This is a genomic window from Microbacterium sp. JZ101 (assembly GCF_053903175.1).
Window position 1 is genome coordinate 1,081,565 of the sequence record NZ_CP096400.1, and the last position, 899,798, is coordinate 1,981,362.

Genomic DNA, 899,798 nt, shown 5'->3' on the forward strand with positions numbered 1-899,798 from the left:
GAGGACGTCCTCGCGGTGCACCCCGACGCCGTCGAGGTCGACTCGCCGATCGAGGGCATCTCGTTCCTGCGGATCGACGACGACGACGCGTCGGACGGATCCGTGTTCTTCCAGTACGCGGACGGACAGGACGGGGCGACCCGGGTGGCGGTCACGACGCTCGAGACCCCTGCGTACGAGGCCTGCGCCTGACCCGTCCGCGGGGCACTCGGCAGACGCAATACGCTGGAGGGATGGCGTCACGCGTTCCCCAGGCCGGAGGCATCCTGCTCGTCGACAAACCGGGAGGCCTGACGAGCCATGACGTGGTCGCGCGCTCACGGCGCGCCTTCGGAACCCGGAGGATCGGCCACGCCGGAACGCTCGACCCGATGGCGACGGGGCTCCTCGTCCTCGGGATCGAGGGGTCGACGCGCCTGCTGACGTATCTCGTGGGCCTCGACAAGACCTATACCGCGACCATCCGGCTCGGGCAGTCCACGACGACGGACGACGCCGAGGGCGACGTCACCGCATCCGTCTCGCCGGAGACCCTCGCTGCCGTCGCGGACGCGGACATCGCACGCGGCGTCGCCGCGCTGACCGGCCCGATCTCGCAGGTGCCGAGCGCGGTGTCCGCGATCAAGGTCGACGGACGCCGGGCGTACGACCGGGTGCGGGCGGGCGAGGAGGTCGAGCTCGCGGCGCGCGAGGTCACGATCTCGCGCTTCGAGATCGACGCCGTGCGCCGATCCGAGGGGGCGATCGATCTCGACGTCGCCGTGGACTGCTCGTCGGGAACGTACATCCGCGCCCTCGCGCGCGACCTCGGCGTCGCGCTCGGAGTTGGCGGGCACCTCACCGCGCTGCGTCGCACGCACGTCGGGCCGTTCGACGTCGCGGACGCGGCCGCGGTCGACGACCGGCTCGCCGACGCGCCCCTCCTTCCGCCCGCCGACGTGGCCGCCAGCGTCCTCGGCCGCTTCGACGCGACCGTCGACGAGGCGCGAGACCTGCGCCACGGCAAGCGGCTCGCCGGCGCGGCCGCACGCGTCCCCGGCGCTCTCGCTGCCGCCATCGGTCCGGATGGCGCGCTCATCGGGATCGTCGAGAAGCGCGGATCCGCCCTCAAGAGCGCCATGAACATGCCGGAGCCTCAGGGAGGCGCCGCATGATCGCGTGGTTCACGATCGCGCAGGTCGCCGTCGCGAGCCTCGCGGGCGCGCTGTGCGTCATCCTCGGACTCGCCGGACGGCGCCCGAGCGACCTCTCCGTGGGCGCCATGGCTCTCGTGCAGGTGCTCCTCGTCGTGCAGATCGTCATCGCGATCATCGCGCCGCTCGCAGGCAACCCGCCCACGGGCGACCTGCTCGAGTTCTGGACCTACCTCGTGTCGGCCGCGCTCCTTCCCGTCGCGGGCGTCGTGTGGGCCTTCATCGACCGCAGTCGTTGGAGCGTCGTCGTCATGGGGGTGCTCGGGCTCGCCGTCGCCGTGATGGTGTACCGCATGCACGTGATCTGGACGATCCAGGTGGCCTGACCGCGCTCTCGCGCGGCCCGCGCGCAGGTGCGCCGCCTAAAATGGAGCCGTTATGACAGAGCCAGCGCGCACCCGCCGGATGACCGGCGTGGGCATCGTCCTCGTGTTCGTGTACGGCGTGATGGCGCTGGCCGCCACCGGGCGGTCGTTCGTGCAGATCGTGCGCGCGTTCGACGAGGCGCCCGTGGCCTACACCCTGTCGGCGGCGTCGGCCGTCGTGTACATCCTCGCGACTCTCGCGCTGATGTTCTCGAAGAGCGACGCGTGGTACCGCGTCGCGTGGGTGTCGGTGATCTTCGAGCTCGCGGGCGTCATCATCGTGGGCTCCCTGAGCATCGCGCTCCCCGCCCTGTTCCAGCACCCGACCGTGTGGTCGCTCTACGGAAGCGGATACGTCTGGATCCCGCTCGTGCTGCCGTTCTTCGGCATCTGGTGGCTCGCGACGCACCGCCCCGCCCGCTCGCGGCAGGCCGCGGAGGTCGCCCGATGATGCTCTTCCGCGACGCCGGCGAGGTGCCGGAGGGGTTCGGGCCCTCCGTCGTCGCGATCGGCAAGTTCGACGGCGTGCACGCGGGGCACCGCGCGCTCATCGAGCGGATGCTCGTCGATGCCGCGGGCACGGACGCCCGCACGGTGGCTGTCACGTTCGATCGGAACCCGCTCGCGCTCATCGCGCCTGCCCGCTGCCCGCAGCCGCTCGTGAGCGTGCAGCAGAAGGTCGACCTCCTCGAGCGCACGGGCGTCGACGCGACGCTGCTGCTCGCGTTCGACGAGCAGCTCGCGGCGGAGCCCGCGGAGAGCTTCGTCGAGCGCGTGCTCGTCGGCGCGCTGCGCGCGCAGCGGGTCCTCGTGGGGAGCGACTTCCGCTTCGGGCGCGGGGGAGCGGGCGACGCCGCGCTGCTCGAGCGGATGGGCGCCGAGCACGGGTTCTCGGTCGAGATCATGCCCGACATCGCCAGCTCGGGCGACGGGCGCCGCGTGTCGTCGTCGTGGATCCGCGAGCTCCTCGACGCGGGCGACGTCGAGCGCGCCGCGAAGCTGCTCGGTCGCCGGCACGCCGTGCGCGGCGAGATCGTGCACGGGCTGAAGCGCGGGCGCGAGCTGGGCTTCCCGACGGCGAACCTCGCGCAGGACGCCGAGGGGTTCATTCCCGCCGACGGCGTGTACGCGGGATGGCTCGTCGTCCCGCGCGGAGAGCTCGGCTCGGTCGTGCGGTACCCCGCGGCGATCTCGGTCGGCACGAACCCGACCTTCGACGACGTCGCGCAGCGCCAGGTCGAGGCGTACGTGCTCGACGAGGACGACCTCGACCTCTACGGGCTGAGGGTCGAGGTGCAGTTCGCGGCGCGCATCCGAGGGATGGTCGCGTTCGAGGGCATCGAGAAGCTCATCATCCAGATGACCGACGACGTCGCGCGCGTGCGCGAGGTCCTCGCGGGCGGCTGACGCTCAGTACGAGGTGGAGTCCTCGGCGCCCGTGGCGACGCCTCCCGCGGCGCGCGCCCGCAGCTCGCCGAGGATCGTCGCGCTCGCGCTCGTCCCGAGGCGGGTCGCGCCGGCCTCGAGCATCGCGATCGCGGCGTCCAGCCCGCGGACGCCGCCCGACGCCTTCACCTGGACGGCGGAGGAGACGCTGCGGCGCATGAGCTCGACGTGCGGCACCGTGGCGCCGCCGCCGGCGAAGCCCGTCGAGGTCTTGACGAACGTCGCGCCGCCGGCCTCCGTGAGCCGGCTGCCGCGCGCGATCTGCTCCTCGTCGAGGAGGCTCGTCTCGAGAATGACCTTCGTGACGAGGCCGTCTGCGGCGTCGACGACGGCGCGGATGTCCGCCTCGACCCGGTCGTCCTCGCCGCCGCGCAGGGCGCCGATGTGCACGACCATGTCGAACTCGGTGGCCCCGTCCTCGCGCGCCTGACGCAGCTCGGCGACCTTGGCGGCGGTCGACGTCGTGCCGTGCGGGAAGCCGATCACGGTGCCGACGGCGACGCCAGAGCCCTCGAGCCGGCGCACGGCGTACGCGACGTCGGACGGGCGCACGCACACACTGAACACCTTCCACTCGGCCGCGATGTCGAGTTCGCGATCGACGTCGGCGCGCGTGAAGTCGGGCTTGAGGATCGCGTGGTCGATGGCGGCGGCGACAGCCGCCTCGGTGAGCTCGATGGCCATGCGCCCAGCCTACCTTCGCCTGCCGGGCCGCCGCCCGAGGCCTGTGCGGCGCGATTGCATCACGATCGGCGTGCGTCGTCGCCCGCGCGCCATCCGCTCGGATAGCGTCGAGAGCATGATGCGCCGTGCACTCGCCCCCCTCCTCGCAGCGGGCGTCCTCCTCTCTCTCGCAGGATGCGCGAGCAGCGTCGGCACGGGCCAGGGTGCGGAGCCCGATCCCACGCCCTCCGCGACCTCCACTCCGACGACCGCGCCGACGACATCCGTGCCCACGACCGCGCCCGGCGTGTTCACGATGCCCGCCTCGTGCGAGCAGGCCTGGTCGACCGAGGCGCTCTCGATCCTCAGCGAGGAGGCCGGTGCCCTGAACGACCCGGGTCTCACGATGCTCTCGACCGAGGTGGTCCCCGCCCTCGAGGTGCTCGACGCCGTCGAGTCGCTGCGCTGCACGTGGGGGCTCGCGAGCGAGGTCGGCATCGCGACGACCCTCGCCGCCGTCGACGAGGCCCAGACCGAGACCATCCGCACCGCGCTGCTCGCCGAGGGCTTCACCTGCGAGGAGCGCGAGGTCGTCACTCGCTGCGAGCTCGAGACGGAGCTGACCGGGGAGGTGCCCGGTGCGACCGGCGAGGTGCACGTGCTCGGCGGAGGCGGGTGGGCCGCGACGCACTGGCTGAACGCCGACTTCGAGCCCCAGTACACCGACGACCTCATCGCGACGCTCTGGATGTGACCGCGCCTGGTGGGATCCGGCGCGCGATGGCGTAGAATGCCCGTGAGGCTTCCGCTCATCCGTTCGACGCGACAGCGCCGGAGGAGCGGGCCGCGTCACCGGACGCCGGAGTGCGCGCGCTGTTCGGTCGCCGTCCGTCGATCCAGGCGGCCGGCGCCGCCGCAGTCCGGCAGGGCGTGACGCACGCACGACTTCGACCGGCCAGGCACCAGCGGCCGCCGGCAGCGACGCTCAGGAGGAGCATGCCGACCACGGCACCCGCGCGACAGCGCAAGAAGTCCTCGTCCGCACGACGCGACGACGAGGCCCCGATCATCCCGATCCTCGCGCGCAAGGTGCGCGAGATCGAGGCCAAGGCGCAGCGCAACAAGCTCGGCCCGACCAACCGGGTCAAGTTCCAGGTCATCGCGTTCCTCGTGCGCGAGGAGCGCGCCCGCGTCAAGGCCGACGACGCGCTCTCCGACGCCGCGCGCGCCGAGCTGCTCAAGCGGCTCGACGGCGTCGCGACCATCCTCGCGAAGACCGCGGCACGCGACACCTCCCTCATCCAGCTCCTCGAGGCCGACCACGCGACGTCGCCCGTCGCGCGCCGGATGCGCCGCGACTGGCTGCTCGAGTCGGGTGCGGAGCTGCCGCCCGAGGAGCTCGTCATCACCGACGAGAAGCCCGCGCTGCCCGCGACCGTCGTCGCGCCCGTCGTCTCCGAGCGCGCCGTGACGCCGCCGCAGATCGAGGCGCGCCGCGAGGCGAACCCCTTCCTCGCACCCGACCTCTCGCGCGTGCCCGCCGGCCCGACGCCGCGTCGACGGCTCGACGGCTGGGAGCTCATGGGGCCGCTCTACAAGGCGTTCGAGCTGGGCGCCGGCGGCGGGGCCGCCACGATGCCCCTCCCGCCCGTGCCCGAGTTCGACCGGCTCTCGCCCAAGGGGCTCGAGATCATGCCGCATCAGTCCCGGTTCCTCGAGGCGGTGCGCGCGGGTCACCGCGAGTTCCTCCTCGCCGACGAGCCCGGTCTCGGGAAGACGGCCGAGTCGGTGCTCGCGGCGTCGGTCGCCGAGGCGTACCCGCTCGTGGTGGTCGTGCCCAACGTCGTCAAGATGAACTGGGCGCGCGAGGTGGAGCGCTGGACGCCGCAGCGCCGCGCGACGGTCATCAACGGCGACGGGCAGGACGTCGACGCCTTCGCCGACGTCTTCATCGTGAACTACGAGATCCTCGACCGGCACATCGGATGGCTCGCGACGCTCGGGCTGCGGGGGATGGTCGTCGACGAGGCCCACTTCATCAAGAACCTGTCGTCGCAGCGCTCGCAGAACGTGCTCGCGCTGTCGCAGAGCATCCGCGAGTCGACGCCCGGCGGCAAGCCGCTCCTCCTCGCCCTCACCGGCACGCCGCTCATCAACGACGTCGAGGACTTCGACGCGATCTGGCGCTTCCTCGGGTGGACGAACGGCGAGAAGCCCGGTCCGGAGCTCATGGAGAAGCTCGACGCGACGGGGCTCACTCCGGCCGACAAGGCGTTCTACCCCGAGGCGCGCGAGGCCGTCATCTCGATGGGCATCGTGCGACGTCGCAAGAAGGATGTCGCGGCCGACCTGCCCGACAAGCTCATCGCCGATCTGCCGGTGCAGCTCGACGACGAGTTCGGGCGCAGCATCCGCGCCGCCGAGCGCGAGCTCGGGGAGCGCCTCGCCGCTCGCTACCGCCGGATCATCGAGGCGCGCGGCGAGCGCGGGCTCGAGGCGGGCGAGATCGACGACGACATCGTGCGCCTCGTCGCGCAGGGCGAGCTCGACGAGTCGAAGGCCGCGGGCACAAGCGGCGACAACGTGTTCGCGATGGTGCGGCGGATCGGCCAGGCGAAGGCCCTGCTCGCGGCGGACTATGCCGCGCAGCTGCAGCGCTCGGTCGGCAAGGTCGTCTTCTTCGCCAAGCACATCGACGTCATGGACCAGGCGGAGGCGCACTTCGCCGCGGCAGGCATCAAGGCGGTCTCGGTGCGCGGAGAGCAGACCGGCGCCGTGCGCCAGGCGGCGATCGACGCGTTCAACAACGATCCCGAGGTCGGCATCGCGGTCTGCTCGCTGACGGCTGCGGGCGTGGGCGTGAACATGCAGGTCTCGTCGAACGTCGTGCTCGCGGAGCTGAGCTGGACGGCCGCCGAGCAGACGCAGGCGATCGACCGCGTCCACCGCATCGGGCAGGACGAGCCGGTCACCGCGTGGCGGATCATCGCCGCGCACACGATCGACACGAAGATCGCCGAGCTCATCGACCGCAAGCAGGGTCTGGCGGGCCGCGCGCTCGACGGCGAGGCCTTCGACGAGACGTCGAGCGACTCGGTCCAGCTGGCCGCGCTCATGCACCTGCTCCGCCAGGCTCTGGGCGACGACTAGGCTCCCACCGCATGCGGCGCCCGGGAGGGGAAAGGACACCCTCCCGGATGCCCTAGCGTTGTTGTCATGAAGATCGGCGTTCTGACGAGTGGTGGCGACTGCCCCGGCCTCAATGCAGTCATCCGTGGTGCGGTGCTCAAGGGCACCGAGGCGTACGACATGGAGTTCGTCGGCATCCGCGACGGCTGGAAGGGGCTCGTGGAGGCGGACTTCTTCCCCCTCACGCGGCGCGACGTCAAGGGCCTCTCGAAGGTCGGCGGGACGATCCTCGGGACGAGCCGCACGAACCCCTACGAGGGCGACCGCGGCGGTGCCGAGAACATCGCGAAGACGCTCTACGGGCACAAGCTCGACGGCATCATCGCGATCGGCGGCGAGGGCACTCTCGCGGCCGCGCAGCGCCTCAACAACGACGGGATCCCCGTCCTCGGCGTCCCCAAGACCATCGACAACGACCTGCGCGCGACCGACTACTCGTTCGGCTTCGACACGGCCGTGAACATCGCGACGGACGCGATGGACCGCCTCCGCACGACGGGCGACTCGCACCAGCGCTGCATGGTGGCCGAGGTCATGGGCCGTCACGTGGGCTGGATCGCCCTGCACTCGGGCATGGCCGCCGGCGCGCACATCATCTGCATCCCCGAGGTGCCGCTGTCGCTCGAGGAGATCACCGAGCACGTGCTCGCCGCCGCGGAGCGCGGTCGCGCCCCGCTGGTCGTGGTCGCCGAGGGCTTCAAGCTGAAGGGCCAGGACGAGGCCTACAGCGACAAGGGCCTCGACGCGTTCAACCGCCCCCGCCTCGGCGGCATCAGCGAGGTGCTGGCACCGCTCATCGAGCAGGCGACCGGGATCGAGACCCGCTCGACCGTGCTCGGCCACATCCAGCGCGGCGGCGCCCCCTCGGGCTTCGACCGCGTGCTCGCGACGCGCCTCGGGCTGCACGCCGCCGACGCGGTCGTGGATGGCGCGTGGGGCCAGATGGTCGCGATGCAGGGCACCGACATCGTGCGCGTTCCGTTCACGGAGGCGCTCGGCGAGCTGCACACCGTGCCGCTCGCCCGCTACGAGGAGGCCGCAGCCCTCTTCGGCTGATCCTCCCTCCTCCCGTGTCTCACTCTCGGCGGGAATCGCTGCCGCGTTCCCGCCGAGAATGAGACACGCGTCACGCGGGGGCACCGGGGCGCCATCCGCGTTCCCGCAGCGCGGCCGCGACGAGCCCGGCCGCAGCCGGGCTCGGTCCGGCGAGGTGATGCCGCAGGATCCGCACCATGAGCCATCCGCGTCTGCGCACGGCCTCCCAGCGGTCCGCGTCGCGCTCGAACTGCCGTGCGTCCTGCGCGTGCACGCGTCCGTCGTACTCGACGCACACCCGTCGCCGCAGGTAGGCCATGTCGAACCGCGCGACGTGCGTGCCGTCGGCGTCGTGGAGATCCCAGTTCAGCTCCGGCTCGGGCAGGCCGCCCCGCCAGATCGCGAGCCTCGTCCGCGTCTCGCCGGGCGACTCCGCTCCCGGCCGGGTGAGGGCGAGCGCCTTCGCCAGGCGGCGGCCGCGCACGTCGCCCATGATCTCGACCTCGGCCGCGAGATCCGCGAGGGTGAGCACCCCGTGGCGGCGACCGGCGAGGTGATCGGCCGCGACGACGAGCTCGTCCAGCGTCCAGAGCCCGCCGACCTGGCGCCAGGCGCGGGCGGGCGACTCCAGCGGGAGCTCGGCATCTGGGTACAGGAGAGCCTCGCGTCGCTGCAGTCGATGGCCGCGGATCCCCGCGATGCGGGGCGGATGGGATGGCCGGTGCACCGACACGTGCAGCTGCGCGTTCGCCCGAGCCGGCACCGGCACTCCGATGAGGCCGAGCGCGGTGTCGTGGCTGTAGAACTCGCCGGGCTTCAGCCGCGGCGCATACTCGAGGCATCTCTCGCGGAGGCTCTCGGGGGCGAGGGCGCGCGGCGTCCGCACCCCGGGATAGGGGCGGTCGAGGTCGAGGGCTCGGAGCCGTGCGGTCGAGATGCCGCGATCGAGCGCGTCACGCACGTGGAACGGCGCAGTGGCCAGGTCGAGGGGGAGAGGCTCAGGACGACGCGACATAGCGGCAGGATGGCCCGGCGGAGCCGACCGGAGCGGCGCCTGCGCGCGCGGATCGGCGCCGATCCGGCGCGCCCCCGCCCTGTGCACGCGGTGTCGCCGTCGTTGCGCGGGTGTCCAGGGTCGTCCGGCGCTCGCCCGGGGCCGTCCGGCGTGCCATCCCATGTCTCATCTCCTGCGGCTTTCGCCGTGCGATTCCCGCGCGAAGTGAGACACGGGTGCGGGACCGGGCCGTGCATGTCTCGATTGCTGCGGTCATGGGAGGCGAATTCCCGCGCGAAGTGAGACACGGGTGCGGGACCGGGCCGTGCATGTCTCGATTGCTGCGGTCATGGGAGGCGAATTCCCGCGCGAAGTGAGACATGCGGCCCTCGCGTCAGGCGATGGGGTCCTCGCGTCAGGAGACGGGCTCGTTGCGCCGCCGTCCGGGGCGGCCCCTAGGCTGGCGGCATGGAGCAGTTCGGCAGGCATGCGCCCGCGCGGCGCACGATCGTCCACCTGAGCGACACCCACCTGCTCGCGGGCGGGCGCCTGCTCAACGGCGCGATCGACACCGACGCCAACCTCGTGCAGACCCTGGAGCGCGTCGAGCGCCTCGCGGGCGGCGTCGACGCGCTCGTCTTCACCGGCGACCTCGCCGACCTCGGCGAGCCCGAGGCCTACACCCGCCTGCGCGCCCTCGTCGACCCCGTGGCCGAGCGTCTGGGCGCTCCCGTCGTCTGGGTCGCGGGCAACCACGACGAGCGCCCGGAGCTGCGTCGCGACCTGCTCGGCCTGCCCGCGACGCAGGAGGCGGTGACCGGCGCGTGGGATGTCGGCGGGCTGCGCCTCATCGCGCTCGACTCATCGGTCCCCGGATGGCACCACGGCGATCTCGACGACGGCCAGCTCGAGTGGCTCGCGGAGCAGCTCGCGACACCCGCGCCGCTCGGCACCGTCCTCGCGCTCCACCATCCGCCGCTGCCCAGCCACATCCCGCTGTTCGACATCCTCGAGCTGCGCCGCCAGGATGAGCTCGCGCGCGTCCTGCGCGGGTCGGACGTCCGCGCCATCCTCGCGGGGCATCTGCACTACTCGACGAGCGGCACCTTCGCGGGCGTCCCCGTGAGCGTCGCATCGGCGTCCTGCTACACGATGGACATCGCGCTCCCGGCGCAGAGCGTGAACGGGATGGACGCGGGCCAGGCGTTCCACCTCGTGCACGTCTACGACGACACGATCACCCACTCGGTCGTGCCGGTCGCGTCAGCCGACCCGGGCGACTACTTCACGCCCGCGTGGTACGCCGAGATGGCCGCGCTCACCCCGCAGGAGCGGCTCGAGCGCTTCTCACGCAAGCCGGTCTGAGGCCTCGTCGGCGATCCCCAGGACGTCGAACATCCACGCGAGCTGGAACGCGCGCTCGCGCCACGCGTTGTAGCGGCCGCTCACGCCGCCGTGCCCTGCGGTCATCTCGCACCGCAGGAGCGCGTCCGCGTCGACCTCGCGCAGGCGCGCGACCCACTTCGCCGGCTCGACGTACAGCACGCGCGTGTCGTTGAGCGACGTCATCGCGAGGATGCGCGGGTAGCGCACGCCCTCGCGGACGTTCTCGTACGGCGTGTACGACTTCATGTACGCGTAGACCTCGGGGTCGTGCAGCGGGTCGCCCCACTCCTCCCACTCGATCACGGTGAGCGGGAGGGACGGATCGAGGATGGTCGTGAGCGCGTCCACGAAGGGGACATCGGCGAGGATGCCCGCGAACAGCTCGGGAGCGAGATTCGCGACCGCGCCCATGAGCAGACCGCCGGCGGACCCGCCCTCGGCGACCATCCGGTCCGGCGAGGTGTACCCGCCGTCCACGAGGAAGCGCGCGACGTCGACGAAGTCGGTGAACGAGTTGCGCTTGTTCGCGAGCTTGCCGTCCTCGTACCACGCGCGGCCCATCTCGCCGCCGCCGCGCACGTGGGCCACCGCGAAGACGACGCCCCGGTCGAGCTCCGACAGGCGCGCGTACGAGAAGCCGGGGTCGATCGAGTGCTCGTACGAGCCGTAGCCGTACAGGTGCAGCGGGCGGGGTGCGGCGCCCGGGTCGCCGAAGGAGCGCTTCCACACGACGGAGACGGGGATGAGCGTGCCGTCGGCCGCCGGCGCCCACAGTCGCTCCTGGCCGTAGTCGGCGGGGTCGTAGCCGCCGAGCACCTCGACGTGCTTGAGCTCGCGCAGCTCGCCGGTCTCGACCACGTAGTCGAACACCGTGCCAGGCGTCGTGAACGAGCCGTAGCTCAGTCGGACGACGGGCTGCGCCCACTCGGGGTTGCCTCCGGACCCCGCGTTGTACAGCGGCTCGTCGAACGCGATCTCGCGCACGGCGTGGGTCCCGTAGTCGAGGATGCCGACCCGCGGGATGCCGCCGGACCGGTACTCCACGATCGCGAAGTCGCGCAGGCAGTCGACGCTCTCGAGGCGCGTGCCGGGGGAGTGGGGGATGACGACCTCGGGCTCAGCGTCGGGGGCGTCGGCGGGCACGCGCACGAGCTCGAAGTCGAGCGCGCCGCGGTTGTGGAGCACGTAGAGCCAGTCCGCACCGTCGACGACGGCGTGGTCGACGGAGTACTCGATGCGCTCCGAGCGGCTCCAGATGGTCGTGCGGGGGACGGCTGCCGGATCCTCGGCGAGGCGGGGCAGGTCGGCGACGGGCAGCACCTGGATCTCGCTCGTCGTGTTCGACGCCGACTCGATCACGAGGTACTGCCGGCTGCGGGTGAAGCCCGCTCCGATCCAGAACGCGTCGTCGTCCTCGTGCGCGATCTCGACGTCGTGCTCGCGGGTCGGCTCGCCCACGCGGTGGAGCCAGACGCCGTCGGGGCGCCATGCATCGTCCACGGTCGAGTAGAGGATGAAGCGCCCGTCCGGGGTGAAGCGCGCCCCGCCGCCGAGTCCCTCGAGCACGTCGGGCAGGAGCTCGCCGGTCGCGATGTCCTTCACGCGGACGGTGTATCGCTCGTCGCCCTGCGTGTCGACGCCCCACAGCATGCGCGAGCCGTCGGTCGTCACACTGAACGCCCCGAGTGCGAAGTACTCGTGTCCCTCCGCCTCGACGTTGCCGTCGAGCAGCACCTGCTCGCCCGGCACCTCGACGTCGACGTCGAGCTTCGGGGGAGTCCAGTCGTCCTCGCTCGCGAGCGGCGCGCGGCACTGGAGGCCGTACTGCCGACCCTCGAGCGAGCGGCCGTAGTACCACCATCCGCCCTGGCGCACGGGGACCGTCAGGTCCGTCTCGCGCACGCGGTCCTTGATCTCCTGGAAGATCGTCTCGCGCAGCGGCTCGAGGTGGGCGAGACGGGCGTCGGTGTACGCGTTCTCCGCCTCGAGGTGCGCCCTCACCTCGGCGTCGTCCTTCGCGCGCAGCCACTCGTAGCCGTCCTCGACCACGTCGCCGTGATGCGTGCGGACGACAGGGCGTCGCGGGGCGGTCGGGGCGATGGGGGGCGCGGTCTGCGCATCGGGGGTCACGGGTCCACGCTAATGCGGACGAGCGCTCTCGCGGGGGGAGGACATGGCACTTGTACGCTCTGTACATCGGACGCGAATGCCCTGTACGCGATGTCGAGAACCGAGAGCACCTGCCCTGAGTAGGATCGTGCACATCCCGCTCACATCGACGTGAAGACCCACGAGGAAGACGCACATGGTTCAGGACGCAACCCCCACCCGCACCGAGACCGACTCCCTGGGGTCCATGGAGATCCCCCGCGAGGCGTACTGGGGCATCCACACCGCGCGGGCGATGGAGAACTTCGACATCACGAAGCGCCCGATCTCGGTCTACCCCGAGCTCGTCGTCGCGCTGGCCATGGTGAAGCAGGCGGCTGCCCGCGCGAACGCCGAGATCGGCGTGCTCGACGCGCACCGGGCCGACCTCATCGATCGCGCCGCGCAGCTGGTGATCGACGGGCAGTTCCACGACGAGTTCCGCGTCGGCGTCATCCAGGGCGGCGCGGGGACCTCGACGAACATGAACGCGAACGAGGTCATCACCAACATCGCCCTCGAGCTCGCGGGACGCGAGCGCGGCGACTACGCGTACCTCTCGCCGATCGACCACACCAACCGCAGCCAGTCGACGAACGACGTGTACCCGACGTCGATCAAGATCGGGCTCTCGCTGTCGCTGCGCTCCCTCCTCGAGGAGCTCGACCTCCTGCGGCGGTCGTTCCTCGGCAAGGCCGTCGAGTTCCACGATGTGCTCAAGGTCGGACGCACGCAGCTGCAGGACGCCGTCCCCATGACGCTCGGGCAGGAGTTCCACGGCTTCGCGACGACGCTCGAGGCCGACTACCAGCGGCTCAACGAGAACGCCGTGCTCCTGCACGAGATCAACATGGGCGCGACGGCGATCGGCACCGGCATCACGACGCACCCCGGGTACGCGAAGGCCGTCGAGCGGCATCTCCGCGACATCACGGGGCTCGACCTCGAGACGGCGAGCGACCTCGTCGAGTCCACGAGCGACACCGGCTCGTTCATGTCGTTCTCCGCGTCGCTCAAGCGCAACGCGATCAAGCTGTCGAAGATCTGCAACGACCTGCGCCTGCTCTCCTCGGGTCCGCAGGCCGGGTTCGGCGAGATCAACCTTCCGGCGCGCCAGGCGGGATCCAGCATCATGCCCGGCAAGGTGAACCCCGTGATCCCCGAGGTCGTGAACCAGGTCGCGTTCGCGGTCGCGGGAGCGGATGTCACGGTCACGATGGCGGTCGAGGCCGGTCAGCTGCAGCTCAACGCGTTCGAGCCGGTGATCGCGCACTCGATCTTCCAGTCGATCATCTGGATGCGCCAGGCGATGCGCACGCTGCGCGTCAACTGCGTCGACGGGATCACGGCGAACCGCGCCCGACTGGGTGCGATGGTGGGCTCGAGCGTGGGCGTCATCACGGCGCTCACGCCGTTCATCGGCTACTCGGCCGCTGCGGCCCTCGCGAAGACCGCGCTGCTGACGAACCGCAACGTCGCCGACCTCGTCGTCGAGGCCGGTCTCATGGACCGCGATGAGGTCGAGAAGCAGCTCAGCCCGTCGCGCCTGTCCGGCCTCGAGCCGGTGACGTCGGTCATGCCCGTGATCGCGCCGGAGGACGTGCCGACCCAGGCGTAGCGCGCCGCATGCGAAGGCCCCCGCTCCGGAACCGGAGCGGGGGCCTTCGCATCAAGCGATCAGTCCGTCATGCGGCAGTGCGTCGTGAGCTCGCCGATGCCGTCGATCCCCACGGTCACGGTCGAGCGGTCGCGCAGGAGCACCTGCGGCGTCCGCGAGAACCCCGAGCCGCCGGGGCTGCCGGTCGAGATGAGCGTGCCCGGCAGGAGCGTGATCCCCTGCGACAGGTGCGAGATGAGCTTGGCGACGGTGCGCACCATCTGCCCGGTCGAGGCGTCCTGCATCATGTGCCCGTCCACGCGCGTCCAGATGTGCAGGTCCTGCGGGTCGGCGATCTCGTCGGCCGTGACGATGTACGGCCCGACGGGGGTGAAGCCGTCGAGCGACTTGCAGCGGCACCACTGCGCCTCGGAGTACTGGATGTTCCGCGCCGAGATGTCGTTGACGACCGTGTACCCGAACACGTAGTCGAGGGCGTCCTCCTCGGAGACGTCCTTCGCCGGGCGGCCGATCACGACGCCGAGCTCGGCCTCGTAGTCCACGGCCTCGCTCATGCGACGCGACCACGTGGTGGTCTGCCCGTGGCCCTGGAGCGAGTTGGGCCAGAACGTGAACACCGTCGGGGTGTCGTCGGTCTTGAGGTTGAGCTCGCCCGAGTGCGCGGCGTAGTTGAGTCCGACGGCGAGCATGGTCGGCGGGGTGAGCAGGGCCGGTGCGAAGTCGAGCTCCGACACCGGGGTACGCTGCCCCGCGCCCGCCGCGGCCCTGACCCGCTCCAGAAGCTCCGGTCCGCCCGCGATGAGCTGCTCGATCGTGTCGGGCCCGCCCTCGACGAGCTCGGCGACCGCGACGGCGCCGTCGTCGTCGACGAGCGCGAGGGAAGGGGCGACGCCCCCGGGGAAGGTCACGTGGGCGAAGCGCATGGAATCCAGGCTATCCGCCGCCCGTGCACGATCCTGGGACGGATCTGCACAAAAGCGGAGCCATAGGCTGTGTGACATGACCTACGGCACCGGGCTCACGCCGCCGTCGCAGCAGCCGTTCTCGACGCCCTTCGACCAGCCGGAGCGCGCGCCGGGCGCGGCCATCCCGGTCGGCGGCCACACGCAGCCGCACCTTCCCCGCCTCCCCGTGCCCACGCGCCGAGGGCGCGGTGCGTGGATCTGGCTGTGGGCCGTCCTCGCGGTGCTGCTGTTCGGCCTCGCGTCGTACTTCACGAGCGCGCTCGGGACGGCCGCGTCGATCGTGGGCCTCGTGCTCGCCCTCGTGCCGTTCGCGCTCGTCGTGTCGGCGATGCTGTGGGTCGACCGCTGGGAGCCCGAGCCGCGGAGCCTCGTCGTGTTCGCGCTCGCGTGGGGAGCGATCGCGTCCGTGGGCTTCGCTCTGCTCTTCGACCTGGGGGTGCAGATGACGCTCCCGCGATCGCCCGCGCTCGACCTCCTCGGCACGGTCGTGCAGGCGCCGATCGTCGAGGAGCTCGCGAAGGGGGCGGGGCTGCTCCTCATCCTCGTCATGGGGCGCCGCGCGTTCGACGGCCCTGTGGACGGCGTGGTGTACGGCGCGCTCGTGGGGGCGGGGTTCGCATTCACCGAGAACATCCAGTACTTCGCGGTGTCGGTGATCGAGGGCGGCGCGGCGTCGCTCACCTGGACGTTCGTGCTGCGCGGGCTCCTCTCGCCCTTCGCGCACGCGATGTTCACCGCGGTCACCGGCTACGCGCTCGGGCGCGCGGTGCGCCGCGGTGCGTCGTTCGGGGCCGCGCTCGGCCCGTGGCTCGGCGGACTGCTCGGCGCGATGGCCCTGCACGCGCTCTGGAACGGCTCGGCCACGTTCACCGACCTCGAGGGCTTCCTCCACCTCTACGTCGTCCTGCAGGTGCCGCTGTTCGTCATCTTCACGCTTGTGCTGGTGCGGCTCCGACGCGAGGAGGAGCGCCTCACGAAGCAGCGGCTGGGCGAGTACGCGGCGGCCGGATGGTTCACGCCGCAGGAGGTCGAGATGCTCGCGACCCCGGCCGGCCGGCGCGCGGGGATGGCGTGGGCGCGGACCCTGCGCGGTGACCGATCCGATCTCATGCGCGCGTTCATCCGGGACGCGACCGCGCTCGCCGCGACCCGCCAGCGCGCGGTGTCGGGGCGCGACCCGCACGCGGCGTCGGATGAGCGGGCGCTCCTCGCGCGGGCCGCGCACGCCCGCAGGGAGCTGCTGTCGTACTGATCGGGAATCGGCTCTTGACACGGCCGGAGCGCCCGGAGCATCCTTGAGTCAGATCCACTCAGCGCTCGGAAGTCTCGCAGGCATCGCCGCGGCCCGGGCGCTGAGTTCTGCTCCGGGGCCTCACAGCAGCCCCCGCCGCCCCGCCTCCTCGAGCGCCGACGTGCGGTCGGTCGCCCCGAGCCGCCGGTACGCGGCCTGGAGGTGCGTCTTGACGGTGTTCGGGCTGAGGCCGAGGGCGGAGGCCGCCTGGGCCACCTGCTCGTGGTCGACGAGAGCGCGGACGACCGCCAGCTGCTGGGGCGAGAGCCGCTCGTAGCGGTAGGACGGCGACGGCGTGAGGACGTCGCGTGCGGCGACGAGCTCTGCCGCAGGCGGCAGCCCGGCCGCCGCTCCCAGAGCGCCGAGGTCGGCCGCGGGCACGACGGAGAGCGATGCCCGCAGCCCGTGCTCCTCGCTCAGCTCGCACGCGAGGCGGAACGACGTGACAGCCGACGCGTGGTTCCCGAGGCGCAGCAGGGCCGCCGCGCGGACGACGAGAGCCTCCGTGCGGGCGCGCGGGGCGACGCTCGACGTCTCGCGCGACGCCTCGCGCACGGCCGCGTCGAGCTCGCCGAGGCCGAGGAGCGCGACGGCCCGCCGGGTGCGCAGCACCCCCGTCGCCGGGCGGGGGAGTGCGGGGCAGGCGTCCAGTGCGAGGATCGCCGCTTCGTGGAGGCCCTGGTACGACAGCAGCGTCGCGCGGCCGATCGCGACGAATGCGGCGTTGAAGCCGCTCGCCGTCCGGGGCGCGGGGCTGTTCTCGACCTCGACCTCGAGTCTGCTCAGCATGTCGACCGGGTCGGCGGACCGCGCCCTCGCCCCGAGGATGCTGCGCAGCGACGCCGCGATGATCCCCAGCTCCTCGAACGACTCCTCATGGCCATCCAGCAGCGCGATCGCGCGCTCGACGTCGAGCGCGTCGCTCGCGCGGTAGGCCTTCGCGAGCGCGAGTCCTCCCCGGATGCGCTGCACGTCCGGGTGTCGGCGCCGCAGCGCGTCCGCGCGGGCGATGCACCGGTCGGCATGCGCCCCCTCCCCGGCGGCCGCGTTGATCCACGCGAGCTCGCCCAGCGCCTCCATCTCGGCGCGGAGCGAGCCGGTGCGCTCCGCGAGGGACGCGGCCCCGAGGAGCACATCGATCGCAGCGGGCAGCTCGCCCGCCGCCGCGAAGGTCGCTCCCCACTGGGTCATGAGCGTCGGCAGGAACGGCTCGAGCTCGGTGCGGTCCGCATCGTCGAGACGCTGCAGCGCGTCGCGCGCATCCTCCGCGGCAGCGGCGGCGTCCGCGAACATCCCGCGCGTGCGCAGCGCGGCTGCACGGCCGGTGAGCAGCCCGACGCGGTCGCCCGCCTCGAGATGATCGAGTGCGCGCGGGTCGGCCTCGGGGAACACGGGCGGCTTCGAGGGCGACGTGAGCAGATGGTGGACGTACTGACGCAGGCCGATCCAGCGCGGACGACGGTGCAGCTCCGCCTCCGGGAGCGCATCCGCGACCGTCCGGATGATCGCCGGCTCGAACGCGAGCAGTGCGCCGAACCCGCGCTCGACGAGCAGCATCGCGTCGCGCCACCGCTCGTCGGCGAGCGCCTCGAACACGGCCGAGCGGAGCCCGTGCCTCTCCTCGTCCTCTTCCATGCGTCCCTCCCCAGGGTGTCGGTCAGAGCAGGCCGTGCTCCTGCGCCGCGAGCAGCATCTGCCGGCGATCCGAGACGCCGAGCTTCGCGTAGATCCGCCGCGCGAGCGTCTTGACCGTGTTCGGGCTCACCCCGAGCACGGCGGCCGCCTGCGCGATGCTCCGGTCGCCGGCGAGGAGGCGGAGCACCGCAAGCTCCTGCTCGGTCGCGCGCACGCCGCTCAGCGGGGGCACGCTCGGACGCCGGACGGGCGCGCGCTCGAGGACGCTCATGCTCGGGCTCCCCGATGGCGCGAACGGCGCGAGCGCGGCGAAGTCGCCCGCCGGCAGGTTGGCGAGCGCGAGCGGCAGGCGATGCGTGTCGGCGAGCGTGACGGCGCGCCGGAAGGCGGCCGCCGTCTCGCCGTCGCGGCGGCGCAGGTGCACGGCCGCGATCACCGCCGCAGCCTCGACGACCCCGCGCGGCCGACCCAGCTCATGCAGCGACGCGTGCGCGTCGCGGAGGGCGCGATCGAGGTCTCCCTGCACGAGATGCGCGGATGCGCGCAGGGCGCGGATGGAGGGCAGGACGGGCACGGCCACCTCCTCGAGCAGGCGTCGGGCCTGCTCGCCGTGCCCCGTGTGCAGAAGCGCGCACGCTCTCGCCGCGTCGAGGCGGCCCCGCCGGTCGTCGATGAGGTGCGCGAGCGATGCGGACTCGAGACGGGCCACATGCGCGAACGGATCCGCTGCCGGGTCCTTCGCGTCGACGAACGCCTGGAGCGTCGAGATCTCCACCGCGCGCTCGCCGCGGTCGTCCCACGCCGCCTCGAGCAGGCGGTGCGCGGCGGGGAGGTCGTTCGCGTCGTATGCCGCGATCGCGTGCGCGAGCAGGAGCGCGACGGGCGCGTGCGGCTGCATCTCGCCCGCCGGGAGGAGCAGGCGCGCCGCCGCCATCCAGTCGTCGCGCGCATCCGACCGGCCCTCCATCGCGTGCTGCCACGCGAGCTCGGATGCCGCGGCCAGCGCGATGCGCGGCGCACCGGTGGATCGGGCGGTCGAGTAGGCGCGGACGAGATGGTCGACCGCGGCGCCGCCGTCGCCGCCGAGGGCCTCGGTGAGCCCCCACGTGAGGAGGAGCTGCGGCAGGTCGTCCGCGAGTGCCCCCCTGCGGTGCGCAGAGGCGGACTCGTACGCGTCGCGGGCCGCGCGGACCAGGCGCAGGGCCTCGGCGTGGTCCTCGGCGGTCCGGGCGCCGCGTGCGGCCGACGTGAGCCGCAGCACCTCGTCGACGCGCTCGCCACCGAGGCCCACACGCGGGGGAGCGCTCTTCGTCGGGATGGTCAGGAGATAGGCCCGTGCACGAGGCCACCGCGGGTCGGCTTCGAGCCGCTCGACCGGCACGGTCTCGACGACCGCGCGGATCGCCGACACGTCCTCGGCGATGAGCCGCGTCCAGTTCTCCTCGACCAGGCGCAGCGCTGTATCCCAGGACCTGGTGCCGAGAGCTCGATAGATGCGCGCTGAAACGCTCGGTGCTCGCGGAGCCTCCCCGGGTACGGAAGCATCCGAACTACCCCTCACGAGCCACATTGTGCTCCTCTCGGGCCCTCCGCGGGGGTCGTGTTCTCGACGACGCTCCTGCGGACGGGTGACGAGCCGGGTGAACCCGCGGAATTCCGCGCTCCCCGTCGCCTCGTGCGGGGCGGGTGACGGGCCGGGTGAATTGCGACGGTGACAGCTCTCGGCAACCTCCCAGGTCGCGAAGTTGTCCTCAGCGGTCTCGCGACCGCTGCACCCGCGCAGCCGTGACTCGGCGGCTCTTTCCCGTGCGTGGGCGCAGGTACGGGGGCAGAAGTGCCCGGACAGGAGTGAACCATGTCCAGGATCCGGATGGTCGGACGCCCGGCTTCGAGGGGCACCGTGCGTCACCGCGTGAGGGCGCTCCTCGCGGGCGCGACCGCTGTGGTGCTCGCGTCGTTCGGCGCCTTCGTCGCCGTCCCCGCGCAGGCCGCGACCGTGGGCATCGTGAACACCTCGTTCGCGATCGACGGGGACAAGGCGGGGCCGACGGACTGGGGAGCCTTCTACGGCCCCGGCCTCACGCCGGATGGGCGCCCGACGACGGGCATCCTGGACAGCTACGACCTCGCCGAGGCCTGCGAGGGCGACGGCACGAGCGCGAGCGACCCGACGGTCAGCGGCACGAACAGCCAGAACATCAACGACGACCCCTGGGCGATGAGCCCCGGCCCGTTCCCGAACAAGAAGAGCGACCTGTGCAAGGCCGGCGCCGCGTACGAGATCGTCGACATCGACGGACAGCAGCACGTCATCCTGTACCAGTACTGGTCGCGCGCGCCCGAGGGCACGGGCGACCTGTCGATCAACTACTCCTTCCAGGGGGGACCGGCCGGGCGCGACGGAGACGTGCTCGTGCAGTTCAATGTGAACCCCAACGGATCCACCGACGCGCTCGGGATGGCATGGGACGGCGACTCCTGGGCGCCGACCGGCTCGATCGTGTTCCAGGCCGCCCTCGGCCCGAACCCCGACTTCGGCGGAGCCATCGGCGACACGTTCGGCGAGTTCGCCATCGACCTCACGGCGGCCGGCATCCTCCCGGCCGACGGGTGCGTCACGTTCACCACCGGCGACATCGTCACCAAGACCGGCAACGCGGGGACGCAGGGCCAGCTCCAGGACTTCATGGTCGCGAGCGACCCCCTCACGATCGGCACGTGCGGCGACCTCATCGTCGAGAAGGTCGTCGACGGCGCGGTGCCCGACGGGCTCCTGTTCGACTACGTGATCGACCAGGCCGACGGCATGCCGTCGCACGGGGCGGGGGGAGCCACGGGCCCGGTCGCCGATCAGGACGGCTCGACCGCGTCGGTGACGGCAGAGATCGCCGCGAACACCTCGCACACCTGGAGCGGACTCATCGCGCAGCCCGACTACCGCGTCGGGGAGCTCGTCGACGGGCTTCCCGCCGGCGTCACCGGCCTGTCCGTCGTCTGCACCTACCAGGATCCCTTCCAGGTCGGCTCGCCCACCGTGGAGACCACGGTGTGGCAGGGCGGGGCGTACACGGGGCAGGACTTCGTGCTGTCGGCGGCGACGCTCGGGCTCATGACCCCGCACTGCGTCATCACGAACGAGGTGACCTCGCTGACCCTCGACAAGGTGGTCGTCAACGACGACGGCGGCACCGCGGCCGCCGCCGACTTCCCGCTCACGGCGGTGAACGGCGACACCGTGATCACCGGCGCCGACACGGTCGACGGCGAGGGCAGCGACTTCACGTCGCTCGTCACCCCCGGCGCCTACACCCTTTCGGAGGAGGAGCTGCCCGGCTACACCGCGAGCGCCTGGTCGTGCGCGGGGGCGGCCCTCGTCGGCGATGTCGTGACGATCGCGCCGGGCGAATCGGCTGTGTGCACGATCGTCAACGACGACCAGCCGGCGCATCTCACGCTCGTGAAGGACGTCGTGAACGACGACGGCGGCACCGCGCTCGAGACCGACTTCACGCTCACAGCGGACGGCCCCGCGTCGATCTCGGGCATGGAGGGCTCGCCCGAGGTGACGGACGCCGAGGTGCCGGCCGGCGCGTACACGATCGGCGAGCAGCCTCTCGCCGGCTATGAGCTCACGGGGGTGTCCTGCTGGACCGACGACACGCGCCAGACGGAGATCGCGCTCGAGCAGGGTCAGCTCACACTGGCCAACGGCGGCACGGCGCTCTGCGAGCTGACGAACGACGATCTGCCGGGGACGCTCCAGCTCGTGAAGAGCGTCGACAACGGCGACGGCGGCACGGCGGAGCCGACGAACTGGACGCTCTCGGCCGACGGGCCCACCCCGATCTCGGGCCCGGGAGGCACGGATGTCGAGGAGGTCTCGGCGGGCGAGTACACGCTCTCGGAGACCGGCGGCCCCGCGGGGTACACGCCCGGCGCATGGACCTGCTCGGGCGCGGAGGCGAACGGCGACACGGTCGTCGTCCCGAACGGCGGCAACGTCGTCTGCACGATCGTGAACGACGACGTGGCACCGCGGCTCACGCTGCGGAAGCAGGTCGTCAACGACGACGGCGGCACGGCCGCGGCGACGGAGTGGACGCTCACGGCGTCCGGCCCCGTCGAGATCTCCGGCGCCACGGAGTCGGGAGCGGTCACGGATGTCGCGGTGCCGGCGGGGTCCTACGATCTGTCCGAGGCCGGCCCCGGCGGATACGCCGCGAGCGACTGGACCTGCACGGGCGGCGGATCGCTGCAGGGGTCGACGGTCACGCTCGACCTGGCCGAGAACGTCACGTGCACGATCGTGAACGACGACATCGCGCCGACCCTGACCCTCGTGAAGGACGTCGTGAACGACGACGGCGGCACGGCGGTCGCCACGGACTGGACGCTGAGCGCCGAGGGCCCGACCCCGATCTCGGGAGCGGGCGGCGTCGGGCCGGAGACCGTCTCGGCCGGCGACTACACGCTCGCCGAGGTCGGACCCTCCGGATACACGGCCGGCGCCTGGAGCTGCACGGAGGGCGTCCTCGAGGGCGACCAGCTCACGCTGCCCCTCGACGTCGACGCCGTCTGCACCATCGTGAACGACGACGCCCCCGCGCAGCTGACGCTCGTGAAGAGCGTGGTGAACGACGACGGCGGGACGGCGGTGGACACGGACTTCACGCTCACGGCGGATGGCCCCACTCCGATCTCGGGGACCGAGGGCTCGCCCGAGGTCACGGATGCCGAGGTGTCTGCCGGCTCGTACGCGATCGGCGAGGAGGCGCTCGCGGGCTATGAGCTGACCGGGGTGTCCTGCTGGACTGACGAGTCGCGGGAGACGCCGATCGATCTCGAGGACGGGCAGCTGGTTCTCGCGAACGGGGCGACGGCTCTGTGCGAGGTGACGAACGACGACCTGCCCGCGCACCTCACGCTCGTGAAGAGCGTGGTGAACGACGACGGCGGGACGGCGGTGGACACGGACTTCACGCTCACGGCGGATGGCCCCACTCCGATCTCGGGGACCGAGGGCTCGCCCGAGGTCACGGATGCCGAGGTGTCTGCCGGCTCGTACGCGATCGGCGAGGAGGCGCTCGCGGGCTATGAGCTGACCGGGGTGTCCTGCTGGACTGACGAGTCGCGGGAGACGCCGATCGATCTCGAGGACGGGCAGCTGGTTCTCGCGAACGGGGCGACGGCTCTGTGCGAGGTGACGAACGACGACCTGCCCGCGCACCTCACGCTCGTGAAGAGCGTGGTGAACGACGACGGCGGGACGGCGGTGGACACGGACTTCACGCTCACGGCGGATGGCCCCACTCCGATCTCGGGGACCGAGGGCTCGCCCGAGGTCACGGACGCCGAGGTGTCTGCCGGCTCGTACGCGATCGGCGAGGAGGCGCTCGCGGGCTACGAGCTGACCGGGGTGTCCTGCTGGACCGACGAGACGCGGGAGACCGAGGTCGACCTCGCGCAGGGCCAGGTGACCGTCGCGAACGGCGGCAGCGCCTACTGCGAGCTGACGAACGACGACATCGCGCCGCTGCTCACCCTCATCAAGGAGGTCGTGAACGACGACGGCGGCACGGCCGTCGACATCGACTGGACCCTCATGGCCGACGGGCCGACGCCCATCTCGGGCGTCACCGACGACCCGGCCGTCACCGAGGCGCCCGTCTCGGCGGGAGAGTACGCGCTGTCGGAGTCGGGCCCGGGCGGCTACGCAGCCGGCGCGTGGAGCTGCGACGGCGGATCCCTGACGGGTGCGGACCTCGTCCTCCACGTGGGCGACGTCGCGGTCTGCACGATCGTGAACGACGACCAGCCCGGCGAGCTCACGCTCATCAAGGACGTCCGCAACGATGACGGCGGGACGCTCGACCCCGCCGAGTGGACGCTGACCGCCGAGGGGCCGGTCACCATCTCGGGTGTGACGGGAGATCCTGCCGTCACCGACGCCGTGGTCCCCGGCGGCGACTACGTCCTCAGCGAGGACGGGCCGGACGGCTACGAGCCGGGCGTCTGGGTCTGCGACGGGGGTGCGGTCACGCCCGACGGCGTGGTCACCGTCCCGAACGGCGGGGATGTCACGTGCACCATCGTCAACGACGACATCGCACCGCATCTGACCCTCGTCAAGGAGGTCGTGAACGACGACGGCGGCACCGCGCTGCCGACGGACTGGACCCTCAGCGCCGATGGCCCCGCCGACATCTCGGGGGCGACCGGCGACCCGTCGGTCACGACGGCGACGGTTCTCGCCGGCGAGTACTCCCTCGCCGAGACCGGACCCGGCGGTTACGCCGCTGGGGAGTGGAGCTGCGAGGGCGGAGCGCTCGACGGCTCGACGCTGACGCTCGACGTCGGCGAGGATGCGGTCTGCACGATCGTGAACGACGACATCGCGCCGCGCCTCACCCTCGTGAAGGAGGTCGTGAACGACGACGGCGGCGACCTCGGCGTCGAGGACTTCCCGCTGATGGCCGAGGGGCCGGACGCTCTCTCGGGAGTCTCGGGCGACGATGCCGTGACCGACGCGCCCGTCACCGCCGGCGTGTACGAGCTGTCGGAGCAGACGCAGCCCGGCTACACGGCCTCGGCATGGTCGTGTGAGGGCGGAGCCCTCGACGGATCGGCGCTCGCCCTCGGCGTCGGCGACGTCGCGGTGTGCACGATCGTGAACGACGACGATCCCGTCGACCTCGCCCTCACGAAGGACGACGGGGGAGCCACCGGGGCCAACGGCGACAGCTTCGACTACACGATCACGGTGGTGAACGAGGGTGCGCGCGATGCCGACCTGGACGAGCCCGTGACGGTCGTGGACGAGCTGCCCGAGGGCATGCGCTTCGTGTCCGGCCCTGCCGAGTGCTCGGCCGACGGCCGCGTCGTGACCTGCGAGATCGATCCCGCCCTGCTCGGCGCGGGCGAGTCGGTGCAGCTCGTGCTCACGGTCGCGTTCGAGGCCGACGCGCCCGCCGGCGAGTACGAGAACGTCGCGTGGGTGACGACCGAGGACGACCCGGCTCCTGAGGAGCCGGAGTGCCCCAGCCCGTCGAACAACGTCGACTGCGAGCCGACGCCGCTGCAGCACCCCACCCTCACCCTCGTCAAGGTCGTCCACAACGACGACGGCGGCGACGCCGAGGTGTCGGACTTCGTCCTCCGGGCCGAGGGACCCGTGGCGATCGAGGGCACGACCGGCGAGGAGGCCGTGACGAGGGCGGACGTCCCCGCGGGCGCCTACTCCCTGTCGGAGAGCGGGCCCGGCGGCTACGAGGCGGGCATGTGGACGTGCGTGGGCGGCGCGCTCGAGGACGACGTCGTGACCATCGTCGGGATCGTCGACGTCGTGTGCACGATCGTCAACGCCGATCACCCCGTCGACCTCCTCCTGACGAAGGACGACGGCGGCGTCACGGCGGAGGCCGGGCAGGAGTTCGACTACACCATCACGGTGGCGAACATCGGCTCGCGCGACGCCGACGCCGACGAGCCGGTCACGGTGACCGATCGCCTCCCCGATGGGATGGTCTTCGTCTCCGGGCCCGACGGGTGCTCCGCCGACGGCCAGACCGTGACCTGCGCGGTCGACCCCGCCCTGCTCGGGGCAGGGGAGAGCGTCGAGCTCGTGCTCACGGTGCGGTTCGCGGATGACGCACCCGCAGGCGAGTACGAGAACATCGCCTGGGTCACGACCGAGGACGATCCCGCGCCCGAGCAGCCGGTCTGCCCCGAGCCCGTCGGGGCCGTGGCCGCGATGCCCGGCAACAACGTCGACTGCGAGCCGACACCGCTCGTGGCGGGCGCGCTCGAGGCCGAGAAGTCGGTCTGGGAGCAGGACGGCGGCGACTGGGTCGAGTCGGACGGCCGGGTCGAGTTCGGCGACACCGTGCAGTACCGCATCACGCTGACGGCATCGGGCGATGCCCCGAGCCGCGACGTGGTCGTCGTCGACGCGCTGCAGGACGGGCTCGAGAGCGCCGCGGAGGCGACGTGCTCGGTCCCCTGCGACGCGGCATACGATGCGGAGTCCGCCACGCACCGCGTCGAGATCGCGGCGATCGACCCCGGTGCCGTCGTCACGGTGACGTTCGAGGCCGCCATCCCGTCGGCGCCCCCGCTGGCGCCGGGCGAGCGGGTCGAGACGTCCTTCGACAACGTCGCGACCTTCGCCACGCGCAACCAGCCGGAGGCGCCGACCAACGAGGTCACCGTGACCGCCCGCGACGAGGAGGCACCGGCCGCCCCGCCGAAGCCCGAGAAGCCGAAGCCCGAGCCGAAGCCCAAGCCCCGCCCGCTCGCCCCGACCGGCGGAGAGCTCGGATGGGCCGGTCTGGCCGTCGGCGGCGGCCTCCTCCTCGCCGGCTGGGCTCTCGTGTCCCGCGCCCGCAGGGAGAGCGTGCGCTGACACGGGCCGCGGGCCGATGCAGCCGAGTCCCCCTCCGCGCTGCATCGGCCCTTCGCGGCGTCCCCGGGGCGATGATCGCGCACGCCGGGAGCGGATCTCGGCCAGAGCGGGCAAGATGGAGGCATGAGCGCAGAACGCACCAAGCCCGAATTCGACGCGCCCGAGGGCCCCGCTCCCTCCGAGCTCGCCATCCGCGACATCATCGTCGGCGACGGCGCAGAGGCGAAGGCGGGCGACACCGTCACCGTCCACTACGCCGGTGTCGAGTACGAGACCGGCGACGAGTTCGACTCGTCGTGGAACCGCGGCGAGAGCATCCAGTTCCCGCTGCGCGGTCTCATCCAGGGGTGGCAGGAAGGCATCCCCGGCATGAAGGTCGGCGGACGCCGCGAGCTCGTGATCCCCCCGCACCTCGCCTACGGTCCCGCGGGCTCGGGGCACTTCCTGAGCGGCAAGACCCTCATCTTCATCATCGACCTCATCGACGTCGCCTGACGCGATCCGATCCGGGAGCGCCCTGCGGAGGAATCCGCAGGGCGCTCCGCGCGTTCAGGCGACGCTCACGCGATGTTCAGCGCCTCGGGTGGAATATATTCAGGTGAATGCGTATTGTTCCTCTGTGACGCCGCTCGGAGCGGCCCGACCATCTGAGGAGCATCCATGACCATCGACATCCCCGGCTACCGTCCCGGCACCTACAACCTCGACCCCGCGCACAGCGAGGTCGGCTTCGAGGTGCGCCACATGATGATCTCGAAGGTGCGCGGCGCCTTCACGGTCAAGTCGGCCACGATCGTCCTCCCTGAGAACGTGCTCGAGGCGTCCGTCACCGCGAGCGCCGACGCCGCGTCGCTCGACACGAACGACGAGGGCCGCGATCAGCACCTCCGCTCGGCGGACTTCTTCGACGTCGAGAACCACCCGGCGCTCACGTTCGCGAGCACGGGCGTGCGTCACGAGAACGGCGAGTTCTACGTCGACGGCGACCTCACGATCAAGGGCGTCACCCGCCCGGTCACCTTCGAGCTCGAGCTCGGCGGGTTCGGCACGGACCCGTGGGGCAACTACAAGGCCGGCGCGACGGCCAAGGCCACGATCAACCGCGAGGACTTCGGTCTCACCTGGAACGCCGCGCTCGAGACCGGCGGCGTCCTCGTCGGCAAGGACGTCAAGATCACCCTCGACCTCCAGGGCGCGCTCGCGGCCTGACGTCGTACGCAGCAGGAGGGCCGGCCCCGCGGGGTCGGCCCTCCTGCTGTGTCAGAGCTCGGGAGCCTCGGCGTCGTAGGCCCGGAATCGGGGGTGCGCGCGGACGATCGCGGTCGTGATCGCGACGACGAGCAGCCCGCCGAGCAGCGGCGGGAGCCACGCGCTCCCTGCCTCGCCGAGCCACCCCGAGGCGGCGGTCGCGAGACCGCCCGCGTAGAGTGCGCCGATGCGCGGGCCGCCCGTCACCACGACGATGAACACGCCCTGCAGGCGACCGCGGATGGCATCGGGCACGGCGGACTGCAGCATCGTCTGTCGGTAGATCGAGCTGACGTTGTCGGCGGCGCCGGTGCACGCGAGACAGAGCATCGCGATCACGATGAGCGGCACGTTCGGGCTGCTCGGCCCGACGTCGCCGGGGCCGAGCCATCCGGCCGCGGCCGCCGCGAGCACGAGGCCGAACACCGCGGTCACGACGCCGAACACCTGGATCGCGCGCGTGATCCCCAGGCCGTGGAAGCGGTACGCCGAGATGCGCCCGGAGAAGAGGCTCGACGCGAACGCGCCGACTGCGTTCGCCGCGACGAGCAGGCCCGTCGTGATCTCTCCGCCGCCGAGGACGATCGCGCCGATCGCGGGGAACAGCGCGAGTGGGTTCCCGAAGGTCATCGCGACGATGTCGAGGAGGAACTGGATCCGGATGTTCGGGGCGCGACGTAGGAAGCGCCATCCGTCTGCGAGGGAGGCGAGCCCCGGGCGCGCCGTCGCGCCCTCGGGGCGCAGACGGGGGAGCGTCCACAGACCGAGGAACAGCGACAGCATGAGGACGACGTCGAGCGTGTAGGTCAGGGGGTAGCCGAAGAGCGCGACGAGGACGCCGCCGAGCGCCGGCCCCACCATGACCATGATCCCCACGGTGATGCCGTTGAGCGCGGCAGCGGCGGGGATCAGCTCAGCGCCGACGAGGCGCGGCGTGATCGCCATCTTCGTCGCCGACACGATCGAGTTCGCGGCCGAGTTCACGATCGAGAGCGCGTAGAGCCATCCCGCGTCGATGTGCCCTGTCCACGCGAGCACCGCGAGAAGGGCCGTCGTGAGCCACGTGGCCGTGGCCGCCGCGAGGGCGACCGTCCGCCGGTCGAACCAGTCGGCGAGCATGCCTCCGTAGAGGCCCGCCACGATCATCGGCGCGAGGCCTGCGACCGCGATCATCGACACGGCGAACGTCGACCCGGTCAGCTCGTACATGTGCAGCATGACCGCGGTGATCGTGAGCTGCCCGCCGAGCCCGCCCAGCGTGGATCCGACCCACAGGCGCGCGAACGCGGGGCTCTGCGTCAGGGGACGCAGGTCGAGGAGCACGCGCGAGGACATCGGGGAGAGGCTATCCGCTCTTCCGTGCCCCGCGGATGGGGTAGACTCTGGTGGTTGCCGTTCGATCGGCCGCGGATGAAGAGAGCTCGCGCATCAGGCGACGGGCGCCGCGCAACGAGGAGAGAGGGGATCGAATCTATGGCTCTGGAAGCAGACGTCAAGAAGGCGATCATCGAAGAGTACGCGACGCACCCCGGTGACACCGGATCCCCCGAGGTGCAGGTCGCGCTGCTGACGCAGCGCATCAAGGACCTCACCGAGCACCTTAAGGAGCACAAGCACGACCACCACTCGCGTCGTGGCCTGTTCCTGCTCGTCGGTCAGCGCCGCCGCCTGCTCGGCTACCTCCAGGACATCGACATCGCACGCTACCGTGCGCTGATCGAGCGTCTCGGTCTGCGCCGATAAGGCAGAGCGCGACCAGCGTTCAATCGTCTTCTCGAAGGCCCGTCCCCGGTGGGACGGGCCTTCGCTGTACCCGGGGTCGTGCGCGGCGGATCAGGGCTTCGGCCGGCGTGAGCCGGTCGGGTCGTTCCGTCGGCCGGGGAGCAGGGCAGGGTCCTGGAAGAGCCAGCGGGGGCGCGGCTCGACGAGCGGCCCCGTCAGCCAGCGCACCGGCCGGGTCGAGAGGAGCACCGTGACCGCGACCGAGAGGATGGCGACCGTCGGCAGCCAGATCCAGGTCGGCTCGAGATCGCGCAGCACGCCGGACTCGCGGAACGGGTACAGCACGAACGAGTGGAGCAGGTAGACGTACATCGTGTACTGCCCGAGGCGCGTCCAGGGGGTCTGCCGACGGGGGATGAGCACAAAGAACGCCGCCGAGAGGACGAGCCCGATCGCGAGCGTCGCGAGGCGCATGGCGCCCGCCCACCAGACGCTGTGCGAGAGCAGATCGACGTACGCGTCGTCGTAGAAGAACCAGTAGCGCAGCTCCATCTCGCGCCATGTCTCGATTCCGGTCCAGGCGAGCCATCCGTCGATCGCGAACAGGGCGAGCGCGCCCGCGTACGCCCACCAGGGGCGGTGGCGCAGGAGGCCGAGCCGCTCGACGATGTCGTGCTCGCGCAGCCACCATCCGAGCACGAAGAAGGGCAGGAAGCCGAGGGTGCGCGACAGCGAGAAGGTGCTGTCGACGTTCGGCAGGTATCCGACGCCCACCGAGATGAGCACCGACCACAGGAGCGGCCAGCGCAGCAGGGCGAGGTAGGGCAGCACGAGCCGGAAGATGCCGAGCGCGAGCAGGAACCACAGGGTCCACGACGGCTTGGTGAGGTTGGGGTCGACCTGGCCCTCGACGAGCCATTTCGTGAACCACCACAGGGCCTCGAAGACGAGGTAGGGCAGGAGCACGTCGGTGATGAGGCGCACCATCTGCCGACGGGACGGCGGGTCGGACTTCGAGAAGTAGCCCGAGATGATCGCGAACGCCGGCATGTGGAAGGCGTAGAACGCGAGGTAGAACGCGTAGGCGACGTCCGAGTCGTAGATGAGGCGCTGGATCGCGTGGCCGAGCACGACGAGCACGATGCACGCGAAGCGCGCGTTGTCCCAGAACGGCACGCGTCGCTTCTGCCGGATGGTCCCCGTCGACGCCGTGACCGGCGGCACTGCCTCGCTCGTCATCGCGCTCTACGCTACCGATGCGCGAGGCCCCCTCGAGGATCCGCGCCGCGGGGAATAGATTCGCTCGGGGGCCGTTGAACCAGGTATATTCACTTGCATGCAATCGGCGGGCGGGAATCCGCGCGCGGAATCGGAGGATCTGGTGAGCGACACGACCTCGTGGAGCGGGATGCAGTTCGGGCTCATGTCCGTGAGCGACATCACGCGCGACCCCACGACCGGATACACGCCGAGCGAGGCCGAGCGCATCCGCGACGTCATCGCGATCGCGAAGCACGCCGAGGAGGCGGGGCTCGACGTGTTCGCACTGGGCGAGCACCACAACCCGCCGTTCTTCTCGTCGTCGCCGACGACCACGCTCGCGTACATCGCGGCGCAGACCGAGCGGCTCATCGTCTCGACCTCGACGACGCTGATCACGACGAACGACCCGGTGCGCATCGCCGAGGACTACGCGATGCTCCAGCACGTGTCGGGCGGTCGAATGGACCTCATGATGGGGCGCGGCAACACGGGCCCCGTCTACCCGTGGTTCGGCAAGGACATCCGCCAGGGGCTCCAGCTCGCGATCGAGAACTACAACCTCCTGCACCGCCTCTGGACCGAGGACGTCGTCGACTGGGAGGGCGCGTTCCGCACGCCGCTGCGGGGCTTCACGTCCACACCGCGTCCGCTCGACGACGTCAAGCCGTTCGTGTGGCACGGCTCGATCCGCACGCCCGAGATCGCCGAGCAGGCGGCCTACTACGGCGACGGCTTCTTCGCGAACAACATCTTCTGGCCCAAGGAGCACTACCAGCGCCTCATCTCGCTGTACCGCCAGCGCTATGCGCACTACGGTCACGGCGCGCCCGAGCAGGCGATCGTGGGGCTCGGCGGCCAGGTGTTCATCGCGAGGAACTCGCAGGACGCCGTCCGGCAGTTCCGGCCGTACTTCGACTCGGCGCCGGTGTACGGCAACGGGCCGTCGATGGAGGACTTCACCGAGATGACGCCGCTCACGGTCGGCTCTCCGCAGCAGGTCATCGACCGCTACGCGGCGATGCGCGACACGTTCGGCGACTACCAGCGCCAGCTGTTCCTGACCGACCACGCCGGGCTCCCGCTCAAGACCGTGCTCGAGCAGATCGACTTCCTCGGCGAGGACGTCGTGCCCGTGCTCCGGAAGGAGCTCGCGCAGAACCGCCCGGCGAACGTGCCCGACGCCCCGACGCACGCCGCGCGGGTGAAGGCCCGATACGGCGACGCCGAGCCGCGCCAGCCGCGCCCCAACCCGAACCGCGGCGACAACGTCACGGGCGGTTCGCCGTATCAGGACACCGACACGGCGTCGAAGCCCGGAGCGGCCTTCGGCGCGGCAGCCCGGAAGGGAGCGTGACCGCCATGAGCACCACCCGCATCGTCGTCCTCTCGGCCGGCATCTCGGAACCGTCCTCCACGCGTCTCCTCGCGGACCGGCTCACGCGTGCTGTGATCGACGATCTCGCCTCGCGCGGCGTGGAGACCGACGTCTCCGTCGTCGAGCTGCGCGACCATGCGCACGACATCATGAACGCGATGCTCACCGGCTTCCCGCCGAAGGGCCTCGCGGAGGTGATGGAGCGGGTCGCGGCGGCCGACGCCCTCATCGCGGTGACGCCGATCTTCTCGACCTCGTACTCGGGCCTCTTCAAGTCGTTCATCGACGTGCTCGACCGCGAGGCGATCGAGGGCACCCCGGTCCTGCTGGGCGCGACGGCCGGCACGCCGCGGCACTCGCTCGCGATCGACTACGCCATCCGACCGCTGTTCACGTATCTGCACGCCGAGCCGGTCTCGACCGGGGTGTTCGCCGCGGCCGACGACTGGGGCCAGGGCGCCGACAGCGTGGCGCCGCTCCAGAAGCGCGTCGACCGCGCCGCGCGCGAGCTCGCCGATGCGGTCGCCGGCCGCACCGCGGTCGAGAGGGTCGATCCCTTCTCGCCCGAGAGCTACCTCGGCGAGGGCGGATCGTTCGAGAGCCTTCTCGAGGGCCTCGGGCGCTGACGAGGGGGCCGGCCGCGCGCCGGCCCCTTTCAGCGCCCGGTCGCGCCGCGGGGCGCGAAGCGGGCGATGAGCGCGTCGGTGATCCAGCCGAGGACGAGCGCGACCGCGATCGACACGAGCACGGCGACGACGGGCCCACCGGGCACGATCGCGCCGACGGCGGCCCCGACGAGGGCCTGGTAGGCCGCCCATGCGGTCGCGGCGCCCGCCGCCACCGGCAGGTAGCGCACGGCGGGGATGCGCGTCGCTCCTGCGGTGAGGTTCACCGCGAGCCGCGCGAACGGGATGAACCGGACCGTGAAGATCGCGGCCGCAACGTGCGAGCGCAGACGCGTCTGGGCCCACGCGAAGACGCGCTGGAAGCGCGGATGCCGCATGACGCGCCAGCGCTGGGGGTGGAACGCGCGCCCGAGCGCGTAGCAGGCGGCGTCGCCCGCGAACGCGGCCGCCGCCGCGACGAGGATCACGCCCCACAGCGGCGGCCCCGACGGCGTGAACGACACCGAGGCGAGAACCGTCACGGCGATCTCGCCCGGGACGACCACGAGGAACGCGTCGGCGAGCACGAGCCCGAACAGCGCCGCGAGCGCCCACGGGTTCGCGGCGAGGGCGGAGACGAACTCGTCGATCATCCCGGCAGTCTGCTCCGTCGGAGTGAACGCCGCGCGAACATCAGGGAAGCGGCGGACTCGACAGCTCGCTGCCATCGCCGGTCTGGGCGCGGCGCCCCGCGAGCTCGACGAGTGCGTCGTGCTTCGCGACGAGGCCGTCGCCCGCTGTCCGCCCGCGCATGCGGCGCCAGACCCAGGGGAGCGCGTGGCGGCGCAGCCATCCGCTCGCGGGCGGCGCGTCGGCGTGCAGCGCGTCGTCGAGGTCGCCGAGTGCTCCCGCGTCGGGGATGCCGAGCACCTCGGCCGCACGGTACGCGAGGAGCCGGTGGCCTCGCGACCCGAGGTGCACGCGGTCCTCGGCGTACATCGACAGGTCTCCGAGCTCCGGAAGGGCCTCCACGTCGAGCAGGATGGCCCCGGTCTCGGCTGCGATCCGCCGGATCTCGTGCGCGAAGGCCGCGAAGCGGCGCGCGAAGATCATCGCGGCGCGGCGACGGGGGAGGAACGGGGTGACGAGGAGCACGTCGGCTCCCGTCGCGCGGATGTCGCGGACCACCCGCTCGAGATCGCGCGCGAGGGCGACGGGGTCGGCCCCGTGCCCGACGAGGTCGTTCGCGCCCATGAGGATGGACACGAGGTCGGGGCGCATCGCGATCGCGCGGGGGCCCTGCTCGCTCACCAGGTCGCGCACCCGCCGACTGCGCACGGCGAGGTTCGCGTAGCGGAACGGCGTGTCCGCGCCGCTGCGCTGGGCGAGCAGGGAGGCGAGTCGGTCGGCCCATCCCCGGTACTCGCCCTCGCGCATGCGCGATGTGTCGCACAGGCCCTCGGTGAGCGAGTCGCCCAGGGCGACGAAGCTCGACCAGCGCCGCGTCGCGGGCGCCGACGTCGGCGGCAGCGGCCGGGTGGCACCGCGGGCGAGGAGCGCGTCGTCGAAGCGCCGCAGCCGCGCGGCCTCGGCGTAGTGGCTCACGAGCTGCTCCGTGAGCGCGCTCCAGGTGCGCGCGCGGACGCTCTCGAGCGCCGCCTGGCCGAACGACCGTCGCTTGGCGTCGTCGCCGAGGAGGTCCGCGACGCGGGCCCGCAGGTCGTCCAGGTCGCCGGGCCGGTAGAGCCAGCCGTCGACGCTGCTGCGGACGAGGTCGAGCGGCCCGCCGCGCCCCGTTGCGACGACGGGCACGCCGCTCGCGAGGGCCTCCTGCACCGTCTGGCAGAAGGTCTCGCTCTCGCCGGGGTGCACGAAGACGTCGAAGCTCGCGAGCGCCTCCGCGAGCTCGTCTCCGCCGAGGAAGCCCGTGAACACCGCCTCCGGCAGCCGCGCTTCGAGCCGTGCGCGCTCGGGGCCGTCGCCCACGATCACGAGCCGCGCTCCGGGCAGGTTCGAGAGCACGTGCAGGTCCTCGACCTGCTTCTCGGCCGCGAGACGGCCCACGTAGCCGATGATGCGCTCGCCCGGGGCGATCCGTGCCCGCCAGGACTCGGAGCGTCGGGCCGGGGAGAACCGGTCGGCGTCGACGCCGCGGCCCCATCGCCAGATCCGGTCCACGCCGAGCTGCTCGAGCTGCGCCTGAGCGGCCGACGACGGCGCGAGCGTGAGCGTCGAGCGCCGGTGCAGCCGGGCGACGTGATTGGCGGCGGCGGCGGCCGCGCCGGCGACCCCGTAGCGCTCGGTGTAGGAGACGACGTCGGTCTGGTAGATCGCGACGACCGGGATCCGCAGGGCGTCCGCGGCGACGAGCGCCTGCCATCCGAGCACGAACGGGGACGCGAGGTGCACGACGTCGGGCCGGAACTCCTCGAGGAGGCGGCGGATCCGCCAGGTCGGCGCGAGGGCGACCCGCACGTCGGGGTACGAGGGGAGGGGCATCGACGCGACGAGCGCGGTGCGCGAGCCCAGCGAGTCGGCCTTCTGCCCCGCCGCGCGCGGAGCGATGACGAGGGTCTCGTGGCCCTGCTCCTCGAGATGGCGCACGACCTGCAGAACGGAGTTCGTGACCCCGTTCATGTGGGGGAGGAAGGATTCCGCGAAGAGTGCGACTCTCACGTGTCCAGGGTCCCGGGCGCGGGACGCGCGCGGGGCCGACTTCTCCCGACCTTCGCCGGCTGTTCACCTGAGCCGGGCGGCCGTTCAGCGCGGCGTCACCGATGCCTCCGACTCCGGTGCGTCGACGAGGATCAGGGCGAGGTAGGCCCGGAGGCCGGCCGTCACGTCGACGTCGGGGTCGAGCAGCCACTGCGTCTGCAGCCCGTCCCAGATCGCGATGAGCCCGGTCGCCGCGATCGACGGCTCGATCCCCGGGCGGAGTCGGCCCTCCTCGGCGAGCGCACGCAGCTCGTCGGCGTACTGGTCTCGCAGCGACGCGAACCGGCGGGCGAAGTGCTCGCGCGCGGGGTGCCCCTCGGTCACGGACTCGCCGCACAGCACGGTGTAGAGCTCGGGGAGCCCGTGGTGCCGCGCGTTGAGATCCGCCTGCGCGAGGACGTCGTCGGGGAAGGACAGCCCGGCCGGCGGCTTGTCCACCGCGTCCCGCTGGTCGAGGACCGCGAGGAGGAGGTCGCGCTTCCGGGGGAAGTAGTGGAGGAGGCTCGTCTGCGACACGCCGATGCGGTCGGCGATGTCCTGGAGCGACCCGGCGAGATAGCCCTTGGCGGCGAAGACCTCGAGCGCGGCGTCGACGATCGCGCGCCGTCGCTCGGCCGATCGCGCATACGGGCCGCGCTTGCGCGGAACATCCTCGTCCATGTCGGAATGCTAAACCGGCGCCACGAATTTCGAGTACGTACTCGAATCCTGTGGTAGCTTCGTCGCCACGCGGGCGCACGGCTCGCACGGACCACGCCGACGTGGCCGCTTTCACAGAGACGTGGAGGTCAGATGGGCGCGATCACGCGCAGACAGCTGCTGGGCGCAGGGCTCGGCGCGGTGGCGGCGGGCATGCTCGCCGGCTGCTCGACACCGGGGACGACCTCGGTCAACGCCGAGCCGACCATCCCGCCGGCGACGGGCAAGAGGATCACGCTCACCTACTGGGCCTGGCTCAAGGACCTGCAGAAGGTCGCCGACGTCTGGAACGCGCAGAACCCGGATGTCCAGGTCGAGGCCGTCTGGATCCCCGGCGGCAACGCGGGCGGATACCAGAAGATCTACTCCGCCCTCGCGGCGGGTGGCGGGCCGGACATCGCCCAGGTCGAGATGCGCTCGATCCCCGAGTTCATGCTCGTGAACGGCCTCGTCGACCTGTCGCGCTACGGGGCCGCCGACCACGCGGCGAAGTTCGACCCGACCCTGTGGGGCCAGGTCAGCTTCGACGGCGGCGTGTACGCCATCCCGCAGGACTCCGGTCCCATGGCCTGGTACTACCAGCACCCCATCCTCGAGCAGATCGGATCGCCGCCGCCCACGACCTGGGCCGAGTGGCGCGAGCTGGCGGTCGAGGCGCGCGCTGCGGGCGCGTACCTCGACACCTTCCCGATCGGCGACGCATCCGTGTTCGCGATGTACGCCACGCAGGCGGGCGCGTCGTGGCTGCGGGTGGGCGAGGACGGCTGGGAGATCGACATGACCGACGACGCGACCCTCGAGGTCGCGGACTTCTGGGACCGCGTCGTCGATGACGAGCTCGTCACGACCGCCTACGGCAACTTCACGCCCGCGTGGTTCGCGGCCGCCGCCGACGGCGGGATCGCCGCGGTCACCGGCGCGAGCTGGGCCGACGCGCTCATCCAGGGCGTCGCCGGAGGCGAGGGCAGATGGCGCGTGGCGCCCATGCCGGTCTGGCCGGACATGGGGTACGGGTCGAGCTACCAGGGCGGATCGACGGCTGCCGTGCTCGCGAACAGCCGCCACCCCAAGGAGGCGATGGACTTCGCCGTCTGGATGACGACGTCGCCCGAGGGCATCGACGCGATGATCGAGCACAGCGGGATCGGATGGTCGCCGGCAGCCGACTACATCGGATCGCAGCGGCAGCGGCCATCCGACTTCTTCAGCGGCCAGAACTACAACGAGGAGGTGTTCGTGCCCGCCTCGAAGGCGCAGAACCCGGACTGGGTCTGGTGGCCGATCACGCAGCAGTCCTTCAACATCCTCTCCGACGGCTTCCGGCGGAAGGCGTCCGGCCAGAGCCTCGTCGAATCGGTCCGGCAGGCGGAGGAGCAGATCACGCGGGTCTTCCGGAACAAGGGCCTGCGCATCCGGAAGGCGACATCATGAGCGAGACGCGCACGATCGTCACGGGCGACGCCCGGGTGCGCCGGCGCCCCGGCGTGCGTCAGGCCGCCGTCAGCCGGGCGCCGTGGATCCTCCTCGCGCCGTTCCTGGCGCTCTTCGTCCTCACCTTCATCCTCCCGATCCTCGTCGCGATCGGGTCGAGCTTCACGCGCGTCCAGCGCGGCGGGCTGTTCGGCGAGGAGGGCGTGACGAGCTCGTTCGCGTGGTTCGAGAACTACGCGCTCGCGCTCGCCGACGGCAACTTCATCGCCTCCATCGGGCGGATGCTCCTGTTCGGCGTGGTCCAGGTGCCCGTCATGATCGTCGCGGCCACCCTCCTCGCGCTCCTGCTCGAGTCGGCCTCGGCGATGTGGCCGGGCTTCTTCCGCGCGGTGTACTTCATGCCCTACGGCATCCCGGGCGTCATCGCGACCATCCTCTGGTCGTTCCTCTACGTGCCCGGGCTGAGCCCGGTCGTGGACGTGGCGTCCTGGATGGGCATCGAGATCGACTTCCTCGGAGCGGGATCCGTGCTGTGGTCGATCGCGAACATCGTGACGTGGACGTACGTCGGCTACAACATGCTCATCATCGTCGCCCAGCTCAAGGCCATCCCGGGGGAGCTGTACGAGGCGGCGCGCATCGACGGCGCCTCCGCGTTCCGCATCGCGACGAGCATCCAGCTGCCCCTCATCGCGCCGGCCCTCGTCCTGACGACCGTGTTCAGCATCATCGGGACGCTGCAGCTGTTCGCCGAGGCGGAGGTCCTGAAGACCGTCGCGCCGGCGATCGACACGCAGTACACGCCCAACCTGTCGGCGTACACGACGGCCTTCGCCTACAACGACTACAACGTCGCCGCGGCGCAGGCCGTGCTCATCGCCCTCGCGGCGTTCGTGCTGTCCTTCCTCTTCCTCCGCGTCACGAACAGGAGCGGCCGATGACCCTCACCCAGCCGCGCACGGATCCCGTGCGCACGCAGACGCTCGCCGCGGTCAACCCGACGGGGTCGTCGGCCGCCCATCGCCGGTCGCGGGCGTCGAAGATCATCGTGACGGGCATCCTCGTCGTCGCCGCCCTGTACTTCCTCATCCCCGTCTACTGGGTGGTCGTCGCGGCCACGAAGTCCACGGAGGACCTCTTCTCCACCTTCGGCTTCTGGTTCGGGTCGGACGTCCACCTCCTCGAGAACCTCGGCCAGGTCCTCGCGTACGACGGCGGCATCTTCGTGCGGTGGTTCCTCAACTCGATCCTCTACGCGGGAGTCGGCGCCGTCCTGGCGACCTACTTCGCCGCGGCGGGCGGCTACGCGCTGGCGAAGTACCGCTTCCGCGGGCGCGACCTCGTCTTCGGGACCATCCTCGGGGGCGTCCTCGTGCCGGCCACCGCCACGGCGCTGCCGCTCTTCCTCCTGTTCAGCCAGCTGGGGCTCGCGAACACCTACTGGAGCGTGCTGATCCCGTCGCTCGTGTCGCCGTTCGGGCTGTTCCTCTGCCGCATCTACGCCGATGCGACCGTCGACGACTCGCTCATGGAGGCCGCGCGGCTCGACGGCGCGGGGGAGCTGCGGATCTTCCACACGGTCGGGCTGCGGATCCTGACGCCCGCGCTCGTCACGGTCTTCCTCTTCCAGCTCGTGGGCATCTGGAACAACTACTTCCTGCCCCTCGTGATGCTCGCCGACCAGAGCCTGTATCCGATCACCCTCGGCCTCAACAACTGGCGCGCGCAGGTGGATCGCCTGCCCGAGTTCTACGAGCTGACGACCGGGGGAGTGCTGCTCTCGGTCATCCCGCTCGCGATCGCGATGATCGTGCTGCAGCGCTTCTGGCGCGGCGGCCTCACCGAGGGCGCGGTGAAGTAGGAGTCGCAGGGGTGCGTCCACGGCCCGCGCTGGTAGGGTGGCCGTGGACGCGCCCGTGCGCGTCCGCACAACTGAACACGACATGGAGCAGGCTGGCAGGAAGCTGGTCCCCTGAAGTGGTCTCCCGGGTGCCGCGCATCCGGTGGATTTCTCCTGGTGGCCAGCGCAGGCGAGCGTGAAGCTTCGGTTCTGGCCGTGCGGCCTATATCTGCCTGTTCCTGCTCCTTCGCATGACTCGTCCGTCACATGGACCGGCGAGGTTAAACAAAGAAGGAGAGACCTCTTGGAAGGTCCTGAAATCACCGCCGCCGAGGCCGTTCTCGACAACGGCCGCTTCGGCACCCGCACCATCCGGTTCGAGACCGGCCGTCTCGCGCAGCAGGCGCAGGGCGCCGTGGCCGCGTACCTCGACGAGGAGACGATGCTCCTCTCGGCCACGAGCGCGTCGAAGAGCCCTCGCGAGGGCTTCGACTTCTTCCCGCTGACGGTCGACGTCGAGGAGCGCTCGTACGCCGCGGGCAAGATCCCCGGCTCGTTCTTCCGCCGCGAGGGCCGCCCCTCGACCGAGGCCATCCTCGTCTGCCGCCTCATCGACCGTCCGCTGCGCCCGTCGTTCGTCGACGGCCTGCGCAACGAGATCCAGATCGTCGTCACGGTGCTCTCCATCGCGCCGGGCGAGTTCTACGACGCGCTCGCGATCAACGCGGCGTCGGCGTCGACCCAGATCTCCGGCCTGCCGTTCTCGGGCCCGATCGCCGGCGTGCGCCTCGCGCTCATCCCCGGCCAGGCGGGCAACGACGACCAGTGGGTGGCGTTCCCGAACGCCGAGCTCCTCGAGTCCGCCGTGTTCGACCTCGTCGTCGCCGGTCGCGTCGTCACGGGAGCCGACGGCTCCGAGGATGTCGCGATCATGATGGTCGAGGCCGAGGCGACCGAGGCGAGCTGGAACCTCATCAAGGCCGGCGCCACGAAGCCCAGCGAGGAGATCGTCGCGCAGGGTCTCGAGGCCGCCAAGCCCTTCATCAAGCAGCTCGTCGCGGCGCAGGCCGAGATGGCCGCGAAGTCGTCGAAGGAGCCGCTCGAGTTCCCCGTGTTCCCGGCCTACAGCCAGGAGACGTACGACTTCGTCGCCGCCGAGGCGCACGCGGACCTCGAGAAGGTCTACGTCATCGCCGACAAGCAGCAGCGACAGGCCGCGGATGACGAGGTCAAGGCCCGCGTCAAGGCCGCCCTCATCGAGAAGGTTGAGGCGGGCGAGCTGCCCGCGGCCGCTCCGCTCGAGTTCGGCGCCGCCTACAAGTCCGTCACGAAGAAGATCGTGCGCGGCCGCATCCTCACGGAGGGCGTCCGCATGGACGGCCGCGGCCTCGCCGACATCCGCCCGCTCGACGCCGAGGTGCAGGTCATCCCGCGCGTCCACGGCTCGGCCATCTTCCAGCGCGGCGAGACGCAGATCCTGGGTGTCACGACGCTCAACATGCTCAAGATGGAGCAGCAGATCGACTCGCTGTCGCCCACGACGAGCAAGCGCTACATGCACCACTACAACTTCCCGCCCTACTCGACCGGCGAGACCGGCCGTGTGGGCAGCCCGAAGCGGCGTGAGATCGGCCACGGCTTCCTGGCCGAGCGCGCGCTCGCTCCCGTGCTGCCCAGCCGCGAGGAGTTCCCGTACGCCATCCGCCAGGTGTCCGAGGCGCTCGGGTCGAACGGCTCGACCTCGATGGGCTCCGTGTGCGCCTCGACCCTGTCGCTGCTCAACGCGGGTGTGCCGCTGCGCGCCCCCGTCGCCGGCATCGCGATGGGCCTCGTCTCCGACGAGGTCGACGGCCAGACGCGGTACGCCGCGCTGACCGACATCCTCGGCGCGGAGGACGCCCTCGGCGACATGGACTTCAAGGTGGCCGGCACGAGCGAGTTCGTCACGGCGATCCAGCTCGACACGAAGCTCGACGGCATCCCCTCCGAGGTGCTCGCCGGCGCGCTCACGCAGGCGAAGGACGCGCGTCTGCGCATCCTCGAGGTCCTGAACGCGGCGATCGACGCTCCGGACGAGATGGCGCCGACCGCGCCGCGCGTCATCAGCGTGCAGATCCCGGTCGACAAGATCGGCGAGCTCATCGGCCCCAAGGGCAAGACGATCAACTCGATCCAGGACGACACCGGCGCCCAGATCTCGATCGAGGACGACGGCACCGTCTACATCGGCGCGACCGACGGCCCCTCGGCCGAGGCGGCGCGGGCCGCGGTCAACGCGATCGCGAACCCGACGAACCCCGAGATCGGCGACCAGTTCCTCGGCACGGCCGTGAACATCGCCAAGTTCGGCGTGTTCGTCTCGCTCCTGCCGGGCAAGGACGGCCTGCTGCACGTCACCGAGCTGCGCAAGCTCAACGGCGGCAAGCGCGTCGAGAACATCGAGGACGTCGTGAGCGTGGGTCAGAAGATCCTCGTCCGCATCTCGAAGATCGACGACCGCGGCAAGCTCTCGCTCGAGATCGTCGACGAGGCCGGCGAGAGCGCGTCCGACGCGTCGGAGGCCCCGGCCGAGGCTCCCGCCGAGGCCTGATCGGCTCGCGGAACGGCCCGGTCGCACACGGTGCGGCCGGGCCGTTCCGCGTCCGTGATGAAACAGTTACGACCCGCGGCGCGGCGCGCGCCGCGGGTTCCGGTTCAATGGAGGCACGGGAGGACCGCGGTTCGTCGCACCCTCCGTGAGGGAGCGACATGGATGCAGCGTCACCGCCGGAGCGGCGCGACGGCGCGGCCATCCGCACATCCGATGCGTCCGCGGACGTGCCGACTCAGCCCATCCGGCTCCCCGGTCATCCGTCGGCGCCCGTCCCCGAGCTCGGCCCGGGAATCGGCGCGGGCCTGCGCTCGCCGATCGGGACGTCGGGCGTCGAGGTGTTCCCGCTCATGCTCGGCGGGGCCGAGTTCGGGTGGAACCTCGACCGCGCCGCGGGATTCGCCGTGCTCGACCGCTACGCCGAGCTCGGCGGCAACGCGCTGCACACCTCCGACCGCTTCGGCGCGGGGCGCAGCGAGTTCATCCTCGGCCAGTGGGTCGCCTCGCGCGGCGTGCGCGACGACATCGTCCTCGCCGTGCGCGTCGGCGGCCATCCCGACAACCCGGGCCTCGGCTCGGTCAACCTCGTCCGCGCCGTGGAGTCGTCGCTCGAGCGCCTCGGAACCGATCGCATCGACATCCTCTACCTCGATGCGGCGAGCTACCCGCTGACGTCCCTCGAAGACGCGCTCGCGACGGCCGAGTGGCTCGTCGAGGCGGGCAAGGCGCGCGCGGTCGGGGCCTACGGGTTCACCGCGGACCAGCTCGTCGAGGCGCGGATCCTGTCGTCGGCCGGGTACCCGCGGATCGAGGCGCTCGACGTGCCGTACAACCTCATGCGCCGCGGGGAGTACGAGGGCGACCTGCGGCTCGTGTCCGACGCCCAGGGTCTCGCCGTGACGCCGTCGCACGCCCTCGAGCACGGGTTCCTCTCCGGACTGCATCGCTCGCGTCAGACGATCGGCCAGGGCACGAGGTCTGAGCAGCTGTCGAAGCTCCTCAACCGCCGAGGAGCGCGGGCGCTCAAGGCGCTCGACGCCGTCGCCGCGGAGCTGCAGCTCCCGCACGCGGCGGTCGCCGTCGCGTGGCTCCTCGCGCAGCGGAGCGTGGTCGCCCCGATCGTCAACGCCTTCACGCCGGCGCACGTCGACGAGCTCGTGCAGGGGGTGGGCGTGCAGCTCGGACGCGGGCATCGCGCCGACCTCGCGAAGGCCGCGGACTGACCATTATTCCGCCGATGGCGTAACCGCACGGCGCGTCCGCCGAGGCGTGACCTAGGCTGGAGGACGCCCGCCCTGCGGGCTCCAGGTGCGGACGATGAGGGGGTTCGGATGACGCACTACATCTACCTCGTCCGCCACGGAGAGCACCAGCACGCCGAGCACGGGCTCGAGGACGGGCCGCTCTCCGCGCGCGGAGAGCGCCAGGCGGCGCTGCTCGCCGACCGGCTCTCTGGCGTGCCGTTCGACAACGTGTGGCACTCGCCCCTCGCACGCGCCGCGGAGACCGCGCGCATCGTCGCCGAGCGGATGCCCGCGATCGATCCGCAGCCGCACGCGCTCCTGTTCGACTGCGTCCCGACGGGCATGACCGACGAGACGCCGAGCGTGTTCGAGCCCTTCTTCGGCGGGATCACCGAGGAGGAGGTCGAGGCAGGCAGGGCCCAGATGGCCGACGCGATGAACGAGTTCCTCGTGCGCAAGAACGGCGACGTCCACGAGCTGCTCATCACGCACAACTTCGTGATCGCGTGGTTCGTGCGCGAGGTGCTCGGCGCCCCCGACTGGCGCTGGATGACGCTGAACCAGGCGAACTGCGGGCTCACGATCATCTCGCAGAAGCAGGGCCGCCCGTGGACGCTCATCGCCCACAACGACCTCGCGCACCTGCCGTTCGAGCTGCGCACCGGACTGCCGGAGACCCCGCCGGTCTGAGCCCGCCGGACGGGCCGGGAGGTGCCGTGAGGTGCCGGGCCGGTTCGGATGCGCCGAGCCGTGCCGGGATTCGGATCGCCGGGGCGGATGTGCGCGTGTCGACCTCAGGGAGCGACACACGCCCCACGGATCCGATTCCGCGCACACGCACGGTGACAGACGGCCGTGCATGCGGGCCCCGGGGCGCCTGCGCTCACGCCGTCCGGCGGAGGGCGCCGACGATCGCGCGCTCCACGCGCGGCCAGTTGTGGATGACGAGCGCGTAGTCGAACCGGAGGGTTCGGTAGCCGAGCGCGGCAGCATTCGCGTCTCGGACGAGGTCGCGGTGCCGGTGGCTCTCCCCGTCGTGGTTCTCGCGCCCGTCCACTTCGAGGATGATCCGGTCGCCGACGACGAAGTCGACGCGTCCGACCGTGCGGATGCGCACCTGGCAGCGGAGCACGATGCCCATGCGGAGCAGCCGGATCCTGAGGAGCGACTCGAGCTCGCTCTCCGAGTCCGATCGCGCTGCGTCGACGAGTCGCCGCTGCCGCGCATCCAGACGTGCGCGCACCGCGAGACGGTCACGTCGAGACAGCAGCCCCCGGTGCCACGCGGATTCGAACGCGGCGAAGAACGCCTCATCGCCCTGGCAGCGCGCGAGCTGGACGAGAGCGCGGACGATGTCGACGCGCCCGAAGCCCGTCGCGCCTTCATCCCAGTGCGGGATGCACGCGCACCCCGCGTGCTCGCGCTGGCGCCCGTGCGGTCCCATCGCGACGTGAATCGCGTCGGCGTCGAGAACCCATACGCCGAGCTGGGCGAGCGCAGATGCGCAGCAGAGTGCGCCGCCGTGCCGCGCCGCCGTGACGATGTCCGCGCTCACGTCCGGAGTCGCATAGACCCCAGCGCGCACCTTCCAGATCGATCCGGTCACAAGCGCACGCCGGATGTCGCGCGCAGACGCGCCCGCCATCCGCAGCGTCGATGCGCGGGCCACTCCGTGACGGGCATCGATGCGAGCGGCGATCTCCGTCGGATACATCCCGCCAGCCTCGTCGGCCCGCGGGCCCGCCACCGGCACAGCGCGTCTGCTCGTGCCGGCGCGCGCGTGTCGTCCGCCTGTGCACGAGGCGTCGGCGCGAGACGCCCAGGGGGCGGGTCCGCTGCGGGGGGGGGTGAGCGAGGGCGGGGCGGCGTGCGGGGTGTCGGGATTCGGATGGCTGGGGCGGGTGTGCGCGTGTCGGTCTCAGGAGTCGACTTCAGCACCACGGGTCCGATTCGGGGGACGGATGAGCGAGGGCGGGGCGGCGTGCGGGGTGTCGGGATTCGGATGGCTGGGGCGGGTGTGCGCGTGTCGGCCCCAGGAGTCGACAGCAGCACCACGGGTCCGATTCGGGGGACGGGTGTCGCGACGGGTGTCGCACCGGGACCGCTGGCGTGCCGGACCGCCGGGCGCCGTGCCGCGGGCGGACCGGAGCACGCCGCACTCCGGCGGACGCCCCGGTCGGCCCGCCTAGGATGGTGGCATGACGACACGCGTGGCACTGGTCGGCGGCAGCGGCAAGCTCGGCAGCATCATCCGCGAGGTCGTCGACGGGATGGACGGGTTCGAGATCGTCGCGGTGCTCGGGTCGAGCAGCGACCTCGCCGAGCTCGACGGCGCGGATCTCGTCATCGACGCCTCCACTCCGGCCGTGAGCATCGACGTCGTGCGCGCGGCGATCGAGCGCGGCGCTCAGGTTCTCGTCGGCACGAGCGGATGGTCCGCGGAGCGCGTCGCGCTCGTGCGTCCGCTCGTCGAGGCGGCCGGGACCGGCGCCGTCTTCATCCCGAACTTCTCGCTCGGATCCGTGCTCGGCACGGCGCTCGCCGCGGCAGCCGCGCGGTTCTTCCCGTCGGTCGAGATCGTCGAGACCCATCGCGACACGAAGATCGACTCCCCGTCGGGCACGGCCGTCCGCACGGCCGAGCTCATCGCGGCGGCCCGTGAGACGCCCGTCGACGCGCCGTTCGTCGACCAGCGCGCCCGCGGGCAGCAGGTCGCGAGCGTGCCCGTGCACTCGCTGCGCCGCCCCGGGGTGGTCGCCCGGCAGGAGACGATCCTCTCCGGGCCCGGCGAGTCGCTCTCCCTCGTGCACGACACGATCGACCCGGCCGCCGCGTACGCGCCGGGCATCCGCATCGCCGTCGAGGCCGCGACCGGCGTGCGCGGCGTCGTCGTGGGCCTGGAGAACTTCATCGACATCGGCATCGGCACGCCGCGCCCCGCAGCGGCCGATCCCGTCGACGACGGTGCGACGGTCGCGGGCCAGGCCGCGCGGGCCACGGGCGCATGAGACTGCGCGTCGGCGTCGCCGTCATGACGGCGCTCCTGCTGCTCTACATCCTCGTCGTGGGGCAGAAGGCCGTGTCGGCCCTGTCGATCGGCATCTCGACCGGCGAGCCGATCCTCGCTGTCATGGGCGGCGCGATGATCGTGCTCCCGCTCATCGCGCTGTGGGGGCTCGGCCGCGAGCTCCTGTTCGGATGGCGCGCCGAGCGCCTCGCACGCCGTCTCGAGAGCGAGGGCGGGCTGCCGACCGAGGAGGTCAGCACGTCGCCGAGCGGGCGCCCGGCGCGGGCGGATGGCGAGGCGCTCTTCCCGACGTACCGCGCCGAGGTGGAGGCCGACGAGACCGACTGGCGCGCGTGGTACCGGCTGAGTCTCGCGTACGCCGCTGCGGGCGATACGAAGCGCGCGCGGTCCGCGGTGCGCGAGGCCATCCGCCGCGAACGGGCCGCGCAGAGCCCCGTCTAGCACGCGGCGCGGACGCCCGCTGCGGCCGTTCAGCGCTCGGGCACGACCGCGGCGATCGCGTCCTCGAGGGCCGGGTGGGCGAACGAGAAGCCGGTGGACTGCAGCGCTCGCGGCACGATGTCGGCGTCGACGAGGAGCATGTCGTCGGCGAAGTCGCGCCCGAGCGCGGCGCGGAGAGCCCATGCGGGCGCCGGCAGGGCGAAAGGGCGCCGCAGCCGACGTGCGAGCGCACGCCCGAAGTCGTTCGCGGTCGTCGCGACCGGGGCAGCCAGGTTGACCGGCCCGGTCAGCCGGTGCTCGAGGACGTGGCGGATGGCCGCGATCGCGTCCTCGAAGGAGATCCAGGCCCACACCTGGCGCCCCGAGCCGAGCGGGCCGGCGAGACCTGTTCGCGTCAGGGGGATGAGCGGGCGCAGGACGCCGTCGGGATGCACGACCGGCGCGGTGCGGAGGAGCGCGACGCGGGGCCCGGCGCCGTGCGCGGCCTGCTCCCACGCGCCGCAGAGGTCGGCGAGGAATCCGCTCCCACGAGGTGCGTCCTCGGTGACGGGGCCATCGGGTGAGGACCCGTACCAGCCCGCGGCGCTCGCCGAGACGAGGAGAGGCGGCTCGTCGAGCTGGGAGATCGCGCGGGCGAGGACGCGCGTTGGCGTGAGCCGCGAGGAGTGCAGGCGTCGCCGGTACGCGGGAGTCCAGGGGATGCGCCCCACGCTCGCGCCGCAGAGGTTCACGACGGCGTCGGCGCCTCGGAGGACAGCGGGATCGAGATGAGGAGCGTCGAGCCAGCGCGTCTCGTCCGCGGCGCTCGGGGCGCGGCGGACGAGACGCGTCACCTCCACGCCCGCCGCGCGGAGGTCGTCGACGACGCCCTGGCCGAGGAGGCCCGACGAGCCGGCGACGATGACGCGCGTGAGCGAGGAGGCGGTCATCCCGGGTTACGCGAGCGTCGCCTCGAGCGAGATCTCGATGCCGGCGAGCGCCTGCGAGACGGGGCAGCCCGCCTTGGCCTCCTCGGCGATCTGCTGGAAGCGCTCGGCGTCGATGCCGGGGACGACGGCGTTGACGTTGAGGTGGCTCCCGGTGATGCCGGTGCCGGGCTTGAAGGTGACCGACGCGGTCGTGTCGATCTTCTCCGGCGGGGTGCCGTTCTCGGCGAGCGCGTTCGAGAGCGCCATGCTGAAGCACGACGAGTGCGCTGCCGCGATGAGCTCCTCGGGGGTGGTCGTCGTGTCGGAGCCCTCGCTGCGGGCCTTCCAGTTCACGGGGAACGTCCCGACGCCGGTCGAGAACGAGACGGTGCCGGAGCCCTCGAAGAGGGATCCCTGCCACGAGGTGCTGGCTTCGCTGGTGACGGTCATTGTCGTTCCTCCTGATCGGGGGCGGATGGTCCGCGGCCAGCCTAACGGCGCGGCCCGACACGGGGAACGCCTTGCGACGGCGCCCCTCATGTCATATTCCGCCACCTCGGGTCCGTCGGCACGGCGACGGATCTACCGTGGTTCCGATGACCCCCGCCGCCGCTCTCGCCGCTCTCGTCGCGATCGTCCTCGTCGCGACGGCCCTCGGCGTGCTCCTGCGGCGACGCGAGGGCCGCGCTCGGGCGGTCCGGGCGGATGCCGTCGCCCCGACGGCGCTCGGGCTCGCCCCCGGCGCCTTCGGAGAGCGCGCGACGCTCGTGCAGTTCAGCACCGAGCTGTGCGCCCGGTGCCCCGCGGTGCGGCGGCTGCTCTCCGACGTGGCGGGGGAGAGGGATGGCGTCGCGCACGTCGACGTCGACGTCACGCACCGCGTCGAGATCGCTCGGCGCTTCCACGTGCTGCAGACGCCCACGACCCTCGTCCTCGACGCGCGCGGCGTCCCGCGCGCCCGCATCGCCGGAGCTCCGACCCGCGACACGGTGATGGCCGAGCTCGACGCCATCGAAGGGAAGACCCATGCCTGACGCCCCCGCAGGGATCGATCCGCGCGGCCCCCGCTTCGCCGCCGCCATCACGAGCGCGCTGCTGTTCGCCGCGACGTTCCTCGCCTTCACGGGGGTCTCGACGCGGACGGCGGCGTCGTTCGGCTGGTTCGCCCACCAGCCCGCGATCGGTGCGGTCTTCACGCCGGGGATCGGCGCCGCCTCCGTCTTCGAGCGCGCCGCGGATCCCGGCTTCCTCGCGGTGCTCGTCGTCGCGCTGCTCTTCCTCTGGAGCGTCGTCTCGCCGCGCACCGCGCCGTGGGGCGTGCTCTTCCGCCGCGTGGTCCGCCCTCGACTCGGGCCTCCTGCGGAGCTCGAGGACCCGCGCCCGCCGCGCTTCGCGCAGGGCGTCGGCCTGTTCGTCACGGGGCTCGGCCTCGTCCTGCATCTCGCGGCCGTGCCCTGGGCGGTGCCGATCGCGGCGGCCGCGGCGTTCGTCGCCGCATTCCTCAACGCGGCATTCGGCTTCTGCCTCGGCTGCCGGATCTACCTCCTCTTGCAGCGCGCGGGCATCGTCGGACGCGAGCGCGCCGCCTGAGCCGGCGCGCGCCATCCCGACTAGCCTTGACGTCATGAGCGGCGCCATCCCCACCCCGTACGAGGATCTCCTTCGCGACGTGCTCGCGAACGGCACGCACAAGGACGACCGCACGGGCACCGGGACGACGAGCGTGTTCGGGCGGCAGATCCGATACGACCTCAGCGCGGGCTTCCCGCTCATCACGACGAAGCGCGTGCACTTCAAGTCGGTCGCCTTCGAGCTGCTGTGGTTCCTGCGCGGCGACTCGAACGTGCGCTGGCTCCAGGAGCACGGCGTGTCGATCTGGGACGAGTGGGCTGATGAGGACGGCGAGCTCGGGCCGGTCTACGGCGTGCAGTGGCGCTCGTGGCCGACCCCGAGCGGCGAGAGCATCGACCAGATCGCGAAGGTCGTCGCGCAGCTGAAGGCGAACCCCGACAGCCGTCGGCACATCGTGACGGCGTGGAACCCGGCCGAGGTCGACGACATGGCGCTGCCGCCGTGCCACGCCCTCTTCCAGTTCTACGTCGCGGACGGCCGCCTCAGCTGCCAGCTCTACCAGCGCAGCGCCGACCTCTTCCTCGGCGTGCCCTTCAACATCGCGTCGTACGCGCTCCTCACGCTCATGGTCGCCCAGCAGACCGGTCTCGAGCCGGGCGACTTCGTGTGGACCGGCGGCGACTGCCACATCTACGACAACCATCGGGAGCAGGTCGTCGAGCAGCTCTCGCGCGAGCCTTACCCGTACCCCTGGCTGCGATTCGCCCGGAAGCCGGAGTCGCTGTTCGACTACGCGTACGACGACTTCGTCGTGGAGGAGTACCGCCACCATCCCGCGATCCGCGCGGCCGTGGCGGTCTGAGCCGTGACCATCCGCTCGATCTGGGCGCAGTCGCGCACGCGCGCGATCGGGTCCGACGGGGGCATGCTGTGGCAGCTGCCCGAGGACATGGCCTTCTTCAAGCGCGCCACGACGGGAACGCCGGTCGTGATGGGGCGGAAGACGTGGCTGTCGTTCCCCGAGCGCTTCCGCCCGCTTCCCGACCGTCCCAACATCGTCGTCACGCGCGACGAGGGCTTCGCGGCGGAGGGCGCGCAGGTCGTGCACTCGCTCGAGGACGCCCTCGAGGCCGCGGGGCGGATCGACGACGAGGTCTGGGTGATCGGCGGCGCGCAGATCTACGCGCAGGCCATGGACGTCGTCGACGAGCTGTGGGTCACCGAGGTCGACGTCGACGCGGATGGCGACGCCTACGCGCCCGAGATCGGCGACGAGTGGCGGGTCGTCCGGTCGGAGCCCGAGGGCCCCGCGGAGTGGCTCACGAGCCGGACGGGCACCCGCTACCGCTTCGTCGTGTACCGGCGCCGCTGAGCCCCCGCTGCGGGGGCCCAGCGGCTCGGCTCACGCGCCCAGCCGGAGGCTGACCGTGGCGTACGAGTGCGGCGGGAGCTCGACCTCGAGGCCGCGCGCGTGCGTGCGGACGCCGTCGAAGTCGACCGGCGCGACGTTCTCCGGCTGACCGGGCACGTTGTGCGCGGCCGTGCTGTCGGCCGTGAGCAGGCGGGCCGACCAGCCCTCGACCGACCTGCCGCGCAGGTCGAGGACGACCGTGCGCGGCTGGTCGGCGTCGAGGTTCGACAGGGACACGAGCGCCGCGCCGTCTTTGGTGGACGCCGACGCCGAGATCATCGGCAGGTCGCGCCCGTCGACCGCGCGGGTCTCGCCGTCGACGACATGCGCCTCGAGCGCCTGCGCGTCGTGGTGGCCGACGTTCATCGCGAACACGTGGAACGTGGGGGTCTTCACGAGCGCTCCGGTCTCGGGGTCGGTGAGGAGCATCGCCTGAAGCACGTTGACGGTCTGCGCGATGTTCGCCATGACCAGGCGGTCGGCGTGGCGGTGGAACGCGTCGAAGTGCACGCTCGCGACGAGCGCGTCGCGCAGGGTGTTCTGCTGGTAGAGGAACCCGGGGTTCGTGCCGGGCTCGACATCCCACCACGTGCCCCACTCGTCGAGGACGAGGCCCACGCGGCGGCGCGGATCGTGCCGGTCCATCACGGTGCTGTGCCGCGTGAGGAGCTGCTCGATGTGGAAGGCGCGGGAGAGCGCGAGGTACCACTCGTCCTCGTCGAACTCGGTCGCCGAGCCCTTGCTCTGCCACGAGCCCGACATCGTGTAGTAGTGCAGCGAGACCGCCTGATAGGGCGAGGATCCCTGGCCGTCGCAGCCGAGGCATCCGAGCGCCTTCATGAGGGTCTCGGTCCACTCGAGGTCGTCGGCGTTCGCGCCCGCCGCGATCCGGTACACCGTGTTGCCGCCGTGGTCGCGCACGTACGTCGCGTACTGGCGGGCGAGGTCCGCGTACGCCTCGGCGCGCATGTTGCCGCCGCAGCCCCAGGCCTCGTTGCCGATGCCGAAGAACGGCACCTTCCAGGGCTCGTCGCGGCCGTTCTCGCGGCGCAGCGCGGCCATGGGGGAGTCATCGGCCCGTGTGAGGTACTCGATCCACTCGCTCATCTCGCGCACGGTGCCCGAGCCGACGTTGCCGTTCACGTAGGCGTCGGCGCCGAGCATCTCGCAGAGCTGCATGAACTCGTGCGTTCCGAACGAGTTGTCCTCGACGACGTCGCCCCAGTGGGAGTTGACCATGCGCGGGCGGCTCTCGCGCGGGCCGATGCCGTCGCGCCAGTGGTAGTCGTCGGCGAAGCAGCCGCCCGGCCAGCGCAGGTTCGGGATCGCGAGCTCGCGGAGCGCCTCGACGACGTCGAGGCGGATGCCGCCCTCGTTCGGGATGTCGGAGTCCTCGCCGACGAAGAAGCCGCCGTAGATGCACCGCCCCAGGTGCTCGGCGAAGTGCCCGTAGAGGTGGCGGCTGATCGTGGGGCCGGGGAGGTCGAGGTCGATGACGACGCGGGTGGAGGACATGGGAGCCTTTCCGGGTGAGAGAAGTGATGTAACGATACATTCCGTCGGGCTCCGGGGGAAGAGCGGATTCGCATAGGGTCGATCCGAGCGGCGCGAGCGCGAAGGAGGCGGCCATGGCGACGATGAGCGACGTGGCGCGCGCGGCCGGGGTGTCGGTCATGACGGTGTCGAACGTGCTCAACGACCGCGGGCGGGTGAGCGCCGAGACGCGGCTGCGGGTGCTCGAGAAGGTGCGGGAGATCGGGTACGAGATCGACCTCACGGCGCGGCGCCTGCGCGCGGGACGCACCGACACGGTCGCGCTCATCGTGCCGCGCTTCGACCACGCGTACTTCGGCGACCTCGCGGCCGCGTTCGCAGAGGCGTTCGCCCTTCGGGGGCGCCACCTCGTCGTCGAGCAGAGCGGTGCGAGCGTCGAGGGCGAGCTGTCCGCGCTGTCGCTCGCGCGCCTGCGCATGTACGACGGCGTGATCCTGAGCCCTGTGGGTCTCGGCGCGCCCGACCTCGACCGCATCGCCATCCCCACGCCCATCGTCATGCTCGGCGAGCAGCAGGTGCCCGAGCGCTTCGACCACGTCACCATGGCGAACGCCGAGGGCGCGCGGATGGCGGTCGCCCACCTCATCGGGAGCGGCGCGCGGCGCGTCGCGATCGTCGGCGGCGCGCGCGCGTCGCGCGGCGTGACGATGTCGAGCCAGCGTACGGACGGATGGCGCGCGGCGCACGCCGACGCGGGGCTCGCCGCGGATCCCGAGCTCGTCTTGGAGGTGCGCGAGCCGGCCGTCGACGGCGCGCGTGACGCCATCGCGCGCGCGGTGCGGGACGGCCTCGGCGTCGACGCCGTCTTCGCGGTCACCGACCAGATCGCCTTCGGCGTGCTCGCGGGGCTCGCCGACGCGGGCGTCGCGGTGCCGGGGGACGTGCAGGTGATCGGGTTCGACGACGTCGGGATCAGCCGCCATGTCGCCGGCGGGCTGTCGACGGTCGATCCCGGCTCCCGCTGGATCGTCGAGCAGGCGGTCGAGACGCTCGAGGCGCGGATGGCGCGCGCGGACTTCGCGCCGCGGCACCTCGTGAGCCCCGCGCGCCTCGTGCTGAGGGCCACGACGAAGGCGGCGCCGTCGTCGAGGCGATAGCCTTGATGCCATGACGCACACGGGCAATCCCTTCGGACAGGTTCTCGTCGCGCTCGTCACGCCGATGACGGCGGACGGCGAAGTGGACTGGCCCGGCGTCGAGAAGCACATCGACGCGTGCATCGCCCAGGGCGCCGACGGGATCGTCGTCACGGGCACGACGGGGGAGACCTCGACCCTGACCGACGCCGAGAAGCTGCGCCTCGTCGAGGTCGGCAAGGACGTCTCGGCCGGGCGCGCGAAGATCATCACGGGCGGCGGCTCGAACGAGACCGCGCACGCGATCGACCTCTACCAGAAGAGCGAGAAGGCGGGCGCCGACGGCATCATGATCGTCACGCCGTACTACAACAAGCCGACGCAGGCGGGTGTCCTCACGCACTTCCGGCTCATCGCCGACTCGACCGACCTCCCGGTGATCCTCTACGACATCCCCGGGCGCACGGGCATCCCGATCCGCTACGAGACGATCCTGCGCCTCGCGAAGCACCCGAACATCCTCGCGGTCAAGGACGCCAAGGGCGACCTCAGCGAGGTGAGCCGCGTGCTCAACCAGACCGACCTCATGTACTTCTCGGGTGACGACGCCAACGTGCTCCCCGAGCTCGCGATCGGCGCCACGGGCCTCATCGGCGTGACCGCCAACGTGGCCTCGGGCCCGTACCGCACGATCGTCGACGCGGTCAACCGCGGCGACCTCGCCACGGCGACCGACCAGCACAAGCGCCTCGAGCCGCTCGTGCGCGCGCTCATGACGCACGTGCCCGGCACGGTCGCGACGAAGTACGTGCTGCACGGCCTCGGCCGGATCTCGAGCCCGCGCGTGCGCCTGCCGCTCGTCGGTCCCGAGGAATGGGAAGCCGCGCTCATCGAGGACGAGCTCGCGCTCGTCAAGGACGTCGACGGGGTCGACTTCTCGAACTTCCGCCCCGACCGCAACGCGGCCGCGGGCGGCGCGCTGCCGAAGGTGCCCGGCACCACCCGCTGATCTCCCGCGGCGGCACCGGTCGTCGCGACAACACCGAATACGACGAACCGGATGCCGCAGGGCATCCCGGAAGGCGGACGATGTCCACACAGGTTCTCGAGCCCGCAGATCTCACCCCGGGGACCCTTCGGGTGACGCCCCTGGGCGGTCTCGGCGAGGTCGGCCGCAACATGACCACGTACGAGATCGACGGCGAGATCCTCATCATCGACTGCGGCGTGCTCTTCCCCGAGGAGCACCAGCCGGGCGTCGACCTGATCCTGCCCGACATGGAGCCGCTGCGCGGACGTCTCGACGACGTCGTGGGCGTGGTGCTCACCCACGGGCACGAGGACCACATCGGCGCCGTCCCGTACCTCCTCAAGCAGCGCCCCGACATCCCGATCATCGGCTCCGCGCTCACGCTCGCGCTCACCGCCGCGAAGCTCAAGGAGCATCGGATCACCCCCGTCGCGCACGTCGTGAAGGAGGGCGAGACGTGGGAGGCCGGGCCGTTCGAGCTCGAGTTCGTCGCGGTGAACCACTCGATCCCGGACGCGCTCGCGGTCGCCGTGCGCACGGACGCCGGCCTCGTGCTCCACACGGGCGACTTCAAGATGGACCAGCTGCCGCTCGACGGCCGCATCACCGATCTGCGCGCCTTCGCGCGGCTCGGCGAGGAGGGCGTCGATCTCTTCCTGCCCGACTCGACCAATGCCGACGTGCCCGGCTTCACGCCGACCGAGCGGTCGATCGGGCCCGTGCTCGACCAGGTCATCTCGAAGACGCCGGGGCGCGTCATCGTCGCGAGCTTCTCGAGCCACGTGCACCGCGTGCAGCAGGTGCTCGACGCCGCGGCCGCGAACGGGCGGCGCGTCGCGCTGCTCGGCCGCAGCATGGTGCGCAACATGACGATCGCCGCCGACCTGGGATATCTCAACGTGCCCGACGGCGTGCTCATCGACTACAAGAAGGCACGCGATGTGCCCGACCACCAGATCGTCTACATGTCGACGGGGTCGCAGGGCGAGCCGATGGCCGTGCTGAGCCGCATGGCGAACCTCGACCACGAGATCGAGCCGGGGGAGGGCGACACGGTCATCCTCGCCTCGAGCCTCATCCCGGGCAACGAGAACGCCGTCTACCGCGTCATCGACGGGCTCACGAAGCTCGGCGCCAACGTCGTGCACAAGGCCAACGCGAAGGTGCACGTGTCGGGCCATGCCGCGGCCGGCGAGCTCATCTACTGCTACAACATCCTCAAGCCGCGCAACGTGCTGCCCGTCCACGGCGAGTACCGGCACCTGATGGCGAACGCCCGGCTCGCGCAGGACACGGGCATCGACGCCGAGCGCACCATCATCGGCTCGAACGGCACGGTCGTCGACCTCAAGGACGGCGAGGCGCGCGTCGTGGGCCAGCTCGACCTGGGCTTCGTCTACGTGGACGGCTCGAGCGTGGGCGCCATCACGGATGCCGACCTCAAGGACCGCCGGACGCTCGGCGAGGAGGGCTTCGTGTCGGTCATCGTCGTGGTCGACTCGCAGACCGGCAGGATCATCACGGGCCCCGAGATCCACGCGCGAGGCATCGCGGAGGAGGATCGGGTCTTCGACAAGGTCAAGCCGAAGATCGTCGCGGCCCTCGAGGAGGCCGCCCAGAAGGGCGTGCGCGACAACCACGCGCTCTCGCAGACGGTGCGTCGGACGATCGGCCGCTGGGTGAACCAGTCGCTGCGCCGCCGGCCGATGATCGTGCCGCTCGTCATCGAGGCCTGAGGGCGCGAGCGCCGTCGTGGACGCCGGATCGGCGCGGGATTCCGCGCCGATCCGCGTCGTTCCGGCCGGATGTCGGCCCGGCGACGTACCGTGGAGCAATGCCACGTACGTCCGCCGCGTCGAAGAGCCCGGGAACCAGAAGCACCCGCGGGGCCTCGAAGGATGAGGCCGTGGCCGCTCCGCGCCCGCGCAAGAAGGCCGATCCGGCTCCCAAGCGCTATGTCGACGAGGCCGAGCGGCAGCCCCTGCTCGTCCGGGGATGGAACGGCCTCGCTCGCGCGGTGGGCGGCCTCTTCCGCGCGTTCGGGCCCGAGGTCCTCGAGAAGGACCAGCGCCGCGACGGCTTCCCGCTCCTGCTCGTGCTGCTCGCGATCGCGGGAGCCGTCAACGAGTGGTTCTTCATCGGCAACGAGATCGCCGTTCAGATCAGCGCCTACTCGTTCGGCCTGCTGATCGGCCGCGCGGCCTTCATCTTCCCGATCCTCCTGCTCCTGCTGGCCGGCTGGTTCTTCCGCCATCCGTCCTCGGTGAACGACAACGGGCGCGTGGGGATCGGCTTCGGCATGCTCACCGTGACGATCGCGGGCTTCCTGCACGTGGCAGGCGGGCGCCCCAAGCCGGTCGAGGGCGTGCTCGCCCTGAGCGAGGCGGGCGGCGTCTTCGGGTGGCTCGTCGCCGAGGCCATGGCCTACCTCATCACGGACGTCGGCGCATACGTCGTGCTGTCCCTGCTCGCCGTGCTCAGCGTGCTCATCCTCACCAAGACGCCGCCGAACCGCATCGGCCAGCGGCTCGGCGACCTGTACCTGTGGATGTTCGACGCCGAGCGCACCGCGCCGGAGAGCCGCGAGAAGCCCGCCAAGGGCGCGACGGCCCCGACGAAGGTGCTCGAGGGCGACGAGGCCGACGAGGGCAAGGACGCGGGCGTGCCGTGGTGGCGGCGGAACAAGTCCGGCCGCGAGGAGGACCCCGAGGTCGTCTCGGAGCCGCAGGACCTCACCGAGCTGCTCACCGACCAGACCGATCGCGGCTACGACCAGGCGATCGTGACGTCGGCGCCGGCGGCCGACGACAGCCGCACGGACGACCCGGACGACGCGGTGACGGAGGTGCTCACCTCCTCGGTGCTCGCCGGGCTGCGCGGCGACGGCGCCGAGCGGCGCACGGGCCTCGTGGGCGACGGAGACGACCTCGACGACGAGACCGACGACCTGCCGGGATTCACCGGCTTCGGGACCGACGGCCCCGGCGGCCGCGGGCCGCAGCCGCCCTCCCAGCCGTACGTTCTGCCGTCGCCGACCGCACTCGCGTCGGGCCCTCCGGCCGTCGCGCGCTCCGAGGCCAACGACCGCGTGGTCGCCCAGATCACGAGCGTCTTCGAGCAGTTCAAGGTCGATGCGCAGGTCACCGGGTTCTCGCGTGGCCCGACCGTGACGCAGTACGAGATCGAGCTCGGGCCCGGCGTCAAGGTCGAGAAGATCACCCAGCTCTCGAACAACATCGCCTATGCCGTCGCGTCGAACGACGTGCGCATCCTCGCCCCGATCCCGGGCAAGAGCGCGATCGGCGTGGAGATCCCGAACGCCGACCGCGAGACGGTTGCGCTCGGCGACGTGCTCCGCTCCGCCGCGGCCCAGAAGTCGACGCATCCGCTCACGATCGGGGTCGGCAAGGACGTCGGCGGCGGCTTCGTCGTGGCGAACCTCGCGAAGATGCCCCACCTCCTGGTCGCGGGTTCGACGGGCTCCGGAAAATCGAGCTTCGTGAACTCGATGATCACGAGCCTCCTCATGCGCGCCAAGCCGAGCGAGGTGCGCATGGTGCTGATCGACCCGAAGCGGGTCGAGCTCACGAACTACGCGGGCGTGCCGCACCTCATCACCCCGATCATCACGAACGCGAAGAAGGCCGCAGAGGCTCTCCAGTGGGTCGTGAAGGAGATGGACATGCGGTACGACGACCTCGCGTCGTTCGGATTCCGCCACATCGACGACTTCAACCGCGCGGTCGTCGCGGGCGAGGTCGACGTGCCGGCCGGCAGCGAGCGCGTGCTGAAGCCGTACCCCTACCTCCTCGTCGTCGTCGACGAGCTCGCCGACCTGATGATGGTGGCTCCCCGCGACGTCGAGGACTCGATCGTCCGCATCACGCAGCTCGCACGCGCGTCCGGCATCCATCTCGTCCTCGCCACGCAGCGGCCGTCGGTCGACGTCGTCACCGGCCTCATCAAGGCCAATGTGCCCTCGCGCCTCGCGTTCGCCGTGACGAGCGTCACCGACAGCCGCGTCATCCTCGACCAGCCGGGCGCCGACAAGCTCATCGGGCAGGGCGACGCGCTGTTCTCGCCCATGGGGTCGTCGAAGGCGCTCCGTGTGCAGGGCGCGTGGGTGACCGAGGAGGAGATCGAGAAGGTCGTCGCGCACGTCACGGGGCAGGCGCGGCCCGAGTACCGCGCGGATGTCGCGGAGGCGCTCGAGCCGAAGAAGAAGGAGGTCGACGAGGACATCGGAGACGACCTCGAGCTGCTCCTCGCCGCGGCCGAGCTCATCGTCACGAGCCAGTTCGGCTCGACGTCGATGCTCCAGCGCAAGCTGCGCGTGGGCTTCGCGAAGGCCGGCCGCCTCATGGACCTGCTCGAGTCGCGAGAGATCGTCGGACCGTCCGAGGGCTCGAAGGCCCGCGACGTGCTCGTCACGCCCGAGCAGCTGCCCGGCGTGCTCGCGAAGCTGCGAGGCGAGGAGCCGCCCGCTGCCGCTCCGGCGGCTCCCTCGCCCGAGGCGCCCTCGGTGCCCGACGCCGACGACCGCTATGCCGACGACCCCATCGAGGCGCAGTTCGCCGGCCGCGAGGTCGTCGACGAGAGCGAGTCCGAGGACGCCTGGGGTCTGACCGGGCGCGACGAGCCGCGCTACTGACGCCCGCGCCTGACAGACTGAGGCCATGAGCATCCCCCGCCAGCTCCCCAACGCGATCACGGTCGTGCGCATCCCGCTCGCGATCGTGTTCTTCGTGCTCCTGCTCATCGGGGGGCATCTCGGCGAGGGAAGCCTTCCCCTGCGGTGGACCGCGGCCATTCTCTTCATCATCGCGATCTCGACCGACTGGGTCGACGGCTACCTCGCGCGCCGCTACGACATCGTGAGCGACTTCGGCAAGCTCTGGGATCCGATCGCCGACAAGCTGCTCACGGGCGCGGCCTTCGTCGGGCTCGCGATCCTCGGCGAGATGGCCTGGTGGATGGTCGTCGTCATCCTCGTCCGGGAGTGGGGGATCACGATCCACCGCTTCGTGGTCGTCCGGCAGCACGTCGTGGCCGCCGCCTGGATGGGCAAGGTCAAGACCGCGTTCCAGGGCGTGGCGCTCGGGTGGGCGCTCCTGCCGTTCTGGCTTCTCATCGGCGAGCCGGCGTTCGCGGTCATCACCCTCATCCTCATGTGGATCGTCGTCGTGCTCACCGTGGCGAGCGGCGTCGACTACGTGCTCGCGCAGATCCGCGGAGCGCGGGCGGACACCGGTGAGTGACGTGAAGCGCGAGACGTTCGCGGTCGCGAACGAGCTCCTGCGCCGGCTGTCGGCGCGCAACTGGAGCATCGCGACCGCGGAGTCGCTCACGGGCGGCCTGCTGTCGTCGGCGATCATCGAGGTGCCCGGTTCGTCGCAGCGGATGCGCGGCGGCGTGGTGGCCTACGACACCGCGATCAAGCACAGCGTGCTGGGCGTCGACGCGGCCCTCCTCGAGGAGCACGGCGCCGTGCACCCGGACGTCGCGCGCGAGATGGCGGCCGGAGCGCGGCGCACGCTCGCGCTGGCCGACGAGGACACCATGGTGGGGTTGTCGACGACGGGGATCGCCGGCCCGGCGTCGCCGGACGGGCAGCCGGTCGGGACCGTGCACGTCGCGGTCGCCACGCCCGAGCGCGTCGTCGTGGCCTCGCACCTGTTCGACGGCGACCGGGCGGAGATCCGGGCGAGCGCCGTGCTCGCGGCCCTCGATCTCGCGGTCGCAGAGATCTGAGGGCGGGCACTGGGCGGATTCTCGGCGTGAGCGGCGCCCCGCCCCGTGTCAAGCGGGATTAAATTGGTCTCATCGGTGTTGTACTCTGATGCATCCGTCGGATGGTGGAGTGAGGAGGGGATAGTCATGATCCTGGTTCGTCAAGAGATCGGCGACGTTCTGCGCGGCTTCCGCCAGCAGAAGGGCCAGACCCTCCGTCAGGTCGCGAGCAAGGCGAGCGTCGCGCTCGGATACCTGAGCGAGGTCGAGCGGGGCCAGAAGGAGGCCTCGAGCGAGATCCTCGCCTCGGTCGCCGAGGCGCTCGACGTGCCCATCTCCACGATCTACCGGACGGTGGGCGATCGCATCGCGGTGCTCGAGGGACTCGACGTGCAGGCGTTCCCCGACGTCGTGCCCGACGACCTCATCGCCGAGGTCGAGCCCGAGCTGTCCTTCCGCTGACCGCGCATGCGCCGCAGCGAGTTCCTGCGCGCCGTCGACGCCGAGTTCGGCGGTCGCGCGGCCTCGCTCGTGCACGACCTGGTGCTCACGGGCATCGGGCGCACCGCCCAGGAGGCGCTCGAGGCCGGCGTGCCTCCGCGCGACATCTGGGAGGCGCTGTGCATCGAGACGGACGTCCCTCCCGCACGCCGGCACGGAGCCGGCCGGCTCGAGCCGCGACGCTGAGCCCGCGCCCGCCGTTCGATTCTCGGATCGCGTTCATCGGCGTGTCATCGAAGGTGCGTTCGAAGAGAGCGTAGTCTCGTGCACAACGTGGTTCCGGGACGATATCCCTCCACAGATGCGGCGGTCCGGCGGCGATGTCGGTGGTCCTCCGTAGCGTGGGAGTCGGCATCAGCGCCACGCGCCTTGTCGCAGTCCTCGGCCATCCGGTCGGAGCGCGACAGCCTACAGGCGGCGGTTCACGAGTGGAGAAGGAACAGGAAATGCCCGCACCAGCAGACCGCGAGAAGGCCCTCGAGTCGGCCCTCGCACAGATCGACAAGCAGTTCGGCAAGGGCTCGGTCATGCGACTGGGCAGCGACGAGCGCGCGCCCGTCGAAGTCATCCCCACGGGGTCGATCGCGCTCGATGTCGCGCTCGGCGTGGGCGGGATCCCGCGTGGCCGCATCATCGAGATCTACGGCCCCGAGTCCTCGGGAAAGACGACGCTCACGCTCCACGCGATCGCCAACGTGCAGCGCGCGGGCGGCATCGCCGCGTTCATCGACGCCGAGCACGCGCTCGACCCCGAGTACGCGCAGAAGCTCGGCGTCGACATCGACCAGCTCCTCGTGTCGCAGCCCGACACCGGAGAGCAGGCGCTCGAGATCGCCGACATGCTCATCCGGTCGGGCGCGATCGACCTCGTCGTCATCGACTCGGTCGCCGCGCTCGTTCCGCGCGCCGAGATCGAGGGCGAGATGGGCGACTCGCACGTCGGCCTCCAGGCCCGCCTCATGTCGCAGGCGCTCCGCAAGCTCACGGGCGGCCTGAACCAGACGAAGACCACGGCGATCTTCATCAACCAGCTGCGCGAGAAGATCGGCGTGTTCTTCGGGTCTCCCGAGACCACCGCGGGTGGAAAGGCGCTCAAGTTCTACGCGTCCGTCCGCATGGACATCCGCCGCATCGAGACCCTCAAGGACGGCGCCGAGGCGGTCGGCAACCGCACGCGGGTCAAGGTCGTCAAGAACAAGATGGCTCCGCCGTTCAAGCAGGCCGAGTTCGACATCCTCTACGGTGTCGGCATCTCGCGCGAGGGCAGCCTCATCGACTTCGGCGTCGAGCACGGGATCGTGAAGAAGTCCGGCTCCTGGTACACCTACGACGGCGACCAGCTCGGGCAGGGCAAGGAGAACGCACGCAACTTCCTCATCCAGAACACCGACATCGCACTCGAGATCGAGAACAAGATCAAGGACAAGCTCGGCATCGGCCAGCGCGGCGTCGCGGCCTCGGCAGAGTCCGCGCCCGCGGCGGTCGAGCCGGTCCGCCGCACGGCGTGAGGCGCGCATGAGCGACGTGGCCGACGGGGGCGAGGGCGACCTCGCCCCCGTGATCCCGCTCTTCGGTGGGACGGGGCCGGTGGCACCCTCTCACCCCACGCGCCGCACGCGCCCATCCGATGACGCCGACCGCGGGGCGGCCGGCGTCGCGGATCCCGCGAGGTCGGCGCATCCGGCCGGGAGGGCGAGCCGGCACGCGGCGGACGGCGCCATCCCCGGCGATGCCATCCCGAGCGGCGTCGCGTCGACGAGCGGCGACGACGCGGATGACGCCCGAGCGTCCGACGAGGCGTCCGGCGAACGCTGGCACACGACCTGGCGGGATCTCGGGGCCGGCGAGCGGCGCATCGCTCCCGTCCCGGCCGTCACGACGACCGTGCGCGACGGCGTGCGGTTCGTGGAGCTCGCGCCTGCCGTCGACCCCGCTGGTTCCGAGGACGAGCGGGGGCCATCGGAGGTCGCCGACGCTGCGGAGGCTCGGCTGCTGAAGGCGCTGCGGTCGCGCTCGCTCTCCGTGAGCGAGGCGCGCATGCGGCTGCGGAAGGACGAGGTCGACGCGGGCCTGGTCGACGAGATCATCGACCGGCTGGAGCGGCTCGGCGCACTCGATGACGCCGCCCTCGCGGAGCAGCTCGTCCACGCCGGCACGACGCGCAAGAACCAGGGGCGCCGCGCGATCGCGCAGGCGCTGTCGTCCCGCGGCATCCCGCGCGACGTGATCGACGCCGCGCTCGACGACCTGCCCGACGACGACGAGGAGCGCGCGCTCGAGTTCGCGCGCGGGAAGGCGCGGAGCCTCGTGCGCTATGACGACGACACCGCCCTCCGGCGGCTCGTCGGCCAGCTCGCGCGGCGCGGGTTCGGCGGCTCGCTCGCGATGACCGCGGCGCGTCGCGCACTCGACGAGGCACGCGGCGGCGGTCACAGCGTGCGGTTCCGCTGAGCGATCCCTCGGCGCGCCCGCGGGGAGCGGAACGTAGAATGTCCTGGTCATGACTACGCCATCCAGCGCCCCCACGCTCATCGAGCCCTCGCCCGCAGCCTTCGACGCACAGGGACGCGCTCGCTCGTACGAGGTCCGCACCTTCGGGTGCCAGATGAACGTGCACGACTCCGAGCGCCTCTCCGGCTCGCTCGAGAGCGCCGGCTACGTCAAGGCGGCGCCCGGCGAGGAGGCCGATCTCGTCGTCATCAACACGTGCGCGGTCCGCGAGAACGCGTCGGGCAAGCTCTACGGCACGCTCGGTCATCTCAAGTCGCGCAAGGACGCCCACGCGGGCATGCAGATCGCCGTCGGCGGCTGCCTCGCCCAGATGGACAAGGAAGCCGTTCTCGAGCGCGCGCCATGGGTGGACGTCGTCTTCGGAACCCACAACATGGGCTCGCTGCCTGAGCTCCTCGAGCGGTCGCGCCACAACGGCGAGGCCGAGGTCGAGATCCTCGAGTCCCTCGAGGTGTTCCCGTCCACTCTCCCGACCAAGCGCGACTCGACCTACTCGGGATGGGTCTCGATCTCCGTCGGGTGCAACAACACCTGCACGTTCTGCATCGTGCCCAGCCTGCGCGGCAAGGAGAAGGACCGTCGGCCCGGCGACATCCTCAGCGAGATCCGCCTGCTCGTCGACGATGGCGCGATCGAGGTCACCCTGCTCGGCCAGAACGTGAACACCTACGGCGTCGAGTTCGGCGATCGCGAGGCATTCGGGAAGCTGCTCCGCGCCGCCGGCGAGATCGAGGGCCTCGAGCGCATCCGCTTCACGAGCCCGCACCCCGCGGCCTTCACCGACGACGTGATCGCGGCGATGGCCGAGACCCCCGCGGTCATGCCGCAGCTGCACATGCCGCTGCAGTCGGGCAGCGACAGCATCCTCAAGGCGATGCGCCGGTCCTACCGCAGCGCCAAGTTCCTCGGGATCCTCGATCGTGTCCGCGAGCGCATCCCGCACGCCGCGATCTCGACCGACATCATCGTCGGCTTCCCGGGTGAGACGGACGCCGACTTCGAGGACACGCTGCGCGTCGTCGAGCAGGCGCGGTTCGCGAACGCGTTCACGTTCCAGTACTCGATCCGCGAGGGCACGCCGGCGGCGACCATGCCGAACCAGGTTCCGAAGGAGGTCGTGCAGGAGCGCTACGACCGCCTCATCGCCCTTCAGGAGCGCATCTCGCTCGAGGAGAACCACAAGCAGCTCGGCCGTTCGGTCGAGGTGCTCGTGTCGACCGGCGAGGGGAAGAAGGACGCCGCGACCCACCGCCTCACGGGCCGCGCGGAGGACAACCGGCTCGTGCACTTCGAGCTGCCGGACGGTTCGGAGCGCCCGCGCCCCGGCGACGTCGTGACCGTCGAGATCACGCACGCCGCGCCCTTCCATCTCCTCGCGGACAGCCCCGACGGCGCGCCGCTGCGCATCCGGCGCACGCGCGCGGGCGACGCATGGGATCGCTCGCAGGCGGAGTCGTGCGCAGTGCCCGCGGCACCCGGCGCGAGCGCCTCGGGCGCCGTGCGGCTCGGCCTGCCCACCATCCGCGTCGGCGTGTGACGCTCGCGGATTCGCCGCGGCTCTGGGCCGTCGTCGGAGCGACGGGAACGGGCAAGAGCGACCTCTCGCTCGACATCGCCGAGGCGGTCGCCGCGGAGGGTCGGCACGCCGAGATCGTGAACGCCGACGCCATGCAGCTCTACCGCGGCATGGACATCGGCACGGCCAAGGTCCCCGTGGCCGAGCGCCGTGGCATCCCGCATCACCTCCTCGACGTCCTGGAGGTGACAGAGGAGGCCGCCGTCGCGCGCTACCAGGTCGACGCGCGCGCGGCGATCGACGCCGCGCTCGCCCGCGGGCACGATGCGATCCTCGTCGGCGGATCGGGGCTCTACGTCTCGAGCGTGCTCTTCGACTTCCGCTTCCCGCCGCGCGACGCGGCTCTGCGTGCGCGCCTCGAGGCCGAGCTCGAGACCTCGGGGCCCGGCGCGCTCTACGCGCGTCTGCAGCAGGAGGACCCGCAGACCGCCGCCCGCGTCGACCCGCGCAACGGCCGCCGCATCGTGCGCGCCCTCGAGGTCCTCGCGCAGGGCGCGTCCACGCACGGCGCCGCTCTCCCGGAGGCGCCCGAGCTGTGGCGTCCGGCGACGATCCTCGGTCTCCACCTCGAGCGGGCGGCCCTCGTCGAGCGTCTCGACCGGCGCGTCGAGCGGATGTGGGACGAGGGTCTCGTGGGGGAGGTCGAGCACCTCCGCACACAGGGGCTCGAGCAGGGGGCGACCGCGCCGCGGGCGATCGGCTACGCCCAGGCGCTCGCGCAGCTGGACGGCGCCCTCTCCGAGGAGGACGCGATCGCCGAGACGCAGGCGCTCACGCGCCGCTACGCACGACGGCAGGTCTCGTGGTTCCGGCGGTACCCCGAGGTGCGCTGGTTCGAAGCGGGCGCTGTCCCGCTCGTCGACGCCCTGCGCTGAGCCCGCCCGACGTCCCCGTGCCCCGGCCGCCGCCATCCCGCGGCCATAGACTGGGGGGATGACGGAGATCCAGTTCACCAAGGGACACGGCACGGGCAACGACTTCGTCATCGTCGCCGACCCGGAAGGCGAGCTGGACCTCACCGACGACCAGATCGCGGCGCTGTGCGACCGGCGCTTCGGCATCGGCGCGGACGGCCTGCTGCGCGTGGTGCGCTCGGCGGCGCTCCCGGAAGGCGCCGCGTCGCTCGCGGAGGAACCGGCCGCCGAGTGGTTCATGGACTACCGCAACGCCGACGGCTCGAAGGCCGAGATGTGCGGCAACGGCACGCGCGTGTTCGCGCGCTATCTGCTCGACGCCGGCCTCGCCGACCTGCTGGCGGGCGCGACGCTGCCGATCGGCACTCGCGCGGGCGTCAAGGACATCACACGCAGCGAGACGGGCTTCCAGGTCGACCTCGGGCGATGGCGCGCCGAGCCGGGGGACCCGCTCGTGCGCGCGCGGGGCCTCAGCGTCGCACGGCCGGGCCTCGGGATCGACGTCGGCAACCCCCACGTCGTGGTGGCGCTCGCCTCCGAGGAGGAGCTCGCCGGCCTGGATCTCACGGTGCAGCCGATCATCGACCCGGTGCCGCCCCACGGAGCGAACATCGAGTTCGTCGTCCCGCAGGGCGTGAAGGACGGCATCGGACGCATCCGCATGCGCGTGTTCGAGCGCGGCGTGGGGGAGACCCTCTCCTGCGGAACGGGGACGGCGGCCGCGGCCCTCGCGGTCCGCGACTGGGCGGGCGCCGACGCCCCTGACTTCTGGCGGGTCGACGTGCCCGGCGGAACGCTCGGGGTGCGGATGTTCCCGACCGAGGAGGGCGAGCACGTCGCGCTCTCGGGACCGGCGACCCTCGTGTTCTCGGGGACCGTCGCGCTCGCCTGATCAGGCGAAGGCGAGCGTCGTCGCGAGCGCCGCCATGATCACCGCGATCGCTCCGTCGAGGATGCGCCACGAGCGCGGAGAGCGCAGCCAGCGCGCCGCGACGCGCGCCATCGCCGTGAGGAAGGCGAACCAGACGGCGCTGCCCAGCACTGCGCCGAGGCCGAAGAGCCAACGGGCGTCGCCGTAGCTCGCGGAGATCGAGCCCAGCAGCAGCACGGTGTCGAGATACGTGTGCGGGTTGAGCCACGTGATCGCGAGGCACGCGAGGACGGCCGGCAGGAGCGCCGTGGTCGCCGTGCGCGGACGGGTGATCGTCGCCGTGCTCGTGCGCGGTCCCGCCGAGGACTCCGGCTCGCGGTCGACGCCCGGCTCCTCGGCGACCGCGAGCGTCTCGCCCGTCGGCCGGAGGGCGCGCCACCCCGCCGCGAGAGCGTATCCCGCGAGGAACACGACGCCCGCCCACTTGACGGCGTCGAAGAGCCAGGGCAGGTGCTCCACGACCACGCCGAATCCGGCGACGCCCGCCGCGACGAGCGCGACGTCGCTGAGGAAGCAGGTCACCGCGAGCGCGACCGCGTGCTGGCGGCGGATGCCCATCTTGAGGAGGAAGACGTTCTGCGCACCGGGTGCCACGATGAGCGAGAGGCAGAGGCCGAAGCCGGCGAGCAGGGCGCTGAACATGCTCTCGACGCTACGCGCCCGCCGTGAGAAGCGGAAAGCGGATCTAACGATTCTCACGCTCGTTAAGCTCTGCTTATGCACATATCGCCCGAACTCGCCGGCACCGTGTCCGCGATCGTCGATGAGGGGAGCCTCGAGGGCGCCGCTCGCGCGCTGCGGATCACTCCGTCGGCGGTCAGCCAGCGGCTGCGGTCGCTCGAGGCGCAGCTCGGGCGCGTGCTCATCGTCCGCTCCAAGCCCGCCCGCGCCACGGAGGCGGGCGCGGTCGTCGTGCGCCTCGCGCGGCAGTACGGGCTGCTTGCGCACGATGCGAGCGTCGCGCTCGGGCTCGAGGGGCCCGGACGGATGAGCGTGCCGATCGCGGTGAACGCCGACTCGCTCGCGACGTGGCTGCTGCCGGGGCTGGAGCCGGTGACGCGCACGCACGACGTCGCCTTCGAGCTGCGCCGCGAGGACGAGGACCGCACGGCCGCGCTGCTCGAGGCCGGAACCGTCATGGCCGCGGTCACGTCGCAGCGCGAGCCGATCGCGGGGTGCACGGTGACCGCCCTGGGCGACACGATCTACGACGCCGTCGCGACGCCGGGCTACGTCGCTCGGTGGCTCCCCGACGGCGTCACGGCGAGCGCACTCGCGGGCGCGCCGCTGATCGACTTCGACCGCGCCGACGACGTGCAGTCGGCCTGGCTGCGCGAGCGCGGCGTCGACCCGTCGCGGCCGCCCCGCCACTACGTCCCGGCATCCGAGGACTACGCCGCCGCCGTGCGGCTGGGCTTCGGATGGGGGATGCTCCCTCCGCTGCAGGCGAAGCCGGGCATCGAGACGGGACTGCTCGTGAAGCTGGGCGAGCCGCGGCTGCGCGTCCCGCTCTACTGGCAGCAGTGGAACCTGCGGTCGCCGCTGCTCACGGCCATCCGCGAGGCGGTCGTCACGGCCGCGCGCGCCGCGCTGCCGCCTGAGCGCGGCTAGGCGATCTCGACGGCTCCGGTCGCCGGGCTGCCGTGTCGGCGCACCTTGAGCACGCGGAAGCCCTTGGCCGTCGCGTGGCGGTGGACGCTGAAGCGGTCGTCGAGAGCGGCGTCGAGCCAGCGGTGCAGGGAGTCGGAGCCCAGGTTGCGCTGCACGACGAGGTAGGCATCGCTGCGCTCGGCGAGTCGGGGGAGCCACGTCTCCATGAGCTCGTGCAGCACGGCCTTGCCGACCCGGATGGGCGGGTTCGACCAGATCGTGCGGAACGAGATCCCGTCGGGAACATCCTCGGGCAGCACGGCGTTGACATTGTCGAGGCCGAGCTCATCGGCATTGCGACGGACGAGATCGAGCGCGCGCTCGTTGACGTCGACCGCCCAGATCCGAGCGCGCGGAGAGAGCATGGCCAGCGACAGGGAGATCGGGCCCCAGCCGGCGCCGAGGTCGAGGAAGTCGCCGCCGGCGGGAGGCTCAGGGGTGTTCGACAGCAGCACGCGGGTGCCGCTGTCGACGTGATCCGGGCTGAAGACCCCGCCCGCGGTCGTCACCTCGACGTCGCGGTCGGCGAGGGACACGCGGATGCGACGGAGCTGCTCGGGGGCGGAGGGATGCGCGCTGAAGTAGTGGTCCCCCATGATCCTCGAGATTACCGGAGGCATCCGGGTCGCACGCAACACCCTCGTTCCCGCAACCGCCTGTCCCGCGATCCCCGCGCGCGGTATCCTGTAGGGCTCATCGCACCCGGACGCACGCCGACCCGGGCCCGCGGAGCGCACACCACCACGAAAGGCACCCTTTGACCGACACCTTCCATCCCGACGTGCAGACCGATCCGACGACGGACCCGGTCGATCGCGTGCTCTCGCACGCGGAGGCGCGCTCGGGCGTCCGCATCTTCGGAGCAGCGCAGGCGCTGCAGGATGCGGGAACCGCGGCCGGGTCGACGACCGACGGCGACCAGTGGGACCTCGAGGCGCGCCACGCACTCCGACGCGTCGCCGGTCTGTCCACCGAGCTCGAGGACGTCACGGAGGTCGAGTACCGCCAGCTGCGTCTCGAGAACGTCGTCCTCGTGGGCGTGTACGCGCAGGGCTCGCTCGTCGACGCGGAGAACTCCCTGCGGGAGCTCGCCGCGCTCGCCGAGACGGCGGGCTCGACCGTGCTCGACGGCGTCCTGCAGCGCCGCCCGCATCCCGACCCCGCGACCTACATCGGGCGCGGCAAGGCGGAGGAGCTCAAGGACATCGTGATGTCCGCCGGCGCCGACACCGTGATCGCCGACGCCGAGCTCGCCCCGAGCCAGCGGCGTGCGCTCGAGGACGTCATCAAGGTCAAGGTGATCGACCGGACCGCCGTCATCCTCGACATCTTCGCCCAGCACGCGAAGACCCGAGAGGGCAAGGCCCAGGTCGAGCTCGCCCAGCTCGAGTACCTCCTGCCGCGTCTGCGCGGCTGGGGCGAGTCGATGAGCCGACAGGCGGGCGGACAGGTCGGCGCGGGCGGAGCGGGCATGGGCTCGCGCGGACCGGGTGAGACGAAGATCGAGCTCGATCGCCGCCGCATCCGCACCCGCATGGCGCAGCTGCGCAAGCAGATCAGGGATTTCGCGCCCGCGCGCGACGCCAAGCGCTCCGAGCGCAAGCGGCACACCGTCCCGTCGGTCGCGATCGCCGGGTACACGAACGCGGGCAAGTCGTCGCTTCTGAACCGCCTCACGAGCGCGGGGGTGCTCGTCGAGAACGCGCTCTTCGCGACGCTCGACGCGACCGTGCGGCGCACCGAGACATCCGACGGGCGCGTGTTCACGTTCGCCGACACGGTCGGGTTCGTGCGCAACCTGCCGCATCAGCTCGTCGAGGCGTTCCGCTCGACGCTCGAGGAGGTCGCCGACGCCGACGTCATCGTGCACGTCGTCGACGCGCACCACCCGGATCCGGCCGGCCAGATCGCGACCGTCCGCGATGTGATGGCGGATGTCGGCGCGCGCGACATCCGCGAGATCATCGTGTTCAACAAGGCCGATCTCATCGATGAGGACGCGCGCCTCGTGCTGCGCGGTCTCGAGCCCGACGCCGTGTTCGTCTCGTCCCGCACGGGCGAGGGCATCGAGGAGCTCCGCGCCGTCGTGGAGGCGGCGCTTCCCGTTCCCGCCGTGGAGGTGCGAGCCCTCGTTCCCTACGACCGCGGCGATCTCATCTCGGCCATCCACGAGACCGGCCTCTTCCTCGAGCAGGAGCACGAGTCCGGGGGCACGCGGGTCCATGCGCGCGTGTCGCCGCGTCTCGCCGCCGAGCTCGAGCGCTTCTCGAGCGCGGGGTGAGGGCGGGGTCCGTCTCGCTCAGCCGAGCGCGGCGGACCCCAGCCACACGAGGGCGGTGACCGCGAGCGCCTGCGCCCAGCTCACCATGCTTCCGACGAGGAAGTACTCCGCCTGCGTGCCGCGCTCGCGGTCGCGGGAGATCTCGGGGAAGCGCACGATGCCCTTGGCCGCGATGAGCGCGGCGACGACCGGGTAGGCGTGCGCGAGCAGGAGGCCGCCGACGACGATCCGCTCGAGCGGTCCGATGAGGCGTCCGCCGCGGAGCGTGTGCACGTCCTGAGGGTCGGGCGCCGCGGTGTCGCGCTCGCCCCGCTGGCCGAAGAGGCGCCGCCGCCGCGACGGGGCGACGTCGCCGTCCGCGGGGACGTCCTCCGTGCGCAGCGCCGTGCGGACGACCCGGTTCGCCGACTCGAGCAGGAACAGGGCGCCGCCGGCCCCGAGGAGGACGATCGACAGGGGAAGGCCCTCGCCCTGCCCCCACTCGACGCGGATGGCGACCGCGGGCGGCGGGACGACGATCGCCGTCAGGGCGATGCCGCCCAGGAGCACGACCGGGAGGAAGCCGAGCGGAGAGTCGTCGGCGCGCATGGTCGCGAGCCAGCCGAGCGCGGCGACGACCGGGCCCAGCGCCAGGACGAGCGACGCGAGCGGATCGGCGCCGAGCGCCCCGCCGGCGAGCGCGCAGACGACGAGCACGGCAGACACGCCCGCCGTGCGCAGTCGCGCGCCCTGCGCTGCCGCGCGGATGAGGTCGGCGCCGCCGATCGCGGCGAGCACGAGCGCTGTCAGTTCCATCGCGTCAGACCGTACCCCGCGGGTCGGACAGGCCCTCGATCTCGAGGGGCGGCACGCCGGGCGTCTCGAACCCGAGGACGGCGCCGAGGAACGCGACCTCGGCCTCGAACGAGCGGATGATCGCCTCGCGTCCGCGGAACCCGTGCGCCTCGCCCTCGAACAGCAGGTAGGCGTGCGGGACCCCGTTCGCCGCGAGCGCGTCGCGCAGCGCCTCGGCCTGCGAGGGCGGCACGACCGGGTCGTCCGCGCCCTGGAGGATGAGGAGGGGCGTGCGGAGCGCTTCGGGGCGAGACAGCGGCGATCGCCTCGCGTACAGCTCCTCCGCCTCGGGGAGCGGGCCGACGAGGCCGTCGATGTAGCGCGCCTCGAAATCGTGCGTCTCGGCGACGAGCATCCGCAGGTCGGCGACGCCGTAGCGGCTGATCCCGGCCGAGAACACGTCGGTGTCGGCGATCGCGCACAGCACGGTCCATCCGCCCGCGGATCCTCCGCGCACCGCGAGGCGCGCGGGGTCGGCGATGCCGGCTTCGGCGATGCCGCGCGCGGCGGCCGCGACGTCCTCGACGTCGACCACGCCCCATCCGCCCTTGAGGCGCTCGCGGTACGCGCGCCCGTAGCCGGTCGATCCGCCGTAGTTGACATCGAGCACGCCGATGCCCCGGCTCGTGAAGTACGCGACCGCGAGGGAGAGGTCGCCCGAGACGTGCGCGGTCGGGCCCCCGTGCACGAGCACGAGATACGGCGGCAGGTCGCCCTCGGGGCCCGTCGCGAGCGGGTTCGTCGGCGGAAATGCGAAGGCGTGCACATCGCCGCGCGGCCCGGGGAACGACAGCGGCAGAGCCTCGGGCATCCACGCCGGGTCGAGGTCGGTCTCCCCGCCGCGCACCGGCGCGAAGGTCCGCGCGTCGACGTCGAGGAGCCAGATGCCGCCCGGCGTCCGCGGGCCGGCGCCCGACAGCAGCAGGCGCGCGCCGTCGACGTCCTTGACGAGCATCTGCCCGAGCGGCGTCTCGAGCTCCGTCACCGCCCGCGTTCCGGGATCGACGAGCACGAGCCGGTCGCGTCCGTTCGTCTGCACCGCGGCGATCCGACCGTCCTCGAGCCGCGCGTACCAGCGGGTCCCGAGATTCCAGAGCGGCCCGCCCGTGTCGGCGTCGGAAGGCAGGAGCGGCTCCACGACGGCGCCTCCGGCCGCGTCGAGCCGGGCGCGGCGGAGGTTCCATCGGGCAGGGCCGCCGGGCGCGGCAGGAGGGTCCGCGACGAAGAGGAGCTCATCGTCCGCCGCCCATTCGGGTTGCAGCGCCGACACATCCTGCCCGTCCGCGACGCCGCGCCCGCCGGCGAGTGTTGTCCAGCGGCGCACGCGCCCATCCGATTCGATGCGCCCGACGCGCAGCTCCGCGGCATCCCACGGCATGTCCGGATGGTCCCACGCGATCCACGCGAGCCGGCCAGCGCGCGGTGCGGGGTAGGCGACGAAGTCGCTCCCTGCGACGACGCTCACGATCGCGGACGCGTCCTCCGCCGCGCTGCCGTCGAGCGGGATGACGACGATGTCGCGACGGGGAGCCCCCGTGGCGCCCTGCGTCTCGCGGACCGCCCACAGTCGGCCCTCCGCGAGGACGAGGTCGCCGAACGCCATGCCGGTGCCCGCGGGCGTGAGCGGGATGGGCTCCGCATCGGCCGTGCGCAGGTACACGCGCTGATCCGACTGCTCGACGAAGAGGAGTGCGCCGTCGTCGGCCGCGGTCCACGCGCCGCCGCCGTACTCGTGGACGCGAGACCGCGCGCTCCAGGGCGCGGGAAGGACGCTCGCGCCGTCGCTCGCCCGCAGCACCGCTGTGCGCCCCCGCTCGGCCGCGACGCCCTCGGCCCACCACACGTCGCCCCCGACGAACCGCGCGTCGCCGAGGCGCGGGGAGTTCCCCGCGATGTCGGACGCCGCGATGGGCGACGGCCACGAGCCGAACGGGAGCGTCTGCGTCATGTCCTCCACGGTAACCGGCGACGTTCCGACACGGAGCGTCACAGATGCTCCCGCGTCCGCGCGCGGGCGACTACGGTCGGGAGAGGAGAGGCCGGATGCGGCGGCAGGGGATCGCCGCGGCGACCGGAGAGCACGGAGGAGGGACATGGCGACGTCGGCCACGCCGTTCTCGTTCGAGCTGTACCCGCCGCGCACGCCCGCGCGCACCGCGGCTCTCGAGGAGACCATCCGCCGCCTGGCCGCAGCAGGCCCGGACTTCCTCTCCGTCACGTACGGCGCGGGCGGCTCCACGGGCGGTGCGTCGCTGCGCGTGCTGCGGTGGATCCGCGAGAACACGGACGTCGAGCCGCTCGCTCACCTCACGTGCGTCGGCAACGACTACGCGACGGCGAGCGCCCTCATCCGCGAGTTCCTCGACGCGGGCATCCTCAGCTTCCTCGCCATCCGCGGCGACCCGCCCGCCGGGAAGGACGAGGACGACGCGTTCCTGGGCGACCTGCGGACCTCGGCCGAGCTGGTCCAGCTCATCCACCGCGTGCAGGCCGAGCGCGCTCCCTACGGCGAGACGACGATCCCGGGCGTTCCCGAGGCGGTGCGGGTGGACCGCGCCCCGCGTGCGCGCACGCTCGTCGCGGCCTTCCCCAACGGGCATCCGCGCTCGCGCCATCCGCTCGAGCACCTCGATGCGCTCCTCGCGAAGCAGGCGGCCGGCGCCGAGGCCGCGATCACCCAGCTCTTCTTCCATGCCGACGACTACCTGCGCTTCGTCGATCGCGCCCGGGCCGCGGGCGTGACCATCCCGATCCTCCCCGGCATCATGCCCGTGACCTCTCCCGCCAAGCTCGCGCGCATGCTCGAGCTCACGGGCGAGCCCCTGCCGTCGGAGCTGTCGATCGCGCTCGAGGTCGAGCCGACCCCCGAGGGCCGCAGGGAGATCGGCATCGCCTACGCGGCGGACCTCGCGCGCGAGGTGCTCGCCGGCGGGGCCCCGGGCATCCACCTCTACGCCTTCAACGAGCACGAGACCGTGCTCGCGGTGCTGCGCGAAGCCGGGGTCGCGCTGCGCGAGACCGCGGCTTCCTGACCGCCGGTTCGCTCCCGGCACACGAGGAGGGCGGGAGCCGACCGGCTCCCGCCCTCCTCGTGTGCGCCGTCAGACCGCGCGCAGGATAGCGACGACCTTGCCGAGGACCACAGCGTCGTCGGCGAGGATCGGCTCGAACGCCGAGTTGCGCGGGAGGAGCCAGGTGTGGCCGTCGCGCTGACGGAACGTCTTGACGGTCGCCTCGCCGTCGACCATGGCCGCGACGATGTCGCCGTTCTCCGCCGTGCCCTGCGATCGGATGACGACCCAGTCGCCGTCGCAGATCGCCGCGTCGATCATCGACTCGCCGCTGACCTTGAGCATGAAGAGCTCGCCCTTGCCGACGAGCTGTCGGGGGAGGGGGAAGATCTCCTCGACCTGCTGCTCGGCCGTGATCGGGACGCCGGCGGCGATGCGGCCGACCAGCGGCACGAGAGCGGCGTCGCCGACCGCGGGGCCCGAGTCGGCCGGGTTCTCCGCCGCCGAGCCCGGGAGATCGATGAGCACCTCCATCGCGCGGGTCTTCCCGGGGTCGCGACGCAGGTAGCCGCTCAGCTCGAGCTGCCCGAGCTGATGCGTCACGCTCGAGAGCGACTTCAGTCCGACCGCGTCGCCGATCTCGCGCATGCTCGGCGGGTAGCCGTTGTGCTGGATGGAGCGCTGGATGACCTCGAGGATGGCCAGCTGCTTGTCGCTCAGGTTCTTGCGCCGCCGCGTGCGCGGCTTCTCCTCGCGCGTGCCCGCATCCGTCATGTCGTGCTCCTTCGCTGCCCCGCTCGAATGTCGGAGGTGCGTGATGTGGTGGTCCCGTCAGGACGACGCTAGCGGATCTCGACGGGATTCCGGGAGATTTGTTCGAGCGTGTCTCGCAGAAGTCGCGAAACCCGTTCGAAGAGAGTTCTTGACACCGCGACCACATCGAAGATAGGTTCGGAACATCACTTCGGGTCCGTCTCTCCCGGCCGAGCAGACGGACTCGAAGTGATCTACAGGAAGGAACCGCCATGCGCACGAACAGCTCCGCTCCGGCACGCTCGACCCGCCTCCGCCTCACGGTGCGCGGCCGCCGGGTCCTCGCCGCGCTCGCCGCGGCTCCGCTCGTCGCGGCGATCGGATTCGGGGTGCTCAGCGGCGGCGCGGCCCTCGCCTCGCGCGAGGACAGTGCGCCTGCCGGCACCTTCGACACCGTCACGGTCATGGCGGGCGACACCCTGTGGGACATCGCGCAGGCGGTCGCCCCCGAGGCGGACCCGCGCGACGTCGTCGACGAGATCCTGCACCTCAACCAGCTCCCGGGGAGCGACATCGCCGCGGGGCAGGAGATCGCCATCCCCGCCGCCTACTCGACGGGCGAGTGAGTCCGTCGCGCGCTCTAGCATGGACGGGTGACCGTCTCTCTCGATGACCTCCCCCTGCGCGACGACCTCCGCGGACAGCAGCCCTACGGCGCTCCGCAGGCGCCGCTGCCCGTCGCGCTGAACGTCAACGAGAACACGCACCCGATCCCCGACGAGGTCGCCGACGACATCGCGGACTCGGTCGCCCTCGCGCTGCGGGATGTGAACCGCTACCCGGATCGCGAGTTCACGGCGCTCCGCGAAGGGTTCGCGGAGTACCTCGGGCACGGGCTCGAGCCCGAGCAGATCTGGGCCGCGAACGGCTCGAACGAGGTGCTGCAGCACCTCCTCCAGGCGTTCGCCGGACCGGGGCGGACGGCGTTCGGCTTCGCCCCCACCTACTCGATGTACACGCTGCTGACGCGCGGCGTCGGCGCGACGTTCGTGTCGGGGGAGCGGGGGGCGAACTTCTCCCTCACGCCCGAGAGCGCGGCCGCGCAGGTCGCGGAGGCCCGGCCCGACGTCGTGTTCCTGTGCGCACCGAACAACCCGACGGGGACGCCGCTCGAGAACGACGTCGTGGAAGCCGTCTACGACGCGACCGACGGCATCGTCATCGTCGACGAGGCGTACCGCGAGTTCGCGCCGCGCGACGTGCCCTCGGCGCTCCAGCTGCTGCCCGGGCGGCCCCGGCTCGTCGTCTCGCGCACCATGAGCAAGGCGTTCGCGTTCGCGGGCGCGCGCGTCGGCTACCTCGCCGCGGACCCCGCGGTCGTCGACGCCCTCCGCCTCGTCCGCCTCCCGTACCACCTCAGCGCGCTCACGCAGGCGGCGGCTTCCGCGGCCCTGCGTCACGCCGACACGATGCTCGCGATGGTCGACGAGATCGTCGAGCAGCGCGACCGGATCTCGGCCACGCTCGAGGCGCTCGGCTACACCGTGTACCCGACGTGGTCGAACTTCGTCCTGTTCGGCGGCGTGGAGGATCCGCACGCGACCTGGCAGGCGCTCTACGACCGCGGCGTGCTCATCCGCGACATCGGCATCCCCGGACACCTCCGGGTGACCGCGGGGACCGAGGACGAGACGAGCGCCTTCCTCGACGCGCTCGCCGAGATCGGCCGCTGAGCGCGCGAGGAGCCCGGTCGGGTCGCGCCGGTAGAATCGGAGCATGACCCGTACCGCGCGCCGCACCCGTTCCACGAGCGAGTCGAGCATCGAGCTCGAGCTCGACCTCGACGGAACGGGCAGGAGCAGCATCGACACGAGCGTGCCGTTCTTCGACCACATGCTCACGGCGTTCGCGAAGCACTCGCTCACCGATCTCACCGTGAAGGCGACCGGCGACACCCACATCGACGCGCACCACACGGTCGAGGACACGGCGATCGTGCTCGGGCAGGCCATCCGCGAGGCGCTGGGCGACAAGGCCGGGATCTCGCGCTACGGCGACGCCCTCGTCCCGCTCGACGAGGCGCTGGCACAGGCCGTCGTCGACATCTCGGGGCGTCCCTACCTCGTGCACACGGGGGAGCCGGCGGGCTTCGAGCAGCACCTCATCGGCGGCCACTTCACGGGCTCGCTCGTGCGCCACACGTTCGAGGCCCTCGCGTTCAACGCGGGCCTGACCGTGCACGTCCGCGTGCTGAACGGCCGCGACCCGCACCACATCGCCGAAGCGGAGTACAAGGCCTTCGCGCGCGCGTTCCGTCAGGCCAAGGCCCTCGATCCGCTCGTCGAGGGCATTCCCTCGACCAAGGGCGCACTGTGAGCGACGAGCGACCGACCGTCGCGGTGCTCGACTACGGGTCGGGCAACGTGCACTCCGCCGTCAAGGCGCTCGAGGCCGCAGGCGCCGACGTCGAGCTGACGCGCGACCGCGAGGCGGTGCTCGCGGCCGACGGGCTGCTCGTGCCCGGCGTCGGCGCGTTCCAGGCGGTCATGGAGCAGCTGAACGCGATCCGTGGCGGCGAGCTCATCGAGCGCCGCCTCGCGGGAGGGCGCCCCGTCCTCGGGATCTGCGTCGGCATGCAGGTGCTCTTCGCCCGCGGCATCGAGCGCGGGGTCGAGACGGAGGGCCTCGCGGAGTGGCCGGGGACCGTGACCGAGCTCGACGCCCCGGTCGTGCCGCACATGGGCTGGAACACCCTCGAGGCGGGGGAGCGCTCGCGCCTCTTCCAGGGGCTCGAGTCCGAGCGGTTCTACTTCGTGCACTCCTACGCCGCGCAGCAGTGGGAGCTCGAGGTCGATCCGCCGTTCCCGCAGCCCGTCCTGACGTGGGCGACGCATGGCGGCCGGTTCCTCGCCGCGGTCGAGAACGGACCGCTCAGCGCGACGCAGTTCCACCCCGAGAAGTCGGGCGAGGCGGGCATCCGCCTGCTCCGCAACTGGGTCGACGGGCTGCGCCGCGCAGGCTGAGCCGCGTCGACTTGGAGTCGGGGGCGGCACGGGTCTAGTCTCTTGACTCGTGCGTCGGCAGGAGATGCCTGCGAGCACGAGGTGACATGAACGATTTCGCATCCACTCCCGCTCTCACCCTCCTCCCTGCCGTCGACGTCGCGGACGGCAAGGCCGTCCGCCTGACGCAGGGCGAGGCCGGTTCGGAGACGAGCTACGGCGACCCCATCGAGGCCGCGGAGAACTGGAAGAGCCAGGGGGCGGACTGGATCCACCTCGTCGACCTCGACGCCGCGTTCGGCCGGGGCAGCAACGCCGGCATCCTGCGCAAGGTGATCAAGCACATGCGCGGCGTCAACGTCGAGCTGTCCGGCGGCATCCGGGACGACGCCTCGCTCGAGGCGGCGCTCGAGAGCGGCGCCCAGCGCATCAACCTCGGCACGGCGGCCCTCGAGAACCCCGAGTGGACGGCCTCCGTGATCAGCCGCTACGGCGAGGCGATCGCGGTCGGCCTCGACGTGCGCGGGACGACGCTGGCCGCGCGCGGCTGGACCCAGGACGGCGGCGACCTCTGGGAGGTGCTCGACCGCCTCGAGGAGGCCGGCTGCAGCCGCTACGTCGTCACGGACGTCACCAAGGACGGCACGCTGCGCGGCCCCAACATCGAGCTGCTCCGCGAGATGGCGCAGCGCACGCCCAAGCCGATCGTCGCCTCGGGTGGCGTGTCGAGCCTCGACGACATCGTCGCGCTGCGTGAGCTCGTGCCGCTCGGCGTCGAAGGGGCGATCGTGGGCAAGGCGCTCTACGCCGGTGCGTTCACGCTCGCCGAGGCACTGGATGTCGCGGGGTACTGACAACTCCGCCGACTCCGCCGGCGTCCCCTGGGAGGGTCGCCGGTTCCAGCCGAACCCGGCGGCAGGCGACGACGGCTCAGCCGATCCCGCCCTGTGGGAGGCGCTGACGTCGTTCCGTGCCGGGTCCGGCTCTCAGCGCGCGGTCGTCGACGCCCTGCGGACGGCGCGCGTGCTCGTGCCGCTCGTCACGGAGAAGGGCGACGAGGGCGTCGGGCCGAACGGCCTCACGGTCGACAAGACCCAGGAGCTCTCGATCGTGACCGTGGCCGCGCCAGACGGGCGCAAGGTGCTTCCGCTCTTCTCCTGCGTCGACACCATGTCCGCGTGGGACCCGAAGGCGCGGCCGATCCCGGTTGCGGGCACGCGCGCTGCGCTCTCGGCGGCGGGCGAGGACACCGACCTCATCGTGCTCGACCCGACGAGCCCGACCGAGTTCGTCGTGCGCCGCCCTGCCGTGTGGGCGATCGCGCAGGATCAGGGGTGGGAGCCCGCCCCGGCCAATCCCGACGTCTTCCTCGGGCTGCAGGACAGCGTGGCGGGGGAGCTCGCCGTCGTCGACGTCGGCGTGGAGGCAGGGGATCCGGGCGCGCGGCTCGCCGGCCCGGAGCTCATCGTGCGCCTGAAGCTCATCGCGGGCCTCGACCGGTCCGAGCTCGACGCCGTCCTCCAGCGTCTCGCGCGCCGCTGGGCCGCCGACGACCGGATCGCCGTGCTCGTCGACTCGCTCCAGGTCAAACTCGACGCCGCCTGAGACGTGGGGCCGCCGCGTCGGGCGTCAGACGACCGGCCCCGTCCACTTCTCGCCCGGCCCCTTGCCGGGGGCGTCGGGGATCGTCGACAGCTCGCGGAAGCGCAGCTGAAGCGAGCGCAGGCCATCCCGGATCGGCCGCGCGTGCATGTCGCTGATCTCGGGCGCCGCGGCCGTGACGAGTCCCGCGAGGGCGTTGATGAGCTTGCGCGCCTCGTCGAGATCGACGAGGTCGTCGGCGTCCGGCGAGTCGGCGAGACCGAGCTTGACGGCGGCGGCGCTCATGAGGTGCACGCAGCCGGAGGCGATGACCTCGACGGCCGCGACGTCGGCGATGTCGCGGACGGCATCTGTCGCCGCCGACGCCTGCTCCTGCTCCTCCCATCGCGCGTGGCGCTCGGGGTCGAAGGGGGAGTTGTCCGCGGGAATGGCGCTCATGGTCCGCTCTCTGTTAGACTTCTGCGGGCTCCGGAGTGCTCTCCGGACGAAAGAGGATTCAGTTCCCACCCGCGCTTGCCGTTCCAGGCTACCGGGTCATGCACACTCCGCTCGCGTCTGCGCGAGTCGATCAGGGTGTCGAGCCGATGCGTGTCGTCGTGCTCGGGTGGATGCTGAAGACTCTCCCGCCCGCAGCCGCGACCCTCGCAGCTGCGGAGGCTCGAATCTCGCACCCAAGGAGTTCCGCATCAGCGATCCCCGCACCAACGAGCGCATCCGCGTGCCAGAGGTCCGACTCGTCGGCCCGGCAGGCGAGCAGATCGGCGTCGTCCGTATCGAGGTGGCTCTGCGCCTGGCGCAGGAGGCAGACCTCGACCTCGTCGAGGTGGCCCCCAACTCTCGTCCTCCCGTGGTCAAGATCATGGACTACGGGAAGTTCAAGTACGAGGCCGCCCAGAAGGCCAAGGAAGCACGCCGCAACCAGGCGAACACGGTCCTCAAGGAGGTCCGCTTCCGCCTGAAGATCGACCAGCACGACTACGACACCAAGCGCAAGCGTGCCGAGGGCTTCCTGCAGGCCGGCGACAAGGTCAAGGCGATGATCCTGTTCCGCGGACGCGAGCAGTCGCGTCCCGATCAGGGCGTGCGCCTGCTGCAGAAGTTCGCCGAGGACGTCTCGGAGTTCGGCTCCGTGGAGTCGCGCCCGACGATCGACGGCCGCAACATGGTGATGGTGATCGCTCCGCACAAGAACAAGTCGGAGGCGAAGGCCGAGCAGAACGCCGCCCGCGCAGCCAACAAGCAGGCGCAGCGCGAGGCCAAGGCCGCTCCCGCCGGGGAGTAGTCCCGAGAACTTCCCGCCGCGGCGGGTTGCACACAACGTCGCCCCGTGGGGCGCAGACGTAAGGAAAAGAAGAAGATGCCGAAGCAGAAGACCCACTCGGGCAGCAAGAAGCGCTTCAAGATCACCGGCAGCGGCAAGATCAAGAAGCAGCAGGCGAACATGCGTCACAACCTCGAGCACAAGTCGAGCCGCCGCACCCGCCGCCTGAACCAGGACCAGGTCATCTCTGGCAACGACCTCAAGGTCGTCAAGAAGCTCCTCGGTCGCTGACCGCGACGCACGTTCGTTAGGAAGTATGAAGAATGGCTAGAGTCAAGCGCGCAGTCAATGCGCAGAAGAAGCGTCGCGTCATCCTCGAGCGCGCCTCGGGCTACCGCGGACAGCGTTCGCGTCTGTACCGGAAGGCGAAGGAGCAGGTCACCCACTCGCTCGTCTACGCGTACCGTGACCGCCGCCAGCGCAAGGGCGACTTCCGTCGCCTGTGGATCCAGCGCATCAACGCTGCGAGCCGCGCCAACGGCCTCACCTACAACCGCCTCATCCAGGGCCTCGGCCTCGCGGGTGTCGAGGTGGACCGCCGCATGCTGGCCGAGCTCGCCGTGAACGAGCCCGCCACGTTCGCCGCGCTCGTCGACGTCGCCAAGAAGGCGCTGCCGGGCGACGTGAACGCGCCGAAGTCGGCTGCGTGATCTGACACGATCTCCGCAAGAGGGCGTCCCGTGAGGGGCGCCCTCTTGTCATGTCCCTAGACTTGACATGTGCTGGAGAATCCCCGGTCGCCGCGTGTGCGGGCCGTAGCGAAGCTGGCGAGGCGCGTCGCGCGCAAGGAGACGGGGCTGTTCCTCCTGGAGGGGCCGCAGGCCGTGCGCGAGGCGGTGACCTACCGCCCCGACGTGATCGTCGAGCTCTTCGCGACGCCGACGGCGCTCGAGAAGCACGCCGACCTCCGTGCTCAGCTGATCGACGAGGGCGTCGACATCGAGTTCGTCACCGAGCCCGTCCTCGAGTCGATGGCCGACACGGTCACGCCGCAGGGGTTCGTCGCGGTGGCGAAGCAGAACCCCACGGCGCTGAAGGACGTGTTCGCGGCAGAGCCGCGCCTCATCGCGATCTGCGAGGAGGTGCGCGATCCCGGCAACCTGGGCACGATCATCCGGGCGGCCGATGCCGCGGGCGCGGACGCCGTGATCCTCACGGGCCGCACGGTCGACCCGTACAACCCCAAGGTCGTCCGCTCGACCACCGGGTCGCTCTTCCACGTGCCGGTCGCGGTCGGCGCGGAGCTCGAGGACGTCATCACGCGCGCGAAGGGCGCGGGACTCGCTGTCCTCGCGGCCGACGTGAAGGGCGACGACCTCCTCGCGGCGCGGGAGAGCGGCGCGCTCGCTCGCCCGATGGGATGGCTGTTCGGGAACGAGGCGCGCGGGCTCGCCGACGAGGCGCTCGCCCTCGCCGACGGCGCGCTGCGCCTCCCCATCTACGGGAAGGCCGAGTCGCTCAACCTCGCGACCGCCGCGAGCGTGTGCCTCTACGAGACCGCGTTCGCGCAGCGCGCGGCCGGCTGAGCCGCCGTCGACCCGTTACAACTCGGTAAAGGCTCCCGCGTCGGTGTTCAGCCGATGCTCAGAGTGCGCCTAGGGTGGGCCCATGGCTGAGCCCCTCGTCGTCATCAAGGACGTGCAGAAGCACTACGGAGATTTCCACGCCCTGAAGGACATCGACCTCACCGTCGACAAGGGCGAGGTCGTCGTCGTCATCGGGCCGTCCGGCTCGGGCAAGTCGACGCTGTGCCGCACGATCAACCGCCTCGAGACGATCACGAGCGGCACGATCACGATCGACGGCAAGGAGCTGCCCAAGGAGGGCAAGGCGCTCGCGAATCTCCGCGCCGAGGTCGGCATGGTGTTCCAGTCGTTCAACCTCTTCTCGCACCTCACGATCCTCGAGAACGTGACCCTCGGCCCGATCCGGGTCCGCGGCATGAAGAAGGCCGACGCCGAGAAGGAGGCCAGGGCGCTGCTCGACCGCGTCGGCGTGGGCCAGCAGGCGTCGAAGCTCCCCGCCCAGCTCTCGGGCGGCCAGCAGCAGCGCGTCGCGATCGCACGCGCTCTCGCGATGCATCCGAAGGTCATGCTCTTCGACGAGCCGACGAGCGCGCTCGACCCCGAGATGATCAACGAGGTGCTCGACGTCATGGTCGGTCTCGCACGCGAGGGCATGACGATGATCGTCGTCACGCACGAGATGGGATTCGCGCGCAGGGCCGCGAATCGCGTCGTGTTCATGGCGGATGGGCAGATCGTCGAGCAGGCGACGCCCGAGGAGTTCTTCACGAATCCCCGGTCGGACCGTGCCAAGGACTTCCTGTCGAAGCTCATCACCCAGTGACGTACCGGGGTCGCGCGGCCACGCGCACGCGACTCGATCTGATCCACGAGAGAGGAAATCACATGCGAAAGTTCCGGAACATCGCGGGCGTCGGCATCGCGGCCGTCGCGCTGCTGGCCCTCGCCGGCTGCAACAGCGGGTCGCCCACGGGTGATGGCGGCACCGGCGGGGACGCGGGTGGCGACGGCGGCGACGAGGCGCTCTGGGAGGTCGCGAGCGACGTCCAGCTCGAGGGCAGCCCGACCTTCGATCGCATGACGGAGGCCGGCGAGGTCGTCATCGGCGTCAAGAACGACCAGCCGGGGCTCGGCTACGAGGACCCGGTGAGCGGCGAGCGCACGGGCTTCGACGTCGACATCGCACGCTGGATCGCCGCGTCGCTCGGATTCAGCGAGGACCAGATCGACTTCCAGACGATCCCCTCGGCGAACCGCGAGCAGGAGATCATCAACGGCAACATCGACTACTACGTCGGCACCTACTCGATGACCGACGCGCGCGACGAGCTCATCGACTTCGCCGGCCCGTACTTCATCACCGGCCAGGGCCTGCTTGTGGCAGCCGACGACGACTCGATCAACGGGCCCGACGACCTCGTCGACAAGGTCACCTGCTCGGTCACGGGCTCGACGCCGCTGCAGCGCATCCGCGAGGAGTACGGCGGCGAGGTCGTCGAGCGCGGCACCTACTCGGAGTGCGTCGAGAACCTGCTCCAGGGCCAGGTCGACGCGATCACGACCGACGAGGCGATCCTCGCGGGCTACGTCCAGGAGCGCCCCGACGAGCTGAAGCTCGCCGGCGAGCCCTTCAGCGAGGAGCGCTACGGCGTCGGCATCGCCGACGGCGACACGGCGCTCCAGGAGCACATCAACACCCTCTTCACCGAGGGCAACGACGTGTGGACCGCCCTGTACGAGCAGTACCTCGAGCCGGCCGGCGTCGTCGCCGAGCAGCCCGAGGTCGACTGATCCCGTGCGGGCCGGGGGCGGCGTCCCCGGCCCGCACCCTCGACCGCTGATCGTCTGGAAGGAGAACCGTGGGCGTCATCACCGACAACCTCGACCTGTGGGGCGAGGCGCTGCTCGGCACCCTCAAGCTCTTCTTCGGCGGCGGGCTGCTCGCGCTCGTCCTCGGCATCATCGTCGGGGCCATGCGCGTCTCGCCCGTGCCCATCGCCCGGGCCGTCGGCACGCTGTACGTGAACACGATCCGCAACACGCCGCTCACCCTCGTGTTCTTCGGGTTCTCGTTCGCGCTGCCGCCCCTGCTCGGGGTGCGGATGGACTACACGCTGCTCGGCATCTGCGCCCTCGGGATCTACACGGCGACCTACGTGGCCGAGACCATCCGCTCGGGCATCAACACGGTGCCCGTGGGGCAGGCCGAGGCGGCCCGTGCGATCGGCCTGAGCTTCGGGCAGGTCATGACGCTGGTCGTGATGCCGCAGGCGTTCCGCTCGGTGATCCCGCCCATGATGAGCGTGTTCATCGCGCTCCTCAAGAACACGACGGTGGCCGCCGGCTTCTCCGTGCTCAACCTCGGGTCGCTGCGCGACTGGATGAGCGAGCGCGGCGAGAACCAGCTCGTCGTGATCATCTGGGTGATGGTGGTGTTCGTCGCGCTCGTCATGCTGCTGTCGTGGCTGCAGCGGGCGCTCGAGAAGCGTTGGACGGTGTCGCGATGAGCGGAAGCGTTCTCTACGACGTCCCCGGGCCGCGCGCGATCGTCCGGAACCGGATCATCGGCGCCCTCACGATCGTGCTCGTCGCGGCCGTGATCGGATGGCTCGTGTGGCGGCTCGCGGCGACGGGCCAGTTCACGGCGTCCAAGTGGGAGGCGTTCACCTACACCGCGGTGTGGGCGCAGATCGCAGCGGCCACGGGACGGACGCTCGCCGCGTTCGGCCTCGCGGCGGTCGGCGCGCTCATCCTCGGCTTCCTCCTCGCGATCGGCCGCCTGTCGGACCACGCCTGGATCCGCTGGCCCATCGCGACCGTGACCGAGTTCCTGCGCGCGGTCCCCGTGCTCGTCATGATGTTCCTCCTCTACTACGGGCTGCCGGTCGTCGGCATCCGGATGGAGAACTACTGGGTCGTCGTCATCTCGCTCATCGCGTACAACGGCTCCGTGCTCGCGGAGGTCATCCGGGCCGGCGTCCTCGCCCTGCCGAAGGGGCAGAGCGAGGCGGGGTACGCGATCGGACTCGGCAAGTCGGGCGTGATGCGCCTCATCCTGCTGCCGCAGGCGATCCGCGCGATGATGCCGGTGATCATCGCCCAGCTCGTCGTCACCCTCAAGGACACGGCCCTCGGCTTCATCATCACGTACGAGGAGCTGCTGTTCTTCGCGCGCTTCATCGGCTCGCGAGCGCCGCTCGACTCGCCGATCGTCCCGGCGACGATCATCGTCGCGGCCATCTACATCGGCCTCTGCCTCATCCTCTCGGGCATCGCGAGGTACACCGAGAAGCGGATGAGCAGCTCGCCCAAGGTCCGCGGCGGCGCGCCCGATCCGCGTCAGCACGAGGACGCGACGGTCACGTCGGTCATCGCGCAGCAGGGCGCTGACCCCTTCGGCGAGGGCACGAGCGGCCGCTCGGCCTGAGCACGGCGCCCGTCGGCCGGCGTCGCGCCGGGCACGCGGCCCGCTTCTGGAATACTGGCCGCGTGCCTCTCCCCACATCGCGCTCCCACCGGAGCCCTCTGCGTCGCGTCGCGCTCGGAATCGCGGCCGCCCTCGCGATCGCCCTGCTTCCCGCCGCCGGCTCTGTCGCCGCTCCCGTCGCCGATCCGCGTTCCGCGGCGCTCTCGGCGGCCGCCGAGACGGATGTCGCCGACATCCCGACGCCCGAGGACGGCGACTACCTCGGATCGCCCACGGAGGACGAGGCCGACCCGGGAGAGTACTCCGAGCAGGACGACGCGGTCGACGCGGCGACGCTCGCCGGCTTCAACGCGGGCAACCTCATCAGCGACGCGAAGATGTACACGTCGGGCACGATGTCGGCCGCGCAGATCCAGTCTTTCCTCAACGGCAAGGTGCCGAACTGCCATCCGGACTACACGTGCCTCAAGGAGTTCGCGCAGCGGACGACGACGAAGCAGGCGAACGCGTACTGCGCCGGGACGTATCAGGGAGCATCGCGCGAGTCGGCGGCGACCATCATCTCCAAGGTCTCCCGCGCGTGCGGCGTGAGCGAGAAGGTGCTCCTCGTCATGCTCCAGAAGGAGCAGGGCCTCGTCACGCACACCTGGCCGAGCGACTGGCGCTACGACATCGCGATGGGCTACGCCTGCCCTGACGGCGCGGCGTGCGACGAGCGGTACTTCGGCTTCCAGAACCAGGTGTACATGGCGGCGTACCAGCTGCAGCGGTACGCCAAGGACCCGTACTTCAACTGGTACCCCGTCGGGAAGACCTCGCAGGTGCGCTGGCACCCGAATGCGAGCTGCGGATCCGGCCCGGTCCAGATCGCCAACAAGGCGACCGCCGCGCTGTACTACTACACGCCGTATCAGCCGAACGCGGCGTCGCTCGCGGCAGGCTATGGAGCCTCGTCCGACCCCTGCGCGTCGTACGGCAACCGGAACTTCTACAACTACTACACCGACTGGTTCGGGCCCACGGGCGGCGGGTCGGGCGGCAAGGCCGACCCCCGCGACAGCGTCGCGGTGTACCGCTTCTGGAGCCAGAAGTTCGACAACGCGCACTTCTACACCGTGAACCGGTCCGAGGCGCAGACGCTCCACCTGACCGATCGGAACTGGACGTACGAGGGCACCGACTTCCGCGTGTGGCCGGTGTCCAACGGAAGCTGCCGCGCCGGAACGGTCGCCGTCCACCGCTTCTGGTCGTCGTCGTTCGCATCGCACTTCTACACGACCAACGCCCAGGAGGCGCAGAAGGTCCGCACCACCGACCGGAACTGGACGTACGAGGGCATCGGGTTCTGCACCGCCGCCTCCGCCAACCGCGACACGGTGCCGGTGCACCGCTTCTGGAGCGCGAAGTTCCGCAAGCACTTCTACACCGCGAACGCCGCGGAGGCGCGGCAGCTGCGCGAGGGCGACCGGAACTGGACCTACGAGGGCGTGGCGATGTACGCGCCGTCGTGGGGCCCGCAGCCGCCCGCGCTCTGAGCGCGACGGAGCACGGCGACCGGATGCGCCGTGCTCCGCGGGGGTCAGTCCAGGATCGCCTCGGCCTCGACCTCGACGAGGACGTCCGGCTCGAACAGGTAGTCCACCCCGATGGCCGACAGCGGCGGCAGCGGCCGCGGGATCCCGAGCTCATCGGCGACCCGCTCGATGCCCTCCATGAATGCCGGATACGACTCCGGGGTCCACCGCGTCACGAAGAAGCGCAGGCGCACGACGTCACCGAAGGTGGCACCGGCGCCGGCGAGACCTCGCGCGGTGTTGCGGAGGGCATGGGCGAGCTGCCCGGCCAGGTCGCCCGGCGCCACGGCGCGGCCGGCCTCGTCACGCGCGATCTGGCCGGCGACATGGACGAGACGCGATCCGGTGCTCACCGAGACGTGGTGGTAGGGCACCGGCTGGAACATCCCCTCCGGGGTCAGCAGTTCTACAGTCACGACACGATTCCTTTCCGTTCAGGGATCTCCTGTGTACTCACCGCCGAGAAGGCACTTCAACGAGACGAGGTTTCATGCCGGATACCGACCCGCTCCGACTCGCCGAAGAGCACCGCGATCTCCTCGACCAGCTCCTCGACAAGTGGTCGCTGCGGATTCTCGACACGCTCTGCGAGCGACCGCGGCGCTTCAGCGAGCTGCGCCAGGCGATCCCCGCGATCACCCAGAAGTCGCTCACGACTGCTCTGCGCCGCATGGAGCGCAACGGCATGGTCGACCGTGTCGTGCTGAGCACGCGGCCGGTCGCGGTGGAGTACCGCATCAGCGCCCTGGGCCGAACGCTGCAGGACCTCATCGACGCGCTCTACCGCTGGACCACCGCGGCGCTGCCTGCGGTCGAGGCCGCTCGAGCGGCCTTCGACAGCGTGGAGGACGAGGAGCTCGCGGCGCGGATGCGCCGATCGCCGAGCACATGCCGCTCCCTCGCCCGCGCTCTGAGCGCGGCGGAGCACGGCGACCGGCCGACTAGACTCGACTCTCGTGTCTGATGCTCCCGAGATCACGCCCGAAGGGGTCGAAGCAGCCGTCGCGGCCGCGCTCGCCGCGATCGCCGCGGCCCCCGACACCGCGGCCCTGAAAGCCGCCCGCGCCGCGCATGCGGGGGAGGGGTCGCCCCTGGCCGCCTTCAACGCGCAGATGCGGAGCGTGCCGAAGGAGCAGAAGGCCGAGTTCGGCAAGCTCGTCGGGCAGGCACGCGGACGAGTGACGCAGGCCCTGGCCGCGCGCGAGGAGGAGCTCGCGCAGGCCGAGCTGGCCGCCCGGCTCGAGGCCGAGCGGGTCGACATCACGGCCGTCGCGAGCCGCACGCGCACCGGCGCGCGCCATCCGCTCTCGCTCCTGCAGGAGCAGATCGGCGACATCTTCGTCGGCATGGGATGGGAGATCGCGGAGGGACCCGAGCTCGAGCACGAGTGGTTCAACTTCGACGCCCTGAACTTCGACGAAGACCACCCCGCGCGCCAGATGCAGGACACGTTCTTCGTGGACCCGGTCGAGCGCCATCTCGTCATGCGCACGCACACGAGCCCCGTCCAGGTGCGCTCGATGCTCGAGCGGGACCTGCCGGTCTACGTCATCTGCCCCGGCCGCGTGTACCGCACCGACGAGTTCGACGCGACGCATCTGCCTGTCTTCACGCAGTTCGAGGGCCTGGTCGTCGACAAGGGCATCACGATGGCCCACCTCAAGGGCACCCTCGACCACGTCGCACGGCAGCTGTTCGGCGCGGAGGCGAAGACCCGCCTGCGCACCAACTACTTCCCGTTCACCGAGCCGTCGGCCGAGCTCGACCTCTGGCACCCGACCTTCAAGGGCGGCGCGCGCTGGATCGAGTGGGGCGGCTGCGGCATGATCAACCCCAACGTGCTCCGCGCGGCGGGGATCGATCCGGAGGTCTACAGCGGGTTCGCGTTCGGCATGGGCATCGAGCGCACGCTCATGTTCCGCAGCGACGTGAAGGACATGCGCGACATGGCAGAGGGCGATGTGCGCTTCAGCGAGCAGTTCGGGATGGTGGTGTGATGCGCGTCCCGCTTTCGTGGCTGCGTGAGTACGTCGATCTTCCGCAGGAGGCGACCCCCGAGGACGTCCTCGCTGCGCTCGTGCGCGTCGGGTTCGAGGAGGAGGATGTCGTCCGCTTCGACCTGACCGGCCCGATCATCGTGGGCCGGGTGCTCTCCTTCGAGGAGGAGCCGCAGAAGAACGGCAAGACGATCCGCTGGTGCCAGGTCGACGTCGGAGAGGCGGAGTCCCGCGGCATCGTCTGCGGCGCGAGCAACTTCTTCCCCGGCGACAAGATCGTCGCGACGCTCCCCGGCGCCGTCCTGCCCGGACCGTTCCCGATCGCGGCCCGCAAGACGTACGGTCACCTGTCGGATGGCATGATCGCCTCCGCGCGCGAGCTCGGCCTGGGCGACGAGCACAACGGCATCCTCCGTCTCGTCGAGCTCGGCCTCGACCCGGAGGTCGGCGCCGACGCGATCGCCCTCCTCGGCCTCGATGACGCGGCGGTCGACGTCAACGTCACGCCCGACCGCGGCTACGCGCTGTCGATCCGAGGCATCGCACGCGAGTACGCGCACGCCACCGGCGCGGCGTTCCGCGACCCCGCCGAGCTCGCCGACGTCGCGTCGGGCGAGGGCTTCCCGGTGTCGGTCGTCGACACGCGGCCCATCCGGGGGCGCGTGGGCGCGACGGAGTTCGTCACGCGGGTCGTCCGCGACGTCGACACATCGAAGCCGACGCCGCCGTGGATGATCGCGCGGCTCTCGCTCGCAGGTGTGCGCTCGCTCGGCATCCTCGTGGACATCACCAACTACGTCATGCTCGAGCTCGGCAACCCGATCCACGGCTACGACCTCGACAAGCTCTCGGGCGGCATCACGGTCCGCCGAGCGGAGCCGGGCGAGAAGCTCGAGACGCTCGACGGCCAGGTGCGCACGCTCGACCCGGAGGACCTCCTCATCGCCGATGAGTCGGGCCCGATCGGCCTCGCCGGCGTGATGGGCGGTGCGACGACCGAGATGGGCGACGACACCAGGAACGTCCTCATCGAGGCCGCGACGTTCGACGCGGTCTCGATCGCGCGCACGGCGCGCCGGCACAAGCTGTCGAGCGATGCGTCGCGTCGGTTCGAGCGCGGGGTCGACCCGGCCATCCCGTACGCGGCGGCGCAGCGCGCGGTCGACCTCATGGTCGAGCTCGCAGGCGGAACGGCGGACGAGCTGGGCAGCGCGCTGTACGCCGAGCAGGTGTCCGAGGGGATCGAGCTCCCCGCGGCCTTCGTGCCCGGCATCGTGGGCGTCGACTACACGGACGACGAGATCGTGGGCGCCCTCGAGATGATCGGCGCCCAGGTGGCCGCCGTCGATGGCGGATGGCAGGTCATCCCGCCGTCCTGGCGTCCGGACCTCACCGACAAGTGGACGCTCGCGGAGGAGGTCGCGCGCATCCACGGGCTCGACCGCATCCCGTCGATCCTCCCGACTCCGCCGTCGGGACGCGGCTACACGCCCCTGCAGCAGGGGCGCCGCCGCGTCGCGAACGCGCTCGCGGCCGCGGGCTTCGTGGAGACCCCCGCCTTCCCGTTCACGACGCAGGAGCAGAACGACCTGCACGGCTCGGCGTCGGGAGAGCGCCTGCCGAGCGTCCGGCTCGCGAACGCGCTCGACGGCCAGGCCCCGTACCTGCGCCGATCGCTCATCCCGGGCCTGCTGCAGACCGCGCACCGGAACCTCGCGCGCGGTCTGACCGATCTGGCGCTCTTCGAGGTCGGCACCGTCTTCCTCCCCGAGCCCGGCATGACCTACGGGACCGACACCATCCCGCCGCTCGCCGTGCGACCGGACGCGACCACGCTCGCCGCGATCGACGCCTCCATCCCGGAGCAGCCGCGCCGGATCGCGTTCCTGCTCGCGGGCAGCATCGCGCCGAAGCAGCCCGGTCGCGCGGCCGAGGCCGCCGGACTCGAGGTCGCCCTCGACGCGGTCCGGCTGATCGCCGCGGCCGCGGGCGTCGAGATCGACGTCGTCCAGGGCGAGCGCGCCGCGCTGCACCCGGGCCGCACCGGCCTGCTCTCCGTGCGCGGCGACGTCGTGGGGTACGTGGGCGAGCTGCTCCCGCAGGTCGCCGACGAGGCCGACCTCGTCGGGCGGGTCACCGTCGGCGAGATCGACCTCGACGCCGTGCTCGATCGCGCGGGCGATCGCGTCGTCGCCGAGTCGCTGTCGACGTTCCCCGCCGCGACGCAGGACGTCTCGCTCATCGTCCCGGCCGATCTGCCGGCGGCCTCGCTCCGCGCCGCGCTCGCCGAGGGGGCCGGCTCCCTGCTCGAGTCGCTGCGCCTCGTGGACGACTACCGCGGTCAGGGTGTGCCCGAGGGATCGAAGAGCCTCACGTTCGCGCTGCGCTTCCGCGCACCGGACCGCACGCTCACCGCCGCCGAGGCATCGGACGCGAAGCTCGCCGGAGTGGCCGTCGCGAGCGAGCGCTTCGGCGCGCAGCTGCGCGACTGAGACGGCGCGTGCACGGCGAGACCCCGCTCCTGGCGGGGTCTCGCCGCATCCGGGATGCCGCGGCGCGCCGATGCTGCGATCTGCACGCGGGCGCGGATGGCCCGGGTCGCGAGACGTGCGCGTGCGCGTGCGGGGTGCCGCACGATGCGGTCGGGCGGTTCGGCGTTCATCGCCAGACCAGCCGCGGAACGCGGCGAACGCCCGGCCGGTTGCCTCAGAACGAGGCGGATGTCGGACGAGGTTCCCGCAGAACGGGGCGAACTCTGCCTCGATCGCCGCGAAACGCGGCAAGGATCGCGTCGTTCGCGGCCGGGGACTGGCCGTTCGACCCCGCGTGGCGCGACTGGCGCCCCGATCCCTCATGGACGACGCCCACGCTCGCCGACCTGCCTGACTGACGAGCCGGCCATCCGCTCCGTGGTACTGTCGTCGGCATGACCTCGCCCGCGACCTCGCGCACGCTCGCTCCGAGCGCGCTCGTCGCGCCCCGACGTCGCAGCGGCCGCCGAATCTAGGCGACACCGCGAGACACTGCGCCTGCGCGCGGTCCGTCGGCCGGTGTCGCCGTCTCCGGCCCCCGCCCACGGACAATAAGGTAGAAGTCATGTCGTATTCGGTCGCCGTCTCCGGCGCTTCGGGCTACGCCGGCGGAGAGCTCCTCCGTCTGCTCGCCGAACATCCGGACGTCGAGATCCGCACGGTCACCGCGCACTCGAACGCCGGCCAGCCGCTCATCCAGCATCAGCCGCACCTCCGCTCGCTCGCGCACCTCACCCTCCAGGACACGACGCCGGAGATCCTCGCCGGTCACGATGTCGTCTTCCTCGCGCTCCCGCACGGCCAATCCGGCCAGTACACCGACGCGCTCGGCGACGCCGCGCTCGTCATCGACTGCGGTGCCGATCACCGTCTCGTCGACGAGGGGGACTGGGACGCGTTCTACGGCGGTGCCTTCCACGAGCCCTGGGCATACGGCGTCCCCGAGCTTCCGGTCGGCGGTGCGAAGCAGCGCGAGCGTCTCGTCGGGGCCACCCGGATCGCGGCGCCCGGGTGCAACGCGTCGACCGTGAGCCTCAGCCTCGCGCCTGGCGTCGCCGCGGGCGTCATCGACCCGTCCGACACCGTGAGCGTCCTGGCGGTCGGCCCCTCGGGCGCGGGCAAGAGCCTCAAGACGCATCTTCTCGGCGCTGAGCTCCTCGGAACGGCGAATCCGTACGCGGTGGGGGGAACGCACCGCCACATCCCCGAGATCCGGCAGGCGCTCCGTGCCGCGGGCGCGACCGGCGACATCCGGATCTCCTTCACCCCCGTGATCGTGCCGATGGCCCGCGGCATCCTCGCGACCTCGACGGCGCGCATCGCGGACGGCGTGACCGACGCGCAGATCCGCGACGCGTGGGAGCAGGCGTACGCGGGCGAGACCTTCGTACAGCTCCTGCCCGAGGGACAGGTGCCGCGCACGGCCGACGTCCTCGGCGCGAACACGGCCCTCATCGGCCTCGCGATCGACCGCGCGGCCGGCCGGGTCGTCGTCGTGACCGCCGTCGACAACCTCGCGAAGGGGACGGCGGGCGCGGCGATCCAGTCCATGAACATCGCGCTCGGCCTGCCGGAGGGCCGCGCTCTCACCGTGAACGGAGTGGCGCCGTGAGCGTGACCGCACCCGCAGGATTCGAGGCGGCCGGAGTCGCCGCAGGGCTCAAGTCGACGGGCAAGCCCGACGTCGCGGTCGTCGTCAACCGCGGGCCGCTCAAGGCCGGCGCCGCCGTGTTCACCTCGAACCGGGCGAAGGCGAACCCGATCCTGTGGTCGCAGGAGGCGATCAAGGGCGGCGTGATCGAGGCGGTCGTGCTGAACTCGGGCGGCGCCAACTGCTTCACGGGCGCGTTCGGCTTCCAGACGACGCACCAGACCGCGGAGCGCGCGGCGGAGCTCCTCGGCGTCGGAGCCGTCGGCATCCAGGTCTGCTCGACCGGCCTCATCGGCACGGGCGACGAGGTGTTCCGCGCGAAGGTGCTCGACGGCACCGCGAAGGCGATCGCCTCCCTCAGCGCCGACGGCGGAGACGACGCGGCACGCGCGATCATGACGACCGATACGGTTCCCAAGACCGCGGTGCATCGCGGCGGCGGATGGTCGATCGGGGGGATGGCGAAGGGCGCGGGGATGCTCGCTCCCGGGCTCGCGACGATGCTCGTCGTGCTCACGACCGACGCCGTGCTCGACGCGGCGGCCGCCGACGCGCACCTCCGCTCCGCGGCGAACGTCAGCTTCGACCGGCTCGACTCCGACGGATGCATGTCGACGAACGACCAGGTCACGCTCCTCGTGAGCGGGGCCTCGGGCGTGACCCCCGACCCGGACGAGTTCGCGAGCGCGCTCGCCGCGGTCTGCTCCGACCTCGCGCGGCAGCTGCAGGCTGACGCCGAGGGGGCCAGCCATGCGATCGCGATCGAGGTCGTCGGGGCCGCGAGCGAGCAGGACGCCGTCGAGGTGGGTCGCTCGGTCGCGCGCAACAACCTCTTCAAGGCCGCCATCTTCGGCAACGACCCGAACTGGGGCCGCGTGCTGGCGGCGATCGGCACGACCTCCGCGGAGTTCGACCCCTACCAGGTCGACGTCTCGATGAACGGCGTCCGCGTGTGCAGCGCGGGCGGCCCGGACCGCCCCCGCGAGGAGGTCGATCTCGCACCGCGCGACACGCACGTGCTCATCGACCTGCACGCGGGAGAGGCGACCGCGACCATCCTCACGAACGACCTCACGCACGACTACGTCCACGAGAACAGCGCGTACTCCTCATGACACCGATCGACCTGCAGGACACCAGCCCCGAGGAAGCCGAGTTCAAGGCGGCCACGCTCATCGAGTCGCTTCCGTGGCTCAAGGAGTACCGCGATCAGATCGTCGTCGTGAAGTACGGCGGCAACGCGATGATCTCGGAGGAGCTCCAGGACGCGTTCGCGGCCGACATCGCCTATCTCCGCTACGTGGGCATCAAGCCCGTCGTCGTGCACGGCGGAGGGCCGCAGATCTCGAGCATGCTCGACCGCCTCGCGATCCCGAGCGAGTTCAAGGGCGGCTACCGCGTCACGAGCACAGAGGCGATCTCGGTCGTCCGGATGGTGCTCACCGGCCAGATCAACCCCCAGCTCGTCGCCAAGATCAACTCGCACGGCCCGTTCGCAGTGGGCGTCTCAGGTGAGGACGCCGGGCTCTTCGGCGGCCGGCGCCGCGGCGTCGTCATCGACGGGGTCGAGGAGAGCCTCGGCCGGGTGGGCGACGTCGTCCGCGTCGACCCGACTCCCGTGATCGACCAGCTCGAGGCCGACCGCATCCCGGTCGTCGCGGGTGTCGCGCCCGACCTCGACCACCCCGGTCACACGCTCAACATCAACGCGGATGCCGCGGCATCCGCGCTCGCGGTGGCGCTCGGCGCGCGGAAGCTCGTGGTCCTCACCGATGTGCCCGGCTTGTACGCCGACTGGCCGAACCGCGACTCGCTCGTGTCGCACATCAAGGCCGACGAGCTGCGCGAGATGCTGCCGAAGCTCGAGTCGGGCATGATCCCGAAGATGCAGGCGTGCCTCGACGCGGTCGACGGCGGCGTGCCGACGGCCGCCATCATCGACGGGCGCGTGCCGCACTCGGTGCTCGTCGAGCTCTTCACCAGCAAGGGAATCGGAACGGAGGTGGTGGTCGGATGAGCACCTGGCAGGACGACGCATCGCGGGATCTCATGAGCCTGGGCGGGCGCCTCGCGCTCCTCACCCGGGGTGAGGGCTCGCATGTCTGGGACGCGGACGACCGCCGCTACCTCGACTTCCTGGGCGGGATCGCCGTCAACTGCCTCGGCCACGCGCACCCCGTGTTCGTGGAGGCCGTGTCGAAGCAGGCGGCGACGCTCGCGCACATCTCGAACTACTTCGCGAGCCCCGCGCAGCTCGAGCTCGCCGCCCGTCTGAAGCGTCTGGCCGGCACCGGCGACGACGGACGGGTGTTCCTCTCGAACTCGGGCACCGAGGCGAACGAGATGGCGATCAAGCTCGCCCGCCTGCACGGCGGGAAGACCGGCAAGTCGACCATCCTCGTGCTCAACGGCGCGTTCCACGGCCGCACCATGGGCGCGCTCTCGATCACCCCCAAGGCCGCGTACCGCGATCCGTTCGAGCCCGTCCTGCCGGGCGTGCGCTCGATCGACGCCACGCTCGAGGCGCTCGAGGCGGCTTTCGACGACTCGATCGCGGCGCTCTTCGTCGAGCCGATCCAGGGCGAGGCCGGCGTCGTCCCGATGCCGGACGGCTTCCTCGCGAGGGCTCGCGAGCTCGCGACCGAGCGCGGCGCGCTCCTCGTCCTCGACGAGGTGCAGACCGGCTCGGGCCGCACGGGGGAGTGGTTCGCCTTCCAGCGCGAGGGGATCGTCCCCGATGCCGTGACGCTCGCGAAGAGCATCGGCGCGGGATTCCCCCTCGGCGCCCTCATCACGTTCGGCGCAGCGAGCGACCTGTTCTATCCCGGCACCCACAACTCGACGTTCGGTGGCAACCCGCTCGCCAGCGCGGTCGCGAACGCCGTGCTCGGCTACATCGAGAGCGAAGGGCTGCTCGAGAACGTGACCGCGCGCGGCGCTCAGCTGCGCACGGCCGTCGCCGAGCTCCCGCTCGTCTCGGGCACGCGCGGTGAGGGCCTCCTCATCGGCATCACGCTGACCGCGCCGGTTGCGGCGGAGGTGCGCGCGGCCGCCCATGAGCGCGGCCTCATCGTCAACGCCCCCGATGCGGACGTCATCCGCATCGCTCCCGCCTACACGATCGGCGATGCGGAGATCGAGGAGTTCCTCACCCTGTTCGGCGAGGCTCTCTCGGCCGTCGCCGCGACCATCCCGACCCCGACGGAGACCCACGCATGACCCGCCACTTCCTGCGCGACGACGACATCACGCCGGCCGAGCAGGCCGAGATCCTCGAGCTCGCGGCCGAGCTCAAGAAGGACCGCTGGGCCGACAAGTCCCTGGCCGGCCCGAAGACCGTGGCGGTCATCTTCGACAAGTCGTCGACTCGCACGCGCGTCTCGTTCGCCGTCGGCATCGCCGACCTCGGCGGCACGCCGCTCATCATCTCGACCGCGAACAGCCAGCTCGGCGGCAAGGAGACGCCCGCCGACACGGCGCGCGTGCTGGAGCGCCAGGTCGCCGCGATCGTGTGGCGCACGTACGCGCAGCAGGGCCTCGAGGAGATGGCGAAGGGCACGCGGGTGCCCGTCGTCAACGCTCTCAGCGACGACTTCCATCCGTGCCAGCTGCTGGCCGACCTGCTCACCGTGCGCGAGCACAAGGGCGAGCTGCGCGGGCTCACGCTGTCGTTCTTCGGAGACGGCCGCAGCAACATGGCGCACTCGTATGCGCTCGCGGGCGTGATGGCCGGCATGCACGTGCGGATCGCATCGCCGATCGACTACGCGCCCCGCGAGGACATCGTGATGGACGCCGACCGCATCGGCATCGAGACCGGCGGCTCGCTCACCCTCTTCACCGATCCGCTCGAGGCGGCCGCCGGTGCCGACGTCGTCGTTACCGACACCTGGGTCTCGATGGGCAAGGAGGAGGAGAAGCTCGCCCGCCTGCGCGACCTCGGCGCGTACAAGGTGACGCCCGAGCTCATGGGGCTCGCCGACGACAAGGCGATCTTCATCCACTGCCTCCCCGCCGATCGCGGCTACGAGGTCGACGCCGAGGTCATCGACGGCCCGCAGAGCGTCATCTGGGACGAGGCGGAGAACCGCCTGCACGCGCAGAAGGCCCTCCTCGTTTGGCTGCTGCGCCAGGCGGACTGACCGGCTGGATCCGGACCCGTCTGGCTCGGCTGGACGGGTCCGGCCGCGCGCCCGGCATCGACCTCGCGCGCGGCCTCGCGGTGATCGGCATGTTCGCCGCCCACCTGCTCGACACGTCGCCCTTCGCCTGGGGTGACCCCGCGACCTGGATCGACGTCGTCAACGGCCGCTCGTCCATCCTCTTCGCGACGCTCGCCGGCGTCTCGCTCGCGCTCGTCACGGGCGGGTCGACCCCAGTCGACGGCGAGCGGATGGCGGTCGCGCGCGGCCGGATCGTCGTGCGGGCGATCGCGATCTGGGTGATCGGCCTGCTCCTGGTCGCACTCGACACGCCCGTGCTCGTGATCCTGCCGGCATACGGCATCCTGTTCCTCCTCGCGCTCCCGGTGCTGCGGATGCGCCCCGCGTTGCTGCTCGCGATCGCCGTCGCGGTCGCGCTGATCGCGCCGTTCGCGGTGTGGGCGATCGACGGATGGGCAGGGTGGGAATCGCTCTCCGGCGAGCTCATCGCGCAGCTGACCGGATGGCACTATCCGTTCGCGCTGTGGTTCGCCTTCGTCGCGGCGGGGCTCGCCATCGGACGCCTCCGCCTCGGTCGGCCGCGGACGGCGTTGGCGCTCGTCCTCGGCGGCGCGGCCGCGGCCGTCATCGGGTACGGGGTGCTGGGCCGCTGGAGGTCGCTCGCCGAACCCGAGAGCGTGTGGGCGCACGTGCTCGATGACGCGGCGCACTCGAGCGGAGTCGCCGAGGCGGTCGGCTCCGGCGGGTTCGCCGTCGCGGTCATCGGCGTATGCCTCCTCGCGTGCCGGACACCGCTCCGCTGGCTCGCGTGGCCCCTGCGGGCGATGGGCTCGATGCCGCTCACGGCATACGCGGCGCAGCTCGTCGCGTGGGCGCTGCTGCAGCCCGAGCCCACCGTGCTGCAGTTCGGGTCGGATCTCGTGGCGTTCCGCGCGACCGAGCCGTTCTGGCCCCTGACCGTCGCGACGATCGTCGGCTGCAGCCTGTGGTCGCTGCTCGTCGGGCGCGGCCCGCTCGAGGCCGGCATCGCCTGGCTCGCCCGCACGATCGTGCCCACGTCCCGTCGAGGCGTCTCACTACCGGCGGGATAGCGACGGGCTTCCCGCGGCGGGCGAGACATGGATGGTGGTCGGAGCGGGTCCTGGCGCTTCAGTACGCTGGACGGGTGAGCACAGGCGAGACGCGTGGGACGAACGAGGGAGCCCTCTGGGGCGGACGCTTCGCAGGGGGGCCGAGCCCCGAGCTGCAGGCGCTGAGCCGATCGACGCACTTCGACTGGCAGCTCGCGCTCTACGACATCCGCGGATCGCACGCGCACGCCGCGGCCCTCGAAGCCGCCGGCTACCTCACCGCCGACGAGGCGGCGCGCATGCACGCCGGGCTCGACGCGCTCGCCGAGGGCGTGCGAAGCGGTCGTCTGCGTCCGCGCGATGCGGATGAGGATGTGCACGGCGCCCTCGAGACGGCGCTCCTCGAGGAGGTGGGCGCCGAGCTCGGCGGCCGACTGCGCGCAGGCCGGAGCCGCAACGACCAGATCGCCACGCTCATCCGCCTGTTCCTCATCGACCACGCGGGTGTGATCGCGCGCGAGCTCGTCCAGCTCATCGACGCGCTCGTGGCGCAGGCCGACGCACACCCGTCGGCCATCCTGCCGGGCCGCACGCACCTCCAGCACGCCCAGCCCGTGCTCCTCGCGCATCACCTCCAGGCACACGGATGGCCGCTCGTGCGCGACCTTGAGCGGCTCCGCGACTGGCGCGCCCGCGCGGGCGTGTCGCCGTACGGGGGAGGGGCGCTCGCCGGGTCGACCCTCGGTCTCGATCCCGCGCTCGTCGCCCGCGAACTCGGCCTCGATCGGCCGGCCGAGAACTCCATGGACGGCACGGCCGCGCGCGACGTCGTCGCCGAGTTCGCCTACATCGCGGCGCAGATCGGCATCGACCTGTCGCGCATGGCCGAGGAGATCATCCTCTGGAACACCCGCGAGTTCGGCTTCGTGACGCTCGACGACGGGTACTCGACGGGCTCGAGCATCATGCCGCAGAAGAAGAACCCCGACATCGCCGAGCTCGCGCGCGGCAAGTCGGGACGCCTGATCGGCAACCTCTCCGGCCTGCTCGCGACGCTCAAGGCGCTGCCCCTCGCGTACAACCGCGATCTGCAGGAGGACAAGGAGCCGGTGTTCGACTCCGTCGCGACTCTCGAGGTGCTTCTTCCCGCCTTCACAGGGATGGTCGCCACACTGCGCTTCGACACCGAGCGGATGGCCTCGCTCGCGCCGCAGGGATTCTCGCTCGCGACGGATGTCGCGGAGTGGCTCGTCACGCAGCGGGTCCCGTTCCGCGACGCCCACGAGATCTCCGGTGCGCTCGTCCGCGCCTGCGAGGAGCGGGGGATCGGCCTGGAGGACGCGACGGACGAGCTCCTCGCCGAGGTGTCCGAGCACCTCACGCCCGCCGTGCGGGAGGTGCTGTCGATCGAGGGATCGGTTGCATCGCGCGCCGGTGTCGGCGGCACCGCTCCCGAGCGGGTGGTCGAGCAGCGCGCGGAGCTCGTCGCACGGACGCAGGCCGTCGCGCACGCGCTCGGCTTGTGAGGACGGGTCCCGGGAAGCCCTAGGCTGGAGCGCATGACTGTACCCGCAACCTCCGTTGCCGTGCAGGCGAACGATCCCTCTTTCGAGACCATCTGGGATGAGCTCGTCTGGCGCGGCCTCGTGCACGTGTCGACCGACCAGGACGCTCTTCGCGAGCTGCTCGCGGGCGAGTCGATCGTGTATTACTGCGGGTTCGACCCGACCGCGCCGAGCCTTCACCTCGGGCATCTCGTGCAGCTTCTCACGATGCGTCGCATGCAGCTCGCCGGCCACCGGCCGCTCGGTCTCGTGGGCGGGGCGACCGGCCTCATCGGGGACCCTCGCCCGACCGCCGAGCGCGTCATGCAGACGAAGGAGACGGTCGCCGAGTGGGTCGCGCAGCTGCGCGCCCAGATCGAGCGGTTCCTCAGCTTCGACGGCGACAACGCCGCTCGGATGGTGAACAACCTCGACTGGACGGCGCCGATGTCGGCGATCGACTTCCTCCGCGACATCGGCAAGCACTACCGCGTCGGCACGATGATCAAGAAGGACGCGGTGACCGCGCGCCTGAACTCCGAAGCCGGCATCAGCTACACGGAGTTCAGCTACCAGATCCTCCAGGGGATGGACTTCCTCGAGCTCTACCGCCGTTACGACTGCGTCCTGCAGACGGGCGGCAGCGACCAGTGGGGCAATCTCACGAGCGGCACGGACCTCATCCACCGCGTCGAGGGACGGTCGGTCCACGCCTTCGGCACCCCGCTGATCACGAACAGCGACGGCACGAAGTTCGGCAAGAGCGAGGGCAACGCGATCTGGCTCGATCCGGAGATGTGCAGTCCGTACGCGTTCTACCAGTTCTGGCTCAACACCCATGACGCCGACGTGGTCGAGCGCTTGAAGGTCTTCACGTTCCTCACGCGGGCCGAGATCGAGGAGTACGCGGCTCTCGTGGAGAGCGAGCCGTTCCGCCGTGCGGCGCAGAAGAGGCTCGCGCTCGAGGTGACGACCGCCGTGCACGGGGCAGAGGCGACCGCTGCGGCCATCGACGCGTCGGAGGCTCTGTTCGGAAAGGGAGATCTCGGTGCTCTCGACGCGGGCACCCTCGCCTCCGCGCTCCGTGAACTGCCCCACGCGACGCTCGCCGCGGGCACGCCCGTCACCCAGGCGCTCGTGGAGACGGGGCTCGTTTCGTCGGTATCGGAGGCGCGTCGCGCGATCTCACAGGGCGGCGTCTCCGTGGACGGCGCGAAGGTCGACTCCGATGAGGCGACGGTGAACGGAACGCTCCCGGGCGGCGTCTCGGTGCTGCGGCGCGGCAAGAAGGCGCTCGCCGGCGTCTTCATCGACGCCTGACATTCAGCGTTCCGCCGAAGGGCGCGTCTCCGTGAGGAGGCGCGCCCTTCGGCGCAACAGGGACCGGATGGCCCTGCTTCCGCGTTGCGACACGCCCGGGTGGTGGGTGGGTTTGCTGGGGGTGGGGGTTCGGCGTAATGTATTCCCTTGTCGCCGCCAAGCGGTGAGGTTGAGCCGGAAGGTTCCCCGCCCCAGGTCTGCGACGTACAACGCAATCCCTGGTTCTGGTGAGGCTGTGGTCTTGCTGGTGCTGGGGGTGGATGGTTGCCCCGGAGGGCCGCGGCGGGAGTCGTGGGGCTGGGTGCGTCTGATCCTTGAGAACTCAACAGCGTGCACTTGTCAAATGCCAAATTATCCTCGTCCAGCTTCGGCTGGTTGAGAATTCCTTTGGATCAAATTTTATGGTTGTCAGTTTTTGGCATCCTTTTTGGTCATGATTGAACTCGCAGGTGCCTGTCCGTTTTCCCGGGTGGGTGTCTGCTTCTGTTTTTTACGGAGAGTTTGATCCTGGCTCAGGATGAACGCTGGCGGCGTGCTTAACACATGCAAGTCGAACGATGAAGCCCAGCTTGCTGGGTGGATTAGTGGCGAACGGGTGAGTAACACGTGAGCAACCTGCCCCTGACTCTGGGATAACAGCCGGAAACGGTTGCTAATACCGGATATGCATCATGGCCGCATGGTCTGTGGTGGGAAAGATTTTTCGGTTGGGGATGGGCTCGCGGCCTATCAGCTTGTTGGTGAGGTAGTGGCTCACCAAGGCGTCGACGGGTAGCCGGCCTGAGAGGGTGACCGGCCACACTGGGACTGAGACACGGCCCAGACTCCTACGGGAGGCAGCAGTGGGGAATATTGCACAATGGGCGGAAGCCTGATGCAGCAACGCCGCGTGAGGGATGACGGCCTTCGGGTTGTAAACCTCTTTTAGCAGGGAAGAAGCGTAAGTGACGGTACCTGCAGAAAAAGCGCCGGCTAACTACGTGCCAGCAGCCGCGGTAATACGTAGGGCGCAAGCGTTATCCGGAATTATTGGGCGTAAAGAGCTCGTAGGCGGTTTGTCGCGTCTGCTGTGAAAACCCGAGGCTCAACCTCGGGCCTGCAGTGGGTACGGGCAGACTAGAGTGCGGTAGGGGAGATTGGAATTCCTGGTGTAGCGGTGGAATGCGCAGATATCAGGAGGAACACCGATGGCGAAGGCAGATCTCTGGGCCGTTACTGACGCTGAGGAGCGAAAGGGTGGGGAGCAAACAGGCTTAGATACCCTGGTAGTCCACCCCGTAAACGTTGGGAACTAGTTGTGGGGGCCTTTCCACGGTCTCCGTGACGCAGCTAACGCATTAAGTTCCCCGCCTGGGGAGTACGGCCGCAAGGCTAAAACTCAAAGGAATTGACGGGGACCCGCACAAGCGGCGGAGCATGCGGATTAATTCGATGCAACGCGAAGAACCTTACCAAGGCTTGACATACACCGGAAACGTCTGGAAACAGTCGCCCCTTTTTGGTCGGTGTACAGGTGGTGCATGGTTGTCGTCAGCTCGTGTCGTGAGATGTTGGGTTAAGTCCCGCAACGAGCGCAACCCTCGTTCTATGTTGCCAGCACGTTATGGTGGGAACTCATGGGATACTGCCGGGGTCAACTCGGAGGAAGGTGGGGATGACGTCAAATCATCATGCCCCTTATGTCTTGGGCTTCACGCATGCTACAATGGCCGGTACAAAGGGCTGCAATACCGTGAGGTGGAGCGAATCCCAAAAAGCCGGTCCCAGTTCGGATTGAGGTCTGCAACTCGACCTCATGAAGTCGGAGTCGCTAGTAATCGCAGATCAGCAACGCTGCGGTGAATACGTTCCCGGGTCTTGTACACACCGCCCGTCAAGTCATGAAAGTCGGTAACACCTGAAGCCGGTGGCCTAACCCCTTGTGGGAGGGAGCTGTCGAAGGTGGGATCGGTAATTAGGACTAAGTCGTAACAAGGTAGCCGTACCGGAAGGTGCGGCTGGATCACCTCCTTTCTAAGGAGCATCTCGAGCCCTTCGGGGTTCGCAGGGGCCCGTTTCGAGGCGAATGTCCTCGACGGGTTGCTCATGGGTGGAACATTTGACAAGGCGCCTCAGCTGCGCTGGTGCTCTCAGTACGTCATGTCCTTCGGGGTGTGGTGGGAACGGGGTGCTGGTTGCGGGTGGGGCGCGTGCACGTTGTTGGGTCCTGAGGGCTCAGGCACCTTTGGTGGCTGGTCTTCGTGGGCCTCGTCTGAGCCGGCTGTCTGGTCGGGGAGGGTGGGGTGCCGCCCGTACTTTGAGAACTACACAGTGGACGCGAGCATCTTAAAGAAGCGAACGCAGGATCCTTTCGGGGGTTCTGTGGCTCATGTGATTTCAAGTCTTTAAGAGCAAACGGTGGATGCCTTGGCATCTGGAGCCGAAGAAGGACGTAGCAATCTGCGATAAGCCTTGGGGAGCCGATAAGCGGGCTGTGATCCGAGGATTTCCGAATGGGGAAACCCCGCCAGGCGGCGTGCTGACCTGGTGACTCCCGTCTGAATATATAGGGCGGGTAGAGGGAACGTGGGGAAGTGAAACATCTCAGTACCCACAGGAAGAGAAAACAACAGTGATTCCGTGAGTAGTGGCGAGCGAAAGCGGATGAGGCTAAACCGGATCGTGTGTGATAGCCGGCAGGTGTTGCACGTTCGGGGTTGTGGGACCATTCTGAGACCGCTGCCGCAGGTCTCGGTGGTACAGGTGCGTATAGACGAACGGTTTTGAATGGCCGGCCAGAGCGGGTGGTAGCCCCGTAGTCGACATGCGTTTCCTGCCGCGAGTGGTATCCCAAGTAGCACGGGGCCCGTGAAATCCCGTGTGAATCTGCCAGGACCACCTGGTAAGCCTAAATACTCCCAGATGACCGATAGCGGACAAGTACCGTGAGGGAAAGGTGAAAAGTACCCCGGGAGGGGAGTGAAATAGTACCTGAAACCGTTTGCTTACAAACCGTCGGAGCCTCCTTGTTGGGGTGACGGCGTGCCTTTTGAAGAATGAGCCTGCGAGTTAGTGATACGTGGCGAGGTTAACCCGTGTGGGGCAGCCGTAGCGAAAGCGAGTCTGAATAGGGCGAGTTCAGTCGCGTGTCCTAGACCCGAAGCGAAGTGATCTATCCATGGCCAGGCTGAAGCGACGGTAAGACGTCGTGGAGGGCCGAACCCACTTAGGTTGAAAACTGAGGGGATGAGCTGTGGATAGGGGTGAAAGGCCAATCAAACTTCGTGATAGCTGGTTCTCTCCGAAATGCATTTAGGTGCAGCGTTGCGTGTTTCTTGCCGGAGGTAGAGCTACTGGATGGCCGATGGGCCCTACAAGGTTACTGACGTCAGCCAAACTCCGAATGCCGGTAAGTGAGAGCGCAGCAGTGAGACGGTGGGGGATAAGCTTCATCGTCGAGAGGGAAACAACCCAGACCACCATCTAAGGTCCCTAAGCGCGTGCTAAGTGGGAAAGGATGTGGAGTTGCTCAGACAACCAGGAGGTTGGCTTAGAAGCAGCCACCCTTGAAAGAGTGCGTAATAGCTCACTGGTCAAGTGATTCCGCGCCGACAATGTAACGGGGCTCAAGCACGCCACCGAAGTTGTGGCATTGACATTTTTGGTAGGCCTTCGTGGTCCAGCCGTGTTGATGGGTAGGAGAGCGTCGTGTGGGCGGTGAAGCGGCGGAGTGATCCAGCCGTGGAGGCCACACGAGTGAGAATGCAGGCATGAGTAGCGAAAGACGTGTGAGAAACACGTCCTCCGGAAGACCAAGGGTTCCAGGGTCAAGCTAATCTTCCCTGGGTAAGTCGGGACCTAAGGCGAGGCCGACAGGCGTAGTCGATGGACAACGGGTTGATATTCCCGTACCGGCGAAGAACCGCCCCAATCAATCCAGTGGTGCTAAGCGCCCAAAGCCAGACATCGCCGCCTTCGGGTGGCACCGTCTGGTGGAGCGCGCGACCCCATGCTGGTGCGGTTAGCGTATTAACAGGTGTGACGCAGGAAGGTAGCCCAAGCCAGGCGATGGTTGTCCTGGTCCAAGCATGTAGGCCGAGCCATAGGCAAATCCGTGGCTCATGTGGCTGAGATGTGATGGGGATGAAAAGTGGGTGATCCTATGCTGCCGAGAAAAGCATCGACGCGAGGTTCTAGCCGCCCGTACCCCAAACCGACTCAGGTGGTCAGGTAGAGAATACCGAGGAGATCGAGATAATCGTGGTTAAGGAACTCGGCAAAATGCCCCCGTAACTTCGGGAGAAGGGGGGCCCAGCGCGTATTAGAACTTGCTTCGAAAGCGTGTGTGGGCCGCAGAGACCAGTGGGTAGCGACTGTTTATTAAAAACACAGGTCCGTGCGAAGTCGCAAGACGATGTATACGGACTGACGCCTGCCCGGTGCCGGAAGGTTAAGAGGACCGGTCAGCCGCAAGGCGAAGCTGAGAATTTAAGCCCCGGTAAACGGCGGTGGTAACTATAACCATCCTAAGGTAGCGAAATTCCTTGTCGGGTAAGTTCCGACCTGCACGAATGGCGTAACGACTTCCCAACTGTCTCAACCACGAACTCGGCGAAATTGCATTACGAGTAAAGATGCTCGTTACGCGCAGCAGGACGGAAAGACCCCGTGACCTTTACTACAGCTTGGTATTGGTGTTCGGTGTGGCTTGTGTAGGATAGGTGGGAGACTGTGAAGCAGTGACGCCAGTCATTGTGGAGTCGTTGTTGAAATACCACTCTGGTCACTCTGGATATCTAACTTCGGACCGTGATCCGGTTCAGGGACAGTGCCTGGTGGGTAGTTTAACTGGGGCGGTTGCCTCCCAAAGAGTAACGGAGGCGCCCAAAGGTTCCCTCAACCTGGTTGGCAATCAGGTGGCGAGTGTAAGTGCACAAGGGAGCTTGACTGTGAGACTGACAGGTCGAGCAGGGACGAAAGTCGGGACTAGTGATCCGGCAGTGGCTTGTGGAAGCGCTGTCGCTCAACGGATAAAAGGTACCTCGGGGATAACAGGCTGATCTTGCCCAAGAGTCCATATCGACGGCATGGTTTGGCACCTCGATGTCGGCTCGTCGCATCCTGGGGCTGGAGTAGGTCCCAAGGGTTGGGCTGTTCGCCCATTAAAGCGGTACGCGAGCTGGGTTTAGAACGTCGTGAGACAGTTCGGTCCCTATCCGCTGCGCGCGTAGGAAGTTTGAGAGGATCTGACCCTAGTACGAGAGGACCGGGTTGGACGAACCTCTGGTGTGCCAGTTGTCCTGCCAAGGGCACCGCTGGTTGGCTACGTTCGGGATGGATAACCGCTGAAAGCATCTAAGCGGGAAGCCGGCCTCAAGATGAGACTTCCATCACCTTCGGGTGGAGAGGCTCCCAGCAGACTACTGGGTTGATAGGCCAGACGTGGAAGCCCAGCAATGGGTGCAGCTGACTGGTACTAATAAGCCGATGACTTGATAACACACCGTCTTCTGCGGTGCTCGCGTCCACTTTGTGGTTCCCGATGTACGGGCACCAGAAACTTTCATAGAGAAAGCTTGATGTCGAACACATCACCAGATGTTTCGGCGGTCATAGCGAGAGGGAAACGCCCGGCCACATTCCGAACCCGGAAGCTAAGCCTCTCAGCGCCGATGGTACTGCAAGGGGGACCTTGTGGGAGAGTAGGACACCGCCGGACTTCACGTAGACGAAAGGGTCATCCGACGACGGATGACCCTTTCGTGCGTTACACGGGCATCACCGAGGAGTAGACATGCCGAACGACGGAGACAACGATCGCCCCGAGGGCGGGTCACGACCGCGCGGCGGCGACGACAGGGCTCGTGGGCGTGACGGGGCGCGACCCCGATACTCCGACAGCGCCTCCCGCGACCGGCGTCCCCGTGATGGGCGTCCGCAGCGCGATGGCGATCGTCGCCCGTACCAGCGGGATGACCGGAACTCGGGTGAGCGTCGTCCGTACTCCCGTGATGACCGGAACTCGGGTGACCGTCGTCCGTACCAGCGGGATGACCTGAACTCGGGTGACCGTCGTCCGTACTCCCGTGATGACCGGAACTCGGGTGACCGTCGTCCGTACCAGCGGGATGACCTGAACTCGGGTGACCGTCGTCCGTACTCCCGTGATGACCGGAACTCGGGTGAGCGTCGTCCGTACCAGCGGGATGATCGGAACTCGGGTGAGCGTCGTCCGTACTCCCGTGATGACCGGAACTCGGGTGAGCGTCGTCCGTACCAGCGGGACGATCGGAACTCGGGTGAGCGTCGTCCGTACTCCCGTGATGACCGGAACTCGGGTGAGCGTCGTCCGTACCAGCGGGACGATCGGAACTCGGGTGAGCGTCGTCCGTACTCCCGTGATGACCGGAACTCGGGTGAGCGTCGTCCGTACCAGCGGGACGATCGGAACTCGGGTGAGCGTCGTCCGTACCAGCGGGACGACCGGAACTCGGGTGAGCGTCGCCCGTACTCCCGTGATGACCGCAACTCCGGTGAGCGTCGTCCGTACCAGCGGGACGACCGGAACTCGGGGGAGCGTCGTCCGTACCAGCGTGACGACCGCAGCTCCAGCGACCGCCGCCCATACCAGCGAGACGACCGCCCGCAGCGCCGTCCGCAGAGCCGCGACGGTCAGGCCGGACCGCGCCGTCCCTACGACCGCGACAGCCGACCCGCGCGTCCGCGTCACGACGATGGCGGCGCGTCGCGTCCGCCCGAGCACGCTCGCGTGCCCGATCCGTTCCTTCCCGAGGACATCACGGCGCGCGATCTCGCGCCGGCAGCCCGCAACGAGCTGAAGACCCTCAGCAAGGAGAACGCGGAGCGCGTCGCACGTCATCTCGCGATGGCGTCGCGCCTGATCGACGAGGACCCGCAGCTCGCCCACGAGCACGCCCTCGCCGCGGTGCGACACGCAGGCCGCATCGGCGTCGCCCGGGAGACGCTCGCGATCACGGCGTACGCGAACGGCGACTTCGCGCTCGCCCTGCGCGAGCTGCGCACGCAGCGGAGGATCACGGGGCGCAACGACAACGTCGCGCTCATCGTCGACAGCGAGCGCGGCGTCGGACGCCCCGAGAAGGCGCTCGAGGAGGGCCGCGCCGCCGACCGCGAGGCGCTTGACGTCGCGGCGCGCGTCGAGCTCGCGATCGCGATGTCGGGTGCGCGACTGGACCTCGGTCAGACCGAGCTGGCTCTGCACGAGCTCGACATCCCGGAGCTCGATCCCGATCGGGCGTTCGAGTGGAGCCCGGGTCTCTTCGCGGCACGCGCGAACGTGCTCGAGGACCTCGGCCGCACCGATGAGGCGGCGTCGTGGCGCCGCCGGGCGGAGGTCGCCGAGGAAGCGCTCCTCGCGCACCGCCGCGCAGACGAGGACGACTTCATCTTCGTCGACGACACCGACACCGAGGCGCTCCCGGCCGAGGAGGAGCACGCGGCCGACGACGTCGCCTCCGAGCAGGAGCCCGCAGCCGCTCCCGAGCCGACAGAGGATCCCGAGCCCGAGCCCGAGCCGGCAGAGGAGCCCGAGCCCGAGCAGGAGTTCACGATCGAGGACGAGGTGTCCGAGATCCTGATCGCCGCCGGGATCGAGGGCGCTGCCGACACGACGCCGGACGCTGCCGCTGCCGCCGAGCCCGACGCGACACCGGTCGACACCGAGGACGCCGAGTCCGAGGCGCGCGGAGAGCAGCAGCCTGCACCTGAGGAATCGACGACGGAGGATGACCGCCCCGATGGCGCTCTTTTCTAAGCGGACGGATGGCCCCGCACCGATCGAGGGGGTCGACGTCCTCCTCGCCGACCTCGACGGCGTCGTCTACGCCGGCCCCGGGCCGCTGCCGCACGCGGTCGAGAGCCTGAACCGTGCGACGAGCGAGGGCCGCCGGCTCGGGTTCATCACGAACAACGCCTCGCGGACGGACGCGTCCGTCGCCGCTCACCTGAGCGAGCTCGGCATCCCCACCGCGCCCGACGACGTCGTGACGAGCCCTCAGGCCGCCATGCGCCTGCTCGCGGAGCGCGTGCCGGCAGGCTCGACCATCCTCGTCGTGGGCGGGGAGGGCCTCGTCGTCGAGGCCGAGAAGGCCGGCTATGTCGTCACCCGCAGTGCCGAGGACGCGCCGGCGGCCGTGGTCCAGGGCTTCGCACCCGAGGTGGGCTGGACCCAGCTCGCGGAGGCCGCGTTCGCCCTCGCTCTTCCCGAGGAGGAGGGCGGCATCCCCTGGATCGCGACGAACACCGACTGGACGATCCCGCAGGCGCGGGGCGTCGCGCCGGGAAACGGCACGCTCGTGTCGGCCGTGCACACGGCCGTCGGGCGTCTCGCGACGGTCGCCGGCAAGCCCGAGGCCCCGATCTTCCACGCGGCCGTCGCGCGATTCTCGGCGCAGAACCCGCTGTTCCTGGGCGACCGGCTCGACACCGACATCATGGGCGCGCAGGCGGCCGGGATGGCGTCGGCGATCGTGCTGACGGGGATCGACCGGCCCAAGCACATCCTCGCCGCGCCGTCTCACTCGCGCCCGACCTACATCCTCAGCGACCTGCGCGAGCTCTTCGAGCCGTATCCCGTCGCCCGCGTGAAGGGCGACACGGTCTGGGTCCGCGACGCCGCCGTGCGCATCGACGGACCCGACGTGCACATCGTGAGCGAGGGAACGCGCGACATCGACCTGCTGCGTGCGGCGTCGAAGGCGATCTGGGACACCGGCCGCCAGATCTTCGGCTTCCGCGTGCCCGAGCGCCTCTACGAGGACCGCTTCCGCCGCGGCTAGTCTGAACGGGTGACGGATCAGGACCACGGCGCAGAGCTCGTCAGCCGGCTCAGGGTGATCGAGGATCAGCCTCTCGCCGAGCGGGCGAGCGCGTACGCGGCCCTGCACGACGAGCTGGCCGCGCGGCTCGAGTCCGCTCCTCGCGACGGCACCGCGCCCCGATGACGCAGCGACTCGACGCGGCGCTCGCCGAGCGCGGCCTCGCGCGCTCGCGCACGCACGCGGCGGGCCTCATCGCGGATGGCGCGGTGCGGGTCGAGGGCGAGATCGTCACGAAGGCGTCGGCGAGGGTCGACGACACGACGCGCATCGAGGTGGACGCCGCCGATCAGTGGGTCAGCCGCGGCGCCCACAAGCTCATTCACGCGCTCGACGCGTTCTCGATCGAGGTCGCCGGCCGGGCCGCGCTCGACATGGGAGCGTCGACCGGCGGCTTCACCCAGGTGCTCCGAGCCCGCGGGGCGTCGCCGGTCATCGCCGTCGACGTGGGCCACGGACAGCTCGCGCCAGCGGTCGCGAGCGATCCCGAGGTGCGTGCAGTCGAGGGCTTCAACGTGCGGTTCATGACCCCGGAGAGGCTTGCGGAGGCCAGCGGCATCGCGACACCGCCCTCCGTCGTCACGGGCGACCTGTCGTTCATCTCGCTCACGCTCGTCCTGCCATCCGTCGCGTCGGTGGCGGCAGACGGCGCCGACGTCGTCCTGCTCGTCAAGCCGCAGTTCGAGGTGGGGCGCACCGGCATCCGGGGCGGTGTCGTGATCGACCCCGCCCTCCGCATCGACGCCGTGCGCGGCGTCCTGCGCGCCGCGTGGGATCTCGGCCTCGGCACCCGCGCGGTGCGCCGTTCGCCGATCGAGGGCGCGCACGGCAATGTCGAGGTGCTTGTGCACATCTCGTCGGGCCGCGGAGCGGATCCGACAGAATGGGAGGACACGATCGTGACGGAGGCGGGAGGACGATGACGCAGCGCAGGATCCTGATCGTCGCCCACGCGTATCGCGAGGACACGGTGCGCGCCGCGGTGCGGGTCGTGAACGCCGTGCGTGCCGAGGGCGCCGTCCCGGTGCTCGCCCCCGACGACCGTGCCGAGCTGTCCGCGATCGTCGCCGAGCTCGCCGACGTCCCCGCTCTCGGCATCGACGTGGCCCTGACCGAGATCGACATCGCGATCGTGCTCGGGGGAGACGGCACCATCCTGCGCGCGGCCGAGCTGGTGCGCGGTGGCACGGCGCCTGTCCTCGGCGTCAACATGGGGCACGTCGGCTTCCTCGCCGAGATCGAGCGCGACGACATGGACGAGGCCGTCCACCGCGCGATCATCGGCGACTACGCGGTCGAGGAGCGCCTGGCCCTCGCCGTCATCGTGAAGGACGACGACGACCGTGTGGTCTACGAGACGTGGGCCCTCAACGAGGCAGCGATCGAGAAGGACCAGCGCGAGCGGATGATCGAGGTCATCATCGAGGTCGACCGTCGGCCGCTCACGGCGTACGGTGCGGATGGCGTCGTCGTCGCGACTCCGACGGGATCCACGGCGTACAACTTCTCCGCGGGCGGGCCCGTCATCTGGCCGACCGTGCAGGCGATCGCCGTCGTGCCGCTCTCGGCGCACACGCTGTTCTCGAAGCCCCTCGTCGTCGGGCCCGATCACGCCGTCGCGGTCGAGCTCAAGGACGACTCGGCGGGCACCGGCGTCCTCTGGTGCGACGGGCGCCGCTCGCACCCGCTCCCGCCCGGCGCGCGCGTCGTCGTGCGGCGCTCGCCGAAGCCCGTGCTGCTCGCCCGCCTGCACCCCGCCGCGTTCACCGACCGGCTCGTCCGCAAGTTCAAGCTGCCGACCGAGGGATGGCGCGGCCCGAGCGAGCACACGCCCACCGAGACCCTCACGCTGCCGAGCCTGGAGGCCCACGAGTGATCGAGGAGATGCGACTGCGCGACCTCGGCGTGATCGCCGAGGCGACCCTGCCCATGGGCGCCGGGTTCACGGCGATCACGGGCGAGACCGGTGCGGGCAAGACCATGGTGGTGACCGGCCTCGGGCTGCTGCTCGGCCAGCGCGCCGACTCGGGCGCCGTGCGCGCGGGGGCGGCGCAGGCTGTCGTCGAGGGCGTGTGGATCGTGCCGGAGACCGGCGCGGTCGCCGAGCGCGTGCGCGACGCCGGCGGCGACCTGGAGCCGATCGGCGACGGCAGCGCCGAGCTGTATCTCTCGCGCACGCTCGCCGCCGAGGGTCGCAGTCGTGCGAGCGTGGGCGGCCGCGCCGCCCCGGCCGGGGTGCTCGCCGACCTCGCTGATGCGCTCGTCGTCGTGCACGGCCAGACCGATCAGCTGCGTCTCCGCTCCGCGGCCGCGCAGCGCGACGCGCTCGACCGCTTCGCGGGAGCGCCCGTGCGCGAGGCCCTCGAGGCCTACCGGGGCGCATGGCATGCGCACCGCGAGCTCGAGCGCGAGCTGGAGACCCTCACGACCGAGCGCACCGCGCGCGCAGCCGAGGCGGAGTCCCTGCGCGCGACCCTCACGGAGATCGAGCAGATCGCCCCTGTCGAGGGCGAGGACGTGCAGCTCGCCGAGCGCGCCGAGCGGCTCGCGAACGCCGAGGAGCTGCGCTCTGCGGCGGCGCTCGCCCGCGAGGCCCTCTCGAGCGAGGAGGGAGCTCCGGATGTCTCGGGGCTCGTGAGCGAGGCGCGTCGCGCGCTCGAGCGCGCGGGCGACCCGGCGCTCACGACCCTGGCGGAGCAGATCGCCGACCTCGGATACCGGGCGGCGGACCTCGCCGTCGAGCTCTCGGGCTTCCTCGCCGATCTCGACGAGACCGGGCCGCAGGAGCTGGCGGCGGTCGAGGAGCGCCGGGCCGCGGTCGGCTCTCTCGTCCGCGCTCACGGGTCGCTCGACGCCGCGATCGCCCTCCTCGAGACGGGCTCCGCGCGGCTCGCCGAGCTCGACGACGACGGAGACCGGATCGAGCGGCTGTCCGCCCAGCGCGAGGAGTCGCGTGCCGCGCTCGACGCCGCGGCAGCGACGCTCACCGCCGCGCGCCGGGAGGCGGCGACGCGCCTCGGCGACGCTGTCACGGAGGAGCTGCACGCCCTCGCGATGCCCGACGCGCGCCTCGTCGTGGAGGTCTCGCCGGGCCAGGAATCGGCGACCGGGCGCGACGACGTCGCCTTCCTGCTCGCCCCGCACCCCGGGGCCGAGCCGCGCTCGGTCGCGCGCGGCGCGTCGGGCGGCGAGCTGAGCCGCGTGATGCTCGCGATCGAGGTCGTGATCGCCGAGACCGACCCCGTGCCGACGTTCGTGTTCGACGAGGTCGATGCGGGCATCGGCGGCGCCGCGGCGATCGAGGTCGGCAAGCGCCTCGCGCGCCTCGCGCAGTCGTCGCAGGTGATCGCGGTGACCCACCTCGCGCAGGTGGCGGCGTTCGCGAGCAACCACCTGAGCGTGGTCAAGGCCAACGACGGGTCGGTCACCCGCTCGAGCGTGCAGCGTCTGGAGGGCGCAGAGCGGGAGGCCGAGATGGCACGGCTGCTCTCGGGACTGGCCGACTCGGACGCTGCGCTGACCCACGCACGCGAGCTTCTCGCGCTCGCCCACACCGCCGTCTGACACCGCCCGCGAGGTCGCTCTCGCCCGCACGCCGGGAACGTGGCACGATAGCCCGAAGGATGCCGGGCGCGGCGCCTCCCGTCGGCCGCGACAAGCATCCGCCGCTGGGAGCACACTGCGAGCGGCACGCCCTCCTCCCACCCCGGACTGTTAGGATCGAAGCCCGTGATGCAGACTCCTGAGGCACGGCGCGACGACACCACCAAGCAGATCTTCGTGACGGGCGGTGTCGTCTCCTCGCTCGGCAAGGGGCTCACGGCCGCGAGTCTCGGGAACCTCCTCACCGCACGCGGGCTGCACGTGGTCATGCAGAAGCTCGACCCGTACCTCAACGTCGACCCCGGCACGATGAACCCGTTCCAACACGGCGAGGTCTTCGTCACGGACGACGGCGCCGAGACCGACCTCGACATCGGGCACTACGAGCGCTTCCTCGACATCAACCTGTCGCAGGCCGCGAACGTCACGACGGGCCAGATCTACTCGCAGGTCATCGCGCGCGAGCGCCGCGGCGAGTACCTGGGCGACACGGTGCAGGTCATCCCGCACATCACAGACGAGATCAAGCGGCGCATGCGCCTGCAGGCCGAGGACGAGCCGCGTCCCGACGTCATCATCACGGAGGTCGGCGGCACGGTCGGCGACATCGAGTCGCAGCCGTTCCTCGAGGCGGCCCGGCAGCTGCGCCACGAGCTCGGTCGCGACAACGTGTTCTTCGTGCACGTGTCGCTCGTGCCGTTCATGGGCGCATCCGGCGAGCAGAAGACGAAGCCCACGCAGCACTCGGTGGCCGCGCTGCGCCAGGTCGGCATCCAGCCCGACGCGCTCGTGCTCCGCAGCGATCGCCCTGTGAGCGAGAGCAACCGCAACAAGATCGCCCTCATGTGCGACGTCGACATCGAGGGCGTCGTGAACACGGTCGACCTCCCGAGCATCTACGACATCCCCTCGACGCTCAACGAGCAGGGTCTCGACGCCTACATCGCGCGCCGCCTCGGCCTCGCCGAGAAGGCCGGCGACGTCGACTGGACGCGCTGGGGCCGCGTCCTGCACGCGGTCCACAACCCGAAGCACGAGGTGACGATCGGCCTCGTCGGCAAGTACATCGACCTGCCCGACGCCTACCTCTCGGTGACCGAGGCGCTCAAGGCCGGCGGATTCGCGCAGGAGACCAAGGTCAACATCCGCTGGATCCCGTCGGACACCTGCGAGACGCCCGAGGGCGCCAAGGAGCAGCTGTCGTCGCTCGACGGCATCTGCGTGCCCGGCGGATTCGGCATCCGCGGCATCGAGGGCAAGCTCGGAGCGCTCCGCTTCGCCCGCGAGCAGGGCATCCCGACGCTCGGCCTGTGCCTCGGCCTGCAGTGCATGGTGATCGAGTACGCCCGCGACGTGGCCGGCATCGCCGACGCGTCGTCGACCGAGTTCGACCCCGAGACGACCGCTCCCGTCATCGCGACGATGGCCGAGCAGGTCGACATCCTCGACCGCGGCGACCTCGGCGGCACGATGCGCCTCGGTCTGTACCCCGCACGCCTCGCGGACGGCTCGCTCGCCGCCGACCTCTACGGCGCCGCCGAGGTCCAGGAGCGCCACCGCCACCGCTACGAGGTCAACAACGCCTACCGGGCGCAGCTCGCCGAGGCGGGGCTCGTGTTCTCCGGCCTGAACCCCGACCTCGACCTCGTCGAGTTCGTCGAGCTGCCGCGCGACGTGCACCCGTACTACATCGCGACCCAGGCGCACCCCGAGCTCCGCTCGCGCCCGACCGACCCGCACCCGCTGTTCCGCGGGCTCGTCGGCGCGGCCGTCGAGCGCAGCCGGGCGAGCGAGCTGTTCGACGTCGAGAACGCCTGATGACCGAGGAGCTCCGAGACGAGGCCCACGAGGTCGAGATCGTCGAGAGCGAGGTCGCGTTCCGCGGCATCGTGTGGGACATCGTCTCGGAGCGCTTCGTCTACGGCGACGACCAGCTGACGCGCCAGTACCTCGCCCATCCCGGGGCGGCGGCGGTCGTCGCACTCGACGCGGACGAGCGCGTCCTGCTCATCCAGCAGTACCGCCATCCGATCGGCGAGCGCGACTGGGAGCTCCCCGCCGGGCTTCTCGACGTCGCGGGCGAGAGCCCGCTCGAGGCCGCGCAGCGGGAGCTCGCCGAGGAGGCCGACCTCGAGGCCGCGGACTGGCAGGAGCTGAGCGCCGTGCATCTGTCGCCGGGCGGCACGTCGGAGCTCATCCACCTGTTCCTCGCACGCGACCTCACTCCGACGGAAGGCGCGTTCGAGCGCGAGGGCGAGGAGGCCGACATGCGCGTGGAGTGGCTCCCCCTCGAGGAGGCCGTGCGCGCGGTCGTCGAGGGGCGGTTCCGGAACGCGACCACGGGCATGGGACTGCTGCTGACCGCGGCGCGGCTGCGCGGCGCCTAGGACGCGACGTGCGTCTCGAGCGCGCCGTCGACGCGTATCTGCGGCACCTCACGATCGAGCGCGGCCTGTCGGAGCACACGATCGCGGCGTACCGCCGCGATCTGGAGGGCTATGCCGCGTGGCTGCGCGCGAACGGGGTCGACGATGCTGACGCCGTGACCCCCGCGATCGCCGCGGAGTTCGCGGCGGCGCGGGCCGGGGAGGACCCGCCGCCCGCTGCCTCCTCACTCGCTCGCCTCCAGTCATCCGTGCGCGGTCTGCACCGCTTCCTCGTGCGCGAGGGCCTCGCGGCCGACGATCCCGCCCAGCGGCTGCGTCCTCCGAAGCAGCCGCAGCGGCTCCCGAAGGCCCTGACGATCGAGCAGGTCGAGCGCCTGCTCGCCGCGCCCTCGCCCGACGAGCCCCTGGGCATCCGCGATCGCGCCCTGCTGGAGCTGCTCTACGCGACCGGCGCGCGCGTGTCGGAGGCGATCTCCCTCGATGTCGATGACCTCGCGAGCGGCGACGTGCTGCGTCTGCGCGGCAAGGGCTCGAAGGAGCGCATCGTGCCGGTGGGGTCGTTCGCGCGTGCCGCGGTGGATGCGTACCTCACGCGCGTGCGCCCCGAGCTCGCGGCGAAGGGGAGGGCCACCGCGAAGCTCTTCCTCGGCGCCCGCGGCGCCCCGCTCTCGCGGCAGAGCGCGTGGCTCGTGATCCAGGCGGCCGCGGAGCGCGCGCACCTCGAGGCGCACGTGTCCCCGCACACCCTCCGCCACTCGTTCGCGACGCACCTCCTGCAGGGCGGCGCCGACGTCCGCGTCGTGCAGGAGCTCCTCGGCCACTCGTCGGTCGCGACCACGCAGATCTACACCCACGTCACGGTCGACACGCTCCGCGATGTGTACGCGACGAGCCATCCCCGAGCGCTCTGACCGGAATATCACGGGTCGGTAACGAAGTCCTCCGCGATAAGAGGAATCGGCGCTGCGGCGACACATCCTCAGTGAGAGCGCCTCCGCGGATCATCCTCCAGACGGATGCCCCGCGGGTCGCGCGCTTGGAACGATGGCAGGACACAGCACCGCGCGCTCGCCGCGCCTCGACGCAGGGACCATGATGCGAACCACACGCCCTCTCACGCTCGTCGCCTCGGCGGCCATCCTCACCGCGACCCTCGCGGGATGCTCGCAGCAGGGCGGCGGTGAGCCCGAGCTCTCATGGGAGGACTCGCCCCTCAACGAGTACACGGCGGCCGTGTACGGCAGCGACCTCTCGCCCGAGGAGCAGCAGAAGCAGATGGACGAGCAGACGCGCGAGATCGAGGAGCGCACCGCGGAGTGCATGCAGGCCGAGGGCTTCGAGTACGTGCCCAACCTGCAGAACGGCGGCGTGGTCTTCGAGGACGACGGGGTCTGGGACCCCGAGTCGCGCGAGTGGGTCGCGCAGTACGGGTACGGCATGTTCAACGACCCGTGGCAGGACCAGCCGCAGCCCGAGCCGGAGGAGTACGTCGACCCGAACCAGGAGTACATCGAGTCGCTGTCGGAGTCGGAGCAGCTGGCCTACAACGAGACGCTCTGGGGCGAGCAGCCGTCCGAGGAGGAGATGAGCGACCCCGAGTTCGACTGGAACGCGTTCTACGAGACCGCCGATCGCGGCTGCAACGGGGAGGCGTCGGACGAGGTGTACGGCACGAACCTCTGGGACAAGCTGTACGAGGAGTTCGAGCCGCTCATGACGAAGATGGACGAGCTCTACACGACCGTCCAGGAGTCGCCCGAGATGGTCGAGCTCGACGCGGAGTGGGCGTCGTGCATGGCCGACGCGGGCCACGCGGGCTACACGAAGCAGGCGGACCCGATGAACGAGCTCTCGGAGAAGCAGAACGCCTTCTACGAGGAGCAGAACGCCGCCTACGAGGACTTCGACTTCGAGAACGCGAGCGAGGAGGAGCTCGCGGCTCTCGAGGAGCAGAGCGACCCCACGCAGACGCCCGAGTGGAAGGAGCTCGCCGAGAAGGAGATCGAGATCGCGCTCGTCGACCTCGACTGCCGCGAGAAGACCGACTACCGCGACGCGAGCCTGCGCATCCAGTTCGAGCTCGAGGAGCAGTTCATCGCCGACAACAAGGCCGAGCTCGAGGCGTACAAGGCCGCTGCCGAGCAGGCGAGCTGAGCGGTGCGCGCACGGGATCTTCGCATGGAGGGGCGCGAGAAGAGCGGCGGGGACGAGCAGGACCGAGAGACAGAGCTCGTCCCCGCAACATCCGACGCCGCCTCGACGGACGCGACGTTCGACGAGGTCGTCGAGCAGGCGGCCGTCGAGGAGGCGCCGGCCGAGAGCACGCAGGGACGCGCCGCCGGGTGGGGGCGCGTCATCCGCGGCAACAAGGGGCTGTGGATCACGGCGGCCGTCGCGGTCGTCGCGCTCGCCGGGGGCCTCGCCCTCGGGCGCTTCGTGATCTCGCCGCTCGATGCGGCGGCAGGGGCGGGGGCGCCGGACCCGGGCCTCGTCACGGTGCCCGTCGAGTTCGGCGCGCTGAGCAACGACGTCACGCTGCGCGGCGACGTCGGCTACACCGACGCGGTCGAGCTCAAGATCGACACGTCGTCGTTCACGGGGGCCGCCATCGTGACCGGGCAGGTGCCCGAGGCGGGCGCGGAACTCGACAGCCTCTCGATCGCGCTCGAGGTGACCGGGCGGCCGGTCATCGTGCTGCCGGGGGAGCTGCCGGCCTACCGCACGCTGCGCGTGGGGGTCTCCGGCCCCGACGTCATCCAGCTCAAGGAAGCCCTCACGGCCGTCGGGATCGGTGTCGGCGACGTCGCGTCCGATGTCTTCGACGAGGCGACGGCGCTCGCGGTGGGCGAGCTCTACAACCAGGCCGGGTACCCGGCTCCCGAGCCCGAGGAGGGCGTCGCGGAGGCGGTGATCGCGGCCGAGGAGGGCGTGCGGATGGCCGAGCAGTCGCTCGCGGACGCGCGCAAGGCCCTCGCGACGGCGGGCCAGGGCCCGTCGGACATCGAGATCCGCGAGGCGGACAACCAGATCGCGAGCCTGCACCGCCAGATCGCCGCGGCCGAGGGGGCGGGTGAGGATGCGAGCGACCTGCGCGATCAGCTCGCGGTCGCGGAGCTGCAGCGACAGGCCCTCGACGCTCCCCGCGACACGAGCGCCGAGCAGGCGATGGTCGACAGCGCGATCGCCGGTGTCGAGACGGCGAACGCCTCGCTCGCCGAGGCGCGCGAGTCGGCGCTGCCGTTCCTCCCGGCGAGCGAGGTGCTCTACCTGCAGGAGCTGCCGCGCCGCGTCGACGCCGTGAACGTCGAGCGCGGCGCCGCGCTCGAGGGTGCCGCCATGACGGTGTCCGGCGCGTCGGTCGAACTCACGGGCACCGCCGCTGCCGCCGACGTCGAGCTGCTCGAGGTCGGCGCCGAGGCGACCTTCGAGCTGCCGGACGGCGCCGAGCACCGCGCGGTCATCGCCGCGATCGAGCCCGCGGAGGACGGCGGGCGGACGAAGATCTCCTTCGAGCCCGACCCGCTCACTCCCGAGCAGATGGAGCAGGTGCAGGGCACGAACGTCCGCATCAACGTGCCGGTCGGCGCGACCGAAGGCGAGGTGCTCTCGGTGCCGTACGCGGCCCTCACGGCGGGCCCCGGCGGCGACTCGCGCGTCGAGGTCGTCACGGGCGACCCGCGTGACGGCGAGAGCGCCGAGACGCGTCTCGTGACGGTCGAGACCGGCCTCGCCGCGGGCGGCTACGTCGAGGTGACCCCGGTCGAGGGCGAGCTCGAGGAGGGCGACCTCGTGGTGGTCGGCTCGTGACCGACCCCATCGTCGAGCTGCGCGACGTGACCCGCTCGTTCCCCGGGCCGCCGGAGGTGCAGGCGCTCAAGGCCGCATCGCTCCGGCTCGAGCAGGGCGAGTACGCATCGATCGTCGGGCCGAGCGGCTCGGGCAAGTCGACCATGCTGAACATCCTCGGTCTCCTCGATCGTCCGACCGTGGGGGAGTACCGGCTCGCGGGCGCCCTCACCGGCGATCTGACCGAGGACGAGCGCGCCGCCGTGCGCGCGCAGTTCATCGGCTTCGTCTTCCAGGCGTTCCACCTCATGCCGCGCCGCACCGTGCTCGACAACGTGCTCATGCCCATGCTCTACAGCGGCGTGCCGCGCGCCGAGCGCGAGGCGCGCGCCGAGGCGGCCCTCGACCGCGTCGGGCTGGGGCACCGCAAGTCGTTCTTCCCCGGCACGCTGTCGGGCGGCGAGCGGCAGCGCGTCGCCGTCGCGCGCGCGGTCGTGAGCGGGCCCCGGCTGCTCCTCGCGGACGAGCCGACCGGCAGCCTCGACCAGAAGACCTCGCGCGAGGTCATGGAGCTGTTCGAGGAGCTCAACGCCGACGGTCTCACGCTCGTCGTGATCACGCATGACCAGGGCGTGGCCGAGCGCGCGCGCCGGAGCATCCGGATCTCCGACGGCCGGCTGAGCGAGGTCGCATGACCGCCGTCGAGACCGAGACGCCGGCCGAGGATTCGCCGTCCCGCCGCCGTCGGCTGACCTGGCGCCGGCGGCGGCCCTCTGCCGACGGCCCCGCACCCTCGCGCGCGGTCGACCTCGTGCGCCCCGTCGCGCGCGCCGACCGGTTCACGGCGAGCGATCTGTTCCTCGAGGCGACCACGGACATCGGGTCGCGCCCCGGTCGACTCATCATGACCATCCTCGGCACCGTGCTCGGGATCGGCTCCCTCGTCGCCACCTGGGGGTTCGCGCAGACGGCGGCCGCGCAGATCGCGAGCCAGTTCGACGCGGTCGCCGCGACGCAGGTCTCCATCGCTCCTGCCGAGGCGTCGAGCGGGCCCGACGGCCGGACGGGCGCGCTCGGCACGATCCCGTGGGATGCCCCGGACCGGCTCGAGCTGCTCGCCGGCGCCGAGGCGGCGGCTCTCATCTCGGAGGTGCCGCTCGAGGAGGCCGCCATCACGGCCGTGCCGCTCAACGACCCGTCGGCGCCGGCGACCGCGCCGCCGCCGCTCATGGCGACGTCGGCCGGGCTGCTCGACGTCGTCCGCGGCGAGATGCTCACGGGGCGCATGTTCGACGAGGGGCACGACGTCCGCGGCGACCGCGTGGCCGTGCTCGGCGCGCGTGCCGCAGAGCGTCTCAGCATCGCGCGCGTCGACCGACAGCCCTCGATCTTCATCGACGGCCTGGCGTACGCCGTGATCGGCATCGTGGGCGAGACGCAGACGCGCGGCGAGCTCCGGGATGCCGTGATCATCCCCGACGGCGCCGCGCGCGCCGACTTCTCGCTGCCCGCGCCCGCCGAGGCCGTCGTCCGGATCGCCGTGGGGGCGGGGCCCCAGATCGCCGATCAGGCGCCACTCGCCCTGGCACCCGACGCTCCCGACACGCTCGACGTGCGCGCCCCATCCGCCGGATCGGATCTGGGCGATGCGGTGCAGTCCGACGTCAACATCGTGTTCGTCATCGTCGGCGCGGTGTCGCTGCTCGCCGGCGGACTCGGCATCGCGAACGTCACGCTCCTGTCGGTCATGGAACGGGTCGGCGAGATCGGCCTGCGGCGCGCGCTCGGCGCCACCCGCCGGCAGATCGCCGCGCAGTTCACGGTCGAGTCCATCGTCATCGGCCTGCTCGGCGGGCTCATCGGGGCCGCGCTCGGGGTCCTGTCCGTCGTCGTCGTGGCCGCGACACAGCAGTGGACGGCCGTGGTCGACCCGCTCGTCGCCTGCGCGGGCGTCGTGCTCGGCGCAGTCGTCGGATGGCTGTCGGGCTGGTACCCGGCGCGTCGTGCCGCGCGGGTCGAGCCGGTCAACGCGCTCCGCGGCGCCTGACACGCGCCGCGGGAAGGGGCCCGGGCACCGGCGACCCCGACCCGCGGCGTCGGCTCACCGGGTCGGGAGAGAGGGCGATTAGACTCGGACAGGTCGTATCGAGACCAACCAGGACAGTGAGAGCAGGGGATTCGGTGGCGCGCAAGGCCCAGCAGGACGAGAGACCGATCGGCCCGACCGGTCGTCCGTACCAGGGGTTCCCGACGCCGCCGAAGCTCGACAGCCACGGCCCTGCCCGGATCATCGCGCTCTGCAACCAGAAGGGCGGCGTCGGCAAGACGACCACGACGATCAACCTCGCGGCCTCGCTCGCAGAGTACGGGCGCAAGGTGCTCGCCGTGGACTTCGATCCGCAGGGCGCCCTGTCGGCGGGCCTCGGCGTGCAGACGCACGACGTGACGACCATCTACGACCTGCTTCTCGAGCCCAAGCGCGACGCGCACGAGGCGATCGTGCACACCGCGGTCGAGGGGCTCGACATCATCCCCGCGAACATCGACCTGTCGGCGGCCGAGGTGCACCTCGTGAACGAGGTCGCCCGCGAGATGATCCTCGCTCGCGTGCTCCGCGGCATCGCGAACGAGTACGACGTCATCCTCGTCGACTGCCAGCCCTCGCTCGGCATCCTCACCGTGAACGCGCTCACGGCGGCGCACGGTGTGCTCATCCCGCTCGAGTGCGAGTTCTTCGCCCTGCGCGGCGTCGCGCTCCTCATCGAGACGATCGACAAGGTGCGCGACCGCCTGAACCCGGCGATCGAGCTCGACGGGCTTCTCGCGACCATGTACGACTCCCGCACGCTGCACTCGCGCGAGGTGCTCGACCGCATCGTCGAGGCGTTCGGCGACAAGGTGCTCGAGACGGTCATCGGCCGCACCGTGAAGTTCCCCGACGCGTCGGTGTCGGGCGTGCCCATCACGGAGTTCGCACCCGAGCACCCGGCGGCTCAGGCCTACCTCCGGCTGGCACGGGAGCTGGTGGCCCGTGGCGCCGTCGCCTGACGCGGCGCACGACGAGACTCCGCTCGCCCTGCGCGCGGAGGAGGCAGACCCGGCCGGGGCCGCGGAGCAGGACGGAGGCGGCGGCTTCCGCGTCTCGCTCGGGAACTTCGACGGGCCGTTCGACCTCCTGCTGACCCTCATCTCGAAGCACGAGCTCGACATCACCGAGATCGCGCTGAGCAGGGTCACCGATGAGTTCATCGCGTATCTGCGCGATCTCGGGCCCGAGGAGGACCTCGACCAGGCCAGCGAGTTCCTCGTCGTCGCCGCGACGCTGCTCGACATGAAGGTCGCGGGGCTCCTGCCGCAGGGCGAGCTCGTCGACGCCGAGTCGGTCGCGCTGCTCGAGGCGCGCGATCTGCTCTTCGCCCGTCTCCTGCAGTACCGCGCGTTCAAGGAGGCGTCCGGATGGTTCCGGGCGCGCCTGCAGGCCGAGGACGGACGCCACGCACGCGCCGTGCCGCTCGAGGAGAAGCATCGCGCGAAGACCCCGGAGCTCATCTGGACGCTCACGAAGGAGGAGTTCGCGGCGCTCGCGATGCTCGCGTTCGCCCCGAAGGCCCTTCCCCATGTCGGGCTGGACCACCTGCACGCGCCGCTCGTGTCCATCCGCGAGCAGGCCGCGATCGTCGTCACGCAGCTGCGCTCCCGCGAGAAGATGAGCTTCCGGGAGCTCGTCGCGGGGGTCGATCAGATCGGCGTCGTCGTGGCGCGGTTCCTCGCGGTCCTCGAGCTCTACCGGCATGCGGCCATCAGCTTCGAGCAGCTCGAGCCGCTCGGCGAGCTCACCCTCACCTGGACATCCGAGCAGTGGTCGGATGAGATGCTGGCGAGTCTGGGGGCCGACTATGACCGCTGAGCGCGGAGCAGGACGGAAGCGGATGGCCGAGGCAGGAGGGCGAGGATGAGCGACGAGCAGACGGAGACGGCGGAGCGCGTCGACGCGCCGGCGGGCGGCACCGTGACGCAGCGTCTCGAGGCCGTGCTGATGATCGCCGACGAGCCGCTCAGCGTCGTGAGCCTCGCGACGGCAGTGGGGGCGCCCGTGCCCGCCGTGCGCCAGGCGATCGAGACGCTCGTCGCGGACTACGACGGCGCAGCGGGCGGCCCTGTGCGCGGATTCGAGCTGCGCGAGGTCGGCGGCGGATGGCGGTTCTACGTGCGCGAGCAGTTCGACGACCTCGTCGCGGACTTCGTCGGAGGCCAGGCGCCGGCGCGGCTCTCCCAGGCCGCGCTCGAGACGCTCGCGGTGATCGCCTACAAGCAGCCTGTGACGCGCTCGCAGGTGGCGTCCATCCGTGCGGTGAACGTCGACTCCGTCGTGCGGACGCTGCTCGCGCGCGGGCTCATCACCGAGCTCTATGCCGACCCGGAGACGGGCGCGGTCAACTACGGCACGACCGACCTGCTGCTGCAGCAGCTCGGGATCAACTCGCTCGACGAGCTGCCGCCGATCTCGCCGCTGCTCGATGACGGCGCCGACGGGTTCGACGAGCTCACCGCATGAGGACGAACGGCCCGCCCCGTCGTCTGTCTCTTCTCCGGCCGGAGACGACACATGTCTCACTTCCCGCCGGAAACGCGGCATGATTCCAGCGGGAAGCGAGACACGGGGCGGCGCACGACGCACTGATGTCTCACGCGTCGCGGGAAAGGCCGGGGTATTTCCGCCGCGCGTGAGACATGCGAAGAGGAAGAAGAGGAACAGCGCATGACAGAGGCTGAGGGCATCCGCCTGCAGAAGGTGCTCGCGAACGCCGGTGTGGCATCCCGCCGTGTCTCGGAGCAGCTCATCGTCGAAGGGCGCGTGCGCGTCAACGGCACCGTCGTCACCGAGCTCGGCACGCGCATCGACCCCGAGAAGGACCTCGTCGACGTCGACGGGACGGCCGTTCAGCTCGACACGACGAAGCGGTACGTCATGCTCAACAAGCCCACGGGCGTCGTGAGCACCATGAAGGACGACCGCGGCCGCACCGACCTGCGCCGCTTCACGCGCGAGTGGGAGGAGCGCCTCTACAACGTCGGCCGGCTCGACGCCGACACGAGCGGCCTGCTCGTCCTGACCAACGACGGCGAGCTCGCCCACGTGCTCGCCCACCCGAGCTTCGGCGTCACGAAGGTCTACATCGCGAAGGTCGAGGGGCGGGTGACGCCGCAGACGATCGCGAAGCTCACGCGCGGCATCGAGCTCGAGGATGGCCCGATCGCCGCCGACAAGGCCCGCCTGCTCGACACCTCGGGCGACTCGAGCCTCGTCGAGCTCACCCTGCACTCGGGGCGCAACCGGATCGTGCGCCGCATGATGGCGGCGGTCGGCCATCCGGTTCTCGAGCTCGTGCGCCGCCAGTTCGGGCCCCTGCACCTGGGAACCCTCCCAGTGGGCCAGACCCGCGAGCTGACTAAAGTGGAGCGTGGCGCGCTGCTGACCCTGTCGCGCCGTGAGACGGATGCTCCGCCCGCCGATGGCGTCGAGACTCCGGCATCGGAGGAGCAGGAGACCTCGTGAGCGAGAGCGGCATGCCGAGCGGCGTCGTGTCCGACGCCGCTCCGACGACCGTGAGCGGCAGGGCCGCGCGCGTCACGGGCACCGTCCGCGTCGTCGGATCCGGCCTCCTCGGCGCGAGCATCGGGCACGCGCTCACCCAGCACGGCGTCGACGTCGCGCTCGCCGACACGTCGCCGTCGCAGCTGCGGCTCGCGGTGGACTACGGGGCGGGCCGCCCCGCTGCGGATGGCGACGACCCCGAGATCGTCGTCGTGTGCGTTCCGCCGGACGTCGTCGCCGACGTCGTCGCGTCGGAGCTCGCGCGCTTCCCGCGCGCGGTCGTCACGGATGTCGCATCGGTCAAGCTCGAGCCGCTGCGGGCCCTGCGCGCCCGCGGCGTCGACCTCACGCACTACATCGGCTCGCATCCCATGGCCGGTCGCGAGCGCGGCGGGGCGATCTCCGCGCGCGCCGACATCTTCACCGGGCGCCCGTGGGTGATCTGCCGCGACGGCGAGACGCCCGCGGCCGACCTCGCGCGCATCGAGGCCCTCGCGCTCGACCTCGGCGCCGTGCCGGTCGAGATGACGCCCGAGGAGCACGACCGCTCGGTGGCGCTCGTGTCACACGTGCCTCAGGTCGTCGCGTCCCTGCTCGCGGCGCGCTTCGCGGATGCCCCCGACCTCTCTCTGAGCCTCGCCGGGCAGGGAGTGCGCGACACCACGCGCATCGCGCACTCGGCGCCCGAGCTGTGGGTGCAGATCCTCAGCGCGAACGCCGAGCCCGTCGTCGAGGCGCTCGACGCGCTCGCCGCGGATCTCGCCGCGGCCGCGGAGGCCCTCCGCGCCCCTGACGCCCCGGGTGCCCGTCGTGCGATCGCCGAGACCATCCGCCGCGGAAATGTCGGCGTGGAGCGCCTGCCGGGCAAGCACGGCCAGCGCCGACGCTTCGAGTCGCTCGTCGTCATGGTCGACGACGTGGCGGGCCAGCTCGGCCGGCTGTTCGGCGACCTCGGCGAACTCGGCGTGAACGTCGAGGACTTCCGACTCGAGCACTCTCCGGGGGCCCCGCTCGGCCTCGCGGAGATCGCGGTCGACCCGGCCATCCTGAGCGCCGCCGTGGAGGGCCTCGAGTCCCGCGGCTGGCGGATTGCGAGCACCAGTGACTGAACCCTTCTTCATCGGCATCGACGGCCCCGCGGGCGCGGGCAAGTCGAGCGTCTCCAAGGAGAGCGCCCGGCGTCTCGGCTACGGCTACCTCGACACGGGGTCGGTGTACCGCGCCCTCGCATGGCACGTGCTCGCCGCCGGCGCCTCGACCGACGACGCCGACGCGGTCCTCGCGGCGTTCGAGACCTTCGAGCCCGTGGTCTCCCTCGATCCCGATGTGCGGACCATCCGTGTGGGCGAGACCGACGTGACCCAGGCCATCCGCACGCCCGAGACCTCCGCCGCCGTGAGCGGCGTCGCGCGCGTGCTGCCGGTGCGGGAGAAGGTCAACGCGCTCTTCCGCGCGCTCGTGGCGGAGTCGGGGCTCCCGGGCGTCGTCGTCGAGGGGCGCGACATCACGACCGTCGTCGCGCCTGACGCGCCCGTGCGCATCCTGCTCACGGCCCACCCCGACGTGCGCGCGGCACGGAGGTCGGCCGAGCTCGGCGACCCCGACACGGCTGCCGTGGCAGAGGCGATGCGCAAGCGCGACGCGTCAGACAGCAAGGTCGTCGACTTCCTCCACGCCGCGCCCGGGGTGGACGTCGTCGACACGACCGACTTGGATTTCGACCAGAGCGTCGCCGCCGTGCTCGCGGTGATCGACGAGAAGACGGGAGGCCGGGATGGCCGCTGAGAACGAGTACGAGGGCGAGCCGGACCGGCTCGCCGAGAAGCTCGCGGAGCTCGACGAGGAGCTCGTCGAGCGCCGCGCGGAGACCCTGCGCGCGAGCCTCGAGGACTACGAGCTCGACGACGAGGATGCGGCGCTGCTCGCCGGCCTGCACGACGAGGGCGACGGGATCGAGTACCTCCCGGCCCTGCCGGTCATCGCGATCGTCGGCCGCCCGAACGTCGGCAAGTCGGCGCTCGTCAACCGGATCCTCGGCCGCCGCGAGGCCGTCGTCGAGGACACGCCGGGCGTCACGCGCGACCGCGTGACCTACAAGGCCGAGTGGCTCGGCCGTCGGTTCTCGCTCGTCGACACGGGCGGATGGGAGCCCGACGCGAAGGGCATCGACCGGTCGGTCGCCCTGCAGTCGGAGGTCGCGATCGAGCTGGCCGACGTCATCCTCTTCGTCGTGGACGCGACGGTGGGCGCGACCTCGACCGACGAGCACGTCGTCCGCCTGCTGCGCAAGACGTCGAAGCCCGTCTTCCTCGTCGCGAACAAGGTCGACGACGCGCGCCACGAGCCCGAGGCCGCCGCCCTGTGGAACCTGGGCCTCGGCGAGCCGCACCCGGTCTCGGCCATCCACGGCCGCGGCGTCGCGGACCTGCTCGACGCCGTGCTCGCGAAGACGCCCGACGTGTCGGCCGTCGCCAAGCACGAGATCGGCGGGCCGCGTCGTGTGGCCATCCTCGGCCGCCCCAACGTCGGCAAGTCGTCCCTGCTCAACAAGGCGGCCGGCGAGGAGCGCGTGGTCGTCAACGACCTGGCAGGCACGACGCGCGACCCCGTGGACGAGGTCGTGGAGCTCGGCGGCAAGCTGTGGCGTCTCGTCGACACCGCGGGCATCCGCCGCCGGGTGCACATGCAGCAGGGCGCGGACTTCTACGCCTCGCTGCGCACCTCGGCCGCGCTCGAGAAGGCGGAGGTCGCGGTCGTCGTGCTCGACGTGACCCAGCCGATCAGCGAGCAGGACGTGCGCATCATCGACCTCGTGCTCGAGTCGGGGCGCGCGCTCGTGCTCGCGTTCAACAAGTGGGACCTGCTCGACAGCCCCGAGATGATCAACCAGGATCGCCGCCGCTACCTCGAGCGCGAGATCGAGCAGGATCTCGCCCACGTCGCGTGGGCGCCGCGCGTGAACATCTCTGCGAAGACGGGCCGTCGTCTGGACAAGCTCGTGCCCGCCCTCGAGCAGGCGCTCGAGTCGTGGGACCAGCGCATCCCGACCGGCAAGTTCAACGCGTTCATCACGGAGCTCGTCGCGGAGCACCCGCACCCGCTCCGAGGCGGCAAGCAGCCGCGCATCCTGTTCGGCACGCAGGCGGGCACGCGTCCGCCGACCTTCGTGCTCTTCACGACCGGCTTCCTCGACCCGGGCTACCGCCGCTTCGTGCAGCGACGCCTGCGCGAGCTGTACGGCTTCGAGGGCACGCCGATCGTCATCAACATGCGCGTGCGTGAGAAGCGCCAGCGCCGATAGGCCGCGACCGTCGCAAGGGCGCCCCTCTTCGGAGGGGCGCCCTTCGTGCGTCTGCGGGGCGGTCCGCCGGGGCGAGGTGGCCGGCCGGGGCGGGGCGCGCTGGGGCGGGGCGCTGGGGCGGGGCGCTGGGGCGGGGATGGCGGTGGCGGATGGTCGCGGCGCCGGTATGCGCGTGTGTGGATTCGGATCGGTGGGGCTGGTGTGCGCGTGTCGTGCTCAGGGGGCGACTTGTGTACCGGCGGTCCGATTCCAGGTACGGCGGATGGGCGTGGCGCTGGCAGCGTGCGTGGCCGGATTCGGATCGGTGGGGCTGGTGTGCGCGTGTCGTGCTCAGGGGGCGACTTGTGCACCGGCGGTCCGATTCCAGGAACGGCGGATGGCTGCGGCTCTGGATGGTGACGGCGGATGGCGGCGCCTGCGCGTGATCCGGCTCGCGCGGGCATATGCGAGGCTGGAAGGGTGACGATCGAACCTCCCGCGCCCGGTGAGCCGCGACGGCCTGACGGCCCGCGCGACCCGGGTGACGCGTGGGTGGTCGCAGAGGATGGCACGCGCTACTGGGGCCGCTTCGGCGCTGCCGGGCTCCTCGCCGTCGATCCCGCGCGCGGCGTGCTCTTGCAGCACCGCGTCGGGTGGAGCCACTTCGGCGGAACCTGGGCGCTCCCGGGCGGCGCGCTGCACCAGGGCGAGAGCCCGCTGCGAGGCGCGGTCCGCGAGGCTCAGGAGGAGGCGGGTGTGCCGGATGGTGCGATCGTCCCGCGCTTCACGCACGTGTTCGATGCCCGCATCTGGCGGTACACGACCGTCGTCGCCGATGTCGCCGATCCGTTCGAACCCGTGATCAGCGACCCTGAGAGCCTCGAGCTCGCGTGGGTGCCGCCCGCGATCGTCGACGCGCTGCCGCTTCATCCGGGGTTCGCTGCCGCGTGGCCTGATCTGCGTGCTCGTCTGGACATCCGTCCGGCTGTGCTCGTCGACGCGGCGAACGTCGTCGGCGCGGTGCCCGACGGATGGTGGCGCGACCGCCAGGGCGCCGCCACACGGCTGCGCGACCGCATCGCCCGCCTCGCCGAGCGCGGTATCGAGGCACCGACGCTGGGGCTCGAGGGCATGCGGTGGTTTCCGCTGTTCGCGATGGTGGTCGAGGGCGCTGCGCGCGGCGTCGAGGACGCGGATGGCGTGCGCGTGTTCTCCGCGGATGGCTCGGGCGATGACGAGATCGTCCGTCGTGCCCAGGCGATGGTCGCGTCGGGGCTGCGGCTCACTGTCGTCACGAGCGATCGGGAGCTGCGTCGGCGGCTGGACGAGGTCGGCGCGGCGGTCGAGGGGACGCGCTGGCTCCTCGAGCAGCTGGACTGATCTCGGTGCTCAGCCGCGCCCGAGCAGCTTGTCGATCTCTCGTCGCTCGCGCTTCGTCGGGCGGCCTGCGCCACGGTCACGTGTGACGATCGGCGCGACGAACTCACGAGGCGGTGGCGGGGGAGTGCGGTCCTCATACGCCTCTGCCGCGAGTGGCGCCGACACGCGCTTCTGGAGCATCCCGCGGACGCCGAGGATCCGATCGAAGCCGTTGATGCGCACGCGCACCTCGTCGCCGACCTTCACGGCGTAGGCCGCCTTCACGTGGTCGCCGTTGACTCGCACGTGTCCGCCGCGGATGGCCGTGGTCGCCGCGGACCGGGTCTTGTAGACGCGCACCGCCCACAGCCAGACGTCGATTCGAACGGACTCGCTCATGATCCGTCCATCGTACGGCGCGCTCGCCGCAGAGCGGTCAGAGGCGCAGAGCGACCACGGCTCGCGACGGGGTCGGGTGCGCGATGACCTCGAACCCCGCATTCGTGAACGTCGAGAGGGCCCCGACGTAGAGGTCGTTGGACCGCGTCTCGCGACCGGAGCCCGTGTCGATGGGGTACGCCTCGAGCACGCGCGCCCCGTTCCTTCGTGCATAGTCGACGGCCGCGTCGAGCAGCGCGCGCGTGATGCCCTGGCCGCGGTGCTCGCGGCGGATGGAGAAGCACGTGATGGCCCAGACGCCGTCGTCCTCCAGAGGCTCCTGTGTTCCCGACTTCACGATGCGCGACCGCAGAACGCGCCGCTGCGCCGGTCGCGGGCCCACGCGCACCCAGCCGGCGGCCCGGCCATCCGCGTAGGCGACGAGGCCCGGGGGTGGACCGGCGTCGATCTCGTCGCGCAGCATGCGCTCGCGCTCGTCAACGGACGTGGTCTGCCACTCCTTGTTCGGAAGCACGGGCCACATGCACTGGCAGCTGCGGCCGTCGCCGCCGCCCGTGAGGGCGCTCTGCACGTCGTACCACTGCGCTGTGGTGGCCGGCGCCGTCGTGATCTCAGCCATGCCCCGACGCTACCCCCGACCGCCGACACACGCGGCGGTCGTGTGGGTTCGCGGCACCTCGTTCGACCCGGTAGACTGTTCGAGTTGTCCGCGTCCGCGCGGGCTACGGGATGTGGCGCAGCTTGGTAGCGCACCTGACTGGGGGTCAGGGGGTCGCAGGTTCAAATCCTGTCATCCCGACCGAGAAGGGCCCGGAAACTCGCAAGAGTTTCCGGGCCTTCTGCATGTCGGGGATCGCCGAGGACACCTAAAGGGCACGCGTTGTTCACAGGCGTTCCGATCAGGCGTGTCGTGGGGCTGGCATCTCGAAAGCGCCGCTAACGTGCGATCACGGGCAATCTAGGATGGGATCAGACATGAGCGATGCCGACGCTGCCAGCGCCGACAACACGGGCGATAAGAAGACGCGCAAGGCTCGTCTATCGCAGGAGGACGTCCCTGGATTTCCGTTGGACCAAGCTCTCCGAGTGGCGCGTTCAATCGCAGAGAACTACGCCTTCAGCCCCACGAAACCGTTGAACGTTGCAGCGGGTATGGGGGTCACCCCAACCTCTGGATTCTTCCGTGGCGTGACAGGAGCAGCTGTCGCTTACGGTCTAACAACGGGAGGCTATAACGCGGCAGAGATCGGGTTGACACCGCTAGGACTCCGTATCGTTCGGCCGACGACCGAGGGCGACGATCTGGCCGCGAAGCGAGAAGCGCTCCTGAAGCCGAAGATCGTCGGTGACTTCTTGCGCAAGTACGACAATGCGGCGCTTCCTGCCGAGGCGATCGCGAAGAACGTTCTCCAAGAGCGGGGTGTCCCGGCGGCCCGTGTCGATGCCGTCTATGACCTAATCATCAGCGGTGCCAACGAACTGGGATTCCTTCGTGAGTTGAGTGGCAAGCGATACGTGGACCTGAGCGGTGTGGCAAGTCCAGGTGAGGGCAGCTCTACCGTCGACGCCGGGGTCGAACAGATCTCGCCCATTGCCCCTCTTGTCCCGGTGCTTCCGCCGGTGACACGTCCCGGGGGCGGCGCTCCAGCCGTAACAGTTTCGTCCGGGGTCAATATCAACATCGAAATTCACATCGCCGCCGATGCCAGCACGCAAACCATCGACGACATCTTCAAGAGCATGAGTCGATATGTCCTCAGGCCTGACGGTGACGGCGATGCGGGCAGTGCCTGAAGCCAGCCAGCCGTCGCCGGAGTATCTGCGCCGTATCCGGGAATTTCAGACCTTTGCACGCGAGGCTGGTCGTCCGGCGCGTCGGGCTGAGGTTTCCGTGCCGGCCCGGGCGCCTTTGTCTGGTCGGGACGCGGAGATCCTCGCTCGTCTTCGCTCCCTATCGCCAGCTCTGGCCGATTCATTGGATCAGGCGCTCCGTGATCTCAATGATGAGACTCGGCTGAGCTACATGGGGCCTGCGGGGGAGATTCGGGAGGTGATGCGAGCGGCGATTCAACTGCTCGCGCCCGACGCTGAAGTTCGTAAGCAAGCTTGGTTCAAAGGCGTCCAACAAGGTAACAAGATGAATCCGACCCAAGCAGAGCGGACGCGTTACGCGATTCAGCGCCAACGGGGGAGTGAAGACCACGCGCGTGAGCTCGATGGGTTGATCGATCAGTCCATCGCCAAGATCGCACGCGAAACGTACGCTGCGGGGAGTAGTGCCTTGCACGCCGGGGCGGCGCAGATGCAAGTTCGAAAGCTCACGGGGTGGGTCTTTGCCGTGCTGGATGAGGTGTTGCCTGAACGCTAGGCCCCGATGGCTCGTGCCGAAGCAACGCGGCGCTCGCAGCCGAGATGTGCACCGAGAAAGCGGCTCGGTGTCAAGTACCGACGTTGGTGGAGGCTTCGTGCTGGCCCGTGAGGAGGGCGTGGGCGGTCTCGTATTCGGTGGGTGGGACCATGCCGATCTCGACGTGAAGGCGCCGGTTGTTGTATCAGTCGATGTATTCGGCGACTGCGATCTCGAGGGCGTCGATGTTTCGCCAGGGCCCGCGGTTGCGGACGAGTGCGACTTTGAACAGGGAGTTGAAGGCCTCGGCCATGGCGTTGTCGTAGCTGTCGCCGACGCTGCCGACGGAGGCGACTGCCCCGGCTTCGGCGAGGCAGGTGGTGTAGCGGACTGCGACGTATTGGACGCGGCGCTCGCTGCGATGGACGAGCTCGGACAAGTCCGCTCCGTCGCGCTGGCGGGCCCAGATGCCCGTCTCGAGGGCATCGAGGGCGAGAACGGTGCAAGCTGGTGGAGACTGCCAGCCGACGATGCGACGGGAGAGCATGTCCAGCACGAACGCGGCGTAGGCCCAGCCGGCGAAGGGGTCCGGACGCAGGTCAGGTCCGCGACCCAGAGCCGGTTCGGCGCGGTCGCTGTGAAGTCGCGCTCGACGAGGTCGGGACGGGTGGTCGCCTAGGCTTCTTCTGTTCACGGCCCGCAGGAGCAGAGCATGACGGATTCCCGACCCGCAGTCGTTCTGATGCACGGCTGGCCGGTCACTCGTCTGCACTGGCGACGGCTCACGCCGGCGCTCGCGGACGCGGGGTTCGCGGTCGTCGAGTTCGACCTCCCAGGGCTCGGCGCGGCGGTGCCGCCGGAGCTGCCGGACCTCGCGAAGCAGTCGCTGGCCGAGTGGATGCACGACTCCCTGCGGCGGCGTGGGCTCGAGCGGTACGCGGTGATCGGCCACGACTGGGGTGGCACCGTGGCCACCCTTCTCGCGGCGACGGCTCCGGACACGGTGACCGCCCTCGTCATCGAGGAGGAGATCCTCCCGGGCGTGGATGTCGCCATCCCGGCCCCCGGCAGCGATCACTATCCGAGCTGGCACGGGCCGTTCAACCGGGCAGCCGGACTCGCCGAGAGCCTCGTGCCCGGTCGCGAGCGGGCTTACTACGGCGGGTTCCTCGCGCAGAGCGCGGGGCCGCACCCCCTCGATCCCCAGATACTCGACGAGTACCTCGCCGCGTACGTCGGCGAGGAGCGACTCGCCGCAAGCCTCTCCTATTACCGCACTGCGGAAGTGGACGCGCGTGCCGTTCGTCGAATCGCCGACGACCCGATCCGCACGCCGGTGCTCGCGCTCGGCGGGGAGTTCGGCATGGGCAGCGCCGTCGAGGAGGGGATGAGGGGTCTCGCGACCGACGTCACCGGCCGTGTCCTCCCTGGAGCGGGCCACTATCCGGCCGAGCAGAATCCCGCCGCCGTCATCGACGCGGTCATCCCGTTCCTGAGCGCCCACGCGGACTGATCTGCGGGGCACGCGCCCTGCGCTCACCAGGTCGGGCTTCGCGCAGTGCGTCGGCTCTCCTCACCGCCATCGGCGCCCGGCCCGGATAGGGTGACGACGTGCCAGCCCCCGTCTCGCCGACTCCCGCCGCGGCGCCGGTTCCCCGCCCCGGCGCCGTGTACTTCATCGGCCGCGTCATCCTTCGTCCCCTGTTCTGGCTGCTCTACCGCCCGCGCGTCACCGGGCGAGAGAATGTGCCGGCGAGCGGCCCCGTGCTCCTCGCGAGCAACCACCTCGCGTCGCTCGACACGGTCATCATCCCGACCTCCGCGACGCGGCCCGTGCAGTTCCTCATCAAGTCGGCGTACTTCACCGGCCCCGGGGCTCTCGGCCGCGCCAAGCGCTGGTTCTTCACCTCGATAGGCGGGGTTCCCGTCCAGCGCGCCACCGGACGCGACGCCCGTGCCGCGCTCGACGCGGGAAGCAGCATCCTCCGGGCAGGCAGCGTCTTCGCGGTCTTCCCCGAGGGCAGCCGCTCGCGTGACGGCAGGCTGCACGACGGCCACGGCGGCGCGGCATGGATGGCCCGCGACACCGGCGCCGCCGTCGTGCCCGTCGGCCTCATCGGAACCGGGACCGTCGCGCCGTTCAGCCATCTCCTCCCCGGGCGGCCGCGACTCGAGGTGCGCTTCGGCGAGCCGCTCGACCTCACCGACCTCGAAGGCATGCCTGACGGCAAGGCGCGCCGTGAGATCACCGAGCGCATGATGGCTGCCATCGCCGCACTCAGCGGACAAGAGCGCTCGGGAAGCGTCAACGCGTCGTCGCGGGACTGACGCGCGGCGCGAGGCGGCGCGCGCAGCGACCTCGTGGCCGCAGCGCGGCTCAGCTCACGAGCTCCCGCAGCGAAGAGATCGTGTAGTCGTACGCGTCCGACGCCGCGGGCGCGTCGGCATGCGGGCGTGGATAGTACGCGGTCTGGAACCCGAACCCCTTCGCAGCGTCGAGGTCCCACGGATGCGCGGCCACGAAGACGCACTCCTCGGGGATGAGGCCGAGGGCGTCGATCGCGAAGCGATACGCCTCGGGCTGCGGCTTGAACGCCCGGACGAGGTCGGCCGAGAGCAGAGCGTGCCACCGCAGCCCTGCCGCTGCCGAGAACGCGGATGCCGCCGGGAGCGTGCTGTTCGTCAGCCCGACGACGCGTGCGGACTCCGCGAGCGCGGTGAGTTCGTCGGCGGCGCCCGGGAAAGCGGCCAGGGAGCATCCGACCCGCCGCAGCGCCTTGAGCTGTGCGCGCCCCGGCCGATGCTGCCGCTCCTGCAGCACGCCCCTCAGGGCCTCCGACCGCAGCGACTCGTAGTCGGCCCAGTCGCGCTCGCCGCGGACGACGGCGTCGACCTCGGACCCGAGCCCCGCCTGCCATTCACGCGCGAAGGCGAGCGTCTCGGCGTCGGAGAGGCGGAGCACCTCCGCGACGACCCTCTGCACCGTGCCCACTTCGTCGGTCAGCGTCCCGACGATGTCGAACACGAAGGTTCGCGGCCGGGCGGATGGGCCGTCAAGGATCCTCTGCGCACGCTCCACACCGCCACGCTAACGGCGCACGCGACAGCACATCCGGCTCGCCGGGATTCGCGCAGGGTCTTCGGAGCTTCACGAGCCCGACGGGGGAACGACTGCTCGGGGATGCGCGTCTGCGTCGATGACCTCGCCGTTGGCGGGGAGCGTGCCGTTGAAGGTGATGCCGACGGCACCGGCTCGCACGATGTCGCGGCTGTCGAGCGCCTGCATATGGACGTGGGGCTCGGTGCTGTTTCCCGAGTTCCCGCATTCGCCGAGCACGTCACCGATCCGCAGCTCCTGCCTCGGGCGCACGGCGACACTGCCCTGACGCAGGTGGCACAGCGCGACGATGACGCCGCGCTTCTCGATCAGGACGTGGTTTCCGGCCAAGGCGATCCAGCCGGCCCTGGCGCGACGCCGCTGGGTCAGCGCGTAGCGGAGCGAGGGCAGCCCGCGATAGGCAGGGTGATCCGGCTCGCCGTCGTGCACCGCCAGGACGACACCATCGACAGGAGCCAGGACGGGGCGCCCGAATCCGGGGAACCTGTCGACGGGTTCCGGCTTCACGAGAGAGCCGAGGGTGATCGGGGCGGTGCGCCCGATCTCGTCGACGGGAACGAAGTCGATGGCGTAGTCCGTCGCGAACAGCCGCGTCCCGTGGCTGGGAACCCGGTTCGCCGGACTGTTCCGCACGAGCCAACGGCCTGCGAAGGGATATCTCAGATCGATCGAAGTGCTCATGTCGCTGTCACCTCACGTCCGCGATGACCCCGGGGAACCGTGGCGCGAGCTCTCCGGCGAGGAAGCCCACGCCATCCGTGCCGCGGGCGAGCTCGTCGCCCGCGGTCGCGTGCACGTACGTGGCCCACACGGCGGCGCGAGCGGGGGAGACCCCGCGGGCGGCGAACCCCGCGACGGCGCCCGCGAGGACGTCGCCGCTTCCCGAGGTGCCCAGGCCCGCTCCGCCCGCGCGGATGGCCCAGGCGCTGCCATCCGCATCGGCCACGAGCGACTGCGTCGCGACCGCCGCTCCGTATCGGCGGGCCGCCTCGCGGGCCGCTCGCCGGATCTCGCGCGCATCAGAGGCATCCACCTCGTCCTCGTCGAGCAGCACGCCGAGCTCGGTCGGGCTCGGCGTGAGGATGAGGCGCCCGCGAACGGCGGAGGCGAGGTCGGGATCGGCCGCGAGCGCACCGAGAGCGAACGCGTCGACGACGAACACAACCGACTCCGGCGCCTCGGCCGCGAGCGACGCGAGCAGGCGCCCCGCGACCTCGATGTCGTCGAGTCCCGACCCGATGAGCACGGCCTGCACGCGGTCGAGCTCCGGAACGAGAAGGGCGCTCGCCTCCGCACGGACGGAACCCTGGTCCGTCTCCGGCAGCGCGACGATGCCCGACTCGGCAACCGCTGCGCCCACGGACGGTGCGACGGAGCGCGCCACGGCGAGCGTGATCCGACCGGCGCCGACCCGGAGGGCGGCCGTTCCGGCCAGGATGGCGGCGCCTGGGCTGCGCAGGGCCCCGCCGACCACGAGCACGGTGCCGCGCGAGTACTTCGAGTCGCCAGGGTCGGGAAGCCCCCAGCCGCGCAGCAGCCGGGGCGTGACCCGCTCACTCCGCAGAGACACGCGATTCCGCCTCCGCGTCGTCGGGATGCCCGGGGTCGATCTCGCCCCCGCTGGGCAGTGCGTCCCGGCGCCCGGTGTGCAGCGTCGCCTCGACGCCCGCCTCGATCAGATGGCCGACGTCGCCGACGCGCGCAGCGCGCCAGCCTCCGTCCGCCCGCTCGAGCACCGTCGCCGATGCGTTCGGCACGGGCTCCTCGATCGCCGCGGCGAGGACGCGGCGCTCATCCCACCCCTCGAGCACGTACCGGATCAGGTGGACGACCGCCTCGTGCACGAACACGACGCCGGTCGCGGCTGCCGCCCCGGCTGCGTCGGAGAGGAACGAGCGCAGTCGCAGCGCGACGTCCGCCCACGACTCGCCGCCCGGCGGACGATAGAAGAACTTGCCCAGATGGTCGCGTCGCTCGGCCTCCGACGGATACCGCGCGACGACGCCGTGCGAGGTCAGGTGATCGAGCACGCCCAGCTCGCGGTCGCGGAGGCGCTCGTCGCCGACCGCGGGCGCGCCGAGCTCCGCGAGAGCGTGCTCGGCCGTCTGCGCCGCGCGTCGATACGGAGACGTCCAGGCGATCGCATCCCCCGCGCCGAGCGCGCGCAGCGCCGAGCGGAGCGCGGCCGCCTGCGCCTCGCCGGTCGGGGAGAGCGGTGTGTCCGCGTCGCGGTACGGAAGGTCGATGACCTCCTCGCCCGCACGCTCGGCGGCGCTCGCCGCCTCGTTGCCGACGCTCTCGCCGTGGCGGATGAGGATGAGCCGCTGGAGTGCCATCGTCCGAGGCTAGCGAGCGGCCCCCGCCGGTCGGCAACCCCTTGCGCGCCTACGCGCTGCGGGCGTGATCCTCGACGTCGGGCTCGGCCCGCAGCACGTCGGCGATCTCCTCCTCGGGTCGGGGCGCGACGGTCTCGTCGTCTTCCAGCTCGGGCACGCTCGGCTCGCCCGGCGCGGGGACGTGATGCTCTTCCTGTCGAGACATGGCGGCTCCTTCGCTCGCGTCGTGCACAGCGTAACGCGGTCGTCCGCGACACTGGGGGCATGGCACTTCTCGACCATCTCGGAATCACCGTGGAAGACCTCGCGCGGGCCAAGGAGCAGTACCACCCCATCCTCGAGGCGCTCGGCTACACGTGCGGATTCGACGACGGCGGCTCCGTCTCCTGGCAGCGCGGCGACGACACGGAGTTCATCATCTATCCGCCCCGCGAGCCCGACAGCGGGCCCCACCGTCACGGGCGGGTCGGATGGCAGCACCTCGCGTTCGCGGTCGACTCGCGCGAGGAGGTGGACCGGATGCACGCGATCGCGCTCGCCGCAGGGTGGACGCCCGTGCGCGACCCCAAGGAGTACCCGCGCTACACCGACCGGTACTACGCGTCGTTCGTCGAGGATGACAGCGGCATCCGTCTCGAGTTCATGCACAATCCGCCGGCCGACGCGTCCTGACGAGGGCACGGCCCCCGCGATCCAGTGGATCAGCGCCGCCGCTGCGCGCGGGCTGCGCACACGACGCACGTGCGTGAAGCGGGCCGGGCGAGCAGCCGTTCGCGGGCGATCGGCTGACCGCAGCTCTCGCAGACGCCGTACGCTCCTTCGTCGATGCGCGTGAGGGCGAGGTCGACGTCGGCGAGGTGAGCGCGCGTCGAGACGAGCAGGGCGCTCGTCTGCGAGCGCTCGAGCGCGATCGTCGATCCCTCGGGGTCGTGCTCGTCGTCGGTCGCCGTGTGGTCGGCGGCGCCCACGATGTCGTCGAACGCGCCCGTGAGGGACGCGATCTGCGCGCGGGCGCGTCGGCTCTCGTCGACGAGCAGCTCGCGGAGCTCCGCGAGGTCGCCCGGCGTGAGCGCGGCCGCCTCCTCGGGACCTGCCATGCCCTCTCCTCCCGTCGTTCCCGCCAGCCTTCCACGCAGCACCGACATCGACCATCCGCGGCCGCATGCCGACATCGGCGAGAACGCGCAACCCCGTGACATGCCGGGGGCCGACGCGCTATACCGAAGTGACCCGCAACGAGAAGGAGCGTGTCATGACCCATCGGATCGGCTACCTCGTCGGCAGCCTCTCGCAGGACTCCATCAACCGCGTGCTCGCGAAGGCGCTCATCCGCCTCGCGCCCGACAGCCTCGAGCTCACCGAGATCCCCATCCGAGACCTCCCCCTGTACAACCGCGACGACGAGATGGACCCGGTGCCCGCGGTGACCGAGTTCAAGGCCGCCATCGAGGGGTCGGATGGGCTGCTGTTCGTCTCGCCCGAGTACAACCGCTCGATCCCGGCGCCGCTGAAGAACGCGATCGACTGGGGATCGCGGCCGTGGGGTCAGAACTCCTTCGCCCGCAAGCCCACCGGCATCATCGGCGCATCGGTCGGAGCGATCGGCACCGCCGTCATGCAGTCGTCGATGCGCAGCGTGCTGAGCTTCCTCGATGCACCGCAGCTGAACGCGCCCGAGGCCTACATCACGTTCAAGCCCGAGGTCTACGGCGACGACGGCGAGGTCGCCGACGAGGGCACGGAGAAGTTCCTCCGCCACTACATGGACGAGTACGCGGCGTTCGTCGAGCGCGTGCTCTCGGTGACGCTGCCGGGCCACATGGGCGACTCCGACCCCGACACGATGCACTGACGCGCGCGAGACGAAGGAGGAAACGACATGCAGGCACCGAAGATCGTGAACGACCTCGTCGAGCGCATCGGGAAGGCGAAGGAGCTCGACGGCATCGTCGAGAAGGTGAGCGGATGGGTCGCGGCCGTCACGAAGGCCGCTCCCGTCAAGAACGCGCTATCGGGCTCGTGGCTCGGCCACCAGCTGCACCCTGTCCTGACCGACCTGCCGATCGGCGCATGGGGCGCGGCGACGGCCCTCGACCTCCTCGGGGGCGAGGACAGCGCGGAGGCCTCGCGCAAGCTCGTCGGACTCGGCCTGGTCGCCTCGGCGCCGACGGCGCTCGCGGGCGCGGCGGACTGGTCCGACACGTACGGACCCGACAAGCGGGTCGGCCTCGTGCACGCGGCGACGAACGGCACGGCCTCCGTGCTGCAGGCGGCATCGTGGGTGGCGCGCCGACGCGGCCACCGGGGCGTCGGCGTCGCGCTGAGTCTCGTCGCGGTGAGCGTCACGCTGGCGTCGGCCTACCTCGGCGGGCACCTGTCCTACGTCAAGGGCATCGGCGTCAACCACACCGCGTTCCAGAAGACGACCCGGAAGTGGAACGACGTCGCGGCCGACGACGAGATCCGCGAGGGCGAGCTCAACAGGGTGACGGTCGGCGACACGCCGCTTCTGCTCGTGCGCCAGCGCGGCGAGCTCCACGCGCTCTCGGCCACCTGCACGCACGCGGGCGGGCCGCTCGACGAGGGCGAGCTCGACCCGAGCGGCTGCGTCACGTGCCCCTGGCACGGAAGCCGCTTCCGCCTCGACGACGGCAGCGTCGATCGCGGCCCCGCGAGCGTGCCGCAGCCGCGCTGGGAGGTGCGGGTCGACGACGGCCGCGTGCTCGTGCGCGCGGCCTGATCGGACGGATGGCGATGGCCGACATCGATCGCCCCGGCGCCGGGGAGTGGGTTCCCGAGGGAGCGGATCTGGACGGCCTTCGGCAGGCTGCCGAGACGTGCCGCGGCTGCGAGCTGTGGGAGGACGCGACGCAGGTCGTGTTCTCGCGCGGCTCGCCCGCGGCGCGTCTCATGCTCGTGGGGGAGCAGCCGGGTGACCGCGAGGACCTCGAGGGGGAGCCCTTCGTCGGCCCGGCGGGCCGCGTCCTCGCGGACGCCCTCGACGCCGCGAGCGTGCCGGATGAGGATGTCTACCGCACGAACGCGGTCAAGCACTTCCGCTTCGAGCGACGCGGCAAGCGGCGCATCCACGAGAAGCCCGCCGTCGGCCATCTCACCGCCTGCCGACCGTGGCTCGAGGCCGAGATCGCCCTCGTTCGGCCATCCGCCATCGTGGCGCTCGGCGCGACCGCCGCGCGGTCGGTTCTCGGCGCCCCCGTGAAGATCGGCGAGGCACGCGGCACGGTGCTCGAGTCGGCGGACGCCTCGGCGACGCCGACGATCGTGACCGCGCACCCGTCGAGCCTGCTGCGCATCCGCGAGGCGACGGATCGGCAGACGGCCTTCGATCGCCTCGTCGACGATCTGCGGACCGCTGCCCGGATCGCTCACGGATGACCCTTCCCCGATCGCTCTCGACGACATATCGTTGAGTATCGTTCGAGATGAAGGAGACGATCATGAGCGGTTCGTTCCCGGCCGGCGGCTTCGGCGGCGGCAACCCCCTCGAGGGCATGTGGCAGATGATGGAGCAGCTGCGCTCGTCGTTCGACAAGCGCGGCGGCACGCGGATGGGGCGCGGCGACGTGCGCGCGGCCGTGCTCGTGCTCCTCGCCGAGCAGCCGATGCACGGCTACCAGATCATCCGCGAGATCGAGGAGCGCACGGGCGGCAGCTGGAAGCCCAGCGCCGGCTCGGTGTATCCCACCCTGCAGCTCCTCGCCGACGAGGGACTCGTGCGCGCCGAGGAGTCGGGCGGCCGCAAGACGTACGTGATGACCGACGCCGGCCGCGAGGAGGCCGCGCGCGCCTCCGTCCCGTGGGGGTCGCCGTCCGAGGGCGCTGAGCGCCCGGCGTTCACGGCGCTGCCGAAGGCCGGTCTCGAGCTCGCGCAGGCCGCGGCCCAGGTCGGCCGCACCGGCACGCCCGAGCAGGTGCAGCAGGCGGTGGATGTGCTCGACGAGGCACGGCGCCGGCTGTACGCGATCCTGGCGCAGGACTGAGCGGGGTGGCGGCCGCCGGCGCGTCGGGCGCGCCCGTCGACGACGTCTCCCGCGCGCGCTACCGTCGCATCCTCCGCTTCGCGGCGCGGAACCTCGCGATCGAGTGGTGGTACGAGCTCGTGCTGCCGCGCATCGGCCTCGCGGGCGTTGCCGAGCGCACGAGGACGCAGCGTCTGACGCGCTTCGCGCGGCGCTTCCACGCGCTCGCCGTCGAGCTCGGCGGGCTCATGATCAAGGTGGGGCAGTTCATGTCGTCGCGCCTCGATGTGCTCCCGCCCGAGATCACCTCCGAGCTCGAGGGCCTGCAGGACGAGGTGCCGCCCGTGGCCTTCGCCGACGTCCGCGCGCTCGCGGAAGCCGAGCTGGGCATCCCGCTCGACCGTGCGTTCGCGGCTGTCGACGAGACCCCGATCGCGGCCGCGTCGCTCGGACAGGCGCACCGCGCGCGCCCTGCCGCGGCCGACGCGGCCCAGACGGGCATCCACGGCGTCGTCCTCAAGGTGCAGCGCCCCGGCATCGATGCTGTCGTCGACACCGACCTGGCGGCGCTCCGGCGGGTCGCCGGATGGCTGCGCCGCGTCCGCGTCGTCCGCGAGCGGGTCGACATGCCCGCGCTCATCGAGGAGTTCGCCCAGACGTGCCGCGAGGAGATCGACTATCTCCACGAGGCCGCCGCCTCCGAGCGCTTCGCCGAGGACTTCGCGGGCGACGCCCGCGTGGCGGTGCCGGCCGTGCTCTGGGAGCGCACGACGCGCCGCGTCCTCGCCCTGGAGGACGTCACCGCGATCAAGATCACCGACGCCGACGGACTGCGCGCGGCGGGCATCGACCCGGCCGAGGTCGCGCCCGTGTTCGCCTCGGTCATGTTCGACCAGCTCTTCGTGCACGGGTACTTCCACGCCGATCCGCACCCCGGCAACATCTTCGTGACGCCGACGGGCGGCGGCTCGTGGCGGCTCACCTTCATCGACTTCGGGATGATGGGCGAGGTCCCGCCGAGCACCCGCGCGGGGCTGCGCAAGGCGCTCATCGCCGCGGCAGCTCGCGACGGCCGCGGTCTCGTCGACGCGATCCGGTCGGTCGGCGCCCTCCTGCCCTCCGCGGATGTCGCCGAGCTCGAGCGCGCGCTTGCTGCGCTCTTCGCCCGCTTCGGCGGGATGGGGTTCGCCGAGCTCCGCGAGGTGGATCCGCGTGAGTTCCGCGACTTCGCGGCGGAGTTCGGCGATCTCGCCCGTGCGATGCCTTTCCAGCTGCCCGAGAACTTCCTGCTCGTCGTGCGCGCCATGTCGCTGACCTCCGGGGTGTGCAGCGCGCTCGACCCGCGCTTCAACCTGTGGGACTCGGTCGAGCCGTACGCCGCGCAGCTGCTGCGCGACGAGGGCGGCAACGTCGTGCAGGATGTCGCCAAGGAGGCGCTCGACGCCGCAGGCCTCGCGCTGCGCCTGCCGAAGCGGCTCGACGGCCTCATCGGGAGGATCGAGGACGGCTCCGTCGAGGTGTCGACCCCGCGGCTGGATCGGCGCCTGTCGCGGCTCGAGAACCTCGCGCGGCGGCTGGGCTCCGCGATCGTGTTCAGCGCGCTTCTCATCGCCGGGGCGATCCTGCACGCGGGCGACGCGGCGCTCGGTGGCTGGCTCATGGCGGCCTCCGCGCTCCCGCTCCTGCACGCCGTGTTCGCGCGCGGGCGCTGAGTCGGCATCCAGACGGGTTCCTAGACTGGGTCCGTGCCGATCACCTCGACGATCCTCGATGTCGCGTCGCGGCATCCCGAGCGGACGGCGATCGCGGGGGAGGGCGAGCGGCTCTCGTACGCCGACCTCGTCGAGGACTCGCGGCGCGTGTTCGCGGTCGTCGACGCGCTCCACGGCGCCCAGGACCATCCGCCCGCCCCGGCGCGCGAGACGGAGGGCATCCCGATCACGGCTGTCAGCGTCACCTCGGCCTTCCACACGGCGCGCCTCGTCGCTGGGCTCGCGGGGCACCGATCCGTCTCCGCCGTCATCGACCCGCGCTGGCCGCTCGCGCATCGCGTGCGCGTCGTCGTCGCGACCGGGATCGGCGTCGTCGTGAGCGACGATCCCGCGCTCGCCGGCGCGCTCGCGGAGGCCGGCTGGAGAGGCGTGGTCCTCTCGCTCGACGACGTCCGGCGCCGAGAGGCCGAGACGCGGCCGGCCGCGCCGCCGGCCGTGCGCGACGCGGACGAGCCGTTCCTCATGCTCTTCTCCTCAGGCACGACGAGCGACCCGAAGGCGTTCCTCAAGACCCGCCGGCAGTATCGCGAGAACGTCGCCGTGTCGAGCGCCCATCTCGAGCCGCTGCCCGGTGTCGCGACGCTCGCGCCGGGCCCCGTCTCGTACAGCCTCACGCTCTACGCCGTGATCGAGTGCCTGGCGACGGGCGGCAGCGTGCACCTCGCCGACGCGTTCGACCCCCTCGACGCGACCCGGCGCATCCGCGACGAGCACATCACGCGCGTCGTCGCGGTCCCTGCGGTCGTCGAGGCGCTCACCGCCGCGGCTCGGCGGGATCCCGACCGGCTCGCGTCGCTCGACCTCGTCGTGACCGGGGGCGCGAACCTGCCGGCGCGCATCCGCGCGGGCCTCGCCTCGGCGCTCCCGCACGTGCGCCTGATCAGCTACTACGGCGCGGCGGAGATCGGCTTCATCGGCGACAGCCGCGGCGGCGACGGCACGCTCATCGACGTCTACGACGGGATCGCCGTGCGGGTCCGCGGCGCCGACGGCGTCGACCTGCCCGACGGCAAGCCCGGCACCCTGTGGGTGCGCGCCGCCGCGTGCTCCGACGGCTACGTCTCGGGCACGACCGACGCCGTGCTGCGCGATGCGTCGGGGTGGGCCACGGTCCACGATCAGGCGCGGATCATCGGCGGCCGTCTCGAGCTCATCGGGCGCGCCGGGGACATCGCGGTGACCGGGGGCCACAAGGTCGCGCTGCCCGACGTCGAGCGGGCGTTCGACGGGATGGCCGGGGTCGTGGCGACCTGTGCGGTCGCCCTGCCCGACGGGCGCCTCGGGACGGCCATCGCCCTCATCCTCGAGGGCGACGCACCCGACAAGGCGGCGCTCCTGGCGCACGCGCGCTCGCACCTCGCCCCCCAGTTCGTGCCGCGCCGCTGGTACCGGGTCGCTCGCCTGCCGCGGACCGTCGGCGGCAAGATCCGGCGTGCCGAGGCGACGGAACTCGTCGTGCGCGGAGAGGCGGAGCGCCTGTGAGCCGCCGCGTCGTGATCACGGGAGCCGGCGCCGTCACGCCGAGCGGCATCGGCGTCCCCGCGATGTGGCAGGCCGTCGCCGACGGCCGCAGCGCCATCCGCGAGCTCGACGGGCCGGAGTTCGCCGGGCTCCCCGTCCGCATCGGGGGCCAGGTGCGCGACTTCGATGCATCCGACCTCCTCGAGCCCGGCCTCGCGCGGCGCCTCAGCGCCGTGCTCCAGTGGGCTGTCGCCGCAGGAGACGAGGCGATCGACGACGCGGATGCTCGCGGCATTCTCGGCGGCCGCGTCGATGTCATCGCCGCGACCGGCTCGGGGCCGGTCGACGCCATGCAGCGCGCGACGAGAGCGCTGGATGCCCGCGGGCCGCGGGCGGTCCCGCTCGCTCTCGCGATGCACGGCGCGCCCGACGCGGCGGCCGCTCTGCTCAGCCAGAGGCATGGCCTCACGGGAGCCGCCTCGGCGGTCTCGGCCACCTGCGCGAGCGGCGCCGTCGCGATCGGCGAGGGCATGCGCCGCATCCGGCACGGGTACGCCGACGCCGTGCTCGTCGTGGGGATGGAGGACTGCCTCGGACCCGTGAACCTCGCCTCGAACGCCAACCTGCGCGCGCTCGCGACGGGATACGAGGACGACCCATCGGCGGCATCGCGGCCGTTCGACCGCGGGCGAACGGGCTTCGTCATGTCGCAGGGCGCCGCGGCCGTGCTGCTCGAGCCGGCCCACGGCGCGCGGGCTCGCGGTGCCCGTGCGATCGCCGAGGTCGCGGGATTCGGCGCATCGAGCGATGCGCACCATCCCACCGCTCCGCGCCCCGACGGCGCAGGCGCGGCGGCCGCGATCCGCGCCTGCCTCGATGACGCAGGCGTGACGGCCGAGCGGGTGCAGCACGTGAACGCGCACGGCACGGGCACGCCCGCGGGCGACGCGGCCGAGCTCGCGGCGCTCGAGGCCGCCCTCGGCGCCCGCGCCCGCGCCATCCCCATCAGCGCGACGAAGTCGTCGACCGGGCATCTGCTCGGCGCGGCGGGCGTCGTGGAGGCGATCATCGCGGCGCTGAGCATCCGCGACGGCATCCTGCCGCCCACGCTCAATCTCGACGACCCCGAGCCCGGATGGGACGTGGTCGCCGGCACGGCGCGGCGCGCTGACGTCGCCGCCGTGCTGTCGACGTCGTTCGGCTTCGGCGGGCACAACGGCGCGCTGCTCATCGCGCGCGGAGAGGAGACACATGGACCGGGAACGCAGGCATGCTGAGCTCGCCGAGCGGTACCTCCCCGACGATCTGCTCGAGCGGTTCCGGGAGCGCGCCGCCGTGTACGACCGGGAGAACCGCTTCTTCGACGAGGACCTCGAGGAGCTGCGCGCAGTCGGCTATCTGACGCTGTTCGTCCCCGAGGAGCTCGGCGGGGCAGGCCTCGGCCTCGGCGACGTCTCCCGGCTGCAGCAGCGTCTCGCCGGGGCGGCTCCGGCCACGGCGCTCGCGATCAACATGCACCTCATGTGCACGGGCGTCGTCCAGGCGATGCTCGCGCGCGGCGACCGGTCGCTGGCGTGGGTGCTCGAGGAGGCCATGGCGGGCGAGATCTTCGCGTTCGGCATCAGCGAGCCGTCGAACGACTGGGTGCTTCAGGGGTCGAACACCGTCGCGGAGCCCGACGGCGACGGCGGGTACCGCCTCACGGGCGTCAAGATCTTCACGTCGCTCTCGCCCGTGTGGACGCGCCTCATCGTGCACGGACGCGACGGCTCCGTTCCCGACGACCCCGTGCTCGTGTACGGCTTCGTCGACCGGGACGCGCCCGGCATCACGGTCTCCGACCAGTGGGACGTGCTCGGCATGCGCGCGTCGCAGAGCCGTGCGACCATCCTCGACGGCGTGCCGCTCCGCGCCGACCGGGTCGCTCGCCGGATCCCGGCGGGACGCCATCCCGACCTCCTCGTGTTCGCGATCACGAGCACGTTCCAGCTGCTCGTCGGGTCGGTCTACGCGGGCATCGCACGCCGCGCGCTCGAGCTGGGGGCCGAAGCGCTGAAGCGGCGGCGCTCGGCGAAGACCGGCACGACGTTCGCCGAGGTGCCCGAGGCGCGCGTGCGCCTCGCCGATGCGCACATGGCGTACCTCGCGGTGCCCGCGCAGCTCGAGGCCTACACGCGCGACTTCGACGAGCTCGTCGAGCACGGCGCCGGATGGCCGCTGCGGCTCGTGAGCGCGCGGCTCAACGCGTCGCACGCGGCGCGCAGGGCCGCGGAGACCGCCCTCCTGTGCGCGGGCGGCAGCGGCTTCGACAACGGCAGCGAGCTCAGCCGCCTGTACCGCGACGCGACGGCGGGCCTGTTCCATCCGCCGAGCGCGGATGCCGCGCGGCCCATGTACGCGGCCGCCCTCCTCGACGACGACTGAGCATCACGCGCGCCTATGATCGGCAGAGGAACGGCATCGAGCGCGGGGGAGACAGCCATGCGGCGGACGACGGTCGAGAGCGAGCCCCGTGGGCCGATCGAGGCGAGGCTCGTGGGCTGGCGCATCCGCCCGTTCACCTTCGGCCTCTTCGGGGCGCTCGGCGTGCTCGTCGCGCTGCTCATCGGGTCGCTCGTGGGCAAGCTCGCCACGGTCCTCGTGTACATCGGGATCGCGCTGTTCCTCGCGCTCGGTCTCGATCCGGTCGTCCGCGCGATCGAGCGGCGGCTCCCGCGCCCGGCCGCGGTCGCGATCGTCGTGGCCGGCGTGCTGCTCGCGTTCGCCGGCATCGTGCTCGCGATCGTCCCCGTGCTCGTGCAGCAGGTGACGAACCTCATCGACAACGGGCCGCAGATGGTGAGCGACGTCATGGCCAGCGACTGGTACCGGCAGCTGAGCGCGCAGTTCGGGTCGTCGTTCGAGGACGCGGCAGGGCAGGCGCTGAGCTTCCTCCAGGATCCGGCCAACCTCACCCAGATCGGCGGAGGCATCGTCGCGGTCGGAGCCGGCATCGCGGGCGGCGTCACGGGCATGACGATCGTGCTCATCCTCACGCTCTACTTCATGGCATCGCTGCGCGGCATGAAGCGCCTCGCGGCGCGCTTCGTTCCCGCCTACCAGCGGGCGCGCTTCACCGAGGTGCTCGAGGAGATCTCGAGTGCGGTCGGCCGCTACGTGATCGGCCAGGCGAGCCTCGCGCTCATCAACGGCGTGCTCAGCCTCATCGTGCTGAGCATCATCGGGGCGCCCATGCCGGCGCTCCTCGCGCTCATCGCGTTCATCGGCTCGCTCATCCCGCTCGTCGGAACGCTCAGCGCGTCGATCATCAACTCGCTCATCTGCCTGATCGCCTCGCCGGTGACGGCGCTCATCGCGTTCGGGTACTACCTCGTCTACATGCAGATCGAGGCGTACGTGCTGAGCCCGCGCATCATGAGCAAGGCTGTCGCCGTGCCGGGCGCGATCGTCGTCATCGCCGCCGTCGCGGGCGGTGCCCTCGGCGGCGTGCTGGGCGCGCTCGTCGCGATCCCGGTGGCGGCGAGCATCATCATCATCGTGCAGAAGGTGATCTTCCCGTCGCAGGACGCCAAGCGGCTCCCGCCGGCGAAGGTCTGACGAGGGCCGGTGATAACGCGCGCGCGGTCGCGGATCAAGCCCCTCGGCGCGGACCGCGCCGTCGCGCAGAGTGGACGGGTACCGACACCCGGCTCCGACAGGAGGACCCCATGGACGCGAACGACAGCCGCCTGACCGACGACCCCGACGCCATCCGCCCTGTCCGGGATGCGGAGGCGACCGCGTACGCGGACCCGTCCGCCGATCCTGCGCAGGCGGAGTGGGAGCAGACCGAGGCGCGCGATGCGGCGGAGGGGGCGAGCGAGGAGACGGCGACCGGCCGTGACCCCGACGAGATCCCGGCGGACGACGACGAGATCCCGGCGGCCGACCTCCCCGTGAGCGACGTGCAGCCCGAGACGCAGGACGAGGATCCGGTCGTCGCCGAGCTCGGCGAGGACGGGGAGGGCGACCTCGCCCCCGAAGACCTCGAATCGGCGCGCCGCCTCCGCTCCCGAGAATCGGGGGAATGGCGATCGGCGGGTGCAGAACTCCAGCGTCCCGTGCGCTGAACATGACACTCGTGCGGATATCGCCGGAGCTGCCCGAGATTCCTTCTCCTGAGGCCCGCAAGCGCTGGATTTCCGCGCTTGCGGGCCCCTCCTCTGCGTGCGTAGGATCCAGGCGATCCCGCACAGGAGGACCCGCCATGACCGAACCCATCGGACCCGTCGACGCATCCGTCGTCCCCCGCTTCGCGGGCATCGCGACCTTCGCGCGACTCCCGCGCATCGACGAGGTGGACCGAGCCGACATCGCCGTCGTGGGCGTTCCGTTCGACAGCGGTGTGAGCTACCGCCCCGGCGCCCGGTTCGGTCCCGCTCACGTCCGCGAGGCGTCCCGTCTGCTGCGGCCGTTCAATCCCGCGCAGGGCGTCTCGCCGTTCGCCGCTCAGCAGGTCGCCGACGCGGGCGACATCGCCGCGAACCCGTTCGACATCGACGACGCGGTCCGCGCGATCGACGAAGCAGCGACGGCGCTGCGCGCAGGAGGAACGCGCCTCGTGACGATCGGCGGCGACCACACGATCGCGCTTCCGCTTCTCCGCTCCGTCGCGCGCGACCACGGACCGGTCGCGGTGCTGCACTTCGACGCCCACCTCGACACGTGGGACACCTACTTCGGCGCGCCCGTCACGCACGGCACGCCCTTCCGTCGCGCGAGCGAGGAGGGGCTCATCGACCAGACCGCGAGCATGCACGTCGGAACGCGCGGCCCCCTGTACGGGCAGTCCGACCTCGTCGACGACGAGCGCCTCGGCTTCGCGATCGTGACGAGCGAGCAGATCGAGGAGGACGGCGTCGAGCGCGCGATCAAGCGGATCCGCACCCGGATCGGCGACGCGCCGCTCTACATCTCGATCGACATCGACGTGCTCGATCCCGCGCATGCCCCGGGCACGGGGACGCCCGAGGCCGGCGGCCTCACCTCGCGCGAGCTCCTGTGCATCCTGCGCGCCCTCGCCGACAAGCGCATCGTCGGAGCCGACGTCGTCGAGGTCGCGCCGGCCTACGACCACGCGCAGCTCACGGCCGTCGCGGCGTCGCACGTCGCGTACGAGCTCATCAGCGCGATGGCGCCCCGGGTCGAGCGATGAGCGTCCGCACGCCCGGCGAGGACGAGGTCGCGGCGGCGGCCGCCGCCATCGTCGACGCGTTCGCCGCGACCGACACCCGGCGCTACTTCGCGCGCTTCGCACCCGACGCCTCGTTCGTGTTCCACACCGAGGCCGCGCGGCTCGACGACCGGGCGTCGTACGAGATCTTGTGGAGGTCGTGGACCGAATCGGGATGGCGCGTGCTGTCGTGCACGTCGTCGGACGCGCTCGTGCAGACCTACCCCGGCGGTGCGGTCTTCAGCCACACGGTGGCGACCCGGGTCGCCACCGGCGTCGGCGAGGAGGCGTACCGCGAGCGCGAGAGCATCGTCTTCCGCGTCGACGGCGATCGCCTCGTCGCGATCCACGAGCACCTGTCACCCCTTCCCGCCGGCGACTGAGCCGCACCCCGAGGAGACGCCGATGTCATCCGAACGCCGTCGAGAGACCCCCGCCGACGCGACCGGCCCCGTCACGGGCACGCTCGCGGTCCGGCGTGTCGGGATGATCTGGCTCGCCGCCAACCTCGTCGTGACGACTCTTCTGACGGGCACGCTGTTCGTGCCCGGGATCGACTACGGCGGCGCGCTTCTCATGATCGTGATCGGCACGCTCGCGGGCGTGGCCGTGCTCGCGGCCGTCGGCAACATCGGCACACGCACCGGCCTGCCGACGATGGCGCTGACACGCGGCGCGTTCGGCACCCGCGGCAGCCTGCTGCCGCTCGCGGCGAACGTGTTCGTGCTCATGGGATGGAGCTGGGTGCAGGCCATGCTCGCGGGGGTGACGGTCGACGCGCTCGTCGCGCAGCTCACGGGCTTCTCGAACCCGGTCCTGTTCTCGGTGCTGTGCCAGGCGATCGTCGTCGTCCTCGCGATCTTCGGTCACGAGGGCATCGCCCGGGTCGAGCCGTGGCTCGCGGTGCTCATGCTCATCGTCATCGGGTGGATGTTCGCGCAGGCGTTCACGGCGTTCCCTCCGGCGGACTACTTCGCGCTCGAGCCGACCGGCGAGCTCACCCACGTGTTCGTGCTCGACATGGTCATCGCGACGGCGATCTCGTGGACCGTGCTGTCGGCCGATGTGAACCGGCTCGCGCGGACCTCGCGTGCGGGCGTCGTCGGCTCGGTCGCGGGCTACGCGACCTCGACGATCGTGTCGATGTCGCTCGGAGCGACCGCATTCGCGTACATCCTCCTGTCGGGTGGCGACGGGGCGCCGTTCGACCCGACCGCGCTCGTGACGGCGTTCGGGGCGCCGATCGCGGTGGTGATCTTCGTCTCGGTCATGGCGACGAACACGATGGTCGTGTACGGGATGACGACGTCGGTCATGAACTCCCTGCCCGGGTGGCAGCCGCGCTTCCTCCCCACCGCGCTCATCCTCGGCGCGATCTCGATCGCGGGCTCGACGTGGCTCGCGCTGCTCGACCGGTTCACGACGTTCCTCACGGTCATCGGCGCGTTCTTCGTGCCGGTGTTCGCGATCATGATCGTGGACTACTACGTCATCCGGCGCGGGTCGTACAACGCCGACATCCTCCGCAGCTCGGGGGGCCGCTACTGGTTCGCGAAGGGGGTGAACCCGATCGCGATCATCGCCTGGGTCGTCGGCGCGCTCGTGTCCTATCTCCTCACCTATGTCTGGCCGAGTCCGATCGGCGCGACCGCCGCCGCATTCGCCGTGACATTCGCGGTGTACCTCGTCCCGATGCTCCCCGTCCGGCGTCGCGCGCGCGCCGAGCGCAGCGTGCACCTCGCCGAGCAGCCGCTGGAGGGCTGAGGCCTCAGCGCGCGGCGGGCCGCAGCGTCCGCGCGTAGTCCTCCTTGAGCACCGCGAGGTGCAGCCACGACTCCATCCGCGCGACGCCAGGGAGCGTGCGGAGCCGTTCGAGGCTCGCGTACAGCGCGCCCGCCGTCGGCTCCACGAGCGTCGCGACCGCGTCGAAGCGGCCCAGCGTGCGAGCGGCGAAGTCGACGCCGCGCCACTCGCGCAGCGCGTCGATCACGGCGTCGTCCTCCCCGGAGAGGTTGAGCCCGACCCCCATCGACAGCTGCCGGTGCGCAAGGCCCCGCGCCTCGACGGCGCTGATCTTGATGACACCGCCCGCGATGAGGCGCTGCACGCGCGTCGTGACTGCGGAGGGGGAGAGGCGGACCGCCTCGCCGAGTGCGCGATAGCTCATGCGGCCGTCGCGCTGCAGCATCTCGATCAGCGACATGTCGATGTCGTCGATCACGAGGTCGCCCTGATAGTCCGAGACGAAGAAGCCCTTCACGACCGTCGAGTAGATCAGGGTGCTGATGTCCACGACGCCGCTGAGCCCGCGGATGCGCGCGAGCAGCTCGTGGAGGGTCGCCATGGAGCCGACCCGCACCTCGGTGACGAGATCGTGCGAGCCGCCCACGGCTGAGACGAGCACGGTCTCGGGGAGCCCGCGCAGATGCTCCGCGATGGGCTGCACGGAGCCATCGGCCCGCACCGAGACGTGCGCGAGCACGTGCTGACCGAGGAAGGCGGGATCGACCGCGGCGACGACGCGCACGGTGCCGTCGGCGAGCATCGCGCGGAGCCGTGTCGAGATGGCCGCGCGGGACTGCCCGAGCCTCAGCGCGAGGGAGTGGATGCTCGCACGCCCGTCCTCCTGCAGTGCCCGAACGAGGTCGGCTTCGAAGTCCATCCCGTCTCCGATCCGCGAGATTCCGTGGAACGCGCGTCGACGCGCGCAGAAGTGAAGTCTACTCGCGATTCAAGGAGACACCGCGAGCGGATGTGCGCGTACCTCGAATCGGAACATCGGCGACAGTGAGATTCTCCTGGAGTTCTGGCCTTGCTCCTCCTTCCGGCCGCTCGTAGCATCCGATGCAACCCGATACCCCGCAAAGGAGCGGCCACCATGACTTCCACGCACAGCAGAGCGCGGCGCGCCGGCTTCGCCGCGTTCGTCGGCACCACGATCGAGTGGTACGACTTCTACGTCTACGCGACCGCCGCCGCCCTCGTCTTCGGACCGCTGTTCTTCCCGAGCGACGACCCGCTCGCCGAGACAGCGGCCGCCTTCGCGACGTTCGCCGTCGCCTTCCTCGTCCGCCCGCTGGGCGGCATCGTCTTCGGCCACATCGGAGACAAGCTGGGCCGCCGTGTCTCCCTCGTGATCACCCTCCTCCTCATGGGCGTCGCGACCGTGCTCGTCGGCTGCCTGCCGACGTACGCCGACATCGGCATCGCCGCGCCGATCCTCCTCATCGCCCTGCGCGCGCTGCAGGGGCTGGCGGTCGGCGGCGAGTGGGGCGGCGCCGTCCTGATGAGCGTCGAGCACGCGCCCGAGAAGTCGAAGACCTTCTACGGCGGCTTCACGCAGCTCGGCAACCCCGCCGGTGCGCTGCTCGCGTCCGGCGTCTTCGCGATCATGTCGCGCGGCGGCGAGACCTTCATCATCGACGGCGGATGGCGCATCCCGTTCATCGCGTCGATCGTGCTCATCGGGGTGGGGCTGTGGGTCCGCTACCGCGTCGAGGAGTCGCCGGTCTTCGCCTCGAAGGTCGAGGGGCGCAAGCAGTCCATGCCGCTCGCGTTCGCGCTGCGTGCCAACTGGCTGCCGATCCTCCTCGGCATCGGCCTGCTGCCGATCTCGACCGGCGGCTACTACCTCGCGACGACGTTCGCCACGGCATACGCGACCGGCGAGACGGTCGCGCTCAGCGAGCAGCTCATCCTCGACGCGATGACCGTGGCGTCGTTCGTCGAGTTCCTCGTGACGCTCCCCATCGCGTGGCTGGGCGACCGCTGGGGGCGCAAGAACATCATGTACATCGGCCTGGTCACCTCCGTGCTCACGTTCGCGCCCTTCCTGCTCGTCATGCCGGGGCGGATCGAGCCGGCCGTCTTCCTCCTGGCCTCGCTCGTGCGCGTCGCCATGAGCGCGACGTACGCTCCGATCGCCGCGATCCTCGCGCAGATGTTCCGCCCTCAGGCGCGCTATACGTCGATCGCGCTCGCCTATGGCGTGGGCGCGGCGGTCTGGGCCGGGTTCTCGCCCTGGTTCGCGACGCAGCTCATCGCGTGGACCGGCAGCGTCTGGTCGGTGATCGCGATGTTCACCGGGATGGCCGTGCTCGCCGGCATCTGCACGCGGCTCGCTCCCCAGCACTCCGACGAGGCGCCGGTCACGGCGTCCTTCACGCCCCGCACCGACACGAGGACGAACCGATTCCCATGAGGAAGCTGACCCCCTTCGACCGACCCGCTCAGACCGCGCCGCGGATGATCGTCGCGCGTGCGATCCACACGGTCGACGGCCGCGACACGACCGCGACGGCGATGCTCATCGATCGCGGCCGGATCCTCGCCGTCGGCGACCGCGAGACCTGCGCGGCGGCCGCGCACGCGCTCGGCCTCGGCCCGGAGACCGTCGACCTCGGCGACGGCGTCGTCGTGCCGGGCTTCGTCGACGCGCACGCGCATCCGCTCATGTACGGGCAGATGATGACGTGGGTGGACTGCGGTCCCGAGAAGGCGGGCAGCATCCCCGAGATCGTCGCGCTGCTCCGCGCCGCGGCGGAGGGTCTCCCCGAGGGGCGTCCCGTCCGCGGCTACGGGTACGAGCACCGCAACCTCGCCGAGCGCCGTCACCCGACCCGCTTCGAGCTCGACGAGGTGTCGGCAGAGCGCGAGGTCTACCTCATGAACGCCTCGGGCCACGGCGGCGTCGTCAACAGCGTGACGCTCGAGCGCGCGGGCGTCGACCGCGGCACGCCCGACCCCGAGGGCGGCGTGTTCTTCCGCGACGCAGACGGCGAGCTCACGGGCGAGCTGTCCGACGCGGCCTGCAACATCCTCACCGGGGTGCACGGCGTGAAGATCGGCCATCACGGACCGAACTTCCACCTCGCCGACGAGCCGGAGGAGCACCTGCGCCAGCTCGATGTCGCGACCCGCCGGTTCCTCGAGGGCGGTGTGACCGCGATCGGCGACGCTCAGGTCTCGCGTCGCGAGTTCGACATGTACCTGCGCCTCGCCGAGGCCGGGCGGCTCGAGCTGCGCGTGTCGATGTACCTGCTCTCGCACCTCCTCGACGAGGCACTCGAGATGGGGCTCGTGGGCGCCTTCGGCAACGCGCACCTGAGCTTCGCCGGCATCAAGCTCTACGCCGACGGCACGCTCGGCGGATGGACGGCGTACTTCCCCGACGGGTACGTGGGCGACCCGTGCCGCACGGGCCAGCTCTACCACGAGCCCGCAGAGTACGCAGAGCTCATTCGCCGCGCACACGCCGCGGGCCTGCAGACCGCCACGCATGCGCAGTCGCCGACCGCGATCGAGATGGTCGTGTCGGCGATCGAGGCGGCGCTCGCCGAGCGCCCCGATCCCGACGCCCGCCATCGGATCGAGCACTGCGGCCTGCCGACGGCCGACCAGATCCGCCGGATGGCTGCAGCGGGCATCCGGCCGGTGAACCAGACGCAGCACTACTACAACTGGGGCGAGGGCGTCGAGGAGGCCATCGGAACCCCGGGGGAGCGGTTCAACCCGCTGGGCGAGTTCGAGGCCGCCGGTGTGCCGATCACGATCTCGTCGGATGCGCCGGTCGCCGAGCCCATCCCGCTCGAGGCGATCCAGACGGCCGTGACGCGGGTGACGCGGCGCGGGCGCCGTCTCGGCCCCGACGACCTGCGCGTGTCCGCGCGCGCGGCGCTGCGCGCCCACACCTACGAAGGCGCGGTGTCGCTCGGGCGGGAGGACGATCTCGGCTCGCTCGAGGTCGGGAAGTGCGCGGACTTCGCCGTGCTGAGCGACGACCCGCTCGCGGTCGAGCCCGAGCGCATCGCCGCCATCCGGGTCAGGGAGACATGGATCGGCGGCGAGCGCCGTCACCGCGCGGAGGTCGGCTCGTGACGGGGGCGCGCGACGCGGACACCGCGGGGCGTGCGGTGCTCGAGACGATCCGCGCCTACGGCGTCACGGCCGTCTTCGGCATCCCCGGCACGCACAACCTCGAGCTCTACCGCCCGCTGGCCGATCTCGGCATCCGCGTCGTCACGAATCGCCATGAGCAGGGCTCGGGCTACGGGGCGGACGGCTGGGCGCAGCTGACGGGGATGCCGGGCGTCGTCATCACGACCTCGGGGCCGGGTCTGCAGAACGCCATGAGCGCGATCGGCACGGCGTTCTGCGAGTCCCGCCCGCTGCTCGTGCTGTCGCCCGGGGTCGCGCGCGGAGACGAGTTCCGCGACGTCGGCACGCTCCACGAGACCAAGGATGCGAGCGCCATGGTCGGTGCGATCGCGGAGTGGTCGCGCCGCGTCGAGAGCGCGGCTGAGGCCGTGGACGCCGTGCACGACGCCTTCGCGCTCTTCCGCACGGGGCGGCCGCGCCCCGTGCACATCGAGATCCCGCTCGACGTGCTCGAGGCGCCGGCCGAGGTGCCGGTCGCCGCACGGGCGCCGCGCGAGCTCCGCCCGGCGGCAGGGCCGGACGCGACCGCCGTCGCCCGTGCTGTCGCGCTTCTCGAGGGCGCCCGGCGCCCCGTGATCGTCGCCGGCGGGGGCGCCACGCGCGCCGCGACGCAGGTGACGGCGCTCGCCGAGCGCCTCGGCGCTCCGGTGCTGACGACCCTCAACGGCAAGGGGACGGTCGACGAGCACCACCCCCTGTCGCTCGGCTCGAACCTGCGACTCGCGTCGGCGCGCGGGGTCGCGGAGGACGCAGACGTGCTCGTCGTGCTCGGCTCGAAGCTCGGCGAGGCCGAGCTGTGGGCTCCCGCACTCGCCGCACGCGGCCCGGTCATCCGCATCGACATCTCGGCCGCGCAGGTGCACAAGAACCTCGAGGCGACGGTCGGGATCGTGGGCGACTGCCGGGCCGTCCTCGACGCGCTGCTCGCCGAGCTCGCGATCCGGACGCGCCCCGCGCCGGACCTCGCCGACGCGCGCGCGGCCATCCTCGCGGAGACCCGTGAGGCCCTCCCGGAGACCGTCGCGCTCGCCGAGGCCATCGCGCGAGCCCTGCCCCACGACGCGGTCGTCGCAGGCGACTCGTCGCAGATCGTCTACATGGCGCTCGCGAACGTGCTCCGCCAGGCGCGCCCGCATTCGCTGCTCTACACGCCGACCTACGCGACGCTCGGATACGGACTACCCGCCGCGATCGGCGCCCGGGTCGCCCAGACCGAGCGGCCCGTCGTCGCCGTCCTGGGCGACGGCGCGCTCATGTTCTGCGTCAACGAGCTCATGACCGCGGTCGAGCAGCGGCTCGACCTCGTCGTCGTGTGCGTCGACAACGGCGGCTACGCGGAGATCCGGCAGAACGAGATCGACCGGGGCATCGCGCCGATCGGCGTCGATCTCGTCCAGCCGGACTGGGCTGCGCTCGCGGATGCCTTCGGCGCGCGGGGCGTGCGCGTCGAGCGACGGGGCGACATCGGCACCGCGATCGGCGAGGCGGTCGAGGCCGGAGGCGTCCGGCTCGTCCACATCCCGCAGGGCGCACTCGCGGACGGGTGAGTCCTCAGCGCGCTCGGTCGTAGACGAGCGCGAGCTCCCCGCGGTCGCCGGCCTCGTGCAGCACCAGGCGCCAGGACGACGACGGGAGCCCGTCCTCGAGCAGCCGCTCGCCGCCGCCGGAGATCTCGGGGCAGACGATGAGGTAGAGCCGGTCGATGAGGTCCGCGGCGAGGAGCGGGCGGATGAGGCTCGGGCTGGTGTTGACGAGGATGTCGCCCTCGCCGGACGCGCGCAGCTGCGTCACGACGTCGGCGACGGGGGCCGAGACGATGCGCGTGCGCTCCCAGGGCGCCTCCGAGAGGGAGGACGAGAGGACCACCTTCTCGACATCGCGGAGCCAGGCGGCGTAGCCGCGGTCGCGCGGGTCTGCGGAGGGGTCGTCGGCGACGGAAGGCCAGAAGCCGAGGAACCCCTGCGCGTTGCCGCGTCCGAGCACGGCCGTCGTCGCGTTCTCGTGCATGCGGTGCATCTGGTCGCGTGCGACATCGGTCACCGCATACGGGACGATCGCCGCGAGGTCGCCGGGCCCGCCGGGGCCGTTGAAGCGTCCGTCGAGGGTGAGGCTGAGGTTCGCCGTGACCCTGCGAGGTGCGTGAGCGTTCATGAGAGGGGTTCCTTCCGATCAGGCCGCGGGTCCGCGGCGACGCGTGCGACGAGGTTGTCGAGCACCTGGTTCCAGCCGGTCTCGATGCCGGCGATGAACGGAGCGGAGGCGACGGCGGTGGCGTCGAGGTGCAGCTCCGCCACGAGACGGGTTCCCCGGGGAGCCTCGTCGAGCGAGACCGCGTAGTGGGCCGTGAAGGCCACACCGCCCTCGCTGTCGCGCACCGACAGGTCGAACTCGAGGCGCTCCGGAGCCTCGGCGACCCGGACCCGCCCGTCCGACCGGTAGTGAGCGCCGTCCGGATCGCGGTAGGCGAGCACGACCGCTCCCTCCGGATGCGGTGCGATCATGCTCTCGATGACCTCGAAAGACGGCGGCGCCCACCACGTGGCGAGGAGCGCGGCGTCGGTCCAATGACGCCACACCGTCTCGCGCGGGGCGGCGAGGTGGCGCTCGAAGGCGAACGAGCGGCCATCCGCCCATCCAGGGGAGTCCGCGGCGGCACGCTCCGCGCTGACGGCGGCGCGATAGCGATCGAGCACCTCGCGCTCGTCGGCGTGCGCATCGGCCTGCTGCAGGAGGTTCGCGAGGCGGTTCGCCGCAGCCCGGAGGGGCGACGTCTCGAGCGCGTACACCCTCCGCTGGCCGAGGGGATGCACGCTGACGACGCCCGCGCGCGCGAGCGTCTGCAGGTGCTTGGTGGTCTGCGGCTGGCGCAGGCCGAGGAGCTCCGCCAGCTCGCCCACGGCGCGAGGGCGGAGGGCGAGCAGCTCGATCATCCGCCATCGGGCGGGATCGGCGAGAGCGGCGAGCAGCGGGTCCATGACTGAAGTATTCACTGCTACGAATATTCATGTCAAGGAAAATCTTCGGCGCGGTGTACCGTCGGCGCATGCGCGATCTCAGCCATCCCATCCGCACCGGCATGACCGTGTACCCCGGCGACCCCGCGGTGCGCATCGAGCCGGCTCTCGAGATCGCGCGCGACGGCGTCGAGGTCGCCGCCCTGCACCTCGGCTCGCACACGGGAACGCACCTCGACGCGCCGTCCCACGTCATCGCGGGCGGGCGCACGACCGGCGCGATCCCGCTCGACGAGCTCGTAGGCGAGGCAATCGTCCTGCACCTCGGCGACGTCGCCGCCGGCGCGGTCATCACGCTCGACGACCTGCGTCGGGCGTCGGCCGACCTCGAAGCCGATCTGCGGCCGATCGTCGTGCTGGACACCGGATGGGCGGAGCGCTTCGGGTCGGCGGACGCGACCGCGCATCCGCACCTCGCCCCGGTGGCGGCCGCCTGGCTCGTCGCGCACGGCATGCGCGTGCTCGCGGTCGACCTGCTGAGCCCCGACCCGACGGGCGGGGAGGGCTTCCCCGTGCACGAGATCGTGCTCGGCGCCGACGCGCTCATCGTCGAGAACCTGCGCGGCCTGGCGGGCCTCGAGCGGCATCCGCGGATCGGCGTCTTCCCGCTCGCGATCGATGCGGATGGAGCACCGGCGCGCGTCGTCGCCCTCTGATCTCCCCGCGGTTCCAGTGTACGGCCGGGGTGGGGGCTTGCCGCAAGGCCCCCGGTACGGGGCAGAATCGTCTCCTTCCCTCCGGCCGGCACCCGCGCGCAGCGGGTGTCCGCCGTGCCGTCGCGATCGTCGGAGCCGCCCGCATGACCACCGCCCTCAGCCCGTTCGCCCTTCCCGACAGCCGCGCCGCCAAGGCCGACGCCGCGCTCATCGCACGCGACGAGGCGCAGTTCGCCGCGATCGCCGCGAGCCTCGCTCGCCAGATCGCCGACGCATCCGACCGCCTCGAGGCGCAGCGCCGCGCGCCGGCCGGCCAGGGGCAGAAGGCCCTCGACCGCGACCTCGAGATCCACCGCCTGACGGCCCGCCTGCGCCTGCTGCGGCGCTTCGGCCTCGATCTCTGCCTCGGCCGCATGGTGCCCGCCGAGGGCGGCGACCCCGTCTACATCGGCCGCATCGGCCTCTCCGATGCCGATGGCGAGCCGCTCCTCGTCGACTGGAGGGCGCGGGCGGCCGAGCCCTTCTTCGGCGCGACGCACGCCGATCCGATGGGGCTGAGCAGCCGACGGCGCTACCGGTGGAGCGGCGGCCGCATCGTGGACTACTGGGACGAGGTGTTCACGGCCGACGCCCTTGAGAGCGGCGCGGCGCTCGACGACCAGTCCGCCTTCATCGCGAGTCTCGGCGCGAGCCGCTCTCCGCACATGCGCGATGTGCTCGCGACCATCCAGGCCGATCAGGACGCGATCATCCGCGCACCCTCGGCCGGCGCTCTCGTCGTCGACGGCGGCCCGGGAACGGGCAAGACGGTCGTCGCGCTCCACCGCGCGGCCTACCTGCTACACGCCGAGCCGCGGATGGCACGCGGTGGCGGCGGCGTGCTCGTCGTCGGGCCGTCGCGCGCGTATCTCGACTACGTGTCGGATGTGCTGCCGAGTCTCGGAGAGGAGGGCGTGCGCGTGTGCACGGTCGACGACCTCGTCGTCGAGGGCGCCATCGCCCGCGCGGAACCCGACCCTCGGGTCGCGTCTCTCAAGGCGGACGGGCGGATGGTGCAGGCGATCGAGCCGGCCGTGCGCCTCTACGAGGAGCCGCCCGTCGATGAGGTGCTCGTCGAGACGCCATGGACGGACGTCGTCGTGACGGCGGATGACTGGGCCGACGCGTTCGCGTCTCCCGAGCCGGGGACGCCGCACAACGAGGCGCGCGACCAGGTCTGGGAGACGCTGCTCGAGCTCATCGCCGACCGGCACGACGACGAGGAGGTGCCGGCGGACCTCCTGCGCCGCGCGCTCGCGCAGGACAGGGACCTCGCGACGGCCTTCACGCGCGCGTGGCCGCGGCTCGAGGCAGCGGATCTCGTGAGCGACCTGTGGACCGTGCCGGCGTACCTGCGGCGCTGCGCGCCGTGGCTCGCGGACGACGAGGTGCGGCTGCTGACGCGGGCGGATGGCGCGGCGTGGACGAGCGCGGATCTCCCGCTTCTCGATGCAGCCCGGATGCGACTGGGCGATCCCGGGACGGCGCGCCGCGCGCGGGAGCGCGAGGCGGCGCTGTCCGCGCAGCGGGCCTACCGGGAGGACATCGCCGACTATCTCATCGCGAACGACGACAGCGAGATGGGCGTCGCGATGATCCTGCGCGGGGACGACGCGCGGGAGAGCCTCGTCGACGAGGCGGGCGTTCCGGCGCCCGAGCCCGACGCGCTGATCGGGCCCTTCGCCCACATCGTCGTCGACGAGGCGCAGGAGCTCACCGACGCGCAGTGGCAGATGCTGCTGCGCCGCTGTCCCTCCCGCAGCCTGACGGTCGTCGGCGACCGAGCGCAGGCACGGCACGGCTTCCTCGGCTCGTGGGAGGAGCGGCTCGCGCGCGCGGGTCTGCGCGACGTGCGCGTCGCCTCGCTCACGGTCAACTACCGGACGCCGTCGGAGATCATGGCGGTCGCCGAGCCGGTCATCCGCGCCGCCCTGCCCGACGCGAACGTCCCGGTGTCCGTACGCAGCTCGGGCATCCCCGTGCGGAGGGCGCGGGCGGGTGAGCGCGACGCGATTCTCGAGCGGTGGCTCGCCGAGCACGTCGAGGGCACGGCATGCGTGATCGGTGACCCGGACTTCCGCCCGCACGGGCGCGTCCGCTCGGCGACGCCGGAGGACGCGAAGGGGCTCGAGTTCGACCTCGTGCTCCTCGCCGGCGCAGACGCGCCGGGCGGCGGGATCGAGGCCGCGGTCGACCGCTACGTCGCGATGACGCGTGCGACGCGCGAGCTCGTCCTCCTCGATGCGGAGCCGGGGGAGACGGATGTCCGACGACCTCGCTAGCGTGTGGGTCATGTCCGCTCTCGATGCGCTCCGCGGCCGCCTCTCCGGCTCCCTCCGCCTGCCCGACGACGCCGCCTTCGACGAGGCGCGCCGACCGTGGAATCTCTCCGTCGAGCAGCGGCCCGCGGCGGTCGCTGAGCCGGCCGGTGTCGACGACCTCGTCGCCCTCGTCGCCTTCGCGCGCGAGGAGGGCGTCGTGCTCGCTGTCCAGCCGTGCGGGCACGGCGCGGCCTCGGCTCTCGAGGGCGCCGTGCTCGTTCGACCCCGCGCCTTCGATGCGCTCGAGATCGACCAGGAGGCCCGCATCGCGCGCATCGGCGCCGGCGTCGCCTGGGGCGCGGTCATCGACGCCCTCGACGGCACGGGACTGGTCGCGCCCGCCGGCACGAGCCGCGTCGTGAGCGCGACGGGCTACACCCTCGGCGGGGGACACTCGTGGTTCAGCCGATCGGCGGGCCTCGGGTCCGACGCGCTGCGCGCGGCCTGGATCGTCCGACCCGACGGGACGCACGAGCGTGTGGATGACGCGAGCGACCCCGAGACCATGTGGGCGCTGCGCGGCGCGGGCGGCATCGCGGGGATCGTGACCGAGATCGAGATCGACCTCGTCGCGGCCCCCGTGCTCGTGGGCGGCAGCATCGTCTTCGACTCGGCGCACTCGGCCGACGCGCTGCGAGCCGTGCGCGACCTCGCCGCTGTCGCCCCGCCGTCGCTCAATCTCTTCGCGACGTCGATGCGCATGCCCGACGTCCCTCAGCTGCCCGAGGCGATCAGGGCGCGCAGCTTCCTCACGGTCGATGTCCTCGCGATCGACGAGGCCGCGGCGGAGTTCCTCGAGCCGATCCGCGCGGCGGCCCCCGTCGAGCGCGAGGACTTCGGTCACACGACACCGGCGCTCATGGCCTCCCGATCGGCGGAGCCCACCGATCCCACGCCCACACGCGGTGTGTCCTCGGCACTGCGGTCTCTCGACGACGCCCTGCTCGACGACCTCCTCACGTTCCGCGCGCTTCCCGAGCAGGCGCCCCTCGTCGGACTCGGGCTCCGCATGCTCGGCGGCGCACTCGACTCGCCACAGCGCGAGGGGTTCGCGTCGCTGTCCGACGCCGCGTGGCTCGTGCACGGGCTCGCCCCGGTCGCGCCCGGTGCGCCGCGCGAGCCGGGTGACGCGAGCCTCGCTGGCCTGCGCGAGATCCTCGGTCGCGCGGACGAGGCGCCGCTCGTGCCGACGTTCCTCGCGCCCGAGGAGACGCTCGAGCGCGCGGGGACCCGCGCCGATCTCGATCGACTCCGCGCCATCCGCCAGCGGGTCGATCCCGACGCCGTCCTGCACGAGGGGCGCCTGCCGCGATGACGGCGGCCGGGCGGACCAAGGAGCGCGCTGGATGACGACGCGCCTGGTTCTGCTCGCCGACACCCATGTGCCTGCGCGCGCCCGGCGGCTGCCGGATGACGTGTGGCGCGCGATCGACGCCGCCGACGTGGTCGTGCACGCGGGCGACTGGGTCGACGTCGAGACGCTCGACGCTCTCGAGGCGCGCTCCCGGCGCCTCATCGGCGTGCACGGCAACAACGACGGGCCTGCGCTGCGTGCGCGTCTGCCCGTGCTCGCACGGGTGCGCATCGAGGGCATCGACCTCGCCGTGATCCACGAGACAGGGGCGGCCCGAGGGCGGGAGGAGCGTGTCGACGGTCTGCTGGCCGAGGATCGGCCCGACGTGCTCGTCTTCGGGCACAGCCACATCCCGTGGGACTCGACGACCCCCGCGGGCACCCGGCTGCTGAACCCGGGCTCGCCCACCGACCGTCGACGCCAGCCCGCGTGCACGCTCATGACGTGTTCCATCGACGGCGACGTGCTCCGCGACGTCGCGCTCGTGCCGGTCGTCCGCAGCTGACGACGCCGAACGGCCCGGCCGCGCGAACGCAGCCGGGCCGTCGGGGACCTCGCGTCAGCTCGAGCGGTGCGCGCGGTAGTACGCGAGCAGCGCCTTCGTCGACGGGTCCTGGGCCTCGAGCGCGGCCTCGTCGCCCTCGATGGCGGGCGCGATCTGGAGGGCGAGCTGCTTGCCGAGCTCGACGCCCCACTGGTCGAAGGAGTTGATGCCCCACACGACGCCCTGCGTGAAGACGATGTGCTCGTACAGCGCGATCAGCTGGCCGAGCACCGCCGGCGTGAGCGCGGGAGCGAAGATCGACGTCGTCGGGCGGTTGCCCGCGAACGTGCGCGCCGCGACGAGCGGACCCGTCGTGCCCTCGGCCTCCACCTCATCCGCGGTCTTGCCGAACGCGAGCGCCTTCGTCTGCGCGAGGAAGTTCGCGAGGAACAGCCCGTGCACGTCCCGGCCGCCGTCCTGGAGGGGGTATGCGGGGTTCGCGAACGCGATGAAGTCGGCGGGGATGAGCCGCGTGCCCTGGTGGATCAGCTGGTAGAACGCATGCTGGCCGTTCGTGCCCGGCTCGCCCCAGAACACCTCGCCCGTGTCGGTCGTCACGGGCGTGCCGTCCCAGCGCACCGACTTGCCGTTGGACTCCATGGTGAGCTGCTGGAGGTAGGCCGCGAAGCGGTGCAGCTGCTGCGCGTAGGGGAGCACCGCGTGCGACTGGGCGCCGAGGAAGTTCGTGTACCAGACGTTGAGGAGCCCCATGAGCACGGGCACGTTGCGCGCGAGCGGCGTCGTGCGCACGTGCTCGTCCACCGCGTGGAATCCCTCGAGCAGCTCGCGGAAGACCGCCGGTCCGAGCACGATCGCGAGCGACGTGCCGATCGCCGAGTCCACCGAGTAGCGGCCGCCGACCCAGTCCCAGAACCCGAAGGCGTTCTCGGGGTCGATGCCGAAGTCGGCGACCTTGTCGAGAGCCGTCGACACGGCGACGAAGTGGTGCGCGACGGCGTCGGTGCGCGCCGCGTCGTCGTCAGCGATCGCGCCCTTGCCGGCGAGCTGCGACCACAGCCAGTCGCGTGCGAGGCGCGCGTTCGTGAGCGTCTCGAGCGTCGTGAACGTCTTCGACGCGACGATGAAAAGGGTCGTCTCGGCATCGAGGTCGGCGACCTTCTGCGCGAGGTCCGTGGGGTCGATGTTCGAGATGAAGCGCGCCTCGATGCCCGCGTCCGCGTAGGGCTTGAGCGCCTCGTACACCATCACCGGCCCGAGGTCGGATCCGCCGATGCCGATGTTCACGACGTGCGTCACGCGCTTGCCGGTGACGCCCCGCCAGTCGCCGCCGCGCACGCGCTCCGCGAAGGCGGAGACCTTGGCCAGCACGGCGTGCACGTCGGCGTCGACATCCTGCCCGTCGACCGTGAGCGCGGGCGTCGCGCCGGCCGGGCGACGCAGCGCCGTGTGCAGGACCGCGCGGTCCTCGGTCGTGTTGATGTGCGTGCCCTCGAGCATCGCCGCGAAGCGCTCGGCGACGCCGGTCTGCTCGGCGAGTCGCACGAGCGAGGCGAGGATGTCGTCGGTCACGAGGTTCTTCGAGAGGTCCACGTGGAGGTCGGCGAGCGGAAGGCTGAGACGCTCGGCCCGATCGGGGTCGGCGGCGAACCAGCCGCGCAGGTCGGGGGAGAAGCTCGCGCGGTGCGCCTCGAGCTCCGCCCAGGCCAAGGTGGACGTGGGGTCGACGGGAGCGGTCATGCTGCAACCGTACCGAGTGCCGCCCTCACGCGCCCACCGGGCGTCATGTGAGGGCAGGCTCCGCGTGTCAAGCCCGTGCCGCGGTCAGGGGCTGCGTCTAGCGTGAGCACCAGGCACCGAGAGCCGGAGGCGACCATGTCGATCAACGTCCGCGAGATCCGCTGCACCCCCGAGGAGATCTTCCGCGTCCTCGGCGACGGATGGCTCTACCCGGTCTGGGTCGTGGGGGCGTCGCGCATGCGCGAGGTCGACGACGACTGGCCGCGCCCCGGCGCCGAGCTCCACCACTCGGTGGGCAGCTGGCCGCTGCTCCTCGACGACACGACCGAGTGCGTCGAATGGGATCCGCCGCGCCGGATGGTGCTGCAGGCGCGCGGATGGCCGATCGGCGAGGCGCGCGTGACGATCGAGGTCAAGCCGCGCGGCGCCGGATCGCTCGTGAGGATCTCGGAGACGGCCGTCGAGGGTCCCGGGTCGCTCGTTCCCCGGTTCCTCGTCGATCCGCCGCTGCATGCGCGCAACGCCGAGACGCTGCGGCGTCTGGCGTTCCTCGCCGAGGGACACGCGGCCCGCGACCGCGCGGCGGGCTCCTGAGCGTCAGTCCGTCGGCTCGCCCGATGCGACGCGCTCTCGCGGCATCGCGATCGCGGCCACGAGCATGAGCGCCGCCGTGACGGCGACGCCGACGAAGACCCAGGTGGAGGCCGCGACGATCGTGTCGTAGTCGTGCTCGCCCTCGCCTGCGGCGATGATGCCGTTCGCGACGGCGCCGAAGATCGCGACGCCGACGGCGGATCCCACCGAGCGGGAGAAGGCGTTGAGTCCCGTGACGACGCCGCGCTCGCCCCACCCGACCGACGCCTGCGCGGCGATCAGGGTCGGCGCGGCCGTCCAGCCGAGGCCGAAGCCGACGACGAACGCGGTGAGGGCGACGAGGAACGGGTTGGGCCAGGGCGCGACGGCCACGAGCCCGGCAGCACCCGCGAGCGAGATCGCCGCGCCGATCACGGTCGTCGTGCGGAAGCCCCAGCGCAGGTACAGGCGCCCCGAGTTCGACGCCGCGAGCGGCCATCCGAGCGTGAGCGCGGCCACCGCGAGCCCCGAGAGGAGCGGCACGGTGCCGATCGAGTTCTCGAGGTAGGTGGGCGCGAAGCTCGTGATGCCCGTCAGCAGCGCGCCGACCGCCAGCGCCACGAGGGTGGTCGTGAGGATGAGCCGGCGCCCGAGCAGCGACAGGTCGATGATCGGCTCGGCTGCGCGCCGCTCGACGATGGCGAACGCGACGAGCGCGGCCCCGGCGATCGAGAAGGCCGCGATGCTCTGCGGAGCCGTCCATGCCCAGGCGCTGCCGCCCTCGAGCACCGCGAGGATGAGCGCCGACATCCCGATGGTGAGGAGCACGGCTCCCGCGTAGTCGATGCGGTGGCGGCGCCGCTCGACCTGCTCGTGATATGCGCGCACGAGCATCCAGCCCGCGGCGATGCAGAGCGGGATGTTGATGAGGAAGATCCCGCGCCACGACGCGAACTGCGAGAAGAGCCCGCCGAGCGCGGGGCCGAGGACCGATGAGACCGCCCAGACGCTCGCGATGTAGCCCTGCACCTTCGCGCGCTCCTCGACCGTGTAGATGTCGCCGACGATGGTCATCGCCATGGGCGTCGCCGCGCCCGCGCCGAGACCCTGGACGAGGCGGAAGAGGATGAGCGACGTCATGCTCCAGGCCACGCCGCACAGAAGGGAGCCGAGGAGGAACAGCCCGATGCCGATGAGGATGATCGGCTTGCGCCCGATCGTGTCCGAGAGCTTCGAGTAGATCGGGACGCTCACGGCCTGCGCGAGCAGGTAGACCGAGAACAGCCAGGGGAACTGATCGAACTGCCCGAGATCGGCCACGACGCTCGGGACGGCCGTCGCGAGGATGGTCGCGTCGATCGCGATGAGCCCGGTCGCCAGCATGAGAGCCCCGAGCACAGGCCCGCGCTCGGATCGAAGGCCGACGGTCCTGCTGCGACTGCTCGTGGTGCTCACCTCACAACCAAGTCGCGGGGCGCCCCGGGCATTCCCGTTCAGGCGAGACGACGGACGAGGGTCCAGACGTTCCCGTGGTCGACACGGTGATCGAGCACGTCGAGCGCGTCTCGGGCGAGCGCGAGACCGCGCCCCGATTCGGCTTCCGGGTCGGGCATCGACACGTCCGCCCACGCGATGTCGACCGGCCACGCGGTGTCGCGGATGATCGCCGTGAGCGCGGTCCGCCCCACCTCCAGGTCGGCCGTGACACGGACCTCCGTGTCGTCGGGGGAGTGCGTCACGACGTTGGTCGCGATCTCGGACACCGCGAGCCCGAAGAGCATCCGGTCCGCGTCGGCGACGACGGCCCGGGACCAGATGCTCTCCAGCGCGTCCAGCACGGCGTCGACGAAGGCGATCTCCGCGCGTCCCTCGACACGTGCACGCAGGACGGGCTCGTCACCGTCCATCGAACGCGGTCTCCGGCGACGCGTGCTCGCGCAGCACGCGATCGAGGTTCGTCAGGCGCATCACCGTCCGCACGGCATCCGGGACGGCGGCGATGCGCAGGTCCCCGCCAGCCACGCGCGCGGCCTTGAGGCCGCCGATGAGGGCGCCGAGGCCCGACGAGTCCACGAACTCGGTGCCGCCGAGGTCCACGACGATCCGCGTGCGGCCGGCCTCGACGAGATCCTTCACCGCGTCGCGCAGGCGCGGTGCGCCCGAGGCGGTCAGGCGTCCGTCGATCGTGATGACGGAGAACCCGTCGCGGTGAGTGCTCGTGAGGTTCATGCGGTTGCCTCTCCGTCGGCGGCCGCCGGCCCTCGATAGAGGGCGGCCTGGATGATCACGCTGAGGACGACGATGTCGTAGGCGACCCAGAGGGTGTTCACGAGGGTCCCCGTGCCGTCCGCCGTTCCGACCGCGACGCGGACGACGCCGATCGCGAGCGACGCGACGAGCACCGCCATCGCGGTGAGCTGCGGCCAGATCTCGCGCCAGGGCACTCCTCCGGGTGCTCGCCCGTCCTTCCTGGTCACCGCGAAGCCGAGGGGGCGGCCCAGCACCACATTGGCGAAGGCCGTCCAGCACGCCCGGATCCAGACCGGGAAGAGCGCGAGCGAGTACTGCTGCCCGCGCCACGTGCGCACGCCCTTGGCGACGACGAGGAAGAGCAGCTGGTTCACCGCGAAGGCGGGGAGGAAGCGCGCGAAGAAGTCCACGGACCACGCTGTGACCGGCATGACGCCGAAGACGAGGTAGAACACGGGAGCGGCGAGGTACACGGTCGCGGCGAAGCCCGACAGGTACGTCCACATCGTCGCGAAGTACATGAGCCGCTGGCCGGCGGAGAGCCCGCGCTTCACGAGCGGGTTGTCGCGCAGCATGACCTGCAGCGTGCCCTGCGCCCACCGCAGGCGCTGCGTGAGCATCGTGCGGAGATCCTCCGGGGCGAGTCCGCGGGCGAGGATCTCGTGGTGGTAGACGCTGCGCCACCCGAGGGCGTGCAGCTGCATCGCGGTGGCCATGTCCTCGGTGACCGAGATCGTCGCGAGCGGCAGGAGCGGCTGGGCCTCACCCGGCCGGTCCACGCGCAGCGCGTCGAGCAGCGATCGGACGGCCTCGATCGCGCCGAGCGGGGAGAGGTCGCGGGTCGCCAGCTCGTCGAGCGCGACCTCGTCGACGACCATGACGTCGAGCTGCGCGTCGTGCGCGATGGGCAGCTCGCCGATCTCCTCGAGGTCGGCGCGGATGGCGGCGAGGTCGTTCTCGACGAGACGCCGCCCTGCGTCGTCGACCAGCGCACGCACGCGGTACGTCGTCTCGGCCACCGGCTCGCCCGCGGCGATCTCGACGCGCGCGGCGGCGACCTCGGCGCGCAGGGCCATCAGCTCCTCGCGGAGCGCTCCGTCGGCGCGCTTCGCCTCGCGCGCGAGCAGCGACTCCGACGCGCGGAGCGCGCGCTGCGTCGATTCGGCGAGGTCGCGCACGTAGCCGACGATGCCGAGCTGCATGAGTGCCTCGCGGCGCAGCACCGCGTTCGACCCGCAGAAGAACGCGGCGTTCCAGCCGTCCTTGCCCTGCTGGATCGGGCCGTAGAACAGCGGCGCCTGGCTCCCGAGCGGGTCGGCCTCGTCGACGTTCGAGAACCACTGCGGCGTCTGGACGAGCGCGACCTGCGGGTCGTCGGCGAAGTAGCCGAGCGTGCGGTGGAGGATCAGGGGATCCGGCACCTGGTCGGCGTCGAGGATGAGCAGGAACTCGCCGTCGGTCTGGAACAGGGCGTTGTTGAGGTTCCCCGCCTTGGCGTGGCGCGGTTTGCCGTCCCAGTCGTCCGAGCGCCGGATGTAGCCGATCCCGGCCTCGGCGGCGGCGAGCTCGAGATCCGCGCGTGCACCGTCGTCGAGGATCCAGGTCGAGTGCGGATAGGCGATCCGCTTCGCGGCCAGTGCGGTGCCCATCACGAGGTCGAGCGGCTCGTCGTACGTCGTGATGAGCACGTCGACCGTGCCCTGCGGCTCCGAGCGCGGGCCGGGGCGGTCTCGTGCGCGCCACATCGTGAGGCAGAAGAGGATCGTGTCGATGAGGCTGTACGTCTCCGCGAGCACGAGCGGCACGGCGATCCACCACGCCGACCAGTTGACGGACTCGAGCCAGCGCCAGGCGACGTAGTTCACGCCGAGGATCACCGACAGGACGGCGAGGATGCGGATCGCTGCGAAGCGCGCGCTCATGTGCGGACCATCCCGTCGTCGCTCGTGCCCATCCGCGCCATCCTATGGCCGCGGTGGATCCGAGCGGTCGGCGTTGACATCCGCCCTGCCGGCCGGTACGCCGATCAGGCGCGTGGGCGCGACAGGACGGCGTTCGCGACCGCCGCGATGAGGACGAGGGCGGCCGCCGCGATCGGCAGCAGGAGCGCAGCCGACGTGCCGAACCTCTCGGACACGGACCCGGTGAGGGCCGAGGCCATCGCCTGCCCGACGACGACGGCCGAGCCGACCATCGTCATGACCGTGGCAGAGCGGCCCTCGGGGCTGCGGGCCGCGGCGAGGCTGTACTGCGTCACGAGGGTCGGCCCGATGCCGATGCCGATGACCGCGAGCGAGCACGCCATGGCCGCAGGGCTGGCGGCGAGCAGGAGCGAGAGGGAGCCCGCGAGGAGCACCGAGGCGAACGCGATCCATCGTGCGGCGAGCGAGAACCGGGCCGGAAGATATGCGATGCCGAGCGCGAACAGGGCCGAGCCGATGCCCATCACGCCGTACATGAGCCCCGCCTCGTCGGCGCGGCCCCGGTCGGCCATGAACGAGGTCAGGGAGGTGAGCATCGAGCCGAAGAAGAGGCCCACGCCGAGCGTGCCTCCCACGACCACGAGGACGCGCGGCCGGAAGAGATCGCGCACGTCGGAGGAGGGTGCCGCTCCGTCCTCGCGACCGGGCGCGACCAGGCGTCCCGTGGGATGCAGTGCGAAGGCGCCGACGAAGACCGCGGTCAGCACGGCGGCGCCGACGAGCGGCGCCCACGGCGCGATCGCCGCAGCGAGCAGGCCCACGATGAAGGGGCCGATCACGAAGACGGTCTCGTCGGCCGCGGACTCGTACGCCATCGTCGACGAGAGGGTGCGCGGTGCGCGCTCGGGGGCGACCCGGCGTCGGATGAGGGTCACGAGCCGGGCGCGCGAGAGCGGCGCGACCTGGGGAGCCGTCGCGCCGATCCCGAAGGCCGCCGCGAGCACGAGTCCGTCGGGGGTGTCGCCGTAGACGACCGCGGCGAACAGCGCGAGCGCCACCGCGTTCGCCGACGCGAGCACGAGGAGCACGCGGCGCTGCCCGAACGCATCGGCGGCGGCGCCGAGCAGCGCGCCGAAGCACGCCGTGCCGAGGCCGACGGCGGCGGACGTGAGCCCGCCGAGCGCGAGCGAGCCCCGGACGGACACGACCGCCGTGAGTACGCCGACCACCATCATGGCGAACGGCAGCCGCGCCACGAGCGCGATGAGGAAGTAGGGGAGTCCTGCGATGCGCAGCAGGCTGCGGCTCTCTCGGACGTCGCTGATCGTCATGGGCACCTCCGGTTCGCGGGGTTCGGGTGCCGCCGCTGTCCGCCGGAGTCTCCGGCGGCCGGTAGATGCACTGCTCTCGGACGACGAGCGTCCGACAGAGGAGACTCTACCGAGCCGACCTCGGCGTCAGCTGACCACGTCGTCGGAGGCGATCTCGCTCCACACCGTCATCATGTGCGACCGCGAGTGCCGTTCGGCGGCGTCCCGGTCGCCCTCGGCGATCGCGCGGGCGGTGAGCAGATGATCCTCGAGCGTGCCCTCGGCGGGGATGCCCGGAGTGAGGCCGAGCTTCGCGCGTCCGCTCAGGACCTCGTGGACGGGCGTCTCGAGCGCCGTGAGGAGCGGGTTCCCGGAGGCCGCGAGGAGCGTGCCGTGGAAGGCGAGGTCGGCTGCGAGGTACTCCTCCGAGTCGCCCTTGCCGGTCTGCCCGAGCGTGTTGAGCCGCTCGGCGAGCCGCAGGAGCTCGGCGCGCTGAGCCGAGGTCGCCCGGGCGGCGGCGAGGCGCGCGGCCATGGGCTCGACCGTGACGCGCAGCTCCATGAGGGCCTCGAGCTGCTGCTGGCGGAAGCGGCCGCGCAGGTTCCACTGGATGAGGTGCGGATCGAAGGCGTCCCACTGCTCGCGGGGGAGGACCGTGATGCCGACCTTGCGGCGGGACGCGACCATGCGGATGCTCTCGAGCACGCGCACCGCCTCGCGGACGACCGTGCGGGAGGCGCCGTAGTCGCGCTCCAGCTGGGCGAGCGTGAAGACGGCTCCCGGCTGGGGGTCGCCCGACGCGATCCGGCTCCCGAGATCGTCGAGCACATCGCCGTGGACTCCGATGGCCATGTCGCTCCCTTGCTCGCGGTTACGTAGTATCTTATCGGTTGTTTAAGTAGTACCTTTGATGCACGGCACGCGACAGTGCGCGCCCTCGATTTCAATGGAGAAACCATGGAAGACTGGACCCAGACGATGGGCACCGGGCCTCTGCTCGGCATCGCGGCCGTCGCCGTCGCGCTCATCCTCTTCCTCGTGATCAAGGTGAGGCTGCACGCCTTCCTCGTCCTCATCGTCGTCTCGCTGCTCACCGCGATCGCGACCGGCCTGCCGCTGAACGCGCTCGTCAACGAGGTGCTCGTGTCGAGCTTCGGCGGGACGCTCGGCTCCGTCGCCCTGCTCATCGGGCTCGGCGCGATCATCGGCCGCCTCATCGAGTCGTCGGGCGGAGCCCGCGTCATCGCGGAGAAGATGGTCGCCATCTTCGGCGAGAAGCGCGCCGCCTTCGCACTCGGCCTCACCTCGCTCATCCTCGGCTTCCCGATCTTCTTCGACGCGGGCCTCATCGTCATGCTGCCGATCATCTTCGCGGTCGCGCGCCGCATCGGCGGCCGGAACCTCCTGCTCTACGGCTTCAGCGGAGCCGCGGCCTTCTCGGTCATGCACGTCTTCCTGCCCCCGCACCCGGGGCCTGTCGCCGCATCGGACTTCTTCGGCGCGAACCTCGGCGTCGTCATGCTGCTCGGCCTCGTCATCGCGTTCCCGGCCTGGTACCTCTCGGGCTACCTGTGGGGCAAGTTCGTCAACTCGCGCTACCCGATGATCGTGCCCGATCTCTTCGGCGCGCAGGACGACGACCAGCCGGCCAACCCGCCGAAGGCGAGCACGGTCATCATGATCCTCCTGCTCCCGCTCGTGCTCATCTTCCTCAACACCGGCCTCAGCACCCTGTCGACCGCGGGCGTCGTCGACGGCGACGCCGTGTGGGTCCAGGCGCTCATCCTCATCGGCACGTCGCCGGTCGCCCTCCTCATCACGGCGCTCGTCGCCCTGCTCGTCCTCGGCAAGTTCCGCGGCGAGAACGGGTCGGCGCTCGAGAAGCTCGTCGAGGGCACGCTCGGCACTGTGGCTTCGGTGATCCTCATCACGGGCGCCGGCGGCATGTTCGGCGGCGTCCTGCGCGCATCCGGCATCGGCGACGCCCTCTCCGGCACCCTCGCCGACCTCGGCATGCCCGTGATCTTCGCCGCGTACGTCATCGCCGTCGCGCTGCGCGTCGCGCAGGGCTCGGCGACGGTCGCCCTCGTCACGACCGCGGGCCTTCTCGCGCCGGCCGTCACATCGGGCGGCTACAGCGTCATCGACACGGCCGCCATCACGCTCGCCGCGGCGGCGGGCTCGGTGTTCGCCAGCCACGTGAACGACTCGGGCTTCTGGCTGGTCGGCCGGCTCATGGGCATGGACGTCAAGACCACCCTCAAGACCTGGACCGTGCAGCAGGCGATCGAGTCGGTCGTCGGCTTCGCGATCGTGCTCATCGTCTTCGCGATCTTCTGAGCATGGCGGGGATCTTCGACATCACGGGCCGGCTCGCGCTCGTCACCGGCTCCTCTCGCGGTCTCGGCGCGTCTCTCGCCCTCGCGCTCGCGGAGGCGGGGGCCGAGGTCGTCCTGCACGGACGCGACGCCGCGGCGCTCGCGTCCGCGCAGGACGCGATCGCCGAGGCGACCGGCCGCCGACCGCACGCGGCGACGTTCGACGTCACCGACGCCGAGGCCGTCGAGCGCGGCGTGGCCGACATCGTCGCCGCGCACGGCGTTCCCGACATCCTCGTGAACAACGCGGGCGTGCAGCGGCGCGCTCCGTTCACCGAGTTCGCGGTCGCAGACTGGGATGCCGTCGTGAGCGCGAACCTCTCGAGCGTGTTCTACGTGTCGCGGTTCGTCACTCCGGGGATGGCCGAGCGCCGCTCCGGCAAGGTGATCAACATCGGATCGGTCCAGTCGCAGCTGGCACGGCAGACGATCGCGCCGTACTCGGCGTCGAAGGGCGGCGTCGCGATGCTCACGAAGGGGATGGCCGCCGACCTCGCACGCTACGACGTGCAGGTCAACGCGATCTCGCCCGGGTACTTCGCGACCGAGATGAACCGGGCCCTCGTCGAGGACGAGGCGTTCAACTCCTGGCTCGTGAACCGGACGCCCGCGCAGCGCTGGGGGGACTTCCGCGAGCTGTGGGGCACGCTGCTCTACCTCGCGTCCGATGCGTCGAGCTTCGTCTCGGGGCAGAACATCTTCGTCGACGGCGGCATGACCGCCGTCGTGTGAGCGAGAGGGAGAAGAGCATGCGCGCCGCATTCATCGACGGCAAGGAGCGGATCGAGGTCCGCGAGGCCCCGACGCCCGAGCCGGGGGAGGGCGAGGTGCGGATCCGCGTCGACAGCGTCGGCATCTGCGGCTCCGACCTGCACTACTACTTCGAGGGCGCGAACGGCGAGTACGTGGTGCGGGAGCCCCTCGTCCCGGGGCACGAGCTGTCGGGACGGGTCGATCTCGACCCGTCGGGCCGGCTCGCCCCCGGGACGCCGGTGACGGTCCATCCCGCGCGCTTCGGGACCCCGGAGCGCGGCATCGAGGACGACCCGCACCTGTGGCCGGGCGGGTCGTACCTCGGCAGCGCGTCGACGTGGCCGCACACCCAGGGCGGCATGAGCGAGCAGCTCGTCGTGCGGGCCGACATGATCCGCGTCCTGCCCGACGCGCTGCCCGTTCGTCGCGCCGTGCTCGCCGAGCCGCTGGGCGTCGCGCTGCATGCCGCCACCCGGGCCGGCGACCTCGCCGGCGCCCGGGTGCTCGTGTCGGGCGCCGGGCCGATCGGCCTGCTCGCGGTCGCCGCGGCCCGCGCACGGGGTGCCGCGCACATCACCGTCAGCGACGTGCTCGAGGCACCGCTCGCGCGGGCCGAGGAACTCGGGGCCGACGCGCTCGTTCGCGTGGGCACCGAGGAGCTCCCGCAGAGCGCGTTCGACGTCGTCTTCGAGTGCTCGGGGGCGCCCGTCGCGATCTCGTCGGCCGGCACGGCGGTGCGCCGCAAGGGCGTCGTCGTGCAGGTCGGGATGGTCCCGAACGAGCCGCGGCCGGTGAACCTCGCGCCGTACATCTCGAAGGAGGTGCACCTCGTGGGCACCTTCCGGTTCCATGACGAGATCGACGAGGCCGTCGCGCTGCTGGCGGCCGACCCCGGCATCGAGAGGGTCGTCACGCACGCGCTTCCGCTCGCCGAGGTCGCCGAGGCCTTCCGGATCGCGCGCGATGCGCAGGTTTCCGGCAAGGTGGTCGTGACGCTGCAGAGCGACGCTGGCTGACGAGGAGGTCGGAGCATGACGAACCCGCGCGACATCGTGATCGGCGTCGACATGGGGACGACCGCCACGAAGGCGGTCGCCTACACGGTCGACGGCGAGCTCGTCGCCTCGGCATCGCAGGGCTACCCGCTCGAGGAGCCGCATCCCGGTCACGCCGTGCAGGACCCCGAGCTCATCCTGGGCGCGGTCTACGCATCGGTGCGCGAAGTCGTCGCCGAGATCGGCGCGGAGCGCGTCGCGGGGCTGTCGTTCTCGTCGGCGATGCACTCGCTGCTGGCGCTCGACGCGCAGCTGCGGCCGATCACGCCCGTCGTCACGTGGGCCGACACGCGCGCGGCGGTGCAGGCGGAGCGGCTGCGCGCGTCCGCGAGCGGGCTCGCCCTCCATCGGCGCACGGGAACGCCCATCCACCCCATGTCGCCGCTCACCAAGCTCATCTGGTTCCGCGAGCAGGAGCCTCGGATCCGCCAGCAGGCGGCCATCTGGGCGGGGATCAAGGACTGGGTGCTGCTGCGGATGTGCGGTGCGCTCGTCATCGACCACTCGCTCGCGTCGTGCTCGGGGCTCATGGACATCCACCGCCTCGACTGGGACGAGGAGGCGCTCTCGCTCGCGGGCATCCGCGCCGAGCAGCTCCCCGAGCTCGTCCCGACGACCACGGTGCTCGACGCGCTCACGGAGGAGGGGGCGTCTGCCACGGGCCTCCCGCTCGCGACCCCCGTGGTCGTCGGCGCAGGAGACGGCCCCCTCGCCAATCTCGGCGTGGGAGCTGTGCGGCCCGGGGTCGCGGCCTGCTCGATCGGCACGAGCGGGGCGCTGCGCGTCGCCGTCCGCCGACCCGCGGTCGATCCGCGCGGTGGCGTCTTCTGCTACGCCCTCACGGAGGATCGCTGGGTCATCGGCGGGGCGATCAACAACGGCGGCGTGACCCTCGAGTGGGTGCGATCCGAGATCGCCGGCGGCCACGAGCTGTCCACGGCAGAGCTGCTCGACGCGGCGGCGACCGTGCCGGCCGGCTCGGGCGGCCTCATCATGCTGCCGTACCTCCTCAGCGAGCGCGCACCGCACTGGAGCAGCATCGCGCGCGGCGCCTACATCGGGCTCACCCGCGCACATCGCACGGAGCACCTCGTGCGCGCCGCGGTCGAGGGCGTCGCCCTGCAGCTCGCCCTCGTCCTGCAGTCGATGCGCGCGGCCGACCTCGAGGTCGAGGAGATCCGCGCGACGGGCGGCGTCATGAAGCACCCGCTGTGGCAGCAGACCCTCGCCGACGCGTTCGGCGTTCCGGTCGGCCTGCTCGAGGGGCAGGAGGGCTCCAGCTACGGCGCGGCCCTCCTCGGCATGCAGGCGCTCGGGCTCATCGAGTCGATCGACGTCGCGGCCGAGCGCCTGCCCGTGCACGAGACCATCCGCCCGCATCCCGGCGACGCCGCCGTCTACGGAGCGCTCCTGCCCGTCTTCGACGAGCTGTACGACGCCCTCCTGCCGACGTACACGCGGCTTCGGCGGCTCGCGCCCTCGCTTCCGATCGCGTTCTGAGGCGGATGGCCGGGGAGCGTCCCCGGGTGCTTCCGGCCGTTCACCTCGGCGTCGCCGCGCAGCCGCATGCGCGACACCGTCGTGCTCGCGCGGTTCGGTTCGCTGGCGGCATGAAGCGAATCCTCTCCCGGAGGCCCCAGCGCCTGGCCGCGGTCGCCGCGGCGGCCGCCGTGGCTGTCTCCCTCGTCCCCGCTCCGGCCCTGGCCGCGAACGAGAAGGGCGGCGCGCCCGTCGCAGAGCCCACGCTCGTCGCGCGCGCGACCCTCTCCGCCGACCACCTCGAGGAGGGGCCGCCGTCGGGCGCCCTCGCGACCCCCGCGAACGGCCGCACGGGCCCGTGGGAGGGCCAGGTCATCCCCGGGTTCTCCGCCATGATCGACAACGGCGACGGCACGTTCTGGGCTCAGCCCGACAACGGGTTCGGCTCCAAGGGGAACTCCGCCGACTTCCTCCTGCGCAGCTACCTCGTCCGTCCCGACTGGGAGACGGCGGAGGGCGGCTCCGGCGAGATCGCTGTCGAGCGGTTCATCTCGTACAACGACCGCGACAACCTCCTGGACTTCCCGATCGTGAACGAGGGCACGGAGGAGCGGCTGCTCACGGGCGCCGACTTCGACATCGAGTCGGTCGTGCGCGCGAAGGACGGCACGTTCTGGGTCGGCGAGGAGTTCGGGCCGTTCCTGCTCCACTTCGACGCGGAGGGCACGCTCCTCGAGAAGCCCTACGCGCTCGAGGGCGCGAAGTCGCCGCAGAACCCCTACCTCTCGGCCGGAGAGACGCCGCGCGTGCGCTCGAGCCGCGGCTTCGAGGCGCTCGCGATCTCGACGAACGGCCACTACCTGTACCCGGTGGTCGAGGGCGCGTACGCCGACGACGCCGACCAGCGTCGCCGGGAGATCCTGGAGTTCGACATCCGCGCCGGCGCGTACACCGGGCGCACCTGGAGCTACCAGGCCGACCAGGAGGCCAACGTCATCGGCGACGCCTTCGCCGTCCGCGGCGGCGATCTGCTGCTCGTCGAGCGCGACGACTTCGAGGGCGAGCAGGCCGTGACCAAGCGCGTGTACCGCGTCGCCCTGGACAGCGTGGACGACGACGGATACGTCGAGAAGACCCTCGCGCTCGACGCGCTGCGCATCGCGAACCCGAGCGGGATCGGCGCGGGCGACGGCTACGGGACGGGCGAGGTCTTCTCCCTCCCCGTCCAGTCGTTCGAGACGGTCGTGCAGCTGCGAGGCGGCGACCTTCTCATCGGGAACGACAACAACTACCCCGGCAACGACGCGCGCGTGCCGGGCACGCCGGACGACACCGAGTTCGCGGTCGTGTCGTTCGAGAAGACGCGGCCGCAGGTCTCGGCGGTCGACGTCATCGGCCACCGCGGCGCGAGCGGGTACCGTCCCGAGCACACGCTCGCGGCGTATGAGACGGCCATCCTGCAGTGCGCCGACTACATCGAGCCGGATGTCGTGTCGACGAAGGACGGCGTCCTCGTGGCCCGGCATGAGAACGAGATCGGCGGGACGACCGACGTCGCCGCCCATCCGGAGTTCGCCGATCGCCGGACGACGAAGGTCATCGACGGCGTGAGCGTGACGGGCTGGTTCACGGAGGACTTCACGCTCGCCGAGCTGCGCACGCTGCGCGCCAAGGAGCGCGTCCCGCACGTCCGCCCCGACAGCGCGGCCTACGACGGGCTGTACCTGATCCCCACCCTCGACGAGGTGATCGACCTCGCCCGCCACTCCACGACGTGCGACGGGGAGCCCGTCGGGATCGCGCCCGAGACGAAGCACCCCACCTACTTCGACGGGATCGGCCTCTCACTCGAGGAGCCGCTGGTCGCGGCGCTCGAGGCCGACGGGATGAATCGCGCGGACGCGCCCGTCGTCATCCAGAGCTTCGAGACCGGCAACCTGCGCGATCTCGACGCGATGACGGATGTCCGGATCGCTCAGCTCGCGAACTCGTCGGGCGCACCGTTCGACCTGCGCGCCGCGGGCGACCCGCGCACGTACGCCGACCTCGTCACGCCCGAGGGGCTCGCGGAGATCGCGACGTACGCCGACATCCTCGGCGCCGAGAAGTCGGTCGTGATCCCGCGCGCGGCCGACGGCACGCTCGCCGAGCCGACCGCGGTCGTCGCCGACGCGCACGCCGCCGGACTCGAGGTGCACGGGTGGACGTTCCGGCTCGAGAACCAGTTCCTGCCCGCCGAGTTCCGGTCGAGCGCCGACCCGAATGCGGCCGGCGATCTCGCCGGGGAGCTGCGCGCGTTCGTCGATGCCGGCCTCGACGGCGTCTTCAGCGACCATCCCGACGTCGCCGTCGCGGCCGTGGCCGACGCGCGCTGACCGGCTGGCGCCATCCGCTCGGCCGCCGCGTGACTCGCGGCGTCATCCGCCCGGCTCCCCTCTTCGCGCGGGGAGCCGGGCGGCTTACCATGTCGGGATGTCCTCCGGGAAGAAGAAGAGCAAGCGGGTCAAGCCGAAGAAGTCCTGCTGCAAGTCGAAGCCACGCTGCAAGCGGTGCCCCATCCGCCTGCTCGCCGAGGGCAGACTGGACCCAGCGGACGCGAAGAAGATCTTCGCGAAGGACCGCAACCGCAAGCAGGCGAAGAAGGCCAAGCTCGCACTCCCCGAGGGCTGAGGAGGCGAGTCGGGCCGCACGACACAGGGGGAAGCATGGCACTCGAGCGGATCGCGATCGTCTGGAACCCGTCGAAGACCGAGCGCGAGGTGCTCGAGACCGGGTTCGTCGCCGCGCTCGGCGATGACGAGCGGGAGATCTCGTGGTGGGAGACCACCGTCGAGGATCCCGGTCAGAAGGCGACGGAGGATGCGCTCGAGTGGGGTGCCGACGTGATCGTCGCGGCGGGCGGCGACGGCACGGTGCGCGCGGTCGCTGAGCGCCTCGCGGAGCCGGGCGCGGGCGCGGAGCTCGCGATCGTGCCCCTGGGGACCGGCAACCTGCTCGCGCGCAACCTCGACATCCCGCTCAACAACCCGCAGGCGGCGTTCGCTCGCGCGCTCGCCGACGAAGCGCGCGTGATCGACATCGGATGGATCGAGACGGCCGTCGACGGGGCGCCCACTCGACAGGCCTTCGCCGTCATGGCCGGCTTCGGCATCGACGCCCACATGATCGTGGAGACCGACGACGACCTCAAGAGCAAGGTCGGATGGCTCGCCTACGTGGAATCCCTCGGGCGCGCGGTCAACGCGAGCGAGGTCATCGAGCTGCGGATCGCGGTCGACGGGGGAGAGGCCGTGACGGCGGCGGGCCACACCCTGATGGTCGGCAACTGCGGCATGCTGCAGGGCGGCATCACGCTCCTGCCCGACGCGGATCCGTCGGACGGCGAGCTCGACCTGCTGCTGCTGAGCGCGGAGGGCATCGCCGGCTGGCTGGACACCCTGCGCTCGTTCGTGTGGGACAACGGCATCCGCCGTCTCATGGGTGCGACCGACCGCGCCGAGAGCGGCGACACGGCGGCCCACGCGCGGGCGACGTCGGTCGCGGTCGAGCTGCCGGAGCCGCGTGTGCTCGAGGTCGACGGCGACGACCTCGGCGAGGTGACGCAGTTCACGGTCGAGATCCAGCCCGGCGCGCTGCGCGTGCGCTGACGGCGGGCGGTGCGCGTCCTCTGCAGCTTCGTCGGCGGCGCGGGGCATCTTCTCCCGCAGCTGCCGCTCCTGCGCGCCTTCGCGGCCGCGGGTGGCGAACTCACCCTCGTCGGGCGGGTCTCCGCAACCCGCGCCGCTCCCGACGGCGTCTTCGAGAAGGTGGTCTCCACCCAGGACCGACGCGCGCGCAGGGCGACCGAGATCGCGCCGCTCGGCCGCGTCGACAGGGATGCGGAGATCGCTGTCGTCGCGGACCATTTCGCGGGCGCCGCGGCACGTCGATCGGCCGAACGCGTCGCACCGCTTCTGCCGGGCACCGATCTGCTCGTCTGCGACGAACTCGACTTCGGTGCGATGGCGGCGGCACAGGGCGCGGGGATCCCCGTGGTCGTCGTGGCCGTGCTGGCGTCCGGTGCGCTCGTGCGCGGCGACCGTATCCGGGCGCAGCTCGATGCGCTCGGCGGAGCGCTGGGACTGTCCGATGCCATCCGATGGCAGGGTGATGCCTTCGTCGTGCCGTTCGCTCCTTCGCTGCGCGACCCCGGGCATCCCGCCCCGCCGCACACGCTCTGGCTGAGCCCCGATGCCGGCGCATCGCCCGACCCCGACGGATCCGTGGTCGCGACGCTGGGGACCGAGTTCAACACCGAGTGCGGCGATCTGTTCGAGCGCATCCTGGCGGCGCTCGCCGATCTCGGCCGACCGAGCGTGCTTGCGATCGGCAGCGACCTCGATCCCGCGCGCTTCGGTCCGCAGCCCGGCCATGTGCAGGTGCGGCGGTATGTCGACCTTCCCGCGCTCGCTGCGCGCGCGAGCGCGGTGATCCATCACGGCGGCAGCGGCATGCTCGTCGCAAGCGTGCTGGGCGGCGCGCCGCAGGTGGTTCTCCCGATGGGCGCTGACCAGCCCTTCAACGCCGACCGGGTCTCCGCGCTGGGGCTCGGAACGGTGCTCGACGTGCACAGCGCGACTCCGTCCGCCATCCGTGACAGCGCGGCGGCGCTTCTCGCCGACAGCGATGCCCGGATGCGGGTCGGAGCCGTCCGCGAGGAGCTCCTCGGCCTGCCCTCGCCGGCCGACGTCGCCGAGGAGATCCTGCGCGGCCTGCTCTGAGCCTCCGAGCCGGGCCCGCCGCGTCGGCGGCTATGCCTGCGGCAGGCGGATGGTCCCGGTCGCGGAGTGCTCGGTCGGCATGCGATCGCGCTGGTAGGTGATCGAGTCGTAGCCGTGCGGGGCGGGGTTGCCGTCCTCGCCGAGGTTCACGAAGACGATCTTCTCGATCGTGAGGATCGTCCGCCGCGTGATCATGTTGCGCACGACAGCGCGCATCGTGAGCGACGTGCGGCCGAAGTGCGTCGCGATGAGGCCCATCTCGATGAGATCGCCCTGCACAGCCGACGCCTCGAAGTTGATCTCCGAGATGAACTTCGTCACGACGCGGTAGTTGCCGAGCTGGATGATCGCGTAGATCGCGGCTTCCTCGTCGATCCACTTGAGCAGGCTCCCGCCGAACAGGGTGCCGTTCGCGTTGAGGTCCTCGGGGCGGACCCACTTGCGCGTGTGGAAGTTCATGCGGCCGTCGTCTGCGGAAGTGCTCATCGCGGCCAGCCTACGCGCGGGGCCGCTCCGCGGCGACGGCTCCGCGCCGTGAAAGCATGGACCGGTGAACAGCGCCAACCTCAGCCGTGAAGCAGCGGCCGCGCGATCCGCGGCCATCACCGTCCACGCCATCCGCGTCGAGCTCGATCTCACGGGAGCACCCGATCCGCAGCGCAGCGGCTTCCCGACGACGAGCGTCCTCGAGTTCGACGCGACGGCCGAGGAGACGTGGATCGACTTCATCGGAGAGGCCGTCGAGTCCGTCGAGGTGAACGGCGTCGCGCACGATGTCGAGTGGGATGGCGCGCGCATCCGCGTCTCGGGCCTCGCCGACCGCAACACCGTGCGCATCGCGGCACGCGGCGCGTACAGCCGATCGGGCGAGGGCCTGCACCGGTTCGTCGACCCCGTCGACGGCGAGACCTATCTGTACACGCAGTACGAGCCCGCCGACTCCCGCCGGGTGATGGCCTGCTTCGAGCAGCCCGACATGAAGGCGCGGTACACGTTCCGCGTCTCCGCGCCGAGCGGATGGCACGTGCTCTCGAATCAGAGCGCGGTCGCGTCGGAGGAGGCGGATGGCGCGCAGCACATCGAGTTCGCGCCGACTCTGCCGATCTCGAGCTACATCACGTCGGTCGCCGCGGGCCCGTACCACCGCGTCGACGGCGTCTGGCGCCGCGACGAGCAGGAGGTCGCTCTCGGCGTCCTCTGCCGCGCGTCGCTCGCGGAGCACCTCGACGCGGACGAGGTGCTCGAGATCACGCGCCAGGGCCTCGACTTCTTCACGGACGCGTTCGCGTTCCCGTACCCGTGGGGCAAGTACGACCAGGTGTTCGTTCCCGAGTACAACCTCGGGGCGATGGAGAATCCCGGTCTCGTGACCTTCACGGAGGCCTACGTGTACCGCGGCGCGTCGACGACGGCGCAGCACGAGGCGCGCGCCAACACGATCCTCCACGAGATGGCGCACATGTGGTTCGGCGATCTCGTCACGATGCGCTGGTGGGACGACCTCTGGCTCAAGGAGTCCTTCGCCGACTACATGGGCTCGCACGCGGCCGCCGCGGCGACCCGGTTCACAGACGCCTGGGTGACGTTCGCGAATCGACGCAAGGCGTGGGCGTATCAGCAGGACCAGCTGCCGACGACTCATCCGATCGTCGCCGACATCCCCGATCTCGAGGCAGCCAAGCTCAACTTCGACGGGATCACCTACGCGAAGGGCGCATCGGTCCTCAAGCAGCTCGTCGCGTTCGTCGGCGAGGAGGCGTTCTTCGAGGGGTCCCGACGCTACTTCGCCGCGCACGCGTACGGGAACACGACCCTCGAGGATCTGCTCGCGCAGCTCGAGGCCGTGTCCGGCCGCGACGTCCGCGCGTGGTCGCGCGCGTGGCTCGAGACGACCGGCATGTCGACGATCTCGGTCGAGCGCGGGCAGGGCCTCACCGTCGTGCAGACCGATCCGCGTCCGCACCGGCTCTCGCTCGGCCTGTACGCGCTCGACGCGGGCCGCCTCGTCCGCCGCGCATCGCTCGACCTCGACATCCGCGCGGAGCGCACGACCGTGGATCTCCCGGTCGCCCCCGACGTCGATCTGATCCTCCCGAACGACGGCGACCGCACATACGCCAAGGTCCGCCTCGACGCGCGCTCGCTCGACGCCGTGCACGAGGCGCTCTCGACCATCGACGATGCGCTCGCGCGCGGGCTCGTGTGGTCGGCGCTCTGGAACGCGGCCCGCGACGGGGAGCTCCCCACGGGGCGGTACCTCGAGATCGTCCGGCGTCACGCACCGGCCGAGTCGAACGTCGCGCTGCTCGGCGGCGTGCTCGCGAACTCCGCCTACGCGGTCGGGCACTACACGCCGGAGTCGTCGCGCGCGACCGAGCGTGCGGCATGGCTCGAGACGACGTGGCAGGGGATGACCGCGGCGGCACCGGGGTCGGACGGCCAGCTCGCCTGGGCGCGTGCGGTCGCGTCGGCGGCGGCCTTCCACGACGGGCGCGCCGCCGACCTCCGTGCGATCCTCGCGGGCGAGCGGCCAGCGCCGGATGGTCTCGCTCTCGACCCCGACCTCCGCTGGGCGTGGCTCGCGGCGCTCGCCGCAACCGGGCATGCGACGACTGCCGACGCCGACGCCGAGCTCGCGCGCGACGACACCGCGAGCGGCCGGACGGAGCACCTCCGGGCGCTCGCGTCGCGCCCTGACGCCGTGGTCCGCCGGGACGCGTGGAACGCCGCGTGGGAGGACCGGACGCTCACGAACGACCACCTCTCGGCGACCATCTCGGGCTTCCGCGCCGGCGGCCGGCGCGACCTCGTGGCCGAGTTCGACGACGCCTACTTCGCGCGGATCCGCGCCGCGTGGGAGGAGCGCAGCATCGAGATCGCGGGGCGCCTCGTGCGAGGGCTGTTCCCCGAGGCCGATTCGCTCGATCGCGTCGACGCGTGGCTCGCCGCGAACGGCGACGCCCCGGCCGCACTGCGCCGGATCGTCATCGAGGAGCGCGACCACCTCGCGCGCGCCCTGCGGGTCCGCGCGGCTCAGCCGGCCTGATCGCCGTCGTCCGCCTCGCGGCCGAGCATGCGCGCGTGCAGGGCGCGGATCTCGGCCGCGAGCTCGGGCGCGGGGCCGGCGACGCGGACGCCGGGCGCGACCGCCGTGATCGGCAGCGCGGCGACGGGGCCAGGGGCGACGCCCCACGCGCGATGCCACGCGCCCAGCTGCTCGGTGCTCGACGCGTACACGATGCGCCCGAGCCCGACCCAGGCGTGCGCAGCGGCGCACATCGGGCAGTGCTCGCCCGAGGTGTACACGGTGCACGTCCGCCGCTCGGCGGGCGACAGGTGCGCGGCTGCCCAGCGTGCGATCTCGAACTCCGGGTGGCGGGTGGCGTCGCCGTCCTTCACGCGGTTGCGGTCCTCGAAGCGCACGAGGCCCTCGGCGTCGACGAGGACGGAGCCGAACGGCTCATCCCCGTCGTCGAGGGCCTCGCGCGCGAGGTCGACGCAGCGGCGCAGGTGCGCCAGATCGGTGTCGCTCAGGGTGGTGCTCATGCCGCGACGATAGCGCGGCCCTGGCCTCAGATCCGGACGAGCATCTTCCCGGTGTTCGCGCCGCGCATCATGTCGAGGAACGCGTCGACCGCGTGGTCGATGCCGTCGACGATCGTCTCGTCGTAGGCGATGCGTCCCTCCGCGAGCCAGCCGCCCATCCGCTCCTGGAACTCCGGCGCCGCCGACAGATGATTGCCGACCGTGAAGCCCTCGAGGCGCAGACCGCGCGTGACGAGGTTCGACAGGTTGTCGGGGCCCGGCACGGGGCCGTCGGCGTTGTACGTGGCGATCGCCCCGCACAGGGCCGCGCGGCCGCCGTCGTTGAAGGCGTCGAGGGCGGCCGCGAGGTGGTCGCCGCCCACGTTGTCGAAGTAGACGTCGATGCCCTCGGGCGCGACGTCCGCCAGCTGCTGACGGATGGGGGCGGCCTTGTAGTCCACCGCCGCGTCGTAGCCGTACTTCTCGGTGAGCAGGGCGACCTTCTCGGGCGAGCCCGCCGAGCCGATCACGCGCTTCGCGCCGAGGAGCCGCGCGATCTGGCCCGCGGCCGTGCCCACGGCTCCGGCCGCGCCCGAGATGAAGACCGTGTCGCCCTCGTTCATCTCCGCGATGCGGGTGAGCCCGACGTACGCCGTGAGCCCGGTCATCCCGAGGATGTGGAGCCGCAGCGAGAGGGGCACGCCGGGCAGGTCGGGGACGACCCGGAACGCCGACGCGTCAGCCTGCGCGATGTCGCGCCAGCCGAGCTGGTGCACGACGACGCTGCCCACCGGCACGTCGTCCGACGCCGACGCCACGACCCGTCCGACCGCTCCGCCCTCCATGGTCTCGCCGAGCGCGTACGGGGCGACGTAGCTGCGCGCGTCGTTCATGCGCCCGCGCATGTACGGGTCCACGGAGACGAACGCGTTCTCCACACGGACCTCCCCGGGAGCGAGGTCGCCGTAGGTCACCTGGACCGTGCGGAAGTCGTCGTGGGTCGGCCAGCCCTGAGGGCGGGACACGAGCTGGATCTGAGTGCTGACGGCGGATGGCATGGGCCGGGTTCTCTCCTTCGCTGCGGTTTCGCGGGGTGCGTCGATCACAGGGCGAGGCCGATCGCGAGCGCGATCACAGACAGGGCAGGGACCACGCCCTGCTTCAGCGCGGCGATGGCCTTGTCGGGGCTCGAGATCAGGAGCACGAGGCTCGCGGCCAGCATCGAGCCCACTCCGGTGAAGACGAGGGTCGCCCCGACGACGGCCGCGCCCGTCGCGAACAGCACGACGCCGAGTGCCGCGACGATCGCGAGGAACAGGTTGTAGAAGCCCTGGTTGAAGGCGAGCTCCCTCTGCGCCTCGGCCGCCTCGCGCGTCTGGCCGAACGTCCTGAGGGCGCGCGGGCTCGTCCAGGCGATCGACTCGAGGAAGAAGATGTAGACGTGGACGAGCGCCGCGACGGCGGCGAGCACGAGACCTGCGACGATCATGATCGACCTTTCTGTAATGACCGTTACAATATAGTCCGGGGAACGGGTGACGGGAGCGGACATGGGGCGGATTCCGAGCTTCGACCGCGCGGAGGTCGTGCGCGCGGCGCGCGGCGTGTTCTGGCACGAGGGCTATGAGGGCGCGTCGGTGCCGGCGCTCGAGGAGGCGACGGGGCTGCGGCGGTCGAGCCTCTATCACGCGTTCGGATCCAAGCGCGGTCTCTTCGACGCCGCCGTCGAGAGCTACCTCGACGAGGTCGTGCGCCCGCGCCTGCGGCCGCTGCAGGGCGCGGACGTGGCGGTGACCGCGGCACGCGACTACCTCGTGGGCCTGCGCGATGCGCTCGCGCGGGCGCGCACGCTCCCGGCCACGAGTGGGTGCCTCCTCATCAACGCCGCGTCGGCGCCGATCGGCGACGACCACGCGGTCGCCGAGACGGTCGCGGCCTACCGTGCCGAGCTGCGCGACGCGCTCGCCGCAGGCGTCGCGGCACGGCATCCGGAGCGGTCGGAGGGCGAGCGGCTGCGACTCGCGGAAGCGCTCACGGGGCTCGTCGTCGCGGCGCTCGCCACCGTGCGGGTCGACGCGCAGGCGGCGGCGCGCACGCTCGACACCGCGGTCGACCTGCTGGAGGGCTGAGCTCCGCGGGATCAGCGCGCGTCCGCGGCGTCGCGGTACGCGACGGCGTACCGGATGTGGGTCACGCCCGTGCCCTCGACGACCTGGAGCTGCGTGAGCTCGATGTCCCGGCGGGCGATCCCGTCGAGGTACCGCGTGCCGGCGTGCAGCAGCACGGGCGCGAGGTCGATGCGGATCTCCTCGAGGACGCCGCGGTCGAGGCACTGGCGCACGATGTCGGCGCCCGCGACGTTGATGTCGCCGTCGCCGGCGAGCTCGCGCGCGATCCGCAGTCCCTCGTCGAGGTCGCCGACGAAGGTGAAGGGCGCGTCCGGCACGGGCGGCCAGCCTTCCGGAGGCGGTCGATGCGTGACCACGACGGTCGGCGAGTCGCCGGGCGGCCTCCCGCCCCAGCCCCGCGCGTCGTCGAAGATCCCGCGTCCGGCCACGAACGCGCCCTCGGTGTCGTTCTGTCGCCAGTAGTCGGCGCTCGCCTGCGACATGTGGAACACCAGGCCGTAGCCGCGCAGCGGCACCTCGACGTCGCCGTTCTCGTACCAGTCGAAGAGCGCGCCGACCCGGCCGTGCTCGTCGGCGATGAATCCGTCGAGAGACGTCGTGAAGCTCGAGAACACCACTCCCATGCGCCTGCCTCCTCGGGGCCGCCTGCGACTGACGCTAGGCACCCGCGGCGGCGCCGTCAACGCCGGTCGTCGCGTCAGCGCCGGTTCATGTCGCGTTCACGACCGGGGAGAACGATCGAGCGTCACCGTTCCCCGAACCGAGGAGAGACCTTGCTGCCCCGACTGCTCACCGTCACCGCGATCGGCACGGCCGCCGTGCTCGTCGGCGCCTCCGCCGCGCAGGCGCGCCCTCACCACGACGAGCCCGATGAGCTCACTGCCGTGCTCGAGACCCCCGCGCTGTGGGACGAGGACGACGCCGACGCCGATGACCCCGCGATCTGGATCGACGAGGACGACCCAGAGGACAGCGTGGTCATCGCGACCGCGAAGGAGGCCGGCATCTACGTGTACGACCTCGACGGCGAGGAGCTCCAGCACATCGCCCCGAAGCCGGCTCCCGGCGACGACCACGCGCCCGGCCGCTACAACAACGTCGACATCGTCGAGGACTTCGAGCTCGACGGCGACGAGGTCGACCTCGCGGTCGCGTCCGACAAGGGCATGGACGACCTGGGCATCTTCGTCATCGACGACGGCGAGCTGACCGAGGTCACCGACCCCGACGCCGGCTGGATCTTCAGCGCCTCTCAGGAGGAGATCGACGGCGAGCACACCGCGTACGGCCTCACGACGTGGCAGGACGACGACGGCGCGTACGCGCTCGTCAGCCGCAACTCCGAGACGGAGGTGGCCCTCCTCGAGCTGCAGGCGCGCGAGGACGGCACCGTCGGCTGGGAGCGCATCCGCGAGCTCGCCCTGCCGGCCGCGTTCACGCTGCCCGACGGCTCCACCTGGACGACGTGCGACGACCCCGGCGAGTACGCGCAGGTCGAGGGGATGGTCGTGGATGAGCGGACAGGGACGGCCTACCTCGGCCAGGAGCTCGTGGGCATCTGGAAGGTCGACGCCGACCTCACCGGAGAGCCCGAGCTCGTCGACACCGCGGTCGAGTTCGGCCAGCCCGCCGTGTACGACCCGGAGACCGACGAGTGCGTCGCGGGGGAGAACCCCGGCTTCGGAGGCGATGCGCTGCGCACCGACATCGAGGGGCTCACGATCTACCGCACGAAGGGGAAGAAGGGCTACCTCCTCGCCTCGAGCCAGGGCGACGACACCTTCGCCGTCTACGAGCTGCAGGGCGGGAACGACTACGTCGGCTCGTTCGCGATCGGCGACGGCGCGGTCGACGGCACGCAGCACAGCGACGGCGCGGACGCGGTGAGCGCGAGCCTGCCCGGGTTCGACGGGGGACTGCTCGTCGTGCAGGATGGCGACAACACGCCGGAGGGCTCCGACGAGGCGAGCACGAACTTCAAGTTCCTCGCCTGGGAGGACGTCGCGGAGCGCAGCGGCCTCGACCTCGACGTCGCACGCCGGTGACGGGTCGGAGGGGGAGCCGCCGGCGGGGCGGCTCCCCTCCGCGACCGAGACGGGATACATCGCGAGGATGACCGGATGGGGCCGCCCGGCGGACGACGCCGCGGGAGGCCATCCGATGTCATGGAGGCATGCACACTCCAGACCCTCGACCCGATGCCTCCGCCCATGCCCCGTCCGCCCCGCTGCTCAGCGGACGCGGCCTGACGAAGGCCTACGGGCCGACCTACGCGCTCGCGGGCGTCGACATCGACGTGCGCCCGGGCGAGGCCGTCGCGATCATGGGCGCCTCGGGGTCGGGCAAGACCACCCTGCTGCACGTGCTCGCGGGCATCATCACCCCCGATGCCGGGACGGTGACCCTCCAGACGCGCACGGGCGCCAGGCTCGTGAACGACCTGCGCGAGTCTGAGCGCTCGAAGCTGCGTCGCGAGGAGCTCGGCTTCGTGTTCCAGCAGGGCCTCCTCCTGCCTGAGCTCACGGCCGTCGAGAACGTCGCGCTCCCGCTCATGCTCGCCGGCCATCCGCGGGAGGCGGCGCAGGCGCACGCCGGGCAGTGGCTCGCGGCGCTGGGCCTCGCCGGCATGGAGGACCGTCGCATCGGCCAGCTCTCCGGCGGTCAGGCGCAGCGCGTCGCGATCGCGCGCGCCCAGGCGACCGGAGCGCGCGTCGTGTTCGCCGACGAGCCGACCGGCGCGCTCGACTCGGCCACGTCGGCCGACGTGATGACCGCCCTGCTCGACGCGACCCTGCGTCAGGGGCACGCGCTCGTCGTGGTCACGCACGATCCGCAGGTCGCGGCGCGCTGCACGCGGACCATCCGCCTGAGCGACGGACGGATCGTCCAGGGCGAGCGGACGACGGCGGTGGCGCGATGACCGCGCTGGCGGCCGAGCGCACGGCGCCTCCCGCGCCGCTCGGGCAGGGGAGCGGCCGCGCCCCGGTGCTGCGCCTGACCTGGCACCTCTCGCGACCGAGCGCGCAGAGCGCGGCTGCGCTCGCGCTGCCCGCCGTCGCGTTCGCCGTGACGACCGCTCTCCTCCTCACCGTGCTCGGGGGCGTGCTCATGTTCTGGGCCTGGCCGGTCGACGACGCCGGCATCGTCCCGCTCTACCAGGTGCTGAGCATCGTGGCGCTCGCGATCCTCGCGGTGCCGCTCATGGCTCTCGGCGGCGCTGCGGCCCGGCTCTCGGCGCGCCGTCGCGACGACCGGCTCGCGACGCTCCGCCTCCTCGGGGCGACGCCCCGCCTCGTCACGATCATGACCGTGCTCGAGTCGACGGCGGTCGCCGTGGCCGGGGCGCTCGTCGGCATCGTGCTCTACCTCGGGCTCATGCCGTTCGTCGGCCTCATCCCGTTCCTCGGACGGCCGATCGGCGCGGCGTCGCTCTGGGTCGGACTCGGGCCGCTTCTCGGCGTCGTCGCCGCGGTCGGCGCGGTCGCCGCCCTCAGCGCGGGGCTCGGACTGCGCCGCGTCAACATCTCTCCGCTGGGTGTGCGGACGAGGCAGGAGGCGCCGCGGCTGCACTGGCTGCGGGCGGTCATCGCCGTCGCGGTCGTCGCGGGTGCGTACGCGGTGCTCAGCGCCCTGGGAGCTCTGCCGGGATACGCCGTCGTCATCGCGGTCGGCGGCTGCTTCGCCGCGGGCGTGGGCGTGCTCGGGCTCATCGGGCCGTGGGCGATCGGCGTGCACGCGCGGCTCCGCGTGAAGCGCGCGACGACCCCCGAGCGGCTCATCGCGGCGCGCGCCGTCCTCGAATCCCCCAAGGCCGCATGGCGGCAGGTCGGCGGGATGGCCATGACGACGTCCGTCGCGGTGGTCGGCGGCTCGGGCATGGCCTTCGCAGAAGCGGCCCCGGCCGGCGAGGGAGCGGAGGCCTACCTCATGGTCGACGTGCGCACGGGCATCCTCATCACGCTCGTCGTCTCGTTCCTCATGGTCGCGTGCTCGGTGGGCGTCAATCAGGCGGCGGCCATCCTCGACCGGCGCGGGCTCTACGTCGCGCTCGATCGCATCGGCATGCCGCGGGCGACGATGGAGGCCGCGCGCACGCGCGCGACGATGGGTCCGCTGCTCTTCACGGTCATCGTCTCGGCGCTCGCCGGGGGCGCGCTCGTCTTCCCGCTCCTCGGCATGTCGCTCATCCTCGCGCCCATCTCGATCCTCGTCATGGTCGCGTGCTTCGCGCTCGGCATCCTGCTCGTGTGGCTCGCCCTGCGCGCGACCCGCCCCGTGCTCACCCGCGTGCTGCGGGACCCCGAGCGGACCGAGTAGCCGTCAGTCGCGCGCCGCGATGAGCGCTGCCGCCTCGTCGACGTCGTCCACGAGGTGCACGTGCCCCGCCATGGACCGCCCCTCCGCGAGAGCGCGCAGGAGCGGCCAGGCGGGGTACGTCTCCGTCCAGTGCCGCCGGCCGACGAGCACCATCTCGCCCACCGTCTCCGGTGTTGCGTAGTAGTTCTCGCACGCGTCCTGGAAGATCTCCTGCACGGTTCCGCCGGCGCCGGGCAGGAAGACGATGCCGCGGTCGCAGAGCTGCAGGAGGATCGACTCGCGCAGCGCGTTCCGGAAGTACTTCGCGTTGGCCGTCGCGAAGAGGTTCGGCGGCTCGTGCCCGTAGTGCCAGGTCGGCACGCCGAGCGTGTCGACGGGCGACGCGAGGTCGGCGAGCACGGCGCGCGCCGATGAGGCCCATCTGTCGACCGACGGATGGAAGGACGGATGCACGGCGAGGGTCGCGAGCGCCGCATCGAGCGCGTCCTCGGGGAGATCGGCGAAGCGCGCGCCCAGATTCGCGGCCTCCATGGCGCCGGGACCCCCTCCGGTCGCGACGACGAGGCGCCCGTCGGGGCGCTGCGCAGCGAGGAGGCGCCCCAGCCGCGCGGCCTCGCGGTAGTCGGGCTCGCCGCGCCGGAGGGCGTGGCCGCCCATCACGCCGACGAGGTGCCGCCCCGCGACCCAGCGCTCGAGCGCCGCGTCGACCCCCGCGTCGTGCAGCACGCGGGCGAGGACGGCGTCGGGGTCGCGCGCTTCCTGCGACCAGGCGTACGCGCGTCCGTCGAGGGATGCGCCCCACGCCGGCGCGTCGTAGAGCTCGTCGGCCGTGTAGAGCGCGTCGCGATGAGGGTCGACGGGGGCGAAGGCGACGTCGGGGAGCACGAGCGCGCCCCGACCGGCGTGGAGCTCGGCGTCCCCCGGGGCGAGCGCGCATCCCGCGAAGGTCGCGCGCGACGTGTCGCAGTCCGCGAGCTGCCCGGACCGCTCGCGGAGGTCGAGGCCGAGCAGGCGCCATCCGCGCAGGCTCCGCGCGCCCTGCGCGAGCCGGGCGTCGAACTCGGCCAGGGACTCCACCACGACGATCCGCCCGCGCCTGTGCCTCATCCGTCCGAGGTTAGCGCGGTGCCGTGCTGCGTCAGGCCGGGCGGGGCCACCATGCGGGAAGGTGCTGGAAGATCGCGCGCGTGTACGACTCCTCGTCGGCGTCGTCGCTCGTCGCCCAGCGCAGGGCGGCGCCTACGAACCCGCCTGCGACATACGCGGCAGCGACCGCGTCGTCGAAGACCACATCGAAGCCGCGTTCGCGGAACCGCGACAGCGCCGTGGCGCAGCGCTCGTCGAAGAGGGCCTGCAGCCGTCGGCGGAAGTCGAGGGAGAACTCCGAAGCGAGGAGCGCGCGCAGGGCGGTGCGCTCCGCGGTGATGCCGCGCAGGACGGCCGTGGTCGCCTCCTCGTACCGCGCCGCGAGGTCGTCGAGCGAGTCTCCCGGCTGCACGGAGATCTCGGCGGCGGCGTCGAGCCAGCTCGCGTGCATGTCGGACGCGACGTCGCCCACGTTCGTGTAGTGCCCGTAGAACGTCGTCCGGTGCACACCGGCCGCACGACACAGCTCGGCGACGCCGATGTCGGTCAGCGCCTCGCGCGTGAGCAGGTCGTGCAGCGCCTCCTGCAGCCGCCTGCGGCTGCGCAGCGCTCGGGGGTCCTCCGCCATCCCTCCAGTGTGCCCGATCGCGGCATCCCGCACATCCCACCCTGCAAGCGCTTGCGCGGAAGGGGCCAAGTCGGCGGTGACGCTTCATGTTTCTGGCTGCAAGCGCTTGCAGAATCGCCGCCGAGGTTGCTACCTTCGGCGGGACGCCTGGCGTCATCACCCGAGCACCCCCGGAGAAGACGTGTCGAAGACGACCGCTGCGCGACGTCGCGCGCTTGCCCTCATGACCATCCCCGCCCTCGCGCTCTCGGGCGCGGTCGGCTCCGCCGTGTCCGCGAGCGCCGCCGATCGGTCGCCTGCGCTCGTGGGCAGCCTGCAGAGCGAGCTCGGCTGCGCCGACGACTGGCTGCCGGACTGCTCGGAGACCGAGCTCGCGCCGACCGACGTCGAGGGCGTGTACGCCGCCGAATTCGAGGTGCCGGCGGGCAGCTACCACTACAAGGTCGCGCTGAACGACACATGGGACGAGGCGTACGGGCTCGACGGGGGAGCCGACGACATCCCGCTCGCCGTCGCGGGGCCCGCGACGCTGCGGTTCGTCTTCGACGACAACCTCAAGCGCGTTGGCGTCGAGGTCGTGGATCTCACGGGCGGGTACACGGCGGAGGACGACGCGCTCGTCGCGGCGCCCGTGCGGCAGCCCGGCTCCGACGAGCGGTTCTACTTCGTGATGACCGACCGGTTCGCCAACGGCGACCCCGCGAACGACACGGGCGGCATCGAGGGCGACCGGCTCGCGCATGGCTTCGATCCGACCGACCGCGGGTTCTACCAGGGCGGCGACATCGCGGGCCTGCGCGACAGCCTCGACTACATCGAGGGTCTGGGCACGACGGCGATCTGGCTGACGCCGAGCTTCGCCAACAAGCCCGTGCAGGGCGAGGGCGCGAATGCGAGCGCCGGCTACCACGGGTACTGGGTCACCGACTTCACCCGCATCGATCCGCACCTCGGCACCAACGCCGAGCTCGAGGCGCTCATCGCGGACGCCCACGCGCGCGGCATCAAGGTGTACTTCGACATCATCACGAACCACACCGCCGACGTCATCGACTACGCCGAGGGCCAGTACGGGTACATCGACCAGGCGACGAGCCCGTATCGCGACGCGGACGGCAGCGCCTTCGATCCGGCGGACTACTCCGGAACAGGATCGTTCCCGGCTCTCGACGCGGAGTCCTCGTTCCCGTACACGCCGGTGACGAGCGACCCCGAGGCCAAGACTCCCGCGTGGCTCAACGACCCGACGCTGTACCACAACCGCGGCAACTCGACCTGGTCGGGGGAGTCCGTGACCTACGGCGACTTCGACGGTCTCGACGACCTCATGACCGAGCACCCGACCGTCGTGAACGGCTTCGTCGAGGTGTACCGCGATTGGGTCGACCTCGGCATCGACGGCTTCCGCATCGACACCGTCAAGCACGTCGACTTCCCGTTCTGGGAGACCTGGACGAAGGAGGTCCTCGACTACGCGCACGCGCAGGGCAAGGACGACTTCTTCATGTTCGGCGAGGTCTACGACGCCGACCCGGTCAAGCTCGCGCCGTACGTGCGCGACACCGACATGAACTCGGTCCTCGACTTCGCCTTCCAGTCCTCGGCGGCGGGCTTCGCGGCGGGCAACTCCGCGAAGGGGCTTCAGGGCCTCTTCGACGGCGACGACCGCTACACGACGCCCGACTCGTCGGCGACGGCGCTGCCGACGTTCCTCGGGAACCACGACATGGGGCGCATCGGCTACCTCCTCCAGAACACGGGCGAGGCCCTCGAGCGGGATGAGCTCGCACACGAGCTGCTGTTCCTCACGCGCGGGCAGCCGGTCGTCTACTACGGCGACGAGCAGGGCTTCGCGGGCACGGGCGGCGACAAGGGCGCACGCCAGACGCTCTTCGCCTCGCAGGTCGCGGAGTACGTCCAGCAGCCCCTCGTGACGGGGGAAACCGCGGGATCGGTCGACCGCTACGACACGTCGGCGCCGCTCTACACGCACATCGCCGACCTCGCCGCGCTGCGCGAGGCGCACCCCGCGCTGTCGACCGGCGCCCAGATCGAGCTCTACGCCGAGAACGGCGCGGGCGTGTACGCCTTCTCGCGCGTCGATCGCGATGAGAAGGTCGAGTACGTCGTCGCCCTCAACAACGCCGAGGAGGCGCGCACGGTCGAGCTCACCACGCTCACCTCGGATGCGTCCTACGCTCCCGTGTACGGCGCGGACGCGCCCATCGCGAGCGACGCGTCCGGCACCGCAGCGGTCACCGTCCCCGCACTCGGCGCGGTCGTCTACCGCGCCGACGCCACGGTGTCGGCGGGCGACGCCGCGCCCGCCGTGCAGATCGCGGCCCCGACACCCGGCGCAGGCCTCGAGGGCCTCGCGCCGGTCTCGGCGGAGGTCGAGGGCGACGGATGGATCGAGACGAGCTTCTCGTGGCGCACCGTCGGAGAGGATGCCTGGCACGCGCTCGGCACCGCCGAGGACACCGAGCCGCGCGTGTTCCACGACGTCTCGGAGCTGCCAGCGGGAACGCTCGTCGAGTACCGCGCCGTGGTGACCGATGCCGCGGGCAACCGCTCGGCGGCCTCGACCTACGCATCGGTCGGCAATGCGGTCGACCTCGTCGAGAGGGAGGAGCCGGAGACGCCGATCGAGCTCGTCACGGTGCCTGGAAGCCACAACTCCGAGCTCGGCTGCGCGGGGGACTGGGACCCGGCGTGCGAGGCGGCGAAGCTCGAGCTGCAGGCGGGCGGTGTCTACGCCGGCACGTTCGACCTGCCCGCGGGCGACTACGAGTACAAGGTGGCGCTGAACGGCAGCTGGACCGTGAACTACGGCCAGGGCGGCGTTCAGGACGGCGCGAACTTCTCGTTCTCGCACGACGGGGGCCCGATCATGTTCCTCTTCGACCCGCGCTCGAACGTGGTGCAGTCGACGGCGGAGGGCCCCATCGTGACGGTGCCAGGGAGCTTCCAGAGCGAGCTCGGGTGCGGGGGCGACTGGGCCCCCGACTGCCTCGGCTCACTGCTCTCCGACGGCGATCGCGACGGCGTGTACGAGCTCACGACCGACGCCATCCCCGACGGCGGCTACGAGGCCAAGGTCGCGCACGGGCGCAGCTGGGACGAGAACTACGGCGTCGACGGCGTGCGCGACGGAGCGAACTACTCCTTCAGCGTGGCCGACGGCACGCCCGTGACCTTCCGCTACTCGATCGCCGACCACCGGCTCGAGATCGCCGCCGCCGAGCCGCCGCTCGCCGGGACGGGGGAGCAGCGCGCGCACTGGATCGATGAGGAGACGCTCGTCTGGCCCGCCGACCTCGGGCAGCCCGACGGGGCGTCGTACGAGCTCTACGCCTCGCCGGACGCGAGCCTCGAGCTCGTCGACGGCGCCGTCGAAGGCGCCGACCCCATCGCCCTGACGGTCGTCGACGGTGGCCTCACCGAGGAGCAGCGCGAGCGCTTCCCGGCGCTCGCGGACGGGATCGCGCTGCGGGTCGAAGGGCAGGACGCCGCGGAGCTCGCTCGCGGCGAGCTGGCTGTCGCGCAGCGCGGCGGAGACGGCGTCATCACCGGCTACACCGGCGTCCAGATCCCCGGGCTGCTCGACGCGCTCTACGCTGACGCGCTCGAGCGGGTCGAGCTCGGCGTCACGTTCCAGGGGAGCAAGCCGACCTTCCGCCTGTGGGCCCCCACGGCGCAGTCGGCGACCCTGCTGACGTGGGACGAGGGCGCCGACGGCGATCCGCTCCGCCACGAGGCGCGCTACGACGAGGCCTCCGGAGTGTGGGAGGTCCGCGGGAAGAAGGATCTCAAGGGCGATGAGTTCGCCTGGGAGGTGACCGTCTTCGCGCCGACGACGGGCGCCATCGAGACGAACGTCGTCACGGACCCGTACTCCGTCGCGCTCACGCCGAACTCCGAGCGCTCGGTCGCGATCGATCTCGACGACAGGGCCTGGCAGCCGAAGCAGTGGACGAAGGCGAAGGCGCCCGAGGTCGAGCAGGACGTGGACCGTGCGATCTACGAGCTGCACATCCGCGACTTCTCGATCACGGATGAGTCCGTGCCCGCGGAGGAGCGGGGCACGTACCGCGCGTTCACGCGGGACAGCGACGGCACGCGGCAGCTGCGTCAGCTCGCCGACGCCGGCATCACGACCGTGCACCTCCTGCCGTCCTTCGACATCGCCACGATCGAGGAGGACCGGGCCGCGCAGCTCGAGCCCGACTGCGACCTCGCCTCCATGGGGCCGGCGTCGCCCGACCAGCAGGAGTGCGTGTCGGCGGTCGCCGCTCAGGACGGCTTCAACTGGGGGTACGACCCGTACCACTACTCGGTGCCCGAGGGCTCCTACGCGGTCGACGCCCACGGAGGGGCTCGCGTCGCGGAGTTCCGCTCGATGGTGGGAGCGCTGCACGGCATGGGGCTCGAGGTGGTGCTCGACGAGGTGTTCAACCACACCGCGGAGTCCGGTCAGGGGGAGCGCTCGGTGCTCGACCGCGTCGTGCCCGGCTACTACCACCGCCTCGACGCCGCGGGAGATGTGGAGACGTCGACGTGCTGCCAGAACGTCGCGACCGAGCACGCCGCGGCGCAGAAGCTCATGGTCGACTCGGTGGTGACCTGGGCGCGGGACTACCACGTCGACGGATTCCGCTTCGACCTCATGGGCCACCACTCCGTCGAGAACATGACCGCCATCCGCGCGGCGCTCGATGAGCTCACCCTGCGCCGCGACGGCGTCGACGGATCGTCCATCTACCTCTACGGCGAGGGCTGGGACTTCGGCGAGGTCGCGGGGAACCGGCTCTTCACCCAGGCGAAGCAGGGCCAGCTCGGCGGCACCGGGATCGGCACGTTCAACGACCGGCTCCGCGACGCCGTGCACGGCGGCAGCCCGGTCGACGGATCGTCGACGTTCCGCCAGGGCTTCGGCACGGGCCTCGGCACCGACCCGAACGGCGACCCGATCAACGGCACCGACGAGCAGGCGCTCGCAGACCTCGGCCACGAGACCGACCTCGTGAAGCTCGGCCTCGCGGGCAACCTCCGCGACTACGAGCTGCTCACGTCGGACGGCGAGATCCGCCGGGGCGACGAGATCGACTATCGCGGCGCGCCCGCCGGCTACGCCGACGAGCCATCCGAGGTCGTGAACTACGTCGATGCGCACGACAACGAGACACTCTACGACCTCTCGGTGTTCAAGCTCCCGGCCGACACCCCGATGGCCGAGCGCGTGCGCATGAACACGCTGTCCCTCGCGACCGCCACGCTGTCGCAGGCGGTGTCGTTCTGGCACGCGGGCACCGAACTGCTCCGCTCGAAGTCGCTCGACCGCAACAGCTACGACTCGGGCGACTGGTTCAACCGGATCGACTGGTCGGGGCAGGAGTCCACCTTCGGGTCGGGTCTGCCTCCCGAGGCCGACAACGGCGGCAAGTGGAGCATCATGGCGCCCCTCCTCGAGGACCCTGCGCTGAAGCCGACGGCCGACGACATCGCGACGGCCGAGGCCGCGGCGCTCGACCTGCTCGAGGTGCGCTCGGAGGTGGGCCTGCTCACGCTCGGCTCGTCGGAGCTCATCCACGAGAAGGTGTCATTCCCCGCGACCGACGCGCCGGGCACGATCGCGATGTGGATCGACGATCTGCGCGGCGCCGACGCCGACCCCGAGCTCGACGGCGCGCTCGTGTTCTTCAACGCCTCGGATGAGCCGGTCACGCAATCGCTCGCGGGGCTCGAGGGACGCGCCCTTGCGCTCACGCCCGCGCAGGCCGACGGCTCCGACCCGGTCGTCCAGGAGACCTCCTGGAGCGCGGACACGGCGACCATCGAGATCCCGGCGCGGACGGTCGCGGTGCTCGTCGACTGAGCTCGGACCACGCGGGAGAGGAGGGCGCGATGCGCCCCTCCTCTCCCGCGTTTCCTAGGATGGATCGAGTCCCTCGACCCCGAAGGCCTCATCTCCCATGCGCACCACCCCTCGGCGCCCGCTCGGCGTGCTCGCGGACGTCCCGCCCGCCGGCTGGGCAGTGGTCGCGCTCGGGGTCCTGAGAGCGGTCGCCCTCACGGGGGCCGCGCTCGCCGCGGGCGCGGGCGTCGACGCGCTCCTCCAGGGCGCGAGCGCCGCCCCCGCACTCGGCATCGCGCTCGCCGCCACGTCGGCCGCGGCGCTTCTCGCAGGAGCCGAGGCGCTCCTTCCTCCGCTCGCGCAGGCCGGTGAGGAGCGCGCCTGGCGTCGCGCCGTCGTCGCGGCGCAGCTGACGGCGCCGCTCGATGACGGCACGCCGTCGGGCGACCGCGTCGCGCGCGCGACCGACGACGTCGAGCGGGCCGCGCACTACCGCAGCGTCTTCCTCGGGCCGCTCATCGCCGCGTTCACCGTGCCCGTGGTCGTGATCGTCGCGATCGCGGTGCTCGTCTCGACCGGCATCGCGCTGCCGATCGCGGTCTGCGCGGCGGCGATCCCGCCCGTGATCGCCTGGTTCCTGTCGCGCTTCCGCGCGGGGTCCGGCCGCTTCCGGATGATCTCCGCGCGTCTGGCCGCGTCCTTCCTCGAGACGCTGCGCGCTCTCGGCACGATCCGCCTGCTGGGTGCCGAGGGGCAGCGCCGCGCGCAGCTCGCCGTCCAGGCCGAGAGGATGCGCGTGGAGGCCATGCGCCTTCTCCGGCGCAATCAGGTCGTGCTGCTCGTCACCGATGCGATCTTCGGGGTCGTGATGCTGTCGCTCGTCGGCGCGCTCGCGGTGTCCGGCGTCGCGGACGGCTCCGTCTCGCCGGGGGCCGCATTCGCCCTGCTCCTCCTGACCGTGCCTCTGCGCGAGCCGGTCGACCGCCTCGGCCGCTCGTTCTACGTCGGGCTCGCCGGACGCGCCGCGGCCGAGCGCGTGCGCGCCGCCATCGCGTCCGCTCCGTCGCCCGCATCCGCAGCGCCGGCCGTCGCGCCGGGCGGCCGCATCCGCGGAGACGGCATCCGCGTCGATCGAGGCGGCGTCCGTGTGGTCGACGAGGTCGATCTCGAGCTCGCCCCCGGGCTCACCGCGATCGTCGGACCCTCGGGATCCGGCAAGTCGTCGCTGGCGCTCGCGGTCGCCGGGCTCCTGCCCGCGACGGGGCTGCGCATCGACGGGCGCGAGGCGTCCGCCGAGGCCCTCCGCGCGGCGGTCGCCTACGTCCCGCAGCGCAGCGTGCTGCTGACCGGCACGGTGCGCGACAACCTCCTTCTGGCCGCGCCCGGCGCGTCCGACGACGACCTGGTCGCGGCGCTCCGCGCCGCAGGTCTCGCGGCACCGGAGGCCGAGCTGCCGGCCGGACTCGAGACGAGGGTCGGCGAGGGCGCGCGAGGCGTCTCGGGCGGTCAGGCGCAGCGCATCGCGATCGCGCGTGCCCTGCTCGGCGGCCGGGGTGCGCTCGTCGCCGACGAGCCGACGGCGAGCCTCGACCGCGACACGGCCGACCGGGTCCTCGCGACGCTCCGAGACCTCGCGCGCACACGCGCCGTCCTCCTCGTCACACACCGTCTGCCCGAGGCGCACGCCGCCGATCGCGTCGTGGTGATCGAGGGCGGAAGAGCCACCGCCGCGGGCGCTCCTGCCGAGCTCGCGCTGTCGAGCGGCTACCTCGCGGCCGCCACCTCGGCGGAGGAGGCATCGTGATCGCACGGCTCGCTCGCATCGCCGCACCGGCCTGGCCCTGGCTGCTCGCGTCCCTGCTCGCGCGGCTCGCGGGGCTCGCCGCGGGCGTCGCGCTGCTCGCCGTGCCGGCAGGGGCCATCGTGTCCGTCGCCGCAGGCGCCCCCGTCGACATCCTGCCGCTGGTCGTCCTGCTCGTGGCCCTCGCCGTCGCGAAGGGCGGGCTGCGGTATCTCGAGCAGTTCCTCGGCCATCGTGCCGCGTTCGATCTCATCGCCGACATGCGGCTGCGGTTCTACGACGCGGTCGTCCCGCTCGCGCCCGCCGAGATCGCGGAGGGGTCGGGCGAGCTCACCTCGATCGCCGCACGCGACATCGACCGCGTCGAGGTCTTCTTCGCGCACACCCTCGTTCCGGCGCTCGCGGCGGTCATCGTGCCCGGCGGTCTGGTCGCGGCGGGCTTCGCGGTCGGACCGGCCGAGGGAGCTGTCGTCCTCGCGGCCTTCATCATCGGAGGAGTGCTCGCGCCGCTCGTGGGCCGCGCGCGCGGAGCCTCCGCAGCGCGCGGGCTCCTCGTCGAACGCGCCGCGATCGCCCAGCACGTCGCGGAGGACGCGGCCGCCGCGGTCGAGATCCGGACCCTCGGCGCCGAGGAGCGGCGCCTCGCCGCTCTCGATGCGCTCGGGGCGCGAGTCGGGGCGCACCTGCGAGCGGAGGGGCGCGCGCTCGGCGCACGGACGGCGATCGGCGCCGCCTGGCCGTTCGCGGCCGTCATCGCCCTGCTCGCGCTCGCGGGCGGCGAGCCGGCGGCGCACGTCGTGCTCGCGGCCGCGGTCGTGGGCGCGGCGCCCGCCATCACCGCGGTCGAGGCGTTCGCGCGCAGCCTCCCGCTCGCGCTCGCGGCGGCCCGGCGCTACCTCGACGTGCTCGATCGCAGCCCGCGCGTCGCCGACCCCGAGCGACCCGTGAGGCTGCCGGACGGCCCGCTCGACGTCCGGGGCGAGAACGTGAGCGCGGCATATTCGGAGGCCGCTCTTCCGGTCCTCGATGCACTGTCGTTCGCAGTGCCGGCGGGCGGGAGCCTCGCCGTCGTGGGGCCGAGCGGAAGCGGCAAGTCCACGCTCGCGTCGCTCCTCGTCCGGGCACGGGATCCCCGATCGGGGCGCATCCTGCTGGGCGGCGTGGATCTCCGCGACATCGCGCTCTCCGAGCTGCGTGCCGCGGTCGCGCTCGTCGAGCAGCGGGTCGTGCTCGTGAGCGGCACGGTCCTCGAGAACCTGCGCCTCGGACATCCGCGGCTCTCGGAGGATGACGCGTGGCGAGCGCTCGAGCAGGCGGCACTCGCCGACGACGTGCGCGCGCACCGCGACGGTCTCGCGGCGCGCGTCGGCGAGGACGGTCTCGCGCTCTCGGGCGGCCAGCGCCAGCGGCTGAGCCTCGCGCGCGCCCTCGCGCGGCGCCCGCGCCTCCTCATCCTCGACGAGGCGACATCCCATCAGGACCCGATCACCCAGGAGGCCATCCGTCGCAGCGTCGCGGCGCGCCCCGAGCTCACGACGATCGTCATCGCGCACCGTGCGGACGCCGTGGCCGGCATCTCCGAGATCCTCGCCCTCGAGGCCTCCGACGCGGGAGCCCTTGACACGGAGCGAGCACGCACGGGAGGCTCACGAGGCCTCGAACGTCCGCAGGCAGAACGAGGAGGACTCTGATGGAGAGACAGCACACGAGGACCAGCGGCCGGGTGATCGGCATCGCGATCGCCGCGGCGCTCGGAGGATTCCTCTTCGGATTCGACACCGCCGTCATCAACGGTGCCGTCGACGCGCTCGCGGCGGACTTCGAGCTCGAGGCCGCGCTCAAGGGCTTCGCGGTGTCGTCCGCGCTGCTCGGCTGCGTGGCCGGCGCGTGGTTCGCCGGGTCAATCGCCAACCGCTGGGGGCGCGTCCCCGTCATGCTCGTCGCGGCCATCCTCTTCCTCGTCTCCGCGATCGGGTCGGGTCTCGCGTTCGGCGTGATCGACCTCATCGTGTGGCGCGTCGTGGGCGGTCTCGGCGTCGGCGCGGCCTCGGTCATCGCGCCCGCGTACATCGCGGAGGTGTCGCCCGCGCGGATCCGCGGCCGGCTCGGCTCGCTGCAGCAGCTCGCGATCGTGCTCGGCATCTTCGCGGCTCTGCTCTCGAACGCGCTGCTTGCCGGCATCGCGGGCGGCTCGAACGCCGTGCTCTGGTGGGGCATCGACGCGTGGCGGTGGATGTTCATGGCCGAGGCGATCCCGGCGATCGTGTACGGCGTCATGTCGCTGCGTCTGCCTGAGTCGCCGCGCTTCCTCGTCCGCAAGGGCGACTACGACCGCGCGTCGCAGGTGCTGCTCGACTTCACGGGCGAGCCCGACGTCAACCTCAAGATCCAGCAGATCCGGGACTCGCTCGACAGCGAGAAGCGCGAATCGCTCCGCGACCTCGCCGGGCCCGTGCTCGGTCTCAAGCCCATCGTGTGGGTGGGACTGCTCCTGTCGGTGTTCCAGCAGTTCGTCGGGATCAACGTCATCTTCTACTACTCGACGACGCTGTGGCGATCGGTCGGCTTCGACGAGTCGAGCGCCCTCACGACGTCGGTCATCACGTCGATCACGAACATCGCGGTCACGATCGTCGCGATCATCCTCGTCGACCGCGTCGGCCGCCGCGCGCTTCTCCTGTCCGGCTCGGTGCTGATGACCCTCTCGCTCGGGACGATGGCCCTCGCGTTCTCGTTCGCCGAGCTCGTCACGGCGGCCGACGGCACGACGAGCGCCGAGCTCGCGGCACCGTGGTCGATCATCGCCCTCATCGCCGCGAACCTGTTCGTCGTCGGCTTCGGCGCGACCTGGGGCCCCGTCGTGTGGGTGCTCCTCGGGGAGATGTTCCCCAACCGGATCCGCGCGAGCGCGCTCGCGGTCGCCGCGGCGGCTCAGTGGGTCGCGAACTTCTTCATCTCGACGACCTTCCCGGTGTTCAGCGACATCAGCCTGACCTTCGCGTACGGGTTCTACGCGTTCTTCTCGCTGCTGTCGTTCTTCTTCGTGCTCTGGAAGGTGCGCGAGACGAAGGGCCGAGAGCTCGAGGACATGGAGGGCTGACCTCCGCTCAGCCCTGCTGCGCGGGCTCCGCGTCGAGGAGCCCGCGCAGCACGGCCACGACGCCCTCCTCATCGCTCGCGGGCGCCGTGAAGCGGGCGCGCGCGAGGATGTCCGGGTGGGCGTTCGCCATCGCGTACGACTGCCCCGACGCGTCGAGCATCTCGAGGTCGTTGAGGTAGTCGCCGAAGGCGACCGTCTCGTCCCGCGTCACCCCGAGCTCGCGCTGCAGGCTCTCGACCGCAGCGCCCTTGTTCGCCGCGGGCGGCATGACGTCGATCCAGTGCCGTCCCGAGACGACGACCTGGTGCGTCTCGCGCAGCCGGTCGAGTTCGGCGCCCGTCCCGGTGGCGGCGTCGACGAAGTCGTACACCGCGATCTTCAGGACGTCGTCATCGGCGGCGAGGATGTCGTCCACCCGCTCGAGCGCGGCGTAGTACCGGCTCGCCTCGGCGACGAAGGGCGCGTCGACGCGCTCGATGTACGCCGAGCGCTTTCCGCAGAGGACGACGCCGATGTCGCGCCCGGCGGCCGCGAGGGAGCGCAGGAGCCGGACCGCCTCGACGACGAACGCCCGATCGAGGACGAGCGACGAGATCTCCACGCCGTCGCGCACGACATAGGCGCCGTTCTCGGCGATGAAGGGCATGGCCTCGGAGGCGCGCGCGAAGAGCCGGGCGAGCGTGGCGTACTGCCGCCCGCTCGCCGGCGCGAAGACGATGCCGCGCTCGCGCATGAGGCCGAGCAGCGGCCAGAACGCCTCGGGAACCTCGCCGGCCGCGTCGAGGAGCGTGCCGTCCATGTCGCTCACGACGAGTCGGGGAGCGGGCAGGTCCGTCGCCGCGGAGGCGGACGGCAGGGGAGAGGTGCGGGGCACGGCGAGGCCTTTCGTCGGAGAGCACCATGACACCACACGCGCCTCGGAGGGCACTCACCTCCGAACCGCCTGGCAACGCGTCGGGCGGGGGTGTCGCTCGGGGTACCCGGGGCGTCGCGACTTAGGCTCGGTACGCCATGATCCGGTTCGAACACGTCACCAAGCGCTTCAAGGGCACGGCGAAGCCGGCCCTCAGCGACATCGACTTCGAGGTGCAGCGCGGCGAGTTCGTCTTCCTCGTCGGAGCCTCCGGCTCGGGGAAGTCGTCCTGCCTCCGCCTCATCCTCCGCGAGGACCTTCCGTCCTCGGGCCGCGTCGTCGCGCTCGGTCGCGACACGAAGACCCTCACCTCACGGCGCACGCCGTACTTCCGCCGCAACATCGGGGCGGTGTTCCAGGACTTCCGCCTCCTGCAGTCGAAGACCGTCGCGCAGAACGTCGCGTTCACGCTCCAGGTGATCGGCCGGTCGCGCGCCTTCATCAAGGAGGCCGTGCCCGAGGCGCTCGAGCGCGTGGGCCTGGCCGACATGGGCCGCCGCATGCCGCACGAGCTGTCCGGCGGCGAGCAGCAGCGCGTCGCGATCGCCCGGGCGCTCGTCAACCGGCCGCAGCTGCTCCTCGCCGACGAGCCCACCGGCAACCTCGACCCGACGACGTCCGTCGACATCATGCGCATCCTCGCGCAGGTCAACGCGACAGGGACGACGGTCGTGATGGCGACCCACGAGGCGACCTTCGTCGACCAGATGCGGCGCCGCGTCATCGAGCTCCGCGAGGGCGAGCTCGTCCGCGACGACCGCCACGGCGGCTACGGAGACACCTCGGTCATCCGCACGCTGCAGCCGGAGACCGAGCGCGGTGCGGCCGCGATCGCGGCTCTGACCGCCGTCCTCGAGGTCCAGCGCGAGGTGTCCGAGACCCCGGGCGAGACGGCCGAGAGCGCCACGCAGCGCGCGGTCGACGCCGTCGAGGAGGTCGTGGAGACCACCGCCGAGCCGACGTCCGCGCCCGCCGCGCAGCCGTCCGAGCCCGCCGACGCGGCCATCCCGCCGGTCGAGCGCGCCGCCGAGACATCCGCCGCGCCCGGCGTCGATCCGGAGTCGGAGGACGCCGCGAACCGCACCTCGTCCATCCCGCGCGTCGACGTCGATGTGGACGCGCTCGGCATGGCCGACCGCCTGGGGCTCACCTCCCGCGACGACGAAGTGGGGCCGACCTCATGAGATTCGGACTCGTCCTCGGCGAGGCCCTGCAGGGCCTGCGCCGCAATGCCTCGATGGTCGTCTCGGTCATCCTCGTGACCTTCGTCTCGCTCACCTTCGTGGGCGCGGCCGTGCTCATGCAGGCCCAGATCGCCAAGACCAACGCGTACTTCCAGGACCGCGCGCTCGTCGACATCTACATGTGCTCGCCCCTGTCGACCGGCGACACGTGCGTCGACGGCGCCGCGTCGGAGGAGCAGATCGCCGCCGTGCAGGAGGAGCTCGAGGGCCCGACGCTGTCGCCGCTCATCCAGGACTACACCTACCTCAGCCCCGAGGAGGCGTTCGACTCGATCGTCGAGAACCTCGGCGAGGACTACGCGAGCCTCCTCACCGCCGAGCAGACGAGCGCGGAGTTCCACGTCAACCTCGTCGACCCGAGCCAGTCCGACGTCATCGTCGAGGCGTTCACGGGCATCCAGGGCGTCGAGGAGATCACCGACCAGCTCGAGTACCTCGATCCGCTCTTCGCGACCCTCACGATCGCGACGTACATCGCGATCGGCATCGCCGCCCTCATGCTCGTGTCGGCCGTGCTCCTCATCGCCACGACCATCCGCCTCTCGGCCTATGCCCGCCGCCGCGAGGTCGGCATCATGCGCCTCGTGGGCGCGTCCAACCGGTTCATCCAGACGCCGTTCGTCCTCGAGGGCGTGTTCGCGGCGTTCATCGGCGCGGCCCTCGCCGGCGCGGCCGTGCTCGCGGGCGTGCACTTCGGCGTCGAGCGGTACCTCGTGAACGAGATGTACGCCATCCCGTGGGTGGGGATGGCTGAGGCGTGGGCCGTCGTGCCGGTGCTCGTCGTGGTCGGCGTCGTGCTCGCGGCGCTGTCGGCGGGCTTCGCGATCCGGCGCTGGCTCCGGGCATAGCCCGACCCTTGCTAGGGTGGAAGGCTGCGCCGTGAGAGCGAGGAGGTGAGCGCATGCCCCGGGAACAGGGTGAGAAGGTGGTGGCGACGAATCGTCGCGCCCGCCACGAGTACACCATCGAGAAGACCTATGAGGCGGGCCTCGTGCTCACCGGAACCGAGGTGAAGTCGCTGCGCCAGGGGCGCGCGAACCTCAGCGACGGCTACGCGTACATCGATCGCGGCGAGGCCTGGCTCGACGCCGTGCACATCCCGGAGTACTCGCAGGGCACGTGGACGAACCACGCGTCCAAGCGCACCCGCAAGCTGCTCCTGCACCGCGACGAGATCGTGAAGCTCAGCCACCAGGTCTCGGCGGGCGGGTACACGCTCGTGCCGCTGCGCCTCTACTTCCTCGATGGCCGCGCGAAGGTCGAGATCGGCGTCGCGAAGGGCAAGCGCGAGTTCGACAAGCGCCAGACCCTCCGCGAGCGGCAGGACAAGCGCGAGGCCGAGCGCGCGATGCGCATGCGCAACCGCATGGGGGAGTGACTCTCCACAGGCATCCGCGCCACCCCCGCAGGCGTCCCTAGCCTGACGGGATGCCGCTGCCCGAGGTCCTCGCCGCCGTCGCGTACGGCGGCTTCCTCGTCGTCGGCGTGATCCTCATGCGCGTCGACATCCATGAGCACCGGCTCCCCGATCGGATCGTCCTGCCCTCGACGGCCGCTCTCCTCGCCGTCGTCGCCGCGCACGCCGCAGCGCTCGGAGACGCGGCGCCCCTGGCCCGTGCCGTCCTCGGCGGACTCGCTCTCGGCGCCTTCTACCTCGCTCTGCGGGTCGCGAACCCCGAGGGGATGGGCGGCGGCGACGTGAAGCTCGCGGCGCTCGTGGGCGTCTTCCTCGCGTGGCACGGATGGGCCGTGCTCGCGGTCGGAGCGGCCGCGGCCTTCGTCGGCGGGGCCGCCTGGGCGCTCGCGCTCCTGGCCGCGCGGCGCGCCGACCGCGACGCGCGCATCCCGTTCGGCCCGTGGATGATCCTCGGCGCCTGGGCGGGGCTGCTCGTCGCCTGAGCGCGGCGGGGCGCTCGCGCTGGGCGGCGCTCGGTAACGTGGCAGGCATGTCGTCGATCGAGAGATGGGTGCGCTCGGCCATCGCCCGGATGCTGCGCGTGCGCATCGTGCGCGCCGTGCTCCTCTTCACCGAGCACCAGGGCGGGCTGCTCGCAGCGGCCGTGACCTTCCGGGCGCTGTTCTCGGTGTTCGCGGCCGTCGCGCTCGGCTTCGCGGTCGCGGCGCTCTGGCTCAACGCGCGCAGCGACCTCTGGCAGGCCCTCATCGACGCCGTGAGCGCGGCCATCCCCGGTCTCGTGCGCAACGGCAGCGGCGACGGCATCATCGACGCCGACAGCCTCGGCGCCGCGCTCGGCGGCAGCGTCTGGCTGAGTGTCGTCTCGGCGCTCGCCCTCGTCTGGGCGGCGATCGGCGCGATCGGCAACATGCGCACGGCCATCCGGATGATCGCGGGCACCGCCCACGAGGAGGTCCTCGTCGTGTGGCTGCTGCTGCGCGACCTGCTCTTCGCGGTGTCGGTGGGCGTGCTGTTCCTCGCAGCGGCCGTGCTCACGTTCCTCGGCTCGACGTTCATCGAGACGGTGCTCGGATGGCTGGGGCTCTCCGGCGGCGGGTGGGCCGAGATCCTCACGCGCGTCGCGACGGTCGCCACGACGTTCGCGCTGGACGCGGTGATCATCGCCTGGCTCTTCCGCCTGCTGTCCGGCGTCCGCGCTCCGGCGCGTGCGCTGTGGACGGGCGCGCTCCTGGGCGGCGCGGGCCTCACCGTCCTGCAGCAGCTGTCCGGTCTGTTCGCCGGCGGGGCGGACCGCAATCCGTTCCTGGCGTCGTTCGGGTCTCTCATCGCCCTGCTGCTGTGGTTCAACCTCTCGGCGCAGGTGATCCTCATCGCGTGCACGTACATCGTCGTCCGCGTCGAGGAGCAGGAGGCGCGGGTGAGCGCCCGGTTCGGCGCCGAGACGTTCGCCCAGCGGCGCGTGCGGATGGCCGAGCGCGACGTCCGGCTCGCCGTAGACGCTCTCGAGCTCGCGCGCAAGGCCGAGCGCGAAGAGCGCGAGCACGTCGCGGCGCGGCTATCGTGAGGGCATGGCCATCGCACGACTGCACGGAGGACCCCTCGACGGACAGGTCCTGCCCCTGGACAGCCCCGATCTCGAGCAGCTGATCGTCCCGTATTCGGAGACGCAGGTCGTCTACCACCGCTCGGGCACGGCTCAGCACACGGGGGAGGGCGACGGCCCGACCGAGGTCGCGTTCCTCTTCGTCGAGGAGGAGGACAGCCTCGTCCAGGACGGCGAGGACGACGAGGACGAGGGCGGTTCGCGCTGACATGACCGAGCCCACGCGCTTCGTCGAGGTCGAGCGGAAGTTCGACGTCGACCCCGGAACGCCCCTGCCCGACTGGACGGCCGTCCCCGGCGTCGCGTCGGCCACGGAGGGCGAGGAGCGGCATCTCGACGCCCTCTACCTCGACACCGACGACCTCGCGCTCGCGCGCGCCGGCGTCGCGCTGCGGCGCCGCACCGGCGGCCCCGACGCGGGCTGGCACATCAAGGGCCCGCTCGTCGACGGCGCGCGCACGGAGCTCGGATGGCCGCTGGGCGACACCGAGGAGATCCCGGATGCGGTCGCCGCGGAGATCGCCGCCTGGACGACCGAGCCCCTGCGCCCGCTCGCGCGCATCGTCAACGACCGCACGGCGTACGAGCTGCTCGACGCCGACGGCGGCGTCGTCGCGGAGTTCGTGGACGACCACGTGCGCACGGCCGACCTCCGCGCGGGGGTCGACCGCGAATGGCACGAGTGGGAGATCGAGCTCGGACCGGCCGCCCCGGCCGACCGCGACGCGTTCTTCGACGCGGTGGCACGCGCGGCGACCGCCGCGGGCGCACGCTCGGCCTCGAGTGCGTCCAAGCTCGCTCGCGCCCTCGGGCACTGAGGGCGTCGCCACCCACCCCGGTCATTGAGGGCGGCGCCACCCACCCCGGTCATTGAGCGAGCGGAGCGAGTCGAAATGACGTGAGCCGGCCCCGGGATCTCCCGGGGCCGGCTCACGTCGTTTCGTCTCCGCGCTGGCCCTCGTCGCTCACGACCGGAGGCGGCGCGCTGCGCGCGCTCAGTCCTACATGTTGATGAAGTGACCGAGGAGGCCGTGGAAGCCCTCCTGCAGCGTCTCCGAGAGGGTCGGGTGCGTGTGCACGTTGCGGGCCGCCTCGAGCGCCGTGATGTCCCACTTCTGCGCGAGCGTGAGCTCGGGGAGGAGCTCCGAGACGTCGGGGCCGATGAGGTGGGCGCCGATGAGCTCGAGGTGCTCGGCGTCCGCGATGAGCTTGACGAAGCCGACGGGCTCGCCGAGGCCGTTCGCCTTGCCGTTCGCGCTGAACGGGAACTTCGCGACCTTGATCTCGCGGCCCTCGGCGCGCGCCTGCTCCTCCGTGAGGCCGAAGCTGGCGACCTGCGGCGAGCAGAAGGTGGCGCGCGGCATCATGCGGTAGTCGCCGAGCGGCATCGTCTCGGCCTTGCCGATCGTCTCGGCCGCGACGACGGCCTGAGCCTCGGCGACGTGCGCGAGCTGGAGCTTGGCGGTGACGTCGCCGATCGCGTAGATGCCCTCGACGTTCGTGCGCATGAACTCGTCGATCTCGATCGCGCCGCGGTCGGTGAGCTGGACGCCCGTGTTCTCGAGGCCGAAGCCCGAGACGTTCGGCGCGAAGCCGACCGACATGAGCACCTTGCCGGCCGTGATCTCGCCGGCCACGCCGTCACGCGACTCGTACGTGACGTGCACGGACGAGCCGTTGTCGGTGACGGTCTTGACGGCGGTCGAGGTGAGGATGTCGATGCCGTACTTCTTGTACTGCTTCTGGATCTCCTTCGAGACCTCCGCGTCCTCGTTCGGGAGCGCGCGGTCGAGGAACTCGATGATCGTGACCTTGACGCCGTAGTTCGACAGGACGTAGGCGAACTCCATGCCGATGGCGCCGGCGCCGACGATGACGATCGACTCGGGCAGCTCGCGCGTGAGGATCTGCTCCTCGTACGTCACGACGTTGTCGCTCAGCTGGACGCCGGGGAGGAGGCGCACGGTCGAGCCGGTGGCGATGATCACGTTGTCGAACGTGACCTCCTCGGTCGTGCCATCCGACTTGGCGACCGAGATCGCCTTGGGTCCCGTGAAGGTGCCGCGGCCCTCGTACTCGGTGACCTTGTTCTTCTTCATGAGGAAGTGGATGCCCTTGACGTGCGTCTCCGCGACCTTGCGGCTGCGGTCGAACGCCGCGCCGAAGTCGAAGTGCACGTCGCCCGAGATGCCGAACAGGTCGGCCTTGTGGGTGAAGGTGTGGGCGATCTCGGCGTTCTTCAGGAGCGCCTTCGAGGGGATGCAGCCGACGTTGAGGCAGACACCGCCCCAGTACTTCTCTTCGATGATGGCGGTCGTGAGACCGAGCTGGGCGCTGCGGACGGCGGCGACGTAGCCGCCGGGGCCCGCGCCGAGGATGACGACGTCGTAGTGAGCCATGGGATCAAGCCTATCTGTGCGGGAGGGGACCTGAGCGCGCGGGCGGGCGGATGCCCGGGGCGGCTCAGGAGGACCGGCGTGCGCGGCCGACGAGGACGGCGACGAGCGACAGGGCGACCACCGCGCCGATGCCCCCGAGGATCCAGGGGAGGGGAGACGCGGCATCCTCCGACGTCTCGGTCGGGGCGGCCGTGTCCTCCGCTGAGGGCGTCTCCGCCGGTTCGGCGCTCGGCGCCTCGGACGCCCCGCCCGGCGCGGCCTCGGTCGTCGTGAACCGGAAGATCTTGTCCTCGCTGTGCGAGTCGCCGTAGGTGACGCTCGCGATGACCGTGTACTCGCCGGCGGGCGCCCCGGCGACGTCGAGCTGCTGCGTGAGGAGCGGGCCGTCCGCCACGGCGTCGCCGGCCGCGTAGTCCCGGCACGACGCGCGGTCGATCGCGATGCTGCCCGGCTCGGCCTCGGCGATCCCGGGGCACGATGCGTCCGTGACGAACACCGCCTGCGGCGCGCCCTCGAGGAGAGCGCCGCTGAAGGTGAGGGTGATCGCGTCGGGGAGGGTCTGCACCGTCTCGCCGTCGGCGGGCGACGTGCTGACGAGCGCGTCGTGCGCCGACGCGGCGGATGGCATCAGCTGCGGCGCGAGGATCGCGGCCGCGACGAGCGCTGCGGCGGCTAGGCGGCGGGACGGACGGCGGGTGCGTGCGGAGGCGTGGAGAGCAGTCATGGCATCTCGACGCTATCGGCCGATTCTGAACGGATCTTCCGCTCGCGTCGTGCACAGGGCAGACTTTCGCGAGTGCCCTCACAGGCCCCTGGGAGGGGCCGATCCGATCGACGGCGATCGGATAGGGTGGAGCGAAAGGGAGGTCGAGCGTGACAGAAGCGCAGTACCGGCCGGCGGGCGGCCACGACGGAGCAGGTGACGTCACCCAGACGTTCGGGCATGACGCCGACCTGTCGTTCGTGCCGTTCGCGGGTGAGCTGTCGACCGCCGAGCTCGAGGCGGTGGGGGCGCTCCCGTCGGGAGCCGCGCTGCTCCTCGTGCGCTCCGGCCCGACCGCGGGCGCGCGCTACCTCCTCGACGCCGACGTGACGACCGCGGGTCGGCATCCCGAGGCCGACATCTTCCTCGACGACGTCACGGTCTCGCGCCGTCACGCCGAGATCACCCGCGACCGGACGGTGTTCGAGATCATCGACCAGCGCTCGCTCAACGGAACCTACGTCGACGGAGAGCGCGTCGATCGCGCGGTGCTCCGCAACGGCGCCGAGGTGCGCATCGGCAAGTTCCGCTTCAACTTCTTCGCCTCCCCCCGAGACATCGCGGGGGCGGGCGCCTGATGGCAGCCGCTGCCGCAGAGCGAAGCGCGTCAGCGGCGCTGCTGAGCATCGGACAGGTGCTCGCCAAGCTCACTCCCGAGTTCCCCAACCTCACCTCGAGCAAGCTCCGCTACCTCGAGGAGCAGGGGATCGTCTCGCCGCAGCGGACGCCGTCGGGGTACCGCAAGTTCTCCCCACAGGACGTCGAGCGGCTGCGTCTCGGCCTCGTGCTGCAGCGCGATCACTACCTCCCGCTCAGCGTGATCCGCGATCACCTCGACGAGGTCGATGCGAGCGGAGGCGAGAGGCTCGCGCTGCCGACCTCGATCCATCCGACGACCCGCACCTACACGCGCGCCGACCTGCTCGCCGAAGCGGGAGCGGCCCCGCAGCTGCTCAACGACGCGATCAGCATCGGGCTCATCCAGGCATCCGACGTCTACGACGAGCACGCGGTCGCGCTGCTGCGTGCGTTCGTCGCGCTCGACCGGCACGGCATCGAGCCGCGTCACCTCCGCGCCGTGAAGCAGAGCGCAGACAAGGACGCCGACCTCGTCGATCAGGCGCTCACCCCGCTCCTGCGGCGCACGGACGCGCGCTCGCGCGCGCGGGCCGGTGAGCTCGGCCCCGAGCTCGCGCGGCGTCTCGACGAGGTGCGCGGCATCTTCGTGCGGCAGGCGCTCGAGCGCGTCCTCCCGTGACCTGCGGCGTCGTTCTATAACGTTCATAACGCTTCGCTCGACACGCCGCCGCCTCGACGCGGATGTCGTTGCCGGGGCCCCATCCCTGCCATACGGTGGACAGGAATCGAACGTGAGGAGTAAGGATCACGATGGCTGAGGATCCCGCAGCGGACGGCTTCACCGCCGACCTTCTCTTCACCGACGGCCTGCCGCAGCTCGACCCCGAAGCCGGCTACCGCGGTGCGGTCGCGGCGCGCGCGGCGGGCATCACGTACCGGCAGCTCGACTACTGGGCGCGCACCGAGCTCGTCGTGCCGACGATCCGCAGCGCCTCGGGATCGGGCTCGCAGCGGCTGTACGGCTTCCGCGACATCCTCGTCCTCAAGCTCGTGAAGCGCCTGCTCGACACGGGCATCTCGCTTCAGCAGATCCGGGTCGCCGTCGACCAGCTGCGCGCGTCGGGCATTCGCGATCTCGCCGGGACCACGCTCATGAGCGATGGCGCCTCGGTCTACCTCTGCACCTCGAACGACGAGGTCATCGACCTCGTGAGCCGCGGCCAGGGCGTGTTCGGCATCGCCGTCGGGCGCGTGCTGCGCGAGGTCGAGTCGACGCTCGTCGACTTCGACCCGACCGCTCCGGACCCGGTCGACGAGCTGGCTGCACGCCGCTCGAAGCGCACCGCCTGACGCTCCTCCCCGGGTCGCGTCGACACATCCGTCGGCGGTGACGGGGCTTTCGCACGCCGTGTCTCGCTACGGGTGGGTATGGCGGGTGCTTTCCCGCGCCGCGTGAGACACGCGTCGGGGTGGGGCGGTGCATGTCTCGCTATGGGTGGGTATGGCGGGCGCTTTCCCGCGCCGGGTGAGACACGGGTCGGGGTGGGGCGATGCATGTCTCGCTACGGGTGGGTAGGGCGGGTGCTTTGCCGCGCCGGGTGAGACACGGGTCGAGTCAGCGCGGCGTACCTGCCTCACCAAGGTGAGTGCGTGTCTCACTGAAGGCGAGAATGGCGAGCGTCAACCCAACGCAGGTGAGACATGCGAATGGGGCCGGAAGGTCCGGGGCCGGCTGGCCCGGGGGCGGATGGCCCGGAGGCTCACTCCGCGGCGGTGGGGCCCGTCTCGGGGACGGGGATGCGGCCGGCGCGCACGATGCGGTCGAGCAGCTGGTCGAAGTCCTGCGCCAGCTCCTGCGCCGATTCGCCGGGCCACACATGCAGCGGCTTCGCGGCGCCCTGCGCCTGCTGGAGCGAGGTGCGCTCGGGCAGCTGCGGCGACAGCACGAGGGGGCCGAACATGTCGCGGAGCTCCTTGATGCGGAACTGGTGCTCGATCGACTGGGGGCGCACGCGGTTCACGACGATGCCGAGGGGCTGGAGACGCGGCGAGAGGCCACGGCGGATCTCCTCGATCGCACGCAGCGCGCGGTCGGCGGCCGCGACGGAGAACAGCCCCGGCTCGGTGATGACGGCGACGCGATCGCTCGCGGCCCACGCCGTGCGCGTGAGGGCGTTGAGCGACGGAGCGCAGTCGATGAGCACGAGGTCGTAGTCGGCCTCGACCGAGGCGAGCGCCTCCTCGAGCTTCCACACGTCGCGCACCGTCGGGTGCGGTCCGTCGTAGTTGATCGCCGACGGGCTCCCGATGAGCACGTCGATGACGCCGGGGTGCACCTTCGTCCATCCGCTCGCCGTGATGGCCTGGCGGACGACCTTCTCCTTCGGGTTCTCGAGAACATCGGCCACGTTCAGGTGGCCGGCGATCTGGATGTCGAGTCCCGTCGACACGTCGGACTGGGGGTCGAGGTCGACGACGAGCGTCCGGATGCCCCGCGAGAATGCCGCTGAGGCGAGCCCGAGGGTCACGGTCGTCTTGCCGACGCCTCCCTTGAGAGAGCTGACGCTGAGTACGTGCACGTGGTCTAACCTACCCTCCCCTAAGCTGGGGGCGAGCTCAGCGATGTCGGTGTGCCGGGCTCCGCCGTGCCAGCTGTCGCCGAGGAGGCGTATGTTCTCGAAGGTTCTCGTGGCCAACCGTGGCGAGATCGCCATCCGCGCGTTTCGCGCGGCGTACGAGCTGGGGGCGCGCACGGTCGCGGTCTTCCCGTACGAGGATCGCAACTCGCTCCATCGCCTGAAGGCGGATGAGGCGTACCAGATCGGCGTGGAGGGCCATCCGGTCCGCGCCTACCTCGACGTCGACGAGATCGTCCGCGTGGCGGTCGAGTCGGGCGCCGACGCGATCTACCCCGGCTACGGGTTCCTCTCCGAGAACCCCGACCTCGCGGCGAAGGCCGCCGCGCACGGCATCGCGTTCATCGGCCCGCCGGCCGAGGTGCTCGAGATGGCCGGCAACAAGGTCACCGCCAAGGAGCACGCGATCCGGGCGGGCGTTCCCGTGCTCCGGTCGACGCCCGCGTCCGACGACGTGGACGAGCTCGTCGCCCAGTCCGACGAGATCGGATTCCCCCTCTTCGCGAAGGCCGTCGCGGGCGGCGGCGGCCGCGGCATGCGCCGCGTGGAGTCGAAGGAGGAGCTCGCCCCCGCGCTCGCCGAGGCGATGCGCGAGGCCGACAGCGCCTTCGGCGATCCGCGCATGTTCCTCGAGCAGGCCGTGCTCCGGCCGCGTCACGTCGAGGTGCAGGTCCTCGCCGACGCATCGGGGGAGACCGTCCACCTGTTCGAGCGGGACTGCTCGGTGCAGCGCCGCCATCAGAAGGTGATCGAGATCGCGCCCGCGCCGAACCTCGACGACGCGGTGCGCGCCGACCTCCACCGCCACGCGGTCGCGTTCGCGCGGTCGATCGGCTACGTCAACGCCGGCACCGTCGAGTTCCTCCTCGAGACCGCGGGGCCGCGCGCGGGCGAGGTCGTCTTCATCGAGATGAACCCGCGCATCCAGGTCGAGCACACCGTGACCGAGGAGGTGACGGATGTCGACCTCGTCCAGGCGCAGATGCGCATCGCGTCGGGCGAGACGCTCGCCGACATCGGGCTCCTGCAGGACGACATCCGCCTGCACGGGGCGGCTCTCCAGTGCCGCATCACGACCGAGGACCCGGCACAGGGATTCCGGCCCGACACCGGCAAGATCACGACCTACCGGTCGCCGGGCGGCGCGGGCATCCGCCTCGACGGCGGCACGACGGCCGCCGGCGCCCAGGTGAGCCCGCACTTCGACTCGATGCTCGCGAAGCTCACGTGCCGCGGACGCGACTACACCGCGGCCGTCCGCCGCGCGCGCCGCGCGCTCGCGGAGTTCCGCATCCGCGGCGTCTCGACGAACATCCCGTTCCTTCAGGCCGTCCTCGATGACCCGTCGTTCATCGAGGGCGACCTCTCGACGTCGTTCATCGACGAGCGCCCCGAGCTCGTCCGGGGGCGGCCCTCGAAGGACCGCGGCTCGAAGATCCTCAACTGGCTGGTCGACGTCACCGTCAACAAGCCCCACGGGGAGAACCCGCTCTCGATCGATCCGCGCTCGAAGCTGCCGGCCGTCGACCTGTCGGCCGGACCGGCCGCGGGCTCGCGCCAGCGGCTCCTCGAGCTCGGCCCTGCGGGCTTCGCCCAGGCGCTGCGCGAGCAGAAGGCCCTGGCCGTGACGGAGACGACCTTCCGCGACGCGCACCAGTCGCTGCTCGCGACGCGCGTCCGCACGAAGGACCTCCTCAACGTGGCGCCGCACGTCGCACGTCTGACTCCGCAGCTGCTCTCCGTCGAGGCATGGGGCGGTGCGACCTACGATGTCGCGCTGCGCTTCCTCGCCGAGGACCCGTGGGAGCGTCTCGCACGGCTGCGCGAGGCGCTGCCGAACGTCGCCATCCAGATGCTGCTGCGCGGTCGCAACACGGTCGGGTACACGCCGTACCCGACCGAGGTGACCGATGCCTTCGTGCGCGAGGCCGCGGCGACCGGGATCGACATCTTCCGCATCTTCGACGCGCTCAACGACGTGTCCCAGATGCGCCCCGCGATCGACGCGGTGCTCGAGACCGGCACGACGGTCGCCGAGGTCGCCGTCTGCTACACGGGCGACCTGCTGAACCCTGCTGAGGATCTCTACACGCTCGACTACTACCTCCGCCTCGCCGAGCAGATCGCGGACGCGGGCGCACATGTGCTCGCGATCAAGGACATGGCGGGCCTCCTGCGACCCGCAGCCGCGGCGAAGCTCGTCTCGGCCTTCCGCGAGCGCTTCGACCTGCCCGTGCACGTGCACACGCACGACACCCCCGGCGGCCAGCTCGCGACGCTGCTCGCGGCGAGTGCCGCGGGCGCCGATGCGGTCGACGCCGCGGCGGCGACCATGGCCGGCACGACGAGCCAGCCGTCGCTGTCGTCGCTCGTCGCCGCCCTCGCGCACACCGATCGCGACACGGGGCTCGACCTGCAGGCCGTGTCCGACCTCGAGCCGTACTGGGAGGCCGTCCGCCACCTGTACAAGCCGTTCGAGTCGGGCCTCGCCGGGCCGACCGGGCGCGTCTACGCGCACGAGATCCCGGGCGGACAGCTGTCGAACCTGCGTCAGCAGGCGATCGCGCTCGGTCTCGCCGACGACTTCGAGCTCATCGAGGACATGTACGCCGCGGCGAACGAGATCCTCGGGCGCGTTCCCAAGGTGACCCCGTCGTCGAAGGTCGTGGGCGACCTCGCGCTCCACCTCGCGGCGGTCCGTGCCGATCCCGCCGACTTCGCCGAGAACCCCGGCAAGTACGACGTGCCCGACTCGGTCGTCGGGTTCATGGCCGGTGAGCTCGGCGACCTGCCGGGCGGATGGCCCGAGCCGTTCCGCACGAAGGTGCTCGCCGGGCGCGAGGTGAAGACCGGCGTCACGCCGATCAGCGCCGATGACCAGGCGGCTCTGGACGGCGACTCGGCCACGCGACGCGCGACGCTGAACCGCCTGCTCTTCCCGCAGCCGACGAAGGTCTTCCAGGAGATGCGCGAGACCTACGGCGACCTGTCGGTCCTCGACACGGCCGACTACCTCTACGGGCTGACCCCGGGTCGCGAGCACGTCATCACGCTCGAGAAGGGCGTGCAGCTCTACGCGGGGCTCGAGTCGATCGGCGCGGCCGACGACAAGGGCATCCGGTCGGTCATGACGACCCTGAACGGCCAGCTCCGCCCGGTCTCGGCGCGCGACCGCAGCATCCAGGTCGAGGCGCACGAGGCCGAGAAGGCCGACACGAGCAGGCCGGGGCAGGTGGCTGCGCCGTTCTCCGGCGTGGTCACGGTCAAGGTGGAGCCGGGTGACCGCGTGGCAGCCGGGCAGCCGGTCGCCTCGATCGAGGCGATGAAGATGGAGGCCGCCATCACGGCGCCCGTCGACGGCGTCGTCGAGCGGATCGCGATCGCGGCCACTCAGCAGGTGGAGGCGGGCGACCTTTTGGTCGTCGTCACGCCCGCCCAGTAACCTTGAGCGGGGCGCGACGTGTGTCGCGCCCCGCTTGGGGAGACATGACAGTGAGTTCGGATCGCAGCGGACGGCCAGAGGAAGAGCCCGAGGACCACGGAGTCCTCGAGGACACCGGCATCGACACGACGGCGATCGGCATCCTCGGCACGCACACGGCACAGGTGCGCGTCGTGCTGCCGCAGACCGTCGAAGACCCGGATGACGACGTCGTCGACGACGACATCCCGGGCGGCGACGTGCGCCGCGGCGGGATCGTCATCGAGCTCCCGGCCGACGAGCCCGAGGACGACCTCGAGGTCATCACGGGCGAGCTCGACGAGGAGACCGTCGCCGCCGCCCGTGAGTCCACGCCCGCAGAGACCGTCGAGGACGACGCCGAGGCGGATGGCGCGGAGCCGGACGGCGCGCACGCCGACGAGGCGGATGGCGCGGAGGAGCTCGACGCGGATGGCGCGGCTGCGCTCGACGCGGATGGTGCCGAAGCGGACGACGTCGAGGTGCTCGAGCCGGAGGCGGACGACGTCGAGGTGCTCGAGGCCGAGGTGCCTGAAGCCCAGGAGCCCGACGCCCAGGTGGAGGAGCTCGCGCCGGACGACGACCTCACCGCTCCCCCAGTCGCGGCAGAGGAAGCGGGCCTCGACGAGGAAGACGTCGAGCCTGACGACCAGCCCGCCACGGCGGACGACATCGAGCCCGACGACCAGCCCGACGACCAGGCCGACGAGCCGACCGAGGTCGAAGCCGACACCGCCATCGAGGCGGACGAGGCAGACAAGGCGGACGAAGCAGAGGCCGATATCGCCGCGGCGTCGGCCGACGCGCAGAGCGCCCCGGACACCGAGCCGCGCGAGCGCCGTCCCATCGTGCGCGAGGAGACGCTCCCGCCGGGCTACGACTCCTTCCTGCGCCCCGCGGTCGCTTCCGCCCGAGACGAGGAAGAGCCGGCCGAGCACGTCGGAGAGACCGCCCCCGATGGCGCCGTCGCCGATGCGAGAGAAGAGGACATGTCCGAATCCACCGAGAACGCGAAGCCCGCGCCGCCGATCACGCGTCCGTCGTTCATCGAGCAGGCGAAGGCCGCGCCCGAGTCGTCGCCCGCGCCCGCGCGCAAGCCGCGTGAGACGGCGTCCCGTCGAGCGGGGGAGGTGAGCGAGAACGCCGCGCGCGAGAGCGCGGACGTGCTCACGGCCGACCGCCTGCTCGATACGGGCGCCATCCACCGTCCCGAGCCCGAGGGGCCGTGGCGGCAGCTCGTCTACCGCCTGTCGGGACACCTCATCAACCTCGGCGACAGCCGGCGGACGCGCGAGCGCAAGGAGCTCTCGCGGCGCATCGCCGCTCCGCTGAGCGGCGCGGCGCGCTTCGTCCCCGTGCTCAGCCGCAAGGGCGGCGTCGGCAAGACGACCGTCACGGCGCTCCTCGGCATGGCACTCGCCGACGCCCGCGACGACCGCGTGATCGCCGTCGACGCGAACCCCGACCGCGGCACGCTCGCCGAGCGCATCGCGCGGGCGACCGGGAAGACCGTGCGCGATCTCGTCCGCAACCGCGACGCCGTGCACGGCTACGCCGACATGTCGAGTCACGTCGTCCGCGACGAGACCCGCCTCGACGTGCTCGCGTCGGACACCGATCCGCACGTGTCGGAGGCGTTCAGCGACCAGGACTACCGCGACGTCGCCGATGTCGCCGCGCACTACTACTCGATCGTGCTCACCGACACGGGCACGGGCATCGTGCACTCCGTCATGGGCGCGACGCTCGACCTCGCCGACCAGATCGTCGTGGTCGCGGGTCTCAGCGTCGACGAGGCGCGCCTCGCGAGCGAGACGCTCACGTGGCTCGAGTCGAACGGCTTCGCCGATCAGGTGCGCTCTGCGGTCGTCGTGCTGAACCAGTCGACTCCGGGTGCTCCGCTCGTGCGCCTCGACGAGCTCGACGCGCATTTCCGCAGCCGCGTGCGCGCCGTCGTCCGCATCCCGTACGACCCGCAGCTCGCGACGGGCAGCGCCATCGCGTACGGCGAGCTCGCCCCTGCCACGCGCGACGCCGCGCGCGAGCTCGCCGCGCGCGTCGTCGAGGGACTGCGGCAGCCGGCGCAGGAGGAGAAGTGACCGTCCGCGACATCCGGATCATCGGCGACCCCGTGCTCGCTCAGCGGTGCGCCGAGATCGAGCACATCGACGACGGCGTCCGCGCGCTCGTCGACGACCTCATCGAGACGGTGAAGCTCCCGGGCAGGGCCGGTGTCGCGGCGCCGCAGATCGGCGTCGGGCTCCGTGCGTTCAGCTACAACATCGACGGCGACATCGGGTACATCCTCAACCCGCGGATCGTCGAGGTGCGCGGCGAGCCCGTCCCGACAGGAGAGGGATGCCTGTCGGTGCCGGGCCTCTGGCACGACGCCCTGCGCCACCCGTACGCACGGGCGGAGGGCATCGACCTCGACGGCGCGCGCGTCGTGCTCGAGGGGGAGGGGCTCTTCGCGCAGATGCTGCAGCACGAGACCGATCACCTCGACGGCATGCTCTACCTCAAGCGCCTCTCGGCGGACGACCGCAAGGCCGCCATGCGCGAGGTGCGGGAGAAGATCTGGCTCACCTAGGCAGGGCATGAGTGAGGGGGACGGCCGGGGGCCGTCCCCCTCACTCATGCCCTGCTCACCCCATCGGGATGTTCGTCGTCTGGATGGGCGTCTCGTAGATCGCCTCGATGTCCTTCGCGAAGTCGCGCAGGATCTCCGCGCGCTTGATCGACATCTTGGGCGTCAGGTGGCCGGTCGCCTCCGTCCACTCCGTGCCGAGCACGGTGAACTTGCGGATGGACTCGGCGCGAGAGACGCGCGTGTTCGCCTCGTCGATCGCCCGCTGGATCTCGGCGCGCACCGTCGCATTCTGCGCCGCCTGCTCGAGCGTGAGGTCGGACGACTCGCCGTGCGTCGCGAGCCAGGCCGGCAGCATCTCGGGGTCGAGCGTGACGAGCGCCGCGATGAACGGCTTCTGGTCGCCCACCACGACGACCTGGCTGACGATCGGGTTCGCGCGGATCGGGTCCTCGAGCGCGGCCGGGGCGACGTTCTTGCCGCCCGCGGTCACGATGATCTCCTTCTTGCGCCCCGTGATCGTGAGGTAGCCGTCGTCGTCGAGCGCGCCGATGTCGCCGGTCCGGAACCACTCGCCGTCGAAGGCGGCCTCGGTCGCCTCGGGGTTCCGCCAGTACTCGCGGAAGACGTTGATCCCGCGCACCTGCACCTCGCCGTCGTCCGCGATGCGCACGCCGACGCCGGGGAGCGCAGGGCCGACCGAGCCGATCTTCGACTTGGACGGGAGGTTCACGGTCGCAGGCGCGGTCGTCTCGGTGAGGCCGTACCCCTCGAGGATGGTGATGCCGAGGCTGTGGAAGAAGTGCCCGAGTCGGGCGCCGAGGGGCGCCGAGCCGGAGATCGCGTAGCGGACGTTCCCGCCCATGAGCGCGCGGAGCTTCGCGTAGACGAGACGGTCGAAGAGCGCGAACTGCACGCGCAGCCCGAGTCCGATCTTCTCGCCGTCCTGCACGCGACGGGAGTGCTCGACGGCGACCTTCGCCGCGGCGCGGAAGATCCGGCCCTTGCCCTCGGACTCGGTCTTCTGCTCGGCCGAGTTGTAGACCTTCTCGAAGACGCGGGGCACCGCGAGGAGGAACGTCGGCTTGAAGGAGCCGAGCGCCGCGACGAGCTGCTTCGTGTCGGGCTGGTGGCCGGTCTTGACGCCCGAGTGGACGCACAGCAGCGAGATGAACCGGGCGAACACGTGCGCGGTCGTGATGAAGAGCACCGTCGAGGCGCCGGGCTGGTGCACGATCTCGGTCATCGCCTTCGCCGAGTTGCGGCAGAGCTCGACGAAGTTCGCGTGCGTGATCACGCATCCCTTGGGGCGCCCGGTCGACCCGGACGTGTAGATGAGGGTGGCGATGTCGTCGCCGTTCGCGAGCTGACGTCGCCGCTCGATCTCGGCATCCTCGACCGACGCGCCCGCCGCCGTGAGCGTCGCGATGGCGTCCTGATCCATCCGCCACAGCTCGCGCACGAGCGGGAGCTCGCCGCGGACCTCCTCGAAGCGCGCTGCGTGGTCGGCGCTCTCGACCATGAGGGCGGTCGCACCCGAGTCGGAGAGGATCCACTGGATCTGGGCGGGCGAGCTCGTCTCGTAGACCGGCACCATGACGGCGCCCGCGAAGAAGAGAGCGAAGTCGACGACCGACCACTCGTAGGTCGTGCGCGCGAGGAAGGCGACCTTGTCGCCGGGCTGCACGCCCGCGGCGACGAAGCCCTTCGCGAGGGCGACCACCTGCTCGTGGAACGTGCGGGCCGAGACGTCGCGCCATCCGCCTGAGCCGTCGGGGACCGCGAACAGCGCCCGATCGGGAGTCTCCGACACCCGCTCGACGAGGAGGTCGGCGACGTTCGCCGACGGATCGGCGGGGACGATTGCGGGCGTCGATGTCTCGATCACGGCATCTCCTTCGGTACCGGCTGCGGATGCTGCGAGTATATGCCGGGGCATGCGCCCGGCCCTCGCGCGTGCACGGTTCCTACAAGGCTAGACTTCCAGGCGACCGATTCCGACAGTGGGAGCTGACCTTGTTCTACTGGCTCATGAAGTACGTCTTCGTCGGTCCGATCGTGAAGGCCATCTACCGCCCGTGGGTCACCGGACGCGAGAACGTCCCGACGACGGGCGCGGCCATCCTCGCGAGCAACCACCTGTCGGTCATCGACTCGGTCTTCCTTCCGCTCATGCTCGACCGTCCCGTGTCCTTCCTCGCGAAGGCGGAGTACTTCACGGGGCGCGGTCTCAAGGGCTGGGCCACGAAGTGGTTCATGAAGGGCACAGGGCAGATCGCCCTCGACCGCTCGGGCGGGCCCGCCTCGGAAGCGGCGCTCAACACCGCGCTCCAGGTCATCGGGCGAGGCGACCTGCTGGGCATCTACCCCGAGGGCACGCGCAGCCCCGACGGCAAGCTCTACCGGGGCCGCACGGGCATCGCGCGGATGGCGCTCGAGGCGAAGGTGCCGGTCATCCCCGTCATCATGGTCGACACCGGCACGATGATGCCGATCGGCCAGACCCTGCCGCGCGTGATGCGCGTGGGCGTCGTGATCGGCGAACCGCTCGACTTCTCGCGCTACGCGGGCATGGAGGGCGACCGCTACGTGCTGCGCTCCGTGACCGACGAGATCATGGTCGCGCTTCAGCGGCTCGGCGGCCAGGAGTACAGCGACGAGTACGCGTCGACGGTCAAGAACCGACTCGCCGCCAGCTGACATCCGCCGGCCATCCGCCGTGAACGGAGGGGCCGCCGTCCCGCGATAACATCGGACAATGCCCCGAACGCTGGATGCACTCGACGCCTGGAAGTCCCTGCCGATCAAGCAGCAGCCGGTGTATCCCGACGCGGCGGCGGTCGCCGAGGTCGCCGCCGAGCTCAGCACGCTCCCGCCGCTCGTCTTCGCCGGCGAGGTCGACACCCTCAAGGCGCGTCTGGCCGACGCGGCCGCGGGACGAGCGTTCCTCCTCCAGGGCGGCGACTGCGCCGAGACGTTCGCGGGCGCCACGGCCGACAAGATCCGCAACCGCGTCAAGACCGTGCTGCAGATGGCCGTCGTCCTCACGTACGGCGCCTCGATGCCCGTCGTCAAGATGGGGCGGATGGCCGGCCAGTTCGCCAAGCCCCGCTCGAGCGACACCGAGACGCGCGGCGACATCACCCTCCCCGCGTTCCGCGGCGAGATCGTCAACGGCTACGACTTCACCGCGGCGTCGCGTGAGGCGGACCCGCAGCGCCTCCTGCAGGCGTACCACACGTCGGCTTCGACGCTGAACCTCATCCGCGCGTTCACGCAGGGCGGCTTCGCCGACCTCCGCGAGGTGCACTCGTGGAACAAGGGCTTCGCGGAGAACCCCGCCAACAAGCGATACGAGCGCCTCGCCGCCGAGATCGACCGCGCCATCCGCTTCATGGACGCGTGCGGCGCGGACTTCGACGAGCTGCGCCGCGTCGAGTTCTACACGGGGCACGAGGGCCTGCTCATGGACTACGAGCGCCCGCTCACGCGCATCGACTCGCGCACGGGGGAGATCTACAACACGTCGAGCCACTTCCAGTGGATCGGCGAGCGCACGCGCGAGCTCGACGGCGCGCACGTCGAGTACTTCTCGCACATCCGCAACCCCATCGGCGTCAAGCTCGGTCCGACGACCTCGACCGACACCGCGCTCGCGCTCATCGACAAGCTCGACCCCGAGCGGGAGCCGGGTCGCCTCACCTTCATCACCCGGATGGGCGCCGGCAAGATCCGCGACGCGCTGCCCCCGCTGCTCGAGGCCGTCAAGGCCTCCGGCGCGCAGCCGCTCTGGGTCACCGACCCGATGCACGGCAACGGCATCACGACCCCGACCGGCTACAAGACGCGTCGCTTCGACGACGTCGTCGACGAGGTCCGCGGCTTCTTCGAGGCGCACCGCGCGGCGGGCACGTTCCCGGGCGGCATCCACGTCGAGCTCACGGGCGACGACGTCACCGAGTGCCTCGGCGGATCCGAGCAGATCGACGAGGCGACCCTCGCGACCCGCTACGAGTCCCTGTGCGACCCGCGCCTCAACCACATGCAGTCGCTCGAGCTCGCCTTCCTCGTGGCCGAGGAGCTCGAGAAGCGCTGACCTGCGCGGCATCGGCCCCATTCGAGTGACGGCGGATGGTGCCGCACCGGTTCCGGGAATCGGATCGGTGGGGCGGGTGTGTGCGGGTGAGGTCGACACGCGCACACCAGGCCCGGGCATCCGATTCCGGTGACGGCGGATGGCGCAGCACGGCGGATGGCCGCGGGAGCGCGGATTCCGGTGACGGCGGATGGTGCCGCGGAACGAACGCGCGGGGCTAGAACGAGCCGGTGATCGTCAGCGTGATCGTCGTGCCGGCACGCTGCTGCGAGCCGCCCTCGGGGCTCATCGACACGACCTCGGTGAACTCGTCGACCACGGCATCCCACAGTCCGTTGTACGAGTAGGCGAAGCCTGCGGCCTCGAGCTCGGCCTTCGCCTCGTCGCGCGTCATGCCGACGACGTCGGGAACCTCGAACAGCTGCGGGCCGAGCGAGGTGACGAGACGCACCGTGTCGCCGGGGCGCCAGCTGCCCGGCTCGGACCGCTCGAGGAAGTAGATCACGTGCCCTTCGGGCACCGTGTCGTGGTACTCCTGTGACACGACCTCGGTCTTCACGCCGACGGCGTCGAGGGTCGCCGCGGCCTCCTCGGAGCTCATCCCGACGACGTTGGGCAGCTCTCCGAGGGAGACGGTCAGCTGCGCCGCGTCGCCCTGGTGCACCGAGCAGCCGGCGGCGCAGTCGACCGGGTCGCCCCCGGCCGCCGGAGTGATGCTCACCCCGAGGACCGTCCCCTCCGCCTCCTCGGCGAAGAGCGGCACGTCGTCCTCGGCTACCGAGATCCGACTGTCCTCGAGCAGTCCGCGCACCTCGTCGGCGCTCAGACCCGCGAGCTGGCCGAGCTCGGCGCTGGCGGGACCCGCCGACGTCACCACCGTGACGACCGTGTCTCTGTCGACGCGCGCGCCCTCCGAGGGGTCGGTGCGGATGACCTCGCCGGCGGGCACGTCGAGCGTGTTCTCCGTGCGCTCCTGCGCGTCGAGCTCGAGCCCCGCGAGCGTGCTCTCCGCCTCGGCGTAGGTGAGCCCGTCGAGATCCGGAACGGCGACGTACGATCCCGGACCCGAGCCCCACCACCATCCGGCGCCCGCCGCGCCTCCCGCGAGCAGGAGCGTCAGCACGATCAGCCACACGCCGCGCGCGCGTCGGCGCTTCGCCCGTCGGCGGAGGACCGCGGCGTTGTCGGCGTCCTCCTGCGGGCCCGCGCTCGTCAGCGACGGCGGGAGCACCGAGGTCGCCGCCTCGGGCATGACCTTCGTCTGGCCGCCCGTCTGCTCGCCCTCGTCAGGAAGCTCCTCGGGGAACCTGCTGGCCGCGGCCGTGCGCGTCGGCAGGGGAGTGACGCCGAGCTCGCGCTCGATCTCGCGCAGCCGTTCGAGCATCTGCTGCGCGTCCGACGGACGCTCGTCCGGCTCCTTCTCGGTCGCCCACAGCACGAGCTCGTCGAGCTGCTCGGGCACGCCGGGGTTCTTCACGCTCGGTCGCGGCACCGACTCCGTCGCGTGCTGGTACGCGATCTGCATGGGCTGCTCGCCCTTGTACGGCTGCTCGCCTGCGAGCATCTCGTACAGCATGATGCCGAGGGCGTAGATGTCGCTGCGGGTGTCGGCGGTCCCGCGCGTCACGAGCTCGGGTGCGAGATAGGCGATCGTGCCCAGAAGCTGCTGGCCGGTCGCGGTGTTCGCGGACGTCGCGCGCGCCAGGCCGAAGTCGCCGATCTTGATGCGGCCGTCCTCCGCGAGGAGCACGTTCTCGGGCTTGACGTCGCGGTGGATGAGCCCCGCGCGATGCGCGGCGGACAGCCCGGCGAGCACGGCGTCCATGATCGTGATCGTCTGCGTCACCGTGAGCCGGCGCTGCTCCTTGAGCAGCTCGCGCAGCGTGATCCCCGGCAGGTACTCCATCACGAGGTACGCGAGCTCGCCGTCCTGGCCCTGGTCGAAGACGTTGACCACGTGCGGGTCGGACAGGCGGGCCGCGGTGCGCGCCTCCTGGATGAAGCGGCTCTGGAAGACGCTGTCGTCGCTCAGATGACTGTGCATCACCTTGAGCGCGACACGGCGCTCAAGGCGGAGGTCCGTGGCCACGTAGACGGTGGCCATCCCACCGCGCGCGATGCGGGCGCGGACGCGGTATCTGTCGTCGACAAGCCGCCCGATGAGGGGATCGACCTGCTGACTCATGGACACCGTTGAATTCTACGAAAGGGCCCCTGAGACGCCTGTGACCGGCGCGCCCGGCGCCGGTCACAGGTCGATGACGATCCCGCGCGCCTCCGCGCGGATCAGCCGAGCTGGGCCAGCCAGCTGTAGGCCTGCTGCTCCCAGCGGCGGTACCGGTCGGGGAACGCCGAGATCTGGACGGTCTGGGCCGCCTCGCCGAACTCCATGCTCTCCCAGCCGGGGATGTCGCGCAGGCCGCGCGTCGTGTGCCCGTTCGGGTCGCCCGCGCCGCCGTAGAAGACCCGGATGGAGTAGTCGCGGTCGAGGATCTGCTCCTCGGTGCCCCAGCCCGTGCTCGGGCGCTGCTGGAACAGGCCCAGCGAGTCGCGGTCGCCCCAGCTGACGTTGCGCAGCGAGGACTCGACCATCGCGGTCGCCAGCGCGATCGCGATGCCCTTGTCCGGGATGCCGAGCTCGCGTCCGATGCGGATGATCATCTGCGCGTTCTCGGTCTGCGGCGCGTTGAGCGACGAGGTGAGCTGATCCTGCGGCGAGTCGTAGATCGACGGGGGAGCGGACTCCTCCTTCTTCTCCTCGCCCTGCGGCGCCGGCTTCGCGTCGGCGCGCGGGATGACGATCTTCTGCCCGGGGTAGATGATGCTCGACCCGTTGAGACCGTTCTCCGCGAGGAGCTCGCTCACGCTCACACCGTGCTCCTGCGCGATGCTCCAGAGGGTGTCGCCGGCCTGGACGATGTAGGTCTCGTCGGCGGGGGATTCGGGGACGGCGGGCGCCTGGGGTGCCTCGGGCGCCGACTCCTGCTGCTTCGCCTCGGCCTGGGGCGCGACGGCGTTGCTCGCGACGAGGAGCTTCTGCCCGGGGAAGATCATCGCGTCCGCGCCGAGCTTGTTGAGCGAGATGATGCGGTCGACCGACGTGCCGTGCTTCTGCGCGATCGACCAGACCGTGTCGCCCGCCGCGACCGTGTGGCTCTTCGTCGTGGCGGACGCCTCGATCGAGGGCTTCGCCTCGGTCTGCGCAGGCGCCGCGGCGCGCGCGGCCAGCGTGAGCTTCTGGCCCGGGTAGATCGTGCTCGACCAGCTGAGGCCGTTCCAGGTCAGCAGGTCGACGGTGCGCAGGCCGTGGCGGATGGCGATCCCGGTGATCGTGTCTCCCGACTCGACCGTGTAGCTCGTCGCGACAGCGGCGGCAGCGCGCACCGTGATCTGCGCGGCGGCGGCCATCGGCTGCTTCGGGGCCGTGCCGGCGGCGACCGCGAGGCTGCCCTGCACGTGGCCGAACGCCGACGGCAGATGGCGCATGCCGTCACGCGGCTTCGGCTCCGCGGCGACGGCAGCGGCAGGAGCTCCCAGGGTCACGGCGATGGCGCCGGTGACAGCCATGGGAACGGTGGTGAACAGGTCGCGCCTGCGGCGCGGAGTCGGTCGATGCACGTTGAACCCCCAACGATCGGACTCGAGAAACGTTGTCACGGAAGTGTTACGAAGTCAATTGGTGTCACCGGAAGTGACCGGTGATGCCCGGGGTGTCAACGGGACGGATGTGACTGATGTGATTTGTGTCGCGGTGTCGCCCGAGCGGCGTCCCCCGTCGAGGAGATGAGAAACTGATGACGTGACTGCGGAGACCTCCTCGACCGTTCCCACCGACTGGCTGACCATTCCCGAGCTCGTCGAGATCCTCGGCGAGCCGCAGGGGCGCATCCGCCGGCTGCTCGATGAGCGCGCGCTCATCGGCTCGCGGCGCGAGGGGCCGCTCAAGGTGCCCTCCGTCTTCATCGTGGACGGCCATCCGCTGTCCTCGCTCCGGGGCACCGTGATCGTCCTCGCGGACGCCGGCTTCACCGACGACGAGGCGATCGACTGGCTGCTCACGACGGATGACACGATCGGCGTCGCGCCGATCACGGCGCTGCTCGCGGGGCGGAAGAGCGAGGTGCGCCGGGTCGCTCAGACGCTCGCGTGACTCACGCGGTGCGCTGGGTGGCCGCGTCGAGCAGCTGACGCAGCTCGACGACCGCATCGGCGTCGATGGGCGCGGATGCCAGGGCCGCGACGGCCTCATCGGCGTACGCGGCGATGCGCTCCTCGACGCGCTCGAGCGCTCCGCTGCCGACGATCTGCTCGCGGAGGAAGGCGATCTCGGCGTCGCCGAGATCGGGGTCGCCGACGAGCGCGTCGATCCGCGCGCGGATGTCCGCGGTCGCGCGCTCGCGCGCGTACGCGATGAGCAGGGTGCGCTTCCCCTCGCGGAGGTCGTCGCCGGCGGGCTTGCCGGTCTCGTCCGCGTCGCCGAACACGCCGAGCACGTCATCGCGCAGCTGGAACGCGAGCCCGAGCGGATGGCCGAAGGCCGCGAGCGCCGCGAGCTGCGCGTCCGAGCCGCCCGCGAGGGCCGCGCCGATGACGAGGGGCTGCTGCACGCTGTATCGGGCCGACTTCAGGGAGGCGATGCGGAGGGCGCGATCGGCGTGCTGCGCGTCGGGTGTGCGCGGCCAGGCCGACTCCTCGGCGACATCGAGGAACTGCCCGATCATCACCTCGCGGCGCATCCGCGCGTACTCGGACCGCGCGCGGCCTGGGGCCGTGTCGAGCCCCTCCAGCGCGGCGTCGAAGAGGTCGGCGCTCCATGACAGGAGCAGGTCTCCCAGCAGGACCGAGCCGGATCGCCCGAACGCGGCCGCATCCCCGGCCCAGCCGGCGTCGCGGTGCCACGACTCGAGCGCGCGGTGGGCGGAGGGCCGCCCTCGGCGCGTGTCGGAGTTGTCGATGAGGTCGTCGTGCACGAGCGCGGCGGCCTGGAACACCTCGAGCGCCGCGCACGCGTCGACGACGCTGCTCGGGAGGGCGGCGTCCGCCCCGCGCACCGCGCGCCATCCCGTCGCGCAGAACCGCCCGCGGAGGCGCTTCCCGCCGACGAGCGCGGCCGTCGCGCTGGCGACGAATCCCTCGGCCTCGGGGCCGTGCTCGCGAGCGGCCTGGTGCTGCACTGTCGAGAAGCTCTCCAGTCGCTGGGAGATCGTCTCGATCAGGGGGAGAGGAGGCGCCACAGGCCTAGCCTAGTGAGGGCACGCGGCGATAGAATGATCGTCAGTTTCACCCGAGGGGGACACCATGCCACTCTCCGAACAGGAGCAGCGCCTGCTGGACGAGATGGAACGCCATCTCATGCAGAACGACGCCGACGTCGTGAGCGCTTCGGCGAGCCGTGCGCTCAGCTATCGCAATCTCATCTACGGGGCCATCCTCGTGCTCGTCGGCCTCGCCGCCGTGATCGCGGGCATCGCCCTGTGGAACAGCATCCTGGCTCTCGGCATAGGACTCGGGGTCGCGGGCTTCGCCGCGATGGTCGGCGGGGTCGTGCTCGCCACGACGCCGGCGAAGGGCGACGACGCGCAGGGTCTCCCGCGCACGGGCACCGTGCCCGGCAAGCCGATGCAGGGCGCGTCCTTCATGGACCGCATGAACGATCGATGGGACCGCCGCCAGCAGGGCCGCTGAGCCCCACCGTCCTCCACACGAGAAGCGCCGACCTTCGGGTCGGCGCTTTTTCTGTGCCCGGCGATCGCCATCCGCTCCACCGGCCCTCCACTTGGCCTCCACTCTCCTCCACCGCGTTCTCCCTTGAGATCACGCGGCACTCCGACGCGCCGCATTCCTGAGAATGCGCAGATCTCCCTGGACAGTGGAGGGAAGTGGAGTAAAGTGGGGCGCACCTGAGTTGGCCGGAACGAAGGGGGGTGTGATGGCCGATGCTGTTGGGCACGCATACCCCCAAGCTCGACGACAAGGGCCGCGTCATCCTCCCCGCGAAGTTCCGCGAGGAGCTCGCCGGCGGGATCGTCGTGACGCGCGGACAGGAGCGCTGCCTGTACGTGTTCAGCACGGCGGAGTTCGAGCGGGTGCACGAGCGGATCCGCGAGGCTCCGCTCACGAACAAGCAGGCGCGCGATTTCATGCGCATGTTCCTGTCCGGTGCGAGTGCCGAGACCCCCGACGGTCAGAACCGGATCACCATCCCGTCCCACCTGCGCACTTACGCGGGCCTGGAGAAGGAGCTCGTCGTCACGGGCGTCGGGTCGCACGCCGAGATCTGGGACGCGGGCGCGTGGAACGCGTACCTCGAGAGCAATGAAGAGAGCTACTCCGAACTGGAGGAGGAGGTGATCCCCGGACTGTTCTGACCCCGGTTGTGATCCCCACCCGCAGCCCTGAAGCCACTTCCCCGGCGGCAGGTCGAGCGGTTGGGAATCAGAGCCGGGGACGGATGAGGGAGACGACATGGGCATCCGCGACATCCACACCCCGGTGCTGCTGGAGCGCTGCGTCGAGCTGCTCGGCCCCGCGCTCGAGCGCGACGGCGCCGTGTACGTCGACGGCACCCTCGGCATGGGCGGCCACTCGGAGGCGTTCCTCGAGCGCTTCCCGGGGATCCGCCTCGTCGGCCTCGACCGCGACCCTGATGCGCTGCGCATCGCGGGGGAACGGCTCGCGCGCTTCGCCGACCGGACGACGCTCGTCCACACGGTGTACGACGGCATCCGGGCGGCGCTCGACTCCGCCGGCTTCCCCCGCGCCGACGGCATCCTCTACGACCTCGGCGTCTCGTCGCTCCAGCTCGACGAGGCCGAGCGCGGCTTCGCCTACGCCCAGGACGCTCCGCTCGACATGCGGATGGATCCCACGGGCGGCATGACGGCAGCCGATGTCATCGCGACGTACGGCGAGGGCGACCTGCGCCGCATCTTCGAGCGGTACGGCGAGGAGAAGCTCGCCGGGCGCTATGCCCGCGCGATCATCGCCGCGCGGGCCGAGGCCCCCATCGAGCGCTCGGGACGGCTGGTCGACATCCTCCAGGACGCGACGCCGTCGGCGCTCAAGAACGCCGGGCACCCCGCGAAGCGCGTCTTCCAGGCGCTGCGGATCGAGGTGAACGGCGAGCTCGCCGCGCTCGAGCGGGCGATCCCGGCCGCGCTCGCATCGCTCGCGGTGGGCGGACGGATGGTCGTGCTGTCGTACCAGTCGCTCGAGGACCGCTTCGTCAAGCGGCTGTTCGCGGAGGCCGTCAAGTCGAAGGCGCCGGCCGGCCTCCCGTTGGAGATGCCCGAGCACGCCGCCGAGTTCCGCCTCCTCGTCCGCGGCGCCGAGCTCGCGAGCGACGCCGAGGCGGAGTCGAACCCCCGTGCCAAGCCGGTGCGCCTGCGCGCCATCGAACGAGTGAGGGATGTGCCATGAGCCTTGCCACCCAGAGCTCCGTGCTCGCGCCGCCCGCCCGGCGGCCCGTCGAGAAGCGCCGCCCCGACCTGCGCCCGGTCGAGGCCCCTGCCCGCCGCAGACGTCCGAAGCTGGCCTACGCCGTCGTCGCGGTGGTCGGCGCCGTGCTCATCGCGGTCGCGCAGATGGCGCTGTCGGTCATGACGACGCAGAGCACCTTCGAGATCGCGGCGCTCGACGCGCAGCAGCGCGAGCTGACGCTCGAGACGCAGGCGCTCTACGACGAGGTCGCGGGCCTCAGCTCGCCGCAGCACCTGGCCGAGCAGGCCGCGTCGCTCGGCATGGTCATCGACGCGGCTCCCAGCTACCTGCGTCTCAGCGACGGAGCCGTGATCGGCGGCGGCGCCGCGGCGGGCTCCGCCTCGGCCGTCGATGCGGCGGGCCGCGGAGCGGTCGGCAACGCGTTCCTCGCCGACACGCAGTCGGGCTCCGCCGAGGAGTCGGCGGATGAGGCACCCTCGAGCCAGACGGAGAAGAGCGACGAGAGGGCTCAGGAGGAGCGGCCGCAGCTGCCGCCCGCCGTGACCGACGGCCTGCCGAGCCCCACGACCCACTGATCCGACCCGCCGAAGCACGCGACACCAGGAGGCGAGATGCACGCGAAGGCCCGTCGAAGCGCGAGGCGCCGCACCGCCGTCGCCGGAGCCCTCGTCGCGGTCGTCGTGGCCGGCTTCGCCGTGCGCCTGGTCGACATCCAGGTGGTCAACGCGCAGGAGCACCTCGACAACCGCGCGGCCTACAGCGGCATCGCCTCGACGCAGACGCTGTACGGGACACGCGGCTCGATCGTCGACGCGAACGGAGCCGTGCTCGCGAGCAGCACGATGCAGTACGCCGCGCAGTTCAACCCGCAGAACGTGAAGGACCTCACGCGCGAGGACGAGGACGGCGAGGAGCACGTCGTCACGTGGGAGGAGAGCGCCGCCGCGATCGGCGAGATCGTCGGGATGAGCGGCGAGGACATCGAGAAGATCGTCTCGGACGCCCTCGCGGCGAACCCGGACTCGGAGTACGCGCCGCTCGGCAAGAAGCTGTCGACCGAGCAGTACCGGAAGATCCTCGCGCTCGGCCTGCCGTACATCCACTTCGAGCCGGTGCAGTCGCGTGCCTACCCGTACGGCGCCGTGGCGGGGAACCTCCTCGGGTTCGTCGGCACCGACGGCGAGCCCCTCGCGGGCTACGAGTCCGCGCAGAACGCGTGTCTCCAGGCGGAGAACGGCTCGCTGAGCTACCAGCAGGGATCGGACGGGCTCATCATCCCCGGCACGGAGACGACGAAGGCGCCCGTCGACGGCGGCACCCTGCAGCTCACGATCGACGCCGACCTCCAGTGGTACATGCAGCAGATGATCGCGGAGGAGACCCAGAACCAGGGTGCGCAGTCGGGCGCGGTCATGGTCGTCGAGGTGGCGACCGGCGCGGTCCGCGCGGCCGCGGAGTACCCCACGGTCGACCCCAATGACTTCGGCGCGAGCAAGGAGGACGACCGCTACTCGCGCATCTTCTCCCGCACGTTCGAGCCGGGTTCGACGTTCAAGGCCATCACCGCGGCGACGCTGCTCGACCAGGGCGCCGTGACCCCCTCCAGCTCGGTGACCGCCTCGGGGTTCGAGACCTTCCCGAACGGCGCGCGCGTCGGCGACTCGTTCTCGCACGGCACGTTCAACTACACCCTCACCGGCGCCCTCATCGACTCGTCGAACGTCGCGCTGTCGAAGTTCGGCGAGCTCGTCCCCGACGAGACGCGCTACGAGTACCTGCAGAAGTTCGGCGTCGGCACCCCCACCGACATCGGCTTCCCCGGGGAGGAGTCCGGGCTGATCTACCCGCCCGACCAGTGGGGCCCGCAGGGCCACTACGCCACGACGTTCGGGCAGGCGTTCACGACGACGATGCCGCAGGTCGTCAACGCCTACCAGACCATCGCCAACGGCGGCGTGCGCGAGCCACTCCACATCGTGGAGTCGTGCACGACGGCCGACGGCGAGGTCGAGAAGCCCGAGCTGAGCGACCCCGAGCGCGTGGTCAGCGAGGACGCGGCCGACACGACCATCCGCCTGCTCGAGAACGTCGCGACGCAGGGCACCCTCGCCGACCAGGTGGCCGTCGACGGCTACCGCATCGGCATCAAGACGGGCACCGCGCAGAAGAGCGACGGCAAGGGCGGATACAAGGCCGGCGTCTACTTCACGAGCATCGTCGGGGTGGTCCCCGCCGACGACCCCGAGTACATCGTGATGGTCACGCTCGACGAGCCGACGCGGGTAACATCGTCTGCGGCCACGGCTCCCGCCCTGCAGAAGGCGATGACGCAGGTCGTGAAGAACTACCGTGTGATGCCGTCTGAGACGACAGAAGAGCCGCTTCCCAAGTTCGCCGAATGACGCGCACCGCGCGGAGGATCTCCATTCCATGATCGCTTTGTCCCTTGCCGAGATCGCTGCCGCCGTCGGCGGAGAGCTGCGCCTGCACGGCGCCGACACTCCCGAGACGACGGTCGACGGGGTCGTCGACACCGACTCGCGGAACATCCGCGAGGGCGGCGTCTTCGTCGCCAAGCCCGGCGAGGCGACCGACGGGCACCTCTTCGTCGGGAAGGCGCTCGAGCAGGGCGCGGCACTCGCCCTCGTCGAGCGCGTCGTCGACGAGCCGATCACGCAGATCGTCGTGCCCGATGTCGTGGTCGCGATCGGCGAGCTCGCTCGCGAGGTCGTCGCCCGCGTGCGCGCCGCCGGCCGCCTCCAGGTCGTCGGGATCACCGGCTCGAACGGCAAGACGACGACCAAGAACATGCTCGCGACGATCCTCCGCGCAGAGGGCGAGACGGTCGCGCCCGTCGGCTCGTTCAACAACGCGGTCGGAGCCCCGCTCACCATGCTCCGCGTCACGCATGACACGCGCTTCCTCGTGTGCGAGTTCGGCGCCGACGCATCGGGGCAGATCGCGCGCCTCGCGGGGCTCGTGACGCCCGACGTGGGCGTCGTGCTCATGGTCGGGATGGCCCACGCGGGCGGATTCGGCGGAATCGAGGCGACGGTGAAGGCCAAGTCGGAGCTCGTCTCGGCCATCCGCGACGGCGGCACGGCCGTCCTGAACATCGACGACGCGCGAGTGGCGAGCATGGCCGGCATCGCGCGCGAGCGGGGCCTCGGCCTCCTCTGGTTCGGGGAGGGCGAGGGCGCCGACGTCCGCGCCTCCGACCTCCGTGTCACGGCGTCGGGCACGGATGCCGTGATCTCGGCGGGGGAGACCGCGCTTCCGCTCCACCTCCAGGTGCTCGGCAGCCACCACGTCAAGAACGCCCTCGCCGCGGCGACCGCGGCGACCGCGCTCGGGGTCTCGCTCGACGACGCGATCGCGCGCCTCGAGACCGTCGAGCTCGCCGAGCGCTGGCGCATGCAGGTCATGGGATCGGAGCGCGTGCGCATCATCAACGACGCCTACAACGCGAGTCCCGACTCGATGCAGGCCGCGCTGCGCACGCTCGCGCAGATCACGGGACCGGACGAGCGGATGGTCGCGGTGCTCGGCGCGATGAGCGAGCTGGGCGATTACGCCGTCGAGGAGCACAGCAAGATCGGCCTCCTCGCCGTGCGCCTGCGCATCCCGCGCATCGTCGTCGTCGGCCAGGACGCCCGGCCGCTCTATCTCGCGGCCGTGGCCGAGGGGTCGTGGAACGACGAGGCGGTCTTCTTCGAGGACGCCGAGGCGGCGTTCGCGTACCTCCAGGGCGAGTTGCGCGACGGCGACCGGGTGCTCGTGAAGTCGTCCAACTCGGCGGGACTCAGGTTCCTCGGCGATCGTCTGGGAGAATCGTTCTCGTGAGATCACTTCTGACGGCCGCGGCGATCTCACTGGCGTTCACGCTCTTCCTCACGCCCCTCTTCCTCCGCGCGTTCCGCCGCTGGGGCTGGGGACAGGTCATCCGCACCGACGGCGAGAACTTCAACGCGCCCAAGCACGAGCTGAAGCGCGGCACGCCCACGATGGGCGGCGTCGTCTTCATCGTCGGAACGATCGTCGGCTATCTCATCGGCGCGTACACGGGCTACAACCCGCCCACCGTCTCCGGCTGGCTCGTGCTCTGGATGATGGTCGGCTTCGGCGCCGTCGGGTTCATCGACGACTTCCTCAAGGTGCGCATGCAGCACTACGCGGGGCTGTCGGGCTGGAAGAAGATCGTCGGCCAGGTGCTCGTCGTCATCCCGTTCGGCATCGTGTCGCTGAACTTCGCCGACACCTACAACCTCACGCCGGGCAGCGCCTACGTGTCGTTCTTCCGCGACATCTCGGTGCTCTCCTTCATGGCGCTCGGCCCCGTACTCGGATGGATGCTCTACCTCGCCTGGCTCGCGCTGCTCGGCGTGGGCTTCTCGAACAGCGTGAACCTGACCGACGGCCTCGACGGGCTCGCGGCGGGGGCGGGCATCTTCGTCGTCGGGTCGTACAGCCTCATCGCGTTCTGGCAGTTCAATCAGTCGTGCTCGACGACCCAGCTGGCCGACGAGTACCTGCAGGCCTGCTACCAGGCGCGCGATCCGCTCGACCTCGCCATCGTCTCGGCCGCCTTCGTGGGCTCGCTCGTCGGATTCCTCTGGTGGAATGCGCCCAAGGCGAAGGTCTTCATGGGCGACGTCGGGTCGATGGCGATCGGCGGCGTCGTCGCGGCGCTCGCCATCCTCACCCGCACGGAGCTGCTGGGCGTGCTCATCGCCGGCCTCTTCGTTCTGTCGTCGGGCTCGGTCATCCTGCAGCGCCTGTACTTCAAGGCCACCAAGGGCAAGCGCCTCTTCCTCATGAGCCCGCTCCACCACCACTTCGAGCTGCGCGGATGGCCCGAGGTGACGATCGTGGTGCGGTTCTGGATCATCGCCGGCATGCTCGCTGTGAGCGGCGTCGGCCTCTTCTACGTCGAATGGCTCTCGAAGGTATGACGAACGAGCAGGACGCTCCGACCACCCGACTCGACGCTCTGACGAGCTGGCACGCGGACTGGAAGGGGCTGCGCGTCGCGGTGCTCGGCCTCTCGGTCACCGGCTTCTCCGTGGCCGACACCCTGGCCGAGCTGGGCGCCGAGGTGCTCGTCGTCACGGAGAGCGCGGCGGAGGAGTACGCGCGCCTGCTGCCGGTGATCGGCGCGCGCCTGTGGGAGGGTCCGCTCGACGTCGTCCCCGATGAGCTCGTCTCGTTCGCTCCCGAGGTCGTCGTCGCCTCACCCGGCTTCCCGCCGTCGCACCCCGTCATCCGGTGGGCCGACGAGGCGGGCGTCCCGCTCTGGGGCGACATCGAGCTCGCATGGCGCGTGCGCGACAAGGTCGTGCGGCCCGACGGCAGCCCCGCGGCCTGGGTCCTCATCACGGGCACGAACGGCAAGACGACGACCACGCGACTCGCGGCCACGATGATGGTCGAGGGCGGGCTGCGCGCCGCGCCCTGCGGCAACATCGGGGTGCCGGTGCTCGACGCCGTGCGCGACCCCGCGGGATTCGACGTGCTCGTCGTCGAGCTCTCGAGCCACCAGCTCTGGTACCTCGGCCGGAGCGCGGAGGCGGGCGCTCCCGTCCCGCACGCGTCGGTGTGCCTGAACCTCGCCGACGATCACCTCGAGTGGCACGGGTCGTTCGAGGCGTACCGTGACGCGAAGGCGGTCGTGTACCGCAACACGCGCGTCGCGTGCGTCTACAACAAGTCGGACGCGGCGACGCAGCGGATGGTCGAGGACGCGGATGTCGTGGAGGGAGCGCGCGCGATCGGCTTCGATCTCGGCGTCCCTGGCCCGAGCGACTTCGGCGTCGTGGACGGCATCCTCGTCGACCGCGCGTTCCTCGACGACCGGCGGACGTCGGCGCTCGAGCTCACGACCGTGGCCGACCTCGCGGAGGCCGGGCTCGCCGCGCCGCACGTCGTGGCGAACATCCTCGCCGCGTCGGCTCTCGCGCGCTCCCTGGATGTGCCGCCTGCGGCCATCCGCTCGTCGCTCGCGTCGTTCCGCCTCGACCCCCACCGGATCGAGGTCGTCGGCGTCGCCGACGGCGTGACGTGGGTGGACGACTCGAAGGCGACCAACCCGCACGCCGCCGCCTCGTCGCTCGCGGCCTACCCGGGAGCCGTGTGGGTCGTCGGCGGGCTCCTCAAGGGCGTCGACATCTCCGACCTCGTCGCCCAGCACGGCGCCCGCGTGCGCGCCGCGATCGTCATCGGCGTCGACCGCTCGGCGGTGCGCGACGCGTTCGAGCGACACGCGCCGGCGGTGCCGCTCTTGGAGGTCGACGACGCGGACACTGAAGACGTCATGGCGCGGGTCGTGGAGCTCGCCGCAGGGGTCGCCGTCGCAGGCGACACGGTGCTCCTGGCACCGGCGGCGGCGTCGTTCGACCAGTTCCGCAGCTATGGCGACCGCGGGGAGCGCTTCGCCGCCGCGGTGAGGGAGCGTCTGGGGAAGGGGACCGAGGATGGCCCGCACGACGACGATCCCGAAGGCCGCTGAGTCCGAGTGCCGCGCGCTCTCGGCACGGGTCTCGCTCGGCGCGGCCTTCAAGCCGGTTCCGCTCGAGTTCCTCCTCATCGCCTCCGCGGCGCTGCTGCTGACGATCTTCGGCATCCTCATGGTGTTCTCGGCCACGACCGTGACGTCGATGCAGGCGCAGAACAACCCGTACAACGACGGGGCGAAGCACGCGGTCTTCGCGGCGGTCGGCGTCCCGCTCATGTTCATCGTGAGCCGGTTCTCCATGGCATGGCTCAAGCGGCTGGCCTGGCCCGCGCTCATCGGGGCGATCCTCCTGCAGCTGCTCGTGTTCACGCCGCTCGGCATGGAGAACGGCGGAAACCGCAACTGGCTCAACTTCGGCTTCATGTCGGTGCAGCCGTCGGAGTTCATCAAGCTCGGCCTCGCGATCTGGTGCGCCTTCATGCTCGACCGGAAGAAGGCGGTCCTCGGGAAGTGGAAGCACGTCCTCATCCCGCTCGGCCCGGTCGCGGTGCTCGCGATGGGAACGGTCATGGCGGGCAAGGACCTCGGCACGGTCATGGTCATCGCGCTCGTCGTGCTCGGCGCGCTGTTCTTCTCGGGTGTGAAGCTCCGCTTCTTCATCGCCCCCGTGCTCGCCGCCGTGGCCGCGGTGGCGGCGTTCGCGATCGCGAGCCCCAACCGCATGCTGCGCATCATGAGCGTGCTCGACCAGAGCTGCCTCGACCGCTACCTCAACGAGTGCTATCAGCCGCTGCACGGCATCTGGGGACTCGCGAGCGGCGGCTTCCTCGGGCTCGGCCTCGGCAACTCCAAGGAGAAGTACGACTGGCTCCCCGCGGCCGCGGACGACTACATCTTCGCGATCGTCGGCGAGGAGCTCGGACTCCTCGGCTGCATCGCCGTTCTCGCGCTGTTCCTGGTGTTCGCGCTGGGCGCGTTCCGCATCGTGAGTCGCGCCGATGACCTGTTCGTGCGCGTCGTGGCGGGCGCACTCGGCGTCTGGATCATCGGCCAGGCGCTCATCAACATCGGCGTCGTGCTGAGGGTCTTCCCCGCGCTGGGCGTCCCATTGCCGTTCCTGTCATCGGGAGGCTCCTCGCTCATCGCGGTGCTCCTCGCGTCGGGTGTGCTCCTCGCGTGCGCGCGCACCCTGCCCGACCGGCCGGCGCGCCGCGCCTGACCCGCGCCATCCGGCCGGCGCCGTGACATGCCCGTCCGTGCGGTCGTGCCCGGGCCCGCGCTGCGCACATGGGAGGATCGAGGGGTGACGACGTACCTCCTCGCCGGCGGCGGGACCGCCGGCCATGTGAACCCGCTTCTCGCTGTCGCCGACGGGCTCCGCGCCCGCAGCGCGTCCGACGAGGTCCTCGTCCTCGGCACGCGCGAGGGGCTCGAGTCGCGTCTCGTGCCGGAGCGCGGCTATGAGCTGCTCGTCGTCGACAAGGTGCCCTTCCCGCGTCGGCCGAACGGGTACGCGCTCCGCTTCCCGGCGAAGTGGCGGAAGGCCGTCGCGGACGTGCGCCGTCACATCCGCGAGCGCGGTGTCGACGTCGTCCTCGGCGTCGGGGGGTATGCGGCAGCGCCCGCGTACGTCGCCGCCCGGAAGGAGGGCGTGCCCTACGTCGTCCACGAGGCCAACGCCCGTCCGGGTCTCGCGAACGTCCTCGGAGCCCGCGGCGCCGCGCACGTCGGCGTCGCATTCGAGGGCACGCCGCTCAAGCGCGGCGAGGTCGTGGGCATGCCGCTGCGCCCCGAGATCGTCAACCTCGACCGGGCTGCCGCGCGCGAGGAGGCCGCAGCGCACTTCGGACTCGACCCCGACCGGCCCACCCTGCTCGTCTTCGGCGGGTCGCTCGGCGCGCGCCGCCTCAACGAGGCGATCGGCGCGTCGTGGCAGGAGATCCTCGACACCGGATGGCAGCTGCTGCACGTCACGGGGGAGAAGTCCGACCTGGTCGACCCCGGCGTCGCCGGATACGCGGTCCGCCGCTACGTGGACCGGATGGACCTCGCGTTCGCCCTCGCCGACCTCATCGTGTCGCGCTCCGGCGCCTCGACGGTGAGCGAGGTCAGCGCGCTCGGCATCCCCGCGATCTACGTGCCGTATGCCGTGGGCAACGGCGAGCAGCGCCTCAACGCGGCATCCGCGGTCGACGCGGGCGCCGCCATCCTCATCGACGACGCCGATTTCACTCCCGAGAAGGTGCGCACCGACATCCTGCCGCTCCTGCAGCGCTCGGACCTCCTCGAGCGGATGGCCGCGGCGGCAGATGGCGCCGGTACGCGTCGAGGGACCGAGAACGTCATCGCGCACCTCGACCGGGCCCTCGCGGAGCGGCCCCGGGCATGACAGCGCGCCGTGAGCCCGATGCCAGGCGCGCGGCTTAGACTCGACGGGCCATGATCAAGCCCGACCTCTCCGTCCCCATCCCCGAGCGCATCGGCGCCGTGCACTTCATCGGCATCGGCGGCTCGGGCATCTCGGGCCTCGCCCGCATGTTCCTCGCCGCCGGCATCCCCGTCTCGGGGTCCGACCGGTCGGAGAGCCAGAACACGCGCGATCTCGCCGAGCTCGGCGCCACGGTGCACATCGGCCACGACGCCGCGAACCTCGGCGACGTCGACACCGTGGTCTACACGGGCGCGATCTGGCCCGAGAACCCCGAGTTCCTCGCGGCGAAGGAGCGCGGCCTCGCCGTCATCCACCGCTCGCAGGCTCTCCACTACCTCATCGGCGGGCGTCGCCTCGTGTCCGTCGCGGGCGCGCACGGGAAGACGACCTCGACGGGCATGATCGTGACCGCCCTGCGCGCGCTCGACGCCGACCCGAGCTACGTCAACGGCGGCGTCATCCAGCAGGTCGGCGCGTCGAGCGGCGTCGGCTCCGATGACCTCTTCGTGATCGAGGCCGACGAGTCGGACGGGACGTTCCTCCTCTACGACACCTCGGTCGCGCTCATCACCAACGTCGACGCCGACCACCTCGACCACTACGGCTCGCACGAGGCCTTCGACGACGCGTTCGTGCGCTTCGCCGACGAGGCGCGCGAGGCCGTCGTCATCTCGTCCGACGACCCCGGCGCCCAGCGCGTCGCGGCGCGACTGCGCCACGAGAATGTCGTGACGTTCGGCGAGGCCGAGTCGGCCGGCGTGCGCGTCGTCGACATCGAGACCGACGGACCCGTCGGCTTCACGCTCGTCCACGGCGAGGAGCGCGTCTCGGGCCGCCTCGGCGTGCCCGGCCGCCACAACGCGATCAACGCGGCCGGAGCCGTCGCGGTCCTCCTCACGCTCGGATACGACCTCGAACCCGCGGTGCGCGCGGTCGAGACGTTCGGCGGCACCGTGCGCCGATTCGAGCTGCACGGCGTCGAGCGCGGGGTGAGCGTGTACGACGACTACGCGCATCACCCGACCGAGGTCGCCGCCGCGCTGTCGGCCGCGCGCACCGTGGTGGGCGAGGGGCGGATCATCGCGCTCCACCAGCCGCACACCTACTCGCGCACGAAGCTCATGGCGGGCGAGTTCGCCAGAGTCCTCGAGGAGCTCGCCGATCACACCGTCGTGCTCGACGTGTACGGCGCCCGCGAAGATCCGATCCCCGGCGTCACGGGCGAGCTCGTGAGCGGGGCGTTCGACGACCCGTCGCGCGTGCACTTCGTCGCGGACTGGCAGCAGGCGGCCGACTACACGGCGTCCGTGGCCCGCGAGGGCGACTACGTCATCACCCTCGGCTGCGGTGACGTGTACCGGATCATCCCGCAGGTGCTCGACTCCCTCGCGAGCTCGGACGCCCGCGCAGCAGGCTAGGCGCCATGCGGCGACCGGGACCCCTCCCACCCTCCTCCGGCACGGAGGAGGACGCGTCGGCTCACGACGAGGAGCGCCGGCTCGCCGAACGGCGTTCGGCGATGCAGCGGCTCGGCATCGGCGAGCCCGTCTCCGAGAACCGCGCGTCGAGCGCACCGGCCGGCGATCACGTCGACACGGCCCCGATCGTGCAGATCCGCTCCGGCGGTTCGGCCGAGCCGGGTGACGGCGGTCGTGCGGAGGAGCGGTCTCGGCCGGGCGCACGCGGCGCCGACGACGAGGCGAAGGGCCGGGTGTCGGGCCGCGCGGACGACGACCGGGTCGGATGGCGCGGCGTCTGGCGCGCCGCGCGCGCACGCCGGAAGGCCCTCCGCGCGGAGGTGCGCCGGTTCACGGTGCGCGCGCGGCGGCGCCGTCTCGCGTGGCTGATCGGGATCGGCTCGGTGCTGCTCCTCGTCGTCGGGAGCGTCGGAGCGGCGTACAGCCCGCTCTTCGCGGTCGAGGAGATCTCGATCGAGGGTGCCGAGCAGCTCGAAGCCGCGGCGGTCGAGTCCGCGCTGGCCGACCAGCTCGGCAAGCCGCTGCCCCTCGTCGACGCGAGCGCGGTCAAGGCCGCGCTCGTGGCGTTCCCGCTCATCGAGACCTACACCCTCGAGGCGCACCCGCCGCACGATCTCGTCATCCGCGTCGTCGAGCGCACGCCGGTCGGCGTGGTCGAGTCGGAGGCCGGCTTCACGACGGTCGACGCTGCGGGCGTCGTGCTCGCCACGGCGGGGGAGCGACCGGCCGGGCTGCCCCTCATCCAGGTGGAGGGCGGGACAGGCGCCGACGCGTTCCGCGCGGTCGGCCAGGTGCTCCGCTCCCTGCCGGAGGACCTCCGCGCGCGCGTCACGGGAGCGGGAGCGACGTCGCCCGAGGACGTGACCCTCACGCTCGGCGATGGCGGCCCGCAGGTCATCTGGGGGAGCGTCGACGACACGTCCGAGAAGGTCTCGACACTCCAGGGAGCGCTCAAGGGCGCCCTGGCCGAGGGGGCGACCGTCTACGACGTCTCCGCACCCGGCACCATCATCGTGCGCTGACAACCTCGGACCGTGTCTCACGACGGCACGTTATGGGCGTCGAAATCCGTGCCGAACTGAGACATGTGAGCAGGGGGCGGGGCAATCCGGGAATTTCTCCCGACACGCCCGCATCCATTGCGCGCGTGGCGCCCGCGCCGCACGTAGCGTCGAGCACGAAAGAAATACATACCGGGCAATACTTTAACCCTCTACTTGAACGTGAAGGTTGAGGCCCGGTGAAGCCTGGGGTCGATACGGAGGCCGGCATGAGCCAGAACCAGAACTACCTCGCCGTGATCAAGGTCGTCGGCGTCGGCGGCGGTGGCGTCAACGCGGTGAACCGCATGATCGAACTCGGGCTTCGCGGCGTCGAGTTCATCGCGGTCAACACGGATGCGCAGGCGCTGCTCATGAGCGACGCCGACGTCAAGCTCGACGTCGGCCGTGAGCTGACGCGAGGGCTCGGCGCGGGCGCCGACCCCGAAGTCGGGCGCCGCGCGGCGGAGGACCACGCGGAAGAGATCGAGCAGGCGCTCGCGGGCGCCGACATGGTGTTCGTCACGGCGGGCGAGGGCGGCGGCACCGGCACGGGCGGCGCGCCCGTCGTCGCGCGCATCGCGAAGTCGATCGGCGCGCTCACGATCGGCGTCGTCACGAAGCCCTTCTCCTTCGAGGGCCGCCGCCGCCAGAACCAGGCGGAGCTCGGCGTCGCGACCCTGAAGGAAGAGGTCGACACGCTCATCGTCGTGCCGAACGACCGTCTCCTCGAGATCAGCGACCGCGGCATCTCCATGGTCGAGGCGTTCGCGACGGCCGACCAGGTGCTCCTCGCGGGTGTTCAGGGCATCACCGACCTCATCACGACGCCGGGTCTCATCAACCTCGACTTCGCCGACGTCAAGTCGGTCATGCAGGGGGCGGGTTCCGCCCTCATGGGCATCGGCTCCGCGCGCGGAGCCGACCGGGCGATCAAGGCGGCGGAGCTCGCCGTCGAATCGCCCCTGCTCGAGGCGTCGATCGAGGGTGCGCACGGCGTGCTGCTGTCGATCCAGGGCGGGTCGAACCTCGGCATCTTCGAGATCAACGACGCCGCGCAGCTCGTCAAGGAGGCCGCGCACCCCGAGGCCAACATCATCTTCGGAACGGTCATCGACGACACCCTCGGCGACGAGGTGCGCGTCACGGTCATCGCGGCCGGGTTCGACAGCGGCGAGCCGCAGCCGCGCGTCGAGGTGCCCGCGTTCGGCGCGCGCGTCGAGCCGCAGAAGCCCGCGTCGCTCCCGACCGTCGTGAAGACCGAGGAGAAGCCCGCGGACGAGACGTCGCGTGCCGAGCGCGAGCCCGTCAGCGTCGGCGCGACGAACCCGGTCCTGCCCGACTCGAGCGGGTTCGACTCGGCGTTCGGCGACGACGACCTCGACATCCCCGACTTCCTGAAGTAGGCCGTGTCGGGCCTCGCCGAGCGTCTGGCGGCCGTCGACGCTCAGATCACTGATGCCGCACGCGCGGCGGGGCGCGACGCCGGGGAGATCACCCGGATCGTCGTGACGAAGTTCCACCCCGCCGCTCTCGTGCGCGACCTGCACGGGCTCGGGGTCGTCGACGTCGGCGAGAACCGCCAGCAGGAGCTCGTCGCGAAGGCGGAGGAGCTCGCGCCCCTCGGCCTGCGCTGGCACTTCATCGGCCAGCTGCAGACGAAGAAGGCGCGAGCGGTTCGCCGGGTCGCCTCGGCCGTGCACTCGGTCGACCGGGATCGGCTCGTCGACGCGCTCGAGGCTGCGGCCGAGCCGGGGGAGAGCCCGCTCGACGTCCTCGTGCAGATCAACCTCACCGACGACCCCGCCCGCGGGGGCGTCGCGCCGGATGGCATCGAGGCGCTCGCCGAGCGGATCGCCGCGGCGCCGTCGCTCGCCCTCAGGGGCGTCATGGCCGTCGCGCCGCTCGGAGAGGCCCCTGCTGCCGCGTTCGAGCGACTCGCAGGCTACGCCGCGCGCGTGCGCTCGGTGGAGCCGCACGCGACCTGGATCTCCGCCGGCATGTCGGCGGATCTCGTCGAGGCGATCGCCTGCGGCGCGACACACCTGCGGATCGGATCCGCAATCACGGGCCCGCGCGACGCGCGGGGTTAGCCTCGGACAAGACGCGAACACAACGGAGGACGCCATGGCGAACCCGCTCAAGAAGACGATGGTCTACCTCGGCCTCGCCGACGAGGAAGAGTACGAGGAAGAGGCCGCGGCGCAGCCCCGCACGCCGCGCGAAGAGCGCATCGTGCGCGAAGAGCGTCCGCACCGAGAGGAGAAGCTCATCGAAGAGGCAGCTCCCGCGCCCGTCACGCCGCTGCGTCGCCCCGCCGTGGTGCGCCAGCCCGCGTCCGGCGCGGTCAACGAGATCGTCACGGTCCACCCCAAGCAGTACCGCGACGCTCAGACGATCGCCGAGCACTTCCGCGACGGCATCCCCGTGATCATCAACCTCTCGCAGATGAGCGACGCCGACGCGCGCCGCCTCATCGACTTCGCGAGCGGTCTCTCGCTCGGCCTGTACGGCCGCATCGAGCGCGTCACGAGCAAGGTCTTCCTGCTGTCGCCGGAGAACATCGCCGTCTCGGGCGACGGGGCGATCGCGCACGCCGACATGGAGTCGGCGCCGTTCGCGCAGTCGTGACGGCCCCGCACAGCCGAATCGGGCAGAATCGTACGCTGTGAGCGCACTCGGACTCATCGCGTCGATCCTGAACTTCGCACTGCTGCTGTACATCTTCGTGCTCTTCGGGCGCCTCATCCTGGAGTACATCCCGATGTTCAACCGCGAGTGGCGTCCCAAGGGAGCGGTGCTCGTGCTCGCGGAGATCGCGTACACGCTCACCGACCCTCCGATCAAGATGTTCCGGCGAGTCATCCCCCCGCTTCGCGTCGGCGGGATCGCGATCGACTTCGCGTTCGCGCTCACGATGCTGCTCTGCTTCATCCTGCTGTCGGTGACGCGGACCCTCACCTATCTCTGACCCCTCCCCGGGTCGCGGCTCGGCAACGCCCATGAGCGGCGGTTATGCTGTCAGACACGGACACGTGCCAGGTTCGTTCCCGGCCGCCGACCGAGTACTCATCGAAAGAGGAGCCAAAACCATGGCATTGACCCCGGATGACGTCGTCACCAAGCAGTTCCAGCACGTCCGGTTCAAGGAGGGCTTCGACCCGGACGAGGTCGACGACTTCCTGGATGAGATCGTCGTCGAGTGGCGCAAGACCATCGAGGAGAACGAGCAGCTGAAGGCGAAGCTCGCTCAGTACGAGTCGGGCGAGGCCGCTCCGGCTCCTGCCGCCGCCGAGGCTCCCGCCGCCGAGGCCGCTCCGGCCCCTGCCGCCGAGGCGCCCGCCGCTCCGGCCCCCGCGCAGGAGGCTCCGGCCGCTGCTCCCGCCGTGTCCTCGACCGCCACGAGCGCCGCGAGCATCATCGAGCGCGCGCAGCGCCTGCACGACGAGCACGTCGCCGAGGGTCAGGCCACGGCCGAGCAGATCGTCAGCGAGGCGAACACCAAGGCGAGCCAGATCGTCTCGGAGGCCGAGGCCAAGCAGCGCGAGATCCACGCGAAGCTCGAGAGCGAGCGCAAGACGCTCGAGGGCCGCATCACGGAGCTCCGCCAGTTCGAGCGCGACTACCGTCAGCAGCTGCGCACGTACTTCGAGACCAAGCTCAAGGACCTCGACTCGTCGGCCACGCCCGCGAGCTCGACCCCGGTCTCGGCAATCGGTCTGTAAAGCCCGTCTTGTCGGGCCGACCCCCTCTGCGTGCGGCGGCGGCCGGTACGACGATCGCGATCCTCGCGATCGTCGTGCTGGCCGCCGACCAGTTCAGCAAGCAGCTCGCCATCCAGAGCCTCGACCCCGGGCGCACGGTTCCCGTCGTCGGCGACGCTCTGCAGTGGCACCTCGTCTACAACCCGGGTGCCGCGTTCTCCCTCGGTGAGGGCGTGACCTGGGTCTTCACCCTCGCCATGGCGCTCGTCGCGTCGGCGATCGTCTGGCTCGCGATCACGCGCATCCGCTCGCGGCTCTGGGCGGTCGTGCTCGGCCTGCTGCTCGGCGGCGTGCTCGGCAACCTCGTCGACCGGGTGTTCCGGGAGCCCGGGTTCGCCGTGGGCCACGTGGTCGACTTCATCCTGACGCCGTGGATGTGGTTCTGGACCACTCCCGCGATCTACAACGTCGCCGACATCTTCATCGTGTCGATGATGATCTCGGTCGCGCTGCTCACTCTCGTCGGCATCCGCTTCGACGGCTCGCGCGAGAAGGACCGCGCCGTCGCCGAGGGCGCGCATCCGGATGACGAGGGCGCCGACGCAGGACGGCACGCGTGAGCCAGTCCCGGCGGCTGCCGATCCCCGACGGGCTCGAGGGGACGCGCGTGGACGCGGCTCTCGCGAAGATGCTCGGCTTCTCGCGGACCTTCGCCGCCGAGGTCGCCGAGTCCGGCGGCGTGCAGGTCGACGGCGTCACGGTCGGCAAGTCCGACCGCGTCTCGGCCGGCTCCTGGCTCGACGTCGAGTGGCAGCCGAAGGAGGAGCCGCGGGTCGTGCCGGTCGAGGTGCCCGAGCTGGGCATCGTCCACCAGGACGACGACATCGTCGTCGTCGACAAGCCATCGGGAGTGGCGGCGCATCCCTCCCTCGGCTGGGAGGGGCCGACCGTGCTGGGCGCCCTTCTCGCCGCGGGCGTGCGCGTCGCGACGACGGGCGCCGCGGAGCGCCAGGGCATCGTGCATCGCCTCGATGTCGGCACGAGCGGGCTCATGGTCGTGGCGAAGACCGAGCGCGCCTACACGCTGCTCAAGCGCGCGTTCAAGGAGCGCACGGTCGACAAGATCTACCACGCGGTCGTGCAGGGCCACCCCGACCCGCTGACGGGGACGATCGACGCGCCGATCGGCCGCCATCCGAGCCATTCGTGGAAGTTCGCCGTCACTCCGGACGGCAAGGACTCCATCACGCACTACGAGACCATCGAGGCGTTCCCCGGCGCCTCGCTTCTCGAGATCCACCTCGAGACGGGCCGCACGCACCAGATCCGCGTGCACATGGCGGCGCACCGCCATCCCTGCGTCGGCGACCCCCTCTACGGCGCGGACCCGACGCTCTCGGCGCGGCTCGGTCTCACGCGCCAGTGGCTGCACGCGCATGAGCTCGCGTTCGCGCATCCCGGATCGGGGGAGTGGGTGCAGTTCACCTCGGAGTACCCCGCGGATCTCGCCCACGCGCTCGCGGTCCTCCGCGGCGAGTAGCGCCGTCCCCCGCCCTCGGGCGGCGCGGGCGGCGCGCGCCCGACACGCCCCCGGCTCCGTGTCGGACGCCGAACGTAGACTCGAGGCATGGCGTCTGATTCCTTCGTCCACCTCCACGTGCACAGCGAGTACTCGATGCTCGACGGGGCGGCGAAGCTCTCGGCGATGACGCAGGCGGCGGCCGACTACGGCATGCCGGCGATCGCGGTCACCGACCACGGCAACACGTTCGCCGCGTTCGAGTTCTACAAGGCCGCCAAGGCCTCGGGCGTGAAGCCGATCATCGGACTCGAGGCCTACGTCACGCCCGGAACGCACCGCAGCGACAAGTCGCGCGTGCAGTGGGGCTCGCCCGATCAGAAGAGCGACGACGTGTCGGGCTCCGGAGCGTACACGCACATGACGCTGTTCAGCGAGACGACGCAGGGCATGCACAACCTGTTCCGTCTCAGCTCGCTGTCGAGCATCGAGGGCTACTACTTCAAGCCCCGCATGGACCGCGAGCTGCTGCAGACGTACGGCAAGGGGCTCATCGCCACGACCGGATGTCCGTCGGGCGAGATCCAGACGCGCCTGCGCCTCGGGCAGTACGACGCCGCGCGCGCGGCAGCCGCCGAGTTCCAGGACATCTTCGGCAAGGAGAACTACTTCGCCGAGATCATGGATCACGGCCTCTCCATCGAGCGCCGGATCATGAGCGACCTCCTGCGTCTCGCGAAGGACCTCGGCATCCCGCTCGTCGCGACGAACGACTCGCACTACACGCACCAGCACGAGGCCGATGCGCACGCGGCGCTCCTCTGCGTGCAGTCCGGCTCGACTCTCGACGACCCCAACCGCTTCAAGTTCGACGGCGACGGCTACTACGTCAAGACCGCGCAGGAGATGCGCCAGCTCTTCCGCGACCATCCGGAGGCGTGCGACAACACGCTGCTCATCGCCGAGCGCTGCAACGTCGAGTTCAACACGTCGGCGAACTACATGCCGCGCTTCCCGGTGCCCGAGGGCGAGACCGAGGAGAGCTGGTTCGTGAAGGAGGTCGAGAAGGGCCTCCACTACCGGTACCCGAACGGCGTCCCGGAGGCGTCGCGCAAGCAGGCCGAATACGAGATCGGCATCATCACCCAGATGGGGTTCCCCGGCTACTTCCTCGTCGTCGCCGACTTCATCAACTGGGCGAAGGACAACGGCATCCGCGTCGGTCCGGGCCGCGGCTCGGGCGCCGGCTCGATGGCCGCCTACGCGATGCGCATCACCGACCTCGACCCGCTCGAGCACGGACTCATCTTCGAGCGCTTCCTCAACCCCGACCGCGTCTCGATGCCCGACTTCGACGTCGACTTCGACGACCGCCGCCGTGGCGAGGTGATCGACTACGTCACCGAGAAGTACGGCTCCGAGCGCGTCGCGCAGATCGTCACGTACGGCACGATCAAGTCCAAGCAGGCGCTGAAGGACGCCGGCCGCGTGCTCGGCTTCCCGTTCAGCATGGGCGAGAAGCTCACGAAGGCCATGCCTCCGGCCGTGATGGGCAAGGACATGCCGCTCGACGGGATGTTCAACCCCGAGCACCCGCGCTACAAGGAGGCGAGCGAGTTCCGGACGGTCATCGAGACCGATCCCGAGGCGCGCACGGTCTTCGACCGCGCGGTCGGCCTCGAGGGCCTGAAGCGCCAGTGGGGCGTGCATGCGGCCGGCGTCATCATGTCGAGCGAGCCGCTCATCGACATCATCCCGATCATGCGCCGCGAGCAGGACGGGCAGATCGTCACGCAGTTCGACTACCCCGCGTGCGAGTCGCTGGGCCTCATCAAGATGGACTTCCTGGGGCTCCGGAACCTCACGATCCTCTCGGACGCGCTCGACAACATCCGCACCAACCGCGGCGAGGAGGTCGACCTCGAGCACCTGCCGCTCGACGATCGCGGTGCCTACGACCTGCTCTCCCGCGGCGACACGCTCGGCGTCTTCCAGCTCGACGGGGGCCCCATGCGCTCCCTTCTGCGGCTCATGAAGCCCGACAACTTCGAGGACATCTCGGCCGTCATCGCCCTGTACCGACCGGGTCCGATGGGCGCGAACTCGCACACGAACTACGCGCTCCGCAAGAACGGGCAGCAGGAGATCACGCCGATCCACCCCGAGCTCGAGGAGCCGCTGCGCGAGATCCTCGACACGACCTACGGCCTCATCATCTACCAGGAGCAGGTGATGGCCATCGCCCAGAAGGTCGCGGGCTTCAGCCTCGGCCAGGCCGACATCCTCCGGCGCGCGATGGGCAAGAAGAAGAAGTCCGAGCTCGACAAGCAGTACGAGGGCTTCTCGAACGGCATGAAGGAGCGCGGGTTCGGCGAGGGCGCGATCAAGGCCCTCTGGGACATCCTGCTGCCCTTCTCGGACTACGCTTTCAACAAGGCGCACTCGGCCGCGTACGGCGTCGTCTCGTACTGGACCGCGTACCTCAAGGCGCACTATCCCGCCGAGTACATGGCGGCGGTCCTCACGAGCGTCGGCGACTCGCGCGACAAGCTCGCGATGTACCTGAACGAGTGCCGTCGGATGGGCATCCACGTGCTGCCGCCGGATGTCTCCGAGTCGATCGGCTTCTTCGCGGCCGTCGGCGACGACATCCGCTTCGGCCTCGGCGCGATCCGCAACGTCGGGTCGAACGTCGTGGACGGCATCATCGCCGCGCGCGAGGAGGGCCCCTACACCGACTTCCACGACTTCCTCCGCCGGGTGCCGATGCACGTCGCGAACAAGCGCACGGTCGAGTCGCTCATCAAGGCGGGCGCCTTCGACACGATGGGCTCGACGCGGCGCGCGCTGCTCGAGATCCACGAGCAGGCGGTCGAGTCCGCGGTCACCGACAAGCGCAATGCGGCGGGCGGCGCGATCGGATTCGACTTCGACAGCCTGTGGGATGAGCCCGAGGCCGTGCAGAAGGTGCCGGACCGCCCCGAGTGGACGAAGAAGGACAAGCTCGCCTTCGAGCGCGAGATGCTCGGGCTCTACGTGTCCGACCATCCGCTCGCGGGCCTCGAGGTGCCGCTCGCGAAGCACCGGTCGATCACGATCAGCGACCTGCTCGCCTCCGAGGACCTGCAGGATGGCGACCAGGTGACCGTCGCGGGGCTCGTCACGAGCGCGCAGCACCGCGTCGCGAAGTCGAGCGGAAACCCCTACGGCATGATCACCGTCGAGGACTTCGACGGCGAGGTCACGGTCATGTTCATGGGCAAGACGTACACCGAGTTCCAGCCGATCCTGCAGCAGGACTCGGTGCTGGCCGTGCGCGGCCGCGTGTCGCGACGCGACGACGGGCTGAACATCCACGCGCAGATGGCGTTCGTGCCCGACGTGGGCGCGCTCGAGGTGTCGGGGCCGCTCACGCTGCTCCTTCCCGAGCAGCGTGCGACCGAGCGCGTCGCGCAGGACCTCGCGGAGGTCCTGCGGCGCCACCGCGGCGAGACCGAGGTGCGCCTGAAGATGCACCGCGGGCGCACGGCGAAGGTCTTCGAGATCCCGATGCCCGTCTCGATCACGGCCGAGCTCTTCGGCGACCTCAAGGCGCTCCTCGGGCCGCAGTGCATCGCGTGAGCGACGGCCCGGCGGGCAGGGGAGTCGTGCCCGCGGCCGCTCTGAAGCGCGGCAAGTAGGATCGACCCGCACCTCGACGGAAGGACACAGGGTGAGCGACCAGTACCCCGGCTACACGCCCCAGCCCGAACCGGCGGCGCACGCGCCGCGGGAGACGAACAGCGGGCGCCCGCAGAAGGGCGTCGGGCCGTTCACGGCGCGTGAGCTCATCCTCGTCATCGTCGGCGGCCTCGCGCTGCTGTTCTCGTTCTTCTCCATCGTGCGGTTCTCGTTCGTGCCGATCTGGGCATCGGGCCTCGACTGGATCCTCGGCGCCCTCCTCCCCGCGGCCGGCGCGTTCCTCATCCTGCTCCGCCGTCTCGCGCCCACGGCCATCACCCGCGTCGGGTCGCTCGGCGTCGACCAGTTCGCCTCGGTCGCGTTCTCGGTGGGCGCGGTGCTGTGGGTGAGTCGCCTCGCGTGGGGTGCGCAGGGCGGCGAGTGGTTCCTCACGTGGGTGCCCTGGCTCGAGGCGCTCCTCATGCTCGCCGGGGTGTTCTTCACGGTGGTCGCCCCGTTCGTCCCGCCCTTCCGCGAGGACTTCGACGGCCGTGAGGAGAGCACCGCGCACCCCGCGGCGCGGAAGGCGCGTCCTGTCGCACGCGCGCCGCGTCCGCTGCCGGCCGCGCAGGGCGGATGGCCGCACGCGCCGGCCGGGCAGGGCGGATGGCCGCAGGCGCCGGGAGCGCAGCAGGGCCAGCACCCCTACGGTCAGCAGTACGCGCAGACGCCGTACGGCCAGCAGGCGTACGGTCAGCAGCCCTACGGGCAGCAGCCCTACGGTCAGCAGGGCTACGGCCAGCCCTACGGCCAGCAGTCCTACGGACAGGCCGGCTACAGTCAGCAGCCTTTCGGCCAGCAGCCCTACGGCCAGCAGGCCGGTCAGCCGGGTCAGGCCGCATACGGCCAGCAGCACGGTGCCGCGCAGGACGCCTGGATCGCTCCGGGCGCGAATCCCTACGTGACTCCGGCGGCAGCCGCTCCGGAGGACGCGTCGGCGCCCGAGTCCGCCGCGGCGCCCGAGTCCGCCGCGGCGCCCGAGTCCGCCGCGGCGGCCGAGGAGCAGTCGGCGCCCGAGCAGTCGGCGCCCGGGCAGGCGTCGGCCGCGCAGCCTGCCGATGAGGGTCTCTACGACACGATCCTCAGCGACGACGAGCCGCGCGGCGCCGAGCATGGTGTGCACGAGACCGAGGTCTTCTCCGACGTCCAGGTCACCGAGCCCGATGCCGAGCAGCCGGCGCCCGCGCCCCATGACGGCGCCGACGAGCTGTCGCGACTTGTCGAGGGCTCCGAGGGCTCCCCGGCGGCCGATGCTCAGACGACGCAGGCCGCCGAGCGTCCGACCTCCGCCCAGCCCTTCTGGGCCCTCGTCCCGGTCGAGCGCGACGTCGTGGACGAGAGCGGCGATCCGCTGTTCCGCATCGGGCCCACGGCCTGGGCCCTCGTCCTGGAGGACCGCGGCGACGTCTTCGTCGTGCGCGACGACGACGGCCGCATCGGCTACCTGCACGACGTGTCCGGCGTGACGCGCGGCTGATCGCCCTCGCCGACGGCCTCTCCTCGCTGCGAGGGGAGGCCGTCTGTCATGAGCACCTCGCCGCCGCGGGATAATCGATGCATGCGCACCATCGACCTCCGCGGCCGCTCGCTCACTCCCGCCGAGCTGCTGGCCGTCGTCCCCCGTGCCGCCGAGGCGCTGCAGACGGCGGCGTCGGTCGCCGTCGAGATCGTCGCCGACGTCCGCGCCCGTGGCGAGGCGTCCCTGCGGGAGCAGGCCGAGAGGTTCGACCGCGTCTCGGGGCACGAGATCCGCGTGCCGGCCGAGCACATCGCCGAGGCGGTGGCGGGGCTCGAGCCCGAGGTGCGCTCGGCGCTCGAGCGGGCCATCGACCGCGTGCGCGCGGCATCCGCCGCACAGGTGCCCGAGGGGCGTGAGACGCGCATCGGGCAGGGAGCCCGCATCATCCAGCGCTGGCAGCCCGTCGCCCGTGCCGGCGTCTACATCCCGGGCGGGAAGGCCGTCTACCCGTCGAGCGTCGTGATGAACGTCGTGCCCGCGCAGGTTGCGGGCGTCGAGAGCATCGCACTCGCGTCGCCTCCGCAGGCCGACCAGGGCGGCCGCGTGCACCCGACGATCCTCGCTGTGGCGGGCCTGCTCGGCGTCGACGAGGTCTACGCGATGGGCGGGGCCGGCGCGATCGGCGCGCTCGCGGCGGGCGTGCCCTCGCTCGGCCTCGATCCGGTCGACGTCGTGTCGGGGCCGGGGAACAACTTCGTCGCGGCGGCCAAGCGCGCCGTCGCGGGCTTCGTCGGCACGGACGCCGAGGCCGGCGCGACCGAGATCCTCGTCGTGGCCGATGGCGCCGCCGATCCGCGCCTCATCGCCTACGACCTGGTGAGCCAGGCCGAGCACGACGAGCAGGCCTCGGCCGTGCTCGTCACGACGTCGGCTGCGCTCGCCGACGCGGTCGCGGCCGAGCTCGCGCGCATCGCGCCGCTCACCCGCCACGCCGAGCGCGTCGCGACCGCCCTCGCGGGGGAGCAGTCGGCGATCGTCCTCGTCGACGATGAGGCGACCGCTGAGGCGTTCAGCAACGCCTATGCGCCCGAGCACCTCGAGCTGCACCTCGAGGACGCGTCTCGCGCGGCGGCGCGGTACACGAGTGCGGGCGCCGTCTTCGTCGGCGGCTTCGCTCCGGTGAGCCTCGGCGACTACCTCGCGGGGTCGAACCACGTGCTGCCGACGGGCGGGCAGGCGCGCTACGCCGCAGGACTCGGCGCGCACACGTTCCTGCGACCGCAGCAGGTCATCGAGTACGACCGGGATGGCCTCGCCGAGGTCGCCGACGCGATCGTCGCGCTCGCGAACGCGGAAGCGCTCCCGGCGCACGGCGAGGCGATCACGGCCCGATTCGCAGGAACCGCCGAGTAGGCTGACGCGCTATGCACTGCCCGTTCTGCCGCCACGGCGACTCCCGCGTCATCGACTCGCGCACGAGCGACGACGGCCTCTCGATCCGGCGTCGACGGCAGTGCCCGCAGTGCGGGGGCCGCTTCTCGACCATCGAGACCGCGAGCCTCAACGTCATCAAGCGGTCGGGCGCCGCTGAGCCGTTCAGCCGGGAGAAGGTCGTCGCCGGTGTGCGCAAGGCCTGCCAGGGGCGCCCGGTCACGGACGCCGACCTCGCGATCCTCGCGCAGCGCGTGGAGGAGTCGCTGCGGCAGACCGGGCTGAGCCAGATCGACGCGAACGACATCGGCCTGGCCATCCTCGGCCCGCTCCGCGAGCTCGACGAGGTCGCGTATCTGCGGTTCGCGAGCGTGTACCAGGCGTTCGACTCGCTCGAGGACTTCGAGGCGTCGATCGCCGACCTGCGCGCGGACCACGCGCGGCGCCGCAGCGCAGAGGCTCCGTCGGCGAACTGACGGCGGCACCCGATACCCTGGCGGGGATGTATCCCCTCCTCTTCACGCACGTCCTCTCGCGCTTCGACCCCGAGGTCGCGCACCACCTCGCCATGCCCGTGATCCGGGCCATGGGCATCCGCCCGCTCTCCTGGGTGGCGCGGGCTCTCACGCGCCCGGCCCCGGAGCTGCGCGTGAAGGCGCTCGGGCACGAGTTCCCGACGCCGTTCGGCGTCGCCGCGGGATTCGACAAGAACGCCGTGGCCGTGCGTGGTCTCGACGCCCTCGGGTTCGGCCATGTCGAGGTCGGCACCCTCACCGCGATCCCGCAGCCGGGCAACCCCCGTCCGCGCCTGTTCCGTCTCGTGGCCGACCGGGCGCTCATCAACCGGATGGGCTTCAACAACGCGGGCGCGGAGGCGGCCGCGCGGAGACTCGCCCGACTGCGCCGCGGAGGCGCCGTCGTGGGGGTGAACATCGGCAAGAGCCGGGTGGTCGCCGTCGAGGACGCCACGGCCGACTACGTCGCGAGCGCACGCATGCTCAGCCCGCTCGCCGACTACCTGGCCGTGAACGTGTCATCGCCCAACACGCCGGGCCTGCGCGGCCTGCAGGCCGTCGAGACGCTGCGCCCCCTGCTCACCGCGGTCAAGGACGCGGCGGGGGAGACGCCCCTGCTCGTCAAGATCGCGCCCGACCTGCCCGACGACGAGGTCGAGGGTGTGACGCGTCTTGCCCTCGAGCTCGGGCTCGCGGGCCTCATCGCCACGAACACGACGATCTCGCGCGAGGGCCTCACCGCCGACCCCGCGACGATCATCGCGGCGGGCGAGGGCGGCCTCTCCGGCGCTCCGCTCAAGGCACGCTCGCTCGAGGTGCTGCGGATCGTCCGGTCGGTCGCGACCGATCCCGGCTTCTGCGTCATCTCGGTCGGCGGCGTCGAGACGGCCGAAGAGGTGCAGGAGCGCCTCGACCTGGGCGCGACGCTCGTGCAGGGGTACAGCGCCTTCATCTACGAGGGCCCGCTCTGGGCCCGCAGGATCAACCGCGACCTGAACACGCTGCGAGCTCCGGGCGCTCTGCGCCCGGACGTTGAGCGAGCGTAGCGAGTCGAAACGCAGCGCGTCGAGAAAAGAGAAGCCCCGGAGCCGACGGCTCCGGGGCTTCTGCCATGCGTCTCAGACCGCGGGGTACTGGCCCCGCTTGACCTGCGCCTTGGGGAGGCGCATGAAGCGCATCTGCACCGAGCGCATCGCGGCGTACCAGCCGAGGCCCTTCTCGAGCTTGTCCTTGCCGCCGAACTTCTCTGCCGCCTTCGTCTTCACGCGCCGCGACAGGATGATCATGTCGCCCACGGCGAAGAGGATGAAGACCCAGAGCACGATGAACGACCAGTACTGGGTCGCCGGCGACGGGATGAACGTGGCGACGATGACGAGCACCATCATCGGCATGAGGAACTCGCCGAGGTGCCAGCCTGCGTCGGTCCAGTCACGGGCGAACCGCTTCTGCGGGCCCTTGTCGCGCAGGGGGAGGTACTTCTCCTCGCCGTTCGCCATGCCGATGCGCGCACGCTCCTGGCGCGCGCGCAGCTCGGCCTTCGCGGCCTGGCGGGCCTCCTTGGTGTCGGGCACGAGGGGTCGACGGCGAGCCGCCTCGCGCTCGGCGCGGGTCGGGGTGGGGCGCCCCTTCCCGACGGGGGGCGTCGCCTCGGACGCGTCGTTCTCGGCGGGTGGTGTCTTGGCCATGAGGGAACCTCGGAAGTCTCGTCGCGGGATGTACCTAAGATTACCGGCATGACCTCCCAGCTCCCTGCGGAACCCCAGCTCATCGACGCCGCGGAGGGCGGCATCCCCTCGGCGCTCGCCGATCTCGGGCGCCTCGTGCGCATTCCCGGAATCGCATGGCCGGCTTTCGACCAGGAGCAGCTGCGGCGCAGCGCGCAGGCGATCGCGCAGCTCGCGGAGGACACCGGCGTGTTCGACGAGGTCCGCGTCCGCACCGCGGCGATCCCGGAGACGGGGGAGCAGGGGCAGCCGGCCGTGCTCGCGACGCGCGCGGCGCGCAACGGCCGCCCGACGGTCATGCTCTACGCCCACCACGACGTGCAGCCCCCGGGCGATGAGGCGCTCTGGGAGACGCCGCCGTTCGAGCCGACGGTGCGCGACGGGCGCCTCTACGGGCGCGGTGCGGCGGACGACAAGGCCGGCGTCATGGCGCACATCGCCGCCCTGCGCGCCCTGCGCGAGACGTACGGCGATGATCTCGACCTCGGCATCGTCCTCTTCGTCGAGGGCGAGGAGGAGTACGGCTCGCGGTCGTTCACGTCGTTCCTCGCCGAGCACGCCGAGGAGATGCGCTCGGACGTCATCGTCGTCGCCGACTCGGGCAACTGGGACGCGGAGACCCCGGCCGTGACGGTATCCCTCCGCGGGAATGCGAAGTTCCACCTCACCGTCCGCACCCTCGACCACGCGTCGCACTCCGGGATGTTCGGAGGGGCCGTGCCCGACGCGATGATGGCGACCATCCGCCTCCTCTCCACGCTGTGGAACGACGACGGCTCCGTCGCCGTCGACGGGCTCGCCGCACGCGAGGCGGAGACGCCCGCCTACGACGAGGACGCCCTGCGCAGCGAGACCGGGCTCCTGCCGGGCGTCCAGCCCGTCGGGAACGGCAGCATCCTCTCGCGGATCTGGAACAAGCCGTCGATCACCGTGACCGGCATCGACTTCACAAGCGTCGCGGCCGCATCGAACACCCTGTCGCCCGAGGTCACGGTCGTCGTGAGCGCCCGTGTGGCACCGGGGCAGAGCGCGCAGGACGCGTACGACGCGATCGAGAGGCATCTCCGCGCCCACGCGCCCTTCGGCGCCGAGCTGGCCTTCAGCGAGATCGACCTCGGGAACGGCTTCCTCGTCGACACGAGCGGATGGGCCGTGGAGACCGCGCGCGGGGCGATGCGCGACGGCTACGGCAAGGATCCGGTCGACCTGGGGGTGGGCGGGTCCATCCCGTTCATCGCCGACCTCGTCGAGCGGTACCCCGGCGCGCAGATCCTCGTGACCGGCGTGGAAGACCCGCACTCGCGCGCGCACAGCCCGAACGAGTCGCTCCATCTCGACACGTTCCGCCACGCCGTGCTCGCCGAGACCCTCCTCCTCGCACGCGCGAACGCGCGCACCGTCTGATCGCGTCGCGCTGAGCCCGCACCCGGCGGGCGGCGGTACCATGGATCGACCCCGCCGCCTGCGCGGCCGTCCCCGAAGGAGCGTCATGACAGACACGACACTTGCGGCCGATGCCGCGACGCGCGCTCACGGCGTGAGCCTCACCGACGCCGCAGCCGCGAAGGTCAAGAGCCTGCTCGAGCAGGAGGGTCGCGACGACCTGCGCCTGCGCGTCGCCGTGCAGCCCGGCGGCTGCTCGGGCCTCATCTACCAGCTGTACTTCGACGAGCGCTACCTCGAGGGCGACGAGACCGTCGACTTCGACGGCGTCGAGGTCATCGTCGACAACATGAGCATCCCGTACCTCGACGGCGCTCAGATCGACTTCAAGGACACGATCTCGGAGCAGGGCTTCACGATCGACAACCCGAACGCATCGGGTTCCTGCGCCTGCGGCGACAGCTTCCACTGACCCCGCCCCGCGAAAAGCCCCGCGCCACGCCGGAGCGGGGCTTTCGTGTGCCCAGACGGGCCCTGCGAACCGGGGCACGCGCTGGAAGGTTGGCCAGAATCGCATGTGCGGTTGCCCTAGACTTGAAGACGCCCTATCCACGTTCGAAAGGTGAATTCGTGCCGTCGAAACGCCATCTCCGCTGGGCTGCGATCCCCGCGATCGCTGCGGCAGCCGTCGCTCTCGCAGGGTGCACGCCCACGGAACTGCACGGATACCTCCCCGGGTTCGATGAGTCCGGGACGCCCACCACCGACCAGGCGCCCATCATCGCGTCGCTCTGGGTGGGCTCGTGGGTCGCGGCGCTCGTCGTCGGCATCATCACCTGGGGCCTCATGCTCTGGGCGATGGTCGTGTACCGCCGCCGCAAGGGCCAGACGGGGCTGCCCGTGCAGCTCCGCTACAACATGCCCATCGAGATCTTCTTCACCTCGGTGCCGCTCATCCTCGTGCTCGGCCTCTTCGCCTTCACGGCGCGCGACCAGGCGATCATCGAGACGCCGCACGAGGACCCCGACGTGACGATCACGGCGATCGCCAAGCAGTGGGCCTGGGACTTCCAGTACAACGGCGAGGCCGAGGACGGCTCGGACACGGTCTGGACGATGGGCGTCCAGGCGCAGCCCGAGGCCAACGGCGACATCGACCAGGACGAGCTGCCCACGCTCGTGCTCCCGGTCGACAAGCGCGTCACGATCGACCTGCAGTCGCGCGACGTCATCCACTCGTTCTGGATCATCGACTTCCTCTACAAGAAGGACATGTACCAGGGACACGAGAACTCGTGGTCGTTCATCCCGACCCGCGAGGGCGAGTACCAGGGCAAGTGCGCCGAGCTCTGCGGCGAGTACCACTCGATGATGCTCTTCAACGTGAAGGTCGTCAGCGAGGCCGAGTACGAGGCGTACCTCGACGAGCTCGAGGCCAAGGGCCAGACGGGCGACATCACCGACGCCTACGACCGTCTCGCCAACAACCCCGGCACCGGGGCTGCCAGCACCACGGAAGAGGAGCACTGATCATGGCGACCGTCACGGAGCGCCCGACCACGCTGCCTCCCCGCCAGGCCGCTCTCCTGAGCGGCTCGCGCGTGGAGCAGAAGGGCAACATCGTGGTCAAGTGGATCACCTCCACCGACCACAAGACCATCGGGTACATGTACCTGATCGTGTCGCTGCTGTTCTTCGCGCTCGGCGGCGTCATGGCCCTCGTCATCCGCGCGGAGCTCTTCGCGCCGGGCATGCAGATCATCCCGACGAAGGAGCAGTACAACCAGCTCTTCACGATGCACGGCACCGTGATGCTGCTGATGTTCGCGACGCCGCTCTTCGCCGGCTTCGCGAACGCGCTCCTGCCGCTGCAGATCGGTGCGCCTGACGTCGCGTTCCCGCGTCTGAACGCCTTCGCCTTCTGGCTGTTCACGTTCGGATCGCTCATCGCGGTCGCGGGCTTCCTCACGCCGCAGGGTGCGGCCTCGTTCGGATGGTTCGCCTACCAGCCGCTCGCCAACGCGTCGTTCACGCCCGGCATCGGCGGCAACCTCTGGATGCTCGGTCTCGGCATCTCGGGCTTCGGCACGATCTTCGGCGGTGTGAACTTCATCACGACGATCATCACGATGCGCGCACCCGGCATGACGATGTGGCGCATGCCGATCTTCACGTGGAACACGCTCATCACGAGCCTGCTCATCCTGATCGCGTTCCCCGTGCTCGCGGCCGCCATGTTCGCCGCCGCCTCCGACCGCATCTTCGGCTCGCACATCTACGACCCGGCGAACGGCGGCGTGCTCCTCTGGCAGCACCTGTTCTGGTTCTTCGGCCACCCCGAGGTGTACATCATCGCGCTGCCGTTCTTCGGCATCGTGTCGGAGATCTTCCCGGTCTTCAGCCGCAAGCCGATCTTCGGCTACAAGACGCTCGTCTACGCGACGATCGCGATCGCCGCGCTGTCCGTCTCCGTGTGGGCGCACCACATGTACGTCACGGGCGCCGTCCTGCTGCCGTTCTTCGCCCTCATGACGATGCTCATCGCCGTCCCGACCGGCGTGAAGATCTTCAACTGGATCGGCACGCTCTGGCGCGGCTCGGTGACGTTCGAGACGCCCATGGTCTTCGCCCTCGGCTTCCTCGTGTCGTTCGTCTTCGGCGGCCTGACCGGCGTCATCCTCTCGTCGCCGCCGCTCGACTTCCACCTGAGCGACTCGTACTTCGTCGTGGCGCACTTCCACTACGTCGTGTTCGGCACGGTCGTGTTCGCGATGTTCGCTGGCTTCTACTTCTGGTGGCCGAAGTGGACGGGGCGGATGCTCAACGAGCGCCTCGGCTACGTGCACTTCTGGATGCTGTTCATCGGCTTCCACATGACGTTCCTCATCCAGCACTGGCTGGGCGTCGACGGCATGGTCCGCCGCTACGCGGACTACTCGGAGGCCGACGGATGGACCTGGGGCAACCAGCTCTCCACGGTGGGTGCGGTCATCCTCGGCGCCTCGATGCTGCCGTTCCTCCTCAACGTGTGGATCACGGCGCGCACCGCGCCGCGCATCACGGTCAACGACCCGTGGGGCTACGGCGCCTCGCTCGAGTGGGCCACCTCGTGCCCGCCGCCGCGCCACAACTTCACGTCGATCCCGCGGATCCGCAGCGAGCGGCCGGCGTTCGACCTCAACCACCCCGAGGCCGGCGTGCCCGTGGGTGTCGGACCGGCCAAGGACGCGCCTGACGCGCCCGCGGTGGACCTCGCCGATGGGAAGGTGAAGTAATGCGCTCGAACGTCGTGATCTGGTGGCTGCTCAGCGGGTTCTTCCTGCTCTGCGCAGTCATCTACGTCGGGTGGGGGCTCGCCTACTACGGCGGCCACATCGAGTGGGTGGGCGCCGTGGCGCTCCTCTTCACGGCCTTCATGGCCGCTCTGATCGCCTTCTACGTCCAGCTGGTCCACAAGGGCCAGCACGGTGTGGAGCTCCCCGAGGATCGTCTCGACGCCGACATCGACGATGGCGAGACCGAGCAGGGCGAGTTCAGCCCGTGGTCGTGGTGGCCCCTCGTGCTCGGCAGCGCCGTGGCGGTGGGCGCCGTCTCGCTCGCGACCGCGCACTTCCTGATCCCCGTCGCGGCCGGCCTGCTGATCGTCGCCCTCTTCGGGTGGGTCTACGAGTACTACCGCGGCAACTTCGCGCGCTGAGCAGCGCACGCGCCGCAGAGGCCCCGATCCGGTTCGTCCGGGTCGGGGCCTCTTCCCTTCATGCTGGTGTCACCCGAGGCCGATACCGGACGGCGACGGCTCCTGAACCGAACTCCCGTCGGGCCACGGGCTCGAGCTCGATGCGCGCGCGCAGACCGGAGAGCAGGGTCGGTCCGCTCCCGGCGAGCACTGGGTGGACGACGAACTCGTACTCGTCGATGAGCCCCCGATCGGCAAGGGCGAGGGGAAGCCGCACACCGCCGACCCACAGATCCTCGCCCGGCTCCTCCTTCAGGCGCTGGACCGCGGTGCCGACGTCGCCTTCGAGGAGCTCGGCGTTCCAGTCCACCTTGCCGAGTGTGGTGGACGCGACGTACTTCCGAGCGCCGTCGATGGCCTCGGCGAACGCGACCTCGGCGCCGCCCATCCATCCCGGCCATTCACCGGAGGCCGGTCGTCGCCAGGCGGACTCCATCATCTCGTACGTCACGCGGCCGAAGAAGAGGGCATCGGCCCGCTCCATCTCCTCCGTCCAGTACCGCATGGACTCGTCGTCGGGCGGGAGTCCTGCCTCGTGATGGCAGCACCCGTCGAGGGTGACGTTGATCGAATAGCGAAGCGTTCTCATCTCGGCGCTCTCTCCGCTGCATGGCACGCGCCGGGCCGGGGCGCCCGACGCCGCTCACTCTACTGGCGCCGCTAGGTTCGGAGCATGGGATCTCTTCGCCGACTGGCCGTGCTCGACGACTACCAGCGCGTGGCGGCGTCTTACGCCGACTGGGATGCGCTCCGCGCGCGAGGCGTCGACGTGGTCTTCTTCCACGAGCACCTCGGGGATGACGCGGCTCGCGCCCTGCAGGGCTTCGACGCGATCGCGGCGATGCGCGAGCGCACGGCCTTCGACCGGGCCGTTCTCGAGCGCCTGCCCGCTCTGCGCCTTCTCGTCACGACAGGGATGGCCAACGCGTCCATCGACCTCGCGGCGGCTGGCGAGCGAGGCATCGTCGTCGCCGGGACGCCCGGCTCCGCGGCCGGTGCTCCTGAGCTCACCTGGGCGCTCCTGCTGGCCGCCCTCCGGAACCTCCCCGTCGAGGACGGGAACGCGCGCAGCGGGGCCTGGCAGCAGACCGTCGGGCGCGAGGCGGAGGGGATGACGCTCGGCATCGTCGGGCTCGGACGCATCGGCTCGCGCATCGCGCGGTATGCGCACGCGTTCGGGATGTCGGTGGCCGCGTGGAGCCCGCATCTCACGGACGAGCGCGCCGCCGCCGCCGGCGCCGAGCGCGTGGCGACGCTGCGCGAGCTCGCCGAACGGGCGGACATCCTCTCGCTCCACCTGCGGCTGTCCGACAGCACGCGTCTCGTCGTGGGGGAGAGGGAGCTGCGCGCGCTCGGCCCGGACGGACTGCTCGTGAACACGGCGCGCGCGGGCCTGGTCGACACGGACGCTCTCGTCCGCGGGCTGACGGAGGGATGGCTCGGCGGTGCCGCGCTCGACGTGTTCGACACCGAGCCGCTTCCGCACGACCATCCGCTCGCGTCGGCGCCGCGGACCGTTCTCACGCCCCACCTCGGCTACGTGACGGGCGCGTCGTACGAGGTGTTCTATCCGGCGATCGTCGAGAACGTGCAGGCGTTCCTGGATGGCGCGCCCATCCGCGTGCTCAGCTGACAGAGCCGGGGACAGCAGAAGGGCCCCGGATCCTCGGATCCGGGGCCCTTCTGCTGAAGCCGTTGGCTCAGTGCTTGTCGTGGCCCGACTCGAGCTCGCCGTGGGCGTGCCCGTCGCCGTACTCGTGGAGCACGTGCTGCTGGTGCTCGAGCGCCGCGCGGTACTCCGTCTCGGTGACCGGAGCGAGGCGGTCCTCGAAGAACCAGCGCGACAGACCCGCGCGGAGCTTCTGGCCGGCCGTGATGCGGCCACGGTCGTCAGGACGGACGACGAGGGGCTCGTACGTCTCCTCCGCGACGAGCTTCCAGCGCTCGTACTCGTTCACGGGCTTGTGCACCTCGCGGTACTCGCCGCCGGGGAGGCGGACGATGCGGCCCGACTCGTAGCCGTGGAGGACGATCTCGCGGTCCTTCTTCTGCAGCGCGATGCAGACGCGCTTCGTGATGAAGTACACGACCACCGGGGCGAGGATCAGCGAGATCTGGAGGAAGAGGATGACCCCCTCCATCGTCAGGCGGAAGTGCGTCGCGATGATGTCCGACGAGGCAGCGGCCCACAGCGTCGCGTAGAAGACCACGCCGGCGGCGCCGATCGCGGTCCGCGTCGCGGCGTTGCGCGGGCGCTGGGCGATGTGGTGCTCGCGCTTGTCGCCCGTGATCCACGCCTCGATGAAGGGGTAGAACATGACGACCACGATGAAGAGGCCGAGGACGACGAGCGGGATGAGGATGCCGAACGACAGCGTGTAGTTGCCGATGACGACGTCGAGGTGCGACGGGGCGAGACGCAGCGCGCCGTCCGCGAAGCCGATGTACCAGTCGGGCTGGGTTCCGGCCGAGACGGGGGACGGGTCGTAGGGACCGTAGTTCCAGATCGGGTTGATCTGCACGAGCGATGCGATGAGCACGATCGCGCCGAACACGATGAAGAAGAAGCCGCCCATCTTGGACATGTAGACCGGCATCATCGGGTAGCCCACGACGTTCTCGTTCGTGCGGCCGGGGCCGGCGAACTGCGTGTGCTTGTTGACGATCATGAGCAGCAGGTGCACCGCGATCAGGCCGATGACGAGCAGCGGCAGGATCAGGATGTGCAGCGTGTACAGGCGGCCCACGATGTCGGTGCCGGGGAACTCGCCGCCGAAGAGGAGGTACGAGGTCCACGTGCCGATGAGCGGGATGCCCTTGATCATGCCGTCGATGATGCGGAGGCCGTTGCCCGAGAGGAGGTCGTCGGGGAGCGAGTAGCCCGTGAAGCCCTCGGCCATCGCGAGGATGAAGAGGACGAAGCCGATGACCCAGTTCAGCTCGCGCGGCTTGCGGAACGCGCCCGTGAAGAACACGCGGAGCATGTGGATGCCGATGCCCGCCACGAAGACGAGGGCCGCCCAGTGGTGGATCTGGCGGACGAGCAGGCCGCCGCGGATGTCGAAGCTGATGTGCAGCGTCGACTCCATGGCCGCGGACATCGGGATGCCGCGCATCGGCAGCCAGGCGCCGTCGTAGTGCGTCTCGACCATCGACGCCTGGAAGAAGAACGTGAGGTACGTGCCCGAGAGCAGGACCACGACGAACGACCACAGCGCGATCTCGCCGAGCATGAACGACCAGTGGTCGGGGAAGACCTTGCGTCCGAGGGCCTTGACGAAGCCGGACATGCTCGTCCGCTCGTCGATGTAGTTCGCCGTCGCGCCGACGAAGCGTCCGCCGAGGGGCTTCTCCTGCGGCTTGTCAGTGACGGTTGCGGTGCTCAATGACGCTCCCAGAAGCTCGGGCCGACGGGTTCGGTGAAGCCGCTCTTGGCGACGAGGTAGCCCTCGTCGTCGACGGTGATGGGCAGCTGCGGCAGCGGACGCGCGGCGGGGCCGAAGACGACCTTCGCGTGGTCGGACACGTCGAACTGCGACTGGTGGCAGGGGCACAGGAGGTGGTGCGTCTGCTGCTCGTACAGGGCGACGGGGCAGCCGACGTGCGTGCACACCTTCGAGTACGCGACGATGCCGTCGTACGACCAGTCCTTGCGCTCCTCGCTCTCCGTGAGCTGCTCGGGGAGCAGGCGGACGAGGAGGACGATGGCCTTCGCCTTCTCCTCGAGGTAGCCGTCGGAGTGCGACAGCGACGCGAGCGACTCGGGGATGATGTGGAACGCCGACCCGAGCGTGACATCCGACGCCTTGACGGGCGTGCCCTCGGGGTCGAGCACGAGGCGCTCGCCCTTCTCCCACATCGTCTCGTTGAGCAGCTGGACCGGGTCCTTGCCGTCGTTCGGAGCGAGGTTGCGGAAGAGCGTGATGCCCGGGATGATGCTGGCCGCGAGAGCCGCGAACAGCGAGTTCCGGATCATCTTGCGGCGTCCGAAGCCGGACTCCTCGTTCGCGTCGGCGAAGGCCTTGACGGCCGCCGCGCGCGTCGGCTCGGAGCCGCGGGTCGTGTGGCGCTCCTCGACGAACTCCTTGTCGCTCATGATCGCCTTGGACCAGTGGATGGCCCCGATGCCGATCGCGAGCAGCGCGAACGCGATGCCGAGTCCGATGAACAGGTTGTTGTTCCGGATGGCTGACATCGTGGCGTTGTCGCCCTCGATGGGGAACAGCATGTAGGCGGCGACCGCCCAGATGCTCGCCGCCACCGAGACGTAGAACAGCGTGTAGATCGTGCGGACCGCACGGCGGTTGGCCTGCGGGTCCTTGTCCGTGATGCGCGCCCGGTGCGGGGGGAGCCCCGGGTTCTTCACGGGGTCGTCGACCGCGACGGCGAGGCCGGGAGAAGGCCGGTAGGCCTTCTCGACCGCCTGCGTGTCGTGCTCGTGTGCCATGTCGCTCTTGTCCTCTTCGTTCGCCATGCTCAGTTCGACTTCGCCGTGATCCACACCGTGATGGCCACGAGGCCGCCGATGCCGAAGATCCACACGAAGAGACCCTCCGCGACGGGGCCGAGCGAGCCGATCGTGAAGCCGCCGGGCGCCTGCTGCTCCTGCTGGTAGAGGAGAGCGGAGATGATGTCGCGCTTGTCCTCGGGCGTGAGGTTCATGTTGTTGAAGACGGGCATGTTCTGCGGGCCGGTGACCATGGCCGCGTAGATGTGCAGGGCGCTCGTGTCCTGGATGTCCGGGGCCCACTTGCCCTGGGTGAGCGCGCCGCCGGCTGCGGCGACGTTGTGGCACATGGCGCAGTTGATGCGGAACAGCTCAGCGCCGCGTGCGAGGTCGCCCTGCCCGTCGAGCACGTGGTCCGACGGGAAGTCTGGGCCGGGGGCGACCGACTGCACGTACTCGGCCATCGCGAGGATCTGCTCCTCGGTGAACTGGACCGGCTTCTGGTCGGCCTGCGGACCCTGGGCGGCCATCGGCATGCGGCCGGTGGAGACCTGGAACTCGACCGCGAGCGCGCCGACGCCGTACAGCGAGGGGCCGTCGTCCGTGCCCTGCAGGTCGAGGCCGTGGCAGGTGGCGCAGTTCGCCTGGAACAGCTTCTCGCCGTCCTCGGCGGTCAGGCTCGTCTCGGCCGCGGTGGGCTGGCTCGTCGCGGCGACTGCCGCGGACGCGCCGGCGTAGATGCCGCCGGACAGGACGAGGCCGATGCCGATGAGGGCTGCTGCGGCGAGGGGGCTGCGACGGCCGTGGGAGCGGCGCTTCTTCTCTCGTGCCATGGGGATGTTGTTGCTCCGCTCTTACTTCAGGAAGTAGATGACCGCGAACAGGGCGATCCAGACGACGTCGACGAAGTGCCAGTAGTACGACACGACGATCGCCGTGGTGGCTTCCTTGTGCGTGAACTTCTTGACCGCGTACGCGCGGCCGATGGTGAACAGGAACGCGACGAGGCCGCCGGTCACGTGCATGGCGTGGAAGCCGGTCGTGAGGTAGAAGGCCGACGAGTACGAGTCGGCGCCATACGGCATGCCCTCGCTGACGAGCTGCGCGTACTCCCAGACCTGGCCGGAGACGAAGATCGCGCCCAGCGCGAAGGTCACCCAGAACCACGGGACCATGCCCCAGCTCTTCCAGCCGTTGCCCTTGACGGTGTAAGGCTGCATGCGCTCCGCGGCGAACACGCCCATCTGGCACGTGACACTCGAGAGCACGAGGATGATCGTGTTCACGAGCGCGAACGGCACGTTGAGGAGCTCGGTGCGGCTCTCCCAGAGCTCGGGGGAGGTGCTGCGGAGGGTGAAGTAGATCGCGAACAGACCCGCGAAGAACATGACCTCGCTGCCGAGCCAGACGATCGTGCCGACGGCGACGGGATCGGGGCGCTTCACGGTTCTCGGCGCAGGGGCATACGTAGCTGAGGTCGTCACCCGTCCATTATGGCCGATATCGGGGAGTGATTTTGGCACCGGAGGGTGTGCGTCGCACCCTCCTGCGACTTAGGTTCGCCTTACAACCTGCTGGGAGACCGCCCCGCATGCGCCCTAAGATCGAGGCATGATCGATGAGCTCAGCTGGCCGTCCGTTCTGACCACGGTGCTGTCCCGTCAGGACCTCAGCGTGTCGGAGGCGACCTGGGCCATGCGGCAGGTCATGCAGGGTCAGGCGACGCCCGCTCAGCTCGGCGGATTCCTGCTCGCCCTGCGCGCCAAGGGGGAGTCGGTCGAGGAGATCATCGGCTTCCGCGACGCGATCCTCGAGGCCGCCGTGCCTCTGCCTGTCGATCCGCGCGTGCTCGACATCGTCGGGACCGGTGGCGATCGCTTCGGCACCGTCAACATCTCCTCGACGGCATCGATCATCGTGGCGGCCACGGGCATCCCCGTCGTGAAGCACGGCAACAAGGCCGCGAGCTCCAAGTCGGGCGCATCGGATGTCCTGAGCGCGCTGGGCATCGATCTGCGCCTCCCGGCTGAGGCCGTCGCGCAGGTGCTCGACGCGGCCGGCATCACGTTCGCCTGGGCCGCCGCGTTCCATCCGGGCTTCAAGCACGCCGGCCCGACGCGCGCCGAGCTGGGCGTCCCGACGGTCTTCAACTACCTCGGGCCGCTCGTGAACCCGGCGCGCGCCGAGGCGAACGCGGTGGGCGTCGCGCAGATCGAGAGCGTTCCGCTCATCACCGGCGTGTTCCGCACGCGCGGTGCGACGGCCCTCGTGTTCCGCGGTGAGGACGGGCTCGACGAGCTCACGACGACGGGGTACAGCCGCATCTGGGAGATCTCGAACGGCGACATGCACGAGTTCGACATCCATCCGCGCGACATCGGCATCCCGACGGCGCAGATGGAGGACCTCCTCGGTGGCACCCCCGAGCACAACGCCGATGTTCTGCGTCGCACGCTCGCGGGCGAGGAGGGAGCTGTCCGGGACATCGTCCTTCTCAACGCCGCGGCGGGGATCGTGGCCTACCGGCTGTCGCAGGACCCGACGCAGGCCCAGCGCAACATGATCCAGCGGCTCACCGAGGCGCGCGACGAGGCGGCGGCCGCGGTGGACGACGGGCGGGCGACCGCGAAGCTCGAGGAGTGGATCGCGGCGACGCAGCGGTTCAGCGTCGCCTGATCGTCAGCGGTCGAGCGCGTCGATCGCGCGGGCCATCGACGTCCCGAGGTTCCATCGCTCGGCGAGCTCGAGGGCGGCGGTGCGGCGCGCTTCGTCGAGCGGGCGCAGCTCTCCGTCGACGTCGCCGAGCGCAAGGTCTCTGACGACCGCGACGACCCGAGGCGCCACGTCGAGGTACGGCGCGGCGGCGAGGACCTTCGCGGCCTGACCCTTCGTCATGCCCACGCCCTCGGCGGCAGCAGAGCGGATGGCCGCGAGATCGCCATGCGCAGCGAGGAGCGTCGCCGCCGTCTTCTCGCCGACGCCCGCGACGCCCGGCAGCCCGTCGGAGGCGTCGCCGCGGAGCGTCGCGAAATCGGCGTACTGGTCGGCGCGGATGCCGTATCGCTCGAGGATGACGCCCTCCGTCATCACCTCGAGCTTGCTCATGCCCTTCACAGTGGAGATGACGCGCACCTCGCGGGCGTCGTCGACGAGCTGGAAGAGGTCGCGATCGCCCGTGACGATGTCGACGGGCATGGCGGACTGCGTCGCGAGCGACCCGATGACGTCGTCGGCCTCGTGCTCCGCCGCCCCCACGATCGGGATGCCGAGCGCGCTGAGCTCCTCGCGGATGACCGGCACCTGCGCCTCGAGGGGATCGGGCACCTCCTCCACGTCGGGGCCGGCGGCGACGACCTCGACGACGCGGTGCGCCTTGTACGACGGGATGAGGTCGACGCGCCACCGCGGGCGCCAGTCGTCGTCCCAGCAGGCGACGAGGTGCGTCGGCTCGTAGGTCGTGACGAGCTTCGCGATCATGTCGAGGAGGCCGCGGGCCGCGTTGACGGGCGTGCCGTCGGCGGCGCGCACCGTGTCGGGGACGCCGTAGAACGCGCGGAAGTAGAGCGAGGCGGTGTCGAGCAGCATGAGGCGGGGCACGTGCCCATCCTGCCAGTGCCGCCGCGTCACCATCCGTTCATGTGCGCGTCGTCCGCGGCTCACCCGCGGACCGGGGCCCGTTCACGCCCTCGGCTCACCCTGGTCGTCAAGGTGGGACACCCGCGTCTCGCCGCGCGGGGCATCCCGCAGAGCCAGGAGGTCACGTGGAGCGCGAGCCGGTCGCATGGATCGAGTCGCCCCTGCAGCTGCTCGGGGCGGCCGAGTGGGCGCACGCTCACGGCACGGTGATCGATGTCGCGTGCCGCCTCACGACCCAGGTTCCCGAGACCGCGGCAGAGCTCTCGGCCCGGCGCGCGCCGCTCGGCGACATGCTCCCGTACTTCGGCATCCCGTGGCGGCTGCTTGCGCGCCACCGACACTGGATCGTCGGCGACGGGTTCTCGGGGCAGTTCCGTCTCGCCGCGAGCGTGTTGCGCCCCGACCGCGTGACGTTCCTCGACGACGGCGCGAACACGCTCGCCCTCGCCGACGCGCTCACGGGGCGGCGCCCCTACGCGCGACCGGGGCAGACCGAGCGCGGGCTCACGGCGCGATTCGGCCCCTCGGCGCTCGAGCACCTGCGCCGACGCGCACACGCCGGCGGCGTCGACCTCTTCACGGCGTTCGCACTGGGCGACGAGCGCACCGCGGCGCTGGGCACGCTGGGGGTCGGCGTCGGCGCCCACGGATTCGGATGGCTGCGCGACAGCGCGCACAGCGACCGGATGAGGCGGGCCGTGGGTGGAGATCGCCTTCTGCTCGGCAGCGCGCGCCCGGTGGACGGGCATATGCCGCTGCCGGACTACATCGCGTGGGTCGCCGACGAGGCGGCCGCCGAGCCGGTGACGTACCTGCCGCACCGCCGTGAGACCGACGAGCAGCTCGACCTCGTCTCGGCGCTGCCCGGTGTGACGGTCGCGCGCCTCGGGCTTCCGGTCGAGCTGGTGCTGGCGGGGGCCGGGCGGCCGCTCGAGGTCCTGTCGCTCGCGACGAGCGCGACGACGACGCTGTCGCTGCTGCTCGAGGGCACGGGAAGCGTGCTGCGCGAGAAGGACGGCATCGTGCGACGCACGGGCGAGCCGTTCGCGGACGAGCTGCCGAGGCGGACAGCCCCGGATGAGACTGCGGCGGTCGGCGCGAGGGAGCTGGGGGGCTCCGGGGGCGCGCCGACCGCTGCGATCGACGACGCGGCGACGGCGCCGGCCGACGTCGTCGCGGTGATCCCCGCTCGCGGCGGGTCGGTGGGGGTGCCGGGCAAGAACCTCCGCCGCATCTCGGGGGTCCCGCTTGTGGGCCGCGCGGTGCGCTCGGCGCTCGACGCGGGCATCGACCAGGTGTTCGTGTCGACCGACGATGCGGAGATCGCGGCGACCGCGACGGTCCACGGGGCGGCGGTGATCGAGCGTCCGGCGGAGATCGCCGGTTCGACCGCGAGCTCGGAGTCGGCGCTCCTGCACGCGCTCGACGCCCTCGCGGCCCAGGGCGTGCGCCCGCGCGTGCTCGTCTTCCTGCAGGCGACGTCGCCGTTCATCGACACCGAGGCGCTCCGGATGGCGGTGGCCGGGGTCCGAGAGGGGAATGCCGACTGCGCGTTCTCGGCGGTCGAGTCCTACGGCTTCCTGTGGCGGCGGGGCGAGCAGGGGGCCGAGGCGGTCAACCACGAGGTCGGGTACCGGCCGCGGCGGCAGGACCGCGAGCCGCACTTCCTCGAGACGGGCGCGTTCTACGTGTTGGATGTCGAGGGCTTCCTCCGCGCCCGCCATCGGTTCTTCGGCCGTGTCGAGATCGTCGAGGTTCCCGAGCGCACGGCCATCGAGATCGACTCCGAGGAGCAGCTCGAGATCGCCCGCGCGATGGCGCCGCTCATCGACCGGATGCGCGTTCGCGCGGGCGCGCGGCGTCGGTTCGCGCACGCGATCGACGCATGACCTCCGCCGCACTGCGGCGGGTCGTGGGGATCGCCGACACGGACTCGTACGTCAAGTGGGCGGCCGCCCTGCTGGGGACCCTTCCGGATGAGGCTGGCGAGCTCATCGTGCTGGACACGCCGCTCGTCGTGAGCGACGCCCAGCTCGAGACGGCGCTCGCGGGAAGCGGGCTCGACCGCAGCCGTGTGCGGCGCGCCGCCTTCGACGAGCTCGCAGAGCTTGTGGCGGATGCCGACGCGGTGCTCGTCGCCGCGCGCGGTCCGCTCGTGCGCGTCGTCGCGAGGGAGGTCGCACAGCTGGAGCCGCGGCCCGTCATCGTGACGGGGCTCCCGGGCATCTCCGTCCCCGCGACGTGGCTCGCGCTGCACTTCCGGCGTCAATGCGATCTCTTCGTGCTGCATGCGCATCGCGAGGTCCGGGAGTTCGCCCGGCTCGCGGAGGAGCGGGGGATCGCTCAGCGGTTCGGCCTGGCTCGCCTGCCGTTCGCGGCAGGAGGCACGCCGAGCGGGCAGCCTGTGCGCGGCGGCACGGACCTCGTGTTCGCGGCGCAGGCGATCGTGCCGCGCGCGCGTGAGGATCGTGAGATCGTCGCGCGCATCCTCGTCGACGCGGCGAAGCTCGACCCGAGTCGCCGTGTCGTCGTGAAGCTGCGCGGGCGCGCGGGGGAGCAGCAGACGCACGCCGAGCGGGACGCCTATCCGGATCTCATCGCCGAGCTCGGCGACGTGCCGCCGAATCTCGTCTTCTCGACGGAGCCGATGGGCGAGGCGCTCGACAGGGCCGAAGGGCTCGTGACCGTCAGCTCGACCGCGGCGATCGAGGCCATCGCGCGCGGCGTGCCCGTGATCGTGCTCGACACGTTCGGCGTCTCGCGCCGCCTCATCAACGTCGTGTTCGAGGAGAGCGGCCTGTTCGGCGGTGAGGACGACGTGATCGCGCGGAGCTTCCGCATGCCCCGCGCGGAATGGCTGCGCGACAGCTACTTCCACGACACGGCGGACGACGACTGGAGCGAGCAGCTCGCCGGGCTCGTGGCGCAGCGGCGGGCGGGAGCGCTCGCGCCGCGCCCGCCGTACCGGCGCTGGGGAGGCCGCGCTCGCGACGCGTGGGAGCGGCGGCTCGCACTGGGCGACGCCGACCGCACGGTCTCGGGAGCCGTCGCGTACGCGATCGGCGTGCCCATCCGCTCGGTGCTGCGCTTCACGAGGCGCATGAGACGACGCCTCGGCGCTGCCGTCTCAGCAGCCGGGGCCCGCGGGGTTCTCGACGCATGAGCCCTCGACGAGGGCGGTGTGCGCCTCGACCACCCGCACGGGTGATCCTGCTGACGTCGCGGTGACGAGCCCGTCGACGGGATAGACGCCCCACACGCCGAAGTCGACCACGGCGCTGTACGACACGGAGACGACGACGTCGTACGAGCCGCGGGCCGCATAGGCGTGACTCGTCTCGGTCGCCGAGAACTCCGGGAGCCCGAGGTCGTTCCACGTCGATCCGCCCGAGCCGACCGTCTGCACCGTGCCGTCGCCGAAGTCGAAGGCGAACGACGCGGGGGTGAAGGTCACGGTGACCGGCAGCCCGAACAGCGAACCGCCAGCGACGTGCTCCTGAGCGGGCGCGACGACGTTCATCGGCATGCCGACGATCGCGATCCCGGCGGGCTCGGTGGTCACGCTCGGCGGAGCCGGAGCGAACGTCAGCACGTCGCGCTCGGTCAGCGGCGGGATGACCGGCGCCTCGGGCTCGGGATCCTCCTCCGCCGGCGGCTTCTCGACACGGCACTGATCCCGTGCCGTCGGCCAGTTCTCGAGCCGGCACGGCACTCGCTCCTCCTGCTGCCCCGGCACCTGCGGCAGGCCGTTGTCGCCGTAGTCGATGTACTCGTACTCCTGCTGCGGGTTCTGCTGCTGCGGCGGAGGAGCCTGCGGAATGTGCCGCTCTCCCTCGAGCTCGACGTGGTCTTCCTTGTTGTCGGTGTCGCAGTTTGTCCAGAGTCCTATATCTGCACAAGCCGGGATTGCTTCCGCTACGAGGACGTTCATCGACGGGGGCGTGAGCAAGAGGATCAAGGTCGCTGTTACTGAGGCTATTCGCATATCGACTCCGAGGCGCTCCCGGAGACATCGCTTATGCGCGCGTCAGCTTTTTCAGGACGAAGCGTGAACGTGATCTCGAGCGCTTGTAGATCTCGCCGCTCGGGATCGACGACGGACTCTCCGGACGCATCGAATGCCTGGACCTCTGAAACGTCGAGGCAGCTGATCGCGACAACTTGGTGGGTTTTCGCGTCATAGCTGACTGGTTGGAACGATTTCGTCGCGGCGTCGCCGCTTGTTGTCCAGCCCTCGGCATGGTTTCGGCTGTATTCCTCACGAACATCGGCATTAAAGTCGCCCACGGTGAGTTCGTACAGCGGCTCAAACGTGTCGGCGTTCCTTAGGTCCACGTCATTGACGGCGGTGACGTACTCGTTCCACGTCTCCTCCGCCGCGGCGAATGCCTCCTCCTCGGACGCGAAGCCGGTCGGCGTCGGCGTCGGTGCGGGCTCGGGTACGCAGCCCGCGAGCGAGATCGCGCCGGCGATCGCGGCGACGAGGGCGAGGGGCCTGCGGGGCATCATGCTTGTCACGGTAGTGCGCTCGCGGCGCGGACGCGGCAGTTATCCACAGGCCATGATGCGGTCACTGGAAGTCGCGCGAGTTGTGCTTGACCCCGACGCGGAGGTCTTCGAACGCGTCGGCGAGGAGGTTGACGACGCCCTCGGGTGAGCGCTCGAGGATGCCGCGTGCGATGAGCGCAGGGCTGTCGCGCAGCACGCGTCGGTAGCGGTTCCAGACGCCCGTCGAGCAGATGACGTTCATGAGCCCGTGCTCGTCCTCGAGGTTGAGGAACGTCACTCCCGATGCGGTCGCCGGGCGCTGCCGGTGGGTCACGAGGCCCGCGATCTCGACGCGGCGACCGGACTCGTGCGTGCGCAGCGCGGTCGACGGCAGCACGCCCCGGCCGTTGAGCTGCACGCGGTAGTGCGCGAGCGGATGGTCGTTGACCGAGATGCCCGTGGCCCACAGGTCCGCGGCCAGGCGCTCGAAGCTCGAAGGGTCGGGGAAGAGCGGCGGCTGCACCGACGCGACCGTGCCCGGCAGGAACTCCGCGCGATCGAGCGCCGCCGAGCCGGCCATCCAGATCGCCTCGCGACGGGTCATCCCGAGGCCCTCGAAGGCCCCCGCCGTGGCGAGCGCCTCGACCTGCGCCTCGGTCACGCCCGTGCGCCGCACGAGCCCGTTGAGGTCGGTGAACGGGCCGTTCGCGGCGCGTTCGGCGACGATCCGCTTCGCGGTGGCGAGGCCGATGCCGGTGACCCCGGCCAGGCCGAGGCGAACGGCGTGCGCGCCATCGCGTCGGTGCGCCTCCGACTCGTCGGGCGCGCTCCGGTCGAAGTCGCCGACGGGAGGCTGGTCGTGCTCACGGCACGCTTCCCGTCCGGTCGGCGCCCTGCGCGACGCGCCGATGGTCTCGCGGCTGTGCACACGGTGCGCAGGCTCATCGGCGCGCTCGAGGGGCTCGAGCTCCTCGGTCGCACCCGACAGATTGATGTCGGGCCGGCGCACGCGCACGCCGTGTCGACGCGCATCTGCCGTGAGCGATGCGGGCGAGTAGAAGCCCATGGGCTGCGAGCGGAGGAGCCCTGCGAGGAATGCGGCGGGGTAGTGGAGCTTGATCCACGACGAGGCGTAGACGAGCAGCGCGAACGACAGCGAGTGCGACTCGGCGAAGCCGAAGTTCGCGAACGCCTGGATGCGCCCGTACAGGTCGTCGGCGAGCTCTCCCGTGATGCCGTTCTCGGCCATCCCCGCGTAGAGCTTCTTCTTGAGCGTCTCGATCTTCTCCTGCCCGCGCTTGGAGCCCATCGCCCGACGGAGCAGGTCGGCCTCGCCCGCGTCGCAGTTGCCGACGGCGACCGCCATCTGCATGAGCTGCTCCTGGAAGATCGGCACGCCCAGCGTGCGCTTGAGCACCGGCTCGAGCTTGGGGTGGGGGTACTCGACGACCGCCGCGACGCACGCGTCGTACGACAGATCCGGGTGCTTGCGGCGGTAGGCCTCGAGTGCGGCCTTCCGCTTCACGAACGGATGGACGGCCCCACCCTGGATCGGACCGGGGCGGATGAGGGCGATCTGCACGACGAGGTCGTAGAACGAGCGCGGCTGCAGCCGGGGGAGGAGGCCCATCTGCGCGCGCGACTCCACCTGGAAGACGCCGATCGAGTCGGCGCGGCACAGCATGTCGTAGACCGCGGCCTCCTCGCGCGGGAGCGTCTCGAGCCGCCACTCCTCGCCTGTGGCCTCGCGGATGATGTCGAAGCAGTGCTGCAGCGCCGCGAGCATCCCGAGACCCAGCAGATCGAACTTGACCAGACCCATCCACGCCGCGTCGTCCTTGTCCCACTGGATGACCGTGCGCTTCTCCATGCGGGCGTGCTCGATGGGCACGACCTCGCCCACGGGGCGCTCGGTGAGCACCATCCCGCCCGAGTGGATGCCGAGGTGCCGAGGCGCCTTGAGCAGCTCGGTCGCGTACGCGAGCACCTGCTCGGGGATGTCGTGGTCGGGACCGGTGTCGACCGAGGCGCCCCAGCGCTCGACCTGCTTCGACCAGGCGTCCTGCTGGCCGGGGGAGAAGCCGAGGGCCTTGGCCATGTCGCGGATGGCGTTCTTCGGCCGGTACTGGATGACGTTCGCGACCTGCGCCGCGCGCTCGCGGCCGTACTCGTCGTAGACCCACTGGATGATCTCCTCGCGCCGATCCGAGTCGAAGTCGACGTCGATGTCGGGCTCCTCGTCGCGCAGCGCGGAGAGGAAGCGCTCGAAGGGGAGGTCGTAGAAGATCGCGTCGACCGCGGTGATGTCGAGCAGGTAGCAGACGGCGCTGTTGGCGGCGGAGCCCCGACCCTGGCAGAGGATGCCGCGGCGGCGGGCCTCCTGCACGATGCCGTGGACGATGAGGAAGTAGCCGGGGAAGTCCTTCTCCTCGATGACGCGCAGCTCCTTCTCGATGCGCGTGCGCACCTCCTCGCGGCGACCGGGGTACTTCCGGTCGACGCCCTCCCAGACGAGATGGCGCAGATGCTCCATCGGCGTGCATCCGTCGTCGAGATCGAGCTTCGGCAGCGCGGGCTTCGCGAGCCGCAGCGGGAAGGCGAGCTCGTCGGCGAGCGGCACGGTGCGCTCGACCGCCCCGGGATGGCGCGCGAAGAGCCGCGTCATCTCGGCGCCCGAGCGCAGGTGCGCCGCAGTGTGCGCGGGGAGCCAGCCGTCCAGATCGTCCATGCTGCGGTTCGCGCGCACGGCCGCGATCGCCGTCGCGAGCTGGGCGTCGTGCGGCGAGGCGTAGTGCACGTTGTTGGTCGCCACGGTCGGCAGGTGCAGGCGGCCGGCGAGCGCCGCGAGCGCGTCGTTGCGGGGCGAGTCGAGCGGATCGCCGTGGTCCGTGAGCTCGACGTTCACGTTGTCGCGGCCGAAGAGCGAGACGAGGCGCTCGAGCTCGCGCCCCGTGCGCTCGAGATCTCCTCCTCCGCGCAGCGAGGCATCGAGCGCCCTCCGCACCGCGCCCTTGCGGCACCCGGTGAGGACGACCCACTCGCCGCCGGCCTGCGCGCCGAGCTCCTCGAGGTCGTAGAGGGGGCGCCCCTTCTCCCCTCCGCGCAGCTGCGCGTGCGTGATCGCGGCCGAGAGCCGGTGGTATCCCTCCTCGCCGCGGGCGAGCACGAGCAGATGATCGCCCTCGGGATCGGCATGACCCTTCTGCGGCTCGGAGAGCCCGAGCGAGAGCTCGGCGCCGAACACGGTCTTGACGCTCGTCGTCTCGGCCGCCTCGGCGAAGCGGGCGAGACCGTAGAAGCCGTCGTGGTCGGTGAGGGCGAGGGCATGCAGGCCGAGGCGCTCCGCCTCCTCGACGAGGGCCTCGGGTGACGAGGCTCCGTCGAGGAACGAGTACGACGAGTGCGCGTGCAGCTCGGCATAGGGGATGGCGTCGACCGGGCGCTCGATGGGAGGCGGCGTGTACGCGCCGCGCTTGCGGCTCCACGCGGGGCTGTCGCCGCCGTCCGCTCCGGCCGGGACGGGATCGGGGCGACGCCCGCTCAGCGCGCGCTCGAGCTCCGACCAGCGCACGGGCGGGTTGTGCCATCCCATCAGGCGTACCTCCCCTCGATCCACCAGGCGTCGTCCTCCAGAACGATGAGCCAGGCCGTCTGCTCCGCGTCGACCACCTGGAAGCGGTGCGCTCGCCGCATCCGCTCGCCGTCCCATCCGCGTTCGATCACGGGCCACGGCCCTGCCCATGCCGTGATGGGGCGCCCGTCGATGACCGCGGGCGCCGCCGTGAGCAGCCCGCGGTCGTCGACGGAGACCTCCGCGCCGCCCTGGCCGGAGATGCGCGTGCGCCTCGGATGGCGGAACACCTCGCTCGGCAGCGGCTGCGGCAGCGATCCCGGCCACGGCGCGTCGCGTCGCTGAGCCGGCCGCTCCCCGTCGCCCCACGGCACGCGCACCTCGCGCTCCTGCAGCCAGCGCCCGCCGCCGACGGCAGGGGTGACGACGCCGCGGTGCCCGAGCATCGCCTGCACGCGCGACATCGCGTGATGGAGTCGCTCGTCGGGGCCCTGGCCGATGAGCGTCGGCTGGTGATGCACGCTGTCGTCGACGGCCTCGGGCTCGATGCGGACGTGCGCGATGCCGCCGATGAGGTCGCCGCCGTCGTCGGCGGCAGCCTGCAGCTGCCAGCGCACGCGGTCGACGAGGGCCGCAGGGTCGAACCGCGTGGGATGCAGCCACACGCGCTCGCTGCGCGTGCCGCGGTCGTCGGTGAGGATGATCCGGGCCTCGGTGCAGACGAGCCCTGCTTCGCCGAGGGCGGTGCAGACGTCGTCGCACGTCTGGCGCACGGCGAAGGCGATCTGATCGGCGAGCTCGAGCGGCGGCTCGAGATCGAGCTCGCGCGCGAGCTCGGGCGGCGGCGTGCGCGGCTCGACGGGACGGGAGTCCGCGCCGCGTGCGAGATCGTGCAGCCGCACGCCGTGCTCGCCGAGTCGTGCGCGGACCTGCTCGCCGTCGAGCGCGGCGAAATCGCCGAGGGTCTGCACACCGAGCTTCGCGAGCAGCCCCACGAGGGCGTCGTCTTCGATGGCCGCGATGGAGAGGGGCGCGAGGAAGTCGGCGGATGCTCCAGGCGGCACGCAGCGGACGGGGGCGTCCGCGCGCGTCAGGCGGGCGGCGCGCTCGGCGGTGAAGACGCCGTCGGCGACGCCGGCGCGGGCTCCTGGGAGCCCCATCGCCGTGAGCGCCTCGATGAGGGCGAGGGCGGCGGGCTCCTCCCCGCCGTAGAAGCGGGCGGGGCCCCGAGCCCGCACTGCGGCGAGGCCCGGCCGCAAGGGCTGCACACCGGGGGTGAGCTCGTCGAGGCGCGTGAGCACGGGCAGGAACGCGCGCTCGTCGCGCCCCGGATCGGCCGGGGCGAGCTGCAGGGAGGGGCAGGCCGCCTGCGCGTCGCGGCGGCGCTGTCCGCGGCGCACCCCCTCGGCGCGCGCCGCCGCCGAGCAGGCGACCACGCGGTTGGCGTGCAGGATCGCGACCGGCGGAGCGGCGGCGACCGTCGCAGCGGCGGTCGCCGCCGCGGCGGTCGCGGGAGCGCTCGCCTGGCGGGCCCGCGGGTCGCGTGCGGCCCGGCGTGCCGCGTCGCGCGACACGGTCCGCAGGTGCGCGGTGACCGGCCAGTCCGGCAGCCACACGACGATGGCCCTGGTCATCCCACAGCCGCCAATCCGCGTCGCGCCGCGCGCGTCTTCTGCTCGGCGCGGGCGAGCACCGCGCGAGCGCGCTCGGCGCGTTCGGCCGCCGCCGCGTCGATCCGCTCCTCCGCTGCCGGGACGGGCACCACCGCGGGCACGAGAGCCGGACGGGGCACCGCGACAGGGGCGCCCTGCGGCCCGGGCAGCTGCACGCGCACGCGCTTCGGGACGGGGGAGCGCCGCCCCGACGACGACACCGTGACGGTGCGCGCCGTGAGCAGACCGTGGCCCTCGCCGAGGCCGGACCACACGGGATCTTCGAGGTGCAGCGTCGCCTCGGCCTGCGGCCATGGCCCCGTCACGAGCAGCACGCCGCCTCGGTCGCGCAGTCGCGCGGTCAGGCGCGCGACCTCGGCATCGCGCGGGCTCCCGGCGGGGCGCACCGCGACCACGGGGAAGACCTCGGCGATCGCGGACACCGCGGCGAGCCAGCGGTCGCCGGGCTCGGGGACGAGCGCGAAGCGCGACAGGTCGACGCCCGCGGCCTCGGCCGCCTCCGCCGAGAGCTCGGGCATCCCCACGACCGCGCACCAGGAGCCCGCTCGCGAGGGCTCGGCGAGCAGGGCCAGCAGCAGACTCGCCGCGGGATCGAGCGTGTAGACGGCGCCGGGGCGCAGGCCTCCCTCGGGGAACAGAGGCGCGAGCGCGTCGTGCACGGGCAGCGCCGTGACGCGGGCGCTCGCCCGCTGCATCCTGCTGATCTCGGTCTGCAGCCGCAGCACCTCGACCGGAAGCGCCATCCCCATCCCACCATTCTAGAAAGTATGTTCTAGCTCCGCCAGAGGAGTTGTTCGAACACTATTTCCAGCCTCCGACATCGCGGTCGAGAGGACGGTGAGAGGGGAGAAGGGGTGCTGGTCGCCTCGGAGATCCGCCTCAGCGGGCGCCGAGGAACGCGCCGTCCGCTGACCCGATGAACGCGTAGTCCGCGTAGCCGTCGCCGAAGGAGATCGAGATGCCGACCGGGGCGCCCTCCTCGTAGCCGCGCTCGACGAACATGTACGGCCCGTCGGCGAGCTCGTCGCGCGTCAGGCCGGCCTCGTCGAGCGCCTGTGCGAGCAGCTCGGGGAACGCCGCCCACGCGATGTCGTCGAAGCGGAAGCGCTCCGCATCGGGGTTCTCCGGCTGGATCGACGCCGGCCCCTGGTTCTCGACGGTGCCGCCCCGGTAGAAGAAGGTGTCGAACCGGTCGGAGCCCGGTGCGGTCGCCATGTCGGCGGACACGAACTCCTCGTACACGAGCACCTGCACCGTCTCATCCGTTCCCGCGGCCTCCTCGATCGCGGCGAGGGCGCGCTGCACGCGCCCCTCCGCGAACATCGACGCGTGGTCCTCGCCGGTGATGATCGTGAGCGTCTCGGCCCGGACGTCGTCGGCCACCGGCACGAGCACGGCTGCCGCACCGGCCAGGGCGAGCACGACGTAGGCGGCGATCCGCCATCCGCGGCCCTTCGGCCCCGTGCCGATGATCGGATCTCCCTTGCGCCTGCGCGGCGCGCGCTCTGCGCCCAGCGCGACCGGGCCATCCTGCCACTCGGCCACGTGCTCGCGTGCGGGCAGACGCGACAGCCGCGCGGCATCCGGCACCTCGTCCTCGATGATCGCGACCTCGGGCGCATCCGCCTCGAGGCGCGCGACGGTCACGGATGCCCCGGGCTGGTACTGCGGGATCCGCACGATGTCGACGAGCTGGCGGATGGTCGTGCGGTAGGCGGGTCGGTCGGCCGGCGCGACCGACACGTCGATCTCGCACACCGGCTGGTCGTTGATCGTCGTGCCGGTGCGGCGGAGCGCGTCGATGCGGGCGGGGGCGAAGCGCCCCGCGGCCCTGGCGGCTTCGATCTTCTTCGGATGGAGCCCCGCGAGGGAGCCCATCGACCGCGCGACGAGCACGAGGGGGAAGAAGATCGACAGGACGATGATCGCGGTGATCCAGATCCACGTGAAGCGGTCGCCGACGAAGATCGTGAAGAGGAGCGCGGCGACCCCGGCTCCGAAGACGAAGGACATGAGGAGCCTGATCACGCTTCCACGCTATCGACATCTGCCGACGGGCGGATGACCGGGGTCGCGCGGGAATGCGGGGGCTCGGGATGTGTTGTAGTCTGTAGTGCTCGGGGAAACCCGAGGTGACAACTCCACAGAGCGACAGCGGTCCCCTTCGCGAGAAGGATTCCCAGGGGCTGATCGGTTTCGACAGTGCTTGCGAATCTGCGAGAAGCGGGCCGAGGATGCAGGGTTATCTCGTAAACGCTCCCTGCGAACCAATAAGTGCCGAATCCAAGCGCACTGACTTCGCCCTCGCTGCCTAAGCGAGCCCGATAGTCCGTCAGACCGTGGTTGATCCCGACACGGACTCTGGCGTCATCTAGGGATCTTGCTGCACGGCGGTGTCGGGACGCCGTGCGGGACTCTTTCTCGACTGGGCTCGTCGACTTAGGTGTCTGTGACAAAGGTCGGAGCCGAGCAGAACGCTTTCACAGACTGCGCCCGGAGAAGCCCCAGAGACTCAGCGCTGGACGGGGGTTCGATTCCCCCCAGCTCCACCGATCGCTGTCGCACAGTGGGAAGGCCCCTTTCCTCGCGTCCGCGAGGAGAGGGGCCTTCGTCATGCTCGGGCTCCGTCCATCGCAGGTGCGCCCCGCCCCGTCAACCCCGCGCGCGGGCGCCGCGTCGCGGACAGGATGGTCGGATGGCGATCGACTCTGACACCGGAACGCGGCTGCGAAGGGGCATCACCACCCCGCTGCTGTTCGCCTTCATCCTCGGCGACGTCCTCGGCGCGGGCATCTACGCGCTCATGGGCGTGCTCGCCGAGGAGGTCGGCGGCATGCTCTGGGCGCCGCTTCTGCTCGCCCTGCTCATGGCGCTCCTGACGGCGGGCTCGTACGCCGAGCTCGTGACGAAGTACCCGCGCGCCGGCGGCGCCGCGGTGTTCGCCGAGCGGGCGTTCCGCAACCGCCTCGTGTCGTTCCTCGTCGGGTTCAGCATGCTGGCAGCCGGTGTCGTGAGCGCGGCCGGACTGGCCCTGGCGTTCGCGGGGGAGTACCTCGCCACCTTCGTCGAGCTGCCCGCGGTTCCCGTCGCGATCGCGTTTCTCGCCCTCGTCGCGGCGATCAACGCGCGCGGCATCCGCGAGTCCATGGGCGCGAACGTCGTGATGACCGTCATCGAGGTGAGCGGCCTTGTCATCGTCGTGGTCGTCGTGGGCGTGCTCCTCGGAGGAGGCGGCGGAGACCTCGGGCGCGTCACCCAGCTGCCGGATGGCGCGGGCGGGGCGGGCGCGATCCTCGCGGGAGCGATCATCGCCTACTACTCCTTCGTGGGGTTCGAGACGTCGGCGAACGTCATCGAGGAGGTGAAGGACCCCACCCGCTCGTACCCGCGCGCGCTCTTCGGCGCGCTCGCCGCGGCGGGCGCCGTCTACGTGCTCGTCGGGCTCGCGAGCGCGATCGCGCTTCCGCCGGAGGAGCTGTCCTCCTCCACGGGACCCCTCCTCGCGGTGGTCGAGTCGACTGGTGTGGCCGTCCCCTCGTGGCTCTTCAGCGCGATCGCCCTGGTCGCGGTCGCAAACGGAGCGCTCCTCACGATGATCATGGCCAGCCGACTCACCTACGGCATGGCGGAGCAGGGGATGCTGCCGGGCGCGTTCGCGCGGGTTCTCCCGAACCGGAAGACGCCGTGGGTCGCGATCGTCGCGACGTCGGTCGTCGCGATGGCGCTCACCCTGATCGGCGACCTCGCGACGCTCGCGGAGACCGTCGTCCTGCTCCTCCTCTTCGTGTTCCTCAGCGCGAACATCTCGGTGCTCGTCCTGCGTCGCGACCGTGTCGGCCATCCGCACTTCCGCGTGTGGACGTTCGTCCCCGTCCTCGGCATCGCGTCGTGCATCGTGCTGCTCACCCAGCAGCGCCCGATCGTGTGGGCCTTCGGGGCCGCTCTTCTCGCCCTCGGCGGCGTGCTGTACGCGGTCGCCCGCTGGACGAGCCGCGAGCGCGCGCGCTGAGTCCGCGGATTCAGGGACATCCCGGATGTCCGCGCTCCGCCTCGCGGGACACACTGGAGTGTGATCACCTCCTCTGTCCGTCGGCCTGCGGCCATCCGCATCGCGATCGTCGTCGCGGTGGTCGCGGTCGCCGCGGCGCTCATCGTCGGGCTCGTCACGTGGGCGTCGAAGGCCTCATCGTCGGCGGTCGTCGACGGCATCGACTGGCCGTCGCAGGGGCAGGCCGCCGTCGCGATCGCCGATGGAGACGTCGTCGCGAGCTCGGACGCGCCCGTGCCGATGGCGAGCATCTCGAAGGTCGTGACGGCGCTCATGGTGCTCGAGGAGCGTCCGCTCGAACCCGGTGAGCAGGGCGGCGACTACTGGTTCACCGAGGAGTGGGACATCGCGTACCGGGACTACATCGCGCGAGGCGAGTCCGCCCTGAAGATCCCGGTCGACGGGATGCTCACGCAGCGCCAGCTGCTCCAGGGGATGCTGATCGGCTCCGCCTGCAACTACGCCGACATCCTCGTGACGAGCATCTGGGGTGACGAGGCGGCATTCGCGACAGCCGCGGCCGCCTTCGTGTCCGAGAAGGGCCTTGACGGGATCACGATGGTCGAGCCGACCGGCATCGACACCCGCAACACGGCCACGCCGGAGGCGCTCATCGAGCTCGGGCGCCTTGCGCTCGAGAACCCGGTGATCGCGGAGATCGTCGCGACGCCGTCTGTGGACCTCCCGGGCGCAGGGCTGGTCGAGAACACGAACGACCTGCTCGCGGATCCGGGTGTCGTCGGCATCAAGACCGGCACTCTCGAGGGCAGCAGCCTGCTCTCGGCCAAGGATGTGCCGGGCGGAGACGGCGAGACGACCCGCGTCTACGCGGTCGTGCTGGGGCAGCCCGACGACGACGCGCGGTTCACGGCGTCGCGGGAGCTGTACGCGCAGGTCGAGGCGTCGCTCGCGGAGTGAACGACCGGCTCAGCGCGCGGCGAGACGGAGCCGTGCGAAGAGGTCCTCGATGATCAGGCGCTCGTCGAGATCGACGCACACCAGCTCTTGGGGGAGCGGTCCGGGAACGGTCCGCGTGCGCGCGTGCCGGAGCGCCGTGAACGCGAGCGGCGCGCTGTCGCCGAGCGGCCAGACCGGGTCGATCGCGACCCCCTCGGGGAGCGGCAGCTGCTCGTAGCGCTCCCACAGCCATCCGCCGAGTGCTCCGGAAGACGTCAGCCGCTCCTCGAGCTCGGCGACCGAGATCGCGAGCAGCCGGTACGTCTCGGCCGGGAAGCGGATGACCTCGAGCTCCGGCTGGGCGAAGACGAACGTCGCCGCGCCGGCATCGGTGTCGCGGTTGTACTCGAACCCGTCGCCCTCGAGCAGGCCGCCGACCCAGAGGAGGCGAGTCCGCTCGACGACGTCGGGCGCGAGGCGGATGGCGTCGGCGACGTTCGTCAGGGGGCCGCCGCACACGACGGTCAACTTCGCGTCGGGCGTCGCCTGGGCGGCCGCGTCGACGATGAGCCGCGCCGCGGCGGTCTCGCGCTGGCGGCCGTCGAACCCGGTGTCGGCTCCCGCTGCGAGCGGAAGAGGCGCGTGCGCCATCCGCGTGAGGAGCTCGGCGGCGAGCTCACGGCCGCCCTCCGCGGTGCCCTCGGATGGGCCGAACATCGGGTTGAGGAACGAGCTCGTGACCCCGACGACGTCGTCGGATGGCGAGAGGAGGTGGTGCGCGAGCGCCACGAGGCCATCCGGGTCGCCGCCCCAGTCGTTGTCGACGACCATCCGTCCTGCTGTCGCGATCGCATGCCTCATCCGCGCCTCCGCTCCGTTGCCGTGGATGAAAACATTACAGTATGTATGTTTTCATCCATGGCGGAGTCAGACCGCGAGTGCTTGCGTCGCCTTGAATTCCTCGGCCTCCGGATCGAGCTTGAAGTCGAGGAGCTCGACCGAGTGCTCCTTGAGTGCGTCGAGCACCTCGGTTGGGGTGGCGCGGAAGTACTCGCGCCGGAGGTTGATCTTGTTGATCCTCCGATCGGCGAAGTGCTGATGCAGCGTCGCCTCGATCGTGACGGCATCGTCCGCGAAGAAGAGCGCGTGGACATCGAAACGGAAAGGGACCGAAGCGTCGCCGAGCTCATTCACGCGATCCATCGGCTCGAGGCGCCGCGTCAAGCCGATCTTCACCACGTCCGGGCCGAAGGACCCGACATTGCTGATGACGTAGACGTATCCGGCTCGGATGTTCGCAGCCCGATAATCGACGTTCTCGATCGCATGGTCGACATCGGCGAGCCGTGCGCGCATGCGTTCGGCGCCTTCGAAGTCGCCATTCTGCTCGAGCGCGAGGATCGTGTTCTCGTAGTGGGATCGCTCTTTCTCGAGCCGGGCCTTCTCTGCGAGGAGCTCTTTCTCGGCCTTGCGCTGCTCCCTCAGCTCTTCGCGGTGAGCGCGCTCAGCTTCCTTCTCTGCCTGCACAGCGAGAAGGTGGCGGTTCGCGAGCTCGAGCTCTCGGAGACGCAGCTGGTGGTAGTAGCGCGTGATCTGAAGGTCGATCATCGTCCCGAGCCGCTCGATCTGTTCCATTGCCTTGGTCAGGCGGGCCTGTGCTGTTGGCAGGTTGCCCGCCTTGACTGCCTTCACGCAGTTCTCCGCTTCCGCGTTATAGGAGCGAAGCATCAGCTTCGACATGTCGCGGACGAACTTGGCGCCCTTCGCGGAGCTGCCGTTGAAAGTGAAGCCCGAAGTCGCCTGGGTGGCGCGACCGTCGCGAACCGCCGCCTTGATATCGACACGCAGCGCTGCCAGCTCGGTGGCGAGAGCAATCGAGTCCTCGGCGGGATGCTCGTAGTCGTACAGGCCGTTCTCCTGGATCTCGACCGCCGTGCGAAGGTCGAGCAAGGAGTGCGAGAGCTCTTCCGCTTGGTCCTGACGGGCACGCAGCTCCGCCTCCGCCGCACTGACCCGCTTGCGTGCGTCGTGAGCCTCATGTTCGATCCGCGTCTTCGTCGACTCCAGTTCGACGAGAGTCGGAAGACCATGCTGCTCGATGAGTCCCTGCAAGCGGATGACCTCGTCGCGGAGTCGCTCGGCGTGCTTGCGCGCACCGAATGCCGGGATCTTCATCGACGCGATACCGCCAGCGATCATGTCGGACTGCCTTGCAGGAGGAGTCGCGGGCGACAACGGCGACGCAACAGTGGACGGCTCCCGCGTGCCCGGGGCGACCGGTGCGCTCGTGGGATCGGTGGACTGCACTCCGCCGGTGCTGACGTGCTCCGACCAGTTCTCACCATTCCAGTAGCGGAGATCGTGGCGTTGGGTCGGATCTGGGTACCAGCCTGCGGCAGGAGATGCGTCGCTCATCACCTCAATCTAGCCTGCCCGGGTATACCGGGATGCAAAGAGGCGGCGATGCGCTCACGCCTCCGTCACCACCCACGGGAACGCCTTCGCCCGGCTGCGCGCGCCGGAGCGCGCTCGCGACCGGTCGGGCTCGCCGAGCGTCGTCGTGATCTCCTCACCGAGGCGGACGAGGGTGCCGAAGGCGTCGGGAGTGAGCCAGTCGGGGCGGAAGGCGAAGGCGAGGTCCTCCAGGGCGGTGTTGCCGGAGGCGCCCGGCGCGAACGGGCATCCGCCGAGGCCGCCGAGTGCTCCGTCGACGACGGTCGCGCCGCCATCCGCGGCCGCGGCGGCGTTCGCGACGCCGAGGCCCCACGTGTCGTGCCCGTGGAAGACGACGCCGAGACCGGGGCGCGCGGACGCGGCCAGCGCGACGCGCGTGCGCACCTCTGACGGATGGGCCTGCCCGAGCGTGTCGCAGACGACGACGTCGACAGCGCCGTCGGTGCGCGGGTCGTCGAGGATGCGCGCGAAGCGCTCGAGGGGGACCACGCCCTCGAAAGGGCACGTGAACGACGTCGCGATGCAGAGCTGCACGCTCCCGCCGACCTCCGCGGCGGCCGCGAGCGCATCGGGCATCGCCGCGAGCGAGGTCTCGGTGTCGCGGCCGATGTTCGCCTGATTGTGGCTGTCGGAGGCCGAGAAGCAGTACTGGAATCGCCGGACGCCCGCCGCGGCGGCGCGCTCGACGTGTCGCGGGGTCGCCACCCAGACCCAGACGCGGTCGCGCTCCTCGGGCGTCAGGGCGGCGACGACGTCGAGGGTGTCGGCGAGCGCGGGCACGAGGTCGGGGCGCGCCATCGAGCCCACCTCGATGTGCTCGACGCCGAGGGTGAAGAGCTCGCGGACGAGCTGCACCTTCCGCTCGGTCGGCAGCGGCCTGCCGACGAGCTGGAGGCCGTCGCGGAGCGTGACGTCGCGGTACTGCAGGGTCATCGGAGGTCCTCCTCGTAGGCGTCGATCCGCGCGTCGTCCCAGCCGAGCTCGCGCAGCACGTCGCGCGTGTGCTCGCCGAGATCGGGCCCGACGTGCGCGATGGGAAGCGATCGCCCGCCGAACACGGGCACGATGCCGGGGAATCCGACGCCCTCGCGGACGCCCTCCCCGTCGTCGACGTCGAAGCGCTGGATCATGTCGCGCGCCGCGTACTGCTCGTCGGCGCAGACATCCTCCGCCGTGTAGATCGGGCCGGATGGCACGCCCGCGGCATCGAGCACGGCGAGCGCCTCCTGGCTCGTGAGCGTGGCCGCCCACGCCCCGATCGCGTCGTCGAGGCGATCGCGCGCGGCCCACCGGCCCTCGTTCGACTGCAGATCGGGCGCGGATGCGAGGTCGGGTCGGCCGATCGCCGTCATGTACCGCTGGTAGATGGCATCTCCGTTGCCCGCGACGACGATGCTCTTGCCGTCTGCGCACAGGTACGCGTTCGACGGGGCGATGCCCTCCATCCGCCCTCCCGTGCGCTCGCGACGCACACCGTACGCCTCCCAGTCGGGGACGAGGGACTCGGTCACCGACAGCATCGCCTCGTTGAGCGCGACGTCGATCACGCGATCGCCGAACGGCGTCTCGCGCAGCCGACCCGCGTCTCGAAGACGCGCGAAGAGCGACATGGCGATGCCGAACGCCGCGTAGATGCCCGCGATCGTGTCGCCGATCGAGACGCCCGTGCGGCTCGGCGGTCGCCCGGGCTCTCCGACGAGCTCGCGGAAGCCGCCGTACGCCTCGGCGACGGCGGCGAAGCCGGGCCGGTGCGACAGGGGGCCGCTCTGGCCGAACGCGGAGATCCGCGCGACGATCAGGTCGGGGTTCGCCTCCTCGAGCGCGGCGGCGTCGAGGCCCCACCTCTCGAGGGTGCCGGGGCGGAAGTTCTCGAGGAGCACGTCGGACGTGCGGATGAGGTCGAGCACGATCGCGCGGCCCTCGTCGCTGCGCAGATCGACCACGACCGACCTCTTCCCGCGGTTGATCGTGCGGTAGAGCATCGAGGTCTCGCCGCGGTGCAGACGCCAGCGGCGCAGCTCGTCGCCCGTGCGCGGCCGTTCGACCTTGATCACGTCGGCGCCGAAGTCGGCGAGCAGGCGCCCCGCCGTCGGCGCCGCGATGTAGTTGCCGAGCTCGAGGACGCGGACGCCGTCGAGGGGTCGGAAGGGAGACATCAGAGGAACACCGCCAGGACGAGGGTCATCGCGAGCGCGATGACGGAGGCGAGGGAGACGCCCACGGTCACGGTCTTGAGCGCGCCGCGCACGGACTGCCCGAGGAACGACTGCAGCAGCCAGAACGTGTTCGAGGTGACGTGCACGCAGAAGAGCGCTCCGGCGCCGGCCGCGAGGGCGATGAGCAGCGGGTCGAGCCCGAGACTCGTCGCGACCGGCGCGATGACGCCCGCCGCGGTGATCGCCGACAGGGTGACGGAGCCGACCGCGATGTGGAGCACGGCGGCCATCACCCAGACGACGAGCAGGGGAGCGAACGTCGTCGCCTGGAAGTATCCCTGCAGGATGGCGCCGAGGTCGCCCTCGGAGATGACGGCGGCGAGCGACCCGCCGACGCCCGTGAGCACGAAGATCTGCCCGCCGTCCTGGAAGCCCTTCACGAGCGACTTCTCGATGCGCTGCGTGCCGACTGCGCGGCGCCCGATCATGCCGGTCGCGATGACGGCGAACAGCAGGGCGATAACCGGATTGCCGATGAACTGCATCGCCGGCACCTCGATCGCCAGGACCGTCAGCACCGCCTGCGCGGCGATGAGCAGGAGGGCCGTGAGCATCGGGGCGAACAGGAGCAGGAGCGGCTGCTCGCGCTCGGTGCGCTCGGCGACGGCCGTGTATCCGTGCGGCACGCCGCCGAGCGCGGTGCGCACCGTGCCCGTCCGCGTGCGATCGATCCGGGGCGACGAAGCGGATGGCGCGGTGTCGGCCGAGCCATCCGCCGCGTCCTCATCGGTCGGCTCCTCGACGATCGCCTTCTCGTCCTTCTCGGGGTTCCAGAAGCCGAGGCGGAAGGCGATCGTCATGAGCATGATCGTGAGGATCACGGTCGGCACGACCACGACGAGGCCCCCGATGAGCATGACGCCGAGCGGCACGCCGAGGAGGCCCGCGAGCGCGACCGCCGCGAAGCCCGGCACCATGAGCACGATGCCCGTCTCGAGGCTCACCGCGAAGACGACGCCCATGATGCCGGTGCCGTTGCGACCCAGGCGCGGGGCGATCCGGCGCGCGAGGGGTGCGGCGATGACGATCATGACGTCGACGAAGATCGTCTGCAGGTAGGTCGCGAACGACAGGCCCAGCGCGTAGGGCACGCCGCGCTTGCCGAACATCCGCAGGAGGCCGTCGACGAGCCGTGTGATCGCGCCCATCTCGTTGAGCATCGCTCCGATGAGCACGCCCCACGCGATGAGCAGGCCGGCTTCCATCATGACGTCGCCGAAGCCGCGGGTCATGGTCGTCACGGTGTCGACCGGCCCGAGGCCCGTGAGCAGGCCGATCGCGGCCGCACCGACCGCGAGCGCGATCACGGGGTTGATGCGGAACCGCACGATCGCGAAGACCACCCCGACGATGACGAGTCCGACGACTCCCAGCGTGTACCACTCGTTCACAAACGGCCTCTCCCTTGAAGCGTCATCCTGCTCCTGCTCTGATCCCACACTGTAGGAGCAGTCTCACGATGTGGGCAAACTGGCGTCCGGTCCCTAGGATCGCCTCATGGCCGAACAGCCGCTCCTCGTCCTCGCGAAGATCACCGCCATCCTCGACGCGTTCACGCTCAGCGAGCCGCTGCGGACGGCGAGCGAGATCCGCGCCTCGACAGGCCTGCCCGCGTCGACCGCGCACCGGCTGCTGGCGAACCTCGTCGACCACGGGTTCCTCGAGCGCGAGGGCGAGCGGTACCGGATCGGCGTGCGGATGGCGTACTGGGCCGGCCCCGCGACCCGCGCGCGCGACTTCACGGAGCTCCTGACGCCGCAGCTGCAGGCGCTGCGCGACGAGACGGGGGAGACGGCGTGCTTCTTCCGCGTCGAGCAGGGCGCGCGAGTGTGCGTGGGCGTTGCGGAGACGCGCCACGGTCTCAAGCGCGAGATGTACGTCGGGCGCATCCAGCCGCTGCACGTCGGCAGCTCGGGCCGCGTGCTCCTCGCGTGGACCGACGGTCTGCTCGACGAGGTCGCGTCGGGGGAGCTGCCCGCGCTGACCGAGGCGACCATCACCGACCCCGACGTGCTGCGCGCGGCGGTCGCGCAGACGCGCGCCGCGGGCTACGCGATCACCGTGGGCGAGCGCATGGAAGCGGCCTCGGGGCTCGCGGCTCCCGTCTTCGACCAGCACGCGGCGCTCGTCGGCGCGCTCACGGTGATGGGCCCCACCCTCCGGATGCCCGTCGAGGTCTGCGAGCAGCTCGTCGACGCGGTCGTCACCGCGGCCGACGCGCTCACGGCGGCGTTCGGCGGGCGCAAGCCCAGCGCGGCCTGAGCCCGCCCCCTGCCGGATCAGGCCCATCCGCCTCAGTCGAGCGAGGGGTCCCGGCCCGTTCGGAGGCCCGACTCGAGTGCCGCAATCGCCGCGAGATCATCCGCGTCGAGCTCGAATCCGAGGACGTCGATGTTCGCGCGGATCCGCGCAGGGGTGACGGACTTCGGGATGACGACGTTGCCGAGCTGCAGGTGCCACCGGATGACGACCTGCGCCGGGGCGACGCCATGCTTCTCGGCGATGCGGGCGAGGGCGGGGTCGTCGAGGAGGCGCCCGCGTGCGAGCGGCGACCACGCCTCGGTCACGATGCCGTGGGCGGCGTGATACCCACGCAGCTCGGCCTGCGGCAGGAGAGGGTGCAGCTCGACCTGGTTCACGACGGGGGCCACGTCGGTCTCCGCGCGGAGGCGATCGAGGTGCGCGATCGCGAAGTTGGAGACGCCGATCGAGCGGGCCCGCCCCTCCTCGCGGATCCGCTCGAGGGTGCGGTAGGTCTCGACGTAGCGGTCGCGCGAGGGGATCGGCCAGTGGATGAGGTACAGGTCGACGGTGTCGAGGCCGAGGCGATCGAGACTCGCGTCGAACGCGCGCAGGGTCTCGTCGAAGCCGTGGTCGTCGTTCCACACCTTCGTCGTGACGAAGACCTCGTCGCGGGGGATGCCGCTCGTGCGGATCCCCTCGCCGACGCCGCGCTCGTTCTCGTACAGGGCGGCGGTGTCGATGTGGCGGTACCCCGCCTCGATCGCGACCCGCACGCATTCGGCCGCATCGGCATCCGGGATCTTGTACACGCCGAGACCGAGCTGAGGGATCGAGCGTCCGTCGGAGAGGGGGATGAGCGCATGCGACGTCATGCCTCCACTCTGCCGCAGGCCGCGTGCAGGATGTCGGCGCGTCGCGTGCAAGATCCGCGGGCGCCGCGACAGAGACATGGTGTGATGAGCGTGCGCACCGCAGCGGAGGATCCGCCGGCCGAGGGAGGCACGATGCCCGACGACCTCGCCTGGTTCACGGCGGTCGTGCGCGCCCATGCGACCGCGCTGGTGAAGTACTTCGCCCGGCGCGGGCCCCGGCAGGATGCCGAGGACCTCGCGTCGGACGTCTTCGCGGTCGCATGGCGGCGACGTGCCGACGTGCCGCGAGGCGCGGAGCTCCCGTGGCTCTATCGCACCGCCGAGCTGACCCTCGCGAATGCGCGTCGGAAGCACGTCGACCTCCCCGTTGAGACCCTGCCCGAGTCGGGAGCGTCTCGCGTCGCTGACGATCCCGAGCTGCACGCGCTGTTCGACGCCGAGCTGCGCGGTGCGCTCGCCGCGGTGGGGGAGCGGGACCGGCGGATCCTCCTGCTGCACGCGTGGGAGGGGCTCGGCGGCGAGGAGCTCGCGGCGGTGCTCGGCATCTCGCGCTCGGGCGCGGACGCCGCGCTCTCGCGGGCCCGAGCGCGGCTGCGCGCCGCGTGGGGCGAGCGCCTCCGGTTCTGATCCCGCCGCAAGATCCGGCCTTCCCGCCACATAGGCAGGGAGAGCGAGCATTCCAGGAGGACGCCATGAACGCGCATGACCAGGACCCGGTCGACCGCCTCCGCGCCGCGGACCCGGCAGCGGACGTCGAGCCCAGGGAGGGCTTCGCCGACGCGGTGATCGCGGCGGCGACCGCGGAGGGCGCGGCACCGGTCGATCTGGACGCCGAGCGCGCTCGCCGCGGACCGCGGCGGATGGCCGTGCTCGCGATCGCGGCCTCCGTCGCGCTCGCGCTCGTCGTCGGAGGCGTCGCGGGCTACGGCCTCGCAGCGGGCCAGGCGACCGCTGGATCGGGCACCGGTTCTTCGGACGCCGGGGTCTCGGATGGCGACGGCGCGGCACCGCCGATCTCGCTGCCCGGAGAGGGCGGCCCCGCGCAGGGAGGCGCGCTCGCCGATCGGGGCGCGGCGGAGTCCGGTTCGCAGGACCTCTTCGCACAGTCGTCGGACACGAGCTACCCGTACGGGTACTCGTCGCGGAGCTCGTTCCGAACGTCGATGCTGCTCTCGTCGAGCGGCGGCCGGGCGGCTGCGTATGCCTACGACGCCGCCGCGTCGTCGACGGCGGAGAAGGTGGGCGCCTTCGCCGCGGCTCTCGGCGTCGAGGGCGCGCCTGAGATCCGCGACGGGATGTGGGTGGTCGGCCCGCAGGACGGCAGCGCTGCGTCGTTCAGCGCGAGTCTCGACGGCACTCTCGGCTTCTGGTTCTGGAGCGGCGGGGATCCGTGGGCGTGCGGCGAGGCCTGCGTCGCCCCGGAGGAGGGCCCCGCCATCGCCGCCGCGCGCGACCTGATGACGCGGCTCGGAGAGGACCCGGCCGCGTACGAGTACACGTCGGAGACCTGGGAGGGGTCCGCGACCCGCTCGGTCTCGATCTGGACCGTCATCGATGGCCAGCGCATCGATAGCGCCCTGCACCTCGACTACGCCGCGGAGGGGATCGTCAGCGGATACGGCGCCCTCGCCGACATCGTGCCGTTCGGGGAGTACGAGGTCGTGAGCGAGCAGGAGGCGTTCGAGCGCCTGTCCGATCCGCGCTTCGGTGCTCAGCTGACGGCCCTGCCCGAGGCTCTGCGCGAGGGCGTGCCGGGTGAGGAGTGGACGCCGCCGACCGCGGCGCCGTCCCTGCCGGAGCCGGGCGCGTCGGTCTCATGGAGCGTCAACGACGTCGAGATCGTGTCGGCACGCCTCGGGCTCGCGACCCACTGGCAGGCCGATGGGTCTGTGCTGCTCGTGCCGACGTACGAGTTCACCGACTCCGCAGGCGGAACGTGGAGCGTCATCGCCGTCGCCGAGTCTGCACTGGACTTCTCCGCGGCGGAGGGCAGCCATTACGGCTGGATCGAGTGACGCCTGCTCAGCCGCGCCACGTGATGACGGCGAGGCCGCTCTTCGTGTCCGCGAGCGCGACCCATCCGTCGCCGAACGCGTACGTCATGCCGTACCCCTGCTCATCCGCCCATTCCGCCGAGGGCGTGCTCTCGGTGAGGTAGACGACGCCGTCGGCCTCCTCGCGCTTCCAGCCCTGGTCGGCGAGGTACCCCTGCAGCTCGGCGGAGACATCCGCCTCGACGGGAGCCCATCCGTACATCTGGACGACGTCGGTCGCTCCGGCCTCGAAGTCGCCCCACGTGCAGCTGACGCCGCCGGGCACCTCGGTGGGGCCGACGTAGAACGGATCGGTGCGGGCCGTCCATCCGAGTTCGGCGAACTGGTCGACGAGCGCGGGCGCGATGATCGTCTCGCAGGTCGGCGCGCCGCCGCCCGCACTGGAGGCGCCGCCGTTCGCGGATGATCCGCCGTCGGACGGCGTCTTGGGCGTGAGCGGCGAGGCGCAGCCGACCAGCATCGCGGCGGCGACGAGGAGGGTCGCTCCCGCCGCGGCGAGGGAGCGCCGAGTGCGGGCCGCCCCGGTCGTCACGTCGTGGCCTGCGGCGGGGCGGCGAGGAGCTCGAGGAAAGCGTCGTGGAGGACGCCGTTGGTCGCGAGAGCCGAGCCCTGCGCGATCGTCGGCGCGCCATCGAACGAGGTCATGCGACCGCCGGCCTCGGTGACGATCGCGGCGGCCGCCGCGAGGTCGTACTCCTTGACGTCGAACTCCGCGACGAACTCGAGACGGCCTTCGGCGAGGAGCATGTACGACCAGATGTCGCCGTATGCGCGGTCGCGCCACACACGGCGGCTCAGGGTGATGAGCTCCTCGAGGTGGCCCGCGTCGTCCCACTGCGCGATGCTCTGGAAGCTCACGCTCGCATCGTCGAGATCGGCGACGTCGGACACGTGGATGGGCCGCGGCTCGCCGCCGTCGACGCTCGTCCAGGCGCCGAGGCCCTCGGCCGCCCACCAGCGGCGGCGCATCGCGGGGGAGCTCACGACGCCGAGGCGCGGATAGCCCTCGATGTCGAGCGCGATCATCGTGCCCCACGCGGGGACGCCGCGGAGGAAGTTCGCCGTGCCGTCGATCGGGTCGATGATCCAGCGGCGAGGCGCGTCGTCGTCGCGGCCGTACTCCTCGCCGAAGATCCCGTCGTCCGGGCGCTCGGTCGCGAGGATGTCGCGGATGGCGCGTTCGGCAGCCAGGTCGGCATCGGTCACGTGGCTGCGGTCGGCCTTGCGCGAGACCTCGAGGTCGGCGGAGTCGAAGCGCGGCAGCGTCTGGGCGTCGGCGGCGTCGGCGAGGCGGAGGGCGAGCGCGAGATCCTCGTCGAGGCCGGCGCGAGCGGGGGAGGCGGGAGTCGACGAGGGGGAGGTCACCCGCTCAGGATATCGGCGCCGTCGCGGCCGGCCCTGAGGTTCAGAGCACGCGTGAGGGGTGCACAGGAGACGCACAGGCACGCCCGGGCGCACCTCGATTCGCGCGGGCCTGGCGAGCCTGGTAACGTAGTCTCTCGGTTCGCAGGGAAGGAATTCCCGGAGAACGGAACGCACCTCTAGCTCAATCGGCAGAGCAACTGACTCTTAATCAGTGGGTTCAGGGTTCAAGTCCCTGGGGGTGCACGGATCAGCCTCGGTCACTCTCGCCAGTGACCGGGGCTTTTTCGCGTCTGCCGGCCGCCTTGACGTGGCGGGGCCGGCTGGTGCGGACTTTATGAGGCGCGGCGCCCGGGGGCGGCCGAAGAGGTCATGGCGTGTCCGTTCGTGTGGGCGCGGGTTCTCCCGCAGACGGGTCGACGACTCGCGCGCCATCCCGTTGTGCAGCCGCGCCGGAGGTCACGACGAGGATGATGCCGACGACCTGGAACGGTGTCGGATTCTGTCCGAGCAGGAGCAGTCCGATCAGGATGCCGAAGGCGGGCTCGATCGAGAGGAGTGTGCCGAACGCGGTGTGCGTCATCCTGCGCAGCGCGAGCATCTCCAAGCCGAAGGCGATCACCGGTGTGATCACAGCAATGCCCGCTGCGGTGGCGATCACACCCCAGGGCGGAGTGCCGGAGACCACCTGAGGCAACCCGAGGAGTGCGGTCGCGACAGCGGCGATCGGCAGGGTCATCGCGAGCCCGCTGATGCCGGCGAACCGGTCTCCGACTTTCTGTGTGAGCACGTTGTACAGGCCCCAGCAGGTTCCGGCAAGGAGAGCGAAACCGACTCCGACGAGGTCGATCTGCCCCGACCAGGGTTCGGTCATGAGCACGACGCCTGTGAGCGCCAGTGCAGGCCAGATGAGGGCCCGTCGGCGACGGCTGGTGATGCCTGCGACGACGAGGGGACCCAGGAACTCGATCGCTACCGCCGTGCCCAGGGGGATGAGCTCTGCCGCCGCAAGGAAGAAGGTCGTCATGAATCCCGTCACGACGCCGAGACCGATGAGGGCCGGTACGTCGCGTCGGCGCACCGACCGCAGCGACGGTCGCGCGATCATCCACACGAGTGCCGCGCCGAAGCACATCCGCAACCGCGCTGTCCCCGCGGACCCGACGTGCTCGATCACGCCCACGGACAGAGCGTTTGCCAGCTGCACCGCGAGCATTGCGGCAACCGCCATCGACCACGGCGGAACGGTCGTCCGGCGTGCGGTCACGAGCCTGTGCCCGCGAGTCGATCAGTCGCAGTGTTGGTTCCCATAAGATGCAGGATAGTGCACCGGCCCGGCACGTCCCGTTCGGGACGCACCGGGCCTCAGCGCGGATCAGCGCACGAGCGACGTCTCGCTCGTCTCCGCCTCGAGCTTCTGCCGCCGGCGCGCGACGACCCGCCCGCGGATCGAGAACGCGAGCACGACGGCGAGCAGCGCGTAGAGCGCGATCGGGATCGGCCCGCCGACGAGCACCGAGAAGTCGCCGTTGGCGCTCATCGCGGCGTCGCGGAGGCTCGTCTCGGCCAGCGGGCCGAGCACCATGCCGATGATGAGCGGCGCCAGCGGATAGTCGACCGCCCGCATGATGAAGCCGACGATGCCGATGCCGAGCAGCATGAGCAGGTCGAACGTCGAGCCGCCGGTCGCGTACGTCCCGAGCGCGCAGAACACCGTGATGCCGGCGAACAAGTACGGCCGGGGGATGAGCAGCAGCTTGGCCCACAGCGTCGCGAAGGGCAGGTTGAGGATCAGCAGGACGACCATCGCGATGAAGAAGCTCGCGAGCAGCGACCACACGAGATCCGGCGCACGCTCGAACAGCAGCGGGCCGGGCTGAAGCCCGTACTGGCGGAAGGCTGCGAGCATGATCGCGGCGGTCGCCGAGATCGGGAGGCCCAGGGCGAGCAGCGACCCCATCGCCATGCCGGTCGTCGAGTTGCCCGCGGCCTCCGGGGCGGCGAGGCCGCGGATGGCGCCGCTCCCGAAGCGGGGGACGTCCCGACGGGCGTCGAGCCGCTTCTCGAGTCCGTACGCGAGGAAGGTCGGGATCTCCGACCCGCCCGCGGGCACGATCCCGAAGGGCACGCCGATCGCCGTGCCGCGCAGCCACGCGGGCGCCGCCTCGCGGAACTCGGCGCGCGAGAGCCAGGGCCGACCGGCCGGCTTGACCATCGAGCCCTCGCCCGACTGCCGTGAGAGGCACGCGACGTAGATCACCTCTCCGAGCGCGAGAACTGCCACGGTCACGGTGACGAGCGAGATGCCGTCGAAGAGGTACGGCGACTCCAGGGTGAAGCGCGGAGCACCGGACACGCTGTCGACCCCGATCACGGCGATCCCCAGCCCGAGGAAGAGCGACGCCATGCCGTGCAGCGGCGTGTCCGTCACGACGGATGAGGTCGCAGCGAACGCGAAGACCGCGAGCGCGAAGAACTCTGCCGGGCCGAAGCTGCTCGAGAAGTCGGCGAGGAGCGGCGCGAGGAAGACGACGAGCACCGACGCGACGAATCCGCCGATGAAGGCGCCGATCGCCGCGGTCGCGAGCGCCTGCGCCGCCCGGCCGCTGAGCGCCATCCGGTGCCCCTCGAACGTCGAGGCGATGGCCGAGGCCTGACCCGGCGTGTTCATCAGGATGCCCATGGTCGAGTCTCCGAAGAGCCCGCCGAAGTAGACCCCGGCGAACATGATGAACGCGGCGGTCGGCTCGAGGGCGAAGGTGACCGGCAGCAGCAGCGCGACCGCCATCGACGAGCCGAGGCCAGGCAGCACGCCCACCGCGGTGCCGAGCAGGCATCCGACGAGGACCCAGATGAGGTTCTGCCAGGTCAGCGCCCCGGCGAATCCGTCGGCGAGAAGAGGAAGGACGTCCATCAGAGCCCCCCTCCGAGAATGCCCGACGGCAGCGAGAGGCCGAGCAGCATGTCGAATGCGATGTAGATGACCGAGCTCAGGGTGAGCCCCACGAGCGCATTGAACAGCCAGCGCGACGACGCGAAGCCGCGCACGACGCCGACGAACAGCAGCGTCGCCGCGATGATCCAGCCGAGGACCTCGAGCAGGAGCGCGAAGGCGAGGAACGACCCCACGATCCACAGCAGCGAGCGCCAGCGCGGACGGGAGAGGATGCCGCCTGCGCTGTCGGCTGCCGCGTCATCGGTCTGCGTCCGGCTGCTCTGCCACTGCCGGAAGCCCGAGAGCCCGAGCAGGATCGCCAGCAGGTAGAGGCCCGCCGAGATCAGTCCCGGGAAGAACTGCGGGCCGGGGAACGCCGCGCCCTCTGGGATCGACATCGTGAGGATGCCCACGAGCAGGTAGCTCGCGAAGGCCGCCAGGAGCACGGGCATCACGAGATGCGCCGCGAGGGTCGCGATCGACGGCGCCGTCGTGCGGGGCGCCCCCGGATCGCCCACGACCGCGGACAGGGCGGTGGGATTGTTCGAAGGCATCATTGCCCCATCTCCTCGTAGAGGTCGGCGATCCGAGCACGCTCGGATTCCAGGAAGTCGGTCAGCTCGTCACCCGTGATCACGCGCTCCGTCCAGTGGTAGCGCTCGATCGCGTCCTGCCACTCCGGAGTCTCGAGCGTCTCGAGGACGAGGTCGGTGAGCTCCGTGCGCTCTGTCTCAGACAGCGCGGAGGGCGCGGCCACCATGCGCCAGTTCGTCAGCGCCACGTCGTAGCCCTGCTCGACCGCCGTGGGGATCTCGATGCCCTCGACCGGCTGCTCGGCGATCAGCGCCAGCGCCCGCAGACGTCCGGACGCGATCTGGTCGATGTTGTCGGGGTAGCCGCCCGTGGCCGCCTGCGCGGTCCCGTTCAGGAGGGCCTGGATGGCCTCGCCACCGCCATCCGAGGAGATGTACGTCGTCTCCACCGGATCGATGCCCGCCGCGAGAGCGAGATCGGTCACGACGAGCTGGTCGAACGAGCCGCCGCCGGTCCAGGGCAGCGCCCGCGGATCCTCCCGCCATGCGGAGACGAGGTCGTCGAGGGTCTCGTACGGGGAGTCGGCGGGGACGACGACCACGTCGTATTCCTCCACCATCACGGCGATGGGCGTGACGTCGTCGAGCGTGGCGGCCGAATCGAACTGGATCGTCGCCGCGAGGAGGCCGGTTCCCCCGACGAGGAGGTTGTTCGGCTGCCCCGCGAGGACCGACACGTTCCCGAGCGCGATCGTGCCGCCGGCGCCCGGCATGTTCACGACCTGCACGTTGTTCACCAGGCCGTTCGCCCGCTGCGCCTGCTGCATCTCGCGCGCAACGCCATCCCATCCGCCGCCCGGAGCGGCGGGAGCGATGATCGTCATCGATGCATGGAGGTCCGTGCCGGCGGCTGCCGACGTCACGGATCCGTACACGGCGGTCGCGATCGCCGCCGTCGCGAGGGAGGCGCCGATCACGCGTGTGACGGTACGGGCGACCGGCGAGCGCCCACGGGGAGGGGTGACGGAATCGTCTGTGCTCATCTCTGCTCCTTCTGCGGACACCTTTGTCGCCGCAAGATGAGTAATAGGATGAGCCGCCGTGAGAGCGCGCGCCTCGTCCCGAGGCGTTGTGATCATTGATGCTCACCGAATCCTCGCGAGGACATGACAAGGACCGCCGACACCCGAACGCGCGCCGTGCGCCTCGTGATGCTCTTCCTGCCATCCGTCATCGTGCTCGCCGCGGTCGGCCTGACGACGCTCGTCGCGCTCACGGTGCAGGAGCGGAGCATCCGGGACGCGACGACGCAGCGCGTGCACGACGTGGCGCGCAGTCTCGCCGAGCTGAACGAGGTCCGCACGGCGGTGGAGGCGGCCGGTCCGATCGGGACCGCCGAGCGCCCCGCCGACGCATCCTCCCTCGCGACGGCGACCGCGGCGCTGCAGCCGCTGGCGGACGTGATCCAGCGCACGGCCGGCGTGTACTACGTCGTGATCACCGACGACGAGGGCGTGCGGATCACGCATCCCGATCCGTCTCAGCGAGGGATCCAGGTGTCGACCACCACGGAGCCGGTGCTCGCGGGGGAGGAGTTCGTCGGCACCGAGACGGGGCCGTCGGGCGCCTCGCTCCGCGCGAAGGTGCCCGTGATCGGCTCGGACGGGGCTGTGGTCGGCATGGTGGCCGTGGGCATCCTCGAGTCGAGCATCTCCGCCCAGACGGCCGCGGGCGTCGAGAAGCTGCTGCCCTGGGCATCCGCCGCGCTCATCGCCGCAACCCTGGCGAGCTCGCTGCTCGCGGCCGCGATCGAGCGACGGTTCCGGAGGAGCGACGCCATGGAGGCGGAGCACCGCCAGCTGCGTCATGTGACGGCGGCGCTGCGCGAGCAGGCGCATGAGTTCGGCACCCGACTCCACGTGATCCACGGACTCGTGTCGCACGGCGATCGCGCAGAGGCGCTCCAGTACATCGAAGGGGTCGTGCCCGTCCTCTCCGGGAACGGAGGCGAGGGGGTCTCGCGGCCCTCGGGGCTGCTGAGCGCGAGCATCGAGGCGCTCCGCTCCGAGCTGAGCGCGCGTGGAACGCGGCTCGAGACCGACATGGATCCGGACGTCCCGATCGACGAGGGAGTGCTCCTCGTCTTCGCGAATCTCGCGCGCAACGCCGCCGAGGCCGGGGCGTCGTCGGTGCGCTGCTCGCTGCGGCAGGTCGACGGCCGGTTCGTCGGAGCCGTCGAAGACGACGGGCCCGGCATCGACCCCGCCGACGTTGATCGCGTCTTCACGCGCGGATACTCGTCGAAGCCGGACGCGTCGGGCGTCGGGCGCGGGATCGGCCTGGCGCTCGTCCGGCGCACCGTCACGTCGCGCGGCGGCACCATCGAGCTGCGTCGATCCGCGCTGGGCGGGTCGCGTTTCGACTTCGATCTGGGTGCCGAACGATGAGCGAGCGGATCGGGGTGCTCATCGTGGACGACGATGCCGCGGCGCGCGCCCTGCACAGCCGGTTCGTCGCCGAGACGCCGGGGTTCTATGTGGCGGCGACGGCGGCCACTGGGCGAGCGGCGCTCGCCCAGCTCGGACGCGGCGTCGATCTCGTGCTCCTCGACATGCGGCTTCCCGACATCAGCGGGATCGAGGTCCTGCACCGTCTGCGGACCTTGGGCGAGGCCGGGGCGGATGTCCTCGTGATCAGCTCGTCCCACGATCAGGTGACCGTCCGGCAGGCGCTCGCCGCACGCGTCTCGGGATACCTCGTGAAGCCGTTCACGCAGGAGGCGCTCCAGGAACGACTGCGAGCGTACGCGGCCGACGCCGACCGACGACGGGCAGACGCTGCAGATCGGCGTCTCTCCCAGGGCGAGATCGATCGCCTCCTCGCCGTCGGCACCACGCGGGCTCCCGAACGACCGAGGCGCGAGGGGCGTGTCGAGCTTCCCAAGGGACTCGCCGCGCAGACACTCGAGCGCGTCCTCGCGGCGCTCGACCCCGTCCGCTCGGTCTCCGCCGAGGAACTCGCGGCCACGTGCGGGATCTCGCGCGCGACGGCTCGCCGGTACCTCGAGCACCTCGTCGCCGAGGGGCGGATCGACATCGCGCACAGCTACGGGCGGCGCGGCCGCCCGCGCGTGCTCTATCGGCTGGCCCCGGCGCCGTCAGGCTGACGGCACGCGCGCGTCAGCGGCTGTCGAGGGCGGGCCGCGGAGTCAGCATCAGGGCGGTGGCGATCGCCGCCGCGGTGAGACCGAGGACACCGGTGGCGAGCAGCGCGAGGCCGGCGGGCCACACCGTGTGGTACTCGGCCTCGTAGGTGTATCCGTCGTACGTCCGGGTGAACTCGAGCGTTCCGCTGCTCGTCAGCACGATCCCGACGACGAGCGCGACGACCGGGATGCTCCATGCCAGCCCTCACGCCAGGCGTCGTCGGGCCGACCATGGGTCGTCGAGCTGTTCGGCCGAGGCTGCATCGAGATCGAGTCGGTGCTGTTCGTGCTCGGGCCCGTCTGAATCCACGTCTGCACCCTATCGGCGAAGAGCGGCCCGAGGCGCGAACACGAAGGGCGGCCGCGCCCGCCGTCTGCCCGCGTGCGTGTCAGAAGGGTGGTGGTTCGTCGTCGGGTGGGGTGAAGCGGGCGACGGGTGGTGGGGTGTCGGTGTAGACGCGCCCGTTGGGGGAGGTCCATTCGAGCACGCCGCCGGGGCCCTGTTTCACGGCCCATGGGGTCATCTGCTCGAGCATGTGATGCGTTTCACACAAATACTCGAGGTTGGCCACGTTCGTGGGCCCGCCGCGGGAGTGGGGGTGGGTGTGGTCGATGTCGACGTAGTGCTTCCGGATGGCCTGCCGGCATCCCGGGAACCGGCACCGCTCGTCTCGGGCTTTCAGGAACCGCCGCTGCGCGGTGGTGGGGAATCTCTGGTCGACGGTGAGGAGGACCCCGGTGTGCGCGTCGGTGAACGCACGGTTCCAGATCGTCGCGTCCGCGGCGATCTGCTTGGCGTCGATGATCGGGATCGGACCAGCCCCCGCGAGAGTGGCGCCCTCGGTCCGGTTCGTGGGGTCCGCCAGTGCGGTGGCGGGGATGGTGATGTGCACGCTCCCGCGGATCGCGCCGAGCCCGACGGGCCTCCGGGCCGGCGTTGCGGCGGGCCTCGCGGCCAGGCCGAACGCCGACCCCGCACCGTCCATGGCGCCCGCGCCAGATGCTGATCCCGTGACGTCCGTTGGGCTCGCTCCGAGACCGACATCGCCTGCCTTCGGGTCGGCCGCGTCGCCGGTGCCGTCGCTGGTGGCGCCGAGTCCGGCGTCGGTGTCCTTGTCCTTCGCGTCCGCCCCGCCGTCGGGCGTCTGGGGGAAGGTGGCGCCGTAGAGGTGGTCGTGGCCGGTGGGGGTGCCGGTGAGGGTGAGGTCGGTGAAGATGTCCGCCCGGATCTCATCCAAGGTGCGGTCATCCGCGAGCGCGGCCGGGTCGCCGGCGCGGCGGGCGGCGGCGCGGGCGGTGAGGACGGTCTTCGCCATCTGGTCGATGCGGTCCATCATCCCGACCCCGAGCACGTTCGCGACCTCCGCGTCGAACGCGCCCATCGCGTCCTCGCCGGGACGGAACCCCACCCGCCGGCGCCTGCGGGCGGCCTTGTGGCGGTCGCTGATCGAGACCGGGTCCAGTTCCTGCGCGATCTTCCGCGCCACCTCCGCCAACGCGGCCGCGGTCATCGGCACCCGGTCCAGCCGCGCCAGCACCCGCACCTCATACGTCGCCCGCAGGGCAGGGTCATCGAGCCGGTCTCCGCACAGCACGATCGTGCGCGCGTGCGGGAGCGACACCGTCCCCGCCGCGAGCCGGTCCCGCACGACCGGGAAGCGGGAGACGAGGTTCGCGGCGTCGTTCATCTGCCGCTCCACCGACCGGCCCGGGGTGTGCGTGGCCGCGGCGATCTCCTCCGCGATCGCCCGATGCGCCCACGCCCGCGACGAACCCCCGGCTGCGACCTGCCGCTCATGCTGTGCCCACGCCACCTGAGACGCCGACGCCAACGCCATCTGACGCGCCGCCTGCGCGTGCGCGATCACCCTGTCCGCCGCCCGAATCGCCTCGATCGCCGACTCCACCGCCGCACGCTCCGAAGCCGTCGGGCACGGACCATCCCCTTCACCCCACACAGCCCCATCGCTCATGACACCAGTGTCCCGCCCACCACCGACATTCGAAGACCCCTACGAGCCAGAACGACGCACAAAAGGTCACAGAACGATAACGAAGGTGATGGTCAGGTCGCGGCGCGCCCGCGCTCCGCGTCCTCTCCGATGAACCCGTCCGCGAGCGCCTCCGACGCGCGTGCGAGCAGCGCGACATCCGCTCCCACGAGCAGGAAGCGCGCGCCGGCCTCGGCGTAGGCGCGCGCAGCCGCGGGGTCGAACGCGTTCACGCCGCACGGCCGACCCACGGCCGCGGCCGCCTCGAAGACGCGCTTCACCGCGGCGACGACCTCGGGGTGCGTCTGCTGCCCGAGCAGCCCCATCGACGCCGCGAGGTCGGCCGGGCCGACGAACACGCCGTCGATGCCCGGCGTCGCCGCGATGTCGGCGGCGTTGTCGACGCCCTCCGCGGTCTCGATCTGCACGTACACGGCGACATGCTCGGCCGCGTCGCGGAGGTAGCCGTCGACCCGGTTCCAGCGCGCCGAGCGCGCGAGGGCGCTGCCGACGCCGCGTCGCCCTGCGGGCGGGTACTGGGCGGCCTCGGCGACCGCACGCGCCTCGTCGGCGGTCGAGATCATCGGCACGAGGAGCGTCTGCACGCCGAGGTCGAGCACCTGCTTGATGACGACGGGGTCGGCCGACGGGATGCGCACGCCCGCGGTCACGGGGTACGCCGACACGGCGTGCAGCTGCGCGAGCACCGACTCGAGCCCGTTCGGGGCGTGCTCCATGTCGATGAGCACCCAGTCGAGTCCCGATCCCGCCATGATCTCGGCGGCGACGGGAGAGCCCGAGCACACCCATCCGCCGTACAGGGGCCGTGTCGCCTCCGCGAGCCGGTGCCGAAGGGTCGGGTTCAGACGAAGCGGCATGAGATGGCTCCCATCGGCCCGTAGTCGGCGAGCACGGTGTCGCCCCTGTCGACCCAGACGGGCCGCGTGAACGAGCCCGCGAGGACGATCTCGCCCGCCTCGAGGCGCGCTCCGTGCTGGTGCAGCTTGTTCGCGAGCCACGCGACGCCCGCGCCGGGGTGATTGAGCACTCCGGCGGCGACGCCCGTCTCCTCGATCGTCTCGTTGCGGTAGAGCAGCGCCGACACCCAGCGCAGGTCGACGTCGTCGGGCCGGGTCGGGCTGCCGCCGAGCACGAGGCCGCCGTACGCCGCGTTGTCGCTGATCGTGTCGACGATCGTCCGCCCCTCCAGTTCGACGTGCGAGTTCAGGATCTCGAGTGCGGGCGTGACGTACTCGGTGGCCCGCAGCACGTCGAAAAGGGTGCAGTGCGGGCCCTCGAGCGGCGCGCTCAGCACGAACGCGAGCTCGACCTCGATCCGCACGTTCGAGAAGCGGTCGTGCGGGATGCGGGCGCCGCTCTCCCAGACCGTGTCATCGAACATGACCCCGTAGTCCGGCTCGGAGATGCCCGTCGCCTGCTGCATCGCGCGCGACGTGAGGCCGATCTTCCGGCCGACGAGGCGGCGCCCCGCGGCGATCCGGCCGTCGCGCCAGATGCCCTGGATCGCGTACGCGTCGTCGACGGTCGCCTCCGGATGGCGCGCGGTGATGCGCGGGATGAGCGTCCGGTCACGGTCGGCCGCGGCCAGCTCGTCGGCGATCGCCCGGATCGCCTCGGCCGAGAGGCTCACAGCTGGTGCCCCAGCTTGTACTCGCCCTGCTTCCACTCGGGCATCGCCTCGTCGTCGTCTCGTCGCGTGTACGAGAAGCCGTCGGCGCCGATCGTCACCGCCATCTCGCTCGCGTCGGTGCGGGCGCGCACGGGCTGCGGGTTGCCGTCGAGGTCGAGCACGAGCGACGCGTCGGTGTACCAGCTCGGCACGACCGGATTGCCCCACCAGTCCCGGCGCTGGTTGTCGTGCACGTCCCATGTGATGACGGGGTTGTCGGGGTCGCCGGTGTAGTAGTCCTGCGTGTACACCTCGACGCGGTGGCCGTCGGGGTCGCGGAGGTAGAGGTAGAACGCGTTCGAGACGCCGTGTCGCCCCGGCCCGCGCTCGATCGCGTCGGAGCGGCGCAGCGCCCCGAGCTGGTCGCAGATCGCGAGGATGTTGTGCTTCTCGTGCGTGGCGAAGCACACGTGGTGCATGCGGGGGCCGTCGCCGCCGGTCATCGCGGTGTCGTGCACGGTCGGCTTCCGGCGCATCCATGCCGCGTACACCGTGCCCTCCTCGTCCTGGATGTCCTCCGTGACGCGGAATCCGAGGCTCTGCATGTATGAGACCGCACGCGGGACGTCGGGCGTGACCTGGTTGAAGTGATCCAGGCGCACGAGCTCGCCGGGGACATGCAGGTCGTACCGCCACGACATCCGCTCGACGTGGTCGGCCTGGTGGAAGAACTCGTACGGGAAGCCGAGCGGGTCCTCCACGCGGACGGAGTCGCCGATGCCCTTCACGAAGCCCTCGGGTCGGCGCTCGACGCGGCATCCGAGCTCGGCGAAGAAGGCGACGGCGCGGTCGAGGTCCTCGGGCGAGCGCACGCGGTACGAGAACGCCGCGACCGCCGCGACCGGGCCCGTGCGGAGCACGAGGTTGTGGTGGATGAACTCCTCGGTCGAGCGCAGGTAGATCGTCGTGTCGTCCTCCTCGGTCACGTAGAGGCCGAGCACGTCGACGTAGAACGCGCGGGATGCTGCGAGATCGGTCACCACGAGCTCCATGTAGGCGCACCGGAGGATGTCCGGGGGAGCGGCAGCGGGGCGGGGGATCGGGTTCGCCGCGGCGATCGGCGCCTCCTGCGAGACGAAGTAGCCGGAGGAGGTGAGGGTCATGTCCTCGCGTCGGGTCATGTCATGCGTCCTTGCGTGAGCGGATGGCCGGGAGTCAGTTCCTGCCGAAGGTCGGGTTGTGCACCTCGCCCAGGGTGATGTGCACGGCCTGCTGGTCGGTGTAGAAGTCGATGGAGCGGTAGCCGCCCTCGTGGCCGAGCCCCGACGCCTTGACGCCGCCGAACGGCGTGCGCAGGTCGCGCACGTTGTTCGAGTTCAGCCACACCATGCCGGCCTCGACCGCCTGCGCGACGTTGTGGGCGCGCTTGAGGTCGTTCGTCCAGATGTACGCCGCGAGCCCGTACTTCGTGTCGTTCGCGAGCGCGAGCGCCTCCTCGTCGGTGTCGAACGGCGTGATCGCGACGACGGGCCCGAAGATCTCCTCCTGGAAGATGCGCGCGTCGCGCGGGACGTCGGCGAACACGGTCGGCGCGACGAAGTTGCCGAACGCGAAGCCGTCGGGCTGCCCGCCGCCGGCGACGAGCCGACCCTCGCTCCTGCCGATCTCGACGTACGACATCACCTTCGCGAAGTGCTCGGGGTGCACGAGCGCGCCCACCTCGGTCGCGGGGTCGTGCGGGTAGCCGACCTTCACGCGCTTCGCCTGGGCCGCATACCGCTCGACGAATTCGTCGTACACCGCGCGCTGGACGAGGATGCGGCTGCCGGCCGTGCAGCGCTCGCCGTTGAGCGAGAAGACGCCGAAGATCGTCGCGTCGATCGCGGCGTCGAGGTCGGCGTCGGCGAACACGATCGCCGGGCTCTTGCCGCCGAGCTCCATCGAGAGCCCCTTGAGGTGCGGGGCCGCGTTCGCGAAGATGATCTGCCCCGTCCGGCTCTCGCCCGTGAACGAGATGAGCGGCACGTCGGGGTGCTTCACGAGCGCGTCGCCCGCCTCCTCGCCCAGGCCGTTGACGAGGTTGAACACGCCGCGCGGCAGGCCCGCCTCCTCGAAGATGCCCGCCCACAGCGACGCCGAGAGGGGCGTGAACTCCGCAGGCTTCAGCACGACGGTGTTGCCGGTCGCGAGCGCGGGGGCGAGCTTCCAGGACTCGAGCATGAACGGCGTGTTCCAGGGCGTGATGAGCCCCGCGACGCCGATCGGCTTGCGGTTGACGTAGTTGATCTGGCGGCCGGGCACCTTGAAGGTGTCGTCCGCCTGCGCGACGACGAGGTCGGCGAAGAAGCGGAAGTTCTCGGCCGCGCGCCGCGCCTGGCCGAGAGCCTGCGTGATCGGCAGGCCCGAGTCGAAGGACTCCAGCTCCGCGAGCCGCGCATCGCGCGACTCGACGATGTCGGCGATGCGGTGGAGCACGCGGGAGCGCTCGCGCGGCAGCATGCGCGGCCAGGGGCCATCCGCGAACGCGCGGCGCGCAGCCGCGACCGCGCGGTCGACATCCGCCCTCTGCCCGGCGGCCGCCTGCAGGTACACGTCGTTCGAGACGGGCTCGAGAACGTCGAACGTGCCGCCGTCGACGGAGTCGACGAACTCCCCGTCGATGTAGTGCTGGATGCGCTCGGGCAGGTCCGCGGGCACGTGCCGGCGGTCGAGGGCGATGTCGGTCATGTCTCCTCCTCGGTGAGGGGCTTCGTTCGGTCGGTCTGCGTCTCGGCGGCGTGGCGCTGCGCGAGGAAGGCGTTCATGGTCGCCCAGCGGTGCTCCCGCGCCGCGAGCTCGATCTCGAGGGGCTCGGCGCCCGAGCGGATGAGCTCGAGGATGCGGTCGTGCTCGGCGACGGACTCGTGCGCACGGCCGGGGACGAAGGCGAAGCTCGAATCCCGCAGCCCGGCCATCCGCGTCCATCCGCGGTGCACGAGGTCGAGGATGTGCGGATTCGGGCAGGGCTCGAAGAGCACCGCGTGGAACTCCTGGTTGATCATCGTGAAGCGGTGCGGGTCGAAGTCGTCGAGCAGCCGGCGCAGCCGCTCGTTGATCGCGCTCGCGCGGTCGAGATCGGCGGCGTCGAGGAGCGGAGCCGAGAGCGAGGTCGCGACGCCCTCGACCACCCCAAGCGTCTGCATGGAGTGGAGGTACTCCGTCTCGTCGACGAGCGTCACGCGGGCTCCCACGTTGCGCTCGAACTCCACGATGCCCTCGGCCTCGAGGCGGCGCACGGCCTCGCGCACGGGGACGACGCTCATGTCGAGCGCGGCGGCGATCGAGCCGAGCACGAGACGGTAGCCGGGGCCGAACTCGTGCCGCTGGATCCGCTCGCGGATCCACTCGTACGCGCGCTGCGACTTGCTGAGGCCGGTGAGGGTGTCGGTCATGCTCTCATCCTCCCGTCCCGCGGGCGGCGTCGAAGCGCGCGCGCCACTCGGCGTTCATGGGGAAGAGGCCCTCGACCGGGTGCCCCGCGGCGACCTGCTCCGCGATCCAGGCGTCCTCGGCCTCCTGCGCGAGCGCCGCGTCGGCCACCTCGTCGGCGAGAGCGGGCGGGATGACGATCACCCCGTCGTCGTCGCCGACCACGATGTCGCCCGGGACGACGGTCGCGCCGCCGCACGCGATCGCGATGTCGGCGTCCCACGGCACATGGCGTCGGCCGAGGACGGCCGGGTGCGGCCCCTGGCTGAAGACGGGCAGGTCCATCTCCGCGACGGCCGCGTAGTCGCGCACGCCTCCGTCGGTGACGACGCCGGCGGCTCCGCGCGCGATGGCGCGCAGGGCGAGGATGTCGCCGAGCGTGCCCGAGCCGCGCTCGCCGCGGGCCTCGATCACGATGACCTCCCCCTCGCCGACGGCGTCGAAGACGCGCTTCTGCGCGTTGTAACCGCCGCCGTGGCTGCGGAAGAGGTCTTCGCGGTGCGGCACGAAGCGCAGGGTCCGCGCGACGCCGACGAGCTTGACGCCCGGGCGGGTCGGGCGCACGCCGTCGATCGACACGCTGTCGAGACCGCGCTTGCGCAGCTGCTGCGAGAGCCCCGCGACGGGTGCCTCGAGGAGCTTGGCGCGCAGCGCGGGGTCGAGGGCGGGAGCAGGGGCGTCGAGCCCGGCGGCGGCGCGCGAGCCCCACGCCTCCTCGCGCTGGCGGTCGTCGACGGAGGGGAGGGATCCCAGCGCCGGATCGAACCGGGCGGCGCCCTCCACGACGCGCGAGACGAGTCGGCCGCTCGTCGGGGCACCCGGCGCGTCGGGCGCGTCGACCTCGACCTCGACGACGTCGCCGGGGAGGGCGACCGACGAGCCGGCGGGGGTGCCGGTCAGGATGACGTCGCCGGGCTCGAGCGTGAGGTGCTGCGCGAGGTCGGCGACGAGCTGCCGGAGGGGGAAGAGGAGCTCGGCGGTCGTGTCGTCCTGCACGAGCTCGCCATTGCGCCAGGTGCGCACGCGCAGGCCCGCGGGGTCGACCGCGCGCGCGTCGATGAGGTCGGGGCCGATCGGCGTGTACCCGTCGCGGCCCTTGTTCCGCAGGTTCGAGCCCCTGTCGTTCGCGCGGAGATCGTAGAGCCCCCAGTCGTTGGCGGCCGTGACCCACGCGACGTGGTCCCACGCGTCGTCGATGCCGATCCCGCGCGCGGCCGTGCCGATCACGAGCGCGATCTCGCCCTCGAACGCGAGCAGCTCGGTCCCGGCGGGCCGTTCGACGGTCGCGCCGCTCTCGGCGAGCGAGCTCGACGGCTTGAGGAAGTACGAGGGTGCGGCAGGGCGCCGCCCGCGCTGGTCGGCGCGCGAGGGGTAGCTCAGGTGCACCGCGATGATCTTCCCGGGTCGGGGGAGGCGGCGGTCTTCGAGGCCCACGGGAGCTCCTTCGCTCGTCGAACGGATGTCGTGTACGAGATCATATACGATCCGTTGCCCGGCGCAAGGGGTGTTGTCGGAACGTATTCGAAATCGTATATTGTCCAGATCGACGGCGCGCAGACGCGCCATCCGACCTCGTCACATTGGAGTGCCAGATGTCCGCGCATCACCCGAACGGCGGGCCGCTCACGCCCACCGGCACCATCGCCTCGTCGGCCGACCGCCGCCGCGTCGCCATCGCGACCGTCGTCGGCACGACCGTCGAGTGGTATGACTACTTCATCTACGCCTCGGCCGCCGGCCTCGTGTTCGCGCAGCTCTACTTCGAGCCCGCGGGCCCGGGCCTCGGCACGATCCTGTCGTTCCTCACGGTCGGCATCAGCTTCCTCTTCCGCCCGCTCGGCGCGTTCCTCGCGGGCCACTTCGGCGACCGCTTCGGCCGCCGCATCGTCCTCGTCGTGACGCTCATCCTCATGGGAGCAGCGACCGTCCTCATCGGGCTCCTGCCGACCTACGCGCAGATCGGCGCTGCCGCGCCGATCCTCCTCATCGTCCTGCGCGTCCTGCAGGGCGTCTCGGCGGGCGGCGAGTGGGGCGGCGCCGTGCTCATGGCCGTCGAGCACGCGCCGCGCGACCGCCGCGGCCTCTACGGCGCGATGCCGCAGATCGGCGTCCCCATCGGCCTCCTCCTCGCGAGCGCCATGCTCGCGATCATGAACGCCGTGTTCCCCGGCGACGCCTTCCTCGAATGGGGCTGGCGCATCCCGTTCCTCTTCTCGATCGTCCTCATCGTCGTGGGCTACTGGGTGCGCCGCCGCGTCGAGGAGAGCCCGGTCTTCACCGAGATCGCCGAGCGCAAGGAGCGCACGAGCGCGCCCGTCGTGAGGCTCTTCGCGCGCTTCGCGCCGCTCGTGGTGCTCGCGGCGCTCGTCTTCGCGGGCAACAACGCGGTGGGCTACATGACGACCGGCGGCTACGTGCAGAACTACGCGACGAACCCCGACGGGCCCGTCGGGCTCGATCGCGGCGCGGTGCTGTGGGCGGTCACGGCCTCGTCGGTGACGTGGCTCGTCTCCACGTTCATCGCCGGCTGGCTGAGCGACGTGCTCGGTCGGCGCACGACGTACATCATCGGCTGGGTCGCGCAGGGCGCCGCGCTCTTCGCGCTCTTCCCACTCGTGAACACCGGCAGCGCCGCTCTCCTCGCGCTCGGCCTGATCCTGCTGACGATCGGGCTGGGGTTCACCTACGGCCCGCAGTCGGCGTGGTACAGCGAGATGTTCCCGGCCTCCGTCCGCTTCTCGGGCGTCTCCATCTCCTACGCGATCGGCGCCATCCTCGGCGGGGCGTTCGCCCCGACGATCGCGCAGTGGCTGCAGCAGACGACGGGCTCGTCGACCTCGGTCACGTGGTACCTCGTCGGCATGACGGCCGTCGGCCTCGTCGCGACGCTGCTCCTGCGCGATCGCAAGGGCATCAACCTGCGCCCGACCGCGGAGGCCGAGCAGTCCGAGGGCATCTACGCCTGGGAGCGCTGACCCGCGCACGGAAGGAGGCCGCCCGGTGATCCGGGCGGCCTCCTCGGCGACGACGCCTCAGCTGTTCACGCGGATGACCTCGCGCTGATACGGGGCGATGACCGACCGGCTCACGCGGAGGTCGAGCAGGAGGAACGGCCGCTCCTCGACGGGGCGCGCGGTCCAGCGCGCGAGGTGCTCGAGGTCGGCGAGGTCGCGCACCACCACCCCCTCGGCTCCCACCGCCGCACCGAGCGCCGCGAAGTCGACGTCGGGGATGAGCATGGGCGCCTCGGCGAGGCCCTTGAGCCCGTAGAGGTTCACCTCGGCGCCATACGCCCCGTCGTTCCAGACGACGCACATGCCCCGGCCGCCCGCGGTCCGGACGGCGGTCTCGAGATCCGCGAGCGCCATGAGGCCGCCCCCGTCGCCGGTCGTGAGCACGACCGTCGCCGACGGCGCGGCCTGCACGGCGCCCGCGACGCTCGGGAACCCCAGCCCGATCGACTGGTACGCGGTGCCGACCATGATCATCCGCTCGGGCGACGCGACCGGCCAGTACATGTTGGCCCACGCGATGAAGTGCCCGCCGTCGCTCACGACGATGCGGTCCTCGGGCAGGAGCTCGCCGATGCGCGCCGCGGCGCTGCGCGGGTCGAGCCGCCCATCGGGCGCCGTGCGCTCGCCCGGGTCCTGCAGGCGCAGGGGAGCGAGGTCGACGCTCTCGCGCCACCCCGACGGCGTCGCCCCGTCGAGCGCGCGCACGAGGTGCTCGGCGATCACGCGCACGTCGCCCTGCAGGAACTCGCCGACGCGCGGATGGGTCGCCGTCGGCGCGACGTCGACCTGCGCGACGCGGGTTCCGGGCGAGAAGAGCTCGCCGAAGCGCATCGTGAACGGGCTGAGGGACGCGCCGAGAACGACGGCGACGTCGGCCTCGCGGATGAGCTCCATCGCCCCCAGGGCGCCGAAGCCTCCCGTCACGCCGAGATCGTGGCGCGGATCGGGGAAGACCCCGCGGCCGAGCGCCGTCGATGCCGTGATCGCCCCCGTCGTGTCGGCGAGGGCGCCCAGCGCGGTGCGCGCGCCGGCCAGGTGCGCACCGCGCCCCGCGAGGAGGAGCGGCCGCTCGGCCGCGGCGAGCGCCTCGGCGACGCGCGCGATCGCGGCGCGGGTGGCCGGCGACGGCTCCTGCGGCTGCGGCAGATGCAGCGGCGGCGTCGGCGGCACCTCGCCGGCCTCGAGGGTCGGCACGTCGTAGGGGATCGCGAGCACGACGGGCACGCGGTACGACAGCGCGTGCTCGATCGCGATCACGGTGCTCGCGGCGGCGTCCAGGCGTCCGGCGGTGTACGTGCGGACGCCGACGGCCGAGGCGAGCGCGATCTGGTCGACGTCCCACGGACGGGGTCCGGATGTCGGCTCGTCCCCGACGATGAGGACGAGAGGCACGCGCGCCTGCGCCGCCTCGGCGAGCGCGGTGAGGGTGTTCGTGAAGCCCGCTCCGTACGTCGTCGTCGCGGCGGCGATCCGTCCGGAGGCGCGATAGTGCGCGTCAGCCGCGACCACCGCGCCCGCCTCGTGGCGGACGGCGGTGAATGACGCGGACGTGTGCCGCAGGATGGCGTCCAGGAAGTGGGCGTTGCCGTTGCCCATGAGGCCGAACACCTGGTCGATGTGGCGGGCGAGGGCGACGGCGACGTGCTGGGAGACATGGGGCATGGCAGGGCCTTTCGAGACGAGGACGGGCGACGGTGCTCCGTATGTGTCTCGCTCGCGCCGCCGCGCGGCTTCGTGCCCCTTTTTCGAGCACCGGGCGCTCCCGCGGCCCGGACGCGACCATCCTATCGAATCGACGGGCTGATCGTATACGTTCTCTTGCCTCGACGGCGGATCCGGAGTACGCTCGGCTCATTCGATAAGAGAACGACGTGTTCGATTATCGAACTCGCGGCGCAGCAGCCTGCATCACCCACATCGACGTGAGGAGATCTCCCGTGCAGTTCCACCACCATGGCTACGTCTCCGGCGATCCGCGCGTGCAGCCGGCCGCGGGCGTCGGGCTGGAGCGCCCGGGGGAGCTCCCCGACGTCGTCGACGTCCTCATCGTCGGCACCGGGCCCGCGGGCATCACCCTCGCGGCGCAGCTCTCGCAGTTCCCCGGGATCACGACGCGCATCATCGAGCGCCGCGGCGGACGGCTCGAGGTCGGCCAGGCCGACGGCATCCAGGCCCGCAGCGTCGAGACGTTCCAGGCGTTCGGCTTCGCGAACCGCATCATCGAGGAGGCCTACCGCATCACCGAGATGGCGTTCTGGAAGCCGGATGCCGCGCATCCCGAGAACATCGTGCGCACCGCGGTCGCCCCCGACGACCCGACCGGCATCAGCGAGTTCCCGCACCTCATCGTGAACCAGGCGCGCGTGCAGGACTACTTCCTCGAGGTCATGGCGCACTCGCCCACACGGAACCGGCCGGACTACGGGTGGGAGTTCGTCGGGCTCGAGATCGGCGAGGGCGACCATCCGGTGTCGGTCACGCTGCGGCGCACCGTCGGCCCGGACCAGGGCGCCGAGCGCGTCGTCCGCGCGAAGTACGTCGTCGGCGGCGACGGGGCGCACAGCCGCGTGCGCGAGGCGATCGGCGCGACGCACCAGGGCGCGAAGGCGTTCCACGCGTGGGGCGTCATGGACGTGCTCGCCGACACCGACTTCCCCGACATCCGCCGCAAGTGCGCCATCCAGTCGCACGACGGCGGCAGCATCCTGCACATCCCCCGCGAGGGGAACCATCTCTTCCGCATGTACGTCGACCTCGGCGAGGTGCCGCCCGACGACGACGGTCGGGTGCGGCTGACGACGCAGGAGGAGGTCGAGGCCCGCGCCAACCAGATCCTCCACCCGTACACGCTCACCGTGCGGCACGTCGCATGGCGCAGCGTGTACGAGGTCGGCCACCGCGTCACCGATCGCTTCGACGACGTCATCGAGCCGGGCTCGCGCACGCCGCGCGTCTTCATCATGGGCGACGCGTGCCACACGCACAGTGCCAAGGCCGGACAGGGGATGAACGTGTCGATCCAGGACGGCTTCAACCTCGGGTGGAAGCTGGGCCACGTGCTCGAGGGCCGCGCGCCCGAGACCCTGCTCGCGACGTACTCCGCCGAGCGGCAGGTCGTCGCGCAGAACCTCATCGACTTCGACCGGAAGTGGTCGTCGCTCATGGCCGCGAAGCCCGACGAGCTGGACGACCCGACCGAGCTCGAGCGCTTCTACGTGCAGACGGCCGAGTTCCCCGCGGGGTTCATGACCGAGTACGCGCCGTCCATGATCGTGGGGGAGGGTGTCCACCAGGCGCTCGCCGCCGGGTTCCCGATCGGCAAGCGCTTCCGATCGCACCCGGTCGTGCGCGTGTGCGACGGCAATCCCGTGCACCTGGGGCACCACGCGCGTGCGGACGGCCGCTGGCGCATCTACGTCTTCGCGGGGGCGGATGGCCTCGCGCGCGGGTCGGAGACGGTCGAGCTCGCCGAGTGGCTCGCGACCTCGGCGGCGTCGCCGCTCGCCGCGACGCCCGCCGGCGCCGACCGCGATGCGTGGTTCGACGTGAAGGTCGTCTACCAGGAGGCGCATCTCGACGTCGATCCGGGACGCGTGCCCGACGTGTTCCGGCCCCGCACGGGGCCGTTCCAGGTCGTCGACCACGAGAAGGTGTACGCGGCCGATCCGCGCGACGACATCTTCGACGCGCGCGGCGTCGACCGCTCGGGCGCCGTCGTCGTGGTGCGGCCCGATCAGTACGTCGCGCACGTCCTCCCGCTCGCGGCGCGCGACGAGCTCGCCGCATTCTTCGCCGGCTGCGCGGCGACCGCCGTCGACGCTTGATCCGCTCCGGTCAGGCCCCGTAGCGGCGCACGACGCTCGCGGCCGCGGACTGCAGGCGCGCGGCGATGGCCGCGGCCTCGCGCGGCAGCGACACGTGGATGACCGCGATCGCGGCGGGCGGCTGACCCGGCACGGTCAGCGGAACCGCGACGGAGTGCAGCGACGAGACGACCTCGTCGTGGCTGACGGCGTACCCGCGCGCGCGGCTCTCCGCGATCTCCGTGCGCAGCCGGTCGTCGACGTCGGCGGGCCAGGACTCCTCGGGGATGGACAGGAGGATCGCCTTGCCGGGCCCGCCTCGCGTGATGGGATGGCGATGGCCGGGGCGGTAGGAGACGACGGCGATCGTCTGCCGCGGCGATGCGCTCAGCAGCGTCACGGCCTCGTCGCGGTCGAGCTGGATCGCGAGGAGGCAGGTCATCCCGAGCTCGTCGGCGACCGCCTCGAGATCGGGGAGCGCGGCCTGGCGGAGATCGCGCGAGACGCCGGCCGCCAGGGCGGCGAGGCCCGCGGCGAGCGCGACCCTGCCCGATTCGTCGCGGGAGACGAGTCCGTGGTCCTCGAGCGTGCGCAGCAGACGGTAGGCGACCGAGCGGTGCACGTCGAGGCGCGCCGCGAGCTCGTCGATCGTCGGATCGCGCTCGGAGGCGGCGATCAGCTCGAGCAGCCGGATGCCGCGGCTCAGCGTCTGCGATCCAGCTGCGGGTGCCGCCATGAGTTCGAGACTAGGACATGTCCCGCAGGGCGCGTGCGAGGAGCTCGCGCACCTCGTCGTCGCTCGTCTGATCGAAGCGGTCGTACGCGGCGCCGACGGCCCACAGGCCCTCGGCGGTCCACGCGCACACCACCTCGTCGGCCTCGCGTGCGATGTCGTCGGCCGTCGTTCCGAGCGCGACGGGGACGGCGACGATGACGCGGGCGGGGGAGGCCGCGCGCACGGCCGCGACGGCGGCGCGCATGGTGGCGCCCGTCGCCAGGCCGTCGTCGACGAGCACGACCACGCGGCCGTCGATCCGCACGGGCGGTCGGCCGTCTCGGTACGCCCGCTGTCGGCGCCGCAGCTCGACCTCCTCGTCGGCCCGCACGCCGGCCATCGCCGAGGGGTCGACGATGGCCGGGTTCTCCACGGCGGCGAGGTCGTCGCGCCCGACCGCGGCGATCGCGCCCATGGCGACCTCGGGCTGCGCCGGATGGCCGAGCTTGCGCGCCACGAGCACGTCGAGCTCGGCGCCGAGCGCACGCGCGACCCCCGCCGCGACCGGCACGCCGCCGCGCGGGAGCCCCAGGACGAGGAGATCCGGCGTGCCGCGGAGATCCGCGAGCAGGTCGGCGAGCGCGCGGCCCGCCTCCGCGCGGTCGGCGAAGCGGTCGGTCCGCATCCTGTCAGCGCTCCTTCCCGCCCTTCCGTGGACACCTCCCTTCTGCCATGATCCTCCGGAGGATGCAATGGGTGAAGTCGAGGGTTAAATCCGCGACGCACCCACCTCGCGGACGTCGAGGTGGCTTTACTGGAGGGCGGATGGGGAACGTCCTGGAGACCGAGGGGCTGCCCGCCGGACGGATCGGCGTGCAGGGGGATCGCGGGGCGACTGGGGCCTCATCTGCAGGGAGACGGAAATGCCTTTCATCCGCTATGACGTGTGCGCAGAGGTGGGGGACTCCCGGCGTCAGACGAGCCACAGCATGCTCGCCGAGACGCCCGGCTTCTCTCAGAACGCCCACACCCCGTTCGCGCGCGAATCCGAGACGCGCGGACGCGTGATCGGAGGAGGCGGCATGACCGCCTGACTCCGAGCGCCGTCGGGACGACGTCCCGCACGAGGTCGAGGGGAACGCGCCGGCGCGTTCCCCTCTCTCGTGCGGTTGACCCCTCGTGTCCGGTCCGGCTAGGGTCGGTGCAGCCTTGATCTACAACGTTGTAAAAGGAGTCAGATGACATCGCGCCGCTCTTCTCTTCTCCCGGCCGCGCTGCTGACGGCCACGCTCGTCGTGAGCGCCGCCGTGCCCGCCGCGGCCGCCCCGCCGACCGAGCCGGAGCCGGCACCGACCGGAGGCATCTCGGTCACGGGGCAGACCGCGCCGATCCACGACCCGTCGCTCTTCATCGACGAGAGCGACGGCACGTGGTACGTGTACTCGACCGGAGAGGTCGGCCGCGCGAACGGCGGGACGATCCAGACCTGGTCGTCGCACGACGAGGGCGTCACCTGGGAGTACGACGGCAACGTGTGGGACGAGATCCCCGCCTGGATCGACGACCACTTCGCCGACGGAGCACTGCCCGACAACCTGTGGGCGCCCGAGCTCTACGAGCACGACGGCACCTACTACCTCTACTACTCCGCGTCGCGCTTCGGCACGAACACCTCCGTCACGGCGCTCGCGACGAACACGACGCTCGACCCCGACGACCCCGACTACGCGTGGGTCGACCAGGGTCCCGTCATCGCGTCGCCCCAGCCCATCGCCGGCGGCAAGGAGTTCAACGCGATCGACGCCGGCATCATCGAGGACGCCGACGGCACGCCCTACATGGCGATCGGCTCGCACTGGTACGGGATCTTCCTCGTCGAGATCGCGTGGCCGAGCGGCAAGCCCGTGCCCGGCGCGGTCGAGAACGCCGTGCACCTCGTCGACCGCTTCGCTCCCGGCAATCGCGTCGAGGCGCCGTTCATCGAGGAGCACGACGGCTGGTACTACCTCTTCGTCTCCTTCGACGCCTGCTGCCAGGGTGCGGACAGCACCTATCACGTCGCGGTGGGGCGCTCGCGGTCGGTCACGGGCCCGTACCTCGACAAGGACGGCCGCGACATGCTCGGCGGGGGAGGGAGCACGCTGCTCGACACCCACGGCGCGATCGTCGGCCCGGGCGGGCAGTCCGTCGACGACGGCGTGCTCGCCTTCCACTACTACGACGCGGCCAATGAGGAGATCCCCTACTTCCCCCGTCTCGGTCTCCATCGACTCGCGTGGGAGGACGGATGGCCCGTGGTCGATCAGACGGTCGGGCTGCCCGAGATCGCCGCGCAGCCGGAGGACGCGACGGCGCGCAGGAACGGATCGGCGCAGTTCGCGATCGAGGTCTCGGGTGCGCCCGCTCCGGTCGTCACGTGGGAGACATCCGCTGATGGCGGCGCGACGTGGCAGCCCGCGGCCGGCTCGACCGCGCAGATCGCGACGGATGGCTCGGCGTCGTACCGCATCGAGAAGGCGCGCTCCGAGAGCGACGGGATGCTCGTGCGCGCGACGGTCGAGAACGCCCACGGCCGGGTGCAGAGCGACGTCGCCCAGCTCTCGGTCGCGAAGCCCGGACGACGATGACGCGTGAGGCGGCGGGCGCGTGCGGCGCCCGCCGCCTCAGCGCGCGGCGAACCGCGCCTCGACGGCGGCCCCCACGACGATGTCGTCGGGGCGGTAGCCCACGGCGGCCTCTGCGGCGTCGAACGCCGTCGCGCGCATCGCGCGAAGCGGCCGCGGGCCGCCCTCGGGGGCGAGGAAGCCCGCGTCGGCCACCTCGAGCGGGACGACGGAGTGCAGGCCGAGCGCCTCGGCGTACGCCTTCGCCCTCGCGACCGCGATGCCCACCGCCCGCGCGGCGACGTCGCGCTCGAGGGCGGCCCGCGTCTGCGCGGTCAGGTGCCAGTGCACCTCGCCGATCTCGACGTCGTCGAGCGTCGACGTGTCCGACACCCACGCGGACAGGTCGCCGGCATCGGCGAACGTCGCCGTGAACTCGACCGCGGCCGTGTGCACGGGGTCGTGGCGGACGCCGCCGTCGCCCCACGGGCGCTCGACGCGCACGGCGAGACGCGCGCTCGACCAGTCGAGGATCGATCCGGCCGCGCTCGCCGCGGCGATCCGCTCGCGGACCGTCTCGGACCGCGCGAGGACGCGCCGCACGACCTCGTCGCGCGCCGGCGCGTCGGCGCGCACGGAGAGATGGAGGGTCGCCCGCTCGGGGGCCCTGCGCTCCTCATCCTCGCCGCGCACCGTGATGATGACATCGCTCATGGCGCGACTCTACGCGGGCGCCCTCACACCTGCTCGAGCGGGATCCCGAGATAGGCCGTCTCGAGCCGCTCGAGCGCCGGGTGCGCGGGATCCCACGCGACCCCGTCGATGCTCGCGATGGGCCGCACACCGAATCCGGCGTTCGTCGCGAACGCCGCGTCCATCCGGGGGAGATCCGCCGGCGTCACGGCTGCGGTCGAGCTCGGCACCGATTGCGCGCGCAGCGCGTCGTCGAGAACCGCCGCCGTGACACCGGGCAGCGCGTCGGCGGTCGGCCAGACGACGTCGCCGTCGCGCACGAACCCGAGGTTCCAGGTGGGCCCCTCCGCGAGCCGACCGGCGTCGTCGGCGAAGACGGCGTCATCCCACCCGTCGCGCTGCGCCTCGGCACGGGCGAGCAGAGCGCCGAAGAGGCCCGTGTGCTTGACGGCCGGGAGCTCGCGGGCGTAGCGGACCGTGCGCACGCGCAGAGCGGGAGGCCGCGCGGGGGCGGCAGGGCGCGGCGTCATGAGCACGCGGGGGCGAGCCTCCGCTCCGGGTCGCTCGACCCCGAGCCGAGGGTCGAACACCGTCACCCGCACGACGACGGGGTCCGGCTCGTCGGCGATCGCCGCGCGCAGCTGATCGCGCACGGTCGCGATGTCGAGCTCGACGCGGAACACCGTGCGGCAGTCTCGCGCGAGCCGCGCGAGGTGCCGCGCGAGGCCGCGCACGCCGCCGCGCTCGACCCGCACCGTGGTGAAGTGGCCGAAGCCCGTGAGCGCGAGCGGCTGGAGATCGGCCGCCGACGCGGGCACCCCGTCGAGCAGCTGCATGCGCCCAGTCTCGCACCCGTCCGCGCGTGCCCCAGAATGGTGTCGATGACGAAGGGACAGGCAGGCGGGCTCCGAGTGCTCCTCGTCGACAACTACGACTCGTACACGGGCAACCTGCTGCAGCTCATCTGGAGCGCGACGGGCGTGGAGCCGCACCTCGTGCAGAACGACGACGTCGACGTCGACCACCTGGCGGGGTACTCGCACGTCGTGCTCGGCCCGGGGCCCGGCACACCCCATCGCGCGGAGGACGTCGGGCGCGGCTTCGAGGTGCTCGAGCGCGCGGCGGTGCCCGTGCTCGGCGTGTGCTTCGGATTCCAGGCGATGGCGGTCGCGCTGGGCGGGCGCATCGTGCCGGCCCCGCGCCCCGCGCACGGGCGGATCGACCGCATCGCGCACGACGGGTCCGCCCTGTTCGCGGGCGTGAGCGACGGGTTCGACGCCGTCCGCTACCACTCGCTCGTCGTGGCCGAGCCCGCTCCGGCTGCGCTGCGCGTGACCGCGCGCTCGGAGGACGGCCTCATCATGGCGGGGGAGTGCATCGAGCGCGGATGGTGGGGCGTGCAGTTCCATCCGGAGTCGATCGGGACCGGCGCGGGCGGTCGGATCGTCGAGAACTTCCTCGCACAGGAGCGCGCATGACGGGCTCGACGGGGCGCCCCGGCACGTGGCTCGCGTGGACGCGCACGCTGCCGCTCGAGGCCGACGCCGAGGCGATCTTCGCCGCGCTCCACGGCCCGGACGGAGGGACGGCGGTCTGGCTCGACAGCGCCCAGCAGGCGTACGGCATGGGCCGCTGGTCGATCATCGGCGCGCCGGAGGGGCCGCGCGATCACGTCGTGGAGTTCTGGGCGGCGGACGGCCGGGTGCGGATCGACGGGGCCGACGCGGGAGCCGGGATCGACCTGTGGGAGCTGCTCGCCGAGCGCCTCGACGTGAACCCCGTCGATGCGCCGTCCGATCTCCCGTTCGCCGGCGGCTACGTGGGCGCGATCGGCTACGGCGTCAAGGACATCGGCGCGCGGCGGCCGACGCGCGAGCCCGACGCCCAGCTCGTGCACCTCAGCCGGTACGTCGTCGTCGACCACGTCGACGGCGTCGTGCAGGTCGTCGCGACCGGCCCCGCATCCGACGAGGCGGACGCGCGCTCCTGGATCGCCGCGACGGCTCAGCGGCTCGGCGAGCTCGCGCCGCTCGCGCCGCCGCTCGCGCCGCCGCTCGCGCCGCCGCTCGCGGGCGCTGCTGAGGCCTCCGTGACCCGCGCGCGCTACCGGCGCGACCTCGACGCCGTCCGCTCGTGGCTCCTCGCGGGGGACTCCTACGAGGCCTGCTACACCTACACGCTGCGGTGCCCGGTCGACGACGCGCCCTTCGAGGCGTACCGGCGGCTGCGGCGCGCCAACCCCGCTCCCTACGCGTCGTATCTGCGGCTGCCGGGCCGGACGATCCTGTCGTGCTCGCCCGAGCGCTATCTCACGGTCTCGCGCTCGGGCTGGGCCGAGACGAAGCCGATCAAGGGCACCGCGCGACGCCTCGCCGATCCCGCCGCCGACCGCGCGGCGGCGGCCGCGCTCGCCGCGGACCCGAAGACGCGCAGCGAGAACCTCATGATCGTCGACCTGCTGCGCAACGACCTGGGCCGGATCAGCGCCCCGGGCACCGTCGACGTGCCCCAGCTCATGGCCGTGGAGACGTATGCGACGGTGCACCAGCTCGTGACCTCGGTGCGGGCGCGCCTGCTGCCGCGCCCCGCCGCGGGCGTGCGGGCCGCGGGGGCGCTGTTCCCGCCGGGGTCGATGACGGGTGCGCCGAAGCGGCGCACGGTCGAGCTGCTCGATGCGCTCGAGGCGGAGCCGCGCGGGGTCTACGCCGGGGTCATCGGCGCCTTCTCGCGCTGCGGCGCCGTCGACCTGTCGGTCGTCATCCGCACCGCGGTCGTCGCCGACGGCGTCGCGCGCATCGGCACGGGCGGCGCGATCACGATCGACAGCGATCCCGCGGCCGAGGCCGACGAGACCGTCGCGAAGTCGGCGGCGATGCTGCGCGCCTTCGGCTGCACGCACCCCTTCGAAGACGGTCAGAGTCGCGCGTAGATCGCGTGGATCTCCCGGATGATCCGCTCGACGCCGTCGGCATCGCGCTCCGCGAGCGCCTCGCGCAGCCGCCGGTACCCGTCGCCCATCGCGGCGAGCAGGTCGTCCGGCACCGACTCGACGCCGTGCACCGCTCGCGCGAGCGCGAGGTTGATGTCGCGCGACGCGAGCTGGAGCTGCCGGCTGCGCGACTGCTCGAGGAGGTCGAGGTAGAAGTCGTCGAGACGCTTCCGATGGGCGTCGGCGTCGCCGGTCTCGGCGAGGATCGCGTCGAGGAGCGAGAGCGCGTGCGCGAGCTCCTCGTCGGTCATCCGCTCGGCCGCGAGGCGCCCCGCCCATCCGGCCTGGTTGCCCGCGTACTCGAAGGCGTCCCGGGCGATCTCGGGCGTCATCTCGGTCACGCGCGTGTATCTGCTCGCGACCATCTCGATGAGGCCGATGCGCTCGAGATGGAGGAAGGCCTCGCGCACCGGCATGCGGGACACGCCGAGCTGGGCGGCGACCTCGTCGTCCTTGATCTGGGCCCCGGGCGCGAGCTCTCCCGACACGATCGACGCGGCGATGCGCTCGAACACGAGCTCGCTCAGTCGAGTGGGTGCCGGGGGCCGCAGGGGCGTGAAGTCGCTCATCGCGATACCGATATGACGCGCATGTTCGCAGTGTAGGGCCGCGCGCGCTCGGAGCGCGATACCCAGGTGCCCGTGGAGTCGCGGCGCGCTCGGCGCCGAGACTCCACGGGGCGCCGCATCAGTCGGCGTCGCCGACGAGGACGGCCTGAGCCTGGTCGACCGCGGTCTCGTGGCCCGCATCGGCGCGCGCGAGCAGACGGCGTCCGCTCACGACGATGACGGCGGCGATGAGCGCCGCGATCGCCCCGAAGACGTAGGGAGCGGTGTCGCCCCAATGCTCGGCGAGCACGGCCGCGAGGGGCGGCGCGGCGGCGCCGCCGAGGAAGCGCACGCCCGAGTACGACGACGACGCGATCGAGCGCGGGATGTCGGTCGCCTCCATCACGGTCTCCGTGAGGATCGTGTTCATGAAGCCGAACAGCAGCCCGCCCACGACGATGCACGTCACGAGCGCGGGCTTGCTGTGGACGAGGAGCCCCGCGACGACGAGGTCGACCGCGATGAGCGGGAGGACGATCGCGATCGCCGTCGTCCTGCGCACGACGCGCAGGAGCAGCGGCGCGCCCCAGATCGAGGTGATCGCGAGGCCGAGCCCCCAGCCGAAGAAGGTGAAGCCGATGCCGAGCGCCGAGAAGCCGAGCGGGAACGGCGAGTAGGCGAGCAGGACGAAGAACGCGATGTTGTAGAAGATCGCGGCCGTCGCGAGCAGGCCGAGCGCTGGCGTCGCGAGCGCGCGGAATGCCGCCGTGAGGCGCACGGGCTCCGGGCGGTCGGCCGGTGCCCTGAGCAGCACGGCGATCGCGATGATGGCGATGGCCATGAGGGTCGCGACGCCGAAGAAGGGAGCGCGCCAGGTCACCTCGCCGAGCAGGCCGCCGACGAGCGGGCCCACGGCGAGACCGAGGCCGAGCGCGGCCTCGTAGAGCATGATCGCGTTCGCGCTGCCGCCGGCCGCCGCGCCGACGATCGTCGCGAGGGCTGTCGAGATGAAGAGCGCGTTGCCGAGGCCCCAGCCCGCGCGGAAGCCGATCACGGCGTCGACCGAGCCGCTGACAGCGCACAGGAACGCGAACACGAGGATGAACCCGAGCCCGATGAGGAGGGTGCGCTTGGCGCCGATGCGGCTCGAGACGAAGCTCGTGAAGAGCATCATGAGCCCCGTGATGACGAGGTAGCTCGTGAAGAGCAGCTCGCTCTCGGCGGGGGTCGCGTGCAGCTGCTCCGCGATCGAGGGCAGGATCGGGTCGACCAGGCCGATCCCCATGAACGCGACGACGCTCGCGAATGCGACCGCCCACACCTGCATCGGCTGGCGCCAGATCGACGCCGTTCTCTCTCCTGAGCTCATGGTGCCGAGCTCTCCTCTCCGTTCGCGGGCCGCGCGTCGGCCATCCGCTGCGTGAGCAGCTCTGCCGAGGTGCGCAGCGCCTGCCATTCGCTGTCGCTGAGATCCGCGAAGCGGGGGAGGAGCGCCTCGACGAGCTGCACGCGCCATGCGGCGTACGCCTGCTCGCCGCGCTCGGTGGCGGCCACGCGCACCGCGCGCGAGTCGTCCGGGTCGGGCCCGCGCGCGACGAGCCCCGCGTCGGCCATGCCGCCGATCAGGCGCGTGACGCCCGGCTGCGTGATGCGGCTGAGTCGAGCGAGCTCGCCGATGCGCAGCGGCCCCCGTTCGCGGAGGATCGCGAGGGTCCGCCACTGTGCGGCGGGCGCCTCGTTCCGGGTCTCGAGCGCCGCCACGCGGGTGAGCGCGTGCGCCGCGACGATGATGCTCTCGAGGTCCCGTGCGCGATCCATGTCAACAGCATACCGCAGTTATATAACCACGGTATGGATATGGGGACGACGGAGCGACGCGCTGACGCCGCGAGCGTCAGCGGCGCTTGCGGCCGCGCGTGCCCTTGTCCTTCTTGCCGGGCTTCGGCGTGCCGGCGTACTTGTACTCCTTGCCGGCGATGGGGGAGTCCTCGGGGACGGCGCCGCCGCGCGAGGCGGTGCGGATGTCGCGGGCCTCGCCGATCGCGAGGGTGAGCGTGATCGCCCAGCTCAGCCAGGCGAGTGCGACGCGCCACGTGAACCGCTTGTCGTTCGATCCCTTCAGCAGCGAGTAGCCGCTCGTGATCGCGCCGAGGAGTCCGGTTCCCATGAGGTACTTGCGCATGCCCCCACGCTAGCGCGCGACCCGCGCGTGCGCAGAGGGCGCCGTGGGGCTTGCGGCGTCTCGCGCGCGCTGGTATCGGACCCGGCGCCGTGTCGTCAAGGGCGCCGCGGGGGAGCGGGGCCGGCCGCGCGGCGCTGGCTAGACTGGCGAACCGGATACTCAAGGAGCGTCATGGCCGAAGCGGATCTCGTCGTCGTAGCAAATCGCCTTCCCGTGGATCGGATCGAGGACGAGACCGGCCAGCCGGCCTGGCGTCGCTCCCCGGGCGGTCTCGTGACGGCTCTCGAGCAGGTCATGCACAAGGTCGACGGCGCGTGGGTGGGCTGGGCGGGCAAGCCGGGCCTCGACGTCGAGCCGTTCGACTTCGACGGCACGCACCTCGTGCCGATCCAGCTCAGCGCCGAGGAGCTCGAGGACTACTACGAGGGCTTCGCCAACGGCACGATCTGGCCGCTGTACCACGACGTCATCGCGACGCCGGTCTACAAGCGCCGCTGGTGGGACGCGTATGTCCGCGTCAACCGCCGCTTCGCCGAGGCCGCGGCCGAGGTCGCGTCGGAGGGCGGCTTCGTGTGGGTCCAGGACTACCAGCTCCAGCTCGTCCCGCAGATGCTCCGCGAGCTGCGGCCGGACGTCATCATCGGCTACTTCCACCACATCCCGTTCCCCGCCTACGGCCTCTACGCCCAGCTCCCGTGGCGCCGCCAGGTCGTCGAGGGCCTCCTCGGCGCCGACGTCATCGGGTTCCAGCGGGTCGCCGACGCCGGCAACTTCCAGCGCTCGGTGCGGCGCATCCTCCGCTACGCGACGAGGAGCGACACGATCACCATCCCGCAGCCGGACGGCACCGCGCGCACGGCGATCGCGAAGGCGTACCCGATCTCGATCGACGCGCAGTCCTTCATCGAGCTGGCCCAGGATCCGGCCATCCGCGCTCGTGCGAAGGAGATCCGCGAGCAGCTCGGCAACCCCTCCAAGGTGCTCCTCGGGGTCGACCGCCTCGACTACACCAAGGGCATCAGGCACCGGCTCAAGGCGTTCGGCGAGCTCCTGCAGGACGGCCGCGTGCAGGTCGGCGACGTCACGCTCGTGCAGGTCGCGAGCCCCAGCCGGCCGGGTGTCGAGGCGTATCAGGAGCTCCGCGACGAGATCGAGCTCACGGTCGGCCGCATCAACGGCGACTACGACACGATCCACCACACAGCCATCCGCTACCTCCATCAGGGATTCCCGCGCGAGGAGATGGTCGCGCTCTACCTGGCGGCCGACGTCATGCTCGTCACGGCCCTGCGCGACGGCATGAACCTCGTCGCGAAGGAGTACGTCGCCGTGCACTCGGACAACCGCGGCGTGCTCATGCTGAGCGAGTTCGCGGGGGCCGCCGACGAGCTCAGCAGCGCGCTGCTGGTCAATCCGCACGACATCGACGGCATGAAGGAGGCGATCATGCGCGCGATCGAGATGCCCCCGGCCGAGCAGTCGCGGCGGATGCGCAGCATGCGCCGGCGCGTGCTCGAGAACGACGTCGAGCGCTGGGGGCGCCGCTTCCTGGCCGACCTCGAGACCTACCGGGAGCGTCGCCGGTGACCGGCGCGGCGCCCGTCGGCGACCCGCGCGCGGAGGCGGCCATCGCGTCGGTCGCGCAGGCGCCGCGGCTGCTCGTGGCCCTCGACTTCGACGGCACCCTCGCGCCGCTCGTCGACGACCCGCTCACGGCGAGGGCCATCCCCGAGGCCACGGCGGCGGTGGCGGCCCTCGCGGCCGCCCCCGACACGATCGTGGCGTTCGTCTCGGGGCGCACGCTCGCCGACCTCCGGGTGATCGCCGAGCACGACGACGCCTCGCCCGTGTGGCTCTCCGGCTCGCACGGCGCTGAGCACTGGCGGCCCGCGGGAGCGGCGCCCGTGGCCGCCGCCGACGACGCCGATGAGCGGGCCGCAGCCGCCGCGCTGGTCGACGGGGTCGAGACCGCCGTCGCGGGGATGACCGGCGCGTGGATCGAGCGCAAGGCGTTCGGATTCGCCCTGCACACGCGGCTCGCCGACGACGCGACGACCGCGGCCGCGCAGGACGCGGTCGACCGCCTCATGGCCGAGCGTGCACCGGGATGGCGTCGCCGGACGGGTCGGGACGTCGTCGAGTTCGCGTGGCGGCACGAGGGCAAGGACTCGGCCGTCGCCGCACTGCGCGAGGCGACGGGGGCGACGGCCGTGCTCTTCGCGGGCGACGACGTGACCGATGAGGATGCGCTCCGCGCGCTCGGGGACGGCGACCTCGGCATCCGCGTCGGCGAGGGGGAGACCGCGGCCGCCGTGCGCGTCCCCGACGCCGCCGCTCTCGCCGCGCTGCTCAGCGAGATCGCGCGTCGTCGAGCATCCTGACCAGTCGCGCGCGCCGTGGTCGACCCACCTGCGCAGCGGCACGGCGGCGCCCTGCGCGGGGAATAGACTTCCAGCGTGAGCGATACCCCTGAGATCGACATCAAGCCCCGCAGCCGCGTGGTGACGGACGGCATCGAGGCCACGACGTCGCGCGGCATGCTCCGCGCCGTGGGCATGGGAGACGCCGACTGGGACAAGCCCCAGATCGGCATCGCCTCGAGCTGGAACGAGATCACCCCCTGCAACCTGTCGCTCGACCGGCTCGCGCAGGGCGCGAAGGAGGGCGTGCACTCGGGCGGGGGCTACCCGCTCCAGTTCGGCACCGTCTCGGTCTCGGACGGCATCTCCATGGGCCACGAGGGCATGCACTTCTCGCTCGTGAGCCGCGAGGTCATCGCCGACAGCGTCGAGACCGTCATCATGGCCGAGCGCCTCGACGGCACGGTCCTGCTCGCGGGCTGCGACAAGTCGATCCCCGGCATGCTCATGGCCAGCGCGCGGCTCGGGCTGTCCAGCGTCTTCCTCTACGCCGGCTCGATCGCACCCGGCTGGGTCAAGCTCTCGGACGGCACCGAGAAGGACATCACGATCATCGACTCCTTCGAGGCCGTGGGCGCGTGCCGCGCGGGCCTCATGTCGGAGGAGGACCTCAAGCGCATCGAGTGCGCCTTCGCCCCGGGCGAGGGAGCCTGCGGCGGCATGTACACGGCCAACACGATGGCCTCGGTGGCCGAGGCGCTCGGTCTGAGCCTGCCCGGATCGGCCGCGCCGCCGGCGGCCGACCGCCGGCGCGACTACTTCGCGCACCGGTCGGGCGAGGCCGTCGTCGAGCTGCTGCGGCAGGGCATCACGACCAAGGACATCCTGACGAAGGAGTCGTTCGAGAACGCGATCGCGCTCGCGATGGCCCTCGGCGGCTCGACGAACGTGGTGCTGCACCTGCTCGCGATCGCACGTGAGGCCGAGGTCGAGCTGAGCCTGCACGACTTCAACCGCATCGGCGACCGCGTGCCGCACGTGGCCGACATGAAGCCGTTCGGAAAGTACGTCATGAACGACGTCGACCGCCACGGCGGCATCCCCGTCATCATGAAGGCGATGCTCGACGAGGGCCTCATCCACGGCGATGCGCTCACGGTCACCGGCAAGACCGTCGCGGAGAACCTGCGCGAGCTCGACCCCGACCCGATCGACGGCACGGTCGTCCACCGCTTCGACGACCCGATCCACGCGACCGGCGGGCTCACCATCCTGCACGGCTCGCTCGCGCCCGAGGGGGCGGTCGTCAAGACCGCCGGCTTCGACGCGTCGGTGTTCGAGGGCCCCGCGCGCGTGTTCGAGCGCGAGCGCGGCGCCATGGACGCGCTTGCGAACGGCGAGATCGCCGCGGGCGACGTGGTGGTCATCCGCTACGAGGGCCCCAAGGGCGGCCCCGGCATGCGCGAGATGCTCGCAATCACGGCGGCCATCAAGGGCGCTGGCCTCGGCAGGGATGTACTACTCTTGACAGACGGTCGATTCTCAGGCGGCACAACCGGGCTGTGCATCGGCCATATCGCACCAGAGGCGGTGGACGCTGGTCCCATCGCCTTCGTGCGCGATGGTGATCTGATCAGGGTCGATATCGCGGCTCGCACTCTCGACCTACTCGTCGACGAAGCAGAGCTGAGCTCCCGCCGGGAAGGCTGGGAGCCCCTGCCCCCGCGCTACACCCGAGGCGTTCTGGCCAAGTACTCCAAGCTCGTGCGCTCCGCCGCGGAAGGCGCGACGACCGGCTGAGCCGGTCCCGGCCCCGCCGCGTCCGCTGAGCACCCACTCGACCAACAGCGAGGAAGCATCATCATGCCTGCCGAAACCGCACCGGCCGTTCCGCGGCCACCCGCTCGCACCTCCGCGCAAGCGCCCGTGCTCACGGGCGCCGAGGCGGTCGTCCGCTCGCTCGAGCTGCTGGGCGTCACCGACGTCTTCGGCCTTCCGGGCGGCGCCATCCTGCCCGTCTACGACCCGCTCATGTCGGCGGCCTCGCTGCGCCACATCCTCGTCCGACACGAGCAGGGCGGCGGCCACGCGGCGGAGGGCTACGCCTCGGCCAGCGGCAAGGTCGGCGTGACGATCGCGACGAGCGGCCCCGGCGCGACCAACCTCGTGACCGCGATCGCCGACGCGTACATGGACTCGGTGCCGATGCTGGCCATCACCGGCCAGGTGTTCTCCACGCTCATGGGCACCGACGCGTTCCAGGAGGCGGACATCGTGGGGATCACGATGCCGATCACGAAGCACTCCTTCCTCGTGAAGGACGCCGCCGAGATCCCCGGCGCGATCGCCGCGGCGTACGAGATCGCCTCGACCGGCCGCCCGGGCCCCGTGCTCGTCGACATCACGAAGGACGCGCAGCAGGCCGAGGCGCCGTTCGTCTGGCCGCCCCGCTACGAGCTGCCGGGCTACCGCCCTGTCACGAAGGCGCACGGCAAGCAGATCCAGGCCGCCGTGTCGCTCATCGCGGAGGCGCGCAAGCCCGTCCTCTACGTCGGCGGCGGCGTCATCCGCGGCCGCGCGGCGGAGGAGCTGAAGACCTTCGCGGAGGCGACAGGCGCGCCCGTCGTCACCACGCTCATGGCGCGCGGCGCGTTCCCCGACTCCCACCCGCAGCACCTCGGCATGCCCGGCATGCACGGGGCGGTGCCGGCCGTGCTCGCGCTCCAGGAGAGCGACCTCATCGTCGCCCTCGGCGCGCGCTTCGACGACCGCGTCACCGGCAAGGCCGCGCTCTTCGCCCCGCACGCGAAGGTGGTGCACGTCGACATCGACCCCGCCGAGATCTCCAAGATCCGCACGGCCGACGTGCCGATCGTGGGCGACCTCAAGGAGGTGCTCGTCGATCTCGACACGGCGTTCCGCTCGACGACGCAGGGCGGCGCACCGGACTACGACGAGTGGTGGGCCTACCTGCGCGGCCTGCAGGATCAGTACCCGCTCGGCTTCGCCCCGACGACCGACGGGCTGCTCTCGCCGCAGCACGTCATCCAGCGGATCGGCGAGCTCACCGGCCCCGAGGCGGTCTACGCCGCGGGCGTGGGGCAGCACCAGATGTGGGCGGCGCAGTTCATCAAGTACGAGCGCCCGAACTCGTGGCTGAACTCCGGCGGCGCCGGCACGATGGGGTACTCGATCCCCGCCGCGATGGGCGCGAAGGTCGCCGAGCCGCACCGCGTGGTGTGGGCGATCGACGGCGACGGCTGCTTCCAGATGACGAACCAGGAGCTCGCCACGTGCGCGCTCAACGACATCCCGATCAAGGTCGCGATCATCAACAACTCGTCGCTCGGGATGGTGCGGCAGTGGCAGACGCTGTTCTACGACGGCCGCTACTCGAACACGGATCTCCAGACCGGCCACGACACCGTCCGCATCCCCGACTTCGTCAAGCTGGCCGAGGCGTACGGCTGCCTCGCGATCCGCGTCGAGCGGGAGGACCAGATCGACGACGCGATCCGCCTCGCTCTCGAGACGAACGACCGCCCCGTCGTGATCGACTTCGTCGTGAGCGCCGACGCCATGGTGTGGCCGATGGTGCCGCAGGGCGTCAGCAACAGCTACATCCAGTACGCGCGCGACCACTCGCCCGCCTTCTCCGAGGAGGACTGACATGTCGTCCCACGTGCTGAGCCTGCTCGTCGAGGACCGTCCCGGTCTGCTCACCCGCGTCGCGGGCCTGTTCGCCCGACGCGGCTTCAACATCCACTCCCTCGCCGTCGGCGTCACCGAGATCCCCGGGCTCTCCCGGATCACGGTCGTCGTCGACGTCGACGACCTCCCGCTCGAGCAGGTCACGAAGCAGCTCAACAAGCTCATCAACGTCGTGAAGATCGTCGAGCTCGACCCCGCGGCGTCGGTGCAGCGCGAGCACATGCTCGTGAAGGTGCGCGCCGACAACGCGTCCCGGTCGAACGTCCTCGAGGTCGTGAGCCTCTTCCGCGGCAACGTCGTCGACTACGCGCCCGACGCGCTCGTGATCGAGATCACGGGCGACCAGGGCAAGGTCGACGCCTTCCTCAAGGCCATCGAGCCCTTCGGCATCAAGGAGCTCGCGCAGTCGGGGCTGCTCGCCCTCGGCCGCGGCGGCAAGTCCATCACCGAGCGCGTCCTGCGCGGCTGATCAGAACCTCGGGCGGCGGTGCGCCGCCCGCGACGAACCCCATCCAAGGAGAGAAATACAGTGAGCACCGAGATCCTCTACGACGCAGACGCCGACCTGTCGATCATCCAGAACAAGAAGGTCGCGATCGTGGGCTACGGCTCGCAGGGCCACGCGCACGCGCAGAACCTCCGCGACTCGGGCGTCGAGGTCGTCATCGCGCTGAAGGACGGGTCGAAGTCGACGCAGAAGGCGCAGGAGGAGGGCTTCGAGGTCAAGAACGTCGCGGACGCCACCGCGTGGGCCGACCTCATCATGATCCTCGCGCCCGACCAGCACCAGCGCTCGATCTACGCCGAGTCGATCGCGCCGAACCTGTCCGAGGGCAAGACGCTCGCGTTCGCGCACGGCTTCAACATCCGCTTCGGGTACATCGACGCTCCCGAGGGCGTCGACGTCATCCTCGTCGCGCCCAAGGCCCCCGGCCACACGGTGCGCCGCGAGTTCGCGGCCGGCCGCGGCATCCCCGACATCATCGCGGTCGAGCGCGACGCGTCGGGCCAGGCCTGGGACGTCGCCCTCTCGTACGCGAAGGCGATCGGCGGCACGCGCGCCGGCGTCATCAAGACCACGTTCACCGAGGAGACCGAGACCGACCTCTTCGGCGAGCAGGCCGTCCTCTGCGGCGGCATGAGCCACCTCGTGCAGGCGGGTTTCGAGGTGCTCACCGAGGCCGGCTACCAGCCGCAGATCGCCTACTTCGAGGTGCTGCACGAGCTCAAGCTCATCGTCGACCTCATGTGGGAGGGCGGCATCGCCAAGCAGCGCTGGTCGATCTCGGACACGGCCGAGTTCGGCGACTACGTCTCGGGACCGCGCGTCGTCGACGCGCACGTCAAGGAGAACATGAAGGCCGTGCTCGCCGACATCCAGTCGGGCGCGTTCGCCAAGCGCTTCATCGACGACCAGGACGCGGGCGCGCCCGAGTTCCTCGGTCTGCGCGAGAAGGAGCAGCAGCACCCGATCGAGGCCACGGGCAAGGAGCTCCGCGCCCTGTTCGCATGGAAGCAGCAGGACTCGGACTACGTCGAGGGCTCGGCCGCGCGCTGATCTCCTGACCCGACCGACCCGGCCGCCGCCCTCACGAGGGGCGGCGGCCGATCTTTTTTCGAACTTTCTCCGCCCGCATGTCGATCTGCGTCTGGCTCGTTCGACGCGTCAGTGAGAGGGTCGAGAGGCGGCCTTCGCACCAGACCGAGGAGAACATCATGGGCAAGTACATGCTGATCATGCGCGACACCGACGAGGCTCTCGCCGCGTCGAAGGAGATCCCCTTCGAGCAGATCATCGCGGCGATGGGGGCCTACAACGAGTCGATGATGAAGGCCGGCGTCCTCGCCGGCGGCGAGGGGCTCACGGACGCCGCAGAGGGCGTCGTCGTCGACTTCTCGAGCCAGCCGCCGGTCGCGACCGACGGCCCCTACGGTGAGACGAAGGAGCTCTTCAACGGCTTCTGGATCCTCGACGTGCCGACGATCGAGGAGGCCGTCGAGTGGGCCAAGCGCGCGCCGCTCGGCCCCGGCAGCAAGCTCGAGGTGCGCCGCATCAGCGGCGTCGAGGACTTCCCTGCCGACAACGAGTGGATCCAGAAGGAGGCCGGGTGGCGCGAGCAGCTCGGCACCGAGTGATCCCATGAACGACACGACGGAAGCCGCCGCGCGCGCATCGCGCGCGGCGGCATCCGCGCGTCGGAGCGTCGAGGCCGTGTGGCGGATCGAGTCGGCCCGCATCGTCGCGACGCTCACGCGGTTCACGGGCGACTTCGCGACCGCCGAGGACCTCGCGCAGGACGCCCTCGCGGCAGCGCTCGAGCAGTGGCCGCGCGACGGCGTCCCCGCCAACGCGGGCGCGTGGCTCGTCGCGGTCGCCAAGCGCCGGGCGATCGACGGATGGCGGCGGCGCGAGCGGCTCGACGAGCGCTACGCGGCGATCGCGCGCGAGATCGAGAGCGCCGACGCGGACGCCGAGCCGTACGATCCCGACGAGATCGACGATGACGTGCTGCGGCTCGTGTTCATCGCCTGCCACCCCGCGCTCTCGCGCGAGGCGCAGATCGCGCTGACCCTCCGCGTCGTCGGCGGTCTCACGACCGAGGAGATCGCGCGCGCGTTCTTCCTGCCCGTCGCGACCGTCCAGCAGCGCATCGTGCGCGCGAAGAGGACGCTCGCGGCCGTGAAGGCGCCGTTCGAGGTGCCGGGGCGGGAGGAGTTCGCCGAGCGGATGGGCACGGTGCTGAGCGTGCTCTACCTCGTGTTCAACGAGGGGCACGTCGCGAGCTCGGGCGAGCGGTGGCTGCGCGCGGATCTCGCGCACGAGGCGCTCCGACTCGGCCGCGTGCTCGCGGAGCTCGCGCCGCGCGAGCCCGAGGTGCACGGCCTGGTCGCCCTCATGGAGTTCACGGCCGCGCGGTTCCCCGCGCGCGTCGGCCCCGACGGCGAGCCGGTGCTGCTCGACCGGCAGGACCGGACGCGGTGGGACCGGCAGCTCATCGCCCGAGGCAGGGCCGCGCTCGCCCGCGCGGACGCGCTCGGGCGAGGGCGCGGGTCCTACGCTCTCCAGGCGGCGATCGCCGAGTGCCACGACATCGCGACCTCGGTCGAGTCGACCGACTGGGAGCGCATCGTCCTCCTCTACGAGGCGCTCGCGCGCCTCGCCCCCTCGCCCGTCGTCGAGCTGAATCGGGCGGTCGCCGTCGCGATGGCGACCGGCCCGGCCAGCGCGCTGCGGATCGTCGACGAGCTCGAGCGGTCGAGCGCTCTCGCCGGCTCGCACCTGCTGCCGTCGGTCCGCGGTGAGCTCCTCGCGCGCCTCGGCCGGAACGCCGATGCGCGCGGCCCTCGAGGAGGCGGCGCGACGGACGGCGAACGAGCGCGAGCGCGACGTGCTGCGCGCGAAGGCCGCTGCGCTGCCCGAGGGGTGATCAGCCCCGGGCGTCGAGCTCGGCCCGCGTCGGCGGGTCGGCGCCGGGGCGCGACACCGTCACCGCGGCGGCGTCGGCACTGCGCCGCAGGAGGGACGTCAGGCGCGCGCCGTCGAGCGCGGCGATCGTCTCTCGCGCGCGTGACCCGGACGCGCCCGCATCGAGCAGGCCGTCGACGAGTGCGCCCATGAAGGTGTCTCCGGCTCCGACGGTGTCGACCACATCGACGCGGGGCGCGGGGACGCGCACGATCCCGCTCGCGGTCGCCGCGAGCGCTCCCTCGGCGCCGGACGTGACGACGACGAGAGCGGGCCCGGCGGCGACCCAGGCACGTGCGACCTCCTCGAGGTCGGCTCCGGGATGCAGCCAGGCGACATCCTCGTCGCTCGCCTTCACGACGTGCGCGCGCTCGATGAGCGCGCGGACGCGGCGACGGACGTCGTCTGCGTCCGTCACGAGGCTCGAGCGGATGTTCGGGTCGAACGTCACCAGCGCGCGGCCGCGGGCGCGCTCGACGAGGCCGAGCACGGCGTCGGCGCCGGGGGCGAGGGTCGTCGCGATCGATCCGACATGGACGGCGCCGGGGATGTCCGCGCCCGCGGCGTCGACATCCCACTCGATCGCGAACGCGTAGCGCGCGGCGCCGGTCGCATCGAGCACAGCCGTCGCGGTGGACGTCCGAGCGGCCGCGCGCCCGGTCACCTCGACGCCGGAGGCCTCGAGCCACGCGCGCACGAGGCGGCCGCGATCGTCGTCGCCCACGTGCGTGAGGAGACGAGGGCGGCGGCCGAGGCGTCCCAGGGTGATCGCGACGTTCGCGGGGCTCCCGCCCGGCTTCTCGTCGACGCTCCCGTCGCCGCGGTGCACGATGTCGACGAGGGCCTCTCCGACGACGAGGACGTCGGGGGATGCGCCGATGGGCGTCATGGGTTCTCCTTGGCGGATCAGAAGGCGGCGGCGTACGCCTCGTAGGTGGTGCCCTCGGGGTGCACCTCGGTGAAGAGCGCCTCGAACGGAGCGCCCTCGTCGGCGGTGACGGCCGCGTCGGGGTAAGCCGTTGTGACCTCGAAGATCGCACCGTCGGCGTCCCGCGCGAGGACGATCACCTCGGCGAGGTCGATGTCGGCCGTGCCCTCCGTGGTCACGACGCCCTCGACGGCCGTCGAGTACTCGTCGGACACGTCGGTCAGCTCGCCGACGACGAGGGGACCGTACTCCTCGATGGGCGCCTCGTCGTACTCCTCGACGACCGGGTCGATCACCTCGATGCCGTCGATCTCCTCGTCGGCTGCCTCGAAGTATCCCGTCACGACGGTCGTGCCCGGCAGCAGCGTGCGCGGCGTCGAGCCGGCGTCGAGCACGTCGCCGTCGGCCGTGCGCGCCTCGACGTCGAGGAACGCGTACTCGTACGCGACGTCGCTCTGCGGCACCTCGAGCACCGCGACATACCACCAGTAGTCGTCGTCGCCCGGCAGACGGCCGAAGGCGGTCTCGGTCGTCTCGATGTCGACGGTGATCGACTCGGCGGGCGGCTCGTAGAGATCGGTCGGGCCGAGTGCCGGCGGGGACGAGATGAATGAGCCCACGGCGGCGAAGACCGACACGACGAGGACGACGATCGACGCGATCCCGCCCGCGACCGCGACGACGATCGCGGCGATGCTGAGGCCCCTGCCCTCCGCCCTGCGGACGAGGGCGACGATCGCCACGACGATCGCGGCGATGAGGAACAGCCACGACAGGCCGGTCACGACGGGGATGAGGGCGAAGACGAAGCCCACGCCTGCGAGGACGATCGCGGTGATGGCGAGGGCCATGCCGGGTCGGGGACCCGGGGCGGACGGGGGCGCTCCGTAGGCGGCGTACGGCGAGCCGTACGGTGGCGCGGGCGGAGCGCCGTAGGGTGGCGCGGGCGGAGCGCCGTAGGGTGGCGCGGGCGGAGCGCCGTAGGGCGGTGCCGGCGGAGCACCGTAGGGCGGCGCCGCGTACGGCGGGATCGGAGCCGGGGGCGGTGTCGGCGCTCCCGACGGCGGCTGCGGGGGAGGCGACGCGGGAGCCGGAGGGATGTCGGGCGTGCTGTCGTCGGTCACGAGCGCCTCCTCGATGGCTGGGCGGACGGCGGCGCCGTGCGCGGTGTCCCTCCATCATCGTGCATGCGCCCGGCGGTGCGGGAGCGTCGTCGGACACTCCCGCACCGCCGACCCGCGCTCAGAGCCAGGGGCTCCAGCCGTCGTCGCCCTGAAGGTACGCCTCCCGCGTGTGCGCGCGAGCCTGCTCCTTCGTCAGCTGCGGTCGACCCTCGGCGCCCGCGACGGCGGCCCCGTCGCCCCGGTTCCGGTACTCGGCGAACCGATCGTCCTGCCACCGCCATCCGCTCATGTCCGTCCATGCCGGCGTGGAGATGTGCGCACCGAGGTGCGAGTTGCGGACGACCATCGACGGGTCGACGTCGGGGTTGCTGCTCGGGTGCCACGGTCGACCGAGGAACACCGTGCCGGCGGCCGCGTCGGAGGTGAACCGGCTGCCCTGGAAGAGGAAGCCCGCGACCCCCGCCGCGGTCGAGGGCGCCGCGACGTAGCCGTTCACGGTCTGGCCGCGGTCGAGGGAGTGGATCCGGCTGTCCTCGAACACGGCCGTGGCGCGTCCGTAGATGAAGTCGACGTCGCCCTCGATGTAGGAGTCGGTCACGTACACGCGCGAGGTCTGCGTGATGTGCGGGGTGTCGGCGAGGAACGTGTCCTGGTTGCCGAGCAGGCGCACGCCGTCGAGCACCGTGCGGTCGCCGACCGTGCGCAGTGCGAGCGCCTGGCTCTGCCCCTTCGCGGCCTCGTCGTAGGCGTTCTCGATCGTGAGGTCTGCGAGCGTCACGTCGTCGGCCATCGCGGAGACGGTGGGCGAGCCGGTGTGCCCCTGCGTGCCGCCGTAGAACTTCTGCTGCCCGGCCGCGAGATCGTACGTGATCACGACGTCCTCGGCGATGCCCGTCGCGCCGCGGATCGTGAGCCCGTCGGCGTCCGGCCAGATCCGGACGACCTCGCGGTACACGCCGGGCTGCACGACGACCTCGACGGGATGATCGGCGCGTGCGGCGGCGCCCACGGCAGCGCTCACGCTCGCGAAGTCGCCCGTGCCGTCGAGCGCGACCGTGACCGACTCGCCGACGGCCTCCTCGTCGCCGAGCGAGCCCGCATGCGCGGCGAGGATCGCGGGGATCTCCCGAGCGGGGTCGGGGTGGTACGCGTAGCGATCGGCGGGCTCGAACGTCGCGCCGGTGTCGTCGCGTCGGCCGCGGGTGCCGGTGAACACGTTGTCCCGGGAGTCGACCGCCGAGCCGTCGCCGTAGGCCACGATGGGGTCCTCGCCGTTCTCGAAGTAGCTCTGCTCGACGACCACCTGCGATCCCTCGCGGGCCAGCATGCCGTAGCTCCCCGTGCCCTCGAGATGGTTGTTGTACGCGTGCGCGGCGGATGCCCCGCCGATGCTCGCGTTGCGCTGGTAGGTGTTCGAGAAGCGGTTGTGGTGCAGCGTGATCTCCGTCGCGACCTCCTCGGACCATCCGATCCCGACCGTCTTGTTGTGGTCGGAGAACGTGTTCCATGAGAGCGTCACCGCCGTCGACCCCTTCCGCACGTCGACGAGGCCGTCGCCGAGGCGCGCGAAGTCGTTGTGGTCGATCCACACGTGCGTCGCGGCATCCATCCGGACGCCGTCGTTGTCGTTCTCGCGGGTCTTGCCGTCCCAGTCGCCGGGGACGTACGAGTCGCGGAAGGAGAGGTTCCGCACGATGACGTTGGACGAGCCCCTGAGGAGGAGGCCGCCGCCGACGAGCGCGGCATCGGCGTCGGCTCCCGCGATCGTCTTGTCGTCGGCGACCTCGATCATCTCGCCGAACGGGACGTCGATGGCGCCCTCGACGAGGATGACGAGCGGATGGCGCGAGGCCGCGTGCCGGGCGAGCTCGTCGGCCGTGCGCGCGGTCACGGTCGCTCCGCCCGCTCCGCCCGTCGTGCCCTGCGGCCGCTCGGGCGACGGGAGCGAGGCGAAGCCGGTCGCCGCGGGCGCCCATACCGGCCCGTCGGCGGTCGCATCGGCGGGCGCGCCGATCGCGGCGAGCAGATCCGCTCCCGCATGCGCGGGGTCGAGCGGATCGCGCCAGGCCTCGAGGACGCCGGAGCCGGCGCCCTCGGCGACCGCGCGGGCCGCGACCTCCGCGGGCTGGATCGGGCCATGCGGGCCGGCGGTGCCGATCACGGTGCCCGCGAGGGGCAGATCCGGGTTCGCCGCGTTGTAGGCCGCGAGCACGTCGACCTCCGCGCCGTTCACCCAGGTGCCCGCGGCATCGATGCCGGTGCCGCCGAAGTGGCCGATGATCCGGTCGGGGGTCACTCCCTCGGCGAGCTCGAAGGTGTTCTCGCGGGCGATGATGCTCGATTCGACGCCGACGCCCCACGAGTAGATGTAGTGGCCGGGATCGGTCACCCTGTAGGTGTTGTCGTACACGTGCGCCTGCCCGAAGCGCACCCGGGGAGCGCGCTGGTTGAGGTCGACGAGCTCGTTGTGGTGCAGCGTGACCCGCAGCGCGCCGCGGTCGGTGATGCGGTCGTCGCCGTTGCCCCAGAGGAGCGACTTGTCGTGCCCCTGCATCCGGCTCCACGAGATCGTGACGAGGTCGGCCGCGCGGACGACGTCGAGCAGGCCGTCGTGCCGCAGGAAGCGCTCGCCGAAGTGGACCGGCTGCTCGGCGTCGACCGTGTCGCCGTCGTCGAGGGTGAGGTGGTCGAGCCAGACGTGCGTCGATCCCGAGACGACGAGGTTGTCCCATTCTGTCTTCCAGGTCTCGCCGTTCCACGTCGGGAAGCAGTCGTAGGCGTCGGAGATGCGGAGGTTCCGGATGATCACGTCGTCGACGCCCGACACCTGGAAGGTGAATCCCGTGAGCGCGACGTCGCCCACGCCGATGACCGTCGTGTTCGAGCCGATGCGGGCCTCGATCTGCGCGCGCTGCGCCGCCTGGGACGCCTTGCGCGCGTCTTCCAGCGGCCCCTTCGCAGGGCCGCTCCACACCGCGGGGTCGTATGCCGCCAGGTACGCGTCGAGCGAGTAGCCGTCTCGTGCGTACTCCTCGCACGCGATCCGCGTGCCGTCGGCGCGGGTGTTCGCGTCGATGTCCGCGACGACCCGCACGATCTTGGGCTCGTCGCCCGCGACGGCCGCGACGAGCTCGTCGCGGGTGCGGACGTCGATCACGCGGTCGGCCGGCGCGTCGGCCCCGCCGGTCGTCCCGCCGTCGAGGGAGGCCCATCCGTCGCCCGCGGGAAGCGTCTGCCGCTCCACGGGGACCGCAGGCGCCGGCGCGCCCTCCGCTGCGGGCGCGGCGCTCGACTGGGCGTGCGCGGGCGCCGCGAGGAGGGATGCGCCGACGGCGGTCGCGAGGACGCCGACGGCGATCGGGGAGGGGTGTCGTCGAGGATGTCTCCAGGGCATGTTCGCTCTCCTTCGAGGAACCGGCGGTGCAGGCGCACCGGGCACGTCGTCGTGCAGTAACCGGTTTCTCGAAAGCTAGCGACGCCCATGGGCGTCGTCAAGAGGGGCGGTCAGAGGCGCTCCTCGCGCACCTGCGCGATCGCCTCGGGCGCGAACGACGCGGTCGGCTCGTCGGTGTAGAGGTCGGCCTTCTGCGGCGCGATCGCGAGCGCCTCGACCGGCGCCGTCTCCGTCAGGACCTCGTCGAGGCCCTGCAGGGCGCTGAAGCGGCGCGCCTGGGTCACGACGTTCCGGTCGAGCGATCCGGCGAAGCGGTTGTACGCCTCGACGGTGGCGTTCAGGCGGTTCCCGAGCGTCGCGAGGTGCGTGCCGAGCGTGCCGAGGCGCTTGTGCAGCTCCTTGCCGACGAGGAAGATCTGCTGCGCCTCCTGCGCGAGCTGGTCCTGTCGCCACGCGTGACCCACCGTGCGCAGCAGGGCGACGAGCGTCGAGGGAGTCGCGATCACGACGTTGCGCTCGAATGCGTACTCGTACAGTGTCGCGTCCTCGTCGAGGGCGGCGGCGAGGAAGGGCTCGGCGGGGACGAACATCACGACGAACTCGGGCGACCCGGCCACCGCGTCCCAGTACTCCTTCGCGCCGAGGTCGTCGATGTGCTTGCGGAGGTGGCGGGCGTGAGCCTGCAGTCGCTGCGCGCGCACCGTGTCGTCGGTCGCCTCCATGGCCTCGAGGTAGCCGCTGAACGCGACCTTGGAGTCGACGACGACGCGCTTGCCGCCCGCGAGGTGGATGACGAGGTCGGGCCGGAGCGCCCCGTCGTCGGTGACATGGTGGGACTGCTCGGCGAAGTCGACGTGGTTGAGCATGCCGGCCGCCTCCACGACCCGCCGCAGCTGGAGCTCGCCCCACCGCCCGCGCACCTGAGGAGCGCGCAGCGCGTTCACGAGGTTGCGGGTCTCCGAGCCGAGCGCCTCCGACGAGCGCCGCATGTGCGCGAGCTGCTCCGCGAGGGTCGCGTTCGCCTCGAGCCGCGCCCTCTCGGCGGTCGACACCTCGGTCTTGACGGTGTCGAGCGTCTCGCGGATGGGGGCGATGAGCCGCTCGACCGCCTCCTGCCGTCGGCGCAGCTCGGCCGCGCCCTCGCTCTGGCTGCGCGTGAGGCGCTCCTCGGCCTGCGCGAGGAAGCTCCGCGTGTTGGCCTCGAGCGCGCGCCGGCTGAGCGCGTCGAACTCGTCGGCGAGGCGCTTCTGGTCGGCGCGCAGCTCGTCGACCCGCTCGGCTGCGCGCGTGCGCTCCTCCGCGACGCGCGCCGCGGTCTCCGCGCGTGCCGACGCGACGTCGCGCTGCAGGCTCGCGATCTGCAGGCGGGCGGCGCCGAGCTCCGCGCGCTGCTCGGCGTCTGCCGCGCTCCCGCGCTGGCGGCCGACGACGAAGCCGAGCGCGCCGGCGAGGGCCGCGGCGATCACGGCGATGGCGATGACGAGGAGGGTGTCCATACCGGCATTGTGCGCGAGGGGTCGGACATCCTCGGGCGCGTCGAGCGCGCGCCCTCTGCCGCTCAGGCGCGGACGGCGTCCTGCTGCTCCGAGTCCTCGCCGATCCTGCCCCGCGCGAGCCTGTTGATGACGAGTGCGATCGCGCCGTCGCCGGTCACGTTCGTCGCCGTGCCGAAGCTGTCGAGTGCGATGTACAGCGCGAACATGAGGCCGACCTCGGTCTCGCCGAAGCCGAGCATGCTCGTGAGCAGGCCGGCGGCGGCGGCGATCGCGCCGCCGGGGACGCCGGGGGCCGCGATCATCATGATGCCGAGCATGAGGAGGAACGGCAGGTAGGAGCCGAGCTCGACCGGCCCGCCCGTGATGAGCAGGATCGCGATCGAGAAGCAGGTGATCTTCACCATCGAGCCCGACAGGTGGATGGTCGCGCACAGCGGCACGACGAACCCCGCGACCGCGTCGCTCACGCGATTGCGCTTGACCGACTCGAGCGTGACCGGGATGGTCGCGGCCGAGGAGGAGGTGCCCAGCGCCGTGCCGTAGGCGTCGCGCATGTTCCAGAGGGCCTTGAGCGGGTTGACGCCCGCGATCGCGCCCGCGACCGCGTACTGGAGGAGGAGCACGACGAGCGTGAGCCCGAACGAGATGGCCGCGACCACCAGGAACCGGCTCACCACATCGGCGGCCTCGCCGCTCTTGGCGAGGTCCATGAAGATGCCGAAGATGTAGAGGGGGAGCGCCGGCACGATGACGTGGCGGATGAGCGACTCGATGATCGTGCGGAACTCGACGGCCGCCTTGAGGACGACCGATCCGCGGATGGCCGTGAGTCCGATGCCGACGACGAACGCGAGCACGAGCGCGGTCATGACGTCGAGCGCGGGCGGCAGCACGATCTCGGTCGCCGAGCCGCTCGGGGCGGACGCGACCGTGAAGTACGGGGTCAGCCCGGAGCCGCCGCCCTCGGTGAGCGCCTCGAGACTCCGGTCGCTCATCACCGGGGTGAGGAGCCACCGGCTGACGGCGTAGGCGAGGAGGCCGGCGAGGATGGTCGACGCGTACGCGATCGCCGCCGTCAGCCCGAGCCACCGGCCGGCGCCGCGTCCGAGCTCGGCGATCGCGGGCGTCACGAGCCCGACGATGATGAGCGGGACCGAGAATCCGAGCAGGCCCGAGAAGACCGAGTTGTAGGTGAGGAAGACGTTGCCGAGCCACTCCGGCATGACGGGCCCGGTGAGGGTGCCCAGCGCGATCGCGATGACGATCCAGGCGAGGAGGGGGAGGCGGAGGAATGTCATCGGGATCCCGATCGGCCGTCGCGGCGCGCCGGCCCGGCGCCGGCGCGTGCGGCCAGCTCGGCCGCGCAGGTCATCGTAGCCGCGTGGCCGCGGACATCGCGATCTGATAACCTTGACTGTCGCGCGCGTGCGCGCTCTTGGCGTGCCGCCGAGAGCCGCGTAGCGTGGGACAGCACAATCCAATCCACTGCCTCGGCTCATCCGGGGTGCCGTGCGTCGGCCAGCAGGCCCATGGCATCCGAGTCGCGAGGCCCGATCATCCCTCAACAAGGACAACCCACTACATGACTAACGCAACGACCGCCCCGGCCACCAAGCAGGTCGCGATCAACGACATCGGCTCTGCTGAGGACTTCCTGGCCGCGGTCGAGAAGACGCTCAAGTTCTTCAACGACGGCGACATCATCGACGGCACGATCGTCAAGATCGACCGCGACGAGGTCCTCCTCGATGTCGGCTACAAGACCGAGGGCGTCATCCCCTCGCGCGAGCTTTCCATCAAGCACGACGTCGACCCCAACGAGGTCGTCAGCGTCGGCGACCACGTCGAGGCCCTCGTCCTCCAGAAGGAGGACAAGGAAGGCCGTCTGATCCTGTCGAAGAAGCGTGCGCAGTACGAGCGCGCGTGGGGCGACGTGGAGAAGATCAAGGAGAACGACGGCGTCGTCACCGGCACGGTCATCGAGGTCGTCAAGGGTGGTCTCATCGTCGACATCGGGCTGCGCGGCTTCCTCCCCGCGTCGCTCATCGAGCTCCGCCGCGTGCGCGACCTGACGCCGTACCTCGGCCAGGAGATCGAGGCGAAGATCCTCGAGCTCGACAAGAACCGCAACAACGTCGTGCTGTCGCGCCGCGCGCTCCTCGAGGAGACGCAGTCGGCCACGCGCACGCAGTTCCTCAACAACCTGCACAAGGGCCAGGTCCGCAAGGGCGTCGTCTCGTCGATCGTCAACTTCGGTGCGTTCGTCGACCTCGGCGGCGTGGACGGCCTCGTGCACGTCTCCGAGCTGTCGTGGAAGCACATCGAGCACGCCTCCGAGGTCGTCGAGGTCGGCCAGGAGGTCACCGTCGAGATCCTCGAGGTCGACCTCGACCGCGAGCGCGTCTCGCTCTCGCTCAAGGCGACGCAGGAGGACCCCTGGCAGGTCTTCGCCCGCACCCACGCCATCGGCCAGATCACGCCGGGCAAGGTCACGAAGCTCGTGCCGTTCGGTGCGTTCGTCCGCGTCGCGGACGGCATCGAGGGCCTCGTCCACATCTCGGAGCTCTCGAACAAGCACGTCGAGCTCGCCGAGCAGGTCGTCTCGGTCGGCGAGGAGGTCTTCGTCCGCGTCATCGACATCGACCTCGACCGCCGTCGCATCTCGCTCTCGCTCAAGCAGGCGAACGACCTCGTCGACCCCAACGGCACCGAGTTCGACCCGGCGCTGTACGGCATGGCCACCGAGTACGACGAGAACGGCGAGTACAAGTACCCCGAGGGCTTCGACCCCGAGAGCGGCCAGTGGCTCGAGGGCTTCGACGAGGCCCGCGAGAAGTGGGAGCAGGAGTACGCTGCCGCCCAGGCTCGCTGGGAGTCGCACAAGGCCCAGGTCGCCAAGGCCCTCGAGGCCGAGGCCGAGGCCGGCGAGGAGTTCGGCGCGCCGACCTTCTCGAGCGAGTCGACCGGCGCCGGCACGCTCGCCGACGACGAGGCTCTCGCCGCTCTGCGCGAGAAGCTCTCCGGTCGCTGAATCCCGCTGACGCGGCGGATCTGATCCGCTGACGCTGCGATCACACGGCAAAGGGCCGGCTCCTTCGGGAGCCGGCCCTTCGTCGTGCGCGCCGGCTACATGCCGACGACGCCCTCGAAGAGTCCGATGTCGTTGCCGTCCGGATCGCGGAAGACGGCCCACCAGCTCGTCTCGGTGATCGGCGTCTTCTCCATGACGACCGTCGCGCCGGCGGCCTGCGCCTTCACCAGCACGTCGTCGATCGAGTCGACCTCGACGTACGAGCGCGGCTGCGTGAAGTCCGCACTGCGCGGCGCGAGCCCTCCGCCGGAGATCTTGTTCGGCGCCTGCCACATGGGGTACTCCTCGAAGCCCGGAGGCGCCGAGATCTCCCATCCGAACAGCTCGCCGTAGAACGCCGCGGCGCGATCGAGGTCGGACACCGGGATGTCGATGTGGGTGATGTCTCCGTGGGGCATGGCGGTCCTTTCACAGCGGGTGGCGGTGGACGCGGTCACCGTACCGCCGCCGGCGGAGGAGGACAAGGGCACGGCCCGCGAGCGCGCACAGCGGACGCATAGAGAAGGGACACTCGGCACGGAGCCAGGGGCGCTATCTTCGGATCACGAACCCCGACAGGAGGTTGATCATGGGATTCCTCGACCGCATCAGGCAGGCCGCGCGCGACGTCATGGGCGACGAGCGCTCCTCGACCTCCGTCGATCAGGATCGCACGCGCAGCTACGCGCAGACACCGCCTCCGCAGACGACCGCCTTCGGCACGATCGACCCCGACGGGCGGCCCACATCGCGCTCGTACACGACGGCCACCACTCCGCCTCCGCCGGGCGCCGCAGGCCGGAGCGAGGACGAGATCGCCGTCGAGCGCTACCGCTACCTCCTCCGCACGGCCCCGCCCGAGACGATCGAGCAGGTGCACGCCGAGGCGTTCGGCCGGCTCACCGAGGCTCAGCGCCAGCAGGTCCTGGCGGATCTGTCGCAGACCCTGCCCCCGCAGGAGCGTCCTGCGAATGCGGATCCCGCGACCATGGCACGGGCCGCCACGCGGGCCGAGTACCTCAACCCTGGCACGATGGAGCGCACGCTGGGCGGCGGCCGTCAGGGCCCGGGACTCGGGACGATCGTCGGCGGATCCCTGCTCGGGACGGTCGCCGGCTACGTCGTCGGCTCGGCGCTCGTGAGCGCCTTCCTCGCGCCGTCCTTCGCGGGCGGGGAGGACGCCTCGGGCGGCGAGGACGCGTCGGCCGACGCCGGCGGCGCGGATGGCGCCGATGCGGCTGCCGACGGCGGCGCCGCCGACATCGGCGGCTTCGGAGATTTCGGAGGAGATTTCGGCGGCTTCGAGTTCTGACTCGCCGCCTCGGACTCGGGCTCTTTGGGAGAGGAGCCCGTGCTCGGATTCTCGGGAGAGGAATCCGTGGGAGAGAGAAGGGCGCCCCGGCCGGACCACCCCCAACCGGCCGGGGCGCTCGTTCGCGCACGCGCGCCGTGCGCCGAAGATCAGCGCACGCTGGCGGATCGTCTCCGCATGAGGCGGCTCACTCGCCCGTGAGCTCCCGCGCATACGCTGCCGCCGAGCGGCGGTAGCGCGGCAGCGACGGGACGAGCGCCTCGATCGCCGTCCGCAGCGCCTCCGCGTCGCGGCCCGCGCTGTGCAGCGCGAGGGCGAGGAACACCTCCCGCGCGGCACCTGTCGCGGGGTGAGCAGGCGCGGCCTCGAGGAGGGCGATCGCGTCGTCGGCGCGGCCGAGGTTGCGCAGCGTCGATGCGCGCTGGATCGCGAGCTGCGCGGCCCGATCGGGGTCGAGGTCCGCGATCCCCGCGGCGGCAGCCCGCTCGTAGAGCTCGAGGGCCTCCGCCTCGCGGCCGACGCTGTCGTGCGCGCCGCCCAGCTCGAACGCCGCGAGCGCGGGATGCGGCGCATCCGCCGCGACCGCCGCCATCCGCTCGACGAGGGTGGACTCGTCGCCGTCGGCCCAGACGGCCTCGACTCGCTTCTCCCAATCCGCGTTCACAGGCGTGCGATCTCCTGGCGCGGGCGCAGCGCCACATCCGTGATGTGCGCGTCGGCGGGCAGGTCGACGACGTACCGGACCGACGCCGCGACGGTCGCGGGGCGGATGTACCGCTCGGCCGCGTAGCTCTCGGCGGGGATCCCGGCGCGCAGCATGGGCGTGTCGGTCTGGCCGGGGGCGATCGTGACGACGCGCATGCGGTGCCTCTCCTCGTCGAGGCGCAGCACGTCGGCGACGGCTCGGAGGGCGTGCTTCGACGCCGTGTACACCGCGCTGCCGGGCACCGGCCGCGTGCCTGCTCCCGAGCCGATGAACACGACGGTGGCCGCGCTCGCGCGCAGCTGGGGCAGCAGAGCGCGCGTGAGGAGCGCGGGCCCCACGACGTTCGTCGACAGCATCCGCAGCCAGTCGTCCTCCGTCGCGTCCTCGACCGAGATGTGGTCGCCCACCGCGGCGGCGTGCACGAGGACGTCGACGCGGTCGAGGTCGGAAGCGAGATCGGCGAGCGCGTCGCGGTCGGTGACGTCCAGGCGGCGGGGCTCGGCGTGGGTCTCGGCCGCGAGCGCCGCGAGCGCGTCGTCGCGGCGTCCGAGTGCGATGACGCGGTGCGTGCGGACGAGGTCGCGCACGATCTCGGTGCCCATCCCGCCGGTGGCTCCCGTGACGATCGCGACGGGTCGGTTCTCGGTCATGTCGTGCTCCCGTGGTCGGATGCCGCGGCCGCGGCGATGAGGGACCGTGCGACGCGATCGGTCTCGCGCAGCATGGTGGGGTCGGTGCGCGGCATCGGGCTGATGATCGCGTCGTGCATGGTCTCGTCGATCGGGATGCCGGCCACGTGGAACGACGGGTCGACGGTGCCGTCGGCGTGCACAAGGCGCCCCGTGGCGGGCTCGATGTCGAATCCGCCGGTCGCCACGCCGCCCGACGCCCGGGACGGCGCCTCGAACGGGCGGACCCTGCCGTCCGCCGCGAGCGAGCGGACGAGCGGGTCCGCCGTCTCCGCCACGTCGTGGGCGTGCATCCACGCGTCCACGAGCACGGGTGCCGAGACGCCGGAGCCGGAGACCGCGCGCGAGGATGCGTGGAACGCGCCGTCGGCGGACGTCACGGCGGCGCCCGGGCCGATGAAGCGCACGATGCCCGCGCGCATGAGGGCGAGCAGCTGCCGGCTGCGGAACGCGGGCGGCCCCGATCCGACCATCCCGCCGACCGTCATCAGGGATCGGAACCCCGCGGCGCGGGACTCCGCGTCGAAGCCGCCGAACGCGCCGATGCGGCTCACCACGCCGCGGGCGGAGGCGATCGACCACAGCGCCGCCTTGAGCGGGCTGTCGAGGCCGCGCTCGGCCTCGGCGAGGTCGTCGAGGACGAACCGCTCGACCCAGGACGCGTACTCCGCTGGCGACGCCCACGTGGCGCCCTCGCCCGGCAGGATGGCCGCCGCCAGGTCGAGCCGATCCTCCGGATCGGCGACGAACGGGGAGACCGCGTCGGCGAGCACCGAGATCCGCTCGCGGGTCGCGGCGCCCGACGCCTCGAGCGGAGCGGAGCGGATGGCGTCGAGGGCCGCGCGGAGATCCACGGCCTCCGGCTTCACGCGCGCGAGCGTCGTGTGGTAGTCGGCGAACGCGTCGCGCAGGATGAGCGGCCACACACGTCCGTCGAAGTCGATCGGGCGGGGGACGGCCGTCCAGTCGACGGCGCGGAGGTGGTGCTGAGGAGCCCGCGGCGGGAGGGAGCCGTACAGCGTCTTCGCGCGGAACGGCACCCCGCGCCGCGACGTCACGTGGAGCCGGGGCTCGCGCCCCGACGGCTCGTAGCGGAGGCCGCCCGGAGCGTGGGCGTCGTCGGCGAAGCGCCCGCCGCGCCCGACGCTCAGCAGGGCCATGGCGTCGAAGAAGCCCATGCCGAGCCCTCGCACGATCGCCTCGGCGCGGTCGGGCACGCTGTCGAGGGACTGATCGGCGGGCGAGTCGGGGCGGACCCAGATGAGGGAGGGGTGCGCGTCGACCGCACCGAGGATCCTGCGCTCCTCGGCGGTCACCGTGCGCTCGAGCCATCCGGTCGCCGCGACGACCGCGTCGGCCGCGATCTCCCGATCGCCGAGGTCGAGGATGTCGCGCCCGTCGTGACGCCGGGCGCCCACGACGCGCGCGAGGTGCTCGTGGACGCGCACGCCAGCGGGGAGGGTCGCCTTCGCATGCGCGAGGCACCACGCGATGTACTCGCCGTAGAGGGCGCGCGACGGATGCGACTCCGGGCGCTGCGCGCGCAGCTCGGCGCCGTACTCACCCGCGAGGCCGGGACGGACCGGCACACGGGCGAAGGCGGCGACGTGCGCCTCCGGGATGCGCGAGACGACGGCATCCGCGCCGCCGTGGGCGCCGTGCCGGACGAGCTGGCACCACTCGTAGAGGGTCGGGCCGGGGCGGATCGGGCCGGCGATGCTCGCGGCGTCGTCCGTGAAGAGGGTCACGGCGTCGGCGAGCGTGTTCATGCACAGCTCGCGCGGCTGGTCGGTGCGCCAGATCCGGCCGGCTCCGATCTGCGTGTCGTCGATGAGGTGCACGTCGAGCGCGGCGCCGCGAGGGAGGTTCGCGCCGATCCGCTCGAGCAGCGAGACCCCGCGGGGTCCGCCGCCGACGATCGCGATGACGGGTCGGGCAGTGGTGGGCATCCCCTCCATTCTCGCGCGCTCCTAGACTGGCGGCATGCCACTGGTAGCACTGACGGGCGGGATCGCGTCGGGCAAATCGACCATCGCGCGCCGGCTCGCGGAGCACGGCGCGGCCATCGTGGACGCCGACGCGCTCGTCCGAGAGGTGCAGGCGCCCGGCCAGCCCGTGCTCGCGGCGATCGCCGCGGAGTTCGGCGACGACGTGCTCACGGAGGACGGCGCACTCGACCGTGCGGCGCTCGGCGCGATCGTGTTCGGCGACCGGCAGCGGCTCGCGCGCCTCAACGCGATCGTCCACCCGGCCGTCAAGGCCGAGTCGCAGCGCCGCTTCCGCGCCGCGCTCGATGCCGATCCGGATGCCGTGGTCGTCTACGACGTGCCCCTGCTCGCCGAGGCGCGCGGAGCGGGGGAGTGGGATCGGATCGTCGTCGCGCATGCTCCGGCGGACGTGCGCCGTCGTCGCCTGGTGACGGAGCGGGGCATGAGCGAGGCAGACGCCGCCGCCCGGATCGCCAGCCAGGCCGGCGACGACGAGCGGCTCGCCCTCGCCGATGTCGTCATCGACACGTCGGGCTCGCTCGACGAGACGCTCGCCCAGGCCGACGCGCTCTGGCGATCTCTCACGGGCGGCCCGTGATCGACCTCAACGCCGACCTCGGCGAGAACGCGCCTGATCGCGTCGTGAGCGACGACGACGCGATGCTCGCGGTGGTCACGAGCGCGAACGTCTCGTGCGGCGCGCACGCGGGAACGCCCGACGGGATCCGCGCGACGCTCCGCGCGGCGGCCCGGCGCGGCGTCGTCGTCGGCGCGCATCCCGGCTACGAGGACCGAGCGGGATTCGGCCGCCGCCCCGTCGAGATCGGCGCGGCCGCGCTGCAGGAGAGCATCGAGCGCCAGCTGCACGACCTGCAGGCCCTCGCCGACGGCGCGGCCATCCGCTATGTCAAGCCGCACGGCGCGCTGTACAACGACGCCGCGTCCGATCCGGTGCGCGCTGCCGCCGTCGCCGCGGCCGTCCGCGCGGTCGATCCGCGGCTCGTCGTCCTGGGCCTGCCCGCCGGCGCGCTCCTCGCGGCGGCCGCACGGGCGGGCCTCGCCACCGCAGCCGAGGCGTTCGCCGACCGCGGCTACCTGCCCTCGGGCGCGCTCGCACCGCGCGGCGAGGCGGGAGCGCTCCTGCACGACCCCGATGTCGTCGCCCAGCGGGTCCTGCGCCTCGCGCGGGACGGCGAGATCGAGGCCATCGACGGGACCGTCATCCGCGTCCGCCCCGCCTCGGTCTGCGTGCACGGCGACAGCAAGGGGGCCGTCGCCATGGCGACGGCGGTGCGCGCCCTGCTCGAGCGCGAGGGCATCGCGATCGCCCCCTTCGCCGCCCGCCCATGAGGCGCATCCTCACGGCGTCCGACCGTGCCCTCCTCGTCGAGGTGGATGACCTCGAGAGCGCGGTCCGGCTCCACGCGGCGCTCGAGGCGGCGCCGCCCGTCGGGGTCGTCGAGCTCGTCCCGGCCGAGCGCACCGTGCTCGTGCGCTGCGAGCCGCGGCGCCTGCCCGAGGTGCGGGTCGCGCTCGAGCGGATCACGCTCGCCGCGCGCGCGGCCGCCGTCGATCGCTGCGTCGAGATCCCCGTGCACTACGACGGCGACGACCTCGCCGAGGTCGCGGATCACCTCGGCCTCTCGCCCGCCGAGGTCGCGGCCCGCCACCAGACGGCCACCTGGCGCGTCGCGTTCACGGGCTTCGCGCCGGGCTTCGGCTACCTCGTGGGCGACGACCCCGTGTTCGACGTGCCGCGGAAGGCATCGCCTCGCGCGCGCGTCCCCGCGGGCGCGGTCGCGCTCGCCGGCCGGTACTCGGGCGTCTACCCGCGGGAGAGCCCGGGCGGCTGGCAGCTCATCGGGCGCACAGACGCCGCGCTCTGGGACCTCGACCGGGATCCGCCCGCGCTCCTGCTCCCGGGAACGACCGTGCGCTTCGTCGACGCCTCGCGCGCGCATCCCGCGACCGCGGCCGAAGGACGTAGGGGACGTCCGGCTCCGCTCGGAGCGCGCGCGGTCGACATGCCGGGCGATCGCGGCATCGCCCCTGCCGTCGAGGTCATCGAGCCGGGGCTGCAGCTCCTCGTTCAGGATCTCGGCCGACCGGGTCGCGCGCACCTCGGCGTCTCCGCGTCGGGCGCGGCGGACCGCGGGGCCCTTCGCGCGGCCAACGCCGCGGTCGGCAACGGGCACGGCGAGGCCGGCCTCGAGCTGCTCGGCGGCGGAGCGCGGCTGCGCCTCCGCGGCGCGGGCGTCCTCGCGCTCGCGGGCGCGGAGGTCGACGCCGCGCTCGTGCACGCCGACGGCGGGAGCGAGCCGGTGCCGCGGGGCGCGCCGACCGCCTTCCGCGAGGGCGACGAGCTCGTGACGGGCTTCGCGACGCGCGGTGTGCGCGCCCTCGTGGCGTTCCGAGGCGGTCTCGCTCTCACTCCCGTGCTCGGCAGCCTCGCGACCGACACCCTCGCCGGCATCGGGCCGCGCGAGCTCGGCGGACGCGCTCTCCGAGCGGGCGATGTCGTGCCGCTGCGCGGGCTCTCCGGCGTTCGCGACGCGGTCGCGCCATGGTCTCCCGCGCCGCGCGCTCTTCCCGCCCCTGGCGAGACCGTCGACCTGCGGGTCGTGCTCGGGCCGCGCGACGACTGGTTCGCGGCGGACGCCCTCGACGCGCTCCTCGGCGACGAGTGGGCGGCGACGTCCCGCTCGGATCGGGTCGGGATCCGCCTCGAGGGGGCGCGGCCGCTCGCGCGCGCCGTGCCCGGCGAGCTCCCGAGCGAGGGGACGGAGAAGGGGGCCGTCCAGGTGCCGCCGCACGGCCATCCGGTCGTCTTCCTGCCCGACCACCCGCTCACCGGCGGCTATCCCGTGATCGCCTCGGTGGTGGCCGCCGACCTCGACCTGGCGGGGCAGATCCCGCCCGGCGCGCGCGTGCGCTTCAGACTCTCCGGCGCCGATGTCGGACGCCCCTCCTAGGCTGGAGGCATGCAGACCACACGCAGCGTCCGGCCCTTCGAGGTGGTGAGCGAGTACCAGCCCAGCGGCGACCAGCCCAAGGCGATCGCCGAGCTCGCCGCGCGCATCAACGCGGGTGAGACCGACGTGGTCCTGCTCGGCGCGACCGGAACCGGCAAGTCCGCGACGACCGCGTGGCTCATCGAGCAGGTGCAGCGCCCCACGCTCGTCCTCGCGCACAACAAGACCCTCGCGGCGCAGCTCGCGAACGAGTTCCGCGATCTCCTGCCGAACAACGCGGTCGAGTACTTCGTGTCGTACTACGACTACTACCAGCCAGAGGCGTACGTCCCGCAGACCGACACCTTCATCGAGAAGGACTCGTCGATCAACGCGGAGGTCGAGCGGCTGCGGCACTCCACGACGAACACGCTGCTGAGCCGCCGCGACGCCGTCGTCGTGAGCACGGTGTCCTGCATCTACGGCCTCGGCTCGCCCGAGGAGTACCTCCGCGCGCTCGTCGCGCTCCAGGTGGGGGAGCGCTACGACCGCGACGCGATCATCCGCCAGTTCGTGGCGATGCAGTACAACCGCAACGACGTCGACTTCTCGCGCGGCAACTTCCGCGTCCGCGGCGACACGATCGAGATCATCCCCGTATACGAGGAGTTCGCCATCCGGATCGAGCTGTTCGGCGACGAGATCGAGGCGCTCTACAAGCTGCACCCGCTCACGGGCGATGTCATCGAGCGCATGGACGCGGTCGCGATCTTCCCGGCGACGCACTACGCGGCCGGCACCGACACCGTGCAGCGGGCGATCAAGACCATCGAGGAGGAGCTCGCCGAGCGCCTGCAGGAGTTCGAGAAGCAGGGCAAGCTGCTCGAGGCGCAGCGGCTGAAGATGCGCACGACCTTCGACCTCGAGATGCTGCAGCAGCTCGGCTTCTGCTCCGGGATCGAGAACTACTCGCGCCATCTCGACCAGCGCGCGCCGGGCGAGCCGCCGCACACCCTGCTCGACTTCTTCCCCGACGACTTCCTCCTCGTCATCGACGAGTCGCACGTCACGGTGCCGCAGATCGGCGCCATGTACGAGGGAGACGCATCCCGCAAGCGCACGCTCGTCGAGCACGGCTTCCGCCTGCCGAGCGCGATGGACAACCGGCCGCTGCGGTGGGACGAGTTCAAGGAGCGCATCGGGCAGACGGTCTACCTGTCGGCGACCCCCGGCAAGTACGAGATGGGCGTGGCCGACACGGTCGTGGAGCAGATCATCCGCCCGACGGGCCTCGTCGACCCGCGGATCGTCGTCAAGCCGTCCAAGGGGCAGATCGACGACCTCCTCGAGCAGATCCGCCAGCGCGTCGACCGCGACGAGCGCGTGCTCGTCACGACGCTCACGAAGAAGATGGCGGAGGAGCTCACCGACTTCCTCGGCGAGCACGGCGTCCGCGTCCGGTACCTCCACTCCGACGTCGACACGCTGCGACGCGTCGAGCTGCTCACCGAGCTGCGTCAGGGCGTGTACGACGTGCTCGTCGGCATCAACCTGCTGCGCGAGGGGCTCGACCTCCCCGAGGTCTCGCTGGTCGCCATCCTCGACGCCGACAAGGAGGGCTTCCTGCGCTCGGGCACCTCGCTCATCCAGACGATCGGGCGCGCCGCGCGCAACGTGTCCGGCGAGGTGCACATGTACGCCGACAGCATCACCGACTCGATGCGCAAGGCGATCGACGAGACCGAGCGGCGGCGCGAGATCCAGATCGCCTACAACCGCGAGCACGGGATCGACCCGCAGCCCCTGCGCAAGAGGATCGCGGACATCACCGACTCCCTCGCGCGCGAGGAGGCCGACACCGCGAGCCTGCTCTCGAAGCGGGACTCCGCGCGCACCAAGACCGGCAAGGGGCGCGCGCCCACGCCCGTGCGCAAGCGCGAGGGCATCGCCGCGGAGGGGGCGATGCAGCTCGAGGAGGCGATCGCCGACCTCACGCAGCAGATGCTCGTCGCCGCGGAGGAGCTCAAGTTCGAGCTCGCCGCGCGGCTGCGCGACGAGGTCCAGGACCTCAAGAAGGAGCTCCGGCAGATGGAGAAGGCCGGGCACGCGTGAGCGCGCGGTCCGCGTCGGGCGGGGCCCGGCGCGGACGCGACTGCACTCACTCCTCCGGGCAGTAGAGCACGCCGTCGCGCTCGACGTGCTCGACGCGCGTGCGACCGCAGTGCGTGCACGGCGCACCGGGTCCGTCGCCGAGCTGCGCGGGTCCGGCGATGCGGATGAGCACGTCGTTGGCCCACTCGTAGATGCCGCCCGCTTCGCGGATGCGCTCCCGGAGATGCGGGTGGTGGTGCGTTCCGCTCTCCATGATGATCATCTCCTCTCCCTCCAGTGTGCGCCTCCCGGGGCGCCGAGGACAGGGGATGCGCGGCACCGCTCGCCGCGCGCGGATCTTCGAATCCGCTGAGCGAACACGTCGAACAAACGTCCAGATGTCCGTGGGGGTCCGTAGGATTGGATCGTGCCCATCATCCCCGTCGCCTCGCCCGGAAAGATCAGTGTCCGCGGTGCCCGCGTGCACAATCTCAAGAACGTCGACCTCGACATCCCGCGCGACGCGCTCGTCGTGTTCACCGGCCTGTCGGGCTCGGGGAAGTCGAGCCTCGCGTTCGACACGATCTTCGCGGAGGGGCAGCGGCGCTACGTCGAGTCGCTGAGCGCGTACGCGCGCCAGTTCCTCGGCCAGGTCGACCGCCCCGACGTCGACCTCATCGAGGGCCTGAGCCCCGCGGTGTCGATCGACCAGAAGTCGACGAACCGGAACCCGCGCTCGACCGTCGGCACGATCACCGAGATCTACGACTACCTGCGCCTCCTGTGGGCGCGCATCGGCGTGCCGCACTGCCCGCAGTGCGGCGAGCGGATCCAGCGCCAGACCGTGCAGCAGATCGCCGACCAGCTGATGACCCTCGAGGAGGGCACGCGCTACCAGATCGTCGCGCCCGTCGTCACGCAGAAGAAGGGCGAGTTCGTCGACCTCTTCAAGGAGCTCGCGGCGAAGGGCTACTCGCGCGCGGTCGTCGACGGCGAGCTCGTGCAGCTGGCTGAGCCGCCCGTGCTCAAGAAGTCGTACAAGCACGACATCGCGGTCGTCGTCGACCGTCTCGTCGCTCGCGCCGACATCCTCGGCCGCGTGACCGACTCCGTCGAGACCGCGCTCGGCCTCGCGGGCGGCGTCCTCCAGGTCAACTTCGTCGACGAGGAGGGCGACGACGCGTGGCAGTCGTTCTCCGAGAAGCTCGCCTGCCCCAACGGGCACGCGCTCCAGCTCACCGAGATCGAGCCGCGCACGTTCTCGTTCAACGCCCCGTTCGGCGCCTGCCCCGCGTGCTCGGGTCTCGGCACCCGGATGTCCGTCGACGTCGAGCTCATGCTCGGCGATGAGGAGCTCTCGATCCGCGAGGGCGTCATCGTGCCGTGGACGACGCAGGGCAAGGGCCTCTTCCAGTACTACGAGCGTCTCCTCGAGGGCCTCGCCGACGAGATGAGCTTCTCGCTCGACACCCCGTGGCGGGCGCTCCCGCAGATCGTGAAGGACGCGGTCCTGCACGGGCAGGACTACAAGGTCAACGTGCGGTTCAAGAACCGCTGGGGCCGCGAGGTCCGGTACGCGAGCGGCTTCGAGGGCGTCGTGCCCTACATCGAGCGCCAGTACGCGCAGGCCGAGACCGACACCACGCGAGCGCGGTGGGCGGAGTACCTGCGCGAGGTCCCCTGCCCCGTGTGCGAGGGGGCGCGCCTCAAGCCCGAGGTGCTCGCGGTCAAGGTGGGCGGCCGGTCGATCGCCGAGACGGCCGACCTCAGCCTCGAGGACACGCTCGCGATGATGAACCAGGTCACGCTGACCGACCGCGAGAAGCAGATCGCCGCGCAGATCCTGCGCGAGATCCGCGTCCGCCTCGAGTTCCTCATCCAGGTCGGCCTCAACTACCTCACGCTGAGCCGTGCCGCCGGGTCGCTCTCGGGCGGGGAGGCGCAGCGCATCCGGCTCGCGACGCAGATCGGGACGGGCCTGACGGGCGTGCTCTACGTGCTCGACGAGCCGTCGATCGGCCTCCACCAGCGCGACAACCGGCGACTCATCGAGACGCTCGTCACGCTGCGCGACCTCGGCAACACGCTCGTCGTCGTCGAGCACGACGAGGAGACGATCGAGGCGTCCGACTGGGTCGTCGACATCGGCCCGCGCGCGGGCATCGGCGGGGGAGAGGTCATCCACTCCGGTCCGTTCGAGGCGCTCGTCGAGGACGAGCGGTCGCTCACGGGCGACTACCTCGCCGGCCGTCGGATGATCGAGATCCCGCGCAAGCGCCGCCGGATCGACCGCAAGCGCATGCTCTCGGTCGTCGGGGCCCGTGCGAACAACCTCAAGAACGTGACGGCCGAGTTCCCGCTGGGCGTGCTCACGGCGGTCACCGGCGTGAGCGGGTCGGGCAAGTCGACCCTCGTGAACGACATCCTCTACGAGGTGCTCGCGCAGCGCCTCAACGGCGCCCGCACCGTGCCCGGCAAGCACACGCGCGTCACGGGCCTCGAGCACCTCGACAAGGTCGTGCACGTCGACCAGGCGCCGATCGGGCGCACGCCGCGGTCGAACCCCGCGACCTACACGGGCGTCTTCGATCGCATCCGCAACCTGTTCGCGGAGACGCCGGAGGCGAAGGTGCGCGGCTACAAGGCCGGCCGCTTCAGCTTCAATGTCAAGGGCGGGCGGTGCGAGGCGTGCTCGGGCGACGGCACGCTCAAGATCGAGATGAACTTCCTCCCCGACGTCTACGTCGACTGCGAGGTGTGCCACGGCAAGCGCTACAACCGCGACACCCTCCAGGTGCACTACAAGGGCAAGAACATCGCCGAGGTCCTCGAGATGTCGATCGCCGAGGCCGAGGAGTTCTTCGAGCCGATCCAGGCCATCCACCGGTACATGAAGACGCTCGTCGACGTGGGGCTGGGCTACGTCCGGCTCGGGCAGGCGGCGACGACCCTCTCCGGCGGCGAGGCGCAGCGCGTCAAGCTCGCGACCGAGCTGCAGAAGCGCAGCAACGGGCGCTCGATCTACGTGCTCGACGAGCCGACGACGGGTCTGCACTTCGAGGACGTCCGCAAGCTCCTCGAGGTGCTGAACGGGCTCGTCGACAAGGGCAACAGCGTCATCGTGATCGAGCACAACCTCGACGTCATCAAGTCGGCCGACTGGATCGTCGATCTCGGCCCCGAGGGCGGCTCGGGCGGCGGAACGATCGTCGCGACGGGCACGCCCGAGCAGGTCGCGAAGACCGACGGCAGCCACACGGGCGCGTTCCTCGCCGAGGTGCTCGGGATGGCCGAACGGCAGCGCAAGGCCGGCTGACATGGCCGACCAGCTCCCGTACAAGCCGAAGCCGGGGGAGATCCCCGTGAACCCCGGCGTGTACCGCTTCCGCGACGCGCACGGGCGGGTGCTCTACGTCGGGAAGGCGAAGAACCTCCGGCAGCGGCTGTCGAACTACTTCGCGCCGCTGCACACGCTCCACGAGCGCACGCGGCGGATGGTCACGACCGCGTCGTCCGTGGAGTGGACCGTCGTGCCCACCGACGTCGACTCGCTGCAGCTCGAGTACCAGTGGATCAAGGAGTTCGACCCGCCGTACAACGTCCGCTACAAGGACGACAAGTCGTACCCGTTCCTCGCGATCACGCTGGGCGACGAGGCGCCCCGCGTGATGGTGACGCGCAACCGGCGCATCCCCGGCGCGAAGTACTTCGGGCCGTACCCGAAGATCTGGGCCGTGCGCGACACGATCGACCTGATGATCAAGGTGTTCCCGATCCGCACGTGCAGCGACGCCTCCTACAAGCGCGCGATGCAGACGGGGCGGCCGTGCTTCCCCGGGCAGATCGGAAAGTGCGGTGGCCCCTGCTCGCAGCGCGTGACGATCGAGGAGCACCGCGCGATCGTCGACGACTTCATCGCGTTCATGAACGGCGGCGACGAGCGCTTCACGCGCGAGCTGACCGCGCGGATGAAGGCGGCGGCGGCCGCGATGGACTACGAGCAGGCGGCGGTGTACCGCGACAAGCTCGCCTCGATCGACGCCGTCCTCAACAAGAGCGCGCTCGTGCTGCCCGAGGACACCGAGGCGGACCTCTTCGGCGTCGCGGAGGACGAGCTCTCCGCGGCCGTCCACCACTTCGTGATCCGCGGCGGCCGCGTGCGCGGCGTCCACTCGACGACGATCGACAAGGAGCTCGACATCTCGGGCCCCGACCTCGTCGACCAGATCCTGCAGCGCGTGTACGGCGATGCGGCGCCCGCCGACATCCCCCGTCGCGTGCTCGTGCCCGTCCTCCCGCCCGATGCGGCGGAGATCGAGGAGTGGCTCTCCGGCAAGCGCGGCCGCCGCGTGGAGGTGCTCGTCGCGCAGCGCGGCCAGCGCGCCGAGCTGCTGCGCAATGCGACCCTCAACGCCACGCAGGCGCTCATGCGGCACAAGACGCGGCGCACGAGCGACTACGCCGCCCGCTCGCAGGCGCTCAGCGATCTGCAGGAGGCGCTCGGGATGGACGAGGCGCCGCTGCGCATCGAGTGCTACGACATCTCGCACCTGCAGGGCACGAATGTCGTGGCGTCGATGGTCGTGTTCGAGGACGGGCTGCCGCGCAAGGACCAGTACCGGTCGTTCTCGATCGCCGAGACCACCGACGACACCGACTCGATGCACCAGGTGCTCATGCGCCGCCTCGCATACCTCGACCGCCCCGAGGAGGTCGAGCCCGACGCCGCGGAGCTCGCGACGAGCGGCGAGGACGGCGTCGTCACGGCCCCCGCGAAGCGGCGGCGATTCGCGTACCCGCCGCAGCTCCTCATCGTCGACGGCGGGCAGCCGCAGGTCGCGGCCGCCGCCCGCGCGCTCGCGGACTCGGGCCACGAGGAGATCGCGCTGTGCGGGATCGCGAAGCGCCTCGAGGAGCTCTGGCTGCCGGGGGAGGACTACCCCGTGATCCTCCCGCGCACGTCGGAGGCGCTCTACCTCGTCCAGCGTCTGCGCGACGAGGCGCACCGGTTCGCGATCACGCACCAGCGCAAGCGGCGGCGTCGCGACATCCGCACGGTGCTGAGCGAGGTGCCGGGGCTCGGCGACGCGCGCATCCGCTCCCTGCTCCGGCACTTCGGCTCGGTGGCCGCCCTTCGCGAGGGGACGATCGAGCAGATCGAGGAGCTCCCGGGGATCGGCCCGAAGCTCGCGACGACGATCTACGAGCACCTGCACCGCGAGGATGCGCGCGAGCCCGCCGTCGACGCGGCAGGAGCGGATGATCGCTAGGCTGGCGTCGATGACGGAGACAGCGGGCGAGGTCCTGATCGTGACCGGGATGAGCGGCGCGGGCCGCTCGACGGTCGCGAACGCCCTCGAGGACCTCGACTGGTACGTCGTCGACAACCTGCCGCCGCAGATGCTGCGCCCGCTGCTCGACCTCTCCGGGCGCCTCGGCGACCAGCTGCCGCGGATCGCGGCGGTCGTCGACGTGCGCGGCCGCGACCTCTTCGCCGAGCTGCCGGCGGCCACCCAGGCGCTGCGTGAGCGCAACAACCTCCGGATGCTCTTCCTCGACGCGTCGGACGACGTGCTCGTGCGCCGCTTCGAGGCCGTGCGCCGGCCCCATCCGCTGCAGGGCGACGGGACGCTGCTCGACGGCATCCGCCGAGAGCGCGAGATCCTCGCTCCCGTCCGCGGCAGCGCCGACATCATCATCGACACCTCGAGCTACAACATCCACCAGCTCGCCACGCACGTGACCGACCTCCTCCGCGAGGAGGGGGCGCCGCGGCACCGCGTCACCGTCATGAGCTTCGGGTTCAAGTACGGTCTGCCGCCCGACGCGGACCTCGTCGCCGACATGCGCTTCCTCCCCAACCCGTTCTGGAACGACGACCTCCGCGCGCTCACCGGGCAGGACCCTGCGGTCAGCGACTACGTGCTCGATCAGGAGGGTGCGCGCGCGTTCCTCGACGCGTACGCTGAGGCCCTGACACCCGTGCTCGAGGGCTATCAGCGCGAGAACAAGAGCCACTCCACGGTCGCCGTCGGGTGCACGGGCGGCAAGCACCGCTCCGTCGCGATGGCGCTGGCGCTGGCGGAGCGGCTGAAGGATGTCCCGGGTGTCGCGGTCCGCGTGCGGCACCGCGATCTCGGGCGCGAGTAGACGGCGCCGACGGCGCCATAACCCCGTCGGCTGGGAGTTCGCACCCGGTCTCTGCGGGGGTATGGCGGCTAAGCTTGACCCTTGCGCCAAAATGGCCGAATTACCGTCTTCGAGAGTGGGGAAATCCGTGTCACTGACCGCCGATGTCAAGGCAGAGCTGATCACCGTCAGGGACCCGCGTCCTTCGGTTCGGATCGCTGAGACGACGGCGCTGCTGCGGTTCTCGGGCGGCCTCCACTCCATCGCCGGCCGCGTCGCGGTCGAGGCCGAGGTCGACTCGCCCCACCTCGCTCGCCGCGTCGCGCGCGACATCGCCGAGATCTACGGCGTCCGCCCCGAGATCGCGCACATCCAGGGCTCGGGCTCGCGCGACGGCGAGCACTTCGCGGTGCGCGTCGTCGACGGAGGCGAGACGCTCGCGCGCCAGACCGGCCTGCTCGACCAGCGCCGCCGCCCCGTGCGCGGTCTCCCCAACCGGCTGACCACCGGCACGCGCGACGACCTGGCCGCCATCTGGCGCGGCGCCTTCCTCGGCGCCGGCAGCCTGTCCGAGCCGGGGCGCTCGGCGTCGCTCGAGGTCGCCTGCCCGACCGGCGAGGCCGGCATGGCCATCGTCGGAGCGGCCGGGCGCATCGGCATCTCCGCGAAGGCGCGCGAGGTGCGCGGCGTCCCGCGCGTCGTCATCCGCGAAGCCGAGGGCATCCGCGGCATGCTGCAGGCGATCGGCGCCGTCAAGGTCGCGGCCGAGTGGGACCAGATGCGGCAGCGCCGCGAGGTGCGCGCGGGCGTCAACCGGCTCGTGAACTTCGACGACGCCAACCTCCGCCGCTCGGCGCAGGCCGCCGTCGCCGCGTGCGCGCGCGTCGAGCGCGCCCTCGAGATCCTCGGTGAGGACGTTCCCGACCACCTCCGCGAGGCCGGCACGCTCCGACTCGCGCACCGCGACGCGAGCCTCGACGAGCTCGGCCACCACGCCGACCCGCCGCTCACGAAGGACGCCGTCGCCGGCCGCATCCGCCGTCTGCTCGCGATGGCCGACAAGCGCGCCGAGCAGGAGGGCATCCCGGGCACGCAGGCCGCGGTGCCCGTCGGCGCGGAGTAATCCGGCGTCAAGGCCCATCCCCGGTCCTCCCCGCGTCATTAGGATGTGAGGGAACCCTCCGTCCGCGCAGCGGGGAGGCACCGGACAGCGCCGCTCGGCGGCGCCGAGAGATGGGAAGAATCGACGCATGGCGAAGTACACGCTCCCGGAGCTCACCTACGACTACGCAGCCCTCGAGCCGCACATCAGCGGCCGCATCATGGAGCTGCACCACTCGAAGCACCACGCGACGTACGTCGCCGGCGCCAACACCGCGCTCGAGCAGCTCGCTGAGGCCCGTGCGAAGGGCGAGTTCGCGAACGTCAACAAGCTCGAGAAGGACCTCGCGTTCAACCTGGGCGGGCACACCAACCACTCGATCTTCTGGACGAACCTCACGCCCGAGGGCCAGGAGCGCCCCGAGGGCGAGATCGCCGCGGCGATCGACGAGTACTTCGGCGGGTTCGAGGGCTTCCAGGGCCAGTTCAACGCGGCCGCCCTCGGCATCCAGGGGTCCGGTTGGGCGGGCGTCTTCTGGGACTCGATCGGCCAGCAGCTGATCATCCAGCAGTTCTTCGACCAGCAGTCGCAGTTCGCGGCGGGCACGGTCCCCGTCCTGCTGCTGGACATGTGGGAGCACGCCTTCTACCTCGACTACCAGAACGTGAAGGCGGACTACGTCAAGGCGTTCTGGAACATCGTCAACTGGGACAACGTGCAGCAGCGTCTCGCCGCCGCACGCGAGAAGACCGCCGGTCTCCTGGTAGCGTCCTGAGTGACACGGCCGTCCGACGCGGGGTGCGAGCCCGCCCGGACGGCCTTCCCCTCCACAGCGCCTGTGCGGGCGCACCAACGATATTCAGGAGAAGACCCAGTGTCTGTTCGGATCGGAATCAACGGCTTCGGTCGTATCGGCCGCAACTACCTCCGCGCGGCTCTCGCGCAGGGGGCTGACCTCGAGATCGTCGCCGTCAACGACCTCACCGACAACAAGACCCTCGCGCACCTGCTCAAGTACGACTCGATCCTGGGCGTGCTCGACCAGGAGGTCACCTACGACGAGACGTCGATCACGGTCGGCGGCCGCAAGATCGCCGCCCTCGCGGAGCGCGACCCGGCGGCCCTGCCCTGGGGCGAGCTCGGCGTCGACATCGTCATCGAGTCGACCGGTCGCTTCACGAACGCCGACGACGCGCGCAAGCACATCGAGGGCGGCGCGAAGAAGGTCATCATCTCGGCTCCCGCGAAGGGCGAGGACGCGACGTTCGTCCTCGGCGTGAACGAGGACCAGTACGACCACGAGAACCACCACATCATCTCGAACGCGTCGTGCACCACGAACTGCCTCGCTCCCCTCGCGAAGGTGTTCAACGACAAGTTCGGCATCGTCCGCGGCCTCATGACCACGGTCCACGCGTACACGGCGGACCAGAACCTCCAGGACGGTCCGCACTCGGACCTCCGCCGCGCCCGCGCCGCCGCGCTCAACATCGTGCCGACCTCGACCGGCGCTGCCAAGGCCATCGGCCTCGTGCTGCCCGAGCTCAAGGGCAAGCTCGACGGCTTCGCGCTCCGCGTGCCGGTCCCCACCGGCTCGATCACCGACCTCACGGTCGAGACCGAGCGCGAGCTCACGCTCGACGAGATCAAGGCCGCCTACAAGGAGGCCGCGGAGGGCCCGCTCAAGGGCATCCTCAAGTACACCGAGGACGAGATCGTGTCGAGCGACATCACGCACGACCCGCACTCGTCGATCTTCGACGCCGGCCTGCTCCGCGTGCTCGGCACGCAGGTCAAGCTCTCGTCGTGGTACGACAACGAGTGGGGCTACTCGAACCGCCTCGTCGACCTCACCGAGCTGGTCGCCTCGAAGTTCTGACAGACGGACAGCTCCCGGGAAGCCCGTCGGCATGTGGTGTGCACCCGTGCCGGCGGGCTTCCCGCCTGTAGATTGAGAAACGATGTCACTGCGAACACTCGATACCCTCGGCGATCTCGCCGGCAAGCGCGTCATCATCCGATGCGACTTCAACGTCCCGCTCGCGGACGGCGTCATCACCGATGACGGCCGCCTCCGCGCGTCGCTGCCCACGCTGACCGCCCTGCTCGACGCGGGCGCTCGCGTCGTGGCGGTCTCGCACCTCGGGCGCCCCAAGGGCGAGCCCGACCCCCAGTACAGCCTCAAGCCGGTCGCGGACCGTCTCGCCGAGCTGCTCGACCGCCCTGTCGCCTTCGCGACGGACACGGTCGGCGACTCCGCGCGCGAGACCGCCGGCGCACTCGAGGACGGCCAGCTCGCCGTGCTCGAGAACCTGCGCTTCAACGCGGGCGAGACCGCGAAGGACGACGCAGAGCGCGGCGCCTTCGCCGATCAGCTCGCCGAGCTCGCCGACGTGATGGTGTCCGACGGGTTCGGCGTCGTGCACCGCAAGCAGGCGAGCGTCTACGACCTCGCTCAGAAGCTCCCGAGCGCCGCCGGCCTGCTCATCGCCAAGGAGCTCGAGGTGCTGGACACCCTGACCGAGAGCCCGGTGCGCCCGTACACGGTCGTGCTCGGCGGATCGAAGGTGTCCGACAAGCTCGGCGTCATCGACCACCTGCTCCCGCGTGTCGACCGCATCCTCATCGGCGGCGGCATGCTCTTCACGTTCCTCGCCGCGCAGGGCCACAAGGTCGCGTCGAGCCTCCTCGAGGCCGACCAGATCGAGACCGCCCAGGGGTACATCCGCACGGCGGAGGAGAAGGGCGTGCAGCTGATCCTCCCGACCGATGTGGTCGTGGCCTCGAAGTTCGGCGCCGACGCGGAGCACGTCGTGACCGCGGCCGACGCGATCGAGGAGTCGCCCTTCGGCGCCTCGGGCCTCGGGCTCGACATCGGACCGGAGACCTCGGCGGCGTTCGCCGAGGCCATCCGCGGCTCGAAGACCGTGTTCTGGAACGGCCCGATGGGCGTGTTCGAGCTCGAGCCGTTCGCGGCGGGCACGAAGGCCGTGGCGCAGGCGCTCACCGAGGTCGACGGACTCAGCGTCGTCGGCGGCGGAGACTCCGCGGCCGCCGTGCGCCAGCTCGGGTTCGACGACTCGGCGTTCGGTCACATCTCGACCGGCGGCGGCGCCAGCCTCGAGTTCCTCGAGGGCAAGAAGCTTCCCGGACTGGAGGTGCTCGGATGGGCGTGACGAAGAGGACCCCGCTGATCGCGGGGAACTGGAAGATGAACCTCGACCACCTGCAGGCGGTCGCGCTCGTGCAGAAGCTGCACTGGGCTCTCAAGGACGCCAAGCACGAGGACGGCAGCGTCGAGGTGGCGGTCTTCCCGCCGTTCACCGACCTGCGCAGCGTGCAGACGCTCCTCGACGCCGACAAGATCGCGTTCACGCTGGGCGCGCAGGACCTGTCGACGCACGACGAGGGCGCCTACACGGGCGAGATCTCGGGCGCGTTCCTCAAGAAGCTCGCCGTGTCGCAGGTCATCATCGGGCACTCGGAGCGCCGCGAGTACCACGCGGAGACCGACGAGGTCGTCGCCGCGAAGGTCCAGGCCGCGCTGCGCCACGAGCTCGTCCCGGTGATCTGCGTGGGCGAGACGAGCGAGGACCTCGAGAAGCACGGCGCGAGCGCCGTGCCGGTCGCGCAGCTCGAGAAGGCGATCGCGGGCGTGCCCGCTGACGCCGAGATCGTCGTCGCCTACGAGCCGGTCTGGGCGATCGGATCGGGCCAGGCCGCGACGCCGCAGCAGGCGCAGGAGGTGTGCGCGAAGCTCCGCGAGGTGCTCGCCGACAGGCTCGGCGCCGACACCGCGGCGCGCACGCGCGTGCTCTACGGCGGCTCGGTCAAGGCGGCCAACATCGCGAGCTTCATGCGCGAGCCCGACGTCGACGGTGCGCTCGTCGGCGGAGCCAGCATCAAGGTCGACGAGTTCGCCTCGATCATCCGCTTCGAGAAGCACGTCGGCGTGTGAGCGCATGCGGCCCGGGCGCGTGCGCTCGGGCCGCATGCCCCTCGCCGTATACTGAACTCCTGTGCGCGGCGCACGCGCGCACTCACGAAAGGCTCTCCGTGGAAGTTCTCGAGTTCATCCTCCAGGTCATCCTGGGCGTCACCAGCCTCCTGCTGACGCTGCTCATCCTCCTGCACAAGGGTCGCGGCGGCGGGCTCTCCGACATGTTCGGCGGCGGGATGTCGCAGGCCGTGGGCTCGTCGGGCCTCGCCGAGCGCAACCTGAACTACCTGACCGTCATCCTCGCGCTGGTGTGGTTCCTCTCCATCGTCGGCCTGGGCCTCATCACCAAGTTCCAGGTGATCTGATGGCCGTCGGCGGCAACGCGATCCGCGGGACGCGCGTCGGATCGGGCCCTATGGGCGAGCAGGACCACGGCCACCACGCCGATCGCGTGGCGGTGTCGTACTGGGATGCGCTCGGCAACGAGACCGTGCGGTACTACGCGGCGGGCGTGGCCGAGGAGGAGATCCCCGACGTCATCGACCATCCGCACTCCGGACTGCCGGCGGGGCGCGACCGCGAGAACCCGCCGGAGGCCTCGCGCAACGAGCCCTACAAGACGCACCTCGCGTACGTGAAGGAGCGCCGCACGGACGAGGAGGCCGAAGAGCTCCTCGGCGACGCGCTGCAGAAGCTCCGCGAGAAGCGCGGCCAGTAGCCCATCTGCGAGAAGGCCCCCGATCCTGAGGATCGGGGGCCTTCTCGCTGCGCTCGCGATGCGTTTCGCCTCGCTTCGCTCGCTCAACGACCGGACGCGGCTCGCTTCGCTCGCGATGCTTTTCGCCTCGCTTCGCTCGCTCAACGACCGGACGCGGCTCGCTGCGCTCGCGGAGCGTTTCGCCTCGCTTCGCTCGCTCAACGACCGGAGGCGGCTCGCTGCGCTCGCGATGTCTAGTCGGGGTCGATGAGGTCGTCGGGCACCTCGGCGGCCGCGGCCGCATCGGTGAACACGATCGTCTGCTCGGTGCCGTACGCGCCCGCCGCCGGAACGGACGCGTAGCTCGCGCCGGCCATCACGAGCCCGAGAGCCGACGCCTTGTCGGCGCCGGCCAGCACCATCCACACCCGCGCGGAGCCGTTGATGACGGGGCGGGTGAACGTGACGCGCTCGGGCGGCGGCTTGGGGGAGTCGCGCACCGGCAGCACCACGGCGTCGGTCACCGCGACCTCCCCGCGATCGGGGAAGAGCGAGGCGACGTGGCCGTCGGGGCCGACGCCGAGGAAGCACACGTCGAACGCGGGGAAGCGGCGCTCCTCGGACGACGCGAAGCGCGCGAGCTCGTCCGCGTAGGCCGTCGCCGCCTCGTCGAGGGTGACCCCGTCGTCGGCTGCCGCCGGCTCGTGGACGTTCTCGGCCGGGATGGCGATGCGGTCGATGAGCGCCGCGCGGGCCTGACCCGCGTTGCGCTCGGCATCGCCGCGCGGCACGAACCGCTCGTCGCTCCACCACAGGTGGACGAGCGACCAGTCGATGTTGTCCCGCCAGGGGTGCGCGGCCGTCGCCTCGAGGACCGCGATGCCCATCGAGCCGCCCGTGAGCGACACGTGCACGGGGCGCGAGAGCTGGGTGAGCTGCGCGAGCAGTCCCACGAAGCGGTTCGCGACGTGCTCCGCGAGCGCGGGCTTGTCGGGCTGGACGACGACCCGCGTGTCGGCGTCGGCCATCAGAATTCCTCCGTGGGCGGCCCCAGGCGCTCCCAGCCGTCCGTGAGGACGCGGCCGTAAAGCAGGTCGGGGTCGAGCCGACGCAGCTCCTCGGCGATGCACTCGCGCAGCGAGCGGCGGGGGAGGAGGAGCACGTGGTCGGGCTGGCCCGGCTGGGTGAGGCGCGCGTGCGTCGCGCTCGTGCGCTCGAGCACGATGTCGCCCCCCGCGCGGTGCAGCACGACGGAGTGGATGCCGTGGTTCCAGCGCTCGGGCGCCTCGTAGCACCACTCGACGGGCACGTCGAGCGCCATCCCGAGCCAGGCGGCGAGGAGGGCGGTCGACGGAGACGTCGAGGCGCCGCGCACCTCGACGGCCGTGACGGGCTCGAACGGCGGCTGGTCGAGCACGGCCGCGAGCTGCTCGCGCCAGCGCGTGAGGCGGGTCCACGCGAGGTCGGTGTCGCCGGGCGTGTAGACGAGGTCGAGCTGGCGCAGGCGGTCCGGCGCGTACGGAGCGGTGGACGTGTCGGTGATGCGCCGCTGGGCGATGCGGCCGAGCGCGTCCTTGCCGGGGCGTGCGGGCGGCTCGTCGGGCCACCACACGACGACGGGCGCGTCGGGCAGCAGCAGGCCGGTGATGAGGGTCTCCTCGTTGCTCGCCGCAGGGCCGAATGCGCGCAGCACGATGACCTCGCTCGCGCCCGCGTCGCCGCCCACGCGGATCTCGGCGTCGAGCCTCGCCTCGCCGCGCGGGTCGGTCACGAGCACGATGACGCGCATCGGGTGCTCGCGCGACGCGTCGTTCGCGGCGTCGATGACGGCCTCGTCGAGCGTCCGCTTCGACTTGATGATGAGCGTGAGCACGCGGCCGAGAGCGACCGCGCCGCCCTCCTCGCGCACGGAGACGAGGCGCTTGGCGACCTCGCTGACGCTGGTGTCGGGAAGGTCGATGATCACGGGCGCCTCCAAACGCGGCCGTCGCGGGCGAGGAGCGCGTCGGCGGATGCCGGCCCCCACGACCCGGAGTCGTACTGCTCGAGCGGCTCGTCGAGCGAAGCCCAGTACTCCTCCACGGGGTCGAGGATGCGCCAGGACAGCTCGACCTCCTCGTGGCGGGGGAACAGGGGCGGGTCGCCGAGCAGCACGTCGAGGATGAGCCGCTCATACGCCTCGGGGCTGGCCTCGGTGAACGCGTGGCCGTACCCGAAGTCCATCGTGACGTCGCGGACGTTCGTGCCGGCGCCCGGGACCTTCGAGCCGAAGCGCAGCGTCACGCCCTCGTCCGGCTGCACGCGGATGACGAGCGCGTTCTGGCCGAGCTCGCTCGTCTGGCCGCGCGAGAACAGGTGCTCGGGGGCGCGCTTGAACACGACCGCGATCTCGGTCACACGACGCCCGAGGCGCTTGCCCGTGCGGACGTAGAACGGCACTCCGGCCCAGCGGCGGGTGTTGATGTCGAGCTTGATGGCCGCGTACGTCTCCGTGCGCGACTCCGGGCTCATCCCGTCCTCCTCGAGGAAGCCGGTCACCTTCTTCCCGCCCTGCCATCCGCCCGCGTACTGCCCGCGCGCGGTCGCCGTGGAGAGGTCGGCCGGCAGCGTGACGGCCGCGAGCACCTTCTCCTTCTCCGCGCGCAGGTGCTCGGCGGAGAGGCTGATCGGCTCCTCCATGGCGGTGAGGGCGAGCAGCTGCAGCAGGTGGTTCTGGATGACGTCGCGCGCCGCGCCGACGCCGTCGTAGTAGCCCGCACGACCGCTCACGCCGATGTCCTCGGCCATCGTGATCTGCACGTGGTCGACGTAGTTGCGGTTCCAGATCGGCTCGTACAGCTCGTTCGCGAAGCGCAGCGCCAGGATGTTCTGGACCGTCTCCTTGCCGAGGTAGTGGTCGATGCGGAAGATCGAGTCGGCCGGGAACGCGGCCTCGAGGGCGTCGTTGAGCTCGCGCGCGGACTCGAGGTCGTGGCCGAACGGCTTCTCGATGACCACGCGGCGCCAGCGGTTGTCGTCGGGCTTGTCGTCGACGAGCCCCGACTCGAGCAGCTGCTGCGCGACGACGGGGAACGACTTCGGCGGGATCGACAGGTAGAACGCGTGGTTGCCCATCGTCCCGCGCTCGACGTCGAGGGTGTCGACGGTCTCGCGCAGACGGCGGAATGCCGCGGGGTCGTCGAACTCGCCCTGCACGAAGCGGATGCCCTGCGCGAGCTGCTGCCAGGTCTCCTCGCGGTATTCGGTGCGCGCGTGCTGCTTGACGGCCTCCTGCACCACCTGGGCGAAGTCCTCGTCCTCCCAGTCACGGCGGGCGAACCCGACCAGTGCGAAGCCGGGGGGCAGCAGGCCGCGGTTGGCCAGGTCGTACACCGCGGGCATGAGCTTCTTGCGCGAGAGATCGCCGGTGACACCGAAGATCACGAGGGCACTGGGCCCCGCGATGCGGTTGAGGCGGCGGTCATCGGGATCGCGCAGCGGATTGACGCCGCGCGAGATGTCAACGGTCATGAAAGGGGGGACTCCTCTTGCCCTTACTGCGCTGCTTCGAACAGCGAGAGAACCTCGGTCTGGGGATCGGTGAGAGTGAGCGTCACGACGGGCCGGCCGAGCGCGGCCAGGACCTTCGCGTCGCCGTCGGCCTGCGCCTCGATGAGCTGCCCGAACGTGAAGGGGAGACCGGGGATCTCGAGGTCGACCGGCGTGCGCTCCGTGATCTGCACGAAGACGCCCTGCGCGGGGCCGCCCTTGTGATACTGCCCGGTCGAGTGGAGGAACCGCGGCCCCCACCCGAAGGTCGCGGGGCGACCCGAGTCGGCGGCGACCATCTCGCGCAGGCCGTCGAGCTGCGGCACCTCGGTGCGCGCGACGTAGGCCTGGATCGAGACGTACCCGTCCTCCGGCAGACGCGCCCACAGCGCGTCCAGGACGCCCGCGATCGTCCCCGACTCGGCGAGTGCGGGGTCGCTCACGCGCACCTCGACGCCGTCCTCCGTGAAGGCGGGGGCGGCGGGCTCGGGACGCTGCGCGAGAAGTCCGCGCGCAGCCTCCTTCGCCGACTCGACGTCGGGCTGATCGAACGGGTTCACCCCGATGAGACGCGACGCGACCGCGACCGCGTACTCCCACACGAGGAACTGCTCGCCGAGCGCTCCGCTCACGAGCACCTCGCCGGGGTTGTGGTGCGGCGCATCGTCGACGTCGTCGACGATGCGCACGAGCTGCATGTCGGACGGCGTCTGCTCGACCTCGGGGGAGACCGGGAGGAGGACGACCGGCAGGATGCCCTTGCCGTCCTTGCCCGTGGACTCGGCGAGCAGCTGCTCGATCCAGTCGGTCAGTCCCTCGAGGCGCGTGCCGTCGGCGATGAGGCCGAGCTTGTCGCGGCGCGGCTCGGTCGCGGCGATCGCCGCTCCCAGCACGAGAGCGGGGTTCGACGGCGAGTCGATCGCGACGTCGAGCATCACGGCCTCCGCTTCGTCGAGCAGCTGCTCGATGTCCGCGCCGGCGAGGCCGCTCGGCACGAGGCCGAACGCCGTGAGGGCCGAGTAGCGGCCGCCCACCTCGGGGTCGGCGGCGAAGACGCGATAGCCGGCCTCTCGGGCAGCCGTGTCGAGCGGCGAGCCCGGGTCGGTCACGACGACGATGCGCTCTGCGGGGTCGATGCCGAGATCGCGGAAGGCGGTCTCGAAGACGCGGCGGTGCGCGTCGGTCTCGATGGTCGAGCCGGACTTCGACGAGACGACGAGCGCCGTGCGCTCGAGGCCGCCGTCCAGAGCGGCCAGCACGTCGCCCGGGGAGGTCGAGTCGAGGATGTCGAGCTCGACGCCGGCCGAGCGCGCGATCACCTCGGGGGCGAGCGACGAGCCGCCCATCCCCGAGAGGACGATGCGGTCCACGCCGCGCGCGCGGAGGTCGTCGCGCAGAGCGACGATCTCCGCCACGAGCGGGCGCGAGTTCGCGACGGCCTGGACCCAGCCGAGCCGGCGCGCCGCCTCGCCCTCCGCCGAGGAGCCCCACAGGGTGGGGTCCTCGGCGGTGATGCCCGATGCGACGAGGTCCGCGACGAGGCCGGGAACGGCCTCCTCTGCGGCGGTCCTCGCCGCACCGGACACGCGGATGGCGAATGTCACTTGGCGGACTCCAGCGCGGTGCGCACGGTCTCCTGGAGGTCGTGCCACGACGCGATGAACTTCTCGACGCCCTCGTCCTCGAGCACCTGGGTCACGTCGGCGAAGTCGACGCCCACGCCCGCGAGCGCGGAGAAGACCTCGCGCGCGTCCTCGTACGCGCCCGTCACGGTGTCGCCCGTGACGACGCCGTGGTCGAACGTGGCCTGGAGCGTCTTCTCGGGCATCGTGTTGACGACGCCCGGCGCGACGAGCTCGGTCACGTAGAGGGTGTCGGGAAGCGCCGGGTCCTTGACGCCGGTCGAGGCCCACAGCGGACGCTGCAGGTTCGCGCCGGCGGCGAGCAGGCCCTTCGCGCGGTCCTCCGCGAACTTCTGCTCGAACAGCTCGTACGCCAGGCGCGCGTTGGCGAGGCCGGCCTTCGACTTGAGCGCGAGCGCCTCGTCCGTGCCGATCGCCGCGAGGCGCTTGTCGACCTCGGTGTCCACGCGCGACACGAAGAACGACGCGACGGAGTGGATGCCCGACAGGTCGTGCCCGGCCTCCTTCGCCTTCTCGAGGCCGGCGAGGTAGGCGTCGATGACCTCGGCGTAGCGCTCGAGGCTGAAGATCAGCGTGACGTTGACGGAGATGCCCGCGCCGATCACCTCGGTGATGGCGGGCAGGCCCGCCTTCGTCGCGGGGATCTTGATGAGGACGTTCTCGCGGTCGACGGCCGCGTGGAGCTGCTTCGCCTGCGCGATCGTGCCCTCGGTGTCGTGGGCCAGGTCGGGGGAGACCTCGATCGACACGCGCCCGTCCACGCCGTTCGTGCGGTCGTAGATCGGACGGAAGATGTCGCAGGCGTCGCTCACGTCGGTCGTCGTGAGCGCGAAGATCGCGTCGTCGGCCGAGGCGCCCGCCGCGGCCTGCGCCGCGATCGAGTCCTCGTAGCCCACGTGCGCCGAGATCGCGCCCTGGAAGATCGTCGGGTTCGTCGTGATGCCGACGACGTCGCGCGTCTCGATGAGCTCGTGCAGGTTGCCCGACGTGATGCGCGAGCGCGACAGGTCGTCGAGCCAGATGCTGACGCCGGCGGCGGACAGGTCTGCGGTGGGGGAGGTCATGCGTTCTCCTTGAGGGTCTCGCGTGCGGCCGCCACGACGGCGTCCGCGGTGATGCCGAACTTCTCGAACAGCGTCTTGTAGTCGGCGGAGGCGCCGAAGTGCTCGATGGAGACCGAGCGGCCCTTGTCGCCGACGATGCCGCGCCACGTGAGCGCGACGCCCGCCTCGACCGAGACGCGCGCGGTGACGGACGAGGGCAGCACGCTCTCGCGGTACTCCTCGCTCTGCTCGGCGAACCACTCGAGCGACGGCGCGGACACGACGCGCGCGTTCACGCCGTCGGCCGCGAGGCGCTCGCGCGCCTCGACGGCGAGCTGCACCTCGGAGCCCGTCGCGATGAGGATGACATCGGGCGTGCCGTTCGGCGCCTCGGCCAGGACGTAGGCGCCCTTGACGGCGTGAGCCGCGGAGGCGAACACGTCGCCGCGCGCCTCCCCGTCGCCGCGCTCGTAGACGGGGATGTTCTGACGCGTGAGCGCGATGCCCGCGGGGCCCTGACGGCGACGCAGGATCTCGAGCCACACGACGCCCGTCTCGTTGGCGTCCGCGGGACGCACGACGGCGAGGTTCGGGATCGAGCGGAGCGTCGCGAGCTGCTCGACGGGCTGGTGCGTCGGGCCGTCCTCGCCGAGGGCGACGGAGTCGTGCGTCCAGACGAACACGCTGGGCACGTTCATGAGCGCCGCGAGACGGACCGCTGGGCGCATGTAGTCGCTGAAGATGAGGAACGTGCCGCCGAAGGCGCGCGTCGGGCCGTGCAGGACGATGCCGTTGAGGATGGCGCCCATCGCGTGCTCGCGGATGCCGAAGTGCAGCACGCGGCCGTAGGGGTTGCCCGACCACTCGTGCGTCGACCACTCGGCGGGGATGAACGACGCGGCGTCCTTGATCGTCGTGAGGTTCGACTCGGCGAGGTCGGCGGAGCCGCCCCACAGCTCGGGCAGCTCGGCCGCGAGGGCGTTGATGACCTGGCCCGACGCGGCGCGCGTGGACACGTCCTTGCCCGCCTCGAACACGGGAAGCGCGCTCTCGATGCCCTCGGGCAGCTCGCCCGCCTGCAGGCGGTCCCACAGCGCCTTGCGCTCGGGGTTCGCCTCGGCCCACGCGTCGAACGCCTTCTGCCACTCTGCGTGCGCGGCGGCGCCGCGCTCGACGAGCTGGCGCGTGTGCGCGATCACGTCGTCGGCGACCGCGAAGTGCTCCTCGGGGTCGAACCCGAGCACCTTCTTCGTCGCGGCGAGCTCCTCGGCGCCGAGCTTCGCGCCGTGGATCTTGCCGGAGTTCTGCTTGCCCGGCGAGGGGTAGCCGATGATCGTCTTCAGGGTGATGAGCGACGGCTTCGAGGTCTCTGCCTTGGCCGCCTCGATCGCCGCGAACAGCTCCTGCACGTCCTCGACGTACTCGCCCGACTTCTTCCAGTCGACCGTGAGCACCTGCCAGCCGTACGCCTCGTAGCGCGCGGCGACATCCTCGGTGAAGGCGACGTTCGTGTCGTCCTCGATCGAGATCTGGTTCGAGTCGTAGATCGCGATGAGGTTGCCGAGCTGCTGGTGGCCCGCGAGCGAGCCGGCCTCGCTCGTGACGCCCTCCTGCAGGTCGCCGTCGCCCGCGATCACGTAGATGTGGTGGTCGAACGGGCTCTCGCCCGCCGGCGCCTCGGGGTCGAACAGGCCGCGCTCGTAGCGCGCCGCGTACGCGAAGCCGACCGACGAGGCCAGGCCCTGACCGAGCGGGCCGGTCGTGATCTCGACGCCCTTCGTGTGGCCGTACTCGGGGTGGCCGGGGGTCAGCGAGCCCCACGTGCGCAGTGCCTTGAGGTCGTCGAGCTCGAGCCCGAAGCCGCCGAGGTACAGCTGCACGTACTGGGTCAGCGAGGAGTGGCCAGCGGACAGGATGAACCGGTCGCGACCGGGCCACTGCGTGTCCGCAGGGTCGTGCCGCAGCACCCGCTGGTACAGGAGGTACGCCGCGGGAGCGAGGCTCATCGCCGTTCCCGGGTGGCCGTTGCCGACCTTCTCCACGGCGTCTGCCGCCAGCAGGCGTGCTGTGTCCACAGCGCGCCGATCGATCTCATCCCAACGCAGTTCCGACACCGGACCGCCTTTCGTGGTGGGGCTTGTGCGCCCGGCTCTCGGTCCGCGGATCCCGTAACACAGGCGAAGCAGACGGCACTCGGGCGCGCGTTTCTGGCCCCAGCATAGCCTCGCGGCGGATGGGGCGTGCCGGTCTGTGACGACCGGTTGCGCCGAGTGTGGCAGAGCGCTGTGACGCGCGGGTGACGTGCGTCTCACGACGCCGGCCGCACGGGTGTGAGGAGGATCCGGGCGGCGCGCCGATGGCCTAGAATCGGATGTGCCTGTGCCAGCCGAGGGGAGACGTGAGCGCATGTCCACGACGATCGTCGATTCGGATCGGACCTCGCGTCAGCGTCTCGGCCGGAAGATCCGCGCGTACGTCGCGCTCACGAAGCCGCGCGTGCTCGAGCTGCTGCTCGTGTCGACCGTGCCGGTCATGTTCCTCGCCGCGAACGGCGTCCCGAACCTCTGGCTCGTGCTCGCGACCGTCATCGGCGGATCGCTGAGCGCCGGCTCCGCGGCCGCGTTCAACATGTACATCGACCGCGACATCGACGCGCACATGGCGCGCACCGAGAACCGGCCGATCGTGACGGGGGAGATCTCGCCCCGCAGCGCGCTCGTGTTCGCGTGGACCCTCGCGATCGTCTCGACCGTCTGGTTCCTGGCGACGACGAATCTCCTGACGGCGTCGCTGTCGGCGTTCGCGATCTTCTTCTACGTCGTGATCTACACGATGATCCTCAAGCGCCGCACCGAGCAGAACATCGTCTGGGGCGGCATCGCCGGGTGCTTCCCGGTGCTCATCGGCTGGGCCGCCGTCACGAACGGCCTGGACTGGGCGCCCTTCATCCTCTTCGCGCTCGTGTTCCTGTGGACGCCGCCGCACTACTGGCCGCTCTCCATCAAGTACGCGGTCGACTACGAGAACACCGACGTCCCGATGCTCGGGGCCACGCGATCGGGATCCCAGGTCGGCCTGCAGATCATCCTCTACGCATGGGCGACCGTCGCGTGCTCGCTCCTGCTCATCCCGGTCGCCGGCATGGGCCTCGTGTACTCGGTGTCGGCGCTCGTCTTCGGCGGCTGGTTCATCTACGAGTCGCACCGGCTCTACAACCGCACGGTGCTCGAGCAGGACGGCGAGAGCCGACCGCGCCCGATGCGCGTCTTCCACGCGTCGATCACGTACCTCACGCTCGTCTTCGTCGCCGTCGCGGTCGACCCGCTGCTGCCGTTCTGACGCGTCCGGCGCGCGCAGGGGTAGCGTTCTGAGTGATGACGAACCCTCCCGCGCAGCCGCCGACCCGCTCCATCCCGATCTCCGACCGCCGCCGGTGGGAGGCGTTCTGGGTCTGCGTGAGCGTGTCGGGCTTCACGATCCTCGACATCTCGAAGGTCAACGTCGCGCTCCCTGCGATCGAGACGGCCTTCGGCGCCGGATCGACCGAGCTCCAGCTCGTCGTCTCGGGATACATCCTCGCGTTCGGGCTCGTGCTCGTGCCGATGGGTCGCCTCGGCGACCAGCGGTCACGCAAGTCGCTCCTGCTCATCGGCCTCGTGCTCTTCACGCTGTCGAGCGCCGCGTGCGCGCTCGCGGGCGACATCTGGGTGCTGCTGGCAGCGCGGCTCCTGCAGGGCGTGGCAGCGGGCATCCAGATGCCGCAGGTGATGGGCACCATCCAGCAGCTGTTCACGGGCAGGGAGCGCGGCACAGCCTTCGGTCTCTTCGGCGCGATGATCGGCCTCGCCACGGCCTTCGGCCCCACGATCGGCGGCCTCCTCATCGCGGTCGGCGGGGAGGCCGACGGATGGCGATGGATCTTCTGGATGAACGTCCCCCTGTTCGCGATCGCGTTCGGGCTCGTCCTGTGGCTGCTGCCGGAGCTGCGCAGGCCGAGCCGCGACCCGGTCTCGCTCGACCCCGTGGGCGTGCTCCTCTTCGGCGTCGCGGTCGTCGCGCTCATGCTGCCCTTCCTCTTCACGACGGGCTCGCCTGACGACGCCCCCGAGCGGTGGTGGACGCTCGTCGTCTTCGTGCTGTTCGCGGCCGCCTTCGTCGCGTGGGAGCGCGGATACGAGCGCAGGGGCGGCTCGCCCCTCATCACGCTGCGCCTGTTCCGCGTGTCGTCGTTCCGCAACGGCACGATCATCATGGCCGCGTACTTCACGGGCCTGCCCGCCCTGTTCCTGCTCACGACCCTCTTCCTGCAGACCGGCCTCGGCGTGTCCGCGCTGCACGCCGGCATGGTCACGATCGGGTTCGCCCTCGCGAGCGCCGTCTCCTCGTGGTTCGGCGGTCAGCTCGTCGGGCGCTTCGGGCGCCCCGTGGTGGTCGTCGGCCTCGTCCTCGTGCTCGCGACGGTCGTCGGGCTCGCCGTGACCGCGCTGTTCATCCCGCCGGCTGCCACGCCCTGGGCGATGGCGGCGGTGATGGTCGTGGGCGGCCTCGGCGGCGGCATGGTCATCTCGCCCAACCAGACGCTCACTCTCGCCGAGATCCCGCCCGTGCAGGGCGGCGTCGCCGGATCGATCGGACAGCTCGGACAGCGCGTCGGCACCGCGATCGGCACGGCGGTCGGTCTCTCGCTCTTCTACGCGACGATCTACCGCGAGACGGCCGAGAAGCCGGCGCTCGAGGTGTACCACGATGCCTACGCGATCGGGCTCATGTCGGTCGCGCTCTTCGTCGCGGTCGCGTTCGCTGTCGCCCTCATCGACATGGGGTCGCGACTGCGCCGCGACCGGTCGGGAGCCGGAGAGGCCTGAGCCTCCCCGGCACCCGACCTGCGCCCTCAGCGGACCTCGGCGGGCTCCGAGACGGCCGGCGCGGTGTGCACGTGCGCGGCGGGCTCATCGGCCGGCTCATCGTCGGCGGGCTGGTCCTCGGCGGACATCGCCGGGGCCTGCGCTTCGGCGGCGCGCGGCGCGACGAGGGCCTTCGCGGCGGCGAGGGCGAGCGCGAGGATCAGCCCGACGGCGCCCGCGCCCACGAGCCCCGCAGCGAGGGTGATCCAGGCCTGGCCGACGTACACCTCCACGCCGGTCGCCGTGCCGTTCAGGAGCATCTCCTCCATGGTGCCGATGCGGGGCAGGGACAGCGCGATGCCGCCCGCGATCGCGAGCACGGATGCGAGCACGAGCGTCCAGTACGCGGCGCTGCGGGTGAGACGGGCGGGGTGAGTCATGATCCTCCTCTGTGCGCCGCATCTCGGCGCGGGGTCCACCCTCGCGACCCGGCCAGGGCGCGGCCGATGCGCGGGCTATGCGTCCTCTGTGAACCGCGGCCCTGGTGGTGGCGCCCTCGCGGGCCTATCGTGCCGCCCATGGGCATCAGGATGGAGAACGTCGGCATCGCCGTCCGCGACCTCGAGGAGGCGATCGCGTTCTTCCGCGATCTCGGCCTCGCCGTCATCGGGCGCGACGAGGTGAGCGGCGAATGGGCGGACACGGCGGTGGGACTCGACGGCAACCACGCGCGGATCGCGATGCTCGAGACGCCGGATGGGAGCGGACGGCTCGAGCTCTTCGAGTACCTCCACCCCGATGCGCTCGAGACGGAGCCGACCCTCCCGAACGAGATCGGGATGCACCGCGTCGCGTTCTCGGTCGACGACCTCGATGCGGCGCTCGAGATCGCCGCCCGGCACGGCTGTCGCCCGCTGCGCGGCGTCGCGGACTACCAGGGGGTCTACCGCCTGACCTACGTGCGCGGCCCGAGCGGCATCCTCGTGATGCTCGCGGAGGAGCAGCGGCGCTCTCGCTAGTCTGGACGCGACGCCGATCGGAAGGAGTCCTGTGTTCTCATACGATCCGTACGCCGAGCTCGCGACGCTGCGCAGCTTCGCGCCGCTCGCGCTCACGAGCACCGACATCGCCGAGGGGCAGCCGCTGCCTCTCGCGCAGTGGGGATCCGCCGGCGGCGGCTCCGACACGTCGCCCCAGCTCAGCTGGTCGGGCGCGCCGGAGGGAACGCGGTCGTACGCCGTGTCGTGCTTCGACCCGGATGCGCCCACGGGCGCCGGCTACTGGCACTGGGCGGTCTACGACGTGCCCGCCGACGTGACGTCGTTCGCGACGGGCGAGGCGGGGCGCACGCCCGGCATCACCCTGCGCAACGAGGCGGGGGTCCCCGGCTACATCGGCGCGGGGCCGCCTCCGGGCACGGGGGTCCACCGCTACTTCTTCGTCGTGGACGCCCTCGACGTCGAGCACCTCGACATCACGTCGGACGCGACGCCGTCGATCCTCGGATTCCAGCGTCATTTCCACTCGCTGGCCCGCGGCATCCTCGTCGCGACCGCGACGGCCGATTAGTCGCGGGGGAGCGCAGCGGGGGTCTTCATCCGCAGCACGACCACCGTGAACGTCGCGGCCGACAGCGCGGCGAGCACCATGTGGATGCCGACGAGCAGCTCGGGCAGGCCGTTCCTCGCCTGGATCACGCCCACGAGGATCTGCACGCCGATCGCGAGCAGCAGCACGGCCGTCCAGCGGCGCGTCGGCAGGCGGAGCGTCCAGGCGGCCGCGAGGAGCACGACGACGAGCCCGAGCAGGATGTAGCCGGGCCAGGAGTGCACATGGGCGAGGACCGTCGCGTCGAACCCGCGGCGGATCACCTCGGCGTCGCCCGAGTGCGGGCCGGAGCCGGTCGTCAGGACGCCGAAGAGGATCGTCACCGCGAGCACGAGGGACGTGACGTGCGTGAGGATCAGGTACCAGCGGGGGACCGCGAGGCTGCGCGGTCCCGGTGCGTCGTACGCGCGGACGAGGAACGCCGCGGTCAGGCACACGAGGGTGAGCGACGCGGCGTAGTGGAAGCCGACGATGAAGGGGTTCAGCCCCGTCCACACGGTGATGCCGCCGACCACGGCCTGCGCGACGATGCCGCCGAGCACGATCGCCGCGAGCGCGAACAGGTCGCGGCGCTCGGCGCGCATCCGCCACACGAGCACGAGCACGGCGAGGGCGACGAGGCCGACGACGCCCGTCATCGTGCGGTTGCCGAACTCGATGAGTCCGTGCACGCCCATCTCGGGGGTCGGAACGAGCGACTCCGGCGTGCACAGCGGCCACTCCGAGCAGCCCAGGCCCGACCCCGTGAGGCGCACGGCGCCGCCCGTGCCGATGATGACCGTCTCGGCGATGAACGACAGCCAGGCCGCGACGCGCACGCGCGCGTCGACCGCGGTCGGAAGCCAGGAGACGAACCGCGTGCGCAGGTCGGCGGCGGCGGATGGTGCGGTGTCGGCGGGCATGGCGAGGCGCCTCCTGCGGTTCGCCTGAGCGTCCGGCGCGAACGGCGCCGAACGAGGCGGAACCTGTAGAATCGTGGGTGACTGAGGATGCGGGCGCGTGCGCTCAGCGCATCCACTAACAGTGTAGGTGCGAGCGATCGCGCCGGAAGCCGGGTCCCACAGACGGCCGCTCCGCTCCGAGCGACCGGGGCGGATGACACCGCTGCGAGACCCCTGAGGAGAGTGTGAAGCGTCATGTCTGATGTGCTGATCGACCGCCCCGAGCTCGAAGGTCTGGGGGTGTACGAGTTCGGATGGCACGATGCCGACGCGGCTGGCGCGAGCGCCAGGCGCGGCCTCAGCGAGGCCGTCGTGCGCGACATCTCGGCCCTCAAGAGCGAGCCGGAATGGATGCTCAAGAACCGTCTCAAGGGCCTCCAGCTCTTCGGACGCAAGCCGATGCCGACGTGGGGCGCCGACCTCAGCGAGATCGACTTCGACAACATCAAGTACTTCGTCCGCTCCACCGAGAAGCAGGCGCAGTCCTGGGAGGACCTCCCCGAGGACATCAAGAACACGTACGAGCGCCTCGGCATCCCCGAGGCCGAGCGCCAGCGCCTCGTCGCGGGCGTCGCTGCTCAGTACGAGTCGGAGGTCGTGTACCACCAGATCCGCGAGGACCTGGAGGCGCAGGGCGTCATCTTCATGGACACCGACACCGCGCTGCGCGAGCACCCCGAGTTCTTCGAGGAGTACTTCGGCACGGTCATCCCGGCCGGCGACAACAAGTTCGCCGCGCTGAACACGGCCGTCTGGTCGGGCGGCTCGTTCGTCTACGTGCCCAAGGGCGTCCACGTCGAGATCCCGCTCCAGGCCTACTTCCGCATCAACACGGAGAACATGGGCCAGTTCGAGCGGACGCTCATCATCGCCGACGAGGACTCGTACGTCCACTACATCGAGGGCTGCACGGCTCCCATCTACAAGAGCGACTCGCTGCACTCGGCGGTCGTCGAGATCATCGTGAAGAAGAACGCTCGCGTGCGCTACACGACGATCCAGAACTGGTCGAACAACGTCTACAACCTCGTCACCAAGCGCGCGATCGCGCACGAGGGCGCGACGATGGAGTGGATCGACGGCAACATCGGCTCCAAGGTGACGATGAAGTACCCGTCGATCTTCCTCATGGGCGAGCGCGCCAAGGGCGAGACCCTCTCGGTCGCCTTCGCGGGCCCCGGCCAGCACCAGGACGCCGGCGCGAAGATGATCCACATGGCGCCGTACACGCAGTCGTCGATCGTCTCGAAGTCGATCGCCCGCGGCGGCGGTCGCGCCGGCTACCGCGGCGAGGTGCGCGTCGACGCGAACGCGCACCACTCGGCGAACACCGTGCGCTGCGACGCGCTCCTGGTCGACACGATCTCGCGCAGCGACACCTACCCGGCGATCGACATCCGCGTCGATGACGTGCAGCTCGGCCACGAGGCGACCGTCTCGAAGGTCAGCGAGGAGCAGCTGTTCTACCTCATGAGCCGCGGCCTCCCCGAGGACGAGGCGATGGCCATGATCGTGCGCGGGTTCATCGAGCCGATCGCGCGCGAGCTGCCCATGGAGTACGCACTGGAGCTCAACAAGCTCATCGAGATGGGCATGGAAGGATCGGTCGGCTAGATGACGACCCCGACGCAGGCGCCGGAGCAGACGGCGCAGGACACGCACGCTCACGTGGACCCGGCCGCGGCTCTCCGCGACGACGCCGTCGTCCCCGTCCAGACGCGCTCGGAGCGGCTCCGCTCCTACGAGCCGGCCGACTTCGGCACGCCCACGGGCCGCGAGGTCAACTGGAAGCACACGCCCGTCGACCGCATCGCGCCGCTCTTCGCGGTCGCCGACGCGAACGACGGCGTGACCACGACCTTCGTCTCGGGCGGGCAGTACGCCGCGGCACCCCTCGCCGCCGGCACGGCGCCGCGCGGCGAGTTCTTCGAGCCCGAGGACCTGCCGGCCGCCGTGGCCTGGCAGGGGGCCGCCGAGGCGCTGCACATCCGCGTCCCGCGCGAGGAGGAGGTCGCCGAGCCGATCGTCGTCCTCGTCGACGGCCAGGGCGCTGACCGCCGCGCTGACGCGCACATCGTGATCGAGGCGCTCGAGCTGTCGAAGGCCACCGTCGTGCTGCGGCACACGGGCACGGCCCAGTACGCGCAGAACGTCGAGATCCTCGTGCGCGACGGCGCCCAGCTCACGGTCGTCTCGGTGCAGCAGTGGGACGACTCGGCCGTGCACGCCGCTGCCCACCAGGCGCGCGTCGACCGCGATGCGACGCTCCGCCACGTCGTCGTGAGCTTCGGCGGCGGCGTCGTCCGGGTGAACCCGAACGTCGAGCTCGCCGGCCAGGGCGCGAACGGCGAGGTCTACGGCCTCGCCTTCGCCGACGACGGGCAGCACCTCGAGAGCCAGGTCTACCTCTTCCACAAGGGCCCGGAGACGACCGGCGACGTGCTCTACAAGGGCGCGCTGCAGGGCCTCACGGCCCGCTCGGTCTGGATCGGCGACGTGCTCATCGGCCCCGACGCGACCGGGACCGACTCCTACGAGGCGAACCGCAACCTCATCCTCACGAACGGCGCGCGCGCGGACTCGATCCCGAACCTCGAGATCCAGACCGGCGACATCAAGGGCGCCGGCCACGCGTCCGCGACCGGTCGATTCGATGACGAGCAGCTGTTCTACCTCCAGGCGCGCGGCATCACCGAGGCCGAGGCGCGCCGCCTCGTCGTCCTCGGCTTCCTGAACGAGATCGCGCAGAAGATCGACGTGCCCGGCCTGCAGGACGAGCTCGTCGCCGCGATCGAGAAGGAGCTCGCAGACGGGGCGGCGGCATGACCGCGTCCCGTGTGTGCTCGTTCAGCGAGCTCGAGCCGGACACCGCGCTGCGGGTCGTCGTCGACGGCGTGCCGATCGCGGTCGTGCGCGACTCGAACGACGAGGTGCACGCGATCGGCGATGTCTGCACGCACGGCGACATCTCGCTGTCCGAGGGCTTCGTCGAGGGCGAATCGCTCGAGTGCTGGGCCCACGGCTCGGCCTTCTCGCTCCGCACGGGCAAGCCCCTGAACCTCCCCGCTTACGAGCCCGTCCCGGTCTACGTCGTCCAGATCGACGGCGACGACGTGCTCATCGACCCGAATGTGAAGAAGGAAATCTGAAATGGCTGTCCTCGAGATCCGCGACCTGCACGTGACGGTCGAGACCGATGAGGGTACGACGCCCATCCTCAACGGCGTCAACCTCACCGTGAAGACGGGCGAGACCCACGCGATCATGGGCCCCAACGGCTCGGGCAAGTCGACCCTCGCGTCGACCATCGCCGGTCACCCGAAGTACACCGTGACCTCCGGCTCGATCACGCTCGACGGCGAGGACGTCCTCGAGATGTCGGTCGACGAGCGCGCCCGCGCCGGCCTGTTCCTCGCGATGCAGTACCCGGTCGAGATCCCCGGCGTGACGGTGACGAACTTCCTCCGCACCGCCAAGACCGCGCTCGACGGCGAGGCGCCGGCGATCCGCACGTGGACCAAGCAGGTCAAGGAGGGCATGAAGAACCTCCGGATGGACGACAGGTTCGCGCAGCGCAACGTCAACGAGGGCTTCTCGGGCGGCGAGAAGAAGCGCCACGAGATCCTCCAGCTCGAGCTCCTCAAGCCGCAGCTGGCCATCCTCGACGAGACCGACTCGGGGCTCGACGTCGACGCGCTCAAGATCGTCTCGGAGGGCGTGAACCGCGCCAAGGAGAACACCGGCCTCGGCGTCCTCCTCATCACGCACTACACGCGCATCCTCCGCTACATCAAGCCGGACTTCGTGCACGTCATGGTCAAGGGCCAGGTCGTCGAGGAGGGCGGGCCGGAGCTCGCCGAGCGCCTCGAGAACGAGGGCTACGACCGGTACTTCGCCCCCGGCGAGCCGATCGAGGCGTAGGCTCGCGACATGTCCGCGACCCTCACCCCGGAGAAGTACGACGAGGTCATCGAGGCCCTCAAGGAGGTCATGGACCCCGAGCTCGGCGTCAACGTCGTCGACCTCGGGCTCATCTACGACCTCGCGTGGGACGACGAGAACGACGCGCTCGTCATCCACATGACGCTCACGAGCGCCGGGTGCCCGCTGACCGACGTGCTCGAGGAGCAGACGGCCCAGGCCCTCGATGGCGTGGTCGACCGCTTCCGCATCAACTGGGTGTGGATGCCGCCGTGGGGTCCCGAGCGGATCACCGACGACGGGCGCGACATGATGCGCGCCCTCGGATTCGCGATCTGAGACCGACCGACACGGAACGACCCGGAGCCGCGGCTCCGGGTCGTTCCGCGTCTAGGCTCGAAGGGTGACCACGCCCCTCGACGCCCTGCCCCTGGAGACCCTGCGCACCCGAACGAGCACGAAGTGGGCGACGTACCCCGCCGACGTCCTGCCGCTCTTCGTGGCCGAGACGGACTTCCCGCTCGCACCGGCCATCTCGCAGGCGCTCAGCGCGGCGGTCGAGCGCGGCGACACGGGGTACGTGCCCCCGCGCACGCGCTATCCGGAGGCGTTCGCGGGCTTCGCGAGCCGCCGCTACGGCTGGGAGGTCGACCCCGCGCGCGTGCGCACGACGTGCGACGTCATGATGGGCGTCGCCGAGGCCATCCGCGCGGTGGCCGGCCCCGGCGAGGGCGTCATCGTCACGCCGCCGGTCTACCCGCCCTTCTTCGCGGTGCACGAGGAGTCGGCCACCGAGGCCATCCGCGTCCCCCTGGTTCGCACCGACGCCGGCTGGCAGCTCGACCTCGACGGCATCGACGCGGCGTTCGCGGCCGGCGCGAAGGCCATCCTGCTCTGCAACCCGCACAATCCGACCGGCACGGTGCACGCGCGCGAGGCGCTCGCGGAGCTGGCCGAGATCGCCGCGCGCCATGGCGCGTGGGTGATCAGCGATGAGATCCACGCGCCGCTCGTGCTGCCCGGCGCGGAGTACACGCCGTTCCTCGCGGCGAGCGAGACGGCGGCCGAGGTCGGCATCGCCCTCACGAGCGCGAGCAAGGCGTTCAACCTCGCGGGGCTCAAATGCGCGCATTTCGTCACGGCCTCCGACGCCGCGCACGCCGTCGTGAGCCGGATCCCCATGGAGGTCGAGTGGCGCACGGGGCTGTTCGGCATCCTCGCGGGGATCGCGGCGTTCGAGGACGGCGACGGATGGCTCGACGCTCTGATCGCGCGACTCGACGCCAACCGCGCGCTGCTCGCGGACCTGCTCGCGGAGCACGTGCCCGGCGCGCGCTATCTGCCGGGCGACGCCGGCTTCCTCGCCTGGGTCGACCTCGGCGCGCTCGGATGGGGCGACGACCCGTCGCGGCGCATCCTCAAGGACGCGAAGGTCGCGCTCAACCCCGGGCCGTCCTTCGGCGCGGAGGGCGCGGGATTCGCGCGCATCAACTACGGCACCGGACCGGAGATCCTCGAGGCGGCCATCCGGCGCATCGGCGCGCTCATCGCGTCGTGAGCGGGGTGGATCCCCGCGCCGCCGCGTCGGGGCAGGTTCCGGTCGTGCCCGCGACCGCGGGGCCGAGCATCTGGCGGAGGCCGTACCTCCTCACGACGCTCGGCGCGGTGGCGCTCATCTTCCTCGCCGCGCTCCAGTCCCTCGCCGTCACCACGGTGATGCTGGTCGTGGCGAGCGACCTGAACGGCGAGGCCCTGTACGCCGTCGCGTTCTCGGGGACGTTCGCGACCGCGGTGATCGGGATGGTCGCGGCCGGCGCGTGGTCGGATCGGACGGGGCCCGTCGCACCGCTCTTCACGGCCGCGCTGTTCTTCGTCGCGGGCCTTGCGATCGACGCGCTCGCGGGCGACATGACGACGCTCGTCGTCGGGCGGCTCATCATGGGACTCGGCTCGGGAGGCCAGGTCGTCGCGCTCTACGTCGTCGTCGCACGTGTCTTCCCCGCGCAGGTGCAGGGTCGGGTCATGGCGGCGTTCTCGGCCGCGTGGATCGTCCCCTCGCTCGTCGGCCCGGTGCTCGCGGGCGCCGTTGCCCAGTATCTCCACTGGCGGTGGGTCTTCGCGGGGATCGCGATCCTCACCGTCGCCGCCTTCGCGATGATCGCGCCCAGCCTGCGGGGCCTTCGCACGTCGCCGGAGGAGCCCCACATGGGCGGCATCGCGCGACGCCTCCTGTTCGCGGTCGTCGTCGCGGTCGGGGCCCTCGCGCTCAGCCTCTCCGGCGAGATCGAGGGGGCGCTCGGCTGGCTCGCGGCGGCCGCATCGCTCGTCGTCGTCGCGGCGTCCATCCTGCCGCTCCTGCCGGCGCGGACGATCCGCCTCGCACGCGGACTGCCGAGCGTCATCGTGATGCGCGGGCTCATCGCGGGCGCGCTCTTCGGCGCCGAGATCTACGTGCCGTACCTGCTCATCGACCGCTTCGGGTTCTCTCCGACGACGGCGGGGGCCGGTCTCACCGTCGCGGCGCTCACCTGGGCTGCAGCGGCAGAGCTGTCGGGGCGATTCGGAGATCGGACGGGGAACCGCCGCATCGCGCTGCTCGGCGCCGCCCTGCTCGCGGTCGCCCTCACCGCGTGCATGCTCACGGCCGCGCTCGGCCTGCCGGCCTGGGTGCCGATCGGCTTCTGGGGCTTCGCGGGACTCGGCATGGGCCTCGTCTACCCTCGGCTCACCGTGCTCACGATCGCCTACTCATCGGCTCGCAACCAGGGGTTCAACTCCTCGGCGCTCCAGATCAGCGACTCGGTGGGGGCGTCGGCGACGATGGCGGTCATGGGGCTCGCGTTCACGGCCCTCGGGGGCGCGTCGGGCGCGTTCGCCGCGGTCTTCGGCATCGGGCTCCTGCTCGCGCTGGCCGCGCTCGTCCCCGGGCTGCGCCTGGGCCACGCGCGCGAGGTCTGAGCGCGCTCAGACGGCGCCGAGACCCGCGAGGATCACCGCGACGCCGTGCCGGAAGTCGGCATCCGCTGCGTCGGCGCCGTCACCCGGCACGACACCCAGCTCGGCGGCCTGCAGCCGCTGCTGCACGAGCGACGCGTGCCCGAGGACGAACGGGAGCAGGATGGCGGCCCCGCGGTCGGCGTCGTCCTGCGGGAGCGTCCGGGCGAGCGCCTCGGCGAGCCGTCGGCGGGGCGCGTCCTCGCCGAGCGCGAGCGCCTGCGTGCTCAGCACGACCTCGGCGCCGTCGCGATGCGCGAGAAGCGCGTCGCGGAGGGCGAGCGCGACCTCGGCCGGTGAGGCGTCGTCGTCGACCTCCGCCGCCCGCACGATGCGATCCGCGAGCGCGGCGAGGAGCACCTGCTTGCTGTCGAAGTGCCAGTAGAGCGCGCTGGCGCGCACGTCGAGCTCGGCCGCGAGCCGCCGCATGGTGAGATCGCCCAGTCCGTGGGTGTCGAGGATGCGCAGGGCGGCCTCGACGATGCCGGCGCGATCGTTGCGGGCTGTCGTCGCGTCGGCCATGCCCATGAGTATACTGAACGCCGTTCACGTGAACGCTGTTCAGGACGCGTTCCCCGCCGACAGGAGACCCCCATGACCGTGACGAGCCGTTTCGAGGGCCGCGACATCGCGCGCATCGCCGTGTTCGCCGCTCTCATCATCGCCCTCGGCCTGGTCGGCCCGATCCCGGGCCCGGTCGGCGTGCCGATCACGGCGCAGACGCTGGGCGTTATGCTCGCCGGCGCGGTGCTCGGATGGCGGAACGCGGCCGCCGCGGTGCTCGTGGTCGTCGTGCTGACGGCGGTGGGGCTGCCGGTCCTCGCCGGCGGGCGCGGCGGGCTCGGCGTCTTCGTCGGCCCCACGGCGGGGTATCTGCTCGGCTGGATCCCGGGCGCTGCGGTCGTCGGGCTCATCGCGCACGCGGGCCGTCGCTTCGCGTGGTGGCGGGTGGCCGTCGGCGCCGTCGTCGGCGGGATCGGCGTGATCTACGCGATCGGCGTGCCGGTGCAGGCCCTCGTGATGGGCCTGCCCCTCGGCGATGCTCTCGTCGCGAGCGCCGTGTTCCTGCCGGGCGATCTCATCAAGGCCGCCGTCGCGACGGTGCTCGCGGTCGCGCTGCACCGCGCCTATCCCGTCGCGTTCCCTCGGCGCACGCCGCAGCCCGCCCTGCAGGCCGCCGGTGAGTGACGCGCGCGGGGTCATCCGCCTCGATCGCGTGTCGGTCGAGGTCGGCGGCGCGCGCATCCTGCAGGACGTCTCCGTCGAGCTGCCGCAGCGCCGGATCGCGGTGATCGGCGCGAACGGCTCGGGCAAGTCGACGTTCGCTCGGGTGCTCGACGGCCTCGTCGCGCCGACGGCGGGCGTCGTCTCGGTCCACGGCATCGACGTCGTGCGCGAGCCGAAGCGGCTGCGCGAGGCCGTGGGATTCGTGTTCACCGACCCCGACGCGCAGATCCTCATGCCCACCCCGGCCGAGGACGTCGCCCTCTCGCTCAAGGGGAGCGGGCACGCGCGCAGCGAGGTCGCCGCGGCCGTCGCCCGCGAGCTCGAGCGGCACGGACTCGACGCGCACGCCGACCAGCCCGCCTACAGCCTGTCCGGTGGCCAGAAGCAGCTGCTCGCGCTCGTCTCGGTGCTCATCCGCCGCCCGCGCCTCATCATCGCCGACGAGCCGACGACCCTGCTCGACCTCGGCAACGCGCGTCGCATCGCGGACATCCTCATCGACGAGGTCGCCGCGCAGACCGTGATCGTCACGCACGACCTCGAGCTCGCTGCGCGGTGCGACATCGCGCTCCGGTTCGCGCACGGCCGCCTGATCGAGGTCGGCGAGCCTGACGGCGTGATCGCACGCTACCGAGCGGAGTTCGCGGGGGAGCGCGCGTGATCTCGCTGTACCGGCCCGGCGGCAGCGTCATCCATCGGATGCCCGCGGGCGCGAAGCTCGCGGTCATGGCCGCGCTCGCGCTGGCGATCTCGCTGTGGCCGCACACGCCCCTCACCGCGGTCGCCGCGCTGGTCCTCGTCATCGGGCTCTTCGCCCTCGGCGGCTTCGGGCCACGCGAATGGCTGCGGCAGGTCTGGGCGCTGCGGTGGATCGTCGCCTTCATGGCGGTGACGCAGCTCGTGTTCCTCGGGCCGACGCCGGCGCTCGTCAACACGGTGCGCGTCGCGTCGGTCGTGCTCCTCGCGGCGCTCCTCACGCTCACGACCCGCACGGACGAGCTCCTCGCCGCACTCGAGCGCCTCCTGCGACCGCTCTCGCGGTTCGGCGCGGATCCGTGGCGGATCGCGTTCACGCTCTCCCTCACGATCGCGCTCGTGCCCGTCGTGGCCGCCTTCGCACGGCGCATCCGCGAGGCGCAGCGCGCGCGGGGCGTGAGGCTCGGATTCCGGGCCGTGCTGCCGCTGCTCGTGATGTCGCTGCGCCATGCCGACGGCGTGGCCGACGCGCTGACCGCCCGCGGGGTCGCGTGATGCCCGTGCGCGTGGGGGAGCACCTCGTCCACGGCGCGGTCGTCGACGCTCAGACACGGTGCGCGCACTGGCACGGGCCGCGCGACGTCCTCGCCATCCGCTTCCCGTGCTGCGGCCGCTGGTATCCGTGCCACTCCTGCCATGAGGAGGCGGCCGACCATCCGGGCGAGGTGTGGCCAGCGGATGCCGCGGGTGAGCGCGCGCTCCTGTGCGGCCGCTGCGGCGAGACGTCGACCATCGCGGAGTACCTCTCGTCCTCGACGTGCGCCCGCTGCGGCGGGGCCTTCAACGAGCGCTGCCGCCTCCACCACGACCTCTACTTCGCGTAGGCGCCTCTCCCAGGAGGCCGAGCGGCGCCCCCGCCTATACTGGGAGGCTGGCCGTTCGGCCGCAGAACCCCCGGAGAGAAACTGGTGCCGCTGTGCTCGCCGTGCACGACCTCGAGATCCGCGTCGGAGCCCGACTCCTCATGTCGGGAGTGGACTTCCGCGTCGGCCCCGGCGACAAGGTCGGGCTCGTCGGCCGCAACGGGGCGGGCAAGACGACCCTGACGAAGGTGCTCGCCGGCGATCTCATCCCCTCCGACGGCACGGTCACGAAGTCGGGCGAGATCGGCTACCTGCCGCAGGACCCGCGCTCCGGCGACCCCGAGGAGACCGCGCGCACGCGCATCCTCAACGCGCGCGACCTCGGCGACCTGGCCGCGGGCATCCGCGAGTCGTCGGAGCGGATGGCGGATGACGACGCCGCCGTCGCCGAGAAGGCGATGAAGCGCTATGCGCGCCTCATGGAGCGGTTCGAGGCGCTCGGCGGCTACGCCGCCGAGGCGGAGGCCGCGTCGATCGCGCACAACCTGTCGCTTCCCGACCGCATCCTCGATCAGCCCCTCAAGACGCTGTCAGGCGGTCAGCGGCGTCGCATCGAGCTCGCGCGCATCCTGTTCTCCGATGCCGAGACGATGATCCTCGACGAGCCGACGAACCATCTCGACGCCGACAGCGTCATCTGGCTGCGCGAGTTCCTCAAGACCTACAAGGGCGGGCTGATCGTCATCAGCCACGACGTCGAGCTCGTCGGGGAGACCGTCAACCGGGTCTTCTACCTCGACGCGAACCGCCAGGTCATCGACATCTACAACATGGGCTGGAAGCACTACCAGCGCCAGCGGGTCGCCGACGAGGAGCGCCGCAAGAAGGAGCGCGCGAACGCCGAGAAGAAGGCGTCGGTGCTGCAGCAGCAGGCAGCGCGCTTCGGAGCGAAGGCGTCGAAGGCCGCGGCCGCGCACCAGATGGTGGCACGGGCCGAGAAGCTCCTCGCGGGTCTGGAGGAGGTGCGCCAGGAGGACCGGGTCGCCAAGCTCCGCTTCCCGAAGCCCGCGCCGTGCGGCAAGACGCCGCTCATGGCGTCGAGCCTGTCGAAGTCGTACGGCGCACTCGAGATCTTCGCGGGCGTCGACCTCGCGATCGACCGCGGTTCGAAGGTCGTCGTGCTCGGTCTCAACGGCGCCGGCAAGACGACGCTCCTGCGCATCCTCGCGGGTGTCGACAAGAGCGACACGGGACGCATCGAGCCCGGACACGGCCTGAAGATCGGCTACTACGCGCAGGAGCACGAGAACCTCGACGTCAAGCGGTCGGTGCTCGAGAACATGGTCTCGGCGGCACCGAACCTCAACGAGACCGAGGCGCGCAAGGTGCTCGGGTCGTTCCTGTTCACGGGCGATGACGTGCACAAGCCCGCCGGAGTGCTCTCGGGCGGCGAGAAGACGCGGCTCTCGCTCGCGACGCTCGTCGTGTCGTCTGCGAACGTGCTGCTTCTCGACGAGCCCACCAACAACCTCGACCCCGCGTCGCGCGACGAGATCCTCGGAGCCCTCGCGCACTACGAAGGCGCCGTCGTGCTCGTGTCGCATGACGAGGGCGCGGTCGAGGCGCTGAACCCCGAGCGCGTCCTGCTGCTGCCCGATGGCGTCGAGGACATCTGGAACAAGAGCTACCTCGACCTCATCACCCTCGCGTAGGGGCCGGAGTGGCGCTCGCGCAGCGGGCCGATCAGCGGCCGTCGATGAGGGCGTCCTCCTCGTCGGCGTCGCGATCGCGTCGTCGCGCGCGGCGAGGGGGCGTCGGATCGTCGTCGTCCTCGTCGCCGAGCGCGTCATCGCGCCGTGCGCGGACCTCGGTGCGGATCATGTAGCCGATGAAGACGAACCCCATGATCGCGAAGAGGATCCACTGGATCGCGTACGACAGGTGCGGCCCCGGGTCGATCTCGGGTGCCTCGAGCGCGTGCGGGCGCGTCGCGGGCGCCGGATCCTCCGAGACCATGAGCCCGTAGGCGTCGACGATCGTGGCGTCGCCCGCGAGCTCCGCGACGGACGGGAGATGGATGGTCGGGAGCTGCCCCTCGGGCGCGCTGCGGCCGGAGGAGGGAAGCGGCTCGCCCGGCTTGAGGCGCACGGTCACCTCGACCTGCCCCTCGGGCGGGGCCGGGACGGCGTCGGGCAGGGCCCCCTCTCCGGGCGGGAGCCAGCCCCGGTCCACGACGAGGATCCGCCCGTCGTCCACGGCGAACGGCACGAGCACCTCGAACGCGCTCGTCCCGCCCTGGGCGCGGTTGCGGACGAGGAGCTGCTCGTCGGCGAGGTACTCGCCCGTGAGGACGACCGGCCGCCACTCGTCGGCCGGGTCGAAGCCCTCGCCGGGCGGGAGGACCTCGTCGAGCGGGGCCGTCGGCGCGTCGTAGTTCCGCTCGATGAGCGCGTTCGCCGCGGACCGCTGCTCGTTGCGGTCGAACTGCCACTGCGACAGGAACGCGCAGGCGACCGCGAAGAGGATGGCGATGAGGACGTACACGCCCCACCGGCCGAGCCGTGAGCGGATCACGAGGGCTCTCCCGTCCCGACGCCCTCGACGACCTCGAGGGGGAAGTCACGGCTCGCGAGGAAGTTCCGCAGGAAGTCGACGTGCGCGTCGCACGCGAGCCAGGTCTTCCGGCGGTCGGCCGCGTGGATCTTCGGATTGCGCCAGAGGATGCTCCACGTCGCGCGCTCGCGGCACCCCGCGCGCGAGCACACGGGCTCGTCGAACCCGCCGCCGAATCCGATCACGCGCGCCCGTCCTCGTCCTCGTCGGCGCGAGCCGGGCCATCCTCTCGGCCGCTCTCGGAGATCCGGAAGACGCCGGGGCTCCCGGGCGCCTCGGAAGGCGTCGAAGTCGCGGGGAGCGCCTGCTGCTCGGGCGCCTGCGCATGCGCGACGCGGCCGGCCTGAGCGGCGTTCGCGATCACGACCGCGATGTAGGGGAGCACGACGGCGCCGATGGCGAAGAGGAACGTGTACCAGCCGTAGGGCACGACGACCACCATGAGGACGAGGCAGAGCGTGCGCACGCCCATCGTCAGGAGGTAGGTGCGCATGCGGTGCGACTCGTCATCGCGGGGAGCGCGATCGAGGGAGGTCGCCGACTGCGGCTGCGGCTTGCGGATCTTCACGGTGCTCTCAGCCTACTTCGCGCCGCCGCGCGCGGGCCGTGAGACGGCGGGAGCGCGGCCCGCATAAGCTGGTCCGGTTCCATCGGCCCAGAACACCGGGAGTCCAGCTGTGACCACTGATCGCGTCGTCCTCGTCACCGGCGGCAACCGCGGCATCGGCCGCGCCATCGCCGAGCGCTTCGTGTCGGAGGGGTACCGGGTCGCCGTCACGGCGCGCAGCGGCGAGGGGCCCGAGGGCGCGCTCACGGTCCGCGCCGACGTGACCGACTCCGCATCGCTCGACGCCGCGTTCACCGAGGTCGAGGAGAAGCTCGGCAACGTCGAGATCCTCGTCGCGAACGCGGGCATCACGAAGGACACGCTCATGCTGCGGATGAGCGAGGAGGACTTCGACGCGGTCGTGGGCACGAACCTCGGCGGGTCGTTCCGGGTCGTCAAGCGCGCGCTCAAGGGGATGATCCGGGCTCGCTTCGGGCGCGTCATCCTCATCTCGAGCGTCGTCGGGCTGTACGGCTCCGCCGGCCAGGTGAACTACGCGTCGTCCAAGAGCGCCCTCGTCGGCTTCGCGCGCTCGCTCACGCGCGAGCTCGGCGCCCGCGGGATCACCTCGAACGTCGTCGCCCCGGGGTTCATCGAGACCGACATGACCGCCGAGCTCCCCGAGGAGACGCAGGCCGAGTACCGCAAGGCCATCCCGCTCGGCCGCTACGGAAGCGCCGACGAGGTCGCGGGCGTCACGGCCTGGCTCGCGTCGGACGCCGCGTCGTACATCTCGGGCGCCGTCATCCCGGTCGACGGCGGACTCGGCATGGGGCACTGAGCCCGCTCGTCACGGCAGCAGCGGGATGACCTCGCGCAGGTCGACCGGACCGATGGCGAGGGGCGCCGCCTGACGCACCGCCGGCTTGGCGTTGAAGGCGATGCCGAGCCCGGCGGCCGCGATCATCCGGAGGTCGTTCGCGCCGTCGCCGATCGCGATCGTGCGGCGGAGGGGCACGTCGTGCTCCTCCGCCCAGGCGCGCAGCGACGCCGCCTTCGCGTCGGCGTCGACGATCGCGCCGTCCACCTCGCCCGTGAGCACGCCGTCCTCGGCTCGCAGCCGGTTCGCGCGCCAGACATCGACGCCCAGGTCGGGTGCGACGGTGTCGAGGATCTCGTGGAACCCGCCCGAGACGACCCCGACCATCCCGCCCCGCTCATGCACGGCGGCGACGAGCTCGCGCACTCCCGGTGTCGGCTCGATGCGCGCGAGCACGCGCGCGAAGGATGCGACCGGCACGCCGGCGAGCGCCTTCACGCGCGACCGCAGGCTCTCGGAGAAGTCGACCTCGCCCCGCATCGCGGCCTCGGTGGCCGCCGCGACCTCGGGGCCGCGACCGGCCTCGTCGGCGATCAGCTCGATCACCTCATTGCGGATGAGCGTGGAATCGGCATCGAGGACGACGAGAAAGCGGGTCACGATCAACGAGGGTAGCGGGCGCGCCACGGACGAGCCGACCCGAGCGCCTCGGTAGGCTGGAGGCATGCTCCCCGTGCTCTCGTTCGACGGCGTCGTGGTGCGCCGCAGTGGTCGCAACATCGTCGACGGCATCAGCTGGACCGTCAACGACGACGAACGCTGGGTCGTCCTCGGCCCCAACGGCGCCGGAAAGACCACCCTCCTGCAGATGGCCGACGCGTACCTGCACCCGACCTCCGGCACCGTCGACATCCTCGACGAGCGCCTCGGGCGCACGGATGTCTTCGAGCTGCGTCCGCGCATCGGCTTCGCCTCGAGCGCGCTCGCCAAGCGGATCCCCGCGGAGGAGACCGTGCTGAACACGGTGCTCACGGCGGCGTACTCGGTCACCGGCCGGTGGAACGAGGAGTACGAGGGGATCGACGAGCGCCGCGCCCTGCGCGTGCTCGCCGAGTGGCGACTCGACCACCTCGCCGACCGCGAGTTCGGCACGCTCAGCGACGGGGAGCAGAAGCGCGTGCAGATCGCCCGCGCGATCATGACCGACCCCGAGCTGCTCCTCCTGGATGAGCCCACGGCGAGCCTCGACCTCGGAGCGCGCGAGGTCCTCCTCGAGCTCCTCAGCGGCTACGCGGCCGCTCCCGGGACGCCGGCGATGATCATGGTGACGCACCACGTCGAGGAGATCCCCGTCGGCTTCACGCACGTGCTCCTGCTGCGCGACGGCAAGGCGGTGGCCGCGGGCCCGATCCGCGACACGCTCACGGCCGAGAACCTCACCGCGACGTTCGGTCTCGACATCACGGTCGCCGAGCAGGACGGAAGGTACGCCGCTCGCGCGGTGTCCGCGTCCGACGTCTGATAAGCTTGGGCTTTGGTGCTTCTGCGCCCGCAGACTTTCTCATCCGATCGAATCGATCCCGCAAGGACAACCATGAAGACTGACATCCACCCGACGTACCAGCCGGTCGTTTTCCGTGACCTCGGCTCGGGCGAGACCTTCCTCACCCGTTCGACCGCCACGAGCGACAAGACGATCGAGCTCGACGGCGTCGAGTACCCCGTCATCGACGTGGAGATCTCGTCGGCGTCGCACCCGTTCTACACGGGCAAGCAGCGCATCATGGACTCGGCCGGCCGCGTCGAGAAGTTCAACCAGCGCTTCAAGGGCTTCGGCGGCTCCAAGTAAGTCGTCTCGTCCACGAGGAAAGGCCCCGCTTCGGCGGGGCCTTTCCTCGTCTCGGTCACTCGTCGATCTCGATCGTGACGGTGCCGTCGTCGAAGTCGATGACGCCCGGGCCCTGGTCCGGAGAAGGCGCGGGGACGGGCACGATCTGGAGAGCGTGCCACGCCTGATCCGCTTCGTGCGCGCTGGGGCGCCAGAGGGCGTCGAACCCGCCGGCGATGGCGGAGACGGGGTACTTGCGACGCAGGCGATCATCGTCCATGGGCTCACCCTAGGCGGTCCGTCGGGCGGCGGCGAGGTCGCGCACCCGCCGGAGTCAGGCGACGAGCGCCCAGACGCCGGCGACCGCGGAGGCGGCCGCGAGCACGAGGGCGGCGCCGATGAGCACGGCGTGCACGGTGTAGAAGGCCGTCCTGCGGCCCTGCTCATCGCGTGCACGGGGGTCCGCTGTCACCCGCTTCCAGAAGCGCGGCCACACCACGACGTTGAAGACGGCGTTGACGAGGAGCAGCACGGCGAGGAGGACGGTCACCCTGCGAGTCTACGAGCCGGTTTGTAGGCTCGACGCCATGGCCATCCGCATCCGCCCCGTCGCTCAGCAGGATCTCGCCGATGTCGAGCGGATCGAGAACGAGGCGGATCGCCTGCTCGTCGACCTGCTCGCCCCGGAGCGGTGGGATCCGGCGCCGGCCGGGGCGGATCGGGCTGCGCAGCCCGGGTTCCTCCTGGTCGCGGAGGGTGACGCGCTCGTCGGGTTCGCGCATGTGCTCGAGGTGGACGGAGCCGCGCATCTCGAGCAGCTGTCGGTGCTGCCCGCCTTCGGTCGTCAGGGGATCGGGCGTCGCCTCGTCGATGCCGTGAAGGACGAGGCGCGGCGGCGCGGACACGCATCCATGACCCTGCGGACCTTCGCGGAGGTGCCCTGGAACGCGCCGTTCTACGCGAGGTGCGGGTTCATCGAGGAGCAGCCGACGACGGCGTTCGAGCGAGGTCTCGTGGCCACGGAGCAGCGGCTCGGGCTGGACCAGCTCGGTCGGCGGATCCAGATGCGCGCCGTATTGCATAGGTCATAGATTCGATCGCGAGTTATCCACAGTTTGGGATTGTTCGGTGGAATGTCCGATGGGGTGGGTAGTGTGGGGGTATGTCGAGGACGATGCCGCGGGAGGATGCGGGGGTGGGTTGGGAGCCCACTCCGGCGGAGGTCGCGGTGACGCGTTCGGCGGTGGAGCGGGCGCGTCGGGCGCGGGCTTTGCGGGCGGAGGCGGATGCGCTGGAGATTCAGGCGCTGGCTGAGGCGGGGGAGGTCGCGCGGGCGCAGCTGGCGAGGTCGGGGGCGGTCTCGTCGCGGTATGACTTCCCGTTCCGGGCGATGGCGGGGGAGTTCGCGGCGGCTCTGGGGGAGTCGAAGGGGCGGATGCAGACCCGCCTGGGGGACGCGATGGTGTTGGTGGGGTCGTTCCCGGAGACGTTCGCGGCGCTGGAGGGTGCGCGGATCACGGGTCGGCACGCGGGAGTGATCCGGCAGGTCGGGATGCGGCTGCCGGATGGGCTGCGGGAGGTGTTCGAGGCTGCGGCCGTCGGGTACGCGGAGGGTGCGACGCCGTTCGATACGCGGGTGTTCGCGGAGGCTCTGGCGGAGAGGCTGGATCCGGGGTCGTTCTCGGATCGGCATCGGTCGGCGATGGCGCGGCGGGGTGTGTGGGTGAAGGTGCTCCCGGATGGGACGCAGGCGCTGGAGATCGTGGGCGAGGCGACCCGGATCCAGGCGATCGCCAGGGCCCTGCGCCAGCACGCGCGGGACCTGGCCCGGCAGGAACGCCGCGCCGCCGAAACCGAGACCGGTGGGGGCGCGGGCGCCGCGGGTGCGGGCGTCGCCGGTGGGTCGGGTGTGCGGTTCGAGGATTCGGAGCGGGTCGGTGAGGGTGGGGAGGGGCCGCGGACGGCGATGCAGATCGCGTCGGACCTCGCGGTGGAGGTCCTGTCCGCCCTGTGCGGCGACCCGGACGACACCCCCGCCCCCTGGACCACAGACACGAACTCGGGCGCCACGGATGTCGGCGATGCGAACGCGGGCGCGACGGATGTCGGCGATGCGGACGCGGGCGCGACGGGCCTGGACGTGGATGCCGCGGGTGCGACCGCGGACATGGATTCGGCGGCCCCCGATGCGGGTACCGACGATGCTGACCACGCGCGAGATCGCGGAGCACCTCCATGCGGGGCACCCGCGGACGGATCGCCTCCGGACGTGGGTCCTCCGCGTGGGGCTCTGCCGTCGGTGCGGGGCTTGGTGGGGGATGTGGATCGGGTGCTGTCGCGGGTGCGGGCGGTGGTGCAGGTCACGGTCGCGGCGACGACGCTGGCGGGGTTGGATGATGAGCCGGGGTTCCTGGCCGGGTACGGTCCGATCGACGCGGACACGGCCCGCAAGCTCGCGGGGAACGCGGCGGGGTGGGAGCGGGTGTTCTGCCACCCGGACACCGGGGCGCTGCTCACCGTCGACCGGTACACCCCCACTGCGGCGCAGAAGCGGTACCTCCTCGCCCGCGACGAACGCTGCCGCACCCCCGGGTGCCGCAACCTCGCCCTCACCGCCGACCTGGACCACACCATCCCGTACGCCCAGGGCGGTGTCACGGACGTGGGCAACCTCGCCTGCCTGTGCGAGGGATGCCACCAGGACAAGCACCACACGCCCTGGCAGGTCCGGCAGCTCGGCGACGGGGTCCTGGAATGGACCAGTCCCGCCGGTTACACGTACACCGAGAAGCCACCCCCGCGGGTCCGCGCGGAAGCCACCCCGAACCCGCTCATCGCCGACGCCCTCGCCCGCCACCACCGCGACCGCGAGCACGCCGAGCAGCGCCGCCACGCCCGCCAGCAACAACGCGAACAGGAGCGCGAGCAGGAACAGCACCAGCGCGGGCAGGAACAGCGCCAGCGGGAGCAGGAGGAGCGGGAGAGGGAGCGGCGGCTGCACCTCGAGATCGAACAGGACATCCAGGAATGGCTCCGCCACTACTGGACAACCCCCGAATACCTCGCCCAAGCCCTCCTCGACGCCGACGACATCGCCCACCACGAAGACCTCGACCACCGCACGCCCGCACACATCGAACCGCAACCGCAGCTCGCCACGGCAGCACCCTGAAACCGGCCCGCCAGCGGCCCGCCGGTGCGAATGCGGACGTATGGCGGCGGGATGGCGCCAAGATGAACACGTCGACGACAACACGCCAGGCGCGATGTCTTCGACGGCCGTGTCGAGTCAGATGCTTTGGGGTTCCTCGTTTCGTCCGTAGGTTGCTGCGAGCTCACGACTTCGACCTATGGACGAGGCACCCGGCCCGCGTCGTTCAAGGTATATATGCGGTAGTGCAGAAGCCAGGGCATGAGTACCTACGCTTTCCGTGCCACCGTCAGCAAGCTGGAAGGATGCCAGAGCCGCACTCCGACGCGTCGTTGAAGGTGGGGCGCCGCATCGCCCAGCTGCGACACGCGGCGACCCTGAGCGCGAAGAAGCTGGCGGAGTGCGCAGACCTCGATCTCACCCATCTGCAGCGGATCGAGAAGGGCGCGGGCAACCCGACGCTCTACACCCTGCTCCAGATCGCCGTCGCGCTCGAGGTGGAGGTCGGAGAGCTCCTCGTCGACCTCGACGCGGAAGACCTTCCTCAGGGCCGGCGGCCCTACGGATACTCGCGCCGTGACGAGTTCCGGCGTCAGCCCCGAACCTGGGGCTGACCGCCCTCACGCGTCAGAGACAGAACCGCCAGAGGTACTCATCGTCTTCGCCGGGCCGGAACCAGGCGAGCGTCACGAGCGTCGACGCGAGGGCGCGCTCGCACAGGCAGAGCTCGCAGATCTCCTCCGGCAGCACGAGTCCCCAGTGCTCGCTGGATGGCGGCGTCACATCGTCGTGCACGAACGCCCGCACGAAGTCGGCCGGCTCGCGCGATGCATTGAGCACGCGCGGATGGGCGGGGTCCGCTCGGTCTACGCGCCAGGGCACGCGATACGGGGGATCGAACCGTCGTGAGGGGAGCGGCGTGAGCATGCCGTGACGCTACGAGCGGCCTCGGACGAGCATGCGCGAGGGACGGCGGCCTGTCCACACCCGGAGGCGGCCACGCCGTCGTATCGACGGCTGTGCGCGCGGCGTCGGCTACGGACGCTCGTCTCTCACGTCGCGCTCGTCGCTCGTGTCGACCTCCGCGGCCGGAGTGCCCGCGACATCCGCATCGTCTCGCCGTCCGCGCGGCAGGGCGCGTCCGACCGTATCGCGCCCGAGTCGCGCGACGCCGCGGCCGACGGCTCCGACGCCCGAGCCCATCGAGCCCGCCGCCGCGCGCAGCGAAGCGCCTGCCGTCTGGATCCCTCGCAAGGCGACGCTCTCGATCCGCTCCGCTCCGGGCTTGGGGGCAAGCCACTCCGGAAGCCGCTCCGGGGCCGGGCCGAACGCCTTGCGCGACGCGACGACGACGCGACGACCGAGGAGGTGGTTGCCGACACCGCCCACCGCCGCGCCGACGCCGAACGGCAGGGCCTTGCCGACGACACTCGCGCCCCCGCGCACCGCGAACTGGTGGATGAACGCGGTCTTGAGACGGTCGACGATCGGCGCGAGAGCGGCGCGGGGGAGCGTCTTCGTGATGAGGTCGCCCCAGTGCGCCGACAGCGACGTGCCCTTGCCGACGACCTGCGCGGCGAGGTGCCGCACGAGATCGACGCCCTCCTCGCCCATCATCAGGGTGAGCACGAGCGCGCGGGCGCGATTCGGATCCTCGACGGCGAATCCGTGCAGCTCGGCGAGTGACTGGGCATAGAGGGCCGTCGCCTCGACGAACCCGACCGTCTCGACGCCCGACAGGGCGAGCGTGACGCCGGTGCCGACACCCGGGACCACGGCGGCGGCCCCGACGGCCGCCCCGCCGGACGTGACGCCCAGGAGATAGCGGCGCTCGAGCATCCGCACGATCTGGGCCGGAGTCGCCTCCGGATGCCGCAGCCGGATGGAGCGCAGGTGCGCGAGCACGAGGGGACGCTGCACGCTGAGCACCCGATCGAGCGCGCGGATCGCGAACGGATGCTCCTCCGAGCCGACGGGCGGAAGCCCGCCGCTCCAGGGCGCGTCGTCCGGAAGCGAGTGGATGCGGTGAACCTTGTCGGCCATCACGCCGATGCTACCCGGCCGCCTCCTGGCGGCGGTCAGAGGAGTGCCGCGTTGGCCCGCTCGAGGTCCTCGGCGAAGTCCACCTCGACGGCGTACAGGTCGGACACGTCCATCGGGAGGAGGCGCAGCCCGTCCTCGGCGATCGCGAGCTCGAGGCCGCGCTCGAAGTAGTCCTGGTCGTCGACGCGCGACAGCTGGCGCATGAAGGCTCGCTTGTCCCGCTGCGAGATGTAGTTGATGCCCACGGCCTCGCCGATGCCGCCGACGACGGTCTTCGAGAGCTCGTCGATCCAGCCCTCGGGCGTGACCGTGTACTTGACCTCCTCGTCGCTCACCTTGGCGGTGTTGACGGTCACGAAGGACTGGTCGGCCTGGATGTTGCCGATCGCGCGGTCGAGGATGCGCGGGTCGAAGACGACGTCGCCGTTCATCCAGAGCACGCCGCCGCGGCCGGTCGCCGAGAGGGCGCGGAGGAGGCTCTTCGAGGTGTTGGTCTGGTCGTACCGCTCGTTGTAGACGTAGTTCGCGTCGGGGAAGCGCTCGACGATGTCCTCCGCGCGATAGCCGACCACGGTCGTGATGCGGGCGTCGTCGCCGAAGGCCGCGCGGATGTTCTCGTGCTGCTGCTGCATGATCGAGCGTCCGTCGCTGAGAACCGTGAGGGACTTGGGCAGGACGCGGCCGAGGCGCGATCCCATGCCTGCGGCGAGGATGACGGTCTGGATGGTCATGCGTGACTCCCCTTGATCGGTTCAGTCCGGGTTCATCGAAGATTCACGACGAACTGGCTCTTTCAGGGTAGCGAGGAGGCTGTGGATGAGCGACAATGCGGTCCCCATCGGCGGCACTTTGCCAGGACTCCTCCGGGAGGTCGTGACCGGATCGTGATGACCGGGGGCTCCCGATGCGACTTGATACCGTGGGGCGGTGACCGAGGCAGAGATCCGCGAAACCGAGCCGGGGAGCCCTGCGCTGACGCTCCAGGGCGTGTCCAAGTCGTACGGCGGAACGCATGCCGTCGCCGGCATCGACCTCGAGGTCCCCGCAGGCATGTACTACGGCCTGCTGGGGCCGAATGGCGCGGGGAAGACGACGACGCTGTCGATGATCTCCGGCCTGCTGCGCCCCGACCGCGGCGAGATCCGGGTGTGCGGCGTCGATCTGCGCACGCACCCGCGCGACGCGAAGAAGCGGATGGGAGTGCTCCCCGACCGTCTGCGGACGTTCGATCGGCTCACGGGCCGGCAGCTTCTGTACTACACGGGCATGCTCCGGGGAATGAAGCCCGGGGTGGTCGCGGACCGCACGGCCGACCTCGCGGGCGCGCTCGACCTCGGCGACGCGCTCGGCCGCGTGGTCTCCGACTACTCGGCCGGCATGACGAAGAAGGTGATGCTCGCGGCCGCGATGATCCACTCGCCGCAGCTCCTCGTGCTCGACGAGCCCTTCGAGGCCGTCGACCCGGCGTCTGCGGCGAAGGTGCTCGAGATCCTCGACGCGTACGTCGCGAGCGGTGGCACCGTGCTCCTCTCCAGTCACGGCATGGATCTCATCGAGAAGGTGTGCACGCGCGTGGCGGTGCTCGTCGCCGGACAGGTGCTCGAGGAGGGCACGGTCGACGAGGTCAAGGGCGACCTCACCCTCGAGCAGCGCTTCGTCGAGCTCGCCGGCGGACTCGGCGAGGTGGAGGGGCTCGAGTGGCTGCACACGTTCTCCGACTGAGGGCCGCGCTTCTCGTCGGCGCATTCCGCGAGCCGGGCCGCACGATCCCTCGGGCGATCGGCTTCCTCGCGCTCGTCATCGGCACCGCCGTCACGGCCTCGCGCGCGCTCGCGCTGCCGTCGCTTCCCGACGGCGTCGCGGCGACCGCGCTCGTGCTCTCGGCGGCAGGGCTCGTGCTCTCCTTCGCGATCGCTCCCGCGCTGACGGCGACCGTCGACCCGCTGGATCCGCGCCGGTTCCGCACGCTGGGCGCTGCGCCCGACCCGCTGGCGGCCGTCCTGCTCCTCGCGTCGCTCGTGAGCGTGCCGACGTGGCTGCTGCTCGTCTACGAGGTCGTCGCGACGATCGTCTGGACGCAGCTCGGCGCATCCGCCGGCAGCGCGATCGCGGGCGCAGTCCTCCATCTCCTTGGGTGCGTGCTCGTGGCGCGCGTCGTGATGGCGCTGCGTGCCGCTCTCGGCGGACAGGGACGGCCGGCCGACGCCGCGGGCGTGTTCGTCGTGGCGCTCGTCGTCGCGAGCGTGCCGGCGACGATCGCCTCCGCCGCGGTCTGGTCGCCCGGCGCCGCACGGGCCCTCGGCCGCGTCGCGGGGCTCATCGCGGCGCTCGTGCCGGGGACGGCGCTGCCTGCCGGCGAGGCCTCGGGCAGCGGCTCGGTCGGCCTGGCCGTCGCGATCGGGATCGTCGTCGTCGCCGCGCTCGCGGTCGCGTGGGTCGCGCTCGTCCGCCGCCTCCTCACGACGATCGAGCATCCCGTGGTGGCCCGCGGAGGTGCGGGACTCGGATGGTTCGCGCTGCTTCCTCGGACGGCGACCGGAGCGATCGCGGCGCGCAGCCTCGTGTACGGCGTGCGCGACAGCCGCTACCTCGCGAATCTCCTCGTCATCCCGGTCGCCGGCATCCTGCCGGTCATCCCGCTGCTCGTCGCGGGCGTCCCGATCGAGGTCGCCGCGCTGGTCCCGGTGCCGCTCATGGCTCTCTTCTACGGCTGGCTGCCGCACAACGACCTCGCGTACGACGCCTCCGCCGTATGGCTCCACATCGCGAGCGGCGTGCGCGGCGTCGCCGACCGGGCCGGCCGGCTCGCGCCGGTCGTGCTCATCTCGGTGCCCGTCCTCGCGGTCGCGACCGCCCTCTCCATCCTCGTGAGCGGACGCGGCGACGCCGTGCTGCCGGTCGTCGGGGTCACCGCAGCGCTCCTCCTGTCGGGCTTCGGGCTCTCGAGCATCGCGTCGGTCGTCGCGCCGTACGCCGTGGCGCGGCCCGGCGACGGACCGTTCCAGCAGCCGCAGCGCACCGACTCGACGGGCGCCTGGTCGCAGGCCCTCGTGCTGCTGGGCGCGCTCGCCGCGAGCGCGCCGACCGTCTGGCTCGCGTGGCTCGCGATCGCGGACCGCCAGGTCGAGTCGGTCGCCGTGCTCTGGACGGGACTCGGCTCCGGGGCCGCCGTCCTCCTCATCGGCATCGGGATCGGCGCCGCCGTGTTCGACGTGCGCGGCACCCGCATCATGGAGTTCGCGGGCGCGACCTGACGCCGGAGCCCGCCACGGGCATCCGCCGCGCGATTAGACTGCAGGTCATGAGCACCCCGCTTGACAGTCCCGACCAGGGCGGCACGGCACTCCTCGACCGCGAGCTCGAGGAGCTCCTCCGCGAGGAGACCATCGAGCCCGGAGACCACGAGCGCTTCTCGCACTACGTCAAGAAGGACAAGATCCTCGAGTCGGCGATCACCGGCAAGCCGGTGCGCGCGCTGTGCGGGAAGAAGTGGACTCCCGGGCGCGACCCCGAGAAGTTCCCCGTGTGCCCCACGTGCAAGGAGATCTACGAGTCCATGCAGAAGTGAGACGAGCCGCCGGCGCAGAGGCCGGCGGCTCTTCTCGTCTCAGCGGTCGCCGGCGTCGGCGAACACCGTGGGGATGGCGGGATCGGACTTGCTGAGCGCGAGGGCGCGCACGGGCAGCTCCTCCCGGACGGCGAGGTGATGCGCGCGCGCCGCCTGGACGCCCTCGGGACCCTCGTATGCCGCGTGGAACGCGCCGCGATCGACGAGCGTGACCTGGAGCATGCGCCCGCCCTCGACGTCGGCCGCCGTCGGCAGCTCCTCGAACCCGTCGGCGATCTCGACGTACTCGTCGCGCGCCACGCCGTCCTCGAGGCGGCGGAACGCCCGCTTCCGACCGCCCTGGGAGCCCTTGCCCTCCGCCTTCTTCGCGACCGCGACCCATCCGCCCGACGCGTCCTGACGCGCGACGAGCTTGTAGACCATCCCCGCGGTCGGATAGCCCGACCCCGTGACGACCGAGGTGCCGACGCCGTACGCGTCGACGGGCGATGCGGCGAGAGCGGCGATGGCGTACTCGTCGAGATCGCTCGTGACGGTGATCCGCGTCTCGGTGGCGCCGAGTGCGTCGAGCTGGGCGCGCACCTCGGCTGCGACGATCGGGAGGTCGCCCGAGTCGATCCGCACGCCGCCGAGCCCGGTGCCGGCGACCGCGACCGCGCGCTCCACGCCGCGGCGGATGTCGTAGGTGTCGACGAGCAGGGTCGTGCCGCTGCCGAGGGCCGCGATCTGCGAGCGGAAGGCGTCCTCCTCGGTGTCGTGGAGGAGCGTCCACGAGTGCGCGGCGGTGCCCATGGTCGGGATGCCCCACTGGCGGCCGGCCTCGAGATTGCTCGTCGCACCGAAGCCGGCGATGTAGGCCGCGCGCGCGGCAGCGACCGCCGACTGCTCGGCCGCCCGGCGCGAGCCCATCTCGGCGAGGGGCCGGTCGCCGGCGGCGATGCTCATCCGCGCAGCGGCCGTCGCGACGGCCGCGTCGTGATTCATCACACTCAGAGCAAGCGTCTCGAGGATGACGGCGTCGGCGAACGAGCCCTCGATCGTGAGGATGGGGGAGCCGGGGAAGTAGAGCTCGCCCTCGCGGTAGCCCGTGATGGTCCCGCCGAAGCGGTAGCTCTCGAGGTACCGCACGGTCTCCGCGCTCACGACGTGCTCGTCCCGCAGGAAGCGCAGCTCGTCCTCGCCGAAGCGGAACTCGCGCAGGAGGGAGAGGAGGCGACCCGTGCCCGCCACGACGCCGAAGCGGCGCCCGCCCGAGAGGCGCCGGGCGAAGAGCTCGAAGACGCAGTGCCGGTCGGCGGTGCCGTCGCGCAGCGCGGCGTCGAGCATGGTCAGTTCGTAGCGGTCCGTCAACAGGGCCGTGGAGGCGCTCATGGCGGTCAGCCTACCGGCGTGCGCGAGCTGCTCCGGCCCGGCGGGTACGCTGGGACATCGTGAACAACGCGCCGATCGGGATCTTCGACTCGGGCGTCGGCGGCCTCACGGTGGCCCGTGCGATCGGCGACCAGCTGCCGCGCGAGTCGATGCTGTACATCGGCGACACGCTGCACTCGCCGTACGGGCCGAAGCCGATCGCCGACGTCCGCCGCTATGCGCTCGAGGTGCTCGACACCCTCGTCGACCAGGGCGTGAAGATGCTCGTGATCGCCTGCAACACGGCGTCCGCCGCGATGCTGCGCGATGCGCGCGAGCGGTACGACGTGCCCGTCGTCGAGGTCATCGGGCCGGCCGTGCGCACGGCCATCGCGGCGACCCGCAACGGCCGGATCGGCGTGATCGGCACGGAGGGGACGATCGGCTCCGGCGCGTATCAGGACATGCTCGGCGTGAACCCCGGGGTCGAGGTGTTCACCGCCGCCTGCCCGCGCTTCGTGGAGTTCGTGGAGGCCGGCGTGACCGATTCGCCCGAGCTGCTCGCGGCCGCCGAGGAGTACCTCGCGCCGCTGCGGCGTGCGGGCGTCGACACCCTCGTTCTCGGCTGCACGCACTACCCGTTCCTCAAGGGCGCGATCAGCTACCTCATGGGCGACGGCGTCTCGCTCGTGTCGAGCGACTCCGAGACCGCGAAGGACGTCTACCGCCAGCTCGTGTCGGGCGACCTCCTCGCCGACCCGTCGGCGACGCCCGTCCACACCTACGAGGCGACCGGAGCCGACACCGAGACGTTCACGGCGCTCGCCAACCGCCTGCTCGGCCGCGAGGTGCGCGATGTGCGCCTCGTGCGCACGGGCGCGATCGACCTCCCCCGATGAGAGAAGAGGACACCATGACCCAGCGCGCCGACGGCCGCACCCCCGACCAGCTGCGTCCCATCACGATCGAGCGGGGCTGGAGCAGCCAGGCCGAGGGATCGGCTCTCATCAGCTTCGGGGACACCAAGGTCCTGTGCACGGCCTCCTTCACGAACGGCGTGCCCCGGTGGCTCACCGGCCAGGGGCGCGGCTGGGTCACCGCCGAGTACGCGATGCTCCCGCGCGCCACGAACGAGCGGAACCAGCGCGAGAGCGTGAAGGGCAAGATCGGCGGGCGCACGCACGAGATCTCGCGCCTCATCGGCCGCGCGCTGCGCGCCGTGGTCGACACGAAGGCGCTCGGCGAGAACACGATCGTCATCGACTGCGACGTGCTCCAGGCCGACGGCGGCACCCGGACGGCTGCGATCACGGGCGCGTACGTCGCACTCGCGGACGCGATCGAGTGGGGACGCGACAAGCGGTTCGTCGGGCAGAAATCGCGCGTCCTGCTCGACTCGGTCGCGGCGGTCTCGGTCGGCATCATCGACGGCGTCCCCATGCTCGACCTCCCGTACGTCGAGGACTCGCGCGCCGAGACCGACATGAACGTCGTCGTCACCGGGCGCGGTCTGTTCGTCGAAGTGCAGGGCACGGCCGAGGGCGCGCCGTTCGACAAGCGCGAGCTCGACGCGCTTCTCGAGCTGGGCGTGAACGGGTGCGCTGAGCTGCGCCGCCACCAGCTCGCTGCCCTGGGGCAGGAGGCGTGAGCCGGCGCATCGTCCTCGCGACGCACAACGCCCACAAGGTCGCGGAGTTCCAGGGCATCGTCGCCAGCACGCGACCCGACTTCGAGGTCGTCTCCTATGACGGACCCGAGCCGGTCGAGGACGGCACGACCTTCGCCGAGAACGCGCTCATCAAGGCCCGCGCGGCGGCCGCCCACACGGGGCTCCCCACGCTCGCCGACGACTCCGGCGTGTGCGTCGACGTGCTGGGCGGCTCGCCCGGCGTGTTCTCGGCGTACTGGGCCGGGCACGCGAAGGACGACGCGGCGAACCTCGCGCTCCTGCTGGATCAGATCTCCGACATCTCCGACCCGCACCGTGGCGCGCACTACACGTCGGTGATCGCCCTCGTCACCCCCGACGGCGGCGAGCACGTCGTCGAGGGCATCTGGCCCGGGCGCATCGCCCGCGAACCGCGCGGTGCGGGCGGCTTCGGGTACGACCCCGTGTTCGTGCCGGATGGCCAGGGCGCCGACGAGCGCACGGTCGCGGAGTGGACGGCCGACGAGAAGAACGCGGCGTCGCACCGGGCCCGTGCGTTCACGCAGCTGGGGCCGCTTCTCGCGTCGCTCTGACGTAACGAGAATCATCCCCGTTCCCGACAGCGCGCAGAGCCCCCGAGCGGGCGTCCGACGCGCCTAGCCTGGAGTCATGCACGACCACGCACCGGGCATCCGCGGCGCCGACAGCCGTCGGCTGCTGACGATCTCGCTGACCCTCACGGGCGCGGTGTTCGTCGTGCAGGTCGTCGGAGCGATCATGACGGGATCGCTCGCGCTGCTCGCCGACGCCGTGCACATGCTCACCGACGCCGTGGCCCTCGTCGTCGCGCTCATCGCGAGCGCGGTGGCCGCGCGGCCCGCGGACGACCGGCGGACGTACGGATATCAGCGCGCCGAGGTGCTCGGGGCGCTCGTGAACGCCGTCATCCTCATCGTGCTCTGCGTCACGGTCGCGATCGAGGGCGTGCGGCGCCTCCTCTCGCCCGACGCCCACGAGGTGACCGGCGGATGGATGCTCGTCGTCGCCCTCGCGGGTCTCGTCGCGAACGGGGTGTCGCTGTGGCTGCTGAGCGCCGCGCAGCGGCACAGCATGAACGTGCGCGGCGCGTACCTCGAGGTGCTGGGCGACCTCGTCGGATCGGCGCTCGTGATCGTGGCCGCCGTCGTCATCCTTCTCACCGGATGGATGCCCGCCGACGCGCTCGCGTCGCTCGCGATCGCGGTGCTCATCGTGCCGCGCGCGATCTCGCTCCTGGGGGAGGTCGTCGGCGTGCTCGCGGAGTCGGCGCCGGCGGGGACGAGCGTCGCCGCCATCCGCGCGCACATCCTCGCGGCCCCCGGTGTCGCCGATGTGCACGACGTCCATGTGTGGCAGCTCACGCGCGGCGCGCCGGTCTTCACGGCGCACGTCGTCGTCGAGCAGTCGGTCATCGACGAGGGGCGCAGCGGCGCGGTCCTGAACGGGCTGCAAGAGTGCCTGGCCGAGCACTTCGACGTCGCGCACTCCACGTTCCAGCTGGAGCAGTCGGGCCACGTCGACCGCGACGACGCGCACTCCTGACCGTCAGCTCCAGCCCGCGACGAGCTCGGCGAACAGCTCGGCGACGTCGTCGTGGCGGGTGAGCCCCGCGCTCTGACCCGCCCACAGCGACAGCAGGTCGCCCTGGTCCTGCACGGCGGCCTCGGCCCGGAAGCGCCCGGTGAGCCAGTTCTGCGCCGGGAAGGGGGCGATCGCTCCCGCGTGCTCGATCTCGCGCACGGCGCGGTTCGGGATGCCGCGGGCGAGGCGCCCGCTCATCGCGCGCGTGAGCACGGTGTCGGCTCCCGATGCGATCGCCGCGCGGTGCGACGCGGGCGCGGCCGAGACCGATGTGCGGAGGAAGGCCGTGCCGACCTGGACGCCGTCGGCGCCGAGGGCGCGCGCGGCGGCGACGCCGCGACGGTCGACGATGCCGCCCGCTGCGACGACGGGCACGTCGACCGCGTCGACGACCTGGGGGATGAGGGCGAGCCCGCCCACGAGGGACTCCTCGGGCGGCCGCAGCCACGACACCCGGTGGCCGCCCGCCTCGGCGCCCGTCGCGACGACCGCGTCGACACCGCCGTCGGCGAGGGCGCGCGCCTCGTCGACGGTCGTCGCGGTGCCGAAGATCCGGATGCCCGCGGCGCGCAGGCGCTCGACGTGCGCGGGCGACGGGACCCCGAAGACGACGCTCAGCACATCGGGGCGGGCATCCACGACCGCGTCGAGCTGGTCCTCGAAGGGAGGGAGGAACGTCGACGGCTTCTCGGGGATCTCGATCCCGAGCTCGTCGAAGAATCCGCTCACGGCGGCGACCGCCGCCGTGAGATCGACGTCGTCGGGCGCGACCTCGTCGCCGCGCGGCAGCCACAGGTTCACCGCGACCGGGCGCGCCGTCGCCGCACGCAGAGCAGCGATCGTGTCGCGGATCCGGTCGGGTGCGTAGCCGTACAGCCCGTACGAGCCGAGCCCGCCCGCGTCGCTCACCGCAGCGGTGAGCGCCACGGATGAGACGCCGCCGAACGGCGCGAGGACGACGGGGTGGTCGATGCCGAGCAGGTCTTCGAGGCGTCGGGTCACGGATGCTCCTCCAGATGGTCGCGCAGGACGACGGCGTGGTTGTGCTCGGGGTCGCGGTGCCACGCCGTGCGCAGCTCGGGGCTGGGCGCGACGTCCTTGGCCCACGCGTCGAGCGCCGCGCGCTCGCGGGAGACGCCGCGGGGCCACAGCCGGTCCACGAGCACGCGCCATCCGTCGTCCGCCTCCGCCGCGTCATAGACGCGCTTCAGCCGCGTCACACGGGCCATGCCGGTCCGTCCGCCTCGATACGCTCGAACACGGGATCGACGCTACTCCCACCCGCACCACCCGAGGAGCTCCATGACGACCGTCCGTCATCTCGACATCCGCCCGTCCGTCCTCTACGTGGGGACGCCCGTGATGCTGATCGGCACGGTCAACCCCGACGGCACGCCGAATCTGGCGCCCGCGTCGTCGTACTGGGCGCTCGGGTGGATGCTCGTGCTGGGGCTCGAGAACGACGGCCAGACGCAGCGGAACGTGCGCGAGCGCCCCGAGCTGACCGTGAACTTCCCGTCGCCCGGGCTCTGGAACGCCGTCGAGGCGATCGCGGACACGACGGGGCGCGTCGACGTGCCGCCCGCGAAGGCGGCGCGCTACCGTCACGTCGCCGACAAGTTCGCCGCCGCCGGCCTGACCCCGCAGGCCTCGCATCACGTCGCGCCGCCGCGCGTCGAGGAGTGCGCCCTGCAGCTGGAGGCGCGCGTCGCGCGCATCACCGACGGCCTCGGCGACTACGCGATCGTGGAGGCGGAGGTGCAGGCCGTGCACGCAGACCCGCGGATCGTCGCGCCCGGCACGGATCACATCGATCCACGGCTCTGGGAGCCGACCATCTACAGCTTCCGCCACTACTTCGGCATCGGCGGCGAGCACGGGCACCGGCCCACGAGCGATACCGCCGGGGCCGGTGCCTGACGCTCAGATGACGCCGAGGGCGAGCATCGCGTCGGCGACGTGCGTGAAGCCCGCGATGTTCGCGCCCGCGACGTAGTCGCCGGGAGCCCCGTACTCGTCGGCGGTCTCGAGGCACCGCGCGTGGATCGAGCTCATGATCTCGGACAGGCGCTGCTCGGTGTGCTCGAACGACCACGAGTCGCGTGAGGCGTTCTGCTGCATCTCGAGGGCGCTCGTCGCGACACCGCCCGCGTTCACGGCCTTGCCGGGGGCGAAGACGACGCCGCCCTCGCGCAGCACGCGGGTCGCCTCGGGGGTCGTGGGCATGTTCGCGCCCTCGGCCACGATGAGGCAGCCGTTCCGCACGAGCGCCGCGGCGGCATCGGCGTCGAGCTCGTTCTGGGTCGCGCAGGGCAGCGCGATGTCGCACGGCACATCCCAGATCGATCCGCCTGCCACGAAGTGGGCGCTGTCGCGGCGCGCGGCGTAATCGGAGACCCGCCCGCGGTGGCCGTTCTTGATCTCCTTGAGCAGGTCGAGGTCGATGCCGGCCTCGTCGACGACGTAGCCGCTCGAGTCCGACGTGGCGACGACCTTCGCGCCGAGCGCCTGCGCCTTCTCGGTCGCGTAGATCGCGACGTTGCCCGAGCCCGAGACGACGACACGGCGGCCCTCGAGGTCCATGCCGCGCGCCGCGAGCGCCTCCTTGACGAAGAAGACCGTGCCGTAGCCGGTCGACTCCGTGCGGACCTGCGACCCGCCCCAGGTGATGCCCTTGCCGGTCAGGACGCCCGACTCGTAGCGGTTCGTGATGCGCTTGTACTGGCCGAAGAGGTAGCCGATCTCGCGGCCGCCCACGCCGATGTCGCCCGCGGGGACGTCGGTGTGCTCGCCGATGTGACGGTAGAGCTCGGTCATGAACGACTGGCAGAAGCGCATGACCTCGGCGTCGGAGCGGCCCTTGGGGTCGAAGTCCGAGCCGCCCTTGCCGCCGCCGATCGGCATGCCGGTGAGCGCGTTCTTGAAGATCTGCTCGAAGCCGAGGAACTTGACGATCCCGAGGTAGACCGAGGGATGGAAGCGGATTCCGCCCTTGTACGGGCCCAGCGCCGAGTTGAACTCGACGCGGAAGCCGCGGTTCAGCTGCACGCGCCCGGCGTCGTCGACCCACGGCACGCGGAAGATGATCTGGCGTTCCGGCTCGCACAGCCGGCGGATGATCTCGGCGTCCGCGTACTCGGGCCGCTTGCCGAGCACGGGTCCGAGGCTCTCGAGAACCTCTCGGACCGCCTGGTGGAACTCGGCTTCGCCGGGATTGCGCCGGATCACCTCGTCGAATACGGGCGTCAGGGCGTCATGGAGTGCTGCCATCGTGTTGCTCCTCTCGCTGGCACACAAGCGCCCACGATAGCGGTTCCTCGACACCCGTCGCGTCACGCCTCCGTGCGGACGTCGTCAGGGGCCTTGTCGGGGCGGAGCCCGCGCCAGCGCGCCTGCCGGAGGCTGCCGCTGCGCGTCCACTCCGCGAACTCGACCTCGCCCACGAGCCGGGGCTCCACCCAGGTGGCGTCGCCCGTGTCCTCACGGGGGACGTCCCGCAGCGGACACTCTCGGGTCTCGAGCGGGGCGAGCAGGTCGCGCAGGCGCCGCAGCTCCCGATCGGAGAAGCCCGTGCCGACCCTGCCGACGTACCTCAGGCCATCCGCATCGGGTACGCCGAGGAGGAGCGAGGCGAACGAGCCGGCCCTGCCGCCCCTGCCGCGCCGGAACCCGCCGATGACGACCTCCTGCGTGTGCGTGAGCTTGACCTTGAGCCAGTCCTCGGTGCGCGTGCCTGGCCGGTAGGGCGACGAGCGCCGCTTCGCGACGATGCCCTCGAGGGCGTGCTCGCGCGCGACGTCGAGGGCGATGTCGACGTCGTCGAAGACCGGCGGCACGATCACCGACGGACCGGCCGTCGCCGCCGTCTCCTCGAGCAGGTGCCGGCGCTCCTCCAGCGGCAGCGGCGTGAGGTCGCGGCCGTCGAGCCGCAGGATGTCGAAGAGGTACAGGAGCACGGGCGCCCGTGCGCTCTCGCGGGCGACGTCGTCGGCGCGCTCGAGGTGCATGCGGTTCTGGAGGAGCGAGAAGCTCGGCCGACCCTGCTCGTCGAGCGCGACGATCTCGCCGTCGACGAGCGCGTCCCAGGCGTCGAGGTGCGTGCGGGCCGCTCCCGACAGCTCGGGGTAGCGCTGCGTGATCTCCGCTCCCGAGCGCGCGAAGAGCCGCAGGGCGCCCGAGCGCCACTCGCCGAGCGCGCGCACGCCGTCCCACTTGAACTCGACCCACGGCGGCGACGAGAGCGTCCGGGCGAGCCCCGGCGTGCCGTGCACCGCGAGCATGGGCGCCGGGCGCGCGGGCGGCGCCTCGTCGCGCGCGGGCTCCGCGGCCGCCCCCGGCTGCCGCTTCGTGCGGTGGAGGAGCCACGACGACTTCTCGCCGGATCCCTGGGTGCGGATGAGCGCGATCCGCACCTCGTGGAGCGGGCCGTCCTCGCGTCCGCGGAGCGTCACGATGACCTCGTCGTCGCGCCACTTCTCCGTCTCGTACGTGCCTTCGTCCCAGATGGTCATCGTGCCGGCGCCGTACTCTCCCTTCGGGATCGTCCCGTGGAAGTCGATGTACGCGAGCGGATGGTCCTCGGTCCGCACCGCGAGGCGGTTGCGGTCGGGGGTGTCGGGAATGCCCTTCGGCACGGCCCAGCAGGCGAGTACGCCGGCGCGCTCGAGCCGGAGGTCCCAGTGGAGCCGGCTCGCGTGGTGCTCATGCACGACGAAGCGCGGGAGATCCCCGTCGTCGGGCTCGGGATGGGGCGTCTCGGGGACCGGCTCCGGCGTGCGCCCCGCCGTGCGCTTGGCGATGTAGGAGCCGAGAGGGCCGGTCGCGGCCGCGGGCGGGTCGATCCCGGCGAGCGGGTCGCCGATCGCGTCGGCGCGCGCGAGCACCTCGTCGAGCTCGAGGTGCCGCAGGTCGGGGTCGTCGAGCTCGTCCCACGTGCGCGGCGCGGCGACCCAGGGCCGCGCGCGTCCGCGCAGCGAGTAGGGCGCGACGGTCGTCTTCTTGCCGTTGTTCTGGCTCCAGTCGACGAACACGCGGCCTGCGCGCAGGTCCTTGCGCATCGCGCTGACCGCGAGGTCGGGATGGTCCGCCTCGAGTGCGCGCGCGAGCTCGCGGGCCAGCGCCGACGCGTCATCGGAGGGGAGCGGGCGGGGGAGCGCGGCGTAGAGGTGGATGCCCTTGCTGCCGCTCGTGACCGGCTGGGGCTCGAGTCCCATCCCCTGCAGGATCCCGCGCGCGAGCCGCGCGACCTCGGCGCACTCCGCGAGCCCCGCACCGGGCCCGGGGTCGAGGTCGAGCACGAGCCGGTCCGCCGGCCCCGGCGATCCATCCGGCGCGAACCGCCACTGCGGCACGTGGAGCTCGAGGCTCGCCACCTGCGCGAGGTAGACGAGTGTCGCGACCTCGCCGACGAGCGGGTAGTCCTTCGGCCCCAAGCTGTGCTGGATGGCCCTGCGCGGCACCCAGGACGGCGCCCCCGGCTCGAGCGCCTTCGCGAAGAACGCCTCCTCGGGCGCCTCCGTCGTCCCGACGCCCTCGACCCAGCGCTTGCGCGTCACGGGTCGCCCGGCGACGTGCGGCAGGAGAAGCGGCGCGATGCGCGTGTAGTACGCGATCACGTCGGCCTTCGTCGTGCCCGTCTCGGGATACATGACGCGCTCGAGGTGCGACACCCGCAGGCGGCGCCCGGCGACCTCGACGGTCTGCTGCTGGGGCACGGGCATGGTTCAGGCTATGCGCGCGCGGCCGATCCGCGTCAACCCCTGGCGGGCGGGGCGTGGGAGCGCTTCACTTGTGCCATGAGATCGATCTGGAAGGGCGCGCTGACGTTCGGCCTCGTCAACGTGCCGGTCAAGGTCTACGCGGCCACGGAGGACCACGACGTGTCGCTCCACCAGGTCCACGCGGCGGATGGCGGCCGCATCCGGTACCAGCGCAAGTGCGAGGTGTGCGGCGAGGTCGTCGCATACCGCGACATCGACAAGGCGTTCGACGACGGCGAGCGCACGGTCGTGCTCACCGACGACGACCTGAAGGCGCTTCCCTCCGAGCGCAGCCGCGAGATCGAGGTGGTCGAGTTCGTGCCCACCGAGCAGGTCGACCCGATCACGTTCGACCGCGCGTACTACCTCGAGCCCGACTCGGCGTCGCCCAAGTCGTACGGCCTCCTGCGCGAGACCCTCGAGCGGACGGACCGGACGGCGATCGTGCGCTTCTCGCTGCGGCAGAAGACGCGGCTCGCGGCGCTGCGCGTGCGCGACGGGGTGCTCATGCTGCAGACGCTGCTGTGGGCCGACGAGGTGCGGCAGGCGTCGTTCCCCGCCCTCGAGGACCCGATCAAGGTCAGCGAGAAGGAGCTCGAGCTCGCCGAGAGCCTCGTGGAGAGCTACTCGTCCGACTTCGACCCGGAGGAGTACGTCGACGAGTACCAGAAGGAGCTCCGCACCCTCATCGAGGCGAAGCTCGAGAAGGGCGACGCGGTCGACACCGAGGCGACCTTCGGCGCCGAGGAGGAGAAGGGTGGCGAGGTCATCGACCTCATGGAGGCGCTGCGGGCGAGCGTCGAGCGATCGCGCGCCGCGCGCGGCGGCAAGAAGGAGGCCGAGGAGGCGGAGCCCGAGAAGGAGGCCAAGCCGCGCAAGCGGTCGAAGAAGGCCTCCTGACCCGATCAGAAGTCGGGCTTGCCGTCTCCGTCGATGTCGGGCGCGCGCTCGAACACCTCGGCGTCGAGCACGAGGTCGTCGGCCGGCGCCGCTTCGGCGGCCTTGCGCGCGCGGCGGCGCTCCTGCAGGTAGTGCCAGAGCACGATGAGCGCGGTGCCGCCCACGGCCGCCAGCAGGATCACGTCGATGTACTCCGTGACGATGTCGCGGACCCACGGGATGTACGCGATCACGTAGCCGAACATCGTGAGGCCGAAGCCCCACAGGAGCGCGCCGATGAGGTTGTAGAGCGAGTATCGCTTCCACGGCATATGACCGATGCCCGCCGCGACCGGCGCGAAGGTGCGGACGATCGGGACGAAGCGCGCGAGCACCACCGTGATGCCGCCGAAGCGCTCGAAGAAGGCGTTGGTCCGCTCGACGTTGTGGCGGCTGAAGACGCCGGAGTCCTTGCGCTCGAACACCGCGGGCCCGCCCTTGTGCCCGATGAGGTACCCGACCTCGCCGCCGACGAACGCGGCGAGCGCGATGAGGCCGCTCACGATCCAGATGTTGACGCCGAAGACGTCGACCGTGTGGGTGAGGAGCCCCGAGATGAGCAGGAGCGTGTCGCCGGGGAGGAGGAAGCCGACGAGCAGGCCGGTCTCGGAGAACACGATGAGGCAGACGACGAGCAGCGCCCACGGCCCTGCCGCGTCGATGATCGCCTGCGGGTCGAGCCACGGGATGAGAGCGATGTGGTGCACGATGCTCCGGATGTCGGTGGGAGGGGTGCGACGCGGGACCGCGTCTCGTGCGGAAGGTGGGACTTGAACCCACACGCCCGGAGGCACAGGAACCTAAATCCTGCGTGTCTGCCAGTTTCACCACTCCCGCGAGTCCGATCAGTCTACGGCGCGGGAGGGAGCGCGACCATGAACGCCGATCACGCCTTCATGTCGGCAGATCCCATCACCCGCTCGACGGCGATCTCGAGGACGACCCGGCGCGGGTTCTCGCGTGGCTGACGGTAGCGCTCCGTGTAGAGGCGCACGGCCTCCGCGACCGCCTCGGGCTCATCCCGCACGCGCGCGGGCCCCTCGAAGCTGATCCAGCGGGCGCCGTCGACGCTGCTCACGGTCGCGCGCCCTGCGCGCGCGGCGTTGACGAACTTCTGCGTGCCGCGCGTGCCGATGATCCGCACGACGCCGTCCCGGTAGGTCATGCCCACCGGGACGGCGTGGATGCGGCCATCGCGGCCGATCGTGGACAGGGTGGCGAGGTGGCGCTCGGAGACGAACGCGAGACCGGCTTCGGAGATCACCTCACCAGCGTGCCAGAGCGATCAGGCGCGGAAGCCCGCGCGGTCGACCTTGCGGTGGTAGCGCATGCCCGCGAGCCCGCCGAGCACCGCTCCGCCGAGGCTCACCAGGAGCGCGCCCACCGCGGTGATGATGCCCACCGTCGTGAGCTCGCCCTCGTTGAAGGGGAGCCGGGGGAACGTGTTGACGTCGGCGAGGATGTTCCACTGCGCGCCCGCGACCGCCGTGACGATCGCGACGACGATCGCGATGACGACGGCCCACAGCCAGACCGCGAGGCCCTGCTTCGCGCCGCTGAACCGCGCCATCCGCCCCGCGACGTACCCGCCCGCGTAGTACGACACGAGCAGGATCACGAGCACCGCGACGGCGCCCGCGATGCCGATCGTGTCGGCGTTCTGGGCTGCCTCATCGGCGGTCACCTGCTCGCCGAGGCCGAGAGCCGCCCCTGCTCCCGCGACGAGGGCGGTCAGCAGCGCCGTCATGCCCATCGCGCACAGCCATCCGAAGAAGGCCGAGCCGAACTTGAAGCCGCCGAACTCCTCCTTCTCGCGCGCCACGACCTCCTCGCGGTCGGCGCGGACGGCCGTGGTGTCGGCGCGGGACGCCGTCGTGTCGTCGCGGACGTCGCGCACGTCGTACGCGCGCGTGGGCTCGTCGCTGCCGTGGCCGGCATCGCCGTCTCCGGCGAGATAGTCCGCGTGCTCCGGGGCGCGCCGGTCGCGGCGCGATTCCGATGAGTTCTCGGGAGTGCTCATGATGCGGTCCTTTCGAGCTCGTCCGTGGTCTCCCCAGTAAGGCATCGGCGCGGCCGCGCACACAGGGCATTGCGCGAACGGCGTCGGCACGGTAGCGGGTCGCGGCTGCGCTGTGGATAACTTTCGAGGCCGTCTCGGCGATTCGGCCAGGATGGCCGCGTGGGTCCCCTCATGAGCGCGGTCGCGGAGCGAGTCAGGGATCGGCTGCGCGCCGACCAGACCGATCCCTCGCGTGCGCCCGAGGCGGTGCTCCGCATCGCGCAGGCGGAGGTGCGCCGGCACAACGACTTCGCCCTCGCCCGCGGTCTCGCGATCGTCGACGACGAGCAGGCGGCCGTGCGCGAGGTGCTCGCCGCCGTGACCGGATACGGCCCCCTGCAGGAGCATCTCGACGACCCGACGGTCGAGGAGCTCTGGATCAACGCCCCCGATCGGATCTTCGTGGCCAGGGACGGCGTGACCGAGCGCCTCCCGCTCGCGCTCACCGACGCGGCGGTCCGCGACCTCGTCGAGCGGATGCTCCACGCGACAGGGCGGCGCATCGACCTCTCGCAGCCGTTCGTCGACGCCGCCCTCCCGGACGGCTCGCGCCTGCACGTCGTCCTCGGCGGGATCGCGCGGAGGCACTGGGCCGTGAACATCCGCAAGTTCCTCCCGCACGTGCGGAGCCTCGATCGCCTCGTGGAGATCGGATCGCTCGCCGCCGAGGCGGCCGACCTCCTGCGCGACGCCATGAGGCAGGGGCGCAGCGTGCTCGTCTCCGGAGCGACGCACGCGGGCAAGACGACCCTCCTGGGTGCTCTCGTCGCCGCGTGTCCGCCTGCGCACCGCATCGTCACGGTCGAGGAGACCTTCGAGCTGGGCGTGGACGCGCCCGACCTCGTCGCGCTGCAGGGTCGGCAGCCGAGCCTCGAGGGCACGGGCGAGATCACCCTCCGCCGCCTCGTCAAGGAGGCCCTGCGGATGCGGCCCGACCGGATCGTCATCGGGGAGGTGCGCGACGCAGAGGCGCTCGACCTCCTGCTCGCGCTGAACACGGGCATCCCTGGCGCCGCGACGATCCACGCGAACTCGGCGGTCGACGCCCTCGCCAAGCTCGCTGCGCTCCCGCTGCTCGCGGGCCGCAACATCGGTCGCGAGTTCGTCGTCCCGGCGATCGCGACGAGCGTGGACCTCGTCGTGCACTGTCAGCGCGCCGAGGACGGGCGGCGCCGCGTCCAGGAGATCATCGCTCCCACGGGGCGCGTCATCGACGACGCTCCCGAGACGCGCACGCTCTACCGGACGGGGGAGCGATGGCGGTGATCCTCGTCCTCGGAGCTGCGCTCGCCGCAGGGCTCCTGCTCGCCCTGTCACCGTGGCTCTGGCCGCCGCGGGAGCGCGCAGTGCGCGAGCGCCCGTCGGCCCTCGCGGCCCTGCTCGAGTCCGCGGGCTTCTCCCATGTCGCCCCGCGCGTGGTCGTCGCGGTGTGCGCAGGCGCGGCGCTCGTCGCGGCGTCCGTCGCGTGGCTCGTGACGACCGTGGGGGTGCTCGCGCTCCTCGCGGGTCTTGCGGGAGCCGCGTGGCCGCTCCTGTGGCTGCGCTCGCGCGCCGCGCGACTCGTCCGCGCCCGCCGCGCGCTCTGGCCCGACGTCTGCGACCTGCTCATCGCCTCGGTCCGCGCGGGGATGTCGCTGCCCGACGCGGTCTCATCGCTCGCGCGATCCGCGCCTCCTGCGCTCCGCGCGGCGTTCGCGGGCTTCGAACGCGATATGGCGGCGTCGGGGCACTTCGACTCGAGCGCCGATCGGCTGAAGTCCGCACTCGCGGATCCGATGGCCGACCGCATCGTGGAGACCCTGCGCATGGCGCGCCAGGTCGGCGGCACCGAGCTCACCCCCGTGCTGCGGGCGCTCGCCGCGTCGGTGCGCGCGGATGCCGCCCTGCGCTCCGAGGTGGAGTCCCGGCAGTCGTGGACGCGCGGGGCCGCGGTGCTCGGCGTCCTCGCGCCGTGGGTGATCGTCGCCCTGCTCGCCATGCGGCCCGAGGGTGCGGAGGCGTACTCGAGCCCCGAGGGCGTGGCCCTCCTGCTCGCGGGAGCGGCGGTGTCGATCGTGGCGTTCCGGGTCATGCTCCGGATCGGCCGGCTGCCCGAGCCCCGGCGGTGGTTCGCGTGAGCTGGGCGACCGACGCGGCGCTCTCGCTCCTCCTGGGCGGGTGCCTCGGTCTCGGCATCTGGGCCCTCCTGATGCTCGCTCCGCGCTGGAGCGCGCCGAGCCTCGCGCGCCGCATCGCGCCGTACCTCCGCGACATCACCGATCCGGCCGGCACGACGGCGTGGTCGGCCGTCGCTGACCCGGGTGCGGCGATCGCGGGTGGGGCCAGAGCGCTGTGGGCGGCGGCGCAGCGTCGGCTGACGGCCCTGCTCGGGGGTGCGGACGGGATCGCGCGCCGACTCGCGCAAGCGGGCCGCCCGGTCGACGTCGCCGCGTTCCGCGGTCGCCAGCTGGCCGCGACCCTGATCGGGCTCGTCGCTGGCGGGCTCGTGGTCGCCGTGCTCGCCGTCGGCGGCACGCTCTCCGGCCCGACGCTGGTGCTGCCGGTCGCGGGCGCCGCCGTCGGGGCTGTCGGCGCGGACCTCGCCCTCACCGGGCGCGCGAAGGCGCGGATGGCGCGGATCGGCGAGGAGCTCCCCACCGTGCTCGAGTTCCTCGCGCTCTGCCTCGCAGCGGGGGAGGGCATCTACGACAGCGTCGGCCGCGTCGCGCGCCTGGGGTCGGGCGAGCTCACGGCCGAGCTGCGCGCGGTCGTCCTCGACGTGCGCACGGGCTCGACCCTGCCCGATGCGCTTCTCGCGATGGCGCGGCGCCTCCAGGTGCCCGCGCTCAGCCGCTCCGTCGAGCACATCGTCGCGGCGCTCGACCGCGGCTCCCCGCTCGCCCAGGCGCTCCAGGCGCAGGCGGCGGACGCGCGCGAGGAGGCCAAGCGCGCGCTCATCGAGCAGGCCGGCCGCAAGGAGATCCTCATGCTCCTCCCGCTCGTGTTCGGCCTGCTGCCCCTCAGCGTCCTCTTCGCCGTCTTCCCGGGCATCGTCATGCTCCGCCTCGGGATCGGCTGACCCCTCGAGAAAGGAAACGACATGAGCAGAATCGACGAGCTCGCCATCCGCCTCCGCACCGCGTGGGGCGACACCCTGCAGGACCTCGCCGAGGACGAACGCGGCGACGTGCCGGGGTGGGTGCTGATCACGCTGATGTCCGCCGGCCTGGTCGTGCTCATCTGGGCCCTCGCCGGGCCTGCGCTCGAGGGGCTGTTCCAGCGGGCGATCAGCAGCGTCGACGGGATCTGACCGTGCTCGGCCCGAGCCTCCGCGACGAGCGCGGCTCGAGCTCGGTCGAGTTCGTCCTCGTGGGCGCCCTGCTCACGGCCCTCACCCTCGCCGTCCTGCAGCTGGGGCTCGCGGTGTACGTCCGCAACGTCCTGCACGATGCGGCCGTCGAGGGCGCGTACCACGCCGCGCTCGCCGACGTGGGGCCCGAAGGCGGGGCCGAGCGGACCCGGCTCGTGATCGCACGCGCGATCGGATCGGCCTACGCGCAGGATGTGAGCGCCGCGGTGTCGGGCGGCGACATCCGGGTCACGGTCCGCTCCGCGACGCCCGTCGTCGGGCTGATCGGCGTGCCAGGGACGCTGGAGGTGACGGCGCGTGCGCCGGTCGAGTCGATGGGCTGACGCGGCCCCGGACGACGAGCGGGGGTCGGCCGCGCTCGAGTTCCTCGTGGGCGGGATCGTGCTGCTCGTCCCGCTGGCCTACCTGGTCGTCGCGCTCGGCGTCGTCCAGGAGCACGCCCTGGGCGTCGAGGCGACGGCACGGCATGCGGCGCACACGCTCGCGCGGACCGGCGGGATCGACGACACGTTCGCGGCGCTGCCCGAGGTGCTCTCGTCGGTGCCGCCCGAGTACGGCATCGCGCCCGACGCCCTCGAGGTGTCCGTGACGTGCGTGCCCGCCCATGTCGGGTGCCCCGAGGCCGGCTCCACGGTCGTCGTGACGATCGGCGCGAGGGTCCCGCTGCCGCTCGTGCCGCCCGTCCTCGGGCTCGATCGCCTCACGAGCATCCCCGTCGAGTCGACGTCCGTGCAGAAGGTCTCGCGCTTCTGGGGCGGCACGTGAGCGCCCGGGGCCTCCTGCGCGACGAGAGCGGGAGCATCCTCCCGCTCACGATCGGGTACGCCGTCCTCGCGCTCGCGCTCATCATCGTGTGCGCGAACGCGACGTCGCTGTATCTCGCGCAGAAGTCCCTCGACGCGGTCGCGGATGCGGCGGCGCTCGCGGGCGCGGACGGCTTCACGCTGTCGCTCGAGGGCGATGCTCCTCTCGCGCGACTCGACGACGGCGCCGTGCGCGCGCAGGCCGAGGCGATCGTGGCGGCCGCACCCGGCGATCAGACCCTCGTGGCGGCGGGGACGCCCGACGGCCTCTCGGCGCGGGTGACCGTCGCGACGACGTGGCACGCGCCGCTGCTCAGCGCGTTCGTCCCGGCCGGGGTCGCACTCGAGGCGACCGCGACGAGTCGCACGGCGCTGCGCTGAATCAGTCGCGCCGCGGGGCGTAGCGGGGCACGTAGCGCACGAACGCCGCGGCGCCGACGAGGCCCACCACGCCGACGAGACCGGTCGCGACCGAGAGCGAAGCGGCGGCCGTCACGGCCGACACGATGAGCGGCGTCAGGGCCGCGCCGCCGTCGGTCAGCGTGCGCCACGCGCCGAGGAACGGCGCAGGGTCGCGCTCGGGGGCCACGTCGGCGCCGAGCGTGAGCAGGATGCCCGACGACAGGCCGTTGCCGACGCCGATGACGAGCGCGAGCACGCCGAACCACAGCACCGCGCTATCGAGGTCGTGCGTGAACGCGAGCGCGCCGAAGCCCGCGCCCATGAGCAGGAGCGCGGGCACCGCCGCCCAGAGGCGGCCGAACCGGTCCATGACCTGCCCGCTCACGTAGAAGAGGGAGAACTCGACCGCTCCCGCGACGCCGACGACGAGGGCGAGGGTCTGCGAGTCCAGGCCGATCGAGACGCCCCACAGCGGCAGCACGGCCTGACGAGCCGAGCGCACGGCCGCGAGCGACGCGGCAGCGGCTCCCAGCCGGGCGAGCACCCCGCGATGGCGGTGCATGGTCCGCAGCACGCCGATCCGCTCGGTCGCCGGGATGGAGCCGGTCACCGGCTCGCCCGTGTCCTCCTCGTCGAGATCGGCGCGCGCGTCGGCACGCTCGCGCGCGGCGAGACGATCGGCGATGAGCGCCTTCTCCTCGGGATCGGGCCCGAAGGCGACGAGCGCCGCGACGCCGAGCAGGCAGACCGCGAAGAACCACACCGAGGCGATCTCGTCGCCGAACAGGGCGAGCAGGCCCGCCGACACGAACGGCCCCGTGAAGCCGCCGAGGCGGAACGAGCCGCCGACGAGGGCGAGCGCGCGGGCGCGGTGAGCGTACGGCACGCGCGTCGTCATGAAGGTGTGGCGGGCCACCGCGAACGACGACGCGCAGAACCCGATGAGCAGCACCGAGAGCCCCAGCAGGGCGATGTGCGGCGCGAGGAGCATCCCCGCGATGCCCACGAGCGACGCGAGCGACGCGATGAGCATCGTGCGCCGCTCCCCGGCCTTCGACACGAGCCAGCCGGCGGGGATGTTGCCGGCGAGCTGACCCACGACGATCGCAGCCGACACGAGCGCGGCGACCGCGAGATCGGCGCCCAGGTCGGCGGCCAGCGCCGGGAGCAGCGGGAGGATGGCTCCCTGGCCGAGCGAGTAGAGGGCCGTCGGCCCGTAGACCATGGGCGCATACCGCCGGATCGGATCGAACGGGGCGTCGGCAGTCGAGGGCATCGGCTTCCACGTTACGCCGAGCAGGATAGGCTGGAGCGTCATGCTTGAGTTCGATCCTTCCGCCGAGATCCAGGCGCTGCGCTCCACGTTCGCGAACATCCGAGAGGTGGTCGACGTCGACAGCGTGCGCGCGGACATCGCGCGTCTCGAGAAGGAGGCGTCGGAGCCCGGCCTGTGGGACGACACCGCGAACGCCCAGCGCGTCACGAGCGCGCTGAGCCACCGCCAGTCCGAGCTCGCGCGCATCGAGGCGGTCGAGCGTCGCCTCGACGACCTCGAGGTGCTCGTCGAGCTCGCCAACGAGATGGGCGACGAGGACTCCGTCGAGGAGGCGCGCAAGGAGATCACCGACCTCGAGCGCGTCATCGGCGACCTCGAGGTGAAGACCCTGCTCGACGGGGAGTACGACGAGCGCGCCGCGGTCGTGACCATCCGCTCGGGTGCGGGCGGCGACGACGCGACCGACTTCGCCGAGATGCTCATGCGCATGTACCTGCGCTGGGCCGAGCGTCACAAGTACCCCGTCAAGGTGATGGACACGTCGTACGCCGAGGGCGCCGGGATCAAGTCGGCCACGTTCGAGGTCGACGCGCCGTACGCCTACGGCATCCTCTCGGTCGAGGCCGGCACGCACCGCCTCGCGCGCATCAGCCCGTTCGGCTCCGCCGACAAGCGCCAGACGAGCTTCGCCGCGGTCGAGGTCATCCCCGTCATGGAGGAGGCCGTCGAGGTCGAGATCCCGGAGAACGACATCCGCGTCGACGTCTTCCGCTCGTCGGGCCCCGGCGGCCAGTCGGTCAACACGACCGACTCCGCCGTCCGCATCACGCACATCCCCACGGGGATCGTCGTGTCGATGCAGAACGAGAAGTCGCAGATCCAGAACCGCGCGGCGGCCATGCGCGTGCTCCAGACCCGACTGCTGCTGCTGCAGCGCGAGGAGGAGGCCGCCAAGAAGAAGGAGCTCGCCGGAACGATCACGGCGAGCTGGGGCGACCAGATGCGCTCGTACTTCCTCTACGGACAGCAGCTCGTGAAGGATCTGCGCACGGGCTTCGAGGTCGGCAACCCCGCGACCGTCTTCGACGGCGACATCGACGGCCTCATCAACGCGGGCATCCGCTGGCGCAAGCGCAAGATCGAGGACTGATCGCCGCGGGCTGACGCCCGCGCCCGGGTGGTCTCCGCGCGTTCACACGCCGCGCGCACGACGGTCGCCGTCCGTTCACCGCGGGCGGCGACGCTCATCGCGTGACGCGCTCTCGTGCCCTCCGCCGGAACCGCTCCCTCGCTCTCCTCGCGCTCGCCGCGGCCCTCCTTCCCGCGTGCGCGACGCCCGCGCCATCCAGCGCCGTCGCCGCGCCGGCCGACGGCGACATCGTCATCGACGAGGTCGGCGCCGGGACGCCGGACGACCCCGCCGCGAGCTTCTTCGAGCTGCGCAATCTGTCGCCGCACGCGGTCGACCTGAGCGGATGGCGCGTGCACCGCTGCACGGGCGACGGCACGCGCCTCGCGGAGGCCGACCACGAGGTCGACCTCGCTGGCGTCGTCCTCGAGCCCGGCGAGCGGATCACGGTCGGGACGGGCGTCGACGCCGACGTCGCGATGCGCGGGCCCTTCTCGAGCGAGGGGTACGGGCTCGTGCTCGAGGATGCGCGGCGGCGAGCCGTCGACTCCTTCGCGGCGTATCCGTCCGAGCCGTGGCCGACGCAGAGCGAGTGCAGCGCGGCCGGCAACGTCCCGGATGCGCTCGGGGCCGCGCTCGACGAGAGCTGGCAGCGGGTCGCGCGCACGGGCCACCTGGCCGCCGACTTCGTGCGCACTCGCGCGACGCCGCGTGAGGCCGCCGCGCCCGCCGTCGAGCCGGCCGAGCCGCGGGCGCTCATCTCGGAGGTCGCGAGCGCGGGCCCCGGCGGCCGTGACGACGACCTCGTCGAGCTGCGCGCCGTCGCCGACGTCGACCTCTCTGGCTGGGCGCTCTACCGCTGCACGCGCACGAACGCGCTCACTCCGGAGACGCTGCAGGCGCGGTTCGCGGACGGGACGGAGCTGCGGGAGGGCGAGCGCCTGGTCGTGGGCGGCCCGGGATTCCGCGGCGACGTCGACATGCGGACGACGACCTCGCTCGCCGACACCGTGTCGGGCGTGCTCCTCGTCGATGCCGAGGGCGCACGCGTCGACGGCGTGAGCGTCTCGAACCACGCCGACACGGCCTGCCAGACGGGCGACGCGAAGCTGCCGTCGGTCCTCGACCACCTGCGCGGCGAGAGCTGGCAGCGGCACGAGGAGACGGGGGAGTTCCTCATCGCCCCGCGCACGCCGGGGCGCGAGAACGCGACGGCCGACGACCGCCTCGAGACCGCCTTCGCGTACGGCGAACCCGGCGTCGCGCTGAGCGAGGTCGCGACCGACCCGGAGCTGCCGCGCGCCGAGCGGCACAACCTCGTCGAGCTCGCGAACTACGGCGACGCCGTCGTCGACCTGAGCGGATGGCGCATCCGCGCGTGCGCGCCGGACGGCTTCCGCGAGCGGACGCCGCTCATCGAGGTGCCGGCCGGCGTCCGGCTCGCGCCCGGGCAGACCTGGCTCGCGGCGCTCGAGGGCACCCGCGCCGCGCAGGGCGCCGACGCGGTGTATGCGACGGCCCTCGGCTACCAGGGATCGGGCGTGTGGATCGAGGACGCTGCCGGAGAGCGCGTCGACAGCGTCGGCATCTTCCACCGCAACGAGCAGGACGCGTCGAACGACGTCGTGAGCCCGTGCACGAAGGGGCTCGCCCTGTCGACCTTCGGAGTCGACCGCCTGGCCGGCGAGACCTGGCAGCGCGTGGGCTTCACGGGCGACGATGCGAACGACTTCCGAGGCGGGCCGTCGAGCCCGGGCGCGCTCGACCTCCACGACGAGACGCCCGTCGGAGAGCTCACAGCCGAGGCTGCGCTCCGGATCGCCGCGGCCACGCCGGCCGATGGCGCACGGGCCGCTCGCGCGGTCGCGGCAGCGGCGGATGAGCCGCAGGCCGTCGACGGCATCGATCCGGTCGTCGCCCGCGCCTTCACCGGAGCGAGCGAGGGCGGGGCCCTCACGGCCGAGGCAGCGGCGGGGGAGCGGCCCGCCGCGCTCGAGACGGCGCGGCTCGCGGCGAGCGACGACGGATGGGCCCACCCCTACATGCGGTTCGAGCTCGCGCGAGCTGCCGACGGGACGGCCACCTGGTCGGGCGAGGTCGCCGGTCCGGCCCCCGCGCGGCTCTCGGCATGGGCCGCCGGGCGCTGGCACGCTATCGACGAGGAGGCCGCCGCTGACGACGGCACGGTGACGCTCTCCGGCACGCTGCCCGAAGGGACCACCGGCCTGCTCGTGCAGGTCGTGCCGAGCGGCCCCGCCATCGCGGACGCCGCCGACGGTCTCGCCGCTCCCGGCACCTACGACTTCGCCGTGAGCCACCTCACCGACACGCAGTACCTCAGCGAGGCCCACCCGGAGGTGTACCGCGAGCAGACGGCGTGGATCGCGGCGAACGCCGGGCCGCGCGACATCGCGTTCGCCGTCCACACGGGCGACCTCGTCCAGAACTGGGTCGACCCCGACCAGGGCGAGGAGCGTGCGCGTCGCGAGTTCGCCGTCGCGTCGGCGGCCCAGGGCGAGCTCGACGCGGCGGGCATCCCGAACAGCGTCCTCCCGGGAAACCACGACAACAAGCGCGGAGCGACGAACGATCTCTTCAACGAGCACTTCGGCCCGCACCGCTACGCCGATGCCCCCTGGTACGGAGGGTCCATCGCCCCCGATGACGGCAGCGCGAACTGGACCTCCTTCACCCGCGAAGGGGCCGAGTTCATCGTGCTGTCTCTGCCCTACGCGTACGCCGAGCGCGAGCTCGCGTGGGCGGAGCACGTGATCGCGGAGCATCCGCGCGCGAACATCATCGTCGCGACGCACGAGCATCTGCTCCCTGAGGACGCCAGCGGCTCGGCCGAGCGGGCGACCGAGAACAGGTGGGTCTCGCGCGCCGACGAGCTGTGGGAGCGCATCGTCGCCCCGCACCGCAGCGTCGTCCTCGTGCTGTCGGGCCACTATCACGGGCTCGCCCGCATCGAGACGGATGACGCGGGCGGCATCCCCGGCCACGACGTCGTGGAGATCCTGGGCGACTACCAGGAGTTCCGCACCGAGACGGGGATGCGCGCGACCGGCTTCCAGCGGCTCCTCCAGGTGTCGCTCGCGACCGGAGAGATCGCCGTCGACACGATCTCGGTGACCCTCGGGGAGCACGCGAGCGCGCCGTTCGACTACCCGCAGGCGGTGGCCGACGACGGCCGCGAGACCACGCTCGCGGCCGATCGGCCGTGGCGGATCGTCGAGGCCGGCGTCCAGGGGCGCTATGACGTCGCCGACGACGACTTCCGCGTGTCCGTCGGCCTGCAGTACCCGAAGGGGCTCGCCACGAGCGGCCTCCGCATCGCGGCGCCGTGAGCCGATAGCCTGGGCTCATGCCGTCCCGCGACGATGACGCCCTCCGCTGGGAGGGCGACGACGACCCCACGCTCGACGCGCGCTCCGAGACCGCGGCCGAGCCCGGCGAGAAGGCCGCGCCGGACGCACCCGGCGAGAAGGATGACCCGTCTGTCCTGCCGGCGGGATGGCGCGCCGTCGGGAAGGGGCGGGAGGCCGTCACGACGGCGGACGCCGGTGACGAGGCCGTCCCGCTCGGGAACGTCGCGCTCGTCTCGCTCGGCGTGATCGGCGGCGTCTACCTCCTGTGGACGATCGGATGGTTCCTCGGAGCGACGCGCCTGCGCGAGCGCATCGAGCAGAGCACGAACGCGGTGGCGGACTTCATGTTCCAGGGCAGCATGTGGCTCGCGATCGCGTCGCCCCTCCTGTGGTTCGCGGTGACCTGGCTCGGCACACGCCGCGCGCCGCTCTGGCGGCGCTTCGCGTGGCTCGCCGCGGGAATCGTGCTGCTCGTGCCGTGGCCGTTCGTGATGGTGGGGGTGGTCGGACAGTGACCTCGACGACGCAGGAGCGCAGGACGCCGGGATGGCTCGTCGCGGTCGTCGCCGGGGTATTCGCCCTCCTCTACGCCTATGCCGTGTGGAGCGCGATCACCTACCTCGTGACGCTCGTGCAGACCACCTCGGCGCAGGGCATCTCGCTGTCGGCCGTCGCCTGGGTCGTGCTGCTGCTCGCGGTTCTCGTGCCGATCGCGGCGTTCGCGATCGCCTTCGGCCTGGGTCGCACACGGGGGATCGGATGGCTGGCCGTCGCGCTGCTCGCGGGTCTCGCGGTCACGGCCGTGTTCTGGCTCGACATGCAGGCCTTCACGTCGAACCCGTCGAACCTCTTCTGACCGGCCCCCGCGTCGCCGGATGACGCGCCCGGCGAGAGCAGGGCGCGCGGCTCCGATAGAGTGGTCGCCGTCGCGCCCCCACGGCGTGTGGCGCGTCGAATCCGCTCCCGCGCGCCCGCGCCCATCCGCATCGAAGGATCCATCCGTGCCGAAGCCCGTCGTGCTCATCGCCGAAGAACTCTCTCCCGCAACGATCGAGGCGCTCGGCCCCGACTTCGACATCCGCAATGTGGACGGCACCGACCGCCCCGCGCTCTTCGACGCGCTCGCGGACGCCGACGCCATCCTCATCCGCTCGGCCACGAAGGTCGACGAGGAGGCCCTGGGCCACGCGAAGAAGCTCAAGGTCGTCGCCCGCGCCGGCGTCGGCCTCGACAACGTCGACATCAAGGCCGCCACGACCGCCGGCGTCATGGTCGTGAACGCGCCGACGTCGAACATCATCTCGGCCGCCGAGCTCACGTGCGGTCACATCCTCAGCCTCGCCCGCCACATCCCGGCGGCGCGCGCCTCGCTGGGCGCCGGGGAGTGGAAGCGCAGCAAGTACACGGGCGTCGAGCTCTTCGAGAAGACGCTGGGCGTCGTCGGCCTCGGCCGGATCGGCGCCCTCGTCGCCGCGCGGATGCAGGGCTTCGGGATGCGCGTCGTCGCATACGACCCGTACGTCACGAGCGCGCGTGCCCAGCAGCTGGGCGTCGAGCTGCTCAGCCTCGACGAGCTCGTCGCGCAGGCCGACTTCCTGACGATCCACATGCCGAAGACGCCCGAGACGACGGGCATGATCGGCGCCGAGCAGCTCAAGGCGATGAAGCCGACGTCGTACGTCGTGAACGTCGCGCGCGGCGGCCTCATCGACGAGGACGCGCTGTACGACGCGCTCGTGAACGGCGAGATCGCGGGCGCCGGCCTCGACGTCTTCACGAGCGAGCCGCCGACCGACACGAAGCTCACGGCCCTGCCGAACGTCGTCGTCACGCCGCACCTCGGGGCGTCGACGTCGGAGGCGCAGGAGAAGGCCGGCATCTCGGTCGCGAAGTCGGTCAAGCTCGCGCTCGAGGGCGACCTCGTGCCCGACGCCGTCAACGTCGCCGGCGGCGTCATCGACCCGTTCGTGCGCCCCGGGATCGCGCTCGTCGAGAAGCTCGGCCAGGTCTTCAGCGGTCTCGCCACGTCGGCGCTCACGAGCCTCGACATCGAGGTGCGCGGCGAGCTCGCCGACTACGACGTGAGCGTCTACCGCCTCGCCGCGCTCAAGGGCATCCTGTCGAACGTCGTGAGCGAGAACGTCTCGTACGTGAACGCCCCCGTCTTCGCCGAGCAGCGCGGCATCGAGACGCGCCTCATCGTGGAGAAGGAGAGCCCCGAGTACCGCAACCTCACGACGCTGCGCGGTGCGCTGTCGGACGGCACGGTGCTCACGGTCGCGGGGACGCTCGCCGGCACGCGGATGGTGCAGAAGATCGTCGGCATCAACGGCCACGAGATCGAGGTGCCGATCGAGAAGCACCACATCGTCATGCTCTACACCGACCGCCCCGGCATCGTCGCGGTCTACGGCCAGAAGTTCGGCGAGGCCGGCATCAACATCGCGGGCATGCAGATCGCGCGCCGCTCGGCCGGCGGCCAGGCCCTGTCGGTGCTCACGGTCGACTCGCGCGTCCCCGAGGACCTGCTCGCCGAGGTCGGCGAGGCGATCGAGGCGACGGTCATCCGGCAGATCGAGATCGCCGAGGCCTGACCCCGGCGCACCGGCGGGGGCGTTCGCGCGTGCTCAGGCGCGCGTCGCCCCCTCGACGAGGCGGATGAGCGCCTCCAGAGCCTCGCCGGTGGGGACCGGGCTCGGAACGTCGTTGAGCAGAGCGGAGTTCACGTACAGGCCGTCGCTCAGCAGGAGCACGAGCTCGAGGGCGGCCTCGTCGCGCACGTGCGGGCGGATGGCGTCTGCCCACGCATCCCGGAGCTCGGCGAGGGCGCCGCGCGCGAGGGCGTTGCCGCCGTGCGCGAGGCGGCCGACCGCCGAGATCGCACGGTCGAACGGCCCGCCGACGTGCGCGGAGGTCGCGATGTAGTACCAGATCGGCCCCTCGGGTGCGTCGTGCAGGGCCGCCATGTCGTCGGCCGCGAGCAGCCGGAGCCGGTCGACGAGGCCCGCATCGAGCGCGTCCCGCGAGCCGAAGTGGTAGAGCAGACCGCCCTTCGACACGCCCGCTCGGCGCGCGACCGCCTCGAGGGTCGCCGCCCTCTCGCCCTCCTCGAGGAGGATGCTCTCGAAGGCGTCGAGGACCTTCTCTCTGGCGTGGGGCGGGCGGCTCATGCAGACGAGCCTCTCACACGGCGCGCGCTGCCCAGGGCGTGCACAGCCATGGCAGTTACTGTACCATCTGGACGGTACAGTAATTGAGACAGGCGGATGAGATGACGACCGGCACGACGACCCAGCCCACGACGACGCAGCGCGCCGGATGGCGGGCATGGGCCGCGCTCGCGGTGCTCATGCTCCCCGTGCTCCTCGTGTCGATCGACAACACGATCCTCAACTTCGCGCTGCCCGCCATCGCGAAGGAGCTCGAGCCCACGAGCGCCGAGCAGCTCTGGATCATCGACGCGTACTCGCTCGTGCTGGCGGGGCTCCTCGTGACGATGGGATCGCTCGGCGACCGGTTCGGGCGCCGCCTGCTGCTCCTCACCGGCGCGATCGGGTTCACGGTCGTCTCCGTCCTCGCGGCCTTCGCCCCGACAGCCGGATGGCTCATCGCGGCGCGCGCCGTCATGGGCCTGTTCGGCGCGACCCTCATGCCGTCGACCATGTCGCTCCTGCGCTCGCTGTTCCCCGAGCGCAACCAGCGGCGCATCGCCGTTGCCGTGTGGGCCGGCATGTTCTCCGCGGGCGGGGCGCTCGGCCCGATCGTCGGCGGCTTCCTCATCGAGCACTTCCCGTGGCAGAGCGTGTTCCTGCTCGCGGTGCCCATGCTCGTCCTCATGCTCGTGCTCGCCCCGCTCTTCGTGAGCGAGAGCCGCGATCCGAACCCCGGCCGGATCGACCTCCCGAGCATCCTGCTCTCGATGCTCGCGCTCGCGCCCCTCGCCTACGGCATCAAGGAGATCGCCGTGCACGGTCTCGCCGGCGGCGCTCCCGTCGTCATCGGCGCCCTGTTCGGATGGCTCTTCGTGCGCCGGCAGCTGCGGATGACGCAGCCGATGCTCGACATGTCGCTGTTCGCGCGGGCCGGGTTCAGCGGCTCGATGCTCGTGAACCTCTTCAGCGTCATCGCGATGGTGGGCTTCCTCTACTTCGTGTCGCAGCACCTGCAGATGATCGTCGGCCTGAGCCCGATGATCGCGGGCCTCGCGCTCCTGCCCGGCGCCCTCACCTCGATCGCCGGCGGCTTCATCGTCACGCCGATCGCGCGGCGTGTGCGCGCGTCGATCGTCATCCCGTCGGCGCTCCTGCTCTCGCTCGCGGCGTACCTCATCGTGGCGCTCGTCGGCGCACACGACGTCGGGATGCTCGTGCTCGGGTTCGCGCTCCTCGGCGCGGGCATCGGCGCGGCCGAGACCGTGTCGGGGGAGCTCATCCTCGCGAACGCTCCCGCGGAGAAGGCGGGCGCCGCGAGCGCCGTCTCGGAGACCGCGTACGAGCTCGGCGCCGTGCTCGGCACATCCATCCTCGGCGGCATCCTCACGTGGTGGTACCGCTCGACCCTCGTCGTGCCGGAGGGGATCCCCGCGGAGCTCGCGCTGCATGCCGAGGAGACGCTCGCCGGAGCGATGAACGCCGCGGACTCGGTCGGGGGAGCGGCGGGAGAGGCGCTCCGGTCCGCGGCGGCGACCGCGTTCGACGGCGGCGTGGCGATCACGTCGCTCATCGGCGCGGGGCTCGTCGTGCTCGCGATGGCGATCGCGGCGACTACCCTGGGAGGACGCCGGGAGCACGCGTCGCACTGACCGGAGCCCCGGCGGATGCCGAGACATCCGAAGGAGAGCAATGCCCCGCGTCGTGAAACTGGCCGTCATCCCCGGTGACGGGATCGGCCCCGAGGTCATCGCCGAGGCCGAGAAGGTGCTCGACGCCGTCACCGCGGGCGGCGACGTCGTCTTCGAGAAGACCCGCTTCTCGCTCGGAGCGGGCCGCTACCTCGAGACCGGCGACACGCTCACCGACGACGACCTCGACGCCATCAAGGCGCACGACGCGATCCTCCTCGGCGCGGTGGGCGGCACGCCCGGCGACCCGCGGCTCGCGGGCGCGAACATCGAGCGCGGCCTGCTCCTGAAGCTCCGCTTCGCGCTGGACCACTACGTGAACCTCCGCCCGTCCAAGCTCTACCCCGGGCAGGACGGCCCGCTCGCCGAGCCCGGCGACATCGACTTCGTCGTCGTGCGCGAGGGCACAGAGGGTCCGTACGTCGGCAACGGCGGCTCGATCCGCCGGGGGACCCCGCACGAGGTCGCGAACGAGACGAGCGTGAACACCGCGTTCGGCGTCGAGCGCGTCGTGCGCTACGCGTTCGCGCTCGCCGAGCGCCGCAGCCGGCGCCTCACGCTCGTGCACAAGACGAACGTGCTCGTCAACGCGGGCCGCCTGTGGCAGCGCATCGTCGACGAGGTCGCGCGGGAGCACCCGGACGTGGCCGTAGACTATCTGCACGTCGACGCCGCGACGATCTTCCTGGTCACGAACCCGGGTCGCTTCGACGTCATCGTCACCGACAACCTCTTCGGCGACATCCTCACAGACCTGGCCGGCGCCGTCACCGGTGGCATCGGACTCGCAGCCTCGGGCAACATCAACCCCGACGGCGACTTCCCCTCGATGTTCGAGCCCGTGCACGGCTCGGCCCCCGACATCGCGGGCACCCAGCAGGCCGACCCGACCGCGGCGATCGGCTCCATCGCCCTCCTGCTCGACCACCTCGGCCTGCAGGACGCGGCCGATCGCGTGTCGCGCGCGATCGAGGACGACATCGCCGCCCGCACGGGCGAGAAGCGCTCGACCGCCGAGATCGGCGACGCGATCGCGTCTCGCCTGAAGGCCTGACACCCACCGACGCGCAGACAGGAATCCGCACATGACGACCACCGACACCACGCTCCCGTCTCTCGACTTCGCGGTCACGAAGAACCTCGCCGCCGTCTCGCCCGCCCAGCGCGCCGAGCTGCTCGAGAACCCGGGCTTCGGCACGATCTTCACCGACCACATGGTCGACATCTGCTGGTCGGTCAAGGGCGGCTGGCACCGTCCGCGCGTGCAGCCCTTCGGTCCGATCAGCCTGTCGCCCGCCGCCGCCGTGCTCCACTACGCGCAGGAGATCTTCGAGGGCCTCAAGGCCTACCGCCACGCCGACGGCGGGATCTACACGTTCCGGCCCGATCAGAACGCGCGCCGCATGCAGCGCAGCGCGCGCCGCCTCGCGATGCCCGAGCTTCCGGAGGAGTACTTCCTGCAGTCTCTGCGCGAGCTCATCGCGGTCGACGGCGCCTGGGTGCCCGAGAAGGCCGACCAGACGCTCTACCTGCGCCCGTTCATGTTCGCGAAGGAGGCGTTCCTCGGCGTCCGCCCCGCGCACAAGTACACGTACTGCCTCATCGCGAGCCCCGCCGGCTCGTACTTCACGGGCGGTGTGAAGCCGGTCAGCATCTGGCTGAGCGAGAACTACGCGCGCGCCGCGAAGGGCGGCACGGGCGCCGCGAAGACCGGCGGCAACTACGCCTCGAGCCTCCTTCCTCAGGCCGAGGCGTACGAGAAGGGGTGCGACCAGGTGGTCTTCCTCGACGCCGACGGGAACGTCGAGGAGCTCGGCGGCATGAACATCGTCTTCGTGAAGAAGGACGGCACGCTCGTCACGCCGGCGTCGGACAGCATCCTCGACGGCATCACCCGCAACTCGCTCCTCGAGCTCGCGGCCGATCGCGGCCTCGCGGTCGAGCGCCGCGCGGTCTCGCTCGCGGAGTGGCGCGACGGCGTCGCGTCGGGCGACATCACCGAGGTGTTCGCGTGCGGCACGGCAGCGGTGGTCACGCCGATCGGCGCGCTCAAGGGCGAGGGCTTCGAGGACGCCCAGCCGCTCGGCGAGCTCGGCCTCTCGCTGCGCGAGGAGCTCACCGACATCCAGTACGGGCGCCGCGAGGACACGAAGGGGTGGCTGTACCGCCTCGACGCCTGAGCGCCCGCTCGCCGCGACGCCCGCCCGGGATGCCCGGGCGGGCGTCGCGCATCACCGTCCGTTCACCTGCGGACGGCACCCTGTCGGGATGATGCGCCGCGCCGGGTTCCGTCGAGACATCCAGGGGCTCAGGGCCATCGCCGTGCTGGCCGTCGTGGCGCAGCACGCGGGCGCGACCTGGGCGCCGGGCGGGTTCATCGGCGTCGACGTGTTCTTCGTCGTGTCGGGCTTCCTCATCACCGGCCTCCTCGTGCGCGAGCTGGCGGAGACCGGCCGCATCGACCTGGCGGCGTTCACGGCGCGCCGGGCGCGCCGCATCCTCCCCGCGGCGCTCGTCGTGGTCGTGCTCACGGTCGTCGGCGCGTACGGGATCGTCTCGCCCCTCCGGCGGGAGACGCTCCTCGCCGACGCGGTCGCCTCGGCCCTGTTCGTGCCGAACTACGCGTTCGCCGTGCGCGACGCGGACTACTTCGGCGACGAGACGCCGTCGCTCTTCCAGCACTACTGGTCGCTCGGAGTCGAGGAGCAGTGGTACCTCGTCTGCCCGGCTCTGCTGCTCGCCGCGTGGGCCGTCGGCCGCAGACTCGGGGGCCGGCGCGGTGCGCGCCGGGCGGTCGCTGTCGCGCTCGGGATCGTCCTCGTGGGGTCCCTCGCCGCGGTCGTCGCCCTCACGCCCGTGTCGCAGCCGTGGGCGTTCTTCGCGCTCTGGACGCGCATGTGGGAGTTCGCCGTCGGCGCGCTCATCGCGCTCGTGCCCGCCGCCGCTGTCGCGCGCATCCCCGGACTCGTGCGCGCCGCGCTCGGCTGGGCGGGCCTCGCCGGCATCCTCGCGGCGATCGCGCTCATCGGAGAGTCCTCCGCGTTCCCGGGCGTGCTCGTGCTGCTGCCTGTCCTCTCGACCGGCGCGGTCATCCTCGCGGGGATCGGGCAGGACGCGCCCCCGCGGGGGAGCGCGGGTGCCGTGATCGGCAACCGGCCGTTCGTCTTCGTCGGCGAGATCTCGTTCTCGCTCTATCTCGTGCACTGGCCGCTGATCGTGGCCGGCGCGCTGCTGGCGCCCGGCCTTCCCTGGCTTCCCGCGGCGCTCGGCGTCGCGAGCATCCCCGTCGCGTGGGCCCTGTTCCGGCTTGTGGAGCAGCCGACGCGCCGCGCGCGGGTGCTCGTCGATGCACGGCCGCGTCGGACGCTCCTCTCGGCGGCGGGCGCGACGGCGGCCGTCGCGCTGGCCGCAGGGACCGCGCTGGCCGTGGCGCCCGAGCCCGCGCTCGCGACGCAGACGCGGGTCGCCCACGCCGAGCCGGCCGTCCCCCCGGAGGTCACGCCCGTCGTCCCGGCCAACCTCGAGCCGGGGCTCGCGGACGCTCCCGACGACGAGTCGGAGGTGTACGACGACGGATGCAACCTCGGCTATCAGGAGGAGCGCCCGCGCCCGTGCTCCTTCGGCGAAGGGGACGAGCGGATGGTCCTCTGGGGTGACTCGCACGCCGCGCACTGGGTCCCGGGGGTGCTCCGCGCCGCGGAGGAGCGGGGGATGGCGCTCACGACGCACACCAAGAGCCGCTGCTCGTCGGCGCTGGCGCGCCACGTGCTCGACGGCAGCGCGTTCGGTGCATGCGACCGCTGGCGCAGCACGGTGCTCGACGAGCTCAGGGAGGATCCGCCGGAGGTCCTCGTGCTCGCCAACTACGCTGACGAGAAGGTGCCGGACGGCATCGACGCAGAGCAGGCGTGGCGAGACGGGCTCCGCGAGGTCGTGGACGCGCTGCCCGAGACGCGCGTGCTCCTCCTCGCCGACACGCCGGATCTCGGCACGAGCCCGCTCGACTGCCTCGCGATGAACCTCGAGCACGCGGCCGTGTGCGCGGTTCCCGAGTCAGAGGCCGTCCGCGGGGCGGGACGCGACGCGGTGAGGGAGGTCGCCCGCGAGACGCGCGCGGAGGAGATCGACCTCCTGCCGTACTTCTGCGCGCCCATCGACGGCGCCGCCTCCGAGGAGCCCTCCTGCGCGCCCATCCTCGGCGGGCTGCTCGTCTACCGCGACTCGCACCACCTCACCGCGACCTTCGCGGAGGCGATGGGCGGCGCCCTGGCCGAGGCGATCGACTCCGCGGTGGACGGTCGTGGATAGGCTGGCAGGGTGAAGATCGCGCGGTTCAGCCACAACGACGCCATCACCTACGGGATCGTCGACGGGTCGGAGCTCGTCGTGCTCGCGGGAGACCCGCTGTTCGCGGGGTTCGAGACCACGGGAGCGCGCGTTCCGGTCACGGACGTCGCGCTGCTCGCGCCGGTCATCCCGCGCTCGAAGGTCGTCGCGGTCGGGCGCAACTACCGCGATCACGCCGCGGAGCTCGGCAACGACGTCCCCGCCGAGCCGCTGCTGTTCCTCAAGCCGAACACCTCGGTGATCGGGCCCGGCGACGCGATCGTCCGGCCGCCGCAGAGCTCCGACACGCAGTACGAGGGCGAGCTCGCGATCGTGATCGGGCGCATCGCGAAGAACGTGCGAGCGGAGGACGCCCTCGATGTCGTGTTCGGATACACCATCGCGAACGACGTGACGGCACGCGACCTGCAGCGCAGCGACGGGCAGTGGGCGCGCGCCAAGGGCTTCGACACGTTCTGCCCGATCGGTCCCGCGATCGAGACCGAGTTCGACCTCGCGCAGGGCTCCCTCACGACCCGCCTCAACGGCGAGGTCGTGCAGGAGGCCCCGCTGTCGGACATGATCTTCGACGTGCCGACGATCATCGCGCACGTGTCGGCGGCGTTCACGCTCCTCCCGGGCGACGTCATCCTCACCGGCACGCCGGCGGGAGTCGGCCCCTTCCAGGCCGGCGACACGGTCGAGGTCGAGATCCCGGGCATCGGGCTGCTGCGCAACACCGTGCGCGACGCGTGACATGACCGCCGTCACGGCTCCCGAGGAGGTCGCGCGGATCCAGGGCCGCGTCGTCCGCGTGCTGGCGCTCGGCCAGGTCCTCGGCGGCGTCGCCTTCGGCGCCACCGTCTCGCTCGGGGCTCTCCTCGCCGCCGACATCTCCGGTCAGGAGTCCCTGTCGGGGTTCGCGACCGCGTCCGTCACCCTCGGGGCCGCGCTGTGCGCCATCCCGCTCGCTCGACTCGCCGCCGCTCGCGGCCGCCGCACGGCGCTGACCCTGGGCAACCTCTTCGCCCTCGTCGGCATCGCGATCGTCGTGACGGCGGCGGCACTGCGCGTCTTCCCGCTCCTCCTCGCGGGGGTCGTGCTCATCGGCGCGGGCAACGCGGGCAATCTGCAGTCCCGGTTCGCGGCGACCGACCTCGCCGCGGGCGAGCGCCGCGGACGCGACCTCGGCACGGTCGTCTGGGCGACGACGGTCGGCGGCGTGCTCGGGCCGCTGCTGCTGACGCCGGGAGAGGCGCTCGGCCGGCTGGTCGGCATGCCGCCGCTCACCGGCGCGTACCTCTTCTCCATCGTCGCGCAGGCGGCCGCGCTCATCCTCTACCTCGTCGCACTGCGCCCTGATCCGCTTCTGCTCGCCCAGCGGATCTCGCGCGACGCCGCGGGAGGCGCGGCGCCGCCGGTCGACGCGGACCGCCCCCTCGCGGCGCGCTATGCGATGTTCGCCGTGGCCGCGTCGCATGTCGTGATGGCGTCGGTCATGGCGATGACGCCCGTGCACCTCCAGCATCTCGCGCACGCCGGGCACGGCGGGGCCGCGGGCGCGAACGAGGCCGTGACCCTCCTCGTCGGCACGACGATCGCGCTCCACGTCCTCGGCATGTACGGGCTGTCGCCCGTGTTCGGCTGGCTGGCCGACCGCTGGGGCCGCGTCGCCGTCGTCCTCCTGGGCCAGGGGGTCCTCGCGTGCGCGCTGCTGCTGGCGACCTTCGGGTCAGACGTGCAGGGCATCGTGATCGTCGCGCTGTTCCTGCTCGGGCTCGGCTGGAGCGCGGCCACGGTGGCGGGCGCGGCGCTCCTCACCGAGAGCACGCCGGTCGACCTCCGCCCGCGCCGGCAGGGGATCGGCGACACGCTGATGACCTCGTCCGCGGCGGTCGGCGCCGTTCTCGCGGGCGTCGTCCTCGGGCAGTGGGGCTACGGGGCGCTCGCGCTCGTCGCCCTCGTGCTCGTCGCGCTCACGACCGTGCTGTCGCCCCTCGCGCGGCGCTGAGCGCTCACGGGCCACCGGGCGCCGCGAACTAGACTGGACGGGATGTCTGCTCCCGATCCCCGCACCACGACCGCCACCGGCGCCGACGTGCGCGTGCGCTTCTGCCCGTCGCCCACCGGCCTCCCTCACGTCGGCCTCGTCCGCACGGCCCTGTTCAACTGGGCCTACGCCCGTCACCACGGCGGCAAGCTCGTCTTCCGCATCGAGGACACCGACGCGGCCCGCGACAGCGAGGAGAGCTACCAGCAGCTCCTCGACGCGCTGCGCTGGCTGCGCATCGACTGGGACGAGGGCGTCGAGACCGGCGGGCCGCACGCGCCGTACCGGCAGTCGCAGCGGCACGACATCTACCGCGAGGTGCTCGACAAGCTCATCGCCGCGGGGCTCGTCTACGAGAGCTTCTCGACCGCCGAGGAGATCGACGCCCGCAACGAGGCCGCCGGCCGCGCCAAGCAGCTCGGCTACGACAACCACGACCGCGACCTCACGGAGGAGCAGAAGGCCGCCTTCCGCGCCGAGGGCCGCCAGCCCGCGCTGCGGCTGCGCGTTCCCGACGAGGACCTCACGTACGTCGACCTCATCCGCGGCGAGGTGACCTTCCCGGCCGGCTCGTTCCCCGACTTCGTCATCGTGCGCCCGAACGGCGTCCCGCTGTACACGTTCGTGAACCCCGTCGACGACGCGCTGATGGGGATCACCCACGTGCTGCGCGGCGAGGACCTCATGCCGTCGACGGCCCGTCAGCTCTCGCTCTACCGCGCGCTCATCGACGCGGGCGTCACGACCTTCATCCCGCGCTTCGGGCACATGCCGCTCGTCCTGGGCGACGGCACGAAGAAGCTCTCGAAGCGCGACCCCCGCGCCGACCTGTTCCTGCAGCGCGAGAAGGGCATGATCCCCGAGGGGCTGCTCAACTACCTCGCGCTGCTCGGCTGGTCCATCGGCCCCGACCGCGACGTGTTCTCGCTCGAGGAGTTCGTCGCCGCGTTCGACATCGAGGACGTCAACCCGAACCCCGCGCGCTTCGACCAGAAGAAGGCCGAGTCGATCAACGGCGACCACATCCGGATGCTCGCGCCCGACGACTTCGCCGAGCGGATCGTGCCGTATCTCGCGCAGGCGGGCCTCGTCGACGCGACCCCGACCGACGACCAGCGCGCGCTGCTCGCGAAGGCCGCGCCGCTCATCCAGGAGCGCCTTCCGCTTCTGGGCGACGCCCCCGGCCTCCTCGGCTTCCTCTTCTCGGACGAGGTCGCGTACGACGACGATGCGCTCGCGGGGCTTCCCGAGAACGCGGGCGTCGTGCTCACGGCGTGCGTCGGGGCCCTCGAGGTCGTGCCGGAGGCGGAGTTCACGGCGCAGGGCATCCAGGACGCGCTGAGCGGCGCGCTCGTCGAGAATCTCGGACTCAAGCCGCGCGTCGCGTACGGCCCGCCGCGCGTCGCGATCACCGGGCGCCGGGTCTCGCCGCCGCTGTTCGAGTCGATGGAGCTGCTCGGCAAGGCCGAGTCGATCCGGCGCCTGAGCGCCCTCGTCCAGAAGCTCGGCTGAGCGGACGCGCGCCGCGTCACCCGGTGACGCGGCGCGCGAAGGCGAGCGCGGGGGACAGGACGACGTCGGGGTCGTCGAGCCCCTGCCACAGGTGGCCCGCCCCCGGCACGAGCTGCAGCGTCGCGTCGGCGCCCGCGGTCACGAGCGCGGCGTGCAGCGCCTCGCTCTGCGCGGCGGGCACGGCCGTGTCGGCGAGCCCGTGCGCGATGTGGAACGGCGGCGCGCCGGGCGCGACCTGACGCGCGGGGCTCGCGGCACGCGCGCGCTCGGGGAGGTCGGCCACGGCGCCGCCCAGCAGCGCCTCCTCGCGCGTCGGGCGCTCATCCGACGCCGCAGGTGCCGGGAACGAGACGAGGTCGCTCGGGCCGTACCAGTCCACGACCCCGCGCACCGCGCCATCCGAGAGCCCCGCGAGCGCCGCGAGGTGCGCGCCCGCCGACTCGCCCCACAGGACGATGCGCGTCGCGTCGACCGCGAGCGCGCCCTGGTGCTCGCGGAGCCATGCGAGCGCTGCCGCGACGTCGTCGAGCGGCGCGGGGAACACCGCCTCGCCGCTCAGACGGTAGTCGATCGAGGCGACGGCGAACCCGTCGGCGACGAGTCGAGGGAACCCGTGCTCGGGGGCGAACGTCGGGCACATGACCCGGCGGCTTCCGACGCGCCAGCCGCCGCCGTGCACGAACACGATCAGCGGGGCGCCGTCGGCCTCGGGCCGATGCAGGTCGAGGGAGAGCGGCCGGAACCCGGGGCGCGTCGCGTAGACGACGTCGCGCAGCGTCCGCTCAGTCGAAGAGCTCATAGCCCTCGACGAAGTTGACGTCGTTCTCGGCGCCCGCGGCCGCCAGCCGCTCGAACGGCGGGATGTGGAAGCGGTCGGGCTCGGGGATCCCGGGGATGTCGGTGGGGGCGCCGACCGCGCGGAAGAAGTCGGTGAAGGGCGCGCTCGTGACGCCGAAGATCCTGCCCGTGCGCTCGATGCGATACGAGTGGACCGTGCCCTTCGGAACGAACCCGAAGCCGCCCGCCTCGAGGATGCGGGTCTCGCGGAAGCCGTTGCGGTCATCCATCCAGAGGCGGATGGCGCCCTCGAGCACGAAGAAGGTCTCGTGCGTGAGCGCGTGGTAGTGCGCGGGCACCGGACGCCCGGGCCGTCCCTCCGTCACGAATGCGTCGAACTGCCCCTCGTTCTGCGTTCCCGTCGTGAGGAGCGTGAAGAGCTGGTCGAACATGACGAGCTTGTCGCCCCGCACCTCGTCGAGGAAGTACGGGGCGGGCGCGCCGGGCAGGGCGCTCGGGATGGCGGGGGCGGTGTCGGACATGGACGACCTCCTTGTCGAGGGGGGAAGGGACGCGTTCAGCCTCGCGCGGGGCGCGGCCGTGCGTCCACGTGGAAGAGGCGCACGCGCATTAGCCGCGGGCTAACATCGACCCATGAACGTGTCGGCGACGCAGCTGCGCTACTTCGTGACGGTCGCCGAGCACCTGCACTTCGGCCGTGCCGCGGCGGCCCTCCACATCTCGGGCCCCACGCTCAGTCAGCAGATCGCGCGCCTCGAGTCCGTGGTCGGCGCGCGGCTGTTCGACCGGACGCCGCGGTCCGTGGCGCTGACCGAACGCGGCCGGGCGTTCCTCCCGCTCGCGGTGGAGGCGGATCGCGCGCATCGGGCGGTGGAGGCGTGGGCGTCGGAGTCGGCAGGGGGTGGCACGCTGCGCGTCGGCGTCGTCGCGGCTGGCGCGGGCCCGATCGTGAGCCGTGCGCTCGCCGAGCTCGTGGCAGCGGACGCCGACCTCGACGTCGAGCTCGTGCGGCTGGGCTTCTTCGCGGGGGCGCAGGCCCTGCGCGACGGCGTCGTCGACGTCGTGATCGCCCCACCGTCCGGCGCGAGGGAGGACGGGGTATCGTCCGAGCAGATCGCGACCGAGCCGCGCGTGCTCGTGCTGCGCGACGACCATCCGCTCGCGGCACGCGACAGCGTGCGCATCGCGGAGACCGACGACCTCCCGTTCGTCGTGGTCGGAGCCGCGGAGGGGCCGGTGCGCTCGTGGTGGCTGGTCGACCCGCGGCCGAGCGGCGTGCGCCCGCGCGTCACCGCTGTCGCCGACGACGTCGAGGGCCTGCTGGAGCTGTGCGCCGCGGGGATCGGCGTGAACATCGCGGCGGCCTCCGTCGCGACGCACTATCGGCGCCCGGGGATCGTGTGCGTGCCGATCGTCGACATCGATCCGGTGCCCATCCTCGCGAGCCGGCGGGCCACCTGCGTCTCGGCCTCGGTCGACGCGTTCCTCGAGGTCGCACGCCGCGTCGCGTGAGCGACACGCCATGGGGAACGCCCCGGTTTGGACGCCCTCGCCGGTTCGGGTAGAGTAGACCCTCGGTACGGCCCAGGCCGGAAACCTCTTGGGGTATGGTGTAATTGGCAACACGGCTGATTCTGGTTCAGTTGTTCTTGGTTCGAGTCCAGGTACCCCAGCTCTGAAGAACCCCCGCTCCGGCGGGGGTTTTCTCGTCGTACGGTGGTGCCTCACATGCTCCTGGTGTGGGTTATCGGCCAGAAAGAGTGGATGGGTCGGGTGTGTCATCCTCGTCCTGCCCACCCAGAGCGGGCCCAGAGGCCTTCGGTGGCGTCGAGGCCTTGCCCGTAGAGGGTGGGGGTGATCTGGTCGTCGTGGCGGGGTTCGGGTCGGGTTTCGGGAGTGATCGGCTGGGCGAGGTCGAGGGCTTGTTCGAGCGGGAGCTCTCGGGTCGCGAGGAACCACTCGACCGCGCGGCGGCGGTGTTCCTCGGTCATGCCGCGGTGGCGGCGCAGGAGATCGCGGATGCGGGCGTTGAGGCTTTCCAGCGCGGAGGTCGTGCGCGGGTTGCCGTAGGTGATGTGGGTGAACAGCACGTCGTTGCGGACAACGAGGCGCACCAGCAGCCAGGCTTTGCGGAGCCGGTCGTGGGTGAATCCGAATCGGCCGTTCTTGAGCAGGGTGCGTTCCCGGGTGAGGTGCCCGAAGGTCTGCCACCACTTCTCGAGCCGCAGCTGCCAGTCGATCGCGGCCTGTTCGTCGAGGATGTCGCTGAGGTCCATGACCAGGCGTCGTAGCGCTCGGCCGGCGTTCGTGCGCGGGTTGCGGGTGAGATGACGGGTGATGTTCATCTGGAGGTGGAACAGGCACCGCTGGTGCTTGGTCTCGGGCCAGGCCTGTCGCAGTGCCGAGGGGAGTCCGGAGCCGCCGTCGGAGACGAGGATCCCCGGGGCGGGGACCTGATCGAGCAGAGCGGTCCATGCGGCGGTGGTCTCGCGGGCGCACCACTGCCAGGCCAGGACGCGTCCGGTGTCGGAGAGCGCGATGAGCAGACACCAGGTGCCGATCCAGATGCCGTCGACGAGGACGGCGTGGTAGATCGTCTCGGCCGGGCCCAGTCGGGGAGACAGATCCCAGCACCAGGCGGTGCGGCGCCGGAACGATCGACCGGAGGCGGTGCCGTCGGCCTCGGCTTGGGTGGCCTTGCCGATCAGCCACGACACGAACTCCCGCAGCTGCTCCCGCCGGGTCACGTCGGGACGCCGACGGGTGCTGGACGCCCCGCAAGACGGACACCGCCAGCGTTGGGTGCCCGAGCGGTGACGGCCGTTCTTGACGAGCTTGATGCCGCATACCAGACAGGTGGTCGAGTTCGTCGCAAGGCCCACGACTAAGGGTCGCGGACCATAGCGATCCCCGTTCTACCGCGAGATTCCGCGGCTAGATCGAGAACCCATCCACTCCTTTTGGCCTATAACCCCCTGGTGTCGGTGGGCTACGGCAGACGCAGGTCGAGGACGACTTCGAAGGGCGGTCTCGCGCCGACCGCGGACCGCATGACCTCGCGATGCTCCGCATCGATGGCGTGCTCGGACCGCTCGGCGACCGCCTTGGCGCGGTCGGCGTCCTCGCTTTCCATCGCGTAGACGAGAATTGGCCCATCTGCGGTGTCCAGTATCACGGCCTTCTCATGGGTGATGCCTTCGGCAGCGAGGGTCGCCAGCGCTTCTGCGCGACGGGGACCGTCGACCTCTCGGAGCCAGTCCGCGAGACGCTCCCGCTGACCGGGCTCGATCTGGCGGATCACGAGGGAGATCATCTGTGCATCGTACGGTGGAGCGATGAGCACCGTGATCGAGGTCGAGGGAGAGACGTTCCGGGTCGACACGCGAGAGCAGCCTGGCGGACTGCGCTGCGTCGATTTCACCTGGCTCACTGGCCCCGCCGACGGCACCTACGGCTTCACGGTCTCCGGATTGCCGCTGGATCGGATCGAGGAGGAGGCCGCCCTCTTCGTGCGCGCGTTCTTCGCGGAAGACGGCATCGGACCCGCCGACTTCCCGGACTTCGTCGCCGATCGTGCCTAGACTCCGTGCATGCCGATGTCGGACTACGTCGCGTCCATCCGCTCCCGCATCGGGACCGACCTCCTGCTGCTTCCCGGCGTCACGGCGGTGATCCGCGACGATGACCGCTTCCTGCTGGCACGGCATCGTCACTCGGGGCTCTGGAGCCTGATCGGAGGCGGTGTCGAGCCGGGGGAGGAGCCGGCCGCGGCGCTGCTGCGCGAGGTCCTCGAGGAGACAGGTGCGCGAGTCCGCGTCCGCGGCATCGTCGGCGTCTACGGCGGCGAGCCCATGATGGTCACCTATCCGAACGGCGACCAGGTCGGCTATGTGACGACCGCGTTCGACTGCGAGCTGCTCTCCGCGGCGACCCCCGACCTCGAGGAGATCCTCGAGCTGAGGTGGTTCCCGCGGGACGCGATCCCATCGCTCCCGCGTCGCGACTGGATCGACCGCGTCATCGCGGACGCGCCCGGCGGCTCCTCTTCCTCCTGAGGCGGTCTCCGCCCGGTCAGGCGCCGAGCCGGTCGTCGAGCTGCGGCACGGGTCCCGTGCGCGGTTCCGGCACGATCTCCGCCGTCGCGACGGGCAGTGCGCTGACCCGTGCGGACGCACCCGGCGCTCCTCGCCTGCGGGCACGCCGCTCGCGTGCCTCCGGCGAGAAGAGCAGGGCGATGAACCCCGAAAGGGCCAGGGCGAGCAGGCTGAGCGTCATCGCGCCGGCCTGTCCCGGGGCGAGCCGACCCAGCGCGCCGAGGAACGCGATCGAGATGAGCCCGGCGGCGAGCGTGCCGACGACGATCAGCGCCCACCCCTCCGGCTTCATGCCTCCATTCTGTGGCTGCCCGGGCATAACAGCCCGCATTGAACCCGGGTCGCGCGTGACGGTGCGTCAGGCACCGTCGCGCGCGACGATGTGCGCGTCGGCTCCCGGGAAGACAAGCCCCTCGTGGCCGTCCTTCCAGCGCACGAAGAACGGCGGGCCGCCGTCCGGTCCGCGCACCTCCAGGACCTCCGCCTCGCGGCGCGGCTCGCTGTCTGTGTGGCCCTCCACGACGAGGCGATCGCCGGGCTTCACCTGCATCGTCCTCACCTCCGGTTCCGCCGAAGCCGATGTGTCTTCCAGCGTGCTCCGCCGAGGCCTCGTCGGCAAGAGGGGGGCACGTTGCGGGAATACCCCCGGGGGGTATACCGTTGGCGCAGGTGACACCCTTCCGAACCTGACGAGAGGACCGAAGATGACGGAGATCGAATACCGCGTGACGGGCATGACCTGCGGGCACTGCGAGATGTCGGTGCGCGAGGAGGTCGGCGAGGTGCCGGGCGTCGAGGGCATCGACGTGAGCGCGCAGACGGGCCGCCTCGTCGTGAGCGGCACGGCCGAGATCGACGACGCGAAGATCCTCGCGGCCGTCGAGGAGGCCGGCTACTCGGCGGAGCGCGTCTGATGAACGCGGGGGCGCGGCTCGCCCTGTACGGCGCCGGACTGGTGGCGGCGTTCGGCGCGGCCTTCGGGGTCGCGGCGGCCGTCGCCCCCGACGCGGTCGTCACCGCATGGAACGAGGAGGACAAGGTGGATGGTCACGGAGGCGGTCACACGACCGCGCCGACGGATGGCACGGCACCGGATGGCGCGCAGAGCGAGAGCGCGCACGGCGCGCCTGGCGAGGGCGCGCACGGCGCGCACGCCCCGCAGGGCGTCTCGCTCAGCGCCGACGGCTACACGCTCACCGCGGTCGCCGCTCCGAGCGGGGCGGGGGAGCAGGGGGAGCTGAGCTTCCAGATCCTCGACAGCGCGGGTGAGCCGCTCACGTCCTACGCGCTCGAGCACGAGAAGGAGCTGCACCTCATCGTGGTGCGCTCCGATGGCGCGCACTTCCGCCACGTCCATCCCGAGCTCGACGCGCACACCGGAGCCTGGAGCATCCCGTGGTCGTGGGACGCGGCCGGCACGTACCGCGTGTACGCCGACTTCACACCGGCAGGCGACGGCGCGCAGGGGCTCACCCTCGCGCGCTCGGTCGAGGTCGCGGGCGACTACGCTCCCGTCGACGCCGAGCCGTCGCGCGTGGACGAGGTGGGCGGGTACACCGTCGAGCTCGCGGGCGACCTCGCTCCGGGTGCCGCACAGGAGCTCACGCTCTCGATCACCCGCGACGGCGAGCCGGTCACCGCGCTCGAGCCGTACCTCGGGGCATTCGGGCACCTCGTCGCGCTGCGCGAGGGCGACCTCGCGTATCTCCATGTGCATCCCGAGGGGGCGGAGCCCGGCGCGGACGACCTCGGCGGTCCGGAGATCGCGTTCGCGGCGGAGGCGCCGACCGTCGGACGCTACCTGCTCTACCTGGACTTCCAGGTCGACGGGCAGGTCCACACCGCGGAGTTCGTGCTCGACGCCGGCGAGGCCGCACCCGGGCACGGGCATGCGCATTCGGGAGGCCACTGATGAGCACGTCCGTCGGGGGCGCCGACATCGAGCTCGAGATCGGGGGCATGACCTGCGCGTCGTGCGCGAACCGGATCGAGCGGAAGCTCAACAAGCTCGAGGGCGTGTCGGCGACCGTCAACTACGCGACCGAGAAGGCGCGCGTCACCGTGCCCGAGGGGTACGACCCGGCGCTGCTCGTCGCCGAGGTGGAGAAGACCGGGTACACGGCCGCCCTTCCGAAGCCGCCCGTCGACGAGCCGTCGGATGACGGCGAGCCGGATGATCCGGAGCTGCGCTCGCTGCGGCAGCGGCTGATCGGGTCGGTCGTGCTCACGCTCCCCGTCATCGCGATGTCGATGATCCCCGCGCTGCAGTTCCCGTACTGGCAGTGGGCGTCGCTCGCCCTCGCCGCACCCGTCATCGTGTGGGCGGCGTGGCCGTTCCACCGTGCCGCGTGGCTCAACCTGCGGCACGGGGCGGCGACCATGGACACGCTCATCTCGATGGGCACCTCGGCGGCGTTCCTGTGGTCGCTCTACGCGCTCTTCCTGGGCACAGCGGGCGAGCCGGGCATGACGCATGCCTTCGAGCTCTCCATCGCGCCCTCGGACGGCGCGGCGAACATCTACCTCGAGGTCGGCGCGGGCGTGACGATGTTCATCCTCGCGGGCCGCTACTTCGAGAAGCGCTCGAAGCGCCAGGCCGGCGCCGCCCTGCGGGCGCTCCTCGAGCTCGGCGCCAAGGACGTCTCGGTGCTGCGCGACGGCGTCGAGACCCGGATCCCCGCGTCGCAGCTCGCCGTCGGCGACGAGTTCGTCGTCCGCCCGGGGGAGAAGATCGCGACCGACGGCGTCGTGGTCTCCGGCACCTCGGCGGTCGACGCCTCGATGCTCACGGGCGAGTCCGTGCCGGTCGAGGTCGGCGAGGGCGACGCGGTGACGGGTGCGACGGTCAACGAGGGCGGGCGGCTCGTCGTGCGCGCGACGCGCGTCGGGGCGGACACGCAGCTCGCCCAGATGGCGCGGATGGTCGAGGACGCCCAGAGCGGGAAGGCCGAGGTCCAGCGGCTCGCGGACCGCATCTCGGGGGTCTTCGTGCCGATCGTCATCGCGATCGCGGTGGTCGCGCTCGGCGCGTGGCTCGGCGCGGGCTTCCCGGCGTCGGCGGCCTTCACGGCAGCCGTGGCGGTCCTCGTGATCGCGTGCCCGTGCGCGCTGGGACTCGCCACGCCGACGGCGCTTCTCGTCGGAACCGGCCGCGGCGCGCAGATGGGCATCCTCATCAAGGGGCCCGAGGTGCTCGAGTCGACGCGCCGGGTCGACACGGTCGTGCTCGACAAGACGGGCACGGTGACCAGCGGGCGGATGACGCTCGTCGACGTCGTGACCGAGCCGGGCGTCGAGCGGGCCGACGTCCTGCGGCTCGCAGGCGCGCTCGAGAGCGCATCGGAGCACCCGATCGCCCAGGCGATCGCACGCGCGGCGACGGCGGAGGTCGGCGCGCTGCCCGTCGTGGAGGGGTTCCAGAACCTCGAGGGAAGGGGCGTCCAGGGGGTCGTCGACGGCGCGGCCGTCGTGGTCGGCCGGGCGTCTCTCCTGTCCGACTGGGCTCTGCACCTCTCCGCCGACGTCGCGGACGCGCAGCGGCGCGAGGAGGCGGACGGTCGCACCGTCGTCGCGGTCGGATGGGACGGACGCGCGCGAGGACTCCTCGTCGTCGCCGACACCGTCAAGCCGACCAGCGCCCAGGCGATCGCCGAGCTGAAGGAGCTGGGTCTCACCCCTGTTCTGCTGACCGGCGACAACCGCGCGGTGGCCGAGCGGATCGCCGCCGAGGTCGGCATCGAGGTCGTCCACGCCGAGGTCCTGCCGCAGGACAAGGTCGAGGTCGTCGCGCGACTGCAGCGCGAGGGCCGCGTCGTCGCGATGGTGGGCGACGGCGTGAACGACGCCCCCGCACTCGCTCAGGCCGATCTCGGGCTCGCGATGGGCACGGGAACCGACGTGGCCATCGAGGCGTCCGACATCACGCTCGTCCGGGGTGACCTGCGAGCCGCGGTCGACGCCATCCGCCTCTCCCGGCGCACGCTCTCGACGATCAAGTCCAACCTGTTCTGGGCGTTCGCGTACAACGTCGCGGCCATCCCGATCGCCGCGCTCGGCATGCTGAACCCCATGCTCGCGGGCGCCGCGATGGCCTTCTCGAGCGTGTTCGTCGTCGGCAACAGCCTGCGCCTGCGCGGCTTCCGCGGCGTCGCGCAGCGGTGACGCGGCGCTGCCCGGCGGGGAGGGCCATCCCCGTCGGGTAGCGTTGCGTTGCCCGTCTCGTGCTCGGACCCGTGGGAGAACACATGTCTGTCGGCCTGCTCGCCGTCGTGGACGACATCCTGACCGCCGCTGTGAAGGCCTCGTCGAAGGCCGCCGGCGTGGTCATCGACGATGCCGCCGTGACCCCGCAGTACGTGCAGGGCATCACGCCCGCGCGCGAGCTGCCGGTCGTGGGCCGCATCGCGCTCGGCTCGCTCGCGAACAAGTTCCTCATCATCATCCCCGTGGCGATGCTGCTCACGACCTTCGCGCCGTGGGTGCTCCCGTTCCTGCTCATCCTGGGCGGTTCGTACCTCTGCTTCGAGGGCGCCGAGAAGGTCCTCGAGTGGTTCGGATTCGGGCACGGCCATGCGGAGGAGGGCGCACGCGACGAGAAGCGCCTCGTGTGGGGCGCGATCCGGACCGACCTCATCCTCTCGACCGAGATCATGCTCATCTCGCTCGCGAGCCTCGATGCGGGAATGGGGTTCTGGCAGACCCTTGCGGTGCTCGCCGTGATCGCGCTGCTCATGACGCTGCTCGTCTACGGGGCGGTCGCGCTGCTCGTGAAGATCGACGACATCGGGATGCGGATGGCCGAGAGCCCGGTCGGCAGCGTGCGGCTCACGGGCGCCCGCATCGTGACGTCCATGCCCGCCGTGTTCCGCGTCATCAGCGTGATCGGCACGGTCGCGATGCTGTGGGTCGGCGGTCACCTCGTGATCGTGAACCTCGGCGAGGTCGGCCTGCACGTCTTCGCGGATGCGCTCCATGCGGTCGAGCACGCGCTCGAGCCGCTCGGCGGCGTGGTGGTCTGGGTCGTCGACACGGCGATCTCCGCGGTGTTCGGCTTCATCGAGGGGCTCGTCATCGTGGGGGTCGTGCTTCTCATCGCGCGCCTGTTCGGCCGCCGTCCGACCTTCGACGAGGCGCACTCCACCTCGTCGCACTGAGCGCGGCCGCCCGAGGTCTGCGCTCGGGCCGATTTTGCATTGAGAATGATTATCACTAACGTTAGCGTCCATGATGACGCTCGGCGCCGACCGCAGGCGCACTCCGGCGTACGCGCCGCATGACGCTGGCGCGCGCGCACGGCTCGCGCGCCGCACGACGCTCCTCTGTCTCGCGCTCGGCGCTGCCGCCGTCGCCCTGGTCATCGTCTCCGGTTCCGTCGGGTCCGTTCCGGTGACTGTCGCAGAAGCCGCGAAGATCGTCCTCGGCCACGTGCTGCCCGGTATGCCGTGGATGACGGATGGCACGCTCGCCCCGTTGCAGGACCAGGCGGTGTGGCAGTTCCGACTGCCGCGCGCGCTCCTCTCGGCGCTCGCCGGCGGCGGCCTCGCGCTCGCAGGGACGCTCATGCAGGTGACCGTGCGGAATCCGCTGGCGGAGCCCTATATCCTGGGCGTGTCCTCCGGAGCCAGCGTGGGCGCCGTGCTCGTGATCGTCACGGGCTCGGCGGCGCTGGGGGGAGTGTCCATGAACGCTGCGGCCTTCGTCGGCGCGCTCGGCGCATGCGTGTGCGTGTGGGCGCTCGCCCGGAGGGACGGCATGCTGTCGCCCACCCGCATGATCCTCGCCGGAGTGGCGCTCGGCACCCTGCTCAGCGCGGTGACGAGCTACCTCACCATCTCCACAGACGCACAGAACGTCGTCAGCGTGCTCTTCTTCCTCCTCGGCAGTGTGTCCGCGGCGACGATGTCCAGCCTCACCGCCCCCGCGCTGGCGCTTCTCGTCGCAGTGTTCGCGTCGTTCTTCCTCGCTCGCTCGCTCAACGCGCTCATGACCGGCGACGAGTCGGCGACCGCGCTCGGCGTGGACGTCGCGCGGCTCCGCGGTCTCCTCCTCCTCATCGCCTCTCTGCTGACGGGCGTCGTCGTGTCGGTCGCCGGAGGCATCGGGTTCGTGGGCCTCGTCGTCCCCCATCTGGTGCGGATCGCTGTGGGCGCGGATCACCGCAGGGTGCTTCCGGTGACGGTCCTCGGGGGCGCCGTGTTCCTCATGGGCGCCGATCTGCTCGCACGCACCGTCGCTGCGCCGACCGAGATCCCGCTCGGGATCCTCACCGCATTCGTCGGGGCGCCCTTCTTCCTCTGGCTCATGCGCCGCGGTGGCGCCGATCGAGCGGGCTTCGCGCGGTGAGAGTGGTCTTCGAACGCGTGACCGTCGCCCTGGGGGGACGGGAGGTCGTGCACGCCGCGTCGTTCGCTGCCGAGGAGGGAGAGGTCGTGGGGCTCCTCGGCCCCAACGGCAGCGGCAAGTCGTCGCTGCTGCGGACGCTCTACCGGGCCGTGCGACCCGTGAGCGGGAGCGTGCGCGTCGGAGATCGCGATGTGCGGGCTCTGCGCGGTCGCGAGGCCGCGAGGGCGGTGGCCGTCATGCTGCAGGACCCGGCGACGGACTTCGATCTCACCGTGGAGGAGACCGTCCTGCTCGGTCGTGCTCCACACCGCGCGTCATTCGGACGGGACAGCGCCGCGGATCTGCAGATCGCAGAGGATGCGATGCGCAGGACCGAGACCGAGCGCCTGCGCGATCGGATGGTCGCCACGCTCTCAGGCGGCCAGCGGCAGCGCGTCATGCTCGCCCGCGCGCTCGCGCAGCAGAGCCCGGTCCTCGTTCTCGACGAGCCGAGCAATCATCTCGATATCGCCCACCAGCACGAGCTCATGAGCACGGCGCGCGAGCTCGGTCAGACGGTTCTCGCCGCGCTGCACGACCTCAACCTCGCGGCGCAGTACTGCGACCGCGTCGTCCTGCTCGATCAGGGCCGGGTTGTCGCGTCGGGAACGCCGGTCGACGTGCTCGAGCCGGCGGTCATCCGCTCCGTCTTCGGCGTCGAGGCACGTGTCCTCGGCGAGCCGTCCGCTCCCGTCTTCGCCTTCCGGCGTCTCGCCCGTGCGGACGCCTCATCCTCCCTTCCCGCCGATCCAGAGAGCACGCTCATCGCATGACCGTCAGACTCCGCCCCGCTTATGCCCTTCTCGTCGCCACCACCGTCCTCCTCTCCGGGTGCGGGACATCCGTCGCGGTCGACTCGGACCCCGAGGATGCCGTCGGGGAGGTGAGGATCGAGAACTGCGGCCGGGAGATGGTCGTCGAGCAGGCTCCGGAGGCGGTGGTGGGCATGCACCCCGCCCAGACCGAGCTGCTCCTTCGACTCGGTCTGGCCGATCGCCTCGTCGGCCAGGCCCAGGCAGCAGCGCAGGCGCTTCCGGCGGACATCGCGGATCTCGCCGCGGACGTTCCCGCGATCGGGGACGTGATGCCCCCGAGCCGGGAGGACCTCCTCTCCGTGCAGCCGGACTTCGTCTACGCGCCGACGACCTACGAGTTCACCGCCGAACAGGGCTTCGCGAGCATCGAGCAGCTCGAGCAGGCGGGGGCCGACGTGTATGTCGCGGCGGGAGGCTGCCCTGAGCGGCGGATGACCGGCGAGGTCGCCGACCTGCTGATCGATCTCGAGAACCTCGGGAAGATCTTCGGCGTCGAGGAGCAAGCCGCGGCACTCATCCGAAGCAGCGAGCGCGACCTCGAGGAGGTCGCAGCGGCCGTCGCCGACGTCGACCGCCTGAGGGTCGCCCAGGTGTTCGTCGACGGCACGACCCTTCAGGGCATCGGTGCCGGCGTCGAGTACGACATCCTCCAGCGCGCGGGTGCGCAGAGCGTGTTCACGCCCGAACAGCCGGCGTTCTCCGACTTCTTCGCCGCCGCCATCACCCCGGAGGCGCTCGCCGCGGAAGCACCCGACGCCCTGGTGTTCTCCGTCTTCGACGATGAGCACGAGGCTGCGACACGCGAATATCTGTCGGAGACCTTCCCGGACATGCCCGCGGTCGCCGAGGGGCGTCTGATCGCCGTGTCGAGTGCCGACGTCTTCCCCGGCACCCTCGGGAACGTCGCGCTCGTGCGTGAGATCGCCGAGCAGCTCTACCCCGAAGCCTTCTGAGTCGATGATCCATCGGCGGCTTCTGGAACTCGCCGGCGCCGTCTCGGGTGCGATCGCGGGCCTGGCCGCGCTCGGCCTTCTCCTCTCCGGGCTCCATATCGCCTTCGCGCTGGCGATCGCTGCGGTCGTGGCCGCTCGTGTCGGGCGGGCCAGGCGTGGTGGGCTCGGTCGCGGTGCTCGGGGCGGTCGCTGCGGCCCGCGCGCTCGTGATCTGGGTGAGGGACACGACGGCAGCTCGCCTCGGCGCCTCGGTCCGGGTCAGACTGCGTGCGCGTCTTCTCACTCGTGCCGTCGGGATCTCCGCGACGGACCGGGACTCTGGTCGGATCGCCGCGATCGCGATCGACGGCGTCGATGGGCTCGAGGCCTACTTCACGCGCTACCTCCCTCAGCTGCTCGTCGTGCTCGTGGTACCGGCGACGGTCGTGGCGCTGACCGTCGGACGTGCTCCGACAGCGGGCGTCGCTCTCGGCATCGCCGCGGCGGTTGCGGTTATCGCGCCGCGCGCATGGGATGCCCGCCTGCTGCGCACGGGACGGGAGCGCTGGGAGCGGTTCACCCGTCTTTCGTCGGACTTCGTCGAGAGCCTCGAGCACATCCCGCTCCTGAGGATCTTCGGCGCGACGGCGCGCACGGCGGACCGGCTCTCGGCTGAGGGCGATGCTCTGAGGCGCGACACGATGGGTCAGCTGCGACTGTCGCTGGTCGAGACGGCCGTCAGCGCGCTCGCGATGCACCTCGGAGCGGCGGCAGCCGTGATCTCCGCGACCCTGGCGGTGTCCAGCGGAGACGGCGATGGCGCAGCCGCGGTCGCGGTCCTGCTGCTGGCGCGGGAGTGCTTCCGTCCTGTCCAGGATCTCGGGGCGTGCTGGCACGCCGGGTATCTGGGCCTGAACGCGGTCGACGGCCTCGATGAGCTGCAGCGGTCCTCCTCGACGGCGCCCCGCATGGGGAGACGGCCCCGGCCGGCGCCGACCGGGCTCCTCGAGTTCGACGGCGTGTCCTTCACCTATCCGGCGACCGGTCGCGGCGTCCGCGATGTCCGTCTCCGCGTCGAAGCGGCGGAGACGCTGGCCGTGATCGGCCCGTCCGGCGCGGGCAAGAGCACGCTCGCTCGGCTCGTGGAGCGCGACATCGACCCCGATGCCGGCATCATCAGGATCGGCGGCGTCGATATCCGGGACTTCGACCGCGTCGCACTCAGCGCGAGCGTCGCCGTCGTGCCGCAGGACCCCGTGCTCTTCGCATGGTCGGTGCGGGACAATCTGCGGCTCTGCCGGCCGTCGGCCGCCGACGCCGAGGTGGAGCAGGCCGCGCGGGTCGCCGATGTGCACGACGTGATCGCCGGACTGCCGGAGGGCTACGACACCGTCCTCGCCGAGAACGGCGGACAGCTGTCGGGCGGCCAGCGGCAGCGGCTGGCGATCGCGCGTGCGCTCCTGTCGCCGGCGCCCGTGCTCATCCTCGACGAGGCGACCTCGGCGCTCGACGCGGAGTCGGAGCGGCGGATCGTCGACGCCGTGGCGACCGCGGCAGCGGGTTGGCGCACGGTGGTCGTCATCACCCACCGGGCGACCGCGGGAGCACGTGCAGACCACTGGGTCGCCATCGAGGACGGGCGCGTCGCCGCCCGCGGCCGCGGGCCCGTGCCGGCCTCGTGCGGAGCAGTGCTCCGATGAGGCCGCTGCTGCGCCTTCTCCCGGTGGTGGCTGTTCGGCGAGGGCGATTCGTCGAGGCGATCCTGTGGAGCGTCGTCTGTCAAGCGGCAGTGCTCGGGATCGCGATCCTTCTCGCACGCATGGCCGGGCTCGCGGCGGTCGGTTCGCCGCTGTCGTCGTCTGCCCCCGTGATCGCCGTGCTGCTGGCGGTGCTGGCGGCGGCAGCGGCCTGGCGCGAATCCTGGGTGTCTCACGATCTCGCGTACCGCGTGATCGGGGAGCTCCGCTCCCGCGTCTTCGGGGCGCTCCGTCGCGCTCTGCCGTCCCGCAGCCGCCCGCGTCGCACGGGCGACCTCGCGACCACGGTGGTCGCGGACATCGAGACGCTCGAGTGGCTCTTCGCGCACACGATCGCACAGGCGCTCGGGGCCGTCCTCGTGCTCTCGACTGCCGTTGCCGTCTCGATTACGGTGAGCCCTCAGCTCCTGCTGGCCTGGACGCCGCCGCTCCTCATCGGCGTCGTCGTGCCGATGGCGACCCGCCGCCGGGCCGGGCAGGACGGTGCCGCTCTGGCCGCAGATGCGGGCGCACTGCGCGCCGAGCTCGTCGACACGCTCCGAGGCCTGCGCGAACTCGCAGGGGCCGCGGCACTCGAGCGTCAGCTCGATCGTCTCGCGGAGCGGACGCTCCGGCACACCCGCACGCAGGTTCGCGAGGCGTCTCGCATCGGGGCGGAGCGCGCGATCTCGGACCTCGCCATCGCCATCGCCGTCGTGGCTGCGGTGCTCGTCGTGGTCGCGGACACGGGAATCCCGCGCGCGGACATCCCGCTCGCGATCACGCTCGCCGCGGCGGGCGTCGCACCGGCCGCGCAGATCGCGGACCTCCTGCGCGGGGCGGGGACCTTGACCGCCGCAGCGGCGCGCATCGACTCCCTGCTCGCGGAACCGCCTGCGGTGACCTACGAGCTCTCGTCTACCCCGAGGCTCCGAGACGCGAGAGGACTGTGCTTCGACGGCGTCGGCTTCGCGTATCGTGCCGGAGCTCCGGTCCTGCACGACCTCCACCTTCACGTCCGGCCCGGCGAGATCGTCGCGCTGACCGGAGCATCCGGCTCAGGCAAGTCGACGGCGGCGGCGCTCGCCTCGCGGCAATGGGATCCGGACGCGGGAGCGGTGCGGATCGACGGCGTGGACCTGCGCGCTCTGACGGACGACGCACTTCGCGCGCGGATCGCCGTGGTCCCGCAGGGGTCGCCGCTTCTGCGCGGAACGATTCGCTCGAATATCGTCCTCGGCGATCCTCAAGCGCCCGAGGAGCGGATCACGGAGGCCGCGCGCTCGGCGGGGCTCCTCGATGTGCGGTCGGGGCTGCCGCGCGGCCTCGACACCGACGTCGGCGAGCACGGGGCCGGTCTCTCCGGCGGTCAGCGCGCGCGTGTCGCCATCGCTCGCGCGCTCCTGCGGGGCCCTCGCGTCCTCGTTCTCGACGAGGCGACGGCCTCGCTCGACGCCGAGGCCGACGCGGCGATCATGGAGCTCCTGGCCCGTCAGAGCGAACGCGCGGTTCTTCTCATCTCGCATCGGCCGGCGACGATCGCCGCAGCGCATCGCGTCGTCGCACTGAGCGCGGCCGCTAGGCCCCCTCGCGGAGGGTGACGCAGCAGCGGCCGTCCTCCGGCTCGAGGGCGACCACGGGCGAGTGCGGCGCGAGCGCGTCGCCCACTCCGTCGATGAGCGCGCAGTTCATGCCGCACACCAGGTCGCGGTGATCCTGGGCGAGTCGATGGAACGGGCAGTTCCGCAGCACCGTGGTGGGTCCGTCGCGCTCGGGCTCGTATCCCTCGCCGCGCAGGATGTCCTCGGCCGCCTCCCGCGCGGCCGACGCGGAGACGGGCGGCTCGGCGCCGCGCGCCGCGGCGATCGCGCGGCCTCTGGCTCGTGCGACGTCGGCGACCGCCTCCGACACAGGGATGCCGTCGGCCGCGCTGCGGGTGATCGCGCGGGCGAGCAGATCGCCCGCGACGTCGTAGCCACGCGGCGGCACCGAGACGGCGATCTCGCTCTCGACAGGACGGTACCGCTTGGCGGGTCGCCCCGCGCCCGGGCCGGTGCGCCCGGGCGGGCGGGCGTAGTCGACCGTCACGAGGCCGTCCTGCTCGAGGCGGTCGAGGTGGAACTTCGCCTGGTGATGCGGGATGTCGAGCGCGCTCGCGGCCTCGTCGCGCGTGACCGCGTGGCGCTGGCGGCTGAGGAACGCGTAGATGGCGCGGCGGAGCGGATCGGCGAGCCCGCGGATCCGGCGGGTGGCCTCGGAATCGGCATCGGTCATCTCGTCCGCCTTCTTTCGGAGAACCCTCTTGACGAAAGACTACCCCCGTTCTAACGTGCGGAGTAACTTCCGATAGAAAGGACGACGCTCATGTCGACACTCCGCAGTTCCCGAGCAGAGACGCTCACCGGGGTCGGCGATCTCCGCTCACCGACGCACCAGGCGTTCCTGCTGCTCCGCACCGTGTTCACCGTCGCGCCGATCCTCTTCGGGCTCGACAAGTTCACGAATCTCCTCGTCGACTGGACGATCTATCTCGCGCCCTGGATCGACGCGATCCTCCCCGGCGACGACGTGTTCGCCATGCGCGTCGTCGGGGTCGTCGAGATCGCCGCCGGCGTGCTCGTCGCGATTCTCCCGCGCTGGGGCGCGTGGGTCGTGGCGGCGTGGCTGCTCGGGATCATCGTGAATCTGCTGACCCTGCCCGGCTACTTCGACGTGGCGCTGCGTGACTTCGGCCTCCTCGTCGGCGCGGTCGCGCTCGCGCGGCTCGCCGAGGGAGAGCGCAGGGCCCGCGGCGGGCGCTGAGCCGGATGTCAGCGCCAGGCGGGTGCGGCCGCGCCGTACCCGCCGACGTCGCGCTCGATCGAGCGGCGGTCGAGGAGGACCGGGGGAGGGGGCAGGAAGAGCGTGCCGTGCGGGGAGCTGACGTTCACCATCGTCGTCCCCATCGACACCTCGTCGTCGGCCTCGGGCGGCGGCGCAGACGCGAAGAGCGCCCGCGCCGCGCCGAGGAGGCTTGCCCGCACGAGACCGCCGCGCCCCGAGGCGAGGAGCTCGAGCACGCGCGCGGCCAGCACGTATCCGGTCGCGAAGTCGAGCGCCTGCACGGGCAGCGCGCCCGGTCGTCCGTCGGCGTCGGCGCACCGGTCTGCGATCCCCGTCGCCGCCTGGACGACCGAGTCGAATCCCGCACGGGCACCCCAGGGGCCGTCCTCGCCCCACGCCGAGAGGGTCGCGACGATGAGGCCCGGATGATCGGCCGCGAGGGCGGTCGGCGTCAGTCCGAAGCGGTCGAGGGAACCGGGGCGGTAGCCCAGCACGACGACGTCGGCGTCGGCGACGAGAGCCCGCGCGTCGGCGGCGCGGCTCGCGAGATCGAGCTCGATCGAGCGCTTGCCCATCCCGGTCAGGAGGTGCTGCTCGAGGATCTCCGGTCGGCCGGGCGGATCCACCCGCAGCACGTCGGCGCCGAGGCAGGCGAGGAGCTGCGTGCACGTCGGTCCCGCGAGCACCCGGGTGAGATCGAGGACCCGCACGCCCGCGAGCGGGGCGCTGTCGGATGGCCCGATGCGGCTCTCCCCGTCCGGGACGACCTCGCTCCAGGCCGCGTCATGCGTCACGCGTCCGTGCGGATGGTCCTTCCACTCATCGGACGTGCGCACGCGGGCCGCGATGCCGCCCGCCGCGACGACCGCGTCCTCGAGCTCCTGCGCGGGCATGCCGGCAGCGCGCGCGTCGAGGTCGCGCCGCGTCTCGACCCCCAGCGCGCGGCGGATGGCGTCGGCATGGTGCGGGTAGTTGCCGTGCAGACGCGCGAATCCGTCGTCGCAGGCGACGAAGCCCGAGAGCTCAGCCCACGGCGACACGCTCCGGCCGTCGACGCGGGCGTGCTCGACCGTCTCGAACGCCGATCGGATGAGCTCGGAGGAGGTGTCCACCGAGACGGACAGTCCGCGGGTGCGCGCGACAGCACGCGCGCCATCCGCGGCCGCGGAGACCGCCGTGATCGCGAGGCCCTCGACGTCGAGCGGGCCTTGCCACCAGCGGCGGATGCCGATGCTCATGCCGTCCTCTGGGGGCGCACCACGGTGAGAGCAGCGGTGTCGGTGAACTCCCGCTGGATGTCGGAGTTCTCGCGATACGTCGCGAGGCTGACGAGCACGGTCACGAGCATGGCTCCGACGAAGCCGGGAAGCAGCTCGTATACGCCCGTGCCGAGGAGCGGCCATGTGAACACGATCACCGAGCCGGACACCATCCCCGCGAGCGCTCCCCACGCCGTGAGCCTGCGCCAGAACAGGCTCAGGAGGATGATGGGGCCGAACGACGCGCCGAACCCGGCCCACGCGAACGCGACGAGACCCAGGATCGTGTCGTTGGGGCTCACCGCGAGCAGCGCTGCCACGACAGCGACCGCGAGGACGCAGGAGCGCCCGAGGATGACGAGTGTGCGGTCGCCAGGGGGCGTCTTCCGCGCCACCTTGTAGAGGTCCTCGACGAGGGCCGACGAGCACACCACGAGCTGACTCGAGAGAGTGCTCATGATCGCCGCGAGAACCGCGGCGAGGACGAATCCAGCGACGAGCGGGTGAAGAAGGATCTGCGACATCCGCAGCACGACCGTCTCCGGATTCGACAGTGTCTCACCGGAGCGCTCGAAGAACCCTACGCCGACGAGACCGGCCGTGACGGCGCCGACCATCGACAGGACCATCCACGTCATCCCGATCCGGCGTGCCGGCTTGGCGGCCTGCGCGCTCGGAAGGGCCATGAAGCGGACGATGATGTGCGGCTGCCCGAAATAGCCCAGCCCCCAGGCAAGCGCGGAGATCACAGCGAGCACGGTGGCTCCCGTGACCGCCTCTCCGCCTGTCCAGGACATCGCGTCGGGCGCGGCGGAGGAGATCGCCGCTCCGACTTCTCCGAACCCGCCCACCGTGGAGATCGCCACGATCGGGACGAGGATGAGAGCCGTCATCATGAGGAGGCCCTGGGCGACGTCGGTGAGTGACGCGCCGAGGAAGCCGCCGAACAGCGTGTAGGCGAGGGTGACCGCGGTCACGAGGACCATGCCGACGAGGTACTCGCCGTCGAACGTGCTCTCGAAGAACACACCGCCGGCCACCATGCCGGACGAGATGTAGAGCGTGAAGAAGACGAGGATGATGAGAGCCGAGACGATGCGGAGCAGTCGCGACCGATCCTTCAGGCGGTTCTCGAAGAAGCTCGGCACGGTGATCGAGTTGTTGCTGACCTCGGTGTACGCGCGCAGCCGCGGCGCCACGAGGAGCCAGTTCAGGTAGGCGCCGATCGTGAGGCCGACGGCGATCCAGGCCTCGATCAGCCCCGTAGCGTAGATCGCGCCCGGGAGTCCCATGACCAGCCATCCCGACATGTCCGACGCGCCCGCCGAGAGGGCCGCGGCCCACGGCGGCAGGTTGCGCCCCGCGAGCATGTAGTCCTCGTGGTCCTTTGTGCGGCGTGCGGCGAAGAAGCCGATCGCGAGCATGCCCGCGAAGTAGATGCCGAGCGCGATGTAGAGGTAGACCTGGTCGGACATCGTCGTTCCCGCCTTTCCTGTCGAGCGGCCCCGCCGCGCGGGTCTGTCGTGCACAGCACGGTACTCTCCGGCCGCGCGTCGCGGGGAAGGCGCTCCGCCGTGGTCAGCCGGCGCGCGAGAACTCGGAGGCCCGGCGCACCTGATCGGGCGTGGGCGTGATGCCCGTGTACCGGGCGAACTGACGGGCGGCCTGCAAGGCGATTACCTCGGCGCCCGTGATGAGCCGCTTGCTGGCCTCGCGTCCCGCCCGCACGAGCGGCGTCTCCGAGGGGAAGGCGACGACGTCGAAGACGACGTCGGCGGCCTCCACGTGCGCGGGCGAGAAGGCCAGCGCGTCGGCGTCGGGGCCGTCCATGCCGAGCGGCGTCACGTTGACGATCACGCCCTCGCCCGGCTCGGGGTCAGTCGGCGTCCACCGGTACCCGTAGGCGTCGGCGAGGGCCGGTCCGACCTGCGGGTTGCGCGCGACCACGGTCAGGCGGTCGAATCCCGCGCCCCGGAAGGCCGCGACCACGGCCTTGGCCATCCCACCCGAACCCCGCACGACCACCGGGAGTGCGGGGTCCACGTCATGCGCCGCGAGCAGCTCGGCGACGGCCTCGTAGTCGGTGTTCGAGGCGATGAGGCGGCCGCCGTCGTTGACGATCGTGTTCACCGAGGCGATCGCCTCGGCCGAGGGCTCGATCTCGTCGACGAGCGGGATGACGGCCTCCTTGAACGGCATCGACACCGAGCAGCCGCGGATGCCGAGGGCCCGCACGCCGCGGATGGCGCCCTCGATGTCGTCGGTCGTGAAGGCCTTGTACACGAAGTTCAGGCCCAGCTCCTCGTAGAGGTAGTTGTGGAACCGCGTGCCGATGTTCGAGGGTCGGCCCGAGAGCGAGATGCAGACCGACATGTCCTTGTTGAGGATGGGCATGACGCCATTCTGCCCGGGCCGACCCGCGGCTCCCGATCAGCCGACGTCGATCGCGTCGCCCGCGTCGAGGTCGTGGAAGACGCCGCCGCCCTGCTCGGTGGCCCAGCGCAGGCGCCCGCGGTGCATCGCGAGGCCCTGTGCGGACAGCGGCACGTCGTGGGTGCCGAACGCCGCGCGCGGCGCGACCGCGAGGACGAAGTCCATCGCCTCGCCGATCTTGAGCCAGGGCGCGCCGATCGGGGCGGCGAGCAGTGGCACCTCGCGCCCGGGGAGCGCGTATGAGTCACCGGGGTAGTAGAGGAGGTCGTCGACGAAGACGCCGATGTTCTCGACGAGCGGGATCGAGGAGTGGATCTCGTTGTGCACGCCGCCGTGGAACGAGAGGCGGAAGGGGCCGGCGGTCGCGCTGTCGCCCGATGCGACGACGACCGCGTCGCCGTCGAGCTGCGCAGCGACGGCGCGCGTCGTGAAGACGGGAGCCGACGGGTGGCGCGCGCGGAGCGCCGCGAGGTGCTCGGGGGTCCAGTGATCCGGGTGCTCGTGGGTGATGACGATGCCCGCCAGATCGGAGATGTCCGGCAGGGCGGCGGTGAACGATCCCGGGTCGACGACGAGCGTCGCCCCGTCCTTCTCGATGCGGAGGGCGGCATGTTCGTGCTTCGTGACGCGCATGAGGATCAGTCAACCACCGGGAACGCGAAGAAGCCCGGATCCTCGGATCCGGGCTTCTTCTCTACGGTGACCCCAGCGGGATTCGAACCCGCGTTACCGCCGTGAGAGGGCGGCGTACTAGGCCGCTATACGATGGGGCCGTAGTCTGTGTTCAGTTCTTCGTGTTCTTCCCGTTCCCGGGCACCAGAAGAGTATGACACGGAGAGACAGGGGCGGGCAAATCGAGGCCCCCTCCTGCGGTCGCCCGCGCGTGTCTGGCCGATCAGCGCCGGTTTTCCGGAACGGCCTCTCCGCGTGCGCGCCGCCGCCTGCGCAGGCGGACCACGAGCCAGCACGCTCCCGCGACGATCGCGACCGCGCCCAGCCACGGGAGGAGGAAGCCGAGCGCGACGACTGCGCCGCTCACGGCCGCCACGAGGCCGTTCCAGCCCGCGACGAGTCCGTCCTGGAAGCCGGCCGGGTCGGGGGCAGTCACGGGGGGCTCCGTGGTGAGGGTGATCGTGAGGCTCGACATCGCGATCTGGCCCTCGAGGAGCGCGAGCTCCTGCTGGTAGGACTCGAGCTGCGTCTGGCGCTCCGAGAGCGACTGCTCCGCCTCGAGCAGCTCCGAGACAGACCCCGCCTGCGCCATGAGCTCGGTGAGCCGGTCGACCGACGCCTGCGCCGCCGCGATGCGCGCACGCAGATCCACCGCCTGCGTCGTGACGTCCTGCGCCGAGAGCTCCGTGTCGTGGACCTCGCCGACATCGCCGAGCGCGTCGACGACGGCGTCGAGGTCGTCGGCCGGCACGCGCACCGTCACCCAGCTCGCCCCGGGGAGCGCGGCGTCCTCCGCGGTCGCCTCGGTCACGCGGAGCCCCTCGATGTGCCCTCCGTGCCGCTCGACGAGAGCGCGGATGTCGTCGATCGCGTCATCGACGTCGTCGACCTCGACCGAGGCAGATCCCGTGCGGATCACCTCCCTGTCGGCTGCGGCGTCGTCGCCCTCGACCGGCGCCGTAACGCTCTCGCCCTGCAGGGGAGCGGACTCGCCGCCCTCGCTCGAGCTCGCCGAGCCGTCGTAGGCGGCTTCCGAGCCGCGCGGCTGATCGAACCAGGACACGGCGGCCGGGGCGATCGCGAGCGCGACGACGAGCACCGCGGCTCCCGAGACGATCCCCGGCCACATCCGACGCCGTCGCGGTGCCGGACGCAGCGCGCGATCGCGGTCCCGCTCCTCGTCGATCGCCGCGAACACCCGCTCCTCGATGCGGTCGATGACCTCGGCAGGCACCTCGGGCAGCACGGCGTACTCCCTCTCGTCCATCACGACTCCTCTCCGACGACGGCACGCAGGCGCGTGCGGATGCGGGAGAGACGATTGCGGACGACCCCGTGGCCGACGCCGAGCTCCTCGGCGGCCGCGGCATAGGCGTACCCGTCGACCGCGCACAGCCGGAAGATCCGCTGGTCCAGGGGACTCAGCGTGCCGACCTCCTCGACGATGCGCTCGGCGAGCCGCGCGTCGAGCACCTGCTGCTCGACGCTCACGAGGCTCGGAAGCGCCTCGTCGACCTCGTCGGCGGCAGCGCGCCGTCGCGCGCGGATCCGGTTCGCGGCCTGGAAGCGGCAGATCGCGGCGAGCCACGGCAGCAGCGATTCGCCGACGAGCTCGAGCCCCGCGATCTTCCGCCACGCCGTGACGAACGTCTCCTGCGTGACGTCCTCCGCGTCGGCATCGGATCCGACGAGGCGGTGCGCGATCCAGTACACCGGCCGGGCATGCCGACGGTAGAGCGCGCGGAACGCGACCTCGTCGCCCGCCCTCGCGGCGGCGACGAGCTCGGCGTCGCGCTGTGCGTCGTCCATCGCGCCTCCCGATGCGGATACGTCGTCTCTCATCGATCAGGTGTCCGGCGAGAGCGCGTTCGTCTCACATGCAACCATCCGCCCTGGCCGCTTGGGTATCCTGATGGTCGAAGGGGAGTATCCCGTCAACGCCTGCTCGTCATCACGGACCTCGACGGAGGGGTCCCGGTCAGGCACCGTGCGCAGCACGGGGGAGAGACTTTCGCATACCGTCGTCCCCTCCGAAAGGCCCTGAGCTTGGACATCCCTGTCTGGTTCCAGGTCGGATCCCTCGTGATCCTGACCCTCATCCTCATCGCCGACCTCCTCATCATCCTCAAGCGGCCGCACATCCCGTCGACGCGCGAGTCGACGCTGTGGGTCGTGTTCTACGTCACTCTCGCGCTCATCTTCGCCGGCGCCCTCTGGTTCCTCGGCGACGCGCAGCACGCGGGCGAGTTCGTCGCGGGCTGGCTGACGGAGTACAGCCTGTCGATCGACAACCTGTTCGTCTTCGTGCTGATCATGACGCAGTTCTCGGTGCCCCGCCGCTACCAGCAGGAGGTGCTGATGGTGGGCATCATCATCGCGCTCGTGCTGCGCGCCGCGTTCATCCTGCTCGGCGCCGCCCTCATCGAGAACCTCAGCTGGATCTTCTACATCTTCGGCGCGTTCCTCATCTTCACCGCCGTGCGCCAGGCCCTGCCGGAGAAGCACGAGGCCGACGAGCAGACCGAGAGCTTCATCGTCCGGACCCTCCGCCGATTCGTCGACATCAGCGACGAGTACGACGGGGCGAAGCTCCGCACCGTCGTGAACGGCAAGAAGATGCTCACCCCGATGATCATCGTGTTCGTCTCGATCGGCGTGACCGACCTCATGTTCGCGATCGACTCGATCCCCGCGATCTACGGCATCACGCAGGAGCCGTTCCTCGTCTTCGCGGCGAACATCTTCGCGCTCATGGGCCTGCGGCAGCTGTACTTCCTCCTCGGCGACCTGCTCGAGAAGCTCAAGTACCTGCACTACGGCGTCGCGTTCATCCTCGCGTTCATCGGCGTCAAGCTCATCCTGCACGCGCTGCACGTCAACGAGCTGCCGTTCATCAACGGCGGCCACCACATCGACTGGGTGCCCGAGATCAACAACTGGATGTCGCTCGGCGTCATCGTCGGCTCGATGGCCGTGGCCACCATCGCGAGCCTCATCTCGTCCTCGCGCGAGGCACGCCGCGAGAAGGCCGTCACGGAGCCCGGACGCTGACCGGCTGAGCACTCTGACGACGCGGCGCGTCGATCTGCCCACAGGGCGGGTCGGCGCGCCGCGTCGCACTGTGCAGATCTCGCAGATCGACAGGGGTCGGTGAGCACCCTGCTATCCTGAAGGGGTGCGGTGCGCCCGACTTCTCCTTATGCGCCGCGACGGGATCACGCTCTAGGCCTCTCCCCGTCGCGGAGTCCGTCGTAGGCCGACACCGACGACCGCTAGGAGCAGGAAGAGCATGAGCACCAACGACATCCGGGTTCCGGATCGCCCCCGCACGCTGGCCGAGAAGGTCTGGGATGACCACCTCGTCGTGAAGGGCGAGGACGGCCAGCCCGACCTCATCTACATCGATCTCCACCTCGTCCACGAGGTGACGAGCCCGCAGGCTTTCGACGGCCTGCGCGCCGAGGGACGCGGTCTCCGCCGGCTGGATCTGACGATCGCCACGGAGGACCACAACACCCCGACGATCGACATCGACAAGCCGATCGCCGACCTCACGAGCCGCACCCAGATCGAGACGCTGCGTCGCAACGCCGAGGAGTTCGGCGTGCGCCTGCACTCGCTGGGCGACGCCGAGCAGGGCATCGTGCACGTCGTCGGCCCGCAGCTCGGGCTCACGATGCCGGGCATCACGGTCGTGTGCGGCGACAGCCACACGTCGACGCACGGCGCGTTCGGCGCGATGGCGTTCGGCATCGGCACGAGCGAGGTCGAGCACGTGATGGCCACGCAGACCCTCCCGCTGAAGCCCTTCAAGACGATGGCGATCACGGTCGAGGGCGAGCTGAAGCCGGGCGTCACGGCGAAGGACATCATCCTCGCGGTGATCGCGAAGATCGGCACGGGCGGCGGCCAGGGCTACGTCCTCGAGTACCGCGGCAGCGCCATCCGCTCCCTCTCGATGGAGGGGCGCATGACCATCTGCAACATGTCCATCGAGGCCGGGGCGCGCGCCGGCATGGTCGCGCCGGACGAGACGACGTTCGCCTACCTCGAGGGCCGCCCGCACGCACCCCGGGGCAAGGACTGGGACGACGCGGTCGCGTACTGGAAGACGTTGCCCACCGACGAGGGCGCGGTGTTCGACGCCGAGGTCTTCATCGACGCGAACGAGCTCGAGCCGTTCGTCACGTGGGGCACGAACCCCGGTCAGGGCGTCTCGCTGAGCGGCGTCGTGCCGGCCGCCGACGACTTCGAGGACCCGAACGAGCGCGCAGCCGCCGAGCGCGCGCTCGAGTACATGGACCTCGTCCCGGGGACCCCGCTCAAGGAGATCCCGGTCGACGCGGTCTTCATGGGCTCGTGCACGAACAGCCGCATCGAGGACCTGCGCGCCTTCGCGTCGATCATCGAGGGCCGCAAGAAGGCCGACGGCGTGCGCGTCATGGTCGTGCCGGGCTCGGCGCGCGTGCGGCTCCAGGCCGAGGCCGAGGGCATCGACCGGATCGTCAAGGAGTTCGGCGGCGAGTGGCGCTTCGCCGGCTGCTCGATGTGCCTGGGCATGAACCCCGACCAGCTCGCGCCGGGCGAGCGCTGCGCGTCCACCTCGAACCGCAACTTCGAGGGGCGCCAGGGCAAGGGCGGGCGCACGCACCTCGTGTCGCCGCTCGTCGCCGCGGCGACGGCCGTGCGCGGCACGCTGTCGAGCCCGTCCGACCTCGCATCCGCCGACCAGCCGGCCCTGTCGGGCGCGGGAGCGTAAGGAGACCGTCATGGAGAAGTTCACCACCCACACCGGGATCGCCGCTCCGCTGAAGCGCTCGAACGTCGACACCGATCAGATCATCCCCGCGGTGTTCCTCAAGCGCGTGACGAAGACGGGCTTCGACGACGCGCTCTTCCACGGCTGGCGCCAGGACCCCGAGTTCGTCCTGAACCAGGAGCCCTACCAGGGCGCATCCATCCTCGTGGCGGGGCCCGACTTCGGCACCGGATCGAGCCGCGAGCACGCCGTCTGGGCGCTGCGCGACTTCGGGTTCAAGGTCGTGCTGAGCCCGCGCTTCGCGGACATCTTCCGCGGCAACTCGGGCAAGCAGGGCCTGCTGACGGGCATCATCTCGGAGACCGACCTCGAGCGCTTCTGGGCGGCCATCGAGGCGCAGCCCGGCGTGCGGATGACGGTCGACCTCGTCGAGCGAACCGCCGTACTCGGCGACTTCACGGCCGGGTTCGAGATCGACGATTACACTAGGTGGCGGCTCCTCGAGGGGCTCGATGACATCGGGCTCACCCTCCGCAACGAAGACAAGATCGCGGAGTTCGAGGCCCGCCGCGAGGCGTGGCGGCCACGGACGATCCCCGTTCCGTGAGCCCGGGGCTCGGGGCCCCGTCAGCACGGCGGACAACCCGCCAGAACGGTAGTGAGGCCACCAGCACATGACACTCCTGGGCGACACGAAGGTCGCGGGCGCTTCGGCATCCCGCAGCGGCGAAGTGATCGAGATCCGCGGCGGACGTCCGCTGCGCGGGCAGGTCGACGTGCGAGGCGCGAAGAACCTCGCCACCAAGGCCATGGTCGCGTCCCTCCTCGGTGAGACCCCGAGCACCCTGCGCGACGTGCCCGACATCCGCGACGTCGAGGTCGTCCGCTCGCTTCTCGAGGTGCACGGCGTGGCCGTCTCCGAGGGCGAGGAGCCGGGTTCGCTCATCCTCGACCCGAGCGCCGCGAAGTCGGCGAACTTCGAGGAGATCGACGCGCACGCGGGCTCGTCGCGCATCCCGATCCTCTTCTGCGGCCCGCTCCTGCACCTCCTCGGACAGGCGTTCATCCCCGACCTCGGCGGCTGCCGCATCGGGGACCGCCCGATCGACTTCCACCTCGACGCCCTGCGCGCCTTCGGAGCGATCGTCGACAAGCAGCCCAGCGGCATCCGCCTGTCCGCGCCCGAGGGCCTCCACGGCGCCGACATCGAGCTGCCCTACCCGAGCGTGGGCGCGACGGAGCAGGTGCTCCTCACGGCCGTGCGCGCGAACGGCGTCACCGAGCTGCGCAACGCGGCGATCGAGCCCGAGATCATGGACCTGATCGGCGTCCTCCAGAAGATGGGCGCGATCATCTCCTACGAGCCCAACCGCGTCATCTTCATCGAGGGCGTGCAGGAGCTCCGCGGCTACGACCACCGCTCGCTGTTCGACCGCAACGAGGCCGCGTCGTGGGCCTCGGCCGCACTGGCCACCGACGGCGACATCTTCGTCAAGGGCGCGCGCCAGTACGAGATGCTCACGTTCCTCAACGTCTACCGCAAGGTCGGCGGCGACTTCGACATCACCGACGAGGGCATCCGTTTCCGCCGCGGCGAGGCCCCGCTCAAGCCGGTCATCGTCGAGACCGACGTGCACCCCGGCTTCATGACCGACTGGCAGCAGCCGCTCATCGTCGCGCTCACCCAGGCGCACGGCACGTCCGTCGTGCACGAGACCGTCTACGAGAACCGCTTCGGGTTCATCGAGGCGCTCAACCAGATGGGCGCGGACATCGTCGTGCACCCGCGCGGGCTCGACGGCCCCTACCGTCGCGTGCCGCGTCGCGCGCTCGAGCAGGCCGCGGTCATCACGGGGCCGACGCCGCTGCGCGGCGCCGACATCGTCGTCCCCGACCTCCGGGGCGGATACAGCCACGTCATCGCCGCTCTCACGGCGGAGGGCACGTCGCGCGTGTCGGGCGTCGGCATCATCCGCCGCGGATACGAGAAGTTCTTCGAGAAGCTGACCGCTCTCGGCGCCGACTTCGACGTCGTGGGGTGACGGTGGGCGCTCCCGCCTCACCTGAGAAGAGCCGCCCGAGCATCTTCTGGCCGCTCGCGGCGATCGTCATCCCGCTCGTCGGGCTGCTCGCGCGGATCGAGCTCCGCGGCTCCGAGAACCTGCCCCGTCGCGGTGCGTTCGTCCTCGCGCCGAACCACCACAGCGAGATCGACCCGCTCATCGTCGCGATCGCGACGTGGCGGGCCGGGCGCGCGCCCCGGTTCCTCGCGAAGGAGAGCCTGTTCCGCATCCCCGTCGTCGGATGGGTGCTGAAGGCCTCCGGGATGGTCCCGGTCGCGCGATCCCGCGGCGCGGCCGCGCAGGCGCTCGCGCAGGCGAAGGAGCTCGCCTCGAGCGAGCGCGGCGTGATCGTCTACCCGGAGGGCACCCTCACGCGCGACCCCGGGCTGTGGCCGATGCGCGGCAAGTCGGGCGCGATCCGCCTCGCCCTCGCCGGCGACATCCCGCTCATCCCGCTCGCGCAGTGGGGCACGCAGGCGGTCATGCCGCGCTACGGCAAGCTGTCGCTGCTCCCGCTGCGCAAGCCGATCACCGTCCTCATCGGCGAGCCCCTCGACGTGTCCGACCTGCGCGGGCGGACCGACCAGGCCGCCATCCAGGAGGGCACGGAGCGCCTCATGGCCGCGATCACCGCACTGCTCGAGGAGCTGCGCGGCGAGAAGGCCCCGCCCGAGCGGTGGGACCCGACGCAGCACGGCCAGGCCGAGACGGGCAAGCTGTGATCCCCGAGCGCGTCGTCGTCCTCGGCGCGGGCAGCTGGGGCACGACGTTCGGCAAGATCCTCGCCGACGGCGGCGCCCAGGTCACGATGTGGGCCCGTCGCGCCGAGCTCGCGCACGAGATCGACCAGGCCAAGCGCAACTCGCAGTACCTGTCCGGGATCAACCTGCCCCGGTCCATCCGTGCCACCCACGTCCTCCAGAAGGCCGTCGAGGGCGCAGAGCAGATCTACCTCTCGGTGCCGAGCAAGTCGGCCCGCGACACCCTCAAGCAGCTGCGCCCGCTCATCGGCTCGTCCGACGTGCCGGTCGTGAGCCTCATGAAGGGCGTCGAGAAGAAGTCGGGTCTGCGGATGAGCCAGGTCATCGAGCAGGCGCTCGGCTGCGACCCCGCGCGCATCGCCGTCGCGAGCGGCCCGAACCTCGCGCTCGAGATCGCGCGCGAGCAGCCGACCGCGGCGGTCATCTCGTCGTCGAGCCAGGAGACCGCCGACCGGATCGCGCGCACGGCGCGCAACCGGTACTTCCGCAGCTTCGTCAACACCGACGTCATCGGCACCGAGTTCGGCGGCGTGCTGAAGAACCTCATCGCCGTCGCGATCGGCATCGTCGACGGCGTCGGATACGGCGAGAACACGAAGGCGTCGATCATCACGCGCGGCCTCGTCGAGATGACCGACTTCGCGGTGGCGTACGGCGCGCAGGCCGAGACGATGCAGGGCCTCGCGGGGCTCGGCGACCTCATCGCGACGTGCCAGTCGCCCCTCAGCCGGAACAACACGGCGGGACGCCTGCTCGGGCAGGGCTACACGCTGCAGGACGTCGTGAAGCAGATGGAGCAGACCGCCGAGGGCCTCGGCTCGGTCGCCCCCATCCTCAAGCTCGCGAAGGCGAAGGGCGTCGAGATGCCCATCGTCGAGCAGGTGCGGATGGTGCTCGACGGCACGCTCGATCCGCGCGACATCGCGCCGCACCTCACCACAGACGACGACACCCCCCAGGGCGAGAGGACGACGAATGACGACGGCGACAGTGGCGGTGCTCTTCGGCGGGCGCTCCAGCGAGCACTCCATCTCCTCCGCGACGGCGGGCGGGGTGCTGGGAGCGATCGACCGTGACCGCTACCGGGTGATCCCGATCGGCATCACCCGCGACGGCGTCTTCGTGCTCGAGGACGACGACCCCGGCAAGTTCCGGCTCGACGCCGAGAGGCTGCCGGAGGTCGTCGACAACGGCACGCGGGTGATCTGGCCCGCAGGCGGCGGCGACCGCGTGCTGCGCGTGCGCGACGCGGATGGCGTCGAGCGCGAGCTCGGCGCGGTCGACGCGGTGCTGCCCATCCTGCACGGCCTGCACGGCGAGGACGGCACCATCCAGGGCTTCCTCGACATCCTCGAGCTCCCGTACGCGGGCGGCGGCGTGCTCGACTCCGCCCTGTGCATGGACAAGCACTTCATGAAGATCGCGCTGCAGGCGGCGGGCGTGCCCGTCGCGCCGTGGACGACCGTCCGGAGGGCGCGCTGGAGCACGGCGCCCGACGCCGTCCGCGCCGAGGCCGACGCGCTCGGGTACCCGCTGTTCGTGAAGCCAGCGCGCGCGGGCTCGAGCGTGGGCGTCTCGAAGGCGCACGACGCGTCGGAGCTCGACGAGGCCATGCGCATCGCCTTCGCGGAGGACGACAAGGTGCTCGTCGAGAAGGGCATCGGGGGGCGCGAGATCGAGGTCGCGATGCTCGAGGGCCGCGACGGGGGAGAGGCGCGCGCGTCGCTCCCCGGCGAGATCGTGCTCACGACGCGCGACTTCTACGACTTCGAGGGGAAGTACCTCGGCGGCGAGGGCGTCGACGTCGTGTGCCCTGCCGATCTGTCGGAGGGCGAGATCCAGGCGATCCGCGCGGTCGGCATCCGGGCCTTCGAGGCCGTCGACGGACGCGGGCTCGCTCGCGTCGACGTGTTCCTCACGCCCGAGGGCGAGATCGTCGTCAACGAGCTCAACACGATGCCGGGCTTCACGCCGATCTCGATGTTCCCGAAGTGCTGGATCGCGTCCGGGATGACGTACTCGGAGCTCATCACGGAGCTCGTCGAGCTGGGCCGCGCCCGCGCGGCCTGAGCCGAGTCAGTCCTCCGGCTGCGTGCCGGTCGTCGGGGCGTCCTCGCCCTCCGGCGCGGCGTCGGGGTCGGTGCACTGGGCCGCGCGCGGCAGCGTGGAGACCGCGCTGCCGAGCGCGCTGCCCGCGAGCACCGCGTCGGCCGACACGACGGTCGTGTCGACGTAGACCTGCACGGCCGGCTCGCGGCCGTACGTCGTCATGCGCAGATTCGGCCGCTCGCTCTCGTCGACGATCCAGTCGACGCCGTCGATCGTCACGCACTGCTGGGTGGTGGGGGCGGGAGCGTCGTATCCGCACGAGAGGATGACCGCGGTCGGATCGCCCCACGCCGCGGTCGCCTGAGCGTCGGTCCAGCGGCGCTCGAGGCCCGAGACCGAGTCGGGCATGCGCACGGAGACCTCGGCGCACAGCGGGTCGTTCGCGCGCGGAGCCGCCTCGAGGTGAACGGTCGGCGCGCACCCCGTGAGCGCGACGACGGCGGCGAGGCACGAGACGGCGGCGAGGCGGCGGTTCACCCCACCAGCCTACGTTCGGGCGTCCTGGGCGTTCGCCTACGCTGGAGGGATGCATGAGGATCCCACGGTCGGCGAGCTGAGCGAGGGCGAGATCCTCCGACGGATCCTGGCGCGCACGGGCCGCGCGGGCGCGGGCCTCGTCGGGCCCGGCGACGACGCCGCGGTCGTCGCCGCGCCGTCCGGGTCGGTCGTGGCGACGACCGACACGCTCATCCACGGACCGGACTTCCGGCTGGCGTGGTCGAGCGGCTACGACCTCGGCTGGAAGTCGGCCGCCGTCAATCTCGCCGATGTCGCGGCCATGGGGGCGCGGCCGACGGCGCTCCTCGTCGCGCTCGCGATGCCCAACGACACCCGCGCGTCGTTCGTGGAGGCTCTCGCCGACGGCCTCCGCGACGCGTGCGACGCCCTCGCGCCCGGCTGCGCCGTCGTGGGCGGCGACCTCACCGCGAGCGACGTGCTCACGATCGCCGTGACCGCCCTCGGAGACCTCGAGGGACGCGCCCCCGTGCTGCGCTCGGGCGCCCGCGCGGGCGACGTCGTCGCGATCGCGGGGGAGCTCGGCCGAGCCGCGCGGGGCCTGCAGGTGCTCTTCGCGCGCTTCCGCGACGCCGACGGCGCACCTGTGCCCGTCGACCCCGCCCTGCTGCGGGACGGCGACACGGGCGTCCTCGAGGCGCAGCTGCGGCCCGCTCCGCCGATCGGCCTCGGGCCGTTCGCCGCGCGCGCCGGCGCGACCGCCATGATGGACGTCTCGGATGGCCTCGCGCTCGACGCGCGGCGGATGGCCGACGCCTCGGCGGTCACGATCGCGATCGACAGCGGCGACCTCGGGGACGACCCGCGGATCGCGCTCGAGGGCGGGGAGGACCACGCGCTGCTGGCGACCTTCCCGGCAGGCGCCCTGCCCCCCGGATTCCGCCCGATCGGACGCGTCATCCCGCGCGACGAGGCATCGGTCCACGTCGACGGCGTGCCGTACCTCGGCGCGGGCGGCTGGGATCCGTACCGCGATTGGGATGCGGCCGCGGGCTGACGACGCTCAGGCGCTGAGCGGCTCGCCCCACCACAGGGTCGTGTCGCCGTACGCCTTCTCGCGCCACGCGGAGAGGCCGGCGGCGGCCCAGTCGGGGGAACCGGAGCGCGTCGCGCGCTCGACGATCACGAGCGCGCCCGGCGCGAGCAGCGGCGCGAGCAGCGCGAGGTCGTCGTCGAGGTCGCGCTGCGGCAGGTCGTAGGGCGGGTCGAGGAACGCGATGTCGATGCCGGGCGCCGTGCCGCGGAGGAAGGCGCGCACCGCGATGGGGTGGACGCGCACGCGGGGCGCGCTCGAGCCCATCGCGCGCCGCACGACCTCGACGTTCCGCTTCACGATCTCGGCCGCCGGCCGGGACCGCTCGACGAGGTCGACCGACGCGGCGCCGCGACTCGCGCACTCGAGACCGAGCGCGCCCGATCCCGCGTACAGATCGACGACCGCGGCGCCCGCGATGAGGCCGGTGTCCTCGAGCGCGCCGAACAGCGACTCGCGCACGCGGTCGCTCGTGGGGCGGGTGCCCGAGCGCGGCACGTCGAGCCGGGCGCCGCCCGCGCGGCCCGCGATGATCCTCGTCACCCTGCCACGATATCCTCGGCGGGCGCGGCGTCCGCGTCCGGGGCCCCTTCTAGACTCGACGCATGCCGCTCTCGCTCGACTCCTCGCTCACGGAGGCCGTCGGCGCGAAGTCCGCCGGCCTGCTCTCGCGGGCGTTCGGGATGGCGACCGTGGGTGACCTGCTTGCGCACTACCCGCGCCGCTACATGAGCAGGGGCGAGCTCACGCCCATCCGCGACCTCCCGCTCGGTGAGACGGTCACGATCGTCGCCGAGGTGCGGCGCGTGCAGTCGCGTCCCATGCGCAGCCGCGGCGGGCGCCTCCTCGAGGTGATCATCGGCGACGGCCTGGGCGAGATGTCGCTCACGTTCTTCAACCAGGACTGGCGCGAGCGCGAGCTCCGGCCAGGGCGGCGCGGCGTCTTCTCGGGCAAGGTCGGGGAGTACCGTCGCGAGCGTCAGTTCTCGCATCCCGCGTACGAGCTCTTCGACGACGAGGGCGATGCCGATGCGCGCGCGCAGGAGTTCGCCGGCCGGCTCATCCCCGTGTATCCCGCGACCTCCGCGCTCACGAGCTGGGCCATCCAGAAGCTCGTCGAGCAGTGTCTGACCCGCCTCGGCGACGTGCCCGAGCCGCTCCCCGACGACCTGCGGGAGCGGGAGGGGCTCATGGGCGCGCGCGACGCGCTCGACGGCGTGCACCGGCCCGCGAACGAGGGGCACGCCTACAGCGCGCGCAAGGCGCTGCGGTGGCACGAGGCGCTCGTGCTCCAGACGGCGCTCGCTCAGCAGCGCCGTGACGTCAGGGCTCTCGCAGCCACGCGCCGCGAGGCGCAGCCGGGCGGCCTGCTCGAGCGCTTCGACGCGGCGCTGCCGTTCGCGCTGACCGACGACCAGCGCGAGACCGGCGAGCGGATCGCGGCCGACCTCGTCGCCGGATGGCCGATGAACCGGCTCGTGCAGGGCGAGGTGGGGTCGGGCAAGACGCTCGTCGCGCTGCGCGCCATGCTGCAGGTGGCCGAGTCCGGCGGCCAGGCGGCGCTGATCGCGCCGACCGAGGTGCTCGCCGGCCAGCATCTGCGCTCCATCACGCGCATGCTCGGGCCGCAGCTGGCTCCCGAGGTCATGCCCACGCTCCTCACCGGCCAGATGCCGGCGGCGGCGCGACGGAAGGCCGCGCTCCGCGTGGCGTCGGGTCAGTCGCGCATCGTCGTCGGCACGCACGCCCTGCTCAGCGAGGGCACGACGTTCGCCGACCTCGGGCTCGTCGTCGTCGACGAGCAGCACCGGTTCGGCGTCGAGCAGCGGGAGACCCTGCGCGCGAAGGGAACGAGTCCGCACGCCCTCGTCCTCACCGCCACGCCCATCCCGCGCACCGTCGCGATGACGGTCTTCGGCGACCTCGACGTGTCGACCATCCGCACGATGCCCGCGGGCCGCGCCGGCATCGAGACCTTCGTCGCCCCGGTCGCCGAGCGCCCGCGCTGGTTCGACCGGGTCTGGGAGCGCGTCGCCGAGGAGGTCGAGAAGGGGCACCAGGTCTTCGTCGTGTGCCCCGCGATCGACGTCGCGGCGAAGGGCAAGGCCGCCGCCGAGGACGACGCCCCGGAGGCCACCGCGGAGGAGGGCGGCTCCGGCCCGCGCTGGGGCGTCGCGCAGGTCGCCGAGATGCTCGGGCGGCACCCCGCGGTCGGGCGGCTCAGGCTCGCGACCCTGCACGGCCGCATGCCGGGCGAGGAGAAGGACCGCATCATGCAGGAGTTCGCGGCCGCCCGCGTCGACGTGCTCATCGCGACGACCGTGATCGAGGTCGGCGTCGACGTCCCGAACGCGTCGACCATGGTCATCCTCGATGCCGACCGCTTCGGCGTCTCCCAGCTCCACCAGCTGCGCGGACGCGTCGGACGCGGGGGAGTGCCCGGACTCTGCCTGCTCGTGACGGAGGCGACAGAGGGAACGCCGGCGCGCGAGCGCGTCGAGGCGGTCGCGGCGACGCTCGACGGGTTCGCGCTCGCGGAGGTCGATCTCGAGCTGCGCGGCGAGGGCGACGTGCTCGGAGAGGCGCAGTCGGGCGTGCGCTCATCGCTTCGGCTGCTCCGCGTGGTCAAGGACCAGGCGCTCATCGCCCTGGCGCGGGAGGAGGCCGACCGCGTCCTCGCGGCGGACCCCGACCTCGCCCGGCATCCCGGACTCGCCGACGCCCTGGCGCGCCGGGTCACGCAGGAGGAGCGCGCGGCCCTGAGCAAGAGCTGAGCATGCGCCCCGCACGGCGTGTCGCGGGCGCGGCGCTGCCCGGGCGCGGATGGGGCTCCTGGCTAGGCTGGATCGCATGAGCAACCGGATCGCCGTCGTCCCGGGGTCCTTCGACCCGCCCACCCTCGGTCACCTGGACGTCATCCGGCGTGCCGCCTCGCTCTACGACGAGCTCCACGTGCTGGTCGTGCACAACCCCGACAAGGAGGGGATGCTGCCGATCGCGCTGCGGCTGCAGCTCCTCGAGCAGTCGGTCGAGGAGGCGCAGATCCCCGGCAAGGTCATCGTCGGATCGTGGAGCGTGGGCCTGCTCGTCGACTACGCGCAGGAGGTGGGCGCCGGCGTGCTCGTGAAGGGCATCCGCTCGCAGGGCGACGTCGCGTACGAGACCCCCATGGCGGTCGTCAACAACCACCTCGCCGGCGTCGAGACGGTGTTCCTCCTCGCCGATCCCGCCCACTCGGTCGTGTCGAGCTCGCTCGTGCGCCAGGTGGCCGGCCTGGGCGGCGACGTCTCGCCCTACGTGCCGGCGGCGGTCGCCCGCTACCTCCGCAGCGCGACCTCGAAGGACTTCTGACCTCGCGTCCCTGCGCGCGCCACGGCCCTCGTCGTCCCGGGCGCGACTACGATTGATCCCCGTGAGAACGCGTAAAACCGGGCCCTTCGTGCTGCCCGTCCGCGACATCGTCCGCAAGCCGGGCGAGATGCGCGAGCACACGCTGACCATCCCCGCACCCGAGCAGTGGGGCGAGGGGATCGTCTCGATCCCGGAGGGGAAGGAGCTCGAGCTCGACGTCCGTCTCGAATCCGTGCACGAGGGCATCCTCGTGTCGGGGGAGCTCGACACGGAGTTCGAGGGGGTGTGCGGTCGATGCCTTCGCGACATCGCCGAACCGCTCGAAGTCGAGTTCCAGGAGCTTTTCGAGTATCCTGGTGAGGAAACTGCTGACTTCGAGGTTCAAGACGACCACGTGGATCTTGAAACTCTGGTCAGGGATGCGGTCGTCTTGTCGCTTCCGTTTCAGCCGGTGTGTCAGCCGGATTGCCCCGGCCTCGACCCGGTCACGGGCGAGCGGCTGACGCAGAGCCCCGGCACCGCGCAGCAGGCGCCTGTCGATCCTCGGTGGGCCGCGCTCCGAGAACTCACAGACCAGAATGGATCGGCGGACTCCGCCGCCCCGAGCACAGAAGAGAGCTAGTCATGGCAGGTAACCCCCCGAAGCGGAAGGTCTCCCGTTCGAACACCCGCTCGCGTCGCGCGCAGTGGAAGGCGGAGGCTCCGGCCCTCGTCAAGACGGTGGAGAACGGCAAGGTCGTCTACAGCCGCCCGCACCAGGCCAAGGTCGTCACCGACTCGCAGGGCACCGAGCTGTTCCTCGAGTACAAGGGCCGCAAGGTCGCCGACGCCTGAGCGGCGGATACGACTCCGTGGCGCGCATGCGGCCACTCTCCGAGAAGCTCGGCGTCGAGATCGACGCCGAGCTTCTCGCTTTGGCCATGACACACCGCTCGTACGCGTACGAGCACGGCGGCATCCCGCATAACGAGCGACTCGAGTTCCTCGGCGACTCGGTGCTCGGGCTGGCCGTCACCACCATGCTGTATCGCCGGTTCCCCGACCTCGACGAGGGCGCGCTCGCGAAGCGCCGCGCCAGCGTCGTCTCGACCGTCGCCCTCGCGGAGGTCGCACGCGGCATCGGCCTCGGCGAGCACCTCCGTCTCGGCCGCGGCGAGGAGCAGACGGGCGGCCGCGACAAGGACTCGATCCTCGCCGATGCGACCGAAGCCGTGTTCGGCGCCGCGTACCTGTCGGCGGGGCCCGAGGAGGCGTCGGCCCTCGTGCTGCGCCTCATCGAGCCGCTCCTGGAGAACCCCGAGCGCTACGGCGCGGCGATCGACCCGAAGACGAGCCTTCAGGAGCTCGCCGCGCGCCTCGGCCTGGGAGCGCCGTCGTACTCGGTCGCTTCTCGCGGCCCCGACCACGACCGTCGCTTCACCGCCACGGTCGAGGTCGGCGATCACGCCTCGACCGGCGAGGGCACGAGCAAGAAGCAGGCCGAGATGGCCGCGGCTCTCACGGCCTGGCACGCGCTCAGCGCGCGGACCGTCGGTGCCTGAGCTCCCCGAGGTCGAGGTCGTGCGAGCGGGCCTCGAGCCCGCCGTGGTGGGATCGACCATCGCGGGAGTCGAGGTGCTCGACGGCCGTGCGCTCACCCGGCACGTGGGCTCCCACGACGACTTCACCGCGCGCCTGAGCGGACGCGCCGTGACGGCCGCCGTGCGTCGCGGCAAGTTCCTCTGGCTTCTGCTCGAGTCGGCGGCGATCGAGCCGGCGGAGGCGCTCATCGGGCACCTCGGCATGAGCGGGCAGCTGCTCCTGCGCGCACCCGGCGCCCCGCGCGAGCGCCACGAGCGCGTGCGGCTCGCGATCGACCATCCGGCTCACGGCGAGCTCGCCGTCGTGTTCGCGGATCAGCGGACGTTCGGATCGCTCGCCGTCGACGCGCTCGTGCCGACGGCGGATGGCGCGCCGGGCGGATGGGGGAGCGATGCGCCCCTCGTGGCATCGCAGGCCGCGCACATCGCGCGCGATCCGCTGGATCCCGCGTTCGACGACGCCGCGTTCGCGCGAGGGCTCGGCCGCCGCGCGTCGGCGATCAAGCGCGTGCTGCTCGATCAGACGGTCGTGAGCGGCATCGGCAACATCTACGCGGACGAGGCGCTCTGGGCCGCGCGCATCCATCCGGAGACGCCCGCGTCGGCGCTCTCGACGCGGGCCGTCCGCACGCTGCTCGCCGAGATCCGCGCGGTGCTGCAGAAGGCCCTCGCGGAGGGCGGCACGAGCTTCGACGCGCAGTACGTGAACGTCAATGGGCAGGCCGGCTACTTCGCGCGCAGCCTCAACGCCTACGGGCGACACGGCCAGCCCTGCCCGCGCTGCGGCGGAGCGATCCGCCGTGAGGCGTTCATGAACCGCTCGAGTCACTACTGCCCGAGGTGCCAGCGGAAGCGCTAGCAGTCTTGTGCGGGCGTTCGACGATCCCGACGGCCTCAGAACGACCGGCCTATGCTGGCCTCGTGCGTCATCAGCAGATCCTCGACAGGCTCGCGGCGGGCGCGGTCGCCCCGACGGCGCGGGACGAGGTTCGGATCCTGGCGCAGAAGAGCTTCTTCGCTGCGAGGCACCAGGGACTGGAGGGCGCTCAGCACGCAGACGTCGTGCCGGCCGTCAAGGAGCGCTGGCACTTCGCGCTCGACGCGGCCCGCCAGCCGTGCGCACCCGAGAGCAATCGGATGAACGCCTACAAGGCCGCGATCGCCATCGCCACCTCATTGCACGAAGTGGGGCTGGCCGACCGCGAACTCACCGAGCTGGCGATCGACGGGATCCACGCGCTGAACGACGCCGTGTGGCTGGGGGATGACTTCCTGCACCGCACGGACGACATGATCGCGCTGCTGCGCTCCTCGCCGGTCGCGCTCACTCGGAAGCCGACCACACGGGAGACCATCACGTTCACCCGCGGCGGGGACCTCCTCGCGATCAGGCTGCGCGGCCGTTGGGTGGTCGGGCACATCCATCTGGTGGACGGGCCGAACAAGCACCCGCACATCGAGTTGTACGAGCGCACGTTCCATGAGCGGCCCGATCCGTCCGAGGTCATCGGGACGCGCGCCTGGGGGTCCGCCTACGAGGGCCGCGATCGGGCGAACGTCACCCGCCTCATCGTGTCTGGGCTGCGCCACCTGCCGGATCCGGCAGAGCAGATCCACCTCCTCGCGAGCGGAGTCGCCGTCCGGCCGGACAACTCGCACCTGCATGACGAGGGGATCGTCGGCACCCACGTCGACGTGTTCGAGCTGCTCGAGATGGCGCGATCCGTGAACGGCGGGACCTAGCGGCGGCGCTGACCGGTGAAGCACATCGCTGAACGCCTTGCAGAATTAAGCAAATCCGCTTAATTTTGGCTCTGGTTCAGTGATATGCTTCACGGATGGCGGTGGCAGTGATCGCGGACATCATCTCCTCGCGCGCATCGACGTCGAGAGACGCCGTGCAGCGCGAGATCGAGAATGCGGCCGTCGAGGTGGATCGAACATACCCCTGGGCGCTGCAGAAGTGGTACCCGACCGTGGGAGACGAGTTCCAGGCCGCCTTCCGCACGATCGACGACGCCCTGCTGTCGACGCTCTACCTGCAGCTCGCGCTGCCCGACAACGTCGGCTGCCGGTTCGGCATCGGGCTCGGGGGCATCGTCACGGTCGAGTCGAAGCTCGCCGACCGCATCCAGGACGGCCCAGGATGGTGGGCGGCACGCGACGCCGTCAACCGGGCGCACGAGATCGAGCGGTCGCAGCTGTCCGCCGTGCGCTCGTGGTTCCTCGTCGACCCCGACTCGTCTGCGCACGATCGCGCGATGGAGGGGCCGATCAACGCCTACCTCGTCGCGCGCGACAGCCTCATCGCCGACATCTCGCCGCGCGGACGCCGTGCCGTCTTCCTGCAGTGGTGCGGGTACCCGCAGAAGGAGATCGCCCGCATCGAGGGGGTGTCGCCGTCGGCGATCTCGCAGCTGCTCAACAAGCCGTCGGCGCAGGCTCTCCGCCTCGGCACGGAGGCCCTCGAGCTCGGCGTGCGACCGCGGCGCGTCTACTGACTCAGCGTCCGACCGCCGCCGCGAGCGCGAGGGCGTCCGCGGCGACCTGCGCCGACGAGTCGGCGTCGCGCAGCCACAGGGGCGCGGCTCGCGCGGCGATCCCCGCACGCTCGAGCGGCGCGACCTCAGCGGCGTCGGATGTGTCGACGAGCCAGCCGTCGAGCAGGCCGCCGTCGGTGCGCGGGCCGTAGTGACGCGCGACCGCCCCGGCCGACGTGTCGACCCCGATCGCCGCGAGGCAGGCATCGGCCATGCCGCGCACGACGGCGCCCGCGATGATCCCGGACACCCCGACGACGGGAGCTCGCGCCGCGCGCACCGCGTCGCGCATCCCCGGGACCGCGAGCACGGGGCCGATCGACACGACCGGGTTCGACGGCGCGAGGAGGATGGCATCCGCCTCCGCGATCGCCTCGAGCGCTCCCGCGCTTGGCACCGCCGTGGCGATCCCGGCCTGCTCGAATCCGACCGCCGGGAGGCCGGCGCGGTGCCGGACCCACCACTCCTGGAAGTGCATTCGGCGGCCATCCGCCGTGCGCACGTGCGTGTCGATCTCGCTGTCGGTCGCGGGATGAAGCCGCACGCCGAGATCCCAGCGCTGCGCGAGCCGCTGGAAGACCTCGGACACGCTCGCGCCCTCGCGCAGCCAGGCCGTCCGCGCGATGTGGGTGCCGAGGTCGAGATCGCCCAGCGTGAACCACTCGGGAGCGGCGCCCCACGCGGCGAGCTCCGCGGCCACGCGCTCGGTCTCGCCGGCGCGGCCCCAGCCGCGCTCGGCGTCGTTCACGCCGGCGAGCGCGTAGAGCAGGCTGTCGTGATCGGGGGAGATCCGCAGTCCCGACACCCACCAGTCGTCGGCCGTGTTGACGACGACGTCGATCCGGTCGTCGCCGCCCGTCCGCCGGACGTGCTCGCGGAGACCCTTCACGAAGCGGGCGCACCCGACGCCGCCTCCGATGACCGTGTAGCGCACCTGACCACGCTACCCGCGAGCGGATGGCCCGGGCGCGCACCCGGGCCATCCGCGTCACGAGAGGGTCTTCTCCCAGGCCGCCGCGTAGGACGCCGGACGGAACCCGACCGCCTCGTTGACGTCGAGCATGAACCGGTTCTCCTCCGCGTTGAACGTCGACACGCACGGCGACTCCGGAACGGCCTCGTGCCAGCGCCGCAGCCCCACGCACTTCACGATGGCGCCGAGGCGACGCCCGCGGTGCTCGGGCATGACGAGTGTTCCCCACTGGGACGTCGGCCGGGTGCGGTCGGCGCCGATCTGCAGCTCGTTGAACGCCGCGACCTCGCCCGTGGGCGCATGCACGACGAGCGTGACGCCCAGAAGCTGCCCGGCCGCGGCGAGGCGCGCGTCACGCGCGCGGACCCGCTCGGCGTCCCACGCCGACTCCTCGGTGACCATCTCGCCCGCGGGCACGTCGGTGCTCATCCGCGCGATGGCGCGGGCGTAGCCCTCGGCGTGCTCGTCGGGGGTCGCGCCGGTCCACCACACCACCCGGTACTCCGGCCCGGCCTTCTCGAGCGCCGCCTCGAGCAGGCGATCGACCGCATCGTAGGGCCCCTGCAGATCGAAGACGCTGTTGCGCTCGACCTGGCTGAGCGCGAATCCCGCGCGCAGCATGCGCTGCGCGGACGCGTCCTCGGCGGGGATGGCGCCGGCACCCGTCGGCGGGACGAGCTGCTCCCCTTCGACGCCGGCGCGGTGGATGGTCCACCCCTGGAGGACGGAGCGCCCCTGCGCCGCCGCGATCTCCTCGAGCGCCGAGAGGAGCGCGTCCCCTGCCGCGTCGTGCCCGTCGGCGACCTCGACGTCGATCTCGGCGGTGCGCTGCTTCGAGCGCTCGGCGTCGAGCGCGCCCGCAGCGACGATGCGGTCGCCCTCGCGCGCGACGAGCGGCGTGATCACGTGGTAGGTCTGCTCCTGCCAGCGGCTCAGCACGTCGACCGGGTCGTCGTCGTGGAGGTCGGTGCCGGAGTCGCGCCGCCACGCGGCGTTGCCGAGGCGGACGAACTCGAGGAAGTCGGTCGCGTCGGGCGCGTCGAGGCTCTCGGGGGCCGTCAGGCGGTCGATGCGCAGCGTCATGTCAGCTCCTTGGTCCACTCGCCCGTGTACGCGGCGGGGCGGAAGCCCACGGCCTCGTTCACGTCGAGCATGTAGCGGTTCTCCTCGGCGTTGAACGTCCGGACGACGGGGGAGGTCGGGACGAGCTCGCGCCAGCGGCGCAGGCCGACGCACTTGACGATCGTGCCGAGGCGGCGACCGCGGTGCTCGGGCATGACGAGCGTCCCGTAGTTCTCGGTGGGGGCGGTCCGATCGGCGCCGATCACGAGCTCGTTGTACGCCGCGACCTGCCCCGTCGGCTCGTGGATGACGACCGTCACGGCCATCGTCTGCCCGGCGCGGCGCTTGAGGTCCTCCCGATCGCGGACGCGCTGCGCGTCCCAGGGGTCGGCCTCGACGGGCAGCTCTCCGCTCGGGGCGTCCTCGTCCAGCCGCGAGATGGCGGCCGCGTAGCCCTCGATGTGCTCCTCGGGCGTCGGCGTCTGCCACCACGCGACCCGGTAGTCGGGGCCCGCCTTCGCGACCGCGGCCTCGAGAAGCCGGTCGACGGCCTCGAACGAGCCCTGCAGGTCGAACACGCTCGCCCGCTCGACCTGGCCGAGCGCGTAGCCGTTGCGCACGAGGAAGCGCGTCTGCCAGGCATCGCGCGGGAGGGATCCGGATCCGGTGGGAGACGGGAGCCGGTCTCCGCCCGCGTCGGCGGAGGCGAACGCGAAGGCCCGCAGCGACGTGCGCCCGCGCTCGCGCGCGCGGCGCTCGATCTCGGCGAGCAGGGCGTCGGCCTCGTCGTCGTCTCTGCGATCGGGGTGGATCACGATGTCGACGTGCGCCGTGCGCTTCGCAGCGCGCGGGCACGCGAGCCCCGCGAAGCCGACGATCTCCTCGCCGCGTCGCGCGACGATGCCGGACTTGTCGACGTAGGTCGTCTCGCGGAGGCCGACGAGCCACTCCGCCGGGTCCTCGCGGAACAGATCGGTGCCCGAGTCGCTGCGCCACATCGCGTTCGCGGCGCTCGTGAACGCCAGGAACTCGCCCGCGTCGGGCGACTCGACCGATCCGGGAAGGTGCATCGGCGCGAACGCGATCGAGGGGCGACCCGCCGAGCGGGCCGCGGGCCGGCGCCCCGCGGAGTGGGAGGCTCCGCGGGGCGCCGGGTGCGCAGCGGTCGTGCGGGCGCTCATCGCATGCCGCCCAGGCCGTACACGAGGGTGATCCGCTGGATCTGCGCCTCGTGCTCGGCGCGCGCGGCGGCCGCCAGGCGCTGACGCTCGTACCGCGCGCGCGTCTGCTCGGGCGTCTCGGACGGGCGGGTGCTCCACAGGAGCAGCCACAGGCCGATGCGCATCGCGATCCGGTCGGCTGCCGAGGTGCGCGGGGTGCGCTCGGGGATGGCCGAGAGCGCGCGCGGCATGCCGCTCGGTTGCGGGGGATGGGCGGACGGGGACAGGTGAATCGTGTTCACGGTGATTCCTTCGTGGGAGAGAGATGTTCCGGATGGGAACGGGGAGACGACCCCGGGCGATGCCGGGGACGGGTGCGGAGCGCGGGGCGGGAAGCGGCCCGGGTGGCGCTCGGAGACGGACGCCGGAGGCGGCGCGGAGAGACGGCTGTCGCCTGGTCTCAGGGGCGGATGAGCCGCGCGTGCGGGCTCAGGGCAGACCTCTCGCTAGGAGAGTCGGCCTGCGCGGCGGAGTCCGCCTGCGACGATCCCTGCGACCTGACGTCGAGCGAAGCCGACGGGGACGGAAGCCGAGAGCGCGATGCGCGCTGCACCTGGGTTCGTGGTGATATCCATGTCGGCTTCCTCCTCTCGTGCCGGTTCGCTGGGCGGAGCGCCCAGAGGTGATCGTGCGATCACACACGTTACGCAGACGGCGCGGGCCGCGTCAAGCGGATTCCCAGGATTCGTCGCGCCGAGCCGCAGCGCATCGCGTCCCGCGCAGGGGCCGTCCGGTACCGTGAGACCTGATTTTCCAGGGCGACGACAGGGAAGGGAGCCGCGCGGATGCACTTGAAGAGCCTCACGCTCAAGGGCTTCAAGTCGTTCGCTCAGCCCACGACGTTCGCGCTCGAGCCGGGGGTCACGGCGATCGTCGGGCCCAACGGCTCCGGGAAGTCGAACGTCGTCGACGCGCTCGCGTGGGTGATGGGCGAGCAGGGCGCCAAGACCCTCCGCGGCGGCAAGATGGAGGACGTCATCTTCGCCGGCACCGCGACCCGCGGCCCTCTCGGCCGCGCCGAGGTGCAGCTCACGATCGACAACTCGGACGGGGCGCTCCCGATCGAGTACAGCGAGGTCACGATCAGCCGCACGCTGTTCCGCAGCGGCCAGAGCGAGTACGCGATCAACGGCGAGTCCTGTCGGCTCCTCGACGTCCAGGAGCTCCTGAGCGACTCCGGACTCGGCCGCGAGATGCACGTGATCGTGGGACAGGGACGCCTCGACACCGTGCTCCAGGCCTCGCCGGAGGAGCGCCGCGGCTTCGTCGAGGAGGCGGCCGGCATCCTCAAGCACCGTCGCCGCAAGGAGAAGACGGTCCGCAAGCTCGAGGCCATGGAGCAGAACCTCACGCGTCTGAGCGATCTCGCGGGGGAGATCCGCCGACAGCTCAAGCCGCTCGGCCGCCAGGCCGAGATCGCCCGGGAGGCGCAGACGATCGCGGCGGTCGTGCGCGACGCGAAGGCGCGCCTGTACGCCGACGACGTCGTGCAGCTGCGGCACGCGCTCGCCGATCACGCCAGGGACGAGCACGAGCGCCACACCGAGCGCCTCGCGCTGCAGGAGCAGGCCGACGCCGCGAAGGCCCGGATCGCCGCGCTCGAGCGGGAGCAGAACGCCGAGGCGGTGGATGAGGCGCGTCGCATCCTCTTCGGCCTCGAGCAGGTGCAGGAGCGTCTGCGCGGCCTCTACACCCTCGCGAACCAGCGTCTCGCGCTCCTGGGCGAGCGGGACGACGACGCGGACGCGAAGGTCACGGTGAGCCGCGGCGACATCGACGACGCCCGCGCCGAGATCGTGGAGATCGCCGACGGCGTCGGCGCCGCACAGGACGCGGCGCAGGAGGCCACCCGCCAGGTCGCCGCGGCGCGGGCCGAGCTGGATGCGCTCGACGTCGAGATCGCCGAGCAGAGCGCGCTCGTGTCGGCGCACGACATGCGGATCACGACGCTGCGGGGAGCCGCCGAGGCGGCGCAGCAGACCCTCGCGGCGGTGCGCGGCGGCGTGCTGCGGCAGCAGAACGCGCTCGACGCGGCGGAGCAGCGCCGACGCGAGGCGGCGGAGGCGTTCGAGGCGCTCGAGGACATCGCCGTCGCCGAGGGCACCGCAGCCGACCTGCAGGCGCGCTACGAGGACGCGCAGCGCGAGGCGGCCGAGGCGGAGGCCGCCGTGGAGGAGCTCCGCGAGGCGCATCGTGCGGCAGAGCGCGAGGCGGACGCGCTCACGGCGAAGGTGTCGGCGCTGGGCAGCGCGCTCGACGTGCAGGGCGGGGCCGCCGAGCTGATCGCCCGCGGCGGCGCCGGCGTGCGCGGGCTCGTCGGCGAGAGCGTGCACGTCGCGGGCGGGTACGAGGCCGCCGTCGCCGCTGTGCTCGGACCGCTCGCGGAGGGCATGCTCGTCGACGACGAGGAGGCCGCCTTCCAGGCCGCGCGCGACGCGGTCGATGTCGGCGTCGTGGACATCGTGATCGCGGGCGGCCGAGCCGGCGACCCCGTCGCCGCGCCGCGGGGCGCGACGCCCGCGCACGCGGTCGTGACGGCGCCGGACGGCGTCCTCGGGCTGCTCGCCCGCGTCGTCATCGTCGATGACCTCGGGGCGGCGCGGGAGGTGCTCGCGACCGCCGGCTCGGATGACCTCGGCATCACGGTCGTGACACGCGCCGGCGAGGTGTGCACGGCGCGCACCCTGCGCGCCGGCTCCGGCGGCAGCCGCTCGCGCCTCGAGCTCCAGGCCGAGCGCGACGCCGCGTCCGAACGACTCGCCGAGGTGCAGCGCACGCTCGACGACCTCGGACCGCGACGCGAGGAGGCGGCGGAGCGCCTCCAGGCGGCGCGGCGCGCGACGCGCGAGCGGCTCCAGGAGCTCCGCGAGCACGACGCCCAGCTCGCTCAGCACGCCGAGCACGTGAACCGGGTGACCGTGCGCCACGAGGCCGCGATCGCGGAGTGCGAGCGCCTCGAGGCGGGTCTCGCGCAGGCAGCCGGGGCCGTGTCCGACGCCGAGGCGAAGGCCGCAGCGGCCGCCGCGGAGCTCGAGCGCGCCCTCGAGGAGCCCCGCCCCATCCTCGACGCCTCGGCACGGGACGGCCTGCTCGCCGCGGTGGAGGCAGCGCGCGAGCGCGAGATGGCCGCTCGCCTCGAGGTGGAGACCCTCCGCGAGCGGGTGCGCGCGGCGGAGGCGCGCGCCGTCGAGCTCGAGCGGCAGCGCGAGCGCGAGCAGGCGGCCGCCGAGCAGGCCGCGCGGCGAGCGGTCATCCGGCGCGCCCAGCGCGAGGTCGCGGAGGGCGTGACCGCCGAGCTCCCGCGGGTGCTCGACTCCGTGGACCGCTCAGCGGCCGAGGCCCGCCTCGCCCTCGCCGAGGCCGAGAGCGCCCGCTCGGCCGTCACGGCCGAGCTGCGCGACCTGCGCCAGCAGGAGGGGCGCCTGCGCGAGCGGCTCTCGGGACTCACCGAGAGCGTGCACGGCATCGAGCTCCAGATCCACGAGAAGAAGCTCCACCTCACGAGCCTCCTCGAGCGCGTCGCGAGCGAGCTCGGCCTCTCCGAGGAGATCCTCGTCGCGGAGTACGGCCCCGACCAGCCCGTGCCGCGCGACATCGGGGATCTCGGCGCCGCGACGGGAGACGACGACGCCGACGAGCCCTCGACCATCCCCTACGACCGGCGCATGCAGGAGCGCCGCCTCCGCGAGGCCGAGCGGAAGCTGTCGCAGCTGGGGCGCGTCAATCCGCTCGCGCTCGAGGAGTTCGCCGCACTCGAGCAGCGGCACCGCTTCCTCACCGAGCAGCTCGACGATCTCGTCCAGACCCGCAAGGACCTCATGACGATCATCGCCGATCTCGACGAGCGCATGCAGACGATCTTCGCCGCGGCCTTCGAGGACACCCGAGCGGCGTTCCAGGAGGTGTTCCCGATCCTCTTCCCGGGCGGCACCGGCAGCATCTCGCTCACGAACCCCGACGACATGCTCACGACCGGCATCGAGGTCACCGTGCGGCCCGTGGGGAAGAAGATCGAGCGGCTGTCCCTGCTGTCGGGCGGCGAGCGGTCGCTCGCGGCCGTCGCGCTCCTCACCGCGATCTTCAAGGCGCGCCCCAGCCCGTTCTACATCCTCGACGAGGTCGAGGCCGCGCTCGACGACGCGAATCTGGGCCGGCTGCTCGGCGTCTTCGAGCAGCTGCGCGCCTCGAGCCAGCTGCTCGTCATCACGCACCAGAAGCGCACCATGGAGATCGCCGACGCGCTCTACGGCGTGTCGATGCGCCAGGACGGCGTCTCGGCGGTCGTCGGCCAGCGCGTCGGCGATCGCGTGGCCTCGTGAACGCGCTCGAGGCGTTCGACGCGATCGCACCGCGGCTGCGCCGCGCCCCCGACGTCGAGGCGCACGACCTCGTCGCGGCAGACGCGAGCGATCGCCTCATCCTGTCCGAGGCCGACGCGGGCGACGCGCCCGTCGTCGTCATCGGCGACCGATACGGCGGGCTGTCGCTCCCGCTGCTCCGCGCGCACCCGACCAGGGCCATCCGACTGCACCAGGACGCGATCACCGGCCGCCGCGCGCTCGAGCGCAACGCCCGGGCGCTCGACATCGACCTCGCACCCCTCGCGATGCACGCGCTCGACGCCGACCTCGTGCGCGACGCGCGGGTCGTCCTCGTGCAGCTGCCGCGCGCCCTGGACGCCCTCGACGAGATCGCGGGGTTCATCGCGGCGCACGCCGCGCCCGACGTGCGCGTCGTCGCGGGAGGGCGCATCAAGCACATGACGCTCGGCATGAACGACGTGCTCGCGCGGCACTTCCGCGAGGTGAGGGCGAGCAGGGCGGCGAGCAAGAGCCGCGTCCTGCACGCGGCCGGCCCCGATCCGCGGCGATCGGGCGGCTGGCCGCGCTGCGTCCGCCACGACGACGTCGGCATCACGGTGTGCGCGCACGGCGCGGCCTTCGCGGGGGCCTCCGTGGACATCGGCACGCGGTTCCTGCTCGGCTTCCTCCCCGACATGCCCGCCGTCCGGGACGCGATCGACCTCGGCTGCGGGACGGGCGTGCTCGCGACCGCGTACGCGCTCGCGCATCCCGATGCCGCGGTCGTCGCGAGCGACCAGTCGGCGGCCGCGGTCGCGTCCGCCCGCGCGACCGCGGCCGCGAACGGCGCCGACCGCATCGCGGTCGTGCAGGACGACGGCCTCGGCTCGCGTGCAGACGCCTCGGCCGACCTCGTCATCCTCAACCCGCCGTTCCACTCCGGAGCCGCCGTGACCGACGCGATCGCACCGCGCCTCTTCGCCGACGCCGCGCGCGTGCTGCGGCCGGGCGGCGAGCTCTGGTGCGTGTGGAACTCGCACCTCGCGTACCGGCCCGCGCTCGAGCGCATCGTCGGCCCCACGCGCCAGGTCGGCCGCAGCACCCGCTTCACGGTCACCGCGTCGACCCGCCGCTGACGGTCGGCCGCCCGCGCGCCGCGAACTAGGCTGGGAGCATGGCGGAGAAGTGGTCACTCGGGCGCGCGCTGCGCGGGATGTTCGTCAAGCCCACGATCGACGAGGGCACGTGGGAGGACCTCGAGACGGCTCTCATCACGGCGGACTTCGGCCCCGAGATCACCGAGCGCATCGTCGACGAGCTCCGCGAGAAGGTCGATCGGTACCGCACGACCGACCCCAAGGACCTCCAGCGGATGCTGAAGGAGACGCTCGAGGAGCACTTCGCGCGATTCGACACCACGCTCAAGCTCACCGAGCGCCCCGCGGTCGTGCTCGTCGTCGGCGTGAACGGCGTCGGCAAGACCACGACGATCGGCAAGTTCGCGCACTTCCTGCGCCGCTACAACCGGTCGGTGGTGGTCGGCGCGGCCGACACGTTCCGCGCCGCCGCCGTCGACCAGCTCGCGACGTGGGCGGAGCGCGGCGGGGCAGCGATCGTCCGCCCCGAGCGCGAGGGGCAGGATCCGGCGTCCGTCGCCTTCCAGACGATCGACCACGCCAAGCGCACGGGCACGGAGATCGTGCTCGTCGACACCGCCGGCCGCCTGCACACCAAGGGCGGCCTGATGGACGAGCTCACGAAGATCCGGCGCGTGATCGAGAAGCAGGCCCCCATCAGCGAGGTGCTCCTCGTGCTCGACGCGACGACCGGGCAGAACGGCGTGATGCAGGCGCACGCGTTCCTCGAGCACGCCGGGGTCACCGGTCTCGTCCTCACCAAGCTCGACGGATCGGCGAAGGGCGGCTTCGTGCTCGCGGTGCAGGAGCGCACGGGCATCCCCGTCAAGCTGCTCGGTCAGGGCGAGGGGATCGGCGACCTCACGGGCTTCACGCCGCACGTGTTCGCCGCGTCGCTTGTCGACTGACGGCTCGGATGGTTGAGTAAGCGACATGGCGATCGAACACGACTTCTTCGGACTGCTGGAGTCCGGTCCCGACGGCTCGATCTTCTGGTCGGAGAACGTCGAGCTCGGCGACCAGACCGTGTCCGTCGACCTGACGGCGCCCGATCAGGAGGACGTGTCGCAGGAGGCGCTGGACGCCGCCGCGGCGATCGTGTCGTCGCTCGAGGAGGTCGACCGCCGCAGCCGGATCGCCATGCTCGGCGAGGTCGACAACCGCGCGAGCGAGGTGACCGAGTACATCCTCATGCAGCAGGAGACGCTCGGCGACGGCCTCGAGGACTTCCTCGTCGACATCTCCGGCGATCCGGCGGTCGACATCATCCGCTCGCTCAATCTCATGAGCATGACGATCCTCGCGGACGAGCACGGCGGATCCGACCCGTTCGCGGTGCTCGAGTACGCGCTCGACCCCGACGCGACCGACGACGTGCTGCTCGTGAACCTCACGAGCGACGGCAGCATCCACTCGGTCACGAGCGCCGAGTAGCGCGCCTCAGCGCGACGCCGCGATGAGCTCGCGCGTGAAGGGGTGCGCCGGCGAGGCGTAGACGTCCTCGGTGGCGCCCGTCTCGACGATCCGCCCGTCCTGCATCACGGCGACGCGGTCGCTGACGAGGCGCACGACCGCGAGGTCGTGCGAGATGAACACGATGCCGAGGCCCTCGTCGCGCTGGAGGCCGTCGAGCAGCCGGAGGATGCCGGCCTGCGTCGTGACGTCGAGCGCCGAGACCGGCTCGTCGCAGACGAGCACGTCGGGACGGCCCGCGAGAGCCCGGGCGATGGCGACGCGCTGGCGCTGCCCTCCGGACAGCTCCGCCGGGCGCCGCGCGAGGATCGACGCGTCGAGGCCTACCCGCGCGAGCAGCTGTGCGGGCGCGGGTGCGCCATCCCGATGAGAGTGCCGCAGGATGCGCGCGACGTCGTGGCGCGGGTCGAACGAGGCCAGCGGGTCCTGCGGGACGAGGCGCACGCGCGGCGCGGGGTCGGCGAGCACCCGCCGACCCGCATCGGGCGCCTCCGCTCCGATGAGGAGGCGCGCGAGCGTCGACTTGCCCGAGCCCGACTCGCCGACGACGCCGAGCGTCTCGCCGCGGCGCACGACGACGTCCACGCCGTCCACGGCCGCCGTGGGCGCGCCGGATGGCCCGCGATACCGCCGGACGAGGCCCTCGCCCCGCAGCAGCACGGGGCCGGGAGGGGCGGATGGCGCGGGCCGCGGCCCGCGAGGACGCGCCGCGAGCAGCGCGCGCGTGACCGCGTGGGTCGGCGCGGCGAGGACGGTCTCGGCCGCGCCGGCCTCCACGATGCGTCCGGCGTCGAGGACCGCGACGCGGTCCGCGACACGGGCGACCGCGCCGAGGTCGTGGCTGATGAGGAGGAGAGCCGCCCCCTCGTCCCGCAGGCGCGCGAGCAGATCCAGCACGCGGACCGCGGTGGTCGCGTCGAGCGCCGTCGTCGGCTCGTCGGCGACGATGACGCGCGCGCCGCCGACGATGGCGGACGCGATGAGCGCGCGCTGGCGCATGCCGCCCGAGAGCGCACCGGGACGCTGCCGCAGCCGGCCGACGGCATCGGGCAGCCCCGCGCTCTCGAGGGCGGCGATCACGCGGCGCCGGCGCTCGGGCCGCGGCACACGGCGCACCGCGAGCGCCTCGCCGACCTCGTCCTCGATCGTGCGCAGGGGGTCGAGCGACTGCAGCGCGTCCTGCAGGACGAGTGCGATGTCCGCGCCCCGCAGCCGGCGCCATCCGCGCCCGCCGAGCCGCCGCACGTCCCGCCCCGCGAACGCGAGACGCGATGCCGTGACCGCGGCGCCGGGCGTCGTCTGGGGGAGGCCGAGGAGCGTCCGCGCGAGCACGGACTTGCCCGCGCCCGACTCGCCGACGACGGCGAGGCACTCGCCCGCGTCGAGTGCCAGGTCGACCCCCTTCAGCACCTCGCCCGCCCCGCGCAGGCGCACGCGCAGATCGGCGACATCGAGCACGCTCATCGGCCGGCCCCTCCCAGTCGGCGGCCGACGACCGTGAGCGCCGTGGCGGTGGCGACGATCGCGAGGCCGGGGAAGATCGTCAGCCACGGGGCGTACGAGATGTAGACACGGCCCGCGTCGAGCATGGCGCCCCATTCGGGCGACGGCGGCGGCGTGCCCAGCCCGAGGAAGCTGAGGGCCGACACCCACACGATGGCCTGCCCGATGCCGAGGGTCGCCGTCGCGACGAGGGGCCAGAGCGTGTTGGGCGCGATATGGCGCGTGAAGGCGCGCAGAGGAGGGGTCCCCTCGAGGCGCGCGTAGGCGACGTAGTCGCTGCGCGCGACGCCGCGCACCCGCGAGCGGAGGATCCGCGCATAGCCCGGAGCGGTCGCGAGCCCGATCGCGAGGACCGAGCTCTGGGTGCCGGGGCCGAGCACCGCGACGAGGAGGAGCGCCATGACGAGCGTGGGCAGGGCGAACAGCACCTCGACCACGCGCCCGAGGGCCGCCTCGAGCCAGCGCGGACCGAGGCCGGCGGCGAACCCGATCGCGACGCCGAGGCCGATGCCGAGCGCGGTCGCCCAGACGCCGATGCCCGCCGACGCCGCCGCGCCGTGGACGATGCGGACGAGCACATCGCGCCCCGACTCGTCCGTGCCGAGCGGATGGCCGGGGGAAGGCGGGCGGAACGCGGATGCTGGGTCGATCGCGAGCGGATCCTGCGGCGCGAGCACGGACGGCGCGATGATCGCCACGCCGAGGAGGGCGAGGCACGCGAGCGCGGCCGCTCCCGACCAGCCGAGGCGCGACCTCACGAGCCCACCGCCACGTCGGGCATGCGGACGGCACCCGGCCGCGAACCGCGCAGGCGCGGGTCGACGAGCAGCTCGGCCGCGTCGGAGAGGACGACGACCGCGACGTAGAGGAGCGCGACGATCGAGACGGCGCCGATCACGACGGGCACGTCCCGCGCGAGCGCGGCCTCCTGGAGCAGTCGGCCGAGACCCGGGCGCGCGAACAGCACCTCGACGACGACCGCTCCGCTCAGGAGGTTGCCGAAGGCCCATCCCGACAGCGCGATCGCGGGCAGCGCGGCGTGCCGCAGGGTGTGGCGCAGGAGCACGCGCGGCTCGCCGGCGCCCCGAGCCCGCGCCGTGGTCGCGAACGGGGCGCGATCGGCCTCGAGCAGCGCATCGCGGGAGACCTGGGCGAGGAAGCCGGCGATCGGGATCGCGAGCGTCACGACCGGGAGCACGAGCTCGGCGGGCGAGCTGCCGGCGCTCGTGGCGGGGAGGGCGCCGAGCGTCGACGCGAAGACGAGGATGAGCACCGCGCCCAGCCAGAACTGCGGCATGACCGTCGCGGTCACCTCGACGCCGCGGAGAGCGGCGCCGACGACGCGGCCCGCACGGCCGCGGGCCGACGTGGCGACGATCGCGCCGGCGACGGCCAGCACCCACGCGAGACCGAGGGCGAGCACGGCCAGCAGCAGCGTCGAGGGCAGCTGCTGCCCGATGAGCTCGGCCACGCTCTGGCGGCGCGCATAGGAGTCGCCGAGCTGCAGCGTCGCGACCCGCGCGAGCTGCACGGCGTACTGCACGACGAGCGGCTGGTCGAGCCCGTACGCGCGCTCCGCGGCGGCGACCGCCTCGGGCCCGGCCTGGGATCCGGGGCCGCCCAGGATCGCCTCGAGCGGGTCGCCCGTCGCGCGCAGCGCGAAGAAGACGACCGTCGCGACGATCCAGACCACGAGCGCCGCGCGCGCGAGGCGCGCGGCGATCCAGCGCAGGGCGGCCATGCGGCTCAGTCGGCCAGGCGCGCGTTCACGAACGTGGGCGTGGCCACCGTGCCGAGGGTCGTGACGCCCGTCGCGCCGCCCACGAGGAAGTGGTTCTGCTGGTCGTAGAGGGGCAGGATCGCGAAGCTCTCGAGCACGATGCGCTGCGCCTCGGTGTAGCGCTCGGCGCGCTCGTCGGGGTCGAGCGTCGACGCCGCGGCGTCGAGGGCCGCATCGAGCTCGGGCAGCTGGAGCATCGCGTGGTTCGCGAAGTACCCCGACGGCGCGGGGACCGTTCCGGACGAGTGGTAGAGGATGCGCAGCACGTCCGGTCCGACGATCGTGTAGGGCGCGCTCACGGCCTCGTACTCGTGCGCGCCGAGCGCGCCGTACCAGGTGGAGAGGTCGACCGGGTCGAGCACGACGTCGAATCCGACCGCCGCGGCGTTGGCCTGGATCTGCTCGAAGAGCGACTGCTCTGCCGCGGTCGACTGGTCGTTCGAGACGGGGAACCGCACGGTGAGGCGCGCCCCGTCCTTCATCCGCGTCCCGTCGTCGTCGGCATCGGTCCAGCCCGCCTCGTCGAGGAGCGCCGCTGCCGCGTCGGGATCGGTCGCGAAGAGCTCCTCGTCGGAGTAGGCGAGCGGCTCGACGCTCGACAGCGGCGAGTACGACCGCTCGGCCGTGCCGAGGAACAGCGACTGGATGCCGGGGGTGGGGTCGGCGGCGCGGATGAAGGCCTCGCGCACGCGCACGTCGTCGAACGGGGGCTGGGCCGTGTTCAGCTCGATGCGGTTGGACGAGGCGGGGCGGGGCGCGTCGATGTGCTCGATGCCCTGCTGCTCGGCCGCGACGATGTCGGCGGGCAGCGGGTTGTCGATGACGTCGACCTCGCCCGAGGCGAGTGCGGCCTGGCGCGTGGCGGCGTCGGGGATGAAGCGCCACTCGATGCCGTCGAGGTGCGCGGGCCCGTCGTGGTCGGCATGCGGGTTCGACGCGACGTAGTCCTCGTTGCGCGTGAGCGTGACGCTCTGCTGAGGGGTCCACTCCTGCACGACGAAGGGGCCGGTCCCGATCGGGGCGAGGCAGTTCTCCTCCTGCCCGCGTGCGAGGCCCGCCGGCGACTCCATGGCCGTCCAGGGCTGGCTCAGGGCCTCGAGGAGGGCGGACTTCGGCGTCGAGAGGCGGAAGCGGACGTGCGTGTCGTCGACGACCTCGATCTGCTCGATCTGCTCGACGGCCAGGTAGCCCGTCGAGGCCGCCGTGTCCGGGTCCTGCAGGTGCTCGATGTTGGCCTTGACCGACTCGGCGTCGAAGGGCGTTCCGTCGGTGAACGAGACGTCGTCGCGCAGCGTGATGTCCCAGGTCAGTCCGTCCTCCGACGTCTCCCAGTCCGTCGCGAGCCAGGGTCGCATCGTGCCGTCGGCGTCGCGGCCGAAGAGCGGCTCGAGGTACTGCGAGCTGAGCAGGGCCTGCGGGTAGTTGCCGCCCACGTGCGGGTCGAGGCAGGTGGGCTCCGCATCGCCGGTCGCGTAGACGAGCGTTCCGCCGGCGGATGGCGACGCCGCGCCGTCGCCGGGCGCCGCGGGAGCGCAGGCCGCGAGGAGCGCGACGGGGAGGACGAGGACGGCGGCGGACAGGGCGCGTGAGGACATGGCTGCTTTCGACGGGAAAGGTGGACAGCGTCCAACTTTACCGGCGCCGGCAGCCCCGGGGCGCGGCGGCGGGTATTGTTGGACGGGATCCAGAAACACCGAGGAGGAGGCGCCGTGATGGACGTCCTGCTGGCGGGGCTCGCGCCCGACTACGTTCCCTATCTGGAGGGCTGGGCCCTGCAGCGCCGCATCCACGCCGACGTGGTCGCCGGCGAGCGCTCCGACACGCTCATCCTGCTCGAGCACGAGGCCGTGTACACGGCGGGCAAGCGCACCGAGCCGCACGAGCGCCCTCAGGACGGCACTCCCGTCGTCGACGTCGACCGCGGAGGCAAGATCACCTGGCACGGGCCCGGCCAGCTGGTCGGCTACCCGATCCTCCGCCTGCCCGAGCGGTTCGCCGTCGTCGACCACGTGCGGCGGCTCGAGCGGATCCTCATCGGCGTGCTCGCCGAGCACGGTGTGGAGGGGTTCCAGGTCGACGGCCGCAGCGGCGTGTGGGTGCAGGGCGTGCTCCGCGAGGAGAAGGTCGCCGCGATCGGCGTGCGCGTCGCGCAGGGCGTGTCGATGCACGGCTTCGCGATCAACTGCGACAACACGCTCGAGGGGTTCGGCGGCATCATCCCCTGCGGCATCACCGATGCGGGGGTGACGACGATGAGCTCGCACGCCGGCCGGATCATCTCGCCCGCCGACGTCGTCGACTCGGTCGTGTCGGCCTTCGCCGCCGAGGACGCGGAGGTGACCGCGTGAGCGCCGCTCCCGACGGACGCCGCCTGCTGCGGCTCGAGGTGCGCAACGCGCAGACGCCGATCGAGCGCAAGCCGTCCTGGATCAAGACGACAGCCAAGCTGGGCCCCGAGTACCAGGCGCTCCACTCGCTCGTGAAGAGCGAGGACCTGCACACGGTGTGCCAGGAGGCGGGATGCCCCAACATCTTCGAGTGCTGGGAGGACCGCGAGGCGACCTTCCTCATCGGCGGCTCGCAGTGCACCCGCCGCTGCGACTTCTGCCAGATCGACACGGGGAAGCCGGCCGAGTACGACACCGACGAGCCGCGCCGCGTCGCGGAGAGCGTCCAGCGGATGGGCCTGCGCTACGCGACGGTGACGAGCGTGGCCCGCGACGACCTGCCCGACACGGGCGCGTGGCTCAACGCCGAGACCGTGCGGAAGATCCACGAGCTCAACCCGAACACGGGCGTCGAGCTCCTCGCGAACGAGCACAATGCGGATCCCGCGCTCCTGGGGCAGATCTTCGACGCGCGCCCCGAGGTGTTCGCGCACAACGTCGAGACGGTGCCGCGCATCTTCAAGCGGATCCGGCCGGCGTTCCGCTACGAGCGCTCGCTCGACGTCCTCACGCAGGCGCGCGCCGCCGGGCTCATCACGAAGTCGAACCTCATCCTCGGCATGGGCGAGGAGCCGCACGAGGTGGTCCAGGCGCTGCAGGACCTCCACGACGCGGGCTGCGACATCATCACGATCACGCAGTACCTGCGGCCGTCGCCGCGTCACCTCCCCGTGCACCGCTGGGTCAAGCCCGAGGAGTTCATCGGGTTCAAGGAGGAGGCGGAGCGCATCGGGTTCCTCGGCGTGCTCGCGGGTCCGCTCGTGCGGTCGTCGTACCGTGCCGGGCGCCTCTGGGCGCAGTCGATGATCTCGAAGGGGCGGGAGATCCCCGAGCACCTCGCGCACATCGCGGCGTCGGCCGACCTCGGCTTCGCCCAGGCGGTCTGACGGCGGCTAGCCTGGAACGGATGGCCAGGACGAGGGGAGCGGGGCGACCGCGCGCGTCCTCGCTCGAGATGCTCGCCGAGGCCGCGTGCGAGCTCTTCCTCGAGCAGGGCTTCGATGCGACGTCGATCGCCGACATCGCGAACCGCGCGGGCGTGAGCCGCTCCAGCTTCTTCAACTACGCGTCGTCGAAGTCGGCGCTCCTGTGGGCCGGCTTCGACGAGCGCGCCGCGGCCCTCGAGCGCGCGCTGGACGCTCCGGGCGTCGACGGGCCCGCGATCGTCGAGGCGCTGCGCGCCTTCGCCGACGGGCTGCGGCCCGACGCGCTCGCCCTCGCGATCGCGAACGCCGACGCCATGGGCATCGCAGCGGACCTCGAGCGCGAGTCGGCGGTGCGGATGGCGCGGATCGCCGCGACCGTCGCCGCCGCGCTGCGGCACGCCGGTCGCGCGTCCATCCCGGCCGACGTGCTCGGAGCCGCGTACGCCGGGGCCGTGATGAGCGCGCTGCGTCACTGGGCGCACGTCGGGCCCGGAGCGCGCTCTCTCGGCGACGTCGTCGCCGAGGCGCTCGGCTCCGTCCCCGCCGACCCGCCGCGCGCGTCGACGTCCGGCGCCGGGTAAAATCGACCCATCATGGCTACTTTCGGCACGCTCTCCGAGCGCCTCACCGACACCTTCCGCAACCTCCGCACGAAGGGCAAGCTCTCGCCCGCGGACGTCGACGGGACCGTGCGCGAGATCCGCCGCGCACTCCTCGACGCGGATGTCGCGCTGCAGGTGGTCAAGGAGTTCACGGGCCGCGTGCGCGAGCGCGCGCTGGGCGACGACGTCAACCGGGCGCTCAACCCCGCGCAGCAGGTCGTCCAGATCGTCAACGAGGAGCTGGTGGGCATCCTCGGCGGCGAGCAGCGCCGTCTGGCGTTCGCGAAGAACCCGCCGACGGTCATCATGCTCGCGGGCCTGCAGGGCTCGGGCAAGACGACCTTCGCCGGCAAGCTCGCCAAGCGTCTCGAGAAGGACGGCCACACGCCGCTCCTCATCGCCGCCGACCTGCAGCGCCCCAACGCCGTGAACCAGCTCCAGGTCGTCGCCGAGCGCGCGGGGGCCGCGATCTACGCGCCCGAGCCCGGCAACGGCGTCGGCGACCCCGTGCGGGTCGCGCGCGACGGCGTCGAGCACGCGCGCCGCCAGCAGCACGACGTCGTGATCATCGACACCGCCGGCCGTCTCGGCGTCGACGCCGAGCTCATGAAGCAGGCCTCCGACATCCGCCGCGCGACGCAGCCCGACGAGGTGCTCTTCGTCATCGACGCGATGATCGGACAGGACGCGGTCAACACCGCGAAGGCCTTCCAGGACGGTGTGGACTTCACCGGCGTCGTGCTGTCGAAGCTCGACGGCGACGCGCGAGGCGGCGCGGCGCTCTCGGTCGCGTCCGTGACCGGGCGCCCGATCATCTTCGCGTCGACCGGCGAGGGCCTCGACGACCTCGAGGACTTCCACCCCGACCGCATGGCGAGCCGCATCCTCGACCTCGGCGACATCCTCACCCTCATCGAGCAGGCCCAGCAGGCGTTCGACGAGGAGGAGGCGCGGAAGGTCGCCGAGAAGTTCGCGACCGACCAGTTCACCCTCGACGACTTCCTGCAGCAGATGCAGCAGCTGAAGAAGATGGGGTCGATGAAGAAGATGCTCGGGATGCTTCCGGGCATGGGCCAGATGAAGCAGCAGCTCGAGGACTTCGACGAGCGCGAGATCGACCGCACCGAGGCGATCATCCGCTCGATGACGCCCGCGGAGCGCGCGAACACGAAGATCCTCAACGGCTCCCGCCGCCTGCGCATCGCGAAGGGCTCCGGCGTGACGGTCACCGACGTCAACCAGCTCGTGAACCGCTTCGAGCAGGCGGCGAAGATGATGAAGACCGTCGCCCGCGGCGGCACCCCGAGCATCCCCGGCATGGGCGCGATGCCCGGCATGGGCCGGCCGGGTGCCTCCGCCAAGCGCGGCAAGAAGGGCAAGAAGGGTCAGGGGTCGCGCTCGGGCAACCCGGCCAAGCGCGCCGCCGAGAACGCCGCTCTGCCGGCGGCGCCCGCGCCCAGCGGCTCGGGCTTCGGTCTCGGCGCGGGCGCGCCGGCGCCGAGCGAGGCCGATCTCGCCGAGATCCAGAAGCTCTTCGGCAAGGGCTGAGTCAGGCCCCGCCCACGACCTGGGCGCGCCGCGCGGGCACCTGGCCGATGATGAGCGCGCCGAGAGCGAGCGCGATCCCCGCCGCCTGCACGGGCGTGAAGGTCTCGCCGAGCACGGCGACGCCGATGAGCGTCGCTACCACGGGCGAGAGCAGGCCGAGCAGCCCCGCGGCGAATGCCGGCAGCCGCTGGATCCCGCGGAACCACAGGGTGTACGCGACGATGCCGCCCGCCGTCGCGAGCCAGACGTACCCGGCGACCGCAGCGCCGTCGATGCGCGCGGGGACGCCCTCGACGGCGAGCACGGCCGGCAGCAGGACGAGACCGCCCGCCGTCAGCTGCCAGCCGGCGTAGGAGATCGCGCCCACGCCCTCGGGGCGCCCCCAGCGCTTCGTGAGGACGAGCCCGAGCGCCATCGAGGCGGTCCCGCCGATCGCCGCGGCGACGCCGATCGGATCGAGAGCGGCGCTCGGCCCGAGGACGACGAGCGCCACGCCGACCGCGCCGGCCGCGCCGATCGCGAGCGGCCGCGGGCGCACCGGGGTGCGCAGCACCACGGCCGACAGGAGCACGACGATGACCGGCTGCGCGCCGCCGACGGCCGCGGCGACGCCGCCGGGAAGGCGCTCGGCCGCGAGGAAGAGCAGCGGGAAGAACGCGCCGATGTTCAGCGCGCCCAGGAGCGCGGCGCGAGCCCACCAGACGCCGCGGGGCAGCGCGCGGCCGATCGCGAGCGCGAGGAGCCCCGCGGGCAGGGCGCGCAGGAGCGCCGCGAAGAGGGGATGCCCTGGCGGCAGGAGCTCGCTCGTCACGATGTAGGTCGTGCCCCACGCGATCGGCGCGAGGGCGGTGAGGAGGGCGGTGACGGGAGCGCTCATGGCTCCAGCCTCCGCCCCGCCATGGGGATGAGTCCAACGCATCCTTCTCATCTGAATGATGAAGCGGGATCATGGATGCATGGAGCTCCAGCAGATGCGCTACGTCGTCGCCGTGATCGAGGAGGGCGGGTTCACGCGCGCCGCGGCGCGCTGCCACGTGACGCAGTCGGCCCTCAGCCACCAGATCGCTGCGCTCGAGCGCGAGATCGGGACGCGCCTCTTCGCGCGGACGAGCAGGGCGGTGCGCGTGACGGAGGCGGGCGAGGCGTTCGCGGCGCACGCGCGCGAGGCGCTCCTGGCAGTCGACCGCGCCAGGGAGGAGGCCGCGTCGGCCGCCGGAGAGGTGCGCGGGACGCTGCGCATGGGCGTCATCCCGACCGTCACGGCCGTCGACGTCCCGGCGGTGCTCGGGCGCTTCCGCGCGGAGCATCCGCACGTGCGCGTCGAGCTGCGGATGGGCAACAGCGACGAGATGGTGCCCGCCGTGCGCGCGGGCGCGCTCGACGTCGCCCTCCTCGGCCTGCGGGACGGCCTCGTGCCCGAGGGTGTCGCCTCGCGGGTGCTCGCACGGGAGGCCCTGGTCGCGGTGCTGCCGGGCGGCCATCCGCTCGCGTCACGCGCGATCCTCTCGCTCGCCGACCTCGCGGACGCGGTCTTCGCCGACTTCCCCTCCGGCACCTCAGGGCGGGAGCAGTCCGATCATGCGTTCGCGTCGGCCGGCATCGCGCGCGACGTCGCGTTCGAGGCGGGCACGGCCGATCATCTGCGCGGCCTCGCGGCCGCGGGCCTCGCCGTCACGCTCCTGCCGCCGGGGGTCGTCCCGATGGACGACCGGGCGATCGCGGCGGTGCCCGTGAGCGACGGTCCGGTGCGCGCCGAGCACGTCGCGTGGGACGCCCGCGCCCCGCGCGCGGCGGCGCGTGCGCTCCTGCCGCTCATCGTGTGAGACTGGCGCCATGGACCAGCGGATCAGCCTCATCACGCTCGTGGTCGACGACGTCGCGGCCTCGCGGCGGTTCTACATCGACGGACTCGGATGGCGCGCCGAGTTCGAGGCGCCCGGCGAGGTGCTCATGATCCGCGTGGGGGAGCGGCTCCTCCTCTCCCTCTGGGATCGCGCTCACGCCGAGGAGGAGATCGGCGCGGTCACCCGCGGAGGCACACCGCCGGTCACGCTCGCGCACAACGTCGCCGAGCCCGCGCAGGTCGACGCCGTGCTCGCGCAGGCGCGGACGGCCGGCGCGACGGCCGTCGTCGCGGCGCAGCAGCGCGCGTGGGGCGGCTACTCCGGCTACTTCGCCGACCCCGACGGCTTCCGATGGGAGGTCGCGGTCAACCCGTCGCCCCTGGGCGAGAGCCTGCTGCCCTGACACGACGGCGGGCCCGGAGGATCGCTCCTCCGGGCCCGCCGTGCGCACAGGTCACGCGACGTCGTCGTCGACCCAGTCCATCGACTTCGTGACGGCCTTGCGCCACTGCCGCAGCAGGCGGTCGCGCTCGCCCTCGTCCATCGTCGGCTCCCAGCGCTTGTCCTCCTGCCAGTTCGCGGACAGGTCGTCGAGGCCGTTCCAGAAGCCCACGGCGAGGCCCGCGGCGTAGGCAGCGCCGAGCGCCGTCGTCTCGGCGACGACGGGGCGGACGACCGGCACGCCGAGCACGTCGGCCTGGAACTGCATGAGCGCGTCGTTGGCGACCATGCCGCCGTCGACCTTGAGCTCGGTGAGGTCCACGCCCGCGTCGGCGTTCACGGCGTCGAGCACGTCGCGCGTCTGGTACGCCACGGCCTCGAGGGCGGCGCGCGCGATGTGGTTCCGGTTCGCGTAGCGGGTCAGGCCCACGATCGCACCGCGCGCATCCGGCCGCCAGTACGGAGCGAACAGGCCCGAGAACGCGGGGACGATGTACACGCCGCCGTTGTCCTCGACCTGGCGCGCGAGCTCCTCGACCTCGGGCGCCGTCTGGATGATCCCGAGCTGATCCCGCAGCCACTGGATGAGCGAGCCCGTGACCGCGATCGAGCCCTCCAGGGCGTAGTGCGTCGGGCCGTCGCCGAGCTTGTAGCCGACGGTCGTGAGGAGCCCGTTCTTGGAGTGGACGATGTCCTCGCCCGTGTTGAAGATGAGGAAGCAGCCCGTGCCGTAGGTGTTCTTGCTCTCGCCCTTCTGGAAGGCGGCCTGGCCGAAGGTCGCGGCCTGCTGGTCGCCCAGGATGCCGGCGATGGGGGTCTCGCGCAGGAGCGACGAGCTCTCGGCCGCGCCGTAGACCTCGGAGGACGAGCGGATCTCGGGCATCATCGAGCGCGGCACGCCGAACGCCTCGAGGATGTCGTCGCGCCACTCGAGCGTCTCGAGGTCCATGAACATCGTGCGCGAGGCGTTCGTCACGTCGGTGACGTGGACGCCGCCGTCCGTCCCGCCGGTGAGGTTCCAGAGCACCCACGAGTCGGTCGTGCCGAACGCGAGGTCGCCCGCCTCGGCCTTCTCGCGCGCGCCCTCGACGTTCTCGAGGATCCAGGTGATCTTCGTGCCGGAGAAGTAGGTGGCGAGCGGGAGGCCGACGACCTGCTTGAACCGGTCGCCGCCCCCGTCGGCCGCGAGGCGGTCGACGATGTCCTGCGTGCGCGTGTCCTGCCAGACGATCGCGTTGTAGACCGGCTTGCCCGTCGTGCGGTCCCACACGACGGCCGTCTCGCGCTGGTTCGTGATGCCGACCGCCGCGATGTCGTGGCGGGTGAGGTCTGCGCGGCTCAGCGCGAGGCCGATGACCTCCTGCACGTTGCGCCAGATCTCGATCGGGTCGTGCTCGACCCAGCCGGCCTTCGGCAGGATCTGCTCGTGCTCCTTCTGACCGGTCGCGACGATGCTGCCCTTCTTGTCGAAGATGATCGCGCGGCTCGACGTCGTGCCCTGGTCGATCGCGATGATGTAGTCGGCCATGGTGATTCTCCTTTGAACGCGGATGCGGATGGCGGGTGCTCAGGCGGCGAGGCCGAGGAGCGCGGGTGCGGCGAGGGCGGCGATCGCGCCGCCGATGAGCGGGCCCACGACGGGAACCCACGAGTAGCCCCAGTCGCTCGAGCCCTTGCCCTTGATGGGCAGGATGGCGTGCGCGATGCGCGGGCCGAGATCGCGGGCCGGGTTGATCGCGTAGCCCGTGGGGCCGCCGAGCGAGGCGCCGATGCTGACGACGACCAGCGCGACCGGCAGGGCCGTGAGCGGGCCGAGGCCGCCGGGCACGCCCACCTCGATGTCGCCGTAGTCGGCGAACGCGAAGATGATGAACACGAGCACGAACGTGCCGATGATCTCGGTGATGAGGTTGTGGCCGTAGGAGCGGATGGCGGGGCCCGTCGAGAACACGCCCAGCTTGTTCGCGGGGTCCTCCTCGACGTCGAAGTGCTGGCGGTAGGCCGCCCAGCACAGGACAGCGCCGATGATCGCGCCGACGAGCTCGGCGGCCGTGGCCACGAGGAACATCGTGAAGGTGATCTTGCCCGCGAGGAGCAGGCCGATGCCGACGGCGGGGTTGAGGATCGCGCCGGAGTACGCGGAGGCGAGCACGCCCGCGAAGACCGCGAGGCCCCATCCCCAGTTCACCATCAGGAAGCCGCCGCCGAAGCCCTTGTTCTTCGCGAGCACGACGTTCGCGACGACGCCGCATCCGAGCAGGATCAGCATCCCCGTTCCGACCATCTCGGACAGGAAGTAGAGCCCGAGGTTCACTTCGTTCATGTCTTCTTCGACCTTTCGTGAGTGCGGCGGCCCCTCTGCCGTCGCACGGGAGTGAGCGGAGATGTCTCCGGTCGGGGCCCCGAGGAGGGAGGCCCCTGCGACCGTGCGTCAGTGACGCGTGCGGTCGGGGATCGTGAGTCCGTGGAAGTCGTTGAGGATCGTGCGGGCCTGCTCGACCTCATCATCGCGCCGAGCGGCGTCCCAGCCGAGCAGCGGCGCGAGCGCGTCGGCCAGCTCGTCGAGGATGTCCGCGTCCGCGCCTCCGGTGAAGGCGATGCTCGTGCGGCGCAGCACGACGTCGGCGAGGTGGACGACGTGCTCGTCCTGCACCATCCACGCCAGTTCGCGCGTGGAGAGGTCGCCGCGCGCGAGCGGCGCGTCGTCGCCCTGGGCGATGAAGTCCCAGACGGCCGCGGCGCGCGTGCCGTACCGCGTGAGAAGGGCGTCGGCGCGCTCGCCCGCTCCGGCGAGGTGCGCGGAGGTCCACGCCCGGCGGTCGGCCGGCGTGCGCGGGAAGTCGCGGCCGCCGCCGATCGGGCGACCGGCCGTCTTGACGGTGCGGGTGCGGCCGAGGAGGTCGAGGACCGTGTTCGACAGCGACTCGCCGAGCGCGCGGAAGGTCGTCCACTTGCCGCCCACGAGGCTGAGGAGCGGGACGCGCCCCGAGCGGTCGATCTCGACCCGGTAGTCGCGCGAGACGAAGCCGGGTGCGGTGTCCTCGTGGCGGGGGAGCGGGCGGATGCCCGCGAAACGGTAGACGATCTGGCCGCGGTCGACGGCGATCTGGGGGAAGACGTGGTGGATGAGGTCGAAGAAGTAGTCGACCTCCTCCTCGGTGCACACCGCCGGCGTGCTCGGGTCGGCGTCGATGTCGGTCGTCCCCACGAGCACGCGGCCCTTGAGCGGGTAGATGAGCACGATGCGCCCGTCCGAGTGCTCGAAGAAGATCTCGCGCCCCTTGGTCGCCGCGAGCAGCTCGGGGTGATCGAGGACGATGTGCGAGCCCTTCGTGCCGCCCATGAAGCGCGTCTCGGTGCCGAGCGCCTCGTTCGTGAGGTCGGTCCACGGGCCCGACGCGTTCACGACGACGTCCGCCGCGATGGGGAACGTCTCGCCGGTCTCCCGGTCGCGCACGATCACGCCGTCGTCGGTGCGGCCGACGGCCTCGACGTAGTTGAGCGCCTGCGCCCCCGGGTGCGCCGCGATGCCGTCGAGCAGGACGTCGAGCGCGAGGCGCTCGGGGTCGTGCATCGACGCGTCGAAGTACGTCGCCGTGTACTTGATCCTGGGGTCGAGGGCGGGAAGCTCCTCGAGCGACCTGCGGCGGCCGAGGAAGCGGTGCCGCGGCACCATGCCGCCGTCGCGCGAGAAGGTGTCGTAGATAGTCAGGCCGATCTTGATGAGCGCGGCCCCGCGCTCCTGAGGCTTGCCCGATCGGTGCGTGAGGAAGCGCATGGGCGCCGAGAGGATGCCCGAGAAGGTCGAGTAGATCGGGATCGTCGTCTCGAGCGGCTTGACGTAGTGCGGGGCGATCTTGAGGAGTCCGTTGCGCTCCTGGACCGATTCCTGGACGAGGCGGAACTCGCCGTTCTCGAGGTAGCGGATGCCGCCGTGGATCATGTGGCTCGACGCCGAGGAGGCTCCCGAGGCGAAGTCGCCCCGCTCGACGAGCACGACATCGACGCCCTGCAGGGCGAGGTCGCGGAAGGTCGAGATGCCGTTGATGCCGCCGCCGATGATGAGGACCGTCGTGCGGCCGGTCTCGCGGACGGCCGCGACGGACGGGCGCTCGGCGGAAGGACGGGAATCGATCATCGTCGACCTCTCTTCTGTGTCGGTTCGGGTATAGCCTCGGACCCGAGGACACAAGTGCACAACTCGACTGCACATATGTGCAGCGGGGGCGCGGCGGAGAGGTGGCGGAATGGACGCGGAGAGGCCGGGAGCCCGGGATGCGAAGCTCGTGCAGGCGCTCAAGGCCGCGCAGCTCTACTACATGCAGGACCGCACGATGGAGGCGATCGCGCGCGAGCTCGGCACGTCCCGCTCGTCGGTCTCGCGCCTGCTGAGCCACGCGCGGGACATCGGGCTCGTGGACATCCGGATCAACTCGCCGCTCGAGCGCGGGGGCATGCTCGAGCAGCGGGTGAGCGAGCGGTTCCGGGTGGCCGCGCACGTCGTGCCCGTGCCCGCGAACGTGAGCGAGGTCGATCGCCTCGAGCGCGTCGCGATGACGGCCGCGCGTCTGACGGCGCAGTTCGTCGACTCGAACATGATCGTGGGCGTCGCATGGGGATCGACGCTGAGCGCCGTGAGCCGCAACCTCCCCCAGAAGGAGACCCACAACACGACCGTCGTCCAGCTCAACGGCGCGGGCAACACCCAGACGACCGGCGTCGAGTACTCGAGCGAGATCCTGCAGCGGTTCGGGCATGCGTTCGGCGCGAAGGTGCAGCAGTTCCCGGTGCCCGCGTTCTTCGACGACCCGGCCACGCGTGAGGCGATGTGGCGCGAGCGGAGCACCCGGCGGGTGCTCGACCTGCAGGCGCGCATGGATCTCGCGCTCTTCAGCCTGGGCTCGCCGTCCGCCGAGGTCCCCAGCCGGGTCTACGTCGGGGGCTACCTCGACCGGGACGACTACCGGAGCCTCTCGGAGGACCGCGTCATCGGCGACGTCGCGACGGTGTTCTTCCGGGCGGACGGCAGCTGGCGCGACGTGCGGCTCAACGCGCGCGCGACGGGTCCGACGCTCGACCGCCTGCGCCGCGTGCCGCGTCGCGTGTGCGTGGTCGCCGGCGCGCACAAGCTCGCGAGCCTGCGCGCCGCGCTCGGCGCGGGGCTGGCCACCGACGTCGTGCTCGACGAGGCCCTCGCGAACCGCCTCCTCGACGCGAGCTGAGGGCGCCCCCGGTCAGATCTCGGATCGGCCGAGACGCCAGTAGCCCATGAACGCCACGGCGCGGCGGTCGACGCCGTGCTCGCTCACGAGGTGACGCCGCAGCGTCTTGATGCCGGCCGACTCGCCCGCGAGCCACGCGTAGAGCGGAGCGCTCCGGAGCGCCGTCGCGCCCTTCCTCCTCGTCGGCACGTCCCACAGGATCTCGCTGTCGACGTCGATCTCCTCCACCTCGGAGCCGCGGCCCGGCGCGCACAGCGCGGGCGCGACATCCCGCACCGTCTGCACGAGGTGCTCGTTGCGCTGTCGGGAGCCGCGCCCTGTCACGTGCACCGCGAACCCGGGGTGGTCGGGCAGGTAGGCGGCGTCGCGATCGTCCGGCACCTCGAGGACGACCGTGCCCCGCGCGGTGCGGGGGAGCTGCTCGAGGATCACCGCGATCGCGGGCGCGGCCGTCTCGTCTCCCGCGAGCAGGACGTGCTCGACCTCGGCCGGCGGCACGAAGTCGACGCCGAGGCTCACGCCCTCGCGCTCGACCGTCGGCGCGAGGATGAGCAGCTCGTCGCCCACCTGCGCGCTCTGGATCCACGCCGAGGCAGGGCCCGAGACGTCGTGCGCGACCATGTCGACGTCGACCTCGCGGAGGTCGCCGCGCACGGCGCGCGTCGTGTAGGTCCGGAACGGAGGACGGCGATCGACCGGGAGCTCTCGCCAGGTCGTGTACCAGTCCTCGCCCGTCGGCATGTCGTCGATCGACGCCGTCGCGCTCGGGAAGACGACCTTGATGCGCTGGTCGAAGCCGGGGTCGCCGTAGCGGTGCAGCTGCTCGCCCGTGAACGTGAAGCGCCGGAAGCTGGGGGTGAGGTCGGCGATGCGCGCGACGGACACGCGGAAGAACTCCATGTCGGACACGTCAGACTCCTGTCGGGGTGGAGTGCTCGGCCGTGAGCGCGGCGGGGAGCACGTGGTGGCGGCCGCGGGGGAGCACGAGGGGCGTGCCCGAGACCGGGTCGGTGATGACGAGCGCGTCGAGGTCGAACACGTCGGAGATGAGCTCGCTCGTGACGACGTCGCCGGGTGCGCCTGAGGCGATGAGCCGTCCGGCGCGGAGCGCGAAGAGGTGGTCGGCGTACCGGGCCGCGAGGTTGATGTCGTGGAGCACCATGACGATGGTCGTCCCGCGGCGCCGGTTGAGGTCGGTGAGCAGATCGAGCACCTCGATCTGGTGCGTGACGTCGAGGAAGGTCGTGGGCTCGTCGAGGAGGAGGATGCCCGTCTCCTGTGCGAGGGCCATGGCGATCCACACGCGCTGGCGCTGGCCGCCCGACAGCTCGTCGACCGACCGGTCGGCGAGATCGGCGATGCCGGTCGCCTCGAGCGCCTCGGCGACCGCGCGCTCGTCCTCGGCGGTCCACGAGCGGAAGAGCTTCTGGTGCGGATGGCGGCCGCGTCCGACGAGGTCGGCGACGGCGATGCCCTCGGGCGCGATCGGCTGCTGGGGCAGGAGCCCCAGCGTGCGCGCGAGCTGCTTGGTGGGGACCTCGTCGATGCGGCGCCCGTCGAGGACGACGCCGCCGCTGCGCGCGGGGATCAGCCGGGAGATGGTCTTGAGCAGCGTCGACTTGCCGCACGCGTTGGCGCCTACGATGACGCTGATGCGCCCGGCGGGGACGACGAGGTCGACGCCGTCGACGATCGTGCGGCCGCCGTAGCCGGCGACGAGGGACTGTGCTTCGAGGGTGTGCTGCACCGTCATGAGGAACCTCCGAGGCGGCTCGTGCGGACGAGGAGGAAGAGCAGATAGGGGGCGCCGAGGATGCCCGTGATCACGCCGACGGGGAACTTCGTGTCGAACGCGAACTGGCCGAGGAGGTCGGCGCCGAGGACGAGGCAGCCGCCCACGAGGGCCGCCGGCACGGCGAGGGAGGCGCCGGGGCCGACGATGCGCGCGGCGATCGGCCCGGCCAGGAACGCGACGAACGCGATGGGCCCCGTGGTGGCGGTGGCGAAGCACGCGAGCGCGACGGCGGCGAGCACGAGCAGGATGCGCGCGCGGTCGACGCGCACGCCGAGCGCGGTGGCCGAGGCGTCGCCGAGCTCGAGCGCGCGCAGGTCCCGCGAGAGGAGCAGCACGAGGGGCAGGAGGATCGCGACCGCGACGGCGAGCGGCACGACGTCGTCCATCTTGACGCCGTTGAGACTGCCGGTGAGCCAGCGCATCGCGACCGGGACATCCCATTCCGCCGCGCGCGAGATGACGAACGCCACGACCGAGTCGAGCATCGCGCCGATGCCGATCCCGATGAGGATCAGCCGGCCGCCGGTCGACTCCCCGCCCCTGGCCGTCGCGTAGATGACGGCGGCTGTGCCGACTCCCACGACGAGCGAGAGGAGCATCGTCGCGCCGGCCGACCAGTGCAGGACGACGAGGGCGACCACCGCGGCGGCGCTCGCTCCCGACGTGATGCCGATCACGTCGGGGCTCGCGAGCGGATTGCGCAGCATGGTCTGGAAGGTCGAGCCGGCCAGGCCGAACGCGAGCCCCGCGAGCGCCCCGGCGATGACCCGCGGGACGCGCAGCGTGCCGACCGTGAACGACGCGCCGGGGACATCCGCGCCGAGGATCACGGCGAGGACGTCGCCCACGGGGTAGATCGTGCGGCCGAGCATGAGCATCGCGCCGAACAGGGCGACGAGCAGCACCGCGAGCACGGCGACGGCGATCGCGCGGCGCCGTGAGCGGCGCCGGCGGCCGGCGCGCAGCGGCTCGACGACGTCGGGCGTCGTGGGCGCGGGAGCGAGGACGGTCATGGCGGGCTTTCGGTCAGAGGGCCTTCATGCGCGTGCGCCGCGCGATGAGGACGAGGACGGGGGCGCCGAGGAAGGCGGTGACGATGCCGGCCTCGACCTCGCCCGGCGAGCCGATCACGCGGCCGATCGTGTCGGCGAGGGTGAGGAGGACGGCGCCGCCGACGGCGGAGAGGGGGAGAAGCCACCGCTGGTCGGGGCCCGACAGGAGACGCACGACGTGCGGCACCATGAGGCCCACGAAGGCGATGGGCCCTGCGATGGCCGTGACGCCCGCGCACAGGACGACGCCGGCCGCGGCGGCGATGGCCCGGGTGCGCCCGACGCGGACGCCGAGCCCGACCGCCACGTCGTCGCCGAGGGCGAGCGCGTTGAGTGCGGGCGAGGCGAGGAGAGCGACGAGCGCGGCCGCGGTCAGCAGCGGCACGATCACGGCCATCGTGTCCCAGCTCGCGCCGCCCACGCCGCCGACCTGCCAGAAGCGGAACTCGTTCATCGCCTGCGCGCGCGGCAGCAGCACGGCGCTCACGAGCGAGGACAGCGCGGCGGTCGTCGCCGCGCCGGCGAGCGCGAGCTTGATGGGCGTCGCGCCGCCGGGGCCGATCGAGCCGATCACGTAGACGAACGCCGCGGCCAGGCTCGCACCCGCGAGGGCGAGGCCGAGGTACGCCCAGGTCGACGAGATGCCGAGGAAGGCGATGCCGCACACCACGAACAGCGAGGCACCGGTGTTGACGCCGAGGATGCCCGGATCCGCGATGGGATTGCGCGTGACCGCCTGCATGAGAGCGCCGGAGAGCGCGAGAGCGGCCCCCGCGGCGAGCGCGAGCACGGTCCGGGGGATGCGCTCCTGCACGGCGATCGCGCCGAGCTGCTGCGCGACCTCCCCCCGCGTCCAGGCCGCGAGGCCCTCGAGGATCTCCGGAAGGGCGACCGTCCGCGAGCCGAACGCGAGCGAGAGGACGGCGGCGACGGCGATCGCGAGGACGCCGCCGATGACGAGGGCGACGCGCCGCACCGCCTCCGGCTTCGAGACGGAGGCGGTGCGGTGCTCCGCGAGCGTCACTCGGCCTTCGCCGCCGCGTCGCTCAGCAGCCCGACGTACTCGTCGAGCATCCACGGGATGGACAGGGCGGTCGGCGAGACCGCGCTGGAGAGGGCGTCGCCCATGCCGACGGCGACGACCGCGCCGTTCTGGACCGCGGGGATCGTGCTCCACAGCGGGTCGGCCTGGAGGGCCGGGAGGAGGTCGTCGCCGCCGTACGCGACGATCACGTCGACGTCGGAGAGGCGGTCGACGTTCTCGGCGCTGAAGTCGGCGTAGAACGACCCGTCGGCTCCGGCCTCCTCGACGATGGTCGGCGTGTCGAAGCCGAGGTCGCCGAGGAACGCGGCGCGCGTGTCGCCCGCGGCGTACACGGAGCCGGTTGAGAGGTCGGCCGCGCTGAGCGACAGGAATGCGGCCGTCTTGCCCTCGAAGCCCGCGTCCGCGGTCGCCTCGGCGATCTGCTCGTCGATGTCGGCGATGAGGGCCTCGGCCTCGTCGGCGAGCCCGAGGGCCGCGCCGTCGAGGCGGATCGTCTCGCGCCACGGCGTGTACCAGGGCACGTCCGGGTACGCGACGACCGGCGCGATCTCGCTGAGCGTCGCGTAGTCGTCCTCGGTGATCCCGGAGTGAGCGGCCAGGATCACGTCGGGCGCGGTGTCGGCGATCGCCTCGAAGTCGATGCCGGCGGACGTGTCGAAGATCACCGGCTCGTCGGCGCCGAGCTCCTCGTACGCGTCGAGCGACCACTCGTAGAGGCCGAGCCCGTCGCTCTGGTCGAACGACCAGGTCTGGTCGTCGGCGCCCACAGGGGCCACGCCGAGGGCGAGGGCCGCGTCGTGGTTGCCCCATCCGATCGCGGCGACGCGCTCGGGCGCGCTCTCGATCGTCGTCGTGCCGAGCGCGTGCTCGATCTCGACCGGGAAGGAGCCCTCGGCCGGCGAACCCGCGTCCGCGTCGGGGTCGGTGGTCGCTGAGGAGGAGGCGCAGGCCGTCAGGGCGGCGGCGGCGGTGAGGGTCGCGGCGAGCGCGACAGCACGTGTGGAACGCACAGGGGTGCCTTTCATCGTGAGGCCGGAGCCTCGGGCGTCGGGTACTGAGCTTAGGCTACCCTAATGCACCCGCCGCCCGTGCATCACCCCCGCGGGGTGGGAGGGAGCGCGCGCCCCTGCGCGAACTCCGCCATGAGGTGCGCGACGACGGCGCGCAGGTCTCCGCCCGTCGCATCGGCGACCGCGGCCTGCCGTGCGTAGCTCGCTCCGCCCTCGAGCATGTCGCCGATGCCCGCGAGCTCGGCCGCGCATCCGAGCTGCTCCGCGATGGGGAGCAGATCATCGAGCGCCTCCGCGAGATGGTCCCGCACCGGCCGCTGCGCGCCCGACCGATCCACGACGACATCGGCGTCGAGTCCGTACCGCGCGGCCCGCCACTTGTTCTCGCGCACGTACCAGGGCTGCAGGACGAGAGGGGTCCGCCCGGAGTCGAGTGCGCGCGAGAAGGCCTCCACGAGCGTCTGGGTGAAGGCGGCGACCGCGGCGAGCTCGGCGGCCGTCGACATCCCATCGCACACCCTCACCTCGACCGTGCCCCAGCGCGGCGCCGGGCGGATGTCCCAGCGGACCTCGGTCTCGTCGGCCATGACCCCCGCTCGCGTCATGTCGTCGACGTACCCCTCGAAGTCCGACCACGCGTCCAGCTGCCAGGGGAGCCCCGCGGTCGGCAGCTGCTGGAAGACGAGGGCGCGGTTCGAGGCGTACCCCGTGCGCTCGCCCGCCCAGAACGGGCTCGACGCGGAGAGGGCCTGGAAATGCGGGAGGAACGTCGTGAGCGCGCCGACGATCGGCATGACCTTGGCGACGTCCTCCACGCCGACGTGCACGTGCACGCCCCAGATCATCATGTTGCGCCCCCACCACTGCGTGCGCTCGATGAGGGAGTGATATCGCGTCTTGTCGGTGACGGTCTGGTCGTACCACTGCGCGAACGGATGGCTCCCCGCCGACAGCAGCGCCACGCCGAGCGGGTCGGCGTGGGCGCGGACGACGTCGACGGCGGCGGAGATGTCGTCGAGGGCCTCGGCGACCGTCGTGCCCACGCCGCTGGTCACCTCGACCGTGTTGGTCAGGAGCTCGCCGGTGACCGTGAAGCGCTCGCGCTCGGTCGCCGCGGCGAGCGCGTCGACGATCTCAGGCCCGCGCCCGACGAGCTCGCCGCTGTCGCGATCGGCGAGCATGAGTTCCCACTCGACGCCCACGGACGAGCGGGCGGAGCGGGCGAAGGGCAGCGTCATGCGCTCAGCCTCGCACAGACGACTCGCGTGGCGGATGGTTCGCGCCTCGGTGCGTCATCTGGCAGAATGGAGGGTCGGACCAGCTGCTCGACCCTCTATCCAGCAGCCGGACCACCCTCAGAGCTTCCGCCGGCGTGCACCCCACGCGCAGGGCGACGTTCGATCCCTCTTCACCACACAGGAGAATCGTGGCTGTCAAGATCCGTCTCAAGCGCCTGGGCAAGATCCGTGCGCCCTACTACCGCATCGTCGTCGCCGACTCGCGCACCAAGCGCGATGGTCGCGTGATCGAGGAGATCGGCAAGTACCACCCGACCGAGGAGCCCTCGTTCATCGAGGTCGACTCGGAGCGTGCGCAGTACTGGCTCTCCGTGGGCGCTCAGCCCACCGAGCAGGTCCGCGCCATCCTCAAGATCACGGGCGACTGGGGCACGTTCAAGGGCGACAAGGACGCCAAGAGCACGCTGAAGACCGCCGAGGAGAAGGCCGCGTACGCGCCCGACTCGTCGAAGAAGTCGGTCGTCAAGCCGCAGGCGCCGAAGAAGGCGGAGGAGCCCGCCGAGGCTCCCGCCGCCGAGGCCGACGCCGAGTCGGCAGAGTAGTCGTCGTGCTGGCTGCCGCGCTCGAGCACGTCGTCAAGGGGATCGTGGATCACCCGGACGACGTGAGGATCGTCGCCTCGTCTTCGCCGCGGGGGGATGTGCTGGAAGTGCACGTCCACGCGGATGACCGGGGGCGCGTCATCGGGCGCGGCGGCCGCACGGCCAAGGCTCTTCGCACCGTGATCTCGGCGCTCGCCGACGGACGGCGCGTGCGCGTCGACGTGGCGGACGACTGATGGCCGACCGGTCCGGCTCCGCGAAGAACCAGCTGCGCGTCGGGCGCATCCTCAAGGCCCACGGCCTCAAGGGCGCCCTCAAGCTCGAGCTGTACACCGACGACCCCGACGGACGATTCGTCCCGGGAGCCTCGTTCGCCCTCCAGGTGCCCGAGCAGTCGAAGTGGCACGGCCGCTCCGTCATGGTCCGCGAGTTCCGCTGGATGAACTCCGCCCCCGTCGTGTTCTTCGAGGGCGTCGACGACCGCGACGAGGCGGAGAGCCTCGTCCGCGCCATCCTCTGGATCGACCAGGACGACGACGCCGAGCAGCCCGAGCCGGACGCGTGGTACGACCACCAGCTCGTGGGCCTCGACGTCGTCCGCGACGGCGTCTCGGTCGGCCGCGTGGCGCGCGTCGACCACCTCCCCGCACAGGATCTCCTCATCGTGAAGTCCGGCGAGCGCGAGGTGATGGTCCCGTTCGTCTCGGCCATCGTCCCCGAGGTCGACATCGCCGCGGGGCGCATCGCGATCACGCCACCCGCGGGGCTCTTCGAGGACCTCGCCGACGACGACGCCTCGACGGAGAGCGCGCCCGCGTCGGAGTGACCTGAGGCGCGCCGCGCGCGGCGCCTCACAATCGGCCTGCGCCGCCCGTGCGGCGAACGTCACGACGGGGAAACGGCGCGGGAAAGGGAGCGGAACCTCCCTCGCGCATCATCGGTGCATGCCCTCACGCACCGTCTGCTCCTACTGCGGCGTGGGCTGCGGCATCGTCGTCGAGACGCGACCCGACGCGTCGGGCCGCGCGGCGGTCGCGACCGTGTCGGGCGACCGCGCGCACCCGACGAACCGCGGCCGCCTCTGCACGAAGGGCGCCACGCACGCCGAGCTGATGGCGGCGCCCGGGCGCATGACGACGGCCCTGCTGCGGCCCTCGCGCGGCGCCGACGCGGTGCCCGTGCCACGGGACACCGCGATCGAGGAGGCGGGACGACGCCTGCGCGCGATCATCGACGAGCACGGCCCCGACGCGGTCGCGGTCTACGTCTCGGGCCAGATGTCGATGGAGGCGCAGTACCTCTCCAACAAGCTCGTCAAGGGATGGATCCGCGGGATCCACATCGAGTCGAACTCGCGGCTGTGCATGGCCTCTGCCGGGACCGGCTACAAGCAGTCCCTCGGCGCGGACGGCCCTCCCGGCTCGTACGAGGACATCGACCGCGCCGACCTCTTCCTCGTGATCGGATCGAACACGGCCGACTGCCATCCGATCCTCTTCCTCCGGATGGCCGACCGCCTGAAGGCGGGCGCGCGCCTCATCGTCGTCGACCCGCGCCGCACGGCCACCGCCGACCGGGCCGACCTGTTCCTCCAGATCGCGCCGGGGACCGACCTGGCCCTGCTCAACGGCCTGCTGCACCTGCTCGTCGCGGAGGGCGCGATCGACGAGCGGTTCATCGCCGAGCACACCGAGGGATGGGACGCGATGGCGCCCCTCCTGGCCGACTACCCGCCCGACGCGGTGGCGCGCATCACGGGCCTCGCCGAGGAGGACATCCGCACCGCCGCCCGGTGGATCGCGGAGGCGGGCGAGTGGATGACGCTCTGGACGATGGGGCTCAACCAGTCGACGCACGGCACGTGGAGCACGAACGCCATCTGCAACCTCCACCTCGCCACGGGCGCGATCTGCCGTCCCGGCAGCGGCCCGTTCTCCCTCACGGGCCAGCCGAACGCCATGGGCGGGCGCGAGATGGGCTACATGGGACCGGGTCTCCCCGGACAGCGTGCGGTCTTCAGCGCAGAGGACCGGGCGTTCGCCGAGGGGATCTGGGGGCTCGAGGCGGGCGCGATCCGCGCGGAGTCGGGCACGGGCACGATCGACATGTACCGCGACATGGCGGATGGCCGGATCAAGGCCGCGTGGATCATCTGCACGAATCCGGTCGCATCCGTCGCGAACCGCGACACGGTCATCCGCGCGCTCGAGACCGCCGAGCTCGTGATCGTGCAGGACGTGTTCGCGCAGACCGCGACCGCCGCGTACGCCGACATCCTCCTGCCTGCGACGCTGTGGGTCGAGTCGGAGGGCGTGACGGTGAACTCCGACCGGACGCTGACGCTCGTCCAGGCGGTCGCGGACGCGCCGGGCGATGCCCGGCCCGACTGGCAGACGATCTGCGACGTCGCACGAGCGATGGGGTACGAGCGCGGGTTCGCGTTCGCGTCGGCGGAAGAGGTCTTCGACGAGATCCGGCGGTTCTGGAACCCGCAGACGGGGTGGGACGTTCGCGGCATCGACTACGTGCGGCTCCGGGGCGGCCCCGTGCAGTGGCCGTGCCCTCCCGAGGACGCCGCCGAACGCCATCCGATCCGCTACCTGAACGACGGCGTGAGCCAGCGCCCGCACACGGCGTCCGACGGCACCACGCCGCGTCTGGCGTTCCCGACGCCGTCGCGGCGCGCGCAGTTCCTGCCGCGGCCGCATGTCGCGCCCGCCGAGATGCCCGACGACGCGTTCCCCTTCGTGCTCAACACCGGACGCCTCCAGCACCAGTGGCACACGATGACGAAGACCGGGCGGATCGCGAAGCTGAACCGGCTGAATCCGGGCCCGTTCGTGGAGATCCACCCCGCGGATGCCGAGGGGCTCGGGATCGGCGACGGCGACGAGCTCGAGGTCGCGTCGCGGCGCGGGCGATTCGTCGCGCCCGCCGTCGTCACCGACCGCGTGCGCCCCGGCGGCCTGTTCGCGCCGTTCCACTGGAACGACGAGCACGGCGAGGACCGCACCGTGAACGCCGTGACGAGCGACGCGGTCGACGCCGACTCCCGCCAGCCCGAGTTCAAGATCGCCGCGGTCTCGGTGCGCCGGATCGCGCCTGCCGCGTCCGCCGCTCCCGCGGCGCCGGAGGCGACCGCGGCGCCGGGCCTGCCGGCCTTCGCGGTCGCGGCGCCCGAGCCAGCGCCCGCCGAGCAGGTCTACCTCGCCGGCTTCCTCTCGGGGCTGGCCTCGACCCCGCCGCCGGCCGGGCTCGTGCCGGTGCTGCCCGCGACGGCTCCGCTCTCCGACGACGTGCGCGCATGGTTCGACGGGGTGCTCGCGGGCGTCTACTCGCGCGTCCCGGCGGCGCGCGCCGAGCCGACGGGACCCGAGGTGACCGTGCTGTGGGCGTCGCAGACGGGCAACGCCGAGGAGTTCGCGCACGCGTGCGTCGCGGCCGTCGCCGAGCGCGGCATGCGCGGGCGGCTCGTCGGGATGGACGCGTTCCGCGCCGCGGACCTGGCCGATGTCGAGCGCCTCCTCGTCGTGACCTCGACCTTCGGCACCGGGGGGCCGCCGGACAACGGCTCCGCCTTCTGGGATGAGCTGCGCGGAGAGGACGCGCCCCGGCTGGACGGCCTGCCGTACGCCGTGCTCGCGATGGGCGACTCGACCTACGACGACTTCTGCGGGCACGGGCGCAGCATCGACCAGCGCCTGCGCGAGCTGGGCGCGGTCGCGCTCGTCGAGCGCGTGGACTGCGAGCCGTTCGACGATCTCCCCGCGGCGCAGTGGCTCGAGCGGGCGCTCTCCGCGATCGCGGGAGCCGAGGCGCCGCCGGCGGCGGCACCCGCTGCGCCCGCACCCGCTCCCGCGGCGCCGTTCACGCGACGCAACCCGCTCGGCGCGCCCCTCGCGCTCAACGTCCTGCTGAGCGGAGACGGCTCGCAGAAGGAGGTCCGGCGCATCGGGTTCGACCTCGCCGAGGCGGGCGTCTCGTACGAGGCCGGCGACGCGCTCGGCGTGGTGTGCGACAACGCCCCCGAGGTCGTCGCCGACTGGCTCGACGCCGCCGGACTCGACCCGGCGGCCGTGGTGCACGTCGACGGGCAGGACCAGCTCTTCGAGCACGTGCTCCGCACGCGGTTCGACATCACCCGGATCGGGCCGGACCTCCTCGCCTTCGTGTCCGAGCGCAATCGCGACACGACGCTCGCCGCGCTCCTGCGCCGCGACAGCCGGCACCGCCTCGAGCAGCACCTGTGGGGCATGCACGCGGCCGACCTGCTGCGGGAGTTCCCTGTGACGGCCGCTCCCGAGGAGTGGGTCGAGGTGCTCGGGCGGCTCGCGCCGCGGCAGTACTCGATCTCGTCGAGCCCGAAGGAGGGGCACGGCCGCGTCGAGCTGACGGTGTCGGTGGTCCGCTTCCGCACGGACGACGACCGCGCGCGCGGCGGCGTGTGCTCGACCTTCCTCGCCGACCGGGCGCAGGAGGGCGCCGTGCCGATCTACCTGCAGCGCTCGGCCCACTTCCGGCCCCCGGCCGATCCCGCCGCTCCCATGATCATGATCGGCCCTGGCACGGGCATCGCGCCCTTCCGGGGCTTCCTCCACGACCGACGCGCCGACGGGCACACGGGGCGCAACTGGCTGTTCTTCGGCGAGCAGCACGAGGCGACGGACTTCTACTACCGCGACGAGCTCGTCGGCATGCACGAGGACGGCTTCCTCACCCGGCTCGACACCGCGTTCTCGCGCGATCAGCGTCAGAAGATCTACGTGCAGGACCGCATGCGCGAGCACGGCGCCGAGCTGTGGCGCTGGCTCCAGGAGGGCGCGAGCGTCTTCGTCTGCGGCGACGCCGAGCGGATGGCCAAGGACGTCGACCACGCGCTGCTGGAGATCGCGCGGGTGCACGGTGGCCTGGACGAGGACGACGCCCTGCAGTTCAAGAAGGAGCTGACGGCCGACCGCCGGTACGTGCGCGACGTCTACTGAGCGCGGATACGACGATGGCCCGGTCACGAGACCGGGCCATCGTCGTATCCGCGCGGAGCTCAGATGCGGTGACGCGCGAGCGACGCGCGCGGCACGGCGTACACGAGCGCCGTGATCGCGAGCAGCGCGGCATAGAGGGCGATGAAGCCCCAGAAGGCGAGCGTGTAGCCGCCCGTCGCGGCCTGCGAGGCGTTAAGCACCTGAGGGATGACGAAGCCGCCGTAGGCGCCGATCGCCGAGATGAGCCCGAGCGCCGCCGAGGCCTTGCGCTGGGTGCCGACCGAGTGCGCCTCTCCGGCCGTGGCCGCGCCGCGCGCGGCGAAGATGCTCGGGATCATCCGGTACGTCGCGCCGTTGCCGATGCCCGTCGCGAGGAACAGCACGAGGAAGCACGCGAGGAAGATCCAGAAGCTCCCGAGGGGGAGGGTGAGGATGAGCGCGAGCGTGGCGGCGATCATGAGCGCGAACGCGGCGATGGTCATCCGCGCGCCGCCGATGCGGTCGGCGAGCCGGCCGCCGTACGGGCGGGCGACCGATCCGACGAGCGCTCCGAGGAAGGCGAGCGTGAGCGACGCCGAGCCGACCTGGAAGGTCGAGAACGCGGGGAACTGATCGGCGATGAGCTTGGGGAACACGCTCGCGAAGCCGATGAACGAGCCGAACGTGCCGATGTAGAGCAGGGCCATGAGCCACAGGTGCGGCTCGCGGAGCGCGGCGGCCGCGCCCGCGACGTCGGCCTTCGCCGTCGAGAGGTTGTCCATGAAGCGCCATGCGCCCCACATCGCGACGAGGATGAGCGGAACCCACATCCATCCGGCGAGCTGGATGTTCAGCGTGCCGGCCGCGCCGAGCGTCACGACGATCGGGACGAGCAGCTGCGCGACCGACGTGCCGATGTTTCCGCCCGCGGCGTTCAGGCCGAGCGCCCAGCCCTTCTCCCGCTGGGGGAAGAAGTAGGTGATGTTCGCCATCGAGCTCGCGAAGTTGCCGCCGCCGACGCCCGCGAGCGCGGCGACGAGGAGCAGCACGCCGAACGGGGTGTCCGGGTTCTGGACGACGATCCCGAGCAGGATCGTCGGGACGAGCAGGAGCCCCGCCGACACGATCGTCCAGTTGCGGCCGCCGAAGCGCGCGACCGCGAAGGTGTACGGGAAGCGCAGCGTCGCGCCGACGAGGCTCGGCAGGGAGATGAGCCAGAACTGCTCGCCGCTCGCGAGCGCGAACCCGGCGCTCGGCAGCATCACGACGACGATGCTCCAGAGCTGCCAGACGATGAAGCCGAGGAACTCGGCGAAGATCGACCATCCGAGGTTGCGCCGCGCGATGCGCCGGCCGGTGCTCTGCCAGAACGCCGGATCCTCGGCGTCCCAGCCGTCGACCCAGCGGCCGGGGCGGACGACGAGAGACGAGGCGGATGAGGGGAGGGTGGTGCTCTCGGGGGTGGTGCTCGTTGGCGTGGCCATGGCGTCTCCTGATGAGAGGTCCGACAGCGGAAAGGGATGCGCCTCCGACGCTAGGGGGCGCATGTTTCCGCGTGCGGGGGAGGCGGTGACGGACGCATCACCGTCCCGTCACGCGCCGCGCCCGGCCGCGATGACCGTCGTGTGACATGCCGGAAACACGGCTCCGGCGCTCCTAGACTGGGGGGATGCGCATCGACATCGTCACGATCTTCCCGGCGTTCTTCGATGTGCTCGACGTCTCCCTCATCGGCAAGGCGCGCGATCGCGGGCTGCTCGACCTGCGCGTCCACGATCTGCGCGATGCGACGCACGACCGGCACCGCACGGTCGACGACACGCCGTACGGCGGCGGGGCCGGCATGGTCATGAAGCCCGAGCCGTGGGGCGAGATGCTCGACGACGTGCTCGGCGACGACGCGGTGCTCATCGTCCCGTCGCCCGCGGGGGAGCGGTTCACGCAGGCCGTCGCGCGCGAGCTCGCCGACGAGCGCCAGCTCGTCTTCGCGTGCGGGCGCTACGAGGGGATCGACCAGCGGGTCATCGACCACTACGCCGAGCGCGGTCGCGTGCGGCTCGTGAGCCTCGGCGACTACGTCCTCAACGGGGGCGAGGTCGCCGCGATGGCGATGATCGAGGCCGTCGCGCGGCTCGTGCCGGGGGTCGTCGGCAACCCGGAGAGCCTCGTGGAGGAGTCGCACGAGATCGGGCTGCTCGAGTACCCGATCTACACGAAGCCCGCCGTCTGGCGCGGCCTCGAGGTGCCGCCCGTGCTGCTGAGCGGGAACCACGGTGCGGTCGACGCCTGGCGCAGGGAGCAGAGCATCGAGCGGACGCGCCGCGTCCGCCCCGACCTCCTGCCGGACGAGCTCCGCGCGGGCGAGTAGCGCCGCGAGGCGGCCCTACCGAGCCGCGCCGTCGCGCCACTGCGCGGCGAGAGCCGCGACGAGGCGCACGGCAGCCTCCGCCTCGTCGGCGGATCCGCCGCGCCGTCCTGCCGCGAGGCCCGCGAGGAAGGCGCTCACGGGCGCGGCCGGCCGCGCGACGTCGTGGGCCACATCGCGCGCGAGGTCGAGGACGAGCGCGATCGAGACCTCCTCGCGCGGCAGCTCGAGCCGCTCGCACACGGCGTCGACCCAGGTGTCGAGTGCCTCCGGAGGGAGGGTCCGGTCAGTGGTCTCGGTCATGGTGCCGCCCTTCGCCGCGTGCCCGCTCCAGATCCTGCCAGGTGTCGACGTCGGCGACCACTCCCTCATGCGCGCGGACGACCGAGATCGAGAGCTCGGCGATGAGCTCGCGGAACGACGCACCGGCGACGGGAATGCGCTTGGCGCGCTCGCGCAGCGCGCGCGTGCGGTAGCGGCCCACGAGCCACTGCGGACGCCCGCTCTCGTCGGCGAGGCACACGCCGTCGCCCGGGGGCAGGAGCGCCGCCGCGTCGTCGAGCACTCGGACCGCCTCCTCGACGCGAGGGAGGTCGGTGGCGAGCACGAGCACGCTCTCGGCGTCGACATGCGGCAGCGCGGCGGCCACCGCGGCGACGGGGCCGCCGTACTCCGGCTCCTCGCGCACCCAGAGGACGCCCTCGACTCCCGGACGCGGAGGGCCCACGACGACGACCGGGGCGCAGCCCGCGGCGGCGTCGAGCGCGCGGGCGAGGAGGGAGCGCCCATCGACGTCGAGCAGGGGCTTGTCGACGCCGCCGAGCCGGGACGCCCGCCCGCCCGCGAGGAGGATGGCCGCGGTCATGCCGCGGGCAGGAGCGCGAGCGCGTCGCGGTACCGCTCCGCCACGATGGCCGCGACGCGGCGGTCCGCGCCGAGCGGCGCGGTCACGACGTCGGCGCCGGCCTGGCGCACGAGGTTCGCGAAGAAGCCGGGCGCGAGGACGTAGCTCGCCGCGATGACGCGCGTTGCACCGGCCGCGCGGGCGGCCTCGACGGCGTCGGGGATGCGCGGATCGGCCCCCGCCGCGTACCCGATCGTCACGGGGACGGGCAGCACGCGACGCAGGCGCGCGGCGACCGCCTCGACATCGGCGACCGAAGCCGGGTTGGTCGATCCCGCCGCCGCGAGCACGACGTGATCGCCGTCGCGTCGGCCGGCCTCTGGCGCGTCGGCCTCGTCGAGTCGGGCCTCGAGGACGAGCGCGAGCAGGTCGTGGGGCCCGAGCGCCGGGGCCTTGACCACGTGCGGGAACGGCGCCACGGCGCGCGCGATGTCGACCTCGGTGTGGAACCCGGTCGAGAGGAGGAGCGGGACGACGACGGCGGGCCCGTCGGCTGCCACCCGGGCGACGACGTCGCCGACCTCGGGCTCCTCGACGTCGACGAACGCCTGCTCGACGCGCACATCCGGCAGGAGCGTGCGCACCTCGTCGACGAGCGCCCGCACGGCCTCGCGGCCCTCCTCGAAGCGGGTGCCGTGCGAGCACGCGATGAGCGTCGTCATTCCTGGTCCTCCACGTTGAGACGATAGCCGCGCTTGACCACCGTCTTGATGACATCCGGCACCCCGAGCGCCTCGCGCAGGCGCGCCACGGCCATCTCGACCGCATGCGAGTTCTGGCTCGAGCGCGGGAGGGCGTGCTGCAGCTCGGCGCGCGTGACGACCGCGCCGCGCGCGCGGAACAGCATGTCGAGCACGTCGATGCCCGTGCGCGAGAGCGGCACGAAGCGCCCCTCGATCACGGCGCCGCCGCTGCGCAGCTCGAAGCGGCCGGCGCTCGTCTGCGCGTGCGGGGCACCGCCCGCGCCGAAGTAGGCGACGACCGTGCGCACGAGGGAGCCGAGCCGACCCCGCTCGGCGACGACGGGGTGGAGTCGCGCGTCCTGCAGGGGGCCGGCCGTGATCGGTCCCACGGCGGCGAGGAGGAGCCGGCCCTGGGCTGCGCGGTCGCGGATGTCCTCGAGCGCGTGCGCCGCGGAGGCCGCGGCGACCCACTCGGCCGCGCCCGGCGCGGACGTGAAGAGCACGGCGTCGACCTCGCCGTCGCCGGCCTGGATGACCGACCGCAGCACGACCTGGGGGTCGGGCGGCGGGCCCCATCGGTACACGGTGAGGCTCACGACGTCGGCGCCGTGGCTCTCGAACAGCTCGTCGAGGCCGTCGGCGCCCGATCCATGGTGCTGCACGGCGATCCTGCGCCCCTCGACGCCCTGCGTCACGAGGTACTCGCCGAGCTCCGCGGACGTCTCGGACTCCGCGACCCAGTCCGCGGTGAAGCCCGCCTGCTGGACCGCGCCGCGCGCCTTCGGGCCGCGCGCGACGATCTGCGCGCGTGAGAGGGCGGCCGCGAGCTCGTCGGCGAGATCCGCCTCGAAGGCGGCCTCCATCCAGCCGCGGAAGCCGACTCCGGTCGTGGCGACGACGATGTCGGGCGGGTTGGCGATGAGCGCGCGCGTCGCGTCGACGAGCGCCTCGTCGTCGATGTGGGAGACGATCGTCACCGCGGGCGCCTGGCGCACCTGCGCTCCGTGGCGCTCGAGCGCGGCGGCGAGCTCGCCCGCGCGACGGTCGACGGCGATGACGACGGTGCAGCCGTCGAGGGCTGCGGAGAGGGGAGGACGTGCGGTCACGTGGTGGTGTCACCTGCCAGCTCGGGTTCGGGGAGGAGGAGGGATGCGCGCGCGACGTCTCCGATGACGATCACGGCCGGGTTGCGGACCCCCGCGGCGCGTGCATCGGCGACCGCGGCGGCAAGGGTCGTGCGTGTCGTGCGCTGCTGCGGGGTGTGCCCGCTCTCGACGATCGCCACCGGGCGGTCCTCCGGCACGCCGTGCGCGAGCGCCGCCGCGACGATGCGCGGGAGCGCCGCGACGCCCATGAGGAAGACCGTCGTGACAGCGGCATCGGAGAGCGCGGCGAGCGTCGTGTCGGCGATCTCGCCCTGGCCGTTCACGATGTGCACGGACGCGGCGGTTCCGCGGTGCGTGACCGGGATGCCCGCCGCCTGCGGCACGGAGACGGCGCTCGTCGGCCCGGGGACCACCTCGACCGGCACGCCGGCCGCGAGGCAGGCGGCGAGCTCCTCACCGCCGCGGCCGAAGACGAAGGGGTCGCCGCCCTTCAGCCGGACCACGCGGCGCCCGGCCTGCGCATGCGCCACGAGGAGCCGGTTGATCTCGTCCTGCGGCACGGGATGGTGGCCGGGGCGCTTCCCCACATCGATGACGAGCACGTCGGGGTCGAGCTCGGGCAGCAGCGCATCCGCCGGGCCGAGCCGGTCGGCGACGACGACGTCGGCCTCGGCGAGGAGCCGCCGCGCCCGCACGGTCATGAGGTCGACGGGGCCCGGGCCCCCTCCGACGAGGTCGACGCGGCCGGCCGCGCCGCCGCGGCGTCGGCGCAGCGGGAGGCGTCCCGAGACGAGGAGCCGCTCGATCGCGTCGCGGAGGCGCGCCGCGCGACCCGGGTCGACCCCGGCGTCGGACATCACGCCGACGACCACGTCGCCCGAGCGCGTGTCGGCGGCGATCCGCGCGGTGCCGTGCGCGCCATCCGATGCGTTGACGCACAGGACGCGCTGCGCCTCGCAGAGCGCGGCCACGCGCAGGTCGACCTGCAGGTCGCCCGTCGCCGTGTGCACGAGCCACGCTCCGTCGAGGTCCTCGCGGCGGAACCGCCGCGGCGCCCAGGGCACGCCGTGAGCCTCCACGAGGTCGCGGACCGCGGGCGAGAGGTCGGGGGCGACGACACGCGGGAGGGCGCCGTCGTCGAGGAAGCGCTGGAGCCGCCGCGCCGTGACCGCGCCGCCGCCGACGAGGAGCACATCGCGACCGGACAGCGAGACGCCGAGCATCGTGGTCATCGGCTCACTCCCATCGGATGTAGACGTCGTCGCCCTGCTGCGACACGGGCCAGACCCGCAGCGAGCGGGGATCCTTGCCCTGCGTGTCGAGGCACGCCCCCGTCCGGAGGTCGAACACCTGCTTGTACATCGGGGACGCGACGGTGGGGGTGTCCTGCCCCGACTCGACGTCCTGTCCGGTCTCGACGAAACGCCTTGTGCCGACGATACCGCGAGACATGACGTGCGCGTCGCTGTACGGGTCCAGGTTCGACACGGCGTGGATGGCGCCGCCGGGCAGGAGGAACAGGGCGATCTGCGTGTCGCCGATGAGCGCGGCGCGGCCGCGCTCGACCTCGAGGTCGGAGACGGCGCACACGCGCACCCAGGAGCGGGCGACGGGGGCCGTCGCGGGATCGGTCTGCGTGAGCGTCATCGACGCACCTCCAGGGTCGTGCCGGCGATGAGGACGCCGCCGGCGGCGCGCTCCTCGGGGCTGGCGGGGCGGATCTGACCGCGTTCCGGCACGAACGCGATCGAGGGATCGGGGGTGTCGGGGGCGTTCACGAAGGACTGGAAGCGCTTGAGCTTCTCGGGGTCGCGGAGCGTGGCCGCCCACTCGTCCTCGTAGTTGTCGATGTGCGCCGCCATCGCCGCGTCGAGGTCGGCGCAGATGCCGAGGCTGTCCTCGAAGATGACCTCCCTGAGGCCCTCGATGCCGCCCTCGAGCTCCTCGAACCACGGCGCCGTGCGCTGCAGGCGGTCGGCCGTGCGGATGTAGTACATGAAGAAGCGGTCGATGGCCGTGAGCAGCTCGGCGTCGCTGAGGCCCTCGGCGAGGAGCTGCGCGTGGCGCGGGGTGAAGCCGCCGTTGCCGCCCACGTACATGTTCCATCCCGTCTCGGTCGCGATCACGCCGACGTCCTTGCCGCGGGCCTCTGCGCACTCGCGCGCGCATCCCGAGACGCCGAGCTTGAGCTTGTGCGGGGCGCGCAGGCCGCGGTAGCGCAGCTCGAGCTGCACCGCCATGCCGACCGAGTCGAGGACGCCGTACCGGCACCAGGTCGATCCGACGCACGACTTCACCGTGCGCAGCGACTTGCCGTAGGCGTGGCCCGACTCGAACCCGGCGTCGATCAGCCGTGCCCAGATGGCGGGCAGCTGCTCGAGCCGCGCGCCGAACATGTCCACGCGCTGCCCGCCCGTGATCTTCGTGTACAGGCCGAAGTCGCGCGCGATCTCTCCGACCGCGATGAGGCCCTCCGGCGTGACCTCGCCGCCGGGCATCCGCGGGACGACCGAGTAGGTGCCGTCCTTCTGCATGTTGGCCATGACGTGGTCGTTCGTGTCCTGCAGCGTCGCGTTCTCGCCGTCGAGCACGTGGCGGCCGACGAGGACGGACAGGATGCTCGCGAGAGCGGGCTTGCAGATGTCGCAGCCGCGCCCCCGCCCGAAGCGCTCGATGACGGCGGAGAACGTGTCGAGACCCGAGACGCGGACGGCGTCGAAGAGCTGCCGCCGGGACATGTCGAAGTGCTCACAGAGCGCGTTCGAGACGGTCTGTCCCATCTTCGCGAGCTCCTGGCCGACGATCTTCTTCACCGTGGTGAGACACGAGCCGCACGTGGCCCCCGCCTTCGTGCACGCCTTCACCTCGCCAGCGTCGGTGCAGCCGTCGTCGTGCACGGCCGAGCGGATGCGCCCCGCCGTGACGCTCGAGCACGAGCAGATGATCGCCTCGTCAGGGAGGTCGCCGCCGGGAGCCTCGACTCCGCCCTCGGGCATGAGGTAGGCGACGGGGTCGGCGCCCAGCGCGCTGCCCAGAAGCGGGCGCAGCGAGCCGTATGCCGACGCGTCGCCGACGAGGATGCCGCCGAGCAGGGTCTTGGCGTCGTCCGACAGCACGAGCTTCTTGTACACGCCGGCCACCGGGTCGGCGTAGCTGACGTCGAGAGCGCCCGGCGTGCGCGCGAACGCGTCGCCGAAGCTCGCGACGTCGACGCCCGAGAGCTTGAGCTTGGTGGAGTCGTCGAAGCCGGGGAAGGTCGCGTCGCCGCCCAGCAGCTGCGTCGCCGCGACCTCGGCCATGGCGTACCCGGGTGCGACGAGGCCGATGCACTGGCCGTCGAAGCTCGCGACCTCGCCGATCGCGAGGATCGACGGGTCGGCCGTGCGGCAGCGGTCGTCGATGACGACCCCGCCGCGTGGGTCCGCGGGGAGCCCGGCGGCACGGGCGAGCTCGTCGCGCGGGCGGACGCCCACCGTGAACACGACGATGTCGGCGCCGACGTAGGAGCCGTCCTGGAACTCGAGCCCCGCGACGTTGCCCGAGCGGTCGGGGTCGAGGCGGGTCGTGCGGGCCTGGGTCAGCACCTCGATCCCGCGCGCCTCGATGAGGCGCCGCAGCGCGTTGCCGCCGGCGAGATCGAGCTGGGCCGACATGAGGCGGTCGGACGACTGCACGACCGTGCAGGCGACGTCGAGACCCTGGAGCGCTCCTGCCGCCTCGAGCCCGAGGAGCCCGCCGCCGATCACCTTGCCGACGAGCGGCCTGCCCAGCTGCGCCGACCGCGCGGCGACGAAGTCGCGCATGCGCTGCACGTCGTCGATCGTCCGGTAGACGAAGCAGCCGGGGAGGTCGGAGCCGTCGACGGCGACCTTCGCGGCGTAGGAGCCCGTCGCGAGGACGAGCGTGTCATAGGGGATGTCGCGGCGCGCGGCGGTCGTGACGGTGCGCTCCGCGCGGTTGATGCGGATGACCGGCTCTCCGGGGAGGAGCTCGACCCGATCGTCGTCGAAGACGCCGGGGTCGAGGGTCAGGTCGTCGGGGGTGGCTCCCGAGAAGAACGACGTGAGGCCGACCCGGTCGTAGGGCAGCCGGCGCTCCTCGCCGAGCACGGTCACGTGCCAGGGGGCCGTCGTGCGGCTGAGGAGGCTCTCGACGAAGCGATGCGCCACCATCCCGGCGCCGACGACGACGATGCGAGAGGGGAGGGGGTCCACGGCGGTCATGGCGGCTCCTGCGTTCGAGGGTCACTTCGAGGTCGTGACACGAACGTAGGAGCGCGGTGTTTCCCGTCTGCGCGGCCGGGGGTTTCCCCGAGCGAACGTTTCGCTCACAACCGCCTGAGCGGCGGATGTGAGGACGGCGTCAGAGGTGCGAGCGGTCCGTCAGGACGATCGGGCCGTCCTCCGTGATCGCGATGGTGTGCTCGCTGTGCGCGCCGCGCGAGCCGTCCGCGCTGCGCAGCGTCCAGCCATCCGGGTCGGTGACGAGCTCGTCGGTGCTCTGCAGGAACCACGGCTCGATCGCGATGACGAGACCCGGCTTGAGCGGGAATCCGCGCCCGGGGCGGCCGTCGTTCGGGATGTGCGGGTCGCCGTGCATGATGCGGCCCACGCCGTGGCCGCCGAAGTCGGTGTTGATCGAGAGGCCGTCGGCACGCGCGATCTGCGAGATGGCCGCGGAGATGTCGCCCACGCGATTGCCCACCGTCGCGGCGGCGATCGCGGCGTCGAGCGCGCGCTCGGTCGTGTCGATGAGGGCGAGGTCCTCGTCGCGCGGGGTGCCGACGACGAACGAGACAGCGGAGTCGGCGACCCAGCCGTCGATCGAGACCGCGAAGTCGAGCGTGACGAGGTCGCCGTCGCGCAGCGCGTAGTCGTGCGGGAGCCCGTGGAGGACCGCGTCGTTGATCGACGTGCAGATGACCTTGCCGAACGGGCTCGCGCCGAACGACGGGTGGTAGTCGATGTAGCACGACTCGGCCCCTGCCCGGCGGATGAGCTCGTGCGCGCGACGGTCGATCGCGAGGAGGTTCGTGCCGACCTTCGTCTCCTCGCGGAGCGTCGCGAGGGTCTCCGCGACGAACCGGCCAGCCGGCCGCATCTGCTCGATCTCGGCCGGGGTGCGCAGTTCGATCATGGGTGTGTCCTCTCGCTCGAACCTCCATTCTCCCCGATGCGCGGCGAGGGGCGGCACCCGCGGATCGTGGCGCGGGTCCTGGTGTGAGACAATGGGATGTCGTGCTGTGACGACCGCGCCCGTCGGCGCGGGCCGTTTCGCGCTCTGCCGCAGGGGAGCCGAGGGTCCACGGGATCCCACATGCACGTGCGATACCCCATTTTCGAAGGCGGTCGACCTGAGGCGGCCGCAGGAAGAGAACCGTCATGCACATTCTCGACGCCGTCGATGCGGCTTCGCTCCGCTCCGACGTCCCCGCGTTCGGCCCCGGCGACACCGTCAAGGTGCACGTGAACATCGTCGAGGGCAGCCGCTCGCGCATCCAGGTGTTCCAGGGCGTCGTCATCCGCCGCCAGGGCTCGGGCGTGCGCGAGACCTTCACGGTCCGCAAGATCAGCTTCCAGGTCGGCGTGGAGCGCACGTTCCCCGTGCACTCGCCGGTCATCGACCACATCGAGGTCGTCACGCGCGGTGACGTGCGTCGCGCGAAGCTGTACTACCTGCGCGAGCTGCGCGGCAAGAAGGCGAAGATCAAGGAGAAGCGCGAGAACGCCTGATCTCACGCGATCCGAGCAGACACCCCGTGCCCCGCGGCACGGGGTGTCTGCGTTCATGTGAGATTCTGGAGGAACGCCCCCGTCACCTCGGCGGCGCGGACGCGAAGGACCCCATGACGAGCGACACCACGACCGCCGAGCAGCCGGAGCAGCGCGGACGGGGCATCCTGATGTTCCTGCGCGACATCGCCGTCATCGTGGTGGTCGCGCTGGTGGTGTCGTTCCTCATCAAGACGTTCATCGTCCGGTCGTTCTTCATCCCGTCGGCGTCGATGGAGGACACGCTCCAGATCGACGACCGCATCCTCGTGGACGAGCTCACGCCGCTGTGGACGGGCTACGAGCGCGGGGACATCGTCGTGTTCGAGGATCCGGGCGGCTGGCTCGATCCGCAGCCGAAGGCGCCCGAGCAGTCGCCGTTCATGGAGGCCGTCGACGGGCTCCTGACCCTCGTGGGGCTGTCGGCCGGCGATTCGGACGACCACCTCGTGAAGCGCATCATCGGGCTGCCGGGCGATCACGTCGAGTGCTGCAACGCGCTGGGGCAGATCACCGTCAACGGGGTCCCGGTCGACGAGCTCGGCTACCTCAAGCTGCCCGAGGGCGACACCCAGGCCTCGAACGACCCGTTCGACGTCGTCGTGCCGGAGGGTGCCCTGTGGGTGCTCGGCGACAACCGCGACAACTCGCGCGATGCGCGCTTCCACACGGACCAGCCCGGCGGCGGGTTCGTGCCGATCGACAACGTCGTGGGCCGGGTGTTCCTCCTCACCTGGCCGCTCGACCGCTTCGGGACGGTCGACGGGCATCACGAGGTGTTCCGGGGCATCCCCGACCGCGAGGACGAGGCCGAGGAGGAGAAGGCGAGCGCAGCGGGATGACCGTCGTCGCGCCGACCATCGCGCACGAGCGGGCGCTCCTCGCGGAGGCGCCGCTCGTCTTCGCGCTCGACGAGGTCGGGCGCGGCGCCCTCGCCGGGCCCGTGACCATCGGGGCATCCGTCGTGGACGCGGAGGCCGTCGCCTGTACGGTTCCCGAGGGGCTGCGCGACTCGAAGCTCGTCCCCGCCGGACGCCGCGCGGACGTCGCCGACCGCGCGGCCGCGTGGGTCAGGGCCAGCGCGCTCGGCTGGGCGACGGCCGCGGAGGTCGACGAGATCGGGATCATCCGCGCCCTGGGCCTCGCGGCCGTCCGCGCGCTCGCGTCGCTCGAGGAGCAGGGCTACGCGCCCGCGGCCGGGGTCGTGCTCCTCGACGGCAACCACGACTACATCTCGCCCGTGCGCGGCGCGGGGCTCGACATCCGCACGGTGGTCAAGGGCGACCGCGACTGCGCGTCGCTCGCTGCGGCATCGGTCATCGCGAAGGTCGCGCGCGACGGCCTCATGACCGGACTCCACGATGAGCTCCCGGTCTACGAATGGGCCAGCAACAAGGGCTACGCGAGCGCGACGCACCGTGCCGCGATCCGCGAGCACGGTCTGAGTGCGCACCACCGCCGGTCGTGGGCGATCGCCGACGCGCCCGCCCTGTTCTGAGCCGCCTTCGAGCGGCGCGACGCGGCATCCCGGACGCCTAGGATGGGAGGACCATGGATGACGATGTCTTCGAGGATTACGACCGCGAGCTCGAGCTGGCTCTGTTCCGCGAGTACCGCGACGTGGTCTCGCAGTTCCAGTTCGTGATCGAGACCGAGCGCCGCTTCTACCTCGCGAACGAGGTCGACGTCGTCCGTCACGACACCGAGACCGACTTCTACTTCGAGATCACGATGAAGGACGTCTGGGTCTGGGACATCTACCGCTCGGACCGCTTCGTGAAGTCGGTGCGCGTGCTCACGTTCAAGGACGTGAACATCGAGGAGCTGTCGCGCCGCGACTTCGAGCTGCCCGACGAGCTCTCGCTCGACGGCAAGTAGCATCCCCGCGCGGCGACGCCGTCTGCACAGGCGCGCCCCGCGGCGCGCCGTCTCCCCAGCCGGCCGTCCGCCGCCGCATCCGGTCGTCCGTCCAGGCAGTCTGCCGTCATGGCACGGAAGGACGACCTCGGTCGAGCGGGCGAGGAGCGCGCGGCGCAGTACCTCTCATCGATCGGGTACGAGATCCTCGACCGCAACTGGCGGTGCGCTGACGGGGAGATCGACATCGTCGCGTGCCGCGGCACACGGCTCGCGGTCGTCGAGGTCAAGACGCGCACGGGCACGGCCTTCGGCCATCCGCTCGAGGCCGTCGACCGGCGCAAGCTGCGTCGGCTGTGGCGGCTCGCGGCGGCGTGGACGCGCGCGCACCCCGGAGCGCTGCTCGGCCGATCCCTCCGGATCGACGCGGTCGCGATCGTGGGCGCCGATCCCGGGACGGGCGCCCTCGAGCATCTCGAGGACCTCCGATGACGGTCGCGCGGACGTGGGCGGTCGCGCTCACCGGGCTCACGGGCGAGCTCGTCGAGGTGGAGGCCGACGTCACGTCGCATCAGCCGGAGATCCGGATCATCGGCCTCGCCGACCGCGCGCTCGGCGAGGCCGCGCGCCGGGTCACGAGCGCGTGCGAGAACAGCGGGCTCATGCTCCCGTACCGACGCCTCACCGTGAACCTGTCACCGGCGGGGCTCCCGAAGCACGGGACCGCGTTCGATCTCGCGATCGCGGTGACCGCGCTCGCGACCGACGACCGCCTGCGCCGGTCATCGGCGGCCGAGGTGGTGCATCTCGGCGAGCTGGGGCTGGACGGGCGCCTGCGGCCCGTGCCGGGCATCCTGCCGGCCGTGCGCGCCGCGGTCGCCGCGGGCCGCACCCGGGTCGTGGTCCCCTGGGCGAACCGGGAGGAGGCCGAGCTCGTCGCGGGCGCCGAGGTGCGCGGGGCGATCTCGCTCGCTCAGGTCGCGGCGTGGCACGGCTCAGAGGTGGAGGTGCCGGACCTCCCGCCGATCCCCGGCCCGCCGGCGCCCGAGGCCGACGAGGACGACGTCGACCTCGCTGACGTCGTGGGGCAGCGCGACGCCGTCGAGGCGCTCGTCGTGGCCGCGGCGGGCGGTCACCACGTGCTCATGTCGGGCCCGCCGGGAGCGGGCAAGACCATGCTCGCCCGCCGTCTGCCCGGCATCCTCCCGCCGCTCGACGACGAGGCAGCCCTCGAGGCCGCATCGCTGCGATCGCTCGCGGGGGAGCGGGTCGTGCGCCTCGACCGGCGGCCGCCGTTCGAGGCGCCCCACCACTCGGCGTCGACCGCCGCGCTCATCGGCGGCGGGTCGCGCACCGTGCGGCCGGGTGCGATCGCGCGCGCGAGCCGCGGGGTGCTGTTCATCGACGAGGCGACCGAGGCGTCGTCGTCGACGCTCGACGCGCTGCGCCAGCCGCTCGAGCAGGGGCGCATCGACATCCACCGCGCGGGGTTCTCCGCGCGCTTCCCGGCGCGCTTCCAGCTCGTCCTCGCGATGAATCCCTGTCCGTGCGGGGAGTACGGCGTGCGCGGCGGGTCGTGCACGTGCTCTCCGCACATCATCCGCCGGTACGCGCAGCGCCTCTCGGCTCCGCTGCTCGACCGCATCGACATCGATCTGCGCGTCGAGCGGATCGCGAGCATCGCGCAGACGCGCGCGGGAGACGCCATGTCATCGGAGGAGGGGCGGCAGCGCGTGCTCGCGGCGCGGGATCGGGCGCGGGAGCGGCTGTCGGGAACGCCCTGGCGCATCAACGCCGAGGTCCCCGGGACGTGGCTGCGGCGCGGGCCGCGAGCGCCCGACGCCGCGGCGCTGCGGGGGCTCGACGCCGCGCTCCAGCGCGGGCTCATCACCCTGAGGGGCTACGACCGCGTGCTGCGGGTCGCCTGGACGGTCGCCGATCTGGCCGGCAGGGACCGACCGGACGCGGCGGATGTGGGCAGGGCGCTGTTCCTGAAGAAGGGGGTTGTGGCATGACGCTGCTCGACGACGATCGCGTGCGCCGAGCGGGCGCGCCGCACAGCCGGGAGGATCCGGCCCGTCTGGCGCGCGCGGTGTGGACCGCCATCGTCGAGCCGGGCGACGGGACCGCGGGCGCGCTCGTCGCGGCGCACGGTCCGGATGAGGCTCTGCGGATGGTCGAGGCGGGGCTGCACGACGGATCGCTCACGGAGCTGGGGCTGGGCGCGCAGGCGCTCGCGGCCGCTCGGTCGCGGTGGCAGCCGCGGCTCGACCCCGCGCACGTCGCGCAGGCCCTCGCGCAGGGCGCTCGCGCCGGGCTGGTGCTCGTGACCCCGGAGGACGCGGGGTGGCCCGAGCAGCTGACCGACCTCGGCACGCACGCGCCGCTCGCTCTGTGGACGAGAGGCGACGTGACGGGCCTCTCGCGCATCGCACGCTCGGTCGCGATCGTGGGCGCACGCGCGGCGACGCCATACGGGGAGCACGTCGCGGCCGAGCTCGCGGGCGAGCTCGCGTCTCGCGGCATCGGCGTGATCTCGGGCGCCGCGTACGGCATCGACGGCGCTGCCCATCGCGCGACGCTCGGCGTCGGCGGGCTGACGGTCGCGGTCGTCGCCGGCGGCGCCGACCGCGTGTATCCCGCCGGGCACGCTCGCCTGTTCGCCGACATCGCGCGCGTCGGCGCGATCGTGAGCGAGACGGCGCCGGGCGCGACGCCGACCAAGTGGCGGTTCCTCCAGCGGAATCGGTGCATCGCCGCGCTGAGCGCCGCGACGGTCGTCGTCGAGGCCGGCGCGCGCAGCGGCACGCTGAACACGGCAGGGCACGCCGCGGCGCTCGGGCGACCGCTCGGAGCCGTGCCCGGACCCGTGACGAGTGCGACCTCGGCCGGCTGTCATCGCCTGCTGCGCGAGTTCGACGCGCAGTGCGTCACGTCGGCCGCCGACGTCCTCGAGCTGATCGGCGAGGGAGCCGACGACGCGACCGCTCTGGGCGGTCCATCCGCGGAGGAGGTCCGCGTCCGCGATGCGCTCGCCTCCCGCTCCCCACGCGATGTCGATGAGATCGCACGGCGCAGCGGGATGGCCGTGGAGGCCGTGCAGGCCGCGCTCGGCCTGCTCGAGCTGGCCGGCGCGGTGCGACGGACGGACGGCGGCTGGGTGCTCGCCTGAGATCCGAGGGTTCCTGCGCTCACGACCCTCCGGCGATCGCCGCAGCCAGCCAGCGGCCGAGCTCTCCGAGACTCGGGCCGTCTCCGTCACCCCGCGTGCGGTGGGCGCCGTCGAGAAGGGCGGCATCCGGGTGCGGGCCGCCGTTGACGATCGCGACCAGCTCGAGATAGCGGCCCTCGGTCGTGCGGTACTCCTCGTCCTCAAGGGCCTCGAGGGTGAGGCTGTCGACCGTGCGATAGCGCTCGGCGAGCCGTGCGCGGACGTCGTCGTCGGCCGCGACGCCGAACGTCCCGGCGAGCTCGTCGACCAGCTGTGCGGCGAGGGAGGCCACGTGGGGATCGTCCGCCGCGAGACCCGCCTGGTGAGCGGCCGTGAGCCGGCGCATCAGGTCGGCGCCTGCCGAGTGGATGAAGTCCTGCACGGGAGGCGAGGACATCTCCGGACCGGGGAACTGCGCGTACGTCGCGTGCAGGTAGGAGCGGATCGCCGCGCGGAACCGATGGTCCTGCAGGAGCTCCGCGAGGCTCAGCCAGGCGTCGAGCTGCTCGGGGGCCGGGTCGGGCGGCAGCACCGGCCGCACGTCGCGGATGCGCTCGGACGCCTCCTGCGGAAGGCCGGCGGTGACCTCGTCGAGGAAGTCGTCGATGAGCCGCTGACGCTCGGCATCGGGCATCGTCACGAGCCTGCGCAGGAGGTTCGCGCGCTCCGCCGTGCCCTCCTGTCGCACGAGCGCGCGGAGGACGGCGCGCTTCGCGTCCAGATCCGCGGCCCGCGTCTCGATCACGTGGAGATGCTCGGCGAGCACATCCCGCAGCGAGCTCGTCCCGGCGAGCACGCGGCGCACCTGCGGCAGACCGGTCTCGAGGTCGCGCAGCGTGCGGACGAGCTCGAGCCGCGCGATCGCGTCCACGTCGTAGAGGCGATGGCCTCCGTCGGTGGCGTCGGTCGCGTCGACGAGTCCCTCGTCGTCGTAGTAGCGGATGGCGCTGACGCTGAGTCCGGTGCGATGCGCCACCTCGCCGATGGAGGAGAGAGCGTTCTCGGAAGTGTTCATGTCCTCACCCTGAGGCCTCAAGCGGCTTGAGATGCAACCCCGATCTCCCGACAGCGGCTCCTCCCTCTCAGTGCGCGTGCCCGCCGTGCATCTCGCCGTGCGGCACCGCGTGCGTCCCGGGCTCGGTGAGCGACAGGGCAGGCGTCGTGACGGCGGCCACGAGCGTCGCGCCCACGAGCATGCCGAGGACGGCGCGCGCGGTGCCGCCGGGCGCGGCGCAGGCCCTGCGGCGCACGGCGCGCGCGGCGGCCGCCGCCACGACGAGCAGGAGCGCGATCGCGACGGCCATCGGAGCGGGACCCATCCCGCCCGCGACGCCGATCGCCGTCGTCAGGAGGGCGAGGGCGAGCGAGCCGCCGAGTGCCGCGCGCGACGCGACGATGCGCCCGGCACGCAGGGCGGCTGCGCCCCAGCCCAGCTCGGCGACTCCGGCGGCGCACAGGAGAGCCAGCAGCCACCAGGGGGACCCCGCGGCGACGGCGAGATGGGCCAGGCCCGCCCCGCACGCGGCGAGGGCGGGCCAGGTGCCGGTGAACGTCACGCGATCGACTCCCGCCCCACGGACCGCTCGGCGCCGAGCCCCACCGCGAGGAGCACGAGAGCGCTCGCGAGGTGCAGGACGTGGTCTGCGGTGTTGAGCGCGAGGATGTTCAGCGCCGTGCCGACGAGGAAGAAGCCCGCGATCCCGAGGAGGAGGTACGCGGCGCCGACGGTCGCGTTCACGGCCCTCGCCGCACGGACCCCCGCCATCCCGGCCGCGACGAGCGCGGCGCCGATCGCGAGGTGCGCGATGTTGTGGAGCGGATTCACCTGGAAGATCCCGAGCAGCAGCCCGCCCTCCGTGGCGAGGAATCCGACGCCGCCCGTCACGGCGAAGCCGAGCAGCCCGACGAGGACGTACACGGCTCCGAAGACGGTGGCGACGATCCGATTGACTGAGGTGCGCATGAGCTTGCTCCGTTCTGGCACGGTCCATCCGTGTCGATCTCTCTTCGGAGCCGCCGCCGATCCGGATGGGCAGCGTGCGAACCGGCGCGGCGCGCCCGGTCCCCGCGCGGGCCGGGGCACCATCGGAGGATGCAGCTGCTCCGCGCGATCGACGCGTTCGGCGCGCATCTCGAGACGGTGCGGCGCCTCTCGCCCGCGACCGTCCGCGCCTACCGGGCCGACCTCGCCGATCTCGCCGATGCGGTCGGCGATCGCGAGCTCGCCGACGTCGACCTCGACGCACTGCGCGACTGGCTGTGGCGCGCGACGCAGCGCGGCGACGCGCGCTCGACCGTCGCCCGGCGCACGTCGTCGGCGCGCGCGCTCTTCCGCTGGGCTCGCGAGGAGGGCCTCATCGAGGTGGACCCGAGCCTGCGCCTGGTCACGCCGAAGCGCGGCCGGACCCTGCCGCACGTCGCAGCGGCACCTGCCCTCGACGAGCTCCTGCGCCGGATGGCCGCGGCTGCGGCCGACGGCGACCCGCTCGCGCTGCGCGACCACGCGCTCATCGAGCTCCTCTACGGCGCGGGCGTGCGGGTCTCGGAGCTGTGCGGCCTCGACGTCGACGACGTCGATCTCGATCGCGCCACGGCGCGCGTCGTCGGCAAGGGCGCTAAGGAGCGTGTCGTGCCGTTCGGAGCGCCGGCCGCGCGCGCGATCGCCGCGTACCTCACGCGCGGGCGCCCGGCCCTGGCCGCGCGCGGAGATGGAGCAGGCGCCGCGCTCTTCCTCGGCGCCCGCGGTCGGCGCGTGGGGCCGCGCACGGTCTACGAGCTCGTCGCCCGCACCGTCGCGCCCGCGATGGGCGTCGAGACGGTGGGGCCGCACGCCCTGCGGCATTCCGCCGCGACGCACCTCCTGAATGGCGGCGCCGACCTCCGCGCGGTGCAGGAGATCCTCGGTCACGCGAGTCTCGGCACGACCCAGATCTACACGCACGTCTCCTCCGAGCGCCTCGCGGCGGCCTACCGCCTCGCGCATCCGCGCGCCTGACGCGCGATCGCCCGGAGGCGAGCCGCGCTCAACAGCAGGGGAGGAGCACCGCCCGGGGAACCCCGCCGAGCAGGAGGAGCGGGTTGATGTACTCGCCGTGGAGGCGCACCCCGAAGTGCACCGCGCCGGGCGCGGCGTGGCCGCCCGACGCGAGCGCGCCGATCTCCTGCCCGCGGGAGACCGCGTCGCCCACGGCGAGCTCGGTCGTCGCGGGCTCGAGCGTCGTGACGAGCCCGTCGCCGTGGTCGATCGTCAGGAGCGGCCGGTCGACCACGACCCCCGCGAATGCGATCACTCCCGACGCCGGGGCGCGCAGGGGAGCGGCATCGGCCGCGAGGTCGATGCCGCGGTGCCCCGGACCGTAGCGGTGCGGCGGCGCCTCGAAGGGGCGGACGATCCGGACGTCCTGGCTCACGGGCCACACCCACTGCTCGGCGGTCTCGATGCGGACCTCGGTGTCGGCCGGTGCCGCGGACGGCGCATGCGCCGCCGCGGGAGCCGCGCCGGCGCACACGAGTGCGACCAGGAGGACGAGGACGGAGCGGGCTGTGCGCTGCATGTCCTCAGCCTCGGCGCGCGCGGCGGCCCGCTTCGCTCGAATGCGCGGCGGGGGACGAGGGAGCCGCGTGTCGCGCGCCTGTGCACGCGCCGTGGGGGAGACGAGCGCCTGGTATGCTGGGGGATGCATCCCGTCTCGGGATGACTACGCGTGCCCTCAGCGACCTCGTCTCCGGACGATCGTCGTGGCGCGACTCCCCTCGGTCCCTTCTCGAAGGGCGGGAGTGCGTCGGGCACCAGGCTCGCCGATCGTCCGATCGGCGGAATCAACCGCATGGCGCGCGAGCGCCCAGATCAAGGAGCACGACCATGGCCGTCGTCACCATCCGCCAGCTGCTCGACAGCGGCGTCCACTTCGGACACCAGACCCGTCGCTGGAACCCGAAGGTCAAGCGCTTCATCCTCACGGAGCGCAGCGGCATCCACATCATCGACCTCCAGCAGTCGCTCGGCTACATCGACAAGGCCTACGACTTCGTCAAGGAGACCGTCGCGCGCGGCGGCACCATCCTCTTCGTCGGTACGAAGAAGCAGGCGCAGGAGGTGCTCGCCGAGCAGGCGACCCGCGTGGGCCAGCCCTACGTCAACGAGCGCTGGCTCGGCGGTCTGCTCACCAACTTCTCGACCGTGTCGAAGCGCCTCGCGCGCATGAAGGAGCTCGAGGAGCTCGACTTCGACGACCCGGCCGGCACGGGCTTCACCAAGAAGGAGCTCCTCCTCAAGCGCCGCGAGCTCGACAAGCTCCACAAGTCGCTCGGCGGCATCCGCAACCTCAGCAAGACGCCGTCGGCCCTGTGGGTCGTCGACGCCAAGCGCGAGCACCTCGCGATCGACGAGGCGAAGAAGCTCGGGATCCCCGTCATCGGCATCCTCGACACGAACGTCGACCCCGACGACCTGCAGTACCCGATCCCGGGCAACGACGACGCCATCCGCTCGGTCTCGCTGCTGACGCGCATCATCGCCGACGCCGCCGCCGAGGGCCTCCAGCAGAAGCACAACCCCGAGGGCGAGGCCGAGCCTCTCGCCGAGTGGGAGCGCGAGCTCCTCGAGCAGGGCTCGACCGAGGCGCCCGCCGAGGTCGCGGAGGCTCCCGCCGCCGAGGCCGCGCCGGCCGAGGCTCCCGCAGCGGAGTAATGCTCGACGAGGCGGGCCCCACCGGGCCCGCCTCGCTCAGGTCACCGTTCCACCACGAACAAGGAGAGCCAGCACCCATGGCCAACTTCAGCATCGCCGACATCAAGGCTCTGCGCGAGCAGCTCGGCACCGGCATGGTCGACACCAAGAAGGCGCTCGAGGAGGCTGACGGCGACGTCGAGAAGGCCGTCGAGATCCTCCGCCTCAAGGGCGCCAAGGGCAACGCGAAGCGCGCCGACCGCGCGACGAGCGAGGGCCTCGTGGTCGCCCGCGAGCAGGGCGGCAAGGCGACGCTCGTCGAGCTCGCGTGCGAGACCGACTTCGTCGCGAAGAACGACCGCTTCATCGCGCTCGCCGACAAGGTCGCCGACGCCGCCGCCGCGGCCGCCGCCGACTCGGTCGAGGAGGCCCTCGCGGCCACCGCGGGCGACCAGACGGTCGAGCAGCTCATCTCCGATGAGGCCGCGATCATCGGCGAGAAGGTCGAGCTCCGCCGCGTCCGCACCCTCGAGGGCGACGCGTTCCAGGTCTACCTGCACCGCACGAGCAAGGACCTGCCCCCGCAGGTCGGCGTCATCGTCGCGTACACGGGCGACGACGCGGAGACGGCGCGCAGCATCGCGCAGCACATCTCCTTCGCGAACCCGTCCTACCTCTCGCGCGACGAGGTCCCCGCGGCCGACGTCGAGAAGGAGCGCGAGATCGTCACCGAGATCTCCCGCAACGAGGGCAAGCCCGAGGCCGCCCTCCCGAAGATCGTCGAGGGACGCGTGAACGCGTTCTTCAAGCAGGTCGCGCTGCTCGACCAGGACTACGCGAAGGACAACAAGCTGTCCGTCGCGAAGGTCGCGCAGGACGCCGGCATCACGATCACGGGCTTCGCGCGTTTCAAGGTGGGCGCGTAACGACGTGACGGAAGGGGGCTCGGATCCGCGGATCCGAGCCCCCTTTCTCTGCGCGCGGAGGTCGACACGCGACATCCGCGTGCCTGCACAGGGAGCTGCCGCCTGCGACCGGTAGCGTGTATCGGCGACGAGAGGATCCACAGTGAGCGAAGTGACCAAGCGGCGGGTGCTGCTGAAGCTGTCCGGCGAGGCGTTCGGGGGAGGGCAGCTCGGGGTCAACCCGGATGTCGTCAGCCAGATCGCGCGCGAGATCGCAGAGGCGTCACAGGACGTCGAGGTCGCGGTCGTCGTCGGCGGAGGCAACTTCTTCCGCGGCGCTGAGCTCTCCAAGAGCGGCATGGACCGGGCGCGCGCCGACTACATGGGCATGCTCGGGACGGTCATGAACGCCCTCGCCCTGCAGGACTTCCTCGAGCAGGCGGGCGCCGCCACGCGCGTGCAGTCCGCGATCGAGATGCGCCAGGTCGCCGAGCCGTACATCCCGCTGCGCGCGGAGCGCCACCTCGAGAAGGGCCGCGTCGTCATCTTCGGCGCGGGCGCCGGCCTGCCCTACTTCTCGACCGACACGGTCGCCGCGCAGCGGGCCCTCGAGATCCGCGCGACCGAGGTGCTCGTCGCGAAGAACGGCGTCGACGGCGTCTACACGGCCGATCCGCGCACGGACGCGACGGCGACGCGACTCGACCACGTCACCTACTCGGACGCCCTCATGCGCGGCCTCAAGGTCGTCGACGCGACGGCCTTCAGCCTCTGCATGGACAACGGGATGAACATGCGCGTGTTCGGCATGGAGCCCGCCGGCAACGTCACGGCCGCCCTGCGCGGCGAGCCCATCGGCACGCTCGTCACGGCGTGACCTCGCCGGGCGCCGGCACGGCGCCCACTAGACTTTTCCCAGCACCACCGACGAATGGAGTCACCGTGATCGCGGACGTTCTTGCCGATGCCACTGCCCGGATGGATCGGGCCGTCGAGGCGGCGAAGGAGGACTTCGCGACCGTGCGGACCGGCCGCGCGAACCCGCAGCTCTTCCAGCGCATCCTCGTCGACTACTACGGCACGCCCACGCCGCTCCAGCAGCTCGCGTCGCTCGCGAACCCCGAGGCGCGCACGCTCATCGTCACGCCCTACGACAAGTCGGCCCTCAAGGCGATCGAGGACGCGATCCGCGAGATGCCGAACCTCGGCGCCAACCCGACGAACGACGGCAACATCGTGCGCATCACGATGCCGGAGCTCACGCAGGAGCGCCGCAAGGAGTTCGTCAAGATCGTGCGCACGAAGGGCGAGGACGCCAAGGTCCGCCTGCGCGGCATCCGCCGTCAGGTGAAGGACGACCTCGACGCGCTCCGCGACGAGATCGGCGAGGACGACATCGTGCGCGGCGAGAAGGAGCTCGACGCCATCACCAAGGCGCACGTGGACAAGATCGACGAGGCGCTGAAGCACAAAGAGGCAGAGCTCCTCGAGGTCTGACCTGGCGATGACGGACGTCCCCGGATCGGAGCCCCCGAGCGAGCCGCGCGGCGAGCAGGGCACGTTCCACGAGCGCGTGCACGCGGCGCGCGGCGAGTTCGAGCATCAGGTCGCGCATGCGCGCGAGCAGTTCGAGGAGAAGAACGAGCGCATCAAGCAGCGCACGGGGCGCGACCTCATCGCGGCGATCCTCGTCGGCGTCGCAGCGGGCGCGGCGGTCGTCGTCTCGCTGCTCGTCGTGAAGTGGCTCTTCGCCGTCGTCGCGCTGCTCGTGTCGGTGCTCGGCGTGCACGAGCTGTGGCGCGCGCTGCGCGACGGCGGCCGGCGCATCGACCTCGCTCCGCAGCTCGCGGCGGTCGTCCTCATCCTCGCCGCCGGCTACTTCGCCGACCTCTGGCTGCACTGGGTCGCCCTCTTCGCCGCCATGGCGCTCATCGTCGTGTGGCGCCTCCTCGCGCAGATGACGGCGCAGGACGGCCGCACGCCGCAGGACGTGCTGGCCGACGTGCTCGTCGGGGCATTCGTGCCGCTGTACGTCCCGTTCCTCGCGAGCCTCGCGCTCGTGCTCCTCCGCGAGGACCGCGGCGAGTGGTGGATCCTCGCGTTCCTCATCGTCGCGGTGGTCGCCGACACCGCGGCGTACGCATCCGGACTCGCGTTCGGCCGCCATCCGATGGCCCCGCGCATCAGCCCGAAGAAGACCTGGGAGGGATTCGCGGGCGCTGCCCTGGGTGCGCTCGTGGCGGGCGCGCTCCTCGCGCAGTTCATGCTGGGGATCCCGTGGTGGGCCGGTCTCGTCTTCGGCGCGGTCATCCTCTGCACGGCGACCGCGGGTGATCTCGGCGAGTCGATGATCAAGCGCGATCTGGGCATCAAGGACATGTCGTCCGCGCTCCCCGGCCACGGCGGAGTGCTCGACCGGCTCGACAGCATCCTGCCGTCGGCGGTGGCGACGCTCGCCCTGCACTTCCTCCTCTCACCTCTGGCGGTATCGTGACGGACTCCTCGACCACCCTGCCGTTCCCCCTCGCGACGGGCCGCGAGAAGGGGTACCAGCGCGACGCGGTGGATGCCTTCCTCGCTCGCGCCCGTGCCGCCTTCGAGCAGCAGGGGGACGACGAACTCGATGCCGAGCAGGTGCGCTCGGCGGCCTTCCCGCTCGTGCGCGGCGGATACCGGATCTCCGCGGTCGATGCGGCCCTCGCCCGAGTCGAGGACGCGTTCGCCGCTCGGGAGCGCGAGCGCGCCGTCAGGACGGAGGGCGCCGACGCCTGGGTCGAGCGCACCCGCCGCGAGGCGCAGGTGGTGCTGGACCGACTCCAGCGGCCCGAGGGGGAGCGCTTCGCGCGCGTCGGCCTCCTGCGGTACGGATACGCCCGCTCCGAGGTCGACCTCGTGGCCGATCGCATCGTCGCCTACCTCGCGCAGGGCGCCCCGCTCACGGTCGAGCAGATCCGCCAGACGGCGTTCCGGATGACGCGCGACGGCTACCGCGAGGAGCAGGTCGACGCGGTCCTGGACGCGGTCATCGAGATCATGCTCGCCGTGCGCTGACCACCCGGGGGCCGGGTATGTCACAGTCGCATAACACACGCTAGACTCGAGGAACTGTGACTTCCGGACCCGAGCAGACCCGAGCCCTCACGCGCCGCGAGGCGCGCGCCATCGCGACCCAGCACGCGGCGCTCCTGCAGACGTCGACGCACGAGCGCACGCCCCGGCGTCGCGTGATGTCGGTGCTCGCGGGGCTCGCGGCCTTCGGCCTCCTGGGCGGCACGATCGTCACGACCGGCGCCTCGATGGCGCAGGCCGAGCAGGCGACCGAGGGGACGTCGTCGTTCGCCACGGCAGCCGACGAGGCGCAGGTCTACATCGCCGCGGCGGACCTCGCGCACGCGGGCAGCCTCGACTTCGGCGCCTACGAGGTGTACGTCAAGCCGACCCCCACGCCGACGCCCACCCCCGAGGTCGCGGAGGTCCCCGAGGGCGGCCAGCAGGCCCCTCAGCAGGAGAGCTGGGCCGCGCCGTTCGTCGCACCCGACCCCGGCACCGCGCAGGCGATCGCCTACGAGATGGTGACCGGCCGCGGCTGGAACGACAGCGAGTTCGCCTGCCTCGTCGCGCTCTGGAACCGCGAGTCGGGGTGGAACGTGAGCGCGTACAACCCGTCCAGCGGCGCCTACGGCATCCCGCAGTCGCTCCCGGGCAGCAAGATGGCGAGCCACGGCGCCGACTGGCAGACGAATCCCGCGACGCAGATCGCGTGGGGGCTGGACTACATCGGCGGGCGCTACGGCACGCCCTGCGGCGCGTGGGGGCACTCCGAGTCGGTCGGCTGGTACTGAGCCGTGCCGCGGTCGAACCGCCGCCGGCGCGACAGCGGCGGCGACGCCTCGCTCGACCGCCTCATCGCCGGCTGGCGTCGCACGGAGTTCCGGCGCGGACACGAGTGGTCGGTGCAGCCGGTCGGTCCCGGCCGCTCGGAGAAGACGTACGCCTGCCCCGGCTGCGCGAACCTCATCGAGATCGGCGCCGCGCACGTCGTGGTGTGGCGCGAGGACGGCGTCCTCGGCCCCCAGGCGGATCTCGCGGCGCGCCGTCACTGGCACACCCACTGCTGGAAGCTGTTCTGAGGAGGACCGGATGGAGATCCGCGGAGCCGCCCTGCTGCCCGCGCGCCGCGAGGACATCGAGCTGCGCACGTCCGACGGGCTGACGCTCGTCGGCGAGCTCGCGACGCCGCTCGAGCGCGAGCCGGTCGCGACCCTCGTCACGCTCCACCCGCTGCCCACGGCGGGCGGCTTCATGGACTCGCACATCATCCGGAAGGCCGCAGCGCGCCTCCCCGCGCTCGCGGACCTCGCTGTCCTGCGCTTCAACACACGAGGGACGACGTCCCCGCGCGGTACGAGCGAGGGGGCCTTCGGAGACGGCGTCGCGGAGGCGGCCGACCTCGCGGCCGCCATGGACCTCGTCGCAGAGCGCGGTCTTCCCCGCCCCTGGCTTCTCGGATGGTCCTTCGGGACCGAGGTCGCGCTCAAGCACGGCCGTCCGCATCCGATCGAGGGCGCCATCCTGCTCTCCCCGCCGCTGCACCGGGCCGGGGACGACGACCTGCGCGCCTGGCAGGGCGACCCCCGGCCGCTCGTCGCGCTCATCCCCGAGTTCGACGACTACCTCCGCCCCGCGGAGGCCGCCGAGCGCTTCGCGCTCATCCCGCACCTCCGGCTCGTGCCCGTCGAGGGCGGCAAGCACCTGTGGGTGGGCGAGAAGCAGACCGCGCGCGTGCTGAACGAGATCGTCGAGGTCGTGAATCCCGCCGCGGCCCCCCTGCCGACGGAGTGGCCCGACGCCTGATCAGCGCGCGTTCATGCGCGGGATGAGCACCTGCCGGTAGATGATCAGCACGCTCGCGGCCACCGGGATCGCGATGAGCGCGCCGAGGAGGCCCAGCAGCGCGCCGCCCGCGAGCGCCGCGATCACGACGACGCCGCCGGGGACGGAGACCGCCCGGCTCATGATGCGGGGAGACAGGACGTACGCCTCGATCTGCATGTACACGAGGTAGTAGACGGCGGCGATGATCGCCGTCGTGGGGGAGCCGAGTCCGGGGATCAGACAGGTGAGAGCGATGATCGTCGAGCCCGAGATCGTGCCGACGAGCGGGATCATCGAGCCCAGGAAAGCGACGACCGCGAGGACGGTCGGGTAGGGGGCGTCGATGATCGTGAGGAAGATCGCGCTGAGCACGCCGTTGATCGCGGCGAGCGTGATCTGGCCCATGACGTAGTAGCCGACCGAGTCGGTGATCTGCTCGGCGATGTTCGTGAAGCCCTCGCGCTTCGACGCGGGCACCATGCGGTAGAGGGCCGACTTGAGCGACGGGGTCGACGCCGTGAGGTAGATCGTCAGGATGAGCACGATGAACGCGCCGAAGAGACCCTGGACGACATTGAGCGTGACGCCCACGACGCCTTCGCTGATCGTGTCGATGTTGCTCGTGAGCCAGTCGTTCACGAAGTCGAGGACGGTGTCGATCTCGAGCGTCGGGAAGGTCACGAGCGACCACTCGCGCAGATCGTCGAGGAAGGTCCCGCGGTTGACGATGAGCGTGATCTGGCCCACCAGCTGCCCGATCTGATCGACGAGCACCGGCAGGATGATCAGGACGATCCCGGTGAAGAGCCCGAGGACGGCGAGGATCGCGATCGTGACGGCCAGCCAGCGCGGGAGGTGGCGGCGCTCGAGCCACGAGACCACGGGGTCGAGGCCGAGCGAGATGAACAGCGCCGTCCCCACGTAGAGGATGATCGTCGAGAGCGACTGCAGGCCCTCGATGAGCAGCAGCCCCAGGCCGACGCCGAGCGTCGCGACGAGCGCGAGCCGGAACGGGTTGTGGATCTTCATACGCGCCCTTCTCCCGGCCGACGGCTGCGCGCCGCGGGCCTCTCGCCAGGATAGGGGTGCGTCGGCGCCGCGCCCGAGAGCGACCTGCTCGTGGGCGCCTTTCAGTTCGATTCGCTAACCTGAGCAGTCGGATGTCGAGACCCGCCGCCCTCGCGCGGGTCGGCGAGGAGTCATTTCGTGCGTTTCGTGTGGGCGGTTCTGGCCTTCGTGCTCGCGGCGGCGTCGTTCGGCGCCGGACTGGCGCAGCGCACCGTGTTCCTGGGCCCCGAGTCCGCCGAGCAGACCGTCTCGGTCGACGAGGAGCTGCCGTACCTCGTGATCGACGGCGACGCGTTCGCGCTGCGCCCCGGCGCGCAGACCCTCACGGTCCGGGGAGAGGGCCCCCTCTACACGGCCTACGGCCGCACCGCCGATCTCGAGGCGTGGCTCTCGGACCAGCGCTACAACCGCGTGAGCGCCGGCGACGGCGACGAGCTCGTGACGAGCGTCGTCGAGCCGGAGGTCGAGCCCACCGACGGCACCGAGGGGCGGAACCCGCAGGGATCCGACCTCTGGATCGAGGAGCAGACCGCCGAGGACGAGATCGTCCGGACGGATCAGCTCCCCGAGGGGATGAGCATGCTCGTCGCGGTCGACGGCAGCCAGCCGGCGCCGTCGGACGTGTCGATCGTGTGGCCGCTCGACCAGAAGACCCCCTGGTTCGGGCCGCTCATGGTCCTCGGCGGCATCTTCCTGGTGACGGGCCTCGTGCTGTACATCCTGGCGCTGCGCCACACCCGACGCCGGCGCGGCCCCATCCGCAAGGGCCCGGCCCTTCCTCCTGCCGAGGGAGACGACGACGGCGCATCGAAGGGCGTCATCTCGACGTCGCGCCGCGGTCGGCGGGCGCTCGTCGCCGTGCCCGCACTCGGCCTCTCCGTCGGCCTGCTCGCAGGGTGCACGGCAGACTCGTGGCCCGAGCTCGGCGGCGCCCCGACGCCGACCCCGACCCCGACGGCGACCGCCACGCTCGCGCCCGATCAGCAGCCGTCCTCCCTCACCGAGGCCCAGGCCGACCGCATTGTCGGCGAGATCTCGGAGACCGTCGCCGCGGCCGACGAGAGCCTCGACATCGACCTCGCCTCGCACCGCCTCTCGGGCCTCGCGCTCGAGACGCGCGAGGTCAACTACCGGCTCCGCGCCGAGATCGAGGACTACCCGCAGGCGGTCTCGATCCCGACCGGCCCCGCGAGCATCGTCCTGCCGCAGGCCGTCGAGGGATGGCCGCGGACGGCGCTGCTCATCGTCGCCGACGAGGACGACACGACGGTCGCCCCCACGATCCTCTCGATGACGCAGGACGACCCGTGGTCGCGCTACCGGGTCACCTACCTCGCCAACCTCGAGGCGGCGGCCGAGACGCCGCAGCTCGCGCCCGCGTGGCTGGGTGCCGCGCTCGTCGCCCCCGACTCGCCGTTCCTCGCGCTGGCGCCCGATCAGGTGGCGGCGGCCTACGCCGACATCATCGGCCGCGGCGAGGAGAGCGAGTACGCCGATCTCTTCGACATCTCGAACGACGGCTTCCTGACCGCCGTGGCCGAGAAGCGCCAGGCGACGATCGACAGCTTCAACGAGACCGGCGCCGAGACGGGCACGATCGAGTACGCGCAGGGGGCGAACCCGACGCCTCCGATCGCGCTGGCCACGCTCGACAGCGGCGCGATCGTCGCGGTCGGCGTCGACGAGACCGAGACCGTCCGCCCGACGAACGAGGACGCCGTCATCCGCTTCGAGGATGACGCGGCCCTCTCCCTCCTCACGGGGGAGACCGAGTCGCCCACGGGCGTCGAGACGCGCTACACCGATCAGCTCTTCTTCTTCGTGCCCGCGCAGGGGTCGGACGAGCGGATCCGCCTGCTCGGCTACACGTCCGCCATCCAGTCGGCCGAGCTCCTGCCCGAGCCCGAGGACGCCGAGGCCTCGGAGGGCGACGCCGACGCCCCGGAAGGCGAATAGGCTCGAAGTCTCCCCATCCCCGTCTCGGAAGGTGATCCATGAGTGACGTCGCCCCCGGCGCCGTGCTGCGCGGCGCTGTCGACCTGTCGACGCTGAAGAACCGCCCGGCCGCGCCCGCGTCGCCCCCGGCGGGCGGAGCGCCCGGCGCGCCGGCGCCGGCGCTCGTCTTCGATGTCACCGACGCGACCTTCGGCGAGGTCCTCGAGCTCTCCCAGCGCGTGCCGGTCGTCGTCGACCTGTGGGCCGAGTGGTGCGGCCCCTGCAAGCAGCTGAGCCCCGTTCTCGAGAAGGTCGTCGTCGAGCACGGCGGCCGGCTCGTCCTCGCGAAGGTCGACGTCGACGCGAACCCGCAGCTCTCGCAGGCGTTCCGCGCGCAGTCGATCCCGATGGTCGTCGCCCTGGTCGCCGGACAGCCCGTCCCGCTGTTCACCGGCGCCGTCCCGGAGGAGCAGGTGCGCCAGGTGTTCGCGCAGCTGCTGCAGCTCGCGGCGCAGAACGGGGTCACCGGGACGGTCCCCGTGCCGTCCGACGGCGATGCGCCGGCGGACGAGGCGGCCGCGCCCGCCCTGCCGCCGCTCCACCAGGAGGCGTTCGACGCGATCGAGGCGGGCGACTACACCCGCGCCGCCGACGCCTACGAGCGCGCGCTCAAGGAGAACCCGCGCGACGCGGAGGCCTCGGCCGGCCTCGCGCAGGTGCGGCTGCTGCACCGGATCCAGGGCGTCGACCTCCACGCGGCGCGCGCAGCCGCCGCCGCGGCGCCGGAGGACGTCGATGCCCAGCTCCTCGTGGCGGACCTCGACGTCGCGGGCGGGCACGTCGACGACGCCTTCGACCGGCTGCTGGACCTCTTCGCAGCGCTCCCGTCCGATCGGCGCGCCCCCGTGCAGGAGCGCCTCGTGGAGCTCTTCGGCGTCATCGGAGCCACCGACGCGCGGGTCGTCCGCGCGCGCGGGCGCCTGAGCTCGCTGCTGTTCTGACCGCGCGGTCGCTGTGAGCGCGTACCTCGACCACGCCGCGACCACGCCGCTGCGTCCCGAGGCGCGCGAGGCGTGGATCGAGGCGAGTGCGCTCGTGGGCAACGCGTCATCCGTGCACGGCGCGGGGCAGCGCGCGCGACGCGCGCTCGAGGACGCTCGCGAGCGCATCGCGCGCGCACTCGGATGCGAGCCGATCGAGGTCGTCCTGACCTCGGGCGGGACCGAGTCCGTCAACCTCGCCCTCAAGGGCCTCTGGTGGGCGCGCGCGGAGGGGCGCGACGTGATCGTGCTGCCAGACGGAGAGCACCACGCCGTGCTCGACACGGTGGACTGGCTTCGACGCGTCGAGGGCGCCGAGGTCGCGCCGGTCCCGATCGACGACCGTGCGCGCATCGATCCCGCGGCCTTCGCGCGCGTCGCCGCCGATCCGCGCGTCGCGCTCGCGACCGCGCTCGTCGCGAACAACGAGACGGGAACCGTGCAGGATGCGCCCGCCCTGAGCGCGGGCGCGGCGGAGGCGGGCGTGCCCCTTCACCTCGACGCGGTCGCCGCGCTCGGGCACCTCCCGGTCGACTTCCGCGCGTGGCGCGGTTCCGTCGACGGCGCGCGCGGACTGGTCGCGCTGAGCGTCTCCGGCCACAAGGTGGGAGCGCCGGTCGGCACAGGCGCGCTCGTCGTCTCGCGCGCGGCTGCGCCGCACGCTCTGCTCCACGGCGGCGGGCAGCAGCGCGCGCTGCGCTCGGGGACCCAGGACGTCGCGGGCGCCGCGGCCCTCGCGGTCGCCGTGGAGCTCGCGGAGCGCGAGCGCGAGACCGAGACCATCCGGATGGAGAGGCTACGCGCCCGCGTCGTCGGCCGCCTGCGGACCGAGCTCCCGGAGGCGGTGGTGCTGGGAGATGAGGAGCACCAACTTCCCTCCACCCTCCATCTCCTGCTCCCCGGCGCGGCCGGGGAGTCGATGCTCTTCCTGCTCGACCAGGTGGGGATCGCCGTCTCGACGGGGTCGGCGTGCCAGGCGGGCGTCAGCGAGCCCTCGCACGTGGTGCTCGCGACGGGCCGCACCGAGCAGGAGGCGCGGCAGGTCCTGCGCATCTCGTTCGGGCGCACCTCCGTCGAGGCCGACGCGGAGGCGATCGCGACGGCGCTGCCCGCGGCGTACCGCCGCCTCGTCGCACGCTCTGGCCCCTCCTCAGGCGGGCGCTCGTAGACTGGAGGGCATGCGCGTCCTGGCGGCCATGAGCGGCGGAGTCGACTCCGCGGTCGCCGCTGCGCGCGCCGTCGAGGCCGGCCACGACGTCGTCGGCGTGCACCTCGCGCTCTCGCGTGCCGGGGGCACCCTGCGCACCGGCAGCCGGGGCTGCTGCACCATCGAGGACGCGATGGACGCGCGGCGCGTCGCCGACCGCCTCGGCATCCCGTTCTACGTGTGGGACTTCTCCGAGCGGTTCCGCGACGACGTCATCGACGACTTCCTGAGCGAGTACCGCGCGGGGCGCACCCCGAACCCGTGCATGCGCTGCAACGAGCGCATCAAGTTCGCCGCTCTCCTCGATCGCGCGCTCGAGCTGGGCTTCGACGCTGTCTGCACGGGCCACTACGCGATCCTGCGCGATGGGCCGCGCGGCCTCGAGCTGCACCGATCGAGCGAGGAGGCGAAGGACCAGTCCTACGTCCTCGGGGTGCTCACGGCCGAGCAGCTCGCGCACACGTACTTCCCGCTCGGCGACACGCCATCGAAGGCGCTCGTGCGCGCCGAGGCCGTGGCTCGCGGCTTCTCCGTCGCGTCCAAGCCCGACAGCTACGACATCTGCTTCATCCCCGACGGGGACACCCGCGGCTACCTGGCCGAGCGCATGGGGGCGGCTCCCGGCGACATCGTCGACCGCACGGGCTCGGTCGTCGGCAGCCATGAGGGGGCGCACGCGTTCACCGTGGGGCAGCGCAGGGGGCTGCGGCTCGGCGTGCCGGCACCCGACGGGAAGCCGCGCTTCGTCCTCGAGGTCCGCCCGGTGTCCAACGAGGTCGTCGTCGGCCCGAAGGAGGCGCTCGCGACCGCCGAGATCGCGGGCGCGCGCTACACGTGGGCCGGTGCGGCGCCCGAGACGCCCGACGAGCCGTTCGCGTGCGACGTGCAGATCCGCGCGCACGCCGACCCGGTCCCCGCCATCGCCGTCGTGCGCGGGGGAGAGCTCGTCGTCACGCCGGAAGCGCCCCTCGACGGCGTCGCGCCCGGTCAGACCGCCGTCATCTACGACGGCACGCGCGTCGTCGGCCAGTGCACGATCGACCGGACCGTGAGCGCCGTGCCCGTCGAGGCGTGACACGCCGCGGATGTCCGACCCGGTTCCTAGACTGAGAGCGTGACCGACGGCGACTTCGAGCTCCCCGACCTGACCCTCGACGAGGCGCGCGCCGAGGCGGCGACCCTCACCGAGCAGATCCTCCGCGCACGCGACGCGTACTACGGCGAGGACGCGGCCCTCGTCGACGACGCGACCTACGACGGATGGCTGCAGCGGCTCGAGGCGATCGAGCGGCGCCATCCGGAGCTGCAGGGACAGGACTCGCCCACCCAGACCGTCGGCGCGGCCGACGCCACGATGCTCGCGCCCGTCCAGCACGCCGAGCGCATGCTGAGCCTCGACAACGTCTTCTCCCTCGAGGAGCTCGCGGAGTGGTGCGCGAAGACCCAGGCGTCGGCGGGGCGCGCCGTGCGCTGGCTGACCGAGCTCAAGATCGACGGGCTGGCGATCGCGCTGCGCTATGAGCACGGCGTCCTCACCTCGGCGGCCACGCGCGGCGACGGACGCGTCGGCGAGGATGTCCGCGTCAACGCGCTGCGGGTCGCCGGGATCCCCGAGCGGCTCTCGGGGACGGGCCATCCGCCGCTCGTGGAGGTGCGCGGCGAGGTGTTCATCCCGGTCGCGGCGTTCGAGGAGCTGAACGCGCTGCAGGCCCGCCTGCGCGAGCGCGTCGTCTCCGAGGCGGCGGCGCGCCCCGGATTCGACGAGGAGAAGGCTCGCCGCAGCGCCGACCGGCGCTTCCCGGCGTTCGCCAACCCGCGCAACGCCGCCAGCGGCGGCCTCCGGCAGCAGCTCGACAAGAAGGATGGGCTCGAGCTCGAAGCGGGCATCGCGCGGATCGAGTCGCTGCGGCTGTATGTGCACGGGATCGGCGCGTGGCCCGATCCGCCGGTCGCGTCGCAGAGCGAGGTCTACGGCCTGCTCGCCGAGTGGGGTCTGCCGACGAGCCCCTATCTGCGCACGTCGGACGACGTGGACGGCGTCCTGGATTTCGTCGCGCACTACGGAGAGCACCGGCACTCGGTCGAGCACGAGCTCGACGGCATCGTCATCAAGGTCGACGAGCTCGCCCTGCACGACGAGCTCGGCGCGACGAGCCGCGCGCCGCGGTGGGCGATCGCCTACAAGTACCCTCCCGAGCAGGTGAACACCGAGCTCCTCGACATCGTGGTCTCGGTGGGGCGCACAGGGCGCGCGACACCGTACGCCGTCATGAAGCCCGTTCTCGTGGCGGGCAGCGTCGTCCGCCAGGCGACGCTGCACAACCAGGACGTCGTGAAGGCCAAGGGCGTGCTGATCGGCGACACGGTCGTGCTGCGCAAGGCGGGAGACGTCATCCCCGAGGTGCTCGGCCCGGTGGCCGAGCTGCGCGACGGCTCGGAGCGGGCGTTCGTCATGCCCGAGACGTGCCCCGAGTGCGGCACGCCGCTGCGCCCCATGAAGGAGGGCGACATCGACCTCCGGTGCCCCAACGCGAAGGACTGCCCCGCCCAGGTGCGCGGTCGCGTCGAGCACATCGGCTCGCGCGGCGCGCTCGACATCGAGGCGCTCGGCGAGGTCACGGCGGCCGCGCTCACCCAGCCGTCCGTTCCCGCAGAGCCGCCGCTGCGCACCGAGGCCGGGCTGTTCGAGCTCACCATGGAGCAGCTCGTGCCGATCGAGGTGATCGTGCGCGACGCCGAGACCGGCGAGAAGCGCGTCGATGAGGCGACCGGCGAGTTCGTGCGCCGCGCCCCGTTCCAGCGGCGGGAGCTGACCTACCCGCCGGGCTGGGAGGATGCGACGCCGTCCGAGCGGCGAGCGGCGGGCGTCCGCAAGGACCACGTCGTGCTCCACCCGTCCGCTCAGGCCGAGAAGCTCCTCGAGGAGCTCGAGAAGGCCAAGACGAAGGAGCTGTGGCGCCTGCTCGTCGCGCTCAACATCCGTCACGTCGGCCCCGTCGCCGCGCGCGCCCTCGCCGGCTGGTTCGGCTCGCTCGATGCGATCCGCGCGGCATCGCGCGACGAGCTCGCCGCGGTCGACGGCGTCGGCGGGATCATCGCCGACTCGCTCCTGGACTGGTTCGACGTGGAGTGGCATCGCGAGATCGTCGACCGGTGGACGGCGGCGGGCGTGCGCTTCCACACGCCCGGCCATCCGGGGCCCGGGGCGGCCGAGGCGGAGGGCGGTGTGCTCTCGGGTCTCACGGTCGTCGCGACCGGCAGCCTCGAGGGCTACACGCGCGAGGGCGCCCAGGAGGCGATCATGCGAGCCGGGGGGAAGGCCGCGTCGAGCGTGAGCAAGAAGACCGACTTCGTCGCGGCCGGGCCGGGGGCGGGGTCGAAGCTCGCGAAGGCGGAGGCGCTCGGCGTGCGCATCATCGACGCCGCGCAGTTCCACCTTCTCGTGACGGAGGGGCCCGCCGCGCTGGGGGAGTGAGGCCGGTCAGCCGCCCGACGTGAGCGCGAGGAGCCGCTCCCGCACCTCGCGGCGCAGCACCTTGCCGATCATCGAGGTCGGCAGCTCGTCGACGACGAAGACCCGACGGGGGACCTTGTACGGCGTGAGGATCCCGCGCGCGAACGCCCGGACATCCTCTTCGTCGACCTCGGCTCCCTCGTCGAGGACGATCGCGGCGACGACCTCCTCCCCGCTGTGCGCGCTCGGCAGCCCCACCACGGCGGCGTCGGCAACGGACGGATGCTGGCGGAGCGCGATCTCGACCTCGGTCGGCGACACGTTGAAGCCGCCCGTGATGATGAGCTCCTTGATCCGGTCGACGATCGAGATGAAGCCGTCGTCGTCCATCGTCACGACGTCGCCCGTGCGGAACCAGTCCTCGTGGAAGACCGCGGCGGTGGCCTCCGGCCGGCCGTAGTACCCGCCGAAGACCTGCGGACCCCGTACGAGCAGCTCGCCGGGGGCGCCCGGCGCGGCATCGCGCGACGGGTCGTCCGGGTCGGCGACCCGCACCTCGGTGCCCGGGAGCGGCAGGCCGATCGCGCCGGCCTTCCGGTTCTCCGAGACGGGATTGACGATGAGCACGGGCGAGCACTCGGAGAGGCCGTAGCCCTCGACGAGGTAGCCGCCCGTCTCCTCCTCCCACGGCACGACGAGCTGCTCGTCGAGCGCCATCGCGCCCGAGACGCCGATGCGCGTCCCGGCGAGCGACACGCCCTTCTCCCGCGCGCGCTTGAGCAGGCGCTCTGCGATCGGCGGGACGAGGGGCAGCACCGTCGCGGGGTGGCGTCGCGTCACGGCGAGCACCATGTCGGGATCGAACTTCGGGAAGAGCACGAGGCGCGCGGCCTGCGACATGGCGAAGGTGAGACACAGGGTCAGGCCGTAGGCGTGGAACATCGGGAGCACGGCGTACACGACCGTCCCCTCGCCGCGCGCGACGCCCGGCGTCCACGCGCGCGCCTGCGCGGCGTTGGCGAGCAGATTGCGGTGCGTGAGCGCCGCGCCCTTGGGATCGCCGGTCGTGCCGCTCGTGTACTGGATGATCGCGAGGTCGTCGGTCGCGGGCCGCGGGTGAGACGCCGGCAGCGGGTCGTGCCGGACGACGTCCTCCCACGCGTCGGCGCCCCGCACGGACGTCGTGAGCTGGGCACGCGTCTCGCGCAGCTTCGACACGGGCAGCCGCAGCGCGAGCTGCATGAGACGCGGCATGCCGCGCGTGATGTCGACCGAGATCAGCGTCTTCACGGCGAGGTCGGCGGGGAACCCGCGCACGGTGTCGACGAGGGTGCTCCACACGATGGCGTGCTTCGCGCCGTGATCCTCGAACTGCTTGCGCAGCTCGCGCGGCGTGTAGAGCGGGTTGTGCTCGACGACCACGGCCCCGATCCGGAGCACGGCGTAGAAGGCGACGATGTGCTGCGGGCAGTTCGGCAGGATGATCGCGACGGGGTCGCCCTTGCGGACGCCTCGGGCGAGGAGGCCGGCGGCGGCCCGGTCGATCTGGGCGCGGAGGTCGGCGTAGTCCACGACCCGCCCGAAGAACTGCAGCGCGGGGGCGCCGGGGAAGTCCCGTGCCGAGGCGTCGACGAGGTCGAGGAGCGATCCGCTGATCGGAGGCAGATCGTGGGGCACGCCCTCCGCGTAGGAGGAAACCCAGGGACGGGGCGGGTCGAACGGCTGCGTCACGCCTCCAGCCTAGGGGCGCGCAGCCGGAGCGCAGACCGCCACCGCCTAGACTTGTCGGGTGTCTGAAATCACCCCTGATCTCGTGCGCCATCTCGGTGTGCTCGCCCGGATCCAGCTCGACGACGAGGAGGTGACCCGCCTCACCGGAGAGCTCGACGCGATCGTCGACAACATCGCGAAGGTCGGCGAGGTCGCGACCTCCGACGTCCCGGCGACGAGCCATCCCATCCCGATGCAGAACGTCTTCCGCGCCGACGAGGTCGGCCGCATGCTCACGACCGAGCAGGCGCTGCAGAACGCGCCGGACGCCGACGGCGCCCGGTTCCGCGTGACGGCCATCCTGGGCGAGGAGCAGCAGTGAGCGACATCATCCGACTGACCGCCGCCGACCTCGCCGAGAAGCTCGCGGCGGGCGAGATCTCGAGCGTCGAGGCCACGCAGGCGCACCTCGACCGCATCGCCGAGGTGGACGGCGACGTGCACGCCTTCCTCCACGTGAGCGATCACGCGCTCGAGGCCGCCGAGGCCATCGACCGCCGTCGCGCGGCGGGCGAGGAGCTCGGACCAGTCGCGGGCGTCCCGCTCGCGATCAAGGACGTGCTCGTGACGACCGACATGCCGTCGACGTCCGGCTCGCGCATCCTCGAGGGGTACATGTCGCCGTTCGACGCGACGGTCGTCGCCCGGGCGCGCGCGGCCGGCCTCGTGCCGCTCGGCAAGACGAACATGGACGAGTTCGCGATGGGCTCGTCGACCGAGCACTCGGCTTACGGGCCCACGCGCAACCCGTGGGACCTCGACCGCATCCCCGGCGGATCGGGCGGCGGGTCCGCCGCCGCCGTCGCGGCCTTCGAGGCGCCGCTCGCGCTCGGCTCCGACACGGGCGGATCGATCCGCCAGCCCGCGCACGTCACCGGCACGGTCGGCGTGAAGCCGACCTACGGCGGCGTGAGCCGCTACGGCGCGATCGCCCTCGCATCGTCGCTCGACCAGATCGGCCCGGTCACCCGGACGGTGCTCGACTCCGCGCTCCTGCACGACGTCGTGGGCGGGCACGACCCGCACGACGCGACGTCGCTCGCGGACGCGTGGCCCTCGTTCGCCGACGCGGCCCGCGAGGGCGCGCGCGGCGATGTGCTGAAGGGCCTGCGCGTCGGCGTCGTGAAGGAGCTTCCCGACAGCGGCTTCCAGCCGGGCGTCGCGGAGTCGTTCCGGGCGGCGCTCGAGACGCTCGAGGCGCAGGGCGCGGAGATCGTCGAGGTCAGTGCCCCGCACTTCGAGTACGCGGTCGCCGCGTACTACCTCATCCTCCCCGCCGAGGCCTCGAGCAACCTCGCGAAGTTCGACTCCGTGCGCTTCGGCATGCGCGTCGACGTCCCCGGAGGGACGGTCGAGGACGTCATGTCGGCCACGCGCGACGCGGGCTTCGGGCCCGAGGTCAAGCGCCGCATCATCCTCGGCACCTATGCGCTGTCCGCCGGGTACTACGACGCCTACTACGGCAGCGCGCAGAAGGTCCGCACGCTCATCCAGCAGGACTTCGCGCGCGCGTTCGCGGACGTCGACGTCATCGCGACGCCGACCGCGCCGACGACCGCGTTCCGCATCGGCGAGAAGATCGACGACCCGCTCTCGATGTACCTCAACGACCTCACGACGATCCCCGCCAACCTCGCGGGCGTGCCCGGCATCTCGATCCCGTCCGGTCTCGCGTCGGACGACGGGCTGCCCACCGGCATCCAGTTCCTCGCGCCGGCGCGCGAGGACGCCCGCCTCTACCGCGTCGGGGCCGCCCTCGAGGCGCTGCTCGTCGACGCGTGGGGCGGCCCGCTGCTGGACCGCGCGCCGCGACTGGGCGGATCGCTGCTCGAAGGAGGGGCCCGCTGATGGCCAAGGACAAGCTGATGGACTTCGACAAGGCCCTCGAGCTCTTCGAGCCCGTGATCGGCCTCGAGGTCCACGTCGAGCTCAACACGAAGACGAAGATGTTCTCCGAGGCGGGCAACCCCGCCCACTCGGCGTTCCACGACGCCGAGCCGAACACGCTCGTGGCGCCCGTCGACCTGGGCCTTCCCGGCTCCATGCCGACGGTCAACGCGGAGGCCATCCGCTCGTCGATCAGCCTCGGGCTCGCGCTGGGCTGCTCGATCGCGCCGTCGAGCCGGTTCGCGCGCAAGAACTACTTCTATCCCGATCTCGGGAAGAACTACCAGATCAGCCAGTACGACGAGCCCATCGCCTACGAGGGCGAGATCGAGGTGGAGCTCGAGGGCGGCGACGTCTTCCGCATCCCGATCGAGCGCGCGCACATGGAGGAGGATGCGGGCAAGCTCACGCACGTGGGCGGCTCGACCGGCCGCATCCAGGGAGCGGAGTACTCGCTCGTCGACTACAACCGGGCGGGCGTGCCGCTCGTCGAGATCGTCACGAAGCCGATCTTCGGGGCGGAGCATCGCGCACCCGAGCTCGCGAAGGCGTACCTCGCGACGATCCGCGAGATCGCGCGCGGTCTGGGCATCTCCGAGGCGCGCATGGAGCGCGGGAACATCCGGTGCGACGCGAACGTCTCGCTCCGCCCGCGCGGCGCCGAGCGGCTCGGCACCCGCACCGAGACGAAGAACGTGAACTCGATGCGCTCGGTCGAGCGCGCCGTGCGCTACGAGATCCGGCGTCAGGCCGCGATCCTCGCCGAGGGCGGCACGATCATCCAGGAGACCCGGCACTGGCACGAGGACACCGGCACGACCTCGCCGGGCCGTCCGAAGTCGGACGCCGACGACTACCGGTACTTCCCGGAACCCGACCTCCTGCCGGTCGAGCCGACCGAGGCCCTCATCGAGGAGCTGCGCGCTGCGCTGCCGGAGCCGCCCGCGGCACGCCGTCGTCGTCTCAAGACGGAGTGGGGCTTCACCGACCTCGAGTTCCAGGACGTCGCGAACGGCGGGCTGCTCGCGGAGGTCGAGGCCACGGTCGCCGCCGGCGCGTCGCCCGCTGCCGCTCGCAAGTGGTGGACGGGCGAGATCACCCGCATCGCGAACGCGGAGGGTCGCGAGCCCGCCGAGCTCGTGGCCCCGACCGACGTCGCGGCCCTCCAGGGGCTCGTCGAGGCGGGCACGCTCACCGACAAGCTCGCGCGCCAGGTGCTCGAGGGCGTCATCGCGGGCGAGGGCACCCCGCAGGAGGTCGTCGACGCCCGCGGACTCGCGGTCGTGTCGGACGACGGCGCCCTCGTGGCCGCGATCGACGACGCCCTCGCCGCGCAGCCGGATGTGCTCGCGAAGATCAAGGACGGCAAGGTCCAGGCCGCGGGCGCCATCATCGGCGCCGTCATGAAGGCCATGAAGGGCCAGGCCGACGCCGCGCGCGTGCGCGAGCTCATCCTCGAGCGCGCGCAGCAGTAGCGCCACACGGGAGTCCGCGCCTCGGCGCGGGCTCCCGTCCGTGCGTCAACGCGCGTGCCGACCCCGGCTCATCCGGGCCTCGCGCCGAGCGGGGAGGCCCTGCCGCGGCGCTCGGCGCGCGCACCGTCGCCGGGCGCCGGCGTGCTGTCTCGACGGTTCGAGCGCGTGCGACGGGGCCTGTGCCCCCGGGCGTCGCGGTGTGCACGTCGTGCGTCGTCCGGCGCGTCGCGTCCACAGCGGCGCCTCGGCGCGGATGCGGCGTCGACGAGACCAGAGCCTGATGTCATGTCCGAGCTCGTCTCTCCGCAGATCCTGCCCTCGCCGATCCTGCCCTCGCCGATCCCGCTGCTCCTGCCGCGCGACTCGGATGTCCGTCTCGACCGCGCGCAGCAGCGGGGCAGGCTCGTGCGCCTCTTCCGCGGGGTGTACGCCGAGGCTGCGGCGTATCGCGGACTGAGACCGTGGGAGCGCTACCTCGCGCGCGTGCACGCCTTCGCCCTCCTCCATCCCGAGGCCGTCCTCTGTCTCGAATCCGCGGCGGCTCTGCAGGGCGCACCCGTCTTCGGCCACCCCGACGAGGTGCACGTGCTGACGGCGAACGGGACCTCCCGCGCGACCGCGGGAGTCCGAGCGCACCGGAGCGCCCGGCCGCGAGAGCTCGTCAGCGCCGCGGGCGTCACGGCGGTCGGCCCGGCCGACACCGCGCTCGATGTCGCTCGCCTCCGGCACCCTGTCATCGGAACGGCGATGCTCGACGCGCTCCTGCGACGCGCGGACGCACCGGATGGCGCCGAGCTGCTCCGACGGAACGCGCGGTGGAGGGGTGCCCGCGGCCGCGCGAAGGCGGAGGAGGCCATCCGATTCGCGGACGGACTCGCCGAGACCCCGCTGGAGAGCGCGAGCCGGTGCGTCGTGGCGTGGTCCGGTTTCGACGTCCCGGAGCTCCAGGTCGTCGTGCCGACGCGCGGTGGGGACTTCCGCGTCGACATGCGGTGGCGCGCGGAGCGCATCACCGGCGAGGCGGACGGCGCTCTCAAGTACGACGGCTCGCGGGGCGCTCCCGCGGAGGCCATCCTCGCCGAGAAGCGGCGAGAGCGCTTCCTTCGCGAGTGCGGCGAGGTCGTGCGGTGGGGATGGTCGGAGGTGCGGGCGCCCGCGGAGCTGATCGCCGCGCTCCGCACCGTGGGGCTGCCGCAGCGTCGCGCACCCCGCGACGCTCTGCTCATGACGCTTCCCGCTGCGCTCGGCGCGCGCCCGTGAGACCGCGAACCAGCGCCGAGACTGCGCCCGGGCGCGCACTCTCGGCGCCGGGCCGCACTCTCGGCGCCGAGGCCGGCGTGTCGGCGGCGGGGACGGATCCGCCGCAGGGGTTCCGGCGCGGGGTCCCGGGGCGGATGCCACGGGCGCGTAGCGTGGAGGCATGCGCGTGCTCGGCATCGACCCCGGACTCACCCGCTGCGGAGTGGGCGTCGTCGACGTGCAGCGCGATCGCACCGCCGCGCTCGTGCACGTGGGCGTCGTCCGGTCGCCCGTCGAGGCGACCGTGGCCGAGCGGCTCGCGATCATCGCGCGCGGCATCCGCGAGGTGCTGGCCGCGCACGCGCCCGACGTCGTGGCCGTGGAGCGCGTGTTCGCGCAGCAGAACCGCTCGACCGTGATGGGAACGGCCCAGGCGGCCGGCGTCGCGCTCCTCCTCGCCGCGGAGGCGGGCCTGCCGACAGCGACCCACACGCCCAGCGAGGTCAAGGCGGCGATAACGGGCTACGGGTCGGCCGACAAGCTCCAGGTGCAGACGATGGTCGCGCGGGTCCTGCGGCTCGACGAGCTGCCGCGCCCGGCCGACGCCGCCGACGCGCTCGCGCTCGCGCTCTGCCACGCATGGCGGGGCGGCCCCGCTCCGACCGCGGCGACGGCGGACGCGCTCACCCCCGCCCAGCGGGCCTGGGCGGCCGCGGAGCGGCGCACGCGCGGCGCGGTCGCGCGGTGAGCGTGTCGTCTCGAACATAGGTACGACGCACCGTAGGGTGGAGGGATGATCTCGTCTCTGCGCGGAACCGTGCTGCACACCGGCGCCGACAGCGTCGTCGTCGAGGTCGGGGGCGTCGGCCTGTCCGTGGCGGTCCCCGTCGACGTCGCCCGCACCGCGCGGACGGGGGAGCAGATCCTCCTGCACACGCACCTCATCGTCCGCGAGGATCAGCTCGCGCTGTTCGGGTTCGCCGAGCGCGATGAGCTCGAGGTGTTCGCGATCCTCCTCGGCGTGACGGGCGTGGGCCCCAAGTCGGCGCTCGGCGTGCTGTCGGGCCTCACGATCGACCAGATCGCCGAGGCCGTCGCGAATGAGGACGACAAGCCGTTCCGGAAGGTGTCCGGCATCGGGCCGAAGACCGCCAAGCTCATCGCCCTGCAGCTCCAGGGCAAGCTCGCCGCCCCCGCGCCGTCGGCGGCGCGCGTCGGCGGCGCCCCGCACGACGTCGTGTCGCAGCTCACGCAGGCGGTGACGGGGCTCGGATGGCCTGAGCGCGTCGCCGCCGATGCGGTGGCCGCGGCCGCGGAGACCGCGTCCGTCGCGGATCGCGCCTCGGTCCAGGCGCTGCTGCGCCTCACGCTCGCGGCGCTGGGCCCCGCGCAGCCGGGAGGCGCACGTGGCTGAGCGCGACATCGCATCGCCCGAGCCCGCAGACGACACCGAGCTCGCGATCGAGGGGGCGCTGCGTCCCGCGAGCCTCGAGGAGTTCGTCGGCCAGCACAAGGTGCGCGGCCAGCTCCAGCTCCTCCTCGACGCCGCGCGCATCCAGGACCGCCCCGCCGACCACATCCTCCTGGCCGGACCGCCCGGCCTCGGCAAGACGACGCTCGCCATGATCGTCGCGCACGAGAGCGGCCGCCCGCTGCGGATGTCGAGCGGCCCGGCCATCCAGCACGCGGGCGACCTCGCGGCGCTCCTGTCGAGCCTCGTGCCGGGGGAGGTGCTCTTCATCGACGAGATCCACCGGATGGCCCGCACGGCCGAGGAGATGCTCTACCTCGCGATGGAGGACTTCCGGATCGACATCATGGTCGGCAAGGGCGCGGGCGCGACGAGCATCCCGCTCGACCTGGCGCCGTTCACCCTCGTGGGCGCGACGACGCGATCGGGAATGCTGCCGAACCCGCTGCGCGACCGGTTCGGCTTCACGGCGCACCTCGAGTACTACGAGCCCGAGGAGCTCGAGCAGGTCATCGCGCGCTCGGCGCGCGTGATCGGGATGGACCTCGCCGGCCCGCAGCGCGAGGAGATCGCCCGCCGATCGCGCGGGACGCCCCGCATCGCCAACCGGCTGCTGCGGCGCGTGCGCGACTTCGCGCTCGTGCGCGCAGGGGGCAGGGCGGCCTCCCTCGAGGACGTCCGCGCCGCGCTCGAGCTGTACGACGTCGACCGCATCGGGCTCGATCGCCTCGACCGGGCGGTGCTCGACGCGCTCGTGCGGCGGTTCCGCGGCGGCCCCGTCGGGCTCGGCACGCTCGCGGTGTCGGTCGGGGAGGAGGCCGACACGGTCGAGAGCGTGGTCGAGCCGTACCTCGTCCGCATCGGCTTCATGGGGCGCACGCCCCGGGGCCGGATCGCGACCCCCGAGGCCTATGCGCACCTCGGCGTCGCCCACGCCGCGCACGGGCAGACGCCGCTGAAACTCGATGACCTATAATCGCTGAAGACTTCGCGTCGGGCTCTCCGGCGTCGTCACCCTCCCGAGCCGATGACGGCTCACGCACGTCTGAAAGGCGCTTCCTCCATGGATATCCTCCTCCTCGTCGTCCTGGCCGCGCTGCTGGTGTTCATGTTCATCAGCTCGCGCCGCCGCACCAAGAAGATGAAGGAGGAGCAGGAGCGCCGCCAGCTGCAGATGGTGCCCGGCGCGCGCATCATGACGCGCAGCGGCCTGTTCGGCACGATCGTCGCCTTCGACCCCGAGGACCTCACGAAGCCCGCCGAGGTCGAGATCGCGCCCGGCGTCGTGATCGAGGTGCACGCCCAGGCGATCGACCTCGCTCCCGAGACGGCCGTCGCGGAGACGGCCGACGAGGACGCTCCGGCGGACGAGGAGCCGGCCGACGCCGAGGAGGAGCTGCTCAACCTCAGCGGCGCCGACGTCGAGAAGCCCACGACCGACGACCGCGCGCCGGACGCCGACGGCACGGGCTCGACCGAGCTCCCGGGCGACGACAAGCCCAAGAACTGACATCTCCCTGACCGGCCGGCCCGCGGAGAGCGGGGCGGTCGGCCGACCGGAAAGCTGACGTCCCGTGGCGACATCCTCACCGACGCGCAGAGCGCTGCGCACTCTCACCGGCCTCCTCGCCCTGACCGCGGTGCTCTTCGGCATCAACGCGCTCGGCGTGCACGTGTTCCAGAAGAGCTCGTGGGTCCCCGAGCTCGCGCTCGACCTCCAGGGCGGCACGCAGATCGTCCTCGAAGCGCAGACCGACGGCGCGACCCCGACCGACGAGCAGATGCGCCAGGCGGTGACGATCATCCGCCAGCGCGTGGACGCATCCGGCGTCTCCGAGGCCGAGGTGACGACGCAGGGCGCGAGCAACATCGTCGTGCAGATCCCCGGCGTCGCCGACGACGCGACGCGCGAGCGCGTGCAGGCGAGCGCGCAGATGCAGCTGCGCAAGGTGCTGTACGCCAACCAGGCGTCCAACACGTTCGTGGGCGAGGACGGCGAGACGACGCCCTACCCGACGCCCGACCCGTCGCTTCCCGCCACGCCCACGGCCGAGCCGACCGCGGGCAACGACCCCGCGTGGATCACGCCGCGGCTCCAGGCGGAGTACCTCGCCTACGACTGCGCCCAGCCGAGCGACCCGGCCGCGGCGTCGCCCGATCAGCCGCTCATCGCGTGCGACGAGTCGGGCACGGCCAAGTACCTCCTCGGGCCGCTCGAGATGGACGGCTCGTCGATCACCGACGCGCAGGCGGTCGTGCAGCAGCAGAACGGCCAGTGGGCCGTGCAGCTGCGCTTCGACGCGGAGGGCACCGAGACCTTCGGCGAGGTCAGCCAGGCGCTCTACGGCCAGACCCAGCCATACAACATGTTCGCGTTCGTGCTGGACGGGAAGGTCATCTCGGCGCCGACCATGGACGCCGTGATCACCGACGGGCGCCCGAGCATCTCGGGCCAGGGCATCACGCAGGAGACGGCGCAGACCCTCGCCGATCAGCTGAAGTTCGGCGCCCTGCCGATCAGCTTCGAGGTCGTCTCGTCCGACACGATCTCCGCGACGCTCGGCTCGCAGCAGCTGCAGATCGGCCTCATCGCCGGCCTCATCGGTCTCGGGCTCGTCGCGCTGTACGTCGTCGCCATCAGCTACCGGGCGCTCGGCTTCGTGATCATCGCGTCGCTCGCCGTGATGGCGGTGCTCACCTACATCCTCCTCTGCATCCTCTCGTGGCGCCTCGGCTACCGGCTCTCGCTCGCGGGCGTCGCGGGCCTCATCGTGACGATCGGCTTCACCGCCGACTCGTTCATCGTCTACTTCGAGCGCATCCGAGACGAGCTGCGCGACGGGAAGACGATCACCGGGGCGGTCGAGGACGGCTGGGCGCGCGCGAAGCGCACGATCTACATCTCGAAGTCGATCAACATCCTCGCCGCCGTGGTGCTGTACATCCTCGCCGACGCGACCGTGAAGGGCTTCGCGTTCACCCTGGGCCTCACGACCGTCCTCGACGTGCTGATCTTCGTGATCTTCACGCACCCGGTCATGCAGCTGCTCGCGCGCACGCGCTTCTTCGGCGGCGGCCATCCGCTGTCCGGTCTCGACCCCGAGGCGCTCGGCGCCGTGTACCGCGGGCGCGCCCAGTTCCGCGAGCCCGTCGCCGTCGCGCCGCGCGCGCAGCGCGCGCGAGGGGAAGCGGAGCGACGCCAGACCATCGCGGAACGGAAGGAAGCCGAGCGCCTCGCAGCCGAGCGCGTCGGCAAGGAGGAGAACGTCTGATGCGCTCGATGGCACAGTGGGGCAACGACCTCTACACGGGCAAGGCGTCGGTTCCGTTCGTCGGCCGCCGCAGGACCTGGTTCATCCTCGCGATCGCGCTCATCGCGCTCTCGGTGCTCGCGCCGTTCGTGCGCGGCGTCGAGCTGTCGATCGAGTTCACCGGCGGGTCGCAGTACACCGTGTCGGCGCCGTCGAGCACCGACCAGTCGATCGCGACCGAGGCGGTCCACTCGGTCGTCCCGGACGCCGAGGCGAAGGTGACGGTCGTCGGCGGCGCCGACATCCGCGTGCAGACCTCGCAGATGTCGCAGGACGAGACGCGCGAGGTCTCCGCCGCCCTCGCCGAGGGGTACGGCGTCGATCAGGCCGAGGTGACCGACTCGTTCATCGGCCCGACCTGGGGCGCCGACGTGACCCGCCAGTCGCTGTGGGGTCTCGGCGTCTTCCTCCTGCTGACGTTCGTCATCCTGGCGATCTACTTCCGCACGTGGAAGATGTCCGTCGCGGCGATCATCGGCCTCGTCGACGTTCTCGTCATCACGATCGGGATCTACTCGCTCGCGGGCTTCGCGATCTCGCCCGCCGCCGTGATCGGCTTCCTGACGATCCTCGGCTACTCGCTGTACGACACGACCGTCGTGTTCGACAAGATCCGCGAGAACACCGCGGAGGACGGCGAGATCTCCGGCCGCACGTTCGGCGAGTCGGTGAACCTCGGCGTCAACCAGACCCTCATCCGCTCGATCAACACGTCGATCGTCGCCGCCCTGCCGGTGGCCGCGATCCTCTTCATCGGCGTGTTCTGGCTGGGCGCGGAGACCCTCTCCGACATCTCGCTGTCGATCTTCGTGGGCATCATCGTGGCCACGTACTCGACGCTGTTCGTGTCGGCCCCGCTGTACTCGCTCATGCGCGAGAAGGAGCCCGCCATCGCGCAGCGCGACGCGCGCGTGCTCGAGGCCCGGGCTTGACCGCGACCCCCGCACCGGCGCGTGTCCGGCCGGGCGTAGGATGATGTCCACGCCCGGCGGGCGCGGGAGGAGAGCGATGGCGGACAGCATCTCGAGCCCGACGAGCCTGCGCCGGCTCGTGCCGCGGATCTTCTCGAGGGCACCCCGCTACGCCGACCTCTCCAAGCTCCTCACCTCCGTGCGCGCGAACCACCCGCGCGGCGACATCGCGATCATCGAGCGCGCGTACCAGGTCGCGGCGGAGAAGCACCGGGGCCAGAAGCGCCAGAGCGGCGAGCCGTACATCACGCACCCGCTCGCGGTGGCCGAGATCCTCGCGGATCTCGGGCTCGGCCCGAAGGCGATCGCGGCGGCGCTGCTGCACGACACCGTCGAGGACACGGGGTACCCGCTCGAGGACCTCCGCGCCGAGTTCGGCGACGAGGTGGCGCTCCTCGTCGACGGCGTCACGAAGCTCGACAAGGTCAAGTACGGCGAGAGCGCCCAGGCCGAGACCGTCCGCAAGATGATCGTCGCGATGTCCAAGGACATCCGGGTGCTCGTCATCAAGCTCGCCGACCGCCTGCACAACGCGCGCACGTGGGGCTTCGTGCCCCCCGAGAAGGCGAAGAAGAAGGCGACGGAGACCCTCGAGATCTACGCGCCGCTCGCGCACCGACTGGGCATCCAGGCGATCAAGTCCGAGCTCGAGGACCTCTCCTTCGCCGTGCTGTACCCCAAGATCTACAACGAGATCGACAGCCTCGTGAAGCAGCGCACCCCGCAGCGCGAGCAGTACGTGCAGCGCGTCATCGACGACGTGAGCATCGACCTGCACGAGCTCCGGATCCGCGGGACCGTCGTCGGCCGTCCGAAGCAGCTCTACTCGGTGTACCAGAAGATGGTCGTGCGCGGACGCGAGTTCGACGACATCTACGACCTCATCGGCATCCGGGTGATCGTGAGCAGCGTGCGCGACTGCTACGCGGTGCTCGGCGCGATCCACGCGCGCTGGACCCCGCTTCCCGGGCGCTTCAAGGACTACATCGCGACCCCCAAGTTCAATCTCTACCGGTCCCTGCACACGACCGTGATCGGCCCGGGCGGGCGCACGGTCGAGATCCAGATCCGCACGCAGGAGATGCACCAGCAGGCGGAGTACGGCGTCGCCGCGCACTGGAAGTACAAGGAGCGGATGGCCTCGGGGCAGGTCGACGAGCGGCTGTCCGACACCGACATGGCCTGGGTCGCGCGCCTGAGCGACTGGCAGGCGGAGACGAAGGATCCGGGCGAGTTCCTCGACTCGCTGCGCTTCGAGATCGGCGCGAAGGAGGTCTACGTCTTCACGCCGAAGGGACGCGTGATCGGACTGCCCGCGGGCGCGACCCCCGTCGACTTCGCCTACGCCGTGCACACCGAGATCGGCCATCGCACGATGGGCGCCAAGGTCAACGGACGTCTCGTGCCGCTGGACTCCCAGCTGAACTCGGGCGACATCGTCGAGGTCTTCACCTCGAAGAACCCCGACGCGGGCCCGAGCCAGGACTGGCTCGCGTTCGTCAAGAGTTCGCGCGCGCGCAACAAGATCCGCGGCTGGTTCACGAAGGAGCGCCGCGACGAGGCCATCGAGCAGGGCAAGGAGGCCATCGCGCGCGCGATGCGCCGCCACAACATGCCGCTGCAGAACCTCAAGGACTCGCTCGCAGAGGTCGCGCACCAGCTGCGCCTCGAGGACGTCTCCGCGCTCTACGCCGCGGTCGGCGAGGGGCACACCTCGACGCAGTCGGTGCTCGAGAAGGTCACCGCGCTGCACCAGACGGTCGAGCCCGCCACGGGTCCGCTCGACCTGCCGGCGACCGCGTCGCAGCGGAAGGTGCACGGCGGGGACTCGGGGGTCCTCGTGCGCGGGGCCGACGACATCCTCGTGAAGCTCGCGAAGTGCTGCACGCCCGTGCCCGGGGACGAGATCGTCGGCTTCATCACGCGCGGGCAGGGCGTCTCGGTGCACCGCGCGGACTGCACGAACGTCCGTGCGCTCAAGGACAACCCCGAGCGGATGATCGACGTCGAGTGGGCGCCGACGACCAAGAGCGTCTTCCTCGTGCAGATCCAGGTCGAGGCCCTCGACCGCGCAGGCCTCCTGTCCGACATCACGCGCGTGCTCAGCGAGCATCACGTCAACATCCTGTCGGCGAACGTGTCCACGACGCGCGAGCGCCTCGCGATCTCGCGATACGTGTTCGAGATGGGCGACACGGTGCATCTCGATCGCGTGCTGAACGCCGTGCGCCGCATCGACGGCGTCTACGACGTCTACCGCGTGACGTCCTCCTGATCGGCCGCGCCCCGGCCGTCCGGTCCGAGCTCGTGGAGGAGGGCGACGGCCGCGACCGCGTGGGTGCGCCGAGGATGCGCGCGGAACCACGCGAGCGCCGCGCGCCGCGTGGACTCGTCGGCGGCCAGGCGCGCCACGGCATCGGCTGATCCGCGGTGTCGTGGATCGGGACGCGCGGCGTCCCGCGCCAGGTCGGCGAGGGTGCGCGCCGGCGTGGCGACCGCGGTGTCGCCGAGGAGAGCGACGTCGGCGGGGGAGAGCTCCTGGTCGTGGAAGCGGAGACGCCGATCGACGACGCGGGTGATGCGCCAGGGGACCGCTCGCTGCACGTCGAGCGGGTCCGGCGGCTCGCCGGTCGCCCCGTGGATCCAGGCCGCCGCCATCCCGACGAACGCGCAGCTCGGCGACAGAAGCGGCGCGAGCGCCGCGGCCCGGACGAGCGGCGGGGTGGGCGCGTCCGCGGGCAGGAAGCCCTCCCCGAACGGGACGAGCTCGCCGTCGAGGCACGCCGCGCGCAGCTCCGCGACGCTGAAGCGCCGCCCGGGGAAGAGGACGGCGGTGCTCATGCGGGCCAGTGTCCCGCGCGCGTCGGGGGTCGCGTGGATGCCTGTGGACGACGAAGCGGCCCCCGTCCGGTGGACGAGGGCCGCTTGCGGAGCGCGGTCAGCCGCCGATCGCGCGCAGCCAGGCCTGTCGGGCCTCGAGCGCCTCCTTGGCGTCGGCGATCGCCTTGCGGTCGCCCTTCGCCTCGGCGGCGGCGAGCTCCTCCTGGAGCTTCTCGATCGCCTCGCGGAGCTGGCTGCCGAGGTCGTTGGCGCGGGCCTTCGTCTCGGGGTTGTTGCGCTTCCAGTCGAGGTCCTCGCGCTGCTTGAGCTCCTGCTCGATCTTGCGGAGCTGGTCGTCGAGCCCGCGCTCGACGTCGCGCGGGAAGATGCGGCCCACCTCGTCCCAGCGGCGCTGGATGCCCGTCAGGATGCGGCGCGCCTCGGTCAGGTCCTTCGTGTCCGGGACGACCTTCGCCTCCTCGAGCAGGGCCTTGCGCGCCTCGATGCGGGGAGCCGACTCGGCCTGCTCGGCGGCGTCGCGCTCGGCGCGCGCCTGGTACAGGGCGTCGCCGGCCGCCTTGAAGCGCGCCCAGAGCGCGTCGTCGGCCTTGCGGCCTGCGCGGCCCGAGCGCTTCCACTCGTCGAGGAGCGTGCGGTAGGCGGGGATGCCCTCCTCGCCGCGCGGCGCGAGCGCCTCGGCCCGCTCGATGAGGCGGTTCTTCGCGTCCCGCGCGGCCTTGTGCACCTCGTCGAGCTCGGCGAAGAACGCGCGACGCTGACGCTCGACCGTCGAGCGGGCATCGCGGAATCGCTTCCACAGCGCCTGCGCCTGCGCCTTGGGCAGGCGCGGCCCGTTCTGCTGGTGGTTCTGCCAGGCCGCGAAGAGGTCGGACAGCTCGGCCGTCGCCTGCTTCCACTGGACCGTCTTGGGATCGCGCGCCGCGAGGGCCTCGGCCTTCTCGACGATCGCGGTGCGCTCGACGATCGCGGCCTCGACGGCGGCGCGGGCGGCCGCGGCCTCCTCGGCCGTCGCCTCGGCGAGCGCCTCGATGAGCGTCGTCAGCCGCTTCTCGAGGCCGGCGAGGTCGCCCACGGCCGTCGCACCGACGACGTCCTTCTGAAGGCGGGTGGCCTGACCGCGCAGGTCGCTCGCGGAGGCGCCGCCGCGCGTGTGGCGCTGCTCGAGGGTCGCGACCTTGAACTCGAGGTCGGCGAACTTGCGCACGAAGTAGTCGAGCGCCTCCTGCGGCGTGCCGTCGGGGAACTCGCCGACGACGCGCCACTGGTCGCCCTCGCGGACGGACACGACGCCGTTCTCGGTCACGCGGCCCCAGGTCTCCTCGACGACGACAGCGCCGGGCTCGGTCGGCTCGGCGGGCGCCGCGGGAGCCGGAGGACCCGGACGCGGCGACGGAACGGGGGCGGGCGCCGCGGCGGCCGGCGCAGGCTCGGGCTCGATCGGGGTCTCGTCCGTCGGAACGGGTGCGTCCTCGGCGGGCGTCTCGTCGGCGGGAGCCGCCGGGCTCGCGGCGTCATCGCCGTCGGGGGCGGGGACCTCGCCGGCCTCGACGACGGCGCTGTCGGCGATGGCCTTCTCCGTGAGCGCGTCCGCGTCGGCGGTCGTCGCTTCGACGTCGGCCGCGACGGCCGCCTCCTCGGGCGTGGATTCGGTCTGGGGGGTGTGCTCGGGAATCGACACAGGAATCTCCTTGCGCGGGCATCCGCGGGAGGGGAACAGGACGCGCCCCAGCCTAGTACGGGCCGTGGCCGCGGTCTGCGGCGGACGTCATTCCGCTGCGGGCGTCTCCGAGGGTGCGGGCGTCGTGGCCGCGGGCGTCTCGAGCGGCGCCGGGACGGTGGTCCCGGTCGGCGACGGCGACGGCGTCGGGGTCGGCTCCGGTGCGCCGGGGCCGACGGAGTAGAACAGCGCCTGCGCCGCGATGGCGCCCGCGATGACGACGGCGGCGGCGCTCAGGGCGATGACGTTGTCGCGTCGACGTCGGGCGACCTGCGCCTCGTGGAGACGCCTGCGGGCCTCGTACAGACGCGCGCGCTCACGCGCCTCGCGCTCGGCACGGTTCTTCCCGTTGGCCAACGGATTCTCCTTCGTTCACGGTCTGAGCCGGGCAAGAGACTACGCCGCCGCCCCGCGGGCTCCCAAACCCGTGCCGTGTCGCCCTGGCCCAGGCCGGTGTCGGCGGTCCGGACTAGCCTGGAACGATGACCTCCGCCTCCGCGCTCTTCCAGGGGCAGACGCCGCTCGCCGTGCGCATGCGCCCGACGTCGCTGAGCGAGGTCGCCGGCCAGGCGCACCTGCTGCGGCCGGGCTCGCCGATCGTCGCCCTCGCCGATCCGAACGCGACCAAGCCCGGCACCGTCTCGGTCATCCTCTGGGGGCCTCCCGGCACGGGGAAGACGACGCTCGCGCAGGCCATCGCGCGCTCGTCGGGCCGCCGCTTCGTCGAGCTGTCGGCGATCACCGCGGGCGTGAAGGATGTGCGCGAGGTCATGCAGGAGGCGCTCAATCAGCGCGACCTGTACGGGCAGTCGACCATCCTCTTCCTCGACGAGATCCACCGGTTCACGAAGGCGCAGCAGGACGCGCTCCTCCCTGGCGTCGAGAACGGCTGGGTCATCCTCATCGCGGCGACCACCGAGAACCCGTCGTTCTCGGTGATCTCGCCGCTGCTGTCGCGCTCGCTCCTCCTCACGCTCCAGCCGCTCACCGACGACGACCTCGGCTCGCTCATCGACCGCGCCGTGTCCGATGCGCGCGGACTCGCCGACGCGGTCGTGCTGGCGCCCGAGGCGCGCGCCGCGCTCATCCAGCTCGCGTCGGGCGACGCGCGACGGGCGCTCACGGCGCTCGAGGCGAGCGCGGGGGTCGCCGCGTCGGAGGCGGCGGACGACCGCGCGACGGCAGAGGAGCGAGACGCCGACGTCCGGCCCCTGATCACCGCCGACCACGTGTCCCAGGCCGTCGACCGCGCGCTCCTGCGGTACGACCGCCAGGGCGACGAGCACTACGACGTCATCAGCGCGTTCATCAAGTCGATCAGGGGCTCCGACCCCGACGCCGCCGTGCACTACCTCGCGCGGATGATCGAGGCGGGGGAGGATCCGCGCTTCATCGCGCGCCGCCTCGTCGTCCACGCCGCGGAGGACATCGGTCTCGCCGACCCGCAGGCGCTCCAGATCGCGGTCGCCGCGGCCGACGCGGTCGCCTTCATCGGCATGCCGGAGGGGCGCATCCCGCTCGCCGAGGCGACGATCTACCTCGCGACCGCGGCGAAGTCGAACGCCGCGTACCGTGCGATCAGCTCGGCGATCGCGGATGTGAAGGCCGGGCGGATGGGGCCCGTGCCGAAGCACCTCCGTGACGCGCACTACGCGGGGGCGAAGCGCCTGGGGCACGGCAAGGGCTACCTCTATCCGCACGACAGCGACGTCGGCGTCGTGCCGCAGCAGTACCTGCCGGATGAGCTCGTCGGCACGCGCTACTACGAACCGACGAACCACGGCGGCGAGCGCGAGGTGTCGGCACGGCTCGAGCGCATCCGCCGCATCCTCGAGGGCTGATCGCCGAGCGGCGTCGCCGGCGCGGTCTGATAAGCTGAGTCGGCTCGAAATCCGGGCACATCCCTCTTCGCATTCCTCCGGGCAGTCCGGCGTACGCCCACAACGGGAGAAGAGCGATGTACGTCCGTGTGTCCGCGACAGTCGCGGCCACGTGAAAGGAAACCATGGTCACCAAGTCCCAGGACCGCCGCAAGGTCCGCCTCTCGCGCGCGCTCGGCGTCGCGCTCACCCCGAAGGCCGCGCGCTACCTCGAGAAGCGCCCCTACGGCCCCGGCCAGCACGGCCGCACCAAGCGCAAGGCCGACAGCGACTACGCCGTCCGCCTGCGTGAGAAGCAGCGTCTGCGCGAGCAGTACGGCATCCGCGAGAAGCAGCTGCGCATCGCGTTCAACGAGGCCCGTCGCCAGGACGGCCTGACCGGTGAGAACCTCGTCGAGCTCCTCGAGATGCGCCTCGACGCCCTCGTGCTGCGTTCGGGCTTCGCCCGCACGACGGCGCAGGCTCGCCAGTTCGTGGTGCACCGCCACATCCTCGTCGACGGCAAGATCGTCGACCGTCCCTCGTTCCGCGTGAAGCCGGGCCAGACCATCGAGGTCAAGGCCAAGAGCGAGGCGCTGGAGCCCTTCCAGGTCGCAGCGGCCGGCGGTCACGCCGAGGTCCTGCCCCCGGTCCCGGGCTACATCGAGGTCGAGCTCGACAAGCTCCAGGCGAAGCTCGTGCGTCGTCCGAAGCGCGTCGAGGTGCCCGTCACCTGCGACGTGCAGCTCGTCGTCGAGTACTACGCGGCGCGCTGATCGCGCATCGCGACACGCGTCGGGAGGGCGTCGGGGCTTCGGCCCCGGCGCCCTCTCGCTTTCGCGCTCCCTTTCGGAACTAGGATGGGAGGACGCCGCGCCGCACGCGCGGCGCCGACGGACGCGACGGGCGCGAGGACGGATGACATGAAGAAGCTGCTGTGGTTCCTGCTCGGCATCGGGGGCGGCCTCGTCGTCGCGCACCTCATGAACAAGGACCCCCGCGGCCACGAGCTCCTCGCGGCGATCGACGCGCGCATCGACGAGTTCACCGAGCGCATGTCGGATGCCTACAACGCGGAGGCAGCCCGCCGCGGCGCCGCCGTCGACGCCTGACCCTCGACGTTCCCGCGGCCGCCCGATCGGCGGCCGCTTTCGCACGTACAGCAAGGACGAATCCCCACCTCATGAAGACCGCGGAGATCGCGCAGCGCTACCTCGACTACTTCGAGAAGAACGACCACACCATCGTGCCCTCGGCGTCGCTCGTGAGCGACGACCCGTCGATCATGTTCACGATCGCGGGCATGGTGCCGTTCATCCCGTACCTGACGGGAGTGGTGCCCGCACCGTACCCGCGCGCGGCCGATGTGCAGAAGTGCATCCGGACGAACGACATCGAGGAGGTCGGCAAGACCGCCCGCCACGGCACGTTCTTCCAGATGCTCGGCAACTGGTCGTTCGGCGACTACTTCAAGGAGGGCGCGATCGCGTACGCGTGGGAGCTCCTCACGACGAGCGAGGCGGATGGCGGGCTCGGGTTCGCCGAGCGCGACCTGTGGGTCACGGTGTACGAGGACGACGACGAGGCCGCCGCGCTGTGGCGGAAGGTCGCCGGCATCCCCGCCGAGCGCATCCAGCGACTCGGGCGCGCGGACAACTTCTGGACGACCGGCCAGCCGGGACCGGCCGGACCGTGCTCGGAGATCTACGTCGACCGGGGCCCCGCCTACGGCCGCGACGGCGGGCCCGCGGTCGACGACAGTCGCTTCCTCGAGATCTGGAACCTCGTGTTCATGCAGAACGCGATCGAGAACGTGCGGTCCAAGACCGAGTTCGACATCGTCGGCGAGCTGCCGAAGAAGAACATCGACACGGGCATGGGTCTCGAGCGCGTCGCGTTCCTCAAGCAGGGCGTCGAGAACATGTACGAGACCGACCAGGTGCGTCCCGTGCTCGACCGCGCGGTCGAGCTCTCCGGCCGCCGCTACGGGGTCGACCACGGCGACGACGTGCGCTTCCGCGTGATCGCCGACCACGTGCGCTCGTCGCTCATGCTCCTCAGCGACGGCGTCACGCCGTCGAACGAGGGTCGGGGCTACATCCTGCGCCGGCTCATGCGGCGCACGGTCCGCTCGATGCGCCTGCTCGGCGTCGAGGAGGCCACCTTCCCCGCGCTCTTCGAGGCGTCGCGCGACGCCATGAAGGCCGGCTACCCCGAGGTCGAGTCCGACTGGCAGCGGATCTCGTCGTACGCCTTCGCCGAGGAGGAGACCTTCCTGCGCACGCTCACGGCGGGCTCGACCATCCTCGACACGGCCGTGTCGAAGACGAAGGCGGCCGGCGGCACGACGCTCGCGGGCCCCGAGGCGTTCCTCCTGCACGACACCTACGGCTTCCCGATCGACCTCACCCTCGAGATCGCCGAGGAGGCCGGACTCGGCGTCGACCGCGACGCCTTCGACGCGCTCATGCAGGAGCAGAAGCAGCGCGCGAAGGCCGACGCCCGCTCCCGCAAGCGCGCGATCGCCGACGTCGGCGTGTACCGCGAGTTCCGCGCGCTCGGCGAGACCCAGTTCACGGGGTACACCGATCTCGAGACCGAGTCGACCGTGCTCGGCGTGCTCGTCGACGGCCTCAGCGTGCCGCAGGCGCTCCAGGGGCAGATCGCCGAGGTCATCCTCGCGGAGACCTCGCTGTACGCCGAGTCGGGCGGACAGGTCGCCGACAAGGGCACGATCGTCGGCCCGGGCTTCGAGCTCGAGGTGCTCGACGTCCAGCGCCCGGTCGCGGGCCTCGTGAGCCACACGGTCGAGGTCACGCGCGGCGAGGTCGGCGTCGGCCAGCCCGCGACGACGGTCGTCGACGCGGCGAACCGCCGCGCCGCGACGCAGGCGCACTCCGCGACGCACCTCGTGCACGCCGCGCTGCGCGACACGCTCGGCAAGGGCGCGACGCAGGCCGGCTCGCTCAATCGCGCGGGATACCTCCGCTTCGACTTCACGTGGGGGCAGGCGCTGAGCCCCGCCACGCGGAGCGAGATCGAGGAGATCGCCAACAACGCCGTGCGGGACAACCTCGAGGTGACCACGCGCGTGCTGTCGCTGGACGAGGCGAAGGCCGCGGGCGCGATGGCCCTGTTCGGCGAGAAGTACGGCGAGAAGGTCCGGATGGTCGACATCGGCGGACCGTGGTCGCGCGAGCTCTGCGGCGGCACGCACGTGTCGACGTCGGCGGAGGTGGGGCTCATCAGCATCACGGGCGAGTCCTCGGTCGGCGCGTCCAACCGCCGGGTCGAGGCCCTGGTCGGGCTCGACGCGTTCCGCGAGCTGACCGCCGAGCGCGCTCTCGTGAACGAGCTCACGGCCGCCCTCAAGACGCCGAAGGAGCAGCTGCCGGCGCGGGTCTCCGAGCTCGCCGCCGCCCTCAAGGCGGCTGAGAAGCGGATCGCCCAGTTCGAGGCGAAGGCCCTCGCCGAGCGCGTGCCGGCCCTCGCGGACGCCGCGGTGCGCACGGGCGCCTACCGGGTCGTCGCGGAGTCCCTCGGATCGGTCGGCTCGCCCGACGACGTGCGCGCCCTCGTGACGCAGGTGCGCGACCGGCTCGGGGCGGATGCGGCCGTGGTGGCCCTCGGCGCCGAGGTGTCGGGACGGCCCGTCGTCATCGTCGCGACCAACGAGGCGGCGCGGAGCGCCGGCGCGAAGGCAGGAGCGCTCGCGAAGGCCGCAGCCGCCGCTCTCGGCGGCGGCGGAGGCGGGCGCGACGACATGGCGCAGGGCGGCGGCGCCGACGCGACCGCCCTGCCGGCCGCGCTCGACGCGGTGCGCGCGGGTCTCGCTGCATGACCGGGTTCCGCCGGGGCATCCGCCTCGGCGTCGACGTGGGGAAGGCGCGCGTCGGCGTCGCGCGGTGCGACCCCGACGGGATGCTCGCCGTGCCGGTCGAGACCGTGCCGCGCGACGACCGCTCGATCGCGCGGCTCGTCGAGCTCGCGGCCGAGCACGAGCCGGTCGAGATCGTCGTCGGGCTCCCGCTCAACATGCGCGGCGACGACACGCCCTCGACGCAGGACGCACGGGACTTCGCCGCCGAGCTCGCGACCGCGCAGGCGGCGCCCGTGCGCATGGTCGACGAGCGGCTCAGCACCGTGAGCGCTCACACGGCGCTGCGGCAGTCCGGCCGATCCCAGAAGGGGTCGCGTAGCATTGTCGACCAGGTCGCCGCGGTCGTGCTGCTGCAGCACGCGGTCGACACGGAGAAGCAGACGGGGGTCCCCCCCGGGATCGCCGTCCGCACCGGTTTGGAGTAGACATCCGCATGCCCGATTCCCCCGATCCCCGCGCCGAGCGCGCCCTCACCCGGCGCGAGCGCCGTGAGCGCGAGCTCGCGGCGGAGGCGCGGCGCAAGCTGCCCAGCGCCGCGGCGCACGACGTCGCGGGCGCCGCCGCGCCCCTCGCCGCTCCGGCCCCCGAACGGCAGGCGGCGGAGCCCGCACCCGAGGACCGGCGTCCGGCCGGCCTCGAGGACCTGTTCGCCCCCGAGCACGCGGAGCGCCCGGCGAAGCGCAGGGGAAGCCGGCTCGGCTGCCTCATCTCCGCGCTCATCGTCCTCCTCCTGCTCGGCGGCGTCGTCGCGGGCGGTCTGTGGGTCTGGAGCGCATACGGCGAGCGCATCGCGTCGGTGATGGGATGGGACGGCCCGCACGACTACGAGGAGGGGCAGGCGACCGGCGAGGCGCTCGTCACGATCTCCGAGGGCGACACCGGAGAGGCCATCTCGCAGACGCTGCACGAGGCCGGCGTCACGCTCGAGAGCGACTCCTTCTACCGCCACCTCATCGAGACCGGCGACGAGACGACCTTCCAGCCCGGCGTGTACCAGCTGCAGAGGAAGATGACCTCGGCTGCCGCGCTCGAGGCTCTGAACGACCCCGCGACGCGCCTCGAGAACACGGTGCTCATCACGGAGGGCAGCTTCGCCGCCGACGCGCTCGAGAACATCGCGGAGGTCACCGACATCCCGCTCGAGGAGCTCCAGGCCGCGGCGGAGGACTACACGCGCTTCGGCATCCCCGAAGAGGCGCCGAGCATCGAGGGATACCTGTTCCCCGCGACGTACACGTTCGATCCCGACGCGACCGCGGACGACGTCATCCGCGTGCTCGTGGACGAGATGTTCGAGCGCCTCGACGCACAGGGCGTCGCGCCCGAGAACCGCTTCGAGATCCTCACGATGGCCGCGCTCGTGCAGCGCGAGGCCGGCGGCGAGGACGACATGCCCAAGATCGCGCGCGTGTTCTACAACCGCGTCGAGCAGGGCATGCTCCTGCAGTCCGACGCGACGGTCGCCTACGGCGCCGACAGCACCCACACCGTGTGGACGACCGACGAGCAGCGCGCCGACGCGTCGAACCCGTACAACACGTACGTGCACGAGGGGCTGCCCGCAGGACCCATCGGCCTCCCCGGCGAGGCCGCGATCGCCGCGGCCATCTCGCCCGCGGAAGGGGACTGGCTGTACTTCGTGCCGGTCGACCTCGCCACCGGCGAGACCGTGTTCTCGAGCACCCTCGCCGAGCACGAGGCCGCCGTGGCACGCCTCCAGGAGTGGTGCAGGGCGAGCGAGGAGAACTCGACCTACTGTGAGTGAGATCCGTCTCGAGGTCTGGGGCGACCCGATCGCGCACAGCCGCTCGCCGCAGCTCCACGGGGCCGCGTACCGCGTGCTCGGGCTCGACTGGGTCTTCGAGCGGCGGCGGGTCTCCCGCGACGCGTTCGACGCCGCTCTCGCGGAGCGCGCATGGCGCGGTCTCGCCGTGACGATGCCGCTCAAGGAGCAGGCGCACCGCGCGGCGGCGTGGCGCGGGCGACGCGCCGAGCTCACGGGCGCGGTCAACACGTTGTTCTTCGGCACGCCGTCACCCGACCTGCCGGGCATCGCGCAGTGGGACGGCGAGGGGCCGCTCGGGTTCAACACCGACGTCGGCGGGATCGTCCGCGCGCTCGACGAGCTCGGCATCAGGCGGCTCGAGACCGCGCGCATCGCGGGGGCGGGCGCGACCGCGTCCTCCGCGCTCGTCGCGGTGGGGGAGATGGGCGCGCGTCGCGTCGACGTCGTCGCCCGCAGCGCCGAGCGCGCGGCGCCGCTCGTGGCGATCGGCGAGCGCGCGGGGATCGACGTGCGGGTGTCGTCGTTCGACCATCCGCACGCGCCGGTCGACCTCACCATCGCGACGCTCCCCGGCGGGGCGGAGCTGCCCGGTGCGCAGGCCGACCGCCTCGCGGCGGCCGGAGGGCCGCTCTTCGACGTGGCGTACGCGCCGTGGCCCTCGGCGCTCGCCCGACGCTGGGCGGACGGCGATGCGCACTCGGGTCTCGGGATGCTGCTGCATCAGGCGGTTCTGCAGGTGCGGATCTTCACGACGGGCGACCCCGAGGCGCCCCTCGACCGCGAGGACGAGGTCGTGGCCGCGATGCGCTCCGCGCTCATGGGAGACTAGTGGCCATGCTCCGCGTGCTGACCGCCGGCGAATCGCACGGCCCCGAACTCATCGCCATCATGGAGGGACTGCCCGCAGGCGTCCCCGTCACGGCCTCCGCCATCCAGGAAGACCTGCAGCGCCGCAAGCTGGGCTACGGGCGCGGATCGCGCATGAAGTTCGAGCAGGACGAGCTGTCGATCTCGGGCGGCATCCGCCACGGCCTCAGCATGGGCAGCCCGATCGCCCTGCGCATCGGCAACACCGAGTGGCCGAAGTGGACCGAGGTGATGAGCGCGGAGCCCGTCGAGCTCACCGAGAAGTCGCGCGGGCGCGGCGCCCCGCTCACCCGGCCGCGCCCCGGGCACGCCGACCTCGTGGGCATGCAGAAGTACGGCTTCGACGAGGCACGGCCGATCCTCGAGCGCGCGAGCGCCCGCGAGACCGCCGCCCGCGTCGCACTCGGCGCCGTGGCGCGGTGCTTCCTCGGCGAGCTGGGCATCCGCCTCGTGAGCCACACGCTGTCGATCGGCCCCGTGCGCGTGCCGGAGGACGCGCCGCTGCCCGCGCCCGACGACGTCGCAGCGCTCGACGCGGATCCGCTGCGCTGCTTCGACGCGGACACGAGCGCGCGGATGGTCGCGGAGGTCGATGCCGCCAAGAAGGACGGCGACACGCTCGGCGGCATCGTCGAGGTGCTCGCGTACGGTCTGCCCCCGGGGCTCGGCTCGCACGTGCACTGGGACCGCCGCCTCGACGCGAAGCTCGCGCAGGCGCTCATGAGCATCCAGGCGATCAAGGGCGTCGAGGTCGGCGACGGCTTCGAGACCACCCGGCGCCGCGGGTCGCAGGCGCACGACGAGCTGTTCGCCGGCGACGACGGCATCGTGCGCGGCTCCGACCGCGCGGGCGGCACCGAGGGCGGGATGTCCACGGGCACGGTCCTGCGCGTGCGGGCCGGCATGAAGCCGATCGCGACCGTGCCGCACGCGCTCCGGACGATCGACGTCGCGACCGGCGACACCGCGTCGGCGCATCACCAGCGCTCCGACGTCTGCGCCGTGCCGGCTGCCGGCGTCGTCGCCGAGGCGATGACGGCGATCGTGCTGGCCGAGGCCGTGCTCGAGAAGTTCGGCGGCGACTCGGTCGCCGAGACGCGCCGCAACCTCGAGGCCTACCTCGCCGCGATCCCCGAGACGCAGCGCACGGCCGCCCTCGCGCATGACGCCGTCCTCTGACGGCCACGCGGCAGGCGCGATCGTCTTCGTCGGCCCCATGGGCGCCGGCAAGTCGAGCCTCGGCAAGCGCGTCGCGCGCGCGCTCGGTCTCCCGTTCACCGACACCGACACCGCGATCGTGCGCGCGCATGGCCCGATCGCCGAGCTCTTCGCGCGCGAGGGCGAGGCGCGGTTCCGCGAGATCGAGCGCGAGGCCGTGCGCACGGCGCTCGAGGGGGGCGGCGTCGTGGCGCTCGGGGGAGGCGCCGTCCTCTCCGCCGAGACGCGCGAGCGCCTGCGCGCGCACCGCGTCGTGCTCCTGACGGTCGATGAGACCGCGATCGCCCACCGCATCCGGGGGCACAAGCGCCCGCTGCTCAACGGCGACGTCGATCCGGTGGCCGAGTGGGCGCGCATCCGCGCCGAGCGCGAGCCCCTGTACGCGGAGGTGGCGGACGCCGTGTTCGACACGTCGCGCGGCCCGACCCAGCGCACGGTCGAGCGGATCGTGGCGTGGCTGCGCGGCGACGAGCCGGCCGACGACGAGACGACAGCGCGCGCGGCGCGCACGGAGGAGGAGTCATGAGCGACACCGTGATCAGCGTGGCCGGCACGCCAGGGTACGACGTCATCGTCGGCAGCGGGGTGCTCGCGCGCCTCGGCGAGGTGCTCCCGCCGGCTGCGAAGAAGGTGCTCGTCGTGCACCAGCCCTCGCTCGGGGCGCGCGCGGAGGAGCTGCGCGAGCGCCTCATGGGCGACACGGTGCGCGAGGTCCTCCTCGCCGAGGTTCCCGACGCGGAGCAGGCCAAGCGCGTCGAGGTCGCCGCGTTCTGCTGGCAGATCATGGGCCAGGCCGACTTCACGCGCACGGACGCGGTCGTCGGGCTCGGCGGCGGCGCCGTGACCGACCTCGCGGGCTTCGTGGCGGCCACGTGGCTGCGCGGCGTCGACGTCGTGCAGATCCCCACGACCGTGCTCGGCATGGTCGATGCGGCCGTCGGCGGCAAGACCGGCATCAACACCGCGGAGGGCAAGAACCTCGTCGGGGCGTTCTGGGCGCCCCGCGCCGTGCTGTGCGACCTCGACCTGCTCGCGACCCTGCCGCAGAACGAGGCCGTCGCGGGATTCGCCGAGGTCGTGAAGGCCGGCTTCATCCGGTACCCGGAGATCCTCGACATCGTCGAGGCCGATCCAGCCCGTGCGACCGACCCGTCGACCCCCGAGTTCCGCCGCTGCATCGAGCTCGCGATCCGGATGAAGGCCGACGTCGTGGGGGAGGACTTCCGCGAGTCGGGCGTGCGCGAGACGCTCAACTACGGCCACACCCTGGGCCACGCGATCGAGCACGCGGAGCGCTACCGCTGGCGGCACGGCGCGGCCGTCTCGATCGGCATGATGTACGCCGCCGAGCTGTCGCGACTCGCCGGCCGGCTCTCGGATGCCGCCGTCGACCGCCACCGCGCCATCCTCACCGCGCTCGGGCTGCCCACGACGTACCGGATGGGCGCGTGGACGCAGCTGCTGGCCACCATGCAGCGCGACAAGAAGGCGCGCGCGGGCATGCTGCGGTTCGTGCTCCTCGACGACATCGGGAAGCCGACGGTCGCGCAGGCGCCGGACGAGTCGCTCCTCTTCGCGGCATACCAGGAGATCGGCGAGGAGGACGCGGGTCGCATCCTCCAGGCCGGCCGACCCCGTGACTAGGATGGCCCAACAGCACCCGAGAGTCCCTCTCGTCACCCAGAAGGAAGGCGTCGCGATGATGCAGCTCCGCTCCCGTGCGATCACCGCACTGCTCGTCACCGGCACGGCCGGCCTCGCCCTCGCAGGATGCGCCTCCGGCGCCGGCGAGGAGCCGGCCGAGGAGGGCGGCGTCTCCCTCGTCGAGCCCGGCACGTTCACCGTCTGCTCCGACATCCCCTACGAGCCGTTCGAGTTCATCGACGACAACGGCGACACCGTCGGCTTCGACATCGACATCGCCAACGAGATCGCGGCCGACCTGGACGCCGAGCTCGAGGTGATCGTCGACTCGTTCGAGTCCATCCAGTCGGGCCTGTCGTTCGACAAGTGCGACGCGGCGATCTCCTCGATCTCGATCACCGAGGAGCGCAAGGGCAACATGGACTTCTCCGAGCCCTACATGGACGACGACCTCACGCTCATCGCGAGCGCGGACTCCGGCATCACCGACCTCGAGTCGGCGGTCGGCAAGCAGGTCGGCGTGCAGTCGGGGACGACGGGCGAGGCGTACGCGCAGGAGAACGGCATCTCGCCGATCGGCTTCGAGAACGCCGGCCTCCAGCTCGAGGCGCTCAAGGCCGGGACGGTCGACGCCGTGCTCGGGAACGTCTCGGTCCTCGCGTACGGCGTGAAGGACGAGGAGGGCTTCGAGCGCGTGGCCGACTTCGAGACCGGCGAGAAGCTCGGCATCGCGGTCGAGAAGGGCGACACGGCGCTGCTCGAGGTCGTGAACGGCACCCTGCAGCGCCTGACCGAGTCCGGCGAGCTCGACGAGCTCAAGGCGACCTGGTTCGGCGAGGGCTCCTAGGCGGGGCGCCCGATGGCACTCACCGCACGCCAGCGCGCGCGGACGGCGCAGTACGTGCAGGCCGGGGTCTTCGTCGCGCTGATCGTCGTCCTGGCGATCGTCATCGACTGGCCGCGGATCCTCGACTCGTTCTTCGACTTCCCGGCCGTCGCGGGGATGTTCCCCGGGATCATCCTCGTCGGGCTCAAGAACACGATCGTCTACACGATCGTGTCCTTCGCGCTCGGCCTCGCGCTCGGGATGCTCCTGGCGCTCATGAAGCTGTCGTCGTTCGCGCCGTACCGCTGGATCGCGACCGCGTACATCGAGTTCTTCCGCGGCATCCCCGCGCTGCTCGTGTTCATCGCCTTCGGGTTCGGCGTGCCGGCCGCGTTCCCGGGGACGCGCTGGCCGACGATCCTCGTCGTGATGCTCTCGCTCGGGATCGTCGCCGCCGCGTACATCGCCGAGACGCTCAGGGCGGGCCTGCAGGCCGTCCCGCGCGGCCAGTACGAGGCCGCGCGGTCGCTCGGGATGCCCGGATGGCGCGCGATGCTCACGATCGTCATCCCGCAGGCGTTCCGGATGGTGCTGCCCCCGCTGACGAACGAGTTCATCCTCGTCACGAAGGACACGTCGCTCATCTACGTGATCGGCCTCGCCGCCGAGAGCTTCGAGCTCACCAAGCTCGGCCGCGACGGCATCCTGCAGTACGGCGCCGGCATCACCCCGCTCGTCGTCGCGGGCGCCATGTACCTCATCATCACGCTGCCGCTCAGCCAGCTGTCGCGGCGCTTCGAGTCGCGCTCGGCGCGGACCAGGCGATAGACGTCGGAGGACGAGACATGACCGGCACATCCGAGAACGCCGCGCAGTTCGGCGTCGTGATCCGCGGCCTGCGGAAGTCGTACGGCTCGAACGAGGTGCTCAAGGGCATCGACCTCGAGGTCGCTCCCGGGGAGGTCGTGTGCCTCATCGGGCCGTCGGGCTCGGGCAAGTCGACGCTGCTGCGCTGCGTCAACCTCCTCGAGGAGCCGACCGGCGGCGCGATCGAGGTCGGCGGCCGCGAGGTCACCGACCCCGACCTCGACATCGACGAGCTGCGCCGCCACGTGGGGATGGTGTTCCAGCAGTTCAACCTGTTTCCGCACCTCACGGTGCTCGAGAACTGCACGGTCGCGCAGCTCAAGGTCCTGCGGCGGCCGAAGGCGGAGGCCGAGCGCATCGCGCAGGCCAACCTCGACCGCGTGGGGCTGGGCGCCCTCGCGGGACGGTACCCCGACCAGCTGTCGGGCGGCCAGCAGCAGCGCGTCGCGATCGCGCGATCGCTCTCGATGGACCCCCACCTCATGCTGTTCGACGAGCCGACATCGGCTCTCGATCCCGAGACGGTCGGCGACGTGCTCGCGATCATGCGGCAGCTGGCCGACGACGGCATGACGATGCTCGTCGTCACCCACGAGATGGAGTTCGCGCGGGTCGTCGCGGACCGCGTCGTCTTCATGGACGGCGGCGTCGTCGTGGAGGAGGGCCCGGCGGCGCAGGTGATCGGCAACCCGCAGACCCCGCGCATGCAGGACTTCCTGAAGCGGGTCATCCATCCGACGCACGTCGATCTGAACTAGGATCTTCTCTCGGCCCGTCCGCGGGCCCTGAGTTCTCTCGACGAATCCACACGAACGGATCACTTACGCACATGGCATCCACCGCAGACATCAAGAACGGCGTCGTCCTCGCCATCGACGGACAGCTCTGGAGCGTGGTGGAGTTCCAGCACGTCAAGCCCGGCAAGGGCGGCGCGTTCGTGCGCACCAAGCTGAAGAACGTCGTGTCCGGCAAGGTGGTCGACCGCACGTTCAACGCGGGCGCCAAGGTCGACATCCAGAACGTCGACCGCCGCGACTTCACGTACCTCTACAACGACGGCGACTCGTTCGTCTTCATGGACGCGACGGACTACGACCAGATCAACGTGCCGGCCGCCGTCGTCGGCGACGCGTCGAACTACCTGCTCGAGAACCAGCTCGTCACGATCGCGCTGCACGACGGCCAGCCGCTGTACCTCGACATGCCGGCGTCGGTCGTGCTCGAGATCACGTACACCGAGCCCGGCCTGCAGGGCGACCGCTCGTCGGCCGGCACGAAGCCCGCGACCGTCGAGACGGGCGCGGAGATCCAGGTCCCGCTGTTCCTCGAGACCGGCACGAAGGTCAAGGTCGACACCCGCACGGGCGACTACCTCGGCCGCGTGAACTGAAGCCGCGCGAGTGAGCGCACGCACCAAGGCGCGCAAGCGCGCCCTCGACATCCTCTTCTCCTCGGACGTCCGCGGCGACGCCCTCGAGGTGACGCTCGCCGCGGAGGCGAAGCGCGCGGCGGGGGAGCCCGCCCGACAGGCGTCGTGGCTGTACGCGCGCGACATCGTCGACGGCGTGATCGACCACCGCGACGAGATCGACGAGCAGATCACGACGCACAGCCGCGACTGGAGGCTCGAGCGCATGCCCGCGGTCGACCGGGCGCTGCTGCGCATCGGCACGTGGGAGATCCTCTTCAACGACGAGGTCCCGACGGCCGTCGCGATCGACGAGGCCGTGGAGCTCGCCAAGGAGCTCTCCACCGAGGAGTCCGGCGCCTTCGTGCACGGCGTCCTCGCGCGCATCGCGCGCTCGAACTGACCTCGGTCCGCTCCGCGTGCCCGCGCCGTACGTCCCCGTCGACGCCATCCGCAGGATGGCGGACGACGGAGCGTACGCGCGCGGGCTCGCGTACTTCCAGGAGGGCGCGGTCGAGCACGCGCGGTGGATGACCGACGGCGTCACCCTGACCGCGCGCGTCGCCGGATCGTCGGCGCGCAGCTACACCGTGCGGGTGCGGTTCGACGCGCGGACGTCGGCGATCGTCGCATCGCAGTGCAGCTGCCCCCTGCGCAGCCGCTGCAAGCACGTCGTCGCGGCGCTGCTCGCGGGCAACGCGCAGCAGCGGAACGCCGCGCAGGGGCGGCGCCCCGACGGAGCCGGCGCCTCGTGGCGCAGCCTCGTGACGCCCGCCGAGACCGCGACGGCGCCCGACACGGTCCCGCTCGCGCTCGGGGTCGAGCTGCGGCACCGGCCAGCGCGCTCGGCGAGCGGATGGCAGGCGCGGCGCGCCGAGGCCGCGCATCCGCGTCAGCTCGAGCGCGGCACGGCCGGCGAGCTGTTCGTGGGGCTGCGGCCGCTCCTGCGCAGCGACCGCTCGGGCGCGTGGATCAAGGGCGATGCGTCGTGGGACGCGGTCCGACGCCCCGGCAGCCGATTCCCGCACGCGCAGTCGCGCTGGTTCGCCGAGCTCTACAGCATCGCGCGCGACGTGTTCCGGCTCGACGCGTTCGGCGATGGATCGGAGTGGCTCACGCTCGACTCGATCCCGTCCGCCCTGCTCTGGACGCACCTGCGCGTGGCCGACGGCCTCGGCATCCCCCTCGTGCCGACGCAGAAGCTCCTCGACGTGCGGCTCGCGCGGTCGGCGTCCGCGCGGGTGCGCATCGACGAGGCGGACGACGGCGCGCTGAGCGTGCGGGCGGAGATCGAGATCGACGGCGCGCCGGTCGACCTCGCCTCGGTCCGCCCTGTCGCGCGCTCGGGCGTCTACGCGTTCGCTTCTGAGGGCGGACGCATCTCCCTCACGCTCGCACCGGTCGCGCTGGCCGATCCGGTCGCCCTCCTCGTCGGCGCGCAGGGCGAGCTCGACGTGCCGGCCGAGGATGCGGAGGAGTTCGTCCGCGACGCCCTGCCCGTGATCGCGCGCCGGGTCGAGGTGCGTGCTCCCGAGGGCATCGAGGTGCCGGAGCGGCCGGCTCCGCAGGCGGTGATCGCCGTGACGTTCCATCCCGGCGACCGCACGACGTATGCGCTGTCGTGCGCCTACGCGGGGCTCGCGCGCCATCCGCTGGGCGAGCCGGGCGGCCCGGCCTCGCCGGACCCGGATCGGGACGGCGCGGCCGAGGCGGCGCTCGCGGAGCGCATCGCGCGCGCGTGGGAGGGCGCTGCCGACGTGCCGTTCGCCCCGTCGGGCGAGCTGCGCGACGTCGACGCGGCGGAGTTCTCGGAGCGCATCCTGCCCGCGCTCGAGGCGGAGGGCGTCCGCGTCGAGACGAGCGGCTCGCGGCGGCGGTACCGCGAGCTCGCCGGCGTGCCAGAGATCTCGGTCTCGACCGTCGAGAGCACCGACGCCGACTGGTTCGATCTCGGCGTCGTCGTGACCATCGACGGCCGCCGCATCCCGTTCGCCCCGCTCTTCACCGCGATCAGCCAGCGCCGCAAGAAGCTGCTGCTCGCCGACGGCGACTACTTCTCGCTCGCGCACCCGGCGCTGCAGCGGCTCCGCGATCTCGTGGACGAGGCCGCGACACTGTCGGAGTGGGAGGCCGGACCGCGCATCAGCCGCTATCAGACGGCGCTCTGGGCGGACTTCGAGGACCTCGCAGACGAGTCCGCGCCGGCGGCGTCGTGGCGCGCGACGGCCGAGGGCCTGCGCGACATCGACCGGATCGAGCCGACCCCGCCGCCTGCGGGGCTCGCGGCACGTCTGCGGCCCTACCAGCAGGCGGGTCTCGACTGGCTCGCGTTCCTGTGGCGGCATCGCCTGGGCGGGATCCTCGCCGACGACATGGGGCTCGGCAAGACGATCCAGATGCTCGCGCTCATCCTGCACACGCGCGAGGCGGGGGAGCGGCGCCCGTTCCTCGTCGTCGCGCCCACGTCCGTCACCGCGACCTGGCGCGACGAGGCGGCGCGCTTCGCGCCATCGCTGCGCGTCCACCGGATCGACGCGACGCGCACGAAGCGGTCGGGCACGCTCGCCGACGCCGCGGCCGAGGCCGACATCGTCGTGACGTCGTATGCGCTGCTGCGGCTCGACGCGGCGGAGTACGCGGGGGTCGAGTGGGCGGGCCTCATCCTCGACGAGGCGCAGTTCGCGAAGAACCCGCAGACGGGCGTGCACCGGGCAGCGGCCGACCTCAGAGCCGACGTGACGTTCGCCGTGACGGGCACCCCGCTCGAGAACGGGCTCTCCGAGCTCTGGGCGCTCCTCTCGCTCGCGGCCCCCGGGCTGTTCCCCTCGGCACGGCGGTTCCGCGAGGAGTACATCGGGCCGATCGAGAAGGGGAAGGTCCCCGAGAACCAGGAGGGCGCCGACTACCGCGAGCGCCGCCTCGCCCGCTTGCGCCGCCGCATCCGCCCCCTCATGCTCCGGCGCACGAAGGAGCTCGTCGCGGACGACCTGCCGCCCAAGCAGGAGCAGAGGCTGCACGTCGAGCTGAGCGCCGCGCACCGCGAGGTGTACGACACCGTGCTGCAGCGCGAGCGCCAGAAGGTCCTCGGGCTGCTCGACGACCTCGACCGCAATCGCTTCATCGTGTTCCGGTCGCTCACCCTCCTGCGCCTGCTGAGCCTCGCGCCCGAGCTCGTCGATCCCGCGCACGCGCACATCCCCTCGAGCAAGCTCGACGCGCTCGTCGAGCAGCTGTCCGAGGTCATCGCCGAGGGGCACAGGGCGCTCGTCTTCAGCCAGTTCACGTCGTACCTCGACATCGTCGCCGCGCGACTCGATCGCGAGGGCATCGCGCACGCGCACCTCGACGGCTCGACCCGCGACCGTCCCGCCGTCGTGGAGTCCTTCCGCTCGGGCGACGCGCCGGTCTTCCTCATCAGCCTCAAGGCCGGCGGATTCGGGCTCACGCTCACGGAAGCCGACTACGTGTACCTCCTCGACCCCTGGTGGAACCCCGCGGCTGAGGCGCAGGCCGTCGACCGCGCGCATCGCATCGGGCAGACCAAGCAGGTGATGGTCTACCGGATGATCGCGGCCGACACGATCGAGGAGAAGGTCATGGCCCTGCAGGAGCGCAAGGCGCGCCTGTTCTCGGCGGTCATGGACGACGACGCGCTCTTCTCGCAGGCGCTCACGGCCGACGACATCCGCGGCCTGCTCGAGCCCTGACGCGCACCCGGTAGACTGGAGCCATCTGCACCTTTAACACCGTCCCGTGAGGCGGAGAAGGGAGCGGCGGATGAGCACGAGAACCGTGCTGCATGACGCTGACATCGCCCGTGCCCTGACGCGGATCGCCCACGAGATCCTCGAGTCCAACAAGGGCCCCGACGACCTCGTCCTCCTCGGCATCCCGACCAGGGGCGTCACGCTCGCCCGTCGTCTCGCGGCGCTCGTCGAGCGCTTCGGCGGCCGCCCCGTGCCCGTCGGCTCGCTCGATGTCACGATGTACCGCGACGACCTCGCGAAGCACCCCACGCGCGCGCCGCGCCCGACCGAGATCCCGCCCGGGGGCATCGACGGCCGGACCGTCGTCCTCGTCGACGACGTGCTCTTCTCGGGCCGCAGCATCCGCGCTGCGCTGGACGCCCTCAACGACATCGGCCGCCCGTCCGCCGTGCGCCTCGCGATCCTCGTCGACCGCGGCCACCGCGAGCTCCCGATCCGCCCCGACTTCGTCGGCAAGAACCTCCCGTCCTCGCGCGCCGAGCGCGTGAACGTGCGCCTCGCCGACGTCGACGGGGAAGAGCACGTGTCGATCGAGACGGCCGGCTGATGCGGCACCTGCTCGACACCCGCACGCTCGGCCGCGCTGACGCCATCCGCATCCTCGACGTCGCGGAGGACATGGCCGACACCCAGGAGCGCGAGGTCAAGAAGCTGCCGACCCTGCGCGGCCGCACGGTCGTCAACCTCTTCTTCGAGGACTCGACCCGCACGCGCATCTCGTTCGAGGCCGCCGCGAAGCGCCTCTCCGCCGACGTCATCAACTTCTCGGCGAAGGGATCGAGCGTCTCGAAGGGCGAGAGCCTCCAGGACACCGCGCAGACCCTGCAGGCGATGGGCGCCGACGCCGTCGTCATCCGGCACGGCGCGTCCGGAGCGCCGCGCACGCTCGCGACGAGCGGCTGGATCTCGGCCGGCGTCGTGAACGCGGGCGACGGGACGCACGAGCACCCGACGCAGGCGCTCCTGGACGCCTTCACGATGCGCAAGCGCCGGTACGGGGCGGCCAGTCGCGGTCGCGACCTCGCGGGCTACCGCGTCGCGATCGTCGGCGACATCCTGCACTCGCGCGTCGCGCGGTCGAATGTCTGGCTCCTCGCCACCCTCGGCGCCGAGGTCACGCTCGTCGCGCCGCCGACGCTCCTCCCGCAGGACGTGTCGCAGTGGCCCGTGACCGTGCGCTACGACCTCGACGAGGCCATCGCCGCGCGGCCCGACGCGCTCATGATGCTGCGGATCCAGCTCGAGCGGATGAACGCCGCCTATTTCCCCTCGGAGCGGGAGTATTCGCGGCGCTGGGGCCTCGACCCCGAGCGCTTCGCCACGCTGCCGGAGGATACGATTGTCATGCACCCCGGGCCCATGAACCGGGGACTGGAGATCTCCGCAGCCGCAGCCGACTCGCCCCGGGCCACCGTGCTCGAGCAGGTGCGAGCCGGCGTGTCGGTGCGGATGGCCGTGCTCTACCTGCTGCTCGCGGGGGAGCGGGAGAGCGAGGGAACGAAGTGACCGAGTCGACATCCCTTCTCATCCGAGGAGCCGCGATCGAGGGCGGCGAGACGGCCGACATCCTCGTCGAGGACGGCCGCATCGCCGAGGTCGGCACGGGCCTCAGCCGGGCCGGCGCCCGCATCATCGACGCCGCAGGGCTCATCGCGCTGCCCGGTCTGGTCGACCTCCACACCCACCTGCGCGAGCCCGGCTACGAGGCGAGCGAGACCATCCTCACCGGCACCCGTGCCGCGGCCGCTGGCGGCTTCACGGCCGTGTTCGCGATGCCCAACACCTCTCCCGTCGCGGATGTCGCGGGCGTCGTCGAGCAGGAGCTCGCGCTCGGCGAGGCGGCGGGCTACGCGACCGTGCAGCCGATCGGCGCCGTGACCGTCGGCCAGAAGGGCGAGCGCCTCGCCGAGCTCGGCGCGATGGCCGACTCGCGTGCGCGCGTGCGCGTCTTCAGCGACGACGGGTTCTGCGTGTGGGATCCGCTCATCATGCGCCGGGCGCTCGAGTACGTGAAGGCGTTCGACGGCGTCGTCGCCCAGCACGCGCAGGACCCCCGCCTCACGGAGGGCGCCCAGATGAACGAGGGCGTCGTCTCGGCCGAGCTGGGGCTCGCGGGATGGCCGGCGGTCGCCGAGGAGTCGATCATCGCGCGCGACGTGCTCCTCGCCGAGCACGTGGGCTCGCGCCTGCACGTCTGCCACCTGTCGACCGCGGGGTCGGTCGACATCATCCGATGGGCGAAGAAGCGCGGCATCGACGTGACCGCCGAGGTCACGCCGCACCACCTCCTCCTCACGGACGAGCTCGTGCGCGGGTACGACGCGCGCTTCAAGGTCAATCCGCCGCTGCGGCGCGAGGAGGACGTCCTGGCCGTGCGCGAGGGCCTCGCGGACGGCACGATCGACATCGTCGCCACCGACCACGCGCCGCATCCCGCCGAGAGCAAGAGCTGCGAGTGGGCGGCCGCGGCCAACGGCATGGTCGGCCTTGAGAGCGCGCTGCGCGTCGTGCACGAGGCGATGGTCGCGACGGACCTCATCGGATGGCAGGACGTCGCGCGGGTCCTGTCGAAGGCGCCCGCCCGGATCGGGCGGCTCGCGGGGCACGGCACGCCGATCGCGGCCGGCGAGCCGGCCGAGATCGCGCTCTACGACCCGCGGCCGTCCGCCCCGTTCGGCGCAGCCGACCTGCGCGGACGCAGCGCGAACTCGCCCTACCTCGGGCGCGAGCTGCCCGGTCGCGTGATGTGGACCATCCACCGCGGCTCCCTCACGCTCGCCGACGGCGAGCTCGTCGAGCGGGAGGGCGCATGAGCGCGTACCTCCCCGGCCTCCTCATGATGGCGGCGATCGCGGCGGTCATCCTCGGCGCGATGGCGTGGGGATGGCGCCGACGATCCCGGCGGGACGCCGGCACCTCCGCGCCCGTGCGCGCGGCGGAGGGCGCCGAGACGGCCCGCTTCGACGGCCTCTACGTGGCCACGACCCGCCACGACCAGCCGCTCGATCGGCTCGCCGTGCGGCACCTCGAGTTCCGGGCGAAGGCCGGCGTCACGGTGACGGACCGCGGCGTCGCCCTCGACCTCGCCGGGGCGCCCGGCATCTTCCTCCGCGCGGACGAGCTCGTCGGCGCGGGCCGCGCGACCTGGACCATCGACCGCGTCGTCGAGACGGACGGCCTCGTGCTCATCGCGTGGCGCGCCTCCGACGGCACCATCTGCGATTCCTATGTGCGCCTTCAGGGCGGCGATCCCGACGCGCTCGTCGCGGCGATCGAAGACCTGCGCACCTCCCCGACCCCCACAGGAGCGACCTCATGACCTCTCTGCTCGACCGCGACCCCGCGGTCCTCGTCCTCGAAGACGGCACGCGCTTCGCCGGTTACGCCTACGGTGCGCGCGGCACGACCCTCGGCGAGGTCGTCTTCTCGACCGGCATGACCGGCTACCAGGAGACGCTCACCGACCCCTCGTACGCGGGTCAGATCGTGCTGCAGACCGCGCCGCACATCGGGAACACCGGCGTCAACACCGAGGACCCCGAGTCCCGCCGCATCTGGGTGTCCGGCTACATCGTGCGCGACCCCAGCCGGGTCGTGTCGAACTGGCGCGCGGAGGAGCCGCTCGACGCGGCGCTCGAGCGCGACGGCGTCGTCGGGATCAGCGGCATCGACACGCGCGCCGTGACCCGTCACATCCGCTCGGCCGGCTCGATGCGCGGCGGCGTGTTCTCGGGCGAGGCCGCCGGCCTCGCCGCCGACGAGCAGCTGCGCATCGTGACCGAGGCGCCCGCGATGGCCGGCCGCAACCTCTCGGCCGAGGTCTCGGTCGATGTCGCCGCCGTCACGCCCGCGCAGGGCGACCGCATCGGCAGCCTCGCCGTCATCGACCTCGGCATCAAGCAGGCGACGGTGGAGAACCTCGCCCGACGCGGCTTCGAGGTGCACGTGCTGCCGCAGAGCACGACCTTCGAGGAGCTCAAGGCCATCGACCCCGTCGCGGTGTTCTACTCGAACGGCCCCGGCGACCCCGCCGCGAGCGACGCCCACGTCGCCCTCCTGCAGAGCGTGCTGCGCGACGGCCTGCCGTTCTTCGGCATCTGCTTCGGCAACCAGCTCCTCGGCCGCGCGCTCGGCCTCGGCACCTACAAGCTGCCCTTCGGCCACCGCGGGATCAACCAGCCGGTGCGCGACAAGCTCACGGGCCGCGTCGAGATCACGGCGCACAACCACGGGTTCGCCGTGGACGCCCCGATCGACGAGGTCTTCGAGAGCCCCGCCGGGTTCGGCCGCGTCGAGGTCAGCCACGTGGGCCTCAACGACGACGTCGTGGAGGGCCTGCGCGCCCTCGACATCCCCGCGTTCTCCGTGCAGTACCACCCCGAGGCCGCGGGCGGTCCGCACGATGCCAACTACCTCTTCGACCGCTTCGTCGACATGGTGCGCGACACCATCTCGGCTCGCTCCGCTCGCTCAACGTCCGAGGAAGACAATGCCTAAGCGCCCCGACATCCAGTCCGTGCTCGTCATCGGGTCGGGCCCGATCGTGATCGGCCAGGCCTGCGAGTTCGACTACTCCGGCACCCAGGCGTGCCGCGTGCTCCGGGAGGAGGGCGTCCGCGTCATCCTCGTGAACTCGAACCCCGCGACGATCATGACCGACCCCGACTTCGCCGACGCGACGTACATCGAGCCGATCACGCCCGAGGTCATCGAGACGATCATCGCGAAGGAGAAGCCCGACGCGATCCTGCCGACCCTGGGCGGCCAGACCGCGCTGAACGCGGCGATGGCCCTGCACGAGCGCGGCATCCTCGAGAAGTACGACGTCGAGCTCATCGGCGCCAAGGTCGACGCCATCCGCAAGGGCGAGGACCGCCAGGTGTTCAAGGAGCTCGTCGTCGAGGCGGGCGCCGAGGTCGCGCGCAGCCGCATCGCCCACACGATGGAGGAGGTGCTCGAGGCGGCAGAGGACCTCGGCTACCCGCTCGTCGTGCGCCCCTCGTTCACGATGGGCGGCCTGGGGTCGGGCTTCGCCTACGACGAGGCGGACCTGCGCCGCATCGCGGGCGCGGGCCTGCACGAGTCGTCCACGACCGAGGTGCTCCTCGAGGAGTCGATTCTCGGCTGGAAGGAGTACGAGCTCGAGCTCATGCGCGACACGGCCGACAACACGGTCGTCGTCTGCACGATCGAGAACGTCGACCCGGTCGGCGTGCACACGGGCGACTCGATCACGGTCGCCCCATCGCTCACGCTCACCGACCGCGAGTACCAGCGCCTGCGCGACATCGGCATCGACATCATCCGCGCCGTGGGCGTCGACACCGGCGGCTGCAACATCCAGTTCGCGATCAACCCCGAGAACGGGCGCATCATCGTCATCGAGATGAACCCGCGCGTCTCCCGCTCGTCGGCGCTCGCGTCGAAGGCGACGGGCTTCCCGATCGCCAAGCTCGCGGCCAAGCTGGCCCTGGGCTACCGCCTCGACGAGGTGCCCAACGACATCACGCAGGTCACGCCGGCCTCGTTCGAGCCCACGCTCGACTACGTCGTCGTCAAGGTCCCGCGCTTCGCGTTCGAGAAGTTCCCGGCCGCCGACCCCACGCTCACCACGACCATGAAGTCGGTCGGCGAGGCCATGGCGATCGGCCGCAACTACACGACCGCCCTGCAGAAGGCGCTCCGCTCCGTCGAGAAGCGCGGCTCGAGCTTCCACTGGGGTGAGGAGACGCGCTCGGTCGAGGAGCTCCTCGAGACGATCAAGACGCCCACCGACGGCCGCATCGTCGACGTGCAGCAGGCGCTGCGCCTCGGCGCGACGGTCGAGCAGGTGTTCGCGTCGACGGCCATCGACCCGTGGTTCCTCGACCAGATCGTCCTCATCAACGAGGTCGCGCAGGCCGTCGCCGACGCCGCGGAGCTCGACGAGCAGGCCATCCGCCTGGCCAAGGACCACGGATTCTCGGACGTCCAGATCGCGCAGCTGCGCGGCCTGTCCGAGGCGGAGGTGCGCGGCATCCGCCACGGCCTCGGCATCCGCCCGGTGTTCAAGACGGTCGACACGTGCGCGGGCGAGTTCCCCGCGCAGACGCCGTACCACTACTCGAGCTACGAGTCCGAGACCGAGGTCACGCCGTCCGACCGCCGCAAGGTCGTCATCATCGGCTCGGGCCCGAACCGCATCGGCCAGGGCGTCGAGTTCGACTACTCGTGCGTGCACGCCTCGTTCGCGATGAGCGACGCCGGATTCGAGACGGTCATGGTCAACTGCAACCCGGAGACGGTGTCCACCGACTACGACACCTCCGACCGCCTGTACTTCGAGCCGCTCACGCTCGAGGACGTGCTCGAGGTCCTTCACGCCGAGGCCCAGTCGGGCGAGATCTTCGGCGTCATCTGCCAGCTCGGCGGGCAGACGCCCCTCGGGCTCGCGAAGGGCATCGAGGACGCGGGCTACCGCATCCTCGGCACGAGCCCCGCGGCGATCGACCTCGCCGAGGAGCGCGGCCTGTTCTCCGAGATCCTCGAGCGCGCCGCCCTCGTCGCGCCCCGCAACGGCACCGCGACCGACGTCGAGGGCGCCGTCGCGATCGCCGAGGAGATCGGCTACCCCGTGCTCGTGCGCCCGAGCTTCGTGCTCGGCGGGCGCGGCATGGAGATCGTGTACGACACGGCGAGCCTGCGCGACTACTTCGTCCGCATCGCCGACCAGGCCATCATCGGCCCCGGCCAGCCGCTCCTCGTCGACCGCTTCCTCGACGACGCCGTGGAGATCGACGTCGACGCGCTCTACGACGGGCACGAGCTCTACGTGGGCGGCATCATGGAGCACCTCGAGGAGGCCGGCATCCACTCGGGCGACTCGAGCTGCACGCTGCCGCCGATGTCGCTCGGCCGCACCGAGATCGACCGCGTGCGCGAGGCGACCCTCGCGATCGCCCAGGGCGTGGGCGTGCGCGGGCTGCTGAACGTGCAGTTCGCGATCAGCGCCGGCGTGCTCTACGTCATCGAGGCGAACCCCCGCGCGAGCCGCACGGTGCCGTTCGTGTCGAAGGCGCTCGGCATCCCGCTCGCGAAGGCGGCGAGCCGGGTCATGGCGGGCACGACGATCGCCGAGCTCAAGGCGGAGGGCATGCTGCCTGAGCAGGACGGCTCGCGGGTCTCGCTCGACACGCCCGTCGCCGTCAAGGAGGCCGTGCTGCCGTTCAAGCGCTTCCGCACGCGCGAGGGCGCGGTGGTCGACTCCGTGCTCGGCCCGGAGATGCGCTCGACGGGAGAGGTCATGGGCATCGACCGCGACTTCCCGACCGCGTTCGCGAAGAGCCAGGCGGCCGCGTACGGCGGGATCCCGCTGTCGGGCACCGTGTTCATCTCGGTGGCCGACAGCGACAAGCGCGACGTCATCCTGCCCGCGCACCGTCTGCGCCAGCTGGGCTTCCGCCTGCTCGCGACCGAGGGCACCGCCGAGATCCTCATGCGCAACGGCATCGAGGTCGAGGTGGTCCGCAAGTACAGCGAGACGCAGGACTCGGGCGTGCCGAACATCGTCGACCTCATCAACGAGGGGCGCGTGGACATCATCGTGAACACCCCCAGCGGGATGTCGGCGCGCGCGGACGGCTACGAGATCCGCGCCGCGGCGGTGGGCGCCGACAAGGCGCTCTTCACGACCATCTCGGTGCTCGGCGCCGCGGTGAGCGCGATGGACTCGATGGGCGGCGGCTTCGGCGTGCGCAGCCTGCAGGAGTACGCCTCCGACCGCGTCCAGCGCGAGGCGGCGGTGAGCGCGTAGTGCCGTCGTTCGGAGAGCGGGTCCGCGCCGTCCTCGACGCGCGCGGCCCGCTCTGCGTCGGGATCGACCCGCACCTTCCGCTGCTCGCGCAGTGGGGTCTCGAGGCGGATGCCGCGGGCGCGCGGGCGTTCGGGCTGCGCGTCGTCGAGGCGGCCGCGGGGCGCGCGGGCTTCGTCAAGCCGCAGGTGTCGTTCTACGAGCGCTTCGGGTCGGCGGGGATCGCCGCTCTCGAGGACGTGCTCGCGGCGGCGCGCGCGGCCGATCTCGTGGTGATCGCGGACGCCAAGCGCGGCGACATCGGATCGACCATGGACGCGTACGGCGCGGCGTGGCTCACGCCGGGGTCGCCGCTCGAGGCCAACGCGCTCACGGTGAGCCCGTATCTGGGCGTGGGCGCGCTCGAGGGCACGCTGGCCCTCGCGGATGAGCACGGCAAGGGCGCGTTCGTCCTCGCCGCAACGAGCAACCCCGAGGCGACCGCCCTCCAGCGTGCGACCGCCGACGGCTCGAGCGTCGCGGCGGCGATCGTGGCCGAGGTGTCGGCGCGCAACGCGCGCGTCGCGCGCGAGGGGGAGTGGGGCAGCACGGGCTTCGTCATCGGCGCCACGGTCGACTGGCACGCGGCGGGGCTGGCGCCGTTCGCTCCGCCCGCGCCCATCCTCGCGCCAGGGTTCGGGTTCCAGGGCGCCGCCGCGGCCGCGCTGCCCGAGGTCTTCCGCGAGATGGCGCCGTGCGTCATCGCATCCGAGAGCCGCAGCATCCTCGCCGCCGGCCCGGACGGCCTCGCCCAGGCGATCGCCGACGCCGCGGCCGCCTACCGGGGATCGTCGGAGGGAGAAGCCGATGTCTGAGAGCACCGCACCGGGCCGTCCGAAGCCGCCCGAGGTGGACCGCGCCGCCGCATCGCGGAAGGCGGTCGCCGCGCGGCGTGCGCGGGCGAGCCTCAAGCGCGACCTCGCGACCCGCGTCGTCACGCCGCAGGAGGTCCTGCGCCGGGCCGAGGCCGACCCGCAGTCCGCGGCCGGCACGATGCGCGTGCCCGAGTTCCTCATGGCGCTCCCCGCGATCGGCGAGGGCAAGCGCGACCGCGTGCTCGAGGAGCTGGCGATCTCGCCGGTCAAGCGGCTGGGCGGCCTCGGCAGCCGGCAGCGGCACGCTCTGCGCGGCTGGCTCGATAGTCGGATGCCCGAGCCGCAGGCGCGGCCCGGCCGGAGCCGGCTCATCGTCCTCGCCGGGCCGACCGCGGTGGGCAAGGGAACGGTCGCGGCGCACATCCGCGAGCACCACCCGGAGCTCCTCATCTCGGTCTCCGCGACCACGCGCGCGCCGCGGCCGGGGGAGGTCGACGGCCAGCACTACTACTTCGTCGACGACGCCGAGTTCGATCGGCTCATCGCGGACGGCGAGCTGCTCGAGTACGCGGTCGTGCACAACCGGCACCGCTACGGCACGCCGCGCAAGCCGATCGAGCGGGCCCTCGCCGAGGGGCGCGCCGTGCTGCTCGAGATCGACCTGCAGGGCGCCCGTCAGGTGCGCGCGGCCGATCCGTCGGCGACGCTCGTCTTCCTTCTCCCGCCGAGCTGGGACGAGCTGACCGCGCGGCTGGTCGGGCGCGGCACCGAGGACGAGGAGGAGCGGGCCCGTCGCCTGCGCACGGCGCGCACCGAGCTCGCCGCGCAGAACGAGTTCGATTTCCGCATCGTGAACGAGTCGGTCGCCGAGGCCGCGCGCCAGGTCGTAGACTTGGTGCAGGCGTCCGCGCGCTGACACCCGCGCGCCATCCCGCCATGGTCTCGACGAGCGACCGACGTCGCCGAACAGGAGGACTGCTATGAGCAGTGAGCACAAGGGCATCATCGACCCGCCCATCGACGAGCTTCTCGACAAGGTCGACTCGAAGTACCAGCTGGTGATCTACGGCGCCAAGCGCGCGCGTCAGATCAACGACTACTACACGGACCTCCACGAGGGGAACCTGTTCGACAACGTCGGGCCCCTCGTCGACTCGTCGGTCGAGGACAAGCCGCTGACGATCGCGCTGCACGAGATCCACCAGGACAAGCTGCGCCTGCGCCCCGCGGAGTGACCGCGTAAGAACTCGTCACACCGACAGGGCCTCCGTCACCGCGTGTCGGGGGCCCTCGTCATACTGGAGGGCGCGGTGCCCGCAGGCGCCGCGCCCGCCCGATCGTCTGGAGCCGCCATGAGCCTGCGTCTGTTCACGTCCGAGTCGGTCACCGAAGGACACCCCGACAAGATCTGCGACCAGATCTCGGACAGCATCCTCGACGGGCTCCTGGCGGTCGACCGCGACAGCCGCGTGGCCGTCGAGACGCTCGTGACGACCGGGCTCGTGCACGTCGCGGGCGAGATCCGCACCGACGGCTACGTCGAGATCCCCGCGATCGTGCGGCGCGTGATCAACCGCATCGGCTACACCTCGAGCGACATGGGCTTCGACGGAGACTCGTGCGGCGTGAGCGTCTCGGTCGGCGAGCAGTCGAGCGACATCGCGCACGGCGTCGACAAGGCGCTCGAGCAGCGCGAGGGCGACTCGATCGACCGCTTCGACGTGCTCGGAGCGGGAGACCAGGGCATCATGTTCGGCTTCGCCACGAACGAGACCCCGCAGCTCATGCCGATGGCGGCATGGACGGCGCACCGGCTCGCCGAGCGCCTCACGGAGGTGCGGCGCAGCGGCGAGCTGCCGTTCCTGCGCCCCGACGGCAAGACCCAGGTCACGCTCGGCTACGAGGGATTCACCCCCCGGACGATCGACGCGGTCGTGCTCTCGACGCAGCACCACCCGAAGATGACGCAGGAGGAGCTCCGCGACGAGGTCGAGAGGTCGGTCATCCGCCCCGTCCTCGAGCAGACCGGGCTCGACGCCGAGGGCGTCAAGCTCTACATCAACCCCGCAGGGCCGTTCGTGACGGGCGGTCCGAAGGGCGACGCGGGCCTCACGGGGCGCAAGATCATCATCGACACGTACGGCGGCGCGTCGCGCCACGGCGGCGGCGCCTTCAGCGGCAAGGACCCGTCGAAGGTCGACCGCTCGGCCGCATACGCCATGCGGTGGGTCGCGAAGAACGCGGTGGCGGCGGGACTCGCCGATCGCCTCGAGGTGCAGGTCGCGTACGCGATCGGCAAGGCGAACCCGGTGGGCCTGTACGTCGAGTCCTTCGGGACGGGCAAGGTCTCGGACGACGTGATCATCCGCGCGATCGAGCAGGTCTTCGACCTGCGCCCCGCGGCGATCATCGAGCACCTCGACCTGCTGCGCCCGATCTACGCGCAGACCGCCGCGTACGGCCACTTCGGCCGCGAGCTGCCCGACTTCACCTGGGAGCAGACCACGCGCGTCGAGGAGCTGCGGCGCGCCGCAGGGCTCTGACGACGGGACGCGGGCGATGACACGCCGCATCGCGCGCGTGCAGCTCGACTCCCCGCTGCCGCAGCTCGACCGGCTCTTCGACTACGCGATCCCGCGCGAGCTCCTCGACGACGTCGCGCAGGGCGTGCGGGTGAAAGTGCCCCTGCGGACGGCCGGGCGGGTCGTCGAGGGCTTCGTCGTCGAGATCGACGACGAGGACGATGCCGACCGGCCGCTGTCGGAGATCGACCAGGTCGTCTCGAGCGCGCCCGTTCTGCCCGAGCGCCTCTACCGTCTCGCGCGCGCGGTCGCCGACCGTGCGGCGGGCTCCGCCGCGGACGTCCTGCGCCTCGCCGTGCCCAAGCGGATGGTGAGGGCCGAGAAGGCGTGGCTCGCGTCAGAGGCGCGCACGGCGCCGGTGGTGCTGTCGGCGGAGCGGCGGCGGGCCGAGGCCGTGCTCGAGGAGTTCCCGACGCTGCGCGAGCAGCTGCTCGCGGGGGAGCGCGTCGCGGTGGATGCGCCGCCGCGGCTCGTCGACGGCCGGCCGGCGTGGGCGCGCCTGCTCGCGGCCGCCGCCGCCACGATGCTCGCCGCCGGACGCTCGGCGATCGTCGCGGTCCCCGACCACCGAGATCTCGACCTCCTGCAGGAGCAGCTCCTCCCGCTGGTCCCGGACGGGGCGATCGTCCGCCACGATGCGGGTCAGTCCGGCCCCGAGCGCTACGCGGGATACCTGCGCACGCTCGAGGCCGCGCCGTGCATCGTGATCGGCAACCGCTCGGCCGTCTACGCACCCGTGAGCGACGCGGGGCTCGTCGCGATCTGGGACGACGGCGACCCCCTGCTCGAGGAGCCGCTCGCGCCGTACGCCCACGCGCGCGACGTCGCTCTCGTGCGTCAGAGCATCGACGGCTGCGCGCTCCTGTTCGCCGGGCACACGCGGACGACCGACGTCGAGCGGCTCGTGTCGATCGGGTTCGTCGGGGAGGTGCAGGCGCCGCGCCGGATCGCGCCGCGCGTGGTGCTCAGCACGGCTCCCGAGCACGAGCAGGTCGCCGCGCGCATCCCGTCGGCGAGCTTCCGCGCCGTGCGCGAGGCGATCGCCGAGGGACCCGTGCTCGTCCAGGTCGCGCGTCCGGGCTATGCGCCGTCGCTCGTGTGCGCGGACTGCCGCACGCCGACGCGCTGCGCCCACTGCGGAGGACCGCTCCACGCGCGAGCGCGCGGTGCGACGCCCGTGTGCGCGTGGTGCGGGCGGTCGGCTCATGCGTGGTCCTGCCCGCAGTGCTCATCGACGCGGCTCCGGCTCGCGTCATCGGGCAGCGAGCGCACGGCCGACGAGCTCGGTCGCGCGTTCCCCGGTGCGCGGGTCGTCGTGGCCGACAGCGCGCATCCCGTCCGGGAGGTCGACGACCGGCCGGCGCTCGTCGTCGCGACGCGCGGCGCCGAGCCGCTCGCGCCGGGCGGCTACCGCGCCGTGCTCCTCCTGGACGGCGACCGCATGCTCCAGGCGCCCGACCTCAGGATCGGCGAGCACTGCCTGCGCTGGTGGTCGAACGCCGCGGCCCTCGCGGCGCCCGACGCGCCCGTGCATCTCGTCGGGGTGACGGGGCCGGTCGGCCGAGCCCTCGCGAGCTGGACGCAGCCGCACTACGCCCGGCTGGAGCTCGGCGAGCGCGCGCCCCTGCGCATGCCGCCGGCCTCGCGCGTGGCCCGGCTGGAGGGCGACACGTCGGCCGTCGACGCGGCGCTCCGCTCGCTCGCGGAGGACGTGCCGGGGCTCCCGCTCGACGCGATCCTCGGGCCGGTGCCGATCGATCGCGACGGGTATCCGGGCTCGCGCGCGCTCATCCGCTTCGACTACGGCCGCGGACCGGCGGTGACCCGGTCGCTGCGCGCGTCGGTCGTCGCGGCGGCCATGAAGGCCCGCGGCCGCGCGAAGGACTCACGAAGCCGCAAGGCGGCCCGCAATACACTCGCAGTGCGCGTCGACATCGCCGACCCCGAGCTCTGAAGGACCAGCCGTCATGACCTCCCCTCGCCCGCTCCGGCTCGTGTTCGCCGGCACCCCCGACGTCGCCGTGCCCTCGCTGCGCGCCCTGCACGCGGCGGGTCACGACATCGCGGCCGTCGTCACGCGCCCCGACGCGCCGCTCGGCCGCAAGCGCGTGCTCACCCCGTCGCCCGTCGCGCAGGCGGCCGACGAGCTCGGCCTGCGCGTGATCAGGGCCGCGCGCCTCGACGCCGATGCGACCGACGCGATCACCGCTCTGGCCCCCGAGCTCGCCGTCGTCGTCGCCTACGGCGGCCTGGTGCGCGAGCCCCTCCTGTCGGCTCCGCGGCACGGATGGATCAACCTCCACTTCTCGCTCCTGCCGCGCTGGCGCGGGGCCGCCCCCGTGCAGCACGCGCTCATCGCGGGCGACGCCGAGCTCGGGACCGCCGTGTTCCAGCTCGTGCGCGAGCTCGACGCGGGCGACGTCTACGCGCAGGAGGCCGTGCCGCTTGCCGACGACGCGACGGCGGGGGAGGCCCTCGCGGTCCTCGCCGAGGCCGGCGCGGCGCAGCTCGTCGACGTCGTGTCGACGATCGCCGCGGGGAACGCGCAGGCGAGGCCGCAGGAGGGCGACCCGACCCCGGCACCCAAGCTCGAGCTCGCCGACGGCCTCCTCGAGTGGACCGAGCCCGCGGACCGCGTGTTCGCGCGGTACCGGGGCGTGACGCCCGAGCCGGGCGCGCACACGACGCTCGACGGCGCGCGCTTCAAGGTCCTGCGGATGGCGAGGGCGGGCGCGGGCGCGCCGCTCGCGCCGGGGGAGACCGCGGCGGCGAAGGACGGCGTCCTCGTCGGCACCGGGACCGAGCCGCTTCTGCTAACCCGCGTCCAGCCGGCGGGCAAGGGGGCGATGGCCGCGGCCGACTGGTTCCGGGGGCTGCGCGAGACGGCGCGGCTGGGCGTATGAGCGCCGCACCACGCCGCGGCGACCGCCGCACCGTCGTCCGGGTGCAGCCGGCCCGCCAGGTCGCGTTCGCCGTGCTGCGCGCGGTGTCGTCGTCCGACGCGTACGCGAACCTCCTGCTGCCGCGCGAGATCGAGCGCGCGGGCCTCACAGGACCCGACGCGGGCCTCGCGACCGAGCTCGCGTACGGCACGCTCCGCCGTCTCGGGACGTACGACGCGATCATCCGGCTCGCAGCCGATCGCGAGCCGGATGCGATCGATGCGCCCGTGCTCGATGCCCTGCGCCTCGGCGCGCACCAGCTCCTCGCGACGCGCGTGGCGCCGCATGCCGCCGTCAACGAGTCGGTCCAGCTCGTGCGCGACGAGGCGGGGCCGCGCGCCGCGGGCTTCGCGAATGCCGTGCTGCGGAGGATCGGCCAGGACGATCTCGCCTCGTGGACCGACCGGGCGGCCGCGTCGGCCCGATCCGACGACGAGCGCCTCGCGATCGCGTCCGCGCACCCGGTGTGGGTGATCCGCGCGCTGCGGCGCGCCCTCGCGGCCGAGGGGCGCGAGACCGAGCTCGACGCGCTGCTCGCGGCCGACAACGCCTCGCCGTCGGTGACGATGGCGGCGCTGCCCGGTCTCGCGGAGGCGCAGGGCGAGCCGACGCCGCACTCCCCGGTGGGCTTCCGCCTGGGCGGCGGCGATCCCGAGCCCCTCGTGCGCGCATCGGCCGGAGCCCTGCGCGTGCAGGACGAGGGCTCGCAGCTCGTCGCGCTCGCGCTGTCGCGCCTCGCACCGGTCGCGCCAGGCGAGCGGTGGCTCGACCTGTGCGCGGGCCCGGGCGGCAAGACCGCGCTCCTCGCCGCGGAGGCGCTCGCGGGCGGCGCGCGCCTCGAGGCGAACGAGGTCGTGCCCGCGCGGGCCGGCCTCGTGCGCAGGGCGCTCGCCCCTGTGCCGCTCGAGGTCGTCGTGCACGAGAGGGACGGGCGGGAGCTCGCTGCCGCCCAGCCCGGCTCGTTCGACCGGATCCTCGTCGACGCGCCGTGCACGGGGCTCGGCGCTCTCCGTCGGCGGCCGGAGGCGCGGTGGCGCAAGCAGCCGTCCGATGTCGCCGAGCTCGCCGCCATCCAGGCACAGCTGCTCGACGCCGCGGTCACCGCGCTCGCGCCGGGCGGCACGGTCGCGTACGTGACGTGCTCCCCGCATCTCGCGGAGACGGCGGCGATCGTGCGCGAGGTCGTCGAGCGACGCGGATCCGACGTCGAGGAGCTCGACGCCCGCGCCGCGCTGCAGGCGGTCGCCCGCACGCCCCTCGACCTCCCCGCCCCGGTAGACGGGTCGGGCCACGCGCAGCTGTGGCCGCATCGGCACGGGACCGACGCGATGTTCCTCGCGCTCCTGCGGAGGCGGTGACCCGCCGCGGCGCGCGATAATGGCCGGGTGACACTCCCCGGCGCGCCGCGCATCAACCCGAGCATCCTGTCCGCCGACTTCGTCAACATGCAGGCCGACCTCGAGCGGATCGCGACGGCCGACTTCGTGCATGTGGACGTCATGGACAACCACTTCGTGCCGAACCTCACGTTCGGACCGCAGATGGTGCAGCGCATCCAGGAGACGAGCCCCGTGCCGCTCGACGTCCACCTCATGATCACGGATGCGAACCGGTGGGCGCCGGGCTACGCCGAGCTGGGGGCGGCGTCGGTGACGTTCCACCTCGAGGCGTCGCACGACCCGGTCGCGCTCGCCCGCCGCCTGCGCGGCATCGGCGCGAGGGCCGGTGTCGCCCTCAAGCCCGGCACGCCGGCCGACGCCCTCTACGAGCACCTGCACGAGTTCGACCAGATCCTCGTGATGACGGTCGAGCCCGGGTTCGGCGGCCAGTCGTTCATGCCCGAGATGATGCCCAAGCTCCGGGCGCTCGCCGAGGAGGCGCGTCGCGTCGGGGCGCCGGTGTGGTTCCAGGTGGACGGCGGCATCTCCGAGTCCACGATCGCGCAGGCCGCCGAGGCCGGCGCCGACACGTTCGTCGCGGGCTCCGCGGTGTTCGGCGCCGCCGACATCGACGTCGCGATCGCCGACCTCCGCGCCCTCGCCGCGGAGCACGTGCACGCGAACCGGTAGCCTTGACGGGTGAAGAACTTCGACGACCTGTTCGCCGAGCTGGCTGAGAAGGCCCAGACGCGTCCGGAGGGCTCCGGGACCGTCAAGGAGCTCGACGCCGGCATCCACTTCATCGGCAAGAAGATCGTGGAAGAGGCCGCCGAGGTGTGGATGGCCGCGGAGTACGAGTCCGACGCCGAGGCCGCGGAGGAGATCTCGCAGCTGCTGTACCACCTCCAGGTGCTCATGCTCGCGAAGGGCCTCACCCTCGAGGACGTGTACCGACATCTGTGAGCCGCACCGCTCATCCGTCTGACACCCCGATCGAAAGACCTCGCATGCTCCGCATCGCCGTTCCCAACAAGGGCTCGCTCTCCGAGACCGCCGCCGAGATGCTCGCGGAGGCCGGCTACGCCGGTCGCCGCGACTCGAAGTCGCTGCACCTCATCGACGCCGCCAACGACGTCGAGTTCTTCTACCTGCGCCCGCGCGACATCGCCACGTACGTCTCCGCCGGTGCGCTCGACGTCGGCATCACCGGCCGCGACCTGCTCCTGGACGTGCGGATGTCCGCCCGGGAGATCGAGACGCTCGGCTTCGCGACGTCGACGTTCCGCTTCGCCGCCCCTCCCGGGCGCTTCGCGGGCGTGGCCGATCTCGACGGCGCGCGCATCGCGACGTCGTACCCCGGGCTCGTCGACTCGTTCCTCGACAGCCACGGCGTCGCCGCCGACCTCGTGCCGCTGGACGGCGCCGTGGAGTCGGCCGTCGAGCTCGGCGTCGCCGACGCGATCGCCGACGTCGTCGAGACCGGCACGACCCTCCGGCAGGCCGGACTCGACATCTTCGGGCCCGTGATCCTCGAGTCCGAGGCCGTCCTCATCCAGGGCCCGCGCGAGCACGCGGGCATCGAGACGCTCCTGCGCCGCCTGCGCGGCGTGATGGTCGCCCGGCAGTACGTCATGCTCGACTACGACCTCCCCGCGGCGCTCGTCGACCGCGCCGTGGAGATCGCCTCCGGCATCGAGTCGCCCACCGTGTCGCCGCTGCGCGACCCCGAGTGGGTGGCCGTGCGCGTCATGGTCCCGCGCCGCGGCGTGAACCGCGTGATGGACGAGCTCTACGGCATCGGCGCGCGCGCGATCCTCGTCACGGCCATCCACAACGCGCGCCTCTGATGAGCGTCGTCACCCGGGTCATCCCGTGCCTCGACGTGGCCGGCGGCCGCGTCGTCAAGGGCGTCAACTTCGAGAACCTCCGCGAGATGGGCGACCCCGTCGAGCTCGCCCGCCGGTACTTCGAGCAGGGCGCCGACGAGCTCACCTTCCTCGACGTCACGGCGACGGTCGACGAGCGCGCCACGACCTACGATGTCGTGCGGCGCACGGCCGAGGAGGTCTTCATCCCGCTCACGGTGGGCGGCGGCGTCCGCTCGGTCGACGACGTCGCGCGGCTCCAGGGCGTGGGCGCCGACAAGGTGGGCGTCAACTCGGCCGCGATCGCCCGCCCCGGGCTGCTGGACGAGATCGCCGACCGGTTCGGCGCGCAGGCGCTCGTCCTCTCGCTCGATGTCAAGCGCTCGCCCCGAACGCCCTCCGGGTTCGTCGTGACGACGCACGGCGGCAAGAAGGAGACCGACCTCGACGCGCTCGCGTGGGCGCGCGAGGCGATCGAGCGCGGCGCGGGCGAGCTGCTCGTGAACTCGATCGACGCCGACGGCACGAAGGCCGGCTTCGACCTCGAGCTCGTGGGGCTCATGCGCGAGCTCGCGAGCGTGCCCGTGATCGCGTCGGGCGGGGCAGGCGACGTGTCGCACTTCGCGCCCGCCGTGCGCGCGGGCGCCGACGCGGTGCTCGCGGCCAGCGTCTTCCACTCGGGCCAGATGACGATCGGCGAGGTCAAGCAGGCGCTGCGCGCCGACGGGATCGAGACGCGATGAGCGAGGTCGACGACCGCATCGCGCGCGTGGCGTTCGGCCCCGACGGGCTCGTCCCCGCGATCGTGCAGCAGTGGGACACGCGCGAGGTGCTGATGCTCGCGTGGATGGACGCCGAGGCCCTGCGCCGCACGCTGACCTCGGGACGGGTGACGTACTGGTCGCGGTCGCGGCGCGAGTACTGGCGCAAGGGCGACACGTCCGGGCACATCCAGATCGTCAAGGGCGCGAAGCTCGACTGCGACGGCGACGTCGTCCTGCTCGAGATCGACCAGATCGGGCCCGCGTGCCACACGAACACGCGCACGTGCTTCGACAGCGACACCTCCCGCCCCGAGGTGGGCGACCGCGACCTCCACCCGGTGGTCGGATGACCGACGGGCGGATGGGCGCGGCACCCGGCGAGGGGGCGCTCGCGCGGCGCGGGCGGATGATCGCGGTGCTCGCGGCGCTCTCGGGCGCGGCGCTCGCGCTGATCGGATCGACGCAGACGTGGCTCACCGCCTCGGTCGCCGGCACGACGCTCCCGGTCGCCGGCTCCGAGGCGGTCTCGGTGCTCCAGCCACTCTCGCTCGCGGCCCTCGCGCTGTCGCTCGTGCTCGCGATCGTGGGCCCGGTCGTCCGCTACGTCCTCGCGGCGCTCGCGGTCGCGGCCGGCGGGGGGATCGCGTGGCTGAGCGCCGCGCTCGTGGCGGCACCGCGCGCGACGGCGGCGTCGGCCGTCGTCACCGAGCACACCGGCATCGCCGGGGAGTCGGCGATCGAGGACCTCGTGCAGGGGATGGCCCTCACCCCGTGGCCGGCGGCGACCATCGTCGCGGGCGCGCTCATCGCGCTCGCGGGCCTGTGGACCCTCGGCACCGCTCACGCATGGCGGCGCGCGGGGCGCCGCTACGAGAAGCGCTCCGCCCGCACGGCCGCGGCCGACGACGCCCCGCTCGATGCGATCGACTCGTGGGACGACCTGTCCCGCGGCGACGACCCCACCCGCTGACGGCGGCAGGGGCCAGCGCGCGGCCCCGATAGACTGGACGACGTTCCCAGCAGCACGGAGGATGACACGACATGACCCACTCGATCGACGACCCCGGACACGGACACTCGCCCGCCGCCTGGAGCGCTGTGCTCATCATGCTCCTCGGGCTCTCCGTCGCCGCGGTCGCGCTGTTCCTGTGGGTGCCGTGGCTGCTCATCGCCTCGGCCGCGGTCTTCCTGATCGGACCCATCGTGGGCTTCATCCTCACGAAGGCGGGCTACGGCGCAGGCGGATCCAAGTACCAGCCCAAGGCGCACTGATGTCGCTCCTGGCCGAGCTCACGGCCGGGGCCGTCGAGGACGCCGAGGCGCGCAGGGCCGAGCGGCCCTCGGCCGTCGTCGAGAGCGCAGCCGCCGCACAGGCGCCTGCGCTCGACGTCGTCTCCGCGCTCCGTCCCGACGCCCGGGTGAAGATCATCGCCGAGGTGAAGCGCGCGAGCCCCTCGCGCGGCGACCTCGCCGCGATCCCCGACCCCGCGCTGCAGGCGGGGCTGTACGAGCAGGGCGGAGCGTCGGCCATCTCGGTGCTCACCGAGCAGCGCCGGTTCAAGGGCAGTCTCGCCGACCTCGCGGCGGTGCGCGCCCGCGTCTCGCTCCCGGTGCTCCGCAAGGACTTCATCGCGACGCCGTACCAGGTGCTCGAGGCCCGCGCGGCCGGCGCCGACATCGTGCTGCTCATCGTGGCGGCGCTCGAGCAGCCCGTGCTCGAGGAGCTCTACCGGCTCACGATCGAGCTCGGGATGACGCCCCTCGTCGAGGCCCACTCCGCCGAGGAGGTCGCGCGCGCCGCGGATCTGGGCGCCGATCTCATCGGCGTGAACGCACGCGACCTGTCGACCTTCGAGCTCGACCGCGACCTGTTCGGGCGGCTCGTCGACGGCTTCCCCGCCGGCGCGATCCGCATCGCCGAGTCGGCGGTGCTCGCTCCCGATGACGTCGCGCACTACCGCGAGGCAGGCGCGGATGTCGTGCTCGTGGGCGAAGCGCTCGTCACGGGCGACCCGGTTTCCACGCTCGGCGCGTTCCTCGCCGCCGGCGACTTCGCAGCAGGGGAGAGGCGCGCATGAGCCTTCGCGAGCAGCCCGGCCCGTTCTTCGGCGACTTCGGCGGGCGCTACATGCCCGAGTCGCTCATCGCGGCGATCGACGAGCTCGCGGTCGCGCACGAGGAGGCGATGGCCGACCCCGCCTTCCACGCAGAGCTGAACGCGCTCCTCGCGGACTACGCCGGCCGCCCGTCGGCCCTCACGGAGGTGCCGCGCTTCGCGGAGCATGCGGGCGGCGCCCGCATCTTCCTCAAGCGCGAGGATCTCAACCACACGGGCAGTCACAAGATCAACAACGTCCTCGGCCAGGCGCTGCTCACGAGGCGGCTCGGCAAGACGCGCGTGATCGCCGAGACGGGCGCCGGCCAGCACGGCGTCGCCACGGCGACCGCGGCCGCGCTCTTCGGGCTCGAGTGCCGCATCTACATGGGCGAGGTCGACACCGAGCGCCAGGCGCTCAACGTGGCGCGCATGCGCCTGCTGGGCGCCGAGGTCGTGGCCGTCAAGACCGGCTCGCGCACCCTCAAGGACGCGATCAACGAGGCGTACCGCGAGTGGGTGTCGAGCGTCGAGACGACGAACTACATCTTCGGCACGGCCGCGGGCCCGCACCCGTTCCCCGCGATGGTCCGCGACTTCCAGAAGATCATCTCCGACGAGGCGCGCGCGCAGCTCCTCGAGCGCGTCGGGCGCCTGCCCGACGCCGTCCTGGCGTGCGTCGGAGGCGGATCGAACGCGATCGGCATGTTCGACGCGTTCATCGACGACCCCGGCGTGCGGCTCTTCGGCGTCGAGGCGGCAGGCGACGGCGTCGACACCCCGCGTCACGCCGCGTCGATCGAGCGCGGTCGTCCGGGCGTCCTGCACGGCGCGCGCACCTTCGTGCTGCAGGACGAGGACGGCCAGACCGTCGAGTCGCACTCGATCTCCGCCGGCCTGGACTATCCCGGCGTCGGCCCCGAGCACTCGTGGCTCGCCTCGATCGGGCGCGCGGAGTACATCCCCGCGACCGACGCCGAGGCGATGGACGCGCTGCGCCTGCTGAGCCGGACCGAGGGCATCATCCCCGCGATCGAGTCGGCCCATGCGCTCGCCGGCGCGCTGCGGATCGGGCGCGAGCTCGGGCCGGACGCCGTGCTCGCGGTGTGCCTCTCCGGCCGCGGCGACAAGGACATGGACACGGCCGCCCGCTGGTTCGGCCTCTACGACGAGGGAGCCGACGCGTGAGCCGTGTCGAGGACGCGATCGCCCGGGCCGCTGCCGACGGACGAGGAGCCTTCATCGGCTACCTCCCTGTGGGGTTCCCCGACCTGCAGACGAGCATCGACGCGGCCGTCGCCCTCGCCGAGAACGGCGTCGACATCATCGAGCTGGGCCCGCCCTACAGCGACCCCGTGATGGACGGCCCCATCATCCAGGAGGCGACGAACGCGGCGCTCGAGGCGGGCTTCCGCACCGAGCACCTCTTCACGGCGCTGCGCGAGATCACGGCGCGCACCGATGTGCCCGTGCTCGTCATGACGTACTGGAACCTCGTCGTCCAGCGCGGGGTCGACCGCTACGCCGACGAGGTGCGCGCCGCGGGCGGCGCGGGGCTCATCACGCCGGACATCACGCCGGACGCCGCGGCCGACTGGATCGCCGCGTCCGAGCGCACGGGACTGGACCGCGTGTTCCTCGCGGCGCCGACCTCGACCGACGACCGGCTCGATCTCATCGTCGGCGCGACGACGGGCTTCGTCTACACCGTCTCGACCATGGGGATCACGGGGGAGCGCGCGGAGCTCGACAAGGCCGCCAGGGCGCTCGTGGGCCGCCTGCGCGCGCACGGCGCCGCACGCGCGTGCGTCGGCATCGGCGTCTCGAGCGCCGAGCACATCGCGAGCATCGTGGAGTATGCCGACGGCGCGATCGTGGGCACCGCCCTCGTGCGCGCGCTGCGGGACGGCGGGGTCGAGGGCCTCGCCGAGAAGACCCGCGAGCTCGCGGCGGGCACCGTGCGTCACGGAGCCGCACCCGAGAGGAATTAGACTCTCGATCATGCTGTCCTCCGCCCTGACGAGCGTCGTCGCGAGCATCCCCAGCCCCCCGGAGTCGTTCTTCGAGATCGGCCCGCTGCGAATCCACTACTACGCCCTGTGCATCATCACGGGCATCGTCGTGGCGACGCTCATCACGAACCGCCGTCTCACGCGGCGCGGGGCGGAGCCGTGGGTCGTCATCGACATCGCGCTCCTCGCGGTGCCGCTCGCGATCGTGGGCGCGCGCGCCTACCACGTGCTCACGCACTGGGGCTTCTACTTCGGCGAGGGCGCCAACCCGTGGAACCCGCTCGAGCCCGGCTCGGTGTGGGCGATCTGGGAGGGCGGCATCGCGATCTTCGGCGCGCTGCTGGGCGGCGCGCTCGGCGCGTGGCTCGGCTGCCGGTGGACCGGCATCCGGTTCTGGACGTTCGCCGACGCGCTCGCGCCCGGCCTCCTGCTCGCGCAGGCGCTCGGCCGCTTCGGCAACTGGTTCAACCACGAGCTGTTCGGCTGGCCGACCGACCTCCCCTGGGGCCTCGAGATCGAGCCCGACAACCCCGCCTTCCCGCCGGGGCTGCCCGACGACACGCTGTTCCACCCGACCTTCCTCTACGAGATCGTCTGGAACGTCATCGGCGTCGTCCTGCTCTTCTGGCTCGGCCGGAGCCTCGCGTTCCAGTGGGGACGGCTGTTCGCGGTCTACCTCATCTGGTACGGCGCGGGCCGCGTCGTCTGGGAGACCATCCGCATCGACCCGAGCGAGATCATCCTCGGCCTGCGCACGAACGTCTGGGGCGCGATCGCCGCGGTCGTCGTGGGCGCCGTCGTCCTCGTCGTGCAGGCGCGGCACACGGGCCTCGAGCCCAGCCCCTACCGACCGGGCCGCGAGCGGGCCGACGCGGACGCGCTACAATCGCAGGGCGACTTCGTCGATGTCAGCGAACCCCCCGCGTCGGAAGCCGCTCTGAAGCCGTCGCCACAAGCACCGTAGCGATGATCCCGCCCCTCTGCTGTCCTTTCGGAAAGGGCACGAGGATGATCGAGCGCGCGAGACGGCGTCCACTGGGCCAACGTCGTCCCGCGCTACGCAACCGACCCCGAGGACGGTAGACACATGTACTTCCAGCCCCCTTACGGAGCCTCCGGCGCGTACCCCCCGAAGCAGGGGATGTACAACCCGGCGTTCGAGAAGGACGCCTGCGGCCTGGCCATGGTCGCGACCCTGCGCGGCGAGGCGGGGCACGACATCGTCGACCTCGCTCTCGAGGCGCTGCGCAACCTCGAGCACCGCGGCGCCATCGGCTCCGATGCGGGCACGGGCGACGGCGCGGGCATCCTCACGCAGATGCCCGACGGCTTCCTCCGCGCGGTCGTCGACTTCGACCTCCCGGTCGTCGGCGAGTACGCGGCCGGCCTCTCGTTCCTCCCGACGGACGGCGCGGCGCGCGCCGCGCAGAAGGACGGCATCGCCGCCATCGCCGCCGAGGAGGGGCTCTCGATCCTCGGCTGGCGCGAGGTGCCGGTCGACCCGGAGCACCTCGGACGCCTGGCCGGCGAGGCCCGCCCCGCGATCGAGCAGATCTTCCTCACGAGCGCGCCGGTCGACGGCCGCCCCGCTCTCTCCGGGATCGACCTCGACCGCCGCGCCTACCGTCTCCGCAAGCGCGCCCAGCACGAGCTCGACGCCTACTTCGTGTCGCTCTCGAGCCGCACCCTCGGCTACAAGGGCATGGTCACGACGCTCCAGCTCGAGCCGTTCTACCTCGACCTGCAGGACGAGCGCTTCACGACCGAGCTCGCCGTCGTGCACTCGCGCTACTCGACGAACACGTTCCCGTCGTGGCCGCTCGCTCAGCCGCTGCGCATGATGGCGCACAACGGCGAGATCAACACCGTCGGCGGCAACCGCAACTGGATGCGCGCGCGCCAGTCGCAGCTCGAGAGCGAGCTGCTCGGCGACATCCGCCCGCTCCTGCCGATCTGCAGCGACACCGAGAGCGACTCGGCGTCGTTCGACGAGGTGCTTGAGCTGCTCACGCTCACGGGCCGCTCGCTTCCGCACGCGATGCTCATGATGGTGCCGGAGGCCTACGAGAAGAAGGCGTACGTCGACCCCGACCTCCGCGCGTTCTACGAGTACCACGCGGGCCAGATGGAGCCGTGGGACGGCCCCGCCGCCCTCATCGCGACCGACGGCACGCTCGTGTGCGCGACGCTCGACCGCAACGGCCTGCGGCCCGGCCGCTGGACCGTGACGAAGGACGGCCTCGTCGTGATCGGCTCGGAGACGGGCGTCCTCGACTTCGCCCCCGAGCGCATCGAGCGCCGCGGACGCCTGCGCCCCGGCACGATGTTCGTCGTCGACACCGCCGAGCGCCGCATCATCGCGGACGACGAGGTCAAGGCCCAGCTCGCGAAGCTCGAGCCCTGGCAGGAGTGGCTCGACAAGGGCACCGTCCGCCTCGCCGACCTCCCCGAGCGCGAGCACCTCGTGCACCCGATCGCGTCGATCACGCGCCGTCAGCGGACCTTCGGCTACACCGAGGAGGAGGTCCGGATCCTCCTGCGCCCCATGGGCCAGACGGGCGTCGAGCCCCTCGGCGCCATGGGGTCGGACACGCCGATCGCCGTGCTCAGCAAGCGCCCGCGCCTGCTGTTCGACTACTTCACGCAGCAGTTCGCGCAGGTCACGAACCCGCCGCTCGACTCCATCCGCGAAGAGGTCGTGACGAGCCTCAAGCTCGGCCTCGGCCCCGAGCCGAACCTGCTCTCGTGGGGGCCGGAGCACGCGCGCAGCGTCATCCTCGACTTCCCGGTCATCGACAACGACGAGCTCGCGAAGATCCAGCACATCGACAGCGCCCTGCCCGGGCGCACGTCGGTCACGCTGCGCTCGCTCTACCGCGTGTCGGCGGGCGAGAAGGGCCTGCAGAAGCGCCTCGAGCAGATGTGCGCCGAGGCCGACCGCGCGATCGAGGACGGCGCGGAGTTCATCGTCATCAGCGACCGCGACTCGAACCAGGACCTCGCGCCCATCCCGTCGCTGCTCGCGGTCTCGGCCGTGCACCACCACCTCATCCGCCGCGAGACCCGGATGAAGGTCGGGCTCGTGGTCGAGGCGGGCGACGTGCGCGAGGTGCACCACGTCGCGACGCTGCTCGGCTACGGCGCGACCGCCGTGAACCCGTACCTCGCCATGGAGACGGTGGAGTACCTCGTCCGCTCCGGCGCGATCGCGGGCGTCACGCCGCAGAAGGCCGTCAAGAACCTCATCTACGCGCTCGGCAAGGGCGTGCTGAAGATCATGTCCAAGATGGGCATCTCGACCGTGTCGTCGTACTCGGGCGCGCAGGTGTTCGAGGCCGTGGGCCTCGCGCAGCCGTTCGTCGACCAGTACTTCACCGGGACCGAGTCGAAGATCGGCGGCATCGGGCTCTCGCACATCGCGCGCGAGAACGCCGAGCGTCACGCGTTCGCGTACCCCGAGGACCCGGCCGTGCGCACGCACGAGCGCCTGTGGACCGGCGGCGAGTACCAGTGGCGCCGCGACGGGTCGCCGCACCTCTTCACGCCCGAGACGATCTTCCGCCTGCAGCACTCCACGCGCACGGGCAGCTACGAGATCTTCCGCGAGTACACCCGTCTCGTCGACGAGCAGGCGGAGGAGCTCAAGACGCTCCGCGGCCTCTTCGCGTTCAAGAAGGGGGTGCGCCCGCCGGTGCCGATCGACGAGGTCGAGCCGGTCTCCGAGATCGTGAAGCGGTTCTCGACGGGCGCCATGAGCTACGGCTCCATCTCGCGCGAGGCGCACGAGACCCTCGCGATCGCGATGAACCGCCTCGGCGCGAAGTCGAACACGGGCGAGGGCGGCGAGGACGTCGACCGCCTCCTCGATCCCGAGCGCCGCAGCGCCATCAAGCAGGTCGCCTCGGGCCGCTTCGGCGTCACGAGCATGTACCTCACGCACGCGGACGACATCCAGATCAAGCTCGCGCAGGGCGCCAAGCCCGGCGAGGGCGGTCAGCTGCCGCCCGGCAAGGTGTACCCGTGGGTCGCGCGCACGCGGCACGCGACCGCGGGCGTGGGCCTCATCTCGCCGCCCCCGCACCACGACATCTACTCGATCGAGGACCTGAAGCAGCTCATCTTCGACCTCAAGCGGTCGAACCCCGAGGCGCGCATCCACACGAAGCTCGTGAGCCAGTCGGGCATCGGCGCGGTCGCCGCTGGCGTCGCGAAGGCGCTCAGCGACGTCATCCTCGTGTCGGGCCACGACGGCGGGACGGGCGCGAGCCCGCTCAACTCGCTCAAGCACGCCGGCACGCCGTGGGAGCTGGGTCTCGCCGAGACGCAGCAGACGCTCATGCTCAACGGCATGCGCGACCGCGTCGTCGTGCAGGTCGACGGCCAGATGAAGACCGGCCGCGACGTCGTCATCGGCGCCCTGCTGGGTGCCGAGGAGTTCGGCTTCGCGACGGCGCCGCTCGTCGTGAGCGGCTGCATCATGATGCGCGTCTGCCACCTGGACACGTGCCCCGTGGGCGTCGCGACCCAGAACCCGCTGCTGCGCAGCCGCTTCACGGGCAAGGCCGAGCACGTCGTGAACTTCATGCAGTTCATCGCGCAGGAGGTGCGCGAGTACCTCGCCGAGCTCGGCTTCCGCTCGATCGACGAGGCGGTCGGCCACGTCGAGGTGCTCGACGTGGATCGCGCGATCGACCACTGGAAGGCCGACGGTCTCGACCTGTCGCCGGTCCTCGAGGGGCCCGCGTTCGCGGACGACGAGCCGCGCCGCCACGCCCGTGCGCAGGACCACGAGCTGGACGAGCACTTCGATGTGCAGCTCATCGAGCGCGCGCGCGACGTCATCGAGAACGGGGGAGAGATCACGATCGACCTCCCGGTGCGGAACACCGCGCGCGCGGTCGGCACGCTGCTCGGCCACCACGTCACGAAGGCGCAGGGGGAGCACGGTCTCAAGGCCGGCTCGATCACCGTCAACCTGACCGGCTCGGCCGGGCAGTCCTTCGGGGCGTTCCTGCCGAACGGCATCACGCTGCGCCTCGAGGGCGACTCGAACGACTACGTCGGCAAGGGCCTCTCGGGCGGCCAGATCGTCGTGCGCCCCGCGCGCGGCGCGACATTCGACGCCGCCGAGAACGTCATCGCCGGCAACGTCATCGGCTACGGCGCCACGCAGGGGACCCTCTTCCTGCGCGGCATGGTCGGCGAGCGCTTCTTCGTGCGCAACTCCGGCGCGACCGCGGTCGTCGAGGGCGTGGGCGACCACGCGCTCGAGTACATGACCGGCGGCCTCGCGGTCATCCTGGGCCGCACGGGGCGCAACCTCGGCGCCGGCATGTCGGGCGGGACCGCCTACGTCCACCGCCTCGACGAGAAGCTCGTGAACCGCGAGGCTCTCGCATCGGGCGAGCTCACGCTCGGCCCCCTCGGATCCGGCGACGCCGAGATCCTGCGCGATCTGCTCCAGCAGCACGTCGCGGAGACCGAGTCCGAGCTGGCCCAGCGCATGCTCGACGACTTCGAGAACGCCGTCGAGGAGTTCGTGCGGGTCCTCCCGCGCGACTACGCCGCCGTGCTCGAGACGCGTCAGGCGGCCGAGGCCGAGGGACTCGACCCCGACGGCGACGTCGTCTGGAACCGCATCATGGAGGTGACGGGTGGCTGACCCGAAGGGCTTTCTGAAGATCACCGAGCGCGAGCTGCCCGCTCGCCGGCCGGTGCCCGTGCGCATCCTCGACTGGAAGGAGGTGTACGAGCCGGGCGACTCGGCCGTGCTCCGCCGCCAGGCCGGGCGCTGCATGGACTGCGGCGTGCCGTTCTGCCACCAGGGATGCCCGCTGGGCAACCTCATCCCGGAGTGGAACGACCTCATGTGGCGCGGCGAGGGCCGCACCGCGATCGAGCGCCTGCACGCGACGAACAACTTCCCGGAGTTCACCGGGCGTCTGTGCCCTGCGCCCTGCGAGAGCGCGTGCGTGCTCGGCATCAACCAGCCGGCCGTCACGATCAAGCAGATCGAGGTCTCGACGATCGACGAGGCGTTCGCCAACGGGTGGGTCGAGCCCAAGCCGCCGGCGCGCCTCACCGGCAAGACCGTCGCGGTGGTCGGCTCGGGCCCCGCGGGGCTCGCGGCAGCTCAGCAGCTGACGCGCGCGGGCCACACGGTCGCCGTGTACGAGCGCGACGACCGCATCGGCGGCCTCCTGCGCTACGGCATCCCCGACTTCAAGATGGAGAAGCGGCACCTCGAGGCGCGCCTGCGCCAGATGCAGGACGAGGGCACGCGCTTCCGGGCGGGCGTCGAGATCGGCGTGGACATCACGTGGGACGACCTCCGCGCGCGCTACGACGCCGTCGTGGTCGCCACGGGCGCCACGGTGCCGCGCGACCTGCCGATCCCGGGTCGCGAGCTCGACGGCGTGCACTTCGCGATGGAGTACCTCGTCGAGTCGAACAAGGTCGTCGCGGGCGACCAGGTCGCGAACCAGATCTCAGCCGAGGGCAAGCACGTCGTCGTCATCGGCGGCGGCGACACCGGCGCGGACTGCATCGGCACGGCGCACCGCCAGGGCGCGCTGAGCGTGACGAACCTCGCGATCGGCAAGCGGCCGTCCGACGACCGCCCTGAGCACCAGCCGTGGCCGATGATGCCGCAGGTGTTCGAGGTCTCGTCGGCGCACGAGGAGGGCGGCGAGCGCCACTACCTGGCCTCGACGGTCGAGTTCGTGGCCAACGACGCGGGCGAGGTCCGCGGTCTCGTCGTCGCGGAGACGCAGTTCGTCGACGGCCGTCGCGTGCCCAAGCCCGGCACCGAGCGCGAGATCCCCGCTGACCTCGTCCTCATCGCGATGGGCTTCACGGGCCCCGAGCGCGAGCACCTCGAGGCGCAGCTGCAGGCGCAGTTCACCTCGCGCGGGAACGTCGATCGCGACGCGTCGTTCCAGGCGACCGCGCCCGGCGTGTTCGTCGCGGGCGACGCCGGCCGCGGCCAGTCGCTCATCGTGTGGGCGATCGCCGAGGGCCGCTCGGTGGCCGCCGAGGTCGACGCCTTCCTCATGGGCGAGACGCAGCTGCCGGCGCCGGTCCGCCCGACCGACGTCGCCATCGGCGTCTGACTCCGACACGCGTGGACGGCGGCCGGGAGCACACGATGCTCCCGGCCGCCGTCGTGTGCGCGTGAATCGGATGGCCGGGTGCGCGTAGTGTGGGGTGTGCATCCGGTGGAACCGCGATGGGCCTCGTGCGGAGCGCCCATCGACCCGACGGACGCGGATGCGTCCACAACAGAAGAAGCAAGCAGTGCGGAAGGCAAGCTTTTGAGACGTGCCAAGATCGTCGCCACGCTGGGACCCGCCACCTCGACCAAGGAGACCGTGAAGTCTCTCATCGAGGCCGGACTCGACGTGGCGCGCTTCAACCTCAGCCACGGTGACTACACCGTCCACGACAACAACTTCGCGAACGTGCGCGCGGCCGCCGAGGAGCTCGGCAAGCCGGTCGCGATCCTCGTCGACCTGCAGGGACCCAAGATCCGACTCGGCAAGTTCGAGAACGGCCCGCACGAGCTGGCCGAGGGCGACATCTTCAAGATCACGACCGAGGACATCCTCGGCACCAAGGAGATCGTCGGGACGACGTTCAAGGGCCTCCCGAACGACGTGAAGCCCGGCGACTTCCTCCTCATCGACGACGGCAAGGTCCGCGTCAAGGTCCTCGAGACCGACGGCACGGTCGTGACGACCGAGGTCGTCGTCGCCGGCGCGGTCTCGAACAACAAGGGCATCAACCTGCCCGGCGTCGCGGTGAACGTGCCCGCGCTCAGCGAGAAGGACGAGGCGGACCTCCGCTACGGCCTCCGCAACGGCGCCGACATCATCGCCCTCTCGTTCGTGCGCAACGCGAAGGACGTGCAGCGCGCGCACGTGATCATGGCGGAGGAGGGGCGCCGCGTCCCGATCATCGCCAAGATCGAGAAGCCGCAGGCGGTCGACCACCTCGAGGAGATCATCGACGCGTTCGACGGCATCATGGTCGCGCGCGGCGACCTCGGCGTCGAGCTGCCGCTCGAGGCCGTGCCGATCGTGCAGAAGCACGCGGTCGAGCTCGCGCGCCGGATGGCCAAGCCGGTCATCGTCGCGACGCAGATGCTCGAGTCCATGATCTCGAGCCCGGTGCCGACCCGCGCCGAGACGAGCGACGTCGCGAACGCGGTCCTCGACGGCGCGGACGCGGTCATGCTCTCGGGCGAGACGAGCGTGGGCGAGTACCCCGCGATCACCGTGCAGACCATGGCGCGCATCATCGAGTCGACCGAGGACCACGGTCTCGAGCGCATCGCGCCGCTCACGGCCAAGCCCCGCACGCAGGGCGGCGCCATCACGCTGGCCGCGATCGAGGTCGCCGACTTCGTCGACGCGAAGTTCCTGTGCGTGTTCACGCAGTCGGGCGACTCGGCGCGCCGCATGTCGCGCCTGCGCTCCCCGCGGCCGATGATCGCCTTCACGCAGGACGAGGCCATCCGCCGCCGGATGGCGCTCACGTGGGGCATCCGCTCGGCTCTCGTCGAGCAGGTCGAGCACACCGACCGGATGTTCCTCCAGGTCGACGACTACCTGCTCGCGAACGACCTCGCGAAGGTCGGCGACAAGGTCATCGTCATCTCGGGATCTCCTCCCGGGATCTCGGGCTCGACCAACGACCTGCGCGTGCACCGCGTGGGCGACGCGGTGCACGGCGCCGCGCCCGTCTACAAGAACGCCTAGCGCGACGCGCCAGCGACGGGGTCCGGTTCAGCACCGGACCCCGTTTGCCGTATCGTCGGGGATGCATGCCGGTGTGGCGGAATGGCAGACGCGGAGCACTCAAAATGCTCTGTCCGAAAGGGCGTGTGGGTTCGACCCCCACCACCGGCACGAACTCCCAGCCACGAGACCTCTAGGATGGAACGGTGACCGAAGAGCAGACCGAGAAGAGCACCGCGACGGCGCCCCGTCGTGTGGTGGTCGCCGAAGACGAGTCCCTCATCCGCCTCGACATCGTGGAGATCCTCCGCGACAACGGGTACGACGTCGTGGGCGAGGCCGGCGACGGCGAGACCGCGGTGCAGCTGGCGACCGAGCTGCGGCCCGACCTCGTCATCATGGACGTCAAGATGCCCCAGCTCGACGGCATCAGCGCCGCGGAGAAGCTCAGCAAGAACCACATCGCGCCCGTCGTCCTGCTCACGGCCTTCAGCCAGAAGGAGCTCGTCGAGCGCGCGAGCGAGGCCGGCGCCCTCGCGTACGTCGTGAAGCCGTTCACGCCCAACGACCTGCTCCCCGCGATCGAGATCGCGCTGGCCCGTCACGACCAGATCATCACGCTCGAGGCCGAGGTGAGCGACATGGTCGAGCGCTTCGAGACCCGCAAGCTCGTCGACCGCGCGAAGGGCCTCCTCAACGAGAAGATGGGGCTGTCCGAGCCCGAGGCGTTCCGCTGGATCCAGAAGGCCTCCATGGACCGCCGCCTCACGATGCAGGACGTCGCGAAGGCCATCATCGAGCAGCTCGCTCCGAAGAAGAGCTGAGCAGCAGCACACGCACGACGGGCCGGACCTCCTCGGAGGTCCGGCCCGTTCGCGTTCCGCGTGCGCGTTTCGTCGTCAGCGTGCGACGTCTCGTCTCGCTCCGCTCGCTCGACGACCGGGGCGGTTCGCTTCGCTCACCGGTCCTTGATGATGTTCGTGATCCGGACGGTCGAGCAGCGCCGGCCCTCCTCGTTCGTGACGACGATCTCGTGCACGGTGAGCGTGCGCCCGAGGTGGATCGGCGTGCACACGCCCGTCACGCGTCCGCTCGTCGCCGAGGCGGTGTGGGTCGCGTTGATGTCGACGCCCACGGCGAGCTTGTCGGGGCCCGCGAAGAGGTTGGCGGCCATCGATCCGAGCGACTCGCCGAGCACGACGTAGGCGCCGCCGTGCAGGAGGCCGACCGGCTGGGTGTTGCCCTCGACGGGCATCGTCGCGACCGCGCGCTCCACGGTGAACTCCGTGAACTCGATCCCCATCCGCTCGGCGAGCGCGCCCATCCCGCGCGCCTTCGCCCACGCCATCCCGTCGATCAGCTCCGTCATCCTGCTCCTGTCGTTCGGATGTCGCCACCCCTCGTTACGCTGGACGGGTGACGGACTCCACGAAGCCTACTCTGCTCGTCGTCGACGGCCATTCGCTCGCCTTCCGGGCGTTCTTCGCCCTCCCGGTCGAGAACTTCTCCACATCCGACGGTCAGCACACGAACGCCATCCACGGCTTCCTGTCGATGTTCATCAACCTCCTGCGCGACGAGGACCCGACCCACGTCGCGGTCGCCTTCGACGTGTCGCGCGAGTCGTTCCGCACGCGGGAGTACGCGGAGTACAAGGGCACGCGCGCCGACACGCCCGCCGAGTTCAAGGGCCAGATCCCGCTCCTGCAGGAGTGCCTGCGGGCCATGAACGTGACCGTCCTCGAGAAGCCCGACTACGAGGCGGACGACATCCTCGCGACGCTCGCGACGCGCGGCGCCGAGGCGGGCTGGAACGTGCTCGTCTGCTCGGGAGACCGCGACACCATCCAGCTCGTGAACGACGACATCACCCTGCTGTACCCCTCGGTGCAGGGCGTATCGAAGCTCAAGCGATACGACCCCGCGGCGGTCGTCGAGAAGTACGGCCTGCCGCCCGAGATGTACCCCGACATCGCGGCGCTCGTCGGCGAGACGAGCGACAACCTGCCCGGCGTGCCCAAGGTGGGCGAGAAGACGGCGGTCAAGTGGCTCACGCAGTTCGGCTCGCTCGACGCGCTGCTCGAGGGAGCCGACTCGATCAAGGGCGTCGTCGGCGGCAATCTGCGCGAGCACATCGAGGACGTGCGCCGCAACCGGCGCCTCAACCGCCTGCTGCGCGACGTCGAGCTGCCCGTCGAGCTCGACGACCTGAAGCGCGACGGCATCGACGCGCAGGCCCTGCGCGACGTGTTCGCGCGGCTCGAGTTCCGCGCGCTCATGAGCCGCGTGCTGCAGGTCGCGGGCGCCCCGGCCGACGGCGTCGAGGCGGAGCCCGCTGTCGAGGTGCCCGCGCCGACCGAGATCCCCGCGGCCGAGCTCGCCGCGTGGGTCGACGCGGCGGCCGACGGCGAGGTCGGCGTCACGCTCGTGATCGCGGGCGGCCTTCCCGTGCGCGTGGGCCTCGCGACCGAGGCCTCGATCGTCGAGGCCGAGTGGAGCGACGACGTGCGCGACGCGCTCGCGCCCTGGCTCGCGTCCGACGCCCCGAAGGTGCTCGCCGATGCGAAGCCGCAGGTCAAGGCGCTGCGGCGCGCGGGGCTCGACGTGGCGGGGCTGGCCTTCGACGTGCTGCTGGGCGGATGGCTCCTGAGGCCGAGCTTCCCCGACAAGACGCTCGCGAACCTCGTCGACACGTACCTGCAGGAGAAGCTGCCGGAAGCCGACCCCTCGCAGCTCGTGCCCGAGAACGAGGGGGCGACGCCCGGCCAGCGCTCGTGGTTCACCGTGCGCGTGGCGCAGGCCCTGCGGGCGGCGCTGCCCGAGTCGGTCGTCCCCGTCCTCACCGACATCGAGCTGCCGACCCTCCTCGCCCTCGCCGACATGGAGCTCGCGGGGGTGGCCGTCTCGCACGAGAAGCTGTCGGCGTTCTCGAGCGAGCTGGGCGCCCGCGCGCAGCAGCTCGCGCAGGACGCCTACGCCACGATCGGGCACGAGGTGAATCTCGGGTCGCCCAAGCAGCTGCAGGAGGTGCTGTTCGTCGAGCTCGACCTGCCGAAGACCCGCAAGACGAAGACGGGGTACACGACCGACGCCGGCGCGCTCGCGGAGCTGCAGGAGAAGGCCGACCACCCGTTCCTCGGCCTCCTGCTCGCGCACCGCGAGGCGACGAAGCTCAAGCAGATCATCGACGGACTCGACCTCGCGATCGGCGACGACCACCGCGTCCACACGACCTACGTGCAGACCGGGTCGCAGACCGGCCGCCTGTCGAGCACCGACCCGAACCTGCAGAACATCCCGGTGCGCACCGAGGAGTCGCGCCGCATCCGCTCGGCCTTCGAGGTCGGCGAGGGCTTCGACACGCTGCTGACCGCCGACTACTCGCAGATCGAGATGCGCATCATGGCGCACCTCTCGGGCGACCCCGGTCTGATCGAGGCGTTCAACGCGGGGGAGGACCTGCACCGGTTCGTCGGCGCGCGCGTCTTCGGCGTCGCCCCCGAGGAGGTCACGAGCGAGATGCGCACGAAGGTCAAGGCGATGTCGTACGGCCTCGTGTACGGCCTCTCGGCATTCGGCCTGTCCAAGCAGCTGCGCATCGAGCAGTCCGAGGCGAAGACCCTCATGCTCGAGTACTTCGCCCGGTTCGGCGCGGTCCGCGACTACCTCCGCTCGTCGGTCGAGAAGGCCCGGGTCGACGGCTACACCGAGACGATCTTCGGCCGTCGTCGCCCGTTCCCCGACCTGATGAGCCCGAACCGCGTGCTGCGGGAGAACGCCGAGCGCGCCGCGCTCAACGCCCCCATCCAGGGCTCCGCTGCCGACATCATGAAGATCGCGCTCTTCCGCGTGCACCAGGACCTCCTCGGTCTCCGCTCGCGGCTGCTCCTGCAGATCCACGATGAGATCGTCGTCGAGGTCGCGCCGGGCGAGCGCGACGAGGTCGAGCGCATCGTGCGCGAGCGGATGGCGGGAGCCGCCGAGCTCACCGTCCCGCTCGACGTGCAGATCGGCCTCGGCGCCGACTGGAACCAGGCAGCCCACTGACATGGAGGAGAACGCCATGACGCCCGACGCGCGCCCGCAGACCGAGATCGACCGCATCGCGGAGGGCTGGGTCGACACGCTCGTCGAGCTGTCGCCCATCCTCGCGACGTACATCGGGCGCGACGAGGCGAACGACCGCTACGACGACTTCAGCCCCGAGGGGGTGGAGCGTCACGCCGAAGCGGCTCGCTCGGCCCTCGCAGCTCTCGAAGCCGCCGAGCCCGTCGACGACGTCGACCGGGTCACCCGGGCAGACCTCTCGAGCGAGCTCCGACTGGGCCTCGAGCTGCACGAGGCGCGGTGGCACCTGCGCGACCTCAATGTCATCGCGAGCGCGCCCCAGGACATCCGCCAGGTCTACGACCTCATGCCGACCGGCACGGCCGACGAGTGGGCCGTCATCGCGCGGCGCCTGGGCGCCGTGCCCGCGGCTATCGACGGGTACATCGCGACGCTGCGCGAGGGCATCGCGCAGGGCGTGGTGCCCGCCGTGCGGCAGGTGCGCGAGGTGGCAGCGCAGATCCCGCGCTACACGGCCGCCGACGGGTTCTTCGCGGGCCTCGCCTCCGACGCGACGGCCGACGGCGCCGAGCTGCCGGGCGCGCTCGCGTCCGACCTGGAGCGGGGCTCGCGCGCGGCACGCGAGGCCTACGATCGCCTCGAACGGTTCCTGACCGCGGAGCTCGCCGGAGCGGCCGGCGAGGACGACGCCGTGGGGCGCGAGCTCTACGCCCTCAACTCGCGCCGCTTCCTGGGCGCGACGATCGACCTCGACGAGACGTACGAGTGGGGCATCGAGGAGCTCGCCCGCATGGTCGCCGAGCAGGAGTCGATCGCGCGCGAGATCGTGCCGGGAGCGAGCGTCGCGGAGGCCGTCGCATTCCTCGAGGCCGATCCGTCGCGGAAGCTCGTGGGGACCGAGGCGCTGCGGGAGTGGATGCAGGAGACGAGCGATCGCGCGGTCGCGGAGCTGGGCCGTTCGCACTTCGACATCCCCAAGCCCGTCCGACGGCTCGAGTGCATGATCGCCCCCACGCAGGAGGGCGGCATCTACTACACGGGCCCGACGGACGACTTCTCGCGGCCCGGGCGCATGTGGTGGTCCGTGCCGGAGGGCGTCACCGAGTTCGACACGTGGCGCGAGCTGACGACCGTGTACCACGAGGGTGTCCCGGGGCATCACCTGCAGATAGGGCAGGCCGTGCACAACCGCGCCGAGCTCAACAGCTGGCGGCGACTGCTGGCCGGCACCTCGGGCCACGCGGAGGGGTGGGCGCTGTACGCCGAGCGGCTCATGGAGCAGCTGGGCTACCTCGACGATCCGGCTGACCGCCTCGGGATGCTCGATGGCCAGCGCATGCGCGCGGCTCGGGTCGTGCTCGACATCGGCGTGCACCTCGGCAAGCCGCGCCCCGACGGCGAGGGCACGTGGGACGCCGATTTCGCGCTCGGGTTCCTGCGCGAGAACGTCAACATGTCCGACGAGTTCGTGCGGTTCGAGGTGAACCGGTACCTCGGCTGGCCCGGCCAGGCGCCCGCGTACAAGGTCGGCCAGCGCATCTGGGAGCAGGTGCGCGACGCCTATGCCGCACAGCGCGGCGACGCGTTCTCGATCAAGGAGTTCCACCGGCGCGCGCTCGACATGGGCGGCGTGGGCCTCGACACGCTCAAGACCGCGCTGCTCGCCTGAGGGAATGCGGCCGCGGTCGGCGCGGTTCATGCGGATGAATAGAGAGGATCCGACATGGACATCGAACTCGGGCTCGACACCTTCGGCGACGTCACGCGCGGCGCCGACGGCGAGCTGATCTCCCACGCCCAGACCATCCGCAACGTCGTCGCGCAGGCGCAGCTCGCCGACGAGGTCGGGCTGCACTTCTTCGGCGTGGGCGAGCACCATCGGCGCGACTTCGCGGTCTCGAGTCCTGAGACGGTCCTCGCCGCGATCGCGGCGACCACGACCCGGATCCGGATCGGCAGCGCCGTCACGGTGCTCTCGAGCGACGACCCGGTCCGGGTGTTCGAGCGGTTCGCGACGCTCGACGCGCTCTCGAACGGCCGGGCGGAGGTCGTCGCGGGTCGCGGCTCGTTCGTCGAGTCGTTCCCGCTGTTCGGCTACGACCTGCGCGACTACGAGGCGCTCTTCGAGGAGAAGCTCGACCTCCTCGTCCGGCTGCTGCGCGAGGAGCCGGTCACCTGGACCGGCACGATGCGCCCCGCGCTCGAGAGCGCGGACGTCTTCCCCAAGACCGAGCACGGCGTGCCGCTGTGGGTCGGCGTGGGCGGGTCGCCCGAGTCGGTCGTGCGGGCGGCCCGGCACGGCGCGCGGCTCATGCTCGCCATCATCGGCGGTGCGCCGCGGCGGTTCGCGCCGTTCGTCGACCTCTACCGCCGTTCGCTCGCGTCGTTCGAGAAGCCCGACCTGCCCGTCGCCGTGCACTCGCCGGGGCATGTCGCGGAGACCGACGAGCAGGCGTGGGAGGAGGCGTACCCGGGCTTCCAGGCGATGCACGACACGATCGGCGCCGAGCGCGGGTGGCCGCCGTACAGCCGCATGCGGTTCCAGCACGAGGTCGGGCCCGAAGGCGCCGTGTACGCGGGGTCGCCGGAGACCGTCGCCCGCAAGATCGCCGACACCGTGCGCGCGCTGGGCGTGCAGCGCTTCGACCTGAAGTACGCCACCGGCACGATGCCGCACGAGCTCATGATGAAGAGCATCGAGCTCTACGGCACCCGCGTGCTCCCGCGCGTGCGCGAGCTGCTGGCCGAGGCGGGCTGACCCTCAGCGCTCCCCGCGCGGCTTGTCGAGGCCCATCCGGATCCGCGTGCGCTTGCGCTCGCGGATGATGAACGCCGCGCCCACGAGCCAGATCGGGATCTGCGTGAGGAACGCGATCCGGAACGCCCCGAGCGAGTAGGCCGAGGGGTCGCTCGCGCCCTGCAGGTCGAGGGCGACGCCGATGAACAGGATCGCGAGGAGGCCGGCGAGGAAGCCTCCGACGTTCGTGATGCCCGTCGCGGTGCTCAGCTGGTGCGAGGGGTTGAAGGTCCGCGCGTGGTCGAACGCGATCATCGACGCCGGGCCGCCGAGCGCGAGCGCGACGGCGAGCAGGAGGAGCACCGCGAACGGGGCGGGTCCGGACCACGCGAGCACGGCGATCCATGCGATGAGCTGGATGGCGACGATCGGCAGGACGAGGAGGTGCGAGCGGCGCGTGGGGTTGCGCGAGGACAGGATGCCGATGAGCGGCCCGAACACGATGCCCATGAGCACGAAGACGCTCTGCACGGTCGACGCCTGAGCGGCCGAGAGCCCCTCGCCTGAGGTGAGGAACGGGAAGCCCCACAGCATGACGAACGCCGTGCCCGCGAACGGGGTCGTGAAGTGCGACCAGAAGGCCAGGCGCGTGCCCGGGTTCGCCCAGGCGGCGCGGATGCCGACGCGCGTGTCGATCGCGCTCGTGACGACCCGGATCGCGCCCGTCTCGGTGTCCACGGACACGTCGGCCTCGCGCTCGGGCGGGTGGTTCCGCACGAGCGCCACGATGAGGATCGTGAAGAGCACGGCGAGGCCGGCGAGGCTCCCGAACGCGATCGACCACGACGTGGCATGCAGGAGGGCGGCGAGGGGGAGGATGGCCACGAGCTGGCCCATCTGCCCGACGATGCCCGTGAGCTGCACCATGATCGGGTTGCGCTGGGCGGGGAACCACGTCGCGACGAGACGGAGCGCGCTCGGGAAGATCGCGGCGTCGCCGGCTCCCAGCAGCATGCGCGCGAAGATCGCGACGCCCACGTTGGGGGAGACCGCCATGATGAGCTGACCGGCCGCCATCACGGCCATCCCGATCGCCATGATCGGGCGCGCGCCGAACCGGTCGAGCCAGAGGCCGATCGGGATCTGCATGAGGCCGTAGACGCCGAGCTGCAGCACCGCGAACATCGACAGCGTCGACGCGTCGGCGCTGAAGTGCTCGGCGGCATCGACGCCGACGGCGGACAGCGAGGTGCGGTTCGCGACCGAGAGCACATACGCGAGGACCGCGACGATCCAGATCGTCCACATCCACGCGGCTGACGGGGGCGCGATGCGGGCTCTCACATGTCCTCCGGGTGTTGGGGAAGTCGTCCTCTCAGGCTACTCCTGGCCGCGCGCGCTTCATGTCGAGGTGACACTAACCTGGAGGCATGGCGAACCCCTCTGCGCGTCTGGATGACCTCCCGTTCAACCGGCAGCATGCGCGGCTCCTCACGGGATCCGGCATCGGGTGGGCGCTCGACGCGATGGACGTCGGCCTCATCTCGTTCATCATCGCCGCGCTCACGGCGCAGTGGGGGATCACGGGCGCCGAGGCGGGGCTCATCACCTCGGTCGGCTTCGTCGGGATGGCCGTGGGCGCGAGCCTCGGGGGCCTGCTCGCCGACAGGCTGGGGCGCCGCCAGGTCTTCGCGCTCACGCTGCTCGTCTACGGCGTCGCGACCGGGGCCAGCGCGCTCGTCGGCGGCGTCGCGATGCTCATCGTGCTGCGGTTCTTCGTGGGGCTCGGACTCGGGTCCGAGCTGCCCGTCGCGTCGACGTACGTCGCCGAGTTCGCGCCCGCGCGCATCCGGGGGCGCCTCGTGGTCGTGCTCGAGGCGTTCTGGGCCGTCGGCTGGACGCTCGCGGCGCTCATCGGGACGTTCGTCGTCGGGGCCTCCGACGACGGATGGCGGTGGGCGTTCCTGCTCGGCGCCGTCCCGGCGGCGTACGCGCTCGTCATCCGCTGGGGGATGCCGGAGTCCCCGCGCTGGCTCGAGTCGAAGGGGCGGCACGCCGAGGCCGATGCGATCGTGCGGCGCTTCGAGGCCGCGTCGCGGCGGCCCGCACCGAGCGCTGCTCCCGCACCGAAGCCGACCCCGTACGCCGCGGCCCCGCTTCAGGGGGCATCGGCCGTCGGCGCGCTGTGGTCGCCCGCGCTCCGCGTGCGCACGAGCGCGATCTGGCTCGTGTGGTTCTGCGTGAACTTCTCCTACTACGGGGCGTTCATCTGGATCCCGACGATCCTCGTGCAGCAGGGCTACGACCTCGTCCGCTCGTTCGAGTTCACGCTGCTCATCACCCTCGCGCAGCTGCCCGGCTACGCGGTCGCCGCCTGGCTCATCGAGGTCTGGGGGCGCCGCATCACGCTCTCGACGTTCCTCGTCGGATCCGCGGTCGCGGCCATCCTCTACGGCACGTCGGGCGAGCTGTGGCAGATCCTCCTCTACGGCTCGCTGCTGTCGTTCTTCAACCTCGGCGCGTGGGGTGCGCTCTACGCGGTGACCCCCGAGCTCTACCCGACGAGCGTGCGGGCGACGGGCGCGGGCTGGGCGGCCGGCGCCGGGCGGATCGCATCCATCATCGCCCCGCTGTTCACTCCGTGGGCGCTGACCGTCGGCGGCGCGGGCCTCGTGTTCACGGTGTTCTCGGCGTTCTTCGCGATCGCGGCGCTCGGGACCATCCCGCTCGCCGACAAGCGCGGGGAGGTGCTCGAGGCCACGCTCGCGGACGCTCGATAGCCTGGGGGGATGACGATCCGCTACGTCGCCATCGGCGACTCGTTCACAGAGGGCGTGGGAGACGAGCTGCCGGACGGCCGCCCGCGCGGGTGGGCCGACATCGCCGCCCAGGGATGGGCCGACAGCCTCGGCGAGCCAATCGAGTACGCGAACCTGGCCATCCGCGGGCGGCTCGCCTGGCCGATCGTCGAGGAGCAGCTCGAGCCGGCGCTCGCCCTGCGCCCCACGCACCTGTCGTTCAACGGGGGCGGCAACGACATGCTGCGCCCGGGCGTCGCGATCGAGAGCATCGCGGACGCCTTCTCGCGCGTGCTCGCGCGCTGCGACGAGGAGGGCGTGCGCCTCATCCTGCTGTCGGGGGCGAATCCGTCGGCCGGGCTGCCGCTGTCGGGCCTCATCCAGCGACGCGGCGACGAGCTGTCGGCGGCGGTGCTCCGCCGGATCGAGGGGCGGGGCGACGTCATCCAGGCACTCAACTGGCCCGATCGCGTGCTGTCGCGGCCCGAGTTCTGGTCTGCCGACCGGCTGCACATGAACGTGCGCGGGCATCACCGTGTCGCGGCGCGCGTCCTCACCGCGCTCGGCGCGGACGCGCCCGAGACCTGGTGGGATCTCCCACACGAGGGCGTCGTGCACCTCGAGCGCACGCGGTACTACCGCGAGCACGTTCTCCCGTGGGTGAAGCGCCGCTTGACGCGCCGCTCGTCGGGAGACGGACGTCAGGCGAAGTACGCGAGCTGGACGACGATCGCCCCCGCGACCTGACCTATTCAATGGAATAAAACGCGCAGCACCCGTGGTTGCATGGTGACGTGAAGCGCATCGGATTCCTCTCCTTCGGCCATTGGACGCCGCACCCCGAGTCGGCGACGCGCAGCGCGGCCGACGTGCTGCTGCAGTCCATCGAGCTCGCACAGGCGGCCGAGGACCTCGGCGCCGACGGCGCGTACTTCCGCGTCCACCACTTCGCGCGGCAGCTCGCGTCGCCCTTCCCGCTGCTCGCCGCCGCGGGCGCGAAGACGAGCCGCATCGAGCTCGGCACGGGCGTGATCGACATGCGGTACGAGAACCCGATGTACATGGTCGAGGACGCCGGAGCCGCCGACCTGATCTCGGGCGGCCGACTGCAGCTCGGCATCTCGCGCGGGTCACCCGAGCAGGTGATCGACGGATGGCGCTACTTCGGCTACCAGGCGGCCGAGGACGATCCGTCGGGGGCGCAGGCCGCCCGCCAGAAGACCGAGCTCCTGCTCACGCTGCTCGAGGGCCAGGGCTTCGCCGAGCCGAACCCGCGCCCGATGTTCCCGAACCCGCCGGGGCTGCTCCGGCTCGAGCCGCACTCGGAGGGACTCCGGCAGCGGATCTGGTGGGGTGCGGGCTCGAATGCGACGGCGGCGTGGGCGGCCCAGCACGGCATGAACCTCATGAGCTCGACGCTCAAGGACGACGAGAGCGGCGAGCCCTTCCACGTGCAGCAGGCCGCGCAGATCCGGGCGTTCCGCGAGGAGTGGGCGCGTCACGATCACGGGTTCGAGCCGCGCGTCTCGGTCTCACGGTCGATCTTCGCGATCGTCGACGACCGAGATCGCCGCTACTTCCTGGGCAGCGGCGAGCGCGACGACCAGTTCGGCTACATCGACAGCACGCGCTCGGTCTTCGGGCGCTCGTATGCGGGCGAGCCCGACGAGCTGATCGAGGAGCTCGCGGGGGATGAGGCGATCGCCGAGGCCGACACGCTGCTCCTGACGGTGCCCAACCAGCTCGGCGTCGAGTACAACGCGCACGCGATCGAGTCGATCCTCCGTCACGTCGCTCCGGGCCTCGGCTGGCGCTGAGCGGCCGTAGTCTCGGATCATGACGAGTCCCGAGGTCAATGCGCTCGCCTTCAACGTGTCGATCCCCGAGCATCTGCGCTGGCGCGACGAACGGCGCGGCGAGGAGTTCGAGCTGCAGAGCATCACGGTGCGGCTGCTGCCGGACGGCTCGCTCGCCGCGAAGGCGTACGGTCGGCCCACGGCCGGCGGCCGCGGGGCGTACGTGTCCTTCGCGGTCCGGCGCGACGCCGAGATCGACGCGCTCATCGATGCCGCGGCCGGCGAGGCGGCACGCCTCTGGGCCGGGCATCGCGGGCTCGACGGCTGAGAATCAGCGCCCGCCGGTGACGCGGATGGTCGCGCCGGCCGCGTAGGACGCGTCGGGGGAGAGGGCGAAGGCGACCACTCCGGCGACCTCCTCGGGTCGGCCGGCGCGCCCCAGCGGATGCGCGGCCGCGACGCGTGCCGGGCGCCCGGGGTCGCCCGCATCGGCGTGGATGTCGGTCTCGATCGTTCCGGGCGCGACGCCGATGACGCGGATCCCTCGCGCGGCGGCCTCGATCGCGAGACCCTTCGTGAGGGCGTCGACGCCGGCCTTCGCGGCGGCGTAGTGGACGTACTCGCCGGGCGAGCCGGTCGTCGCCGCCCCGGATGAGATGTTCACGAGGACGCCGCCGTCGGGCAGCTGGGACACGGCGCGGCGCGCGACGAGGACCGCCGCGGTGAGGTTGAGGTCGATGACCGTCCGGATGACGTCGACCGGGGTGTCGACGAGAGGGCCGATGTGGAGCGTCGCGCCCGCGTTGTTGACGACGCCGGTGAGGCGCGCGGGATCGGCGGCCGCGAACAGCGTCTCGATGCCGGTGTCGGTGGTCACGTCGGCCCGCACCACGCGGCACCGCGCGCCGAGATCCTCCATCTCGGCGCGCGTGCGCGCAGCGGCGCCCTCGTCCCGCGTGAAGCCGAGGACGAGATCGTGGCCGTCGGATGCGAGGCGTCGCGCGATCGCGGCGCCGATCCCGCGCGTGCCTCCGGTGATCAGGGTGAGAGGGCGTGACACGCCTCTCACGTTAGTCGTCGGCGGGTTCGGGACGGCCATCCGGGACGAGCTTGAGGCCCACGACCGCGAGGATGATGCCCGCGAGGAAGACGACCTTCCACAGCGACACCGGCTCGACCCCGGTGGCCATGGCCCACACGACGGTGAGGGCCGCCCCGATGCCGGTCCAGACCGCGTAGGCGGTGCCGATCGGGATGCGCTTCACGGCCCAGCCGAGGCCGACCATGCTGAGGACGGCGGAGAGGGCGAAGACGAGAGTCGGGAGCGGCTGCGTGAAGCCCTCGGAGAGGCCGAGCGCCGTCGCCCACACGGCCTCGAGGAGGCCGCTCGCGATGAGGATGAGCCACGCCATGTCAGCTCACCGCCTTGAGGCCCGCGATGCAGGCCACGAGCAGCACGAGCAGGGCGATGCGCGCGGCACTCGCCTTCTCCTGCTTGGTCACGATCGCCCAGACCACCGTCAGCGTCGCGCCCACGCCGACCCAGACCGCGTACGCGGTGCCGGTGGGCAGCTCGTTCATCGCCCACGCGAGGCCGCAGAGGCTGAGCAGCATGGTCGCGAAGAACAGCAGAGTGGGCTTCCATCTCCGGAAGCCCTTCGATGCGGCGAGCGCCGAGGCCCATACGGCCTCCAGGACGCCCGAGAGGATGAGGATGACCCAAGCCATTCTCGGCCCTTCTGAGTCCGTCTTGTCGTGGTGCGGGTACGGCCCCCTCGTCCGCGGGCCGGGTGCCGGCCCCGCGAACGAGGATATCGACGGCGTCCGAGCATCCGCTGGGCAGCGGATGCTCCGCGGGGGCAGATCCGTCGGAAGAGGGATGTCCGCCGACAGGGCGAGACGTAGCGTCGGAGCATGCTGATCGTCGAGGAACTCCACCTGCTGCTCACGAACGCCGCCGGCACCCAGGAGCGCCCGGGCACGATGCGCGCCTACGGAGAGGCGGCCGCGCTCATCACGGATCTCGTGCTCGCGGGGCGGGTGAGCCTCACGGACGAGAAGAAGCCTCGGATCCGCGTGCTCTCGGACGCGCCCACGGGCCATCCCGTGCTCGACGAGGCCATGATCCGCCTGCGGGCGAAGGACGGCGCACGGCTGGAGTCGGTCATCACCTGGTCGAAGCTCGATCCCGAGCGGGAGGTGGTCGCGTCCCTCGTGAAGGCCGGGGTGCTCGAGGTCGGCGAGCGCACCTTCTGGGGGCTCGGCAAGCCGCGCACGCCGGAACGGGACGGCGCGCCGGAGGCGAGCCTGCGGGCGCGGCTCGCGGCCGTCCTCGACGGCGCGGCGGACCCCGGGGTCGCGGACACGACCATCCTCGCCATCCTCCAGGGGCTCGACGTGGCCCGGCACGTGCTCGCCGACGAGGCGGGCGGGCGGCGCCCGCGGGCGCTCAAGGCGCGCATCGGGGAGATCGTGGAGTCGTCGCCGGCGGGCACGGCAGTCGAGCGGGCGGTGCAGGCGATGAACGCGGCGATCATGACGGCGGCGATCATGCCCGCGATGATCGCCGGGGCGAGCGCCGCGAGCTGAACGCGGCGACAATGGGGGAGTGAGCTCCGTCGACTTCGAGATGGCGTCGATCGCGCCCGGCACCGTCACCCTGCACGATGCGCGCCGGAAGGAGCGCCGCACGGTCGCGCTCCAGCCGTTCGGGATCGGGGTCTATCCCGTGACCGAGGAGCAGCTCGCCGAGCTCCTCGGCGTGACGGCGACGCATCCGGCCTGCGTGAGCTGGCAGCGCGCCGTCCGCTTCTGCAACGCGGCATCCGAGTGGGAGGGCCTCGACCCCGTCTACACGTTCGACGGGGAAGAGGTGCACTGGGACGTCGGCGCCGACGGCTATCGCCTGCCGACGGAGGCCGAGTGGGAGTTCGCGTGCCGTGCCGGCTCGAAGGGCCCGCACTACGGCGAGCTCTCGGACGTCGCGTGGACCGCGGCGGACGGGGTGACCGCCCCGCAGGAGGTCGGCGGCAAGATGCCGAACCTGAACGGGCTGTTCGACACGCTCGGCAACGTCTGGGAGTGGTGCTGGGACCTGCTCGACCCCGCGCGGTACGACGACTGCCGCGTGTTCCGCGGCGGCGGATTCGCCGACGACGCGTGGAGCGTGCGCGCCTCGGTGCGGCGCGGCGGCGCCCCGCGCATGCACCACGAGGATGTGGGCTTCCGCCTGGCGCGCGGCGCGTACGACGGCGAGGACGCTGCCCAGGGATGGTCGGCCGAGGCGGACCGCGAACGGGCCCTCGCGGATGGGCCCCTCCCGTCTGGCTGGACGCCGCGCCGCTGAGGTCAGGCGGGGAGGAGGGCGGAGCTCACGATGACCAGCCCCTCGCCGTGGCGATCGTCGAGCTCCGCCTGGAGGCTGCCGTCGTCGTGGACGACGGTGATGCCGACCGTGCCCGCGATCCCGTCGACACCGCCGCCGAGAACGCCGGGGCCGTCGATGATCTCCTGGAGGAGCGCCACGAGCTCGGCCTCCGTGCGCTCGGCACGCGTGACGCACAGCATCCCGCCCCACAGGGCCCGGATGGACGCCTCTGCGGCAGCCGGATCGCCCGCGACGGCGACGTTGAGGATCGTATGACGCGGGTCGCTCAACTGCGCCTCGACCGCGGGATCCAGGGGATCCGCGCCCGCTGCCGGATTCCGGGACATGTCCACCCAGGTCGCCGCATACCCCTCGACCGTGGAAGCGTGCGCGGTGGCGGCGTGGAAGTCGTCGAGAGAGACGCGCGACTCGTCGACGACCCGCCATCCGCCATCCGGCTCCGCGCACGGTGTCCCGATGGGCTCGTCCGAGGGAGAATCCGGCGGCTGGGGAATCTCCGCGGCCGGGACGACCTCGACCGGCGTGAACTGGCCGGCGTCGGCGTCGTACGAGCCGGTGACGGCGAAGTCGCCCCACCGCACGCCGCCCTGCTCCTCGTATTCACCGTCGAGCGCGCTCCAGTCCCACTCGACCAGCGGCACACCCGCGCACTGCGGGGGCAGCGACTCGGCGACGCCGCCGAGGCAGAGGTGGGCTCCGTCGCCGGGATCGATGACCGTGACGGCACCGCGCGTCGCCAGCAGGCCGGAAGGTCGGGTCGCCGCCGGCTTCTCCGAGACCACCGGATCGGTGGGCGCGGTGGCGCATCCCGCGAATAGCACCGCTCCGGTGGCGACGACAGCGACCGCGAGTCCTCGAGCGAAGGTGGTCATACTCGGGAGTGTCCCACACGACGTGTCCGTCTCAGGGTCGCTGCTCTCGATCCTCCTGGAGGGGCCCGACGAAGCGATGGCGCGCCATGATGAAGCCGCCGTTGCGGGCGACGTCGAGCAGCTCGAGGTCGTATCGGCGGGGGAGGAGCGGCCGCCCTGCGCCGAGGGTCACCGGAGCGATCGACGAGATGATCTCGTCGAGCAGACCCTCGTCGGCGAACTGCCCGACGAGATCGCCGCCGCCGACGACCCACAGGTCCTTCCCTTCCGCGGCGTCGACCATTTCCTCGTAGACCGCGCGGACGCCGCCGGAGCGGAACCGGATGTCGGCGGCGTCGACCTCGGGCAGCGCGAGCGTGCGCGAGGTCATCACCCACGCGGGCATCGTGTAGAGCCATTGCCCGGGGTGGTGCCGCACGACCCACTCGTAGGTCGTCGAGCCCATGACGATCGCGCCGATCCCCTCGATGAAGGCGTCGTAGTCGTTGGCCCCGCCCTTGTCGAGCGGCTGCCGGAGCAGCCAGTCCAGCGAGTCGTCCGGATCCGCGAGGAATCCGTCGAGCGTGGTCGCTGTGTAGTAGACGAGCTTGGTCATGTGTCCTCCCGGCGTCGATGTCAGGCCATCCTGCCGCACACCTCCGACATCGGCCGGGCGCTCAGACCGCGTACGCCTGTGCGAACTCCGGTGACGGCTCGATCGGCTGGATGACGTCGATGAGCACGCCGTCCGGACCCTCGAGGATGGCGTGCCGCTGGCCGAACGCCTCGTCGCGCAGGGGGAGCACCACGTGGACGTCGGACGGCATCTCGGCCATCACGGCGTCGACATCCGTGACCTCGAGGTTCAGGATCACGCCCGCGGGAGGACGACCGAAGCCACGCGGGATCGTCTCATGCGCGTGATCGAGGATCGCGAGCTCTGCGTCCCCGCGGCGGAGGCTGACGTACCAGTCGGCCTCGAACGTCGCCTCGAAGCCGAGGACGCGCCGGTAGAACGCGCTCGTCGTCGCGACGTCGGTGGTCATCAGCACGGGATAGAAGCTCGTCACGGTCATGATGGTCCTTTACGTACAGTGTGTATGTATTGTGCGGCTAGGATACATACACCACGTACGTAAAGGAAGGGCCATGCCGAGATCATCCGCCGCAGACGCGGCCGCCACCGCCCGGCGGATCCTCGCCGTCGCGACCCGGGCCTTCGCGACGCACGGGTTCGCCGACGCGTCTGTGGACGACATCGCCCGCTCCGCCGACGTGACGCGCGGCGCGGTCTACCACCACTTCGCCTCGAAGCGCGGGCTGTTCGACGCGGCCGCGGCGCGGCTGCAGGAGGACGTCGCGGCCGCCGTCATCACGGCGGCCGAAGCCGCGGGGGAGGACCCCCGCGCCCAGCTCGTCGCCGGCAGTCACGCCTTCGTCGACGCGATCACCGAGGGTGAGGCTGCGCGGGTGCTTCTCGTCGAGGCGCCGGCCGCGATGGGATGGAGCCAGTGGCGCGCGCAGGACGACGCGGCGTCGGGTGTGCACCTTCTCGACGCCCTGCGTGCGTGCGGGCTGCGCGGCCAGGAGGCCGAGGCGCTGGCGCGCCAGCTCTCCGGTGCGATGAACGAGGCGGCGCTGTGGATCGTGGAGAAGGGCGGCGGCGCCGCGATCCGACGGCAGGCCCACCTCGCACTCGAGCGCCTGCTCGCGGCGGTCGTGTGAGGCTCAGTCGTCGGCGGCGAACACGAGCTCGAAGCGCTCGCACAGCACCGGCATGTCGGGCGAGAAGGGTCGGCCGCTCTCTCCGTGCTCGGACCAGAATCTCTCGTGGATCGCGCGCCATGCGGCGAGGGTGCGGTCGCCCTCGCCCTCGGCGTGCGCGTGCTCCGCGTCCACCTCGTCGAAGGGCACGACGCGCACGCTCGTGGTGCGGATGACCGCGCGCGGTGCCCCCGAGCCGTCCAGGATGACGCTGAGGTCGCCCGCCTGCGGCAGGCGGTCTCCGGTCGCCTCGTAGTCCCAGAGCGCGGAGGCGGTGCCGGTCTTCACGCCGGCCAGCACGAGAGCGAGCAGGCCGTCGGCGTGCTCTGGCGTCGCGCCGAAGGCCCAGCTCTCGGTGGGAGCAGCGGGGAGATCCGCGACCGCCCTTCTCGCCCGCTCCCAGAACTCCTCGACGGTCGGCGCTGCGCTCATCCTCCGACCCTATCCGCCGTCGGCGCGCCATCCTTCCGCGCCCACGCGATAGCGTGACCGGCATGGGCGAACTCGACCTGGACATCCGTGAGATCCGCGAAGAGGACGCGGGAGAGGTGATGACCCTTCAGCGCGCGGCATTCGTCTCGGAGGCGCAGATCTACGGAAGCGCGGACATGCCGCCGCTCACCCAGACCCTCGACGAGGTGCGCTGGGAGCTGCGGGAGAATCTCGGCTGCGTCGCGCTGGACGGCGGGCGGATGGTCGGGGCTCTCCGCGCGCGGATCGACGGCGAGCTCCTCCTCATCGGACGGATCGCGATCGCGCCCGACGTGCAGGGACATGGAATCGGGTCGCGGCTGCTCGACGCCGTCGAAGTCAGGGGAGCGTCCGCCGGCGCTCGTGAAGCGGAGCTCTTCACGGGCTCGCTGAGCGAGGCGAACATCCGGCTCTACGAGCGGCAGGGATACCGCGAGACGGAGCGGATCGAGGAGGGCGACGGGACGGCCCAGGTCTTCCTCCGAAAGCGGCTGGGCTGACCGGGACGGAGGAGGGTCGCGACTCGAACGGAACTCAAGAACCCGCTGGCAAGACGCTGGATCGGTTTGTTATCTGTTCGTGATCTCTGCCTAAGGTGGCCACCTTGAACCGCGAAGGATGGCCGTCGAGTCCGCCCCGAGAGTCCTTCGTTCCCTGAAATCGACAGATTTACCGGTCGGGCGGTCGCTGCACGCGAGGTGCGCGCAGCGAGACGGGGCCGCGGAGTTCAGAGTGCACCCGAACAGGAATACCCGACCCGTCACCCGCACGACCCGACGCCTGCGGGGTGGCTTCGCTGTCGCGGGAGTCGCCGCTGCGGCAGCAGCGGCGACGTTCATCCCGACGGCCGCGAATGCGGCCGACGGCGCCACGTGGGACGCCCTCGCGCAGTGCGAGTCCGGCGGCAACTGGGCGATCGACACCGGCAACGGATACTACGGCGGCCTGCAGTTCTCGATGGAGACGTGGCAGGCGAACGGCGGCACGGGCAACCCGGCCGCTGCGTCGCGCGAGGAGCAGATCCGGGTCGCCGAGAACGTGCTCGCAACACAGGGCTGGGGCGCCTGGCCCACCTGCTCGGCGCAGATCGGCGCGACCGGCGGTGCCGACACGAGCGGCTCGGAGCAGTCGGCGCCCGCGGCACCGGCCGAGAACACCGCGCCGGCCGAGAACTCGGCACCGGCGGAGGAGTCCGCCCCCGCCGAGACTGCTGCGCCGGCGGAGGAGCCGGCAGCGGCCGCTCCCGCCGAGCCGACGTATGACCTCCCGGACGTCGAGCCGTCGGACGAGACCTACACGGTTCAGGCCGGCGACACGCTCTTCGAGATCGCGGAGGCGAACGGCATCGAGAGCGGCTGGCTCGGCATCTTCGCGGTCAACCAGGACATCCTCTCGAACCCGGACCTCATCGAGGTCGACCAGGAGCTCGTGCTGCCTGCGCAGTGAGGTGACCTATCGGAGGCGCGCGGCCCGATGGCCGCGCGCCTCCGGCGTGCTCAGACGGCGAGTGCGCGCGTCCAGATGTCCACGTGCTCCTCGACGAAGGACGTCACGGTTCGCCAATGCCGGCCGTGACCCTCGACATGCATCGTCGCCCACGGCTCGCGCCCGTCCGCATGCGCCTCGGCGAGGAGGCGGTGCATGGCCGCAGCGCGAGCGGCCATCGCCTGGGGCAGCGCGTCGCGCAGATCGGCGTCGGCGCCGTACCCGTCGACGAAGGCGCGGAGGCAGGCGGCCGCCTCGAGCGGCGGCTGCGCGGCGTCGTTGAGCGTGAAGGCCTGAGCCGAGTACGCGAGGTCCCACAGGCGCGTGCTCGGGCCCGCGCCGTCCCAGTCGATGAAAACCCATCGCTCGCCGATGACGAGATTCCAGGGAGCGAGGTCGTTGTGGCAGAGGAGATCCCCGTCCGCTGCCGGGATGAGCACATCCCAGTCGTGCGTGCCATCCATCGGGATGGTCGCGCTCGCGTCGTGGATCTCGCGAACCATGCGACCGACTCGAGCCAGCTCGGAGAGCGTGAGCGGATCGCCTTCGAGCGCGGTCGTGCCTCCGATGTACTCCAGGACCATCCGCCCCCGGTCGTCGCGCGGGAGCGGCCGGGGCGCGTCGACACCCTGCGCGCGGAGCGCGGAGAGGAACGTCGCGATGCGTGCGGAGTTCCGCGTCCAGGGCTTGCGCACCGTGTCTCCGACGCGGACGACGTCGCCGGTTGCGTTGCCGCCCGTGAGCGGCACCTCCGTGCACTCTGTCATGCGATCCCGGTGTCGTGCCGGTAGACGTACACCTCGGTGCCCTGGTGCAGGTCGAGGTCCGTTCGACTGCGCGTGTCCGGGTCGTGGTCGAGGATCTCCTCGAGGCGGGAGAGCATATCGGCGCGCGTGTCCTCATCGGCGGCGCGTGCCGTGCTGACCGTCATCCAGCGGGCGAGGTAGTCGTCACGCGTGATGCGCTCGCTCCACGGGATCCAGGCGGACGTCACGGGGCGGAAACCGGGGAGGGGCGACATCGCGGGCGGGAGGGTCCGCTCGGAGATCTGGTCGGACCATCCTGGATGCAGCACTCGGGCGCAGGCGCGATCCCATGCGCACTCGGGGTCGTAGGTGTTCCACAGGAGGGCCAGCGCACCGCCTGGCCGGAGCACGCGCGCGATCTCGGCGCACGCGAGCGACTCATCGAACCAGTGGAACGCCTGTGCGACCGTCACGAGGTCCTGACTCTGATCGGGCGCGGGGATGTCCTCGGCGGTGCCGACGCGGACGTCGACGGCCGGCAGGATCATGCGCAGCTGGTCGAGCATCGGCTCCGAGGGGTCGACGGCGACCACGCGATCGGCCAGCGGGACGAGCTTGCGGGTGAGCTTTCCCGTCCCCGCGCCCAGATCGAGGACGTCGCCGAGACGCTCCGAGGCGAACACGGCGACCGCGTCGTCCGGGAACCCGGGACGGTAGCGCTCGTATTCGGCGCCCATGTCGAGGAAAGTGCGTGCGAGCTCCGGCTGCATGCTCCTCATGCTAGGTGCGGATGCACGGCGCGGGGGAGTGTGCGGCATAGGCTCGGGGGAGTGCGCCGCATAGGCTCGGGGCGTGAGCGACGGGCGAGACGAGCGGGTGGGACACGCGCTCGAGGGGCTGATGCCGCGATGACCTTGCGCGGCGTGATCTTCGACCTCGACGGCACGCTCCTCGATACGCGGTCGGCGCAGGACGCGGCCGCACGCGCCTGGGCGACGGAGCAGAGACACACCGCCGCGGACGTCGCGGAGCGGTGGCACCTCATCGCCGAGCGCCATTACCGGCGGTACCAGCTGCGTGAGATCGGGTTCGAGGATCAGCGGCGCGAGCGCGTCCGGGAGTTCCTCGGGCTGGAGCTGACCGATGCCGAGGCGTCCGAGCTGTTCTCGACCTACCTCGAGCGGTATGAAGCGGGCTGGCAGCGGTACGCGGACGCCCTTCCCGCTCTGCAGAGAGCGCGTGCGGCCTCATTGCGGATCGTCGTGCTGTCGAACGGCCAGGCGGCCCAGCAGATGCGGAAGCTCGAGCGGTTCGGGCTCGCCGAGGCCATCGATGCGGCCGTGTTCAGCAGCGAGCTTCCGGCCGGCAAGCCTGACCCGCGGGCGTTCCATGCGGCGCTCGGGGCGATCGACGTCGACGCTCGTGACGCGTGGATGGTGGGGGACAACTGGGACGCCGACGTCTGCGGGGCACGAGGTGCGGGGGTGTTCCCGGTGTACCTCGATCGTGAGAACTCGCGGCCGACGACCGAGTGCCGGAGGGTGACGAGTCTCGCCGAGCTCGAGTTCACCTGAGGCATGACGGGCGGGTCAGGCAGCGCTTCAGGAGCGCGAAGCGCCTCCGCCATCGAAGCCGTCCTCCGCACCGAGGGGCTGAACAGACGGGCCGTCTGGCACATTCCAGCGGAAGAGAACCAGGTGCCAGAGAGGCGGCCGCTTTCGTGAAGGGTCGATGAGTCCCTGCGCTCCGGCGGATACGAGGCGGTCTCGAACGTGCCACGACGGCGGCGTCTCGCCGACTTCGACCTTCTCCTGCCATGGGGCTGTCGCGTCAGACGGATCGATGCCGAGTGATTCCATCGCAGAGGTGTTGCGGAGATCGGCGATGCGGGAAGCGGTGACCTCCACGGCCACGATGTCGAGTTGTGCAGCCCGCGCGCCACGGTGCGCGATCATGGCGGCCTCGACGCCTTCGCGGGTAGCGCTGAGGTAGAGCGTCGGCTGGTGGGATCGTGAGTAGCGACCGGGAGCGCGAGAGCCGGCCAGCGCGGCAGCCCGGAATCGGCGGTCGATCGCGCGGTAGAAGATGCCGCGTACGTCAATGAGAACGCTCGTCTCGCCCATCCCCTGATGATCCCATCGGCCGGTACCGGTACGGCTGTGCCCATTGCTACGCTCGGCCAGGTGGATCCACAACTGAACCCGCTGATCCCGGCCTGGACCGACATCGCGTGGTCCTCATGCGTCGCGGCCGCCGTGGTTCTGGCCATCCTCGCACTGGTGTCGATCGCGCGGATGCGGCGACGAGCCCCTGGCTACGGGGATCTCCTGTGGGGTGCGCTCGTCGTCATCGTGCCTGTGTTCGGAGCCATCGCGTGGTTCGTCGTGGGACGACGACGGCACATGCTTCAGCGCTGACTGCCATGATGACGCCATGGAGATGCTGATCCGGCGTCCGCTGCCTGCCGACGCTCCCGTGCTCGCGCGACTGCATGTGCTCACGTGGCGCGAGACGTACGGGCATCTGCTTCCAAGCGACTTCTTCGGTGACGCGCACCTGGAGATGCGTCAGACGATGTGGGAGCGCATCCTCGCGAACCCGCGACCCGAATGGACGGTGCTCACCGCCGCGTTGGGGGATGAGCTCGTCGGCTTCGTCTCCGCCGGACCGGGCAGCGAGAGCGGGACCGACTCCTCTTCACGCCAGCTGTACACGCTCTACGTGCGCTCTCGATGGCACGGTGCAGGGATCGGGCAGGCGCTCTTCGACGCCGCGGTCGGCCACGATGCGTGTGTACTGTGGGTGGCGAAGGAGAACCCGCGAGCCATCGCGTTCTACCGCAAGAACGGGTTCGAGTTCGATGGCCAGGAACAGGCCGATGATGCCGTTCCTGGGATCGTCGAGGCGCGGATGCGCCGCGCGTCGCGGGACGCAACGGGGTGACATCCTCGTCGCGGCGCGACACACTCGTTCCATGACTCCGGTTCCCTGGGTGCTGCACGTCGACATGGACCAGTTCATCGCCGCGGTCGAGGTGCTGCGACGTCCGGAGCTCGCCGGAAAGCCGGTCATCGTCGGCGGGCGGGGCGACCCGACTGAGCGGGCCGTCGTCTCGACGGCCTCGTACGAGGCACGGAAATTCGGAATCGGGTCGGGGATGCCGCTCAAGATCGCGGCGCGAAAGGCGCCCGATGACGCCGTCTTCCTCCCCGTCGACCACGCTGCCTATGAAGCGGCGTCGGAGGAGGTGATGAGCACCCTTCGCGGCCTTCCGGGTGTGGTGCTCGACGTGATCGGATGGGACGAGTGCTTCCTCGGGGTCACGAGCGATGACCCCGAGAGGGTCGCTCGAGAGGCGCAGGCTGCGGTGCTCGAGGCGACATCGCTGCACTGCTCGGTAGGTATCGGCGACAACAAGGTGCGCGCGAAGATCGCAACGGAGTTCGGGAAACCGCGCGGGATGTTCCGACTCACGGCCGAGAACTGGTTCGAGGTGATGGGGGAGAAGCCCACCCGGGACCTCTGGGGCGTCGGACCGAAGGTGCAGAAGCGCCTCGCCGATCACGGCATCGAAACGGTGCGTCAGCTCGCCGATGCGGATCGTCAGGAACTCGTGACGGAGTTCGGTCCGAAGATGGGCGTCTGGTATCACGAGCTCGGGTCGGGGCTCGGTCCAGCGGTGGTCGATGACACGCCCTGGATCGCGCGCAGCCACAGCCGGGAGACGACGTATCAGCACAACCTGACCACGCCGGACGAGGTGGAGTCGGCGTTGCGCGAGCTCGCGGCCGAGGCGTTCGCCGACTGCGAGGCCGAAGGGCGCGCCGTGACCCGTGTGAACCTGAAGGTGCGCTACGCGCCATTCATCACGAAGACGTTCGGCCGGAAGCTGGCAGAGCCGACGCTGGATCGCGACGTCGTCGTCGCCGCGGCGGTTGCGCTCGGTGAGACGCTGGACCACGAGCGCGAGGTGCGCCTTCTCGGCGTGCGCGCTGAGATGGTCATGCCCGAGGGAGGCGACCCCGTCGAGCGGACTCCCGTCCGCGGTCGCATCTGACCCGTCCCGGCACACACGAACCTGCCCCTGAAGTCGGCGTCTCGGCCCGCGGTCAGAAGGGTGGTGGTTCGTCGTCGGGTGGGGTGAAGCGGGCGACGGGTGGTGGGGTGTCGGTGTAGACGTGCCCGTTGGGGGAGGTCCATTCGAGCACGCCGCCTTCTGTCTGGGTGACGGTCCATTGGGTCATCTGCTCGAGCATGTGATGCGTTTCACACAAGTACTCGAGATTCCGGACGTTGGTGGGCCCGCCGCGGGAGTGGGGGTGGGTGTGGTCGATGTCGACGTAGTGCTTGCGGATGGCCTGCCGGCACCCGGGGAACCGGCACCGCTCGTCCCGGGCTTTCAGGAATCGCCGCTGCGCGGTGGTGGGGAATCTCTGGTCGACGGTGAGGAGGGCCCCGGTGTTCGCGTCGGTGAAGGCCCGGTTCCAGATGGTGGCGTCGGCGGCGATCTGCTTGGCGTCGATGATGGGGATGGGTCCTGCTCCGGCGAGGGTGGCGCCTTCGGTTCTGTGGGTGGGGTCGGCGAGCGCGGTGGCGGGGATGGTGATGTGCACGCTCCCGCGGATCGCGCCGAGCCCGACAGGCTTCGGGGCCGGGCCGAACGCCGAAACCGCGCCAGAGCCCGAGCCCGTGCAGGGCGCTGCGCCCGCGCCGGCACCGGCGTCGGCCGTGGCGCCCATCGCGCCGAGTCCGACATCCCCGCCCTTCGCGTCCGCGGCCGCGGCGCCCGTGCCGTCCCTGGTGGCGCCGAGTCCGGCGTCGGTGTCCTTGTCCTTCGCGTCGGCCCCTGCGTCGGGCGTCTGGGGGAAGGTGGCGCCGTAGAGGTGGTCGTGGCCGGTGGGGGTGCCGGTGAGGGTGAGGTCGGTGAAGATGTCCGCCCGGATCTCATCCAGCGAGCGGTCATCCGCGAGCGCGGCCGGGTCGCCGGCGCGGCGGGCGGCGGCGCGGGCGGTGATGACGGTCTTGGCCATCTGGTCGATGCGGTCCATCATCCCGACCCCGAGCACGTTCGCGACCTCCGCGTCGAACGCGCCCATCGCGTCCTCCCCGGGACGGAACCCCACCCGCCGCCTCCGCCTGGCGGCCTTGTGGCGGTCGCTGATCGAGACCGGGTCCAGTTCCTGCGCGATCTTCCGCGCCACCTCCGCCAACGCGGCCGCGGTCATCGGCACCCGGTCCAGCCGCTCCAGCACCCGCACCTCGAACACGCGGCGGGTCTCGTCGTCGTCGATGCGGTCCCCGCACAGCACGATCGTGCGCGCGTGCGGGAGCGACACCGTCCCTTCCGCGAGCCGGTTCCGCACCACCGGGAAGCGGGAGACGAGGACCGTCGCGTCGTTCATCTGCCGCTCCACCGACCGGCCCGGGGTGTGCGTGGCCGCGGCGATCTCCTCCGCGATCGCCCGATGCGCCCACGCCCGCGACGAGCCCCCGGCCGCGACCTGCCGCTCATGCTGCGCCCACGCCACCCGAGACGCCGACGCCAACGCCATCTGACGCGCCGCCTGCGCATGAGCGATCACCCTGTCCGCCGCCCGGATCGCCTCGATCGCCGACTCCACCGCCGCACGCTCCGAAGCCGTCGGGCACGGACCATCCCCTTCACCCCACACAGCCCCATCGCTCATGAAACCAGTGTCCCGCCCACCACCGACATTCGAAGACCCCTACGATCCCGACGGCCACAGAAAAGGTCACAGAACGATAACGACTCTGCCTTGGTGTGACCGAGCGCAAGCGTGGGGCAGGGGAGCGTCAGCGTGTCCGGCGGTAGCGCTCGTAGATCACACGGGAGTCGAACGTGCGCGTCTCGATGAGGTCGAGGGGGAGCGGTTGGGCGAGCGGGGGAAGGAACGGCGGACCACCGCCGACGATGATGGGGTACCGGAAGATCCTGATCTCGTCGATCAGGTCGAGTTCGAAGGCATGAGCGGCGAGATCCGCCCCGCCGATCTCCACGTCCTTGGGTGTGGATTCGGTGACCGCCGCGACCTCCTCGGCCAAGGTGCCCTCAGCGAGTCGGGCGTTCCCTTCGACGCCCTCGAGCGTGTGGCTGAACACGACCTTCGGAAGGGCGGTCCAGACGTCGGCGAAGGCGTTCGCATCAGGAGAGTCGCGGAACGACGGATCGGTCTCCCAGACCCGCATCGTCTCGTACAGGCGACGTCCGAGGAGTGTGGCGCCGAGTTCGCTGACCCGATCGAGGTGGAATCGGAACAGGTCATCGCTCGGCACCGACCAGTCGAACGATCCGAAGCGGTCGGCGATGAACCCATCGACCGACACGCCCATCGAGTAGATCAGCATGCTTGAAGGGTTCCATGGCGCCGAGGAGTGGGCAAGAGCCATTCGCACTTGTCGATGTGCGGCCATCCGCTCGTCATGATCACCGACCCGGCCGCTCGTCGAATCGCACGGGGAGCGACAGGGCCCCGCGCAGCGTGGCCGCATAGGCAGCGCGTGCGTCGTCGCCGACCCAAGATGAATCTCGGTGGCGGAGGTACAGCTCGTCGCCGGCATAGCGGGGGAAGACGTGAACATGCAGATGCCACACGTCCTGGTCGCCGGCGGGTTCGTTGTGCTGCCGGATCGAGGTGCCCTCGGCGCCGTAGGCGAATCGGATCGCGGTCGCCACCTGCTGGGTGAGGTCCCACGCGGCGTGGCCATCCTCTGGCGCGAGGGCGTAGATGCTCTCGACGTGTGCACGCGGCATCACGAGCGCAGAGCCCGCGTTGCCCGGCCACCACTTGGGCGCAATGCGCGCATAGGCCCGCTCGGTCACCGCGACGATGTCGGAGGACCGGTTGTGCTCGTCCTCGATGCCCCGCTGGAGACGACAGAACGGGCACGCGTAGCCGCCGGGCGCGTAGGACGGGGCAGGATGTCCGTTCATGCGCCGGTCCGCGCAGGCACACGGCTCATCGTGTCAGGCGTCCCTGCAGACATCGACGATCAGGCCGCGGGGGCCGCGGAGGTACGCCGCCTCGGTGCCCCAGTCCGTGAGCAGAGGGCCGCGCAGCAGCTCGGCTCCGGCGGCGACAGCGCGCGAGGTGGCCGCGGCCACGTCCTCGACGTAGTGATGCAGGATGACGCCATCCGTCCTGCCCCAGGGCACCATCGCATCGCGAGACAGCATGACCCGGAGCCCTCCCGCGTCGAGCTCACCGAAGTGCGGGCCGTCCGTGAGCACGGTCCATCCGTATGCCTCGGACAGCAGTCTCGTCGCCGCCGGGACGTCGTCCACCTGGATGTCGATCGCTTGCACGCCCATGGCGAGAGGCTATCGTGGCGGGGGTGCGTTGCCGGCGTCCTTCTTCCCGACGCCCTGCGCTGGCTCTGGAGCGACGTGCGCCGGTGAGCGAGCGACCCGCACAGGATCAGTCCTGGATGACCGGATCCTCCAGCTGTGCACGATTCTCGTCCAGCGACTCGGCGTCGCGAGCGAGGAAGCGCCGGAGAATCGCGTCGATGAGAGCACCGACCGCCGTCGCGACGCACACCGCGAGAAGGATGGCGACGAGCGGCTGGTCGTGCAGCCATCGGCCCGCGACGATGCCGAAGAGCGCGGAGTACGCGGCCCACGCGGTTCCGGCCGCGACGGAGAGCGGCACGAAGCGCCGCGCCGGGTAGCCGGTGGCTCCTGCGGTCATGTTCACCGCGATGCGCCCGACCGGGATGTAGCGGGCCGCGAAGATGAGGAGTGCCGCCCGATGCCGCAGGCCGCGGCGAGCCCATCCGATCGCGGCCGCGACGCGAGGGGTGCGCATCCATCGGAAGCGTGTCGTGCCGATCGCTCGCCCGAGCTGATACGCGACGTTGTCGCCGGCGATCGCGCCGAGTGCGGCAGTCGCGATGAGAAGCAGCAGATGCGGCTCGCCGGAAGCGACCGAGATCGTCGCTGCGCCGACGACGACCGTCTCACTGGGCACGGGCGGAAAGAAGCCGTCGATGAAGCACACTCCGAACACCACGAGGTACACCCACGGCGATGCGGCGAGGTCGGTCACCAGCGCGGTGAGGAGGTCGATGAAGTCCATGCAGCCGACGCTATGGATCGGCTTTCGCGAGCGAATCGGTCGAACGGCAGGAGGAGTCCTTACTTTCGTCAGGTCTGCGCGCGACACCCGCTCCCTACGATGAATGCATGCGGCGCATCACCGATCACGTGCGACAGTCGTGGCCGAATGCCCTCGGGGTCGCTCTCCTCGGCGTGGCGGTCGCGACGTCATTGCCGGTGGCACGCTGGGGCGATTCCGCCGTCGTGCTTCTCCTTCTGCCTGCCTCGGTGTGCGCTTACCTCGCCGGTCGTCGCATGCGATCGCTGGCGGCAGCCATCCTCACCATCGCGCTGACGCTCGTCGCGCTCTTGCCGCTCTCGATCATCCTGCCCGGAGGGTCTGCCGGCGATTGGATGGCAGCGTCGCTCATCACCATCCTGACGGCGGTCGGTCCCTGGTGGATCGGGCGATATCGGCGGCTGCGCGCCGAGCAGCGCGAGTCCGACGCGCGGGTGCTGGCCGAGCGCGCCCAGGCCGAGGAGAGGGCTCGCATCGCAGATGACCTGCACGACACCATCGGCCATGAGCTCGCTCTCATCGCGGTCCAGGCGGGTGCGCTCGAGCTCGGCCGGGGACTGGACGAGGCGCAGCGGGAGCGATTCGCTGAGCTCCGGGAAGCGGCGGTGCGTGCGAGCAGTCGGCTTCACGACGTCGTCCGCATGACCCGACCCGCTTCCAGTGGTCGGCTCGAGCCCCTCGGCAAGGACGACATCGCGGCGCTCGTGAATGGGGCGCAGCAGGCCGGCGTTCCCGTCGAGGCGCGCCTCGACTCGGCCGTGCTCGACCGCCTGCACCCCCTGATGATCGAACTCACGGCGCGCACGCTGCGTGAGGGTCTCACGAATGCCTCGCGCCACGCACCCGGAGCGGCCGTCCAGGTGGAGCTCGCTGCGGATGGCGCTGAGCACCTCGACCTGAAGGTGCGGTCGGGCGCGCCATCCCGGCAGGGGACGCAGGGGAGTGGGCACGGGATCCCCAGTCTCCAGCGCCGTGCGGCCCTGCTCGGCGCGTCCGTCGAGGCGGGAGCGGTCGCGAACGGCTTCGAGCTGCGGCTCCGGGCGCCCCTCCGTCCTGAGCCGCGGACGGACACGAACGACCGCGTGTGGGATGCGGCACTGATCTCGAACTCGCAGGAGACCCGCCGACGGATCCTGCAGTCGGCTGTGGTTCCTGCGTCCGTCCTCGGGCTCGCCATCGTCGGCATCCTCGTCGTGCAGGCGGTCACCGTGACTCAGACGGCGATCCCGTCGAGCGTCTACGAGCAGATCGAACTGGGCGTCTCCCGTTCGGAGCTCGCACCCCGCTTGCCCGCGGGCATCCCCGCGCCGCCGCCGATCGTCGTGGAGGAGGACGCGCCACCGAGCGGGGCTCGGTGCGAGTACTTCGCGGCACGCGACGGGTGGCTCCACTTCACCGACGCGGTGTATCGCCTCTGCTTCGAGGACGGCGTGCTCGTCGAGAAGACCCTCCTGGGTGCGTCGTGATCCGCGTCCTCCTTGCGGACGACGAGCCCATGATCCGGGCAGGGGCGCGGGCGATCCTCGAGTCCGACGCTGGAATCGAGGTCGTGTTCGAGGCAGGGGATGGCCGGAGCGCGATCGACGGCGTGCGGCAGCATCGTCCGGACGTCGCGGTCCTCGACATCCGCATGCCGGGCGTGGACGGACTCACCGCGGCCGCGGAGATCGCGCGGGCGGCACCGAGCACGAGGGTCGTGATCCTCACGACCTTCGGCGAGGACGAGTACATCGAGCGCGCGCTGGGCGAGGGCGCGCTGGGCTTCCTCGTCAAGGCCGCTGATCCGCGAGAGCTCATCGCGGGCGTCCGTGCCGTCGCGGACGGGGGAGCCTATCTGTCGCCGACGATCGCCCGAAGGGTCATCGCGCCCTACCGCGGAGGAGAGCGGATGCGCGACGCGGCCGCGCGGGAGGCGCTTGCGGGATTGACCGAGCGGGAGAAGGCGGTGCTCGCGCTGCTCGGCGCGGGGGCGTCGAATGCGGAGATCGGCGCGCAGCTGCATCTCGTCGAGGGAACAGTCAAAGGCCACGTCAGCGCGATCCTCGGGAAGCTCGGCGCGCGCAATCGTGTCGAAGCCGCGGTGATCGCGCATCGCGCGGGGCTGGTCACCGCCGAGTGAGGGGAGCCGCGCGCATCTCGCCGCGGACCATCCCTCAACGCGAACTGACATAATGTGCATTATCGGATGAACCCGCCAGCGAGGCGCCGCCCTCAGACCAGCCACTCGCCATCCGGCATGAGCATCCGTCCGGGGAACTCGTCCACTTCGCGCCAGGACTGGATGCGCGTCGGGCGCAGCACGAGGAACACGTAGCCTGCGAGGCCGCGCGGGTCCCAGTCCGCCTGCGCGGCGTACGCGTGCCCGATGCTCTCGACGTCGTCGACGCCGTGCGTCGCGTCGAGCGACGCGTCGATCAGGACGACATCTCTCGTCTGGCCGACACCGAGCCGCGCGACGCCCGAGGACGCGATATTCCGCGCCGTGAGAGACGAGCCCTCGAGCGCGACGATGATGCGATCGTCCGCCCACGCGATCGACAGCGGCACGAGATGGGGTCGCCCGTCCGGCGACGCCGTCGCCACCCATCCGTCCGCCGCAGGTGCGGTCAGCTGGCGGAGCGCATCGGCCTTGCGCGTCGCGCGGTCGCGCGGCGGCGCGGAGCCACTCATCGCGTCAGTCTGCTTCCGTGACAGCCGGCGCGCCGACGTACTGCGCCAGATGCTCGCCGGTGAGCGTCGACCTCGCGGCGACGAGCTCGGCCGGCGTGCCCTCGAAGACGATGCGCCCGCCGTCGTGACCGGCCCCCGGACCGAGGTCGATGATCCAGTCCGCATGAGCCATCACCGCCTGGTGGTGCTCGATCACGATCACGCTCTTGCCGGCGTCGACGAGCCGATCCAGCAGCCCGAGGAGGTTCTCGACGTCGGCAAGGTGGAGACCCGTCGTCGGCTCGTCGAGCACGTAGACCTCGGCCTTCTCCCCCATCTCGTTCGCGAGCTTGATCCGCTGACGTTCGCCGCCCGACAGCGTCGAGAGCGGCTGGCCGAGCGTCAGGTAGCCGAGACCGACGTCCTCGAGCCTGCCCAGGATGGCCGCGGCAGCGGGGATCCGCGCCTCGCCCTCGGAGAAGAACGCGCGTGCCTCCGCGACGGGAAGGTCGAGCACCTCGGTGATATCGCGCCCGCCGAGCTTGTATTCGAGCACGCCCGCCTGGAACCGCTTGCCACCGCAGTCCTCGCACGGCGTCTCGACGGTCTCCATGAACCCCAGTTCGGTGACGATGACGCCGGCGCCCTTGCATGTCGGGCACGCGCCCTCGGAGTTCGCGCTGAAGAGCGCGGGCTTGACGCCGTTCGCCTTCGCGAAGGCCTTGCGGATGGGATCGAGGAGGCCTGTGTAGGTGGCGGGATTGCTGCGCCGCGATCCGCGGATCGCACCCTGGTCGATCGAGACGACGCCCTCGCGTCGCGCGACCGACCCGTGGATCAGCGAGCTCTTGCCCGACCCCGCGACGCCCGTGACGACCGTGAGGACGCCGAGCGGGACGTCCACGTCGACATCCTGCAGGTTGTTCTCGCTCGCACCGCGCACCTCGATGGCACCCTTCGGCTCTCGAACGCTCGGCTTGATCTGCGCGCGGTCGTCGAGGTGCTTCCCGGTCAGGCTTCCGCTGGCCTTCAGCCCGTCGACCGTCCCCTCGTAGCAGATCGTTCCGCCGGCGCTGCCCGCGCCGGGCCCGAGATCGACGACGCGGTCGGCGATCGCGATGGCCTCGGGTTTGTGCTCCACGACGAGCACCGTGTTCCCCTTGTCGCGCAGCTGCAGCAGGAGTGTGTTCATGCGCTGGATGTCGTGCGGGTGCAGGCCGATCGTCGGCTCGTCGAACACGTACGTGACATCGGTGAGCGCGGAGCCGAGGTGACGCAGCATCTTGATGCGCTGCGCCTCGCCGCCCGACAGCGTGCCGGATGGCCGGTCGAGGCTCAGATAGCCCAGGCCGAGGGTCACGAACGCGTCGAGATTCGCGCCGAGCGCCGCGAGGAGCGGGCCTGCGCCGGGCTTGTCCAGCCCGCGCACCCATTCGGCGAGGTCCGTCACCTGCATGCGGCACGCGTCGGCGATGCTCACGCCGTCGATCTTCGAGCCGCGCGCCGCCTCGGTCAGACGGGTGCCGTCGCACTCCGGGCACGTCGCGAAGGTCGCCACGCGCTGCACGAAGGCGCGGATGTGCGGCTGCAGCGCGTCGATGTCCTTCGAGAGCATCGACTTCGTGATCTTGGGGATGAGCCCCTCGTACGTCATGTTGATGCCGGCGATCTTGACCTTGGTCACCTCGCCGTAGAGGAACGTGTGCCGCTGCTTCTCGGTGAACTGGGCGATCGGCTTGTCCGACGGGTAGAACCCGGACTGCGAGAACCCCTTCACCATCCAACCGTCCGGCGTGTAGCCGGGCACCATGATCGCGCCCTCATCGAGCGACTTCGACTCGTCCACGACCTGGGAGAGGTCGATGTCGGACACCGCTCCCCTCCCCTCGCACCGCGGGCACATGCCGCCGAGGTACACGACGTCCTTGACGATGGTCTTCTCCCCCGTCGCCGACGTCATCACGCCGCTCGCCTTCTGCGTGGGGATGTTGAACGAGAACGCGGTCGGGCCGCCGATGTGCGGCTCCCCGAGCCGGCTGAACAGGATGCGCAGCATCGCGTTCGCGTCGGTGACGGTGCCCACGGTCGAACGCGGATTCGCTCCGAGCCGCTCCTGGTCCACGAGGATGGCCGTCGTGAGCCCCTCCAGGACGTCGACGTCGGGGCGCGGCACCGACGGCATGAACCCCTGCACGAACGCGCTGTAGGTCTCGTCGATGAGGCGGCGCGACTCGGCGGCGATCGTGTCGAACACGAGCGAGCTCTTGCCCGACCCCGAGACGCCCGTGAACACCGTCAGCCGCCGTTTCGGGATCTCGATGCTGACGTTCTTGAGGTTGTTCTCCCGCGCGCCCTGCACGCGGATGACGTCGTGCGTGTCGGCGACGTGAGCGGAGGTGCTGTCGGAGGCTGCGGTCATCGTCTCTCCAGGTCGGCAGAAGGGGCTCGGGGCGGTCAGGGGCGCTGCTGCAGGCGGATCATGTTGCCCGCCGGGTCGCGGAACGCCGCGTCGCGAACGCCGTACGGCTGGTCCATGGGCTCCTGCACGACGTCGACGCCCAGGGCCTCGAGCCGCGCGAACTCGGCGTCGACGTCGGGCGTCGCGAGCAGGAGGCTCGCATACGTGCCCTTGGCGATCATCTCGAGGATGGTGCGGCGCTCGTCATCGGTGATCCCGCTCTCGACGGCGGGCGGGTAGAGCACGATGTTCGTGTCGGGCTGGTCAGCCGGGCCCACGGTGAGCCAGCGCAGCCCCTCGTAGCCCACGTCGTTGCGCACCTCGAAGCCGAGGGCGTCGCGGTAGAAGCCCAGAGCGGCTTCAGGGTCGGTCTGCGGGAGGAAGCTGGAGTGGATCGTGATGGTCATGTCGCTCACGCTATCCGCGGGTCGGATGGTCGCGCTTCTCGATTCCTGATCGGTCGCGTCACGTGCTTGGTGATGAGGGTGGGAACGCCCGCGAGGTCGCCCTCGGACCGTCGCCGGTACTCGCTCGGCGGCATTCCCACGAGCTCGGCGAAGCGCGTGCTGAACGTGCCGAGCGAACCGAAGCCGACCTCGAAGCAGATCTCGGTGACGGTCAGATCGCCGCGTCGCAGGAGCGACATCGCCCTCTCGATCCGCCGCGTCATGAGGTAGGAGTACGGCGACTCCCCGTACGCGAGCTTGAACTGCCGGCTGAGGTGGCCAGCGGACATGCCCACGCCGCGCGCGAGGGCCTCGACGTCGAGTGGCTGGGCGAACTCGCGGTCCATCCGGTCGCGCACCCGGCGGAGGAGGGCGAGGTCCCGAAGCCGGTCTGCGGGGGCGGGTGGGCTCGTCACGTAGGCGATCCTGCCATGCCCCGCCGACGTCGCCGGGTCAGGGGCGCGGCGCGGGCGACCCCCACTTCGGTGCCGGCGGCTCCCATGTCTCGAGGGCGTCGAGCAGCGTGCCCGCGTCGTCCGCCACGATCAGGGTGTCGCGGAACGCGGAGCGGACGAAGCCCTCCGTCGTCATGTGGTCGAGGGCATCGAGCAGCGGGCGCCAGAAGCCGGCGACATCGAGGAGGGCGACCGGCTTGCGGTGGATCCCGAGCTGCAGCCAGGTCCACGCTTCGAAGAGCTCCTCGAGCGTGCCCGCTCCCCCGGGCAGCGCCACGAAGGCGTCGCCGAGCTCGGCCATGCGCAGCTTGCGCGCGTGCATGTCGGGCACGATCTCGAGAGCGGTCAGCCCCGGGTGCGAGATCTCGGCGTCCACGAGGTCCTGGGGCATGACCCCGATCGCCTCTCCGCCCGCCTCGGATGCGGCGTCGGCGACCGTGCCCATGAGCCCGACCCGCCCGCCGCCGTAGACGAGCCCCGTGCCCCGCGCCGCGAGCGCACGGCCGAACGCGGTCGCGGCCTCCGCGTAGTCCGGCCGCACACCCGTCGCCGACCCCAGGAACACCGTCACGCGCTCGATTCCGCTCACCCCGCGAGCCTATCCAGCGCACGGGGCGCATCGCCGCGGGGCGTAGGTTGGAGGGGTGAGAGAGACCCCCGCATGATCGACGTCCTCACCGGCTTCGCGGTCGTCGGCGTGGCGATCCTCACCGGCTACGTCGTCGGGCGCGTCGACCTCCTCGGGCCGCAGGGCCGATTCGTGCTCAGCCGACTCTGCTTCTTCGTGCTGAACCCGTTCCTGCTCTTCACCGTGCTGGCAGAGGCCGATCTCGGCGTGCTGTTCTCGGCTCTGCTGCCCGTCTCCGCGCTCGCGGCCGCGGCGATCTTCATCCTCTACGGCCTCGTCGCCCGGCTCGGCTGGCGTCGCGGCTGGGGCGTCACGGCGGTCGGCGCGCTGGGAGCCGGGTACGTGAACGGCAACAACATCGGCATCCCGATCGCCACCTACGTGCTCGGCGACGCCGCGTACGCCGCGCCCATCCTGCTCCTGCAGCTCCTCGTGTTCACGCCGATCGTGCTCGCCATCCTCGACGGCTCGTCGTCGGGCGAAGCGTCTTTCGGGGCGATCGCGCGGCGGACGCTGCGCAACCCCATGATCATCGGCGCGGCCCTCGGGGTTCTCGTGGCGCTCCTCGACGTCGAGCTCCCGCCCATCGTCATGGACCCGCTGCGGCTCCTCGCGGGCGGAGCCGTGCCCGTGCTCCTCATCAGCTTCGGCATGTCGCTCTACGGCCAGCGCGTGCTCACGCAGGTCGGCACGCGCCGCGACATCGCCCTCGCGACGGTCTGCAAGCTCGCGCTCATGCCGCTCGTGGCATGGGCCATCGGCCGATTCGCCTTCCAGCTCGACGACCACGCGCTGCTCGCGGTGGTCGTGCTCGCCGCGCTCCCCAGCGCGCAGAACGTCTTCAACTACGCGCAGCGCTACGAGGTCGGCGAGGTGGTCGCCCGCGACACCGTGTTCCTCACGACGCTGGGATGCCTGCCGGCTCTGTTCGCGTGCGCTCTGCTTCTGGGCTGAGCGAGCGCTGACGCAGGGCGATCACGCGATCGATCGCGATCCCGAGCACGATCGCGATGCCTGCGCCGATCGCGGCGCCCAGGAGCGGCTGCTCGCGGAGCCAGGTGCCGGCGATGAGGCCGATGCCGACGGAGTACGCCGCCCAGGCGGCCGCCGCGACGAGCGCGAGCGGCACGAAGCGGCGGGGCGGATAGCGCGTCGCGCCGGCGGTCAGGTTCACGGCGACGCGCCCCACGGGGATGTAGCGCGCGATGAGGATGAGCGAGGCGCCGCGCCGATCGAGGCCCGCCTGCGCCCACTCGATCGTCCGCCGCACGCGCCCGATCCGCATCCATCCGAAGCGCTCCGTCCCGATCGCGCGCCCCACGAGGTAGGTGAGCCCGTCGCCGACGAAGGCGCCGCACGCCGCGAGGAGCGCGATGAGCCAGGGCACCGGCTCCCCCGTCGCTGCGCCGATCGCCGCAGCCGACACGATCACCGTCTCGCTCGGGACGGGCGGGAACAGCCCGTCGACCGCGCACACGGCGAACGCGACGAGGTAGATCCAGGGCGAGGTCGCGGTGTCGAGCAGCACCGTGGCGACGAGGTCGAAGAACGCGGTCATGGGGATCCCTCCGGGTCGCTTACGACGCTACGGAGGGGCGTGTGGCGCGTCGTCACCCCGTGGGTGCGTTCCCATCCCCCTGGAGGATGACTCGTGTCCGTCCGGGACGGCCGCGCGAGCGATGCGCGGCCGTCCCGGACGGGCTCGGCTCAGGCAGCGGCGGCCGTGAGAGAGCGGATGGTCTCGCTCCCCTCGGCGAGGACGCGGTAGACCCGCTCGTACCCCTCGGCCATCACCGGCAGATCGAACCGCGTCTCCGCATCGCGGCGGCAGGCCGCGGGATCGAGATCGCCCGCGCGCTGGATCGCCTGCGCGAGGGCGTCGAGGCCGTCGACGACGAACCCGGTCTCGCCGTGCCGGACGATCTCGGGCACGCTGCCGCGCGGCGTCGCGACGACGGGCGTGCCGCACGCGAGCGCTTCGGCCATCACCATGCCGAACGGCTCCTCCCACTGGATCGGGAAGACGAGGCAGGCGGCGCTCGCGAACAGCTCGCGCTTCACGCTCGCGTCCGCCTCGCCCACGTACTCGGCGTCTCGGCCCAGCAGGGGGCGCACGGCGTCGGCGAAGTACTCGCGCTCGGCGGTCTCGTTGAGCTTGCCGGCGAGCACGATGCGACGCCCCGCACGCCGCGCGGCCTCGATGGCGAGATGCGCCCCCTTGTCGGGGCTGAAGCGCCCGATCCAGAGCACGTGATCCTCCTTGTGCGGGCGGAACGGAAAGCTCGGCACGTCGATCGCGTTGTGCACCGTCCCGACCCAGTTCAGATCAGGAGCCTGACGGCGCTGGGCGTCGGAGATCGCGACGAGGTCGACGCTCGACCCGAGCCGGCGGTAGTAGTCGCCGTTGTCACCCGTCACCGGCCCATGCATCGTCACGAGCGTCGGGATGGCGCGCGAGCGGGCGAGCAGGGGCCCCGCCGCGGAGTTGTCGTGGACGATGTCGAGCTCGCGCTCGTCGAGCGAGCGCGCCGCCTCGGCCGCGAGCACGACCTCGGGCATGACGCTCGACCCCAGCAGGTGCGAGGGCGGCTCGTCGTACACCCGCACGTGGCGCTGCGCGCGTGTGCGGCGCTCCCCCGAGGCGACGAGGGTCACCTCGTGTCCGCGGGCGACGAGCTGGTCCACGAGGGCCGCGACGACGGCCTCGGTTCCCCCGTAGCCGCGCGGCGGGAGCTCGAACCACGGCGGCGCGATCATCCCGATCCGCAGCGGGCGCGTGGCCACCTCGTCCTCCGGTGTGCCCTCTCGTTCGACGATCAGCGACATGCGCGTACCTCCTCCTCCATCGGCGCTATCGCAAGGTGGGGTGAAGAGCTCGACGTTGAGCCGTCGCTTGTCAGGTTATTGAGAGGAAACCTACGATTGCAAGTGAAGGTTTTCAGAGCGCCCGTCAGAGAGGAGCACCGTGACCGACATCGTGTCGTCCCCCGTCGAGACCGCAGACGACGTGGAGCCGCGGACCTCCCGGCCGCCCATCGACGACGATCGCACCCGGCCCCGAGGACTCGGCACCGTGCAGCAGCCGCAGGTATCCGTGACCCTCGTCGAGGGATCGTCGTTCTGCGTCTCCCGCCCCGATGGCGACATCGTCCCTCGTCAGGCCGATGGCCTCTTCGTGCAGGACACGCGCGTGCTGTCTCAGTGGGAGCTGCGCATCGACGGCCATTCGGTCGAGCCGCTCGGGATCATCCCGGCAGAGCCCTTCGAGACGCGCTTCATCGGCCGCGTTCCGGCCCGCCCCGGCAACATCGAGCCGACGATCATCGTCGAGCGGCGCCGGCTCGTCGGCAGCGGCATGCGCGAGGACCTCGCGATCTCGAACTACGGGAGCGAGCCGGCGGGTCTCGACGTCGTCCTCCACGTCGACGCGGACTTCGCCGACCTCTTCCAGGTCAAGGAACGCCGGGCCGAGCGGCCGGCGGGCGTGACGGGCGGGTTCGACCGGGACGGACTCCACTTCCGCCTGGAGGGCGAGGGGACGGCCCAGCGGGGCGTGCGCGTGTCGGCGCCCGGAGCGCAGGCCGCCTCGGGAGCGCTCGCCTTCCGCATCGTCGTCGAGCCGGGCGGCACGTGGCGGGGCAGCATCGAGGTTCGACCGGCCGTGGACGGCAGCGAGCTGGCCGCGTCCTTCCCGCTCGGCGACCCGGTGGAGGGCACGCAGCCGGCGCTGCGCATGCGCGGGTGGCACGACGCGACACCCTCGATCTCGGTGGCGAACACGGTGCTGGCGGCCGCACTCGCGACAAGCGAGCGCGACCTCGGTGCGCTCCGCATCGTCGACCCGTCCCATCCCGAGGACGAGGTCGTCGCGGCGGGAGCGCCGTGGTTCATGGCCCTCTTCGGCCGGGACTCTCTGCTCACCAGCGCGATGATGATGCCCTTCGCGCCGAGTCTCGCACTCGGGACCCTGCGCGCCCTCGCTCGGCTGCAGGGCGCGCGCGAGTCGGCGATGACGGAGGAGCAGCCCGGGCGCATCCTCCATGAGGTGCGGCTGGGAGCGGACCTGTCGCTCGCCCTCGGCGGCGATCGGGTCTACTACGGATCGATCGATTCGACCCCGCTCTTCGCGATGCTCGTCGGCCAGGCGCGGCGCTGGGGAGCTCCCCGCGAGGCCATCGAGGAGCTGTGGCCGCATGTCCGACGCGCCATCGCGTGGATCGACCGCTTCGGCGACCGCGACGGCGACGGGTTCGTCGAGTACCAGCGCAGCACCGACCGCGGGCTCGCGAACCAGGGATGGAAGGACAGCTCGGATGCCATCGCCCACCGCGACGGCACCGACGCGCAGGCGCCCATCGCGCTCGCCGAGGTCCAGGGCTACTGCTACGCGGCGCGGCTCGCGGCCGCCGAGATCGCGGAGACGCTGGGCGAGGCGGCGTACGCGGCCGAGCAGCGCTCGCGGGCCGCTGATCTGCAGGCGCGCTTCCACGAGGCGTTCTGGCTGCCCGACGAGGGCTTCTACGCGCTCGCGCTCGACGCGCGCAAGGAGCCGGTGCGCGTGCTCTCCTCGAACGTCGGGCACTGCCTCTGGACCGGCATCGTGCCCGACGAGGTCGCCGACCGGGTGATCGACCGCCTGCTGCAGCCCGATCTCTTCACCGGCTTCGGCATCCGGACCCTCTCGTCGCGGTCGCGGCGATTCAACCCCGCGAGCTACCACAACGGGTCGGTCTGGCCGCATGACACCGTGCTCGCGGCCGCAGGCATGGCCCGGTACGGGCGCCGGGATGCCGCGGTCGAGGTCGCGACCGGTCTCCTCGATGCGCTCGAGGCGTTCGACGGGCGTCTCCCCGAGCTCTTCTGCGGCTTCGCGCGCGAAGACAAGCCCCTGCCGATCCCCTACCCGACGTCGTGCTCCCCGCAGGCGTGGGCCGCCGCGACGCCGTTCGAGATCCTCCGGATCTGCCTCGGGCTGGATGCCGACGTTCCCGAAGGCCGCCTCGACATCCGATCCGTGCCGCCCGCGATCGGCCGCGTCGAGATCACCGGCCTGCCGATCGGGCCGTGGCGGCTCGACCTCCGCGCAGATGAGACCCGCACCGAGGTCTCCGGACTGCCTGAAGGGATGGGGACATGAGCGATGACGCCGAGACGAGCGACGGCGAGCCTGCGTCGCCCCTGGACGACCAGACCGCGCCGTTCTACACGATCGGGCAGGTCTCGTCGCTGCTCGGGATGCCGCAGGCTGCGCTGCGTCGCCTCGACGACCAGGACATCGTCTCGCCCGAGCGCTCCGAGGGCGGCCAGCGCCGGTACTCGCGGAACGAGGTCGATCGACTGCGCGAGGTGGCGACGCTGACGGAGGAGGGTGTCACCCTGCCCGGCGTGCGGAAGGTGCTCGCCCTCCGGCGCCGCGTCGAGGCCCTCGAAGAGGAGATCGCCGACCTCCGCGCGCGCCGCCCGGAGTGAGGCCTCGGGGCAGGATCGGGCAGGCCGCCGACAGCCGCACGGCGAGCGCGGCGAGGAGCGCGGAGAGGAGGGCCGTCGCGGGGCCGAGCCCGAGCGCGAGCACCGCGGCGACCGCGGCCGCCCCCGTGAGGGTCGCGAGGGCCGCGCGCCCTGCCTGCTCGGTGACCGGCTCCGCACCCGAGCGCGCGTGCCGCGCCTCGAAGCGGCTCGCGGCCCAGGCCACCGCGCCCACGACGACCGCGCCGAGCACGAGCCACGCCGGGCGGTCCAGCCACCATGCGGGAGATGCGGGCGCCGGAAGATCGGCGCCGGTGACGAGGGCGCTCCCCGCGACGGCTCCCGCGACCGCCGCGAGCGCCGGCATGTGCCACAGGTAGACGGTCATCGCGCGGCCGCCGATCGCATCCACCGCTCGTGCGACCGGCGGCTGCCCTGCCCACCGGCGCAGAGTCGCGCGGGCGAGCGTGAACAGGGTCACCTGCGCGAAGGCGAACAGAGCGAGCGCGACCGTCGGCGGATTGAGGTTCACGTACATGTCCGCCGCGTAGGCGCCCGACACGACGAGGACGAGGAGGACGCCGACGGCGCCCGCGGCCATCCGCCAGCGCACGCGCGCCGCGATCGCGTCAGCGCGGCCATCCTCGATCCAGAAGCCGAGCTGCTGCACCGTGAGCCACACGGAGGCGAGACCGAGCAGGCCGAGAGCCTCGACGCCGCTCGTCATCCGGAGGACGTCCCCGGCGACCACGGCCGCGGCGAGCACGGCGAGCGTGACGACGGGAGCGCGATCATGCGCGGCGACCAGCGCGGGCACGAGCGCCTGCGCGAAGACGAACACCCCGAGGAACCACAGCGGCTGCGACATCCGGAATCCCGCGACCGCGACGAGATCGCCCGGGACCCCCGCGACGAGCAGCGCCGAGAGGCCCGCCGCCAGGACGAGCATGACGAGCGGGAGGGGCCGCAGGAGACGCCGCACGCGGGTGGCGGCGAACGCCGCACGGGAGGCCCCGCGAGCGCGCGAGCGTCGGAACGAGCGGGCAGCGGTGAATCCCCCCGCCGCGAAGAACAGGGGCATCACCTGCACGAGCCAGCTCCAGGGAGCGAACCCGTCGATGTCGAGCGCGTTCGAGAACACGGGGCGACCGCCCTGCACGTCGATGCCGACCATCGTGGCGTGCAGGAGCACGACGACGACGAGGGCGCCCGCGCGGGCGAGATCGATGCTGCGGTCCCGATCGGGACCGGGAAGCGGTGGGGCGGATGGTGCGGTGGCGGCGGGCGCGGACATGCGGGTCTCCTCGACGGTCGGTGTCGGGGAACCGTACGGAGGCGACCGCGCCCAGCGGATCACCCCGGGGGTCGATCTGCGCGGCGGCGCTGCCCTCCCTCGGGGTGAGCGCGGGCGTCAGGCCGGGGTGACGAGCCCCGCGTCGTAGGCGAAGATGACCGCGTGCACGCGGTCCCGCGCGCCGAGCTTCTGGAGGACCCTCCGCACGTGCGTCTTCACGGTCTGCTCGGCGATGAAGAGCGCGCTCGCGATCTCGCCGTTCGACAGACCGCGGCCCATGAGCGTGAGCACCTCGCGCTCCCGCTCGGTGAGCCCAGCGAGGTCGAGCCGTGCGCGCGTGGGCGGGGCGGGTCGCCGGGTGACGACGTCCTCGATGAGCCGTCGCGTGATGCTCGGCGCGAGCAGTGCATCGCCGGCGGCGACGACGCGCACCGCCTGGACGAGCTCGTCCGGCCGGGCGTCCTTGAGGAGGAATCCGCTCGCCCCCGCGCTCAGCGCGTCATAGACGTACTCGTCGATGTCGAACGTCGTGAGCATGATGACGCGCGGCGGCGATGGCCGCGGGTGCCGCGGCTGCAGGATCGCGCGCGTCGCCTCGATCCCGTTCTGCACGGGCATCCGCACGTCCATGAGGACGATGTCGGGGTGCGTCTCATTGACGAGCCGAACGGCCTCCTCGCCGTCCCCGGCCTGGCCGACCACGCGGAAGTCGGGCTGAGCGGCGAGGATCGCCGCGAATCCTGCGCGCACCATGGCCTGGTCGTCGACGACCGCGATCGTGATCATGCCTCGCCCCTCTCCCCCGCGACGTCGACCGGGAGCTCCGCGTGCACGCGGAAGCCGCCCTCTGCCGTGGGGCGGGCGTCGACCGTTCCGCCGACGAGCGCGGCGCGCTCCCGCATCCCCCGGAGCCCGAGGCCGGCTCCTGGAGACGCCTCGACCGCGGCGGCCGGCCGCGAGTTCTCGACCTCGATCACGAGCATGCCGCCATCCTCCCGCACCGTCACGGTGGTCGCGCTCCCCGGTGCGTGGCGGAGCGCGTTGCTCAGCGCCTCCTGCACGATCCGGTAGGCCGCGAGCTGCAGCGAGGCGGGCAGGTCGTCGCCGTGCGCGCCGCTGCGTAGCGTGACCGCCGCACCGGCGTCGACCGCGTCGCGCGCGAGTGCGGGGATGTCGGCGAGGCCCGCGACGGGCGCGAGCGCCGCCTGCTCGTCGCCTGAGCGCAGCACGCCGAGCAGACGGCGCATCTCGCCGAGGGAGCGGCGTGCGGCACCGCCGATCTCCTCGAACTCCGCCGCGGCCGCGTCGTCGAGCTCGGGGAGCCGGAAGCGCGCGGTCGCGGCCTGCACCTGGATGAGCGACAGGCCGTGCGCGACGACATCGTGCAGCTCGCGTGCGATCCGCTGACGCTCCTCGGCCTGAACGCGCGCGGCGTGCTCGTCCTCGGCGATTGCGCGCTCGCGGGCGAGGGCGGCGCCGAGCGCGCGTCGCTCGCCGAGCAGCGCGGCGACGCCCAGTGCCCCGGCCCCGATCGAGAGCGCCACGATCACGTTCGCCGGCACCGCGTCACCGCGGGCCGTGAGCACGTGCGACGACACGAGCGCCCCGGGGAGCACCAGCGCCCAGATGCCCGTGCGCCAGCCTCGGCGGAGAGCCACGAGCCCGCACAGCAGCGCGAACCCGATGATGCCCGTGACCGACCAGGGCCACGGCACGCCGACCGGGGGCGCCCACAGGGCGAGTGCCGCCGACGCGCCGGCGAACGCGACGATGGCCGGCCAGGGCGCGACCGGCGCCACCGCGATCGCGCCGGCCTGCAGGAGGGCGAGTGCGAGCGCCCAGCCCGGCGGGACGCCGTGCACGGCGGCCTCGAACGGCGCTCCGACGGCCGCGAGAGCGGCGCTCGCGCACCCGATGGCGACCCACCAGGCGGGCGAGAGCCCCCGCGCGCTGTCGGTCACTCCGTGCCGCGGAACCCGCTGATGTCGCCGACGATGCGCTCGTTGTCCGCGGGGATCGGGTCGACGATCGCCTGCGCGATCTCGGCGGCGAACTCCGAGACGTTGTAGAGGCGACCCGCCTCCTCGCGCCGCGCCGCGATCGCGCCGGGGTTCACGCGCTCCAGGAGCGTCGCGGTGATCGTGCCCTCGATCATGTCGCCCGAGACCACGACGAAGTCGATGCCCTTCTCGGTGAGGGCGGGGATGCGCTCGCGCAGCGCGTCCTCGCCCGCGCGCTTCGACAGGGCCACGGGCGCGTACGCGTCCATCGTGGGCGTCGTGCGGATGAAGTGCGCCTGGTGGCTCGTGACGAACACGACGCGTCCGCCCGCGGGGATGATCGGCAGCGCGGTCTCGAGGACGTTCACCTGGGCATCGCGGTTGAGTCGGAGCGCGTAGTCCTCGCCGACGCCCGTCTCCATGCCGCCCGAGGCGTTGAGCACGAGCACGTCGAGCGACCCGAACTCCTCCTTGACCGCGTCGATCATCGCCGAGACCGAGCCCGGGTCGGTCAGGTCCGCGCCGACGACGAGCGCCTTGACGCCGAGCTCGCGCACCTCGGCGGCGAGCTTCTCGGCGCGGGGGGCCTTGTTGCGGAAGTTGATGACGACGTTCGCCCCCGCCTGCGCCGCGTAGCGCACGGTGTCGGCGCCGATCCCTCGTGACGACCCCGTCACGAGGACGGTCTTGCCGGCGAGGGACTGCGGTGCGAGAGGCTGCGACACGAGGACTCCGAGAGCGTGGGGACGGGAACCGTCCGACCCTACCAAGTGCGGTCTGCGCGCGGGAATCGCAACGCGATATCCCGGGCGGATCAGACGTCGCGCGTGCGTGATAGGTTCCGAGCAGAGCCCGCCCCGAGGAGGTCCCATGGAAGCGATCGAGCAGTTCGCCTGGATCGGATGGCTGGCGCTCATCGCGATCTTCCTCGCGGTCGAGATGGTCTCGGGCGAGCTCACGTTCCTCATGCTCGGCCTCGGCGGCGTGTTCGGCCTCGGATCCGGGCTTCTGGGCGCGCCGCTGTGGCTCCAGGTGATCGTCGCGGCCGCCGCGGCCGTCGCCCTGCTCGTCTTCGTGCGCCCGCCGCTTCTGCGGCGCCTGCGCCGCGGCGCCGACCCGAAGGCGTTCAACGTCGACGCCCTCGTGGGGCTGTCCGGCGTCGTGACCGAGACGGTCACCGCGATGTCGGGCCGCGTCAAGCTCGTCAACGGCGACTCGTGGTCCGCGCGCGTGCGCGGCGACCGGTCGCTGGCCCCGCAGACCCCGATCACCGTCGAGTCCATCCAGGGCGCGACCGCGTTCGTCACGACCCGCACGCCCGAGGAGAGCTGAAATGGACGACAGCAACGTCATGGCGATGGTGCTCACCTGGATCCTGGTGATCGCCGTCGTCATCTTCGTGATCACCATCCTGGTCCGGTCCATCCGGATCGTGCCGCAGAGCGACTCCGTCATCGTGGAGCGCCTCGGCAAGTACCACCGCACCCTGTTCGGCGGGCCGCACCTGATCGTGCCGTTCATCGACCGCGCACGCACGCGCGTCGACCTCCGCGAGCAGGTCGTCACCTTTCCGCCGCAGCAGGTCATCACCGAGGACAACCTCTCGGTGGCCGTCGACACGGTCGTCTACTTCCGCGTCACCGATCCGCGCTCGGCGACCTACGAGATCGCGAACTACCTCGGCGCGGTGGAGCAGCTCACCATCACCACACTGAGGAACGTCGTCGGAAGCCTCAACCTCGAGGAGGCGCTCGTGAGCCGCGACGTGATCAACGGCAAGCTCAGCGCCGTGCTCGATGAGGCGACCGGGCAGTGGGGCATCAAGGTGAGCCGCGTCGAGCTCAAGGCGATCGATCCGCCCGCGACGCTGCAGGACGCGATGGAGAAGCAGATGCGCGCCGAGCGCGACCGTCGCGCGGCCATCCTCACCGCCGAGGGCCAGAAGCAGTCGCAGGTGCTCGTCGCGGAGGGCGCGCGGCAGGCCGCGATCCTCAAGGCCGAGGGCGACAAGCAGGCGCAGGTCCTGCGCGCCCAGGGCGAGTCGGAGGCGATCACGACGGTCTTCCATGCGATCCACGAGGGGCGCCCCGACGACAAGCTGCTCGCCTACCAGTACCTGCAGACCCTGCCGAAGATCGCGGAGGGCGAGGCGAGCAAGCTCTGGATCATCCCGAGCGAGCTGACGGAGGCCCTCAAGGGCATCTCGGGCGGTTTCGCCGGACGGATCCCGGGGCTGGGCGACCGCACCCCGCCGCCCGCGTGACGCATCCGTACCTGGCGGGCACGCGCCATCCGCGCGTGCTCGCCCATCGCGGACTCGTGACGGCCGACATGGCCGCCGACGGCATCGTCGAGAACTCGGTCGCGGCGATCGCGGCCGCGCAGGCGGCGGGTGTCGAGTACGTCGAGTCCGACTGCCATGTCACGGCGGATGGCGTCGTCGTCCTCTTCCACGACGACACGCTCGAGCGCGTGACGGGAGACCCGCGCGCGATCGCCGACGTGACGCTGCGGGAGCTCGACGAGATCATGGCGCCGCGCGGCGGCCTCGCGCAGCTCGCCGATGTGCTGCGGGACTTCCCGTCGACGCGCTTCAACATCGACGTGAAGGCCGCGGCCGCCGCCGAGGGCGCCGGCCGCATCGCCGCCGAGCATGCCGACCGCGTTCTCCTCACGAGCTTCGACGAGGCGCGGCGCGTGGCGGCCATGGCCGCTGCGTTCCCTGCGCGGCCGGCCACGAGCGCGAGCTCGGCGATCATCGCGCGCCTCGTTCTCGCGGCCGCGCTCGGGGCACGGCGGCGCGCACGACGGCTGCTCGCCGGAGTCGACGCCCTGCAGATCCCCGAGCGGCGCGGCATCGTGCCCGTGCTCACCCGCCGGCTCGTCCGCTGGGCGCATGAGGAGGGGGTCGAGGTGCACATCTGGACCGTCGACGATCCCGCGCGGATGAGGACGCTCGTGCGGCGCGGGGTCGACGGGATCGTCACGGATCGCGCCGACCTGGCGCTGGCCGCTCTGACGCCCTGAACGTCGCCTGGGAATAGCGCATCCGGCGCCGTCCGTTCGGATGATCCGCTCAGCCGGACGCGTTACAAATGGTGACCGACGAGAGGACTTCACCATGGCAGATCGCAGCCTTCGTGGTATCCGACTCGGCGCCCAGAGTCTTCAGAGCGAAGAGGGCGTCGTGTTCATGGAGCGCAAGGAGCAGACGTACGTCTGTGCTGCCTGCGGGCGCGAGACGACGCTCATGTTCGCAGCGGACGCCGAAGCTCCCGAGACGTGGGAGTGCCGCACGTGCGGCGGCGAGGCGCTGCTCAAGCTCGAGAAGGGCACGGTCGAGGTCGACCACTCCGGCGACAAGGCCGCGCGCACGCACTGGGACATGCTCCTGGAGCGCCGTTCGATCGAGGAGCTCGAGGAGATCCTCGCCGAGCGCCTCGCGTTCATCCGCGAGCGCCGCGGAGCGGGCCAGGACCCGACGCGGGTTAAGAGCGCGTAACGCGCACGTCTGCAGACGCCGGTCTCGATGAGGCCGGCGTCTTCTTCGTGTCCGGAGGCTCCGCGCGCTCCCAGTAAGCTGTCAGCATGGCGAAGACTGTGGATCGTGCTGTCGGAATCGACATCGGCGGGACCGGCATGAAGGCCGGCATCGTCGACCTCTCGGAGGGCACGCTGCTGAGTGACCGGGTGCGCATCGACACCCCCAAGGGCGCGCACCCGAAGGACGTGCTCCAGACCGCGCACGACCTGCTCGAGCTCCTCGGCGAGGACGCGGCCGGGCTCCCCCTCGGCGTCTGCTTCCCCGCCATCGTCAAGGACGGCCGCACGCTCTCGGCGGCCAACATCTCCGACGAGTGGATCGACTTCGAGGCCGAGAAGTTCTTCCAGGACGGCCTCGGCCGCGACATCCACTTCGTGAACGACGCCGACGCCGCCGGCCTCTCGGAGGCGCGCTTCGGCGCCGCGAAGGGCCAGAAGGGCCTCACGATCCTCACGACCCTCGGCACGGGCATCGGCTCGGCGTTCATCTACGACGGGGTCCTCATCCCGAACACCGAGCTCGGCCACCTCATCTGGAAGGGCGAGTCGATCGAGCGCTACGCCGCCGCGACGGCGCGCGAGCGCGAGGGCCTCTCGTGGGAGAAGTGGGGCCACCGCCTCCAGAAGTTCTACGCGCACGTCGAGTTCCTCTTCTCCCCCGACCTCCTCGTCGTGGGCGGCGGCGTCTCGAAGAACCCCGAGAAGTTCATGCCGTACATCACCACGCGCGCCAAGATGGTCACCGCCGTGCACCGCAACAACGCGGGCATCATCGGCGCCGCCTCGCTCGCGAACGCCTGACCCCTCGACCGCACAGCGCCCCGGCTCCGCATGGAGCCGGGGCGCTTCTCGTCCAGGGCGAATGGGCCGGCCTGTACGCCGGGTTCTGTTCCGGGGCTCGCGCCCCATCGACGGCCATCTCTCTCGGCGACACGTTGCCGTGCCGCTCCAGCGGTCTACCCGAGGACTCGGCGGGCCGCGTCATCATCCTCTGTCTGACCTTGCTCCGGGCGAGGTTTACCTGGCGGGCCATGTCGCCATGGCCCCCGGTGGTCTCTTACACCGCCGTTTCACCCTTACCGGGACGGATCCCGGCGGTCTGTTCTCTGTGGCACTGTCTCGCGGATCGCTCCGGGTGGGTGTTACCCACCGCCCTGCCCTGCGGAGCCCGGACGTTCCTCGGCGCGAGGCGGCGAACCGCTCGCGACGCGACCGTCCGGCCGACCCATTCGCCCCTCCATTCTACGGCGGCTGGGCGGGATCACTTCGCGGCGGACTCGTCGATGCGCACGTCGAGCGGGAAGTCGATGGGGAACGTCCCGAACAGCAGCCGACCCGCGGCATCCGCAGCGGAGCGGATGGCCGCCGCCACGTCGTCGGCGAGATCCGCCGGCGCATGCACGAGGACCTCGTCATGCAGGAAGAACGCCAGGTGCGGACGTCGGGAGAACACCGGGCCCGACGCCGAAGCCGATCGGTCGGCGCCGACGGCTCCGAGCGCGGCGAGGCGCAGGCGCAGGTCGGCGAGCCACGCGAGCGACCACTCGGCCGCCGTGCCCTGCACGACGAAGTTGCGGGTGAATCGCCCGCGGTCGCGTGCCGCGCGCCGCGCCCGCGTCTCGTCGGCGGCCGAGGCATCCGAACCGCTCGCCCGGGCCTGCTGCTGCACCCACGCCGGATCCGGCGCCGGGGAGGTGCGCCCCAGCCACGTGCGCACCACTCCCCCGTCCTCGCCCGTGCGCGCCGCGGCGTCGACGAGCGCCATCGCCGCCGGGAACACCTTGCGAAGCCGCGGCACGAGGCGGCCCGCGTCGCCCGTCGTCGCGCCGTACATCGCGCCGAGGACGGCGATCTTGGCCTCCGCGCGGGTCGCGACCGCGCCGCTGGCCACGATGCCCTCGTAGAGGTCCGCGCCCGCGGCGGCCCGGGCCATCCGCTCGTCGCGTGCCATGCCCGCGAGGACGCGGGGCTCGAGCTGAGCGACATCGGCGGAGACGATGCGCCACCCCGCGTCGGCCCTGACAGCGCCGCGCAGCGCGCGCGGGATCTGCAGAGCGCCTCCTCCGGAGGACGCCCACCGGCCGGTGACGACGCCGCCCGGCACATAGACCGGTCGGAAGCGGCCTTCGTGGACCCACTCGTCGAGCCAGGACCATCCGTTGGCGGTGAGGAGGCGCGCCATGCTCTTGTACTCGAGCAGCGGTGCGACGACGGGATGATCGTGCTCGGCCAGCTCCCACTTGCTCGTCGAGTCGACGTGCACGCCCGCGTTGCGGAGCGCGCGCAGAAGACGCGGCGGCGAGTCGAGGCTCACGCGCGGATCGCCCAGCGCCTCGCGGACGCGCGCGGCGGTCTCCTCCATGCGCGCAGGGAGGCCGCCGCCCCGTCGTGGGCCGAGCGCCTCCGTGAGGATGGCGTCGTGCCTGCGGACATCCCAGGGCAGGCCGGCCGCCCGCATCTCGGCGGCCACGAGGGCGCCCGCCGACTCCGCCGCGAGGAGGAGCCGCATGCGCGCCGGATCCTCCGCGCGCGCGAGGAGGCCCTGCTGCGCGTGCGCCTCGGCGACGGTCGCGTCGAGGTCGTGCATCGACTCCCCCGCGACGCGCGTCGGCTCGACGTCGAACAGCGCCGGCTGCGTCGCGACCTCGGACTCGGCCGGTGCAGCGTCCCACGGGTGCGCGGAAGCATCGGGGGTGACGGCGTGATGGAGGATGCGGTGACGCAGGCGCAGGTCGTCGCAGCGCGCGACCCGCACGCCCTCCGCGAGCAGACGCGGGTACCACTCCGCGGTGTCCGACCAGACCCAGCGCGGGGCGTCCGCCTCCTCGCGTGCGGCGACCCACCGAGCGAGCGCGGCGTCGTCGCCCGCCCGTGCGATGCGCTCGGCGTCGCCCTCCGCGATCGCGTCGGCGTCACGCGCGACCGCGACGATGTCGTCGCCCGCGCGGCCGAGGACGACGGATGGCGTCAGAGCCCGGACTCCTCGGTGCGCACGAGGATGCACCCGCACTCGGGGCAGTTCGCCACCGCATCGGCGGGCACGGAGCGGAGCGCCTGCAGATCGCTCGGCGCGAGCATCACATGGCAGCCTCCGCACGCACCGCGCGTGAACGGCGCGGCGGCGACGATACCCCGGGCCGCCAGGCGGTCGTAGGCGGACACGAGTGGGTCGGGGATGCGCCCGGCGACGGCGCCGCGGTCGCGCGTGAGCGTCTCGATCTCGCGGCCGGCCACCTCGACCTGGGCCTTGCCCTCGGCGCTCAGCCGCTGGCCCTCGGCCGTCGTCTCGTTCAGGATCGCCTGCTGCTCGGCGACCGACGCCTCTGCGGCCTCCAGGCGCTCCATGAGCTCGAGCTCGGCATCCTCGAGCGCGCTCAGCCGCTGGGTGAGCGCGGCGATCTCGCGCTCGAGCGCCTGCGCGTCCTTCGCGTTCGCCGAGCCCTCGAGGCGCGCCCGGTCGCGGTCGCGCCGCTGCTGCGCGAGCGCGACATCCGACTCGATGCGCGAGACCTCGGCCTGCAGCTCGTCGCGCGCGCCGACGCGCACGGCGAGCTCATGGCTCTGCGCGGTGCGCTGCGCGACGAGCTCCTGCACCCGCGCTGCCTGCGGCGGGTTGCGGCGCGCGGCCTCCGCCTGCCGAAGTCGGCGGTCGAGGTCGGCGAGGTCGAGGAGGAGGCGCTGGTCGGCGGGGCTGGCGTTCACCTCTCCAGCCTACGGTCGGATGGCGACATCCCGTGCGCCTAGAATCGTCGGGAGGGGCCTTTAGCTCAGCTGGTAGAGCGCCACGTTTACACCGTGGATGTCGTCGGTTCGATCCCGGCAGGGCCCACCGTCCCGCCTCCCGCCGAATCCCCCGACCGCTCGGTGCCATCGCGGCATGGCCCGGCGTCGCAAGATCTCCTCCCCCGGCGCCTCGGCCGTGCGCACCCTGCTCGCCGGCGACTAGCCAGAGCGGAGCCCTCGGTCAAGCGCCTGGGCTGCCTCGCCCGCCGCCCCTAGCGTGAGCAGCACCTCACGCGAAAGGACGAGATCATGTCGAACCCCTACCCCGCTCCGTACCCTCTGCCCGACGACGGCGAGAGCGGCGACGACCTGCCCACGACCGAGGTCGACGGCGACGAGGTGCTCGACCCCGATGCGAACCACGACCTCATCGACAGCGCCGACGCCGACCGTCTCGCGGCGGGCGACGACGACGTCGACGACGAGGTCTGAGCACCGCGCTGACCCGCTCAGGGGCCGGGTCTACCGCCTGTCGGCGCTCCTGAGTACAGTGCGGATATGAGAGCCTTCGACCGCGATTTCATCGACGCCGCCATCCAGACGACGCAGCTCGTGACCGTGGGCGGCAGTCTCTACTCGTTCGAGCCGACGCCGGTCCAGAGCACCATCTGGTACCCCGACCTGCGCGTGAAGCGCGACCGGCGACCGTGGGGCTGGGTCGTCGCCGAGGGCGACGGCTCGTACGCGATCCACGTCGCCGAGCAGCCCGGCGACATCCCCGCGAAGGTGGGCCGCGGCGTGACGGTCGAGCAGGCGATCCGCGCCGCGCTCTGAGCCGTCACGTCGAGCAGCTCAGTCGAGCAGCTCCACGCTGTCGCCGAGGCGGACGGTGCCGCCTCCCTCGGCGGGCAGCAGCAGGATGCCGAGGGTGGGCTCCGCCTGGCCGAAGACGCGGGTGAGGGTCTTCAGGAGCGGGGCGTCCCGCTCTCCCGAATCGGGGTCGGCGTGGATCGCGAGGCAGCGGATGATCGGGCGCTGCACCGCGAAGACCACCTCCCCGATCCGCACGCGGCCACGCCAGTCGAGCTCGCTCCACGGCTCGAGACCGTCGACGACGATGTTCGAGCGGAAGCGGCGGTCGTCGACGACGGCGTCCGGAGTGACCTCGTCGACCGCGCGCACCGACGGGCGACCGTGCAGCGACACGAAGCCGCGCGGCCGATCCTGGAAGCGCGACGTCCGACCATCCCCCACGAGGACGAGCGGCAGGCGGCCACCCCGCTCCAGGCGCCGCCCGTCGGGCGTCGACAGGACGAACCGCGCGATCCGCTCGGAGGCCTCGCGTCGCCCCTCGGCATCCAGCGTCGTCTCGAGCACGAGCTCGTCATCCAGGCGGACGGAGAGCCGACCGAGGTCCTCGTCGAAGCGCAGGCGGAGGCGCGCGAGGGAGGGGAAGTCCATGAGCGCGAGACCCTTGGACTTCGGCCAGTAGTCCAGTCCGTCATGCTCCTCGGGCGTGGCCGCGTCCGCGAAGCGGAAGGCCAGCACGCGATCGCCCTCGATGCGGCCGTCGGCCTGGACGACGAGGGCGTCGCGCTCCTCGGCGGTGAAGCCCTTGACGGGGTGACGGTAGAGCGCGGAGACGTGGGGCACTCCCCGATTCTGCCGCGTCCGGGCGAGGGCGCGCGACCGGAGAGCGCTTGCCGAGAGCCGACGCCACCCTGGCCGCGCGTGCCCGCCCCTCCTCGGAAGGACTAGGCTGTCCCCGATACGCGTGCATCGGCCCGACCGGGCTCCGGCACGCCTCGTCCCGTTTCCGCGGCACGATCTGCCCGCCAGACGAAAGGTCACCTGTGGCTGTTCACGACCAGGATCCGTACTCGCAGGGTGCGCACGACAGCGACCCGGAGGAGACCAGCGAGTGGCAGCAGTCCCTCGACGAGCTGGTGGACGTCAAGGGCCACCAGCGCGGCCGCGAGGTCATGCTGAGCCTCCTCCAGCGCTCGAAGCAGCTGCGTCTCGGTGTGCCCATGGTGCCGACGACCGACTACGTCAACACCATCGCGCCCGAGGACGAGCCCGAGTTCCCCGGTGACGAGGAGCTCGAGCGCCGGTACCGCCACTGGATCCGCTGGAACGCCGCGATCACCGTGCACCGCGCGCAGCGCCCCGGCATCGGCGTCGGCGGGCACATCTCGACGTACGCATCGGCGGCGTCGCTCTACGAGGTCGGGTTCAACCACTTCTTCCGCGGCCAGGACCACCCGTCCGGCGGCGACCAGATCTTCTACCAGGGCCACGCCTCGCCCGGCGCCTATGCGCGCGCCTACCTCGAGGGCCGCATGAGCGAGGCGCAGCTCGACGCGTTCCGCCAGGAGAAGTCGGGCGCGCCGAACGGCATCCCGTCGTACCCCCACCCGCGCATGATGCGCGACTTCTGGCAGTTCCCCACGGTGTCGATGGGCCTCGGCCCGATCAACGCCATCTACCAGGCGATGACGAACAAGTACCTCGCCAACCGCGGGATCAAGGATGTCTCGGACTCGCACGTCTGGGCTTTCCTCGGCGACGGCGAGATGGACGAGGTGGAGTCGCGCGGTCAGCTCCAGGTCGCCGCGAACGAGGGCCTCGACAACCTCACGTTCGTGATCAACTGCAACCTCCAGCGTCTCGACGGCCCGGTCCGCGGCAACGGCAAGATCATCCAGGAGCTCGAGAGCTTCTTCCGCGGCGCCGGCTGGAACGTCATCAAGGTCGTGTGGGGCCGCGAGTGGGACGACCTGCTCGCGCGGGACACCGACGGCGCGCTCCTGAACCTCATGAACGTGACGCCGGACGGCGACTTCCAGACCTACAAGGCGGAGTCGGGCGCCTACGTGCGCGAGAACTTCTTCGGCCGCGACCCCCGCGCGCTCGAGCTCGTCAAGGACCTCTCCGACGACGACGTGTGGCGCCTGCGCCGCGGCGGCCACGACTACCGCAAGGTGTACGCGGCCTACAAGGCGGCCATGGAGCACAAGGGCCAGCCGACGGTCATCCTCGCGAAGACCGTCAAGGGCTACGGCCTCGGCCCGCACTTCGAGGGGCGCAACGCGACGCACCAGATGAAGAAGATGACGCTGGACGACCTCAAGCTGTTCCGCGACACGATGCAGATCCCGGTGTCCGACGCTCAGCTCGAAGCCGACCCGTACCGCCCGCCCTACTACCACCCGGGTGCGCAGGACGAGACCATCCAGTACATGCTCGAGCGCCGCCGCGCGCTCGGCGGCTTCCTCCCCGAGCGCCGCAGCACGCACATCCCCCTCAACATGCCCGAGGACAAGGACTACGCGTTCCCGAAGAAGGGGTCGGGCAACCAGGAGGTCGCCACGACGATGGCGTTCGTCCGGATGCTCAAGGACCTCATGCGGGTCAAGGGCTTCGGCAACCGCATCGTGCCGATTATCCCCGACGAGGCGCGCACGTTCGGCATGGACTCGTACTTCCCGTCGGCGAAGATCTACAACCCGAACGGCCAGAACTACACCTCGGTCGACCGCGAGCTGCTCCTGGCCTACAAGGAGAGCCCGCAGGGCCAGATCATGCACGTCGGCATCAACGAGGCCGGCGCCGCCGCGGCCTTCACCGCGACCGGAACGTCCTACGCCACGCACGGCGAGCCGCTCATCCCGGTCTACATCTTCTACTCGATGTTCGGGTACCAGCGCACGGGCGACGCGTTCTGGGCGGCCGGCGACCAGCTCGCGCGCGGGTTCATCATCGGCGCGACCGCGGGCCGCACGACGCTCACGGGCGAGGGCACGCAGCACGCGGACGGCCACTCGCCGCTCCTCGCGTCGACGAACCCCGCGACCCTCACGTACGACCCGGCCTTCGGCTACGAGGTGTCGCACATCGTGCAGGCCGGTGTCGAGCGCATGTACGGCGGATCGCACCCCGACCCCGACGTCATGTACTACATCACGGTCTACAACGAGCCGATGCGCCAGCCGGCCGAGCCTGCCGACGTCGACGCAGAGGGCATCGTCAAGGGCATCCACCGTGTCTCGGTCGGCACGGGAGACGGTCCGCGCGTCCAGCTCCTCGCGTCGGGCGTGGGCGTGCCGTGGGCGCTCGAGGCCCAGGAGCTCCTCAAGAGCGACTGGGGCGTCGTCGCCGACGTGTGGTCGGTGACCTCGTGGTCGGAGCTGCGCCGTGACGGCCTCGCCGCCGACGAGCACAACTTCCTCCACCCCGAGGAGGAGCCGCGCACGGCGTACCTCACGCAGAAGCTGCAGGGCGCCGAGGGGCCGTTCATCGCGACGAGCGACTACATGCACGCCGTGCAGGACCAGATCCGGCAGTGGATCCCCGGCCCGTACTACACGCTCGGCGCCGACGGCTTCGGCTTCGCCGACACGCGCGCCGCGGCTCGCCGGTTCTTCAAGATCGACGGCCCGTCGATGGTTGTGCGCGCGCTGCAGTCGCTCGCCGACCAGGGCGCCGTCGACCGCTCGGTCATCGGGCAGGCGATCGAGAAGTACCGCATCCACGATGTGACGGCCGGCACGTCCGGCAACGCAGGCGGAGATTCCTGAACCGCGTGAGCGGAACGGCAGACGGCGGGGCCCCCGGCAGGCGGGGCCCCGCCCCTGTGTCGACGGAGGAGAGGGCGACGATGGACAAGGCGGCGACGCTGGCGTGGCTGCGCCGCATCTCCGGCGACGTCGCCACCGCCGTGCTGCAGCGCCTCGAGGAGTCGCTGCCCTGGTACACCGAGATGCCTCCGGCTCGTCGGTCGGCTGTCGGGCTCGTCGCGCAGGCCGGGATCAGCTCGTTCATCGAGTGGTACGAGGATCCGACGAGCACACCCTCGATCGCCGCGGACATCTTCGACGCGGCCCCGCGCGAGCTGCTGCGCAGCGTCAGCCTCCAGCAGACCCTGCAGCTCGTCCGCGCGACCGTGGATGTCATGGAAGAGCGCGTCGTCGGACGCGGCGAGCAGCTGCGCGAGTCGATCCTCCTCTATTCGCGGGAGGTCGCGTTCACGGCGGCCGACGTCTACGCCAGGGCCGCGGAGTCGCGCGGACTCTGGGATGCCCGACTCGAGGCGCTCGTGGTGGACTCGATCCTCACGGGCGAGACCGATGAGGAGCTCCCGAGCCGCATCGCGGCGCTCGGCTGGCACGGACACGGCGAGGTGTCGGTGCTCGTGGGCACCACTCCCCCGCTGTTCGACGTCGACCAGGTGCGGCGCACGGCGCGCAAGCTCGGGGTCGACGTGCTCATCGGCGTGCAGGGCTCGCGCCTCGTGCTCGTGCTCGGCCGTGCGCACGCCCCCGGCAAGGAGCAGTCGGAGCCGAACGGCGAGCTGAGCTTCGTGGAGATCGCCGATGCGCTGGAGCCCTGCTTCGGCGCCGGGCACCTCGTCCTCGGTCCGGCCGTCCCGGCCCTCGTCGACGCGAGCCGCAGCGCCCGCGCAGCCCTCGCCGGCTTCGCCGTCGCACGTGCGTGGCGTCATGCGCCGCGCCCGGTCGAGGCGGATGACCTCCTTCCGGAGCGCGCGCTCGCGGGCGACCCGCTGGCGAAGAAGACCCTCATCGAGCGGATCTTCCGCCCGCTCGAGGCGCACTCGACCGACCTCGTCACGACGCTGTGGAGCTACCTCGACAACGGGCGCTCGCTCGAGGCGACCGCGCGGGAGCTGTTCGTGCACCCGAACACCGTGCGCTACCGCCTCAAGCGCGTGAGCGACGTGATCGGCTGGGACGCGACCGGCCCGCGTGAGGCGCTCATCCTGCAGACGGCGCTCATCCTCGGCTCGATCGGCCCCAAGGATGCTGTCCGGCGCCCGGTCCGCCGCCCGCGCGACGGGCGACGATGACCATCCGAGGTGTCCGCCACGCACAACGGATCCGAGGATTCTTGTGACGATCTCGCCAGCGAGCCGCCGTTCAGGTTGGCATGATGGTCAGGTGATCGTCGCCGCATTCCCCGGACAGGGGTCCCAGACGCCCGGATTCCTCAGCCCCTGGCTCGAGCTCGACGGGGTGCGCGAGCGCCTCGAGGCCGCCTCCGACGCCGCTCAGGTCGACCTCATCGCGGCCGGAACGGAGTGGGACGCCGACCGCATCCGCGACACGCGGGTCGCTCAGCCGCTCATCGTCGCAGCGAGCCTCGTCTCGTACGAGGCCCTGCAGGCGCGCGCGTCCGCCCCGGGCGGGGTGGCCGGCCACTCGGTCGGCGAGATCGGCGCGCTCGTCGCCGCCGGCGTGATCGGATTCGAGGACGGCATGCGGCTCGTCGGCCTGCGCGGCCGCGCGATGGCCGAGGCGGCCGCCCAGGCGGAGACGGGCATGAGCGCTGTCGTGGGCGGCGTCGAGGAGCAGGTGCTCCAGGCGATCGCCGACGCGGGCCTCGAGCCCGCCAACTACAACGGCGGCGGGCAGATCGTCGCGGCCGGAGCGACGGACGCTCTCGCCGCCCTCGCCGCGTCCGCTCCGCGTGGAGCGCGGGTCATCCCGCTTCAGGTGGCCGGCGCCTTCCACACCTCGTACATGGCTCCCGCCACGGGCCCGCTGCAGGAGGCCGTCGAGGGGATCGCCGAGGTGGGCGATCCCGCGCTCCCTCTCTGGACCAACAGCGACGGCACGACGGTGGCGACCGGGCGCCGTGCGCTCGAGCTCATCGTCCACCAGGTGAGCCACCCGGTGCGGTGGGACCTGTGCATGACATCGTTCGCCGACGCGGAGATCTCGGGGCTCATCGAGCTCGCGCCCGCGGGCGCTCTCGTCGGGCTCGCGAAGCGCGGGCTCAAGGGCGTGCCGACGGTCGCGGTGAAGACGCCGGATGATCTCGACGCGGCAGCGGCGCTGCTCGCGTGAGTGAGGAGAAGAAGAGCAGGATGACGACCCCCACGCTGAAGGAAGCCACCGGCAGCGCCCACTCGCGCATCTACGCCTACGGCGCCGCGCGCGGCCAGAACGCCGTGCCCAACGACGACCTCGTCGGGCCGATCGACTCGAGCGACGAGTGGATCCGCCAGCGCACCGGCATCATCACGCGCGTGCGCGCCGACAAGGCGACGACGGCCGTCGAGCTCGCGGCCGACGCGGCGACCGAGGCCATCCAGCGCTCGGGCGTCGATCCCTCCGAGATCGACCTCGTCATCGTCGCCACGATCAGCAACCCGCGGCAGACGCCATCCGTCTCGGCGATCGTGGCCGACCGCGTCGGCGCGAACCCGGCCGCGGCGTACGACATCAACGCCGCGTGCGCGGGCTTCTGCTACGCGGTGGCGCAGGCCGACGCGCTGATCCGCTCGGGCGCGGCGCGGTACGCGCTCGTCATCGGCACGGAGAAGCTCAGCGACATCGTCGATCCCACCGATCGCTCGATCTCGTTCCTCCTCGGCGACGGTGCGGGTGCCGCCCTGCTCGGCCCGAGCGAGACGCCCGGGGTGTCCCAGACCCTGTGGGGCTCCGACGGGTCGAAGTCGGAGGCCGTGCGCATGAACGCGACGCTCACGGCGTTCCGCGACGGCGAGGCGGAGTGGCCGACGCTGCGCCAGGAGGGCCAGACGGTCTTCCGCTGGGCGGTGTGGGAGATGGCGAAGGTCGCCAAGCAGACGCTCGAGGCGGCAGGCGTCGAGCCGTCGGACCTCGCGGCGTTCATCCCCCACCAGGCGAACATGCGGATCGTCGACGAGTTCGCCAAGCAGCTCGGGCTGCCCGACACGGTCGCGATCGCTCGTGACATCGCCGACACGGGCAACACGTCTGCCGCGTCCATCCCGCTCGCGACGCACCGCCTGCTCGAGGAGAACCCCGAGCTCTCGGGCGGTCTCGCGCTCCAGATCGGCTTCGGTGCGGGGCTCGTCTTCGCCGCTCAGGTCGTCGTCCTGCCCTGACGTTCCACGGATCGGGCCGCCTCCGCCTCTAGACTGATGGGCGGTTCCCGACCCGGATTCTGATCACCCAACCCTGAAAGAGAGAAACCCATGGCATTCACGAACGACGAGGTCCTCGCCGGACTGGCTGAGCTCATCACCGACGAGACCGGCATCGACGCTTCCGAGGTCGCCCTCGAGAAGTCGTTCACGGACGACCTCGACATCGACTCGATCTCGATGATGACGATCGTGGTCAACGCCGAGGAGAAGTTCGGCGTGACCATCCCCGACGAGGAGGTCAAGAACCTCAAGACGGTGAAGGACGCCGTCGACTTCATCACCGCCAACCAGTGAGGCTTCCGGGCGTCACGCCGCGCGGTTGCGCCGACTCGGCGTGACGCCCGATCTGCACTTCCGAGGAACACAGGGAACCAAGCCATGACCAAGCGCATCGTCGTCACGGGCCTCGGCGCGTCGTCCGCCATCGGCGGCAACGTCGAGGACAACTGGCGCAATCTCCTCGCAGGCGTCTCCGGCGCCCGCACGCTCGAGCACGACTGGGTCGAGAAGTACCAGCTCCCGGTGACCTTCGCCGCTGAGGCGATCGTCCGGCCCGAGGAGGTGCTCCCCCGCCACGAGGCCAAGCGCCTCGACCCCTCGACGCAGTTCGCGCTCATCGCGGCACGCGAGGCCTGGGCGGACGCCGGCGAGCCCGAGGTCGCGCCCGAGCGCCTCGGCGTCGACTTCGCGACCGGCATCGGCGGCGTGTGGACGCTGCTGGACGCATGGGACACCCTGCGTGAGAAGGGCCCCCGCCGCGTCATGCCGCTCACGGTGCCCATGCTCATGCCGAACGCGGCTGCCGGCAACCTCTCGCTCCAGTTCAACGCGAAGGCGTACGCGCGCACGGTCGTGAGCGCCTGCGCATCGAGCACGGAGTCGCTCTACAACGCCTACGAGCACCTCCAGCAGGGGCTCGCCGACGTCGTCATCGCCGGCGGCGCCGAGTCGGCCATCCACCCGATCACGGTGGCCTCCTTCGCCTCCGCGCAGGCTCTCTCGCGCCGGAACGACGATCCCGCAACGGCATCGCGTCCGGGCAGCATCGACCGCGACGGCTTCGTCATGGGCGAGGGCGCGGCCGCGCTCGTGCTCGAGACCGAGGAGCACGCGAAGGCCCGCGGTGCGCGGATCTACGCGTACCTCGTGGGAGGCGGCGTCACCGCGGACTCGTATCACATCACGGGCAACGACCCCGAGGGCTGGGGTGCGGCGCGCGCCGTGCAGCAGGCTCTGGAGGTCGCGGGCGCTCAGCCCGACGACGTCACCCACATCAACGCGCACGCGACCTCGACGCCGGTCGGCGATCCGAACGAGTACGTCGCCCTCAAGCGCGTGTTCGGCGACCGCATCGACGAGATCCCCGTCTCCGCCACGAAGGCGTCCACCGGGCACCTCCTCGGCGGCACGGGCGCTCTCGAGGCGGTCTACACGGTGCTCGCGCTGCGCGACCGCGTCGCTCCGCCGACGATCAACATCACCGAGCAGGACCCCGAGGTGCCGTTCAAGCTGTCCGGCGAGCCTCAGCCGCTCGGTGACGGCCCCCAGCTCGCGATCAGCAACTCGTTCGGCTTCGGCGGACACAACGCGGTCATCGCGTTCGCCTCGTACGACGGCTGATCCCACAGCGGACAGCGAGACGCCCCAGGAGTTCTCTCCTGGGGCGTCTGCAGTCTGCGGACGGCGGGACGCGGTTCCCGCCGCGGGCTCAGCCGACCTGGTGCAGCCACACGACCGGCGAGTCGTCGCCGGCGGTGCGGAAGGCCTCGAGCTCCTGATCCCATGCGCTGCCGAGGGCGACGTCCAGCTCGCGACGGAGCTCGAACGGGTCGGAGCCCGCGATCTCCATCGCGTAGCGCACGCGATCCTCGGGGATCACGACATTGCCCGCCGAGTCCATCTGCGCGTAGTGGATGCCGAGATCGGGCGTGTGCATCCAGCGGCCGCCGTCACTGCGCGGAGTGGGATCCTCCGTGACCTCGAACCGGAGGTGCTCCCATCCGCGGATGGCGGTCGCGAGGGCGGCGCCGGTGCCGGCGGGACCCTCCCAGTAGTACTCCGTGCGACGCGCGCCGTGCAGCACCGGCTGGTCCTGCCACTCGAAGTTCACGGCTCGGCCGAGAGATCGGCCGACCGCCCACTCCAGGTGCGGACACAGCGCTCGTGGCGCCGAGTGGATATAGACCACTCCGCGCGCGATGGGTGTCGCCATGATCTTCTCCGTTCGTCAGGTGCGTCTTCCCCTACGACCTGACCGGGCGATCCGGCGATTCCTCTTCAGTTCTCCCTGCATTATGACCCGCCCGCGCGTCAAATCACAAGCGTGTCGTTCCATCCGCCCGCCTCGCTGTCACCGATGGTCCCATGCGCATCCGATGATGCACTGCTGTGCGCGGAGTGCGCACTGCTGTGCTCTATAGTGGGCGGAGCTTTCGAAGGGAGCTGTTCAATGACGAATCAGGCGACGACGCCGCCCTCCACCACCACGACCGCGCTGCCGCTCGGCACCCAGCTGCTGCGACGGAAGTCGATCGACGCGATCCTCTCCGACAGCGAGGGACACGACCCGGGTCAGAGGCTCCGCCGATCTCTCGGCGTGTGGCAGCTCACGATGATCAGCGTGGGAGCGACGCTCGGCACCGGCATCCTCGTCGTCCTCGGCACGGCTGTGCCCATGGCGGGGCCGGCCGTGTGGATCGCCTTCCTTCTCGCAGGCGTCGCGGCGTTCCTCTCCGCCCTGTCGTACGCCGAGATGGCCGGGGCCGTGCCGGTTTCCGGCTCCAGCTATTCGTATTCCTACGCGACCATGGGCGAGGGCATCGCCTGGGTCTGCGGCTGGTGCCTCGTCCTCGAGTACGGCGTGTCGGTCGCCGCGATCGCGGTGGGAGCCGGCCAGTACGTGAACGACACCCTCCTGATCTTCGGGATCGAGATACCGGCCATGTGGATGCAGCCTCCGGGTGCGGGCGGGGTCTTCAACGTGCCGGCCGCGGTCGTCGTGCTGCTCGGGACGGTGCTCCTCCTGCGCGGCGCCAAGGAAGCCGCGTGGGCCAACACGATCATGGTCATCATCAAGATCGGCATCCTCGTGCTCTTCATCGTCGTGGCGTTCACCGCATTCCAGGGCGGCAACTTCGAGCCCCTCGCGCCGATGGGCGCCGCCGGCATCGCGGCGGGCGCGTCGCGGCTGTTCTTCTCGTACATCGGGTTCGACGCGGCCTCGACAGCGGGCGACGAGGCGAAGGACCCCCGGCGCGACCTTCCGCGGGCCATCATCATGTCCATGGTCATCGTCACCGGGCTCTACATGCTCGTCGCGATCGCCGCGATCGGCGCGAAGCCGTGGACGCAGTTCAGCGATGCCGAGGCGACGCTCGTCGGCATCCTCGTCGACATCACGCACCAGCCGTGGATCGCGCTTCTCTTCGCCGTGGGTGCGGTCGTCGCGATCATGAGCGTCGTGCTCACCGTCCTGTATGGCCAGACCCGCATCCTGCTGACGATGTCGCGCGACGGCCTCGTGCCATCCGTCTTCGGCCGCGTCTCCGAGCGGACGCGCACACCGGTCGCGAACACGCTCATCGTGGGCGTCGCGATCGCCGTGACCGCCGCGCTCATTCCGCTCGGCCAGCTTGCGGACGCGACGAGCATCGGCACGCTCTTCGCGTTCGCGCTCGTCAACCTCTCGGTGATCTACCTTCGACGCAACCGCCCTGACCTGCAGCGGACGTACCGCGTTCCGCTTTACCCTGTGGTGCCCGTCCTCGGCTTCCTCTTCTGCCTGCTGCTCATGGTGACCCTCGGGCTCACCACCTGGATCGTCTTCGGCGCCTGGCTGGCCGTCGGCGCCGTGCTGTACCTCGCATACGGACGTCGGAACTCGCGCGTCGGCCTGCTCACGCAGGACGAGTACGCCTCGAGCGCGACCGCGGCGACGTACACCCTCAAGCGCCGTGCGCGCCGGTAGGTCAGTCGCCGTGCGTCTCGGAGGCCTTCGGCGATCCGACGCCCGGCTCGAAGACGGAAAGCGTGAACCGCGCGGGGGCCGTGCCGGGGTTGGCGTACGCATGCGGCGCGTCGCCCGAGAAGGCGATGACATCGCCGGTAGCGAGCGGGTGAGTCTGCTCGCCGACCGTGACCTCGATGTCGCCGTCGAGCACCTGCAGGAGCTCCTTCGTCCCGGTCGCGTGCTCCTCGCTCTCGTGCCGTTCTCCGGGCTGCAGCGTCCAGTCCCAGAGCTCGAGCACGTCGGGCGACTCGGTTCCCGACAGGAGGACACCCACCCCTCCCCTGTCGCCGCGCCAGAGAATCGATCCCTCGCCCCTGCGCGTCACCTTCACGGCGGCGACCTGCGGATTCTCCACGAGGGCGGGCAGCCCGATGCCGAGCGCCTGGCTGATCCGGAGCAGGATCCCGACGCTCGGGTTGGTCGCGCCCTGCTCCACGTTCACGAGCATGCGACGGCTCACGCCCGCGGTCTCAGCGAGCGCGTCCAGAGTCCAGCGGCGGGCCTGCCGCTCCTGGCGCACGCGCGCGCCGATCGCCGCAGACAGGGCCGTCGTCGTCACATCCATACCGTGCACCATACTGCACCGAAGCCCCATTCCCTCGACAAGGAGCCACATTGAGCACCTCGACATCCGCGACGCGCATGCACGAGATCACCGCCGAGAACCGCAAGGTCGTCGACCTCGTGCTGAGCTACTCCCGCGAGCGACTCCTCGCGGAGGACACCCCCCTCGACAAGCCGCAGACCGAGGCGGCACTCGACGCCCTCGTCGGACAGACGATCAGCGAGGAAGGCCTCGGCGCCGAGCAGGCCCTCGCGCACTTCACGGAGACGCTCGCGCCCGCGTGCATCACGACAGACGACCCGAGCTACCTCTCCTTCATCCCGTGTGCGCCGACGAAGGCGGCCGCCGCATTCGACGTCGTCGTGTCGGCGAGCGGGCTCTACGGAGGGTCCTGGCTCGAGGGCGCCGGCGCCGTCTACGCCGAGAACCAGGTGCTGTCGTGGCTCGCAGCGGAATTCGGCCTGCCCGCGACCGCCGGCGGGGTCTTCGTGCAGGGCGGCACGCTCGGCAATCTCTCGGCACTCGTCGCCGCGCGGGAGTCTGCGCGCTCGGCGGGGCGCACGGTTGCCCGCTGGAAAGTCGTCTGCAGCGAGGAGGCGCACTCCTCGATCGCATCGGCGGCCCGGGTGATGGACGTCGACGTCGTGGGTGTCGCGCCCGATGCCGACGGAGTCCTGCGCGGCGACGCCGTGCGGGCGGCGCTCGACGAGCACGGCGAGAGCGTGTTCGCCGTCGTCGCCACGACGGGCTCGACGAACTTCGGCATCGTCGACGATGTGGCGTCGATCTCCGAGGTGACGCGCGCACGGGGCATCTGGCTCCACGTCGATGGCGCGTACGGCCTCTCGGCGATGCTCGCGCCATCCCATCGCCACCTCTTCGCGGGCGTCGAGCATGCGGATTCGGTGATCGTCGACCCGCACAAGTGGCTCTTCGCGCCGTTCGACGCGTGCGCGCTGATCTACAGCGACCCCGAGAAGGGGCGCCGTGCGCACACTCAGCACGCCGCGTACCTCGACACGCTCACCGAGAAGGCCGACTGGAGCCCGTCGGACTTCGCTGCCCACCTGACGCGCCGCCCGCGCGGGCTCCCGCTCTGGTTCTCGCTCGCCTCCTACGGCGCCGCCGCGTACCGCTCGGCCATCTCCGCGTCCCTCGAGCTCGCGCAGGAGATCGCCGACGAGATCGAGCGGCGTCCGTATCTCACGCTCCTGCGCCGCCCGCAGCTCTCGGTCGTGGTGTTCGAGCGCGACGGATGGTCGAAGGATGATTACGAGGACTGGTCCGCTCGCCTGCTCGACGAGCAGCGGGCCTTCGTCACGCCGAGCGGGCATGAGGGGCGGACGAACGCCCGCTTCGCCATCATCAACCCGCGCACGACCATCGAGGCGCTGCGCGGCATCCTGGATTCGATGGCGGGCTGATCACTCCGCCGGCGCGACCGCGCGAGACTCCCGGACCAGATCGAGGATGGCCGGTGCTCCGGCTTCGATGAGCGAGAGCGTCTCCTCGAAGTCGGAGCGGTCGCCGTACCAGGGATCCGTGACATCGCGAGTCTCGGCACCGGGGACGAACTCCATCCACAGACGGTTGCGCGCGGGGTCCGCGCCCTGGCGCAGAAGCGACGCGCGGTGAAGCTCCGTCATCGCGAGCAGCAGGTCGGCGTCGAGGTCGTCATGGCTCACGACCTGCGCGGTCCGGGTCGGGACCGGATAGCCGCTCTCGGCGAGGACGGATGCCGCACGCGGGTCGATCGGGTTTCCGAGCTCCTCCGCGCTGATGCCGGCTGAGCGCAGCGTGACGTCGATCCCGGCGGATGCGAAGCGGTCGCGCAGCACGACCTCCCCCATCGGCGACCGGCAGATGTTCCCCGTGCACACGACGACGATCGTGCGGATCATGCGACTCCCTGTCTCTCGGCTCACGACGCGAATCTAGTGCATGCCCGGCGGCTCCGTTCGCGGATGCTCGCTGCGCCGCGCGGAGACGTCAACCCCATCGACACATCCCGCGGTGTCCGCGACCCTCGAGACATGGCAGAGACGGTTGCTCGGAGCCCGCGACGTCACGACGTCATCGTGATCGGCGGCGGAAACGGGGGCATGTCGCTCGCTGCGCGACTGCGGAAGCGCGGATGCCCGGACGTCGCGCTCATCGAGCCGTCGGCGCACCATGTCTACAAGCCGCTGCAGAACTACGTCGCCGGCGGTCTCGCTCGGCGTGACGAACTCGTGCGGGCGCAGACCTCACTTGTCCCCCAGGGCGTGCGCCTCTATCCGTCGGCGGCGCAGCGGGTCGATGCGGGCCGCCGGGAGGTCATGCTCGCGGACGGCACGGTCCTCGTCGCTGGGGATGTCGTCATCGCGTGCGGCGCCGAGACCGACTGGGAGTCGCTCCCGGGCGCGCGGCGGGCGCTTCGAGACGGCATCGCTTGCACATCGTTCGAGCTCGAGCATGTCGAACGCACCTGGGACAGGATCCGCGCTCTCGACCGCGGGACGGCCGTGTTCACGCTGCACGGGCAGCCCGCCTCGGGTCGGGAGACCGCGCTGAAACCTCTCTTCCTGGCCTGCGACCACTGGCGACGCCGGGGCGTGCTCAGCGACCTCCGGGTCGTGCTCGTGCACGACGCCGACCGCCTCCATCCCGTCGACGAGATCGCTGGGGCCATCCGGACGGCGATCGACGACTACGGAGTCGAGGTCCTGGCCTCGACCCGCGTCGAGAGCATCGAACAGGACGCGCTGGCCGTCGACGGACCCGAGGGAACAGCTCGGATCGCAGCGGACCTCATCCATCTGCTCCCGCCGTACCGCGCTCCCGCCTTCGTCGGCGAATCGGGGCTCGCCGGTGAGCAGACGCAGGGATTCGTCGACGTGGACCCACGCACCCTGCAGCACCGCGACCATCCGCACATCTGGGCACTCGGCGACGCGGCCGACCTCGGCGATGCCCGCACGGGCGGCGCACTCCGTCACCAGGTCAAGACGGTGGTCAAGAACATCCCTCGGCGCCGCTCCGGTCGGCCGCTGCTCGAGTACGACGGCTATACCGTCGCACCCATCACGACGTCGCGGCGCGCACTCGTGTTCGGCGAGTACGACAGCCGCACTCACCGCGTCATGCGGACCATCCCGCTGCTCGACCCGCTCCGGCCGCGCCCGTGGTGGTTGGCACTCGATCGGTGGGTGCTCCCCCAGCTGTACTGGCACGGCATCGTCCGCGGGAGAGTCTGAGCGCCACCCGTCGAGATGGGGCACATGACCCACGCACGACGCCATGCGGGAGTAGGGCGGGTCGGACTTGAACCGACGATCGTTGGGTTATGAGCCCACTGCCTTAACCAGCTTGGCCACCGCCCCGTACAGCCCTAGAGCCTATCGCGCGTCGAGGCCCGAGCCCTCGTCGCGGTCTCGCGGCCCGTTGCGCCGCGAGAGGAGATCCTCGGGGTCGCGCGCCGCGCGCAGCGCGTCCAGCGCCGACGACCCGCTCTGGCCATCCGCTCGGTCGCCGTCCGCGCCATCCGAGCCGCGTCGGATCGACAGCTCCTGGCTCTCGCTGACGACCTGCGGATGGTGCCGCGCGAGGAGGAAGACGCCGAGCGACGCGACCGCTCCGACCACGACGAAGACGATGAGCGCCCACAGCGGGGCATTCGCCGCCTCGCCGAGGACGATCGCGCCGATGAGCACCGCGACGATCGGGTCGATCACCGTGAGGCCGGCGATCACGAGGTCGGGCGGCCCCGACGCGTACGCGGTCTGCACGAAGTACCCGCCCGCGGCAGCGGCGGCGACGAGCGCGACGATGCAGAGCCAGACGGTCCAGTCCACGTCGCCGGCCTGGAAGCGCTTGATGACGATCTTCGCGAGCGTCGCGACGAACCCGTAGAGCGCGCCGGCCGCCGTGATGTAGAAGAGCGCGCCGATCCGGCGGCGCAGGATGAGCCAAGCCGCGCCGAGAAGGATGATCACGGCGAGCAGGATCGCGAGCACCACGAGCAGCTCGAAGTCGGTGATCGAGCGCTCGGTCGCGAAGAGCGCCGCGACGAGCACGAAGACGAGGATGCCGCCGACACACAATCCGATGGCGGTGATCGAGTTCCGGGTCGGCATGTGACCCGTGATCTGCGCGTTCAGCAGGGTCGTGATGACGAGGGAGATCGCTCCGAGCGGCTGCACGACGATGAGCGGCGCGACAGCGAGCGCGCTCAGCTGGCAGATGATCGCGACGCCGAGCAGGATCGTCCCGATGATCCACGACGGGCGGGACATGAGGCGCAGGAGGTGCGCGGCCCCGAGGCCTGCGCGGCCCTCGGCGCCGGCGAGCCGCTCGACCTTCTTCACGCCGCGGCTCTGGTACTGGGCGCCGAGCGACATGAAGACGGCACCCGCGATCGCGAGCGGGATGCCGAGCAGCAGGCCGGGGTTCTCGAATGCGCCGACGAGCTGCTCGCCGATGTCCGCCGCTGCCAGGCTCATGGCCTCCGAGGTTCCCCAGGTCACCCACCGAGACTAACGCCCGATCGCGCCGACTACCCTGAAGGGATGGCCGTTCTGCCGATTCGCATCTGGGGCGATCCCGTCCTGCACGCCCCCGCTTCGCCCGTCGACGAGATCACCGACGAGATCCGCACGCTCGTCCGCGACATGTACGAGACCATGGACGCCGCGCCCGGTGTCGGCCTCGCGGCGCCGCAGGTCGGCGTCGGCCTGCGCATCTACACCTACACGTACGAGGACGACGACGGGAACCCCTGGCGCGGCGAGATCATCAACCCCGAGCTCTGGATGGTTCCGCTCGAGCCGGGCGACCCCGACGAGGACCTCGAGTCGGAGGGCTGCCTCTCGTTCCCCGGCGAGCGCTTCCCGCTGCGCCGTTCCGACCGGGTCGTCGTCACGGGGATCGACCTCGAGGGTGCTCCGGTCCGCATCGAGGTCGACGGATGGCGCGCGCGCATCATGCAGCACGAGTTCGACCACCTCGAGGGCGTCGTCTACGTCGACCGCCTCTCCGAGCGGGACTGGAAGACGGCGCAGAAGATCTCGAAGAAGCGCGGGTGGGGCCGTCCTGGCGTGAGCTGGATGCCCGGCGTCGACGACCTCGACGCCTGAGCGCCGCCGCGCGGAAGGGCTCTTCCGAGCCTGCTCGCTTTGCGCGAGGATCGAGGCGACGCGTAGCGTTCTGAGTGGGGTGCGGGCGTGAGGCTTCTGGTGCCCCGACCTACGCACACAGGAGAGTGACCCCATGATTCGCACCAACCCGACCCATCGCGTCCTCGTCGCGGGCGCCGCCGTCGCCCTGGCCTTCTCGCTCGGCGGGTGCTCGAGCATCGCCAACCTGCTCAACGGCGAGACCGCCGCGCGCGACGAGGAGACGCAGGAAGTCACCGAGGGCGGCACGGTCGACGTCTTCTCGCTCGAGGTCGGCGACTGCACCGGCGCCACCGCCGAAGGCGAGGTGACCGACATCGAGGTCGTCCCGTGCGACGAGCCGCACGACTCCGAGGTCTACCACGAGTTCGAGATGGAGGACGGCGAGTGGCCCGGCGAGGCCGCCGTCGACACCGCGGCGGAGGAAGGCTGCACGGGCGAGGCGTTCGAGGCCTTCATCGGGCTCCCCTACGACCAGTCCGAGCTCTACGTGACCTACCTCACGCCGCTCGAGGACACGTGGAGCGACCCCTCGGTCGCCGACCGGCTCATCCAGTGCATGGCCTACATGCCCGGCGAGGAGCTCACCGGAACGCTGCGCGACTCCAACCGCTGAGCGCAAGGGCGTTTCGCTCGCCCCCATGCCCGCCTACGGTGGGGCGCATGGCCTCGCACCATCCGCGCCCGCCGCAGGCGGCACCATCCGCCCCCATCGAGGACTACGCGCTCGTCGGCGACCTCCACACCGCGGCGCTCGTCTCGCGGACGGGCAGCATCGACTGGCTCTGCCTGCCGCGCTTCGACTCCTCATCTCTGTTCGCCGCGCTCCTGGACGACGAGCGCGCGGGCCGCTGGTCTGTCCGCCCTGTCGACGAGACGGCGACGTCGAGACGCTCGTACATCGACGACACCTTCGTTCTGCGGACCACCTGGCAGACGCCCGACGGCGAGGCCGAGGTGCTCGACTTCATGCCGCTCGGCGACAGCCGGCCCAATCTCGTGCGGCGCATCCGCGGGCTGCGCGGCTCGGTCGCGTTCTCGGAGCGGTTCGCGGTGCGATTCGACTACGGCGCCGCGCTTCCCTGGGTCCGTCAGATCGAGTACGGAGACCGACCCGCGATCCTCGCGACAGCGGGGCCCGACTCGATCATCCGGCGCGGGCCGCGCGTGCGGGCGCAGGGGCTCGAGCACCGCGGTGAGCACGCGGTGTCTGAGGGTCAGACGATCGACATCGTGCTCACGTGGTACCCGTCGCATCGTCGTCCGCCGAAGCCGCTCGACGTCGACGCAGCGCTCGATCTCACACTCGACTGGTGGCGCGAGTGGGCGCGACGCAGTGCGCCACCCGCCCCGTACGCGCAGGAGGTGCGACGCTCGCTGCTCGTGCTCCGGGCGCTCACCGACGAGGACACCGGCGGCATCTCGGCGGCCGCCACGACGAGCCTGCCCGAGACCGAGGGCGGCGTGCGCAACTGGGACTACCGATACGTCTGGCTGCGCGACGCGGCGCTCACGATCGCCGTGCTGCTGACGCACGGCTACCGCGAGGAGGCGGAGGAATGGCGCGGATGGCTGCTGCGCGCCATCGCCGGGGATCCCGCGGATGTCCAGATCATGTACGGGATCGGGGGCGAGCGCCGCCTGCCGGAGTTCGAGCTCGAAGGACTGCGCGGCCATGGCGGCGCTCGACCGGTGCGCATCGGCAACGGCGCATACCGGCAGCGTCAATGGGACATCTTCGGCGAGGTCATGGTGGCGCTGCACGGCGCTCGCGTCGCAGGCCTTGAGGAGACAGCCGCGTCGTGGCCGCTGCAGCGGGCGCTGCTGGCGTTCCTCGCCGACAACTGGCAGCGGCCCGATCACGGGATCTGGGAGATCCGCGGCGACGAGCGGCACTTCACGCACTCCCGCGCGATGGTCTGGGCCGCCTTCGATCGCGGGGCGCGCGGTGTGCGCGAGTTCGGCCTGCCCGGTGACGCCGACCGGTGGCAGGAGCTCGCCGACACCATCCGCGCGGAGATCCTCGCGCGCGGATTCGACGAGCGGCGCGGCTCGTTCCGGCAGCACTACGACACCGACGAGGTCGACGCCGCGCTGCTCCAGCTGCCGCAGATCGGATTCCTCGCTCCGGACGACGAGCGCATGACGGGCACGGTGGCCGCGATCGAAGAGGACCTCATGGCTAACGGACTGCTGCTGCGCTATCGGACCTCGTCCGGGGTCGACGGTCTCGCGGGTGAGGAGCATCCGTTCCTCGCGTGCTCCTTCTGGCTCGTCGAGCAGTACGCGGGATCGGGGCGCCTCGAGGACGCCGAGGCGCTCATGGCACGAGCGCTGGAGGCCGTCAACGACGTGGGCCTGCTCGCCGAGGAGTACGACCCCGTGCGCCGTCGGCAGATGGGCAACACCCCGCAGGCGCTCTCCCACCTCGCGCTGGTCCGCGCCGCGGACGCGATCGACATCGCGCGGCGCGGGCGCGACGACGTGGCCCCGCACGTGCGCGGCGAGAGCGAAGGCGATGCGGAGGCGACCGGCACGCGCGAGAAGGAGCCGACGCCCGCCGAGGCGCGCGAGAGCTCGGGGACGCCTCTGCCCGCTCGCGACCCGGTCGAGTGACGGGTCAGCCCGCCGCGGTCCCCCATCCGTCGGGGCCCGCGCTGCCGGCCGCATAGTCCTCGAGCGGCACGCGACCCTCGCGCCACGCGTCGAGAACCGGGGCGACAATGCGCCAGCACTCCTCCGCGATGTCTCCGCGGACCGAGAGCAGCGGGTCGCCGTCGAGGATGCCCTCGAGCACCTGCCCGTACGGGAGGAGGTCGCCGGGGGCCTTGTCGGTGGACAGGCGCGTCTGCTCGAGGGTGAACGGATCGCCGCTCCCGTTCATGGAGAGGTCGAGGGCGACCTCGCCCGAGAGCAGGTCGAGCACGATGCTGTCGCTCTTCGGCTCGCCGATGAACCCCGGGATCTCCGGCGCCGGCTTGAAGCGGACGGTCACCGTGGTGCGATCGGCCGAGATGGCCTTTCCCGACCGGAGGACGAACGGCACCCCGCGCCAGCGCGGCGTGTCGACGGCGCACGTGATCTGAGCGAGCGTCTCGGTCTCGCGGGCCGGGTCCACACCCTCTTCATCGACGTAGGACGGGAGGTCCCGCTCCCCCACGCGCCCGGCCGTGTACCGCGCGCGCTTCGACGCGGCGACGGGGTCGTCGTCCCAGACGCGGGTGCTGCGCAGCACCTGCGCGATGTTGGAGCGGAGCTCGGCCTGGTCGAGTCGCGGGAGCGGCTCCAGCGCGACGAGCGACAGCACCTCGAGCAGGTGGCTCTGGAGCATGTCGACGAGGGCGCCCGCGCTGTCGTAGTACCCGCCACGGCCCTCGAGCGCGAGCGTCTCGTCGAAGACGATCTCGACGCGCTCGACATGCTCGGCACGCCATGCGCCCTCGAGCACGCGATTCGCGAACCGCAGGCCCAGCACGTTCAGCACCATCGACATCCCGAGGAAGTGGTCGATGCGGAAGATCTGCTCCTCGGGGACGAGCAGCGTGAGCAGGCGATTGAGTCGCCTCGCGCTCTCGAGGTCGGTGCCGAACGGCTTCTCGAGAGCGAGTCGCGTGCCCTCGGGCAGCTCGACCTCGCGCAGCGCCTCGCAGACCTTGGCGCTCACCGCGGGCGGCAGCGCGAAGTAGATGACGGGCGTGTGCGCGCACGCATCGAGGAGTCGCTTCAGGTCCTCGGCGCTCGTCGCGTCGGCGGGGATGTACTCGGTGGAATCGAGGAGCGCGTCGGGGTCGGCTCCGACGTCGGCGGCCTCGAAGCTCGTGCGGACGATCTCGTCCCACACATCGCTGCGGTCGTCGAGGCCCGCCCCGATCACCTGGACGTCGTACTCGCGTCGGGTGAGAAGGCTCGCCAGCCCGGGCAGCAGGAGCCGCTTCGTGAGATCGCCGCCTGCGCCGAGGATGAGGATGCTCGCACTCGTCTTGGTCATGCCTGCGACGCTATCGAGAGCGCGCCACGCGCGTCGAGGGGTTGCATGAGCGTGTCGGTTGACGCCGAGCGTGTTCGCTGGCGCCGAGCGTGTTCGCTGGCGCCGAGCGGGGCGGCGTCGGTGCGGCGCTCGGCGCGGGTTCGGCACATGGAGCGGGCGTGCGGCGCTCGGTGCGACGGCACGGGGCCGGCCGGAGACTCCCGACCGGCCCCGCATCCGCGCGCGACGTCAGCCGCAGCTGGTGGCCTCGGTCGGGATGTCGCGCTGCACCTCGACCTGCTCTCCGTCCACGGTCGCCGTCGCCGTGACCGTCAGCGAGCCCGCGTCGACCTGCGAGTGCCGCGTGTTGATCGCGGCCGACCTCGCGGCACCGGGATCGACGGCGCCCAGCTCACGCCGTCCGAACGCGGACTCGACGACGAAGGTCGCCGCGACATCGTCCTCGTTCACCACCCGCACGGTCTGCATGATCTGCTTGCCGGCCAGGCAGCGGTCGAGCACCTCGACGGAGAAGGCGAGCGCGTCGTCCGCCGCGAACGCCCAGTTGTCCACCTCCAGCAGATCCGCGTCCGCTGCCGCGCCATCCGCCCCGGCGAACACGAAGAACACGTCGTGCTCGCCGGTCGCGCCGGTGACCGGCGCCTCGACCGTCGTCCACTCCCCGAGCGTGCCGTCGACGGGGATCTCAGCGACGACCTGTCCGTCGACATCGTCGAGACGCACCTGGACGCTGGCGCCTTCGACGAGCGGCTTGACCCGTGCGGACACCGTCTTCGCCCCGTCGCCGAAGTCGACGCCGGCGACCGCGGCGAAGTCGCCATCGTTCACGTCGGCGAGCAGCATGTTGCCGCCGCCGTTGTGCTCGGGGAACTCCACGGACGGGGCGTCGGCCTGCTCGGTGCTGATGCCCAGCTGCCACGCGAGCGTCTCCGCCTCGAAGGTGCGATACGGATCGAAGCTCTCGACCTGATCGACGCCCGCGCGCGTGCCCTGGACCGGCTTGATCGTGCCGTCCTCGTTGAACTCGAGCTTGTCGATGTGGACCGAGCGGTATCCCTGGGTGGCACCCGGCGTGCCGAGCGCCGCGGCCCACGCGGCACCGCGGGTCTGGGCGTGGTAGGTGAGGTACGTCTCGCCCTTGAACGTGAACATGTCGGAGTGGTTGTTGCCGCCGTTGCCCGCGCCGAAGTGCACGGCGGGGTTCTGGAACGCCACACCCGCGTACTTCGCGGAGGACAGGTCCATCGGATCGTCCGTCATCATGTACGCGATCGCTCCGCGCTCGGGGTACTTGCCGGGCTCTGGCGTCACCTGGAAGTTCGACGAGTACGAGTAGTAGTACCGGCCATCGTGCTTGAACATGCTCGAGGCCTCGAAGATGCCCGGGGCGTCGATCTCGACGGGGTCGCCGGCGAGCGTCACCATGTCGTCTTCCAGCTTGGCCACGCGCGTCGACTTCGGGTTCTGGGGCCCCTGCTGGTTGGGGCTCGTGCCGATGACAGAGTTGCCGCCGAAGTACAGGTACCCCTGACCGTCGTCGTCGATGAACACCTCGGGGTCGAACAGCCACATGCCCGCGGGGAAGCCGCCGTTCGCGATGTACTCCGGTGAGACCGTGTCGGGGATGATCTTCTTGCCCACCGGGTCCGTCCAGGGGCCGAGCGGCGACCCTCCGACGACGACCGCGGTCCCTGTGCCGCTGTCGCAGAAGTAGAGGTAGACCTTGCCATCCTTCTCGATGGCGGCGGGCGCCCACGAGTTGCGCGCCCACGGAGCCGCACCTCCCTCGCGCGCGATCGGAACGCTGCCGTGGTCGACCCAGTTGACCATGTCGCTGGTCGACATGACGTTCAGACGGGTGATCGCTCCGTAGCCGTTCGGCTGAGTCGGGAGTCCGTTCGCGTCCTTGCTGTTCGCCTCGTACTGCTGGCTGTCGTCCGTGGAGTAGATGTAGAGCCGGCCGTTGTAGATCAGGTGGTGCGGATCGGCCCCGAACTTGTGTCCCACGAGGGGGTTGTGGTCGCCGATCGGCTTCGTCTGGACCGACTCCAGGTTCGTGTACGCCGGCGCCTCAGGCGCGTCGGCGATCTTCACCAGCGAGAGCTCGTCGACCTTGAAATCCTGAAGGGCCGACGACCCCCACGGCGTCTCGACGAAGAACCACGAGGCTGCGACGTGGCGATCCTCGGCCGTGAACTCCCGCGTGAACGTGCCCCACTGGCCCTTGGTGAACGAGTTCCCGTAGTCGACGCACCCGTTGAAGTTCGACGGGCAGAACGTGAAGTTGAACTGCTGTGCGGCGGCGCCCTCGTCGTACTTGAGCTTCCCGGTCATGCGGTACGTCGCGCCGAGCTCGAGCTTCCCCGCGACGTCGGCGAACGGACCCGACTGGGTGTTCTCGCGATTGGTCACCGAGAGGGAGTGCGCGCCGCTCGCCGCGTCGTCGCTGAGGGCGAGCGTGCCACCGCGCTGGCTGGTCCAGCCGGAGGCGTCCTCCACGAATCGCCCATCCGGCAGGAGGCTGCCGGGAACGGCGGGCGGCTCCGGCGCGGTGCCGAGTTGCGCCGGCACGGGCGCCGCGATCGCCTCCGGCGCCGCATAGGCGACCTGGCCGGCCAGCGTGACCGACGACGCGATCAGCGTCGCGATGCCGAGAGCCGCCGCTGCGCGGCGGCGCCGCCCGCGGGAACGGATGTGTCGTGATCTCACTTGCTGCACTCCTTTGTCCATGGTGGATGTCACGGGGGTCGTGCCTCGCGCATGGCCCGAGAAGGCGCACGAAGGCAGCGGGATCCGGAGATCCCGCAAGCGGTTCAGGCGCCGAAGTGACCCTCGCGACGGATCGATATCGTTTTCGTTGACGGCACTTCTGCACCCTCCTCCTCGAGGTGCACACGACCGCGTCGGCGCCTGCCTGGATGTTACCGGGAACAATGCGCGCGGAGCAAGCCTCGAACAATGCGTGGGGAGCAAGCCTCCGCGAGGCCGATTCCCCCGGGATGCGGGTCACGCGCTGAAGCGCCGAGGGCAAAGGGAAAGGGCCCGTCCGATGGACGGGCCCTTCTCAGCTCCCCGGCTTGGACTCGAACCAAGAACCTGCCGGTTAACAGCCGGCTGCTCTGCCAATTGAGCTACCGAGGATCACTCGCCGCCCCGCGGGGCAACTCCCCTAGCTTAGCAAACGCGCGAGCGCACACGGAAACCGAGCCGTGCACGCGGGCGTGTCGTCACGCGATGAGCAGCGTCTCGGTGCTCTTCATGCCCGGCGTCCAGTCCAGATGCTCGGCGTCGCCGGCGGCCACCACGTGCCCCGAGCGCAGGATGAGGCGATCGGCGTCGAGCTCGCGCGCGAGGTCCGCATCGTTCGTCACGAGCAGCGCGGCCATCCCCCACTCCTGCTGACGGTGGATGATCGCGTCGAAGATGACGTGCCGCACCTCGAGCCCGATGTTGGCGAGCGGCTCGTCGGCGATGAGCACCCGCGGATCGAGGATGAGCGCGCGCGCGAACGCGACGCGCTGGCGCATGCCAGCGCTCAGCTCGTACGGGAACTTCGACGCCGCGCCGAGCGGCAGGTGCATCTCGTCGAGCAGCGCAGCCACGCGCACCGCGAGGGCCCGCTGATTCACGCGCCGGTCGCGTGACGTGATCGGCTCCGTGATGACCTCGGAGACGGTCAGGCGCGAGGGCAGGGCGGCTCCCCCGCCCTGCGGCACGTAGCCCGTGCGATACGTCAGCACGCGGTGCGCGCGACCGGGGCGGCGCACCGAGATGCCCGTGACGAACGCGTCACCTCCCGACACGGCGATCGAGCGGTCGCGCGTCCCGGCGAGGACGGACGCCAGGCTCGACTTGCCCGAGCCGGTCGGGCCCGAGACGCACAGCGTCCCGCCGACGGGAAGCGTCGCGGTCACGCCGTCCACGGCGCGGATGGCCTGGCCGCGGCCCGAGCGGGACACGCTCAGGTCGACGCAGCGGACGGCGTTCTCGGTGTCGTCGGGCACGCGCATTGTTCCATCCTGCCTTGCCGTCTAGGACTCGTCGAGCAGCTGGCGCCGCTCGATGTCGAGATCGCGCAGCCGCACGCGCACGGCGCGGCCCTCCTCGGACTCGGGAGCCACGCGCTGCACCGCGCCGAGCAGCTCGTTCTTCTCGGCATCGATCGCCCGCAGGACGATCCGGCGGCACAGATCGTTCACCGAGAGCACGGCGCGCTCCTCGTTGAGCGCCGGGAAGTCGCGCGTGATGAGCTCGGCCGCGAGCGAGCGGTAGGGCTCCCGCACCATCTCGACCGCGGCGACCGACCATCCGATCTTCGTGCGGTCGACGGCCTCGACCGCCACCCGCACCGCCTCGAGAGCCGGCGTGCGGAACGGCAGCGAGAGCGCGCGATGCAGGAGATTCGGCTCGACGCGGTGCCCGTACTGGAGGATGCCCGTGAGCGCGTCGCGCTCGATGGCCGTGTCGGTGCCGCGCGGCAGCGTCGCGAGCGTCACGCGCACCACGGGCGCGGCCTCGCCCTCGGGCACCTCTGTCCGGGCCGGCTCCGGGCGGCGCTGCGTGTCGCCCGACGTCTGCCGTGCGGCGCGCTCGACCTCCCCGTGGACGTCGGTCGGGTCCATGCCCAGTCGCCGCGCGAGGACGCGCTCGTAGCCGGGGCGCAGAAGCCGGTCGCGGATCTCAGCCACGATGGGCGCTGCGGCGCGCAGGGCGCCGACACGGCCCTCCACCGTCCCCAGGTCGAACCGCGAGACGGCGCGGTCGATCACGAACTCGAACATCGGGACCTTGTGGTCGACGAGACTGCGCACCGCCCCGTCGCCTCTCTGCAGGCGCAGGTCGCACGGATCGAGCCCGTCGGGTGCGACCGCGACGAAGGTCTGCGCGTTGAAGCTCTTCGCGTCGGTGAAGGCGCGGATGGCGGCCTTCTGGCCTGCGGCGTCGCCGTCGAAGGTGAACACCACCTCGCCCGAGGCAGAGGAGTCGCCCATGACGCGGCGCAGCACCGTCACGTGCTCGGCCCCGAAGGCCGTGCCGCACGTCGCGATCGCGGTCGTGACGCCCGCGAGGTGGCACGCCATGACGTCGGTGTAGCCCTCGACGACCACGACCCGCCGAGGGTCGCCGCGCGAGATGTCGCGCTTCGCGAGGTCCAGGCCGTAGAGCACCTGCGACTTCTTGTAGATGGGCGTCTCGGGGGTGTTGAGGTACTTCGGGCCCTGGTCGTCGTCGTAGAGCTTGCGGGCGCCGAACCCGACGGTCTGGCCGGTCACATCCCGGATGGGCCAGATCACGCGCCCGCGGAACCGGTCGTAGACGCCTCCGCGCTGATTCGTGGAGACGAGCCCCGCCGTCGTCAGCTCCTCGCGCGTGAAGCCCTTCGCCGTGAGCGCGTCGAGCATGTGGTCCCAGCCCTTGGGTGCGTATCCGACGCCGAAGTGCGCCGCCGCGCCCGCATCGAACCCGCGCTCTCCCAGGAAGCGGCGCGCGGCATCCGCTTCGGGCGACATGAGCTGCGCGCGGAAGAACTCCGCAGCGGCGGCGTTCGCGGCGAACAGGCGTGCGCGGCCGCTCGTCTCGGGCGCGGGCCCGCCGTCCTCGTAGTGCAGCGTGTAGCCGATGCGCGCGGCCAGCTTCTCCACGGCCTCCGTGAACGAGACGTGGTCCATCTCGCGCAGGAAGGTGTAGACGTCGCCCGACTCGCCGCAGCCGAAGCAGTGGTAGAAGCCCACCTGAGGGCGCACGTGGAAGCTCGGGCTCTTCTCGTCGTGGAAGGGGCAGAGCCCCTTGAGCGACCCCACGCCCGCGGACTTCAGCGCGACCCGCTCCCCGATGATGTCGGCGATGTTCGTCCGGGCCTTGACCTCGTCGACGTCGGCCTGCCGGATGCGCGGCATCAGGCCACCTGCGACGCGCGCGCGGCCTTCGAGGGCGCCCCGCGGCGCGCGTGACGAGGGGCCCAGATGCCGACCTCGGCGGGGTCGACCTCGCCGACGAGCCGGTTGTGCCAGGCGACGGCGGTCTGATCGGTCAGGGAGGCGACCTGGTCCACGACCACGCGGGTGCGCGCGGCGTCGCTGTCGGCGGCGAGGAAGTCGGCCGCGAACGCCGGCTCGAGGGCGTCGGCGCCGGTCGACCACAGCGCGTCCGTCGAGACGAGGGCGTCTGCGATGCGCTTGAGCACGCGCCGCTGCTCGGCGTAGATGTGCCGGCGTTCGTCGATCGTCACGATCGTCGCGCCCATGAGGCCCTTGAGCACGGCGATCTCGACCTCGATCTCGCGCGGAACCACGACGTGGCCGCCGTAGCGCGTGAGCGACGCCGCGGGGTACGCCGCACGCGTCGCGTCCACCGCGGCGCGGGCGAACCGGCCGATGAGATCGCTCGTGAGGTTCTTCAGACGGGCGAGGTCGCGCCGTGAGCGGTCGAAGGCGCGCATCCACATCGGGATGCGCGTGAGGCGGTAGAGGGCGTCGGCGAGCTCATCGCGCGGGTAGTCGTATCCGACCCACTGCTGCACCTGGCCGATGAGCGGATGGTGCGCGACCGGATCGCTGACGTGGGCGAGATCGAGATACCCGTTCACCACCGCGTCCTCGAAGTCGTGCACGGAGTACGCGATGTCGTCGGAGAGGTCCATCACCTCCGCCTCGATGCAGCGCTCCTTGGCCGGGGCGCCCTCGCGCAGCCAGCGGAACACGTCCTCGTCCTCGGGGTACACGCCGAACTTCAGGCGCCCGCCCGGATCGGCCACCGGGTCGGCGACCGTCCACGGGTACTTGCACGCGGCGTCGAGCGTCGCGCGGGTCAGGTTGAGCCCGTACGAGCGCTCGTCGTCGAGCACCTTCGACTCGAGCCGGGTGAGGATGCGCAGGCTCTGGGCATTGCCCTCGAACCCGCCGATCTCGGACGCCCATTCGTTGAGCGCCTTCTCGCCGTTGTGCCCGAAGGGCGGATGACCCAGGTCGTGGCTGAGGCATGCCGCGTCCACGACGTCCTCCGCGAGCCCGAGCGCGGTGCCGAGCTCGCGCCCGACCTGCGCGACCTCGAGCGAGTGGGTGAGGCGGTTGCGCGCGAAGTCCGCGGGACTCGCGGGACTGAGCACCTGCGTCTTCGCGGCGAGCTGCCGCAGCGCAGCGGAGTGCAGCACGCGCGCACGGTCGCGCGCGAAGTCATCGCGCTGCGAGCGATGCGTCTCGCGGTGGAAGCGCTCGGCATCGGCGTCCGTGTAGCCGGCGGGGCGGGGCGCGGCGCCCGTGCCCTCAGCCGCCACTGGTGTCCAGCTCCGCTTCGCGCAGCTCGCAGCTCGCGGCCTCGCCCAGCTCGCGCGAGTCGAGCCATCCCTCGGGCAGCACGGGGCGCTTGGGCGTGCCCGCGCGACCGCGCTGGCCCTCCGCGGCCTCGCCCGGATACGGTGCGTCGTGGTCGAGCTCGGCGAGCAGGTCGTCGATCTCGGCGAGACTCGACGCCGTCGCCAGTCGCGCACGCAGGTCGCCGCCCACGGGGTATCCCTTGAAGTACCAGGCGACGTGCTTGCGGATGTCGCGGCATCCGCGATCCTCGTCGTCGAAGAACTCGACGAGCAGCTCCGCGTGGCGGCGGAAGGCCTGCGCGACGAACCCGAGGGTCGCGTCGACCTCGCGTTTCGTCTCGCTGCGCTCGCTCAACGACCGGAGGCCGCTCGCTCCGCTCGCCGAGTGCTTCGCCTCGCTGCGCTCGCTCAACGACCGGGGGCCGCTCGCTCCGCTCGCCGAGTATCCTCGCGCCCCGAACGCGCGCGCGAGGTCGCCGAACAGCCACGGACGCCCGAGGCACCCGCGCCCGACGACGACCCCGTCGCACCCGGTCTCGTCCATCATCCGCACGGCGTCGTCGGCCGACCAGATGTCGCCGTTGCCGAGCACGGGGATGCTCGTCACGGCCTCCTTGAGCTTCGCGATCGCCGACCAGTCGGCGTGGCCCGAGTAGAACTCCGACGCCGTCCGCGCGTGCAGCGCCACGGCGGCGGCGCCCGCGTCCTCCGCGATGCGGCCCGCATCGAGATACGTGAGGTGATCGGCGTCGATGCCCTTGCGCATCTTCACCGTGAGCGGGATGTGGCCGGCGGCCTCGACCGCCTGCTCGACGATGTCGCGGAACAGGCCGAGCTTCCAGGGCAGAGCGGACCCGCCGCCCTTGCGCGTGACCTTGGGCACCGGGCAGCCGAAGTTCAGGTCGATGTGGTCGGCCCTGTCCTCCTCGGCGATGATCCGCGCGGCGGCCGCGATCGTCTGGGGGTCGACGCCGTACAGCTGGATCGAGCGCGGCTTCTCGGACTCGTGGTGCCGGATGAGGCGCATCGTCGCGGCGTTGCGCTCGACGAGCGCGCGCGACGTGATCATCTCGCTGACGTAGAGGCCGCCGCCGTACTCGCGGCACAGCCGGCGGAACGCCGTGTTGGTGATGCCGGCCATGGGGGCGAGCACGACGGGCACGCCGATGTCGAGCGGGCCGATCCGCAGCGTGCGCGCAGGCGTGAGGACGGTGGTCACCCCTCGATTCTTCCAGACCCCAGCCGAGGCGGAGCCGAGTGTGCACAGCCGTCTTAGGCTGGGGCCATGACCGCCCCCGATGATCTCCGCCGTATCCCGTTCCGCGACGCGGACGGCGTCGAGAAGACGCTCGCCGACTACGGCGACGGTGTCCTGCTCGTCGTCAACGTCGCGTCGAAGTGCGGCCTCACGCCGCAGTACGAGCAGCTCGAGGCGCTCCAGCGGACCTACGGTGACCGGGGCCTGACAGTGCTCGGCTTCCCGTGCAATCAGTTCCTCGGCCAGGAGCCGGGGTCGCTCGAGGAGATCCTCGACTACTGCGCCACGACGTGGGGCGTCAGCTTCCCGATCCACGAGAAGGTGAACGTCAACGGCGCGCACGCCGCTGCGCTCTACAAGGCGCTCAAGAAGACCCGCGACGGCGTGGGCCTGGCCGGGCCGGTCGCCTGGAACTTCGAGAAGTTCCTCGTGCTCCCCTCGGGAGAGGTGCGCCGGTTCCGGCCGCCGGTCAAGCCGGACGCGCCCGAGATCGTCGAGGCGATCGAGGCCGCGCTCCCCCGCTGATCAGGCAGCGGGTTCTCCCGCCGCACGGCGCTCGGCCCACACCTGGCGAGCGACCTGCGCGAACGCCTGCGGCGGCTGAGCGCCGCTCACGCCGTACTTCCCGTCGATGACGAAGAACGGCACGCCGTTGATGCCGTATGCGCGGGCCTGCTCCTGGTCCCGACGGACGTCGGGCAGGTGACGACCCGACTCGAGGGCCTCGCGCGCGCCATCCGGATCGAGCCCCGCCTCCGCCGCGATGTCGACGAGGTCGTCGATGCGCCCGACGTGGCGCCCCTCCGTGAAGTAGGCCCGCATGAGGCGCTCGGTCACCTCGAGCTGCCTTCCGTTCGCCTTCGCGTGGTGGATGAGCTCATGCGCCTTGACCGTGTTCGTGTGCTGCAGGATGTCGAACCGGTACGCGAGCCCCGCGCCCGCCGCGACATCCGTCACGCGCTCGAGCATCTGCTCGACCTGCTCTCGCGCCATGCCCTTGTGGGCGACGAGGAAGTCGAGCTCGGAGCCGTCGAAGTCCACGGGGGTGTCGGGCGCGAGCTCGAACGAGTGGAACGTCACCTCGACGCGCGGCGCGTCGTCGTCGCCGGCCACCTCCGCGAGCCCGGTCTCCAGGTTCCGCTTGCCGATGTAGCACCAGGGGCAGGCGATGTCGCTCCACACGTCGATCTTGATCGCATCCGTCACACCGGTTGCAACGGGCCGCGACGCGTCGGCATTCCCCTCACGCCTTCGGCGCGTCGACCGCCCCGCCATACCGCCGGTCGCGACTGTGGAAGATGCGGATGGCCTCCCACAGGTCCTCGCGCGTGAAGTCCGGCCAGAGGCGGTCGAGGAAGACCATCTCGGCGTACGCGGCCTCCCAGAGCATGAAGTTCGACGTGCGCTGCTCTCCGCTCGAGCGGACGAAGAGGTCGACGTCCGGCATGTCGGGCACGTAGAGCCGCTTCGCGATCGACTTCTCGGAGATCGCCGACGGCTTGAGCCGCCCGGCCCTGACCTCCTCCGCGAGCTCGCGCACGGCGTCGACGATCTCGTACCGGCCGCCGTAGTTCACGCACATCGTGAAGGTCATCGTCTTGTTGGAGGCCGTGAGCTTCTCGGCTTCCTGCAGATCCTTGATGACGGAGCCCCACAGTCGCGGCTTGCGCCCGGCCCAGCGGATGCGCACACCCCACTCGTTGAGCTGGTCGCGGTAGCGGTGCAGCACGATCCGACTGAAGTTCATGAGGAAGCGCACCTCCTCGGGCGAGCGCTTCCAGTTCTCGGTGGAGAACGCGTAGACCGACAGGTGCTTCACCCCCGCCTGCACCGCGCCCGCGACGACGTCGAGCAGCTGCTCGATGCCCTGTCGGTGACCCTCGACGCGCGGCAGGCCCTGCCGGTTCGCCCAGCGGCCGTTGCCGTCCATGACGATCGCGACATGGTGCGGCACGGGACCGGCGAACGCCGGCGGCTGGAGCCCCGTCCAGTCGAGGGGCTTGTACGGCTCGGCGTCGGGGTGGGTGTAGGGCTTGGGGCTCATGTGCTCTCTCGCGGGGTCGTCAACGGTGCTTCTCGACGTGGCTGAACGAGCGGATGGCGCGCTCGAGGTGGAACTGCGCGTACGCCGCGACGAGACCGGAGGCCGCGGACAGCTCGCCCGCGGGCGTGGCGTCCGCGCGCTCCCAGTCGCCCTCGAGAAGCGCCGCGAGGAGGCTCAGGGTGGCCCGGCTCACGCGGGGGCTCCCGGCCGGCGCGCACGCCTCGCACACGACGCCGCCCAGCTGCGCGACGAACCGATCGTGCGGCCCCGCGGCGCCGCAGCGCGCGCAGTCCTCGAACGAGGGGGCCCATCCGGAGAGCGCCATCGTGCGCAGCAGGTACGAGTCCATGATCGCGTTCGGAGCGTGCTCGCCGCGCGACAGCGAGCGCAGCGCGCCCACGAGCAGGAAGAACTGCTGCGGCGTCGACTCCGCCTCGTTCACGCGGTCGGCCGCCTCGACCATGGCGCTCGCGGCCGTGTAGCGCTCGTAGTCGGCGACGATGTCGGCACCGTAGGCGCCCAGCGAGTCGGCCTGCTGCACGATGTCGAGGCTGCGGCCGATGTAGAACTGCGCGTCGACCACCATGAACGGCTCGAGGCGCGCACCGAACTTCGACGAGGTGCGGCGCACGCCCTTCGCGACGGCCCGCACCCGCCCGTGCTGCTTCGTCAGCAGCGTGACGATGCGGTCGGCCTCGCCCAGCTTGTGGGTGCGGAGCACGACGGCTTCGTCTCGATAGGTGGGCACCGTTCGATTATCGAGCCTGTGCGCGAGGATGGACGCGTGACCGAGCCGCTCTTCGTCATCCCGCTCTGGGCCGACCTCCTCGCCGTCGGCCTCGGCGGCATCCAGGGCGCGCTGTTCGCGTCGGGCTTCCGCGGGCGCGCGCGACTGGACCTCCTCGGCGTCGCGATCATCGGCACGATGATCGGGATGGGCGGAGGGATCATCCGCGACATCCTGCTCGGACTCGCCCCCGCGACCCTCCAGAACAACTGGTACCTCGTGACCGCCGTGGGCGCCTCGCTCGTCGGCATGCTGCTCGCGGGCATCTTCGACCGCCTGAACAAGGTCATCGTCATGCTCGACGCGGTCGTGATCGGGATGTTCGGCGCGTTCGGCACGGCGAAGGCGATCGCGAACGGCATCCCGCTCATCCCCGCGATCTTCATCGGCGCGTGCGCCGCGGTCGGCGGCAGCGTGATCCGCGACATCGCGATGGGGCTCCCGGTCGCGATCATGCACGTCGGGTCGCTCTACGCGGTCGCCGCGGTCGTCGGCAACGCCGCGCTCGCGGTCTCGTATGCGCTCGGCCTGCCGATCGTCGCCGCCGCGATCCTCGGCATCGTGCTCACGACGATCATCCGCGTGCTCGCGGTGGTGTTCGACCTGTCGCTGCCGGAGCAGCGGCGCCTTAACCGCCGCCGGGTCGCTCTCGAGACGCGCGAGATCCCCGTCATCTCCGCAGGCGACATCCCCGCGGCGGCCGATCTCGGGCACACCGGCGCGATCATCCTCCCCGACGACATCACGAGGCCGCGCGAGGACGACTGATCCCGCACGTTCGGAGCGGGCCGGGCCCCGAAGGACCCGACCCGCTCCGATGTCGCCGGATCAGGCGCCGACGAGCTCGCCCTCGCGGGCGCGGATCGAGCGGTTGACGGCCGAGATGATCGCCTTGAGCGATGCCGTCGAGATGTCGCCGTCGATGCCGACGCCCCACAGGCGCTCGCCGTCGACCTGCAGCTCGACGTAGGCGGCCGCCTGCGCGTCGGCCGAGGCGCTCATCGCGTGCTCGACGTAGTCGTAGAGCGTGACGTCGATGCCCTGCTCGCGCACGATCTCGAGGAACGCGGCGATGGGTCCGTTGCCTGCGGCAGACGCCTCGACCGTCGCGTCGCCGTCGCGGAGCGTCACCGAGAGCGTGCCCTCACCCGACGCGTCGCGGTTCGAGCGGGTTCCGAGCAGCTCGAACCGGCCCCAGCGCTGCTCGTCGACGGGCGACGGCAGGTACTCGTCCTGGAAGATCGCCCAGATCTGGTCGCTCGTGACCTCGCCGCCCTCCTGATCGGTCTTCGCCTGGACGACGCCGGAGAACTCGATCTGCAGCTTGCGCGGCAGGTCGAGCGCGTGGTCGGCCTTCAGGAGGTACGCGACGCCGCCCTTGCCGGACTGCGAGTTGACGCGGATGACGGCCTCGTAGGAGCGCCCCAGGTCCTTCGGGTCCACCGGCAGGTACGGGACGGCCCACTCGATCTCGTCGACCGAGACGCCCTGGGCCTTCGCCTGCGCGTCCATGGCCTCGAAGCCCTTCTTGATCGCATCCTGGTGCGATCCGCTGAAGGCGGTGAACACGAGGTCGCCGGCCCACGGGCTGCGCTCGGGAACCGGCAGCTGGTTGCAGTACTCGACCGTGCGCTTGACCTGGTCGATGTCGCTGAAGTCGATCTGCGGGTCGATCCCCTGCGTGAACATGTTGATGCCCAGTGCGACGAGGTCGACGTTGCCCGTCCGCTCGCCGTTGCCGAACAGGCAGCCCTCGATGCGGTCGGCGCCCGCCAGGTAGCCCAGCTCCGCCGCGGCGACGGCCGTCCCGCGGTCGTTGTGCGGGTGCAGCGACAGGATGACGTTCTCGCGGTTGTCGAGGTGGCGGCTCATCCACTCGATCGAGTCGGCGTACACGTTCGGCGTCGTCATCTCTACCGTCGCCGGCAGGTTGAGGATGATCTTGCGCTCGGGCGTCGGCACGAGCACCTTCATGACCTCGTTGCAGATCTCGACGGCGAACTCGAGCTCGGTGCCGGTGTACGACTCGGGCGAGTACTCGTAGTAGACCGTCGTCTCGGGAACGGTCTCCTCGTACTGCTTGCACCAGCGCGCGCCGGCCAGGGCGATGTCGATGATGCCCTGCTTGTCGGTGCGGAACACGACCTCGCGCTGGAGCACGCTCGTCGAGTTGTAGAGGTGCACGATCGCCTGCTTCGCGCCCTTGATCGCCTCGTAGGTGCGGGCGATGAGGTGCTCGCGCGCCTGCGTGAGGACCTGGATCGTCACATCGTCGGGGATGAGATCCTCTTCGATGAGCTGGCGCACGAAGTCGAAGTCGGTCTGGCTGGCCGACGGGAAGCCGACCTCGATCTCCTTGTATCCCATCTTGACGAGGAGGTCGAACATCACGCGCTTGCGCTCAGGGCTCATGGGATCGATGAGCGCCTGGTTCCCGTCGCGCAGGTCGACGGCGCACCACCGGGGCGCCTTCTCGATGCGCTTGCCCGGCCACGTGCGGTCCGGGAGGTCCACGGCGATCTGCTCGTGGAAGGGCCGATAGCGGTGGATCGGCATGGCGCTGGGCTTCTGGTTGTTCTTCATGTTCGATGCTTCTTCCGGGTTCTGCAGACGAGATCGGGCCGACAGAAAGCTCCGCGACGAGGGGCCCTAGATCGAGATCTCGTCGCGGCAGCTAAGAAGAAGCAGACCGCCACAGCGCATGCATCTACCGTAACACGCAGAGTGCACAGTCGGAGCCGCGGGTTTCCCCTCTTGCCTGAGCACTCTGATCTACCACGACGCGACTTGCCGAGCAGGCTGCTGCACTCAGCCCGCGACGATGCCGGGCAGGCGCTCGAACACGTCGCTCACGCCCCCGAAATGGCTCGTGCCCGCGCGCACGAGGAGGAAGCCGATGATCCCGACGATCCAGGCGGTCATCTCGCCTGCCTGCCGGGTGAGCCAGGCGTTCACGCGACGCAGGAGCGGCTCCACAGCGGCATGCGCGACCACGCGCAGCACGAGGAGCGCGAGCGCGGGGGCCACCATGACGAGGCAGTACGCGGCGAGCAGGCCGAGGTGCGCGGCGGGCGGGAGCCGGGCGGCGTCCATGATCCCGATCGCCATGAGGTACGGCAGCAGGGTGGCGATCTCGATCGCCGTCGCGGCGAGGGCGAGCAGGATGAGCGGGCGGATGGGCCCGTCCTCCGCTCCGACGGCGCGCTCGCGCCAGGCGAGCAGGCGCGGCGACGGACCGGCGTCCTTCCTCGTCCCGGTGAGGATCGCGCCGGCGAGCAGCACGCCGCCCACCACGAGCATCGCGATCGCGCCGCCGTCCGACGCGAGCCAGTCCCGGACCCCGTCGAGGAGGAGGCGGGCCCCGATCGACAGCAGGACGCCCATCGCCAGGTAGAACCCCGCCACCGTCGCGAGATAGGCGAGCATGCGCGAGGGGCGGGGCCGCGAGCTCGCGAGCAGCAGCCAGAGGGGGATGAGCAGCGTGCCGAAGCTCGTCGAGTCGGCGAGGGCGAGCAGCGCGAGGGTGCCGATCGTCGTGATGTCCATGTCGACAGCGTCGCGTGACGCCCGCAGGCGCGCATCGGCCGAAGGTGGCGGTCCCCGCGCCGCCGTCTCCGTCTTTCGGAGGAGGGCGAGCCGCCGGATCGATGCTGGGATGGGAGCATGGCGCGCGCTCCCTTCGACGAGTGGGTCCTCCCCTTCGTCCGCTACCGCTCGATGGCGGGCGACCTCGCGAACGCGGGCATCGTCCTCCTGCTCGGCGCCGTCGCCTCCTGGGCGGGCGTCGTCCCCGGCGGCGACGGCGACCGCCCGCTCGGCCAGCCCTGGATGCCGTGGGTGCTCGCCGTCGCGTGCCTCGTCCCGCTCCTGCTCAAGCGGCGTCTGCCGACGGTCTCCGTCGCCTCGGCGGGCGCGATCCTCGTCGTCAGCGTGCACCTCGTGTCGGGATCGATCGCCTTCGTGCCGACCGTCGCCATGTTCGACGCGCTCTACGCGGCCGCGCTCCTGCTCGATGCGCGTCGCATGCGCGTCGTCCTCGCGATCGCCGTCGCCGTCCTCGCCGCGCTGGCGATCGCCGCGCCGATCGAGGGCCTCGTTGCGGTCATCCTCACCTACGGCGCGCTGCTCGGCCTCCCGATCGCGTGGGGCACATCGGTGCGCCAGCGCGACGCGCTGGTCCGCCTCGAGCGCGAGCGCGCCGACGCCGTCGCCCACGCCGCCGAGTTCGACCGGACCGCGGCCGTGCGCGCCGAGCGCGCCCGACTCGCGGCCGCGCTGCATGACGAGATTGCCGCGCGCCTCAGCGCGATCTCACTCCAGACGAGCGCGCTCGGCGCGCGGGGAGGCCTCGACGCGCGCACCGGGGCATCCGTCGACGCGGTGCGTGCCGCGAGCCGCGAGGCGCTCGCCGAGCTCCGTGCGCTGATCTCACTGCTCGCCGCCGACCGCGAGGAGCCGGCGCTGCCGCCTGCCGACGACCCCGTGCGCGCCCTTCAGCGCACCGCCGACGCCTTCGGAGTCGCGCTCCGCGTCGCCTCCGACCGCCCGCCGCTCGCGCCCGACGTCTCGGCCGTGCTCGCGCAGATCGGCCGAGAGGCGATCGTCAACGCCGCCCGCCATGCGCCGGGCGCTCCCGTCGACGCGTCGCTGCACGCAGACGGCTCCGTCGTCGTGCTGGAGATCGACAACCCTCTCGTCGGCGCGCCGTCGACGGGTGCTCGCGGACTCGGGCTCGACCTGATGGAGAGGCGCTGGTCGGCGATCGGCGCGCGCGGCTCGGCCGGACCCATCGACGCGCGCTGGCGGGTGCGGGTGGAGGCGCCGCTGTCGGCGACAGCCGGGACGACGGGGGCGCCCGCATGACCATCCGCGTCCTGGTCGCCGACGATCATGCAGCGGTGCGCGCCGGCATCGCGGCCGTCCTGTCCACCGCCTCCGACATCGAGGTCGTCGGCGAGGCCGCCGACGGTCAGGTGGCCATCCGGCAGGCCGCGGCGCTTGAGCCCGACGTCGTGCTGATGGACGTGCGGATGCCGCGCATCGACGGCATCGAGGCGACCGCCGCGCTGACCGCACGCGGGTTCCCCGTGCTCGTGCTCACGACGTTCGCGGTGGACGCCTACGTCGACGGCGCCCTCGCGGCAGGCGCCTCCGGCTACCTCCTGAAGACCGCGGAGGCGGACGAGATCATCGCGGGCGTCCGCCGCGTGGCGGCCGGCGAGGGCGTCCTCGCGCCCGAGGTGACGCTGCGGGTCATCCGGAGCGTCGGACGCGCACCGGAGCGGCCCGAGCCTCCCGCCGAGCTCGACCTGCTCACGCCGCGCGAGCGCGAGGTGCTCGTCGGGCTCGGCGCCGGCCGGTCCAACTCCGAGATCGCGCGCGAGCTGCACGTGTCGGAGACGACCGTCAAGAGCCATGTCTCGCACGTGCTCGCGAAGCTGGGCGTCGCGAGCCGGATGGCCGCGGCCGTGATCGCGCGCGACGCCGGGCTCGCGTAGCGATCGCGTCAGAAGCCGAGGCGCCTCAGCTGCTTGGGGTCGCGCTGCCACTCCTTCGCGACGCGCACGTGAAGCGAGAGGAACACCCGCGTGCCGAGCAGCGGCTCGAGCTGCGCTCGCGCGCGCGAGCCCACCTCCTTGAGCCGCGTGCCCTTCCGGCCGATGATGATGGCCTTCTGACTGTCTCGCTCGACCACGAGGTCGGCCCAGACGTCGGTCAGCTCGGGATTGTCCTCCCGCGGGGCGATGTCGGAGATCATGACGGCGATCGAATGCGGCAGCTCGTCGCGCACGCCCTCGAGCGCGGCCTCGCGGATGATCTCTGCGACGCGGTCCTCGGTCGACTCGTCGGTGACGACGCCGTCGGGGTAGAGCGCAGGGCCCTCGGGCATGAGGGCGAGCAGCTCATCCGTCAGCACGTCGAGGCGCTCTCCGGTGATCGACGACAGGGGGATGACCGCGGCCCAGTCCTCGCGGAGGGCGTCGACCTCGAGAAGGCGCTCCATGATCTGCTCGTGCGACGACGCGTCGGTCTTCGTGACGATGGCGACCTTCTTCGCGCGAGGATAGCCGTCGAGCGATTCGGCGATCCGGCGGTCGCCCGGTCCGACCTTCTCCTGCGCGGGCACGCAGAAGGCGATGACGTCGACGTCGCCGAGCACCGATTCGACGAGGTCGTTCAGACGCTGGCCGAGGAGCGTGCGCGGGCGGTGGATGCCCGGTGTGTCGACCACGATGAGCTGACCGCCGGGGCGGTTCAGGATGCCGCGGATGGCGCGGCGCGTGGTCTGCGGCTTCTCGCTCGTGATCGCGACCTTCTCGCCGACGAGCGCGTTCATGAGCGTCGACTTGCCCACGTTCGGCCGGCCGACGAAGGTCACGAACCCGCTCCGGCTCGTGTGCTCCGGGGAATCAGTCATGGGGTTCGTCCTTCCTCGCGGCGTCGTCCGAGCGGCCGCCGTTCCTCTTCGCCGCGGGCTTCCGTCCGCCGCTCTTCTTCGCCGGCTCGCGCACGGTCGGCACCTCCACCGTCACCGGCAGCGCGAGCTCGCCCGTGCGCGGGTGACGGCCGCGCACCTCGTCGACAGCGCGCAGAGCAGGGCTCCGGTCGACGAACACGGTCGCGATCCCCCGTCCGCGGCCGCGCGACGTGCCGCCGGTGAGGATGAGGCCCTCGACCTCGGCCATGTCGCCCGGCTGCGGCACGCGGCCGATGTGCTTGCCGAGGAGCCCGCCGATCGAGTCGACGTCGTCGTCCTCGAGCTCGATGCCGAACAGCTCGCCCACCTCGTCGAGCCCGAGGCTCGCGCTCACCCGGAAGGTGCCGTCCGGGAGATCGACGATCTCCTTCGACGGCTGGTCGTACTCGTCGGAGATGTCGCCGACGAGCTCCTCGATGAGGTCCTCGAGGGTCACGAGGCCCGCGACGCCGCCGTACTCGTCGACGACGATGCAGACGTGCACGGCGTCGCGCTTCATCTGCTGCAGGAGCGTCTCGGCGCGCATCTGCTCCGGGACGAACACGGCAGGTCGCGCGAGGGCCCGGGCGGTCGTGCCCTCGTGCCACGCGGCGCCCTCGCGGAACGCATGCAGGACGAGGTCTTTCAGATACAGGACCCCGACGACGTCGTCGATCTCCCCGTCGACCACCGGCAGGCGCGACATGCCGCGCTGGAGGAAGATCGTCATGGCCTCGCGCGCGGTGGCGTCGGCCTCGACCGTGACCATCTCGGTGCGCGGCACCATGACGACGCGCACGACCTGGTCGGTGAAATCGAACACCGAGTGGATGAGGTCGCGATCGTCGGCCTCGATGAGGTCGTTCGACGCGGCTTCGTCGACCATGCTCAGCAGCTGGTCCTCCGACTCGAAGCTGCGCCGGCCGCCGCCCGGCGTGATCGCGTTGCCGACCACGACGAGCGCCTTCACGAGGGGCCCGAGCACGATGCGCACACCGCGCACGAGCGGAGCGAACCAGGACAGCAGCGCCTCCGCATGCCGGCGCCCCGCGGAGCGCGGACTCGAGGCGACCGCGACGAACGAGAAGCCCGTCATGACGACGACCGTCGCGAGCACGGCCCACCAGACGCTGTCGAACAGCAGGATGAACGCGACCGTCGCGAACACGGCGGCGCCGGTCTCCGCGAGCACCCTCAGGAAGCCGATCGCGTTCGCGTGGCTGTCGGGGTCGTCGGCGATGTGGGCGAGCGCCCGCGCGTTGCGGCCCTCGGTCGCGAGGTCGACGAGGTCGGCCCGCGAGCTGACCGACAGCGCGGCGTCGAGTGCGGACATGAGGCCCCCGACCGCGACGAGCACGACGGCCCCGATCAGCAGCAGCGTCTCGATCATGTGCGCGGGCGTCTGCGTTCCTCGGCGGCGAAGCTCGCGATGAGCCGATCCTGGAGCCCGAACATGACGCGGTGCTCCTCGGGCTCGGCGTGGTCGTACCCGAGCAGGTGGAGCAGCCCGTGGGTCGTGAGCAGGATGAGCTCGTCCATGAGCGAGTGGCCGGCCTTCTCGGCCTGGCCTTCCGCGACCTGCGGGCACAGCACGATGTCGCCCAGGAGTCCCGCGGGCGTCGGCATGTCGTCGGTGCCCGGTCGGAGCTCGTCCATCGGGAAGCTCAGGACGTCGGTCGGGCCGGGCTCGTCCATCCACTGCACGTGCAGCGCCTCCATGGCGCCCTCGTCGACGAGGACGATCGCGACCTCGGCGTCGGGGCTGACGTGCAGCTGCGCGAGGTTGTGCTGCGTCAGACGCAGCAGGACGCTCTCGTCGACCGCGATGGCGGACTCGTTGTTGATGTCGATCATCGGATCCCCCGCTTCGGCTTGCGGTCGCGCGGACCGCCCGTGCGCGACGCGCCGCGCCGCTCGGCGCGGTTCGCGAACTCGCGCGCCTCGTCCAGCTCCGCTCGGTGCGCGGCGCGCTTCTCGTCGTACTCGCTGTAGGCGTCGACGATGCGGCCCACGAGCGTGTGGCGCACGACGTCATCGCTCGAGAGCCGTGCGAAGTGGATGTCGTCGACGCCGTCGAGGATGCGCGTGACGAGCCGCAGCCCCGACGTCCCACCCGGCAGGTCGACCTGCGTGATGTCGCCCGTGACGACCATCCGGGTGCCGAACCCGAGGCGCGTGAGGAACATCTTCATCTGCTCGGGGGTCGTGTTCTGGGCCTCGTCGAGGACGACGAACGAGTCGTTGAGCGTGCGCCCGCGCATGTAGGCGAGCGGCGCGACCTCGATCGTCCCGCTCGCCATGAGCTTCGGCACGAGCTCGGGGTCCATCATCTCGTTGAGCGCGTCGTACAGCGGCCGGAGGTACGGGTCGATCTTGTCGGTCAGCGTTCCCGGCAGGAAGCCGAGCCGCTCCCCCGCCTCGACCGCGGGGCGCGTGAGGATGATGCGGTTCACCTCGCGGCGCTGCAGGGCCTGCACGGCCTTCGCCATCGCGAGGTAGGTCTTCCCCGTGCCCGCAGGGCCGATGCCGAAGACGATCGTGTTCTCGTCGATCGCGTCGACGTACTTCTTCTGGCCGAGGGTCTTCGGGCGGATGACCTTGCCGCGGGTCGACAGGATCGCCTCGCCGAGCACCTCGCTCGGGCGCGGCCCGCCCTGCTCGAGGATGCGGTTCGACGTCGCGATGTCGGCGGGGCCGAGGTCGTGCCCCTCGCGCGTGAGCTGCAGCAGCTCGTCGACGAGGGCGCGCGCGGCGCGCACGGCGGAGGCCGACCCGCGCAGGGTGATCTCGTTGCCGCGCACGAGGACGTCGACGGCGGGGTGCTCGCGCTCGACCATGCGCAGGAGGCGGTCCTGCGGTCCGAGGAGCTGCACCATCGCGACGCCGTCGGCGTGGATGGTCTGGGTGACGACGTCGTCGTCCGGCTGGGCGGCGCCCATGGGGTCAGTGGCCAACGAGGCTCTTCTCCTGGAGTTCTCCGGCGAGCACGTGCGCGTGCACGTGGAACACGGTCTGGCCCGCGTCTGCGCCGGTGTTGAAGATCAGACGGAACTGCCCGCCGGCGTGGTCCTCGGCGACCGCCTTCGCGGTCTGGACCATCTCGGCGAGGAGCGAGGGGTCGCCCGCCGCGAGTTCGACGACGTCGCGGTACTCCTGCGTCTTCGGGATGACGAGGAGGTGGACGGGCGCCTGCGGGCTGATGTCCTGCAGCACGAACACGCGCTCGGTCTCGGCGACGATGGTTCCCGGGATCTCGCCCTGCAGGATGCGCGTGAAGATCGACGGCTCGCTCATGCGGTCGAGTCTATCCACCGCGGTCACCAGCGCCCGAGCTTCGCGTTGAGGACGGCGAGGGCCGCCGGGCCCGCGGTCGAGGTCCTCAGGATGGTGTCGCCGAGGCGCACGCGCTCGGCGCCGGCGGCCGCGAGGCGCTCCAGCTCGTCGGGCGCGATGCCGCCCTCGGGGCCGACGACGAGCACGAGATCGCGGGCGTCGTCGACGTCGATCGAGGTCAGAGCGGCCTGCGCGGTCGGGTCGAGCACGAGCACGCGCGCCGACGCCGCGCGCTCTGCGACCTGCGCGGTCGTCGCGATCGGCGAGACCTCCGCGATCCACGCCCGGTGCGCCTGCTTCGCGGCCTCGCGGACGATCGAGGCCCAGCGGGCGCGGCCCTTCTCCGCCTTCAGCCCCTGCCAGCGCGAGACGCTGCGCGCCGCCTGCCACGGCACGACCTCGTCGATGCCGAGCTCGGTCGCCGCCTGCACCGCGAGCTCGTCGCGATCGCCCTTCGCGAGCGCCTGCACGAGCACGAGCCGCGGGGACTGGGGCGGCAGATCCTGGCGCGAGGCGATCCGCATGACGACGCGCTGCGGCGAGACGCTCTCGCACGTGCCCGCGAGCCACGCGCCGCGGCCATCCGTGACCGTGACCTCCTCGCCGACGCGCACGCGGCGCACGGATGCGGCGTGGTGCGCCTCCGCACCCGTGAGCTCGAGCTCGCCGCCGGGCGAGACCGCCCCCGCGCGCTCGTCGTGGAAGTGCAGCGCCATGGGACCTAGCCGCGGAACCGGTCGCGGAGCTTCGAGAACAGCCCCTGGTGGAACTCGGCCAGGCGCGGCGCGGGCGCCTTCGTGCGCCGCGCGAGCTCCTCGAGGAGCTGACGCGTGCGGTGATCGACCTTCGTCGGCGTGACGACCTGGACGCCCACGCGCAGGTCGCCGCGACGCGAGGTGCGCAGCCCCGTGATCCCGCGCTCCTTGATCGTCAGCACCTCGCCCGACTGGATGCCAGGGCGCACCTCGACCTCGACCTCGCCGTCGAGCCCGGCGATGGTGGTCGTCGTGCCGAGGATGGCGTCGGTCATCGACACCTCGAGGGTTGCGAGCAGGTCGTCGCCGTCGCGGCTGAACACCCGGTGCGGGGCGACCGTGACCTCGACGTACAGGTCGCCGTTCGGGCCGCCGGCGGGGCCCACCTCGCCCGAGCCCGGCAGCTGCAGACGCAGGCCCGTCTCGACGCCCGCGGGGATGTCGAGCGACACGGTGCGGCGCGAGCGCACGCGGCCCTGGCCGCCGCAGGTCGCGCACGGGTGCGGGATGACGGTGCCGTAGCCCTGGCACGCGCCGCAGGGCTGCGACGTCACCATGTTGCCGAGGAGGCTGCGCACCTGGCGCTGCACGTGGCCCGTGCCGCCGCAGATGTCGCACGTCGCGGGGCTCGTCCCCGGCTGGCAGCAGGACCCCTGGCAGGTCTCGCAGAGCACAGCCGTGTCGACCTCGATGTCGCGATGCGTGCCGAACACGACATCGCCGAGCTCGAGCGTCACGCGGACGAGCGCGTCCTGTCCGCGCTCTCGGCGCGAGCGCGGCCGACCGCCGCGACCGCCGCCCGAGGCGCCGAAGAACGTCTCGAAGATGTCGCCGAATCCGCCGAAGCCCGCGCCGCCGAACGGCGACTCGTCGCCGCCCATGTCGTAGCGGCGGCGCTGCTCGGGGTCGCTGAGCACGTCGTACGCGTGCGTGACCGACTTGAACTCCTCCGCGGCCTCGGGCGCGGGGTTCACATCCGGGTGCAGGCGACGCGCGAGCTTGCGGTACGCCTTCTTGATGTCCTCCTGCGACGCGTCCTTCGACACGCCGAGGGTCTCGTAGTGATCAGCCACATCAGCCTTCCTGCGGGCGTCGTGCGCCCGTGCTCCGATCCGTCGGGCGACGCGTCAGCGCCGGCCCTCGTCCTCGTCCAGCAGCCTCGTCAGGTAGCGGGCGACCGCCCGCGCCGCAGCGAGGTTGCGGGGGTAGTCCATGCGCGTGGGCCCCATGATGCCGATGCGCGCCGCGCCGACGGCCGAGTCGTACTCGCTCGCGACGATCGACGCCTCGGAGAGCCCGAAGGCCGCGTTCTCGCGGCCGATGCTCGCCGAGAGACCCTGCTCGTCGGCGACCATCTCGCTCATGAGCCGCAGCAGCGTCACCTGCTCCTCGATCGCCTCGAGGAGCGGATGGATGCTGCCGCGGAAGTCCTGCTCGCGCTTCGCGAGGGTCGCCGAGCCCGCCAGCACGAGGCGGTTCTGGCGGAACTCGTCGAGCTCCTCGGCTGCCGCCTGCGCGATCCTGTGCAGCGCGCGATCGACGGCGCTGACGGGAGCGGCAGCGAGCTCGGCGCCGCGCTGCAGCTGCTCGGCCGCGTCGGCCACGGAGCGGCCGGCGAGGAGGGGCACGAGGCGCGCGGCGACCCGCTCGATCGACTCCGCGTCGAGCTCGTCGGCAAGGCCCGTGATGCGCTGCGACACGCGGCCGGTGTCGGTCACGATGATGACGAGCACGCGGCGGCCGTCGAGCGGCACGAGCTGCACGTGCGTCACGCTCGCCCGGGCGAAGGACGGGTACTGCACGAGCGCGACCTGTCCGGTGAGCTGCGTGAGGAGGCGGACGGTGCGCGCGAGGAGGTCGTCGAGGTCGGCCGGGTCGCCCAGGAACGACGCGATCGCCGACCGCTGGGCCGATGACAGCGGGCGCAGCTCGGCGAGGTGGTCGACGAAGACGCGGTAGCCCTTGTCCGTCGGAACGCGGCCCGACGACGTATGCGGCTGGGCGATGAGCTCCTCGTCCTCGAGGAGCGCCATGTCGTTGCGGATGGTCGCCGCCGAGACGCCGAAGGAGTGCCGCTCGACGATGGAGCGGCTGCCGACCGGCTCGTGCGTGTCGACGTAGTCCTGCACGATGGCCCGGAGCACCTGCAGTCCGCGGTCGCTGACCATGTGCGCGCTCCTCTCCTGGCACTCGATGTCTCGGAGTGCCAGTCTACCGACCCGAGGCCGGGAACGGCATGCGCGCCGGCCGCCTGCGCGGCTCGGCCGACCTCAGTCCGTGAGTGCCCGCACTACGGCGTCCGCGAGAAGGCGGCCGCGGAGGGTGAGCACGATCCGCCCGCGGAGTGCCGCCCCCGGCTCGATGAGGCCGTCGGCGATGAGGCCGGCCACCGCACGCCGCGCGTCATCCGGCAGCGCGTCGATCGCGAGCCCCTCGCGGATGCGGCTGTGCAGCAGCACGCGCTCGAGCTGCTGCGCGGCCGCGTCGGGGCGCTCCCGACCGGCGGCCGGCGACTCCCCCGCGGCGAGCCGCTGCGCGTACGCGGCGGGATGCTTGACGTTCCACCAGCGCAGACCCGCGACGTGGCTGTGCGCACCCGGACCGAAGCCCCACCAGTCGGCGCCGCGCCAGTACGCGAGGTTGTGGCGCGAGCGACGGCCGTCGCCGCGCGCCCAGTTCGACACCTCGTACCACGCGAAGCCCGCGTCGGCGAGCATGCGGTCGGCGAGCTCGTACATGTCGGCCTGGAGGTCGTCGTCGGGCGCGGGCACCTCGCCGCGGCGGATCTGCCGCGCGAGCTTCGTCCCGTCCTCGATGATGAGCGCGTACGCCGAGACGTGGTCGGGTTCGAGCGCGAGCGCGGCCTCGAGCGACGCGCGCCAGTCGTCGATCGACTCGCCGGGGGCGCCGTAGATGAGGTCGACGCTCACGTCGAGCCCGACCGAGCGCCCTGCCTCGACCGCCGTCCGCACGTTCGACGGCGTGTGCGTGCGATCGAGCGCCGCGAGCACGTGCGGCACGGCCGACTGCATGCCCACCGACATGCGGGTGACCCCCGCCCGCGCGAGCTCCTCCGCGACCGCGGGGGTCACCGTGTCGGGGTTCGCCTCGACGGTGATCTCCGCGCCGTCCGCGATGCCGAACGCGCCGCGCACGCCCTCGAGCATGCGCGCGAGGTCGCCGGCGGGCAGCAGCGTCGGCGTGCCGCCGCCGAAGAACACCGTCTGCGCGGGACGCAGCGCGCCCGCCTCGGCGAGCACGTCGCGCGCGAGCGCGACCTCGCGCAGGAGGACGTCGGCGTACTCGTCCTGTCGGGCTCCGCGCAGCTCCTCGGAGGTGTACGTGTTGAAGTCGCAGTACCCGCAGCGCACCCGGCAGAACGGCACGTGCAGGTAGACGCCGAGATCCGTCGCCGGATCGATCGGCAGATCGCGCGGGAGGCGGCCGTCGGCGGGAGCGGGATCGCCGACGGGGAGGGCGCCGGCCATCAGGAGCCGGTGTGGAACAGCGGCGAGATCGCGCGGAGGTACCCCGCGAAGAGCGCCTTGCGACGGCGGCGCACGAGCGTCTTGAACAGGCGGTTCCAGAACGTCATGGGGCGGTCGAACGCGCGCACCTCGAACCACACCTCGTCGTTCTCGCGCCACTCGATCATGAACGACTCCTCGCCGCTCACCACCGAGTCGCCGACGGTGCCGAGAGCGAAGCCCACCCGACGCGCCTCCTCGATCACGAAGATGACCCGCAGCTCGGCGTCCGCGCGCGAGCCGCCCACCTTGCCGTGCACGGTGACGGTCGTGCCCGCCCCGACGTACGGCGTTCCGTCCGCGTCGAACCGCTGGTCGGCATCCGATCGGCTCGGCGCGACGGCGTTGCCCGCCTCGTCGAAGCTGACGCCCGTGTAGGTCGGGCCGGGAGCGGGCCGGACGTCGCTCAGCGTGAGCCCCGCGCCCTTCAGCGCACCCCACGACAGGAGGGCGTCGACCGCGGTGCGGAAGCGCTCCTCGCCGCTGCCGATCCGCCAGGCGGACGCCGCGGGGATGCTGTGCTCCGGCGGGTACTGGAGCAGGTCAGGAGCCTGCGTCGCCCCGACGGCGGCATAGTCGACCGTCTCGTCTCGGAAGGTCTCCCGGCGCATGGTGTCCACCCTAACCGCAGCCCCTGGCTACTTCCCGGCCTTCGACTCGACGTCTCCGGAGAGCGCGGCGATGAAGGCCTCCTGGGGCACCTCGACCCGGCCGACCATCTTCATGCGCTTCTTGCCCTCCTTCTGCTTCTCGAGCAGCTTCCGCTTGCGCGAGATGTCGCCGCCGTAGCACTTCGCGAGGACGTCCTTGCGCATCGCGCGGATGTTCTCGCGCGCGATCACGCGCGCGCCGATGGCGGCCTGGATGGGAACCTCGAACTGCTGGCGCGGGATGAGCTTGCGCAGGCGCTCGGTCATCGTCGTGCCGTAGGAGTAGGCCTTCTCGCGGTGGACGATCGCGCTGAACGCGTCCACGCGCTCGCCCTGGAGGAGGATGTCGACCTTCACGAGGTCGGCCTCCTGCTGGCCCTCGGGCTCGTAGTCGAAGCTCGCGTAGCCCTGCGTGCGGCTCTTGAGCTGGTCGAAGAAGTCGAACACGATCTCGCCGAGCGGCATCGTGTACTTCAGCTCGACGCGCTCCTCGGAGAGGTAGTCCATGCCGAGCATCGTGCCGCGGCGCTGCTGGCACAGCTCCATCACGGTGCCGACGTACTCCTTGGGCGCGAGGATCGAGGCCTTGACGATCGGCTCGGACACCGCCCCGATCTTGCCGTCGGGGTACTCGCTGGGGTTCGTGACGACGATCTTCTCCCCGGTCTCGGTCGTGACCTCGTAGACGACGCTGGGCGCCGTCGTGATGAGGTCGAGACCGAACTCGCGCGAGAGCCGCTCGGTGACGATCTCGAGGTGCAGGAGCCCCAGGAAGCCGCATCGGAAGCCGAAGCCCAGGGCGACGGATGTCTCGGGCTCGTACGCGAGCGAGGCATCCGAGAGCTTGAGCTTGTCGAGCGCCTCGCGGAGGTCGGGGTAGTCGCTCGCGTCGATCGGGTAGAGCCCCGAGAACACCATCGGCTTCGGGTCGGTGTAGCCGGGGAGCGGCTCGGTCGCGGGCGTGCGCTGGTTGGTCACCGTGTCGCCGACCTTCGACTGGCGGACGTCCTTCACGCCGGTGATGAGGTACCCGACCTCGCCGACGGAGAGGCCCTTCGAGGGCGTCGGCTCGGGGCTGGAGACGCCGATCTCGAGGAGCTCGTGCGTCGCGCGCGTCGACATCATCTGGATGCGCTCGCGCGGAGAGAGGCGCCCGTCGACCATCCGCACGTAGGTGACGACGCCGCGGTAGGCGTCGTAGACGGAGTCGAAGATCATCGCGCGGGCGGGTGCATCGGCGTCGCCCCGGGGTGCCGGGATCTCGGCGACGAGGCGGTCCAGCAGCTCCGCCACGCCCTGACCGGTCTTGCCCGACACGCGCAGGACATCGGCCGGGTCGCCGCCGATGAGGTCTGCGAGCTCCTTGGCGAAGCGGTCGGGATCGGCCGCGGGGAGATCGATCTTGTTGAGCACGGGGATGATCGTGAGGTCGTTCTCGAGCGCGAGGTAGAGGTTCGCGAGCGTCTGCGCCTCGATCCCCTGCGCGGCGTCGACGAGCAGCACCGCGCCCTCGCACGCCGCGAGCGAGCGCGAGACCTCGTAGGTGAAGTCGACGTGCCCCGGCGTGTCGATCATGTTCAGCGCATAGGTGTCGCCGTCGAGCTGCCACGGAAGACGCACCGCCTGGCTCTTGACGGTGATGCCGCGCTCGCGCTCGATGTCCATCCGGTCGAGGTACTGCGCGCGCATGTCGCGGTCGGACACGACGCCGGTGAGCTGCAGCATGCGGTCGGCGAGCGTCGACTTGCCGTGATCGATGTGAGCGATGATGCAGAAGTTGCGGATGCGCTCAGGCGGTGTCGCGGCAGGCGGGAGCGGAGTCGTGGCACGAGGGGACATATCCGTCTGATTCTACGGGCCGCGCGCCGTCGCGCGTGCCCGGGTCGCCGCGCGACGCGCCGCCGCTTCCGCGCGAGATCCCGGTAACCGGCCGTTCATGCGACGACGATTGCCTGACATCCTCCCGTGCGGCGACCGCCGCGCCCTCCTGCACATCCGAAGGAGACCATCGTGCAGCAGTCCTCTCCCCCGCGCCGCACCCGGCGCCTGTGCGCCGCGGCAGCGACCGCATCGGTCGCGGCCGCGCTGCTCGCCCCCGTCGCGGCTCATGCCGCCGTCTCTCCCGGCGACGGCGTCCTCATCAACGAGGTGTACGGCGGCGGCGGCAACAGCGGCGCCGCATTCAGCCGGGACTTCGTCGAGATCGTGAACACGACCGACGCCCCGCAGAGCCTCGCCGGCTGGAGCGTCCAGTACGCCTCGGCGACGGGCGCGACGTGGCAGGTCACGCCGCTCGGCGATGTCGTGCTGCCGCCCGACGAGACGCTCGTGGTCGGGCAGGCCTACGGCTCGAACACCGCCCTCCCCGACGTCGAGGCGGATGTCGACGGCGGCATCGCGATGAGCGGATCCCAGGGCAAGGTGGCGCTCGTCTCGCAGGTGACGCCGCTGTCGGGTGCGACCGGCCTCGCGACGGCGGCGCCCGTCGTGGACTACGTGGGCTGGGGCGGCGCGACCGACTTCGCCGGCTCCGCAGCGCCCGCCACGACGAACGCGACGGCGATCGCCCGCACGGGAGGCGCGAACACGGCCGACAACGGCGCGGACTTCGTCACGGGTGCGCCCACGCCCGAGCCGCTCGGCGGCGACACGACGCCCACTCCCACGCCCACTCCGACGCCCACTCCGACGCCCGGGGAGCCCGTCGAGATCGCGGAGATCCAGGGCACCGGCGACGCCTCGCCCCTCGTCGGGCAGACCGTGACGACGACGGGCGTCGTCACGGCCCACTACCCGACGGGCGGGTTCGACGGCTACGTCCTCCAGACCCCCGGCACCGGCGGCGAGCTCGACCCGGCCGCGCATGTCGCGTCGGACGCGATCTTCATCTACTCGGCCGCCACCGTGGGCGCGGTCGCGATCGGCGACACCGTGCGGGTCACCGGCGAGGTCAAGGAGCACTACGGCCTGACCGAGCTCGTCGTCGGCGCGGGAGGCGCCGAGATCGTCGCCGACGCCGCGCCGGTCGAGCCCGCCGTCGTGGGCTGGCCCGCGACCGACGCGGAGCGCGAGCGCCTGGAGTCGATGCTCGTCGCGCCCGCCGGCGAGTTCACCGTCTCCGACACCTACGCGACGAACACGTTCGGGGAGGTCGTGCTCGCCGCGGGCCCGGATCCCCTGCGCCAGCCGACCGACGTCGCGCGCCCCGGCTCGCCCGAGGCAGAGGCCGTCGCGGCCGACAACGCCGCGCGGCGCGTCGCCCTCGACGATGGATCGACCGCGAGCTTCTCGCGCAACCGCGACCTCACGCCCGCGTACATCTCGCTCGTCGAGCCCATCCGGGTCGGTGCGTCCGTCACGTTCGCGGAGCCCCACATCGTCGACTTCCGCAACGACGCATGGAAGCTGAACCCCACCGAGCCGATCGTCGCCGACGGATCGGGTGTCGACGGCGTCGTGTTCGAGAACACCCGGACCGCGGCCCCCGAGCCGGTGGGCGGCGACGTGTCGGTGGCCTCGTTCAACGTCCTGAACTACTTCACGACCCTCGGGATCGAGGACCCGTCGTGCGTGCCGTACCGCGACCGCGCGGGCGACGGCGTCACGGTCGACGAGGGCTGCGATCAGCGCGGCGCGTGGGACGCGGAGGACTTCGGCCGCCAGGAGGCCCGCATCGTCGCCGCGATCGAAGGGCTCGACGCGAGCGTCGTCGGGCTCATGGAGATCGAGAACTCCGCGCGTCTGGGCGAGCCCGCCGATGAGGCGCTCGCCACGCTCGTCGCCGCACTGAACGAGGCCGCGGGCACCGAGAAGTGGGCGTTCGTGCCCTCGCCCGCGAACCTGCCCGACGCGAGCGAGCAGGACGTGATCACGTCGGCGATCATCTACCAGCCTGCCCTCGTCTCCCCGGTCGGCGCCTCCGCCGCGCTCGACACGAGCGACGACGAGATCGACGCGTTCCAGAACGCGCGCGAGCCCATCGCGCAGACCTTCGCGCCGACCGCGGGCGGCGAGCCCTTCACGGTCGTCGTGAACCACTTCAAGTCGAAGGGGTCCGCAGGGCCGTGGCCTGGGGACGCGGACCAGGGCGACGGACAGGGCGCATCCACGCAGTCGCGCGTCTATCAGGCGCAGGCCCTCGCGGACTGGATGGCCGGCGACCCGACGGGAACGGGCGCCGAGGCCGCGCTGCTCGTGGGCGACTTCAACTCCTACACGCAGGAGGACCCGATGCAGGTGCTCTACGAGGCGGGCTACGTCGACGCCGAGAGCGCGTTCGGGTCGACTGAGAGCAGCTACGTGTACCAGGCGCTCTCGGGCTCCCTGGACCATGTGCTCCTCAACCCGGCGGCCGCCGAGCTCGCGACCGGTGCGGACATCTGGTCGATCAACAGCGGCGAGGCCGTCGCGCTCGAGTACAGCCGCTACAACAGCCACGGCACGCTCTTCTACGCGCCCGACGCCTACCGCTCGAGCGACCACGACCCGGTCATCGTCGGGCTCGATGCCGTCGCCGACGCCCCCGCGGCGGAGACCGTCACGACGCTGCGCACGACGCCTCCCGGCCAGGCGAAGAAGGGCGCGCCGAACCTGCTCACCGCCACCGTCCGGACGGTCGACGGCGCTGCGGCGACCGGCGAGGTCGAGTTCCTCATCGACGGCGCTTCCGTGGGTGCGGCTGTGCTCGACGGCGGCTCTGCCGTGCTCGAGGTGCCCGCCGACCTGGCCCGCGGCAACCACCGCGTCGTCGCCGTCTTCGCGCCGGATTCCGCGAGCATGCTTCCCTCGGAGAGCGGGGAGCGCACGCTCGTCCTGCGCTGACGCGACTGCGCAGGATGGCCAGGAGGGGCGGACCGCGGTCCGCCCCTCCTTGGCATTCTGCCCATCGTCCAGAAATCCCGACGCAACTTCCGCCAAGACCAGCACAGATCGATAACGCTTTTCGGCACGGTGCGCCCGGGATGGTCGACTTGAGTCAACCGGGGGTAGAGTCGACGCTCAACGTGTGCGATGACCGCGCCAGAAGCGCGCGATCGCAGTCCGAAGAAGGAAATCCACGACCTTGATCCGATACCTGCTCCGCCGCATCCTGGGGTGGCTGCTCATCATCGCCGTGGCGACGAACCTGACGTACTTCCTCGCGTGGCTCTACCTCGACCCGCGCAGCAACTACGTCGGCCGCCGCCCGCCGCTGTCCGAGCAGCAGATCGTCGCCCTGCTCGAGCCGCGCAACCTCAGCGACACCGTCCCGCTCGTCGAGAGGTGGTGGACCTGGCTCTCCGCGATCATCACGCGCTGGGACTGGGGCGTGAGCCCGACGGGCGGCTCGGTGAACGAGCAGGTCGCGTATCGGATGTGGATCTCCGCGGAGCTCGTGCTCGGTGCGACGATCCTCACCGCGGTCGTCGGCATCGCGATCGGCGTCTACACGGCATCCCGGCAGTACAAGCTCGCGGACCGGATCGGCCAGGCGACGTCGATCATCACGATGAACATCCCCGTGGTCGTCGCGGCGCTCGGCATCGTGCTCCTCGCGATCTCGATCAACCAGGCCGTCGGCACGCGCGTGTTCTATGTCACCGGCTCGGCGAGCCTCGGCGTCGAGGGCTTCTTCCCGATGCTCGTCGACGTCGTCCAGCACCTCACGCTGCCGACCCTCGGCCTCGTGCTGACCGGCTACGCGGGCTACCACTTCCTGCAGCGCTCCCTGCTGCTCGACAACATCAGCGCCGACTACGTCCGCACGGCGCGCGCGAAGGGCCTGACGAAGTCGCAGGCCATCCGCCGGCACGCGCTGCGGACGTCGCTCATCCCCGTGACGACGCAGGTCGCGTTCAACATCCCCGCCGCCTTCACGGGCGCGATCCTCACCGAGACGATCTTCGGCTGGAGCGGCATGGGGCAGTACTTCTCCCAGACGATCGCGACGAACGACATCCACGGGACCGTGGCGACGGCCGCGTTCGGCGCCTTCATGACCTTCATCGGCGCGATGCTCGCGGATGTCGCGGTCGTCGCCCTCGACCCTCGAGTGCGGGTGAGCTGACATGACGATGCAGACCGATATGCGCGACCCGCTCGAGCACGGCGACAACCCGCCGCCGAGCGAGACGGTGCTGACCGCAGGCCGCAGCAAGCCGATGCGGAAGTCCGCGCTCTACACGCGGCGCTTCATGCGCAACAAGCCCGCCGTGGGCGGCCTCGTGATCTTCGTGCTCCTCGCGCTGTTCGCGGTCGTCGGGCCGGTGTTCCAGCAGTACGACCACATCGAGCTCGACTTCCTGGCGCTGTCCGATCCGCCGAGCGCCGAGCACTGGTTCGGCACGAACAACTCGGGCAACGATCTCTACGCGATGGTCGTCGTCGGCCTCCAGCGCTCGCTGATGATCGCCGTGCTCGTGTCGATCGGCACGACGGTCATCTCGGCGCTCGTCGGCGCCACCGCGGCCTACTTCGGCGGCTGGTACGAGCGCGGGGCGCTCGCGGTCATCCACTTCCTCATGGCCGTGCCGACGTTCCTCATCATCGCGATGATCTCGAACGACTCGGGCGGCGACTGGAGGATGATCACGATCATCCTCATCCTGACGAACTGGTTCATCGCGGCTCGCACGATCTGGACGCTCTCCCTCTCGCTGCGCGAGCGCGAGTACATCCAGGCGGCCCGCTACATGGGCGTCAGCGGATTCCGCATCGTGCTGCGCCACATGATCCCGAACATCGGCTCGCTCCTCGTCATCAACTTCACCCTCGGCGTCGTGAGCGCCGTGATGCTCGAGACCGGCCTGTCGTTCCTCGGCTTCGGCGTGAAGCTCCCCGATGTCTCGCTCGGCTCCCTCATCGGAACCGGCTCGGGGATCATCACGAGCGCACCCTGGATGTTCTACTTCCCCGCCGGCGCCCTCACGCTGCTGACCGTCTCCATGGCGCTCGTCGCCGACGGACTGCGCGACGCCCTCGACCCGACTTCGGCGGCTGGAGGCCGCGCATGACCGAACCCGTTCTCTCCGTCCGCGACCTCCGGGTCAGCTTCGCCTCCGAGGCGGGAAGGGTCGACGCCGTGCGCGGCGTCTCCTTCGACCTCCTCCCCGGCCAGACCCTCGGCATCGTCGGCGAGTCCGGCTCGGGCAAGTCCGTGACCTCGCTCGCGATCATGGGCCTCCTCGCCGAGACCGCTCACGTCACCGGATCGATCGTCTTCCAGGGCGACGAGCTCATCGGCAAGACCGACAAGCAGATGTCCGCCATCCGCGGCAACGGCCTGGCGATGATCTTCCAGGACCCGCTCACGTCGCTCACGCCGGTCTACACGATCGGCGACCAGCTCGTCGAGGCGCTCGTCGTGCACAACGCGGGGATGGGCCGCAAGCGCGCGTGGGAGCGCGGCATCGAGCTCCTCACGCTCGTCGGGATCACCGATCCCGAGCGCCGCATGAAGGCCTTCCCCCACGAGTTCTCGGGCGGCATGCGCCAGCGCGTCGTCATCGCGATCGCCATGGCGAACAATCCGAAGCTCATCATCGCCGACGAGCCCACGACGGCTCTCGATGTGACGATCCAGGCGCAGATCCTCGATCTGATCCGCACGGCGCAGCGCGAGACCGGGGCCGCGGTCATCATGATCACCCACGACATGGGCGTCGTCGCGAACATCGCCGATGACGTGCTCGTCATGTACGCGGGCAAGCCGATCGAGCAGGCGTCGGCCGTCGACCTCTTCGACGACACGCGCATGCCGTACACGATCGGCCTCCTCGGCGCGATCCCGCGCGTCGACAAGAAGGAGAAGCAGCCGCTCGTCGCGATCAAGGGCAATCCGCCGCTGCTCATCGACCTGCCGGATGCGTGCCCCTTCGCCGACCGCTGCCCGATCGTGCTCGATGCGTGCCGCGTCGGCGAGCCCGAGCTTCTCCAGGTCAGCGGCGACGCGGACCACCGCGCCGCGTGCATCCGTGCCGACGAGATCCATGCGGGGCTGATCGGCGGTCGCCCCGTGTACCCCGTGCCGGTGATCCCCGAGAGCGACCTGGTGCGCACGCCCCGCGAGGAGCGCAAGACGGTCCTCGAGGTGTCGCACCTGTCGAAGACGTTCCCGATCCTCAAGGGCATCCTCAAGCGCAAGGTCGGCGAGGTGCAGGCCGTCAAGGACATCTCGTTCGACATCAAGGAGGGCGAGACCCTCGCGATCGTCGGCGAGTCGGGCTCGGGCAAGACCACGACGCTCCTCGAGATCATGGAGTTCGCGGCGCCCGAGGGCGGCGACATCCGGATCAACGGAACGAGCGTGCGCGAGCTCAGGGGACGCCATCGTGAGCGCGCGGCCCGCCGCGACATCCAGATCGTCTTCCAGGACCCGATGGGCGCCCTCGACCCGCGCATGACGGTGTTCGACATCATCGCGGAGCCGCTGCAGACGATCGGCACCTCGAAGGAGCGCACACACGAGCGCGTCGACGAGCTCATGGGGCTCGTCGGGCTGAACCCCGCCCACAGCGACCGCTTCCCGCAGGCGTTCTCGGGCGGTCAGCGCCAGCGCATCGGCATCGCCCGCGCGCTCGCGACCGAGCCGAAGCTCGTGGTGCTCGATGAGCCGGTCTCGGCGCTCGACGTGTCGATCCAGGCCGGTGTGCTGAACCTGCTCGACGAGCTGAAGATGCGACTCGGCATCAGCTACCTGTTCGTCGCGCACGATCTCTCGGTGGTCCGGCACCTCGCCGACCGCGTGGCGGTCATGTACCGCGGCGACTTCGTCGAGTTCGGCGACGTCGACGACGTGTTCGACACCCCGCAGCACCCGTACACGCAGGCGCTGCTGTCGGCCATCCCGATCCCCGATCCGAAGGTGGAGCGCGGCCGGACGCGCGTCGAGCTCGACCACGACCTCCTCAGCCGCGGGCAGATGTCCACCGGCTGATCCATCGTGGGGTCACGGCGCGTCGTGCGAAGACGACGGCGCGCCGCGCCCCGCTCGGGACGAGACCCGCAGGTCACGGCTCGCTCACGTTCTCACAAGCGCGCGCGGCCCGCGGTTAGCCTCGATCTCATCTCTCCCATATCCCGACGCCTACAAGGCGCGAAAGGAGCACCATGAAGAAGCAGCAGAAGTGGATCGGGGCGGCGGCCGCAGCCGGCGCGCTCGCCCTCGTCCTCGCGGGCTGTGCCGGTGGCGGCAACGACGGCGGCAACGGCGGCGGGTCCGGCGGAGGCAACGAGGGCGCCACCGAGATCACCGGTGCCGACTACAACCCGCAGCCCCGCGAGAACCTCCAGCAGGGCGGCGAGGCGGTCTTCCCGATCACGGAGATCCCCGAGCAGCTGAACGCGAACCACTCGGACGGCTCGGTCGACACGGCGACCCTGTGGGAGTGGTACAACCCCCAGACGATCCTCATGACGCCCGAGGGCGAGGCGTACGCCAACCCCAACTACCTCACCGACTGGACGACCGAGGAGGTCGACGGCAAGACGGTCGTCACCTACACCATCAACCCCGACGCGGTCTGGAACGACGGCACCCCGATCACGTGGGAGGCCTACAACCAGACCTGGATCGCCAACCGCTCGCTCGACGAGGGCTACATCCCCAACTCGACCGACGGCTACTCGCTCATCGAGTCCGTCGAGCAGGGTGAGGACGAGCGCCAGGCGGTCGTGACCTTCAAGCAGGTCTACCCCTGGACGGACGGCCTCTTCTGGCACCTCGTGAACCCGGCGATCAATACGCCCGAGCTCTTCAACGAGGCGTACGTCAACCAGGTGCACCCCGAGTGGGGCGCGGGCCCGTACACGGTCGACGAGTTCGATGCGAACGGCGGCACGATCACGTTCGTCCCGAACGAGAACTGGTGGGGCGACGAGCCACTCCTCGACAAGGTGACCTTCCGCGTGCTCGACGACACGGCCGAGATCAACGCGTTCCGCAATGGCGAGATCGACATGGCGCTGACCAACACCGAGGACCGCCTCGCTCAGGTCGCCGACATGGAGGGTGTCGTCACCTACCGCGCGCAGCGGACCGCGACGAACCTCATCCAGATCAACGCGGAGCGTGAGCAGTTCGCCGACTTGGAGGTGCGCAAGGCGCTCTTCATGGCGATCGACCGCGAGCAGATCAAGGAGGTCGTCTGGAACGGTCTCGACTACACCGAGCCCGACGCCGGATCGCTGATGCTCTTCCCGTTCCAGGAGGGCTACACCGACGCGCTGACCGAGGCGGGCTGGGAGTACAACGTCGACGAGGCGAACGCGATCCTCGACGAGGCCGGCTGGGTCATGGGCGAGGACGGGGTGCGCGAGAAGGACGGCGTCCGGCTCGAGGGCGTGCTCCCGCTCTTCGGCGACGACCCGATCGTCGAGGCGCGCGGTCGCATCGTCCAGACGCAGCTCGCCGAGGTGGGCGCCGCGATCACCCCCGAGGTGCGCCCGTCGTCCGACTTCTCGAACGACCTCACGACGAAGAACTGGGACCTCGTCATGCTCGGCTTCTCGTCGAGCGACCCGTACGGCGTCGCGTACATGTGCCAGGTCTACTGCTCGGACAGCGGCCTCAACCTCTCGTCCACGAGCACGCCCGAGATCGACGAGCGCATCGCGAACGAGGTCTCGGCGCTGCCGACGGCGGAGGAGCAGACCGAGGCGGGCATGAAGCTCGAGGCCGAGATCATGGCCGAGACATGGGGCGTGTTCCCGCTCTACGCCGGCCCGCAGATCATGACGGTCAAGGAGGGTCTGGCGAACCTGACCCCCGAGACCTACACGGGCCTCGACCTCTTCGGCCTCCAGCCGGTGGAGAACGTGGGCTGGGAGAAGGAGTGATCCTCCCTCTCTGACCCGAAGGGGCCGGCGGCTTTCGAAGCCGTCGGCCCCTTCGCCTGTCCGGATACGATGGCGCGCATGAGCGGTGTCCAGGTCGTCCTCGTTCACGGCATCCGGACATCCGCCACCATGTGGCGCACGCAGGTCCTCCATCTGCAGGGGCGCGGCGTCGACGTGCACGCGCTGGACCTGCCCGGCCACGGCTCGCGCATGGACGAGGAATGGTCGCTCGAGGAGGCCTTCGCGACGCTGGATCGCGCCCTCCGCTCGGCCGGCGACGCGGGCCCGGTCCTGCTCGTCGGGCATTCCATGGGCGGCATCCTCTCGACGGCGTATCTCGCGCGAGACGACGCCGCTCCCGTCGCCGCCTTCGTCGCCGTGGGCGCGACCGCGCTCCCCCGCGGCGCCGGGCTCGCGCTGTACCGGATGCTCCTGCGCGGCATGCAGCGGATGCCCGGCAACGGCATGTGGCTCGTGCAGCGGATCCTCCGCGCGACGCTCCCCGAGGAGACGCGAACCGACCTCGGCGCGGGCGGCTATGCCCTCCGCTCCGAGGACGCGGCCCTCGCGAGCCTCGCGACCCTGGACATCCGCACCGCGCTCACGCGTCTGACGATGCCCGTGTGGTTCGTCAACGGCGAATGGGATCAGCTCCGCCTGCACGAGCGCCTCTTCACGCGCCTGGTGCCCCACGCGGAGCTCATCGTCGTCCCGCGGTCGACGCACCTCGTGACGACGATGCGCCCCGCGGCGTTCTCGGCCGTGCTGGATCTCGCGATCGCGGTCGTCGAGAGCACAGCCGCCCAGGCGTGACCTGGTAGCATTGACCCTTGGCTTGCGTGTGGGGCCACCCACACAGCCGTACGACGCCCCTCTCTCGTCACGCGGCAACTGAAGAAGCACACTCGGATGGCCGTCATACGACCATCCGAATCACTCCGAACGAAAGTCATTCGACGTGGCAAACATCAAGTCGCAGATCAAGCGCATCAAGACCAACGAGAAGGCGCGCGAGCGCAACAAGGCCGTCAAGAGCGAGCTGAAGTCGCTCGTCCGCAAGACGCGCGAGGCCATCGCCGCCGGCGACAAGGCCGCCGCCGAGGCCGCCCTCGCCAAGGCGTCGAAGAAGCTCGACAAGGCCGTGAGCAAGGGCGTCATCCACAAGAACCAGGCCGCGAACCGCAAGTCGGGCATCGCGAAGCAGGTCTCGTCGCTCTGAGCCGCGTGCATGTCGAAGGCCCGTCCCGCGTCAGCGGGGCGGGCCTTCTGCTGTACGCGGCGTTCTGCCTCAGCGCCCGAACGGAGCGCGCGTCGCCACGACCGTGACCATCCGCTCGAGGGCGAAGACGGGGTCGCGCGACGCGCCCTTGACCTCGGCATCGGCCCGCGCGATCGCCTGGATGGCCAGCGCGAGCGCGCGGTCGTTCCAGCCCGACTGGAGATCGCGGCGCGCGCGGTCGACCTGCCAGTCCTTCATCCCGAGCCGGTTCGCGAGCTGCCGCGACGGCTCGCGCGAGCCCGCGACGCGCGCCATCGTGCGCACCTTCATCGCGAACGCGGCGACGAGCGGCACGGGATCCGCCCCGGAGTCGAGGGCGTGCCGCAGCGCGACGAGCGCCTCTCCGTAGCGTCCGGCGATCGCGGTGTCGGCGACCGTGAAGGCGTTCGTCTCGACGCGTCCGCCGTAGTAGCGCGACACGACGTCCTCGGTGATGTCGCCCTCGACGTCCGAGATGAGCTGCTGGCACGCGGCCGCGAGCTCGGCCAGCTCGCCCGTGAACGCCTGCGTGAGCGCCTGGAGGGCCTTCGGGGCGATGCGCCGTTCGGCGGCCTTGAACTCCCCCGCCGCGAAGTCGAACCGGTCGGCGTCGCGCTTGACGGCCGGGCACGGAACCTCGACCCCGCCCCCGACGCCCGAGCGGATGGCGTCGAGCAGCTTCTTGCCGCGGACGGTCGCGCCGTTGTGGCGCAGGATGAGCGTCGCGCCCTCCTGCGGCGCCTCGATGTACGCGAGCGCCTCGGTGAGGAACGCGTCGCTGCACTTCTCGACGCCGGACACCCGCACGAGGCGCGGCTCGCCGAAGAGCGAGGGCGAGGTGACCGCGAGCAGCATGCCGGACGTGTAGTCCGACGCGACGATGTCGGTGATCTCGAGTGACGGATCCTCGGCCTTGAGGTAGTCGCGCACACCCGCGATCGCGCGCTCGGCGCAGACCTCCTCGGGGCCGGACACGAGCACGATCGGCGCGGGCTCCGGGCGCCGCCACGGCAGCTGCGGGATGGCCGTCTTCGTCGCCTTCGCGGGAGTCTTGCGGGGTGCAGCGGCCATTCATCCAGCCTACCGGCGCGTGCCGACACCGACCCGGGAGCGACCGCTACTCGGGGAGGTCGGCACGGGCCGCGTCGACCGCGGCCTGAGCCTCTGCGTCGCGCTTCTCGGCGTCCGCCACCTGGGCGTCGAGGTCGTCGATCCGCTCGAGCGCCGCAGCCAGATCCCGCTCGGCCGATGCGAGATCGCGGCGCAGCTTCTCCACGCGCTCCTCGAGCGCTTCTGCCTTCTCGTGCGCGCGCTCGCGTCGCTCGGCGGCCTCGGCGAGAGACCGAGCTGACGCCGCGGCGTCCTTCTCGGCCGCACGGACGGCCCGCTCGGCCTTCGCCCGCGACCGCGCGACGGCGGCGCTCTCCTTCGCGGAGCGCGGCGAGTCCTTCCGCGGCGGCGAGACGGGCGCGTCCGCTGCCCCACCCGCGATCGCTCCCTCGAGGTCGACGGAGAACCCGCCCGACGCCTCGAGCGGGCGCGTCAGCCGTCCCGACGCGACGGCGGCCGCGGCATCCGCGTCGAACACCGCCGCGTTGAGCGTCTCGCGCACGGCCTCGACCGTGCTCGGTGAGAGCCGCTCCCCGCGGGCCTCCGCCAGCTGCGAGACGAGCTCCGTCAGCTTCTCGACGACGCTCCGGCGCTCCCGTCCGAGCTCCGCCAGCCGGCGGACGTCCAGAGCCGATTGCGCGTCGCGGAGCGCCGAAGCCACCTCGAGAAGCCGGTCGAGCTCCGCACGCCGCTCCTGAGCGAGCACGTTGACCGCCCACGCAGCGAGAACGGGCTTGCGCAGCGCCTTCACCTCGGACGCGAGCGCCCGGTCGTCGATCTGCTTCGCCCGGGCCGCGCGCGCGGAGACGAAATCCCGCGGCGGGACGACCGAGAGCTCGGCCGCGATCGCGTTGAGGGTCGCGTCGGAGTCCGCGGGCATGGAGCCATTGTGCCGGACGCCGGACGCCGGACGGCCGCGGCCGGGGGCGCCTCTGTCATGATGGGGCCATGGCCCTGCTTCGCGTGATCCTCAACGTCATCTGGCTCGTGCTCGCGGGCCTGCCGCTCGCGATCGGCTACTTCCTCGCGGGCATCCTCTGCTGCATCCTCATCGTGACCATCCCGTGGGGCATCGCCTCGTTCCGCATCGCGAACTACGTGCTGTGGCCGTTCGGGCGCACGGTCATCGATCGCCCCACGGCCGGTGTCGCGTCGACGATCGGCAACGTGATCTGGATCCTCGTCGCGGGCATCTGGCTCGTCATCGGGCACATCCTGAGCGCCGCAGCGCTCGCCGTGACGATCATCGGCATCCCGCTCGCGATCGCGGAGATCAAGATCATCCCCGTGACGCTCACGCCTCTCGGCAAGCGCATCGTGCCGAGCGACCAGGCCTTCGCGACGCTCGGCTCGATGCGGATCTGAGCAAGCGACCGGACCTGGCCCTGCGCCCTGCGAGCCGACGTGGAACCGCGCACCCAGCCCACGACGCGGCGGTCAGCGGCCGCCGGGGTCATTCGAGTGTCGGCCCTTCTCCTCTCGGCCATCGCCGTTGTCGCCGCGGGCGTCACCCTGTACTCGTGGATTGACCGCGCCGAGAGCGTCGAGGTCAACTCCCCCTTCCTGGCCGTGACGATCGCCGACGGGGAGAGCGACGAGTACGTCGCGCTCCTGAGAGAGCTCGTCGGGGACCATTCGGTCACGAGCTTCTGGGCGGATGACAGCGGCACGCGGGTCGACGGCGTCGAGCGAGTGCAGATCGCAGCTCCCACTGACGACCGGGGAGAGATCGAAAGGGCCCTCCGCGCCTCGGGCCTGGCCATCGCCGACCTGCCCGTGCGATTCCTCGCGAGCTGAGGCATCTGAGGCCGCAGCTCAGTTCGACGTCATGCCCTCGGCCGCCGCGGGCTCGCGCACGCCGCGATTCAGGACGTCGATGACGGCGGCACCGCCATCCGTCGCGATGAGAACAGACAGCAGGCCCCGTGAGAGCGTGTCTGCGTCGGTGGAGTCGCCTTCCACGACCTTCCGCAGGAACTCCCCGACAGGCACTTCGCGGACACGACCGAGCTCCTCGGGCTCGCGGCTTGTTGCGCCGTCCCGTCGAGCCGACAGCGCGAGCACCAGGTGCTTCCTGCGGTTCGCGTTCGCTGCAAGCCACTCGGAGCCCAGGTACACGAGCCTCTCGGCCAGATAGCCCGTCTCCTCGAGGAGCTCACGCCGTGCAGCGTCCAGGGGCGACTCGCCCTCATCGACGTAGCCCCCCGGAACCTCGTCGAGGACGACGCCTGCACCGACCCGGAACTGCTCGAAGACCACGACCCGCAGCTCCGCCGTGAGCGCCAGGACCGCGACCGAGTCGGGGCTCACGACGACGTCCCAGTCCGACACGCGGCCATCCGGGAGTTCGTAGGTGCGCCGGTCGACCTTCGTGAATCCGTCGTACGCGCGACGGGTCGCGACGAGCGTCCATTCCCCGACCCGCTCCGGCTCGTGCTCCGTCATCGCCGCCTCGACTTCCTCTGCGCGGTTCATCATCTTCTCTCGCGAGAACGTGCACTGACATCATCGTCCAGGGGTTCCGCGGGCTCCGACTCGCGCGGCCGTTCCCGCCACACCCAGGGCACACCGTCCTCGCGCTGGCCGACGAGAACCAGACCGTCCTCGTCGGTGCGAGCCACGGTGGCGCCGACGGCCCGCAGCTCCGCGAGGATGCTCGCGGCCGGATGGCCGTAGTCGTTGTCCGCGCCCACGCCGATGAGCGCGAGCGCGGGACGCGCGATCCGATAGAGCTCGGCGTCCTGATCCGCGCTGCCGTGGTGCGCGACCTTCACGACGTCGTACCTCCCCGACACGCCGCCGGTCGCCCGCAGCGCCGACTGCGACGACGCGCCGAGATCGCCGAGCAGAAGCGATCGCGGGATGCCGCCTCCCGCGATCTCGAGCACCACGCTCGCATCGTTCCCCTCGGGGAACGCGCGGCTCTCGGGCTGAGGCCAGAGCACCCGCCATGCGGCGCCGCCGAGCACGCCGCTCATCCCGAGCGATGCGTCGACGAGGCGCGCTTCATCCACGTGCGCGAGCCACTGCGCCCCATCCGCTCCGAGCGGGCCGTGAAGAGCCGTGTCCACGCGCCCGCTCACGGCCGCGATCCCGCCGACGTGATCGAGATCGAAGTGCGTGACGACGAGCAGGTCGATCCGCCCGACGCCCAGACGGTTCAGGCATGAGGCGAGACGCTCGGGTTCCGGCCCGGTGTCGACGAGCGCAACGGCCCCCTCCGAGCGCAGCAGCACGGCGTCGCCCTGGCCGATGTCGCACAGGGCGACACTCCAGCTCGTCGGCGCTGTGAGCGGCCCGGCGACGCCCGTGAGCGCCGTCGAGCCGGACACGACGCCCACGACGACCGCGAGCGATGCGCCGGCAGCGCGCCGCACTCGCGCGGGAACAGTCTCGGGACGCACGAGCACGATGACCACGCACACGCCGACCAGCGCGAGCGAGGCGAAGCCGGCAGCGCCGCCCCACCATGGCACGGAGGCCGTCGGCAGGCCCGAGAACAGCACCGCGGTCTGCGCGATCCAGGCGGAAGGCACCCAGGCGATCGCGGCGAGCCCGTCGGCGACCACCGGCACACCCTGCAGGACGCACGCGAGCATCCCGACCACCGTCGCAAGCGGGGCCGCTGGCGCCGCGATCATGTTCGCCACGACGCCGTACACGGGCACCGCGGGCGCGAGCAGGACGATCACGGGTGCGCATGCGATCTGCGCGGCGAGCGGGACCGCGATCCCCAGGGCGAGCGCGCGAGGCAGCCAGCGCTCGAGCCCGCGTGCGAGCGGCCCCGCGAGCAGCAGCAGCGCACCCGTCGCGAGCGCCGAGAGCACGAACCCGAACGACGTCGCGAGCCACGGGTCGAGAAGCAGCAGGACGATCGCGGCGCCTCCCAGTGCCGCGGCGCCCGCGCCCGCGCGGCCCAGGAGCAGCCCGAGCATCGCGATCACGGCCATCGTCGCCGCCCGCACCACGCTCGGCTCGGGCGTCACGAGCAGCACGAACCCGCCCAGCGCGGCGAGCGCCGCCCCGGCGCGAGCCCACCGAGGCAATCGGATCAGCGCCGCGAGTGCGAACGCGAGCCCGGTCACGATCGCGCAGTTCGCCCCGCTGACCGCGGTCAGATGCGTGAGCGACGAGGCCTTCATCGCGGCGTCGAGGTCGGCCGACACCGCGCGGGTGTCGCCGACCGCGAGGCCGGGGAGCAGCCCGGCGCCCGGCTCGGGAAGCCCCGCCGCGACGTCGTGGACGAAGCCGTCGCGCAGGTCGCTCATCACCCCGAGCACGTGCGGCGGGCCGCGCACGACGGAGCCGCGGTCGGCGAACAGGACGAGCACGGCCCGGTCGCCCGGGTCGGGGGCCCGAGCGCCTCCCCGCAGCGCGACGGTCGACCCCAGGTCGAGCGCAGCACCCGCGAGCGCGTCGCCCTCGACCGAGACCGTCACGGTGGCGGCCGCCGCACGCTGCTCCCTGCCCACGCGGATGGCCGTGGTCTCGACCTCGAACCACAGCGCGTCCCGCAGGGGCCGGACCTTGCTCGACACGACACCGTCGATCTCCACGACGCGGCCCGCTCGCGCGACGAGAGCGGTCAGCTCGCCGCGTGCGGGGGCCGCGAGCCCGACGTGCGTCGAGACGGCGGCTCCCAGGGCGAGTGCGATCGCGAGCAGGGGCGCCGCCGCGCGACGCGCCCTTCGTCCGCGAGCCGCGCACAGCCATCCGCATGCCGTGGCAGACACGCACCAGAGCGCGACCGCGATCGCGGTCGCGGCGTCGGGCCACAGCACGCTCGCGAACGCCGCACCCCACACGACCCCGGCGATCACGAGGAGTCGCACGTCGCGCACGCCGGTCACAGCGTCACCAGCGGTCGCAGCGTCTCGAGCATCTTGTCGCCGATCCCCGGCACCGCGAGCAGGTCCTCGATCGCCGTGAACGGGCCGTTCTCGTCGCGCCACAAGATGATGCGCTCGGCGAGCGCCGGGCCGATGCGCGGCAGCGTCTCGAGCGCGGCCTGGTCCGCGCTGTTGAGCGAGACGAGCGCGCCTGTGCCGCCTGGGGCGGCCGTGCCTCCGGCCGGCGGCACGGGAGGGGCCTCGCCCACGACGGGCACCGCGAGCTGCTCGCCGTCGGCGAGCGGACGCGCGAGGTTCACCGCCCCCGAGTCCGCATCGTCGGCGAAGCCGCCCGCGGCGGAGATCGCATCGACGACGCGCGCGCCCGCCTCGAGCACGTACAGGCCGGGTTCGGCGACCGCGCCGTGCACATGCACGTACAGCTGCCCGGGCTCGACCGCGACGGCGCTCGCGCTCGGAGCGGGGGTGACGACGACCTCCTCGACGGGCGAGGCCGCGCCGCGCCACACGCCGAGCGCGACCGTCACCCCGAGAGCGCCCAGCACCAGCAGGACGACCCCGCCGGCGCCGAGACGGGCGCGCGGCGAGCGGAAGCCCATCTCTGCCGTCACTCCGCCACGCTACGGCGGCCGATTCGGCGTACTCGGGGCGACCGGCGCCTCCTGCCGCGACGCGCCGCGCGCACGACCCTGTGCACACGGCGAGGCCGGCACCCCGCCTGGGATGCCGGCCTCGTCGGACGCGTCCTACTTCGTCGAGAAGCTCACGACCTTCGGCGGACGGACGATCGCGCGCGTGATGGCGCGGTCGCCGAGCGCGCGCGTGATGCGCTCGTCCGAGCGTGCGAGGTGCTCGAGCGACGGCCCGTCGATCTTGGCCGGCACCTCGAGCGTCGCGCGCACCTTGCCGTCGATCTGCACGACCGCGGTGACCTTGTCCTCGACGAGGAGCGTCGGGTCGGCGTTCCGCCACGTGACGAGTCCCACCGAGGGCTCGTACCCGAGGATCTCCCACATCTCCTCCGCCGTGTGCGGAGCGAAGAGGTCGAGGACCATCGCCGTGACCTCGGCCGCCTCGCGGACGGCCGGGTCGGCCGCGCCGGCACCCGAGTCGATCGTCTTGCGGATGGCGTTGACGAGCTCCATGAGGCGCGCGACGACGACGTTGAACTTCGTCTGCTCGACGAGCGTCGGCGCCTCCGCGAGCAGGCGGTGCGTGACCCGGCGCAGCGCGACGTCGCCCTCGGCCCAGACGACGTCGGTCGGGCTCGACACCTCGTGCGCGATGCGCAGCGCGCGCTGCAGGAACTTGTGCGCGCCGGTCGTCGAGACGTCCTTCCAGTCCTTGTCGTCCTCGACCGGGCCCGCGAACGCGAGCGCGACGCGCAGGACGTCGGCGCCGTGCGCGGCGAGCTCGTCGCTGAAGAGCACGAGGTTGCCCTTCGACTTCGACATCTTGGCGCCGTCGAGGATGACCATGCCCTGGTTGATGAGCGACGAGAACGGCTCGGTGAAGTCGACCCTGCCCATGTCGAACAGCACCTTCGTGATGAAGCGCGCGTACAGCAGGTGCAGGATGGCGTGCTCGACGCCGCCGATGTAGGCGTCCACGGGCGCCCAGCGGTCGGCGTCCTGCGGGGCGAACGGAGCGTCCTTCAGACCCGGCGACAGGAAGCGCAGGAAGTACCACGAGCTGTCGACGAACGTGTCCATCGTGTCGGGGTCGCGCAGCGCGGGCGCGCCCGTCTCGGGCTCGGTCGTCGTCACCCACTCGGTCGCGGCGCCGAGCGGCGATTTGCCCTTCGGCTTGAGGTCGAGGCCCTCGGCGCTCGGCAGGCGCACCGGCAGCTGGTCCTCGGGCACCGGCACGACGCGGCCGTCCTCCGTGTGCAGCATCGGGATGGGCGTGCCCCAGTACCGCTGACGCGAGATCAGCCAGTCGCGCAGGCGGTACTGCTTGGCCGCGCGCCCCGTTCCCGCGGCTTCGAGCTGCTCGATGACGCGCGTGATCGCGTTGCGCTTCGACAGGCCGTCGAGCGCGCCCGAGTTGATGAGACGACCCTCGCCCGTGAGCGCGACGCCCGTCTCCTTGGGGTCGTCGAGCGGCATGGGGTCGATCGGCACGCCGTCCTCGTCGACCTCGATCACGGGGATCGCGCCGGTCACGGGCGCCGTGGTGTCGACGACCACGCGCACGGGCAGGTCGAAGGCGATCGCGAAGTCGAGGTCGCGCTGGTCGTGCGCGGGCACGGCCATGACGGCGCCGTGCCCGTAGTCGGCCAGCACGTAGTCGGCGGCCCAGATCGGCAGGCGCTCCCCGTTGACGGGGTTGATCGCGTAGCGGTCGAGGAACACGCCCGTCTTCGGCCGGTCGGTGTTCTGACGCTCGATCTCGGTCTGCTTGCGCACCTGGTCGAGGTAGTCCTGGAAGGCCATCCGCACCTCGGGCGACGAGCCGGCCGCGAGCTCGGCGGCGAGGTCGCTGTCGGGCGCGACGACCATGAAGGTGGCGCCGTGCAGCGTGTCGGGGCGCGTCGAGAAGACCGTGACCTTCTCGTCACGGCCCTCGATCTCGAAGTCGATGTCGGCGCCGACCGAGCGGCCGATCCAGTTGCGCTGCATCTGCAGCACCTTGTGCGGCCAGAATCCCTCGAGCTGGTTCAGATCGTCCAGCAGGCGATCGGCGTACTCCGTGATCTTGAAGTACCACTGCGTGAGCTTCTTCTTCACGACCTCGGCGCCGCAGCGCTCGCAGTGGCCGTCGACGACCTGCTCGTTCGCGAGCACCGTCTGGTCGTTGGGGCACCAGTTGACCGGGCTCTCCTTGCGGTAGGCCAGGCCGCGCTCGTGCAGCTGCAGGAACAGCCACTGGTTCCAGCGGTAGTAGTCCTCGTCGCTCGTGTGGAGCACGCGGCTCCAGTCGAACGAGACGCCGTACGCCTTCAGGCTCTCGCGCTGCTGCGCGATGTTGTCGTACGTCCAGCGGCTCGGGTCGGCCCCGCGCTGGATGGCCGCGTTCTCGGCGGGCAGGCCGAACGAGTCCCAGCCGATCGGCTGCAGGACGTTGTAGCCGCGGTGACGCCAGAAGCGCGCGACGATGTCGCTGTAGAGGTAGTTCTCGGCGTGCCCCATGTGCAGGTCGCCCGAGGGGTACGGGAACATCGCGAGCACGTACTTGCGCGGACGGGTGTCGGCGTCCCCGCCGGCGAGGAACGTCCCGTGGTCGTTCCAGTAGCGCTGCCACTTCGCCTGGACGGCGTGGATGTCGTTCTCGGGATGCTCTGCGGGGTTCTGCGACACGGTGCGATGAAGCCAATCGGAATCGAAACGTGCCGCGCGGGGAGCCGCGCGGCGGGAGATCGGGAGACTCCAGGTTAGCGCGCGCCGTCGTCTCGTATGCTCGGCACGTGATCAACGAGATCCTCCTGTGGATCCTGGACGTCGTGGGGTCGGTCGACCCCGTCCTGAGAACCGCGCTCGCGGGGCTCGCGATCATGCTCGAGACGAGCGTCCTCGTCGGGCTCGTCGTCCCCGGCGACACCGTCGTCATCGTCGCCGCGACCGCGGTCGCCTCGCCCGTCGAGGGGGTCGTCCTCGGCGCCGCCGTCGTGCTCGGCGCGCTCGTCGGCGAGAGCATCGGCTTCGCTCTCGGGCGCTGGCTCGGGCCGCGCATCCGGCACTCCTGGCTCGGCCGGCGCATCGGCGAGCGCAACTGGCAGCGGTCGGAGCGCTATCTGCGCCGGCGCGGCGGGATCGCGATCTTCCTCTCGCGGTTCCTGCCCGTCCTGCACTCCCTCGTCCCCCTCACGGTCGGGATGAGCGGCTACGGCTACCGGCGCTTCATCGCGTGGACGCTGCCCGCCTGCGTCCTGTGGTCGTCGCTCTACGTCTCGATCGCGGCGGGCGCCGCGACCGGCTTCCGCGAGATCGCCGACCAGGCCCACTACGCGGGCTACCTCTTCGTCGGCGCGATCGCGGTGTTCCTCCTGCTCGTGCTCCTCGGGAAGCGGATCATCGCGCGCCTCGAGCACCGCCACCTCCACGCGGGCGACGACGACCCATCCGGGGACCACGCCGGGCCCGGCGCCGACGGAGCACCCGGGCGCATGGAAGACTGAGGGCGATGCCCTCCACGACGCCCGCCCCAGGCAAGATCCACTGGGTCGCCCGCCTCGAGCGCCGCTTCCATGCGTGGCGCGAGCGCGTCGCGCGCCGGAAGGGCCGCACGCCGACCGCTGTCCCCTTCTCCGGCTACGGCGGGGAGGGATGGATCCGGGTCGTCGGCCGCGTGCTCATCGTCCCCGCGCCCAAGCACACGCCCGAGGGCGAGGCGGCGAGCGTGCGCGGCTGGCGCTCGTTCGCGGGCATCCCCATCGCGTTCGCCCAGGTGACGGTGACCGTGGGCGGCGAGACGCACGAGGTGGTCGCCGACCGCGGCGGCGTCGTCGACGCGGTCATCCCCGCCGACCTCCCGTCGGGATGGCAGACCTTCCACATGTCGGTCGAGGGCGGCACGCCCACCCCGGGCAGGGTCTTCGTCGTCGACCCCGCTGTCCGCTTCGGGATCGTGTCCGACATCGACGACACCGTCATGGTCACCGCGCTGCCGCGCCCCCTGCTCGCGGCGTGGAACTCGTTCGTCCTGCACACGCACGCGCGCCAGCCCGTGCCCGGCATGGCGGTGCTGCTCGAGCGCATCGTGCGCGAGAACCCGGGTTCCCCCATGCTCTACCTCTCGACGGGCGCGTGGAACGTCGCCCCGACCCTGACGGGCTTCCTGTCGCGTCATCTCTTCCCGCCCGGCGCCATGCTCCTCACCGACTGGGGGCCGACGCACGACCGGTGGTTCCGCAGCGGCACCGACCACAAGCGCACGAACCTGCGCCGGCTCGCCGACGAGTTCCCCGACATCGCGTGGCTGCTCATCGGCGACGACGGGCAGCACGACGACGAGATCTACACCGAGTTCACGCGCGAGCATCCCTCGTCGGTCTCGGCCGTGGCCATCCGCCGGCTCTCGCCCGCTCAGGCGGTGCTCGCGGGCGGCCGCACGGTCGTCGACGACCACAGCGCGGCCGGCGTGCCGTGGGTGACGGCCGACGATGGTGCGGGGCTCGCCGAGCGGCTCGAGGCCGTCGGCATCCTGAAGGCGTAGCCTGCCAGCGTGTGCGGACGCTTCGTGGTGGCCCGGGTGGGCTCGGAACTGGTCGGCCAGCTGCGCGTGGACCTCGTGTCCGACGACCTGCCTGCGCCCTCCTTCAACGTGGCGCCCACGGCGCGCGCCGCGATCGTCCTCGACTCCGCGAAGACCGACCCGCCGACGCGGAGACTCGAGCCGGCGCGCTGGGGCCTCGTGCCCTCCTGGGCCAAGGACCCGTCGATCGGCTCGCGCGCCTTCAACGCGCGCGCCGAGGAGCTCGAGGAGAAGCGGATGTTCGCTCCCGCGCTCCAGAAGCGGCGCGCGGTCGTCCCGGTGAGCGGCTACTACGAGTGGCAGGTCACGGAGGACGGCAAGATCCCGCTCTTCATCCACCCGTCGGACGATGAGGCCCTGCTGCTAGCCGGCCTCTACGAGTGGTGGAAGGATCCGTCGAAGGCGGACGACGACCCCGCCCGCTGGATGCTGAGCTTCACGATCCTCACGCGCGACGCGATCGGCCAGCTCGGCTCCGTCCACCAGCGGATGCCCGTCTTCCTCGACGCCGACCACGCCGACGCGTGGCTCGACACCGACGTGGACTACCCCCTCGACATCCTCGACGCGGCGCTCGACGACGCGCCGCGCGTCGCAGAAGGGCTCTCCTTCCACCGCGTGAGCGCGGCCGTGGGCAACGTGCGCAACGACTCGCCCGACCTCATCGAGCCGGTCGACTGACGACCGCCGTCGTCGAACCGGTCGATACCCTGGAGGGATGACCGTCCCCGCCGCCGCACGCGCCCACATCGAGGATCTCGCCGCCTTCGTCACGGCTTCGCCGTCGTCGTATCACGCGGCCGACGAGATCGCCCGCCGCCTCGTCGCGAGCGGGTTCGCTCGGCTCGCGGAGACGGACGCGTGGGACATCGCCGCCGGCGGGCGGTATGTCGTCGTGCGCGACGGCTCCGCGATCGCCTTCGCGGTGCCCGAGGCCGCCGGCGCCACGACGCCGTTCGCGATCGTGGGCGCCCACACGGACTCCCCCGGCTTCAAGCTCAAGCCGAAGCCCACGACCTTCGGACCGGGCGGATGGTGGCAGCTCGGCGTCGAGGTCTACGGCGGGCCGCTCCTCAACTCCTGGCTCGACCGCGAGCTCGAGCTCGCGGGGCGGGTCGTGACGGCGGATGGCGACGAGCACCTCGTGCGCACCGGCGCGCTCCTGCGCATCCCCCAGCTGGCCGTGCACCTCGACCGCTCGGTGAACGAGGGCCTCGCCCTCGACAAGCAGCGCCACACCCAGCCCGTGTGGGGCTTCGGCGACCGCGAGAGCGCCGACATCCTCGCAGCGCTCGCGTCGCTCGCCGGCACGGCGCCCGACCGCATCGACGGGTACGATCTCGTCGTCGCCGACACCCAGGAGCCGCGCGTGTTCGGTGCCGACGGCCGACTGTTCGCGTCGGGCCGTCTCGACAACCTGCTCTCGGCGCACGCCGCCGTCACGGCCATCCGCGACGCCCGCCCCGTCTCCGCGATCGCGATGCTCGCCGCGTTCGACCACGAGGAGATCGGCAGCGCCTCCCGCTCAGGAGCGGCCGGCCCGTTCCACGAGGAGGTGCTCGTGCGCATCTCGACCGCGCTCGGGGCCGGCCCCGAGGAGAGGGCGCGCGCCTACGCGGCGTCGCTGCACGTGTCGAGCGATGTGGGTCACGCCGTGCACCCCAACTACGCCGAGCGCCACGACCCCGCGAATCAGCCCGTGGTCGGCGGCGGCCCCATCCTGAAGATCAACGCGAACCAGCGCTACGCGACCGACGCGCACGGCGCCGCGGCCTGGACGGCCGCGTGCCGCACCGCGGGCATCCCGACGCAGGAGTTCGTCTCGAACAACGCCATCCCCTGCGGCTCGACCATCGGGCCCATCTCGGCGACCCGACTGGGCATCCGCACGGTCGACGTCGGCGTGCCCATCCTCTCGATGCACTCGGCCCGCGAGCTCACCGCGGTCGTCGACCCCTGGTACCTCTCGCGCGGCATGGCCGCCGTCCTCGCGCGCTGACATGGCCGCCGTCGCGACCGCCGCTCCCGCGCGCCTCTCGCGCGCGCAGTGGCGCGCGCGAGAGGAGGCGCATCGGGAGCGCGCCGATGCCCTCACTGCCGGGCACCGCGAGCGCGCGATCCGCGGAGAGAAGCACCCCGTGTGGGACTTCCTCTTCACGTACTACTCGTACAAGCCCGCTGTGCTGAGGCGCTGGCACCCCGGCGCGGGTGTCGAGCTCGACGACGCGGCCGCCGACGAGCGCGCGCAGTGGCGCTGGTACGCCGCGGGGGCGCATCCGGGCGGGCTCGTCGTCGACCGCGCGGGGTTCGAGGCGGCCAAGCCGCAGCTCGTCGGGCTCATCGACGCGATCCTGCGCCGCACCGCGGCGCGCCCGGGGCAGTTCGGCTGCTTCGGCCTCCACGAGTGGGCGATGGTCTATCGGCAGGGTGCGCGCCGACATCCGCAGCCCCTCCGGCTCGGCCAGGACGGCACCGACGCCGTCGTCGACGCGCACGAGCTGCGCTGCACGCACTTCGACGCGTTCCGGTTCTTCACTCCCGAGGCCGTTCCGCGCAACCGCGAGGCCCTCACGCGCGACGGGCAGCCCGAGCGCGAGCAGCCCGGCTGCCTGCACGCGGGGATGGACGTCTACAAGTGGGCGATCAAGCTCGGCCCGCTCGTGCCCGGCGAGCTCCTGCTCGACGCCTTCGAGCTCGCCAGAGACATCCGACGTCTCGACATGGAGGCGTCACCGTACGACCTCGCAGACTGGGGCTTCGAGCCCGTGCCGATCGAGACGCCCGAGGGCAAGGCGGAGTACGTGCGGCGCCAGCGCGCGTTCGCGGAGCGCGGGAACGCGCTGCGTCGCCGGATCCTGGAGGCGTGGCAGGGCGCGCCTCCGTCATCCGATCAGCTCTGAGGCGCCGCGCACTCCCCCTCGCACGGCAGGAACGACCGCCCGGAGCCGGCGACCTGCAGGCGCAGCGCGACGACGCGCGTGGCCGCCTCGGCGAGCCGCTCCTCGGGGAGCGTTCCCGCCGCCACCGCCGCGGCGATGCCCGCGGCCATGTCCGGAGCGGTCTGTGCGTTCGAGCTCGCGACGCTGAGGACGAGGTCGGCCCCGGCGGAGATCGCGGTGACCGCGTTCTGCACCGGGTCCTGGTACGCGGGGACGCGGCTCTGGACGAGCATCCCCAGGTCATCGGTCACCGCGACGCCCTCGAAGCCGAGCTCCTCCCGGAGGATGCGGTACCACTCCGGCGAGAGCGACGCGGGCGCCGCGTCGACCGCCGTGTAGGCGAGATGCCCGGTCATCACGAGCGGCACCTGCGCCGAGATGCCCGCGGAGAACGGACGCGCGTCGCGCGAGCGCCACTGCGACAGCGGCGTGTCGGTCGTGGGGATGGTGAAGTGCGAGTCCTCGCGGACGGCCCCGTGACCCGGGAAGTGCTTGAGCGCCGAGAGCGCATACGGGGCCTCGCCCGTCACCGCGGCGGCCACACGCGAGGTCGCGTCGCTCGGCGTCTCGCCGAGCACACGGCGCCAGATGAACGACCCCATGTCGGACGTCGTGTCGGCGACGATGCCGAAGTTCACGCCGATGCCGGCACGCGCCACGAGGGCGCCTCGCGTCGCGAACGCATCCTCGGTCGCGCCCGGCGACTCGTCGCGCAGCGCACGCGCGGAGTCGGCGCGATCCCAGTAGAGCCGCGACACGGAGCCGCCCTCCTGGTCGACGGCGATGAGCGGCGGCAGAGCGGGGTCGACGACCATGGCGTCGGTGAGCGAGCGGACCTGCTCCTCCCAGCCGACGTTCGCTCCCATGAGCAGGAACCCGCCGAGATCGCTGTCGGCGAGATAGGCGCGCACGGTGTCGGCGTCGCGCGAGGGGATGTGCCCCATCACCACCGTGCCGGCGCGCTGCTCGGGGGTCATGTCCGCGACGATCTGCGCCGCTCGCTGGGTGTACGCGTCGGCATCGGCCGCCTCGACGCGGACGGTCTGCTCCGCGGGCGGCTCCGGTGCCTCGGTGGGCGCCTCGCTCGGGCTCTCCGAGGGCGCGGGGGTCGCGCCCTCCTCGGCGGGCGCGTCGGTTTCCGACGGCGCCGCGGTGCCGGTCGGCGACGCCGTCGGCGTCGGCGTCGGCGCGGCCGAGGGCGCTGCGGTCGCGGGCGCCGCGCCGAGCAGGATCGCGGTGAGGGCGATGGCGGCCGCCGCTCTCGTGAGCCCCTGAATCCCGCCGCGCCCGCCGTGTGCCATCCCCATAGCGCAATGCTAAGCCGGGCCGCGGTTTGTGACGGTCTTGTAAACACCCGCGGCGGCTCACTTCCCAGGTCCCGGCGCTGTGAAAACCCTGTGCGAGGATTCTCGGGTCAGCGCCGACGAACCCGTTCGGCGCTCCTTTCGATGTGCGAAGCATCAGGAAAGAGGAAAGTTCCATGACGACTGTCCACAACGGCGTCCGACGTCGGGCCTGGATCACGGCGGTCCCCGCCGTCGCGGCGATCGCCCTCGCGGGCTGCGCGGGCGGCCAGGGCGGCGGCGGCGAGGAGCCCGCAGCGGGCGAGAACCAGATCCTCGTCGGCACGACCGACAAGGTCACGACGCTCGACCCGGCAGGCTCCTACGACAACGGGTCGCTCGCGGTCCAGACGCAGGTGTTCCCGTACCTCGTGAACACCGCGCCCGGCAGCACGGAGGTCGTGCCCGACCTCGCCGAGAGCGCCGAGTTCACGTCGCCGACGCAGTACACGGTGACCCTGCCCGAGGGCCTCGAGTTCGCCAACGGCAACCCGCTCACCTCGAGCGACGTGAAGTTCTCGTTCGAGCGCCAGATCGCGATCGCCGACCCGAACGGCGCCTCGTCGCTGCTCTACAACCTGGACTCGATCGACACCCCCGACGAGACGACCGTGGTCTTCAACCTGAAGACCGAGAACGACCAGGTGTTCCCGTACATCCTCACGAGCTTCCCCGGCGCGATCGTCGACGAGGACGTCTTCGCCGCCGACGCGCTCACGCCCGACGAGGACATCGTCGAGGCCGAGGCGTTCGCGGGACCGTACTCGATCACGTCCTACACGTTCAACGAGATCATCGAGTTCACGCCGAACGAGGCCTACCAGGGCCTCATCGACGTGCCCGCGAACGACGGCGTCATCCTGAACTACTACGCCGAGTCGTCGAACCTCAAGCTCGCGGTGCAGCAGGGCGATGTGGACGTGGCGTACCGCAGCCTGTCCCCCGCCGACGTCGCCGATCTCTCGGGCGACGACGCGCTCACGGTCCACGAGGGCCCGGGCGGCGAGATCCGCTACATCGTGTTCAACTTCCACACGCAGCCCTACGGCTCGGAGACGGAGGACGCCGACGAGGCCAAGGCGCTCGCCGTGCGGCAGGCGGTCGCGTCGCTCATCGACCGCGACGAGCTGAGCGAGCAGGTCTACAACGGCACGTACACGCCCCTCTACTCGTACGTTCCCGAGGGATTCATCGGCGCGACCGAGGTCCTGAAGGACCTCTACGGCGACGGCGACGGCGGCCCCGACGCGGCGAGCGCCGAGCAGATCCTCTCCGACGCGGGGGTGGAGACGCCCGTCGCGCTGAGCCTGCAGTACAGTCCCGATCACTACGGGCCGAACTCGGGCGACGAGTACGCCCTCATCGAGAAGCAGCTCGAGGCGGACGGCCTCTTCGACGTCTCACTGAACTCGACCGAGTGGACGCAGTACTCGGAGGACCGCGTCGCCGACGTGTACCCCGCGTACCAGCTCGGATGGTTCCCCGACTACTCGGACGCCGACAACTACCTCACGCCGTTCTTCCTCACGGAGAACTTCCTCGTGAACCACTACGAGAACCCCGAGGTCAACGACCTCATCCTCCAGCAGGCCGTCACGCCCGACGAGGGCGAGCGCACGGCGCTCATCGAGCAGATCCAGGCGATGGTCGCCGAGGATCTCTCGACCGTGCCGTACCTCCAGGGCGCGCAGACCCTCGTCAGCGCGTCCGACATCGAGGGCGTGCTCCTCGACACCTCGTTCAAGCTGCGCTTCGCACCCCTGACGCGCTGACCGCCGAGGAGAGGGCGGGCCGGACGACCTCCGGCCCGCCCTCTCCGGCATGATGGAGAACCTCCTGTGACCGACACCCTCACTCCGCCGGAGGCGACCACAGCGTCGCTCGTCCGGCGTGCGAGCGGAGGGCACGGCCTCTGGCGCTACGTGCTCGTCCGCTTCCTGCTCATCTTCCCGACCGTCCTCATCCTCGTGACGACCGTGTTCGTGCTCATGCGCGCGACCGGCGATCCGATCACCGCCGCGCTCGGCGGCCAGCTCACGCCCGCGCAGCTCCAGGAGCGCATCGAGGCGGCCGGCTACGACCGGCCCATCCTGGTGCAGTACCTCGAGTACCTCGGCCGCATCGCGGTGGGCGACTTCGGCACGACGCTCGACAACCAGCCCGTCGGCGACGTGCTGCTCCGCTACGGCGGCGCGACGCTCGAGCTCGCGGTCTATGCGCTCATCGTGGCGTTCGCCGTCGGCATCCCGCTCGGCATGATCGCGGCGGCCGTCCGCGACCGCTGGGGCGACGCCGTGCTGCGCGTGTTCGCGATCCTCTGCTACGCGACGCCCGTGTTCTTCGCGGGGATCCTGCTCAAGCTCGTCTTCTCGGTCTGGCTCGGCGTCCTGCCGACCTCGGGTCGCGCGTCCCCGCGCGTGGAGATCGGGCTCAACCGCCTCGACGGCGCGACCGGGATCTACACGATCGACGCCATCCGCAGCGGCAACCCCGCCTACATCTCCGACGTGCTCTCGCACGCGGTGCTGCCGGGCCTGGCGCTCGGGCTCCTCACCGCGGGCGTGTTCCTCCGCCTCGTGCGGACGAACGTCATCGGCACGCTGTCGATGCCGTACATCGACGCGGCGCGCTCCCGCGGCGTCCGCGAGCGGCGCCTCGTCGCGACGCACGCGTATCGTCCTGCGCTCATCCCGATCGTGACGGTCATCGGCCTCCAGATCGCGATGCTCCTCGGCGGCGCCGTGCTCACCGAGACGACGTTCGAGTGGACGGGCCTGGGCTTCCAGCTCGCCGAGTTCCTCCGGGCACGCGACTTCGTCGCGGTGCAGGGCATCGTCGCCCTGCTGGCCGTCATCGTCGCGCTGTCCAACTTCATCGTCGACATCATCGCGGCGTTCATCGACCCGAGGGTGAGGTACTGACATGGCGAGGGAATCCCTCTTCGCGCGTCTCCCCGTCGTCCGCTCGTACCGGCAGTCGGTGGGTCTCCAGCGGGGCATGCTCACCGCGGGCCTCGCGATCTGCGCGGTGTTCCTCCTCACGGCGATCCTCGCGCCGGTGCTCGCCCCGTACGGCTTCTCGCAGCTGTCGGATGCCGACGGCACCTTCGGCGCGCGACAGGCGCCGAGCGCCGAGCACGTCCTCGGAACGACCGCCGGCGGCTTCGATGTGCTGTCCCGCGTCATCTGGGGCACGCAGACCGCGCTGTTCGCGATCGTCGTCTCGGTCGCGATGTCGATCTTCATCGGCATCCTGCTCGGCGTGGTCTCCGGCTATCTCGGCGGCTGGCTCGACCGCGTGCTCGTCGTGATCTGCGACGCGATCTACGCGTTCCCCACGCTCCTGCTCGCGATCGTCGCGGCGATCGTCATCTCGGGCGGTCAGTCGAGCCTCGTCGGCGGCGTCTTCGCCGCCGCCATCTCGATCACGGTCGTGTTCATCCCGCAGTACTTCCGCGTCGTCCGAGCGGAGACCGTGCGCATCAAGTCGGAGGCGTTCGTCGAGTCGGCGAAGGTCATCGGCGCGTCGCCATGGCGGATCATGATGCGCCACGTGCTGCGCAACGCGACCCGCACGCTGCCGCTCATCTTCACGCTCAACGCGTCGGAGGCGATCCTCACGCTCGCGGGGCTGGGCTTCCTCGGGTTCGGCATCGAGCCGACCGCGGCAGCCGAGTGGGGCTACGACCTCAACCGCTCGATCGAGGACGTCACGAGCGGCGTGTGGTGGACATCGATCTTCCCCGGCGTCGCCATCGTGCTCGTGGTGCTCGGCATCACGCTCGTCGGCGAGAGCCTCAACGACCTCGCCGACCCGCGACTGCGCACGCGCCGTGCGGTCGCGAAGAGGGCCGCCGTGGCGGCCGAAGGAGGAGTGAGCGCATGACGCAGGAGCAGTCCGCCGTCCGCATCCAGAGTCTCGACGTCACCTTCGCGACCGACGGCGGCGACGTCCACGCGGTGCACGGCATCGACCTCGACGTCCGCTCCGGCGAGGTGCTCGCCGTCGTCGGCGAGTCGGGCAGCGGCAAGACCGTCACGGCACGCGCGATCCTCGGGCTCCTGCCCGAGACCGCGCGCGTCGACGGCGCCGTCGTGCTGTCGGGGCAGGATGTCGTGGCGCTGTCGCCCGATCGCCTGCGCGCGGTGCGCGGCACCGAGGCGGCGATGATCTTCCAGGAGCCGATGACCGCGCTCAATCCCGTCTTCACGGTGGGATGGCAGATCGCCGAGGGCATCAGGGCCCACGAGCGCATCGGGCGGAAGGAGGCGCGCGAGCGCGCCGTCGAGATCCTGCGCAAGGTCGGCATCCCCGACCCCGAGCGCCGCGTCGACGACTACCCTCACCAGTTCTCGGGCGGGCAGAAGCAGCGCATCGTGATCGCGCAGGCCCTCGTCCTGGGACCGAAGGTGATCATCGCCGACGAGCCGACGACGGCTCTCGACGTGACCGTGCAGGCCGAGATCCTCGACCTCCTGCGCCGGGCCCGCGACGAGTTCGGCACCGAGATCGTCCTCATCACCCACAACATGGGGGTCGTGGCCGATCTCGCCGACCGGGTCGCCGTCATGTACCGCGGCGACATCGTCGAGACTGCGCGCGCCGTGGACCTGTTCGCCCGACCTCAGCACGCGTACACGCAGCGCCTGCTCGCGGCCGTGCCGCGGCTCGCCATCGCCGATCGCCCGTACACGGGCGACGCCGACGCCGAGCCCGTCGTCCGCGCCGAGGGACTCGAGATCGAGTACCCCGGCCGCTTCGGGGCGCGCGGCTTCCGCGCGGTCGACGGCGTGAGCTTCGACATCCGCCCGGGCGAGGTGCTCGGGCTCGTCGGGGAGTCGGGATCGGGCAAGACGACGATCGGCCGGGCGATGGCCGCGCTCGCTCCCGTCACGGGCGGCTCGCTGCGCGTGCTCGGGGCGGAGCTCAACGGCATCCGCGAACGGGACTTCCGGGCGCGTCGGAGGGAGATCGGCTTCGTCTTCCAGGACCCGGCGTCGAGCTTCAACCCGCTGCTCACGATCGGCGCCTGCGTCGCCGAGCCGCTGCGCGTGCACGGCGTCGGGCAGAGCGAGGCCGACGACCGCGTCGCCGAGCTGCTCGAGGCGGTGCACCTGCCACCCGAGGTCGCACGGCGGTTCCCGCACGAGCTCTCGGGCGGCCAGCGGCAGCGCGCGAGCCTCGCGCGGGCGCTCGTGCTCGAGCCCAAGCTCGTGATCGCCGACGAGCCGACGAGCGCGCTCGACGTCTCGGTCCAGGCGCGCGTGCTCGAGCTCTTCACGGAGCTGCAGGAGCGATTCGGCTTCGCTGCCCTGTTCATCACGCACGACCTCGCCGTGGTCGACCTGCTCGCGCATCGCGTCGTCGTGCTCCACAGGGGCCGCATCGCCGAGCAGGGCCGCACCGCCGACGTGCTGGGCGCGCCGCAGGATCCGTACACCCGCCGGCTCATCGCGTCGCTGCCCGTGCCCGACCCCGTGCTGCAGGCGCAGCGGCGCGCGGAGTGGGAGCGCGTCGCGGCAGCGGGCTGACCGCTCCCGGTCGCCGGGCTCCGGCTCGGCGACCGGGGCTCAGCCGCCGATCGCGTTCATCCCGCGTGCGGGCTGCAGGAACGACGGATCGTCGATCGCGTGGCCGGGCAGCTTGCGGATGATGCAGCCGCGCAGCATCGCGTCGAGGTGCTGCTCCTCGACGCCCGGCGCGTGCCCCGCGCGCAGGATCGGCAGCAGGTCGAACTCGGTCGTCGAGAAGAGGCAGTTGCGCAGCTGGCCGTCGGCCGTGAGCCGCAGCCGGTCGCAGGTGCCGCAGAACGGCGCCGTGACCGAGGCGATGACGCCGACCGAGTGCGGCCCGCCGTCGAGGAGCCAGGTCTCCGCCGGAGCGCCCCCGCGCCCGGGCACGGGCGTGAGCTCCCACCGCGCGGACAGCGCGTCGAGGATCTCCTCGCGCGTGACCATCCGCTCGCGCGACCACGTGTGGCCCGCGTCGAGCGGCATCTGCTCGATGAACCGCATCTGCGCGCCGTGGCCGACCGCGAACGCGACGAGGTCGACGAGCTCGTCGACGTTGACATCGCGCATCGCGACGGCGTTGAGCTTGAGCGGACGCAGCGGCGACGCCGCGGCCGCAGCGATGCCCTCGAGCACGTCGCCGAGGCGATCCCGGCGCGTGAGCTCCCGGAACCGCTCGCGGTCGAGCGTGTCGATCGAGATGTTCAGGCGGCTCAGCCCCGCTGCGACGAGACCGGGCAGGAACTCCGGGAGGCGGATGCCGTTCGTCGTCATCGCGATCTGCACGGGGCCATCCGGGCCTTCGAGCCGTGCGAGCCGCCGCACGACCTCGACGATGTCGGAGCGCAGCAGGGGCTCCCCGCCCGTGAGGCGGAACGTGGTGATGCCCGCGGCCGCGGCCACCGCCGCCACGCGCACGATCTCGTCGAGGGAGAGGATGCTCGTGCGCGCGAGCCACTCGTTCCCCTGCTCGGGCATGCAGTACGTGCAGCGCAGCGAGCAGCGGTCGGTCAGCGAGATGCGCAGGTCCCGGTGGACACGGCCGTGCGTGTCGACGAGAGGCGGTGAGCTGCGCATCCGTCCAGCGTAGGCCCGCTGCGGCGCGAGGAGGCGCGCCGCCGCCGTCAGGCCGGCCGCACGCGGACGTCCGACGGGTCGACCGAGAGCCAGATCGGGTCGTCGCGCTGCAGGCGCAGCTCCGCGAGGCGAGCGGATGTCAGGTCGACCGCGATCTCGGGAGCGCTCGTGCGCACGCGGCCGCCCGCGGGCAGGGGCTCGATCCGCGCGACGCGCGAGAGCCAGCGGCCGGGCGACGCCGGGCTGTCCCCCGCCACGCGCACCGCGCCGGTCCAGGTGCTCTCTGCCGTGTGCTCGACGCGGACCGACCGCATCGGGAAGATCGCCGCGGCCGGGGCGCCCTCGGCGACATGCGTGCGGTGGGACGACGCGAGAAGCGGCCCGGGGCCGGATTCGCGCGGCGTCCAGTGGCCATCCGCGAACACGCCCTCGAGCCGGTTGAGTCCCGCGATCTCCGCGACGTAGGCGGTCGCGGGAGCCGCGAGCACGGCGGGGATCCGGTCCGACTGCGTCACGCGCCCCCGCTCGAGGACGACCATCCGCTGCGCGAGCGCGACGGCGTCGACGAGATCGCGCGAGACGACGAGGGCGGTCGTCAGGGTCGCCGCGAGCTGCTCGCGGAGCATCTGGCGCACGTCGTCCGCCTCGCGTGCGTCGAGCCGCGCGAGCGGGTCGTCGAGGAGGAGCACCCGCGGTGCCGCCGCGAGGGCGCGCGCGACCGCGACCCGCACCCGGCCGCCGGGCGAGAGCTCGCGCGGGTGGTGGTCGCCCGCTCCGGGGAGCCCGACGTGCCACAGCCACTCGTCCGCCTCCTGGCGAGCGAGACCGCGCGGGATCCTCCGATGCCGCAGCCCGTCGGCGACGATGTCCCGGAGGCGGAGGTGCTCGGGCAGGTCCGGCGCGCCGGCGACGAGCGCGATGCCCCGCTGCGCGGGGCGGAGGTGCCGACGGCGGTCGATCCGGATGCCCGCATCGAGCTCGATCGAGCCGTCGGACAGGCGGATGGTCCCGGCGAGCGCACCGAGGAGCGTCGAGGCGCCCGAGCCGCGGGGCCCCATCACCGCGACGACCTCGCCGTGGTGCAGCTCGATCCGCGCGTTGAGCGCGAGCGCGCGGCTCCGGTCGACGCGCACGTGCGCGCGGAGCACGGGCGGGCTCAGCCGCAGAGCGCCGGTGTCCACCGGCACGGTGTGCGCGCCCCTGCGCATCCGGACCGATTCCCCCATGAGCCCCTCCCCCTTTCCGATCCTGCCTCGGCGATGCCCAGAAGGGAATGGATCGCCCGAGAATCGCGGGCGACGCGGACGCCGTACCCTGATCCCATGCCGTTCCCGCCGCTCGTCGAGCCCGTCCCCGCGCTGAGCGCCGCCGAGCAGCGGCGCACGGCCCGCCACCGCTCGCTCGCTGCGCTCGGCGATGACGGGCAGCGCCGGCTCGCGGCGGGGCACGTCGCGATCGTCGGCGCGGGCGGGCTCGGGTCCCCGGCCGTGCTCGCCCTCGCCGCCGCCGGTGTCGGGACGCTCACGGTGATCGACGACGACGACGTGGAGCTGACCAACCTGCAGCGGCAGGTCATCCACCGCCTCTCCGACGTCGGGGCGCCGAAGGTCGACAGCGCCGTGCGCGTCGCGGGCGAGATCGCACCGGAGGTGCGGGTGCGGGCCGTCCGGGAGCGCCTCACGGACGAGAGCGCGGCGCGCCTCCTCGAGGGCGCCGACGTCGTGCTCGACGGCTCCGACCTCTTCTCGACGCGCTCGGCCGTCGCGGCGGCCTGCGCGACATCGGGCACGCCGCTCGTCTGGGGCACCGTCCAGGAGACCGACGCGCAGCTCACGGTCTTCTGGTCGCGCCCTCCCGCTGGCGTCGCGCCCGTCGTGCTCGACGACCTCTACCCGCCTGATCGCGTCGGCGAGCCGCCCACGTGCGCCGCCGTGGGCGTGCTCGGGCCCCTCTGCCTGCAGCTCGGAGCCCTCATGGCGACGCAGGCGATCGCGCTCCTCGCGGGCGTCGGCGACCCGCTCGTCGGCCGCCTACTGCTCATCGACGCGCTCGGCACGCGCTTCCGCGAGATCCCGCTGCGCGGTGCGCCGCAGTCGCCCGAGGGCGCCGCGACCAGCCCGCGCCGCACGGTGACCGCGCCCGGCTCTCCCGCGCACCCGGTCGAGATCGTGCCGGTCGACGCCGCGGCTGCCGAGCTCGCGGGCCCCACCGCCCCGATCGTGATCGACGTGCGCGAGGCCGAGGAGCTCGAGGCGGGCATCGTGCCCGGCTCGCGCCACATCCCCCTCGCCGAGCTGCTCGACGCGCCCGAGCGCGTCGCCCGCGAGGTCGGCGACCGCCCCGTGCTCATCGTGTGCCAGATCGGCGGCCGAGCGCGGCGGGCGGCGACGGCCCTCGCCCCCTTCACGCGAGCGAGGGTGCTCGATGGCGGCTACGCGGCATGGCGCGAGAGGGAGGACGCGCGGTGAGCGGCCGCCTGCGCACCGTGGAGGAGCATCTCGCGGCCGTCCTCAGGGAGGTCCGCGCCCTCGACCCGGTCGAGGTCCCGCTCGCCGCAGCGGGCGGGCGCGTGCTCGCCGAGGCGCTGCGGGGGCGCGTCGACATCCCGGTGTTCGACAACTCGGCGATGGACGGCTTCGCGGTCCGCTTCGACGACGTCGCCGAGGCGAGCCCGGAGCACGCCGTCACCCTCCGCGTCGTCGCCGATCTGCCCGCGGGCGACCCTGCCGACCCGGCGCTCGACGCGGGGGAGGCCATCCGCATCATGACCGGGGCGCCCGTGCCCACGGCTGCCGACGCGATCGTGCCGTTCGAGGACACGCGCGACGGCCTCGCCGCGTCGCTCGGCGAGATCGCGGTGCTCCGTGCGCCGCGCCGCCGGGGCGCTCACATCCGGAGACAGGGCGAGGACCTCCGCGCGGGCGACGAGGTGCTCCCGGCCGGGACCGTGCTCACTCCCCATGCCCTCGGCGCCGCGGCCGCCGCCGGCGTCGGCGGTGCGGTGCGGGTGCACCGCCGCCCTCGGGTCGTGGTCCTCTCCACCGGCAGCGAGCTCGTGCCGTCGGGCGAGCCCCTCGCCCGCGGCCAGATCCCCGAGTCCAACTCGACCCTGCTCGCGGGGCTCGCCGCCGCGGCAGGCGCCGAGATCGTGCGCGTGGCCGTGTCGTCCGACGACGAGCAGGCGTTCGGCGAGCTCCTGCACGCGGCACACGACGCGGATGCGGTGATCACCTCCGGTGGGGTCAGCGCGGGCGCGTACGAGGTCGTGAAGAACGCGCTCGCGGCGCAGGTCGCCTTCGTCAAGGTCGCGATGCAGCCCGGTAAGCCGCAGGCCTTCGGCCGGCTCGCCGACGGCCCGCTGCTGTTCGGCCTCCCGGGCAATCCCGTGAGCGCCGCGGTGTCGTTCGAGGTGTTCGCGCGCCCCGCGCTGCGCGCGATGCAGGGCATCCGGGACACCGCTCGCCCCGTCATCCGGCTGCCCGCCGCGGTCGGATGGCGCACGCCCGCCGGGCGACGCCAGTACCTGCCGGCGATCGTTGACACATCGGACCCCGCGCGCTGGTCGGTGCGCCCGGCCGCACCGGGCGGATCGGGCTCTCATCTCGCGGGGAGCCTCGCGGCGGCGACGGCGTACGCGGTCGTGCCCGCGGAGGTCGACGCTGTCGCGGCGGGCGACCCCGTGGATGTCATGCTGTTGTCATGACCTTCACGCACCTGGATGCCGCGGGCCACGCCCGCATGGTCGACGTCACGGCCAAGCAGCCCACGGTCCGCTCCGCGACAGCACGCGGCTTCGTGCGCTGCGCACGCGCGACGGCCGACGCCCTGCGCGACGGCGCCGTGCCGAAGGGCGACGTCCTGGCTGTCGCGCGCATCGCGGGGATCCAGGGAGCCAAGCGCTGCGCCGAGCTCCTGCCGCTCGCGCACGTGATCGGCGTGCACGGTGCACGCGTCGACCTCGCCGTGGAGGACGAGGGCGTCGCGATCGAGGCGGAGGTCCGCACCGCCGACCGGACGGGCGTCGAGATGGAGGCCCTCACGGCCGTGACGGTGGCGGCGCTCGCGGTCGTCGACATGATCAAGGGCATCGACCGATCCGCGGCGATCGAGAGCGCACGCATCGTCGCGAAGTCCGGCGGGCGCTCCGGCGACTGGATGCGCGAGGGCGAGGCACCGGCATGACGCGTGTGCGCTACTTCGCCGCCGCGGAGGAGGCCGCGGGCGTCGCCGAGGAGGAGCGCACGGAGGCGACGCTCGACGCGCTCCGCGCGGCGCTCGTCGCCGACCACCCGGCCCTCGGGTCCGTGCTGCCGCGCTGCGCCGTCCTCGTCGACGGCGAGCGCCGCGACGACGACGCTCCGCTGGCGGGCGCCGTGCACGTGGACGTGCTGCCGCCGTTCGCGGGCGGGTGAGCCTCAGCCCCCGATGCCCTTCCAGGCGGCCGTGCCGTCGGCCTCGACCTGGCGCTTCCACACGGGGAGCTCGCGCTTGATGTCCTCGATGAGCTGACGGCACGCCGCGAACGCCTCGGCACGGTGCGCGGACGCGGCCGCGATGACCACCGCCGCGTCGCCCACGCCCAGGCGCCCGACGCGGTGGCTCACGGCGACCGTCGCGCCGTGGTCCGCGGCGGCCCGCTCGGCGAGCGATGCGAGCACGCGCTCGGCGTCCGGATGCGCGGTGTACTCGAGCGCCACGACCGCTCCCCCGGCGTCCGGGTCGTGGTCGCGCACACGGCCGACGAACGACGTCTCCGCGCCTGCGCGCGGATCGTCGACGGCCGCGAGGTGCGCGGCGACGTCGAGCGGCTCGGCGCTGATGCGCGCGATCGCGACCCGACCGGCGCCGGTCACGCGTGGTCTCCGCCGTCGAGCTGCGACACGACGTGCCCGGCGACCGAGAGCACGACCGGCATCCCGCTGTCCACGGCGCGCGGCGCACCGGGCAGGTTCACGACGAGCGCCGCCCCGGCGATGCCCGCGAGGCCGCGGGTCAGCATGCCGGCCGGCTTCTCCTGCGCGCCGCGACGGCGCAGCTCCTCGGCGATCCCGGGCACCTCCCGATCGAGCACCGCGCGCGTGCCCTCGGGCGTCCGATCGCGCGGCCCGACGCCCGTGCCGCCCGTCGTCACGACGAGGCGCGCGCCGTCTGCGACCGCCTGCCGCAGAGCCTCCGAGACGGAGGCCTCGCCATCCGGGACGACCCGCGCGGGCTCGCACCGCCATCCCGCGGCACGCAGGGCGTCGACGGCCCGCGGGCCCGCGGCGTCCTCGCGCTCCCCCGCCGCCGAGCGGTCGCTCACGGTCACGACGACCGCGAGCGGCGGCGTCTTCTCGTCCGACATCACAGCGACCAGCCTAGGGCGCGATGCGGCGCGATACGCTCGTGGCCATGTCGTCCGCGCACGCACAGCTCCCGGCGTCGACGGCGCGCGCGCAGCTCGAGGCGCTCGCGGCCGACCCGGGGTTCGAAGGCCCGTGGGCGCGCGAGCGGGCGCAGCTCATGGCGGGCGCCACTCGGCCCGCGGCCGTCCTCGTGCTGTTCGGCGTCCTGGACGCGCTCCCCGCATCCGCCGGGCACGATCGCTGCGCGGTCTCGAGCGACCTCGACGTGCTGCTGCTCGCGCGCGCGACCACCCTGCGCTCCCATGCAGGGCAGATCGCCTTCCCGGGCGGCCGCGTGGAGCCCGGCGACCGCGACATCGTCGCGGCGGCCCTGCGGGAGGCGCGCGAGGAGACGGGGCTCGACCCCGCCGGCGTCGACGTCCTCGGCGCGCTCCGCGAGATCCCCGTGCCGGTCTCGGGCCACCTCGTGACCCCGGTGCTCGCCTGGTGGCGGCGCCCCTCGCCTGTTCGCGCGGTCGACGCGGCCGAGTCGTCGTCCGTGTTCCGCGCTCCGGTCGCGGATCTCCTCGCCCCTGAGAACCGCCGCACCTCCGTCACCCGTCGCGGCGGCCGCGAGTGGCGCGGCCCCGCGTTCGTGCTCGCGGATCCGCGCACGCGCGAGGAGCGCATCGTGTGGGGCTTCACGGCGGGTGTGCTCGACGCGATGTTCGATCGGCTCGGCTGGACCGAGCCGTGGGACGAGGGCCGGATCATCGACGTGCCGGTGTGACCCCGCGATCGGGGAGGATGGAGCGGTGACCCTCGGACTCCTCCTCGACGTCGACGGCCCGCTCGCGAGCACCGTCACCCGCACCCTGCGCGTGCCATCGATCGCGCCCGACCTCGTCGCCCTCGCTCATGCGGGTGCGCCCGTGGTGTTCAACACCGGGCGCTCGCACGCCTTCCTCGTGGAGCGGGTCATCCCGGCGCTCGCGGATGCGGGGCTCCGCGCCGACGCCCCGGTCTGGGGCGTCGGAGAGAAGGGCGCGACGTGGTTCGCGCTCGACGCGTCGGCCGAGACGCCGCGCGCCGGGCAGGTGCACGCCGACGAGGCGCTGCGGCCGCCGCAGGAGCTGCTCGACGCCATCCGCGCGCACGCCGAGCGCGAGCGCGACCTCATGTTCTGGGACGACACCAAGCGGACGATGATCTCCGTCGAGCAGAACGTCGACACGGCCAACGCCGACTACCTCGCGGCGCAGCCCGCGTTCGTCGCGGCCTGCCAGGCCGTGATCGACGAGCTGGGGCTCGCCTCCGACTTCCACATCGTCCCGACGATCATCTCGGTCGACATCGAGCATGTGACGGCGGGCAAGGCCCTCGGCGCCGAGCGCGCGCTCGGCCTCATCGAGGAGCGGATGGTCGCGCCGCGCCGCTGGTTCACGGCGGGAGACTCCCCGAGCGACTACGACATGGCCGCCTGGCTGCACGCGCGGGGCGACGAGGTCGTGCACCTCGACGTGCGCCCTGCGGGCGGCGTCCCCGCCGTCGAGTTCGAGGTCATCCGCGACATCCCCACCGCGGAGCGCGCCGAGGACGACCTGACCGCCGCGCACCTCACGCGCCTGCGCGGCGACCTCGGCGCCTGACGGCCCCTCTGCTCCCCGCGCGACGTAGCCTGGTGACGCGGAGGTGATGGCGATGGCAGCACGCGAGCGCGAGCAGCCCGACGACCCGCGGCTCGCGGCCGCCCAGTACCGGATCGACCGCATCCGCGAGGAGCTCGGCGAGCCGGCGGATGAGGACGACCGCCGCAGCAGGGCGGGCTCCACGACCCCGGCCGATCGGCATGCCTACGTCGAGATGGTCATCCAGCAGGCGATGCGCCGCGGCGAGTTCGACGACCTGCCGGGAGCGGGCCGCCCGATCGAGGGACTCGGGACGTCGCACGACCCGGACTGGTGGATCCGCCGCAAGATCGAGCGCGAGGGGCTCACCGGGATCGGCCCGCCCGCTCTCCAGCTGCGCACCGAGCATGCCGCATTGCACGAGACCCTCGACGGCTTCTCGCGCGAGGCCGACGTGCGCGGGCATCTCGACGACTTCAACCGACGCGTGAAACTCGCCCGGATGCAGCTGCTCGGCGGGCCTCCCGTCGTGACGCCCATGGTCGACATCGACACCGAGGTCGCGGCGTGGGCGGAGCGCCGCGACGAGCGTCGTCGCGCCGCCGCGCGTCCGGCAGCCCCCGAGGAGCCCCCGCGCCGGAGCTTCCTCCGCCGTCGCCGCACCTGACTCCTCCTCCGGTCTCGTAGCATCGTCCCGATGACCGATGCACCTTCCGGCGGCCCCACGGCCGGCGCACACGACCCCCGCACCGCCCGGCGCGTGCCCGAGGCGCTCGACGCGTACCAGCAGCGCGAGCGGAACCCGGAGTACCGCGTCGACGTCGAGCGGATCCGCTTCTCGCCGTACTACTCGCGGCTGTCGGCCGTGACGCAGGTCATCGCGCAGGCCGGCGCCGGCCTCGCGGTGCACAACCGGCTCACGCACTCGGTCAAGGTGGCCGCCGTGGCCCGCGGGATCGCCGTGCAGCTCGCGAACGGCGAGCATGCCGCGCTCGTGGATCGGCTCGGCGGATGCGACCCCGTCGTCGTGCAGGCGGCCGCTGCGGCCCACGACCTCGGCCATCCGCCCTTCGGGCACCTCGGCGAGCAGACCCTCGACCGGCTCGCGAAGGACCGCTTCGGCCTCCGCGAGGGCTTCGAGGGCAACGCCCAGACGTTCCGCATCATCACGCGCCTCGACGAGTACGACCGCGCGGGCGCGGGGCTCAATCTCACGGCGGCCGTGCGCGCGGCCGTGCTGAAGTACCCGTGGCTGCGGGGCGAGGGCGACGACTGGTTCGGCCGCGACGAGGCTCCGCGCGGGATCACGCCCGCGAGCCCCGGCACGGGCGCGTACAAGTTCTCGGCCTTCGCGCTCGACGTGCACGAGATGCACGAGGCCCGCGCGGCGTACCCCGAGATCGCTCCCCTCCAGCAGACCGTCGAGTGCTCGGTCATGGACATCGCCGACGACATCGCCTACTCGCTCCACGACCTCGACGACTTCTACCGTGCCGGTCTGCTCAACCAGTCCACGATCTCAGCCGAGTTCCGGGCATGGCGCCGTGAGCGCGCCGAGCTGCACGCCGCCGAGCAGGGCGATCTCGTCCTCTCCCAGCGTGCTCCGGGCCGCGCCCTCGAGCTCCTGTGGCGCCGTCTCGCCGCGAAGGATCCGTGGATCGCCGACGAGGACGCGTTCGCGGACGCGGTCGCGCGCGTGAACGACGAGGTCATCGACGGCCTGCTCGCTGTCCCCTTCGACGGCTCGATGCTCACCGAGCGCACGCTCTCGCAGTTCACGGCCGCGTGGATCGCGCGCCTGCAGCACTCGATCGCGGTCACCGCGACCCCGCCCATCCGCTCGGGTCACGTGAGCCTCGACCGCACCGCGTGGCACGAGGTCGCTGTGCTGAAGTTCCTGCACCAGCGGTTCATCCTCGAGCGGCCCGATCTCGCGCTGTACCAGCGCGGACAGGCGAGCGTGCTCGAGCGGCTCGTCGACGGCTTCGCCGCGTGGCTCGACGATCCGCGCGACGTGCGCCGGGCGCCGCGCCGTCTGCTCGATCTCGTCGATCTCGCGGCAGAGGACTACGCGCGGGTGCGCCGCGAGGCGCCGGAGCTCGCCGACGCGTCGGATGGCGCCGAGCTCCGGCGGCGCGCCACCGGGCGCGGGATCGTCGACTACGTCGCGTCGCTCACCGACGCCCAGGCCATGCACATCGACGCGCTCATCAACGGCTCCCCCGAGCGCCTGTGGGACGCCGGCCAGGGGCTCTGAGCGCCCGCAGCGCGGCGTCCGCGCCCGCGGCGATCGCGACGCCGACGGCGTACCAGGCGAGGTCTGCGGCCGAGAACACCGTGCCGAGCACGAGCAGGAGGGGCGGGAAGGCCGCGCCCCAGCGCGCGGGGAGCCCGGACAGCTGCAGCAGCTCGACGGCCGTGCACCAGGCGAGAGCCGCTGCCGCGACGACGAGCAGGCGCGCGCGGGGAGCCGCGAACGCCGCGAGCAGGTACACGAGCACCGCGTAGAGCGCGTCGCCCGCCGCGTCGGACGCCGCGGTCTCGGGCAGAGCCGTGTGCACGAGGAGCCCCGCCGCGACCGTGAGCGCCCCCGCGACGGCGAGCGCGACGCGCCTCACCGCGCCGCGAGCGCCTCGTCGATGGGCGTCGCTCCGTTGCCGAACGGGATGGAGCGATCCGCCGTGGCGTCATCGGCCAGCACGGCCGCGGCGACCGCCGCGACGTCGCCTCGCGTCACGCGCCCCGTGCCCGGCTCCGCCGTCTCGATGAGACCGGTCGGCTCGTCGAGCGTGAGGGGCCCCGGCTGGAGGATCGTGTACGCGAGCCCGCTCGCGCGCAGGTGCTCGTCGGCGGCGGCCTTCGACTCCGCATACGCGAAGAACGGCTCGTCGCGCGGAACGCCGTGATCGGGTCGTGAGCCGAGATACGACACCATGACGTAGCGGTCGACGCCCGCCGCACGCGCGGCGTCCATCGAGCGGATGGCCGCGTCGCGGTCCACCGCGTAGGTCCGGGCCGGATTCCCGCCGCCGGCTCCCGCCGACCACACGATCGCGTCGTGGCCGCGCACGAGCTGCGCGAGCGCATCGACGTCGAGCGTCTCGACGTCGGCCACGCGGGGCTCCGCGCCGGTCGCTGCGACCTCGTCGGCGTGCCCGCGATTGCGGATCACGCTCGTCACCTCGTCTCCGCGGTGCGCGAGGAGCGGCGCCAGCAGGAGCGCGACCTTGCCGTGCCCTCCGAAGATCAGGATGCGGGCCATGGGATCCCCTTCCGTTCGCGTCCTCCCACCCTACGGTCGCGCGGGGCCGCAGGCGCGGAGACGCCGAGAGCCCGTGCCGGTCGGCACGGGCTCTCGCGAAGCGGCGGCTCAGGCGCCGCAGAGCTCGGTGAGCTCGGACTGCGCCTCGGTGAGCGCGGTCGACGCGGCCGTCATGTCCTCGCTCACCTTGGTCATCGCCTCGGTGTCGGTCATGTCGAGCTCGCCCATGCCCTCGATCTGCGTCGTGAGGTCGCCGAAGGCGCCCGCGAACTTCTCGTAGACCGGGGCGACCTCCTCGTTGGTGACCTTCTCGCCGATCGCGGCGACCTCGTCGTTGATGGCCGAGACCTGCTCGCTGAGCGCCTCGGTGTCGCCGCTCGTCATCGCGGTGGAGAGCTCGCTCATGCTCGAGTTCATGTCCGAGGTGCCCGAGGTGATGAGCTCGCACGCGTCGGCGACCGACTGCCCGCCGGCGCCGCAGGCGGCCAGGCCGGGAAGGAGGGCGAGCGCGGCGGCTGCGGCGAGGACGGTCTTGGTGGTGCGGCGGATGGCCATGAGTGCTCCTGTCGTCGTGTGCGGCGAGCCGCGCAGACGACACCACGCCGAGCACGATGCCGGCGACCCCCGCGATCGACCCTATCGGACGCGGTCGGCGCCGCGGGAGTCGCCCGGACGCCCGGGCGTGGGGACAACTCCCCCGTCGAGATCGACGCGCTCGGCCCCTGCGTACACGTTCATCGTGTCGCCTCGGAGGAACCCGACGAGCCCGATGCCCCGGCTCGCGGCGAGCTCGACCGCGAGCGACGACGGCGCCGACACGGCCGCGAGCAGGGGGACGCCGGCCATCGCGGCCTTCTGCACGAGCTCGAAGCTCGCGCGCCCCGACACCATGAGCACGGTGCCGCGCAGCGGCAGCATCCCCCGCGCGAGCGCCCATCCGACGACCTTGTCGACCGCGTTGTGGCGCCCCACGTCCTCGCGCACGACGAGGGGCTCGCCACCCTCGGCGGGGAACAGCGCCGCCGCGTGCAGGCCGCCTGTCCGGTCGAAGAGCGCCTGCGCGGATCGGAGGCGGTCGGGCAGGGTCGCGAGAACCCGTGCCGCGACGCGCGTCGGATCCGAGCGGATGTCGAACGCCGACACGGTCTCGACGGCCTCGATCGAGGCCTTGCCGCACACGCCGCACGAGCTCGTCGTGTAGAAGCCGCGTGCGACGGGAGGACGGATCCCTGGCGCGAGGGCGACATCGAGCACGTTGTAGGTGTTCTCGGTGCCCCCGGTCCCTGGCCCTCCGCAGTGGATGGCCGCGCGCACGTCGTCCGGCGCATGCACGGCCCCCTCCGAGACGAGGAAGCCGGAGGCGAGCTCGACATCATGGCCCGGGGTCCGCATCGTGACGGCGACCGGCTCGCCCGCGACGCGGATCTCGAGGGGCTCCTCGACGGCGAGCGCGTCGGGCCGTCGCGCGGCCGATGCGCCGTCGTCGCCGAGACGGACGCGGACCACCGGGCGGTGCGCCGTGAGGCGGCCCATGCTCAGCGCGCCTCGAGCCGCACGACGACGGCCTTCGACGTGGGGGTCCCGCTCGTGTCGGCGACCGAGTCGAGCGGCACGAGGACGTTCGTCTCGGGGTAGTACGCGGCCGCGTTGCCGCGCGGCGTGTCGTAGGCGACGAGCCGGAACGCCTCGGCGCGACGCTCCTCGCGGCCGAGCGGGCCATCCCACTCCGAGACGAGATCGACGATGTCTCCCTCCGCGAACCCGAGCGCGCGGATGTCGTCGGCGTGCGCGAAGACGACGCGACGCCCGCCGCGGATGCCGCGATAGCGGTCGTCGTGGCCGTAGACCGTGGTGTTGTACTGATCGTGCGAGCGGAGGGTCTGCAGCAGCAGCCGCCCCTCCGGGATGCGCGTGTGCTCGAGCGCATTCGCCGTGAACACCGCTCGCCCCGTCGGGGTGTCGAAGCGGCGCGCGTCGCGCGGCCCGTTCGGCAGCAGGAAGGTGCGGCCCTTCTCGATGCGGCGCTCCTAGTCGTCGAACCCGGGCACGACGCGCGCGATGTGCGCGCGCACGCGCGCGTAGTCGTCCTCGAGCGCGCGCCAGTCGGCACGAGGCGCGTTCGGCCGGTCCGCGAACACGCGCTCCGCGAGGCGCGCGATGATCGCGACCTCGCTGAGCAGGTCGCCGCTCGGCGGGGCCAGGCGCCCGCGCGAGGCGTGCACGGCGCCCATCGAGTCCTCGACGGTCACGCGCTGCTCGCCGCGCCCGCGGCGGTCGCGGTCGGTGCGGCCGAGCGTCGGCAGGATGACTGCGCGGCGGCCGTGCACGACGTGCGACCGGTTCAGCTTGGTGGACACGTGCACGGTGAGGTCGACGCGCGACATCGCCGCCTCGACGACGGCGGTGTCGGGCGTCGCCGAGACGAAGTTGCCGCCCATCCCGAGGAACACCCGCACGCGTCCGTCCCGCATCGCGCGGATCGCCGCCACCGTGTCGTGCCCGTGCGCGCGCGGGGCGCGGAACCCGAACTCGGCGTCGAGCGCCGCGAGGAACGTCTCGGACGGCTTCTCGTAGATGCCCATCGTCCGGTCGCCCTGCACGTTCGAGTGGCCGCGCACGGGGCAGACGCCCGCTCCGGGACGCCCGATGTCGCCGCGCAGGAGCAGCACGTTGACGACGTCGCGCAGCGTCGCGACGGAGTGCTTGTGCTGCGTGAGGCCCATCGCCCAGCAGACGATCGTGCCGCGCGAGCGCCGCACGCGCTCCGCCGTCGCCCGGATCGTCCGCTCGTCGAGCCCCGTCGCCTCCTCGATCTGCGGCCAGCCGACCTCCGCGACCGCCGCGGCGTACGCGTCGAAGCCCGTGGTGAAGCCCTGGATGAAGGCCCGGTCGAGGACGCCGCCCTCCTCCGCCTCGCGCTCGAGCAGGTGCTTGCCGATGCCCTGGAACAGCGCCTGGTCGCCGCCGAGCCGGATCTGCAGGAACTCGTCGGCGATGCGCGTGCCGCCGAGCACGAGCCCGTGCGGGGTCTGCGGATTGCGGAACCGGATGAGCCCGGCCTCGGGCAGCGGGTTGACGGCGATGATCGTCGCGCCGCGCCGCTTCGCCTTCTCGAGGGCCGACAGCATCCGGGGGTGGTTCGTGCCGGGGTTCTGCCCCGCCACGATGAGCAGGTCGGCCTCGTGGATGTCCTCGATCGAGACGGTCCCCTTGCCGATGCCGATGGTCTCCGTGAGCGCCGACCCGCTGGACTCGTGGCACATGTTCGAGCAGTCGGGGAGGTTGTTCGTGCCGAACCCCCGCACGAGCAGCTGATAGAGGAAGGCCGCCTCGTTCGATGTGCGCCCCGACGTGTAGAAGACCGCCTCGTCCGGGTCGTCCAGGCTCGTCAGCGCGCCCGCGACGAGATCGAGGGCCTCGTCCCACCCCGCCTCCCGGTAGTGCGTCGAGCCCTCGTCGAGCACCATCGGGGTCGTCAGGCGGCCCTGCTGGCCGAGCCACCAGTCATCGTGGCCGCGGAGCTCGTCGACGGAGTGCTCGGCGAAGAACGACGGCTCGACGCGGCGCAGCGTCGCCTCCTCGGCCACCGCCTTCGCACCGTTCTCGCAGAACTCCGCGACATGGCGCCTGTCCTCTTCGGGCCATGCGCAGCCGGGGCAGTCGAAGCCGTCCTTCTGATTCACGCGCAGGAGCGTCCGCGCGCTCCGGACGACGCCCATCTGCTCGAGCGACGTCTTCATCGCGTGGTACACGCCCGGCACGCCGACCGCGGAGGTCTCCCGCTCCCCGACGACCAGCCGCGTCTCGTCGATGTCCGCCCGGGGTGCCCTCTTCGCCATTCCGCCATGCTACGGCGGGTTTCCCTGCGTTACACGGCGGCGTGACGGGCGCGGCGAGGGACCGTACCGTGGTCGAAACGCCCGACCGCACCCGTCGACAGGAGCATCCCGTGACCAGCCCCCTCCGCGTCTCCGCCGAGCACACCGTCGTGTGCCTGCACGAGGCCGGCGCCCTCTGCGCCGAGGTCGGACCGGGTCACGACCTGCACCTCATCCAGCGACGCATCGTCGCCGCGACCCCGAGCCGCTGGATCGACGCGATCGCGGGTGCCGTGGACGCCGACGGATGGCTCGAGCTGCGCGATCTCGAGGGTCGCGCGCTCACGCGCGTGTGGCACCACGCGCCGCTGGCGTCGATCGTGGCGCCCGGCGAGCCCGTCGCCCTGCACGCCGGCTACCACGTGCTCTCGGCAGCGGGCACGTGGCTGAACGTGCGCGACGAGCGCGGCTGAGCCGCGCCCGTCGCATCCGGCCCGCCGCGCCTCACATCGAGGCCGAGCTCATGCTCTTCATCATGGCGTCGCACGCGTTCGCGCAGTCCATGCACGCCTGAGCGCACATCCGCATCGCCTCGCTCGTCTCGGCGTGCTTCATGCACTCGTCGTAGCACGCCATCGCCATGGTCTTCATCGCCTCGTGCATGGCCATCATCGCGCCCATCTGCATGCCCATCGGGCGGAGCATCATGCGCATCATCGTGTGGCACATGTCGGCGCAGCTCATGCACATGCTGCGGCACATCGACATCTCGGCGCCCGACTCCATGTCGGCGGCCATCGTGCACGCCTGCTCGCACGCCATGCACGCCTCCATGCAGGCCTGCATGACGTCGTGGTCCATCGGCATCATCGTGTCCGAATCGGCCATCATGTCGGTCATGGTCTTCATGTCCATGTCAGCCCGCTCCCTGCGCTTCGCGCGAGCCGACGGCCGACCCGGTGGACGCGAAGCGCCTCCTTGTGGGCGATGCTACGACCGCTCCCGCGCCGTGTCGATGCTCACTTGAGCCCGGTCGTCGCGATGCCCTGGACGAGGTACTTCTGACCCGCGATGAAGAACCCGACGATCGGCAGGAGCGACACGACCGACATCGCGAACATCGGCCCCCACGACGCCTGGCCCTCCGAGTCCATGAACTGGCGCAGCGCGAGCGGCACCGGGTACAGGTCGGTGTCCGTGATGTAGATGAGCGGCGAGAAGAAGTCGTTCCAGGTCGCGATGAAGGTGAAGATCGCCGTCGTCGCGAACGCGGGCGTGCACAGCGGGAGGATGATCCGCCAGAAGATGCCGAAGGTCCCGCATCCGTCGATGCGCGCGGCGTCGTCGAGCTCCCGCGGCAGCGCGCGCATGAACTGCACCATGAGGAAGGTGTAGAACGCGTTCGATGCGAGGAAGTGCGGCACGACGAGCGGCAGGTACGTGTTCACCCATCCGAGCTCGGCGAAGATGATGTACTGCGGGATGAGCAGCACGTGGCCAGGGAGCATGAGCGTTCCCAGCGTGAGCGCGAACATGAGGCGCCGCCCCGGGAAGTTCAGCCGGGCGAACGCGAACGCCGCGAGCGCGGTGGACACGAGGGTGCCGATGATGCTGAGGACCACGATGATGAGCGAGTTCACGAGGTACACGTCGAACGGATGCTCGAGGGCCTTCCAGCCGTCCGTGTAGTTCGCGAGATCCCACTCGGCGGGCCACAGGCCCTGCTCGGTGAAGATCCTGTCGTCGGGCTTGAAGGAGCTCGAGAGCATCCACAGCAGCGGGTAGAGCATGAAGAGCCCCACCCCCGCGATCACGACGTGCCGGAGGAAGCGCGAGCGGGCCGTCGCGCGACGGCGGCCGACCGCGCGGACATCCTGCGGGGGCCGGCTCCAGCGACGGGGCCGGACGACGGTCTGGACCTCGGTGACGGTCATCGCTCCTCCGCGTCCTCGTAGAACACCCAGTGCTTCTGGGCGACGAAGTTGACCGCGGTGAGCGCGGCGATGATGAGCAGCAGCAGCCACGCGAGCGCCGACGCGTATCCCATGTTGAAGCGTCCGAATCCCTCGATGTAGAGGTTGAGATTGAAGAAGAGCGTCGATCCGGCCGGGCCGCCCGACCCGTTGCTCATGACGTAGCCCTGCGTGAAGGTCTGCAGCGACCCGATGATCGACAGGACGAGGTTGAAGAAGATGATCGGGCTGATGAGCGGCACGGTGATGTAGCGGAACTGCCACCACTTCGTCGCTCCGTCGACCGCCGCGGCCTCGTAGTACATGGCGGGCACCTGCCGGAGCGCCGCGAGGAAGATCACCATGGGCGACCCGAACGTCCAGATGTTCAGCATGATGAGCACGCTGAGCGCGGTGTCGGGATCGGACACCCAGGCGGGGCCGTCGATCCCGAGCCAGCCGAGCGCCGTGTTCACGACGCCGCGCGTGCCGAACAGCTCGCGCCACAGCATCACGATCGCGACGCTCGACCCCAGCAGGGAGGGCAGGTAGTAGATCGCGCGGTAGAACGAGAGGCCGCGCAGACCCTGGTTGAGCGCCATCGCGACGCCGAGCGCCGCGACGAGCGACAGCGGGACCGACACGAACGTGTAGACGAAGGTCACGATGAGCGACTGCCCGACCCGGGGATCCGAGAGCATCTCGGCGAAGTTCTCGAAGCCCACGAAGACGGGGGCGTTCAGGAGGTTGTAGTCGGTGAAAGCGAGGTACAGCGAGGCGCCGAACGGGATGATCGTGAGGAGCATCCCGCCGTACCACGGGATGAGGAAGAGGTAGCCGGACCAGTCGATCCGGCCGGCCCTCGTCGGCTTCCGCCGGCGGCGCACGACCGGCGCCGTCGGCGGAAGGGTGCGCTCGCCGCGGGGCGGCGCATCCACGGTGGCGACCATCGTCAGGCCTGCCCGAGGGCTTCGCTCGCCGCGGCGATGACCTGCTTCGCGGCCTCCTGAGCCGTGATGCGGCCGAAGGTGACCTCGGTCGCGATGTCGGTCAGCGCATCCTGCACGGCCTGGCCTCCGATGGGGTCGGGGCGCGAGTCCGGCAGCTCCTCCTCGGCGAGGGCCGTGATGTACGCGATCGAGCGCTGGTCCTCGGGGGTGAGGGAGTCCGCGATCGCCTCCGCCACGACCGTGCTCGCCGGGAGGCCGCGGGTGGCGCCGACGGCCTCGTTGCCCTCGACGCTGTTGACGATGAAGTCGAGCAGCTCGAGCGCCATCTCCTGATTCGGCGACTCCTGGCCGATCGACCAGTACATCGACGTGTCGATCGACATGCCGCGCCGAGCGCCCTGGACCTCGCCCGGCATGCGCAGCAGCTCGAGCGCGCCGCCCGACGCGTCGTTGTAGGCCTTGAGGTTGTTCGTCGGGATGACCTGCCCCGCGACGAGACCGGCGGCGAGCGGCGACTGCTCGGCCGAGCTGCCGACCGTCTCGATGTGCCCGGCCGGGGCGAGCGCGCCGGCCGCGCGCTGCTCGACCGACATCGCGAACCAGTCCGTGAGCGTCTTCTCGCTCGCGCCGAACGAGCCGTCCTCGCTGTAGAGCTCCTCACCCGTCTGACGCACGAAGACGACGAGGTTCTGCACGGTGTCGAAGGCCATGTCGACGCCGTAGACCTGACCGCCCGACGCGTCGGTGACCGCCTTGCTGAACGCCCAGAGGTCGTCCCACGACCACGTGTCGCCGTCGGGGATCTCGACGCCGTACTGGTCGGTGAGGTTCCGGTTGATGACGAAGCCGACCGCGTTGAGGCCGGCGGGGATGCCGTAGAGCGCGTCGCCCACCACGCCGAGCGGCGCCGTCTTGGGGACGTCGTCGAGGTTCAGCACGTCGAGGTGCTGGTTGAGGTCGAGCAGCGCGCCGCGGTCGGCGTACTCGCGCAGGCTGTCACGGCGCTGGTTGAACAGGTCGGGGATGTCGCCGGCCGCGAAGCGGGTCGCCATCTTGTCGGCGTAGGGGCCAGAGTCCTGGTACTCGGTCTTGATCGTGAGGCCGTCGTGCTCCTTCGTGAAGACCGCGAGCATCGCCTCCGTCGCCTCGGCGCGGGCCGCGTCGCCCCACCAGATCATGTTGAGCGTGGACGCCGCCGCCGACGGCTCGGTGCTGATGCCGAAGCGGTTGCAGCCGGCCAGCATGAGCGCCGTGGCGCCCAGTCCGAGCCCGAGGAGTGTCCGACGGCTCATCTCCACACGTGATGCGCTCACTGTCTTCCCTTTCGCGTCGTTGCGAGGACGAGAACCGGAGAAACCGGTTTCTGGCATCATAGGCGCACCCTCGGGGGTCGTGTCAAGCACGACGGGCGCCCGGGTCATCCTGCCTGTCGACCACCTGCTTTGCAACGTGGGAACACGAGGCGCGCGCAGACGGCGAGGCGCCCCGCAGGCGTGCCTGCGGGGCGCCTCGCGCGGGTCGCGGTCAGATGAGCTCGATCACGGCGCTCTCGTTGTTGAGGACGATCACGGGCGTCACGGTGGGATGGCCGGCCGCGCGGATGCGGTCGAGGTCGACGCGCAGCAGCGGGGTCCCCGCGGTCACACGCGCCCCGGCCTCGACGAGGGTCTGGAAGCCCTCGCCCTTCATCGCGACGGTGTCGATGCCGACGTGGATGAGCAGCTCCGTTCCGTCGTCGAGCACGAGGGCGATCGCGTGCCCCGTCTCGAAGACGTGCCCGACGGTCGCGTCGACCGGGGCGACGACCGTGTCACCGGTCGGCTCGATCGCGACGCCCGGGCCCATGATGCCCTGGGCGAACGTGGCGTCGGGCACTGACGAGAGCGGCACGACGGCACCCTCGATCGGCTGACGCAGCCGCACCGTCGCGGGAGCGGCGACCGCGGTCGCCGTCTGCGGCGGGGCCGCGACCGGCTCGGCGGTCGGCGCGGACGGCGCCGGCGCCTCGGCGCGCCCCGACATGATCTGCTCCATGGCGTCCTTCACGAACTGCACGTTGAGGCCGTAGATCACCTGGTACGAGCGCCCGCCGGGCTTCATCACGCCCGCCGCGCCCGCGCGCTTGAGCGCGGCCTCGTCGGCCTTCGCGACGTCACCCAGCTCCATCCGGAGCCGGGTCGCGCAGTTCTCGAGCTCCACGATGTTGTCGCGCCCGCCGAGCGCGTCGATGAAGCGCGCGGCCGTCGCGAGGTAGCCCCCGTCGGCCGTCGTCGCGTCGGCCCCGTCGAGCGCGGCGTCGTCGTCCTCGCGGCCCGGCGTCTTCAGGTTGAACCTCAGGATGACGAATCGGAACACGAGGAAGTAGACGACGAACCAGAACACGCCCATGACGAGGATGAGCCACGGGTTCTGCGCCATCGGGTTCACCCATCCCAGGAGCAGGTCGATCCCGCCGCCGGAGAAGCCGAAGCCCATCCGGACCGGGAGGATCGCGCTGACGGCGAGCGAGATGCCCATGAAGACGGCGTGGATGAGGTAGAGGACCGGGGCGAGGAACATGAACGCGAACTCGAGGGGCTCGGTCACGCCGACGACGAACGACGAGATCGCGCCGGAGAGGAGCAGACCCGCGGCGACCTTCTTGCGCGCGCTCTTCGCGGTGACGTACATCGCGAGCGCCGCACCGGGGAGGCCGAACATCATCACGGGGAAGAATCCGGTCATGTATTGGCCGGTGACGCCGTACTCGCCCGTGCCCGAGAGGAAGTTGTTGAGGTCGTTGATGCCGGCCACGTCGAACCAGAACACCGAGTTCAGCGCGTGGTGCAGCCCGAGCGGGATGAGCAGGCGGTTCATGAAGCCGTAGATGCCCGCGCCCACCGGGCCGAGCGTCGCGATGAACTCGCCGAAGGCGACGAGACCGCTGTACACGAACGGCCAGATGAAGAAGAGGAGGATCACGACGAGGAGCGAGATGCCGGCGGCGACGATCGCGACCGAGCGCTTGCCCGAGAAGAAGGCCAGGGCGTCGGGCAGCTTGACGTCCTTGAAGCGGTTGTACGCGAACGCGCCGATGAGGCCCGCGATGATGCCGACGAAGACGTTGTTGATGACGCCGAAGGCCGGGTTGACCTCGGCGGCCTCGACCCCCTGGAAGAGGGCGACGGTGTCGGTGCTCAGGAGCGTCGTGATCGTGAGCCACGAGACGAGGCCCGCGAGCGCCGACGTGCCGTCGGTCTTCGTCGCCATGCCGAGTGAGACGCCGATCGCGAAGAGGATCGGCATGTTGCCGAGCAGCGCACCGCCCGCGCCGTTGAGGAACGTCACGGCGATGTTGTCGCCTGCGACGTTCTGGATCCAGTACCCGACGCCCATCAGGATCGCGGCGATCGGGAGGACGGCGACCGGCAGCATGAACGACCTGCCGAGCCTCTGGAAGAACTTCATCGGTACCTCCTGGAAGGGGCGCACGTCGGGCGTGCGCGTGCTGTGATGCGCATGACGGTACACGCTCGCGGATGCCGCGCCAAGCTAATCGTTAAAATCCCTTACAAATCCGCGCGGGGCGTCGTGACGCGGATCGGAGGGCGCGCGGTCCTATGCTGTGGGAGGTGGCAGGCACGGAGATCTCACAGTCCGGCGATGACGAGGTGGACCTCATCATCGACGCGTGGTCGACGATCCTCCCCGACGTGGACCTCTCCCCTCTCGACGTGATGTCGCGCCTGCGACGCGTGGCGCGCGATCTGCAGCGCGTCCGCGAATCCGCCTTCTCCGCGTCGGGTCTGCGCGCATGGGAGTTCGACATCCTCTCCCTCCTCCGCCGCTCCCCCGACGACCTGTCCATGACGCCGTCGCAGCTCGCCGCGTGGACGACGGCGACGAGCGGCACGATCACGTACCGGATCGAGCGCCTCGAGGATCGCGGCTACGTCGCGCGCACCGACAACCCCGCCGACCAGCGCAGCCGCATCGTCACCCTCCTCCCCGCGGGTCGCGAGCGCGTCGAGTCCGCCATGCGCACCCTCGTCGCGGCCGAGGCGCGCCTGCTCGAGGGCCTCTCCTGGAACCAGGTCGCGGCGCTCATCGACGCGCTGCGCACGGTCGGCGCCTCCGCCGAGCGCGACGCGCGACCGTGACGCGCTCGCGCCGGAGCGTCCGCGGGAGGATGCTGACACCATGAGCCTTCGCCACGCCCTCATCGCCGAGCTGCTGCGCGGCCGCCGGGCAGAGCTGCAGCCCGAGGACGTCGGGATCCCCCGCGGCGACGGCCGCCGCGTTCCGGGCCTCCGCCGCGAGGAGGTCGCCGAGCTCGCCGGGATCAACCGCGACTACTACATCCGCCTCGAGCAGGCGCACGGGCACCTCCCGTCGCCTCAGGTCGTCTCGGCGCTCTCGCGCGCCCTGCAGCTGGATCCCGACACCACCGAGTACTTCCAGCAGCTCGCGCAGACGAGCGCGACGCGCGCCCTGTCGACGCGCGAGGGCCTCCCGGCCGGCGCGTTCGCCATCCTGCGCCTCGTCGAGCCGCACCCGGCCTACATCACGAACGGCGTCCACGACGTGCTCGTCGTGAACCGCTCGTGCGCGGGCATCGCGAAGGGATTCCTGGACGAGGGGCGGAACCTTCTGATCGAGGTCTTCGAGCACGAGCACGAGGCGCCGTCCGCCGAGGAATGGCGCGCGACGGCGACGCGCCTCGTCGACTCGATGCGCTTCCACACAGCGCCCGACGAACCGCGGTTCCAGGAGCTGCTCGCGCTCCTGCGGCGCCGGTACCCCGCCTTCCGGGAGCTGTGGTCACGCCAGCGGGCGCGGAAGCTCACGTTCGGCACGAGCCTCTTCTACGACGCCGAGCACGGCTGGCAGCGCGCGACCTGGCAGACCCTCATCGTGCCGGACCACCCCGACTCGCTGCTGACGATCATCCATCCGTGACGCGCGCGGCCTCGGCCGGCCCCGAGCGCCGTCGAAGCAGCTTGAGCGCGACGTGGAGCACGCTCCTGCGCACGCCGTCCGCGAGCTCCGCGCGGACCGGCTCGGGCAGGTTCTCGAGACGGTAGTAGAGCGTCGTGCGATGGAGGTGCAGCCGCCGGCAGGCCTCGGAGACCCGCGCACCCGCGTCGAGATACGCCTCGACCGTGTCGAGCTGCTGGCGATCCCCCGCACGCCACAGCGCGAATGCACCGGGCGACGCGCGCCGGATCAGGTCGATCGGCACCGGGAGCTCGTCCAGGAGCGCCCGGATGCCCGCCGGCGTGACGTGTTCGGGGTCTTCGAGGAGCAGCCGCGCCTCCCGCACGGCGGGCCGGATGTCGTCCTCGTCCGGCGCGACGGCCGCGGTCGCGAAGCGCGCGGCGGGATGGCCATGGCGGTGAGCCGCCGACGCGAGGACCTCCTCGACGTCGCCGTCGAGCCTGCTCCGGGAGACGACGAGGACCGGATGGTCGGCGAGATCGCCGATGTGCCACGTCGCGCCGCGCCCGTCGGACTGGATCGCCGTCGCGAGACGGCGCCGCTCGTCGTCCGATCCGACGGTGTCGAGGAGCGCGACGACGAGGCCCTCCGAGCGGTCGAGCCAGCGGCGATCGGCCGCCTGGGCGAGCGCGCGCACGCGCACAGCGCGTTCGTCGTCGAGGAGCCTCCGGAAGACGTGGACGCGAGCGCCTGACGTCGCGTCCCCTGAGATGTGCCCGATGCCTTCGCGCGATCCTCGCGTCTGAGACGTCACTGCCGCTCCGCCATGTCCTGCTCACCTCACGCCGCGCGCACGCGGCGCTGTCCTTCCCCTCGACGGTAGGACGACGCGACGGCCCGGCGCGTGCCCTTGACGCACCCACCCCGGCGTCCGCGCGGTCCGCGAGGGCGCTTTTCCGACGATCGTCGGAAAAGCGCGCGCCTCCCGCGTCGGTGTGTCGCGGTCGTCCCCCGCGCCACGAGCGGGAGCGCACCTTTCCGGCGGTCTGCCGCGCGGCCGCGCGGGCCGAGCGGTGCGCGGCGGCCCGGTCTAGCGTGACCGCCATGGGAGTGCTCTACTACGGCGCGAACGCCTCCGCCATCCACATCGACGACCGTGCGCTCGCGCACATCAAGGTCGTCATCATCAGCAAGCTGCGCCGTGACGAGAGCTTCTCGGTCTCGTGGCGACACCCCGACGAGCGCGAGGGCGGCCGCAGCACGATCTGGATCCACCCCGCGATCCCGCTGCGCTTCGAGTTCGACGAGGCCGATGCGCCGACGCTCAACCGCGAGTGGCTCGAGGAGCTCGCGGTCTCCGCGAACGCCCTCGGCGGCATCCAGCTCGTCGAGGAGCACATCCGGACGCCCGAGAAGCACTGACGGCGCGACACGGCCCCCGCACTCCGATCACCGGAGCGGCGGGGGCCGATCTGCGCGTATCAGTCGATGTCGCCGCGCCACGCACCGGTCTCGGTGCCGCGGGACTCGATGAACTCCTTGAACTTCCGCAGGTCCTTCTTGACGGCGTGGTCGTCGATGCCGAGGGCTGCGCCGACCTTCTCGGTGAGGTCCGTCGGCTCCCAGTCGAGCTGCACGGTCACGCGCGTGCTCGCGTCGCCGAGCCGGTGGAAGGTCACGACGCCGGCGTGATCCGCCTCACCCGCGACGCTCGTCCACGCGACGCGCTCGTCGGGGTGCTGCTCGGTGATCTTGGCGGTGAACTCGCGCTCGGCGCCGCCGATGTTCACCTTCCAGGCGAGCGTCTCGTCGTCGATCTGCCGGATCGACTCGACGAAGCTCAGGAACTGCGGGAACGTCTCGAACTGCGTCCACTGGTCGTACGCCGTCGTGACGTCGACGTCGACATCGATGCTCTCCGTGATGCGAGCCATGGGGGTGTCCTTCCGATCGTTGGGTTGGGCTCCATCGTGTGCCGCGCTCGGATGACGCGTCACGGGGGTTGCCACATCGCGAGCCCTCGGGTATCGGGCGTCCCGCCGCACGCGGGCCCTCGTAAGCTGTCGGCAGGACGCACGTCTCGAGGAGGGTGAGGACGCATGGCGCTTCCCGACCGGATCGGGCCCCGCGACGAGGATGCGCGCCGCGCGGTCTTCGCGTTCGACCAGGCCGTCGACGCGCTCGCCGAGGAGTCGGCGTTCCTGTCCGTCGGCCCCGACCGCCAGGCGGCCCGCTACCTCGCGGACGCGCATCGGACGCTCGACGGCGTGCGCACGTCGATGCACCGCATCGCGGCACGCGCCTCCGACGCGGGCCTCCGCAAGGGGGCGCGGCGGCGCCTGCAGGCCCTCGCGGCGGATCTCGCCCAGGCCGGGCTGCGCGACGCCGAGCACGCGCGGGCAGCGGCGCAGCGGCTGCGCGCCACCGCCGTCGCGCCGACCGGCAGCTGGGGTGCGACCCTCAGGCACCAGACCGCGCGGGCGACCGCGTGGGGCGTCGAGAAGTGGACGGGCTCGCCGCTCGCGCCGGTCGAGCTGCGAGCACGAAGGCGGCTGCGCTCGCCGAGTCGTCGGCCGACGCGATCGCGCAGCGCGGCCGCGCACCCGCCCGCTCCCGCGTGCGGACGTGGCTCATTGTCGCGGGGTCGGCCGCCGCCGCAGCGGTGATCGGCGGCGCCTCGCTGGCCGTGTACGGCGCCTGGAGCCTCATCGGGCTCCTCTTCGGCGCGGGCTGACGCAGGACAGCGGGCGGGCTCCGCGGAGCCCGCCCGCCGTCCTGCCGGAGTCAGCTTCCCTGCACGTTGTCGCGCGCCTCCTGGGCGCGCCCGGCCACCGCGTCGGCCGAGCCCTGAGCCTCCGACTTCACATGCTCGGCGGCCTCGGTCGCGGTGTCCCTGATCGACTCCGCCGCCTGCTGGGCCGGCTCCCTGAGGTGCGCGCCGACCTCCTGTGCGACGTCCTTGACCTCGTCGACGAGCGGCTGAGCCTGCTCCCTGACATCCTGCGCGATCCGCTTCTCCCTGCCGGACGCGGGGATGAGCGACGAGGCGAGCAGCCCCACGCCGAAGGCGATGAGGCCGACAGCCATGGGGTTGCCCTCGGCCTTCGCCGCGGCGCGGTGCGTCGCGTCGGCGACCGTCTCACCGGCGTCGTGCACGCTCGAGCCGGCGTCGTCGGCCGCTCCCATCACGCGCTCGCGCAGCGATCCGAAGGCCCCCTTGAGCCTGCTCGTCTGCCTGTCCATGATCTTCGAAGGCGTCACCTTGTCGACGAGGGCGTCGGCGTCGCGGCCCAGCTCGCGGCGCGTGCGCTCGATGTCGGCGCGGATGGCGTCGGGTGAATCGGTCATCGGTTCTCCTCATCTCTCCCCAGAGCGCCGGGGATCTTCTTGAGCGACTCCACGGTCTGCGGAGCGCCCTTCACGTTCTTCAGGTCCTTGCGGCCGATCGCGAACATCACGGCCGCGGCGATCGCCCAGAGGACGGCGACGATGACGGCCGACCACCCGAGGCCCGTGAGCAGGCCGATGGCCCACCACAGCGCCACGGACAGGAAGAACACCGCCATGAGCGCGGAGTACGCGGCGCCGCTCAGCAGGCCGGCGCCCTTCCCCGCGCGGGTCGCCGACTCCCGCAGCTCCGCCTTGGCGAGCTCGAGCTCCTGCCTCATCAGCAGGGACATGTCGCTCGTCACCTCGGACAGGAGGTCGCCGAGCGAGGTCGTCGCCGCCTTCTGCTCCGACGGGGTCGGCTGGTCAGAGGTCATTCCCGATCCCCTCCCCCGGGCGCGCGCGCTCGGCGCGCGAGCGGTCGTAGACGGGCGTGCCCTCCTCGCGCGACGGCGGAAGGTCCGACGGCGTGGCGAGCGGGTCCGACACCGGCGCGCCCGGCTCGCCGTATCCGCCCGGGGCTGCCGCCGACGGCGTGCCGTCGCCCGCGGTCGTCGTCGGTGCGGCGGCCGGCACGGCGGGAGCCGTCGGAGCCGCGGCGACGTCGTCCGTGCGCTCGGCCGACGCGCCCTGCGCGCTCTCCGCACCGCTCTCCGCCAGCGCGCGCGTGAGGCGCCCGGCGGCGAGCCCCGCGAGCAGCGCGCCCGCGATGAACACCCCGGGGCGACGGCGGGCGAACGAGGTGACCTCGTGCATGAGCGAGCCGGGGTCGCGGTCGTCGAGCCAGGTGGACGCGCCCTTCAGACGGGTCGAGGCCTGACGCACGATGTCCGTCGCGACGCCGGGATTCTCGGAGCCCGCGGCGAGCGACTCGAGCTCGTCGCCGACCGAGCGGAGCCCCTCGGCGACGCGCCGCTGCTGCGCGGCGGCCTGATCCCGCAGCTCGCGCTGCGTCTGGCTGTAGACGTCCTTGAGCTGCGCCTTCGCCTCGTGGGCGACATGCGACGCCTCCTGCTTGGCGGTGTCGACGACGTGGCCGGCCTCGGCCCTGGCCGTCTCCGTGACGTCGGCGGCCTCCTGTCGCGCCGTGTCGACGGCGCCCGTGGGGCGGCTGTCCGCCTCGGTCGGCACCTGACCAGAGAACTGAGACATGGGGGACTTCCTTTCCGTTACCGCTGCGGATGGATTCACCGGCGATGCAACACCGTCCCGCGTCCGATTTCGCGAGGGTTGACGGACCCCCTCCGCGTGTGGCACGCGCGGCGCGCGATCGAGAGGTCGCCGCCTCCGGCCGCCCGCGTCAACCCCGAGACACCGTCCGCCCGGAACGGGAGACTGGGTCCATGACGACCGACCGACTCGTGCGCGTGGCCGATGCGACGTTCCGCGTGCGCACGCGCGGGCGGCCCGGCTCCGGTCGTCCGCCGATCGTGCTCGTGCACGGGATCGGCATCTCGCACCGCGCCTTCTCCCGGCTCGCCGAGGTGCTCGCCGCAGACGACGTCGTGCACGTCCTCGATATGCCGGGCTTCGGCGACCTGCCGCGTCCCGCGCACTCCCCCGACGTGCCCGCGATGGCCGAGCTGCTCGCCGACGTGGTCGCCGGCCTCGGCGACGGCCCGTTCGCGGTCGTCGGCAACTCGATGGGCACGCAGTGGGCGATCGAGCTCGCCTGCCGGCACCCCGGCCTCGTGTCGCGCGTCGTCGCGATCGGGCCGGTCGTCGACGAGCGGCGTCGCTCCGCCCCGCGGCAGGCCCTGGCTCTCGCCCACGACTGCCTGCGCGAGACCGTCTCCGCGAACGCGATCGTGCTGAGCGACTACGTGCGCTGCGGGCCGCGCTGGTACTTCCGCCAGCTCCCGCACATGCTCGCGTACCGGCCGGAGGAGCGCGTGACCGCTCTCCGTCGGCCGCTGCTCATCGTGCGCGGAGAGCGCGACCCGGTCGCCCGACGGGCGTGGTGCGCGCGCCTGCGCGACGCCGCGCAGGACGGCAGGCTCGTCGAGATCGCCGGCCAGCCCCACCTCGTGCAGCACACCGCACCCCGCGCCGTCGCCGCCGTGCTGCGGCCGTTCCTCGCCGCCGACCGGGAGCCGTCGCGCGCGGGGGACGCGGAGGGCCCGTGATCGGGCCGCTGCGGCGGCTCGCCTGGTGGGCGGCCGACTACGCCTACGCGGCCCTCGCTCAGCTGCGCGCCCTCACGCGGCGTCGCTCAGCGGCCGAGTTCCGCTCGGGCTCCCTCGCACCGGTGGTCGTGATCCCCGGGGTGTACGAGTCGTGGCGATTCCTCACCCCGCTCGTCGTCGCCCTGCACGCACGCGGCCATCCCGTGCACGTCGTCGAGCCGCTCCGGCACAACCGCATGCCGTTCTCGGCCGGAGCGGACCTCGTGGCCGAGCTCCTCGAGACGCGCGAGCTGCGCGACGTCGTCCTCGTCGCGCACAGCAAGGGCGGGCTCATCGGGAAGCGCGCGATGTCGCTTCCGGCCGCCGCCCGGCGCGTGCACGGGATGGTCGCGGTCGCGACGCCGTTCGGCGGCTCGCGCTATGCGCGCTTCCTCGCCGCCCCCACTCTCCGCGCATTCTCGCCGCGCGACGCGGCCCTCCGTGCGCTCGCGCAGGCGACCGAGGTCAACGCGCGGATCGTGTCGGTGTACGCGCGCTTCGACCCGCACATCCCCGAGGGCAGCGAGCTCCTCGGTGCGCGCAACGTCGTGCTCGAGACGGGCGGCCACTTCCGGGTGCTCGCGCATCCGCGGGTCATCGCGGAGGTGGCCGCCCTCGCCGAGACGGCGGATCGATGAGCGCCTACTCGCGGTGCAGCCTGTCCTGCGCCGCGCCCGCGATCCGCTCGACCGTGTTCGGGACGTCCGTCGTGCCGTAGAAGCGCGCGTCCGGGTGCGTGGGCGCCGGCATCGGAGCCGTCGTCGTGGGCCCGTCGTGGTAGGTGAACTCGCCCTTCCCGTCGGGCGTCGGGCCCGACGCCCACGATCCGTCGCGGGCGGCCGCGCCGTCGCTGAAGTTCAGGTACTGGTAGGAGACCTCGCGGTCCTCCTTCGCCAGCGGGAAGTTGCTCGGCACGGGAAGCTCCTCGATCCCCTCCGACTTCAGCTCCTCCGCCGCCGCGAGCCACTGGTTCTGGTGCATCGTGTCGCGCGCGAGGAGGAACGCGAGCAGGTCGCGCACGCCGTGGTCATCCGTCATGTGGTACAGCCGCGCGACCTGCAGCCTGCCCTGCATCTCGGCGTTGGCATTGGCCGTGAAGTCGGCGAGCAGGTTGCCGCTCGCGGTGATGTACGAGCCCGACCACGGGTTGCCGTTGCTGTCGACGGGGCGCGCGCCGGCGCCGGCGACGATGCCCTGCTGGACGTCGGTGCCGCCGACCACCGCCGCCACCGTCGGGTCGCTCTGCACGGCGTCCTCCGTGATCCCGAGCGGCGACTTCTCGAGGAGCTGCGCGATCATCACCGCGAGCATCTCGACATGGCCCATCTCCTCCGCGCCGATGCCGAAGACGAGGTCGCGGTACTTGCCCGGCATGTGCATGTTCCATCCCTGGAACTGGTACTGCAGGGCGACGGTGATCTCGCCGTACTGGCCGCCGAGCACCTCCTGCAGCTTCCGCGCGTACACCGCGTCGGGAGCGTCTGGCTTGGCTGCGTGCTGGAGTTCCTGCCTGTGGAGAAACATGGATCGCCTTCCGTGTGTCGTCGGTTTCGGGCGCCAGTCAAGCTCGCGCGCCCCGTCGGCGACACGGGGTTCCGGATGGCCCGGCCACGTGACACAATCGCGCTCCGCTCGGAGGGGCGGCCTCGCGCGCGCTGCTTCTACTCCTCCTTCTCCTTCTCCGCAAGCCACTTCTGACGGGCGCCGCTCCTTCGCTTCAGTGGGAGCCAGACCTCTCCGCGAGCACTGCTCCGGAGCCGCAGACACCGCCCGCGCCACGGGCCGCACGCGTGCAGACGCGGTGCCCGAGCGCGCCCTCGCAACGCTTCGAAAGAGGTGCCCCATGCCCGTCTCCGCCATCGCTCCGACACCGGCTCCCGCCCGCCGCGCCCCGCGAGCGCAGGAGGATCGCAACGCCCGTGCGGTCGCGCTCCTCGAACGCGCGCGGTCCGCGCCCGAGGCCGAGCGGACGCGGCTCCAGCAGCAGGTGGTCGTGGAGTACCTCGACGTCGCCGACGCGGTCGCGAGCCGGTACGTCTCGCGACCGCAGGACGCGGGCGACGTGCGGCAGGTCGCGTATCTCGGCCTCACGAAGGCGGTCCAGCGCTTCGCGCCCGACCGCGGCGCGGACATCGTGTCCTTCGCCGTCCCGACGATCGCGGGTGAGATCAAACGGCATCTGCGCGACACGAGCTGGGTGGTGCGCCCGCCCCGGCAACTCCAGGAGCTGCACGCAGAGCTCCGCACGGCCGTCCCCCGCATCGCCCAGCAGCTCGGGCACGACCCGTCTCCCGCCGAGATCGCCGCGGAGACGGGGTTCGCGGTCGAGCACGTGGTCGAGGCGATCGACTGCGGACAGGGCCGCCAGCCGGCCTCGCTCGACGCGCCGCACGCCGCGACCCCGGACGGGTCGCTCACCCTGGGCGACACGCTGCACGCGAGCGGCGCCGACTTCGCCCGCGCGGAGGTGAGCGCCGCGCTCGCCGCCGCCTGCCGCACCCTGAGCCCGCGCGAGCGGAGGATCCTCTACCTGCGCTTCTTCCACGAGCAGACGCAGGCGGAGATCGCGCGGGAGTGCGGGGTCACGCAGATGCAGATCTCGCGCCTTCTGACCAAGATCCTCTCGACCCTGCGCGGGCAGCTGACCCCCGACCTCCTCGCGGCCTGAGGAGAGCGCGGATGGCGGCCGGATTCCCCCTCCCCTCAGCGACGCACCGAGCGGGCCGCGGCGATCACCTCGTCTGCCTGGACGGCGAGCAGCGCAGGGTCGGGGGTCGCCGCGAACGCGTCGCCTCGGCGAGCGGCCGGGTCGGTGAGGGCGATGTGCGGCCCATCCGGCGGCCCCCATTCCTCGACCGGCGCCGGCCCGAACACGACGACCGACGGCGTGCGGTATGCGGAGGCGAGATGCGCCGCGCCGGTGTCGGCGGACACGACGACCGACGCGTCGGCCACGAGGGCCGCGAGCTCATCGAGGCGCGTCCGGTCCGCGAGCACCGCGTCCTCGTCGAGACCCGCGGCCGACGCGACGGCCTCCGCGCGCTCGCGGTCGGCCGCGCCGCCGGTCAGCACGATCCGGAGGCCGTCCGACCGGAGTGCGCGCGCGACCGCGGCGAACCGATCGACGGGCCACTGCCGCGATCCGTAGAACGCGCCCACGTGCAGCACCGCGGCGCCCGGGGCGGGCGATGCCGTCGTCGGGAGGGCGATGGCGACGTCGTCCTCATCGGCGGTCGCTCCGTACGCCGAGACGAGTCGCGCCCAGCGGCGTCGTTCCAGGATCCCGTCGAGCCACTCGGGGCCGTCCGGGTCGCTCGGCGAGCGGTGCACGATCCGGACACGGGCGCCCAGCGCGTCGATCAGCGCCCGCGATTCCGGGCCGTTGCCATGGAGGTTCGCGGCCACGTCGACGACTCCCGCGTCGAGCGGCAGGGGGTCGTCGAGGCCCGGCGTCGGCAGCAGCGCATCGACGCTGCCGACGAGCGCGGCGACCGGCGCCAGCCACCCGGGAGCGGCGAGCACGACCTCGTGGTCGGGGTGCGCACGCCGCAGACCGTGCAGCGCGGGCACCGCGACGAGCAGGTCGCCCAGCTTGAGGGCCCGCAGCGCGAGGACGATGGGGCGAGCGGACGGCTCGGTGAAGATGCGCACGGACCCATCGTGAACCGGCCCGCACGCCATCCGAACCCCCTTGCGCCGCGGCCAGGGCGGATGGCAGGAGCGCGGGACGCGAGGAGAAGTTCGCACCGGGGCGTTTGCCTCGCGGTGCGCGGGGGAAGTGCTTCTCGTATGGACGACCGTGACCGACCGCTCCGCGCGATCCTCTTCGATCGCGACGACACGCTCGTCGTCGACGTGCCGTACAACGGCGACCCCGACCGGGTCTCCCCCATGCCGACCGCTGTCGAGGCGCTGCGGCTCGTGCGCGCCCGCGGCCTGCGCACGGGGGTCGTCAGCAATCAGTCCGGCATCGCCCGCGGCATGCTGTCCGCCGACGAGGTGCGCCGAGTCAACGCGCGCGTGGACGAGGTGCTCGGCCCCTTCGACGTCTGGCGGTTCTGCCCGCACGGGCCGGACGACGGCTGCGCGTGCCGGAAGCCGCGGCCGGGCCTCGTCCTGTCCGCGGCCGACGCGCTCGGCTTCGCGCCGGCCCAGCTCGCGGTGATCGGCGACATCGGCGCCGACATGGGCGCCGCCGCTGCCGCCGGGGCGCGTGCGGTGCTCGTGCCGACCGCCCGCACGCTGCCCGACGAGATCGCCGCGGCGCCGCGGGTCGCGCCGGATCTGGCCGCGGCCGTCGCACTCCTGCTCGGGGAGTCGGTGCCCGCAGGGAGGGCGGCCTCATGAGGCGGCGCGTCCTCGTCGCGCGGCTCGACAGCATGGGCGACGTCCTGCTGGCGGGGCCGGCCGTCCGCGCCGTCGCGCGCGAGGCCGAGGTCATCATGCTGTGCGGGCCCCGGGGCGCCGCGGCGGGAGCGCTTCTGCCGGGTGTGCGCGACGTCATGGTCTGGGACGCCCCGTGGATCTCCGATCCGGCGCCCGCGGTGACCGGTGGACGCATCGACCAGCTCATCCACCGTCTGCGCACCGCGCGCATCGACGAGGCCGTGATCCTCACGTCGTTCCATCAGTCTCCGCTCCCCCTTGCCCTCCTCCTCCGGCTCGCGGGCGTGGACCGGATCGCGGGGGCCTCCGTCGACTACCCGGGCTCCCTCCTCGACGTCCGCCTGCGCCCCGGAGAGGATCTTCCCGAGGACATCCCCGAGGTGGACCGCGCGTGCGCGATCGCCGAGGCCGCCGGCTTCCCGGCCGAGGCCGACCGGCGCCTGCGCGTGCGCGACGTGGCCGACGCGTCCGCCCTCGTCGGCGACGGGCGCTACATCGTCCTCCACCCGGGAGCGGCCGTGGGCGCGCGCCGCTGGCCGGCCGAGGGGTTCGCCGGAGCGGCGCGGCTCCTGGCCGAGTCAGGGCGCCGGGTCGTCGTGACCGGCGCGGAGGGCGAGCGCGACCTCACGGCGCTCGTCGCGAGGGCGGCCGGCCCGCACGCCGTCGACCTCGCGGGAGCCTGCGACCTGCGGCTGCTGGCCGGCGTGCTCGCCGGCGCCGACGCCGTCGTCGTCGGGAACACCGGGCCCGCTCACCTCGCCGCAGCGGTCGGGACGCCGGTGGTGAGCCTGTTCTCGCCCGTCGTGCCGGCCGTCCGCTGGGCGCCGTACGGCGTGCCCGTCGCGCTGCTGGGCGATCAGGATGCGCCCTGTCGCGGGACGCGCGCCCGCGACTGCCCCGTGCCCGGCCACCCCTGCCTCGCCGACGTCGCCCCCGCGGAGGTCGCGACAGCGGCCATCCGCCTCGCCGACGCTCGCGAGGCCCACCCGATCGACACGAAGGACGGAGCGATCAGATGAGGATCCTGGTCTGGCACGTGCACGGCGGATGGATGAACGCCTTCCTCCGCGGGACGCACGAGTACGTCGTGCCCCGCCCAGACGACGAAGCGACGCCTCCGCATTTGCCGGAGTGCGCGCGGGCCGTGGCCGAATCGGCGCTGCGCGGCGAGGAGGTCGACCTCGTCGTGCTGCAGCGTCTCGAGGAGCTGGAGGCCGTCGAGCGCCTCCTGGGGCGCGTCCCCGGCCGCGACGTGCCCGCGGTCTTCGTCGAGCACAACACGCCGAAGGAGCGGCCGATCGACCAGCGTCACCCGCTCGCGGAGCAGCGCGCCATCCCGATCGTGCACGTCACGCACTTCAACCGGCTCGTCTGGGACAGCGGCGACGCGCCCACAGCGGTCATCGAGCACGGCGTGCCCGATCCCGGTGCCCTCTACACGGGCGCCCTCCCCGCGCTCGGCGTGGTGGTCAACGAGCCCGTGCGGCGCGGGAGGGCCACCGGGACGGATCTGCTGCCGGCCTTCGCCGAGATCGCGCCGCTGCACGCGTTCGGCATCGACACCGACCTCCTCCCAGGCGCGCTGGGCCTCGGTCCGGACCGGCTGCAGGTCGTCGGCGACCTGCCGACGCCCCTCCTGCACGGCGAGCTCGCGCGGCGGCGCGCGTACCTCCACCCGCTGCGGTGGACGTCGCTCGGCCTCTCCCTCCTCGAGGCGATGAGCCTCGGGATGCCCGTGCTCGTCCTCGCGACCACCGAGGCGGTCCGCGCCGTGCCGCCCGAGGCGGGTGCGATCTCGTCGGATCCGGACGACCTGCGCGCTGCCGCGCGGACGCTCATGGACGATCCGGACGAGGCGCGCCGCCGCGGGCTCGCCGCACGCGCGTTCGCCCGCGCGCACTACGGCCTCGAGCGCTTCCTGCAGGACTGGGACGCGCTGTTCGAGGAGCACGTCGCGGCGCACGCCGCGGCGCGACGCAGACGAGCGCGCTCGCTCGCGGGTGCCACGCAGCCCGCGCTCGTCTCGATCATGGAAGGAACGGACCGATGAAGATCTCGATGGTCTCCGAGCACGCGAGTCCTCTGGCCGCGCCGGGAAGCGTGGACGCGGGCGGACAGAACGTCCACGTCGCCGCGCTCTCGCGAGCACTCGCGCGGCGCGGGCACACCGTGACGGTCTGCACGCGCCGCGACGACCCCTCCCTGCCCCGTCGGGTCCGGCTCGATGACGGCGTCGAGGTCGTCCACATCGACGCGGGCCCGGCCGAGCACGTCGCGAAGGACGATCTCCTGCCGTTCATGGGCGAGCTCGCCGCCGGCCTCGCCGAGGAATGGCGGGACGACCGCCCCGACGTCGTCCACAGCCACTTCTGGATGTCGGGGCTCGCCGCGCTCGACGGCGTCGCCGCCCTCCGCGGCGCAGCTGCTCCGCCGCCCGTGCTGCACACCTTCCACGCCCTCGGGGTCGTGAAGCGCCGCCACCAGGGCGCCGCCGATACGAGCCCGCCCGAGCGGGAATGGCTCGAGCCCCGGGTCGGCCGCGAGGTCGACATGGTCGTGGCCACCTGCTCGGACGAGGCGTTCGAGCTCCGCGCGCTGGGCGTCCCGTCGCGACGCATCTCGATCGCGCCCTGCGGCGTCGACCTCGACCTCTTCCGGCCGCAGGGCTCGGTCGACGAGCGCGGAGCCCGCCATCGCGTGCTCAGCGTCGGGCGGCTCGTGCCCCGCAAGGGCGTCGACCTCGTGGTGCGGGCGATCGCCCGCCTCCGCGCCGAGGGGGTCGACGACGTCGAGCTCGTCGTCGTCGGCTCCGACGGCGCGGCAGGCGCCGCCGATCCCGAGGCGGCCCGACTGCGGGCGCTCGCGGCCGACCTGGGCGTCGCCGACCGCATCGTGTTCCGAGGCCAGGTGAGCCGCGACGACATGCCGGCTCTCCTGCGCTCGTCCGACGTCGTCGTGTGCGCGCCCTGGTACGAGCCGTTCGGCATCGTGCCGCTCGAGGCGATGGCGTGCGGCACCCCCGTCATCGCAGCGTCCGTCGGCGGACTCATCGACACGGTCGTCGACGGCGCGACCGGGCTGCACGTGCCGCCGCGCGATGCCGACGCGATCGCCGCCGCGCTCCGGCGCCTGCTGCCCGACCGCGACCTCCTCCGCGCGTTCGGCACGGCGGGGCGCGAGCGCGTCGAGGCGCGCTACTCGTGGGATCGGGTCGCCGCGCAGACCGAGCGCATCTATGCGAGCACACTGTCCCGCGCCCGCCGAGCGGGCGGCCGACTGGAAGGAGCGGCGCTGTGACCATCGCCGAGACCCGAGGCGCGGCGCGCGTGGGCGCCCCCGCGCGTGTCGACCCCGTCCGCGACCACCTCCGCGGCCTCGGCGCGGCCCTCGCGTCGGCGGAGCGTCATGCCGAGCAGCTCGAGGCCTGGGGCGTCGAGCTCGCCGCCCGACTGCGGCGCGGCCAGCGCGTGCTCGTGGCGGGCAACGGCGGCTCCGCCGCCGAGGCGCAGCATCTGACCGCGGAGCTCGTCGGCCGCTACCGCGAGGAGCGTCCGGCGTACTCCGCGATCGCCCTCAACGCCGAGACCTCGAGCGTGACGGCGATCGGCAACGACTACGGGTTCGACGAGGTGTTCGCGCGGCAGGTGCGCGCGCACGCCCGCGCAGGCGACATCGTGCTCCTGCTGTCCACGAGCGGCGCGAGCCCGAACCTGCTCCACGCCGCCCGCGCGGGTCGCCTCGCCGGCGCGGCCACCTGGGCGCTCACCGGCCCCGGCCCGAACCCGCTCGCGGAGGTGTGCGACGAGGCCGTCTGCCTCGATGGACCGTCGCCGCACGTCCAGGAGTGCCAGCTCGCCGCGATCCACGCGGTGTGCCGCGTGTTCGACGCGATCGTCATGGATGAGGAAGGACGCAGCTCATGAACATCGTCGTGGTCGGGGACGTGCTCCTCGACGAGGACGTCGACGGCGCGTCGACGAGGATGTCGCCGGACGCCCCGGTGCCGGTGATCGACGTCGCGTCGCGCACGCAGCGGGCCGGCGGGGCAGGACTCGTCGCGACGCTGCTCGCGCGCGACGGGCACGACGTCGCCCTCGTCACGGCGCTGTCCGACGACCCCTCCGCCGACCGCGTGCGCGCGTGCCTCGCGGGTGTCCGGATCGTCGCCGGCGCCTCGCACGCGCCGACACCCGTGAAGTCCCGCATCCGCGCCAACGGCCATCCGATCGGGCGGCTCGACGACGGCTGCGGGCCGGCCCCGGAGCCCGAGGTCACCGACGAGATGCTCACGGCGATCGCGGAGGCGGATGCGATCGTGGTGGCCGACTACGGCAGGGGGCTCGCGGCGCGCGCGCCGCTGCGGAGCGCGCTCGCGCGCCGCGCCGCGCACGCGCCGCTCGTGTGGGACCCGCATCCGCGCGGCGCGCAGCCCGTGCCGCAGGCCCGCCTCGTCACGCCGAACCTCGCCGAGGCGACGAGCGCATCGGGCGAGGGCGATCCCGAGGACGCGGCACGCCGTCTCCGCGATCTCTGGGGATGCGCGGCCGTCGCCGTGACGGCGGGTGAGCAGGGCGCTGTGCTCGCGACGGGCGACGGCGCGATCCGGCTGCCCGCGCTGCCCGTGGTGACGAGCGATCCGTGCGGAGCGGGCGACCGGTTCGCCGCGACGGCAGCCGTGGCCCTCGCCCGCGGCGACGATGAGCGCACGGCCGTCCGCGCGGCGGTCGACGCGGCGGGGGCCTTCCTCGCGGCGGGCGGCGTGTCGACGCTGGACGCGGCCGCCCTCTCCCGCCTTCCCGACGGCCGACGCGACGCGCGCGCGGTCGCCGAAGCGGTGCGGAGCCGAGGCGGCACCGTGGTCGCGACGGGCGGCTGCTTTGACCTCGTCCACGCGGGCCACGTGCGGACCCTCGAGGCGGCGCGCGCCCTGGGCGACTGCCTCATCGTCTGCCTCAACTCCGACGCCTCCGTCCGCCGACTCAAGGGTCCGCAGCGCCCGATCATCGGCGAGAGCGACCGCGTCGAGCTGCTCAGCGCCCTGGCGTGCGTCGATGCCGTCGTCGTGTTCGACGAGGACGGTCCCGAGCGCGCGATCGAGGGCATCCGGCCCGACCTCTGGGTCAAGGGCGGCGACTACAGCGCCGAGAGCCTTCCCGAGGCGCGCATCCTCGAGCGCTGGGGCGGCCGCGCTCTCACGCTCCCGTACCACCTCGCCCGTTCGACCACCGCGCTCGCCTCGGCGCTCGCGAAGGTCGGCTGAGCCATCCCGATCGCCGGCGTCAGCCGGAGAAGGAGGAACCACATGCAGGACACCTATCCGCGCCCCCTCGGCCGCGTGCTCGTGACCGGAGGCGGCTCGGGCCTCGGCGAGGCCGTCGTCCGCGCCGTCGCCGACGGCGGCGGAACGCCGGCCGTCATCGACCGGGATGTCTCGGGGATCGTCGGCGCGATCACGACCCGGCAGGCGGATGTCTCGGACCGGCTCGCGGTCGAGCGCGCGGTCGCGGAGATCGCCGAGGAGCTCGGCGGCATCGACGCGGTCGTGACGGCCGCGGGAATCGACCGCTGCGGACGCCTCGACGCCGTCGCCGCCGAGGAGTGGGAGCGCGTGATCGGCGTCAATCTGCTCGGCACGGTCTCCGTGGTCCGCGCCGCGCTGCCGCACATCGAGCGGGCCCACGGACGCGTCGTGACGGTGGCGTCGTCGCTCGCGCTGCGGGCGCTCCCCGATGCCACGGCGTACTGCGCATCGAAGTTCGGCGTGCTGGGATTCTCCCGGGCGCTCGCCGCGGAGACGCGCGGTCGCATCGGGGTCACGACGCTCATCCCGGCGGGGATGCGCACGCGCTTCTTCGACGACCGCGACGAGCAGTATCGACCGGGTCCCGACGCGCAGCTCAACGACCCCGCCGAGGTGGCGCGCACGGTGGTCTTCGCGCTGCAGCAGCCGCGGGGCTGCGAGGTCCGCGAGCTCGTCGTCTGCCCCGAGGAGGAGCCGTCGTGGCCGTGATCCGGTGAGACCCGCCGGGCCCCGCTGACCGGAGGGGCCCGGCGGGTCTCACCGCGCGCGCTCCGCCGCGGCGTCCTCGAGGAGGCGCAGCGCGTCGTCGCGCACGGCGGCCACCGGCACATCGGCGACGAACGAGACATCGTGCGCGCACCGCTCGGCGGTCCATCCGACCTGTGTCGCGTCCCGCCCGCACACGGGGCAGTGCGTCGTCCACCCCAGCTGCACGCGGTGACGTCCCCGGCCGAGGGGCCCCGCGTTCACGACGTTGCCGAACCAGTACACCGCGGCGGTCCGGGCGCCGACCGCCTGCGCGAGGTGGCGCGGGCCGCTGTCGTTCCCGATCACGACCGCGGCGTGGGCGAGGACGCCGGCGAGCGCGCCGAGATCGAGCGCGCCGGACAAATCCCGCACGCGGTCGGACGGCGCGTCGACCGCGGCGGCGATGCGGCCGCACAGATGGGCGTCCTCGCCATCGCCGACGAGGACCACGCGGGCTCCCGCGCCCACGAGCGCGGCGGCGACCGCGGCGAAGCGCTCGGCGGGCCATCGGCGTCGCGGGTCCGTCGCGCCGGGATGGATCACGGCGACGGGGCGATCCGCTCCGCACCGCTCCGCCGCGTGGGCGCGCTCGCGCGCGGACGTGCCGAGGCGCGGCTCGAGAGCGACCGGCGCGGCGCCGGCGAGGCCGGCGACCTCGAGGCCGCGGAGCATCTCGTGCTGGTAGTAGACGTAGTCGATCGTGCGCTCGAGGGGCGCGGCATCATCCGTGCGCGTGCCGACCGTGTGCCGCGCTCCGAGCGACAGCAGGAACGGGTTGGAGAAGCGCCCTCCCCCGTGCAGCTGGACGGCCAGATCCCACCCTTCCTCCCGCTGCTCGGCCGCGAACCGCTCGATCTCCCGGACGTCCGCCGCGACGTCGGGCGCCGCGCCCACGCCCGGGATCGCCGGCAGGACGCGCACGCGATGCGGCGCGCCGTCGCGCCCCGGAAGGAGGGCGCGCGCGACGGGCGCGCCGAGCAGCGTCACCTCGGCCTCGGGATACGACGCCATGAGCGCCTGCATCGCCGGCACGGCGAAGAGGAGGTCGCCGAGGCCGCCCGCGCGCAGCACGGCGATGCGCCGCACGCCGGCGAATCGGTCGCGCGGCGGCGCGACCGCCGGAGCGGGTGCCGCGGGGCGGGTGCCCAGCGGATCGGCGAGCGCTGTCTCCGGCGTCATGTGCGGCTCCTTCTCGTGCGGCAGGGTTCCTCTCCTCCTTCCGTTCCCCCGCGCCGCGCACGGCAAACCCCGGCGAGCGCGGTGTGTGAACGCGCGGCGCAGTGGGTACGTGGGGAGGAGGAGCACGCGAGCGGAAGGAGCAGGACGATGAGCGGCGACACAGCCATCCGGACGCGAGACGAGATCGTGATCAGGGATCCGCGCGACGGAACGGTGACCGGGTCGGTGCCCGTCGCCGATGTCGCGGAGGTCCGTGCCGCCGTCGCGAGGGCGAGGGCCGCGCAGCCCGCCTGGCGCGCGACCCCGGCCGCCGAGCGAGGTCGAGCGCTGCGGGCCGCCGCGCACGCGCTCGCTGAACGCAGCGCGGAGCTCGCGGAGGTCGAGCAGCGCGACAACGGGCGTCTGCGCGCCGATGCCGACGGCGGCATCGCGGCGGCCGTGGACACGCTCCTGCAGTATGCCGAGAGCGCTCCGCTGCACCGCGGCCGCAGCCTCCGCGGCGCCCCCGACGCGCTCGACCTCACGCGCGCGGAGCCGCGCGGCGTGGTGGCCGCCGTCACGCCGTGGAACGATCCCATCGCCGTGGCCGCCGGCCTCATCGGCGCCGCCGTCGCGACGGGCAACACCGTCGTCCACAAGCCGAGCGAGCGCTGCCCGCACGCCGGGCGCCTGCTCGGCGAGATCCTCGCCGCCGCCCTTCCCCCGGATGTGCTCGTGACGGTGCTCGGGGGCGCCGACGTGGGCGAGGCGCTGGTCAGCTCGCCCGGGGTCGACGTCGTGGCGCATGTCGGGTCGACGGCTGCGGGCGAGCGCATCGCGCGCATGACGGCGCTGACGGGCGCGCACCTCGTGCGCGAGAACGGCGGCAACGACGCGCTCATCGTCGACGCCGACGTCGACCCGCGCTGGGCGGCGGCCCAGGCGGCACTCGGGGCGTTCGCGAACAGCGGCCAGATCTGCACGGCCGTCGAGCGCATCTTCGTGCACCGTGCGGTCGCGCAGGAGTTCACGAGCGCCCTCGTGGCGGAGGCGGAGAGCCGGACCCTCGCGCCGCTCGTCGACGCGCGGATGCGCGACGAGGTGCATGCGCAGGTGACGGCGTCGCTCGCCGACGGCGCCCGGGCCCTCACCGGCGGGACGATGCCGGACGGCCCGGGCTTCCGCTACCCCGCGACGGTCCTCGTCGGCTGCACGCCCGACACCGCGGTCTTCCGCCAGGAGACCTTCGGCCCGGTCGCCCCGGTCATGGTCGTGGACGACTTCGACTCGGCTCTGCGCCACGCCGTGCAGGACGCGTACGGTCTGGCCGCGACCGTGCTCACGGGCGACATCGCGCACGCGCATCGCGCGATCGACGCGCTGCCGGTCGGCACCGTGAAGATCAACGCCGTCTTCGGCGGAGCTCCGGGCGGCTCCGCCCAGCCGCGCGGCCGCAGCGGATCCGGCTTCGGGTACGGACCGGAGCTCCTCGACGAGATGACGAGCGTCAAGGTGGTCCACATGGCACCGGCGGTGACGCGGTGAGCGCGCTCGACGCCCTCGCCGCGATCCGCGACCGTGCGCCGCGCGTGACGGTCATCGGCGACTTCCTCCTCGACGGCTGGTGGAGCGGCGGCATCTCGCGGCTCGCCCGCGAAGCGCCGGCGCCCGTCGTCGAGGTCGCCGAGCGCGCCTGGGCGCCCGGCGGCGCCGCCAACACCGCGATGAACCTCGCCGCGCTCGGCGCCCGCGTGAGCGCCGTGGGGCTCATCGGCGCCGACCACGCGGGACGACTGCTGCGCGAGCGGCTCGCCGCGGCCGGCATCGACACGGCGCGACTGCGCGAGGTGGCCGATGCGCGGACGACGACGAAGATCCGCGTCGTGTCGGGCGATCAGGTGATGCTGCGTCTCGACGAGACCCAGGATTCACCGTGGCCGGCGGATGCCCTCGCTCGTCTCGTCGAGGATGCGCGCCACGCGAGCGCGGACGCGGACGCGCAGCTCATCTGCGACTACGCGTCGACCCTCCTCGCCGACGAGGTCGTCGAGGCGCTGGCTCGGCTGCCGCGGCCGCCTCTGCGCGTCGTCGACGCGCACGATGCGGCGCGCTGGCGGCGAGCCGAACCGGACGTGATCACGCCCAACGCCGCGGAGGCCGAGCGCCTCGTCGGAGCCGAGCTCGGCACGGGCGAGGAGCGGGTCGAGCGGGCCGCCGCCGTGGCCGACCGGCTGCGCGCGGCGGCGGGCGCGGGCGCCGCTGTCGTCACGCTCGACCGCAGCGGGACGGTGCTCCTGCGCCCCGGCCATCCGCCCGTCCGCACGCGCGCGCACCCGACGCCGGAGAAGCAGGCGTCGGGCGCAGGCGACGTGTTCGTGGCCGCGCTCACGGTCGCCGTGGCCTCGGGAGCGCCCCTGCCCCTCGCGACGGAGCTCGCGCAGGCCGCGGCCGACGTCGCGGTGAGGAAGCCCGGGACCTGCGTGTGCTCCCTCGACGAGCTCGCGGCCTGGGCGGGCCGCCCTTCGGATGCGGCTCTCGACGGCGACGAGCTCGCCGAGCGCATCGCGGCGCACCGGCGAGCCGGCGAGCGGGTCGTCTTCACCAACGGGTGCTTCGACGTCCTGCACCGTGGCCACACGAGCTACCTCCGCCAGGCCAGGCGCCTCGGCGACGTGCTCGTCGTGGCGGTGAACGGCGACGCGTCCGTGCGACGGCTCAAGGGGCCCGGCCGCCCGGTCAACAGCGCCTCGGACCGTGCGAACGTCCTCGCCGCCCTCGAGTGCGTCGACTACGTGACGGTCTTCGACGAGGACACGCCCGCCGCGCTCATCCGGCGTCTGCGCCCGGACGTGTACGCGAAGGGCGGCGACTACACACCGGAGATGCTGGCCGAGACCGCCGACGTGCACGCGGTCGGCGGAGAGGTCGCGATCCTCGACTACGTCTCCGATCACTCGACGACCGAGATCATCGGACGGATCCGGTCCCGCCCCGCGCCGGCGGGTCTGGCTCGCGAGGGGCGGCGCTGATGAGGAGCAGACGCGGAGCGGCGCGGTGGGCCCTCGCACCGCAGCCCGCGCCGCCGGCAGTCGACGTGCTGGTGCCCACCGCCGGCCGCACGTCGGCGCTCGCCGTGACGCTCGCCGGCCTCGCCGCGCAGGACGACCCGGTCTTCCGGGTGATCGTGAGCGACCAGTCGCCCTCCACGCCTGTCGACGCAGACCCCGCCGTGCGCGCGATGTTCCGCGTCCTCCGGGCCCAGGGGCGCGAGGTCGTGCTGCTTCGTCACCTTCCCCGCCGCGGGATGGCAGAGCAGCGCCAGTTCCTGCTCGACGCGTCCCGCGCGCCGCGGGTGCTCTTCCTCGACGACGACGTATGGCTCGAGCCGGGCGCGCTGGAGCGGCTCGACGCCGCGCTGACCGAGTCGGGCGGCGGCTTCGCGGGGTACGCGGTGCAGGGACTGTCGCATCTCGACGACGTGCGCCCGCACGAGCGCGAGGCGTTCGAGCCGTGGGGGCCGGCGGGCGTGCGCCCCGAGCGGATGCGCCGCGGCGCACCGGGCTTCGAGCGGTGGCGTCTGCACAACGCCGCGAACATGGCGCACGAGGCCGCCGATCGCGGGCTCGACGACGACGCGCGGCTGGCCTACCGCATCGCATGGGTCGGCGGGTGCGTGCTCTTCGAGCGCGCGGAGCTGCTCGCCGCCGGCGGGTTCCGCTTCTGGCGCGACCTGCCGGCGGCGCACGCGGGCGAGGACGTCGTGGCGCAGTGGCGCGTCATGGAGCGTGCGGGCGGCGCCGGCGTGCTGCCGAGCGGGGCCGTCCACCTCGAGGCCCCCACCACCGTCGTCGACCGCGGGACGGAGGCGAGCGAGATCGTCTTCGCGGGCGAGTCGGCGCAGCAGGGCCCCGCGGGGCCCGAACGAGAGAGGAGAGAGAAGGATGAGCGACACGCCAGGCCCCATCCAGGTGCAGAAGTTCCTGGGCGGCATCGACTATCCCGCGAGCAAGGAGGACATCCTCGCATCGGCGCGGGACGCGGGCGCGGATGACGCCGTGCTCGATGCGCTCGGCCGCATCCCCGATCGCGAGTACGACGCGCCGACGGCCGTCAGCTCGGCCGTGAGCGACGCGGAGTGACGCGAGGGGGCGCCGGCCGACGTCGGCGCTCCCTCTCCGCTCGGCACCATGAGGCATAGACTGCGGTCTATGCCCGCCGCGACCTCCCCCGCTCTCCTCGCGACGGTCGCCGACCCGACGCGCGCCCGGATTATCCGGCTCATCCTCGACTCCCCCGAGGGCCGCGTGAGCGTGACCGAGCTCGCCGTCGAGCTCGGACTGCGCCAGCCGACCGTCAGCCACCACATGCGCGCGCTCGCGTCGGCGGGTGTCGTCGAGCGGCGGCAGGAGGGACGCCGCGCGTGGTTCTCGCTCGCACCGGGTCGCGCCGATGAGGTGATCGGCCTCGTGGGCCATGCCCCCGCCGCCGGCCCGGACCTCGAGCGCATCGCCGCGGACCTCACCGAGCGGTACCAGGGCGTGCACGGCGCCGAGACCGTGTCGCTCTTCGTGCGGACGAGCCATGAGCTCCTCCGCCGACAGGAGCGCACCCCGGCCCGCCTCGCCTCGCGGGTGTCGGCCCTCGCCGTCGAGCGCCTCGACGCGCTCACGCGCTCCCGATCCGTCGACCGCGGCGTGCCCGAGGTGCTCTTCGTCTGCGTGCGCAACGCGGGCCGCTCGCAGCTCGCCGCGGCGATCCTGCGGCATCTCGCCGGCGACCGGGTCCGCGCCCGCACGGCCGGCTCAGAGCCGGCCGAGGAGGTCAAGGCGCACGTCGTCGCGGTGCTCGACGAGATCGGGGTGCCGCTGGGCGACGAGTTCCCCAAGCCGCTGACCGCAGAGGCCCTGCGCGCGGCCGACGTCGTCGTCACGATGGGGTGCGGCGACGCGTGCCCCGTGCTCCCGGGCAAGACCTACCTCGACTGGCCGCTCGACGATCCCGCCGACCAGCCGCTCCCGCGCGTCCGCGCCATCCGCGACGAGATCGAGCGCCGCGTGCGCGGTCTTCTCGGGGATCTCCTTCCCATCACATAGACAACGGTCTATACTTTGAGGCGACCCGCCCCGGAGGAGCCATGACCGAGACCACCCGCCCCGCCGTCCTCTTCGTCTGCGTGCACAACGCGGGCCGCTCGCAGATGGCCGCGGGCTATCTGCAGGCGCTCGCGGGCGACCGCATCGACGTGCTCTCCGCGGGTTCGGAGCCCAAGGACCAGATCAATCCGGTGGCCGTCGCCGCCATGGCCGAGGAGGGCATCGACATCTCGGCGGCCACCCCGAAGGTGCTGACCGTCGACGCCGTCCGGGAGTCCGACGTCGTCATCACGATGGGCTGCGGCGACGCCTGCCCGATCTTCCCGGGGAAGCGCTACGAGGACTGGCAGCTCGACGACCCGGCCGGGCAGGGCATCGAGGCGGTCCGGCCGATCCGGGACGAGATCCGGGCGCGCGTCGAGAGCCTCGTCGCGGAGATCGCGCCCGCCTGAGAGCGGGCATCATCGAGGACCTCCCGGCCCGCGGCAACCCCCTGTTCGCGGCGTTCCCCCGCACCTAGTGTGCGGGGGAATGCCGACGACACAGGAGGTCCACATGACGCGCTTCGGATACACGCTGATGACCGAGCAGAGCGGCCCGCGAGAGCTCGTCGCCTACGCGCAGGCCGCGGAGGCGGCGGGGTACGACTACCTCGCGTGCAGCGACCACTACTCCCCGTGGCTCGTGAGCCAGGGCCACGCCCCCTACGCGTGGACGGTGCTCGGCGCGGTCGCCCAGGCCACGTCGCGCGTCGAGCTCATGACGTATGTGACGTGCCCCACGATGCGGTACCACCCCGCCGTGGTCGCGCAGAAGGCCGCGACGATGCAGGTGCTCTCGGACGGGCGGTTCACGCTCGGACTGGGATCGGGCGAGAACCTCAACGAGCACGTCGTGGGCGAGGGATGGCCTGCTGTGCACGCGCGCCAGGACATGCTCGCGGAGGCGATCGAGATCATCCGCGCGCTGCACACGGGTGACCTCGTGACCTACGAGGGCGAGTGGTTCCGCGTCGACTCCGCACGCGTGTGGGACGCCCCGGACGGCGGCGTGCCGATCGGCGTCGCGGTGTCCGGAGACAGCTCGGTCGCGGAGTTCGCGCCGCTCGCCGACCACCTCATCACGACCGCTCCCGACGCCGACCTCCTCGCCTCCTGGGACGAGGCTCGGGGAGGCCGCGCATCCCGCAAGATCGGGCAGATCCCGATCTCCTGGGACCCCGACCGAGACGCGGCCGTCGCGCGAGCGCACGAGCAGTTCCGCTGGTTCGCGGGCGGCTGGGCCGTGAACGCCGACCTGCCCACGCCCGCCGGCTTCGAGGGTGCCAGCGCGTATGTGCGCCCCGAGGACGTCGCGGCCTCGATCGCGTGCGGACCCGACCTCGACGCCCTCGCGGAGAGCGTGCGCCCGTTCGTCGACGCCGGCTTCACGGATGTCGCGATCGTCCAGGTGGGAGACGCTCAGCAGGAGCGCTTCCTCGCCGAGGTCGCGGAGCCGCTGCTCGAGCGACTCCGCGCACTCTGACGGTTCCCCGGCAGCGCGGGGCCGGCGCGGATCAGCCGGACGGGTTGTCGAGCGGCAGCCCCCGCTCGTCGGTGGTGTCCGGCAGCATCTCGTCGGCCACCTCGGCCGCGTCGGCCCCGCTCTGCTCGTCGCTCGCGACCCCCGTCGGCTCGCTGTCGACGACCCGGTGCGGCACCCCGAGGCGCTCGGCGAGCGCGCGCCCGGCCTCGATGGCCTCCTCCCTGCTCGCCGAGCTCTGCGAGAGCTCGCTGTCGCCGGCGACCCGGCTGATCCACTGCCCGCGCTTGGCGAACGTCTCCACGTGCGTTCCGGTCATGCTGCGTCCTCCCTCGTCGATGTCGGGAGCGACGCTACGACGGGCGCCGGGATGACGACAGGGGGTTGCGCCCTGGCCAGGTGCGGCTCACGCCGTGCGCGAGCAGCGTCAGCCGAGAGCGGAGTCCGACCCTGCGAGCAGGCGTCGCGCGACCGTCGCGCCCGCGCCGAGGTGCTCGACGAGCGCGTCCGCGGCGGCCTCCAGCTCGGCATCCGACGTCGGCGCGAGAGCGTCGAGGATGAACAGGGCCGTGCGCGTGCCGTCGGTCAGCCGCGTGCGGCGGCCCTGACGCCAGTTCCATCGGCGGCACGTCACGCCCTCGCCGTCGCACCAGACGACCTCACCGGGGTCGGGGTGCTCGACGACCGGGTCTCCGCCGGCCACCGTGTCGAAGGGCTCCGACCCCGTCGCGCGCACGAGGCGCGGCGCACCCACGTACCGGTCGAGATCCTCACCGCCGAGCGGGAGCCCATGGAGGACCGAGACGGCGTTGTACACGTCGGTGAGGCGATTCACTCGCGGCAGCGCATCCGCCGCACGGCGGGTGAGCGCTTCGAGGCTGTTGCGCGTCCGCTGCGGCTTCGCCCCGAACGCCCGGTAGGCCTCGCGCCACGACGCGATGTGCGGCTCATCCTCGATCGGCCCGGCGGCGACCAGGCGCCGGGCGTGCTCCTCGGCACGGACGAGCAGCGCCTCGCTCTCCGCGTCGCCTGCCGCCGGAGCGATCCCCTCGATCACGACGAGCATCGCCCGGTAGTCGGGGCGGAGGGCGAACACCTCCTCGTGGACGAAGCTGTCCTCGAGGATCCTGTCGATCCGCGTCGTTCCCGCCATGAGCTCCTCCTCGGTCTCCCGTTCCCCCCGAGCATAGTGCACGAAAATGCACTGAAATGGCCAGGCTCCGAGAAACCGGTATCGACGCGCCCGCAGGCGGGTGATTGACTCTCCGGGAGATGTCTCCTACGGTCGAGACACGCATATATTTAGATACTCAATCATCCGGGCGTCGATGCCCGGAGAGAGAACGAGGAACAGTGACACAGCAGTCCTCCCCCACTCCCGCTCGTCGCATCCGTGCAGGCGTCGTCGGAATCGGATGGGCCGGCCAGCAGCACATGGCGGCGTACGCCGCCCGCCCGGAGGTCGACCTCGTCGCGATCGCCGGGAAGGAAGACGACGTCCGCGCGCAGCTCGCGGAGACCTACGGCATCGACGAGACGTACGCCGACTGGGAGGAGATGATCGGCCGCGGCGACCTCGACGTCGTCAGCGTCGCGGTGCCGACCTTCCTCCACGCGCCGATCAGCATCGCGGCGCTGCGCGCCGGCGCGCACGTCCTGTGCGAGAAGCCGATCGCCCGCACGGGCGACGAGGGCCAGAGCATGGTCGACGCCGCGCGCGAGGCCGGGCGCATCCTCGAGATCACCTTCAACCACCGCCGCCGCGGCGACATCGAGGCGATCCGCGCGGCCGTCGACGACGGCACGATCGGTCGCCCCTACCACGCGCGCGCCATGTGGCTGCGGCGCTCGGGCATCCCGGCTCTCGGGAGCTGGTTCACGAACGCCGAGATGTCGGGAGGCGGGCCGCTCGTCGACCTCGGTGTGCATGTGCTCGACTGGACGCTCCACCTCATGGGAGAGCCCCGCGTGACCGCGGTGTCCGCCGTCACGCACTCCGAGCTCGGCCCGCGCGGCCTGGGCGGCTCGGGAGGCGTCAAGCACGGGACCGGTCACGCGTACGAGGTCGAGGACCTCGCCACCGCGCTCCTGCGCCTCGAGGGCGGCGGGTCGATCGTGCTGGAGACGAGCTGGGCGTCGCACCGCTCGACCCCCGATCAGTTCGGCATCGCGCTGTACGGCACCGACGGCGGCGCCGACCTCTCCGTCGTGGACTACGCCCCGTCGGGCGAGCTGACGATCTTCACGGGCGATGGCGCGTCGCGCCAGGACACCCCGATCCAGGCGCCCGCAGGTCGCGGTCACGCCGCCGTCGTGGAGACGTTCCTCGACCACGTCGCCGATCCCGCCACGTGGGCCGAACACGACGGGAGCGTCGGGCTCAGCCGCGCGCGCCTCGTCGACGCCTGCTACGCGTCGGCCGCCGCCGGGCGCGAGATCGCCCTCGACACCGACCTCAACATCATCGGAGGAACAGCATGACCATCCGCGCCCTCGTCTGGAACGAGAACGTCCACGAGACGACGCAGGACGACATCCGCGCCATCTATCCCGACGGGATCCACGGCGCGATCGCGCAGGGCCTCGCCGAGCTGCTCGGCGACGACGTCGCGGTGCGCACGGCGACGCTCGCGGAGCCCGAGCATGGCCTGACGGAAGATGCCCTCGCGGCCGCGGACGTGCTCCTGTGGTGGGGCCACATCGCGCATGATCAGGTGGCGGACGAGGTCGTGGCGCGCGTGCAGCGCCATGTCCTCGGCGGGATGGGCCTCATCGTGCTGCATTCCGGCCACTTCTCGAAGATCTTCACGCGACTGCTCGGCACGACGTGCTCCCTCGCCTGGCGCAACGACGGAGAGCGCGAGCTGGTCTGGACGACCGCGCCCGGGCATCCGATCGCGGAGGGCGTCGAGAATCCGATCGTCATCGAGCGACAGGAGATGTACGGCGAGCACTTCGACATCCCGAACCCCGACGACCAGGTGTTCATCAGCTCGTTCGAGGGCGGCGAGGTGTTCCGCTCGGGCGTGACCTTCACGCGCGGCCGCGGGCGGATCTTCTACTTCAGCCCCGGCGATCAGGAGTACCCCGTCTACTTCCACCCTCAGGTGCGCCGCGTGCTCGCGAACGCCGTCCGCTGGACGGCCCCGACGCCGGGCGAGCGCCGACAGCCGGAGGTGAGCAACCCCGCGCGGAGGACGTGGTCCTGACGCCGTCTGCCCGATCGCGGCGACCGTGTCAAGCCTCGAGCCCCGTCTTGGAGAGGAGGCGGCGCGGTCGGTAGACATCTTCTATCGCCGCACCCCGCGGCACCGAGAACGGAGGACAGATGTCGCTGATCGCAGAGACAGCCCCGCAGGCCCCCGCACGCACCGCGTCGACCATGAGGACCGGTCACCCGAGCCTCGGACGCGCGCCGGAAGCCGTCCTCATCCCCATCAGCCTCACGTGCTACCAGGTGGCGCTCGCAGACCAGGTGAAGGGGTACATCTGCGTCAAGGGACGCGAGTGGGAGTGCTTCGCCGGCGCGCACATGGCCGACGCGCGCTCGATCGGGACCCGCGCGAGCCTCACCGTCGCCATCCGCGATCTCGTGACCGACATCCCGCACGGTCTCACGGCCGTCTGACCGATCGCGACGAGGAGGCGCCGCCCCGATCGCCGGGCGGCGCCTCCTCGTCTGTGCAGACCCTCAGGCGAGAGCGCCGAACGCGGACATCACGGCCAGCGCGGTGCCCGCCACGACCGCGGAGAGGATCGCGCCGAGCCCCAGCGGGCGCCACCCGGCTCGGAGCACGGCTCGGATGTCGGTCGAGAGGCCCACACCCGCGAGCGCGGCCGCGATGAGGAACCCGCTCGCCTGCGAGACCGCGTCCTGCATCCCGGCCGGGATCCATCCGGCCGACCGGGCGAGCGCGAGGAGCGCGAACCCGATGAGGAACCACGGCACGAGCGTCGCCGCGCGGCTCGGGGTCAGCGGGCTCCCTCCCCCGCCCCGTCGGCTCTCGCCGATCGAGAGCGCGATGCTCAGCGGGATGATCGCGAGGGTGCGGACGAGCTTGACGGCGACCGCCACGGCGAGTGCGCCTCCGCCGAACACCCCCGCCGCCGCGATGACCGAGCTCGTGTCGTTCACGGCGGTGCCCGCGAGCACCCCGAACGCGTGCGCGTCGAGCCCCAGCGCGTGCCCGAGCACGGGGAACACGACGACCGCGAGGAGGTTGAAGAGGAAGATCGTCGACATCGCGTAGGCGATCTCGGCGCTCGAGGCGCCGATCACGGGGGCGATCGCGGCGATGGCGGACGCGCCGCAGATCCCGGTGCCCGCGCCGACGAGGGTCCGCAGCCGCCGCCCCACGCCGAGCACCCGGCCGACGACCACCGTCGCGAGCGCGCACGCCGCGAGCGTGGCGGCCATGACGGGAAGCGCCTCGGCACCGGCCGCGACGACGCTCTGGATCGGGAGGCCCGCGCCGAGGAGCACGATGGCGACCCGCAGGCCCGGGCCGCTCGCCCACGCCATCCCGGGGTGCAGCGCAGGCCCCGGAGCGCGGAGCACCGCGCAGCCGACGCCGAGGGCGATCGCAGGCGCCGCGCTGCCGACCGCGGGGGCTGCGCGGCCGATCACGAGGGAGACGAGGGCGATCGCGCCGCAGGCCGCGAGGCCGGGGGCCGCCCGCATCGTGCGGTGCAGAAGGAGCTGGGGCATGCTCCCACGGTCGCCGGAGCACGGGGCGCGCGGTATCCGGCTGGCGTGCGTGGGGGTACAGGGCCAGACTGTAGGGACCATGCGACACGTGCCCTCGATCGACGCCCTCGAGCTCCTGAGCGCCGTCGCGCACCACGGCTCGATCTCGGCCGCGGCCCGCGAGACCGGCTGCACGCAGCAGTCCGCGTCGGCGCGCATCCGCTCGCTCGAGCGCACGCTCGGCCTCGAGCTCGTGACGCGCTCCCCGCACGGCGTGGCACTCACCGCGAGCGGACGCCGGGTGCTGACCTGGACCGACGACCTGCTCGCGGCCGCTGAGCGGTTCCGCGCGGGCGTCGAGCGGCTGCGCGGGGAGAGCACGCGCGCGCTCGTCGTCGCCGCGAGTCAGACGGTCGCCGCGCACATGCTGCCCGCGTGGCTCCTCGCGCTGCGCGCCGCGCAGCTCGAGGACGGGAGGGAGCCGACCTCGGTTCGCCTCGTGACGGCGAACAGCGACGAGACGGCCGAGCTCGTGCGCACGGGCAAGGCGGACCTCGGGTTCGTCGAGAGTCCGGACATCCCGGACGACCTGTCGAGCTCGACGGTCGCGGACGATGTGCTCGTCCTCGTCACGGCGCCCTCGCACCCGTGGACCGACCACGGGAGCGTGTCGCTCGACGACGTCGCCGACACCGCGCTCATCGCGCGCGAGGACGGCAGCGGCACGCGGAGGGCGTGGGAGTCCGCGGTCCGCAAGCGGCTCGGACGCACGCCGGTCGCGCCGGCCATGGTCCTGTCCACCTCGGCGGCGATCCGGTCTGCGGTCGCCGAGGGCATCGCCCCCGCCGTTCTGAGCGACCTCGTCGTGGCGGACGATGTGCGCCTGGCGCGTCTGCGGCGGATCGCGATCGCCGGGCCCGCCATCTCGCGCCCGATCACGGCGCTCTGGCGCGGCACACCGCGCGACCTCGCACCGACGAGCCGCGACCTGCTCGAAGCCGCGGTTCGGCGCGGCATCCCGACCTGAGTCACCGGGCGAGCGCAGAGCTCCGCAGGTGCCCGACGACCCGCCCGGCCGGCGTCGGGCCGACGGCGATGGGCCGCCCCGGGCTCTGCACCCACCGGCTCCACGAGCCCGAGAAGACCCGCGCCTCGATCCCCGCTGTCGCGAGGGCGAGGGCACTGTGGGCGGATGCGACGCCCGACGCGCAGTACAGCCCGATCTCGCGGCCCGGTCGAGCCCCGATCCGCGCGAAGGCCGTGAGGATCTCGGCCGGCGTGCGCAGCGTGCCGTCCGGTCGGATGTGCGTCACGGCGGGGAGGCTGACGGCGCCCGGGATGTGGCCGGCCGTCGGATCGGCTCCCGCATGCGCACCGCGATATCGCTCAGGGGACCGCACATCGACGAGCACGCCGCGGCTCGGCAGGGTCGCCGCCTCGTCGATCGGCAGCTCCCCGGGATCGACGTCGCGCAACGTGGCGTCACCGCGGGGCGGAGCGACGTCGCCCGTGTCGAGGAGGTGTCCGGCGGCGATCCAGGCGCGCAGACCTCCGTCGAGGACGCGGACCTCGAGCCCGGTGCGCCGAAGCAGCCACCACGCCCGCGCGGCGGCGACCGAGTCGTTGTCGTCGTAGACGACCACGAGGTCGCCGCGGCGCACGCCCCATCGGATGGCCGCGCGCTCGAGATCGCGGTGGGCCGGACGCGGATGCCGGCCCTCCTCCGGATGCCCGCGACGGGCGAGCTCGGTCTCGAGGTCGACGTACACCGCGCCGGGGAGATGACCCGAGAGGTAGGCGGGTCGGCCCTCCGGGAGGTCGAGCCGCCAGCGGACGTCGAGAAGGCTCACGCGTGCGCCGCCGGAGAGCCTTTCGTGCAGGTCGGCAGCGGAGATGAGAGGCGACATGAGGCCATCCTCACCCCGCGCACGGCATTCCCGATCATTCCGATAGGGAATATGACGTCGTGCGTCGTCGGCCCGGGGCGCTACACGCCCGCGGCCACCGGGGACGACGTGGCGAGAGCCGCGCGCACCGACGGCAGCCCCCGACGCACCGTGAGCTCGAGCCGGTCGTGCAGAGCCGCCGAGGCGATGCGACCGTCCGTGAAGTCGGTGTCCCGCGCGTAGACCGCGAGCGGGAGCGTGAGGGACTGGAAGAACGCGAAGAGCGGGCGGAACTGATGCTCGAGCGCGAGGGCATGCCGATCGCTCCCGCCGGTCGCGGCGAGCTGCACGGGCGTGTCGACGAGGGCGTACTGGTCGACGAAGTCGAACACGTGCTTGAACAGCCCCGTGAACGAGGCGCGGTAGACGGGGCTCGCGACGACGAGGAGGGACGCGCTCTCGATGCGGCGCAGGGCCTCTTCCGCGCGCACCGACAGCTCATCGCGGCGCAGCGCGCCGCTGAACTCGCGACCGAGTTCGCTGAGCTCGATCACGTCGGTCGTGACGAGATGCTCGTCGCCGAGGGCGTCGGCATACGCGGTGAGGATGTCGCGCGCGAGAACGCTCGTGCGCGAGGGCGACTGGAGGCTGCCGGAGACGGCGACGAGGGAGACGGTGACCATGCGAGCACGCTACGAGCGCATCCGCGTCGTCGGGGCCGAGCGCGTAGCCGGGCGACGAACTCGGTAACACGACGTCACCGGCGCACGTCGCGGCTCAGTCCCCTGCGGCGCGATCCGCGTGCCCGAGCGACTTGCCCGGCGCGATGAGGTCGCGCACGCGCCGCTTCAGGTCGGCGATCTCCGGGAAGCCGCCGTCGCGCTTCCGGTTCCACACGTCCACCTCGCCGACATCGATCCGGAACACGCCGCCCGTCGCCGGCACGAGCGCGACCTCGCCGATCTCGTCCTCGAACGACTGGAGGAGCTCACCCGCGTACCACTGGGCGCGCAGCAGCCAGCGGCACTGGGTGCAGTAGGTGATGACGATGCGAGGGGAGGCCATGCACCCACGGTATCGACTCGTCGGAGGAGGCTACGGCGTCGCGGCGCCCCCGTGCACGTGCGCGCGCTGCCCATGACGGCCGACGAGGCTCAGGTACTCGACGGCTCCCGCGCTCGTCGCGCCGAACCAGTGCGGGGTGCGCGTGTCGAACTCCACCGCCTCGCCCGCGTGGAGAAGGAGGTCCTGGTCGCCGAGGACGAGCCGGAGCGTCCCGTTGAGGACGTACGCCCAGTCGTGCCCCTCATGCGAGCGGAGATCGGGAGCCCGGTCGTCCCGGTCGGCCGGCAGCACGAACTTGAACGCCTGCACCCCACCGGGGCGCCGGGTGAGCGGGATGATGACCGAGCCGTCGCCGCAGGAGATCGGGCGCAGGTCCACCCGGGGGTCGGCCGTGCGCGGGGCGTCGACGAGGGAGTCGATCGTGACGCCGTAGTACCGGGCGAGGGGCAGGAGCTGCTCGAGGGTGGGCCGGCGCAGACCGGCCTCGAGCCGCGACAGCGTGCTGACGGAGATCCCGGTCGCCTCCGCGAGCGCCGTGAGCGTGATGTCGCGCCGCAGCCGAAGGTGCTTGAGCCTCGGCCCGACCGCGTCGAGAGTCTGGTCCGCTGATGGTCGCATGGCGCCATTTTGCCATTCGGCAAGAATATTTGCCACCGTGAGCTCCGGGATGGGACGCTCTTCCCGCACCCCGCGCACGGTCGGGGAGAAGGAGATGAGCATGCACGACTTCGACAAGGCCTTCTGGGAGGATCACTGGTCCGCCCACGGCCCTTCGGATCCCGGGCTCGACGCACCCCACCCGTACCTGGACAGGGAGATCGGCGGCCTCGCGCCCGGCACGGCGCTCGACGCAGGGTGCGGGACCGGGGCCGAGGCGGTGTGGCTCGCCGAACGAGGATGGCAGGTCACCGGCGTCGACCTCTCCGCGAACGCACTGGCAGCGGCCGCGCGTCGCGCCGCCGCTGCGGGGGTCGCGGACCGGATCGACTGGGTCGAGGCGGACATCGCACGATGGCGACCGAGGCGGACGTGGAGCCTCGTCCTGACGAGCTACGCGCACGCCGACATCGGCCAGCTCGACCTCTTCAGGCTCCTCGCGTCACAGGTCGCACCGGGCGGCACGCTCCTCGTCGTCGCCCACGCGCCTTCGCCCGCCCACGGGCATGGCACCGTCCCGCATCCCGCGCACGCGACCGCCTCGCCCGGCGACATCGCGTCGCTGCTGACCGCGCCCGAATGGCAGGTCGACAGCCGGTACACGTCGTCCCGGGCGCTGACGATCGGCACCCACCGGCAGCATCTCCGCGACGTCGTCGTGCGCGCTCATCGTGTCCACTGAACCGGAAAGGCCCGCTCCATGACCTCGACCTCCCCCGTCCGCGTCCATCCGCCATCCCTCGTCGTCGACGATCCGCGGCGACGACGCGCGATCCTCTGGGCTGTCGGCATCGCGCTCATGGCCGTCGTCGCGTCCGTCTCCGGGCTCAACGTCGCGCAGCCGCAGCTCGCGAGCGCGTTCGCCGCGTCGCAGGGCGACGTGCTCTGGATCATCAACACCTACACGCTCACGCTCGCTGCCCTCCTGCTTCCTCTCGGCGCCGCAGGAGACCGACTGGGACGACGCCGCGTGCTCCTGCTCGGGCTCGCCCTCTTCGGGCTCGCCAACATCGCCGGCGCCGTCGCGCCCGTGCTCGAGGCGATGCTCGCCGCGCGGCTCCTGGCGGGGCTCGGCGCCGCGATGATCATGCCGGTGACGCTCGCGGTCATCACGGCCACCTTCCCCGAGGGCGAGCGCTCGCGCGCGATCGGCATCTGGAGCGCGGTCGCGGCGAGCGGCGGCCTCCTCGGCATGTACCTCTCGGCCCTCCTCGTCGACCTCGCCTCGTGGCGATGGCTCTTCGCGCTGCCCATCGCGCTGACGATCGCGGCGCTCCTCGTCGCCATCCGAGCGGTGCCGGACTCGCGCGAGGTCGCGAGCGGCCGTTTCGACCTCGTCGGCGCCGTGACCTCGGTCGTCGCCGCCGTGGGATTCACGTTCGCGCTGCACGAGGCTCCGACGCACGGCTGGACCGATCCGGTCGTGCTCATCGCACTCGCGGCGGCCGCGCTCGCCGCCGTCGCGTTCGCGGTGTGGGAGCTCCGCGCGGACGACCCCCTGCTCGACCTGCGGTTCTTCCGCCGGCGCGGCCTCTCCTCCGGGTCCGCGATCCTCCTCGTGCTGTTCGGCGTGCAGGGCGGCGTCTCGCTGATGCTCTATCCGTTCCTCCAGGTCGCGCTCGGGTGGAGCGGCCTCCTCGCCACGCTCGGCCTGATGCCGCTGGCGCTCATGATGATGCTCGCGTCCGGCCTCGCTCCGCGGTTCGCTGCGCGCGTCGGCACACGGACTGCGATGGTCGCGGGCCTCGGGATGTCGGCGGCGGGTCTCGCGCTCATGGCGGGCCTCGTGTCCGCGGACGGAGGCTACCTCAGCGTTCTGCCGGGCCTCGTCGTCCTGGGCGTCGGCGCAGGGCTCGCGATGACCCCGTCGACCGAGGCGATCACCTCGTCGCTTCCCGAGGAGCGTCAGGGAGTCGCATCGGCCGTCAACGACCTCGCACGCGAGCTCGGCGCGGCCCTCGGCATCGCCCTGCTCGGCGGGCTCCTCGTCGCCGGCTACCGCGACGCGATCTCGGTGCGGCTGGACGGCGTCCCGGCGGAGTGGGCCGGCGCCGCGAGCGAGGGCATCGCGACCGCCGCCGCGATCGCGACGGAGGCCGGTCCCCATGCGGCGCAGATCCTCGATGCCGCCCGCGTCGCGTTCGTCGTGGGCTGGCAGCAGACGATGTGGGCGGGCGCCGCGGTCCTGGGCGCGGTCGCCATCGCCATCCTCGTGCGCGGACCGGTATCCGCTGTCGACCGCTCGCCGTCCGCGGACGCGAGCTGAGCCGGGACCTCGCCTCACAACGCGAGAGCGCCCCGTCTTCCGACGGGGCGCTCTCGCTCTTCTGGTGGACCTGAGGGGACTCGAACCCCTGACCCCCTGCATGCCATGCAGGTGCGCTACCAGCTGCGCCACAGGCCCAGACGCTGTCCGGTAGAAGCCCCGGACAACTCCTTTAGCTTACATGACGGTTTCCGCGCGGTGAAATCCGCTCAGTCCGCCGGGCGCGTCGCGGGGAGGTCGATCGGCACCACGGGGCAGTCCTTCCAGAGGCGCTCGAGCGCATAGAACGACCGCTCCTCCTGGTGGAAGATGTGCGCCACGAGGTCGCCGAAGTCGAGGAGCACCCAGCGCGCCTCCGAGCGGCCCTCGCGGCGCAGGCACTTGTGGCCCGCCTCGAGGAGCTTGTCCTCGATCTCGTCGGCGATGGCCGCGACGTTGCGCTCGCTGCGCCCCGTCGCCAGGAGGAAGATGTCCACGAGCGGAAGGGGCTGCGAGACGTCGAGCGCGACGAGATCCTCGGCGCCCTTGGAATCCGCCGCGGCGGCGGCGATCTGCAGCATGTCGATGGACGACTGTGTTGCCATCAGCCGAATACTCCTGTCGCGTAGGCGATGACGACGGCCGCGACGACGGCGATGCCGAGGCCTCCTGCGGTGATGCCGAGCGTCAAGATGAGCTTGTGGTTCTTCTCGGGTGCGGGAGGGCGGATGACCTCTCCCGGGCTCTTCGAGGTCGACACCGCGTCGCTCGCGGCGATCGGCGTCGGGGACGAGGAGAGCGGGATCTCGCCGTCGATGAGCACCGCGTCGACCTCGCGGCCGTCGGTCGTGCCCTTCGCGGCACCGCTCGAGCCGAAGCCCTCGGGGAGCTTGTGCGAGCTCGTGATGAGCAGCTCGCCGGTCGCCGTGATCGGCGCGCTGAGCGCCGCGGTCGCCGGGATCTCATCGAGGACGAGGGTGCTCGGGGCCGAGCTGGAGCCGCTCGTCTCCTGCGGCTGAGTGAGGAGCTCGTCGAACGACGCCGGCGAGTGCGTGATCGCCTCGACCTCGACGCCCTCTCCGAAGTCCGGACGGAGCGTGGCCTGCTGCTCCCCCGCGTCCTCCGCGGTCGGCGCCTCGGACGACGCGCGCGGGGTCGGCGACGCGGCAGGGGCCTCATCCTCGACGGGCGCTTCCTCGACGGGCGCTTCCGGAGTCTGCTCCACGAGCTCGACGTCGACCGTGGCGGGCGCCGCCGTCTGCGGCACCTCGTCGGTGACGATGGTGGCCTCGATCGTCTCCGGCTCGGCCTGCGTCTCCGGCTCGGCCTGCTCGGCGTTCACCGTGGGGGTCGCGTTGGTGCGCAGACGCTCCTGCTCGCGCAGCTGACGGCGCGTCAGGACCGGGTGAGCGGGAGCGGGCGACGGGGCGCTCTCCCCCTCGGACGATGTCCGGTCGTCGGGCGTCGCCGACGCAGTGGGCTCAGCGTCCACGAGCTCAGCGGGCTCGTCCACGGGCTCAGCGGACTCGGGGTCCGCGGTCTGCGCCTCCTCGCGCTCCTCTTCGGCGACGGCCGGCACGACCTCGAGCTCCTCGACCTCGTCGGTCGCCTCGCCGTCGTCCGACGCGGGGGCGGGGTTCTCGTCGGACGGCTCGTCGATCGCGGGCGCTGCCGCTTCCTCCTCGACGGCTCTCGCGTCGCGGTCGGCCGCGATGTCGTCCCCGGTGAGGATCGGCGTCTGTCCGGTCTGGCGCAGCTCACGCAGCTGACGTCGTGTGAGGGGACGACCGTCTGATGTGCTCATGACTTGCTCCGATACAGATGATGCTTCGCGATGTACTGCACCACGCCATCCGGCACGAGGTACCAGACGGGAAGATCGCGTCTCACGCGGTCCCGGCAATCGGTGGAGGAGATCGCCAGTGCGGGGATCTCCAGGCGACTCACGCCGTCGTCGGGCAGTCCATCCGTGCTGAGCACGTGACCGGGACGCGAGACGGCGACGAAGTGGGCGAGCTCCCACAGCTCATGATGGTCCCGCCAGCTGAGAATCTGCGCCACGGCGTCGGCGCCGGAGATGAAGAACAGCTCGGCGTCGGGGCGCTCGGCCTTCAGGTCGCGCAGCGTGTCGACCGTGTAGGTGAGCCCTCCGCGGTCGATGTCGACGCGGCTGACCGTGAAGCGCGGGTTCGACGCGGTCGCGATGACCGTCATCTCGTACCGCGCCTGCGCGGGCGACACCTTCTCCTTCTGCCACGGCTGCCCCGTCGGCACGAAGACGACCTCGTCGAGGTCGAACGACGTCGCGACCTCGCTCGCGGCGACGAGGTGACCGTGGTGGATGGGATCGAACGTCCCGCCCATCACCCCGATCCGAGGAGCACGCGTCGTGGTCGTCACCTTCCGAGGCCTAGTGGCCGTGCCCTGCTTCGCCGTCGACGTGCTCGCTCGCGTCGGCGTGGCGGTTGGCGACGTTGCGGTACGACGCGGCCACGAGCGCGAGGACGCCGAAGATCCCGAAGGCGACGAGTCCGAAGGGCAGGGTCTCCAGGGCGACGTTGCCGTGCTCGGATTCTGCGGCGAGGGTCGCGATCGCGGTGGCGAAGTGCATAGATGTTCCGTTCTACGGTCGGGCGGACCCTTCCAGCTTACCGTCAGCCCCGCACCTGGCCGGAGCCACGCCCGACCCACTTGGTGCTGGTCAGCTCGGGAAGGCCCATCGGCCCCCGCGCGTGCAGCTTCTGCGTCGAGATGCCGACCTCGGCGCCGAACCCGAACTCGCCGCCGTCCGTGAAGCGCGTCGACGCGTTCGCGAAGACGGCCGCCGAGTCGACCTCGTCGAGGAAGCGCTCGGCATTGCGCACGTCGGCCGTGACGATCGACTCCGTGTGGCCCGTGCTGTACCGGCGGATGTGCGCGATCGCGTCGTCGAGCGTGTCGACCACGCGCATCGCGATGTCGAGGCTCAGGTACTCGGTCTCCCAGTCCTCCTCCGTCGCGGGGACGATGCCGGAAGCGAGCGCCGCGACAGCCTCGTCGCCGTGGACGGTCACGCCCTCCGCCTGCAGCGCCGCGACGACCGAGGGGATGAGCCGGTCGGCCGCCTCGCGGACGACGAGCACGGTCTCCGCCGCGTTGCACACGCTCGGGCGCTGCACCTTGGCGTTCACGACGATGTCGCGGGCCCAGTCCTCCGGGGCCGACGCATCGAGCACGACGTGCACGTTGCCCGCGCCGGTCTCGATCACCGGCACGATCGACTCCGTGACGACCGTCTCGATGAGACCTGCGCTCCCCCGCGGGACGAGGACGTCGACCAGCCCGCGGCCGCGCATGAGGGCGCGCGCGCCGTCGCGCCCGAAGTCGTCGACCGTCTGCACCGCGTCGCCCACGACGCCCTGTGCCTCGAGAGCGCGGCGCATCACGTCGACGAGGACCGTGTTCGACGACCGGGCGGCGCTACCGCCGCGCAGGACGACGGCGTTCCCCGACTGCAGCGCGAGCGCCGCGATGTCGACGGTGACGTTGGGGCGCGCCTCGTAGATCACGCCGACGACGCCGAACGGCACACGGCGCTGCTCGAGCAGCACCCCGTTGTACATCCGCTGCCCCCGGACGAGCTCGCCCACGGGGTCGGGCAGCGCGGCGACCTGGCGCACGGCGGCCGCGAGCGCGTCGATGCGCGCCTCGTCGAGGCGCAGGCGGTCCAGGAGCGATGCGCCGATCTGCTGCTCCTCGCCGCGGCGCAGATCCTCGGCGTTCGCGGCGATGATCTCGGCGCGGTGCGCGATGAGCGCATCGGCGATCGCATGCAGCGCGGCCTTCTTCTCGTCGCTCGTCAGACGCGCCACCGCGCGCGACGCCTCCTTGGCGCGCCGCAGGCGGTCCTCGGGGACCTCGACCGCGGTGTGCTCGGGGGCGATGAGTGCGTCTGTCGTCATCCGCCCATTCTAGCGAGCGGGCCGGTCGCGACGGCCCCTCCGTCGGACGGCGCGAACCACGTGCCGACGGGCGCGCCCGCGAGGGCGTCGACGACCTGGTCAGCGCTCGTGACGAGCACGCCGATGCCGGCGCTCGAGGCGAGACGCGCGGCCGAGGCCTTGGTCGCCGCTCCCCCGGTGCCGACGCTGTTGACGACCTTCGAGCCGAAGGCGTACGACGACAGATCGTCGTCCGGCTCGATGACGTGGATCGGCTCGGCCCCCGGCTCCCCCGGCGGGCGCGTGTACAGCGCCGTGATGTCGCTCAGGAGAACGAGCGCGTCGGCTCCGACGAGACGCGCGACGAGGGCGGCCAGGCGGTCGTTGTCCCCGAACCGGATCTCGTGCGTGGCGACCGTGTCGTTCTCGTTGATGATCGGGAGGATGCGCAGTCCGAGCAGGCGCTCGATCGCGCGGCGCGCGTTGCTGCGGTGCGTCGGGTCCTCCATGTCGTGGGCGGTGAGCAGCACCTGCCCCGCCATGATGTCGAAGGGCCGCAGCGCCTCGAGGTAGCGGTACACGAGGACGTTCTGGCCGACGGCGGCGGCGGCCTGCTGCGTCGCGAGGTCGTGCGGGCGGGACTCCAGGTCGAGGAACGGCATCCCCGTCGCGATCGCCCCGGACGAGACGAGGAGCACCTCGGCGCCGCGCGCGTGCGCGGCTGCGAGGGCCTCGACGAGAACCGGGATCCGCCACGCGGCCTCGCCGCTGATCGACGACGAGCCGACCTTCACGACGATGCGACCCGCGGTCGCCAGCTCGCTCCTGTGCCGCACCGTCATTCGGCGTCGTCCTCCTCGTCGTCGCGACGCGCCCGGCGGCGCTCCTCCTCCATCGCCCGCTCGAGCGTGCGGGCATCCTGACGGGCGTAGTACTGCTCGCGGCGCTCGGCCGTCGTGCGCCGGCGGTTCGGGTCCAGGCGCGGGTCCAGCCCGCGCGGCGCCTGGATGAGCTCCGCCGCCGACGCGATCGACGGCTCCCAGTCGAACACGATGCCGGCGTCGCCGCCGATCACCACCGTGGAGCCGGGCACGGCGCCGAGCCGGAACAGCTCGTCCTCGACGCCGAGCTTCTCGAGGCGGTCGGCGAGGAAGCCCACGGCCTCCTCGTTCTGGAAGTCGGTCTGCTGCACCCAGCGCAGGGGCTTCTCGCCGAGCACGTGGTACACGTTCCCGTACGTTCCGCCCTCGACGCGCACCGTGAACTCCTTCTCGGAGCCCTTGGGGCGGATGACGACCCGTTCCCGCGGAGGCTCGACCGGCGCGGCCTTCCGGTGCTCGTCGATGATCTCGCCGAGGGCGAAGGTCAGCTCGCGGAGCCCGCGCCGCGCGACCGTCGAGATCTCGAACACGCGATAGCCGAGCGCCTCGAGGTCGGGCCGCACGAACTCGGCGAGCTCATGCGCGTCGGGCACGTCGACCTTGTTGAGCACGACGATCTGCGGGCGCTCGAGGAGCGGCACCTGGCCGTCCGCCACCGGATAGTTCGCGAGCTCCTGGCGGATGGTCTCGAGGTCGGTGATCGGGTCGCGTCCGGGCTCGAGCGTGGCGCAGTCGAGCACGTGGACGAGCGCGGTGCACCGCTCGACGTGGCGGAGGAACTCCAGGCCGAGCCCGCGCCCCTCGCTCGCACCCTCGATGAGACCGGGCACGTCGGCGACCGTGTAGCGGATGTCGCCGGCCTGGACGACGCCGAGATTCGGGTGCAGCGTCGTGAAGGGGTAGTCGGCGATCTTGGGCCGCGCGGCGGAGATCGCCGCGATGAGGCTCGACTTGCCCGCCGACGGGAACCCGACGAGCGCGACGTCGGCGACGGTCTTCAGCTCGAGGACGACGTCGCCCTCCCAGCCGGGGGTGCCGAGGAGCGCGAACCCCGGCGCCTTCCGCTTGGGCGACGCGAGCGCCGCGTTGCCCAGCCCGCCGCGGCCGCCGGGGGCCGCGATGAAGCGCATCCCCGGCTCGATGAGATCGACGAGCACCTCGCCGTCGGGCGACTTCACGACCGTGCCGACCGGAACCGGCAGCTCGAGGTCCTCGCCCTGCGCGCCCGATCGGTGGTCGCCCATCCCGAAGCCGCCGTTGCCCGCCGAGCGATGCGGCGAGTGGTGGTAGCTCAGGAGGGTGGTCGTCTGCGGATCAGCGACGAGCACGATGTCGCCGCCGTCTCCGCCGTTGCCGCCGTCGGGGCCGCCGAGCGGCTTGAACTTCTCACGGTGCACCGAGACGCAGCCGTTGCCGCCCTTGCCTGCGCGCAGGTGCAGCGTCACCTCGTCGACGAACGTGACCATGTCGGTTCCTGACCTCTCGCGGGAGCGTCCCGGACGAACCGGGGGAAAGAGAACGGGGCGGGCCGAAGCCCGCCCCGTCCAGATGCATGTGCGTCTGCGGTGATTACTCGCCCGCGACGATGTTGACGACCTTGCGGCCGCCCTTGGTGCCGAACTCCACGGCACCGGCAGCGAGCGCGAAGAGCGTGTCGTCGCCGCCGCGGCCCACGTTGGCGCCCGGGTGGAAGTGCGTGCCGCGCTGACGGACGAGGATCTCGCCCGCGTTGACGGTCTGGCCGCCGAAGCGCTTGACGCCGAGGCGCTGCGCGTTCGAGTCGCGGCCGTTGCGGGTGGAGCTTGCGCCCTTCTTATGTGCCATCTCTGGAGCCTCTTCCGCTTACTTGATGCCGGTGACCTTGACGCGCGTCAGGTCCTGACGGTGACCCTGGCGCTTCTTGTAGCCGGTCTTGTTCTTGTACTTCTGGATGACGATCTTGGGGCCGCGCAGGTCGCCGAGGACCTCGGCGGTGACCTTGACCTTCGCCAGCTTCTTGGCGTCGGTCGTCACGGTGTCGCCGTCGACGAAGAGGACGGCGGGCAGCTCGATCGTCTCACCCTCGGCAGCCTTGAGGCGGTCGAGCGTCACGATGGTCCCGACCTCGACCTTCTCCTGCCGGCCACCGGCGCGAACAACTGCGTAAACCACGTTCATACCTGTTTCATTGGGGAAGCCATGCGGCTTCCGAATCTCACGGGAAGACTTCGCTTGCGGGTCGCACCGGATGTGCGAGGTGCGTCTCGGGCAAGACTTTCGTCGCGCCGCCAGTGGGAGAGCGCGCGACAGGGGACGCACCAAAGGAATACTTTACCCGATGTCGGGCGGTTCGGCCAAAAGCGGCAACGCGGCGCGTCGGGCGCGGATGTCCGTAGGCTGGATGGCCATGACCGTTCTCGTCGACCAGGCGATGTGGCCCGCACACGGCCGCCTGTGGGCCCATCTCGTGAGCGACGAGAGCCTCGCCGAGCTGCATGCCTTCGCAGCGGCGAACGACATCCCACGGCGGGCGTTCGACCGCGACCACTACGACGTGCCGGCGGATGCGCTCCCCCGGCTCGTCGCGGCGGGCGCCACCGCGGTCTCGGCGCACGAGCTCACGCGCGCCCTCATCGCCTCCGGCCTGCGGGTGCGCGCTCGGGACCGCCGCTGAGGCCCCGAGCGCGCGTGACGTCACTCCCCGTCGCGGGTCGCGGGGTTGACGGTGACCGCTGTGCCGAGCAGCGCGGCCGTCGTGACACGACGGCGGGCACGGCCCTGGCCGGGCGCCTTCGGCTCGGGCAGCGCCTCGAGCACGGAGTCGAGCAGCTGGGCGGCCTCCGACGTCGGCGCGACCGACGGGGGCTTCTCGACCGAGCGCTTCTTGCGCGGTCGCCGCGGGCGCTCGCGCTCCTCGCTCTGGGCGCCGCCGCGCGGCCCCTCGGGGAGCTCGATGCCGAGTGACGCGAGGTCGGCCGGCTGCTCCGCGCGCGCGGGCTGCTCGGGGCGCTGCGGCTCCGACGCCTCGGACTCCGGCTTCGCGATCGTCGACGCGGCGATCTGCGCGAGCGCCGACTTCACGCCGTCCGTGATGACGTGCGCGGCCGACGACGGCTGCGCGGGCGCGGCGCTCTGGGACGACTGTCCGCCGCGCGAGCGACGGCCGGAGCCGTTCGAGCCGTTCGAGCCTGCGCCGTTCGAGCGGTGCTTGACCACCGGGTCGTGATGGACGATGACGCCGCGGCCCGCGCACACCTCGCACGGCTCGCTGAACGTCTCGAGCAGGCCCAGACCGAGCTTCTTGCGGGTCATCTGCACGAGGCCGAGCGAGGTGACCTCGGCGACCTGGTGCTTCGTCCGGTCCCGGCTCAGGCACTCGATGAGGCGCCGCAGGACGAGGTCACGGTTGGACTCGAGCACCATGTCGATGAAGTCGACGACGATGATGCCGCCGATGTCGCGCAGCCGGAGCTGGCGGACGATCTCCTCGGCCGCCTCGAGGTTGTTCTTCGTGACGGTCTCCTCGAGGTTGCCCCCCGAGCCGACGAACTTGCCCGTGTTCACGTCGACGACCGTCATCGCCTCGGTGCGGTCGATGACGAGCGAGCCGCCCGACGGCAGCCAGACCTTGCGGTCGAGCGCCTTCTCGATCTGCTCCGTGATGCGGTACTCGTCGAAGGGGTCGCGGTCGCCCTCGTAGTGCTCGACACGGTCGAGCAGGTCGGGCGCGACGCCCGTGAGGTAGTCGACGATCGTCCGCTGCGCCTCCGCGCCCTGGATGAGGAGCTTCGTGAAGTCCTCGTTGAAGACATCGCGGATGATCTTGACGAGCAGGTCGGGCTCGCTGTGCAGCAGCGCGGGTGCGTTGCCCTTCTGCACGAGCTCGTTGATGTGCGCCCACTGCGAGGTGAGGCGGTTGACGTCGCGGGTCAGCTGCTCCTCGGTGGCCCCCTCCGCGGCGGTGCGGACGATGACGCCCGACGACTCGGGGAGCACCTCCTTGAGGATCTTCTTGAGGCGCGCCCGCTCGGTGTCGGGCAGCTTGCGCGAGATGCCGTTCATGGCGCCGCCCGGCACGTACACGAGGTAGCGGCCCGGGAGCGAGATCTGGCTGGTCAGGCGCGCGCCCTTGTGGCCCACGGGGTCCTTCGTGACCTGCACGAGGACGCGGTCGCCCTGCTTGAGCGCGAGCTCGATGCGACGCGGCTGGTTGCCGGTCTCGACGGCATCCCAGTCGACCTCGCCCGAGTACAGCACGGCGTTGCGGCCGCGGCCGATGTCGACGAACGCGGCCTCCATGCTGGGCAGCACGTTCTGCACGCGGCCGAGGTACACGTTGCCGATGAGCGATGCGTCCTGGTTGCGCGCCACGTAGTGCTCGACGAGCACGTTGTCCTCGAGCACGGCGATCTGGATGCGTCCGTTCTTCGAGCGGACGATCATCTGGCGGTCCACCGCCTCGCGGCGGGCGAGGAACTCGGCCTCGGTCACGACAGGGCGACGGCGGCCCGCCTCCCGGCCGTCCCGACGGCGCTGCTTCTTCGCCTCGAGGCGCGTCGAGCCCTTGATGCGCTGCGGCTCGGTGATCACCTCGACGACGCGCTGCCGGCGGCGCGGCTCGTCCTGCGGCGCCTCGTCGACCCCGTCGGATCCGCCGCGACGGCGCCGACGGCGCGACGAGCGCCCGCCCTGCTGCTCCTCGGGCTCGGGCTCGGGGAGCGCGGGCAGCGGCGTGATGTCGGGCGCGTAGAAGTGCAGGTCCGTCGTGACGCGCGAGACGAAGTCGGCCGGGAGGAGGCCGAGGCTCACCGCGGTCACCGGCTCGGGCTCGGGCTCGGGCTCAGGCTCCTCCGCCGGCACCTCGTCCTCCGCCGGCGCGTCGGAGTCCTCGGAGTCCGCGGATCCGGCTTCCGAGCTCTCGCCCTCGGGCGCGTCGGTCTCGGCGGCCGGCTCCGCGCCATCCGATGCCTGCTCGACCTTCTCGACGTGCGGTGCGTCTGGCGCGTCCGGCGTCTCGTCCGCGGCGCTCTCGCGCTGCGCGTCGGGCTGCGTCGTGGGCTCGACAGCCGCCTCGTCGCCTCCGTTCGCGTCGAAGGTTCCGTCTGTGTCGTTGTTCACTTCAGCCATCGCTGGCGTACTCCCTGCGGGGCGGAGGTCCGCCCGAGAATCTCGTGCGGCCCCGCATCGCGCGGCCGCGAACTCCATCGGCATGCGACCGGCACTTCGCTCTGGTCGCGCGGGGCAGCCGTTGCCCCGAAGTCTTGTCACTCGACGGCTCCCCGACCTCGCCGGGGTGCACGTCGGGACCATTATCTCACTACCTGCTGTTCACCCGCACCCTGAGGCGCGAGGGAGGGTGCCCGGGCGCGCCGCACGGACGGCGCGCGCAGTCCGCGATGCGATAATCCGACCATGCCCGAGACTCGCACGCGCCCCACTGCTCTGGCCATCTGGCTCGTCGTCGCCGGCGTCATCGGCTGGTGGGCGGCGTTCTCGCTCACGGTCGAGAAGTTCCACCTGCTGGAGAACCCGAGTGCGGCGCTCGGCTGCGACTTCAACGTGCTCGTCCAGTGCGCGGCGAACCTCGACGCCTGGCAGGGCTCCGTGTTCGGCTTCCCGAACCCGCTGCTCGGGGTCACCGGATGGGTCGCCCCGGTCGTCGTCGGGATGGCGCTCCTCGCCGGCGCGCGCTTCTCCCGCTGGTTCTGGGCCCTGTTCACGCTCGGGATGGCGTTCGCGTTCGGCTTCGTGTGCTGGCTCATCGGCCAGAGCATCTTCGTCATCGGGACGCTGTGCCCGTGGTGCATGGTCACGTGGGTCGTCACCATCCCCTCGTTCTACGCGGTGCTGCTCCACGCCATCCGGATCGGGGCGATCCCCCTCCCGCGTCCTGTGCGCAGGGGCGCCGACGCGCTCATCGGCTGGCTGCCGCTTCTCGCCGTGCTGAGCTACGTCGCCATCGCGGTCATGGCCCAGCTGCGCCTCGACGTCCTCGGGATGCTGTTCTAGGCCGACGCACGCAGAGAGCCGGCATCGGGAGCGTTCCCGATGCCGGCTCTCCGGGGGCGGCTCGCTCGGCTCGCTGAGCGTCTAGAACCAGATCTCGAGCTCGCGGGCGGCGGACTCGGGGCTGTCCGAGCCGTGCACGAGGTTCTGCTGCACGGCGAGGCCCCAGTCGCGGCCGAGGTCGCCGCGGATGGTGCCCGGGGCGGCGGTCGTCGGGTCGGTCGTGCCGGCGAGCGCGCGGAAGCCCTCAATCACGCGGTTCCCGGCGACGCGGATCGCGACGACGGGGCCCGACAGCATGAACTCGAGGAGCGGCTCGTAGAACGGCTTGCCCTCGTGCTCGGCGTAGTGCCGGGCGAGCAGGTCGCGGCTCGGCTCGACGAGCTTGATGTCGACGAGCGAGTAGCCCTTCGCCTCGATGCGGCGGAGGATCTCGCCGGTGAGGCCGCGGGCGACGCCATCGGGCTTGACGAGGACGAGGGTCTCTTCGGTGGCCATGGGAGTGCCTTTCTCGTGGAACGGGTGGTGCGGGTGCCGGTCAGTCGGTCTCGGACTCGGCCGCGGCGCGCTGCGCGGAGACGCGCCGCTCGATCCGCGCCCCTCCGATCGTCGCATACGCCCACATGCCGCCGAACACGAGCGTGACGAGCAGGATCGCGGGCACGAAGAGCGCGCCCAGGGCGGTCGCGACCTGGAGCGCCCATCCGACGGCGAACGCCCAGCGGTGCCGGAGCAGGCCGCTCGTGAGCACCATCAGGATGGCGACGACGGCGCCCGCGACGATCCCCCACCACGGGGCGATCGGCTCGGGAAGCGCGCGGAGCCCATAGATCGACAGGCCGGCGAGGAACACGACGACCGCCTCGAACACGAGGACGATCGAGCCGATCTTCTCGGGCAGGGCGCGGTAGCGCGGCGCCCGGCGCGCGGCGCCCGTCACGCTCCGCTCACCGGCTTCCACTCCTCCTCCTGCGCGAGCAGGACGGCCTCTCCCGCGAGCACGACCGAGCCCGCGATCGCGACCGCGCGCCGCGGCGCCTCCTGCGCCCACGCGCGAGCCGCCTCTGCCGCGTCGTAGACGCCGGAGTGCACCGTGACGCGGAGGCCCGCGGCCTCCGCGATGTCGGCGAGTCGATCCGCGTCGCTCGCGCGGTCCGACGACGGAACCGTGGCGAAGACGTGCGCGGCGACCGGGGCGAGCGCGGCCACGATGCCCGCGGCGTCCTTGTCGTCGAGGACGCCGAGGACGACGCCCCACTCGTCGAAGTCGAACGACTCCTTCAGCGCGGCCGCGAGGGCGCGCGCGCCGTGCGGGTTGTGCGCGGCGTCCACGACGACGGTCGGCTCGATGCCGACGAGCTGGAGCCGACCCGGCGAGGTCGCCTGCTGGAGCCCGTCGGTGAGCACGCCCGACGCGATCGCCTGGCTGCCCGCGCCGATCAGCGCCTCGACCGCCGCGATCGCGACCGCGGCGTTCTGCCCCTGATGACGCCCGTAGAGCGGGAGGTACTCCTCGTCGTACGAGCCGGCGAGGCCCTTGACGGAGATGAGCTGGCCGCCGACCGCGAGCCGGTCGTCGACGAGGGCGAAGTCCTGCCCCTCGAACGCGACGGTCGCGTTCCTCTGCGCGGCGACGCGGCGGATGACGGCCTCGGCCTCGGGACGCTGGACGGCGGAGACGACCGACGCGCCGTCCTTGATGATGCCGGCCTTGACCTCGGCGATCTCCTCCACGGTCGATCCCAGGCGGCTCACGTGGTCGATGTCGATGGGCGTGAGCACCGCGACGTCGCCGTCGGCCGTGTTCGTGGAGTCCCAGCTGCCGCCCATGCCCACCTCGAGCACGAGCACGTCGACGGGCGCGTCCGCGCACGCGACGAACGCGAGCACGGTGAGGAGCTCGAAGAACGTCAGGCGCGCGTCGCCGCGGGCCTCGAGCTCGGCGTCGACGATCCCGACGAAGGGCTCGATCTCGTCCCAGGCGTCGGCGATCGCCGCATCCGCGATCGGCTCGCCGTCGATGAGGATCCGCTCGGTGAAGCGGGTGAGATGCGGGCTCGTGAACAGCCCCGTGCGGAGGCCGTGCGCGCGGATGAGGCTCTCGATGATGCGCGCCGTCGAGGTCTTCCCGTTCGTCCCCGTGATGTGCACGACCCGGTAGGTGCGCTGTGGGTCGTCGAGGAGCTCGAGGATGCGGCCGACGCGCTCGACACGCGGCTGCACCCACTGCTCCCCCGCCCTCGCCAGCAGCGCGTCGTAGACGGCGTCGGCCCTGGCCCGGTCGTTCGCGCTCACGCGGCGCTCCCCACTCGCGAGACGGCGACGGCGAAGTCGCCCGCGTTCGCGTAGGTTCCCGCGGGCACGGTCGCCGTGTGCTCCGCGGCGTCGGTCGTCGAGCCCTCGACGACCGTGTGCTCGACGGCGAGGGTCTCCCCCGCGACGTCGGCGACATCCCACGCGCGGCGCACGGCAGCGGCGTCGTCGGCCGACGCGAACGCGAGCTGCAGGCGGATGCGGTCGCTCACCTCGAAGCCCGCGGCCTTGCGCGTGTCCTGCACGGCGCGCACGACGTCGCGGGCGAGGCCCTCGGCCTCGAGCTCGGGCGTCGTCGTCGTGTCGAGCAGCACGAAGCCGCCCGACGGCAGGGTCGCGATCGCCTCGCCATCCGGCCGGCCCGACGTGTCGAGTGCGAGCTCGTACTCCCCCGGCTCGAGGGCGATGCCGTCGGCGGTCACGACGCCGTCCTGCTCGGTCCAGGCGCCCGACTTCGCGGCGCGGATGACCTGCTGCACCTGCTTGCCCAGACGCGGTCCCGCGGCACGCGCGTTGATCGTGAGGCGGTGCGAGATGCCGTACTGGGCCGCCGTGTCGTCGCCGAGCTCCACGAGCTCGACGGCCTTCACGTTGAGCTCGTCGCGCAGGATGTCGTCGAACTGCGCGAGCGCCTCTGCGTTCGCGGTCACCACGGTCAGCTTGGCGAGCGGAAGGCGCACGCGCAGCCCCTCCTTCTTGCGGAGCGCGTTCGCGACGCTCGAGGCCTCGCGCACGGCGTCCATGGCCGTCCGGATGTCGGCCGCATCGGCGAACTCGGCGGCATCGGGCCAGTCCTCGAGGTGCACGCTGCGTCCGCCCGTGAGCCCCTGCCACACGCGCTCGCTCACGAGCGGGATGAGCGGCGCCGCGACGCGCGTGAGCGTCTCGAGCACGGTGTAGAGCGTGTCGAAGGCCTCGCGGCTGCGCGGGTCGTCCGTGACGCCGAGCCAGAAGCGGTCCCGCGAGCGGCGGATGTACCAGTTCGTGAGGACCTCGGCGAAGTCGCGCAGCCGCGCCGAGGCCGTCGTGGAGTCGAGCTGGTCGAGGTCGGCCGCGACGTCGCGCACGAGGTCGCCCGTGAGCGCGAGGATGTAGCGGTCGAGCACATCCGTCGAGTCCGTGCGCCGCGTGGCCTCGTAGCCCGCGCCATCCGGGCCCGCTGCGGCGTTCGCGTACGTCGCGAAGAAGTACCACGAGTTCCACAGCGGGAGGAGGAACTCGCGCACGCCCGAGCGGATTCCCTCCTCGGTCACGACGAGGTTGCCGCCGCGCAGCACGCTCGACGACATGAGGAACCAGCGCATGGCATCCGACCCGTCGCGGTCGAAGACCTCCGACACGTCGGGGTAGTTCCGCAGCGACTTCGACATCTTCTGGCCGTCGTTGCCGAGCACGATGCCGTGGCACGAGACGCCCGTGAAGGCGGGCCGGTCGAACAGCGCGCCCGAGAGCACGTGCATGACGTAGAACCAGCCGCGCGTCTGCCCGATGTACTCGACGATGAAGTCGGCCGGGGCGTGCGTCTCGAACCAGTCCTTGTTCTCGAACGGGTAGTGCACCTGCGCGAACGGCATCGAGCCCGAGTCGAACCAGACGTCGAAGACGTCCTCGATCCGGCGCATCGTGCTCTTCCCCGTCGGGTCGTCGGGGTTCGGGCGCGTGAGCTCGTCGATGTACGGGCGGTGCAGGTCGACCTCGCCCTTCTCGTTGCGCGGGAGGCGGCCGAAGTCGCGCTCGAGCTCCTCGAGCGAGCCGTAGGCGTCCACGCGGGGGTGATTCGGGTCATCCGACTTCCACACGGGGATCGGCGAGCCCCAGAAGCGGTTGCGGCTGATCGACCAGTCGCGCGCGCCCTCGACCCACTTCCCGAACTGGCCGTGCTTGACGTTCTCGGGCGCCCACGTGATCTGCTCGTTGAGCTCGACGAGGCGGTCGCGGAAGTCGGTCACCCGGATGAACCAGCTCGACACGGCCTTGTAGATGAGCGGGTTCCGGCATCGCCAGCAGTGTGGGTACGAGTGCTCGTACGACTGCAGGCGCAGGAGCCGCCCGCCCTGGCGCAGCAGGCGCACGAGCGGGGTGTTCGCGTCGAGCCAGAGCTCGCCGGCGACGTCCGGGACGATGTCGAGGAAGCGGCCGTCGTCGCCGAGCGACACGATGGTGGGGATGCCCGCGGCCTCGTTGAGGCGCTTGTCGTCCTCACCGTAGGCGGGAGCCTGGTGGACGATGCCCGTGCCGTCGCCGGTGGTGACGTAGTCGTCGACGAGGATCCGCCACGCGCGCTGCGTGCCCCAGGTCTCGGCGTCGGCGAAGTAGTCCCACAGCCGCTCGTAGGCGACGTCGCGGAGCTGCTCGCCCGTGACGCGGACGCGCACGGCCTCGCGCGCGGCGGCCGCGTCGTCGTAGCCGAGGTCCTTGGCATAGCCGCCGAGGAGGTCCTCCGCGAGCAGGAACTCCGCGCCATCCGCCGCCTCGCCTGCCCCGTTCGGGCCGACCGGGACGACCGCGTACACGATGTCCGGGCCGACCGCGAGGGACATGTTCGTCGGCAGCGTCCACGGGGTCGTCGTCCAGGCCAGGGCGCGCGCGCCCTCGATGCCCAGCGCCGCTGCCTTCTCGCCGACGAGCGGGAAGGTCACCGTGACCGACGGGTCCTGCCGCATCTTGTAGACGTCGTCGTCCATGCGCAGCTCGTGGTTCGACAGCGGCGTCTGGTCGCGCCAGCAGTACGGGAGCACGCGGTAGCCCTCGTAGGCGAGGCCCTTGTCGAACAGCGTCTTGAACGCCCAGAGGACGCTCTCCATGTACGTCGTGTCGAGCGTCTTGTAGCCGCGCTCGAAGTCGACCCAACGCGCCTGGCGGGTGACGTAGTCCTCCCACTCGCGCGTGTAGGCGAGCACGGAGTCGCGGGCCTTGGCGTTGAACGCGTCGATCCCCATCTCGAGGATCTCGTGCTTCTCGGTGATGCCGAGCTGCTTCATCGCCTCGAGCTCGGCGGGGAGCCCGTGGGTGTCCCAGCCGAACACGCGGTCGACCTTGCGCCCGCGCATCGTCTGGAAGCGCGGGAAGAGGTCCTTCGCGTACCCGGTGAGGAGGTGCCCGTAGTGCGGCAGGCCGTTCGCGAACGGCGGCCCGTCGTAGAAGACCCACTCCTCGGCGCCCTCGCGTTGCGCGATCGACGCACGGAAGGTGTCGTCCGCGGCCCAGAAGTCGAGGATCTCGCGCTCGATCTCGGGGAAGCGGGGGCTCGGCACGACGGTGCTCTTGTCGGCGGCGGGGCCGAACGAGGACTTCGGGTAGGTCATCTCACTCCAGCAGTTCCATGGGGACTGCGAGGACGACCTCCGCCGACGAGACGGCAGGAGCCGCGGTACCACCCCGCGTTGCGCCGCATGCGACGCCGCTCTCACTGCGGCTGTGACGGGCCTGCCCCGCGCGGTTCTACTGAGGTCCTTGCGTTCCCGTTCTTCCGCGAGCTCCCCGGTGATGGCCGGATCGGTGCCGATGCCCCCATCCTACCGCCGCCGGGCGCCGGTGCGCACGGCGTGTCGGCGCGGGCGCGTAGGGTCGACGGATGGCCAGGAAGCAGGGTCGCCCGATCGCCCCGCGCGTGAGCGCACCGGATCTGCCGGACGCCCTCGAGGACGCCGTCCCTCGGCGATACGCGGACCTGCAGCGGTCGCGCCTGGCGGGTCTCGCGGGCGACGTCGACCTCGAGCACGCGTCGCTCGAGGAGTGCGTCATCGCCGCTCCGTCGGTCGAGACCCTCGCCCTGCGCGGCGCGACGCTCATCGACGTCGAGATCTCCGACATCCGCGCCGTCTCCGTCGTCGCCCGCGACGCGACCATCCGTCGGCTGCGCATCGCGGGCGGACGCATCGGGACGCTCGACCTCGCGGACGCGGGCGTCGCGGAGCTCGAGCTGCGCGACGTGCGCGTGGACTACCTCTCGTTCGCGGGCGCACGACTGGAGGATGTGCGCATCGTCGACAGCACCATCCGCGCGATCGATCTGCCGCAGGCGCGCCTGACGCGGGTGGCGTTCGAGGGCTGTCGGGCCGACGAGGTCGACCCGCGCGGCATGCGCGCCGCCGACCTCGACCTGCGCGGGCTCGACGCGCTGTCCTACCTCGACGTGCTCGCCCTGCGCGGCGCCACGCTCACGGACGACCAGGTGCGGATGCTCGCTCCCGCGTTCGCGGCGGCCGCGGGCATCGACGTGAAGGGCTGAGGCGCGAGGGGCTGAGGCGGTCGCATCCCGGTTCGCCGCAGACCGCGTCCACCCCGAGGCTGATCGCCGCATTCCGAGGCAGGTCAACATGAAACTCGCCACAGAACGCGGCGAACGGATTGCGGATCGCCGCGATTCGAGGCAAGGCCGAAGTGCGCCGTCAGCGGCGCCGTGCGATCGCCGCTCGCACATCCGCGAGCAGCCGACGCGGGTCGTCGAGATCCGCCTGCGTCACCGGGATGTAGACCCATCCGAGCGCCTCGATCCTGCGTCGACGTGCAAGATCGCGCCGCCACCGCTCCTTGTCCCGGTGGTGATCGCCCTCGTACTCGATCGCGATCCTCAGCGGGGTGAGCGCGAGGTCGACGCGAGCGACGAAGCGGCCTTCATCGTCGAAGAGCTCGAAGTTCGTCTCGAGGGTTCCGAGCCCCTCCTCGACGAGGAGGATGCGAAGCTCCGACTCCTTGGGCGACTCCGCACCGGGATCGACGAGCTCGACCGCACGGCCGAGCTTCGCCGACCCCCGCCCGCGGGGAACCGCCTGCGCCGCGCGGCGCAGTGCCTCCGCCCCGCACATGCGCGCCGCCGCGTCGCCGAGCGCGACGAGCTCCGCCAGCGTCAGGGCACCGGCGAGGTCGCAGAAGGTGCGCGCGGGCGTGGTCACGGGAACGCCGCGCAGCACCTCCACCGCATCAGCGGGAAGACTTCGCTCGTGTCCGATGATCCGCCGCCCGCGGCGCGCGCGCACGCCGGTGGGAGTCGTGATATGCACCCGGCCCGGGGCGGTGAGCCGGCGAGGCAGGGGAAGCGCCAGGAGCCGGGCGGCCGTCTCATGACTGAACGCCGCCGACGGAGGCATCGTCAGGAGAACGGCCCGGCAGATGCTCTCGAGGTCGGTGAGCTGCGTCGGCAGGCGCACCCCCTGCGCGGGAATCCAGAGATCGCCGGCGCGGAGTCGCGCTGACGACAACTCCGGCACCTCCTCCACGCGGAAGGCGCGACCGGAGACACGCTGCGGCAACGGGGACGGCGATCGCGACATGCTTCGACTCTGCGCCCGGACCGGGGCGAGTCGACGGCTCTCCCCAGCCGGAGCAGGCGGCACGCCGTCGTCGCGCTCCTGTGCACACGGCGTGCGGCCGGCGACCGGCGCGGCAGCTCGATCGCGCACGCCGCGGAATGCGGCGAAGCGGCGCGGGTTCGCCGCAGAACGGGGCGGATGTTCGCGGGACCTGCCCCGAAACGCGGCGAACGCCATCCGAATCGCCGCGAAACGCGGCGAACGCGCGGCGAACCCCGCCCGCTCCCCCGCCCCCCGCCGACCCCCGCCCTCCCGGGCCACTCCACCCCGCCCCGGTACACTGGTCGGGCACCCACACTCAGGCACGCAGACACCGTGCCGTACATAGCGCGCGAGGAGATCCCATGGCCGCCATTCCCGACAAGCCCGCACTCGAGGGTCTCGAAGCGAAGTGGGGTGAGTCCTGGGAGCAGCAGGGCACCTACCTCTTCGACCGCGACGCCGCCCGCGCGAAGGGGCGCGCCGGCGTCTTCTCGGTCGACACCCCGCCGCCGACCGCGAGCGGCAGCCTCCACATCGGCCACGTGTTCTCGTACACGCACACCGACGTGAAGACCCGCTACGAGCGCATGCGCGGCAAGACGGTGTTCTACCCGATCGGCTGGGACGACAACGGCCTGCCCACCGAGCGCCGCGTGCAGAACTACTACGGCGTGCGCTGCGACCCGTCGCTGCCCTACGACCCCGACTTCACGCCGCCGTTCGAGGGGACGACGAAGACGATCAAGGCCGCCGACCAGATCCCGGTGAGCCGCCGCAACTTCATCGAGCTGTGCGAGAAGCTCACGGTCGAGGACGAGAAGACCTTCGAGGACCTGTGGCGCACCCTCGGGCTCTCGGTCGACTGGACGCAGACCTACCGGACGATCTCCGACGACACCATCCGCACGAGCCAGCTCGCCTTCCTGAAGAACCTCGAGCGGGGCGAGGCCTACCAGGACCTCGCTCCCACCCTGTGGGACGTCGACTTCCGCTCCGCGATCGCGCAGGCGGAGCTCGAGGATCGCGACCAGCAGGCCGCCTACCACCGCCTCGCGTTCCACCGGACGGATGGCTCGGGCGACATCCACATCGAGACGACGCGACCCGAGCTGCTCGCGGCGTGCGTCGCCCTCGTCGCCCACCCCGACGACGAGCGCTACCAGCCCGTCTTCGGCTCGACCGTGACGACGCCCGTGTTCGGCGTCGAGGTCCCCGTCCTCGCGCACCCGCTCGCGCAGCCCGACAAAGGCTCGGGCATCGCGATGATCTGCACGTTCGGCGACGTGACCGACATCATCTGGTGGCGGGAGCTCGACCTCCCCAACCGGACCATCATCGGCAAGGACGGCCGCGTCGTCGCCGACGCGCCCGAGGCGATCACGTCGGATGGCGGCAGGGCCGCGTTCGCGGAGATCGCCGGCAAGACGGTCTTCAGCGCCAAGAAGCGGATGGTCGAGCTGCTGGAGGAGTCCGGCGAGCTCACGAGCGTGTCGGCCCCGTTCACGCATCCCGTGAAGTTCTTCGAGAAGGGCGACCGACCGCTCGAGATCGTCTCGACGCGCCAGTGGTACATCCGCAACGGAGCGCGCGACGCCGAGCTGCGCGAGCGGCTCCTCGCGCTCGGCCAGGAGATCGAGTGGCACCCCGAGTTCATGCGGGTCCGCTACGAGAACTGGGTGAACGGCCTCACGGGCGACTGGCTCGTGTCGCGTCAGCGCTTCTTCGGCGTGCCGATCCCGGTCTGGTACGGCCTCGACGAGAACGGCGAGCGCGACTACGCGCGCGTCCTCGTGCCCGACGCCGCGAGCCTCCCGGTCGACCCGTCGAGCGACGTCCCGCCGGGCTACACCGAGGACCAGCGCGGCGTGCCGGGCGGATTCGAGGCGGAGACCGACGTCTTCGACACGTGGGCGACGTCGTCGCTGACCCCGCAGCTCGCGGGCGGATGGCAGCGCGACGAGGATCTGTGGAGCCTCGTGGCGCCGTTCGACCTGCGCCCGCAGGGCCAGGACATCATCCGCACGTGGCTCTTCTCGACCCTGCTGCGCAGCGCTCTCGAGGACGACCGTGCGCCGTGGGCGCACGCCGCGATCTCCGGCTTCATCGTGGACCCGGACCGCAAGAAGATGTCGAAGTCGAAGGGCAACGTCGTCACGCCCGCCGACATCCTCGAGAAGCACGGGTCCGACGCCGTCCGGTACTGGGCCGCGTCGAGCCGCCTCGGGACGGATGCCGCGTTCGACCCGCAGAACCCGACGCAGATCAAGATCGGACGCCGCCTCGCGATCAAGGTCCTCAACGCCGCGAAGTTCGTGCTGGGCTTCGAGGCGCCCGAGGGCGCCTCGGTCACCGAGCCGCTCGATCTGTCGATGCTCGCCGCGCTCGACGACGTCGTGGTGCAGACCACGGCTGCGCTCGACGCGTACGACCACGCCCGCGCCCTCGAGCTCTCGGAGTCGTTCTTCTGGACGTTCTGCGACGACTACCTCGAGCTCGTGAAGGAGCGCGCGTACGCGGGCGGCGACGCGGGCGCCTCGGCGGCGGTCGCGCTGCGCACCGCGCTCTCGACGCTCCTGCGCCTGCTCGCGCCCGTCGTCGTCTTCGCCGCGGAGGAGGCGTGGTCCTGGTTCGAGACCGGCTCCGTGCATCGCGCAGCCTGGCCCGAGCCGACCGGGCTCGGCGGCGACACGGCCGTGCTCGCCGCCGCGAGCGAGGCCCTGATCGGCATCCGCCGCGCGAAGACCGAGGCGAAGGCCTCGCAGAAGACGCCCGTCGCCCGCGCAGTCGTCGCGGCTCCCGCCGAGCGCGCGGCCGCCCTGCGGCTCGCCGCCGACGACCTCAGGGCCGTCGGCCGGATCGCCGCGCTCGAGATCGAGGACGCCGACGCGTTCGCGGTCACCGACATCCAGCTGGCCGAGGAGGCCTGATGCAGCTCGGAACGCGCTGGTCGGCCGGCTCGGAGCCGCCGGCCAGCGTGCCCGCCTCGCTGCGCGCGGAGATCTCGCGCGTCGAGGCGGAGCTGCCGGATGACGCTCCGCGGCCGTCGTGGACGCTCACGTGGCTCGAGGGACGGCCGATCGCCGAGCTCGACACGGCGATCGAGGTCGTCATCGGCCCCGACGGGGTCGCGATCTCGCGCCCGTTCTCCGACTGAGAGGCGCCGCCGACGTCGTCGGCGGCGCCTCACCAGCGCAGCGCTGCGACGCCGTTCGCGGCCGCGGCGCGATCGCCGGCGCGCCGCGACTCCGCGATGAGCCCCTCGCGGGCGAGATCCGCCGCGATGCGCGCCGTCCGCGCGGCCGCGCGCCGGTGCACGCGCGCCTGGAGGCCCTCGGCGACGCGCAGCGCCAGCCGCTCCCCCGCGCCGAGCGCGAGCGGCGGCGCCGCGTCGGGCATCGTGACCGACAGCGTCACGGTGAGCGTGGTCATGATCCTGCTCCTCTCTGCGGAAGGGGGAAGAGGTCGGCGCGCAGAGACACGCTCCGCACACCCTCGCCCTCCTGCCCGCGGTAGCGGTCGACGTACTCGCTGAACAGCGCGTCCGCGCGCTCGGCGAGCTCCTTGAGCTGCGCCGCGGTGAGATGGGCGGTCGACGTCGTCGAGACGCTCGCGTCGCGCCATTCCTCGGGCTCGTCGTCGTACCCGCCCGTGAAGTAGTCGAACATCTCCTGGAAGCGCGCCCGGTGGTACTCGGCGACGGCCACCTGGAGCACGGCTCTGCCGGCCGGCGAGTCGCCGACCGACTCGCTGCCGAAGGCGATCCGGCCGCGGGGCCGCTCCCACCACCGCTCCCGGCCGCCGCGCCCCGCGACCTCGCGGACGAGATCGTGGCGCGCGAGCATCCGCAGGTGGTAGCTCGTCGAGCCGGATGACTCCCCCGTGAGCGCGGCGAGCGAGCTCGCGGTCTGCGGCCCCTCCCTGCTCAGCAGGTCGAGGATGCGCACCCGCAGCGGATGTGCGAGCGCACGCAGCGCCGCCGTGTCGAGCACGCGCGTCTCGCGCTCCTCGGACACCTTCGCCTGTTCGTCGGTCATAACGCAAAGATATCTTTGCAAACGTCTCTTTGCAAGCATCTCTTTGCATGACGCGGCGCGTGCCGCGCCGAGCACGACGGCCCTGGATAGGCTGACGGGATGACCGCGCCCGTGTTCAACCCCCTGCTCGCGCCCTCGCCCCTCCCCTACGGACTGCCCGACTACGCGGCCATCGAGCCCGGTCACTACCTGCCCGCGTTCGAGCGCGCCTTCGCCGAGCACCGCGCCGAGATCGACGCGATCACGGCCAACCCGGACGCCCCGACCTTCGAGAACACGCTCGAGCCGCTCGAGCGCTCCGGCGCGCTTCTCGACGCGGTCTCGCGTGCGTTCTACACCGTGAACTCGGCACACGCGACGGCGGAGATCCAGGAGATCGACGAGCAGCTCGCACCGCTCATGTCGGCGCACTCCGACGCGATCGAGCTCGACGCGGGGCTGTACGCGCGGATCGGGTCCGTCCGCGACCGGCTCGACGAGCTCGACCTCACCGCGGAGCAGCGCCGCCTCGTCGAGCGACGCCACACCGAGATGACGCGCGCCGGCGCCGCCCTCGACGACACGGCCAAGGAGCGGCTCACCGAGCTCAACGCGCGCCTGTCGACCCTCACCACGCGATTCGAGAAGAACCTCCTCGCCGACACGAACGACCTCGCGGTCGTCTTCGACAGCGCAGAGGAGCTCGAGGGCCTCGCGCCCGGCGAGCTGTCCGCCGCGGCCGAGGCCGCCCGCGAGCGAGGGCTCGATGGGCGCTATGCGGTCACCCTCACGCTCTTCACGGGCCATCCGCACCTGTCTTCGCTGGTCCGCAGAGACGCGCGCGAGCGCATCCTCGCCGCCTCCCGCGCCCGGGCGTCGCGAGGCAACGCGAACGACAGCTCCGAGGTCGTCCGCGAGATCGTGCGGCTCCGCGCCGAGCGCGCCGCGCTGCTCGGGTACCCCTCGCACGCGGCGTACGTGACCTCCGACGAGACCGCCGGATCTCCCGAGGCCGTGCGCGCTCTGCTGCGTCGCCTCGCCGGGCCGGCGGCGCGCAACGCGCAGCGGGAGAAGGCCGCGCTCCAGCGCATCGTCGACGAGACGGAGCCCGAGCCCTTCCCGCTCGCAGCGCACGACTGGGCCTTCTACACGGAGAAGGTGCGTCAGGCCGAGTACGACATCGACACGGCGGCTCTGCGGCCCTGGTTCGAAGCCGAGCGCGTCCTCCGCGACGGCGTGTTCCACGCGGCGCACGAGCTCTACGGGCTCTCCTTCCGCGAGCGCGCCGACCTCCCGAGCTACCACCCGGACGTGCGCGCCTTCGAGGTCCTCGACGCCGACGGCACGCCCCTCGGCCTCTACCTGCTCGACCTCTACACGCGCGACACGAAGCGCGGCGGCGCCTGGATGAACTCGCTCGTTGCGCAGTCCGCGCTCCGCGGCACGAAGCCGGTCGTCGTGAACAACCTCAACGTCGTCAAGCCGGCCGCCGGCGAGCCGACCCTCCTCACGCTCGACAACGTGACGACCCTCTTCCACGAGTTCGGCCACGCCCTGCACGGGCTCTTCGCGCGCGTGACGTACCCGCACTTCGCGGGCACGGCCGTCCACCGGGACTTCGTCGAGTTCCCCAGCCAGGTGAACGAGATGTGGCTCCTCTGGCCCGAGGTGCTCGCGAACTACGCGGTCCACCACGAGACCGGCGAGCCCCTCCCCGCGGACGTCGTCGAACGGCTCCGCGCGAGCGAGACGTTCAACCAGGGCTTCGAGACGAGCGAGTACCTCGCGGCCGCCTGGCTCGATCAGGCGTGGCACGCGCTGTCGCCGTCGGAGGCGGCGGCGGTGACCGACGTGGCGGCCTTCGAGGCCGCCGCGCTCGCCGACATCGGCCTGGACGAGCCGACCGTGCCCACGCGGTACTCCTCGACCTACTTCCAGCACATCTTCGCGGGCGGGTACAGCGCGGGGTACTACTCCTACATCTGGGCCGAGGTGCTCGATGCCGACACCGTCGAGTGGTTCCGTGAGAACGGCGGGCTCTCGCGCGCTGGCGGCGACCGCTTCCGCGCGCGGCTGCTCGGCGTGGGCGGTGCGAAGGATCCGCTCGAGGCGTACCGCGACTTCCGCGGGCGCGACGCCGAGATCGCCCCGCTGCTGAAGCGCCGCGGCCTCGACGCGTGACGCCTCAGGGCCGGTAGCGGTACCCGAGCCCCGGCTCCGTCAGCAGATGGCGGGGCCGGGCCGGGTCCGCCTCGAGCTTGCGCCGCAGCTGGCTCATGTAGAGGCGGAGGTAGGCGTCCTCCCCCGTGTACGCCGGGCCCCAGACGGCCGTGAGGAGCTCGCGCTTCCCGACGAGGCGGCCCACGTTGCGCAGCAGCACCTCGAGCATCGACCACTCGGTCGCGGTGAGGTGCACCGGCTCCCCGTCGCGCGTGGCCGTGTGCGCCACGAGGTCGATCTGGGAGGGGCCGATCGCGTGCCGATCGGCCTCCTCGGATGGCGCGGGCGCGGTCCGCAGGAGGGCGCGCACGCGCGCGAGCAGCTCATCGACCGCGAACGGCTTCGTGACGTAGTCGTTGGCGCCCGCGTCGAGCGCCGCGACCTTCTCCGCCGTCTGCGACCGTCCGCTGAGCACGAGGATGGGCATCCGGTGCGCGCCGCGCACCGTGGTGATGACCCCCACGCCGTCGAGCGCCGGGAGCCCCAGGTCGAGGATGACGAGAGCGGGCTCGTTCCGAGCGATCTCCCTGACCGCTTCGGCGCCGTCCGCCGCCTCGCGCACCTCGTACCCGCGCGCCTCGAGGTTGAGGGCGAGCGTGCGGCGGATCGCCGCGTCGTCCTCGACGATGAGGATGGTCATGCGACGCCCCCATCCCGCGGCGCGACAGGGGCGATGGGCAGCTCGAGCACGCACGTGAGCCCTCCGCCCTCCGACGGGCGCAGCTCGAGCGTGCCGCCCATCGCCTCCGCGAACCCGCGCGAGAGCGAGAGACCGAGCCCCGCGCCGGACCCGCTGTCGTCGAGGCGACGGAATGCGCGGAACGCCTCCTCGCGCGACGCGGCCGGGATCCCCGGGCCGTGGTCGACGACCGCGAGCTCCACGCGCGCCCCGGCCGTGCGGATCCTCACCGCGACGTCGCCGCCGCCGTGGCGGAGGGCGTTGCCCACGAGGTTCGCGACGATCCGCTGCACGAGCACGGGATCGGCCAGCGCGTCCGGCACCCCGGGCGCCACCGTGACGGCGACGGCGCCCTCGTCGCCCAGCTCATCCAGCGCGAGCGCGACGGCGTCCTCGACCCGCATGGGCTCGATCGAGACCGGCAGCACGCCCGCGTCGAGCCGCGACGAGTCGAGCAGGTCGTCGAGCAGCCGCTCGAGGCGAGCGAGCGAGGCGATCGTCGTGCCGAGGAGCTCGCCCCGCTGGTCGGGGGTCCAGACGACGTCGGAGCTGGCGAGGCTCGTCGCCGCGGCCGATGCGGCGGCGAGCGGAGTGCGGAGGTCGTGCCCGACGGCCGCGAGGAGGGCGCTGCGCAGCCGGTCCGCCTCCTGCGCGGCGTCGGCTCGGCTCTGCGCCTCGAGCGCCTGACGCGCGAGCAGGAGGCGCGCCTCCGACTGCCCGACGACGAGGCTCACGATCACGCCCGCCGCGACGAACACGCCGATCGCGACGAGCTGCGCGCCGTCGGTCACGTGCAGGGTGTGCACGGGCTCCGCGAAGAAGTAGATGAGGAGCGGCCCCGCAGCGATCGACGCGACGAGGGCGACGACGATCCCACCCAGCACGGCGCCCACGACGACGATGAGCAGGTACAGGAGCGCCGCGACGACGAGGTCCTGCGCGTCGACCGAAGCGGCGACCGCCGCCGTCGCTCCCACGAGCGCCGCCGTGACCACGGCCGCGGCGGCGAGCTGCCGTCGCACGGGGAGCATCGCGAACCGCTGCACAGAGGAAGTCTCGCGGCTCCGGTCGGGCTGACGACGGCGGCGCGCGCGGGCGGCGGAAATCCTGACGGAATCCTGACGCGAAGGCGGGTCCCGCGAGCCGCGACGGGACTAGCGTCGTCCGGTGTCCAGATCGAGAGGCGGAGAAGAGATGCTCGTCGAGAGCGCAGTGCCCCCGGACGTCACCGGGGAGTCCACATCGGAGATCGACTCCGGGAGGGGCGCGCCGTGGTGGCGCGTCATGTGCCTCACGGGCGTCGACTACTTCTCGACCCTCGGCTACCAGCCGGCGATCGCAGCCCTCGCCGCGGGCCTTCTCTCCCCCATCGCGACGCTCGTGCTCATCCTCGTCACGCTGCTGGGCGCCCTGCCGGTCTATCGGCGCGTGGCGAAGGAGAGCCCGCACGGCGAGGGGTCGATCGCCATGCTCGAGCGCCTCCTTCCCTGGTGGGGCGGGAAGCTCCTCGTGCTCGTCCTGCTCGGCTTCGCCGCCACCGACTTCATGATCACCATCACCCTGTCGGCCGCCGACGCGACGGCGCACATCGTCGAGAACCCGTTCGCCCCGGACGAATGGGAGGGGATGGAGATCCCGATCACCCTGTTCCTCGTGGCGCTCCTGGGGGCGGTGTTCCTCAAGGGCTTCCGCGGCGCGATCTCGATCGCGGTGGCGCTCGTCGGGGTCTTCCTCGCGCTGAACGCGGTGGTCGTGCTCGTGTCCTTCGCCGAGGTGGCCGCACGTCCCGAGGTCGTCGGCGACTGGACGGCCGCGCTCACCACCGCGCACGGGAGCCCGCTCGCGGCCATCGCCGTGGCGCTCCTCGTCTTCCCGCAGCTCGCGCTCGGCCTCTCCGGCTTCGAGACGGGCGTCGCCGTGATGCCGCAGATCCGCGGCATCCGCGGCGACACGGAGGCGCGGCCGGTCGGCCGCATCCGCGGGGCCCGCAAGCTGCTCACGGCCGCCGCGCTCACGATGAGCGCGTTCCTGCTCGGCTCGAGCGTCGTCACGACGCTGCTCATCCCCCAGGAGGAGTTCGCGCCCGGCGGCTCGGCGAACGGCCGGGCGCTCGCGTATCTGGCCCACGGCCTGCTCGGGGAGGGCTTCGGCACCGCCTACGACATCGCGACCGTGCTCATCCTCTGGTTCGCGGGCGCGTCGGCGATGGCGGGCCTGCTGAACCTCGTGCCCCGCTACCTGCCGCGCTACGGCATGGCCCCGCGCTGGGCGGCCGCCACGCGCCCCCTCGTCATCGTGTTCACCGCGATCGCGTTCGCCGTCACGCTCGCCTTCGAGGCCGACGTCGACGCCCAGAGCGGCGCCTACGCGACCGGCGTGCTCGTGCTCATCACCTCGGCGTCGATCGCGGTGGCGCTGTCCGCGCGTCGGCGGCGGCACCCGCGCGCGGCCGCCGGCTACGCGGTCATCGCCGCCGTGTTCCTCGCCACGACCGCGGTCAACGTCGTCGAGCGGCCCGACGGGGTCAAGATCGCCGCCCTGTTCATCCTCGGCATCGTGACGGTGTCCGTGCTGTCGCGCATCCCGCGGTCGTTCCAGCTCCGCGCGCGCTCGGTCGTCTTCGACGAGGCGGCCCTCGCGTTCGTCCGTCACGACGCGGAGCACCACGGTGCGATCCGCGTCGTGCCCAAGGAGCCGGGCTCCGGGACGGCGGCCGAGTTCGCCGACAAGCTCCGCAACGAGCGGCGCTTCAACGGCATCCCCCGCTCGGCGCAGGTGGTGTTCCTGCAGGTCATCCTCGGCGACTCGTCGGACTTCGAGGACGACCTCGTCGTCCGCGGCGAGGAGCACGCGGGGCACCGCATCCTCAGCGTCCATGCCACGAGCGTGCCGAACGCGATCGCCGCGGTGCTCCTCGCCATCCGGGACGAGACCGGCGTCGTCCCCGACGTCTACTTCGAGTGGAGCGAGGGCAATCCGGCGTCGAACATGCTGCGCTTCCTCGTCTTCGGGACGGGCGAGATCGCGCCGGTCACGCGCGAGGTGCTGCGGCGCGTGGAGCCCAAGCGGCGTCTCCGCCCCGACGTGCACGTGGGCTGAGCGGCTCCGGGCCGAGGATCCTCGATCCCCGGCCCGGAGGCGTCCGCTCGGCTACGCGCTCTTCTTGCGCTGCCGCAGCACGACCGTGGGGGGCGCGCCCTCCTCGACGGCAGCGCGGGTGACGATGACCTTGGCGACGTCGTCGGTGGACGGGATCTCGAACATGATCGGCCCGAGCACCTCCTCGAGGATGGCACGCAGCCCGCGGGCTCCCGTCTTGCGCCCGACGGCGAGGTCGGCGATCGCGCGCAGCGCGTCCTCCTCGAAATCGAGCGCGACGCCGTCGAGCTCGAACATCCGCTGGTACTGCTTCACGAGCGCGTTCCGCGGGACGGTGAGGATCTCCATGAGCGCCTCCTGGTCGAGCGCGCCGACCGACGCGATGACGGGAAGGCGGCCGATGAACTCCGGGATGAGCCCGAACTTGTGGAGGTCCTCCGGGAGCACCTCCGCGTAGAGCCCGCCGTCGTCGCGCTTGTCCTGGAGCGGCGCGCCGAACCCGACGCCGTGGCGCCCGACGCGCGCCGAGATGATGTCCTCGAGCCCGGCGAACGCGCCGGCCACGATGAACAGCACGTTCGTCGTGTCGATCTGGATGAACTCCTGATGCGGGTGCTTGCGCCCGCCCTGCGGAGGGACGGACGCCACCGTGCCCTCGAGGATCTTCAGGAGCGCCTGCTGCACGCCCTCGCCCGACACATCGCGCGTGATCGACGGGTTCTCCGCCTTGCGGGCGATCTTGTCGACCTCGTCGATGTAGATGATGCCGGTCTCGGCGCGCTTGACGTCGAAGTCGGCGGCCTGGAGGAGCTTGAGGAGGATGTTCTCGACGTCCTCGCCCACGTAGCCCGCCTCGGTGAGGGCCGTCGCGTCGGCGACGGCGAACGGGACGTTGAGCCGCTTCGCGAGCGTCTGCGCGAGGTAGGTCTTGCCCGACCCGGTCGGCCCGAGCATGAGGATGTTGCTCTTGGCGATGTCGACGTCCTCGGCCTTCTGCTCGGCCGTCTTGATCTCGCCGCGTGCGCGGACGCGCTTGTAGTGGTTGTACACCGCCACCGCGAGCGCGCGCTTGGCGGGCTCCTGGCCGACGACGTACTCCTCGAGGAAGCCGAAGATCTCCCGCGGCTTCGGCAGGTCGAACTCCGCGACCCCGCCGTCGGCGTTGGACTCGGCCATCCGCTCTTCGATGATCTCGTTGCAGAGCTCGACGCATTCGTCGCAGATGTAGACGCCGGGTCCGGCGATCAGCTGCTGGACCTGCTTCTGGCTCTTCCCGCAGAAGGAGCACTTGAACAGGTCGGCACTCTCACCGATGCGAGCCATGGTCCTTCTCCTCCTGGGTCCCGGAAGGGGGTCTTCTTCGAGCCTAACCGCTGCCGCGGACACCGACGCCGTCCGACGCGGCATGGATGCGGGATGCCCCGGCCGTGCGAGCGCGCGACCGGGGCATCCTGCAGGATCCTGCTCGTCCTACTTCGTCAGCGGCGTGCGCTTGCGCGACGTGAGGACCTGGTCGACGAGGCCGTACTCGACCGCCTCGGTGCCACCCAGGATCTTGTCGCGGTCGATGTCCTTGTGGACCTCGGCCTGCGACTTGTTCGAGTGCTTCGCGAGCGTCTCCTCGAGCCACGTGCGCATGCGCAGGATCTCGGCCGCCTGGATCTCGATGTCCGACGCCTGCCCGTGGCCGGACTCGCCGACCGCGGGCTGGTGGATGAGGATCCGCGCGTTGGGCAGCGCGAGGCGCTTGCCCGGCGCGCCGGCCGCGAGCAGCACGGCCGCCGCCGAGGCGGCCTGACCCAGCACGACGGTCTGGATCTGGGGCGAGATGTACTGCATCGTGTCGTAGATCGCCGTCATGGCCGTGAACGAGCCGCCGGGCGAGTTGATGTACATGATGATGTCGCGATCGGGGTCCTGGCTCTCGAGCACGAGCAGCTGCGCCATGACGTCGTCCGCCGACGCGTCGTCGACCTGGACGCCCAGGAAGATCACGCGGTCCTCGAAGAGCTTGTTGTACGGGTCCTGGCGCTTGTAGCCGTACGCCGTGCGCTCCTCGAACTGCGGCAGGATGTAGCGGCTGCTCGGGAGCTGGAAGCCCTGCGGGGTCGCCGCGCCGGTGTAGGGGGTGTTCATCGTGTGCGTCCTCGTCTCTCGGCTCACTGCGCGTCGCGGTCGGTGCCGCCCGCGCCCGTCACGTCCGCCGCATGCTCGCGGATGTGGTCCACGAACCCGTACTCGAGCGCCTCGTCGGCGGTGAACCAGCGGTCGCGGTCGCCGTCCTCGTTGATCTGCTCGACGGTCTTCCCGGTCTGCGCCGCGGTGATCTCGGCGAGGCGGTTCTTCATCGAGACGATGAGCTCGGCCTGCGTCTGGATGTCGCTCGCGGTGCCGCCGAAGCCGCCGTGCGGCTGGTGCAGCAGGACGCGTGCGTTGGGCGTGATGTACCGCTTGCCCTTCGTCCCGCTCGTGAGCAGGAGCTGCCCCATCGAGGCGGCCATGCCGATGCCCACCGTGACGATGTCGTTGGGCACGAACTGCATGGTGTCGTAGATCGCCATGCCGGCCGTGATCGAGCCGCCGGGCGAGTTGATGTAGAGGTAGATGTCCTTCTCGGAGTCCTCCGCGGCGAGAAGGAGGATCTTCGCGCAGATCTCGTTCGCGTTCTCGTCGCGCACCTCCGAGCCCAGCCAGATGATGCGGTCCTTGAGAAGCCTGTCGAAGACACTCTGTGCCATCAGCGGTTCGGCCATGAAATCACTCCATTTCGGTGATGCGTCGAGATCGACCCTACCGGCGCCGTTTCAGCGGTCCGGTCGTGTTCGCCCTGGGCATATCGGGTGTCGCATGCCCTGTCGGACCTCCCTTCCGCAAGCCCTTCCCTCCGGCACGTCGCGCCCGTTAGCGTGGCGGCATCGGCGCGGATCAACGGAGGGGTCCGCCCCGGGAGCCTCCGGACCGCGAGGAAGGCGCGCATGAACACCTGGCCCGGAAACCCCTACCCCCTCGGAGCGTCGTACGACGGCGACGGGACGAACTTCGCCCTCTTCAGCGAGGTCGCCGAGCGCGTCGAGCTCTGCCTCTTCGACGATGCGGGGGCCGAGACCCGCGTCGAGCTCACGGAGGTCGACGCGTTCGTCTGGCATGCGTACCTCCCGGATGTCGGCCCCGGCCAGCGCTACGGCTACCGCGTGCACGGGCCGCGCGATCCCGCCCAGGGACTCCGGTGCAACCCGCACAAGCTGCTCGTCGACCCGTACGCGAAGGCGCTCTCCGGTGCGGTCGACTGGGACGCGTCGCTCTACGACTACGACTTCGACGACCCGGAGAAGCCGAACGAGGCCGATTCCGCGGGCCACACGCTGCTCGCGGTCGTCGTCAACCCGTATTTCGACTGGCGGGACGACCGGCCGCCGTCCGTCCCGTACGACCGCACGCTCATCTACGAGGCGCATGTGAAGGGTCTCACGGCGCTGCACCCCGACGTCCCCGAGGCGCAGCGCGGCACCTACGCGGGCATAGCCCATCCGAGCGTCATCGCCCACCTGCGCAAGCTCGGCGTGACCGCGATCGAGCTCATGCCGGTCCATCAGTTCGTGCACGACGGTCACCTGATCGAGCGGGGCCTGCGCAACTACTGGGGGTACAACACCCTCGGCTTCTTCGCGCCGCACAACGAGTACTCCTCATCGGGCGACGCCGGCGCGCAGGTCCAGGAGTTCAAGGGGATGGTCCGCGCACTGCACGCGGCCGGCATCGAGGTCATCCTCGACGTCGTCTACAACCACACCGCGGAGGGCAACCACCTCGGCCCGACCCTGTCGTTCCGCGGGATCGACAACCGCGCGTACTACCGGCTCGTCGACGACGACCCGTCCTTCTACATGGACTACACCGGCACGGGCAACAGCCTCAACGTGCGCAACCCGCACGCGCTCCAGCTCCTCATGGACTCGCTCCGGTACTGGGTCACCGAGATGCACGTCGACGGCTTCCGCTTCGACCTCGCGGCGACGCTCGCGCGCGAGTTCTACGACGTCGACCGGCTGTCGAGCTTCTTCGACCTCGTGCAGCAGGACCCGGTCGTCTCGCAGGTCAAGCTCATCGCCGAGCCGTGGGACGTCGGACCCGGCGGCTACCAGGTCGGCAACTTCCCTCCGCAGTGGACGGAGTGGAACGGCAAGTACCGCGACACCGTGCGCGACTTCTGGCGCGGCGAGCCCGCGACGCTCGGCGAGTTCGCGTCGCGCATCACCGGGTCGGCCGACCTCTACGAGACCTCGGCACGGCTCCCGTCGGCCTCGATCAACTTCGTCACGGCGCACGACGGGTTCACGCTCAACGACCTCGTGTCGTACAACGAGAAGCACAACGAGGCCAACGGGGAGGGCGGGCGCGACGGCGAGTCCCACAACCGCTCGTACAACCTGGGAGTCGAGGGGCCGACCGACGACCCCGCTGTCCTCGAGCTGCGCGCGCGCCAGCAGCGCAACTTCCTCGCGACCCTCCTGCTCTCGCAGGGCGTTCCCATGCTTCCCCACGGGGACGAGCTCGGACGCACGCAGCGCGGCAACAACAACGGCTACGCGCAGGACAGCGAGCTCACGTGGGTGCACTGGGACGAGGCGGACGGCCCGCTCATCGAGTTCACGGCCGCCGTGTCGCGCCTGCGCCGGCGGCACCCGGCGTTCCGACGACTGCGGTTCTTCGACGGGCGGCCCGTCCGCCGCGGCAAGGGCGACCCCCTGCCCGACATCGTGTGGCTGCGCCCCGGCGGCGACCCCATGGAGCCCGAGGACTGGGAGACCGCGTACGCGCGCTCGCTCGGCGTCTTCCTGAACGGGCAGGGCATCGGCGGCCGCGGCCCGCGCGGCGAGCGGATCGTCGACGTGCACTTCCTCATCTGCTTCAACGCGCATGACAGCGAGGTGGAGTTCACGCTGCCGCCCGACGAGTACTGCCCCCAGTGGGAGATCGTGCTCGACACCGCGGACGGCGCAGATCCGACGCCGCGCGCGGCGGGGTCGTCGCTCGCCGTGACGGCCCGCTCGATGCTCGTGCTCCGCGAGCACCGTGCACCGGAGGAGTCGCCCGATCACTCCCCCGCGGCATCGGTGCGGCTCCGGCTCGAGCGCGCCGCGGAAGAGGACGGCGCGTGACCCCGCGAACGCCGCGCTCGACGTACCGCCTGCAGATCAGCGCGGACTTCGACCTCGATGACGCGGCGGGTGCCGTCGCGTATGTGCGCGCACTCGGGGCAGACTGGCTCTACCTCTCGCCCTTGCTCGCGGCGGAACCCGGCTCGAACCACGGCTACGACGTCGTCGACCACACGCGCGTGGACCCGCTGCGCGGCGGAGCCGACGGGCTCGCCCGTCTCTCCGCGGCCGCACGGGAGGCCGGGCTCGGCGTGCTCGTCGACGTCGTCCCGAACCACATGGGCGTCGCGACGCCGGCGAACAACCCCTGGTGGTGGGATGTCCTCGCGCACGGCCGGGCGTCCCAGTGGGCGGATGCGTTCGACATCGACTGGGCCGCGGGCGGCGGACGCGTGCGCCTGCCCGTGCTCGGCGACGACAGCCCGCCGCTTCGGATCGAGGACGGCGAGCTGCGCTGCGGCGATCAGAGATTCCCCCTTGCCCCGGGATCGGCCGACGACGGCGCCGATCCCGAGACCGTGCACGGCCGCCAGCACTACGAGCTCGTCGACTGGCGGCGCGGCGACGCGGAGCTGAACTACCGCCGGTTCTTCGCGGTCTCCTCGCTCGCGGCGATCCGCGTCGAGGAGCCGTGGGTGTTCGACGCATCGCACGCCGAGATCCTCCGCTGGCTCCGCGACGGCCTCGTGGACGGGCTCCGCATCGACCATCCGGACGGCCTCGCCGACCCGGGAGGGTACCTCGCGCGCCTCGCGGACGCGACCGGGGGCCGCTACGTCGTCGTCGAGAAGATCCTCGAGGCCGGAGAGCACCTGCCCGCGCACTGGGCGACGGCCGGCACGACCGGGTACGAGGCGCTCGGAGACGTCGATCGCGTGCTCGTCGACCCGGCCGGCCGCGCCCAGCTCGACGCGCTCGAGGAGGAGCTGCGCGGCTCGCGCGCCGCGTGGGACGACCTCGTCCACGACGGCAAGCGCGCGGCGGCCGACGGCATCCTCGCGTCCGAGGTGCGTCGGCTCGTGCGGCTCCTGCCGGACCGGGCCCTGCCCGGCGGCGCGGACGCCGCCGACGCGCTCGCCGAGATCCTCGCCTGCTTCCCCGTGTACCGGTCGTATCTGCCCGCCGGAGCCGAGCACCTCCACGCCGCCGTCGCCGAGGCGGCGCGGAGACGGCCCGACCTGGCGGCGGCCGTCGAGGAGCTCCTCCCGGTCCTCTCCGACCCCGCGGAGCCCGCCGCGGCGCGCCTCCAGCAGACCTCGGGCGCCGTGATGGCCAAGGGCGTCGAGGACACCGTGTTCTACCGCGTCGCGCGACTCGCCTCGCTTGCGGAGGTGGGCGGCGATCCCTCGGAGTTCGCGATCGATGTCGCCGAGTTCCACCGGCGCCAGATCGAGCGTCAGGCGCGCACACCCGCGTCGCTCACGACGCTCTCGACGCACGACACGAAGCGGGGCGAGGACACCCGCGCGCGGATCGATGCGCTCGCCGAGGTGCCGGAGCTCTGGCGCACGACCCTCGCGACGCTTCTCGCGCGCGCTCCCCTGGGCGACGCCCCGCTCGCGGCGCTCCTGTGGAGCACGCTCGCGGGCGCGTGGCCCGTCTCCCGCGAACGCGCTCACGCCTACGCGGAGAAGGCCGCACGGGAGGCCGCGACCGGCACATCGTGGCGCTCTCCCGACGCGGACTTCGAGGGGCGGCTCCACGCCCTCGTCGACGCGGCATTCGACGACCCCGAGGCGGCCGCCGCCCTCGAGGGCCTCGTGGACGCCATCCGCCCGGCCGGCTGGTCGAACGGCCTCTCCGCGAAGCTGCTGCAGCTCGCGATGCCCGGCGTGCCCGACGTGTACCAGGGCGCGGAGCTCTGGAACCGCTCGCTGGTCGATCCCGACAACCGGCGCCCCGTCGACTTCGGCGAGCGGCGCGCCCTGCTCGCGCAGCTCGATGCCGGGCCGCCACCGCCCCTCGACGAGAGCGGCGCGGCGAAGCTGCTCGTCACCTCGCGCGCGCTGAGGGCGCGACGCGATCGACCCGAGCTCTTCACGCGCTACGCGCCGCTGACTGTGATCGGCGACACGGGGCGGCACGCGATCGCGTTCGACCGCGGCGGGGCCGTCGCGATCGCTACCCGCCTCCCGATCGGCCTCGCCCGCGCCGGCGGATGGGGCAGCGCATCCGTGCTCCTCCCTCCCGGCCGATACGCGGATGCCCTCACCGGCGCCGAGACCGAGGGCGGTGCCGTCCCCCTCGCCGAGCTTCTGCGCACCTACCCCGTCGCCCTGCTTCTGAGGCAGGCGCCGTGAGCTTCGAGGTGTGGGCGCCGCACGCGCGGACCGCGACGCTCGTGCTCGACGGATCGCGGCTCGCGATGCGAGCAGCGCCCGACGGATGGTGGACGTCCGACGCCGAGCCGCGGCACGGCGCCGCCTACGGCTACCTGCTCGACGACGACACGCCCCTGCCCGATCCGCGCTCGCGCTGGCAGCCCGACGGCGTCGACGGGCTCAGCCGCGTGCACGACCCGTCGGCACACGCGTGGCAGGACAGCGGATGGACGGGCCGGCAGCTCGCGGGCGGCCTCATCTACGAGCTGCACGTGGGCACGTTCACGCCCGAGGGGACGCTCGACGCCGCCGCGGCGCGTCTGCCGCACCTCGTCGACCTCGGCGTCGACTTCGTCGAGCTCCTGCCCGTGAACGCCTTCGACGGCCCGCGCAACTGGGGCTACGACGGCGTCCTCTGGTACGCGGTCGACGAGAGCTACGGCGGCCCGGACGCCTACCAGCGGTTCGTCGACGCCTGCCACGCCGCGGGCGTCGGCGTGATCCAGGACGTCGTCTACAACCACCTCGGGCCGAGCGGCAACCACCTCCCCCGGTTCGGGCCGTACCTGCGCGAGGACGACGAGAACACGTGGGGCGCAGGCGTCGACCTGCGTCTGCCCGCCGTGCGCGCGCATATCGTCGAGAACGCGCTCATGTGGCTGCGGGACCACCATGTCGACGCCCTTCGGCTCGACGCCGTCCACGCGCTCGTCGACGACAGCCCGACGCACATCCTCCAGGAGCTCGCCGAGGAGGTCGACGCGCTCAGTGCGCACCTGCGTCGGCCGCTCACGCTCATCGCCGAATCGGACCTCAACGATCCGACCCTCATCTCGCCCCGAGAGGCGGGCGGGTACGGCGTGCACGCGCAGTGGAGCGATGACTACCACCACGCTGTCCACGTCGCGCTCACGGGCGAGACGCACGGCTACTACGCCGACTTCGCTCCGCTGTCGGCCCTCGCGAAGGCGGCGACCCGCGGATTCTTCCACGACGGCACGTGGTCGTCCTTCCGCGGACGCGCGCACGGCCGCCCCCTCCCGCCGGGCACTCCCGCGTGGCGGCTCGTCACCTACACGCAGAATCACGACCAGATCGGCAACCGCGCGACGGGCGATCGCCTGGCCGCCGCACTCGACGAGGACCTGCTCGCCGTCGCGGCCCTCCTCTGCCTCGCGTCGCCGTTCACGCCGATGCTCTTCATGGGCGAGGAGTGGGCAGCGTCCACGCCCTGGCAGTTCTTCACGTCGCATCCCGATCCGCAGCTCGGGGAGGCGACCAGGGAGGGGCGCAGGGAGGAGTTCGCGCGGATGGGATGGGAGCGCGAGATCGTGCCCGACCCGCAGGACCCCGCGACGTTCGCGCGCTCGCGGCTCGACTGGAGAGAGCCCTATCCCGCGGATGGCGCTCCGACGCGGCACACGCGCATCCTCGCCGTCCATCGCGCGCTCGCGCGCCTGCGCAGGGCGGAGCCGGACCTCGTCGATCCGCGTCTCGAGCGGGTGTCGGCGGAGTGGAGCGATGACGAGCGCTGGATCCGGCTCCGACGGGGCGGCCTGGAGATCGTCGTCAACCTGGCGGACGAGCCGCTGCGCATCCGGCCGACCGCGGACGTCGTCTTCGCGACGGCGCCGCTCGATGACGACGACGGCGCGATGCTCGTGCCGCCGCGCGCGGGAGCCGTCGTGCGGATCTGAGTCCGCAGACGCGAGGAGGGCGGGTGCCGAAGCACCCGCCCTCCTCGGGATCCGCTCAGATCACTCGGCCTCGTCGGCCGCCTTCGCGGTCTTGCGCGTGCGCTTGGGCTTCTTCTCGGCCGCGGGAGCCTCCTCGGCCGGAGCCTCCTCCGCAGCGGGAGCCTCCTCGGCCGGAGCCTCCTCCGCAGCGGGAGCCTCCTCGGCCGCACCAGCCTCGTCGGCCGGAGCCTCCTCCGCGGCAGCCTCTTCGGCCTCGGGCTCGTCGTCGACGGCCGCGAAGTCGCTCACGTCGACCGGGTTGCCCGCGGTGTCGACGACGGACACCTTGCCGAGGACGATCGCGATCGCCTTGTTGCGCGCGACGTCGCCCATGAGAGCCGGCAGCTGGTTGCCCTGCTGGAGCGCCTGCACGAAGTCCTGCGGCGACATGCCGTACTGGCCCGACGCCTGGATGAGGTACTGCGTGAACTCGTCCTGCGAGACCTGCACGTCGAGCTTCTCGGCGATCGCGTCGAAGAGGATCTGCGTGCGGAACTGCTTCTCGCTCGCCTCGGTCACCTCGGCGCGGTGCTCGTCGTCCTCGAGGCGGTTCTCCTGCTCGAGGTGACGGTGCACCTCGTCCTCGATGAGGCTCGCGGGAACCGGGATCTCGACCGCCTCGAGCAGCGTCTCGACGAGCTTGTCGCGCGCGGCGGAGCCCTGCGAGAACGCTCCGCGCGTCGCGGCCGTCTCCTTGAGCGACTCGCGCAGCTCGGCGATCGTGTCGAACTCGCTCGCCATCTGCGCGAAGTCGTCGTCGGCCTCGGGAAGCTCGCGCTCCTTGACCGCCTTGACGGTCACGGCGACCTCGGCCTCCTCGCCCGCGTGGTCTCCACCCACGAGCTTGGAGCGGAACGTGGTCTCCTCGCCGGCGGTGAGCGACTCGACGGCCTCGTCGATGCCGTCGAGCAGCTCGCCCGAGCCGACCTCGTACGACACGCCCTCGGCGCGGTCGATCTCCTGGCCGTCGATCTTGGCGACGAGGTCGAGCTCGACGAAGTCGCCCTTCGCGGCCGGGCGGTCCACGGGGACGAGCGTGCCGAAGCGGGCGCGCAGGCTGTCGAGCTCCTCGTCGATCTTCGCGTCGTCGATCTCGACGGCGTCGACCGTGACGGTGAGGCCCTCGTAGGCGGGGATCTCGAACTCGGGGCGCACGTCGACCTCGACGTCGACGACGAGGTCGCCCGAGAAGTCCTTGTCGCTCGGCCACTCGACGATGTCCGCCTGCGGGCGCCCGAGGATCTTCACGTCGTTCTCGGCGACCGCGGCGCGGAAGAACCCGTCGAGGCCCTCGTTGACGGCGTGCTCGATGACCGCGCCGCGGCCGACGCGCTGGTCGATGATCGGAGCGGGAACCTTGCCCTTGCGGAAGCCGGGGACCTGCACGTCGCGCGCGATGTGCTCGTACGCGTGCTGGATGCTCGGCTTGAGGTCTTCGGGGCTGACCGTGATGTGAAGCTTCACCCGCGTCGGGCTGAGCTTCTCGACGGTGCTGTTCACCATGCTGGTTCGTTTCTCCTTGTGACGGACCCGCACGCCGGTCGCGACGCGGGCTGAGGTCTGGATGGGCCGTTGGTCGGGGCGACAGGATTTGAACCTGCGGCCTCCCGCTCCCAAAGCGGGCGCTCTACCAAGCTGAGCTACGCCCCGCGGATATCCCCGCGCACGGGAACACGAAACGGCCTCGGAAAGTCTAGCCGACCGATCGGGCGGGACTCGCCACCCGGGGCGGCGAGAGAGGAGATGGAGGGGATGACGGGAATCGAACCCGCGTGACCAGTTTGGAAGACTGGGGCTCTACCATTGAGCTACATCCCCGGAACTGCGTCCGGCAGCGTGAACGATCCTATCCCACGCGCGCACGTGCTTCCGACACGGCACGGTCTGAGGTACCTCATCCGGCTCGTCCGGCCCCGGGAATACGGCGTTCTGCCGATGCTCCGGCGCCGCCTCAGGGACGACCGTGGAGTCATGTTCATCGATCCTCTCCACAGCCTCTCCGTCCACCGCGCCGAGATCGAGGAGGCCGAGCGCCGTGCGGCTCGCGAGCGCTCGATCCGCGAGCGACTCGAGGCCGACGCCGCACAGGGCGATCGGATCCCGACTCGGCGAGCATCCCGGGCGCGTCGACTCCTCCCGCGCCTCTCGTCGTGACGTCCGCCGTCCGCCGCGATGTCGACGGTCCGTGTGATGATGACGCGGTGACGATCAGGACCAGTCCGCGCACGGTCGGGCGCGAGAGCGAGCACGCTCAGCTCGTCGCGCTCTTCGAGGCCGCCGAGCGCGGCGAGCCCGCGCTCGCGCTCGTCTCGGGCGAGGCCGGCATCGGCAAGTCGCGGCTCGTCTCCGATCTCGCGGCCGCGGTCGGCGGCCGCGCGCGCGTCCTCGTGGGCCACTGCGTCGACCTCGGTCGCGTCGGCGAGGCGTACACGCCCTTCACCGCCGCGCTGCGGGTGCTCATCGCCGACCTCGGCGTCGACCGCGTGCGCGAGCTGGCGGGCCCCGGGGCCGCCGCCCTCTCGGGCATGGCGCCCGCGCTCGCGAGCGAGGCGGAGCCGACCGGCCAGCAGCCCTACGAGGCGCTCGCCCATCTGCTCGAGACGGCGAGCCGCGAGCAGCCGGTCGTGCTCGTCCTCGAGGACGTGCACTGGATGGACAGGGCGAGCCTCGGCGTGCTCGCCTACCTCGCGCGGGTCTCGCTCGACGCCCGTCTGCTCGTCGTGGCCACGTACCGGCCCGAGGACATCGGCCGCACGCACCCCGCGCGCGATCTGCTCGGCGAGCTGGCGCGCAGCCGTGCCACGACGCGCGTCGAGCTGGGCCGCCTGGACCGCGAGGACGTCCGCGCGCTCGTCGGCGAGCTGACCGGCACGGCGGTCGCGGGGCCGCAGCTCGACGCGATCGCCGCCCGCAGCGACGGCGTGCCCTTCTATCTCGAGGAGCTCGTCGCCGTGGAGGGCTGCGACGACGAGCGCGCCCTCCCCGGCGGCCTGCGGAGCCTGCTGCTCGCGCGGTACGAGCGGCTGTCCGATCCGGCACGAGCGCTTGCGCGCGCTCTCTCGGTCGGCGGGCTGTCCGTCGCGCACGCGCTCCTCGAGAGGGTCGACGGCCTCGACGCGACCGCGCGCGACGCCGCCCTCCGCGAGGCCCTCGACGCGGGCCTCCTCGTCCTCACGGACGACGGCTACGCGTTCCGGCACGCGCTCGTGCGCGAGGCCATCCTCGAGGACGCCCTTCCCGGCGAGCGCGAGCGGCTCCACGAGCGCTACGCCGAGGCGCTCGAGGAGCGTGCCGCATCCGGCGCGCGCGTGGCAGCGGCCGTCGCGCACCACCTGGCGTCGACGCGAGACGCCGCGCGGGCGTTCCCCGCCTCGATCCGCGCGATGCAGGAGGCGCGGGCGAGCTCCGCCTACGCGTCCGCCGCGCAGCACGCCGAGCAGGCGCTCGCGATGTGGGATGCCGTTCCCGACGCCGAGAGCACGGCCGGGATGCCGTGGCTCGAGCTCATGGGGAGGGCCGCGACCTACCTCCGCAACGCCGGCGAGACCGAGCGCAGCATCGCCGTGTCGCGCTCCGCGCTGGCCGCGTGCCCTCCCGATTCCATCCACCACGTCCGCCTCACGCGCAATCTCGCGCGCGCCCTCTCCAACGCCGCCCGTCCGGGCTCCATCGAGGCGTATCGCGACGCCCTCGCGACCGTCGAGCGGATCGGCGGGCACGAGGAGCTGCGCGTCGATCTGCTCATCTCCCTCGCCGGGCGGCTCATGCTGGCCGGCGAGCGCGCCGATGCCCGCCGCCTCGCTCTCGAGGGCGCCGCCGTCGCGGAGCGGCTCGGAGCGACCGCGCTCGTCTCGAACGCGATGAACGTCGCCGGGCTCTGCCTCGCGCACGGCGGCGACCTCGCAGCGGGGTGGGCGGAGCTCGAGCAGGCACGGCAGCTGGCAGGCGACGATCGCGCCGCGCGCCTGCGGTACTGGGTCAACGCGTCGGATCTCGCGCAGCGGGCCGGAGACCCGGATCGCGCGCTCGAGCTCGCGCGGCTCGGGATGGCCGAGGCTCAGGCCTACGGCCTCGAGCGCACCTCGGGCACCGTCCTCGCGTCGAACGCCGCCGACCCGCTCGCGAGCCTCGGCCGGTGGGACGAGGTCGACGCCCTCATCGACCGCGCTCTGGCCGCCTCGCCCCCGTCGGTCAACGTGACGTACCTCGCGGTCGTCCGCGCGTGGTCCCTCGTCTGGCGGGGCGATCTCGCCGCCGCGGCCGCGACGCTCGAACCGCACCGAGCCGTGCTCCGCTCGACCGCCGAGAACGAGATCCAGGCCCTCCTCACCGTGGCGCGCGTCGACATGGAGCTCGCGCTCGCGGACGGGCGGCCCGAGGTCTCGTGGGACGCGGCGGCGGGCGTGCGGGCCGTGCCCGTGGAGCGACTCGCGCTGAACTCGGGCAACGCGGTGCCGCTGGCCTGGTCGTTCGCCCGCGTCGCGCGTCTCGCCGGAAGGCGCGGCGGACACGCGTTCGGGCAGGAGGCTGGCCGGCTCGCCGAGCGCCTGATCGACCAGTTCGCGGGCTGGCCGACGCACGGCGTGTGGAGTGCGCTCACCCGCGCCGAGCTCGCCGACGACGAGCCGTCATGGCGCGCGGCCGCGGCAGCAGCGGAGGGCCGCGAGGCGCCGGTCGGGCTGCTGCCCTACGCGCTCGCCCAGCAGGTGCGGGCACGGGTCGAGGCCGGAGACCGCGCGGGCGCCCGGGCTCTCGTTCCGTCCGCACGCGCGGCCGCGCGCGAACGCGGCGTCCTCGGCGTCCTGCGCGACCTGGATGCACTGGCCGACGAGGCCGGTCTCCAGGGACGCGACGGGCACGCCGATCCGGTGCTCACGGCGCGCGAGCTCCAGGTCCTCGAGCTCGTCGCCGAGGGCCTCAGCAACGGCCAGATCGGGCAGCGCCTGTTCATCAGCACGAAGACCGTCAGCGTGCACGTCTCCGCGATCCTCCGCAAGCTCGGAGCGGCGACGCGCACGGAGGCCGCACACCGGGCGGCCGACCTGCTCGGCGCGACCGCGCCCTGATCAGCGCTCGCCGTCGCGGAGCGCCGCCTCATGGCGCGCCGCGTGCGCGAGGTAGTTCTCGGCGTTCCGGAGGAGTCCGGCGACCTCCTCGTCCGTGAGTGCGCGGCGGACCTTCGCGGGCACTCCCGCGACAAGACTCCGCGGCGGCACGACCGTGCCCTCGAGCACGACCGCTCCCCCGGCGACGAGGCACTCGGCCCCGATCTCGGCGCCCTGCAGCACGACGGCGCCCATGCCGATGAGCGACCGGTCGCCGATGCGGCAGCCGTGCACCACGGCGTTGTGCCCGACCGACACGTCGTCGCCGATCTCGGTGTCGAAGCCGCCGCCGACGTGCACCGAGACGCTGTCCTGGAGGTTGCTGCGCGCGCCCACGCGGATGGCGCCGGTGTCGCCCCGGAGGACAGCGTTGTACCAGACGCTCGTCTGAGGGCCGAGCACGACGTCGCCGACGACGCGCGCTCCGTCGGCGAGGAACGCATCGGGCGGGACGACCGGCCGCACGCCGTCGAGAGGCAGGACCGTGGCACGGGGCGAGACGCTCATGGTCCGACGATACGTCCGCGCGCTCCCTCTCGCTTTCGATGCCAGGTTCGGCAAGCCTAACTTTCGCCCGATCATCTGCGATTTAGCCGAGCCTCTGCTTGCTTGCGGAATGCCAGCCGACGAGTAGCGTTGTCTTCAGCGACAGGGCGCGACACGCGCCCGGCAAGACGAAGGAGAATCCTCATGAGCGACGCACAGACCATCTCCGCGACCGCCGCCGACCCGACCGTCGCCGCCGGCTCGGCCCAGTTCCTCTCTCCCGTCGTCCTCGGCCTCCAGGCTCTCGGCGTCAACGGCAAGCAGGCGCACTGGCACGTGCGCGGCGCCAACTTCATCGGCGTGCACGAGTTCCTCGACACGCTCGTCGACCACGTGCAGGAGTGGGCGGACCTCGCCGCCGAGCGCATCGTGGCCCTGGGCCTCCCCATCGACGCGCGCCTCGCCGCCGTCGCCGGCAAGGTCCCGACCACCGGCGCGCCCGCGGGCTTCGCCCAGTCGGACGCCGTCATCCGCGGCATCGTCTCCGACATCGACGCCGTTCTGGCCGACCTCCAGGCCGCCATCGACGGTCTCGACGAGGTCGACCTCACGAGCCAGGACGTCGCCATCGAGATCAAGGCGGGCCTCGAGAAGGACCGCTGGTTCCTCGTGGCGCACATCGCCGAGTGACCCTCGCTCTCCTCGTCAGAAGGCCTCGCTCCGCTCGGAGCGAGGCCTTCGACGTGTCACGGCGCGGTGGGCGCGCGGCTCCCTAGCCGAGGTGCGTGAGGCGCCCGTCGACGAGAGTCGCGTGCACCGGCATGGCACGCAGCGCGTCGGCTCCCGAAGTCAGCGGGTCGTGCCCGACGAGTGCCAGGTCAGCCGGCTCGCCGGGCAGGACCCGCGCCGGATCCGCCGTGCCGCCGTCGGTCGAGGCGGCGAGAGCCGTGCGGGCGTCGAGAGCCTGATCGACCCGCCAGGGCTCGCTCGCGTCGCGGGTGCGGAAGACCGCGGCGGCCATCTGGACCCACGGGTCGAGGGGCGAGACCGGCGCGTCGGACCCGAGCAGCAGGCAGGCTCCGGCCTCGACCAGCTCGCGGAGCGGATAGGCGACCGCCGTCTGCGCAGCCCACTCGACGGCGGCGAGCTCGCGATCGTCGAGGGCATGCTCGGGCTGCACGCTGGCCTCGACGCCGAGGCGGGCGAACCGCGCGATGTCGGTGCGCGCGACGAGCTGGACGTGCTCGATGCGCCCGGGCACGTCGGCGGCCGCGAACGCGTCGAGCGCGTGCCGGGCCGCGACGTCTCCGATCGCGTGGATCGTCGTCGCGATGCCCGCGCTCGCGGCGCGCGCCACGAGCTCGATGAGCGCGCGCGGCTCGACGTTCAGGCGCCCGCGGCTGACGCCGTCGGCGTACGGGGCGCTCGTCGCGGCTGTCCGCGTGCCCAGCGACCCGTCGGAGATGACCTTGAGCATCCCGAAGGACACGCGGTCCGACCCGTCGAGCGCCTCGCCGGTCGACAGCCCCTCGGAGATCGCCCGGTCCAGGTCGTCGGGATACACGTCGAAGCGCACGCGGACGCGCTCGTCGCCCCGCGCCATCCGCCGTCGCCACCGGTCGGCGTTCCACCCGATCTCGAGGTCCTGCACGCCGACGACGCCCCTCGCGGCCGCGGCCGCGAGCATCCGGTCCAGCGCGGCGTCCTCGTCCTCCGGGGCGAGCTGCTTGAGACGCTGCTCGACGAGGAAGGCGGCGCCCTCGCGCACGAGACCCGCGACGTCGGCCGCGAGGCCCTCACGCCGCGCGGCGGCCGAGTTCAGCCAGACGCCGTGGAGATCGGAGCTCACGAGATAGGTCGGGATGTCGCCGGTCACCTCGTCGAGGAGGCCCAGGTCGGCGGCATCCGACCAGAGGCCGTCACGCAGGCGCGCGACGACCCGGCGCCCGTCTGCTCGGACCGGGGCGGCCGCGGCCGCGCGCGCGGCCTCCTCGGCGGACGCGGCGTGCTCGACCGACGGCGTGCCCTGCGCGAGCGCGCACTCGAGCGTGTGGACGTGATGGTCCCAGAGGCCGGGGACGAGCCATCCGCCCGCGCCGTCGAGCACCGCGCCGCTTCGGCGGATCGCGCCAGCGGGCGCGATGTCGGCGATCCGTCCGTCCGCGAGCCACACGTCGTACACGCCGTCGACGTCGTACTCGGGGTGGGCGAGCAGCTCGCGCCCCTCGCCCCCGATGCGGACATCTGCAATGACGTCGACCCGGTCGCCTTGGCTCAGCGCTGGCATGTCGGGCACCAGTAGAGCTTGCGCGCCTGCATCTCCTCGAGCACGATCTCCGTGCCGCAGACCCGGCAGGGCAGGCCCGCGCGGTGGTAGACCCAGTGGCGGTCGTCCCTGCTCGCCATCGCGCGACGCCAGGCGTCGCCCTCGAGCCCGTCCATGGTCATCATCTGCCCCGTCTCGACGCCGATGCGCAGGAGCACGACCCAGTCGCGCCACAGCCTGCGCACCGTCTCCTCGGGGATGTCCTTCCCCGGCGTGTGCGGGTCGAGCCCCGCGCGGAAGAGCATCTCAGCGCGGTAGACGTTGCCGATGCCGCTCACGACCGACTGGTCCATGAGCAGCTGGCCGATCGCGACATTCCGGCGGCGGACCGCCGCAAGGAAGCGCTCCTCGCCCTCACCGACGTCGCCGACGAGCGGGTCGGGGCCGAGCTTGGCGATCACGCGGGCGATCTCGTCCGGCCGCTGCACGACGCATGCGGTGGGTCCGCGGAGGTCCGCGCAGGTCGTCTCCGTGAGCAGGCGGACGCGCACCTGGCCGACGACGGGCGGCGGCCACTCGGCGTCGGAGGCGGCCAGGCCGTCCGGCTCGTCGAGCCCTCGCGTCTGCTCGGACATCCGCACGTGCACGCGCGTGCGACGCGGGGCGCCGATCGACGCGAGGGAGTTCTCGCCGGCGTCGTCGAACACGCGGTCGGCGTCGGAGAGGTCGGTGCCGCGCTGATTCGTCTGCCCCATCCGCCCGTTCGCGGACGCGATCGTCGGGTCGACGAGGATCTCGCCGGCGAAGTCCCACGCTCCGTACAGGCCGAGGTGCACGCGCAGCCAGACATCCTCGTCGAACTCGAGGAACATCTGCTTGCCGACCGCCTCGGCGCGCGTCATCGTGCGACCGTCGAGGATGGCCGCACCCTCCGCGAAGCGCCCCTGCGGGCTCGTCGCCCCGACCGGGCGGCCGACGAAGTTGCGCGCGAACTGCCGCGTGATCCGGTGGACGGAATGACCCTCGGGCATCCGCTAGGACATCGTGCGCGGAGCGGGCCCGTCGACGAGGGCGCCGTCGCGCTCGTAGGCGCCGATCTGCGCGATCCGGCGGACGTGACGCTCGTCGTTCGAGAACGGCGTCTGGATGAAGCGGTCGATGAAGCGCGTGACGTCCTCGAACGTGTGCTGGCGCGCGCCGATGGCGATGACGTTCGCGTCGTTGTGCTCGCGCGCGAGCTCGGCGGTCGAGAGGTTCCACACGAGCGCCGCGCGGATGCCCTCGACCTTGTTCGCCGCGATCTGCTCGCCGTTGCCCGAGCCGCCGAAGACGACGCCGAGCGCGGGGACGCCGGCGCGCTGGTCGTCGACGACCGCCTGCGCCGCGCGGATGCAGAACGCGGGGTAGTCGTCGAGCGGGTCGTACTCGACCGGCCCGTGGTCGACGACCTCGTGGCCCTGGGAGGCGAGGTGGTGCTGCAGCTGGGTCGAGAACTCGAGACCCGCGTGATCGGTCGCGATGTGGATGCGCATGGAGACGATTCTCCCCTACCTGCGGGGGTGCCCGTGCACGGTCAGGGCGCGACGCCCGCCGCGGCCGGCAGGAAGCCCAGCCGCGCGTTCTCGCAGTCGCCGGGGCGCGCCACGTCGTACCAGGGCCCCAGGTCGGTCAGGTGCGGCCGCTCGCTCGCGGGCGTTCCGTGCAGGCGCTCCTCCACGAGGTCGACGAGACCCGCCACGAACGCCGGATGCGTGCCGGGCGTGCGCGTGCGGACCGCGCGGATGCCGGCCTCCGCGGCCGACGCCATCGCCTCGTTGTCGAGGTCCCAGAGGACCTCCATGTGGTCGCTCACGAAGCCGAGCGGCACGATCGCGACGGCCTCGACACCCTGCGCGGGCAGCCCGGCGATCACGTCGTTGACGTCGGGCTCGAGCCACGGCTGCGACGCGGGGCCCGATCGCGACTGGAAGACGAGGTCCCATCCGGTCCTCGCTGCGGCCGGGATCTCGTCGGCGAGGCGCTGCATGATGTGCGCCGCCACGGCCCGGTGCTGCGCCGCGTACGCTCCCCCCTCGGGCCAGGAGCGATCGCGCGGACCGGAGCGGTCGGCGTCGGCGGTCGGGATCGAGTGCGTCGAGAACAGCACGCGCACCGCCCCGGCGCCCACCCCGTCCGCGAGGAACCCGGCGACCGCGTCGCGCACGCCCTCGTAGAAGGGCTCGACGAAGCCGGGGTGGTCGAAGAACAGGCGCACCTTGTCGATCGTCACGGGGTCGTCCCCCGTTCCCAGGCCCGTCTCGGCGAGGACGCGTGCGTAGTCCTCGCGGTACTGACGGTCGCTCGAGTACGAGCTGTAGGCGCTCGTGGCGATCGCGAGCAGGGTGCGGTGCCCGTCGGCGTGAGCGGCCCGAACGGCGTCATCGAGGTACGGCGCCCAGTTGCGGTTGCCCCAGTAGACCGGCAGGTCGAGGCCCCGCCGGGCGATCTCGGCCTCCAGCGCGGCCTTGAGCGCGCGGTTCTGGGCGTTGATCGGGCTCACGCCGCCGAAGTGGCGGTAGTGGACGGCGACCTCCTCGAGACGCTCGTCGGGGATCCCCCTGCCGTGCGTCACGTTGCGCAGGAAGGGGATGACGTCGTCCTGCCCCTCGGGGCCGCCGAAGCTCGAGAGCACGATCGCGTCGTAGGCGACGGGGGCCTCGACGAACGGGTCTCCCCCGGCCGCGGCCGGGGAGGCGAAGGGGACCGCTGACTGCGTCGGGGGGCTGCTCGTCGTCACCCCTCCATCTTCGCACCCGCGTAGAAATCAGGGTGTTCAGGCGGCGTTCAGGGTCCCGTCACGGGCGGTCCCGCCGCGATTCCCGTGAGCGGAGCCCGTCGAGCACGTAGGCTGTTCAGGTTGCCGCAGGCGTCACCCGCGCGCCCGGAGATCTTTCGTCCCCTACCCCATGGGAGTGAAACAGTGCCTGGAGAGAACCTCACCCGCGTCGAGGCGCAGGAGCGCCGCGCGATCGTCGAGACGCAGACGTACGAGATCGCGCTCGACCTGACCAAGGGCGCAGAGGTGTTCGGATCGCGCAGCGTGGTGCGATTCGCCGCGACGCCGGGAGCGAGCACCTTCATCGACCTCATCGCGCGCGACGTGCGGGAGATCACCCTGAACGGCCGCGAGATCGACCCGTCATCCGCCTACGCCGACGCGCGCATCCGACTCGACGACCTGGAGGCCGAGAACGAGCTCGTCGTCGACGCCGACTGCCTGTACACGAACACGGGCGAGGGCCTCCACCGCTTCGTCGACCCCGTCGACGGCGAGGTGTACCTCTATTCCCAGTTCGAGGTGCCGGACTCGCGGCGCGTCTTCGCGGTGTTCGAGCAGCCCGACCTCAAGGCGACGTTCCAGTTCACGGTGACCGCGCCGGCGTCGTGGAAGGTCGTGTCGAACCAGCCCACGCCCGAGCCCATCCCGCACGACGACGGCGTCAACGCGACGTGGGGCTTCGAGCCCACCCCGCGCATCTCGTCCTACATCACGGCGCTCATCGCGGGCCCGTACGAGGAGACCCGCTCGGAGCTGACGTCGGCGTCCGGCCGCGTCATCCCGCTGGGCATCTTCGCCCGCAAGAGCCTGTGGCAGCACATGGACGCCGACTACGTCTTCGAGAAGACCCGTCAGGGCTTCGCGTACTTCGAGGAGAAGTTCGGATACCCGTACCCGTTCGCGAAGTACGACCAGCTCTTCGTCCCCGAGTTCAACGCGGGCGCGATGGAGAACGCGGGAGCGGTCACCTTCACCGAGACGTACGTGTTCCGCAGCAAGGTCACCGACGCCGTGAGGGAGCGTCGCGTCGTCACGATCCTGCACGAGCTGGCTCACATGTGGTTCGGCGACCTCGTGACCATGAAGTGGTGGAACGACCTGTGGCTCAACGAGTCGTTCGCCGAGTGGGCGTCGACGATCGCCACGGCCGAGGCCACCGAGTGGACCGAGGCGTGGACGACGTTCAACGCCATGGAGAAGACCTGGGCGTACCGCCAGGATCAGCTCCCCTCGACGCATCCGATCGTCGCCGAGATCAACGACCTCGAGGATGTCCAGGTCAACTTCGACGGGATCACGTACGCCAAGGGCGGCTCGGTCCTCAAGCAGCTGGCCGCGTGGGTCGGCATCGACGCGTTCTTCCAGGGCGTCGGCGCCTACTTCCAGAAGCACGCGTACGGGAACACCACCCTCTCCGACCTCCTCGTCGAGCTCGAGAAGACGAGCGGCCGCGACCTCGCCCCGTGGTCTCGCAAGTGGCTCGAGACGGCAGGCGTCAACACGCTCTCCCCCGTCGTCGACGACGACCACGACGGCCGCATCACGCGCTTCGCGATCACGCAGACGGCCCCGGCGGACTACCCGACCATCCGCCCGCACCGCCTCGGCATCGGCTTCTACGACCTGCAGGACGGCGCCCTGACGCGCACGCACAGCGTCGAGATCGACGTGGACGGCGACCTCACCGAGGTGCCGCAGCTCAAGGGCATGCGCCGCCCCGCCCTCGTCCTCCTCAACGACGGAGACCTCGCCTACGCGAAGATCCGCCTCGACGACCGCAGCCTCGCGACGGCGATCGACCACCTCGCCGACATCGCGGACCCGCTCGCGCGCTCGCTCGTCTGGGGCGCCGCGTGGGATCAGACGCGCGACGCCGAGACCGCGGCGAGCGACTACGTCGACCTCGTCCTGCGCAACATCGGCCGCGAGACCGAGTCGACGACCATCCGCACGACCCTCACGCAGCTCCAGCTCGCGGCGAACAGCTACGTCGCACCCGAGACGCGCACCGAGACGCGCCGCAAGGTCGCCGACGGCCTGTGGGCGCTCCTGCAGGACGCCGAGCCCGGCAGCGACCTCCAACTGCAGCTGACGACGGCCTTCGCCTCCGCCGCCTCCGAGCCCGCGCACTGGGATCGGGTCCGCGCGCTGCGCGACGGCGAGATCGTGCTCGAGGGACTCGAGATCGACACCGACCTCTCGTGGCAGCTGCTCGTCTCGCTCGCCGCCGGCGGCCGCGCCGACGACGCGGCGATCGACGCGGCACTGGCCGCCGACAACACGGCCAAGGGCGCCGAGTCCGCGGCCCAGGCGCGCGCCGCGCTCCCGACGGCCGAGGGGAAGGCCGCCGCGTGGGCGTCGCTCATCGACAGCGACGCGCTTCCCAACACCGTCGTCCGCTCGGCGGCGCTCGGGTTCGTCCACCCCGCGACGCGCGACCAGCTCGAGCCGTTCGTCGAGAAGTACTTCGAGATGCTGATCCCCGTGTGGGAGTCCCGCACGTTCCAGATCGCGTCGTACCTCATCGAGCTGCTGTACCCCGCGCCGCTCGCGAACGCCGACCTGCGCAAGGCGACGCGCGCGTGGCTCGGCGAGCACGCCGATGCGCCCGCCGCGCTGCGCCGGATCGTCGCCGAGAACCTCGCCGGCGTCGAGCGCGCGATCGCCGCGCAGGAGCGCGACGCCGAGTAGCCCCCGCTCACAGCGAGCCCCGGTGCGATCCAGAGGATCCACCGGGGCTCGCGCCGTACGATCGAGGTGATGATGACGCCCACGAACGTGAACGACCTCGCCGACCCGGACTTCTGGCAGCAGATCCTCGCCGCCCTCGGCGCGTTCGGTCTGAGACTCATCGGAGCCGTCGGCGCCGTCCTCGCGTGCGTGATCGTCGCGTGGATCCTCCGCCTCGTCATCCGACGCGTCGTGAAGCGCATCGTCGAGGGCGCGAAGAGCAAGGCGAAGGTCGACGACACGCGCGCGCTCGAGCGGTCGCCGCTCGCATCCGTGCGCGTCGTGCAGCGCACGCGCACGCTCGGCTCGATCCTCACGAACGTCGTCAACATCGCGATGGTCGTCGTCGCGCTCGTCCTCGTCGCCTCGATCCTCGTGCCGAACGTGCTGGCGTCGCTCTCGCTGCTCACCGCCGCTGTCGGCGCGGGCCTCGGCTTCGGCGCGCAGAACATCGTCAAGGACGTCCTCAACGGCATCTTCATCGTCGCGGAGGACCAGATCGGCATCGGCGACGTCGTCGACCTCGGCCTCGCGACCGGTGTCGTGGAGTTCGTCAGCGTGCGCATCACGCACGTCCGCGACGTCAACGGGGTGCTCTGGTACGTCCGCAACGGCGAGATCACGCGCATCGGCAACATGACCCAGGGATGGTCGCGGGTCGTCCTCGACCTGACCCTCCCGAAGGACATCGTGATCGAGGATGTCGAGAGCCTCATCGCCGACACCTCGCTCGGACTCGCGCACGATCCGCGCTGGCGCTCGCGCGTCATCGGCGAGCCGGAGGTCTGGGGCCTCGAGTCGCTCGAGGGCGAGACCCTCGTCGTCCGCCTCGTGATCAAGGCCAAGCCGACCGCGAAGGACGACGTCGCGCGCGAACTGCGCGAGCGCCTGCGCGCGGTCCTCCTCACCGAGGGCATCGACGTCACGGGCATCGCCCGCGCGACGCTCGAGGGCGCGGAGGGCGCCCTCCGCGTGCGCGGGGCGAACCCGCCGACGATCACGAGCGAGCTCCCCGAGAGGCCGACGTGGCGACCGCGACGGCGCGACGAGAAGAGCCCGACGGCGCCCGCGGGGCGCCAGGAGGGCGGACAGGACGAGGAAGAGGGAGCCGACACGTGAGCGAGCCGAAGAGCCTGCGCCCCCTCGGCGTGGGGACGTTCTACGAGCAGGTCGGCGGGCGCCCGACATTCCAGAGGCTCGTCGCCGCCTTCTACCGCGGCGTCGCGGACGACGAGGTGCTGAAGCCGATGTACCCCGAGGAGGACCTGGGCCCCGCCGAGGAGCGCCTGCTGCTCTTCCTCGAGCAGTACTGGGGCGGTCCGACGACGTACAGCGAGACCCGAGGCCACCCGCGCCTGCGCATGCGCCACGTCGGGTTCCACATCGACCCCGAGGCGCGCGACCGATGGCTGGCCCACATGCGCGCAGCCGTCGACGAGCTCGGCCTGTCGCCGGTCCACGAGGCGACGCTCTGGGACTACCTCGAGCGCGCCGCGCACGCCATGGTGAACACGTTCGAGCCCCAGCCCGGACGCTGACGGGTCAGCGCTCCCGGCTCAGCGCGCGCCCGTCTCCCGGACCGGCGTGAGGCCGACCGCCGCGGGCCCGCGGGTGAGGATGTGACCCCGCTCGAGCGTCACGCGGGTCCAGCGGCCCGCGGTCGACACGCGCGCCTCCTCCTCGCCGCCGATGAACCCGAACGAGAACGCGGCGAACGCGACGCCCCGCGGCAGACCGCCGAGCTCCTCGTCCGGCTCGCCCCAGACGCTGCCGCGCACCTGGCGGACGACGTCCTCCCCCGGCTGGTCCGGGAGCGCGTGCGCGACCGCGGCGATGCCCCACTGCGCGCGGCTCGCGAGCGACGCGGCGGCGATGCCGCCCGTGCGGGTCCAGCCGCCGCGAGGCGGCGACACCCCTGCCCACGCGGGCGCGAGCGCGGTGTCGGGCAGCGCGAGGGCGCGGGGGTCCTCGGTCTCCGTGAGCGACGCCACGGTGAGGTCGCACTGCAGCTCGGGATCGGCTCGCAGGACCCGCATCGCGAGGACGGTCGGCGTGCGGTCGAGCAGTCCCTGAGGCGCCAGCGCGGCCGAGGACATGACGAGGACGCCCTCCGACGCCTGCAGCCGCACGCCCTCGTCCCCGATGCGGGAAGCGCGACCGGCGAAGGTCAGCGCATCGCGGGCGGTCTGGTCGTCGGCGAGCACGAGGCGAGCGGTCACCCGCTCTAAACTAGCAAGGCACGCCTCGGCTGCGTGCGCTCGCGCTCACGAGGCGCGGGCGGAGCGGCGAACGGAGACCCGAGTGACCATCGACGCACGGACCGACGACCCCGTCCAGACGATGCTCGACGTGATCGAGCTCGAGCGGATGGAGGCCCGCACGCACGAGGACATCTTCCTCGGCCGCTCGCACTTCATGCCGAGCGGGCGCGTGTTCGGCGGCCAGGTGCTCTCGCAGGTGGTGTCCGCCGCCGCGCGCACGATCGCCGACGACCGCCACGTGCACTCGCTCCACGGCTACTTCCTGCGGCCGGGCGACATGCGCAAGGACATCACCTTCGGCGTCGACCGCATCCACGACGGACGATCCTTCGCCCGCCGGCGCGTGCAGGGATATCAGGACGGCGTGCCGATCTTCTCGGGCATCCTCTCCTTCCAGGACGAGGACGAAGGGGTAGAGCACCAGCTGCCGATGCCCGAGGTCCCCGCGCCCGAGGACCTGCCCGATCCGCTCCGGGAGCTCGACCGCCATCCGCACTCGCAGCGTCTTCTCGCGGCGAATCCGATCGAGGTGCGGCACGTCGAGGGAAGCCTCCTCGTGGAGCCGACGGGCGGCGCTCGACCGACGCAGGCCGTCTGGACGCGCGTGCGGCGCCCGATCGGCGACAGCCGCCTGCTCCATCAGGCGGCGCTCGCCTATCTCAGCGACTACACGATCCAGGAGCCGTCGATGCGCGGCGCGGGCGTCGCGTGGTCGACGCCCGGGCTGAAGGTCGCGAGCCTCGACCACGCGATGTGGTGGCATCGGCCGGCGCGCGCCGACGACTGGCTGCTCTACGTGCAGGAGTCACCGGGAGCGCAGGGCGGCCGCGGTCTCGCGTTCGGCCGCCTCTACACGCGCGACGGCGCGCTCGTCGCGTCGGTCGCGCAGGAGATCATGCTCCGCGTGCCGGCGTCCGACGCAGTCAGCCCGCCTGCCTGAGATCGGCTTCGAGGGCGACCCAGCCGAGCATGGCGCACTTGATGCGCATGACGTACTTCGCGACGCCTTGCAGGGCCGCGGCGTCGCCGAGCGCCTCGGACGGCGCGATCGACCCGCGCGAGCGCAGCATGGTCCGGAACTCGTCGATGCGCGCGAGCGCCTCCTCGCGCGTCGCGTGCTCGAGCAGCCCCGTCATGATCGACGCCGAGGCCATCGAGATCGAGCAGCCGTGGCCATCCCACACGATCGAGGCGATCGCGTCGTCGTCGTCGAGGCTCACGCCGACCGTGATCTCGTCTCCGCACGACGGGTTGAGCTCGTGGTGCGTGTAGTCGAGCGGCGTCGGGTCGCCCTTGCCCTCGGGATCGCGCGCGTGGTCCAGGATCAGCTCCTGGTACAGGCTCTGCAGGTCTGCGCTCATCGGTCCGCTCCGAAGAATCCGCGGACCTCGCGCAGCGCGTCTCGCAGCGCCGCGATCTCGTCCGACGTCGTGTAGAGATAGACGCTCGCGCGCGTCGTCGCCGCGACCCCGAGACGACGGTGCAGCGGCTGGGCGCAGTGGTGCCCCGTCCGCACCGTGATGCCGCGGTCGTCGAGGAACTGGCCGACGTCGTGCGCGTGCACGCCGTCGACGATGAAGCTCGCGAGCGCGGCGCGCTCGGCTCCGGGCTCGGGGCCGACGAGCCGCACGCCGGGAACCGACGCGACGGCGTCGACGAGCTCGCCGGCGAGCTGCGCCTCATGCGCGTGCACGGCGTCCATCCCGATGCCCTCGAGGTAGTCGACGGCTGCTCCCAGGCCCACGACCTGCGTGACGGGCTGGGTGCCGGCCTCGAAGCGCTGCGGTGCGGGAAGGAACTCGGCGTCCTCCATCGTGACGGTCGTGATCGTGGAGCCGCCCGTGCGTGCGGGGGGCAGCTCGTCGAGGAGCTCGGCGCGCCCGTACAGCACCCCGATGCCGTTCGGGCCGAGCATCTTGTGCCCCGAGAACGCCGCGAAGTCGACTCCGAGCGCGCCCAGGTTGAGCGGCAGATGCGGCGCCGACTGGCACGCGTCGAGCACGCTGAGCGCGCCGACGTCACGCGCGAGCGACGCGATCTCGGCCGCCGGCGCGATCATCCCGGTGACGTTCGACACGTGCGCGAACGCGACGACCCTGGTCCGCGCGGTCAGCTGCGCGCGCAGGTCGTCGATCGTCCAGAGGCCGCGGTCGTCGACCGGCACCCAGCGCAGCGTCGCGCCCGTCCGGCGCGCGAGCCGCTGCCACGGGATGAGGTCGGCATGGTGCTCGGCCTCGGTGACGAGGATCTCGTCGCCGGCGCGCAGCGCGAAGCGCTCTCCGCCGAGGCCGGCCGACGCGTCCGCGATCCCGAGCGCGACCATGTTGAGCGCGTCGGTGGCGTTCTCGGTCCAGACGACCTCGCGCTCCCCCGCGCCGACGAACGCTGCGACGCGCTCGCGCGCGGTCTCGAAGGCGAACGTCGCCTCGCCGGTCGCGAGGCTCGATCCCCGGTGCACGGCCGCGTAGTCGTGGCGCGCGAAGTCGGCCTCGGCGGAGATCACGGCCTCCGGACGCTGCGACGTCGCGGCCGAGTCGAGGTACACGCGGTCGGGGCGTCCCGAGATCCCGGGGAAGTCCGCACGGACGTCCTCGCGGACGGGTGCGGGCGTGACGTCTGGCATGGATGGCTCCCTGCAGGGGTGGAGGAGGGCGTCTTCCAGTCTCTCATCCGCAGGGCCGGTCGTCTCCGTCACCGACGGGTGAAGGCCACCGGCTCCTCCAGGAACGGCTCCCATGCGGCGCGCATCTCGGGGGTGAGGCGAACCGGTCGGCCGGTCGCGATGTCGACGAGCACGACGACGGCGTCGGCTCGCGCGTACACGACGCGCTCCTCCTCGCCGACCGCGCTGTGCACCTCGTAGCAGACGTCGATGCTCGACCCGCCGATGCGCCCGAGCCAGAGCTGCACGTCGAGCGGGCGGTGACGGTACGGCACGGGCCGCAGGTACTCGATGCTCTGCCGCGCGATCAGCGTCACGACCCCCGTGGGCGACCCGAGGACCTCGGGATCGAACACGGCGGTCGGCGGGATGTCGTCGTCGGAGTCCTCAGCGCGGAAGAACGCGCGGCACCGGGCCTCCTCGAGCAGGCGCAGCATCGAGGCGTTGTTGACATGGCCGAAGGCGTCGAGGTCGCCCCAGCGCAGCTGGATGGGCACGTGCACGCGGGTCATCGGGCTCCTCTCCGGCCCGGACGGACCGCGGCCGGTAACGATACGGTCACGGTCGCGACCGGTCATCCTCGTCCGACGATACCCCGTCCTTCCGCATGATCACGCGGATCGCGGCGGAGCGGTCGACGTGGGAGCGCGCCCGCGGCGCCGCCATCCGGCTTGCTAGGGTGACCGAGGTCGTCCTGCCGCAGCGCGGGACGCGCCTCACACCGCCGGCGACGCGTCCGACACGACCGGGGTGTTCCGCCCAGGACCGCGGATGCCGCCATGTCGCGGCATGCGTATGGCAGACGATCCAGTCGTCAACCCGGACGACTGCGCCAGGAGCCTCGTGCCCGGCCCGTCGCCTGCCCGGACCGCAACCGATGACCGAACGCGGATCGCGCTGCCCTGAGTCTCCGCGCTCGGCACAGGGGACACGTGACCGAGAACGACACTTCCATCGCCCTGCGCGCGGAGGGCCTCTACAAGGTCTTCGGGCGCCGACCGCACGACGCCGTCGAGCGGCTGCGCGCCGGAACCCCGCGCGATGAGCTCGACGGCGCCACGGCGGCCGTGATCGACGCCTCCTTCGAGGTCCGCCGCGGCGAGATCTTCGTCGTGATGGGGCTCTCCGGCTCCGGCAAGTCGACGCTCATCCGCATGCTCAACGGCCTGCACGACATCACCGCCGGGACGATCACCGTGAACGGGGAGCCGATCGCGGGGATCCCGGCGAGTCGGCTGCGCGCGACCCGGCGCGAGCACGTCTCGATGGTGTTCCAGCACTTCGCCCTGCTCCCCCATCGCACGGTGGCCGCGAACGTCGCGTACCCGCTCGAGCTCAAGGGCGTCGACCGCCGCTCTCGCGAGGCGAAGGCGACCGAGATCCTCGCCATGGTGGGCCTCGAGGGATGGGGCGACAAGCTCCCCGCCGAGCTCTCCGGAGGGATGCAGCAGCGGGTCGGCATCGCGCGCGCTCTGGCCGCCGACACCGACATCCTGCTCATGGACGAGGCGTTCAGCGCCCTGGACCCGCTCATCCGCCGGGAGATGCAGGACCAGCTCATCGAGCTGCAGCAGCGCCTGCAGAAGACGATCGTCTTCATCACGCACGATCTCAATGAGGCCATGTACCTGGGCGACCGCATCGCGGTGATGCGCGACGGCCGCATCGTCCAGATCGGCACGCCGGAGGACATCCTCACCGACCCCGCGAACGACTACGTCGAGCAGTTCGTCCAGGACGTCGATCGTGCCCGCGTGCTGACCGCCGGCAATGTCATGGAGCGCCCTCGACCCGTCGTCGCCGAGGGCGCCGGCCCGCGCACGGCGCTGCGCACGATGCGCGACGCCTACACGTCGGCGGCCTATGTCGTCGGCCGCGATCGTCGCCTCGCCGGGATGATCACCGACCGCGACGCGATGAAGCTCATCCGCCGCGGCGAGAGCGCGCTCGCGTCGATCCTGAAGCCGGTTCCGCAGGCCGTGAGCCAGGACGACGTCCTGATGGACCTGTTCGTGCCCGCCGTCGAGTCGCCGCTCCCGCTCGCGGTGACCGATGACACGGGTCGCCTCGTGGGCGTCATCCCCCGTGTCACCCTGCTCGCCGCCCTCGGGCCCGGCCCCGGATCCACCGAGGAGATCACCGTGCTCCAGCCGCCCATCCCCTCGGCCGTGATCGATCAGGTGCTCGCGGAGGCCGATGCCGCCGCGGCGGCCGCCGCCGACGCCGAGGAGGTGCGCTGATGGACGGGTTCCGCCTCCCGATCGGCGACGCGGTCTCCGCCGCCGTCGACTGGGCCAAGGACAACCTCGAGGGCCTCCTCGACGTCGTCGCGCTCGTCGTGCGCACCCTCGTGGACGGCCTCACCGACGCGCTCGTCGGGACGCCCTTCCCCCTCACGATCGCGGTCGCCGCGCTCCTCGCGTGGCTCGTCCGCTCGTGGCAGCTCGCGGTCGGCACGGCGATCTCGTTCGCCGTGATCGTCGGCATGGACCTCTGGGAGCCCGCGATGCAGACGCTCGCGCTCGTGGTCGTCGCCGCGTTCGTCGCGGTCCTGATCGGCGTGCCGCTCGGCATCTGGTCGGCGCGCAGCGATGCCGTCCGCGCCGTCCTCAAGCCCGTGCTCGACTTCATGCAGACGATGCCGGCGATGGTGTACCTCATCCCCGCGATCGTCTTCTTCAGCATCGGCGTCGTCCCCGGCCTCGTCGCGACCGTGATCTTCGCTCTCCCTCCCGGCGTGCGCCTCACCGAGCTCGGCATCCGCGGCGTCGACGCCGAGACGGTCGAGGCCGGGCACGCGTTCGGCGCGACACCCGGGCAGATCCTGCGAGGCGTCCAGCTCCCGCTCGCGATGCCGACCATCATGGCCGGGGTCAACCAGGTGATCATGCTCGCGCTCTCGATGGCCGTGATCGCCGGGATGGCGGGAGCCGACGGCCTCGGGAAGATGGTCGTGCAGGCGATCTCCACCGTGAACACCGGTCAGGGAGTCGAGGCCGGGCTCGGCGTCGTCCTGCTCGCCGTGTTCCTCGATCGCTTCACCGCGGCCCTCGGCACGCCGAGCGAGTACCCGTCCTCGCTTCTGGGCCTCCTGTCGCGCCGACGCGCGGCGCAGCGCGCGGCGACATCGGACGACGTCGCGATCGCACATGCCCCCGACGCCCGCACCGCCGTGCCCACGCCATGACCATCCGCACCCAGCGACCATCCGAAACGCACGACATCACACGCAACGAGAGAAGGAACGCGAACATGACGAAGCGACGCATCACGGCCATCCTGGCCCTCGGCGCCACCACGGCCCTGGCCCTCGCGGGCTGTGCGAGCGGCGACGGCGACGCCGCCGGCGCAGGCGAGGGAGACAAGGGCACGATCACGCTCGGGTTCCTGCCCGCCTGGACGGATGGCCTCAGCACGGCCTACCTGCTCCAGGATCAGCTCGAGAAGCTCGGCTACACGGTCGAGATGCAGACGCTCACCGAGGCCGGCCCGCTGTACGCGGGACTCGCGCAGGGCGACGTCGACATCTACCCCTCCGCCTGGCCCGAGCTCACACACCGCGACTACATGGAGCAGTACGGCGACGACATCGAGGATCTCGGCGCCTACTACGACAACGCGAAGCTCACGATCGCGGTGCCGACCTACATGGACGACGTGAACTCGATCGAGGACCTCGCGGGTCAGGCCGACCGCTTCGACGGCAAGATCTACGGCATCGAGCCCGGCGCGGGCCTGACCAAGCAGACGCAGGAGGTCATGATGCCCGAGTACGGCCTCGATGCCGACTACGAGCTCGTGACGTCGTCGACCGCGGCCATGCTGACCGAGCTCGGCAGCGCCATCGACGCGCAGGAGGACATCGCGGTCACGCTGTGGCGTCCGTTCTGGGCGAACGACGCCTACGACATCAAGGATCTCGAGGACCCGAAGGGCGCGATGGGCGACCCCGAGGCGCTGCACTTCCTCGGCACCGCCGGCTTCGCGGAGGAGTTCCCCGAGGCGGCGGAGCTCATCGCCGGCATCCAGCTCGACGACGCCGAATACGGCTCGCTCGAGGACCTCGTCGTGAACGAGTTCGGCGAGGGCAAGGAGGCGGAGGCCGTCGACGCATGGCTCGAGGAGCACCCCGACGCCTTCGACACGATCGTCGCCGACTGACGGACACCCACGACGAAGCCGCCCCGGGAGAACCCGGGGCGGCTTCGTCGTGTCGGCGCGACGCCGCTCAGTCGCGCGTGAGCTTGCGGTGCGTCGTGCGGTGCGGGCGCGCGGCGTCCGGACCGAGCCGGTCGATCTTGTTCGCCTCGTACGCCTCGAAGTTGCCCTCGAACCAGTGCCAGTTGGCCGGGTTCTCGTCGGTGCCCTCGTACGCGAGGATGTGCGTGGCGATGCGGTCGAGGAACCACCGGTCGTGGGTGATCACGACGGCGCAGCCGGGGAACTCGAGCAGCGCGTTCTCGAGCGAGCCGAGCGTCTCGACGTCGAGGTCGTTCGTCGGCTCGTCGAGGAGGAGCAGGTTGCCGCCCTCCTTGAGCGTGAGCGCGAGGTTGAGTCGGTTCCGCTCGCCGCCCGAGAGGACGCCGGCCTTCTTCTGCTGGTCGGGGCCCTTGAAGCCGAACTTCGACACGTAGGCGCGCGAGGGGATCTCGGTCTTGCCGACCGTGATGTAGTCGAGCCCGTCCGAGACGACCTCCCAGAGCGTCTTCTCCGGGTCGATGTTCGCGCGCGACTGGTCGACGTAGCTGATCTTCACCGTCTCGCCGATCTTGAGGTCACCGCCGTCGAGCGGCTCGAGGCCCACGATCGTCTTGAAGAGCGTCGTCTTGCCGACGCCGTTCGGGCCGATGACGCCGACGATGCCGTTCGGCGGGAGGCTGAAGCTGAGGCCGTCGATGAGCGTGCGCCCGTCGAAGCCCTTCTGCAGGTTCTTCGCCTCGATCACGACGTTGCCCAGACGCGGGCCGGCGGGGATCTGGATCTCCTCGAAGTCGAGCTTCCGCGTGCGCTCGGCCTCGTTCGCCATCTCCTCGTAGCGCGCGAGACGCGCCTTCGACTTCGCCTGGCGGCCCTTCGCGTTCGAGCGGACCCACTCCAGCTCCTCCTTGAGGCGCTTCTGGAGCTTGGCGTCCTTCTTGCCCTGCACCTCGAGGCGCTCTGCCTTCTTCTCGAGGTAGGTGGAGTAGTTGCCCTCGTACGGATAGAGACGCCCGCGGTCGACCTCGGCGATCCACTCCGCGACATGGTCGAGGAAGTACCGGTCGTGGGTGATCGCGATCACGGCGCCCTTGTAGGACTGCAGGTGCTGCTCGAGCCACAGCACGCTCTCGGCGTCGAGGTGGTTCGTGGGCTCGTCGAGGAGCAGGAGGTCGGGCTTCTGCAGCAGGAGCTTGGCGAGCGCGACGCGGCGCTTCTCACCGCCGGAGAGCGGCGCGATGGCGGCATCGGCAGGCGGCGTGCGGAGAGCGTCCATGGCCTGCTCGAGCTGGGAGTCGAGGTCCCAGCCGTCCGCGGCGTCGATCTCCTCCTGCAGCGCGCCCATCTCGGCGAGAAGCGCGTCGAAGTCAGCGTCGGGCTCGGCCATGAGGCCCGAGATCTCGTTGAACCGGTCGAGCTTCGCCTTGATCGCGATGCCGTCCTGGATGTTCTCGATCACGGTCTTCGACTCGTCGAGCTCGGGCTCCTGCATGAGGATGCCGACGGAGTACCCGGGGGTCAGGGTCGCGTCGCCGTTCGACGGCTGATCGAGCCCCGCCATGATCTTGAGGATCGTCGACTTGCCGGCGCCGTTGGGGCCCACCATGCCGATCTTGGCACCGGGCAGGAACGCCATCGTGACGTCGTCGAGGATGAGCTTGTCGCCCACCGACTTGCGGGCGCGCACCATTTGATAGATGTATTCAGCCATTTGGCATCCAGTCTAGGGGCCGCTCCCGCGGCGGACCGAGAGCCTCGCACGGGTTCTGAGACGATCCTCCGGTTCGCGGACACCCGACAGTGAGAGTTGCACGCCGACGACGATGCTGGAGGCCGACATGCGCACCCCCGACCGCGAGCCGACGACCATGGGGATTCCCCGCCGCCGAGGAGGCCGCACGGCCGGCGGATGGGCCGCGGCGGTCGCGTGCGCCGTCCTCCTCTCCGGCTGCGCGACGCCGGGAGCCCGGCCGGGCCCCGATGCGGACGGCGACCCGTCGCCGTCGGCGACCATCCCGGCCTACGACGTCGAGCCGGGCCAGACGCTCCGCTGCGGTGGCCTCTCGTTCTCGTCCGACGCGCTGGTGAAGCCCGTCCCCCTCTCCCGCGCCGATGAGCACGTCCGCGAGGCCGTGGAATCCGCGGCCGACGATGCGGGCATGCCGCTCGCTGCGGCCGAAGCGCCCGAGACCTGGCTGGTCGCGAGCGCGGACGACCGTCAGATCGCCCTTCTCCATCCGCGTGCCGAAGCCGAGGGCTCGGCACCCGCCTTCGAGCAGGTCACCCTGCTCTGGCACGAGGCGGGATCCGACCGGCCCGCCGAGTGGACCGTCGCATCGTCGGGGCCGTGCGCGCCGCGGGCAGACGCGGGCGAGCTGAACGCGGCCGCCATCGCTCTGGACCCCGAGCAGCCGCCGGCCCCCTCGGACACGACCGTGCACCTGCTCGTGACGGAGCTCGCCTGCCACGGCGGTGAGGACGCCGAGGGCCGCGTCGAGCTCGCGAGCCTCATCGAGACGGAGGAGTCGGTCGAGATCGTCATCGGAGTCCGACCGGATGAGACCGCCGACGCCTGGACCTGTCAGAGCAACCCGGCCACCCCGTTCGCGCTCGAGCTGGACGCGCCCCTCGGCGACCGCGACATCGTCGACGTGGGGGTCGTTCCCGCGCAGACCCTCGAGCCTGTCGACACCGCGGGCTGACGCTCAGAACGGCGTCGCCGCGGGCTCTCCCTCCGGAACGGTGACGACCTCCCAGGCGGCATCGGACGAGGCCTCATCGATGGCGCTGTCGTCGCGTGTGTCCCGCTGTCCGCGGCTGTCGCTGCCCGCGAAGCTGTTGCGCGACACGCTGGCCGTCGCGAACTGGAGGTCGATGCCGATCGCGTCGGCGATGATCTCGATCCCCGTGCCCTTGCCTCTGTCGTTCTCCCAGGAGCGGACGCGCAGCCGGCCGCAGACGACCACCCGCATGCCCTTCGCGAGCGACAGGGCGCCGTTGGCGGCGAGCGACCGATACGCGCTCACCGAGTAGAAGTTCGCCGCCTCCTCGACGTACGTGTCCTTCTCCCGGTCGAAGCGCCGATGATTCGTCGCGAGCCGGAAGCTCAGGGCAGCGGTCCCGGATGGCAGCGTGCTCGACGTCGGGTCGGTCGCGATGTTCCCGACGACGGCGATCTGGTCCTTCATGGCGATCCCTCCTGCCGGGGGCTGTCCCCGGCGTGATCTCACCAGGACAGCGGCTCCCTCCTGCCGGCGGAGCAGGACCAGCGCATCTGTGGATGCGCAGAGCCCCTCCGCGCCGCTGTGCACACGGCGTCGGAGGGGCTCGGCGTCAGACGGCGTACTCCGCGAAGCGCGCGCGCACCTTGTTCACCTTCGGAACGGCGACCGCGAGGCAGTACCCCTGCGTCGGGTTCTTCGCGAAGAAGTCCTGGTGGTAGTCCTCGGCGTCGTAGAACTCGCCCAGGGGCTCGAGGCGGGTCACGATCGTGCCCTCCTCCTCCCCGATGGGAGCATCCCAGATCTCGGCGGCCCGCTCCCGCGCGGCCGCGAAGAGGGCCTTCTGCTCCTCGTCGGCGTAGAACATCGCGCTGCGGTACTGCGTGCCGCGATCGGCGCCCTGATGGTTCAGCTGGCGGGGGTCGTGCATCGTGAAGAACGCGTCCAGGACGACGTCGGGCGCGATCACCTCGGGATCGAACGAGATCTTCACCGCCTCGGCGTGACCGGTCGCGCCCGTGCACACCTGCTCGTAGGTCGGGTGCGGACGCTGCCCTCCCGTGTAGCCCGACACCACGGACTCGACGCCCCTCAGGGCGCGATATGCGGCGTCGAGGCACCAGAAGCAGCCTCCCGCGACGACGAACGTCTCTGTCATGTGCACTCCTCAGAACGGATGTCGGTGCCCCCTCCTATCGTCGCAGAGGACACGGAAGGAGCACTGATGTCGAACGCCGCCGCACTCATCGCCATTCCCCTCGCGACGCCGCGCCTGGCGCGTGCACGGGCGCGCCTCACGCGAGCGGGAGCATCTCTCTGGCGTGTCGTCGGCCTCGACGAGCGGGTCGCGGGCCACCTGCGCGCGGTCGAGTCGGAGCTCGGAATGCGGTACCGCGCGGAGCGCTTCCACCCCGCGTCGGGCGCCCTGCTTCCGATCGGCGAGTTCTGGACGCCCGATGAGGCCGTGGAGACGCTCCTGCTGTCTCGGTGAGCGTCACACGAGCGCGTCAGACATCCGCTCGGCGAGCGCCGCGGTCGGCTCGTCGACGACCTCCGCCCACGCCTCCTCGAGGATGCCCGCACCCCGCTCGAGCACCTCAGGCGCGGCCGTGAAGGGGATGCGCAGATGACGCTCGTGACCGCCGCCCACCGAGAAGCGCGGGCCCGCCGAGAGAAGCAGTCCGCGACGGCGCGCGGCGAGCACGAGCGCGGAGCTGCGCGCGAGCCCGAGCTCGACCCACAGGGCGACACCGCCCTGTGCGGCGTGCACGCGCCACTCCGGGAGCCGCTCGGAGAGCGCGGAGACGAGCGCGTCGCGCCCCGCGCGAAGCGACTCCGCGCGCTGAGCGACGATCTCGGGCATGAGCGGGATGAGCCGTTCGACGACGGACTGCTCGAAGTCGGGCGTGCCCAGGTCGCCGACGGGGCGCGCCGCGAGAAGCCGACGGATCATGTCCTCGTCCGCTCGGATCCAGCCGACGCGCAGTCCTCCCCACACCGTCTTGCCGGTCGACCCGACGGTGATGATCTCCGCGCCCGACGGAGCGGCAGCGGCGAACGGCACGGCAGCCCCGCCCCGATCGATGTCGAGCTCCGCCGTCGTCTCGTCGATGACGAGCACGGTTCCCGAATCCCGTGCCACGCCGGCGATGTGGGCGATCTCGTCGCGCGACATCGACTCGCCCGTGGGGTTGTGGAAGTCGGGCATCAGATACGCCATGACGGGGGCGGCACGGCGGAACGCGTCCTCGGCCCGATCGAGGTCCCAGCCGGAGCCCGGCGTCACGGGAATGCCCACCAGCCGCGCTCCCGCGGCGGCATAGCATTCGGCGGCGTGCGGGTAGGTGGGCGTCTCGATGATCACGCGGTCACCGCGCGACACGAGCAGCCGGGCGGTGAGGGCGATCGCGCTCTGCGCCCCGTTGACCACCATGATCTGCTCGGCGGAGGTGGGGAGCCCGCGCGCGGTGTACCGATCCGCGAGCGCGGCACGGAGACTCCGCAGGCCGTGCATCTCGTAGCCCGAGCGTGCGACGAGGCGCGGGGCGTCGGCGGCGGCCTCGGCGTACACGGCGGGCAGCCCCGGCCACGCGGCAGGGCTCGCCTGCTGCAGATCGAGCGCGCCATCGACGTCGCTCGCACGGCCCAGATCCCGCCGCCCGAGCGCCAGGGTCACACTGCCGGAGCCGCGGATGCTCTCGATGTGCCCGCTCTCTCGCAGACTGCGGTATGCCGCCGCGACCGTGGTCCGGCTGACCCCGAGCCGTGCCGCGAGCTCGCGCTCGGCCGGCAGCGCCGTCCGCGGCGCGATCCGGTTGTCGAGGCAGAGCAGGCGGATGGCGTCGGCGAGCGCCTCGTAGGCGGGCTCGCGCGTCCGCCATGGGCCGAGGCGGTCGCTCAGCGCCCTCGCGCTGAGCCGTGAGTCCATCATGCGGACCACCGTAGCAGGATTGGCATCTTGCAAGCAGTCCACTTCTCGGGTGGCATGGAGGGCATGCCATTCGCACCCCACCCTCTCACCGTTCGCCTGGCCCGACTTCTCGTGGGCCTGCCTCTCTATGGGGTCGGATGCGCCCTCACGGTCGCCGCCGGCCTGGGCGTCGACCCCTGGACCGTGCTCGCGGAGGGGATCTCCCTGCGCACGGGTCTCGGCGTCGGGTGGGTGACGAACGCGCTCGGCGCGCTGATCCTCCTCGCGTGGATCCCGCTGCGCCAGCGTCCCGGCATCGGAACCGTGCTCAACGTGCTCCTCGTGGGCACGAGCATGCAGATCACCCTCGACCTGCTCCCGCCCATCGAGCATGTGCTCCTGCGCGTGCTCGCCCTTCTCGCGGGCATCGCCCTCGTGGCGGTCGCGTCCGGCATCTACCTCGGCGCCGCTCTCGGCGCCGGCCCGCGCGACGGCCTCATGACGGGGCTCAGCCGGCGGACCGGATGGCCGGTCTGGCGGTCCCGCGCCAGCGTCGAGCTGACGGTGCTCGCGCTCGGATGGGTGCTGGGCGGCACGGTCGGCGTGGGCACGATCGTCTTCGCGCTCGGCATCGGCCCCGCCGTGCATCTCGCGATGCGCCTCCTCGCTCCGGGCGCGCGCGAGAGCGGCTCCCGCGCGGTCGAGAGCGTCCCGGCCGCGCGGGCGGCGCGGTGACCCGGCGCGTCAGTGGCGCCGGAACTCCGGGCGCTCGGCGCCCGGCTTGAGGTGAGCGTGCAGCGCGCGCTTGGCGATCTCCAGCTCCGGGTACGTGCCGACGGGCTCGTCGACTCCGACCATCCGGACCTCGAAGCTGCCGTCGACCTCCCTGATCGAACCGACCGCTCCCACGGCGCCGTGCGCCACCCACAGGCGACTCGTCTGCGTCATCGTCATCCTCGACTCCCTCCGCTGGTCCCCCTGTCGACGACGGTACGTCGCCGCCCGCCGAGAAGCCAGACCTTGACAGGGCCACCCGCGGCTGGTGGGGCCCGAGATGATCCGCCGAGGCGAACCCGGTAACCTGAGGGCACCGCCCCCAGTAGCTCAGTGGATAGAGCAACGAACTTCTAATTCGCAGGTCGCACGTTCGAGTCGTGCCTGGGGGACCGATACGGCGACGTCCCACCCCCTCGATAGGCTGGGGGGATGGTAGGCGCCTCCGAGAACGACCGGCTCGTCTGGATCGACTGCGAGATGACGGGTCTCGACCTCACGGTCGACGAGCTCGTGGAGATCGCGATCGTCGTGACCGACTTCGAGCTCCGCATCCTCGACCCGGGATTCCAGGTCGTCATCAAGCCCTCGCAGGCCGCCCTCGACCACATGGGCGACTTCGTGACGGAGATGCACCGCAGCTCCGGCCTGCTCGACGAGATCCCCCACGGCGTCTCCCTCGAGGAGGCGGAGCGGCAGTCCCTCGAGTACATCCGCCGGTTCGTGCCGCTCGAGCGGAAGGCGCCCCTCGCGGGCAACACGATCGGGACGGATCGGATGTTCCTGGCCCGGTACATGCCGAGCGTCGACAGCCACCTGCACTACCGCAACGTCGATGTGTCCAGCGTCAAGGAGCTCTCGCGACGCTGGTACCCCCGCGCCTACTTCCAGGCGCCGGGGAAGGACGGCGGGCACCGCGCGCTGGCCGACATCCTCGAGTCGATCCGTGAGCTCGAGTACTACCGTCGTGCGGTCTTCGTCGCCGAGCCCGGGCCCACCTCCGACGAGGCGCGCGACATCGCGACCCGCGTCGTGTCGTCATTCGCTCCGAACGTATGACAGAATAGAGAAGTTGCCCCGGCAGGCCGGGGAGACATGGTGGCTATAGCTCAGTTGGTAGAGCACCTGGTTGTGGTCCAGGGGGTCGCCGGTTCAAGCCCGGTTAGCCACCCCAGCCCGCACGAGGCCCGGGGTTCCCGCAAGGGGAGCTGCCGGGCCTCGTGCCTTTTCCACGGCCACCGACCGCGATGCGCACGCGACTAGACTCGGAAGCCGATGATGGACATGGATGCCGACGCCTTCGAGGCGCTCGTCGTGGATGAGCTCGATCAGCTCCCCGATGAGATGGTCGACGGCCTCGACAACGTGATCTTCGTCGTCGAGGACCGCTCCGAGGACGGTGAGGACCTCCTCGGGCTGTACGACGGCCTCGCCCTCACCGAGCGCGGCCGGTACGGCATGGGCGAGCTTCCCGACCGCATCATCGTGTACCGGGAATCCCATCTCGCGCGATGCGAGACCGAGAGCGAGCTGCGCGACGAGGTCCACACGACCCTCGTGCACGAGATCGCGCACTTCTACGGCATCGACGATGAGCGTCTCCATGAGCTGGGGTGGGCATGACCACCGCGCACACGGTCTTCGCGTCGACGGCGGTCGAGGAGGAGCTGGACCGCGTCGAGGCACCCGCGCACGCGACCCCATGGCAGACCGTCGTGTGGGACGACCCCGTCAACCTCATGAGCTACGTGGTCCGCGTCTTCCGCGAGTACTTCGGCTACGACGAGGAGCACGCCACGCGTCTCATGCTCGCCGTCCACAACGAGGGGCACGCCGTCGTCGCCGAGGGCGCGCGCGAGCAGATGGAGCTGCACGCCCAGGCCATGCACGACTACGGACTGTGGGCGACCGTCCGCAGAGCGCCGATGTGAGGACACCGCACCCCATGACCGAACGACTCGTGATCCTCACCCTGACGCGCATCGAGGCCGCGCATCTCCGCGACCTCGTGACGCAGTTCGCGACCCTGGTCGAGAGCACGCCGACGGCGGCGGACCCGGCGCTCGAGCGCCTCACCCCCGACGCGTACCCGGACGATCCCGACGCGGCGGACGACTTCCGCAGCGTCACGCGCGGAGACCTCCTCGGCCGCCGCGCACAGGACGCGGCGACCGTTCTGCGCGACCTCTCCGCGATCGAGGAGGCGCCGCTCGAAGACGCGCTCTCCCCCGTCGACGTCTCCATCGCCGGCGACGCGCTCGAGGCATGGCTGCGGACGCTCGCGGCCGTGCGCCTCGTGCTCGCGAGCCGACTCGGCATCGAGAGCGCGGAGGATCACGACGACGAGGACCCGCGCTTCGCCCTCTACGACTGGCTCGGCTACCGTCTCGACGGACTGCTCCAGGCCGCCGACAGCGCCTGACCAGGCACCCTCACCCGCACCGCCTGCGCGAAAGCGCGCGTGGCGGATGGTGGGGGCTGGGTTGTCTCAGAAGGGTGGGGGTTCGGGTGGGGGCTGGGGGTCGTGGATGGCGTGGTGTCGCCTCCGGGGTTCGGGCTCGGTGACGTACACGTGCCCGAGCGGGCTGGTCCACTCGATGCCGCCGTCCTCGAGCGCCCGCGGAGACCACCTCGTGTGATGCCGCAGGTAGTGATGCGGCCGGCACAGCGCCTCGAGGTTCTCCGCGCTCGTCGGCCCGCCGCGGGAGTACTCCCGGACATGGTCCTTCTCGCACCCCGGGGCCGGGCGCGAACAGCCCGGGAACCGGCAGCACTCGTCCCGCAGCTCGACCAGACGACGGATCGCCGCCGTCGGCTGATAGTGATCGACGGTCAGCAGAGCACCGGTGTCGGGGTTCTGGAAGATCCGCTCCCACCCCGGCGCATACCGCGCGAGCCGGCGGGCGGTCTCCGCCGGGACCGGCCCGTACCCCGCCAGCATCGCCGGCCCGTCATCCAGCCCGACCAGACTCGTCACCGGCACCGTCACCGCGACCGTCCCGCGCACCCCCGCCAGCCGCTCCGGATCCCCATCGATCGGATACCCCGTCGGCGCCCCCGTCAGCAGCAGGTTCCCCGCCAGATCCGCCCGCCGCTGCGTGCGCGTCACCCGCACCCGCTCCGCCTCCCGAGCCCCGTCCCGCTCCCCCGGCGCGCACCGCCCAGAGAACAGCCCCGCATCCCGCACCGCCAGCCCCGGATCGACCGCCGACACCACCGGGTCCGGGGCACCGCCGGGCACCCGCACCGCGCCCTGGTCGATCCGGTTCCCCTCCCGATCCACCCGGAACCCCAACCCGTCCCTCGTCACTCCCACCGCCGCATCCGCCGCATCCCGCGCGTCCCGCGCCTGCCGCGCCGCGTCCTGCGCTTCCCGGTCCGCGCGGCGCTCATCGGCCTCGACCAGACGCGCCATCTGATCCAGCCGGTCCGCGACCGCCGCGATCACCGACGCCTCGTCCCGCATCACGAACTCACCCAGCCCACCCGGCAGAGCCCGCGTCCACGTGCCCCGCTTCTCCCGCACCGCCGCCTGACCCTCCGCCACCGGAACCGGATGCAGCACCGCCGCCAGCTCGCTCGCGAACACCCGCAACTGCCGCGGCGTGGCCTCCTCCGCGAACCCCAGCACCCGCCGCAGGAACTCCCCCAGCACCGCATCCGGCAACCCCTGCGCGACCTCCCGGATCACATCCGCATGCTTGCGCGTGATCCGCCCCGCCGACAGCGCCACCCGCACCTGAGGCAACCGCGCCTCCAGCAGCTCCGCATCCGCCATCCGCGCCTCCACCTCCCCCACCGGCACATGCAACGCCACCGCGAGCTCAGCCGCGACCGCCCGCCACGGGAACGCGAACTCCGAATCCGACCCCGACCGCTCCATCTGCGCCCGCGCCACCCGCGCCGCCACCGCGAACGCCTGCACCTCCGCCGCCGCAGCCGACGCCACCGCCCGCCGAAAACCCGTCAACGTCTCCCGCACATTCGACAGCACCCACCGCTCCTCCACCGTCGCATCCCACGACAACGGATCCACAAACCGCGGCTTCCTGCTCGTCACACCCCCATCATCGACCCCACCACCGACATCCGAACGGGATGCGCGTGCCCCTGATCAGCGGGTCAGGAGGGCGAGATCCGCACGCGCCTCGGGCGCCTCGCTCGCGATGTGCGCGTCCTCCTGCGCAGCCCACATGTCCCAGTAGGGCGCGAAGCCGTCGCCGTCGCGCGCGAGAGCGCGCTCGCGACGCAGCGCGGCCTCGGCATCGAGCCAGACGCTCGCATCCGCGACCTCTGCGGAGGCGGGTGTGAGCGCGCCGCATCCCTCCACGACGAGGGGCCGATCCGGATCGACACGGACCTCGGCGCCCGCGAACGTGCCGAGGGCCCAGTCGAAGCGCCGGTACCGTCCGACGGAGCCGGCGGCGTGCGGAGCCAGCACGAGGGCGCACGCGAGCGCCGCGCCCTCCCGCAGTCCGCCCCACCCGGGGTAGAGCTCGTCGAGCGAGACGAGCTGCGCTCCCGGCCACGCCTCCACGACGAGCCGCGCGAGCGTCGTCTTCCCGGCGCCGCTGCGGCCGTCGACGACCACCCTCCGCGCCGCCCTCGCGTCGATGAGCGCGCGCACGCGGTGCGCCGCCTCCGTGATCGCGACCTCGGCGCGCTCGCTACTTCTTGAGGGCACGGATGAGCTTGGCGAGCACGCGGCCGGTGACCCACACGAGCGGGATCGCGACCGCGAGCGTCGCGATGAGGTTCGGCTCGAAGCGCAGCTCGCCGTCGCGTCGCACGTACGCGCCCACGGGCGCCGAGAAGCCGCCGCCTCCGCCTCCGCCGTTGCCGGCCTCGTCGGAGCCGCCGCCGAAGCCGGTCCACGTCGCCGCGACGGGGACGAAGCGCTCGCCGTCGAGCTCCTGGGGCTCGCCGTAGGCGGCGGTGACGCCGAGGTTCGCGGAGATCTTGCCGATTTCGAGGGCGATGTTGGGCATGTCCCCCACGCTACCGGGGCGAGCCGCGCCTGTCAGTCGGAATCCTCCGGCGGGCGCGGCGTGCGGGGCACCTCCGGATGCCGCTCCGCACGCCCGAGGAAGGCCGCGCGCGTCACAGCGCCGTCGCCGAAACGGCTCACGGCGTCGTCGAGCGTGCCCTCCACGCGCTTCCAGTCGGCGTCTTCATCCCACAGGGCGAGGGCCGACGAGCCCGCCTCGCGGAGGCGCTCGGCGCGGACGCCGATGAGACGCACGGCCTGGCGCAGCTCGACCGACCCGAGCAGCTCGCGCGCGACCTCGCCGATCCGCTGGCCGAGCGCGGTCGGCTCGGCCAGCGCCTGGGAGCGCGTGATCGTCGCGAAGTCGGCGAAGCGCACCTTGATCGCGACGCCGCCCGCCTCCACGCCTCCACGGCGCAGCCGCACGGCGACCCGATCGGCGAGGCGCAGCAGCTCGGCTCGGAGCAGCTCGACGTCGGAGACGTCGGTGTGGAACGTCTCCTCATGCGAGATGCTCTTCTCGACGCGCGTCGTCTCGACCTCTCGTGCGTCCTCGCCGCGTGCGAGCGCGTGCAGCCTGTGGGCGGACGCCTGCCCCAGGGCGCGCGCGAGGACGGGCAGCGGCGTGTCGCGCAGATCGGCGATCGTCCGGATGCCGCGCCCTTCCAGCACCTCGGCCGCCTTCGGCCCCACACCCCACATCGCGCGCACGGGCCGCGCCCCGAGGAACTCGAGGGTCCGGTGCCCGGGGACGACGAGCATCCCGTCGGGCTTCGAGATCGTCGATGCCATCTTCGCGACGTGCTTGGTCGCGGCGACGCCGACGCTGCACGTGATGCCCGCCTCGTCCTTCACGCGCGCGCGGATGAGCTGCGCGATGCGCCCCGGGCTCCCCCAGAGCCGGCGGGCGCCGCGCACGTCGAGGAACGCCTCGTCGATCGAGAGCTGCTCGACGAGCGGCGTGAAGCTGCGGAAGATCTCCATCACCTGGGCCGAGACGGCCCGGTAGCGGTCGAAATGGGGTGGCACGATGAGCGCGTGCGGGCACAGGCGGATGGCCTGGCTCACGGGCATCGCGGACCTCACCCCGTAGCGGCGCGCCTCGTACGACGCGCTCGAGACGACCGAGCGGCCATCCGGAGCGCCGATGATGATCGGCTTGCCCGCCAGGGTCGGGTCGTCGAGCACCTCGACCGCCGCGTAGAACGCGTCCATGTCGACGTGCAGGATCCCGGTGCCGCTGTCATCGGCCCCGTCGGCCGACACGAGCCTGCCCGTGCCGTCTGCCCGCCCCATGCGTCCATCCTCCCCGTCACCGCCGACATCCGCCCCGGACGGAGCGAGGGCGGAGGCTCGCGCCTCCGCCCTCGCTCACCGGGATCCGGTCGTCACTCGTCGTCTTCCTCGAGCTCGGCCTGCACCTCGGGCGTCAGGTCCATGTTCGTGAAGACGTTCTGCACGTCGTCGCTGTCCTCGAGCGCGTCGATGAGGCGGAACACCTTGCGCGCGGTCTCGGCGTCGACCTCGACCTTGAGGTTCGGCACGAACTCGGCGTCGGCCGACTCGTACTCGATGCCCGCCTCCTGCAGCGCGGTGCGGACGGCGACCATGTCGCTCGCCTCGGTGATGATCTCGAATCCGGCGGGGTGCGGCTCGATCTCCTGCGCGCCGGCCTCGAGCGCGGCCAGCATGACGTCGTCCTCGCTGACGCCCTCCGAGGAGGCGACGATGACGCCCTTGCGCTCGAAGTTGTACGCGACGCTGCCGGGGTCGGCCATGTTGCCGCCGTTGCGCGTCATCGCCGTGCGCACCTCGGCGGCCGCGCGGTTCTTGTTGTCGGTGAGGCACTCGATGAGCATCGCGATGCCGCCGGGGGCGTAGCCCTCGTACATGATCGACGTGTACTCGACCGCCTCGCCGCCGATGCCGGCGCCGCGCTTGATCGCGCGGTCGATGTTGTCCTTCGGGACCGACGTCTTCTTCGCCTTGAGGACGGCGTCGAAGAGGGTCGGGTTGCCCTGCAGGTCGGGGCCGCCGAGCTTGGCCGCGACCTCGATGTTCTTGATCAGCTTGGCCCACGACTTGGCACGCTTGGCGTCGATGACCGCCTTCTTGTGCTTGGTCGTGGCCCACTTGGAATGCCCGGACATAGATCTCCCGCTCGTCTGACTGCGCGACCGCGCGCTGCGCGCGCCGTCCAGGACAATTCTATTCGCTCGCGCCGAACTGCTCGTGCGGGCGGCGCACGGCGCTCACTCGCGGATGTAGACGGGGGTCCCCGCGGGCAGCTCGGCCAGGCGCGCGATCGCCTCGCCGCCCAGGCGGATGCATCCGTTCGAGATGGGTCCCGACCGCACGTCGTGGTAGTGGAAGGCGGTCACGGCGACGCTCTGCCCGTCGAACCCGTCGAGCGTCGGCGACTGCGCCGACAGGTAGACGATCGGCAGTCCCGCCGTGTACGCGAGCTCCGGCACGGCCCGCGTGAGCATGATGAAGGAGCGCCCGAGAGGCGTGGGCGTCGCCGTCGTCCCCGATGCGAAGTCCGTCGCGACGCGCTCGGCGCCATCCGGCGTGACGATGTCGATCGTGCGGTCGCCGAGGTCGACCTCGACGCGCGCGGCGTTCGCGCTCAGCTCGACGTCGGCCATCCGGAGCCATCCCGCGACCTGGCGCGCGTCGCCCTGCGACGGCGTGCTCTGGCGCCCGACGAGGAGCACCTTGACCCAGTGCTCCTCTCGCTCGACGACCGGGACGACCGTGCCTTCGAAGGGCAGCTCGCGCGCGAGCGCCGCGACCGGCTCGCCCTCGGGATCCGCGAAGACCGGGGCGCCCTCGCCGAGCGGGCGAGCGGACAGCGACGCGGTCTCGCCGTCGGGGTCGTCGTCCAGCGGGAGCTCGGGGATCACCGCGAAGACGTCGAGCGCCGGCAGCGCCCCGAGGTCGTACTCCTCGGTGTTCGCCGGATGCCCCGTGGGCGTCGGAGTCGGAGTCGGCGTGGGCGTGGGCGTCGTCGAGACCGACGCGGATGGCGTCGGCTGCGCGGCCGGCTCGGCCTGCGGCTGCAGGACGGACCAGAGGAACACCGCCACGAGGCCCAGCACCACGAGCCCGATCGCGCTCCACGCGATCGCGACCCCGCGTCGACGCCCGTCCACGGCTTCCCCCCTCGTCCGCGTCCATTCCACCACGCCGATCGGACGCGCGGGCGGCGATGAGATGATCTCAGGATGAAGATCCTCTCGATCCAGTCGGCCGTCGCGTACGGGCACGCCGGCAACTCCGCCGCCGTCTTCCCCATGCAGCGCATCGGCGTCGAGGTGCTCCCCGTCTACACGGTCAACTTCTCCAACCACACCGGCTACGGCGCGTGGCGGGGCCCGCTCGTCCCGCCGGCCGACGTGGCCGAGGTCATCCGCGGCGTCGAGGAGCGCGGCGCCTTCGCGTCGCTGGACGCGGTGCTCTCGGGATACCAGGGCAGCGAGGGCATCGCGGATGTGATCATCGACGCCGTGGCACGCGTCAAGGAGGCCAATCCCGCCGCCGTCTACGCGTGCGACCCCGTCATGGGCAACGCGAAGTCGGGCTGCTTCGTCGCCCCGGCGATCCCCGACCTCCTGCGCGAGAAGGTCGTGCCCGTCGCCGACATCATCACGCCCAATCAGTTCGAGCTGGGCTTCCTGACCGGCACGGCGCCCGACACGCTCGAGTCCACGGTCGCAGCGGCCGACGCCGCGCGCGACATGGGCCCCCGCACGGTGCTCGTCACCTCGGTCGAGCGCCCCGACCGGCCCGAGGGCACGATCGAGATGATGGTGGTCGACGACGACGGCGCGTGGGTCGTGCAGACGCCGCACCTCCCCATGAAGGCGAACGGCTCCGGCGACGTGACGGCCGCCCTCTTCACCTCGCACTATCTCGCGACGCGGTCCGCGCCCGATGCGCTCGCGCGCACCGCGTCGAGCGTCTTCGGCCTTCTCGAGCAGACGCTCGCCGCGGGCGACCGCGAGCTCCAGCTCGTGCAGGCGCAGGAGCACTTCGCGCATCCGCGACTCGAGTTCGCGGTTCGCCAGGTGCGCTGACGCCGCAGCGGCAGGGCCCGCCGTGCGGACCCTGCCGCGCTCAGGCCGCGCGCTGCACGCGAGCGAGGAAGCGGCGGTGCAGCCGCTCCTCCCCCGAGACCTCCGGGTGGAAGGAGATGCCGAGGAGGCCATCCTGCTCCACCGCGACCACGCGGCCGTCCGGGAGCGCAGCGATCGCCTCGGCGTGCGCGCCGACCTGCTCGACCACCGGCGCGCGGATGAACGTCGCGTGCACGGGAGGGGCGCCGAGGACCGGCATCGACAGCTCCGTCTCGAACGACTCGACCTGTCCGCCGAACGCGTTCCTGCGCACGGTGACGTCGAGCCCGCCGAACGTCTGCTGACCCTCGATGCCGTCGCTGATCCGGTCGGCGAGCAGGATGAGCCCGGCGCACGTCCCGAATGCGGGCATCCCCGTGCGGAGGGCCGCCACGAGGGGCTCGCGGACGTCGAAGGCGCGCGCGAGCTTGTCGATCACACTCGACTCGCCACCGGGGAGGACGATGCCGTCGATCTCGTCGAGCTGCTCGGGCCGACGCACGCGCACGACGTGCGCGCCGAGGTGCTCGAGCACGGCGACGTGCTCGCGCACATCCCCCTGCAGCGCGAGCACCCCGACGCGCGGTGCGGTGGGCACGGCTACCAGCCGCGCTCGGCGAGGCGGTGCGGCGCCGGCAGGTCGGAGACGTTGATGCCGACCATGGCCTCGCCGAGGCCGCGCGACGCCTCTGCGACGACCTTGGGGTCGTCGTAGAACGTCGTGGCCTTGACGATCGCCGCCGCGCGCTTGGCCGGCTCGCCCGACTTGAAGATGCCGGAGCCGACGAAGACGCCGTCCGCGCCGAGCTGCATCATGAGGGCCGCGTCGGCGGGGGTCGCCACACCGCCGGCCGTGAAGAGCACGACCGGCAGCTTGCCCGTCTCCGCGATCTCCGCGACGAGCTCGTAGGGCGCCTGCAGCTCCTTGGCCGCGACGTAGAGCTCGTCCTTGGTCTTCGAGCGGAGCACGTTGATGTCGCTCGTGATCCGGCGGATGTGCTTGGTCGCCTCGGAGACGTCGCCCGTGCCGGCCTCGCCCTTCGAGCGGATCATCGCCGCGCCCTCGGTGATGCGGCGCAGTGCCTCGCCGAGGTTCGTCGCGCCGCACACGAACGGCACGGTGAATCCCCACTTGTCGATGTGGTTGACGTAGTCGGCCGGCGAGAGCACCTCGGACTCGTCGATGTAGTCGACGCCGAGCTCCTGCAGCACCTGCGCCTCGACGAAGTGCCCGATGCGCGCCTTGGCCATCACCGGGATCGAGACGGACGCGATGATCTCGTCGATGAGGTCGGGGTCGCTCATGCGGGCGACGCCGCCCTGCGCGCGGATGTCCGCGGGCACGCGCTCGAGCGCCATGACGGCGACCGCTCCCGCGTCCTCGGCGATGCGCGCCTGCTCGGCCGTCACGACGTCCATGATGACGCCGCCCTTGAGCATCTCGGCGAGTCCGCGCTTGACGCGCCCGGTTCCAGTGGTGGCAGTGGCCACGGTGCTTCCTTTCACGTCGTCGCCGTCCGGCGACGGTCGGGTACATTCGGGCTTTTGACCTAGGTCAAACCGTAGCACGGTGCGGGCCGTAGACTCGGCGGAATGGAACAGGGCGTCATCGAGATCACGGGCCGCTCCGCGTCGGACATCGCCGACAGCGTGCGCGCCCTCCTCGAACGCGGCCGGCTCCGGCCCGGCGACGCGCTTCCCCCGGTCCGCTCGCTCGCCGAGCAGCTCGGCGTGAACCGCAACACCGCCGTCGCCGCGTACCGTCAGCTCGCCCAGGCGGGGATCGTCCTCACGCAGGGGCGGGCGGGCACGCGGATCGCCGACCGCTCCCCCGTCGCTCAGGAGGGCTATGCGACCGACAGCGTGCTGCGCGACGTCGGGACGGGCAATCCCGATCCCGCTCTCATCCCCGACATGTCGCACGCGCTCGCCTCGCTCGCCGGCCGCCCCGTGCTCTACGGAGAGCCCGTCATCGACCGAGAGCTCGAGGAGCGCGCCCGCGCGTGGATGAGCCAGGACCTCGCACCGGCAGGCCCTCCGCATCTCACGATCACGAGCGGCGCCGTCGACGCGGTCGAGCGCCTCCTCGCACAGGCCCTCATGCGCGACGACGCGGTCGCCCTCGAGGACCCGTGCTTCCTCGCGAGCATCCAGACCGTCCGACTCGGCGGCTACCGCGCGGTGCCCGTGCCGGTGGACGGCGAGGGGATGACGGTCGACGGACTGCGTCACGCGCTCGAGCAGGGGGTGCGCGCGATCGTCTGCACCCCGCGCGCGCAGAACCCGACCGGCGCCGGGCTGTCACCCGCGCGCGCAGCGGACCTCCGCGCCGTGCTGTCCGACCATCCGTACGTCCTCGTGATCGAGGACGACCACTTCTCTCTCCTGTCGCGCAGGCCGTACCACTCGATCATCGGCCCCGCGCACCGGCGCTGGGCGCTCGTGCGCTCGGTCTCCAAGTTCCTCGGGCCCGACATGTGCCTCGCGGTGACCGCGTCCGACCCCGAGACGGCGGACCGTCTCGCGCTGCGGCTGAGCCCCGGGACGACGTGGGTCAGTCATCTCCTCCAGCGACTGACCGTCGCGCTCCTCACCGACCCGGTCGCGCTCGCGACCATCGAGCGCGCCGGCGCGCACTACGCCGAGCGGAACGCGGCGTTCGCGCAGCGCCTGTCGCGCCACGGCATCGAGGTCGACCCCGGTGACGGGCTGAGCCTCTGGGTGCCGCTCCCGGCGCCGGCGCGCGCAGTCTCCGAGCAGCTCATGCGCCGCGGCTGGCTGGCGCGGACGGGTGACGACTTCGTGCTCGACGACGCCGCGACGCCGTCGCACCACCTCCGTCTGACGGTGCACGGTCTCGCCGACGACGATGCCGAGGCGCTCGCCCGAGACCTTGCCGCCGCGTGCCGGGCGGCGCGCTGACCGGGGCTTCCGTTTCGACTCCTCGCTGGCGCTCGTCGCTCAACGACCGGGGGCGGCTCGCTGCGCTCGCTGAGTCGCGTTTCGACTCCTCGCTGGCGCTCGTCGCTCAACGACCGGGGGCGGCTCGCTGCGCGCGCTGAGTCGCGTTTCGACTCCTCGCTGGCGCTCGTCGCTCAACGACCGGGGGCGGCTCGCTGCGCTCGCTGAGTCTCAGTGGTACTCGGGCCAGGCGCCGGCGATGGCCGAGCGAACCTCGCCGAGGAGCTGCGGAAGCGCCTTCGTCTTCGCGATGATCGGGAAGAAGTTCGCGTCGCTGGCCCAGCGGGGCACCACGTGCTGGTGGAGGTGCTCCTCGACGCCCGCGCCCGCGACGTGGCCCTGGTTCATCCCGATGTTGAAGCCGTCGCACCGGGACACGGAGCGGAGCACGCGCATCGCCGTCTGCGTGAGATAGGCGATCTCGGCCGTCTCGTGCGGGTCCGCCTCGTCGTACAGGCCGATGTGGCGATACGGGCACACGAGCAGGTGCCCCGAGTTGTACGGGAAGAGGTTGAGCAGCACGAAGGCGTGTTCTCCCCTGTGCACGATGAGGGCGTCCTCGTCGCTCTTGCCCGGCGCCGCGCAGAACGGGCAGCCCGTGCCGCGGTTCGCGTCCGCGCCCGCGTTGATGTACGCCATCCGGTGCGGCGTCCAGAGTCGCTGGAACGCATCGGCCGACGACGGGAAGTCAGACGACGGCTCGAGGCGCGCGAACTCCTCGCGCGCCTCGTGCTCCTCGGTCATGTCAGAGGTCCTCGTCCGTCAGGATGAGCTTCTTCTCGGCGATCGCGCCCGTGACGAGGCGCACCGCCTCGTCGATCGGGACGCCGTTGCGCTGCGATCCGTCGCGGAAGCGGAACGACACCGTGCCGGCCGAGCGGTCCTGCTCCCCCGCGATGAGGATGAGCGGAACCTTGCCGGTCGAGTGCGTCCGGATCTTCTTCTGCATGCGGTCGTCGGACCGATCGACCTCCACGCGCACGCCCTCGGCCCGCAGGCGCTGGGCGACGTCCTCGAGGTAGGGCGCGAACTCGTCGGCCACGGGCACGGCCACGACCTGCTGCGGCGCGAGCCAGACCGGGAAGTCGCCCGCGTAGTGCTCGAGGAGGATCGCGAAGAAGCGCTCGATCGAGCCGAACAAAGCTCGGTGGATCATGATCGGCCGCTGCTTCGACCCATCCGCCGCGGTGTACTCGAGGTCGAAGCGCTCCGGGAGGTTCGGGTCGACCTGGACGGTCGACAGCTGCCACACACGGCCGATCGCGTCGCGCGTCTTGAGGTCGATCTTGGGACCGTAGAACGCGGCCTCTCCGGGGACCTCGGTGAGCTTGAGCCCGCTCGCGACCGCGACATTGCGCAGGGCGTTCGTCGAGTACTCCCAGAACTCGTCCGAGCCGATCCACTTGGCCTTCTCGTCATCGCGCATCGACAGCTCGAGCTCGAAGTCGTCGAGGCCGAAGTCGCGCAGCATCGAGATGATGAACTCGAGCACCTTCGTCACCTCGGCCTCGAGCTGCTCGGGCGTCACGAAGAGGTGGGAGTCGTCCTGCGTGAAGCCGCGCACGCGCGTGAGTCCGTGCAGCGCGCCGGACAGCTCGTTGCGGTAGACCGTCCCGTTCTCCGCGAACCGCAGCGGGAGGTCGCGGTAGCTGCGCGCGCGCTCCTTGTAGATGAGGATGTGCATCGGGCAGTTCATGGGCTTCAGGTAGTAGTCCTGGCCCTGCTTCGTGATGTTGCCGTCCTCGTCGCGCTCCTCGTCCATGACGATCGGCGGGAACATCCCGTCCTTGTACGTGACGAGGTGGTTCGAGGTGAGGAACAGGTCCTCCTTCGAGATGTGCGGCGTGTAGACGTAGGTGTAGCCGCCCTCGATGTGACGTCGACGCGCGTGCTGCTCCATCTCGCCGCGCACGATCCCTCCGCGCGGGTGCCAGACCGACAGGCCCGACCCGATCTCGTCGGGGAACGAGAAGAGGTCGAGCTCCTTGCCGAGCTTGCGGTGGTCGCGACGCGCGGCCTCCGCGAGGCGGTCCTGATAGGCCTTCAGGTCATCCTTGGTGGGCCACGCCGTGCCGTAGATGCGCTGGAGCTGCGGGTTCTTCTCGCTGCCGCGCCAGTACGCGCCCGCGACCCGCACGATGTCCCAGCCGTTGCCGAGCAGGCGCGTGGAGGGCACGTGAGGGCCGCGGCAGAGGTCCTTCCACTGCGTCTCGCCGCTCTTCGCGTCGACGTTGTCGTAGATGGTCAGCTCGCCGGCGCCGACCTCGACGCTCGCCCCCTCCGCGGCCTCCTTCTTGCCGCCCTTGAGGCCGATGAGCTCGAGCTTGAACGGCTCGTCGGCGAGCTCGGCCTGCGCCTCCTCGTCCGTGACCACCCGGCGGACGAACCGCTGGCCCTCCTTGACGATGCGCTGCATCTCCTTCTTGATCGCCTTGAGGTCGTCGGGGGTGAACGGCTCGTCGACGCCGAAGTCGTAGTAGAAGCCGTCGGCGATGAACGGGCCGATGCCGAGCTTCGCGGCGGGGTTGATCTTCTGCACCGCCTGCGCGAGCACGTGCGCGGTGGAGTGGCGCAGGATGTTCAGTCCGTCGGGGCTGTCGATCGTCACCGGCTCCGTCGTCTGCGTCTCCGCGACCTCGGCTGCGAGGTCCTTCAGCTCACCGTCGACGCGCATGGCGACGACGTTCTTCTCGGGGTACAGGTCGAATCCGGTGGTCACTCGACCATCCTAGTTGCGCCGCCTCCGTGGGCTCGCACCGCGTGCACCCGCGAGAACGACGAAACCCCCGCCGAAGCGGGGGTTCTCGAGTGGGCGATACTGGGATCGAACCAGTGACCTCTTCCGTGTCAGGGAAGCGCGCTACCGCTGCGCCAATCGCCCAAAGGAACAGGGCCCCACGAGGGGGCCCTGTGCGCGAGCGGATGACGAGACTCGAACTCGCGACCCTCACCTTGGCAAGGTGATGCGCTACCAACTGCGCTACATCCGCGTGCGCGATACTGGGATCGAACCAGTGACCTCTTCCGTGTCAGGGAAGCGCGCTACCGCTGCGCCAATCGCGCTCATCAAGAGCTATTCAGTTGTCGAGCGAGGTGGCGACGGGATTCGAACCCGTGTAAACGGCTTTGCAGGCCGGTGCCTCGCCTCTCGGCCACGCCACCGCGGGGATCGAACCCACGTGCCTGGATCCCTTTCGGAACCCCTGCACTCGAGCGGATGACGAGACTCGAACTCGCGACCCTCACCTTGGCAAGGTGATGCGCTACCAACTGCGCTACATCCGCATTTCGCCCCCGGAGTCTCGCTCCGGGCACTTGCACCACTTTAGCCCACGTTCCACGACCGGCCAAACCACGACCCGGATCCGGGCGTGTCACCGACCGTTCACGCGCGACACGCGAGACGGGCGACCCGGTTCGCCTGCGCCGATCCGATCCGGTATGCTCGACACCTGTGCCGCCGAGGCACGACAACTCCACATGGGCGATTGGCGCAGTTGGTAGCGCGCTTCCTTCACACGGAAGAGGTCATCAGTTCGAGTCTGGTATCGCCCACCATGAGAAGCCCCCGGTCCCGCCGGGGGCTTCGTCGTCTTCCCCGCCCGCGCGGTACGCGAGCAGGGCCGTGCGGTGACCGGCATCGCATGAGAGACCATTGCCCTCCCTCCGGAGCATGCTATATGTTGGCACTCCCAACGAATAGGAGGCCTCCCATGGACCGCATCGCCGAACCGCCACCCACGATGACCGTGCTTGCCGCGCAGGACGAGGACGTGCGCAGTCTGCTCTCGGGCGGGTGGATCCGGTATCGGACCTCTCCCGCCCTCCAGGACCTCTCGTGGAGAGCGCACGCGCTGTGCGCGCGGATCGGACGGATCTACCACGACGATCTCGACGAGGCTCGCCATCTGTTCCGCGAGCTCGTGCCGGGCGCCGGAGACGGGATCGACTTCCGGCCGCCGCTGAGCATCGACTACGGCGAGCGGCTCGTGATCGGCGACCGCACGTTCATCAACGCTGACTTCCTCGTCGTCGGAGGCGGGCTCGTCACGATCGGCGAGGACACGCTCATCGGCCCCCGCTGCGCGATCTACACCCCCAACCACGCGGAGGACATCGCGAGCAGGGTCGAGGGCTGGGAGCTGCCAGAGCCCGTGACGATCGGCAGCAGGGTGTGGCTCGGAGGCTCCGTCACGATCACCCCTGGCGTCACGATCGGGGACGACGCCATCGTCGGGGCGGGATCCGTCGTCACCCGCGATATCCCCGCCGGCGTCGTCGCCGTCGGGAATCCGTGTCGCCCGGTTCGCGAGATCACGACCGCCCGGCGTGCGCCCGGCTCAGCTCAGGAGACGGCCGATGCGCTGTCATGACTGCGACACCGTCGGCGTCGAGAGGGTGGCACTCGCGGTCTGCACCGAATGCGGCGCGGGCCTGTGCTCGGCCCACGCGCACGAGCTCACCACCGAGGTGCAGGCCCTGACCCTGGGGAACCCGACGGTGCGCACGGTGCGCCGACTCCGGTGCGGCCCGTGCGCCTACTCCCCCGTGCGCCAGCCGTAGCGGCGCACGAGCTCCTGAGCGACGCGCTCGAACCGTCGACGGTCGAGCTCCGCCGCCTCGCGCCGCATCCCGTCGACGTGGACGCTGTAGAGCTGATCGAGATCGACCCAGGACTCGCGGCCCTGGGCATCCCACTCCCCCGAGCCGATCGAGACGTACTCGCGGTCGCCGTCGTGCGACTTGCTCGTGAGCTTCACGGCGTACGAGCGATCGGACGAGTGCCGGCCGAGGACGAGGACGGGCCGGTCCTTGCCTCTCCCGTCGTTCTCGGCGTACGGCACCCAGGTCCAGATGATCTCGCCGCCGTCGGGCGCGCCGTCGCGATCGGGAGCGTAGGTGAGGACGAGGTCTCGGACGTCGCTCGGATCCACCTCGACCGTCTGCACGCCGGAGCGCGCGTCGGCCGCCTGCGGCGGGACCTCGCGCGCCGCCTCGCGCGCGGGACGCGGCGCGCGAGGGGCCGAGGGCCGGTCATCGTCGCGCTTCCGCGTGGACCCTGCCTTCCGCTGAGGCTTCGTCGCCTGCGCGAGGACGTCGAGCGCGATGCCGGCGAGCATGCCGAGGACTCCCTGTCTTGCCACGCCGTCACCCTACCGGTGCCGACGCGCACGAGGACGCCCCGACCATCCGGCCGGGGCGTCCTGGAGAGGAGATGGGATCAGCGCACGTCGAGGACGTACCCCTCCTCGCCGTGCAGAACGGTGTCGATGCCGGCGACCTCGTCCTCGTTCTTCACGCGGAAGCCGATCGTCTTCTCGATCGCGAAGCCGATGATGTAGGCGAGCACGAAGGAGTAGATGAGGACGGCGACCGCCGCGATCACCTGGACGAGCAGCTGCGCGCCGTTGCCGCCCATGAACAGGCCGGTCTCGTTCGCGAAGAAGCCGAGGTAGATGGTTCCGATGAGGCCGCCCACGAGGTGGATGCCCACGACGTCGAGCGAGTCGTCGAAGCCCCAGCGGTACTTCAGCTCGATCGCGAGCGCGCACACCGCGCCCGAGATGAGGCCGAGCAGGATGGCCCAGATCGGGTGGACCGACGCGCAGGCCGGCGTGATCGCGACGAGGCCCGCGACGGCGCCCGAGGCAGCGCCGACCGAGGTCGCCTTGCCCTCCTTGATCTTCTCGACGACGAGCCAGGCCAGGAGCGCGGCAGCGGGTGCGGCGATCGTGTTGACGAAGGCGAGGGCGGCAGTGCCGTCCGCGGCGAGCTCGGAGCCGGCGTTGAAGCCGAACCAGCCGAACCACAGCAGCCCGGCGCCGAGCAGCACGAACGGCGGGTTGTGCGGAACGTGCGCGCCCTTCTGGAAGCCGACGCGCTTGCCGAGCACGAGCGAGAGCGCGAGGGCCGCGGCACCCGCGTTGATGTGCACGGCGGTGCCGCCCGCGAAGTCGATCGCGCCGACGCCGAACACCTCCTGCATGCCGTAGGTGATCCATCCGCCGTATGCGAACGAGCCGTCGTCGGCGAGACCGAAGTTGAAGACCCAGCTCGCGACCGGGAAGTAGACGACGGTGGCCCAGATGCCCGCGAACGTCATCCACGCGCCGAACTTCGCGCGGTCGGCGATCGCGCCGGACACGAGGGCGACCGTGAGGATCGCGAACGTCGCCTGGAACGCGACGAACGCGAGCGGCGGGTACGCCGCGTCCTCGGGCGTCTCGAGCAGGCTGTCGAGGCCGAGCGCCGTCCAGTCGATCGACCACGGTGCGACGAGGCCCTCGGCGCCGGGGAACGCCACGGCATAGCCGTAGAGCACCCAGAGGACCCCGATGAGGCCCATCGCCCCGATGCTCAGCATCATCATGCTGATGACGCTCTTGGCCTTCACGAGTCCGCCGTAGAAGAACGCCAGCCCGGGCGTCATCAGCAGGACGAACGCCGCGGCGATCAGCATGAACGCTGTGTTGCCTTGATCCATGTGCTTCTCCAGATCGAGTGTGGGGACCCCGGCGAGCCGTCGGGTCGAGAGGTTCGCTCGACCGGGTGGACTCAGTGTCCCGACAGCGCGTTACCCGTCTGGTGCGGCTGGTGTTTCCGATGTGTTACGAGGATCGGCGTTCCGTAAACATCGTGTTTCGCCGCCCTGGGGAGGACCTCGGGCGGCAGCGCGTCACGCGTGCGTCGAGGCGACGAGACGCGAGATCGCGCGGAGGTACTTCTTGCGGTAGCCCCCCGCGAGCATGTCGGCGCCGAACACGTCCTCGAGCGGTGCGCCCGTGGCGCGGATCGGCAGCTCGGCGTCGTAGACGCGGTCGACGAACGCGACGAAGCGCAGCGCCTCCGACTGGTCGGTGAGCTGACGCACGTCGCGCAGACCCACGGCGCTGAGGCCGTCGATGAGGCGGATGTAGCGCGAGGGGTGCACGCGGGCGAGGTGCGAGATGAGCGCATCGAAGCCGTCGTCGGAGGCCGAGCCGCCCGCGCCCGCGAGCGCCGCGTCGTACTCCGCGTCGTCGAGGACGACGGCGTGCCCGTCGAGGGATCGCTGGCGGAAGTCGACGCCGTCGATCCTCAGGGTGCGGAAGCTGTCGGACATCGCGTGGATCTCGCGGAGGAAGTCCTGCGCGGCGAAGCGCCCCTCGCCGAGCGCGTTCGGCGGGGTGTTGCTCGTCGCCGCCAGACGCGTCCCCGACGCCACGAGCTCGCCGAGGAGCCGCGTCATCACCATCGTGTCGCCCGGGTCGTCGAGCTCGAACTCGTCGATGCACAGCAGCGCCGATCCGCGCAGCAGGTCGACCGTGTTCTTGTAGCCCAGCGCGCCGACGAGGGCGGTGTACTCGATGAACGAGCCGAAGTGCTTCCGGCGGGCGGGGACCGCGTGGTAGATCGCCGCGAGCAGGTGCGTCTTGCCGACGCCGAACCCGCCGTCGAGGTACACGCCGGGCTTGGTCTCCGGGAGCTTGGGCCTGCGCGAGAAGAGCCCCCCGCGCCGCGCGGGCTGGGCCCCCGTCGCGAACCGCTCGAGCTCCTCCTTCGCTTCCTGCTGCGAGGGGTAGTCGGGGTCGACGCGGTACGACGCGAACGTCGCGTCGTCGAACTGCCGCGGCGGCACGAGGCTGGCGAGCATC

851 protein-coding genes, 20 tRNA genes, 3 rRNA genes, 2 other RNA genes, 2 pseudogenes and 1 riboswitch (2 of these 879 running past the window's edge) are annotated in these 899,798 nt (G+C 71.8%); of the genes and pseudogenes, 534 read left to right on the forward strand and 344 right to left on the reverse strand.

What is annotated here, in order from left to right; genetic code table 11:
• The 5 genes in view from M1D56_RS04955 to M1D56_RS04975 are tightly spaced (at most 52 nt apart) and all read left to right on the forward strand, a layout consistent with a single transcriptional unit that may run on beyond the window.
• Window positions 1–192: the 3' end of a hypothetical protein gene (locus tag M1D56_RS04955; RefSeq protein WP_421076005.1), read on the forward strand. Its footprint begins 477 nt before the window's first position; only the last 192 of its 669 coding nucleotides appear in the window; its start codon lies beyond the left edge, outside the window; its stop codon occupies window positions 190–192.
• 41 nt (window positions 193–233) lie between these two features.
• On the forward strand, window positions 234–1,154 hold the full coding sequence (gene truB / locus M1D56_RS04960) for a tRNA pseudouridine(55) synthase TruB (protein WP_421076004.1): 921 nt from the start codon (window positions 234–236) through the stop codon (window positions 1,152–1,154).
• Window positions 1,151–1,519 (forward strand): hypothetical protein, encoded by a 369-nt coding sequence (locus M1D56_RS04965; protein WP_421076003.1) that lies wholly within the window; start codon window positions 1,151–1,153, stop codon window positions 1,517–1,519. The genes truB and M1D56_RS04965 overlap by 4 nt, the downstream gene beginning before the upstream one ends.
• A gap of 52 nt (window positions 1,520–1,571) precedes the next feature.
• A complete protein-coding gene (locus M1D56_RS04970; protein ID WP_324011991.1) occupies window positions 1,572–2,009 on the forward strand; it encodes a hypothetical protein in 438 nt (145 codons plus the stop codon).
• Window positions 2,006–2,965, forward strand: a complete 960-nt coding sequence (locus tag M1D56_RS04975; protein ID WP_271174201.1) for a bifunctional riboflavin kinase/FAD synthetase — start codon at window positions 2,006–2,008, stop codon at window positions 2,963–2,965. The genes M1D56_RS04970 and M1D56_RS04975 overlap by 4 nt, the downstream gene beginning before the upstream one ends.
• Window positions 2,966–2,968: 3 nt before the next feature.
• Here the strand turns inward: M1D56_RS04975 and deoC are convergent, their stop codons facing one another.
• The gene (gene deoC, locus M1D56_RS04980) at window positions 2,969–3,688 is read right to left on the reverse strand and encodes a deoxyribose-phosphate aldolase (protein ID WP_271174202.1); all 720 of its coding nucleotides are present in this window, start codon (window positions 3,686–3,688) and stop codon (window positions 2,969–2,971) included.
• Between the two features lie 115 nt (window positions 3,689–3,803).
• Between deoC and M1D56_RS04985 the strand changes: the two genes are divergently transcribed.
• The 3 genes from M1D56_RS04985 (at window position 3,804) to M1D56_RS04995 (ending at window position 7,912) form a co-directional block, all read left to right on the forward strand.
• On the forward strand, window positions 3,804–4,421 hold the full coding sequence (locus M1D56_RS04985) for a hypothetical protein (protein ID WP_456284866.1): 618 nt from the start codon (window positions 3,804–3,806) through the stop codon (window positions 4,419–4,421).
• Between the two features lie 242 nt (window positions 4,422–4,663).
• Window positions 4,664–6,817 carry a DEAD/DEAH box helicase gene (locus M1D56_RS04990; protein WP_271174204.1) on the forward strand — a complete coding sequence of 718 codons (2,154 nt, stop codon included), beginning with the start codon at window positions 4,664–4,666 and terminating at the stop codon, window positions 6,815–6,817.
• A 66-nt stretch (window positions 6,818–6,883) separates the two neighbouring features.
• A complete protein-coding gene (locus M1D56_RS04995; RefSeq protein WP_271174205.1) occupies window positions 6,884–7,912 on the forward strand; it encodes an ATP-dependent 6-phosphofructokinase in 1,029 nt (342 codons plus the stop codon).
• Between the two features lie 70 nt (window positions 7,913–7,982).
• Here M1D56_RS04995 and M1D56_RS05000 read toward each other — a convergent pair whose 3' ends face one another.
• A complete protein-coding gene (locus tag M1D56_RS05000; RefSeq protein WP_282979977.1) occupies window positions 7,983–8,906 on the reverse strand; it encodes a hypothetical protein in 924 nt (307 codons plus the stop codon).
• A 447-nt stretch (window positions 8,907–9,353) separates the two neighbouring features.
• Between M1D56_RS05000 and M1D56_RS05005 the strand changes: the two genes are divergently transcribed.
• Window positions 9,354–10,250, forward strand: coding sequence for a phosphodiesterase (locus M1D56_RS05005; RefSeq protein ID WP_456284867.1), 897 nt, complete (start codon window positions 9,354–9,356; stop codon window positions 10,248–10,250).
• Here M1D56_RS05005 and M1D56_RS05010 read toward each other — a convergent pair.
• Complete coding sequence (locus M1D56_RS05010) at window positions 10,233–12,401, reverse strand: S9 family peptidase (protein WP_456284868.1); 2,169 nt, start codon at window positions 12,399–12,401, stop codon at window positions 10,233–10,235. The two genes, M1D56_RS05005 and M1D56_RS05010, sit on opposite strands and share 18 nt — an antisense overlap.
• 175 nt (window positions 12,402–12,576) lie before the next feature.
• On the opposite strand from M1D56_RS05010, the gene M1D56_RS05015 reads away from it, so the two are divergent.
• Window positions 12,577–14,037 (forward strand): aspartate ammonia-lyase, encoded by a 1,461-nt coding sequence (locus M1D56_RS05015; RefSeq protein WP_271174209.1) that lies wholly within the window; start codon window positions 12,577–12,579, stop codon window positions 14,035–14,037.
• Window positions 14,038–14,096: 59 nt separating this feature from the next.
• Here the strand turns inward: M1D56_RS05015 and M1D56_RS05020 are convergent, their stop codons facing one another.
• Window positions 14,097–14,960, reverse strand: a complete 864-nt coding sequence (locus tag M1D56_RS05020; protein WP_282979982.1) for a fumarylacetoacetate hydrolase family protein — start codon at window positions 14,958–14,960, stop codon at window positions 14,097–14,099.
• 76 nt (window positions 14,961–15,036) lie between these two features.
• On the opposite strand from M1D56_RS05020, the gene M1D56_RS05025 reads away from it, so the two are divergent.
• A complete protein-coding gene (locus tag M1D56_RS05025) occupies window positions 15,037–16,254 on the forward strand; it encodes a PrsW family intramembrane metalloprotease (protein WP_271174211.1) in 1,218 nt (405 codons plus the stop codon).
• Window positions 16,255–16,374: 120 nt separating this feature from the next.
• Here the strand turns inward: M1D56_RS05025 and M1D56_RS05030 are convergent, their stop codons facing one another.
• Both M1D56_RS05030 and M1D56_RS05035 read right to left on the reverse strand, forming a co-directional pair.
• Window positions 16,375–17,928 (reverse strand): LuxR C-terminal-related transcriptional regulator, encoded by a 1,554-nt coding sequence (locus M1D56_RS05030; RefSeq protein ID WP_456284869.1) that lies wholly within the window; start codon window positions 17,926–17,928, stop codon window positions 16,375–16,377.
• 22 nt (window positions 17,929–17,950) lie between these two features.
• Window positions 17,951–19,339 carry a response regulator transcription factor gene (locus M1D56_RS05035; protein WP_456284870.1) on the reverse strand — a complete coding sequence of 463 codons (1,389 nt, stop codon included), beginning with the start codon at window positions 19,337–19,339 and terminating at the stop codon, window positions 17,951–17,953.
• Between the two features lie 444 nt (window positions 19,340–19,783).
• Between M1D56_RS05035 and M1D56_RS05040 the strand changes: the two genes are divergently transcribed.
• The 3 genes from M1D56_RS05040 to M1D56_RS05050 all read left to right on the forward strand — a co-directional run bounded on the left by M1D56_RS05040 (window position 19,784) and on the right by M1D56_RS05050 (window position 27,538).
• On the forward strand, window positions 19,784–26,329 hold the full coding sequence (locus M1D56_RS05040) for a hypothetical protein (RefSeq protein ID WP_456284871.1): 6,546 nt from the start codon (window positions 19,784–19,786) through the stop codon (window positions 26,327–26,329).
• A 123-nt stretch (window positions 26,330–26,452) separates the two neighbouring features.
• Window positions 26,453–26,824: an FKBP-type peptidyl-prolyl cis-trans isomerase gene (locus tag M1D56_RS05045; RefSeq protein ID WP_456284872.1), complete on the forward strand. Its 372-nt coding sequence runs from the start codon at window positions 26,453–26,455 to the stop codon at window positions 26,822–26,824.
• 165 nt (window positions 26,825–26,989) lie between these two features.
• A complete protein-coding gene (locus M1D56_RS05050; RefSeq protein ID WP_271174215.1) occupies window positions 26,990–27,538 on the forward strand; it encodes a YceI family protein in 549 nt (182 codons plus the stop codon).
• Between the two features lie 51 nt (window positions 27,539–27,589).
• Here M1D56_RS05050 and M1D56_RS05055 read toward each other — a convergent pair whose 3' ends face one another.
• A complete protein-coding gene (locus tag M1D56_RS05055) occupies window positions 27,590–28,912 on the reverse strand; it encodes an MFS transporter (RefSeq protein ID WP_271174216.1) in 1,323 nt (440 codons plus the stop codon).
• Window positions 28,913–29,050: 138 nt separating this feature from the next.
• Between M1D56_RS05055 and rpsO the strand changes: the two genes are divergently transcribed.
• Complete coding sequence (gene rpsO / locus M1D56_RS05060; RefSeq protein ID WP_271174217.1) at window positions 29,051–29,320, forward strand: 30S ribosomal protein S15; 270 nt, start codon at window positions 29,051–29,053, stop codon at window positions 29,318–29,320.
• Between the two features lie 90 nt (window positions 29,321–29,410).
• Here rpsO and M1D56_RS05065 read toward each other — a convergent pair whose 3' ends face one another.
• Entirely contained in the window at window positions 29,411–30,538 is a 1,128-nt protein-coding gene (locus tag M1D56_RS05065; RefSeq protein WP_282979987.1) for an acyltransferase family protein, read from the reverse strand.
• Window positions 30,539–30,707: 169 nt separating this feature from the next.
• Here M1D56_RS05065 and M1D56_RS05070 point away from each other — a divergent pair, with 169 nt between their 5' ends.
• Together M1D56_RS05070 and M1D56_RS05075 are read left to right on the forward strand one after the other, a co-directional pair.
• Complete coding sequence (locus tag M1D56_RS05070) at window positions 30,708–31,916, forward strand: LLM class flavin-dependent oxidoreductase (protein WP_456285268.1); 1,209 nt, start codon at window positions 30,708–30,710, stop codon at window positions 31,914–31,916.
• A gap of 5 nt (window positions 31,917–31,921) precedes the next feature.
• A complete protein-coding gene (locus tag M1D56_RS05075; RefSeq protein ID WP_456284873.1) occupies window positions 31,922–32,563 on the forward strand; it encodes an FMN reductase in 642 nt (213 codons plus the stop codon).
• A gap of 29 nt (window positions 32,564–32,592) precedes the next feature.
• Here M1D56_RS05075 and M1D56_RS05080 read toward each other — a convergent pair whose 3' ends face one another.
• From M1D56_RS05080 to M1D56_RS05090, 3 genes are all read right to left on the reverse strand, one after another.
• Window positions 32,593–33,195 (reverse strand): DedA family protein, encoded by a 603-nt coding sequence (locus tag M1D56_RS05080; RefSeq protein WP_271174220.1) that lies wholly within the window; start codon window positions 33,193–33,195, stop codon window positions 32,593–32,595.
• Window positions 33,196–33,235: 40 nt separating this feature from the next.
• A complete protein-coding gene (locus M1D56_RS05085; RefSeq protein ID WP_456284874.1) occupies window positions 33,236–35,218 on the reverse strand; it encodes a glycosyltransferase in 1,983 nt (660 codons plus the stop codon).
• A gap of 84 nt (window positions 35,219–35,302) precedes the next feature.
• Entirely contained in the window at window positions 35,303–35,917 is a 615-nt protein-coding gene (locus M1D56_RS05090; protein ID WP_455968151.1) for a TetR/AcrR family transcriptional regulator, read from the reverse strand.
• 132 nt (window positions 35,918–36,049) lie between these two features.
• Here M1D56_RS05090 and M1D56_RS05095 point away from each other — a divergent pair, with 132 nt between their 5' ends.
• The 6 genes from M1D56_RS05095 to M1D56_RS05120 all read left to right on the forward strand — a co-directional run bounded on the left by M1D56_RS05095 (window position 36,050) and on the right by M1D56_RS05120 (window position 43,751).
• The gene (locus tag M1D56_RS05095; protein ID WP_456284875.1) at window positions 36,050–37,387 is read left to right on the forward strand and encodes an ABC transporter substrate-binding protein; all 1,338 of its coding nucleotides are present in this window, start codon (window positions 36,050–36,052) and stop codon (window positions 37,385–37,387) included.
• Window positions 37,384–38,328, forward strand: a complete 945-nt coding sequence (locus M1D56_RS05100) for a carbohydrate ABC transporter permease (RefSeq protein WP_271174224.1) — start codon at window positions 37,384–37,386, stop codon at window positions 38,326–38,328. Before M1D56_RS05095 ends, M1D56_RS05100 begins: the two co-directional genes overlap by 4 nt.
• The gene (locus M1D56_RS05105; RefSeq protein WP_282979993.1) at window positions 38,325–39,248 is read left to right on the forward strand and encodes a carbohydrate ABC transporter permease; all 924 of its coding nucleotides are present in this window, start codon (window positions 38,325–38,327) and stop codon (window positions 39,246–39,248) included. Before M1D56_RS05100 ends, M1D56_RS05105 begins: the two co-directional genes overlap by 4 nt.
• Before the next feature lie 283 nt (window positions 39,249–39,531).
• A complete protein-coding gene (locus tag M1D56_RS05110) occupies window positions 39,532–41,817 on the forward strand; it encodes a polyribonucleotide nucleotidyltransferase (protein ID WP_456284876.1) in 2,286 nt (761 codons plus the stop codon).
• 158 nt (window positions 41,818–41,975) lie between these two features.
• Window positions 41,976–43,040, forward strand: a complete 1,065-nt coding sequence (locus M1D56_RS05115; RefSeq protein WP_282979994.1) for an aldo/keto reductase — start codon at window positions 41,976–41,978, stop codon at window positions 43,038–43,040.
• Between the two features lie 108 nt (window positions 43,041–43,148).
• Window positions 43,149–43,751 (forward strand): histidine phosphatase family protein, encoded by a 603-nt coding sequence (locus tag M1D56_RS05120; protein ID WP_282979995.1) that lies wholly within the window; start codon window positions 43,149–43,151, stop codon window positions 43,749–43,751.
• A 193-nt stretch (window positions 43,752–43,944) separates the two neighbouring features.
• Here M1D56_RS05120 and M1D56_RS05125 read toward each other — a convergent pair whose 3' ends face one another.
• On the reverse strand, window positions 43,945–44,775 hold the full coding sequence (locus tag M1D56_RS05125; protein WP_456284877.1) for an endonuclease domain-containing protein: 831 nt from the start codon (window positions 44,773–44,775) through the stop codon (window positions 43,945–43,947).
• A gap of 484 nt (window positions 44,776–45,259) precedes the next feature.
• Here M1D56_RS05125 and dapB point away from each other — a divergent pair, with 484 nt between their 5' ends.
• Together dapB and M1D56_RS05135 are read left to right on the forward strand one after the other, a co-directional pair.
• Window positions 45,260–46,069 (forward strand): 4-hydroxy-tetrahydrodipicolinate reductase, encoded by an 810-nt coding sequence (gene dapB / locus M1D56_RS05130; RefSeq protein WP_456284878.1) that lies wholly within the window; start codon window positions 45,260–45,262, stop codon window positions 46,067–46,069.
• Window positions 46,066–46,530 (forward strand): hypothetical protein, encoded by a 465-nt coding sequence (locus tag M1D56_RS05135; protein ID WP_456284879.1) that lies wholly within the window; start codon window positions 46,066–46,068, stop codon window positions 46,528–46,530. Before dapB ends, M1D56_RS05135 begins: the two co-directional genes overlap by 4 nt.
• Window positions 46,531–46,559: 29 nt before the next feature.
• Here the strand turns inward: M1D56_RS05135 and M1D56_RS05140 are convergent, their stop codons facing one another.
• Both M1D56_RS05140 and M1D56_RS05145 read right to left on the reverse strand, forming a co-directional pair.
• Window positions 46,560–47,459, reverse strand: coding sequence for a TIGR01777 family oxidoreductase (locus tag M1D56_RS05140; RefSeq protein ID WP_421075991.1), 900 nt, complete (start codon window positions 47,457–47,459; stop codon window positions 46,560–46,562).
• A 6-nt stretch (window positions 47,460–47,465) separates the two neighbouring features.
• Complete coding sequence (locus tag M1D56_RS05145) at window positions 47,466–47,888, reverse strand: OsmC family protein (protein ID WP_271174233.1); 423 nt, start codon at window positions 47,886–47,888, stop codon at window positions 47,466–47,468.
• Window positions 47,889–48,034: 146 nt separating this feature from the next.
• On the opposite strand from M1D56_RS05145, the gene M1D56_RS05150 reads away from it, so the two are divergent.
• From M1D56_RS05150 to M1D56_RS05165, 4 genes are read left to right on the forward strand one after another with little or no spacing between them, the layout of a single operon-like run.
• A complete protein-coding gene (locus M1D56_RS05150; protein WP_271174234.1) occupies window positions 48,035–48,472 on the forward strand; it encodes a TlpA family protein disulfide reductase in 438 nt (145 codons plus the stop codon).
• On the forward strand, window positions 48,465–49,028 hold the full coding sequence (locus M1D56_RS05155) for a DUF4395 domain-containing protein (protein WP_456284880.1): 564 nt from the start codon (window positions 48,465–48,467) through the stop codon (window positions 49,026–49,028). Before M1D56_RS05150 ends, M1D56_RS05155 begins: the two co-directional genes overlap by 8 nt.
• Before the next feature lie 34 nt (window positions 49,029–49,062).
• Window positions 49,063–49,872: a thymidylate synthase gene (locus M1D56_RS05160; RefSeq protein ID WP_456284881.1), complete on the forward strand. Its 810-nt coding sequence runs from the start codon at window positions 49,063–49,065 to the stop codon at window positions 49,870–49,872.
• A 3-nt stretch (window positions 49,873–49,875) separates the two neighbouring features.
• Entirely contained in the window at window positions 49,876–50,382 is a 507-nt protein-coding gene (locus tag M1D56_RS05165) for a dihydrofolate reductase (RefSeq protein WP_456284882.1), read from the forward strand.
• Between the two features lie 30 nt (window positions 50,383–50,412).
• Here the strand turns inward: M1D56_RS05165 and M1D56_RS05170 are convergent, their stop codons facing one another.
• Window positions 50,413–51,936: an alpha-N-arabinofuranosidase gene (locus M1D56_RS05170; protein WP_456284883.1), complete on the reverse strand. Its 1,524-nt coding sequence runs from the start codon at window positions 51,934–51,936 to the stop codon at window positions 50,413–50,415.
• A 113-nt stretch (window positions 51,937–52,049) separates the two neighbouring features.
• Between M1D56_RS05170 and M1D56_RS05175 the strand changes: the two genes are divergently transcribed.
• From M1D56_RS05175 to dapF, 13 genes are all read left to right on the forward strand, one after another.
• Window positions 52,050–53,072, forward strand: a complete 1,023-nt coding sequence (locus M1D56_RS05175; RefSeq protein WP_271174239.1) for a LacI family DNA-binding transcriptional regulator — start codon at window positions 52,050–52,052, stop codon at window positions 53,070–53,072.
• A gap of 10 nt (window positions 53,073–53,082) precedes the next feature.
• The gene (gene dapA, locus M1D56_RS05180; RefSeq protein ID WP_282980002.1) at window positions 53,083–54,060 is read left to right on the forward strand and encodes a 4-hydroxy-tetrahydrodipicolinate synthase; all 978 of its coding nucleotides are present in this window, start codon (window positions 53,083–53,085) and stop codon (window positions 54,058–54,060) included.
• 80 nt (window positions 54,061–54,140) lie between these two features.
• Entirely contained in the window at window positions 54,141–55,817 is a 1,677-nt protein-coding gene (locus tag M1D56_RS05185) for a ribonuclease J (protein WP_271174241.1), read from the forward strand.
• A gap of 98 nt (window positions 55,818–55,915) precedes the next feature.
• Window positions 55,916–58,732 (forward strand): DNA translocase FtsK, encoded by a 2,817-nt coding sequence (locus M1D56_RS05190; protein ID WP_456284884.1) that lies wholly within the window; start codon window positions 55,916–55,918, stop codon window positions 58,730–58,732.
• Between the two features lie 25 nt (window positions 58,733–58,757).
• A complete protein-coding gene (gene pgsA, locus M1D56_RS05195; protein ID WP_456284885.1) occupies window positions 58,758–59,339 on the forward strand; it encodes a CDP-diacylglycerol--glycerol-3-phosphate 3-phosphatidyltransferase in 582 nt (193 codons plus the stop codon).
• Window positions 59,332–59,832 (forward strand): CinA family protein, encoded by a 501-nt coding sequence (locus M1D56_RS05200; RefSeq protein ID WP_309299976.1) that lies wholly within the window; start codon window positions 59,332–59,334, stop codon window positions 59,830–59,832. The genes pgsA and M1D56_RS05200 overlap by 8 nt, the downstream gene beginning before the upstream one ends.
• Window positions 59,833–59,958: 126 nt before the next feature.
• Window positions 59,959–60,273 carry a helix-turn-helix domain-containing protein gene (locus M1D56_RS05205; protein ID WP_271174244.1) on the forward strand — a complete coding sequence of 105 codons (315 nt, stop codon included), beginning with the start codon at window positions 59,959–59,961 and terminating at the stop codon, window positions 60,271–60,273.
• Between the two features lie 6 nt (window positions 60,274–60,279).
• Window positions 60,280–60,498: a DUF3046 domain-containing protein gene (locus tag M1D56_RS05210; RefSeq protein ID WP_324011949.1), complete on the forward strand. Its 219-nt coding sequence runs from the start codon at window positions 60,280–60,282 to the stop codon at window positions 60,496–60,498.
• A gap of 260 nt (window positions 60,499–60,758) precedes the next feature.
• A complete protein-coding gene (gene recA, locus M1D56_RS05215) occupies window positions 60,759–61,820 on the forward strand; it encodes a recombinase RecA (RefSeq protein WP_271174246.1) in 1,062 nt (353 codons plus the stop codon).
• 7 nt (window positions 61,821–61,827) lie between these two features.
• On the forward strand, window positions 61,828–62,763 hold the full coding sequence (locus tag M1D56_RS05220; protein WP_456284886.1) for a regulatory protein RecX: 936 nt from the start codon (window positions 61,828–61,830) through the stop codon (window positions 62,761–62,763).
• Window positions 62,764–62,812: 49 nt separating this feature from the next.
• On the forward strand, window positions 62,813–64,360 hold the full coding sequence (gene miaB, locus M1D56_RS05225) for a tRNA (N6-isopentenyl adenosine(37)-C2)-methylthiotransferase MiaB (protein ID WP_282980012.1): 1,548 nt from the start codon (window positions 62,813–62,815) through the stop codon (window positions 64,358–64,360).
• Complete coding sequence (miaA, locus tag M1D56_RS05230; RefSeq protein WP_271174249.1) at window positions 64,357–65,274, forward strand: tRNA (adenosine(37)-N6)-dimethylallyltransferase MiaA; 918 nt, start codon at window positions 64,357–64,359, stop codon at window positions 65,272–65,274. The genes miaB and miaA overlap by 4 nt, the downstream gene beginning before the upstream one ends.
• A gap of 58 nt (window positions 65,275–65,332) precedes the next feature.
• On the forward strand, window positions 65,333–66,205 hold the full coding sequence (gene dapF, locus M1D56_RS05235; RefSeq protein ID WP_456284887.1) for a diaminopimelate epimerase: 873 nt from the start codon (window positions 65,333–65,335) through the stop codon (window positions 66,203–66,205).
• Here dapF and M1D56_RS05240 read toward each other — a convergent pair whose 3' ends face one another.
• The gene (locus M1D56_RS05240) at window positions 66,206–66,886 is read right to left on the reverse strand and encodes a LysE/ArgO family amino acid transporter (protein WP_456284889.1); all 681 of its coding nucleotides are present in this window, start codon (window positions 66,884–66,886) and stop codon (window positions 66,206–66,208) included.
• Between the two features lie 75 nt (window positions 66,887–66,961).
• On the opposite strand from M1D56_RS05240, the gene M1D56_RS05245 reads away from it, so the two are divergent.
• Window positions 66,962–67,855, forward strand: coding sequence for a LysR family transcriptional regulator ArgP (locus tag M1D56_RS05245; RefSeq protein WP_456284890.1), 894 nt, complete (start codon window positions 66,962–66,964; stop codon window positions 67,853–67,855).
• Here M1D56_RS05245 and M1D56_RS05250 read toward each other — a convergent pair.
• A complete protein-coding gene (locus tag M1D56_RS05250; RefSeq protein WP_271174253.1) occupies window positions 67,852–68,490 on the reverse strand; it encodes a class I SAM-dependent methyltransferase in 639 nt (212 codons plus the stop codon). The two genes, M1D56_RS05245 and M1D56_RS05250, sit on opposite strands and share 4 nt — an antisense overlap.
• Before the next feature lie 161 nt (window positions 68,491–68,651).
• Here M1D56_RS05250 and hflX point away from each other — a divergent pair, with 161 nt between their 5' ends.
• Window positions 68,652–70,175, forward strand: a complete 1,524-nt coding sequence (hflX, locus tag M1D56_RS05255) for a GTPase HflX (RefSeq protein WP_271174254.1) — start codon at window positions 68,652–68,654, stop codon at window positions 70,173–70,175.
• Between the two features lie 18 nt (window positions 70,176–70,193).
• Here the strand turns inward: hflX and M1D56_RS05260 are convergent, their stop codons facing one another.
• Together M1D56_RS05260 and M1D56_RS05265 are read right to left on the reverse strand one after the other, a co-directional pair.
• A complete protein-coding gene (locus M1D56_RS05260; RefSeq protein WP_456284891.1) occupies window positions 70,194–70,970 on the reverse strand; it encodes a hypothetical protein in 777 nt (258 codons plus the stop codon).
• Window positions 70,971–70,974: 4 nt separating this feature from the next.
• Window positions 70,975–72,957, reverse strand: a complete 1,983-nt coding sequence (locus M1D56_RS05265) for an alpha/beta hydrolase family protein (RefSeq protein WP_456284892.1) — start codon at window positions 72,955–72,957, stop codon at window positions 70,975–70,977.
• A gap of 145 nt (window positions 72,958–73,102) precedes the next feature.
• On the opposite strand from M1D56_RS05265, the gene M1D56_RS05270 reads away from it, so the two are divergent.
• Complete coding sequence (locus M1D56_RS05270) at window positions 73,103–74,041, forward strand: methylenetetrahydrofolate reductase (RefSeq protein WP_324011941.1); 939 nt, start codon at window positions 73,103–73,105, stop codon at window positions 74,039–74,041.
• A 69-nt stretch (window positions 74,042–74,110) separates the two neighbouring features.
• Here M1D56_RS05270 and lexA read toward each other — a convergent pair whose 3' ends face one another.
• Window positions 74,111–74,794: a transcriptional repressor LexA gene (gene lexA / locus M1D56_RS05275; RefSeq protein ID WP_271174258.1), complete on the reverse strand. Its 684-nt coding sequence runs from the start codon at window positions 74,792–74,794 to the stop codon at window positions 74,111–74,113.
• Between the two features lie 251 nt (window positions 74,795–75,045).
• On the opposite strand from lexA, the gene M1D56_RS05280 reads away from it, so the two are divergent.
• The 6 genes from M1D56_RS05280 (at window position 75,046) to M1D56_RS05305 (ending at window position 79,380) form a co-directional block, all read left to right on the forward strand.
• Entirely contained in the window at window positions 75,046–75,399 is a 354-nt protein-coding gene (locus M1D56_RS05280; RefSeq protein WP_282980026.1) for a LysM peptidoglycan-binding domain-containing protein, read from the forward strand.
• Window positions 75,400–75,426: 27 nt separating this feature from the next.
• Entirely contained in the window at window positions 75,427–76,506 is a 1,080-nt protein-coding gene (locus M1D56_RS05285; protein ID WP_282980027.1) for a histidinol-phosphate transaminase, read from the forward strand.
• A 43-nt stretch (window positions 76,507–76,549) separates the two neighbouring features.
• Complete coding sequence (gene hisB, locus M1D56_RS05290) at window positions 76,550–77,149, forward strand: imidazoleglycerol-phosphate dehydratase HisB (protein WP_271174261.1); 600 nt, start codon at window positions 76,550–76,552, stop codon at window positions 77,147–77,149.
• Complete coding sequence (hisH, locus tag M1D56_RS05295; protein WP_456284893.1) at window positions 77,146–77,796, forward strand: imidazole glycerol phosphate synthase subunit HisH; 651 nt, start codon at window positions 77,146–77,148, stop codon at window positions 77,794–77,796. The genes hisB and hisH overlap by 4 nt, the downstream gene beginning before the upstream one ends.
• Window positions 77,797–77,882: 86 nt before the next feature.
• Window positions 77,883–78,629 (forward strand): bifunctional 1-(5-phosphoribosyl)-5-((5-phosphoribosylamino)methylideneamino)imidazole-4-carboxamide isomerase/phosphoribosylanthranilate isomerase PriA, encoded by a 747-nt coding sequence (gene priA / locus M1D56_RS05300; protein ID WP_271174263.1) that lies wholly within the window; start codon window positions 77,883–77,885, stop codon window positions 78,627–78,629.
• Window positions 78,613–79,380, forward strand: coding sequence for an SseB family protein (locus M1D56_RS05305; RefSeq protein ID WP_456284894.1), 768 nt, complete (start codon window positions 78,613–78,615; stop codon window positions 79,378–79,380). The genes priA and M1D56_RS05305 overlap by 17 nt, the downstream gene beginning before the upstream one ends.
• 24 nt (window positions 79,381–79,404) lie before the next feature.
• On the opposite strand, the gene M1D56_RS05310 is transcribed toward M1D56_RS05305, so the two are convergent.
• The gene (locus tag M1D56_RS05310) at window positions 79,405–79,815 is read right to left on the reverse strand and encodes a DUF1844 domain-containing protein (RefSeq protein ID WP_271174265.1); all 411 of its coding nucleotides are present in this window, start codon (window positions 79,813–79,815) and stop codon (window positions 79,405–79,407) included.
• Between the two features lie 280 nt (window positions 79,816–80,095).
• Here M1D56_RS05310 and infC point away from each other — a divergent pair, with 280 nt between their 5' ends.
• From infC to M1D56_RS05355, 9 genes are all read left to right on the forward strand, one after another.
• Window positions 80,096–80,659 carry a translation initiation factor IF-3 gene (gene infC, locus M1D56_RS05315; RefSeq protein ID WP_271174266.1) on the forward strand — a complete coding sequence of 188 codons (564 nt, stop codon included), beginning with the start codon at window positions 80,096–80,098 and terminating at the stop codon, window positions 80,657–80,659.
• 75 nt (window positions 80,660–80,734) lie between these two features.
• Window positions 80,735–80,929 carry a 50S ribosomal protein L35 gene (rpmI, locus tag M1D56_RS05320; protein ID WP_259606271.1) on the forward strand — a complete coding sequence of 65 codons (195 nt, stop codon included), beginning with the start codon at window positions 80,735–80,737 and terminating at the stop codon, window positions 80,927–80,929.
• A gap of 32 nt (window positions 80,930–80,961) precedes the next feature.
• Window positions 80,962–81,348, forward strand: coding sequence for a 50S ribosomal protein L20 (rplT, locus tag M1D56_RS05325; RefSeq protein ID WP_271174267.1), 387 nt, complete (start codon window positions 80,962–80,964; stop codon window positions 81,346–81,348).
• Between the two features lie 69 nt (window positions 81,349–81,417).
• On the forward strand, window positions 81,418–82,224 hold the full coding sequence (locus tag M1D56_RS05330; protein ID WP_324011932.1) for a TrmH family RNA methyltransferase: 807 nt from the start codon (window positions 81,418–81,420) through the stop codon (window positions 82,222–82,224).
• A gap of 82 nt (window positions 82,225–82,306) precedes the next feature.
• Window positions 82,307–83,047, forward strand: coding sequence for an amino acid ABC transporter ATP-binding protein (locus M1D56_RS05335; RefSeq protein WP_456284895.1), 741 nt, complete (start codon window positions 82,307–82,309; stop codon window positions 83,045–83,047).
• Between the two features lie 62 nt (window positions 83,048–83,109).
• A complete protein-coding gene (locus M1D56_RS05340; protein ID WP_271174270.1) occupies window positions 83,110–84,015 on the forward strand; it encodes a glutamate ABC transporter substrate-binding protein in 906 nt (301 codons plus the stop codon).
• Window positions 84,016–84,083: 68 nt separating this feature from the next.
• Window positions 84,084–84,731, forward strand: a complete 648-nt coding sequence (locus M1D56_RS05345) for an amino acid ABC transporter permease (protein WP_271174271.1) — start codon at window positions 84,084–84,086, stop codon at window positions 84,729–84,731.
• Window positions 84,728–85,651 (forward strand): amino acid ABC transporter permease, encoded by a 924-nt coding sequence (locus M1D56_RS05350; protein ID WP_271174272.1) that lies wholly within the window; start codon window positions 84,728–84,730, stop codon window positions 85,649–85,651. Before M1D56_RS05345 ends, M1D56_RS05350 begins: the two co-directional genes overlap by 4 nt.
• 62 nt (window positions 85,652–85,713) lie before the next feature.
• Window positions 85,714–87,186, forward strand: a complete 1,473-nt coding sequence (locus M1D56_RS05355) for a hypothetical protein (RefSeq protein WP_456284896.1) — start codon at window positions 85,714–85,716, stop codon at window positions 87,184–87,186.
• A gap of 44 nt (window positions 87,187–87,230) precedes the next feature.
• Here the strand turns inward: M1D56_RS05355 and M1D56_RS05360 are convergent, their stop codons facing one another.
• Window positions 87,231–87,641, reverse strand: coding sequence for a RidA family protein (locus M1D56_RS05360; RefSeq protein WP_456284897.1), 411 nt, complete (start codon window positions 87,639–87,641; stop codon window positions 87,231–87,233).
• 74 nt (window positions 87,642–87,715) lie between these two features.
• Here M1D56_RS05360 and M1D56_RS05365 point away from each other — a divergent pair, with 74 nt between their 5' ends.
• The 14 genes from M1D56_RS05365 to rrf all read left to right on the forward strand — a co-directional run bounded on the left by M1D56_RS05365 (window position 87,716) and on the right by rrf (window position 107,199).
• Window positions 87,716–88,189, forward strand: a complete 474-nt coding sequence (locus M1D56_RS05365) for a winged helix-turn-helix transcriptional regulator (RefSeq protein WP_456284898.1) — start codon at window positions 87,716–87,718, stop codon at window positions 88,187–88,189.
• Window positions 88,182–89,222, forward strand: a complete 1,041-nt coding sequence (gene pheS / locus M1D56_RS05370; RefSeq protein ID WP_271174276.1) for a phenylalanine--tRNA ligase subunit alpha — start codon at window positions 88,182–88,184, stop codon at window positions 89,220–89,222. The genes M1D56_RS05365 and pheS overlap by 8 nt, the downstream gene beginning before the upstream one ends.
• A complete protein-coding gene (pheT, locus tag M1D56_RS05375; RefSeq protein ID WP_456284899.1) occupies window positions 89,222–91,714 on the forward strand; it encodes a phenylalanine--tRNA ligase subunit beta in 2,493 nt (830 codons plus the stop codon). Before pheS ends, pheT begins: the two co-directional genes overlap by 1 nt.
• Before the next feature lie 604 nt (window positions 91,715–92,318).
• Window positions 92,319–93,365: an N-acetyl-gamma-glutamyl-phosphate reductase gene (gene argC / locus M1D56_RS05380; protein WP_456284900.1), complete on the forward strand. Its 1,047-nt coding sequence runs from the start codon at window positions 92,319–92,321 to the stop codon at window positions 93,363–93,365.
• Complete coding sequence (argJ, locus tag M1D56_RS05385) at window positions 93,362–94,519, forward strand: bifunctional glutamate N-acetyltransferase/amino-acid acetyltransferase ArgJ (RefSeq protein ID WP_456284901.1); 1,158 nt, start codon at window positions 93,362–93,364, stop codon at window positions 94,517–94,519. Before argC ends, argJ begins: the two co-directional genes overlap by 4 nt.
• Window positions 94,516–95,421, forward strand: coding sequence for an acetylglutamate kinase (gene argB, locus M1D56_RS05390; RefSeq protein WP_271174281.1), 906 nt, complete (start codon window positions 94,516–94,518; stop codon window positions 95,419–95,421). The genes argJ and argB overlap by 4 nt, the downstream gene beginning before the upstream one ends.
• Window positions 95,418–96,623, forward strand: a complete 1,206-nt coding sequence (locus M1D56_RS05395) for an acetylornithine transaminase (RefSeq protein ID WP_271174282.1) — start codon at window positions 95,418–95,420, stop codon at window positions 96,621–96,623. Before argB ends, M1D56_RS05395 begins: the two co-directional genes overlap by 4 nt.
• Entirely contained in the window at window positions 96,620–97,546 is a 927-nt protein-coding gene (gene argF / locus M1D56_RS05400; RefSeq protein ID WP_271174283.1) for an ornithine carbamoyltransferase, read from the forward strand. Before M1D56_RS05395 ends, argF begins: the two co-directional genes overlap by 4 nt.
• The gene (locus M1D56_RS05405) at window positions 97,522–98,658 is read left to right on the forward strand and encodes a heparan-alpha-glucosaminide N-acetyltransferase domain-containing protein (protein ID WP_456284902.1); all 1,137 of its coding nucleotides are present in this window, start codon (window positions 97,522–97,524) and stop codon (window positions 98,656–98,658) included. Before argF ends, M1D56_RS05405 begins: the two co-directional genes overlap by 25 nt.
• 74 nt (window positions 98,659–98,732) lie before the next feature.
• Complete coding sequence (gene argH, locus M1D56_RS05410) at window positions 98,733–100,163, forward strand: argininosuccinate lyase (RefSeq protein WP_456284903.1); 1,431 nt, start codon at window positions 98,733–98,735, stop codon at window positions 100,161–100,163.
• Window positions 100,164–100,196: 33 nt separating this feature from the next.
• Window positions 100,197–101,501, forward strand: coding sequence for a tyrosine--tRNA ligase (gene tyrS / locus M1D56_RS05415; RefSeq protein ID WP_271174286.1), 1,305 nt, complete (start codon window positions 100,197–100,199; stop codon window positions 101,499–101,501).
• Between the two features lie 489 nt (window positions 101,502–101,990).
• A 16S ribosomal RNA gene (locus M1D56_RS05420) occupies window positions 101,991–103,514 on the forward strand.
• A 361-nt stretch (window positions 103,515–103,875) separates the two neighbouring features.
• Window positions 103,876–106,980: ribosomal RNA gene (locus M1D56_RS05425) — 23S ribosomal RNA — on the forward strand.
• 102 nt (window positions 106,981–107,082) lie between these two features.
• Window positions 107,083–107,199 (forward strand): 5S ribosomal RNA (gene rrf, locus M1D56_RS05430).
• The 16S, 23S and 5S rRNA genes sit together here, the layout of an rRNA operon.
• Before the next feature lie 114 nt (window positions 107,200–107,313).
• Here the strand turns inward: rrf and M1D56_RS05435 are convergent.
• Window positions 107,314–108,210, reverse strand: coding sequence for a hypothetical protein (locus tag M1D56_RS05435; RefSeq protein ID WP_456284904.1), 897 nt, complete (start codon window positions 108,208–108,210; stop codon window positions 107,314–107,316).
• Between the two features lie 39 nt (window positions 108,211–108,249).
• Between M1D56_RS05435 and M1D56_RS05440 the strand changes: the two genes are divergently transcribed.
• The 21 genes from M1D56_RS05440 (at window position 108,250) to M1D56_RS05540 (ending at window position 130,370) form a co-directional block, all read left to right on the forward strand.
• Window positions 108,250–109,275: a hypothetical protein gene (locus M1D56_RS05440; RefSeq protein ID WP_456284905.1), complete on the forward strand. Its 1,026-nt coding sequence runs from the start codon at window positions 108,250–108,252 to the stop codon at window positions 109,273–109,275.
• The gene (locus M1D56_RS05445; protein ID WP_282979244.1) at window positions 109,259–110,299 is read left to right on the forward strand and encodes an HAD-IIA family hydrolase; all 1,041 of its coding nucleotides are present in this window, start codon (window positions 109,259–109,261) and stop codon (window positions 110,297–110,299) included. Before M1D56_RS05440 ends, M1D56_RS05445 begins: the two co-directional genes overlap by 17 nt.
• A gap of 9 nt (window positions 110,300–110,308) precedes the next feature.
• Window positions 110,309–110,464, forward strand: coding sequence for a hypothetical protein (locus M1D56_RS05450; RefSeq protein ID WP_271173390.1), 156 nt, complete (start codon window positions 110,309–110,311; stop codon window positions 110,462–110,464).
• Window positions 110,461–111,261, forward strand: a complete 801-nt coding sequence (locus M1D56_RS05455; RefSeq protein WP_456284906.1) for a TlyA family RNA methyltransferase — start codon at window positions 110,461–110,463, stop codon at window positions 111,259–111,261. The genes M1D56_RS05450 and M1D56_RS05455 overlap by 4 nt, the downstream gene beginning before the upstream one ends.
• Entirely contained in the window at window positions 111,258–112,214 is a 957-nt protein-coding gene (locus tag M1D56_RS05460) for an NAD kinase (protein ID WP_271173388.1), read from the forward strand. The genes M1D56_RS05455 and M1D56_RS05460 overlap by 4 nt, the downstream gene beginning before the upstream one ends.
• Window positions 112,211–113,902: a DNA repair protein RecN gene (recN, locus tag M1D56_RS05465; RefSeq protein ID WP_456284907.1), complete on the forward strand. Its 1,692-nt coding sequence runs from the start codon at window positions 112,211–112,213 to the stop codon at window positions 113,900–113,902. Before M1D56_RS05460 ends, recN begins: the two co-directional genes overlap by 4 nt.
• A 168-nt stretch (window positions 113,903–114,070) precedes the next feature.
• Entirely contained in the window at window positions 114,071–115,759 is a 1,689-nt protein-coding gene (locus M1D56_RS05470; RefSeq protein WP_324014898.1) for a CTP synthase, read from the forward strand.
• Window positions 115,759–116,328, forward strand: coding sequence for an NUDIX domain-containing protein (locus M1D56_RS05475; protein WP_271173385.1), 570 nt, complete (start codon window positions 115,759–115,761; stop codon window positions 116,326–116,328). Before M1D56_RS05470 ends, M1D56_RS05475 begins: the two co-directional genes overlap by 1 nt.
• Window positions 116,329–116,336: 8 nt before the next feature.
• Window positions 116,337–117,239 (forward strand): site-specific tyrosine recombinase XerD, encoded by a 903-nt coding sequence (xerD, locus tag M1D56_RS05480; protein ID WP_456284908.1) that lies wholly within the window; start codon window positions 116,337–116,339, stop codon window positions 117,237–117,239.
• Window positions 117,240–117,420: 181 nt separating this feature from the next.
• Window positions 117,421–118,482 (forward strand): hypothetical protein, encoded by a 1,062-nt coding sequence (locus tag M1D56_RS05485; RefSeq protein WP_271173383.1) that lies wholly within the window; start codon window positions 117,421–117,423, stop codon window positions 118,480–118,482.
• Window positions 118,483–118,506: 24 nt separating this feature from the next.
• Entirely contained in the window at window positions 118,507–120,135 is a 1,629-nt protein-coding gene (locus tag M1D56_RS05490; protein WP_421075235.1) for an efflux RND transporter periplasmic adaptor subunit, read from the forward strand.
• Window positions 120,132–120,809, forward strand: coding sequence for an ABC transporter ATP-binding protein (locus tag M1D56_RS05495; protein ID WP_271173381.1), 678 nt, complete (start codon window positions 120,132–120,134; stop codon window positions 120,807–120,809). The genes M1D56_RS05490 and M1D56_RS05495 overlap by 4 nt, the downstream gene beginning before the upstream one ends.
• Entirely contained in the window at window positions 120,806–122,161 is a 1,356-nt protein-coding gene (locus tag M1D56_RS05500) for an ABC transporter permease (RefSeq protein ID WP_456284909.1), read from the forward strand. Before M1D56_RS05495 ends, M1D56_RS05500 begins: the two co-directional genes overlap by 4 nt.
• Before the next feature lie 134 nt (window positions 122,162–122,295).
• Window positions 122,296–123,162 carry a ParA family protein gene (locus M1D56_RS05505; RefSeq protein ID WP_271173379.1) on the forward strand — a complete coding sequence of 289 codons (867 nt, stop codon included), beginning with the start codon at window positions 122,296–122,298 and terminating at the stop codon, window positions 123,160–123,162.
• The gene (locus tag M1D56_RS05510; RefSeq protein ID WP_455970733.1) at window positions 123,146–124,021 is read left to right on the forward strand and encodes a segregation and condensation protein A; all 876 of its coding nucleotides are present in this window, start codon (window positions 123,146–123,148) and stop codon (window positions 124,019–124,021) included. Before M1D56_RS05505 ends, M1D56_RS05510 begins: the two co-directional genes overlap by 17 nt.
• Window positions 124,022–124,066: 45 nt before the next feature.
• Entirely contained in the window at window positions 124,067–124,669 is a 603-nt protein-coding gene (gene scpB / locus M1D56_RS05515; protein ID WP_282979226.1) for an SMC-Scp complex subunit ScpB, read from the forward strand.
• A 204-nt stretch (window positions 124,670–124,873) separates the two neighbouring features.
• A complete protein-coding gene (locus M1D56_RS05520; RefSeq protein ID WP_282979225.1) occupies window positions 124,874–125,671 on the forward strand; it encodes a pseudouridine synthase in 798 nt (265 codons plus the stop codon).
• Between the two features lie 11 nt (window positions 125,672–125,682).
• Window positions 125,683–126,819 (forward strand): prephenate dehydrogenase, encoded by a 1,137-nt coding sequence (locus M1D56_RS05525; protein ID WP_456285212.1) that lies wholly within the window; start codon window positions 125,683–125,685, stop codon window positions 126,817–126,819.
• Window positions 126,812–127,495: a (d)CMP kinase gene (gene cmk / locus M1D56_RS05530; RefSeq protein ID WP_271173375.1), complete on the forward strand. Its 684-nt coding sequence runs from the start codon at window positions 126,812–126,814 to the stop codon at window positions 127,493–127,495. Before M1D56_RS05525 ends, cmk begins: the two co-directional genes overlap by 8 nt.
• Window positions 127,485–129,011 carry a ribosome biogenesis GTPase Der gene (gene der / locus M1D56_RS05535; protein WP_324011881.1) on the forward strand — a complete coding sequence of 509 codons (1,527 nt, stop codon included), beginning with the start codon at window positions 127,485–127,487 and terminating at the stop codon, window positions 129,009–129,011. The genes cmk and der overlap by 11 nt, the downstream gene beginning before the upstream one ends.
• A 459-nt stretch (window positions 129,012–129,470) precedes the next feature.
• Window positions 129,471–130,370 carry an NUDIX hydrolase gene (locus M1D56_RS05540; RefSeq protein ID WP_271173373.1) on the forward strand — a complete coding sequence of 300 codons (900 nt, stop codon included), beginning with the start codon at window positions 129,471–129,473 and terminating at the stop codon, window positions 130,368–130,370.
• 9 nt (window positions 130,371–130,379) lie between these two features.
• Here M1D56_RS05540 and M1D56_RS05545 read toward each other — a convergent pair whose 3' ends face one another.
• Both M1D56_RS05545 and M1D56_RS05550 read right to left on the reverse strand, forming a co-directional pair.
• Window positions 130,380–130,748, reverse strand: coding sequence for an RNA-binding S4 domain-containing protein (locus M1D56_RS05545; protein ID WP_271173372.1), 369 nt, complete (start codon window positions 130,746–130,748; stop codon window positions 130,380–130,382).
• 37 nt (window positions 130,749–130,785) lie between these two features.
• Window positions 130,786–131,367 (reverse strand): GNAT family N-acetyltransferase, encoded by a 582-nt coding sequence (locus M1D56_RS05550; protein ID WP_456284910.1) that lies wholly within the window; start codon window positions 131,365–131,367, stop codon window positions 130,786–130,788.
• 106 nt (window positions 131,368–131,473) lie between these two features.
• Between M1D56_RS05550 and M1D56_RS05555 the strand changes: the two genes are divergently transcribed.
• The 3 genes from M1D56_RS05555 to M1D56_RS05565 all read left to right on the forward strand — a co-directional run bounded on the left by M1D56_RS05555 (window position 131,474) and on the right by M1D56_RS05565 (window position 133,116).
• Window positions 131,474–131,547, forward strand: a tRNA-Pro gene (locus tag M1D56_RS05555).
• 176 nt (window positions 131,548–131,723) lie between these two features.
• Window positions 131,724–132,542: a hypothetical protein gene (locus M1D56_RS05560; RefSeq protein WP_456284911.1), complete on the forward strand. Its 819-nt coding sequence runs from the start codon at window positions 131,724–131,726 to the stop codon at window positions 132,540–132,542.
• Complete coding sequence (locus M1D56_RS05565; RefSeq protein WP_456284912.1) at window positions 132,499–133,116, forward strand: pPIWI-associating nuclease domain-containing protein; 618 nt, start codon at window positions 132,499–132,501, stop codon at window positions 133,114–133,116. The genes M1D56_RS05560 and M1D56_RS05565 overlap by 44 nt, the downstream gene beginning before the upstream one ends.
• 184 nt (window positions 133,117–133,300) lie before the next feature.
• Here the strand turns inward: M1D56_RS05565 and M1D56_RS05570 are convergent, their stop codons facing one another.
• Window positions 133,301–133,651, reverse strand: coding sequence for a hypothetical protein (locus M1D56_RS05570; RefSeq protein WP_456284913.1), 351 nt, complete (start codon window positions 133,649–133,651; stop codon window positions 133,301–133,303).
• 156 nt (window positions 133,652–133,807) lie between these two features.
• On the opposite strand from M1D56_RS05570, the gene M1D56_RS05575 reads away from it, so the two are divergent.
• The gene (locus M1D56_RS05575; RefSeq protein ID WP_456284914.1) at window positions 133,808–134,608 is read left to right on the forward strand and encodes an alpha/beta fold hydrolase; all 801 of its coding nucleotides are present in this window, start codon (window positions 133,808–133,810) and stop codon (window positions 134,606–134,608) included.
• 98 nt (window positions 134,609–134,706) lie between these two features.
• The gene (locus tag M1D56_RS05580) at window positions 134,707–135,423 is read left to right on the forward strand and encodes a lysophospholipid acyltransferase family protein (protein ID WP_456284915.1); all 717 of its coding nucleotides are present in this window, start codon (window positions 134,707–134,709) and stop codon (window positions 135,421–135,423) included.
• 49 nt (window positions 135,424–135,472) lie between these two features.
• On the opposite strand, the gene M1D56_RS05585 is transcribed toward M1D56_RS05580, so the two are convergent.
• The 5 genes from M1D56_RS05585 to M1D56_RS05605 form a co-directional block, all read right to left on the reverse strand.
• Window positions 135,473–136,120, reverse strand: a complete 648-nt coding sequence (locus M1D56_RS05585; RefSeq protein WP_456284916.1) for a haloacid dehalogenase type II — start codon at window positions 136,118–136,120, stop codon at window positions 135,473–135,475.
• A 123-nt stretch (window positions 136,121–136,243) separates the two neighbouring features.
• The gene (locus tag M1D56_RS05590; RefSeq protein WP_456284917.1) at window positions 136,244–136,894 is read right to left on the reverse strand and encodes a M23 family metallopeptidase; all 651 of its coding nucleotides are present in this window, start codon (window positions 136,892–136,894) and stop codon (window positions 136,244–136,246) included.
• A gap of 7 nt (window positions 136,895–136,901) precedes the next feature.
• Window positions 136,902–137,783, reverse strand: coding sequence for an ADP-dependent NAD(P)H-hydrate dehydratase (locus tag M1D56_RS05595; protein ID WP_456284918.1), 882 nt, complete (start codon window positions 137,781–137,783; stop codon window positions 136,902–136,904).
• A complete protein-coding gene (locus M1D56_RS05600; RefSeq protein ID WP_456284919.1) occupies window positions 137,767–138,549 on the reverse strand; it encodes a histidine phosphatase family protein in 783 nt (260 codons plus the stop codon). Before M1D56_RS05600 ends, M1D56_RS05595 begins: the two co-directional genes overlap by 17 nt.
• A gap of 49 nt (window positions 138,550–138,598) precedes the next feature.
• On the reverse strand, window positions 138,599–138,754 hold the full coding sequence (locus tag M1D56_RS05605) for a hypothetical protein (protein ID WP_456284920.1): 156 nt from the start codon (window positions 138,752–138,754) through the stop codon (window positions 138,599–138,601).
• A 59-nt stretch (window positions 138,755–138,813) separates the two neighbouring features.
• On the opposite strand from M1D56_RS05605, the gene M1D56_RS05610 reads away from it, so the two are divergent.
• Window positions 138,814–139,221 (forward strand): VOC family protein, encoded by a 408-nt coding sequence (locus M1D56_RS05610; RefSeq protein WP_271173352.1) that lies wholly within the window; start codon window positions 138,814–138,816, stop codon window positions 139,219–139,221.
• A gap of 29 nt (window positions 139,222–139,250) precedes the next feature.
• On the opposite strand, the gene M1D56_RS05615 is transcribed toward M1D56_RS05610, so the two are convergent.
• Window positions 139,251–139,646: a TraR/DksA family transcriptional regulator gene (locus tag M1D56_RS05615; RefSeq protein ID WP_456284921.1), complete on the reverse strand. Its 396-nt coding sequence runs from the start codon at window positions 139,644–139,646 to the stop codon at window positions 139,251–139,253.
• 155 nt (window positions 139,647–139,801) lie between these two features.
• On the opposite strand from M1D56_RS05615, the gene M1D56_RS05620 reads away from it, so the two are divergent.
• From M1D56_RS05620 to M1D56_RS05680, 13 genes are all read left to right on the forward strand, one after another.
• Window positions 139,802–140,401: an NADPH-dependent FMN reductase gene (locus M1D56_RS05620; protein WP_456284922.1), complete on the forward strand. Its 600-nt coding sequence runs from the start codon at window positions 139,802–139,804 to the stop codon at window positions 140,399–140,401.
• Window positions 140,402–140,428: 27 nt separating this feature from the next.
• On the forward strand, window positions 140,429–141,289 hold the full coding sequence (locus M1D56_RS05625) for a Rieske 2Fe-2S domain-containing protein (protein ID WP_456284923.1): 861 nt from the start codon (window positions 140,429–140,431) through the stop codon (window positions 141,287–141,289).
• A gap of 14 nt (window positions 141,290–141,303) precedes the next feature.
• Window positions 141,304–141,945 (forward strand): UdgX family uracil-DNA binding protein, encoded by a 642-nt coding sequence (locus M1D56_RS05630; protein ID WP_456284924.1) that lies wholly within the window; start codon window positions 141,304–141,306, stop codon window positions 141,943–141,945.
• 62 nt (window positions 141,946–142,007) lie between these two features.
• On the forward strand, window positions 142,008–142,550 hold the full coding sequence (locus tag M1D56_RS05635) for a PadR family transcriptional regulator (protein WP_271173347.1): 543 nt from the start codon (window positions 142,008–142,010) through the stop codon (window positions 142,548–142,550).
• Window positions 142,551–142,555: 5 nt separating this feature from the next.
• The gene (locus tag M1D56_RS05640; RefSeq protein ID WP_456284925.1) at window positions 142,556–144,241 is read left to right on the forward strand and encodes an ABC1 kinase family protein; all 1,686 of its coding nucleotides are present in this window, start codon (window positions 142,556–142,558) and stop codon (window positions 144,239–144,241) included.
• Between the two features lie 33 nt (window positions 144,242–144,274).
• Window positions 144,275–145,783, forward strand: coding sequence for an AMP-binding protein (locus M1D56_RS05645; protein WP_456284926.1), 1,509 nt, complete (start codon window positions 144,275–144,277; stop codon window positions 145,781–145,783).
• The gene (locus M1D56_RS05650; protein ID WP_456284927.1) at window positions 145,780–147,039 is read left to right on the forward strand and encodes a beta-ketoacyl-[acyl-carrier-protein] synthase family protein; all 1,260 of its coding nucleotides are present in this window, start codon (window positions 145,780–145,782) and stop codon (window positions 147,037–147,039) included. The genes M1D56_RS05645 and M1D56_RS05650 overlap by 4 nt, the downstream gene beginning before the upstream one ends.
• Window positions 147,014–148,186 carry an acyl-CoA dehydrogenase family protein gene (locus M1D56_RS05655; RefSeq protein WP_282979203.1) on the forward strand — a complete coding sequence of 391 codons (1,173 nt, stop codon included), beginning with the start codon at window positions 147,014–147,016 and terminating at the stop codon, window positions 148,184–148,186. The genes M1D56_RS05650 and M1D56_RS05655 overlap by 26 nt, the downstream gene beginning before the upstream one ends.
• A 57-nt stretch (window positions 148,187–148,243) precedes the next feature.
• Window positions 148,244–149,359 carry an AI-2E family transporter gene (locus M1D56_RS05660; RefSeq protein ID WP_324011843.1) on the forward strand — a complete coding sequence of 372 codons (1,116 nt, stop codon included), beginning with the start codon at window positions 148,244–148,246 and terminating at the stop codon, window positions 149,357–149,359.
• Window positions 149,360–149,469: 110 nt separating this feature from the next.
• Entirely contained in the window at window positions 149,470–149,871 is a 402-nt protein-coding gene (locus tag M1D56_RS05665; protein WP_456284928.1) for a sugar ABC transporter ATPase, read from the forward strand.
• Between the two features lie 137 nt (window positions 149,872–150,008).
• The gene (speB, locus tag M1D56_RS05670; RefSeq protein ID WP_456284929.1) at window positions 150,009–150,956 is read left to right on the forward strand and encodes an agmatinase; all 948 of its coding nucleotides are present in this window, start codon (window positions 150,009–150,011) and stop codon (window positions 150,954–150,956) included.
• Window positions 150,953–151,357: a nuclear transport factor 2 family protein gene (locus tag M1D56_RS05675; RefSeq protein WP_456284930.1), complete on the forward strand. Its 405-nt coding sequence runs from the start codon at window positions 150,953–150,955 to the stop codon at window positions 151,355–151,357. Before speB ends, M1D56_RS05675 begins: the two co-directional genes overlap by 4 nt.
• 22 nt (window positions 151,358–151,379) lie before the next feature.
• On the forward strand, window positions 151,380–152,738 hold the full coding sequence (locus M1D56_RS05680) for a purine-cytosine permease family protein (protein WP_456284931.1): 1,359 nt from the start codon (window positions 151,380–151,382) through the stop codon (window positions 152,736–152,738).
• Window positions 152,739–152,742: 4 nt separating this feature from the next.
• Here M1D56_RS05680 and M1D56_RS05685 read toward each other — a convergent pair whose 3' ends face one another.
• On the reverse strand, window positions 152,743–153,636 hold the full coding sequence (locus M1D56_RS05685; RefSeq protein WP_456284932.1) for an Lrp/AsnC family transcriptional regulator: 894 nt from the start codon (window positions 153,634–153,636) through the stop codon (window positions 152,743–152,745).
• A gap of 216 nt (window positions 153,637–153,852) precedes the next feature.
• On the opposite strand from M1D56_RS05685, the gene M1D56_RS05690 reads away from it, so the two are divergent.
• Genes M1D56_RS05690 through M1D56_RS05700 form a run of 3 tightly spaced genes read left to right on the forward strand, consistent with a single transcriptional unit; the run spans window position 153,853 to window position 158,458 of the window.
• On the forward strand, window positions 153,853–155,175 hold the full coding sequence (locus M1D56_RS05690) for an MFS transporter (RefSeq protein WP_456284933.1): 1,323 nt from the start codon (window positions 153,853–153,855) through the stop codon (window positions 155,173–155,175).
• Complete coding sequence (locus M1D56_RS05695; protein ID WP_456284934.1) at window positions 155,172–156,851, forward strand: amidohydrolase; 1,680 nt, start codon at window positions 155,172–155,174, stop codon at window positions 156,849–156,851. The genes M1D56_RS05690 and M1D56_RS05695 overlap by 4 nt, the downstream gene beginning before the upstream one ends.
• Window positions 156,806–158,458: a thiamine pyrophosphate-binding protein gene (locus M1D56_RS05700; protein ID WP_456284935.1), complete on the forward strand. Its 1,653-nt coding sequence runs from the start codon at window positions 156,806–156,808 to the stop codon at window positions 158,456–158,458. Before M1D56_RS05695 ends, M1D56_RS05700 begins: the two co-directional genes overlap by 46 nt.
• Before the next feature lie 4 nt (window positions 158,459–158,462).
• On the opposite strand, the gene M1D56_RS05705 is transcribed toward M1D56_RS05700, so the two are convergent.
• Together M1D56_RS05705 and M1D56_RS05710 are read right to left on the reverse strand one after the other, a co-directional pair.
• Window positions 158,463–159,062, reverse strand: coding sequence for a dihydrofolate reductase family protein (locus tag M1D56_RS05705; RefSeq protein ID WP_282979188.1), 600 nt, complete (start codon window positions 159,060–159,062; stop codon window positions 158,463–158,465).
• On the reverse strand, window positions 159,059–159,886 hold the full coding sequence (locus M1D56_RS05710) for a metalloregulator ArsR/SmtB family transcription factor (protein WP_456284936.1): 828 nt from the start codon (window positions 159,884–159,886) through the stop codon (window positions 159,059–159,061). The genes M1D56_RS05705 and M1D56_RS05710 overlap by 4 nt, the downstream gene beginning before the upstream one ends.
• A gap of 68 nt (window positions 159,887–159,954) precedes the next feature.
• On the opposite strand from M1D56_RS05710, the gene M1D56_RS05715 reads away from it, so the two are divergent.
• The 4 genes from M1D56_RS05715 to M1D56_RS05730 all read left to right on the forward strand — a co-directional run bounded on the left by M1D56_RS05715 (window position 159,955) and on the right by M1D56_RS05730 (window position 164,800).
• On the forward strand, window positions 159,955–160,581 hold the full coding sequence (locus M1D56_RS05715) for a cyclase family protein (RefSeq protein ID WP_456284937.1): 627 nt from the start codon (window positions 159,955–159,957) through the stop codon (window positions 160,579–160,581).
• Between the two features lie 143 nt (window positions 160,582–160,724).
• Window positions 160,725–162,902, forward strand: coding sequence for an RNA polymerase recycling motor ATPase HelR (helR, locus tag M1D56_RS05720; protein WP_456284938.1), 2,178 nt, complete (start codon window positions 160,725–160,727; stop codon window positions 162,900–162,902).
• 10 nt (window positions 162,903–162,912) lie between these two features.
• The gene (locus M1D56_RS05725; RefSeq protein WP_456284939.1) at window positions 162,913–164,256 is read left to right on the forward strand and encodes an FAD-binding oxidoreductase; all 1,344 of its coding nucleotides are present in this window, start codon (window positions 162,913–162,915) and stop codon (window positions 164,254–164,256) included.
• A gap of 31 nt (window positions 164,257–164,287) precedes the next feature.
• On the forward strand, window positions 164,288–164,800 hold the full coding sequence (locus M1D56_RS05730) for a metallophosphoesterase family protein (protein ID WP_456284940.1): 513 nt from the start codon (window positions 164,288–164,290) through the stop codon (window positions 164,798–164,800).
• Window positions 164,801–164,854: 54 nt separating this feature from the next.
• Here the strand turns inward: M1D56_RS05730 and pgi are convergent, their stop codons facing one another.
• Entirely contained in the window at window positions 164,855–166,537 is a 1,683-nt protein-coding gene (pgi, locus tag M1D56_RS05735) for a glucose-6-phosphate isomerase (protein WP_456284941.1), read from the reverse strand.
• A 135-nt stretch (window positions 166,538–166,672) separates the two neighbouring features.
• Between pgi and M1D56_RS05740 the strand changes: the two genes are divergently transcribed.
• Complete coding sequence (locus tag M1D56_RS05740; RefSeq protein WP_456285213.1) at window positions 166,673–167,131, forward strand: SRPBCC family protein; 459 nt, start codon at window positions 166,673–166,675, stop codon at window positions 167,129–167,131.
• Window positions 167,132–167,134: 3 nt separating this feature from the next.
• On the opposite strand, the gene M1D56_RS05745 is transcribed toward M1D56_RS05740, so the two are convergent.
• From M1D56_RS05745 to M1D56_RS05770, 6 genes are all read right to left on the reverse strand, one after another.
• Window positions 167,135–168,493, reverse strand: a complete 1,359-nt coding sequence (locus tag M1D56_RS05745) for an MFS transporter (protein ID WP_456284942.1) — start codon at window positions 168,491–168,493, stop codon at window positions 167,135–167,137.
• A 110-nt stretch (window positions 168,494–168,603) separates the two neighbouring features.
• A complete protein-coding gene (locus tag M1D56_RS05750; RefSeq protein WP_456284943.1) occupies window positions 168,604–169,017 on the reverse strand; it encodes an ATP-binding protein in 414 nt (137 codons plus the stop codon).
• Window positions 169,007–169,339 carry an STAS domain-containing protein gene (locus M1D56_RS05755; RefSeq protein ID WP_421075271.1) on the reverse strand — a complete coding sequence of 111 codons (333 nt, stop codon included), beginning with the start codon at window positions 169,337–169,339 and terminating at the stop codon, window positions 169,007–169,009. Before M1D56_RS05755 ends, M1D56_RS05750 begins: the two co-directional genes overlap by 11 nt.
• Window positions 169,336–171,282 carry a glycosyltransferase family 2 protein gene (locus M1D56_RS05760; protein ID WP_456284944.1) on the reverse strand — a complete coding sequence of 649 codons (1,947 nt, stop codon included), beginning with the start codon at window positions 171,280–171,282 and terminating at the stop codon, window positions 169,336–169,338. Before M1D56_RS05760 ends, M1D56_RS05755 begins: the two co-directional genes overlap by 4 nt.
• Window positions 171,283–171,386: 104 nt before the next feature.
• A complete protein-coding gene (locus M1D56_RS05765; RefSeq protein WP_421075273.1) occupies window positions 171,387–172,613 on the reverse strand; it encodes an MFS transporter in 1,227 nt (408 codons plus the stop codon).
• A 126-nt stretch (window positions 172,614–172,739) separates the two neighbouring features.
• Window positions 172,740–173,444 carry a FadR/GntR family transcriptional regulator gene (locus M1D56_RS05770; protein ID WP_271173322.1) on the reverse strand — a complete coding sequence of 235 codons (705 nt, stop codon included), beginning with the start codon at window positions 173,442–173,444 and terminating at the stop codon, window positions 172,740–172,742.
• A 105-nt stretch (window positions 173,445–173,549) separates the two neighbouring features.
• Between M1D56_RS05770 and M1D56_RS05775 the strand changes: the two genes are divergently transcribed.
• The 8 genes from M1D56_RS05775 (at window position 173,550) to M1D56_RS05810 (ending at window position 183,017) form a co-directional block, all read left to right on the forward strand.
• Entirely contained in the window at window positions 173,550–174,932 is a 1,383-nt protein-coding gene (locus M1D56_RS05775; protein ID WP_455968600.1) for a GntP family permease, read from the forward strand.
• Between the two features lie 2 nt (window positions 174,933–174,934).
• Window positions 174,935–175,702, forward strand: a complete 768-nt coding sequence (locus tag M1D56_RS05780) for an SDR family oxidoreductase (protein ID WP_421075274.1) — start codon at window positions 174,935–174,937, stop codon at window positions 175,700–175,702.
• A 17-nt stretch (window positions 175,703–175,719) separates the two neighbouring features.
• On the forward strand, window positions 175,720–176,739 hold the full coding sequence (locus M1D56_RS05785; protein ID WP_421075275.1) for a zinc-binding dehydrogenase: 1,020 nt from the start codon (window positions 175,720–175,722) through the stop codon (window positions 176,737–176,739).
• A 15-nt stretch (window positions 176,740–176,754) separates the two neighbouring features.
• Window positions 176,755–178,278, forward strand: a complete 1,524-nt coding sequence (locus M1D56_RS05790) for a gluconokinase (protein WP_456284945.1) — start codon at window positions 176,755–176,757, stop codon at window positions 178,276–178,278.
• A gap of 110 nt (window positions 178,279–178,388) precedes the next feature.
• A complete protein-coding gene (locus tag M1D56_RS05795) occupies window positions 178,389–180,632 on the forward strand; it encodes an esterase-like activity of phytase family protein (RefSeq protein ID WP_456284946.1) in 2,244 nt (747 codons plus the stop codon).
• A 97-nt stretch (window positions 180,633–180,729) separates the two neighbouring features.
• Window positions 180,730–180,927, forward strand: coding sequence for a hypothetical protein (locus tag M1D56_RS05800; RefSeq protein ID WP_271173316.1), 198 nt, complete (start codon window positions 180,730–180,732; stop codon window positions 180,925–180,927).
• Window positions 180,928–180,962: 35 nt separating this feature from the next.
• A complete protein-coding gene (locus tag M1D56_RS05805; RefSeq protein ID WP_456284947.1) occupies window positions 180,963–181,904 on the forward strand; it encodes a diacylglycerol/lipid kinase family protein in 942 nt (313 codons plus the stop codon).
• Between the two features lie 9 nt (window positions 181,905–181,913).
• Window positions 181,914–183,017 (forward strand): nucleotide disphospho-sugar-binding domain-containing protein, encoded by a 1,104-nt coding sequence (locus tag M1D56_RS05810; RefSeq protein ID WP_456284948.1) that lies wholly within the window; start codon window positions 181,914–181,916, stop codon window positions 183,015–183,017.
• A gap of 30 nt (window positions 183,018–183,047) precedes the next feature.
• On the opposite strand, the gene M1D56_RS05815 is transcribed toward M1D56_RS05810, so the two are convergent.
• Window positions 183,048–183,503, reverse strand: coding sequence for an acyl-CoA thioesterase (locus M1D56_RS05815; RefSeq protein WP_271173313.1), 456 nt, complete (start codon window positions 183,501–183,503; stop codon window positions 183,048–183,050).
• Between the two features lie 64 nt (window positions 183,504–183,567).
• Here M1D56_RS05815 and pepN (M1D56_RS05820) point away from each other — a divergent pair, with 64 nt between their 5' ends.
• A complete protein-coding gene (pepN, locus tag M1D56_RS05820) occupies window positions 183,568–186,063 on the forward strand; it encodes an aminopeptidase N (protein WP_456284949.1) in 2,496 nt (831 codons plus the stop codon).
• Here the strand turns inward: pepN (M1D56_RS05820) and M1D56_RS05825 are convergent.
• Genes M1D56_RS05825 through M1D56_RS05835 form a run of 3 tightly spaced genes read right to left on the reverse strand, consistent with a single transcriptional unit; the run spans window position 186,051 to window position 188,031 of the window.
• Window positions 186,051–186,563, reverse strand: a complete 513-nt coding sequence (locus M1D56_RS05825) for a nucleoside deaminase (protein ID WP_271173311.1) — start codon at window positions 186,561–186,563, stop codon at window positions 186,051–186,053. The two genes, pepN (M1D56_RS05820) and M1D56_RS05825, sit on opposite strands and share 13 nt — an antisense overlap.
• Before the next feature lie 26 nt (window positions 186,564–186,589).
• Window positions 186,590–187,600 (reverse strand): NADP-dependent oxidoreductase, encoded by a 1,011-nt coding sequence (locus M1D56_RS05830; protein WP_456284950.1) that lies wholly within the window; start codon window positions 187,598–187,600, stop codon window positions 186,590–186,592.
• Window positions 187,601–187,644: 44 nt separating this feature from the next.
• On the reverse strand, window positions 187,645–188,031 hold the full coding sequence (locus M1D56_RS05835; protein ID WP_456284951.1) for a DUF1304 domain-containing protein: 387 nt from the start codon (window positions 188,029–188,031) through the stop codon (window positions 187,645–187,647).
• A gap of 61 nt (window positions 188,032–188,092) precedes the next feature.
• On the opposite strand from M1D56_RS05835, the gene M1D56_RS05840 reads away from it, so the two are divergent.
• On the forward strand, window positions 188,093–188,671 hold the full coding sequence (locus M1D56_RS05840) for a TetR/AcrR family transcriptional regulator (RefSeq protein WP_282979160.1): 579 nt from the start codon (window positions 188,093–188,095) through the stop codon (window positions 188,669–188,671).
• An 11-nt stretch (window positions 188,672–188,682) separates the two neighbouring features.
• Here M1D56_RS05840 and M1D56_RS05845 read toward each other — a convergent pair whose 3' ends face one another.
• The gene (locus tag M1D56_RS05845; protein WP_421075282.1) at window positions 188,683–189,294 is read right to left on the reverse strand and encodes a dihydrofolate reductase family protein; all 612 of its coding nucleotides are present in this window, start codon (window positions 189,292–189,294) and stop codon (window positions 188,683–188,685) included.
• Window positions 189,295–189,444: 150 nt separating this feature from the next.
• Here M1D56_RS05845 and M1D56_RS05850 point away from each other — a divergent pair, with 150 nt between their 5' ends.
• The 3 genes from M1D56_RS05850 (at window position 189,445) to M1D56_RS05860 (ending at window position 192,988) form a co-directional block, all read left to right on the forward strand.
• Window positions 189,445–190,716, forward strand: coding sequence for a phytase (locus M1D56_RS05850; RefSeq protein WP_456284952.1), 1,272 nt, complete (start codon window positions 189,445–189,447; stop codon window positions 190,714–190,716).
• A 128-nt stretch (window positions 190,717–190,844) separates the two neighbouring features.
• Window positions 190,845–191,591: an ABC transporter ATP-binding protein gene (locus M1D56_RS05855; protein ID WP_271173305.1), complete on the forward strand. Its 747-nt coding sequence runs from the start codon at window positions 190,845–190,847 to the stop codon at window positions 191,589–191,591.
• Window positions 191,588–192,988: an FtsX-like permease family protein gene (locus tag M1D56_RS05860; protein WP_456284953.1), complete on the forward strand. Its 1,401-nt coding sequence runs from the start codon at window positions 191,588–191,590 to the stop codon at window positions 192,986–192,988. Before M1D56_RS05855 ends, M1D56_RS05860 begins: the two co-directional genes overlap by 4 nt.
• Window positions 192,989–192,991: 3 nt before the next feature.
• Here M1D56_RS05860 and M1D56_RS05865 read toward each other — a convergent pair whose 3' ends face one another.
• Both M1D56_RS05865 and M1D56_RS05870 read right to left on the reverse strand, forming a co-directional pair.
• Complete coding sequence (locus M1D56_RS05865) at window positions 192,992–194,095, reverse strand: LOG family protein (protein WP_456284954.1); 1,104 nt, start codon at window positions 194,093–194,095, stop codon at window positions 192,992–192,994.
• Between the two features lie 31 nt (window positions 194,096–194,126).
• Window positions 194,127–194,702 (reverse strand): TetR/AcrR family transcriptional regulator, encoded by a 576-nt coding sequence (locus M1D56_RS05870; RefSeq protein ID WP_456284955.1) that lies wholly within the window; start codon window positions 194,700–194,702, stop codon window positions 194,127–194,129.
• A gap of 223 nt (window positions 194,703–194,925) precedes the next feature.
• On the opposite strand from M1D56_RS05870, the gene pulA reads away from it, so the two are divergent.
• The 4 genes from pulA (at window position 194,926) to M1D56_RS05890 (ending at window position 205,457) form a co-directional block, all read left to right on the forward strand.
• Window positions 194,926–200,577, forward strand: coding sequence for a pullulanase-type alpha-1,6-glucosidase (gene pulA / locus M1D56_RS05875; protein WP_456285214.1), 5,652 nt, complete (start codon window positions 194,926–194,928; stop codon window positions 200,575–200,577).
• A 97-nt stretch (window positions 200,578–200,674) separates the two neighbouring features.
• Window positions 200,675–202,360: an ATP-binding cassette domain-containing protein gene (locus M1D56_RS05880; RefSeq protein ID WP_456284956.1), complete on the forward strand. Its 1,686-nt coding sequence runs from the start codon at window positions 200,675–200,677 to the stop codon at window positions 202,358–202,360.
• Window positions 202,357–204,048 (forward strand): amino acid ABC transporter ATP-binding/permease protein, encoded by a 1,692-nt coding sequence (locus M1D56_RS05885; protein WP_456284957.1) that lies wholly within the window; start codon window positions 202,357–202,359, stop codon window positions 204,046–204,048. Before M1D56_RS05880 ends, M1D56_RS05885 begins: the two co-directional genes overlap by 4 nt.
• Window positions 204,048–205,457 carry a sugar porter family MFS transporter gene (locus M1D56_RS05890; RefSeq protein ID WP_271173299.1) on the forward strand — a complete coding sequence of 470 codons (1,410 nt, stop codon included), beginning with the start codon at window positions 204,048–204,050 and terminating at the stop codon, window positions 205,455–205,457. The genes M1D56_RS05885 and M1D56_RS05890 overlap by 1 nt, the downstream gene beginning before the upstream one ends.
• Before the next feature lie 7 nt (window positions 205,458–205,464).
• Here the strand turns inward: M1D56_RS05890 and M1D56_RS05895 are convergent, their stop codons facing one another.
• Window positions 205,465–206,331, reverse strand: a complete 867-nt coding sequence (locus tag M1D56_RS05895) for a Cof-type HAD-IIB family hydrolase (RefSeq protein ID WP_456284958.1) — start codon at window positions 206,329–206,331, stop codon at window positions 205,465–205,467.
• 137 nt (window positions 206,332–206,468) lie between these two features.
• On the opposite strand from M1D56_RS05895, the gene ftsE reads away from it, so the two are divergent.
• From ftsE to M1D56_RS05930, 7 genes are read left to right on the forward strand one after another with little or no spacing between them, the layout of a single operon-like run.
• Window positions 206,469–207,554 (forward strand): cell division ATP-binding protein FtsE, encoded by a 1,086-nt coding sequence (gene ftsE, locus M1D56_RS05900; RefSeq protein ID WP_456284959.1) that lies wholly within the window; start codon window positions 206,469–206,471, stop codon window positions 207,552–207,554.
• Complete coding sequence (ftsX, locus tag M1D56_RS05905) at window positions 207,551–208,462, forward strand: permease-like cell division protein FtsX (RefSeq protein ID WP_324011791.1); 912 nt, start codon at window positions 207,551–207,553, stop codon at window positions 208,460–208,462. The genes ftsE and ftsX overlap by 4 nt, the downstream gene beginning before the upstream one ends.
• A gap of 53 nt (window positions 208,463–208,515) precedes the next feature.
• Window positions 208,516–208,992, forward strand: coding sequence for an SsrA-binding protein SmpB (smpB, locus tag M1D56_RS05910; protein ID WP_271173295.1), 477 nt, complete (start codon window positions 208,516–208,518; stop codon window positions 208,990–208,992).
• Window positions 208,993–209,042: 50 nt separating this feature from the next.
• A complete protein-coding gene (locus M1D56_RS05915) occupies window positions 209,043–209,513 on the forward strand; it encodes a prepilin peptidase (protein WP_456284960.1) in 471 nt (156 codons plus the stop codon).
• A gap of 47 nt (window positions 209,514–209,560) precedes the next feature.
• Window positions 209,561–210,595 carry a YihY/virulence factor BrkB family protein gene (locus tag M1D56_RS05920; protein ID WP_282979144.1) on the forward strand — a complete coding sequence of 345 codons (1,035 nt, stop codon included), beginning with the start codon at window positions 209,561–209,563 and terminating at the stop codon, window positions 210,593–210,595.
• 4 nt (window positions 210,596–210,599) lie between these two features.
• Window positions 210,600–210,842 carry a response regulator gene (locus M1D56_RS05925; protein ID WP_456284961.1) on the forward strand — a complete coding sequence of 81 codons (243 nt, stop codon included), beginning with the start codon at window positions 210,600–210,602 and terminating at the stop codon, window positions 210,840–210,842.
• Between the two features lies 1 nt (window position 210,843).
• Entirely contained in the window at window positions 210,844–211,452 is a 609-nt protein-coding gene (locus M1D56_RS05930; RefSeq protein ID WP_456284962.1) for a CYTH domain-containing protein, read from the forward strand.
• Window positions 211,453–211,635: 183 nt separating this feature from the next.
• Here M1D56_RS05930 and lpdA read toward each other — a convergent pair whose 3' ends face one another.
• Together lpdA and M1D56_RS05940 are read right to left on the reverse strand one after the other, a co-directional pair.
• Window positions 211,636–213,033, reverse strand: a complete 1,398-nt coding sequence (gene lpdA / locus M1D56_RS05935) for a dihydrolipoyl dehydrogenase (protein ID WP_456284963.1) — start codon at window positions 213,031–213,033, stop codon at window positions 211,636–211,638.
• 64 nt (window positions 213,034–213,097) lie between these two features.
• Window positions 213,098–213,757, reverse strand: coding sequence for a copper resistance CopC family protein (locus M1D56_RS05940; protein WP_456284964.1), 660 nt, complete (start codon window positions 213,755–213,757; stop codon window positions 213,098–213,100).
• A gap of 149 nt (window positions 213,758–213,906) precedes the next feature.
• Between M1D56_RS05940 and M1D56_RS05945 the strand changes: the two genes are divergently transcribed.
• The 3 genes from M1D56_RS05945 (at window position 213,907) to M1D56_RS05955 (ending at window position 215,725) form a co-directional block, all read left to right on the forward strand.
• Window positions 213,907–214,374, forward strand: coding sequence for an FHA domain-containing protein (locus tag M1D56_RS05945; protein ID WP_271173288.1), 468 nt, complete (start codon window positions 213,907–213,909; stop codon window positions 214,372–214,374).
• Window positions 214,374–215,054 carry a transcriptional regulator FtsR gene (gene ftsR, locus M1D56_RS05950; protein ID WP_324011787.1) on the forward strand — a complete coding sequence of 227 codons (681 nt, stop codon included), beginning with the start codon at window positions 214,374–214,376 and terminating at the stop codon, window positions 215,052–215,054. The genes M1D56_RS05945 and ftsR overlap by 1 nt, the downstream gene beginning before the upstream one ends.
• A 131-nt stretch (window positions 215,055–215,185) precedes the next feature.
• On the forward strand, window positions 215,186–215,725 hold the full coding sequence (locus tag M1D56_RS05955) for a MerR family transcriptional regulator (protein WP_271173286.1): 540 nt from the start codon (window positions 215,186–215,188) through the stop codon (window positions 215,723–215,725).
• Between the two features lie 410 nt (window positions 215,726–216,135).
• Here the strand turns inward: M1D56_RS05955 and M1D56_RS05960 are convergent, their stop codons facing one another.
• Window positions 216,136–216,954, reverse strand: coding sequence for a ParA family protein (locus M1D56_RS05960; RefSeq protein WP_271173285.1), 819 nt, complete (start codon window positions 216,952–216,954; stop codon window positions 216,136–216,138).
• Between the two features lie 91 nt (window positions 216,955–217,045).
• Here M1D56_RS05960 and M1D56_RS05965 point away from each other — a divergent pair, with 91 nt between their 5' ends.
• From M1D56_RS05965 to M1D56_RS05975, 3 genes are read left to right on the forward strand one after another with little or no spacing between them, the layout of a single operon-like run.
• Window positions 217,046–220,453: a pyruvate carboxylase gene (locus tag M1D56_RS05965; RefSeq protein ID WP_456284965.1), complete on the forward strand. Its 3,408-nt coding sequence runs from the start codon at window positions 217,046–217,048 to the stop codon at window positions 220,451–220,453.
• A 50-nt stretch (window positions 220,454–220,503) separates the two neighbouring features.
• On the forward strand, window positions 220,504–222,570 hold the full coding sequence (locus M1D56_RS05970; RefSeq protein ID WP_456284966.1) for a nucleotide-binding protein: 2,067 nt from the start codon (window positions 220,504–220,506) through the stop codon (window positions 222,568–222,570).
• Window positions 222,567–223,061 carry a peptide deformylase gene (locus M1D56_RS05975; protein WP_282979135.1) on the forward strand — a complete coding sequence of 165 codons (495 nt, stop codon included), beginning with the start codon at window positions 222,567–222,569 and terminating at the stop codon, window positions 223,059–223,061. The genes M1D56_RS05970 and M1D56_RS05975 overlap by 4 nt, the downstream gene beginning before the upstream one ends.
• A gap of 55 nt (window positions 223,062–223,116) precedes the next feature.
• Here the strand turns inward: M1D56_RS05975 and M1D56_RS05980 are convergent, their stop codons facing one another.
• Window positions 223,117–224,997 carry an AMP-dependent synthetase/ligase gene (locus tag M1D56_RS05980; RefSeq protein WP_455968637.1) on the reverse strand — a complete coding sequence of 627 codons (1,881 nt, stop codon included), beginning with the start codon at window positions 224,995–224,997 and terminating at the stop codon, window positions 223,117–223,119.
• Window positions 224,998–225,074: 77 nt separating this feature from the next.
• On the opposite strand from M1D56_RS05980, the gene M1D56_RS05985 reads away from it, so the two are divergent.
• Window positions 225,075–225,758 (forward strand): lysophospholipid acyltransferase family protein, encoded by a 684-nt coding sequence (locus M1D56_RS05985; protein ID WP_324011774.1) that lies wholly within the window; start codon window positions 225,075–225,077, stop codon window positions 225,756–225,758.
• Window positions 225,759–225,816: 58 nt separating this feature from the next.
• Complete coding sequence (locus tag M1D56_RS05990; RefSeq protein ID WP_271173279.1) at window positions 225,817–227,154, forward strand: class II 3-deoxy-7-phosphoheptulonate synthase; 1,338 nt, start codon at window positions 225,817–225,819, stop codon at window positions 227,152–227,154.
• Between the two features lie 217 nt (window positions 227,155–227,371).
• On the opposite strand, the gene pknB is transcribed toward M1D56_RS05990, so the two are convergent.
• Window positions 227,372–229,339, reverse strand: a complete 1,968-nt coding sequence (gene pknB / locus M1D56_RS05995) for a Stk1 family PASTA domain-containing Ser/Thr kinase (RefSeq protein WP_456284967.1) — start codon at window positions 229,337–229,339, stop codon at window positions 227,372–227,374.
• 101 nt (window positions 229,340–229,440) lie between these two features.
• Window positions 229,441–230,721 carry a LysM peptidoglycan-binding domain-containing protein gene (locus M1D56_RS06000; RefSeq protein ID WP_282979130.1) on the reverse strand — a complete coding sequence of 427 codons (1,281 nt, stop codon included), beginning with the start codon at window positions 230,719–230,721 and terminating at the stop codon, window positions 229,441–229,443.
• Window positions 230,722–230,953: 232 nt separating this feature from the next.
• On the opposite strand from M1D56_RS06000, the gene M1D56_RS06005 reads away from it, so the two are divergent.
• Complete coding sequence (locus M1D56_RS06005) at window positions 230,954–231,304, forward strand: Rv2175c family DNA-binding protein (protein WP_271173276.1); 351 nt, start codon at window positions 230,954–230,956, stop codon at window positions 231,302–231,304.
• 1 nt (window position 231,305) lies between these two features.
• On the opposite strand, the gene M1D56_RS06010 is transcribed toward M1D56_RS06005, so the two are convergent.
• On the reverse strand, window positions 231,306–232,388 hold the full coding sequence (locus tag M1D56_RS06010) for a polyprenyl synthetase family protein (protein ID WP_456284968.1): 1,083 nt from the start codon (window positions 232,386–232,388) through the stop codon (window positions 231,306–231,308).
• Between the two features lie 64 nt (window positions 232,389–232,452).
• Here M1D56_RS06010 and M1D56_RS06015 point away from each other — a divergent pair, with 64 nt between their 5' ends.
• The 24 genes from M1D56_RS06015 (at window position 232,453) to M1D56_RS06130 (ending at window position 259,388) form a co-directional block, all read left to right on the forward strand.
• Complete coding sequence (locus M1D56_RS06015; protein WP_271173274.1) at window positions 232,453–232,839, forward strand: DUF3040 domain-containing protein; 387 nt, start codon at window positions 232,453–232,455, stop codon at window positions 232,837–232,839.
• Between the two features lie 251 nt (window positions 232,840–233,090).
• Window positions 233,091–233,522 (forward strand): division/cell wall cluster transcriptional repressor MraZ, encoded by a 432-nt coding sequence (gene mraZ / locus M1D56_RS06020; RefSeq protein WP_271173273.1) that lies wholly within the window; start codon window positions 233,091–233,093, stop codon window positions 233,520–233,522.
• 97 nt (window positions 233,523–233,619) lie between these two features.
• Complete coding sequence (gene rsmH / locus M1D56_RS06025; protein ID WP_456284969.1) at window positions 233,620–234,573, forward strand: 16S rRNA (cytosine(1402)-N(4))-methyltransferase RsmH; 954 nt, start codon at window positions 233,620–233,622, stop codon at window positions 234,571–234,573.
• Window positions 234,570–235,169 carry a hypothetical protein gene (locus M1D56_RS06030; RefSeq protein WP_456284970.1) on the forward strand — a complete coding sequence of 200 codons (600 nt, stop codon included), beginning with the start codon at window positions 234,570–234,572 and terminating at the stop codon, window positions 235,167–235,169. The genes rsmH and M1D56_RS06030 overlap by 4 nt, the downstream gene beginning before the upstream one ends.
• 36 nt (window positions 235,170–235,205) lie before the next feature.
• The gene (locus tag M1D56_RS06035) at window positions 235,206–236,996 is read left to right on the forward strand and encodes a peptidoglycan D,D-transpeptidase FtsI family protein (RefSeq protein ID WP_324011769.1); all 1,791 of its coding nucleotides are present in this window, start codon (window positions 235,206–235,208) and stop codon (window positions 236,994–236,996) included.
• Between the two features lie 28 nt (window positions 236,997–237,024).
• Complete coding sequence (locus M1D56_RS06040; RefSeq protein WP_455968646.1) at window positions 237,025–238,437, forward strand: UDP-N-acetylmuramoyl-tripeptide--D-alanyl-D-alanine ligase; 1,413 nt, start codon at window positions 237,025–237,027, stop codon at window positions 238,435–238,437.
• Entirely contained in the window at window positions 238,434–239,546 is a 1,113-nt protein-coding gene (gene mraY / locus M1D56_RS06045; protein ID WP_271173268.1) for a phospho-N-acetylmuramoyl-pentapeptide-transferase, read from the forward strand. Before M1D56_RS06040 ends, mraY begins: the two co-directional genes overlap by 4 nt.
• On the forward strand, window positions 239,528–241,099 hold the full coding sequence (murD, locus tag M1D56_RS06050; protein ID WP_455968648.1) for a UDP-N-acetylmuramoyl-L-alanine--D-glutamate ligase: 1,572 nt from the start codon (window positions 239,528–239,530) through the stop codon (window positions 241,097–241,099). The genes mraY and murD overlap by 19 nt, the downstream gene beginning before the upstream one ends.
• Entirely contained in the window at window positions 241,065–242,264 is a 1,200-nt protein-coding gene (ftsW, locus tag M1D56_RS06055) for a putative lipid II flippase FtsW (protein ID WP_456284971.1), read from the forward strand. Before murD ends, ftsW begins: the two co-directional genes overlap by 35 nt.
• 84 nt (window positions 242,265–242,348) lie before the next feature.
• On the forward strand, window positions 242,349–243,434 hold the full coding sequence (locus M1D56_RS06060; RefSeq protein WP_456284972.1) for a UDP-N-acetylglucosamine--N-acetylmuramyl-(pentapeptide) pyrophosphoryl-undecaprenol N-acetylglucosamine transferase: 1,086 nt from the start codon (window positions 242,349–242,351) through the stop codon (window positions 243,432–243,434).
• A 50-nt stretch (window positions 243,435–243,484) separates the two neighbouring features.
• Window positions 243,485–244,894 carry a UDP-N-acetylmuramate--L-alanine ligase gene (gene murC, locus M1D56_RS06065; protein WP_271173264.1) on the forward strand — a complete coding sequence of 470 codons (1,410 nt, stop codon included), beginning with the start codon at window positions 243,485–243,487 and terminating at the stop codon, window positions 244,892–244,894.
• A gap of 5 nt (window positions 244,895–244,899) precedes the next feature.
• Window positions 244,900–245,976, forward strand: a complete 1,077-nt coding sequence (locus tag M1D56_RS06070) for an FtsQ-type POTRA domain-containing protein (protein ID WP_456284973.1) — start codon at window positions 244,900–244,902, stop codon at window positions 245,974–245,976.
• A 248-nt stretch (window positions 245,977–246,224) separates the two neighbouring features.
• Complete coding sequence (ftsZ, locus tag M1D56_RS06075; RefSeq protein WP_456284974.1) at window positions 246,225–247,400, forward strand: cell division protein FtsZ; 1,176 nt, start codon at window positions 246,225–246,227, stop codon at window positions 247,398–247,400.
• Between the two features lie 3 nt (window positions 247,401–247,403).
• On the forward strand, window positions 247,404–248,087 hold the full coding sequence (locus tag M1D56_RS06080) for a YggS family pyridoxal phosphate-dependent enzyme (RefSeq protein ID WP_456284975.1): 684 nt from the start codon (window positions 247,404–247,406) through the stop codon (window positions 248,085–248,087).
• 34 nt (window positions 248,088–248,121) lie between these two features.
• Window positions 248,122–248,625: a cell division protein SepF gene (locus M1D56_RS06085; protein ID WP_456284976.1), complete on the forward strand. Its 504-nt coding sequence runs from the start codon at window positions 248,122–248,124 to the stop codon at window positions 248,623–248,625.
• Window positions 248,626–248,662: 37 nt separating this feature from the next.
• The gene (locus M1D56_RS06090; protein ID WP_271173259.1) at window positions 248,663–248,965 is read left to right on the forward strand and encodes a YggT family protein; all 303 of its coding nucleotides are present in this window, start codon (window positions 248,663–248,665) and stop codon (window positions 248,963–248,965) included.
• A gap of 121 nt (window positions 248,966–249,086) precedes the next feature.
• On the forward strand, window positions 249,087–249,719 hold the full coding sequence (locus M1D56_RS06095) for a DivIVA domain-containing protein (protein ID WP_282979114.1): 633 nt from the start codon (window positions 249,087–249,089) through the stop codon (window positions 249,717–249,719).
• Window positions 249,720–249,727: 8 nt separating this feature from the next.
• A complete protein-coding gene (gene lspA, locus M1D56_RS06100; protein ID WP_271173257.1) occupies window positions 249,728–250,318 on the forward strand; it encodes a signal peptidase II in 591 nt (196 codons plus the stop codon).
• Window positions 250,315–251,238 (forward strand): RluA family pseudouridine synthase, encoded by a 924-nt coding sequence (locus M1D56_RS06105; RefSeq protein WP_324011752.1) that lies wholly within the window; start codon window positions 250,315–250,317, stop codon window positions 251,236–251,238. Before lspA ends, M1D56_RS06105 begins: the two co-directional genes overlap by 4 nt.
• Before the next feature lie 87 nt (window positions 251,239–251,325).
• Window positions 251,326–254,838 (forward strand): DNA polymerase III subunit alpha, encoded by a 3,513-nt coding sequence (dnaE, locus tag M1D56_RS06110; RefSeq protein WP_271173255.1) that lies wholly within the window; start codon window positions 251,326–251,328, stop codon window positions 254,836–254,838.
• Between the two features lie 91 nt (window positions 254,839–254,929).
• The gene (locus M1D56_RS06115) at window positions 254,930–256,414 is read left to right on the forward strand and encodes a hypothetical protein (RefSeq protein ID WP_456284977.1); all 1,485 of its coding nucleotides are present in this window, start codon (window positions 254,930–254,932) and stop codon (window positions 256,412–256,414) included.
• An 81-nt stretch (window positions 256,415–256,495) separates the two neighbouring features.
• Window positions 256,496–257,809, forward strand: coding sequence for a histidinol dehydrogenase (hisD, locus tag M1D56_RS06120; protein WP_282979107.1), 1,314 nt, complete (start codon window positions 256,496–256,498; stop codon window positions 257,807–257,809).
• Window positions 257,810–257,820: 11 nt separating this feature from the next.
• Window positions 257,821–258,303 (forward strand): transcriptional regulator NrdR, encoded by a 483-nt coding sequence (gene nrdR / locus M1D56_RS06125; RefSeq protein WP_271173252.1) that lies wholly within the window; start codon window positions 257,821–257,823, stop codon window positions 258,301–258,303.
• Window positions 258,304–258,329: 26 nt separating this feature from the next.
• A complete protein-coding gene (locus M1D56_RS06130; protein ID WP_456284978.1) occupies window positions 258,330–259,388 on the forward strand; it encodes a quinone-dependent dihydroorotate dehydrogenase in 1,059 nt (352 codons plus the stop codon).
• Between the two features lie 72 nt (window positions 259,389–259,460).
• Here the strand turns inward: M1D56_RS06130 and M1D56_RS06135 are convergent, their stop codons facing one another.
• The gene (locus M1D56_RS06135) at window positions 259,461–260,030 is read right to left on the reverse strand and encodes a DUF3043 domain-containing protein (RefSeq protein ID WP_271173250.1); all 570 of its coding nucleotides are present in this window, start codon (window positions 260,028–260,030) and stop codon (window positions 259,461–259,463) included.
• A 48-nt stretch (window positions 260,031–260,078) separates the two neighbouring features.
• Between M1D56_RS06135 and M1D56_RS06140 the strand changes: the two genes are divergently transcribed.
• The 5 genes from M1D56_RS06140 (at window position 260,079) to ctaF (ending at window position 265,149) form a co-directional block, all read left to right on the forward strand.
• Window positions 260,079–261,473 carry a M20/M25/M40 family metallo-hydrolase gene (locus tag M1D56_RS06140; RefSeq protein WP_456284979.1) on the forward strand — a complete coding sequence of 465 codons (1,395 nt, stop codon included), beginning with the start codon at window positions 260,079–260,081 and terminating at the stop codon, window positions 261,471–261,473.
• Between the two features lie 85 nt (window positions 261,474–261,558).
• Window positions 261,559–261,924, forward strand: a complete 366-nt coding sequence (gene erpA, locus M1D56_RS06145) for an iron-sulfur cluster insertion protein ErpA (RefSeq protein ID WP_271173248.1) — start codon at window positions 261,559–261,561, stop codon at window positions 261,922–261,924.
• Window positions 261,925–262,082: 158 nt separating this feature from the next.
• The gene (ctaC, locus tag M1D56_RS06150; RefSeq protein ID WP_271173247.1) at window positions 262,083–262,982 is read left to right on the forward strand and encodes an aa3-type cytochrome oxidase subunit II; all 900 of its coding nucleotides are present in this window, start codon (window positions 262,083–262,085) and stop codon (window positions 262,980–262,982) included.
• 2 nt (window positions 262,983–262,984) lie between these two features.
• On the forward strand, window positions 262,985–264,727 hold the full coding sequence (ctaD, locus tag M1D56_RS06155; protein WP_271173246.1) for an aa3-type cytochrome oxidase subunit I: 1,743 nt from the start codon (window positions 262,985–262,987) through the stop codon (window positions 264,725–264,727).
• Window positions 264,727–265,149: an aa3-type cytochrome oxidase subunit IV gene (gene ctaF / locus M1D56_RS06160; RefSeq protein ID WP_271173245.1), complete on the forward strand. Its 423-nt coding sequence runs from the start codon at window positions 264,727–264,729 to the stop codon at window positions 265,147–265,149. Before ctaD ends, ctaF begins: the two co-directional genes overlap by 1 nt.
• Before the next feature lie 58 nt (window positions 265,150–265,207).
• Here ctaF and M1D56_RS06165 read toward each other — a convergent pair whose 3' ends face one another.
• On the reverse strand, window positions 265,208–265,777 hold the full coding sequence (locus tag M1D56_RS06165) for a dihydrofolate reductase family protein (protein WP_456284980.1): 570 nt from the start codon (window positions 265,775–265,777) through the stop codon (window positions 265,208–265,210).
• A gap of 84 nt (window positions 265,778–265,861) precedes the next feature.
• Between M1D56_RS06165 and M1D56_RS06170 the strand changes: the two genes are divergently transcribed.
• Entirely contained in the window at window positions 265,862–266,821 is a 960-nt protein-coding gene (locus M1D56_RS06170; RefSeq protein WP_456284981.1) for a D-2-hydroxyacid dehydrogenase family protein, read from the forward strand.
• A 67-nt stretch (window positions 266,822–266,888) separates the two neighbouring features.
• Here M1D56_RS06170 and qcrB read toward each other — a convergent pair whose 3' ends face one another.
• Genes qcrB through ctaE form a run of 4 tightly spaced genes read right to left on the reverse strand, consistent with a single transcriptional unit; the run spans window position 266,889 to window position 271,119 of the window.
• On the reverse strand, window positions 266,889–268,574 hold the full coding sequence (gene qcrB, locus M1D56_RS06175) for a cytochrome bc1 complex cytochrome b subunit (protein WP_271173242.1): 1,686 nt from the start codon (window positions 268,572–268,574) through the stop codon (window positions 266,889–266,891).
• On the reverse strand, window positions 268,571–269,635 hold the full coding sequence (qcrA, locus tag M1D56_RS06180; protein ID WP_271173241.1) for a cytochrome bc1 complex Rieske iron-sulfur subunit: 1,065 nt from the start codon (window positions 269,633–269,635) through the stop codon (window positions 268,571–268,573). The genes qcrB and qcrA overlap by 4 nt, the downstream gene beginning before the upstream one ends.
• Window positions 269,636–269,664: 29 nt before the next feature.
• Window positions 269,665–270,468 carry a cytochrome bc1 complex diheme cytochrome c subunit gene (gene qcrC, locus M1D56_RS06185; RefSeq protein ID WP_324011731.1) on the reverse strand — a complete coding sequence of 268 codons (804 nt, stop codon included), beginning with the start codon at window positions 270,466–270,468 and terminating at the stop codon, window positions 269,665–269,667.
• Window positions 270,469–270,489: 21 nt separating this feature from the next.
• Window positions 270,490–271,119: an aa3-type cytochrome oxidase subunit III gene (ctaE, locus tag M1D56_RS06190; RefSeq protein ID WP_271173239.1), complete on the reverse strand. Its 630-nt coding sequence runs from the start codon at window positions 271,117–271,119 to the stop codon at window positions 270,490–270,492.
• Between the two features lie 127 nt (window positions 271,120–271,246).
• Between ctaE and trpD the strand changes: the two genes are divergently transcribed.
• Window positions 271,247–272,311, forward strand: a complete 1,065-nt coding sequence (trpD, locus tag M1D56_RS06195; protein WP_271173238.1) for an anthranilate phosphoribosyltransferase — start codon at window positions 271,247–271,249, stop codon at window positions 272,309–272,311.
• 3 nt (window positions 272,312–272,314) lie between these two features.
• On the opposite strand, the gene M1D56_RS06200 is transcribed toward trpD, so the two are convergent.
• Window positions 272,315–273,220 (reverse strand): 5'-3' exonuclease, encoded by a 906-nt coding sequence (locus M1D56_RS06200; RefSeq protein ID WP_456285215.1) that lies wholly within the window; start codon window positions 273,218–273,220, stop codon window positions 272,315–272,317.
• Window positions 273,221–273,396: 176 nt separating this feature from the next.
• On the opposite strand from M1D56_RS06200, the gene M1D56_RS06205 reads away from it, so the two are divergent.
• Window positions 273,397–275,160, forward strand: coding sequence for an acylneuraminate cytidylyltransferase family protein (locus M1D56_RS06205; RefSeq protein WP_456284982.1), 1,764 nt, complete (start codon window positions 273,397–273,399; stop codon window positions 275,158–275,160).
• Window positions 275,157–276,434, forward strand: a complete 1,278-nt coding sequence (locus tag M1D56_RS06210) for a DUF6716 putative glycosyltransferase (RefSeq protein ID WP_456284983.1) — start codon at window positions 275,157–275,159, stop codon at window positions 276,432–276,434. Before M1D56_RS06205 ends, M1D56_RS06210 begins: the two co-directional genes overlap by 4 nt.
• Here M1D56_RS06210 and M1D56_RS06215 read toward each other — a convergent pair.
• The 6 genes from M1D56_RS06215 to M1D56_RS06240 all read right to left on the reverse strand — a co-directional run bounded on the left by M1D56_RS06215 (window position 276,399) and on the right by M1D56_RS06240 (window position 285,031).
• Window positions 276,399–277,202 carry a hypothetical protein gene (locus M1D56_RS06215; RefSeq protein WP_456284984.1) on the reverse strand — a complete coding sequence of 268 codons (804 nt, stop codon included), beginning with the start codon at window positions 277,200–277,202 and terminating at the stop codon, window positions 276,399–276,401. The two genes, M1D56_RS06210 and M1D56_RS06215, sit on opposite strands and share 36 nt — an antisense overlap.
• A gap of 44 nt (window positions 277,203–277,246) precedes the next feature.
• Window positions 277,247–277,780: a hypothetical protein gene (locus M1D56_RS06220; protein WP_456284985.1), complete on the reverse strand. Its 534-nt coding sequence runs from the start codon at window positions 277,778–277,780 to the stop codon at window positions 277,247–277,249.
• A 61-nt stretch (window positions 277,781–277,841) separates the two neighbouring features.
• On the reverse strand, window positions 277,842–281,351 hold the full coding sequence (locus M1D56_RS06225) for an error-prone DNA polymerase (RefSeq protein WP_456284986.1): 3,510 nt from the start codon (window positions 281,349–281,351) through the stop codon (window positions 277,842–277,844).
• Window positions 281,351–282,964, reverse strand: a complete 1,614-nt coding sequence (locus M1D56_RS06230) for a DNA polymerase Y family protein (RefSeq protein ID WP_456284987.1) — start codon at window positions 282,962–282,964, stop codon at window positions 281,351–281,353. The genes M1D56_RS06225 and M1D56_RS06230 overlap by 1 nt, the downstream gene beginning before the upstream one ends.
• Window positions 282,961–283,752, reverse strand: coding sequence for a hypothetical protein (locus M1D56_RS06235; RefSeq protein ID WP_271173960.1), 792 nt, complete (start codon window positions 283,750–283,752; stop codon window positions 282,961–282,963). Before M1D56_RS06235 ends, M1D56_RS06230 begins: the two co-directional genes overlap by 4 nt.
• Window positions 283,753–283,882: 130 nt before the next feature.
• Window positions 283,883–285,031: a hypothetical protein gene (locus M1D56_RS06240; protein ID WP_456284988.1), complete on the reverse strand. Its 1,149-nt coding sequence runs from the start codon at window positions 285,029–285,031 to the stop codon at window positions 283,883–283,885.
• A gap of 154 nt (window positions 285,032–285,185) precedes the next feature.
• On the opposite strand from M1D56_RS06240, the gene ssrA reads away from it, so the two are divergent.
• From ssrA to M1D56_RS06255, 3 genes are all read left to right on the forward strand, one after another.
• Window positions 285,186–285,555: a transfer-messenger RNA gene (gene ssrA, locus M1D56_RS06245) on the forward strand.
• 143 nt (window positions 285,556–285,698) lie between these two features.
• Window positions 285,699–287,012, forward strand: a complete 1,314-nt coding sequence (locus M1D56_RS06250) for an APC family permease (protein ID WP_456284989.1) — start codon at window positions 285,699–285,701, stop codon at window positions 287,010–287,012.
• Window positions 287,013–287,072: 60 nt separating this feature from the next.
• A complete protein-coding gene (locus M1D56_RS06255) occupies window positions 287,073–287,969 on the forward strand; it encodes a D-alanyl-D-alanine carboxypeptidase family protein (protein WP_456284990.1) in 897 nt (298 codons plus the stop codon).
• A 9-nt stretch (window positions 287,970–287,978) separates the two neighbouring features.
• Here the strand turns inward: M1D56_RS06255 and M1D56_RS06260 are convergent, their stop codons facing one another.
• The 5 genes from M1D56_RS06260 to M1D56_RS06280 form a co-directional block, all read right to left on the reverse strand.
• On the reverse strand, window positions 287,979–288,809 hold the full coding sequence (locus M1D56_RS06260; RefSeq protein WP_456284991.1) for a nucleoside hydrolase: 831 nt from the start codon (window positions 288,807–288,809) through the stop codon (window positions 287,979–287,981).
• A gap of 66 nt (window positions 288,810–288,875) precedes the next feature.
• Window positions 288,876–290,363, reverse strand: a complete 1,488-nt coding sequence (locus M1D56_RS06265) for a DUF4041 domain-containing protein (RefSeq protein ID WP_456284992.1) — start codon at window positions 290,361–290,363, stop codon at window positions 288,876–288,878.
• 54 nt (window positions 290,364–290,417) lie between these two features.
• Window positions 290,418–291,335: a hydroxymethylglutaryl-CoA lyase gene (locus M1D56_RS06270; RefSeq protein ID WP_456284993.1), complete on the reverse strand. Its 918-nt coding sequence runs from the start codon at window positions 291,333–291,335 to the stop codon at window positions 290,418–290,420.
• Window positions 291,332–292,558 (reverse strand): CaiB/BaiF CoA transferase family protein, encoded by a 1,227-nt coding sequence (locus tag M1D56_RS06275; protein WP_421075328.1) that lies wholly within the window; start codon window positions 292,556–292,558, stop codon window positions 291,332–291,334. Before M1D56_RS06275 ends, M1D56_RS06270 begins: the two co-directional genes overlap by 4 nt.
• Window positions 292,558–294,009, reverse strand: coding sequence for a GntP family permease (locus tag M1D56_RS06280; protein WP_456284994.1), 1,452 nt, complete (start codon window positions 294,007–294,009; stop codon window positions 292,558–292,560). The genes M1D56_RS06275 and M1D56_RS06280 overlap by 1 nt, the downstream gene beginning before the upstream one ends.
• A gap of 106 nt (window positions 294,010–294,115) precedes the next feature.
• On the opposite strand from M1D56_RS06280, the gene M1D56_RS06285 reads away from it, so the two are divergent.
• A complete protein-coding gene (locus tag M1D56_RS06285; RefSeq protein ID WP_271173968.1) occupies window positions 294,116–294,880 on the forward strand; it encodes an IclR family transcriptional regulator in 765 nt (254 codons plus the stop codon).
• Between the two features lie 32 nt (window positions 294,881–294,912).
• Here the strand turns inward: M1D56_RS06285 and M1D56_RS06290 are convergent, their stop codons facing one another.
• A complete protein-coding gene (locus M1D56_RS06290; protein ID WP_456284995.1) occupies window positions 294,913–295,734 on the reverse strand; it encodes an aldo/keto reductase in 822 nt (273 codons plus the stop codon).
• Between the two features lie 84 nt (window positions 295,735–295,818).
• Between M1D56_RS06290 and M1D56_RS06295 the strand changes: the two genes are divergently transcribed.
• Both M1D56_RS06295 and M1D56_RS06300 read left to right on the forward strand, forming a co-directional pair.
• On the forward strand, window positions 295,819–296,361 hold the full coding sequence (locus M1D56_RS06295) for an RNA polymerase sigma factor (protein ID WP_456284996.1): 543 nt from the start codon (window positions 295,819–295,821) through the stop codon (window positions 296,359–296,361).
• 65 nt (window positions 296,362–296,426) lie between these two features.
• Window positions 296,427–297,749, forward strand: a complete 1,323-nt coding sequence (locus tag M1D56_RS06300) for a hypothetical protein (RefSeq protein WP_456284997.1) — start codon at window positions 296,427–296,429, stop codon at window positions 297,747–297,749.
• A 7-nt stretch (window positions 297,750–297,756) separates the two neighbouring features.
• Here M1D56_RS06300 and M1D56_RS06305 read toward each other — a convergent pair whose 3' ends face one another.
• Together M1D56_RS06305 and M1D56_RS06310 are read right to left on the reverse strand one after the other, a co-directional pair.
• A complete protein-coding gene (locus M1D56_RS06305) occupies window positions 297,757–298,320 on the reverse strand; it encodes a hypothetical protein (protein WP_456284998.1) in 564 nt (187 codons plus the stop codon).
• On the reverse strand, window positions 298,317–299,153 hold the full coding sequence (locus M1D56_RS06310) for an inositol monophosphatase family protein (RefSeq protein ID WP_456284999.1): 837 nt from the start codon (window positions 299,151–299,153) through the stop codon (window positions 298,317–298,319). The genes M1D56_RS06305 and M1D56_RS06310 overlap by 4 nt, the downstream gene beginning before the upstream one ends.
• A 170-nt stretch (window positions 299,154–299,323) precedes the next feature.
• Here M1D56_RS06310 and M1D56_RS06315 point away from each other — a divergent pair.
• Window positions 299,324–299,396: transfer RNA gene (locus tag M1D56_RS06315), tRNA-Lys, on the forward strand.
• A gap of 124 nt (window positions 299,397–299,520) precedes the next feature.
• Here M1D56_RS06315 and M1D56_RS06320 read toward each other — a convergent pair.
• The 4 genes from M1D56_RS06320 to M1D56_RS06335 form a co-directional block, all read right to left on the reverse strand.
• Window positions 299,521–300,333 carry an EamA family transporter gene (locus tag M1D56_RS06320; RefSeq protein ID WP_456285000.1) on the reverse strand — a complete coding sequence of 271 codons (813 nt, stop codon included), beginning with the start codon at window positions 300,331–300,333 and terminating at the stop codon, window positions 299,521–299,523.
• A gap of 192 nt (window positions 300,334–300,525) precedes the next feature.
• Window positions 300,526–302,064 carry a tripartite tricarboxylate transporter permease gene (locus M1D56_RS06325; RefSeq protein WP_456285001.1) on the reverse strand — a complete coding sequence of 513 codons (1,539 nt, stop codon included), beginning with the start codon at window positions 302,062–302,064 and terminating at the stop codon, window positions 300,526–300,528.
• Entirely contained in the window at window positions 302,064–302,642 is a 579-nt protein-coding gene (locus M1D56_RS06330; protein ID WP_456285002.1) for a tripartite tricarboxylate transporter TctB family protein, read from the reverse strand. Before M1D56_RS06330 ends, M1D56_RS06325 begins: the two co-directional genes overlap by 1 nt.
• Window positions 302,639–303,661 (reverse strand): tripartite tricarboxylate transporter substrate binding protein, encoded by a 1,023-nt coding sequence (locus tag M1D56_RS06335; protein WP_456285003.1) that lies wholly within the window; start codon window positions 303,659–303,661, stop codon window positions 302,639–302,641. Before M1D56_RS06335 ends, M1D56_RS06330 begins: the two co-directional genes overlap by 4 nt.
• A gap of 123 nt (window positions 303,662–303,784) precedes the next feature.
• On the opposite strand from M1D56_RS06335, the gene M1D56_RS06340 reads away from it, so the two are divergent.
• Together M1D56_RS06340 and M1D56_RS06345 are read left to right on the forward strand one after the other, a co-directional pair.
• Window positions 303,785–305,065: an ATP-binding protein gene (locus tag M1D56_RS06340; protein WP_456285004.1), complete on the forward strand. Its 1,281-nt coding sequence runs from the start codon at window positions 303,785–303,787 to the stop codon at window positions 305,063–305,065.
• Window positions 305,062–305,784 (forward strand): response regulator, encoded by a 723-nt coding sequence (locus M1D56_RS06345; RefSeq protein WP_324011681.1) that lies wholly within the window; start codon window positions 305,062–305,064, stop codon window positions 305,782–305,784. Before M1D56_RS06340 ends, M1D56_RS06345 begins: the two co-directional genes overlap by 4 nt.
• Before the next feature lie 13 nt (window positions 305,785–305,797).
• Here the strand turns inward: M1D56_RS06345 and M1D56_RS06350 are convergent, their stop codons facing one another.
• From M1D56_RS06350 to M1D56_RS06385, 8 genes are all read right to left on the reverse strand, one after another.
• Entirely contained in the window at window positions 305,798–305,983 is a 186-nt protein-coding gene (locus M1D56_RS06350; RefSeq protein WP_456285005.1) for a hypothetical protein, read from the reverse strand.
• A gap of 229 nt (window positions 305,984–306,212) precedes the next feature.
• Complete coding sequence (locus tag M1D56_RS06355; RefSeq protein ID WP_456285006.1) at window positions 306,213–307,796, reverse strand: DUF222 domain-containing protein; 1,584 nt, start codon at window positions 307,794–307,796, stop codon at window positions 306,213–306,215.
• 92 nt (window positions 307,797–307,888) lie between these two features.
• Window positions 307,889–308,692, reverse strand: a complete 804-nt coding sequence (locus M1D56_RS06360; protein WP_456285007.1) for an HpcH/HpaI aldolase family protein — start codon at window positions 308,690–308,692, stop codon at window positions 307,889–307,891.
• On the reverse strand, window positions 308,677–309,465 hold the full coding sequence (gene hpaH / locus M1D56_RS06365) for a 2-oxo-hept-4-ene-1,7-dioate hydratase (RefSeq protein WP_456285009.1): 789 nt from the start codon (window positions 309,463–309,465) through the stop codon (window positions 308,677–308,679). The genes M1D56_RS06360 and hpaH overlap by 16 nt, the downstream gene beginning before the upstream one ends.
• On the reverse strand, window positions 309,462–310,625 hold the full coding sequence (hpaD, locus tag M1D56_RS06370; RefSeq protein WP_456285010.1) for a 3,4-dihydroxyphenylacetate 2,3-dioxygenase: 1,164 nt from the start codon (window positions 310,623–310,625) through the stop codon (window positions 309,462–309,464). Before hpaD ends, hpaH begins: the two co-directional genes overlap by 4 nt.
• Before the next feature lie 34 nt (window positions 310,626–310,659).
• Window positions 310,660–312,171, reverse strand: coding sequence for a 5-carboxymethyl-2-hydroxymuconate semialdehyde dehydrogenase (gene hpaE, locus M1D56_RS06375; protein ID WP_456285011.1), 1,512 nt, complete (start codon window positions 312,169–312,171; stop codon window positions 310,660–310,662).
• Complete coding sequence (locus M1D56_RS06380) at window positions 312,168–312,875, reverse strand: GntR family transcriptional regulator (RefSeq protein WP_456285012.1); 708 nt, start codon at window positions 312,873–312,875, stop codon at window positions 312,168–312,170. Before M1D56_RS06380 ends, hpaE begins: the two co-directional genes overlap by 4 nt.
• Before the next feature lie 4 nt (window positions 312,876–312,879).
• Window positions 312,880–314,346: a fumarylacetoacetate hydrolase family protein gene (locus tag M1D56_RS06385; protein WP_456285013.1), complete on the reverse strand. Its 1,467-nt coding sequence runs from the start codon at window positions 314,344–314,346 to the stop codon at window positions 312,880–312,882.
• Window positions 314,347–314,504: 158 nt separating this feature from the next.
• Here M1D56_RS06385 and M1D56_RS06390 point away from each other — a divergent pair, with 158 nt between their 5' ends.
• Window positions 314,505–315,887, forward strand: a complete 1,383-nt coding sequence (locus M1D56_RS06390) for an MFS transporter (RefSeq protein ID WP_456285014.1) — start codon at window positions 314,505–314,507, stop codon at window positions 315,885–315,887.
• 57 nt (window positions 315,888–315,944) lie between these two features.
• Here the strand turns inward: M1D56_RS06390 and M1D56_RS06395 are convergent, their stop codons facing one another.
• Window positions 315,945–317,588 (reverse strand): thiamine pyrophosphate-binding protein, encoded by a 1,644-nt coding sequence (locus M1D56_RS06395; protein WP_456285015.1) that lies wholly within the window; start codon window positions 317,586–317,588, stop codon window positions 315,945–315,947.
• 275 nt (window positions 317,589–317,863) lie between these two features.
• Between M1D56_RS06395 and M1D56_RS06400 the strand changes: the two genes are divergently transcribed.
• A complete protein-coding gene (locus M1D56_RS06400; protein ID WP_456285016.1) occupies window positions 317,864–319,750 on the forward strand; it encodes an FAD-binding monooxygenase in 1,887 nt (628 codons plus the stop codon).
• Window positions 319,751–319,760: 10 nt separating this feature from the next.
• Here M1D56_RS06400 and M1D56_RS06405 read toward each other — a convergent pair whose 3' ends face one another.
• Both M1D56_RS06405 and M1D56_RS06410 read right to left on the reverse strand, forming a co-directional pair.
• Complete coding sequence (locus M1D56_RS06405; protein ID WP_324011661.1) at window positions 319,761–320,465, reverse strand: IclR family transcriptional regulator; 705 nt, start codon at window positions 320,463–320,465, stop codon at window positions 319,761–319,763.
• Between the two features lie 10 nt (window positions 320,466–320,475).
• A complete protein-coding gene (locus M1D56_RS06410) occupies window positions 320,476–321,129 on the reverse strand; it encodes a phosphoribosyltransferase (RefSeq protein ID WP_456285017.1) in 654 nt (217 codons plus the stop codon).
• A 238-nt stretch (window positions 321,130–321,367) separates the two neighbouring features.
• Here M1D56_RS06410 and M1D56_RS06415 point away from each other — a divergent pair, with 238 nt between their 5' ends.
• Window positions 321,368–321,538, forward strand: a complete 171-nt coding sequence (locus M1D56_RS06415; protein ID WP_456285018.1) for a hypothetical protein — start codon at window positions 321,368–321,370, stop codon at window positions 321,536–321,538.
• A gap of 144 nt (window positions 321,539–321,682) precedes the next feature.
• On the forward strand, window positions 321,683–323,071 hold the full coding sequence (locus tag M1D56_RS06420) for a glycoside hydrolase family 43 protein (RefSeq protein WP_456285019.1): 1,389 nt from the start codon (window positions 321,683–321,685) through the stop codon (window positions 323,069–323,071).
• A gap of 36 nt (window positions 323,072–323,107) precedes the next feature.
• Here M1D56_RS06420 and M1D56_RS06425 read toward each other — a convergent pair whose 3' ends face one another.
• Together M1D56_RS06425 and M1D56_RS06430 are read right to left on the reverse strand one after the other, a co-directional pair.
• Complete coding sequence (locus M1D56_RS06425; RefSeq protein ID WP_456285020.1) at window positions 323,108–323,761, reverse strand: SIMPL domain-containing protein; 654 nt, start codon at window positions 323,759–323,761, stop codon at window positions 323,108–323,110.
• 23 nt (window positions 323,762–323,784) lie between these two features.
• Complete coding sequence (locus tag M1D56_RS06430; protein ID WP_456285021.1) at window positions 323,785–324,576, reverse strand: aminotransferase class IV; 792 nt, start codon at window positions 324,574–324,576, stop codon at window positions 323,785–323,787.
• Between the two features lie 45 nt (window positions 324,577–324,621).
• Between M1D56_RS06430 and M1D56_RS06435 the strand changes: the two genes are divergently transcribed.
• Together M1D56_RS06435 and M1D56_RS06440 are read left to right on the forward strand one after the other, a co-directional pair.
• The gene (locus M1D56_RS06435) at window positions 324,622–325,218 is read left to right on the forward strand and encodes an anthranilate synthase component II (RefSeq protein WP_456285022.1); all 597 of its coding nucleotides are present in this window, start codon (window positions 324,622–324,624) and stop codon (window positions 325,216–325,218) included.
• A complete protein-coding gene (locus M1D56_RS06440; RefSeq protein ID WP_456285023.1) occupies window positions 325,215–326,669 on the forward strand; it encodes an anthranilate synthase component I family protein in 1,455 nt (484 codons plus the stop codon). Before M1D56_RS06435 ends, M1D56_RS06440 begins: the two co-directional genes overlap by 4 nt.
• Here the strand turns inward: M1D56_RS06440 and M1D56_RS06445 are convergent.
• The 4 genes from M1D56_RS06445 to M1D56_RS06460 form a co-directional block, all read right to left on the reverse strand.
• On the reverse strand, window positions 326,654–327,298 hold the full coding sequence (locus M1D56_RS06445; RefSeq protein ID WP_324011647.1) for a GntR family transcriptional regulator: 645 nt from the start codon (window positions 327,296–327,298) through the stop codon (window positions 326,654–326,656). The genes M1D56_RS06440 and M1D56_RS06445 overlap by 16 nt on opposite strands.
• A gap of 118 nt (window positions 327,299–327,416) precedes the next feature.
• A complete protein-coding gene (locus tag M1D56_RS06450) occupies window positions 327,417–328,646 on the reverse strand; it encodes an MFS transporter (RefSeq protein ID WP_456285024.1) in 1,230 nt (409 codons plus the stop codon).
• Window positions 328,643–329,095: a MarR family winged helix-turn-helix transcriptional regulator gene (locus M1D56_RS06455; protein WP_456285025.1), complete on the reverse strand. Its 453-nt coding sequence runs from the start codon at window positions 329,093–329,095 to the stop codon at window positions 328,643–328,645. The genes M1D56_RS06450 and M1D56_RS06455 overlap by 4 nt, the downstream gene beginning before the upstream one ends.
• Before the next feature lie 76 nt (window positions 329,096–329,171).
• Window positions 329,172–329,459, reverse strand: a complete 288-nt coding sequence (locus tag M1D56_RS06460) for a hypothetical protein (RefSeq protein WP_271174007.1) — start codon at window positions 329,457–329,459, stop codon at window positions 329,172–329,174.
• Window positions 329,460–329,630: 171 nt separating this feature from the next.
• Between M1D56_RS06460 and otsA the strand changes: the two genes are divergently transcribed.
• The 8 genes and pseudogenes from otsA (at window position 329,631) to M1D56_RS06500 (ending at window position 338,958) form a co-directional block, all read left to right on the forward strand.
• Window positions 329,631–331,046: an alpha,alpha-trehalose-phosphate synthase (UDP-forming) gene (gene otsA, locus M1D56_RS06465; RefSeq protein WP_271174008.1), complete on the forward strand. Its 1,416-nt coding sequence runs from the start codon at window positions 329,631–329,633 to the stop codon at window positions 331,044–331,046.
• A complete protein-coding gene (gene otsB / locus M1D56_RS06470) occupies window positions 331,043–331,840 on the forward strand; it encodes a trehalose-phosphatase (RefSeq protein WP_456285026.1) in 798 nt (265 codons plus the stop codon). The genes otsA and otsB overlap by 4 nt, the downstream gene beginning before the upstream one ends.
• Window positions 331,841–331,915: 75 nt before the next feature.
• Window positions 331,916–333,619, forward strand: coding sequence for a dihydroxy-acid dehydratase (ilvD, locus tag M1D56_RS06475; RefSeq protein ID WP_271174010.1), 1,704 nt, complete (start codon window positions 331,916–331,918; stop codon window positions 333,617–333,619).
• 63 nt (window positions 333,620–333,682) lie between these two features.
• On the forward strand, window positions 333,683–335,488 hold the full coding sequence (locus M1D56_RS06480) for an acetolactate synthase large subunit (RefSeq protein ID WP_282979799.1): 1,806 nt from the start codon (window positions 333,683–333,685) through the stop codon (window positions 335,486–335,488).
• A gap of 1 nt (window position 335,489) precedes the next feature.
• A complete protein-coding gene (gene ilvN / locus M1D56_RS06485; RefSeq protein WP_271174012.1) occupies window positions 335,490–335,999 on the forward strand; it encodes an acetolactate synthase small subunit in 510 nt (169 codons plus the stop codon).
• Between the two features lie 60 nt (window positions 336,000–336,059).
• Window positions 336,060–337,088: a ketol-acid reductoisomerase gene (gene ilvC, locus M1D56_RS06490; protein ID WP_271174013.1), complete on the forward strand. Its 1,029-nt coding sequence runs from the start codon at window positions 336,060–336,062 to the stop codon at window positions 337,086–337,088.
• A gap of 158 nt (window positions 337,089–337,246) precedes the next feature.
• Window positions 337,247–337,666 (forward strand): YciI family protein, encoded by a 420-nt coding sequence (locus tag M1D56_RS06495; protein WP_271174014.1) that lies wholly within the window; start codon window positions 337,247–337,249, stop codon window positions 337,664–337,666.
• Window positions 337,667–337,670: 4 nt separating this feature from the next.
• Window positions 337,671–338,958: pseudogene (locus M1D56_RS06500) on the forward strand (RNA polymerase sigma factor).
• On the opposite strand, the gene M1D56_RS06505 reads toward M1D56_RS06500, so the two are convergent.
• From M1D56_RS06505 to M1D56_RS06525, 5 genes are all read right to left on the reverse strand, one after another.
• Entirely contained in the window at window positions 338,959–339,885 is a 927-nt protein-coding gene (locus M1D56_RS06505; RefSeq protein WP_456285027.1) for a carbohydrate kinase family protein, read from the reverse strand.
• Between the two features lie 17 nt (window positions 339,886–339,902).
• Window positions 339,903–340,775 (reverse strand): hypothetical protein, encoded by an 873-nt coding sequence (locus M1D56_RS06510; RefSeq protein ID WP_456285028.1) that lies wholly within the window; start codon window positions 340,773–340,775, stop codon window positions 339,903–339,905.
• A gap of 391 nt (window positions 340,776–341,166) precedes the next feature.
• The gene (locus M1D56_RS06515; RefSeq protein ID WP_456285029.1) at window positions 341,167–344,442 is read right to left on the reverse strand and encodes a pectinesterase family protein; all 3,276 of its coding nucleotides are present in this window, start codon (window positions 344,440–344,442) and stop codon (window positions 341,167–341,169) included.
• A 110-nt stretch (window positions 344,443–344,552) separates the two neighbouring features.
• On the reverse strand, window positions 344,553–345,938 hold the full coding sequence (rmuC, locus tag M1D56_RS06520) for a DNA recombination protein RmuC (RefSeq protein ID WP_456285030.1): 1,386 nt from the start codon (window positions 345,936–345,938) through the stop codon (window positions 344,553–344,555).
• A 62-nt stretch (window positions 345,939–346,000) separates the two neighbouring features.
• Window positions 346,001–347,236, reverse strand: a complete 1,236-nt coding sequence (locus tag M1D56_RS06525) for a dicarboxylate/amino acid:cation symporter (RefSeq protein WP_456285031.1) — start codon at window positions 347,234–347,236, stop codon at window positions 346,001–346,003.
• A gap of 284 nt (window positions 347,237–347,520) precedes the next feature.
• Between M1D56_RS06525 and rpsA the strand changes: the two genes are divergently transcribed.
• Window positions 347,521–348,969: a 30S ribosomal protein S1 gene (rpsA, locus tag M1D56_RS06530; RefSeq protein WP_271174021.1), complete on the forward strand. Its 1,449-nt coding sequence runs from the start codon at window positions 347,521–347,523 to the stop codon at window positions 348,967–348,969.
• Between the two features lie 95 nt (window positions 348,970–349,064).
• On the opposite strand, the gene M1D56_RS06535 is transcribed toward rpsA, so the two are convergent.
• Window positions 349,065–349,427 (reverse strand): VOC family protein, encoded by a 363-nt coding sequence (locus M1D56_RS06535; RefSeq protein WP_456285032.1) that lies wholly within the window; start codon window positions 349,425–349,427, stop codon window positions 349,065–349,067.
• Between the two features lie 170 nt (window positions 349,428–349,597).
• On the opposite strand from M1D56_RS06535, the gene M1D56_RS06540 reads away from it, so the two are divergent.
• Entirely contained in the window at window positions 349,598–350,320 is a 723-nt protein-coding gene (locus M1D56_RS06540; protein ID WP_456285033.1) for a hypothetical protein, read from the forward strand.
• Between the two features lie 187 nt (window positions 350,321–350,507).
• Here M1D56_RS06540 and M1D56_RS06545 read toward each other — a convergent pair whose 3' ends face one another.
• The 3 genes from M1D56_RS06545 to M1D56_RS06555 are packed head-to-tail and all read right to left on the reverse strand — an operon-like array spanning window position 350,508 to window position 353,664.
• Window positions 350,508–350,984, reverse strand: coding sequence for a tetratricopeptide repeat protein (locus M1D56_RS06545; protein WP_456285034.1), 477 nt, complete (start codon window positions 350,982–350,984; stop codon window positions 350,508–350,510).
• Window positions 350,981–351,676 (reverse strand): SDR family oxidoreductase, encoded by a 696-nt coding sequence (locus M1D56_RS06550; RefSeq protein WP_456285035.1) that lies wholly within the window; start codon window positions 351,674–351,676, stop codon window positions 350,981–350,983. The genes M1D56_RS06545 and M1D56_RS06550 overlap by 4 nt, the downstream gene beginning before the upstream one ends.
• A complete protein-coding gene (locus tag M1D56_RS06555) occupies window positions 351,673–353,664 on the reverse strand; it encodes an FAD/NAD(P)-binding protein (protein WP_456285036.1) in 1,992 nt (663 codons plus the stop codon). The genes M1D56_RS06550 and M1D56_RS06555 overlap by 4 nt, the downstream gene beginning before the upstream one ends.
• A 34-nt stretch (window positions 353,665–353,698) precedes the next feature.
• Here M1D56_RS06555 and coaE point away from each other — a divergent pair, with 34 nt between their 5' ends.
• Genes coaE through uvrB form a run of 4 tightly spaced genes read left to right on the forward strand, consistent with a single transcriptional unit; the run spans window position 353,699 to window position 358,766 of the window.
• Window positions 353,699–354,301: a dephospho-CoA kinase gene (coaE, locus tag M1D56_RS06560; protein ID WP_456285037.1), complete on the forward strand. Its 603-nt coding sequence runs from the start codon at window positions 353,699–353,701 to the stop codon at window positions 354,299–354,301.
• Window positions 354,298–355,053: a 5-oxoprolinase subunit PxpA gene (gene pxpA, locus M1D56_RS06565; protein WP_456285038.1), complete on the forward strand. Its 756-nt coding sequence runs from the start codon at window positions 354,298–354,300 to the stop codon at window positions 355,051–355,053. The genes coaE and pxpA overlap by 4 nt, the downstream gene beginning before the upstream one ends.
• The gene (locus M1D56_RS06570; protein WP_456285039.1) at window positions 355,050–356,675 is read left to right on the forward strand and encodes a 5-oxoprolinase subunit B/C family protein; all 1,626 of its coding nucleotides are present in this window, start codon (window positions 355,050–355,052) and stop codon (window positions 356,673–356,675) included. The genes pxpA and M1D56_RS06570 overlap by 4 nt, the downstream gene beginning before the upstream one ends.
• Before the next feature lie 9 nt (window positions 356,676–356,684).
• Window positions 356,685–358,766, forward strand: a complete 2,082-nt coding sequence (gene uvrB, locus M1D56_RS06575) for an excinuclease ABC subunit UvrB (RefSeq protein WP_271174030.1) — start codon at window positions 356,685–356,687, stop codon at window positions 358,764–358,766.
• A 46-nt stretch (window positions 358,767–358,812) separates the two neighbouring features.
• Here the strand turns inward: uvrB and M1D56_RS06580 are convergent, their stop codons facing one another.
• On the reverse strand, window positions 358,813–359,028 hold the full coding sequence (locus M1D56_RS06580; protein ID WP_456285040.1) for a hypothetical protein: 216 nt from the start codon (window positions 359,026–359,028) through the stop codon (window positions 358,813–358,815).
• Window positions 359,029–359,172: 144 nt separating this feature from the next.
• Between M1D56_RS06580 and uvrA the strand changes: the two genes are divergently transcribed.
• The 10 genes from uvrA to M1D56_RS06630 all read left to right on the forward strand — a co-directional run bounded on the left by uvrA (window position 359,173) and on the right by M1D56_RS06630 (window position 370,634).
• Window positions 359,173–362,061 (forward strand): excinuclease ABC subunit UvrA, encoded by a 2,889-nt coding sequence (gene uvrA / locus M1D56_RS06585; RefSeq protein WP_271174032.1) that lies wholly within the window; start codon window positions 359,173–359,175, stop codon window positions 362,059–362,061.
• A gap of 1 nt (window position 362,062) precedes the next feature.
• A complete protein-coding gene (uvrC, locus tag M1D56_RS06590) occupies window positions 362,063–364,015 on the forward strand; it encodes an excinuclease ABC subunit UvrC (protein WP_456285041.1) in 1,953 nt (650 codons plus the stop codon).
• A 10-nt stretch (window positions 364,016–364,025) separates the two neighbouring features.
• Window positions 364,026–364,895, forward strand: a complete 870-nt coding sequence (gene rapZ / locus M1D56_RS06595) for an RNase adapter RapZ (protein ID WP_271174034.1) — start codon at window positions 364,026–364,028, stop codon at window positions 364,893–364,895.
• Window positions 364,896–365,022: 127 nt separating this feature from the next.
• Window positions 365,023–365,997, forward strand: coding sequence for a DNA-binding protein WhiA (gene whiA / locus M1D56_RS06600; RefSeq protein ID WP_271174035.1), 975 nt, complete (start codon window positions 365,023–365,025; stop codon window positions 365,995–365,997).
• A gap of 127 nt (window positions 365,998–366,124) precedes the next feature.
• Entirely contained in the window at window positions 366,125–366,751 is a 627-nt protein-coding gene (locus tag M1D56_RS06605; RefSeq protein ID WP_271174036.1) for a superoxide dismutase, read from the forward strand.
• 99 nt (window positions 366,752–366,850) lie between these two features.
• Window positions 366,851–367,855: a type I glyceraldehyde-3-phosphate dehydrogenase gene (gene gap / locus M1D56_RS06610; protein WP_271174037.1), complete on the forward strand. Its 1,005-nt coding sequence runs from the start codon at window positions 366,851–366,853 to the stop codon at window positions 367,853–367,855.
• Window positions 367,856–367,937: 82 nt separating this feature from the next.
• On the forward strand, window positions 367,938–369,152 hold the full coding sequence (locus M1D56_RS06615; protein ID WP_271174038.1) for a phosphoglycerate kinase: 1,215 nt from the start codon (window positions 367,938–367,940) through the stop codon (window positions 369,150–369,152).
• On the forward strand, window positions 369,143–369,934 hold the full coding sequence (gene tpiA / locus M1D56_RS06620; protein ID WP_271174039.1) for a triose-phosphate isomerase: 792 nt from the start codon (window positions 369,143–369,145) through the stop codon (window positions 369,932–369,934). The genes M1D56_RS06615 and tpiA overlap by 10 nt, the downstream gene beginning before the upstream one ends.
• A 98-nt stretch (window positions 369,935–370,032) precedes the next feature.
• Complete coding sequence (secG, locus tag M1D56_RS06625; protein WP_271174040.1) at window positions 370,033–370,281, forward strand: preprotein translocase subunit SecG; 249 nt, start codon at window positions 370,033–370,035, stop codon at window positions 370,279–370,281.
• Window positions 370,281–370,634, forward strand: a complete 354-nt coding sequence (locus M1D56_RS06630; protein WP_271174041.1) for an RNA polymerase-binding protein RbpA — start codon at window positions 370,281–370,283, stop codon at window positions 370,632–370,634. Before secG ends, M1D56_RS06630 begins: the two co-directional genes overlap by 1 nt.
• Before the next feature lie 233 nt (window positions 370,635–370,867).
• Here M1D56_RS06630 and pgl read toward each other — a convergent pair whose 3' ends face one another.
• From pgl to tkt, 6 genes are read right to left on the reverse strand one after another with little or no spacing between them, the layout of a single operon-like run.
• Window positions 370,868–371,641 carry a 6-phosphogluconolactonase gene (pgl, locus tag M1D56_RS06635; RefSeq protein WP_324011608.1) on the reverse strand — a complete coding sequence of 258 codons (774 nt, stop codon included), beginning with the start codon at window positions 371,639–371,641 and terminating at the stop codon, window positions 370,868–370,870.
• Window positions 371,641–372,579 carry a glucose-6-phosphate dehydrogenase assembly protein OpcA gene (locus tag M1D56_RS06640; RefSeq protein WP_271174044.1) on the reverse strand — a complete coding sequence of 313 codons (939 nt, stop codon included), beginning with the start codon at window positions 372,577–372,579 and terminating at the stop codon, window positions 371,641–371,643. The genes pgl and M1D56_RS06640 overlap by 1 nt, the downstream gene beginning before the upstream one ends.
• Entirely contained in the window at window positions 372,576–374,123 is a 1,548-nt protein-coding gene (gene zwf, locus M1D56_RS06645; protein ID WP_271174045.1) for a glucose-6-phosphate dehydrogenase, read from the reverse strand. The genes M1D56_RS06640 and zwf overlap by 4 nt, the downstream gene beginning before the upstream one ends.
• Window positions 374,124–374,146: 23 nt before the next feature.
• Window positions 374,147–375,745, reverse strand: a complete 1,599-nt coding sequence (locus M1D56_RS06650) for a glucose-6-phosphate isomerase (RefSeq protein WP_456285042.1) — start codon at window positions 375,743–375,745, stop codon at window positions 374,147–374,149.
• Window positions 375,742–376,848 carry a transaldolase gene (tal, locus tag M1D56_RS06655; RefSeq protein ID WP_271174047.1) on the reverse strand — a complete coding sequence of 369 codons (1,107 nt, stop codon included), beginning with the start codon at window positions 376,846–376,848 and terminating at the stop codon, window positions 375,742–375,744. Before tal ends, M1D56_RS06650 begins: the two co-directional genes overlap by 4 nt.
• Window positions 376,845–378,941 carry a transketolase gene (gene tkt / locus M1D56_RS06660; RefSeq protein WP_456285043.1) on the reverse strand — a complete coding sequence of 699 codons (2,097 nt, stop codon included), beginning with the start codon at window positions 378,939–378,941 and terminating at the stop codon, window positions 376,845–376,847. The genes tal and tkt overlap by 4 nt, the downstream gene beginning before the upstream one ends.
• Before the next feature lie 292 nt (window positions 378,942–379,233).
• On the opposite strand from tkt, the gene M1D56_RS06665 reads away from it, so the two are divergent.
• Window positions 379,234–380,166, forward strand: coding sequence for a heme o synthase (locus M1D56_RS06665; RefSeq protein ID WP_271174049.1), 933 nt, complete (start codon window positions 379,234–379,236; stop codon window positions 380,164–380,166).
• 35 nt (window positions 380,167–380,201) lie between these two features.
• A complete protein-coding gene (locus M1D56_RS06670) occupies window positions 380,202–381,692 on the forward strand; it encodes an MFS transporter (protein WP_456285044.1) in 1,491 nt (496 codons plus the stop codon).
• Window positions 381,693–381,718: 26 nt separating this feature from the next.
• On the opposite strand, the gene M1D56_RS06675 is transcribed toward M1D56_RS06670, so the two are convergent.
• The gene (locus M1D56_RS06675) at window positions 381,719–382,111 is read right to left on the reverse strand and encodes a dinucleotide-utilizing enzyme (RefSeq protein ID WP_456285045.1); all 393 of its coding nucleotides are present in this window, start codon (window positions 382,109–382,111) and stop codon (window positions 381,719–381,721) included.
• 138 nt (window positions 382,112–382,249) lie between these two features.
• Here M1D56_RS06675 and M1D56_RS06680 point away from each other — a divergent pair, with 138 nt between their 5' ends.
• Both M1D56_RS06680 and M1D56_RS06685 read left to right on the forward strand, forming a co-directional pair.
• Entirely contained in the window at window positions 382,250–382,690 is a 441-nt protein-coding gene (locus M1D56_RS06680) for a VOC family protein (protein WP_456285046.1), read from the forward strand.
• A 31-nt stretch (window positions 382,691–382,721) separates the two neighbouring features.
• Complete coding sequence (locus M1D56_RS06685) at window positions 382,722–383,240, forward strand: YbhB/YbcL family Raf kinase inhibitor-like protein (RefSeq protein WP_271174053.1); 519 nt, start codon at window positions 382,722–382,724, stop codon at window positions 383,238–383,240.
• On the opposite strand, the gene M1D56_RS06690 is transcribed toward M1D56_RS06685, so the two are convergent.
• Window positions 383,237–384,181, reverse strand: a complete 945-nt coding sequence (locus M1D56_RS06690; protein WP_456285047.1) for a COX15/CtaA family protein — start codon at window positions 384,179–384,181, stop codon at window positions 383,237–383,239. The genes M1D56_RS06685 and M1D56_RS06690 overlap by 4 nt on opposite strands.
• Window positions 384,182–384,415: 234 nt before the next feature.
• On the opposite strand from M1D56_RS06690, the gene sufB reads away from it, so the two are divergent.
• From sufB to M1D56_RS06725, 7 genes are all read left to right on the forward strand, one after another.
• Entirely contained in the window at window positions 384,416–385,834 is a 1,419-nt protein-coding gene (sufB, locus tag M1D56_RS06695) for a Fe-S cluster assembly protein SufB (protein ID WP_271174055.1), read from the forward strand.
• Entirely contained in the window at window positions 385,835–387,046 is a 1,212-nt protein-coding gene (gene sufD, locus M1D56_RS06700) for a Fe-S cluster assembly protein SufD (RefSeq protein ID WP_271174056.1), read from the forward strand.
• A complete protein-coding gene (locus M1D56_RS06705; protein WP_271174057.1) occupies window positions 387,043–387,369 on the forward strand; it encodes a non-heme iron oxygenase ferredoxin subunit in 327 nt (108 codons plus the stop codon). The genes sufD and M1D56_RS06705 overlap by 4 nt, the downstream gene beginning before the upstream one ends.
• Window position 387,370: 1 nt before the next feature.
• On the forward strand, window positions 387,371–388,141 hold the full coding sequence (gene sufC, locus M1D56_RS06710) for a Fe-S cluster assembly ATPase SufC (protein WP_271174058.1): 771 nt from the start codon (window positions 387,371–387,373) through the stop codon (window positions 388,139–388,141).
• Window positions 388,142–388,150: 9 nt separating this feature from the next.
• Window positions 388,151–388,480 carry a metal-sulfur cluster assembly factor gene (locus tag M1D56_RS06715; protein WP_271174059.1) on the forward strand — a complete coding sequence of 110 codons (330 nt, stop codon included), beginning with the start codon at window positions 388,151–388,153 and terminating at the stop codon, window positions 388,478–388,480.
• A 64-nt stretch (window positions 388,481–388,544) separates the two neighbouring features.
• Window positions 388,545–389,699, forward strand: a complete 1,155-nt coding sequence (locus M1D56_RS06720; RefSeq protein WP_324011599.1) for a MalY/PatB family protein — start codon at window positions 388,545–388,547, stop codon at window positions 389,697–389,699.
• Window positions 389,696–391,099, forward strand: coding sequence for an MFS transporter (locus M1D56_RS06725; RefSeq protein ID WP_456285048.1), 1,404 nt, complete (start codon window positions 389,696–389,698; stop codon window positions 391,097–391,099). Before M1D56_RS06720 ends, M1D56_RS06725 begins: the two co-directional genes overlap by 4 nt.
• Window positions 391,100–391,105: 6 nt before the next feature.
• Here the strand turns inward: M1D56_RS06725 and M1D56_RS06730 are convergent, their stop codons facing one another.
• Window positions 391,106–391,657: a TetR family transcriptional regulator gene (locus tag M1D56_RS06730; protein WP_456285049.1), complete on the reverse strand. Its 552-nt coding sequence runs from the start codon at window positions 391,655–391,657 to the stop codon at window positions 391,106–391,108.
• Between the two features lie 72 nt (window positions 391,658–391,729).
• Between M1D56_RS06730 and M1D56_RS06735 the strand changes: the two genes are divergently transcribed.
• From M1D56_RS06735 to M1D56_RS06755, 5 genes are all read left to right on the forward strand, one after another.
• Window positions 391,730–392,323 carry a biotin transporter BioY gene (locus M1D56_RS06735; protein WP_282979836.1) on the forward strand — a complete coding sequence of 198 codons (594 nt, stop codon included), beginning with the start codon at window positions 391,730–391,732 and terminating at the stop codon, window positions 392,321–392,323.
• Window positions 392,316–393,023: an energy-coupling factor ABC transporter ATP-binding protein gene (locus tag M1D56_RS06740; RefSeq protein ID WP_456285050.1), complete on the forward strand. Its 708-nt coding sequence runs from the start codon at window positions 392,316–392,318 to the stop codon at window positions 393,021–393,023. Before M1D56_RS06735 ends, M1D56_RS06740 begins: the two co-directional genes overlap by 8 nt.
• Window positions 393,020–393,613: a CbiQ family ECF transporter T component gene (locus tag M1D56_RS06745; RefSeq protein ID WP_456285051.1), complete on the forward strand. Its 594-nt coding sequence runs from the start codon at window positions 393,020–393,022 to the stop codon at window positions 393,611–393,613. The genes M1D56_RS06740 and M1D56_RS06745 overlap by 4 nt, the downstream gene beginning before the upstream one ends.
• A complete protein-coding gene (locus M1D56_RS06750) occupies window positions 393,613–393,942 on the forward strand; it encodes a CHY zinc finger protein (RefSeq protein WP_324011589.1) in 330 nt (109 codons plus the stop codon). Before M1D56_RS06745 ends, M1D56_RS06750 begins: the two co-directional genes overlap by 1 nt.
• 92 nt (window positions 393,943–394,034) lie before the next feature.
• The gene (locus tag M1D56_RS06755; RefSeq protein ID WP_282979842.1) at window positions 394,035–395,633 is read left to right on the forward strand and encodes an ABC-F family ATP-binding cassette domain-containing protein; all 1,599 of its coding nucleotides are present in this window, start codon (window positions 394,035–394,037) and stop codon (window positions 395,631–395,633) included.
• A gap of 31 nt (window positions 395,634–395,664) precedes the next feature.
• On the opposite strand, the gene M1D56_RS06760 is transcribed toward M1D56_RS06755, so the two are convergent.
• Genes M1D56_RS06760 through M1D56_RS06770 form a run of 3 tightly spaced genes read right to left on the reverse strand, consistent with a single transcriptional unit; the run spans window position 395,665 to window position 397,102 of the window.
• Entirely contained in the window at window positions 395,665–396,492 is an 828-nt protein-coding gene (locus tag M1D56_RS06760; protein WP_282979852.1) for an SURF1 family cytochrome oxidase biogenesis protein, read from the reverse strand.
• The gene (locus M1D56_RS06765; protein ID WP_456285052.1) at window positions 396,492–396,719 is read right to left on the reverse strand and encodes a hypothetical protein; all 228 of its coding nucleotides are present in this window, start codon (window positions 396,717–396,719) and stop codon (window positions 396,492–396,494) included. The genes M1D56_RS06760 and M1D56_RS06765 overlap by 1 nt, the downstream gene beginning before the upstream one ends.
• Window positions 396,716–397,102: a DUF3099 domain-containing protein gene (locus M1D56_RS06770; RefSeq protein WP_456285053.1), complete on the reverse strand. Its 387-nt coding sequence runs from the start codon at window positions 397,100–397,102 to the stop codon at window positions 396,716–396,718. The genes M1D56_RS06765 and M1D56_RS06770 overlap by 4 nt, the downstream gene beginning before the upstream one ends.
• Before the next feature lie 109 nt (window positions 397,103–397,211).
• Here M1D56_RS06770 and fabG point away from each other — a divergent pair, with 109 nt between their 5' ends.
• Window positions 397,212–397,922: a 3-oxoacyl-ACP reductase FabG gene (gene fabG / locus M1D56_RS06775; protein ID WP_271174071.1), complete on the forward strand. Its 711-nt coding sequence runs from the start codon at window positions 397,212–397,214 to the stop codon at window positions 397,920–397,922.
• 9 nt (window positions 397,923–397,931) lie between these two features.
• On the opposite strand, the gene serB is transcribed toward fabG, so the two are convergent.
• Entirely contained in the window at window positions 397,932–398,567 is a 636-nt protein-coding gene (gene serB, locus M1D56_RS06780) for a phosphoserine phosphatase SerB (RefSeq protein WP_456285054.1), read from the reverse strand.
• A gap of 58 nt (window positions 398,568–398,625) precedes the next feature.
• Here serB and M1D56_RS06785 point away from each other — a divergent pair, with 58 nt between their 5' ends.
• Window positions 398,626–399,423, forward strand: a complete 798-nt coding sequence (locus M1D56_RS06785; RefSeq protein ID WP_282979847.1) for an ABC transporter ATP-binding protein — start codon at window positions 398,626–398,628, stop codon at window positions 399,421–399,423.
• Window positions 399,424–399,495: 72 nt separating this feature from the next.
• Entirely contained in the window at window positions 399,496–399,750 is a 255-nt protein-coding gene (locus M1D56_RS06790; RefSeq protein ID WP_271174074.1) for a type B 50S ribosomal protein L31, read from the forward strand.
• A gap of 55 nt (window positions 399,751–399,805) precedes the next feature.
• On the opposite strand, the gene M1D56_RS06795 is transcribed toward M1D56_RS06790, so the two are convergent.
• Together M1D56_RS06795 and M1D56_RS06800 are read right to left on the reverse strand one after the other, a co-directional pair.
• Window positions 399,806–400,009 (reverse strand): hypothetical protein, encoded by a 204-nt coding sequence (locus M1D56_RS06795; protein WP_456285055.1) that lies wholly within the window; start codon window positions 400,007–400,009, stop codon window positions 399,806–399,808.
• 54 nt (window positions 400,010–400,063) lie between these two features.
• Window positions 400,064–400,279, reverse strand: coding sequence for an SCO4848 family membrane protein (locus M1D56_RS06800; RefSeq protein ID WP_271174076.1), 216 nt, complete (start codon window positions 400,277–400,279; stop codon window positions 400,064–400,066).
• A 37-nt stretch (window positions 400,280–400,316) separates the two neighbouring features.
• Here M1D56_RS06800 and M1D56_RS06805 point away from each other — a divergent pair, with 37 nt between their 5' ends.
• The 3 genes from M1D56_RS06805 (at window position 400,317) to M1D56_RS06815 (ending at window position 403,494) form a co-directional block, all read left to right on the forward strand.
• Entirely contained in the window at window positions 400,317–400,820 is a 504-nt protein-coding gene (locus tag M1D56_RS06805) for a GNAT family N-acetyltransferase (RefSeq protein ID WP_456285056.1), read from the forward strand.
• A 104-nt stretch (window positions 400,821–400,924) separates the two neighbouring features.
• A complete protein-coding gene (locus M1D56_RS06810) occupies window positions 400,925–402,901 on the forward strand; it encodes an HNH endonuclease (protein ID WP_456285057.1) in 1,977 nt (658 codons plus the stop codon).
• 284 nt (window positions 402,902–403,185) lie between these two features.
• Complete coding sequence (locus tag M1D56_RS06815; RefSeq protein WP_271171613.1) at window positions 403,186–403,494, forward strand: helix-turn-helix domain-containing protein; 309 nt, start codon at window positions 403,186–403,188, stop codon at window positions 403,492–403,494.
• A gap of 13 nt (window positions 403,495–403,507) precedes the next feature.
• On the opposite strand, the gene M1D56_RS06820 is transcribed toward M1D56_RS06815, so the two are convergent.
• From M1D56_RS06820 to M1D56_RS06830, 3 genes are all read right to left on the reverse strand, one after another.
• Complete coding sequence (locus tag M1D56_RS06820) at window positions 403,508–403,807, reverse strand: hypothetical protein (protein ID WP_324011576.1); 300 nt, start codon at window positions 403,805–403,807, stop codon at window positions 403,508–403,510.
• 108 nt (window positions 403,808–403,915) lie between these two features.
• Window positions 403,916–404,923, reverse strand: a complete 1,008-nt coding sequence (locus M1D56_RS06825) for a hypothetical protein (RefSeq protein ID WP_456285058.1) — start codon at window positions 404,921–404,923, stop codon at window positions 403,916–403,918.
• A 35-nt stretch (window positions 404,924–404,958) separates the two neighbouring features.
• On the reverse strand, window positions 404,959–405,654 hold the full coding sequence (locus M1D56_RS06830) for a phosphocholine cytidylyltransferase family protein (RefSeq protein ID WP_324011572.1): 696 nt from the start codon (window positions 405,652–405,654) through the stop codon (window positions 404,959–404,961).
• A 196-nt stretch (window positions 405,655–405,850) separates the two neighbouring features.
• Between M1D56_RS06830 and M1D56_RS06835 the strand changes: the two genes are divergently transcribed.
• The 3 genes from M1D56_RS06835 to M1D56_RS06845 are packed head-to-tail and all read left to right on the forward strand — an operon-like array spanning window position 405,851 to window position 408,491.
• Window positions 405,851–406,645 (forward strand): ABC transporter ATP-binding protein, encoded by a 795-nt coding sequence (locus M1D56_RS06835; RefSeq protein WP_271171617.1) that lies wholly within the window; start codon window positions 405,851–405,853, stop codon window positions 406,643–406,645.
• A complete protein-coding gene (locus M1D56_RS06840; RefSeq protein WP_456285059.1) occupies window positions 406,621–408,177 on the forward strand; it encodes a hypothetical protein in 1,557 nt (518 codons plus the stop codon). Before M1D56_RS06835 ends, M1D56_RS06840 begins: the two co-directional genes overlap by 25 nt.
• A gap of 47 nt (window positions 408,178–408,224) precedes the next feature.
• Window positions 408,225–408,491: a DUF3039 domain-containing protein gene (locus tag M1D56_RS06845; RefSeq protein WP_271171619.1), complete on the forward strand. Its 267-nt coding sequence runs from the start codon at window positions 408,225–408,227 to the stop codon at window positions 408,489–408,491.
• A gap of 39 nt (window positions 408,492–408,530) precedes the next feature.
• Here the strand turns inward: M1D56_RS06845 and M1D56_RS06850 are convergent, their stop codons facing one another.
• A complete protein-coding gene (locus M1D56_RS06850) occupies window positions 408,531–409,862 on the reverse strand; it encodes a nicotinate phosphoribosyltransferase (protein ID WP_282977513.1) in 1,332 nt (443 codons plus the stop codon).
• Between the two features lie 59 nt (window positions 409,863–409,921).
• On the opposite strand from M1D56_RS06850, the gene murI reads away from it, so the two are divergent.
• From murI to M1D56_RS06870, 4 genes are all read left to right on the forward strand, one after another.
• Window positions 409,922–410,740: a glutamate racemase gene (gene murI, locus M1D56_RS06855; RefSeq protein WP_271171621.1), complete on the forward strand. Its 819-nt coding sequence runs from the start codon at window positions 409,922–409,924 to the stop codon at window positions 410,738–410,740.
• Between the two features lie 14 nt (window positions 410,741–410,754).
• Window positions 410,755–411,489, forward strand: coding sequence for a ribonuclease PH (rph, locus tag M1D56_RS06860; RefSeq protein ID WP_271171622.1), 735 nt, complete (start codon window positions 410,755–410,757; stop codon window positions 411,487–411,489).
• Window positions 411,486–412,082, forward strand: coding sequence for an RdgB/HAM1 family non-canonical purine NTP pyrophosphatase (rdgB, locus tag M1D56_RS06865; protein WP_456285060.1), 597 nt, complete (start codon window positions 411,486–411,488; stop codon window positions 412,080–412,082). Before rph ends, rdgB begins: the two co-directional genes overlap by 4 nt.
• Before the next feature lie 76 nt (window positions 412,083–412,158).
• Complete coding sequence (locus tag M1D56_RS06870) at window positions 412,159–413,070, forward strand: cation diffusion facilitator family transporter (RefSeq protein WP_456285061.1); 912 nt, start codon at window positions 412,159–412,161, stop codon at window positions 413,068–413,070.
• Between the two features lie 3 nt (window positions 413,071–413,073).
• Here M1D56_RS06870 and M1D56_RS06875 read toward each other — a convergent pair whose 3' ends face one another.
• Window positions 413,074–414,111 (reverse strand): NAD(P)H-dependent flavin oxidoreductase, encoded by a 1,038-nt coding sequence (locus M1D56_RS06875; protein WP_456285062.1) that lies wholly within the window; start codon window positions 414,109–414,111, stop codon window positions 413,074–413,076.
• Entirely contained in the window at window positions 414,108–414,338 is a 231-nt protein-coding gene (locus M1D56_RS06880) for a DUF488 domain-containing protein (protein ID WP_456285063.1), read from the reverse strand. Before M1D56_RS06880 ends, M1D56_RS06875 begins: the two co-directional genes overlap by 4 nt.
• A 73-nt stretch (window positions 414,339–414,411) precedes the next feature.
• On the opposite strand from M1D56_RS06880, the gene M1D56_RS06885 reads away from it, so the two are divergent.
• Window positions 414,412–415,029, forward strand: a complete 618-nt coding sequence (locus M1D56_RS06885; RefSeq protein ID WP_456285064.1) for a flavin reductase family protein — start codon at window positions 414,412–414,414, stop codon at window positions 415,027–415,029.
• Between the two features lie 3 nt (window positions 415,030–415,032).
• Here the strand turns inward: M1D56_RS06885 and gdhA are convergent, their stop codons facing one another.
• Both gdhA and M1D56_RS06895 read right to left on the reverse strand, forming a co-directional pair.
• On the reverse strand, window positions 415,033–416,379 hold the full coding sequence (gene gdhA / locus M1D56_RS06890) for an NADP-specific glutamate dehydrogenase (protein WP_271171628.1): 1,347 nt from the start codon (window positions 416,377–416,379) through the stop codon (window positions 415,033–415,035).
• Window positions 416,380–416,441: 62 nt separating this feature from the next.
• Window positions 416,442–418,829 carry an ATP-dependent DNA ligase gene (locus M1D56_RS06895; protein WP_456285065.1) on the reverse strand — a complete coding sequence of 796 codons (2,388 nt, stop codon included), beginning with the start codon at window positions 418,827–418,829 and terminating at the stop codon, window positions 416,442–416,444.
• A gap of 75 nt (window positions 418,830–418,904) precedes the next feature.
• Here M1D56_RS06895 and ku point away from each other — a divergent pair, with 75 nt between their 5' ends.
• The gene (ku, locus tag M1D56_RS06900) at window positions 418,905–419,768 is read left to right on the forward strand and encodes a non-homologous end joining protein Ku (RefSeq protein ID WP_456285066.1); all 864 of its coding nucleotides are present in this window, start codon (window positions 418,905–418,907) and stop codon (window positions 419,766–419,768) included.
• A 5-nt stretch (window positions 419,769–419,773) separates the two neighbouring features.
• Here ku and M1D56_RS06905 read toward each other — a convergent pair whose 3' ends face one another.
• The 4 genes from M1D56_RS06905 to M1D56_RS06920 all read right to left on the reverse strand — a co-directional run bounded on the left by M1D56_RS06905 (window position 419,774) and on the right by M1D56_RS06920 (window position 421,827).
• The gene (locus tag M1D56_RS06905; protein WP_282977525.1) at window positions 419,774–420,514 is read right to left on the reverse strand and encodes a DedA family protein; all 741 of its coding nucleotides are present in this window, start codon (window positions 420,512–420,514) and stop codon (window positions 419,774–419,776) included.
• Window positions 420,515–420,562: 48 nt separating this feature from the next.
• Window positions 420,563–420,644: transfer RNA gene (locus tag M1D56_RS06910), tRNA-Leu, on the reverse strand.
• Between the two features lie 49 nt (window positions 420,645–420,693).
• Window positions 420,694–421,071 (reverse strand): PPOX class F420-dependent oxidoreductase, encoded by a 378-nt coding sequence (locus M1D56_RS06915; RefSeq protein WP_456285067.1) that lies wholly within the window; start codon window positions 421,069–421,071, stop codon window positions 420,694–420,696.
• A gap of 21 nt (window positions 421,072–421,092) precedes the next feature.
• The gene (locus tag M1D56_RS06920) at window positions 421,093–421,827 is read right to left on the reverse strand and encodes a hypothetical protein (protein WP_324011548.1); all 735 of its coding nucleotides are present in this window, start codon (window positions 421,825–421,827) and stop codon (window positions 421,093–421,095) included.
• A gap of 171 nt (window positions 421,828–421,998) precedes the next feature.
• On the opposite strand from M1D56_RS06920, the gene M1D56_RS06925 reads away from it, so the two are divergent.
• From M1D56_RS06925 to M1D56_RS06955, 7 genes are read left to right on the forward strand one after another with little or no spacing between them, the layout of a single operon-like run.
• Window positions 421,999–423,132, forward strand: a complete 1,134-nt coding sequence (locus tag M1D56_RS06925; protein ID WP_282977528.1) for a CpaF family protein — start codon at window positions 421,999–422,001, stop codon at window positions 423,130–423,132.
• On the forward strand, window positions 423,123–423,983 hold the full coding sequence (locus M1D56_RS06930) for a type II secretion system F family protein (RefSeq protein ID WP_456285068.1): 861 nt from the start codon (window positions 423,123–423,125) through the stop codon (window positions 423,981–423,983). Before M1D56_RS06925 ends, M1D56_RS06930 begins: the two co-directional genes overlap by 10 nt.
• Window positions 423,980–424,924, forward strand: coding sequence for a type II secretion system F family protein (locus tag M1D56_RS06935; protein ID WP_456285069.1), 945 nt, complete (start codon window positions 423,980–423,982; stop codon window positions 424,922–424,924). The genes M1D56_RS06930 and M1D56_RS06935 overlap by 4 nt, the downstream gene beginning before the upstream one ends.
• Before the next feature lie 21 nt (window positions 424,925–424,945).
• Window positions 424,946–425,155: a hypothetical protein gene (locus M1D56_RS06940; RefSeq protein ID WP_271171636.1), complete on the forward strand. Its 210-nt coding sequence runs from the start codon at window positions 424,946–424,948 to the stop codon at window positions 425,153–425,155.
• Window positions 425,156–425,157: 2 nt separating this feature from the next.
• Window positions 425,158–425,538 (forward strand): TadE/TadG family type IV pilus assembly protein, encoded by a 381-nt coding sequence (locus M1D56_RS06945; protein ID WP_282977531.1) that lies wholly within the window; start codon window positions 425,158–425,160, stop codon window positions 425,536–425,538.
• Complete coding sequence (locus tag M1D56_RS06950) at window positions 425,513–425,980, forward strand: TadE family protein (protein ID WP_271171638.1); 468 nt, start codon at window positions 425,513–425,515, stop codon at window positions 425,978–425,980. Before M1D56_RS06945 ends, M1D56_RS06950 begins: the two co-directional genes overlap by 26 nt.
• Complete coding sequence (locus M1D56_RS06955) at window positions 425,977–426,399, forward strand: pilus assembly protein TadG-related protein (RefSeq protein WP_456285070.1); 423 nt, start codon at window positions 425,977–425,979, stop codon at window positions 426,397–426,399. The genes M1D56_RS06950 and M1D56_RS06955 overlap by 4 nt, the downstream gene beginning before the upstream one ends.
• Window position 426,400: 1 nt before the next feature.
• Here the strand turns inward: M1D56_RS06955 and M1D56_RS06960 are convergent, their stop codons facing one another.
• On the reverse strand, window positions 426,401–427,696 hold the full coding sequence (locus tag M1D56_RS06960) for an MFS transporter (protein WP_271172173.1): 1,296 nt from the start codon (window positions 427,694–427,696) through the stop codon (window positions 426,401–426,403).
• Window positions 427,697–427,736: 40 nt separating this feature from the next.
• Between M1D56_RS06960 and prfB the strand changes: the two genes are divergently transcribed.
• From prfB to serA, 5 genes are all read left to right on the forward strand, one after another.
• On the forward strand, window positions 427,737–428,846 hold the full coding sequence (gene prfB, locus M1D56_RS06965; RefSeq protein WP_271171640.1) for a peptide chain release factor 2: 1,110 nt from the start codon (window positions 427,737–427,739) through the stop codon (window positions 428,844–428,846).
• Window positions 428,847–428,947: 101 nt separating this feature from the next.
• Window positions 428,948–432,172: a lamin tail domain-containing protein gene (locus M1D56_RS06970; RefSeq protein WP_456285071.1), complete on the forward strand. Its 3,225-nt coding sequence runs from the start codon at window positions 428,948–428,950 to the stop codon at window positions 432,170–432,172.
• A gap of 17 nt (window positions 432,173–432,189) precedes the next feature.
• Complete coding sequence (locus tag M1D56_RS06975; protein ID WP_456285072.1) at window positions 432,190–432,708, forward strand: DNA polymerase III subunit gamma/tau; 519 nt, start codon at window positions 432,190–432,192, stop codon at window positions 432,706–432,708.
• On the forward strand, window positions 432,705–433,049 hold the full coding sequence (locus M1D56_RS06980; protein WP_456285073.1) for a hypothetical protein: 345 nt from the start codon (window positions 432,705–432,707) through the stop codon (window positions 433,047–433,049). Before M1D56_RS06975 ends, M1D56_RS06980 begins: the two co-directional genes overlap by 4 nt.
• Window positions 433,050–433,194: 145 nt before the next feature.
• Window positions 433,195–434,787 (forward strand): phosphoglycerate dehydrogenase, encoded by a 1,593-nt coding sequence (gene serA / locus M1D56_RS06985; RefSeq protein ID WP_456285074.1) that lies wholly within the window; start codon window positions 433,195–433,197, stop codon window positions 434,785–434,787.
• Between the two features lie 33 nt (window positions 434,788–434,820).
• Here the strand turns inward: serA and M1D56_RS06990 are convergent, their stop codons facing one another.
• A complete protein-coding gene (locus M1D56_RS06990; RefSeq protein WP_456285075.1) occupies window positions 434,821–435,363 on the reverse strand; it encodes a TetR/AcrR family transcriptional regulator in 543 nt (180 codons plus the stop codon).
• A gap of 101 nt (window positions 435,364–435,464) precedes the next feature.
• Here M1D56_RS06990 and M1D56_RS06995 point away from each other — a divergent pair, with 101 nt between their 5' ends.
• From M1D56_RS06995 to gltX, 7 genes are all read left to right on the forward strand, one after another.
• On the forward strand, window positions 435,465–436,994 hold the full coding sequence (locus M1D56_RS06995; protein ID WP_456285076.1) for an MFS transporter: 1,530 nt from the start codon (window positions 435,465–435,467) through the stop codon (window positions 436,992–436,994).
• Between the two features lie 40 nt (window positions 436,995–437,034).
• Window positions 437,035–438,087: a 3-isopropylmalate dehydrogenase gene (locus M1D56_RS07000; RefSeq protein WP_456285077.1), complete on the forward strand. Its 1,053-nt coding sequence runs from the start codon at window positions 437,035–437,037 to the stop codon at window positions 438,085–438,087.
• Between the two features lie 31 nt (window positions 438,088–438,118).
• Window positions 438,119–439,213 carry a branched-chain amino acid aminotransferase gene (locus M1D56_RS07005; RefSeq protein ID WP_271171648.1) on the forward strand — a complete coding sequence of 365 codons (1,095 nt, stop codon included), beginning with the start codon at window positions 438,119–438,121 and terminating at the stop codon, window positions 439,211–439,213.
• Window positions 439,214–439,301: 88 nt separating this feature from the next.
• Complete coding sequence (locus tag M1D56_RS07010) at window positions 439,302–441,341, forward strand: acyltransferase family protein (RefSeq protein ID WP_456285078.1); 2,040 nt, start codon at window positions 439,302–439,304, stop codon at window positions 441,339–441,341.
• 9 nt (window positions 441,342–441,350) lie between these two features.
• On the forward strand, window positions 441,351–442,115 hold the full coding sequence (locus M1D56_RS07015; protein WP_271171650.1) for a fumarylacetoacetate hydrolase family protein: 765 nt from the start codon (window positions 441,351–441,353) through the stop codon (window positions 442,113–442,115).
• A gap of 1 nt (window position 442,116) precedes the next feature.
• The gene (locus M1D56_RS07020) at window positions 442,117–443,370 is read left to right on the forward strand and encodes an MFS transporter (protein ID WP_271171651.1); all 1,254 of its coding nucleotides are present in this window, start codon (window positions 442,117–442,119) and stop codon (window positions 443,368–443,370) included.
• Between the two features lie 42 nt (window positions 443,371–443,412).
• On the forward strand, window positions 443,413–444,921 hold the full coding sequence (gene gltX / locus M1D56_RS07025) for a glutamate--tRNA ligase (RefSeq protein ID WP_271171652.1): 1,509 nt from the start codon (window positions 443,413–443,415) through the stop codon (window positions 444,919–444,921).
• Window positions 444,922–444,937: 16 nt separating this feature from the next.
• Here the strand turns inward: gltX and M1D56_RS07030 are convergent, their stop codons facing one another.
• The gene (locus tag M1D56_RS07030; RefSeq protein WP_456285079.1) at window positions 444,938–445,720 is read right to left on the reverse strand and encodes an alpha/beta hydrolase fold domain-containing protein; all 783 of its coding nucleotides are present in this window, start codon (window positions 445,718–445,720) and stop codon (window positions 444,938–444,940) included.
• Entirely contained in the window at window positions 445,704–446,240 is a 537-nt protein-coding gene (locus tag M1D56_RS07035) for a quercetin 2,3-dioxygenase (RefSeq protein WP_456285080.1), read from the reverse strand. Before M1D56_RS07035 ends, M1D56_RS07030 begins: the two co-directional genes overlap by 17 nt.
• Window positions 446,241–446,352: 112 nt before the next feature.
• Here M1D56_RS07035 and M1D56_RS07040 point away from each other — a divergent pair, with 112 nt between their 5' ends.
• Window positions 446,353–447,231, forward strand: coding sequence for a LysR family transcriptional regulator (locus tag M1D56_RS07040; protein ID WP_421075710.1), 879 nt, complete (start codon window positions 446,353–446,355; stop codon window positions 447,229–447,231).
• Between the two features lie 89 nt (window positions 447,232–447,320).
• Window positions 447,321–447,392: transfer RNA gene (locus M1D56_RS07045), tRNA-Gln, on the forward strand.
• A 105-nt stretch (window positions 447,393–447,497) separates the two neighbouring features.
• Here M1D56_RS07045 and M1D56_RS07050 read toward each other — a convergent pair.
• Together M1D56_RS07050 and M1D56_RS07055 are read right to left on the reverse strand one after the other, a co-directional pair.
• The gene (locus M1D56_RS07050) at window positions 447,498–448,601 is read right to left on the reverse strand and encodes an IS1249 family transposase (protein ID WP_456285081.1); all 1,104 of its coding nucleotides are present in this window, start codon (window positions 448,599–448,601) and stop codon (window positions 447,498–447,500) included.
• A gap of 107 nt (window positions 448,602–448,708) precedes the next feature.
• The gene (locus tag M1D56_RS07055) at window positions 448,709–449,032 is read right to left on the reverse strand and encodes a DUF6176 family protein (RefSeq protein WP_456285082.1); all 324 of its coding nucleotides are present in this window, start codon (window positions 449,030–449,032) and stop codon (window positions 448,709–448,711) included.
• A 22-nt stretch (window positions 449,033–449,054) separates the two neighbouring features.
• Between M1D56_RS07055 and M1D56_RS07060 the strand changes: the two genes are divergently transcribed.
• A complete protein-coding gene (locus M1D56_RS07060) occupies window positions 449,055–449,300 on the forward strand; it encodes a hypothetical protein (protein WP_456285083.1) in 246 nt (81 codons plus the stop codon).
• A gap of 9 nt (window positions 449,301–449,309) precedes the next feature.
• Window positions 449,310–449,774 (forward strand): NUDIX domain-containing protein, encoded by a 465-nt coding sequence (locus tag M1D56_RS07065; RefSeq protein WP_456285084.1) that lies wholly within the window; start codon window positions 449,310–449,312, stop codon window positions 449,772–449,774.
• Window positions 449,775–449,790: 16 nt separating this feature from the next.
• Here M1D56_RS07065 and M1D56_RS07070 read toward each other — a convergent pair whose 3' ends face one another.
• Window positions 449,791–450,105 carry a hypothetical protein gene (locus M1D56_RS07070; protein WP_324011510.1) on the reverse strand — a complete coding sequence of 105 codons (315 nt, stop codon included), beginning with the start codon at window positions 450,103–450,105 and terminating at the stop codon, window positions 449,791–449,793.
• A gap of 66 nt (window positions 450,106–450,171) precedes the next feature.
• The gene (locus M1D56_RS07075) at window positions 450,172–450,363 is read right to left on the reverse strand and encodes a DUF1918 domain-containing protein (RefSeq protein WP_456285086.1); all 192 of its coding nucleotides are present in this window, start codon (window positions 450,361–450,363) and stop codon (window positions 450,172–450,174) included.
• A 154-nt stretch (window positions 450,364–450,517) separates the two neighbouring features.
• Here M1D56_RS07075 and M1D56_RS07080 point away from each other — a divergent pair, with 154 nt between their 5' ends.
• From M1D56_RS07080 to M1D56_RS07120, 9 genes are all read left to right on the forward strand, one after another.
• Window positions 450,518–450,727, forward strand: coding sequence for a heavy-metal-associated domain-containing protein (locus M1D56_RS07080; protein WP_271171662.1), 210 nt, complete (start codon window positions 450,518–450,520; stop codon window positions 450,725–450,727).
• Complete coding sequence (locus tag M1D56_RS07085) at window positions 450,727–451,725, forward strand: heavy-metal-associated domain-containing protein (protein ID WP_456285087.1); 999 nt, start codon at window positions 450,727–450,729, stop codon at window positions 451,723–451,725. The genes M1D56_RS07080 and M1D56_RS07085 overlap by 1 nt, the downstream gene beginning before the upstream one ends.
• Window positions 451,725–453,974: a heavy metal translocating P-type ATPase gene (locus tag M1D56_RS07090; RefSeq protein ID WP_456285088.1), complete on the forward strand. Its 2,250-nt coding sequence runs from the start codon at window positions 451,725–451,727 to the stop codon at window positions 453,972–453,974. The genes M1D56_RS07085 and M1D56_RS07090 overlap by 1 nt, the downstream gene beginning before the upstream one ends.
• An 83-nt stretch (window positions 453,975–454,057) precedes the next feature.
• Entirely contained in the window at window positions 454,058–454,966 is a 909-nt protein-coding gene (locus tag M1D56_RS07095) for a DUF808 domain-containing protein (protein WP_456285089.1), read from the forward strand.
• 70 nt (window positions 454,967–455,036) lie between these two features.
• Window positions 455,037–456,155 carry a FecCD family ABC transporter permease gene (locus M1D56_RS07100; protein WP_456285090.1) on the forward strand — a complete coding sequence of 373 codons (1,119 nt, stop codon included), beginning with the start codon at window positions 455,037–455,039 and terminating at the stop codon, window positions 456,153–456,155.
• A gap of 17 nt (window positions 456,156–456,172) precedes the next feature.
• Window positions 456,173–456,967, forward strand: coding sequence for an ABC transporter ATP-binding protein (locus tag M1D56_RS07105; RefSeq protein WP_456285091.1), 795 nt, complete (start codon window positions 456,173–456,175; stop codon window positions 456,965–456,967).
• Entirely contained in the window at window positions 456,964–457,962 is a 999-nt protein-coding gene (locus M1D56_RS07110) for an ABC transporter substrate-binding protein (protein WP_456285092.1), read from the forward strand. The genes M1D56_RS07105 and M1D56_RS07110 overlap by 4 nt, the downstream gene beginning before the upstream one ends.
• 158 nt (window positions 457,963–458,120) lie before the next feature.
• Window positions 458,121–459,641 (forward strand): ABC transporter ATP-binding protein/permease, encoded by a 1,521-nt coding sequence (locus M1D56_RS07115; protein WP_456285093.1) that lies wholly within the window; start codon window positions 458,121–458,123, stop codon window positions 459,639–459,641.
• Window positions 459,638–461,278, forward strand: coding sequence for an ABC transporter ATP-binding protein (locus tag M1D56_RS07120; protein WP_456285094.1), 1,641 nt, complete (start codon window positions 459,638–459,640; stop codon window positions 461,276–461,278). The genes M1D56_RS07115 and M1D56_RS07120 overlap by 4 nt, the downstream gene beginning before the upstream one ends.
• On the opposite strand, the gene M1D56_RS07125 is transcribed toward M1D56_RS07120, so the two are convergent.
• A complete protein-coding gene (locus M1D56_RS07125) occupies window positions 461,256–461,951 on the reverse strand; it encodes a helix-turn-helix transcriptional regulator (protein WP_456285095.1) in 696 nt (231 codons plus the stop codon). The genes M1D56_RS07120 and M1D56_RS07125 overlap by 23 nt on opposite strands.
• Window positions 461,952–462,041: 90 nt before the next feature.
• Here M1D56_RS07125 and M1D56_RS07130 point away from each other — a divergent pair, with 90 nt between their 5' ends.
• Window positions 462,042–462,479 carry a hypothetical protein gene (locus tag M1D56_RS07130; RefSeq protein ID WP_421075695.1) on the forward strand — a complete coding sequence of 146 codons (438 nt, stop codon included), beginning with the start codon at window positions 462,042–462,044 and terminating at the stop codon, window positions 462,477–462,479.
• Between the two features lie 8 nt (window positions 462,480–462,487).
• On the opposite strand, the gene M1D56_RS07135 is transcribed toward M1D56_RS07130, so the two are convergent.
• The 7 genes from M1D56_RS07135 to M1D56_RS07165 all read right to left on the reverse strand — a co-directional run bounded on the left by M1D56_RS07135 (window position 462,488) and on the right by M1D56_RS07165 (window position 468,673).
• Window positions 462,488–463,738, reverse strand: coding sequence for a CoA transferase (locus M1D56_RS07135; protein WP_456285096.1), 1,251 nt, complete (start codon window positions 463,736–463,738; stop codon window positions 462,488–462,490).
• Complete coding sequence (gene putP / locus M1D56_RS07140) at window positions 463,735–465,234, reverse strand: sodium/proline symporter PutP (protein ID WP_455970122.1); 1,500 nt, start codon at window positions 465,232–465,234, stop codon at window positions 463,735–463,737. Before putP ends, M1D56_RS07135 begins: the two co-directional genes overlap by 4 nt.
• 103 nt (window positions 465,235–465,337) lie before the next feature.
• Window positions 465,338–466,153, reverse strand: a complete 816-nt coding sequence (locus tag M1D56_RS07145; protein WP_456285097.1) for a shikimate 5-dehydrogenase — start codon at window positions 466,151–466,153, stop codon at window positions 465,338–465,340.
• 36 nt (window positions 466,154–466,189) lie between these two features.
• Window positions 466,190–466,825, reverse strand: a complete 636-nt coding sequence (locus M1D56_RS07150) for an MBL fold metallo-hydrolase (protein ID WP_271171671.1) — start codon at window positions 466,823–466,825, stop codon at window positions 466,190–466,192.
• 67 nt (window positions 466,826–466,892) lie between these two features.
• Window positions 466,893–466,965, reverse strand: a tRNA-Glu gene (locus M1D56_RS07155).
• 122 nt (window positions 466,966–467,087) lie between these two features.
• Window positions 467,088–468,131 (reverse strand): DUF4349 domain-containing protein, encoded by a 1,044-nt coding sequence (locus M1D56_RS07160; protein ID WP_456285098.1) that lies wholly within the window; start codon window positions 468,129–468,131, stop codon window positions 467,088–467,090.
• Window positions 468,131–468,673, reverse strand: a complete 543-nt coding sequence (locus tag M1D56_RS07165) for an RNA polymerase sigma factor (RefSeq protein ID WP_282977564.1) — start codon at window positions 468,671–468,673, stop codon at window positions 468,131–468,133. Before M1D56_RS07165 ends, M1D56_RS07160 begins: the two co-directional genes overlap by 1 nt.
• A gap of 237 nt (window positions 468,674–468,910) precedes the next feature.
• Between M1D56_RS07165 and M1D56_RS07170 the strand changes: the two genes are divergently transcribed.
• The 7 genes from M1D56_RS07170 to M1D56_RS07200 all read left to right on the forward strand — a co-directional run bounded on the left by M1D56_RS07170 (window position 468,911) and on the right by M1D56_RS07200 (window position 476,517).
• Window positions 468,911–469,915, forward strand: a complete 1,005-nt coding sequence (locus M1D56_RS07170; RefSeq protein WP_282977565.1) for a TerC family protein — start codon at window positions 468,911–468,913, stop codon at window positions 469,913–469,915.
• A 238-nt stretch (window positions 469,916–470,153) separates the two neighbouring features.
• Window positions 470,154–471,623: a 3-isopropylmalate dehydratase large subunit gene (gene leuC, locus M1D56_RS07175; RefSeq protein ID WP_455970125.1), complete on the forward strand. Its 1,470-nt coding sequence runs from the start codon at window positions 470,154–470,156 to the stop codon at window positions 471,621–471,623.
• Between the two features lie 10 nt (window positions 471,624–471,633).
• Window positions 471,634–472,230, forward strand: a complete 597-nt coding sequence (gene leuD / locus M1D56_RS07180; protein WP_456285099.1) for a 3-isopropylmalate dehydratase small subunit — start codon at window positions 471,634–471,636, stop codon at window positions 472,228–472,230.
• 67 nt (window positions 472,231–472,297) lie between these two features.
• Complete coding sequence (gene murA, locus M1D56_RS07185) at window positions 472,298–473,665, forward strand: UDP-N-acetylglucosamine 1-carboxyvinyltransferase (RefSeq protein ID WP_282977567.1); 1,368 nt, start codon at window positions 472,298–472,300, stop codon at window positions 473,663–473,665.
• Window positions 473,662–474,408 (forward strand): lysophospholipid acyltransferase family protein, encoded by a 747-nt coding sequence (locus M1D56_RS07190; protein WP_271171678.1) that lies wholly within the window; start codon window positions 473,662–473,664, stop codon window positions 474,406–474,408. The genes murA and M1D56_RS07190 overlap by 4 nt, the downstream gene beginning before the upstream one ends.
• Window positions 474,408–475,523, forward strand: a complete 1,116-nt coding sequence (locus tag M1D56_RS07195; protein ID WP_374727769.1) for an NAD(P)H-dependent glycerol-3-phosphate dehydrogenase — start codon at window positions 474,408–474,410, stop codon at window positions 475,521–475,523. Before M1D56_RS07190 ends, M1D56_RS07195 begins: the two co-directional genes overlap by 1 nt.
• Complete coding sequence (locus M1D56_RS07200; RefSeq protein WP_455970126.1) at window positions 475,423–476,517, forward strand: D-alanine--D-alanine ligase family protein; 1,095 nt, start codon at window positions 475,423–475,425, stop codon at window positions 476,515–476,517. The genes M1D56_RS07195 and M1D56_RS07200 overlap by 101 nt, the downstream gene beginning before the upstream one ends.
• A gap of 6 nt (window positions 476,518–476,523) precedes the next feature.
• On the opposite strand, the gene M1D56_RS07205 is transcribed toward M1D56_RS07200, so the two are convergent.
• Complete coding sequence (locus M1D56_RS07205) at window positions 476,524–477,033, reverse strand: DUF3515 family protein (protein WP_456285100.1); 510 nt, start codon at window positions 477,031–477,033, stop codon at window positions 476,524–476,526.
• 49 nt (window positions 477,034–477,082) lie between these two features.
• Here M1D56_RS07205 and thiL point away from each other — a divergent pair, with 49 nt between their 5' ends.
• Window positions 477,083–478,069 carry a thiamine-phosphate kinase gene (gene thiL, locus M1D56_RS07210; protein ID WP_324011473.1) on the forward strand — a complete coding sequence of 329 codons (987 nt, stop codon included), beginning with the start codon at window positions 477,083–477,085 and terminating at the stop codon, window positions 478,067–478,069.
• A 6-nt stretch (window positions 478,070–478,075) separates the two neighbouring features.
• Here the strand turns inward: thiL and M1D56_RS07215 are convergent, their stop codons facing one another.
• A complete protein-coding gene (locus M1D56_RS07215; RefSeq protein ID WP_456285101.1) occupies window positions 478,076–478,648 on the reverse strand; it encodes an RsmD family RNA methyltransferase in 573 nt (190 codons plus the stop codon).
• Between the two features lie 62 nt (window positions 478,649–478,710).
• Between M1D56_RS07215 and M1D56_RS07220 the strand changes: the two genes are divergently transcribed.
• The 8 genes from M1D56_RS07220 (at window position 478,711) to M1D56_RS07255 (ending at window position 485,537) form a co-directional block, all read left to right on the forward strand.
• Window positions 478,711–480,879 carry an ATP-dependent DNA helicase RecG gene (locus M1D56_RS07220; protein ID WP_456285102.1) on the forward strand — a complete coding sequence of 723 codons (2,169 nt, stop codon included), beginning with the start codon at window positions 478,711–478,713 and terminating at the stop codon, window positions 480,877–480,879.
• Between the two features lie 76 nt (window positions 480,880–480,955).
• Complete coding sequence (gene coaD / locus M1D56_RS07225; protein ID WP_271171685.1) at window positions 480,956–481,456, forward strand: pantetheine-phosphate adenylyltransferase; 501 nt, start codon at window positions 480,956–480,958, stop codon at window positions 481,454–481,456.
• Between the two features lie 127 nt (window positions 481,457–481,583).
• Window positions 481,584–482,078, forward strand: coding sequence for a YceD family protein (locus M1D56_RS07230; RefSeq protein ID WP_271172174.1), 495 nt, complete (start codon window positions 481,584–481,586; stop codon window positions 482,076–482,078).
• 2 nt (window positions 482,079–482,080) lie between these two features.
• Window positions 482,081–482,290 (forward strand): 50S ribosomal protein L32, encoded by a 210-nt coding sequence (rpmF, locus tag M1D56_RS07235; RefSeq protein ID WP_172989695.1) that lies wholly within the window; start codon window positions 482,081–482,083, stop codon window positions 482,288–482,290.
• Between the two features lie 26 nt (window positions 482,291–482,316).
• A complete protein-coding gene (gene rnc / locus M1D56_RS07240) occupies window positions 482,317–482,997 on the forward strand; it encodes a ribonuclease III (protein WP_282977575.1) in 681 nt (226 codons plus the stop codon).
• Window positions 482,990–483,895, forward strand: coding sequence for a bifunctional DNA-formamidopyrimidine glycosylase/DNA-(apurinic or apyrimidinic site) lyase (gene mutM, locus M1D56_RS07245; protein WP_456285103.1), 906 nt, complete (start codon window positions 482,990–482,992; stop codon window positions 483,893–483,895). The genes rnc and mutM overlap by 8 nt, the downstream gene beginning before the upstream one ends.
• Entirely contained in the window at window positions 483,877–484,779 is a 903-nt protein-coding gene (locus M1D56_RS07250; protein WP_456285104.1) for a hypothetical protein, read from the forward strand. The genes mutM and M1D56_RS07250 overlap by 19 nt, the downstream gene beginning before the upstream one ends.
• 95 nt (window positions 484,780–484,874) lie before the next feature.
• On the forward strand, window positions 484,875–485,537 hold the full coding sequence (locus tag M1D56_RS07255) for a SatD family protein (protein WP_456285105.1): 663 nt from the start codon (window positions 484,875–484,877) through the stop codon (window positions 485,535–485,537).
• Window position 485,538: 1 nt separating this feature from the next.
• Here the strand turns inward: M1D56_RS07255 and cofD are convergent, their stop codons facing one another.
• From cofD to M1D56_RS07275, 4 genes are read right to left on the reverse strand one after another with little or no spacing between them, the layout of a single operon-like run.
• The gene (cofD, locus tag M1D56_RS07260) at window positions 485,539–486,510 is read right to left on the reverse strand and encodes a 2-phospho-L-lactate transferase (RefSeq protein ID WP_456285106.1); all 972 of its coding nucleotides are present in this window, start codon (window positions 486,508–486,510) and stop codon (window positions 485,539–485,541) included.
• A 54-nt stretch (window positions 486,511–486,564) separates the two neighbouring features.
• The gene (locus M1D56_RS07265; RefSeq protein ID WP_456285107.1) at window positions 486,565–487,632 is read right to left on the reverse strand and encodes a GNAT family N-acetyltransferase; all 1,068 of its coding nucleotides are present in this window, start codon (window positions 487,630–487,632) and stop codon (window positions 486,565–486,567) included.
• The gene (locus M1D56_RS07270) at window positions 487,629–488,792 is read right to left on the reverse strand and encodes a GNAT family N-acetyltransferase (RefSeq protein WP_456285108.1); all 1,164 of its coding nucleotides are present in this window, start codon (window positions 488,790–488,792) and stop codon (window positions 487,629–487,631) included. The genes M1D56_RS07265 and M1D56_RS07270 overlap by 4 nt, the downstream gene beginning before the upstream one ends.
• Window positions 488,789–489,073, reverse strand: a complete 285-nt coding sequence (locus tag M1D56_RS07275; RefSeq protein ID WP_282977586.1) for a hypothetical protein — start codon at window positions 489,071–489,073, stop codon at window positions 488,789–488,791. Before M1D56_RS07275 ends, M1D56_RS07270 begins: the two co-directional genes overlap by 4 nt.
• A gap of 543 nt (window positions 489,074–489,616) precedes the next feature.
• Between M1D56_RS07275 and smc the strand changes: the two genes are divergently transcribed.
• The 4 genes from smc to M1D56_RS07295 are packed head-to-tail and all read left to right on the forward strand — an operon-like array spanning window position 489,617 to window position 495,702.
• Entirely contained in the window at window positions 489,617–493,150 is a 3,534-nt protein-coding gene (gene smc / locus M1D56_RS07280; RefSeq protein WP_456285109.1) for a chromosome segregation protein SMC, read from the forward strand.
• Window positions 493,147–494,268 carry a class I SAM-dependent methyltransferase gene (locus tag M1D56_RS07285; RefSeq protein WP_271171695.1) on the forward strand — a complete coding sequence of 374 codons (1,122 nt, stop codon included), beginning with the start codon at window positions 493,147–493,149 and terminating at the stop codon, window positions 494,266–494,268. The genes smc and M1D56_RS07285 overlap by 4 nt, the downstream gene beginning before the upstream one ends.
• Window positions 494,269–494,306: 38 nt before the next feature.
• Window positions 494,307–495,176 carry a signal recognition particle-docking protein FtsY gene (ftsY, locus tag M1D56_RS07290; protein WP_456285110.1) on the forward strand — a complete coding sequence of 290 codons (870 nt, stop codon included), beginning with the start codon at window positions 494,307–494,309 and terminating at the stop codon, window positions 495,174–495,176.
• A 25-nt stretch (window positions 495,177–495,201) separates the two neighbouring features.
• Window positions 495,202–495,702 carry a DUF2004 domain-containing protein gene (locus M1D56_RS07295; RefSeq protein ID WP_271171697.1) on the forward strand — a complete coding sequence of 167 codons (501 nt, stop codon included), beginning with the start codon at window positions 495,202–495,204 and terminating at the stop codon, window positions 495,700–495,702.
• A gap of 6 nt (window positions 495,703–495,708) precedes the next feature.
• Here the strand turns inward: M1D56_RS07295 and M1D56_RS07300 are convergent, their stop codons facing one another.
• From M1D56_RS07300 to M1D56_RS07315, 4 genes are read right to left on the reverse strand one after another with little or no spacing between them, the layout of a single operon-like run.
• A complete protein-coding gene (locus tag M1D56_RS07300; RefSeq protein ID WP_456285111.1) occupies window positions 495,709–497,205 on the reverse strand; it encodes an ATP-binding cassette domain-containing protein in 1,497 nt (498 codons plus the stop codon).
• Window positions 497,202–498,002, reverse strand: a complete 801-nt coding sequence (locus M1D56_RS07305) for an ABC transporter permease (protein ID WP_271171699.1) — start codon at window positions 498,000–498,002, stop codon at window positions 497,202–497,204. Before M1D56_RS07305 ends, M1D56_RS07300 begins: the two co-directional genes overlap by 4 nt.
• On the reverse strand, window positions 497,999–498,985 hold the full coding sequence (locus M1D56_RS07310) for an ABC transporter permease (protein ID WP_456285112.1): 987 nt from the start codon (window positions 498,983–498,985) through the stop codon (window positions 497,999–498,001). The genes M1D56_RS07305 and M1D56_RS07310 overlap by 4 nt, the downstream gene beginning before the upstream one ends.
• Before the next feature lie 5 nt (window positions 498,986–498,990).
• Entirely contained in the window at window positions 498,991–500,619 is a 1,629-nt protein-coding gene (locus M1D56_RS07315) for an ABC transporter substrate-binding protein (protein WP_456285113.1), read from the reverse strand.
• Between the two features lie 114 nt (window positions 500,620–500,733).
• Between M1D56_RS07315 and lipB the strand changes: the two genes are divergently transcribed.
• Genes lipB through ffh form a run of 4 tightly spaced genes read left to right on the forward strand, consistent with a single transcriptional unit; the run spans window position 500,734 to window position 504,547 of the window.
• The gene (gene lipB, locus M1D56_RS07320) at window positions 500,734–501,372 is read left to right on the forward strand and encodes a lipoyl(octanoyl) transferase LipB (protein ID WP_456285114.1); all 639 of its coding nucleotides are present in this window, start codon (window positions 500,734–500,736) and stop codon (window positions 501,370–501,372) included.
• A complete protein-coding gene (gene lipA / locus M1D56_RS07325; RefSeq protein ID WP_271171703.1) occupies window positions 501,369–502,358 on the forward strand; it encodes a lipoyl synthase in 990 nt (329 codons plus the stop codon). Before lipB ends, lipA begins: the two co-directional genes overlap by 4 nt.
• 20 nt (window positions 502,359–502,378) lie before the next feature.
• Complete coding sequence (locus M1D56_RS07330; RefSeq protein ID WP_282977601.1) at window positions 502,379–502,978, forward strand: TetR/AcrR family transcriptional regulator; 600 nt, start codon at window positions 502,379–502,381, stop codon at window positions 502,976–502,978.
• Between the two features lie 12 nt (window positions 502,979–502,990).
• Window positions 502,991–504,547: a signal recognition particle protein gene (gene ffh / locus M1D56_RS07335; protein WP_456285115.1), complete on the forward strand. Its 1,557-nt coding sequence runs from the start codon at window positions 502,991–502,993 to the stop codon at window positions 504,545–504,547.
• 1 nt (window position 504,548) lies between these two features.
• Here the strand turns inward: ffh and M1D56_RS07340 are convergent, their stop codons facing one another.
• Window positions 504,549–505,424: an EamA family transporter gene (locus tag M1D56_RS07340; RefSeq protein ID WP_456285116.1), complete on the reverse strand. Its 876-nt coding sequence runs from the start codon at window positions 505,422–505,424 to the stop codon at window positions 504,549–504,551.
• 79 nt (window positions 505,425–505,503) lie between these two features.
• Between M1D56_RS07340 and M1D56_RS07345 the strand changes: the two genes are divergently transcribed.
• Complete coding sequence (locus M1D56_RS07345) at window positions 505,504–506,370, forward strand: LysR family transcriptional regulator (RefSeq protein ID WP_456285117.1); 867 nt, start codon at window positions 505,504–505,506, stop codon at window positions 506,368–506,370.
• 10 nt (window positions 506,371–506,380) lie between these two features.
• The gene (locus M1D56_RS07350; RefSeq protein WP_456285118.1) at window positions 506,381–506,794 is read left to right on the forward strand and encodes a VOC family protein; all 414 of its coding nucleotides are present in this window, start codon (window positions 506,381–506,383) and stop codon (window positions 506,792–506,794) included.
• Window positions 506,795–506,845: 51 nt separating this feature from the next.
• Here M1D56_RS07350 and glpK read toward each other — a convergent pair whose 3' ends face one another.
• From glpK to M1D56_RS07365, 3 genes are all read right to left on the reverse strand, one after another.
• The gene (gene glpK / locus M1D56_RS07355) at window positions 506,846–508,360 is read right to left on the reverse strand and encodes a glycerol kinase GlpK (RefSeq protein ID WP_455970151.1); all 1,515 of its coding nucleotides are present in this window, start codon (window positions 508,358–508,360) and stop codon (window positions 506,846–506,848) included.
• Between the two features lie 39 nt (window positions 508,361–508,399).
• Window positions 508,400–509,155 (reverse strand): MIP/aquaporin family protein, encoded by a 756-nt coding sequence (locus tag M1D56_RS07360; RefSeq protein WP_271171710.1) that lies wholly within the window; start codon window positions 509,153–509,155, stop codon window positions 508,400–508,402.
• A gap of 108 nt (window positions 509,156–509,263) precedes the next feature.
• Window positions 509,264–510,970, reverse strand: coding sequence for a glycerol-3-phosphate dehydrogenase/oxidase (locus tag M1D56_RS07365; protein ID WP_271171711.1), 1,707 nt, complete (start codon window positions 510,968–510,970; stop codon window positions 509,264–509,266).
• A gap of 109 nt (window positions 510,971–511,079) precedes the next feature.
• Between M1D56_RS07365 and M1D56_RS07370 the strand changes: the two genes are divergently transcribed.
• Window positions 511,080–512,054 (forward strand): sugar-binding transcriptional regulator, encoded by a 975-nt coding sequence (locus M1D56_RS07370; RefSeq protein ID WP_271171712.1) that lies wholly within the window; start codon window positions 511,080–511,082, stop codon window positions 512,052–512,054.
• A gap of 12 nt (window positions 512,055–512,066) precedes the next feature.
• On the opposite strand, the gene M1D56_RS07375 is transcribed toward M1D56_RS07370, so the two are convergent.
• The 6 genes from M1D56_RS07375 to M1D56_RS07400 form a co-directional block, all read right to left on the reverse strand.
• Window positions 512,067–512,954, reverse strand: a complete 888-nt coding sequence (locus M1D56_RS07375; RefSeq protein ID WP_324014883.1) for a siderophore-interacting protein — start codon at window positions 512,952–512,954, stop codon at window positions 512,067–512,069.
• A 10-nt stretch (window positions 512,955–512,964) separates the two neighbouring features.
• The gene (locus M1D56_RS07380; protein WP_324011434.1) at window positions 512,965–513,807 is read right to left on the reverse strand and encodes an ABC transporter ATP-binding protein; all 843 of its coding nucleotides are present in this window, start codon (window positions 513,805–513,807) and stop codon (window positions 512,965–512,967) included.
• Window positions 513,804–514,862 carry a FecCD family ABC transporter permease gene (locus M1D56_RS07385; protein ID WP_456285119.1) on the reverse strand — a complete coding sequence of 353 codons (1,059 nt, stop codon included), beginning with the start codon at window positions 514,860–514,862 and terminating at the stop codon, window positions 513,804–513,806. The genes M1D56_RS07380 and M1D56_RS07385 overlap by 4 nt, the downstream gene beginning before the upstream one ends.
• A gap of 13 nt (window positions 514,863–514,875) precedes the next feature.
• A complete protein-coding gene (locus M1D56_RS07390; protein ID WP_456285120.1) occupies window positions 514,876–515,925 on the reverse strand; it encodes a FecCD family ABC transporter permease in 1,050 nt (349 codons plus the stop codon).
• Window positions 515,922–516,956 (reverse strand): iron-siderophore ABC transporter substrate-binding protein, encoded by a 1,035-nt coding sequence (locus M1D56_RS07395; protein WP_282977618.1) that lies wholly within the window; start codon window positions 516,954–516,956, stop codon window positions 515,922–515,924. Before M1D56_RS07395 ends, M1D56_RS07390 begins: the two co-directional genes overlap by 4 nt.
• 83 nt (window positions 516,957–517,039) lie before the next feature.
• Complete coding sequence (locus M1D56_RS07400) at window positions 517,040–518,194, reverse strand: glutamate--cysteine ligase (protein WP_456285121.1); 1,155 nt, start codon at window positions 518,192–518,194, stop codon at window positions 517,040–517,042.
• Between the two features lie 188 nt (window positions 518,195–518,382).
• On the opposite strand from M1D56_RS07400, the gene rpsP reads away from it, so the two are divergent.
• The 4 genes from rpsP to M1D56_RS07420 all read left to right on the forward strand — a co-directional run bounded on the left by rpsP (window position 518,383) and on the right by M1D56_RS07420 (window position 523,778).
• A complete protein-coding gene (rpsP, locus tag M1D56_RS07405; RefSeq protein WP_271171718.1) occupies window positions 518,383–518,796 on the forward strand; it encodes a 30S ribosomal protein S16 in 414 nt (137 codons plus the stop codon).
• A gap of 5 nt (window positions 518,797–518,801) precedes the next feature.
• Complete coding sequence (locus M1D56_RS07410) at window positions 518,802–519,032, forward strand: RNA-binding protein (RefSeq protein WP_271171719.1); 231 nt, start codon at window positions 518,802–518,804, stop codon at window positions 519,030–519,032.
• Window positions 519,032–519,622 carry a ribosome maturation factor RimM gene (gene rimM, locus M1D56_RS07415; RefSeq protein ID WP_456285122.1) on the forward strand — a complete coding sequence of 197 codons (591 nt, stop codon included), beginning with the start codon at window positions 519,032–519,034 and terminating at the stop codon, window positions 519,620–519,622. Before M1D56_RS07410 ends, rimM begins: the two co-directional genes overlap by 1 nt.
• Window positions 519,623–519,740: 118 nt before the next feature.
• Window positions 519,741–523,778, forward strand: coding sequence for a molybdopterin-dependent oxidoreductase (locus M1D56_RS07420; RefSeq protein WP_456285123.1), 4,038 nt, complete (start codon window positions 519,741–519,743; stop codon window positions 523,776–523,778).
• Between the two features lie 59 nt (window positions 523,779–523,837).
• Here M1D56_RS07420 and M1D56_RS07425 read toward each other — a convergent pair whose 3' ends face one another.
• The gene (locus M1D56_RS07425; protein ID WP_271171722.1) at window positions 523,838–525,241 is read right to left on the reverse strand and encodes an MFS transporter; all 1,404 of its coding nucleotides are present in this window, start codon (window positions 525,239–525,241) and stop codon (window positions 523,838–523,840) included.
• Window positions 525,242–525,426: 185 nt separating this feature from the next.
• Here M1D56_RS07425 and trmD point away from each other — a divergent pair, with 185 nt between their 5' ends.
• A complete protein-coding gene (gene trmD / locus M1D56_RS07430; protein ID WP_271171723.1) occupies window positions 525,427–526,125 on the forward strand; it encodes a tRNA (guanosine(37)-N1)-methyltransferase TrmD in 699 nt (232 codons plus the stop codon).
• 15 nt (window positions 526,126–526,140) lie between these two features.
• On the opposite strand, the gene M1D56_RS07435 is transcribed toward trmD, so the two are convergent.
• The 8 genes from M1D56_RS07435 to map all read right to left on the reverse strand — a co-directional run bounded on the left by M1D56_RS07435 (window position 526,141) and on the right by map (window position 533,951).
• The gene (locus M1D56_RS07435) at window positions 526,141–526,425 is read right to left on the reverse strand and encodes a DUF6457 domain-containing protein (RefSeq protein WP_456285124.1); all 285 of its coding nucleotides are present in this window, start codon (window positions 526,423–526,425) and stop codon (window positions 526,141–526,143) included.
• Window positions 526,409–526,987 (reverse strand): molybdenum cofactor guanylyltransferase, encoded by a 579-nt coding sequence (mobA, locus tag M1D56_RS07440; RefSeq protein WP_456285125.1) that lies wholly within the window; start codon window positions 526,985–526,987, stop codon window positions 526,409–526,411. Before mobA ends, M1D56_RS07435 begins: the two co-directional genes overlap by 17 nt.
• Entirely contained in the window at window positions 526,984–527,688 is a 705-nt protein-coding gene (locus M1D56_RS07445; protein WP_456285126.1) for a sirohydrochlorin chelatase, read from the reverse strand. Before M1D56_RS07445 ends, mobA begins: the two co-directional genes overlap by 4 nt.
• Complete coding sequence (locus M1D56_RS07450) at window positions 527,685–528,815, reverse strand: uroporphyrinogen-III synthase (protein WP_271171727.1); 1,131 nt, start codon at window positions 528,813–528,815, stop codon at window positions 527,685–527,687. The genes M1D56_RS07445 and M1D56_RS07450 overlap by 4 nt, the downstream gene beginning before the upstream one ends.
• Window positions 528,812–530,047, reverse strand: coding sequence for a uroporphyrinogen-III C-methyltransferase (gene cobA / locus M1D56_RS07455; protein WP_271171728.1), 1,236 nt, complete (start codon window positions 530,045–530,047; stop codon window positions 528,812–528,814). The genes M1D56_RS07450 and cobA overlap by 4 nt, the downstream gene beginning before the upstream one ends.
• Window positions 530,048–530,051: 4 nt before the next feature.
• The gene (gene nirD / locus M1D56_RS07460) at window positions 530,052–530,462 is read right to left on the reverse strand and encodes a nitrite reductase small subunit NirD (RefSeq protein WP_271171729.1); all 411 of its coding nucleotides are present in this window, start codon (window positions 530,460–530,462) and stop codon (window positions 530,052–530,054) included.
• Window positions 530,459–533,038 carry a nitrite reductase large subunit NirB gene (nirB, locus tag M1D56_RS07465; RefSeq protein WP_456285127.1) on the reverse strand — a complete coding sequence of 860 codons (2,580 nt, stop codon included), beginning with the start codon at window positions 533,036–533,038 and terminating at the stop codon, window positions 530,459–530,461. Before nirB ends, nirD begins: the two co-directional genes overlap by 4 nt.
• A 139-nt stretch (window positions 533,039–533,177) precedes the next feature.
• Window positions 533,178–533,951: a type I methionyl aminopeptidase gene (gene map / locus M1D56_RS07470; protein WP_271171731.1), complete on the reverse strand. Its 774-nt coding sequence runs from the start codon at window positions 533,949–533,951 to the stop codon at window positions 533,178–533,180.
• A 245-nt stretch (window positions 533,952–534,196) separates the two neighbouring features.
• On the opposite strand from map, the gene rplS reads away from it, so the two are divergent.
• The 7 genes from rplS to dprA all read left to right on the forward strand — a co-directional run bounded on the left by rplS (window position 534,197) and on the right by dprA (window position 539,615).
• Window positions 534,197–534,547, forward strand: a complete 351-nt coding sequence (rplS, locus tag M1D56_RS07475; RefSeq protein ID WP_271171732.1) for a 50S ribosomal protein L19 — start codon at window positions 534,197–534,199, stop codon at window positions 534,545–534,547.
• A 113-nt stretch (window positions 534,548–534,660) separates the two neighbouring features.
• Window positions 534,661–535,428, forward strand: coding sequence for a signal peptidase I (gene lepB / locus M1D56_RS07480; protein WP_271171733.1), 768 nt, complete (start codon window positions 534,661–534,663; stop codon window positions 535,426–535,428).
• On the forward strand, window positions 535,425–536,084 hold the full coding sequence (locus M1D56_RS07485) for a ribonuclease HII (RefSeq protein ID WP_455969606.1): 660 nt from the start codon (window positions 535,425–535,427) through the stop codon (window positions 536,082–536,084). Before lepB ends, M1D56_RS07485 begins: the two co-directional genes overlap by 4 nt.
• Before the next feature lie 53 nt (window positions 536,085–536,137).
• The gene (locus M1D56_RS07490; protein ID WP_271171735.1) at window positions 536,138–536,464 is read left to right on the forward strand and encodes a DUF2469 family protein; all 327 of its coding nucleotides are present in this window, start codon (window positions 536,138–536,140) and stop codon (window positions 536,462–536,464) included.
• A gap of 108 nt (window positions 536,465–536,572) precedes the next feature.
• On the forward strand, window positions 536,573–536,935 hold the full coding sequence (locus tag M1D56_RS07495; RefSeq protein ID WP_271171736.1) for a YraN family protein: 363 nt from the start codon (window positions 536,573–536,575) through the stop codon (window positions 536,933–536,935).
• On the forward strand, window positions 536,932–538,458 hold the full coding sequence (locus M1D56_RS07500) for a YifB family Mg chelatase-like AAA ATPase (RefSeq protein WP_456285128.1): 1,527 nt from the start codon (window positions 536,932–536,934) through the stop codon (window positions 538,456–538,458). Before M1D56_RS07495 ends, M1D56_RS07500 begins: the two co-directional genes overlap by 4 nt.
• Entirely contained in the window at window positions 538,455–539,615 is a 1,161-nt protein-coding gene (gene dprA / locus M1D56_RS07505) for a DNA-processing protein DprA (RefSeq protein WP_456285129.1), read from the forward strand. The genes M1D56_RS07500 and dprA overlap by 4 nt, the downstream gene beginning before the upstream one ends.
• A 19-nt stretch (window positions 539,616–539,634) precedes the next feature.
• Here dprA and M1D56_RS07510 read toward each other — a convergent pair whose 3' ends face one another.
• The 3 genes from M1D56_RS07510 to M1D56_RS07520 all read right to left on the reverse strand — a co-directional run bounded on the left by M1D56_RS07510 (window position 539,635) and on the right by M1D56_RS07520 (window position 541,617).
• On the reverse strand, window positions 539,635–540,669 hold the full coding sequence (locus M1D56_RS07510; RefSeq protein ID WP_456285130.1) for a helix-turn-helix domain-containing protein: 1,035 nt from the start codon (window positions 540,667–540,669) through the stop codon (window positions 539,635–539,637).
• Between the two features lie 67 nt (window positions 540,670–540,736).
• Complete coding sequence (locus M1D56_RS07515) at window positions 540,737–541,210, reverse strand: hypothetical protein (protein WP_456285131.1); 474 nt, start codon at window positions 541,208–541,210, stop codon at window positions 540,737–540,739.
• Window positions 541,207–541,617, reverse strand: a complete 411-nt coding sequence (locus tag M1D56_RS07520; RefSeq protein ID WP_456285132.1) for a DUF4383 domain-containing protein — start codon at window positions 541,615–541,617, stop codon at window positions 541,207–541,209. Before M1D56_RS07520 ends, M1D56_RS07515 begins: the two co-directional genes overlap by 4 nt.
• 129 nt (window positions 541,618–541,746) lie before the next feature.
• Here M1D56_RS07520 and M1D56_RS07525 point away from each other — a divergent pair, with 129 nt between their 5' ends.
• A complete protein-coding gene (locus M1D56_RS07525) occupies window positions 541,747–542,649 on the forward strand; it encodes a tyrosine recombinase (RefSeq protein ID WP_456285133.1) in 903 nt (300 codons plus the stop codon).
• Between the two features lie 28 nt (window positions 542,650–542,677).
• Here the strand turns inward: M1D56_RS07525 and M1D56_RS07530 are convergent, their stop codons facing one another.
• The gene (locus M1D56_RS07530; protein WP_282977642.1) at window positions 542,678–543,208 is read right to left on the reverse strand and encodes a murein hydrolase activator EnvC family protein; all 531 of its coding nucleotides are present in this window, start codon (window positions 543,206–543,208) and stop codon (window positions 542,678–542,680) included.
• Between the two features lie 308 nt (window positions 543,209–543,516).
• On the opposite strand from M1D56_RS07530, the gene rpsB reads away from it, so the two are divergent.
• The 9 genes from rpsB to M1D56_RS07575 all read left to right on the forward strand — a co-directional run bounded on the left by rpsB (window position 543,517) and on the right by M1D56_RS07575 (window position 550,082).
• The gene (rpsB, locus tag M1D56_RS07535; protein ID WP_282977643.1) at window positions 543,517–544,344 is read left to right on the forward strand and encodes a 30S ribosomal protein S2; all 828 of its coding nucleotides are present in this window, start codon (window positions 543,517–543,519) and stop codon (window positions 544,342–544,344) included.
• 77 nt (window positions 544,345–544,421) lie between these two features.
• The gene (tsf, locus tag M1D56_RS07540; RefSeq protein ID WP_282977645.1) at window positions 544,422–545,249 is read left to right on the forward strand and encodes a translation elongation factor Ts; all 828 of its coding nucleotides are present in this window, start codon (window positions 544,422–544,424) and stop codon (window positions 545,247–545,249) included.
• Between the two features lie 142 nt (window positions 545,250–545,391).
• Window positions 545,392–546,105, forward strand: coding sequence for a UMP kinase (gene pyrH / locus M1D56_RS07545; protein WP_271171746.1), 714 nt, complete (start codon window positions 545,392–545,394; stop codon window positions 546,103–546,105).
• A gap of 65 nt (window positions 546,106–546,170) precedes the next feature.
• Complete coding sequence (gene frr, locus M1D56_RS07550) at window positions 546,171–546,725, forward strand: ribosome recycling factor (protein WP_271171747.1); 555 nt, start codon at window positions 546,171–546,173, stop codon at window positions 546,723–546,725.
• Window positions 546,726–546,732: 7 nt separating this feature from the next.
• The gene (locus M1D56_RS07555) at window positions 546,733–547,722 is read left to right on the forward strand and encodes a phosphatidate cytidylyltransferase (RefSeq protein ID WP_271171748.1); all 990 of its coding nucleotides are present in this window, start codon (window positions 546,733–546,735) and stop codon (window positions 547,720–547,722) included.
• The gene (locus M1D56_RS07560; protein ID WP_282977647.1) at window positions 547,719–548,279 is read left to right on the forward strand and encodes a DivIVA domain-containing protein; all 561 of its coding nucleotides are present in this window, start codon (window positions 547,719–547,721) and stop codon (window positions 548,277–548,279) included. The genes M1D56_RS07555 and M1D56_RS07560 overlap by 4 nt, the downstream gene beginning before the upstream one ends.
• A gap of 56 nt (window positions 548,280–548,335) precedes the next feature.
• Window positions 548,336–549,070, forward strand: coding sequence for an aggregation-promoting factor C-terminal-like domain-containing protein (locus tag M1D56_RS07565; protein WP_271171750.1), 735 nt, complete (start codon window positions 548,336–548,338; stop codon window positions 549,068–549,070).
• Between the two features lie 3 nt (window positions 549,071–549,073).
• Window positions 549,074–549,358 (forward strand): hypothetical protein, encoded by a 285-nt coding sequence (locus M1D56_RS07570; RefSeq protein ID WP_271171751.1) that lies wholly within the window; start codon window positions 549,074–549,076, stop codon window positions 549,356–549,358.
• Window positions 549,359–549,368: 10 nt separating this feature from the next.
• Window positions 549,369–550,082: an alpha/beta hydrolase gene (locus M1D56_RS07575; protein WP_271171752.1), complete on the forward strand. Its 714-nt coding sequence runs from the start codon at window positions 549,369–549,371 to the stop codon at window positions 550,080–550,082.
• On the opposite strand, the gene M1D56_RS07580 is transcribed toward M1D56_RS07575, so the two are convergent.
• Window positions 550,083–551,132: an AI-2E family transporter gene (locus M1D56_RS07580; protein ID WP_456285134.1), complete on the reverse strand. Its 1,050-nt coding sequence runs from the start codon at window positions 551,130–551,132 to the stop codon at window positions 550,083–550,085.
• 177 nt (window positions 551,133–551,309) lie between these two features.
• Here M1D56_RS07580 and M1D56_RS07585 point away from each other — a divergent pair, with 177 nt between their 5' ends.
• The 5 genes from M1D56_RS07585 to ligA are packed head-to-tail and all read left to right on the forward strand — an operon-like array spanning window position 551,310 to window position 558,828.
• Entirely contained in the window at window positions 551,310–553,127 is a 1,818-nt protein-coding gene (locus M1D56_RS07585) for a glycosyl transferase (RefSeq protein ID WP_282977650.1), read from the forward strand.
• A 38-nt stretch (window positions 553,128–553,165) separates the two neighbouring features.
• Window positions 553,166–554,107: a tetratricopeptide repeat protein gene (locus tag M1D56_RS07590; RefSeq protein ID WP_271171755.1), complete on the forward strand. Its 942-nt coding sequence runs from the start codon at window positions 553,166–553,168 to the stop codon at window positions 554,105–554,107.
• 13 nt (window positions 554,108–554,120) lie between these two features.
• The gene (locus M1D56_RS07595) at window positions 554,121–555,314 is read left to right on the forward strand and encodes a cysteine desulfurase family protein (RefSeq protein ID WP_282977651.1); all 1,194 of its coding nucleotides are present in this window, start codon (window positions 554,121–554,123) and stop codon (window positions 555,312–555,314) included.
• 10 nt (window positions 555,315–555,324) lie between these two features.
• Window positions 555,325–556,428 (forward strand): tRNA 2-thiouridine(34) synthase MnmA, encoded by a 1,104-nt coding sequence (gene mnmA / locus M1D56_RS07600; RefSeq protein WP_456285135.1) that lies wholly within the window; start codon window positions 555,325–555,327, stop codon window positions 556,426–556,428.
• A 39-nt stretch (window positions 556,429–556,467) separates the two neighbouring features.
• The gene (gene ligA / locus M1D56_RS07605) at window positions 556,468–558,828 is read left to right on the forward strand and encodes an NAD-dependent DNA ligase LigA (RefSeq protein ID WP_456285136.1); all 2,361 of its coding nucleotides are present in this window, start codon (window positions 556,468–556,470) and stop codon (window positions 558,826–558,828) included.
• 6 nt (window positions 558,829–558,834) lie between these two features.
• On the opposite strand, the gene M1D56_RS07610 is transcribed toward ligA, so the two are convergent.
• On the reverse strand, window positions 558,835–560,538 hold the full coding sequence (locus M1D56_RS07610) for a long-chain-fatty-acid--CoA ligase (protein WP_456285137.1): 1,704 nt from the start codon (window positions 560,536–560,538) through the stop codon (window positions 558,835–558,837).
• 58 nt (window positions 560,539–560,596) lie between these two features.
• On the opposite strand from M1D56_RS07610, the gene gatC reads away from it, so the two are divergent.
• The 11 genes from gatC to M1D56_RS07665 all read left to right on the forward strand — a co-directional run bounded on the left by gatC (window position 560,597) and on the right by M1D56_RS07665 (window position 573,206).
• Complete coding sequence (gene gatC / locus M1D56_RS07615) at window positions 560,597–560,899, forward strand: Asp-tRNA(Asn)/Glu-tRNA(Gln) amidotransferase subunit GatC (RefSeq protein ID WP_271171760.1); 303 nt, start codon at window positions 560,597–560,599, stop codon at window positions 560,897–560,899.
• Window positions 560,896–562,425, forward strand: coding sequence for an Asp-tRNA(Asn)/Glu-tRNA(Gln) amidotransferase subunit GatA (gatA, locus tag M1D56_RS07620; protein WP_456285138.1), 1,530 nt, complete (start codon window positions 560,896–560,898; stop codon window positions 562,423–562,425). The genes gatC and gatA overlap by 4 nt, the downstream gene beginning before the upstream one ends.
• Complete coding sequence (gene gatB / locus M1D56_RS07625; protein WP_456285139.1) at window positions 562,425–563,939, forward strand: Asp-tRNA(Asn)/Glu-tRNA(Gln) amidotransferase subunit GatB; 1,515 nt, start codon at window positions 562,425–562,427, stop codon at window positions 563,937–563,939. Before gatA ends, gatB begins: the two co-directional genes overlap by 1 nt.
• Before the next feature lie 285 nt (window positions 563,940–564,224).
• Window positions 564,225–565,199, forward strand: coding sequence for a hypothetical protein (locus M1D56_RS07630; protein ID WP_456285140.1), 975 nt, complete (start codon window positions 564,225–564,227; stop codon window positions 565,197–565,199).
• 160 nt (window positions 565,200–565,359) lie between these two features.
• A complete protein-coding gene (gene ruvC, locus M1D56_RS07635) occupies window positions 565,360–565,926 on the forward strand; it encodes a crossover junction endodeoxyribonuclease RuvC (protein ID WP_456285141.1) in 567 nt (188 codons plus the stop codon).
• A gap of 45 nt (window positions 565,927–565,971) precedes the next feature.
• Window positions 565,972–566,592, forward strand: a complete 621-nt coding sequence (gene ruvA / locus M1D56_RS07640; protein ID WP_456285142.1) for a Holliday junction branch migration protein RuvA — start codon at window positions 565,972–565,974, stop codon at window positions 566,590–566,592.
• On the forward strand, window positions 566,585–567,625 hold the full coding sequence (gene ruvB / locus M1D56_RS07645; RefSeq protein ID WP_282977660.1) for a Holliday junction branch migration DNA helicase RuvB: 1,041 nt from the start codon (window positions 566,585–566,587) through the stop codon (window positions 567,623–567,625). Before ruvA ends, ruvB begins: the two co-directional genes overlap by 8 nt.
• Before the next feature lie 87 nt (window positions 567,626–567,712).
• Window positions 567,713–568,159 carry a preprotein translocase subunit YajC gene (locus M1D56_RS07650; protein WP_456285143.1) on the forward strand — a complete coding sequence of 149 codons (447 nt, stop codon included), beginning with the start codon at window positions 567,713–567,715 and terminating at the stop codon, window positions 568,157–568,159.
• A 64-nt stretch (window positions 568,160–568,223) separates the two neighbouring features.
• Window positions 568,224–569,921 carry a protein translocase subunit SecD gene (gene secD, locus M1D56_RS07655; RefSeq protein WP_456285144.1) on the forward strand — a complete coding sequence of 566 codons (1,698 nt, stop codon included), beginning with the start codon at window positions 568,224–568,226 and terminating at the stop codon, window positions 569,919–569,921.
• Window positions 569,921–570,892, forward strand: a complete 972-nt coding sequence (gene secF / locus M1D56_RS07660) for a protein translocase subunit SecF (protein WP_271171769.1) — start codon at window positions 569,921–569,923, stop codon at window positions 570,890–570,892. Before secD ends, secF begins: the two co-directional genes overlap by 1 nt.
• A 76-nt stretch (window positions 570,893–570,968) precedes the next feature.
• Window positions 570,969–573,206 (forward strand): RelA/SpoT family protein, encoded by a 2,238-nt coding sequence (locus M1D56_RS07665; RefSeq protein ID WP_271171770.1) that lies wholly within the window; start codon window positions 570,969–570,971, stop codon window positions 573,204–573,206.
• Here M1D56_RS07665 and M1D56_RS07670 read toward each other — a convergent pair.
• From M1D56_RS07670 to M1D56_RS07680, 3 genes are all read right to left on the reverse strand, one after another.
• Window positions 573,185–573,772 carry an SAM-dependent methyltransferase gene (locus M1D56_RS07670; protein ID WP_282977663.1) on the reverse strand — a complete coding sequence of 196 codons (588 nt, stop codon included), beginning with the start codon at window positions 573,770–573,772 and terminating at the stop codon, window positions 573,185–573,187. The genes M1D56_RS07665 and M1D56_RS07670 overlap by 22 nt on opposite strands.
• Window positions 573,773–573,869: 97 nt before the next feature.
• Window positions 573,870–575,450, reverse strand: a complete 1,581-nt coding sequence (locus M1D56_RS07675) for a DUF349 domain-containing protein (RefSeq protein WP_456285145.1) — start codon at window positions 575,448–575,450, stop codon at window positions 573,870–573,872.
• An 87-nt stretch (window positions 575,451–575,537) separates the two neighbouring features.
• Window positions 575,538–575,846, reverse strand: coding sequence for a dioxygenase (locus tag M1D56_RS07680; RefSeq protein WP_456285146.1), 309 nt, complete (start codon window positions 575,844–575,846; stop codon window positions 575,538–575,540).
• 125 nt (window positions 575,847–575,971) lie between these two features.
• On the opposite strand from M1D56_RS07680, the gene M1D56_RS07685 reads away from it, so the two are divergent.
• The 45 genes from M1D56_RS07685 to M1D56_RS07905 all read left to right on the forward strand — a co-directional run bounded on the left by M1D56_RS07685 (window position 575,972) and on the right by M1D56_RS07905 (window position 625,455).
• The gene (locus M1D56_RS07685) at window positions 575,972–577,330 is read left to right on the forward strand and encodes a replication-associated recombination protein A (protein ID WP_324011364.1); all 1,359 of its coding nucleotides are present in this window, start codon (window positions 575,972–575,974) and stop codon (window positions 577,328–577,330) included.
• Window positions 577,331–577,494: 164 nt separating this feature from the next.
• On the forward strand, window positions 577,495–578,124 hold the full coding sequence (gene rpsD / locus M1D56_RS07690; RefSeq protein WP_271171775.1) for a 30S ribosomal protein S4: 630 nt from the start codon (window positions 577,495–577,497) through the stop codon (window positions 578,122–578,124).
• 147 nt (window positions 578,125–578,271) lie between these two features.
• On the forward strand, window positions 578,272–578,460 hold the full coding sequence (locus M1D56_RS07695; RefSeq protein ID WP_271171776.1) for a hypothetical protein: 189 nt from the start codon (window positions 578,272–578,274) through the stop codon (window positions 578,458–578,460).
• Window positions 578,461–578,531: 71 nt separating this feature from the next.
• Complete coding sequence (alaS, locus tag M1D56_RS07700) at window positions 578,532–581,189, forward strand: alanine--tRNA ligase (RefSeq protein WP_282977668.1); 2,658 nt, start codon at window positions 578,532–578,534, stop codon at window positions 581,187–581,189.
• Window positions 581,186–581,653, forward strand: coding sequence for a Holliday junction resolvase RuvX (gene ruvX, locus M1D56_RS07705; protein WP_456285147.1), 468 nt, complete (start codon window positions 581,186–581,188; stop codon window positions 581,651–581,653). The genes alaS and ruvX overlap by 4 nt, the downstream gene beginning before the upstream one ends.
• An 8-nt stretch (window positions 581,654–581,661) precedes the next feature.
• Window positions 581,662–582,993: an endolytic transglycosylase MltG gene (gene mltG / locus M1D56_RS07710; protein ID WP_421075485.1), complete on the forward strand. Its 1,332-nt coding sequence runs from the start codon at window positions 581,662–581,664 to the stop codon at window positions 582,991–582,993.
• Window positions 582,986–583,843: a shikimate dehydrogenase family protein gene (locus tag M1D56_RS07715; protein WP_421075486.1), complete on the forward strand. Its 858-nt coding sequence runs from the start codon at window positions 582,986–582,988 to the stop codon at window positions 583,841–583,843. The genes mltG and M1D56_RS07715 overlap by 8 nt, the downstream gene beginning before the upstream one ends.
• Before the next feature lie 5 nt (window positions 583,844–583,848).
• Window positions 583,849–585,060: a chorismate synthase gene (gene aroC, locus M1D56_RS07720; protein WP_456285148.1), complete on the forward strand. Its 1,212-nt coding sequence runs from the start codon at window positions 583,849–583,851 to the stop codon at window positions 585,058–585,060.
• Complete coding sequence (locus tag M1D56_RS07725) at window positions 585,044–585,625, forward strand: shikimate kinase (protein ID WP_421075488.1); 582 nt, start codon at window positions 585,044–585,046, stop codon at window positions 585,623–585,625. The genes aroC and M1D56_RS07725 overlap by 17 nt, the downstream gene beginning before the upstream one ends.
• Entirely contained in the window at window positions 585,622–586,743 is a 1,122-nt protein-coding gene (gene aroB / locus M1D56_RS07730) for a 3-dehydroquinate synthase (RefSeq protein ID WP_421075489.1), read from the forward strand. The genes M1D56_RS07725 and aroB overlap by 4 nt, the downstream gene beginning before the upstream one ends.
• Window positions 586,744–586,798: 55 nt before the next feature.
• Window positions 586,799–587,590, forward strand: a complete 792-nt coding sequence (locus M1D56_RS07735) for an ABC transporter substrate-binding protein (protein ID WP_309299952.1) — start codon at window positions 586,799–586,801, stop codon at window positions 587,588–587,590.
• 12 nt (window positions 587,591–587,602) lie between these two features.
• Window positions 587,603–588,397 (forward strand): amino acid ABC transporter permease, encoded by a 795-nt coding sequence (locus M1D56_RS07740; protein WP_421075490.1) that lies wholly within the window; start codon window positions 587,603–587,605, stop codon window positions 588,395–588,397.
• A gap of 17 nt (window positions 588,398–588,414) precedes the next feature.
• Window positions 588,415–589,194 carry an amino acid ABC transporter ATP-binding protein gene (locus M1D56_RS07745; RefSeq protein WP_324011348.1) on the forward strand — a complete coding sequence of 260 codons (780 nt, stop codon included), beginning with the start codon at window positions 588,415–588,417 and terminating at the stop codon, window positions 589,192–589,194.
• A gap of 71 nt (window positions 589,195–589,265) precedes the next feature.
• Window positions 589,266–589,826 carry an elongation factor P gene (gene efp, locus M1D56_RS07750; RefSeq protein WP_271171786.1) on the forward strand — a complete coding sequence of 187 codons (561 nt, stop codon included), beginning with the start codon at window positions 589,266–589,268 and terminating at the stop codon, window positions 589,824–589,826.
• Between the two features lie 10 nt (window positions 589,827–589,836).
• Window positions 589,837–590,247: a transcription antitermination factor NusB gene (gene nusB, locus M1D56_RS07755; RefSeq protein WP_271171787.1), complete on the forward strand. Its 411-nt coding sequence runs from the start codon at window positions 589,837–589,839 to the stop codon at window positions 590,245–590,247.
• 16 nt (window positions 590,248–590,263) lie between these two features.
• The gene (locus tag M1D56_RS07760) at window positions 590,264–593,551 is read left to right on the forward strand and encodes a DEAD/DEAH box helicase (RefSeq protein ID WP_421075492.1); all 3,288 of its coding nucleotides are present in this window, start codon (window positions 590,264–590,266) and stop codon (window positions 593,549–593,551) included.
• 70 nt (window positions 593,552–593,621) lie between these two features.
• A complete protein-coding gene (gene pyrR, locus M1D56_RS07765) occupies window positions 593,622–594,158 on the forward strand; it encodes a bifunctional pyr operon transcriptional regulator/uracil phosphoribosyltransferase PyrR (protein WP_271171789.1) in 537 nt (178 codons plus the stop codon).
• Window positions 594,158–595,117, forward strand: coding sequence for an aspartate carbamoyltransferase catalytic subunit (locus tag M1D56_RS07770; protein WP_271171790.1), 960 nt, complete (start codon window positions 594,158–594,160; stop codon window positions 595,115–595,117). The genes pyrR and M1D56_RS07770 overlap by 1 nt, the downstream gene beginning before the upstream one ends.
• Window positions 595,114–596,424: a dihydroorotase gene (locus tag M1D56_RS07775; RefSeq protein WP_456285149.1), complete on the forward strand. Its 1,311-nt coding sequence runs from the start codon at window positions 595,114–595,116 to the stop codon at window positions 596,422–596,424. Before M1D56_RS07770 ends, M1D56_RS07775 begins: the two co-directional genes overlap by 4 nt.
• On the forward strand, window positions 596,421–596,930 hold the full coding sequence (locus M1D56_RS07780) for a PH-like domain-containing protein (protein WP_282977679.1): 510 nt from the start codon (window positions 596,421–596,423) through the stop codon (window positions 596,928–596,930). The genes M1D56_RS07775 and M1D56_RS07780 overlap by 4 nt, the downstream gene beginning before the upstream one ends.
• Window positions 596,927–598,108: a glutamine-hydrolyzing carbamoyl-phosphate synthase small subunit gene (gene carA, locus M1D56_RS07785; RefSeq protein WP_282977680.1), complete on the forward strand. Its 1,182-nt coding sequence runs from the start codon at window positions 596,927–596,929 to the stop codon at window positions 598,106–598,108. The genes M1D56_RS07780 and carA overlap by 4 nt, the downstream gene beginning before the upstream one ends.
• Window positions 598,101–601,403: a carbamoyl-phosphate synthase large subunit gene (gene carB / locus M1D56_RS07790; RefSeq protein WP_456285150.1), complete on the forward strand. Its 3,303-nt coding sequence runs from the start codon at window positions 598,101–598,103 to the stop codon at window positions 601,401–601,403. Before carA ends, carB begins: the two co-directional genes overlap by 8 nt.
• Window positions 601,403–602,254 (forward strand): orotidine-5'-phosphate decarboxylase, encoded by an 852-nt coding sequence (gene pyrF, locus M1D56_RS07795; protein WP_456285151.1) that lies wholly within the window; start codon window positions 601,403–601,405, stop codon window positions 602,252–602,254. Before carB ends, pyrF begins: the two co-directional genes overlap by 1 nt.
• The gene (gmk, locus tag M1D56_RS07800) at window positions 602,247–603,170 is read left to right on the forward strand and encodes a guanylate kinase (RefSeq protein ID WP_271171796.1); all 924 of its coding nucleotides are present in this window, start codon (window positions 602,247–602,249) and stop codon (window positions 603,168–603,170) included. The genes pyrF and gmk overlap by 8 nt, the downstream gene beginning before the upstream one ends.
• Window positions 603,171–603,234: 64 nt before the next feature.
• On the forward strand, window positions 603,235–603,489 hold the full coding sequence (rpoZ, locus tag M1D56_RS07805) for a DNA-directed RNA polymerase subunit omega (protein ID WP_156241330.1): 255 nt from the start codon (window positions 603,235–603,237) through the stop codon (window positions 603,487–603,489).
• A 117-nt stretch (window positions 603,490–603,606) separates the two neighbouring features.
• Window positions 603,607–604,797, forward strand: a complete 1,191-nt coding sequence (metK, locus tag M1D56_RS07810; protein ID WP_271171797.1) for a methionine adenosyltransferase — start codon at window positions 603,607–603,609, stop codon at window positions 604,795–604,797.
• 16 nt (window positions 604,798–604,813) lie between these two features.
• On the forward strand, window positions 604,814–606,790 hold the full coding sequence (locus tag M1D56_RS07815) for a primosomal protein N' family DNA-binding protein (protein ID WP_456285152.1): 1,977 nt from the start codon (window positions 604,814–604,816) through the stop codon (window positions 606,788–606,790).
• A gap of 13 nt (window positions 606,791–606,803) precedes the next feature.
• A complete protein-coding gene (gene fmt, locus M1D56_RS07820; RefSeq protein ID WP_456285153.1) occupies window positions 606,804–607,739 on the forward strand; it encodes a methionyl-tRNA formyltransferase in 936 nt (311 codons plus the stop codon).
• Complete coding sequence (locus M1D56_RS07825; RefSeq protein WP_456285154.1) at window positions 607,736–609,136, forward strand: RsmB/NOP family class I SAM-dependent RNA methyltransferase; 1,401 nt, start codon at window positions 607,736–607,738, stop codon at window positions 609,134–609,136. Before fmt ends, M1D56_RS07825 begins: the two co-directional genes overlap by 4 nt.
• Before the next feature lie 27 nt (window positions 609,137–609,163).
• Window positions 609,164–609,847, forward strand: a complete 684-nt coding sequence (rpe, locus tag M1D56_RS07830; RefSeq protein WP_456285155.1) for a ribulose-phosphate 3-epimerase — start codon at window positions 609,164–609,166, stop codon at window positions 609,845–609,847.
• A 9-nt stretch (window positions 609,848–609,856) separates the two neighbouring features.
• Window positions 609,857–610,120, forward strand: coding sequence for a phosphoribosyl-ATP diphosphatase (locus tag M1D56_RS07835; protein WP_271171802.1), 264 nt, complete (start codon window positions 609,857–609,859; stop codon window positions 610,118–610,120).
• Window positions 610,121–610,164: 44 nt separating this feature from the next.
• Entirely contained in the window at window positions 610,165–611,004 is an 840-nt protein-coding gene (hisG, locus tag M1D56_RS07840) for an ATP phosphoribosyltransferase (RefSeq protein ID WP_271171803.1), read from the forward strand.
• Window positions 611,004–611,765, forward strand: coding sequence for an imidazole glycerol phosphate synthase subunit HisF (gene hisF, locus M1D56_RS07845; protein WP_271171804.1), 762 nt, complete (start codon window positions 611,004–611,006; stop codon window positions 611,763–611,765). Before hisG ends, hisF begins: the two co-directional genes overlap by 1 nt.
• Window positions 611,762–612,136 (forward strand): phosphoribosyl-AMP cyclohydrolase, encoded by a 375-nt coding sequence (gene hisI / locus M1D56_RS07850; RefSeq protein WP_271171805.1) that lies wholly within the window; start codon window positions 611,762–611,764, stop codon window positions 612,134–612,136. The genes hisF and hisI overlap by 4 nt, the downstream gene beginning before the upstream one ends.
• Window positions 612,133–612,756: a Trp biosynthesis-associated membrane protein gene (locus tag M1D56_RS07855; RefSeq protein WP_456285156.1), complete on the forward strand. Its 624-nt coding sequence runs from the start codon at window positions 612,133–612,135 to the stop codon at window positions 612,754–612,756. Before hisI ends, M1D56_RS07855 begins: the two co-directional genes overlap by 4 nt.
• A 71-nt stretch (window positions 612,757–612,827) precedes the next feature.
• Entirely contained in the window at window positions 612,828–613,058 is a 231-nt protein-coding gene (locus tag M1D56_RS07860; protein WP_271171807.1) for a DUF6704 family protein, read from the forward strand.
• Window positions 613,058–613,864 carry an indole-3-glycerol phosphate synthase TrpC gene (trpC, locus tag M1D56_RS07865; RefSeq protein WP_324011326.1) on the forward strand — a complete coding sequence of 269 codons (807 nt, stop codon included), beginning with the start codon at window positions 613,058–613,060 and terminating at the stop codon, window positions 613,862–613,864. The genes M1D56_RS07860 and trpC overlap by 1 nt, the downstream gene beginning before the upstream one ends.
• The gene (trpB, locus tag M1D56_RS07870; protein ID WP_282977692.1) at window positions 613,861–615,069 is read left to right on the forward strand and encodes a tryptophan synthase subunit beta; all 1,209 of its coding nucleotides are present in this window, start codon (window positions 613,861–613,863) and stop codon (window positions 615,067–615,069) included. The genes trpC and trpB overlap by 4 nt, the downstream gene beginning before the upstream one ends.
• Window positions 615,066–615,872 (forward strand): tryptophan synthase subunit alpha, encoded by an 807-nt coding sequence (trpA, locus tag M1D56_RS07875; protein ID WP_421075502.1) that lies wholly within the window; start codon window positions 615,066–615,068, stop codon window positions 615,870–615,872. The genes trpB and trpA overlap by 4 nt, the downstream gene beginning before the upstream one ends.
• A gap of 10 nt (window positions 615,873–615,882) precedes the next feature.
• Complete coding sequence (lgt, locus tag M1D56_RS07880) at window positions 615,883–616,857, forward strand: prolipoprotein diacylglyceryl transferase (RefSeq protein ID WP_456285157.1); 975 nt, start codon at window positions 615,883–615,885, stop codon at window positions 616,855–616,857.
• A gap of 123 nt (window positions 616,858–616,980) precedes the next feature.
• On the forward strand, window positions 616,981–621,555 hold the full coding sequence (gene gltB, locus M1D56_RS07885) for a glutamate synthase large subunit (RefSeq protein WP_456285158.1): 4,575 nt from the start codon (window positions 616,981–616,983) through the stop codon (window positions 621,553–621,555).
• On the forward strand, window positions 621,548–623,005 hold the full coding sequence (locus tag M1D56_RS07890) for a glutamate synthase subunit beta (protein ID WP_282977696.1): 1,458 nt from the start codon (window positions 621,548–621,550) through the stop codon (window positions 623,003–623,005). Before gltB ends, M1D56_RS07890 begins: the two co-directional genes overlap by 8 nt.
• A 201-nt stretch (window positions 623,006–623,206) precedes the next feature.
• The gene (pyk, locus tag M1D56_RS07895) at window positions 623,207–624,652 is read left to right on the forward strand and encodes a pyruvate kinase (protein ID WP_271171814.1); all 1,446 of its coding nucleotides are present in this window, start codon (window positions 623,207–623,209) and stop codon (window positions 624,650–624,652) included.
• A 67-nt stretch (window positions 624,653–624,719) separates the two neighbouring features.
• A tRNA-Leu gene (locus M1D56_RS07900) sits at window positions 624,720–624,802 on the forward strand.
• A 35-nt stretch (window positions 624,803–624,837) separates the two neighbouring features.
• Entirely contained in the window at window positions 624,838–625,455 is a 618-nt protein-coding gene (locus M1D56_RS07905) for an ANTAR domain-containing response regulator (RefSeq protein ID WP_271171815.1), read from the forward strand.
• Between the two features lie 134 nt (window positions 625,456–625,589).
• On the opposite strand, the gene M1D56_RS07910 is transcribed toward M1D56_RS07905, so the two are convergent.
• Complete coding sequence (locus M1D56_RS07910) at window positions 625,590–626,000, reverse strand: hotdog fold thioesterase (RefSeq protein ID WP_271171816.1); 411 nt, start codon at window positions 625,998–626,000, stop codon at window positions 625,590–625,592.
• A gap of 47 nt (window positions 626,001–626,047) precedes the next feature.
• On the opposite strand from M1D56_RS07910, the gene polA reads away from it, so the two are divergent.
• The 3 genes from polA to M1D56_RS07925 are packed head-to-tail and all read left to right on the forward strand — an operon-like array spanning window position 626,048 to window position 631,457.
• Complete coding sequence (gene polA, locus M1D56_RS07915; RefSeq protein ID WP_456285159.1) at window positions 626,048–628,678, forward strand: DNA polymerase I; 2,631 nt, start codon at window positions 626,048–626,050, stop codon at window positions 628,676–628,678.
• Window positions 628,679–628,694: 16 nt separating this feature from the next.
• Window positions 628,695–630,368 carry a DUF885 domain-containing protein gene (locus M1D56_RS07920; RefSeq protein ID WP_456285160.1) on the forward strand — a complete coding sequence of 558 codons (1,674 nt, stop codon included), beginning with the start codon at window positions 628,695–628,697 and terminating at the stop codon, window positions 630,366–630,368.
• A gap of 54 nt (window positions 630,369–630,422) precedes the next feature.
• Window positions 630,423–631,457 (forward strand): LLM class flavin-dependent oxidoreductase, encoded by a 1,035-nt coding sequence (locus M1D56_RS07925; protein ID WP_456285161.1) that lies wholly within the window; start codon window positions 630,423–630,425, stop codon window positions 631,455–631,457.
• Window positions 631,458–631,460: 3 nt separating this feature from the next.
• Here the strand turns inward: M1D56_RS07925 and M1D56_RS07930 are convergent, their stop codons facing one another.
• A complete protein-coding gene (locus tag M1D56_RS07930; protein ID WP_456285216.1) occupies window positions 631,461–632,744 on the reverse strand; it encodes an MFS transporter in 1,284 nt (427 codons plus the stop codon).
• A 122-nt stretch (window positions 632,745–632,866) separates the two neighbouring features.
• On the opposite strand from M1D56_RS07930, the gene M1D56_RS07935 reads away from it, so the two are divergent.
• From M1D56_RS07935 to M1D56_RS07950, 4 genes are read left to right on the forward strand one after another with little or no spacing between them, the layout of a single operon-like run.
• Window positions 632,867–634,216 carry an MFS transporter gene (locus M1D56_RS07935; RefSeq protein WP_456285162.1) on the forward strand — a complete coding sequence of 450 codons (1,350 nt, stop codon included), beginning with the start codon at window positions 632,867–632,869 and terminating at the stop codon, window positions 634,214–634,216.
• A gap of 9 nt (window positions 634,217–634,225) precedes the next feature.
• The gene (locus M1D56_RS07940) at window positions 634,226–634,981 is read left to right on the forward strand and encodes an SGNH/GDSL hydrolase family protein (protein WP_271171821.1); all 756 of its coding nucleotides are present in this window, start codon (window positions 634,226–634,228) and stop codon (window positions 634,979–634,981) included.
• Window positions 634,982–635,028: 47 nt separating this feature from the next.
• The gene (locus tag M1D56_RS07945) at window positions 635,029–636,051 is read left to right on the forward strand and encodes an LLM class flavin-dependent oxidoreductase (protein ID WP_456285163.1); all 1,023 of its coding nucleotides are present in this window, start codon (window positions 635,029–635,031) and stop codon (window positions 636,049–636,051) included.
• Window positions 636,052–636,070: 19 nt separating this feature from the next.
• On the forward strand, window positions 636,071–636,358 hold the full coding sequence (locus tag M1D56_RS07950) for a hypothetical protein (RefSeq protein ID WP_271171823.1): 288 nt from the start codon (window positions 636,071–636,073) through the stop codon (window positions 636,356–636,358).
• A 3-nt stretch (window positions 636,359–636,361) separates the two neighbouring features.
• On the opposite strand, the gene M1D56_RS07955 is transcribed toward M1D56_RS07950, so the two are convergent.
• The 3 genes from M1D56_RS07955 to M1D56_RS07965 are packed head-to-tail and all read right to left on the reverse strand — an operon-like array spanning window position 636,362 to window position 637,758.
• The gene (locus tag M1D56_RS07955; protein WP_324011307.1) at window positions 636,362–637,090 is read right to left on the reverse strand and encodes an SDR family NAD(P)-dependent oxidoreductase; all 729 of its coding nucleotides are present in this window, start codon (window positions 637,088–637,090) and stop codon (window positions 636,362–636,364) included.
• A 10-nt stretch (window positions 637,091–637,100) separates the two neighbouring features.
• Window positions 637,101–637,442: a DMT family transporter gene (locus tag M1D56_RS07960; RefSeq protein ID WP_324011305.1), complete on the reverse strand. Its 342-nt coding sequence runs from the start codon at window positions 637,440–637,442 to the stop codon at window positions 637,101–637,103.
• Between the two features lies 1 nt (window position 637,443).
• Window positions 637,444–637,758 (reverse strand): DMT family transporter, encoded by a 315-nt coding sequence (locus M1D56_RS07965; RefSeq protein WP_456285164.1) that lies wholly within the window; start codon window positions 637,756–637,758, stop codon window positions 637,444–637,446.
• A gap of 10 nt (window positions 637,759–637,768) precedes the next feature.
• Window positions 637,769–637,833, reverse strand: a riboswitch (guanidine-III (ykkC-III) riboswitch).
• 111 nt (window positions 637,834–637,944) lie between these two features.
• Between M1D56_RS07965 and M1D56_RS07970 the strand changes: the two genes are divergently transcribed.
• Together M1D56_RS07970 and M1D56_RS07975 are read left to right on the forward strand one after the other, a co-directional pair.
• The gene (locus tag M1D56_RS07970; RefSeq protein ID WP_456285165.1) at window positions 637,945–638,619 is read left to right on the forward strand and encodes a GOLPH3/VPS74 family protein; all 675 of its coding nucleotides are present in this window, start codon (window positions 637,945–637,947) and stop codon (window positions 638,617–638,619) included.
• Between the two features lie 40 nt (window positions 638,620–638,659).
• Complete coding sequence (locus M1D56_RS07975; RefSeq protein ID WP_456285217.1) at window positions 638,660–639,376, forward strand: formylglycine-generating enzyme family protein; 717 nt, start codon at window positions 638,660–638,662, stop codon at window positions 639,374–639,376.
• 2 nt (window positions 639,377–639,378) lie between these two features.
• Here M1D56_RS07975 and M1D56_RS07980 read toward each other — a convergent pair whose 3' ends face one another.
• From M1D56_RS07980 to M1D56_RS07990, 3 genes are all read right to left on the reverse strand, one after another.
• Window positions 639,379–640,290 (reverse strand): hypothetical protein, encoded by a 912-nt coding sequence (locus tag M1D56_RS07980; RefSeq protein WP_456285166.1) that lies wholly within the window; start codon window positions 640,288–640,290, stop codon window positions 639,379–639,381.
• 31 nt (window positions 640,291–640,321) lie between these two features.
• A complete protein-coding gene (locus M1D56_RS07985) occupies window positions 640,322–640,885 on the reverse strand; it encodes a dihydrofolate reductase family protein (protein ID WP_456285167.1) in 564 nt (187 codons plus the stop codon).
• A 61-nt stretch (window positions 640,886–640,946) separates the two neighbouring features.
• Window positions 640,947–641,345, reverse strand: a complete 399-nt coding sequence (locus tag M1D56_RS07990) for a VOC family protein (RefSeq protein WP_324011299.1) — start codon at window positions 641,343–641,345, stop codon at window positions 640,947–640,949.
• Between the two features lie 73 nt (window positions 641,346–641,418).
• Here M1D56_RS07990 and M1D56_RS07995 point away from each other — a divergent pair, with 73 nt between their 5' ends.
• Window positions 641,419–641,994: a TetR/AcrR family transcriptional regulator gene (locus tag M1D56_RS07995; protein WP_456285168.1), complete on the forward strand. Its 576-nt coding sequence runs from the start codon at window positions 641,419–641,421 to the stop codon at window positions 641,992–641,994.
• A gap of 3 nt (window positions 641,995–641,997) precedes the next feature.
• Here M1D56_RS07995 and M1D56_RS08000 read toward each other — a convergent pair whose 3' ends face one another.
• On the reverse strand, window positions 641,998–642,465 hold the full coding sequence (locus M1D56_RS08000) for an ASCH domain-containing protein (RefSeq protein WP_456285169.1): 468 nt from the start codon (window positions 642,463–642,465) through the stop codon (window positions 641,998–642,000).
• Window positions 642,466–642,527: 62 nt separating this feature from the next.
• Between M1D56_RS08000 and M1D56_RS08005 the strand changes: the two genes are divergently transcribed.
• Both M1D56_RS08005 and M1D56_RS08010 read left to right on the forward strand, forming a co-directional pair.
• Window positions 642,528–643,004: a GNAT family N-acetyltransferase gene (locus M1D56_RS08005; protein WP_456285170.1), complete on the forward strand. Its 477-nt coding sequence runs from the start codon at window positions 642,528–642,530 to the stop codon at window positions 643,002–643,004.
• Window positions 643,005–643,236: 232 nt separating this feature from the next.
• Entirely contained in the window at window positions 643,237–643,950 is a 714-nt protein-coding gene (locus M1D56_RS08010) for a transglycosylase family protein (RefSeq protein ID WP_456285171.1), read from the forward strand.
• Window positions 643,951–644,000: 50 nt separating this feature from the next.
• Here the strand turns inward: M1D56_RS08010 and M1D56_RS08015 are convergent, their stop codons facing one another.
• Together M1D56_RS08015 and M1D56_RS08020 are read right to left on the reverse strand one after the other, a co-directional pair.
• Entirely contained in the window at window positions 644,001–644,756 is a 756-nt protein-coding gene (locus tag M1D56_RS08015) for a phosphotransferase (protein ID WP_456285172.1), read from the reverse strand.
• The gene (locus tag M1D56_RS08020) at window positions 644,753–645,505 is read right to left on the reverse strand and encodes a class I SAM-dependent methyltransferase (protein ID WP_456285173.1); all 753 of its coding nucleotides are present in this window, start codon (window positions 645,503–645,505) and stop codon (window positions 644,753–644,755) included. Before M1D56_RS08020 ends, M1D56_RS08015 begins: the two co-directional genes overlap by 4 nt.
• A gap of 138 nt (window positions 645,506–645,643) precedes the next feature.
• Here M1D56_RS08020 and M1D56_RS08025 point away from each other — a divergent pair, with 138 nt between their 5' ends.
• Entirely contained in the window at window positions 645,644–646,309 is a 666-nt protein-coding gene (locus tag M1D56_RS08025) for an HAD family hydrolase (protein WP_456285174.1), read from the forward strand.
• A gap of 27 nt (window positions 646,310–646,336) precedes the next feature.
• On the opposite strand, the gene M1D56_RS08030 is transcribed toward M1D56_RS08025, so the two are convergent.
• A complete protein-coding gene (locus tag M1D56_RS08030) occupies window positions 646,337–646,858 on the reverse strand; it encodes an RES domain-containing protein (protein WP_456285175.1) in 522 nt (173 codons plus the stop codon).
• Window positions 646,859–646,918: 60 nt separating this feature from the next.
• Here M1D56_RS08030 and M1D56_RS08035 point away from each other — a divergent pair, with 60 nt between their 5' ends.
• From M1D56_RS08035 to M1D56_RS08045, 3 genes are read left to right on the forward strand one after another with little or no spacing between them, the layout of a single operon-like run.
• Window positions 646,919–647,152 (forward strand): PLDc N-terminal domain-containing protein, encoded by a 234-nt coding sequence (locus M1D56_RS08035; RefSeq protein ID WP_271171838.1) that lies wholly within the window; start codon window positions 646,919–646,921, stop codon window positions 647,150–647,152.
• Window positions 647,153–647,168: 16 nt separating this feature from the next.
• The gene (locus M1D56_RS08040; protein ID WP_282977725.1) at window positions 647,169–647,678 is read left to right on the forward strand and encodes a GNAT family N-acetyltransferase; all 510 of its coding nucleotides are present in this window, start codon (window positions 647,169–647,171) and stop codon (window positions 647,676–647,678) included.
• A 31-nt stretch (window positions 647,679–647,709) separates the two neighbouring features.
• Window positions 647,710–648,792, forward strand: coding sequence for a DNA polymerase IV (locus M1D56_RS08045; RefSeq protein WP_456285176.1), 1,083 nt, complete (start codon window positions 647,710–647,712; stop codon window positions 648,790–648,792).
• A gap of 52 nt (window positions 648,793–648,844) precedes the next feature.
• Here the strand turns inward: M1D56_RS08045 and M1D56_RS08050 are convergent, their stop codons facing one another.
• The 5 genes from M1D56_RS08050 to M1D56_RS08070 form a co-directional block, all read right to left on the reverse strand.
• Complete coding sequence (locus M1D56_RS08050; RefSeq protein WP_456285177.1) at window positions 648,845–650,422, reverse strand: DUF222 domain-containing protein; 1,578 nt, start codon at window positions 650,420–650,422, stop codon at window positions 648,845–648,847.
• Between the two features lie 127 nt (window positions 650,423–650,549).
• Window positions 650,550–651,167 (reverse strand): dihydrofolate reductase family protein, encoded by a 618-nt coding sequence (locus M1D56_RS08055; protein WP_456285178.1) that lies wholly within the window; start codon window positions 651,165–651,167, stop codon window positions 650,550–650,552.
• Window positions 651,168–651,180: 13 nt separating this feature from the next.
• A complete protein-coding gene (locus tag M1D56_RS08060) occupies window positions 651,181–651,687 on the reverse strand; it encodes an HIT family protein (RefSeq protein WP_456285179.1) in 507 nt (168 codons plus the stop codon).
• 33 nt (window positions 651,688–651,720) lie between these two features.
• Window positions 651,721–652,065 carry a VOC family protein gene (locus M1D56_RS08065; protein WP_456285180.1) on the reverse strand — a complete coding sequence of 115 codons (345 nt, stop codon included), beginning with the start codon at window positions 652,063–652,065 and terminating at the stop codon, window positions 651,721–651,723.
• Between the two features lie 106 nt (window positions 652,066–652,171).
• Window positions 652,172–652,831, reverse strand: coding sequence for a DedA family protein (locus M1D56_RS08070; protein ID WP_456285181.1), 660 nt, complete (start codon window positions 652,829–652,831; stop codon window positions 652,172–652,174).
• Window positions 652,832–652,938: 107 nt separating this feature from the next.
• Between M1D56_RS08070 and M1D56_RS08075 the strand changes: the two genes are divergently transcribed.
• Both M1D56_RS08075 and M1D56_RS08080 read left to right on the forward strand, forming a co-directional pair.
• Window positions 652,939–654,336 carry a sensor histidine kinase gene (locus M1D56_RS08075; RefSeq protein WP_456285182.1) on the forward strand — a complete coding sequence of 466 codons (1,398 nt, stop codon included), beginning with the start codon at window positions 652,939–652,941 and terminating at the stop codon, window positions 654,334–654,336.
• Complete coding sequence (locus M1D56_RS08080) at window positions 654,333–654,989, forward strand: response regulator (protein WP_421075529.1); 657 nt, start codon at window positions 654,333–654,335, stop codon at window positions 654,987–654,989. The genes M1D56_RS08075 and M1D56_RS08080 overlap by 4 nt, the downstream gene beginning before the upstream one ends.
• Before the next feature lie 92 nt (window positions 654,990–655,081).
• Here the strand turns inward: M1D56_RS08080 and M1D56_RS08085 are convergent, their stop codons facing one another.
• Genes M1D56_RS08085 through M1D56_RS08105 form a run of 5 tightly spaced genes read right to left on the reverse strand, consistent with a single transcriptional unit; the run spans window position 655,082 to window position 659,467 of the window.
• The gene (locus M1D56_RS08085) at window positions 655,082–655,540 is read right to left on the reverse strand and encodes a pyridoxamine 5'-phosphate oxidase family protein (protein ID WP_456285183.1); all 459 of its coding nucleotides are present in this window, start codon (window positions 655,538–655,540) and stop codon (window positions 655,082–655,084) included.
• A gap of 4 nt (window positions 655,541–655,544) precedes the next feature.
• Complete coding sequence (locus tag M1D56_RS08090; RefSeq protein ID WP_282977735.1) at window positions 655,545–657,938, reverse strand: excinuclease ABC subunit UvrA; 2,394 nt, start codon at window positions 657,936–657,938, stop codon at window positions 655,545–655,547.
• 35 nt (window positions 657,939–657,973) lie between these two features.
• The gene (locus tag M1D56_RS08095; RefSeq protein WP_416383266.1) at window positions 657,974–658,384 is read right to left on the reverse strand and encodes a VOC family protein; all 411 of its coding nucleotides are present in this window, start codon (window positions 658,382–658,384) and stop codon (window positions 657,974–657,976) included.
• A gap of 5 nt (window positions 658,385–658,389) precedes the next feature.
• On the reverse strand, window positions 658,390–658,839 hold the full coding sequence (locus tag M1D56_RS08100) for a helix-turn-helix transcriptional regulator (RefSeq protein ID WP_282977737.1): 450 nt from the start codon (window positions 658,837–658,839) through the stop codon (window positions 658,390–658,392).
• A 37-nt stretch (window positions 658,840–658,876) separates the two neighbouring features.
• Complete coding sequence (locus M1D56_RS08105) at window positions 658,877–659,467, reverse strand: LOG family protein (RefSeq protein WP_456285184.1); 591 nt, start codon at window positions 659,465–659,467, stop codon at window positions 658,877–658,879.
• A gap of 72 nt (window positions 659,468–659,539) precedes the next feature.
• Here M1D56_RS08105 and M1D56_RS08110 point away from each other — a divergent pair, with 72 nt between their 5' ends.
• Window positions 659,540–660,460: an AEC family transporter gene (locus tag M1D56_RS08110; RefSeq protein ID WP_282977739.1), complete on the forward strand. Its 921-nt coding sequence runs from the start codon at window positions 659,540–659,542 to the stop codon at window positions 660,458–660,460.
• On the opposite strand, the gene M1D56_RS08115 is transcribed toward M1D56_RS08110, so the two are convergent.
• On the reverse strand, window positions 660,405–661,064 hold the full coding sequence (locus tag M1D56_RS08115) for a DedA family protein (RefSeq protein ID WP_456285185.1): 660 nt from the start codon (window positions 661,062–661,064) through the stop codon (window positions 660,405–660,407). The two genes, M1D56_RS08110 and M1D56_RS08115, sit on opposite strands and share 56 nt — an antisense overlap.
• 149 nt (window positions 661,065–661,213) lie before the next feature.
• Entirely contained in the window at window positions 661,214–662,332 is a 1,119-nt protein-coding gene (locus M1D56_RS08120) for a glycosyltransferase family 4 protein (protein ID WP_324011259.1), read from the reverse strand.
• 139 nt (window positions 662,333–662,471) lie between these two features.
• Between M1D56_RS08120 and M1D56_RS08125 the strand changes: the two genes are divergently transcribed.
• Together M1D56_RS08125 and M1D56_RS08130 are read left to right on the forward strand one after the other, a co-directional pair.
• Window positions 662,472–664,643 carry an amylo-alpha-1,6-glucosidase gene (locus M1D56_RS08125; protein WP_456285186.1) on the forward strand — a complete coding sequence of 724 codons (2,172 nt, stop codon included), beginning with the start codon at window positions 662,472–662,474 and terminating at the stop codon, window positions 664,641–664,643.
• Entirely contained in the window at window positions 664,640–664,975 is a 336-nt protein-coding gene (locus M1D56_RS08130; RefSeq protein WP_271171857.1) for a MerR family transcriptional regulator, read from the forward strand. Before M1D56_RS08125 ends, M1D56_RS08130 begins: the two co-directional genes overlap by 4 nt.
• Here the strand turns inward: M1D56_RS08130 and M1D56_RS08135 are convergent.
• The 4 genes from M1D56_RS08135 to M1D56_RS08150 all read right to left on the reverse strand — a co-directional run bounded on the left by M1D56_RS08135 (window position 664,878) and on the right by M1D56_RS08150 (window position 668,991).
• A complete protein-coding gene (locus tag M1D56_RS08135; protein WP_456285187.1) occupies window positions 664,878–666,266 on the reverse strand; it encodes an acyltransferase family protein in 1,389 nt (462 codons plus the stop codon). The genes M1D56_RS08130 and M1D56_RS08135 overlap by 98 nt on opposite strands.
• A gap of 117 nt (window positions 666,267–666,383) precedes the next feature.
• Entirely contained in the window at window positions 666,384–667,052 is a 669-nt protein-coding gene (locus M1D56_RS08140) for a response regulator (protein ID WP_271171859.1), read from the reverse strand.
• Complete coding sequence (locus tag M1D56_RS08145; RefSeq protein ID WP_456285188.1) at window positions 667,049–668,227, reverse strand: sensor histidine kinase; 1,179 nt, start codon at window positions 668,225–668,227, stop codon at window positions 667,049–667,051. The genes M1D56_RS08140 and M1D56_RS08145 overlap by 4 nt, the downstream gene beginning before the upstream one ends.
• Window positions 668,224–668,991, reverse strand: coding sequence for an SDR family oxidoreductase (locus tag M1D56_RS08150; protein WP_456285189.1), 768 nt, complete (start codon window positions 668,989–668,991; stop codon window positions 668,224–668,226). The genes M1D56_RS08145 and M1D56_RS08150 overlap by 4 nt, the downstream gene beginning before the upstream one ends.
• A gap of 145 nt (window positions 668,992–669,136) precedes the next feature.
• Between M1D56_RS08150 and M1D56_RS08155 the strand changes: the two genes are divergently transcribed.
• From M1D56_RS08155 to ppgK, 5 genes are all read left to right on the forward strand, one after another.
• The gene (locus M1D56_RS08155; RefSeq protein WP_271171862.1) at window positions 669,137–669,598 is read left to right on the forward strand and encodes an NfeD family protein; all 462 of its coding nucleotides are present in this window, start codon (window positions 669,137–669,139) and stop codon (window positions 669,596–669,598) included.
• Between the two features lies 1 nt (window position 669,599).
• On the forward strand, window positions 669,600–670,529 hold the full coding sequence (locus tag M1D56_RS08160; RefSeq protein ID WP_271171863.1) for an SPFH domain-containing protein: 930 nt from the start codon (window positions 669,600–669,602) through the stop codon (window positions 670,527–670,529).
• Window positions 670,526–671,293 (forward strand): glycerophosphodiester phosphodiesterase family protein, encoded by a 768-nt coding sequence (locus M1D56_RS08165; RefSeq protein ID WP_456285190.1) that lies wholly within the window; start codon window positions 670,526–670,528, stop codon window positions 671,291–671,293. The genes M1D56_RS08160 and M1D56_RS08165 overlap by 4 nt, the downstream gene beginning before the upstream one ends.
• A gap of 94 nt (window positions 671,294–671,387) precedes the next feature.
• On the forward strand, window positions 671,388–671,768 hold the full coding sequence (locus M1D56_RS08170; protein WP_271171865.1) for an RNA polymerase-binding protein RbpA: 381 nt from the start codon (window positions 671,388–671,390) through the stop codon (window positions 671,766–671,768).
• Between the two features lie 86 nt (window positions 671,769–671,854).
• Window positions 671,855–672,610 carry a polyphosphate--glucose phosphotransferase gene (ppgK, locus tag M1D56_RS08175; RefSeq protein ID WP_271171866.1) on the forward strand — a complete coding sequence of 252 codons (756 nt, stop codon included), beginning with the start codon at window positions 671,855–671,857 and terminating at the stop codon, window positions 672,608–672,610.
• 58 nt (window positions 672,611–672,668) lie between these two features.
• Here ppgK and rnpB read toward each other — a convergent pair.
• The 3 genes from rnpB to M1D56_RS08190 all read right to left on the reverse strand — a co-directional run bounded on the left by rnpB (window position 672,669) and on the right by M1D56_RS08190 (window position 675,511).
• Window positions 672,669–673,037, reverse strand: an RNA gene (rnpB, locus tag M1D56_RS08180) — RNase P RNA component class A.
• Window positions 673,038–673,070: 33 nt separating this feature from the next.
• Window positions 673,071–674,819, reverse strand: coding sequence for a bifunctional 3'-5' exonuclease/DNA polymerase (locus M1D56_RS08185; RefSeq protein ID WP_456285191.1), 1,749 nt, complete (start codon window positions 674,817–674,819; stop codon window positions 673,071–673,073).
• A complete protein-coding gene (locus tag M1D56_RS08190) occupies window positions 674,777–675,511 on the reverse strand; it encodes a zinc ribbon domain-containing protein (protein WP_456285192.1) in 735 nt (244 codons plus the stop codon). The genes M1D56_RS08185 and M1D56_RS08190 overlap by 43 nt, the downstream gene beginning before the upstream one ends.
• Before the next feature lie 54 nt (window positions 675,512–675,565).
• Here M1D56_RS08190 and M1D56_RS08195 point away from each other — a divergent pair.
• The 3 genes from M1D56_RS08195 to M1D56_RS08205 all read left to right on the forward strand — a co-directional run bounded on the left by M1D56_RS08195 (window position 675,566) and on the right by M1D56_RS08205 (window position 676,366).
• Window positions 675,566–675,638: transfer RNA gene (locus M1D56_RS08195), tRNA-Val, on the forward strand.
• A gap of 203 nt (window positions 675,639–675,841) precedes the next feature.
• Window positions 675,842–676,024, forward strand: a complete 183-nt coding sequence (locus M1D56_RS08200) for a hypothetical protein (protein ID WP_456285193.1) — start codon at window positions 675,842–675,844, stop codon at window positions 676,022–676,024.
• A gap of 66 nt (window positions 676,025–676,090) precedes the next feature.
• Window positions 676,091–676,366, forward strand: a complete 276-nt coding sequence (locus M1D56_RS08205; protein ID WP_456285194.1) for a hypothetical protein — start codon at window positions 676,091–676,093, stop codon at window positions 676,364–676,366.
• Window positions 676,367–676,384: 18 nt separating this feature from the next.
• Here the strand turns inward: M1D56_RS08205 and M1D56_RS08210 are convergent, their stop codons facing one another.
• Window positions 676,385–677,185: an MOSC domain-containing protein gene (locus tag M1D56_RS08210; protein ID WP_456285195.1), complete on the reverse strand. Its 801-nt coding sequence runs from the start codon at window positions 677,183–677,185 to the stop codon at window positions 676,385–676,387.
• A gap of 200 nt (window positions 677,186–677,385) precedes the next feature.
• Here M1D56_RS08210 and aceE point away from each other — a divergent pair, with 200 nt between their 5' ends.
• The 6 genes from aceE to M1D56_RS08240 all read left to right on the forward strand — a co-directional run bounded on the left by aceE (window position 677,386) and on the right by M1D56_RS08240 (window position 685,085).
• Window positions 677,386–680,112, forward strand: a complete 2,727-nt coding sequence (aceE, locus tag M1D56_RS08215; RefSeq protein ID WP_282977756.1) for a pyruvate dehydrogenase (acetyl-transferring), homodimeric type — start codon at window positions 677,386–677,388, stop codon at window positions 680,110–680,112.
• Between the two features lie 80 nt (window positions 680,113–680,192).
• On the forward strand, window positions 680,193–681,398 hold the full coding sequence (locus M1D56_RS08220; protein ID WP_456285196.1) for a PucR family transcriptional regulator: 1,206 nt from the start codon (window positions 680,193–680,195) through the stop codon (window positions 681,396–681,398).
• Window positions 681,399–681,489: 91 nt separating this feature from the next.
• A complete protein-coding gene (locus M1D56_RS08225; RefSeq protein ID WP_456285197.1) occupies window positions 681,490–682,398 on the forward strand; it encodes an ACP S-malonyltransferase in 909 nt (302 codons plus the stop codon).
• 20 nt (window positions 682,399–682,418) lie between these two features.
• Entirely contained in the window at window positions 682,419–683,423 is a 1,005-nt protein-coding gene (locus M1D56_RS08230) for a beta-ketoacyl-ACP synthase III (protein ID WP_271171875.1), read from the forward strand.
• Between the two features lie 90 nt (window positions 683,424–683,513).
• Window positions 683,514–683,759, forward strand: a complete 246-nt coding sequence (locus tag M1D56_RS08235; protein WP_271171876.1) for an acyl carrier protein — start codon at window positions 683,514–683,516, stop codon at window positions 683,757–683,759.
• An 84-nt stretch (window positions 683,760–683,843) separates the two neighbouring features.
• A complete protein-coding gene (locus M1D56_RS08240; protein ID WP_456285198.1) occupies window positions 683,844–685,085 on the forward strand; it encodes a beta-ketoacyl-[acyl-carrier-protein] synthase family protein in 1,242 nt (413 codons plus the stop codon).
• 88 nt (window positions 685,086–685,173) lie between these two features.
• Here the strand turns inward: M1D56_RS08240 and M1D56_RS08245 are convergent, their stop codons facing one another.
• Window positions 685,174–685,677, reverse strand: coding sequence for a DUF3145 domain-containing protein (locus M1D56_RS08245; RefSeq protein WP_271171878.1), 504 nt, complete (start codon window positions 685,675–685,677; stop codon window positions 685,174–685,176).
• Between the two features lie 237 nt (window positions 685,678–685,914).
• On the opposite strand from M1D56_RS08245, the gene M1D56_RS08250 reads away from it, so the two are divergent.
• Window positions 685,915–687,432: an APC family permease gene (locus tag M1D56_RS08250; protein ID WP_456285199.1), complete on the forward strand. Its 1,518-nt coding sequence runs from the start codon at window positions 685,915–685,917 to the stop codon at window positions 687,430–687,432.
• A 1-nt stretch (window position 687,433) separates the two neighbouring features.
• On the opposite strand, the gene M1D56_RS08255 is transcribed toward M1D56_RS08250, so the two are convergent.
• On the reverse strand, window positions 687,434–688,039 hold the full coding sequence (locus M1D56_RS08255) for a helix-turn-helix domain-containing protein (protein WP_456285200.1): 606 nt from the start codon (window positions 688,037–688,039) through the stop codon (window positions 687,434–687,436).
• Window positions 688,040–688,116: 77 nt separating this feature from the next.
• Here M1D56_RS08255 and M1D56_RS08260 point away from each other — a divergent pair, with 77 nt between their 5' ends.
• Entirely contained in the window at window positions 688,117–689,463 is a 1,347-nt protein-coding gene (locus M1D56_RS08260) for a pyridoxal phosphate-dependent decarboxylase family protein (protein WP_456285218.1), read from the forward strand.
• Here the strand turns inward: M1D56_RS08260 and M1D56_RS08265 are convergent, their stop codons facing one another.
• Window positions 689,464–689,940, reverse strand: a complete 477-nt coding sequence (locus M1D56_RS08265) for a low molecular weight protein-tyrosine-phosphatase (protein WP_456285201.1) — start codon at window positions 689,938–689,940, stop codon at window positions 689,464–689,466.
• 132 nt (window positions 689,941–690,072) lie between these two features.
• On the opposite strand from M1D56_RS08265, the gene M1D56_RS08270 reads away from it, so the two are divergent.
• The gene (locus M1D56_RS08270) at window positions 690,073–691,275 is read left to right on the forward strand and encodes an NAD(P)/FAD-dependent oxidoreductase (protein ID WP_456285202.1); all 1,203 of its coding nucleotides are present in this window, start codon (window positions 690,073–690,075) and stop codon (window positions 691,273–691,275) included.
• Between the two features lie 52 nt (window positions 691,276–691,327).
• Here M1D56_RS08270 and M1D56_RS08275 read toward each other — a convergent pair.
• A tRNA-Ile gene (locus M1D56_RS08275) sits at window positions 691,328–691,401 on the reverse strand.
• 15 nt (window positions 691,402–691,416) lie between these two features.
• The gene (locus M1D56_RS08280) at window positions 691,417–692,520 is read right to left on the reverse strand and encodes a DMT family transporter (protein WP_456285219.1); all 1,104 of its coding nucleotides are present in this window, start codon (window positions 692,518–692,520) and stop codon (window positions 691,417–691,419) included.
• A 66-nt stretch (window positions 692,521–692,586) separates the two neighbouring features.
• On the opposite strand from M1D56_RS08280, the gene def reads away from it, so the two are divergent.
• The 3 genes from def (at window position 692,587) to M1D56_RS08295 (ending at window position 695,808) form a co-directional block, all read left to right on the forward strand.
• Window positions 692,587–693,153, forward strand: a complete 567-nt coding sequence (gene def / locus M1D56_RS08285) for a peptide deformylase (RefSeq protein WP_271171882.1) — start codon at window positions 692,587–692,589, stop codon at window positions 693,151–693,153.
• 133 nt (window positions 693,154–693,286) lie between these two features.
• Window positions 693,287–693,808 (forward strand): septum formation family protein, encoded by a 522-nt coding sequence (locus M1D56_RS08290; protein WP_456285203.1) that lies wholly within the window; start codon window positions 693,287–693,289, stop codon window positions 693,806–693,808.
• Between the two features lie 47 nt (window positions 693,809–693,855).
• The gene (locus tag M1D56_RS08295; RefSeq protein WP_456285204.1) at window positions 693,856–695,808 is read left to right on the forward strand and encodes a glycoside hydrolase family 15 protein; all 1,953 of its coding nucleotides are present in this window, start codon (window positions 693,856–693,858) and stop codon (window positions 695,806–695,808) included.
• A 4-nt stretch (window positions 695,809–695,812) separates the two neighbouring features.
• On the opposite strand, the gene M1D56_RS08300 is transcribed toward M1D56_RS08295, so the two are convergent.
• The 7 genes from M1D56_RS08300 to dusB form a co-directional block, all read right to left on the reverse strand.
• The gene (locus M1D56_RS08300) at window positions 695,813–697,180 is read right to left on the reverse strand and encodes a glucose-6-phosphate dehydrogenase (RefSeq protein WP_456285205.1); all 1,368 of its coding nucleotides are present in this window, start codon (window positions 697,178–697,180) and stop codon (window positions 695,813–695,815) included.
• A gap of 228 nt (window positions 697,181–697,408) precedes the next feature.
• Window positions 697,409–699,889 carry a family 43 glycosylhydrolase gene (locus tag M1D56_RS08305; protein WP_456285206.1) on the reverse strand — a complete coding sequence of 827 codons (2,481 nt, stop codon included), beginning with the start codon at window positions 699,887–699,889 and terminating at the stop codon, window positions 697,409–697,411.
• 359 nt (window positions 699,890–700,248) lie between these two features.
• Window positions 700,249–700,321: transfer RNA gene (locus M1D56_RS08310), tRNA-Asn, on the reverse strand.
• Between the two features lie 86 nt (window positions 700,322–700,407).
• Complete coding sequence (locus M1D56_RS08315) at window positions 700,408–701,190, reverse strand: ATP-binding cassette domain-containing protein (RefSeq protein WP_456285207.1); 783 nt, start codon at window positions 701,188–701,190, stop codon at window positions 700,408–700,410.
• Between the two features lie 21 nt (window positions 701,191–701,211).
• Window positions 701,212–703,077 (reverse strand): DNA primase, encoded by a 1,866-nt coding sequence (gene dnaG / locus M1D56_RS08320; RefSeq protein WP_456285208.1) that lies wholly within the window; start codon window positions 703,075–703,077, stop codon window positions 701,212–701,214.
• Window positions 703,077–704,453, reverse strand: coding sequence for a deoxyguanosinetriphosphate triphosphohydrolase (locus M1D56_RS08325; RefSeq protein ID WP_271171889.1), 1,377 nt, complete (start codon window positions 704,451–704,453; stop codon window positions 703,077–703,079). Before M1D56_RS08325 ends, dnaG begins: the two co-directional genes overlap by 1 nt.
• Entirely contained in the window at window positions 704,443–705,711 is a 1,269-nt protein-coding gene (gene dusB, locus M1D56_RS08330) for a tRNA dihydrouridine synthase DusB (RefSeq protein WP_456285209.1), read from the reverse strand. Before dusB ends, M1D56_RS08325 begins: the two co-directional genes overlap by 11 nt.
• Before the next feature lie 66 nt (window positions 705,712–705,777).
• Between dusB and M1D56_RS08335 the strand changes: the two genes are divergently transcribed.
• Window positions 705,778–706,275, forward strand: coding sequence for a glutathione peroxidase (locus tag M1D56_RS08335; RefSeq protein WP_324014813.1), 498 nt, complete (start codon window positions 705,778–705,780; stop codon window positions 706,273–706,275).
• On the opposite strand, the gene M1D56_RS08340 is transcribed toward M1D56_RS08335, so the two are convergent.
• Genes M1D56_RS08340 through recO form a run of 3 tightly spaced genes read right to left on the reverse strand, consistent with a single transcriptional unit; the run spans window position 706,276 to window position 708,542 of the window.
• Entirely contained in the window at window positions 706,276–706,956 is a 681-nt protein-coding gene (locus M1D56_RS08340) for a DsbA family oxidoreductase (RefSeq protein WP_456285210.1), read from the reverse strand.
• A gap of 37 nt (window positions 706,957–706,993) precedes the next feature.
• Window positions 706,994–707,794: an isoprenyl transferase gene (locus tag M1D56_RS08345; protein ID WP_282977770.1), complete on the reverse strand. Its 801-nt coding sequence runs from the start codon at window positions 707,792–707,794 to the stop codon at window positions 706,994–706,996.
• A 19-nt stretch (window positions 707,795–707,813) separates the two neighbouring features.
• Complete coding sequence (recO, locus tag M1D56_RS08350; RefSeq protein ID WP_456285211.1) at window positions 707,814–708,542, reverse strand: DNA repair protein RecO; 729 nt, start codon at window positions 708,540–708,542, stop codon at window positions 707,814–707,816.
• A 36-nt stretch (window positions 708,543–708,578) separates the two neighbouring features.
• Between recO and M1D56_RS08355 the strand changes: the two genes are divergently transcribed.
• Complete coding sequence (locus tag M1D56_RS08355; RefSeq protein ID WP_271171895.1) at window positions 708,579–709,349, forward strand: trimeric intracellular cation channel family protein; 771 nt, start codon at window positions 708,579–708,581, stop codon at window positions 709,347–709,349.
• 60 nt (window positions 709,350–709,409) lie between these two features.
• On the opposite strand, the gene leuA is transcribed toward M1D56_RS08355, so the two are convergent.
• Together leuA and M1D56_RS08365 are read right to left on the reverse strand one after the other, a co-directional pair.
• Window positions 709,410–711,164, reverse strand: coding sequence for a 2-isopropylmalate synthase (leuA, locus tag M1D56_RS08360; protein ID WP_421075828.1), 1,755 nt, complete (start codon window positions 711,162–711,164; stop codon window positions 709,410–709,412).
• Window positions 711,165–711,389: 225 nt separating this feature from the next.
• Complete coding sequence (locus M1D56_RS08365; protein ID WP_456283192.1) at window positions 711,390–712,127, reverse strand: GAP family protein; 738 nt, start codon at window positions 712,125–712,127, stop codon at window positions 711,390–711,392.
• A 117-nt stretch (window positions 712,128–712,244) separates the two neighbouring features.
• Between M1D56_RS08365 and M1D56_RS08370 the strand changes: the two genes are divergently transcribed.
• Together M1D56_RS08370 and M1D56_RS08375 are read left to right on the forward strand one after the other, a co-directional pair.
• Entirely contained in the window at window positions 712,245–713,444 is a 1,200-nt protein-coding gene (locus M1D56_RS08370; protein WP_456283193.1) for a sensor histidine kinase, read from the forward strand.
• Window positions 713,441–714,079, forward strand: a complete 639-nt coding sequence (locus M1D56_RS08375) for a response regulator (RefSeq protein WP_456283195.1) — start codon at window positions 713,441–713,443, stop codon at window positions 714,077–714,079. Before M1D56_RS08370 ends, M1D56_RS08375 begins: the two co-directional genes overlap by 4 nt.
• A gap of 8 nt (window positions 714,080–714,087) precedes the next feature.
• Here the strand turns inward: M1D56_RS08375 and era are convergent, their stop codons facing one another.
• The 11 genes from era to lepA form a co-directional block, all read right to left on the reverse strand.
• Window positions 714,088–714,999, reverse strand: a complete 912-nt coding sequence (gene era, locus M1D56_RS08380; protein WP_456283197.1) for a GTPase Era — start codon at window positions 714,997–714,999, stop codon at window positions 714,088–714,090.
• Complete coding sequence (locus tag M1D56_RS08385) at window positions 714,992–716,428, reverse strand: hemolysin family protein (protein ID WP_456283199.1); 1,437 nt, start codon at window positions 716,426–716,428, stop codon at window positions 714,992–714,994. The genes era and M1D56_RS08385 overlap by 8 nt, the downstream gene beginning before the upstream one ends.
• The gene (ybeY, locus tag M1D56_RS08390) at window positions 716,425–716,892 is read right to left on the reverse strand and encodes an rRNA maturation RNase YbeY (protein WP_271171902.1); all 468 of its coding nucleotides are present in this window, start codon (window positions 716,890–716,892) and stop codon (window positions 716,425–716,427) included. Before ybeY ends, M1D56_RS08385 begins: the two co-directional genes overlap by 4 nt.
• Window positions 716,889–717,977, reverse strand: coding sequence for a PhoH family protein (locus M1D56_RS08395; RefSeq protein WP_271172182.1), 1,089 nt, complete (start codon window positions 717,975–717,977; stop codon window positions 716,889–716,891). Before M1D56_RS08395 ends, ybeY begins: the two co-directional genes overlap by 4 nt.
• A gap of 4 nt (window positions 717,978–717,981) precedes the next feature.
• The gene (locus M1D56_RS08400; RefSeq protein WP_271171903.1) at window positions 717,982–718,332 is read right to left on the reverse strand and encodes an HIT domain-containing protein; all 351 of its coding nucleotides are present in this window, start codon (window positions 718,330–718,332) and stop codon (window positions 717,982–717,984) included.
• 23 nt (window positions 718,333–718,355) lie between these two features.
• Complete coding sequence (locus M1D56_RS08405; protein WP_456283201.1) at window positions 718,356–719,087, reverse strand: 16S rRNA (uracil(1498)-N(3))-methyltransferase; 732 nt, start codon at window positions 719,085–719,087, stop codon at window positions 718,356–718,358.
• 5 nt (window positions 719,088–719,092) lie between these two features.
• Window positions 719,093–720,199, reverse strand: a complete 1,107-nt coding sequence (dnaJ, locus tag M1D56_RS08410; protein WP_324014794.1) for a molecular chaperone DnaJ — start codon at window positions 720,197–720,199, stop codon at window positions 719,093–719,095.
• Between the two features lie 54 nt (window positions 720,200–720,253).
• Window positions 720,254–721,294 carry a heat-inducible transcriptional repressor HrcA gene (gene hrcA, locus M1D56_RS08415; protein ID WP_271171906.1) on the reverse strand — a complete coding sequence of 347 codons (1,041 nt, stop codon included), beginning with the start codon at window positions 721,292–721,294 and terminating at the stop codon, window positions 720,254–720,256.
• A gap of 102 nt (window positions 721,295–721,396) precedes the next feature.
• The gene (hemW, locus tag M1D56_RS08420; RefSeq protein ID WP_456283203.1) at window positions 721,397–722,614 is read right to left on the reverse strand and encodes a radical SAM family heme chaperone HemW; all 1,218 of its coding nucleotides are present in this window, start codon (window positions 722,612–722,614) and stop codon (window positions 721,397–721,399) included.
• Window positions 722,614–723,264: a DUF1990 family protein gene (locus M1D56_RS08425; RefSeq protein ID WP_324014789.1), complete on the reverse strand. Its 651-nt coding sequence runs from the start codon at window positions 723,262–723,264 to the stop codon at window positions 722,614–722,616. The genes hemW and M1D56_RS08425 overlap by 1 nt, the downstream gene beginning before the upstream one ends.
• A gap of 27 nt (window positions 723,265–723,291) precedes the next feature.
• The gene (lepA, locus tag M1D56_RS08430; protein ID WP_456283205.1) at window positions 723,292–725,142 is read right to left on the reverse strand and encodes a translation elongation factor 4; all 1,851 of its coding nucleotides are present in this window, start codon (window positions 725,140–725,142) and stop codon (window positions 723,292–723,294) included.
• A gap of 171 nt (window positions 725,143–725,313) precedes the next feature.
• On the opposite strand from lepA, the gene M1D56_RS08435 reads away from it, so the two are divergent.
• From M1D56_RS08435 to rpsT, 7 genes are all read left to right on the forward strand, one after another.
• A complete protein-coding gene (locus tag M1D56_RS08435; RefSeq protein ID WP_456283207.1) occupies window positions 725,314–728,124 on the forward strand; it encodes an ExeM/NucH family extracellular endonuclease in 2,811 nt (936 codons plus the stop codon).
• 241 nt (window positions 728,125–728,365) lie between these two features.
• Window positions 728,366–729,349 (forward strand): ABC transporter permease, encoded by a 984-nt coding sequence (locus M1D56_RS08440; protein ID WP_271171911.1) that lies wholly within the window; start codon window positions 728,366–728,368, stop codon window positions 729,347–729,349.
• Between the two features lies 1 nt (window position 729,350).
• Window positions 729,351–730,295 carry an ABC transporter permease gene (locus tag M1D56_RS08445; protein ID WP_271171912.1) on the forward strand — a complete coding sequence of 315 codons (945 nt, stop codon included), beginning with the start codon at window positions 729,351–729,353 and terminating at the stop codon, window positions 730,293–730,295.
• Window positions 730,292–732,217, forward strand: coding sequence for an ABC transporter ATP-binding protein (locus M1D56_RS08450; protein WP_456283209.1), 1,926 nt, complete (start codon window positions 730,292–730,294; stop codon window positions 732,215–732,217). The genes M1D56_RS08445 and M1D56_RS08450 overlap by 4 nt, the downstream gene beginning before the upstream one ends.
• A 173-nt stretch (window positions 732,218–732,390) precedes the next feature.
• Entirely contained in the window at window positions 732,391–734,118 is a 1,728-nt protein-coding gene (locus tag M1D56_RS08455; RefSeq protein WP_324014784.1) for an ABC transporter family substrate-binding protein, read from the forward strand.
• Window positions 734,119–734,196: 78 nt separating this feature from the next.
• Window positions 734,197–734,931 carry an alpha/beta fold hydrolase gene (locus tag M1D56_RS08460; protein WP_456283210.1) on the forward strand — a complete coding sequence of 245 codons (735 nt, stop codon included), beginning with the start codon at window positions 734,197–734,199 and terminating at the stop codon, window positions 734,929–734,931.
• A 145-nt stretch (window positions 734,932–735,076) separates the two neighbouring features.
• On the forward strand, window positions 735,077–735,337 hold the full coding sequence (gene rpsT / locus M1D56_RS08465) for a 30S ribosomal protein S20 (RefSeq protein ID WP_271171916.1): 261 nt from the start codon (window positions 735,077–735,079) through the stop codon (window positions 735,335–735,337).
• 69 nt (window positions 735,338–735,406) lie between these two features.
• Here rpsT and holA read toward each other — a convergent pair whose 3' ends face one another.
• Entirely contained in the window at window positions 735,407–736,447 is a 1,041-nt protein-coding gene (holA, locus tag M1D56_RS08470) for a DNA polymerase III subunit delta (RefSeq protein WP_271171917.1), read from the reverse strand.
• Window positions 736,448–736,493: 46 nt separating this feature from the next.
• Window positions 736,494–737,366: a transposase gene (locus M1D56_RS08475; RefSeq protein ID WP_456283212.1), complete on the reverse strand. Its 873-nt coding sequence runs from the start codon at window positions 737,364–737,366 to the stop codon at window positions 736,494–736,496.
• Between the two features lie 68 nt (window positions 737,367–737,434).
• Here M1D56_RS08475 and M1D56_RS08480 point away from each other — a divergent pair, with 68 nt between their 5' ends.
• Entirely contained in the window at window positions 737,435–737,851 is a 417-nt protein-coding gene (locus M1D56_RS08480; RefSeq protein ID WP_271171919.1) for a YccF domain-containing protein, read from the forward strand.
• 96 nt (window positions 737,852–737,947) lie between these two features.
• Window positions 737,948–738,283: a hypothetical protein gene (locus tag M1D56_RS08485; RefSeq protein ID WP_456283214.1), complete on the forward strand. Its 336-nt coding sequence runs from the start codon at window positions 737,948–737,950 to the stop codon at window positions 738,281–738,283.
• A gap of 18 nt (window positions 738,284–738,301) precedes the next feature.
• On the opposite strand, the gene M1D56_RS08490 is transcribed toward M1D56_RS08485, so the two are convergent.
• The 4 genes from M1D56_RS08490 to leuS form a co-directional block, all read right to left on the reverse strand.
• Complete coding sequence (locus M1D56_RS08490) at window positions 738,302–738,961, reverse strand: NUDIX hydrolase (RefSeq protein ID WP_456283216.1); 660 nt, start codon at window positions 738,959–738,961, stop codon at window positions 738,302–738,304.
• Window positions 738,961–741,327: a ComEC/Rec2 family competence protein gene (locus M1D56_RS08495; protein WP_456283218.1), complete on the reverse strand. Its 2,367-nt coding sequence runs from the start codon at window positions 741,325–741,327 to the stop codon at window positions 738,961–738,963. The genes M1D56_RS08490 and M1D56_RS08495 overlap by 1 nt, the downstream gene beginning before the upstream one ends.
• A 5-nt stretch (window positions 741,328–741,332) precedes the next feature.
• On the reverse strand, window positions 741,333–741,935 hold the full coding sequence (locus tag M1D56_RS08500; RefSeq protein ID WP_456285220.1) for a helix-hairpin-helix domain-containing protein: 603 nt from the start codon (window positions 741,933–741,935) through the stop codon (window positions 741,333–741,335).
• Between the two features lie 147 nt (window positions 741,936–742,082).
• Window positions 742,083–744,635, reverse strand: coding sequence for a leucine--tRNA ligase (gene leuS, locus M1D56_RS08505; RefSeq protein ID WP_421075840.1), 2,553 nt, complete (start codon window positions 744,633–744,635; stop codon window positions 742,083–742,085).
• A 110-nt stretch (window positions 744,636–744,745) separates the two neighbouring features.
• Between leuS and M1D56_RS08510 the strand changes: the two genes are divergently transcribed.
• Genes M1D56_RS08510 through M1D56_RS08530 form a run of 5 tightly spaced genes read left to right on the forward strand, consistent with a single transcriptional unit; the run spans window position 744,746 to window position 749,429 of the window.
• Window positions 744,746–745,453: a DedA family protein gene (locus tag M1D56_RS08510; RefSeq protein ID WP_271172183.1), complete on the forward strand. Its 708-nt coding sequence runs from the start codon at window positions 744,746–744,748 to the stop codon at window positions 745,451–745,453.
• A 5-nt stretch (window positions 745,454–745,458) separates the two neighbouring features.
• A complete protein-coding gene (locus M1D56_RS08515; protein ID WP_271171925.1) occupies window positions 745,459–746,490 on the forward strand; it encodes an App1 family protein in 1,032 nt (343 codons plus the stop codon).
• A 9-nt stretch (window positions 746,491–746,499) separates the two neighbouring features.
• On the forward strand, window positions 746,500–747,210 hold the full coding sequence (locus M1D56_RS08520; RefSeq protein WP_456283220.1) for an SOS response-associated peptidase: 711 nt from the start codon (window positions 746,500–746,502) through the stop codon (window positions 747,208–747,210).
• 37 nt (window positions 747,211–747,247) lie between these two features.
• Entirely contained in the window at window positions 747,248–748,528 is a 1,281-nt protein-coding gene (locus M1D56_RS08525; RefSeq protein ID WP_456283222.1) for a M18 family aminopeptidase, read from the forward strand.
• 1 nt (window position 748,529) lies between these two features.
• Window positions 748,530–749,429 carry a 3-methyladenine DNA glycosylase gene (locus M1D56_RS08530; protein ID WP_456283224.1) on the forward strand — a complete coding sequence of 300 codons (900 nt, stop codon included), beginning with the start codon at window positions 748,530–748,532 and terminating at the stop codon, window positions 749,427–749,429.
• On the opposite strand, the gene M1D56_RS08535 is transcribed toward M1D56_RS08530, so the two are convergent.
• Window positions 749,420–750,775: a glycoside hydrolase family 3 N-terminal domain-containing protein gene (locus M1D56_RS08535; protein ID WP_456283226.1), complete on the reverse strand. Its 1,356-nt coding sequence runs from the start codon at window positions 750,773–750,775 to the stop codon at window positions 749,420–749,422. The genes M1D56_RS08530 and M1D56_RS08535 overlap by 10 nt on opposite strands.
• Window positions 750,776–750,948: 173 nt before the next feature.
• On the opposite strand from M1D56_RS08535, the gene M1D56_RS08540 reads away from it, so the two are divergent.
• The 4 genes from M1D56_RS08540 to M1D56_RS08555 all read left to right on the forward strand — a co-directional run bounded on the left by M1D56_RS08540 (window position 750,949) and on the right by M1D56_RS08555 (window position 756,342).
• On the forward strand, window positions 750,949–752,583 hold the full coding sequence (locus tag M1D56_RS08540; protein WP_456283228.1) for an ABC transporter substrate-binding protein: 1,635 nt from the start codon (window positions 750,949–750,951) through the stop codon (window positions 752,581–752,583).
• A gap of 66 nt (window positions 752,584–752,649) precedes the next feature.
• On the forward strand, window positions 752,650–753,732 hold the full coding sequence (locus tag M1D56_RS08545; RefSeq protein WP_282977801.1) for an ABC transporter permease: 1,083 nt from the start codon (window positions 752,650–752,652) through the stop codon (window positions 753,730–753,732).
• Between the two features lies 1 nt (window position 753,733).
• Window positions 753,734–754,696: an ABC transporter permease gene (locus M1D56_RS08550; RefSeq protein WP_282977802.1), complete on the forward strand. Its 963-nt coding sequence runs from the start codon at window positions 753,734–753,736 to the stop codon at window positions 754,694–754,696.
• Entirely contained in the window at window positions 754,693–756,342 is a 1,650-nt protein-coding gene (locus M1D56_RS08555; RefSeq protein WP_456283230.1) for an ABC transporter ATP-binding protein, read from the forward strand. Before M1D56_RS08550 ends, M1D56_RS08555 begins: the two co-directional genes overlap by 4 nt.
• A gap of 39 nt (window positions 756,343–756,381) precedes the next feature.
• Here M1D56_RS08555 and moaA read toward each other — a convergent pair whose 3' ends face one another.
• Together moaA and M1D56_RS08565 are read right to left on the reverse strand one after the other, a co-directional pair.
• Window positions 756,382–757,398 (reverse strand): GTP 3',8-cyclase MoaA, encoded by a 1,017-nt coding sequence (gene moaA / locus M1D56_RS08560; protein ID WP_456283232.1) that lies wholly within the window; start codon window positions 757,396–757,398, stop codon window positions 756,382–756,384.
• A 47-nt stretch (window positions 757,399–757,445) separates the two neighbouring features.
• On the reverse strand, window positions 757,446–758,624 hold the full coding sequence (locus M1D56_RS08565) for an ATP-binding cassette domain-containing protein (RefSeq protein ID WP_456283234.1): 1,179 nt from the start codon (window positions 758,622–758,624) through the stop codon (window positions 757,446–757,448).
• A gap of 96 nt (window positions 758,625–758,720) precedes the next feature.
• Between M1D56_RS08565 and M1D56_RS08570 the strand changes: the two genes are divergently transcribed.
• From M1D56_RS08570 to M1D56_RS08585, 4 genes are read left to right on the forward strand one after another with little or no spacing between them, the layout of a single operon-like run.
• Complete coding sequence (locus M1D56_RS08570; RefSeq protein ID WP_456283236.1) at window positions 758,721–759,866, forward strand: ThiF family adenylyltransferase; 1,146 nt, start codon at window positions 758,721–758,723, stop codon at window positions 759,864–759,866.
• Window positions 759,863–761,101, forward strand: a complete 1,239-nt coding sequence (locus tag M1D56_RS08575; RefSeq protein WP_456283238.1) for a molybdopterin molybdotransferase MoeA — start codon at window positions 759,863–759,865, stop codon at window positions 761,099–761,101. Before M1D56_RS08570 ends, M1D56_RS08575 begins: the two co-directional genes overlap by 4 nt.
• Window positions 761,098–761,580, forward strand: a complete 483-nt coding sequence (gene moaC, locus M1D56_RS08580) for a cyclic pyranopterin monophosphate synthase MoaC (RefSeq protein ID WP_456283240.1) — start codon at window positions 761,098–761,100, stop codon at window positions 761,578–761,580. The genes M1D56_RS08575 and moaC overlap by 4 nt, the downstream gene beginning before the upstream one ends.
• Complete coding sequence (locus M1D56_RS08585) at window positions 761,577–761,810, forward strand: MoaD/ThiS family protein (protein WP_282977811.1); 234 nt, start codon at window positions 761,577–761,579, stop codon at window positions 761,808–761,810. Before moaC ends, M1D56_RS08585 begins: the two co-directional genes overlap by 4 nt.
• Before the next feature lie 3 nt (window positions 761,811–761,813).
• On the opposite strand, the gene M1D56_RS08590 is transcribed toward M1D56_RS08585, so the two are convergent.
• Window positions 761,814–762,251, reverse strand: a complete 438-nt coding sequence (locus M1D56_RS08590) for a molybdenum cofactor biosynthesis protein MoaE (RefSeq protein WP_324014752.1) — start codon at window positions 762,249–762,251, stop codon at window positions 761,814–761,816.
• Complete coding sequence (locus M1D56_RS08595) at window positions 762,248–762,742, reverse strand: MogA/MoaB family molybdenum cofactor biosynthesis protein (protein ID WP_456283242.1); 495 nt, start codon at window positions 762,740–762,742, stop codon at window positions 762,248–762,250. Before M1D56_RS08595 ends, M1D56_RS08590 begins: the two co-directional genes overlap by 4 nt.
• 47 nt (window positions 762,743–762,789) lie before the next feature.
• Here M1D56_RS08595 and M1D56_RS08600 point away from each other — a divergent pair, with 47 nt between their 5' ends.
• The 4 genes from M1D56_RS08600 to M1D56_RS08615 are packed head-to-tail and all read left to right on the forward strand — an operon-like array spanning window position 762,790 to window position 766,607.
• On the forward strand, window positions 762,790–763,512 hold the full coding sequence (locus tag M1D56_RS08600; protein WP_456283244.1) for an NUDIX hydrolase: 723 nt from the start codon (window positions 762,790–762,792) through the stop codon (window positions 763,510–763,512).
• Between the two features lie 25 nt (window positions 763,513–763,537).
• Window positions 763,538–764,371: a hypothetical protein gene (locus tag M1D56_RS08605; protein ID WP_456283245.1), complete on the forward strand. Its 834-nt coding sequence runs from the start codon at window positions 763,538–763,540 to the stop codon at window positions 764,369–764,371.
• Window positions 764,372–764,423: 52 nt separating this feature from the next.
• Complete coding sequence (locus M1D56_RS08610; RefSeq protein WP_456283246.1) at window positions 764,424–765,017, forward strand: DnaJ family domain-containing protein; 594 nt, start codon at window positions 764,424–764,426, stop codon at window positions 765,015–765,017.
• 30 nt (window positions 765,018–765,047) lie between these two features.
• Window positions 765,048–766,607, forward strand: coding sequence for a deoxyguanosinetriphosphate triphosphohydrolase family protein (locus tag M1D56_RS08615; RefSeq protein WP_271171945.1), 1,560 nt, complete (start codon window positions 765,048–765,050; stop codon window positions 766,605–766,607).
• Here M1D56_RS08615 and M1D56_RS08620 read toward each other — a convergent pair.
• From M1D56_RS08620 to M1D56_RS08640, 5 genes and pseudogenes are all read right to left on the reverse strand, one after another.
• Window positions 766,561–766,968, reverse strand: a complete 408-nt coding sequence (locus M1D56_RS08620) for a ribosomal maturation YjgA family protein (protein ID WP_421075855.1) — start codon at window positions 766,966–766,968, stop codon at window positions 766,561–766,563. The genes M1D56_RS08615 and M1D56_RS08620 overlap by 47 nt on opposite strands.
• Complete coding sequence (locus tag M1D56_RS08625) at window positions 766,965–767,612, reverse strand: SDR family oxidoreductase (RefSeq protein WP_456283248.1); 648 nt, start codon at window positions 767,610–767,612, stop codon at window positions 766,965–766,967. The genes M1D56_RS08620 and M1D56_RS08625 overlap by 4 nt, the downstream gene beginning before the upstream one ends.
• A gap of 108 nt (window positions 767,613–767,720) precedes the next feature.
• Window positions 767,721–768,167 carry a hypothetical protein gene (locus tag M1D56_RS08630; protein WP_271171948.1) on the reverse strand — a complete coding sequence of 149 codons (447 nt, stop codon included), beginning with the start codon at window positions 768,165–768,167 and terminating at the stop codon, window positions 767,721–767,723.
• An 81-nt stretch (window positions 768,168–768,248) separates the two neighbouring features.
• The gene (fdhD, locus tag M1D56_RS08635) at window positions 768,249–769,145 is read right to left on the reverse strand and encodes a formate dehydrogenase accessory sulfurtransferase FdhD (RefSeq protein WP_456283250.1); all 897 of its coding nucleotides are present in this window, start codon (window positions 769,143–769,145) and stop codon (window positions 768,249–768,251) included.
• 2 nt (window positions 769,146–769,147) lie between these two features.
• Window positions 769,148–771,451: pseudogene (locus M1D56_RS08640) on the reverse strand (FdhF/YdeP family oxidoreductase).
• A 110-nt stretch (window positions 771,452–771,561) separates the two neighbouring features.
• On the opposite strand from M1D56_RS08640, the gene M1D56_RS08645 reads away from it, so the two are divergent.
• Window positions 771,562–771,903, forward strand: a complete 342-nt coding sequence (locus M1D56_RS08645; protein WP_456283252.1) for a hypothetical protein — start codon at window positions 771,562–771,564, stop codon at window positions 771,901–771,903.
• A 31-nt stretch (window positions 771,904–771,934) separates the two neighbouring features.
• On the opposite strand, the gene M1D56_RS08650 is transcribed toward M1D56_RS08645, so the two are convergent.
• The 5 genes from M1D56_RS08650 to nagE all read right to left on the reverse strand — a co-directional run bounded on the left by M1D56_RS08650 (window position 771,935) and on the right by nagE (window position 777,779).
• Window positions 771,935–772,345, reverse strand: a complete 411-nt coding sequence (locus tag M1D56_RS08650; RefSeq protein ID WP_456283254.1) for a hypothetical protein — start codon at window positions 772,343–772,345, stop codon at window positions 771,935–771,937.
• Window positions 772,346–772,449: 104 nt separating this feature from the next.
• A complete protein-coding gene (locus tag M1D56_RS08655; protein ID WP_456283255.1) occupies window positions 772,450–773,364 on the reverse strand; it encodes a carbohydrate ABC transporter permease in 915 nt (304 codons plus the stop codon).
• Window positions 773,361–774,332 carry a carbohydrate ABC transporter permease gene (locus M1D56_RS08660; protein ID WP_456283257.1) on the reverse strand — a complete coding sequence of 324 codons (972 nt, stop codon included), beginning with the start codon at window positions 774,330–774,332 and terminating at the stop codon, window positions 773,361–773,363. Before M1D56_RS08660 ends, M1D56_RS08655 begins: the two co-directional genes overlap by 4 nt.
• Window positions 774,333–774,334: 2 nt before the next feature.
• Window positions 774,335–775,624, reverse strand: coding sequence for an ABC transporter substrate-binding protein (locus M1D56_RS08665; protein WP_456283258.1), 1,290 nt, complete (start codon window positions 775,622–775,624; stop codon window positions 774,335–774,337).
• 232 nt (window positions 775,625–775,856) lie between these two features.
• Entirely contained in the window at window positions 775,857–777,779 is a 1,923-nt protein-coding gene (gene nagE / locus M1D56_RS08670; RefSeq protein WP_456283259.1) for an N-acetylglucosamine-specific PTS transporter subunit IIBC, read from the reverse strand.
• 164 nt (window positions 777,780–777,943) lie between these two features.
• On the opposite strand from nagE, the gene M1D56_RS08675 reads away from it, so the two are divergent.
• Entirely contained in the window at window positions 777,944–778,471 is a 528-nt protein-coding gene (locus M1D56_RS08675; RefSeq protein WP_324014727.1) for a MarR family winged helix-turn-helix transcriptional regulator, read from the forward strand.
• Between the two features lie 40 nt (window positions 778,472–778,511).
• Window positions 778,512–779,270, forward strand: a complete 759-nt coding sequence (locus tag M1D56_RS08680; RefSeq protein ID WP_271171958.1) for a helix-turn-helix domain-containing protein — start codon at window positions 778,512–778,514, stop codon at window positions 779,268–779,270.
• Here M1D56_RS08680 and M1D56_RS08685 read toward each other — a convergent pair.
• A complete protein-coding gene (locus M1D56_RS08685) occupies window positions 779,257–780,063 on the reverse strand; it encodes a helix-turn-helix domain-containing protein (protein ID WP_456283260.1) in 807 nt (268 codons plus the stop codon). The two genes, M1D56_RS08680 and M1D56_RS08685, sit on opposite strands and share 14 nt — an antisense overlap.
• A 290-nt stretch (window positions 780,064–780,353) precedes the next feature.
• Between M1D56_RS08685 and M1D56_RS08690 the strand changes: the two genes are divergently transcribed.
• Window positions 780,354–780,671 (forward strand): DUF7882 family protein, encoded by a 318-nt coding sequence (locus M1D56_RS08690; RefSeq protein ID WP_456283262.1) that lies wholly within the window; start codon window positions 780,354–780,356, stop codon window positions 780,669–780,671.
• Window positions 780,672–780,730: 59 nt separating this feature from the next.
• Here the strand turns inward: M1D56_RS08690 and M1D56_RS08695 are convergent, their stop codons facing one another.
• Window positions 780,731–781,183 carry an SRPBCC family protein gene (locus tag M1D56_RS08695; protein ID WP_271171961.1) on the reverse strand — a complete coding sequence of 151 codons (453 nt, stop codon included), beginning with the start codon at window positions 781,181–781,183 and terminating at the stop codon, window positions 780,731–780,733.
• 165 nt (window positions 781,184–781,348) lie between these two features.
• Here M1D56_RS08695 and M1D56_RS08700 point away from each other — a divergent pair, with 165 nt between their 5' ends.
• On the forward strand, window positions 781,349–781,915 hold the full coding sequence (locus tag M1D56_RS08700; protein ID WP_456283263.1) for a hypothetical protein: 567 nt from the start codon (window positions 781,349–781,351) through the stop codon (window positions 781,913–781,915).
• Between the two features lie 118 nt (window positions 781,916–782,033).
• On the opposite strand, the gene M1D56_RS08705 is transcribed toward M1D56_RS08700, so the two are convergent.
• From M1D56_RS08705 to M1D56_RS08715, 3 genes are read right to left on the reverse strand one after another with little or no spacing between them, the layout of a single operon-like run.
• On the reverse strand, window positions 782,034–782,597 hold the full coding sequence (locus tag M1D56_RS08705) for a DUF3618 domain-containing protein (RefSeq protein WP_456283264.1): 564 nt from the start codon (window positions 782,595–782,597) through the stop codon (window positions 782,034–782,036).
• A complete protein-coding gene (locus M1D56_RS08710; protein WP_271171964.1) occupies window positions 782,594–783,013 on the reverse strand; it encodes a phage holin family protein in 420 nt (139 codons plus the stop codon). The genes M1D56_RS08705 and M1D56_RS08710 overlap by 4 nt, the downstream gene beginning before the upstream one ends.
• Window positions 783,003–783,788 carry a hypothetical protein gene (locus M1D56_RS08715; RefSeq protein ID WP_456283266.1) on the reverse strand — a complete coding sequence of 262 codons (786 nt, stop codon included), beginning with the start codon at window positions 783,786–783,788 and terminating at the stop codon, window positions 783,003–783,005. The genes M1D56_RS08710 and M1D56_RS08715 overlap by 11 nt, the downstream gene beginning before the upstream one ends.
• 191 nt (window positions 783,789–783,979) lie before the next feature.
• On the opposite strand from M1D56_RS08715, the gene M1D56_RS08720 reads away from it, so the two are divergent.
• Together M1D56_RS08720 and M1D56_RS08725 are read left to right on the forward strand one after the other, a co-directional pair.
• Window positions 783,980–784,762: an alpha/beta fold hydrolase gene (locus M1D56_RS08720; protein ID WP_456283268.1), complete on the forward strand. Its 783-nt coding sequence runs from the start codon at window positions 783,980–783,982 to the stop codon at window positions 784,760–784,762.
• Entirely contained in the window at window positions 784,759–785,439 is a 681-nt protein-coding gene (locus M1D56_RS08725) for an esterase/lipase family protein (protein WP_271171967.1), read from the forward strand. The genes M1D56_RS08720 and M1D56_RS08725 overlap by 4 nt, the downstream gene beginning before the upstream one ends.
• A gap of 4 nt (window positions 785,440–785,443) precedes the next feature.
• Here M1D56_RS08725 and M1D56_RS08730 read toward each other — a convergent pair whose 3' ends face one another.
• Entirely contained in the window at window positions 785,444–786,325 is an 882-nt protein-coding gene (locus tag M1D56_RS08730; RefSeq protein WP_271171968.1) for a manganese catalase family protein, read from the reverse strand.
• A gap of 319 nt (window positions 786,326–786,644) precedes the next feature.
• Between M1D56_RS08730 and M1D56_RS08735 the strand changes: the two genes are divergently transcribed.
• The gene (locus M1D56_RS08735) at window positions 786,645–787,469 is read left to right on the forward strand and encodes a sigma-70 family RNA polymerase sigma factor (protein ID WP_421075867.1); all 825 of its coding nucleotides are present in this window, start codon (window positions 786,645–786,647) and stop codon (window positions 787,467–787,469) included.
• 35 nt (window positions 787,470–787,504) lie between these two features.
• Here M1D56_RS08735 and M1D56_RS08740 read toward each other — a convergent pair whose 3' ends face one another.
• Window positions 787,505–788,482: a glycosyltransferase family 9 protein gene (locus M1D56_RS08740; protein WP_456283270.1), complete on the reverse strand. Its 978-nt coding sequence runs from the start codon at window positions 788,480–788,482 to the stop codon at window positions 787,505–787,507.
• A 108-nt stretch (window positions 788,483–788,590) separates the two neighbouring features.
• Here M1D56_RS08740 and M1D56_RS08745 point away from each other — a divergent pair, with 108 nt between their 5' ends.
• Genes M1D56_RS08745 through M1D56_RS08775 form a run of 7 tightly spaced genes read left to right on the forward strand, consistent with a single transcriptional unit; the run spans window position 788,591 to window position 795,197 of the window.
• Window positions 788,591–789,148 (forward strand): D-glycero-alpha-D-manno-heptose-1,7-bisphosphate 7-phosphatase, encoded by a 558-nt coding sequence (locus M1D56_RS08745; protein WP_456283272.1) that lies wholly within the window; start codon window positions 788,591–788,593, stop codon window positions 789,146–789,148.
• The gene (locus tag M1D56_RS08750) at window positions 789,145–790,206 is read left to right on the forward strand and encodes a glycosyltransferase family 9 protein (RefSeq protein WP_456283273.1); all 1,062 of its coding nucleotides are present in this window, start codon (window positions 789,145–789,147) and stop codon (window positions 790,204–790,206) included. Before M1D56_RS08745 ends, M1D56_RS08750 begins: the two co-directional genes overlap by 4 nt.
• Window positions 790,203–791,237 carry a glycosyltransferase gene (locus M1D56_RS08755; protein ID WP_456283274.1) on the forward strand — a complete coding sequence of 345 codons (1,035 nt, stop codon included), beginning with the start codon at window positions 790,203–790,205 and terminating at the stop codon, window positions 791,235–791,237. The genes M1D56_RS08750 and M1D56_RS08755 overlap by 4 nt, the downstream gene beginning before the upstream one ends.
• Window positions 791,234–792,484 (forward strand): glycosyltransferase, encoded by a 1,251-nt coding sequence (locus M1D56_RS08760; protein ID WP_456283276.1) that lies wholly within the window; start codon window positions 791,234–791,236, stop codon window positions 792,482–792,484. Before M1D56_RS08755 ends, M1D56_RS08760 begins: the two co-directional genes overlap by 4 nt.
• Window positions 792,481–793,110, forward strand: a complete 630-nt coding sequence (locus tag M1D56_RS08765) for a D-sedoheptulose-7-phosphate isomerase (RefSeq protein ID WP_282977846.1) — start codon at window positions 792,481–792,483, stop codon at window positions 793,108–793,110. The genes M1D56_RS08760 and M1D56_RS08765 overlap by 4 nt, the downstream gene beginning before the upstream one ends.
• Entirely contained in the window at window positions 793,107–794,447 is a 1,341-nt protein-coding gene (gene rfaE2 / locus M1D56_RS08770; protein ID WP_456283278.1) for a D-glycero-beta-D-manno-heptose 1-phosphate adenylyltransferase, read from the forward strand. The genes M1D56_RS08765 and rfaE2 (M1D56_RS08770) overlap by 4 nt, the downstream gene beginning before the upstream one ends.
• Window positions 794,448–794,489: 42 nt before the next feature.
• The gene (locus M1D56_RS08775) at window positions 794,490–795,197 is read left to right on the forward strand and encodes an SDR family oxidoreductase (protein ID WP_271171977.1); all 708 of its coding nucleotides are present in this window, start codon (window positions 794,490–794,492) and stop codon (window positions 795,195–795,197) included.
• Window positions 795,198–795,245: 48 nt separating this feature from the next.
• Here M1D56_RS08775 and M1D56_RS08780 read toward each other — a convergent pair whose 3' ends face one another.
• Window positions 795,246–796,415: a glycosyltransferase family 9 protein gene (locus M1D56_RS08780; protein WP_456283280.1), complete on the reverse strand. Its 1,170-nt coding sequence runs from the start codon at window positions 796,413–796,415 to the stop codon at window positions 795,246–795,248.
• A gap of 147 nt (window positions 796,416–796,562) precedes the next feature.
• On the opposite strand from M1D56_RS08780, the gene M1D56_RS08785 reads away from it, so the two are divergent.
• From M1D56_RS08785 to M1D56_RS08815, 7 genes are all read left to right on the forward strand, one after another.
• Window positions 796,563–797,939 carry an aldehyde dehydrogenase family protein gene (locus M1D56_RS08785; RefSeq protein ID WP_456283281.1) on the forward strand — a complete coding sequence of 459 codons (1,377 nt, stop codon included), beginning with the start codon at window positions 796,563–796,565 and terminating at the stop codon, window positions 797,937–797,939.
• Window positions 797,936–799,423, forward strand: a complete 1,488-nt coding sequence (gene rfaE2, locus M1D56_RS08790) for a D-glycero-beta-D-manno-heptose 1-phosphate adenylyltransferase (protein WP_456283282.1) — start codon at window positions 797,936–797,938, stop codon at window positions 799,421–799,423. Before M1D56_RS08785 ends, rfaE2 (M1D56_RS08790) begins: the two co-directional genes overlap by 4 nt.
• Entirely contained in the window at window positions 799,423–800,445 is a 1,023-nt protein-coding gene (locus tag M1D56_RS08795) for a glycosyltransferase family A protein (RefSeq protein ID WP_456283283.1), read from the forward strand. Before rfaE2 (M1D56_RS08790) ends, M1D56_RS08795 begins: the two co-directional genes overlap by 1 nt.
• Entirely contained in the window at window positions 800,363–800,533 is a 171-nt protein-coding gene (locus tag M1D56_RS08800) for a DUF2795 domain-containing protein (RefSeq protein ID WP_282978073.1), read from the forward strand. Before M1D56_RS08795 ends, M1D56_RS08800 begins: the two co-directional genes overlap by 83 nt.
• Before the next feature lie 69 nt (window positions 800,534–800,602).
• Window positions 800,603–801,487 (forward strand): metalloregulator ArsR/SmtB family transcription factor, encoded by an 885-nt coding sequence (locus M1D56_RS08805; RefSeq protein WP_456283285.1) that lies wholly within the window; start codon window positions 800,603–800,605, stop codon window positions 801,485–801,487.
• A 41-nt stretch (window positions 801,488–801,528) separates the two neighbouring features.
• Window positions 801,529–801,939 carry an arsenate reductase ArsC gene (locus M1D56_RS08810; protein WP_282977859.1) on the forward strand — a complete coding sequence of 137 codons (411 nt, stop codon included), beginning with the start codon at window positions 801,529–801,531 and terminating at the stop codon, window positions 801,937–801,939.
• A 103-nt stretch (window positions 801,940–802,042) separates the two neighbouring features.
• Entirely contained in the window at window positions 802,043–803,011 is a 969-nt protein-coding gene (locus tag M1D56_RS08815; RefSeq protein ID WP_271171984.1) for a TIGR03557 family F420-dependent LLM class oxidoreductase, read from the forward strand.
• A gap of 31 nt (window positions 803,012–803,042) precedes the next feature.
• On the opposite strand, the gene M1D56_RS08820 is transcribed toward M1D56_RS08815, so the two are convergent.
• Both M1D56_RS08820 and M1D56_RS08825 read right to left on the reverse strand, forming a co-directional pair.
• The gene (locus tag M1D56_RS08820; RefSeq protein ID WP_456283286.1) at window positions 803,043–803,327 is read right to left on the reverse strand and encodes a DUF2188 domain-containing protein; all 285 of its coding nucleotides are present in this window, start codon (window positions 803,325–803,327) and stop codon (window positions 803,043–803,045) included.
• Window positions 803,328–803,435: 108 nt separating this feature from the next.
• Window positions 803,436–804,161 (reverse strand): B3/B4 domain-containing protein, encoded by a 726-nt coding sequence (locus M1D56_RS08825; RefSeq protein ID WP_456283287.1) that lies wholly within the window; start codon window positions 804,159–804,161, stop codon window positions 803,436–803,438.
• A gap of 200 nt (window positions 804,162–804,361) precedes the next feature.
• On the opposite strand from M1D56_RS08825, the gene M1D56_RS08830 reads away from it, so the two are divergent.
• From M1D56_RS08830 to M1D56_RS08840, 3 genes are all read left to right on the forward strand, one after another.
• Window positions 804,362–805,489, forward strand: coding sequence for a Gfo/Idh/MocA family protein (locus M1D56_RS08830; RefSeq protein ID WP_271171987.1), 1,128 nt, complete (start codon window positions 804,362–804,364; stop codon window positions 805,487–805,489).
• Window positions 805,486–806,217, forward strand: a complete 732-nt coding sequence (locus tag M1D56_RS08835; RefSeq protein WP_271171988.1) for a ThuA domain-containing protein — start codon at window positions 805,486–805,488, stop codon at window positions 806,215–806,217. The genes M1D56_RS08830 and M1D56_RS08835 overlap by 4 nt, the downstream gene beginning before the upstream one ends.
• 119 nt (window positions 806,218–806,336) lie before the next feature.
• Entirely contained in the window at window positions 806,337–806,636 is a 300-nt protein-coding gene (locus M1D56_RS08840; RefSeq protein WP_271171989.1) for a hypothetical protein, read from the forward strand.
• Between the two features lie 63 nt (window positions 806,637–806,699).
• Here M1D56_RS08840 and M1D56_RS08845 read toward each other — a convergent pair whose 3' ends face one another.
• Window positions 806,700–807,716 carry a YeiH family protein gene (locus M1D56_RS08845; RefSeq protein ID WP_456283289.1) on the reverse strand — a complete coding sequence of 339 codons (1,017 nt, stop codon included), beginning with the start codon at window positions 807,714–807,716 and terminating at the stop codon, window positions 806,700–806,702.
• 88 nt (window positions 807,717–807,804) lie between these two features.
• Here M1D56_RS08845 and M1D56_RS08850 point away from each other — a divergent pair, with 88 nt between their 5' ends.
• Window positions 807,805–808,722 carry a LysR family transcriptional regulator gene (locus M1D56_RS08850; protein ID WP_324014687.1) on the forward strand — a complete coding sequence of 306 codons (918 nt, stop codon included), beginning with the start codon at window positions 807,805–807,807 and terminating at the stop codon, window positions 808,720–808,722.
• A 1-nt stretch (window position 808,723) separates the two neighbouring features.
• On the opposite strand, the gene M1D56_RS08855 is transcribed toward M1D56_RS08850, so the two are convergent.
• From M1D56_RS08855 to M1D56_RS08870, 4 genes are all read right to left on the reverse strand, one after another.
• Window positions 808,724–809,602 (reverse strand): sulfurtransferase, encoded by an 879-nt coding sequence (locus tag M1D56_RS08855; protein ID WP_282977869.1) that lies wholly within the window; start codon window positions 809,600–809,602, stop codon window positions 808,724–808,726.
• Between the two features lie 80 nt (window positions 809,603–809,682).
• Window positions 809,683–810,264, reverse strand: a complete 582-nt coding sequence (gene msuE, locus M1D56_RS08860) for an FMN reductase (protein WP_456283291.1) — start codon at window positions 810,262–810,264, stop codon at window positions 809,683–809,685.
• A gap of 94 nt (window positions 810,265–810,358) precedes the next feature.
• Window positions 810,359–810,646, reverse strand: coding sequence for a SelT/SelW/SelH family protein (locus M1D56_RS08865; protein WP_456283293.1), 288 nt, complete (start codon window positions 810,644–810,646; stop codon window positions 810,359–810,361).
• A gap of 30 nt (window positions 810,647–810,676) precedes the next feature.
• A complete protein-coding gene (locus tag M1D56_RS08870; protein WP_271171995.1) occupies window positions 810,677–811,264 on the reverse strand; it encodes a helix-turn-helix domain-containing protein in 588 nt (195 codons plus the stop codon).
• A gap of 100 nt (window positions 811,265–811,364) precedes the next feature.
• Here M1D56_RS08870 and M1D56_RS08875 point away from each other — a divergent pair, with 100 nt between their 5' ends.
• On the forward strand, window positions 811,365–811,985 hold the full coding sequence (locus M1D56_RS08875; protein ID WP_456283294.1) for a class I SAM-dependent methyltransferase: 621 nt from the start codon (window positions 811,365–811,367) through the stop codon (window positions 811,983–811,985).
• Between the two features lie 18 nt (window positions 811,986–812,003).
• Window positions 812,004–813,569, forward strand: a complete 1,566-nt coding sequence (locus M1D56_RS08880; protein WP_456283295.1) for an MFS transporter — start codon at window positions 812,004–812,006, stop codon at window positions 813,567–813,569.
• Between the two features lie 62 nt (window positions 813,570–813,631).
• On the opposite strand, the gene M1D56_RS08885 is transcribed toward M1D56_RS08880, so the two are convergent.
• The 10 genes from M1D56_RS08885 to rplU form a co-directional block, all read right to left on the reverse strand.
• Window positions 813,632–813,707 (reverse strand) — tRNA-Ala (locus tag M1D56_RS08885).
• A gap of 71 nt (window positions 813,708–813,778) precedes the next feature.
• A complete protein-coding gene (gene rsfS / locus M1D56_RS08890) occupies window positions 813,779–814,153 on the reverse strand; it encodes a ribosome silencing factor (protein WP_374727730.1) in 375 nt (124 codons plus the stop codon).
• A complete protein-coding gene (locus tag M1D56_RS08895; RefSeq protein WP_456283297.1) occupies window positions 814,153–815,352 on the reverse strand; it encodes a hypothetical protein in 1,200 nt (399 codons plus the stop codon). The genes rsfS and M1D56_RS08895 overlap by 1 nt, the downstream gene beginning before the upstream one ends.
• A complete protein-coding gene (nadD, locus tag M1D56_RS08900) occupies window positions 815,349–815,912 on the reverse strand; it encodes a nicotinate-nucleotide adenylyltransferase (protein WP_456285221.1) in 564 nt (187 codons plus the stop codon). Before nadD ends, M1D56_RS08895 begins: the two co-directional genes overlap by 4 nt.
• Before the next feature lie 46 nt (window positions 815,913–815,958).
• Window positions 815,959–816,159 (reverse strand): hypothetical protein, encoded by a 201-nt coding sequence (locus M1D56_RS08905; RefSeq protein ID WP_271172000.1) that lies wholly within the window; start codon window positions 816,157–816,159, stop codon window positions 815,959–815,961.
• A 43-nt stretch (window positions 816,160–816,202) separates the two neighbouring features.
• Complete coding sequence (locus M1D56_RS08910; protein ID WP_271172001.1) at window positions 816,203–817,489, reverse strand: glutamate-5-semialdehyde dehydrogenase; 1,287 nt, start codon at window positions 817,487–817,489, stop codon at window positions 816,203–816,205.
• On the reverse strand, window positions 817,486–818,310 hold the full coding sequence (gene proB / locus M1D56_RS08915) for a glutamate 5-kinase (protein ID WP_456283298.1): 825 nt from the start codon (window positions 818,308–818,310) through the stop codon (window positions 817,486–817,488). Before proB ends, M1D56_RS08910 begins: the two co-directional genes overlap by 4 nt.
• Window positions 818,307–819,815, reverse strand: a complete 1,509-nt coding sequence (gene obgE, locus M1D56_RS08920; RefSeq protein ID WP_456283300.1) for a GTPase ObgE — start codon at window positions 819,813–819,815, stop codon at window positions 818,307–818,309. The genes proB and obgE overlap by 4 nt, the downstream gene beginning before the upstream one ends.
• Window positions 819,816–819,918: 103 nt before the next feature.
• Window positions 819,919–820,173, reverse strand: a complete 255-nt coding sequence (rpmA, locus tag M1D56_RS08925) for a 50S ribosomal protein L27 (protein WP_271172004.1) — start codon at window positions 820,171–820,173, stop codon at window positions 819,919–819,921.
• A gap of 18 nt (window positions 820,174–820,191) precedes the next feature.
• Window positions 820,192–820,500, reverse strand: a complete 309-nt coding sequence (rplU, locus tag M1D56_RS08930) for a 50S ribosomal protein L21 (RefSeq protein ID WP_271172186.1) — start codon at window positions 820,498–820,500, stop codon at window positions 820,192–820,194.
• Window positions 820,501–820,735: 235 nt separating this feature from the next.
• On the opposite strand from rplU, the gene M1D56_RS08935 reads away from it, so the two are divergent.
• Window positions 820,736–821,002, forward strand: coding sequence for a DUF4031 domain-containing protein (locus M1D56_RS08935; protein WP_456283302.1), 267 nt, complete (start codon window positions 820,736–820,738; stop codon window positions 821,000–821,002).
• Window positions 821,003–821,022: 20 nt separating this feature from the next.
• Here the strand turns inward: M1D56_RS08935 and M1D56_RS08940 are convergent, their stop codons facing one another.
• Complete coding sequence (locus tag M1D56_RS08940; RefSeq protein ID WP_456283304.1) at window positions 821,023–823,455, reverse strand: Rne/Rng family ribonuclease; 2,433 nt, start codon at window positions 823,453–823,455, stop codon at window positions 821,023–821,025.
• A 285-nt stretch (window positions 823,456–823,740) separates the two neighbouring features.
• Between M1D56_RS08940 and M1D56_RS08945 the strand changes: the two genes are divergently transcribed.
• Complete coding sequence (locus M1D56_RS08945) at window positions 823,741–824,337, forward strand: vitamin K epoxide reductase family protein (RefSeq protein WP_271172007.1); 597 nt, start codon at window positions 823,741–823,743, stop codon at window positions 824,335–824,337.
• An 81-nt stretch (window positions 824,338–824,418) separates the two neighbouring features.
• On the opposite strand, the gene ndk is transcribed toward M1D56_RS08945, so the two are convergent.
• From ndk to ileS, 4 genes are read right to left on the reverse strand one after another with little or no spacing between them, the layout of a single operon-like run.
• The gene (gene ndk, locus M1D56_RS08950; protein ID WP_271172008.1) at window positions 824,419–824,832 is read right to left on the reverse strand and encodes a nucleoside-diphosphate kinase; all 414 of its coding nucleotides are present in this window, start codon (window positions 824,830–824,832) and stop codon (window positions 824,419–824,421) included.
• 40 nt (window positions 824,833–824,872) lie between these two features.
• Complete coding sequence (locus M1D56_RS08955; RefSeq protein WP_271172009.1) at window positions 824,873–825,295, reverse strand: DUF4233 domain-containing protein; 423 nt, start codon at window positions 825,293–825,295, stop codon at window positions 824,873–824,875.
• Window positions 825,271–826,629, reverse strand: coding sequence for a bifunctional folylpolyglutamate synthase/dihydrofolate synthase (locus M1D56_RS08960; RefSeq protein ID WP_456283306.1), 1,359 nt, complete (start codon window positions 826,627–826,629; stop codon window positions 825,271–825,273). Before M1D56_RS08960 ends, M1D56_RS08955 begins: the two co-directional genes overlap by 25 nt.
• Window positions 826,626–829,952 (reverse strand): isoleucine--tRNA ligase, encoded by a 3,327-nt coding sequence (gene ileS, locus M1D56_RS08965; protein ID WP_456283308.1) that lies wholly within the window; start codon window positions 829,950–829,952, stop codon window positions 826,626–826,628. The genes M1D56_RS08960 and ileS overlap by 4 nt, the downstream gene beginning before the upstream one ends.
• Before the next feature lie 269 nt (window positions 829,953–830,221).
• Between ileS and M1D56_RS08970 the strand changes: the two genes are divergently transcribed.
• The gene (locus tag M1D56_RS08970; RefSeq protein WP_456283309.1) at window positions 830,222–830,878 is read left to right on the forward strand and encodes a pentapeptide repeat-containing protein; all 657 of its coding nucleotides are present in this window, start codon (window positions 830,222–830,224) and stop codon (window positions 830,876–830,878) included.
• Window positions 830,879–831,038: 160 nt separating this feature from the next.
• On the opposite strand, the gene M1D56_RS08975 is transcribed toward M1D56_RS08970, so the two are convergent.
• Window positions 831,039–831,848, reverse strand: coding sequence for a hypothetical protein (locus tag M1D56_RS08975; protein WP_456283311.1), 810 nt, complete (start codon window positions 831,846–831,848; stop codon window positions 831,039–831,041).
• A gap of 455 nt (window positions 831,849–832,303) precedes the next feature.
• On the opposite strand from M1D56_RS08975, the gene valS reads away from it, so the two are divergent.
• Together valS and M1D56_RS08985 are read left to right on the forward strand one after the other, a co-directional pair.
• A complete protein-coding gene (gene valS / locus M1D56_RS08980; protein WP_456283313.1) occupies window positions 832,304–834,868 on the forward strand; it encodes a valine--tRNA ligase in 2,565 nt (854 codons plus the stop codon).
• A complete protein-coding gene (locus M1D56_RS08985; RefSeq protein WP_456283315.1) occupies window positions 834,868–835,095 on the forward strand; it encodes a hypothetical protein in 228 nt (75 codons plus the stop codon). The genes valS and M1D56_RS08985 overlap by 1 nt, the downstream gene beginning before the upstream one ends.
• A gap of 29 nt (window positions 835,096–835,124) precedes the next feature.
• Here the strand turns inward: M1D56_RS08985 and M1D56_RS08990 are convergent, their stop codons facing one another.
• Together M1D56_RS08990 and M1D56_RS08995 are read right to left on the reverse strand one after the other, a co-directional pair.
• A complete protein-coding gene (locus M1D56_RS08990) occupies window positions 835,125–835,370 on the reverse strand; it encodes a hypothetical protein (protein WP_456283317.1) in 246 nt (81 codons plus the stop codon).
• Window positions 835,367–835,975 (reverse strand): winged helix-turn-helix domain-containing protein, encoded by a 609-nt coding sequence (locus M1D56_RS08995; RefSeq protein ID WP_271172017.1) that lies wholly within the window; start codon window positions 835,973–835,975, stop codon window positions 835,367–835,369. The genes M1D56_RS08990 and M1D56_RS08995 overlap by 4 nt, the downstream gene beginning before the upstream one ends.
• Window positions 835,976–836,074: 99 nt before the next feature.
• Here M1D56_RS08995 and M1D56_RS09000 point away from each other — a divergent pair, with 99 nt between their 5' ends.
• The gene (locus M1D56_RS09000; protein ID WP_456283319.1) at window positions 836,075–838,135 is read left to right on the forward strand and encodes a M3 family metallopeptidase; all 2,061 of its coding nucleotides are present in this window, start codon (window positions 836,075–836,077) and stop codon (window positions 838,133–838,135) included.
• Window positions 838,136–838,139: 4 nt separating this feature from the next.
• On the opposite strand, the gene M1D56_RS09005 is transcribed toward M1D56_RS09000, so the two are convergent.
• Window positions 838,140–838,814, reverse strand: a complete 675-nt coding sequence (locus tag M1D56_RS09005) for a response regulator (protein WP_282977890.1) — start codon at window positions 838,812–838,814, stop codon at window positions 838,140–838,142.
• Window positions 838,811–839,899, reverse strand: a complete 1,089-nt coding sequence (locus M1D56_RS09010) for a sensor histidine kinase (protein WP_456283320.1) — start codon at window positions 839,897–839,899, stop codon at window positions 838,811–838,813. Before M1D56_RS09010 ends, M1D56_RS09005 begins: the two co-directional genes overlap by 4 nt.
• Window positions 839,900–840,137: 238 nt before the next feature.
• On the opposite strand from M1D56_RS09010, the gene M1D56_RS09015 reads away from it, so the two are divergent.
• Entirely contained in the window at window positions 840,138–841,952 is a 1,815-nt protein-coding gene (locus M1D56_RS09015) for an amino acid transporter (RefSeq protein ID WP_456285222.1), read from the forward strand.
• Window positions 841,953–842,003: 51 nt separating this feature from the next.
• Here the strand turns inward: M1D56_RS09015 and clpX are convergent, their stop codons facing one another.
• From clpX to M1D56_RS09030, 3 genes are all read right to left on the reverse strand, one after another.
• Window positions 842,004–843,275, reverse strand: coding sequence for an ATP-dependent Clp protease ATP-binding subunit ClpX (clpX, locus tag M1D56_RS09020; RefSeq protein ID WP_271172021.1), 1,272 nt, complete (start codon window positions 843,273–843,275; stop codon window positions 842,004–842,006).
• Between the two features lie 147 nt (window positions 843,276–843,422).
• Entirely contained in the window at window positions 843,423–844,088 is a 666-nt protein-coding gene (locus M1D56_RS09025) for an ATP-dependent Clp protease proteolytic subunit (RefSeq protein WP_271172022.1), read from the reverse strand.
• A 23-nt stretch (window positions 844,089–844,111) separates the two neighbouring features.
• A complete protein-coding gene (locus M1D56_RS09030) occupies window positions 844,112–844,705 on the reverse strand; it encodes an ATP-dependent Clp protease proteolytic subunit (RefSeq protein ID WP_271172023.1) in 594 nt (197 codons plus the stop codon).
• 222 nt (window positions 844,706–844,927) lie between these two features.
• On the opposite strand from M1D56_RS09030, the gene glgX reads away from it, so the two are divergent.
• From glgX to treZ, 3 genes are read left to right on the forward strand one after another with little or no spacing between them, the layout of a single operon-like run.
• Window positions 844,928–847,111 carry a glycogen debranching protein GlgX gene (gene glgX, locus M1D56_RS09035; protein WP_324014653.1) on the forward strand — a complete coding sequence of 728 codons (2,184 nt, stop codon included), beginning with the start codon at window positions 844,928–844,930 and terminating at the stop codon, window positions 847,109–847,111.
• Window positions 847,108–849,411 (forward strand): malto-oligosyltrehalose synthase, encoded by a 2,304-nt coding sequence (gene treY / locus M1D56_RS09040; protein WP_456283321.1) that lies wholly within the window; start codon window positions 847,108–847,110, stop codon window positions 849,409–849,411. Before glgX ends, treY begins: the two co-directional genes overlap by 4 nt.
• Complete coding sequence (gene treZ / locus M1D56_RS09045; protein WP_456283323.1) at window positions 849,408–851,129, forward strand: malto-oligosyltrehalose trehalohydrolase; 1,722 nt, start codon at window positions 849,408–849,410, stop codon at window positions 851,127–851,129. Before treY ends, treZ begins: the two co-directional genes overlap by 4 nt.
• A gap of 60 nt (window positions 851,130–851,189) precedes the next feature.
• Here treZ and tig read toward each other — a convergent pair whose 3' ends face one another.
• From tig to M1D56_RS09060, 3 genes are all read right to left on the reverse strand, one after another.
• Window positions 851,190–852,671 carry a trigger factor gene (gene tig, locus M1D56_RS09050; RefSeq protein ID WP_456283324.1) on the reverse strand — a complete coding sequence of 494 codons (1,482 nt, stop codon included), beginning with the start codon at window positions 852,669–852,671 and terminating at the stop codon, window positions 851,190–851,192.
• A gap of 70 nt (window positions 852,672–852,741) precedes the next feature.
• A tRNA-Pro gene (locus tag M1D56_RS09055) sits at window positions 852,742–852,818 on the reverse strand.
• A gap of 94 nt (window positions 852,819–852,912) precedes the next feature.
• Window positions 852,913–852,986 (reverse strand) — tRNA-Gly (locus M1D56_RS09060).
• A 153-nt stretch (window positions 852,987–853,139) separates the two neighbouring features.
• Between M1D56_RS09060 and M1D56_RS09065 the strand changes: the two genes are divergently transcribed.
• Together M1D56_RS09065 and M1D56_RS09070 are read left to right on the forward strand one after the other, a co-directional pair.
• The gene (locus M1D56_RS09065; RefSeq protein WP_271172028.1) at window positions 853,140–853,322 is read left to right on the forward strand and encodes a hypothetical protein; all 183 of its coding nucleotides are present in this window, start codon (window positions 853,140–853,142) and stop codon (window positions 853,320–853,322) included.
• A gap of 47 nt (window positions 853,323–853,369) precedes the next feature.
• A complete protein-coding gene (locus M1D56_RS09070) occupies window positions 853,370–856,234 on the forward strand; it encodes a helix-turn-helix transcriptional regulator (protein WP_456283326.1) in 2,865 nt (954 codons plus the stop codon).
• Here the strand turns inward: M1D56_RS09070 and M1D56_RS09075 are convergent, their stop codons facing one another.
• Entirely contained in the window at window positions 856,235–856,780 is a 546-nt protein-coding gene (locus M1D56_RS09075) for a gamma carbonic anhydrase family protein (protein ID WP_271172030.1), read from the reverse strand. It abuts the gene before it with no gap.
• Window positions 856,781–856,963: 183 nt separating this feature from the next.
• Between M1D56_RS09075 and M1D56_RS09080 the strand changes: the two genes are divergently transcribed.
• Entirely contained in the window at window positions 856,964–857,449 is a 486-nt protein-coding gene (locus tag M1D56_RS09080) for a Dps family protein (protein ID WP_271172031.1), read from the forward strand.
• 82 nt (window positions 857,450–857,531) lie between these two features.
• Here the strand turns inward: M1D56_RS09080 and M1D56_RS09085 are convergent, their stop codons facing one another.
• Genes M1D56_RS09085 through M1D56_RS09100 form a run of 4 tightly spaced genes read right to left on the reverse strand, consistent with a single transcriptional unit; the run spans window position 857,532 to window position 861,801 of the window.
• Window positions 857,532–859,046 (reverse strand): amidohydrolase, encoded by a 1,515-nt coding sequence (locus M1D56_RS09085; protein WP_456285223.1) that lies wholly within the window; start codon window positions 859,044–859,046, stop codon window positions 857,532–857,534.
• Window positions 859,034–860,056, reverse strand: coding sequence for an Fpg/Nei family DNA glycosylase (locus M1D56_RS09090; RefSeq protein WP_456283327.1), 1,023 nt, complete (start codon window positions 860,054–860,056; stop codon window positions 859,034–859,036). The genes M1D56_RS09085 and M1D56_RS09090 overlap by 13 nt, the downstream gene beginning before the upstream one ends.
• 3 nt (window positions 860,057–860,059) lie before the next feature.
• A complete protein-coding gene (locus M1D56_RS09095) occupies window positions 860,060–860,557 on the reverse strand; it encodes a ribose-5-phosphate isomerase (RefSeq protein ID WP_456283328.1) in 498 nt (165 codons plus the stop codon).
• Window positions 860,558–860,598: 41 nt separating this feature from the next.
• On the reverse strand, window positions 860,599–861,801 hold the full coding sequence (locus M1D56_RS09100; protein WP_456283330.1) for a ferrochelatase: 1,203 nt from the start codon (window positions 861,799–861,801) through the stop codon (window positions 860,599–860,601).
• A gap of 183 nt (window positions 861,802–861,984) precedes the next feature.
• On the opposite strand from M1D56_RS09100, the gene pepN (M1D56_RS09105) reads away from it, so the two are divergent.
• The 3 genes from pepN (M1D56_RS09105) to M1D56_RS09115 all read left to right on the forward strand — a co-directional run bounded on the left by pepN (M1D56_RS09105) (window position 861,985) and on the right by M1D56_RS09115 (window position 866,111).
• Window positions 861,985–864,534: an aminopeptidase N gene (gene pepN / locus M1D56_RS09105; RefSeq protein WP_456283331.1), complete on the forward strand. Its 2,550-nt coding sequence runs from the start codon at window positions 861,985–861,987 to the stop codon at window positions 864,532–864,534.
• A gap of 69 nt (window positions 864,535–864,603) precedes the next feature.
• On the forward strand, window positions 864,604–865,692 hold the full coding sequence (locus M1D56_RS09110; protein WP_456283332.1) for a mechanosensitive ion channel family protein: 1,089 nt from the start codon (window positions 864,604–864,606) through the stop codon (window positions 865,690–865,692).
• A complete protein-coding gene (locus M1D56_RS09115) occupies window positions 865,689–866,111 on the forward strand; it encodes a globin (protein ID WP_271172037.1) in 423 nt (140 codons plus the stop codon). The genes M1D56_RS09110 and M1D56_RS09115 overlap by 4 nt, the downstream gene beginning before the upstream one ends.
• An 18-nt stretch (window positions 866,112–866,129) precedes the next feature.
• On the opposite strand, the gene M1D56_RS09120 is transcribed toward M1D56_RS09115, so the two are convergent.
• Window positions 866,130–866,792, reverse strand: coding sequence for a hypothetical protein (locus M1D56_RS09120; protein ID WP_271172038.1), 663 nt, complete (start codon window positions 866,790–866,792; stop codon window positions 866,130–866,132).
• Window positions 866,793–866,913: 121 nt separating this feature from the next.
• On the opposite strand from M1D56_RS09120, the gene M1D56_RS09125 reads away from it, so the two are divergent.
• On the forward strand, window positions 866,914–867,774 hold the full coding sequence (locus M1D56_RS09125; RefSeq protein WP_456285224.1) for an acyl-CoA thioesterase: 861 nt from the start codon (window positions 866,914–866,916) through the stop codon (window positions 867,772–867,774).
• On the opposite strand, the gene sufU is transcribed toward M1D56_RS09125, so the two are convergent.
• From sufU to M1D56_RS09140, 3 genes are all read right to left on the reverse strand, one after another.
• Window positions 867,758–868,195: a Fe-S cluster assembly sulfur transfer protein SufU gene (gene sufU / locus M1D56_RS09130; protein WP_324014633.1), complete on the reverse strand. Its 438-nt coding sequence runs from the start codon at window positions 868,193–868,195 to the stop codon at window positions 867,758–867,760. The two genes, M1D56_RS09125 and sufU, sit on opposite strands and share 17 nt — an antisense overlap.
• Entirely contained in the window at window positions 868,192–869,457 is a 1,266-nt protein-coding gene (locus M1D56_RS09135; protein ID WP_456283333.1) for a SufS family cysteine desulfurase, read from the reverse strand. Before M1D56_RS09135 ends, sufU begins: the two co-directional genes overlap by 4 nt.
• Before the next feature lie 68 nt (window positions 869,458–869,525).
• Complete coding sequence (locus M1D56_RS09140; protein WP_271172041.1) at window positions 869,526–870,008, reverse strand: acyl-CoA thioesterase; 483 nt, start codon at window positions 870,006–870,008, stop codon at window positions 869,526–869,528.
• A gap of 420 nt (window positions 870,009–870,428) precedes the next feature.
• Here M1D56_RS09140 and M1D56_RS09145 point away from each other — a divergent pair, with 420 nt between their 5' ends.
• The 3 genes from M1D56_RS09145 to M1D56_RS09155 all read left to right on the forward strand — a co-directional run bounded on the left by M1D56_RS09145 (window position 870,429) and on the right by M1D56_RS09155 (window position 873,657).
• On the forward strand, window positions 870,429–871,736 hold the full coding sequence (locus M1D56_RS09145) for a quaternary amine ABC transporter ATP-binding protein (protein ID WP_456283334.1): 1,308 nt from the start codon (window positions 870,429–870,431) through the stop codon (window positions 871,734–871,736).
• Window positions 871,736–872,683 carry an ABC transporter permease gene (locus M1D56_RS09150; RefSeq protein ID WP_456283335.1) on the forward strand — a complete coding sequence of 316 codons (948 nt, stop codon included), beginning with the start codon at window positions 871,736–871,738 and terminating at the stop codon, window positions 872,681–872,683. The genes M1D56_RS09145 and M1D56_RS09150 overlap by 1 nt, the downstream gene beginning before the upstream one ends.
• 65 nt (window positions 872,684–872,748) lie before the next feature.
• Complete coding sequence (locus M1D56_RS09155) at window positions 872,749–873,657, forward strand: glycine betaine ABC transporter substrate-binding protein (RefSeq protein ID WP_282977909.1); 909 nt, start codon at window positions 872,749–872,751, stop codon at window positions 873,655–873,657.
• 67 nt (window positions 873,658–873,724) lie between these two features.
• On the opposite strand, the gene ettA is transcribed toward M1D56_RS09155, so the two are convergent.
• Window positions 873,725–875,404: an energy-dependent translational throttle protein EttA gene (ettA, locus tag M1D56_RS09160; protein WP_271172045.1), complete on the reverse strand. Its 1,680-nt coding sequence runs from the start codon at window positions 875,402–875,404 to the stop codon at window positions 873,725–873,727.
• Between the two features lie 127 nt (window positions 875,405–875,531).
• Between ettA and M1D56_RS09165 the strand changes: the two genes are divergently transcribed.
• Window positions 875,532–876,395 (forward strand): hypothetical protein, encoded by an 864-nt coding sequence (locus M1D56_RS09165; protein WP_456283337.1) that lies wholly within the window; start codon window positions 875,532–875,534, stop codon window positions 876,393–876,395.
• A gap of 3 nt (window positions 876,396–876,398) precedes the next feature.
• On the opposite strand, the gene ssb is transcribed toward M1D56_RS09165, so the two are convergent.
• Window positions 876,399–876,881: a single-stranded DNA-binding protein gene (gene ssb, locus M1D56_RS09170; protein WP_456283339.1), complete on the reverse strand. Its 483-nt coding sequence runs from the start codon at window positions 876,879–876,881 to the stop codon at window positions 876,399–876,401.
• 145 nt (window positions 876,882–877,026) lie between these two features.
• Window positions 877,027–877,572 (reverse strand): peptide-methionine (S)-S-oxide reductase MsrA, encoded by a 546-nt coding sequence (msrA, locus tag M1D56_RS09175; RefSeq protein ID WP_456283341.1) that lies wholly within the window; start codon window positions 877,570–877,572, stop codon window positions 877,027–877,029.
• Window positions 877,573–877,638: 66 nt separating this feature from the next.
• On the opposite strand from msrA, the gene M1D56_RS09180 reads away from it, so the two are divergent.
• A complete protein-coding gene (locus tag M1D56_RS09180; RefSeq protein ID WP_271172049.1) occupies window positions 877,639–877,905 on the forward strand; it encodes a hypothetical protein in 267 nt (88 codons plus the stop codon).
• Between the two features lie 3 nt (window positions 877,906–877,908).
• On the opposite strand, the gene yczR is transcribed toward M1D56_RS09180, so the two are convergent.
• Window positions 877,909–879,342, reverse strand: coding sequence for a MocR-like transcription factor YczR (gene yczR, locus M1D56_RS09185; protein WP_456285225.1), 1,434 nt, complete (start codon window positions 879,340–879,342; stop codon window positions 877,909–877,911).
• A 66-nt stretch (window positions 879,343–879,408) separates the two neighbouring features.
• Between yczR and yczE the strand changes: the two genes are divergently transcribed.
• Window positions 879,409–880,059: a membrane protein YczE gene (gene yczE, locus M1D56_RS09190; RefSeq protein ID WP_456283343.1), complete on the forward strand. Its 651-nt coding sequence runs from the start codon at window positions 879,409–879,411 to the stop codon at window positions 880,057–880,059.
• 9 nt (window positions 880,060–880,068) lie between these two features.
• Here yczE and M1D56_RS09195 read toward each other — a convergent pair whose 3' ends face one another.
• Window positions 880,069–880,272, reverse strand: coding sequence for a methyltransferase (locus M1D56_RS09195; protein ID WP_309299956.1), 204 nt, complete (start codon window positions 880,270–880,272; stop codon window positions 880,069–880,071).
• 145 nt (window positions 880,273–880,417) lie between these two features.
• Here M1D56_RS09195 and M1D56_RS09200 point away from each other — a divergent pair.
• The 6 genes from M1D56_RS09200 (at window position 880,418) to M1D56_RS09225 (ending at window position 882,520) form a co-directional block, all read left to right on the forward strand.
• Window positions 880,418–880,490, forward strand: a tRNA-Arg gene (locus M1D56_RS09200).
• A gap of 40 nt (window positions 880,491–880,530) precedes the next feature.
• On the forward strand, window positions 880,531–881,157 hold the full coding sequence (gene orn / locus M1D56_RS09205; protein ID WP_271172051.1) for an oligoribonuclease: 627 nt from the start codon (window positions 880,531–880,533) through the stop codon (window positions 881,155–881,157).
• A 39-nt stretch (window positions 881,158–881,196) separates the two neighbouring features.
• Window positions 881,197–881,272, forward strand: a tRNA-His gene (locus M1D56_RS09210).
• Window positions 881,273–881,373: 101 nt separating this feature from the next.
• Entirely contained in the window at window positions 881,374–881,721 is a 348-nt protein-coding gene (locus M1D56_RS09215) for a metallopeptidase family protein (protein WP_271172052.1), read from the forward strand.
• Window positions 881,718–882,029 (forward strand): ATP-dependent Clp protease adapter ClpS, encoded by a 312-nt coding sequence (gene clpS, locus M1D56_RS09220; protein ID WP_282977914.1) that lies wholly within the window; start codon window positions 881,718–881,720, stop codon window positions 882,027–882,029. Before M1D56_RS09215 ends, clpS begins: the two co-directional genes overlap by 4 nt.
• Before the next feature lie 14 nt (window positions 882,030–882,043).
• Window positions 882,044–882,520, forward strand: a complete 477-nt coding sequence (locus tag M1D56_RS09225) for a DUF2017 family protein (protein WP_456283345.1) — start codon at window positions 882,044–882,046, stop codon at window positions 882,518–882,520.
• Window positions 882,521–882,586: 66 nt separating this feature from the next.
• Here the strand turns inward: M1D56_RS09225 and M1D56_RS09230 are convergent, their stop codons facing one another.
• From M1D56_RS09230 to M1D56_RS09255, 6 genes are all read right to left on the reverse strand, one after another.
• Window positions 882,587–884,158 (reverse strand): DUF222 domain-containing protein, encoded by a 1,572-nt coding sequence (locus M1D56_RS09230; protein ID WP_456283347.1) that lies wholly within the window; start codon window positions 884,156–884,158, stop codon window positions 882,587–882,589.
• Window positions 884,159–884,212: 54 nt separating this feature from the next.
• A complete protein-coding gene (locus M1D56_RS09235; protein ID WP_456283348.1) occupies window positions 884,213–884,782 on the reverse strand; it encodes a hypothetical protein in 570 nt (189 codons plus the stop codon).
• A complete protein-coding gene (locus tag M1D56_RS09240; RefSeq protein WP_271172056.1) occupies window positions 884,766–885,086 on the reverse strand; it encodes a hypothetical protein in 321 nt (106 codons plus the stop codon). The genes M1D56_RS09235 and M1D56_RS09240 overlap by 17 nt, the downstream gene beginning before the upstream one ends.
• Before the next feature lie 32 nt (window positions 885,087–885,118).
• Complete coding sequence (gene dinB, locus M1D56_RS09245; protein ID WP_282977919.1) at window positions 885,119–886,381, reverse strand: DNA polymerase IV; 1,263 nt, start codon at window positions 886,379–886,381, stop codon at window positions 885,119–885,121.
• Between the two features lie 92 nt (window positions 886,382–886,473).
• On the reverse strand, window positions 886,474–887,235 hold the full coding sequence (locus M1D56_RS09250) for a YebC/PmpR family DNA-binding transcriptional regulator (protein ID WP_271172058.1): 762 nt from the start codon (window positions 887,233–887,235) through the stop codon (window positions 886,474–886,476).
• Between the two features lie 102 nt (window positions 887,236–887,337).
• Window positions 887,338–888,240 (reverse strand): L,D-transpeptidase, encoded by a 903-nt coding sequence (locus M1D56_RS09255; protein ID WP_324014610.1) that lies wholly within the window; start codon window positions 888,238–888,240, stop codon window positions 887,338–887,340.
• Window positions 888,241–888,312: 72 nt separating this feature from the next.
• On the opposite strand from M1D56_RS09255, the gene pdxY reads away from it, so the two are divergent.
• Window positions 888,313–889,164 (forward strand): pyridoxal kinase PdxY, encoded by an 852-nt coding sequence (pdxY, locus tag M1D56_RS09260; protein WP_456283350.1) that lies wholly within the window; start codon window positions 888,313–888,315, stop codon window positions 889,162–889,164.
• A gap of 40 nt (window positions 889,165–889,204) precedes the next feature.
• Here the strand turns inward: pdxY and pdxT are convergent, their stop codons facing one another.
• Both pdxT and pdxS read right to left on the reverse strand, forming a co-directional pair.
• Window positions 889,205–889,801 carry a pyridoxal 5'-phosphate synthase glutaminase subunit PdxT gene (pdxT, locus tag M1D56_RS09265; protein WP_456283351.1) on the reverse strand — a complete coding sequence of 199 codons (597 nt, stop codon included), beginning with the start codon at window positions 889,799–889,801 and terminating at the stop codon, window positions 889,205–889,207.
• Between the two features lie 2 nt (window positions 889,802–889,803).
• Window positions 889,804–890,694: a pyridoxal 5'-phosphate synthase lyase subunit PdxS gene (pdxS, locus tag M1D56_RS09270; protein ID WP_271172062.1), complete on the reverse strand. Its 891-nt coding sequence runs from the start codon at window positions 890,692–890,694 to the stop codon at window positions 889,804–889,806.
• 102 nt (window positions 890,695–890,796) lie between these two features.
• Here pdxS and M1D56_RS09275 point away from each other — a divergent pair, with 102 nt between their 5' ends.
• Entirely contained in the window at window positions 890,797–892,125 is a 1,329-nt protein-coding gene (locus tag M1D56_RS09275; protein WP_456283352.1) for an aminotransferase class I/II-fold pyridoxal phosphate-dependent enzyme, read from the forward strand.
• A gap of 210 nt (window positions 892,126–892,335) precedes the next feature.
• Here M1D56_RS09275 and M1D56_RS09280 read toward each other — a convergent pair whose 3' ends face one another.
• The 7 genes from M1D56_RS09280 to M1D56_RS09310 all read right to left on the reverse strand — a co-directional run bounded on the left by M1D56_RS09280 (window position 892,336) and on the right by M1D56_RS09310 (window position 895,449).
• Window positions 892,336–892,908: an HIT family protein gene (locus M1D56_RS09280; RefSeq protein ID WP_271172064.1), complete on the reverse strand. Its 573-nt coding sequence runs from the start codon at window positions 892,906–892,908 to the stop codon at window positions 892,336–892,338.
• A 1-nt stretch (window position 892,909) separates the two neighbouring features.
• The gene (thrS, locus tag M1D56_RS09285; RefSeq protein WP_456285226.1) at window positions 892,910–894,838 is read right to left on the reverse strand and encodes a threonine--tRNA ligase; all 1,929 of its coding nucleotides are present in this window, start codon (window positions 894,836–894,838) and stop codon (window positions 892,910–892,912) included.
• Between the two features lie 135 nt (window positions 894,839–894,973).
• Window positions 894,974–895,045 (reverse strand) — tRNA-Val (locus M1D56_RS09290).
• A gap of 36 nt (window positions 895,046–895,081) precedes the next feature.
• Window positions 895,082–895,154 (reverse strand) — tRNA-Gly (locus M1D56_RS09295).
• Window position 895,155: 1 nt separating this feature from the next.
• Window positions 895,156–895,227 (reverse strand) — tRNA-Val (locus M1D56_RS09300).
• A gap of 28 nt (window positions 895,228–895,255) precedes the next feature.
• Window positions 895,256–895,326 (reverse strand) — tRNA-Cys (locus M1D56_RS09305).
• A gap of 50 nt (window positions 895,327–895,376) precedes the next feature.
• Window positions 895,377–895,449 (reverse strand) — tRNA-Gly (locus tag M1D56_RS09310).
• A gap of 197 nt (window positions 895,450–895,646) precedes the next feature.
• Between M1D56_RS09310 and M1D56_RS09315 the strand changes: the two genes are divergently transcribed.
• From M1D56_RS09315 to M1D56_RS09325, 3 genes are all read left to right on the forward strand, one after another.
• Window positions 895,647–895,722: transfer RNA gene (locus tag M1D56_RS09315), tRNA-Val, on the forward strand.
• A 155-nt stretch (window positions 895,723–895,877) separates the two neighbouring features.
• Entirely contained in the window at window positions 895,878–896,537 is a 660-nt protein-coding gene (locus tag M1D56_RS09320) for a sugar O-acetyltransferase (protein ID WP_456283353.1), read from the forward strand.
• Entirely contained in the window at window positions 896,524–896,727 is a 204-nt protein-coding gene (locus M1D56_RS09325) for a DUF2180 family protein (RefSeq protein WP_456283354.1), read from the forward strand. The genes M1D56_RS09320 and M1D56_RS09325 overlap by 14 nt, the downstream gene beginning before the upstream one ends.
• Here the strand turns inward: M1D56_RS09325 and M1D56_RS09330 are convergent.
• From M1D56_RS09330 to zapE, 3 genes are all read right to left on the reverse strand, one after another.
• On the reverse strand, window positions 896,703–897,308 hold the full coding sequence (locus M1D56_RS09330) for a type II toxin-antitoxin system PemK/MazF family toxin (protein ID WP_456283355.1): 606 nt from the start codon (window positions 897,306–897,308) through the stop codon (window positions 896,703–896,705). The two genes, M1D56_RS09325 and M1D56_RS09330, sit on opposite strands and share 25 nt — an antisense overlap.
• 77 nt (window positions 897,309–897,385) lie before the next feature.
• Complete coding sequence (locus tag M1D56_RS09335) at window positions 897,386–898,648, reverse strand: ammonium transporter (protein ID WP_324014598.1); 1,263 nt, start codon at window positions 898,646–898,648, stop codon at window positions 897,386–897,388.
• A 192-nt stretch (window positions 898,649–898,840) separates the two neighbouring features.
• Window positions 898,841–899,798, reverse strand: partial view of a cell division protein ZapE gene (zapE, locus tag M1D56_RS09340; RefSeq protein ID WP_456283356.1) — the 3' portion only. Its footprint extends 65 nt past the window's final position; only the last 958 of its 1,023 coding nucleotides appear in the window; its start codon lies off the right edge, out of view; the stop codon is at window positions 898,841–898,843.

Bases quoted from the DNA above. Each gene is read 5' to 3' on its own strand.
- M1D56_RS05090 (WP_455968151.1), bottom strand. From the start codon at position 35,917: ATGGACGAGGATGTTCCGCGCAAGCGCGGCCCGTATGCGCGATCGGCC.
- M1D56_RS05665 (WP_456284928.1), top strand. From the start codon at position 149,470: ATGGACGCGAACGACAGCCGCCTGACCGACGACCCCGACGCCATCCGC.
- mobA (WP_456285125.1), bottom strand. From the start codon at position 526,987: ATGACCGCGGCCATCCTCCTCGCGGGCGGGCGGGCGTCCCGGCTCGGC.
- M1D56_RS08695 (WP_271171961.1), bottom strand. From the start codon at position 781,183: ATGGCTCGCATCACGGAGAGCATCGATGTCGACGTCGACGTCACGACG.
- M1D56_RS08825 (WP_456283287.1), bottom strand. From the start codon at position 804,161: ATGGCGGGAACGACGCGGATCGACAGGATCCTCGAGGACAGCTTCGTC.
- M1D56_RS08705 (WP_456283264.1), bottom strand. From the start codon at position 782,597: ATGACCGATTCACCCGACGCCATCCGCGCCGACATCGAGCGCACGCGC.
- M1D56_RS08945 (WP_271172007.1), top strand. From the start codon at position 823,741: ATGCCCGAGACTCGCACGCGCCCCACTGCTCTGGCCATCTGGCTCGTC.
- M1D56_RS07780 (WP_282977679.1), top strand. From the start codon at position 596,421: ATGAGCGCGTACCTCCCCGGCCTCCTCATGATGGCGGCGATCGCGGCG.
- smpB (WP_271173295.1), top strand. From the start codon at position 208,516: ATGCCCCGGGAACAGGGTGAGAAGGTGGTGGCGACGAATCGTCGCGCC.
- aroC (WP_456285148.1), top strand. From the start codon at position 583,849: ATGCTCCGCGTGCTGACCGCCGGCGAATCGCACGGCCCCGAACTCATC.
- M1D56_RS08740 (WP_456283270.1), bottom strand. From the start codon at position 788,482: ATGGCGTGCGGGCCGGTTCACGATGGGTCCGTGCGCATCTTCACCGAG.
- M1D56_RS06140 (WP_456284979.1), top strand. From the start codon at position 260,079: ATGACCTCCCAGCTCCCTGCGGAACCCCAGCTCATCGACGCCGCGGAG.
- M1D56_RS05770 (WP_271173322.1), bottom strand. From the start codon at position 173,444: ATGGCCATCGGAGTCCACGGCGATGTGCTCGACGATCTCGGGAGCCGG.
- M1D56_RS06925 (WP_282977528.1), top strand. From the start codon at position 421,999: ATGAGCGCGGTCGCGGAGCGAGTCAGGGATCGGCTGCGCGCCGACCAG.
- M1D56_RS08280 (WP_456285219.1), bottom strand. From the start codon at position 692,520: ATGAGCCTGGCAGCGGCGGACATCGGCGAGCAGCTCGTCGGCGCATTC.
- thiL (WP_324011473.1), top strand. From the start codon at position 477,083: ATGCATGAGGATCCCACGGTCGGCGAGCTGAGCGAGGGCGAGATCCTC.
- murA (WP_282977567.1), top strand. From the start codon at position 472,298: ATGACACTCCTGGGCGACACGAAGGTCGCGGGCGCTTCGGCATCCCGC.
- nirB (WP_456285127.1), bottom strand. From the start codon at position 533,038: ATGACCGCCGTGGACCCCCTCCCCTCTCGCATCGTCGTCGTCGGCGCC.
- M1D56_RS05305 (WP_456284894.1), top strand. From the start codon at position 78,613: ATGTCGCGGGGTACTGACAACTCCGCCGACTCCGCCGGCGTCCCCTGG.
- M1D56_RS05715 (WP_456284937.1), top strand. From the start codon at position 159,955: ATGCGCGATCTCAGCCATCCCATCCGCACCGGCATGACCGTGTACCCC.
- murD (WP_455968648.1), top strand. From the start codon at position 239,528: ATGGCTCTCGAAGGTATGACGAACGAGCAGGACGCTCCGACCACCCGA.
- M1D56_RS05095 (WP_456284875.1), top strand. From the start codon at position 36,050: ATGGGCGCGATCACGCGCAGACAGCTGCTGGGCGCAGGGCTCGGCGCG.
- M1D56_RS06200 (WP_456285215.1), bottom strand. From the start codon at position 273,220: ATGCTGCTCGACACCGCCTCGCTCTACTTCCGCGCGTTCTACGGCGTC.
- ctaD (WP_271173246.1), top strand. From the start codon at position 262,985: ATGGCGACCGTCACGGAGCGCCCGACCACGCTGCCTCCCCGCCAGGCC.
- rpmF (WP_172989695.1), top strand. From the start codon at position 482,081: ATGGCAGGTAACCCCCCGAAGCGGAAGGTCTCCCGTTCGAACACCCGC.
- M1D56_RS05455 (WP_456284906.1), top strand. From the start codon at position 110,461: ATGACGCAGCGACTCGACGCGGCGCTCGCCGAGCGCGGCCTCGCGCGC.
- M1D56_RS05840 (WP_282979160.1), top strand. From the start codon at position 188,093: ATGGGGCGGATTCCGAGCTTCGACCGCGCGGAGGTCGTGCGCGCGGCG.
- M1D56_RS07055 (WP_456285082.1), bottom strand. From the start codon at position 449,032: ATGATCTCCCTCGTGATCCGCCAGATCGAGCCCGGTCAGCGGGAGCGT.
- moaC (WP_456283240.1), top strand. From the start codon at position 761,098: ATGACCTTCACGCACCTGGATGCCGCGGGCCACGCCCGCATGGTCGAC.
- M1D56_RS06450 (WP_456285024.1), bottom strand. From the start codon at position 328,646: ATGAGCTCAGGAGAGAGAACGGCGTCGATCTGGCGCCAGCCGATGCAG.
- M1D56_RS05270 (WP_324011941.1), top strand. From the start codon at position 73,103: ATGGCGACGTCGGCCACGCCGTTCTCGTTCGAGCTGTACCCGCCGCGC.
- qcrC (WP_324011731.1), bottom strand. From the start codon at position 270,468: ATGGCACGAGAGAAGAAGCGCCGCTCCCACGGCCGTCGCAGCCCCCTC.
- M1D56_RS06135 (WP_271173250.1), bottom strand. From the start codon at position 260,030: ATGGCCAAGACACCACCCGCCGAGAACGACGCGTCCGAGGCGACGCCC.
- M1D56_RS05925 (WP_456284961.1), top strand. From the start codon at position 210,600: ATGGCCATCGCACGACTGCACGGAGGACCCCTCGACGGACAGGTCCTG.
- M1D56_RS06920 (WP_324011548.1), bottom strand. From the start codon at position 421,827: ATGAGCACTCCCGAGAACTCATCGGAATCGCGCCGCGACCGGCGCGCC.
- M1D56_RS05265 (WP_456284892.1), bottom strand. From the start codon at position 72,957: ATGACGCAGACGCTCCCGTTCGGCTCGTGGCCGTCGCCCATCGCGGCG.
- M1D56_RS06380 (WP_456285012.1), bottom strand. From the start codon at position 312,875: ATGACCGACACCCTCACCGGCCTCAGCAAGTCGCAGCGCGCGTACGAG.
- M1D56_RS06525 (WP_456285031.1), bottom strand. From the start codon at position 347,236: ATGACATTCCTCCGCCTCCCCCTCCTCGCCTGGATCGTCATCGCGATC.
- M1D56_RS08065 (WP_456285180.1), bottom strand. From the start codon at position 652,065: ATGGGCGTGCAAGCGATCGACATCCAGGTGGACGACGTCCCGGCGGCG.
- M1D56_RS05765 (WP_421075273.1), bottom strand. From the start codon at position 172,613: ATGACGATCAGCGACGTCCGAGAGAGCCGCAGCCTGCTGCGCATCGCA.
- ffh (WP_456285115.1), top strand. From the start codon at position 502,991: ATGGCTACTTTCGGCACGCTCTCCGAGCGCCTCACCGACACCTTCCGC.
- M1D56_RS09320 (WP_456283353.1), top strand. From the start codon at position 895,878: ATGGACCGCATCGCCGAACCGCCACCCACGATGACCGTGCTTGCCGCG.
- M1D56_RS07815 (WP_456285152.1), top strand. From the start codon at position 604,814: ATGACACGCCGCATCGCGCGCGTGCAGCTCGACTCCCCGCTGCCGCAG.
- M1D56_RS08810 (WP_282977859.1), top strand. From the start codon at position 801,529: ATGACCGAGACCACCCGCCCCGCCGTCCTCTTCGTCTGCGTGCACAAC.
- ftsR (WP_324011787.1), top strand. From the start codon at position 214,374: ATGGCAGCCGCTGCCGCAGAGCGAAGCGCGTCAGCGGCGCTGCTGAGC.
- M1D56_RS06785 (WP_282979847.1), top strand. From the start codon at position 398,626: ATGCTCCCCGTGCTCTCGTTCGACGGCGTCGTGGTGCGCCGCAGTGGT.
- M1D56_RS08005 (WP_456285170.1), top strand. From the start codon at position 642,528: ATGGGCGAACTCGACCTGGACATCCGTGAGATCCGCGAAGAGGACGCG.
- M1D56_RS05835 (WP_456284951.1), bottom strand. From the start codon at position 188,031: ATGATCGTCGCAGGTCTCGTGCTCGCCGCCGTCGCGGCGCTCGTCCAC.
- M1D56_RS06455 (WP_456285025.1), bottom strand. From the start codon at position 329,095: ATGGATCGCGCACGGGACCTCGAGAGCATCATCGTCGCGGCGCACGCG.
- M1D56_RS05710 (WP_456284936.1), bottom strand. From the start codon at position 159,886: ATGGACCCGCTGCTCGCCGCTCTCGCCGATCCCGCCCGATGGCGGATG.
- M1D56_RS05140 (WP_421075991.1), bottom strand. From the start codon at position 47,459: ATGACCGCCTCCTCGCTCACGCGCGTCATCGTCGCCGGCTCGTCGGGC.
- M1D56_RS09180 (WP_271172049.1), top strand. From the start codon at position 877,639: ATGTCGAACGCCGCCGCACTCATCGCCATTCCCCTCGCGACGCCGCGC.
- M1D56_RS08935 (WP_456283302.1), top strand. From the start codon at position 820,736: ATGACCGTTCTCGTCGACCAGGCGATGTGGCCCGCACACGGCCGCCTG.
- ftsE (WP_456284959.1), top strand. From the start codon at position 206,469: ATGATCCGGTTCGAACACGTCACCAAGCGCTTCAAGGGCACGGCGAAG.
- M1D56_RS08600 (WP_456283244.1), top strand. From the start codon at position 762,790: ATGTCGTCCGCGCACGCACAGCTCCCGGCGTCGACGGCGCGCGCGCAG.
- M1D56_RS08735 (WP_421075867.1), top strand. From the start codon at position 786,645: ATGCCCGTCTCCGCCATCGCTCCGACACCGGCTCCCGCCCGCCGCGCC.
- M1D56_RS08055 (WP_456285178.1), bottom strand. From the start codon at position 651,167: ATGGCCGCACATCGACAAGTGCGAATGGCTCTTGCCCACTCCTCGGCG.
- M1D56_RS06260 (WP_456284991.1), bottom strand. From the start codon at position 288,809: ATGAGGCATGCGATCGCGACAGCAGGACGGATGGTCGTCGACAACGAC.
- M1D56_RS05545 (WP_271173372.1), bottom strand. From the start codon at position 130,748: ATGAGCGAGTCCGTTCGAATCGACGTCTGGCTGTGGGCGGTGCGCGTC.
- M1D56_RS05015 (WP_271174209.1), top strand. From the start codon at position 12,577: ATGGTTCAGGACGCAACCCCCACCCGCACCGAGACCGACTCCCTGGGG.
- M1D56_RS07075 (WP_456285086.1), bottom strand. From the start codon at position 450,363: ATGCAGGTGAAGCCCGGCGATCGCCTCGTCGTGGAGGGCCACACAGAC.
- M1D56_RS07990 (WP_324011299.1), bottom strand. From the start codon at position 641,345: ATGACCGTGACGAGCTTCTATCCCGTGCTGATGACCACCGACGTCGCG.
- M1D56_RS09225 (WP_456283345.1), top strand. From the start codon at position 882,044: ATGACCGAACGACTCGTGATCCTCACCCTGACGCGCATCGAGGCCGCG.
- M1D56_RS08720 (WP_456283268.1), top strand. From the start codon at position 783,980: ATGACGACCGACCGACTCGTGCGCGTGGCCGATGCGACGTTCCGCGTG.
- M1D56_RS05045 (WP_456284872.1), top strand. From the start codon at position 26,453: ATGAGCGCAGAACGCACCAAGCCCGAATTCGACGCGCCCGAGGGCCCC.
- M1D56_RS09135 (WP_456283333.1), bottom strand. From the start codon at position 869,457: ATGCCAGACGTCACGCCCGCACCCGTCCGCGAGGACGTCCGTGCGGAC.
- M1D56_RS06345 (WP_324011681.1), top strand. From the start codon at position 305,062: ATGAGCGAGCGGATCGGGGTGCTCATCGTGGACGACGATGCCGCGGCG.
- M1D56_RS05855 (WP_271173305.1), top strand. From the start codon at position 190,845: ATGCACACTCCAGACCCTCGACCCGATGCCTCCGCCCATGCCCCGTCC.
- M1D56_RS05965 (WP_456284965.1), top strand. From the start codon at position 217,046: ATGTTCTCGAAGGTTCTCGTGGCCAACCGTGGCGAGATCGCCATCCGC.
- M1D56_RS06300 (WP_456284997.1), top strand. From the start codon at position 296,427: ATGAACGCGCATGACCAGGACCCGGTCGACCGCCTCCGCGCCGCGGAC.
- M1D56_RS05785 (WP_421075275.1), top strand. From the start codon at position 175,720: ATGCGCGCCGCATTCATCGACGGCAAGGAGCGGATCGAGGTCCGCGAG.
- M1D56_RS07970 (WP_456285165.1), top strand. From the start codon at position 637,945: ATGCTGATCGTCGAGGAACTCCACCTGCTGCTCACGAACGCCGCCGGC.
- secF (WP_271171769.1), top strand. From the start codon at position 569,921: ATGCGCTCGATGGCACAGTGGGGCAACGACCTCTACACGGGCAAGGCG.
- M1D56_RS06670 (WP_456285044.1), top strand. From the start codon at position 380,202: ATGACGAACCCTCCCGCGCAGCCGCCGACCCGCTCCATCCCGATCTCC.
- ctaF (WP_271173245.1), top strand. From the start codon at position 264,727: ATGCGCTCGAACGTCGTGATCTGGTGGCTGCTCAGCGGGTTCTTCCTG.
- M1D56_RS07770 (WP_271171790.1), top strand. From the start codon at position 594,158: ATGCGGCACCTGCTCGACACCCGCACGCTCGGCCGCGCTGACGCCATC.
- M1D56_RS05525 (WP_456285212.1), top strand. From the start codon at position 125,683: ATGCCGAGCGGCGTCGTGTCCGACGCCGCTCCGACGACCGTGAGCGGC.
- M1D56_RS07110 (WP_456285092.1), top strand. From the start codon at position 456,964: ATGACCGTCAGACTCCGCCCCGCTTATGCCCTTCTCGTCGCCACCACC.
- M1D56_RS09335 (WP_324014598.1), bottom strand. From the start codon at position 898,648: ATGGATCAAGGCAACACAGCGTTCATGCTGATCGCCGCGGCGTTCGTC.
- M1D56_RS07920 (WP_456285160.1), top strand. From the start codon at position 628,695: ATGACGCCCGACGCGCGCCCGCAGACCGAGATCGACCGCATCGCGGAG.
- M1D56_RS09000 (WP_456283319.1), top strand. From the start codon at position 836,075: ATGACCGCGCCCGTGTTCAACCCCCTGCTCGCGCCCTCGCCCCTCCCC.
- coaE (WP_456285037.1), top strand. From the start codon at position 353,699: ATGCCACTGGTAGCACTGACGGGCGGGATCGCGTCGGGCAAATCGACC.
- M1D56_RS08585 (WP_282977811.1), top strand. From the start codon at position 761,577: ATGACGCGTGTGCGCTACTTCGCCGCCGCGGAGGAGGCCGCGGGCGTC.
- M1D56_RS08500 (WP_456285220.1), bottom strand. From the start codon at position 741,935: ATGGGCTTCCGCTCGCCGCGCGCCCGTCTCGGCGCCGGCGGGGTCGTC.
- M1D56_RS07035 (WP_456285080.1), bottom strand. From the start codon at position 446,240: ATGTCCGACACCGCCCCCGCCATCCCGAGCGCCCTGCCCGGCGCGCCC.
- M1D56_RS09030 (WP_271172023.1), bottom strand. From the start codon at position 844,705: ATGGCCGAACCGCTGATGGCACAGAGTGTCTTCGACAGGCTTCTCAAG.
- M1D56_RS08365 (WP_456283192.1), bottom strand. From the start codon at position 712,127: ATGGACATCACGACGATCGGCACCCTCGCGCTGCTCGCCCTCGCCGAC.
- der (WP_324011881.1), top strand. From the start codon at position 127,485: ATGGCCGCTGAGAACGAGTACGAGGGCGAGCCGGACCGGCTCGCCGAG.
- M1D56_RS07315 (WP_456285113.1), bottom strand. From the start codon at position 500,619: ATGTCCTCACGCGCCCTGTCCGCCGCCGTCCTCGTCCTCCCCGTCGCG.
- M1D56_RS09165 (WP_456283337.1), top strand. From the start codon at position 875,532: ATGCGCACCCCCGACCGCGAGCCGACGACCATGGGGATTCCCCGCCGC.
- M1D56_RS06405 (WP_324011661.1), bottom strand. From the start codon at position 320,465: ATGGCGGCACCCGCAGCTGGATCGCAGACGCTGAGCCGCGGCATCCGG.
- M1D56_RS06355 (WP_456285006.1), bottom strand. From the start codon at position 307,796: ATGAGCGATGGGGCTGTGTGGGGTGAAGGGGATGGTCCGTGCCCGACG.
- M1D56_RS07000 (WP_456285077.1), top strand. From the start codon at position 437,035: ATGCCCCGCGTCGTGAAACTGGCCGTCATCCCCGGTGACGGGATCGGC.
- M1D56_RS05630 (WP_456284924.1), top strand. From the start codon at position 141,304: ATGGCCGACATCGATCGCCCCGGCGCCGGGGAGTGGGTTCCCGAGGGA.
- M1D56_RS08445 (WP_271171912.1), top strand. From the start codon at position 729,351: ATGACGATGCAGACCGATATGCGCGACCCGCTCGAGCACGGCGACAAC.
- otsA (WP_271174008.1), top strand. From the start codon at position 329,631: ATGGCCGAAGCGGATCTCGTCGTCGTAGCAAATCGCCTTCCCGTGGAT.
- M1D56_RS05070 (WP_456285268.1), top strand. From the start codon at position 30,708: ATGCAGTTCGGGCTCATGTCCGTGAGCGACATCACGCGCGACCCCACG.
- dinB (WP_282977919.1), bottom strand. From the start codon at position 886,381: ATGGGGCGGGCAGACGGCACGGGCAGGCTCGTGTCGGCCGACGGGGCC.
- M1D56_RS08400 (WP_271171903.1), bottom strand. From the start codon at position 718,332: ATGAGCGAGCCGTCGATCTTCACGCGCATCCTGCAGGGCGAGATCCCG.
- M1D56_RS05100 (WP_271174224.1), top strand. From the start codon at position 37,384: ATGAGCGAGACGCGCACGATCGTCACGGGCGACGCCCGGGTGCGCCGG.
- M1D56_RS04975 (WP_271174201.1), top strand. From the start codon at position 2,006: ATGATGCTCTTCCGCGACGCCGGCGAGGTGCCGGAGGGGTTCGGGCCC.
- M1D56_RS08840 (WP_271171989.1), top strand. From the start codon at position 806,337: ATGTCGCTGATCGCAGAGACAGCCCCGCAGGCCCCCGCACGCACCGCG.
- fmt (WP_456285153.1), top strand. From the start codon at position 606,804: ATGACCTCCCCTCGCCCGCTCCGGCTCGTGTTCGCCGGCACCCCCGAC.
- M1D56_RS06735 (WP_282979836.1), top strand. From the start codon at position 391,730: ATGACCGTGACGAGCCGTTTCGAGGGCCGCGACATCGCGCGCATCGCC.
- ftsW (WP_456284971.1), top strand. From the start codon at position 241,065: ATGGCCCGCACGACGACGATCCCGAAGGCCGCTGAGTCCGAGTGCCGC.
- M1D56_RS05575 (WP_456284914.1), top strand. From the start codon at position 133,808: ATGACGGATTCCCGACCCGCAGTCGTTCTGATGCACGGCTGGCCGGTC.
- M1D56_RS09215 (WP_271172052.1), top strand. From the start codon at position 881,374: ATGATGGACATGGATGCCGACGCCTTCGAGGCGCTCGTCGTGGATGAG.
- msuE (WP_456283291.1), bottom strand. From the start codon at position 810,264: ATGGTCACCGTCTCCCTCGTCGCCGTCTCCGGCAGCCTCCAGTCGCCC.
- M1D56_RS08120 (WP_324011259.1), bottom strand. From the start codon at position 662,332: ATGTCGCTGATCGTCGAACGAGAGGGCACACCGGAGGACGAGGTGGCC.
- M1D56_RS05350 (WP_271174272.1), top strand. From the start codon at position 84,728: ATGAGCGGAAGCGTTCTCTACGACGTCCCCGGGCCGCGCGCGATCGTC.
- M1D56_RS05915 (WP_456284960.1), top strand. From the start codon at position 209,043: ATGCCGCTGCCCGAGGTCCTCGCCGCCGTCGCGTACGGCGGCTTCCTC.
- leuC (WP_455970125.1), top strand. From the start codon at position 470,154: ATGAGCACCAACGACATCCGGGTTCCGGATCGCCCCCGCACGCTGGCC.
- M1D56_RS05335 (WP_456284895.1), top strand. From the start codon at position 82,307: ATGGCTGAGCCCCTCGTCGTCATCAAGGACGTGCAGAAGCACTACGGA.
- pgi (WP_456284941.1), bottom strand. From the start codon at position 166,537: ATGACCGCTCCCGTCGACCCCACGTCCACCTTGGCCTGGGCGGAGCTC.
- M1D56_RS05880 (WP_456284956.1), top strand. From the start codon at position 200,675: ATGCGCACCACCCCTCGGCGCCCGCTCGGCGTGCTCGCGGACGTCCCG.
- M1D56_RS05790 (WP_456284945.1), top strand. From the start codon at position 176,755: ATGACGAACCCGCGCGACATCGTGATCGGCGTCGACATGGGGACGACC.
- M1D56_RS05920 (WP_282979144.1), top strand. From the start codon at position 209,561: ATGTCGTCGATCGAGAGATGGGTGCGCTCGGCCATCGCCCGGATGCTG.
- hpaE (WP_456285011.1), bottom strand. From the start codon at position 312,171: ATGACCGACATCGCCCTCGACCGCCGGCACGTGCCCGCGGACCTGCCC.
- M1D56_RS07100 (WP_456285090.1), top strand. From the start codon at position 455,037: ATGATGACGCTCGGCGCCGACCGCAGGCGCACTCCGGCGTACGCGCCG.
- M1D56_RS06705 (WP_271174057.1), top strand. From the start codon at position 387,043: ATGACCGCGTCCCGTGTGTGCTCGTTCAGCGAGCTCGAGCCGGACACC.
- M1D56_RS07685 (WP_324011364.1), top strand. From the start codon at position 575,972: ATGACCTCCGCCTCCGCGCTCTTCCAGGGGCAGACGCCGCTCGCCGTG.
- M1D56_RS07360 (WP_271171710.1), bottom strand. From the start codon at position 509,155: ATGAACGAAGTGAACCTCGGGCTCTACTTCCTGTCCGAGATGGTCGGA.
- M1D56_RS08775 (WP_271171977.1), top strand. From the start codon at position 794,490: ATGCAGGACACCTATCCGCGCCCCCTCGGCCGCGTGCTCGTGACCGGA.
- M1D56_RS08230 (WP_271171875.1), top strand. From the start codon at position 682,419: ATGACGACCCCCACGCTGAAGGAAGCCACCGGCAGCGCCCACTCGCGC.
- M1D56_RS06440 (WP_456285023.1), top strand. From the start codon at position 325,215: ATGACGGGCTCGACGGGGCGCCCCGGCACGTGGCTCGCGTGGACGCGC.
- M1D56_RS07665 (WP_271171770.1), top strand. From the start codon at position 570,969: ATGGCGGACAGCATCTCGAGCCCGACGAGCCTGCGCCGGCTCGTGCCG.
- ftsY (WP_456285110.1), top strand. From the start codon at position 494,307: ATGGCGGAGAAGTGGTCACTCGGGCGCGCGCTGCGCGGGATGTTCGTC.
- M1D56_RS05040 (WP_456284871.1), top strand. From the start codon at position 19,784: ATGTCCAGGATCCGGATGGTCGGACGCCCGGCTTCGAGGGGCACCGTG.
- M1D56_RS06360 (WP_456285007.1), bottom strand. From the start codon at position 308,692: ATGCCGCTTCGTCTGAACCCGACCCTTCGGCACCGGCTCGCGGAGGCG.
- M1D56_RS08140 (WP_271171859.1), bottom strand. From the start codon at position 667,052: ATGATCACGATCGCGGTCGTCGACGACCAGGCCATGGTGCGCGCAGGA.
- M1D56_RS06445 (WP_324011647.1), bottom strand. From the start codon at position 327,298: ATGAGCGACTTCACGCCCCTGCGGCCCCCGGCACCCACTCGACTGAGC.
- M1D56_RS08240 (WP_456285198.1), top strand. From the start codon at position 683,844: ATGACCAAGCGCATCGTCGTCACGGGCCTCGGCGCGTCGTCCGCCATC.
- M1D56_RS07330 (WP_282977601.1), top strand. From the start codon at position 502,379: ATGGCCAGGACGAGGGGAGCGGGGCGACCGCGCGCGTCCTCGCTCGAG.
- dapB (WP_456284878.1), top strand. From the start codon at position 45,260: ATGACGACACGCGTGGCACTGGTCGGCGGCAGCGGCAAGCTCGGCAGC.
- M1D56_RS05150 (WP_271174234.1), top strand. From the start codon at position 48,035: ATGACCCCCGCCGCCGCTCTCGCCGCTCTCGTCGCGATCGTCCTCGTC.
- tal (WP_271174047.1), bottom strand. From the start codon at position 376,848: ATGACCTCCCCCACCGCAGACCTGTCCGCCGCCGGCGTCAGCATCTGG.
- M1D56_RS06225 (WP_456284986.1), bottom strand. From the start codon at position 281,351: ATGGGATGGCACAACCCGCCCGTGCGCTGGTCGGAGCTCGAGCGCGCG.
- M1D56_RS05775 (WP_455968600.1), top strand. From the start codon at position 173,550: ATGGAAGACTGGACCCAGACGATGGGCACCGGGCCTCTGCTCGGCATC.
- pgsA (WP_456284885.1), top strand. From the start codon at position 58,758: ATGAGCATCCCCCGCCAGCTCCCCAACGCGATCACGGTCGTGCGCATC.
- M1D56_RS06630 (WP_271174041.1), top strand. From the start codon at position 370,281: ATGGCCGTCGGCGGCAACGCGATCCGCGGGACGCGCGTCGGATCGGGC.
- M1D56_RS08535 (WP_456283226.1), bottom strand. From the start codon at position 750,775: ATGGGGATGGCACACGGCGGGCGCGGCGGGATTCAGGGGCTCACGAGA.
- M1D56_RS09080 (WP_271172031.1), top strand. From the start codon at position 856,964: ATGAGCGACGCACAGACCATCTCCGCGACCGCCGCCGACCCGACCGTC.
- M1D56_RS08090 (WP_282977735.1), bottom strand. From the start codon at position 657,938: ATGACCGCAGCCTCCGACAGCACCTCCGCTCACGTCGCCGACACGCAC.
- M1D56_RS08680 (WP_271171958.1), top strand. From the start codon at position 778,512: ATGAGCCTTCGCCACGCCCTCATCGCCGAGCTGCTGCGCGGCCGCCGG.
- M1D56_RS05845 (WP_421075282.1), bottom strand. From the start codon at position 189,294: ATGGGAGTGGTGTTCTCGAGCTTCACGACGTCTCTCGACGGATTCATC.
- M1D56_RS08335 (WP_324014813.1), top strand. From the start codon at position 705,778: ATGACCGCCCCCGATGATCTCCGCCGTATCCCGTTCCGCGACGCGGAC.
- M1D56_RS07695 (WP_271171776.1), top strand. From the start codon at position 578,272: ATGAAGAAGCTGCTGTGGTTCCTGCTCGGCATCGGGGGCGGCCTCGTC.
- M1D56_RS06085 (WP_456284976.1), top strand. From the start codon at position 248,122: ATGGCGAACCCGCTCAAGAAGACGATGGTCTACCTCGGCCTCGCCGAC.
- M1D56_RS08205 (WP_456285194.1), top strand. From the start codon at position 676,091: ATGAGAGCCTTCGACCGCGATTTCATCGACGCCGCCATCCAGACGACG.
- M1D56_RS05865 (WP_456284954.1), bottom strand. From the start codon at position 194,095: ATGAGGCACAGGCGCGGGCGGATCGTCGTGGTGGAGTCCCTGGCCGAG.
- M1D56_RS05560 (WP_456284911.1), top strand. From the start codon at position 131,724: ATGAGCGATGCCGACGCTGCCAGCGCCGACAACACGGGCGATAAGAAG.
- M1D56_RS07925 (WP_456285161.1), top strand. From the start codon at position 630,423: ATGGACATCGAACTCGGGCTCGACACCTTCGGCGACGTCACGCGCGGC.
- gltX (WP_271171652.1), top strand. From the start codon at position 443,413: ATGTCTGCTCCCGATCCCCGCACCACGACCGCCACCGGCGCCGACGTG.
- M1D56_RS05660 (WP_324011843.1), top strand. From the start codon at position 148,244: ATGCGGCGGACGACGGTCGAGAGCGAGCCCCGTGGGCCGATCGAGGCG.
- M1D56_RS07525 (WP_456285133.1), top strand. From the start codon at position 541,747: ATGCAGCTGCTCCGCGCGATCGACGCGTTCGGCGCGCATCTCGAGACG.
- M1D56_RS06845 (WP_271171619.1), top strand. From the start codon at position 408,225: ATGAGCACCCCGCTTGACAGTCCCGACCAGGGCGGCACGGCACTCCTC.
- thrS (WP_456285226.1), bottom strand. From the start codon at position 894,838: ATGCGCGTCGACGGTGAGCTGAAGGACCTCGCAGCCGAGGTCGCGGAG.
- M1D56_RS08595 (WP_456283242.1), bottom strand. From the start codon at position 762,742: ATGTCGGACGAGAAGACGCCGCCGCTCGCGGTCGTCGTGACCGTGAGC.
- M1D56_RS07495 (WP_271171736.1), top strand. From the start codon at position 536,573: ATGGCACGGAAGGACGACCTCGGTCGAGCGGGCGAGGAGCGCGCGGCG.
- M1D56_RS06230 (WP_456284987.1), bottom strand. From the start codon at position 282,964: ATGACCAGGGCCATCGTCGTGTGGCTGCCGGACTGGCCGGTCACCGCG.
- M1D56_RS07400 (WP_456285121.1), bottom strand. From the start codon at position 518,194: ATGACGCTGCCCTTCGCCCGCTCCGCCCGCTCGTCCGTGGGCGTCGAG.
- M1D56_RS09140 (WP_271172041.1), bottom strand. From the start codon at position 870,008: ATGACCCGCGTGCACGTGCCCATCCAGCTGCGCTGGGGCGACCTCGAC.
- argC (WP_456284900.1), top strand. From the start codon at position 92,319: ATGTCGTATTCGGTCGCCGTCTCCGGCGCTTCGGGCTACGCCGGCGGA.
- M1D56_RS05655 (WP_282979203.1), top strand. From the start codon at position 147,014: ATGGACCGGGAACGCAGGCATGCTGAGCTCGCCGAGCGGTACCTCCCC.
- M1D56_RS08730 (WP_271171968.1), bottom strand. From the start codon at position 786,325: ATGTTTCTCCACAGGCAGGAACTCCAGCACGCAGCCAAGCCAGACGCT.
- M1D56_RS07500 (WP_456285128.1), top strand. From the start codon at position 536,932: ATGACGGTCGCGCGGACGTGGGCGGTCGCGCTCACCGGGCTCACGGGC.
- nrdR (WP_271173252.1), top strand. From the start codon at position 257,821: ATGCACTGCCCGTTCTGCCGCCACGGCGACTCCCGCGTCATCGACTCG.
- nadD (WP_456285221.1), bottom strand. From the start codon at position 815,912: ATGGGCGGGACGTTCGATCCCATCCACCACGGTCACCTCGTCGCCGCG.
- gmk (WP_271171796.1), top strand. From the start codon at position 602,247: ATGTCTGAGAGCACCGCACCGGGCCGTCCGAAGCCGCCCGAGGTGGAC.
- M1D56_RS05125 (WP_456284877.1), bottom strand. From the start codon at position 44,775: ATGTATCCGACGGAGATCGCCGCTCGCATCGATGCCCGTCACGGAGTG.
- M1D56_RS05155 (WP_456284880.1), top strand. From the start codon at position 48,465: ATGCCTGACGCCCCCGCAGGGATCGATCCGCGCGGCCCCCGCTTCGCC.
- M1D56_RS05445 (WP_282979244.1), top strand. From the start codon at position 109,259: ATGGCGCTCTTTTCTAAGCGGACGGATGGCCCCGCACCGATCGAGGGG.
- M1D56_RS06940 (WP_271171636.1), top strand. From the start codon at position 424,946: ATGAGCAGAATCGACGAGCTCGCCATCCGCCTCCGCACCGCGTGGGGC.
- rmuC (WP_456285030.1), bottom strand. From the start codon at position 345,938: ATGGACACCCTCCTCGTCATCGCCATCGCCGTGATCGCCGCGGCCCTC.
- M1D56_RS05940 (WP_456284964.1), bottom strand. From the start codon at position 213,757: ATGACTGCTCTCCACGCCTCCGCACGCACCCGCCGTCCGTCCCGCCGC.
- M1D56_RS05755 (WP_421075271.1), bottom strand. From the start codon at position 169,339: ATGAACCTCACGAGCACTCACCGCGACGGGTTCTCCGTCATCACGATC.
- rapZ (WP_271174034.1), top strand. From the start codon at position 364,026: ATGACGGAGACAGCGGGCGAGGTCCTGATCGTGACCGGGATGAGCGGC.
- M1D56_RS09015 (WP_456285222.1), top strand. From the start codon at position 840,138: ATGTGCCTCACGGGCGTCGACTACTTCTCGACCCTCGGCTACCAGCCG.
- M1D56_RS08130 (WP_271171857.1), top strand. From the start codon at position 664,640: ATGAGCGATGACGCCGAGACGAGCGACGGCGAGCCTGCGTCGCCCCTG.
- M1D56_RS09240 (WP_271172056.1), bottom strand. From the start codon at position 885,086: ATGCCCAACATCGCCCTCGAAATCGGCAAGATCTCCGCGAACCTCGGC.
- ilvN (WP_271174012.1), top strand. From the start codon at position 335,490: ATGTCGTCCCACGTGCTGAGCCTGCTCGTCGAGGACCGTCCCGGTCTG.
- M1D56_RS04995 (WP_271174205.1), top strand. From the start codon at position 6,884: ATGAAGATCGGCGTTCTGACGAGTGGTGGCGACTGCCCCGGCCTCAAT.
- M1D56_RS08235 (WP_271171876.1), top strand. From the start codon at position 683,514: ATGGCATTCACGAACGACGAGGTCCTCGCCGGACTGGCTGAGCTCATC.
- M1D56_RS07220 (WP_456285102.1), top strand. From the start codon at position 478,711: ATGCCGCTCTCGCTCGACTCCTCGCTCACGGAGGCCGTCGGCGCGAAG.
- orn (WP_271172051.1), top strand. From the start codon at position 880,531: ATGGTAGGCGCCTCCGAGAACGACCGGCTCGTCTGGATCGACTGCGAG.
- M1D56_RS05005 (WP_456284867.1), top strand. From the start codon at position 9,354: ATGGAGCAGTTCGGCAGGCATGCGCCCGCGCGGCGCACGATCGTCCAC.
- M1D56_RS05615 (WP_456284921.1), bottom strand. From the start codon at position 139,646: ATGGCAGGTCCCGAGGAGGCGGCCGCGCTCACGCCGGGCGACCTCGCG.
- M1D56_RS07670 (WP_282977663.1), bottom strand. From the start codon at position 573,772: ATGAGCACCGCCGTCCTCTTCCCCGGGCGGCGCTTCAGCGTCGCGGAG.
- M1D56_RS08220 (WP_456285196.1), top strand. From the start codon at position 680,193: ATGGACAAGGCGGCGACGCTGGCGTGGCTGCGCCGCATCTCCGGCGAC.
- hrcA (WP_271171906.1), bottom strand. From the start codon at position 721,294: ATGGTCAGCGACCGCGGACTGCAGGTGCTCCGGGCCATCGTGCAGGAC.
- M1D56_RS04985 (WP_456284866.1), top strand. From the start codon at position 3,804: ATGATGCGCCGTGCACTCGCCCCCCTCCTCGCAGCGGGCGTCCTCCTC.
- M1D56_RS07070 (WP_324011510.1), bottom strand. From the start codon at position 450,105: ATGAAGCCGGAGGGGTGGGCGCTGATCGTCGTCGGCACGCTCGCCGCC.
- nirD (WP_271171729.1), bottom strand. From the start codon at position 530,462: ATGACGCTCACGCAGACCGATCCCGCGACGGCCCCCGTCGCCCGCTCC.
- M1D56_RS05175 (WP_271174239.1), top strand. From the start codon at position 52,050: ATGGCGACGATGAGCGACGTGGCGCGCGCGGCCGGGGTGTCGGTCATG.
- miaB (WP_282980012.1), top strand. From the start codon at position 62,813: ATGACTACGCCATCCAGCGCCCCCACGCTCATCGAGCCCTCGCCCGCA.
- M1D56_RS08450 (WP_456283209.1), top strand. From the start codon at position 730,292: ATGACCGAACCCGTTCTCTCCGTCCGCGACCTCCGGGTCAGCTTCGCC.
- M1D56_RS05740 (WP_456285213.1), top strand. From the start codon at position 166,673: ATGTCGATCAACGTCCGCGAGATCCGCTGCACCCCCGAGGAGATCTTC.
- M1D56_RS08345 (WP_282977770.1), bottom strand. From the start codon at position 707,794: ATGAGCCCCAAGCCCTACACCCACCCCGACGCCGAGCCGTACAAGCCC.
- M1D56_RS05310 (WP_271174265.1), bottom strand. From the start codon at position 79,815: ATGAGCGCCATTCCCGCGGACAACTCCCCCTTCGACCCCGAGCGCCAC.
- M1D56_RS08875 (WP_456283294.1), top strand. From the start codon at position 811,365: ATGCACGACTTCGACAAGGCCTTCTGGGAGGATCACTGGTCCGCCCAC.
- M1D56_RS08895 (WP_456283297.1), bottom strand. From the start codon at position 815,352: ATGAGCACATCAGACGGTCGTCCCCTCACACGACGTCAGCTGCGTGAG.
- M1D56_RS07265 (WP_456285107.1), bottom strand. From the start codon at position 487,632: ATGACGCTGCGCATCGACCGCCTGACGGCCCCCGAGAGCCTCGACGCG.
- M1D56_RS06235 (WP_271173960.1), bottom strand. From the start codon at position 283,752: ATGGGGATGGCGCTTCCGGTCGAGGTGCTGCGGCTGCAGACCGAGATC.
- M1D56_RS08690 (WP_456283262.1), top strand. From the start codon at position 780,354: ATGGGAGTGCTCTACTACGGCGCGAACGCCTCCGCCATCCACATCGAC.
- tpiA (WP_271174039.1), top strand. From the start codon at position 369,143: ATGGGCGTGACGAAGAGGACCCCGCTGATCGCGGGGAACTGGAAGATG.
- M1D56_RS06690 (WP_456285047.1), bottom strand. From the start codon at position 384,181: ATGCCCGCCGACACCGCACCATCCGCCGCCGCCGACCTGCGCACGCGG.
- M1D56_RS07420 (WP_456285123.1), top strand. From the start codon at position 519,741: ATGCCCTCACGCACCGTCTGCTCCTACTGCGGCGTGGGCTGCGGCATC.
- M1D56_RS08540 (WP_456283228.1), top strand. From the start codon at position 750,949: ATGACGACTGTCCACAACGGCGTCCGACGTCGGGCCTGGATCACGGCG.
- M1D56_RS05675 (WP_456284930.1), top strand. From the start codon at position 150,953: ATGAGCGTCCGCACGCCCGGCGAGGACGAGGTCGCGGCGGCGGCCGCC.
- M1D56_RS07855 (WP_456285156.1), top strand. From the start codon at position 612,133: ATGACCGACGGGCGGATGGGCGCGGCACCCGGCGAGGGGGCGCTCGCG.
- trpD (WP_271173238.1), top strand. From the start codon at position 271,247: ATGATCGATGAGCTCAGCTGGCCGTCCGTTCTGACCACGGTGCTGTCC.
- M1D56_RS08760 (WP_456283276.1), top strand. From the start codon at position 791,234: ATGAAGATCTCGATGGTCTCCGAGCACGCGAGTCCTCTGGCCGCGCCG.
- M1D56_RS07725 (WP_421075488.1), top strand. From the start codon at position 585,044: ATGACGCCGTCCTCTGACGGCCACGCGGCAGGCGCGATCGTCTTCGTC.
- M1D56_RS06295 (WP_456284996.1), top strand. From the start codon at position 295,819: ATGAGCGTGCGCACCGCAGCGGAGGATCCGCCGGCCGAGGGAGGCACG.
- M1D56_RS07935 (WP_456285162.1), top strand. From the start codon at position 632,867: ATGGCGAACCCCTCTGCGCGTCTGGATGACCTCCCGTTCAACCGGCAG.
- metK (WP_271171797.1), top strand. From the start codon at position 603,607: ATGAGCCTGCGTCTGTTCACGTCCGAGTCGGTCACCGAAGGACACCCC.
- M1D56_RS06270 (WP_456284993.1), bottom strand. From the start codon at position 291,335: ATGACCCTGCAGTACCGCGACGTCACGCTCCGCGACGGCCTCCAGCTC.
- M1D56_RS05115 (WP_282979994.1), top strand. From the start codon at position 41,976: ATGGATGCAGCGTCACCGCCGGAGCGGCGCGACGGCGCGGCCATCCGC.
- rnc (WP_282977575.1), top strand. From the start codon at position 482,317: ATGCGGCCACTCTCCGAGAAGCTCGGCGTCGAGATCGACGCCGAGCTT.
- tig (WP_456283324.1), bottom strand. From the start codon at position 852,671: ATGGTGAACAGCACCGTCGAGAAGCTCAGCCCGACGCGGGTGAAGCTT.
- M1D56_RS08565 (WP_456283234.1), bottom strand. From the start codon at position 758,624: ATGGGGGAATCGGTCCGGATGCGCAGGGGCGCGCACACCGTGCCGGTG.
- dnaE (WP_271173255.1), top strand. From the start codon at position 251,326: ATGGCGTCTGATTCCTTCGTCCACCTCCACGTGCACAGCGAGTACTCG.
- M1D56_RS06615 (WP_271174038.1), top strand. From the start codon at position 367,938: ATGTCACTGCGAACACTCGATACCCTCGGCGATCTCGCCGGCAAGCGC.
- ileS (WP_456283308.1), bottom strand. From the start codon at position 829,952: ATGACCTACCCGAAGTCCTCGTTCGGCCCCGCCGCCGACAAGAGCACC.
- carB (WP_456285150.1), top strand. From the start codon at position 598,101: ATGCCTAAGCGCCCCGACATCCAGTCCGTGCTCGTCATCGGGTCGGGC.
- sufB (WP_271174055.1), top strand. From the start codon at position 384,416: ATGTCTGATGTGCTGATCGACCGCCCCGAGCTCGAAGGTCTGGGGGTG.
- M1D56_RS05625 (WP_456284923.1), top strand. From the start codon at position 140,429: ATGCAGGCACCGAAGATCGTGAACGACCTCGTCGAGCGCATCGGGAAG.
- pgl (WP_324011608.1), bottom strand. From the start codon at position 371,641: ATGGCCGACGCCGACACGCGGGTCGTCGTCCAGCCCGACAAGCCCGCG.
- M1D56_RS08025 (WP_456285174.1), top strand. From the start codon at position 645,644: ATGACCTTGCGCGGCGTGATCTTCGACCTCGACGGCACGCTCCTCGAT.
- M1D56_RS08610 (WP_456283246.1), top strand. From the start codon at position 764,424: ATGGCAGCACGCGAGCGCGAGCAGCCCGACGACCCGCGGCTCGCGGCC.
- M1D56_RS07485 (WP_455969606.1), top strand. From the start codon at position 535,425: ATGACCGTCGTCGCGCCGACCATCGCGCACGAGCGGGCGCTCCTCGCG.
- M1D56_RS08990 (WP_456283317.1), bottom strand. From the start codon at position 835,370: ATGACCACGCTCACCGTGACGCTGTCGGTCACGATGCCCGACGCGGCG.
- M1D56_RS05030 (WP_456284869.1), bottom strand. From the start codon at position 17,928: ATGGAAGAGGACGAGGAGAGGCACGGGCTCCGCTCGGCCGTGTTCGAG.
- gatB (WP_456285139.1), top strand. From the start codon at position 562,425: ATGGCCAAGGACAAGCTGATGGACTTCGACAAGGCCCTCGAGCTCTTC.
- M1D56_RS05805 (WP_456284947.1), top strand. From the start codon at position 180,963: ATGGCACTCGAGCGGATCGCGATCGTCTGGAACCCGTCGAAGACCGAG.
- M1D56_RS05135 (WP_456284879.1), top strand. From the start codon at position 46,066: ATGAGACTGCGCGTCGGCGTCGCCGTCATGACGGCGCTCCTGCTGCTC.
- M1D56_RS05795 (WP_456284946.1), top strand. From the start codon at position 178,389: ATGAAGCGAATCCTCTCCCGGAGGCCCCAGCGCCTGGCCGCGGTCGCC.
- rpmI (WP_259606271.1), top strand. From the start codon at position 80,735: ATGCCGAAGCAGAAGACCCACTCGGGCAGCAAGAAGCGCTTCAAGATC.
- M1D56_RS06435 (WP_456285022.1), top strand. From the start codon at position 324,622: ATGACGAAGGGACAGGCAGGCGGGCTCCGAGTGCTCCTCGTCGACAAC.
- M1D56_RS08385 (WP_456283199.1), bottom strand. From the start codon at position 716,428: ATGATCGAGACGCTGCTGCTGATCGGGGCCGTCGTGCTCGTCGCGGTC.
- M1D56_RS07340 (WP_456285116.1), bottom strand. From the start codon at position 505,424: ATGAGCGCTCCCGTCACCGCCCTCCTCACCGCCCTCGCGCCGATCGCG.
- M1D56_RS05340 (WP_271174270.1), top strand. From the start codon at position 83,110: ATGCGAAAGTTCCGGAACATCGCGGGCGTCGGCATCGCGGCCGTCGCG.
- M1D56_RS08070 (WP_456285181.1), bottom strand. From the start codon at position 652,831: ATGGACTTCATCGACCTCCTCACCGCGCTGGTGACCGACCTCGCCGCA.
- M1D56_RS06070 (WP_456284973.1), top strand. From the start codon at position 244,900: ATGCGGCGACCGGGACCCCTCCCACCCTCCTCCGGCACGGAGGAGGAC.
- glgX (WP_324014653.1), top strand. From the start codon at position 844,928: ATGAACACCTGGCCCGGAAACCCCTACCCCCTCGGAGCGTCGTACGAC.
- M1D56_RS09065 (WP_271172028.1), top strand. From the start codon at position 853,140: ATGTTCATCGATCCTCTCCACAGCCTCTCCGTCCACCGCGCCGAGATC.
- M1D56_RS07310 (WP_456285112.1), bottom strand. From the start codon at position 498,985: ATGGCCGCCCTGCGCTGGATCGCCGCGCGCCTCGCGCGCGCGGCGCTC.
- M1D56_RS07580 (WP_456285134.1), bottom strand. From the start codon at position 551,132: ATGAAGATCCACAACCCGTTCCGGCTCGCGCTCGTCGCGACGCTCGGC.
- M1D56_RS05365 (WP_456284898.1), top strand. From the start codon at position 87,716: ATGCCGGATACCGACCCGCTCCGACTCGCCGAAGAGCACCGCGATCTC.
- M1D56_RS07575 (WP_271171752.1), top strand. From the start codon at position 549,369: ATGGAGATCCGCGGAGCCGCCCTGCTGCCCGCGCGCCGCGAGGACATC.
- M1D56_RS06995 (WP_456285076.1), top strand. From the start codon at position 435,465: ATGACGACCGGCACGACGACCCAGCCCACGACGACGCAGCGCGCCGGA.
- M1D56_RS08865 (WP_456283293.1), bottom strand. From the start codon at position 810,646: ATGGCCTCCCCTCGCATCGTCATCACCTACTGCACCCAGTGCCGCTGG.
- M1D56_RS06975 (WP_456285072.1), top strand. From the start codon at position 432,190: ATGCCGTCCCGCGACGATGACGCCCTCCGCTGGGAGGGCGACGACGAC.
- M1D56_RS07910 (WP_271171816.1), bottom strand. From the start codon at position 626,000: ATGACGGAGCTGATCGACGGGATGGCGTGGGCGAAGGCGCGCGGGATG.
- helR (WP_456284938.1), top strand. From the start codon at position 160,725: ATGACCACCGCCCTCAGCCCGTTCGCCCTTCCCGACAGCCGCGCCGCC.
- M1D56_RS08370 (WP_456283193.1), top strand. From the start codon at position 712,245: ATGGCGCGCGCTCCCTTCGACGAGTGGGTCCTCCCCTTCGTCCGCTAC.
- leuA (WP_421075828.1), bottom strand. From the start codon at position 711,164: ATGAAGAACAACCAGAAGCCCAGCGCCATGCCGATCCACCGCTATCGG.
- M1D56_RS08045 (WP_456285176.1), top strand. From the start codon at position 647,710: ATGACTCCGGTTCCCTGGGTGCTGCACGTCGACATGGACCAGTTCATC.
- M1D56_RS07435 (WP_456285124.1), bottom strand. From the start codon at position 526,425: ATGACCGAGACCACTGACCGGACCCTCCCTCCGGAGGCACTCGACACC.
- M1D56_RS06505 (WP_456285027.1), bottom strand. From the start codon at position 339,885: ATGACGCCCATCGGCGCATCCCCCGACGTCCTCGTCGTCGGAGAGGCC.
- rfaE2 (WP_456283278.1), top strand. From the start codon at position 793,107: ATGAACATCGTCGTGGTCGGGGACGTGCTCCTCGACGAGGACGTCGAC.
- pulA (WP_456285214.1), top strand. From the start codon at position 194,926: ATGACCATCCCCGCCCTCGCGCTCTCGGGCGCGGTCGGCTCCGCCGTG.
- M1D56_RS06395 (WP_456285015.1), bottom strand. From the start codon at position 317,588: ATGCCCCATGTCTCCCAGCACGTCGCCGTCGCCCTCGCCCGCCACATC.
- M1D56_RS07995 (WP_456285168.1), top strand. From the start codon at position 641,419: ATGCCGAGATCATCCGCCGCAGACGCGGCCGCCACCGCCCGGCGGATC.
- M1D56_RS06815 (WP_271171613.1), top strand. From the start codon at position 403,186: ATGCCAGAGCCGCACTCCGACGCGTCGTTGAAGGTGGGGCGCCGCATC.
- M1D56_RS07345 (WP_456285117.1), top strand. From the start codon at position 505,504: ATGGAGCTCCAGCAGATGCGCTACGTCGTCGCCGTGATCGAGGAGGGC.
- M1D56_RS07520 (WP_456285132.1), bottom strand. From the start codon at position 541,617: ATGCGCACCTCAGTCAATCGGATCGTCGCCACCGTCTTCGGAGCCGTG.
- argF (WP_271174283.1), top strand. From the start codon at position 96,620: ATGACCCGCCACTTCCTGCGCGACGACGACATCACGCCGGCCGAGCAG.
- map (WP_271171731.1), bottom strand. From the start codon at position 533,951: ATGATCGAACTGCGCACCCCGGCCGAGATCGAGCAGATGCGGCCGGCT.
- M1D56_RS05280 (WP_282980026.1), top strand. From the start codon at position 75,046: ATGCGCACGAACAGCTCCGCTCCGGCACGCTCGACCCGCCTCCGCCTC.
- truB (WP_421076004.1), top strand. From the start codon at position 234: ATGGCGTCACGCGTTCCCCAGGCCGGAGGCATCCTGCTCGTCGACAAA.
- M1D56_RS06805 (WP_456285056.1), top strand. From the start codon at position 400,317: ATGGCCATCCGCATCCGCCCCGTCGCTCAGCAGGATCTCGCCGATGTC.
- M1D56_RS08650 (WP_456283254.1), bottom strand. From the start codon at position 772,345: ATGGACATGAAGACCATGACCGACATGATGGCCGATTCGGACACGATG.
- M1D56_RS08250 (WP_456285199.1), top strand. From the start codon at position 685,915: ATGACGAATCAGGCGACGACGCCGCCCTCCACCACCACGACCGCGCTG.
- M1D56_RS08815 (WP_271171984.1), top strand. From the start codon at position 802,043: ATGACGCGCTTCGGATACACGCTGATGACCGAGCAGAGCGGCCCGCGA.
- M1D56_RS05460 (WP_271173388.1), top strand. From the start codon at position 111,258: ATGACGCAGCGCAGGATCCTGATCGTCGCCCACGCGTATCGCGAGGAC.
- M1D56_RS07980 (WP_456285166.1), bottom strand. From the start codon at position 640,290: ATGACCACCTTCGCTCGAGGACTCGCGGTCGCTGTCGTCGCCACCGGA.
- M1D56_RS08700 (WP_456283263.1), top strand. From the start codon at position 781,349: ATGGCGCTTCCCGACCGGATCGGGCCCCGCGACGAGGATGCGCGCCGC.
- M1D56_RS08200 (WP_456285193.1), top strand. From the start codon at position 675,842: ATGTCGAACCCCTACCCCGCTCCGTACCCTCTGCCCGACGACGGCGAG.
- M1D56_RS06220 (WP_456284985.1), bottom strand. From the start codon at position 277,780: ATGATGCCCCGCAGGCCCCTCGCCCTCGTCGCCGCGATCGCCGGCGCG.
- M1D56_RS08530 (WP_456283224.1), top strand. From the start codon at position 748,530: ATGGCCGCCGTCGCGACCGCCGCTCCCGCGCGCCTCTCGCGCGCGCAG.
- M1D56_RS08160 (WP_271171863.1), top strand. From the start codon at position 669,600: ATGGACGACAGCAACGTCATGGCGATGGTGCTCACCTGGATCCTGGTG.
- M1D56_RS08270 (WP_456285202.1), top strand. From the start codon at position 690,073: ATGGCAGAGACGGTTGCTCGGAGCCCGCGACGTCACGACGTCATCGTG.
- M1D56_RS08290 (WP_456285203.1), top strand. From the start codon at position 693,287: ATGATTCGCACCAACCCGACCCATCGCGTCCTCGTCGCGGGCGCCGCC.
- erpA (WP_271173248.1), top strand. From the start codon at position 261,559: ATGACAGACACGACACTTGCGGCCGATGCCGCGACGCGCGCTCACGGC.
- M1D56_RS06335 (WP_456285003.1), bottom strand. From the start codon at position 303,661: ATGAGCACAGACGATTCCGTCACCCCTCCCCGTGGGCGCTCGCCGGTC.
- M1D56_RS06425 (WP_456285020.1), bottom strand. From the start codon at position 323,761: ATGAGCGATGTCATCATCACGGTGCGCGGCGAGGATGAGGAGCGCAGG.
- hpaD (WP_456285010.1), bottom strand. From the start codon at position 310,625: ATGACCCGACGCGAGGACATGACCCTCACCTCCTCCGGCTACTTCGTC.
- M1D56_RS08475 (WP_456283212.1), bottom strand. From the start codon at position 737,366: ATGCCCGCGGACTCCGACGCGACCCTCAACGCGATCGCGGCCGAGCTC.
- M1D56_RS07365 (WP_271171711.1), bottom strand. From the start codon at position 510,970: ATGATCGATTCCCGTCCTTCCGCCGAGCGCCCGTCCGTCGCGGCCGTC.
- M1D56_RS09090 (WP_456283327.1), bottom strand. From the start codon at position 860,056: ATGCCCGAGGGTCATTCCGTCCACCGGATCACGCGGCAGTTCGCGCGC.
- M1D56_RS07590 (WP_271171755.1), top strand. From the start codon at position 553,166: ATGAGTGACGTCGCCCCCGGCGCCGTGCTGCGCGGCGCTGTCGACCTG.
- M1D56_RS07740 (WP_421075490.1), top strand. From the start codon at position 587,603: ATGGCACTCACCGCACGCCAGCGCGCGCGGACGGCGCAGTACGTGCAG.
- M1D56_RS06130 (WP_456284978.1), top strand. From the start codon at position 258,330: ATGTATCCCCTCCTCTTCACGCACGTCCTCTCGCGCTTCGACCCCGAG.
- M1D56_RS05780 (WP_421075274.1), top strand. From the start codon at position 174,935: ATGGCGGGGATCTTCGACATCACGGGCCGGCTCGCGCTCGTCACCGGC.
- M1D56_RS06495 (WP_271174014.1), top strand. From the start codon at position 337,247: ATGGGCAAGTACATGCTGATCATGCGCGACACCGACGAGGCTCTCGCC.
- tsf (WP_282977645.1), top strand. From the start codon at position 544,422: ATGGCCAACTTCAGCATCGCCGACATCAAGGCTCTGCGCGAGCAGCTC.
- mnmA (WP_456285135.1), top strand. From the start codon at position 555,325: ATGCGCGTCCTGGCGGCCATGAGCGGCGGAGTCGACTCCGCGGTCGCC.
- M1D56_RS05695 (WP_456284934.1), top strand. From the start codon at position 155,172: ATGAGGAAGCTGACCCCCTTCGACCGACCCGCTCAGACCGCGCCGCGG.
- tyrS (WP_271174286.1), top strand. From the start codon at position 100,197: ATGACTGTACCCGCAACCTCCGTTGCCGTGCAGGCGAACGATCCCTCT.
- M1D56_RS06540 (WP_456285033.1), top strand. From the start codon at position 349,598: ATGGGATTCCTCGACCGCATCAGGCAGGCCGCGCGCGACGTCATGGGC.
- M1D56_RS08870 (WP_271171995.1), bottom strand. From the start codon at position 811,264: ATGCGACCATCAGCGGACCAGACTCTCGACGCGGTCGGGCCGAGGCTC.
- M1D56_RS06330 (WP_456285002.1), bottom strand. From the start codon at position 302,642: ATGATGCCTTCGAACAATCCCACCGCCCTGTCCGCGGTCGTGGGCGAT.
- M1D56_RS05245 (WP_456284890.1), top strand. From the start codon at position 66,962: ATGCACATATCGCCCGAACTCGCCGGCACCGTGTCCGCGATCGTCGAT.
- M1D56_RS07370 (WP_271171712.1), top strand. From the start codon at position 511,080: ATGGACGCGGAGAGGCCGGGAGCCCGGGATGCGAAGCTCGTGCAGGCG.
- M1D56_RS07745 (WP_324011348.1), top strand. From the start codon at position 588,415: ATGACCGGCACATCCGAGAACGCCGCGCAGTTCGGCGTCGTGATCCGC.
- smc (WP_456285109.1), top strand. From the start codon at position 489,617: ATGCACTTGAAGAGCCTCACGCTCAAGGGCTTCAAGTCGTTCGCTCAG.
- sufC (WP_271174058.1), top strand. From the start codon at position 387,371: ATGGCTGTCCTCGAGATCCGCGACCTGCACGTGACGGTCGAGACCGAT.
- M1D56_RS08995 (WP_271172017.1), bottom strand. From the start codon at position 835,975: ATGACCGACGAACAGGCGAAGGTGTCCGAGGAGCGCGAGACGCGCGTG.
- moaA (WP_456283232.1), bottom strand. From the start codon at position 757,398: ATGCGCAGCTCACCGCCTCTCGTCGACACGCACGGCCGTGTCCACCGG.
- M1D56_RS08630 (WP_271171948.1), bottom strand. From the start codon at position 768,167: ATGGCCATCCGCCGCACCACCAAGACCGTCCTCGCCGCAGCCGCCGCG.
- M1D56_RS09250 (WP_271172058.1), bottom strand. From the start codon at position 887,235: ATGTCCGGGCATTCCAAGTGGGCCACGACCAAGCACAAGAAGGCGGTC.
- M1D56_RS08110 (WP_282977739.1), top strand. From the start codon at position 659,540: ATGATCGACGTCCTCACCGGCTTCGCGGTCGTCGGCGTGGCGATCCTC.
- M1D56_RS05470 (WP_324014898.1), top strand. From the start codon at position 114,071: ATGCAGACTCCTGAGGCACGGCGCGACGACACCACCAAGCAGATCTTC.
- M1D56_RS08665 (WP_456283258.1), bottom strand. From the start codon at position 775,624: ATGAGCCGTCGGACACTCCTCGGGCTCGGACTGGGCGCCACGGCGCTC.
- ku (WP_456285066.1), top strand. From the start codon at position 418,905: ATGAGATCGATCTGGAAGGGCGCGCTGACGTTCGGCCTCGTCAACGTG.
- M1D56_RS07490 (WP_271171735.1), top strand. From the start codon at position 536,138: ATGGATGACGATGTCTTCGAGGATTACGACCGCGAGCTCGAGCTGGCT.
- valS (WP_456283313.1), top strand. From the start codon at position 832,304: ATGGCCGCCATTCCCGACAAGCCCGCACTCGAGGGTCTCGAAGCGAAG.
- aroB (WP_421075489.1), top strand. From the start codon at position 585,622: ATGAGCGACACCGTGATCAGCGTGGCCGGCACGCCAGGGTACGACGTC.
- M1D56_RS06390 (WP_456285014.1), top strand. From the start codon at position 314,505: ATGTCCGCGCATCACCCGAACGGCGGGCCGCTCACGCCCACCGGCACC.
- M1D56_RS07010 (WP_456285078.1), top strand. From the start codon at position 439,302: ATGATGCGCCGCGCCGGGTTCCGTCGAGACATCCAGGGGCTCAGGGCC.
- M1D56_RS05105 (WP_282979993.1), top strand. From the start codon at position 38,325: ATGACCCTCACCCAGCCGCGCACGGATCCCGTGCGCACGCAGACGCTC.
- rpoZ (WP_156241330.1), top strand. From the start codon at position 603,235: ATGAGCAGTGAGCACAAGGGCATCATCGACCCGCCCATCGACGAGCTT.
- M1D56_RS07555 (WP_271171748.1), top strand. From the start codon at position 546,733: ATGACGGACGTCCCCGGATCGGAGCCCCCGAGCGAGCCGCGCGGCGAG.
- M1D56_RS05190 (WP_456284884.1), top strand. From the start codon at position 55,916: ATGCCACGTACGTCCGCCGCGTCGAAGAGCCCGGGAACCAGAAGCACC.
- M1D56_RS08615 (WP_271171945.1), top strand. From the start codon at position 765,048: ATGACCGATGCACCTTCCGGCGGCCCCACGGCCGGCGCACACGACCCC.
- M1D56_RS07630 (WP_456285140.1), top strand. From the start codon at position 564,225: ATGTCCGAGCTCGTCTCTCCGCAGATCCTGCCCTCGCCGATCCTGCCC.
- M1D56_RS06290 (WP_456284995.1), bottom strand. From the start codon at position 295,734: ATGACGTCGCATGCGCTCATCCCCCTCTCCGACGGACGCTCGATCCCT.
- M1D56_RS08375 (WP_456283195.1), top strand. From the start codon at position 713,441: ATGACCATCCGCGTCCTGGTCGCCGACGATCATGCAGCGGTGCGCGCC.
- M1D56_RS07060 (WP_456285083.1), top strand. From the start codon at position 449,055: ATGAGCACCGTGATCGAGGTCGAGGGAGAGACGTTCCGGGTCGACACG.
- M1D56_RS07125 (WP_456285095.1), bottom strand. From the start codon at position 461,951: ATGACCGATGCCGATTCCGAGGCCACCCGCCGGATCCGCGGGCTCGCC.
- M1D56_RS05220 (WP_456284886.1), top strand. From the start codon at position 61,828: ATGAGCGACGTGGCCGACGGGGGCGAGGGCGACCTCGCCCCCGTGATC.
- M1D56_RS06680 (WP_456285046.1), top strand. From the start codon at position 382,250: ATGGGCATCAGGATGGAGAACGTCGGCATCGCCGTCCGCGACCTCGAG.
- gdhA (WP_271171628.1), bottom strand. From the start codon at position 416,379: ATGGCAGCACTCCATGACGCCCTGACGCCCGTATTCGACGAGGTGATC.
- dprA (WP_456285129.1), top strand. From the start codon at position 538,455: ATGACGCTGCTCGACGACGATCGCGTGCGCCGAGCGGGCGCGCCGCAC.
- M1D56_RS08480 (WP_271171919.1), top strand. From the start codon at position 737,435: ATGGCCCTGCTTCGCGTGATCCTCAACGTCATCTGGCTCGTGCTCGCG.
- M1D56_RS08075 (WP_456285182.1), top strand. From the start codon at position 652,939: ATGCGGCGCATCACCGATCACGTGCGACAGTCGTGGCCGAATGCCCTC.
- def (WP_271171882.1), top strand. From the start codon at position 692,587: ATGGCCGTTCTGCCGATTCGCATCTGGGGCGATCCCGTCCTGCACGCC.
- M1D56_RS05830 (WP_456284950.1), bottom strand. From the start codon at position 187,600: ATGCCATCCGCCGTCAGCACTCAGATCCAGCTCGTGTCCCGCCCTCAG.
- rpsB (WP_282977643.1), top strand. From the start codon at position 543,517: ATGGCCGTCGTCACCATCCGCCAGCTGCTCGACAGCGGCGTCCACTTC.
- M1D56_RS05160 (WP_456284881.1), top strand. From the start codon at position 49,063: ATGAGCGGCGCCATCCCCACCCCGTACGAGGATCTCCTTCGCGACGTG.
- lepB (WP_271171733.1), top strand. From the start codon at position 534,661: ATGACGAGCGACACCACGACCGCCGAGCAGCCGGAGCAGCGCGGACGG.
- M1D56_RS07385 (WP_456285119.1), bottom strand. From the start codon at position 514,862: ATGACCGTCCTCGCTCCCGCGCCCACGACGCCCGACGTCGTCGAGCCG.
- M1D56_RS06580 (WP_456285040.1), bottom strand. From the start codon at position 359,028: ATGATCATCATGGAGAGCGGAACGCACCACCACCCGCATCTCCGGGAG.
- M1D56_RS06215 (WP_456284984.1), bottom strand. From the start codon at position 277,202: ATGAACGTCCTCGTAGCGGAAGCAATCCCGGCTTGTGCAGATATAGGA.
- M1D56_RS05760 (WP_456284944.1), bottom strand. From the start codon at position 171,282: ATGAGCGCGCGCTTCGCAGCGATCCGCATCCTCGCCGTCCTGTCGGTG.
- M1D56_RS06665 (WP_271174049.1), top strand. From the start codon at position 379,234: ATGTCCACGACGATCGTCGATTCGGATCGGACCTCGCGTCAGCGTCTC.
- hisD (WP_282979107.1), top strand. From the start codon at position 256,496: ATGCGCACCATCGACCTCCGCGGCCGCTCGCTCACTCCCGCCGAGCTG.
- M1D56_RS06410 (WP_456285017.1), bottom strand. From the start codon at position 321,129: ATGCGGACCGACCGCTTCGCCGACCGCGCGGAGGCGGGCCGCGCGCTC.
- pdxY (WP_456283350.1), top strand. From the start codon at position 888,313: ATGAAGATCCTCTCGATCCAGTCGGCCGTCGCGTACGGGCACGCCGGC.
- M1D56_RS07230 (WP_271172174.1), top strand. From the start codon at position 481,584: ATGCGCGAGCACACGCTGACCATCCCCGCACCCGAGCAGTGGGGCGAG.
- M1D56_RS08245 (WP_271171878.1), bottom strand. From the start codon at position 685,677: ATGGCGACACCCATCGCGCGCGGAGTGGTCTATATCCACTCGGCGCCA.
- M1D56_RS09085 (WP_456285223.1), bottom strand. From the start codon at position 859,046: ATGCCAGCGCTGAGCCAAGGCGACCGGGTCGACGTCATTGCAGATGTC.
- M1D56_RS06930 (WP_456285068.1), top strand. From the start codon at position 423,123: ATGGCGGTGATCCTCGTCCTCGGAGCTGCGCTCGCCGCAGGGCTCCTG.
- gltB (WP_456285158.1), top strand. From the start codon at position 616,981: ATGTACTTCCAGCCCCCTTACGGAGCCTCCGGCGCGTACCCCCCGAAG.
- M1D56_RS09195 (WP_309299956.1), bottom strand. From the start codon at position 880,272: ATGACGCAGACGAGTCGCCTGTGGGTGGCGCACGGCGCCGTGGGAGCG.
- M1D56_RS06415 (WP_456285018.1), top strand. From the start codon at position 321,368: ATGCCTTTCATCCGCTATGACGTGTGCGCAGAGGTGGGGGACTCCCGG.
- M1D56_RS08910 (WP_271172001.1), bottom strand. From the start codon at position 817,489: ATGACGACAGACGCACTCATCGCCCCCGAGCACACCGCGGTCGAGGTC.
- dnaG (WP_456285208.1), bottom strand. From the start codon at position 703,077: ATGCCGCGCATCCGGCAGGCCGACGTCGACGAGGTCAAGGCCCGGACG.
- pyrR (WP_271171789.1), top strand. From the start codon at position 593,622: ATGAGCACGAGAACCGTGCTGCATGACGCTGACATCGCCCGTGCCCTG.
- M1D56_RS09125 (WP_456285224.1), top strand. From the start codon at position 866,914: ATGCTCGACGTGATCGAGCTCGAGCGGATGGAGGCCCGCACGCACGAG.
- M1D56_RS06880 (WP_456285063.1), bottom strand. From the start codon at position 414,338: ATGGCCCGTGTGACGCGGCTGAAGCGCGTCTATGACGCGGCGGAGGCG.
- ruvC (WP_456285141.1), top strand. From the start codon at position 565,360: ATGCGCGTGCTCGGCATCGACCCCGGACTCACCCGCTGCGGAGTGGGC.
- M1D56_RS07975 (WP_456285217.1), top strand. From the start codon at position 638,660: ATGGCGTCGATCGCGCCCGGCACCGTCACCCTGCACGATGCGCGCCGG.
- holA (WP_271171917.1), bottom strand. From the start codon at position 736,447: ATGGCCGCTGCACCCCGCAAGACTCCCGCGAAGGCGACGAAGACGGCC.
- ettA (WP_271172045.1), bottom strand. From the start codon at position 875,404: ATGGCTGAATACATCTATCAAATGGTGCGCGCCCGCAAGTCGGTGGGC.
- ybeY (WP_271171902.1), bottom strand. From the start codon at position 716,892: ATGATCGACATCAACAACGAGTCCGCCATCGCGGTCGACGAGAGCGTC.
- M1D56_RS05955 (WP_271173286.1), top strand. From the start codon at position 215,186: ATGGCTGAGGATCCCGCAGCGGACGGCTTCACCGCCGACCTTCTCTTC.
- M1D56_RS07130 (WP_421075695.1), top strand. From the start codon at position 462,042: ATGTCGACACTCCGCAGTTCCCGAGCAGAGACGCTCACCGGGGTCGGC.
- M1D56_RS05080 (WP_271174220.1), bottom strand. From the start codon at position 33,195: ATGATCGACGAGTTCGTCTCCGCCCTCGCCGCGAACCCGTGGGCGCTC.
- M1D56_RS07735 (WP_309299952.1), top strand. From the start codon at position 586,799: ATGATGCAGCTCCGCTCCCGTGCGATCACCGCACTGCTCGTCACCGGC.
- M1D56_RS08905 (WP_271172000.1), bottom strand. From the start codon at position 816,159: ATGCACTTCGCCACCGCGATCGCGACCCTCGCCGCAGAATCCGAGCAC.
- hisF (WP_271171804.1), top strand. From the start codon at position 611,004: ATGAGCGTCGTCACCCGGGTCATCCCGTGCCTCGACGTGGCCGGCGGC.
- M1D56_RS07270 (WP_456285108.1), bottom strand. From the start codon at position 488,792: ATGAGCGCCCGCACGACCGCTGCGCACCCGGCGCCCCGCGGAGCCTCC.
- M1D56_RS08155 (WP_271171862.1), top strand. From the start codon at position 669,137: ATGGAAGCGATCGAGCAGTTCGCCTGGATCGGATGGCTGGCGCTCATC.
- recA (WP_271174246.1), top strand. From the start codon at position 60,759: ATGCCCGCACCAGCAGACCGCGAGAAGGCCCTCGAGTCGGCCCTCGCA.
- M1D56_RS08755 (WP_456283274.1), top strand. From the start codon at position 790,203: ATGAGGATCCTGGTCTGGCACGTGCACGGCGGATGGATGAACGCCTTC.
- M1D56_RS06825 (WP_456285058.1), bottom strand. From the start codon at position 404,923: ATGGCCGACAAGGTTCACCGCATCCACTCGCTTCCGGACGACGCGCCC.
- M1D56_RS08425 (WP_324014789.1), bottom strand. From the start codon at position 723,264: ATGCGCCGGGAGACCTTCCGAGACGAGACGGTCGACTATGCCGCCGTC.
- M1D56_RS08515 (WP_271171925.1), top strand. From the start codon at position 745,459: ATGCCCTCCACGACGCCCGCCCCAGGCAAGATCCACTGGGTCGCCCGC.
- ftsZ (WP_456284974.1), top strand. From the start codon at position 246,225: ATGAGCCAGAACCAGAACTACCTCGCCGTGATCAAGGTCGTCGGCGTC.
- ruvA (WP_456285142.1), top strand. From the start codon at position 565,972: ATGATCTCGTCTCTGCGCGGAACCGTGCTGCACACCGGCGCCGACAGC.
- M1D56_RS08060 (WP_456285179.1), bottom strand. From the start codon at position 651,687: ATGAACGGACATCCTGCCCCGTCCTACGCGCCCGGCGGCTACGCGTGC.
- M1D56_RS07825 (WP_456285154.1), top strand. From the start codon at position 607,736: ATGAGCGCCGCACCACGCCGCGGCGACCGCCGCACCGTCGTCCGGGTG.
- M1D56_RS05145 (WP_271174233.1), bottom strand. From the start codon at position 47,888: ATGACCGTCACCAGCGAAGCCAGCACCTCGTGGCAGGGATCCCTCTTC.
- M1D56_RS05680 (WP_456284931.1), top strand. From the start codon at position 151,380: ATGTCATCCGAACGCCGTCGAGAGACCCCCGCCGACGCGACCGGCCCC.
- M1D56_RS06570 (WP_456285039.1), top strand. From the start codon at position 355,050: ATGAGGCGCATCCTCACGGCGTCCGACCGTGCCCTCCTCGTCGAGGTG.
- obgE (WP_456283300.1), bottom strand. From the start codon at position 819,815: ATGGTCACGTTCGTCGACGAGGTGACGCTGCACCTGCGCGCAGGCAAG.
- M1D56_RS08820 (WP_456283286.1), bottom strand. From the start codon at position 803,327: ATGACCGGAACGCACGTGGAGACGTTCGCCAAGCGCGGGCAGTGGATC.
- rpsD (WP_271171775.1), top strand. From the start codon at position 577,495: ATGGTCACCAAGTCCCAGGACCGCCGCAAGGTCCGCCTCTCGCGCGCG.
- M1D56_RS06480 (WP_282979799.1), top strand. From the start codon at position 333,683: ATGCCTGCCGAAACCGCACCGGCCGTTCCGCGGCCACCCGCTCGCACC.
- sufU (WP_324014633.1), bottom strand. From the start codon at position 868,195: ATGAGCGCAGACCTGCAGAGCCTGTACCAGGAGCTGATCCTGGACCAC.
- M1D56_RS05170 (WP_456284883.1), bottom strand. From the start codon at position 51,936: ATGTCCTCCACCCGCGTCGTCATCGACCTCGACCTCCCCGGCCCCACG.
- fdhD (WP_456283250.1), bottom strand. From the start codon at position 769,145: ATGGGCCGCCTCACGGCGCACCGCCCGGTGGTCCGCGTCCGTCTCGGC.
- M1D56_RS07165 (WP_282977564.1), bottom strand. From the start codon at position 468,673: ATGGACGACGCACAGCGCGACGCCGAGCTCGTCGCCGCCGCGAGGGCG.
- M1D56_RS05685 (WP_456284932.1), bottom strand. From the start codon at position 153,636: ATGGACTTCGAAGCCGACCTCGTTCGGGCACTGCAGGAGGACGGGCGT.
- M1D56_RS05700 (WP_456284935.1), top strand. From the start codon at position 156,806: ATGGATCGGCGGCGAGCGCCGTCACCGCGCGGAGGTCGGCTCGTGACG.
- M1D56_RS08490 (WP_456283216.1), bottom strand. From the start codon at position 738,961: ATGAACCGCGCAGAGGAAGTCGAGGCGGCGATGACGGAGCACGAGCCG.
- M1D56_RS06830 (WP_324011572.1), bottom strand. From the start codon at position 405,654: ATGACCATCCAGACCGTCATCCTCGCCGCAGGCATGGGATCGCGCCTC.
- M1D56_RS05825 (WP_271173311.1), bottom strand. From the start codon at position 186,563: ATGAGCACCACCCTGAGCGACACCGATCTGGCGCACCTGCGCCGCTGC.
- uvrB (WP_271174030.1), top strand. From the start codon at position 356,685: ATGCAGACCACACGCAGCGTCCGGCCCTTCGAGGTGGTGAGCGAGTAC.
- ppgK (WP_271171866.1), top strand. From the start codon at position 671,855: ATGGCGAAGACTGTGGATCGTGCTGTCGGAATCGACATCGGCGGGACC.
- M1D56_RS05990 (WP_271173279.1), top strand. From the start codon at position 225,817: ATGCCCCGAACGCTGGATGCACTCGACGCCTGGAAGTCCCTGCCGATC.
- M1D56_RS05620 (WP_456284922.1), top strand. From the start codon at position 139,802: ATGACCCATCGGATCGGCTACCTCGTCGGCAGCCTCTCGCAGGACTCC.
- M1D56_RS07965 (WP_456285164.1), bottom strand. From the start codon at position 637,758: ATGGCTTGGGTCATCCTCATCCTCTCGGGCGTCCTGGAGGCCGTATGG.
- M1D56_RS08015 (WP_456285172.1), bottom strand. From the start codon at position 644,756: ATGACAGAGTGCACGGAGGTGCCGCTCACGGGCGGCAACGCAACCGGC.
- M1D56_RS08710 (WP_271171964.1), bottom strand. From the start codon at position 783,013: ATGACCTCTGACCAGCCGACCCCGTCGGAGCAGAAGGCGGCGACGACC.
- M1D56_RS05860 (WP_456284953.1), top strand. From the start codon at position 191,588: ATGACCGCGCTGGCGGCCGAGCGCACGGCGCCTCCCGCGCCGCTCGGG.
- M1D56_RS07255 (WP_456285105.1), top strand. From the start codon at position 484,875: ATGGCGGTGGCAGTGATCGCGGACATCATCTCCTCGCGCGCATCGACG.
- M1D56_RS06340 (WP_456285004.1), top strand. From the start codon at position 303,785: ATGACAAGGACCGCCGACACCCGAACGCGCGCCGTGCGCCTCGTGATG.
- M1D56_RS06895 (WP_456285065.1), bottom strand. From the start codon at position 418,829: ATGCCCGTGCCCCAGCAGCAGACCGTCGAGGTCGCCGGGCGCCGCCTG.
- dapF (WP_456284887.1), top strand. From the start codon at position 65,333: ATGACGGAGATCCAGTTCACCAAGGGACACGGCACGGGCAACGACTTC.
- M1D56_RS09075 (WP_271172030.1), bottom strand. From the start codon at position 856,780: ATGAGCGTCTCGCCCCGTGCCACGGTCCTGCCTCTCGACGGCGTGCGG.
- rpsA (WP_271174021.1), top strand. From the start codon at position 347,521: ATGACTAACGCAACGACCGCCCCGGCCACCAAGCAGGTCGCGATCAAC.
- M1D56_RS07120 (WP_456285094.1), top strand. From the start codon at position 459,638: ATGAGGCCGCTGCTGCGCCTTCTCCCGGTGGTGGCTGTTCGGCGAGGG.
- M1D56_RS06015 (WP_271173274.1), top strand. From the start codon at position 232,453: ATGCCACTCTCCGAACAGGAGCAGCGCCTGCTGGACGAGATGGAACGC.
- qcrA (WP_271173241.1), bottom strand. From the start codon at position 269,635: ATGGCACACGAGCACGACACGCAGGCGGTCGAGAAGGCCTACCGGCCT.
- M1D56_RS05065 (WP_282979987.1), bottom strand. From the start codon at position 30,538: ATGACGAGCGAGGCAGTGCCGCCGGTCACGGCGTCGACGGGGACCATC.
- M1D56_RS06170 (WP_456284981.1), top strand. From the start codon at position 265,862: ATGGGATCTCTTCGCCGACTGGCCGTGCTCGACGACTACCAGCGCGTG.
- M1D56_RS05930 (WP_456284962.1), top strand. From the start codon at position 210,844: ATGACCGAGCCCACGCGCTTCGTCGAGGTCGAGCGGAAGTTCGACGTC.
- M1D56_RS08835 (WP_271171988.1), top strand. From the start codon at position 805,486: ATGACCATCCGCGCCCTCGTCTGGAACGAGAACGTCCACGAGACGACG.
- M1D56_RS05185 (WP_271174241.1), top strand. From the start codon at position 54,141: ATGTCCACACAGGTTCTCGAGCCCGCAGATCTCACCCCGGGGACCCTT.
- M1D56_RS08315 (WP_456285207.1), bottom strand. From the start codon at position 701,190: ATGCGCGTGCCCGACGACACCGAGAACGCCGTCCGCTGCGTCGACCTG.
- ruvX (WP_456285147.1), top strand. From the start codon at position 581,186: ATGACCGGGTTCCGCCGGGGCATCCGCCTCGGCGTCGACGTGGGGAAG.
- M1D56_RS07445 (WP_456285126.1), bottom strand. From the start codon at position 527,688: ATGACGACGCTCATCGCGTGCTCGCACGGCACCCGCTTCGAGGAGGGC.
- M1D56_RS06535 (WP_456285032.1), bottom strand. From the start codon at position 349,427: ATGCCCCACGGAGACATCACCCACATCGACATCCCGGTGTCCGACCTC.
- M1D56_RS05025 (WP_271174211.1), top strand. From the start codon at position 15,037: ATGACCTACGGCACCGGGCTCACGCCGCCGTCGCAGCAGCCGTTCTCG.
- M1D56_RS07375 (WP_324014883.1), bottom strand. From the start codon at position 512,954: ATGGAGTTCTTCCGCGTGTCCGTCGCGCGCATCGCCGACCTCACCCCC.
- M1D56_RS06555 (WP_456285036.1), bottom strand. From the start codon at position 353,664: ATGCCCACCACTGCCCGACCCGTCATCGCGATCGTCGGCGGCGGACCC.
- M1D56_RS06430 (WP_456285021.1), bottom strand. From the start codon at position 324,576: ATGCAGCTGCTCGACGGGGTGCCCGCGTCGGCGGCCGATCTCCAGCCG.
- M1D56_RS08940 (WP_456283304.1), bottom strand. From the start codon at position 823,455: ATGGCTGAAGTGAACAACGACACAGACGGAACCTTCGACGCGAACGGA.
- M1D56_RS06035 (WP_324011769.1), top strand. From the start codon at position 235,206: ATGCACGCGAAGGCCCGTCGAAGCGCGAGGCGCCGCACCGCCGTCGCC.
- M1D56_RS05725 (WP_456284939.1), top strand. From the start codon at position 162,913: ATGTCCGCTCTCGATGCGCTCCGCGGCCGCCTCTCCGGCTCCCTCCGC.
- M1D56_RS05250 (WP_271174253.1), bottom strand. From the start codon at position 68,490: ATGGGGGACCACTACTTCAGCGCGCATCCCTCCGCCCCCGAGCAGCTC.
- M1D56_RS07950 (WP_271171823.1), top strand. From the start codon at position 636,071: ATGACGAGTCCCGAGGTCAATGCGCTCGCCTTCAACGTGTCGATCCCC.
- M1D56_RS07510 (WP_456285130.1), bottom strand. From the start codon at position 540,669: ATGAACACTTCCGAGAACGCTCTCTCCTCCATCGGCGAGGTGGCGCAT.
- proB (WP_456283298.1), bottom strand. From the start codon at position 818,310: ATGACGGTGCGGCACAGGAGCGAGCTGGCGACCGCGGGTCGCATCGTC.
- M1D56_RS05870 (WP_456284955.1), bottom strand. From the start codon at position 194,702: ATGGCGGAGGACCCCCGAGCGCTGCGCAGCCGCAGGCGGCTGCAGGAG.
- M1D56_RS06250 (WP_456284989.1), top strand. From the start codon at position 285,699: ATGGCGATCGACTCTGACACCGGAACGCGGCTGCGAAGGGGCATCACC.
- M1D56_RS08030 (WP_456285175.1), bottom strand. From the start codon at position 646,858: ATGGGCGAGACGAGCGTTCTCATTGACGTACGCGGCATCTTCTACCGC.
- M1D56_RS07145 (WP_456285097.1), bottom strand. From the start codon at position 466,153: ATGCCCATCCTCAACAAGGACATGTCGGTCTGCATCTCGCTCTCGGGC.
- M1D56_RS07295 (WP_271171697.1), top strand. From the start codon at position 495,202: ATGGCGATCGAACACGACTTCTTCGGACTGCTGGAGTCCGGTCCCGAC.
- M1D56_RS07095 (WP_456285089.1), top strand. From the start codon at position 454,058: ATGTCTGTCGGCCTGCTCGCCGTCGTGGACGACATCCTGACCGCCGCT.
- dapA (WP_282980002.1), top strand. From the start codon at position 53,083: ATGACGCACACGGGCAATCCCTTCGGACAGGTTCTCGTCGCGCTCGTC.
- M1D56_RS09110 (WP_456283332.1), top strand. From the start codon at position 864,604: ATGATGACGCCCACGAACGTGAACGACCTCGCCGACCCGGACTTCTGG.
- M1D56_RS08085 (WP_456285183.1), bottom strand. From the start codon at position 655,540: ATGAGTGGCTCCGCGCCGCCGCGCGACCGCGCGACGCGCAAGGCCGAT.
- M1D56_RS05500 (WP_456284909.1), top strand. From the start codon at position 120,806: ATGACCGCCGTCGAGACCGAGACGCCGGCCGAGGATTCGCCGTCCCGC.
- M1D56_RS06210 (WP_456284983.1), top strand. From the start codon at position 275,157: ATGACCTCCGCCGCACTGCGGCGGGTCGTGGGGATCGCCGACACGGAC.
- M1D56_RS05120 (WP_282979995.1), top strand. From the start codon at position 43,149: ATGACGCACTACATCTACCTCGTCCGCCACGGAGAGCACCAGCACGCC.
- M1D56_RS08170 (WP_271171865.1), top strand. From the start codon at position 671,388: ATGGCAGATCGCAGCCTTCGTGGTATCCGACTCGGCGCCCAGAGTCTT.
- scpB (WP_282979226.1), top strand. From the start codon at position 124,067: ATGAGCGACGAGCAGACGGAGACGGCGGAGCGCGTCGACGCGCCGGCG.
- M1D56_RS08745 (WP_456283272.1), top strand. From the start codon at position 788,591: ATGGACGACCGTGACCGACCGCTCCGCGCGATCCTCTTCGATCGCGAC.
- argB (WP_271174281.1), top strand. From the start codon at position 94,516: ATGACACCGATCGACCTGCAGGACACCAGCCCCGAGGAAGCCGAGTTC.
- era (WP_456283197.1), bottom strand. From the start codon at position 714,999: ATGACTGATTCCCCGGAGCACACGAGCCGGAGCGGGTTCGTGACCTTC.
- M1D56_RS08135 (WP_456285187.1), bottom strand. From the start codon at position 666,266: ATGTCCGCGCCCGCCGCCACCGCACCATCCGCCCCACCGCTTCCCGGT.
- M1D56_RS05605 (WP_456284920.1), bottom strand. From the start codon at position 138,754: ATGTCTCGACAGGAAGAGCATCACGTCCCCGCGCCGGGCGAGCCGAGC.
- M1D56_RS06460 (WP_271174007.1), bottom strand. From the start codon at position 329,459: ATGCGCAAGTACCTCATGGGAACCGGACTCCTCGGCGCGATCACGAGC.
- M1D56_RS05635 (WP_271173347.1), top strand. From the start codon at position 142,008: ATGAGCGGTTCGTTCCCGGCCGGCGGCTTCGGCGGCGGCAACCCCCTC.
- M1D56_RS05600 (WP_456284919.1), bottom strand. From the start codon at position 138,549: ATGGCACTCCAGCGGCTCATCCTCATCCGCCACGGCGAGAGCGTCGGC.
- M1D56_RS06885 (WP_456285064.1), top strand. From the start codon at position 414,412: ATGACGACCGTCCGTCATCTCGACATCCGCCCGTCCGTCCTCTACGTG.
- M1D56_RS09155 (WP_282977909.1), top strand. From the start codon at position 872,749: ATGACGAAGCGACGCATCACGGCCATCCTGGCCCTCGGCGCCACCACG.
- lexA (WP_271174258.1), bottom strand. From the start codon at position 74,794: ATGACGGATGCGGGCACGCGCGAGGAGAAGCCGCGCACGCGGCGGCGC.
- M1D56_RS08715 (WP_456283266.1), bottom strand. From the start codon at position 783,788: ATGTCTCAGTTCTCTGGTCAGGTGCCGACCGAGGCGGACAGCCGCCCC.
- M1D56_RS06515 (WP_456285029.1), bottom strand. From the start codon at position 344,442: ATGCCCTGGAGACATCCTCGACGACACCCCTCCCCGATCGCCGTCGGC.
- M1D56_RS09150 (WP_456283335.1), top strand. From the start codon at position 871,736: ATGGACGGGTTCCGCCTCCCGATCGGCGACGCGGTCTCCGCCGCCGTC.
- M1D56_RS06030 (WP_456284970.1), top strand. From the start codon at position 234,570: ATGAGCCTTGCCACCCAGAGCTCCGTGCTCGCGCCGCCCGCCCGGCGG.
- M1D56_RS08095 (WP_416383266.1), bottom strand. From the start codon at position 658,384: ATGACCATCACGATCCACTCCAGCTTCCTCCCGCAGACCGACCCTGAA.
- M1D56_RS06040 (WP_455968646.1), top strand. From the start codon at position 237,025: ATGATCGCTTTGTCCCTTGCCGAGATCGCTGCCGCCGTCGGCGGAGAG.
- M1D56_RS08260 (WP_456285218.1), top strand. From the start codon at position 688,117: ATGCACGAGATCACCGCCGAGAACCGCAAGGTCGTCGACCTCGTGCTG.
- M1D56_RS05475 (WP_271173385.1), top strand. From the start codon at position 115,759: ATGACCGAGGAGCTCCGAGACGAGGCCCACGAGGTCGAGATCGTCGAG.
- M1D56_RS07960 (WP_324011305.1), bottom strand. From the start codon at position 637,442: ATGGCGTGGCTCATCCTCATCGCGAGCGGCCTCCTCGAGGCCGTGTGG.
- M1D56_RS06550 (WP_456285035.1), bottom strand. From the start codon at position 351,676: ATGACCGAGAACCGACCCGTCGCGATCGTCACGGGAGCCACCGGCGGG.
- M1D56_RS07350 (WP_456285118.1), top strand. From the start codon at position 506,381: ATGGACCAGCGGATCAGCCTCATCACGCTCGTGGTCGACGACGTCGCG.
- M1D56_RS08395 (WP_271172182.1), bottom strand. From the start codon at position 717,977: ATGGGCGCCGCCCAGCCGGACGACGACGTCGTCACCCAGACCATCCAC.
- M1D56_RS08555 (WP_456283230.1), top strand. From the start codon at position 754,693: ATGACGCAGGAGCAGTCCGCCGTCCGCATCCAGAGTCTCGACGTCACC.
- M1D56_RS08550 (WP_282977802.1), top strand. From the start codon at position 753,734: ATGGCGAGGGAATCCCTCTTCGCGCGTCTCCCCGTCGTCCGCTCGTAC.
- M1D56_RS06850 (WP_282977513.1), bottom strand. From the start codon at position 409,862: ATGAGCGCCTCCACGGCCCTGTTGACGGACCGCTACGAACTGACCATG.
- M1D56_RS06750 (WP_324011589.1), top strand. From the start codon at position 393,613: ATGCCCGTGCGCGTGGGGGAGCACCTCGTCCACGGCGCGGTCGTCGAC.
- pheT (WP_456284899.1), top strand. From the start codon at position 89,222: ATGCGCGTCCCGCTTTCGTGGCTGCGTGAGTACGTCGATCTTCCGCAG.
- M1D56_RS07065 (WP_456285084.1), top strand. From the start codon at position 449,310: ATGCCGATGTCGGACTACGTCGCGTCCATCCGCTCCCGCATCGGGACC.
- mltG (WP_421075485.1), top strand. From the start codon at position 581,662: ATGCCCGATTCCCCCGATCCCCGCGCCGAGCGCGCCCTCACCCGGCGC.
- M1D56_RS06000 (WP_282979130.1), bottom strand. From the start codon at position 230,721: ATGGCTGTCACCGGCGCCATCGCCGTGACCCTGGGAGCTCCTGCCGCT.
- M1D56_RS05050 (WP_271174215.1), top strand. From the start codon at position 26,990: ATGACCATCGACATCCCCGGCTACCGTCCCGGCACCTACAACCTCGAC.
- hisI (WP_271171805.1), top strand. From the start codon at position 611,762: ATGAGCGAGGTCGACGACCGCATCGCGCGCGTGGCGTTCGGCCCCGAC.
- M1D56_RS08785 (WP_456283281.1), top strand. From the start codon at position 796,563: ATGAGCGGCGACACAGCCATCCGGACGCGAGACGAGATCGTGATCAGG.
- M1D56_RS07020 (WP_271171651.1), top strand. From the start codon at position 442,117: ATGACCGCCGTCACGGCTCCCGAGGAGGTCGCGCGGATCCAGGGCCGC.
- M1D56_RS06820 (WP_324011576.1), bottom strand. From the start codon at position 403,807: ATGCTCACGCCGCTCCCCTCACGACGGTTCGATCCCCCGTATCGCGTG.
- M1D56_RS06870 (WP_456285061.1), top strand. From the start codon at position 412,159: ATGCACGACCACGCACCGGGCATCCGCGGCGCCGACAGCCGTCGGCTG.
- M1D56_RS07030 (WP_456285079.1), bottom strand. From the start codon at position 445,720: ATGAGCTCTTCGACTGAGCGGACGCTGCGCGACGTCGTCTACGCGACG.
- M1D56_RS05075 (WP_456284873.1), top strand. From the start codon at position 31,922: ATGAGCACCACCCGCATCGTCGTCCTCTCGGCCGGCATCTCGGAACCG.
- M1D56_RS08570 (WP_456283236.1), top strand. From the start codon at position 758,721: ATGCCGTTCCCGCCGCTCGTCGAGCCCGTCCCCGCGCTGAGCGCCGCC.
- rimM (WP_456285122.1), top strand. From the start codon at position 519,032: ATGGCCGACCGGTCCGGCTCCGCGAAGAACCAGCTGCGCGTCGGGCGC.
- M1D56_RS08115 (WP_456285185.1), bottom strand. From the start codon at position 661,064: ATGACCGCGTTCTTCGACCTCGTCGCCACGGTGCTGCTCGACACCGCG.
- M1D56_RS08750 (WP_456283273.1), top strand. From the start codon at position 789,145: ATGAGGCGGCGCGTCCTCGTCGCGCGGCTCGACAGCATGGGCGACGTC.
- yczE (WP_456283343.1), top strand. From the start codon at position 879,409: ATGCCATTCGCACCCCACCCTCTCACCGTTCGCCTGGCCCGACTTCTC.
- M1D56_RS05520 (WP_282979225.1), top strand. From the start codon at position 124,874: ATGACAGAGGCTGAGGGCATCCGCCTGCAGAAGGTGCTCGCGAACGCC.
- ndk (WP_271172008.1), bottom strand. From the start codon at position 824,832: ATGGCCACCGAAGAGACCCTCGTCCTCGTCAAGCCCGATGGCGTCGCC.
- ftsX (WP_324011791.1), top strand. From the start codon at position 207,551: ATGAGATTCGGACTCGTCCTCGGCGAGGCCCTGCAGGGCCTGCGCCGC.
- M1D56_RS06510 (WP_456285028.1), bottom strand. From the start codon at position 340,775: ATGGCCCTCGCCATCACCGCGATCGTCCTCGCAGGCGTGGGCTTCGTC.
- rplS (WP_271171732.1), top strand. From the start codon at position 534,197: ATGCACATTCTCGACGCCGTCGATGCGGCTTCGCTCCGCTCCGACGTC.
- M1D56_RS08460 (WP_456283210.1), top strand. From the start codon at position 734,197: ATGAGCGGTGTCCAGGTCGTCCTCGTTCACGGCATCCGGACATCCGCC.
- efp (WP_271171786.1), top strand. From the start codon at position 589,266: ATGGCATCCACCGCAGACATCAAGAACGGCGTCGTCCTCGCCATCGAC.
- M1D56_RS09025 (WP_271172022.1), bottom strand. From the start codon at position 844,088: ATGAACACCCCCTACACCGGCGCGGCGACCCCGCAGGGCTTCCAGCTC.
- M1D56_RS06960 (WP_271172173.1), bottom strand. From the start codon at position 427,696: ATGCCCTCGACTGCCGACGCCCCGTTCGATCCGATCCGGCGGTATGCG.
- M1D56_RS05690 (WP_456284933.1), top strand. From the start codon at position 153,853: ATGACTTCCACGCACAGCAGAGCGCGGCGCGCCGGCTTCGCCGCGTTC.
- M1D56_RS06265 (WP_456284992.1), bottom strand. From the start codon at position 290,363: ATGAGCGACGCATCTCCTGCCGCAGGCTGGTACCCAGATCCGACCCAA.
- M1D56_RS07380 (WP_324011434.1), bottom strand. From the start codon at position 513,807: ATGACGGTGCAGCACACCCTCGAAGCACAGTCCCTCGTCGCCGGCTAC.
- M1D56_RS05610 (WP_271173352.1), top strand. From the start codon at position 138,814: ATGGCACTTCTCGACCATCTCGGAATCACCGTGGAAGACCTCGCGCGG.
- M1D56_RS05705 (WP_282979188.1), bottom strand. From the start codon at position 159,062: ATGAACGCTCACGCACCTCGCAGGGTCACGGCGAACCTCAGCCTCACC.
- M1D56_RS08050 (WP_456285177.1), bottom strand. From the start codon at position 650,422: ATGAGCGATGGGGCTGTGTGGGGTGAAGGGGATGGTCCGTGCCCGACG.
- M1D56_RS05815 (WP_271173313.1), bottom strand. From the start codon at position 183,503: ATGAGCACTTCCGCAGACGACGGCCGCATGAACTTCCACACGCGCAAG.
- M1D56_RS05205 (WP_271174244.1), top strand. From the start codon at position 59,959: ATGATCCTGGTTCGTCAAGAGATCGGCGACGTTCTGCGCGGCTTCCGC.
- M1D56_RS08855 (WP_282977869.1), bottom strand. From the start codon at position 809,602: ATGTCGCCTCTCATCTCCGCTGCCGACCTGCACGAAAGGCTCTCCGGC.
- trpC (WP_324011326.1), top strand. From the start codon at position 613,058: ATGTCGCTCCTGGCCGAGCTCACGGCCGGGGCCGTCGAGGACGCCGAG.
- cobA (WP_271171728.1), bottom strand. From the start codon at position 530,047: ATGACCACGATGCTCGGCGTCTCGCTGTCCGGTCGCGATGTGCTCCTC.
- M1D56_RS05485 (WP_271173383.1), top strand. From the start codon at position 117,421: ATGATGCGAACCACACGCCCTCTCACGCTCGTCGCCTCGGCGGCCATC.
- deoC (WP_271174202.1), bottom strand. From the start codon at position 3,688: ATGGCCATCGAGCTCACCGAGGCGGCTGTCGCCGCCGCCATCGACCAC.
- M1D56_RS05055 (WP_271174216.1), bottom strand. From the start codon at position 28,912: ATGTCCTCGCGCGTGCTCCTCGACCTGCGTCCCCTGACGCAGAGCCCC.
- M1D56_RS07080 (WP_271171662.1), top strand. From the start codon at position 450,518: ATGACGGAGATCGAATACCGCGTGACGGGCATGACCTGCGGGCACTGC.
- M1D56_RS09005 (WP_282977890.1), bottom strand. From the start codon at position 838,814: ATGACCATCCTCATCGTCGAGGACGACGCGGCGATCCGCCGCACGCTC.
- M1D56_RS06095 (WP_282979114.1), top strand. From the start codon at position 249,087: ATGGCATTGACCCCGGATGACGTCGTCACCAAGCAGTTCCAGCACGTC.
- M1D56_RS08880 (WP_456283295.1), top strand. From the start codon at position 812,004: ATGACCTCGACCTCCCCCGTCCGCGTCCATCCGCCATCCCTCGTCGTC.
- M1D56_RS06285 (WP_271173968.1), top strand. From the start codon at position 294,116: ATGGCCGAACAGCCGCTCCTCGTCCTCGCGAAGATCACCGCCATCCTC.
- M1D56_RS08660 (WP_456283257.1), bottom strand. From the start codon at position 774,332: ATGGTCGCCACCGTGGATGCGCCGCCCCGCGGCGAGCGCACCCTTCCG.
- rsfS (WP_374727730.1), bottom strand. From the start codon at position 814,153: ATGGCAACACAGTCGTCCATCGACATGCTGCAGATCGCCGCCGCCGCG.
- M1D56_RS09325 (WP_456283354.1), top strand. From the start codon at position 896,524: ATGCGCTGTCATGACTGCGACACCGTCGGCGTCGAGAGGGTGGCACTC.
- M1D56_RS07135 (WP_456285096.1), bottom strand. From the start codon at position 463,738: ATGAGCATCGGCATCCGCCGCTGGTGGCAAGGCCCGCTCGACGTCGAG.
- clpS (WP_282977914.1), top strand. From the start codon at position 881,718: ATGACCACCGCGCACACGGTCTTCGCGTCGACGGCGGTCGAGGAGGAG.
- M1D56_RS08405 (WP_456283201.1), bottom strand. From the start codon at position 719,087: ATGGCGCTGCACTTCCACGACGAGCGCGCGGGGGCGGTCTCGCCCGGC.
- M1D56_RS06605 (WP_271174036.1), top strand. From the start codon at position 366,125: ATGGCGAAGTACACGCTCCCGGAGCTCACCTACGACTACGCAGCCCTC.
- M1D56_RS08255 (WP_456285200.1), bottom strand. From the start codon at position 688,039: ATGGATGTGACGACGACGGCCCTGTCTGCGGCGATCGGCGCGCGCGTG.
- M1D56_RS07085 (WP_456285087.1), top strand. From the start codon at position 450,727: ATGAACGCGGGGGCGCGGCTCGCCCTGTACGGCGCCGGACTGGTGGCG.
- M1D56_RS07040 (WP_421075710.1), top strand. From the start codon at position 446,353: ATGAACGTGTCGGCGACGCAGCTGCGCTACTTCGTGACGGTCGCCGAG.
- M1D56_RS08655 (WP_456283255.1), bottom strand. From the start codon at position 773,364: ATGACCGTCACCGAGGTCCAGACCGTCGTCCGGCCCCGTCGCTGGAGC.
- zwf (WP_271174045.1), bottom strand. From the start codon at position 374,123: ATGACCGTTGACATCTCGCGCGGCGTCAATCCGCTGCGCGATCCCGAT.
- M1D56_RS08625 (WP_456283248.1), bottom strand. From the start codon at position 767,612: ATGGCCCGCATCCTGATCTTCGGAGGGCACGGCAAGGTCGCGCTCCTG.
- yczR (WP_456285225.1), bottom strand. From the start codon at position 879,342: ATGGACTCACGGCTCAGCGCGAGGGCGCTGAGCGACCGCCTCGGCCCA.
- M1D56_RS09095 (WP_456283328.1), bottom strand. From the start codon at position 860,557: ATGCGCATCCACATCGCGACCGATCACGCGGGTCTCGAGTTCTCGACC.
- trpB (WP_282977692.1), top strand. From the start codon at position 613,861: ATGAGCCTTCGCGAGCAGCCCGGCCCGTTCTTCGGCGACTTCGGCGGG.
- M1D56_RS05890 (WP_271173299.1), top strand. From the start codon at position 204,048: ATGGAGAGACAGCACACGAGGACCAGCGGCCGGGTGATCGGCATCGCG.
- M1D56_RS08040 (WP_282977725.1), top strand. From the start codon at position 647,169: ATGGAGATGCTGATCCGGCGTCCGCTGCCTGCCGACGCTCCCGTGCTC.
- putP (WP_455970122.1), bottom strand. From the start codon at position 465,234: ATGTCCGACCAGGTCTACCTCTACATCGCGCTCGGCATCTACTTCGCG.
- uvrC (WP_456285041.1), top strand. From the start codon at position 362,063: ATGGCCGACCAGCTCCCGTACAAGCCGAAGCCGGGGGAGATCCCCGTG.
- lgt (WP_456285157.1), top strand. From the start codon at position 615,883: ATGCTGTCCTCCGCCCTGACGAGCGTCGTCGCGAGCATCCCCAGCCCC.
- msrA (WP_456283341.1), bottom strand. From the start codon at position 877,572: ATGACAGAGACGTTCGTCGTCGCGGGAGGCTGCTTCTGGTGCCTCGAC.
- rpsO (WP_271174217.1), top strand. From the start codon at position 29,051: ATGGCTCTGGAAGCAGACGTCAAGAAGGCGATCATCGAAGAGTACGCG.
- M1D56_RS08970 (WP_456283309.1), top strand. From the start codon at position 830,222: ATGGCCAGGAAGCAGGGTCGCCCGATCGCCCCGCGCGTGAGCGCACCG.
- mraZ (WP_271173273.1), top strand. From the start codon at position 233,091: ATGCTGTTGGGCACGCATACCCCCAAGCTCGACGACAAGGGCCGCGTC.
- priA (WP_271174263.1), top strand. From the start codon at position 77,883: ATGAACGATTTCGCATCCACTCCCGCTCTCACCCTCCTCCCTGCCGTC.
- M1D56_RS07200 (WP_455970126.1), top strand. From the start codon at position 475,423: ATGACGACGGCGACAGTGGCGGTGCTCTTCGGCGGGCGCTCCAGCGAG.
- M1D56_RS06420 (WP_456285019.1), top strand. From the start codon at position 321,683: ATGACATCGCGCCGCTCTTCTCTTCTCCCGGCCGCGCTGCTGACGGCC.
- M1D56_RS06165 (WP_456284980.1), bottom strand. From the start codon at position 265,777: ATGAGAACGCTTCGCTATTCGATCAACGTCACCCTCGACGGGTGCTGC.
- M1D56_RS05565 (WP_456284912.1), top strand. From the start codon at position 132,499: ATGTCCTCAGGCCTGACGGTGACGGCGATGCGGGCAGTGCCTGAAGCC.
- M1D56_RS06325 (WP_456285001.1), bottom strand. From the start codon at position 302,064: ATGGACGTCCTTCCTCTTCTCGCCGACGGATTCGCCGGGGCGCTGACC.
- M1D56_RS08020 (WP_456285173.1), bottom strand. From the start codon at position 645,505: ATGCAGCCGGAGCTCGCACGCACTTTCCTCGACATGGGCGCCGAATAC.
- rsmH (WP_456284969.1), top strand. From the start codon at position 233,620: ATGGGCATCCGCGACATCCACACCCCGGTGCTGCTGGAGCGCTGCGTC.
- M1D56_RS08455 (WP_324014784.1), top strand. From the start codon at position 732,391: ATGAAGAAGCAGCAGAAGTGGATCGGGGCGGCGGCCGCAGCCGGCGCG.
- rplT (WP_271174267.1), top strand. From the start codon at position 80,962: ATGGCTAGAGTCAAGCGCGCAGTCAATGCGCAGAAGAAGCGTCGCGTC.
- rpmA (WP_271172004.1), bottom strand. From the start codon at position 820,173: ATGGCACATAAGAAGGGCGCAAGCTCCACCCGCAACGGCCGCGACTCG.
- glpK (WP_455970151.1), bottom strand. From the start codon at position 508,360: ATGGCCGACTACATCATCGCGATCGACCAGGGCACGACGTCGAGCCGC.
- M1D56_RS08780 (WP_456283280.1), bottom strand. From the start codon at position 796,415: ATGACGCCGGAGACAGCGCTCGCCGATCCGCTGGGCACCCGCCCCGCG.
- M1D56_RS07150 (WP_271171671.1), bottom strand. From the start codon at position 466,825: ATGCGCGTCACGAAGCACGAACATGCCGCCCTCCGCATCGAGAAGGAC.
- M1D56_RS08000 (WP_456285169.1), bottom strand. From the start codon at position 642,465: ATGAGCGCAGCGCCGACCGTCGAGGAGTTCTGGGAGCGGGCGAGAAGG.
- M1D56_RS06990 (WP_456285075.1), bottom strand. From the start codon at position 435,363: ATGAGCCGCCCGCCCCACGCCAGAGAGAAGGTCCTCGACGCCTTCGAG.
- coaD (WP_271171685.1), top strand. From the start codon at position 480,956: ATGAGCAACCGGATCGCCGTCGTCCCGGGGTCCTTCGACCCGCCCACC.
- M1D56_RS08805 (WP_456283285.1), top strand. From the start codon at position 800,603: ATGCCCGCCGCGACCTCCCCCGCTCTCCTCGCGACGGTCGCCGACCCG.
- M1D56_RS04965 (WP_421076003.1), top strand. From the start codon at position 1,151: ATGATCGCGTGGTTCACGATCGCGCAGGTCGCCGTCGCGAGCCTCGCG.
- M1D56_RS05020 (WP_282979982.1), bottom strand. From the start codon at position 14,960: ATGCGCTTCGCCCACGTGACCTTCCCCGGGGGCGTCGCCCCTTCCCTC.
- M1D56_RS07860 (WP_271171807.1), top strand. From the start codon at position 612,828: ATGACCCACTCGATCGACGACCCCGGACACGGACACTCGCCCGCCGCC.
- M1D56_RS05210 (WP_324011949.1), top strand. From the start codon at position 60,280: ATGCGCCGCAGCGAGTTCCTGCGCGCCGTCGACGCCGAGTTCGGCGGT.
- M1D56_RS06275 (WP_421075328.1), bottom strand. From the start codon at position 292,558: ATGTCTCCCTTCCGACCCCTCGACGGCGTCCGCGTCCTCGAGCTCGGC.
- ssb (WP_456283339.1), bottom strand. From the start codon at position 876,881: ATGAAGGACCAGATCGCCGTCGTCGGGAACATCGCGACCGACCCGACG.
- M1D56_RS07985 (WP_456285167.1), bottom strand. From the start codon at position 640,885: ATGACCAAGCTCGTCTACTACACAGCGACCACGCTCGACGGATTCCTC.
- M1D56_RS07300 (WP_456285111.1), bottom strand. From the start codon at position 497,205: ATGAGCGTGCTCGATGTCGCCGATCTGCGCGTGCGCCTGCGCGGGGCG.
- M1D56_RS06675 (WP_456285045.1), bottom strand. From the start codon at position 382,111: ATGACTCACCCCGCCCGTCTCACCCGCAGCGCCGCGTACTGGACGCTC.
- M1D56_RS06795 (WP_456285055.1), bottom strand. From the start codon at position 400,009: ATGGACGATGATCGCCTGCGTCGCAAGTACCCCGTCTCCGCCATCGCC.
- lepA (WP_456283205.1), bottom strand. From the start codon at position 725,142: ATGTCCCCTCGTGCCACGACTCCGCTCCCGCCTGCCGCGACACCGCCT.
- pknB (WP_456284967.1), bottom strand. From the start codon at position 229,339: ATGAGTCAGCAGGTCGATCCCCTCATCGGGCGGCTTGTCGACGACAGA.
- M1D56_RS08265 (WP_456285201.1), bottom strand. From the start codon at position 689,940: ATGATCCGCACGATCGTCGTCGTGTGCACGGGGAACATCTGCCGGTCG.
- M1D56_RS09280 (WP_271172064.1), bottom strand. From the start codon at position 892,908: ATGACCGAGGAGCACGAGGCGCGCGAGGAGTTCGCGCGCCTCGAGCCG.
- M1D56_RS05730 (WP_456284940.1), top strand. From the start codon at position 164,288: ATGACGACGCGCCTGGTTCTGCTCGCCGACACCCATGTGCCTGCGCGC.
- M1D56_RS05750 (WP_456284943.1), bottom strand. From the start codon at position 169,017: ATGGACGGTGACGAGCCCGTCCTGCGTGCACGTGTCGAGGGACGCGCG.
- M1D56_RS07090 (WP_456285088.1), top strand. From the start codon at position 451,725: ATGAGCACGTCCGTCGGGGGCGCCGACATCGAGCTCGAGATCGGGGGC.
- M1D56_RS06715 (WP_271174059.1), top strand. From the start codon at position 388,151: ATGTCCGCGACCCTCACCCCGGAGAAGTACGACGAGGTCATCGAGGCC.
- trmD (WP_271171723.1), top strand. From the start codon at position 525,427: ATGCGCATCGACATCGTCACGATCTTCCCGGCGTTCTTCGATGTGCTC.
- M1D56_RS09275 (WP_456283352.1), top strand. From the start codon at position 890,797: ATGGAACAGGGCGTCATCGAGATCACGGGCCGCTCCGCGTCGGACATC.
- leuD (WP_456285099.1), top strand. From the start codon at position 471,634: ATGGAGAAGTTCACCACCCACACCGGGATCGCCGCTCCGCTGAAGCGC.
- murC (WP_271173264.1), top strand. From the start codon at position 243,485: ATGATCAAGCCCGACCTCTCCGTCCCCATCCCCGAGCGCATCGGCGCC.
- hisB (WP_271174261.1), top strand. From the start codon at position 76,550: ATGACCCGTACCGCGCGCCGCACCCGTTCCACGAGCGAGTCGAGCATC.
- hisG (WP_271171803.1), top strand. From the start codon at position 610,165: ATGCTCCGCATCGCCGTTCCCAACAAGGGCTCGCTCTCCGAGACCGCC.
- M1D56_RS07530 (WP_282977642.1), bottom strand. From the start codon at position 543,208: ATGCAGCGCACAGCCCGCTCCGTCCTCGTCCTCCTGGTCGCACTCGTG.
- carA (WP_282977680.1), top strand. From the start codon at position 596,927: ATGACCTCTCTGCTCGACCGCGACCCCGCGGTCCTCGTCCTCGAAGAC.
- nagE (WP_456283259.1), bottom strand. From the start codon at position 777,779: ATGAAGTTCTTCCAGAGGCTCGGCAGGTCGTTCATGCTGCCGGTCGCC.
- M1D56_RS04990 (WP_271174204.1), top strand. From the start codon at position 4,664: ATGCCGACCACGGCACCCGCGCGACAGCGCAAGAAGTCCTCGTCCGCA.
- M1D56_RS08525 (WP_456283222.1), top strand. From the start codon at position 747,248: ATGACCGTCCCCGCCGCCGCACGCGCCCACATCGAGGATCTCGCCGCC.
- M1D56_RS05395 (WP_271174282.1), top strand. From the start codon at position 95,418: ATGAGCACCTGGCAGGACGACGCATCGCGGGATCTCATGAGCCTGGGC.
- M1D56_RS05000 (WP_282979977.1), bottom strand. From the start codon at position 8,906: ATGTCGCGTCGTCCTGAGCCTCTCCCCCTCGACCTGGCCACTGCGCCG.
- M1D56_RS06790 (WP_271174074.1), top strand. From the start codon at position 399,496: ATGAAGACTGACATCCACCCGACGTACCAGCCGGTCGTTTTCCGTGAC.
- speB (WP_456284929.1), top strand. From the start codon at position 150,009: ATGACCGAACCCATCGGACCCGTCGACGCATCCGTCGTCCCCCGCTTC.
- M1D56_RS05980 (WP_455968637.1), bottom strand. From the start codon at position 224,997: ATGCCCCGGCATATACTCGCAGCATCCGCAGCCGGTACCGAAGGAGAT.
- sufD (WP_271174056.1), top strand. From the start codon at position 385,835: ATGACGACCCCGACGCAGGCGCCGGAGCAGACGGCGCAGGACACGCAC.
- M1D56_RS07930 (WP_456285216.1), bottom strand. From the start codon at position 632,744: ATGTGGACGATCTGGATCGTCGCGGTCCTCGCGTATGTGCTCTCGGTC.
- M1D56_RS08985 (WP_456283315.1), top strand. From the start codon at position 834,868: ATGCAGCTCGGAACGCGCTGGTCGGCCGGCTCGGAGCCGCCGGCCAGC.
- M1D56_RS05260 (WP_456284891.1), bottom strand. From the start codon at position 70,970: ATGGAACTGACAGCGCTCGTGCTCGCCGCGATCGGCGGCGCCGACCTC.
- clpX (WP_271172021.1), bottom strand. From the start codon at position 843,275: ATGGCTCGCATCGGTGAGAGTGCCGACCTGTTCAAGTGCTCCTTCTGC.
- alaS (WP_282977668.1), top strand. From the start codon at position 578,532: ATGAAGACCGCGGAGATCGCGCAGCGCTACCTCGACTACTTCGAGAAG.
- M1D56_RS08295 (WP_456285204.1), top strand. From the start codon at position 693,856: ATGGCCTCGCACCATCCGCGCCCGCCGCAGGCGGCACCATCCGCCCCC.
- M1D56_RS07650 (WP_456285143.1), top strand. From the start codon at position 567,713: ATGGATATCCTCCTCCTCGTCGTCCTGGCCGCGCTGCTGGTGTTCATG.
- M1D56_RS08300 (WP_456285205.1), bottom strand. From the start codon at position 697,180: ATGACCAAGACGAGTGCGAGCATCCTCATCCTCGGCGCAGGCGGCGAT.
- lpdA (WP_456284963.1), bottom strand. From the start codon at position 213,033: ATGGCTCACTACGACGTCGTCATCCTCGGCGCGGGCCCCGGCGGCTAC.
- M1D56_RS05745 (WP_456284942.1), bottom strand. From the start codon at position 168,493: ATGCTGGCGACCGGGCTCATCGCGATCGACGCGACCATCCTCGCGACG.
- M1D56_RS05550 (WP_456284910.1), bottom strand. From the start codon at position 131,367: ATGGCTGAGATCACGACGGCGCCGGCCACCACAGCGCAGTGGTACGAC.
- rph (WP_271171622.1), top strand. From the start codon at position 410,755: ATGACCCAGCGCGCCGACGGCCGCACCCCCGACCAGCTGCGTCCCATC.
- prfB (WP_271171640.1), top strand. From the start codon at position 427,737: ATGCTTGAGTTCGATCCTTCCGCCGAGATCCAGGCGCTGCGCTCCACG.
- M1D56_RS07425 (WP_271171722.1), bottom strand. From the start codon at position 525,241: ATGGCCACGCCAACGAGCACCACCCCCGAGAGCACCACCCTCCCCTCA.
- M1D56_RS08845 (WP_456283289.1), bottom strand. From the start codon at position 807,716: ATGCCCCAGCTCCTTCTGCACCGCACGATGCGGGCGGCCCCCGGCCTC.
- M1D56_RS07005 (WP_271171648.1), top strand. From the start codon at position 438,119: ATGACGACCACCGACACCACGCTCCCGTCTCTCGACTTCGCGGTCACG.
- M1D56_RS06730 (WP_456285049.1), bottom strand. From the start codon at position 391,657: ATGGCCGACGCGACGACAGCCCGCAACGATCGCGCCGGCATCGTCGAG.
- M1D56_RS05490 (WP_421075235.1), top strand. From the start codon at position 118,507: ATGGAGGGGCGCGAGAAGAGCGGCGGGGACGAGCAGGACCGAGAGACA.
- M1D56_RS04970 (WP_324011991.1), top strand. From the start codon at position 1,572: ATGACAGAGCCAGCGCGCACCCGCCGGATGACCGGCGTGGGCATCGTC.
- M1D56_RS05800 (WP_271173316.1), top strand. From the start codon at position 180,730: ATGTCCTCCGGGAAGAAGAAGAGCAAGCGGGTCAAGCCGAAGAAGTCC.
- M1D56_RS05590 (WP_456284917.1), bottom strand. From the start codon at position 136,894: ATGAGCACTTCGATCGATCTGAGATATCCCTTCGCAGGCCGTTGGCTC.
- M1D56_RS08795 (WP_456283283.1), top strand. From the start codon at position 799,423: ATGAGGAGCAGACGCGGAGCGGCGCGGTGGGCCCTCGCACCGCAGCCC.
- M1D56_RS07160 (WP_456285098.1), bottom strand. From the start codon at position 468,131: ATGGACGAGAGGGAGTACGCCGTGCTGCCCGAGGTGCCTGCCGAGGTC.
- hemW (WP_456283203.1), bottom strand. From the start codon at position 722,614: ATGGCCGGCGCCCTCCCCGTCGGCGATCCCGCTCCCGCCGACGGCCGC.
- M1D56_RS07940 (WP_271171821.1), top strand. From the start codon at position 634,226: ATGACGATCCGCTACGTCGCCATCGGCGACTCGTTCACAGAGGGCGTG.
- M1D56_RS05240 (WP_456284889.1), bottom strand. From the start codon at position 66,886: ATGTTCAGCGCCCTGCTCGCCGGCTTCGGCCTCTGCCTCTCGCTCATC.